676 protein-coding genes, 6 tRNA genes, 2 other RNA genes, 7 pseudogenes, 1 CRISPR repeat array, 5 riboswitches and 5 other annotated features (2 of these 702 cut by a window edge) are annotated in these 700,102 nt (G+C 36.8%); of the genes and pseudogenes, 577 read left to right on the top strand and 114 right to left on the bottom strand.

The genetic code is table 11. The features are described 5' to 3' along the window. The 26 genes from bgsA to IGL90_RS11315 all read left to right on the top strand — a co-directional run. Nucleotides 1-467, top strand: the 3' portion of a protein-coding gene (gene bgsA, locus IGL90_RS11440) for a cell wall glycolipid biosynthesis glucosyltransferase BgsA (protein ID WP_002359375.1). The gene continues 538 nt to the left of window position 1, outside the view; the window shows 467 of its 1,005 coding nt (coding positions 539-1,005); the start codon falls outside the window, past its left edge; its stop codon occupies nt 465-467. Nucleotides 468-513: 46 nt separating this feature from the next. Continuing rightward, complete coding sequence (bgsB, locus tag IGL90_RS11435; protein WP_010825503.1) at nt 514-1,737, top strand: cell wall glycolipid biosynthesis glucosyltransferase BgsB; 1,224 nt, start codon at nt 514-516, stop codon at nt 1,735-1,737. 72 nt (nt 1,738-1,809) lie between these two features. Further along, nucleotides 1,810-2,700, top strand: a complete 891-nt coding sequence (locus IGL90_RS11430) for an NAD(P)-dependent oxidoreductase (RefSeq protein WP_002356274.1) — start codon at nt 1,810-1,812, stop codon at nt 2,698-2,700. Between the two features lie 100 nt (nt 2,701-2,800). After that, the gene (locus IGL90_RS11425; RefSeq protein WP_002379802.1) at nt 2,801-3,031 is read left to right on the top strand and encodes a YkuJ family protein; all 231 of its coding nucleotides are present in this window, start codon (nt 2,801-2,803) and stop codon (nt 3,029-3,031) included. Nucleotides 3,032-3,420: 389 nt separating this feature from the next. After that, complete coding sequence (fabT, locus tag IGL90_RS11420; RefSeq protein ID WP_002362455.1) at nt 3,421-3,861, top strand: fatty acid biosynthesis transcriptional regulator FabT; 441 nt, start codon at nt 3,421-3,423, stop codon at nt 3,859-3,861. A 15-nt stretch (nt 3,862-3,876) separates the two neighbouring features. Beyond that, nucleotides 3,877-4,842: a beta-ketoacyl-ACP synthase III gene (locus tag IGL90_RS11415; protein ID WP_002359378.1), complete on the top strand. Its 966-nt coding sequence runs from the start codon at nt 3,877-3,879 to the stop codon at nt 4,840-4,842. Nucleotides 4,843-4,894: 52 nt separating this feature from the next. After that, entirely contained in the window at nt 4,895-5,122 is a 228-nt protein-coding gene (locus IGL90_RS11410) for an acyl carrier protein (protein WP_002356278.1), read from the top strand. Between the two features lie 136 nt (nt 5,123-5,258). Next, a complete protein-coding gene (fabK, locus tag IGL90_RS11405) occupies nt 5,259-6,215 on the top strand; it encodes an enoyl-[acyl-carrier-protein] reductase FabK (RefSeq protein WP_002356279.1) in 957 nt (318 codons plus the stop codon). Between the two features lie 32 nt (nt 6,216-6,247). Then, complete coding sequence (fabD, locus tag IGL90_RS11400; RefSeq protein ID WP_048737838.1) at nt 6,248-7,177, top strand: ACP S-malonyltransferase; 930 nt, start codon at nt 6,248-6,250, stop codon at nt 7,175-7,177. A gap of 3 nt (nt 7,178-7,180) precedes the next feature. Next, on the top strand, nt 7,181-7,918 hold the full coding sequence (fabG, locus tag IGL90_RS11395) for a 3-oxoacyl-[acyl-carrier-protein] reductase (protein ID WP_002356283.1): 738 nt from the start codon (nt 7,181-7,183) through the stop codon (nt 7,916-7,918). Nucleotides 7,919-7,936: 18 nt separating this feature from the next. Further along, nucleotides 7,937-9,172, top strand: coding sequence for a beta-ketoacyl-ACP synthase II (gene fabF / locus IGL90_RS11390; RefSeq protein WP_002382453.1), 1,236 nt, complete (start codon nt 7,937-7,939; stop codon nt 9,170-9,172). A 1-nt stretch (nt 9,173) separates the two neighbouring features. Continuing rightward, complete coding sequence (accB, locus tag IGL90_RS11385) at nt 9,174-9,662, top strand: acetyl-CoA carboxylase biotin carboxyl carrier protein (RefSeq protein WP_048737840.1); 489 nt, start codon at nt 9,174-9,176, stop codon at nt 9,660-9,662. Between the two features lie 3 nt (nt 9,663-9,665). Then, nucleotides 9,666-10,091, top strand: coding sequence for a 3-hydroxyacyl-ACP dehydratase FabZ (fabZ, locus tag IGL90_RS11380; RefSeq protein ID WP_002356286.1), 426 nt, complete (start codon nt 9,666-9,668; stop codon nt 10,089-10,091). A 7-nt stretch (nt 10,092-10,098) separates the two neighbouring features. Next, nucleotides 10,099-11,469, top strand: coding sequence for an acetyl-CoA carboxylase biotin carboxylase subunit (locus IGL90_RS11375; protein ID WP_002373903.1), 1,371 nt, complete (start codon nt 10,099-10,101; stop codon nt 11,467-11,469). Between the two features lie 94 nt (nt 11,470-11,563). Continuing rightward, nucleotides 11,564-12,430 carry an acetyl-CoA carboxylase, carboxyltransferase subunit beta gene (gene accD, locus IGL90_RS11370; RefSeq protein ID WP_002356293.1) on the top strand — a complete coding sequence of 289 codons (867 nt, stop codon included), beginning with the start codon at nt 11,564-11,566 and terminating at the stop codon, nt 12,428-12,430. Nucleotide 12,431: 1 nt separating this feature from the next. After that, on the top strand, nt 12,432-13,220 hold the full coding sequence (locus IGL90_RS11365) for an acetyl-CoA carboxylase carboxyl transferase subunit alpha (protein ID WP_002362363.1): 789 nt from the start codon (nt 12,432-12,434) through the stop codon (nt 13,218-13,220). A 221-nt stretch (nt 13,221-13,441) separates the two neighbouring features. Continuing rightward, complete coding sequence (locus IGL90_RS11360; RefSeq protein WP_002356296.1) at nt 13,442-13,969, top strand: YqeG family HAD IIIA-type phosphatase; 528 nt, start codon at nt 13,442-13,444, stop codon at nt 13,967-13,969. Continuing rightward, complete coding sequence (yqeH, locus tag IGL90_RS11355) at nt 13,966-15,075, top strand: ribosome biogenesis GTPase YqeH (RefSeq protein ID WP_002381381.1); 1,110 nt, start codon at nt 13,966-13,968, stop codon at nt 15,073-15,075. The genes IGL90_RS11360 and yqeH overlap by 4 nt, the downstream gene beginning before the upstream one ends. 23 nt (nt 15,076-15,098) lie before the next feature. Continuing rightward, on the top strand, nt 15,099-15,410 hold the full coding sequence (gene yhbY / locus IGL90_RS11350; RefSeq protein WP_002356298.1) for a ribosome assembly RNA-binding protein YhbY: 312 nt from the start codon (nt 15,099-15,101) through the stop codon (nt 15,408-15,410). Nucleotides 15,411-15,427: 17 nt separating this feature from the next. Next, nucleotides 15,428-16,087, top strand: coding sequence for a nicotinate-nucleotide adenylyltransferase (locus tag IGL90_RS11345; protein ID WP_002365150.1), 660 nt, complete (start codon nt 15,428-15,430; stop codon nt 16,085-16,087). Then, nucleotides 16,065-16,655, top strand: a complete 591-nt coding sequence (gene yqeK, locus IGL90_RS11340; protein WP_002379798.1) for a bis(5'-nucleosyl)-tetraphosphatase (symmetrical) YqeK — start codon at nt 16,065-16,067, stop codon at nt 16,653-16,655. The genes IGL90_RS11345 and yqeK overlap by 23 nt, the downstream gene beginning before the upstream one ends. Before the next feature lie 46 nt (nt 16,656-16,701). Then, a complete protein-coding gene (gene rsfS / locus IGL90_RS11335; protein WP_033072556.1) occupies nt 16,702-17,040 on the top strand; it encodes a ribosome silencing factor in 339 nt (112 codons plus the stop codon). A 1-nt stretch (nt 17,041) separates the two neighbouring features. After that, nucleotides 17,042-17,782, top strand: coding sequence for a class I SAM-dependent DNA methyltransferase (locus IGL90_RS11330; protein ID WP_002356302.1), 741 nt, complete (start codon nt 17,042-17,044; stop codon nt 17,780-17,782). A gap of 80 nt (nt 17,783-17,862) precedes the next feature. Continuing rightward, a complete protein-coding gene (locus IGL90_RS11325) occupies nt 17,863-19,050 on the top strand; it encodes a nucleotidyltransferase (RefSeq protein ID WP_016614948.1) in 1,188 nt (395 codons plus the stop codon). Nucleotides 19,051-19,136: 86 nt separating this feature from the next. Continuing rightward, the gene (locus tag IGL90_RS11320) at nt 19,137-19,856 is read left to right on the top strand and encodes a YebC/PmpR family DNA-binding transcriptional regulator (protein ID WP_002356305.1); all 720 of its coding nucleotides are present in this window, start codon (nt 19,137-19,139) and stop codon (nt 19,854-19,856) included. A gap of 234 nt (nt 19,857-20,090) precedes the next feature. Next, nucleotides 20,091-20,927 (top strand): DUF6287 domain-containing protein, encoded by an 837-nt coding sequence (locus IGL90_RS11315; RefSeq protein WP_048737843.1) that lies wholly within the window; start codon nt 20,091-20,093, stop codon nt 20,925-20,927. 278 nt (nt 20,928-21,205) lie between these two features. Here IGL90_RS11315 and IGL90_RS11310 read toward each other — a convergent pair whose 3' ends face one another. Together IGL90_RS11310 and IGL90_RS11305 are read right to left on the bottom strand one after the other, a co-directional pair. Then, nucleotides 21,206-22,150 carry an endo-beta-N-acetylglucosaminidase gene (locus IGL90_RS11310; RefSeq protein WP_002382461.1) on the bottom strand — a complete coding sequence of 315 codons (945 nt, stop codon included), beginning with the start codon at nt 22,148-22,150 and terminating at the stop codon, nt 21,206-21,208. A gap of 157 nt (nt 22,151-22,307) precedes the next feature. After that, nucleotides 22,308-22,889, bottom strand: coding sequence for a YdcF family protein (locus IGL90_RS11305; RefSeq protein WP_002359392.1), 582 nt, complete (start codon nt 22,887-22,889; stop codon nt 22,308-22,310). A gap of 121 nt (nt 22,890-23,010) precedes the next feature. Between IGL90_RS11305 and IGL90_RS11300 the strand changes: the two genes are divergently transcribed. The 6 genes from IGL90_RS11300 to rpmG (IGL90_RS11275) all read left to right on the top strand — a co-directional run bounded on the left by IGL90_RS11300 (nt 23,011) and on the right by rpmG (IGL90_RS11275) (nt 30,724). Next, nucleotides 23,011-23,874 (top strand): aminoglycoside 6-adenylyltransferase, encoded by an 864-nt coding sequence (locus IGL90_RS11300; RefSeq protein WP_048737845.1) that lies wholly within the window; start codon nt 23,011-23,013, stop codon nt 23,872-23,874. A gap of 146 nt (nt 23,875-24,020) precedes the next feature. Next, nucleotides 24,021-25,466 carry a L,D-transpeptidase family protein gene (locus tag IGL90_RS11295; protein WP_010820244.1) on the top strand — a complete coding sequence of 482 codons (1,446 nt, stop codon included), beginning with the start codon at nt 24,021-24,023 and terminating at the stop codon, nt 25,464-25,466. Between the two features lie 165 nt (nt 25,467-25,631). Continuing rightward, a complete protein-coding gene (locus IGL90_RS11290) occupies nt 25,632-25,811 on the top strand; it encodes a 2-hydroxymuconate tautomerase (RefSeq protein ID WP_002356318.1) in 180 nt (59 codons plus the stop codon). 396 nt (nt 25,812-26,207) lie between these two features. Further along, nucleotides 26,208-28,145 carry a threonine--tRNA ligase gene (thrS, locus tag IGL90_RS11285; protein WP_048738006.1) on the top strand — a complete coding sequence of 646 codons (1,938 nt, stop codon included), beginning with the start codon at nt 26,208-26,210 and terminating at the stop codon, nt 28,143-28,145. Between the two features lie 165 nt (nt 28,146-28,310). Then, on the top strand, nt 28,311-30,449 hold the full coding sequence (locus tag IGL90_RS11280) for a penicillin-binding transpeptidase domain-containing protein (protein WP_048737848.1): 2,139 nt from the start codon (nt 28,311-28,313) through the stop codon (nt 30,447-30,449). A 125-nt stretch (nt 30,450-30,574) separates the two neighbouring features. After that, nucleotides 30,575-30,724, top strand: a complete 150-nt coding sequence (rpmG, locus tag IGL90_RS11275) for a 50S ribosomal protein L33 (RefSeq protein WP_002356321.1) — start codon at nt 30,575-30,577, stop codon at nt 30,722-30,724. 102 nt (nt 30,725-30,826) lie between these two features. Here the strand turns inward: rpmG (IGL90_RS11275) and IGL90_RS11270 are convergent, their stop codons facing one another. The 5 genes from IGL90_RS11270 to IGL90_RS11250 form a co-directional block, all read right to left on the bottom strand. Then, on the bottom strand, nt 30,827-32,008 hold the full coding sequence (locus tag IGL90_RS11270) for a tyrosine-type recombinase/integrase (RefSeq protein WP_104859423.1): 1,182 nt from the start codon (nt 32,006-32,008) through the stop codon (nt 30,827-30,829). Between the two features lie 122 nt (nt 32,009-32,130). After that, complete coding sequence (locus tag IGL90_RS11265; protein WP_010708948.1) at nt 32,131-32,460, bottom strand: hypothetical protein; 330 nt, start codon at nt 32,458-32,460, stop codon at nt 32,131-32,133. A 12-nt stretch (nt 32,461-32,472) separates the two neighbouring features. Continuing rightward, complete coding sequence (locus IGL90_RS11260; protein WP_010708947.1) at nt 32,473-33,207, bottom strand: DUF4950 domain-containing protein; 735 nt, start codon at nt 33,205-33,207, stop codon at nt 32,473-32,475. 89 nt (nt 33,208-33,296) lie between these two features. Beyond that, nucleotides 33,297-33,716, bottom strand: coding sequence for an ImmA/IrrE family metallo-endopeptidase (locus IGL90_RS11255; RefSeq protein WP_370617577.1), 420 nt, complete (start codon nt 33,714-33,716; stop codon nt 33,297-33,299). A gap of 19 nt (nt 33,717-33,735) precedes the next feature. After that, nucleotides 33,736-34,083, bottom strand: a complete 348-nt coding sequence (locus tag IGL90_RS11250) for a helix-turn-helix domain-containing protein (RefSeq protein ID WP_002401993.1) — start codon at nt 34,081-34,083, stop codon at nt 33,736-33,738. Between the two features lie 244 nt (nt 34,084-34,327). Between IGL90_RS11250 and IGL90_RS11245 the strand changes: the two genes are divergently transcribed. The 51 genes and pseudogenes from IGL90_RS11245 (at nt 34,328) to IGL90_RS10995 (ending at nt 73,917) form a co-directional block, all read left to right on the top strand. Continuing rightward, nucleotides 34,328-34,522 carry a helix-turn-helix domain-containing protein gene (locus tag IGL90_RS11245; protein WP_010708946.1) on the top strand — a complete coding sequence of 65 codons (195 nt, stop codon included), beginning with the start codon at nt 34,328-34,330 and terminating at the stop codon, nt 34,520-34,522. Between the two features lie 14 nt (nt 34,523-34,536). Beyond that, a complete protein-coding gene (locus IGL90_RS11240) occupies nt 34,537-34,806 on the top strand; it encodes a hypothetical protein (RefSeq protein WP_002414623.1) in 270 nt (89 codons plus the stop codon). A 34-nt stretch (nt 34,807-34,840) separates the two neighbouring features. Beyond that, nucleotides 34,841-35,038 (top strand): hypothetical protein, encoded by a 198-nt coding sequence (locus IGL90_RS11235; RefSeq protein WP_010708945.1) that lies wholly within the window; start codon nt 34,841-34,843, stop codon nt 35,036-35,038. Nucleotides 35,039-35,451: 413 nt separating this feature from the next. After that, on the top strand, nt 35,452-36,162 hold the full coding sequence (locus tag IGL90_RS11230) for a Rha family transcriptional regulator (RefSeq protein ID WP_025188056.1): 711 nt from the start codon (nt 35,452-35,454) through the stop codon (nt 36,160-36,162). A 10-nt stretch (nt 36,163-36,172) separates the two neighbouring features. After that, on the top strand, nt 36,173-36,358 hold the full coding sequence (locus tag IGL90_RS11225) for a hypothetical protein (protein WP_002364665.1): 186 nt from the start codon (nt 36,173-36,175) through the stop codon (nt 36,356-36,358). Between the two features lie 11 nt (nt 36,359-36,369). Continuing rightward, entirely contained in the window at nt 36,370-36,543 is a 174-nt protein-coding gene (locus IGL90_RS11220) for a hypothetical protein (RefSeq protein ID WP_002395693.1), read from the top strand. A gap of 200 nt (nt 36,544-36,743) precedes the next feature. Then, nucleotides 36,744-37,487: an ERF family protein gene (locus tag IGL90_RS11215; protein WP_002401996.1), complete on the top strand. Its 744-nt coding sequence runs from the start codon at nt 36,744-36,746 to the stop codon at nt 37,485-37,487. Continuing rightward, nucleotides 37,487-38,425, top strand: coding sequence for a DUF1351 domain-containing protein (locus IGL90_RS11210; RefSeq protein WP_002401997.1), 939 nt, complete (start codon nt 37,487-37,489; stop codon nt 38,423-38,425). Before IGL90_RS11215 ends, IGL90_RS11210 begins: the two co-directional genes overlap by 1 nt. Beyond that, the gene (locus IGL90_RS11205) at nt 38,422-39,063 is read left to right on the top strand and encodes a putative HNHc nuclease (RefSeq protein ID WP_002401998.1); all 642 of its coding nucleotides are present in this window, start codon (nt 38,422-38,424) and stop codon (nt 39,061-39,063) included. Before IGL90_RS11210 ends, IGL90_RS11205 begins: the two co-directional genes overlap by 4 nt. 19 nt (nt 39,064-39,082) lie before the next feature. After that, nucleotides 39,083-39,937 (top strand): DNA replication protein, encoded by an 855-nt coding sequence (locus IGL90_RS11200; protein ID WP_430604674.1) that lies wholly within the window; start codon nt 39,083-39,085, stop codon nt 39,935-39,937. Continuing rightward, entirely contained in the window at nt 39,934-40,236 is a 303-nt protein-coding gene (locus IGL90_RS11195) for a hypothetical protein (RefSeq protein ID WP_002368214.1), read from the top strand. The genes IGL90_RS11200 and IGL90_RS11195 overlap by 4 nt, the downstream gene beginning before the upstream one ends. Beyond that, nucleotides 40,237-40,536 (top strand): annotated as a pseudogene (locus IGL90_RS11190) (MazG-like family protein). A 17-nt stretch (nt 40,537-40,553) separates the two neighbouring features. Then, a pseudogene (locus IGL90_RS11185) lies at nt 40,554-40,977 on the top strand (RusA family crossover junction endodeoxyribonuclease). Nucleotides 40,978-41,884: 907 nt separating this feature from the next. Next, nucleotides 41,885-42,301: an ArpU family phage packaging/lysis transcriptional regulator gene (locus tag IGL90_RS11180; protein ID WP_048737462.1), complete on the top strand. Its 417-nt coding sequence runs from the start codon at nt 41,885-41,887 to the stop codon at nt 42,299-42,301. Nucleotides 42,302-42,523: 222 nt separating this feature from the next. After that, nucleotides 42,524-42,596, top strand: a tRNA-Asn gene (locus IGL90_RS11175). A 198-nt stretch (nt 42,597-42,794) separates the two neighbouring features. Next, nucleotides 42,795-43,685 carry a ParA family protein gene (locus IGL90_RS11170; protein ID WP_048737460.1) on the top strand — a complete coding sequence of 297 codons (891 nt, stop codon included), beginning with the start codon at nt 42,795-42,797 and terminating at the stop codon, nt 43,683-43,685. A gap of 24 nt (nt 43,686-43,709) precedes the next feature. Then, complete coding sequence (locus IGL90_RS11165; RefSeq protein ID WP_152679632.1) at nt 43,710-44,090, top strand: hypothetical protein; 381 nt, start codon at nt 43,710-43,712, stop codon at nt 44,088-44,090. 4 nt (nt 44,091-44,094) lie between these two features. Further along, complete coding sequence (locus IGL90_RS11160; protein ID WP_048737456.1) at nt 44,095-44,811, top strand: hypothetical protein; 717 nt, start codon at nt 44,095-44,097, stop codon at nt 44,809-44,811. A 211-nt stretch (nt 44,812-45,022) separates the two neighbouring features. Further along, complete coding sequence (gene terS / locus IGL90_RS11155) at nt 45,023-45,787, top strand: phage terminase small subunit (RefSeq protein WP_048737454.1); 765 nt, start codon at nt 45,023-45,025, stop codon at nt 45,785-45,787. After that, nucleotides 45,759-47,048 (top strand): PBSX family phage terminase large subunit, encoded by a 1,290-nt coding sequence (locus IGL90_RS11150; protein WP_002393615.1) that lies wholly within the window; start codon nt 45,759-45,761, stop codon nt 47,046-47,048. The genes terS (IGL90_RS11155) and IGL90_RS11150 overlap by 29 nt, the downstream gene beginning before the upstream one ends. 11 nt (nt 47,049-47,059) lie before the next feature. Continuing rightward, on the top strand, nt 47,060-48,547 hold the full coding sequence (locus IGL90_RS11145; protein ID WP_048737452.1) for a phage portal protein: 1,488 nt from the start codon (nt 47,060-47,062) through the stop codon (nt 48,545-48,547). Then, complete coding sequence (locus IGL90_RS11140; protein ID WP_002393613.1) at nt 48,522-50,426, top strand: hypothetical protein; 1,905 nt, start codon at nt 48,522-48,524, stop codon at nt 50,424-50,426. The genes IGL90_RS11145 and IGL90_RS11140 overlap by 26 nt, the downstream gene beginning before the upstream one ends. Continuing rightward, nucleotides 50,427-50,657 (top strand): hypothetical protein, encoded by a 231-nt coding sequence (locus IGL90_RS11135; RefSeq protein ID WP_002380437.1) that lies wholly within the window; start codon nt 50,427-50,429, stop codon nt 50,655-50,657. Between the two features lie 56 nt (nt 50,658-50,713). Beyond that, nucleotides 50,714-51,034, top strand: a complete 321-nt coding sequence (locus IGL90_RS11130) for a hypothetical protein (RefSeq protein WP_002380436.1) — start codon at nt 50,714-50,716, stop codon at nt 51,032-51,034. A gap of 218 nt (nt 51,035-51,252) precedes the next feature. Then, nucleotides 51,253-51,876 (top strand): DUF4355 domain-containing protein, encoded by a 624-nt coding sequence (locus IGL90_RS11125; protein ID WP_010706493.1) that lies wholly within the window; start codon nt 51,253-51,255, stop codon nt 51,874-51,876. A 13-nt stretch (nt 51,877-51,889) separates the two neighbouring features. Continuing rightward, nucleotides 51,890-52,777 carry a DUF5309 domain-containing protein gene (locus IGL90_RS11120; RefSeq protein WP_002357030.1) on the top strand — a complete coding sequence of 296 codons (888 nt, stop codon included), beginning with the start codon at nt 51,890-51,892 and terminating at the stop codon, nt 52,775-52,777. Nucleotides 52,778-52,805: 28 nt separating this feature from the next. Continuing rightward, nucleotides 52,806-52,988, top strand: a complete 183-nt coding sequence (locus IGL90_RS11115; protein WP_002357032.1) for a hypothetical protein — start codon at nt 52,806-52,808, stop codon at nt 52,986-52,988. A 13-nt stretch (nt 52,989-53,001) separates the two neighbouring features. Beyond that, nucleotides 53,002-53,346: a hypothetical protein gene (locus tag IGL90_RS11110; RefSeq protein WP_002357033.1), complete on the top strand. Its 345-nt coding sequence runs from the start codon at nt 53,002-53,004 to the stop codon at nt 53,344-53,346. Beyond that, on the top strand, nt 53,343-53,711 hold the full coding sequence (locus IGL90_RS11105) for a hypothetical protein (protein ID WP_002357034.1): 369 nt from the start codon (nt 53,343-53,345) through the stop codon (nt 53,709-53,711). The genes IGL90_RS11110 and IGL90_RS11105 overlap by 4 nt, the downstream gene beginning before the upstream one ends. Next, on the top strand, nt 53,704-54,102 hold the full coding sequence (locus tag IGL90_RS11100) for an HK97 gp10 family phage protein (protein ID WP_002357036.1): 399 nt from the start codon (nt 53,704-53,706) through the stop codon (nt 54,100-54,102). Before IGL90_RS11105 ends, IGL90_RS11100 begins: the two co-directional genes overlap by 8 nt. Before the next feature lie 2 nt (nt 54,103-54,104). Further along, nucleotides 54,105-54,479 carry a phage tail terminator family protein gene (locus IGL90_RS11095; protein WP_002357037.1) on the top strand — a complete coding sequence of 125 codons (375 nt, stop codon included), beginning with the start codon at nt 54,105-54,107 and terminating at the stop codon, nt 54,477-54,479. Continuing rightward, the gene (locus IGL90_RS11090; RefSeq protein ID WP_048737447.1) at nt 54,480-55,328 is read left to right on the top strand and encodes a major tail protein; all 849 of its coding nucleotides are present in this window, start codon (nt 54,480-54,482) and stop codon (nt 55,326-55,328) included. A gap of 52 nt (nt 55,329-55,380) precedes the next feature. Then, complete coding sequence (gene gpG, locus IGL90_RS11085; RefSeq protein ID WP_002357039.1) at nt 55,381-55,731, top strand: phage tail assembly chaperone G; 351 nt, start codon at nt 55,381-55,383, stop codon at nt 55,729-55,731. A gap of 247 nt (nt 55,732-55,978) precedes the next feature. Further along, on the top strand, nt 55,979-58,876 hold the full coding sequence (locus tag IGL90_RS11080; RefSeq protein WP_430604673.1) for a tape measure protein: 2,898 nt from the start codon (nt 55,979-55,981) through the stop codon (nt 58,874-58,876). Further along, nucleotides 58,866-59,600: a tail protein gene (locus IGL90_RS11075; protein ID WP_002364482.1), complete on the top strand. Its 735-nt coding sequence runs from the start codon at nt 58,866-58,868 to the stop codon at nt 59,598-59,600. Before IGL90_RS11080 ends, IGL90_RS11075 begins: the two co-directional genes overlap by 11 nt. Further along, nucleotides 59,582-62,296, top strand: coding sequence for a phage tail spike protein (locus IGL90_RS11070; RefSeq protein ID WP_430604648.1), 2,715 nt, complete (start codon nt 59,582-59,584; stop codon nt 62,294-62,296). Before IGL90_RS11075 ends, IGL90_RS11070 begins: the two co-directional genes overlap by 19 nt. Before the next feature lie 15 nt (nt 62,297-62,311). Beyond that, nucleotides 62,312-63,214 carry a phage baseplate upper protein gene (locus IGL90_RS11065; RefSeq protein WP_075551640.1) on the top strand — a complete coding sequence of 301 codons (903 nt, stop codon included), beginning with the start codon at nt 62,312-62,314 and terminating at the stop codon, nt 63,212-63,214. Further along, a complete protein-coding gene (locus IGL90_RS11060; protein WP_075551639.1) occupies nt 63,214-63,528 on the top strand; it encodes a hypothetical protein in 315 nt (104 codons plus the stop codon). Before IGL90_RS11065 ends, IGL90_RS11060 begins: the two co-directional genes overlap by 1 nt. Beyond that, on the top strand, nt 63,521-63,838 hold the full coding sequence (locus IGL90_RS11055) for a hypothetical protein (protein ID WP_025193310.1): 318 nt from the start codon (nt 63,521-63,523) through the stop codon (nt 63,836-63,838). The genes IGL90_RS11060 and IGL90_RS11055 overlap by 8 nt, the downstream gene beginning before the upstream one ends. Further along, the gene (locus IGL90_RS11050) at nt 63,838-65,055 is read left to right on the top strand and encodes a glycerophosphodiester phosphodiesterase (RefSeq protein WP_002398465.1); all 1,218 of its coding nucleotides are present in this window, start codon (nt 63,838-63,840) and stop codon (nt 65,053-65,055) included. The genes IGL90_RS11055 and IGL90_RS11050 overlap by 1 nt, the downstream gene beginning before the upstream one ends. Before the next feature lie 29 nt (nt 65,056-65,084). Further along, nucleotides 65,085-65,480 (top strand): phage holin family protein, encoded by a 396-nt coding sequence (locus IGL90_RS11045; protein WP_010784910.1) that lies wholly within the window; start codon nt 65,085-65,087, stop codon nt 65,478-65,480. Next, a complete protein-coding gene (locus IGL90_RS11040; RefSeq protein WP_174114611.1) occupies nt 65,481-66,782 on the top strand; it encodes a LysM peptidoglycan-binding domain-containing protein in 1,302 nt (433 codons plus the stop codon). It begins immediately after the preceding gene. A 285-nt stretch (nt 66,783-67,067) separates the two neighbouring features. Continuing rightward, nucleotides 67,068-67,607: a hypothetical protein gene (locus IGL90_RS11035; RefSeq protein WP_010730083.1), complete on the top strand. Its 540-nt coding sequence runs from the start codon at nt 67,068-67,070 to the stop codon at nt 67,605-67,607. Then, a complete protein-coding gene (locus IGL90_RS11030) occupies nt 67,555-67,992 on the top strand; it encodes a hypothetical protein (RefSeq protein ID WP_010730082.1) in 438 nt (145 codons plus the stop codon). The genes IGL90_RS11035 and IGL90_RS11030 overlap by 53 nt, the downstream gene beginning before the upstream one ends. 2 nt (nt 67,993-67,994) lie before the next feature. After that, nucleotides 67,995-68,819 (top strand): hypothetical protein, encoded by an 825-nt coding sequence (locus IGL90_RS11025; RefSeq protein WP_010730081.1) that lies wholly within the window; start codon nt 67,995-67,997, stop codon nt 68,817-68,819. A 178-nt stretch (nt 68,820-68,997) separates the two neighbouring features. Further along, the gene (locus IGL90_RS11020) at nt 68,998-69,483 is read left to right on the top strand and encodes a hypothetical protein (RefSeq protein WP_010730080.1); all 486 of its coding nucleotides are present in this window, start codon (nt 68,998-69,000) and stop codon (nt 69,481-69,483) included. A 328-nt stretch (nt 69,484-69,811) separates the two neighbouring features. Next, nucleotides 69,812-69,901 (top strand) — tRNA-Ser (locus IGL90_RS11015). 89 nt (nt 69,902-69,990) lie between these two features. After that, nucleotides 69,991-70,242, top strand: coding sequence for a hypothetical protein (locus IGL90_RS11010; protein WP_002382470.1), 252 nt, complete (start codon nt 69,991-69,993; stop codon nt 70,240-70,242). Nucleotides 70,243-70,497: 255 nt separating this feature from the next. Continuing rightward, entirely contained in the window at nt 70,498-71,562 is a 1,065-nt protein-coding gene (locus IGL90_RS11005) for an FUSC family protein (protein ID WP_002387217.1), read from the top strand. Between the two features lie 719 nt (nt 71,563-72,281). After that, complete coding sequence (locus IGL90_RS11000; RefSeq protein ID WP_002362349.1) at nt 72,282-72,662, top strand: hypothetical protein; 381 nt, start codon at nt 72,282-72,284, stop codon at nt 72,660-72,662. 88 nt (nt 72,663-72,750) lie between these two features. Continuing rightward, a complete protein-coding gene (locus IGL90_RS10995; protein ID WP_002370554.1) occupies nt 72,751-73,917 on the top strand; it encodes a CHAP domain-containing protein in 1,167 nt (388 codons plus the stop codon). Between the two features lie 86 nt (nt 73,918-74,003). On the opposite strand, the gene IGL90_RS10990 is transcribed toward IGL90_RS10995, so the two are convergent. Both IGL90_RS10990 and IGL90_RS10985 read right to left on the bottom strand, forming a co-directional pair. Further along, nucleotides 74,004-75,575 carry a membrane protein gene (locus IGL90_RS10990; protein WP_048737852.1) on the bottom strand — a complete coding sequence of 524 codons (1,572 nt, stop codon included), beginning with the start codon at nt 75,573-75,575 and terminating at the stop codon, nt 74,004-74,006. A 90-nt stretch (nt 75,576-75,665) separates the two neighbouring features. Beyond that, nucleotides 75,666-76,241, bottom strand: coding sequence for a DUF805 domain-containing protein (locus tag IGL90_RS10985; RefSeq protein ID WP_002379789.1), 576 nt, complete (start codon nt 76,239-76,241; stop codon nt 75,666-75,668). A 165-nt stretch (nt 76,242-76,406) separates the two neighbouring features. Here IGL90_RS10985 and IGL90_RS10980 point away from each other — a divergent pair, with 165 nt between their 5' ends. From IGL90_RS10980 to IGL90_RS10945, 8 genes are all read left to right on the top strand, one after another. Next, a complete protein-coding gene (locus tag IGL90_RS10980; protein WP_002356329.1) occupies nt 76,407-77,177 on the top strand; it encodes an alpha/beta fold hydrolase in 771 nt (256 codons plus the stop codon). 87 nt (nt 77,178-77,264) lie between these two features. Further along, the gene (locus IGL90_RS10975) at nt 77,265-77,807 is read left to right on the top strand and encodes a 5-formyltetrahydrofolate cyclo-ligase (protein WP_002384041.1); all 543 of its coding nucleotides are present in this window, start codon (nt 77,265-77,267) and stop codon (nt 77,805-77,807) included. A gap of 10 nt (nt 77,808-77,817) precedes the next feature. Then, nucleotides 77,818-78,528 (top strand): rhomboid family intramembrane serine protease, encoded by a 711-nt coding sequence (locus IGL90_RS10970; RefSeq protein ID WP_002362481.1) that lies wholly within the window; start codon nt 77,818-77,820, stop codon nt 78,526-78,528. A 17-nt stretch (nt 78,529-78,545) separates the two neighbouring features. Beyond that, complete coding sequence (locus IGL90_RS10965) at nt 78,546-78,764, top strand: YqgQ family protein (RefSeq protein WP_002356332.1); 219 nt, start codon at nt 78,546-78,548, stop codon at nt 78,762-78,764. Next, complete coding sequence (locus IGL90_RS10960; protein ID WP_002356333.1) at nt 78,765-79,736, top strand: ROK family glucokinase; 972 nt, start codon at nt 78,765-78,767, stop codon at nt 79,734-79,736. It begins immediately after the preceding gene. 15 nt (nt 79,737-79,751) lie between these two features. Continuing rightward, nucleotides 79,752-80,150: a rhodanese-like domain-containing protein gene (locus tag IGL90_RS10955; RefSeq protein WP_002356334.1), complete on the top strand. Its 399-nt coding sequence runs from the start codon at nt 79,752-79,754 to the stop codon at nt 80,148-80,150. 121 nt (nt 80,151-80,271) lie between these two features. Then, nucleotides 80,272-80,622, top strand: coding sequence for a DUF488 domain-containing protein (locus IGL90_RS10950; RefSeq protein WP_002359411.1), 351 nt, complete (start codon nt 80,272-80,274; stop codon nt 80,620-80,622). Nucleotides 80,623-80,635: 13 nt separating this feature from the next. After that, nucleotides 80,636-82,474, top strand: coding sequence for an FAD/NAD(P)-binding protein (locus tag IGL90_RS10945; protein WP_048737855.1), 1,839 nt, complete (start codon nt 80,636-80,638; stop codon nt 82,472-82,474). Between the two features lie 162 nt (nt 82,475-82,636). Here IGL90_RS10945 and IGL90_RS10940 read toward each other — a convergent pair whose 3' ends face one another. Beyond that, nucleotides 82,637-82,804 carry a DUF3042 family protein gene (locus IGL90_RS10940; protein ID WP_002356337.1) on the bottom strand — a complete coding sequence of 56 codons (168 nt, stop codon included), beginning with the start codon at nt 82,802-82,804 and terminating at the stop codon, nt 82,637-82,639. 267 nt (nt 82,805-83,071) lie between these two features. On the opposite strand from IGL90_RS10940, the gene galE reads away from it, so the two are divergent. The 8 genes from galE to thiD all read left to right on the top strand — a co-directional run bounded on the left by galE (nt 83,072) and on the right by thiD (nt 90,588). After that, nucleotides 83,072-84,064, top strand: a complete 993-nt coding sequence (galE, locus tag IGL90_RS10935; RefSeq protein ID WP_010824854.1) for a UDP-glucose 4-epimerase GalE — start codon at nt 83,072-83,074, stop codon at nt 84,062-84,064. Further along, complete coding sequence (locus tag IGL90_RS10930) at nt 84,045-85,295, top strand: UDP-glucose--hexose-1-phosphate uridylyltransferase (RefSeq protein ID WP_025190761.1); 1,251 nt, start codon at nt 84,045-84,047, stop codon at nt 85,293-85,295. The genes galE and IGL90_RS10930 overlap by 20 nt, the downstream gene beginning before the upstream one ends. Before the next feature lie 71 nt (nt 85,296-85,366). After that, nucleotides 85,367-87,127 (top strand): DNA polymerase III subunit gamma/tau, encoded by a 1,761-nt coding sequence (dnaX, locus tag IGL90_RS10925; protein ID WP_002356340.1) that lies wholly within the window; start codon nt 85,367-85,369, stop codon nt 87,125-87,127. 20 nt (nt 87,128-87,147) lie between these two features. Further along, nucleotides 87,148-87,462 (top strand): YbaB/EbfC family nucleoid-associated protein, encoded by a 315-nt coding sequence (locus IGL90_RS10920; protein ID WP_002384048.1) that lies wholly within the window; start codon nt 87,148-87,150, stop codon nt 87,460-87,462. 147 nt (nt 87,463-87,609) lie between these two features. Further along, nucleotides 87,610-87,698, top strand: a riboswitch (TPP riboswitch). 140 nt (nt 87,699-87,838) lie between these two features. Beyond that, entirely contained in the window at nt 87,839-88,327 is a 489-nt protein-coding gene (gene thiW / locus IGL90_RS10915) for an energy coupling factor transporter S component ThiW (protein WP_002356342.1), read from the top strand. Continuing rightward, nucleotides 88,311-89,129 carry a hydroxyethylthiazole kinase gene (locus IGL90_RS10910; protein WP_002368793.1) on the top strand — a complete coding sequence of 273 codons (819 nt, stop codon included), beginning with the start codon at nt 88,311-88,313 and terminating at the stop codon, nt 89,127-89,129. The genes thiW and IGL90_RS10910 overlap by 17 nt, the downstream gene beginning before the upstream one ends. Next, nucleotides 89,126-89,761 carry a thiamine phosphate synthase gene (gene thiE / locus IGL90_RS10905; RefSeq protein ID WP_002387208.1) on the top strand — a complete coding sequence of 212 codons (636 nt, stop codon included), beginning with the start codon at nt 89,126-89,128 and terminating at the stop codon, nt 89,759-89,761. Before IGL90_RS10910 ends, thiE begins: the two co-directional genes overlap by 4 nt. Next, complete coding sequence (gene thiD / locus IGL90_RS10900; RefSeq protein WP_002362487.1) at nt 89,758-90,588, top strand: bifunctional hydroxymethylpyrimidine kinase/phosphomethylpyrimidine kinase; 831 nt, start codon at nt 89,758-89,760, stop codon at nt 90,586-90,588. Before thiE ends, thiD begins: the two co-directional genes overlap by 4 nt. A 92-nt stretch (nt 90,589-90,680) precedes the next feature. On the opposite strand, the gene IGL90_RS10895 is transcribed toward thiD, so the two are convergent. Further along, entirely contained in the window at nt 90,681-91,037 is a 357-nt protein-coding gene (locus IGL90_RS10895) for a winged helix-turn-helix transcriptional regulator (protein ID WP_002356348.1), read from the bottom strand. Between the two features lie 144 nt (nt 91,038-91,181). On the opposite strand from IGL90_RS10895, the gene IGL90_RS10890 reads away from it, so the two are divergent. Next, entirely contained in the window at nt 91,182-92,372 is a 1,191-nt protein-coding gene (locus tag IGL90_RS10890; protein ID WP_010706833.1) for an MFS transporter, read from the top strand. Between the two features lie 49 nt (nt 92,373-92,421). Here the strand turns inward: IGL90_RS10890 and IGL90_RS10885 are convergent, their stop codons facing one another. Both IGL90_RS10885 and IGL90_RS10880 read right to left on the bottom strand, forming a co-directional pair. Further along, the gene (locus tag IGL90_RS10885) at nt 92,422-93,783 is read right to left on the bottom strand and encodes an MFS transporter (protein ID WP_002362334.1); all 1,362 of its coding nucleotides are present in this window, start codon (nt 93,781-93,783) and stop codon (nt 92,422-92,424) included. 163 nt (nt 93,784-93,946) lie between these two features. Then, entirely contained in the window at nt 93,947-94,732 is a 786-nt protein-coding gene (locus tag IGL90_RS10880; protein WP_002362333.1) for a TraX family protein, read from the bottom strand. A 178-nt stretch (nt 94,733-94,910) separates the two neighbouring features. Next, nucleotides 94,911-95,001: riboswitch (TPP riboswitch) on the top strand. Between the two features lie 104 nt (nt 95,002-95,105). Between IGL90_RS10880 and IGL90_RS10875 the strand changes: the two genes are divergently transcribed. From IGL90_RS10875 to IGL90_RS10795, 17 genes are all read left to right on the top strand, one after another. Continuing rightward, nucleotides 95,106-95,669 carry an ECF transporter S component gene (locus IGL90_RS10875; RefSeq protein WP_002387204.1) on the top strand — a complete coding sequence of 188 codons (564 nt, stop codon included), beginning with the start codon at nt 95,106-95,108 and terminating at the stop codon, nt 95,667-95,669. Further along, nucleotides 95,666-97,024, top strand: a complete 1,359-nt coding sequence (locus tag IGL90_RS10870; RefSeq protein ID WP_010777897.1) for an ABC transporter ATP-binding protein — start codon at nt 95,666-95,668, stop codon at nt 97,022-97,024. The genes IGL90_RS10875 and IGL90_RS10870 overlap by 4 nt, the downstream gene beginning before the upstream one ends. Further along, entirely contained in the window at nt 97,015-97,668 is a 654-nt protein-coding gene (locus IGL90_RS10865; RefSeq protein ID WP_016626140.1) for a CbiQ family ECF transporter T component, read from the top strand. Before IGL90_RS10870 ends, IGL90_RS10865 begins: the two co-directional genes overlap by 10 nt. An 11-nt stretch (nt 97,669-97,679) precedes the next feature. After that, nucleotides 97,680-98,342 (top strand): thiaminase II, encoded by a 663-nt coding sequence (gene tenA / locus IGL90_RS10860; protein WP_048737859.1) that lies wholly within the window; start codon nt 97,680-97,682, stop codon nt 98,340-98,342. Nucleotides 98,343-98,517: 175 nt separating this feature from the next. Next, nucleotides 98,518-99,114, top strand: coding sequence for a recombination mediator RecR (gene recR, locus IGL90_RS10855; protein ID WP_002356363.1), 597 nt, complete (start codon nt 98,518-98,520; stop codon nt 99,112-99,114). Between the two features lie 208 nt (nt 99,115-99,322). Continuing rightward, nucleotides 99,323-99,961 (top strand): dTMP kinase, encoded by a 639-nt coding sequence (tmk, locus tag IGL90_RS10850; protein ID WP_002356366.1) that lies wholly within the window; start codon nt 99,323-99,325, stop codon nt 99,959-99,961. 19 nt (nt 99,962-99,980) lie between these two features. Further along, nucleotides 99,981-100,310, top strand: a complete 330-nt coding sequence (locus IGL90_RS10845) for a cyclic-di-AMP receptor (RefSeq protein WP_002356367.1) — start codon at nt 99,981-99,983, stop codon at nt 100,308-100,310. A 1-nt stretch (nt 100,311) separates the two neighbouring features. Beyond that, nucleotides 100,312-101,262: a DNA polymerase III subunit delta' gene (gene holB / locus IGL90_RS10840; protein ID WP_002384059.1), complete on the top strand. Its 951-nt coding sequence runs from the start codon at nt 100,312-100,314 to the stop codon at nt 101,260-101,262. A 116-nt stretch (nt 101,263-101,378) separates the two neighbouring features. After that, on the top strand, nt 101,379-102,218 hold the full coding sequence (locus IGL90_RS10835; RefSeq protein WP_002356371.1) for a PSP1 domain-containing protein: 840 nt from the start codon (nt 101,379-101,381) through the stop codon (nt 102,216-102,218). After that, nucleotides 102,211-102,558, top strand: coding sequence for a DNA replication initiation control protein YabA (locus IGL90_RS10830; protein ID WP_002356372.1), 348 nt, complete (start codon nt 102,211-102,213; stop codon nt 102,556-102,558). The genes IGL90_RS10835 and IGL90_RS10830 overlap by 8 nt, the downstream gene beginning before the upstream one ends. 111 nt (nt 102,559-102,669) lie before the next feature. Beyond that, nucleotides 102,670-103,542, top strand: a complete 873-nt coding sequence (rsmI, locus tag IGL90_RS10825) for a 16S rRNA (cytidine(1402)-2'-O)-methyltransferase (RefSeq protein ID WP_002359438.1) — start codon at nt 102,670-102,672, stop codon at nt 103,540-103,542. A 14-nt stretch (nt 103,543-103,556) separates the two neighbouring features. Continuing rightward, nucleotides 103,557-104,219, top strand: a complete 663-nt coding sequence (locus IGL90_RS10820; RefSeq protein ID WP_048737860.1) for an ABC transporter ATP-binding protein — start codon at nt 103,557-103,559, stop codon at nt 104,217-104,219. Beyond that, on the top strand, nt 104,203-104,961 hold the full coding sequence (locus IGL90_RS10815; protein WP_002356377.1) for an ABC transporter permease: 759 nt from the start codon (nt 104,203-104,205) through the stop codon (nt 104,959-104,961). Before IGL90_RS10820 ends, IGL90_RS10815 begins: the two co-directional genes overlap by 17 nt. A 216-nt stretch (nt 104,962-105,177) precedes the next feature. Next, complete coding sequence (locus IGL90_RS10810; RefSeq protein ID WP_010712771.1) at nt 105,178-105,453, top strand: TIGR04197 family type VII secretion effector; 276 nt, start codon at nt 105,178-105,180, stop codon at nt 105,451-105,453. A 2-nt stretch (nt 105,454-105,455) separates the two neighbouring features. Beyond that, nucleotides 105,456-105,818, top strand: coding sequence for a hypothetical protein (locus IGL90_RS10805; RefSeq protein ID WP_010712770.1), 363 nt, complete (start codon nt 105,456-105,458; stop codon nt 105,816-105,818). After that, a complete protein-coding gene (locus tag IGL90_RS10800) occupies nt 105,812-107,482 on the top strand; it encodes a DNA/RNA non-specific endonuclease (protein ID WP_048737863.1) in 1,671 nt (556 codons plus the stop codon). The genes IGL90_RS10805 and IGL90_RS10800 overlap by 7 nt, the downstream gene beginning before the upstream one ends. Nucleotides 107,483-107,498: 16 nt before the next feature. Further along, entirely contained in the window at nt 107,499-107,984 is a 486-nt protein-coding gene (locus tag IGL90_RS10795) for an immunity protein YezG family protein (protein WP_048737865.1), read from the top strand. A 161-nt stretch (nt 107,985-108,145) separates the two neighbouring features. On the opposite strand, the pseudogene IGL90_RS10790 reads toward IGL90_RS10795, so the two are convergent. Continuing rightward, nucleotides 108,146-108,742: pseudogene (locus IGL90_RS10790) on the bottom strand (IS30 family transposase); the annotation flags it as partial. A 140-nt stretch (nt 108,743-108,882) separates the two neighbouring features. On the opposite strand from IGL90_RS10790, the gene dinB reads away from it, so the two are divergent. Further along, nucleotides 108,883-109,998 carry a DNA polymerase IV gene (gene dinB / locus IGL90_RS10785; protein WP_289876407.1) on the top strand — a complete coding sequence of 372 codons (1,116 nt, stop codon included), beginning with the start codon at nt 108,883-108,885 and terminating at the stop codon, nt 109,996-109,998. 44 nt (nt 109,999-110,042) lie between these two features. Here the strand turns inward: dinB and nrdG are convergent, their stop codons facing one another. Both nrdG and nrdD read right to left on the bottom strand, forming a co-directional pair. Then, entirely contained in the window at nt 110,043-110,639 is a 597-nt protein-coding gene (gene nrdG, locus IGL90_RS10780; RefSeq protein ID WP_002356379.1) for an anaerobic ribonucleoside-triphosphate reductase activating protein, read from the bottom strand. A 32-nt stretch (nt 110,640-110,671) separates the two neighbouring features. Continuing rightward, nucleotides 110,672-112,855 (bottom strand): anaerobic ribonucleoside-triphosphate reductase, encoded by a 2,184-nt coding sequence (gene nrdD / locus IGL90_RS10775; RefSeq protein ID WP_002385686.1) that lies wholly within the window; start codon nt 112,853-112,855, stop codon nt 110,672-110,674. A 405-nt stretch (nt 112,856-113,260) separates the two neighbouring features. Here nrdD and IGL90_RS10770 point away from each other — a divergent pair, with 405 nt between their 5' ends. The 14 genes from IGL90_RS10770 (at nt 113,261) to IGL90_RS10705 (ending at nt 128,675) form a co-directional block, all read left to right on the top strand. Beyond that, nucleotides 113,261-114,028, top strand: a complete 768-nt coding sequence (locus IGL90_RS10770) for an ABC transporter ATP-binding protein (protein ID WP_002356382.1) — start codon at nt 113,261-113,263, stop codon at nt 114,026-114,028. After that, nucleotides 114,018-116,114, top strand: a complete 2,097-nt coding sequence (locus tag IGL90_RS10765; RefSeq protein WP_002384061.1) for an ABC transporter permease — start codon at nt 114,018-114,020, stop codon at nt 116,112-116,114. Before IGL90_RS10770 ends, IGL90_RS10765 begins: the two co-directional genes overlap by 11 nt. Nucleotides 116,115-116,317: 203 nt before the next feature. Continuing rightward, the gene (locus IGL90_RS10760) at nt 116,318-116,467 is read left to right on the top strand and encodes a teichoic acid D-Ala incorporation-associated protein DltX (protein WP_002356384.1); all 150 of its coding nucleotides are present in this window, start codon (nt 116,318-116,320) and stop codon (nt 116,465-116,467) included. Nucleotides 116,468-116,481: 14 nt separating this feature from the next. Further along, on the top strand, nt 116,482-118,002 hold the full coding sequence (dltA, locus tag IGL90_RS10755; protein WP_048737868.1) for a D-alanine--poly(phosphoribitol) ligase subunit DltA: 1,521 nt from the start codon (nt 116,482-116,484) through the stop codon (nt 118,000-118,002). Further along, nucleotides 117,999-119,204: a D-alanyl-lipoteichoic acid biosynthesis protein DltB gene (gene dltB / locus IGL90_RS10750; RefSeq protein WP_002382500.1), complete on the top strand. Its 1,206-nt coding sequence runs from the start codon at nt 117,999-118,001 to the stop codon at nt 119,202-119,204. The genes dltA and dltB overlap by 4 nt, the downstream gene beginning before the upstream one ends. 44 nt (nt 119,205-119,248) lie before the next feature. Continuing rightward, nucleotides 119,249-119,485 (top strand): D-alanine--poly(phosphoribitol) ligase subunit DltC, encoded by a 237-nt coding sequence (gene dltC / locus IGL90_RS10745; protein WP_002356389.1) that lies wholly within the window; start codon nt 119,249-119,251, stop codon nt 119,483-119,485. Continuing rightward, nucleotides 119,485-120,759, top strand: a complete 1,275-nt coding sequence (dltD, locus tag IGL90_RS10740) for a D-alanyl-lipoteichoic acid biosynthesis protein DltD (protein WP_002356390.1) — start codon at nt 119,485-119,487, stop codon at nt 120,757-120,759. The genes dltC and dltD overlap by 1 nt, the downstream gene beginning before the upstream one ends. Nucleotides 120,760-120,972: 213 nt before the next feature. Further along, nucleotides 120,973-122,055: a M42 family metallopeptidase gene (locus IGL90_RS10735; RefSeq protein WP_002367214.1), complete on the top strand. Its 1,083-nt coding sequence runs from the start codon at nt 120,973-120,975 to the stop codon at nt 122,053-122,055. A gap of 20 nt (nt 122,056-122,075) precedes the next feature. Further along, nucleotides 122,076-122,867 carry a DUF975 family protein gene (locus tag IGL90_RS10730; protein WP_002356392.1) on the top strand — a complete coding sequence of 264 codons (792 nt, stop codon included), beginning with the start codon at nt 122,076-122,078 and terminating at the stop codon, nt 122,865-122,867. 145 nt (nt 122,868-123,012) lie between these two features. Then, nucleotides 123,013-123,753 (top strand): MBL fold metallo-hydrolase, encoded by a 741-nt coding sequence (locus tag IGL90_RS10725; RefSeq protein WP_002356393.1) that lies wholly within the window; start codon nt 123,013-123,015, stop codon nt 123,751-123,753. Nucleotides 123,754-123,785: 32 nt separating this feature from the next. Next, complete coding sequence (locus IGL90_RS10720; protein WP_002388433.1) at nt 123,786-124,790, top strand: lipoate--protein ligase; 1,005 nt, start codon at nt 123,786-123,788, stop codon at nt 124,788-124,790. A gap of 612 nt (nt 124,791-125,402) precedes the next feature. Next, nucleotides 125,403-126,092, top strand: a complete 690-nt coding sequence (locus IGL90_RS10715; RefSeq protein ID WP_082153371.1) for an O-methyltransferase — start codon at nt 125,403-125,405, stop codon at nt 126,090-126,092. Nucleotides 126,093-126,332: 240 nt separating this feature from the next. Next, on the top strand, nt 126,333-126,896 hold the full coding sequence (gene ahpC / locus IGL90_RS10710) for an alkyl hydroperoxide reductase subunit C (RefSeq protein ID WP_002356396.1): 564 nt from the start codon (nt 126,333-126,335) through the stop codon (nt 126,894-126,896). A 96-nt stretch (nt 126,897-126,992) separates the two neighbouring features. Beyond that, nucleotides 126,993-128,675, top strand: coding sequence for an FAD-dependent oxidoreductase (locus IGL90_RS10705; protein ID WP_048737872.1), 1,683 nt, complete (start codon nt 126,993-126,995; stop codon nt 128,673-128,675). A 99-nt stretch (nt 128,676-128,774) separates the two neighbouring features. Here the strand turns inward: IGL90_RS10705 and IGL90_RS10700 are convergent, their stop codons facing one another. The 3 genes from IGL90_RS10700 to IGL90_RS10690 all read right to left on the bottom strand — a co-directional run bounded on the left by IGL90_RS10700 (nt 128,775) and on the right by IGL90_RS10690 (nt 130,808). After that, nucleotides 128,775-129,365: a hypothetical protein gene (locus IGL90_RS10700; protein ID WP_048738010.1), complete on the bottom strand. Its 591-nt coding sequence runs from the start codon at nt 129,363-129,365 to the stop codon at nt 128,775-128,777. Between the two features lie 120 nt (nt 129,366-129,485). After that, on the bottom strand, nt 129,486-130,019 hold the full coding sequence (locus IGL90_RS10695; RefSeq protein ID WP_010823130.1) for a 3'-5' exonuclease: 534 nt from the start codon (nt 130,017-130,019) through the stop codon (nt 129,486-129,488). 33 nt (nt 130,020-130,052) lie between these two features. After that, on the bottom strand, nt 130,053-130,808 hold the full coding sequence (locus tag IGL90_RS10690; protein ID WP_048737874.1) for an exodeoxyribonuclease III: 756 nt from the start codon (nt 130,806-130,808) through the stop codon (nt 130,053-130,055). A gap of 206 nt (nt 130,809-131,014) precedes the next feature. Here IGL90_RS10690 and IGL90_RS10685 point away from each other — a divergent pair, with 206 nt between their 5' ends. Then, nucleotides 131,015-131,929, top strand: coding sequence for a Gfo/Idh/MocA family protein (locus tag IGL90_RS10685; protein WP_002376508.1), 915 nt, complete (start codon nt 131,015-131,017; stop codon nt 131,927-131,929). 86 nt (nt 131,930-132,015) lie between these two features. After that, nucleotides 132,016-132,903, top strand: a complete 888-nt coding sequence (gene murB, locus IGL90_RS10680; protein WP_002387193.1) for a UDP-N-acetylmuramate dehydrogenase — start codon at nt 132,016-132,018, stop codon at nt 132,901-132,903. A gap of 73 nt (nt 132,904-132,976) precedes the next feature. Here murB and cbpA read toward each other — a convergent pair whose 3' ends face one another. Continuing rightward, nucleotides 132,977-133,615 carry a cyclic di-AMP binding protein CbpA gene (cbpA, locus tag IGL90_RS10675; protein WP_002365057.1) on the bottom strand — a complete coding sequence of 213 codons (639 nt, stop codon included), beginning with the start codon at nt 133,613-133,615 and terminating at the stop codon, nt 132,977-132,979. Nucleotides 133,616-133,900: 285 nt separating this feature from the next. Here cbpA and rpmG (IGL90_RS10670) point away from each other — a divergent pair, with 285 nt between their 5' ends. From rpmG (IGL90_RS10670) to IGL90_RS10655, 4 genes are all read left to right on the top strand, one after another. Beyond that, entirely contained in the window at nt 133,901-134,053 is a 153-nt protein-coding gene (rpmG, locus tag IGL90_RS10670) for a 50S ribosomal protein L33 (RefSeq protein WP_002356408.1), read from the top strand. Between the two features lie 20 nt (nt 134,054-134,073). Then, complete coding sequence (secE, locus tag IGL90_RS10665) at nt 134,074-134,244, top strand: preprotein translocase subunit SecE (RefSeq protein WP_002356409.1); 171 nt, start codon at nt 134,074-134,076, stop codon at nt 134,242-134,244. A 124-nt stretch (nt 134,245-134,368) separates the two neighbouring features. Next, the gene (gene nusG, locus IGL90_RS10660) at nt 134,369-134,914 is read left to right on the top strand and encodes a transcription termination/antitermination protein NusG (RefSeq protein ID WP_002384070.1); all 546 of its coding nucleotides are present in this window, start codon (nt 134,369-134,371) and stop codon (nt 134,912-134,914) included. A 110-nt stretch (nt 134,915-135,024) separates the two neighbouring features. Continuing rightward, complete coding sequence (locus tag IGL90_RS10655; RefSeq protein WP_048737876.1) at nt 135,025-135,912, top strand: alpha/beta hydrolase; 888 nt, start codon at nt 135,025-135,027, stop codon at nt 135,910-135,912. Between the two features lie 92 nt (nt 135,913-136,004). Here the strand turns inward: IGL90_RS10655 and IGL90_RS10650 are convergent, their stop codons facing one another. Continuing rightward, the gene (locus IGL90_RS10650) at nt 136,005-136,727 is read right to left on the bottom strand and encodes a MurR/RpiR family transcriptional regulator (protein ID WP_048737878.1); all 723 of its coding nucleotides are present in this window, start codon (nt 136,725-136,727) and stop codon (nt 136,005-136,007) included. Nucleotides 136,728-136,804: 77 nt separating this feature from the next. Here IGL90_RS10650 and IGL90_RS10645 point away from each other — a divergent pair, with 77 nt between their 5' ends. Genes IGL90_RS10645 through IGL90_RS10635 form a run of 3 tightly spaced genes read left to right on the top strand, consistent with a single transcriptional unit; the run spans nt 136,805 to nt 140,392 of the window. Continuing rightward, the gene (locus IGL90_RS10645) at nt 136,805-138,433 is read left to right on the top strand and encodes a peptide ABC transporter substrate-binding protein (RefSeq protein ID WP_048737879.1); all 1,629 of its coding nucleotides are present in this window, start codon (nt 136,805-136,807) and stop codon (nt 138,431-138,433) included. A 13-nt stretch (nt 138,434-138,446) separates the two neighbouring features. Beyond that, entirely contained in the window at nt 138,447-139,550 is a 1,104-nt protein-coding gene (locus IGL90_RS10640) for a M42 family metallopeptidase (RefSeq protein WP_002356417.1), read from the top strand. Beyond that, nucleotides 139,547-140,392, top strand: coding sequence for a M55 family metallopeptidase (locus IGL90_RS10635; protein WP_048737881.1), 846 nt, complete (start codon nt 139,547-139,549; stop codon nt 140,390-140,392). The genes IGL90_RS10640 and IGL90_RS10635 overlap by 4 nt, the downstream gene beginning before the upstream one ends. A gap of 64 nt (nt 140,393-140,456) precedes the next feature. Here IGL90_RS10635 and sdaAA read toward each other — a convergent pair whose 3' ends face one another. Beyond that, on the bottom strand, nt 140,457-141,329 hold the full coding sequence (gene sdaAA / locus IGL90_RS10630; RefSeq protein ID WP_002367199.1) for an L-serine ammonia-lyase, iron-sulfur-dependent, subunit alpha: 873 nt from the start codon (nt 141,327-141,329) through the stop codon (nt 140,457-140,459). A gap of 22 nt (nt 141,330-141,351) precedes the next feature. Then, nucleotides 141,352-142,020 (bottom strand): L-serine ammonia-lyase, iron-sulfur-dependent subunit beta, encoded by a 669-nt coding sequence (gene sdaAB / locus IGL90_RS10625; protein WP_048737883.1) that lies wholly within the window; start codon nt 142,018-142,020, stop codon nt 141,352-141,354. 375 nt (nt 142,021-142,395) lie between these two features. Between sdaAB and lsa(A) the strand changes: the two genes are divergently transcribed. The 5 genes from lsa(A) (at nt 142,396) to rplL (ending at nt 146,492) form a co-directional block, all read left to right on the top strand. Beyond that, nucleotides 142,396-143,892, top strand: a complete 1,497-nt coding sequence (gene lsa(A) / locus IGL90_RS10620) for an ABC-F type ribosomal protection protein Lsa(A) (protein WP_048737885.1) — start codon at nt 142,396-142,398, stop codon at nt 143,890-143,892. A 122-nt stretch (nt 143,893-144,014) separates the two neighbouring features. Further along, nucleotides 144,015-144,437, top strand: a complete 423-nt coding sequence (gene rplK / locus IGL90_RS10615; RefSeq protein ID WP_002356424.1) for a 50S ribosomal protein L11 — start codon at nt 144,015-144,017, stop codon at nt 144,435-144,437. 111 nt (nt 144,438-144,548) lie between these two features. Next, a complete protein-coding gene (gene rplA / locus IGL90_RS10610) occupies nt 144,549-145,238 on the top strand; it encodes a 50S ribosomal protein L1 (RefSeq protein ID WP_002356425.1) in 690 nt (229 codons plus the stop codon). Between the two features lie 62 nt (nt 145,239-145,300). Continuing rightward, nucleotides 145,301-145,430: a sequence feature (ribosomal protein L10 leader region), on the top strand. A 130-nt stretch (nt 145,431-145,560) separates the two neighbouring features. Next, nucleotides 145,561-146,061, top strand: a complete 501-nt coding sequence (gene rplJ / locus IGL90_RS10605; protein ID WP_002356426.1) for a 50S ribosomal protein L10 — start codon at nt 145,561-145,563, stop codon at nt 146,059-146,061. Nucleotides 146,062-146,123: 62 nt separating this feature from the next. Further along, nucleotides 146,124-146,492: a 50S ribosomal protein L7/L12 gene (gene rplL / locus IGL90_RS10600; RefSeq protein WP_002356427.1), complete on the top strand. Its 369-nt coding sequence runs from the start codon at nt 146,124-146,126 to the stop codon at nt 146,490-146,492. Nucleotides 146,493-146,614: 122 nt separating this feature from the next. On the opposite strand, the gene IGL90_RS10595 is transcribed toward rplL, so the two are convergent. Both IGL90_RS10595 and IGL90_RS10590 read right to left on the bottom strand, forming a co-directional pair. Further along, complete coding sequence (locus tag IGL90_RS10595) at nt 146,615-148,117, bottom strand: glucosyltransferase domain-containing protein (RefSeq protein ID WP_048737888.1); 1,503 nt, start codon at nt 148,115-148,117, stop codon at nt 146,615-146,617. A 194-nt stretch (nt 148,118-148,311) separates the two neighbouring features. Then, on the bottom strand, nt 148,312-149,142 hold the full coding sequence (locus tag IGL90_RS10590; protein ID WP_002356429.1) for an AraC family transcriptional regulator: 831 nt from the start codon (nt 149,140-149,142) through the stop codon (nt 148,312-148,314). Nucleotides 149,143-149,290: 148 nt separating this feature from the next. On the opposite strand from IGL90_RS10590, the gene IGL90_RS10585 reads away from it, so the two are divergent. The 3 genes from IGL90_RS10585 (at nt 149,291) to IGL90_RS10575 (ending at nt 154,274) form a co-directional block, all read left to right on the top strand. Beyond that, the gene (locus tag IGL90_RS10585; RefSeq protein WP_002359464.1) at nt 149,291-150,790 is read left to right on the top strand and encodes an amino acid permease; all 1,500 of its coding nucleotides are present in this window, start codon (nt 149,291-149,293) and stop codon (nt 150,788-150,790) included. Continuing rightward, nucleotides 150,723-153,845 (top strand): beta-galactosidase subunit alpha, encoded by a 3,123-nt coding sequence (gene ebgA, locus IGL90_RS10580; protein WP_161796748.1) that lies wholly within the window; start codon nt 150,723-150,725, stop codon nt 153,843-153,845. Before IGL90_RS10585 ends, ebgA begins: the two co-directional genes overlap by 68 nt. Nucleotides 153,846-154,025: 180 nt before the next feature. After that, nucleotides 154,026-154,274 (top strand): GlsB/YeaQ/YmgE family stress response membrane protein, encoded by a 249-nt coding sequence (locus IGL90_RS10575; protein ID WP_002356434.1) that lies wholly within the window; start codon nt 154,026-154,028, stop codon nt 154,272-154,274. A 71-nt stretch (nt 154,275-154,345) separates the two neighbouring features. Here the strand turns inward: IGL90_RS10575 and rlmD are convergent, their stop codons facing one another. Further along, complete coding sequence (gene rlmD, locus IGL90_RS10570; protein WP_016634575.1) at nt 154,346-155,716, bottom strand: 23S rRNA (uracil(1939)-C(5))-methyltransferase RlmD; 1,371 nt, start codon at nt 155,714-155,716, stop codon at nt 154,346-154,348. Nucleotides 155,717-155,847: 131 nt separating this feature from the next. Here rlmD and recX point away from each other — a divergent pair, with 131 nt between their 5' ends. The 4 genes from recX (at nt 155,848) to IGL90_RS10550 (ending at nt 159,750) form a co-directional block, all read left to right on the top strand. Next, nucleotides 155,848-156,648 carry a recombination regulator RecX gene (gene recX / locus IGL90_RS10565; RefSeq protein WP_002356439.1) on the top strand — a complete coding sequence of 267 codons (801 nt, stop codon included), beginning with the start codon at nt 155,848-155,850 and terminating at the stop codon, nt 156,646-156,648. Continuing rightward, the gene (mutY, locus tag IGL90_RS10560; protein WP_048737895.1) at nt 156,638-157,822 is read left to right on the top strand and encodes an A/G-specific adenine glycosylase; all 1,185 of its coding nucleotides are present in this window, start codon (nt 156,638-156,640) and stop codon (nt 157,820-157,822) included. Before recX ends, mutY begins: the two co-directional genes overlap by 11 nt. A gap of 180 nt (nt 157,823-158,002) precedes the next feature. Continuing rightward, nucleotides 158,003-159,127 (top strand): LCP family protein, encoded by a 1,125-nt coding sequence (locus tag IGL90_RS10555; RefSeq protein WP_048737897.1) that lies wholly within the window; start codon nt 158,003-158,005, stop codon nt 159,125-159,127. A gap of 137 nt (nt 159,128-159,264) precedes the next feature. Beyond that, entirely contained in the window at nt 159,265-159,750 is a 486-nt protein-coding gene (locus IGL90_RS10550; RefSeq protein ID WP_161796749.1) for a hypothetical protein, read from the top strand. A 44-nt stretch (nt 159,751-159,794) separates the two neighbouring features. Here the strand turns inward: IGL90_RS10550 and IGL90_RS10545 are convergent, their stop codons facing one another. The 4 genes from IGL90_RS10545 to IGL90_RS10530 form a co-directional block, all read right to left on the bottom strand. Next, nucleotides 159,795-160,319 carry a GNAT family N-acetyltransferase gene (locus tag IGL90_RS10545; RefSeq protein WP_010827689.1) on the bottom strand — a complete coding sequence of 175 codons (525 nt, stop codon included), beginning with the start codon at nt 160,317-160,319 and terminating at the stop codon, nt 159,795-159,797. Between the two features lie 16 nt (nt 160,320-160,335). Continuing rightward, the gene (locus IGL90_RS10540; protein ID WP_002384084.1) at nt 160,336-161,175 is read right to left on the bottom strand and encodes an NUDIX domain-containing protein; all 840 of its coding nucleotides are present in this window, start codon (nt 161,173-161,175) and stop codon (nt 160,336-160,338) included. A gap of 144 nt (nt 161,176-161,319) precedes the next feature. Beyond that, nucleotides 161,320-162,507, bottom strand: a complete 1,188-nt coding sequence (locus tag IGL90_RS10535; RefSeq protein WP_002356447.1) for a toxic anion resistance protein — start codon at nt 162,505-162,507, stop codon at nt 161,320-161,322. A gap of 19 nt (nt 162,508-162,526) precedes the next feature. Then, nucleotides 162,527-163,207: a 5-bromo-4-chloroindolyl phosphate hydrolysis family protein gene (locus IGL90_RS10530; RefSeq protein ID WP_002356448.1), complete on the bottom strand. Its 681-nt coding sequence runs from the start codon at nt 163,205-163,207 to the stop codon at nt 162,527-162,529. A 402-nt stretch (nt 163,208-163,609) separates the two neighbouring features. Between IGL90_RS10530 and IGL90_RS10525 the strand changes: the two genes are divergently transcribed. Genes IGL90_RS10525 through IGL90_RS10515 form a run of 3 tightly spaced genes read left to right on the top strand, consistent with a single transcriptional unit; the run spans nt 163,610 to nt 165,198 of the window. Continuing rightward, nucleotides 163,610-164,194, top strand: a complete 585-nt coding sequence (locus IGL90_RS10525; RefSeq protein ID WP_002356449.1) for an NUDIX hydrolase — start codon at nt 163,610-163,612, stop codon at nt 164,192-164,194. After that, nucleotides 164,191-164,487, top strand: coding sequence for a cell wall synthase accessory phosphoprotein MacP (gene macP, locus IGL90_RS10520; RefSeq protein WP_002356451.1), 297 nt, complete (start codon nt 164,191-164,193; stop codon nt 164,485-164,487). The genes IGL90_RS10525 and macP overlap by 4 nt, the downstream gene beginning before the upstream one ends. Before the next feature lie 15 nt (nt 164,488-164,502). Next, a complete protein-coding gene (locus IGL90_RS10515) occupies nt 164,503-165,198 on the top strand; it encodes a 5'-methylthioadenosine/adenosylhomocysteine nucleosidase (protein WP_002356454.1) in 696 nt (231 codons plus the stop codon). Nucleotides 165,199-165,264: 66 nt separating this feature from the next. On the opposite strand, the gene IGL90_RS10510 is transcribed toward IGL90_RS10515, so the two are convergent. Together IGL90_RS10510 and IGL90_RS10505 are read right to left on the bottom strand one after the other, a co-directional pair. Beyond that, the gene (locus IGL90_RS10510; RefSeq protein ID WP_002356455.1) at nt 165,265-165,531 is read right to left on the bottom strand and encodes a GIY-YIG nuclease family protein; all 267 of its coding nucleotides are present in this window, start codon (nt 165,529-165,531) and stop codon (nt 165,265-165,267) included. Continuing rightward, nucleotides 165,521-166,255: a tRNA1(Val) (adenine(37)-N6)-methyltransferase gene (locus IGL90_RS10505; RefSeq protein ID WP_010821789.1), complete on the bottom strand. Its 735-nt coding sequence runs from the start codon at nt 166,253-166,255 to the stop codon at nt 165,521-165,523. Before IGL90_RS10505 ends, IGL90_RS10510 begins: the two co-directional genes overlap by 11 nt. Nucleotides 166,256-166,443: 188 nt before the next feature. Here IGL90_RS10505 and IGL90_RS10500 point away from each other — a divergent pair, with 188 nt between their 5' ends. The 10 genes from IGL90_RS10500 (at nt 166,444) to elrE (ending at nt 181,155) form a co-directional block, all read left to right on the top strand. Then, nucleotides 166,444-167,070, top strand: coding sequence for a lysophospholipid acyltransferase family protein (locus IGL90_RS10500; RefSeq protein ID WP_002356461.1), 627 nt, complete (start codon nt 166,444-166,446; stop codon nt 167,068-167,070). Between the two features lie 183 nt (nt 167,071-167,253). Then, nucleotides 167,254-168,390, top strand: coding sequence for an exonuclease SbcCD subunit D (locus IGL90_RS10495; protein WP_048737900.1), 1,137 nt, complete (start codon nt 167,254-167,256; stop codon nt 168,388-168,390). Nucleotides 168,391-168,394: 4 nt separating this feature from the next. Beyond that, the gene (locus IGL90_RS10490; protein WP_048737902.1) at nt 168,395-171,532 is read left to right on the top strand and encodes an SbcC/MukB-like Walker B domain-containing protein; all 3,138 of its coding nucleotides are present in this window, start codon (nt 168,395-168,397) and stop codon (nt 171,530-171,532) included. 19 nt (nt 171,533-171,551) lie between these two features. Then, complete coding sequence (locus IGL90_RS10485; RefSeq protein ID WP_002356465.1) at nt 171,552-174,749, top strand: DEAD/DEAH box helicase; 3,198 nt, start codon at nt 171,552-171,554, stop codon at nt 174,747-174,749. A 67-nt stretch (nt 174,750-174,816) separates the two neighbouring features. After that, nucleotides 174,817-175,722: an Rgg family transcriptional regulator ElrR gene (gene elrR, locus IGL90_RS10480; RefSeq protein WP_048738012.1), complete on the top strand. Its 906-nt coding sequence runs from the start codon at nt 174,817-174,819 to the stop codon at nt 175,720-175,722. Between the two features lie 189 nt (nt 175,723-175,911). Continuing rightward, nucleotides 175,912-178,083 carry an enterococcal leucine-rich protein ElrA gene (gene elrA, locus IGL90_RS10475; protein ID WP_048737904.1) on the top strand — a complete coding sequence of 724 codons (2,172 nt, stop codon included), beginning with the start codon at nt 175,912-175,914 and terminating at the stop codon, nt 178,081-178,083. A 3-nt stretch (nt 178,084-178,086) separates the two neighbouring features. Next, nucleotides 178,087-178,455: an LPXTG anchor domain-containing protein ElrB gene (gene elrB, locus IGL90_RS10470; protein WP_048737906.1), complete on the top strand. Its 369-nt coding sequence runs from the start codon at nt 178,087-178,089 to the stop codon at nt 178,453-178,455. Between the two features lies 1 nt (nt 178,456). Next, nucleotides 178,457-179,239 carry a WxL domain-containing protein ElrC gene (elrC, locus tag IGL90_RS10465; RefSeq protein ID WP_002384097.1) on the top strand — a complete coding sequence of 261 codons (783 nt, stop codon included), beginning with the start codon at nt 178,457-178,459 and terminating at the stop codon, nt 179,237-179,239. Nucleotides 179,240-179,278: 39 nt separating this feature from the next. Next, the gene (gene elrD / locus IGL90_RS10460; protein WP_002362542.1) at nt 179,279-180,055 is read left to right on the top strand and encodes a WxL domain-containing protein ElrD; all 777 of its coding nucleotides are present in this window, start codon (nt 179,279-179,281) and stop codon (nt 180,053-180,055) included. Between the two features lie 74 nt (nt 180,056-180,129). Continuing rightward, entirely contained in the window at nt 180,130-181,155 is a 1,026-nt protein-coding gene (gene elrE / locus IGL90_RS10455; RefSeq protein ID WP_002376547.1) for a transmembrane protein ElrE, read from the top strand. A 36-nt stretch (nt 181,156-181,191) separates the two neighbouring features. On the opposite strand, the gene IGL90_RS10450 is transcribed toward elrE, so the two are convergent. Then, the gene (locus IGL90_RS10450; RefSeq protein ID WP_048737908.1) at nt 181,192-181,905 is read right to left on the bottom strand and encodes an HAD family hydrolase; all 714 of its coding nucleotides are present in this window, start codon (nt 181,903-181,905) and stop codon (nt 181,192-181,194) included. A 308-nt stretch (nt 181,906-182,213) separates the two neighbouring features. Here IGL90_RS10450 and IGL90_RS10445 point away from each other — a divergent pair, with 308 nt between their 5' ends. Next, complete coding sequence (locus IGL90_RS10445; RefSeq protein ID WP_048737910.1) at nt 182,214-183,929, top strand: ABC transporter ATP-binding protein; 1,716 nt, start codon at nt 182,214-182,216, stop codon at nt 183,927-183,929. A gap of 41 nt (nt 183,930-183,970) precedes the next feature. Here the strand turns inward: IGL90_RS10445 and trpS (IGL90_RS10440) are convergent, their stop codons facing one another. Continuing rightward, entirely contained in the window at nt 183,971-184,981 is a 1,011-nt protein-coding gene (trpS, locus tag IGL90_RS10440; RefSeq protein ID WP_002356476.1) for a tryptophan--tRNA ligase, read from the bottom strand. Between the two features lie 359 nt (nt 184,982-185,340). Here trpS (IGL90_RS10440) and spxA point away from each other — a divergent pair, with 359 nt between their 5' ends. The 4 genes from spxA to pepF all read left to right on the top strand — a co-directional run bounded on the left by spxA (nt 185,341) and on the right by pepF (nt 189,869). Then, the gene (gene spxA / locus IGL90_RS10435; protein ID WP_002356477.1) at nt 185,341-185,739 is read left to right on the top strand and encodes a transcriptional regulator SpxA; all 399 of its coding nucleotides are present in this window, start codon (nt 185,341-185,343) and stop codon (nt 185,737-185,739) included. 342 nt (nt 185,740-186,081) lie between these two features. Further along, on the top strand, nt 186,082-186,744 hold the full coding sequence (locus IGL90_RS10430; protein WP_048737912.1) for an adaptor protein MecA: 663 nt from the start codon (nt 186,082-186,084) through the stop codon (nt 186,742-186,744). Between the two features lie 87 nt (nt 186,745-186,831). Then, on the top strand, nt 186,832-188,010 hold the full coding sequence (locus tag IGL90_RS10425; RefSeq protein WP_048737914.1) for a competence protein CoiA: 1,179 nt from the start codon (nt 186,832-186,834) through the stop codon (nt 188,008-188,010). A gap of 47 nt (nt 188,011-188,057) precedes the next feature. Next, nucleotides 188,058-189,869: an oligoendopeptidase F gene (gene pepF, locus IGL90_RS10420; protein WP_048737916.1), complete on the top strand. Its 1,812-nt coding sequence runs from the start codon at nt 188,058-188,060 to the stop codon at nt 189,867-189,869. A 94-nt stretch (nt 189,870-189,963) separates the two neighbouring features. On the opposite strand, the gene IGL90_RS10415 is transcribed toward pepF, so the two are convergent. Both IGL90_RS10415 and IGL90_RS10410 read right to left on the bottom strand, forming a co-directional pair. After that, entirely contained in the window at nt 189,964-190,623 is a 660-nt protein-coding gene (locus IGL90_RS10415; protein WP_002356482.1) for a ClpXP adapter SpxH family protein, read from the bottom strand. Nucleotides 190,624-190,686: 63 nt separating this feature from the next. After that, nucleotides 190,687-191,265 (bottom strand): CYTH domain-containing protein, encoded by a 579-nt coding sequence (locus IGL90_RS10410; RefSeq protein WP_048737918.1) that lies wholly within the window; start codon nt 191,263-191,265, stop codon nt 190,687-190,689. Between the two features lie 196 nt (nt 191,266-191,461). Between IGL90_RS10410 and IGL90_RS10405 the strand changes: the two genes are divergently transcribed. From IGL90_RS10405 to mgtE, 4 genes are read left to right on the top strand one after another with little or no spacing between them, the layout of a single operon-like run. Beyond that, a complete protein-coding gene (locus IGL90_RS10405; protein ID WP_002356484.1) occupies nt 191,462-192,136 on the top strand; it encodes a GTP pyrophosphokinase in 675 nt (224 codons plus the stop codon). A 12-nt stretch (nt 192,137-192,148) separates the two neighbouring features. Further along, nucleotides 192,149-192,946 carry an NAD kinase gene (locus IGL90_RS10400; RefSeq protein ID WP_002356486.1) on the top strand — a complete coding sequence of 266 codons (798 nt, stop codon included), beginning with the start codon at nt 192,149-192,151 and terminating at the stop codon, nt 192,944-192,946. 7 nt (nt 192,947-192,953) lie between these two features. After that, the gene (locus tag IGL90_RS10395; RefSeq protein WP_002356487.1) at nt 192,954-193,847 is read left to right on the top strand and encodes an RluA family pseudouridine synthase; all 894 of its coding nucleotides are present in this window, start codon (nt 192,954-192,956) and stop codon (nt 193,845-193,847) included. A 30-nt stretch (nt 193,848-193,877) separates the two neighbouring features. Next, nucleotides 193,878-195,239 (top strand): magnesium transporter, encoded by a 1,362-nt coding sequence (gene mgtE, locus IGL90_RS10390; protein WP_002362548.1) that lies wholly within the window; start codon nt 193,878-193,880, stop codon nt 195,237-195,239. Between the two features lie 117 nt (nt 195,240-195,356). Here mgtE and cutC read toward each other — a convergent pair whose 3' ends face one another. Then, nucleotides 195,357-195,986 carry a copper homeostasis protein CutC gene (gene cutC, locus IGL90_RS10385; protein ID WP_002356490.1) on the bottom strand — a complete coding sequence of 210 codons (630 nt, stop codon included), beginning with the start codon at nt 195,984-195,986 and terminating at the stop codon, nt 195,357-195,359. Between the two features lie 129 nt (nt 195,987-196,115). On the opposite strand from cutC, the gene IGL90_RS10380 reads away from it, so the two are divergent. The 4 genes from IGL90_RS10380 (at nt 196,116) to recD2 (ending at nt 201,277) form a co-directional block, all read left to right on the top strand. Then, nucleotides 196,116-196,961 (top strand): methyltransferase domain-containing protein, encoded by an 846-nt coding sequence (locus IGL90_RS10380; RefSeq protein WP_002356491.1) that lies wholly within the window; start codon nt 196,116-196,118, stop codon nt 196,959-196,961. A gap of 312 nt (nt 196,962-197,273) precedes the next feature. After that, the gene (gene trmL / locus IGL90_RS10375) at nt 197,274-197,780 is read left to right on the top strand and encodes a tRNA (uridine(34)/cytosine(34)/5-carboxymethylaminomethyluridine(34)-2'-O)-methyltransferase TrmL (RefSeq protein WP_002356493.1); all 507 of its coding nucleotides are present in this window, start codon (nt 197,274-197,276) and stop codon (nt 197,778-197,780) included. A gap of 216 nt (nt 197,781-197,996) precedes the next feature. Beyond that, complete coding sequence (locus tag IGL90_RS10370) at nt 197,997-198,641, top strand: histidine phosphatase family protein (protein WP_002362550.1); 645 nt, start codon at nt 197,997-197,999, stop codon at nt 198,639-198,641. Between the two features lie 26 nt (nt 198,642-198,667). Then, on the top strand, nt 198,668-201,277 hold the full coding sequence (gene recD2 / locus IGL90_RS10365) for an SF1B family DNA helicase RecD2 (RefSeq protein ID WP_048737920.1): 2,610 nt from the start codon (nt 198,668-198,670) through the stop codon (nt 201,275-201,277). Between the two features lie 66 nt (nt 201,278-201,343). Here the strand turns inward: recD2 and IGL90_RS10360 are convergent, their stop codons facing one another. After that, nucleotides 201,344-202,303, bottom strand: a complete 960-nt coding sequence (locus IGL90_RS10360) for a diacylglycerol/lipid kinase family protein (RefSeq protein WP_002356498.1) — start codon at nt 202,301-202,303, stop codon at nt 201,344-201,346. A gap of 262 nt (nt 202,304-202,565) precedes the next feature. Between IGL90_RS10360 and IGL90_RS10355 the strand changes: the two genes are divergently transcribed. Continuing rightward, nucleotides 202,566-203,072: a QueT transporter family protein gene (locus tag IGL90_RS10355; protein WP_002356499.1), complete on the top strand. Its 507-nt coding sequence runs from the start codon at nt 202,566-202,568 to the stop codon at nt 203,070-203,072. A gap of 237 nt (nt 203,073-203,309) precedes the next feature. Beyond that, nucleotides 203,310-204,515 (top strand): aminoacyltransferase, encoded by a 1,206-nt coding sequence (locus tag IGL90_RS10350; RefSeq protein WP_002385715.1) that lies wholly within the window; start codon nt 203,310-203,312, stop codon nt 204,513-204,515. A gap of 55 nt (nt 204,516-204,570) precedes the next feature. Here IGL90_RS10350 and IGL90_RS10345 read toward each other — a convergent pair whose 3' ends face one another. The 4 genes from IGL90_RS10345 to IGL90_RS10330 are packed head-to-tail and all read right to left on the bottom strand — an operon-like array spanning nt 204,571 to nt 207,542. Beyond that, the gene (locus IGL90_RS10345) at nt 204,571-205,206 is read right to left on the bottom strand and encodes an ECF transporter S component (RefSeq protein ID WP_002356501.1); all 636 of its coding nucleotides are present in this window, start codon (nt 205,204-205,206) and stop codon (nt 204,571-204,573) included. A 3-nt stretch (nt 205,207-205,209) separates the two neighbouring features. Next, nucleotides 205,210-205,764: a phosphopantothenoylcysteine decarboxylase gene (coaC, locus tag IGL90_RS10340; RefSeq protein WP_002365039.1), complete on the bottom strand. Its 555-nt coding sequence runs from the start codon at nt 205,762-205,764 to the stop codon at nt 205,210-205,212. After that, a complete protein-coding gene (gene coaB, locus IGL90_RS10335) occupies nt 205,761-206,534 on the bottom strand; it encodes a phosphopantothenate--cysteine ligase (protein ID WP_002356505.1) in 774 nt (257 codons plus the stop codon). Before coaB ends, coaC begins: the two co-directional genes overlap by 4 nt. Nucleotides 206,535-206,549: 15 nt before the next feature. Next, complete coding sequence (locus IGL90_RS10330; RefSeq protein WP_002356506.1) at nt 206,550-207,542, bottom strand: YhdH/YhfP family quinone oxidoreductase; 993 nt, start codon at nt 207,540-207,542, stop codon at nt 206,550-206,552. Nucleotides 207,543-207,805: 263 nt separating this feature from the next. Between IGL90_RS10330 and IGL90_RS10325 the strand changes: the two genes are divergently transcribed. The 11 genes from IGL90_RS10325 to IGL90_RS10275 all read left to right on the top strand — a co-directional run bounded on the left by IGL90_RS10325 (nt 207,806) and on the right by IGL90_RS10275 (nt 218,630). After that, complete coding sequence (locus IGL90_RS10325; RefSeq protein ID WP_002356507.1) at nt 207,806-208,348, top strand: helix-turn-helix domain-containing protein; 543 nt, start codon at nt 207,806-207,808, stop codon at nt 208,346-208,348. Nucleotides 208,349-208,373: 25 nt separating this feature from the next. Next, nucleotides 208,374-209,459, top strand: a complete 1,086-nt coding sequence (locus IGL90_RS10320) for an ABC transporter ATP-binding protein (protein ID WP_002356508.1) — start codon at nt 208,374-208,376, stop codon at nt 209,457-209,459. A gap of 18 nt (nt 209,460-209,477) precedes the next feature. Then, complete coding sequence (locus IGL90_RS10315; protein WP_002356510.1) at nt 209,478-210,284, top strand: ABC transporter permease; 807 nt, start codon at nt 209,478-209,480, stop codon at nt 210,282-210,284. Beyond that, nucleotides 210,284-211,120 carry an ABC transporter permease gene (locus tag IGL90_RS10310; RefSeq protein WP_002356512.1) on the top strand — a complete coding sequence of 279 codons (837 nt, stop codon included), beginning with the start codon at nt 210,284-210,286 and terminating at the stop codon, nt 211,118-211,120. The genes IGL90_RS10315 and IGL90_RS10310 overlap by 1 nt, the downstream gene beginning before the upstream one ends. Next, nucleotides 211,117-212,190, top strand: a complete 1,074-nt coding sequence (locus IGL90_RS10305; protein ID WP_002376560.1) for an ABC transporter substrate-binding protein — start codon at nt 211,117-211,119, stop codon at nt 212,188-212,190. The genes IGL90_RS10310 and IGL90_RS10305 overlap by 4 nt, the downstream gene beginning before the upstream one ends. 149 nt (nt 212,191-212,339) lie before the next feature. Beyond that, on the top strand, nt 212,340-213,023 hold the full coding sequence (locus tag IGL90_RS10300; RefSeq protein ID WP_002362276.1) for a TVP38/TMEM64 family protein: 684 nt from the start codon (nt 212,340-212,342) through the stop codon (nt 213,021-213,023). Nucleotides 213,024-213,132: 109 nt separating this feature from the next. Continuing rightward, nucleotides 213,133-214,425 (top strand): GntP family permease, encoded by a 1,293-nt coding sequence (locus IGL90_RS10295; protein ID WP_048737922.1) that lies wholly within the window; start codon nt 213,133-213,135, stop codon nt 214,423-214,425. Between the two features lie 21 nt (nt 214,426-214,446). Next, nucleotides 214,447-215,595 (top strand): glycerate kinase, encoded by a 1,149-nt coding sequence (locus tag IGL90_RS10290; protein ID WP_002367172.1) that lies wholly within the window; start codon nt 214,447-214,449, stop codon nt 215,593-215,595. Between the two features lie 141 nt (nt 215,596-215,736). Next, nucleotides 215,737-216,750, top strand: coding sequence for a CdaR family transcriptional regulator (locus tag IGL90_RS10285; RefSeq protein WP_002379728.1), 1,014 nt, complete (start codon nt 215,737-215,739; stop codon nt 216,748-216,750). Nucleotides 216,751-216,872: 122 nt separating this feature from the next. Beyond that, the gene (locus IGL90_RS10280; protein ID WP_002362274.1) at nt 216,873-217,775 is read left to right on the top strand and encodes a diacylglycerol/lipid kinase family protein; all 903 of its coding nucleotides are present in this window, start codon (nt 216,873-216,875) and stop codon (nt 217,773-217,775) included. Between the two features lie 120 nt (nt 217,776-217,895). Then, complete coding sequence (locus IGL90_RS10275) at nt 217,896-218,630, top strand: YcjF family protein (RefSeq protein WP_002384134.1); 735 nt, start codon at nt 217,896-217,898, stop codon at nt 218,628-218,630. Between the two features lie 283 nt (nt 218,631-218,913). Here the strand turns inward: IGL90_RS10275 and IGL90_RS10270 are convergent, their stop codons facing one another. The 4 genes from IGL90_RS10270 to IGL90_RS10255 all read right to left on the bottom strand — a co-directional run bounded on the left by IGL90_RS10270 (nt 218,914) and on the right by IGL90_RS10255 (nt 224,599). Next, a complete protein-coding gene (locus tag IGL90_RS10270) occupies nt 218,914-220,623 on the bottom strand; it encodes an ABC transporter permease/substrate binding protein (protein WP_002356521.1) in 1,710 nt (569 codons plus the stop codon). Further along, nucleotides 220,616-221,806, bottom strand: a complete 1,191-nt coding sequence (locus tag IGL90_RS10265) for a quaternary amine ABC transporter ATP-binding protein (protein WP_002388977.1) — start codon at nt 221,804-221,806, stop codon at nt 220,616-220,618. The genes IGL90_RS10270 and IGL90_RS10265 overlap by 8 nt, the downstream gene beginning before the upstream one ends. Nucleotides 221,807-222,005: 199 nt before the next feature. Further along, the gene (locus IGL90_RS10260; RefSeq protein ID WP_002356525.1) at nt 222,006-222,638 is read right to left on the bottom strand and encodes a GntR family transcriptional regulator; all 633 of its coding nucleotides are present in this window, start codon (nt 222,636-222,638) and stop codon (nt 222,006-222,008) included. A 14-nt stretch (nt 222,639-222,652) separates the two neighbouring features. Further along, on the bottom strand, nt 222,653-224,599 hold the full coding sequence (locus IGL90_RS10255; RefSeq protein ID WP_002379727.1) for an ABC-F family ATP-binding cassette domain-containing protein: 1,947 nt from the start codon (nt 224,597-224,599) through the stop codon (nt 222,653-222,655). Nucleotides 224,600-224,812: 213 nt separating this feature from the next. Between IGL90_RS10255 and IGL90_RS10250 the strand changes: the two genes are divergently transcribed. Continuing rightward, nucleotides 224,813-225,463, top strand: coding sequence for a redox-sensing transcriptional repressor Rex (locus IGL90_RS10250; protein ID WP_002356528.1), 651 nt, complete (start codon nt 224,813-224,815; stop codon nt 225,461-225,463). A 42-nt stretch (nt 225,464-225,505) separates the two neighbouring features. On the opposite strand, the gene IGL90_RS10245 is transcribed toward IGL90_RS10250, so the two are convergent. After that, nucleotides 225,506-226,159 carry a CPBP family intramembrane glutamic endopeptidase gene (locus IGL90_RS10245; RefSeq protein ID WP_002362272.1) on the bottom strand — a complete coding sequence of 218 codons (654 nt, stop codon included), beginning with the start codon at nt 226,157-226,159 and terminating at the stop codon, nt 225,506-225,508. A gap of 18 nt (nt 226,160-226,177) precedes the next feature. Further along, complete coding sequence (locus IGL90_RS10240; RefSeq protein ID WP_002356530.1) at nt 226,178-226,354, bottom strand: hypothetical protein; 177 nt, start codon at nt 226,352-226,354, stop codon at nt 226,178-226,180. Nucleotides 226,355-226,586: 232 nt separating this feature from the next. Here IGL90_RS10240 and groES point away from each other — a divergent pair, with 232 nt between their 5' ends. The 28 genes from groES to IGL90_RS10100 all read left to right on the top strand — a co-directional run bounded on the left by groES (nt 226,587) and on the right by IGL90_RS10100 (nt 252,306). After that, complete coding sequence (groES, locus tag IGL90_RS10235) at nt 226,587-226,871, top strand: co-chaperone GroES (RefSeq protein WP_002356531.1); 285 nt, start codon at nt 226,587-226,589, stop codon at nt 226,869-226,871. A gap of 57 nt (nt 226,872-226,928) precedes the next feature. Beyond that, entirely contained in the window at nt 226,929-228,554 is a 1,626-nt protein-coding gene (gene groL / locus IGL90_RS10230; RefSeq protein ID WP_002362559.1) for a chaperonin GroEL, read from the top strand. 302 nt (nt 228,555-228,856) lie between these two features. Next, nucleotides 228,857-229,576: a response regulator transcription factor gene (locus IGL90_RS10225; protein WP_002356534.1), complete on the top strand. Its 720-nt coding sequence runs from the start codon at nt 228,857-228,859 to the stop codon at nt 229,574-229,576. A 23-nt stretch (nt 229,577-229,599) separates the two neighbouring features. Continuing rightward, on the top strand, nt 229,600-230,310 hold the full coding sequence (locus IGL90_RS10220; RefSeq protein WP_048737925.1) for a hypothetical protein: 711 nt from the start codon (nt 229,600-229,602) through the stop codon (nt 230,308-230,310). A 16-nt stretch (nt 230,311-230,326) separates the two neighbouring features. Further along, nucleotides 230,327-231,874 carry a glucosaminidase domain-containing protein gene (locus tag IGL90_RS10215; protein ID WP_048737927.1) on the top strand — a complete coding sequence of 516 codons (1,548 nt, stop codon included), beginning with the start codon at nt 230,327-230,329 and terminating at the stop codon, nt 231,872-231,874. 218 nt (nt 231,875-232,092) lie between these two features. Then, nucleotides 232,093-232,503, top strand: a complete 411-nt coding sequence (locus tag IGL90_RS10210; RefSeq protein WP_002356537.1) for a GtrA family protein — start codon at nt 232,093-232,095, stop codon at nt 232,501-232,503. Nucleotides 232,504-232,580: 77 nt separating this feature from the next. Next, on the top strand, nt 232,581-234,065 hold the full coding sequence (locus IGL90_RS10205) for a nicotinate phosphoribosyltransferase (RefSeq protein WP_048737929.1): 1,485 nt from the start codon (nt 232,581-232,583) through the stop codon (nt 234,063-234,065). 2 nt (nt 234,066-234,067) lie between these two features. Next, nucleotides 234,068-234,895 carry an ammonia-dependent NAD(+) synthetase gene (gene nadE, locus IGL90_RS10200; protein ID WP_002356540.1) on the top strand — a complete coding sequence of 276 codons (828 nt, stop codon included), beginning with the start codon at nt 234,068-234,070 and terminating at the stop codon, nt 234,893-234,895. A 168-nt stretch (nt 234,896-235,063) separates the two neighbouring features. Continuing rightward, a complete protein-coding gene (locus tag IGL90_RS10195) occupies nt 235,064-236,893 on the top strand; it encodes a heavy metal translocating P-type ATPase (protein ID WP_161796750.1) in 1,830 nt (609 codons plus the stop codon). 91 nt (nt 236,894-236,984) lie between these two features. Further along, nucleotides 236,985-237,269, top strand: a complete 285-nt coding sequence (locus IGL90_RS10190) for a (4Fe-4S)-binding protein (RefSeq protein WP_002356543.1) — start codon at nt 236,985-236,987, stop codon at nt 237,267-237,269. Beyond that, nucleotides 237,259-237,534 carry a GNAT family N-acetyltransferase gene (locus tag IGL90_RS10185; RefSeq protein WP_002356545.1) on the top strand — a complete coding sequence of 92 codons (276 nt, stop codon included), beginning with the start codon at nt 237,259-237,261 and terminating at the stop codon, nt 237,532-237,534. Before IGL90_RS10190 ends, IGL90_RS10185 begins: the two co-directional genes overlap by 11 nt. Nucleotides 237,535-237,701: 167 nt before the next feature. Next, the gene (gene secG, locus IGL90_RS10180) at nt 237,702-237,938 is read left to right on the top strand and encodes a preprotein translocase subunit SecG (protein WP_002356546.1); all 237 of its coding nucleotides are present in this window, start codon (nt 237,702-237,704) and stop codon (nt 237,936-237,938) included. 145 nt (nt 237,939-238,083) lie between these two features. Next, nucleotides 238,084-238,857: an alpha/beta hydrolase gene (locus IGL90_RS10175; RefSeq protein ID WP_002389815.1), complete on the top strand. Its 774-nt coding sequence runs from the start codon at nt 238,084-238,086 to the stop codon at nt 238,855-238,857. After that, nucleotides 238,857-241,226, top strand: a complete 2,370-nt coding sequence (rnr, locus tag IGL90_RS10170; RefSeq protein WP_002356549.1) for a ribonuclease R — start codon at nt 238,857-238,859, stop codon at nt 241,224-241,226. Before IGL90_RS10175 ends, rnr begins: the two co-directional genes overlap by 1 nt. A gap of 12 nt (nt 241,227-241,238) precedes the next feature. Continuing rightward, nucleotides 241,239-241,703: an SsrA-binding protein SmpB gene (smpB, locus tag IGL90_RS10165; protein ID WP_002356550.1), complete on the top strand. Its 465-nt coding sequence runs from the start codon at nt 241,239-241,241 to the stop codon at nt 241,701-241,703. A 302-nt stretch (nt 241,704-242,005) separates the two neighbouring features. Beyond that, nucleotides 242,006-242,725: a F0F1 ATP synthase subunit A gene (atpB, locus tag IGL90_RS10160; RefSeq protein WP_002356551.1), complete on the top strand. Its 720-nt coding sequence runs from the start codon at nt 242,006-242,008 to the stop codon at nt 242,723-242,725. A 48-nt stretch (nt 242,726-242,773) separates the two neighbouring features. Beyond that, entirely contained in the window at nt 242,774-242,995 is a 222-nt protein-coding gene (gene atpE, locus IGL90_RS10155) for an ATP synthase F0 subunit C (RefSeq protein WP_002356552.1), read from the top strand. Between the two features lie 137 nt (nt 242,996-243,132). Then, entirely contained in the window at nt 243,133-243,663 is a 531-nt protein-coding gene (gene atpF, locus IGL90_RS10150) for a F0F1 ATP synthase subunit B (protein WP_002365031.1), read from the top strand. Next, nucleotides 243,650-244,192, top strand: a complete 543-nt coding sequence (atpH, locus tag IGL90_RS10145) for an ATP synthase F1 subunit delta (protein WP_002356554.1) — start codon at nt 243,650-243,652, stop codon at nt 244,190-244,192. The genes atpF and atpH overlap by 14 nt, the downstream gene beginning before the upstream one ends. A gap of 28 nt (nt 244,193-244,220) precedes the next feature. Beyond that, nucleotides 244,221-245,777: a F0F1 ATP synthase subunit alpha gene (atpA, locus tag IGL90_RS10140; protein ID WP_002356555.1), complete on the top strand. Its 1,557-nt coding sequence runs from the start codon at nt 244,221-244,223 to the stop codon at nt 245,775-245,777. A gap of 15 nt (nt 245,778-245,792) precedes the next feature. Beyond that, nucleotides 245,793-246,701 carry a F0F1 ATP synthase subunit gamma gene (locus IGL90_RS10135; RefSeq protein ID WP_002359606.1) on the top strand — a complete coding sequence of 303 codons (909 nt, stop codon included), beginning with the start codon at nt 245,793-245,795 and terminating at the stop codon, nt 246,699-246,701. Between the two features lie 73 nt (nt 246,702-246,774). After that, nucleotides 246,775-248,181, top strand: a complete 1,407-nt coding sequence (atpD, locus tag IGL90_RS10130; protein WP_002356558.1) for a F0F1 ATP synthase subunit beta — start codon at nt 246,775-246,777, stop codon at nt 248,179-248,181. Between the two features lie 16 nt (nt 248,182-248,197). Next, nucleotides 248,198-248,617 (top strand): F0F1 ATP synthase subunit epsilon, encoded by a 420-nt coding sequence (locus IGL90_RS10125; RefSeq protein WP_002356559.1) that lies wholly within the window; start codon nt 248,198-248,200, stop codon nt 248,615-248,617. A gap of 188 nt (nt 248,618-248,805) precedes the next feature. Further along, nucleotides 248,806-249,042: a DUF1146 family protein gene (locus tag IGL90_RS10120; protein ID WP_002356560.1), complete on the top strand. Its 237-nt coding sequence runs from the start codon at nt 248,806-248,808 to the stop codon at nt 249,040-249,042. Between the two features lie 102 nt (nt 249,043-249,144). After that, a complete protein-coding gene (murA, locus tag IGL90_RS10115; protein WP_002356562.1) occupies nt 249,145-250,446 on the top strand; it encodes a UDP-N-acetylglucosamine 1-carboxyvinyltransferase in 1,302 nt (433 codons plus the stop codon). Between the two features lie 13 nt (nt 250,447-250,459). After that, complete coding sequence (locus IGL90_RS10110; protein ID WP_002356564.1) at nt 250,460-250,636, top strand: DNA-directed RNA polymerase subunit beta; 177 nt, start codon at nt 250,460-250,462, stop codon at nt 250,634-250,636. Between the two features lie 127 nt (nt 250,637-250,763). Then, nucleotides 250,764-251,132 (top strand): PTS glucitol/sorbitol transporter subunit IIA, encoded by a 369-nt coding sequence (locus IGL90_RS10105; RefSeq protein ID WP_002356567.1) that lies wholly within the window; start codon nt 250,764-250,766, stop codon nt 251,130-251,132. A 4-nt stretch (nt 251,133-251,136) separates the two neighbouring features. Continuing rightward, on the top strand, nt 251,137-252,306 hold the full coding sequence (locus tag IGL90_RS10100) for an AI-2E family transporter (protein WP_002381494.1): 1,170 nt from the start codon (nt 251,137-251,139) through the stop codon (nt 252,304-252,306). 61 nt (nt 252,307-252,367) lie between these two features. Here IGL90_RS10100 and IGL90_RS10095 read toward each other — a convergent pair whose 3' ends face one another. Continuing rightward, nucleotides 252,368-252,994 carry an FMN-dependent NADH-azoreductase gene (locus IGL90_RS10095; RefSeq protein ID WP_002356569.1) on the bottom strand — a complete coding sequence of 209 codons (627 nt, stop codon included), beginning with the start codon at nt 252,992-252,994 and terminating at the stop codon, nt 252,368-252,370. 300 nt (nt 252,995-253,294) lie between these two features. Here IGL90_RS10095 and licT point away from each other — a divergent pair, with 300 nt between their 5' ends. From licT to manA, 10 genes are all read left to right on the top strand, one after another. Next, nucleotides 253,295-254,137, top strand: coding sequence for a BglG family transcription antiterminator LicT (licT, locus tag IGL90_RS10090; RefSeq protein ID WP_002359608.1), 843 nt, complete (start codon nt 253,295-253,297; stop codon nt 254,135-254,137). 162 nt (nt 254,138-254,299) lie between these two features. Continuing rightward, complete coding sequence (locus tag IGL90_RS10085; RefSeq protein WP_048737933.1) at nt 254,300-256,180, top strand: beta-glucoside-specific PTS transporter subunit IIABC; 1,881 nt, start codon at nt 254,300-254,302, stop codon at nt 256,178-256,180. Between the two features lie 24 nt (nt 256,181-256,204). Continuing rightward, nucleotides 256,205-257,650 carry a glycoside hydrolase family 1 protein gene (locus tag IGL90_RS10080; protein WP_048737934.1) on the top strand — a complete coding sequence of 482 codons (1,446 nt, stop codon included), beginning with the start codon at nt 256,205-256,207 and terminating at the stop codon, nt 257,648-257,650. Between the two features lie 181 nt (nt 257,651-257,831). Next, nucleotides 257,832-258,401 carry a guanylate kinase gene (locus IGL90_RS10075; RefSeq protein WP_002387147.1) on the top strand — a complete coding sequence of 190 codons (570 nt, stop codon included), beginning with the start codon at nt 257,832-257,834 and terminating at the stop codon, nt 258,399-258,401. Between the two features lie 147 nt (nt 258,402-258,548). Next, nucleotides 258,549-259,226 (top strand): TetR/AcrR family transcriptional regulator, encoded by a 678-nt coding sequence (locus IGL90_RS10070; protein WP_002388377.1) that lies wholly within the window; start codon nt 258,549-258,551, stop codon nt 259,224-259,226. 20 nt (nt 259,227-259,246) lie between these two features. Next, entirely contained in the window at nt 259,247-260,974 is a 1,728-nt protein-coding gene (locus tag IGL90_RS10065; RefSeq protein ID WP_002374237.1) for an ABC transporter ATP-binding protein, read from the top strand. Then, complete coding sequence (locus IGL90_RS10060) at nt 260,971-262,839, top strand: ABC transporter ATP-binding protein (RefSeq protein WP_002359616.1); 1,869 nt, start codon at nt 260,971-260,973, stop codon at nt 262,837-262,839. Before IGL90_RS10065 ends, IGL90_RS10060 begins: the two co-directional genes overlap by 4 nt. 162 nt (nt 262,840-263,001) lie before the next feature. Next, nucleotides 263,002-263,871, top strand: a complete 870-nt coding sequence (locus tag IGL90_RS10055; RefSeq protein WP_002384155.1) for a VOC family protein — start codon at nt 263,002-263,004, stop codon at nt 263,869-263,871. Nucleotides 263,872-264,000: 129 nt separating this feature from the next. Further along, entirely contained in the window at nt 264,001-265,044 is a 1,044-nt protein-coding gene (locus tag IGL90_RS10050) for a serine hydrolase domain-containing protein (protein WP_002401887.1), read from the top strand. Nucleotides 265,045-265,085: 41 nt separating this feature from the next. Then, nucleotides 265,086-266,057 carry a mannose-6-phosphate isomerase, class I gene (gene manA, locus IGL90_RS10045; RefSeq protein ID WP_002356580.1) on the top strand — a complete coding sequence of 324 codons (972 nt, stop codon included), beginning with the start codon at nt 265,086-265,088 and terminating at the stop codon, nt 266,055-266,057. A gap of 55 nt (nt 266,058-266,112) precedes the next feature. Here the strand turns inward: manA and IGL90_RS10040 are convergent, their stop codons facing one another. The 5 genes from IGL90_RS10040 to IGL90_RS10020 all read right to left on the bottom strand — a co-directional run bounded on the left by IGL90_RS10040 (nt 266,113) and on the right by IGL90_RS10020 (nt 270,750). Further along, the gene (locus IGL90_RS10040) at nt 266,113-266,658 is read right to left on the bottom strand and encodes an ECF transporter S component (RefSeq protein ID WP_002359620.1); all 546 of its coding nucleotides are present in this window, start codon (nt 266,656-266,658) and stop codon (nt 266,113-266,115) included. A gap of 2 nt (nt 266,659-266,660) precedes the next feature. Next, complete coding sequence (locus tag IGL90_RS10035; RefSeq protein WP_002379714.1) at nt 266,661-267,635, bottom strand: nucleoside hydrolase; 975 nt, start codon at nt 267,633-267,635, stop codon at nt 266,661-266,663. Between the two features lie 77 nt (nt 267,636-267,712). After that, nucleotides 267,713-267,757, bottom strand: a riboswitch (PreQ1 riboswitch). A 114-nt stretch (nt 267,758-267,871) separates the two neighbouring features. Continuing rightward, nucleotides 267,872-268,564: a type 1 glutamine amidotransferase gene (locus IGL90_RS10030; RefSeq protein ID WP_002356583.1), complete on the bottom strand. Its 693-nt coding sequence runs from the start codon at nt 268,562-268,564 to the stop codon at nt 267,872-267,874. Continuing rightward, nucleotides 268,554-269,906, bottom strand: a complete 1,353-nt coding sequence (locus tag IGL90_RS10025) for a Mur ligase family protein (protein ID WP_002356584.1) — start codon at nt 269,904-269,906, stop codon at nt 268,554-268,556. Before IGL90_RS10025 ends, IGL90_RS10030 begins: the two co-directional genes overlap by 11 nt. 205 nt (nt 269,907-270,111) lie before the next feature. After that, nucleotides 270,112-270,750 carry a helix-turn-helix transcriptional regulator gene (locus IGL90_RS10020; RefSeq protein WP_002381503.1) on the bottom strand — a complete coding sequence of 213 codons (639 nt, stop codon included), beginning with the start codon at nt 270,748-270,750 and terminating at the stop codon, nt 270,112-270,114. Nucleotides 270,751-271,152: 402 nt separating this feature from the next. On the opposite strand from IGL90_RS10020, the gene ssnA reads away from it, so the two are divergent. The 23 genes from ssnA (at nt 271,153) to nifJ (IGL90_RS09905) (ending at nt 299,608) form a co-directional block, all read left to right on the top strand. Then, on the top strand, nt 271,153-272,487 hold the full coding sequence (ssnA, locus tag IGL90_RS10015; RefSeq protein ID WP_048737938.1) for a putative aminohydrolase SsnA: 1,335 nt from the start codon (nt 271,153-271,155) through the stop codon (nt 272,485-272,487). A gap of 30 nt (nt 272,488-272,517) precedes the next feature. Further along, nucleotides 272,518-275,523, top strand: a complete 3,006-nt coding sequence (gene ygfK, locus IGL90_RS10010) for a putative selenate reductase subunit YgfK (protein WP_048737940.1) — start codon at nt 272,518-272,520, stop codon at nt 275,521-275,523. 29 nt (nt 275,524-275,552) lie between these two features. After that, complete coding sequence (gene hydA / locus IGL90_RS10005) at nt 275,553-276,926, top strand: dihydropyrimidinase (RefSeq protein WP_002376596.1); 1,374 nt, start codon at nt 275,553-275,555, stop codon at nt 276,924-276,926. Nucleotides 276,927-276,949: 23 nt separating this feature from the next. Then, complete coding sequence (gene dpaL / locus IGL90_RS10000) at nt 276,950-278,143, top strand: diaminopropionate ammonia-lyase (protein WP_002356589.1); 1,194 nt, start codon at nt 276,950-276,952, stop codon at nt 278,141-278,143. Then, nucleotides 278,134-279,459 carry a YgeY family selenium metabolism-linked hydrolase gene (locus IGL90_RS09995; protein ID WP_002362247.1) on the top strand — a complete coding sequence of 442 codons (1,326 nt, stop codon included), beginning with the start codon at nt 278,134-278,136 and terminating at the stop codon, nt 279,457-279,459. The genes dpaL and IGL90_RS09995 overlap by 10 nt, the downstream gene beginning before the upstream one ends. 38 nt (nt 279,460-279,497) lie before the next feature. Beyond that, nucleotides 279,498-280,691 carry a knotted carbamoyltransferase YgeW gene (gene ygeW, locus IGL90_RS09990; protein WP_002359643.1) on the top strand — a complete coding sequence of 398 codons (1,194 nt, stop codon included), beginning with the start codon at nt 279,498-279,500 and terminating at the stop codon, nt 280,689-280,691. A 240-nt stretch (nt 280,692-280,931) separates the two neighbouring features. Continuing rightward, nucleotides 280,932-281,876 carry a carbamate kinase gene (arcC, locus tag IGL90_RS09985; protein ID WP_048737942.1) on the top strand — a complete coding sequence of 315 codons (945 nt, stop codon included), beginning with the start codon at nt 280,932-280,934 and terminating at the stop codon, nt 281,874-281,876. Nucleotides 281,877-281,890: 14 nt separating this feature from the next. Beyond that, nucleotides 281,891-282,271 (top strand): RidA family protein, encoded by a 381-nt coding sequence (locus IGL90_RS09980; protein WP_002362244.1) that lies wholly within the window; start codon nt 281,891-281,893, stop codon nt 282,269-282,271. 93 nt (nt 282,272-282,364) lie between these two features. After that, nucleotides 282,365-283,684 (top strand): nucleobase:cation symporter-2 family protein, encoded by a 1,320-nt coding sequence (locus IGL90_RS09975; RefSeq protein WP_010815215.1) that lies wholly within the window; start codon nt 282,365-282,367, stop codon nt 283,682-283,684. A 93-nt stretch (nt 283,685-283,777) separates the two neighbouring features. Continuing rightward, entirely contained in the window at nt 283,778-284,137 is a 360-nt protein-coding gene (locus tag IGL90_RS09970; protein ID WP_002356595.1) for a winged helix-turn-helix domain-containing protein, read from the top strand. Then, on the top strand, nt 284,134-285,141 hold the full coding sequence (locus IGL90_RS09965; protein WP_048737944.1) for an XdhC family protein: 1,008 nt from the start codon (nt 284,134-284,136) through the stop codon (nt 285,139-285,141). The genes IGL90_RS09970 and IGL90_RS09965 overlap by 4 nt, the downstream gene beginning before the upstream one ends. 120 nt (nt 285,142-285,261) lie before the next feature. After that, complete coding sequence (gene xdh, locus IGL90_RS09960) at nt 285,262-287,835, top strand: selenium-dependent xanthine dehydrogenase (protein WP_048737946.1); 2,574 nt, start codon at nt 285,262-285,264, stop codon at nt 287,833-287,835. Nucleotides 287,836-287,848: 13 nt separating this feature from the next. Then, nucleotides 287,849-288,430: a molybdenum cofactor cytidylyltransferase gene (mocA, locus tag IGL90_RS09955; RefSeq protein WP_002398006.1), complete on the top strand. Its 582-nt coding sequence runs from the start codon at nt 287,849-287,851 to the stop codon at nt 288,428-288,430. A gap of 13 nt (nt 288,431-288,443) precedes the next feature. Next, on the top strand, nt 288,444-289,592 hold the full coding sequence (sclA, locus tag IGL90_RS09950; RefSeq protein ID WP_002398007.1) for a selenocysteine lyase SclA: 1,149 nt from the start codon (nt 288,444-288,446) through the stop codon (nt 289,590-289,592). Between the two features lie 15 nt (nt 289,593-289,607). After that, a complete protein-coding gene (gene selD, locus IGL90_RS09945) occupies nt 289,608-290,630 on the top strand; it encodes a selenide, water dikinase SelD (RefSeq protein WP_002359657.1) in 1,023 nt (340 codons plus the stop codon). Between the two features lie 15 nt (nt 290,631-290,645). Further along, nucleotides 290,646-291,233, top strand: a complete 588-nt coding sequence (gene yedF / locus IGL90_RS09940; protein ID WP_002398008.1) for a sulfurtransferase-like selenium metabolism protein YedF — start codon at nt 290,646-290,648, stop codon at nt 291,231-291,233. Nucleotides 291,234-291,253: 20 nt separating this feature from the next. Further along, nucleotides 291,254-291,511 carry a DUF3343 domain-containing protein gene (locus IGL90_RS09935; RefSeq protein WP_002356603.1) on the top strand — a complete coding sequence of 86 codons (258 nt, stop codon included), beginning with the start codon at nt 291,254-291,256 and terminating at the stop codon, nt 291,509-291,511. Continuing rightward, on the top strand, nt 291,499-292,254 hold the full coding sequence (gene yqeC, locus IGL90_RS09930; protein ID WP_002359659.1) for a selenium cofactor biosynthesis protein YqeC: 756 nt from the start codon (nt 291,499-291,501) through the stop codon (nt 292,252-292,254). The genes IGL90_RS09935 and yqeC overlap by 13 nt, the downstream gene beginning before the upstream one ends. Beyond that, nucleotides 292,218-293,048, top strand: coding sequence for a selenium-dependent molybdenum cofactor biosynthesis protein YqeB (yqeB, locus tag IGL90_RS09925; protein WP_002356611.1), 831 nt, complete (start codon nt 292,218-292,220; stop codon nt 293,046-293,048). The genes yqeC and yqeB overlap by 37 nt, the downstream gene beginning before the upstream one ends. 235 nt (nt 293,049-293,283) lie before the next feature. Continuing rightward, nucleotides 293,284-293,748 carry a flavodoxin gene (locus tag IGL90_RS09920; RefSeq protein ID WP_002382673.1) on the top strand — a complete coding sequence of 155 codons (465 nt, stop codon included), beginning with the start codon at nt 293,284-293,286 and terminating at the stop codon, nt 293,746-293,748. Nucleotides 293,749-293,785: 37 nt separating this feature from the next. After that, entirely contained in the window at nt 293,786-294,643 is an 858-nt protein-coding gene (locus IGL90_RS09915) for a sulfide/dihydroorotate dehydrogenase-like FAD/NAD-binding protein (RefSeq protein ID WP_002370486.1), read from the top strand. Next, nucleotides 294,636-296,054, top strand: a complete 1,419-nt coding sequence (gene gltA / locus IGL90_RS09910; protein WP_002370484.1) for an NADPH-dependent glutamate synthase — start codon at nt 294,636-294,638, stop codon at nt 296,052-296,054. The genes IGL90_RS09915 and gltA overlap by 8 nt, the downstream gene beginning before the upstream one ends. 20 nt (nt 296,055-296,074) lie before the next feature. Then, nucleotides 296,075-299,608: a pyruvate:ferredoxin (flavodoxin) oxidoreductase gene (gene nifJ / locus IGL90_RS09905; RefSeq protein ID WP_048737948.1), complete on the top strand. Its 3,534-nt coding sequence runs from the start codon at nt 296,075-296,077 to the stop codon at nt 299,606-299,608. 36 nt (nt 299,609-299,644) lie between these two features. On the opposite strand, the gene IGL90_RS09900 is transcribed toward nifJ (IGL90_RS09905), so the two are convergent. Then, nucleotides 299,645-301,060: a Ktr system potassium uptake protein D gene (locus tag IGL90_RS09900; RefSeq protein ID WP_002385738.1), complete on the bottom strand. Its 1,416-nt coding sequence runs from the start codon at nt 301,058-301,060 to the stop codon at nt 299,645-299,647. 369 nt (nt 301,061-301,429) lie between these two features. Between IGL90_RS09900 and IGL90_RS09895 the strand changes: the two genes are divergently transcribed. The 8 genes from IGL90_RS09895 (at nt 301,430) to IGL90_RS09860 (ending at nt 309,188) form a co-directional block, all read left to right on the top strand. Further along, nucleotides 301,430-302,947 carry a flavocytochrome c gene (locus IGL90_RS09895; RefSeq protein WP_002356617.1) on the top strand — a complete coding sequence of 506 codons (1,518 nt, stop codon included), beginning with the start codon at nt 301,430-301,432 and terminating at the stop codon, nt 302,945-302,947. Nucleotides 302,948-303,173: 226 nt separating this feature from the next. Further along, nucleotides 303,174-303,758, top strand: a complete 585-nt coding sequence (locus IGL90_RS09890; RefSeq protein WP_002356618.1) for a thymidine kinase — start codon at nt 303,174-303,176, stop codon at nt 303,756-303,758. 11 nt (nt 303,759-303,769) lie between these two features. Then, nucleotides 303,770-304,843: a peptide chain release factor 1 gene (prfA, locus tag IGL90_RS09885; protein WP_002356619.1), complete on the top strand. Its 1,074-nt coding sequence runs from the start codon at nt 303,770-303,772 to the stop codon at nt 304,841-304,843. Beyond that, nucleotides 304,836-305,669: a peptide chain release factor N(5)-glutamine methyltransferase gene (prmC, locus tag IGL90_RS09880; protein WP_002379699.1), complete on the top strand. Its 834-nt coding sequence runs from the start codon at nt 304,836-304,838 to the stop codon at nt 305,667-305,669. The genes prfA and prmC overlap by 8 nt, the downstream gene beginning before the upstream one ends. 43 nt (nt 305,670-305,712) lie before the next feature. Beyond that, the gene (locus IGL90_RS09875) at nt 305,713-306,735 is read left to right on the top strand and encodes an L-threonylcarbamoyladenylate synthase (protein ID WP_002356622.1); all 1,023 of its coding nucleotides are present in this window, start codon (nt 305,713-305,715) and stop codon (nt 306,733-306,735) included. Nucleotides 306,736-306,810: 75 nt separating this feature from the next. Next, nucleotides 306,811-308,049, top strand: a complete 1,239-nt coding sequence (gene glyA, locus IGL90_RS09870) for a serine hydroxymethyltransferase (RefSeq protein WP_002356623.1) — start codon at nt 306,811-306,813, stop codon at nt 308,047-308,049. A gap of 131 nt (nt 308,050-308,180) precedes the next feature. Beyond that, on the top strand, nt 308,181-308,810 hold the full coding sequence (upp, locus tag IGL90_RS09865) for a uracil phosphoribosyltransferase (RefSeq protein WP_002356624.1): 630 nt from the start codon (nt 308,181-308,183) through the stop codon (nt 308,808-308,810). A 105-nt stretch (nt 308,811-308,915) separates the two neighbouring features. Next, entirely contained in the window at nt 308,916-309,188 is a 273-nt protein-coding gene (locus tag IGL90_RS09860) for a membrane protein (RefSeq protein ID WP_002362236.1), read from the top strand. A 73-nt stretch (nt 309,189-309,261) separates the two neighbouring features. On the opposite strand, the gene IGL90_RS09855 is transcribed toward IGL90_RS09860, so the two are convergent. Continuing rightward, entirely contained in the window at nt 309,262-309,498 is a 237-nt protein-coding gene (locus IGL90_RS09855) for a hypothetical protein (protein ID WP_002381528.1), read from the bottom strand. A gap of 158 nt (nt 309,499-309,656) precedes the next feature. Between IGL90_RS09855 and IGL90_RS09850 the strand changes: the two genes are divergently transcribed. After that, nucleotides 309,657-309,729, top strand: a tRNA-Thr gene (locus IGL90_RS09850). A gap of 49 nt (nt 309,730-309,778) precedes the next feature. On the opposite strand, the gene IGL90_RS09845 is transcribed toward IGL90_RS09850, so the two are convergent. Further along, a complete protein-coding gene (locus IGL90_RS09845; protein ID WP_002362235.1) occupies nt 309,779-310,105 on the bottom strand; it encodes an AzlD domain-containing protein in 327 nt (108 codons plus the stop codon). Further along, a complete protein-coding gene (locus tag IGL90_RS09840) occupies nt 310,092-310,799 on the bottom strand; it encodes an AzlC family ABC transporter permease (RefSeq protein ID WP_002356628.1) in 708 nt (235 codons plus the stop codon). Before IGL90_RS09840 ends, IGL90_RS09845 begins: the two co-directional genes overlap by 14 nt. A gap of 213 nt (nt 310,800-311,012) precedes the next feature. On the opposite strand from IGL90_RS09840, the gene IGL90_RS09835 reads away from it, so the two are divergent. From IGL90_RS09835 to IGL90_RS09760, 16 genes are all read left to right on the top strand, one after another. Further along, entirely contained in the window at nt 311,013-311,564 is a 552-nt protein-coding gene (locus tag IGL90_RS09835; protein ID WP_002362234.1) for a helix-turn-helix domain-containing protein, read from the top strand. Nucleotides 311,565-311,676: 112 nt separating this feature from the next. Continuing rightward, nucleotides 311,677-313,008, top strand: coding sequence for a hypothetical protein (locus tag IGL90_RS09830; protein WP_048737951.1), 1,332 nt, complete (start codon nt 311,677-311,679; stop codon nt 313,006-313,008). Between the two features lie 175 nt (nt 313,009-313,183). After that, nucleotides 313,184-317,707 carry a bacterial Ig-like domain-containing protein gene (locus tag IGL90_RS09825; protein WP_163404244.1) on the top strand — a complete coding sequence of 1,508 codons (4,524 nt, stop codon included), beginning with the start codon at nt 313,184-313,186 and terminating at the stop codon, nt 317,705-317,707. A 198-nt stretch (nt 317,708-317,905) separates the two neighbouring features. After that, complete coding sequence (locus IGL90_RS09820; protein WP_002379695.1) at nt 317,906-318,607, top strand: bacterial Ig-like domain-containing protein; 702 nt, start codon at nt 317,906-317,908, stop codon at nt 318,605-318,607. Next, complete coding sequence (locus tag IGL90_RS09815) at nt 318,608-320,044, top strand: helix-turn-helix domain-containing protein (RefSeq protein ID WP_002356635.1); 1,437 nt, start codon at nt 318,608-318,610, stop codon at nt 320,042-320,044. Between the two features lie 243 nt (nt 320,045-320,287). Further along, nucleotides 320,288-321,475: an FtsW/RodA/SpoVE family cell cycle protein gene (locus IGL90_RS09810; RefSeq protein ID WP_048737953.1), complete on the top strand. Its 1,188-nt coding sequence runs from the start codon at nt 320,288-320,290 to the stop codon at nt 321,473-321,475. 24 nt (nt 321,476-321,499) lie between these two features. Beyond that, entirely contained in the window at nt 321,500-321,859 is a 360-nt protein-coding gene (locus IGL90_RS09805; protein WP_002359675.1) for an arsenate reductase family protein, read from the top strand. Nucleotides 321,860-321,864: 5 nt separating this feature from the next. Beyond that, nucleotides 321,865-322,179: a glycine cleavage system protein H gene (locus tag IGL90_RS09800; protein ID WP_002413422.1), complete on the top strand. Its 315-nt coding sequence runs from the start codon at nt 321,865-321,867 to the stop codon at nt 322,177-322,179. Nucleotides 322,180-322,232: 53 nt separating this feature from the next. Then, nucleotides 322,233-322,480 (top strand) — a binding site (T-box leader). A 113-nt stretch (nt 322,481-322,593) separates the two neighbouring features. Beyond that, complete coding sequence (locus IGL90_RS09795) at nt 322,594-323,631, top strand: methionine ABC transporter ATP-binding protein (RefSeq protein WP_048737955.1); 1,038 nt, start codon at nt 322,594-322,596, stop codon at nt 323,629-323,631. Next, nucleotides 323,624-324,310: a methionine ABC transporter permease gene (locus tag IGL90_RS09790; RefSeq protein ID WP_002362617.1), complete on the top strand. Its 687-nt coding sequence runs from the start codon at nt 323,624-323,626 to the stop codon at nt 324,308-324,310. The genes IGL90_RS09795 and IGL90_RS09790 overlap by 8 nt, the downstream gene beginning before the upstream one ends. A gap of 14 nt (nt 324,311-324,324) precedes the next feature. Then, complete coding sequence (locus IGL90_RS09785) at nt 324,325-325,143, top strand: MetQ/NlpA family ABC transporter substrate-binding protein (RefSeq protein ID WP_002359679.1); 819 nt, start codon at nt 324,325-324,327, stop codon at nt 325,141-325,143. Nucleotides 325,144-325,490: 347 nt separating this feature from the next. Beyond that, nucleotides 325,491-326,306: an isoprenyl transferase gene (locus tag IGL90_RS09780; RefSeq protein ID WP_048737958.1), complete on the top strand. Its 816-nt coding sequence runs from the start codon at nt 325,491-325,493 to the stop codon at nt 326,304-326,306. Beyond that, nucleotides 326,303-327,103, top strand: a complete 801-nt coding sequence (locus tag IGL90_RS09775; protein ID WP_002380622.1) for a phosphatidate cytidylyltransferase — start codon at nt 326,303-326,305, stop codon at nt 327,101-327,103. Before IGL90_RS09780 ends, IGL90_RS09775 begins: the two co-directional genes overlap by 4 nt. A gap of 763 nt (nt 327,104-327,866) precedes the next feature. After that, the gene (locus tag IGL90_RS09770) at nt 327,867-328,517 is read left to right on the top strand and encodes a diphthine--ammonia ligase (RefSeq protein ID WP_048737961.1); all 651 of its coding nucleotides are present in this window, start codon (nt 327,867-327,869) and stop codon (nt 328,515-328,517) included. Between the two features lie 87 nt (nt 328,518-328,604). Next, nucleotides 328,605-328,832 carry a hypothetical protein gene (locus tag IGL90_RS09765; protein ID WP_048737963.1) on the top strand — a complete coding sequence of 76 codons (228 nt, stop codon included), beginning with the start codon at nt 328,605-328,607 and terminating at the stop codon, nt 328,830-328,832. A 147-nt stretch (nt 328,833-328,979) separates the two neighbouring features. Continuing rightward, nucleotides 328,980-329,711 carry an HAD family hydrolase gene (locus tag IGL90_RS09760; RefSeq protein ID WP_048737964.1) on the top strand — a complete coding sequence of 244 codons (732 nt, stop codon included), beginning with the start codon at nt 328,980-328,982 and terminating at the stop codon, nt 329,709-329,711. A gap of 23 nt (nt 329,712-329,734) precedes the next feature. Here the strand turns inward: IGL90_RS09760 and IGL90_RS09755 are convergent, their stop codons facing one another. The 5 genes from IGL90_RS09755 to IGL90_RS09735 all read right to left on the bottom strand — a co-directional run bounded on the left by IGL90_RS09755 (nt 329,735) and on the right by IGL90_RS09735 (nt 334,976). After that, complete coding sequence (locus IGL90_RS09755; RefSeq protein ID WP_048737965.1) at nt 329,735-330,847, bottom strand: SHOCT domain-containing protein; 1,113 nt, start codon at nt 330,845-330,847, stop codon at nt 329,735-329,737. A 101-nt stretch (nt 330,848-330,948) separates the two neighbouring features. Further along, nucleotides 330,949-331,500, bottom strand: coding sequence for a DUF5067 domain-containing protein (locus tag IGL90_RS09750; protein ID WP_010783600.1), 552 nt, complete (start codon nt 331,498-331,500; stop codon nt 330,949-330,951). 188 nt (nt 331,501-331,688) lie between these two features. Beyond that, nucleotides 331,689-332,498 carry a TPM domain-containing protein gene (locus tag IGL90_RS09745; RefSeq protein WP_010777848.1) on the bottom strand — a complete coding sequence of 270 codons (810 nt, stop codon included), beginning with the start codon at nt 332,496-332,498 and terminating at the stop codon, nt 331,689-331,691. After that, nucleotides 332,495-333,640 carry a hypothetical protein gene (locus tag IGL90_RS09740; RefSeq protein WP_002356655.1) on the bottom strand — a complete coding sequence of 382 codons (1,146 nt, stop codon included), beginning with the start codon at nt 333,638-333,640 and terminating at the stop codon, nt 332,495-332,497. The genes IGL90_RS09745 and IGL90_RS09740 overlap by 4 nt, the downstream gene beginning before the upstream one ends. A gap of 103 nt (nt 333,641-333,743) precedes the next feature. Next, a complete protein-coding gene (locus IGL90_RS09735) occupies nt 333,744-334,976 on the bottom strand; it encodes an SPFH domain-containing protein (protein WP_002356656.1) in 1,233 nt (410 codons plus the stop codon). 207 nt (nt 334,977-335,183) lie between these two features. On the opposite strand from IGL90_RS09735, the gene IGL90_RS09730 reads away from it, so the two are divergent. From IGL90_RS09730 to IGL90_RS09700, 7 genes are all read left to right on the top strand, one after another. Then, a complete protein-coding gene (locus IGL90_RS09730; protein WP_002356658.1) occupies nt 335,184-337,226 on the top strand; it encodes a penicillin-binding transpeptidase domain-containing protein in 2,043 nt (680 codons plus the stop codon). 115 nt (nt 337,227-337,341) lie between these two features. After that, entirely contained in the window at nt 337,342-338,061 is a 720-nt protein-coding gene (gene tsaB, locus IGL90_RS09725; protein ID WP_010717099.1) for a tRNA (adenosine(37)-N6)-threonylcarbamoyltransferase complex dimerization subunit type 1 TsaB, read from the top strand. Then, a complete protein-coding gene (gene rimI / locus IGL90_RS09720) occupies nt 338,033-338,587 on the top strand; it encodes a ribosomal protein S18-alanine N-acetyltransferase (protein ID WP_002387121.1) in 555 nt (184 codons plus the stop codon). The genes tsaB and rimI (IGL90_RS09720) overlap by 29 nt, the downstream gene beginning before the upstream one ends. 7 nt (nt 338,588-338,594) lie before the next feature. After that, on the top strand, nt 338,595-339,059 hold the full coding sequence (gene rimI / locus IGL90_RS09715; RefSeq protein WP_002356662.1) for a ribosomal protein S18-alanine N-acetyltransferase: 465 nt from the start codon (nt 338,595-338,597) through the stop codon (nt 339,057-339,059). Continuing rightward, the gene (gene tsaD, locus IGL90_RS09710) at nt 339,056-340,102 is read left to right on the top strand and encodes a tRNA (adenosine(37)-N6)-threonylcarbamoyltransferase complex transferase subunit TsaD (RefSeq protein ID WP_002398021.1); all 1,047 of its coding nucleotides are present in this window, start codon (nt 339,056-339,058) and stop codon (nt 340,100-340,102) included. Before rimI (IGL90_RS09715) ends, tsaD begins: the two co-directional genes overlap by 4 nt. A 42-nt stretch (nt 340,103-340,144) precedes the next feature. Then, nucleotides 340,145-340,348: a binding site (T-box leader), on the top strand. Between the two features lie 72 nt (nt 340,349-340,420). Further along, nucleotides 340,421-342,112 (top strand): arginine--tRNA ligase, encoded by a 1,692-nt coding sequence (argS, locus tag IGL90_RS09705; RefSeq protein WP_002367081.1) that lies wholly within the window; start codon nt 340,421-340,423, stop codon nt 342,110-342,112. Nucleotides 342,113-342,267: 155 nt separating this feature from the next. Then, nucleotides 342,268-342,768 (top strand): HD domain-containing protein, encoded by a 501-nt coding sequence (locus tag IGL90_RS09700; RefSeq protein ID WP_002356666.1) that lies wholly within the window; start codon nt 342,268-342,270, stop codon nt 342,766-342,768. Between the two features lie 81 nt (nt 342,769-342,849). Here IGL90_RS09700 and IGL90_RS09695 read toward each other — a convergent pair whose 3' ends face one another. Next, complete coding sequence (locus tag IGL90_RS09695) at nt 342,850-343,182, bottom strand: helix-turn-helix domain-containing protein (RefSeq protein WP_002368951.1); 333 nt, start codon at nt 343,180-343,182, stop codon at nt 342,850-342,852. Between the two features lie 93 nt (nt 343,183-343,275). Between IGL90_RS09695 and IGL90_RS09690 the strand changes: the two are divergent. The 19 genes and pseudogenes from IGL90_RS09690 (at nt 343,276) to holA (ending at nt 364,400) form a co-directional block, all read left to right on the top strand. Then, a pseudogene (locus IGL90_RS09690) lies at nt 343,276-343,600 on the top strand (hypothetical protein). Between the two features lie 64 nt (nt 343,601-343,664). Next, nucleotides 343,665-343,734, top strand: a riboswitch (Fluoride riboswitch). A gap of 76 nt (nt 343,735-343,810) precedes the next feature. Then, on the top strand, nt 343,811-345,076 hold the full coding sequence (locus tag IGL90_RS09685; protein WP_002368953.1) for a voltage-gated chloride channel family protein: 1,266 nt from the start codon (nt 343,811-343,813) through the stop codon (nt 345,074-345,076). 49 nt (nt 345,077-345,125) lie between these two features. After that, nucleotides 345,126-345,404, top strand: a complete 279-nt coding sequence (locus tag IGL90_RS09680; protein ID WP_002356679.1) for a UPF0223 family protein — start codon at nt 345,126-345,128, stop codon at nt 345,402-345,404. Then, a complete protein-coding gene (locus tag IGL90_RS09675) occupies nt 345,405-346,187 on the top strand; it encodes an inositol monophosphatase family protein (RefSeq protein WP_002368954.1) in 783 nt (260 codons plus the stop codon). It abuts the gene before it with no gap. Nucleotides 346,188-346,407: 220 nt separating this feature from the next. Next, nucleotides 346,408-348,243 carry a translational GTPase TypA gene (gene typA, locus IGL90_RS09670; RefSeq protein ID WP_002356682.1) on the top strand — a complete coding sequence of 612 codons (1,836 nt, stop codon included), beginning with the start codon at nt 346,408-346,410 and terminating at the stop codon, nt 348,241-348,243. Between the two features lie 316 nt (nt 348,244-348,559). Continuing rightward, a complete protein-coding gene (gene recQ, locus IGL90_RS09665; RefSeq protein ID WP_002384207.1) occupies nt 348,560-350,329 on the top strand; it encodes a DNA helicase RecQ in 1,770 nt (589 codons plus the stop codon). Between the two features lie 226 nt (nt 350,330-350,555). Continuing rightward, nucleotides 350,556-350,861 (top strand): YlaN family protein, encoded by a 306-nt coding sequence (locus IGL90_RS09660; RefSeq protein ID WP_002356684.1) that lies wholly within the window; start codon nt 350,556-350,558, stop codon nt 350,859-350,861. A 3-nt stretch (nt 350,862-350,864) separates the two neighbouring features. Next, nucleotides 350,865-352,073, top strand: a complete 1,209-nt coding sequence (locus IGL90_RS09655; RefSeq protein WP_002356686.1) for an FtsW/RodA/SpoVE family cell cycle protein — start codon at nt 350,865-350,867, stop codon at nt 352,071-352,073. Nucleotides 352,074-352,105: 32 nt separating this feature from the next. Beyond that, nucleotides 352,106-355,534 (top strand): pyruvate carboxylase, encoded by a 3,429-nt coding sequence (locus IGL90_RS09650; RefSeq protein ID WP_048737968.1) that lies wholly within the window; start codon nt 352,106-352,108, stop codon nt 355,532-355,534. Between the two features lie 16 nt (nt 355,535-355,550). Beyond that, nucleotides 355,551-356,675, top strand: coding sequence for a CAP-associated domain-containing protein (locus tag IGL90_RS09645; protein ID WP_002379682.1), 1,125 nt, complete (start codon nt 355,551-355,553; stop codon nt 356,673-356,675). Beyond that, a complete protein-coding gene (locus IGL90_RS09640; protein ID WP_002356689.1) occupies nt 356,672-357,106 on the top strand; it encodes a YlbF family regulator in 435 nt (144 codons plus the stop codon). Before IGL90_RS09645 ends, IGL90_RS09640 begins: the two co-directional genes overlap by 4 nt. Next, a complete protein-coding gene (locus IGL90_RS09635) occupies nt 357,096-357,446 on the top strand; it encodes a YlbG family protein (RefSeq protein ID WP_002359714.1) in 351 nt (116 codons plus the stop codon). The genes IGL90_RS09640 and IGL90_RS09635 overlap by 11 nt, the downstream gene beginning before the upstream one ends. Nucleotides 357,447-357,505: 59 nt before the next feature. Beyond that, on the top strand, nt 357,506-358,099 hold the full coding sequence (gene rsmD / locus IGL90_RS09630; protein ID WP_079995072.1) for a 16S rRNA (guanine(966)-N(2))-methyltransferase RsmD: 594 nt from the start codon (nt 357,506-357,508) through the stop codon (nt 358,097-358,099). A gap of 1 nt (nt 358,100) precedes the next feature. Continuing rightward, entirely contained in the window at nt 358,101-358,592 is a 492-nt protein-coding gene (gene coaD, locus IGL90_RS09625) for a pantetheine-phosphate adenylyltransferase (protein WP_002356693.1), read from the top strand. Beyond that, complete coding sequence (locus IGL90_RS09620; protein ID WP_002382735.1) at nt 358,579-359,649, top strand: SepM family pheromone-processing serine protease; 1,071 nt, start codon at nt 358,579-358,581, stop codon at nt 359,647-359,649. Before coaD ends, IGL90_RS09620 begins: the two co-directional genes overlap by 14 nt. Before the next feature lie 62 nt (nt 359,650-359,711). Further along, entirely contained in the window at nt 359,712-360,389 is a 678-nt protein-coding gene (locus IGL90_RS09615) for a helix-hairpin-helix domain-containing protein (RefSeq protein WP_033594480.1), read from the top strand. 122 nt (nt 360,390-360,511) lie between these two features. After that, nucleotides 360,512-361,015, top strand: coding sequence for a ComE operon protein 2 (locus IGL90_RS09610; protein WP_002356697.1), 504 nt, complete (start codon nt 360,512-360,514; stop codon nt 361,013-361,015). Nucleotides 361,016-361,049: 34 nt separating this feature from the next. Continuing rightward, on the top strand, nt 361,050-363,314 hold the full coding sequence (locus IGL90_RS09605) for a DNA internalization-related competence protein ComEC/Rec2 (RefSeq protein WP_161796751.1): 2,265 nt from the start codon (nt 361,050-361,052) through the stop codon (nt 363,312-363,314). Nucleotides 363,315-363,371: 57 nt separating this feature from the next. Next, complete coding sequence (gene holA, locus IGL90_RS09600) at nt 363,372-364,400, top strand: DNA polymerase III subunit delta (RefSeq protein WP_048737975.1); 1,029 nt, start codon at nt 363,372-363,374, stop codon at nt 364,398-364,400. A 51-nt stretch (nt 364,401-364,451) separates the two neighbouring features. Here the strand turns inward: holA and IGL90_RS09595 are convergent, their stop codons facing one another. After that, complete coding sequence (locus IGL90_RS09595) at nt 364,452-365,393, bottom strand: ketopantoate reductase family protein (protein ID WP_048737977.1); 942 nt, start codon at nt 365,391-365,393, stop codon at nt 364,452-364,454. 168 nt (nt 365,394-365,561) lie between these two features. Here IGL90_RS09595 and IGL90_RS09590 point away from each other — a divergent pair, with 168 nt between their 5' ends. After that, the gene (locus tag IGL90_RS09590) at nt 365,562-366,119 is read left to right on the top strand and encodes an acyl-CoA thioesterase (RefSeq protein ID WP_174078498.1); all 558 of its coding nucleotides are present in this window, start codon (nt 365,562-365,564) and stop codon (nt 366,117-366,119) included. An 86-nt stretch (nt 366,120-366,205) separates the two neighbouring features. Here IGL90_RS09590 and rpsT read toward each other — a convergent pair whose 3' ends face one another. Next, a complete protein-coding gene (gene rpsT / locus IGL90_RS09585) occupies nt 366,206-366,457 on the bottom strand; it encodes a 30S ribosomal protein S20 (protein WP_002356703.1) in 252 nt (83 codons plus the stop codon). A gap of 210 nt (nt 366,458-366,667) precedes the next feature. On the opposite strand from rpsT, the gene IGL90_RS09580 reads away from it, so the two are divergent. From IGL90_RS09580 to IGL90_RS09570, 3 genes are read left to right on the top strand one after another with little or no spacing between them, the layout of a single operon-like run. Continuing rightward, on the top strand, nt 366,668-367,702 hold the full coding sequence (locus IGL90_RS09580) for an inorganic phosphate transporter (protein WP_002356704.1): 1,035 nt from the start codon (nt 366,668-366,670) through the stop codon (nt 367,700-367,702). Nucleotides 367,703-367,714: 12 nt separating this feature from the next. Beyond that, nucleotides 367,715-368,338: a DUF47 domain-containing protein gene (locus tag IGL90_RS09575; protein WP_048737981.1), complete on the top strand. Its 624-nt coding sequence runs from the start codon at nt 367,715-367,717 to the stop codon at nt 368,336-368,338. An 18-nt stretch (nt 368,339-368,356) separates the two neighbouring features. Continuing rightward, entirely contained in the window at nt 368,357-369,142 is a 786-nt protein-coding gene (locus tag IGL90_RS09570; RefSeq protein WP_002356707.1) for a ChbG/HpnK family deacetylase, read from the top strand. A 38-nt stretch (nt 369,143-369,180) separates the two neighbouring features. Here the strand turns inward: IGL90_RS09570 and IGL90_RS09565 are convergent, their stop codons facing one another. Beyond that, nucleotides 369,181-370,011, bottom strand: coding sequence for an undecaprenyl-diphosphate phosphatase (locus tag IGL90_RS09565; protein ID WP_002356708.1), 831 nt, complete (start codon nt 370,009-370,011; stop codon nt 369,181-369,183). A gap of 115 nt (nt 370,012-370,126) precedes the next feature. Between IGL90_RS09565 and IGL90_RS09560 the strand changes: the two genes are divergently transcribed. From IGL90_RS09560 to IGL90_RS09540, 5 genes are all read left to right on the top strand, one after another. Further along, nucleotides 370,127-370,687 (top strand): PTS sugar transporter subunit IIA, encoded by a 561-nt coding sequence (locus tag IGL90_RS09560; protein WP_002380597.1) that lies wholly within the window; start codon nt 370,127-370,129, stop codon nt 370,685-370,687. A 150-nt stretch (nt 370,688-370,837) separates the two neighbouring features. Beyond that, a complete protein-coding gene (locus IGL90_RS09555; RefSeq protein ID WP_002380596.1) occupies nt 370,838-371,947 on the top strand; it encodes a DUF871 domain-containing protein in 1,110 nt (369 codons plus the stop codon). Next, the gene (murQ, locus tag IGL90_RS09550) at nt 371,922-372,812 is read left to right on the top strand and encodes an N-acetylmuramic acid 6-phosphate etherase (RefSeq protein WP_002362196.1); all 891 of its coding nucleotides are present in this window, start codon (nt 371,922-371,924) and stop codon (nt 372,810-372,812) included. Before IGL90_RS09555 ends, murQ begins: the two co-directional genes overlap by 26 nt. A gap of 22 nt (nt 372,813-372,834) precedes the next feature. Beyond that, on the top strand, nt 372,835-374,289 hold the full coding sequence (locus IGL90_RS09545; RefSeq protein ID WP_002356713.1) for a PTS transporter subunit EIIC: 1,455 nt from the start codon (nt 372,835-372,837) through the stop codon (nt 374,287-374,289). 87 nt (nt 374,290-374,376) lie between these two features. Next, on the top strand, nt 374,377-375,225 hold the full coding sequence (locus IGL90_RS09540) for a MurR/RpiR family transcriptional regulator (protein WP_002385762.1): 849 nt from the start codon (nt 374,377-374,379) through the stop codon (nt 375,223-375,225). Nucleotides 375,226-375,275: 50 nt separating this feature from the next. Here IGL90_RS09540 and IGL90_RS09535 read toward each other — a convergent pair whose 3' ends face one another. Both IGL90_RS09535 and IGL90_RS09530 read right to left on the bottom strand, forming a co-directional pair. Next, entirely contained in the window at nt 375,276-375,986 is a 711-nt protein-coding gene (locus IGL90_RS09535; protein WP_048737984.1) for a histidine phosphatase family protein, read from the bottom strand. A 40-nt stretch (nt 375,987-376,026) separates the two neighbouring features. Next, nucleotides 376,027-376,653, bottom strand: a complete 627-nt coding sequence (locus IGL90_RS09530; protein ID WP_002356716.1) for an MBL fold metallo-hydrolase — start codon at nt 376,651-376,653, stop codon at nt 376,027-376,029. Nucleotides 376,654-376,872: 219 nt separating this feature from the next. Between IGL90_RS09530 and guaD the strand changes: the two genes are divergently transcribed. The 12 genes from guaD to thrB all read left to right on the top strand — a co-directional run bounded on the left by guaD (nt 376,873) and on the right by thrB (nt 390,238). Next, entirely contained in the window at nt 376,873-378,258 is a 1,386-nt protein-coding gene (guaD, locus tag IGL90_RS09525) for a guanine deaminase (RefSeq protein WP_002376716.1), read from the top strand. A gap of 3 nt (nt 378,259-378,261) precedes the next feature. Further along, nucleotides 378,262-379,593: a nucleobase:cation symporter-2 family protein gene (locus IGL90_RS09520; RefSeq protein ID WP_002359736.1), complete on the top strand. Its 1,332-nt coding sequence runs from the start codon at nt 378,262-378,264 to the stop codon at nt 379,591-379,593. Nucleotides 379,594-379,734: 141 nt separating this feature from the next. Then, a complete protein-coding gene (gene guaC, locus IGL90_RS09515; protein ID WP_002362677.1) occupies nt 379,735-380,712 on the top strand; it encodes a GMP reductase in 978 nt (325 codons plus the stop codon). 161 nt (nt 380,713-380,873) lie between these two features. Further along, nucleotides 380,874-381,206 (top strand): PadR family transcriptional regulator, encoded by a 333-nt coding sequence (locus IGL90_RS09510; protein WP_002356722.1) that lies wholly within the window; start codon nt 380,874-380,876, stop codon nt 381,204-381,206. Further along, the gene (locus tag IGL90_RS09505; protein WP_002356724.1) at nt 381,203-382,231 is read left to right on the top strand and encodes a permease prefix domain 1-containing protein; all 1,029 of its coding nucleotides are present in this window, start codon (nt 381,203-381,205) and stop codon (nt 382,229-382,231) included. Before IGL90_RS09510 ends, IGL90_RS09505 begins: the two co-directional genes overlap by 4 nt. A gap of 134 nt (nt 382,232-382,365) precedes the next feature. Next, nucleotides 382,366-383,817 (top strand): PLP-dependent aminotransferase family protein, encoded by a 1,452-nt coding sequence (locus IGL90_RS09500; RefSeq protein ID WP_048737986.1) that lies wholly within the window; start codon nt 382,366-382,368, stop codon nt 383,815-383,817. Nucleotides 383,818-383,937: 120 nt separating this feature from the next. Beyond that, nucleotides 383,938-385,662, top strand: coding sequence for a phospho-sugar mutase (locus IGL90_RS09495; RefSeq protein ID WP_002356727.1), 1,725 nt, complete (start codon nt 383,938-383,940; stop codon nt 385,660-385,662). Nucleotides 385,663-385,768: 106 nt separating this feature from the next. Beyond that, complete coding sequence (gene proC, locus IGL90_RS09490; protein ID WP_048737988.1) at nt 385,769-386,551, top strand: pyrroline-5-carboxylate reductase; 783 nt, start codon at nt 385,769-385,771, stop codon at nt 386,549-386,551. A 116-nt stretch (nt 386,552-386,667) separates the two neighbouring features. Beyond that, the gene (locus IGL90_RS09485) at nt 386,668-386,976 is read left to right on the top strand and encodes an ArsR/SmtB family transcription factor (RefSeq protein ID WP_002356730.1); all 309 of its coding nucleotides are present in this window, start codon (nt 386,668-386,670) and stop codon (nt 386,974-386,976) included. Nucleotides 386,977-387,027: 51 nt separating this feature from the next. Then, the gene (locus IGL90_RS09480; protein ID WP_048737990.1) at nt 387,028-388,320 is read left to right on the top strand and encodes a homoserine dehydrogenase; all 1,293 of its coding nucleotides are present in this window, start codon (nt 387,028-387,030) and stop codon (nt 388,318-388,320) included. Between the two features lie 2 nt (nt 388,321-388,322). After that, nucleotides 388,323-389,378, top strand: a complete 1,056-nt coding sequence (thrC, locus tag IGL90_RS09475; protein WP_002356733.1) for a threonine synthase — start codon at nt 388,323-388,325, stop codon at nt 389,376-389,378. Next, nucleotides 389,375-390,238: a homoserine kinase gene (thrB, locus tag IGL90_RS09470; protein WP_002364438.1), complete on the top strand. Its 864-nt coding sequence runs from the start codon at nt 389,375-389,377 to the stop codon at nt 390,236-390,238. Before thrC ends, thrB begins: the two co-directional genes overlap by 4 nt. A gap of 41 nt (nt 390,239-390,279) precedes the next feature. Here the strand turns inward: thrB and IGL90_RS09465 are convergent, their stop codons facing one another. Continuing rightward, complete coding sequence (locus IGL90_RS09465) at nt 390,280-391,137, bottom strand: pyruvate, water dikinase regulatory protein (protein ID WP_002382760.1); 858 nt, start codon at nt 391,135-391,137, stop codon at nt 390,280-390,282. A gap of 98 nt (nt 391,138-391,235) precedes the next feature. Between IGL90_RS09465 and IGL90_RS09460 the strand changes: the two genes are divergently transcribed. The 12 genes from IGL90_RS09460 to IGL90_RS09405 all read left to right on the top strand — a co-directional run bounded on the left by IGL90_RS09460 (nt 391,236) and on the right by IGL90_RS09405 (nt 402,399). After that, entirely contained in the window at nt 391,236-391,676 is a 441-nt protein-coding gene (locus tag IGL90_RS09460; protein WP_002387080.1) for a Fur family transcriptional regulator, read from the top strand. Nucleotides 391,677-391,841: 165 nt separating this feature from the next. Beyond that, a complete protein-coding gene (gene rpsU / locus IGL90_RS09455) occupies nt 391,842-392,018 on the top strand; it encodes a 30S ribosomal protein S21 (RefSeq protein WP_002356740.1) in 177 nt (58 codons plus the stop codon). 25 nt (nt 392,019-392,043) lie between these two features. Next, nucleotides 392,044-392,493, top strand: a complete 450-nt coding sequence (locus IGL90_RS09450) for a GatB/YqeY domain-containing protein (RefSeq protein WP_002356741.1) — start codon at nt 392,044-392,046, stop codon at nt 392,491-392,493. A gap of 242 nt (nt 392,494-392,735) precedes the next feature. After that, on the top strand, nt 392,736-393,650 hold the full coding sequence (locus tag IGL90_RS09445) for a PhoH family protein (protein ID WP_369810298.1): 915 nt from the start codon (nt 392,736-392,738) through the stop codon (nt 393,648-393,650). A gap of 28 nt (nt 393,651-393,678) precedes the next feature. Continuing rightward, on the top strand, nt 393,679-395,877 hold the full coding sequence (locus IGL90_RS09440; protein ID WP_002356744.1) for an HD family phosphohydrolase: 2,199 nt from the start codon (nt 393,679-393,681) through the stop codon (nt 395,875-395,877). Further along, nucleotides 395,877-396,356, top strand: a complete 480-nt coding sequence (gene ybeY / locus IGL90_RS09435; RefSeq protein WP_002356745.1) for an rRNA maturation RNase YbeY — start codon at nt 395,877-395,879, stop codon at nt 396,354-396,356. The genes IGL90_RS09440 and ybeY overlap by 1 nt, the downstream gene beginning before the upstream one ends. Beyond that, nucleotides 396,340-396,741, top strand: coding sequence for a diacylglycerol kinase family protein (locus IGL90_RS09430; protein ID WP_002382764.1), 402 nt, complete (start codon nt 396,340-396,342; stop codon nt 396,739-396,741). The genes ybeY and IGL90_RS09430 overlap by 17 nt, the downstream gene beginning before the upstream one ends. Nucleotides 396,742-396,754: 13 nt before the next feature. After that, nucleotides 396,755-397,657, top strand: a complete 903-nt coding sequence (era, locus tag IGL90_RS09425; RefSeq protein ID WP_002389112.1) for a GTPase Era — start codon at nt 396,755-396,757, stop codon at nt 397,655-397,657. A gap of 82 nt (nt 397,658-397,739) precedes the next feature. Beyond that, entirely contained in the window at nt 397,740-398,534 is a 795-nt protein-coding gene (recO, locus tag IGL90_RS09420) for a DNA repair protein RecO (protein WP_002374343.1), read from the top strand. Nucleotides 398,535-399,173: 639 nt separating this feature from the next. Then, entirely contained in the window at nt 399,174-400,082 is a 909-nt protein-coding gene (gene glyQ / locus IGL90_RS09415) for a glycine--tRNA ligase subunit alpha (protein ID WP_033594489.1), read from the top strand. Nucleotide 400,083: 1 nt separating this feature from the next. Then, a complete protein-coding gene (gene glyS / locus IGL90_RS09410; RefSeq protein WP_048737992.1) occupies nt 400,084-402,168 on the top strand; it encodes a glycine--tRNA ligase subunit beta in 2,085 nt (694 codons plus the stop codon). A 39-nt stretch (nt 402,169-402,207) separates the two neighbouring features. Then, a complete protein-coding gene (locus IGL90_RS09405; protein WP_002384231.1) occupies nt 402,208-402,399 on the top strand; it encodes a DNA-directed RNA polymerase subunit alpha C-terminal domain-containing protein in 192 nt (63 codons plus the stop codon). Nucleotides 402,400-402,432: 33 nt separating this feature from the next. Here the strand turns inward: IGL90_RS09405 and yidC are convergent, their stop codons facing one another. Next, nucleotides 402,433-403,365, bottom strand: coding sequence for a membrane protein insertase YidC (gene yidC, locus IGL90_RS09400; protein ID WP_002384232.1), 933 nt, complete (start codon nt 403,363-403,365; stop codon nt 402,433-402,435). Between the two features lie 166 nt (nt 403,366-403,531). After that, nucleotides 403,532-403,807, bottom strand: coding sequence for an acylphosphatase (locus IGL90_RS09395; RefSeq protein WP_002356756.1), 276 nt, complete (start codon nt 403,805-403,807; stop codon nt 403,532-403,534). A 106-nt stretch (nt 403,808-403,913) separates the two neighbouring features. Between IGL90_RS09395 and IGL90_RS09390 the strand changes: the two genes are divergently transcribed. The 11 genes from IGL90_RS09390 (at nt 403,914) to sufB (ending at nt 414,187) form a co-directional block, all read left to right on the top strand. Next, the gene (locus tag IGL90_RS09390; RefSeq protein WP_002356757.1) at nt 403,914-404,690 is read left to right on the top strand and encodes a TrmH family RNA methyltransferase; all 777 of its coding nucleotides are present in this window, start codon (nt 403,914-403,916) and stop codon (nt 404,688-404,690) included. A gap of 19 nt (nt 404,691-404,709) precedes the next feature. Next, nucleotides 404,710-405,147, top strand: coding sequence for a GNAT family N-acetyltransferase (locus IGL90_RS09385; protein ID WP_002367049.1), 438 nt, complete (start codon nt 404,710-404,712; stop codon nt 405,145-405,147). Between the two features lie 183 nt (nt 405,148-405,330). After that, complete coding sequence (gene rpsB, locus IGL90_RS09380; RefSeq protein WP_002356759.1) at nt 405,331-406,116, top strand: 30S ribosomal protein S2; 786 nt, start codon at nt 405,331-405,333, stop codon at nt 406,114-406,116. A 105-nt stretch (nt 406,117-406,221) separates the two neighbouring features. Beyond that, nucleotides 406,222-407,103, top strand: coding sequence for a translation elongation factor Ts (gene tsf, locus IGL90_RS09375; RefSeq protein ID WP_002356760.1), 882 nt, complete (start codon nt 406,222-406,224; stop codon nt 407,101-407,103). A gap of 260 nt (nt 407,104-407,363) precedes the next feature. Further along, on the top strand, nt 407,364-408,086 hold the full coding sequence (pyrH, locus tag IGL90_RS09370) for a UMP kinase (RefSeq protein WP_002356761.1): 723 nt from the start codon (nt 407,364-407,366) through the stop codon (nt 408,084-408,086). Between the two features lie 3 nt (nt 408,087-408,089). Further along, complete coding sequence (gene frr, locus IGL90_RS09365) at nt 408,090-408,647, top strand: ribosome recycling factor (protein ID WP_002356762.1); 558 nt, start codon at nt 408,090-408,092, stop codon at nt 408,645-408,647. A gap of 369 nt (nt 408,648-409,016) precedes the next feature. After that, nucleotides 409,017-409,787: a Fe-S cluster assembly ATPase SufC gene (gene sufC / locus IGL90_RS09360; RefSeq protein ID WP_002356763.1), complete on the top strand. Its 771-nt coding sequence runs from the start codon at nt 409,017-409,019 to the stop codon at nt 409,785-409,787. A gap of 14 nt (nt 409,788-409,801) precedes the next feature. Beyond that, nucleotides 409,802-411,088 carry a Fe-S cluster assembly protein SufD gene (sufD, locus tag IGL90_RS09355; protein WP_002413696.1) on the top strand — a complete coding sequence of 429 codons (1,287 nt, stop codon included), beginning with the start codon at nt 409,802-409,804 and terminating at the stop codon, nt 411,086-411,088. Next, entirely contained in the window at nt 411,085-412,320 is a 1,236-nt protein-coding gene (locus tag IGL90_RS09350; protein WP_002364432.1) for a cysteine desulfurase, read from the top strand. The genes sufD and IGL90_RS09350 overlap by 4 nt, the downstream gene beginning before the upstream one ends. Further along, a complete protein-coding gene (gene sufU / locus IGL90_RS09345; RefSeq protein WP_002356768.1) occupies nt 412,307-412,774 on the top strand; it encodes a Fe-S cluster assembly sulfur transfer protein SufU in 468 nt (155 codons plus the stop codon). Before IGL90_RS09350 ends, sufU begins: the two co-directional genes overlap by 14 nt. 18 nt (nt 412,775-412,792) lie before the next feature. Beyond that, complete coding sequence (gene sufB / locus IGL90_RS09340) at nt 412,793-414,187, top strand: Fe-S cluster assembly protein SufB (RefSeq protein WP_002356769.1); 1,395 nt, start codon at nt 412,793-412,795, stop codon at nt 414,185-414,187. A 162-nt stretch (nt 414,188-414,349) separates the two neighbouring features. Here the strand turns inward: sufB and IGL90_RS09335 are convergent, their stop codons facing one another. Together IGL90_RS09335 and IGL90_RS09330 are read right to left on the bottom strand one after the other, a co-directional pair. Continuing rightward, nucleotides 414,350-414,952: a YczE/YyaS/YitT family protein gene (locus tag IGL90_RS09335; RefSeq protein WP_002384244.1), complete on the bottom strand. Its 603-nt coding sequence runs from the start codon at nt 414,950-414,952 to the stop codon at nt 414,350-414,352. Between the two features lie 84 nt (nt 414,953-415,036). Continuing rightward, nucleotides 415,037-415,816, bottom strand: a complete 780-nt coding sequence (locus tag IGL90_RS09330) for an SDR family oxidoreductase (RefSeq protein WP_048737995.1) — start codon at nt 415,814-415,816, stop codon at nt 415,037-415,039. 416 nt (nt 415,817-416,232) lie between these two features. On the opposite strand from IGL90_RS09330, the gene rseP reads away from it, so the two are divergent. The 9 genes from rseP to asnS all read left to right on the top strand — a co-directional run bounded on the left by rseP (nt 416,233) and on the right by asnS (nt 433,331). Continuing rightward, nucleotides 416,233-417,501 (top strand): RIP metalloprotease RseP, encoded by a 1,269-nt coding sequence (gene rseP / locus IGL90_RS09325; protein WP_002408800.1) that lies wholly within the window; start codon nt 416,233-416,235, stop codon nt 417,499-417,501. A gap of 71 nt (nt 417,502-417,572) precedes the next feature. Beyond that, complete coding sequence (locus tag IGL90_RS09320; RefSeq protein ID WP_002359769.1) at nt 417,573-419,291, top strand: proline--tRNA ligase; 1,719 nt, start codon at nt 417,573-417,575, stop codon at nt 419,289-419,291. A 250-nt stretch (nt 419,292-419,541) separates the two neighbouring features. Next, nucleotides 419,542-423,897 carry a PolC-type DNA polymerase III gene (locus IGL90_RS09315; protein ID WP_002381593.1) on the top strand — a complete coding sequence of 1,452 codons (4,356 nt, stop codon included), beginning with the start codon at nt 419,542-419,544 and terminating at the stop codon, nt 423,895-423,897. A 211-nt stretch (nt 423,898-424,108) separates the two neighbouring features. After that, on the top strand, nt 424,109-425,566 hold the full coding sequence (locus tag IGL90_RS09310; protein ID WP_002356790.1) for an amino acid permease: 1,458 nt from the start codon (nt 424,109-424,111) through the stop codon (nt 425,564-425,566). Nucleotides 425,567-425,783: 217 nt separating this feature from the next. After that, complete coding sequence (locus tag IGL90_RS09305) at nt 425,784-427,160, top strand: hypothetical protein (RefSeq protein ID WP_048737998.1); 1,377 nt, start codon at nt 425,784-425,786, stop codon at nt 427,158-427,160. Nucleotides 427,161-427,340: 180 nt separating this feature from the next. Beyond that, nucleotides 427,341-430,130, top strand: a complete 2,790-nt coding sequence (locus IGL90_RS09300) for an ATP-dependent DNA helicase DinG (protein ID WP_048738000.1) — start codon at nt 427,341-427,343, stop codon at nt 430,128-430,130. A gap of 75 nt (nt 430,131-430,205) precedes the next feature. Then, nucleotides 430,206-430,724, top strand: a complete 519-nt coding sequence (locus IGL90_RS09295; RefSeq protein ID WP_002382785.1) for a DUF5590 domain-containing protein — start codon at nt 430,206-430,208, stop codon at nt 430,722-430,724. A gap of 38 nt (nt 430,725-430,762) precedes the next feature. After that, entirely contained in the window at nt 430,763-431,962 is a 1,200-nt protein-coding gene (locus IGL90_RS09290) for a pyridoxal phosphate-dependent aminotransferase (RefSeq protein ID WP_002359774.1), read from the top strand. Between the two features lie 16 nt (nt 431,963-431,978). Continuing rightward, entirely contained in the window at nt 431,979-433,331 is a 1,353-nt protein-coding gene (asnS, locus tag IGL90_RS09285; protein WP_048738003.1) for an asparagine--tRNA ligase, read from the top strand. Between the two features lie 22 nt (nt 433,332-433,353). Here the strand turns inward: asnS and IGL90_RS09280 are convergent, their stop codons facing one another. Further along, nucleotides 433,354-434,337 (bottom strand): Gfo/Idh/MocA family protein, encoded by a 984-nt coding sequence (locus IGL90_RS09280; RefSeq protein WP_430604638.1) that lies wholly within the window; start codon nt 434,335-434,337, stop codon nt 433,354-433,356. A gap of 166 nt (nt 434,338-434,503) precedes the next feature. Here IGL90_RS09280 and IGL90_RS09275 point away from each other — a divergent pair, with 166 nt between their 5' ends. The 10 genes from IGL90_RS09275 to clpB all read left to right on the top strand — a co-directional run bounded on the left by IGL90_RS09275 (nt 434,504) and on the right by clpB (nt 445,231). Continuing rightward, the gene (locus IGL90_RS09275; protein WP_002382789.1) at nt 434,504-435,028 is read left to right on the top strand and encodes a hypothetical protein; all 525 of its coding nucleotides are present in this window, start codon (nt 434,504-434,506) and stop codon (nt 435,026-435,028) included. Between the two features lie 59 nt (nt 435,029-435,087). Then, on the top strand, nt 435,088-435,267 hold the full coding sequence (locus tag IGL90_RS09270) for a hypothetical protein (RefSeq protein ID WP_002384259.1): 180 nt from the start codon (nt 435,088-435,090) through the stop codon (nt 435,265-435,267). Between the two features lie 99 nt (nt 435,268-435,366). Further along, a complete protein-coding gene (locus IGL90_RS09265; RefSeq protein WP_002366997.1) occupies nt 435,367-436,008 on the top strand; it encodes a glycoside hydrolase family 73 protein in 642 nt (213 codons plus the stop codon). 19 nt (nt 436,009-436,027) lie between these two features. Next, nucleotides 436,028-436,714: a hydrolase gene (locus IGL90_RS09260; RefSeq protein WP_002356802.1), complete on the top strand. Its 687-nt coding sequence runs from the start codon at nt 436,028-436,030 to the stop codon at nt 436,712-436,714. A gap of 147 nt (nt 436,715-436,861) precedes the next feature. After that, a riboswitch (purine riboswitch) is annotated at nt 436,862-436,959 on the top strand. A gap of 154 nt (nt 436,960-437,113) precedes the next feature. Further along, nucleotides 437,114-437,695 carry a xanthine phosphoribosyltransferase gene (locus IGL90_RS09255; RefSeq protein ID WP_002356804.1) on the top strand — a complete coding sequence of 194 codons (582 nt, stop codon included), beginning with the start codon at nt 437,114-437,116 and terminating at the stop codon, nt 437,693-437,695. Nucleotides 437,696-437,697: 2 nt separating this feature from the next. Continuing rightward, entirely contained in the window at nt 437,698-439,017 is a 1,320-nt protein-coding gene (locus IGL90_RS09250) for a nucleobase:cation symporter-2 family protein (protein WP_002382793.1), read from the top strand. Nucleotides 439,018-439,344: 327 nt separating this feature from the next. Continuing rightward, complete coding sequence (gene purK / locus IGL90_RS09245; protein ID WP_002382795.1) at nt 439,345-440,460, top strand: 5-(carboxyamino)imidazole ribonucleotide synthase; 1,116 nt, start codon at nt 439,345-439,347, stop codon at nt 440,458-440,460. Nucleotides 440,461-440,502: 42 nt separating this feature from the next. Further along, on the top strand, nt 440,503-441,798 hold the full coding sequence (purB, locus tag IGL90_RS09240) for an adenylosuccinate lyase (protein WP_002356808.1): 1,296 nt from the start codon (nt 440,503-440,505) through the stop codon (nt 441,796-441,798). A gap of 183 nt (nt 441,799-441,981) precedes the next feature. Beyond that, nucleotides 441,982-442,353: a DoxX family protein gene (locus tag IGL90_RS09235; protein ID WP_002362881.1), complete on the top strand. Its 372-nt coding sequence runs from the start codon at nt 441,982-441,984 to the stop codon at nt 442,351-442,353. Between the two features lie 271 nt (nt 442,354-442,624). Continuing rightward, nucleotides 442,625-445,231 (top strand): ATP-dependent chaperone ClpB, encoded by a 2,607-nt coding sequence (gene clpB, locus IGL90_RS09230; protein WP_002362158.1) that lies wholly within the window; start codon nt 442,625-442,627, stop codon nt 445,229-445,231. A 34-nt stretch (nt 445,232-445,265) separates the two neighbouring features. On the opposite strand, the gene IGL90_RS09225 is transcribed toward clpB, so the two are convergent. Further along, nucleotides 445,266-445,745, bottom strand: coding sequence for a nucleoside 2-deoxyribosyltransferase (locus IGL90_RS09225; protein WP_002362157.1), 480 nt, complete (start codon nt 445,743-445,745; stop codon nt 445,266-445,268). 23 nt (nt 445,746-445,768) lie between these two features. Next, nucleotides 445,769-446,989: a GNAT family N-acetyltransferase gene (locus IGL90_RS09220; protein WP_002356813.1), complete on the bottom strand. Its 1,221-nt coding sequence runs from the start codon at nt 446,987-446,989 to the stop codon at nt 445,769-445,771. Nucleotides 446,990-447,235: 246 nt separating this feature from the next. On the opposite strand from IGL90_RS09220, the gene lepA reads away from it, so the two are divergent. The 22 genes from lepA (at nt 447,236) to IGL90_RS09110 (ending at nt 471,807) form a co-directional block, all read left to right on the top strand. Then, nucleotides 447,236-449,071 carry a translation elongation factor 4 gene (lepA, locus tag IGL90_RS09215; RefSeq protein WP_010709699.1) on the top strand — a complete coding sequence of 612 codons (1,836 nt, stop codon included), beginning with the start codon at nt 447,236-447,238 and terminating at the stop codon, nt 449,069-449,071. Nucleotides 449,072-449,319: 248 nt separating this feature from the next. Further along, nucleotides 449,320-449,859 carry a helix-turn-helix transcriptional regulator gene (locus IGL90_RS09210; RefSeq protein WP_010709698.1) on the top strand — a complete coding sequence of 180 codons (540 nt, stop codon included), beginning with the start codon at nt 449,320-449,322 and terminating at the stop codon, nt 449,857-449,859. 371 nt (nt 449,860-450,230) lie between these two features. Then, on the top strand, nt 450,231-451,010 hold the full coding sequence (locus IGL90_RS09205) for a hypothetical protein (protein WP_010709697.1): 780 nt from the start codon (nt 450,231-450,233) through the stop codon (nt 451,008-451,010). Between the two features lie 36 nt (nt 451,011-451,046). Continuing rightward, the gene (locus IGL90_RS09200) at nt 451,047-451,991 is read left to right on the top strand and encodes an LCP family protein (protein ID WP_048736983.1); all 945 of its coding nucleotides are present in this window, start codon (nt 451,047-451,049) and stop codon (nt 451,989-451,991) included. Between the two features lie 15 nt (nt 451,992-452,006). After that, nucleotides 452,007-452,786, top strand: coding sequence for a YveK family protein (locus IGL90_RS09195; protein WP_010709695.1), 780 nt, complete (start codon nt 452,007-452,009; stop codon nt 452,784-452,786). A gap of 11 nt (nt 452,787-452,797) precedes the next feature. After that, on the top strand, nt 452,798-453,490 hold the full coding sequence (locus IGL90_RS09190; RefSeq protein ID WP_010709694.1) for a CpsD/CapB family tyrosine-protein kinase: 693 nt from the start codon (nt 452,798-452,800) through the stop codon (nt 453,488-453,490). A gap of 19 nt (nt 453,491-453,509) precedes the next feature. Continuing rightward, nucleotides 453,510-454,271, top strand: a complete 762-nt coding sequence (locus IGL90_RS09185) for a tyrosine-protein phosphatase (protein ID WP_010709693.1) — start codon at nt 453,510-453,512, stop codon at nt 454,269-454,271. A 12-nt stretch (nt 454,272-454,283) separates the two neighbouring features. Further along, complete coding sequence (locus IGL90_RS09180) at nt 454,284-456,101, top strand: polysaccharide biosynthesis protein (RefSeq protein ID WP_010709692.1); 1,818 nt, start codon at nt 454,284-454,286, stop codon at nt 456,099-456,101. 10 nt (nt 456,102-456,111) lie between these two features. Beyond that, nucleotides 456,112-456,744 carry an acetyltransferase gene (locus tag IGL90_RS09175; RefSeq protein ID WP_010709691.1) on the top strand — a complete coding sequence of 211 codons (633 nt, stop codon included), beginning with the start codon at nt 456,112-456,114 and terminating at the stop codon, nt 456,742-456,744. Between the two features lies 1 nt (nt 456,745). Then, nucleotides 456,746-457,864 carry a DegT/DnrJ/EryC1/StrS family aminotransferase gene (locus tag IGL90_RS09170; RefSeq protein WP_010709690.1) on the top strand — a complete coding sequence of 373 codons (1,119 nt, stop codon included), beginning with the start codon at nt 456,746-456,748 and terminating at the stop codon, nt 457,862-457,864. Continuing rightward, nucleotides 457,857-458,474, top strand: a complete 618-nt coding sequence (locus IGL90_RS09165; RefSeq protein WP_010709689.1) for a sugar transferase — start codon at nt 457,857-457,859, stop codon at nt 458,472-458,474. The genes IGL90_RS09170 and IGL90_RS09165 overlap by 8 nt, the downstream gene beginning before the upstream one ends. A 7-nt stretch (nt 458,475-458,481) precedes the next feature. Further along, a complete protein-coding gene (locus IGL90_RS09160; RefSeq protein ID WP_010709688.1) occupies nt 458,482-459,696 on the top strand; it encodes a glycosyltransferase family 4 protein in 1,215 nt (404 codons plus the stop codon). 19 nt (nt 459,697-459,715) lie between these two features. Beyond that, nucleotides 459,716-460,738: a polysaccharide biosynthesis protein gene (locus tag IGL90_RS09155; RefSeq protein WP_010709687.1), complete on the top strand. Its 1,023-nt coding sequence runs from the start codon at nt 459,716-459,718 to the stop codon at nt 460,736-460,738. Then, nucleotides 460,735-461,844, top strand: coding sequence for a capsular polysaccharide biosynthesis protein CapF (locus IGL90_RS09150; RefSeq protein WP_010709686.1), 1,110 nt, complete (start codon nt 460,735-460,737; stop codon nt 461,842-461,844). Before IGL90_RS09155 ends, IGL90_RS09150 begins: the two co-directional genes overlap by 4 nt. A gap of 3 nt (nt 461,845-461,847) precedes the next feature. Next, nucleotides 461,848-462,972 carry a non-hydrolyzing UDP-N-acetylglucosamine 2-epimerase gene (gene wecB, locus IGL90_RS09145; protein ID WP_010709685.1) on the top strand — a complete coding sequence of 375 codons (1,125 nt, stop codon included), beginning with the start codon at nt 461,848-461,850 and terminating at the stop codon, nt 462,970-462,972. Continuing rightward, nucleotides 462,969-464,111: a glycosyltransferase gene (locus tag IGL90_RS09140; RefSeq protein ID WP_010709684.1), complete on the top strand. Its 1,143-nt coding sequence runs from the start codon at nt 462,969-462,971 to the stop codon at nt 464,109-464,111. The genes wecB and IGL90_RS09140 overlap by 4 nt, the downstream gene beginning before the upstream one ends. A 189-nt stretch (nt 464,112-464,300) precedes the next feature. After that, complete coding sequence (locus IGL90_RS09135) at nt 464,301-465,467, top strand: nucleotide sugar dehydrogenase (RefSeq protein ID WP_010709683.1); 1,167 nt, start codon at nt 464,301-464,303, stop codon at nt 465,465-465,467. A 3-nt stretch (nt 465,468-465,470) separates the two neighbouring features. Then, a complete protein-coding gene (locus IGL90_RS09130; RefSeq protein ID WP_010709682.1) occupies nt 465,471-466,883 on the top strand; it encodes an oligosaccharide flippase family protein in 1,413 nt (470 codons plus the stop codon). A 54-nt stretch (nt 466,884-466,937) separates the two neighbouring features. Further along, nucleotides 466,938-468,299 (top strand): O-antigen polymerase, encoded by a 1,362-nt coding sequence (locus IGL90_RS09125; RefSeq protein WP_010709681.1) that lies wholly within the window; start codon nt 466,938-466,940, stop codon nt 468,297-468,299. A gap of 110 nt (nt 468,300-468,409) precedes the next feature. After that, nucleotides 468,410-468,862: a hypothetical protein gene (locus tag IGL90_RS09120; RefSeq protein ID WP_010709680.1), complete on the top strand. Its 453-nt coding sequence runs from the start codon at nt 468,410-468,412 to the stop codon at nt 468,860-468,862. Between the two features lie 543 nt (nt 468,863-469,405). After that, nucleotides 469,406-470,737 carry an IS1182 family transposase gene (locus tag IGL90_RS09115; protein ID WP_010709679.1) on the top strand — a complete coding sequence of 444 codons (1,332 nt, stop codon included), beginning with the start codon at nt 469,406-469,408 and terminating at the stop codon, nt 470,735-470,737. A 236-nt stretch (nt 470,738-470,973) separates the two neighbouring features. After that, the gene (locus IGL90_RS09110; protein ID WP_002376929.1) at nt 470,974-471,807 is read left to right on the top strand and encodes a hypothetical protein; all 834 of its coding nucleotides are present in this window, start codon (nt 470,974-470,976) and stop codon (nt 471,805-471,807) included. 40 nt (nt 471,808-471,847) lie between these two features. Here IGL90_RS09110 and IGL90_RS09105 read toward each other — a convergent pair whose 3' ends face one another. Continuing rightward, the gene (locus tag IGL90_RS09105; protein WP_002356832.1) at nt 471,848-472,909 is read right to left on the bottom strand and encodes a LacI family DNA-binding transcriptional regulator; all 1,062 of its coding nucleotides are present in this window, start codon (nt 472,907-472,909) and stop codon (nt 471,848-471,850) included. A gap of 175 nt (nt 472,910-473,084) precedes the next feature. On the opposite strand from IGL90_RS09105, the gene IGL90_RS09100 reads away from it, so the two are divergent. From IGL90_RS09100 to trpS (IGL90_RS09055), 10 genes are all read left to right on the top strand, one after another. Continuing rightward, nucleotides 473,085-473,471 (top strand): hypothetical protein, encoded by a 387-nt coding sequence (locus IGL90_RS09100; protein ID WP_002356835.1) that lies wholly within the window; start codon nt 473,085-473,087, stop codon nt 473,469-473,471. Further along, nucleotides 473,452-475,251 (top strand): DUF2264 domain-containing protein, encoded by a 1,800-nt coding sequence (locus IGL90_RS09095; RefSeq protein WP_048737639.1) that lies wholly within the window; start codon nt 473,452-473,454, stop codon nt 475,249-475,251. Before IGL90_RS09100 ends, IGL90_RS09095 begins: the two co-directional genes overlap by 20 nt. A gap of 15 nt (nt 475,252-475,266) precedes the next feature. Next, nucleotides 475,267-476,409: a glycoside hydrolase family 88 protein gene (locus tag IGL90_RS09090; protein WP_048737641.1), complete on the top strand. Its 1,143-nt coding sequence runs from the start codon at nt 475,267-475,269 to the stop codon at nt 476,407-476,409. Between the two features lie 49 nt (nt 476,410-476,458). After that, nucleotides 476,459-477,736, top strand: a complete 1,278-nt coding sequence (locus IGL90_RS09085; RefSeq protein WP_430604637.1) for an ABC transporter substrate-binding protein — start codon at nt 476,459-476,461, stop codon at nt 477,734-477,736. Between the two features lie 150 nt (nt 477,737-477,886). Beyond that, nucleotides 477,887-478,789: a carbohydrate ABC transporter permease gene (locus IGL90_RS09080; RefSeq protein WP_002356840.1), complete on the top strand. Its 903-nt coding sequence runs from the start codon at nt 477,887-477,889 to the stop codon at nt 478,787-478,789. Then, complete coding sequence (locus tag IGL90_RS09075; protein ID WP_002383582.1) at nt 478,762-479,679, top strand: carbohydrate ABC transporter permease; 918 nt, start codon at nt 478,762-478,764, stop codon at nt 479,677-479,679. The genes IGL90_RS09080 and IGL90_RS09075 overlap by 28 nt, the downstream gene beginning before the upstream one ends. A gap of 12 nt (nt 479,680-479,691) precedes the next feature. Continuing rightward, the gene (locus IGL90_RS09070; protein WP_002389246.1) at nt 479,692-480,363 is read left to right on the top strand and encodes a hypothetical protein; all 672 of its coding nucleotides are present in this window, start codon (nt 479,692-479,694) and stop codon (nt 480,361-480,363) included. A 100-nt stretch (nt 480,364-480,463) separates the two neighbouring features. Further along, on the top strand, nt 480,464-481,432 hold the full coding sequence (locus tag IGL90_RS09065; RefSeq protein WP_048737643.1) for a hypothetical protein: 969 nt from the start codon (nt 480,464-480,466) through the stop codon (nt 481,430-481,432). A 10-nt stretch (nt 481,433-481,442) separates the two neighbouring features. After that, nucleotides 481,443-485,222 carry an Ig-like domain-containing protein gene (locus tag IGL90_RS09060; protein WP_048737645.1) on the top strand — a complete coding sequence of 1,260 codons (3,780 nt, stop codon included), beginning with the start codon at nt 481,443-481,445 and terminating at the stop codon, nt 485,220-485,222. Between the two features lie 161 nt (nt 485,223-485,383). Further along, nucleotides 485,384-486,388, top strand: a complete 1,005-nt coding sequence (gene trpS, locus IGL90_RS09055; protein WP_048737647.1) for a tryptophan--tRNA ligase — start codon at nt 485,384-485,386, stop codon at nt 486,386-486,388. Between the two features lie 53 nt (nt 486,389-486,441). On the opposite strand, the gene IGL90_RS09050 is transcribed toward trpS (IGL90_RS09055), so the two are convergent. Further along, nucleotides 486,442-488,220 carry an ABC transporter ATP-binding protein gene (locus tag IGL90_RS09050; RefSeq protein ID WP_002388273.1) on the bottom strand — a complete coding sequence of 593 codons (1,779 nt, stop codon included), beginning with the start codon at nt 488,218-488,220 and terminating at the stop codon, nt 486,442-486,444. A gap of 52 nt (nt 488,221-488,272) precedes the next feature. Then, nucleotides 488,273-490,000, bottom strand: coding sequence for an ABC transporter ATP-binding protein (locus IGL90_RS09045; RefSeq protein WP_002394689.1), 1,728 nt, complete (start codon nt 489,998-490,000; stop codon nt 488,273-488,275). A 66-nt stretch (nt 490,001-490,066) separates the two neighbouring features. On the opposite strand from IGL90_RS09045, the gene IGL90_RS09040 reads away from it, so the two are divergent. Continuing rightward, nucleotides 490,067-490,882: a MerR family transcriptional regulator gene (locus IGL90_RS09040; protein WP_048737649.1), complete on the top strand. Its 816-nt coding sequence runs from the start codon at nt 490,067-490,069 to the stop codon at nt 490,880-490,882. Between the two features lie 63 nt (nt 490,883-490,945). Here IGL90_RS09040 and IGL90_RS09035 read toward each other — a convergent pair whose 3' ends face one another. Continuing rightward, on the bottom strand, nt 490,946-491,104 hold the full coding sequence (locus IGL90_RS09035) for a hypothetical protein (RefSeq protein WP_002369010.1): 159 nt from the start codon (nt 491,102-491,104) through the stop codon (nt 490,946-490,948). 285 nt (nt 491,105-491,389) lie between these two features. On the opposite strand from IGL90_RS09035, the gene IGL90_RS09030 reads away from it, so the two are divergent. The 6 genes from IGL90_RS09030 to IGL90_RS09005 all read left to right on the top strand — a co-directional run bounded on the left by IGL90_RS09030 (nt 491,390) and on the right by IGL90_RS09005 (nt 498,654). After that, on the top strand, nt 491,390-492,346 hold the full coding sequence (locus tag IGL90_RS09030; protein ID WP_002356852.1) for an ABC transporter permease: 957 nt from the start codon (nt 491,390-491,392) through the stop codon (nt 492,344-492,346). An 11-nt stretch (nt 492,347-492,357) separates the two neighbouring features. Next, a complete protein-coding gene (locus IGL90_RS09025; protein ID WP_002359877.1) occupies nt 492,358-493,281 on the top strand; it encodes a carbohydrate ABC transporter permease in 924 nt (307 codons plus the stop codon). Nucleotides 493,282-493,304: 23 nt separating this feature from the next. Further along, the gene (locus IGL90_RS09020; protein WP_048737650.1) at nt 493,305-494,771 is read left to right on the top strand and encodes an ABC transporter substrate-binding protein; all 1,467 of its coding nucleotides are present in this window, start codon (nt 493,305-493,307) and stop codon (nt 494,769-494,771) included. 70 nt (nt 494,772-494,841) lie between these two features. Then, on the top strand, nt 494,842-495,477 hold the full coding sequence (locus tag IGL90_RS09015; protein ID WP_002362905.1) for a YesL family protein: 636 nt from the start codon (nt 494,842-494,844) through the stop codon (nt 495,475-495,477). Next, nucleotides 495,431-497,161, top strand: a complete 1,731-nt coding sequence (locus tag IGL90_RS09010; protein WP_029656915.1) for a sensor histidine kinase — start codon at nt 495,431-495,433, stop codon at nt 497,159-497,161. Before IGL90_RS09015 ends, IGL90_RS09010 begins: the two co-directional genes overlap by 47 nt. An 11-nt stretch (nt 497,162-497,172) precedes the next feature. After that, nucleotides 497,173-498,654, top strand: a complete 1,482-nt coding sequence (locus tag IGL90_RS09005) for a response regulator transcription factor (protein WP_002356858.1) — start codon at nt 497,173-497,175, stop codon at nt 498,652-498,654. Between the two features lie 40 nt (nt 498,655-498,694). On the opposite strand, the gene IGL90_RS09000 is transcribed toward IGL90_RS09005, so the two are convergent. Continuing rightward, nucleotides 498,695-500,836 (bottom strand): GH92 family glycosyl hydrolase, encoded by a 2,142-nt coding sequence (locus IGL90_RS09000; protein WP_002364393.1) that lies wholly within the window; start codon nt 500,834-500,836, stop codon nt 498,695-498,697. Between the two features lie 172 nt (nt 500,837-501,008). On the opposite strand from IGL90_RS09000, the gene IGL90_RS08995 reads away from it, so the two are divergent. After that, the gene (locus tag IGL90_RS08995) at nt 501,009-502,121 is read left to right on the top strand and encodes an FUSC family protein (RefSeq protein ID WP_010777821.1); all 1,113 of its coding nucleotides are present in this window, start codon (nt 501,009-501,011) and stop codon (nt 502,119-502,121) included. A gap of 43 nt (nt 502,122-502,164) precedes the next feature. Here the strand turns inward: IGL90_RS08995 and IGL90_RS08990 are convergent, their stop codons facing one another. Together IGL90_RS08990 and gloA2 are read right to left on the bottom strand one after the other, a co-directional pair. After that, on the bottom strand, nt 502,165-502,647 hold the full coding sequence (locus tag IGL90_RS08990; RefSeq protein ID WP_002356863.1) for an SRPBCC family protein: 483 nt from the start codon (nt 502,645-502,647) through the stop codon (nt 502,165-502,167). A 21-nt stretch (nt 502,648-502,668) separates the two neighbouring features. After that, entirely contained in the window at nt 502,669-503,049 is a 381-nt protein-coding gene (gene gloA2 / locus IGL90_RS08985) for an SMU1112c/YaeR family gloxylase I-like metalloprotein (protein ID WP_002356864.1), read from the bottom strand. A 210-nt stretch (nt 503,050-503,259) separates the two neighbouring features. Between gloA2 and treP the strand changes: the two genes are divergently transcribed. Next, nucleotides 503,260-504,726: a PTS system trehalose-specific EIIBC component gene (gene treP / locus IGL90_RS08980; protein WP_002388267.1), complete on the top strand. Its 1,467-nt coding sequence runs from the start codon at nt 503,260-503,262 to the stop codon at nt 504,724-504,726. 127 nt (nt 504,727-504,853) lie between these two features. Next, complete coding sequence (locus tag IGL90_RS08975) at nt 504,854-505,858, top strand: nucleoid-associated protein (protein ID WP_002356866.1); 1,005 nt, start codon at nt 504,854-504,856, stop codon at nt 505,856-505,858. A gap of 37 nt (nt 505,859-505,895) precedes the next feature. On the opposite strand, the gene IGL90_RS08970 is transcribed toward IGL90_RS08975, so the two are convergent. After that, complete coding sequence (locus IGL90_RS08970) at nt 505,896-506,249, bottom strand: YxeA family protein (protein WP_010777820.1); 354 nt, start codon at nt 506,247-506,249, stop codon at nt 505,896-505,898. A gap of 198 nt (nt 506,250-506,447) precedes the next feature. Between IGL90_RS08970 and IGL90_RS08965 the strand changes: the two genes are divergently transcribed. Both IGL90_RS08965 and IGL90_RS08960 read left to right on the top strand, forming a co-directional pair. After that, on the top strand, nt 506,448-507,152 hold the full coding sequence (locus IGL90_RS08965) for a zinc metallopeptidase (RefSeq protein ID WP_002384290.1): 705 nt from the start codon (nt 506,448-506,450) through the stop codon (nt 507,150-507,152). An 83-nt stretch (nt 507,153-507,235) separates the two neighbouring features. After that, nucleotides 507,236-507,574, top strand: a complete 339-nt coding sequence (locus IGL90_RS08960; RefSeq protein ID WP_002356871.1) for a hypothetical protein — start codon at nt 507,236-507,238, stop codon at nt 507,572-507,574. A gap of 26 nt (nt 507,575-507,600) precedes the next feature. Here IGL90_RS08960 and IGL90_RS08955 read toward each other — a convergent pair whose 3' ends face one another. Continuing rightward, nucleotides 507,601-508,446, bottom strand: coding sequence for a PhzF family phenazine biosynthesis protein (locus tag IGL90_RS08955; protein ID WP_048737653.1), 846 nt, complete (start codon nt 508,444-508,446; stop codon nt 507,601-507,603). 56 nt (nt 508,447-508,502) lie between these two features. Next, on the bottom strand, nt 508,503-509,354 hold the full coding sequence (locus tag IGL90_RS08950) for a PucR family transcriptional regulator (RefSeq protein WP_048737658.1): 852 nt from the start codon (nt 509,352-509,354) through the stop codon (nt 508,503-508,505). A gap of 77 nt (nt 509,355-509,431) precedes the next feature. On the opposite strand from IGL90_RS08950, the gene tadA reads away from it, so the two are divergent. Beyond that, nucleotides 509,432-509,953, top strand: a complete 522-nt coding sequence (tadA, locus tag IGL90_RS08945; protein ID WP_002362126.1) for a tRNA adenosine(34) deaminase TadA — start codon at nt 509,432-509,434, stop codon at nt 509,951-509,953. 39 nt (nt 509,954-509,992) lie between these two features. After that, nucleotides 509,993-510,079: signal recognition particle sRNA small type (gene ffs, locus IGL90_RS08940), an RNA gene on the top strand. 86 nt (nt 510,080-510,165) lie between these two features. Here ffs and IGL90_RS08935 read toward each other — a convergent pair. Beyond that, entirely contained in the window at nt 510,166-511,404 is a 1,239-nt protein-coding gene (locus IGL90_RS08935; RefSeq protein ID WP_002362125.1) for an aminopeptidase, read from the bottom strand. 250 nt (nt 511,405-511,654) lie between these two features. On the opposite strand from IGL90_RS08935, the gene IGL90_RS08930 reads away from it, so the two are divergent. Beyond that, nucleotides 511,655-512,227 carry a TetR/AcrR family transcriptional regulator gene (locus IGL90_RS08930; protein ID WP_002356883.1) on the top strand — a complete coding sequence of 191 codons (573 nt, stop codon included), beginning with the start codon at nt 511,655-511,657 and terminating at the stop codon, nt 512,225-512,227. 157 nt (nt 512,228-512,384) lie between these two features. Further along, a complete protein-coding gene (locus tag IGL90_RS08925; protein WP_010777817.1) occupies nt 512,385-512,858 on the top strand; it encodes a TspO/MBR family protein in 474 nt (157 codons plus the stop codon). Nucleotides 512,859-512,932: 74 nt separating this feature from the next. On the opposite strand, the gene IGL90_RS08920 is transcribed toward IGL90_RS08925, so the two are convergent. Continuing rightward, nucleotides 512,933-513,376, bottom strand: coding sequence for a flavodoxin (locus IGL90_RS08920; RefSeq protein ID WP_002356885.1), 444 nt, complete (start codon nt 513,374-513,376; stop codon nt 512,933-512,935). A 174-nt stretch (nt 513,377-513,550) separates the two neighbouring features. Between IGL90_RS08920 and map the strand changes: the two genes are divergently transcribed. The 12 genes from map to IGL90_RS08860 all read left to right on the top strand — a co-directional run bounded on the left by map (nt 513,551) and on the right by IGL90_RS08860 (nt 523,633). Continuing rightward, nucleotides 513,551-514,315 carry a type I methionyl aminopeptidase gene (map, locus tag IGL90_RS08915; RefSeq protein WP_002356886.1) on the top strand — a complete coding sequence of 255 codons (765 nt, stop codon included), beginning with the start codon at nt 513,551-513,553 and terminating at the stop codon, nt 514,313-514,315. 15 nt (nt 514,316-514,330) lie between these two features. Then, a complete protein-coding gene (locus IGL90_RS08910; protein ID WP_002384297.1) occupies nt 514,331-515,242 on the top strand; it encodes a YihY/virulence factor BrkB family protein in 912 nt (303 codons plus the stop codon). Nucleotides 515,243-515,348: 106 nt separating this feature from the next. Further along, entirely contained in the window at nt 515,349-516,485 is a 1,137-nt protein-coding gene (locus tag IGL90_RS08905; RefSeq protein ID WP_002366956.1) for an MraY family glycosyltransferase, read from the top strand. Nucleotides 516,486-516,606: 121 nt separating this feature from the next. Then, a complete protein-coding gene (locus tag IGL90_RS08900; protein WP_002419750.1) occupies nt 516,607-517,395 on the top strand; it encodes a glycosyltransferase family 2 protein in 789 nt (262 codons plus the stop codon). Beyond that, on the top strand, nt 517,395-518,222 hold the full coding sequence (locus IGL90_RS08895) for a glycosyltransferase (protein WP_002376950.1): 828 nt from the start codon (nt 517,395-517,397) through the stop codon (nt 518,220-518,222). The genes IGL90_RS08900 and IGL90_RS08895 overlap by 1 nt, the downstream gene beginning before the upstream one ends. Before the next feature lie 3 nt (nt 518,223-518,225). Further along, a complete protein-coding gene (locus IGL90_RS08890; protein WP_002384299.1) occupies nt 518,226-518,939 on the top strand; it encodes a glycosyltransferase family 2 protein in 714 nt (237 codons plus the stop codon). 121 nt (nt 518,940-519,060) lie between these two features. Continuing rightward, nucleotides 519,061-519,927 (top strand): glucose-1-phosphate thymidylyltransferase RfbA, encoded by an 867-nt coding sequence (rfbA, locus tag IGL90_RS08885; RefSeq protein ID WP_002364387.1) that lies wholly within the window; start codon nt 519,061-519,063, stop codon nt 519,925-519,927. 12 nt (nt 519,928-519,939) lie between these two features. Continuing rightward, the gene (gene rfbC / locus IGL90_RS08880) at nt 519,940-520,512 is read left to right on the top strand and encodes a dTDP-4-dehydrorhamnose 3,5-epimerase (RefSeq protein WP_002356893.1); all 573 of its coding nucleotides are present in this window, start codon (nt 519,940-519,942) and stop codon (nt 520,510-520,512) included. A gap of 24 nt (nt 520,513-520,536) precedes the next feature. Next, nucleotides 520,537-521,565: a dTDP-glucose 4,6-dehydratase gene (gene rfbB, locus IGL90_RS08875; protein WP_048737659.1), complete on the top strand. Its 1,029-nt coding sequence runs from the start codon at nt 520,537-520,539 to the stop codon at nt 521,563-521,565. Between the two features lie 91 nt (nt 521,566-521,656). Further along, nucleotides 521,657-522,499, top strand: coding sequence for a dTDP-4-dehydrorhamnose reductase (gene rfbD, locus IGL90_RS08870; protein ID WP_002356895.1), 843 nt, complete (start codon nt 521,657-521,659; stop codon nt 522,497-522,499). Between the two features lie 58 nt (nt 522,500-522,557). After that, nucleotides 522,558-523,283: a glycosyltransferase family 2 protein gene (locus IGL90_RS08865; protein ID WP_002366952.1), complete on the top strand. Its 726-nt coding sequence runs from the start codon at nt 522,558-522,560 to the stop codon at nt 523,281-523,283. Next, nucleotides 523,283-523,633, top strand: coding sequence for a DUF2304 domain-containing protein (locus IGL90_RS08860; RefSeq protein WP_010777816.1), 351 nt, complete (start codon nt 523,283-523,285; stop codon nt 523,631-523,633). Before IGL90_RS08865 ends, IGL90_RS08860 begins: the two co-directional genes overlap by 1 nt. A 73-nt stretch (nt 523,634-523,706) precedes the next feature. Here IGL90_RS08860 and IGL90_RS08855 read toward each other — a convergent pair whose 3' ends face one another. Next, nucleotides 523,707-524,048 (bottom strand): EamA family transporter, encoded by a 342-nt coding sequence (locus tag IGL90_RS08855; RefSeq protein ID WP_002356899.1) that lies wholly within the window; start codon nt 524,046-524,048, stop codon nt 523,707-523,709. A 246-nt stretch (nt 524,049-524,294) separates the two neighbouring features. Between IGL90_RS08855 and IGL90_RS08850 the strand changes: the two genes are divergently transcribed. The 23 genes from IGL90_RS08850 (at nt 524,295) to glnA (ending at nt 555,630) form a co-directional block, all read left to right on the top strand. Next, nucleotides 524,295-525,089, top strand: coding sequence for an ABC transporter permease (locus IGL90_RS08850; protein ID WP_002356900.1), 795 nt, complete (start codon nt 524,295-524,297; stop codon nt 525,087-525,089). 12 nt (nt 525,090-525,101) lie between these two features. After that, nucleotides 525,102-526,319: an ABC transporter ATP-binding protein gene (locus IGL90_RS08845; RefSeq protein WP_002356901.1), complete on the top strand. Its 1,218-nt coding sequence runs from the start codon at nt 525,102-525,104 to the stop codon at nt 526,317-526,319. Then, the gene (locus IGL90_RS08840; protein ID WP_048737661.1) at nt 526,309-529,452 is read left to right on the top strand and encodes a glycosyltransferase; all 3,144 of its coding nucleotides are present in this window, start codon (nt 526,309-526,311) and stop codon (nt 529,450-529,452) included. The genes IGL90_RS08845 and IGL90_RS08840 overlap by 11 nt, the downstream gene beginning before the upstream one ends. 11 nt (nt 529,453-529,463) lie before the next feature. Further along, complete coding sequence (locus IGL90_RS08835) at nt 529,464-531,605, top strand: glycosyltransferase family 2 protein (RefSeq protein ID WP_048737664.1); 2,142 nt, start codon at nt 529,464-529,466, stop codon at nt 531,603-531,605. Next, entirely contained in the window at nt 531,606-533,609 is a 2,004-nt protein-coding gene (locus IGL90_RS08830) for a DUF7657 domain-containing protein (protein ID WP_161796743.1), read from the top strand. A gap of 28 nt (nt 533,610-533,637) precedes the next feature. After that, nucleotides 533,638-534,939, top strand: coding sequence for an EpaQ family protein (locus tag IGL90_RS08825; protein WP_048737665.1), 1,302 nt, complete (start codon nt 533,638-533,640; stop codon nt 534,937-534,939). A 105-nt stretch (nt 534,940-535,044) separates the two neighbouring features. Further along, entirely contained in the window at nt 535,045-536,442 is a 1,398-nt protein-coding gene (locus IGL90_RS08820; RefSeq protein WP_002356909.1) for a sugar transferase, read from the top strand. Between the two features lie 134 nt (nt 536,443-536,576). Beyond that, nucleotides 536,577-537,335, top strand: coding sequence for a glycosyltransferase family 2 protein (locus IGL90_RS08815; protein WP_002356910.1), 759 nt, complete (start codon nt 536,577-536,579; stop codon nt 537,333-537,335). Nucleotides 537,336-537,350: 15 nt separating this feature from the next. Then, nucleotides 537,351-538,199 (top strand): LicD family protein, encoded by an 849-nt coding sequence (locus tag IGL90_RS08810; RefSeq protein WP_048737667.1) that lies wholly within the window; start codon nt 537,351-537,353, stop codon nt 538,197-538,199. A gap of 243 nt (nt 538,200-538,442) precedes the next feature. Continuing rightward, nucleotides 538,443-541,121, top strand: a complete 2,679-nt coding sequence (locus IGL90_RS08805) for a DUF5776 domain-containing protein (protein WP_430604634.1) — start codon at nt 538,443-538,445, stop codon at nt 541,119-541,121. Nucleotides 541,122-541,368: 247 nt separating this feature from the next. Continuing rightward, nucleotides 541,369-542,070 (top strand): IspD/TarI family cytidylyltransferase, encoded by a 702-nt coding sequence (locus tag IGL90_RS08800; protein ID WP_002388995.1) that lies wholly within the window; start codon nt 541,369-541,371, stop codon nt 542,068-542,070. Nucleotides 542,071-542,081: 11 nt separating this feature from the next. Continuing rightward, a complete protein-coding gene (locus IGL90_RS08795; protein WP_002384311.1) occupies nt 542,082-543,137 on the top strand; it encodes an NAD-dependent epimerase/dehydratase family protein in 1,056 nt (351 codons plus the stop codon). Nucleotide 543,138: 1 nt separating this feature from the next. Continuing rightward, a complete protein-coding gene (locus IGL90_RS08790; protein ID WP_002362101.1) occupies nt 543,139-544,107 on the top strand; it encodes a glycosyltransferase family 2 protein in 969 nt (322 codons plus the stop codon). Between the two features lie 33 nt (nt 544,108-544,140). After that, nucleotides 544,141-545,673, top strand: coding sequence for a lipopolysaccharide biosynthesis protein (locus tag IGL90_RS08785; RefSeq protein ID WP_002389220.1), 1,533 nt, complete (start codon nt 544,141-544,143; stop codon nt 545,671-545,673). After that, nucleotides 545,673-546,803, top strand: a complete 1,131-nt coding sequence (locus IGL90_RS08780; protein ID WP_002389251.1) for a glycosyltransferase — start codon at nt 545,673-545,675, stop codon at nt 546,801-546,803. Before IGL90_RS08785 ends, IGL90_RS08780 begins: the two co-directional genes overlap by 1 nt. Further along, nucleotides 546,803-548,227, top strand: a complete 1,425-nt coding sequence (locus IGL90_RS08775; RefSeq protein ID WP_010818927.1) for an O-antigen ligase family protein — start codon at nt 546,803-546,805, stop codon at nt 548,225-548,227. The genes IGL90_RS08780 and IGL90_RS08775 overlap by 1 nt, the downstream gene beginning before the upstream one ends. A gap of 321 nt (nt 548,228-548,548) precedes the next feature. After that, a complete protein-coding gene (locus IGL90_RS08770; RefSeq protein ID WP_082153324.1) occupies nt 548,549-549,508 on the top strand; it encodes a GDP-mannose 4,6-dehydratase in 960 nt (319 codons plus the stop codon). Nucleotides 549,509-549,639: 131 nt separating this feature from the next. Beyond that, on the top strand, nt 549,640-550,620 hold the full coding sequence (locus tag IGL90_RS08765; protein WP_430604633.1) for a glycosyltransferase family 2 protein: 981 nt from the start codon (nt 549,640-549,642) through the stop codon (nt 550,618-550,620). A 119-nt stretch (nt 550,621-550,739) separates the two neighbouring features. Continuing rightward, on the top strand, nt 550,740-551,486 hold the full coding sequence (locus tag IGL90_RS08760; protein ID WP_010777806.1) for a glycerophosphodiester phosphodiesterase: 747 nt from the start codon (nt 550,740-550,742) through the stop codon (nt 551,484-551,486). Continuing rightward, a complete protein-coding gene (gene miaA, locus IGL90_RS08755; protein WP_002384318.1) occupies nt 551,487-552,416 on the top strand; it encodes a tRNA (adenosine(37)-N6)-dimethylallyltransferase MiaA in 930 nt (309 codons plus the stop codon). A 3-nt stretch (nt 552,417-552,419) separates the two neighbouring features. Then, nucleotides 552,420-553,661 (top strand): GTPase HflX, encoded by a 1,242-nt coding sequence (hflX, locus tag IGL90_RS08750; RefSeq protein ID WP_002384319.1) that lies wholly within the window; start codon nt 552,420-552,422, stop codon nt 553,659-553,661. Nucleotides 553,662-553,863: 202 nt separating this feature from the next. After that, nucleotides 553,864-554,247 (top strand): MerR family transcriptional regulator, encoded by a 384-nt coding sequence (locus tag IGL90_RS08745; RefSeq protein WP_002388239.1) that lies wholly within the window; start codon nt 553,864-553,866, stop codon nt 554,245-554,247. Nucleotides 554,248-554,289: 42 nt separating this feature from the next. After that, nucleotides 554,290-555,630 carry a type I glutamate--ammonia ligase gene (gene glnA / locus IGL90_RS08740; protein ID WP_048737505.1) on the top strand — a complete coding sequence of 447 codons (1,341 nt, stop codon included), beginning with the start codon at nt 554,290-554,292 and terminating at the stop codon, nt 555,628-555,630. Between the two features lie 25 nt (nt 555,631-555,655). Here glnA and IGL90_RS08735 read toward each other — a convergent pair whose 3' ends face one another. After that, the gene (locus tag IGL90_RS08735) at nt 555,656-557,158 is read right to left on the bottom strand and encodes a DUF6056 family protein (RefSeq protein ID WP_048737507.1); all 1,503 of its coding nucleotides are present in this window, start codon (nt 557,156-557,158) and stop codon (nt 555,656-555,658) included. Between the two features lie 160 nt (nt 557,159-557,318). Here IGL90_RS08735 and nifJ (IGL90_RS08730) point away from each other — a divergent pair, with 160 nt between their 5' ends. The 11 genes from nifJ (IGL90_RS08730) (at nt 557,319) to IGL90_RS08680 (ending at nt 573,421) form a co-directional block, all read left to right on the top strand. Next, entirely contained in the window at nt 557,319-561,050 is a 3,732-nt protein-coding gene (nifJ, locus tag IGL90_RS08730) for a pyruvate:ferredoxin (flavodoxin) oxidoreductase (protein WP_048737510.1), read from the top strand. A gap of 196 nt (nt 561,051-561,246) precedes the next feature. Continuing rightward, on the top strand, nt 561,247-562,131 hold the full coding sequence (cdaA, locus tag IGL90_RS08725) for a diadenylate cyclase CdaA (RefSeq protein WP_002389035.1): 885 nt from the start codon (nt 561,247-561,249) through the stop codon (nt 562,129-562,131). After that, nucleotides 562,128-563,291, top strand: coding sequence for a CdaR family protein (locus tag IGL90_RS08720; RefSeq protein ID WP_002377002.1), 1,164 nt, complete (start codon nt 562,128-562,130; stop codon nt 563,289-563,291). Before cdaA ends, IGL90_RS08720 begins: the two co-directional genes overlap by 4 nt. Beyond that, a complete protein-coding gene (gene glmM / locus IGL90_RS08715) occupies nt 563,284-564,639 on the top strand; it encodes a phosphoglucosamine mutase (RefSeq protein WP_002356936.1) in 1,356 nt (451 codons plus the stop codon). Before IGL90_RS08720 ends, glmM begins: the two co-directional genes overlap by 8 nt. A gap of 229 nt (nt 564,640-564,868) precedes the next feature. Next, nucleotides 564,869-565,420, top strand: a complete 552-nt coding sequence (locus tag IGL90_RS08710; RefSeq protein WP_002356937.1) for an ECF-type riboflavin transporter substrate-binding protein — start codon at nt 564,869-564,871, stop codon at nt 565,418-565,420. A gap of 100 nt (nt 565,421-565,520) precedes the next feature. Further along, nucleotides 565,521-567,227 (top strand): ABC transporter ATP-binding protein, encoded by a 1,707-nt coding sequence (locus IGL90_RS08705; RefSeq protein WP_048737511.1) that lies wholly within the window; start codon nt 565,521-565,523, stop codon nt 567,225-567,227. Further along, complete coding sequence (locus IGL90_RS08700) at nt 567,224-568,057, top strand: energy-coupling factor transporter transmembrane component T family protein (protein ID WP_002359933.1); 834 nt, start codon at nt 567,224-567,226, stop codon at nt 568,055-568,057. Before IGL90_RS08705 ends, IGL90_RS08700 begins: the two co-directional genes overlap by 4 nt. A 442-nt stretch (nt 568,058-568,499) precedes the next feature. Continuing rightward, nucleotides 568,500-570,308, top strand: a complete 1,809-nt coding sequence (glmS, locus tag IGL90_RS08695) for a glutamine--fructose-6-phosphate transaminase (isomerizing) (RefSeq protein ID WP_033594288.1) — start codon at nt 568,500-568,502, stop codon at nt 570,306-570,308. A 395-nt stretch (nt 570,309-570,703) separates the two neighbouring features. Next, entirely contained in the window at nt 570,704-571,942 is a 1,239-nt protein-coding gene (locus tag IGL90_RS08690) for an aminoacyltransferase (RefSeq protein ID WP_002362084.1), read from the top strand. Between the two features lie 47 nt (nt 571,943-571,989). Beyond that, entirely contained in the window at nt 571,990-572,280 is a 291-nt protein-coding gene (locus IGL90_RS08685) for a hypothetical protein (protein WP_002359936.1), read from the top strand. A 175-nt stretch (nt 572,281-572,455) separates the two neighbouring features. Then, complete coding sequence (locus tag IGL90_RS08680) at nt 572,456-573,421, top strand: hypothetical protein (protein WP_010777803.1); 966 nt, start codon at nt 572,456-572,458, stop codon at nt 573,419-573,421. An 87-nt stretch (nt 573,422-573,508) separates the two neighbouring features. On the opposite strand, the gene IGL90_RS08675 is transcribed toward IGL90_RS08680, so the two are convergent. The 3 genes from IGL90_RS08675 to IGL90_RS08665 all read right to left on the bottom strand — a co-directional run bounded on the left by IGL90_RS08675 (nt 573,509) and on the right by IGL90_RS08665 (nt 575,622). Then, complete coding sequence (locus tag IGL90_RS08675) at nt 573,509-573,688, bottom strand: hypothetical protein (protein ID WP_002383739.1); 180 nt, start codon at nt 573,686-573,688, stop codon at nt 573,509-573,511. 213 nt (nt 573,689-573,901) lie between these two features. Continuing rightward, a complete protein-coding gene (locus IGL90_RS08670; protein ID WP_002385810.1) occupies nt 573,902-575,392 on the bottom strand; it encodes a glucosyltransferase domain-containing protein in 1,491 nt (496 codons plus the stop codon). 157 nt (nt 575,393-575,549) lie between these two features. Beyond that, nucleotides 575,550-575,622: transfer RNA gene (locus tag IGL90_RS08665), tRNA-Thr, on the bottom strand. Nucleotides 575,623-575,885: 263 nt separating this feature from the next. Then, nucleotides 575,886-576,131: a binding site (T-box leader), on the top strand. 462 nt (nt 576,132-576,593) lie between these two features. Next, nucleotides 576,594-576,844: a binding site (T-box leader), on the top strand. Between the two features lie 85 nt (nt 576,845-576,929). Here IGL90_RS08665 and IGL90_RS08660 point away from each other — a divergent pair. The 5 genes from IGL90_RS08660 to IGL90_RS08640 all read left to right on the top strand — a co-directional run bounded on the left by IGL90_RS08660 (nt 576,930) and on the right by IGL90_RS08640 (nt 582,668). Beyond that, nucleotides 576,930-578,000 (top strand): methionine ABC transporter ATP-binding protein, encoded by a 1,071-nt coding sequence (locus IGL90_RS08660; protein WP_010777802.1) that lies wholly within the window; start codon nt 576,930-576,932, stop codon nt 577,998-578,000. Between the two features lie 18 nt (nt 578,001-578,018). Next, nucleotides 578,019-578,699: a methionine ABC transporter permease gene (locus tag IGL90_RS08655; RefSeq protein WP_430604631.1), complete on the top strand. Its 681-nt coding sequence runs from the start codon at nt 578,019-578,021 to the stop codon at nt 578,697-578,699. Nucleotides 578,700-578,718: 19 nt separating this feature from the next. Further along, complete coding sequence (locus tag IGL90_RS08650; RefSeq protein WP_002366917.1) at nt 578,719-579,552, top strand: MetQ/NlpA family ABC transporter substrate-binding protein; 834 nt, start codon at nt 578,719-578,721, stop codon at nt 579,550-579,552. A 14-nt stretch (nt 579,553-579,566) separates the two neighbouring features. After that, nucleotides 579,567-580,760 (top strand): amidohydrolase, encoded by a 1,194-nt coding sequence (locus tag IGL90_RS08645; RefSeq protein ID WP_002364258.1) that lies wholly within the window; start codon nt 579,567-579,569, stop codon nt 580,758-580,760. 369 nt (nt 580,761-581,129) lie between these two features. Continuing rightward, a complete protein-coding gene (locus IGL90_RS08640; protein WP_002362078.1) occupies nt 581,130-582,668 on the top strand; it encodes an ABC-F family ATP-binding cassette domain-containing protein in 1,539 nt (512 codons plus the stop codon). A gap of 54 nt (nt 582,669-582,722) precedes the next feature. On the opposite strand, the gene IGL90_RS08635 is transcribed toward IGL90_RS08640, so the two are convergent. From IGL90_RS08635 to IGL90_RS08625, 3 genes are read right to left on the bottom strand one after another with little or no spacing between them, the layout of a single operon-like run. Further along, entirely contained in the window at nt 582,723-583,649 is a 927-nt protein-coding gene (locus IGL90_RS08635) for a metal ABC transporter substrate-binding protein (RefSeq protein WP_002356954.1), read from the bottom strand. Then, complete coding sequence (locus IGL90_RS08630) at nt 583,636-584,505, bottom strand: metal ABC transporter permease (protein ID WP_002369145.1); 870 nt, start codon at nt 584,503-584,505, stop codon at nt 583,636-583,638. Before IGL90_RS08630 ends, IGL90_RS08635 begins: the two co-directional genes overlap by 14 nt. After that, nucleotides 584,502-585,251: a metal ABC transporter ATP-binding protein gene (locus IGL90_RS08625; protein WP_048737516.1), complete on the bottom strand. Its 750-nt coding sequence runs from the start codon at nt 585,249-585,251 to the stop codon at nt 584,502-584,504. The genes IGL90_RS08630 and IGL90_RS08625 overlap by 4 nt, the downstream gene beginning before the upstream one ends. Before the next feature lie 212 nt (nt 585,252-585,463). On the opposite strand from IGL90_RS08625, the gene IGL90_RS08620 reads away from it, so the two are divergent. From IGL90_RS08620 to mnmA, 4 genes are all read left to right on the top strand, one after another. Further along, nucleotides 585,464-586,438 carry a ribose-phosphate diphosphokinase gene (locus tag IGL90_RS08620; RefSeq protein ID WP_002356957.1) on the top strand — a complete coding sequence of 325 codons (975 nt, stop codon included), beginning with the start codon at nt 585,464-585,466 and terminating at the stop codon, nt 586,436-586,438. Nucleotides 586,439-586,594: 156 nt separating this feature from the next. Next, nucleotides 586,595-587,740: a cysteine desulfurase family protein gene (locus IGL90_RS08615; RefSeq protein WP_002356958.1), complete on the top strand. Its 1,146-nt coding sequence runs from the start codon at nt 586,595-586,597 to the stop codon at nt 587,738-587,740. A 67-nt stretch (nt 587,741-587,807) separates the two neighbouring features. Then, a complete protein-coding gene (locus IGL90_RS08610; protein WP_002356959.1) occupies nt 587,808-588,152 on the top strand; it encodes a DUF1831 domain-containing protein in 345 nt (114 codons plus the stop codon). 225 nt (nt 588,153-588,377) lie between these two features. Then, nucleotides 588,378-589,502, top strand: coding sequence for a tRNA 2-thiouridine(34) synthase MnmA (gene mnmA, locus IGL90_RS08605; protein ID WP_002356960.1), 1,125 nt, complete (start codon nt 588,378-588,380; stop codon nt 589,500-589,502). A 179-nt stretch (nt 589,503-589,681) separates the two neighbouring features. Here mnmA and IGL90_RS08600 read toward each other — a convergent pair whose 3' ends face one another. Continuing rightward, entirely contained in the window at nt 589,682-590,920 is a 1,239-nt protein-coding gene (locus tag IGL90_RS08600) for a multidrug efflux MFS transporter (protein WP_002356962.1), read from the bottom strand. A 16-nt stretch (nt 590,921-590,936) separates the two neighbouring features. Beyond that, nucleotides 590,937-591,452 carry a YbhB/YbcL family Raf kinase inhibitor-like protein gene (locus IGL90_RS08595; protein WP_002356963.1) on the bottom strand — a complete coding sequence of 172 codons (516 nt, stop codon included), beginning with the start codon at nt 591,450-591,452 and terminating at the stop codon, nt 590,937-590,939. A gap of 132 nt (nt 591,453-591,584) precedes the next feature. On the opposite strand from IGL90_RS08595, the gene IGL90_RS08590 reads away from it, so the two are divergent. The 8 genes from IGL90_RS08590 (at nt 591,585) to cydC (ending at nt 602,636) form a co-directional block, all read left to right on the top strand. After that, entirely contained in the window at nt 591,585-592,154 is a 570-nt protein-coding gene (locus tag IGL90_RS08590; RefSeq protein ID WP_002356965.1) for a TetR/AcrR family transcriptional regulator, read from the top strand. A gap of 97 nt (nt 592,155-592,251) precedes the next feature. Then, nucleotides 592,252-592,617, top strand: a complete 366-nt coding sequence (locus tag IGL90_RS08585; RefSeq protein ID WP_002356966.1) for a DUF1033 family protein — start codon at nt 592,252-592,254, stop codon at nt 592,615-592,617. Nucleotides 592,618-592,747: 130 nt separating this feature from the next. Beyond that, entirely contained in the window at nt 592,748-594,829 is a 2,082-nt protein-coding gene (locus tag IGL90_RS08580) for a DNA topoisomerase III (RefSeq protein ID WP_048737518.1), read from the top strand. An 84-nt stretch (nt 594,830-594,913) separates the two neighbouring features. Further along, nucleotides 594,914-595,777 (top strand): AraC family transcriptional regulator, encoded by an 864-nt coding sequence (locus IGL90_RS08575; RefSeq protein ID WP_002356969.1) that lies wholly within the window; start codon nt 594,914-594,916, stop codon nt 595,775-595,777. 157 nt (nt 595,778-595,934) lie between these two features. Further along, nucleotides 595,935-596,234: a CRISPR direct-repeat array (repeat unit 36 nt; unit sequence GTTTTAGAGTCATGTTGTTTAGAATGGTACCAAAAC). Between the two features lie 472 nt (nt 596,235-596,706). Beyond that, a complete protein-coding gene (locus IGL90_RS08570; RefSeq protein ID WP_002356974.1) occupies nt 596,707-598,125 on the top strand; it encodes a cytochrome ubiquinol oxidase subunit I in 1,419 nt (472 codons plus the stop codon). Then, entirely contained in the window at nt 598,122-599,135 is a 1,014-nt protein-coding gene (cydB, locus tag IGL90_RS08565; protein ID WP_002356976.1) for a cytochrome d ubiquinol oxidase subunit II, read from the top strand. The genes IGL90_RS08570 and cydB overlap by 4 nt, the downstream gene beginning before the upstream one ends. A gap of 4 nt (nt 599,136-599,139) precedes the next feature. Beyond that, entirely contained in the window at nt 599,140-600,873 is a 1,734-nt protein-coding gene (cydD, locus tag IGL90_RS08560; RefSeq protein WP_048737520.1) for a thiol reductant ABC exporter subunit CydD, read from the top strand. Further along, on the top strand, nt 600,870-602,636 hold the full coding sequence (gene cydC / locus IGL90_RS08555; RefSeq protein ID WP_082153328.1) for a thiol reductant ABC exporter subunit CydC: 1,767 nt from the start codon (nt 600,870-600,872) through the stop codon (nt 602,634-602,636). Before cydD ends, cydC begins: the two co-directional genes overlap by 4 nt. Nucleotides 602,637-602,715: 79 nt before the next feature. On the opposite strand, the gene IGL90_RS08550 is transcribed toward cydC, so the two are convergent. Beyond that, a complete protein-coding gene (locus IGL90_RS08550; protein WP_002356979.1) occupies nt 602,716-603,696 on the bottom strand; it encodes a polyprenyl synthetase family protein in 981 nt (326 codons plus the stop codon). A 121-nt stretch (nt 603,697-603,817) separates the two neighbouring features. Here IGL90_RS08550 and IGL90_RS08545 point away from each other — a divergent pair, with 121 nt between their 5' ends. The 12 genes and pseudogenes from IGL90_RS08545 to comGD all read left to right on the top strand — a co-directional run. After that, complete coding sequence (locus IGL90_RS08545; protein WP_002360016.1) at nt 603,818-604,723, top strand: prenyltransferase; 906 nt, start codon at nt 603,818-603,820, stop codon at nt 604,721-604,723. A 28-nt stretch (nt 604,724-604,751) separates the two neighbouring features. After that, on the top strand, nt 604,752-605,963 hold the full coding sequence (locus tag IGL90_RS08540) for an NAD(P)/FAD-dependent oxidoreductase (RefSeq protein ID WP_002360017.1): 1,212 nt from the start codon (nt 604,752-604,754) through the stop codon (nt 605,961-605,963). A 313-nt stretch (nt 605,964-606,276) separates the two neighbouring features. Continuing rightward, nucleotides 606,277-608,700 carry a DNA translocase FtsK gene (locus tag IGL90_RS08535; RefSeq protein ID WP_002364367.1) on the top strand — a complete coding sequence of 808 codons (2,424 nt, stop codon included), beginning with the start codon at nt 606,277-606,279 and terminating at the stop codon, nt 608,698-608,700. A gap of 129 nt (nt 608,701-608,829) precedes the next feature. Then, nucleotides 608,830-609,531 (top strand): GntR family transcriptional regulator, encoded by a 702-nt coding sequence (locus IGL90_RS08530; RefSeq protein WP_002356983.1) that lies wholly within the window; start codon nt 608,830-608,832, stop codon nt 609,529-609,531. Nucleotides 609,532-609,648: 117 nt separating this feature from the next. Further along, nucleotides 609,649-610,398: an ABC transporter ATP-binding protein gene (locus IGL90_RS08525; protein ID WP_002381711.1), complete on the top strand. Its 750-nt coding sequence runs from the start codon at nt 609,649-609,651 to the stop codon at nt 610,396-610,398. Continuing rightward, complete coding sequence (locus IGL90_RS08520) at nt 610,388-612,217, top strand: ABC transporter permease (protein WP_002392355.1); 1,830 nt, start codon at nt 610,388-610,390, stop codon at nt 612,215-612,217. Before IGL90_RS08525 ends, IGL90_RS08520 begins: the two co-directional genes overlap by 11 nt. Nucleotides 612,218-612,342: 125 nt before the next feature. After that, the gene (gene rlmN / locus IGL90_RS08515; protein WP_002356987.1) at nt 612,343-613,416 is read left to right on the top strand and encodes a 23S rRNA (adenine(2503)-C(2))-methyltransferase RlmN; all 1,074 of its coding nucleotides are present in this window, start codon (nt 612,343-612,345) and stop codon (nt 613,414-613,416) included. 290 nt (nt 613,417-613,706) lie between these two features. Then, entirely contained in the window at nt 613,707-615,035 is a 1,329-nt protein-coding gene (locus IGL90_RS08510; protein WP_048737470.1) for an APC family permease, read from the top strand. A 241-nt stretch (nt 615,036-615,276) separates the two neighbouring features. Then, nucleotides 615,277-616,245: a competence type IV pilus ATPase ComGA gene (comGA, locus tag IGL90_RS08505; protein WP_048737469.1), complete on the top strand. Its 969-nt coding sequence runs from the start codon at nt 615,277-615,279 to the stop codon at nt 616,243-616,245. Continuing rightward, complete coding sequence (gene comGB, locus IGL90_RS08500; RefSeq protein ID WP_016626570.1) at nt 616,202-617,248, top strand: competence type IV pilus assembly protein ComGB; 1,047 nt, start codon at nt 616,202-616,204, stop codon at nt 617,246-617,248. The genes comGA and comGB overlap by 44 nt, the downstream gene beginning before the upstream one ends. Beyond that, nucleotides 617,248-617,523 (top strand): competence type IV pilus major pilin ComGC, encoded by a 276-nt coding sequence (comGC, locus tag IGL90_RS08495; RefSeq protein WP_002356991.1) that lies wholly within the window; start codon nt 617,248-617,250, stop codon nt 617,521-617,523. The genes comGB and comGC overlap by 1 nt, the downstream gene beginning before the upstream one ends. After that, nucleotides 617,520-617,954 (top strand): annotated as a pseudogene (comGD, locus tag IGL90_RS08490) (competence type IV pilus minor pilin ComGD); the annotation flags it as partial. The gene comGC and the pseudogene comGD, both read left to right, overlap by 4 nt. Before the next feature lie 36 nt (nt 617,955-617,990). Here the strand turns inward: comGD and IGL90_RS08485 are convergent. The 4 genes from IGL90_RS08485 to IGL90_RS08470 form a co-directional block, all read right to left on the bottom strand. Then, nucleotides 617,991-619,139, bottom strand: coding sequence for a tyrosine-type recombinase/integrase (locus IGL90_RS08485; protein WP_002387264.1), 1,149 nt, complete (start codon nt 619,137-619,139; stop codon nt 617,991-617,993). A gap of 105 nt (nt 619,140-619,244) precedes the next feature. Beyond that, on the bottom strand, nt 619,245-619,874 hold the full coding sequence (locus IGL90_RS08480; protein WP_002387265.1) for an SHOCT domain-containing protein: 630 nt from the start codon (nt 619,872-619,874) through the stop codon (nt 619,245-619,247). A 95-nt stretch (nt 619,875-619,969) separates the two neighbouring features. Next, on the bottom strand, nt 619,970-620,620 hold the full coding sequence (locus tag IGL90_RS08475) for an ImmA/IrrE family metallo-endopeptidase (protein ID WP_002387266.1): 651 nt from the start codon (nt 620,618-620,620) through the stop codon (nt 619,970-619,972). Between the two features lie 4 nt (nt 620,621-620,624). Then, nucleotides 620,625-620,966 carry a helix-turn-helix domain-containing protein gene (locus IGL90_RS08470; RefSeq protein ID WP_002387267.1) on the bottom strand — a complete coding sequence of 114 codons (342 nt, stop codon included), beginning with the start codon at nt 620,964-620,966 and terminating at the stop codon, nt 620,625-620,627. 295 nt (nt 620,967-621,261) lie between these two features. On the opposite strand from IGL90_RS08470, the gene IGL90_RS08465 reads away from it, so the two are divergent. From IGL90_RS08465 to IGL90_RS08455, 3 genes are read left to right on the top strand one after another with little or no spacing between them, the layout of a single operon-like run. Then, a complete protein-coding gene (locus IGL90_RS08465; protein WP_002383936.1) occupies nt 621,262-621,453 on the top strand; it encodes a hypothetical protein in 192 nt (63 codons plus the stop codon). 11 nt (nt 621,454-621,464) lie between these two features. Further along, a complete protein-coding gene (locus IGL90_RS08460; RefSeq protein ID WP_002403885.1) occupies nt 621,465-621,776 on the top strand; it encodes a hypothetical protein in 312 nt (103 codons plus the stop codon). A 22-nt stretch (nt 621,777-621,798) separates the two neighbouring features. Next, nucleotides 621,799-622,521 carry a Rha family transcriptional regulator gene (locus IGL90_RS08455; RefSeq protein ID WP_002387270.1) on the top strand — a complete coding sequence of 241 codons (723 nt, stop codon included), beginning with the start codon at nt 621,799-621,801 and terminating at the stop codon, nt 622,519-622,521. Nucleotides 622,522-622,546: 25 nt separating this feature from the next. On the opposite strand, the gene IGL90_RS08450 is transcribed toward IGL90_RS08455, so the two are convergent. After that, nucleotides 622,547-622,735, bottom strand: coding sequence for a YegP family protein (locus IGL90_RS08450; RefSeq protein ID WP_002357001.1), 189 nt, complete (start codon nt 622,733-622,735; stop codon nt 622,547-622,549). A gap of 54 nt (nt 622,736-622,789) precedes the next feature. Between IGL90_RS08450 and IGL90_RS08445 the strand changes: the two genes are divergently transcribed. From IGL90_RS08445 to IGL90_RS08195, 51 genes and pseudogenes are all read left to right on the top strand, one after another. After that, nucleotides 622,790-622,999 carry a hypothetical protein gene (locus tag IGL90_RS08445; protein WP_048737464.1) on the top strand — a complete coding sequence of 70 codons (210 nt, stop codon included), beginning with the start codon at nt 622,790-622,792 and terminating at the stop codon, nt 622,997-622,999. Between the two features lie 36 nt (nt 623,000-623,035). Then, on the top strand, nt 623,036-623,374 hold the full coding sequence (locus IGL90_RS08440; protein WP_002402484.1) for a hypothetical protein: 339 nt from the start codon (nt 623,036-623,038) through the stop codon (nt 623,372-623,374). Nucleotides 623,375-623,569: 195 nt separating this feature from the next. Further along, nucleotides 623,570-623,887 carry a hypothetical protein gene (locus IGL90_RS08435; RefSeq protein WP_002402485.1) on the top strand — a complete coding sequence of 106 codons (318 nt, stop codon included), beginning with the start codon at nt 623,570-623,572 and terminating at the stop codon, nt 623,885-623,887. Next, on the top strand, nt 623,880-624,614 hold the full coding sequence (locus tag IGL90_RS08430; protein ID WP_010707360.1) for an ERF family protein: 735 nt from the start codon (nt 623,880-623,882) through the stop codon (nt 624,612-624,614). Before IGL90_RS08435 ends, IGL90_RS08430 begins: the two co-directional genes overlap by 8 nt. A gap of 4 nt (nt 624,615-624,618) precedes the next feature. Continuing rightward, nucleotides 624,619-625,260: a putative HNHc nuclease gene (locus IGL90_RS08425; RefSeq protein ID WP_002402487.1), complete on the top strand. Its 642-nt coding sequence runs from the start codon at nt 624,619-624,621 to the stop codon at nt 625,258-625,260. Between the two features lie 4 nt (nt 625,261-625,264). Then, nucleotides 625,265-625,465 carry a hypothetical protein gene (locus IGL90_RS08420; protein WP_010715320.1) on the top strand — a complete coding sequence of 67 codons (201 nt, stop codon included), beginning with the start codon at nt 625,265-625,267 and terminating at the stop codon, nt 625,463-625,465. Beyond that, nucleotides 625,465-626,325: a helix-turn-helix domain-containing protein gene (locus IGL90_RS08415; protein WP_002402489.1), complete on the top strand. Its 861-nt coding sequence runs from the start codon at nt 625,465-625,467 to the stop codon at nt 626,323-626,325. The genes IGL90_RS08420 and IGL90_RS08415 overlap by 1 nt, the downstream gene beginning before the upstream one ends. Further along, on the top strand, nt 626,322-626,624 hold the full coding sequence (locus tag IGL90_RS08410; RefSeq protein ID WP_002368214.1) for a hypothetical protein: 303 nt from the start codon (nt 626,322-626,324) through the stop codon (nt 626,622-626,624). The genes IGL90_RS08415 and IGL90_RS08410 overlap by 4 nt, the downstream gene beginning before the upstream one ends. Next, a pseudogene (locus IGL90_RS08405) lies at nt 626,625-626,924 on the top strand (MazG-like family protein). Between the two features lie 17 nt (nt 626,925-626,941). Continuing rightward, nucleotides 626,942-627,365: pseudogene (locus tag IGL90_RS08400) on the top strand (RusA family crossover junction endodeoxyribonuclease). Nucleotides 627,366-628,272: 907 nt separating this feature from the next. Then, complete coding sequence (locus IGL90_RS08395) at nt 628,273-628,689, top strand: ArpU family phage packaging/lysis transcriptional regulator (RefSeq protein ID WP_048737462.1); 417 nt, start codon at nt 628,273-628,275, stop codon at nt 628,687-628,689. A 222-nt stretch (nt 628,690-628,911) separates the two neighbouring features. Beyond that, nucleotides 628,912-628,984: transfer RNA gene (locus IGL90_RS08390), tRNA-Asn, on the top strand. A gap of 198 nt (nt 628,985-629,182) precedes the next feature. Continuing rightward, nucleotides 629,183-630,073: a ParA family protein gene (locus IGL90_RS08385; RefSeq protein WP_048737460.1), complete on the top strand. Its 891-nt coding sequence runs from the start codon at nt 629,183-629,185 to the stop codon at nt 630,071-630,073. A 24-nt stretch (nt 630,074-630,097) separates the two neighbouring features. Then, entirely contained in the window at nt 630,098-630,478 is a 381-nt protein-coding gene (locus IGL90_RS08380; RefSeq protein WP_152679632.1) for a hypothetical protein, read from the top strand. A gap of 4 nt (nt 630,479-630,482) precedes the next feature. Then, nucleotides 630,483-631,199: a hypothetical protein gene (locus tag IGL90_RS08375; RefSeq protein WP_048737456.1), complete on the top strand. Its 717-nt coding sequence runs from the start codon at nt 630,483-630,485 to the stop codon at nt 631,197-631,199. A 211-nt stretch (nt 631,200-631,410) separates the two neighbouring features. Then, nucleotides 631,411-632,175 (top strand): phage terminase small subunit, encoded by a 765-nt coding sequence (gene terS, locus IGL90_RS08370; RefSeq protein WP_048737454.1) that lies wholly within the window; start codon nt 631,411-631,413, stop codon nt 632,173-632,175. Beyond that, nucleotides 632,147-633,436 carry a PBSX family phage terminase large subunit gene (locus IGL90_RS08365; protein ID WP_002393615.1) on the top strand — a complete coding sequence of 430 codons (1,290 nt, stop codon included), beginning with the start codon at nt 632,147-632,149 and terminating at the stop codon, nt 633,434-633,436. The genes terS (IGL90_RS08370) and IGL90_RS08365 overlap by 29 nt, the downstream gene beginning before the upstream one ends. 11 nt (nt 633,437-633,447) lie before the next feature. Continuing rightward, the gene (locus IGL90_RS08360) at nt 633,448-634,935 is read left to right on the top strand and encodes a phage portal protein (RefSeq protein WP_048737452.1); all 1,488 of its coding nucleotides are present in this window, start codon (nt 633,448-633,450) and stop codon (nt 634,933-634,935) included. After that, entirely contained in the window at nt 634,910-636,814 is a 1,905-nt protein-coding gene (locus IGL90_RS08355) for a hypothetical protein (RefSeq protein ID WP_002393613.1), read from the top strand. The genes IGL90_RS08360 and IGL90_RS08355 overlap by 26 nt, the downstream gene beginning before the upstream one ends. Next, entirely contained in the window at nt 636,815-637,045 is a 231-nt protein-coding gene (locus tag IGL90_RS08350; RefSeq protein ID WP_002380437.1) for a hypothetical protein, read from the top strand. Between the two features lie 56 nt (nt 637,046-637,101). Continuing rightward, the gene (locus IGL90_RS08345) at nt 637,102-637,422 is read left to right on the top strand and encodes a hypothetical protein (RefSeq protein WP_002380436.1); all 321 of its coding nucleotides are present in this window, start codon (nt 637,102-637,104) and stop codon (nt 637,420-637,422) included. 218 nt (nt 637,423-637,640) lie between these two features. Then, nucleotides 637,641-638,264 carry a DUF4355 domain-containing protein gene (locus tag IGL90_RS08340; RefSeq protein ID WP_010706493.1) on the top strand — a complete coding sequence of 208 codons (624 nt, stop codon included), beginning with the start codon at nt 637,641-637,643 and terminating at the stop codon, nt 638,262-638,264. 13 nt (nt 638,265-638,277) lie between these two features. After that, on the top strand, nt 638,278-639,165 hold the full coding sequence (locus IGL90_RS08335; RefSeq protein ID WP_002357030.1) for a DUF5309 domain-containing protein: 888 nt from the start codon (nt 638,278-638,280) through the stop codon (nt 639,163-639,165). 28 nt (nt 639,166-639,193) lie between these two features. Continuing rightward, nucleotides 639,194-639,376, top strand: a complete 183-nt coding sequence (locus IGL90_RS08330; protein WP_002357032.1) for a hypothetical protein — start codon at nt 639,194-639,196, stop codon at nt 639,374-639,376. 13 nt (nt 639,377-639,389) lie between these two features. Continuing rightward, entirely contained in the window at nt 639,390-639,734 is a 345-nt protein-coding gene (locus tag IGL90_RS08325; protein ID WP_002357033.1) for a hypothetical protein, read from the top strand. Then, on the top strand, nt 639,731-640,099 hold the full coding sequence (locus tag IGL90_RS08320; protein ID WP_002357034.1) for a hypothetical protein: 369 nt from the start codon (nt 639,731-639,733) through the stop codon (nt 640,097-640,099). The genes IGL90_RS08325 and IGL90_RS08320 overlap by 4 nt, the downstream gene beginning before the upstream one ends. After that, nucleotides 640,092-640,490: an HK97 gp10 family phage protein gene (locus tag IGL90_RS08315; RefSeq protein ID WP_002357036.1), complete on the top strand. Its 399-nt coding sequence runs from the start codon at nt 640,092-640,094 to the stop codon at nt 640,488-640,490. The genes IGL90_RS08320 and IGL90_RS08315 overlap by 8 nt, the downstream gene beginning before the upstream one ends. Nucleotides 640,491-640,492: 2 nt before the next feature. Further along, on the top strand, nt 640,493-640,867 hold the full coding sequence (locus IGL90_RS08310) for a phage tail terminator family protein (RefSeq protein ID WP_002357037.1): 375 nt from the start codon (nt 640,493-640,495) through the stop codon (nt 640,865-640,867). After that, complete coding sequence (locus IGL90_RS08305; RefSeq protein ID WP_048737447.1) at nt 640,868-641,716, top strand: major tail protein; 849 nt, start codon at nt 640,868-640,870, stop codon at nt 641,714-641,716. It abuts the gene before it with no gap. Between the two features lie 52 nt (nt 641,717-641,768). Beyond that, nucleotides 641,769-642,119, top strand: coding sequence for a phage tail assembly chaperone G (gene gpG, locus IGL90_RS08300; RefSeq protein ID WP_002357039.1), 351 nt, complete (start codon nt 641,769-641,771; stop codon nt 642,117-642,119). 247 nt (nt 642,120-642,366) lie between these two features. Further along, a complete protein-coding gene (locus tag IGL90_RS08295; RefSeq protein WP_048737474.1) occupies nt 642,367-645,264 on the top strand; it encodes a tape measure protein in 2,898 nt (965 codons plus the stop codon). Next, the gene (locus IGL90_RS08290) at nt 645,254-645,988 is read left to right on the top strand and encodes a tail protein (protein WP_002403868.1); all 735 of its coding nucleotides are present in this window, start codon (nt 645,254-645,256) and stop codon (nt 645,986-645,988) included. Before IGL90_RS08295 ends, IGL90_RS08290 begins: the two co-directional genes overlap by 11 nt. Then, nucleotides 645,970-648,777 carry a phage tail spike protein gene (locus IGL90_RS08285; RefSeq protein ID WP_048737442.1) on the top strand — a complete coding sequence of 936 codons (2,808 nt, stop codon included), beginning with the start codon at nt 645,970-645,972 and terminating at the stop codon, nt 648,775-648,777. Before IGL90_RS08290 ends, IGL90_RS08285 begins: the two co-directional genes overlap by 19 nt. 18 nt (nt 648,778-648,795) lie before the next feature. Continuing rightward, the gene (locus IGL90_RS08280) at nt 648,796-649,677 is read left to right on the top strand and encodes a phage baseplate upper protein (RefSeq protein ID WP_002387290.1); all 882 of its coding nucleotides are present in this window, start codon (nt 648,796-648,798) and stop codon (nt 649,675-649,677) included. Then, complete coding sequence (locus IGL90_RS08275) at nt 649,670-650,266, top strand: hypothetical protein (protein ID WP_002357045.1); 597 nt, start codon at nt 649,670-649,672, stop codon at nt 650,264-650,266. The genes IGL90_RS08280 and IGL90_RS08275 overlap by 8 nt, the downstream gene beginning before the upstream one ends. Next, nucleotides 650,263-650,550: a collagen-like protein gene (locus tag IGL90_RS08270; protein WP_002357046.1), complete on the top strand. Its 288-nt coding sequence runs from the start codon at nt 650,263-650,265 to the stop codon at nt 650,548-650,550. The genes IGL90_RS08275 and IGL90_RS08270 overlap by 4 nt, the downstream gene beginning before the upstream one ends. After that, a complete protein-coding gene (locus IGL90_RS08265; protein WP_048737440.1) occupies nt 650,550-651,041 on the top strand; it encodes a hypothetical protein in 492 nt (163 codons plus the stop codon). The genes IGL90_RS08270 and IGL90_RS08265 overlap by 1 nt, the downstream gene beginning before the upstream one ends. A 13-nt stretch (nt 651,042-651,054) precedes the next feature. Beyond that, nucleotides 651,055-651,375, top strand: coding sequence for a hypothetical protein (locus IGL90_RS08260; RefSeq protein ID WP_002389262.1), 321 nt, complete (start codon nt 651,055-651,057; stop codon nt 651,373-651,375). A gap of 1 nt (nt 651,376) precedes the next feature. Next, nucleotides 651,377-651,532, top strand: coding sequence for an XkdX family protein (locus IGL90_RS08255; protein WP_002364192.1), 156 nt, complete (start codon nt 651,377-651,379; stop codon nt 651,530-651,532). Between the two features lie 34 nt (nt 651,533-651,566). Then, nucleotides 651,567-651,788: a hypothetical protein gene (locus IGL90_RS08250; protein ID WP_002364191.1), complete on the top strand. Its 222-nt coding sequence runs from the start codon at nt 651,567-651,569 to the stop codon at nt 651,786-651,788. Beyond that, nucleotides 651,781-652,014 carry a phage holin gene (locus tag IGL90_RS08245; RefSeq protein WP_002384371.1) on the top strand — a complete coding sequence of 78 codons (234 nt, stop codon included), beginning with the start codon at nt 651,781-651,783 and terminating at the stop codon, nt 652,012-652,014. Before IGL90_RS08250 ends, IGL90_RS08245 begins: the two co-directional genes overlap by 8 nt. Further along, entirely contained in the window at nt 652,015-653,256 is a 1,242-nt protein-coding gene (locus tag IGL90_RS08240; RefSeq protein ID WP_002370962.1) for a LysM peptidoglycan-binding domain-containing protein, read from the top strand. Between the two features lie 836 nt (nt 653,257-654,092). Next, nucleotides 654,093-654,293 (top strand): cold-shock protein, encoded by a 201-nt coding sequence (locus IGL90_RS08235; protein WP_002357053.1) that lies wholly within the window; start codon nt 654,093-654,095, stop codon nt 654,291-654,293. Between the two features lie 71 nt (nt 654,294-654,364). Next, complete coding sequence (locus IGL90_RS08230; protein WP_002357054.1) at nt 654,365-654,616, top strand: hypothetical protein; 252 nt, start codon at nt 654,365-654,367, stop codon at nt 654,614-654,616. A gap of 635 nt (nt 654,617-655,251) precedes the next feature. Then, nucleotides 655,252-655,325, top strand: a tRNA-Ile gene (locus tag IGL90_RS08225). Nucleotides 655,326-655,354: 29 nt separating this feature from the next. Next, entirely contained in the window at nt 655,355-656,296 is a 942-nt protein-coding gene (gene hemH / locus IGL90_RS08220; RefSeq protein ID WP_002364185.1) for a ferrochelatase, read from the top strand. 725 nt (nt 656,297-657,021) lie between these two features. Then, nucleotides 657,022-657,423 (top strand): type II secretion system protein, encoded by a 402-nt coding sequence (locus IGL90_RS08215; protein WP_236545681.1) that lies wholly within the window; start codon nt 657,022-657,024, stop codon nt 657,421-657,423. Then, nucleotides 657,413-657,847, top strand: coding sequence for a competence type IV pilus minor pilin ComGF (gene comGF / locus IGL90_RS08210; RefSeq protein ID WP_002357060.1), 435 nt, complete (start codon nt 657,413-657,415; stop codon nt 657,845-657,847). Before IGL90_RS08215 ends, comGF begins: the two co-directional genes overlap by 11 nt. Next, nucleotides 657,847-658,200: a competence type IV pilus minor pilin ComGG gene (comGG, locus tag IGL90_RS08205; protein ID WP_002360027.1), complete on the top strand. Its 354-nt coding sequence runs from the start codon at nt 657,847-657,849 to the stop codon at nt 658,198-658,200. The genes comGF and comGG overlap by 1 nt, the downstream gene beginning before the upstream one ends. Before the next feature lie 128 nt (nt 658,201-658,328). After that, nucleotides 658,329-659,336 carry a class I SAM-dependent methyltransferase gene (locus tag IGL90_RS08200; RefSeq protein ID WP_002357063.1) on the top strand — a complete coding sequence of 336 codons (1,008 nt, stop codon included), beginning with the start codon at nt 658,329-658,331 and terminating at the stop codon, nt 659,334-659,336. 24 nt (nt 659,337-659,360) lie between these two features. Further along, nucleotides 659,361-660,548 (top strand): acetate/propionate family kinase, encoded by a 1,188-nt coding sequence (locus IGL90_RS08195; protein ID WP_002362052.1) that lies wholly within the window; start codon nt 659,361-659,363, stop codon nt 660,546-660,548. A gap of 104 nt (nt 660,549-660,652) precedes the next feature. Here the strand turns inward: IGL90_RS08195 and IGL90_RS08190 are convergent, their stop codons facing one another. The 4 genes from IGL90_RS08190 to IGL90_RS08175 form a co-directional block, all read right to left on the bottom strand. Beyond that, on the bottom strand, nt 660,653-661,126 hold the full coding sequence (locus IGL90_RS08190) for a universal stress protein (protein WP_002357065.1): 474 nt from the start codon (nt 661,124-661,126) through the stop codon (nt 660,653-660,655). 317 nt (nt 661,127-661,443) lie between these two features. Beyond that, a complete protein-coding gene (locus IGL90_RS08185) occupies nt 661,444-661,776 on the bottom strand; it encodes a hypothetical protein (protein WP_002357068.1) in 333 nt (110 codons plus the stop codon). Nucleotides 661,777-661,783: 7 nt separating this feature from the next. Next, nucleotides 661,784-661,977, bottom strand: a non-coding RNA gene (gene ssrS / locus IGL90_RS08180) — 6S RNA. A gap of 72 nt (nt 661,978-662,049) precedes the next feature. Next, complete coding sequence (locus IGL90_RS08175) at nt 662,050-663,327, bottom strand: replication-associated recombination protein A (RefSeq protein ID WP_002360030.1); 1,278 nt, start codon at nt 663,325-663,327, stop codon at nt 662,050-662,052. 128 nt (nt 663,328-663,455) lie between these two features. Here IGL90_RS08175 and IGL90_RS08170 point away from each other — a divergent pair, with 128 nt between their 5' ends. From IGL90_RS08170 to IGL90_RS08030, 29 genes are all read left to right on the top strand, one after another. Next, nucleotides 663,456-664,133: a DNA-3-methyladenine glycosylase gene (locus IGL90_RS08170; RefSeq protein ID WP_002364174.1), complete on the top strand. Its 678-nt coding sequence runs from the start codon at nt 663,456-663,458 to the stop codon at nt 664,131-664,133. Then, nucleotides 664,090-664,575, top strand: a complete 486-nt coding sequence (locus tag IGL90_RS08165) for a DUF3013 family protein (RefSeq protein ID WP_002388170.1) — start codon at nt 664,090-664,092, stop codon at nt 664,573-664,575. Before IGL90_RS08170 ends, IGL90_RS08165 begins: the two co-directional genes overlap by 44 nt. Nucleotides 664,576-664,590: 15 nt before the next feature. Then, entirely contained in the window at nt 664,591-665,538 is a 948-nt protein-coding gene (gene prmA / locus IGL90_RS08160) for a 50S ribosomal protein L11 methyltransferase (RefSeq protein ID WP_002357075.1), read from the top strand. Between the two features lies 1 nt (nt 665,539). Further along, nucleotides 665,540-666,292, top strand: a complete 753-nt coding sequence (locus IGL90_RS08155) for a 16S rRNA (uracil(1498)-N(3))-methyltransferase (protein WP_002370972.1) — start codon at nt 665,540-665,542, stop codon at nt 666,290-666,292. Between the two features lie 214 nt (nt 666,293-666,506). Then, nucleotides 666,507-668,720 carry a RelA/SpoT family protein gene (locus IGL90_RS08150; protein WP_002357079.1) on the top strand — a complete coding sequence of 738 codons (2,214 nt, stop codon included), beginning with the start codon at nt 666,507-666,509 and terminating at the stop codon, nt 668,718-668,720. 23 nt (nt 668,721-668,743) lie between these two features. Next, entirely contained in the window at nt 668,744-669,190 is a 447-nt protein-coding gene (dtd, locus tag IGL90_RS08145) for a D-aminoacyl-tRNA deacylase (protein ID WP_002357080.1), read from the top strand. 139 nt (nt 669,191-669,329) lie between these two features. Beyond that, nucleotides 669,330-669,551, top strand: coding sequence for a hypothetical protein (locus tag IGL90_RS08140; RefSeq protein WP_002383130.1), 222 nt, complete (start codon nt 669,330-669,332; stop codon nt 669,549-669,551). After that, nucleotides 669,548-670,849 carry a histidine--tRNA ligase gene (gene hisS, locus IGL90_RS08135; RefSeq protein ID WP_002366882.1) on the top strand — a complete coding sequence of 434 codons (1,302 nt, stop codon included), beginning with the start codon at nt 669,548-669,550 and terminating at the stop codon, nt 670,847-670,849. The genes IGL90_RS08140 and hisS overlap by 4 nt, the downstream gene beginning before the upstream one ends. A 17-nt stretch (nt 670,850-670,866) precedes the next feature. Further along, on the top strand, nt 670,867-672,636 hold the full coding sequence (gene aspS / locus IGL90_RS08130) for an aspartate--tRNA ligase (protein ID WP_048736778.1): 1,770 nt from the start codon (nt 670,867-670,869) through the stop codon (nt 672,634-672,636). 153 nt (nt 672,637-672,789) lie between these two features. After that, nucleotides 672,790-673,626 (top strand): bifunctional hydroxymethylpyrimidine kinase/phosphomethylpyrimidine kinase, encoded by an 837-nt coding sequence (locus tag IGL90_RS08125; protein WP_002385835.1) that lies wholly within the window; start codon nt 672,790-672,792, stop codon nt 673,624-673,626. Next, nucleotides 673,610-674,116, top strand: coding sequence for an ECF transporter S component (locus tag IGL90_RS08120; protein WP_002357086.1), 507 nt, complete (start codon nt 673,610-673,612; stop codon nt 674,114-674,116). Before IGL90_RS08125 ends, IGL90_RS08120 begins: the two co-directional genes overlap by 17 nt. Beyond that, the gene (locus IGL90_RS08115) at nt 674,113-674,682 is read left to right on the top strand and encodes a TIGR01440 family protein (protein ID WP_002365825.1); all 570 of its coding nucleotides are present in this window, start codon (nt 674,113-674,115) and stop codon (nt 674,680-674,682) included. The genes IGL90_RS08120 and IGL90_RS08115 overlap by 4 nt, the downstream gene beginning before the upstream one ends. A gap of 142 nt (nt 674,683-674,824) precedes the next feature. Then, the gene (locus IGL90_RS08110; RefSeq protein WP_002357090.1) at nt 674,825-675,703 is read left to right on the top strand and encodes a YitT family protein; all 879 of its coding nucleotides are present in this window, start codon (nt 674,825-674,827) and stop codon (nt 675,701-675,703) included. Nucleotides 675,704-676,123: 420 nt separating this feature from the next. Then, on the top strand, nt 676,124-677,161 hold the full coding sequence (locus IGL90_RS08105; RefSeq protein ID WP_002357092.1) for a sugar-binding transcriptional regulator: 1,038 nt from the start codon (nt 676,124-676,126) through the stop codon (nt 677,159-677,161). Nucleotides 677,162-677,200: 39 nt separating this feature from the next. Continuing rightward, nucleotides 677,201-678,202: a type I glyceraldehyde-3-phosphate dehydrogenase gene (gene gap, locus IGL90_RS08100; protein ID WP_002357093.1), complete on the top strand. Its 1,002-nt coding sequence runs from the start codon at nt 677,201-677,203 to the stop codon at nt 678,200-678,202. A gap of 126 nt (nt 678,203-678,328) precedes the next feature. Beyond that, nucleotides 678,329-679,522 carry a phosphoglycerate kinase gene (locus IGL90_RS08095; protein ID WP_002357094.1) on the top strand — a complete coding sequence of 398 codons (1,194 nt, stop codon included), beginning with the start codon at nt 678,329-678,331 and terminating at the stop codon, nt 679,520-679,522. Nucleotides 679,523-679,570: 48 nt separating this feature from the next. After that, nucleotides 679,571-680,326 carry a triose-phosphate isomerase gene (gene tpiA, locus IGL90_RS08090; protein WP_002357096.1) on the top strand — a complete coding sequence of 252 codons (756 nt, stop codon included), beginning with the start codon at nt 679,571-679,573 and terminating at the stop codon, nt 680,324-680,326. A gap of 131 nt (nt 680,327-680,457) precedes the next feature. After that, on the top strand, nt 680,458-681,756 hold the full coding sequence (eno, locus tag IGL90_RS08085; protein ID WP_002357098.1) for a phosphopyruvate hydratase: 1,299 nt from the start codon (nt 680,458-680,460) through the stop codon (nt 681,754-681,756). 353 nt (nt 681,757-682,109) lie between these two features. Beyond that, complete coding sequence (locus IGL90_RS08080) at nt 682,110-682,934, top strand: toll/interleukin-1 receptor domain-containing protein (protein ID WP_002360036.1); 825 nt, start codon at nt 682,110-682,112, stop codon at nt 682,932-682,934. 16 nt (nt 682,935-682,950) lie between these two features. Then, the gene (locus IGL90_RS08075) at nt 682,951-684,312 is read left to right on the top strand and encodes a deoxyguanosinetriphosphate triphosphohydrolase (RefSeq protein ID WP_002371997.1); all 1,362 of its coding nucleotides are present in this window, start codon (nt 682,951-682,953) and stop codon (nt 684,310-684,312) included. 211 nt (nt 684,313-684,523) lie between these two features. Continuing rightward, on the top strand, nt 684,524-684,739 hold the full coding sequence (locus IGL90_RS08070) for a hypothetical protein (RefSeq protein ID WP_002357102.1): 216 nt from the start codon (nt 684,524-684,526) through the stop codon (nt 684,737-684,739). A gap of 143 nt (nt 684,740-684,882) precedes the next feature. Further along, nucleotides 684,883-687,654: a sigma 54-interacting transcriptional regulator gene (locus IGL90_RS08065; protein WP_048736781.1), complete on the top strand. Its 2,772-nt coding sequence runs from the start codon at nt 684,883-684,885 to the stop codon at nt 687,652-687,654. A gap of 71 nt (nt 687,655-687,725) precedes the next feature. After that, nucleotides 687,726-688,145, top strand: coding sequence for a PTS sugar transporter subunit IIA (locus IGL90_RS08060; RefSeq protein ID WP_002389037.1), 420 nt, complete (start codon nt 687,726-687,728; stop codon nt 688,143-688,145). Between the two features lie 11 nt (nt 688,146-688,156). Then, nucleotides 688,157-688,627 carry a PTS sugar transporter subunit IIB gene (locus IGL90_RS08055; protein ID WP_048736784.1) on the top strand — a complete coding sequence of 157 codons (471 nt, stop codon included), beginning with the start codon at nt 688,157-688,159 and terminating at the stop codon, nt 688,625-688,627. Between the two features lie 15 nt (nt 688,628-688,642). Further along, the gene (locus tag IGL90_RS08050) at nt 688,643-689,434 is read left to right on the top strand and encodes a PTS mannose/fructose/sorbose/N-acetylgalactosamine transporter subunit IIC (RefSeq protein WP_002357107.1); all 792 of its coding nucleotides are present in this window, start codon (nt 688,643-688,645) and stop codon (nt 689,432-689,434) included. Then, on the top strand, nt 689,415-690,248 hold the full coding sequence (locus tag IGL90_RS08045; protein WP_002384383.1) for a PTS system mannose/fructose/sorbose family transporter subunit IID: 834 nt from the start codon (nt 689,415-689,417) through the stop codon (nt 690,246-690,248). Before IGL90_RS08050 ends, IGL90_RS08045 begins: the two co-directional genes overlap by 20 nt. 10 nt (nt 690,249-690,258) lie before the next feature. Further along, nucleotides 690,259-691,335: an SIS domain-containing protein gene (locus tag IGL90_RS08040; protein WP_048736788.1), complete on the top strand. Its 1,077-nt coding sequence runs from the start codon at nt 690,259-690,261 to the stop codon at nt 691,333-691,335. Next, on the top strand, nt 691,329-692,333 hold the full coding sequence (locus IGL90_RS08035; RefSeq protein ID WP_002357110.1) for an SIS domain-containing protein: 1,005 nt from the start codon (nt 691,329-691,331) through the stop codon (nt 692,331-692,333). The genes IGL90_RS08040 and IGL90_RS08035 overlap by 7 nt, the downstream gene beginning before the upstream one ends. A 73-nt stretch (nt 692,334-692,406) precedes the next feature. Next, the gene (locus IGL90_RS08030; RefSeq protein ID WP_002360043.1) at nt 692,407-692,757 is read left to right on the top strand and encodes a DUF2200 domain-containing protein; all 351 of its coding nucleotides are present in this window, start codon (nt 692,407-692,409) and stop codon (nt 692,755-692,757) included. Nucleotides 692,758-692,849: 92 nt separating this feature from the next. On the opposite strand, the gene IGL90_RS08025 is transcribed toward IGL90_RS08030, so the two are convergent. Next, nucleotides 692,850-693,209, bottom strand: coding sequence for an iron chaperone (locus tag IGL90_RS08025; RefSeq protein ID WP_002364154.1), 360 nt, complete (start codon nt 693,207-693,209; stop codon nt 692,850-692,852). Nucleotides 693,210-693,359: 150 nt separating this feature from the next. Next, the gene (locus IGL90_RS08020; RefSeq protein ID WP_002357118.1) at nt 693,360-693,509 is read right to left on the bottom strand and encodes a hypothetical protein; all 150 of its coding nucleotides are present in this window, start codon (nt 693,507-693,509) and stop codon (nt 693,360-693,362) included. Between the two features lie 208 nt (nt 693,510-693,717). Between IGL90_RS08020 and IGL90_RS08015 the strand changes: the two genes are divergently transcribed. Continuing rightward, nucleotides 693,718-695,553 carry an LTA synthase family protein gene (locus tag IGL90_RS08015; RefSeq protein ID WP_048737319.1) on the top strand — a complete coding sequence of 612 codons (1,836 nt, stop codon included), beginning with the start codon at nt 693,718-693,720 and terminating at the stop codon, nt 695,551-695,553. A 36-nt stretch (nt 695,554-695,589) separates the two neighbouring features. Here IGL90_RS08015 and IGL90_RS08010 read toward each other — a convergent pair whose 3' ends face one another. The 3 genes from IGL90_RS08010 to IGL90_RS08000 all read right to left on the bottom strand — a co-directional run bounded on the left by IGL90_RS08010 (nt 695,590) and on the right by IGL90_RS08000 (nt 698,013). Beyond that, nucleotides 695,590-696,771 (bottom strand): multidrug effflux MFS transporter, encoded by a 1,182-nt coding sequence (locus tag IGL90_RS08010; RefSeq protein ID WP_002362039.1) that lies wholly within the window; start codon nt 696,769-696,771, stop codon nt 695,590-695,592. 109 nt (nt 696,772-696,880) lie between these two features. Beyond that, the gene (locus tag IGL90_RS08005) at nt 696,881-697,276 is read right to left on the bottom strand and encodes a DUF3224 domain-containing protein (protein ID WP_002362038.1); all 396 of its coding nucleotides are present in this window, start codon (nt 697,274-697,276) and stop codon (nt 696,881-696,883) included. Nucleotides 697,277-697,347: 71 nt separating this feature from the next. Further along, the gene (locus tag IGL90_RS08000) at nt 697,348-698,013 is read right to left on the bottom strand and encodes a cyclic nucleotide-binding domain-containing protein (protein ID WP_048737317.1); all 666 of its coding nucleotides are present in this window, start codon (nt 698,011-698,013) and stop codon (nt 697,348-697,350) included. A gap of 88 nt (nt 698,014-698,101) precedes the next feature. On the opposite strand from IGL90_RS08000, the gene IGL90_RS07995 reads away from it, so the two are divergent. Together IGL90_RS07995 and IGL90_RS07990 are read left to right on the top strand one after the other, a co-directional pair. Beyond that, nucleotides 698,102-698,752: a YczE/YyaS/YitT family protein gene (locus tag IGL90_RS07995; protein WP_002364152.1), complete on the top strand. Its 651-nt coding sequence runs from the start codon at nt 698,102-698,104 to the stop codon at nt 698,750-698,752. Between the two features lie 317 nt (nt 698,753-699,069). Beyond that, nucleotides 699,070-700,102, top strand: partial view of a cation-translocating P-type ATPase gene (locus IGL90_RS07990; protein ID WP_002377094.1) — the 5' portion only. The gene runs 1,673 nt beyond the window's last position; the window shows 1,033 of its 2,706 coding nt (coding positions 1-1,033); its start codon is at nt 699,070-699,072; its stop codon lies beyond the right edge, outside the window.

Here is a 700,102-nt window from a genome sequence, read left to right as displayed (position 1 = left end):
TTATTGAAGTTGCGCGACAGTTACCAGAGTATCAATTTATTTGGTTTGGTGATACACCAATGTATTCTATCCCAAAAAATATCCGACAATTAGTTAAAGAAGATCATCCAGAAAATGTTATTTTCCCAGGTTATATTAAAGGAGATGTCATCGAAGGGGCTTATGCGGCAGCGAATCTCTTCTTTTTCCCTTCTCGTGAAGAAACGGAAGGAATTGTTGTTTTAGAAGCATTAGCTAGTCAGCAACAAGTTTTAGTGCGTGATATTCCAGTTTATCAAGGCTGGCTAGTAGCTAATGAAAATTGTTATATGGGTCATTCTATTGAAGAATTTAAAAAATATATTGAAGGCTTATTAGAAGGGAAAATACCTAGCACTAGAGAAGCAGGCTATCAAGTAGCAGAGCAAAGAAGTATCAAGCAAATTGGTTACGAGTTAAAAGAAGTCTACGAAACAGTCTTATCTTAACAAATATTGAAGGCAGTTATTGTTAGATGAAATGGAGGTAATGAGAGTGAAAATTGGTTTTTTTACTGATACGTATTTCCCGCAAGTGAGTGGGGTAGCGACTTCTATTAAGACCTTAAAAGATGAATTAGAAAAGCACGGCCATGAAGTGTATATTTTTACGACAACCGATCCTAACGCGACTGATTTTGAAGAAGATGTCATACGAATGCCTAGTGTGCCATTCGTGTCTTTTAAAGATCGCCGAGTAGTGGTTCGCGGTATGTGGTACGCCTATTTAATTGCCAAAGAATTGGAATTAGATTTAATTCATACACATACTGAATTTGGTGCGGGTATTTTAGGGAAAATGGTTGGGAAAAAAATGAAAATTCCTGTCATCCATACGTATCATACGATGTATGAAGATTACTTACATTATATTGCTAAAGGAAAAGTCGTCCGTCCATCACATGTTAAATTCTTTTCAAGAGTGTTTACAAATCATACGACAGGTGTTGTTTGTCCCAGTGAACGTGTAATTGAAAAATTACGGGATTATGGAGTAACCGCACCAATGAGAATTATTCCAACAGGGATCGAAATTGATAAGTTTTTACGTCCCGATATTACTGAGGAAATGATCGCTGGAATGCGTCAACAACTAGGTATTGAAGAGCAACAGATTATGTTGTTATCGTTAAGTCGAATTTCTTATGAAAAAAATATTCAAGCAATTATTCAAGGGTTACCACAAGTTATTGAAAAATTACCACAAACTCGTTTAGTAATAGTTGGAAATGGTCCCTATCTAGAGGATTTAAAAGAATTAGCAGAAGAACTAGAAGTCAGTGAATACGTTCAATTTACGGGTGAAGTGCCAAATGAAGAAGTCGCCATTTATTATAAAGCTGCTGACTATTTTGTCAGCGCCTCAACGTCGGAAACACAAGGCTTAACTTATACAGAAGCGATGGCTGCTGGCGTTCAATGTGTTGCAGAAGGGAACGCCTATTTAAATAATTTATTTGATCATGAAAGCTTAGGCAAAACTTTTAAGACAGACAGTGATTTTGCCCCAACATTGATTGACTATATACAAGCAAATATTAAAATAGACCAAACTATTTTAGATGAAAAATTATTTGAAATTTCTTCTACAAACTTTGGCAACAAAATGATTGAATTTTATCAAGACACATTGATTTACTTTGATCAACTTCAAATGGAAAAAGAAAATGCGGACTCAATAAAAAAAATTAAAGTAAAATTTACATCTTTAAGAAAATAAACTGCAAAACTTTCCTCCTTCGTTTATACTGAAGGAGGAAAGTTTTTTATTTTAAGAACGGAGGAAGCTACTATGTCTAAAATCGGCTTTATTGGAACGGGTGTCATGGGGAAATCAATTATTCGTAATATGATGAAAAACAATTTATCTGTCAATGTTTATAATCGAACAAAAAGTAAAACAGATGATTTAGTTGCTGAAGGAGCAGTTTGGTATGATACGCCAAAAGCAATTGCGGAAGCGAGTGATATCATTTTTACAATGGTTGGCTTTCCTTCAGATGTTGAAGGCGTGTATTTTAATGAAACAGGGATTTTTCAAGCAGATCTTACAGGTAAAATAGTAGTAGATTTAACCACAAGTACGCCAACCTTGGCTGAAAAGATTGCCAAAAAAGCAGCAGAAGTGGGTGCTCATGCGTTGGATGCGCCAGTTTCTGGTGGTGACTTAGGTGCTAAAAATGGTACTTTAACAATTATGGTTGGTGGCGATCAAGAAAGTTATGACACCGTCTTACCAATTTTCAAAACATTTGGTAAAACGTTTATGCTACACGGCTCAGCTGGAAAAGGGCAACACACTAAGATGGCGAATCAGTTAATGATTGCAGGCACAATGACCGGTTTGACTGAAATGCTCGTTTACGCAAATGCGACAGGATTAACTTTAGAAAAAGTTCTGGAAACAGTCGGTGGTGGTAGTGCTGCAAACTGGTCATTAAGTAATTATGGTCCGCGTATTTTAAAAGAAGATTATACGCCAGGCTTTTTTGTTAAACATTTTATCAAAGATTTAAAGATTGCGTTAGATGAAGCAAAAAAACTTGACCTTCCATTGCCAGCGACGCAAAAAGCGACAGAATTATATGAAAGCCTTGCAGATAAAGGGTTTGAAAATGATGGCACACAGGCCTTAATTAAGCTTTGGTGGACAGATGGCAAGCAACCAACGAATAAAAATTAAAGAACAACAAAAAAATCAAAAAAAATGACGAAAAATCATGCAAGTTAGGCAATGTTTTGTTACAATGGTACAGAACTAGTTTGCAAAAGGAGGCCCACTGATGAAACATTCACAACTTGTGGCGATTATTAAGAGACTGGAAGCAATGATCGAAGCAGCAGATAATGAAGTACAAGTACGCCGCTTTGAACGTGAAGGCGTAGAGAAATGTATTGTAAGTTTTGATAAATCAACAGAAACATTTGAATTAACAGAATCTGATACGCACCAAAGCTATCAATTCGATAACATCGATATTGTAGCAATGGAAATTTACGACTTAATTCAATAATTAATCGTCCTACATTTTAATAAGGGAGTGGAGTAGAAGCACCAAAGCTTCTGGTTCACTCTCTTCTCGTATTATCCAGTCAAGTTGTAGCAATAGCTTAGTGGGAATTTAAGAATTATATAACAAAAATCACTGGCACTTCTCAATCAGGGGAGTGCCAGTGATGCTTTTTAGTTGCACTTCTTTCCTTTTTCTGTGAAAATAGTTTGGGTATCAAAGTAATTGATCCTTTTTTTAAAAGCCTCGTCCCTTGAAAATGCGCCTTTTTTGAAATATTTGAAGAATATTTCATTAAAAATATAGAAAATTCTCTTGCATTCTTTGCTTATTTACGATATAGTTTGAACATCAAATGTTTTGATAATCAAAGTATATGGATGGTGCACAGAATGGAACCTAATTTAGAAACAGTCAACGATTACTTAGTCAGTGTCTTTAATGACATCTTAACGATTGAAGAATCTGAATTGAAAAAATCACAATTTAATGATTTATCCATTACGGAGATGCACACAATCGAAGCAATTGGTATGTACAAGAAAAAAACGTCTTCAGAAGTAGCCAAGGAACTTTCAATTACTGTCGGAACACTTACTGTAGCGATTAACAACTTAGTTAAAAAAGGCTATGTTGAACGTTTGCGTAGTGAAGATGATCGACGTGTAGTAAAGCTTGGCTTAACTAAAAAAGGAAAATTACTTTTTAGAGTCCATCAGCATTTTCATCGTGAAATGGTTAAAAACATTTTGAAAGGCATGGAGCAAGAAGAAGAACAAGCGCTGTTAAGAGCACTAAAAAATCTTCATGATTTCTTGCAAGAATACAAATAAAAAGTGAGGATCCCCATGAAGAATTATGCACGAATTAGTTGTACAAGCCGTTATGTTCCAGAGAATTGTGTCACGAATCACCAACTGAGTGAAATGATGGATACCTCTGATGAATGGATACATTCGCGAACAGGCATTAGTGAACGTCGCATCGTTACGCAAGAAAATACGTCTGATTTATGTCATCAGGTCGCAAAACAGTTATTGGAAAAATCTGGAAAGCAAGCAAGTGAGATTGACTTTATTTTAGTTGCAACAGTGACACCAGATTTCAATATGCCTTCTGTTGCTTGCCAAGTGCAAGGCGCAATTGGCGCCACTGAGGCCTTTGCTTTTGACATCAGTGCAGCGTGTTCTGGTTTTGTCTATGCCTTAAGCATGGCAGAAAAACTAGTCTTAAGTGGTCGTTATCAAACAGGTCTAGTAATTGGTGGCGAAACATTTTCCAAAATGTTGGATTGGACCGATCGCTCCACAGCGGTGCTTTTCGGTGATGGGGCTGCTGGCGTCTTGATTGAAGCGGCTGAGACACCGCATTTTCTAAATGAAAAATTACAAGCAGATGGACAACGGTGGGCGGCTTTAACGTCAGGCTACACGATCAACGAAAGTCCTTTTTATCAGGGGCATGAGCAGGCTAGTAAGACGCTACAGATGGAAGGACGTAGTATTTTTGATTTTGCGATTAAAGATGTTTCACAAAATATTTTATCACTCGTGACGGACGAAACCGTGGATTATCTTCTATTACATCAAGCAAATGTGCGCATTATCGATAAAATTGCACGTAAGACGAAGATTTCCCGCGAGAAGTTTTTAACGAATATGGATAAATATGGCAATACCTCAGCTGCTAGTATTCCTATTTTGTTGGATGAAGCAGTTGAAAATGGGACCTTAATTTTAGGTTCCCAACAACGCGTGGTGCTAACAGGATTTGGCGGCGGCTTAACATGGGGCTCACTGCTCCTAACGCTGTAAAAAACTGTTCACATATAAATGAAGAAAATGACTATTTTGGAGGAATATACACATGGTATTTGAAAAAATTCAAGCAATTATCGTAGAAGAATTAGGAAAAGATGCTGAAGAGGTACAATTAACTACAAACATTCAAGAAGAATTAGATGCGGATAGCTTAGATTTATTCCAAATCATTAACGAAATCGAAGATGAATTTGATGTGAAAATCGAAACAGAAGATGGCATCCAAACCGTTCAAGATTTAGTAACATATGTAGAAAAACAACAAGCAAACTAATACATGAAAATAGGGGGCTGGGACATTTAATTGCTAAATGATCCAGTCCCTAAAAAAACAAGTAAATAAGCCGGAAAAATCCTTTTTTACTTGAATGAAGTGTACTTATCTTAGAACTAAAGGACGTATAAAATCAATGAATCAACAGTTATGTGAGTTGCTTGGAATCAATTATCCCATTTTTCAAGGCGGTATGGCTTGGGTAGCCGATGCTTCATTAGCAAGTGCCGTGTCAAACGCTGGTGGATTAGGGATTATTGCTGGCGGCAATGCCCCAAAAGAAGTCGTAAAAAAAGAAATTAAAAAAGTTAAAGAATTAACGGAGCAACCCTTTGGTGTCAATATCATGTTACTTTCACCTTTTGCCGATGAAATTGTCGATTTGGTTTGTGAAGAACAGGTTCCTGTCGTAACGACAGGTGCAGGCAATCCAGCCAAATACATGGCTCGTTTTAAAGAACATAACATTAAAGTAATCCCAGTAGTTCCTTCAGTTGCTTTAGCAAAAAGAATGGAAAAAATTGGTGCCGATGCTGTCATTTTTGAAGGAATGGAAGCTGGTGGACATATTGGCAAGTTAACCACTATGAGTGGCTTACCGCAAATCGTTGACGCTGTGTCAATTCCTGTGATTGCAGCAGGTGGGATTGGTGATGGTCGTGGTATGGCTGCGGCCTTTATGTTAGGTGCTGAAGCAGTCCAGTTAGGCACACGTTTTTTAATTGCCAAAGAATGCAACGTTCATCCAGATTATAAACAGAAAGTTTTAAAGGCACGTGATTTAGATGCAGTAATTACCTGCCAACATTTTGGCCATCCAGTGCGTACTTTAAAAAATAAATTAACCGCTCAATATAATCAATTAGAAAAGCAAGAACTCCAAAAAGAAGTGCCTGATTTAGAAATGTTTGAAAAAATTGGTCAGGGCGCTTTGCGCAAAGCTGTCGTTGACGGGGATATGGATTACGGTTCCGTCATGGCGGGACAAATTGCCGGGTTAATAAAAAAAGAAGAAACAGCCCAAGAAATCATTGATTCACTCATGTCTGAATGCAAAGCGATTGTACATAAGATGAATCAGCGTTGGGGCTAAGTGAATAATTTTAACAAAAAATGAGGTGTCGTATGAAAACAGCGATTTTATTTAGTGGACAAGGAGCCCAGTATCAAGGGATGGGTGAAGAATTATATCACCAAGAAGCGATTGTTCGGGAAACTTTCGATGAAGCAAGTCATATCTTAGGTTATGAGATGGCAGAACTTTGTTTTACTGAAAATGAACGTTTAAATGAAACAGAATATACGCAACCTGCTATTTTAACAGTCAGTGTCGCATTTTACCGTCTTTTGCAACAAAAAGGACTAACGCCTGATGTCGTAGCGGGTTTAAGCTTAGGGGAATACAGTGCTTTGGTTGCCAGCGGGGCTTTGCGCTTTTCAGAAGCAGTGGCCTTGGTCCAAAAGCGCGGTCAGTACATGACAGAAGCAGCACCACAAGGAACTGGCAAAATGGTTGCTGTTATGAATGCTGAGCGTGAAGTAATTGAGAAAGCCTGCCAAGAAGCCAGTGCTTTCGGAATTGTGGCTCCAGCAAATTATAATACACCACAACAAATCGTGATTGGTGGTGAGGTTGCTGCTGTTGATCAAGCGATGACACTTCTCAAAGAAGCTGGTGTGAAACGAATGATTCCGTTAAATGTGAGTGGTCCTTTCCATACGGCGCTGTTACAACCAGCATCAAAAAAATTGGCTCAGGATTTAGCAAAATTGAACTTTCAAACGATGCAAATTCCTGTCATTAGTAATACGACTGCCGAAATTATGCCCCAAGAGGCAATTCAAGCGTTATTGGAAAAGCAAGTCATGTCTGCGGTACGTTTTGAAGACAGTATCGAAACGATGAAGGCTATGAACGTAGGAACGATGATTGAAGTTGGTCCAGGGAAAACATTAACTGGTTTTGTTAAAAAAATTGACAAAACAATTGAAATGCACCGTGTGGAAGATGTTGCAACATTAAAAGAAACGTTAACAGCACTTACTGGGAGGTAAAAAATGGAATTAACAGGGAAAAACGTATTTATTACTGGAAGCACTCGCGGGATTGGCAAAGCAGTTGCGTTGGCTTTTGCGAAAGAGGGCGCCAATATTGTTTTAAACGGTCGGAGTGAGATTACGCCAGAACAACGACAAGAAATTGAAGCCTTTGGGGTAAAATGTATTGGCCTTTCTGGAGATATTTCCGATTTTGATGCAGCAGGTGAGATGATTCAAGCAACTGTTGACCAATTAGGCTCGATTGATATTCTGGTGAATAACGCTGGGATTACGAATGATAAATTATTATTACGAATGACAAAAGAGGATTTTAATGCCTGTTTAGATATTAACTTGGTAGGAACTTTTAACATGACCCAACAAGCGGTTAAACGTATGATGAAACAACGAAGTGGTCGGATTATTAATATGGCTAGCGTTTCTGGTTTAATGGGAAATGTTGGTCAAGCAAACTACGCTGCGAGTAAAGCAGGTGTCGTTGGTTTTACTAAATCGGTGGCACGAGAAGTTGCGCCGCGCGGTATTACCTGCAATGCGATTGCACCAGGGTTTATCCAAACAGAAATGACGGATGTTTTATCGGAAAAAGTTAAAACACAAATGAATGCGCAAATTCCCTTACAAACGTTTGGGCAAGTCGAAGATGTCGCAGCTACAGCGATTTTCTTAGCTAAAAGTCCCTATATTACTGGGCAAGTAGTGAATGTTGATGGCGGCTTAGTCATGCACGGATAAACGAAAGGAGTCAAAAGGATGAATCGAGTAGTTATTACCGGTTACGGTGTCACCTCGCCGATTGGCAATGAACCTGAGACTTTTTTAGAAAGTTTGAAAACAGGGAAAAATGGTATCGGACCGATTAGTAAATTTGATGTTAGTGAAACAGGTGTCACCTTAGCAGCTGAAGTGAAAGACTTTCCAATGGAAAAATATTTTGTTAAAAAAGATGGCAAACGCATGGATAAGTTTTCGTTATTTGGCATTTATGCGGCCTTAGAAGCAATGGCTATGAGTGGCTTGGATACCAGTCAACTAGATGTGGATCGGTTTGGCGTCATGGTGGGTTCCGGGATTGGTGGTTTGGAAACAATTCAAAATCAAGTAATTCGGATGCACGACAAAGGACCTGAACGTGTGGCACCGTTATTTATTCCAATGGCGATTGGAAACATGGTGGCGGGAAATATTGCTTTACGTGTTGGTGCCAAAGGAATTTGTACGTCAACAGTGACGGCTTGTGCTAGTGCAACCCATTCAATTGGGGAAGCGTTCCGCAATATCAAACATGGCTACTCCGATGTCATTATTGCTGGTGGAGCAGAAGCGCCTATTACAGAAATCGGTATTTCAGGATTTGCTTCCTTGACCGCTTTAACAAAGGCGACTGATCCAGAAAAAGCCTCAATTCCCTTTGATAAAGAACGTAGTGGATTTGTGATGGGAGAAGGTGCGGGTGTCTTTATTTTAGAATCATTAGATCATGCTCTAGAACGAGGCGCAACTATTTTAGGTGAAGTGGTTGGCTATGGTGCTAATTGCGATGCCTATCATATGACATCACCAACACCAGATGGGAGCGGCGCAGCGAAAGCCATGGTACTAGCAATGGAAGAAGCGGGGATTTCTCCAGAAAAAATTGGCTATATTAACGCCCATGGAACAAGCACACAAGCCAATGACAGTGCAGAATCTAAAGCTATTGAATTGGCTTTAGGTAATGCCGCAAAAACGGCGTATGTAAGTAGTACGAAGAGTATGACGGGACATCTCTTAGGCGCCGCTGGTGGGATTGAAGGAATTGCTACCCTAAATGCTTTACAACATCAATTTATTCCGCCAACCATTAATGTGGAAAATCAAGATGAAGCAATTACGGTGAACGTTGTTTTAAACGAAAGCAAAGAGCATAAATTTGATTATGCTTTAAGTAACTCGCTAGGCTTTGGTGGCCACAATGCAGTTATTTGCTTAAAACGCTGGGAGGATTAACATGCAGTTAGAAGAAGTAAAAGCACTATTAACACAATTTGATCAATCAACTTTAACCGAATTCGATTTACGAGAAGGCTCGTTTGAATTATATATGAATAAAAATACAGTTTCTGGACGAAGTGCCGTAGAACCAGTGGCGCAACCACAAGAAACACCAGTAGCCGCTAGTGGTGTGTCAGTGCCTGTTGAAACAGTTTCTGTCGTTGAAGAAACGCCAACCAATACACCGACAGTCAATAAAAAGACAGAAGAAATTACGTCACCTATTGTAGGAATCGTTTATTTACAACCAGCACCAGATAAAGAGAACTTTGTCAAAGTAGGAGACACTGTTAAAACGGGTGACGTTGTGTGTATCGTTGAAGCGATGAAATTAATGAATGAAATTACGGCGACAGTTGACGGTGTGATTACCGAAGTGTTAGTCAACAATGAAGATGTGGTTGAATTTGGTCAGCCGCTATTCCGAGTTGCTAAAGGAGAATAAAACATGAAATTAACAATTACAGAAATTCAAGAAATTTTACCACATCGCTATCCCTTTTTATTATTAGATAGTGTTGAAGAAGTCATTCCCGGGGAACGCGTTGTAGCGAAAAAGAATGTAACGGTTAATGAGCAAGTTTTTCAAGGTCATTTTCCTGGGAATCCTGTTTTGCCAGGAGTTTTAATTATTGAATCGTTGGCTCAAGCAGGCGCCGTGGCATTACTTTCAATGCCTGAATTCAAAGGGAAAACGGCATACTTTGGTGGATTAGATAAAGCAAAATTTAGACAAAAGGTAACACCAGGCGACACATTAATTTTAGAGGTTGAACTTTTAAAAGTCCGTGCTTCTGCTGGAATGGGTAAAGGTGTGGCAAAAGTTAATGGAAAAAAAGTTGCCGAGGCTGAATTAACCTTTATGATTGGATAGGTGAAAAATGTTTTCGAAAGTATTAATCGCAAACCGCGGAGAAATCGCTGTTCGTATTATTCGTGCCTGTCGCGAATTAGGCGTTCAAACAGTTGCTGTTTACTCTGAAGCGGATCAAGAAGCGTTACACACACAGTTAGCAGATGAAGCTATTTGTATTGGACCGGCGAAAGCAACTGATTCTTATTTAAATGTTCAAGCTGTTTTAAGTGCAGCGATTGTTACCAATGCTGAAGCGATTCATCCAGGGTTTGGTTTCTTATCTGAAAATAGTCAATTTGCTTCAATGTGCGAAGAATGCAACATTACTTTTATCGGTCCTAAAGCAGAAACGATTGATGCAATGGGCAATAAAATAAACGCACGTCAACTGATGCAAAAAGCCAAGGTACCTGTTATTCCTGGGAGTGATGGCGTCATTGATTCTGTCGAAGAAGCGTTGACGATTGCTGAAAAAATTGGTTACCCAGTGATGTTAAAGGCAGCTGCTGGTGGTGGCGGAAAAGGAATCCGAAAAGTTCTTTCAAAAGAAGAGTTACCGAAACACTTTACTTCAGCGCAGCAAGAAGCCAAAGCCGCATTTGGTAATGATGATATGTATTTAGAAAAAATTATTTATCCAGCACGTCATATCGAAGTGCAAATTTTAGGTGATCAATATGGGCATGTGATTCACTTAGGAGAACGTGATTGCTCACTACAAAGAAATAATCAAAAAGTGTTAGAAGAATCACCATCGATTGCTATTTCTGAAGAAAAGCGTCAGATGTTAGGCGAAACGGCCGTTCGAGCGGCACAAGCTGTGCATTATGAAAATGCCGGAACCATTGAATTTTTGATGGATCCAGCTGGCGACTTTTATTTCATGGAAATGAATACCCGCATCCAAGTCGAACATCCAGTTACGGAAATGGTAACAGGGATTGATTTAGTCAAAGCACAATTAGAAATTGCTTCAGGTGAACCTTTAGGCTATACCCAAGAGGATGTTACCATGACTGGGCATGCGATTGAGTGCCGAATTAACGCTGAAAATCCTGCCTTTAATTTTGCTCCTTCACCAGGTAAAATTCAAAATCTCTTGTTGCCTAGTGGTGGAATGGGCTTGCGTGTAGACAGCGCTATGTATTCAGGGTATTCAATTCCGCCTTATTATGATTCAATGATTGCGAAAGTCATCGTACATGGTGAAAATCGTTTTGATGCCTTGATGAAAATGCAAAGGGCTTTAAATGAAATTGTAACAGAAGGTATTATTACGAATGCCGAATTCCAATTGGATTTAATTACACATGACAATGTTTTGACAGGTGACTATGACACAAGCTTTTTACAAGAAACATTTCTACCAAATTGGGAGCCAGAAAGCAATCATTAAAGAAAGAACGCCGCAAGAGCTCTCTTGCTTGGAAAGATCAGTGATCTTTTGAAAGGAGCTGAGCTCTTGCCGCTAAAATACGAGGAGTAAGCAAATGGCATTATTTAAAAAGAAAAATTACATTCGCATTAATCCAAATCGTGCTGATGCAAATGATGCATCAAAGAAGCCTTCTGTTCCAGATAATATGTGGGCAAAATGCCCTTCTTGTAAGCGAACACTGTATACAAAAGAAATGGGTGCAGAAAAAATCTGTCCGCATTGTGGCTATAGTTTTCGGATTGGTGCATGGGAACGATTAGCGATAACCGTTGATGAAAAAAGTTTCCACAATTGGGACAGTGAATTAGTGACAAAAGATCCACTAAATTTTCCTGGTTATCTTGAAAAAATTGAAAAAATGCAAGAAAAAACTGGACTAGATGAAGCTGTCTTAACGGGAGAAGCAACAATTGAAGGACAAGCTGTTGCAATTGGAATCATGGATGCTAATTTTATCATGGGCAGTATGGGAACGATTGTTGGTGAAAAAATCACACGCTTGTTTGAGCGGGCGACAGAAAAGCATTTACCAGTGGTGATTTTCACTGCATCTGGTGGTGCCCGTATGCAAGAAGGAATTTTTTCATTGATGCAAATGGCGAAAATTTCGGCCGCTTTGCAACGGCATAACAAAGCAGGCTTGCTGTATCTTACGGTATTGACTGATCCAACGACTGGCGGTGTTACCGCAAGTTTTGCGATGGATGGCGATATTATTTTGGCAGAGCCTCAGAGTTTAATCGGTTTTGCTGGCCGCCGTGTAATTGAACAAACGATTCGTCAAGAGTTGCCAGATGATTTTCAAAAGGCCGAGTTTCTTTTAGAACATGGTTTTGTAGATCAGATTGTGCCAAGAAATCTTTTGCGTCAACGATTGAGCGACTTGTTACGTTTACATTCTTTGGAAGGGTGGCGCTAACATGGAAAAGAAAACAGCCAATGATGTTGTTACCTTGGCAAGAGCCCAAGATCGTTTGACAACTTTAGAATATATAGAAGCAATTTTTGAGGACTTTTTAGAATTTCATGGGGATCGTTACTTTGCCGATGATTTAGCTGTAGTCGGTGGTGTTGCTACTTTGCAAGGGAAACCAGTTACAGTGGTAGGTATCCAAAAAGGCCGAAATCTACCAGAAAATATTGAACGTAATTTTGGTTCACCTAATCCTGAAGGGTATCGCAAAGCGTTACGTTTAATGAAACAAGCGGAAAAATTTAATCGCCCAGTCATTACCTTTGTGAACACTGCTGGTGCCTATTGTGGGATTGGTGCCGAAGAGCGGGGAGAAGGGGAAGCCATTGCGCAAAACCTGTTAGAGATGTCTGATTTGAAAGTGCCAATCATTTCAGTCATCATTGGTGAGGGTGGCAGTGGCGGTGCTTTAGCGTTAGCAGTCGCAGATGAAGTTTGGATGTTGGAACACACGATTTATGCGGTTCTTTCGCCAGAAGGTTTCGCCTCTATTTTGTGGAAAGATGGCAGTCGTGCGAAAGAAGCAGCAGAATTGATGAAAATCACAGCGACAGAGCTGAAGGAATTAGCTATTGTAGATAAAGTAATTCCGGAAGTTATGAACGGTCAGCCTCTGGAACAAGCAAAAATTAATCGCATGTTACAAAAAGCGTTCATTTCAAAATTAACTGAATTAGCTAAATTAGATACGGAAACATTACTAGAAAAAAGATACCAACGTTTTCGCAAATATTAGAAGTTACTACTCATCAACGAACTTTTCAGGGGTTGATGGGTGGCTTTTTTTATTTTTTCTTTTATTTTACTTGTTCTTTTACAAGGAACGACCGTCCTTTATAGAAATTTTCAGTAAAATGCAGTATAATACAATAGGTAGAGACTGAAGCATAATTGTTTAGTTATGTTTCAGTCTCTTAAAATCGAAGAAACTACATAGTGTCAGTGAGAGGAGTCACGATGTTTTCAAAATATAAACCGACATGGATGATTGATGCGATTTATAAAATTACCCCCGCACAATTAAAAAAACTAGGGATTAAGGCAGTACTAACTGACTTAGATAATACGTTAATTGCTTGGAATAATCCCGATGGAACAGAAGAATTAAAAACTTGGTTATTAGAAATGAAAAATGCAGGAATTACTGTCCTCGTTGTTTCAAACAACAAAGACAGCCGGATTAAACGCGTTGTTGAAAAGTTTGACTTAGATTATGTAGCACGTGCCTTGAAACCAACCGCACGTGGCTTCAAATTAGCAGAAAAAAAATTAGGCTTGAAGCCATCTGAAATGTTAATGGTCGGCGATCAGATTATGACAGATATTCGGGGAGCTAACGCAGCGGGTATACGCAATGTTTTAGTTCAACCGATTGTCGATACAGATGGCTGGAATACTAGAATCAATCGGTTCTTTGAACGGAAAATTATGAAATACTTATCAAAAAAACATCCAGAAATGACATGGAGAGGCGGATTAGAATGACAGAGGCAATTCATTGTATTGGCTGTGGTGCGATTATCCAAACGGAAAATCCTCATGAATTAGGCTATACACCAAAAACAGCTTTCGAAAAAGGAATGGAAACAGGGGAAGTTTATTGCCAACGTTGTTTTCGCTTAAGACATTATAATGACATTCAAGATGTCCAATTAACAGATGATGACTTTTTACGTTTATTGAATGGTTTAGGAACAGAAGATGCACTGATTGTGAACGTAGTGGATATTTTTGACTTTAATGGCTCTCTTATTCCAGGACTGCATCGTTTTATCGGAGATAATCCTGTGTTGTTAGTTGGCAATAAAGTGGATATTTTGCCTAAATCATTAAAAAAACCTAAAATGGTTCAATGGATGAGAGAACGGGCCCATGAAGCAGGATTACGCCCTGTTGATGTTTTACTAACAAGTGGCAAGAAACCACAAGAAATGCAAGAGTTATTAGATACGATCGAAAAATATCGTGAAGGCCGAGACGTTTATGTCGTAGGTGTGACCAATGTTGGAAAATCAACATTAATCAATCAAATCATTCAACAAACAGTGGGTGTTCAAGATGTGATTACGACATCACAATTTCCTGGAACAACGCTAGATAAAATTGAAATTCCATTAGACGATGGCCACTTCTTAATCGATACGCCCGGAATTATTCACCGTCATCAAATGGCACATTATCTAGGTAAAAAAGACTTGAAAATTATTGCACCGCAAAAAGAAATCAAACCGAAAGTTTACCAATTAAATGCTGAACAAACCTTGTTTTTAGGTGGCTTGGCTCGCTTTGATTATGTCCAAGGTGCTAAAAGTTCCTTCATTGCCTACGTTTCCAATGACTTAAATTTACACCGAACAAAAACAGCAACCGCCGATGCTTTTTATGAAAAACATGTTGGTGGCTTATTGCAGCCTCCACGTGCCGATGAAGTCGCTGAGTTTCCTGAATTAGTGCGCTTTGAATTTTCCGTGAAAGAAAAAACGGATATTGTGTTTGCTGGTCTAGGTTGGATTACTGTCACAGAACCTGGTGTAGTCGCTGGTTGGGCGCCTAAAGGTGTCGATGTTTTACGTAGAAAAGCATTAATTTAAATTTTAGAGAGAAGGCAAACAATTTGAAACTTAGAGGAAAACAAAAACGTTATTTACGTAGTCAGGCACACCATTTACAACCTATTTTTCAAGTAGGCAAAGGTGGTTTGAATGACGCAATGATTACACAAATTGATGAAGCGTTGGAAAAACGTGAATTGATTAAAATTACGTTATTACAAAATACAGATGAAGTAGCAGAAGAGGTTGCAGAAGAACTAACAGCAGCCATTCATTGCGATGTGGTACAAATTATTGGTCGCGTGTTGGTCTTATTCAAGCCATCAAGTAAAGAAAAATATCAAAAAATTTCAGCAGCAGTCAAAGAGATTTAATATTGGAGGGATGAACAATGGGAGAAAAAAGACAAGCGCGTCAAGGAGCGGACGTTCTCTTGCAAGAGGAACCGTTACGTTTTCAAACAAGAAAGCAAGTCGGCTTGTTAGGTGGTAATTTTAATCCCGTTCATTTAGCACATCTTGTCATGGCCGATCAAGTTCAAAATCAACTAGGTTTGGACAAAGTTTACTTAATGCCTACGTACTTACCACCACATGTAGACGAAAAGAAAACAATTAGCAGTGAACATCGGTTAGCGATGTTAGAACTAGCAGTGGCTGATAATCCCTGCTTAGATATTGAGCCAATTGAATTAATTCGCAAAGGCAAAAGTTACACGTATGATACAATGAAAGCTTTAAAAGAAGCCAATCCAGATACTGATTATTATTTTATAATTGGTGGAGATATGGTGGAATACTTGCCCAAATGGCATCGGATTGATGACTTACTCCATTTAGTTCAATTTGTCGGCATTCGGCGTCCTAATTATCCAACGGAATCTACCTATCCAATTATTTGGGTCGATGTTCCGCAGATGGCGATTAGTTCCACTTTGATTAGACAAAAAGTCAAAAGTGGTTGCTCAACACGCTATCTTCTTCCAGAGAATGTGATAAACTATATTCAAGAGAAGGGACTGTATCAAGATGAGCTGGATAACAAATTATGATGCTGCACAACGTGAATTATTAATGCAAAAAGTTCAAATGCAAATGAGTGAACGTCGCTTTCGCCATGTGTTAGGAGTCGAGGAAACAGCTGTGGCCTTGGCAGCGAAATATGGTGCCGATGAAGCGAAAGCCAGTATTGCTGCTTTGACGCATGATTACGCCAAAGAACGACCAAACGATGAATTCGAGTTGATTATTCGCCGAGATGGTTTTGATTTGACTTTATTAAACTATGGCAATGAAATTTGGCATGGCTTAGTTGGGGCGGATATTGTCCAACGGGAATTAGCCATTGATGACGAAGAAATCTTGCAGGCAATTCGTGTGCATACAACTGGGGCTGCTAAGATGAGCTTGCTAGATAAAATTATTTATGTCGCAGATTACATTGAACCAGGACGTGATTTTCCAGGTGTGAAAGAAGCCCGTGAAATTGCCCTTGTTGACTTAGATGCAGCGGTTGCTTATGAAACGAAACATACCTTGTTACATTTGATTGAACAAGAACATAAAATTTATCCAAAAACGTTAGAGACCTACAATCAATGGGTCGTTAATCAAAAATAAAAGAAGAAAGAATTACTAGGAGGGAACTATCATAGATAGCCAGAAAATTTTAGAAATTGCTGTCAAAGCAGCAGATTCAAAACGAGCAGAAGAAATTGTCGCATTAGACGTAAGAGAGATTTCATTATTAGCAGATTATTTTTTAATTTGCCAAGCCAATAGTGAACGTCAAATCAATGCGATTGTTGATGAAATTAACGAACAAGAAGCCAAAAATCAAGTAGAAGTCAAGCGTGTGGAAGGTAAAGAAGGCGGAAAATGGATTTTAATCGATTTAGGCGATGTTATTGTCCACGTATTCCAATCTTCAGAACGTGCCTTTTACAACTTAGAAAAATTATGGTCAGATGCCCCAATGGTTGATCTAAGCGCTTGGGTCGACTAAAATGGCCTATGAAACGTTTGCTTTCGTCTATGACGAAGTGATGGACGAAAGCCTATACCAAAAATGGTTGGATTTTTCCAATCGTCATCTCCCACAAGGAACCCAACAAATTCTTGAAATGGCTTGTGGTACAGGCGCTTTAGCAGTTGATTTCGCAAAAAGTGGTTACGATGTGACAGCCTTAGACTTATCAGAAGAAATGTTGATGATTGCTAGTGAACGGGCCTTTGAAGAAGAAGTGCCAGTTCAATTTGTTCAGGGAAATATGCTAGATTTATCTGAAGTGGGACAATACCAAGCCATCACTTGTTTTTCTGATTCACTGTGCTATATGGCTAATCGCCAAGAAGTACAACAAGTGTTCGATGAAGTTTATCAAGCGTTAGAAGAGGAAGGAACGTTCATTTTTGATGTTCATTCTACTTACAAAATTGATTCAGTTTTTCCAGAATATAGCTATCATTATCAAACAGAAGAATTTGCTTTTCTATGGGATAGTTACGCTGGTGAAAAAGAACACAGCATCGAACATTTCTTAACATTTTTTGTGAAAGAACAGGAAACAGATGAGCACTTTGTTCGGTATGATGAATTGCATCAAGAACGAACCTATTCGTTAGATAACTATTTACGAATGTTAGAAAGTGCTGGTTTCATGAACGTCAAAGTTTATGCAGACTTTACAGATGAAGCACCAACTGAAACAAGTGAACGCTGGTTCTTTGTTTGTCAAAGAGATTAATAAGATTTGGCTTATGAGCTTGGGACAGCGCTTAAAAACGTTTGTCTCTTTGCTGATAAGTCCATTTTTTTATAACGGAGGTGGCTAGAGTGAAAGCCTGTGGCATTATCGTGGAATATAATCCCTTTCATAATGGACATCGCTATCATGCCCAACAAGCTCGCCAACAAAGCGGAGCTGAAGTAGTAATTGCTATAATGAGTGGGAATTTTTTACAAAGAGGAGAACCAGCCTTACTAGATAAGTGGGCCAGAGCAGAAGAAGCTTTGCAAAATGGTGTGGATTTAGTCATTGAATTGCCGACAGCTTGGTCGGTACAGTCTGCGGATTACTTTGCCAAAGGCGGTATAAAGTTATTGCAGGCGTTGCAATGTGAGAGCTTATGTTTTGGAACAGATAGTACAAGTGCAATTGATTATGCGGCTTTCGGCCAGTTTGTCCAAGAAAATCAATCCTTAATTGATCAAACGTTCCACGCATTGACAGACAAACAATTGAGTTATCCACAAAAAATGACTGCTGTTTTTCGTCAAGTATATCCTGAAAGCAGGTTCGATTTTTCTTCGCCTAATCATATTTTGGGGATGAGTTATGCAAAGGAAAATGCCACGTATCCAACCCCGATGACGCTCTACCCAATTGCTAGAAAACAAGCGGGCTTTCATGATGCAACGATTTCTGGGAAAGTTGCTAGCGCCACGGCGATTAGGCAAAGTATTTTTCAACAAGAAATAACGCAAGTGCTGCCAACGGTTCCTTCTATAACCGCACAACATTTACAAACGCAGGCAATGATTTCATGGGAAAACTATTGGCCCTTCCTAAAGTATAAAATTGTTCAATCCTCGTTAGAAGAGTTACAAGCCATTTACCAAATGACGGAAGGACTTGAATATCGACTAAAAGATCAAATCCAAGCAGCAGGTTCTTTTCACGAATTAATGGAACGTATGAAAACGAAGCGTTATACTTGGACAAGATTGCAACGATTAGCAACCTATATATTGTTAAATATGACCAAAGAAGAAGTTGAAACTGTTTGGCAAGACAGCTATCTCCATGTGTTAGGATTTACGCCAAAGGGACAAGCTTATCTAAAAGAAACCAAAGCACAAATTCAATTGCCGGTAATTTCCAAGGTATCTAAAGAAAACCGCGCAATGCTTTCGTTAGATATTCGCGCCAATCAACTATATCAGATGGGAGATTCTTCTTTAAAAGAACAAAATTTTGGTCGGTTTCCCTTACGATTTTCGCCAGATACCTAAAAAATACTTAACAAAAATCAGTTTCCCCAGTATAATAAACAAGGGATAAGATACTAACAACAAATCAGAGAAAGCGAAGTGAGAATATGGGCCGTAAATGGGCAAATATTAAAGAGAAAAAAGCTGCCAAAGACGCAAACAATAGCCGTGTTTATGCAAAATTCGGGATTGAAATTTACGTAGCAGCGAAGTCAGGAGACCCTGATCCTCATGCAAACCAAAAATTACGGTTTGTAATCGAACGCGCCAAAACATACAATGTACCAAAACATATTATTGATCGCGCTATTGAAAAAGCAAAAGGTTCAGCAGATGAACAATATTCTGAATTACGCTATGAAGGATTTGGGCCAAATGGTTCAATGGTCATTGTTGATGCTTTAACAAACAACGTGAACCGAACAGCAGCAGATGTGCGGGCCGCATTTGGTAAAAACGGCGGAAACATGGGTGTCAGCGGTGCTGTTTCCTACATGTTTGATAATACAGGTATCATTGGCTTTGCTGGTGACGATGCGGATGAAATTTTAGAATACTTAATGGAAAAAGACATTGATGTTCGCGATGTTGTTGAAGAAGACGGTCAAATTATCGTTTACACAGAACCAGAAGATTTCCACCATGCACAAGAAGCGTTAAAAGAAAAAGGCATTGAAGAATTCACGGTTACTGAGTTAGAAATGGTTCCACAAAACGAAGTAACATTAGAAGGCGACGATTTAGCGAACTTTGAAAAAATGTTAGACGTTTTAGAAGATTTAGAAGATGTTCAAAAAGTTCATCATAATGTAGATTTACCTGAATAATCCATTTGTTCGTTTGTTTTAAGATTTAGAAAGTGAGCCATCGGTCATTTTGACTGATGGCTCACTTTTTTTCATATAATACATAGAAAAAAGAAAGTTGATTGATAGGTCCATGTGACACAAAGCATTCAATGACTGGTTCAACTTTTGTCTGTTCCATAAATATTTGTCTAAACAGTTGAATTAATAGTACAATAGTCTAGTAAGATAGATCATTGAACGGGGTGAATAGGCGTGAAAAAGGGAATGTTCGCGTTTTTTGTCGGGCTAGCGGTTTTATCATTAACTGCTTGTCGGGAACCAAAAGAAAAGAAAGTAACCGCTTCAACGGAGGCATCCTCTAAAGTTGAAGAGACGAATACGAATGAAAAAACCAGTGAAACAATTGATAAGACAAATGAACAAGCGAGCAGCAGTATCGAGTCTAACGAATCAGTGAAAAATGAAGAGCAGACAGCTGATGAAAACAATAGTCAGCTAACTGTAGCTGATTTAGATACTACAGCGATTAATGCTGGCGATTTTACTACTTTAGCTGGAACATGGAAAAATGGTAAAGGAGAGAGTTTGATCATTCATCCTGATGGTAGTACAAATACCGGAGGAATGATTACGAAGGATTTACCTACTGATGAGTCGCGACCAATTACAAGCTTAAGTATTAGGTGGGGGCCTACTGGTGCTGCGTTATTATTATATAAAATTGGTGTTGAAAATCCTAACGGCGACCAATCGGATAAGACGAAACCACGATTGTTAATTACTCAAGATAGTGGAAATTATCCTGCGGAAGAGTATTACTATCGTTCTTCTGAAGAGGAAAATCAAGACCAAAATGAAGAGGCAAAAATCATCGATACACAAGAAAAAGCAGAGACATATATTAGAAAGACATTGACTGATGCAGAAAATAATGATACGAACCTTGGATTTTTGGGTATGAATGGAAATGACTTCTTTTTTAGAGCCCAATCGAAACAGATGGTTGCAAATGGAGGGACAGGAACTGTCGGTTTTTACAGAGTATCACCACAAGGAGCAGTCAGAATAACGGATGCACGAGGCAACTAAAGATAGTCTCGTGGCAATCTATTTAATTCCTATAAAAGTAGCAAAATAAGAATGAAATGATCACAAAATCTTCACATTTAGTTTGTAAGATATAAGCATATCAACAAACAACCTTAACAACACAAAACACTTTTTCATTTTTAACTCCTTTCCCGTCCTTACCCAAAGGGCGGGTCTTTTTTTGTGTAAAACTATTCGCTCAAGATACCAAAAAGCCAGCTTGTAGTAAGCTGGCTTTTAACTCTTTACATGTTGGCGCTTGTAGACACGAGATAATATTAAGGTGTTGGAACAGTTGGTGAATAGTTCGTTTTTCGACCATAAAGTTCTTGTGTCGCCGCCGAGATATACGCAGATGAATCTTTTCCTGGGAGGTTATACATTAGATAAATACCATATTGCTCCGCTTTTGTACGTTTGGCATATTGCGCAGCTAGATTTTGATTGACACCAACTTCAACGGCAGAAGCACCTAAACGAGAAGCAGGCATACCTGCAATTTGTGGTGGATTCCAGGTACTATAATAAGGGTTCCAAGCATAATCAATTAAAGAACTCATTTGAGGATTAGCTGAAGAGTTCGCAGCCGCTGGTCCAATATTATAAAAAGTAATTAATTTATCATTACCTAAGCGATTTCTTAAGGCTTGAAGTAACCAAATGAACGAAGAATTATTTGGTTGAGGCGTCCCATTTTTTCCGTATTCAGCATACTCATCATCAAAATCAATACCATCTAAATGATACGTATTAACGACTTGTTCTAATTGAGCTGCAAAGGCATCCGCACTTTCGTAAGTTGGGAAGTTAGCAAAGCCAGCACCTTCATGGTTGCCTAAAATAGACAATAGGACTTTAGTGCCGCGTGCTTGAACTGGACGAATTTGTGTTTCAGCTTCGTTTAAAGTTTGTTGGACCCGTTCATTTAGATATAAGTAAGGTTTTTTATTGACCGTATCATAATTAATATTGGCTGCAAAAATAATCCCCATATCAAAAGCAGGTTGATTGGTTCCAGCTAAAGTATATTTTCCCACATTGTTAAAATCGTGGTTGTTTACTTCTACATACATGACTGTTTTAGGTGTAACAGTTGATGCTGCTTGTACTTCAAATGCAGGTAGTGCAAACAGTAACCCACCGACTAAAAGTATCAAACTTAAAAAAGTTGAAATAATCCCTGTTTTCTTGTTAAAAAAATGAGTGCTCAATTGATGCCCCATAACTTTCTCCTCCTATAAAATAAATATTTTTTGTAAGCGTTAACAAAGATATGTTATCATTTTTATAATTTAAACACAAGAAGAAGAGAACAAAAGTGAGCAAATCCACAGAATATAAAAGCGTCCTTCGCAAAATGGTCTTGCGAAGGACGCTCTTTTACCAATCAAAGAGTAAGGCATAGCCTAAAGAAAGCAGCTCTCGACCAAAATTTTTGATATCTTTTGGAAAAGAAGAAGCCGCAGTGATGCCTGAAACATTTGAGATGCCTGCTCGCTTGGCTAAAAGTTGCGAGCGGTACATGTGAAAGTCACTAGTAACAATCACTAGCCGTTTAAAAGAAAGGAGTTTTTGTGAATTGACAATATTTTCTTTGGTGCGTGTGGCACGATTTTCTAAGAGAATCTGTTTTTCTGGAACACCTTTATTTAGCAAGTATTGTTTCATAACCGCGGCTTCCGTAGCCGGCTCATCTGCTCCTTGCCCTCCGCTAACAATAACGGGTGTCTCGGGGTGTTGTTTAATATAGGGGATAGCCACATCTAACCGAGCTTGCAAAACACGGCTGGGCAGTGCGGTTTCTTTAGACGTCCCTAAAACACGGGCCCCTAAAATTAAAATAGCATCTGGTTTATCGGTGGGTTGCGTATTTTTGCCAGTAAAAATAAGTAGACCTAAAATCAAAAGAATACAAAAGCCAAAACTGACAATGGATAAACTTGTTATTTTTAACCAATGCATGAAACATCCCTCCTTGTAATGTTAGTGTATACGAAGTACCATAGAAAAAGCGATAGAAAACAAAAGACTTATAAAAAAATCTATGTTTTAATAGAAACTTTTGAAGAGAGGGAGCGAATGCATGCGTACAGAAGAAGAAATGTTTCAACTTATTATGGATGTAGCAAAACAAGAAGAACACATTCGAGCTGTGGGAATGGTGGGTTCTCGCACGAATGTGAAAGCGCCAAAAGATAGTTTTCAAGATTTCGACATTGTTTATATTGTAGAACCATGTGCTGAGTTTTTTGAAACAGCAACGTGGATAGCAAAATTTGGACAACCATTAATTATGCAACGTCCCAAGGAAATGACCTTATTTCCCACAGAACCGAAGACGCGGGAAACATTTTTAATGTTATTTGAAGATGGTCAACGTATCGATTTAACGTTGTGTCCTCTCGCAGAAAAAGACAATTGGCATGAAGGCGATTCTTTAGCAATTATCTTGTTAGACAAAGATGAAAATTTGCCACCTTTACCTGTAGCATCTGATAAAAATTATACAGTAACAGTTCCGAATCAGCAGCAGTTTAACGATTGTTGCAATGAATTTTGGTGGGTTAGTACGTATGTAGTTAAGGGGCTTTGTCGGAATGAACTATTTTACGCTGTCACACATCTCTATGAATATTGTCAGCAGGAACTGTTGCGCTTGCTTTCTTGGCAAGCGGCTTGGCAGGAACCGGAGCCAATTTCTATTGGGAAACAATTTAAGTATCTGAAAAATTATGTCACTCCTGACACGATGGATCAATTAGCATCATTGCTGGATTTTTCTAGTAAAGAAGCTTGTTGGAACAGCTTAATAAAGACACAAGCCTTTTTTGACGTCGTCGCTCAGGATTTTGCTAAAATGGCCCAGTTTACGTATCATTTACAAGAAGCAAAAAAAGTCACAGAGTATACAAATTCTTTAAGATTAAAGGATTTACAAGGAAAATAAGCTGAAAACAACGTAAAAATAGTGTATAATTGAAAAAATTAATCTGCGAGAGAAAGGGAACCTTTTTTGATTGTAGATCACCGCAGTTGTTTGTTGCCTAGTCTCTAAGAAATAAACCTAAAATTATTGATATAAAGGATGAACAAATGAAAAAAGAAGAAATGCAAATGCGTAATACACGTCGTCAAAAATCAGGAAAAAATAATAAAAAGAAAGTAATTATTACTTCTTTGGTTGGACTAGCTCTGGTTGCTGGGGGCAGCTATGTTTATTTTCAAAGTCACTTTTTACCAACCACAAAAGTAAATGGAGTTTCTGTAGGCTGGTTAAATGTAAATGCTGCAGAAGAAAAATTAGCGCAAGTTAATCAAACCGAAGAAGTTGTGGTTCAAACGGGGACAAAAGAAGAAAAAATTCAACTTCCTAAAAAATACCAATTGGATCAAAAATTTTTAAAAGACCATTTACACAGTAGCAAGGTGAAGCTACCGTTAAACGAGGCATTCAAAAAAGAACTAGAAGCCAAATTAGCAACTTTGAGTTTTCCAGAGGGGAAACCAAGCAAAAATGCGAGTATCCGTCGAGGCAATGGTACTTTTGAAATTGTTCCCGAAGAAAAAGGCACAGTAGTGGACACACAGCGCTTAAATCAGCAGATTATTGCGGATGTTGAAGCGGGAAAAGGCAACTATCAATACAATGCCAAAGATTTTTATAAAGCCCCTGAAATTACAAAAGAGGATCAAACGTTAAAGGCAACATTGACAACGCTCAATAACAAGTTAAATAAAACAATTACAGTTGATATTAATGGTGAAAAAGTAGCCTTTGATAAAACACAAATTCAAAACGTGCTGAATGATGATGGCACAATCAACAAAGAAAAACTAACTACTTGGGTGACACAATTAGAAACAACATATGGTTCTGCTAATCAACCAGTTTTATTTACAGATGTTCACGGTACGACACGTCGTTTTAAAAACAATGGAAGTTATGGCTGGTCGATTGATGGGGCCAAAACGCAAGAACTACTAGTAAACGCGCTGAATAGCCAAGAACAAATGAATGCAATCACTGCTCCGTTGGTTGGCGATACCAAAGAAAATAGTAAAATTGCCAATAATTACATTGAAATTGATTTAAAAGATCAAAAAATGTATTGTTTCATTGATGGCAAAAAAATAGTCACCACAGATGTCATTACTGGCAGATATAACAAAGGAACCGCAACAGTACCAGGATTCCATACAATTTTATATCGGACAACCGATGTGAATTTAGAAGGTCAAATGCTTGATGGTTCTCGATACAGTGTGCCAGTAAAATATTGGATGCCGTTATTAAGTCAAGGGGGCGTTGTCACACAAATCGGGATTCATGACTCCGACCATAAATTGGATAAGTATGGCGATAAAGAAGCCTTTAAAACCGATGCTGGTAGTAATGGCTGTATCAATACGCCAGGAACAGAAGTTTCAAAAATCTTTGATGTATCCTATGACGGAATGCCGGTAATTATTTACGGACATATCTATGATGATGCACCAGGTGAATTTGATAAACCTGTAGATTACGGCGAAGAAGTATAAAAAGAGATATTAGGCAAGACCGTACTTTGGTCCAGCTGTGTATCTGAAAAGTAAAAATTGGAGACGTCAACCGTAACGACTGACGTCTCCAATTTTTTATTGACAAGCGTCATAACCCGCTCTATGATACAAACAGAACAAGCAATTTAAATTGGGGGAACGAAGATGCCATTTGTACATGTAGAATTAATTGAAGGCCGAACAGAAGAACAGTTAACTAATATGGTCAAAGATATTACAGAAGCTGTGTCAAAAAACGCTGGTGCACCAAAAGAGAATATCCATGTGATTGTCAATGAATTGAAAAAAGACCGCTATGCACAAGGCGGCGAATGGAAAAAATAAGTTTTCAGAGAATTTCTGTTGAATCACTTGCTTTTTCTGAAAATAAGTGGTTAAATAAGTGCATAAATGATTGATGAGAAAGACAACTGAACTTGCCCGCGATCTATTAGAGAGGAAAATCTTGGCTGAAAATTTTCCAGATTGGCACAAGGGATGACCACTTTCGAAACCTTTGTTGAAACAAAGGCGGTCGCACCGTTAACACGCTAGAGGAACACAGATTATTTGTGTTCAAAATTAGGTGGAACCACGATATTTTCGTCCTAGTATTCGTTAGAATACTAGGACTTTTTGTTTTTTAACAAGGGGAACAGGTGGCTGTTTCGTTTCATTGTGAAAAACAGGAACACAATGAAACGCTTCAAATCAAAAAAATTAAAAGGAGAGAATTTTATTATGTCTATTCACATTACTTTTCCAGATGGCGCTGTTAAACCGTTTGATTCTGGGATTACAACATTTGATGTTGCTAAAAGTATTAGCAACAGTTTAGCCAAAAAAGCTTTAGCTGGTAAATTCAATGGTGTTTTAATCGATTTAGATCGTCCTATCGTAGAAGATGGTTCGCTTGAAATCGTGACACCTGATCATGAAGATGCTTTAGGAATTTTACGTCATTCATCAGCTCATTTAATGGCTAATGCCTTACGCCGTCTTTTCCCTAACATTAAATTTGGCGTAGGTCCTGCGATTGATTCTGGGTTCTATTATGATACAGATAATGGAGAATCCCCTGTGACAGCGGAAGATTTACCTGCAATTGAAGCCGAAATGATGAAAATTGTGAAGGAAAATAACCCAATCGTTCGTAAAGAAATCTCACGTGCAGAAGCGTTAGAATTATTTGCTGATGATCCTTACAAAGTTGAATTAATTACAGATTTACCAGAAGATGAAATCATCACTGTCTATGATCAAGGCGATTTTGTTGATTTATGTCGTGGTGTTCACGTCCCTTCAACAGGACGGATTCAAGTCTTTAAATTACTTTCAGTAGCTGGTGCTTATTGGCGCGGAAACTCTGACAATCATATGATGCAACGGATTTACGGCACTGCCTTTTTTGATAAAAAAGATTTAAAAGAATTTATCAAAATGCGCGAGGAAGCCAAAGAACGTGACCACCGTAAATTAGGAAAAGAATTAGATTTATTTATGGTTTCACAAGAAGTTGGTTCAGGGTTACCTTTCTGGTTACCAAAAGGCGCAACCATTCGTCGTACAATTGAACGTTATATTGTGGACAAAGAAATTAGCTTAGGTTACCAACATGTGTATACACCAATTATGGCAGATGTGGAATTATACAAAACATCTGGTCACTGGGATCATTACCATGAAGATATGTTCCCACCAATGGATATGGGCGATGGCGAAATGCTGGTATTACGTCCAATGAACTGTCCACACCATATGATGGTTTATAAAAATGACATTCATAGTTACCGCGAATTGCCAATTCGAATCGCTGAATTAGGGATGATGCACCGCTATGAAAAATCTGGCGCATTATCAGGGTTACAACGTGTTCGTGAAATGACTTTAAACGATGGCCATACTTTTGTTCGTCCTGACCAAATTAAAGACGAATTTAAACGTACTTTGGAGTTAATGGTGGCAGTCTATGCTGACTTTAACATTACGGATTATCGTTTCCGATTAAGCTATCGTGATCCAAATAATACAGACAAATATTTTGATGATGATGCGATGTGGGAAAAAGCGCAAGCGATGTTAAAAGCTGCCATGGATGAATTAGAATTAGATTACTTTGAAGCAGAAGGCGAAGCTGCCTTTTACGGTCCGAAGTTAGATGTTCAAGTAAAAACAGCTTTAGGAATGGAAGAAACATTATCAACCATCCAATTAGACTTCTTATTACCAGAACGTTTTGACTTAACTTATGTTGGCGAAGATGGTGAAAATACACATCGCCCAGTTGTTATCCACCGTGGTATTGTCTCAACAATGGAACGATTTGTGGCTTACTTAACAGAAGTTTACAAAGGCGCTTTCCCTACTTGGTTAGCACCAATTCAAGCAACTATTATCCCAGTTTCTGTAGAAGCGCATTCTGAGTATGCTTATGAAATCAAAGAACGTTTACAAGCACAAGGCTTACGTGTTGAAGTCGATGATCGTAACGAAAAAATGGGCTACAAAATTCGGGCCTCTCAAACCCAAAAAGTACCTTATCAATTAGTGGTCGGGGACAAAGAAATGGAAGATGCAACGGTGAACGTCCGTCGTTATGGAAGCAAAGAAACGTCTGTCGAAGATTTATCAATTTTCATTGACAGCATGGTTGCTGAAGTTCACAATTACAGCCGTTAAAAAAAGAGAAAAAGTCAAAAGGACTTCTGAATTCAGAAGTCCTTTTGACTTTTTTTTAACAAAAAAATAATTAAATATTTCCTTAGAGCTGGGAATAATCCTGATTTTTTGACTATTTTTTGTTACAATGAGAATGCGAAACTTTTTAGTGAAGGGACTAGAGGTATGAAGAAAAACTCATTTATAGATAAAATAAAAAAAACAGATGCCGCAGCAAAGAGTCAACGAGGTAGAAAGCCACATATTCCTTTTCGATTGAACTTATTATTTTTTGTGATATTCACTTTATTTGTTTCATTAATTGTCCGTTTAGGGTATTTACAGATTGTAGAAGGAGAAGAGTTTAACAAAAAAATCACTGCCAATTCTTCACTGCAAATCACGACACCATCCCCTCGAGGACAAATTTATGATTCACAAGGAAAAGCCTTGGTTTCTAACAAAGCCAATTTAGCAATCACTTACACACGAGGAAAAAATATTGAAGGAAAAGATATTTTACCGATTGCGAATAAAGTTAACGAACTTATTAACGTTCCAGTTGATCCAAACTTAACGGATCGTGACAAAAAAGATTATTGGTTAGCGAATCCTGAAAATTTAAAAGCAGCCCAAGCCCGTTTAACCGATCAAGATAAAGAAGATGAAAAAGGCAACAAAATTACGGACGAAGGCACATTGTATGCCAAAGCAGTTGAAAAAGTCACCCCTGAAGAAATTGCGTTTGATGACCGAACCTTACAAGCAGTGACGATTTTTAAACGAATGAATGCCGCGTCACAAATGAACACGGTCTTCATCAAGAATGAAGGGGTAACAGAAGGTGAAATTGCGACAATTGGTGAACACACAGCGGAAATATCAGGTGTTTCAACAGGGACTGATTGGACGCGTGATTATTCTCAAAGTGGTGCATTACGTAGCCTGTTGGGTACCGTTTCAACTGAAAAACAAGGATTGCCAGCCGAAGAAGTCGATGAATATTTGAAAAAAGGCTATGCACGAAATGACCGTGTTGGAACTAGCTATTTAGAAAAACAATATGAAGACGTTCTACAAGGTAAAAAAGCAAAATCAGAAGTCGTTTTAGACAATAACGGAAAGATTGTTTCACAAACCCCAATTTCCAAAGGGGAAAAAGGCTCCAACTTAAAATTAACGATTGATTCAAATTTCCAAAACAAAGTTGATGAAATTTTACAACGAAACTATTCACAAATAGTCAAAACCATTGGACCATACTCAGAAAATGCGTATGTCGTTGCTATGAACCCTCAAACAGGAGCTATTTTAGCGATGTCCGGAGTTAGTCATGATTTACAGACAGGAGAAGTCACACCTAATCCTTTAGGGCCTATTTTAAACTTTGAGGTACCTGGATCTGTTGTGAAAGCAGGTACTTTAACAGCTGGTTATGAGGCGAAAGTATTACAAGGAAATGATACTCTATTAGATGAACCAATTATTTTAGCTGGTACAAATCCAAAAGCTTCTTGGTGGAATAGTGGTGGTCGTAATGCACAAATGCAATTAACTGCTGAACAAGCATTAGAGTACTCTTCTAATGCCTACATGATGAAAGTTGTGTTTAAACTAATGGGTGTAAATTACTATCCTAATATGGTCTTCCCGTATGAAATTGGCGATGACAAAGTTTTCAAAGAGCTAAGAAACGCTTATGCTGAATATGGAATGGGGATTAAGACAGGCATCGATTTACCTGGTGAAAGTCCTGGATATGTAAATAAAGATTTCAAAGATCCTGCTGAAGCGCCTAAAGGCGGAAATCTATTAGATTTATCATTTGGACAATATGATAACTACACACCATTACAATTAGCACAGTACGTTTCCACTGTCGCAAATAATGGTATCCGCGTACAACCCCATGTGGTAGAAGGCATCTATGGCAATGATGAAAATGGAGCTTTAGGAAAAATTTTGAAAGAAATCGAACCAAAAGTTTTGAATAAGGTGAATATTTCTGAAGACCAGATAGGAATTCTTCAACAAGGTTTCTATAATGTGGTAAATGGAACTAGTCAATTGACTACGGCACCAGGTTTAAAATCAGACAAGTTTTCGATTGCTGCTAAAACAGGGACCGCCGAAACGCAAGCAAAGGATGCTAACGGAGTTGTTCACACGACGGTTAATAGTAACTTGGTGGCTTATGCGCCTTACGAAAACCCTGAAATTGCAATTAGCGTTGTTTTACCACACTTAAATGACGAAGAATCAAAACCAAACCAAACGATTGCCAAAGAAGTTTTAGAAGCGTATATGGAAATGTACAAAAAATAAAATTTGTAAAGTAGAACTACTTTACAAATTTGCCCAAAAGGGTAGTCAAATGACAAAAAAAATGGTATGATATTCAAGTCTAAGAAATCTCTTGGAAAGATCAATTATTAGTAGGAGGGGAAAACATGCGCGTAAACATCACTTTAGAGTGTACTTCTTGTAAAGAACGTAACTACTTAACAAATAAAAATAAACGTAACAATCCTGATCGTTTAGAAAAACAAAAATATTGCCCACGTGAAAGAAAAGTTACTTTACACCGTGAAACTAAATAATTTAGTTAGATAGAACCTAGAATCCTTATCCAACAAGGATTCTAGGCTATTTTTTTGTTGTTAGTAATTTACTGATTTAGTTATTGATGTAGTTTTGCTATTTTAAAAATTTACATAGCTACTGAAAGCATCTGTTGCTTCTTTAGTAACTTCATCAGAAACATGAGTGTAAGTATCCATAGTTATTTGTAAAGAAGAATGTCCTAAACGTTCTTGGATTATTTTAGACCTAACATTATCTGATTCGAATAATAATGTTGCGTGGGTATGCCGAAAACCATGACAACCAATAGAATGTAAGTTAGCTTTTTCTGCCAATCTTTTGGAACGTTGGTAAATGTCTTGACTTCGGAACATGGTACCATCAATTTTTGTGAAAATAAGTTGTGTTTTAAACCCACCTTTTTTCATTAAAGCCTCACACTGTCTAAGTTTCCATTTTTTTAAGATATAAGCAGTCTTGTTATCAAAAGAAATCTTACGAATAGAATTGGGAGTTTTAGGATCGTTTATAGTCAATCCATTTGTACTGATAGCAGTAGTTTTATTTATATTAACTACCTGCTTTTTAATATCAATATCATTCCAATTCAATGCTAAAGCTTCACCAACACGTATACCAGTAAAAGAAAGTAAGCGAAAAATAGCACAGTCTAAGTCAGCATAGTATTTTAGAACTAAACTTTCTTCTTTGGCTTGATTGGCAATGCTATCAGCTGTATTTAAGAAATGTTCCAGTTCGTCTTTTGTATAGAACTTTCTTTTTGTATTCTTTTCTACTTTCTTTAGCGAACTAGGCTTAGTTATTTTCTTAAATGGGTTTGAGTCTATTATTTCTAAACCAACAGCATAGTCACAAACACGAGAAGCGTAACTCAAAAGTACTTTTCCCATTTCATTCTTTTTATACCATTCATTAACAGATTTTTGCACGATCTTTACTGTTAAACGCTCAAGTCTCATTTTCCCGAATGTGGGTAAAATGTGTTTTTTCATACGTCGCTCAGTAGCTATGAATGTGGATTCCCTAACTGTTTTTTTGTATTCGTCCAACCACATATAATAAACTTCTTCAAAAGTGGTTAAACGAGTATGCTCGTTAGCTAGATTTCCATTATCAAAATCTAATTTTTTTTGATTAAGCTTGAGCTGTGCTTCTTTTTTTGTATTACAGTTTCTGATAGTGACATTAATTTGTTTACCAGTTAAATAATCTACGCCTAAATAGGCAGTTACTTTCCAGTATTTTTGTCCTTTTTTTGTGTATTGTTTAAAAGTTGCCATTTTTTATCCTTTCCACTTGGGCAAGCGAACAGAGGGAATGACAAATTTCTAGCACCTCCTTATTTGATTTTAAAGCCCCTATCGTGAATCGAACACGATAGAACTCGCCAGAGAAGGGTAATTTATTTTTTATCGAAAGTAATAATCCAAGACCCCATAAGGTTCTCAACTTTTTTTATTTCTGCAATAACTGTATCACCTGTTTTTACATTTGGATTTTCAGAAGAAATAAAATTTAAGTGTTCTCCAGTTTGAATCGTATATCCTAATGATCCATCAGGTACATATTTATCAACTGTGAATTGAACAGTTTTTCCTGTTAAATCCTCTCCCTTATTTAGCGCTGTTTCGGCTTCATTAGTTGTATAATCAGGCTTTACTTCTTTAGTTCCACAAGCAGCAAAAGTAACAATTAATAGCAACATTGAAATAAAATATTTAATCTTTTTCATAAAAAATCTCCTCTATTTAACTCGTAATGATTGTCCGGGCATATATCCACTGATACCTGGATTTAGTTCTTGTAATTTTTCAAGTGTTATTCCGTTTCTTTCAGCTACTTGACGGCCGCCTTCGCCATCTCTAACTTGGTCATAAACTTCCGTGACTGGCTCGGGAGATTGTTGACTAATTTCGGGAGTAGAAGGTTGTATAATATTTTCTGACTCTTGCACTTCCTGTTGGGCAGTATTTTGTTGACCTTGATTGTTTCTTTCTATTAATTGTTCCATCGTAATATTGCCAAGATAACTATAGACCTGTCCGCCAGCAGCCAAAGTACCATCTGCATTTTTCACTAATGTTCCTGGAGTGTTATTCAAAACATATGACATTGTTTGATTACCATTTGCATCAACAGAAAAATTTAAATTTTGGAGCGGAACATTTGATTGAGTAGTGCTAGAGAAAGTTCCGTCAGCATTTATAAAAAATAAATTATCACTTTGAGGGATACCCCAACCTCCGACAAAATCATTTAGGCTTGCTTGAACTGTTCGTTCTTCAATAGTGGATGAACCTACAACACTGGATGCTGTTGACGTAGAACTTTGACTTTTTTCTTTTGTGTCACTTGATGATTCTTTAACGCTTGATGAGATGTTTGTAGATGAACTATTAACATTTGTTTCTTTTTTTGTGTTATTCGAACAAGCAGATAGCAATAATAATGATAAACCTAGAAAAACAATTTTTTTCATTTTTAAAACCTTCCTCACTTCTGATATAATGTTTTTATGAGTAAATCTCGAAACGAGGTTTTGAGTCCGTGTTGTCGCACGGGCTTTTTTTATGCAAAGTTTATTCTTTGCAACTTATTAAACAGTAGAGTCTTTACCCAATCTTCGTAGCGCGCATCTATTTTGGCATCTTCTATAAATTTCATGTAGTTGATTCTTTCTGGAGCAATACCCGTACTGTTTAAATATTCATCTAATAATTTTTCTACCATAAAACAATCCGCTTCATATTCCATTTTAGAACGAAGAGCATATGCTGTTTTGTACAGGGGATAATTCTCTTGGTGCTCACAAGCATGACCGAGCTCGTGCAGTAAAGCTTTTTTTTGTTCAAATTCTGAAAGCTTTACATTTACCACTATTAAATTAAAGCGTGTCATGTAATAAGCATTATTTTCAATTTCATCGTAAATCACAGTAGTTCCTAAAATCTTGACTATTTCTTCAATCTGTTTATCCAAGCAACGCACCTTCTCAAAAATTCTTTTTTTATTCGTATTTACCTTCCAAATACGCCTCTGCTATTCTTTTTAAGACTTCTCTGTCATTATCAGTTACTTCTTTGCCGCCGTGACTCATAACAGAGTTTATTGCTTCTTCAATAGTCATTTCTCGTTGCTCTTTAGTTAAACCGCCATGTGGTAGATCAGTACGGCCTAATAGGTAATCCGTCGATACGTCAAAATAATCAGCTACTTTAGAAAGTGGCTCTGAGTTGGGTTTAGATTTACTCCATTTAGAAATCATTCCATTTGATAGATTTAGAACTCTTTCCAATTCCGCGATGCTCATTTTTCTTGCAGCAGCAAGCTTTTTAACACGTTCGTATGTGCTCATCAAAATACCTCCGAATTTTTTCTATTAAAGTTATTGACATTAGAAATAATTCTATGATATTATACACATGTACTCAGGAAGTACAAGAAACTCTCACATTTCTGGATGGTATAACATAGAATAAAAAGACTAAGGACAATATTGTTTTTAGATTATTTTCTATGCACTTATAATAGAATATTTTCTATTATAAGTCAATACCCCAGAAACAAAAAATATTATTCATTTCTAGGAGGTGTGAAAATTGCTTTATGAACGCATCAAATGTATTTCTGAAGAAAAAGCTTTATCTATCTACAAAATCGAACGTGATTTAGAGTTTTCTAATGGAACTATTTCTAAATGGAACAAGTCGATGCCATCTGCAAAAAATTTAAAAAAAGTTGCAGATTACTTAGGTGTTGGCATGGAAGAACTTTTAAAAACAAAAGGAGATTAGAAGGGGGTATAAAAATGGAAGTGATTTTAACTCCAGAAAATGAAGCTTCTCTAAGGGATTTTGTACATGGAATTATTGTTGATGAAATAGAAAAAGCACGAAGAGATACCTCAATTGATAAGCGAGTTTTAAATCAAACAGAGATTGCAAAATATTTCGATGTATCCACTACAACAATAAGGGAATGGGAGAAGCTAGGTCTTCCGCATGGATCAGTAAGTAAACAAGGGAAGTTCTACGACAAAGAAGAGTGTCGCAGATGGCTTCTATCACAAAAAAGATAAATCTTGGGCAAGCGAAATTTAGGAAGGAAATAATATGAATACGGATGAAAGAACAGTTATTGCATTGGAAAGCATTGCAAACAGCCTTAGTACTTTGGCAGAAGATACTAAGGCGAAAAATAGATATAAAGAATCTTTGTTTGTTCAAGCATTCATCTTTATTCTCGGTATAGCTGTTGGATGTATGTTAATCCAGCTAGGAACAGACTTGTGGAAATGGTTAATAGTTTAAAAAAGTTATCTGAATCGTTTCTAAAATAAGATGTTGTATTGAAAGAGATATACGCAAAAATAAATGACAAAAGTAGAGTATTGTTTGTTCTTTTCCAGTAACTTTTGTAAAGGTCAAGCCAGCTACTAGTTAATTGTATTTGATGATTTTTATTTTTTTCATTGTATGCAAAAATTTCAAAATACTTTCGTTCGTAATTGTTCTTGGCTTTATTAGTTAAATAAGAAATATACAGCTTACTTTTCTTTTGGATAACCCAAAATAAAAATAACGCTATCGACACCCAAAAAGAATATTTTTCTAAAAAGGGGATAGATTTTTCTACAACATTATACATTACCTCACCACCTTATCAGTTATTTCAGCAGAGCACTTGCTGATAAGAAAATTATACCAGAAAGGAAGTAAACCAAATGACAAATTTAGTAATAATGAAAGACCAACAAGCAGTAACAAGTAGTTTACAAGTTGCCGAAACATTTAATAAAAACCATCGTGATGTTTTAGCAGCAATTGATGATTTAAAAGAGGGGGTTGCGGAAAATTACGCAGACCTATTTTACGAAGATAACTATATTCATCCGCAAAACAAACAGTCTTATCGCCAAGTAATTATGAACCGTGACGGATTCACACTACTAGCAATGGGATTCACAGGTAAAAAAGCTTTGCAATTCAAACTGAAATATATTGAGGCTTTTAATCAAATGGAAAAAGAAATTCAACAGCCTAAACTTCCAACCTCTCAAAGAGAATTGGCGATGCTTGCTTTATCAGCAAATGAAGAAACAAATGAGCGTGTAGATGTAATTGAAAAAGAAGTAGCCGACTTAAAAGACAATCAAAAAATCGGTGCAGATGATTATGGCTACTTATCACGTCGAGTTCATCAACGAGTAGCAGAAGTTGCAAGAGGATTTGGGAAAATCACAAAGGAACAGCGTGGAAAGTTATACAAAGATATTAATTCAGGTATTAAGCAAATTACAGGCGTGGGTACCAGATCACAATTAAGAGAAAAACATTATCCAATGGTAATTGAATATATCAATGACTGGGAGCCGTCCACAGCCACAAAAACAGTTGTAAGACAAATGAGTTTAGACTTAAACGACATAGCGTAGGGAGAATATTATGGCTTATACAACTGAACAAGAAAGCTGGATACTCAACCAAATCAAAAAAGAGCGTAAACAGCTACAAGATGATAGAGCAGCGCTTAGACAATCAGAACAACTGACCGAAGGAAAAGCATATCAAATTGAAAAAGAACTTGAATTTTTAAGATACTTAGAGATTCAAAATAGAATGCATATTTAAGGAGAAATGAAATGAGAAAAATTTATAACTTAAGAAGAATTGCAGTGTTGCTAATCGTTTTCGGATTGGGGTTGATAGTAGGCGGAAATTTTAATCCGATTATCCAAAATATTTATATCGGCTTATTCATCATTTGGACACTGTTTTATGATCTGGCACTTGAAGATAGAGAGGTTAAGAAGTGACAAGAAAAGACAAATTAGAACAAACAAAAAAACTTGCTGATTTATGGTACAAGCAACAAAAAAATAAAATATACATTGCGCAACAAAAAGAGCGTAGAGGTGTCGCATGACGACAAAAAAGCGACTTAAGCCGGCAAGCAATAAGTCGCATACAAAAATTATACAAGAAAAATTATATCACAGAAATGAGGTCTTGTTAAATGGCTGAACAACTAAATGTTTATCAAAGATTAGCAGAAGTAAGAAAAAAAGTATCTTATTTAAAAAAAGAACAATCAGGAAGTCAATTTAATTATGTTGGGTCAAGTGATGTCCTAGGAGCTTTACATTCAAAAATTAATGAAATGGGATTGTTATTACAGCCAGCAATTACAGGCCATAAAGTTAAGGACCAGATAGAGATTATAAATCAATACAATAAGTACACGAAACAGACGGAACAGAAACAAAGAATAACATATTTTACTGAACTTGAGATGACTATGCGCTGGATTAATATTGATAATCCAGAAGATTTTTTGGAATCAAAGTGGTATGCACAAGGTGTTGATATTGCTGGTGAGAAGGGTGTAGGTAAAGCATTAACTTATGCAGAAAAATATTTTTTATTGAAATTTTTTAATATTGCAACAGATAAAGATGATCCTGATTCATTTCAAAAGAAGCTTGATGCTAAAGAACCAATAAATTTGGTTAATGGTAAACAAATATCAGAGATGAACGATTTAATAAGAAAAGTAGCGGAACTAAGCTCAAGCGATATGCAAGTTGTTAGAAATGGATTGTTGCAACATGTTGGTGCACAAACATTAGACAGTATGACAGATAAACAGTATCCAGAAGCAATGAGACAGTTAAATAAGTGGAAAAGTAACTATGAAATAGAGATCAATAAAAACAATACAAATGATCAAGTAAAAAATATTAACTGGGGGCAAAGGTAATGACAAATGAATTAACAACAAATGTGCAGTTTAAAGTAGATTTTAAAGCCAGTGAAATAACAATTCAGAACGAATCGCAACTAAAAGAAATGGTTGATAAAGCAGTAAATCATTACTCAAGTATGATTTTTACAGATGCGAATATTCCAGAAGCCAAGCAAGCAAAAGCGGATTTAAATAAAGTGGCGACACTTTTAGATAATGAGCGCAAAGCAATAAAAAACGAGTATAACAAACCCTTGAAATCGTTTGAAGACAAAATTAAAACTTATGTTGGACAAATTAAGTTAGTAAGTGATGGCATCAACGAAAGTATCCAATTATATGAAGAAACAGAACGTTCTAAGAGGCTTGAAAAAATCAAAGATACTATTAAAGAAATGTCAGAAAACTATAGCGTTGAGGTAGAAGAAGTAGGTATTAGAAATAACTGGTTAAATAAGAGTTCTTTTACTGCAAAAGGAGAAATAAATAAAAAAACTTTAGAAGAAATTGCTGCCGATATGACAATGATTTTTAAAGAAAAAGAGCGAGTTATAGGAGAAAAAGCGATTATAGAAAATTATGTAAAGGCATTAGGATTAGAGCCTTACTCGTGGTTAAGTCAAATTGATAACGGAAAAACAGCTGCAGAATTGATGATTGAGATTGATGCTGCACTAGCAAAGAAAAAAGCCGCTGAACAAAGGGCTATAGAACAACAGAAAGCACATGAAGAATATGAAGCAGCAATGCGAGAATTAAATGAAACAGTCGTAGAAGATAAAGTAATTGACAAAAATACAGGAGAAATAGTCAGTGAACTATCACCAAAAGCGGAAGTAAAAGATACAAATAAAAATACAGTAACATTACGACTTTCAGGTTCGCACAGTCAATTGACAGCACTTAATGAGTTTATAGTTGATAGTGGCATTATGGTGGAAGTGATTGAGTGATTGGAAAAATAATAAACCACATAGGAAATAAATTGGTCATCGAATTTGAGGATGAAATAAATTCAAATTTTCTCGAACTTCTGGCTAATAACGATGATAATTTAGCGAAAGTTGAATTCTTAGATAATCGACAGATGTCTCAAAAACAGAATGCACTTTCTCACGTTCTAATAGCCGATGTGGCACGTTGGAGCTATGACGAACCTAAATGGATTGAAAGTGTCTTGAAATACTACTACGAAGCTAAGAGTGGTGTTTATTTTGAACATAGTAGAGCTACCAAGAATGAAGCGACTGAGTGGATCGGTTTCTTAATTGAGTTCATTTTGAAAAACGATATACCACTTGAAAAAAGATACCAATACTTGCTTGAAAATAACAAATGGTTTTATTACTGCCTGAAATATCGTAAGTGCTGTATTTGTGGTAAACATGCTGATATTTGCCATATAGAAGTTGTTGGCATGGGGCGAAATCGCAAAAAAATTAATCATGAGACATTCACATTTTATGCTGGTTGCCGTCAGCACCATCAAGAGGAACACCAAGTAGGCACTAAGAACTTCTTGAATAAGTATCAAATTAAACCAGTCAAATTAAACATCGAAGAACGTAAAAAGTTAAACATAGGAGGATAGAACGGTGGCTGAAAGAAGAATGTTTGCAAAGACCATCATTGATAGCGATGCATTTTTAGACATGCCGCTGTCAACTCAATCTCTTTATTTTCATCTGTCAATGCGAGCGGATGATGATGGGTTTATTAATAATCCTAAGAAAATTCAACGAATGGTTGGATGTGGAGATGATGATTTAAAGCTATTAATGGCCAAAAGATTTATTTTAGTTTTTGATAGCGGAGTTATTGTTATCAAGCATTGGAAAATTCATAACTATATTCGAAATGATCGATACAAACCAACTCTATATCAAGAAGAAAAGGCTGAATTAGCTGAGAAAAATAGTAAGGCATATACCTTTAAAACCGAGGTTATAGAGAGTGAAAACCATCTTGGTATACCAGATGGCAACCGTATGGGATACCAAATGGATACACAGGTTAGGTTAGGTAAGGATAGGTTAGTTAAGGATAAAAAAAAGAATAGTGTTGAGCCAAGCTCAACTATGCCTGAATTATTCGAAAAAGTTTGGAAAACTTATCCAAAGAAAACCAACAAGAAAAAAGCTAGAGAACAATTTTTAAAGAAGTTCAAGACGGAAGAAGATTTAGAGTCGTTTAAAAAAGGATATAAAGACTATCTTGCGTATATTAAATTAAACGATTGGTACCATCCACAAGAATTGTTTCGTTGGATACGTGATGAACGTTTTAACGATGAATACGACTTGTCTGAAACGACAACGCAAGCAAGATATACGAATCCTCCAGTTAGACAAGAGCAATTACCAGATTGGGTAAATGAACCAAAACAAGAAGAGGAAAAACTATCACCAGAAAAGCAAGCTGAACTTGATAGGCAAATAAAAGAATTTTTGGAGGGCAAGTCATGATTGAAATGAGAGTACTTGATTATCGAATTACTAGTGATGATAAGCAAGTAATCGTAAATAAAGCGAGACGAAACGAACACGGAGAGTTAACCATTTTGACTGATAAAGACGGTACACAAAAAGAATCACTCGCTTTGATTGGTTATTATGGCAATTTAAGTAAGGCTCTCGTCGCAATAGAACGCGATTATGTGCTTTCTAGTGGTAAAACAATACAAACAGTCAAAGAATACAAAAAAGAGCTAGAATCGATTCACAGCAAGCTAAAACGTGAATTAGATTTCGGGGAGGAATTTTAGATGAATGAATTAGTTAAATTAGTGTAAGAATGGGCGGAAGAAAAGCGTTTAGATAAAGCGGAACCTGAAAAGCAAATGCTAAAAGTGATTGAGGAAGTCGGAGAAGTTGTCGCTGCATTGGCAAGAAACAACGAAAACGACCTAAGAGATGGCATTGGTGATGTGGTTGTGACGTTAATTATTCTCGCTATGCAAAATAACATGGATTTATACGAATGCGTAAATCAAGCATATAGCGAAATCAAAAATCGCCAAGGGAAGATGGTAAATGGAGCATTCGTCAAAGAAGCCGATTTGTAAGGTTTGAGGTGGAAGAGATGCGAATTATTCTACCAATTGAACCAAAACCGCAAAGTCGCCCGAGGTTTGCAAGACGTGGGAATTATGTCCAAACCTATGAAGATAGCGCTATGAGAGCCTATAAACAAAAGATAAAAGTGTATCTACGAAAGGAAAAACCAGAATTGATTGAAAAAGGGGATATTTTTGCGCATATTACGTTTTACATCGCTACTCCTAATCCCTATTAAGTTCTAAAAAAAACGCTTAGAAGTGGAATTAGAGCGGAAATATTGAGATAAGAAACCTGACTTGGATAATTATTTCAAAGCAGTCACTGATGCTGCTGAAGGTATTTTATATAAAAACGATGGTCAAATTGCTGTAATGGTTTGTCAAAAGTTGTACAGTATGCGACCACGAACAGAACTAGAAATTAAAAGTTTGGAGGAACAAGTGTAGTGGGTAAAACGGGTAAACAGATCAAAGAGAATTATTCGGTTAGAAAGCGAGTAAAGAAGATGCTTAAATTTAAAGAATTTAATATTCAATTATTCGACGTTCACATTTATATAAAAAAGCTAAGTAGTTTTAAAACCAATAAAAAATAGTATAAAAAAACTAACTAGTTTCCGCTAGCTAGTTATAGATACATTTTCATCTCAGATAGAGACAATTAATAATACATTACTATGAAATTTAAGGCAACAAAAAAAGCCAGCTGACCACTAGCTGACTTATGTGGTAGAAACAACTGTTTTCCGCCAGTTGTTCTTTAGGTGTGAGTTAGCACTTTCCCCAAATAAAGTGCTATTAAAAAGCCGATTAAAAATCGACAATAAATCTCTTGCAGAGACGTGTACTACTATTAACTGTTTACCAGAAGTTAATGTAGAAAAGGAGGAAATTTATTTCATAAATAAAATCCCCAAGAAAGTTAAAGTGATTATACCATTGAAAAATAGATTTGAAAATACCTTCTATGCCAAAAATATTTATTAGATGGAAAATATCAAATGAATAAAGATGATGTGAAAGATGACGAATGGAAGATTGTAAAATATTGTAGAATTATTATTGTTTTCTTTATAGTCAACCAATAATTTGTTGACTACAAACATGTATGAGTGATGAATATTTCGATAAATAAATAGCCAGTCGGTTTCCGCCGACTGGCTGAGAAGTGAATAGCTATTGGAATAGTATTCTTAGTATAATTTATATCATATAGAGTCGCTGATGAGCAAAGAATAAGCATTTCTTATATATGTTTGGATAAATAAAAAAAGCTACTTAGTTTCCGCTAAGCAACTCTTAAATGATGATATGTTTATTATAAATTATTATACCATAAAAGGAGCGATTTCACTTGATTCTATTGTTAAAAGAAGTAGATTTTCGACAAACAAAAGCGAATGCTAGAAATGTGTTGAAGAGTTTTAGACGTTTAGAGCGAATAGCTGGTCGCTCTTTGATAGATTTAAAATCACCAATTATTACAGAGATGCCTAAAAGCCAAAGCCACGGAAACAAAACAGAAGGTGCACTGGTACAATTAGCTGATGCAGAAGCAGAAAGAGATGCAATTTTATCTGCACTTATGGCTTTGAGTTTGACTAGTAGACAAATTCTGCAATACAGTTTTTGTGTGCAGGATCATTACTCTAATTACAAGATTGCTAGAGAAGTTGGATATTCTGAAAGAAGTATTCAACGTATGAAATCAGAAGCTTTAATTGAATTTGCTGAAGCTTATCGAAATGGAAAAATAATTGCCTATAAATAAAATTTTGGCGGTTTTTTGGCGGAAAGTTGGCGGTTTTTATACGAATTTGAGTGCTAATATAGTAATATCGAAAGTCAAAGAAATGGACACATTACACACTTTCTCGTTTAGTCACCGTTTACTTTGTCTTTCGATGGTCACTTGCAGACTTACGTTCTCAATAAAATGAAGTGAGGTGAATAACCTCCTCTTTTTTCTACAGGTTTGCAAGTGACACTTTAATGGAATATAGCTCAGTTGGTAGAGCATACGACTGTTAATCGTAAGGTCATGAGTTCGAGTCTCGTTATTCCAGTAAGTAGCATAGCTACTTAAATAAATAATCGTCAATAAGTCAAATGTAACTACCTTTACGATCAAACGACGGTTAAGATTTTCCCTCCTATCTTAGGCTGCACTTTCAGCGTGCAGTCTTTTTGGTTGTATAAATAATAATAGTTAAATTCATTGATTTTTGGTAATATTAAATTATAAATCTATTAGGAGGGGAAATATGGATTTGAATAGTAAGGGAAAAGTAGTGAGCTTTATAAATATGAAGGGTGGGGTAAGTAAGACAACCCTTTGTAAAGAACTAGGTTTGTTTTTACACAAACAAGGGGGTAAAAAAATACTTTTTGTTGATGTTGACCCACAAGCAAACCTTACTCAGTCACTTTTTGACATATATAAATTCACTCAAAAACAAGTGATATACAAAAGTACGGAAGATAAAAAAAAGTACAAAAAAACTATGGCTAGCATCGAAAATATGATTAATAGAAATGCATCCTCTGTACCAGTTTATAATGAAGTAGTGCAACACTTAAATGACAATGATGAAGGGCTAGCAATAATACCAGGAGAGTTAGGTATAGATTTTTCACTAAGAAATTTAAACAGTGCGACTTTAGAAAATAGTTTGCATACATTTATAAAGGAGAACAAGTTAAGGGAAAAGTTTGATTTTATATTTATTGATTGTCCTCCCACATACTCCTCTTATACGGTGTTGGCTTTAAAACCTTCAGATTATTATTTAATCCCAGTAAGGCCTGAGGCGTATTCCATTTTAGGCATAGATTTGTTACTTCAAGTAGTAGAATATATACAAAAAGAACACGATACTTTTTTTGAAAATAAGCCATTGGAAAAATTAGGAGTGGTTTTTACAAATATTGAGTCTAAGCCATCGGTAGGTGTAGAAAATTTAATACAAGAAATTAAGAGCAGTCAAATATTAAAAGAATGGGATATGCCATTATTTGACAACTATTTCCAAAAAAACACAGAGTTATATAAAAATATTGGTTATTGTATAGTGGATAGTAATAGTGAAATCTCAAAACGTAATCTATCTTTAATTGCTCAGGAATTTATAAAAAAAGTAACTGAAATTCAATAAAATTCGAAGGAGATATTTATGCTTATGGATAACGATTTATATTATTTGTCGACATTCGCTACTAAGTCAGAAACTAAATCGATTGATATAATGAGGATAAATTTGTATGGTTTGATATCGGCCGTTATTTTATCCAAAACTATATTTAAAAGAAATAGTGAAATTTCTGTATTTTTAGAATTAGTTAATATTACTGTGAAAGATTATGTAATGAAAAGTAGAACACTTCTTTTATCTAGAATTATTAGGGATATAGAGAAAATGGATGCAGATCAACTTAAAAAAATACAGAAGGAAACAGTAAATTATTTATTTTCAATCCAAGACATTCAAGAAGTGACATCTAAGAAAAATAAAAGAAATTCTATAGATGATGTTTTAGAAAAATTTGGTAGAGGTGAATAGAGGATTGAATATTCACAAAGAAGTTAGTAATTACTTAAAATTCATTGTAAAAAATTACGAGTATACTACACTTGCCAAGATAATAAAAAAAAATGATAATGATTTAAATAATATGTTTCCTGTTTTAGTTGAATTCATACAAGTTTTATGGGCTTTAGAACTCTATGAAGAACATGAAAATATTTCTTCAGAGGTAAAGAATTTTTTAACTAAAATTAGGATAGTTTATTTAAGGCTATTATATGTTTATCCGCTTAATGATGATTTTATCGTCGAGGCAATATTAAGGCAGATATCTGAAAATGTTTTAAAAACATTATTTTTAATAGAAACTCCTGGCAAAAATATTGAAGAAGTGACTAAAATGAGCTATAGAGCTCTTTGGGATACAAATTTAAAAAAATCTAATATGTATGTGAATTATAAGAAAGAATTAGATTATTTTAATAATTTATTCAAAATCGGTTCGGATATATTACATGCTAAATATGAAATAGATGGCGTAAAGCAATTGAGCGATAGATATGAAAATAATACTCCTTATGACTACCAAAAAATTCGTAAGTTAAATAAAAACTTGAAACATTTTTTATTTAATATTATAGAAGAAAGTTTTTTTATCAATGAAAGCGAAAATTTCACTATTAATCAAAAAAATAGGAAGAAGCAATGTCTGGCCAAAATATCTAAAAAAGACATAATGAAAAAAATATCAAAATGAATGCGAGAAAATAGTCGTTATTAAAGGTAGGGTACTCATTGAGGAAGCATTTTAACTATTGTAGTAGATAAAATGACAAGTAGAATATTCAATTCAAATAAGTAGAAGATTAGTATTGATTTTTACTTATTTGAGTCTCAATAAATTAAGAACAGAAATAAAAAAACAAAACTCAATTCAATAAGCATTGTGAGGTGGTGTGTCGTTTTAAATGGATAAAAAGGAACAAGCAAAGAAATATTATGAAGAAGGTTGGAAATACAAGGATATTTCCGAAAAGCTTTCTGTACCTCCCAACACATTGAAGTCATGGAGAAAACGTGATAAATGGGAAAGAGGGGGTGCAACCAAAGAGGTGCAACCTACAAATAGGGGTGCACCTAAAGGCAATCAAAATGCTATAGGTAATAAAGGAAATAAAAGAGCCTCGCCACCAAAAAGAAATAAGAATGCAGTAAAAACAGGTGAATATGAGATAATATTTGCTGACTTACTATCTGACGAAGAAAAGGACATCTATTCTAACATGAATGATGATCCTTTTTTTATTTTGAATGATGAGATTCGCTTATTAAAGGTACGGCAGTTTAGAATGATGAAACGTATCAAAGAAGCTGAAAAAGGACTAAATGATGAAGAAGTTGAACGGTTACAACAGCTAAGGAAAATTAAAACACCGATTGAAAAAGACGGTATAAAGCTAGAAATAAAACGTGAAGTTATGCAAGACGTTCAAGTAACTCGTAAAACATTTAGAAAGTTAGATGACATCTTAGCTATTGAAGATGCGTTGACTAGAATTAGCAATCAGTTAACAAAGGCTGTTAAGCAACAGAATGCCTTGCTAGCAAATGATGCCAAATTACAATTGTTGAAAGTTCAAACTGAAAAAGCTAAAGCTAGTTTAGGTGCTACAAGTGGAGACATGGATATGCCAGTTTTTATTGATGATATATCAGGTGATGGATATGAGTAAAAAACTATCTGAATTTCTTCCTAAAGCATTTCATACTACTTGGAAGGTAGCATTAAACTCAAATATATTACATGTTGTTGAAAAAGGTGGCCGTGGGTCAGGTAAATCATCTGGCATAGCGCACATAATCGTTCAATTGATTATGAGATATCCTGTAAATGCTGTGGCCATTAGATACGTTGATAATACGATTGAGCTATCTATTTTTGAACAGATTAAGTGGGCAATTGAAGAACAAGGTGTGTCTAAGTATTTTAAAGTAAATAAAAGTCCTATGAAAATCACCTATAAGCCTAGGGGGAATTATATTGTTTTTCGTGGCGCACAGAATCCAGAAAGAATTAAGTCATTAAAGGATTCAAGATTTCCATTTGCTATAGCTTGGATTGAGGAATTAGCCGAGTTTAAAACAGAAGATGATGTAAAAACCATAACTAACTCATTGCTACGTGGTGAATTAGCAGATGGTCTTTTTTATAAATTCTTTTATTCGTACAATCCTCCTAAGCGACGACAATCATGGGTTAATAAGAAATATGAATCTAGCTTTCAACCTGAGAATACTTTCGTTCATCATTCAACATATAAGGATAATCCATTCATAGCTCAAGCATTTATTGAAGAAGTTAATGCTACGAGGGCTAAGAATCCGAAACGTGCTGAGTGGGAGTATGACGGCAAAGCTATTGGTTCAGGAGTTGTTCCTTTTGATAATCTACGAGTAATAAAAGGATGTATTACTGATGAAATGGCTGCTAACTTTGACAATATCAGAAATGGTCTTGACTTTGGTTATGCTACTGATCCATTAGCATTTGTTAGATGGCATTATGACAAAAAGAAAAATGGCATCTATGCTATTGATGAAATTTATGGTGTGAAAATTAGTAATAGGGAATTTGCTAATAAAGCTAAGTCTAAAGGATATATATCAGATAGAATTGCAGCTGATTCAGCAGAGCCTAAATCAATAGCAGAGCTAAACAGTGAACATGGTATGCCACGAGTTTTCGGAGTAAAAAAAGGTCCTGATTCTGTTGAGTATGGCGAAGAATGGTTAGGCGATTTGGATTTTATTTGTATTGATCCATTAAGAACTCCTAACATTGCTAAAGAATTTGAGAATATTGATTATCAAACTGATAAAGACGGTAATCCTAAACCTAGGTTAGAAGATAAAGACAACCATACAATTGATGCGACAAGATATGCTTTCAGTGAAGATATGGATAAAAATAATGTGAGATTTATCCAATATTAGGAGGTGGGAAAATGTTTCAAAACAATTTAAGTTTGAAGCGGTATAAAAGAGTGCGAACAAAATATTCTACACAAATTAATGAAGAAGTTTTCGATCCTAATGATTTTATTACTGAAATGAAGCCATTTTTTGATGATAGAGAGCGTAAGTACAAAGCCTATACAAGCGAACAAAATGAGATCGATAGAAGACCTAAACCAAACACAGAGATTATAAAAGTGAATAATAAACTTCATGCTGGTTTATACAATACTATTGTCGACCAAGCAGCTGACCATTTCACAGGCATTCCAATTAAGTGGGATTATGATATTACCGAACAACGCAAATCTATATTGCAAAAAATGGGTTCAAAGGTAAAAGACTTGTTTTCAGGGAATGTCAGAAATGAGACAAAAACTCCTGAAGAATTCGACAAATTAGCAGAGTTAGTAAACGATATGCGGTTTGCCATGCTTGATTCTGATACAGCTCGGTTTCAAGGAGCTTGTGGTGTTGCTTTTCGTTTGTTAGAACCTGTTGAAACCGTGGAAGGTTGGCAATTATGGGCGAGCAATATCGAACCATGGAAAGCTGAAAAATACGAAAATGCAGATATCTTTATTCGTGAAAAATACGATACACATCAAAAAAAATTTTTCGAAGAAATGAAAGTCATTACTAAAAAAAGAATATGTATATATAGCAGATATGTTGAATCTAATTTAGTCAGTGCATCTGGAACATTTAAATTGATTGAGGAAGTAGAAAACCCGCTAGAAACGTTTTACTTATCAGAATTTAAAAATAACACGAATCGTTATTGCGATTTTGAAGTGGCGGAAGAACTTTCTGATGCATTTGATAGAAGCTTATCAGACCAACAAAACGAAGTTGAACAGTTTAAACTTGCTTATATGGCCATTAGTGGCTCACGATTAGATGAAAAAGAAGCACAAAGAATGATGGAACAATTAGGTATTATTAATTTGCCAGATCCACAAGCTAAGGTTGGGTATGTAACGAAAGACATTAATAAAGATTTCAACGAGTATCATCTTGATAAGCTGAAAAAGCTTTATTACACGGTAACTAAGTCAATCGATTTCAATGATGAAGTATTTAAGTCTAATAGCTCTGGCGAAGCTCGCAAATGGCAAATTATTACACTAGAAGCTAAAACAAATACTAAAGAACAGTATTTTAAAGAAGGATTGAAAGAAGCAGCTGAGACGATGTCTGCCTTTATTAAATTTAGGGATAAATTAGATGTTGATGTGTCAAAAATTGTATTCACATTCAGTCGTAGCTTGCCAACAGACATCGGTTATCTTGCTGATGCATTGCCTAAACTTTCACCATTTGTATCCAAACGAACAATTATTAATCAGATTCCATTTGTTAAAGACCCAGATTATGAAATGGACTTGATGAATTTAGAACAAGGTCAAGATTATCCTAGCGGTGAATATGATGAACTAGGTGGTGCAGGTAATGACGAAGAAGAAAACAACGGCTAGTGAACGTTATTGGGAAAAACGTCGTGAATTAGAAGATAAAGCACGTTTGAAACTGGAAAAGAAAACTCTTAATGAGCTAGAATCTGTTTTCGAACGTGCTTTAGTTAAAATTCAAAGACAGCTGTTGTCACAAGCAGATTTACACGATATCACTCAAAGTGAAATGCTAGAAGACTTTAGCAAACAAGATCAAGAGAAGTACCGCAAGTATATCGAAAAAAACTATGAAAAGTTGATGGAATCAGATGAAGCTTATAAACAATTCATTGATGAATATTTTCCATCCTTTGACTATGCGAAAGTTAATCGCTTGTTACAATTACGAGCAGACATTTTTTCTACCCTTGCAGGTGAAGCAATAACTAGTGATGTTAACGGTAAATTTAATAACGACTTAGAGAATATCACAAAACGAATCTACAATTCTAATTCTAATGCGTTGATACAATTATTAGGCGGTTCAGCACCTGGTTTAACTAAGAATGAACTAGAAAACATCATGAACTATCCGTGGAGCGGAAAAACATTTTCATCTCGTTTATGGGGCAATATATCAACCCTAGAGCAACGTTTGAGCAATTCCATTATTAATTCATTGGCAAGTGGTGAAGGAGTTGTGGAAGCTCTTAGAACGATGAAAAACGATGGTGTTATTAGCGGTATGTTTAAGTTGGAACAAGGAAAGTTTAATCGTTCGATTGAAAATCTTGTTAGAACGGAATATTCACATTTTGCGGTAGAAGGTGTAAGAAAATCGCTAAAGGATATAGGTGTTAAGCAAACACAAAGCTGGTCGGCAGAAGATGAGCGTGTTTGTTCTATTTGTGGTGGACGTCATGGAAAAGAGATTAAAGATGATTGGCATCCACCGTATCATGGACGTTGCCGTTGTACTGAAATACCAATTGTTCCTGAAATTAGCGATGACATAGATAAATTGTATGAAGAGATGTTTGGTGATTTATTGGATGAATTCGCAAGTAAGCAGTGGGGTATTAAATTAAATCATCCAAAAGTTAGTGCAACTAAACTCGATTTAAAATCCGTATTAGACAAAACAAACATGCAAGAAGCTTTAGGAAAAGAAAATTATTCTAATTTTTTAGATCATTTAGATGGGATAACTGACCAAAGGGTGCTAAACTTAATAAATGTGATAGGGCATAAGTTGGAGTTTAAAGACATCAAAGAAGTAAGAGCATTTGCACAAGGCAAATCAATTCAACTTAGTCAAAAATCATTTGATGGGGATAGGGGTGTTAATCCTTATCAAACAGTTTATCATGAGATAGGACATGCTTTGGATCATCTTGGGCTTGAAGTATTAACAGGAAAAAATACGATGCCGACAGGAAAACTGATAAAAAGAAAGCTAGGAAGACGAACCACTTTTATAGAAGTGCATATAACACACGCATCGTCACTTTCTGAGTATAACATTAAAGAAGCGCTAGAACGCGATTTTTGGAAATATGTAAACGGAGATTTGCCATCCTATAATGATTTAGGTAATAGACCTAGAAATGCGGATAAGAAAAAGGCTTATGATGACTTAAGGGCGGAAATTTATAAAAAAAATACAGAGAACTTACAAAAAACTAGAGAACGATTATCAAAAATAGTTAGGGAAAATCCTAACTCAGTATCCGCTATTTCAGATATGATTGAATCTATAGGTTCTTTAGGAGACTATCCGTTAGGTTTTGGTCACGGCAAGCGCTATTGGCAAACAACAGGTAGCACAGAAACGGAATTTTTTGCACATATGACAGAAGTAGTTGCTAACGATAAGTCAAGAGAATTAATGAAAGAGATTTTTCCGACAGCAGTAAGCCAATGGGAAAAATTAGTAGATGATATCTTAAAGGCGGTGAAATAAGTGTTTAGTTGCGAAGATGGCGCATGGTCTATTATTGATGATGCAGTTAAAAAGTATGAACAACATTTCCATGATGAGTTTCCAATATATGAATATATCGATGTAACAAAGAGTGATGACTTCGATTTTTCTATTCTAGGTGCAAAAAAATTAGCGAAATTCATTGATGAGCATATTAAAGAAAATAAATCGGTCCACGTCCCGTCAGATTACCATAGCAGACTTTACTAAGCACTTAAAGGATAACTTTGAGTGCTATTTTTATACCCTAAATTGGAGGTGAGATCATGAAAGGATTATTCGAAGCAGTATTAAATCTAGAAGTTACCAATGGTACAGAAAAAGCCTATAAAAAAGCTTTTGAACAAGAAAACGAACGATACTTAACCAAACACACTTTGAGAGATGGCAACGGTAATATCGTCAAAGATGAGCTTAAATCAGTTTGGGGTGGTAATTATTGTCACGTTGATATTTTGTATTCGTTACCAGGTAAAAAAAGTAAATTAACTATTTCGATTGTGTCTAGGACTCTGCAAAACGTAAAAGATGCTGTCACTGATTATCAAATGTTAGGTGCTGAACTGGTCCATAAGAATTGGAAGTGATTAGATGGATCCCTATGATTACTTAGATGCAGATTATGAAGAGCATTTACTAAGAGAAGAAAAGCAATTAAAGTCTGACGAAAGTTAGGCTTTTTATTTTGTCCGAAATGACGTTAAACTAGCGCAATGCTGGGCTTAATTGAATGGTGGGGCGCAATAAATAAATCTAAAGCAATGCGGGGCGATTAGTCGAATCGTGGGGCGAAAGGAGAAACAAAATGAAACCAAACCTATTACCAATGAATTTACAAATGTTTGCAGAAGAAGACGGTGGTACAAACTTCACTTTCGATGATTTTAAGGCATTTGTAGAATCAAATGAGGAAGCACAAAAATTTGTACAATCACAGTCACAATCAGCTGCAGATAAACAATTAGAAGCTTGGAAACAAAATAATCTTGAAAAAATCAAGGAAACAACAATCAAGGAGTATGAAGAATCTAAGAAAAATAAAACTCCTGAACAAATTAAATTAGAAGAATTACAGGCTGAATTTGAAGCTGAAAAGGCATTACGTGTGACTAGTGATAATAAGGCTTTTGTTGCAGAAAAAATTGCTGGCTTAGATTGGGACGGAGATTTGAAAGATTCTATTTCTCAATTTATGTTAAATAATCTTGTTAGTTCAGATACTGAATTTACTAAGAAGGCTGTAGAAGGCTTTACAGAGCTTTTAGAAGCAATAAATGATAAGCATGCAGAAGCTATTAAAAATGTAGAAATGACTAAAGCTTTTGGTAATAAATCGCAACAAACCAACATGGGAACTGGTAATCAAACAAAATCGTTTGAAAATCCAGAGGTAGCATTAGGACAAAAATTACAAGCTTTTATCGATTAGGAGGAAACTACAAATGAAAAAAAGTTCATTAAATAATCTTGAGTATTTAGATATTTCACAGGAAGTTAACGCATTACAAGTTCCAAACACACCATTTTTAAGCTATTTGTTAGGCGCAGGCAAAGTTGAAGCTGCCAAGTCAACTGAGATTAAATGGCGAGAATATGGCATGAATAATGATGATTCATCTGCTCAATTAGAAGGCGGAGAATACGCAGATGCGGAATCTGATCGTACATGGTTTAACAACTATACTGAAATTTTCAGAAAATCAACTTCTGTATCTGGCACATTAGATGCTATTAATGTAGATGGTGTAGGAAATGAATTGAATAGCCAAGTAGCTCTTCGTGCTACAGAAATGAAAATTGACTTAAATCGTAAATTGATTGTTGGTGTAAAGGCTGATGAATCTGGTTCTAAAGGTCGTCAGATGAACGGAATTTTAAATTTGATTAGCTCAACGAATAAAGTCGAAACAGCAGCTGCGGGGGCAGTAACAAGAAAAGATATTGATGCCTTATTTAAAACAATGTTCCAAAAAGGATACATGGGCGAAAAATTATGTTTAGTAGCACCTGATATGCAAGAATTAATGACTGATCAGTTGGATGAAAAATCAACAAAAATTGTGCAATTTGGCGATAAACTTACTTTTGGATTGCAACTTGGAAATATTGTCTCAAATTACGGCTCAGGAATTGCGTTAATTGAACCTAATTTACCTAATGGAACAATCGCAGCTATTGATACTAATTATGTAAAATTACGTCCACTACGTGAATGGCGTGCGGAAGAATTAGCAAAAACAACAGATTCAAGACGGATTGGATTAGTTGGTGAGTATTCAATTGAATACAAAGCTTCTAATTCTGGAGCAATCTTGAACTTGAAAGCCTAAAATATAATAACGAAGGAGAAAATTAAAAATGGCAACAGCAAAAAAAGAAGTAACCTATCGTGTGCTTGACAAGAAAAACTTTGTGGGCTTTATGCATCCTAAAACAAAAAAATTTATCACAGCAAACGAAAATAATGAATTTGTAGTTTCAGAAGATGACAAAGAAGCTATTGAGATATTAGAACGTGCTGCAGATACTTTTAAAGTTTAGGTAATGATGCTTTATGGTTGATGAAAAAAAAGAAGAAATCGTTGAGAAAATTCAATTGATGCTACCTAACGCTTCTGAAGATAGGATTTTGTCTGTTTTAAACCTTGTTATCTTTGAAATCAATTCTTACAATACTTGCAAAATTGATATTGCTTGGGACGAGTTTGAACAACTTATAATTGAGGTTATCTACAAAGCTTTAAAAAACGAAATAGATAAGTCTGTAGCTAGTGTAAAACGTGGTGATACATCAATTAGTTATGTAGTTGAATCAAAAGACATACAATCACTCATGAAGAACTATAGCAGTGCTATTAAACGTATTTTAGGCTGTGATAGCGGGGTGTTTTTCTATTGAATGAAGCAGAAATTTTAGCAGCTACTTATTTTGATACCTGTGTTATTGAGAGAATGAGCGATATTGAAAATACGGAAAGTGGGATTACTGAACAAGTTTATTTTCCAATTCATGTTGGCAAGTTACCCTGTGCTTTCTCTCAAGGAAGTATGGGGAACTTACCTGTAATAGAAAACAAAGAAGCGTTTAATATCTCTTATGAAGAACAAAAACTTTTTTTAGAACCTAATATAAAAGTTAAAAAAGGAGATAGAATAACTATTACTCAAGGTACAGGTCAAAAACATGTGTTATTTTCAAAAAAACCTTTTTATTATCCAAGCCATATAGAAGTAGTGCTATCAGGAAGTTCAATTGATGAGTAAAAGCGATCTTAGAATGAAATCAAATGCTGATAAAGTTATTGCAAATTTAAAGAAAATGACACCCATTGCTGAAAAAGAAGGTGCTGCAATGGTGAATGATTCGTTAGCTAAAATTTATCAGTTAATTGTACCTATGACACCAATTAAATCGGGTGATTTAAGACGAGGCTATCGAATCATTAAAGCTAGAAAGTTGTCTAGTGGTCGTATCGTGGGAGCATTGATTAATAATGAAAAATACTTTAGATATGTAAACGATGGCCACCGAACAAAAAATGGCGGATTTGTTAAAGGCAGATTTATGTTGCAAAAATCTAATAAATTAGCTAATGCAACATATATTCCGAAACGATTTAAACAAATGGCGATTATCATTGTTAAGAAAGGATAGATATGTACGATAAAATTTTAAAAATGCTTACTGACACAATAAAACAGTTCTCGAATGCGCCTATCTATCTTGATGATGTAATGCAATCGTCAGAACCGTTTTATTTTGTGTTAAGTCTTGAAGAGAGTCTGACTGATAATGTAGGTCAAAACGTTCAAAATAAAGCATACAATGTTGATATTGCACTGGTTGATAGTAAGAAAGATAAACAATTAGTAACAAGCCTAACAGAAAGCTGTGGGGCTTTTTTTAATGTGTTGAATTTGGACGGAAATGAATTGTTTCCAGAAGATTATCAAACGTTTAAAACAGACGGAATTCAACATATCAATTTTAATGTTGCGTTCCCACAATTAATTGAATGGAGTGAAAAATAGATGGCAAAAAAGAAAAATGTAAGTGTCATTTCTGTAGAGAAGCCAACGTGGTTCCCACTAACAGACGAAACGGGCGCTTTTCCAGTTTACGGAACGCCAATTACAATCGGTACTGCTGTCAGTATCAAACCAGATGTTACAACAGAAACAACGCCTGACTATGGCGATAGTGTAGTTCAAGATCAGTATGTTGCATTTGGTGGTGCAGAAGTTACTTTAGAAACAAACGGCTACCAAAATGAAGTTTTAGCTGAAATTACAGGGGGAAAAAAATTAAAGGGTGGCGTATTGCGGTCTGCGGATGATATTGCATCAGATGGAGCATTTGCTTACCGTCGCCGAAAATCGAACGGTAAATATCGCTATACGATTTTCTATAAAGGAAAATTTGCTTTAACATCTGATGAAACATCTACATTAGAAGGAAGTTCAGTATCTTATACTCATCCAGAATGGACGGGGTCTTTCGTTGATGTTCCAGGGTTGGGTTATATGTATTCCGTGGATGAAGACGATGAAGGTGTCGACTTAGAGATGATTAAAAACTGGTTTACTGAGGTAATGGATCCACGTAAAGAAAATACTACTGCTGTTACTGGTGTAACTTTAGACCAAACAGAGTTAAATTTAAAAGTTGGCCAAACAGCAACCTTAACACCGACAATTACACCAGATAACGCCTCAAATAAAAAATATCAGTTCTGTTCAGAAAGTGAGGCTATTGGAACTGTAACACCAATTCAAGGGAAGGTTACTGCTGTAGGAGAAGGGACAACGGAAATCGTAGTCACAACAGAAGATGGTAACTTTACCGCAAAATGTACATTAAATGTAACAACAGCAGATTAAAAATAACAGTTTAGGACGACCTTGTCGTCCTATTTTATATGGAGGAATTAAAATGGCAAGTAAATTTCAACAAAAAATTAAATTAATGATTAAAGATGGAAGCAAATATACTACAAAACAATTCACGTCGGCAGAATTTTTACCAGGTTCAGTCATGGATACAGGTACGGATTTACAAATCAGGTTAGAAGAAGCAACAAAAACAAATGATATGGAAGCAATTCGTCCTATTTTAAGAGAATGCTATGACTTTATTGCTGACGTTATTTTTGAAAAACAGTTTACTGGACAAGAATATATTGACGGTATGGATGCTCGTGAATTATTGAAAATTACAGCTCAATTGTTAGGTTCTGTTACTTCTGGTTATGATGCAATTTATTCTGAACAGAAAAAAAAGTAACGGAACTTTTATATCATCCTCATTTTAAGTACACGCCACAATATCGAGAAGCAGAACTAAAAAGTTCGCTTCTTGAGAATGGGTGGACTTTAAATGAGATCGAAAACACAGATTTAAACGAGCTTTTGAAAATTTATGCATTTAAAGATGCTGTAGACGAATTTGAAAATATCAAATATCTTGATGAAAATACTATGTTCTAAGAGGGAGGGGGTACTTTTTGAACAATGAAGACTTAGTCTTAAAAATGATACTGGATGAATCTGGCTTTTCACAAGGATTAAATTCAGCAGTAAAAAAGTTACAAGGCTTTGATGTTGAAGTTGATAGAACAGGACAAAAAGGCGGCCGATCTCTTGGGAGCATATGGACGTCTTTTGTTGGTAACTTTTTAGCTAGCGGAGCAACTAAAATTATCTCTAAAGGTATTGGATTGATTACCAGCAACATCGACGGGGCCATTAATCGTGTAGATACGTTAAATAACGCAAATCGTGTGTTTGAAAATATGGGCTTTTCAGCTGGTGAAACATCTAAAACAATGGATAGCTTAAAGAAAAGTATCCAAGGGCTGCCTACGCCGTTAGATAGCGCTATTAAAGGTGTTCAATTAATCGCTTCATCAACAAATGATTTAGGTAAATCAGAACAGATTTTCGCAGCTTTAAATAACGGTATCCTCGGCTTTGGTGGGTCTGCAGAGATGGTAGACAATGCTATTATCCAGCTGTCCCAATCGTTCTCAAATGGTAAAGTAGATGCGCAAACTTGGAACTCAATGATTAACAGTGGTTTGGGTCCAGCGTTGAATGCTTTAGCGAAACAAATGGGGTTAACTGCTGGTCAGATGAAAGAAGGTCTCTCTGATGGTTCAATTTCAGTTGAAGAATTCCAAGATTCTCTAATAAAATTGAATAAAGAGGGCGGTGGAGGCCTTAAATCATTAGAGCAGATCGCTAAAGATTCTACCGCGGGTATTAAAACTGGTTTAGCTAACATGAAAACTGCGATCGTTCGTGGCGTGGCCAATGTTGTTACTAAAATTGACGAAGGCTTAAAAAGTGCGGGCTTTGGAAGTATAAGCGAAATCATTGCTGATAAAGGCGCAAAGATGGAAGCGGCTTTATCTAAGTTTGCGGAGATGATTCCGCCAATGATAAAGACAGTTAAAACATTGTATGATACGTTAAAACCTTATGCACCGCTACTTGCGGGTTTAGCGGGTAGCATTGGTACGTTGATGCTTGTGAATAAAGTGAATGCAGCATTTAAAGCTTGGAGGGAAGGTACAGAAGCACTTTCGATAGCTCAAGCAATTTTAAATAAGACAATGCTATCAAATCCTTTTGTTGCAATCTTAACTGCTGTAGTAGGGTTAGTCACAGCGTTTATTTATCTTTGGAAAACCAATGAAGGTTTTAGAGATGCTGTTAAAAACATTTGGAAAAACATACAGGAGGTCATTTCAAGCGCTGCTGATGTAGTTGTAAAAGCTTGGGATTCGACAATGGAATTCTTCAGCAATATGTGGGATGGCACAAAAGAAGCTTTTTCAAATGCTGGTACATGGATGAAAGAAGCACCTGGAAATGCAGCCGACTGGGTTAAAAATAAATGGAATGGTACTAAAGAATTCTTTAGTGGACTTTGGGATTCAACAAAAGAAGGCTCAAAAAACACATGGGAAAATATCAAGCAGGGTGCTGCTGATAGTGCTAAAAGCGTTGGCGAAAGTTTTAAAAATGGCTTTGATAATGCGAAAGATTGGTTTAAGGGTATTGGAAAATCAATATCAGATGTTTTCACAACAGCATTTGATTTTGTTTGGAAATATATTGGTCCGTATGTAACAGGAATCAAAAATGCGTTTAAAATGGTTGTTAACGCTATGAAAGCGAACATTGAAAATGTCAAAATGATCGCTGAAAATGTCGTTACCATTCTAAAAAATGTTCTGTTAGCTCCAATACTTTTCATCACATCAATGATTACAGGTGGGTGGGAAGAAGCAAAAGAGAACATGATTGCCGTTTGGGATAATATTGCTGAAGCAGCTCAAACAATATGGTTTGGCATTAAAAATATCTTTTATAACACTGTCACAGCTATTTCCTATTCAGTCACTTCTATTTTTAATGGATTGATGTTGACAATTAAAAAGATTTGGATTGATGTGAAGTTATTTTTCACTTTACTCTGGATTGACATTAAATATGGAGCGATCAACGTTTGGATTGAAATTAAATATTCTATCATCGAAACGTGGATAAATATTAAATTTGAAGCAATTAGAATATGGGAAAGTTTGAAAACTTGGTTCTTCGAAACAGTAGAAAACATTAAAAATGGTGTGATCGATGGCTGGAACAACCTAAAACAAGGAACCATTGATACATTTAATGCAACTGTTCAATGGTCAAAAGATACATGGTCCAATTTCAAACAGTGGATTGTTGATACGGCGGTTGGAATAAAAGATGGTGTTGTTCAAACCTGGTATAGAATTAGAAATGGCACAATAGAAACCTTCAACAACATGGTACAAGGCGCTAAAAACGCATGGAATAATCTCACAAGAAGTGTCAGTGATACAGTGTCGAATGTAAAACAAACTTTTGAAGATTTAAAACATGTTGATTTATTTGAAATTGGTAAAAATATCATTCAAGGATTGATCAATGGTATCGGATCTATGATTAACGCAGTTGGGGAAAAAATTCAAGAAGTAGCTGGTAATATCAAAGAAAAAATCAAAGGAGCTTTAGATATTCATTCTCCTTCGCGCTGGATGCGAGATATGATTGGTAAAAATATCGTGTTGGGTGTTGTGGATGGCATTGACCAAGAAAAAGGAACTTTGGATAAATCGGTTAAAAAAATGACTGATTTGCCAACGGAATTACCGGATTTTTCTGTCACAGGTAGATATATTAGTCAACAGGAATCTCAAGCATCTAAATCGGATAAGAACAACAGCAATGCAACGACTACCTTTGGTGGTGATACCTTTAACATTAATTTACAAGCAATGGGTGAATTAGATGATAAGCAATTAATGAGCATGGCTCAAAAATTAGTTAAATACATTCAAGTCGTCAAAAATAGAGATAGCGATGCAGTAGGAGGTGCTTTTGGTGGAATTTAAAAGAGGTCAGTTTTTTCTTAATGGAAAACATAGCTCTGAATTCAATGTGTTTATGAGAGAAAGACCTGAACGACTTTCTGCTGGACGTGTAGTAGAGCTTAGGGAGCGAATGGGTAATGATTCAATAGCTGTTGATTTTGAGTATTATAAAAATGTAGAACGCACCATTACATGCTATGCGAAAGCAAGAAATTTACAAGAAGTATCTTTCTTAGAAGATGAAATCTCGTTTTGGCTCGATATGGGAAACTACTCAGACTTTATCGTCTATTTTGATGAACATTACATCTATCAAGCCATCGTAACAAGTCCACCAAAGTTTACAGGAACAAGAAAAACAGGGGTTTTAATTCCTTTTGAGTTTACTGTAAGTATCCGACCTTTCAAAAAAAATCGTATTGGCCAATATTGGACAAGTAATCCTAAACAATTAATAAACACAGAAAAATATCCTTCAGAACCTACTATTCAGATTTTGGGTTCTGGGGATATTTCTTTTTTCATCAATAATCAGGAATATGCATTAAAAGCTATAGATGGAGATATCATTATTGATTCAGAAAAACAAGAAGCTTATCGAAAATCAGGTGGAGCGTTTGAAATCTTGGATCATAAAACACTTTTCAAAGATTACCCAATTTTAAAAAGTGGAGAAAATAATTTTCGCTGGACTGGAAAAGTGACAGAGTTTAAAGTTCAGCCTAATTGGAGGCGAAAAGTTTGATTCCAGTTATTTTTAAACCTGGAGAAAAAGATTTTACAACAAACGGCTTAGGACGTCTTATTGATGCGACACGTTGCGAAATCACTGAAGAAGCAAACGGAAAATATGAACTAGAAATGGACTATCCAGCGATTAGCAGATTTAGTGATTATTTTGAAAATGGCTATCAGATTAAAGCAAAGCCGAATGACTTAGAAGAATACCACATTTTCGAGATCAAACAAACGTTTAAAGATACGTTTACTAATAGTATTGTCATTTATGCTCAATCTCGTACTTATAAACTAGGAAACAGACAAGTGAGGCTAGTAACAGTTGATAATCGTAATGGTGCAGAAGCTATGAGATTAATCGAACAGAACATGGACGAACCATGCGATATCAAACTTTATTCTGATATTAACACAGCTTCTAGTACGGTATTCGAAGCTAGAAACGTACTTAATTGTATTGCTGGTGAACAAGGTTCTTTGCTTCAATATTGGGGTGGAGAAATCAAACGAGAACCTTTTAAATTATCTTTGTTAAGACGTAGAGGACGAGATAACGTTGGCACTGTTCGTTATGGTAAAGATTTAAAAGGATTAACCATTAAATTTGATTGGCAATCAATTGTTACTAAAGTTTTACCATTTGCAGAGCTTCAAAGTGGTGCAGACGGAACTTCTCAACGGATTTATGGAGATGCGGTTAAGAGCGAATATATCAACAAATATCCAGATGTTTACGCTCAATACGTTCAGTTCACTGAAGATCAAGGAGTAAAAGATTTATCCAGCTTAAATAAAGCGGCAGGTAAATACTTCACTACATTATATCCAGGAAGTGATAAGCCTAAAGTTTCTATTGAACTAGAAATTGAGAAACTCACAGATTCAGAAGAAGCAAAAGAATTTGCTAAAATGAGAAACTATAATTTATTCGATACGTTCACTGTGTATCACAAGTTTTATGATATTGACATTCAAACGAAAGTTACAGGGATTGTCTATGATGCTTTAGCAGAAAAAACAATAAAGATTACTGCTGGAGATATCCAAGTTGCTTTTTATAAACAGCAAAGTCAAGATTTTCAAGAAGCAATTAAAACCTTAACTAAAAAAGACTACATGAGTAACTTTATTGATTACATTACCGATTTAATCAATGGCGTGAAAGGTGGTAGTATTCTTCAATATCCTAAAAATAGGCCACATACGCTTTATTTTATGGATACAGATTCCACAGATACCGCAAAGAATGTTATCGCTATTAATAACCAAGGTATCGGTTTTTCAACTACTGGATGGAAAGGCCCCTTTAGAAACGCTTGGACTATTGATGGTATTTTAAATGCCGACTTTATCAGAGCTGGTAAAATTAGATCTGATATTTTTGAGACATCATTCAATGCATATGGAGATATTTTGCGTTTAGTTAACGGCGCTCTGCAAGCTTGGAATGGGAAAACGAAAATAATGGAATTGACTAAGCAAGGATTAGAATTCTGGAATGGCAATAGCCACATTGGCTCAATAGGAACAAAAGGGAATCCTTTTCCAGACTTGAGAGATGTTAATGGAAATCTTGTAGTATCTGATGGCAATTCGTTACTACTGGTCGCAGATAACCCTCAGAAAATTATTGGATTATCTAATCAATCAGGAGCAGGTCATTTAATTACTGGTCTAACACAGTTCTTTGTTGGTAATAACTTTAACTTCTTTGGACCAAAAGGAAGCAAATCAACTATAACAGTTGATAGGTTGATTGTCGGAGGTAAAGAAGTAATACCTGGTGATGGATCAGGCGGCAATGATGGTGATGTACCACCAGAGCTAACAACCGAAAAAGAGAAAAATGCTTGGGCGGTTTGGCAGTTCTTAAAATCAAAAGGCTACAGCGAACAAGCGGCCGCTGGAATTTTAGGAAATATGGATCAAGAATCTGGAATTATGCCTGATATTGATGAAGGCGGTGGCGGCCCTGGTTACGGTCTAGTTCAATGGACATCGCCAATTGCTGGCGAAAGCGGCCGTGCTTATGTGCAACGTTTGCTAGGTCAAGCTGGAATCAGTGGAGACTATCGAAATATTACCACGCAGCTGAAATTATTAGATTGGCATATGCATAATGGTCAATATATTCCTTCCGCGGCTTATCCGTATTCGGTAGCACAATTTAAAGCATTAACAGATATCGGTACCGCTACGATGGCATTTGAAGCGAACTTTGAACGACCAGCTGTTACTCATCCTGAACGTATTCCATTAGCTCAATATTGGTACAACTTGCTGAAAGACTTGAAACCTAGTAAGCCAACTTGGATAAACCCTGTTCGCTCAACTTATACGATTACACAAGAATGGGACCAAATTGGCTGGGGAACGAACGTTATTCACGGCGGTATAGATATTGCTTCAGTGCCAGCAGGCACGAGCCCCCCTGTTTATGTGGCGCGTAGCGGTACAGTTGAAACCGTCACTTATGATGGAACTGGTGGAAACTATGTTGTTGTTAAACACGATGATGGTTATTGGACCTATTATGGTCATTTGGATTCAGTTGATTTAGTTGTTGGCGAAAAAGTGACTACTAATAGTCGTGTTGGGATAATGGGTTCCACTGGACTTGCTAAAGGTATTCATCTCCATTTTGAAGTATGGAAAGGCGCACAGTGGCAACGAATCAATCCGCGTGATGTTATTAATTTTTAGAAAGGGTGTGAATAAATGAGTAAATGGCAAGCGACACTAAGCACCACAGAACCATACAATTACATTGGTATACAAAATGTACGGCAAGGGAACCGAAATACCGAAGTTTTAGAAGCTATATTAGTTGAAAATGCTTTGCCACTTGATTTAACAGGTTGCGAAGTTTTTTTTGAATCAGTTATTGATAACAAATATCCGATTCAACGAGCAGCAAAAATTGTGAATGCCAAAAAAGGGATTATCCAGTATACCTTTGATGAATATTCTATGCAGTCATTGCACAGACAGGAAGCATATTTCAGTATTCATAAAGGCGACAATCTAATTGGCTCAACGCAGAACTTTTCTTACTTTGTCGTGAATGCTGTTTCAAAAACAGAAGGTGAAATGGGTTCGTATTGGCAATCAATAGAAGATTTGATAGCTGATATGACCGCTTTTATCAATGAAAATAAAGGCGATTTCACAGCATGGATGAACGCTAGAAAAGAAGAGTTTGAAAAATGGCGTAAAAATCAACAAGATACATTTGAAGCTTGGCGAAATGGCCAAGAATCAGATTACCTTTTGTGGTTTGAATCAATTAAGGACATTTTAAAAACTGTTGATCCAGGCGGCACAATGTTAGTAGAGTTAATCGATGCACGTGTGGATGTGCAAGGAGTACGCCACAATTCACTTACAGAGCGCTTGTTAGCTGATATGGACTATTTATATCAGAAACTAGAGAAACGCTTATTTACAAAAAAATACAGCGAGATAAGCACGCTTTATTTATTACAAGATGATAACTTTTCCGTTAATCATGAAATTCAAATTGTTGGAAATACTGAAAATCCTAAAAATGAAGGAGCGTTAATCATTGCGACAATTGATGATGCACAGCAAAACACATTTAAGATTGGAAGTGTTATTTAATGGTTGAAATTAAACGAATGATGGAAACTGCAGAAAGTGGTGTTCAATATCAATATTATCCACTGGCGCACGTCGATGGTGTTGTTGGATTAGATAAAGTGATTAAAGGACAAGGAAAAGTAAACTCTGTAAATGGCCGTGTTGGCGATGTGATTTTAACGCCTAGCGATTTAGGGTTGCCAAATGATCTCGTATTGATTTCATCAGAGGAGTATAAAAAAATAAAACAAATCATCGCTGATTATGAAGCTGGAAAACTAGGTGGTTCTGGTGTTGAGTTTGAGAAAGTAGAAGGAGATGAAGTTAATGGCTGAGTTATATGTTATTAAAAAGGATGGCGTGGCCATTGATGTACAAACAAGTACAAGTGGTGTAACTGGTTTGAATGAATTTGTAGATGAAAAAATAGGTAATGCAGGAGCTGGTACTGTCTCATCAGTAAATGGAAAAACAGGTGTTGTCGTGTTAAGTGCAACGGATGTTAAGGCCTTGCCTGATACAACGACTATTCCAACTATTCCAGGAATAGCTACCTCAACAAGTAACGGCTTGATGTCGAAAACAGATAAAGCAAAACTGGATGCATTACCGGTTTTTACATTTGAGAAAGTTGGTGAAGCGTAATGGCAGATATTTTTCAATTAATTGAAAATGATAAACCCGTTTACATGAAATCTCATGTAGATGGAATTGACGGTATCGAAGAAAAATTAGTAACAAAAGATTTCTATCAAAATGACACGAAGGCACAACGTCAAAAATGGGGTGAGGGTTTAAATTGGATTGCTCACAGAGGAAACAACACAGAATATCCAGAAAACTCAATTCCAGCATTTAAAACTGTTCGACGTCATTGGGGTATCGAAACTGATATTCAAGTGACTAGTGATGGTCAATGGGTAGTTATGCATGATGATACAGTTGATCGAACGACAAACGGAACTGGTAAAGTATCATCTATGACATTGGCACAATTTAGAAATTTAAGAATTGACACAGGAGAAAATTTATCTCGTTTATCAGATGAAGAAAAAACGCCACCTACGTTTGAAGAGTATTTAAAAATCTGTAAAGAATTAAATAAAGTACCAGTTATTGAAATCAAATCTGGAACCTATAGCAAAGCTAATTTTGATTTGTTAAAAGATACGTTGGATCTTTATGGATATGGCGAAGCAAATTGCGTTATTGGTTCATTTGATGCCAATATATTGAATACAATCAGAACCTATTATCCTAATATAGAGTTGCATTACTTTGTTGATGCTATTAACGAAAGTGTAATTACTCAGATCAAAAAACTAGGTGTTCCAGCGGCTGTTAGTTGCTCATATAGTAATTCTAGCTTGTCAACAGCAAATGTTAAAGCATTGCATATGGCTGGTTTTAAAGTTGGTACTTGGACAGTTCCAGAAAATAGTTTTGAAGGAATGAAAAAACTAGGTGTGGAATATATCACGACAAATTCACTTTCTGGAAACCAAAGATACGCAGTCTTAAGTTACCAAAATGGTTTTCAAAGTAATCAAGGGATTCCAAACGCAACATACGTTGAAGAACTAGTTGGTGGAGGAATCCACATCAATTTTAACGTTGAAAAAGGAACGAATAATCAAAATGATGTGATTGCTACGCTTCCAGAATGGGCGATTCCTATGAAAAGTCAATATAATCCATGTACTATTCGGGTTAGCGCAGCAAATGGAGATGTGAAAGTTGGTTCGTTTGATATTCGCGGTCGCATCGTGGCAACTGGTGCAACTGCTGGGACGCTAGCTGTTGGATTAAACTGGAAAGACAGAACGAGCTGGGCTGCTGGATCGGTTGTCTATTCAATTTAAGGGTTGAAATTAAAGAAAAGGTGGTACTTATGTACATGTTTGATTATTTTAGACATTTTTTAGAAACAGAAGATACAAAAATCTTATTTATATTAGCTTTAATCTGCGGAGCCATGGTTATTGATTTTTTTACAGGTACCTTTGCAGCTAAAGTCAATCCAGAAATAGAATTTAAATCAAAAATAGGGATTAATGGAATTTTAAGAAAATTGACGAGTATTTTTTTACTCGTCTTTTTCATTCCGTTATCTGTTATTGTACCAGGAGGTGCAGGCGTTGCGTTGTTATACACCCTATATATAGGCTATCTATTAATGGAAATAAAATCAGTATTGGAAAATTATCAAAAAATGGGTGGTAAAACAGACTTATTTCAACGATTCATCGATAGTTTTAAGACAGAAAATAAAAAAGGAGATGAATAAATGAAAAAGAAAATTTTAGTAGGAGCGTTAATCGCTCTATTTTTTATGCCTTTAAATGTGTTTGCTGCAAAAGGTGACCAAGGCGTTGACTGGGCTATTTATCAGGGGGAACAAGGCCGCTTTGGTTATGCACATGATAAATTCGCTATTGCCCAGATTGGTGGCTACAATACTAGCGGTATTTATGAACAATACACATACAAAACACAAGTAGCAAGTGCTATCGCTCAAGGCAAACGAGCACACACTTATATTTGGTATGACACATTCGGTAGCATGGACATTGCCAAAACAACAATGGATTATTTCTTGCCACGTATTCAAACGCCTAAAAATTCCATCGTTGCATTAGATTTTGAACATGGAGCGTTGGCTAGTGTTCCAGATGGATATGGAGGATATGTAAGTTCAGATGCCGAAAAAGCAGCAAATACAGAGACAATTTTGTACGGTATGCGCAGAATCAAACAGGCTGGCTATACTCCAATGTATTACAGCTATAAGCCATTTACACTAAATCATGTAAACTATCAACAAATCATCAAAGAGTTTCCTAACTCTTTATGGATTGCTGCGTATCCTATCGATGGTGTGTCACCATATCCATTGTATGCTTATTTCCCAAGCATGGATGGTATTGGCATTTGGCAATTCACATCCGCTTATATTGCAGGTGGTTTAGATGGTAACGTAGATTTAACAGGAATTACAGATAGTGGCTACACAGATACAGATAAGCCAGAAACGGACACGCCAGCAACAGATGCAGGGGAAGAAATCGAAAAAACACCCAATTCCGATGTTAAAGTTGGCGATACCGTCAAAGTGAAATTTAATGTAGATGCATGGGCAACTGGTGAAGCTATTCCGCAATGGGTAAAAGGAAACAGCTATAAAGTACAAGAAGTAACCGGAAGCAGAGTATTGCTAGAAGGCATCTTGTCATGGATTAGTAAAGGCGATATTGAATTATTACCAGATGCAACAGTTGTTCCTGATAAACAGCCAGAAGCAACACACGTAGTTCAACATGGCGAAACATTATCCAGCATTGCTTATCAATACGGAACAGATTATCAAACGTTGACGGCATTAAATGGATTGGCTAATCCAAATCTTATTTATCCTGGTCAAGTTTTGAAAGTCAACGGATCAGCAACAGGCAATGTTTATACAGTCAAATACGGTGATAATTTATCAAGTATTGCAGCTAAGCTTGGTACGACTTATCAAACATTAGCTGTATTAAATGGACTAGAAAATCCTAACTTGATTTATCCTGGCCAAAATTTGAATTTTTAAAATAGCCCCTCTTAAAGGAGGGGTGTACATATTTTAATTATTATATATACGGGAGGGTTATTATATACCAGTGAGAGGATATTTAATAATAAACTAATTCTATTTTACATGCGAAATTGCGAATTATAGTGGCTAATATTCTCCAAACTAATTATAGAGGTAAATTAACTTTACTTAAAATTATATTTTAAGTACGATTACACATCAATATATTTACAAATAAATCTTTTATTGGTAACATTAGTTGTGACATTAATCAATAGTACGTAAAAGAGGGAGAAGTATATGAAGTCTTTTGAATTAGCTGAACAAAAGCAGTTGCAAGTATTTAATTCAAAATTTTCTGCATATCTAAAAGTATTGAAAGATCATATTAAAAATACTGAAAAACATATCACTAATTATGAAATAAATTTATCTTATGTAAAAACAATCGAAGCTAGTTTAGAGAATGATAATTTTAATTGTGAACAATATTTTCAATTAAAGTCACTTTTAAAGGACTACACATTTACTAGATGTAAAAAAGAAGAGATAGATGCAATCATACGAATTTTTATTAGTAAATTGGACTTCGAAGAGTCTACTTTAAAAGAACGTGAGATTGAAAAAACATTAGATATAACTAACGATATTTATGCAGACTTATCTAAAAATTTGATTCGTTTAAGTAAAAATTTTAATAAACAGTGGGTTGATGTTAGTTTGCCTGAAATATCTAGGAACTATTGTTATAATATGTATAAAGAAAAGGATAAAAAGGAGAATATAGATGTTAAAAGAGATTATAAATATACGTCTTCTGCAAGTTTTAATAGACGATAAACAAGTTACAAATATGTCGGAAGAGGTTAGCTGCGGCATACTCGGAGAGTGTAACCTTAAGGATATAGTACAGTATACTAAACAAGAAAATCTCTTCTCTACGAATATTGAATTCTCCTTAAAAATTGTGGATGGCAAAATTGCACTTGATAATAACGGTAACGTTGATGATTCACATGTATTTGCTGTTTTTAATTGTGTATACAAAATTGATTTTATTTTTGAAAACTTTAAACAAGCGGATAAAAATTTAATTAGTAAAGAAATAGGAAAGTTTTCTGGACCATATATTAGAGAGTTAGTTACCAATATTTTTAGTAGAAGTAACTTTCCTGTACCACCATTACCTCTTAATATTTTTGACGATTTAGAGGTTGTGGAATAAAAATGAAACTAAAAGATATTAGGTTTGTAGATGTTCGTAAAAATGAATTTTTTAAAGATGTTCTCAAAAATTCTCATAATAAAAAAATGAAAAATATTTTAATGAGTAGAGATTCTGTTTTAATTGAAACTGTATTATCATTTTTCAAAAGAAATAAAAATAACTCAGAACCTATAAAAAATGAACTTCAAAGACTTGAAGATGAACTTGAATTGAGAAAAATTATTGATGGAGATGATTCAGAATCATACCGTAATATGCTTGATTTAAAACAAACTTTAAGTATTCTTTATCGATATAGCGATCAGGATTTTAAGGATTTTCGAAGTAACTTTGTAGAATATGTATGCTTTTTATATTTTGCAATTTCAACTCCGTTTGTTAAGAATAAATGTAATAAAAAAAGAAGATTTTTCCATGAGCCAAGGATTTTCTTTAAATCAAATAATGAGTTAGAAAATACTATTATCAAAACTAATGATATTGATAATGAAAATTTAATTGGTGGAGGAAATAACTTAGTAGATCTAGTTCATGTCAATAAAGAAAGTTCTATTGTAGATGTGTGCGAATGTAAAGCTGATTTAAATTATTTTTTACTTTATCTAAAACAATCACAATTAAATGATCACAATTGCATTAAAAGTTTAAAAAAATGGACCTATATGTGTTCTGTACAAAAATTTTTCAATGATAATGTAGAAGATTGTGAAAGTAATTTATATTTTTTTACTTTTGCTGATACAGTAAATAATGCAGAAAAAGTTAATGGGAATGCGACCATTATTACTTCGACGCGAATATGTAAAGCTTTTTGTAATTATTAATTTTTTTATGGTCTTAGGTGATAGATTGAAAATAAAGAAAGCATTCGTAACCGTTTATTCCATAGTAAAACACCTGCCTCTTTTTTATAAAAGATAGGTGTTTTTTGTTATGTTAATATTTTTTGTTGAAAAATAGAACAAACGTTCGTATAATGTTTCTGATAGGAGAGTGTATCAGATGGTGAGACGAACGAAAAAAGAGTTTAAACCTTACAACGATTATGTTGACCGTCCTTTTGAATTAAAGTGGCCAACGGCGTTTCCGTTGGGCGAATTGACTGAAGCAATAAAGAGTACTGATGAATATCATGCTCGCAATATTGATAGACTGCCGCAGCAATCACAGCGACAAATAGAATATTTTTTAGATCGCTCTATTAAGCAAAATAAAGTTTTAGAAATCCAATTGAATTCGTTAGATGAATATGACCGAGTGAAACCACATGTTTTTGGTGTATTTCGTGGAATGGCAGAATTCGATGTTGTGCTGATTGGTGAACAAGAAATCGATTTTTACGATATAAGACATATTCAGATTCATAATTTCACCAAGTGGAGTGAAGAGCACGTAACGGAAGAAAAACCCTTTGAGGAAGACCCAGAATACGATGAAGCAATCGATGAATTTGTGGACGAATATTTCGATGATGAATGGATAGAATAATTAGAAATGTAAAAGCTCTACTTCTCACTCACGGGAAGTAGGGCCTTTTTTGTTTATTCGGTATAATTTATATATCTATTCGCTTGCCTTTTTTAATTTTTTGATGTAGATTTTATCTTGTTGTTATAGTCTATTTTGCTAATTTGAATTAAAATGATATTACGCAAACCCTTGTGAGTTCTAGTCTGTCTAAATATGGTGTTGCATAAAAATTACACCGTGAAACTAAATAATTTAGTTAGATAGAGCCTAGAATCCTTGTTGTGTAAGGGTCTAGGCTTTTTATCTATTGATTCATTACATGTTCATTTGTAGATGGAATGTAGAGGGAGGATTACCCAAGTTTGGCTGAAGGGGACGGTCTCGAAAACCGTTAGGCGAGTAACATCGTGCAAGGGTTCGAATCCCTTATCCTCCGTACCGAGAAGCAGTTGAGTTATTAGTTGCAAATAAAACGACAGAGACGTACACTTAAAGTAGAAAAATACTTAAGAAGAGGTGTCTATTATGTCAAACTATGAAGAAAAAGAAGCGCAAGCATTAGCAAAAATTGCCGACGTTTTGAACAAATTGGATGCAAGTTTAGAAGAGTTGGGCTCGCTAGATGAGGATACAAAAAAACATAGTATGAAGAAATGGATTGTTGAAAAAAAAGCCATTCATGAGATTAAAAAAATTGCACACGAAGCTGGTAAGTATGACAAGTATGATGAAAAAGAATTAGAAAAAGAAATGGATCTGTTGGAAAAGTTTATGTAAAAAAGCGCTAGCTTTTGTTCAACAGTTATTTAATTTTGAGCCTAGAATTAATCGTTTTGATTTTTTCTAGGCTTATTTTTTATGAAGTAAGCAAATCGTATCGGGAAAGGTATTGGAATAAGAAATAAAGCATGTATTGATTCAGAAAAAAAGTTGTAGTAAAATGTTCGTCACAACTTCTTTTCTTATGATTTCATAGAAGGAAAAGTTGGAATAATGAATTGAGAAGAGTCGATTTTTAGGAGATGATTTTAGGTGACTTTTTATCAATTATTGCAGTTAGATCCATTTATTTTAAAACAAAAAATTCATCAAGCGGACACTAAAAAACAGCGGAGATATTTTTGGCGCGCCTTGTTAATAAGGGATATTTTATTAGTTTCGTTTGCGATTTTATGGGTGTCGACGATTACTTTTTTCTTTGGAAAAGCTGTAGCGCCTTTTTCAATTGTATTATTTTGTTTGCTGTTGAGTATCCGTTTCGTCTCATATGGCTACAGGGAAAAACAGGCCTTGCTTAGTTTAGGAATCGTGTTAACAATTCTAGGTGTTAGTCCACTAATTTCACTGATTTCTGTATCATTTTTACAATGGGGTCTTCATTTTATCTGCTTGCTGGCATTGTTTTTCTTAACTGGTAAAAACCCTAAAATGGGTAATCCGGGCTTGTATACGTTCTCCTACTTATATTTAGTTGGCACGGTTCACTATCAATCGTTTCAGCAATTAGAACAAACTTTCTTTGTATTAGTGTTTGCCTATTTACTTTTAGCTTTTGTTTATCATGTGAAACATAAAAAGTTGGATCAAGAGATTACTTTTATACAGATGGTTACAGAAAATGGTTTTTTTAATCAAAGAAATATTTGGTTTGGTTATTACGCTTTAGGCATTAGCTTATTACTTTTTATAGGAACGCACCTTCAGATTGACCGCTTTATGTGGGCAACATTTGCTAGTTCGTCATTATTTTCTGGGTATGAGACGTTTAAATTGTCTGAACGAGCAAAAGAACGAATAATAGGGGTCGTTATTGGTTCTCTAGTATCGGCTATCTTGTTATTTTATATACCAACGAACCTACTTGGTATTTTAGGAGGACTTTGTTTAGGCTTATGCACATCTTATAAAAGTAAAACGATTTTTAATTGTGTTGGTGCTATCATGGCAGCTTCTATGATATTTGGGCTAGAAACAAGTCTTTACTTAAGAATTTTGTTAAATATGTTAGGGCTAGCTTACGGTTTGCTTTATCATTTTGTCTTTGTAAAAACTATGTCCTATTGCAATCGCAAGGAGTGGCTGAAATTGTCTGAATAAAAGGAGCCTAACATTCTTTCTTGAAAGAATGTTAGGCTCCTTTTATTTTAAAATAGAACCATTGACTATATTTTTTGTAAATAAGAGTTTAAAAATGGCAGAAGCTGGTTACTAATTTGGCTACCAAATGGCTACACAGGATAGTATAGATAAGGATAGTATAGGTAAGGATAGTATAGGTAAGGATAAAGTAGGATATAAACAAATGAATTCAGTGAACACAAGTTACGTAGTAAAATTGTATTTTTGGAAGATAAGTAGAAGTAACTTCATATTGGGAATTTATTGGGAAATTTTAGTATAGTCAACATGATAAATTAGTAGTATGAAGAATCGCTAAAAATGAATTATCAATGCTATAGATGCTTGTTTATATAGCTAAGTTTTAAAAAATAGAATGTTCAATATCTTTAAATCAAGTTAAGTATATTTAAGTGGAAAAATAGAATCGCTTAAATCTAAGAAAAAAATAAGTTTTGTCATTATAGATCGCTTAAGGAGTGGTCTATTTTTGTATATAAAATAATCTAGGAGGTGGACAGTTATTGATAAAAGGGAAAAATAGGAGAGGTACAAACGAATAAGTTAGATTTTGAAAATGAATGTGATCAAAAATAAGAGTAGATGGATAAAAGGAATACATGGAGGATGAACATACTATTTCTATTATCTGTAAAAGTTCTACAAATAAAATATTAAGTGGTTAGAGGAGAGGTACAATGAAAGCTGGAATAAAAAAACATATTCGACAATTATTATGGGATTATCAACATATTGAAAAAAAATTACAAGAGTACGAGGATGTTATGTTAATGAATCGTAATCCTTTTTTAGAATACCCTGTAGAGCAACCAACTGAAAAAATAACTATCAGTCAAATTGCATTTCATAAATTATTTTTACAAACGGTAGAAGATATCTTAGCTGATTCTACAAGGGATGTACAGGATATCTTTTTAGTGAAATATAAAAATGGTTATCCATATAAAAAGAATGAATTTGTTGCTTGTGAGACGTTTTTGAGCGAGTCTACAATTGCTCGACGAGATACAGAATTTATCCATGAAATTGCTTATCGACTGGGTTGGTACGAAATTTGACAAAACGAAACAGGTCAATTCAACTATACTAGGTTTATGAACATATGTTCGCCGTGGACGCACGGAATAACTTATAGGAGGAACAACAATGGCAACAGGTTTAACAAAAAATCAAGCAAAAACATTTATGCAGAAGTATTTAGATACTAATTTGCCGTCTTATCCAGGTGTCTATTATGGAACTTATGGTGGTTCGCCATCATCACATTCAAATTGTACTCTATTTACTACATGGTTCTTAAAGAATTGTACTAATTTAACTTTGCCAACACAAAGCGGGAATGGTTATCAAACGGTAGATTTTGTGTTAAATGCAAATAAAGGAAAATTAGTAAAGAGTAACATTCCAAAGGCATTTTCTTTATTTTCAATAACACCATGGAATAACAATTACTATACACAAGGTGCTGGACATACTGGTATCGTTCTAGGTATTGATGGAAATACAGTAATTACAGGTGAAGCTAATTTTGGTTCGACATTTGGCGGATTAGATGGAGTATATCCTAACAATGGAACTGTAGTAACTACTCATCCATTGAGTACGTTTAACAGTTTAACGGGTGTTACTTTCATTGACTTAAGTCGCTATTATACTGGATGGAATCCAAATCAAAATACAAAACCAGAAGGAGAAGAAGAAATGGTAGAGATTAATAAAAGAGTTATGGTGAAAAAAGATGTAAAATATACTGTGGATACATTACCTTGGGGAAAGAAAGGTTACATTAAAATCAATGGCATTGATAGTTTTGCTGGAAGAGTTATTGATTTGACACAGCAAATGGGAAGTTACTTATATAGTCCTCAAACAAAAGGCTGGACAGACTTTAAAGGGTTTGAAGAAGTTGAGACTATCAATAAAACAATGGTTGTTAAAAGAGCTGGTTTCACTGTTGACCAATTCCCTTGGTTTAAAGGGGTGACAAGATTTGGTGTCAGTGCTGATTATATCAATAAAGAAGTAAAAGTGACTGGGAAAAAGGGTGCATATTATTACATGGATAATATTGGTTGGATCGACGAAAAAGCATTTTTAGATGATGCACAAGCGACTGATATTAAAATTGGGGATAAAGTTATGTTATTGGAGACTGCTAGTGCATATCAGACTGGGGAAACAATTCCAAGTAGTCTTAAAGGAAAATCATATACAGTGATGGAAATTAAAAATGTCACACAAAGCAAATCTAAAAAAGCATTTTTATTAAAAGAATTAATGTCTTGGGTACTAGAACAGGATGTTAAAAAGTAGTAAAAAAGAACCTAGTGATATGTTAGAAAAAATAGAGCGGTAAATCCGCTCTATTTTTTTCTATTTATATAATACATAGTGACTACTTATTCTAATTCACAGATGGTTTTTGCATTGATTTTCTCTCTCAACCCCAGCCAACCACTCGCTGATAACAAGTACCAAAACGGCATAAACTGGATTAGATAGCGAGAGCGGCCGCCTTCAAAGAGCAATAAATACAGAATAGCTCCAATGAAAGCTAATTTTAAAATCGCGTAGTTATTTTTTGAATCTTTTAGAGGGATACTGAACAATAGACCTAGTAATGTGAGTAAATAGAAAAAATGCATATAAATTCGTAGATAGTTACTTTTTTGATTTTGCGGATAATACAGTGACCGCAAGTGTTCTTGCCAACGATTTTTAGAAGGTGTTTCTGGGATTAAATCACCGCCATCCCAACCCCAGTCAAAATCACCATTGGCAGTATTATGACGATTTTTTTGAGCCAGAAAACGGAGATAACCGAAGAATCCTTTATTTTTTAAACGGTCTTGAATCATTTTTATGGTATAAGCTTTTTTGGCTTCTTGTGTAGGCAACTGATTTACTGCTTGTGTATCTGCATCATTGTAACCGCCAGTTCCCGTCAAACCCATCATTACAAAAAGTGTCCAAGGCTTGGCTTGTTCTTTATCGATTTCCGTAATCGTTTGTTTTTCCACAAAAAATTGAAAACTATAATATGCGCTGACGAAACCAGTCAGTAAAAAGAGGGCAACCACGGTTAATTTTACGATAGACTGTTTGTTCCGATTTACTAAAAGAAGTTGCAGCACTTTGATACAACTAAATGCAATAAAAAAGATAATAGACGAAGGTTTCATTAAAAAACACCAAGCTAAGCCAATTCCAATAAACAGTAATAAACAATATTTTACGAAGGGATGGGAAATTTGGTCAAAAAGGCTATATGCAAAAAAGACTAGGTTGATGAACAATAAGACGGCCGTATCTGTATAAGGCGTGAGTAACCATGGAGACAATCCGAAAGAAAGAAAAAATAAACTGTAAGCAACGAAGGCCGTTAATGGATTAAAGACACGTTTAGAGGCATGATAAAAGAGAAATAAACTGCTATTAATAAACAAGCAATTAACCACTTGCCAACTAAACCAAGTATTGCTCCAGCTCCCTGTTACATCAATGAAACGCAAAAATTTATTCAGGTAATACATCATGAAAAAGAAAAATTCGTTATTGGGGTTTAAAGAAAGTACGATTTTTGAATAATCCCTATTTTCAGTGGTAATACTATGAAAGTTGTCAAAAACATCCCAGCCAATCGGCACAGTAATCTGCGTCAGGAGTAAAAGTTGTAGTAAAAATAAACTGACCAAACTACCAATAATAACCACACGATCATGGGTTTTTATTAAGTGCCAGAGCGCTTGAATCTTAGTGTAAAGAAATTTTTTGTTTTTATAAATAATCAACAATAGAATAATTAATAGAGGAAGTAAAACAAGCAAGTGCTTAGGCTTTTCCCAAAGAATTTTTACCAGAGAATAGGGAGAGTTAATTGCGCCGTAAAAGACAAATAAAATAAAAAAAGTAAAAATATAATTTTCTAGATTCAGAATCCGTTTAAAAGTAGCCATATTTTCTCCTTCCATTTTTTTAGCTAGACTAGTTCTTATTTTATCATAAAGATTTTAAAATAAGAAAAAAGCCCTTCTTTTAAAAGAAAGGCTTAAAACTTTTCCTTACTTCACTTCTTTGTAACGGAAGAAGAAGCGTAAGACGCTATTTTGGCTAGTTGTTGTTAGTTTATCTGTCGGTAAGACTGTTAGTAAGAAGAAAAACAGACTAATCACAAGAGTGAAAAATAAGAAGACGGGACTGCCACCTGTTATCACAGTATCTGTTTGAACGTCATATTTAAAAGTTGACATAACAGAGAAAACTTGTGTATAGCTACAGGCAATAGAAAGTAGATATAAAACAAGCACGCCCCAACCTGTCATCCCAGCATCACGATAACGACGGACACACATTGCCCACGTTGGTAATAATAAAGCTAACCATAAAACAAGTGCAAAAAGCATCAACGGTAATAAGTTCCCAAAATCATAGGTTTCAAAATATTCAGCTGCTAAAATTGCTGACACAGCTTTGCCGACAATGGCAATATAAAAAATAAGTGCTAAAATGCTTAATACCAATGTCATCCACCAATAACCAGCACGTGTGGTCCGACCTTTAAAATCAACATATCCACGAAAATAATCTTTAAAAGCTTGTCCAAATGTTACTTTACCTTTTTCCTCAATTTTAACCATAAAAACACCCCTTTGTATTTAATAAAATGATTATAACGGAAAGTAATAAAATAGGAAAATGCGAATTCGCATATTTTGTGATTTTTTTGATAAATCATATAAAGAGCAGGTTTTATCAAAAAACGGTAAAATAAGAGAAGATATTTTATAATGGAGGAATCATGAATGAAAATCAGTATTAGACATCGCTACATAGCAAAAATTCCAGCATTAGAAGTGACAACAGAAGAGCAAAAAAACGAAGCATTACCTTTAATTGTTTACTATCATGGTTGGCAATCAGCTAAAGAATTATCTTTAACACAAGCAAGAAAATTAGCACACGAGGGGTTTCGGGTCATTTTACCAGATGCCATGAACCATGGAGAAAGAAAAACAGGACCTATTTCCACGATTCCTTCGATTACATTTTGGAGTAGCATTCAATATAATTTAATTGAATTTCCAGTAATTATCCATCATTTTCATAAATTAGGGTTGATTAAAGAAAATTGGATTGGCGTGGGTGGTGTATCCATGGGCGGTATTACTACCAGCGCTCTTATGACCCAACATCCTGAGATTCAAGCTGCTGCTTGCTTAATGGGAACACCCTATCCGGCGCGCTATATTCAGCGAGTGATTCAACGGGCGAAAGAATTTGCTATTTTTGTACCTAAAGACTTGCCACTGTTGCTAAGTTGGGTGCATCAATACGATTTATCACAAACGCCAGAAAGACTACAAGAACGACCGATGCTGTTTTGGCATGGAACGGAAGATGAAAAAATTCCCTATGAAGACATGGCTGATTTTGAACAATTAGTGTCTGGGAAAACGTATGCGAGAAATACGCAATTTATAACGGAAATCGGTGAGCGGCATTTAGTGAAAGGAGAAACAATGGATTTGGTTGTTGACTTTTTTAAAGAAGCGTCAAAAACGTTAGAAAAATAAAGGGATTTTTCAAAGAGAAAAGGGGAATCAGCTTGTTTTTTAAGAACACTTTCTATAAACTTAACAGAAAAGGGGTTGAAGGTGTACATGGAGAAAAACAAGTTGAGAAAAGTGGGCTTAACTGCCCTGGAATGGCTAAAACAACATCCAGAAATTAAACAACATAAAGAATCAAGTCTCTATGAACAGTTGTTTGCTAGTCAGCAATGGCAACAAGCACAAACGATCGGAATGATTCGGTCGTTACCGCTAGAATTATCAACACAGCCAATTTTCGAACGGGCCATGCAAGAGAGCAAGCAAGTGGCGGTGCCGCGAACATTTAAAGGAGGCAAAATGCACTTTTATCAAGTCTTTCCAGAGACGGTTTATGATACCAGTGCATTTGGCGTGGAAGAACCTCCGTTAACAGCGGCAGAAATAACAGCTACAGCGATTGATTTATTGATTGTGCCAGGGATTGTTTTCAATCGTGCTGGCTATCGAATAGGCTTCGGCGGTGGTTTTTATGATCGTTATTTGGAACATTTTTCGGGCCATTCATGTAGTTTAGTTTTTAGTGAACAACTCCATGAGCAATGGCAACCAGAAGCGTTTGATCAGCCAATCGAACAATTATTTATACAATAGGAGGAATGGAATGAATTATCAAACAGAAATGAAATTGAAACGGCTAAAAAATCAGCCGTTCATTACGTATGCCCTTTTAGGTATTTCAATCATTGTTTTCCTTGGATTGGAATTAACTGGAGGATCAGAAAATATTTTAAACTTAGTTAATTGGGGAGCAATGGTTCGTCCACTGGTAGCTCAAAATCATGAATACTGGCGGTTTATCACGCCAATGTTTCTTCACATTGGATTTATGCATATTATTTTGAATATGGTTACTCTTTATTATATCGGCGCACAGGTTGAGGCAATTTATGGGCATTGGCGCTATTTGGGAATTTATTTATTGAGTGGGATTGCTGGAAATATCGCCAGTTTTGCCTTTGGGACACCCAACAGTGTCTCAGCGGGTGCTAGTACAGCGCTTTTTGGTTTGTTCGGCGCATTTGTTATTTTAGGACGCCATTTTAGAGACAATCCAGCGATTATGTATATGGTGCAACGCTATTCAATGTTTATTGTGATTAATTTGTTATTTAACTTGTTTAGTAGCTCTGTAGATATGATGGGTCATGTTGGCGGTCTAATTGGTGGACTATTAGTCGCGACGGCTTTTGCTGTTCCAAATCGTGAAGAAGCATTTAATAAGCACGAGCGAATTATGGCCACGTTAATTTTTATTTTTCTTGTCGTAATTTGTCTGTTATTGGGTTTTAAAAAATACGGTTTACCTGTATAATAAGGAAGTGTTTTCGTATGGAAACGTTATATGATGTACAACAACTTTTTAAACAGTTTGGGATGTATATTTATGTCGGTGCACGGATTTATGATATTGAGTTAATGATGATTGAATTAAAAAAATTGTATGAAGGTCAATTGGTAGACCGAGATACGTATTTACAGGCCCGGCATATTTTGCAAAGAGAGCATCGAATAGAAGAATCTAGAGGGAAGCAGAAAGGAATCGACTAAATGGATAAGAAGATTATTGGGATTGATTTAGGTGGAACGACCATCAAATTTGCTATTTTAACAACCGATGGCGTTGTTCAACAAAAATGGAGTATTGAAACGAATATTTTAGAAGATGGCAAGCATATTGTGCCATCAATTATTGAAAGTATTCGTCACCGTATAGATCTTTATAATATGAAAAAAGAAGATTTTGTAGGAATTGGTATGGGAACACCAGGAAGTGTCGACATTGAAAAAGGAACTGTTGTAGGTGCCTATAATTTAAACTGGACGACTGTACAGCCTGTCAAAGAACAAATCGAATCTGCTTTAGGAATTCCGTTTGCCTTAGATAATGATGCCAATGTTGCCGCTTTAGGTGAGCGTTGGAAGGGCGCGGGGGAAAACAATCCCGACGTGATTTTTATTACTTTAGGAACAGGTGTCGGCGGAGGCATTGTTGCAGCGGGAGAATTGCTCCACGGTGTTGCTGGCTGTGCTGGTGAAGTTGGGCATGTGACGGTTGATCCTAACGGCTTTGACTGTACCTGTGGGAAACGTGGCTGTTTAGAAACTGTTTCTAGTGCCACTGGTGTCGTTCGTGTTGCACGTCATTTATCAGAAGAGTTTGCAGGTGACTCTGAACTGAAACAAGCGATTGATGATGGACAAGATGTTTCAAGTAAAGACGTTTTTGAATTTGCCGAAAAAGGCGATCATTTTGCTTTAATGGTTGTGGATCGTGTTTGCTTCTATTTAGGCTTAGCCACAGGAAACTTAGGCAACACGTTAAATCCAGATAGCGTGGTTATCGGTGGAGGTGTTTCTGCAGCAGGAGAATTTTTACGTAGTCGTGTCGAAAAATATTTCCAAGAATTTACCTTCCCGCAAGTTCGAAATAGTACAAAAATCAAATTAGCAGAGCTAGGTAATGAGGCCGGCGTGATTGGTGCCGCTTCACTAGCATTACAATTTTCAAAAGAGAAATAGAGAGGGCTTTTTAGAATGAGTATTTTATGGGTAATCAATGGCATTTTGCTAGTTATTGTACTAGCGATGGTATTCAATGAATTATATTTGAAAATTATGGTGAAACGTTCAGCAAAAATGCTGACGGAAGAAGAATTTAAAGAAACAATGCGTAAAGCACAAGTGATTGATGTTCGTGAGAAAGATACATTTGATGCTGGGCATATTTTAGGGGCGCGCAGCATGCCATACAGCATGTTAAAAACAACAATTGGTTCTCTTCGTAAGGATCAACCTGTTTATCTTTATGATCAGAAGAAAGCTTTAAGTATCCGAGCAGCTAATTTATTACGCAAAAATGGCTATACTGATATTTATATTTTAAAAGGCGGCTATGATGGCTGGACTGGGAAAGTGAAAAAGAGAAATAGTTAATAACAAAAAGAGTTGGTCTTCATTGAGACCAACTCTTTTTGTATAGGAAAGCTTAATAGAGATGTTGCTTTTTGTCAGTCCTCACTTTTTGAGCTACAATAAAGAGAAGAGGTGAAGGCAGATGATTCAAATCAAGCGAGCATATGAAGCACCGACAGAGCAAGATGGCTACCGTGTTTTAGTTGACCGTATTTGGCCACGAGGAAAATCCAAGGAATCTGAAAAGTTAGATGAATGGCTCAAAGAAGTGGCACCAAGTACAGAGCTACGGAAATGGTTTAATCATGAAGCAAATAAATATCCTGAGTTTAAACAAAAATACCAAGAAGAATTGAAACATGAGCCAACTGCCACAGCGTTTAAGCAGTTACAGACGATTGTAAAAAATCAGCCAGTAGTCACGCTGGTCTATGGGGCGAAAGATACAGTGCATAATCAAGCGGTTGTCTTAAAAGAATTATTAGAAAAATAGAGTAGGTGATTGGATGAAAATTGCAATTGTAGGTGCTGGACCCAGAGGCTTATCAGCTGCAGAACGAGTCATTGAATGGGCTCGTAAAACGGAAATAAATGTTCAGCTCACGTTGTTTGATCCATACGGTCCAGGTGGGAAAATTTGGCGAGCAGAGCAACCTAATTATTTATTAATGAACACCGTGATTAGTCAAGTCACTTTATTTACAGATGAATCTTTTAGTGGCGAAGGACCAATTGTCAAGGGTCCCACTCTCTATGAATGGACCCAAACAGAAGCTGCGCAGTACATTCAACAGCAACAACCCTATAATTATCTTGAGTTGTTGAAAGAATGTCATCGCCTTGGACCGAATGATCACTGCTCGAGGGCTTTTTATGGCATGTACCAAAAATGGTTTTATACGTATTTAGCCACGAGGTGTAACGAACAAACATCGCTGACGTTTTTTAAAGAGCCAGTAACTGCTGTGCGGGCAGGAGAGGATAACTATTATGTGTATACTCAATCCATTGAGTTTACGGCAGACAAAGTAATTTTAGCTTTGGGTCACCAAGAAAATGAATTAACGACTGTTGAACAAGAGCTTGCGGACTACGCCAAGGAGCATCGTTTGTTTTATTCTTCTCCTAAAAATGCGGCGGATGCTTTATTGGCACTTGCCAATATACCTGCAAAACAACCCGTTGTGTTAAAAGGCTTAGGTTTGGCATTTTTTGACTATTTATCTGCCTTGACGATTGGCCGCGGGGGTGTTTTTTCTCGTCAAAATGGCCGCTTACGTTATGAACCTTCTGGAAGAGAGCCCATTATTATTGCTGGTTCTGGTCGCGGTTTTCCTTCTCATCCTCGAGGGATTAATCAAAAAGGTTACGGGGAAACCTATCAGCCTGTTTTTTTAACCGAAACCTATTTAGCTGAATGTCGTAAAAAAGGACAGGTTACAGGTGCAGAGTTTTTTGGGCATTTAAAAAAAGAAGTGGAATATGTGTATTACACTTGCTTAATCGAAGAAAAATATCCGCATCTTTCTAAAGAGGCCTTTCAACAGCTGTTTATTCAAACCAAGGGAGCGCCGGAAAGCTTAGCCCACTTTGAAAAACAAGATTGGTTTGATTGGCAAGCGTTAGAACATCCTGAAACAAAGAAAACCACTCATGAAAGTTTTCGTTCGTTTTTACTAGAGTATTTAAAATGGGATATTCAAGAAGCAGAGAAAGGCAATCTTAGCGGTCCTTTGACCACTGCTTTAGACAGTTTAAAAGATTTAAGAGATCAGATTCGCTTTGTTTTGGATGAAGGGTTATTAACGAATGACGAGAGTCAAAAGTGGTTGTGGCATTGGTTTACCCCGTTGAATACCTTTTTGTCAGTGGGACCTTCTGTTGAAAGAACAGAAGAGCTACAGGCGTTAGTTGAACTGGGATTGGTCACGATTCTGGGGCCAGAAATGCGTGTCGAAATGAAAGCGGGTCAATTTATTACTTATGCTAATTTATTTCCGGAAAATCGGTATAATAGTCACTTTTTAATTGAAGCACGCATTCCCAAAGTTAATAATGAAAAAAGTTTGAATCCTTTAACGAGGCAGTTGTTAGCCGATAAGCTAGCTACGCTTCATCAACTGGCATTAGCTGATGGTCAAATAGTCAAAACAGGCGCACTCTTGATTGTGCCTGCCACGAATCAAGTCATCACAAAAGGTGGACAGGTGGCGACAGGCCTTTTTAGTTGTGGTATTCCAACAGAAGGTATTCATTGGTTAACAGCCGCTGCAGCTCGTCCTGGTGTGGATCCTTGGAATATGCGTGATATGGATCGGATTGCTGCCACTATTTTTAATAGTTAAGAAAAATAGTCAGCTCCTTTGGTAAAAAAGAAAGCATAACAAGTGGTCATCCATCGCTTTGATGGATGACCACTTGTTATGCTTAAGAGAATCAACAGAGCCAGAAGCGCTTCTGTTGATTTCTTGGCGTTAGATTTTTTATCTCAACGTCACAGCTATTTTTTAACGTGCAATACGTTTACGCATCGCTTTTTTACGGTTTTCTTCAATCATATCTTCTTTTTCTTCAATTGGATCAATGACTGTTTTTTTAATAGTTGTAGCCACACCGGCTAAAGCAGCAACTGTGATAGCAGTACCGACTAACATACCTGATACAAATTTTTTCATCGTTCATTCCTTCTTTCAAATTGTATTTGTTTCTATTATGACGGAAAAAAGTAAAAAAATCCAATAGTTACAATGATTTTTCATAAACTCTACGACTAATTTAGAGATTTGTTAAAATTTACCAAGTCTTTTCTGTATTTTTATAGGAAAAATGAATAAGGAGAAATGGCCAAATTAAATCCTGTTTACAAAATGAAATAATTCAGAAGTAAACCTTATTTAATGGTACAATAGAAAAAGAAATTAGAGAGAAAAAGGAGCGTATTTATGTCTATTTTAGTATTAGGTGGCGCAGGCTACATCGGCTCACATGCCGTCGATCAATTAATTTCAAAAGGCTATACCGTTGTGGTTGTTGATAATTTATTAACAGGGCATCGTTCAGCAGTTCATGAACAAGCGACTTTCTATGAAGGCGATATTCGTGATAAAGCTTTTTTACGTAGTGTCTTTGAAAAGGAATCAATTGAAGGGGTGTTGCACTTTGCGGCCAATTCTTTAGTAGGAGAATCCGTGGAGAAACCGTTAATGTATTTCAATAACAATGTTCACGGCACTCAAATTGCCTTGGAAGTCATGCAAGAATTCGGAGTGAAACATATTGTTTTTTCTTCCACAGCGGCCACTTATGGCGAACCAAAAGCAATGCCTATTACAGAAGAAACCCCAACGAATCCTAAAAACCCGTATGGGGAAAGTAAATTAATGATGGAAAAAATCATGAAATGGTGCGACAACGCTTATGGAATGAAATATGTTGCTTTGCGTTATTTTAATGTTGCGGGAGCAAAAAAAGATGCCTCAATTGGTGAGGATCACACGCCAGAAACGCATATTGTACCAATTATTTTACAAGTGGCATTAGGCCAACGAGCAGAGCTAAGCATTTTTGGGGATGATTATGATACACCAGATGGCACGTGCATTCGAGATTATGTTTATATTGAAGACTTGATTGCAGCACATATTTTGGCTTTAGAATACTTGAAAAATGGCGGCGAAAGTGACGTTTTTAACCTTGGTAGCAACAACGGCTATTCTGTTAAAGAAATGTTAGATGCTGCTCGCGAAGTGACAGGTCAAGAAATTCCTGCGACAATCGCGCCACGCCGAGCAGGGGATCCTAGTACGTTAATTGCTTCTAGTGAAAAAGCCAAACGAGTTTTAGGCTGGCAACCAGAAGTAACTGAGGTCAAGGACATTATCGCCACCGCTTGGCAATGGCACCAAGCTCATCCACATGGATATCAAGAAAAGTAATAGGAGGAATGAATCGATGACCACGAGTCAAATGATTGCCGATTTTACCACACTTGCTATTCAAGCAGGTGGTTGGATGGAATTGGATCGCTTATATCTTCAGAACCGTTTATTATCAATGATTGGTGAACAAGAATTAGGCGAAGTAGACATACGGCCTGTGGCAACACCCGCCGCTGATTTGGCGGAACAATTGTGTCAAATTGCGAGTGCCAACCAACTTGTAAAAACAGAGCAACAAAAAGAACAGTTCATGGTGCAATTGATGGATTTGTTAACACCGCCACCTTCTGTGGTTAATGCTTTTTTTGCACAACATTATGCCAAAGAGCCACAAGAGGCTACCGAGTATTTTTACCAACTTTGTCAAAAAAACGGTACGGTCATTGAACAGGAAAAACCTGTTGTTTTTTCAACAGTCTATGGTGATTTTTTAGCAAATAAGGTCCACAGTGAGGCGCCAAAAGCAACGCTCTCTGCACAAAGCTATCCCCGCTGTGAATGGTGCATGGCAACAGAAGGCTACCAGGGAAGTCAGCAATTTCCTGCGACTACGAACCATCGAGTGATTCGAATGAACTTAGATGGAGAAAGCTGGGGGTTTTCCTTTGTAAAACAGGCACAATATCAGCAACAAGGTGTGATTGCGTTTGAAAAACATCAGGCAGCGAAACGTTCAGTTAAGACTTTTCAGCAATTGTTGAAAATTGTTGAGGTCTTTCCTCATTATTTTGCTGGGATTGATGCTGACTTTGAACAAAATGAGCATGTCTATTATCAAACGGGTTTGCAACAATTTCCATTAGCCGAAGCGAGCATTTCAGAATATGTTGAGTTAGCTAACTATCCTTTAATCAACGCAGGAATGGTGAATTGGCCAGTTGCGACATTTCGCCTAGAGGGACCGAATGCGTCAGAAGTTGCCCAAGCCGCAAATGATATTTTTGAGCAATGGCAAATGCTAAAACTGCCAACGGATGAGATACAAATCGTTGCCCGACGAAAAGAACTTTTATATGTCATGGACTTAATTTTTAGTCGACCTCAAGCAAAGCCTTCGTTAACGTTAGCAGAAGTCCAAGGTTTAACGACTTGGAACAACCAGAAAACGCAGGCACTTGAAACTGTCGCTTCAGCGTATCAACAGCGATTAAAAGAAGCCAGTGCGTTTGCAGAAACAAGTGAAGGAAAAGCGGCTTTTTTAGCAATGGTTGCGCCAGTGACTCATTAAAAGAAAAAAGATGCCGAATGACTAAAAATCACGTATAATAGATAAGAATGAAAAATAAGGGAGGGTAAAAAATGGCTTATCAAGCACTTTATCGGGTCTGGCGTTCACAACGTTTCGATGACGTAGTAGGACAAAAAGCAATTACTCAGACACTGAAAAATGCGATAGTGCAAAAGAAAACATCTCATGCCTATTTATTTACTGGCCCTCGTGGTACAGGTAAAACCAGTGCCGCAAAAATTTTCGCTAAAGCGATTAACTGTAAACATAGTCAAGATGGTGAACCTTGTAATGTTTGTGAAACCTGTGTAGCCATTACGGAAGGTCGTTTAAATGATGTCATTGAAATTGATGCGGCGAGTAATAATGGCGTGGAAGAAATCCGTGATATTCGTGATAAAGCAAAGTATGCACCGACACAAGCCGAGTACAAAGTTTATATTATTGATGAAGTTCATATGCTATCAACAGGCGCGTTCAATGCACTTTTAAAAACCTTGGAAGAACCGCCACAAAATGTTATTTTTATCTTAGCAACGACTGAACCACACAAGATTCCGTTAACGATTATCTCACGGACGCAACGCTTTGATTTTAAGCGAATTAGTACGCAAGATATCGTCGATCATATGGCCCATATCATGCAGGAAATGGCTCTCGATTATGAGGAACAAGCCCTTTATGTGATTGGGCGTGCTGCGGAAGGTGGGATGCGAGATGCCTTGAGTATCTTGGATCAAACGATTTCCTTTAGTGATGAAAAAGTAACACTGGAAGATGCAATGCAAGTGACAGGCAGCCTAACCTATGAAATGATGGATCATTATATTCAGTGCTGTGTCGCCGGTGATGTTGAACGAGCATTAGAAGGCTTGGAAAGTATTTTAGGCGAAGGCAAAGAAGCGCGCCGTTTCTTAGAAGATTTGTTATTATATTGTCGAGATTTGCTGATGTATCAGCAAGCACCGAAGTTATTAGCAGAAAAAGCAGGAACTTTGACAGAAGCATTTAAGGAACTAGCTACACAAACGCCTGCTGAAAAAATCTACCAACTAATCCAAATTTTAAGTGACACACAAAATGAGATCCGCTTTACCAACAATGCGAATATCTATCTGGAAGTAGCCACTGTCAAATTAGCTAAAACGGTGCAACCCAATAAACACAACACGCCAGAAACAGCTAATCAAGATGGTAGTGCAGAGGGAAATCCAGAATTAGCAGATTTACAAAATCAAATCGGGCAACTGAAGAAAGAACTGGCTGAATTAAAGAAACACGGTGTAGCTGCTAAAGAAGCAGATGCGCCACGTCAACAAGCACGACCACAAGCGCCAAAAAGTTCGTTCCGTGTACCCACAGAACGGGTATATCAAGTCTTAAACGAAGCGACTAGAACACATTTAATGAATGTGAAAAATGTCTGGGAAGACTTACTGCAAACATTATCTGTGACTCAACGAGCGATGCTAAAGGCTAGTGAACCTGTCGCAGCGAGTCCTAAGGGCATCGTGGTGGCATTTGACTATGAGATTGTTTGTGCTCGTGCAACAGACGATGAAGAGATGCAGTTAGCTTTCAATAATAATTTAAGCCGTTTGATGGACTATACACCAGAGATGGTCTGCATTACTAGAGAAAGCTGGCCAAAACTAAGACAAAGTTTTATTAACCAAAATCAGGGCAGTTTGAATCATTCTGAACCTGAAAATGAAATGGCTCGTCTAGCGGACGAACCGCCTGTAACAAATGAACATTCACAAGAAAATCCAGTAGTAGATGAAGCAATCGCTATGTTTGGTGAAGAGCTTGTCGAAGTACTAGATGATTAATATGAAGGAGTCGAGGAATTATGATGCGAGGAATGGGCAACATGCAAGGCATGATGAAACAAGTACAAAAAATGCAAAAAGAAATGGCCAAAGCGCAAGAAGCACTAAATGAAAAAGAATTTATCGGTGAAGCCACCAATCAACTTGTGACAGCGACATTTACTGGTGATCGCACAATGAAAGATTTGATCATTAAAGAAGACGTGGTTGATCCTGAAGACGTTGATATGCTACAAGATTTAGTCATTATGGCTGTCAACGACGCGTTAGTAAAAATTGAAAAAGAAACCGAAGCAACTTTAGGCAAATACACCAAAGGAATGCCAGGATTCTAAAAAATAAGACAAACGAAAGTATGAAAAACGTCATGCCCAAAAAATCGAACTTTTTGGGCATGATGTTTTTTCTGTTTTTGTGGGAAAACTCTTTGGCAATTTTAGTAGTCGCTTCCAAAAAACTATGCTATACTAAAGCCAATTGAAGAGAAACATTTGGGGTGCTATTAGCTGAGATTATACCCATGGAACCTGAAACAGTTAGGACTGGCGCAGGGAAATGTCTTGAAATTTTGACCGATTATTGCACCCAACTACGTTTATTTGTGGTTGGGTTTTTCTGTCTTTTTCAGTCGCGCCTCCTTTTGCTTCTCGCAGAAAGGAGTTTTTTTACGTGGAAAAAAATCGAATCCACAGAGTTACGTTACTGGCTTTAATGATTGCGATGGACGTTGTATTATCGCCGTTAATGCGAATTGAGGGAATGGCCCCTATGTCCAGTGTCATGAACATTATTGCCGGAGTTTTATTAGGTCCTCTTTACGGAACGCTCATGGCACTTGTCTGCGGCTTAATCCGTATGACATTCTTAGGTATTCCGCCATTAGCGTTAACAGGTGCCGTTTTTGGCGCGTTTTTTGCTGGTTTATTTTATCAATGGGGACAAAAATTAGGCTGGTCGATGCTAGGGGAAATTTTTGGGACAGGCATCATTGGCTCGTTATTGTCCTATCCTGTAATGGTTTGGTTTACTGGCAGTAAGCAGAATTTTTATTGGTTCATTTATACACCACGATTTATTGGTGCCACACTGATTGGTTCAGTGATTGCTTGGCTTGTCTTAGTAAAACTGAAAGAAACTCGGGTATTTAAACAAACACAGGAATTATTTTTAGGAGGGTACTTTTATGAAAACAAGCGTTAAGTTTGAAACGATTTTTCCACTGACAACGGCACCATTAATTCAGTGCATTACGAATGAAATTACGTGTGAATCTATGGCGAATGCATTACTTTATATTGATGCTAAGCCCATTATGGCAGATGATCCACGGGAATTTCCGCAGTTGTTTCAGCAAACCAGTGCTTTGGTTTTGAATTTAGGCCATTTATCACAAGAACGAGAGCAAAGCTTGTTAGCAGCTAGTGATTATGCTCGGCAAGTGACTAAACCGACCGTAGTCGATTTAGTCGGTTATGGCGCCAGTGATATTCGGAGTGAAGTCGGGGAAAAGCTGGTGCACAATCAGCCAACCGTTGTGAAAGGGAATCTTTCAGAAATGCGGACTTTTTGCCAGTTGGTGAGTCATGGCCGAGGAGTGGATGGCAGCCCTTTGGATCAAAGTGAAGAAGCAATTGAGGAGCTGATTCAAGCTTTACGTCAACAAACACAAAAGTTTCCCCAGACGGTATTTTTAGCAACAGGGATTCAAGATGTTTTGGTTAGCCAAGAGCAAGTGATTGTCTTACAAAATGGCGTGCCTGAGTTGGATTGTTTCACTGGCACGGGCGATTTAGTCGGCGCATTAGTTGCCGCTTTATTAGGTGAAGGCAACGCGCCAATGACTGCGGCAGTAGCCGCAGTGAGCTATTTTAATCTTTGCGGAGAAAAAGCCAAGACTAAGAGCCAAGGGCTGGCCGATTTTCGCCAAAATACGTTAAATCAGTTATCTCTTTTAATGAAGGAGAAGGATTGGTTTGAGGCGGTGAAAGGACGAGTGCTATGAGAGAGCAATTGAAAGTTTATTTGGTGACAGGCCGGTATGATTTTAGTGATACTGAATTTTTAAAACGAATTGAAACTGCTTGTCGCAGTGGAGTGACATTGGTCCAACTGCGCGAAAAGGAAGTGTCAACACGGCGCTTTTACGAATTAGCAGTGAAAGTTAAAGTGGTAACAGATGCGTATCAGATTCCGTTGATTATTAATGATCGTGTCGATATTTGCTTGGCAGTGGATGCAGCAGGTGTGCATATAGGGGATGATGAATTACCGGTTGCTCTTGTGCGAAAACTGGTTGGGTCCACAAAAATCGTAGGTGTTTCAGCCAAAACGGTGGCACGAGGAGTTGAAGCGGAAAACGAGGGCGCCGATTATTTAGGCGTGGGCGCAATTTTCCCCACAACGACTAAGGACAGTCCGTTAACTTCTTTGCAGACACTTTCTGAAATTGCCGCAGCAGTCACGATTCCTGTTGTAGCGATTGGTGGAATCAAAGAAGAAAATATAGAACAACTTATGGGAACGGGAGTGGCTGGTGTTTCACTGGTCAGTGAAATTATGCTGGCTGAACAGATAACCGAGAAAGTTCAAGGGTTGATGCGTGTAACGGAGCGAATGTTGGAGGCGAGAAAATGACCGAATATAATTTGACCCCACAAGTAGTCACGATTGCTGGTTCTGATTCTGGTGGGGGAGCTGGCATGCAAGCAGATTTAAAAACATTTCAAGCACGGCAGGCATTTGGCTTAAATATTGTCATTGCATTGACGGCACAAAATACGTATGGCGTGCAAGATAGCTTACCGATTCCTAGTTCATTTATTGATGCACAATTCCAATCACTGGCGGCTGATTTTAAAATTGGGGCAGCGAAAACGGGGATGTTAGCAGATAGTGAGCGTGTCGAAGCTGTTGTTCGCAATTTGCAGAAAGTTGATTTTGGTCCGTTGATTGTCGATCCTGTAATGGTGGCTAAAGGTGGACATCATTTGTTAGAAGCCGAGGCAGTTCAAACGATTAAAGAGCAACTGTTGCCATTAGCAACGGTCGTGACACCTAATTTACCAGAAGCGGAAGTTTTACTAGAGACGACCATCAAGACAGAACAAGAAATGCAGACCGCAGCAAAAAAATTACAGCAATTGGGCACAAAAAATATTATTATGAAAGGCGGACATAGCACAAATCAACAAGCGGCTGATTATGTGTTAATGGAAGACGGTTCGAGCTTTTGGCTAAGTGCACCACGAATTGTAACGAAAAATACTCATGGAACAGGAGATACTTTTTCAGCGTGTATCGCAGCCGAATTAGCAAAAGGTACGCCGTTAGAAGCGGCGATTGTGATTGGCAAACAGTTTATACAAGGGGCCATTAGCCAAGCAATTTCTGTTGGACATGGTCACGGACCTACTAATCATTGGGCCCAATTAACGCAAGATATTCAAGTTATTAAAGCATAAGAAGAGCCTGGGGAAAAATCTAAAATGATTTTTCCCCAGGCTTTAAATAGCTTAAAGCTCCCTCTTAATATAGTTTATAAACGTTTTGTTCACTAATCTTCACATTTTAAATAAATTTCTTGGCCTTGTTCTTGCAAATGAGCCACGTGGGATTCTCCCCAATTACATAAGTTATCTAAGACAGCAGAGAGGCTTTGACCATAATCGCTTAAATAATATTCGACTTTTGGTGGAACTTGGTTGTAAACTTTCCGCTCGATAATGTTGTCTTCTTCGAGTTCCCGTAATTGTTGTGTCAGCATTTTTTGACTAATGCCAGTAATACCGCGTTTTAAATCGCTGGGGCGCATGGCGCCGTGCCGTAAATTACACAGAATAATTGGTTTCCATTTACCGCCAATAACATCCATCGTTGCTTCGACACCAATCGCATATGTACGAGTTTCCAAAAAACATTCCTCCTTAATAGGTTGATAATAACCAAAAGTTACTAAAAGGTACCTATGATACAAAAAAGTAGGTACTTATCAAAATTTCAATCTTAGTATATAGTAATTTTTGTTGAAATTCAAATGTTTTTTAGGAGGAAGAGAATGGAAAAGAAAATTTCACCAAATTTAACGCTCTTTGCATTAGCTATCAATGCTTTCGCAATCGGTTCAACAGAATTTATTAGTGTGGGTTTATTACCAATGATTGTTAAAAGTTTTCATATTAGTCTTTCCCAAGCAGGTTTGACTGTTTCTTTGTACGCTTTAGGTGTGACGATTGGGGCGCCGTTATTAACAATTTTGACAGGAAAATGGAATCGTCGCTCATTAATGCTGGGGATTATGCTTCTTTTCATTAGTGGGAATTTAATTGCTGCGTTTGCGCCAACGTTTATTATTTTATTGGTAGGGCGGATACTTTCTGCATTGGCGCATGGCATTTTCATGTCTGTTTCGACTGTCATCGCCGCAGATGTTGTGCCGCCATCACGTCGTGCCAGCGCCATTGCTATTATGTTTACGGGCTTAACGGTTGCAACAGTGACTGGCGTACCTTTAGGGACGTTTATTGGGCAACAAACAGCTTGGCATATGTCCTTTCTTTTTATAGCCAGTATTGGCTTGGTGGGACTGATTGCTAGTTATTTTTTAGTTCCCAAAAATTTACCGATACCAGGGAAGGTTGACATAAAAGGAATCACGCGGATTTTTACGAACAAACCCCTCGTTTTCTCTTTTCTAATTACTGCTTTTGGTTATGGTGGAACGTTTGCTGCATATACGTACTTGTCACCGTTATTGGAAAATTTAGGCTTTTCAGCCAACGCGGTAGTGATTATTTTAGTTGTTTATGGCGTAATGGTCGCAATTGGCAATACAGTAGGTGGTCACTGGGCAAATAAAAAACCTTTAGATTCGTTAGTAAAAATGTTTAGCTTATTAATTCTGTCCTTAGTCTTTTTATTCATTACTGTTTTAATGGATAACAGTCTTCTAGGCTTATTAGCAAGTTTGATGTTGGGCCTATTTGCCTTTATGAATGTACCTGGTTTACAACTATATGTTGTAGAATTAGCGGAAAAGTATGTTCCAGAAGATATCACTTTGGCCTCAGCTTTTAATATTGCAGCCTTTAATATTGGGATTACCGTCGGCTCAATGACAGGTGGGGTGGTCACAGATCATTTATCAGTAACATATACACCGATTTTTGGTGGTTTTATCGTGCTAATTGCTGTCTTGTTCGTACTTTATATTCGGAAGCAAGAAGAACAAAAAAACAACTATCTTTAGAAAACTAAAAAAAGCAGCTGGTCACTATGGAACTGACCAGCTGCTTTTTTTAAGCTTTTTTGCGGAAATAATTCCAGCAAGCAATTAAAACAATTACTAATAAGGTTAACAAGAAAATCAGAGAAATGAGGGAGCCCATCGTTGTCCCCTGAGCAAAATTATCTGCGTGGTCTTGAGCGATATTAATAATCGTCGCTACAATGGCCGTCGCAATAGCGCCAGAAAATTGTTGAAGTGTATTAAATAACGTATTGCCGTCGCCAAAATCTTTCTCCTCTAACAAGCTCATACCAGTCGTCATCATATTACTGTATGCAAAACCTAGACCAATCATATAGGTAACATGTCCAGCGACGAATCCTAATAAAACAGGCATCTCTAGTAAAATTGTTAAAGCTAGCCAACCGATTGTCGCCAAACTTAAGCCAAATAATATAGGTTTTTTAGCGCCGTATTGATCCAACACTCGTCCAGAAAGTGGTGCCAAAATGGCCCCAACTGTAGCACCTGGCAGCATGACTAGCCCAGCTACAAACGCATTTTTTCCAAGGACGATTTGAACAAAGTTTGGTAAGACAAAGGAAATACCTAACAATAAGAATTGACAAACTAAAAAGCCACATAAAAATAAAACGAAGGCGGGATTTTTTAAAATTGTCAAACGAACTAGTGGCTGTTCAGCCGTCGTTGCTCGTTTATAAAAAATAACAAAGCCAATAACGGCTGCCAGAAGTGAAAGCCAGCCAAACAATGTGCCAATTTTACTTAAAAACATCAACAAACCACTAAATAACAGGGCAATACCAATTAAACTAACCAAATCAAGAGTGGTGGTTTTTTTAACAGGTATTTCTGGAATAGCAGATAATCCCATAAACAAAGAAAGTAGTAAAACAGGAATTAAGAATAAAAAGATGGCGTGCCAAGACAGGGAAGATGTTAAGATTCCACCATACGTTGGACCAATGGCTGGAGCAATTGAAGTGGTCAATGTGCCTACCCCCATCATCGTTCCTCGTTTTTCCAGCGGGGTAAAGTTCAAAATAATATGAAACATCAGTGGCAAAGCAATCCCAGTGCTAGCCCCTTGGAAGAGTCGGCCTAATAACAAGATACTGAAAGATGGCGAATAGACATCAATCGCTAAACCAATCAAAAAGAAAAGATTCGCAACAATAAATAAGCGTCTTAACGAATAGGTTTTTAATAAATAATTGGATAAGGGCACCATGATAGAAATAACTAATAAATAAATCGTTGTCACCCACTGCACGGTACCGGTGGAAACACCAAATTCCTTTGTTAATGTCGGAAAGGTTACATTCATTGCTGTTTCAATTAATACGCCAGCAAAAGACATAATTCCTGTCGCTAAAACGGCAGGGAATAATCGTACGTTTTTTTGTTCCATTTAATCACCTCTATAGTTTTCATTTTTTCGTAAAAAAATAGAAGCAGTTTCTATAAGAATAGAAACCGCCTCTCTCTCGACACGCAACTTGCGTGTTATCTGTACGATTTGTTTACATGTTGCATTGTAAACAGTTTTTAGGCAATCGTCAAGCAGAAAATAATTAACGTTGCATGAAGAAACTAATAATTGCAAAAATAGCAATGTGAGCTGGATAGAAAATATAAAAGAAATTCCGCATGCCACGGCCTTTTTCACCATTATAAAGAACAATTGGAATCGCTGCTAAAATCATCATCCATTGGTGGTTCACCCCGAATAGTTCTTGGAAATTATAGCTGGCTGCTGAAATCAACGCAACAACGCCAATCGCTGAAATTTGTAACCATTTTTTGCCATGGAATAAATAAAAAGCCACGGCCAAGAGAACAAATAAAAACCCACCTTCTGTCATCATTAGTGATGGCACAATCAGATTGAAAAGTTGGAAACCAATTAAGATAGCAGGGTTGCTTAATATGTCTGGAGAACTAAAAACAACGAGAGGTAGAGCACTGATTAATAAAGGCACAATAAACCAAAGAAGCCCTTTACCAATTTGTTTTTGTTTAAAATAGTCCATAGACTGCATGTAGACCGTACCTAAAAATAACGTCCCAAAAATATTATTGATAATTAAGCCACCTGTTGAAAAATACGCATTTAAAATGCCGTTCAGAATCCCCATAATCCAGAAGCCTAACAATAACCGGAACATGTATTTTCGCCGATTGCTTGTGTGAATGAAGCCTTCAGAACTTTCAAATAAGAAAATAGGTGCAGCAATTCGTCCAATCCATCCGAACCAACCAGGCACGCCTAAAAAACTAAAAAATTGCAATAGATGGTCAAAGACCATTGAAATAACCCCAATGACTTTCAAATGAAAGCCAGTTAATGTTTTACCCATAGTATAAACGCCTCTCTTTCATAAAGAACAATATAACAAAGTCCAGAAAAACCAACCATTTATTTGCCTAACAGTTATCTTACAAAATTGTTTGATTTCTTCAGCTTTTGATGAAAGAAAAAAGTGCCAAGACTAGTTTTTATAATTATTCTATGCTATAGTAAAAGTACATTTTAATAAAAAACATTTGGGGTGCTGTTATGGCTGAGATGATACCCATTGAACCTGATGCAGTTAGTACTGTCGCAGGGAAATGCCGATTTACTTTGATTTTTCACGCACTCATTCTGTCCTAGGATGAGTGTGTTTTCTTTTATCAGGGTTTATTTAAGTCACTCCTTTTGCTTTTTGTTAAGAGAAAGGAGTTTTTTTATTGAAAAAATGGTCATTGCAACAAGTCGTCTTACTCGCTTTTTTAGCCTTTTTGTTTGGCGGTGTTTTTATGGGGGCAGGATTCCTCTATGCGTTATTGAATGCTGCGCTGTTACCATTAGGACTGAGTCCATTTGCCAATGAGCTTTTATTTGGAATGTGGACCATGGTGGCACCAATTGCAGCGATGCTGATTCCACGAGCGGGAAGTGCTGTTTTGGCGGAAGTTTTAGCCGCTTTGGCAGAAATGCTTTATGGTTCGTATTTCGGTCCTAGTGTATTAATTTCTGGTGTGATTCAAGGTCTAGGTAGTGAAAGTGGCTTTTTGGTGACACGCTACAAACGGTACGATACACTAACGTTATTTTATAGTGCGATTGGGACGACTATTTTTAGTTATGTGTATGAATACTTTAAGTTTGGTTATGGCAATTACGGACTGGGGATGAACATTGCTTTAATTAGCGTTCGGTTCGTTTCTATTTGTTTCTTTGGTATTTTCTTAACGAAAGTTATTTTACGAATGTATCAGTCTGCGCAAGGGTTAGCTGTGAAGGCAAAATGAATAGTATCCAATTAAAAGCTGTGTCCTTTTCACGAGAACAACCCTTGTTTGAAAAGACAAATTTAGCAATTCCTCAAGGAACGTTTTCCTTATTAATTGGCGATAGTGGTAGTGGAAAATCAACGCTCTTACGATTGATTGCCGGATTTGCTCCGCTTGATTACCAAGGAGAAATTTTGATTGAAGGAATGGAGCGCCGACAATTATCAACTCGTGAAAAGGCGCAAAAAATTGGCATGCTGTTTCAAAACCCCAGTCAACAATTTACAATGAAAACCTTGGAACGAGAACTGATTTTTGCTTTAGAAAATTTAGGAATCTCGCCTGAAGAAATGAACCGAAAAATCCAAACAGCGCTTCAACTTGTTCAGACTCAAACCTTATTCACACGAGAATTAGCGACGTTATCTGGTGGTGAAAAACAAAAAGCGGCGTTGACAGTTCTGCTAGCAATGAACCCAGATATTCTTTTATTAGATGAACCTTTTGCAAGCATTGATCCAACCTCTCGAAAACAATTTATTCAAATTTTAGCAAGACTCCATCAAGCAGGCAAAACGATTTTGGTGTGCGACCACGATTTCAACGATTACGCTGATGTTGTGGACCAAGTCGTCACGTTGAAAAATGGCCAGTTTGAAAAGCAACCGTTGACGTTTATCAAAACAAAACCGCAGACATTTCAGCTTACAACTTCTGTGGTAAAACAACCAATGCTCCAATTGAAAAATTTTCGTTTGTCTCAGGGAAAACGAGTGCTACTTGAAGAAAAAGAAGCGCTTTTTTTTAAAGGAATTACCACGTTGACGGGGCCAAATGGGGCGGGGAAATCCACCTTATTAAAAGCCATCGTTCAGAGACAAAAATATCAAGGAAAAATGTTCTTGGCGGGCCGCCGCTTGCGGGCTTCAAAAAAATTGTATCAACACATGACATTAGCGGTGCAACAAGCCAATCGTCAGTTTGTCACGTTGACTTTACGAGAAGAGCTTTTGTTTGGTCAGAACATGACAGCAGAAAAAAGAAGAAAACAAGAGGAAGCCTTAACTTTTTTAGGTTTAAAAGAAAAACTAGAGTACAGTGTTTTTCAACTAAGTGAAGGGCAAAAAAAGATGGTGCAATTAATTAGTTTGCTGAGCTTAGATTTGGACTGTTTACTTTTAGATGAACCTTTTGCTGGATTAGATGAGCGAGCATGCAATTATTTTGTTGAATGGATCAAAGAAAAAAGTGCGCAACAAGATTTTCTAATCGTCACGCATCGGCTAGAACCTCTCTCTGGCGTGAGCAATTACCGAATAGAATTGCTGCAGCAACAACTGATTATCTGGCAGGAGGGAACCACATGCAAATAAAGCAAACAAATGCAGCAATTTATGCTTCTTTGATTCTTATTTTGACCTTTGAATTATCTTTTTCTCAGTCAATTTTGGCAAATTTGGCGGTTTTTATGGGTTGTGTCATTTTTTTAATAGGCCAGCGAAAATCCCGCTTACTGCTTTGGTTATTTTTCTTGCCACTTTTACCAGCAATCGGGATGTTTTGGTCTATTTATTTGCATGGTACGAGTAGTCAACAAGCCTGGCTTTTGTTTAGTCGAACGTATGCCTTTGCCGGTTTAGGACTAGCTTTTGCTGTAGGCGTTGATTTTGAAGAATTATTGTTGTTATTGGAACAAAAGGGGCTAGCACCAAACTTTGTTTATGGAATTTTAGTGGTGGTTCACGCCTTACCGGAAGTGAAAAGAGAAATTAATGATTTAAAAGAAGCAAGCCTACTCCGTGGCAAAACGTTTCATTTTTGGTCGCCGATGCTTTATGTTAAAACACTGCTCGTTGCTGTTTCTTGGCGAGATAAATATACGGAAGCAATGTCTGCCCATGGCTATGAAGAAGGAGCCACCAGAAGTCGAAAAGAGCATTTTGTGTCAGCAAAAGTCAGTCTTGGGCTTGCTATTTTGATCATCATTTTTACAAATTTGTTTATTTTTCTAACGTAAAGGAGAAACCTATGACATTTACAGAACAAGCCAAAGATCAAGCGCAAGCTTCTTGGCAAGGAAGTTTTCAGCATCCTTTTATCACAGAGTTACATGAAGGAACCTTGAGTCCAATGATTTTTCGCTACTATTTAATTCAAGATCATTACTATTTAAAACACTTTAGTCAACTTTATCGCTTGATTGCGGCACAAACGCAACAACCTCGATTGAAAAAATTACTCTTAACAAATGCGGAAAATCTCGCGTTGGGCGAATTAGCTATTCGTGAAACTTTTTTTGAAGAACTAGCGATTACGGAAGAAGAAGTTGCAGCGACACCGATTGCACCAACCGCTTATCACTATGTTTCTCATATGTATCGCCAACTTATTGAAGGAACGCCTAAGACGGCCGCAGCAAGTATGTTGCCTTGTTCTTGGCTCTATCAAGAAATTGGTGCACAGTTAGTCAAACAACACTCACCAGAGCCACTGTACCAACGTTGGATTGAAACCTATGCTGGGGAGGAAGCGTACCAACACGTCCAAGAGGAACGCCAACTGTTAGACCAATTATATGAAGAAAGTTCACCACAAGAACAAGCAGCTATGATCACCGCTTTTGTTATCAGCAGTGAGATGGAATACGCTTTTTGGGAAATGGCCTATACACACGAAACCTGGATTGGTTAATACAAAAGCAAGTCGTTTAGTGCTCGTAACTAACGACTTGTTTTTGTATTAGAAAGCAGTAATTGTCAGTTGCTTTTTTGACAGGGCGTGATAAGATATTCAGTGACGCAAAATCTGTTATAACTCGTTTAGTAATAACAGAAACGCCTTGCTAAGAAAGGACTGTAGAAGCCTCATGAATTATCCAGAACCGATTGCAAAATTGATTGAAAGTTATATGAAATTACCAGGAATTGGTCAAAAAACAGCGACACGGCTTGCTTTTTATACAATTGATATGAAAGAAGAAGATGCTAATGCTTTTGCAAAAGCGCTAATTAGTGTCAAGAGAGATCTCCATTTCTGTAGTATTTGCGGAAATATTACTGAAGAAGATCCTTGTGAAATTTGCCAAGATAAAAATCGTGACCGTAGTATTATTTTAGTAGTGGAAGAACCAAAAGACGTTATGGCAATGGAAAAAATGCGTGAATATCAAGGCTTGTATCACGTACTCCACGGGGTTCTTTCACCGATGGAAGGAACAGGACCAGAAGATATTAATATTGCCTCTTTGATCAAACGATTGCACGATGATGAAGTGAAAGAGGTCATTATAGCAACCAACGCTACCACTGAAGGAGAAGCGACGGCGATGTATTTATCACGGCTCATTAAACCAGCTGGAATCACCGTTACTCGTTTGGCACACGGCTTGTCTGTCGGCAGCGATATTGAATATGCAGACGAAATAACCTTGCTAAAAGCAGTCGAAGGACGTCGAGAAATTTAAAAGAAACATCGTTGGAAAAAGAAGTTGAAATCGAAGTAGGTCGTTTCTGTGAGAAAATGTCGCAGTTCAAGCTTTCCCGTACTTCTTTTTCAGTTTCTTTTTTTCAGCGGATGCATCACTTTAAATAGGACATAAGGATTTCAATTAGACTGATAGAGCAAGATGAAGTATAATAGATACAAGTAAAAATTGATTGGAGTTTTCGCACGTGCAGGGTATTTTTATCACATTTGAAGGTCCAGATGGCGCTGGCAAAACCAGTGTTTTGAAGGAAGTTTCTGAAAGATTAGCTAAAGAGTCAAAACGAAAAATTGTCACTACAAGAGAACCAGGCGGCATACCGATTGCCGAAAAGATTCGAACAGTTATTTTAGATCCAAGAAATGACAGAATGGATGAGCGAACAGAAGCTTTACTTTACGCAGCTGCTCGTCGTCAACATTTAGTGGAAAAAATCTTGCCAGCTTTGGAAGCAGGTCATTTAGTCCTATGTGATCGTTTTGTTGACAGCTCATTAGCCTACCAAGGCGCTGGGCGTAGAATTGGGATTGCCCCCATTGCTTCAATTAATGCGTTTGCGACAGAAGGTGTCTCACCAGATTTTACAATTTATTTAGACGTTGACTCAGATACTGGCTTACGGCGGATTCAAGAAAATCGAACACAGCAAATTGATCGCTTAGATTCAGAAGGATTAGAATTTCATCAACGTGTTCGTCATGAATATTTGAAATTAGCAGAAGAAAATCCACAACGTATCAAAAAGATTGATGCACGGATGAGTTTAGAACTTGTCGTAGAAGCAACGTATCAGGCGATTATTGAACGTTATCCAGAAAACTTTTAATTATAGGAAGGTGTAGACCATGAAGATTATTTTAGCCATTGTACAAGACAAAGATAGTAACCGATTAGCCAACGAATTTATTGATGCCAATATTCGTGCTACAAAATTATCCTCAACAGGTGGATTCTTAAAAGCGGGAAACAGCACATTTATTATTGGGATTGATGATGAACGTGTCGACGAAACATTAGCTTTAATTAAAGAAACATGTCAATCAAGAAAACAATATGTTTCAACACCTGTGACTTTAGATATCACAATGGATGGCCAAATTCCTTATCCTGTGGAAGTTGAAGTAGGCGGCGCTACTTGCTTCGTCTTACCAGTTGAAGGATTCCATCAATATTAAGATGAATGAAGCACAACAGCTACAGCAAATGCAACCTTTGCTGTACAAGCAACTCCAAAAAAGTTTTGAGCATGGTCGTCTTGCCCATGCTTATCTTTTTGAAGGAGATACAGGAACTGGAAAACAAGAATTTGGCTTATGGATGGCGAAACATGTCTTTTGTACGAATTTAGTAAATCAACAGCCTTGTAACGAATGCCATAATTGTGTGCGGATTAATGAAAATGAACATCCAGATGTTTTAAGAATTGCGCCAGATGGGCAAACCATCAAAGTGAACCAAATCCGTGAATTAAAAGCGGAGTTTTCTAAAAGTGGGGTCGAGACTGCTAAAAAAGTTTTCTTAATTCAAGAAGCAGATAAAATGAGTACCGGCGCAGCCAATAGTCTCTTAAAATTTTTAGAAGAACCAGAAGGACAAATTTTAGCTATTTTAGAAACCACTTCGCTTTCTCGAATTTTACCAACGATTCAATCACGATGCCAAACCTTACATTTTCAACCATTAGTCAAAAAAACATTAATTGATCGCTTAATCAAACAGGGGATTGGTGAAAAGACTGCAACCCTTTTAGCTGAGCTGACAAATAGTTTTGAGAAAGCAGTTGAAATCTCTCAAGATGAATGGTTTAATGAAGCTAGGGAAATCATTTTGCAATGGTTTAATTATCTAAAAAGTAATGATTTACAGGCGTTTATCTACGTTCAGAAGAAAATGGTCAAAGTATTTAAGGAAAAAGAACAACAAGCGCTTAGCTTTGACTTGCTCATGGTTTATTACCGTCAATTATTGGAAGAAAGTGTTGCGACACAGCAAGCCAAAAAAGTAACGGAAGAGCAGGCGGAACGGTTGGCGCTAATTTTGAAAGCACGCCAAAAATGGACTGCCAATGTTAGTTGGCAAAATGTTTGTGAACAATTAGTTATCCAAATGATTCACCCTAAATCATAAAGGAAAAAAGTGCCAAGTGGCATTCAGTTTCATAATATAGTAGGAACTTAGTTGTTTCAGCAAGTTCCTTAACCGATTGAAGCGACGTTCACTTGAACTAGATTAGGAGGAATAAAATGGTAGAAGTAGTAGGAGTTCGCTTCCGTGAAGCCGGTCATATCTATTATTTTGCTCCTGGAAAATCTGAGTATATTTATAATGAGAAAGTACTCGTTGAATCTCAACAGTCAAAACAATTAGCTACTGTTGCTATTCCTAAAAAAACAGTCGATTCAGACGATTTACCAGAGGACCTAAAACCCATTTTAAATAAAGCAACAGCCAATGATTTAGAAAAAGAACAAAAAAATTTGGCTGATGCAGAAGCTGCCAAAAGCATTGCCAATGAAAAAATTCGAGCTCATGACTTAAAAATGAAATTAGTGCGAGTAGAATATACCTTCGATCGTAGCAAAATGATTTTTTACTTTACGGCAGATGGGCGAATTGATTTTCGTGAATTAGTCAAAGACTTAGCGGCTATTTTCCGGACGCGAATTGAGTTACGTCAAATTGGTGTCCGAGATGAAGCGAAAATATTAGGTGGCATTGGCCCTTGTGGCAGACAACTATGTTGCTCAACATTTCTAGGAGATTTTATGCCAGTTTCAATCAAAATGGCTAAAGATCAAGGGTTATCTTTAAATCCTGTCAAAATTTCGGGATTATGTGGCCGCTTAATGTGTTGTTTGAAATATGAAAACGACGAATATGAAGCCGCTAAAAAAGAATTACCAGATTATGGAAAAGAAGTAATAACACCAGATGGCAAAGGCAAAGTCGTCGGGTTGAATCTATTAAGTCGGATTGTCAAAGTTCGTCTGCATGGTCGTGAAATCGCAGCGGATTATGATTACGAAGAAATCAAAGAAGCTACTGCGAAAGTTGCTGCTGAAAAAGGTGATCAAAATGGATAAACGTTCGCTCTATGATGGATTAAATTCGTTGGAAACTGATTTAGACAGTTCCGTGACACAATTAAGAGAAATTAAAGCAGCACTCCATGAGTTGGTAGAAAAAAATACCACGTTGGAAATCGAAAACCAACGCTTACGGGAGCATCTCCAAGAACTGAATAAGTTAGCAGGAAATACAACTGAAACTGAAAAACAAGAGCTATCAAAATCACGTATGAATTTGGAAAAACTTTATGAAGAGGGCTTCCATGTCTGTAATATTTTATATGGTTCAAGACGTGAAAATGATGAAGAATGTGCCTTTTGTCTTGATGTTATTTATGGGGAACGTACGCGTTAAGTCTAGTGGACACTGCAAATAAAAAGGAAAGGTTTGGTTTGACAGTCAATCGATTGTCAAATCAAACCTTTATCTATTTATAGAACGAAAAAGGAAAATGAGGGATGCGCTATGCAAAAACAGAAAAGTTTTGATAAGCAAACAACAAAAGGAAAATTGTATCTTGTCCCAACACCGATCGGCAATTTAGAAGATATGAGTATTCGTTGTTTAAACATATTGAAAGAAGCAACGGTAATTGCTAGTGAGGACACAAGAAACACACAAAAATTGCTAAATCATTTTGAGATTACAACACCACAAATTAGTTTACACGAACATAATTACAAAGAGCGAATTCCTCAACTGATTACACGATTGCTGAATGGTGAAACGATTGCCCAAGTTAGCGATGCAGGTATGCCTTCAATTAGTGATCCTGGCCATGAATTGGTTACAGCATGTCTTGAAGAAGAACTGGCAGTGATTGCCTTGCCAGGACCTACGGCAGGAATGACCGCTTTGATTGCCTCGGGTCTTTTACCACAGCCATTTACGTTTTATGGTTTTTTACCAAGAAAGAAAAAAGAACAGAAAGACGTGTTATCAGCATTAAAAGAAGAGCGGCCGACACAGATTTTTTATGAGTCCCCCTATCGGATTGCTAAAACGGTCGCAACGTTTGCTGAAGTCTATGGTCAAGAACGTCCCGCTGTGATTTGTCGAGAATTAACGAAACTTCATGAAGAGTATTTGCGTGGTACCTTAGGAGAACTAACAGAATATTTAGCAGAAAATACGCTAAAAGGCGAGTGTTGTTTATTAGTTAGCGGATTTACTGGTGAGAAAGAGACAATAGCAGCAATGCCAGCTATTTCCCTCAAAGAACATGTACAAGTTTTAATGGAGGAAGAGGGACGGAGTTCAAAAGAGGCAATCAAAGAAGTGGCCAAATTGAGAAATGTAAAAAAACAAGAAGTATATAAAGAATATCATTCCATTTAAAAAAGGAGAGAAACATGAGTAATTTATTGCGAGCAGAAGGCGTGTCTTATCAAGTAAATGGTCGTAGCATTCTTTCTGATATTGATTTGTCATTTGAAACAGGCAGCAATACAACAATTGTTGGTCCTTCAGGTAGCGGGAAAAGTACATTTTTAAAAATTATATCTTCATTATTAAGTCCTACAGAAGGCGAAATTTTTTATCAAGAAGCGCCAATTACTACAATACCAATCGAAACATACCGCCAAAAGGTTTCTTATTGTTTTCAGCAGCCAACTTTATTTGGTGAAACCGTGTATGATAATTTATTATTTCCATTTACCGTCAGACAAGAAGCGTTTAATCAGGAAAAAGTCGTGGCATTGCTCCAACAAGTGAAATTGCCCGCTGCTTATCTTGAAAAGAAAATAGCCGAACTCTCTGGTGGTGAGCGACAACGGGTTGCTTTGCTACGAAACATTATTTTTGTACCAGATGTTTTATTATTAGACGAAGTTACAACGGGATTAGATGAAGAAAGCAAACAGATTGTCAATCAATTGTTAAACCAATTAAACAAAGAGCAAGGAGTCACGCTGGTTCGTGTCACGCATGATACCGAAGAAATTCAGCAAGCACAGCAAGTGATTCGTATTGTAGCAGGAAAGGTGGCGCCGACAGATGGATTTAGCAGTTAATAATTTATCCTTATTTTTTTCAGCCATGCTAGTGGTGGTCGCATTAATTATTAGTACTAAAGAAAAATTAGGTTTTACCAAAGATATTATTATTAGTGTGATTCGAGCAGTCATTCAATTAGTCGCAGTCGGCTATTTATTAAAATATGTTTTTCAAGTCAATAACCTGATTTTAACGCTCATCATGGTTTTGGTGATTGTTTCCAACGCAGCCTTTAATGCAAAAAAACGCAGCCAGCAATTACAAAAGGGCTTTTTGATTTCTTTCATTGCGATTGGTTGTAGTACAGGAATTACCATTGGTATTTTGATTTTTTCTGGTTCTATTAAATTTATTCCTTCTCAAATCATTCCTATCAGTGGGATGATTGCCAGCAATTCGATGGTGGCAATTGGTTTATGCTATCGCAATTTAGATACTCTTTTTCAAAACCAACGGCAAGCGGTAATGGAGAAACTAGCATTAGGTGCAACTATCAAACTCGCCTCTTTACCAATCATCCAACAAAGTGTGAAAACCGGGATGGCGCCGACGATTGATTCTGCCAAAACTGTCGGAATTGTTAGTTTGCCTGGGATGATGTCAGGCTTGATTTTTGCGGGCGTTGATCCGGTCCATGCGATAAAATATCAGATTATGGTGACTTTTATGTTGCTATCAGCAACAAGTATTGGTTCAGTGATTGCAACTTATCTTGCCTATAAAGGCTACTATAATCAACAAAAACAATTGGTCGTTTAATTAAAAAGCTGGAAATCTGTGTTTATAACTTCACGGATTTTCAGCTTTTTCTGGTTGAAATAAAGAAGTTTCAATCTCCAATTGTCAAATTAAGTGCAACACTTTATCGTAAAAAGGTCATAATTATTCTCTTTTTGTTTCTTTCATTACCAAAGTTTAGTAAAATGAAAGTAGCTTAAATTTCAAGTGAAATAAATTTAATAAAGGAGAACCATTATGAAAGGAAAGATTGTTTCAAGTACGAGTTCAGCCCAAAGTGCTGTCTCAAAGTTGACTGGTATCAACGAACATTTAGAAGCCCCAAAGGTGACCTTTTCAGGAAGTACAGTTTCAGGAATGACCAAAGGCAAACAAGTAAATGCTCAAGCTTTAACAAACTTAACAGATTTAGCCAATTGTGTCTGGAAACAAGCCGAGAAATTCCCCCAAATTGCTGAAAAAATTACTTATCGTGACCAACAATCTGCAAAGCAGTTTGGAGGTGACAAATAGATATGAGTGAAAAAGAGAGAAACGATGAACTCCACGCCACAATCACAAGAAAAATTGCCCAAGTGGAAGAACAGGAAGAGACGTTACGCCGTGAAGAACGTCAGCAAATGGAACAATTAGAGCGCACGGTTCAAGAATTAAAAAGAGAAGAAGCTAAGTACACGGATATTTTTCAACAACTACATTCATTAGGTGATGAAGACGCTCAGAAAATGAGCGATTTTTTGCAAGCGGTTACTCGTGATGTTAGAAATTCCTGTCAGAGTCAGCAACAGACACTTGTTCAACACTATCGCTCATTAAAACTGAAATTAGCTGATGACCGTGAAGCGTTGTTCAGAGAGCGAGGGCAAATGCCATGGTAAGATATGTTCGAGCAGATTCGCAAGCGCTGGTTTCAAGTATGAAAACCACAATTCAACAAGCACGGGAATTGACCATAAAGTTAAATCAAGGCAGTCAACATTTGGTTCAGTCAGTGGATGGCAAACAACTTTCAGGAGCTGCGTATACCGCTGGTAAAGGACTTTTTGAACAAGTCATTATTCCCACAATCAAACGAGCTGATCAAGCCATTCAATCGTTAGAACAGGATTTAGCAAGATATCGTCATGCTGAAATGGCGGTGGAACGCTGGTCGCTGATTGATTCAGAACTGCAACAAGAATTGATTCGTTCGCTACAACGTCAGCTTCGAACCATTGATTATCAAATTGACATGGCGAGACAATTGGAATCTTCTTTGATTGGCGAACTGGCGAAACCGCTTCTTTACGCCATTCATATGGACACACAACGTCTCCATAATGCCAAAGTTGCCTTACTGGACAAGTTGAGAGAAGCCGAACAAAAGCTAAATGGACTCAAACAATTTGACCATCAAACCGCTTTGCTTTTTGAAAATAGTTTACAACAATTGAAAATCGTGACACAATCCATTCAAATACTTAATGGTACCAAAGTGGATTCAGCCACAGGAAAGTATACATTACCAGTTGGTTTTGATCATTCTTGGTTTACTTCCGTGAAAAAACAAAGTGTCACTGATGAACAGAAACAAATTGCGTTAACCAAAGGTATGGTTGAGTTAAACTTGCCTGTAGAAGCCCAGAAATATTATCAAGAGATTATGCAGGAAGCGTTAAAAAACGTTCCTGTGAAGCAATGGGACAAAGCCATTCAAGAACTGAATCAGCTGTTATTGTTTGATGATAAAGGCAACATTTTACGAGTGATGCCGGTTAATTTTGGTGCAGGTAATGGCGTGATTATCCTGAAAAATGGCAAGAATGACAAGGAATTGACCGAGCAAGCCAACAAAGAACTAGACAAAAAACAATGGGAATCATTGAATGACTCATTGTTGCAACTGGCAACAGGCGTAGTGACAACTTTAACTGGCTTAGGGATTACTGGTTTGGACTTGGTAGGCACGTATTTCTCTGGCGGAACGCTGGCAGCTGTTGGTGTCAGCCAAGCAGGAATGGTGGCGGGTGCCACAACTATGGGCGCAGGAGCCATTACTGTCACAGACGCTATTCGGAAAATGGGTGTGGCGACTTCTTCGGTGAGCTATAGCTTTGCACGGAATTATGGACAGCAGCATAAAGATTTGAAACCGAATAATGAATACAAATCAGGGGAACATGATTATGGGTATAAGACAGATGAGTTGGGAAGGGTTTCAAATGCAGATGCTAACTTGAAACTCAAGACACATCAAGGTAGAAAACGACACAATCCGAATACACCAGATAAACAACCTGATGACCATGCGGGACATATTTTTGCAGATATGTTTGGCGGTTCTCCAGAATTAAACAATCTATTGTCGCAAGCTAAAAACGTAAATTTGAAAGAATATGGACGATTAGAACGAATCTGGAAGAAGGCGCTCCAGGAAGGAAAAGAAGTATTTGTAAAAGTGAAAATTAATTATGAAGGAAATTCTTTCAGACCATCAACATATAAAATTGATTACAAAATTGATGGTAATTGGACCAATGAAATTATAAAAAATACAAATTAATTTTAGGAGAATATATATGACTAAAATATTCGAAGATAAAATAACAGATTTACAAGTTGATATGGTTGATAGTGCCTTTCAGTACATTGAAGGAAGAGCTGATAAAATTTATTTATATGCTTCGATTGAAGAAGGAGTACTTTCTTTTAATGTATTTTATCAAATTAACAATAAAATTGTTTTTATGAGTAAAGTAAACGATGCTCTTGAAAACAATGAAAAAAAATATGATGTATCTGATGATGAACAATTAGCCACTTTAGATGCAGGATTAGAATGTTTGCAGAAGCTAGAAAGAGTATTTGAAAAATATGATAAACCTGTTCCTACCCAATTTAAGTTAGTATATGATATAAAAAGTGAACATTTAAAAATGGAATATAAATATGATTTACAGTATTCTAACACTGATGATCTTCATAGTTCAGATATTTTCATGGCTTGGTATGAGGAAGTAAAAAAAGAGGTAGAAAATCCACCATTGGAATTTGGATTTGAATAGAATTTCATTTTTTCTATTTCGATATTTAAAATATTTTTTTATTTAATCGAATAAAAAACTCTCTTTCAGTCAAACTAAAAGAGAGTTTTTTGATGTAAAATGATATTTTTTAGTACTTATTTCGTAGTTTTATAAAATGTTAAATTTTATTATTTTTAATCTAATGTAACGAAACAGGCTCTTCCTTTTGCACCAATAACTGTGTTGGCTTCCCAATGATCTAAGTTCTTTCTATTCTCAGCTTCAAGTGGATACTCATGTATTGTAGGAGTATCATTGAATTTTCCACGGCCTTCCTCTAATCGTTTGCTTCTAGTTTTTCCTTTTCGTCTAAGTTTTCTACGAATACCACGACTGTCTTTAGTGAATCCTTTATTAAACAAACCACGATAAATGGAATGGTAAATAGTATTGTAGCTAATCGTTGTATGTTTTTCCATTTTAATTCTATTCGCTATTTGTTCAGGAGACCATTGATCTTCTAGGAAAAGTTTACAAACCGTTTCTTTAAGCGGAGAAGTATCCAAGACACGTTTTCTACCACATTTTTGTTTGTTTTTTTGATAAGTTTTCTGCGCTAAAGAAGGAGAATACGGTTTTATTTTTGCGGAATGTCGTTTAATTTCCCTCGTAACTGTTGAGGGCGACCATTTGATTAACCGACCTATTTTTCTGAAAGAAAAACCAAAACTATGATATAAAAATATTATCTCTCGCTTTTGTGTAGTAAGATGTGTATATAAATTCCTAGATAAAATTCCCCCAAATGCTCGTGTTAGTCTACACCATTAGACAAGAATTTTATCTATGATTTTTGTGTTGCACTTAAATTGTAAATCTGTTATTTGAAAAAGAACGGACGTTCGTATATAATGGAGGGAGGAGGCGAATCAAAATGATGAGCGAATTACGTTTTCCCTTAAAAAAAGATACGTCGAGAAAAATTATACATATAGATATGGACGCGTTTTTTGCTTCAGTTGAAGAACGAGATCATCCAGAGCTAGTAGGACATCCGTTAGTTATTGCGCGCCATCCAAGTGATACTGGGGGCAAAGGAGTGGTGACCACAGCGAATTATATTGCTCGACAGTACGGTATTCACTCGGCTATGAGTGCTCAAAAGGCGTATGAACTATGTCCAAGTGCCATTTTTAAGCCAGGTAATTATCAGAAATATAGTGAAATTTCTCAAGAAATCCGTGAAATTTTTCGCCGCTATACAGATGTGATTGAACCGGTATCTATTGACGAAGCGTATTTAGATGTAACTGAAAATAAGGTCAACAGTAAGTCGGCTATTAAAATTGCGAAAATGATCCAATATGATATTTGGCATGAATTGCAGTTAACTTGCTCGGCAGGTGTTAGTTACAATAAGTTTTTAGCCAAGTTAGCATCAGATTTCCAGAAACCAAAGGGCCTGACGGTTGTCTTACCAGAAGAGGCCGAAGATTTTTTGAAAGCATTACCGATTGAAGATTTTCACGGAATCGGCAAAAAAACAGTGCCTAAAATGCATGAACTAGGGATTTTTACTGGAGCAGATTTATACAAGCAAGATGAGATGACGTTGATTCGGTTATTCGGTAAAATGGGTTATTCATTGTATCGTAAAGTCCGTGGTATCCATGATGCGCCAGTTCAAGTGACTAGAGATCGTAAGTCGGTAGGCAAGGAACATACTTACGGCACCCCTTTAACGACGGAAGAGCAGGTTACGGCTCAATTGAGACAATTAGCAGCAGGTGTTGAGCATGCATTGCAACGAGTGCAAAAACATGGCAAAACAGTAGTCCTGAAAGTTCGTTATACTGACTATACGACGATTACGAAACGTGTGACATTACCTGAATATATTTCTAAAAAAGAAGACCTTTTCTATCAAGCGAATTTAATTTGGGAAGATATTTTAGGTTTAGAACAAGGAATCCGTTTATTAGGCATTACTTTAACGAATTTAGATCCACTAGCGTATGAAAACATTGTTTTACCTTTATGGGAAAAAAGTTAGCCCTTTAGACACATCCTCAAGAGATGGCTAAAGGGCTAACTTTTTTAAATTGATTTTTTGATTTGTTCATAAGACGTTTCGGCGTCATGACATTTTTCCCAAATAACAGCTTTGCCAGCAGCAAGTGATTTGGGTACATCAATAATCCGTTGATTACTACTGCCACGAAATTGTAAATTTAAATTACGTTTTGCCAGTTCAAAGCGCCCATCAACTAAAATGTCAATTGAATGGAGTAGTTCAAGCTTATCAGGCGTTTCTAAAAGTAGTTCTTCAAAGGTATACCCAGACCAAGACCAGATATCTTTGGCTGAGCCAAATGTTTCCCGCACACGTTTGACTACACTAAGACAAACATCTGTATTCAGAAAAGGTTCACCACCCAAAAGAGTCAAACCTTGGACATAGTCATGGGACAAATCTTCAATAATTTGATTCATTAAAGATTCTGTAAACGGCGTACCGTAATTGAAATTTTGGACAGCTTTGTTAAAACAACCTTCACAAGCAAAGAGACAGCCACTCACATATAAACTATTGCGTACACCTTCGCCATCAACAAAGTTGAACGCTTTGTAATCGGCAATCTTTTTTTGGCTGTAGTCTTCGGTTTTCCATTCTTGTGGTTTCGGATTACGCATCAGCAAAACTTCTTTCTATAGAATAATCGAGTTTAATTTTTTAAATGTTTAACACGAGAGGAAATTTCTTTGTGACGACCATGTACCATTGGGCGAGCTTGCGGGTTACCTAAATAACCACAAGTCCGTTTAACGACATCACAAGTCTTAGGATCATGATTGCCACATTCTGGACATTCAAAGCCACGTTCAGTTGGATGGAAGTCCCCTTCAAAACCACAGGCATAACAATGATCAATTGGCGTATTGGTTCCTAAATAGCCAACTTTGTCATAAGCGTAATCCCAGACAGCTTCAAGTGCTTTGGGATTTTGCTGTAACATGGGGTATTCACAGTAGTGGATAAAACCACCAGAACAGTATTTTGGATAATCCTTTTCAAAATCAAGTTTTTCAAAAGGCGTTGGATTTTTGCGTACATCATAATGGAAACTATTTGTGTAATATTCTTTATCTGTAATATTTTCGACGATGCCAAATTTTTCAGTATCTAAACGGCAAAAACGGTCAGTCAAGCTTTCGCTCGGTGTAGAGTAGACACTAAAATGATAGCCGTATTCATTGCCCCAGTTGTCGGCATTTTTTTTCAGTTCTTTTAAAATATCCAGTGTAAAGTTTTTGGCCTCTTGATTGTCCTCCCAAGCACCGCCGTAAAAGGCAGAAGCCACTTCATACAAGCCAATATAGCCAAGTGAAACCGTGGCACGTTTGTTTTTAAACAGTTCATCTACGGCATCCTGTGTAGCTAAACGTTTTCCAAATGCACCATACATGTATAAAATCGGCGCATTCGCTGGTTTAGCTTCTTTAACACGTTCAACCCGATAAACCAAAGCATCTTTAACGATCGCCAAACGTTCATTTAAAATTTGCCAGAACTTTTCTTGGCTTCCTTGCGCTTCTAAAGCGATTCTTGGTAAGTTCAAGGTCACAACGCCTAAATTCATTCGGCCAACATTTACTTCTTCACCTTGTTCGTCTTTCCAGCCTTGTAAAAAGGAACGACAGCCCATTGGTACCTTAAAACTACCTGTTAGTTCAACGATTTTATCATAGTTTAAAACATCAGGATACATGCGTTTCGTTGCGCATTCCAGTGCCAGTTGTTTAATATCGTAGTTTGGATCAGTAGGTTGCGCATTGACGCCGCGCTTAATTGTGAAAATCAGTTTTGGGAAAATAGCTGTTCGTTTTTCAATCCCTAAACCATTAATTCGGATTTGTAAAATCGCCCGTTGAATTTCTCGCTCAAACCAGTTGGTACCTAAACCAAATCCCAGAGAAGTAAAAGGGGTTTGTCCATTGGAAGTAAATAAGGTATTAATTTCATACTCAAGACTTTGCATGGCATCAAAAATATCTTTTTTCGTTTTCTTCCGAGCGAATGCTTTTTGGCGTTCTTCTCCTTCAATCCATTCTTGCGCATCTGCTAAATGTTTTTCATAATTACGTTCCGCAAAAGGCGCTAATAATTCATCAATCCGATCGGCAGAGCAACCACCATATTGACTGGAAGCTACATTGGCAATAATTTGAGAAATTTGTGCAGTGGCCGTTTGAATTGATTTTGGTGATTCGACATCAGCGTTCCCAATTTTAAAGCCATTGTTTAGCATGCCTTTAAAATCAATTAAACAGCAGTTTGTCATGGGAGTATATGGATGATAATCTAAATCGTGGTAATGAATGTCGCCTTTTTGATGGGCATTAGCCACGTGTGAAGGCAACATCTTTAAACCAATTGATTTTCCAACAATCCCAGCGGTTAGATCACGTTGCGTATTAAAAACGTCACTGTCTTTGTTGGCATTTTCGTTCACGACAGTCTGATCTTTATTAATTAATTTGCCGATAGATACATTAATATCAGTCGCTTTACTACGCTCAAAATCACGTTGGGTTCTGTAATGAATGTATTCTTCGGCTAAGGCATATTCGTTGTTGGATAGCAGAGTATGTTCCACAATATTTTGAATTTCATAAATTTTTACGTTATTGGTAAAACGTTCGGCAATTTCTCGATTGACATCGGCAACAATCGATTGGACTTTTTGATGTGTCAAAGGAGTGACTTGGTCATGTATTTTTTGTTCAGCTTTGATCAAAGCATCGTATATTTTTTGATCATCGAAAGTCACTAAACGACCATCTCGTTTGACGACTTTAATTGTTGAGAGATTAACATCCTCGGCTTTTTCATCAGTAATCTTCATCATTTTATCCAGCTCCTTATATCTCGTTAGTAACTATCCTAATACAAAGGTCGGCTAAATTCAATCGATATATTGCGTATTTTTAGTAAAATATCACTAGACAAACACTATATATTGTGCTTGTGCTGTTTTGAAAAAATATGAAAACAAATGAAGAAAAGGATTGAGCAAATTTTTTTGCGTGAAAAAAATTCTTTGTCCAAATTAAAAAACAGCAAAGAGTTTTTTGCCAAATTGCTAAAAGCAACACTAAAAAATAACAATTATTAAATAATAATTGTTTGCGGATTTATTCACGAAATGCCAATTATTCTTTGACTACCGAACGATATTGTAAGATAAAACGATGTTCATTCAGATTTTTTCTTGGTAAAATAAGAGTAATAACAAAACGTTGGAGCGAGAAAAATGAAAAAAATTGTAGAAGTAAACCATGTCAGCAAGACATATGGTCGTTTAAATAATAAAACAGAAGTATTAGATAATATTTCGTTTACCGTTGATGAAGGCGAATTTGTGGGGATTATGGGTCCCAGCGGTGCTGGGAAATCGACACTGTTGAATGTCTTATCCTCGATTATTTTGCCAACCGCAGGAATCGTGCGCATCGCCGGACAAGATATTTTAAAAATGCGAGATAATCAATTAAGTGATTTTCGAAGAAACGAAATGGGGTTTATTTTTCAATCGTTTAACCTAATTGATACGTTAAATGTGAAGGACAATATTCTGTTGCCTTTAGCTGTAGAAAAAGTTTCATTAGAAGAAATGGATAAACGTTTGTTACATGTGACTTCGATTTTGGGGATTCAGGAGCTTTTATCTGCTTATCCACCAGAGATATCTGTGGGACAAAAACAAAGGGTAGCAGCTGCTCGTGCTTTGATTACGAACCCTAAAATTATTTTTGCAGATGAACCAACTGGCTCGCTGGATTCAAAATCAGCAACAGAATTGTTGAAATATTTAGCTGAAATTAATCTACATGATGATGCCACAATTTTGATGGTGACACATGACCCGTACACGGCCAGTTTTTGCAATCGCATCTTATTCATTAAAGACGGTGCGATTTTCTCAGAAGTTGTTCGTCAAGGATCACGTAAGGAATTTTTTAATCGTGTGATAGATATGCAAGCAACGATTGGTGGAGGCGGGCGCGCAAATGATTTTTAAACTATCATTAAAAAATTTAAAAGCTCATGTACCTAACTATCTGGTTTATTACATTAGTATGACTTTTGCAGCGGTCGTTTATTATTGTTTCCGTGCGATTGCTTACAACCAGCCTCTTGTCGCAGGTGCAGGCCGTGATATCGAAATTAAGCGATCTTTAGGACTCGGTAGTACCTTAGTCACGATTATTATTTTGGGCTTTATGTTGGCAGCAAATCGCTTTTTTATAGGCAAACGTAGCCAAGAAATTGGCTTGTATCGATTAATTGGCTTGAGAAAGAGCCAAGTTTCACTAATTTTTTTAGTGGAAAATTTAGTTTTAGGCTTTGTTTCACTAATTAATGGGATTATTTTAGGAGTGATTTTCACCAAGTTGTTTTCAATGATTTTAGCCAAAGTTATGTTTTTAGAAGTCCCCAGTTTCTTCTATATTTCTTGGCGTTCCGTTATTGAAACCGGTGTAGCTTTTGCATTTATGATTTTGATTGTCTGCTTAAGAAGTATTTGGATGATTTATCGTTATCCATTGTCGCAGCTTATGCACCAAGAAAAAATTGGTCAAATTAATTATAGTCGTTTAACGAAACGGCGGCAGTTTCTAGGTATTTTAGGACCTATTTGTTTACTGGCTGGTTATTTTATTGCGTTTGATTTTCGGAATTTAGCGACAGGTATTGTGTATAAACAATTAAATGATTCATTGGATATCTCGATTCCGATGATTATTACATTGACGCCTTTTATCATTTTGGGTCTATGTGTGGTGGGAACTTATTTATTTTTCCGTTATACCATGTATTTTATCATTCGCTTATTTAATCATAGAAAAAAATGGTATTACCAAGATTTACGCATGATTACTTTAGGCAATGCCAAACGCTACTTATTTAAAAGTAGCAAAACACTCACTGGTTTGACCTTATTAATTGCGACAGCCTTGAGTGGGATTGGCGTGATGGTTTTTGTGTATACGATTAGTATGCACACGGTCAACAGTGATGGCCCCGTGGACTTTTTAGTTTCACAGGAAAGCTATCCTAAATTGAAGAAAGTTCTTGATGAAGCGAAGGACACCAAAATAAAAAATGAAGTGACACTTTCTTATAAAATTACTGGAATTGAACGCAGTTTGCGAATTGGTCAAGCGCAAGAGGAACAAGAAACGATTGAAGCAGTTAATGTTTTATCTTTCTCCAACTACCGTAACTATCAAAAAATTAATCCTTATTTAAACGATTTACATTTAAAAAATGACCAAAGTGTTATCTATATGGATAGCTTTACCAATATTTTAAGTGGTATGTCTCGTTATGAATCGAAACTGCAATTTGTTGAAGGAGAGAAGGCACAACTGCAACAAGTGCTGCCTAACTATCTAGGCAATTTTTTATTGCAATATTCCTTACCAACGATTGTCGTTTCCGATGCCCTTTATCAGAAAGTGACAAAAAATTCCATTCAGTATCAGATTAACGCCGTAAATGTTGACACGAAAAGCCGTGAAAAACTTTATGAAGCCGTAAATAAACAGATTGCCACAGAATGGCAAGCGCCAATTTTGTATAAGTATGAAAAAAATAACCAGCAGTTGAGTGGTTTTGCCAAACAAATGCCTAACGAAGAGGTAAAGAATACGCAAGATGATGTCACAGAAACTTGGCGGCTAAATATGAATGATCGCTACGCCTCTTTACGCTATGAACGAAAAATTAACGGCTTGACTTTATATGTCTCCATGTTTGTGGCGATTTTAGCGTTGTTTATTACGGGCAGTATTTTGATGTTACGACAACTGTTTTCAGCTGTAAGTGAGCGTCAAGATTACGTGACTTTAAAACGGATGGGTGTTTCTAGTAAAGCGATAACTAAGCAAATTTATCGACAGAATAGTTTGATTTTCTTTCCGCCGATGGTCATTGGGATTTTGCATACTACCTTTGCCATTTATTTGCTAAGCCAATTTATTAAGAGTCCAGGATATTTGTTAGTATATCTTTCTTGTGGAATCTTAATAATTGTTTATCTAATTTTTTATATTTTAACGTCTGCCATTTATGCGCGGATGATTCGACACATCCATTTTTAAAAAACTGTAAAAGCCGTTGTGAAGCGGTTTTTACAGTTTCTTTATGCGAAAAAATTATGAGAGTTCCGTTTATGAAAATCATGAAAATTTAAGAAGTGACGAAATTGTTAGTTTTTTTATTAAATTGTAAGAAATTTCAATGGACTTTGCTGAAATATAGCATAAAATAATGGATAGCGATTAACCTTAGGAGGTGAATGATAATGAAAACAACTTTTCAGAAAATTCTCAATAACGAAAGTCTTAAATTCATCGGTAAAACGTTATTTTATTCTTTCATTGTCATTGCATTAATTTATCTTTATCATTACAAGAATATCAATGGAGGAACCTTCATTTATAACGAGTTTTAAGGAGGCGGCTATACATGGAAAAAGTAATTAATATGATTCAAACGATTGATGAATGGGCACGTAAAGAACCCCAACGTCCTGTTTATTTAACCGAAGAAAAAGTCTCTACGTATGGAGAGTTAAAAGAAAAGTCAGACAATCTAGCCGCTTATTTAGCTGAGCTGAAAACGGACAAGTCAGCGATTGTCGTATACGGAGAATTAGATTTTGAAATGATTGTGAGTTTTTTAGGCGCATCGAAAGCTGGTTTTAGCTATATCCCCATTGATGCACATACACCAAAAGAACGTATTGAACTAATTCTAAACGTAGCCAAACCAACCGCAGTGATTGCTGTGCATGAATGGCCTGAGTTAGCCACCGAAGTGCCAGTAATTACGGCGGAAGAATTAACAGAAATGATGATGCATGCACCTCGGCATGCGCCTGCGTTAATACCTGTCACAGGAGCAAGTAATTACTATATCATTTTCACTTCAGGGACAACTGGCGTACCAAAGGGTGTGCAAATCAGCCATGATAATTTAGTTAGCTTTACGAATTGGTTGTTGCAAGATTTTGGTTTAGAAGAAGGGGCCCGCTTTTTAGCACAGGCACCTTATTCGTTTGATTTATCAGTGATGTCTATTTATCCCGCATTGGCGTTAGGCGGCTCATTAACTCCGTTACCCAATGAAATCATTAACGATTTTAAACAATTATTTACGCGTTTGCCACAATTAACAATCGACGTCTGGGTTTCAACACCGTCCTTTATTGAATTGTGTCTAATGGAACCAAGCTTCGATGGTGAACATCTACCAGCACTGTGCACGTTTTTATTCTGTGGAGAAGAATTACCAAAACAAACGGCTGAGAAATTAGCCGCTCGTTTCCCAACTGCGCATATTTATAATACGTATGGGCCGACAGAAGCGACTGTAGCGATTAGTGCCATTGAAATCACTCAAGAAGTTTTAAAAAGTGTCCAACGTTTACCAATTGGGTATGTGAAAGAGGATACGCAAATTTATATTATGGAAGGCATGTCAAAATTACCTGCAGGTGAAATTGGTGAAATCGTCATTGCTGGACCAAGTGTTTCCAAAGGCTATCTAAATAATCCTGCGAAAACAGCTGAAGCTTTTTTCCAATTAGATGGCGTACCAGCTTATCGCACAGGCGATGCTGGAAAGTTAGTCGATAACCTATTGCAGTATGAGGGACGCTTAGATTTTCAAATTAAATTGCATGGCTACCGCATTGAGTTAGAAGAAGTAGATCATCACTTAACGAATGTTTCCTACGTGAAACAAGCAGTCGTTGTGCCGAAATATCAAGGAAATAAAGTCCAACAATTAATTGCCTATGTCGTTCCGAAAGCACATGAATTTTCAAGTGATTTTCAATTAACTAAGGCAATTAAACAAGAATTAGCCACGTTGACAATGGACTATATGATTCCGCAAAAATTTGTATATGTTGAACAATTACCTTTGACAAGTAATGGTAAAATTGATCGGAAAGGGTTGATGAATGAGGTGAATGCCACATGATGAATTTTCCTCATATGATTCCCTATAATGCGCCGTATTACTTTGTTCTGCTAATTGCGGCCTTGTTGCCGATGATTTTAACTTTAGCCATTAAAGGGACACGTTGGCCTTGGTACCAAACACTCGTGACACTGGTCTTTCTATATATCAGTTTTGGTGGCGAATTTTGGCAACAAGGAGTCGCTCTGATTGTATATGTTATTTATCAAACATTACTAACGTGGGGCTATGCGGCTTATCGAAAAAATAAAAATGCAGGTTGGGTCTTTTATCTGGCTGTCTTTTTAGCTATATTACCGCTTGTTTGGGTGAAAGTTTCTCCCTTCATGACAGGCAAAACAACCTTACTTGGCTTTTTAGGGATTTCTTATTTAACCTTTAAAGCGGTCCAAGTGGTCATGGATTTACGGGATGGCGTAATGAAAGAATATCATCCGTTTCGTTACATTCAGTTTCTCTTGTTTTTCCCGACTATTTCTTCAGGACCCATCGATCGTTATCGGCGCTTTGAAAAAGATTTGAAAAACCCGCCGAGTGCGGAGAAATATTTAGACTTTTTAGAAAAAGGAATTTTCTATTTATTTTTAGGATTTTTATATAAGTTTATTATCAGTCATTATCTTGGTGGTGTCTTTTTACCACATGTGGAAAAAATGGCCTTGGCACAAGGCGGTTTATCCTGGTGGACAGTTGGCTATATGTATAATTACAGTTTGTATCTATTCTTTGATTTCGCAGGCTATAGTTTACTGGCCGTTGGCACAAGTTATTTAATGGGCTATGATACACCAATGAACTTTAACAAACCGTTCCTAAGTTGGAATATTAAAGAATTCTGGAATCGTTGGCACATGACCTTATCTTTTTGGTTCCGTGATTACATTTACATGCGCTTAATGTTTTTCTTAATGAAAAAGAAAGTCTTTAAAAGTCGGATCGTGACTTCTAATATTGGTTACTTTGCGTTGTTCTTAATCATGGGCATTTGGCATGGATTAACGTGGTTCTACATCGCTTATGGGCTCTACCATGCAACACTAATTTGTGTGACAGATGCTTGGCTACGTTTTAAGAAAAAACATAAAGACAAGATACCATCAAACAAATTTACACATGCATTTGCAGTCTTTTTAACTTTCCAAGCGGTTTGTGTCAGCTTCCTGATTTTCTCAGGATTTTTAGACAAACTATGGTTTAAATAAATAAAAATAAAAATAAAAATAAAAATATAAAGGGGCAATTTATAATGAACATTCAAGAAACAGTATTAAACATTTTAGAAGATATTACAGGAACAGACGAAGTTGTGAACAATCAAGACATTCAATTATTTGAAGAAGGATTATTGGACTCTTTAGCGACGGTTCAATTATTAGTAGAAATTGAAGGACAATTAGGAATCCAAGTTCCTGTATCAGACTTTGACCGTGAAGTATGGGGAACACCAAAACAAATCATTCAACAAGTGGAAGCTTTACAATAATGTCTAGAAAAAAACGACTAATCAGAATCTTAGGTCCAGTGCTTTGTTCAGCGGTCTTGGTTGCAGTGTTCTTTTTTGCACCGTTCAGAATCAATTTAACTTCCGAAAAAACGTTGAAGGAAGCATCAACGTCAATGGCACCGAACGTTTTAAAAGGCAATGTGATTAAAAACAAAGCAGTGGCTTCTGGTAAATATGTTCCTTTTTTTGGCTCTTCTGAATTAAGTCGATTTAGTGCTTTCCACCCTAGTGTGCTCTCTGAAAAGTATCAACGGAACTACCGACCGTTTTTACTAGGAGAAGCGGGCACACAGTCATTAACCCAAGCGATGGTCATTCATTCGATGGGCGATGCGATTGCCAATAAGAAAGCGGTCTTTATTTTATCTCCGCAATGGTTTGTCAAAAAGGGTGTACCTAATGATAGTTTTGGTGCACACTATTCACAATTACAAACCTATCAATGGTTAGCTAATTTAACCGAATTAACCAGCGGTGACCAATATCTAGCACAACGTTTGACCAAATTTCCAGTTGTTCAAAAAGACAAAGTCTTAATGGAAACCTTGGCAAATCTGCAGGCAGGGCAACTTCCCCAACGCTCTCAACGAGATTATTTTATAATGAATCTCCGTTTCTTGAATCGTGAAGATGAATTGTTTAGCCAAATTGGCATGGTTAGCAGAGAACCAATTGTTGAAAAAGATATGAAACAATTACCTGCTACTTATAATTTTAATGAATTAGATCAGCTAGCTGGAAAAATTGCGGCAAAAGCCATTAATAATAATAAATTTGAAATTAGTAACGGTTTTTATCGCCAACGGATTAAACCAGTTTTACCGAAATTAGCTCATTCACAAAAGAAATGGGATTATCGTTTTTCTCCAGAATATGGTGATTTCCAAGCTGCGTTAGAACAGTTAGCAGAAAAAAATGTCGATGTTTTATTTGTGATCCCACCTGTTAACAAACGTTGGTCGGACTATACGGGCTTGTCACAAGATATGTTGCAACAAGTAGCACGCAAGCTGAAATATCAACTTCAAGAGCAAGGGTTTACTAACATTGCTGACTTCTCAACATGTAGTAATGAACGCTACTTTATGGCGGACACGATTCATTTAGGTTGGCGTGGTTGGCTCGCTGTTGATCGTCAAGTAGATGAATTTATGAAACAACCTGCGTCTAAAAAGTTAGCGTATCAAATTGATGATCGTTTTTATCAGACAGATTGGCAACAACAAAATCCATTGGTCTTACCTCAATTTTAAGAAGGCAAGATGGATCAAGTACCAATTATCTGAAGCGGACTAGAAACGCTTCGTAACAATGAAAATAGCCTGTACCTGCCGTTGAATAACGAGCGTGCAGGCTGTTTTTTCGTTTATTTTTAGTGGAGAACGTTGCTCAATTTATTTTTTTGTAAGTATTTTTTTAGTTCGTGTTATAATGGATAAAATTGGTTTTTGAGGGGAGTTATTTTTATGGATGCAAAAGAAGAAAAAATGTTAATTGATTTAACAAGTGCTAAAGGGATTGCTGGGAATGAAGACGAAGTACGTTCGTTATTTAAAAAGTATGCAGCACCGTATGCGGATAAATTTTTATATGATGGCCTTGGCAGTATTATTGCAAAAAATGTTGGTGATAAAGAAGGACCAAAAGTCTACATTTCTGGGCATATGGATGAAGTCGGTTTCATGGTTACCCAAATCACAGAAAAAGGCTTTTTAAAATTTCAAACCGTTGGCGGTTGGTGGGGGCAAGTGATGTTGGCCCAACAAGTTCAGATTAAAACCACGACTGGTAAGGTTTACCATGGTGTCATTGGGTCTAAACCACCACATGTGTTAACAGCGGAAGTTCGTAACAAACCCTATGAGATTGCAGATATGTTTATTGATATTGGTGCAAGTAGCGATCAACAAGTTGCAGAATGGGGGATTCATCCAGGAGATATGGTGACACCATATATTGACTATCGTCGCATGAATGATACAAAATTTTTATTGGCAAAAGCGTGGGATAACCGAATTGGTACGGCCGTTTCATTAAAAGTTTTAGAAAATTTAGCGACAGAAGGGCACCCCAATATTTTATTTGCAGGCAGTGATGTGCAAGAAGAAGTGGGGCTACGCGGTGCGCAAACAAGTACGCATCTTGTGAATCCAGACATAGCGTTTGCTTTAGACACAGGAACAGCTGGTGACACACCAGGAATGACACCTAAAGAAGCCGACTCTGTTTTAGGTGAAGGGCCACAAATTTTGATTTATGATGCATCAATGATTCCGCATAAAAAATTACGTGATTTTGTTATTCAAGTGGCGGAAGAAAATAACATTCCCTTCCAATATACAGTGATTACAGGGGGAGGTACGGATGCTGGCCGCATGCATTTAACGCGCAACGGGATTCCATCATTAGCCATCACGGTGCCTGTTAGATATCTGCATTCACATACCTCAGTTATTCATGAAGATGATTATTTCAACACAGTCAAATTAGTCACAGAAGTGGTGAAACGTCTAGATAAAGAAACAGTCGCTAAATTGACTAGTTATTAGTTTCAGAAAGGATGGAATGAATGAAAAGTTTAGTAACAAATTCGCAACATCGTGCCAATGCTCGCAGAGCTCTTGATGGGCAATGGGGGATCATGGCTTGGTTAACTTTCTTAGGAGTGGTTTTACAGAGCTTCTTAACATCGATTGTGCAAAATTTATTTTCTGGTGAAAATCAAGTTTTTCAAAGTAGTTTTGCCGCAGTATTACTGCAAATTTTTGTTTTATTCGCGTTAAGTTATGCGCTATATTACGCAGCCTTGAAGGTGTTGCGTGGTGAAAAGGTGCGGGTCAATATTTTAATGAGTGTTTTTCAAGGAAAATATTATGGTCCGCTATTTGTGGTCAACCTACTTCAAAAAGTACTTGAACGTGTAATTGGTTTGTTATTTTTGTTACCAATTTTATTTGGGGCAGGGACAACCTTGTATTTCAAATTGATGTTTAATACAGTTACACCAGAGGAAATCCAAGCCTTTTTCTTAAATGATTTTTCCTTTTTCCTAGCGTTTGGCGTCGCCTCTATCTTAATCTTTTTAATTGGTTTATTTGTGAGTGGCGTTTTTCAATTTGCTGTGTGGCTACGTTTTGATAATCCAGAACTGCCAATTATGATGGCATTGAAACAGGCGTTATATTTAATGAAAAATCGTTTTTGGCAATATTTATGTTTACAATTTTCTTTTATTGGTTGGTATATTGTGGGCTTTTTAGCTATTGGTATCGGTCTATTATGGGTGATTCCTTATAACTATGTAGCGTTAGCTAGTTTTTATCAAACTGCCTTAGAAGAAAAAGGTTTAGCCGAAGAATAAAAAAGAAGCTTGAATCCTTCGTTATCTCGACAAAGGGTTCAGGTTTTTTCTTTGGTCTTTTTGTGAAAATTTAAGCGTTTTAACCTCGTTTTTCCGTTATTTTATGGTAACATGGAAGTATCGTATTGAAGGAGGTTGTCCACACATGAAATTGACTGTCTTAGGCTGTTTAGGTGCTTATCCATACAAAGGAGAAGGAACGAGTTCCTATTTGTTAGAATCTGAAGGCTTTCATTTGCTTATTGATGCAGGCAGTACGACATTAGTGCGTTTAGAAAACTATCTAGATCCATTGAAATTAGATGCTGTCATTCTGTCGCATTACCATCATGACCATATCGCAGATTTAGGTGTTTTACAATATTATCGTCAGCTTTATCCAACGCTGGAACCGACGCCTATTTTGCCAATATATGGCCATACACAAGATCAAATGCATTTCAAAGAACTAACGCTTCCTAACGTTTCCGAAGGGAAAGAGTATTTTGAAGCAGAAGAGTTGGCAGTAGGACCATTTTTAATTACTTTCATGGAAACGATTCATCCTGTCACTTGTTACGCGATGCGGATTGTTGAAAAAGCGACTGGCAAAGTCTTTGTCTTTACAGGAGACTCTGGTTACTTAGCAAGTTTTGAAGACTTTGCAAAAGACGCCGATTTATTCTTAGCGGATACGTACTTATTTGAAGGTAATGAACGACATCATGCACATTTTACGTCAAGAGAAGCGGGTGAAATTGCCAAAGCAGCACAAGTCAAACAATTGATGTTGACCCATTTACCACAACATGGGTCATTGGAACAACTACGGGAAGAAGCGCAAAACTATGCTGGAACGGAAATTCCAGTGACATTAGCCCAACCAGATTTAACAGTTGAGATTTAAAAAAGTAACTATACCAAGGGAGAGAACCGATTGTGATTTTTGTACCGAATGAAAATAATGACCCACGAGTGAACTTAGCAATTGAAACATATTTGTTAACAGAAATGCCTTTAGATGAGCCCATTCTTTTATTTTACATTAACGAGCCGTCAATCATTATTGGCCGTAACCAAAATACAATTGAAGAAATTAACAAAGAATATGTAGATGAGCACGGCATTCATGTTGTTCGTCGCTTAAGTGGCGGCGGCGCCGTTTATCATGATCATGGTAATTTGAATTTTAGTTTTATTATGCCAGATGACGGCAACTCTTTCCGTGATTTCGCAAAAGTTACCCAACCAATTATCCAAGCATTGCACGACTTAGGCGTTGAAGGTGCCGAATTAAAAGGGCGCAATGACCTAGTGATTAATGATATGAAGTTTTCAGGAAATGCGATGTACGCTACCAACGGCCGCATGTTTGCGCATGGAACCTTAATGTTTGATAGTGATATTGATGAAGTTGTAAATACATTGAAAGTACGGAAAGATAAAATCGAATCTAAAGGTATCAAGTCTGTTCGTTCACGGGTAACAAACATTAAACCATTTTTATCTGAAGATAAACAAGATATGACAACGGAAGAATTCCGCCAAGAAATTCTTTTGAAAATTTTCGGCGTAGATTCGATCGACCAAGTTAAAACGTATGAATTAACTGATCAAGACTGGGCGGCTATTAACAAAATTTCAGAGCAATACTATCGCAATTGGGATTGGAATTATGGTAAATCACCTGCATTTAACTTAGAACGTCGCCATCGTTTTCCAATTGGTTCAATTGAAATGAAAATGAATGTGGCGGATGGTGCCATTCAAGAAATTAAAATCTTTGGGGACTTCTTTGGTCTTGGTGAAATTAAAGATGTTGAAGATATTTTAACCGGCGTGAAATATGATAAAGCTTCTTTAGAAGAAGCCATTGATCAAATTGACGTTAAAAAATACTTTGGCAATATCGAAAAAGAAGATTTGCTTGGGTTAATTTATTAAAAAAAAGACAGCCGTTTCAAACGGTTGTCTTTTTTCTAGCTAAAAATAATTTTTAGCTTTTAGAAAGGTAGTGCTATGTGCAAAATCGTCGAAACGATTTTTATCAGGGAACTATCAAATAGCTCGCCTGCATATGTACTTGAACCAAGTCAAGTCCGGGAATTTGGTTATGTGCTTCACTATAAATCACTATCTGTAAAGAGTATACAAGATTTCCTTTCTTTTGTGATATCAAATTTTTACAGACAAAGTAGTAAAATTTGACGTTTCTTATTTTGGCAAGGTTATAGGCTTGTTTTGGGGCTTGAAATAGCAAGAATTAATAGTGATTTAAGGGAAAATATTAACATATGTAGAAGTATTTTTATAAGAAATAACGAGAAAAAATCAATAAGTATGTTCTTGAGGGCTACTTTTTGACGTTTTCTAATTAAAACTTAATAAAAAATAGCAGAAACAAAGAAAAAATGTGCTTACAAGAAGTAATCCGCATTTAGCTAGGAAGTTAAGAATGTGCATGTTATTTTCAAACAAATAATAAGAATCCTATTTCAATCCTTTACAGAGGAACAAGGACTTCGTATAATAAAGGGACGAAAAGGAGCGAAAGTGATGAGAAACGAAATGATGCATCGACCAGTCGTTAAACCAGAATTGGTTGAGTATATGCGTACAAAACAAAAGAAACTTCCCGGAGAATTAGGTGCAGTGGAGGCGGAAGCCAATGAAGCAGGGGTGCCGATTATTCCGCACGAAACAGTAGTTTTTCTACAATTTTTGCTAGGACAACTAAAGCCCAAAAATATTTTAGAAATCGGGGCAGCAATTGGTTTTTCTTCAAGCTTGATGGCCCAATTTGTTGGTGAAGATGGTCACGTGACCACGATTGATCGTTTTGACGTAATGATAAAAAAAGCGAAGAAAACCTACCAACGCCTAGACTTAGAAGAAAAGGTCACTCTTTTAGAAGGACAAGCAGCTGAGATTCTACCAACGTTGGAAGGACCTTATGACTTTATTTTTATGGATAGTGCCAAATCAAAATACATTGAATTTTTACCTGAATGTTTACGGTTGCTACCAGTTGGCGGCGTTTTAATGGTGGATGATGTATTTCAAGCTGGGACAATTTTAGACCCTGCTGAGGAAGTACCGAAAAAAAATCGAGCGATTCATCGTAAATTAAACCAATTTTTAGATGTAGTCATGACGCACCCTGATTTAACTTCTACTTTAGTTCCTCTTGGTGATGGAGTTATTTTAATTACCAAAGAGAAAGAAACGATTATTTTAGATAGTTAAAGAATGTCTTCACAAAAAGAAAGCGAATCATTAAAAAGCAAGTTCTTTTAATGATTCGCTTTCTTTTTTATGTTATTTAAAAAGTTATCTCGCTATTTCTAATTGAGAATGATAATCATAAAATTCTCAATAGGACAGTATTATGTGTTAATAAAACCTCTTTTGTTTATAATTATTCTATTGACGGAATAATTATAAACTGTTATCCTTAAAGAGTAAAAAAACAGAGGAGGAACGACAATGAATTTAATTAATCAAAAACTTTTTGACTTTGAATGTGATGCCTATCACGATGGTGAATTTACACGAGTATCAACAGAAGATATTTTAGGAAAATGGAGTATTTTCTTCTTTTATCCAGCTGATTTTTCTTTCGTGTGTCCTACGGAATTAGGGGATATGCAAGAGCATTATGCGCATTTACAGGAATTAAATTGTGAGGTTTACTCTGTTTCAGAAGATAGTCATTATGTGCATAAAGCATGGGCTGACGCTACAGAAACGATTGGAAAAATTAAATATCCAATGTTAGCCGATCCCAACGGTCAACTTGCTCGTTTCTTTGGCGTTTTAGATGAAGCTTCTGGAATGGCTTACCGTGCTTCATTTATTGTGAGTCCAGAAGGTGAGATCAAATCTTATGAAATCAACGACATGGGTATTGGTCGTAATGCTGAAGAACTTGTTCGTAAATTAGAAGCTTCTCAATTTGTAGCAGAACATGGTGATAAAGTTTGTCCAGCCAATTGGCAACCAGGAGAAGAAACAATTGCGCCAAGCTTAGATTTAGTTGGTAAAATTTAAATTCACTTTGTAAATAGAGGTCAAAGAGTTGGATAAAACAGAGAAAATGTTTTGTTCAGCTCTTTTTCTGAAACACAGAAGAAAGAGGAGAAGCAAGTGACAGAAGAAATCTACGATTTGATTATTATTGGTGGCGGATCAGCTGCTTTATCTGCAGGTATCTATGCAGGTCGCGCAATGATGGATACCTTAATTATTGAAAAAGACAAAATTGGCGGACAAGTAACGACGACTTCTGAAATTGTGAACTATCCAGCGATTCGTCACACAACAGGTCCAGAACTAATGGAAGAAATGCGCATTCAAGCACAAGACTTCGGTGTAGCTTTTACAAAAGACGAGATTATTGATGTTGATTTTAGTCAAACGATAAAAACTGTTCAATCAGCGAGTCAAACCTATCAAGCATATGCAGTATTGATTGCGACAGGGGCCTCTGCTCGTAAAATTGGTTTCCCTGGTGAAAGTGAATTTACAGGACGCGGCGTGGCCTATTGTTCTACTTGTGATGGGGAGTTTTTCCAAGGCCTAGATATTTTTGTGATTGGTGGCGGTTATGCAGCAGCGGAAGAGGCCGTTTATTTGACACGTTACGGTAAATCAGTAACGATGATTATCCGAGAACCCGATTTTACATGTGCAAAATTAACTGCGGAGGCGGCTAAAAATCACCCGAAAATTAAGATTGTTTATAACACAGAAGTGAAAGAAATTACGGGAGATGATTTTGTCCGGAAAGCTGTGTTTGTCAATAACCAGACGGGAGAAGAAACGGTTTATGAAGCGCCAAAAGACAGTACATTTGGTCTGTTTGTTTTTGCTGGAAATAAACCAAGTACAGAAATTTTTGAAGGAAAAATTGCCTTAGACCGTGGGTATGTGCCAACAACTGAAAATATGGAAACCAATATTCCCGGAGTTTATGCAGCAGGAGATTTACGAATAAAAGAATTACGTCAAATTGTGACGGCGGTTGCAGACGGTGCAATTGCCGCCACTCATGCGCAACGTTACGTGACAGAACAAAAAACACAGGCGGGCCAACCGATTGTAACGAAGCGAATGACTGAACGATTAGCTAATCAATCTGCCCCTGAAACAAACAGTCAGCAACCAAAAGAAAAACAGCCAGCGAAAGTTACTGGTAAGCATCAGTGGTTCCCAGAAAGTATGCGCCAACAATTAAGCGGTATTTTCGCTAAACTAACCAAAAAAGTGACATTGCTTCAGTTTTTGGATGCAAGTGATGAAAAATCATTGGAACTTCAGTCATTCTTAACAGAATTTGCAAGTCTGGATCAGAAGATTACTTTAGAAACGATTTTGAAAGATACTGATCCAGCCAAAGAATTGCTGTATGGGATTGAAAAAATGCCTAGCGTTGTGCTCTTAGATGCGGCAGGAAACTATACAGGAATTAAATTTAGTGGTATTCCTAGTGGCCATGAAGTAAACTCGTTGGTTTTGGCGGTTTATAATGTCGGCAGCGAGGGGCAGCCGTTAGAAGCAAGTCTGCAAAAGAACATACTTGCATTGCCAAAAAGAAAAATAGAAATCTTTGTTTCACTAACATGTCATTTCTGTCCCGATGTCGTGGCGGCTTGCCAACATATTGCATCAATTAATCCTCATGTGGAAGCAGAAATGGTGGACATTAGTCTATTTCCAGAGTTGAAAAAAGAAAAGAAAATTATGAGCGTTCCAGCAATGCTGATTGATGGAGAACAAATGATTTTTGGTTCAAAAACAATGACCGAAATTATTGAAGCCTTGGCTTAAAAGAGGCGGAAAAAGTAATTAGCCTAAAGAACCTAAGTCATTCAAAAAAGTGAGAAATACGTCGAGATGACGTATTTCTCACTTTTTTCGCATAGTTAGTCAAGTATCTCTTTTGATTAGGCGATTGAGTTTCCTAAAAAGAATTAAAAAGACACAACAGCAAATGAACAATAGGCTTCCTGTTAGTGGTAAAAAGATACCTTGCATGTAGCTATCGATATGCATTAAACCAGGTACCTCGCTGAAAAAATCATGGATAAACTGTTGAATGGGCTTATTGGCTAGAAAAGCAGCTAAAGGCAAAATAAAAATCAAATAATAGATGGGTTGTAAGGCATAGCTAATTAAAATTTGTAATTTTGTCGTACCTAAAAGAGCTAAGATCAGTAAGTCGTTTTTTTGCTCTAAAAAAGTTAGGAAGAAAGCTCGGCAAATATAACTAATCAGGAAGAAAAAGAGGGTTCCAGCGCTGATTCCAGCCAAACCTCTGAAAATTTTCAATGGAGGAATCACTGCATAATTATCAAGAAGAATCATTTGTGAAAGCCATCGAGAAAACAACAAAGTCAATAATAGAGCAGAAAAAGTCAGAAAACTAATAATAAAGATAAGAATCAACGTACTAAATTGGTTTTTTGAGCGCCACGCATTTTTGAGAGAGTCTGTGAATAAGTAAAGAATCGAATACATCATCGCGTCCTTTCTGAAAAATTTTTGTTTTAGGGGAAAAGTTATGTAAAAGAAAAGACGTTATCTCCTGCCAACTAGCCACTGAAAGAGATAACGCCTTCGCTGGAAACAAGAACTGGATTATTTCACCAATACTAATTTTTTTAAAGGTTCAACCCCAAATCGTTGTTCTTGCTGTAAAAGAATTTCGGCACAAGCACGGCTATCTTCTAAAGCATCATGATGATTATTTAAAGTGATATTGAGGTTTTCACAAACGGTATTTAATTTATGATTAGGAAATTCAGGAAACAGTTTGCGACTCGTTTTGACTGTACATAAAGAAAGGTAATTAGGTTGTTCTAAGCCATAGTAATCTAAACAGCCAGCCAAAACACTACAATCAAAACTTGCATTGTGAGCGACCATTAACCGATTTGGTTGAAAACAATGCTGAATTTGTTGCCATACTTCAGGGAATTTGGGCGCATTGACAACATCTGATTCATGAATGCCGTGAATTTGCGTATTTCGCCAGAAAAAAGGTGTTTCTGGTTTGATTAACGTGTAAAATTCATCCACAATCCGACTATTTTCTACTTTAACAATTGCAATGGAACAGGCACTATGTTTATCATAACTAGCTGTTTCAAAGTCAAAAGCGTAAAAGTTCATTAAAAAAACTCCTTTCAACGCGTTGAGTAACACTTAAAAATCAAGTACAACTTCCACTGGACAATGATCACTACCAAGAATATCTGTATGGATTTTAGCACTGACTAAACGTTCATTCAAGGATTCTGACACAACGAAATAGTCAATCCGCCAACCTGCGTTATTTTTTCGTGCGTTAAAGCGATAACTCCACCATGAGTAGATGCCCTCAGCTTCTGGATAAAAATAACGGAATGTATCAGTGAAGCCACTGTCTAATAACTCAGTAAATTTTTGCCGTTCTTCAGGCGTGAATCCCGCATTTTTTTGATTGGTTTTCCAATTTTTTAAATCAATCTTTTGATGAGCTACGTTTAAATCACCGCAAAGAATTACGGGTTTTTCTTGATTTAATTCGTTTAAATAGGCACGAAAAGCATCTTCCCATGTCATTCGATAAGCTAAACGCTTTAGTTCAGCTTGTGAGTTTGGTGTGTAGCAAGTGACCGTGAAAAATTCTGGATATTCTAAAGTGATCACGCGGCCTTCTTGATCGTGAGCCTCGATACCTAAGCCATAGCGAACACTTAACGCTTCTTCTTTAGCGAAAATTGCTGTGCCAGAATAGCCTTTTTTTTCGGCATAATTCCAATACTGATGATAGCCAGGAAGTTCTAAATCAATTTGCCCAGCTTGTAATTTTGTTTCTTGTAAACAGAAAAAATCTGCATCTAATTCATTAAAAACATCCATAAAATTCTTTTTAACAACCGCTCGTAAGCCGTTGACATTCCAAGAAATACATTTCATTGTTGAAACTCCTTTCAAATAAGAAACGCTTTTGCTCGTTTCAGTGCAAACCAGAACCAAAGAAAAGGTCGCTTGGTGCTTTCTTCTATTCTAATACTTTTTAAAGAAGTTTTAAATACTTGAAAAGAAAAAGAGAAAATGACTGATTTTTGGAAAGAAGTAGTCTATGATAAAATAGTAAAAAGAGCAGAAATGAGGACAAATGAATGAAAATTGGAGTCATTGGTTTAGGAAACATTGCACAAAAAGCGTATTTGCCAACTTATAGTGAATGCCGCCACTTGGCAGAGTTTGTATTGGCAACTAGAAACCCAGAAACACGACAAGAAATCGCTGATCAGTATGGCTTTACAGAAACTGTTGGGACCATAGAAGAATTGATTGAAGCGAAGATTGATGCTTGTTTTGTCCATGTAGCCACAAAAGTGCATGGTGCAGTCGTTCGCCAATTATTGCAGGCTGGTATTCACGTCTTTGTGGACAAACCTTTAAGTGAAGAGCTTGCTGAAGTCAAAGAATTACAAGCATTAGCAGCAGCAAAAAATCTGCGCCTGATGGTTGGCTTCAATCGTCGTTTTGCCCCTTATACGGAAGTATTGAAAAATATTCCTGAAAAACAAACAATTTTTATTAAAAAGAACCGCATCAATACAACGAGAGAAACAAGTTTTATGATGTATGATTTATTTTTACATGTCGTTGATACCGCAGTTTATTTAGCGGAAGGACCGCTCCACGTGGTGCAGTCAAAATTAGTGGAAGAAAACGGTCATTTAAAACGAGCAATTTTACAATTAGAAACCGAACAGACAACGATTGTTTGTTCCATGGATTTACACTCTGGGGCCAATACAGAAACTTTTGAAGTCACCAGCCCCACAGGTACTTATCGCTTGGAAAATTTAACGCATTTGACCATCCAAACAGAAGAAGAATACCAAGTAAAAGAGATGGGAGATTGGACGCCAACATTGGAAAAAAGAGGTTTTTACCAAATGGTTACTGCTTTCATTCAGGCCATTCAAAAACCGCAAGAGCAAGAGTTAAAACAAGAAAAAGTCTATGAAAGTCATGCGTTATGTGAAGAAATGCTACGCCAACAACAACGGCATGTTCTTTAAAGAGGACTAGCAACTTTCTTTCTATCATGCTAGAATAAGACAGATATTTTGAAAAGAAAGGACTAACTTTCGTGAACACTAAAGCTATGTTAGAAACATTAAACGAAATTACTTTATTAGTAGATGAACCATTAAAAAACGTAACCTTTACCAAAACAGGCGGCCCAGCTGATGTGTTGGCCTTACCCAAAACAAAAAAAGAAGTCGAAGAGATTGTGGCGTATTGCCGAGAACAAGGACTTTCATGGTTAGTATTAGGCAATGCTAGCAACTTGATTGTTCGTGATGGAGGTATTCGCGATGTCGTGATTATGCTAACAGAAATGAAAGAAATCAAAGTAGCCGGTACTACCATGATTGTGGATGCTGGTGCCAAGCTGATTGATACAACCTACGAAGCCTTAGCAGCTGATTTAACTGGTTTTGAATTTGCTTGTGGTATTCCAGGAAGTGTCGGCGGTGCTGTTTATATGAATGCTGGAGCATATGGCGGGGAAATTAAAGATGTTTTCCAGTCTGCAGAAGTGCTGTTGGCAGATGGGACTATCCAAACAATGACGAAAGAAGACTTGAATTTCCGTTATCGTCATAGTGAAATTCAAGAATTACATTGTATTGTCTTGCAAGCAACGTTTGCTTTAGAAAAAGGAAACCATGCAGAAATTAAAGCCCAAATGGATGAATTAACGGAACTTCGTGAACTGAAGCAACCGCTAGAGTATCCCTCTTGTGGCAGTGTCTTTAAACGCCCTGTTGGTCATTTTACAGGGAAATTAATCCAAGATGCTGGCTTACAAGGCTTAAAATGGGGCGGTGCTCAAATTTCCGAAAAGCATGCGGGATTTATTGTTAACATCGATCATGCAACCGCAACAGATTATGTGGAATTAATTGCACATATCCAAGAAGTGATTAAAGAAAAATTTGATGTTGAATTACAAACGGAAGTTCGAATTATTGGTGAAGAAGTCTAAAAAATAAGCTAGGGAGGCAAGTCATTTTGACTTGCCTCCCTAGCTTTAAATCCTAAGATAAAGGTCGTAAATTTTACTCGTCTTCTAAATTTTCCAATTCTACAACTTTAAAGTTTTTCCGCTCTAAATGTTCTACAATGGCTGTACACGTTTCGGCAGTTGTGCCGGCTGGCAAAGTAATAAGTGTGCGACGAACAAATTCTTCACTATCAACATCCAATGTAATACAGCTGGCGATGCTGCTATATTTGGCAATGATTTTTGAAATGGCTGCTAAGTCGCCTTGTTGACCAACTGAAGCAATTGTTAAAACGTAGCTCCCTTGTTTTACATTCCAAGATTGCGCTAAAATATTTAATAAGGTGCTGTGTGTTAAAATGCCGTAAAAATAATTATTTTCATCTAAAACAGCAATGTAAGGTAGTTCTTTAATAGTAAAAAATACCTTGAAAAATGAAGTGTTGACATAAATAAATTTTGTGGCATTTTTTAACAAATAGGTAACAGGTAAACTCATATCACCACCGTTTGCTTTATGGCGGTAAATATGCATTTTATAGATATTTCCTCGGAAAATTTTTCCAGATTCGTCTAAAATTGGGACACAACGGTAACCTGAGTCTTCTAAAATAGAAAGAGCTTCTTCTAGAGTACAAGATTCATTGACGGTTGTTAAATTATCTTTTTTAATAACTACAGATTTTAATAACATAAACAGGCCTCCTAAGGGTTCATTTTTAATAAATTTATCATATCATAACTTAGCAGAAAACAATAGCTGAGACCTCAGAATAAAAGCAATTTTGTTAAAATAAATAGAAAATAAAGAAAAATCAGATATTTTATAAAAGAAATCAAGCACGTATTCGCGATAATGGTAAAAAATTACGTAAGAATCGGCACGGCGCTTCTTTAAAAAGTAAATTAAACTTTGACAACTTTTTCGAATAATGGTACTGTTAAGAAGTAAATTTGTGAATAGAGGAGGTCGAAGAACATGGCAACAAAGAAAGCAGCTCTTGCTTGTTCCGTTTGTGGCTCTCGCAACTATTCTAAATCCGTTAGTGAAGGTAAACGTGGCGAACGCTTAGAAATCAATAAATTCTGTAAATATTGTAATCAATACACGTTACATAAAGAAACGAAATAGATTTAGAGGAGGGTATCAACATGAAATTTTTCCGCAGCGTTGCTGATGAGATGAAGCAAGTAACTTGGCCAACAAAAAAACAATTGCGTAAAGATACATTAGTTGTAATTGAAACATCTATTTTATTTGCAGCATTGTTCTTTATCATGGATACTGTTATCCAAACGGCATTTGGCTGGATTTTAAAATAATTAATTCTAGTATTTCCCGACGAGGGGTGCTATAATAGTATTCGAGAAAAAGCTTCGGGAAACTGAGCTTTTTTTATTTGCTCGAAAAAAATAAACTAAAACATTTAAAGGAGCCGAATCAGTAATGGAAACTTTTGAAAGAAATTGGTACGTATTGCACACCTATTCAGGCTATGAAAATAAAGTAAAAGCAAACATTGAATCACGTGCACAAAGCATGGGAATGGGCGATTATATTTTTCGTGTCGTTGTACCAGAAGAAACAGAAAAAGAAGTCAAAAATGGTAAAGAAAAAGAAATCGTTCATAAAACTTTCCCTGGTTATGTGTTAGTGGAAATGATTATGACCGATGATTCTTGGTATATTGTTCGTAACACGCCAGGCGTAACTGGTTTTGTAGGCTCACATGGTGCTGGTAGTAAACCCGCTCCTTTATTACAAGAAGAAATTAACCACATTTTACGTTCAATTGGCATGAGCACCCGTCAATCAGACTTAGAAGTAGCGCTAGGCGATACAGTGAAAATTATCGAAGGTGCCTTTTCTGGTCTTGAAGGTGTTGTGACAGAAATCGATGAAGAAAAACAAAAATTAAAAGTAAACATCGATATGTTTGGTCGTGAAACAAGTACAGAATTAGACTTTGAACAAGTCGATAACATTGATTAATAAACAAGCTGACAAACTATTGTTCAGCTGATTGATACAGATTGTAGGGTCTGGAAAAGCAGTCAACTGACTTCTTTTCCAAGCCCTTTTTTAGTTCATCGCAGAAAGGAATGAAAAAAATGAAACATGCCCAAAAATATCGTTATTTTTCTTTGCTAATGGGTCTTGTTCTATTATTAAGTGCTTGCCAAATTGGAGCAAGCACGAAGAATGACAACCAAGCCGCCACAAAAGAAGCAACTGTTGAGTTAAACCGCACAACAACACCAACACTTTTTTTTCATGGTTACGCAGGAACTAAAAATTCGTTTGGCTCGTTACTGCATCGCTTGGAGAAACAAGGTGCCACAACTCAAGAATTAGTGCTACTCGTTAAACCTGATGGGACCGTGGTTAAAGAGCGAGGAGCTTTAAGTGGCAAAGCGACGAATCCCAGTGTTCAAGTTCTATTTGAAGATAATAAAAACAATGAATGGAATCAAACAGAATGGATAAAAAACACATTACTCTATTTACAAAAAAATTATCAAGTGAACAAAGCCAATATTGTCGGGCACTCTATGGGTGGTGTTAGTGGTTTACGTTATTTAGGAACCTATGGGCAAGACGCATCGTTACCTAAAATTGAAAAATTCGTCAGCATTGGGGCACCTTTCAATGATTTTATTGATACGAGTCAACAGCAAACCATCGAAACGGAACTAGAAAACGGCCCCACAGAAAAAAGTAGCCGGTATTTGGATTATCAAGAGATGATCAATGTTGTTCCAGAAAAACTGCCCATTTTATTAATTGGTGGTCAATTAAGTGCAACAGATTTAAGTGATGGAACGGTACCGTTATCTAGTGCCTTAGCAGTCAACGCCTTGCTAAGACAGCGAGGAACTCAAGTCACTAGCCAGATTATTAAAGGAGAAAATGCACAACATAGCCAATTACATGAAAATCCTGAAGTAGATCAATTGCTAATTGAATTTCTATGGCCGAGTAAAAAATAGCAAAAAGGCACATGTTCCATAAAAAATGGAACATGTGCCTTTTTCTATACTTGGGCTAGCGAAATAGCTTTTTTCAGCTATAATAAATAAAATTATTTATTTTTAGGAGATATTGGAATGTAATCCTCATGATTTAAATAAGCACAAATCAAGGCTTCAAAGGTGATTAATGTTTGGCTAAAAAACATTTGTGGCTGAGCGACACTTGTTGAAAACGGGCTGTAAGAGTCAGTTGAAAAAACGAGATCTGCCAGTCGACCAAGAGTTGAATTTTTGGCGCCAACAAAAGAAATGATAGGATGTTTTTTCTCTTTCGCAAGCAGAGCTGTTTCTTTTAGGTATTTTTCTTCACCAGAATGTGAAAGAATGATAAAAAGAAAATTCTGATTATTTTGACTATTTATCGAATGAGTATAGGCTGTTGTGATACTGGGGATGCCATGAAAATTGAAAACTTCACTAATGTAAGCCGCCAAATGTCGTGAAAAGTCATGACCTAAAATAACAAATAAATGACTCTTGTGTTTGGCAAGCAGTTGACAAAACTCGTTGGTTGTTTCAAATGAAGGCGCTGTTTCAAAAGGGATTGGCTGAGAAAAATGGGCTTCTTTTAATTTGTAAATAAGTTCATTATAACCTGATAAATTTAATTTTTTGGCTAAACGAATGATGGAACTAGGCGAAGAAAAGCAGTGTTTGGCAACTTCCCGAATACTCAAATCGGCCGCATTCGTACTTTGTTGATCCAAATAATACAAAATCTGACTTTCTGTTTTCGTTAAATGATACGTTTCTTTTAAGTAATCTAAGTTCATGAGCAAACCTCCTTTATCAGATTATAAATAATTTTGTGGGAAAAAGGTATCAAAAAATAAAAAAATGAGGTGTTTTTATGAAAAGGGCAACAAAGCAAAGGCTGTCTTTGACAGCAATCATGGTTTTACTTCTCTCGGGCTGTGGAAGTGTTGGGAAAGAAACCAAAAAGCAAGAACAACAGGTATTACGGGTCGGGATTGATTCGGAATTATCAACGGCAGACGTGTCGTTGGCAATGGATAATACAGCAGCAGATGTAATGAGCCAAGTAGGGGAGGGACTTTTCTCCTTTGACGAAAAAGGAGAAGCGAAACCAGCATTGGCAACTGAAAAAGTACAGCCCTCCAATGATGGTTTAAGCTATACTTTTACGATTCGAAAAGATGCAAAATGGAGTAACGGCGAGCCAATCACAGCCAATGATTTTGAATACTCTTGGAAGCGCACAGTGGACCCAAAAACAGCTTCCCCGCAAGCGTATTACTTTGAAGGGCTAAAAAATTATCGTGCTATTGTTGACGGTGGCAAATCTAAAGAAGAGTTAGGAGTAACAGCCATTGATGACCATACCTTGGAAGTAGAGCTAAGCTATCCTATGAGTTATTTTCAACAATTATTGGCGGTGCCAGCTTTTTATCCTTTAAATGAAGCATTTGTCGAAAAAACGGGCAAAAACTATGGTACATCAGCTGAGTCAACACTTTACAATGGCGCCTTCACATTAGAAGGTTGGGATGGCACGAATAATACTTGGTCCTATGTGAAGAATAAAAATTATTGGGATCAAGCGAATGTTTCGCTAGATAAGGTGGATGTCCAAGTCGTTAAAGAAGTCAATACTGGGAAAAATCTTTTCGAAGGGAAAGAATTAGATGTTGTAAAAATTTCTGGAGAAATTGTTGCACAAGAACAAGGCAATGCAGCTTTGAAAATTCGTGAAATTCCTGGAACGTATTATATCCAATTAAATACGCAAAAAGATCTTTTGGCAAATAAGAATGCACGTCGAGCGATAGCATTATCATTGAATTCTGAACGTTTAGCTAAAAATGTTTTAAATGATGGCTCAAAAAAAGCACTTGGCTTCGTGCCAACAGGTTTCACTAATCAAGAAACGCAAAAAGATTTTGCAGAGGAATTAGGAGATTTAAATCCTAGTGAACCAGAAAAAGCGAAAGAGTTATGGCAAACGGCTAAAAAAGAATTAGGAATTGAAAAAGCGGAGCTAACGATTTTAAGTTCGGATACAGAAAATGCTAAAAAAATCAGTGAGTATGTTCAAGGAGCTTTAGCAGATAATTTAGAAAATTTAACAGTCAATGTTTCGCCAGTTCCTTTTAATAATCGTTTAGAAAAAAGTCGCAGCGGAGATTTCGACATTGTGGTTGGTGGCTGGACGCCGGTATATGCTGATCCAATCGATTTTTTAAACTTATTGCAATCAAAAAATTCCAATAATTTTGGTAAATGGTCTAATAAGAACTTCGATCAGTTGCTTCAAGAAGCAAACGTAACTTATGCAAACAAATATGAAGAACGTTGGAAAACATTACAAAAAGTGGATCAATTGGTTGCGGAAGAAGCACCCCTAGTTCCTCTTTATCAATTAACAGAAGCACGCTTAGTGGCCGATTCTGTCCAAAATTTAGTCTATGGTCCATTAGGTTCAGGCTATTACAAATCAGTCTCTATCGGCGACAAGTAAAGGTTGGGAAAAAATGAAAAAAAGTCAAGCTGTTCAATTAATTCAGGAACTTTCAAATGCTAATGGTGTTTCAGGCTTTGAAACAGAAGTCGTTAGAATCCTTCAACACGCAACTGCGGATTTTACTATTCAACGGCTAGATGCCATTAAAAATTTATATCTTGAGAAGAAAAATAATCTAAGTGAAGGTCCAGTAGTGCTTTTTGATGCTCATAGTGACGAAGTGGGTTTTATGATTCAAGCAATTAAAGAAAACGGCTTGTTGCGTTTTCTTCCGTTAGGTGGTTGGGTCCCTAATACGATTTCTGCACAAAAAGTTCGGATTCGTAACCGGGAAGGTACCTATCTGCCAGGCGTAGTTACTAGTCGGCCCCCTCATTTTATGACACCAGAGGAACGTCAGCGACCGTTAACCATTGCTGATTTGACGATCGACATTGGGGCTACCTCAAAAGAAGAAGTAATTGAAACGTACAAAATCGATCTTGGTGCACCGGTCATTCCAGATGTGACGTGCTGTTACAACGAACAGACAGATCTTTTTTTAGGAAAAGCTTTTGATTGTCGCATTGGCTGTGCTTGCTTAGTGGATGTCATGGAGGAGTTGAAAGAAGAGACGCTTCCATTCAAGTTAGTTGCGACAGTAACTGCACAAGAAGAAGTTGGCGAAAGAGGAGCACTTATTGCCGCAAAGCAAGTCAATCCTGATTTAGCTATTGTTTTCGAAGGCTGCCCGGCTGATGATACGGCAGAAACGCCAGAGATGATTCAATCAGCAATGGGAAAAGGACCGATGTTACGTTATTTTGATGTTTCTATGATTACGAATCCGGAATTTCAAGAGTATGCACTAGAGATTGCTAAAATACACAAAATTCCTGTTCAAGTTTCTGTTCGAAGTGGTGGTGGAACCAATGGCATGGCGATTACACAAGTTCAAGGAGCCCCGACGATTGTTGTAGGAATTCCTGTCCGTTACGCTCACACACCCCATTGCTATGTAGATTTTCAAGATTACCAAGCGGCGAAAGAATTAGTCATTCAATTAATCAAAAATTTAGACGCCGACAAAATTCAAGCACTGGTTCAGCCATTGTCAAAGGAGTGGAACAAATGAAGATTTATGTGTCATGCGATATTGAAGGATTAGCAGGTATTGCGACATTTGATATGGAAAAAGAAGACACCGTTTTATTCCGAGAATTATATCACCAACATGTGGCTTGGTTGATTGAAGGGATTCAAAAGAGTGCTAAAAATGAACAAATTACAGAAATTACTATTGCCGATTCGCATAGCCGTGGATTGAATTTAGCTTATGCGCGCTTAGCAGAAATGGATGAACGAATTTCCTTAGTGAGCGGCTTTCCTCGCATGGATTATATGATGAGTGGCTTGGATAGTAGCTATGATGTAGTCTTTTTCTTAGGTTATCATGCCGGTATTGGTAAACAAAAAGGGAATATGGATCATGGGTATAGCGCTAGTGTTGCTTATGATTTAAAAATAAACGACTTAGCGATGAATGAAACGACAATTAATGCAGCTTACGCTAGCGAATTAGGTGTCCCTGTTGATTTAATTATCGGTGAATCAGGCTTAGAGGAACAACTTTTTCAAGAAAAAATGATGCCCGAAGTTCCCTTTGTTTCCACCAAAGAATCTCTGGGACGTTATGCAATCAAAAATAGACCCATGCAACAAGTTCGAGAAGCTATCGTAGCAACTACAAGTCAGGTGTTAACTTCCTTTGCGTTGTCTGAATTACCCAAATATACTTTGCGAACGCCAGCAACCGTAAAATTGCAATGTGTGACGACAGCACAAGCAGATCGTATTGAAATGTTACCAATGATTAAACGCATTGATGGTAGAACCGTTTCATTTGTGGGTGAAACGATGAAAGATGTCATGAATGGAATTGTCGCTGTGGTTGGTTTAGGCGGAACAAGTTATTAAAGAAGAAGCTTACGGAAAAAACGAATGGACGTTTTTTTCTGTAAGCTTCTTGCTATAGTTATTTCTATTTTTGTTTCTCTAGAATTTCTTTGCTTAAACGTTGTGCAGTTGGTGTCACCGCAAGACCGCCTTCAGCGGTTTCCTTGAAAATTTGTGGCATTTGGCGACCCACTTGGTACATAGCGTGTATGACTTCATCTGGTGGAATGACACTTCGAATCCCCGCTAAAGCCATGTCAGCTGAGATGAAGGCTTGAGAAGAACCTAATGCATTTCGCTTCACGCAAGGGACTTCAACAAGTCCCGCAACAGGATCACAAATGAGACCCATCATATTTTTTATCGTAATGGCTACAGCTTGCGCAGATTGATCAGGCGTACCGCCAGAAGCCGCAACTAAAGCGGCACTGGCCATTGCACTAGCAGAACCGACTTCAGCTTGACAACCACCTTCGGCACCACTGATTGAGGCATTGTTGGCAATCACTAAGCCAAAAGCCCCAGCTGTAAATAGAAAATCCAATTGTTGCTGATGCGTTAACTTTAAGCGATCAATAACTGCCAACAAGACGCCAGAAACTACTCCGGCACTGCCTGCGGTTGGTGTAGCACAAATCAAGCCCATTTTTGCATTAACTTCATTAACAGCAATCGCATTTCGCACGGCTTGTAAAATGGTCTCACCGCTTAAAAAATTGCCTGAATGTATGTAATCATTTAAGCGGGTTGCATCGCCACCAGTTAGCCCTGTTACTGAGGTAACACCAGCGATTCCTTCAGCGACAGATTGTTTCATAACGGCTAGATTTTTTTCCATTGTTTCAATAATTCGTTCACGAGAATACCCGCCATGAGCCATTTCTGTTGCAATCATTAATTCGCTCACAGAAGGGTACTCTTTCGCTTGAGCTACCAAATCTTCAATTGAATAAAACATCGTATTACTCCTTTACGTTCATTTAGTCAAAATAGTTGACGCTATATATATGAGGGATTTCAGTTAATTGCATGACAATGTCACCGACTTCGGCTTGATCAACTTCAATAATCATAATCGCTTTTTCCCCTTTAGATTCTCGGGTAACGGTCATTGTACTAATATTGATATCGCTAGCTGAAAGGATGTTGGTCACCTTAGCAATCATGCCAGGAACATCTTGATGGACAACGATAAATGTTGGCGTGCCCATACTTAAAGACAATTTGAAGCCATTTAATTCAGAAATTTGAATGTTTCCACCACCAATTGAAATTCCTGTCACAGATAGTTTTCGGTCGCCAGAAGAAACCACAATTTTAACGGAATTAGGGTGGTCTGCTTTTTCACTTTTAGGAATAAAACAAACTTCCATTCCTTGTTCATAAGCAATTTCCAAAGAATTGGCTAATTGCTCATCATCTGGTTCCATACCTAAAAGGCCGCCAACTAAGGCGATATCTGTTCCGTGACCACGATAAGTTTTGGCAAAAGACTCATATAAATAAATGTCAACGCTATCAGGTTGCTGTCCAAAAATACTCCGAACCACTTTTCCAATTCTTGCCGCTCCAGCTGTATGAGAACTGCTTGGACCAATCATAACAGGTCCGATAATATCAAAAACACTATTAAAGCGTAACTCTTCCATTTCAGCACCTTCTTCATTAGAATATGTTTTCATTGGAAGTCTAACACAAAAAATGGCGGGGAACTAGGCAATCGCTTGTGTTTTAGCGAATAATTTAAATTTTTATCAGAATGAAAGCAAGGGGCCTTCGTTGACAAATCAGTGAAGAGATGCTAAATTCTAGATAATAAAAGACGAAAAGAGGGATTCGTGCGTTGAAAATTTAAGTTAATTTTTTAGAGAAACTGTATAACTTTGCCTGAATATAGCGGGTGGAGTGTGCGGATTTTCGGAAATTAGCTTAAAGAATTCAGCCACGGGTCTTTTTGTATACCTTGGATTGATGCCGCTGATTTCCGTAAAGCTGCATCAATTTTGCTTTATGGAGGTATATTTATGTCGAAAATTGAACTAAAACAACTATCTTTTGCCTATGATAATCAAGAAGTATTGCTTTTTGATCAGGCAAATATCACGATGGATACCAATTGGAAATTAGGATTGATTGGCCGCAATGGCCGTGGGAAAACAACCTTATTAAGATTGTTACAAAAGCAGTTGGATTACCAAGGAGAGATTCTGCATCAAGTCGATTTCGTCTATTTTCCACAAACAGTTGCAGAAGAACAACAGCTCACTTATTATGTCTTACAAGAGGTGACTTCTTTTGAACAGTGGAAATTAGAACGAGAATTAACGCTTTTAAACGTTGATCCTGAAGTTTTATGGCGTCCCTTTTCTTCTTTATCAGGCGGCGAAAAGACGAAAGTTTTATTAGGTCTTCTTTTTATTGAAGAAAATGCCTTTCCTTTAATTGACGAGCCAACAAATCACTTAGATCTAGCTGGCAGACAACAAGTGGCTGAATATTTGAAGAAAAAGAAACACGGGTTTATTTTAGTCAGCCACGATCGGGCATTTGTTGATGAAGTGGTTGATCATATTTTGGCGATTGAAAAAAGTCAATTGACGCTGTATCAAGGGAATTTTTCTATTTATGAAGAGCAAAAAAAATTAAGAGATGCTTTTGAACTAGCAGAAAATGAAAAAATCAAAAAAGAAGTCAATCGCTTGAAAGAAACCGCTCGTAAAAAAGCGGAATGGTCGATGAACCGTGAAGGTGATAAGTACGGCAATGCTAAAGAAAAAGGAAGCGGGGCGATTTTTGATACAGGAGCCATTGGTGCCCGGGCAGCGCGCGTAATGAAGCGCTCGAAACACATTCAACAACGTGCCGAAACACAATTAGCAGAAAAAGAAAAACTATTAAAAGATCTTGAGTATATTGATCCTTTGTCAATGGATTATCAGCCAACGCATCACAAAACATTATTGACGGTGGAAGAGCTTCGTCTAGGCTACGAGAAAAATTGGCTATTTGCGCCAATTTCTTTTTCAATAAACGCGGGAGAAATTGTTGGAATAACAGGAAAAAATGGCTCAGGAAAATCGAGCTTGATTCAGTATTTGTTGGGGGATTTTTCTGGGGATTCAGAAGGCGAAGCCACTTTGGCTCACCAATTAACCATTTCTTATGTGCGCCAAGATTATGAAGACAATCAAGGAACTTTATCCGAATTTGCAGAGAAAAATCAGTTAGATTACACCCAATTTTTAAATAACTTACGAAAACTTGGGATGGAGCGCGCCGTTTTCACTAATCGAATTGAACAAATGAGTATGGGGCAACGGAAAAAAGTCGAAGTAGCCAAATCATTGTCTCAATCAGCTGAACTTTATATTTGGGATGAACCCCTTAATTACTTGGATGTGTTTAATCATCAACAATTAGAAACGCTAATCTTATCTGTGAAGCCTGCAATGCTAGTGATTGAGCATGATGCGCATTTCATGAAGAAAATAACGGATAAAAAAATTGCCTTGAAATCATAAAAACATCTTGAAAAAGTAAAGGGAATCCTGTATAGTAATAGGGTATGTTTTAAATGTACGTTGAGTGGGAGGGGAAATCTCAACCCCATTAACCACGCACGAGAACTTAAGGAGGTATTTTCGTGGCTAAAAAAGTAGAAAAAATCGTTAAATTACAAATTCCTGCGGGGAAAGCAACACCAGCTCCACCAGTAGGTCCAGCGTTAGGTCAAGCAGGTATCAACATCATGGGATTCACTAAAGAATTCAATGCTCGTACAGCTGACCAAGCAGGCTTGATTATTCCAGTAGTAATCTCTGTATATGAAGATCGTTCATTTACATTCATTACTAAAACACCACCTGCTGCAGTCTTATTGAAAAAAGCTGCAAAAATCGAAAAAGGTTCAGGTGAACCAAACAAAACTAAAGTTGCAACAGTTTCAAGCGATCAAGTGAAAGAAATCGCTGAACTTAAAATGGCAGACCTAAACGCCGCTGACGTTGAAGCAGCAATGCGCATGGTTGCAGGAACTGCACGAAGCATGGGTATCATCGTAGAATAATTTTTATTCCACACTTACTCAAAGAAGTAGCTTCTCAGTTCGTTTCATATTTAAAGATATGAAAGACGTGGGAGGTACAACCGTTATAACCACAATCAAGGAGGAAACAAAATGGCTAAAAAGAGCAAAAAAATGCAAGAAGCATTGAAAAAAGTTGATGCTACAAAAGCTTACTCAGTTGAAGAAGCAGTAGCTTTAGCAAAAGATACAAACATCGCGAAATTTGACGCAACAGTTGAAGTTGCTTACAAATTGAACGTTGACCCTAAAAAAGCAGACCAACAAATCCGTGGAGCAGTTGTGCTTCCAAACGGAACTGGTAAAACACAAACTGTTTTAGTATTCGCTAAAGGCGAAAAAGCTAAAGAAGCTGAAGCTGCTGGTGCAGATTTCGTAGGCGACGACGACATGGTTGCAAAAATCCAAGGTGGATGGTTCGACTTTGACGTAGTTGTTGCGACTCCTGACATGATGGCTACAGTTGGTAAATTAGGCCGTGTCTTAGGACCAAAAGGTTTAATGCCAAACCCTAAAACTGGTACTGTAACAATGGACGTTACAAAAGCTGTTGAAGAAGTTAAAGCTGGTAAAGTAACTTACCGCGTTGACAAAGCTGGTAACATCCACGTACCAATCGGTAAAGTTTCATTTGATAACGAAAAATTGGTTGAAAACTTCAACACAATTAACGACGTATTATTGAAAGCTAAACCATCAACTGCTAAAGGTCAATACATCAAAAACATTTCAGTAACAACAACATTTGGACCTGGAATCCACGTTGACCAAGCTTCTTTCTAATTTGAAAGAAAATAATTAAAAAATTCTTGACTCACTCACTTACCCTATGGTAAAGTGAGTGAGGTTAATAATTAACTGTACCGAAGACAGTAGGTGACGCAAGTCTTAATTTCCTACCGAGGACAATTGTTGAGTTATATACAATTCGGTCCCTCTATGTCTACGGTGGCATGGAGTTTTGTTGTTTTACACGACTTTTTGAAAAAAAGCCGATGTAAAACAATACTTGACGAACGAAGTGAGCGAAGTTTCATTTGATTCTTCTACTTTACATATCGTAAACCAAGTCCAACTCCACCATCAAAATCAGGAGGTGAAATAAATGAGTGAAGCAGCAATCGCTAAAAAAGAAACCCTAGTTCAAGCAGCCGCTGAGAAATTTGAATCAGCAGCATCAGTTGTAATCGTGGACTACCGTGGTTTAACAGTTGAAGAAGTCACTAACTTACGTAAACAATTACGTGATGCAGGCGTAGAAATGAAAGTCATCAAAAACTCAATCCTTTCTCGTGCAGCTAAAAAAGTTGGTTTAGACGGCTTAGACGAAGTCTTTACAGGCCCAACTGCTGTCGCATTCAGCAACGACGATGTAGTAGCACCAGCTAAAATCATCGACGAATTTGCTAAAGATGCAAAAGCATTAGAAATCAAAGGTGGCGTCATCGAAGGAAAAGTTTCTTCAGTGGAACAAATTACTGCCTTGGCAAAACTACCAAACCGCGAAGGTTTACTATCTATGCTATTATCTGTATTACAAGCGCCAGTCCGCAACGTGGCTTACGCTGTCAAAGCAGTGGCAGAGAAAAACGAAGAAGTTGCTTAATTGCAGTCTAATTCAAACAAATAAAAAACAAACAATTTTAATTTAAATGGAGGAAATTCAAAATGGCATTAAACATTGAAAACATCGTTGCTGAGTTAGAAACAGCAACTATCTTAGAACTAAGCGAATTAGTTAAAGCTATCGAAGAAAAATTTGACGTATCAGCAGCAGCTCCTGTAGCAGTAGCTGGACCAGCAGCAGGTGGAGCAGCAGAAGAACAAACTGAATTCACTGTTGAATTAACAGCAGCTGGCGATCAAAAAGTTAAAGTTATCAAAGCAGTTCGTGAAGCAACTGGCTTAGGCTTGAAAGAAGCTAAAGCTGTAGTTGATGGCGCTCCTGCACCAGTTAAAGAAGCTGTTTCTAAAGAAGAAGCAGAAGCTTTAAAAGCTGCTTTAGAAGAAGTTGGCGCTTCAGTAACAGTAAAATAATTCATTCAACTTTTGAATGTTCGAGAACCCTTGTGTGGCAAGGGTTCTTTTTTTATAGCAAACGGTAGTTGTCTTTTGCTAAAACAACTACCGTTAGTAAAATATCTATAAAATTTAATTGTCTACTTTGACAAATTAACAACAATACAATCATCTACCACTCGGATAGAATCTTTGCTAGGCCAGACATTCATTTCCGCTTGTAAAGCTTTGTGTTTTTCAAAATCTTCTGGTGTAGGATCATTAAAATTTAATCCAAATGTTTTCATATAGAGTAAAGTATTTAAACTAGTATGCACCGAGTTAGGCATGAATTCAAATAATGAGACACCGTTTGTTTCCCCTTTTATATTTGAAACATTCCGAGGAGAACGATTTCCATACATTAAAAGTTTATAGGATTCTGGATTCTCAATTTCCATTGAATAAATATTATTTGTAATCATTTCCGCAGTACGTAAATCTTCTTCCGCTGTTAGATACTCAGAATATTCTAGGTTGGTTGTTTCCCGAACTTGAATAAAAGTAAAGAGAATTACTATGCCAACTAATAAATGTTTAAGCACAAAGTTGTATCCCCAGTAAATCATAATAAAGATGAGTAATAACGCTAAAACAGCAGGGAAGTTAGGTACTTCACCTCTAATTGCTGGACGTTTTCCACCTAAAATTGTAAACATGAGTGGGGTGATTAGAATACCTAACAAGGTAATAAAGATGAAGAAAACATTTTTGCGTTTCAGATAGGACATATTAATTAATACAATGACCAGTAAAAGAATACATATCAAAAACAGCGGTGTAAAAAAAGTGTCTCCGACTGGAGGGAAGAATAGTTCTTTGGCGTAATCTTTAATATCGTTGATAGAATCTATCAAGGGGCGTTTACCCCAAAGAATCATATTATCTAGATAGGAGCTTTCAACGTTTAAAACTTTTTTTGCTAACACCGTCATTAGTTGAGATAGAACGAGAGATGAAATAGCTAGTAGAATAAAATGACCAATTTTGAAGGCATAGTCTTTAAAAGAAATTTTAAGGTCATTCAACTGAGCAAAATACAATGCCATTAAAATCTTGAATAAAATTAAGGTACACGCAAATACAAAGAATGATTGGTACATAGTAAGTGTAAATGTCAGCAACAAAAAGCCGAATAATTTAAAAATTTTATTGGGAATATGGTAAATAGCAATGAGAGAAAGTATAACCAAACAGATACCTAATGAAAATTCAAAATTTTGTAGGACGAAGTAAAATTGTTCGCTAAATAATTGACTGGTTGGAAAAATACTTGGGATAATATATAAATACTTTTTGTTATAAATCTGCTTAGTTGAAAGATCAACATAATAGCACAACAAGATAGTGGCAATAGCAAAGAAAATAATAGCTAACAAATTTAAAAAATAAACATTTACATAGTTGTATGTTAAAAGCTTTAAAGCTACTAATCCTGGTCTACCAATCGAAACCCAATGTTTTAAGTAGCCTCTGTAGTTAGTCATTAAGTGCATAGTATCAATAGCGTAAGTATTGTTAAATAGTTTAATACCATAAGTAGCAAAGACGATTAAAAAGCTGTAGATGGCTAAACCTTTGTTTTCTTTAATAAAATGTTTCATTTTTCTCTCCAATATTGTTTATTTGCTAAAACTTGTAAATTATTTATTGATTTTGATTAGTCTATATATCACACTCCCACCTATAATAAAACCCTAATTAATTATAAAATAGATAAATTATAAGAACTACCTAAATTTGAAAATTATTAAATAAATCGTTTTTTTCTTTAACTACAGATAAGCAACAATTTATTTTAAGTCAAAAACTGTTGACGATATTGTCGAGGTGTCATCTCTTTTTTCTGGAAGAAAAATTTTGAAAAATAAGAAGGTGAAGAAAAACCTGCTTCAAAACTGATTTCCGTGATGGTTAAGGAACTTTTTCTTAACAGAGAACAGGCTTTTTGCAATTTTAAGTTTTGTACATAAATACTAGGATTTGTTTGTTCATAACGCTGAAACAGCTTAAATAAATAGCTACGATCAATGTTATATTCAGAAGCTAATTGACTAATTGAAAGATTGTTTGAAAAATTTTCGTGAATAGCCATTTTAATTTGGTTAAATAATTGTTGGCTTTGGTTTTCGTGCTGTGTAACGGAATGATGCTCTAGATAATTCAACAATTGAAAGCTTTCACTTAAACTGCCAAAATGATTATGTTTCTTCGCTTCTTGGTAAATATTTTTAAATAAACTTTCTAATTTCTTATCAACAGTTCCTTTTAAAATACAATTTTCGGTAGTCAGGCCTATTTTTTCTAAATACTGAGACGAAAGATCTCCAACAAAACCGACCCAATGATAGGTCCAAGGATTTTGCCGATTAGGATAATAAATATTGCGACAATTGGCTGGAATCATAAACAAATCGCCAGCGGTAATGTGTTGTTTTTCCATAAAGGGTGTTGAAAAATAGCCTTCACCATCGCTACAATAATGCAAAACCCAATAATTAATGGGGGCAAACTCAGTTGGTTTTGTCGGACGGCATTTTTCATAGCCAGCTTCATAAAGATGAAATTCTTGGCTAATAGGTTGATCATTAATCAGGATGCTGACATTATTTGTAAAAACATTTTGCATGCTATCACCTCTTTATAAGAGTATGTAAAGGCTTTCTAAAAGTCAACATCTTTACAAGAAATAGGCAACATTTTTTATTTTCAAAAAACTGTAAGCGTTTTACAATGTGTGAGTACTAATTAATTTGATAAAGAGAGGATGTAGTAAAATGGCAACACATTCACGGGAACGATTAGGTTCTGTCGCATTGATGCTCATGACTTTTTCAGCGGTTTTTGCCTTTCCCAGCATTGTTAACAACAGTATTCAGATTGGCCTAGCAACTATTCCAGGCTATTTATTCGGCTCTATTTTTTACTTTTTACCATTTATTCTAATGATTGCAGAATTTGCTTCTGCTAATTCTGAAAATGAATCAGGTGTTCACAGTTGGTTGGAATCTGTGTTAGGACCTAAATGGGCATTTTTAGGTGCTTGGTCGTATTTCTTTGTCAACTTGTTTTTCTTCTGTTCATTACTACCGAATACATTGATTTATGGTTCATACGCTTTTTTAGGTCAAAACGTTTTTCAAGGAAACCATAGTACTAAAATAATTGCAGTGATTTCTATTCTGTTATTTTGGTTAATGACATGGGTTTGTATTAAAGGGGTTTCGTGGATTTCGAAAGTGACTAGCTTAGCGGGTGGTGCTCGTTTATTTATGGGCGTGGCTTTTGTGGTTTTAGCCTTTGTCGTCGTGTTTGGTTTTGGCAATGAACCAGCACAAGAGTTTACCACGACGTCAATTATGCCAACTTTTAATTGGACTTTTTTCATGACGATGGCGTGGATTTTACAAGCTGTTGGCGGTGGTGAAAGTATCGGCGTATACATTAAGGATGTTAAAGGCGGCAATAAAACGTTTGTCCGCACGATGATTGGTGCGACGATTGCGGTCGGCATCATGTATATTCTTGGTGCCGTTGCTGTAGGTTTGGTAGTGCCAACGGACGTCTTAAAAGGAAACTTTTCAAATGGTATTTTTGATATCTTTAAAATTTTAGGTACGTATTTCCATATTCCCGCAGCAATGATGGTGCGCTTAGTAGGAATTATCTTATTTGTCGGAAGTCTTGGTTCTTTGGCTCTGTGGACGGCAGCACCAGTTAAAGTATTTTTCTCAGAAATTCCTGATGGGGTCTTCGGTAAGTGGCTAGTGAAAACGAACGAAGAGGGAAATCCAACCAATGCTTTGTTAGTTCAAGGAATTATTGTGACGATTTTAGTTGCCATTCCAGCATTAGGAATTGGAAATATGGATAGCTTTTTAGAAACGTTAATTAATATGACAGCTTCTACGTCATTAGTGCCTGTCTTGTTCTTGTTAATCGCCTATATTGGGCTTCGTTGGAAAAAAGAAACAATGCCGAGAAGTTTCCGCTTTGGTAATCGAACCTTTGGCTTAATTGCGGGGATTTTCTTATTAGCCATTTTTATCTTTGTATTCTTTATGTCAACTGTGCCAGATCCAAAATTAATCATGGAAGAAATCAATGGCACGTTACCGAAAGGAACCGCTAGTCCACTGGGCATGTTGGCGTATAACATCATTGGGTTAATTGTCTTTATGGGCTTTGCTTGGATTTGTTGGAAACGATATGAAACAAAAGAAAAAAATGAAGTTGGTAAAGGAGAAATGGATTATGAAGACTTGGGAAAATTATAAAGTAGATAGTATTAATCGGTTGCCTGGACGAGCACACTTTTCGAGCTTTCCCTCGAAAGAAACAGCGTTACTAAATGAAAATAAATATACACAAGCATACAAAAATTTAAACGGACGCTGGCATTTTCTTTTTTTAGAAGCGCCAGAATACAGCCCAGAAAACTTTTTTGCGACGGACTTTGATACAAGCCAAATGGATCTAATCACTGTTCCTGGAAATTGGCAAGTCCAAGGATATGGCAAAATGCATTACTCTGATTTATGGTACAATTTTCCCATTAATCCGCCGTATGTACCAACGGAAAACCCAACAGGTATTTACAAACGGACATTTGCTATAGATGAAACATTTCACGATAAAAAAATCATTTTACGTTTTTGTGGCGTAGATTCAGCTTATCATGTTTGGGTGAACGGCCATGAAGTTGGCTACAGTAAAGGTGCACGAAATGAAGCAGAATTTGACATTACGCCTTACGCTAAAATTGGTGAAACAAATGATTTAACGGTGCGAGTCTATCAATGGTCAGATGGTACGTATTTAGAGGATCAAGATATGTGGTGGTTAAGTGGTATTTTTCGTGATGTTGAATTACTCGGTGTACCAGAAAATGGGCTGGAAGATTTCTTTATTATTTCCGATTTAGATGATTCGTATCAAAATGGCCACTTGGCAATTACGGGTAAATTTTGGCAAGACAAAGGACAACAAGTTCAATTGGAGTTGATGGATCAGCAGGGAAAAACGGTTCTTAAAGAGACTGTCGCAGGAAATCAAGGTACGGTTGAATTTTCAGCAAGTTTACCGTCTGTCACTGCTTGGTCAGCTGAAAAACCATACTTGTATCAACTATTTATCACTGTTTTTTCTGAAGGGGAAGTCGTCGAAGTTATTCCGCAAAAAGTTGGTTTCAGAAATATTCATGTATCTGGTGAGACTTTCTTAGTCAATGGTGTGGCCATTAAACTAAAAGGAATGAATCGTCATGATTATAATCCGAAAAATGGTCGAGTGGTTAGTCGTAAAGAAATTGAAAAAGATATTCGTTTAATGAAACAATTTAATATTAATGCCATTCGAACCAGCCATTATCCAGCATCTGCTTATTTCTATGATTTATGCGATGAATATGGAATGTATGTGATTGATGAAACTGATTTGGAATGTCACGGCTTTGAATTAACCGGAGAATATGATTGGATTAGCAACGATCCAGAATGGGAAACGGCTTATGTTTCTCGGATGGTACGGATGATTCAACGGGATAAAAACCATCCATCAATTCTCTTTTGGTCGTTAGGAAATGAATCTGCGTTTGGTCATAACTTTATTGAAATGGCCCGTATTGCCAAAGAAATGGATCCAACACGTTTAGTTCATTATGAAGGTGATTTTGAGGCAGAGGTCACGGATGTCTATTCTACAATGTATACGTGGTTGGAACACCCAACTAGAGAATTACTGATGAATACGATTATTGAAAATTCAAAAAAACCGCATATTTTATGTGAATATTGTCATGCGATGGGGAATGGCCCTGGGAATTTAAAAGAATACCAAGAGCTATTTTATGCTCATGATAAATTACAAGGTGGCTTTATTTGGGAATGGTTTGACCATGGCATTGAATCGGTAACAGATAACGGTGAAGTTTATTATCGTTATGGCGGCGATTTCGGCGATGATCCAAGTAACAAAGATTTTTGTATTGATGGGATGTTGATGCCTGACCGTACGCCATCTCCTAGCTTGTATGAATACAAAAAAGTCATTGAACCCATTACAACTAGCGCTATTGACGTTCTGTCAGGTGAATTCTCATTATTGAGTCGGTTTGACTTTGAAAACTTGGCTATCTTTAAGCTGGTTTATACAATTACTGAAGATCAAACAGTGATTCAATCAGGGACAGTAGCAGTGCCAGCAATTGCTGCTAGAGAAGAAGGAAGACTGCACTTACCTTATCATTTAGATTTTCCTAAAAAGGCAGGAGCCGCCTATTATTTAACTCTTTCATATCAATTGAAAGAAACGACCGCCTATGCATCTGCTGGTCATGAATTAGCTACCGCACAGTTTGAATTGCCAATTGCAACACCAGGGATTGAGATCACACCAGTTGGCTCGCTAATGGCAAAGGAAATTGGCCCTCATTTATACATTGAAGGACCAAACTTTTCAATTAATTTTGATAAAGTGAAGGGCGCCTTAACGAATGTGACACGAGATGGTAAAAAATTATTGCATAAAGGGCCGAAATTTACATTTTGGCGGGCACCGATCAGTAATGATATGGAAATTATTGATGAAATGAAGAAGAAATATTTCTTACATTTAGAGCATGAAATTGTCCGTTCTTTTGAGTGGAAAAAAGTTGATGATTTTATCCAAGTCATCGTAAAAACAATTAACGGAACGACTAACAGTGCTTGGCATTATCAATGTACCTATCAGTATTTAATTGCACCAAATGGCGAAATTTTCTTCGATTTAAAAGGTAGTCCTGCTGGTAAAATTGAAAATGCGCCAGATATGTTACCACGTTTGGGTGTGACTCTCCATTTAGACAAGTCTCTATCAGAAGTAAAATATTTCGGTAAAGGGCCGAGAGAAAACTATGTAGATTCACAAGAAGCTGGTTTACTTGGCGTTTATGATGCTACAGTGGCGGAAATGTTCACTAATTATGTTGTTCCACAAGCCAATGGTAACCACATGGCGACTAAATGGTCCGCATTCACGGATGATCGCGGCCAAGGGGTAGTAGCAACAGCGGCTGATTCATATAATTTTAGTGTTTCTTATTTTGAAGAACAAGCGCTAGATGCTGCTAAGCATACCAATGAATTACAAGAAAGTGAGTATGTTGTTTTAAATATCGATTACAAACAAAACGCCCTAGGTAGCTACTCTTGTGGCCAGTGGCAATTAGAAAAATACCGGACTACGTTTGAAGAATTCCAATTGGCATTCCGCTTAACACCTTTTAATAATAAAGAGATTCAAGCAGCGGATGTCGCACATGAACGAGTAAAACGACCAACAATTTCTTAAATAAAAGCTCAGAACAGTGCACTTCGGTCTCCTGTTCTGAGCTTTTTTAATGAAATTATCAGAAATTATTGCTTTTTTTTCATGGAAACAAGCAAACTATTTTGTTATCTAATAAAAGTAGTCCATAATAGTAACATAGCGAATTATTCGCTAGATAAAGCATTTAGGAGGAATTATTTTATGCATACTTTATGGGTTTTAATCGTTGGTGCTGTTATCGGTGCTATCGCTGGCGCACTTACAAGCAAAGGTCAATCAATGGGTTGGATTGCGAATATCGTTGCCGGTTTAGTTGGTTCATTTATCGGAGAAAAAATCTTAGGTAGCTGGGGTCCTCACGTAGCAGGTATGGCAATTGTGCCATCAATTATTGGGGCAGTAATTTTAGTTGCTGTGGTTTCATTCTTCTTCGGACGAAAAAATAGCTAATTAAGTAAATAATTGTTTAATTAGTTAAAGGCACCAAGTCTCACGAATTTCGTGAAACTTGGTGCCTTTTTTTATTTTCTCGTTAATTTTACGACAACTTCACAACGAGCGGTTTGTGGAAACATATCAACAGATTGTAAATAGTCTACTTGATATACTTTGGCTAATTGAACTAAATCACGTGCTAACGTGGATACATTACAAGAAATATACACCATTTTCTTAGGTGGTTGTTTCAAAAGGGCCGTTAATAATTTACGATCCAAACCAGTCCGTGGGGGATCAACTACAATGGCATCAGGTTTAAAGCCTTCTTTGAACCATTTAGGTAATAAGTCTTCAGCTGTTCCAACAGCATAATGTGTGTTCGTAACACCAAGTCGTTTTGCATTGAATCTAGCATCGTCAATTGCGGCGGGAATGGTATCCATACCACGAACTTGATGCGCTTGTTTCGCTAAACTTAAGCCAATGGTCCCGACGCCACAATAAGCATCAACAACAGTTTCGTTTGGTTGTAAATCTAAGGCCTTGATTCCTTCATTATATAAAACTTCCGTTTGTTCTGGATTCAATTGGAAAAATGCTCGCGGCGATAAATCAAAGACAACGTCGTTAATGTGTTCTTCAATGCTTTCTTTGCCCCATAAGTGAAGGGTATCATCACCCATTACTAGAGAGGTTTTTTTATTTTGGACATTTTGCATAATAGAAACAACTTCTGGTAATTGTTCATTAATTGCGCGAACCATTTTTTCTTTTTGTGGAAATTTCTGCGATTGTGTAATGAACACTACTTGGACTTCGCCAGTTTGGATGCCCACTCGAACCATTAATGTTCGAAAGATACCACTATTTTTACGTTCATCATAAATTGGTAATTGAAATTTATTCAATAAATCAACTAATGTATTCATCACCTTGGTTGTCGCAGGCTGTTGGACCAAACAGTTATCAATCGGTACTAATTGATGTGAATCAGCTTGATAGAGACCAGCTTCTACTTGGCCATCGATTTGGCGTAATTGGAATTGGGCTTTATTTCGATAATTCCAAGGATTCTCCATCCCAATTGTTTTTCGTAGTTCATAGTTTTGATAATTGGCTGGTTTAAATTTGTTAAGTGCCTGCTTTAATAAATCTTTTTTAAAGTCTAATTGTGCTTTGTAGGCTAAATGTTGTAGTTGGCAGCCGCCACATGTTTCATAGACAGGACAAGGAGGGACCACGCGATCTTTAGCAGCTTTTTTGACAGATTGAAGGGTTCCTTCAGCAAATTTTGGTGTAACATTTGTGATCGTGGCAGTCACTTCTTCTTTCGGTAGCGCCCCAGGAACGAAAATAATTAATTTTTTATAATAGCCGATACCTTCGCCATTAATTCCTAATCGTTTAATTTTTAAAGAAATTTGTTGGCCTTTTTTTACTAGTTGTTGGGTCATATTCTTTCATCCTTTAGTCATCTCACATTTTTCACTTCCTCCCATTTTAGCACATTTTTATTTATTTGGCTTCCAAGGATTCTATGGTATAGTAGAATATATGTTCTGATTTAGAGGGGCAGGAGAATAAGATGACAACAATCACACGAATTAGTAAAGATAAAGGTGAATTTTATCTACTTTGGCTATCTTCAGGCGAAAAACTGCGTGTCTCGGAAGATATTTTAGTACGGCAGCGTCTGCTAAAAGGCCAAGAGTTATCAGATACTTTAATAGAAGAAATAAAAAAAGCCAGTTCTTATGATGTCGGGTTACAAATGGCGATGAATTATTTAAGCTATCAATTACGTTCAAAGAAAGAGATTTTTACTTATTTAAAAGAGAAAGAAATTGTACCTGAAGATCGAGTAAAAATCGTTCAACGTTTAGAAGAGCTGCGGTTGTTGGATGATGCAATTTTTAGTGAAAGTTACGTACGGACAGCTATGCGAACCAGTGATAAAGGACCACGAAATGTGGCACAACAATTAAAGCAAAAAGGCATTAGTGAAGAAGATATTCAGCATGGCTTGACCTTTTATACGTTAGATGAACAGCTTAATGTTGCCACAGCAACTGCAGAAAAAGCCATGAAACGCTATCGAACTAAAAGTTTTAAAGATGCACTTCAGAAAACGCGTCTGCATCTGATGCAAAAGGGCTTTACAAATGAAATCATTGATCTAGCTTTGGAATCTTTAGCTTTTGAAAAGGACGAAGAACAAGAACAACAAGCGTTAAACAAGGAAGGCGAACGTTTATGGCGTGCTAATCAGCGATTTGATTTTTCTAAAAAAGTCCAAAAAGTCAAACAAAGCTTATTCCAAAAAGGGTTTGACTATGATTTGATTCAGCAATTTATTAGCGAAAAGGAAGTAGAACATGACGAATAAAGAGCCTTGGGAGGCGTGGAGTCCCGAAAAAGTTAGTTCATTCCAGGAAGATTTTTTAGCTTGGTATGAACGAGAAAAACGCAATTTACCTTGGCGAGCGAATACAGATGCATATCGTATTTGGATTTCTGAAATTATGCTACAACAAACTCGCGTAGATACAGTCATTGATTATTTTTATCGATTTATGGAATGGTTTCCGACGATTCAAGATTTAGCGGAAGCGCCAGATGATAAGTTGTTGAAAGCTTGGGAAGGGTTAGGTTACTATTCACGAGCGCGTAATTTAAAAGTGGCAGCGCAACAGATTGTTTCAGAATTTGGTGGGAAAATGCCTGACACAATCGAAGATATTCGGAGTTTAAAAGGAATCGGCCCCTATACAGCTGGTGCGATTGGCAGTATTGCCTTTAATCTCCCCGAACCAGCAATTGACGGTAACGTCATGCGGGTAGTGAGCCGTTTATTTGAAGTTGATGCAGATATTGCAAAAGCGAGTAGTCGTAAAGTATTTGAAGCGGCGATGCTTAAAATCATCGATCGTGAGCGTCCAGGGGATTTTAATCAAGCCTTAATGGATCTAGGATCAGCCGTCTGCACCCCAACTTCCCCTAAGTGTGAAAGCTGTCCGCTTCAGCAATATTGTGCGGCCTATCAGGCAGATAAAATGACCGCTTATCCAGTCAAATCAAAAAAAGTTAAGCCGAAAGATGTGTATTATGTCGGCACTATTATTGAAAATAAAAAGCAAGAATTTTTATTAGAACAACGCCCTGAAACCGGTTTGTTAGCCAATATGTGGCTGTTTCCGATTGAAGAAATTAGCAAAAAACAATTTCAACAATTGCAAAAAATGGCGCAACCAGTAGAAACGGAAAAACAATTAACTTTAGAGTTAGATCCTGTAACAGAGCCTTTGGTTGCTGAAGAACCTGTCAGCTTTTTTACGGACTATGAAACAGTTGTCTGGCAAAAACGTGCCTTAGGCGAAGTCGTTCATATTTTCAGTCATTTGAAATGGCATATCTTAGTCTTTTATGGCCGAAATACAGGCGAATTAGCCACACTAGAGTCGCAGCGATGGGTGGCAGCACAACAATTTTCGGACTATGTTTTTCCAAAACCACAGCAAAAAATGGTGGAATTGTTCAAAAAAGAACACAAAAATAAATAACAAAAAAGAGAGACTTTTAAACAAACAAGCCTCTCTTTTTTGTTTCCTCTAGGTTATACCCCTATATAAATTCTGCTATGTTTAGTTTTGAAGGGGACTGGTAAGATAGACTTGTCTCTTGTCTGCTTAGAGGAGTAGTAATGATGGTGGAGACTTTTCAAGAGAGAGGAAGTACAGCCAATGAGTAGGAAGCGAAAAATCAGCTTAATTAGTTTAGTCATCATTTTGTTTTTTGTCACAGTCGGCTCAGCATACTTTGCTGTAGCGGGTAGCTATTTAAAGAAAACAATTGATAAAGGCTATGTTCCCATAAAAAATGATTATAATGAAGCGCAAAATAAAGATAGTCAATCGTTTTTGATTATGGGGCTAGACAATACAATTGAACGGAAATTAGGCACAACTAGGACTGATGCTATGATGGTGATTACCGTGAATAACAAGACGAAGAAAATAACCTATTTAAGTTTGCCACGGGATAGTTTTGTGCAAATTGATGCGAAAAATTACCAAGGGATGCAGCGAATTGAAGCCGCCTATACCTACGATGGACCAACAGCTTCTGTTAACACAGTTGAGAAATTATTGAATATTCCAATCAATCATTACGTTGTGTTTAACTTTTTATCTTTTATTAAGTTAATTGATGCGGTTGGTGGCATAGATGTCAATGTCAAGCAGGCGTTTGATGGTGTCACCAAAGACGGGCCAGGATCCATTCATTTTGATGCAGGGAAACAGCATTTAGATGGTACGAAAGCTTTATCTTATGCCCGTGAAAGACATAGCGATAACGATATTATGCGTGGATTCCGACAACAAGAAATTATTCAAGCAGTTGAAGACAAGTTGAAATCTGGTCAATCAATCATGAAAATAATGGACATTATTGATTCGTTAAATGGAAACATTCAAACTGATGTGGATTCCAATGAATTGACTCATTTAGTCAAAGAAGGTTTGACTTGGACCAATTATGATAAACAACAGCTTTCTTTTGACTGGCGCACTTTTAGTAATGAAGGGCGCAGTATGGTTGAACTATATCCAGATAGTATTGAAAATGTCCGTCATCAATTACGTGTGTCTTTAAATTTAGAAAAGCCAGATGAACGAGATCAAGACGGCTATGTCTTCCATACGAACGGTGAATTTTTATATCAAAGTGATTATACCGTTCAAGATGAATCAGCTGAGGAAAACGAAATGACTTCCATCAACGGCAATACGTATATTGGTGTTCCTGGCAATACACAGACCGGCCCGTTGCCATCAGTTAAAACGGAAAATGGCTTTATAAAATAATTTATTTTCCAAGTGTAGAAAATCCGAACATAACAGATTAAATAATCCGCTTACTTATTATTCTTCTAAGGAAAAAACGAAGGATTTTAGCAAGGAAACAGCGTATCATTTGATATAAACCCAACATTCCCTTTATAATGAGAGTAACAAGCAAATTTTTGTTACTTAGAAGGGGAAGGGAGCAAGGAGTTATGTTTAGTTATACAGATACCATTTTGTCAATTATGCAAAGAATTGAAGTATACAACGAAATTTTCAAAGCCATCTCTAAAGAAGTTCAAGAATACGGTTGTAATCAGGCTGCACATCGGAGAGGCCGTGACACTTATATGTTTTGCCGAAATAATGTGAATCGTTTTTTTACAGAAGAAATGATGTTTCGTAAAAATTTAGAGCCGTATTATGATAAAGAAGCAACGAAAATCTTGCTAGAAGGATTAGATACGTATAAAGAAGGAGTATTTTTCTGGTTAGAGGCATTAAGTGAATCTTGCCAAGTGATAGATGAATTGAAATATCAATTAGGAATCCGCCAAAAAGAATCCTCTTATTTATTAATTAATCAAGCTTGTAAAGAAGCCTGTGAGGGCATTCAAAGCGCTCATAGTGTTCATAAGATGTAAAAAGTTAGGGATAGCTGTCAATCTGGCAGTTATCCCTAACTTTTTTATTTCAATATCATCTGATAAGCATAACGTTCGCCATCGTTAACATCTAAAATCACGTCACCTTGATAAACAAAGCCAGCTTTTTTAATCAGGTGCTGCATAGCGAGATTTTGTGGATGTGTATCAATTCGAATATCAGTAGCACCTTGCAAACGAGCGGCTGTAACCAGTGAGCGCAAAAGCACCAAGGCCAGTCCTTGACCTTGAAAGGAACTTTTTAGAGCAACACGATGAATTGCCGTATACGTAGCTTGAGAATGAGGTTGCCAAGAACCATTAAAAATCGCTTCATAAGCAGGATCAATCTCCGAACATAAAACACCAACGCCTGCCAAGGCATCCTCAACCATTAAAATATAGCAAGTTTGCTGGTCGATATCTTTTGCTAAAATTTCTTGATTCGGGCCATCGCCGTTTTGCCATTGGGGAATGCCACTTTTTTGTAAGGTGCGGCGTCCATCTTCAATGATAGCAAGGATGTCAGGCAAATCAGAAGGTTCTGCTTTTCTTAAGTAAACAGTCAAAAAATATTCCCTCCTCTTAGAACCCTGTCGTTGTTTTCAATTGGTAAATTTTTGAAGGGCGGCCAATGCCAACGGGACGTTCACCTAACTCTTCAAAATATTGTGTCATGGCTTTTTTAAAATTTGAATGGTCAATGCTGCGATAATCAACGCCGAGGAACTTCGCAAAAACTTTACGGGCTTCCGTAATGGTGAAATCTTTTCCTAAGACTTGAAGCACTTGCGGTTCATGTTCCATCTTATCAACAACACGATTAAACGCCTTAATTATAATTTCACTATGGTCGAAGGCTAATGTATCTTTACCAAGAGAGGCCGCTGTTTTCAAGTCTAAAGTAATTTCCACATCTTCATGAGATAACGTGATGTGTTGACCATGCCGTTCAAGATTGAACCAATGGACTTCTTTGGCATCGTCGCCAGCAATTAAAGGTTCTTCACCAATAAAGGCTAAATAGCTGACTGTCACGACCCAGCCACGAGGATCTCGATCTGGGCGACTAAAGCTGTGTAATTGTTCAATATTTTCTTGAGAAATCACCACACCAGTTTCCTCTTTTGTTTCTCTTAAAACACTATCTTCAGTAGATTCGTTACGATTAACAAAACCGCCAGGAAGCGCCCATGAGTTTCTAAAGGGGTGACCTTTACGTTGAATCAGTAAGACTTTTAATTGATCAGCTTCCTTGTTGTAACAAAGAAGAACCATATCAACGGTTAAAGAGGGTTTTTCATATTCAGGTAATTCTTGTTGATGATACCAAGTTAAAAACTCTGCTAAGCTAGCTTGGCGTTCATAATAATTTTTTTCTTCGGCTTTAGAAGCAAATTGTGGCACAATTGCTCCTCCTTTCAAAAAGAAACATGGTTTTCTTTTATTGTATCATTAAGTGGCTGAAATACAATATTCAAGCGTAAAAAGAAAAGCAAGCCTGGGACAAAAATCACTTTGGATTTTTGTCCCAAGCTTCTACTATAAGAAGTTTGTTCTAAACGTTGTTTATTGTGTTAATTCTAATAATTTATTTTTCAAATCTTCTTCCATATGGCCAAGTTCGATCTCGGCAGCTTGGCGTTTTTCTTTTCCTTCTTGTTGAATACGTAATGTTTCTTGGATAGTTTCAATTAAATCATTTTGTGTTTTTTGTAATGTTTCAATATCGACTAGGCCACGTTCGTTTTCTTTTGCTGTTTCAATTGCAGAAATTTTTAGCATTTCTGAATTTTTCTTCAGTAAGTCATTGGTGGTTTCAGAGACTTGACGTTGAGCAGTCACAGCATCTTTTTGACGGAGTAAGGTCAAGGCGATGACTACTTGGTTTTTCCATAACGGAATCGCTGTATTCACCGATGATTGAATTTTCTCAGCCAAAGCTTGGTTAGTATTTTGGATTAAACGAATTTGTGGGGCTTGTTGAATCGTAATTTGACGAGCCAAGCGTAAATCATGGGTTCTTTTTTCTAAACGGTCTAGGAATTGGTTATAATCATTAACAATTTGGACATCCATTTGATCTCCAGATTCTTCCGCTTTTTTCATGGCTTCAGGAATAATTTGCGTCCGTAGTTCTTCTGCTTTTAATTCCCCAGCGGCAATATAGATGTTTAAGGCATCAAAATAATCTTTATTTTTTTGATACAATTGATCTAACATGGCATTATCTTTTAAAAGACCATCTTTTTCATGGGTTAATTTGACAGCAATTTTGTCAATTTGCGCACCAATTTTTTGATATTTGGCGGTAATTTCGTAAACGGATTGTTTGACTTTACCTAACATTTTTTGAATAAAGTTGCCTTCGCCAGCACGTAATTCATTGGGATTGGCTTCATTTAAACGAAACATTAAATCGGTCAGTGAATCACCAACAGGACCAATGTCTTGTGCTTGAACGTGGTTTAACATCGCTTGCGAAAATTCGCCAAGTTTGATTTGGGCATTTGAACCATAGGTAATTACTGCTTGTGAATCTTGGACGTCAATTTTTGAAGCTAACTCTTTTGCTTGGGCTTGACGTTCTTGTGGTAATTTATCAATTAAACGAGGAGCTGCTTGCTGTTCTTTTAACTCAGATAGTTCATTTTGTTGCGTTGGTGTTAGTTCATCCATTGATGAAAATGGATTACTTAATAAATCGTCCAATGTATTGGTTACAGATGTTGTTTCTTTGGGTTGTTGCTCAGTCATTTTTTTTCCTCCCTAATGATTATTGCTGGTCTTCGTTTACTTGAGGTGATTCCTCAGTTGCAGCTTTTTGCGACAAGCTGCTTTTAGCGATCGACATTTCGACATCTAAATCGTCTAAGTCATCGGAAACGATTTCCTCATAATCATTTTTAACTAATTTTGACAATTGGTCAATGATTTGTGCGCTTTCTTCTAATTTTTCATACGTTTGTTTGTTTTTTACTTCATGTTGTTCGATTTCTAAATGTTTACTTGTTAAGTCAACGATATTTGGTAAATGTGTATAGAGAAAGTGATTGGCTAAGTGTAACTTTTTAGGTTCTTTCACTAACTCTTTAAACAGAGCTTTAGAAACCTTCGTTGTATCATTACGTAAGTCAATCGCCCGTAATTTAGTTGAACGATTCATGTTTTCTTGTAATTGTATGATTTGTTTTTTGGCTGTGCTCATTGTACTTCTGAAAAAATCAATTTCTTGTGGAGATAACCCCAACTCACGATAATGGGCTTCTTTATCTTTCGTTAAGTAAGGCATTTGATCGCTTTTGTCGGCGGCATTTTTCTTTTTTCGATAGAGAACGAATACTAAAAAGCCTACCAGAATCACAAAAGCGAAGAAGCCATATTCTCTAGCGACAGCAATGATTAAGGCTCCTAAAAGAATATAGCCAATCAGTAATTTTGTATTTAATTTGTTCATTTATATAGTTCCTCCTATCTATCTAATCCTCGAAAGAGTCAGCTCTCGTTACAATAGTTATTTTAGCATACTCTGTGAGAGAAAAGACATACAGCGGAAGATGTATTTTATGATTTAGTGAAATCCTAAGAAAAAAAGTATAAAACGCAAAAAAAGACCCGTCCTAATTGGGGGTAGGACGGGAAAGGAGTTAAAAATGAAAAAGTGTTTTGTTAGGGTTGTTTGTTGGTATGCTTAAATAATACAAGGAAGTTGTGAATTTTTTATGTCTATTTTTTTTCGAAAATGTAATTTTTTTCTAAAGCAATAAATTTTTTTCTTTGAAAAGGGTTTAACTAGAGAAGAAGGGGTGCGATTTTTATCATTTTAGGGTATGATAAACAAGAAAGGTTGGTGAAAGATATGTTAAATTATGAGGACTTCGAAGAAAAAACACTTCAACGTCGAGAAATTTTTAAAGGAAAGATTATTGATGTTTTTTTGGATGACGTGGCTTTACCGACAGGCGGCACAGCTAAACGCGAATTGGTTTTTCATTCAGGCGCAGTAGCTATGATTCCGTTAACCGCAGAAGGAAAAATCGTCTTAGTTAAACAATTTAGAAAACCCTTGGAACAAGTGATTTTAGAGATTCCGGCGGGAAAAATTGATCCTGGAGAAGAAAATCAACTGGAAACGACGGCTATGCGGGAATTAGAAGAAGAAACTGGGTATCGTGCAGGTCAGCTCACCTACATAAATTCAATGTATCTGTCACCAGGATTTGCTAATGAAAAATTGGCTCTCTATTTGGCAACGGATTTGCAGAAAGTCGAAAATCCACGTCCTCAAGATGAAGATGAAATCTTGGAACTTTACGAGCTAACAATAGCTGAAGCCAAAGCAGAAGTGGCAAAGGGCACGATTTGTGATGCCAAAACACTTTTTGCTATACAATACTGGGAATTGTATTTACTGCAGAGACAGTTTAAGGAGGACACGCAATGAGCAAAGGTCCGTTAGTCACTCGGACAGAGCTTCGCAAACGCAGAGAAGCAGAAGAAAAAGAAGCAGAACGTCGTCAGCAGGAAGAACAGAAGCTGGCGGAAAAAGCGTATAAGCGAAAAGAAAAAGAAATTTCGACGTTTTATCGTAAAGAAAAGAAAAAACAAAAACCAATCAACAAGTCACGAGTAGGAGAATACTCGAAGCGTCGAGAACGGAGTACTTGGTTAAACAAGGCAATTATTATTGTAGCGATTTTATTAGCCGTTGTGGCGTATATCGTTTTGAATTTATAGAAAAGAGGAATCACTATGAAAATTGGAATTATTGGAGCAATGGATCAAGAGGTCAAAATTCTAAAAGAAAAATTGACAGACACGATGTCATGGGAACGAGCAGGCGCTTTATTTGTTTCTGGTTCGTTAGGAAGACATGAGGTGATTGTGGTTCGTTCAGGAATTGGTAAAGTGGCCTCAGCTGTGACCACGACTTTATTGATTCATCAATATGGCGTAAATATGGTGATTAATACAGGTTCTGCTGGTGGTATCGGTGAAGGACTAAAAGTTGGCGATTTAGTCATTGCAGACAAATTAGCTTACTTTGATGTTGATGTCACTGGTTTTGGTTATGCCTATGGACAATTGCCTGGTGGTGTGCCTTTGTATTTTGAAACAAGTGAATACTTGCGGATGGAAATTGCGAAAGCCGCTGAAAAAACTGGTTTAGCTATTCGTAAAGGATTGATTGTTACTGGAGATACTTTTGTGGATAGTGCTGAGAAAATCGCCAAAATTAAGAAAGAGTTTCCTGAAGCCTTAGCTTGTGAAATGGAAGGCGCAGCAATTGGCCAAGCGGCTTCACAGTTCAATATTCCATTCTTAGTTGTACGGGCAATGAGTGATACAGCAGATGGCGAAGCAACTCAAAGCTTTGACGAATTCATCGATGAAGCTGGGAAAAAATCAGCCGAAATGGTTATTCATTTTGTCGAGAACTTAGTTTAAAAAGAGAAAGAAACAACCATCATTTCATCAATGAAATGATGGTTGTTTCTTTTTGCTTATTGTCATTTAATGAAAGGTTTTTAAATACTGTTCTTTTTGTTTACGCGTTAATTTTTTAAAGGCGGCTTCGGCTTTGGTGGCCGCGCTACGTGTTTCAAATTTCTCTGTATGAATCATTTTGACTGGGCGGCGTTTGGCTAACCGTGTATATTTTGCACCAGTTCCGCTATTATGTTCGGTTAATCGACGTTCTGGCTCAGTTGTATAGCCACCGTAAAAGGAACCATCTTGGCAAAGTAAAACATAAAAATAATGGGATTTCTTATTCTCCATACAGCATAGCCTTCATTTCTGCTTCGTATTCGTTCTTCTCATTGTATGTAAAAAGAGGTGGTAACACACGAAAACCGTCTTTTTTGCCTTGCTTAATGCCTTCAATTAGTAAAACATTGGCTTCTTTGCCTGGCTTCGGATAAACAAACCGAGCTTTTTTCGGCGCAATATTGGCGTTTTCCATGGCATGTAAAATATCAAGGAAACGATCAGGTCGATGAACCATTGCGAGGCGACCATTTGTTTTTAATAAATCCGCCGACACAGTGACCACTTCTTGAAGAGACGTGTGAATTTCATGACGGGCAATCGCTAAGTGCGGGTTTGGATTTTTTTGGCTAGTTGGTCGTTCTTTAAAGTATGGGGGATTACATAGTACTAAATCGACAGAATCTTTTTTGATGACCTCTGTCGCTTGTTTTAAATCACGTTCATACATCGTTACTTGTTTTTCCAATTTATTTAATAGAATACTTCGTTGACCCATATCCGCCAAACGAGGTTGTAATTCGATTTGGTCGATCATTGCAGCTGTTTTCCGACTAACGAAGAGGCCGACCGCGCCATTGCCAGCACATAAATCGACAATCTTGCCTTTTTTTGGTAGTTGCGGAAAATTAGCCAATAAGACTGCATCAATGGAAAAAGAAAAGACTTCTTTGCTTTGAATAATTTGAATATCATCCGCATATAATTGATCAATCCGTTCGCCGGATAATAACATAGATTAAGAACCTCCAACTTTTCATCTGATTGTTCATGTATTATACTACTTTTAAACCCGTATGACAAAATCTGTTCCCTAGATTAGTAGGGACATGTTATTTCTCTAATTGATAGACGTAAAAAAAGCTTGTCAAAAGGTAGAGCTTTCGGCATACTAGAAAGCGGAGAGAAGAAAGGAAGAAAATTATGTTTTTTACATTTATGCGTGGCGTGGTTCGCGTCATTTTATTTGTGATTAATGGAAATGCACATTATGAAAATAAAGAAAAATTACCAAAAGACCAAAACTATGTCTTAGTTGCGCCGCATCGAACATGGTGGGAACCGCTGTATTTAGCTGTTGCTGGCAGTCCTAAGAAGTTTAGCTTTATGGCAAAAAAAGAGTTGTTTAAAAATCCTGTTTTACGTTTCATTTTAAAACATGCGAATGCGTTTCCGGTGGATCGTGAGAAGCCCGGTCCCAGCGCGATTAAAACACCTGTCAAAATTTTAAAAAATTCTGATTTAAGTTTGATTATGTTCCCCAGTGGCACGCGTCATTCCTCAGAATTAAAAGGTGGGGTAGCCTTGATTGCTAAAATGGGGCGAGTACCTATCGTGCCATCTGTTTATCAAGGTCCGTTAACTTTAAAAGAGTTGTTTAAACGTAAAAAAGTAACGGTTCGTTTTGGGGAGCCAATCGATATTAGCGATATTAAAAAAATGGATAAAGACGGTTTAGCTGAAGTGGAACGTCGGATGCAAGAAGCATTTGATCAGTTAGATAAAGAAATTGATCCAACTTTTAAATATGAATCAACGGAGAAAGAATAAAACAAACCGCTACAGAATAGAAATGTTACTGGCAGGTAGTCTCGTCAAAAGATGATGCTCCCTGTCTTTTTTCTTGCGTTAAGAAAAAAGTTTGTTAAAAATCTAATTCTTCTGTCCGATTTTCTTAAAAAATACCAGAAATTTGTTATAATAATAAGAAGGACTTTTTTAGGCGGTGAAAAAATGAAATTTTTACATACAGCAGATTGGCATATTGGCAAAAAATTACATGGTTTTGATTTATTGGCAGAACAAAGGGAAGCCTTTGAACAAATCTTAGCAATTGCGAAAGAAGAGCAAGTGGATGCTGTTGTAATCGCTGGAGATTTGTATGATCGCTCTGTTCCAGCAGTTGAAGCAGTCGAGATTTTTAATGAAATGATGATTCAAATGAATCTCAAAGAGCATTTCCCCGTGTTAGCTATTTCGGGAAACCATGATAGCAGCACGCGTTTAGAAACAGGAGGCCCTTGGTTTAACCAAACGCAATTTCATTTGAATACGCGTTTAGAACAAGCCTTTCAACCAATTGAAATCGACAATACCCAATTTTATTTGTTGCCTTATTTTGAACCGATTGCGGCTCGCTTATATTTTGAAGATGAAACGATTCGAACGATTCAGGCGGCGATGGAAAAAGTTGTCGCGAAAATGCAGGAATCTTTTCTCCCCAACAAAAAACAAGTGTTAGTTAGTCATTTTTTTGTCGCTGGCAGTGAAAAAACTGATTCTGAAACAAAATTAACAGTGGGTGGTTTGGATGTTGTACCGACGGCTTTGTTAGATCCTTTTGATTACGTCGCGTTGGGCCACTTACATGGAAAAAATGCGTTGCAGGCACCTAATGCTCGATACAGTGGCTCGCCTGTAAAATTTTCTTTATCAGAAATGACACAAGAAAAGGGTGTATGGCTTGTTGAAACAGAAACTGAAGTTCATTTTCAATTCCGTGCTTTGAAACCATTGCGAGACATTCAACAATTGACGGGCTCGTTTCAGCAGTTAACGGATCCCGCTTTTTATCAAGAAGTGAATCGGGAAAATTATTTACATGTCCAATTAACCGACCGAGCGATCATTCCCAACATGATGAATCAATTGCGAAAAATTTACCCCAAAATTATTGGGCTGGAACGTTTGAATGGTCGAGAAACAAGCAGCGGAAATCAGAAAAAAGTGGTACAAATAGAACAACGCTCACCTGAAGAACATCTGCATGACTTCTTTAACGATGTGACAGGAGAGGCCTTGACAGAACAACAAGCACAATGGGTCCAAGAAGAACTGAGTACACTTAATCAATTAGAAAGAGGGAAGTAATAGGATGAAACCATTATCTTTAACATTGAAAAACTTCGGACCGTATATTAATGAAACCATTGATTTTACGAAGTTTGAAGATTCTTCACTTTTTCTAATTAGTGGAAAAACAGGGTCTGGGAAAACAACGATTTTTGATGGAATGAGCTATGCTTTGTTTGGTGAAAGTTCTGGGAAATTACGTTTAGGCAAAGAAATGCGTTCCACATTTGCTGACCCCTCAGAAGCCACTGAAGTTACTTTGCTTTTTAAACATAACGAGTATCTCTATGAACTGAACCGCCTTCCCGAACAAGAACTTTTTAAAAAACGTGGCACAGGAGTCCGTAAACAAAGTGCCAAAATTTCTTTAATTGTCAAAGATGCTCAAGGGAAAGAACTACGAGCCTATTCTAAAAGACGTGAAGTGGACGAACTCATTCAAGAATTATTGCATTTGAATGCCAATCAATTTGCTCAAATTGTATTGTTACCACAAGGAGAGTTTCGGACTTTTTTAATTGCTAAAAGTGATGAAAAAGAAAAGGTTTTGCGTAATTTATTCGGAACAGAATTGTATCAGTTGTTCAGCGAAAATTTAAAAGAACGCTTAAAAATTGCCAATCAAGAGATTCAAGAAACCCAGCAAAAAATTGAACTGAAAACAGAACAGTTGCATTGGTCAGAAGAACCTGAACCGACAATGACACTTTTTGAAAAACTTCAATTATTAGAAAGCCAACAACAAGAGGCTCAGCAACAACTATTAGTTGAAAGAGAACAAATTACAACCTTAAAACAAGCCAAACAAGCAAAAGAGCAAGTTCGTTATGCTATTGAAGAACGACAAAACTTGCAACAGCAAAAAGAAGAATTATTGGAAAAGAAAACAAAACAAGCTGAACAGGAAACCGTCATTGAGCGGTTAGAGGAACAGATTCAGCAATTAAAATGGAGCCAAAAACAGCAATCTTTAGCTGAAAAAGTCTTTGAAAAACGAAGTGAAAAACAACAAAAAGAGCAAGAAACAAAGTCCAAACAACAAGCTCTTATGGAAACGCAACAAGCATTGACAGATTGGCAAGCAATCATGAGTGAGTTGGAAGAACAACAACCATTGATTGCTGAAAAACAAGAACGTTTTCAAACGATTCAACGTCAATTACCACAATACCAAGAATATGAACAGTTAGCCCAACGACAAATAGCAGAACAAGCCAATTATCAAGCCATTCAAAAAGAGTATGAATCTTGCCAACAGGAAAAAACAACATTAGCGGATAAAGTGGCAACAGCCAAACAATTTATTGAACAAGAAGGAACACTTGAAAAAGCAAATTTTGAATGTTCTAGTGTAGCAGATCATTGGCAAAATTTTGTAGAACGTTGGCAAAAAAATCAAAAAGCTTGGCAAAAAATTAGTCAAAACCAAGGGGAATTGCACGAGTTGACACAACGGTTTGCTGTTGAACAGCAACAAAAAAGCGCCGAAGAAGCGAAGTTGCAGACAAAGAAAAGTCAATGGGCCTCTTTACAAATCCAACGATTAAGCTTGTTACTTGAAGAGGGGGAACCTTGCCCAGTTTGTGGCTCTTTAGAACATCCAAAGCAACAAACTCATCAAGAAGTTTCCTTAGAAGAGATTAATCAAGCGGAACGGGAATTAACGGAAGTTGAAAAAACGGTACAACGATTTACTGAAACGCTCTCTGCATTAGGGGCGGAAAAGCAACAGAAAGAAAGCCAATTACAAGAACAGGAAGCTGCGTATACTGAGGAACAAGAACAATTAGCAGCGCAGTTTGCTGACTTGCAGTTGCCGTTAACAGGACTAACTTTTTCACAAGTAACACCTGCAGAAATTGCGGAAGTTGAGTCGCAATTAGCTAAAGAAAAACAACAAATAGCACAAAAACTAACGGAAATTTCAGTCGAAAAGGACCATCTAGCGGAACTAGAAGAACAAGTAGCTGAAAATTCCCAACGCTTTGAAGTGCTCCGACAACAAGTAGAAACAATGCAACAAAGTCTGGAAAGAATCACTATCCAGCAGCAAATGATTGCTAGCCAATTATTGGATGCAACCGTCACATACGAAGAAATGACTAAACGACAAGCTTTGCTTCAAGAAGAACTCTCTGCATTTGAACGTCAAAAAGAAAACGTGACGACACAAGGAGAAACCTTGAAGAAAGAAGAAATGATCCTTGAAAGTACGTTGACTCATTTGGAGAAAGAACAACAAACACTTCAACAAACAGTCGCACAACTTGAGAGTCAGTTAAACGCAGTTTTAACGGAACAAGGAGTGACAGAGGACCAATTGACGGAGTGGTTGAAAGAGGTACCGACACTAGAAAGTCAGCAAGAACAAATTGCTTTATTTGAACAAGAGCAAACCCAACTGACTATCCAACTCGCTGAAATTGAGAAAAAATTATCTAGTGATACGTTCCCAGAATTATCTTTAATCACCACAGAAATTGAACAAATAACACAACAAATTGAAGAACAAGAAAAAAAATACTATCAACTGCATGAAAAAATGCTGAACAACCAACAGTTGGTTCAAGAAATTAATGCGCAAAGAACAACAATTGAAGACAAATTTGAGGAAGTTGCTGCACTACAACAGTTGGCAGATACGGTGAATGGCAATAATCCTAAAAAAATTAGTTTTGAACGGTATATGTTACAAACGTATTTAGAAAGAGTGCTGACAGTCGCTAATCAGCGTTTAGACCGCCTGACCAATAGTCGTTATCAATTTGAATTGAATCACGAAGCAGGCAGTTATCGGAATCAAACGGGGCTAGAAATCAATATTTATGATGACAATTCAGGGACGGTACGCAGCGCTCACACGTTATCAGGCGGGGAAAGTTTTATAGCAGCGTTAGCTTTGGCACTTTCTTTAGCAGAAGTGATTCAAGAACAAGCAGGCGGAGTCTTAATTGATGCGTTGTTTATTGATGAAGGCTTTGGTTCCTTAGATGAAGAAGCATTGGAAATGGCAATGGAGGCGTTAGAAACGATTGAAAATGAAGGCCGCATGATTGGGATTATTAGTCATATTGGCGAATTAAAAGCACGAATTCCACAACAATTACAAATAAAAAGCAATGGGAATGGTCAAAGTACCGTTCACTATCAGCTAGCTTAGTAGAAGAGGAGGTGAGTCGATGAAATGGAGTATTCCAGAGCGAATCGTTGAACAAGGACGCGAATATATGCAAGAAGGCCGGGTCTTATCTATCGTTCAAAATCCAGAAAAAAGGATCTGGTTGTCTGAGGTTTTAGGGGAAGAACTTTATCTTGTTGAATTGGATGGTACCGCCAAAGAACAAGATGTTTGTGAATGTCAATATTGGATGGAACATGGCTATTGCAAGCATACAGTGGCAGTTGAACTGGCACTGAAACAACGAGGCGTGTCAAGAATTATTCAAGCGAATCAAACAGTCAGTTTTGAGAAAACAAATCGATCAACAGCTGAAATGTTTACCAAAGGCTTTGCCAAATTAAGCAAAGCTTCTGCCGAAGTTCCCTTGCAGCCTTTACGTTTAGAATTTCATTTAGATGTGATCGAAACGAATAATTACTATCCAGAATTATCAACGATTGGTCTTTCTTTAAAAATTGGTTTAGAAGGCACCAAACCTAAAACATATATTGTGAAAAATATTGGTGATTTTTTACAAGCATATGAAAAAGAAATGACTTTTATGGTGAATAAACAACACCAATTTACTTTGCTACATGATTCTTTTTCAATGGAGATTCAAGAAATTTTAACAGAACTTGCGGCAATTTATCATACCAGCCAATTATTAGGTGCAAACGGTATTCAAGTTAAAGGGAAAATCGACAAACGTTATCTATTATTACCAATTGATCGCAGTCAATCGTTAGTTGAAAAAATGAATCGAACGGGTCAGTTTATATTGACCAATCAAACTCATAAGTATCGCTATCTAACGTTCAAAGAAACCAGTTTGCCACTTACGTTTACAGTGCAAAAAACCGAGGAACAAAGCTTCAAATTAACTATTCAGAATCCTATTACAACGTTTCTAGCCCACTATCACTGGGCGATTGCGGATCAAACGGTTTATTTACTAACAGAAGAGCAGGAAGCCATCTACACCACGTTACTTCAATTAATGAAACGCTTGGAAGAGCCGTCAATTATTTATGAAAAAGAAACAGTTTCTGATTTATTTAGTGAAGTGTTACCATTATTGGAAAAAATTGGTCGAGTGTCTGTTGAAGAATCAGTTGAAGAATTAGTCGTCCATCATCCTTTAAAAGCAGTCTTTATTTTTAAGAAAATTAAAGGTCGGATTAACGCTCGGATTGACTATCACTATGGAGAAGTCATTTTCTCGACAAACCCGAAATATGCTCAATTACCTGAAGTCAATCAAGAAATCGTTCGAGATAAAGCAAAAGAAACAGCAATTAAGCAACAATTTCAACAGTTTGCCTATCAGCAAACAACCACAGGCTTTGAAAAAGTCTTACCTGCTGGGGAGTCCTTGTATTATTTCTTTAAAGCCGAAGTACCAGCTTTCCGTCAATTAGGAGAAGTTCGGATGGGACGGAAATTACGGGAATTGTATTTAGATGCCCAGCATCATCAACCAACGATTGAAGTTGCGGAAGGGGATTCTTGGTTGGATATTCGGTTTGATGTCACTGGCATTGATGAAACCGAAATCGATGCAGTATTGACTAGTCTGCTACGTAATGATGCTTTTTATACGTTAAAAAGTGGTGAAATTCTTGCTTTTGACTCAGAGGAATTTTTCCATACAAGTGCAATTTTAACGAAGCTTCGAAAAAATATGCATCAAGAAGACAATGTCATTCATGTGCCCAAAAATCAAGGTCTCATGATCGAAAGTTTATTAGAAGACAACGAGCGGGCACATTTTTCAGATTCCTTTAAAAAAATGGTCACGGATTTAACGCATCCAGAAAACTTTGAAGCGCAAGTCCCCAAATCCTTACAAGCAACGTTACGCCATTACCAAGAAACAGGGTATAAATGGCTGAAAATGCTTAGCCATTATCAATTTGGCGGTATTTTAGCTGACGAAATGGGTTTAGGGAAGACACTGCAAACCATTACCTATTTACTTTCGGAAAAAGAAGAAGAGCGCTTGAAAGGGACAGCTTTGATTGTCGCTCCTGCAAGTTTAACCTATAACTGGTTAGCCGAAGTCAAACGTTTTGCGCCAACCTTAAATGTTCAAGTGGTTTCTGGCAACCGCCAAGAACGAGCAGCGCTTTTACAAAATAGCACCGAAGATATTCTGATTACTTCTTATGCAAGTATGCGACAAGATGTTCAGCTTTATCAGGAAATGCGTGTCGGCTATTTGATTTTAGATGAGGCCCAAATGGTTAAAAATAGTGGGACTAAAACGGCGCAAGCCTTAAAAAGTTTAAAAGTACCCCAACGTTTTGCATTAAGTGGCACACCAATTGAAAATAATTTAGATGAACTGTGGTCAATTTTCCAAATGATCTTACCGGGATTGTTCCCAGGCAAAAAAGCCTTTCGAGAAATTAAGCCGGAAGAAATTGCCAAAATGATTCAACCATTCATTTTACGACGAGATAAGAAAACGGTGCTCGCAGACTTACCAGAAAAAATTGAAAATAATATGTACAGTGTCTTAACAGAAGAACAAAAAACGGTTTATTTGGCCTATCTAAAACAAATGCAAGCAGATGTCAGTCAAATGGATCAGGCGACCTTCAAGAAAAATCGTATGAGTATTTTAGCAGGCTTGACCCGTTTACGACAAATCTGTTGCGATCCGCGTTTGTTTATTGAGGATTACACAGGAGGTTCTGGCAAAGTGGAACAAGTCAAAGACTTTTTAGTGGCTGCCAAAGAAAACAATCGTCGGGTTCTATTATTTTCTCAGTTCACAAGCATGCTTTCTATCTTAGAAAAAGAATTGAATGAATTAGGTTTAGAGACGTTCTATTTACGAGGAAGTACGAAGCCTCAAGATCGGTTAACGATGGCGAATGCCTTCAATGAAGGAGAAAAAGATGTCTTCTTAATTTCATTGAAAGCAGGGGGAACCGGACTAAACTTGACTGGTGCAGATACAGTTATTTTATACGATTTATGGTGGAATCCCGCAGTCGAAGAACAAGCGGCTGGTCGGGCGCACCGCATGGGACAAAAAAAGGTTGTTGAAGTGTGGCGGATGATTGCAGAAGGAACGGTTGAAGAAAAAATGAATTCCTTACAGCAAGAAAAACGCGAGCTGTTCCAAAAAGTGATTCAAGGAAATGAAGAGCAATTAGCGAAAATGACGGAAGAAGATATTCGCACAATTTTAAGCATTGGGGAATAGCCGTTCAACTTAGTTGCTATCTTATTTAAAGAGAAATGGAGTAATTCGTTTGAAACAAAAAGAATATATGGAATATCGGCCGCTAGGTGAAGAAATTGAACGGATTCGTAAAGGAAAAAATATTCCTCTGCGTGTCTTTGATGAAAATGGTGTTTCTAGTCGAAATTATCAACGCTTTGTCCAAGGAAATAGTGAATTGCGTATTTCGGATTTAGCCATTATTGTCGAAATCTTGTCTATTTCGCCGATGGAAATGACAGAAAAATTAACGCCAATGTCCAAAACAGTTTTAGCTAAGGAGCAGTTTAATCAAGCAATCTTTAGTAAAAATTTTCAAGAAAGTAGTCGAATCGTTGCAGATTATCGGGCGTATTATGATAAATCGTCTTTTGCTTTAGGAAAGCAAGAAGTAATGTATTCGATGTTGGCGTTGGAATATCTTTTTAATCCTCAAACGGTTGTGACAAAAGAGGAAATTATTGCATTAGAAAATCAGATTCTGGAACGATTAATTAATGCCGATGTGTATACTATTTTTAATTTGAAATTTTTAGCATTACAAAAAAACGTTGGCTTGCAGCCGTTTCCAACTTCGTTACTTTTTCGTGTACTACAATCTGTCAATGAGCGGGAAATTATTGATATTCGCTCACTAGAAATTATCGAGCAAGTAATTATTGATTTTTTATTTGCGGCGATTGTCAGCCAAAATGTTCCCCATATTCTTCATGTATTAAGCATGTTTAAAGAATATGAAGTGGGTGAAAATAACTGGCGAATGATCCTCTGGAAAAAAATAGCAGAAAAAATAGAAATGATTTTAACCAATGAAGAAATATTCGCAGATTGGGCAATCTTTAAAGAACAAATCCTTTTATCTATCACATTGTTTTTACCAAAAGCCAAACAAGAATTTTTTGCTGGGCAATTGGAAAAAATAGAGGATAGTTTAAAAGAAATAAAAGAAAATTAGGCATAATTGAGAATTTGTCATAATAAATTCTGGTTGTGTTTAGCGACAAAGAGCGCCAAATAGGGGTAGAAAACCCTATTTGGCGCTCTTTGTCTTGTCTATACAAATTAATTTGGACAGTTTGTCGTAATTGAACCCATTTTCAGTTGATATTCACTATAATTAAGAAAATATCAGGAGGTGAAGTTTATGAAAAAAATGTGCATCTCCGCAGTTAGTGCCTTACTTTTGGGTAATAGTTTGCTACTTCCTGTAACAACTTTCGCCGAAACGACCGAAACAATCGCATCCTCCAGTGAAGAAAATGTTTCATCTGTTTCAGAAGAAAAGATTCCAGAAACTTCATCGGCAGAAGAGCAAAATTCAGCAACCAGTTGTTCGGAGATTCCCCAATCAGAAGAGTTAACGACTGTTGAAACAAGTGAAGAGCCGCCAAATGAAGCACTAGCGATAACGGAAGCACAACTGATGATGCCCCAATTATACGCAGGTGCTGTCTTAGATAAAGCGACGCCTATCAGTACACTATTTCCTGATCCAGCCTTTGCGGAAAATATCAGAAAACAGTTAAGCAAATCTCGGACCTCTAATACTGTCACCCAAGCAGAATTGGATAAACTGAATAAAGTTATTTTAGAAAATGTCGTTGTTTCTAATGTGGAAGGAGTTCAATACCTAAGAAACTTAGAAGAATTATCTTTTCAAGATTCGCTCAATGTAACAGATTTGAGTCCTTTTGCTAAAGGTGAATTTAAGCTATTACGTTTTTTATATATGAGAAACAATAAAATAGCTGATCTTAGTCCGTTAGGTCAAGCAGGATTAATTAGTTTAGAAGGCTTGTATGTTGAGAACAATCAATTAACGACATTAAATGGACTTGAAGGAATGCCTGCTTTAAAAAATTTAAGTATCCAAAATACGACAGATCATCCGTCAAAAATCACGCCGAATAATCGAGTGACTTCCTTCGACCCGCTTCGTTCTCTTCGTAATTTAGAAACCATTTGGGCTGCCAATAATCAGATTGCTACTTTAGATGGGCTTACGGAAGCAAATAACCTACTCCGTCTTTATGTGGAAAATAATCAATTAAAAACAATTGCGCCCTTGGCGAATAAACCACGTCTAGAAGAGTTGAGTATTATGAATCAAACGATTACTAGTCTGGAAGCTTTAAGCACTGTTCCTAATCTGCGTGTACTGTATGCAAGAAACAATCAAATTTCTTCCTTGGCACCGTTAGAGAAAACACTCAATCTAACAGTTTTAGATGTGGGAGAAAATCAAATTTCAGATATCAGTCCGTTAAAAGGTTTAACGGCCATTACAGGGCTAGATGTATCTAATCAAATGATTATCTTATCTTCTGTCGATTATATTGCTGGGAAACCCCTGCAATTAAAAAATAAGGTGGTATCTCGTGATGGTCAACTATTTCCACCGCTGACGATTAGCCCTTATGGAAGTTACGATGCCACAAAAGGACTGTTTGAATGGAAGTTACCCAAAACTCATGAAGGCGTTTCTTATATCTGGGAATCAACAGATAAAGCATACTTAGGGAACTTTTCTGGAACAGTCGTCCAACCTGTCAAAGAAGTTTTCTTAAGTGAAACGAAACTATCTTGGTCAAAAGAGCGTATAGAAAAGTCGATGGAAAAAACAATCGATATTGATGACTTTCAAAAAACAGCCCTGCCTTTTTATTGGCAAGATGTCGATGCTGGGAATAGATTACAATTTATTGTCAAAAAAGAGGGCCAAGAAATCCAGAAATTAGCAGATGAAACAACCACTAATTCTAAAACATTTAAGGAAAAAGCCTTGTTATTACCAGAACTAACTTATGGAAAACAGCAGTTGGTCGTGGAAGTCTATGATAAAGGCTACAAGATTGATGAATTAGCGCTAACAGTCACTGTGGTTGGCTCTGTCAGGTTCAAAACGGTACCAACAGCGATTTCCTTTGGGAATGAGCTACAAATCGCTAGTAGTACGACCCAATATCCAATTGTTTCCATGGATCAACCATTAGTGATACGAGATACTCGTCAAACGGGGAATAATTGGTCGCTTGCACTAACCGTTACTTCTGATTTCAAATCTGAATCAGGTGCTACATTGCCAAATGTTTTAAAATTTAGAACCAACCATCGCTTACAGGACATTCCAGAAGGCCAATCGATTCTTGTTCACAACCAAGTCAATGGACACCAAGAAACAAATATTTCTGATCAATGGAAAGAAAATGACCAAGAGTTGTTATTATCTGTTCCTGGAGGGACGGCCAAAGCAGAAGAATACGAAGCAAAACTAACTTGGCACTTGATGGACGTACCTGATGGCAGTGCAAAATAGGGGGTGAGTCTTATCAAAAAAATAGTTAGCGGCGTATTGCTATTAGGATTGATTTCATCAGTTGATGTATTTGCTGAAACAAATGCCTATCCGACAAATGCAGAAGTTTCTTTTTATGGCGAGTATGAGCCACCAGCCAACAAAGAAAAACCAGATGGTAAGATACCACAGCGTTTCCCCAAGCAGTCGGAAGCAATACCAGCAGTGAGTGGAGAATCATTGAAGCATTCAACAAGTAAAACGGTTGATCAAAAAGGCTCAGGCTTCTTACCTCGAACTGGTACTAAACAGAAACAAATGTTTAATTATCTCGGAATAATAGTCATCTTTATGGCTAGTTTTATTTTAAAAAAAAGAAAGAAGGAACAATAAAATGAAAAAAATTATCTTATCAACAATCCCCGCTATCACTTTAGGCGTGGCTATTGCACCAGAAGTGAATGCAGAAGAAAAAAACTATGAATCAAATGCCATCGTAGAATTTACACCGGATGCCTCTATCAACAAACCTGTCGATCCAGTGAATCCAGATACCGAAAAACCTGTTGAACCCTTTGATCCAACGACACCAGACACAGGCAATAAGCCAAATGAAGGAACAACTGGTCCACTAAGTATCGATTATGCTTCTAGTCTAGACTTTGGCAAAAATAAAATTTCAAATAAAGATGAAAAATATTATGCAAATCCACAATACTTTTTCTTGGCAGACGGTTCTGGTCCTGATTTGACTAATCCTAAACCAAATTATGTACAAATTTCCGACAAACGCGGAACGAATGCCGGTTGGGCCTTAACAGTTAAACAAGAAACACAATTAACAGCGACAAAAGAAACATTAAATAAAGTTTTAGACGGTTCAGAAATTAAATTAAGTCAAAACAAAGCAGTGTCTAATTCCAAAGCAGTCACACCAACTGCGCATGAAGTAACTTTAGTAGCTGGCGATTCATCAAATGTGATGTCTGCCGCTGAAGGTCAAGGTTCTGGAACTTGGCTTAGTGCGTTCGGTGGGATTGAAAAAGTGGAAGTTGACGGTGAAAGCGTAGATAAAAATACAGCGATCACATTAACTGTACCAGGAGCAACACCAAAAGATGCTGTTCAATACAAAACTGTTTTAACATGGACAATCGCTGATTTACCAAGCGTATAATTATTGAAACTATAACAATAGAAGAGAAGGAGCACTAACATGAAAAAAATGACCATCGCAAGCAGCTTAATTTTAGCAACCATCGCGGTAGGCACACTACCAGTTCAAGCAGAGGAAGTGGCTAATCGCGACACAGATGCTATTGTAAAATTTAAAGCACCAGATGAAAAAGATCCTAACAGCAAAAATCCTGTAGTGGATCCAGAAGACAAAGACGGCAAAGATCCTGTGACACCTATCGACCCAGTAAATCCTGACAAACCAGTTGATGAAGGTTCTACAGGCCCCTTAACCTTGGACTATGCTTCAAGTTTAAACTTTGGTGAAAATATCATCAGCACAAAAGATGAAATCTATTTTGCATCAGCACAAGTTTTAAAAGATAAAAATAATGTTGAAAAAACGGGTCCATTATTTGCTCAAATTACAGATAATCGTGGAACTTTAGAAGGCTGGACTTTATCTGCAAAACAAAATTCTGCATTTACTTCTGCTACAAAAGGTCAGACACTTGAAGGAACTGAAATTGTCTTTCAAAATGCTTCAGCTGTGACAGCAGGACAAAGCGCTGCACCAACAAGTTTAGCGAGCGTAACTTTTGGTACAGTGGGTGAAAGTCATAACGTGATGGTAGCTGCAACAGATCAAGGTGCTGGGAAATGGTCATACTTATACGGCAATGCTAGTTCAATTGCTGAAGTTGACGGCCGTCAAGTAATGAAAGATGTTCAATTAAAAGTGCCAGGTAAATCAGTTAAATTAAATGATGCCTACAAAACAACAATTACTTGGACATTAGCTAATACGCCAGTATAAAAAGAACATTTTTGGAGAAAGGAAGAGGGGAACTCAGCCTTTCTCCTTTACATAGAAATGGAGTGTAGAGCGAAATGAAAAATAGATATTTTATTCTGATGATCCTAAGTTTTTATTTCTTTGCTTTTGGGATTGAAACCTCAGCAGCAGAATTACGATTTAGTGTTGAAACAGAAATTCCAGAAAACCAAATAGATAAAACAAAAACATATTTTGATTTAATGATGAAACCAGACCAAGAACAAATTTTGAAAGTTCGAGCGGCCAATAGTACAGATGAAAATTTAGTGATTGATGTTAGTGTGAAGTCGGCCACAACAAACAGCAACGGAGTGATTGAATATGGTGAGTCGTTGACAGCTTTAGATAAATCTGCACCAGCAGATTTATCAGAAATCATTCAACTGAAAGACGGCGGTGAGAGTGTTGAATTGCCTGCTAAAAGTGAAAAAGTAGTTGAATTGCGAGTGAAGATGCCTAAAGAAGAGTTTTCAGGGCAACTAGCGGGCGGGATCACGTTTAGTGAAAAAGTCGATGAAACGAAAGACAAGCAAAAAGAAAATACAAACGGCTTAGCAATTGAAAATCGCTATGCCTATACAGTAGCTGTTTTACTTCGAGAAAATGAAACAGTTGTGCAACCTGAATTGTCTTTAGAGAAAGTTGAACCGACGCAAAGAAATGCGCGCAGTGTTATTTCTGCAACACTGCTAAACCATGAAGCAGCCTATCTTCAATCAATGAAAGTAACGGCAAATGTTAAAAATAAGAAAACAAATAACGTTATTTTAGAGAAAGAACAAGAAGATATGCAAATGGCGCCCAATTCAATTTTTAATTTCCCTATTCCTTATGAAGAAAATGAAATGGAAGCTGGGACGTATGTATTGGCAATGACTGTGGAAGGCTCAGGAAAAAAATGGCAATTTACGAAAGAATTTACGATCTCAAAAGAGGAAGCAAAAACATTTAATGAGAAAGATGTAACCGTCAAAAAAACGGAATCTAAACTTATTTATCTCTTAATCGGTTTATTGATCCTTTTATTGATAATCTGCCTGTTCATCATTTTACGTCTGAAAAAACAAAAAAATAAATAAAAAAAGCCGTTCTTCAATTTGAAGAACGGCTTTTTTTTAAAGATTAAATAATTTCTCCACAGTCGGACAAAGTTCGGTGAAACAAGTGACTTCTGCAAGGTGTGATGCAGGTTGGCAACTTGGTAGTTCACGAGAGCGGTGGTTAAACCAAAGAGAATGCCAGCCACCATTACGTGCGCCTACAATATCATTGTCATAACTATCACCAACATATAAAGTATGTTCAGGTTCCATACAAAATTGATTACAGGCTAAATCAAAAATTTCCTTTTCAGGTTTTTGAAAACCCGTACTTTGAGAAATAATGATATTTTGGTTTGGAACCCATTTTTCAAGATTCAATTGTTTAACTTTTTTAAATTGATGGTCTGTTGGACCATTTGTAATAATCCCCATCGGAATTTCTTTCTCTTGTAAAGTATCAAGAAGCTTAGTAACTTCTGGATGCATCGTAATATTATCCAATTCTTCTTCATAAACTTGTTGGAAAATTTTTCCTTCTTCTTGTGAAATTCCTGGATAGTTTAGATCCTTTAATGTTTTATTCATCCGGAAAAACCGCATGAAATCTAGGGACCATTCATTGGCTAAAACTTTCGGAAACGTTTCATCGCTGTGGTGTCTAAAACGAAGATACAATTCATGCATATCCTCTGTCGCAACGTTTGGGAAAATTTTAGTCATCGCATTTCGAAAGGGTTGTTGCTGATCGTACAGCGTGTCATCAACATCAAAAACAATGGTTCTCATTTAACAAGTGCACCTCTTAACTTTTTTACAAAACTTTTCATATGTTATATTGTAGCCGATATTTTCACAAATAAATAGAGTATTTTTCACTGTATTTCAAGGTTTTGTACAGAAATCAAAGCCTTGCGGGAAAAGACAATTATAGTTATTTTTACCGAAAAAATGGAAACGATAAATGAAAAGTTTGTGAAAATGATTTTGAGTCAAAGTTACTTAAATAACACGTGTTCTGATAGAAGTTAGAATTTTGCAAGAGACAGTCTTTTTCCGTATAATGAATGAGAATGAAGGGGGAGAGTTAAGGAGTTATGTTAAAGCGTTTTTTTGGGTATTATCGGCCGTATCGTCGATTATTTATTTTGGATTTTGGGTGTGCCGTTTTTGCGGGGCTGTTAGAGTTGGCTTTTCCAGTAGCAGTCAACCAAGTAATTGATAAGATTATGCCAAAAGGAGATTTTCGCCTCATTGCATTAGCTAGTGCGGGCTTATTTGCATTTTATATAATCAATACGTTTTTACAATTTATTGTGGTTTATTTTGGTCATATGTTAGGCGTGAATATTGAAACAGATATGCGTGAAGAATTATATCAACATCTTCAAACACAACCGTTTGAGTATTATGATAATCAAAAAACAGGGAAATTAATGAGCCGTTTGACCACTGATCTTTTTGAAATTTCGGAAGTGGCGCATCATGGTCCAGAAGACGTCTTTATTACGATTATGACGTTAGCAGGTTCTTTTTTATTAATGTTAACCATTCACGTGAAATTAGCCATCGCTACGTTTATTTTATTGCCATTTATCACGATTGCGCTAGGCTATTTTAATAAAAAAATGACAAAAGCGAATACGGATATTTACGATAATTTAGGTGAATTTAATGCTGGGATTGAAGCGTCAGTAAGTGGGATACGTGTCACGCAATCTTTTGCAAATGAACCATTTGAACGAAAACAGTTTAATTATTTAAATCAAATGTATCGAAAATCGAAATTATATTTTTATAAGGTGATGGGTGTCAGTTCCGCCTATAATTACTTATTAATTCGTTTGATAAATTTATTTTCATTAATTTTTGGTGCGTATTATACAATTAAAGGAGAAATTACAGAAGGTCAGTTTGTAGGATTTATTTTATTAGCCAATATTTTTATTCGGCCGATTGAAAAAGTCAACAATATGATTGAAAGTTATCCCAAAGGATTTGCTGGTTTTAAACGTTTTACGGAAGAAATGGACAAACAACCGTCCATCAAAGATTTGCCAGGAGCTGTTGCTGTTTCGCATTTAGAAGGAACGATTGCCTATAAAGATGTTTCATTTGCTTATGAAGATGGCACAAAAGTTTTAGACCATATCAATTTAAAAATTCAACCTGGTGAAACCGTTGCTTTCGTTGGACAAAGTGGTTCAGGAAAAACGACCTTGTGCAATCTGTTGCCTCGTTTTTATGAAGTGAGTAGTGGTGAAATTACGATTGACGGTAGAAATATCCAGCAAATGACCTTGGCTTCATTACGTAAGCAAATTGGAATTGTTCAACAAGATATGTTTTTATTCCCTGGAACATTACGAGAAAATATTGCTTATGGGAATTTAAATGCTACAGAAATAGACATTCAACAAGCGGTGAAATTAGCACATTTAGAACATGTATTTCAGCTAATGCCAGATGGCTTGGACACAATTATTGGCGAACGTGGCGTGAAATTATCGGGCGGTCAAAAGCAGCGAGTGGCAATTGCGCGAATGTTCTTGAAGAACCCGCCGATTTTAATCCTAGATGAAGCGACTTCTGCATTAGATACAGAAACAGAGCAAGTGATTCAAGAGTCATTAAACTCGTTAGCTGATGGGCGAACAACATTAATTATTGCCCACAGACTGGCAACGATTAAACATGCTGATCGAATAATCGTAGTGAGTGACCAAGGAATTTTAGAAGATGGAACACATGAAACTTTGTACGCGCAAAGAGGCCACTATCGTCGGCTGTACGATGCTCAATTTAGAACATAAAAACCCGCGAATAAAACTTCGCGGGTTTTTATTATGTTTGGTTAGCGCCGAACTTTTCTTCCCAAACCAACAGCATTTTTCATTCGTTGAAGTGTTTTGTTGGCTACCAGGCGAGCGTTTTCTGCGCCCTCATCTAAAATCATATCTAATTCTTCTGAAGCTAGAAGCTCTTGGTAGCGCACTTGAATAGGTTCTAATAAGGCAACTACTGCTTCTGCTAAATCTGCTTTGAAGTCTCCATAGCCTTTGCCTTCGTATGCTTGAACAAGTTCCTCAACAGTTTGACCTGTCGCAGCAGAATAAATATTTAGTAAGTTAGTAATGCCAGGCTTTTCTTCTTTATTATATTCAATTACACCAGTTGAATCAGTTACGGCAGAGCGGATTTTTTTGCGAATCACTGCTGGCTCATCAAGCATTGAAATAAAGCCCTTCACATTTGTATCGGACTTACTCATCTTTTTCGTTGGTTCCTGTAAGCTCATAATTCGACTACCTTGCTCAGCGATTTTTACTTCAGGCATCGTTAAAATTTCTTGATTTTTTTGGGCGTAACGTTTGTTGAAGCGTTCCACAAAATCACGTGTTAATTCTAAATGTTGTTTTTGATCATCTCCAACTGGCACTAAGTCAGCGTTGTACAACACGATATCACCAACCATTAATGGAGGGTATGTTAAAAGACCAGCGCTTACGCCAGCACGACCATTTTTTTGCGATTTATCTTTAAATTGTGTCATTCGTTCTAACTCACCAATAGAAGTATTGCACTGAATGATCCAACCAGCTTCTGCATGGGCACTCACTTCAGACTGTATGAAAATTGTTGCTTTTTGTGGGTCTAAACCAACCGCTAGGTAAAGAGCTGCTAAGCTACGAATTTGCTGGCGTAGCTTTTGCGGTTCTTGGGGAACGGTAATGGCATGTTCATCCACAATACAAAAATAACAATTGTATTCATTTTGTAATTCGATAAATTGTTTCATCGCACCAATGTAATTTCCGATTGTCGGAGTACCACTGGGCTGAATACCAGAAAAAATTGTTTTCATTAAATAACCACCTGACTTTAGACTTAAGATAGTGAATAGTTCTATTATACATTTTATTAGAAAAAAATACATGGGAACTTCTTGAAAAATCACCAAGAGAAGTAAATTATAACAGCAACCATAAAAATAGAAAACTGTATTACTTTTTTACAGAATCATAACGAATATCCATAAAATTTCATAAAAATTAACCCTAATTTTACACGGATGTAATGAAGGGAAAATAAACAAAGTTAATAAAAAATGTTTAAAAACCCCTAGTATTTTTATTAGAAATTAGGTATACTGGTTTTAAATAGAGGAACAGTACAGTTCCCTGTTTCAGAAACGCGATGATTCGCGAAAAGGAGTGATGCACAATGTTGACACTTTATACTTCCCCAAGTTGCACGTCATGTCGTAAGGCTAGAGCCTGGTTGCAAGAGCACGAAATTCCTTTTAAAGAAAGAAATATTTTTTCTGAACCTTTAAATATTGAGGAATTAAAAGCAATTTTAATCATGACAGAAGATGGAACAGAAGAGATTATCTCTACTCGCTCTAAAGTTTTCCAAAAATTAAATATGGATTTGGACGAGCTTCCACTTCAAGATTTATTAGAGTTGGTTCAAGAAAACCCTGGATTGTTGCGTCGGCCAATTATGATTGATGAGAAAAGATTACAAGTCGGTTTTAACGAAGATGAAATTCGCCGATTCTTACCAAGAGATGTTCGACAACTGGAATTGCGCCAAGCACAATTAATGGCAGGTTTATAAAAAATATAAAATTTTGTTCTTTATTTGTTAATTGTAATAAAGAACGATTCATATGAATTTAGGGCCAGGGATTTTTATCTCTGGCTTTTTAATACATATTTAGAACTTGTATTCATTTGATTTGGCAGAACGTGGTCAAGGAAAAATAGTATCTTTTTTGGAGAGACTGCGTTAAGATGAAGAGGTAGAAGGAGCGAAAAACCAATCGTTAAAAAAGTTCAAAGTTTATAAAACGTTCGCTAGTTTTCGAGGATTTACAGACTTTCCACTTTACTTTTGTGTAGTTTTCGCTACAATGAACGTAAGAAGTTTCCTGATTGAAGCAAAGAGAGGTGTAGCGCTATGGAAATGGAACATATTAATGAAAATACGATTCGTGTGTTAATTGGCAACGAAGACCTGGCGGATAGAGGGATTACTTTTCTTGACTTACTAGGAAACCACAAAGATGTTGAAAATTTCTTTTATAGTATTTTAGAAGAAGTTGATGTCGAAGATGAATTCCAAGGTAGTGAAGCAGTCACTTTCCAAGTCTTGCCTAAAAATGATGGCTTAGAACTGTTTATTAGTAAAAATGTCGCTATGGACGACTTGTCTTCCTTAGAAGGTCTGAGCGAAGTCAATGCAGATGTTAGCGAATTAATTCGCAAACAAATTGAAGCAGACAAAGCAGCCGCCGATGAACTTGACGAGATGGAAGTCACAGATGAAACAAACAGAAATGTAATCTTTGAATTAGATAATTTTGAAGCGATGATCCAATTATCCAAAGAAGTCTTCATGCAATCTGTTTTGACTAACTTATACACGTACAACGATCGTTATTACTTACAAGTTTTGTTCTTAACCGATGAATTAGAAAAAACAAATGTTGACAATGAAATTGCACAGATTTTAGAATTTGCTCATAAAACAACTGTCACTCAGGATACTTTAGTCGAATATGGCACTTGTATTATGGAACGCAGTGCATTGGAATTAACACGTTATTACTTTAATGATTAAGCAAAAAAGCAAAAACTTTCGAGTTTTTGCTTTTTTTTGATGAAAATTAAGAAACTTTGCGTAGTTTATTTATGAGAGGTGAAAATCATGTTAACAGCTTTAACGGCAGACAACCAAGAATTATTTTCTTTAATCGATTGCTCGATTGATGAATTAACACAGATACGAAGCGAACAAGCTTTTGTGTGTCCAATGTGTCATCAATCGGTCATTTTGAAGGCAGGCCCCATTAAAATACCCCATTTTGCTCATCGTAAAAAGAATAGTTGTTGGTACGAAGCAGAAGCTGAAACAGAAGAACACCTCCGCTTGAAGCAGCTTTTTGCGGAAAAGTGTTTACGCGAAAAGCTGTCCTTTCAAGTTGAGGCATACTTACCCACCTTGAAGCAACGCCCAGATTTACTCATTGGGAAGATAGCCATTGAAATTCAATGTAGTCCATTGCCGATTAAACGTTTGGTGGAACGGACGGAGACTTATCAAGCTCATGGCTATCAAGTTGTTTGGATTTTAGGTGAACGATTAGTGCCTAAAGACAAGCTCACGCAATTAACGAAACAATTCCTTTACTTTTCGGAGTCCTTGGGATTTTATTTATGGACGGCCAATAAGAAGCAAGAACGAATAGAGTTACTTTGTCATATTGAAGAGAGTCAATGTCAACAATTTTATAGAAGAAAACAATCATGGGATTTTTACGAAAAAAAATTACTAGAAATCTTCCGACTACCGACCGCTAATTTAAATTTACTGCCAGATAGACGGCATACTGGTCAATTGATGCATGATTATTATCAAAAATTGACGCAACAACTTGGTTACAGAAATGCTCAGTTGCTTAGAACACAGAGCTTTTTATATACGAAAGGTTGTCACCTTCTCCAGTTACCTCCTTGGTTTTACTATCCTGGATTGAAGCTATTACCTTCTTCTGAAGAAGATATTCATTTAAAAATGCTTGTTTGGGAAGCACTAAAAACCAAAGAAGGGTGTTTAGTGACCAAACAGGAACTATGGCGTATCTTGGAAGCTATTTTTTTGGAAGAAGGGAACTTTGTTTGGCAGCCACTGCCGAATATTGGCTTAAAAAAGCTTTTTAAAATTGTGGGAAATAACTTACTGAGATGGTTACAAGAATGTTATGTGTTAATTAAAGTAAACAATAAGTACCTAATAACTAGTATTTTCCTAAGAGAAGATCCTGAAAAGCTCATTCATTGGCTAAAAAAAGTGAAAAAACAACATTTTTTTAGTCACACGTGTTAAATTATGATAGTATAATGAGTAAAACGTTTCTTAAAGGAGAGTAAACTATGAGCGAAATTAAACAATTACCAACACGTGATGAAGTTCCAACTCCATTGACTTGGGATTTAACCAAAATTTTTAAAGATGATGCTGCTTTTGATGTTGCGTATAATCAGTTGACAGAAGAGCTAAATCAAGCAGAATCATTTAAAGGTACCTTAGGGAATGGTGCAGAAGCTTTTCTAGCTGCGTTAGAATACGTTTTAGATGTCTATAGAAAAGTGGAAACATTATATGTCTATTCTCATTTAAAAAATGATCAAGACACTACAAATACAGCTTACCAAGCTTTATATGCCAGAGCTAGTTCTTTATATGCACAAGTTAGTGAAGCTGTTTCTTGGTTTGACCCAGAGGTTTTAACATTAAGTGATGAACAAATCTGGGGATATTTTGAAGAGCAGCCGAAATTAGCTGTTTATCGTCACTATATTCAAAATATTTTAGATGAACGTCCCCATGTTTTATCGATGGAACAAGAAGCTTTACTGGCGGGGGCTAGTGAAATTTTTGGTGCCTCAAGTAATACATTTTCAATTTTAAATAATGCAGACTTAGAATTTCCAACTGTGCAAAATGCTGAAGGCGAAACGATTCAACTTTCTCATGGCGTTTATGGTCAATTAATGGAAAGTGTCGATCCATCTGTTCGTGAAGCAGCATTTAAAGGGTTGTACAAAGTGTACAAACAATTTAGAAATACATTAGCCTCAACTTTAGGTGCACATGTTAAAACGCATAATTATAAAGCAAAAATTAGAAATTATGATTCTGCTCGGGCAGCCTCTTTAGCAAGTAATCATATCCCTGAAAGTGTTCACGAAACATTAGTAGCTATAGTAAATAAACATTTACCTTTGCTACATCGTTATGTAAAATTAAGAAAAAAATTATTAAACGTAGAAGAATTACACATGTACGACTTGTATGCGCCTTTGCTAGGTGAAGCACCAATTCGTTACAGCTATGAAGAAGCAAAAGAAAAAGCAATTGAGGCTTTAAAACCACTAGGTGAAGACTATTTATCTATTGTTAAAGAAGCTTTTTCAAGTCGTTGGATTGATGTGATTGAAAATCAAGGAAAACGAAGTGGCGCATATTCTTCAGGAGCTTATGACACAGCCCCATACATTTTAATGAATTGGCATGATAGTTTGGATCAACTATTTACATTAGTTCATGAGATGGGCCATAGTGTTCATAGTTACTATACAAGAAATAATCAGCCGTATGTTTATGGCGACTATTCAATTTTCTTAGCTGAGATTGCTTCAACCACAAATGAAAATATTTTAACAGAATATTTATTACAAACAGAAACAGATCCTAAAGTACGTGCGTATGTCTTAAATCACTATTTAGACGGCTTTAAGGGAACCATTTTCCGTCAAACGCAATTTGCGGAATTTGAACATTTTATTCACACGGAAGATGCTAAAGGCACGCCATTAACGAGTGAATATTTGAGTGAGTATTATGGCGAGCTCAATGCTAAATATTATGGACCAGAAGTAGTTAGAGACGAAGAAATCAGTTACGAATGGGCGAGAATTCCACATTTTTATTACAATTACTATGTTTATCAATATGCAACTGGCTTCTCAGCCGCTTCGGCATTGTCTAAACATATTTTAGCTGGAGAAGAAGGAGCTTTAGAGAAGTACCTTAACTACTTGAAAGCAGGAAGTAGTGACTTCCCAATTGAAGTGATGAAAAAAGCGGGCGTGGATATGACACAAGCCGCGTATATCGAAGATGCAATGAAAGTTTTTGAAGAACGTTTAACGGAATTAGAAGCTTTGGTTGAAAAATTATAGACAAAAAAAAAGTGGGCTATAAGTCGAAATGACTTATAGCCCACTTTTTAACTCTTAAGATAATCAGTTAACCGCTTTTCTCGCAGCATCTTTTTTATAATAAATGTAAATGTCCATTTGGAAAATGATAATTGGAGCGACGTTTAAATTCAAAGGTTGCGTCACCTTGGTCCAGCAACGGTTCGTTATGTGGATGGACACGACAAAGTTGTTTAATTTCATCCATGTTTTCAAAATTTTCGACTAAAATGCCGAAATCGTTCTCGCAAGTATAGTTGTAAACGACTGCGGTAGGATGTTGTTTAATCCCCATTTCTCGAGCAACTTTTTGGTCGGTTTGGAAAGATTCTTTGACAAAATCGGATTGTCGGTCTTTACGATACATATCAATATCCCCGCCGGCCGCTAGAAGTAGTTCTTCTGATAACTCAGGAGAGTAAGCTAGACCGTCTTCAGCTACTGCTTTTTGTAAGCCAATCAACAATTGTCGGCCTTTTTTTCGGCCTTGTAACTGTGCTGCTTTATAGTCAAGAGCGGCTGAGTATAAATCTTCAAAAATTCGATTCCGTCGTTTAATGTCATTAATCGGAATATGTTGACGACTCAAAAATTCATTGATCGTTTTCATGTTTAATAAAGGGATAAAGCGCAATTGTATTTTCTTCTTGTCGTTAACAGACAATTGTATAATTTCTTTTTCAATTTCTAAACAGACGCCGCCTAAAGGATTGACGAACAAATAAATTTCAACCATTCATACTTCCTCCAATGCCATGCTTTTTCAAATACAGGTGCCAGAACGTCAGTGCTTCGAATACTAAGGGGCAGTGGTCCGCATCATGCGTTGAATCTTGTTAGGTGCAAGCGTAATGGGAATGTTCAAATCAGCCATTAATGTTTGAAACGCTTGCTTGCCGCTTTCAGCTTCAGTAACTTCTAACTCTAATTCAAAATCGTGCTGTTGGTTATACCAACTTTCGTCTAACGCAAGTAGTCCTTGAGGAATTTGTTTTTCTGCACGTGCTGTTTTTAATGAACCAATTAAATGGATCGAGGCGATTTCAATACATAATTCTTGTAATTTCTTCGCCACAGCCCCCTCAGTAGGGAGGTGATTCCTTTTGATAAAGTGGTTCGCCGACTCAAGCGATAAAGGGTCATTGATTTCTAATAATCCTTCTGGCGCAGGAACTTTTAAGGTTAACTCACCACGATCTGCTAATACGCGAATTCTTAAGCCCATTCGTTGTGCTTTTAATTGAAAATCGTCCGTATCAAAATAATGATTTGTTTGCGTAAAAAAGTCCGTTTTTTGAATAGCAAAATGGTCGATTAATCGTTTGAAATCTTGCGGACTAACTAATGTTTTAAATTCAATTTCTAAGTGCTCACTCATGGGGTTCTCTCTCTTTCTTAAATCACTCCAATTTTCACATATTATATAGGTTTCCGTCAAGAAAAGTGGTCTTCTCTGTGAAAAATTTTTCTAATGAAAGGCGTTTGGAAATCAAATAGCGAATAACACCCTATTTTAGGGAGGACTGTGGTAAAATAATCAGTGAATGAAATTCAAGGAAATTGAGGGATCTACCATGGAACGAGAGTGGGAGCTGTTTTTAGCGCCATATGAACAGGCGGTCAGCGAATTAAAAGTAAAACTACGAGGTATTCGTAAACAATTTCGGGAGCAAGATAAACACATACCAATTGAATTCGTTACAGGACGTGTGAAACCAGTAGATAGTATTTTGACAAAGACGGCTATTCGGCATATTCCTTTAAATCGGATTGAAGAGGAAATGCAAGACATTGCTGGTTTGCGGATTATGTGCCAATTTGTGGAAGACATTTACCAGGTAGTCGCACTTTTAAGAAATCGTAAAGACTTAAAAATTGTGGAAGAACGGGACTACATTGAAAATAAAAAAGAAAGTGGCTATCGTTCGTACCATGTGGTAGTGGAATATCCTGTGCAATTAGTCACCGGGGAAAAGATTATTTTGGCCGAAATCCAAATTCGGACACTCTCCATGAATTTTTGGGCAACGATTGAACATTCTTTGAATTATAAATATCAAGGTGTCTTTCCTGAAGAAATGAAAGAACGCCTTCAGCGAGCGGCAGAGGCAGCCTATTTATTAGATGAAGAAATGTCATCTATTCGTGAAGAAATTCAAGAAGCACAACATTACTTCTCTCATGGCCGTGGATTGCTAGAAAACGAATACTATAAGCAAATTAAAAACGAAACACCAGAAAATCAGTAAAGGAGTCTGCTTATGAAAGTGGCGATTGTTCATAACTCGGAAGAAAAATCGAAACAAGTCACAAAACAACTGACAACACTATTAGAGCAAAACCAAATTCAAATAGACAATCGTCAACCTGAACTTGTGATTTCAGTCGGCGGAGATGGTACGCTTCTTTCCGCTTTTCATCGATTTAATCATCTGTTAAACGAAGTAAGTTTCTTAGGTGTACATACCGGACACTTGGGTTTCTATACAGATTGGCGTGATTATGAATTAAAAGAACTAGTTGAGAGTTTGTGTATTCATCGTGAAAAAAGTACGAGTTATCCATTATTAGATGTGCGGATTCGGTTTAGAGATGGGAAACCAGATAAACATTTTTTAGCATTAAATGAATCAACAATTAAACGAGGAAACCGGACGATGGTGGGCGATGTGTTTATTAAAGACGAACTGTTTGAACGATTTCGTGGTGATGGGTTGTCGATTTCGACCCCAACCGGCTCTACTGCGTATAATAAAAGTATTGGTGGAGCTGTTTTGCATCCTAGCATTAATGCGTTTCAGTTAACCGAAATCGCCTCCTTAAACAATCGTGTCTTTCGAACATTGGGGTCACCGATTGTAATCGCACATACGGAGTGGCTGGAGATTAAATTACAGGAAAGTGATGATTATTTTGTCACGGTGGACCAATTAGATATTTATCAAGAAAATATCGCTTCCGTCTGCTATCGAATTGCAGACGAACGGATTCATTTTGCCTCTTATCGGCACATGCATTTTTGGCATCGAGTGAAAGATGCCTTTATTGGTGAGGATTAATTAAACGATGGAATTTCAATGGACATACGACAAAGAAACAACACAACAAGTGAAATATTTTTTAAAGGAACAAGGCGTTTCAAAAGGGTTATTAGCTAAGGTGAAATTTCAGGGTGGTAAAATTCAAGTGAATGGGACCGTTCAAAATGCCATCTATCCTTTACAAACTGGCGATGTCGTTAAAATGACGATTCCAGATGAAGCGGAACATGAGACATTATTAACAGATGATGAACCGATTGAAATTGTGTTTGAAGATGATCATTTTTTAGTAGTTAATAAGCCTGCTGGCATTGCCTCGATACCTGCTCAGTATCATCCTTCAGGAACGATGGCGAATCGTGTTAAGGGCTATTACAAGCGTCAAAATTACGTGAATCAAGTTATTCATGTCGTGACTCGTTTAGATCGAGATACTTCTGGGCTGATGTTATTTGCGAAACACGGCTTTGCTCATGCTTTAATTGACCAAGAATTACGAGAAAAAAAAGTGACAAAAATTTATTATGCCCTTGTTGGTGGAGCGATTGAGCAGTTAAGCGAGCATCAATTGATTGAAAAGCCAATTGGGCGCGACTTGTCCTCTTTATTAAAACGCCAAGTTATCGAAACAGGTCAATTTGCTAGTACAGAATATTGGCTCGCAAAAAGAGGAGCCCAAGCAGCAGCTGTGCGCATTCAGCTCCATACAGGACGAACACATCAAATTCGGGTACATTTTGAAGCAATTGGCTGTTCATTGTTAGGGGATGAGATGTATCATGGAAAGATGGATCAAGGAATTGAGCGGCAAGCGTTGCATTGCATGGAACTAATTTTTACTCATCCTTTTACCAAAGAAACGGTTCATCTGATTTCCCCACTAGCGGAGGATATGAAAAGTGTAGATGATACGTTATAATAATAAAGAGGCAGGAGGGGAAAGTGTAAGATGAATGAAGGCCAAGAAATGGAAGAGCAATTTGCCCTTCTTTTAGAAACGCTAAAAAATCAACAAATGAACGAATTTCGTGAGCTATTTTTAGCGTTACACATTTATGAACAAGGACAATTTTACCAATCGTTAGATGAAAAAGACCGACAACATTTATACAATTACCTATCTCCGAAAGAACTAGCGGATATGTTTGATGTTATCGAAGAAGATAATGAGAATATGAAAGATTATTTAGCTGAAATGCGCCCAAGTTATGCAGCAGATATGTTAGCTGAGATGTATACCGATAATGCGGTGGATTTACTAAATATGTTAGATAAGAGTCAAAAGGCGAAATATCTTAGTTTGTTAAGTAGTGAAGAAGCAGGCGAAATTAAAGAGTTACTTCATTACGAAGATGAAACTGCTGGGGCGATTATGACCACCGAATTTGTTTCGATTGTGGCGAATCAAACAGTGCGTTCTGCGATGTACGTCTTAAAGAATCAAGCGGACATGGCGGAAACAATCTATTACGTTTACGTAGTCGACCAAGAAAATCATTTAGTCGGCGTTATTTCGTTGCGGGATTTAATTGTTAATGATGATGATACCTTGATTGCTGATATTTTGAATGAACGGGTTATTTCAGTTCATGTTGGCGATGACCAAGAAGATGTCGCGCAAACAATTCGTGACTATGACTTCTTAGCTGTGCCAGTTACAGATTATGATGATCATTTGTTGGGGATTGTAACAGTTGATGATATTATTGATGTTATCGATGATGAAGCCGCTAGCGACTACTCTGGTTTAGCCGGGGTCGACGTTGAAGAAGTTAGTGAGAACCCTTTAAAAGCCGCTTCTAAACGATTACCTTGGTTAATTACGCTATTGTTTTTAGGGATGTCTACGGCCTCGTTAATCAGTAATTATGAGTCGTTAGTTAGCGAAGCGAGTATTTTAGCCGTTTTTATTTCTTTAATTACCGGAACAGCCGGCAATGCCGGGACACAATCATTGGCGGTCGCGGTACGCCGTTTGGCTATGAAAGATGAAAAGGATAGTAATTTTGGTCGCTTAATCTTAAGTGAAGTACTCACGGGACTAGTGACGGGGGCTGTGACAGGTTTAACCATTATGATTGTGGTTGGCGTGTGGCAACATAATCTTCCGCTTGGATTTGTGATTGGGATGGCAATGCTCTGTGCAATTACTGTGGCGAATTTAGCAGGGAGTTTAATCCCAATGTTAATGGATAAATTAGGGTTTGATCCAGCAGTTGCCAGTGGCCCGTTTATTACTACCTTAAGTGATTTAACCAGTGTATTAATTTATTTCAATATTGCCAGCATGTTTATGCGTTATTTTGTTTAAAAAATTGCACTTATTTATCATGAGACTGAGGTAAAAGGATTCGTTGGTTTGCTTGAAATCAAAAAAGTGAGGTAGCCGTTAATACGACGGCTACCTCACTTTTTTAGATACAAGAAATTAAACAATTTTTGTGCCATGGACTTCTGTGACTTTTAAAGTGTCCATCACAGTTTGAACGTTTTCTGTGGAAATACCGCCACCTGGTAAAATAAGAATCCGTTGATCTGCGTAGACAATTAATTCTTTTAAATGATCAAAGTTGTCTTCGATAGGGGTACCAGCTGGCCCGCCATGAGTTAAAATACGCGTCACACCACGCTCAGCTAACCAGTCGATCGCCTTAAATTGATTTTCTTTCGACAAGGCATCAAAAGCCATATGGAAAGTGATTTGCAAGCCTTCAGCCGTTTCAATGAATAAGTCCAAAGCTTCTTCATCTAACCAACCGTCCTCAGTTAAACAGCCAATAACAATGCCGTCGGTTCCTAATTTCTTTGCTTCGATTAAATCGGTATGCATAATTTTTAATTCAATATCATTATAGACAAAATTGCCGCCACGAGGACGAATGATTGTCATCACTGGTACAGAATGTTCGCCAGCGTATGCTAAGACTTCTTCAATAACACCAGTACTTGGCGTCGTTCCACCCACGGCTAAGTTATCGCATAATTCGATGCGATTCGCACCTTTTTGAATGGCTTGGGGAATCTTAGTGAAATTTTCGGCACAGAATTCTTTAATCATTTCTTATCGCTCCTTGCTTTTTCTTCACAGGCATTGTACCATAATTCTGCTTACTACCATAGCCCTGAAAAAAAGAGTGCAACTTTTTATAAGAGAAAATGTTCATTTGATGAACGTAAGGAGTTTTAAATGTTAAAGAAAATTGAACGAGCACAACAATTATTAAAAAAAGAAGCAGCCGTTTTTCGCTGTCCAACTTGTCATGAACCAATGCATTTAGAAGGGGTTGGTCTGATTTGTCAACAGAGGCATCAATTTGATTTATCCAAGAAAGGCACGCTATACTTTCTAAATCATAGCGTTCAGACAGAATATAATAAAAAAATGTTTACTTCTCGAGGAAAAATGATTCAAAGTGGCATGTACGCGCCTGTTTTAAACAAAATTATGCACTATCTTCCTCAAAATAAAACAGTAGTCGATGTTGGTTGTGGTGAAGGGAGTTTTCTAGCTGAGTTAAGTCAAGCAGGCTTATCTGGACTGAAAATCGGGTTTGATTTATCAAAGGAAGGAATCTATTTAGCAAGTAATCAGCCAATTGATGCGTTTTGGTGTGTGGCGGATTTAACGAATTTGCCATTTGCGAATGAAGGGCTTGATACGATTTTGAATATTTTTTCTCCTTCACATTATCAAGAATTTCGGCGAGTACTAAAAGCTGACGGGACTGTGATTAAAATTATTCCTGAAGAGAATTACTTAAAGGAATTACGAGCGGCTTTTTATCCCAATGACGAAAAGAAACAAAGTTATTCCAATCAAAAAGTAGTCCAACGTTTTGCCGAGGAATTAGCTGTGGAAGTAGATGAACGAATAACTTATTGCTTTGACATTTCCGAGGAAAGACGGTTGGATTTATTAGAAATGTCGCCATTAGAGTGGCAAGTTTCTCAAGAAGTTAAAGCCGAGCTACAACAGCGACCATTGGAAAAAGTCACGATTGACGTCCGCTTGTTAGTAGGTCGTAAAAGATAGACTTTTTTGTGAAGAAAATCCTAAAAAAGTCTTGCAATAAAGTGACATTGGTGTTATATTACTTACAAGTTGTTTTTTCATTGGTTTTTATCAGGGTCCTGTTCTGATAAAAGTTAGTGAAGAGACCTTCACTAACGTAACGACTCGCCGTGCTAGACACCGAGACGGTACGTTTTTTTTATTGGTTAGAATAGCTGCCGCCTGACATCATCGCGTCATGCGGTTTTTTTTTGAAAATAAGTATTGTGGGCGCTATTTATTTTGAATTTATGCTAAAATGAACACGATTGATATTTGAGGAGCTGAAGATAGTTGACGAACCATATTGTTTTATTTGAACCACAAATTCCAGCAAATACTGGAAATATTGCACGGACATGTGCAGCGACGAATACACCGTTGCATTTAATTGAACCTTTAGGATTTTCAACAGATGATAAACACTTAAAACGTGCCGGATTAGATTATTGGAATGATGTAAATATTACGTATCATAAAGATTTGGCTGCCTTTTTAGCCCATGTGGCAGGAAAACACTTGCATTTAGTAACCAAATTTGCTCACCAAACATACAGCGAGGTCAATTATAATGATGGCGAGGACCATTATTTCCTTTTTGGAAAAGAAACAACGGGCTTACCAGAAACGTTTATGCGAGAAAACGAAGAAAAGTGTATCCGAATTCCTATGAATGATGAACATGTGCGCTCACTGAATCTTTCTAACACTGCCGCACTAATTGTTTATGAAGCCTTACGTCAGCAAAATTTTCCGAACTTAGAACTGACGCATCATTATGAAAATGATAAATTGGATTAAAAAAAGTTAAAACAGCAGCGCTTTTTTCAAAAATGTCAGAAGAAAGTGGTTTTATTTTTACTGTTGCCCAATTTCCAAGCCTAGAACAAAAAACAATTTAGATTTTTGTTCTAGGCTTATTTTGCTTGGATTACTAGAAACTTCCATGGATATTTTCGCAGGGAAGTGATAAACTAGAAAGACATATGAAGAGATAAAGAAGTTTGGAGAAGTTACATGAAATTATATTTTACACGACATGGAAAAACTGAATGGAATCAACAGAAACGATTTCAAGGAATGACAGGAGATTCGCCGTTATTACCAACTAGTTATGACGAAATTAAACAATTAGGCCAATATTTACAAGATATTCCGTTTGAAAAAATTTATTCTAGTCCGCTATTACGTGCCAAAAATACTGCGCGGGGAATTCAACAAGAATTGACTCATCCAGTTGAAATTGTTTATACAGATACCTTAAAAGAATTAGGTTTAGGTCGTCTAGAAGGACAATATATTGAAGAAATGCGTAATTTTTATGGAGAAGAATTAGATCATTTACGGCATCGTTTAGATTTGTATGATCCAACAATTTTTGATGGTGAACCAATCGAGCAAGCGATTCAACGGATTTCAGAAACAGTTGCTGAAGCGGCGAAACAGCACGAAGGTCCAGTTCTATTTGTCGGACACGGAGCAGCGCTGACGGCGGCAATCCAAGCGATGGCTGGTAAACCATTATCAGAATTACGGACAATGGGCGGGCTGTTAAACAATAGCCTCTCAATCCTTGAAACCAAAGAGGCATCAAGGAACATGCCGTACGACTTAACGTTATGGAATGATACGTCTTTTTTAGCTAAAGAAAAAGCACAATAAGCACACAACAGAAAGGAGGGCTTGTAGTGGTAACACTTTTTGGTGAGGACGAAGAAAAAGCCTTTATTGTTGGAACTGTACAAGCAATCTTTTTTGAAAATCCCAGTAATTTTTATAAAGTCGTTCTTGTAAATGTGACCGATACAAATACAGATTATTTAGAAAAAGAAATTGTAGTAACTGGTAGTTTTGGCCAAGTTCAAGAAGAGGAACCCTACCGTTTCTTTGGTCATTTTGTGGACCATCCTCGTTATGGCAGACAGTTTCAGGTGGATAGTTATCAGCAAGAAAGACCGACTTCGGCTAGTGGGGTGGTTAACTATTTATCAAGTGACAAATTTCCTGGCATTGGTAAACGAACTGCTGAAAAAATTGTTGAAGTATTAGGGGAAAGTGCGATTGACCGAATTATTGATGACCCGAGTGTTTTGGAAGAAGTTACTGTTTTAAATGAAAAAAAACGTCAAGTAATCGTCGAAACAATTCGCTTGAATCACGGGATGGAGCAAGTGATTGTGGGACTAAATCGATACGGCTTCGGTAGTCAGTTAGCTTTTTCAATTTATCAAACCTATCAAGAAGAAACCCTTTCTGTGATTCAAGAAAATCCTTATCAGTTAGTTGAAGATATTGAGGGAGTCGGATTTAAACGAGCGGACAATATTGCTGAACAAATCGGCATTCAGGCGGATTCTGCTGTTCGAATTCGAGCGGCGATTTTACATGAAGTGTTTGAACACTCCATTCGCTCAGGCAATACGTATGTTCAAGCAGATGTTTTATTAGAAGAAGCAATTCGGACCTTGGAAGCAAGTCGCCCAGTGGAAATCTCACCTGATCAAGTGGCCAATGAAATCATTACGTTAGTCGAACATGGAAAAATCCAACAAGAAGAGACTAAACTTTTTGAGAACAGTCTCTATTTTTCTGAATGGGGCATTGGTACTTCGATTCAGCGTTTACTTTCTCGTAAAAAAGAAATTCATTATGAGGAAGAAGAAGTCCAAAAAAATATCCGAATGATTGAGAAACGTTTAAATATTCAGTATGGCGACTCGCAACAAGCAGCGATTGAAGAAGCGATTAAATCGCCGTTATTTATTTTAACTGGAGGGCCCGGAACAGGGAAAACAACTGTTATTAATGGGATTGTCTCGTTGTTTGCGGAACTAAATGGTCTTTCATTAGATCTCAAAGACTATACGCAGGAGATGTTTCCAATCTTGCTAGCGGCGCCAACTGGGCGAGCAGCGAAACGTATGAACGAAACGACAGGTTTACCTGCAAGTACCATCCATCGTTTGTTAGGCTTGACAGGTCGTGAAAAAAATCCGAGTTTAACCGCCAAAGAATTAGAAGGTGGTTTGCTAATTGTAGATGAAATGTCAATGGTGGATACTTGGTTAGCCAATACGTTATTAAAAGCTATTCCGACAAACATGCAAGTGATTTTTGTTGGTGATAAGGATCAGCTACCGTCTGTCGGTCCAGGTCAAGTCTTACATGACTTATTGCAAATTAACGAAATTCCCAAATGTGAGCTAAACGAAATTTATCGTCAAGGAGACGGTTCAAGTATTATTCCTCTTGCCCATGAAATTAAAGAAGGAAAGTTGCCTGCTGATTTTCAAAAAAATCAAAAGGATCGCTCGTTCTTTGCAAGTGATATTGGTCATATTGAAGAATACATTCGACAAATCGTCACAAAGGCAAAAGCAAAAGGGTTTACGCCACAAGATATCCAAGTTTTAGCGCCAATGTATCGTGGCGCAGCTGGCATTGATGCCTTGAATAAGATGATGCAAGAAATCTTCAATCCAAATGAGGGGAAGAAAAAAGAAGTCAAATGGAATGACACCGTCTATCGGATCGGGGACAAAGTTTTGCAACTAGTCAATACGCCAGAATTAAATGTGTTCAATGGAGATATGGGAGAAATCGTCGGAATTACTTTAGCCAAAGACTCAGAGGACAAAGTGGACGAGTTGGTTTTACAGTTTGATAATAATGAAGTAACGTATAAAAGAAATGAATGGAATAAAATTACGCTATCGTATTGTTGTTCGATTCATAAAGCGCAAGGTAGTGAATTCCGCATGGTGTTACTGCCAATGGTTCATCAGTATAGCCGAATGCTGCAACGAAATTTGCTGTATACAGCAGTGACACGTAGTAAAGAATTATTAATTCTACTAGGTGAGGTTTCTGCTTTTGAAACATGTGTCAAAAACGAATCGGCTAGTCGCATGACGATGCTAAAAGAACGAATCGTGAACGCAGAACAAATGACCTTAACGACTAGAACTCAGTTAGAAGCCTATGAAGAAGGTTTAACGGCAGACCATCCATTTACTGAAAAGGAAACAAAAGCTGTCTCTTATGAAACTGAACAGCAATCAACGAAAGCCAATCAGATCAAAGAAACAGACGAGCAATTAGTTGACACAACGGTACAAGAAGTTTCACTATTTGCTGATGAAGGGGAAGAGTCAACCCCAGAAACAGCAAAGAAAGCGACAAAAGTTGTCGAAGAACCATTACCAAAAGAACCACGACTAACAGTCGAAATTATTCAAACAAATGCTGTTGATCCAATGATTGGAATGAAGGATACGACGCCTTATCAATTTATGTGAGAAAAGGAAAGAGTGCCATAAGTCGTTTTGACTTATGGCACTCTTTTTCAACCTTAAGGGACTCAGTTAAAACCAAAACAAACGTTTTTGTGTGGTATAAACCATATCAATACTTCGTTTGCCTAAAATCTCGCCATCTGCGTGAATGGTTTGTGGAATCGTCGAAACAATTCGAATTTTGCTTGATTGAAAATGATGAAAATGCTTAGATTTCCCTTGTTTTTGACGAAGCAATAGGAAAATAAGCCACAAAATTTTAAAAATATTGATTCGTTCCACGACAACTAAGTCCACGACTGCTTTGCGAGGATTGGCCGTCGGCATAATTGATACGCCCCCGCCAAAATAAGGATGATTTGTGACCGTACATAGGAAAGCACGATTAAATGTGTATTGTTTACCATTCATTTCAACTAAAATTGGAAAGCCTTTTTGTTTAAAAAAGACATGAATGATTGAAGAAATATAGGAAAGCGAGCCAAGCTTAAATTTATTTAAGGCTTTTTTTGATGACGATTCGTTGGTTTTTTCCACGATTGCCGCATCTAATCCTAAGCCAACATTATTGGTGGCTAAGCCGATTTCTTCTTGGTTGGCTTCTACATAATGAATCGTTTGAATTTCTTTTGGTCGTCTGGTGCGCAGGATTTGATGCAATGCTTTATCAATATTCCTTGATAATCCCACCCCTCGTGCAAAATCATTTCCAGAGCCGCATGGAATATAGCTTAAAGGAATAGCTGAATCATATGGAAGTAATGAATTAATGACATTATGTAGTGTGCCATCGCCGCCTAGCACGACTAGGATTGGAAAAGTTGAAACGTCTAAGTCTTCAGACCAAGGAAGTAAAGTTGTTTCTGCAAGTTCCTTCGTCAATTCTTTTTCATGTCCAGCGTAATCAGTGTAAAGAGCCGTATATTTAAGTTCTTGTTGCTTGAGTTGTTGAATCACTTTTCTAGCGACTTTTCGGCCATTGCCGCTACTTGCCTGCTCGTTGATAATAAGATAGTAGTGAATGTTCATTGAGCTCCTCCTTTGAATCGCTATTGTCCATTATACCAGAGGGAGGAACTTCTGCGAATAAAGATTGCTTAAAAAAGTAAAAAATGACTAGAAAAAGGCACGAAATAATGCATGAGAGGTGAAAACTGCAAATAAGTGCAAAGTAAAACAGGGCTTTCATTGACTATTTTGACGTTCCATATTAGAATGTGAACTGTTGCAATTGTAACCAAGGTTCATCAACCATCCCTTGTAAAAAAACTCGGAGAAAGAAGGAAAAAGTATGCAAAATTCGTTTCAAGCCAATCGAAAGCTAAGAACAGTCTTAGCCAATGGTATCATTATGGGCTTATATATTGTCCTCTCTTTATTGGTTCGGCCAGTTTCTTCTGGTATGATTCAATTTAGAATTTCAGAAAGTTTGAATCACCTAGTCGTTTTCAATCGCAAATTGATGTGGGGTGTTTTAGGCGGCGTTATCTTTTTTAACTTATTTTTTGGTTTCGGTGTAATGGATGCTCTGTTTGGTGGTGCGCAAACATTATTTGCGTTGAGCTTAACAGCTTTTTTACAAAAAAAGGTACCAAGTATTCCTGTTAGAATGTGTCTAAATAGTCTATTTTTCACTGTAAGTATGTTTTTTATTGCCTTTATGCTAGTACCAAGTGGCGGTCAAGCATTTTGGACAACTTATGGTTGGTTAGCATTAAGTGAAGCGATTATTATGACGATTTCAGCACCAATCATGTATTTTATCAACAAGTCATTAAAATTTGAAACACGTATTTAATTGAAAAGATGTGGATAGAAATGATTCATCCTTTGAATGGCAGTGAAGAAAAGTGTCGTTGCTATTAGTGAACTAAGTGATAGAATGAACTGTTTCTACCTCGTCTTTTTTACATAAAGAATAAGATCTACATTTTTTCTAAAAATTTTCATGTAAAACTTTACTAGTCTGTTGGAATACACTATGATAGTGTAAGATAAACGGACTATTGGAAAGTCACAGCAGAGGAGTTTGAACATGTACACATTTAAAATCGGTATTCCGGCAGAAGTACACGATACATTTGTTAAAAATCACCCATTATGTAATTTACTACAGTCATCTTCATGGGCAAAAGTCAAGGATAACTGGGGTTCTGAAATTGTTGGGGTTTATGAAAAGGATACATTAGTCGCATCAAGTTTAGTTTTAATCAAACCATTACCAGCCGGTTTTACGATGTTATATACACCAAGAGGTCCAGTAATGGACTATACAAATGAACGTTTGGTCAGCTACTTTATGGCTGAATTGAAAAAATTTGGCAAGAAAAAACGAGCTTTATTTATAAAAATGGATCCAGCGGTTCACTATCAAGATTTTCATTTGGGAGAAGAACATCAACCGCATGCTGAAGCGACAGCTATTATTGAGACCTTGAAAAAAGCAGGGGCCAAATATCAAGGACTGACAATGGATATGGGGGCCACCATCCAGCCCCGCTTCCAAGCGAATATTTATCGTGAAGATTTTAGTGAAGAACAATTGTCAAAAAGCACCAAGAAAATGATTAAAACAGCTGAAAAAAAAGGGGTCGTTGTGCAGCAAGGGCATGTTGACTTTGTTGATGAATTTGAAAAAGTCATTCAATCAACCATGGAACGCCAACATATTTCTTTACGGAATAGTGATTACTTTAAGAAGCTGTTGAACATTTACCCAGAAGACTCCTTTATTATGCTGGCGCAAGTCAATTTAAAGGAACGCTTAGATAGCACGCGACAACGCTATGACAAAAATCAAAAAGACTTGAGTAATTTGAAAGAAAATCAAGTGAAAAAGCGCCATAATTTAGAAGAATTAGATGCTTCCTTGACTCGGGAACTAAAAGAATTAGAAGAAAATATCGCAGAAGCTGGTGAAATCGTCACGGTTGCTGGCGCTTTGGCTGTGACATTTGGTCCAACAAGTGAAATCCTTTATGCTGGCTTAGATGATCGTTATAAACGCTACATGCCAACATATGTGACTTGGCGAGATGCCATTCAAGAATGTTTTAACCGTGGCTGCGAAAGCTGTAATATGGGCGGCTTAGAAGGTAGTTTAAATGATGGCTTAATTAAGTTTAAAGCGAACTTCAACCCAACGATTAATGAATTTATTGGGGAATTCGATTTACCGGTTAATAAATTATTATTTAAAGCCAGTGAATATGCCTATAAATTACGAAAACAAAAAAAATAAATAAAAAACACAGGGACTAAAAATCAAACTTGATTTTTAGTCCCTGTGTTTTTTTCTATAGTTTTTGCGTTGCATTCCGTTTCATTAAGCGAAGCAAAACGCTAGCAATTGCTGAAGCAGCTACACCAGCAACAAGAGCTTCTGGCACACCAGAACTGAAAATCGTCGCAATAATAGCTAGGTAAACAGCAGTTCCAGCTTTACCAATAATTTCAGCATAAGCTGAATTAAAAAGAAAATAAATCATGTTCATGACTAAAATGGTATTCGTTGCTGAGCCTAAAACACCAGCCACAAATAAGGAGACAGGTTGCGCTTTTTCCTTCGTTAATTTATTTAGCCATTTGTAAGCGAAATAAGGAACGACCCCAATTAAAATCCGCGGAATGAGCACAATTAAAAGTGCCTTCCAACTACCATGATCGGTACCGATCACAGGAATAAATGGAGAAAAAACAAACGACAAAGGTGTTGGTGCTGTCGTATTTTTAATTAAGCTAATGATCCCAAACGTGCCGCCCAACATACTACCGATTTTTGGCCCTAAAACAATGGAACCAATAATTACAGGAATATGCATCGTGGTCGAATTTAAAGGACCTAATGTGATAAATCCTAGCGGGGTTAAAGCCAGTAAAAGTAAGATAGCTAAGAACATTGCTGTTAACGTAAATTTTTTCGTGTTATTCATAAATTACTCCTTGTTATCAGATGCTAAAATTTTCATCACTGTTTGAAGGATATCTTCAACAGTGGCAAGTGCGCCACGACCATAATCGCCACAAGCTAATAGAGCTTCACGTGGGATTATTTCTTGATAGCCGACTTCTTTTAAAATGCCAATATTTCGTTGGACAATGGGGTTTTGGTACATATACGTATTCATCGCGGGCGCAATAATTTTGGGTGTTTCAGGATAAAGTGCCAAAGCAACTGTTGATAATAAGTCGTCGGCAATCCCATGGGCTAATTTCCCAATTGTATTGGCCGAAGCAGGTGCTACTAAAAATAAATCCGCTTTTTTAGCTAACTCAATGTGATTAATTTTACTGGGATCAATTTCCATCATGACATCCGTATGCACTGGATTCTTAGAAAGTGATTGTAAGGTCAGCGGAGTGATGAACGCTGTGCTGCTTTTAGTCATTAAAATTTCCACATTGTAGCCAAGCTTAGTTAGTTGACTTGTAATATCTGCTGCTTTATATGCAGAAATGCTGCCAGAGACGCCTAATAAAATAGTTTTCATTGTTGTTCTCTCCATTTCTTTTCAACATTTTTAACGATCATTGAACCAATCCCTTGTTTTGAACAAGCTTCTTGGACAATGCCCGTTTCGTTAATTAATAATCCTTCGTGTTCTGTTTCATGAACGTTCATCAAGTCATTGGCTAAGACAAAGTCACACCGATTTTTAATCAAAGCGGCTTGTGCAACCTGGACAAGTTCTTCTTGTGAAACGTCGACAAGTAATTTAAAGCCCACTAAAACAGTTTGGGGTTGTTTGTCACGAATCATTTGGATGACTTTAGGATTTTTCTTTAGAAAAATTAATAATCGGTCCGTATCAGATGAAATTTTTGTTGCTGTTTGAGGAATATCAGCAATCTGATTCAATGTGTTTTGAACGATAGTTACCAAGGCTTCTTTGGTCTTTGGCAATGTTTGTTCGCTTAATTGTTGAGCAAAAGAATCAATAAATTGTTCTTCCGTTTGCGCGGTTTCCGTCGTAAAATCACTGACTGCCATTGCGTGAACAATCGCATCAAATTGCTTTTCAGCAAAGAGTTGTTCTAACGTAGTAGCTAATTCAACCGTTGTTTCTATTTCTTTAATTGATAAGTCCAATTGTTGGGTTGGACGTAATGCATGTTTGGTTGTTACGTAGGTTACGGTGTGTCCAGCAGCTAAAAAACTTTCAGCAATTGCTTTTCCTAGTCCGCCAGAAGAATGATTGGTAATCGAACGAACATTATCAATCGGTTCTGACGTTCCACCAGCAGTAACTAAAACATCCATAATCAAAACGCCTCCTTAAGAAATTCGGACAATGGTCCGTCCAATATGTTGGCCTGCTTGTAATGCTTCAAAAACAGGGGGAAGTTCTTCTAAAGTAATCTCTTGATACACAGCTTTTTCAGTGATGTCTAAATCAGTGGCAAGACGTTGCCAAACTATTTTTCGTTTGTCCATACCAACATTAACCGAATCAATGCCCAATAAATGAACGCCCCGTAAAATAAAGGGTAAAACGGTTGTCTCTAATGTAATTCCAGCAGCGCGGCCACAAATGGCTGAACGGCCATCATAACGAAGTTGTGGTAAAACAGCAGAAGTAATTTCCCCACCAGTGGTATCAATTGCAAAAGCAAAACGCTGTTTCATTAATGCTTTAACAGGAGTTGCTAAGAAATCTTCTACTAATAAGCATTCACTAACACCTAACTCTTTTAAAAGCTCAAAAGAATCTGGCTTTCTAGTTAATGCAGTGATCGAAGTGTAGCCTAATTGATGCAACATCGCAATAGACAATGTCGCAACACCGCCTGTCGCACCAGTTACAATAATGGGGGCTTCTTTGTCGTCGCGTAAGCCATCGTCTTCTAAAGCTGTGACAGATAATCCGGCCGTAAAGCCAGCAGTTCCGAAAATCATTGCTTCTTTGAGACTCATTTTTTCAGGAAGTGGAACTACCCAATCGCCAGGAACACGCACATATTCAGAATAACCACCAGTATGACTAACCCCTAATTGATAGCCTGTTACGATCACTTTATCGCCTTCTTTGAAACGAGGATCTTCCGATGTGACAACAGTGCCACTGACATCAATTCCTGGAATCATTGGATAATTGCGAATCACACCGCCGTCTTTTTTTGAAGCTAAAGAGTCTTTAAAGTTAACTGAGGAGTAGGCTGCTTTGATTACTACAGTGCCTTCTGATAAATCGTCTAAAGTAATGGTTTCTAGTTGACCAATAACAGATGTATCTTGTTCTCTTAACGTAAATGCTTGAAATGAATTCATATAAAAACTCTCCTTCCAATTATGTAAAAAAGCAACTCGTCTTATTTTATCATATTCTGATTTTTTCGTATCATTTTTCTTCTTATAAACAGTAAGTTATACAGAAAAGAAAGATTGTGTGACAATTAGACTAGAAAAATAAAGAAAAATGGTTGAAATTTTTCAAAAAGTTCGTATACTAAAAAAGGTAAAACTAAACTGTAAGTTTAGTATTACAAAACTTTTGTTGAAAAGATTAGCTGAAAATAGAAACGAGGTGTGCCATGGAAATTGGTGAGAAGTTGAGAAATTTACGCATTCAGAAAAATTTAACACAAGAAGAATTAGGCGAAAGAACGGATTTATCCAAAGGCTATATTTCCCAATTGGAGCGGGATTTAAGCTCACCATCAATGGAAACATTTTTCTCAATTTTAGAAGTACTAGGCGTGACGCCAGAGCAGTTTTTTAGTCAGCAACCGCTTGAACAGAAAATTGTCTACAATGAAGAAGAAAGTACCCTCTATTATGATGAAGAACATGGCTATGAACTAAAATGGTTAATTCCAGCCTCAAATGAAAAAGAAATGGAACCTGTCATTATTACTTTTGATAAAAATGGCGAATACAAAACGTTTGAACCTTCTCTATCAGAAACATTTATTTATGTGATTGATGGCTCCATTCGTTTGACATTAGGGGAAGCCACGTATATTGCTAAAAAAGGTCAAACCATGTATTACCAAGCAACAGAACCTCACCAAATTAGCAACAATGGTCGAGGAAAAAGTCGTGCGTTAATTGTGGCGACAGAATCGTATTTATAAAGGACGAAATGGAGGAGTTTATCCAGTGAGAAACCATGTGATTTCATTTGAAAATGTTGTCAAACAATTTGACGATGAACCAGTATTAAAAAATGTCAGCTTTGAAATTGAAGAAGGAAAATTTTATACGTTATTAGGACCTTCAGGATGTGGCAAAACAACGATTTTGCGTATTATTGCGGGATTCAATGACGTGACTTCTGGCGATGTTTATTTTGATGGTAAAAGAATAAATGATGTACCTGCCAATAAACGCCAAGTCAATACCGTGTTTCAGGATTATGCTTTGTTTCCTCACATGAATGTTTTTGATAATGTTGCGTTTGGTTTAAAAATCAAAAAACTATCCAAAGCAGAAATTGAAAAAAAAGTGAAAGAGGCATTACGTTTGGTTCAATTACCCGGCTACGAAACACGTGAAATTAGTGAAATGTCTGGGGGCCAACGTCAGCGGGTCGCAATTGCACGAGCGATTGTCAATGAGCCAAAAGTATTGCTTTTAGATGAGCCGTTATCCGCTTTAGATTTGAAATTACGCACAGCGATGCAATATGAACTACGTGATTTACAACAACGTTTAGGAATTACTTTTATTTTTGTGACCCATGATCAAGAAGAAGCATTAGCGATGAGCGATGAAATTTTTGTCATGAATAAAGGTCATATCGTGCAAAGTGGCACACCAGTCGATATTTATGATGAACCGATTAATCACTTTGTTGCTGACTTTGTAGGGGAAAGTAATATTGTGGATGGCGTGATGCTGGAAGATAATTTAGTTTCATTTGTGGGCAAAAAGTTTGAATGTGTCGATGGTGGCATGCGGAAAAATGAACCTGTAGAAGTCGTTTTACGTCCAGAAGACTTAACGATTACCACGCTTGAAAAAGGCAAGCTAACCGTAACGGTGGATACACAGTTATTCCGCGGCGTTCATTATGAAATTATTTGTTTTGATGAACAAGGAAACGAATGGATGGTGCATTCCACTCGAAAAGCCAAAGAAGGCGCTCAAGTAGGGCTCTCTTTTGAGCCAGAAGATATTCACGTGATGCGCTTCAATGAATCAGAAGAAGACTTTGATGCCCGTTTAGAAAGTTACGACGAGTAAACGAAAGGGGAAAATAAAATGAAAACAATGCGTCGAATTTATTCGATTCCCTATGTAATGTGGTTACTTTTATTCGTCATTGCGCCAGTGCTAATGATTATTTATCAATCATTTTTCGATATGAATGGCCAGTTTACCTTGGCGAATTACCAAACGTATTTTACATCAGGAACGTATTTAAGTATGACCATTAATTCGGTTTGGTATGCTTTTCTGATTACCATTTTTACGTTATTGGTAAGTTATCCTACGGCTTATTTTTTGACAAAGCTCAAGCATAAACAGTTATGGTTAATGCTCGTTATTTTACCAACGTGGGTGAATTTATTATTAAAAGCTTATGCCTTTATTGGGATTTTCAGTATTCATGGGAGTATCAATCAGTTTATGAGTTTTATGGGTTTGGGTACGCACCAGATTCTGTTTACAGATTTCAGTTTTTTATTTGTCGCAACGTATATTGAAATTCCATTTATGATTATGCCGATTTTTAATGCCTTAGAAGAGATGAATCCTTCATTGATTAGTGCTAGTCGGGACTTAGGAGCTAGCAGTGCGGAAACATTCCGCCGTGTCATTTTTCCTCTCTCCCTAAACGGTGTGAAAAGTGGCGTTCAAGCTGTCTTTATTCCTTCGCTCTCGCTCTTTATGTTAACGCGTTTAATTGGCGGCAATCGGGTGATTACGTTGGGAACGGCGATTGAGGAACACTTCTTAGTAACGCAAAACTGGGGCATGGGTTCAACAATTGGTGTGATTTTAATTGTTGCCATGTTTATTGTGATGTTGCTGACGGGTGAGAAGAAGAAAGGGCGTGGCAAATAATGCAAAAGAAAAAGTTTAAATGGTCTTATGTGTATTTATTCGTTGTCTTTGCGCTACTGTACGCACCAATCTTTTATTTGATTTTTTATTCGTTTAACGACACGCAAACGATGAATCAGTTTACTGGTTTTACGTTAGATAATTATCGGAACGTTTTCGAAGACACACGCTTGTTAACCATTGTTCTGAATACGTTTTTGCTAGCTTTCTTATCGGCTTTAATAGCAACCATCATTGGAACATTTGGTGCGATGGGGATTTATTATACAAAACGTCGTAAAAACCGGAACACGTTGCTTAGCTTTAATAACATTTTACTCGTTTCACCAGATGTTATTATTGGAGCCAGTTTCTTAATTTTCTTCACGGCAGTAGGGTTTATCAGTTTAGGTTTTACAAGTGTATTATTGTCGCATATTGCCTTTAGTATTCCAATTGTTGTTTTAATGGTTTTACCAAAACTACAAGAGATGAACGATTCTATGGTAGATGCGGCACGGGATTTAGGGGCCAATAATGTTCAAGTGATTAAAAATATTATTTTGCCTTTTTTAGCGCCTGGAATTATTGCTGGCTACTTTATGGCCTTTACTTATTCGTTGGACGATTTTGCCGTAACATTCTTTGTGACAGGCAATGGTTTTTCAACATTATCTGTTGAAATTTATTCACGAGCACGTCAGGGAATTAGTTTAGAAATCAATGCCTTAAGTGCGTTAGTATTCCTATTCTCAATGATTCTAGTTGTCGGTTATTACTTTATCAGTAAAGACAATACGCCAAAACGTTTAAAGAAAATGCGTCGGGAACAAAGTGAGGTGGCCAAGTTAAAATGAAAAAATTACAGTCACTTTTTATTGGAATTATCGCTATTATTGTCATCTTGTTTTTTGGCGTGCGCCAATTGGAGAAAGCAAGTGGCATGGCAGGAGCAGATACCTTGACCATTTACAATTGGGGGGACTATATAGATCCGGCCTTGATTAAGAAATTTGAAAAAGAAACAGGCTATAAAGTCAATTACGAAACCTTTGATTCTAATGAAGCTATGTATACAAAAATTCAGCAAGGTGGCACAGCCTATGATATTGCCATTCCTTCTGAATATATGATTCAAAAAATGATGAAAGCGAAGATGCTTTTACCACTTGATCACAGCAAATTAAAAGGCTTAGAAAACATTGATGCACGCTTTTTAGATCAATCCTTTGATCCCAAAAATAAGTTTTCCGTTCCGTACTTCTGGGGCACGTTGGGGATTATTTATAATGATAAATTTATTGACGGCCGTCAGATCCAACATTGGGATGATTTATGGCGCCCGGAATTAAAAAATAATGTCATGCTGATTGATGGCGCTCGCGAAGTGTTAGGATTATCTTTGAACAGTTTAGGCTATTCGTTAAACAGTAAAAACGACCAACAATTACGTCAGGCTACCGATAAGTTAAACCGATTAACGAACAATGTCAAAGCAATTGTTGCCGATGAAATCAAAATGTACATGGCTAATGAAGAAAGTGCAGTTGCTGTAACTTTCTCTGGTGAAGCTGCTGAAATGCTAGAAAACAATGAACATCTACATTATGTGATTCCCAGTGAAGGCTCTAATCTCTGGTTTGATAACATTGTGATGCCTAAGACAGCCAAAAATAAAGAGGGTGCCTATGCATTTATGAACTTTATGTTACGACCAGAAAATGCGGCACAAAATGCAGAATATATTGGTTATTCCACACCAAATAAAGAAGCTAAAAAACTATTACCAAAAGAAGTTGCCGAAGATAAACAATTTTATCCAGATGATGAAACTATCAAACATTTAGAAGTTTACCAAGACTTAGGTCAAGAATACTTAGGAATTTATAACGATCTGTTCTTGGAGTTTAAGATGTATCGGAAATAAAAAAAGTATCTTCGTAACTTTCGAATCGCCCCTAAAAGTTAGATTTTTAGTCTAACTTTTAGGGGCGGCTTTTATTCATACAAGCTTCTAATTGAGGCACAAAGAATCCTGTGCTACACTTTGTATAAAGCATAAAAGGAGCAAAGAAAATGAAGAGGAAAACAATCCGAATACTACTAATCAGTAGCGGGCTTATTTTAATCCTGCTGGTAGGTTACCGTTTGTATCTAGAATATCAAACAGATATTCAATTATTTTTGAATCCTAAAGCCAGTAAGACACAATTATTAGAGCGAATTCGTTCACATGGTTTTTCAGCAGCGCTATTGTTGGTTTTTTTGACCGCGATCATGTGTGCAGTACCAGGGATTCCGACCTCAGTAATTGGTGTGATTGCAGGATTGAGTTTTGGTCCCTTCAGCGGCACACTCATTAACGTTTTAGGGAATAGTATGGGAAATTTGGTTGCAATCTTTTTGATGCATCATATAAAATTTTTAGATAAAAAAACGGAGACCAATCATTGGGTCCAGTCCATTCGACGGATGAAGCATCCAAAAATTGGGATTATGGTGGGCTACATGATTCCAATTATTCCTTCTTCTGTGATTAATTTTGCTGCAGATACTATGCAGTTGCCATTAAAAAATTTAATAGCCGCTATATTCATTGGTGTAATTCCTTCCTCAATACTTTACGCATGTGGAGGCGAAGCGCTATTTCATGGATATAATAAAACGGCAGTATTGTTAATTGTGAGTGTTCTTTTGTTCGTTGGATTGGTGGTCATTATTGAGAAAGATAGAAAAAGATTTCAAAAAACTGTTCTTTAAGAACGGTTTTTTTGTGCATTTGAACAATAAATCCTGTTAAATTTACAATTTTAAAAAGAAAGGACTTTGATAGAATGAAAGCGTAAACAATTTAAGGAGCTGATTTTGAATGCCAGATATTACAATATCTTGGGTTGCTGCAATTTTAGGATTAGTTGTAGCGATAGTATTAATTTTGAAAAAATTTAATCCTGTGTATTCCTTGTTTTTTGGTGCAATTGTTGGTTGTCTTATTGGAGGCGCTTCCCTGTCAGATACAGTCGCTGTTCTATTAAACGGAACACAAAGTATTATGGGAACCGCAATCCGTGTCTTAGCAGCCGGCATGTTGGCGGGTGTGATGATGGAATCTGGTGCGGCAGAATCAATTGCCAACGCCATTGTACAAAAGCTTGGCGAGAAAAAAGCTATTTTATCTTTGGCATTATCCACAATGGTAATTACAGCAGTGGGCGTATTCATTCCTGTTGCAGTGTTGATTGTTGCCCCGATTGCTCTATCTGTTGGGAAAAGTACGGGTATCAGTAAGTTATCATTATTGATTGCCTTATCAGGTGGCGGCAAAGCGGGCAATATTATTTCGCCTAATCCAAATACTATTGCAGCGGCGAATGGCTTTGATTTACCTCTAAGTGACGTTATGATTGCTGGCTTTATTCCAGCCGTATTTGGCTTAATTACAGCTGTTGTTCTTGCAAATATCATGAGAAACAAAGGATCAATGGTCAAAGAAACAGATCTTGTAGAGGAACAAACAAAAGAATTATTACCTTTGAAAAAGGCGTTGATCGCGCCAGTGTTAGCGATTGTCTTATTATTACTTAATCCGATTGGCGCCGTTTTAAATATTTCTTTCATCAAAAGTTTGAATATTGATGCTCTGTATATTTTGCCGTTCGCCTCAGTTGTTGGGACAATTGCGATTGGGCAAACAAAACAACTGGCCTTTTATGCATCTTCTGGCTTGAAGAGAGTAACCGATACCGTTTTAATTTTAATTGGTGCAGGTGCAATTGCTGGATTAATTTCTGTTTCTGATTTATCAACACAAATTGTCCACTTAATTTCTGTTATGGGAATTTCTGGAACCTTCTTGGCACCGATTTCTGGTATTTTAATGGGCTTAGCAGTTGGTTCAACATCCACAGCGGTTATTTTAGCGACAGGTTCTTTTGGACCAGCGATTTTAGATATGGCCACATCTTCACTTTCAGCAGCAGTCATGGTGCATACTGGTGCAACTGTGATTGATAGTGTTCCTCAAGGCAATTATTTCCATATTACGGCACAAAGTATGAATATGACGATTAAAGAAAGAATTCGAGTGATTCCTTATGAAATGTGTGTCGGTGGGGTAATGACGATTGTTGCAACCATTTTATATGGCTTTATTTTAAACTAGTTGGAAAGTAGGCGCGAAAAGATGACGAAAAAATTTGTTTTGGCTCCAGACTCATTTAAAGAAAGTATGAGTGCAAAAGAAGCCTGTCTGGCAATGGAAAAAGGGATTTTAGCTGTATTTAAAGATGCAGACATTCAACATGTCCCGATGGCAGACGGCGGGGAAGGAACGGTGGATTCCTTAGTGGATGCAACAGGAGGTACAAGAGTACCAGTGCGCGTGGCAGGACCGCTTCCTGATCAAATCGTTGAAACCTATTACGGCTTATTAGGTGACCAAGAAACGGTGGTCATTGAAATGGCGAAAGCCAACGGAATTGAATTGGTTAAAGCAGCAGAACGCAATCCCTTGATCACTTCTACTTATGGTACAGGAGAGATGATTCAACATGCGCTCAATCATGGGGCAAAAAAAATCATTATCGGCATTGGTGGTAGCGTGACAAATGATGGGGGTGCAGGTATGATTCAGGCACTTGGTGCGCGTTTGTTAGACAAGGAAGGGCAAGAATTGACACGTGGCGGTGGTGCATTAGATAAACTGGCGCAGATCGATTTAACACAGTTTGATCAACGCATTTTTGCTACCGAAGTTCTAGTAGCAAGTGATGTGAATAACCCACTAACAGGGCCAACAGGGGCGTCTCATGTCTTTGGTCCGCAAAAAGGTGCGACAGAAGAAATGGTGGCTCAATTAGATAAAAACTTAGCCCATTATGCAGCGATCATCAAAAAAGAGATCGGCATTGATGTTGAGATGATGCCAGGCGCAGGAGCTGCTGGTGGTTTGGGTGCAGGGTTACTAGCATTCACAAAAGCTCAGTTACGCCCAGGAATTGATATTGTCGTAGAAGTGAATCAATTAGAAGAAAAAATAAAAGCCGCTGATTATGTCTTTACTGGTGAAGGCGGTATGGATTTTCAAACAAAATTCGGCAAAGCCCCTTATGGCGTCTCGCGTTTGGCCAAGAAGTATCAAAAACCGGTTTTCGCTTGTGCTGGCTATATCGGCAAAGATGTGGATGTCCTCTATGAAGAAGGGATGACGGCTATTTTTGGAATTTTGGCCAAAGCCGAACCATTGGAAGCAGCATTGAAAAATGGACCAGTTAATTTAGAAAGAACCGTTGAAAATATTGCTCGTACATTACAGCTGGTGCCTTGTGACTAAGAACTAACCATGGTATCATCAGTAATGAAAGCTGAAATAAAAATGTTCAGTCGTTGATCTGAAGAATTAAGCGTTTGGGACATAAGTCATTGCGGCTTATGTCCCAAACGCTACTCGCTTTTTAGAAAGTTGGCGATAGCAATGTTAAAATTAGACAAAATCCAAGCAAATAAAATTGTTGAAAAGTTGATGGCAGATATTCCTTATAACATCAATATTATGGATGAACGAGGAAAAATTATTGCGAGTGGAGATTCTGCTCGAATTGGGGAGCGCCATCGTGGTGCAGAAAGAGCCATCAATGAACGAAAAAATATTGAAATTTATAAAGATACTTCTTTAGAGAAAAAAGGCACCAATGAACCGATTATTTTGAATAATCACATTTTAGGTGTCGTAGGCATTTCAGGAGAACCAGACGAGGTGCGCAAATTTACCAAGCTTGTGCGCTCGATTGTTCTTTTACTGACAGAAGAATTAAATACACAACAAGAACGCGAAAAAAAGAAGAAACAAAAAAATCAGTTTATCCAGCACTTAATGCATGTTGATTCTGCTTACTCAGAAGCCTTAAAACTTGAAGCGTTGGAACTATATAACCTTCAATTAGATGACCAGAATCATTGTGTACTGACCAAGGACAAGCGCTTATTATCCAGTTATTATCCTGGACATGAAATATTTGAATGGGAAAATTGTTATCTGGTGATTACTTCTGAACCACCTCAGATAACAAAGCCAGTAACAGAATACCTTGTGATAAGTTCGGAAAAAGCCACGATTCAACAAATGGTCCAAGAGGCACAAAACACGTATTTACTTCTATCGTTTCTCCAATTAGAAAAGGCTAAGTTTTACCAAGCAGAAGATTTTTTCATTCAAGGAATTTTTAATTTTCCTTTTCATATTGAATTGGATTTTTTTGAAACCATCCAGACGATTTATGATGAATACTATGAAACCGTTATTTTTTTCGCCAATCATAACTTAAACATCAATGAAACCTCACAAGTATTACATATCCATCGAAATACATTGAATTACCGTTTGAAACGAATTCATGAATTGACGGGGATGGATCCAAAAGTTTGGCAAGATTTTTGGAAATTGTTCTATTATTTTGCCTATTGCTTTAAAGAACGTTTTGAAAAGTAGTGAGGAGCAGGAATGCTTGTTTGTTAAGCAAGTGTCAGCATATTTTTCGCCAGAATCAAAAATATCTTTTATAATAATTGTAAGGAATCAAACGATTTAGATATCAATGAGGAGTGGTACCAGTGAAAAAAGCAGTTTTAATTGTTAACCCCAGTTCTGGTGGTGAAAAAGCCAAAGAATTTGAAACGTTAGCAGAAGAAAAATTAAAGCAGTTATTTGATGAAGTTGTAGTGAAACAAACAGAAAAAGGCGGCGATGCAGAACAATTTGCCCGTGAAGCTGCGGAAAGTCACTTCGACAGTGTTTTCGTAATGGGGGGAGATGGAACCGTTAATGAAGGAATTAGCGGGTTGGCAGAACAAGCTTACCGCCCAAAATTTGGCTTTTTTCCTTTAGGAACGGTGAACGATTTAGCGCGAGCCTTGAATTTACCGATGGACCCTGAAGAAGCGATTCAACAATTAGATTTAGAAAAAACCAGTGCTTTAGATGTGGGGAAAATCAATGACGACTACTTTATGAATGTCGTTGCAATTGGGACGATTCCAGAGTCAATTAACGACGTGGACGTTGAACAAAAAACGAAGTTAGGAAAACTCGCTTATTTTATTTCAGGTGCCAAACATTTAGCGAATGCTCAAACGTATCCTTTTCATTTAAGCTTGGATCAAAAAGAACAAACCATTGAAAGTAGTACCGTTTTAGTTGGCTTAACGAATTCAATCGGTGGGTTTGAAACATTATTACCAGAGGCCCAAGTGGATGATGGCAAACTTCATTTAGTTTATTTAAAAGATCAATCATTATGGGATGCAGTAAAAGCAGTCCCAGATTTGTTAAAAGGCGTCGACCAGTCCACTGATAATTTAGTTTACCTAACCTTTAAAGAAGGAACAATCTCCTTAGAAAACCAAGAAGAATTAACCACTAATGTGGATGGTGATGAAGGAGCTGCTTTGCCAATTACGCTGAAGATTTTGCCTAAACACTTGACGGTTTATTGCGGTGAAGAACAAACAAAATAGCTGATTTTTTTGAGAAAAGCTGGAACATTTCTATTTGTTTAAAAAACAGATAAGTTCTGGCTTTTCAAATCATCTAAAAGAGAATCAATCAGGGGCTATGCTATACTTTGTTTCTACATATTGATAGATAAAGGAGTTAATGAGATGAGAAGAAAAAAACATAAAAACAAAAAGAAACAAGAACTTTTTGAAGAGATTGAAAAACAAGAATTAGCAGAACAAGAAACTAAGCAATTGAATGAAGAAATCGAAGACCCAGAATTTCGTTCTTTTTTTCAAGATGTCTTGAAAAAATTTCCACAAAAAACGTCTACGGCTATAATGAATGCTTTCGCAACTTCTAAAGGTAAAGCAGAACAATTAGTGACGAACAGTCAAACACAACTCGACAAAGTATTTGATGAATTTTTGGCTGGTGTTTCACCTGACGTGAAAAAGAAAAGTCATCAAACGATTCATTTTGCTGCATTGTCAGCAGCAATTATTGGGTTTTCGCCAATTCCGTTTTCGGATGCTTTTTTACTGGTACCTGTTCAATTAACTATGATGTCACGGCTGCATAAAATTTTTGGTCAGTCTTGGTCTGAAAGCTTAGGGAAAAGCTTAACCAAAGAATTAGTAGTGGTTAGTTTAGGTAAGAGTGCAGTCGGGAATATTCTAAAAGTGATTCCTGTTGTCGGAACTGTGACTGGTGGCATGGTCAATGCTTCAGTTGCGGTAGCAATTACGGAAGCGCTTGGCTGGGTTACCGTCAAAATGTTAAACGATGGTGTTGATATCTTTGATGATGTGATGTCTTTCAAAGGACAATTTTCAACATTATTTAAAGCCATCCAAAATGCTAAAAAGAAATAATCACTGTATCGATTAACTAGGGTGAGACACATTTAAACTTTTTTAAGTAATTCGTAGCAAATTTCCAAGGTTTTCGTCACAAATTATTCACAGGTTCTCGTTAATATATAAGCATACCAACAAAACACCCAACATAAACACTTTTCATTTTTACTCCTCAAGTAAAAATAACTCCTTTCCACTCAGTCTACCCAACTGAGTGGTTTTTTTTGCGAAAAAAGAGGGCGTTGAACAATTTGTTCAACGCCCTCTTTTAATAGATGGGGAAGTCATTTGTTAAGAATTATTTTTTCCATTCTGCTACTTGGTCTTTATGTGAATCAACCCAATCACGTGCAGCTTCTTGTGGGTCTTTGCCTTCGTTAATTTCTAACATGACAGATTCCATATCCTTAGTGGTCCAATGGAAATTATCTAACACTTTGTAAGCTTCTGGTTGATCTTCTTTTAGGCCTTGGCGAGCCATTGTGTGAATCGCTTCTTCGCCGCCCATAGTGCCTTTTGGATCAGCTAAATATTTTAAATCATATTTTGCAAACATCCAGTGAGGAGACCAGCCAGTAATAACGATGTCTTCGTTGTTTTTAATTGCTTGTCCTAAGGCGACAGTCATGGCACCTGATGAAGAAGTTTCAACAGACCAATCTTTCAAATTAGGATAAGCTTCTTTAGTTTTCTCTGCTGCTGCAACAACACCAGCCCCAGGTTCAATTCCAGTAATCTTTTTCCCAGCTTGATCAGATAAATCTTCGATAGAATCAACATCCATATAAGAAGGGACAACAATTCCTAACTTCGCGCCTTTAAGGTTTTCACCAAGGTCGTCTAATTTATCTTTATATTGTTTATATTGCTCTGCGTGAGTTCCTGGCAGCCACGCACCAACCATGGCATCTGTTTCACCTTTAGCTACAGATTCCCACATGATTGCGTTATCTAAAGGGGTCGTTTTAACATCATACCCCATATCTTTTAAGACTTCGGCAACCACATGTGTGGAGGCTACTTCGGTATCCCATTCCACATAAGAAAGGGAAATTTGCTTATCATTTGTTGTTGTAAAAATTGAAGCACCAACTAAGCCAGCGACAATTACAACAACCGCTGCAATAATCCCGTATTTTTTCTTTTTAGAGGTGGCACCAGCTGCTTTAGGAGCTGCTTTTTTATTATTTAAATGTTGAGTAAAACGGTCAATGATAATCGCTAAAATAACTAAAGCCACACCATTTACGAAACCGTTCCCGACTTGTGCACGTTGTAAAGCGGAAAGGACGCCACGTCCTAATCCAGGCGCACCAATCATTGAAGCAATAACTACCATTGATAGGGCTAGCATGGTTGTTTGGTTAACACCAGCCATAATCGTGTTTTTGGCTAAAGGTAATTCTAATTTGAATAATTTTTGCCAGCCAGTACTACCGTAAGAATCAGCTGCTTCAACAAGTTCATTTGGCACTTGTCGAATTCCTAAGTTCGTAAAGCGTACGGTTGGTGGTAAAGCGAAGATAACAGAGGCGAAGACCCCAGGAACCATACCAATTCCGAAGAATGCAACGGCTGGAATCAAGTAAACGAAACCAGGCATTGTTTGCATGAAGTCCAAAATCGGTGTAATGATACTCTTGGCTTTTTCGCTTTTCGCCATTAAAATCCCTAGTGGCACACCAATGATAATGGAAATAACACTAGAAAGTAAAACTAACGTAACGGTACTCATTAAATCGTTCCATAAGTTTTGATTATAGATAAACATTAAGCCAATAAACGTGAATAAACTTAAGCCAATTTTTTTATTAGAAATAAAGAAAGCAGCAATCGTTAATAGCACGATCAGCACAAGTGGTGGTACGGCTGTTAGTAAGGCAGTAATGTTGTCCATTACACTTTGACCAATTGTTTGTAAAAAGCTGAATAATCCAGCAAATGTTGAAGTTAACCAATCAGTAAAACTTTCAACCCAAGACGCGACAGGTAATTGATACTTATTCATGTTCGTTCACCTCTGTTTCTGCAAGTGCTTCAAGTACGCTACCACGGATGACCACGCCTAATAGTTTGCCGTTATCAGTCACGGCAAGAGGCGTTTGTGCATCATAAATCAGTGGGAAAATATCATTCACTAACATATCTTTGTCGATTGTTTGAATTTCTGGATCCACACATTCTACAAGAGAAGTCCCATTTTTACGCGCTTCTAAAGCTTTTTCTGCGCGTACAACGCCTTTTAGTTGGCGTTTTTTATCCACGGCAAGTAACATACTCACTTCTTCTTGACGCATCCGTTTTAAAGCAACAGTTGGGCCATCAATTTCAATGTTAGTAGTTAAAGCAGGTACCATAATATTTTGGGCAGTTAAGACTTTTGAACGATCCACATCTTCCACGAAGGTTCGCACATATTCGTTGGCTGGGTTGGTTAAAATTTCTTCTCCAGTCCCAATTTGCATAATTTGACCATCTTTCATCAAAGCAATCCGGTCGCCGATTCGTAAAGCTTCATTCAAATCATGTGTGATAAAGATAATGGTTTTTTTGACATTTTCTTGTAAATCTAATAGTTCGTCTTGCATTTCACGACGAATTAACGGATCAAGAGCAGAGAACGCTTCGTCCATTAATAAAATTTCTGGATCGTTAGCCAAGGCACGAGCAAGGCCGACACGTTGTTGCATCCCACCAGATAATTGACTTGGTAATTGGTCTTTAAAAGCAATTAAGCTAGAATTTTCTAAGGCTTTTTCAGCTTTTGCTTGGCGTTCTTCTTTAGGAACACCACGAATTTCTAAACCATATTCCGTATTTTCTAAGATAGTTCGATGGGGGAAAAGACCAAAGTTTTGGAAAACCATGCTCATTTTATTTCGACGTACTTCACGTAATCCTTCTTTATCTAAAGAAGAAATATCTTGTCCATCAATATAAATATTTCCTGAAGTTGGTTCAATCAAACGATTTAATAAACGAATTAATGTTGATTTCCCACTTCCTGATAACCCCATAATAACGAAAATTTCGCCTTCTTCAACTTCGAAATTTACATCATAAACACCGACTGTAGCACCCGTTTTTTCTAAAATTTCTGTTTTGCTTTTGTTGGCACGAATCATTTCAAGTGCCGGTTTGGTTTTCTTACCAAAGATCTTGGTAAGGTGATTTACTTTTACTTTTGGCAAATCATTGTTCCTCCTCATTAAAAAAGTGACTACATCAGACTACTATAAAGTTGTCACTTTGTCAAATTAGATGAAAATCTTTCTGAAAATGAAGAAAAACAGTATTTTAACTAGGTTTTATAGTGGGTTTTTATGAAAAATAGAAATAATAAATAAAAAAAGTGACTATTTACCGCAAGATAAGTAGTCACTTTTTTGTTTAAGGATAAAAGAAATTTTGGACACGTTGTAAGGTTGATTCGTCATGTCCAACAAAATAAAGTGTGTCGTTCAACGAAATCTTTGCATATGGACCAGGTGAGACCAGAAGCTCTTCTTTGTGTTTGATGGCGATAATCGTTGCCGAAGTGTTTTGCCAAAAATTCATTTCGCTAATCGTCGCCTCAAGATAAGCAGCTTCTTCTGTTAAAACTAATGAATAGGGATTCATTGGATTGAAAGAATCAAAACGCTTTGTTTGTTCAACAAGAGTATCTAGAATGCTAGAAAAATGAGTAAGTTCTTCTTTTTGTTTCGCTACGCTATCTAGCAATTCTTCTTTAATTTCAGCAATCGTTTGAACGTCTTGATATTGTGTCACAAAGTCCTGCGCTTTTTCTTTTGATGCCACATAGAAGCCGCTGCCGTGTTTGGCTTTAACGATTTCTAAATCAACTAAAACGATAATGGCTTTGCGAGCTGTTTCTGGCGACACTTGGTATTGGTTAGCTAGGGTGGAACGGGCATGGATTTTATCTCCAACATGTAATTTGCCTTCTGCAATTTTTTCCGCAACATCAACGGCGATTTGTTGATATTTGGGCTTCGTTAAACTGATTTTTTTGGAAGCCATAGTGAATCCCTCCGTTAATTGTTATTTTCCATTTCTTCTAATTCTAAACTGAAATTTTCCCATTGCTCAAGTAGTTCATCTTGTTGCTGACGAACTTCATCTAATTGTTGGTTTAAAGCCAGCAATTCAACATGATTTTCTAGAATGTCTGGTTGACTCATTTGTGCTTCTAATTGTGCAATTGTCGTATCTAACTGAGCAAGATTTTCTTCGACTTGTGTTATTTTTCTTTGCAAAGTACGGAGTAATTTTTGTTGCTCCTTGTTTTGATAAAAGGTATTTTTGGCTGTAACTGGTTCGGGTTTTTTCGCCGCTTCTTCATTAGCTAAGAGGGCAGCGATTTCTTCTTCCTCTTGTTTCTTTTCTAAATAATAATCATAGTCGCCTAAATAAAGTTTGCTGCCTTTTTCAGAAAGCTCAACAACTTTTGTTGCAATTCGATTGATAAAGTAACGGTCATGGGAAACGAAGAGGATGGTTCCTTCATAATCAATCAGCGCATTTTCTAAAACTTCTTTATTATCGATATCCAAGTGATTGGTTGGCTCATCGAGAATCAAGAAATTGTCACGATCCATCGCTAGTTTTGCTAATGCCACACGGGCTTTTTCGCCACCGCTTAATAAAGGAATCGTTTTTTCAACATCGTCTCCACTGAAGAGAAAGCCGCCTAAAATACTTCGAATCTCTTTTTCAGGTGTGGTTGGGTGTTCATCCCATAATTCCGCTAAGACCGTTTTATTGCCATGTAAATTGGCTTGCTCTTGGTCATAGTAACCTACAGAAACATTGGTGCCAAAAGTTTTACTTCCTTTAATGAAAGGAATGCGGTCAATAATTGATTTCAAGAGAGTGGATTTACCAATTCCGTTCGGTCCGACTAAGGCAATGGCTTCTTTGCGACGAATATCCAAGTGAATAGGTTCGGATAAAATATGTTCTTGGTCGTAACCAATGGCGGCATCTTCGACTTGTAAAACAACATTTCCCGAGACTTTTTCACTATCGAAAAGAAAATGCGCCGATTTTTCATCTCCTTGAGGTCGGTCTAAACGGTCCATTTTTTCTAATACTTTTCGGCGACTTTGTGCACGTTTCGTTGTAGATGCACGAACCAGATTTTTGGCAACGAAATCTTCTAACTTATTGATTTCTTCTTGTTGCTTTTCATACGCTTTCCATTCACTGGCTAATTGTTCTGCTTTTAACTCTAAGTATTTGGAATAGTTTCCTTTGTAGTGAGTCATTTTTTTGCGACTCAGTTCATAAACTTCATTAACTACCTTATCTAAAAAATAACGATCGTGGGAAACAATTAATAGGGCGCCGGCATAACTTGGCAAATAAGATTCCAGCCAAGAAAGCGTCTCGATATCTAAGTGGTTTGTAGGCTCGTCCAGAATTAAAATGTCTGGTTTTTGTAAAAGCATTCTCGCTAATGCAAGCCGGGTTTTTTGACCACCAGATAAGGTTTGAATATCTTTCGTGTAAAAGGATTCATCAAAGCCAAAGCCGTGAAGGACTGAGCGAATTTCATTTTCATAGCCGTAGCCATTTTTTTCAGAAAACGTATGTTGCAATTGATCGTACTCTTTTAAAATTCCTTCATAAACGGAAGTGGTTGGCTCCATTTCACTAATTTTAGTTTCTAATTCTCGCATACGCTGTTCCATTTCTAGGATGTCAGCAAAGGCTTTTGTCATTTCTTCCCAAACGGTTTTATCTGATTCTAAGCCGGTATTTTGAGCTAAATAACCTAACGTAGCAGTTTTATTTTTGGCAATGGTTCCGCTATCGGGAGCATCAATGCCTGCAATGATTTTTAAAAAAGTCGATTTTCCAGCACCATTACGACCAACTAAGGCAATCCGACTTTTTGTTGCAATTTCTAAATGTATGTTTTCAAACAATGTTTCCGAGCCAAAATGCCGGGCAACTTGATTTGCTTGTAATAAAATCATCAGTAGTCCTCATTTCTAAATTCATTGCCCTTAGTGTAGCATAAAATCTGCTAAAATAGCACGTATCAAAAAATGCTTTGTGAAGGTTTATACCTTTTATCACAAACTTTTGAAGAAAAATGCTATTTTTGAGCCATAGAATTGCTTTTTATTGTGAAAAACTGCTATTATGTTAATGGATAAGATTTAAGTGAAAGTATTGGAGGTCCAATTGTGAAAGATCAAGTTATTCCAAAAGCAACGGCGCGACGCCTTCCTTTATATTATCGCTACTTAAGAATGTTACATGATACAGGAAAAAATAAAGTCTCATCAACTGAATTAAGTGAAGCGGTACAAGTAGACAGTGCGACTATTCGTCGTGACTTTTCATATTTTGGTGAATTAGGTAAACGTGGGTACGGCTATGATGTTGAAAACTTAATGAACTTTTTTGCAAAAACATTGAATGAAGATGAGTTAACCAATGTCGCATTAATCGGGGTTGGTAATTTAGGAAGTGCTTTATTAAAGTACAAATTCCATCAAAGCAACAGTATTCGTGTAAGTTGCGCATTTGATGTGAATGAAGATATTGTGGGACGCATTGTTGACGGTATTCCGGTTTATCCAATGGAAGATATGATGGAACAAATCCGTGTTCAACAAATCGAAGTAGCTATTTTAACTATTCCAGCTCGCAAAGCACAAGAAGTTGTAAACAAACTTGCCGAAGCAGGGGTTAAAGGAATTCTAAACTTTACGGCTGCGCGTTTAGTAGCGCCACCTGAAGTATTAATTCAAAATGTTGACTTAACCAACGAATTACAAACATTAATTTATTTCTTACATCATGACAACGAATTGATTGACGAAGAAGAATAAGCAAAAGAAAAGGGCCTAGTCGTTTAGACGAAGGCCCTTTTCTTATTGAATTGTACCATTATGCAAAAGTAGTTGAACAATAATCACAATCGTATTCATGCCGCAATGGGCAATAATTGAGGTCCAAATTTTTCCAGTTTGCTTGTACAAAAGAGCAAAGAAAAATCCCATAAAGAAATAAACAAAAAAGTGACCATCGGCATGTGCGAGTGAAAAAATCGCCGAACTAACAGTAGCCGCAATCCAGAAATTTGTAAAAGGCTGGATTAAATGGATAAATGCATAACGAAAGACGAATTCTTCCATAATCGGACCACCGATAGTAGTTGCCAAAATAAATAAAGGATTTGCCAAAATCACCGCTACAATAGCTTGTGTATTTTGAGAAGTAGCTTGTTCTCCTGTGATGGCTACTTCAATGGCAAAAGTAACCCCTTGAATCAGCATGGCAATGAAAATCCCACTAACACCTAGTAAAAAAATAAAAATAGGTGATTTCAAGGTTGCTGTTTCCTCTAAAGGAGAAGGTTCTGTTGTTTTTAAAAAGATGCCAATCATTACAAGGGCGCCAATAATGTAGAGAGCAGTTGTCACATTAATCGCTGCATTGGGGGAAATACCCGAAAAAAGTAACGGCCCGAAGAAAGCGATAATGTATGTGACTAAAATAAATAAACTTGATTTTCTTAAGGTCATGGTTAATCCTTTCTATAATTATTTTTTACGATTATTGCGATATCCTAATAAAAGAAAAACGAATAAGAAAAAGAAAAGAGATTCCCAAAGTGTCGAAACAATTCCTTCTGTGACACTGAAAACAAGATTTCCTAAATTCGCTATCACAAAATAAACGAAGGTTGCTATTAGTGCTGTAAGTAAACGTTGTTTCATTTTATTCGCCTCCAATCGTAGTCAATTTATTTTACCATGAATTAAAGGATTGGAAAAACATTCCATGAAAAAAGAATACGCAATAAAAAATGCGTATCTTATAATTGACAAGAAAAAGAGAGAAAAGACTTGCATTTTTAGAGTGAAATGAGTATTATAAATAGTGTGAGTTAGCACTCTTGTGTATCGAGTGCTAAAATAAGCGAAAACTTTTTATTTGGAGGGATTTATTGTGTTAAAACCATTAGGCGATCGCGTCGTAATTAGAGTCGCGAAAGAAGAAGAAAAAACTGTTGGAGGAATTGTTCTTGCATCCGTTGCAAAAGAAAAACCACAAACAGGTGAAGTTATCGCAGTAGGTGAAGGTCGTGTGCTTGAAAATGGCACAAAAGTTCCGATGGAAGTAAAAATTGGTGACACAGTAATGTTTGAAAAATATTCAGGAACAGAAGTGAAATACGAAGGCGTAGAATACTTAATTGTATCAGCCAAAGACATTATTGCCACTGTTGAATAATAAACAACTTTTACAGAATAATATAATAGAAGAAAAAAATTATGAGGTGAAGAAATCATGGCAAAAGAGATTAAATTTGCAGAAGATGCACGTGCAGCAATGCTACGCGGAGTAGATGTATTAGCAGATACAGTGAAAGTGACATTAGGCCCTAAAGGTCGTAACGTTGTTTTAGAAAAATCATTTGGTTCACCATTGATTACTAACGATGGAGTAACAATTGCTAAGGAAATTGAATTGGAAGATCATTTTGAAAACATGGGCGCAAAATTAGTTTCAGAAGTTGCTTCTAAAACGAATGATATTGCTGGTGACGGAACAACAACAGCGACTGTTTTGACACAAGCCATTGTTCGTGAAGGCTTAAAAAACGTAACTGCTGGAGCCAACCCATTAGGTATTCGTCGTGGGATTGAATTAGCAACAAAAACAGCAGTAGAAGAATTACACAATATTTCATCTGTAGTTGATTCAAAAGAAGCGATTGCACAAGTCGCTGCTGTTTCATCAGGTTCTGAAAAAGTCGGCCAATTAATTGCCGATGCAATGGAAAAAGTTGGTAACGACGGCGTAATTACCATTGAAGAATCAAAAGGGATTGAAACAGAATTAGATGTGGTTGAAGGAATGCAATTCGACCGCGGTTATTTATCTCAATACATGGTTACTGACAACGATAAAATGGAAGCTGTTTTAGAAAATCCATATATCTTAATTACCGACAAAAAAATCTCAAATATTCAAGATATCTTACCTTTATTAGAACAAATTCTACAACAAAGCCGTCCACTATTGATTATTGCGGATGATGTTGATGGGGAAGCTCTACCAACATTAGTATTGAACAAAATCCGTGGTACATTTAATGTTGTCGCAGTAAAAGCGCCAGGATTTGGTGACCGCCGCAAAGCGATGCTTGAAGATATTGCTATTTTAACAGGTGGTACAGTAATCACTGACGACTTAGGGTTAGAGTTAAAAGACACAACTATTGAAAACTTAGGAAATGCTAGCAAAGTAGTTGTCGACAAAGATAACACAACAATTGTCGAAGGTGCTGGTTCAAAAGAAGCCATTGATGCCCGCGTTCATTTAATTAAAAACCAAATCGGCGAAACAACGTCTGATTTTGATCGTGAAAAATTACAAGAACGTTTAGCTAAATTAGCTGGTGGGGTTGCTGTCGTTAAAGTCGGTGCTGCAACTGAAACAGAATTAAAAGAATTAAAATTACGAATTGAAGATGCATTAAACGCAACACGTGCCGCTGTAGAAGAAGGCATGGTTTCTGGTGGTGGTACCGCACTGGTCAATGTAATTGGTAAAGTCGCTGCGCTAGAAGCTGAAGGCGATGTGGCAACAGGGATCAAGATTGTCGTTCGTGCATTAGAAGAACCAATCCGTCAAATCGCTGAAAATGCTGGTTATGAAGGATCAGTGATTGTTGACAAACTAAAAAATGTTGACTTAGGTATCGGATTCAATGCAGCTAACGGTGAATGGGTAAACATGGTTGAAGCCGGTATTGTTGACCCAACAAAAGTAACTCGTTCTGCCTTACAAAATGCAGCTTCTGTGTCAGCTTTATTATTAACAACTGAAGCAGTTGTTGCAGACAAACCAGAACCAGCTGCACCAGCTCCTATGATGGATCCATCAATGGGCATGGGCGGTATGATGTAAAAATAAAAAAGTATTCTAAAAGCTTACGATTGAAAAATCGTAAGCTTTTTTTTACATAAAGAATAAATAATCTAAATAATATCTTTGCTTATGGTGTTTTCTCAAATATTTACTCAATTAACAAAAAAGATGATAATTTAAAGGCTTCGTTTTAGCTAGACAGCCTTGTTTTTATTCGATAAAATTTAGTAATAACAATCATTTTTTGAAAACTAGTAGTTGGTAATTTTTATTTATTAATAGAATATAAATAAAAATTATTATATTTTGAAGGGGAATATTAGGAAGATTGAGGTGGAAAAATGGAAAAATATACAATTGGTGTCGTTCCTTTGACAATTGAAACAAAAGAATACTGCCAAAATTGGTTTGTTAGTAATCAAGTAGAATGTCAGATCATCCAAGGAACAAATATACTTCTTCATTTGCACCATATTGATGGGTTAGTGATTGAAGTTACTGACCACCAGCAAGTAAATACTTGTTGTGAGTTATTAATGACGATTCGCAAGCAGTCAGATTTACCGATTTGGTTATTTTCTCGGACAGAAGTAATTAGTAAAGTCAATCGAATTATTTATTTACAATTAGGTGCAGATGGCGTTTTTGATCATTCTTATGATCGTCAAGAATGCATGTTAAGCATGAGTAATTTATTGCAACGTGTAAAAAGACGTTTTTATCCTAAATTAGCTATTGCAAACGAGGAACAAACAGTTACTAAGAATCTTTCTGAGAGATTGTATTTAATTGCGCCAAATTTGAGTGTTTGCTTGGGAAGTGGAGAAGAAATTCTTTTAACAAAATTGGAATTTTTCACAATAGAGTATTTATACAAACACGCAGGACAAACAATTACATATGAAGAACTCTACAAAAATGTCTGGAAAGATACTGCGAATGAACGAAAATATCGTGTCGCTAATGTGATTTTCCATTTGCGTAAAAAAATTGAACAAGATGTGAACAAACCACAATATATCAAAACAATTCGCTCAAAAGGCTATATGTTAACGGTGTAAAAGGTACGAAGGAGGAGAAACAGATGTGGCAATTTTTGACTAAAAACAATGAAGATGAGGAGTATGAGAAGATGCCGGATTTTGAAAATGAACAATCGATGAAAGCACAACCAACGGTAACAGAAGAAGCAATCTTTGATGACGAGGTTGTTTATGCAAAAGAGCAAGCCGCAAAAGTAAAACAGGTCCAGCAACAAGTGCCGACTGAACTGTCAGAAGAGTCATTTTCTTTTGTTGAAAAACTAGAAGAAGAAAATCAACTATATCAGCAATCCATAAAAAAACTAACGGAGCAATTATTAATGCAAACCAATGAAGTGGAAGCATTACAAAAACAACTAGTCGAAAAAGATGTTCAACTTAAAGATGTTAAAGAAACGTTAAGTGATAAAGAAGCAACTATCACTTCTTTACAGAAACAATTGTCTGAAGCAAAGATACAACAGAGACAGACTAGCGAAGAGAACTTAGACACAGCCGTTACGCTTTCTCAAAAAGAAATTGGTGAAGTCTTATTAGAAGCCAAACGTCAAGCAAAAGAAACAATTGCCCAAGCTAACCAACAAGTTGCAACAGTTCATGAAGAGATGGAACAACGTTTAGCAACTTTAACACGCATGAAGCAAGTGGCAAGAGAGTACCAAGCTTATTGTGAACAAATGCTGACCATCAAGAATGAATCAACAGGAATGTACCAACAGATAGAGCAATTATTAGCAGAAATAAAGAGGTAAATGAAGGAGAAATGCGATGAAAAAAAGAAAGGCAAGATATTTGAAGTTGGTATGTCTTGGAGTCTTAGGGGCTTATGCGGGCGCCAGTTACTACAATTCAGAACCATTAATCGCTCAAGAGGAGACCGAAACGAGTCACGAAAGCCGACAGCTAGTACTGGAAGAAAAAAGAGCGGACCAAGTCAATCAAGACCAAGGAACTCTTACTTCTTCAACGCTGAACGAAACAGTAATAAGTTCGTCTGAACAACAAGAAAGTTCAACACAAAATGACAGCAGTGACCATCAGGAAAATAATGTGGAACCTTCAGAATCTGAAAATAGTTTACCGCCACAAGAAAAGCCAATTGCTAGTACTAAACTAACCGAATCGTTACAAAATGAGCAACCAGTATCTGAAGAGCGTAAAGCGCTCACTGAAAAGCCGCCTCATAATCAGGAACCACAAAATTCTACATTAACTGAAAAGACCAAAGAGCCGTTGGTACATTCAGAGGTAGACAATAGTCAAGAAAAGGAAAAGCAAGCAGGAATTCAACAACAAGCCGAGGCAAATTTTGTTGTCCAAGAGAATGCTTCTACTTCTGAGTTTATTAGAAAAATCGGTGAAGAAGCACGAGTTATTGGTCAGCGACATGATCTATACGCTTCTGTCATGATAGCTCAAGCTATTTTAGAAAGTGGCTCGGGCAATAGTGCGTTAGCGGCGCCGCCAAATTATAATTTGTTTGGCATTAAAGGCGCTTATCAAGGTCAAAGTGTCAGCTTTTCCACACAAGAAGATGATGGTAAAGGGAAGATGACCACCATTCATGCCGATTTTCGTCAGTATCCTTCCTATAAAGAGTCATTAACAGACTATAGTAAATTAATCATCAATGGGCTGGCGGGGAATCCGACGTTTTATCACGGCGTTTTGAAAGCAAACACGACGAATTATCAGCAGGCAACAAAATTTTTAACAGGTCGTTATGCAACGGATACATATTACGATAAAAAATTAAATGCGTTGATTGAAACCTATCAATTAACTGAATACGATCAAGAAAAGAAGAAACCAGTAGTGACTAATTTAGCAGAAGAAAAGAAACCTTCGTTTGATAAGGAAGCAGTCAAGGCACAGCTAAAAAAAGAAGCAGTCGTCTATGAAGTAAGCAAAGGAGATTCTCTCGCCACCATTAGCCAGACGTTTGGTGTGTCAGCAACAGCCATTTTAAAACAAAATTCAAAGACTCAAGAAATGTTTTATATTGGCCAAAAGATTACGATTCCTCAGCAAACAGCGGCGACTTCTCTAGAACCGAAAGAACAAGCGTTACTTCAATCACTAATAATCAGTAAATCGGTGACTAATGCTTTGAAGACAGCAGAGCAATCAAATGGTAAAGCGAATGACTCAAAAACAGAGTCTACTGAGTATTATGAAGTAAAAAGAGGAGAGACACTCGCAAAAATTGCAAAAAAAACGGGCTATTCATTAACCGCGCTCAAGCAGGCAAATGACTTAACGTATTCTGTATTAACCGAAGGACAAACGATAGCACTTCCTAAGCTAAAGGACTAATGCTGATTTAACTTATCGGTCGATGGAGTCAATATATTATTAGAGTAAGAGTAGAGGGTAAGTTCATTCATGGATGAACTTACCCTCTACTCTTATTATGTTTTTCATAAATACTTAATAAATAGTAAAATTAGCAAGAGAATTGTGTCTTTATACAAAATAGATAGGTTTTCTTGCCGAAGTTTGATAAAATGATTAGTTGAAAGGATGCGTGAAAATTGAAAGAATTATTTCGTAAATACCGAGAAGTACTGGCTTATTTATTTTTTGGTGGTGCAACGACTGTCGTCAACTTAGTTGTATTTTTTGTTTGTCAAAATGTGTTAGGGCTGGATTACAAGATAAGTAACACAATTAGTTGGTTTTTATCTGTTCTATTTGCCTTTTTCACGAATAAATATTGGGTATTCGCAAGTAAGCATGAAAGCATAGCTGGTTTTTTTAAAGAAATGGGCTTATTTTATTGGTACCGAATTTTATCTTTTGTGGCTGATATGGGTTTAATGATTCTCCTAATTGATGGCATTCATTTTTCATCATTTTGGGCGAAAATGATTACACAAGTTGTAGTAGTGATTTTAAATTATTTCTTCAGTAAATTTTTCATTTTTAAAGAAAAAGAGGTCTAAGCAGATTTTAGGCTAAAAAAAATTTTTTTGTTATAATATAAACAAGTTTTTAATACAAAGAATAGAGGTAGAAAACGATGGACTATACATATGCAGATGATAGTTTGACATTGCATACAGATATGTATCAAATCAATATGATGCAAACATACTGGGAATTAGGGAGAGCAGATTTACATGCTGTTTTTGAATGTTACTTTAGAGAGATGCCCTTTAATCATGGCTACGCAATTTTTGCAGGTTTAGAACGTTTAGTCAATTATCTCGAAAATTTAACGTTTACAGAATCTGATATTGCATATCTCCGAGAAGTTGAAGAATATCCAGAAGATTTCTTGACGTATTTAGCAAATTTTGAATTTAAATGTACTGTACGCTCTGCTTTAGAAGGGGATTTGGTTTTTAATAACGAACCGTTAATTCAAATTGAAGGTCCTTTGGCACAATGTCAATTGGTAGAAACTGCCTTGCTAAATATGGTGAATTTCCAAACATTAATTGCGACAAAAGCGGCTCGAATTAAATCCGTGATAGGCGATGATCCTTTATTGGAATTTGGAACACGCCGGGCACAAGAATTAGATGCTGCCATTTGGGGCACAAGAGCCGCCTATATTGGTGGGGCGGACGCGACAAGTAATGTTCGTGCTGGTAAAATTTTTGGTATTCCGGTTAGTGGGACTCATGCCCATTCATTGGTTCAGTCGTATGGAAATGATTATGAAGCATTCATGGCGTATGCCAAAACACATCGGGATTGCGTTTTTCTTGTTGATACGTATGATACTTTGAAAGCGGGAGTGCCAAGCGCAATTCGAGTAGCTCGAGAAATGGGGGATAAAATTAATTTCCTAGGCGTGCGGATTGATAGTGGCGATATGGCTTATATTTCTAAACGAGTTCGTGAACAACTGGACGAAGCAGGCTTTACTGAAGCAAAAATTTATGCATCGAACGATTTAGATGAAAATACGATTTTGAATCTAAAAATGCAAAAATCAAAAATTGATGTATGGGGCGTGGGTACCAAGCTGATTACGGCCTATGATCAACCGGCTTTAGGAGCGGTGTTTAAATTAGTTTCAATTGAAGGTGAAGATGGTCAAATGAAAGATACCATTAAACTATCTAGCAATGCTGAAAAAGTGACAACACCAGGAAAAAAACAAGTTTGGCGTATTACACGTAAATCTGATAAAAAGTCAGAAGGGGACTATGTGACACTTTGGAACGAAGATCCTCGCCAAGAAGAAGAAATTTATATGTTCCATCCCGTTCATACCTTTATTAATAAGTATGTCCGTGATTTTGAAGCACGGCCAGTACTCCAAGATATTTTCGTTGAAGGAAAACGTGTGTACGAATTACCAACTTTAGATGAAATTAAACAATATGCAAAAGAAAATTTAGATTCACTTTGGGAAGAATACAAGCGGGACTTGAATCCGCAGAAATATCCAGTGGACCTTTCAACAGATTGTTGGAACCACAAAATGAATTTATTGGAAAAAGTGCGTAAAGACGTTAAACATTTAACGCAAACGGTGAATAAGGAGGCCTAGAAATGACAACACTTCAAGAAAAAATCATTCAAGAGTTAGGTGTTTTACCGACAATTGATCCAAAAGAAGAAGTTCGTAAAAGTATTGATTTTCTGAAAGCTTATTTAACTAAACATCCTTTTTTAAAAACCTTTGTCTTGGGAATTAGTGGCGGACAAGATTCAACATTAGCTGGTCGCTTAGCACAATTAGCGATGACTGAAATGCGCGAAGAAACAGGAGATATGTCGTATCAATTTATTGCGATTCGCCTTCCATACGGTGAGCAAGCAGATGAAGCTGATGCACAAGCCGCGCTAGCCTTTATCCAGCCAGATGTTTCTTTACGAGTGGATATTAAACCAGCAGTGGATGCAATGGTTGGTTCGCTAGAAAACGCTGGCGTTCAAATTAGCGATTTTAATAAAGGGAACATGAAAGCACGTCAACGTATGATTACACAATATGCAGTAGCTGGCGAAAATGCTGGCGCAGTAATTGGCACAGACCACGCAGCCGAAAATGTGACAGCTTTCTTCACCAAATATGGCGATGGCGGAGCGGATATTTTACCGTTATTTCGTTTAAATAAGCGCCAAGGAAAAGCTTTGCTGAAAGAACTTGGGGCACCAGAAGCCTTGTATTTAAAAATACCAACAGCTGATCTAGAAGATGACAAACCGTTAGTTGCAGATGAAGTTGCCTTAGGTGTCACGTATGATGCCATTGATGATTATTTGGAAGGCAAAAAAGTCTCGGAAACAGATCAACAAACAATTGAAAACTGGTATAAAAAAGGACAACACAAACGGCATTTACCCATTACAATTTTTGATGATTTTTGGAAATAAAAACACAGACCATCGGCGAATGAACGATGGTCTGTGTTTTTTTTACATAACTACTTTTCAGAAAGTAAACGTTGCTACAGCAACTATCCTATGATAATGAAAGTCGTTTTCATTTAGGCGTTTTCACTTTCTTTTTCAAAACAGAAAAGGTACGCTCAATAATGTAAAGTGAATGATGGGAGAGAAAAAGAGATGAAGCATGTAACAAAATTGGGGATTACAATTATAACAGGAGTTTTGGCATTATTATTTGAATTTATTTTACATCAGCCGAATTGGGCGTATGGTATTATTTTAATAACAGGTTCTGTAATGGCGTTAATGATGTTCTGGGAAATGATTCAAACCTTACGTGAAGGAAAATATGGTGTCGATATTTTAGCGATTACCGCTATCGTTGCAACCTTAGCTGTGGGAGAATACTGGGCCAGTTTGATGATTTTAATTATGTTGACTGGTGGTGATTCATTAGAAGACTATGCCGCTGGAAAAGCTAACCAAGAGCTGAAGTCATTATTGGATAACTCGCCACAAAAAGCTCATCGCTTGAATGGCGAAAATTTAGAAGATGTTTCTGTTGAGGAAATCAATGTTGGCGATGAATTAGTAGTAAAACCAGGGGAACTAGTTCCAGTTGATGGCTTGGTAAAAACCGGGACATCAACAGTCGATGAATCTTCATTAACAGGAGAATCAAAACCAATTGAAAAAAATCCTGGGGATGAATTAATGTCGGGTTCCGTGAATGGTGATGGCTCTTTGAAAATGGTTGCTGAAAAAACTGTAGCCGACAGTCAATATCAAACGATTGTGAACTTAGTGAAAGAATCTGCGGCGCGTCCAGCTCATTTTGTACGTTTAGCAGACCGCTATGCGGTACCTTTTACACTAATTGCCTACTTAATTGCAGGTGTTGCTTGGTTTGTTTCAAAAAGTCCGACACGTTTTGCGGAAGTCTTAGTGGTTGCTTCGCCGTGTCCTTTAATTCTATCTGCCCCAATTGCTTTAGTGGCAGGGATGGGTCGTTCAAGTCGTCATGGGGTCGTTATTAAATCGGGAACGATGGTCGAAAAATTAGCTTCTGCAAAAACGATTGCGTTTGATAAAACAGGCACGATTACGCAAGGACAACTTTCTGTTGATCAAGTCCAACCAATCAATGCTGAAATAACTGCTGCTGAATTAGTGGGATTGGCAGCAAGCGTGGAACAAGAATCAAGTCACATTTTAGCTAGATCAATTGTTGCTTATGCCAGAAAGCAAGATGTCCCATTAAAAAATATTACAGATCTAGCGGAAGTTTCTGGTGCTGGCGTGAAGGCATTTGTGGATGGTGCTGAGATACGGGTAGGTAAAAAGAATTTTGTGACACAAGAGTCTCAAACAACTGAAAAAATTGATAAAACGACTATTCATATTTCACGTAATGGCACATATTTAGGCCGAATTACTTTTACAGACACTGTACGCTCAGAAGCAAAAGAGACTATGGAAAAATTACACCAATTACATCTTCAACGAATTTTAATGCTGACGGGGGATCAAGAATCCGTCGCAGAAACGATTGCTGCAGAAGTAGGAATTACCGAAGTACATGGGGAATGTTTACCACAAGATAAATTAACTATTCTAAAAGAATTGCCTAAAGAAAATCATCCAGTCATCATGGTAGGAGATGGTGTAAATGATGCACCTTCGCTTGCTGCTGCAGACGTAGGTATTGCTATGGGCGCTCATGGAGCTACTGCGGCTAGTGAAACTGCTGATGTTGTTATTTTAAAAGATGACTTAAGTAAAGTCAGCCAAGCGGTCGAAATTGCCCAAGATACTATGAAAATTGCCAAACAATCTGTATTAATCGGAATTTTTATCTGCGTTTTACTAATGTTAATTGCTAGTACGGGGATCATTCCGGCGCTAATCGGGGCTATGCTACAAGAAGTCGTGGACACTGTGTCAATCTTATCTGCTTTGCGTGCTCGTCGAATTGGCAAGTAAGGTGGAACAATTAATTGCCTGAATGTCCAGCTTAGTGGTAAAATAAAGGTACGTTTTTAATATTAATAAGTTACAGGGGAGAGATTGTGCAATGAAAGGAAACCAAATAGATGGGCAACCAGTCACGGAAGAACAACTATTAAAAGAAGGTTACCGTAAATATACTGGGGAAGGAATTGATATCTTTTATAATAAAGATATTTGTGAACATATTGGTAATTGTGTTCGCGGAAATCCAGAAGTCTTTGAAGTTGGTCGGAAACCATGGATTATTCCAGATAACGGAAGTGTTGAAAATGACATGATTGTGGTAGATTCATGTCCAAGTGGTGCTCTAAAATATATTCGGAAAGCAGGGAACGAATATGCAAATTAAAGAAGAAAACAATCGTTTTGCTCTATATAACGATGAAAACCAAGAAATTGGTGAAATGACTTGGTCAGATGCTGGCGAAAGCATGATGATTATTGATCATACGTTTGTTGATCCAACTTATCGTGGACAAAAATTAGCTGAAAAACTTGTTTTAGCAGGTGTTGAAAAAGCGAGAAAAGAGCATAAAAAAATTATTCCGCTATGTCCATTTGCCAAAAAAGAATTTGATACTAAACCTGAATACGGAGACGTATTGAGAAAATAAAGAAGAAACTAGCAACAGCCGCAAGTAGGAATCTGATTCCTACTTGCGGCTGTTGCTATTAGAGACAAATAAGGAAAGACATTAAATTTCACTGGTGTTTACAGATAAAATATGCTACATTAAAGTAGATGAATTTCGCATATTTGTATAAAAAGGAGAATTAACGCATGTATAATCTAATCTTAACGTTGGTCATCATTTTATCTGTTTTAATCGTCATTACTGTTATGATGCAACCAAGCAAACAAAACAGTGCAGCAAGTGCCTTCACTGGCGGTGCAGATAAATTATTTGGGAAGCAAAAAGCGCGCGGTTTTGAAGCTGTTATGCAACGCTCAACAGCAGTTCTTGGCGCAATTTGGATGATTTTATTATTTGTTTTGGCGTTCTTATCTTCAAAATAAGTACGTAATCTTTTAAAATGACAAGTTTAGAACAGAGAGATGAGTGCGGACACTTATTTTTCTGTTCTTTTTCTTTCTGAAAAAGTCTTTGAAACTTATCATTTCGGAAGGTTTTCTTTTGAGAATATGATAGAATGAAGCTGAGGTGAGCGAAGTGGCAAAAAAAATCAATTTACCGAAGCCGTTATTTTCAGAAAAAGGAAAACGGGCGGTCCTTTTATTACACGCTTATTCTGGCAGCAGTAATGATGTACGGATGTTAAGCAGACGTTTAGAAAAAGAAAATTATACTGTCTATTCGCCTAATTTTTCAGGACATGGCACGCTAGTTCCTGAAGATATTTTAGATCAAACAACGGAACAATGGTGGCAAGATACACAAGAAGCAGTCGCTTTTTTGAGAGAAAGAGGTTACCAAGAAATTGCCATTTTTGGTTTATCAATGGGCGGGATTTTCAGTATGCATGCATTAACGGAACAATTAACAGGATTAATTGGTGGTGGATTTTTCTGTTCACCGATCTACCCTGTCGCAAATAAAGTCCCAGAAAATTTTGTATTATACGCAGAAAACGTGATGAAAATCGCAGAAGTTCCTGCAGAGGAACAACAAAGCCGGTTGCAATCGATTGAGCAACGAGTCAAACAACAATTAGGAGCGATTGAAACGATTGCTAGTCAGACGGCTGACAAACTAAACAAAATCCACGCACCTCTTTTCTTAGCGCAAGCTGGCAAAGATGAAATGATTGAGCCAATGGGCGTCTATCAAACGGCCCAAGCGCTAACACAAGCACGTGTGACCTTACAATGGTACCCAAACAGCGGACATGTCATTACGGTGAGTGGAGAACACAAACAATTAGAGCAAGATGTGGTGCAATTTTTAGCAACACTACCTTGGAATGAGGAGAAATAATGACAAAACAAACAATTAAAGAGCAAATTTTACATTTCATGGAAAGCCAAAAAAAGAAAAGCTTTTCAATGGAAGAAATTGCACAAGGCTTGAATTTAGAAAAAAGTTCAGATTTTAAAATTTTAGTGCAAACCATTGCACAAATGGAACGAGAAAAGTCAGTTAGTTTCAACAAAAAAGGCAAAGTCCTGTTACCAATGAAAGACTTATTAATAGAAGGAACGTTTCGTGCAAATGAACGAGGCTTTGGTTTCGTGACCATCGATCCTGAAGAACCAGATGTTTACATTCCTAAAGAGGCAACGAACTTTGCAATGGATGGGGACACGGTTTTAATCGACGTGATCCAACATGCGGATCCTTTTTCAGATCGCGGCGCAGAAGGTAAAGTCAAAGAAATTAAAGAGCGAGCAGTGAGCCAAGTTGTCGGAGAATTTGTGGCATATAGTGAAGAAGAAATGGCAGAAATGGGACTGTATGGCTACATGATTCCCAAAGATAAGAAATTGAATCAGTATACTGTATCAATTGCACCTGAAGGGATTAAGCCAGTAGATGGTAGTATTGTCATTGCTGAAATTACCTATTATCCAGATCAAGAATATCCGACAAGTATGGAAGGACTAGTCAAACAAGTGATTGGTCATAAAAATGATCCAGGAATGGATATTTTATCAATCGTGGTGGCTCATGGAATTCCCACAGCATTTCCTGATGAAGTTTTGGCTGAAGCGGACCAAGTACCAGAAACTATTGCAGAAAGCGATTTAGTCGGTCGTCGGGATTTACGTGATCAGTTGATTGTGACGATTGATGGAGAAGATGCGAAAGATTTAGATGATGCAGTAACGGTACAAAAGTTAGCAAATGGCAATTTCTTTTTAGGGGTGCATATTGCAGATGTTTCTTATTATGTAACTGAAGGAAGCCAATTGGATATGGAAGCGTATGAACGTGGCACAAGTGTCTATTTGACTGACCGAGTTGTGCCAATGATTCCGCAGCGATTATCAAATGGGATTTGTTCGCTAAACCCACATGTTCCACGTTTAACCATGAGTTGTGAGATGGAAATTACACCAGAAGGAGAAGTTATTTCGCATGAAATTTTCCAAAGTGTAATCCAAACAACGGAGCGAATGACCTATACAGCAGTCAATGAAATTTTAGAAGAGCAAAAACCTGAAACGTTAGAACGCTACAAAGAGCTAGTTCCCATGTTTAAAGAGATGGGCGAGCTGCACCATATATTAGAAGAGATGCGTATGCGCCGTGGTGCGATTTCTTTTGAAGATCGTGAAGCCAAAGTCCTAGTTGATGAAAATGGTCATCCCCAAGATATTCTTTTACGCACGCGTGGCGTGGGTGAACGATTAATTGAATCCTTTATGTTGGCAGCGAATGAAACTGTGGCACGTCATTATCATGACTTAAAACTGCCATTTATTTATCGGATTCATGAACAACCAAAAGAAGAAAAAATGCAACGTTTCTTTGATTTTGCTGCAGTACTTGGCATTCTTGTTAAAGGAACAAAAGAAAACATTTCACCGAAAGATTTACAAAAAGTTTTAGAGCAAGTTGAAAATAAGCCGGAAGAAGTGGTTATCAATACGATGTTGCTAAGAAGTATGCAACAAGCGAAATACTCAGAAGACAACTACGGACACTATGGGTTGGCTGCTGAATATTATACGCATTTTACTTCACCAATACGTCGTTATCCAGATTTAATTGTGCATCGTTTGATTCGCAGCTATAGCCAAGATCAATCTGAAAAAAATCAAGAAAAATGGAACGAAGCATTACCAGAAATTGCCAATCATAGTTCAAGTATGGAACGTCGCGCAGTTGATGCAGAGCGTGAAGTGGACGCCATGAAGAAAGCCGAATTTATGGTAGATAAAGTGGGAGAAACGTATGACGGGATCATCAGCTCTGTCACAAAATTTGGTATCTTTGTGGAACTGCCTAATACAATAGAAGGCTTAATTCACGTGAACAACTTAAAACAAGATTATTTCCACTTTATTGAAAATCATATGGCGTTAGTTGGTGAACGGACGGGAATGACTTTGAAAATTGGTCAGAAAGTTCAAATCCGTGTTGAAAAAGCTGATCCAGAAACAAGAGAAGTTGATTTTGAATTGATTTCAGCTGAGGAAGTCGCACCAGTCGAAGGACCAAAAGGACGTAAAAAAGGTAAAGCCAATTCTTCAACTCGTTCAAATAATCAACGAAGAAATAAAAAAGATGAATCATTTGATGGTAAGAAAAAGAAAAATAAGAAAAAAGGCAAAGGCAAAAAACAACCTTTTTATAAAGAAGCAATGAAACAAAAAAATAAAAAAGGGAAAAAGAAGAAGTAGAGGAGGTCGCTTATGCCAAAAGGGGAAGGAAAATTAATCGCACAAAACCGCAAAGCTAGACATGATTATTCAATTATCGATACGGTTGAAGCAGGTCTTGTTTTACAAGGAACAGAAATCAAATCTATTCGTAATGGTCGTATCAATTTAAAAGATGGTTTTGCACGAATTCGAAACGGAGAAGCCTTTTTGTATAATGTTCATATTAGTCCATATGAACAGGGCAATATTTTTAATCATGACCCATTACGTACCAGAAAATTATTATTACACAAAAAACAAATTAATAAGTTAATCGGCGAAACCAAAAATACAGGTATCACATTAGTACCTTTGAAGGTCTATATTAAAGACGGCTATGCCAAAGTTTTGATTGGTTTAGCTAAAGGGAAAAAGCAGTACGACAAGCGTGAAGACTTGAAACGTAAGGAAGTTGACCGACAAATCAGCCGAACATTAAAAAATAACCGACGTTAAAAATGTAAATTTATTCTTTTTCGCATATTTGCTTGCCTTTCTTCGGATTAGGTGTAAAATCTGGTAAGTGTTGAGTAAATGAATGTAAATGATTCATTTTTTAATCGCTTCGGAAAGCAGTACCACCCTGCATTAGATTGGTTTATGGAAAAGGTTTTCCAACCAATTTTCAACACATGAAATTTTAAAAGTAAACTATTTGTAAATTATCAACAAGTGGTGGTACGATAGCTTTGCCAGGGATTATCACTCAGGAGTAGGATGAAACTTCTGAAAGATTGTTGGAAAAGAGGTGAATTGATTTGGAAGAGAAGAAATTACTCTTCAATATCGGACCAATTTGGTTTGATGGAACCATTGTTTTGATGGTGCTGTTGACGTGTATCATTGTTTTCGCCTTTGTCTATGCTTGTACGAGAAATATGAAGCTACGACCTAAAGGCAAACAAACGGTCATCGAATGGTTAGTAGATTTTATTCGTGGAATCATTACAGACAATTTACCTCGTAAAGAAGTGAGCAATTTTCATTTAATGGCGTTTACCCTGTTCATGTTTGTGCTTGTTTCAAACATCTTGGGTCTCGTTACAAAAATCGTTGTGGGCGACGATCTCAGCGTTTGGAAAAGTCCAACCGCCGATCCAATCGTAACCTTAACGTTAGCGATGATGATGATTGTCTTAACACACTTCTTTGGTATGAAACGCTTTGGTTTTAAAGGCTATCTAGTTAATAGTTATTTAAGACCCGTTGGTTTCTTACTACCGGTAAAATTAATGGAAGAATTCACGAATCTATTAACATTAGGCTTGCGTTTGTACGGAAACATTTTTGCCGGCGAAGTTCTATTGGGCTTGATTGCTGGAACCGTAGCAAGCGTTGGATTATGGGTTATCCCACTAGCAATTCCGCTAGAAATGATTTGGGTAGCATTCTCAATCTTTATTGGATGTATCCAAGCGTTTATCTTTGTGACACTTTCAATGGTTTATATGTCACACAAAATTGAAACAGAAGAATAATCAAGAAATACGAAGGACAAAAATTATCTTTTAGGAGGATTTTACACAATGGAAGGATTAAATTTTATCGCAGCAGCAATTGCAATTTTCGGTTCAGCTATCGGAGCCGCTATCGGTAACGGACAAGTTATTTCAAAAACAATCGAGTCAATGACTCGTCAACCAGAAATGTCTGGTCAATTAAGAACAACAATGTTTATCGGGGTCGCTTTAATCGAAGCTGTGCCAATTTTAGGTGTCGTTGTTTCTTTATTACTTTTATTCAGATAAGCAATAAAATGGAGGCAGGACGCTGATTATTATCGGGACCGTCACTGCTTTCTTCTATCTTTAGCCTTTTCAATAGCTGGTGATAAAGCAGTTGAAGAAGCTAAATCGATTTTTGCAGGAAAGGAAGTTGAGACTTCATGCTACTTACTACATTGGTAGTCGGTGAAACGGCTCCTAGTACCACACTAGGCACGATGATTGTTGTCAGTGGTGCATTTTTAATCTTGATGCTCTTATTAAAGAAATATGCATGGGGAGCAATCGTAGATATTTTGACACAACGTGAAGAAAAAATTGCCAACGATTTAGACTCTGCAGAACAATCTCGCGTAGCAGCAGCGAAAATGGAAAAAGAACGTCAACAACAATTACTTTCTTCCAGATCAGAAGCAGCTGAAATTATTAAAAACGCGAAAGAAAGTGGAGAACAGACTCGCCAAAAAACATTAAAAGAAACAACTGCGGAAGTTACTCGCTTACGCGAAAAAGCTCGGACAGATATTTCTCAAGAACGTGAAGAAGCATTGTCTTCAGTAAAAAATGAAGTGGCAGATCTTTCTCTTCAAATTGCAGCCAAAATTTTAAATAAAGAATTAACACCAGATGCACATGAAGCATTGATTGATTCTTATATTGAAAGTTTAGGTAAAGCAAATGAAACTAGATAAATATACAGTTGGTAAACGCTACGGCAAGGCTTTGTTTGAGTTGGCAGTTGAAAAGAACCAAGCTGAAGCAATTTATCAAGAATTATTGACGCTTCGCGAAGTCTATCACCAAGTACCTGGTATCGGCGATATTTTAAGTGATGATCGCTTAGAACCTTATGAAAAAGACAGCATCATGGAAAAACTAGTAACAGGTTTTAGTGAAATGATGCAAAACTTTTTGCGAGTGGTTTACGAATATCGTCGCATGTACGATCTGCTCTTGATGATTGATGAATATGAACGACGTTATGATGAGCACCAAGGACTAATTTTGGGTTCAGTGACAACAGCCATTCCTTTATCAAAAGAACAACATCAAGCAATGGAAGAAAAAGCTGCCCAATTATTAGGGTATGAACAAGCGCATTTAGTCAATTTAATTGACCCGTCAATTGTCGGCGGAGTGGTTATTGAAGCAAACCATCAAGTAATCGATGGCAGCATCCGCAAACAATTAGAACATATGCAGCAGAAGTTATTAAAATAATCTTTAGGACTACAAAGAGGTGAATTGAATGGCTATCAAAGCAGAAGAAATCAGTGCCTTGATTAAAGAACAAATCGAAAACTATCAACAACAGCTTGCTGTTGAAGAAGTTGGAACAGTCACTTACGTCGGTGACGGAATTGCCCGCGCCCACGGTTTAGAAAATGCCATGAGTGGAGAACTTGTTGAGTTTTCAAACGGTTCATACGGAATGGCACAAAACTTAGAAACAAATGATGTAGGGATTATTATCCTTGGCGATTTTGAAACCATTCGTGAAGGAGATAAAGTACAACGCACAGGCAAAATCATGGAAGTACCCGTTGGGGAAGCTTTGATTGGCCGTGTTGTTAATCCATTAGGTCAACCATTAGATGGTTTAGGCGAAATTAAAACAGACAAAACACGTCCTGTGGAAGCAACAGCTCCAGGTGTTATGCAACGTCAATCTGTTGCTGAACCAATGCAAACTGGCTTAAAAGCCATTGATGCCCTAGTACCAATTGGTCGTGGACAACGGGAATTAGTTATTGGAGACCGTAAAACAGGGAAAACATCGATTGCAATTGATACAATTATTAACCAAAAAGGACAAGATGTAATTTGTATTTATGTAGCGATTGGTCAAAAAGAATCTACTGTTCGTAACCAAGTAGAAACACTTCGTAAATTTGGTGCCTTAGATTATACAATCGTTGTGACTGCAGGGGCTTCACAACCAGCACCATTACTTTACATTGCACCATATGCAGGAACTGCAATGGGTGAAGAATTCATGTATAACGGCAAACATGTCTTAATTATTTTTGATGACTTATCAAAACAAGCCGTGGCTTATCGTGAACTTTCTCTACTATTACGCCGTCCACCAGGTCGTGAAGCTTATCCAGGGGATGTCTTCTATTTACACTCACGTTTGTTAGAACGTGCAGCTAAATTAAGTGATGAATTAGGTGGCGGTTCAATGACAGCCTTACCATTCGTTGAAACACAAGCAGGCGATATTTCTGCTTATATTCCAACAAACGTTATTTCAATCACTGATGGACAAATTTTCTTAGAAAGCGACTTGTTCTATGCAGGCACTCGTCCAGCCGTTGATGCTGGGTTATCTGTTTCTCGGGTCGGAGGATCAGCGCAAATCAAAGCAATGAAAAAAGTTGCCGGAACGCTTCGTTTAGACTTAGCTAGTTACCGTGAGTTAGAAGCCTTTACACAATTTGGCTCTGATTTAGATGCGGCAACACAAGCTAAATTAAACCGTGGTCGTCGTACGGTAGAAATTTTAAAACAAAAACTACATGCGCCACTGCCTGTAGAAAAACAAGTCTTAATTTTATATGCGTTAACACACGGCTTTTTAGATAGCGTGAGCGTAGATAAAATTTTACACTTTGAACAAGATTTATTCGATTATTTTGATGGCAAACATGCAGACTTATTGGAAACTATTCGTACAACGAAAGACTTACCAGATACTGATGCATTAGATGCAGCGATTACAGAGTTTTCTGAAATGTTTGCAGCGGCAAACAACAGCGGAGATTCAGCCAAAGAAGCTTTAGAAAAAATCGATAACGCATAAGAGAGGTGAGCGACATTGGGTGCTTCATTAAACGAAATCAAACAACGCATTGCATCAACAAAAAAGACAAGCCAAATTACCAAAGCGATGCAAATGGTTTCTGCAGCCAAATTGACCAAGTCAGAAGGCGCCTCTAAAAGCTTTCAAGAATATTCTTCAAAAATTCGTAGTGTCGTTACGCATTTAGTAGCTGCTCAGTTAAGTGAATTACGTGAAACAGAACAATCTTCTCTTAGTGAAGGGAACTATCATGTGATGTTAGCACAACGACCTGTCAAAAAAACAGGCTATATCGTTATCACTTCTGACAAAGGGTTAGTTGGTGGCTACAATAGCTCAATCTTAAAACAAACCATGAGTATGATTCAAGAAGACCACGATTCTAATAAAGAATATGCCTTAATCGCCATTGGTGGTACAGGGGCGGATTTCTTTAAAGCACGCGGAATCGATGTTTCCTATGAGCTAAGAGGCTTAACGGATCAACCAACGTTTGAAGAAGTCCGTAAGATTGTGACAACGGCAACGACTATGTACCAAAACGAAGTGTTTGATGAATTGTATGTTTGTTATAATCACCACGTTAACTCACTAACGAGTCAGTTTCGTGTGGAAAAAATGTTGCCAATTACTGATTTAGATCCATCAGAGGCGACCTCTTACGAACAAGAATATCTTTTAGAGCCTTCACCTGAAGCAATCTTGGATCAATTATTACCACAATATGCAGAAAGCTTAATTTATGGGGCGATCATTGATGCGAAAACAGCAGAACATGCTGCTGGGATGACCGCCATGAAAACAGCCACTGACAATGCGCAAAATATTATTAGCGATTTAACAATTTCTTATAACCGTGCTCGTCAAGGGGCGATTACCCAAGAAATTACAGAAATTGTTGCTGGTGCAGCTGCACTAGAATAATCTAGTCTTACGTTTGAACGTTTATAAAAACGTTCAAAGCGTGTGACTTTATGAAGACTGGAGGAAAGAAATTATGAGTTCAGGAAAGATTGTTCAAGTAATCGGTCCCGTTGTTGACGTGGAATTTTCATTAGATCAATCCTTACCCGATATTAACAACGCTTTAGTCGTTTATAAAAATGGCGAAGCAAAACAAAAAGTAGTACTTGAAGTCGCTTTAGAACTAGGTGATGGAGTGATTCGTTCTATCGCCATGGAATCGACAGATGGTTTACAACGTGGAATGGAAGTTATCGATACAGGAAAATCAATTTCAGTTCCTGTTGGTAAAGATACATTGGGTCGTGTGTTTAACGTTTTAGGAGACACAATTGACTTAGAAGCGCCATTTCCTGCAGATGCTGAACGTAGTGGGATTCATAAAAAAGCGCCAGCATTTGATGAATTAAGTACCAGTAATGAAATTTTAGAAACAGGGATTAAAGTTATTGACTTATTAGCACCTTATCTAAAAGGTGGTAAAGTCGGACTTTTCGGTGGTGCCGGTGTTGGTAAAACCGTCTTAATTCAAGAATTAATTCATAATATTGCCCAAGAACATGGAGGGATTTCCGTCTTTACTGGTGTTGGTGAACGGACACGTGAAGGGAACGACCTGTACTATGAAATGAAAGATTCAGGCGTTATTGAAAAAACAGCCATGGTTTTTGGTCAAATGAACGAACCACCAGGTGCACGGATGCGTGTGGCCTTAACTGGGTTAACGATTGCTGAATATTTCCGTGATGTGGAAGGACAAGACGTGCTATTATTTATTGATAACATTTTCCGTTTCACCCAAGCCGGTTCAGAAGTTTCTGCCCTTTTAGGTCGGATGCCGTCAGCCGTTGGTTACCAACCAACCTTAGCGACTGAAATGGGACAATTACAAGAACGGATTACTTCAACGAAAAAAGGATCAATTACCTCTATTCAAGCAATCTATGTTCCAGCCGATGACTATACCGATCCAGCGCCAGCAACAGCGTTTGCCCATTTGGATGCAACAACTAACTTGGAACGTAAATTAACCGAACAAGGGATTTATCCAGCGGTAGATCCGTTAGCTTCATCTTCTAGTGCCTTGGCTCCTGAAATTGTTGGAGAAGAACACTACGAAGTGGCTACCGAAGTGCAACATATTTTACAACGTTACCGTGAATTACAAGATATCATCGCTATTTTAGGGATGGACGAATTATCAGATGACGAAAAAGTACTTGTTGGTCGCGCACGCCGTGTTCAATTCTTCTTATCTCAAAACTTTAACGTTGCTGAACAATTTACAGGTCAACCTGGTTCTTATGTACCAGTTGCGGAAACAGTTCGTGGCTTTAAAGAAATTCTTGAAGGTAAACATGACAATCTGCCAGAAGAAGCCTTCCGTAGTGTCGGTAAAATTGAAGATGCCATCGAAAAAGCGAAACAATTAAACTACTAGAAAGGCGGCAAACACAATGGATAGTCTTACTGTGAATGTAGTAACGCCTAATGGTCTAGTTTATGACCACCATGCAAAAATCGTTGTGGCGAAAACAACAGATGGTGAAATTGGTATTTTACCAAAACATGCGCCAATCATCGTTCCGCTAGCGATTGATGAAGTCCGCATCAAACGGACCGATTCAGATACACATGTTGACTGGGTAGCTGTAAATGGTGGTATCATGGAAGTCCGTGATAATGTCGTTTCTATTATTGCCGATAGTGCCGAACGTGAACGAGATATCGATGTACCTCGTGCTGAACGAGCAAAACAACGAGCAGAGCGTTTAATTGAAGAAGCCAAAGCAAAAGATGACCGCGATCAACTACGTCGTGCGACTGTTGCTTTGCATCGTGCAATCAACCGGATCAACGTATCGAAACATGGGTAAAAAAGGCTGAAGGATTCAGTCACTTTTGTAGAGTTTAAGGCGCTTGCTATTGAGTCAGTTGCCTTAAACTCTATTTCTTCGTATTTTTTAATAAATAGTGTCAAATTTTGGCATTTCAAGTGGATTAATTATCGGTTTTTATTATTTTGTGATAAAATGTTCCTACGTTAGAAAAAAGGAGGCTCCTTATGCAATACTATGGAGTAGATGCTATTGTTCGAATCGTTAGTCATCTTATGTTCATTTACATAAGTTTTTGGGCGTTGCAATCATTGCGTATTGAGCAATTTTTCAAAACCCAATTTACACCGCAAATTAGAATGCTGATGGTATTTTTCGCCATCGCTATCGGATACACAGTTAGCTCGTTTGCTTTAGAATTGATTGCGCTTTGTCGAAATCTTTTCATTGTGTATTTTCCTTAAAAATTGAAAAATAAAAAAAGGTACAATTTTTAGTTGAATAATGGTATAATAGTAAAGATTTTGAATAGGAATACCTATTCTCATTTTTTTGGGGGGAACAAAATGGAACAAATTATTGTTCATGGTGGTAATACAAAATTAGAAGGAACTGTAAAAATTGAAGGCGCCAAAAACGCTGTTTTACCAATTTTAGCAGCTACTCTTTTAGCTGAAGAAGGCGTTACTACTTTAAAAAATGTACCAATTTTATCTGATGTATTTACAATGAATCAAGTAATTAAGCATTTGAATGTAGCCATTGATTTTGATGAAGACGCGAATGAAGTAACAATAGACGCAACACAACCTTTAGGGATCGAAGCAAACTATGAGTACGTTAGTAAAATGCGTGCTTCTATCGTTGTAATGGGACCTTTATTGGCTCGTAATGGCCATGCCAAAGTGGCAATGCCAGGTGGCTGTGCCATTGGGAAACGACCAATTGATTTACACTTAAAAGGCTTCCAAGCATTAGGTGCAAAAATCATCCAAAAAAATGGTTATATTGAAGCAATTGCGGATGAACTAATCGGTAACACTATTTACTTAGACTTCCCAAGTGTCGGCGCTACGCAAAACATTATGATGGCTGCTGTTCGTGCGAAAGGAACAACCATCATTGAAAACGTTGCTCGTGAACCTGAAATCGTTGACTTAGCAAACATTTTAAACAAAATGGGTGCCAATGTTATCGGTGCTGGAACAGAAACGATGCGTATCGAAGGCGTCGATAAATTACATGCCGTAGAGCATTCAATCGTTCAAGATCGAATTGAAGCAGGTACGTTCATGGTAGCTGCAGCAATGACTGAGGGCAATGTTTTAATTGAAGAAGCAATTTCTGAACATAATCGTCCGCTAATTTCTAAATTAACTGAAATGGGTGCAATCATTGAAGAAGAAGAAAACGGCATCCGTGTAATTGGACCAAAACATCTAAAACCAACAGATGTTAAGACAATGCCGCATCCTGGTTTCCCAACAGACATGCAAGCGCAAATGACAGCGATCCAAATGTTTGCTGAAGGAACAAGCATCGTGACAGAAACAGTCTTTGAAAATCGTTACCAACACTTAGAGGAAATGCGTCGAATGAACGCTGACTTAAAAATTGACGGCAACATTGCCGTTATTAATGGTGGCAACGAGTTACAAGGAGCAGCAGTGGAAGCCACTGATTTACGGGCAGCTGCCGCATTGATTTTAGTAGGGTTACGTGCAAATGGCATTACACGTGTCTCTAATTTGAAATATTTAGATCGTGGCTATTATGAGTTCCATAAAAAACTTCAAAAATTAGGCGCGAACGTTGAACGTGTCAATGATGAAAAAATTGAAGAAAAACAAGCAACGACAGTAATCTAAAGGAGTCAAACGTATGAGTTCATTTCGTTATATTTTAGTAACATTATTGAAAATTCTAGTGGTCATTTCGTTAGTCATTATCTTATTTGTTGTGGGAACAATGATTGGTTATGGTTTGATTGGAAATGGGAATCCAATGGATGTCTTTGATGAAAAAATTTGGACTCATATTATGAACTTCTTTAAATAAAAACTTATTTTAAGGCGGTGAACAAAAGTCAATTGACGATTGTTCACCGCCTTTTCTTTTTCCTGAATATCTATTTTATTCTATGCTATAATAATAGAAGTAAGATAATGAAGGAGTGGGATGGAAGATGCAAGCAACCGTAACAGAAATAGGCAAACATGCAATCGATGATTCAGAAAAAATGATTATTCTTTTTGGAGAAACTGCTACCGATACCTTGAAGCAACATGCAGTTATTCAATCATTCCCAGAAAAAGACCAAGTTACCTTGGCAGAAGGAGATCATCTGAAAATTGGCGATACAAACTATACAATTACAAAAGTGGGTTCTTTTGCCAATAGTAACTTGCAAAGTATCGCTCACAGCACTTTAATCTTTGCTGATGCACCAACCGATGAGGATGATGTTATCCGAAATGGTGTTTATTTAACGCCCCATCAGTTACCAAAGATAACCATTGGAACAACAATTGATTATTTAGTAAATGGAGCGTGAATCAATGGATAAAAAACAAACGACTGATAAACGCCTGTCTTGGTTTTGGCGTTGGTTTTTAAATAATCAAGTAGTAACAGCCTTACTGATTGTCTTATTGGTGCTGTTAATTATTCTAACTTTTACGAAAGTTTCTTATTTATTTAAGCCCGTCTGGCAGTTTTTCGGCGTTGTCGGCTTACCAGTAATTATGGCGGGGATTTTATATTATTTATTAAATCCGATTGTCGATTATTTAGAGAAAAAACAAATCTCACGTGTCTGGAGTATTATCGGCCTATTTATTTTAATTGTGGCACTACTCATTTGGGGTGGTATTGTAATCGTTCCTAAAATTCGTGAGCAATCTGTCAGCTTTGTGAATCATTTTCCTCAATATATTGATACAATTGATCAAAAATCGCAGGAAATATTAAGTGATCCACTTTTCGCGCAATTTAGAGAACAACTTGAAGCGGCAGGCGATAAAGTTGTCAGCTCGTTAGGTACCATCATTAAAAACGTCTCAACGTTCACAGTACAAGGAATTGGTAATTTCTTTGGGGCGGTGGCTACGATCTTTGTCGCCATCATTACGATGCCCTTTATTCTATTTTATTTACTGAAAGATGGCAAAAACTTAGCGCCATATTTAATGAAGTTTTTACCAGTGAAGATGCGTAAACCAACCTTAAAAGTTCTTGCAGAAGTCAATGATCAAGTCTCTTCTTATATTAGAGGACAATTAACTGTCGCTTTCGCAGTGGCAATTATGTTTATGATTGGTTTTTCTGTCATTGGCTTAGATTATGCAGTCACTTTAGGTATTGCAGCAGGCTTTTTAAATTTAATCCCTTATTTAGGGTCATTTTTAGCCATGATTCCAGCAGTCTTTTTAGGAATTGTCAGTGGGCCAGCTTTGTTAATTAAAGTCTTGATTGTTTTTGCCATTGAGCAAACGGTCGAAGGTCGGTTTATTTCACCACTTGTCCTAGGCAGTCAGTTATCCATTCATCCAGTCACCATTTTGGTTGTTTTATTAACGTCTGGTAAACTATTTGGGATTGTCGGGGTGATTTTAGGAATTCCTGTTTATGCCGCAGCTAAGGTGATAATTACACACATTTTTGAGTGGTACCAAATTGTTTCCGGTTTGTATGATGAAGATAAGCCAGATCAACAAGAATCTACGTAACAAAAGAGACAAGCAGTGAACGAACTGCTTGTCTCTTTTTGATGTAAATCACTCGGAAAATTTAGAATGTTTTACCGTATTCAGTTGCTTTGGTCATGGCAGTATTTAAAAGTTCTTCCGCGCGATCAGGGAAATGATCGATTCCTTCGATGAATAATCCGTCAACTTGCTCAACACCAATAAAGTTTAGAATCGCTTTAATGTATTGAGAAGCAAAATCTTTTCCTTCGTAGAAGCCGCCATTTGATTGGATGTGTAAGGCTTTTTTACCACTTGTTAGAGGTTTTGGTCCTTCTGCAGTATATTGGAATGTTTTTCCAGCAACGTTGATTGTATCTACCCAAGCTTTTAAGCGTGTCGGTACGTTTAAGTTCCACATTGGATTAGCAATTACTACTTTGTCGGCAGATAAAAATTGATCAGTTAATTCATTAAAACGAGCCACTTTTTGTTGTTGGTTTTCGCTTAATGTTTCAAATGCTGCGCCAGCGCGAAGTGCACCCCAAGCAGATAATAATTCTTCATCGATTTCCGGCATGTTTGTTTCTGGTGCATAAACATCTAAAATTTCGATTTCGTCTGATGGATTTGTTTCACGGTATGAAGCTAAAAATGTTTCTAACGCACGAACTGAGCGTGATTCTTCTTTTGTTAATGGATGTGCTTTAACAACTAATAATTTTGACATTGTGTAATCTCCTTAAAATAAATAGTTTAAAAATTCAACATCTCTATTTTACTAATAAAAAGTAAGAGAAAGCAAGTCTTTTTTTTAGATTTAGTAAACTTTTTTTTAAAATGGATCAAAAGAGTAAAAAATAAATAAAAATATTTTTTGGAAAGGCTTGCATATTAAAAAAAAGCATGCTATTATTACTTTGTAAATAAGGATTGTTACTGCTTTGCAGGCAAAACCAGAGTCTTCCATTAACACAATCAGTGGAGGGATTCTGGGCTTTTTTTATAAAAAAGTGAGGTTGCATTCATCATGAGGATTGAAAAAGTTTTAAATAATAATGTCGTGCTTTCAAGAAATGAGCAAGGCGAAGAAATTGTTTATATGGGACGCGGCTTAGCCTTTCAAAAGAAGATTGGAGACACGATCAATCCAGATTATGTTGAAAAGGAATTCGTGTTAAAGGACTCCGCTATGGCAGGGCAATTCCAGCAGCTGTTTGAAGACGTCCCTACCAAAGAAGTAGAAGTCGTCAAACAAATCGTTGATTTAGCAGAAACAACGCTAGCGATTGAGCTTTCATCAAATATTTATTTAACTTTAACGGATCATATTCACTATGCGTTACTTCGAGCCAAAGAAGGAATTGATATTCCGAATCCTCTTGTATTCGAAACACGCAAATTTTATCCTAAAGAATTTGAAATCGCAAAGCAAGCATTAGCGATTATTGCTGAAAAGCTAGGAGTTCAATTTTCAGAAAATGAAGCGGGCTTCATTGCTTTTCATATTGTGAATGCTGAACAAGGAAATGGCAATATGGAAGTTACCATGGAAGCAACCAAGATGGTTCGTGATATTTTAACGATTATTAGTCGCTACTTTGGACAGGTGTTTGATGAAGATTCATTGAACTATCAACGAATTGTTACACATCTTCAATATTTTGCGCAACGTTATTTAAAACAAGAAGCGCATGATGAGGAGGACGAATTTCTTTTTGCATTGGTCCAAGGAAAGTATCCTAAGGCGTTTCAAGCGGTCCAACGTATTAATGAGTATTTATTAAAAAGCTATGATCGACCAATTGATCAAGCGGAAATGATTTATTTAACCATTCATATCCAAAGAGTGGTCAATGATAAAAAAGCATAACAACCAATAATCGCGGATTGTTACTGATAATGCAGGCAAAACCTAGATTGAAAAAACCGATAACGATTTTCGCAGACTGCGCAGCTGTGAAGAGAAGGATCTGGCTCTTTTTCAATGTAGGTTTTTTTGATATTAAAAATTAATGGAAATGAGGATCTAGAGATGAGTAAAAATCAAGAAATTGCAGCACGTGTGTTAAAAGCTGTTGGGGGCGAAGGCAACGTTAATAGTGTTGTTCACTGTGCTACACGCTTACGTTTTAAATTAAAAGATGAAAATAAAGCAGATACAGCTGCATTGAATGCTGACCCAGATGTTATTCAGGTAGTTCAAAGTGCAGGACAATATCAAGTGGTTATTGGCAGTCACGTTAGTGATGTGTATAAGGATTTGATGGCCAACAGTGGACTAGGTAATGATTCTGATAATAGAGAAAAAGAAAGTGGCGGAAATATCTTTAACCGTTTAATTGATATTATTTCTTCTATTTTTACACCGTTTTTAGGTGCAATGGCCGGCGCTGGGGTTCTAAAAGGCTTCTTAACATTGGCTGTAACTATGGGCTGGTTAGCTGACACTTCAGGCGTATATCTTGTTCTCTTTTCGATTGCAGATGGTTTATTTACTTTCTTACCAATTATGTTAGCGTTTACGGCTGCTAAAAAATTCAATACTAATCCCTTTTTAGCGGTTGCTTTGGCGATGGCCTTAGTTCATCCCAGCATTACTGCTTTAGCAGGCAAAACAATTAGCTTTGCTGGTCTTCCAGTGATTATTGGGCCAAGTGGCTATACTTCTTCGGTTTTACCAATTATTTTGGCTGTTTTTGCACAAAGTTATGTGGAACGTTTCTTCAAAAAAGTAATTCCGAGTTTTCTACAAATTATCTGCGTTCCGTTAGCTGTGTTCCTTATTATGGCACCTGTTACCTTCTTAGCTATTGGTCCTATTGGGACGGTCATCGGCGATTGGTTGGGACAAGGATACAACGCAATTTACGCTTTTAGTCCAATTATCGCAGGGTTATTAATGGGTTCGTTGTGGCAAGTCTTGGTAATGTTTGGTATGCATTGGGGCTTTGTACCAATTATGATGTTAAACTTAACACAAGGTGGCGATACGATGGTACCAATGTTATTACCAGCCGTTATTGCACAAGGCGGGGCTGCTTTAGCTGTCTTTTTCCTAACAAAAAATGTGAAACTAAAAGGTTTGGCTTTGTCTTCAAGCATTACAACTATTTTTGGAATTACTGAACCAACTGTATATGGCGTGACTTTACCATTGAAAAAACCATTTATTGCAGCTTGTATTGGTGGCGGTATCGGTGGTGCATTTGTGGCTATGAATCACGTGAAAAACTTTACGTTTGGCTTGGTTAGTATGTTGAGCTTACCTGGGTTTATTCCTGCAGAGACAAAAGATACTGCACCGATGATTACTGGTGCAATTGGTGCCGGAATTGCCTTTATCATTGCGTTTGTCTTAACGTTTGTCTTACGTTTTGAAGATCAACCTAATTCAGAAACAGTAACTGAAAAAACAGAAACTGATAAGATGGTGGCACCTGTAAAAACGAATCAAGAAGACAAAATTATTTTAGCAAGTCCACTTCAAGGTGAAATTTTACCGCTAGAAAAAGTACAAGACCCTGTTTTTGCGTCAGGTGCTTTAGGAAAAGGTGTTGCAATTGAGCCGACTGAAGGCAAACTGTATGCACCCGCAGATGGTGAAATCACCACATTATTTCCGACAGGACATGCTGTTGGCTTGACGACAACAGAGGGCGTTGAATTATTAATGCATATTGGCATGGATACGGTCGAATTAGATGGTAAAGGCTTTGAATTATCAGTGAAACAAGGTGATTCTGTTAAAAAAGGAGATTTGCTGGTTACTTTTGATATTGCTGCCATTAAAGAAGCTGGTTATCCAGTAGTTACACCGATTGTGGTAACGAATACGAATGATTATTTAGATGTTTTGGATATGAACCAAACAGACGTGTTACATGGTGAAGACTTTTTAGCCATTATTAAATAAAAGACAATTGGAGGAGGAACAAGTATGACAACAACGACAAAATTTCCAAAAGGATTTTTATGGGGCGGTGCGACCGCAGCCAATCAATTAGAAGGGGCTTACTTAGCCGATGGTAAAGGGTTATCTGTGGCAGATGCGATGCCGGGAGGAAAACAACGTTTCGCTATTTTAGGAGATGAAGCGTTTGATTGGACGATTGACGAAACGAAATATCGCTACCCTAATCATACAGGAATTGATCACTATGATCGCTTTAAAGAGGACATTGCGTTGTTTGCTAAAATGGGCTTCAAATGTTATCGCTTTTCAATTGCGTGGTCGCGTATTTTTCCAAAAGGAGATGAAACACAACCGAATGAAGCCGGCTTGAAATTTTATGATGCGGTTATCGATGAATGTTTAAGCTATAACATTGAACCAGTAATTACGATTTCTCATTATGAAATGCCACTGCATTTAGCGAAAGAATACGGCGGGTGGAAAAATCGTCAATTAGTTGACTTTTATGAACGTTTTGCGGAAACTGTTTTAACACGTTACCACCAAAAAGTTAACTATTGGATGACATTCAATGAAATTAATTCAGCTTTTCATTTCCCAGCACTTAGTCAAGGATTGGTAAAAAGCAATGGAGCCAATGATTATCAAAACATTTTCCAAGCATGGCATAATCAATTTGTTGCAAGTAGTAAAGCTGTAAAAATTGGCCATGAATTAAATCCAGAATTACAAATTGGATGTATGATTATTTATGCAACAACGTATGGCATTGATTCGAATCCAGTCAATCAAGTTGCTACAATGATTGAAAACCAAGAGTTTAATTATTATTGTACAGATGTTCAAGTTCGTGGTGAATATCCAGCATACGCAGAACGCATATATCAAAAATATGCTGTGAAAGACTTAGTCATTGAAGAAGGCGATTTAGAATTATTAAAAGAATACCCAGTGGATTACATTGGCTTTAGTTATTATATGTCGACTGCTGTCGATGTTACTGGTACTACCAACGATACAGCAGATGGGAATCTTTTAGGCGGCGTTAAAAATCCCTTCTTAGAAGCAAGTGAATGGGGTTGGCAAATTGATCCCGAAGGATTACGAATTGCCCTAAATGAATTATATAATCGTTATCAAAAACCTTTATTTATTGTGGAAAACGGCTTAGGTGCAATTGATAAAGTAGACGAAAATTTCTATGTGGCAGACGACTATCGGATTGATTATTTACGTCGTCATATTGAAGCAATGGCAGAAGCAGTTGCAGACGGCGTCGATTTAATGGGCTATACGCCGTGGGGCTGTATTGATTTAGTCAGTGCTTCCACAGGTGAAATGAGTAAACGGTATGGGTTTATTTACGTTGATTTAGACGATGAAGGAAATGGTACTAAAAACCGTTATGAAAAAAAATCGTTTAATTGGTACAAACAAGTTATTGAAACTAATGGACAAAACTTAGACTAGTTATTGTAATTAAACAAAACAAGATAAGCGTAGTAGGTTGTTGCTTCTGTTCCCGCCGTTTATTAATTTTTAAGCTTGGACCAAAAATCTAAAGTGATTTTTGGCCCAAGCTCTTTTTTGTCAATTTTTCAAAATAGTGCACAATACGTTATAATAGAAACAACTGAGAGGAGCGTTTCTAGTGATTAAGCAATTACAACATCCATTTTTTGTTATTATGGGTCCGAGTGGTTCTGGCAAGACCGCAATTACAAGTAAGGTTTTTCCGAAAAACTATAAAGTTATCTCGCATACTACGAGGAAAAAACGATTGGATGAAGTGGATGGTGTGGATTACTATTTTGAAACAAAAGCAAGTTTTCAAGCCTTGATTGAAACCAATCAGTTAGTGGAGTATGATTTTTACCATGGAAACTATTACGGTGTCGGTGTAGCTGCCATCGTTGAAACAACGAAAGAGCATCCAGCCTATAATGCGTTAACTTTTCCAGGCTTTCAAGCGGTCTTTGAGCGTTTCGGCGAGTCCGTCATTCCAGTTTTTTTTGACGTTTCAAAAGAAAATATTTATCAACGTTTAAAACAACGAGAATCTGATCCTAAAATTATTGAAGAACGTTTAAACCTTTATGATCAAGAAATTCTTATCAAAAACCAATTGGAACAATATCCTAATTATCAACGAATAGATGCCAATGGACCTATAAAAGAGGTCGCTGGCTTGTTACAAGAATGCATCAAACACTATTATTAATCAAGCAACTGGTGAGACAGAATCTAACATCAATTTTGTCTTGCTAGGTGCTTGATTTTTTTTGTAAAAAACTTGCATTCTGAATAGAGAGTGCTATAATGACATGGTGTCATATGACAATGTGTCATAAAAGGGAGGAACACAAATATGCCTACGAATACGTTTTTTCATTTGCCAGAAGAAAAGCAACAACGCTTATTAGATGCTGCGCAAATTGAATTTTCGCGCCATTCTTTACAAGAAGCGTCAATTGCAAATATTGTTAAATTAGCGGAAATTCCGCGCGGTAGCTTTTATCAATATTTTGAGAATAAAGAAGATTTGTATTTTTATTACTTTGCGACATTAAGAAAAAATAGTGAACGAGATTTAGAGAAACAAATTATTGCAGAAAATGGTGATTTAATCGAAGCCATGGATGTCTATTTCTCCAAAATGATTGTCGAAGTGCTAACTGGGGAGAATGCTTCTTTCTATCGGAATTTATTTGTCAACATGGACTATCGTGCTTCACGTCGGGTGACGGATAATTTAGCGACTGGGGAAGAGGAAAAAAATAGGAAACAGAACTGTCATAAGCATAGAGGAAGAAAAGGCCATGCTGCCTATGCAGAACATCTTTATCAAATAATCGATCGTTCGAAATTAACCATTGAAACGCCAAAAGAATTCACATGGTTTATGCAGACGGCGATGCATGCCGTTTTCTCAACAATTGTTGATGGGTATCGTCAACAAAGAGAAAATCCCGCCTATGATTCAACTGAAGCAGTCAAACAATTAAAAATGAAATTAAATTGGTTGAAAAATGGCGCTTATAAGTAGCAAAAAGGAGGAGAAGTTAGTTGATTAAACTAGTCAAACGGATGTCGTTATGGTCGGTCTTTGCAGCGGTTTTATTTATGATCGTGCAAATTATCGCAGATTTATATCTGCCCACATTAACATCTAATATCATTAATGACGGTGTCGCTAAAGGAGATATTAACTATATTTGGAGTACAGGAGTTGTCATGTTAGGCTTTTCTTTGATTAGCATTGTCGCTTCTATTGGAAATACTTTTTTTGCCACCAAAGAATCACAAAGTTTAGGTAAAAAATTACGGACTGATATTTATCGAAAAGTTGAAAATTTTTCTAATAATGAATTTGACAAATTTGGGACAGCTTCGCTAATTACACGAACAACCAATGATGTCAATCAGATTCAAATGGTTATGCAAATGTTTTTACGTTTAATGATTAACGCACCTTTAACGTTAATTGGTGCAAGTTTTATGGCGTATAACAAGGACCCACAATTAACGAAAATTTTTCTATATGTTTTACCAATTATGGCTGTTTTAGTGGGAGGTATCATGTTTTTAGCGGTTCCGTTATTTAAAAGCATGCAAAAGAAAACCGACCGTTTAAATTTAGTTTTTCGTGAAGGACTGACAGGAGTTCGTGTGATTCGGGCCTTTGGCAAAGCAAACTATGAAGAACAACGTTTTGATGAAGCCAATAAGGATTATACACAAACGGCGATTAAAGTGAATACGATTGTCGCTTTGATGATTCCTTTAATGACACTCATTATGAGTGGTACCAATATTGCAATCACTTGGTTTGGCGGTCATTATATTGCGGAAATGCAACTAGAAGTAGGGAACTTAATCGCCTTTATGACTTATGCCATGCAAATTCTGATGAGTTTCATGATGCTATCCATGATTTTTGTCATGGTACCGCGGGCGCAAGCTTCTGCTGATCGGATTAATGAGGTGCTAAATACTGATTCAGAAATCAAAGATGTACCCAATCCAGAACTACTCTCTCTAAAGGGCGACAAAGCAACATTGGCGTTTGAACATGTTAATTATCGTTACCAGCATGCTGAAAACTTAGCACTGGAAGATATAGATTTTTCAGCAAAATCTGGGGAGACGGTCGCAATTATTGGTGGGACAGGTTCTGGGAAAACAACGCTGGTTAATCTTTTACCACGTTTTTATGATGTTGAATCTGGCAAGATTTTACTAAATGGTAAAAACATTAAAGAAACGTCACAGCATAATTTACGAGAAATGATTGGCTTTGTACCGCAAAAGGCTGTTTTATTTACAGGAACGATTCGTGAAAATATGCAATACGGCGCCCCAAATGCGACCGATGAAGAAATTTGGCAAGCTTTAGAAATTGCGCAGGCGAAGGCGTTTGTTTCAGAATTGGCAGAAGGTTTGGATAGTCATGTCGAACAAGGCGGCGGTAATTTTTCTGGCGGACAACGCCAGCGGTTGGCTATTGCTCGTGCTTTAGTAAAACCAGCAGATGTCTATGTTTTTGATGATTCCTTTTCTGCATTGGACTTCAAAACAGATGCTAATTTAAGAAAAGCCTTAAAAGAGCAGATGACGGATGCAATTGTTGTTTTAGTGGCCCAACGTGTAAGTACGGTTATGGAAGCATCGACAATTTTAGTATTAGACGAAGGGAAATTAGTTGGTAAAGGAACGCATGAAGAGTTATTAGCGAATAACCAAACGTATCAAGAAATTGTACATTCTCAATTGAGAGAGGAGGACCTTGCATGAGTAGTCGACCAAAAGGCGGACCAATGGGCGGGGGACCAGGACGCAACATTGGCGCAAAAGGGCCAAAACCAAAAAATTTCTGGAAAACAGTGAAACGTTTATTTCGATACATGTCTAAACGAATGCTGTCAATTATTGCAGTCTTAGTATTAGCAATCGCAGCCGTCGTTTTCCAAATTCAAACACCAAAAGTATTAGGACAGGCAACAACTGAAATTTTTAAAGGCGTCATGAAAGGCGCTGCTGAAATGAAACAAGGCTTAAAAATAACATCTTTTCCAATTGATTTTGACAAAATCGGTCAAATTTTATTAATTGTTATTGCCATGTATCTTATTTCTGCTGTCTTTAATTTCTTGCAGCAAGTAATTATGACACGTGTTTCACAGCGAACAGTTTATGAATTACGTCAAGAATTAGAAGCGAAAATGAACAAAGTTCCAATTTCCTATTATGATACTCATAGTAATGGGGACATCATGTCGCGGGCAATTAACGACATGGATAATATTGCGAGTACTTTACAACAAAACTTAACCCAATTAATTACCAGTATCGTGACATTTGTGGGTGTACTTTGGATGATGCTGACCATTAGCTGGCAGTTAACACTAATTGCCTTAGCAACAGTGCCATTAAGTTTAATTGTTGTGATGGTTGTGGCGCCTCGCTCGCAAAAACATTTTGCGGCTCAACAAAAAAGCTTAGGATTATTGAATAACCAAGTCGAAGAAACCTACGGTGGTCACGTAGTAGTAAAAAGTTTCAACCACGAAGAAAGTGATCAAGAAGTATTTGAAAAAGAAAATGAAAAATTATACCATGCTGGTCGCAAAGCACAATTTATTTCAGCGATCATTATGCCTTTAATGAACTTTATCAAAAATCTAGGCTATGTGTTTGTTGCAGTCCTTGGTGGCGTAAAAGTAGCGAATGGTATGATGGATTTAGGGGATGTCCAAGCATTTCTTCAATATACCAATCAATTTTCACAACCGATTACTCAAATCGCTAATTTAATGAATACAATCCAAGCTACGGTGGCTTCGGCAGAACGTGTCTTTGAAGTATTAGATGAAGAAGAAATGGTGGATGAACCTTCTGGCATACCAGTGGAAACAGATAGTCCTTATCGTGTTTCTTTTGAACATGTTGCTTTTGGCTATTCACCAGAGAAATTATTAATGAAAGATTTCAATTTAAATGTTAAACCTGGGGAAATGGTCGCAATCGTGGGCCCAACAGGTGCTGGGAAAACAACCCTAATTAACTTATTGGAACGCTTCTATGATATTAGTAGCGGCAGCATCAAATATGATGGCGTAGATACGCGCGATTTATCTCGCGAAGAGTTGCGAGCACACTTTTCAATGGTTCTTCAAGATACTTGGTTGTTCACTGGAAGTATCTATGACAATATTCATTATGGTAATGAGCAAGCGAGCGAAGAAGAAGTGATCCGTGCGGCGAAAGCAGCCCATGTGGATGATTTTGTCAGAAAATTACCAGAAGGCTATCAAACGATTTTAAATGAAGAAGCCAGCAATATTTCTCAAGGTCAACGACAATTAATTACAATTGCTCGAGCATTCTTAGCAAATCCAGACGTTTTAATTTTGGATGAAGCCACCTCAAGTGTGGACACTCGAACAGAAATACTGATTCAAGCAGCAATGAATCGTTTATTGGAAAATCGGACCAGCTTTGTAGTTGCTCATCGCTTGTCGACTATCCGTGATGCTGATACGATTATCGTTATGGCAGAAGGTTCAATTGTGGAAACAGGAACCCACGATGAATTAATGGCAAAAAATGGTTTTTATGCTGATTTATATAACAGTCAGTTTTCAGAAGAAGTAGCCTAAAAGGCGAAGCAAAAAAATAGTAATTCATGATAAGGCTTCAGGAACCATAGTCGTAAAGACTGGTTCCTGAAGCCTTATTTTTTTGACAAAAAGTTAGCGAAATTGAAAAATTTCTATTTTCTTTTGAGAAAAACAGGATATTACTTGATGAAATAGCAAGAGATGTATAAAATGGGAGAGAAGAAAATGGAGGTAACAGAAAAAATGACTGAATTTCAATTAGAAAAAGCTGCGACATTAAAAACAATTGCCATTCGTGCGAAAAAAGTTGGCGAAATGGTCGACTTTTATAAAAAAGTAATGGGTTTTGTTTTAAAGTCAGAAGAAAATAACCTGTCTATCTGGGGTACACGTGAAGCAGGAACGCAATTATTAATTTTAGAAGAAACTAGAAAAGCCGAAGATTTTCATAATGAAGAAAAGCAAATGGCTTATTTTTCAATTAAAGTTCCTACGGAAAAAGAATTTTTACAAATTGCTCAACGAGTGCTTGAGCAAGACTACCCAATTGATGAAAGTTTCCAAATTGGCACACGACAAAGCATGTTCATTACTGATCTTGAAGGCAATCAATTTGAGATTTTTCACGATGAAGCAACAGCAAATTCGACTTCTGAAAAGCAACCAATTGTGCTTAAAGATCTTATCAGTGAGGACTTAGAGCCACATCAAGGGTTAGCCGCTGGGTCATATTTAGCGCATGTGCAATTAAAAACAAACAATCAAAAAGAAATAAAAGCATACTATGAGGAAGTTCTGGGTTTAAAACGCAATGAAAAAGATCAATTTGTTTTAGAAGATGGCAAAGCAACTATTGGATTCCAAAAACCTGAAACAAGTGAAGTGGATCAATTACCTGATCCACACTTAGGTTTAGATTTCTTTACCATTAAGCTCTCTGATCAAGACCATATTTTAGCAATGGAGCAACAATTAACGGCAAAAAATCAAGAGTTCTTTATTGACCAGAAAAAAGCGATTGTCACTGTGTTTGATCCAATTGGCTTGGAATGGTGGTTTGTCTTAAAATAAACGCTTAGACAGACAAAATAAGCTTGTTTTAGCAAGTCTGGAATAAAGTCTGAATAAAAGTTTAACGCTACTTTTGTTCGGAACTTATTCTAGACTTTTCCTTTAATATTAAAAATAGAAGGTGAAAAAATGTACGAAAAAACAAAGTGGAAAATTCAAAAAATGATGAAAAAAGGTGTTTTTTCGGGGGCTAGTTTTTGTTTCATTGAAGGTGAAAAAGAGGAGAGCAATTGTTGGGGACTCGCACAAGTAAAACCCACCAAAGAACAATTAACCTCGGCCATGCTGTTTGATGTGGCTTCTTTAACCAAAGTAGTCGGCACCACCACCGTTATTTTGCAATTAGTGGAAGAAGGAAAAATTATTCTAGACCAATCATTACAAACTTATTATCCCTCTTTTCAAGATTCTAATATTACAATTCGGCATTTGTTGACACATACGGCAGATTTACAAGGCTATATTCCTAATCGTGATCAGCTGAATGCCCAAGAATTAAAAGACGCCTACAATCATTCATTTCACGCAGGCAAAGCAATAGGTAAAAAAGTCGTCTATACAGATGCAGGGACTATTTTATTAGGCTTTATGTTAGAAGAAATGTTCCAACAATCAATGATAGAAATTTTATCTGAGCGAGTATTGCTTCCTTTAGGGATGAACGAAAGTACGTTTCTACCAAAGAATCCTTTAAACTGTGTGCCAACAGAATTACATGAACAAAGAGGGTTGATTCGAGGTACAACCCATGATCCTAAGGCATTTGTTTTACGGGAACATGCAGGGAATGCTGGCTTGTTTAGCAATGTCTATGATTTAACAAAATTTGTTCGAATGTATTTAAATCGAGGCAGTTATCACAATCACCAATTCTTGAAAAAAGAGACAATTGATTTGTTACTAGTTAACCAAGTGCCAGCTGCAGATAAACCACGTTCTCTAGGCTGGGATTTTAAATATGATGTAGCTACGCAACGGCCATTATTATTCCATACAGGCTATACAGGCACTTTTTTGCTAATTGATGTGCAACAACAATCAGCGTTTATCTTTTTATCTAATCGAGTCCATCCAGAGGACCACCGGAACACTTATATCGAAGAAAGAGATCAGTTGTTGGCAACCTATTTAAAAGAGAAATCATCAGTTTCAGATGAAATGACTAGTTTTTAGTGATATAATGAGAGCGAATTCAATTTGGGAGGTCACAGTCAATGCAAGAACCATTATTTTTACAACCTGTTTTTCAAGAAAAAATTTGGGGCGGCAATCGTCTACACACGCTATTTGGTTTCGATTTACCGAGCGATAAAATTGGTGAAGATTGGGCAATCAGTGCACATCCACATGGCGTTAGTACTGTTTTAAATGGCGAATTTAAAGGAAAAAAATTAGATGAATTGTGGGCAGACCATCAAGAGTTATTCGGCCATGCAGGTGGCGCTGTCTTTCCATTATTAACGAAAATTTTAGATGCTGAAGATGATTTATCCGTGCAAGTTCATCCCGATGATGCATATGGCCAAAAACATGAAGGCGAGCTAGGCAAAACTGAATGTTGGTACATTATTGATGCAGAACCTGGCGCTGAAATCATATATGGACATCACGCGAAAACAAAAGAAGAACTTGCAGAAATGATTGAAGAAGGTCGTTGGGACGATCTTTTAAGAAAAGTACCAGTGAAAAAAGGCGATTTTTATTATGTACCAAGCGGCACTATTCATGCCATCGGCTCGGGTATTTTAATTTTAGAAACGCAACAAAGCAGTGATACTACGTATCGGGTTTATGATTATGATCGAACAGATGATCAAGGAAAGACCCGGGAATTGCATATTCAACAATCCATTGATGTGACAACCGTTCCGGCAAAGGATCCTGACCTCTCTATTCAACAAGAAAATCAAGGACAATCAAGCATTGTTACTTATGTAAAAACAGATTTCTTTAATGTTTATGAGTGGCGTGTCAGTGGGATTCTAAAAGTTAAAAAACAAGCACCTTATACATTAGCAACAGTTATTGAAGGTGTGGGTCGATTGATTACAGAAGATGCTGCAAAAGCAGATGTGGCTACTTTTGATTTGAAAAAAGGCGATAGCTTTATCTTTCCAACAGATATTCCGAGCTGGCGTTTTGAAGGTGATCTAACGATTATAGCTTCAGAACCTGGCAGTCGCTAAAAAAATGAGGAGATCATCAACAGATGATTTCCTCATTTTTTGGCATTAAAACAGTTTATTTTGTTATAAAGGAACGTTTAGGTAAGGCAGCGATAACAGCTGTGACGATGATGACTGATAGCAGACGATCCCCGTAATCTGTTATCAATTGAACCAACAGGACGCTTGCTAACTGATTTAAGCCTAAACCATATAAAAATTGGACAATTATACTGGAGCCAGCAGAAGTAATTCCACCAAATAAACAAACAGTGATTAAGGAAGAAATCACTGTTCCTGGTATCGTTAACCACAACGTTTTAAATGGTAATTTGGTTACTTTTAACTGCTGATGAAGGAGCAAACCTGCTAAAATTCCTGTGCAGAGTTGGACAGGTGAATAATACAGAGAAAAGATATCCGTTGTCAATCCAGTTAGTAGACTTGTTAAAATACCTGTCAGTGCGCCAAAGAGTGGGCCTAATAACGCACCTGTAAAAATAGTTCCCGCACTATCAAGATAAATTGGTAAACGAAGGAGTAACGCAATGGTACTGCCAAGGTAATTTAAAGCAACACTAAAAGCGATAATTGTAATGATTCGTGGTGTTATTTTTTTCATGGTTATCCCATCCTTAAATTTTTGAAATCTCTTTCGATCTCATCTATTTGTACATTTAAAAGAATGGATAGAAACTTCACGAAAAACTGTTGACTATCAACCGTAGTCAAGACATGACAATTAGCTGGTTGCTGCTGGAAATGATATTGATCGATCATTGATTGCCCCATAGCAATGCCGTCAGGAACAATTTGTCCGTAACTGGAAAAGCCTTGGCAGAGCGTAGGATCAATAAAATAAGCAACCGCTAAGGGATCGTTGATAACACACCCTAAAATACGTTCATATTTCCAATGAAAATCAAAATAAAATTGAGTAATCTCAGCGAGGTAATTCCCCATTTTGGGGTTGAGTCGTTGACAATAATTGAGAATTGTTGGTGTAAAAACAATTTCTCGTGTGACATCTAAGCCGACCATCTCGATTTTTGCACCTAATTTCTCAAAAACCCAAGCTGCTGCATCAGGATCACACCAATAATTAAATTCTGCAACAGGAGAGCAATTGCCGTGGCTTTTAAAGGTACCACCCATTGAGACAAAACGTTGAAGATTTCGCCCCAGAAGAGGTTCTTTTTTTAAACCCAAAGCAATATTTGTTAAAGGACCAAGGGCAATGATTGAGCAATCGGTAGCTTGTTGAAAGGTTTGTGCTAAATAGTCAGCAGCGGAAAGCGCTTGTGCTTGGATTTTGCTAGTTCTGGGGAAATATGTTTCACCTAAACCATCCATGCCATGTGTATCTTGTGCACTAACAAATGGCCGTTTTAAAGGGCTAGCAGCCCCTTGGTAGACAGGAATATCTAAGCGATTAACTTTTTCCAAACATTTAAAAACATTTTCCACGCCAATCTCCACAGGGACATTTCCACAAACAACGGTAATCGCTTGGACATCTAGCTCTGGTGAAGCAAGTGCATACAAGAGAGCAAGCGTGTCATCAATTCCAGGATCACAATCAATAATTACTTTTTGCATTTTTTCCAATCCTCCTTTTTCATTAACTGCAAATGATAACTCTTGTTAAAAAAGCTATGACTTGAGTTAGTATTGAGAGATACTTAGTTTTTTATTCTGGGAAGTTTCCGAACCAGTCCGAGAAATTCTCGATTTTAAATGCACCTCTTTATCTTACTATATTTTGTAAAGATGTAAATAGTTGTCGGATAAATGAAAAAGAATCTAGCCCTATATGTAGGAACTAGATTCTTCTTTTATTTATAAAGCGTTTCAGGAATAGCGATCGGTTCACCATATTTTTTCTCTAAAGCGGTCCGAATTAACCGAATCCCTAGATTTTTGTTGCGTGCTAAGATTGGACCGTGGAAGTAGGAGCCAAACACATTTTTATAGACAACGCCTTCGCCATTATCTTGACCGTTATTGCCTTTGCCTTGTTTGACTGTTCCTAAAGGTCGTTCCCCTTCGCCTAAAAAAGTCATGCCGTTATGATTCTCAAAACCATAATACGTTTCATCAAATTCTTCATTATAAATTTCAATATCACCAATGAAACGATTGTTGTCTTGGCTCAAAGTGTAATGATCTAATGCACCGATTCCTTTAATTTTTTCGCCTTGTGCGCCGACATAGTAATGTCCTAGAAGTTGATAACCACCACAGATAGCTAACAAGACGCCGTCATTTTCAATATAAGAAGTCAAAGCTTCTTTTTTATTCTGAATGTCTTCTGAGATGATCAGTTGCTCGAAGTCTTGACCGCCACCAACAAAGACTAAATCATATTTTTCGGGATCAAACGGTTCGTAGATACTAATAATTTCTGATCGGAAGGTAACGCCCATTTTTTCGGTTAAATATTTAAGCATCAATAAATTTCCGTTATCTCCGTAAGTATTTAATAAGTTGCCATATAAATGACAAACGACTAATTCTTTAGACACCATTCATTCCCCCTTGAATATACCCTTGGGCTGTTAATGATTTTCTTAATTGCAAAACAGCAGTATAGGTTGCCAAAATATAGACATGATCTGTCGGCAACGTTTTAATTTCTGAAATTACTTGCTCTAAATCAGCAATTTCTAGTAATTTTTCTTCAGGAATACCCGCAACTTTTAAACGCAAGGCCATATCTTCATGGCGATCACCGCCAGCAATTACTTTTGGAATGTCCATATCAGCAAAGGCTTCATGATTACCATCCCAAATCCAACTGACATCAATTCCATCTGCATAATTAGCATTTAATAATGAAACCAGCGAGAAAGAGTAAGGGGCTAAGCCCATCATATCAATGACCTGATTTAAACCAACGGGATTTTTTACTAAAACTAACGTACATTCTTTATCGCCAACTTTAATGGTTTCTTGACGCCCAAAAACTTTTTCATCATAAGCTAAGCCTGCTCGGATTTTATCTGGTGCCACCTGATAATATTCTGCTACCGCTGTGGCCGCTAGCGCATTATAAACATTATACATCCCACCAACAGCAATGCCGTATTCTTCGCCATCAATCACAAAATCAGCAGATGTATTATCCATCCGGACCATTTCCGTTAACTGCACATCCAATTCAGGGCGTTTGAAGCCACAATTTGGGCAATAGTAATCACCTAAATTAGCATACGTAATCATTTTATAATGAAGAATATGATTACATTTTGGACATAAAACCCCATCTGTATTGTAATGAGCCAATTGCTCTTTCGGTGGTAAATGATTAAATCCATAGTATTTGCGAGGATTTACAGTTTCTTTTGAATTAAAAATTGGCGAATCACCATTGCATAAAATAGTTGCTTCAGGAGCAGCAGCGGCGCCTTCCATAATTAAGCGATACGTCGTATAAATTTCACCATAGCGATCCATTTGGTCGCGGAAAATATTCGTAAAAACAAATAATTTTGGTTGAATATATTTAGTGACACGGCTTAAACTTGCTTCATCAATTTCTAACACCGCAAATTTCTTTTGTCCTTTTTTCGCCTTGGCATTTAAAAAAGTAGAGACAATTCCTTGCTCCATGTTAGCACCAGTTGGATTTGTTAATACCTCATCAAATTCTTGGCGTAAAATGTTAACAGTTAAAGCAGTTGTCAATGTTTTGCCGTTCGTTCCAGTGACTACGACAATTTCATAGTCTTTTGCCAATGTATCTAAAATTTTAGGATCGATTTTTAGGGCTAATTTCCCTGGGTAGCTACTGCCGCCTTTAAAAAATGTTTGTAAAACCCATTGCGAAGTTTTTCCTGCAGCAATTGCTAAATGACTTCGAATCCCCATTTGTTGTCCCCCAATTTCTATATCTTTAATTTTTCGTTATTTTAAATTAAACTCAATCTATCATACCATAACTAAAATAAAAAATTAATTCCTTTTACTTTTTCTTACTATTATTTAAAAAGTCTTTTAGAAAAAGTAGAATAGTGAAGGAAAAAAGAGAATAGACGACTTGTCTTAACAACAAATCGTCCATCGATTTCCATTTTTATTTCGCATCAATATAACTGTATAGCGTATATTTAGAAATATTGAAGAAGTTAGAAACTTTGTCCCCAGATTTAGTGACTAAGAAGGCGCCTTTATTGTTTAAAAATTGAATACACTTGATTTTATCGTCCTTCGTCATTAATGGAACCGGCTTGCCAACTAATTTGACTGATTCATGAATTAAATCGTCTAACAACTCATTAACATCCTGAGGAATGTAATCAGGGTCTTTATCTTCTTCAGGTTCTGCAGTGGAAATCAAAGATTTTAAGTTTGACTCTGCAGCGATCAATGTAGTGATGTCGTAGTTAATAGCAAAAATACCATCGAGTTGACCATTCTCATCTTTAAAATACATTGTACTAGATTTTAAAATACGACCATCATGGGTACGGGTTAGATAGTTAATATGATCATTCAACTCACTGGGATCTTTTTTTAAGGCTTCTAAAACTACTTGAGAAGGTCCATCGCCCAGATGACGAGAAGAGACATGACCATTTTCGATGGAAACAATAGAATTGTTAATATTGTCTTCATTGATTTGGTGGATAACGACTTCGCAGTTTTCCCCAAATTGACCAGCTAAACCTTTAGCAATTTGTGTTAAAAAAGTAAGTTTTTCGTCGGATAACATAAATAAGCTCCTTTCTAATGTGCCTGGCACAAACAGTTTTTATAAGATTGTGTCAAATTTAACATAATATTTTTAAATGGAATAGGCAGGGCTAAATCCTTTAATGTCGCGTACTACCTGTTCTGAAAAATAATGATAGCATGATAAAAATAATAATACAAGATAACGGCTGTCAAAATTCTAAAAAATATTTTTTAGGTAGCATTGTTTTTTTTAAGGTAAGGTGATATACTTTAATCAAGTTAATGAGTTCGTTAGTAAAAAAATGCAAGCGCTTCAAATACTTTTCGTAGAAATATAGATTAGAAAAGATAGACAAGCTATATTCGTGAATGATTGAGCGATTGATTTGTAAGCGTTTGCTACATGTGGGGAATAGGTTGGAAAATAGGAGGAGAATACATGTTATTAATTGGAAATGGGCGTTTAATCACTCGGGATGCGCAGAATCATTTTTTTGAAAATGGGTGTGTGGCGATTGATGGTCAAGTTGTGAAACAAGTCGGAACGACAGAAGATTTAAAACAAGCTTATCCAGAAGCGACATTTATTGATGCTAAAGGTGGAGTGATTATGCCAGGCTTTATTAACATGCACAATCATATTTATAGTACCTTTGCACGTGGGTTAAGTTTAACGAATTATCATCCTAAAAATTTCATGGATATTTTGGTAGATCAATGGTGGCGAATTGATCGTGCCTTGACATTAGAAGACACTTATCAAAGTGGTAAGGTTGCTTATTTAGATAGTATTCGCAACGGTGTTACAACTGTCTTTGATCATCATGCTAGTTACGGAGAAATTACAGGGAGTTTAACCCAATTATCTAATGCAGCGGACGAGTTAGGGATTCGGACCTGCCTTTGTTATGAAGTTTCTGATCGCGATGGTGAGCAGAAAATGCGGGAAGCAGTTCAAGAAAATGCCGCCTTTATTAAAGCCAGTTCCTTAAGAAAGGATGATATGCAAAAAGCGATGATGGGTATGCATGCCGCCTTTACTTTATCAGATGCTTCTTTAGAATTATGTGCAGCCAATACGCCAGATGGGATTGGTTATCATATTCATATTGCAGAGGATTTAGCCGATGTTCATGATTCTTTGAAAAAATATGGGAAGCCGATTGTGAACCGATTATTTGATTTAGGAATTTTAGGAAAACAGACAATGGCAGGCCATTGCATCCATATTGGACCTCATGAGATGGAATTACTAAGAGATACAGACACAATGGTGGTCACGAATCCAGAGTCGAATATGGGGAATGCGGTCGGTTGCCCACCTGCGATGCGCATGTTTAATGAATATGGTATTTTGATGGGTCTTGGCACAGATGGTTATACGAATGATGTGACGGAATCTTATAAGGTGGGAAATGTTATCCACAAGCATCATTTAGCTGATCCAAATGCTGCTTGGGCAGAAATTCCCGCAATGCTATTTGATAATAATCCGCAAATGGCTAATCGCTATTTTAAAACAAAGCTAGGCGTTTTAGAACCTGATGCAGCAGCAGACGTCATTATTGTTGATTATCATGGCCCGACACCAATGACAAAAGAGAATTATAACATGCACATTTTATTCGGCATGAATGGTGGGATGGTCACTGACACGGTGATTAATGGAGAAATTCGGATGCGTAATCGTGAAGTTCAAGGAATTGATGAAGAGAAAGTTTGGCATGATGCGCAAACGCAAGCACAATCTTTCTGGAAACGAGTAAATCAATAGCTTTCATTATAAATAAAAGGAGTGACGTTAATGAGTGATATTATGCATCCCATCTCAATTGAGGCTTTATTAAATTGGATTTTTAGTGAGTATCAACAAGATGGCACAATTTTTGGCATTCGTAAATTTTATCATGCGGATCCTACAAAAACGATTTCCTTATTTGGAGAAAAAATGGAAACCCCTTGTGGTCCAGCAGCAGGTCCTCATACACAATTAGCACAAAATATTATTGCGGCCTATTTAACAGGTTCTCGTTTTTTTGAAGTTAAGACAGTCCAGATACTGGATGGAGAAGATTTACCGGTGAGTAAACCATGTATCGCAGCAGCGGATGAATGTTACAACGTTGAGTGGTCCACAGAATTGCGCGTTCCCCAAGCTTATGATGAATACGTCAAAGCATGGTTCGTTTTGAAGTTACTGAGTAAAGAGTTCGAGCTAGGTGACCCGAATGGTTTCATTTTTAACATGAGTGTTGGCTATGATTTGGCAGGGATTCAATCACCAAAAATTGATCGTTATATTAACGAAATGCAGAACGCAGAAGGAACGCCGATTTGGGCGGAATGCCAAGCAGCTGCCAAAAAATATCTATCTTATTTTAAAAAAGTAGATGACTTATATATTGAAGCAATTAGTCCTAAAGTCTGTCATTCTATTACGCTGTCGACTTTACACGGCTGTCCATCAGATGAAATTGAACGAATTGCGGCCTATTTATTAAGTGAAAAAGGGCTCCATTCCTTTATTAAATGTAATCCAACCATGTTAGGTTATGAATATGCGCGTCAAACGATGGATGAGCTAGGGTTTGATTATATGGTTTTTGACGATCACCATTTTAAAGAAGATTTACAATTTGAAGAAGCAGTACCGATGTTACAACGTCTGCAATTATTAGCTAATAGTAAAAATCTAAGCTTCGGAGTTAAAATTACGAACACTTTCCCAGTAACGATTGCAGCAAATGAATTACCTGGTGATGAAATGTACATGTCAGGACGTTCGCTATTTCCTCTTAGTATTTCATTGGCACAAAAATTATCAGAAGCATTTGATGGGAAACTACAAATTTCTTATTCTGGCGGTGCAGATATTTTCAATAGTAAAGAAATATTTGATGCTGGGATTTGGCCAATCACTATGGCAACGACTCTGTTGAAACCCGGTGGCTATCAACGAATGAATCAAGTTGCTAATGTATTGGGCGCAGCAGAATATCCTCAGATGGTTCATGTCAACTTGGATAAATTAGCCCAAGTTGTTGAGAAAGCTAAAACACAAGCGCGTTACCAAAAATCAATTAAATTACCAGAAAGTACCAAACTAAGAAAAACAGTTCCGTTAACAGATTGTTATATTGCTCCTTGTCGAAGTGACGGTGGTTGTCCAATCAATCAGGATATTCCTGCTTACCTTCGTTATGTAAGTGAAGGTAATTATTTAAAGGCCTTGCAAGTAATTGTCGATAAAAATCCATTGCCTTTTATTACTGGAACCATTTGTGCACATCCTTGTATGACTAAATGTACACGTCAATTTTATGAAGAATCTATTCATATTCGGGAAGTGAAGTTAGAAGCAGCTGAACATGCTTATGATGAATTATTGACGACACTAGAAAAGCCACAGCCAAAAGAAAATGCACCTAAAACAGCTGTTGTGGGTGGAGGCCCTGCAGGGATCTCTGCTGGGTATTTATTAGCACGTGAAGGCATGCCTGTTACTGTATTTGAAAAATCCGAGACAATTGGGGGTGTTTGTAGCCAGATTGTACCAGAATTTCGAATTTCTATGGAATCTGTTCAAAAAGACGTTCAGTTAGCGGAATTTATGGGAGCTGAATTCCGTACAGGACAAGAGGCGCCATCATTGGCAGAATTGAAAAACCAAGGCTATACGAATGTTATTTATGCCATTGGTGCATGGAAACATGGGGTCCTTCGTTTAGAATCTGGGCGAGCATTGAACTCGTTAGAATTTTTAAAAGCAAACCGAGAAAATCCAACGCTTAATCCTTACGGGGAACAGATTGTCGTCGTTGGTGGCGGAAATACAGCCATGGACTGTGCTCGTGCAGCCACAACATTGCCTGGTGTTAAAAAAGTCTCAGTGGTTTATCGTCGGAATAAACGCAATATGCCAGCAGATGAAGAAGAACTTTATTTAGCCTTAGAAGATGGTGTTGACTTTTTAGAATTACTTTCGCCAATTAAACATGAAAATCAACAATTAACTTGTGAAAAAATGGTCCTAGGTGAACGAGATGCTTCTGGACGCCGTCGTCCAGTTGGTACAGGAGAAATGATTGATATTTCTGCTGATACAGTGATTGCCGCTGTTGGTGAAAAAGTAGATACAGAGTTTTACCAATCATTAGGCATTCACACGGACAACTATGGGAAAGTCGTTTCAAATCAAGAAACATTGGAAACAAATATACCAGGTGTCTATGTCATTGGTGACGCTAATTTAGGACCAGCCACAATAGTTGAAGCAATCGCTGATGCAACAAAAGCGGCAAATAATATTTGTCTTGTCCACAATCATCACTATGAAAAAGATAATTTAAATAGTGATGTTGCATTTGTTAGAAACAAACGAGGTATTCTTGTAACAGACGAGATGTCTTGTAGTCAAGCTAGTCGTTGCTTAGAATGCTCCACAATTTGTGAATCTTGTATGGATGTCTGTCCAAACCGAGCAAATATTGTTGTGTATGTCGAAGGAAAACCACAAATTGTCCATGTTGATCGGATGTGTAACGAATGTGGTAACTGTGAAACATTTTGCCCTTATGCAAGTGCCCCTTACAAAGACAAATTTACCTTATTTAACAGTGAAGCTGATTTTTATGACAGTACTAATTCAGGTTTCTATGTTCAAAATCCTGTGGATAAAATTTGTTTACTGCGTCTATGGGGAACGGTGTCAACAATTCAATTAACGGATCAAGGATTAGATGTACCAGAAGATTTAATCGCATTAATGGTAACTATGATTGAAGAATATGCTTATTGTATGCAAGCATAAAAGGAAATTTACGACTGGGGGATAAATAAATGTCTATTCTGCTCAAAGGTGGAACCGTCGTATCTGCATATAATCGTCGTCAATTGGATATTCGAATTGACGGCGAGCAAATTGTAGAGATGGGGGCAAATTTACCAGTAGAAAATTCTCAGATTGAGGATGTTACGGGGTGTTATGTATTACCAGGCTTTATTGATGCGCACACGCATCTGGAATTAAATAATGGCAAAGGTTCGTTAAGTACGGCGGATAACTTTACTACTGGCAGCCAAGCGGCGGTGGCCAAAGGTACGACTACGGTTATTGATATGGCTACACCTAATAAAGGCGGCTCATTGAAAGACTGTTTAGCTACTTGGAATCAATTGGCTGAAGGCAAGAGTTCATGTGATTATACTTACCATATGTCCATGATTGAATGGAAACCAACGATAGCTGCTGAAATTCAGGAAATGATTGCTGCAGGTATTACTTCCTTCAAAATGTATATGGCTTATGATAATTTACGGACCACAGATGCGGAAATTTTTGAAGCGATGAAGGAAATAAAAAAAGTTAATGGAATGTTAGGCGTTCATTGTGAAAATGGTGATTTAGTAGATGAATTAATCCAATCATATGTTTCTCAAGGAAAGTTAGCCCCGCACTATCATCCGTTATCAAGACCGGCGGCTGTGGAAGCAGAAGCGGTAGCAAGATATTTGATGATAGCGGAAATGGCTGATTTGCCGGTTAATATTGTGCATTTAAGCACAAAACGATCGTTAGAAGCGGTGGAACGGGCTCGTCAAAGAGGACAATCAGTCTATGTAGAAACTTGCCCTCAATATCTTTTACTAGATGATCACTTGTATGATGCGCCTAATTTTGAAGCAGCAAAATATGTCTGCTCACCGCCACTACGCAAACGAGAGGATCAACAGGCTTTGTGGCAAGGAATTAAAGAGGGGGCAATCAATACAATATCGACAGATCACTGCAGTTTTAATTTTCACGGACAAAAAACAGTTGGCAAAGATGATTTTAGTAAAATTCCCAATGGGATGCCAGGTGTTGAAACGAGACCAGAATTAATTTACACGGAAGGTGTGGCGAAGGGCCGAATCACCTTGGAAAAAATGGTTGCTCTGCTTTCTGAAAATATTGCTAAACAATTCTCGATGTATCCACAAAAAGGTGTGGTGCAAGAAGGCAGTGATGCCGATTTAGTTGTTTGGGATCCTAGAACAACCGGCGTGATTGCTGCGAGAACGCAGTTACAAAATGTCGATTATACGCCGTATGAAGGATTTGAAACACAAGGACAGGCTCGAATGGTTTATTTAAGAGGTCAAAAAGTTGCTGAAGCTGGGCAAGTCATCTTGGCAAATCAAGGAAAATTTGTTTTTCGTAAAGCAACTTAAAAATAGAAGGAGGAGAAGTTTTTTTGGAAAAAATTAAATGGACAGCAAATGAAATGCCGAAGACGGAGGATAAGTACTTACCTCTGATGTCTAAAGAAAAAATTGAGAAAGCTTTGGCTTTTCACAAAAGTTTTCCACAGTATTCAGAAACACCATTAGCAGAATTGAATCATATGGCCGCGTATCTGGGGTTAAATGATTTCTTTGTTAAAGATGAATCTTATCGCTTTGGTTTAAATGCTTTTAAAGTCTTAGGTGGTTCGTTTGCCATGGCTAACTATATTGCCGAAAAATTAAAGAAAGATGTTTCGGAACTAACATATGATGAATTAACTTCTGATCAATTACGATCAGCTTTTGGACAAGCTACGTTTTTTACAGCAACTGATGGTAACCATGGACGAGGAGTCGCTTGGGCTGCGAATAAATTAGGCCAAAAATCAGTTGTACTCATGCCGAAGGGTTCAACACAGACGAGAAAAGAAAATATTGAAAAAGAAGGCGCAACCGTCACAATCGAAGAAGTTAATTACGATGAATGTGTACGAATGGCTAATAAAATGGCCGAAGAAACTGAAAACGGTGTCATGGTTCAAGACACCGCTTGGGACGGATATGAAAAAATTCCAACTTGGATTATGCAAGGATACGGAACGATGGCGTTAGAAGCCTCTCAACAATTAAGAAAATTTGGCTCTGAACGACCTAGTCATGTTTTTGTTCAAGCTGGTGTCGGCAGTTTAGCTGGTGCGGTGATTGGTTATTTTGCTAATGCTTTTCCAGAAAACCCACCGATTATGGTCGTAGTTGAGGCACAGGCGGCTGACTGTTTATATCAATCAGCAATTAAAAAAGACGGAGAAATTCGCTTTGTCGATGGTGATTTACAGACAATTATGGCTGGCCTAGCATGTGGAGAACCTAATACGATTTCTTTTGATATTCTAAAAAATCATACATCCTTCTTTGTTTCAGCACCAGATTGGGTTTCTGAAAAGGGAATGCGTATGTTGGGAGCGCCATTAAAAGGGGATCCGCAAGTTGTATCAGGCGAATCTGGGGCAGTAGCAATGGGCTTAGTAGCTACAGTGATGCAAGATCCCGACTATCAAGAATTACGTGAGGCATTGCAACTGGATGAGACGTCAAACGTTTTAATGTTTTCTACCGAAGGGGACACTGATCCAGACAATTATAAAAAAATTTTATGGAGGTAAAAGGAATGGATTTTAATGCAGTAAATGCAGCAGCAGAAGGTTACAGAGAAGATATGGTCAAATTTTTAAGAGACCTTGTCAAAATTCCAGGAGAAAGTGCAGAAGAAGGCAACAAAATTGCGCGAGCAAAAGCCGAAATGGAAAAATTAGGTTTCGATAAAATTGACATTGATCCTCAAGGGAATTTACTTGGTTATATGGGCTCTGGTGAAAAATTAATTGCTTTTGATGGGCACATGGATACTGTCGGAATTGGTGAAATGAGTAACTGGAAATTTGATCCTTACGATGGCTATGAAACAGAAACTGAGATCGGTGGTCGCGGTACGTCTGACCAAGAGGGCGGGATTGTTTCGGCTATTTATGGCGCTAAAATCATGAAAGATTTAGGTCTATTATCAGAAAAATACACTGCTTTGGTAACAGTTACTGTCCAAGAAGAAGACTGTGACGGTTTATGCTGGCAGTACATTATCAAAGAAGACGGTATCCGTCCAGAATTTGTTGTTTCAACAGAGCCAACAGATGGTGGGATTTATCGTGGTCAACGAGGCCGAATGGAAATTAAAGTTGATGTCAAAGGCGTTTCGTGTCATGGCTCAGCACCAGAACGTGGAGATAATGCCATTTACAAAATGGCGGATATCTTACAAGATGTTCGTGCCTTAAACAACAATGGAGATACAGAAAGCACAGCGATTCGTGGTTTAGTTCGTATGTTAGATCCTAAGTACAATCCAGAGTGGCAAGAAGCCCGTTTCTTAGGACGTGGTACGGTGACTGTATCGCAAATTTTCCATTCTTCACCAAGTCGGTGTGCTGTTGCGGATGGCTGTACCGTTTCACTAGACCGTCGAATGACTGCTGGAGAAACTTGGGAAAGTTGTTTGGAAGAAATTCGCAATTTACCAGCTGTTAAAAAATATGGAGATGATGTGACGGTTTCAATGTACAACTATGATCGTCCTTCTTATACTGATTTAACTTATGAAATTGAATGTTATTTCCCAACATGGGTAATTCCAGAAAATCATGATGTAACAAAAGCCTTGATGGAAACGCATAAAAATCTCTATGGAGAAACACGGAAAGGCTCTGTAGAAACAGTGGAAATGCGTGAAGAGCGCCCATTGTTAGATAAGTGGACCTTCTCAACAAATGGCGTTTCAATTATGGGACGTAATGGCATTCCTTGTATTGGTTTCGGGCCAGGGGCGGAAGCACAAGCACATGCACCAAATGAAAAAACTTGGAAAGATGATTTGGTTCGTTGTGCAGCCGTTTATGCGGCATTACCAACGGTCTATTGTGGTTAAGTAAAGGATTATTAGACAAGAAAAAAGGAGCAGATGGAATGGAAACGTTTAAAGAATATATTGAGAAATTAGATAAATTAGAATTTGAAAAAATGTACGAAAATGACTTTTTCCTAACTTGGGAAAAAACAAGAGATGAATTAGAAGCTGTTTTCACAGTTGCCGATACATTACGCTATTTAAGAGAAAATAATATTTCAACTAAAATCTTTGATAGTGGCTTGGGGATTTCTTTATTCCGCGACAACTCTACAAGAACACGTTTTAGTTTCGCTTCAGCGTGTAATCTTTTGGGCTTAGAAGTTCAAGATTTAGACGAAGGAAAAAGTCAAATTTCTCACGGAGAAACTGTTCGTGAGACAGCAAACATGATTTCTTTTATGGCTGATATCATTGGTATTCGTGATGACATGTACATTGGTAAAGGCAATGCTTACATGCACGAAGTATCAGAATCTGTCCAAGAAGGATATAAAGATGGGGTATTAGAACAGCGCCCAACGTTAGTGAATTTACAATGTGATATTGACCATCCGACGCAAGCAATGGCGGATGCGTTGCATTTAATTCATGAATTTGGTGGCATTGAAAACCTGAAAGGGAAAAAAGTTGCCATGACTTGGGCGTATTCACCATCTTATGGAAAACCATTATCTGTTCCTCAAGGAATTGTTGGTCTAATGACCCGTTTAGGAATGGATGTCGTCTTAGCACATCCAGAAGGTTATGAAATTATGCCAGAAGTAGAAGAAGTTGCGAAGAAAAATGCGGCAGAATTTGGTGGAAACTTTACTAAAACGAATAGTATGGCAGAAGCATTCAAAGATGCGGATGTTGTTTATCCGAAAAGCTGGGCACCTTTTGCGGCAATGGAAAAGCGAACTGAATTATATGGCAATGGTGACCAAGCAGGAATTGATCAATTAGAACAAGAATTACTTTCTCAAAATAAAAAGCACAAAGATTGGGAATGTACAGAAGAATTGATGAAAACAACAAAAGACGGCAAAGCTTTGTATATGCATTGTCTACCAGCTGATATTACTGGCGTTAGTTGTGAAGAAGGCGAAGTGGAAGCTTCTGTTTTCGATCGTTATCGGGTCGAACTTTACAAAGAAGCTAGCTACAAACCGTATGTTATTGCGGCTATGATTTTCTTAAGTAAAGTAAAAAATCCGCAAAAAACCTTAACAGACTTAGCGGATAAAGCGACACCAAGAGAAGTAAAATAATGAATTTGGCATGAAGACAGATGCTTTTTCTTTACACAATGAATCATTAGAAGTTGCCTCTTCAACATGAACAAATAAGACCTTCCCAAGTCTATTCATGAATGTGTGATTGTCTCGAGTCAAGAACGCTTAGTCATGTGCGTTGACTTCATGCAACGACAACAGACAGTTAATACGAAAACTCGTTGTGAAAAAGAAAAAGCATCGTCCTTTTTATAAAACAGAAAATGAGGTGAAGCAATGGGCAAACGCGTCGTAGTAGCTTTAGGTGGCAATGCTTTAGGAAATAATTTGACGGAGCAGATGACTGCCGTAAAACAGACTTCCAAGGCGATTGCAGATTTGATTGAAGCAGGATATGAAGTTATTTTATCTCATGGCAATGGTCCTCAAGTGGGGATGATTCAATTAGCTATGGAAGAATTTTCCTTTAATAATCCACAATATCCAGTTGTTCCGTTATCCATGTGCGTAGCCATGAGTCAAAGTTACATTGGCTATGATTTAGAGAATGCGCTACAAGAAGAGTTGCGTCAGCGAAATATAAGTAAAGCCGTCACCACCATAGTCACTCAAGTGGTCGTGGATGAAAATGATCCGGCGTTCAAAAAAACAACGAAACCAATTGGTCGCTTCATGACAAAAGAAGAAGCAGAACAATTAGTCAAAGAAAAAAATATACAAGTGATGGAAGATGCTGGCCGTGGTTATCGCCAAGTCGTCGCTTCTCCTAAACCCAAAAATATTGTCGAACTTCTCACGATTCAAACATTGGTTGATGCTGGCCAAACAGTCATTGCTGGCGGCGGTGGTGGCATCCCAGTCATTCAAGAAGGGAACCGACTAAAAGGTGTCAATGCAGTCATCGACAAAGATTTTTGTAGTGAACGACTGGCTGAACAAGTGGATGCTGATCTGCTCGTGATTTTAACAGCAGTTGAAAAAGTTTGTATTAATTTTGGTAAAGAAAATCAAGAAGCCTTAGGGAATGTTTCAACAGAAAAAATGAAACAATATGCGCAAGAAGGTCAGTTTGCTCCAGGTTCAATGTTACCAAAAGTTGAAGCAGCGATTAAGTTTGCTGAATCTAAGCTAGGTCGAAAAACATTGATTACGTTATTAGAAAAAGCCAAAGAAGGATTATCTGGAAAAACAGGGACTTTAATTGAAAATAAAGAATCATAGAATGGAGGAAAACGATGACAAACAAAATGATTAATTCTGCACAGGCACCAGCTGCTGTAGGACCTTATTCACATTCTGTCTTAGCGGGAAATACGTTGTACATTTCTGGACAACTAGGATTAGATCCGCAATCGGGCGAAATGAAGACTACAGTGGAAGAACAAGCAAAACAAGCTTTTATCAATTTAGGTTCGATTTTAAAAGAGGTCGAGATGACCTATGATAATGTTGTGAAAACAACGGTGTTTTTACAACATATGTCTGATTTTAGCAAAATTAACGAAATCTATGGGAATTACTTTTCAGAAGTTTTGCCTGCACGTTCTTGTGTAGAAGTAGCCAAGTTGCCAAAAGATGGGTTATTTGAAATTGAAGCAGTTGCTGTCAAAGGATAATTTTTAAGATGTTTCTGAGGGAAAAAGGATTGCATTCTTTACTGATTAAGGGGAACAATCCTTTTAGAATAAAAAGAAGAAGGAAACGATCCTATGAATGAAAAAAAAGAGCAAGCATTATTTGAATATGATGCGAAACTATCAATTTCTGAAGCAATTCCGATGGGATTGCAACACGTTGTCGCAGCAGTAGTAGGGATTGTCACACCGGGAATTATGATTGCCAAAGTTTGCCAATTAAGTCCTAGTGATACGACTATTTTGATTCAAACATCATTGATTTTTTCAGCAGTTGCAACGTTAATTCAACTTTTCCCTATTTTTGGAAAAGTGGGTTCACGGTTACCAGTTATGATGGGGGCAAGTTTTGCGTATGTACCGATTTTGATGGCCATCGGAGCTGATTTTGGGATTGCAGCAATTTTTGGTTCCCAATTAGTTGGCAGTATTCTTGTTATTATTGTTGGTTTGTTCATTAAAAAAATCCGTGTGTTGTTTCCGCCTTTAGTAACAGGAACGGTTATTTTAAGTATTGGGCTATCCCTGTTTCCAGTTGCGATTAAGTATATGGCAGGAGGAGCTGGTAGTGCTGATTTTGGTTCAGCCCGGAATTGGTTAGTTGCATTATTAACCTTTGCGATTGTCTTTTACTTCAATTATTTTGCAAAAGGATTTTTGAAGTTATCAGCAATTTTAAACGGAATGGTTATTGGTTATTTGATTTCTTTAGCTTTAGGGATGGTTAGTTTTGAGCCAGTTCAAAATGCTAAAATCGTTCAGCTAATTACCCCGTTTCATTTTGGACTGGATTTTCAACTGGTACCTATCTTTACGCTGGTGGTAATGTTTATTGTTGATGCTGTTCAAGCCATCGGTCAATTTACAGCAACAACGGTTGGGGCAATGGATCGGGATGCAACGGATGAAGAATTATCTGGCGGAATTATGGGGAGTGGTTTCACTAACTTTATTGGCAGTTTATTTGGATCAATCCCAGTGGCAACTTTTGGACAAAATGTTGGTCTGGTTACGGTAACAAAAGTGATTAATAAGTATGTTCTGGTTTTCGCTTCAGTTATATTATTAATTGCTGGTTTTGTTCCGAAAGTAGCTGCATTATTAACTACGATTCCTTACGCAGTAATTGGTGGCGCAACGATTTCAGTTTTTGCTTCTATTTCTATGACAGGTATTCGGATGATTGCTTCGCAGGAAATGACTCCTCGAAATACTGGGGTTGTCGGAACAGCTCTAGCATTTGGAATTGGTGTCACATTGTCTACTGGAAGCTTAGCTGGTTTTCCAACTTGGGTAACAACGATTTTCGGTAATTCGGAAGTTATCTTAACCACTTTGGTAGCAGTCCTTTTAAATGTCATTTTAAAACCAAAAAAGCGCGTAGCACTTGAGTGAAGATTGCTTTTTTTGATACGAAAGTGAGTAAGCTTTCGTATCCTTTTTCCCTTACGTTATCTATAAAAAAATGAACGAATAAAGGAGGAGAAGATGTTTACGTATTCCCTAAACTTAAAATTAAAAACAGATCGGAACTTTTTTGGTCCTGGCGTTGTCGAAGTTTTACAAAAAATTCAGCAAACTGGGTCACTAAACTTAGCGGCAAAAGAGATGAAAATGTCTTATAATAAGGCATGGCGGATTGTGCGGGTAGCTGAAGAAGAGCTATCTTTTCCATTAATTATCAAAAGTGTTGGTGGTTGTAATGGTGGCGGGTCAATTGTTACGGACCAAGGAAAAGAGTTGATTGATCAATATCTTTTATTTGAGAAAAAAGTGTATCAACAGGTAGAGGCATGCTTTGAAGAAATATTTAAAGAACAGGATGTAGTATCGGAGGAACTGAAATGAGAGAAGTATTTCAGCGTTTGAAACAGGCAATATTGGAAAAGCAAGACACGATGTTATTAACGATTGGTACAAGTTCAGGATCTACACCACGAAGTCAAGGGGCTAGAATGCTGGTTTCCGCCGAAGGTAGAATAGCCGGAACTGTTGGTGGTGGGGCGGTTGAATTTCAGGCTGAACAAGTGGCAAAAAAGCTACTTTTTGAGAAAGAAAATGCACAACGTCAATTTATTTTAGCCCCGAATAATATTGCTGATTTAGGCATGGTCTGTGGCGGGAATGTCACGATTTTTTTCCATTATCTTTCATGGGAAACGCCATTTTTAAAAGAGTTGTGTGAGTCCATAGAAACGCATTTTCAAAATAATCAACAAGGTTGGTTAATGACTGAACTAGATCAAAACAATTTAGGAAAAGTATCCTTTTATAGTGAAACAGGCGAATTGATTGGTTCCACTTCTTGGGAGGGGGAATTAAGTTTGCTACCTAAAGGTATCCATTGTGAGCAAAAAGAGGACATAATTTTTTTAACAGAAGCGATCCTCCAAGTAGGGAAAGTGTATATTTTTGGAAGTGGTCATGTCGCACGCGCATTGGTACCTATTTTAAACTATTTATCGTTTTATTGCGTTGTAGTGGACGATCGTCCAGAATTTTTGACGGCACAAGCTTTTCCACAAGCTAAGGAACTACGGGTGATTCCTTTAGAAAATTTAGCTGCGTTTATTGAAATAACGGCGGATGATTATGGTATAGTAATTACCAGAGGACACAATTTTGATTTCATCGTTGCCAAACAGTTATTGGAAACACCAGCCAAATATATTGGTGTGATGGGGAGCAAACACAAAATTGCTTCACAAGTTCGACGGTTAAAAGAGGTCGGTTATACAATGAATGAAATTGAAAGAATTTTCATGCCAATTGGCTTAGACATTGCAGCCGAAACACCAGAAGAGTTAGCGATTAGCATCGCGGGAGAATTAATTCAACAGCGCTATCAATAATGAGGACCTTTAAGTTAAATAAAAAAGTTTTTTTGCTAAAAAATAATTTTTAGAACGAAGATTTGTGGTATAATCTAGGTGATTGAACACTAAACTATATCAGAAATCGAGGTGCAAGAAATGTATTCAATTATTGTAAATGGTCAAAGTGAAACCTGTGAAACAAACAAAAAATTAATGGACTTTTTGCGGGAGGATCTGGGCCTAACTGGAACAAAAGATGGCTGTAACCAAGGCTCTTGCGGTGCATGTACGGTGTTAGTAAATGGAAAGGCTTCCAAAGCATGTTTGTTTACTCTAGAAAAATTAGCTGGTAAAGAAGTCATGACAATCGAAGGTTTAAGCCAACGGCAAAAAGATGTCTATGCCTATGCGTTCGCAAAAACGGGTGCAGTTCAGTGCGGGTATTGCATCCCTGGGATGGTTATTTCGGCACAAGGATTATTGAACAAGAAACCCGAACCCACAAAAGAAGACATTCAGAAAGCTATACGAGGAAACATTTGTCGTTGTACAGGATATGTGAAAATAATAGAAGCCATTCAGTTAGCTGCTAAAATGTTTTGTGAAGAAACGAGCATTCCGGAAGAACATTCAAATGGTAAATTAGGGGAAGACTTCCAACGGGTCGATGCAGTGGAGAAAACATTAGGAACAGGGATTTATGTAGATGACATTGACATAGAAGGAATGCTTCATGCATCTGCTTTGCGGAGTGCCTATCCTCGCGCAAAAGTTCTATCAATCGATAGTACCCAAGCATTGGCGCATCCTGACTGTGTGGCTGTGTTCACAGCTAAAGACGTTCCAGGAAATAATAAAATTGGTCATTTAGAATTTATTTCCGATTGGGATGTAATGATTCCAGAAGGAGAAATAACACGGTATGTTGGGGATGCAGTAGCACTCGTTGTTTCAAAAAGAAAAGAAACCTTACCAGAGATAAAAAATTTAGTGGAAGTTGATTACGAAGAAATGATACCGCTTACTTCTTGTGAAGCTGCTTTAGCAGAAGGTGCACCAGCTATTCATGAAAAGGGCAATATCTTGTCTCATGAACACTTGGTACGTGGCAACGCAGATGAAGTATTAGCAAATTCTGCGTTTGTAGTGACAGAACATTATTCCGTACCAATTAACGAACATGCCTTTATGGAACCCGAGTGTGCGATTGCACAGCCTGAAGGTGAGGGCATTTTACTCTTTAGTGCGGGTCAAAGTATCTATGATGAACAACGGGAAGTGGCTCGGATGTTAGGACTGGACAAGGAAAAAATTCATGTTCAATCAAAACTTGTTGGTGGCGGTTTTGGTGGAAAAGAAGACATGAGTGTTCAGCATCATGCATCCTTAGCCGCTTGGTTATTGAAGAAACCAGTAAAAGTACTGCTAAGCCGTGAAGAAAGTTTGATGGTTCATCCCAAACGCCATGGCATGGAAATGGACTTTACGACCGGCTGTGATGAAGAAGGCAATTTAACTGCAATGAAAGCAGTGATTTATGCGGATACTGGGGCCTATGCTTCTTTAGGAGGACCGGTATTGCAACGGGCTTGTACACATGCGGCAGGTCCCTACAAGTATCAAACGATTGATGTGGAAGGGTTTGCTGTATATACTAATAATCCGCCAGCAGGTGCATTTCGTGGATTTGGTGTTTGCCAAACGGCTTTTGCAATTGAAAGTAATTTAAACTTGTTAGCAGAAAAAGTCGGACTATCACCATGGGAAATACGCTTTAAAAATGCCGTCGCCCCAGGAGATACTTTACCGAATGGACAATTGGTCTCGAAAAATGCGGCGTTAAAAGAAGCCTTGTTAGCAGTTAAAGACGTCTATGAACAAGCGGAAGTTGCTGGAATTTCTAGTTTCTTTAAAAACAGTGGCGTGGGTGTGGGGCTACCTGATACAGGGCGTTGTATTATTTCTGTTGAAGAAGGAAAAATACATGTCCGCACAAGTGCTGCTTGTATCGGTCAAGGGATGGCAACCGTTACGACGCAAATTGCCTGTGAAACATTAAATTTACCACCAGAAATGATTGTTGCGGAAGCACCTGATACGAGAAGAACGCCGAATTCAGGAACAACAACGGCTTCGAGGCAGTCACTCTTCACAGGAGAAGCAACTAGAAGAGCGGCAATGCAATTACGGTATGAACTTGATATGGGACGTGCTTTAAGTGATTTGGAAGGCGAAGAATTTTATGGGGAATATTCAGCGAAAACGGATCCATTAATCAATGATAAAAAAAGTCCAGTTAGTCATGCTGGTTATGGTTATGCTGCTGAAGTAGCTATTCTAGATGACAAAGGAAAAGTAGCTAAATTTGTGGCTGCGTATGATATGGGGCAAGTGGTGAATCCACGAGCTGCTGAAGGTCAAATTGAAGGTGGGATTGCGATGGGCATGGGGTATGCTTTAACTGAAAAATTTGCCTTAGAAGAAGGCTATGTTAAAGCAAAATATGCAACGCTAGGATTAGTGAACGCCACTCAAGTACCACCAATTGAAACAATTTTGGTTCATGCTGACAATCTTCACGAAGGTTTAGCTTATGGAATTAAAGGCGTAGGTGAGTTAGCAACGATCCCTACCGCACCAGCTTTAGCAGGCGCATATTTTGCCTTGGATGGTCAGCTCCGACCAAGTCTGCCTTTAGAAAATACCCCTTATCAAAAGAAAAAAAGATAAAAGGAGACAACTCATGTCACTCGTTAGTGTCATTATTCTAGCATCGGGCAATTCACAACGGATGGGCCAAAATAAATTGTTCTTAAAATATCAAGGAAAAACATTTTTAGAGCACACGTTAACCTTAGTGAATCAATTAGACGTATTAGAACGGATTTTAGTTGTTTCGCCTGAGAATCAGCCAGCGTTTCCTTTACCTAAGAACATTCAGTTGATTCTCAATCATCAATGGCAAGAAGGGCAAAGTAGCAGTATTCGTTTAGGAACTGAACAAGCTCGGGGAGCTGGCTATTTATACTTACCTAGTGATCAACCATTGTTAACACCTAAAATGCTACAACCCGTGTTAGATAAATGTCAGAGAAATAAAATTATAGTGCCATTACAAAAAGATGGCTGTCCTAGTAGTCCAGTATTATTCGGTAATCAATTTCGACAAGAACTATTAACATTGACTGGTGAAAAAGGCGGACGCATGATTTATGAACGCTTTCCAGAAGCAGTTCAGATGTTGAAAATAGCGACTCCTGGCCGTTTAAAAGATATCGACACGCCAGAAGAGTACAGAAAATTAATTCAAGAAACCAATAGTTAGAGAGGAAAAACGTATGAAGGACTTGGTTTATTTAAATTATGCAGCGACTTCCTATAAAAAATTTCCAGCAACCATTGAGGCTTTGACTGCCTATTTAGCAGAAAATCAGTTCATGAATTACGGAAGAAATGCCCCTTTGCTTAGAGAGGGGCTTCCTCTTTTAGAGACACGTCAATTGTTAGCAGACTTTTTTCAGGCACCCAGTGCGGCTCAGATTACGTTTACGAATAACGCAACAACTTCCTTAAATCTTGCATTAGCGGGGATTTTACAACCTGGCGACCATGTAATTACGACTATGTTAGAACATCATGCAGTAGCCAGACCGCTTCACTTACTTGAGAAAGAACGAGGCATTTCAGTGACATATGTTGCTTGTCAAAAAACGGGTCTGTTAGATGTAGAAGATATTCAGCGAGCTTGGCGAACGAATACAAAAGCCTTGGTGATGACACACGCATCCAATGTCTTAGGCACCATTTTACCCATTGAAGAATGTTTTCAATGGGCTCAACAGAAAGGATTATTAACCGTTTTGGATGCGGCTCAAACGGCGGGCTTTCTACCAATAAAAATGACCCAGATGGCCATTGATGTGTTAGCCTTTACTGGACATAAAAGCTTATATGGATTAGTAGGTATTGGTGGGTTAGCTTTTAGTGAGCGAGGGGCTGAAGCGGTCAAACCACTGATGGCGGGCGGCACTGGTAGCCATTCTAATTCCTTTGATCAACCCTCTTTTTTACCAGATAAATTTGAAGCTGGTACGTTAAACAGTTTAGGTATTCTAAGCTTAAATAGTTCTATTAAAGAGTTGAATAAAATTGGTTTAGCAGCGATTCAAAAGCATGAACGAACCTTAATGCAGAATTTTTTAAATGGTTTATCAGGGTTACCTGTCACAATTTTAGGAACCAAGGACGTGGCACAAACTGTCCCTGTTGTTTCTATCACACTGTGGAATCAGGAAGAAACAATAGTGGCACAGCAACTAGCAGAACAATATGGCATTATGACGCGCGCAGGTTTGCATTGTGCACCATTAGCCCATCAAACAGCTGGGACTTTAGCAACTGGCACCTTACGTTTTAGCTTTGGTTGGCAGACAACGCCTGAAGAAATTACTTGGACAATTCACGCTTTACAAGAACTACTAATTTGAGAAGGAGCGGACAGCATGGATTTTTTATCACAATGTACATCAGGTGGCTGTGGGGCAAAAATTGAATCCCGTGTACTGAACCAATTGTTGCAACACTTACCCGAAACACCGGCAAATGAGCGGCTACTCGTCGGATTTGAACATGCCGACGACGCCGCTGTTTACCAAATAACGTCTGAAAAAGCTTTGATTTCAACGGTAGATTTTTTTTCACCAATGGTCAATGATCCGTTATCATTTGGAAAAATTGCGGTCGCTAATGCTTTAAGTGATGTCTATGCCATGGGCGGAACAGTCCTTTATGCGCTAAATCTTGTTTGTTTTCCACAAAAGATGTCAAAAGAATGGTTGGAACAAATGCTCTTGGGTGGCAGCTTAAAATTAAAGGAAGCGGGTGCTTTACTGGCGGGAGGCCATTCGATTTATGATCATGAACCCAAGTATGGTCTAGCGGTAACCGGAGAAGTTCATCCAGAAAATTTGTGGCATAATAATACGCCACAGGTGGGGGATGTCTTGATTTTAACTAAAGCATTAGGTGTAGGAATTATTCAAGCGGCTGTTCGGGGGCAATTGGCGAAGCAGACGGAACAAAAAATCGCACAAGATTCGATGGAACGTTTAAATAAATATGCCGCTGCGAATGCTCGATCCTACGCAGTACATGCTTGTACTGATGTGACTGGGTTTGGTCTATTAATTCATGCAAAAGAAATGGCTGATAATCAGGTAACATTACTGATTGATACAGAAGCATTACCAACCATTACAGGAGCGTTGGCCTACGCCGCAGAATGTTTAGTCACTGCAGCTGGGCAAAGAAACCGCCAAACAATCGGAACGACAATCGATTATTCAAAAATTTCTATGGAAATGCAAGAACTTTTGTTTGATCCACAAACTTCTGGCGGACTGTTAATTAGTGTCGCTGCTGACGAAGCGGCAGCCTGTTTAGCAGCTATTCAAAAAGAGGACCCTGTTGCCAAAATTATTGGCGAGGTTCTGCCAAAAGAACAACAAGCAGTAGTACTTTTATAGAGAGAAGGGCCAAATATGAAATTAGTAGATGCATTGGGGAAACCTTGCCCAATACCTGTGATTGAAACGAAAAAAGCTTTGGCGGAGTTAGGTTTAGCTGGAGGCACTATCGAGGTTTTAGTCGATAACGAAGTAGCTGTTGAAAATTTGAAAAAATTAGCTACTAAAAAACAGGCCACTTTGACTGCGAAGCAGATAGAAGCCACGGTTTTCTCTGTCAAAATTACGGTATCTGAAGAAGCGACTCAACAAACAAGTCAGTCAGCAACAGATTTAGTAATTACGATTGGCTCCGATCAATTAGGTACTGGAGACGAGCAGCTAGGACGACTATTAATGAAAAGTTATCTTCAATCATTATCAGAAGCAGAAACTGTTCCTACACAGCTATTATTCTTTAATCGAGGGGCGTTTTTAACGAATCAAGCAGCGAATACCTTAGCTGATTTGCAACAATTAGCGGAGAAGGGAACCACGATTCAAACGTGTGGGGCCTGTTTAGATTTTTATCATTTAACAGACACCTTAGCTATCGGCTCTATTACTAATATGTACGAAATTGTTGAAACAATGAATCAAGCGGCTAAAGTAATTACGCTTTAACAAAAAAAGAAGGTGAAAAGATGGAGTATTTGCTAACCTTTCCGAATACACATTATGCTGTTCTGGCAGAACAAGTACTGTTGGCAAGAAAGGTGGCTGTTCGCGTCTTTACTTTGCCACCATCATTGACGGATGGCTGTGGGATCGGTTTACTCATTAATGAAGCGGAAATAACTCACAGTGTATGTTTTTTAGAAGAAGCAAAAGTACGCGTAGCCTCTATTTTTTCTGTGAAAAATGACCTTGGGGAAAGGAGGTACCAACTGTGGAGTCCTTAAAAAAGTGTTTTGATTTACAAGGAAAGGAGATTGTGTCAATTGTTGGTAGTGGTGGGAAAACAAGCTTAATGTGGGCGCTAGCAAAAACATATCGAAAAGAAGCTGTTCTGGTTAGTACAACCACAAAAATTGGGTTTCCCCAACGTCAATTGTATGATTATTTTTATACAAACCATTTTGAAAAAATAACGCCGAATATCTGCGGAATCACTTTAGCAGGAACCGCTATCAACAACCAAACAAAACTAACGATGCCTGCAATGACCTCGTTTCAAACATTGTTTCAGCACTTCACGAAAGTTTTTTTAGAAGCGGATGGGTCCAAACAACGACCTTTGAAAGGCTGGTCCTCTTATGAACCCGTGATATTAAAAGAAACAACCACCACAATTGGTGTGCTTCCGATTTCTGTAATTGGTCAAAAGATAGATGAAACGACCATTCATCGGTTGCCGCTTTTTTTGGAATTAACCGATGCGCAACTACAAGAACCAATCACAGAAACATTGTTAGCTCAACTGATTGATCATCCAAAAGGATTGTTTAAAGAGAGCCAAGGCCAACGAATTTTATGTTTAAATCAAACCCATACGCGAAGAGAGTTCGTTCAAGCGATGAATGTCTGTCTTCAATTACCCAAAAGCTGTTTTGAAAAATTAGACAAGATTATTGCTTGCAATATGGAATTAGAGAAAGGACTTATTTTATGGGAGAAATCAGTCAAAACATCCAAGAAAAATTAGTGATTGTTCGCGGAGGGGGCGATCTAGCGACAGGTGTTATCCAAAAATTATGGCACGTTGGCTTTAAAATACTAGTATTAGAAACAGAATGTCCTCTGGCCATTCGGCGGACTGTTTCAGTTTGTGATGCTATTTTTCAGAAAGAACAAAGAGTGGAAGATTTGGTTGCTGTTCGAATTACTTCATTAAAGGATTGCGCGAAATGTTGGCAGCAAAATAAGCTGCCTGTTTTTGTCGATCAAACAGCAAGTGCTATTCAACAATTGAAACCACTGATTGTTATCGATGCGATTTTGGCTAAGAAAAATTTAGGTACGCATCGAGGAATGGCACCGATTACGATTGCTTTAGGACCAGGCTTTTCAGCACCGCAAGATGTCGATGTTGTGATTGAGACAATGCGTGGCCATAGGTTGGGACGTTTATACTTTGAAGGAACAGCTTTACCTAATACAGGTATTCCAGGTGAAATTGGCGGAAAAAGTGCGGAACGAGTTGTCCATGCCCCTGCTTCAGGACAAGTTACCCACCTTAAAAACATAGGGGATCTCGTGTTGAAAGGGGAAGCATTATTTTTAATCGATCAGGTTCCAGTTTATTCGCCTCTGACAGGGACTTTGAGAGGATTGATTTCAGAAAAGGTAACATGTTATCAAGGGTTGAAGTGTGCAGATGTAGATCCTCGACCAGTTGAGAAAGTCGATTGCTTGACGATCTCCGACAAAGCTCGTGCATTAGGGGGAGCGGTTTTAGAAGCAATTTTTATGATTGGAAGAAGGAAAAACGTTTTATAAAAAAGAACCTAAATAATATTTTTTTTACCTTAAAAATATTGTTAAAAAGGTTTGGAATGTGGTATAGTAAAGACGTAGTAAAAAATACTCTATCTCGAAAGGGGAAGAGTACATACTTAGTTAGATTAGTTTGTGAATAAAATCATTTGTAAAAGTTATTTTTTTAAGAATTAATGTAAGGGGTTACAATTGCATTTGAATGCATTGAAATATTTAGGAAAAAGAAAGGAAATGAATGAAGATGGCACTAGTAAAAATTGTTTATGCAAGTATGACTGGAAACACAGAAGAAATTTCCGAGATTTTGGAAGAACAGTTTCAAGAAGCTGGAGTTGAAGTAGAACGTGAAGAATGTTCAGAAGTTGATGTAGACTTCTTTGATGATGCAGATGCTTGTATTATCGCAACGTATACTTATGGTGATGGGGAACTGCCTTTTGAATTTGAAGATTTCTTTGATGAATTAACTGAGAAGGATTTAGCAGGTAAGCCATTTGGTGTTGTTGGCTCCGGTGATCGTGAATATGGTGAATTTTTCTGTAAATCAGCGCATGATTTTGTAGGAGCTTTTGAAAAAGCTGGTGCTAAAAAAGTAGCTGAAACAGTTGAAATTGAAAACAATGCAGAAGAAGAAGACATCGAAATGCTAAAAACATTTGTTAAAAGTGTCGCCACAACTTTATCTGATAGCGTTGCCTAAGGGTTTAAGAAAGTAGGAGTCAGAATGAAAAGGAACGATGAAGGTAGGTATTTCAATGTTTAATATTCTTCAATCGACTCAATTATCTAGTAATACATTTGATTTTTGGCTGGAAGCGCCAAGAATAGCGACACATGCCCAGGCTGGACAGTTTGTTATTTTAAGAATTGACGAAAAGGGAGAACGGATCCCCTTAACGATTGCGGAGACAAATCCACAAGCAGGCAGTATTCGAATTATTTTCCAAGTAATTGGTAAGACAACAGCTGCACTTTCCCAACTTAAAACTTCCGACTCTTTGTTAGATGTCACTGGACCTTTAGGTATGCCCACAGAAGTGAAGCAATATGGAACGGTGATGGTTGTCGGTGGCGGGGTTGGTATCGCGGCTATTTATCCAATTATCAAGGCTTTAAAAGAAGCAGGCAACCGAGTGATTACGATTTTGGGAGCACGAACAGCTGAGTTAGTTCTGTTACAAGAAGAATGCCGTCGTTATTCAGATGAGCTAATCATTACAACGGATGATGGTTCATTAGGTAAAAAGGGCTTAGTAACAGAAGCGATGGAAGAAGTTATTGCACGTGAATCTGTAGCGTGCAGTTGGGCGATTGGGCCCAGCATCATGATGAAATTTTGTACCTTGACAGCTGAAAAACATCAATTACCAATTTATGTTTCCTTGAATCCTATTATGATTGACGGAACAGGCATGTGTGGCGGTTGTCGGGTCACTGTTGATGGCACCATGAAATTTGCCTGTGTTGATGGACCTGAGTTTAAAGGCAATGAAGTAAATTGGGATGAATTCATTAATCGAATGAAGCAATATCAGGAAGAAGAAGCAGTTTGCTTTACAGATCGTTTGAAAGAGCAGGTGGAGAAAAATGGCTAGAAAAAGTCGTATAAAAACACCGATTGCGGAACAAGCACCTACTATCAGAAAGAATAATTTTGAAGAGGTTTGCTTAGGCTATACATTAGCAGAAGGGCAAGAAGAAGCGATTCGCTGTTTACAATGTAAAAATGCACCTTGTATTGCTAAATGCCCCGTGATGATTGATATTCCTGGATTTATTTTAGCTATTCGTGAAGGAAACATGGAACAAGCAGCCGATATTTTAAGTAAATATACGAATTTACCTGCTATTTGTGGACGCGTTTGTCCGCAAGAGAAACAATGTGAACAAGTTTGTAAATTAGGGAAAGCCAAAAACTTTGAACCAGTGGCAATTGGCAAATTAGAACGTTTAGTTGCCGATTGGGCATTAGAAAATCACATGTTTCCTAAAAAAACAGCGGAACCAACAAAAGGGAAAATCGCAGTGGTCGGTTCTGGTCCTTCTGGGTTAACAGTTGCGGGGGATTTGGCAAAGCTCGGCTACGAAGTAATTATTTTTGAAGCGCTTCATGAAGCTGGCGGCGTATTAACCTATGGCATACCTGAATTTCGATTACCGAAAAAAATTGTTAAACAAGAAATTGCGAGTATTGAAGCCTTAGGTGTAACAATAGAAACCAATGTGGTAGTAGGTAAAACGATTACGATGGAAGAAATAATGTCAGAGTTTGATGCCTGTTATCTATCGGTTGGTGCAGGGGCACCAAACTTTATGGGAATCCCAGGAACTAGTTTAAATGGGGTTTATTCTTCTAGTGAATTTTTAACACGAATCAATTTAATGCATAGCTATGAGTTTCCAGAATATGATACACCGATTAAACGTGCTAAAAATGTTGTTGTGATTGGCGGCGGGAATGTTGCAATGGATGCCGCTCGTTCAGCCAAACGATTAGGCGCTGAAAATGTGAACATTGTGTATCGTCGTTCGTTAGAAGAATTACCAGCAAGAATTGAAGAATACCACCATTCCCTTGAAGAAGGAATTAACTATTATTGGTTAACGAATCCAATTGCTTATTTAGATGACCAACAAGGAAATCTAGCCGGTGTTGAATGTATCAAAATGGTTTTAGGTGAACCAGATGTGTCTGGAAGACGACGGCCAGAACCGGTTCCAGACAGCACGTTTACCATTCCTGCTGATGCAGTAATCGAGGCAATTGGCCAAGGGGCAAATCGAGTCTTGTTATCAACATATCCAGAAATAGAACTAAACCAATGGGGTTACATTCAAGCTGATCCTAAAACAGGAGCAACCTCAATACCTGGCGTTTTTGCTGGGGGCGATATAGTCACAGGTGCTGCCACCGTTATTTTAGCGATGGGCGCTGGGAAAATCGCAGCTAATGCAATTGATCAGTATGTCAAAACACAAAAAACAACAGTCACAAGCAATGTTTAGGAAAGATAAAAGGTGAAAAAATGAAAAAAACAATGGATGGAAACACCGCAGCGGCTTATATTTCATATGCGTTTACAGAAGTTGCCGCTATTTATCCTATCACACCAAGTTCAACAATGGCTGAGTTGGTAGATGAATGGGCGGAAAGTGGTTTAAAAAATATTTATGGTCAAAAAGTTCAAGTTATTGAAATGCAATCAGAAGCTGGGGCAGCGGGAGTAGTTCATGGTTCGTTAAAAACAGGTGCGTTAACCACTACTTATACTGCTTCACAAGGTTTACTGTTGATGATTCCCAATATGTATAAAATCGCAGGAGAATTGCTGCCTTCTGTGTTCCACGTGGCGGCTCGGGCAGTAACGACAAGTGCGTTGAGTATTTTTGGTGACCATGGCGATGTGATGGCTACCCGCCAAACAGGTTTTTGTATGTTAGCAGAATCGAGTGTCCAAGAAGTAATGGATTTGTCGGCAGTTGCTCATTTAGCTAGCTTAGAAGGTAGTTTACCTTTTGTAAACTTTTTTGATGGTTTTAGAACGAGCCATGAACTACAAAAAATCGAAGTGATTGATTATGATGACCTGAAAGAAATGGTGAATCAGGAAGCTGTAACTCGTTTTAGAATAGGAGGCATGAATCCTAATCATCCCACTGTTTCAGGGACCGCTCAAAATCCTGACATTCATTTTCAACAAAGAGAAACAGTCAATAAAAATTACGAAGAAATGCCAAAAATTGTTCAAAAATACATGAAAAAAATTAACAATCTTCGTGGAACAACGTATGATTTAACCGATTATTACGGGGTTGAAGATGCAACAGAAGTCATTATTTCAATGGGGTCGGCTTCGCCAGTAATCAAACAAACAGTCGACTATCTCAATCAACAAGGACGCAAAGTTGGTTTTATCAATATTCATTTATATCGTCCATTTCCTACCGAAAACCTTCTTGAAAAATTACCAGCTACAGTAGAAAAGGTTGCGGTTTTAGATCGAACAAAAGAATCAGGAGCCGAAGGGGAACCGTTATTGCTAGATGTTCAAAGCGCTCTTTATCAACATGAAAATCGACCAATTGTGATTGGTGGACGTTATGGGTTAGGCTCTAAAGACGTAGCGCCTAATCAAATTAAAGCGGTCTATGATCATTTGTTATTGCCATTTAAAGAATTAAAACAACGTTTTACGGTAGGGATCGTTGATGATGTAACCTATCAATCATTGCCAGAAGAACCTACTTTAGATTTAACGCCAGATACTACCTTCCAAGCAAAATTTTGGGGCTTTGGTTCTGACGGAACTGTGGGAGCAAACAAGCAAGCGATTAAAATTATCGGAGATCATACCGACCTTTATGCACAAGCTTACTTTAGTTATGATTCTAAAAAATCAGGCGGTTTAACCGTTTCGCATCTGCGTTTTGGTAAAGAGCCAATTACTTCCACGTATTTAATTGAACAAGCAGATTTCATCGCTTGTCATAATGCTTCCTATTTGCATAAATACGACCTGTTAAAAGGCTTAAAAGATGGCGGAACGTTTTTACTGAATACTATTTGGGATCAAGAAAAGGTTCACCGTTTATTACCGGCTAAGTTAAAAAAATATATTGGGGAGCACCAAATCAAATTTTATATTATCAATGCGGTTGAGTTAGCTCGCAAAGTAGGCTTAGGCCGTCGGATCAATACAGTGATGTCTACTGCCTTTTTTGAAGTAACAGATATTTTAACGAAAGAGCAATATTTACCGTTACTTAAAGAAGAAGTGAAAAAGACTTATGGAAAAAAATCAATGGAAATTGTTGAAAAAAATTACCAAGCGATTGATGCTACCTTTGAATCGCTGCAAGAAATTGTAGTTCCAGAAGATTGGGCAACCATTGTTTTAGAGCCAGAAAATCAAGAGTCGGAAGCTCCAGCTTTTGTGACAAATATTTTAGAACCAATCAATCGTCAAGAAGGGGATCAGCTGACCGTTTCAGATTTGATTGAAAACGGAATGAAGGGCGGTGCCATTCCTATGGGCACTGCGGCTTATGAAAAACGTGGCATTGCGTTAGAAGTGCCTGAGTGGCAAATGGATAAGTGTACGATGTGTAATGAATGTGCCTTTGTTTGTCCACATGCGGCTATTCGACCGTTTTTAGCGGATGAAGAAGAACTGAAAGAAGCACCTGCAGGTTTTGCCATGCGCGAAATGCGTGGCACAGATGGGTTGATGTATCGTATCCAAGTTTCTTTAGAAGACTGTACAGGTTGTGGTCTTTGTGTTCAGGCATGTCCCGTGAAAGACAAGGCGATTTTAATGAAACCTTATGAAACTCAGAAAGAGCAAGCGATGAATTGGGCCTTTGCGATGACTCTTAAACAAAAAGCCAACCCAGTCAAAAAACTTTCTGTTAAAGGTTCCCAATTTAACCAGCCATTGATGGAATTTTCAGGTGCTTGTGAAGGCTGTGGCGAAACACCTTATATTAAGTTGTTGACGCAATTATTTGGTGATCGAATGATGATTGCTAACGCAACAGGCTGTTCATCAATTTGGGGTGGTTCGTCACCGGTGACGCCTTATACAACGAACGAATGTGGCCAAGGACCAGCTTGGAGTAATTCGCTGTTTGAAGATAATGCGGAATATGGTTATGGTATGTATATTGCCAATCGAACGAAACGTCAACATTTAGCTAGTCTGGTTGAAGAAAGTCTTGCTAAAAACGTCGGATCAGATTCACTTCAAGCCTTGTTAAATGATTGGTTGGAACACATGGCTGAAGGGGAAGGAACACAACAGCGAGCCACCAAACTAGCGGCAGCATTAAGTGAAGAAGCCGATGAAGATCCACTTTTAACAAAAATTTACGAACAAAAAGATTTACTAGTGAAAACGAGTCAATGGATTGTCGGCGGCGATGGTTGGGCCTATGATATCGGGTTTAGCGGCATTGATCATGTTCTTGCCAGTGGGGAAGATGTTAATATTTTTGTTATGGATAACGAAGTGTATGCCAATACAGGCGGACAAACATCTAAAGCTACACCAGCTTCAGCCATTGCCAAATTCTCAGCGGGTGGGAAACATACCTCTAAAAAAGATTTAGGGATGATGGCAATCACTTATGGGAATGTCTATGTTGCACAAGTGGCTTTAGGCGCAAACTCAATGCAAACGATTAAAGCAATTGACGAAGCGGAGCGGTACCCAGGCCCATCAATTATCATCGGTTATACCCCATGTATTAATCACGGGGTCAAAGGCGGAATGGTTCGGACGTTAGATCAAGCCAAAGAAGCCGTTGAATCTGGCTATTGGCCACTTTATCGCTATAATCCAGAGTTAGTTAAGAAAGGCAAAGATCCGATGGTCATTGACTACAAGAAAACAGATTTTGACAAAATGCGTGATTTCCTTGAAAAACAAACACGTTACTCTGCGTTGCATACAATTAAACAGAATCAAGAAGTAGTCGAACATTTACTTGATAAAACTAAAGAAGATGCAATTGAACGCTCTGAAAGTTATAACAAACTAGTCACACACATGAAAAAATAAAAAAACAAAGCCTCTTACTTGAGAGGCTTTGTTTTTTTATCCAATAATAATTTTTTCTGAAGGGTATTCGTAGCCTAAGTCACGTGTTTCTTTTGGTACAAAAATCATTAAGGTATAAAGCATACCAATACGTCCAATAAACATTAATAAGGCAATCATTAATTTACCTACTGTTGTTAAATCGTCTGTAATGCCCAAAGAAAGACCGGTTGTCCCAAAGGCAGAAGCGACTTCCACAATGATTGAAATCAAGGGCAGATTTTCAGTGGCTGACAAAAAGACGACAGCGAAAAAGCACATAATCAAAGATAACATGAAGACGACAATCGATTTTTTGACATCATCGTCATCTATTTTACGGCTAAAGACGCTAATATCATCTTCACTTTTTAAAAAGGCTAACAAATACAAGCCAATAATCGCAACAGTCGTTGTTCGAACACCACCACCAACAGAGCTAGGACTACAACCAATAAACATTAACACAGAGAAAATAATCAACGTTGTAATTTGGAAGTCCCCTAAATCATTAATTTGGAGGCCAGCGTTTCGTGTAGTCATCGAATAAAACATCGAACTTACCCAACGGCCACTTTCATTCATTGTCAAAAATAGGTGATCTTTTTCTAATAAGTAAATCAAAATAGTCCCACCAATAAACAGAACAATAAACGCTAGCAAAGCAATTTTACTAAACAATGAGAAGCGGAAAGGCAAGCCTCGTTTCTTCTTACGAAAGTTCTTTTTCTTAAAATGTAACCACTCATGAATTTCCAGTAAAACGGGAAATCCAATCCCGCCGATAAAAATCAAGAACATAATTGCCAGTAAAAAGAGATAATCATGAGCAAAAGGAATAATTGAATCACCTGAAATATCAAAGCCTGAATTAGTCACTGCAGAAATAGCTTGATAAAATCCATAAAATATCGCATCTCGCCAGTTCGTATAATAACCACTTATATAAAAATAAAGCGAAAAGAGCGAGCCGAAGATTACTTGGAACCAAATTAAAATCAAAAAAGTGGTGCGGATCAGTCGAACAATTCCGCTCAGTCGCGGCTGATTCATGTCAGTCATAATTAACTGACGTTGCTTTAATGTGATTCGCCGTTTTGATAAAATAAAAAAGACCGTTGAAATCATCATAATCCCTAAGCCACCAACTTGGAAAAGAACCTCCAATAAGACGATCCCACGATCATTAAAAACCGAATTAATATCGACTGTGGTGAGTCCAGTAACACTGACTGTACTGATTGCTAAGAAAAATAAATCAATAAAAGGAACATGCGAGTCAGGTTCTCTGAAAATAGGGAGGCAAAACAATAAATAAGAAATAACCGTCATTAATATGTAATAAGCGACGATGATTTGAATAGATGAAAAATTTTTGCGAATAAATCGATCGCTTTTTCGCTGTGCCAGCCACAGCAAACGTGTATGGTTCACTAGATAACCTCCCAATTCTAATTAAACTAAGTATACCAAAACTTTTCGCCTCAAACGAATAATTCTGCCAGAAAATCCTTGAAATGACAAATAAAAATAAGAAATTCGTTAGAAATAATTGGAAAACATCCACAAACAAGCGAGAACATGATATTTTATGAAAGAATAGAAAAATAGGTTGTTCCCCAAACAACTTATTAATAATTGGTCAGTTTGTCTAACGATACAACTTTAAAAAGTAGTGGTAGCTTTTTTATTTCGGTTGATATGTGAATGTGTTCACTTTATGTAACAAACTGTTATTTTTATTCAAATGAAAAATAAGAAATTGTGTTGGTAGAAATCAATAGTTTATAAGGTGGGAAAACAATGAAAAAAGTGTTAATGGGAGTTCTTTCCCTAGGGTTATTATTAGGTGCAGCAACAGGTTGTACAAGCGATCAAGAAAAAGCCGCTGGTAAAACAAAAGCGTCTTCTGAAAAAACAGAAGCAACATCTGGTGCCTCTGCTAATGGTTATACAGATCCAAGTGAACTAAAAGACAGTTATGATGTTGTTATTGTTGGTTCAGGTGGTGCGGGGATGACCGCTGCATTACAAGCCAAAGAAGCTGGCATGAATCCAGTTATTTTAGAAAAAATGCCTGTTGCAGGTGGGAATACAATTAAATCGTCTTCAGGAATGAATGCTTCACAAACAAAATTCCAAGAAAAAGAAGGCATTAAAGATAGCAACGATAAATTCTTTGAAGAAACACTAAAAGGCGGTAAAGGAACCAACGATCAAGAATTACTACGTTATTTTGTTGATCATTCAGCTGAAGCAATTGATTGGTTAGATACAAAAGGAATTACATTGAGCAATTTAACGATTACAGGTGGAATGAGCGAAAAACGCACACACCGACCTGCTGACGGATCAGCAATTGGGGGCTATCTAGTTGACGGTTTAGTACGTAACGTTCGCGAAGAAAAAATTCCATTGTTTGTTGATGCTGACGTCACAGACTTAGTTGAAGAAAACGGTCAAATCGATGGCGTAAAAGTGAAAATGAAAGATGATAAAGAAAAAACAGTTAAAGCAAAAGCAGTCGTTGTCACAACAGGTGGTTTCGGTGCCAACGAAAAATTAATTACACAATACAAACCAGAATTGAAAAACTATGTTACAACGAACCAAGAAGGCACAACAGGTGACGGTATCCAAATGATTCAAAAAGTTGGCGGTGCGTTAGTGGATATGAAAGAAATTCAAATTCACCCAACTGTTCAACAAAGCGATGCTTTCTTAATTGGTGAAGCAGTTCGTGGAGAAGGCGCAATCTTGGCTTCTCAAAAAGGAGAACGTTTTGTTAATGAGTTAGATACACGCGACAAAGTTTCTGCAGCAATCAATGCCTTACCAGAAAAATCAGCTTATTTAGTCTTTGACCAAGGCGTTCGCGACCGTGCAAAAGCCATTGATTTCTATGATCAAAAAGGTTTCGTGGAAAAAGGTGAAACGATTGAAGAATTAGCTGAAAAAATTGGCATGCCTGCCGATACATTGAAAGCAACGATTGATACTTGGAACCAAGATGTTAATGCCAAAGATGACAAACAATTTGGCCGGACAACTGGAATGGAAGCTGACTTAAGCACAGCCCCTTACTACGCAATTAAAATTGCACCAGGGATTCACCACACAATGGGTGGCGTGAAAATCAACACGAAAACAGAAGTTTTACGTGAAGATGGCACACCAATTAAAGGTCTATATGCTGCTGGTGAATTAACAGGTGGCTTACATGGTCAAAACCGTATCGGAGGCAATGCAATCGCCGATATTATCATTTATGGTCGTCAAGCAGGTACGCAATCAGCAGAATTTGCCTCTGCTCAAAAATAACTAGCATTAAAAAGTCTGAAATTGTAGTCAAATAACTACAATTTCGGGCTTTTTTATTGCATACTAGCAGGATCATTAGTTGGAGTATAAATAGCCCTACTAAAATGACTTTGGCGTAGATTCTGTTTTTTTCAGAAAAATGCACGACCATTTTAGCTAAAAATACTGCTTTTTTGCTGAAAATATAGTAAAATACGTAAGGAACTAACGGAAAGGTGTAGTGAACATGGCTCAATTATTTTTCAAGTATGGCGCAATGAACAGTGGTAAAACCATTGAAATCTTAAAAGTAGCACACAATTACGAAGAACAAGACAAACCAGTTGTTTTGATGACCAGTGGACTAGATACACGTGATGGTGTTGGGAAAGTATCCAGTCGCATCGGATTACGCAGAGATGCTATTCCAATTTTTGAAGAAACCAATGTCTTTGACTTGATTAATGATTTGTCTTACAAACCTTTTTGCGTATTAGTCGATGAATGTCAATTTTTAAACAAGCATCATGTCATTGAATTTGCACGAATTGTTGACGAATTAGATATTCCAGTAATGGCATTTGGGCTAAAGAATGATTTTAGAAATGAATTATTTGAAGGCTCAAAGTATTTACTTTTATATGCAGACAAATTAGAAGAATTAAAAACGATTTGCTGGTTCTGTCATAAAAAAGCAACTATGAACTTGCACTATATTGATGGCAAACCCGTTTATGAAGGGGATCAAGTCCAAATTGGTGGGAATGAAGCCTACTATCCTGTTTGTCGCAAACATTATTTTCATCCAAAAACAGTGAATGAAGAACAGTAAGGAGAGACACTATGTACGATCAATTACAATCTATTGAAGATCGCTATGAGGAATTGGGCGAATTATTAAGTGACCCAGCAGTCATTAGTGATACAAAACGTTTCATGGAATTATCGAAGGAAGAAGCTAATACACGTGAGACGGTTGAGGTTTATCGCCGATATAAACAAGTTGTTGAAGGGATTAGCGATGCCGAAGAACTTTTAAGTGAAAACTTAGATGCGGAAATGGCCGAAATGGCGAAAGAAGAACTTTCTGATTTGAAAAAAGAAAAAGAAGTGTTAGAAGACCGCATTAAAATTTTATTATTACCAAAAGATCCAAATGATGATAAAAACATCATCATGGAAATCCGTGGTGCAGCCGGTGGCGATGAAGCCGCACTTTTTGCTGGCGACTTATTTAATATGTACCAAAAATATGCAGAAGCACAAGGGTGGAAAGCGGAAGTTTTAGAAGCGAACGTCACTGGAATCGGTGGATATAAAGAAGTAATTATGATGATTTCAGGAGATAACGTCTTTTCAAAATTAAAATATGAAAGTGGCGCTCACCGCGTGCAACGAGTTCCTTCAACAGAATCACAAGGACGGATTCATACATCGACAGCAACCGTTGTAGTTATGCCGGAAGCGGAAGAAGTCGAAATCGAATTAGCTGATAAAGATATCCGTGTCGATATTTATCATGCAAGTGGCGCTGGTGGACAGCACGTCAATAAAACCGCTTCGGCTGTTCGATTAACCCATTTACCAACAGGAATCGTAGTCGCAATGCAAGATGAACGTTCACAGCTAAAAAACCGTGAAAAAGCAATGAAAGTTTTGCGTGCTCGTGTGTATGACCAAATTCAACAAGAAGCACAAAGTGAATATGATGCTAACCGTAAATCGGCGGTGGGGACCGGAGATCGTTCAGAACGAATCAGAACGTATAACTTCCCGCAAAATCGAGTAACGGATCATCGTATCGGTTTAACCATCCAAAAACTAGACCAGATTCTTGCTGGCAAATTAGATGAAATCATTGATGCATTAGTCTTATATGATCAAACATCGAAATTAGAAGAGATGCAAAATGGCTAAACGTTACTTTGAAGTCCTTAACTGGGCTTCTTCTTTTTTAGAGGCGCAAGGCAAAGAAGGCTACGCTATTCACTATGTTTTTTTAGAACGTAAAGGTTGGGATAAAACGCAGTGGCTCCTGCATATGCAAGAAGAAATGCCCCAAGAAGAAGAGGAACAATTAAAAACGGATTTAGCCCAATTATTGACAGATTACCCAGCACAATATTTACTAGGACAAGCTGAATTTTATGGACATTCCTTTATTGTTAATGAACATACTTTGATTCCTAGGCCAGAAACAGAAGAATTAGTCGAGCGTTGCTTAAAAGCCAATCCAGATACTCCTTTGACGGTCGTGGATGTCGGAACAGGGACAGGTGCCATTGCGGTTAGCTTGAAACTGGCACGGCCCAACTGGCGAGTTATTGCCATTGATCTTTCAGAGGAAGCGTTGACTGTCGCTAAACAAAACGCGCAAGCATTAGGTGCTGGCATCGAATTTTATCATGGGAATGGCTTACAGCCAGTTGCTTCTGAAAAAATTGATCTGCTTATTTCTAATCCGCCCTATATTAGTGAACAAGAATGGTATTTAATGGATGCAAGTGTCCGAACGTATGAACCTAAAACCGCTTTATTCGCTGAAAATAACGGTTTGGCTTTATACCAACAATTAATTCATGAAAGTCAAACGATGCTTAAAGCAGACGGTAAAATTTATTTTGAAATAGGGTTTCAACAAGGCGCGGCCCTCCAAGAATTATTGAGCGCCGCCTATCCACAAAAAACAATTAAAATTGAAAAAGATTTATCTGGCAACGATCGCCTCGCGATAGCCGAGTAACTAAGGTTCTTCGTCGCCACTTTTCTAGAAGGAGCGATTTGCAATGGAAACAAAAAAATTAACCAAACAAGAAATAGCCCAAGCAGCAGCAGCCATTCAAGCAGGCGAGCTAGTGGCTTTTCCAACAGAAACTGTTTATGGCTTAGGTGCCGATGCCTTAAATGAAGCGGCAGTAAAAAAAGTTTACCAAGTAAAAGGCCGCCCCAGTGATAATCCATTGATTGTTCATGTGAACAACGTTGAGATGGTCAAAAAATACGTGGCGACCTTACCAGAAGTCGCTACAAAATTGGTGTCTGCCTTTTGGCCGGGACCATTAACTTTAATTTTTAATGTGCCTAGCGATACATTTTCTAAAACAGTAACAGGTGGTTTAGAGACAGTCGCTTTTCGTATGCCAGATAACCAAGCGACCTTAGCTTTGATTGAACAAGCCAATGTTCCGTTGGTCGGACCAAGTGCGAACACTTCTGGCAAGCCTAGTCCAACATCTGCAGAGCATGTTTATCATGATTTGCAGGGGAAAATTGCTGCCATATTAGATGATGGCCCAACGCAGATTGGGGTGGAATCAACGGTCTTGGATTTAACGGCGGAAGATGGTGTGCCAGTTATTTTACGACCAGGAGCAATTACCAAAGAGCAGTTGGAAAGCATTATTCCCCAAGTGAAAATCGATACACATTTGATTAGTGAAACTGCAGCACCCAAAGCGCCAGGGATGAAATACAAACACTATTCTCCTGATGCGGAAGTTTGGATTATAAGCGGTCAAACAGCAGAATGGCAAGCGGCGATTCAGCAAGCAAAAGAACAACAGGAAAAAATCGGCTTATTTTTAAGTGATGAACAGGCAGCACAACTAGATACAGAAAATGCGTTTGTTTATTCTTATGGTGCAGAAACGGTTGAAAATGCCACAAAAGAACTATTTGCAGGGTTAAGAGCGTTAGATGAGCAAGGAGCTACCACGATTTTTGCGCAAGGATTTGCAGAAACTGGTTTAGGCACTGCTTACATGAATCGCTTGAAAAAATCAGCCAATCAAAAATTTTTTGAAAAATAAGAGGTATTTGTAACGAAGCTGACACAGAAGTATGATACAATCAGACAAAAGAAAACAAAATGGAGTGTTGTTTGAATGGATTACAAAACGTATGACCCAGATTTATGGAATGCAATTGCAAGAGAAGAAGAGCGCCAAGAAAATAACTTGGAACTAATCGCATCTGAGAATGTCGTGTCAAAAGCAGTTATGGCTGCCCAAGGAAGTATTTTAACGAATAAATACGCAGAAGGTTACCCTGGCAAACGGTACTATGGTGGTTGTGAATTTATCGATATCGTAGAAAATTTAGCTATCGATCGTGCCAAAGAATTATTTGGTGCAAAATTCGCGAATGTACAAGCCCATTCAGGTTCTCAAGCCAATACAGCGGCATACCTTTCATTGGTTGAACCAGGTGATACCATTTTGGGGATGGATTTATCAGCTGGTGGTCACTTAACACATGGTTCGCCCGTTAACTTTAGTGGAAAAACCTATAATTTTGTCAGTTATGGAGTGGATCCTTCAACAGAAGTAATCGATTACGATGTCGTGCGAATTTTAGCAAGAGAACATCGTCCAAAACTAATCGTTGCAGGCGCAAGTGCGTATTCACGAACGATTGACTTCAAACGTTTCCGTGAAATCGCTGATGAAGTAGATGCCAAGTTAATGGTTGATATGGCGCATATTGCAGGCTTGGTAGCTTCAGGGTTGCACCCAAATCCAGTTCCGTATGCTGATATCGTAACAAGTACGACCCATAAAACATTGCGTGGTCCTCGTGGCGGTTTAATTTTGACAAATAGCGAAGAATTGGCGAAAAAAGTAAATAGTAGTATTTTCCCAGGCATTCAAGGTGGCCCATTGGAACATGTGATTGCCGGAAAAGCCGCAGCTTTTAAAGAAGCATTGGATCCAAGTTTTGCTGAATATAGTCAGCAAGTGATTGCAAATGCGCAAGCGATGACGAAAGTTTTCAATCAAGCGCCAGAAGCTCGTTTAATTAGTGGGGCAACAGATAACCACTTATTACTGATTGAAGTGACAGGTTTTGGTTTAAATGGAAAAGAAGCAGAAGCTATTTTAGATAGTGTAAATATTACTGTCAATAAAAATTCAATTCCGTTTGAACAATTAAGTCCATTTAAAACAAGTGGTATCCGTATTGGAACGCCTGCAATTACTTCACGTGGTTTTAAAGAAGAAGATGCGGTAGAAGTTGCTAAATTAATCGTTCAAGTCTTAAAAGATCCAGAAAATACAGCAGTTCATGATGAAGTCAAAGCAGCTGTAGCAGCGCTAACTAAAAAATATCCATTATATAACTAACATCAGGGATAGCTGAAGCGCGATTCTCTGTACAAATAAGAGTCGGAGCTTAGGATTTAAGGAATTCAACTTGTGTCCTAGGCTCTTTTGTTTTACAATAAGAAAGAATAAAATAATGAAGGAGAATAGATATGGGAAAATTTCAAGTAATTGATCATCCGCTAATTCAACACAAACTAACAATGATTCGCGAAAAGAACTGTGGGACAAAGGTTTTCCGCGAAGTTGTCAACGAAATTGCTATGTTAATGGCTTATGAAGTATCACGGGATATGCCTTTAGAGGATGTTGTCATCGAAACACCGATGGGTAAATCAACACAAAAAACACTTTCAGGGAAAAAAGTAGCAATCATTCCTATTTTACGTGCCGGCATTGGCATGGTTGATGGGATTTTAGAATTAATTCCAGCAGCGAAAGTTGGACACGTTGGACTTTATCGTGATGAAGAAACATTGCAACCACATGAATACTTCGTGAAATTACCTGAAGACATTGCAAGTCGTCAATTATTTGTTGTTGACCCAATGCTAGCAACAGGTGGTTCCGCAATTATGGCCATCGATTCATTAAAAGAACGTGGTGCTAGCAACATTAAATTTGTATGTCTAGTGGCCGTTCCAGAAGGTGTGAAAGCTTTACAAGAAGCGCACCCAGATGTAGATATTTATACAGCAGCTTTAGATGAGCGCTTAAACGAAGACGGCTATATCGTTCCTGGTTTAGGGGATGCTGGTGACCGTTTATTCGGAACAAAATAATAACAAAAAACCGTTAGGTAACCGATTATGGTTACTAACGGTTTTCTTTTGCTTAAAGAACTTTTCTAGGTGTATAATAAAAAATAAAAAAACAAAGGAGGAGCTATGAAAAAGAATAAAAAAGCCTTACACGCTATCGCTGTGATTGCTAGTGTGATGTCAGTTTTGATGTATGTTTCGTATATTCCGCAAATTTATGGAAATTTACATGGGGAAAAAGGCAATCCGACGCAACCATTAGTGGCAATGATTAATTGTATTTTTTGGACGATTCATGGGTTATATGGAGACGATGGAGAAACACGAGATAAGTCCATTATTTTTGCTAATGTGCCCGGAATTATTTTTGGTTTTTTTGCGTTTATTACAGCATTATAGTTTCCGACGAATTGGAAAGTATTCCAATTCTGTACATAAAAAAGAGCGGGGGAAATTTCCCACGCTTGAAGAATTAAATCTTTTTCAATTGTTTGTAATTAATAACAATCACACCATTGCTGTGCACCATTAAGTGATTGTTTTTTTGCGTTTCGTCAATTTCGACGACAGCGGCATTTTTTAATTGTTTCGTAACAACGCCTGTTTGTGGCTGTCCGTGAACAAGAAAAGTAACATGGGTGTCAACGGCGAAATCCTTACCAGCATCCGATGGAACAACAGGAGTAACCATACCATTAAAATTTGACATACAAAAAACCATCCTTTCTTGATATCTCTATTATACCACATTTTCAGAAAAAAGTTTGTAAAGTCGCTATTTGGCTTATTTTAAAGAGATTTTGCATAAATAAATAACAAACAGACTTTACAAATAAAGTAGAAAGTCCTATAATAGATTTGTTTCAGGCCAGCTTAGCTCAGTTGGTAGAGCAACGCACTCGTAACGCGTAGGTCACAGGTTCGATCCCTGCAGCTGGCATCTAAAAAAACAGACAGGCACTACCATCTGGTAGTGCCTGTCTGTTTTTTTAGATAAAATTTTGGATTAGTGCAAATGAAGCAATGCCTACCAGTACAATAAGCAATAAGTTTTTAGTAAGTATTGCGGCTAAAATGGTAGGAAATGAAGCGAATAAATAAGGAAGATTGAGGCTTGGTAAATGCCCAATTCTTTGTTCAAATAAGCTACTAAACCATAAGGCGGACATAATCACAATTGGAACAAAACTTAGATATTCTAATAATTTCTGTGGCAGACTGATTTTTTTTAAAAGTAAAAATGGCAGTATTCTTGAAAGCCAGGTTGCAACGGTACAGCCTAAAATTGTTAAAAAGAGATACTCAGAAGAAGGCATGTTTTATCATCACTCCTATTCCACACCCGATTAACGTGACAACTAAGACAATTAAATTACTGGGAATAAAAATTAGACCAATAGACATCAAACCAAAAGTAATCAGGACCATGATGAGTTGTAAAGCGATTTTCATGGAACGATCACTAATTATCTGCAGATAGAGTAAACCAATGAACATAGCCACGACCGCAAACTCAAGACCTAATGCTTGAGGGTTTGCAATAAAGCGCCCTAGATAGGCACCGATGATCGTCGAAAAAACCCAAGTCGCATAGGAAATCAAATTGGCAGCATTAAACCACTCAAAACTTAAACGTCCTTTGGTGTGGTTTAATTTATTCATTCCTAGTGCAAAACTTTCATCCGTCAGTAAGGTTCCCAACCAGAGATTTTTACCGAGAGATTCGGCTTTAAAGTAAGGCGCAATGGTCATTCCCATAAGAATCATACGCGCATTTACTAAGAAAGTCGCTAACACAATAGATAAGATAGGGCTGCCGCCAGTCAACATACTAACTGTTACAAACTGAGCAGATCCTGCAAAAATAAAAAACGACATCGCACTAACAATAAGAGGGGAAAAACCTGCTGCTTGTCCTACGATACCAAAAGCAATGCCAATACCAATATAGCCAAAAACCGTTGGCAAGGCTTCACGAATGCCAGTGCGTGCATCTAATTGGTGGTTCATTCTCTTTTTTTCCTTCTTTCTGTATAAAATTTAAACACGTGTGTATGAAAATCTAGACCTTCGATAATGAGACACAACGAGCGAATGAGCGTTTTCATTATTAACCACTCCTTTTGAACAACTAAGATATATATTGTATAATACAATAAAGAATACTTTTGTTCAATATATTAAACTTTTGGATGATAAAAAGAAACAGAAGGAGCAACTATTTTGGAGATTAATACAATTATTGGCAATAATTTAAAAAAAATTAGACAAGAAAAAAAACTTACGTTAGATGAACTAGCTGGGATAACCGGAGTGAGTAAAGGGATGCTTTCGCAGATTGAAAAAGGAACCACCAATCCTACCATAAATACAATTTGGAAAATAAGTAATGGACTCAATGTTCCATATACGTATTTATTAGAAGATGACTATGTTAAAGAAAATCCCGTGGTTAAAAAAACTGAGACGGTAACACAACATTCTGAAGATCACTCCTATCGAGTCTTTAATTACTACTCGGACAACCAGGAAAGAAACTTTGAACTCTTTCAGTTTGAATTAGATCCAGGGAAAAAGTATCAAGCTGTTGGGCATTCAAAACGTTCGACAGAATATGTCATGGTTATTCAAGGAGCATTAGCTCTTGAAGTGGGCGGTCAGAGATACCTTCTTCCAAAAGACGCCGCTATGTATTTTGATGCTAATCAAGTACACACGTATATAAATGACGGAACAGAGAAAGTCCAAGCAGTCGTCATTAACTATTATACGTAACAGTGGAAAATAAACATTAGAAAATTGCTGCATCTGTTATTTTATGGACAAAAAAAGTAAACAATGCTACCCTAAAAATAATAGAAAATGAAAGATAAAAGAAGAGGTCAAAATGAATAAAAAAATTGAAAGTCTTGGTAATACAGCATTAAGTTTACTAAGTAATACGATTATTGTTGTGCCTTATTTACTTTACATTCAATTGAGTGATGGACACAACCTTCTAACAATTTTACCATTTGTCTTATTTTATACATTGCGTATGACAGGCATTTTTCTGGTTCGAGGAATTAATTTGTCTTTAACTAGTCTAGGTCTACTAAAGATTTCTCTATTGTTAGGCTTGGCAGGCTCCTTAATTGGGATTGCCGGCGCTTATTCTTTCCCGCTTTATAGTATTTCAGGAATGTTGTTAGGACTTAGTGGAGCGTTGTTGCCACCAAGTAATCAATCAATTCGCTTTTTCTTAAAAGAAGAAGGTCAAAAAATCAGTCATAGCAATCTTTTAACGACAGTCTTATTGACCGCTGTTTTATTTGGCGCTTTATTTTTTAAAGCGACTGAGATTGGACTGGCGTTATTGGTGTACGCGCTCTATTTTCTGGTTGCTTTAGTAGCAATCAAGAGCTATCCTGTTTCATTAAACGAGCTAGAAGAAGAATCAGCAGAAGTTTCACGAAAAGAATTAATTCTGTTTGTTATCTTTTTTGTGTTATTACTTTTATTAAGAAGTGGTCGCTTATTAACGAATGCGGTGGAATTTGATTATGCGATTGTTGGCGCCTGCTGTTTCTTTGTGGTGGCTGTCCTTTTCGTTAGTCATTATGGCAAACGCGGTGCGTATAAAGTATCATTAGAAATGAATCTTGCGACCTTGATTAACGGGATTGTGGGGAACTATTTATTTTTATTTGGTTCCATTTATGTTGCAGGGGTTTACGGCAGAGCTCATATGGGCATCTATCTCTATTTACCTTATGTTTTAGGGATGATTTTTGCAATGATTGCAGCTAGTAAAACGAAACAATGGTCAAACAACATACCAATGATTGGTCTGGCGGGAAGTTTGGAAATATTACTTCTTACTTCGTGGACTATTTTAGGCCTGTTTCTCTTGAGTTTTTTCAAAAGCACATTGAATAGCTTTTTAGCTAGGCGATATTATCAAGAGACAGATTTGCCAAAAGATAGCCGCATCCTTATCAAATACACAACACAAACAAAAGGGAGTTTATTCCATCAATTTATTTTGATGGCGCTTATGTTAGTCACTGTAGTAGGCAAAGGTGGCACGACACAATTTTTATTAGAATTGACTGGCGGCAAAGGCATTTCAATGCAAACAAGTCAATTTTTAACTTTCATTAAAAATAGTAACTCGCTCTTAGTGTTATTGTTTATTGCAGTTTATTTCGTGGTCGTTTTTCGTCAAAAGAAACGATAATTTACAAATATTAATAAAAAAATACTTGGAAAAACAGTGATTGTGGCTGATTTTCCAAGTATTTTTTTATGAAAAGATGTTTTTTTTTTTCGAAGATTCAAAAAAAATTAATCAATTGTTTCATTTTTAACAAGCTATTATTAGGTTATATGAATTTTATTGAAAGGGGATTAGTATGAAGAAAAAAACTTTTTCTTTTGTGATGTTGAGTATACTTCTCGCACAAAATTTCGGGTTTGCCGTAAATGCCTATGCTGTAACAACGACAGAAGCACAAACAGAGACCACTGATACAGCAAAAAAAGAGGCAGAGTTATCGAACTCAACACCATCTTTACCTTTAGCAACAACGACTACTTCAGAAATGAATCAACCAACTGCAACAACTGAATCGCAAACCACAGAGGCGAGCACAACAGCTTCCAGTGATGCTGCTACACCATCTGAACAACAAACAACGGAGGACAAGGACACCTCACTTAATGAAAAAGCCCTGCCAGATGTTCAAGCGCCAATTACAGATGAACTACTTGACAGTATGAGTCTTGCGCCGATTGGTGGAACAGAATACAGCCAAACAGAGGTTCACCGCGAATTAAATACAACACCGGTAACCGCTACGTTCCAATTTGCTGTTGGAAACACAGGTTATGCACCTGGATCAGTTTATACAGTTCAATTACCAGAACATTTAGGTTATTCAACTGTCAGCGGAGAAGTGACAGGCATTGGCGCAACTTGGGCAGTCGATGCGGCGACCAAAACATTAAGTATTACGTTTAATCAACGAGTTTCAGATACTTCCTTTAAAGTAGAACTAAAAAGTTATCTAACAACAGAGGCGGAACCATTAATCAAAATTGAAACTCCAGGAAAAAATAAAAAAACCTACTCGTTTGATTTATATGAACAAGTGGAACCAATTCAATATAACGAACGAACCAGAACGACGGGGTTAGATGGCGAAATTTTTTATAATTTAGACCGGACGTTAACTGGCAATCAAACATTAGAATTATTAACAACAGAGACGCCAGGCGCTGTCTTTGGAAAACAAGATAACTTGGAACCTCAAGTTTTCAGTTACGATGTCGACATTAATGGTCAAATTTTACCAGAAACGCAAACCTTGTTAACACCTGGCAAAGATTATACATTAAGCGATAATTCACTCGGGCGGATTGCTGTAACTGTTCCAAACATGAATCAACAAAAAGCCTATTCCTTATCGATTAATCGGACAATTTATTTAGAGAGTGCTTCGGACTATAACTACTTATATTCGCAGCAGTATCCAACAACAAAAATTGGGTCAATTTCTTTGAAAAGTACGACAGGAACTAAACAAACAACCGATTTTACTGCTAAGACGAGTCAAACAAGTAAAGTAATTGCTGATCGTGAAATGCGTAGTATGTCCTATATCAGTTTTCAAAGCAAAGGGAAATATTATGTAACAATTTATGGCACGTTAACAGAAACAAAAGTGGGTCAACAAATCGTATTAGAGAGTACAAACGGTCAAGAAATTAAGAATCCTAAATTTACGGCGTATGGTCCTTTATATGAAAATGTAAAATTGGAAGACTATTTTGATATTAAAACTGAAGGTGGCAAGCTTATCTTAACGGCCACAAAAGATAGCTATTTAAGAATAAATATTTCTGATTTAACAATGGATTTTGACAAGAAAGATATTAATCTATCATTAAGTACACCTGTAATTGGTCCCAATAAAGCCATTCAGTTACTATCTGATCAATACGTGGAGCCAATCGCTATGTTAAATCCTACGAATGCGGAAGCGACATGGGGAAATTATGATCGAAACGGTGCTTATATGAGTGATACCGAAATTGCTGTAGCAGGTAGTAAGGCCAACCCCATTGAAAATTTAGAGATTAAAATAAAACATCCGCAATATCTATCTGTTAGAGCCACAAAAGATATTTATTTTTCATATTATGTTTTAGGGAAAGATTATACAGTCACACCAACCTCAGATGGTTCGATCATTAAGTTCACTACGCCAATTACAAATGAGATTGAAATTCCAATTGGCTTTAATTACGTGCCAGATAGTTTACCAAAAGATAAAAGTATTCCTTTTGATAAAATTCCTGTGACAATGAGTGCTGATGGCATTTCCCCTATCGAAACAGAAGTAAATACCAATCGACACATTGGTTCAGAACGAACACTTCAAAGTAGTAAAAATCAATTCCTTGTCAATGCACGAAATGATTCTTTTGACTCACTAAGCGTCCGTACAAAAATTCCAGCTGGCGCCGATGTTCTTTTTGACATTTATGATGTTTCAAACGATCAGGTAGATTCAATTTATCCACAATACTGGGACCGCGGTCAATACTTTGATAAACCAATGACGCCAAACAGCCCTGGATATCCAACGATTACTTTTGACGAAAATACCAATAGTTACACGTTTGATTTTGGAAAAACCAACAAACGTTACATTATTGAGTATAAAAACGCCAATGGCTGGATCGACGTGCCAACTCTTTCTATAACAGGGACAGCGAAAGAACCACAATCGAATAATAATGAAGGGTCTGCTTCGGTTTCTGTTCAAAATGAAGCGTTAGACATTTTGAGTGCAACACAAGCGGCGAATCCAACATTAAAAAATGTAACAAAAACAACAGTAACAACAAAAAATATTGATAATAAAACACATCGTGTGAAAAATCCAACGATTGAATTAACACCAAAAGGCACAACCAATGCTCAAATTGATTTGAATTCTATTACCGTGAAAGGCGTGCCAGAAGATGCTTATTCATTAGAGAAGACTACAAACGGTGCGAAAGTCATTTTTAAAGACTATACATTGACAGAAAACATTACGATTGAATACAATACTGTCTCTGCAAACGCTGGCCAAATCTATACAGAAACAACAATCGACTCTGAAACATTGGACCAGATGTCTGCTAACAAGAAAAAAGTCACCACTGCACCAATCACATTGAAATTCTCAGAAGGCGATGCGGAAGGTATTGTTTATTTAGCAACTGCCACATTCTATACGCATAACATAGAGGATGAAAACCAAGCAATTGCGAAGGTTTCTTTTGAACTAATTGATAATGTCACGCATACAGCAACCGAATTTACAACAGATGAAAAAGGTCAATACTTCTTTGATGCCATCATGACAGGTGATTATACTTTGCGAGTAACGAATGTACCGCAGGAATATTCCGTGGATGAAGAGTATTTGACAGGAAAAGCCATTAAGCTGGTCAAAGGAGACAACCAACTAAAAATTCCATTAACGAAAACAATTGATCACAGTCGTTTACAAGTCAAAGATTCAACGATTTATGTGGGTGATTCATGGAAACCAGAAGAGAACTTTGTTTCAGCGACAGATAAAACAGGTCAAGACGTTCCCTTCGAAAAAATCACTGTTTCAGGTCAAGTTGATAACACCAAAGCAGGCGTTTATCCAATCGTATACAGTTACGAAGGTAAAGAAGAAACAGCTAATGTGACCGTCAAAGCCGACCAGTCTAAGTTAGAGGTAAAAGATTCAACGATTTATGTCGGCGATAAATGGAAACCTGAAGATAATTTCGTTTCAGCAACAGATAAAACAGGTCAAGATGTCCCGTTTGAAAAAATTGACGTTCAGGGAACAGTGAATGTTGATAAAATAGGCGATTATGAAATTGTCTATAAAAATGGCAAAAAAGAAGCGAAAGCAATCGTTCATGTCCGTGATGACAGTCAGTTAGAGGTTAAAGATACAACAATTTATGTGGGTGATAAATGGGAAGCAGAAGATAACTTCGTTTCCGCGACAGACAAAACAGGTCAAGACGTTCCTTTTGAAAAAATTGATGTTCAGGGAACAGTGAATGTTGATAAAATAGGCGATTATGAAATTGTCTATAAAAATGGCACAAAAGAAGCGAAAGCAATCGTTCATGTCCGTGATGATAGTCGTTTACAAGTCAAGGATACAACGATTTATGTGGGAGATTCATGGGAAGCAGAAGAGAACTTTGTTTCAGCGACAGATAAAACAGGCCAAGATGTCCCATTCGAAAAAATCACTGTTTCAGGTCAAGTTGATAACACCAAAGCAGGCGTTTATCAAATCGTTTACAGTTACGAAGGTAAAGAAGAAACAGCCCATGTGGCCGTCAAACCCGACCAATCTAAGTTAGAGGTTAAAGATACAACGATTTATGTTGGTGATTCGTGGAAACCAGAAGATAATTTCGTTTCAGCGACAGATCGTGATGGTCATGCTATATCCTTTGATAAGGTTCAAGTAAAAGGGGAAGTTGATACAAAGAAAACAGGAGAGTACCAGATTTCCTATACCACTGAGCCAGTTAATGAAACCAAACCAGCTGTGCAGTCACGACTTTTCTCAATGTTTTCAAACGAAACACCTCGTCAATTAACGACAGTAGCAACTGTTCATGTGATTGATCGTAATCCTACACCGCTACCAGATAAAAATGAGAACAACCAGACTAGTTCTTCAACGAATCAAACCACGATAAAAAGTAGTCAGTATGTCACACACATTGTGAAACCTGACAAGCAAGGACGTTATCCCAAAACGGGAGAACAAACTAATGGTCTATATCGTGTGCTAGGACTTGTTGTATTACTTATTGTGATTATTAGTGGTATAGTCATCAAGAAGAAACGAAAATAATTAAATGAGCGTGGGGCAAAAGTTTAAAGTAACTTTTGTTCCACGCTTAAAAGATGAATAAGTGCATGAATGAGGGTAGCTGTTTCCTTGGAAAATAGGAAGTTTTACAAGTGACTTTTATTTTAAGAACACCTATTAGCAGGTTTTTCTGTTAAGATAGTTATTTTTATGAAATAGTTTGGAGGAATAATAAACGAGATGAACCAGCGAACTATTTATTATGGTAGTATCGGCACAGCCTTATTTCTTTCTTCAGGAATGTTGATTGCTTCAGTGAATAGCTATGCAAACGAAGCGACAACACCAGGCAAATACACCGTGACTTATGAAGTGGATGGCAAAATTGAAACAGCAACCATTACGGTCAAAGAAAATCAAACGGAACTTAAATTAAAAGACACGTTTTTAGGAGTTAATCAAGCATGGTCACCATTAGACAATGTCGTTTTTCTAAAAGATAAAGAGGGTCGCCCTTTAAATTTAGAAAATGTAATTATAGAAAATAATGTAAATACTCAAAAAGTAGGCCTTTATTTTGTAACCTTCCGTTACGAGTCATACCTTTCTATTGCGAAGGTGTATGTCAACCCTACTAATTTTGCTGCAGAGGGGAATATGCTTGCAGAGCTTCCTTATAGTCAAGCAATGATTGGCCCAGAAAGATCAATTATTGCCTCGAGACAGGACAAGGAGCAACAAACAAAACAGGAGAAAAAGAAAAATAAAATTGAACAGGAACGAGTAAATAAAAAGGTGCTGTTAAATGATGAGTTGTTGAAAAAAATAGATACGATAGCCCCAGTGGAAATTACTGGAGGAGCGGCAAGTGGGTCCTCTCAATTTGGCACCACTTTAAGCTTCCTGTCAGGCTCACTTTTGTATGGAACAAGGAGAGTTTAAATGGAATTCTTGTTATTAGATGATCGAGAAAATTTAAAATTAGCGATTATTAGAAAGTTAGAGCAACAATATTCATTTTCTGAACGAAAAGATCGTTTATGTAAGCAATTAGCTATTTCTCCTTATTTGCTAGAACGGAACATAACAGAAATCAATGCAGATTTGCAACGCTTTGGTCTGATTAATGAGATGGAAATCAGTGAAAAAAATAATGAAATTTTGTTATCTCAAAGCCTTCGTATTTCTTCAAGTATTATTGAAGAATATTATTTAAAAGACTCGTTAGAATTTAATCTATTAAAAACGATTTTCTTTCATCAGTTTACCTCAATCAAAAAATACGGTGAAAAGCACGGGATGAGTCGAACGGTTGTATACAAAATTGTTGACCATATCCGGAAAGAATTAGGTCAATACGGTATTAAGTTATCCAAAAATTTACAACTTAGCGGCAATGAAATGGCGATTAGACAATATTTTACTATGCTTTATTACCGAATTTACAAAGATTCTGAAGAATTATATAATCAAACAGATCTTCGCGCAGTTAACCAATTATTGGCTCAATTGAAAGGCTCTTATGAAAATATCACTAATTTTCATTTATTTAAACATTATGTATTGGTGGCGTTAGAACGAACGCAAAGAAAAGCTAATTATTTTTTATCCCAAGAAGAAAATCCATTCGCTTTTGATGAAGAAAGTTCGATTTATCAAGAAATTCAAAGTTGGATCAACGAAGTGATGAAGGCGACTCATGCAGAGAAAAACGCAGAAATTCAAGGAATTATCGGCAATTTATCGGTCTATCAAAGTGAACTTATTTCGGAACATTTGCTGAGTTCTCACAATGAGGCAATTACGGCTACGAAAACATTATTCTTTTCTTATATGCCGTTTACAATTTCGGACGAAGAATTTTATCAAGAAATTGTTCCGATTATTTATCAACATCGTTTTATTACGCCGTTCATCGATATCACCTTACGAATTATGGATTTAGAATTTTTTCAGGAACGCTACCCAATTGTTTTTAATAGCTGTCGTCAGTTTTTATTTGCGTTGGATTGCTCGGCGTTTGAGTTTAGTAAGCTTTCTTTATTTTTTGATTTGCTATTAGTGTTATCCCGTCTTTATGACCAAAGGAATGAAAAAAGCACGATCAATCTTTATGTGAATTTTACGCAAGGAGAAAAATATACTCAGTTTATCAAAGAACAAATCAAAATATTCGAATCTTTCAGCATTCACTTTCATTCAGCGATTCGACCAGATACTGATTTAGTAGTTTCGGATTATTTACCAAAAACGTTATTTTCAGTAAAATGTTTAATTTGGTTAGCGCCCCCGCGAGCCAGTGACTGGCAAAATTTTGGCAACGAAATTGTCCGAATTAATAAAGAGCTACAACAAACGAAACAAAGAAAAAGCGAATAAAAACAGTCGCAACGTGTTTTAGTTGCGACTGTTTTTTGTTACTGAATGTTTATAGTAAACTTTCTCATTATCACTGATGTAAAAAATTTTAAATAAAAGCCAAATAGGATTGAAGAAAAAGAAAAAATTGCTAGTGAAGGACCAATTCTCTAAAGTTTTTCTCAAATATAGTAGAATTCCTTTCTTTTCTTCTGTGAGAAAGATATAATAAAAAACGTATGAACAAAGGAAAAGGGATGACGAATGAATAGAAAAGAGAAAACAAATTTAGATAGTCGAATTGATTACGGCGTGATATTACCAGTTTTTCTTTTATCACTAATTGGTATGCTATCGCTTTACGTAGCGCTTTACAATGATCCAAGCAAACCTAAAATTGGAAGCTTGTTAATGAAACAAGGACTGTGGTATTTAGTCGGAGGATTAAGTATTGTCATTATTATGCATTTTAGCTCAAAATTACTCTGGCGGTTAACGCCCGTTTTTTATACACTTGGATTAGTATTAATGGGATTACTACTGAAATTCTATGACCCCGTGCTAGCAGAGCAAACAGGTTCTAAAAACTGGATTCGCTTTGGTGGCACCACATTCCAACCATCGGAATTGATGAAGATTGCGTTTATTTTGATGTTGGCCTATATAGTGACCATGCATAATGTCAAATATGTGGACCGAACACTCAAAAGCGACTTTTGGCTAATTGCTAAAATGCTATTAGTGGCGATTCCGGTAATTGTTTTAGTACTTTTACAAAAAGACTTCGGGACGATGTTAGTTTTCTTAGCCATTTTTGGGGGAGTTTTCTTAATGTCTGGCATTACTTGGAAAATTATTGTGCCAGTTTTTATTTTAGCTGCTCTAGTCGGAGCTGGAACTATTTACTTGATTACAACAGAAACAGGTAGAGATTTATTGTCTAAGTTAGGGGTCGAAGCCTATAAATTTGATCGGATTGATTTATGGCTAAATCCTTTCCATACAGATCCAGATCGCTCATTCCAACCAGCGCTAGCATTAACAGCAATTGGTTCTGGGGGCCTTTTCGGAAAAGGCTTTAACGTGAGTGATGTGTATGTCCCTGTTCGTGAGTCAGATATGATTTTTACAGTTGTTGGTGAAAACTTTGGCTTTATTGGTGGCTGTTTCATTATTTTGTTGTATTTTATTTTAATCTACCGCATGATTCGCGTTTGTTTTGATACAAATAATGAATTCTATGCCTACATTGCCACAGGAATTATCATGATGATTTTGTTCCATGTTTTTGAAAACATTGGAGCGAATATTGGTTTACTACCATTAACTGGGATTCCATTACCGTTTATTAGTCAAGGTGGTTCTTCCATTTTAGGTAACATGATTGGGGTGGGCTTAATTATGTCCATGCGTTACCAACAAGAAACGGTTCGTACCAGAAGTGGTCGTTAAAGAAAGAAGAAAGAAGGGGTAGAAATGTACACACTTTATGAATATCCTAAATGCTCAACTTGTAAAAAAGCGAAAGCGTGGTTAGACCAACAAGGCGTTAAATACCAAGCAATTGATATTAAAGCAACACCGCCTAGTAGTGAACAATTAGCAAAATGGATGAAAGAGACCGGCTTGCCTGTTCGTCGTTTTTTTAACACAAGTGGGGTTTTATATAGAGAACAAGGCTTAAAAGATCTTGTTGACAGTTTTTCTATTGAAGAAGCAAGTCAGCGTTTAGCTGCGGATGGCATGTTGATTAAGCGTCCAATTCTCTTAAAAGACAATACATTTCTAACGAATGGTTTTAAAGAAGCAGATTACGAAGGAGTGCTTGGAAAATGAGTGAAATGAAACAAATCGATCAATTATGGATCGTACCAACAGAAGCAGGTTATAAAATTGGTTTAACCGCCGAAGCCCAAGAGGATTTAGGAAAGATTACTTTTGCAACGTTTCCAAAAGTCGGACAAACATTAGCTAAAGGTGATTCTTTAATTGAATTAGAAGCAGAAAAAGCAGTCAGTGAATTCAGTAGTCCATTATCTGGTAAGGTAGTCGCGATTAATGAAGCGGCTGATCAAGAGCCAAGTGCGTTAGATGAAGAAAATGCCTGGATTGCTGTTTTAGCAGATGTTGAACCAACAGAATTTGAAAATCTTTAGTCTTACGTTGACAAGGCCAATGTTTATTGCTATAATTTTCTCAATCTAATCAAAAGAAAGCTTTGAAAAGAAGAGTACATGTTAAGGACGTTTGAAGAGAGCCCTGTTTGCTGAGAATGGGTAACAGATTTAAGATGGAAGATGGTCTTTGAGCAGAGTAAGTGAGCGAAGCAGTGAACTTACTACGGGGCGCCCGTTACAGCCAACGGTATGCGAAGAATCAAGTACCGTATGAGGTTATTATTGAGAAATAATAGCGAATTAAGGTGGTATCACGAAATGACAAACTTTCGTCCTTTTTGCTGTAATAGCAAAAGGATGGAAGTTTTTTTGTTTTTATTAAGCAAATTCGTTTCATAAAAAGTGCTAAACCTTCAAAATAAGAAAGTAGAACAGAAAGAAGAGGAGAACAAAATGGCATTAATTGAATTACGTCATGTAAAAAAAGAGTTTTCCGGTAAAGCGGGTAAAGTCACGGCTTTAAAAGATATTGATTTAACGGTTGAATTTGGTGATATTTATGGCATTATTGGCTATTCGGGTGCAGGAAAAAGTACGTTGGTTCGCTTATTGAATGGACTTGAAACACCTACAGAAGGTGAAGTAGAAATTCAAGGACAAGATATTGCATTGTTGCCAAATAAAGAACTACGAAACTTCCGTAAAAAAATTGGGATGATCTTTCAACATTTTAATTTATTATGGTCACGGACGGTCCTAGAAAATATCATGCTCCCATTGGAAATTGCTGGCGTTCCAAAACAAAATCGGAAAAGCCGCGCAGAAGAGTTAATCAAGTTGGTTGGTTTAGAAGGACGGGAAACCGCCTACCCAAGTCAACTCTCTGGTGGGCAAAAGCAACGAGTGGGGATTGCCCGTGCCTTAGCTAACAATCCTGACATTTTGCTTTGTGATGAAGCAACGAGTGCTTTGGATCCGCAGACAACTGATGAGGTGCTAGAATTACTACTAAAAATCAACCAAGAATTAAATTTAACGGTTGTATTAATTACCCATGAAATGCACGTGATTCGTAAAATTTGTAATCGCGTAGCCGTGATGGAATATGGTGAAATTGTTGAAGAAGGTAAAGTAATCGATATTTTCAAAAAGCCTCAAACAGAAATTGCGAAACGCTTTATCCAACAAGAAGCGGATAAAAACATTGAAGAAACGGAACTGGTTGTTGAAGAAATGTTGGAACAATATCCGAATGGAAAAATTGTTCGCCTACTTTTCCACGGCGAACAAGCGAAATTGCCAATTATCTCGCATATTGTCCGAGAATATCAAGTAGAAGTCAGTATTATTCAAGGGAACATTCAGCAAACAAAGCAGGGTGCAGTGGGTTCTCTTTATATTCAATTATTAGGCGAAGAGCAAAATATTCTAGCAGCCATTGAAGGATTACGTAAACTTCGTGTAGAAACAGAGGTGATTGGAAATGAATAATCGTGGCTTAGCAAGTTTCTTTGATTTTTCGCAAATTGATATAAGTAAACTACAAGAAAAAACGATTGAAACACTTTATATGACAGGGATTTCAATCATAGTGGTCGCCATTTTAGGGCTGATTTTAGGACTACTACTTTTTGAAACGTCAGGCAGAAAAGGGATTTTGAGCCGATTACTGTATTGGCTAGTGGCCATTTTTGTAAATATTTTCCGTTCGATTCCGTTTATTATCTTAATCGTTCTGTTAATTCCTTTTACAAAAATTATTTTAGGAAGTATGTCTGGTGTCAAAGGCTCCTTACCAGCATTGATTATTTCCGCAGCACCTTTTTATGCTCGCATGGTCGAAATTGCTTTTCGTGAAGTCGATAAAGGCGTGATTGAAGCAGCCAAAGCAATGGGGGCCAATCGTTTCCAAATAATTTGGAAAGTTCTATTACCAGAAAGTCTGCCAGCGCTTGTTTCTGGCTTAACCGTTACAACCATTTCCTTAGTGGGATATACTGCAATGGCAGCTGCTATTGGAGCGGGCGGTTTAGGAAGTTTGGCGTATCAAGATGGCTTCCAACGTGGTCAAAATACAGTTACCTTAGTAGCAACGATTTGTATCTTAATTATTGTCTTTGCGATTCAATGGATTGGGGATACAGTCGCTAAAAAAATAGATAAACGATAAATGGAGGGAATAAGATGAAAAAACGTACATTATGGTCAGTAATTACTGTAGCAGTAGCTGTCTTAGTTTTAGGGGCTTGCGGCAATAAAAAGAGTGATGACTCGGTCTTGAAAGTTGGAGCTTCACCAGTTCCACATGCAGAGATTTTAGAACATGTAAAACCTTTATTAGAAAAAGAAGGCGTAAAATTAGAAGTGACGACTTATACAGATTACGTGCTACCTAACAAGGCGTTGGAAAGTGGCGATATCGATGCCAACTATTTCCAACATGTGCCGTTCTTTAATGAAGCGGTTAAAGAAAATGATTATGACTTTGTGAATGCAGGTGCGATTCATTTAGAACCAGTTGGGCTTTACTCGAAAAAATACAAATCGTTACAAGAAATTCCTGATGGTTCAACGATTTACGTTAGCTCTTCCGTTTCAGATTGGCCACGCGTATTAACTATCTTAGAAGATGCTGGTTTAATCACGCTGAAAGAAGGGGTAGACCGGACAACTGCTACTTTCGATGATATTGATAAAAATACTAAAAAGTTGAAATTCAATCATGAAAGTGATCCAGCAATCATGACCACTCTTTATGACAATGAAGAAGGGGCTGCGGTTTTAATTAACTCAAACTTTGCCGTGGATCAAGGATTAAATCCGAAAAAAGATGCGATTGCCTTAGAAAAAGAAAGTTCACCTTATGCTAATATTATTGCGGTTCGTAAAGAAGACGAAAACAATGAAAATGTAAAAAAATTAGTCAAAGTGTTACGTAGCAAAGAAGTTCAAGATTGGATTACAAAAAAATGGAACGGTGCCATTGTTCCAGTCAATGAATAAAAAGAAAATGACAATAGAATAAAAACTTGAGGTCGGGACAGGCGTGTTAAGCTTCAAGAAATAAGAAGAAAGTTCTGAAAGATGCTTTTTGTCTCTCAAGGACGTTCAGCTTATTTCCGAAGAAGCTGCTCCTGTCCCGTTGTTTATTTAAAATTTTAGAGCTAGGCAGATACATCATGTTGATTTACTTGCCAAGTCTAAGTTTTTTTCTTTTAAAAAAGGATTATAAATGATAAAGTTACAAGGAATTTCTTAATTATCAGGAAAATTCAGGGACTATGCATAGGCATTTGCATTAGTTATTGTTATAATAATTAAGATAGATTTTTTGGAATGGAGGGAAAAAGATGTTACGTTTTTTTCCGCAAAAAAATAAATATGTAGAAGAAGCAAGCCAGTACGTTTTTGATAAAGAAGGCCAAATTCCGCAGCACATTGCCATTATTATGGACGGAAATGGCCGGTGGGCACAGAATCGAAGACTGCCGAGAATTGCTGGACATAAAGAAGGCATGGATACGGTCAAAAAAATAACGAAGCATGCTAGTCATTTAGGCGTTAAAGTTTTAACACTTTATGCATTTTCAACGGAAAATTGGAAGAGACCAACAGATGAAGTCAATTTCTTAATGCAATTGCCTGTTGATTTTTTTGATACATTCGTGCCTGAATTAATTAAGGAAAATGTTAAAGTCAATGTAATGGGCTACCAAGAGTTTCTACCAAGCCATACGCAAGATGCTGTTAAGCGCGCCATTGAGCAAACCAAGGACAATACGGGCATGGTTTTGAACTTTGCTTTGAATTATGGGGCGCGTGCGGAGCTACTAACTGCCATGAAACAGATTGCTGCAGAGGTTTCAGAAAAAGCATATACGGCAGATGAGATTACAGAAGAAACGATCGCAGATCACTTAATGACTGGCTTTTTACCCACGGAACTTCGTGATCCAGAATTGTTGATTCGAACAAGTGGGGAAGAGAGAATTAGTAATTTCTTGCTATGGCAAATTGCTTATAGCGAGTTGTTTTTTACAAAAGCATTATGGCCTGATTTTTCAGGAGACACTTTAGAAACCGCGATTGCTTCTTTCCAAAATCGTAATCGTCGTTTTGGTGGTCTAAAAGAAACTACAGAAACAGAAGGGAGCGATCCGCAGTGAGACAACGTGTCATCACAGCTATCGTCGCATTAATCATCTTTATTCCAATTATCTGGTATGGTGGTTTTGCAATTGAGATTGCCGCTGTTGCTTTGGCAGTAGTCGGCGTGTACGAGTTATTCCGTATGAAAGGATTAACGTTATTAAGTTTTGAAGGTGTTTTATCAGCATTAGGGGCCGTTTTTTTAGTTATCCCGACAATTAAATGGTTAAACTTTTTGCCGGAAATGCAAACAAATTTCATTTTATTTTATGTCACTGTAATGTTGTTGTTAGGTGCTTCGGTAATTTCTAAAAATACATATACGATTGAAGAAGCTGGCTTTCCAGTTATTGTCAGTTTATATGTAGGGATGGGGTTCCAGAACTTTATTAGTGCCCGTTCCGCAGGTTTTGAAGTCTTGTTATTTGCTTTATTCATTGTCTGGGCAACGGATATTGGTGCATATCTATTTGGACGCCGATTTGGTCGTCATAAATTGATGCCCGATGTTTCACCCAACAAGACAATAGAAGGTGCACTTGGTGGTATTTTATCAGCCGTCGTTGTAGCAGCGTTGTTTTTAGTTTTCACAGCTAATAAAGGGCTATTTCCTTATCCGATGCCGGTGATGCTCATATTGACGGTTCTATTTTCTATAGTAGGGCAATTCGGTGATTTGGTTGAATCTTCTATCAAACGTCATTATGGCGTGAAAGACTCTGGTAACATCTTGCCAGGACATGGTGGTATTTTAGATCGTTTTGATAGTTTATTATTTGTTTTCCCAATTATGCACTTATGTGGATTATTTTAAATTGATTAACAAAATTTAAAAAAGTATCGTCAAATAAGCAAAAATCCAGAAGAGTCTCTCTTCTGGATTTTTGCTGTTTATTGAGATAATGCGTGAAACACTGACAGGGTATGTTTGAGATAAGTTTAATTTTAAACATTCGGTGGTTTTACTCTTTAATTGACAATAGCCTTCTCTTTAAAGAGAAGGCTATCTAACGAATCAATATTATTATTTTAAAGTTGGATCAGACTATTTCTAGTATTCAAGTATTTTTCATTTAAGCGATGTATTCCCTACCTCTAATACATCCTTGTATCTCTCTAGACACGCCAGTTTTGAATAAAATCATCAAAACAATTGAATGGTTCGTTTAAAAATATTTTTCGTGTTCTAAATATTATAACATAAAACTCGTCAACTGACCACTAGCTGACGAGTTCATAATTTTTCCAGATAAATAGACAGCCGTTTTCCGCCGACTGTCTAAGATTAAGATAGATTTGTAAAGAAGTGAATAAATGCTTCCTACTATCTCTTTATAACATGAGGAAAAGAAAACTGCAAAAGATAGCTGTGTTTTTTGAAAAAAAGATCAGCTGGTTTCCGCCAGCTGATCATCCGTTGAAAAGAGATATAAAGAAGTGAATAAAGCTTGCTTTACCTCTATTTTATACCATGTTTTGATTTAAATAACTATTCAGTATTAGTTATACTTAAATAATAAATATGTATACGGATGTATTGTTTTGAGGTATAGTCATAGAGAAAAGAGGGAACGTTTATGAAAAAATTTTGTTTAAGTTATAGCTCTGGTAAAGATTGTTTATTGGCGATGGATCGATTGGTACAAGCAGGAAATCAGCCAGTTGCGTTAGTGACAACATTAAGTGATGAAATTAATCGTTCTTGGTTTCACGGGATACCAATCTCCGTCTTAGAAGCAGCAGCCGAAGCGTTAGATTTACCACTTGTTATATCACATAACAATGAAACAAATTACACAGAAAAAGTGGTTGAGGCACTGCAGGAAACTAAAAAATTGGGTGCAGAAACGGTTTGTTTTGGTGATATAGATATTGAAAAAAATGGTGCTTGGGATCGCCAAGTTGCATTAAGTGCTGGGCTAGAGCCACAATTACCTCTTTGGCAGGAAAATCGCGAAGCACTTGTCAAAGAATTCTTGGCAAAAGGGTACACAGCAATTATCAAAACGGTCAGCAAAGAGGCAGGTATTCCAATAAAATTTTTAGGAGAACCGTTAGATGAAACATTTATCACGTACCTTAAAGAGCATCAATTAGATATTTGCGGAGAAAACGGGGAGTACCATACGTTGGTAATTGACGGCCCGCTATTTAAAAAGAGGCTCCATTATTATACTTCAGGAATTTATGAAAGTCCTTATGCTTATTCCTTGATTATTGATGCTTAAATGAAAGTAAAAGGACACAAGCTGCCACTTTTTCTAGGGATATGCTATAATTGACTTAAGAAAAGTAGAGAAAGTGAGTGGTTAATTATGGAAGAAACTGTCTTTTTTAATTTAGGAAATGCCCTTGCTTCAAAAAGAGATCAAAAAGAATTAATTAAAGAAGCCCAAATTGCGAAAGATACTCGAAAGATTCCAGGAAAACTGATTATCGTTGAAGATGAAGAAAATGGTACCCATATTTTATTTGAATTAGCTGATCAAACAGAACCATCTGTTGAAACAAAAGAATTCAAAGTGAAAAAAGTGATTGATTAATAAAAAAGCAACGAATTTTTCTAAATTCGTTGCTTTTTTATATTTTTTTACACAAATGATACAAAAAGAATATCAAAATCAAATAAATGATTAGTATACTTGAAGAAACAAATAGGAAGCAAAGCAAACGTTTTGAGGTGTTCTTTCATGGAAAATCGAGGAATTTTATTTGATAAAGATGGTACGTGTATTCGTTTTGATACTCTTTGGCAAGCAGGTTTGAAAGCTTGTTTTGAAACACTAAGTATGTTAGCCCCTCATCATTCAGCAGAAATAAAAAAGATATTAGCTATTCAGGAGCAACGTTTTTTGCAAAAACATTTACTTGATGAAGTCCTTTATCAGGAACTGTATCAGGAATTGGCGCAATTTGAGGAATTAGTCGAACAGGGAATCAGCAGTCGATGGCTAGAGCAATTTTTTTATGATTATTTACGAAAAAATCTGAAAAAGATTGAACCAATTGGTGATTTAAAACAGTTATTTCTTGAGCTGAAACGGAAGAACTATAAAATTGGATTAGCAACTTCAGATACTTTGCCAGCGACTATGTTGATTATGGAATATCTTGGTTTAACAGAAATGTTTGATTTTATTGCGACAGGAGATCGTTACTTACCGAAACCAGATGCGGACATGCTCCAAGCCTTTTGTCAGTCATGTCAATTGAAGGCGACAGAAGTAATTATGGTAGGTGATTCGCTCGTGGATGTTTTCATGGGAACTTGTCATGGTAAAGCAGGAATTGGTGTTTTAACCGGCAACTGCCAGTCAACTGATTTTGAAAAGTTTGAAGTAGCTTATTTTCGTGATATCCATGAAATACCTTATCAAGAATTATGGGGAAATACCAAGAAGAAAAAAATCCTGAAAAGATGACGAGTCTTTTCAGGATTTTTTTATTAATCTAATTGAAGCAATTGCCGTTTCTTTTGTTGAAATTCTTCTTCTGTTAGAACTCCTTCATCAACTAACATTTTTAAATTTCTTAACTCAGCCATTACGTCTTCAATAGTGCTAGATGAGTTTTTTTGTGAATCAGATAGTTTTGGTTCAATCGGTTGGTTTTTATCACTCTTTATAGGAGTTGGTATTTCTTTTTCTTTTATTCGACGAACAATAGTGTCTAATGATGAAAGGGCTCGTTCAGCGTTGAAACGGGCTCTATCGATCGCTAATTGACGATCAAATTCAGTGGTTTGCTCACTAAGTGTCTTTAAAAAGGAAATAGTGATGGTTGGGCGTTGCAAATCATCTAGATTAATCAAAATATAGACACTACTGACGCGATCATAAGGTACGTTTTCTTCGGTGAAATGGGTATTTTTTTTCTCTAAAATTTTGTAATCAGCGATAATGCTTACTGGCAAAATTTTTGATGAACCAACCAGTCGAAAATTTTTTTCAGGTTCATCGAATTCAATCGAGCCAGCAATAGTTGTTGTAGGATTGAATAGCCGGTTGTCTTCTTGGACATTTCTTAAATCCGTCAATGTCCAAGTTTGGGTATATCCTTGTCCCTGGACACCGAGTTGACCTGCACATTTCTTACAGATTTGGTAATTATCTGAAGTTAAATATTTTCCTTTATTATCCTGACAAAGAGCACATAGATTTCCATAAACTTCAGCATTTTTTTCATTTGCTTTTGCGATTTCAGACTGCTTGTTTATTAACTCTTGCATTTGTTGTAAATCAGCTAAACTTTTTTTATCAACGGACCAAGTGGATACTTTAAGTTTTTTTAAACAGCTTTTTCCTACGCGATAAAAATCACTCGTAAAGTACTTGCCAGTTTCCTCTTCGCAAAGATAACATAAATTTCCCTTTGCTTGCATTGCTTGATCCTTTTTTATAATTTCTTCTTGACGTTTTATAATACTTTCCATTGTTCGATCTTTAATTTCTTTTGGTTTTAACTCTAAATGTTCTGCACAATGTTTACAGATACCGTGATTATCAAAGGTGATGATTTTACCAGGATTTAGATCACACAGTTCGCACATACTTTTCATGGGATGACTCCTTTTTGTTAAGATAAATTAATTTTACCATTCAACTCTATGAAGAACAAACCAAAAAAGCAAGTAGAACTAAGTGCCTACTTGCTTACAGACTATTTAATTGTAATTTCTTCAACAGCGATAGGATCTCCCATGCTGAACATACTGTCTCTGAAAGTAAAAGTTACAGGTTTTGTTTCATCAGCAAATTCATAAGGGTATGCTGCTTGGACAGTTGCGCCAGGATTAACTTTTTTATTTAACATGTCAATTCTATCTTTAATCGGAGAATCATTAACAATTCCATAAGTTAAATCTTCTGTTGTATCGCCGGTATTTTGTGATACGCTAACAAAACTAGAGTATAACATTTGTACATCTTGTGCTTCCTTAGTGTTATTAGTCAAATCAAATAGTACATAAAAGATTGGTTTACCATCGAAACTTGTACCTTTTTGGAATTCGGTGATTTTTAATACACCATCAGGAACAGTCAATGTTCGATCTTTATAAGTCCCTTTATCTTCTTTAGCTTTTGTTTCAGTTGTTGCGGTAGCAGTACTTGAGGTTTTTTTAGTTTTATTAGTGTTGTTTGTTCCAGAACCACATGCACCTAAAATCAGAGTACTAATTAAAACTAATCCTAACATAGAAAATTTTTTCATTTTCACTTTCCCTCCCATAGTTTAGTTAATGATTTGTAGCGCTTACTAAATAGTTGAAAACAATCCCCAATTAAATAACTTTGGACTACAAATCACTTAGTTTAAATGAAAATAAGTATACCGCCATGTGTAAAAATAACACATCACAGTATACTTATTTTATCAAATAATTAAAAAAGATAAAAAATCTAAAAACTTCGACCGCCGCCACCGAATGTGCCGCCGCCAGTTGAGTGGGTGGTGCTGCCACCACCGCCCATTCCGCCACTGCCGCCATTGTTTTTAGGAATACGACGCGTAGTGATGAAAGAGTTGGTTAACTGATCTGTGCGGGAGGTTAAGTTTAAAGTTGTTTTTTCCCTAAAGGGATATTGATAACTTGAAAATTTTAATTGATATTTAGAAATATTAATGCCTAAGAAGACCAAACTGAGTATCAGCGCAGCAGCAAAAGCAATTACCATTTCCAGCGGGGTAATGACTTTATAACGAGTGATTTTACCTGTTTCGCTGTCCACACGATAGTGACCCCCAGGAACCCCTTTATCAACAAATGCTTGAGTTTCCTGAACAAAGGTTTGAGCAGCCGCGAAATAATTTCCTTGACTCATCCCATCCATTACTTTATCTAAGGTATCATCAATTCGTGCATCCGTCATATAATCAATCATGTTTCCAGAAGTAGAGATGTAGACTTTCCGTAAGTCCATATCAATGAGAAAAAGAATCGCATTTTGATCCTTGCCAACTTTATTTAAAAGATAATGATCTGCATATTCTTGTTCATCGCCATAGGTATTATTATTTGTGGTCACAATAAAGACAGAGGCTTTTGTTTTTTCTTCTAAAGGTTGTATCTCTTGTTTTAGTTGGTTGATTTGATCAGGTGTCAGTAATTGTGCGTCATCATCAATTGAATTTTCAGCCGCCGAAACGGGTAGGGCAAGGCCAAAGGTAAGAAGTATTAGGAAAAAAATAGGTAAAAGTCGTTTTTTCATAGGAAATAACCTCCTAATAAAAAGAGTGCTAAGAGTCCAGCGAAAATGCCTAACGTTGCTAGTCCTAAACGGGTGTAACTAATTGGAAGCACACCGCTTACTTTACCTGTTTGTCCATTCATGGCATAATAATAAACTTTTTTTGATTGTTCCTGACTGCGATAGGTGACTAACCAAATTGGCAAAAGCATATAGTGATTATTTTCTTGGTTTAGAGAAATATCCGTGCGAACATTTGTCAACGTAGTATAACCAGAAGCAGAGTCCCGTAACAATGATTCCGAATAATCTTGTAATTCTTGTTGGACGTGTTTTTTGATTGCTTCATATTCAATATCGCGTTTTTCTGCTTGAAAACCTGCTAGGTATTGGCTTTTGAAAGGCACCGCTTGATCAATTAAAAATGGTTGAACGCCTTCCACCATTTTTTGTTGGACGTTTTTTGATAAGGCATTTTTAACTAATTCTTTAAATGATAATTTTCCTGAACGTCCCACATTGAAACGTTTTGTTTCGGTGTATTCAATATCACCTACGCGCCAAATGCGAATACTTGTGCCAGTAGCTTGCAGTTGTCCATCGACTTCTGCATCAACGACCCAATAGGGGAAGTAAACCCCAGTTAATTTATCGATTTGATTTTTGCTGAAAAAATCTCGGGGAATGAACCATTTTTTCTTGGTCCAAGCGAGAAATTTTTCAATCGCTTCGTCTTTTTCAATTGTAAAGGGTAAGACGTTTTCTGGTAAAAATTCGCCACTTAATCGACCAGCCAAGACAACTGGATTATGGCAATAATAACAGTATGTGGCTGCTGTTGTTGCATCGGTGACAATTTGAGCGCCACAGCTTGGACAATTAAAAATTTCCATTGTGCCTGCATCTGCAGCTGCTTCATTCTCAGTGGTCTCTGTTTGTTGCGTAGCGGAGGATTCTTCTTCCGCCGTGAAAGTCAAATTTTCCTCGGCAGTCGTTGTTGAGGGATTCTCTAAATGCGCCTCATGTTGCTGTTGCTCATAACGAGTCACTTCTTCTTCCGTGTAAATATTTAAACAATATTCACAATGAAATTTTTGATCTTTGGGATTAAATAAGAGCGGGCCGCCACAGTTGGGGCATTTATGGGTAAATGTTGTTTCCATTGCAACCGTCCTTTCTAATAGAGTGAGTAAATAACAGGAATCTGATTCAAAGAAAAAGGGTAGACTTGTGCCTGACCCTTTTCTTTAATTGTTCACTACTTGCTTATAAAGGAACCCCTTGGAATGGTTTACCACAATGTGGACAGAACTTAGGAATACCATTACTTAAGTCAACAATTTCGCTACATTCACTACATTTCATTTCTAATTTTGGTTTCTCGTTTGTTGGTTTTGGTGTACCACAGTTTGAACAAAACTTCCCAGTGTTTTCAGTCCCACATTGTGGGCAAGTCCAAGTGTCTGTAGCCCCTTGTGCGTTTTGCTGGTTTTGTTTTTCTTGCATTTGTTGTTGGTTTGTTTGAGACGCTTGCGCAAAGTAGTTGCCATTCGCATTCATGCCCATACCAACGCCCATAAAGCCGCTCATAGCGCCACCTTCATTTTTACCAGCAGCCTCCATACCACGAGCCAAGGAACCTTGAACATAGCCTTCGCGAACACCTGGATCGCTGAGCATAGCACCTTCATTTCGCATGTTGATTAATTTTGTTGAATCATCTGTATAAGAAATGCTCGCAACTGCTACAGAAACAATTTCCATGCCGCGATTGGTGCGCCAATCCTCATCAAGCGCAGTTTGCATATATTTGCTTAATTCAACACTTTTTGAGGGAACATAAGAAATACGTTGCCCATCAGCAGACATTTGATTGATTGCTGCTTGCAATGCTGTAATGAACTCTGCCAAATATTGTTCATTAATATCATTAATATCTACTTGCGTTTGGTTTTTAGGAATCGCATTAGTATAAAATAGCAAAGGATCTGTAATTTTAATTGAGTAATTTCCGTGTGCACGTAAGAAAAGTTCGGCATTATAAAAATTATCAAAATAGTTTAATGGCGCAGGTGTTCCAAATTTAATGCCTTTAATTTCTTGCAAGTTAATATAAAAAACTTGTTGTTTTTGTGGAGTTACGCCACCAAATTTGAAACGACTGAAGGTCTCTGCAATCGCATCTTTTAAAGAACCGTTAAACATTGAAGGCGCAGAATCATTTTTGACTGTATAATAGCCTTCTTCAGCAGTATAATCGATGATTTTGCCACCATCGACAAGAAGCATCATCATGTTGGGATAGACATGTACAACAGAACCATCTGTTAAAACATCGTCCGTTCCTTTACGATTAGAACCACGTTTATCATCTTTACGTACAAAAACACCTTTTGTCATGACGGTTGTGTCCCCCATATTATCAGGTTCAATAACCTCTAGCCATTGATCGGCCAAGCCACCGCCAACTGAACTTGTTGCTGCTTTAATAAGTCCCATGTTCATTCCTCCTAATAAAAAACTAATTGTTAAAGCTAGTATACCACACAATGAATGCAGAGAAATCCAACGAAAGCCTGATGAAATGGAAAAAATTGATCAAACTTTATTAAGAAATTAAAAAAAGTATAGGTGAAACACAAGCATTTTAAAAAAAGTTACGTATAATAGAAGAAAAGACATATTATATAGTTAGGGGATTATTGAATGGAACGAAGCAATCGTAATAAAAAATCTTCAAAAAAACCACTTATTCTTGGTGTTTCTGCCTTGGTTCTAATCGCTGCTGCCGGTGGCGGGTATTATGCTTATAGTCAATGGCAAGCCAAACAAGAATTAGCCGAAGCGAAGAAAACAGCTACTACATTTTTAAACGTATTGTCAAAACAGGAATTTGATAAGTTACCGTCCGTTGTTCAAGAAGCTAGCTTAAAGAAAAATGGCTATGATACTAAATCTGTTGTTGAAAAATACCAAGCAATTTATTCAGGGATTCAAGCAGAAGGAGTCAAAGCTAGTGATGTCCAAGTCAAAAAGGCGAAAGACAATCAATACACATTTACCTATAAATTATCGATGAGCACGCCTTTAGGCGAAATGAAAGATTTGTCTTATCAATCAAGTATCGCCAAAAAAGGCGATACCTACCAAATCGCTTGGAAGCCGTCTTTAATTTTTCCAGATATGTCAGGAAATGATAAAATTTCGATTCAAGTAGATAATGCCAAACGTGGAGAAATTGTCGATCGTAATGGTAGTGGGCTAGCAATTAACAAAGTGTTTGACGAAGTGGGCGTAGTGCCTGGCAAACTCGGTTCTGGCGCAGAAAAAACAGCCAATATCAAAGCTTTTAGTGATAAGTTCGGCGTTTCTGTTGATGAAATCAATCAAAAGTTAAGCCAAGGGTGGGTCCAAGCAGACTCCTTTGTACCAATCACGGTCGCTTCTGAACCAGTGACAGAATTACCAACAGGGGCTGCGACAAAAGATACAGAGTCACGTTATTATCCGCTGGGGGAAGCAGCTGCGCAATTAATCGGGTATACGGGTACCATTACTGCAGAAGATATTGAAAAAAATCCAGAGTTAAGTAGTACGGGCGTAATTGGTAAAACTGGCTTAGAACGAGCGTTTGATAAAGAATTAAGAGGGCAAGATGGTGGCTCACTAGTTATTTTAGATGACAAAGAGAATGTCAAAAAAGCTTTACAAACCAAAGAGAAAAAAGATGGTCAAACGATTAAATTAACGATTGACAGCGGGGTACAACAACAAGCTTTTGCTATATTTGACAAACGTCCTGGTAGTGCGGTCATTACCGATCCTCAAAAAGGCGATTTATTAGCAACGGTTAGTTCACCTTCGTATGATCCTAATAAAATGGCCAATGGCATTTCTCAAAAAGAATATGATGCTTACAATAACAACAAAGATTTACCATTCACAGCACGTTTTGCGACAGGCTATGCACCAGGCTCTACCTTTAAAACAATTACCGGTGCCATTGGTTTAGATGCAGGGACATTGAAGCCAGATGAAGAGCTAGAAATTAATGGTTTGAAATGGCAAAAAGATAAATCTTGGGGCGGCTATTTTGCGACACGTGTAAAAGAAGCAAGTCCAGTCAATCTGCGTACCGCTTTAGTTAATTCAGATAATATTTATTTTGCCCAACAAACATTACGGATGGGAGAAGACAAATTTAGAGCGGGTCTTAATAAATTCATTTTCGGTGAGGAACTAGATTTACCAATTGCCATGACGCCTGCTCAAATTTCAAATGAAGATAAATTTAATTCTGAAATTCTTTTAGCAGATACGGGCTACGGTCAAGGCCAATTGTTAATTTCACCAATCCAGCAAGCTACCATGTATAGTGTTTTCCAAAATAATGGAACATTAGTCTATCCAAAATTAGTTTTAGACAAAGAAACGAAGAAAAAAGACAATGTAATCAGCGCCAACGCAGCGAATACAATTGCCACAGATCTTTTAGGTAGTGTGGAAGATCCTTCAGGTTATGTTTATAATATGTACAATCCGAACTTCTCATTGGCTGCTAAAACAGGAACAGCTGAAATAAAAGATAAACAAGATACAGATGGCAAAGAAAACAGTTTCCTTCTAACGTTAGATCGTAGTAACAATAAATTCTTAACAATGATTATGGTTGAAAATTCAGGAGAAAATGGTTCTGCAACAGATATCAGTAAACCATTAATTGATTACTTAGAAGCAACCATTAAATAAAAAGAGAAAATGAACGAAACGAGGTTTCTTTAAAAAGAAACCTCGTTTTCCCTTTTTAGAAAAAGGAAAGTGTGCTACAATGAAGCGACTAAATTGTAGAAGGAAAGGGATTCGTGTGCGAATTTTAGCAATAGATACATCTAACCAAACATTGAGTATTGCTGTGTGTGAAAATCAAAAAATTCTGGGAAGTTATACAGCAACGGTTAAAAGAAATCATAGCTTAACATTAATGCCGGCAATTGACTATTTGATGAGCCAATTGAACTTGGCGCCAACGGCAATTGATCGTTTTGTCGTAGCAGAAGGTCCTGGATCATACACTGGCTTACGTTTAGGCGTGACGACTGCCAAAACATTGGCCTATACTTTAAAGAAAGAGCTAGTAGGCATTTCCAGTCTACAAACGTTAGCTGCCAATTGTGTTGGACAAACCGGTTTAATTGTACCTCTTTTTGATGCGCGTCGTAAAAACGTCTATGCTGGTGCTTATCGGTTTGTCGATGGCGTGTGGCAAAATGAGTTACCGGACCAACATATTTCCCTGCGGGAGTTATTAGAACAACTAAAAAATGAACCAAATCTTTTTTTTGTTGGTGAAGATGTTGAAAAATTCACTGAAGAAATAACTCAAATCATTCCTCATGGGGAAATTTGTGATGTCCCGCAATGGCAAATTCCTAATGCCGCAGTTTTGGCTGCGTTAGGTAGTGTGGCTGAACCTGTTGAAAATGTTCATGGGTTCTTACCTGCGTATTTGAAAAAAGTAGAAGCGGAAGAAAATTGGTTGAAGACACACACGCCTAATGGAGAAAGCTATGTGGAAAAACTTTAATTTTGTGACAAAATACTTTACAAAAAGACGGCAACGGTATATAACTAAAACCATTGCAATGAACCAGCAAGAATTTCAATTGCGTGAAATCACCTACCAAGATATTAAGGATTTACTAGCAATTGAACGTGAAGTTTATGCTGGGGAACTTCCTTGGACGATGTCTGCTTTCATGGCAGAACTTGGCTCAAAAGCGCCGCATCTCTATTTGTTAGCGGCAATTAACGGGAAAACAGTTGGCTTTATTGGCTGTCGGATTCAAGGAACGGATGCACACATTACGAATGTCGCTGTCCATACAGCATACCAAGGCTTAGGTTTAGGTCGTTCTTTAATAGAAGAAACGCGAATTTTTGCCAAGAAAAATCGTTGTGAAACCTTATCGCTAGAAGTACGAATGAGTAATGTTAAAGCCCAACGTTTGTATCGAAAAATTGGCTTTGTCTCACAAACGGTGAAAAAAGGCTATTATGACGAAAATAATGAAGACGCACTAGAAATGATAATTGATTTAAAAGAAGAGTGAAGAAAAAATGTTAGTAACAAAAAAAGAAATATCTGTAGCAAATATTGGTGAAGAATTATGGCGTTTTAGTAATTCTTCTTATACAACTGGCTCCCCTTGGACAGAAACACAATTCGCGGAAGATTTTGCTCAGGAAAATAGCGAATATCTTTTTTTAGTTGAAAATGGCCAGTGGTTAGGCTATATTGCCTATCATTTTATTTTAGATGAAGCAGAAATTAGTCACGTTGTTGTGAATGGTCAGAAACAACACCAAGGAATTGGTTGTCAATTAATGAAAGCTTTTAAAGAATATGTTAAAAGTCGTAACATTACACAAATTTTCTTAGAGGTCAGAGAATCGAATACATTAGCTCAAAAACTTTATGAGAAAACAGGTTTTCGGAAAGTAGCTGTTCGAAAAAATTATTATAAAGAACCTCAAGAAAATGCCTTTGTAATGTGTGCGAAATTAAGGAAGGAAGCCCAATGACAATTTTTACAAAAGAACGTAAATTATTATTAGCTGTGGAAAGTAGCTGTGATGAAACAAGTGTGGCTGTCATTGAAGATGGCGACAAAATTCTTTCCAATATCGTAGCTTCGCAAATTAAGAGCCATCAACGTTTTGGCGGAGTCGTTCCGGAAGTTGCGAGTCGTCATCATGTTGAACAAGTGACGATCTGTATTGAAGAAGCATTAACAGAAGCAAAAGTCACACCAGAAGAGCTTAGTGGCGTTGCTGTGACCTATGGGCCTGGGTTAGTCGGTGCTTTATTAATAGGACTTTCTGCAGCAAAAGCATTTGCTTGGGCGCACCAATTACCACTTATTCCAGTCAATCATATGGCTGGACACATTTATGCTGCCCGTTTTGTGGCACCGCTCGAATTTCCATTGATGGCCTTACTCGTTAGTGGAGGACATACGGAATTGGTCTACATGAAAGAAGATGGCTCTTTCGAAATTGTTGGTGAAACACGCGATGATGCAGCTGGTGAAGCGTATGATAAAGTCGGACGTGTGTTAGGGTTGCCTTATCCTAGTGGCAAAGAGATTGATGTTTTGGCCCATGAAGGCACAGATACCTACCAATTTCCACGGGCGATGCTAAAAGAGGATAACTATGACTTTAGCTTTAGTGGTTTGAAAAGTGCGTTTATTAACACGGTTCATAATGCAGAGCAACGTGGTGAAGTACTGTCTACAAAGGATTTAGCCGCAAGTTTTCAGGCGAGTGTGGTAGAAGTATTAGTGACTAAAACCATTCGTGCTTGTCAAGAATATCCTGTTAAGCAATTGCTAATCGCTGGGGGCGTTGCTGCGAATCAGGGATTACGAGAAGCAATGAGACATGCAATCAGTGAACAATTACCAGAAGTGACATTACTTATTCCGCCATTAAAACTTTGTGGGGATAACGCGGCGATGATTGGCGCTGCCGCCTTTATCGAAGCTGAAAAGAATCATTTTGCTTCGTATAACTTAAATGCAGAACCTGGCGTTAGTTTTATGACAATTAGTGAAGAAGGCTAGCCAGCTAGACAAAAATTTGCTATAATGAAGCCAGTTTAACAATGACATTCGATGATAAAGAGAGTACTTATTTCAACGTCAGCTTAGCGATCTTGGGAAGGTGGGAGCCAAGAGTGATCGGAATGAGGAAGCGCACTTTTAGAATTCTGCTGAAAGCAGACGGCAATCACCGTTATCGATGAAGCAGGTCTATCCAAGTAGTATAGACAATTAGAGTGGTACCGCGGGTAAATTCTCGTCTCTGACAAAACAAATCATTTTGTTTTGTCAGAGACGTTTTTGTTTTTTTATACTTACAAATTAATCAGGAGGGTTCTTATGAACAACAAAGAAATCGTAGCAAAAGCGTTACATGATGTTTTAAATGAAGAATTAACGATGGATCAAATCGAACAATTATTGGAAAATCCTAAATCTGTTGATCATGGAGATGTTGCTTTTCCAGCCTTTTCATTAGCTAAGATTTATCGTAAAGCACCACAACAAATTGCAGCAGAATTAGCAGAAAAAATTGATGGCACAAATTTTGAAAAAATTGAAGTGGTGGGACCTTATTTAAACTTCTTCATGAATAAAGAAGCAGTCAGTCAAGCTGTCATTGGCGCAGTAGTCAAAGAAAAAAACAACTACGGAAACAGTACCTTTGGTAATAATGGCAATGTTCCTATTGATATGTCTTCACCAAACATTGCTAAACCAATTTCTATGGGGCACTTACGTTCTACGGTAATCGGGAATTCAATTGCCTTTATTTTAGAAAAAATTGGGTATCAGCCAATTCGGATTAACCACTTAGGTGACTGGGGTACACAGTTTGGTAAGTTAATTGTAGCTTATAAAAAATGGGGTTCTGAAGAAGCAGTTCGTCAACAACCAATTAATGAATTATTGCGCTTATATGTGCAATTTCATGAAGAAGCAGAAGAAAAACCAGAATTAGAAGACGAAGCACGTGCCTGGTTTAAAAAATTAGAAGAAGGAGACCAAGAAGCTAATGAATTATGGAAATGGTTCCGTAGCGAGTCTCTAAAAGAATTTGATAAAATCTATTCCATGTTAGAAGTTGAATTTGATTCTTATAATGGCGAAGCCTTTTATAATGATAAAATGGATGAAATTGTTACTTTATTAGAAGAAAAACATTTATTAACAGAAAATCAAGGTGCAGAAATTGTTGATTTGACAGAATATAATTTAAATCCAGCACTTATTCGTAAATCAGATGGTGCGACGTTATATATCACACGGGATTTAGCTGCTGCGCTTTACCGTAAACGGACGTATGATTTTGCCAAATCACTTTATGTAGTCGGTAACGAACAAAGCAATCACTTCAAACAACTAAAAGCAGTCTTGAAAGAACTAGGGTTTGACTGGTCAGATGATATGGAACACATTCCGTTTGGTTTAATTACTCAAGGCGGTAAAAAATTATCCACACGTAAAGGGAAAATCGTTTTATTAGAAGAAGTATTGAATGAAGCCGTTACTTTAGCAGGAAATCAAATTAACGAGAAAAATCCAGACTTAGCAAATCGTGAAGAAGTGGCGAAACAAGTAGGTGTAGGTGCAGTTATTTTCCATGACCTTAAAAATGATCGTCTAAATAATTTCGATTTTGTATTAGATGAAGTTGTTCGTTTTGAAGGCGAAACTGGGCCATATGTTCAATATACACATGCTCGTGCGATGAGTATTTTACGTAAAGCAAACTTTACACCAGACGCTACACAACGTTATGCACTAAATGACAAGGATAGCTGGGAAGTCGTGAAGTTGTTACAAAAATTCCCTGAAACTGTGATGCAAGCTGCTGAAAAATATGAACCATCTGTTATTGCGAAACATAGCATTCATTTAGCACAAGCGTTCAATAAATATTATGCCCATGTTCGGATTTTGGATGAAGATGCTCAAAAAGAGGCACGCTTAGCGTTAGTTTATGCAGTAGCTACTGTTCTAAAAGAAGATTTACGTTTACTAGGGTTACATGCACCAGAAGAAATGTAGAAGTTTTTGTGAAAATTTTACTGCGCTGAACGCTAAACTTATTAAGCAAATATTAAAGTTAAGTTACAGATTGAGAAATTCATAGTAATTAAATAGCTGGGGTGCTATACTCGAGTCAAGTTATAAAAGGATTAGAAAAGGTGGCACCCAATTATATGACAGAAAAATGGCGTGAAGACGAAGAATATCTTTCTTATGTAGAAGATTTATTAGCAACCGAAGAAGTCCAAAAATTAGCAGAATACACACAACATATGCATTCAACTCGTTTAGAACATTCAATTAGTGTTTCCTATCATAGCTATAAATTAGCAAAGCGTTGGAACGGCAATGCTCGTGCAACAGCTCGTGCTGGTTTATTACATGATTTGTTTTACTATGATTGGCGCACAACAAAGTTTGACGAAGGCTCTCATGCCTATGTTCATCCACGAATTGCAGCCAAAAATGCTGAAAAAATTACAGAGTTGTCTGATTTAGAACGAGACATTATTATTAAACATATGTGGGGCGCAACTATTGCACCACCAAAATACAAAGAAAGTTACATTGTAACCTTTGTTGACAAATATTGTGCTGTGAAAGAAGCGGCGTTGCCGATGACGACAGCCATGAAAACCAAATGGCGTCAGTATTTTGGCCAACAGTCAATCTAATAAAAAGCTTATCCGTAAGGATAAGCTTTTTTTGTTTGACGTTGACTAAAAAGTCTAGCATTCATCTATTTAAAATAAATATTAAAAGTAATTTTGTTCTGTTAATTTCTTTTGAGCATATCGATAGACTGCTTCTTGATTTTCAGTTGTTAACTGTTTGTATATGTTCATAATATTGGTTGGGACAACAAATGGCGTTTCTTCCGTTTCAGGAATACCTAAGATTTCAAGAGGTGATACATCTAAAATTTTAGATAAGGCGACAATTTTATCCCTCCCCATATTTTCAATCATTCCAGTTTCCCATTTCCTGACGGTACTTTTTCCAACACCAACAAAATTTCCAACTTGTTCTAATGTAAGATTTTTCTCCATCCGTTTTTGCTTCAAAAAATTTTCTTTCAAAAAAACCACCTCCGTAAAAACATTCTAGCACAAAAAGTGTCGCAAAAGAAACATGTTTTACTCTATACATAGAGTGATAAATAACTATTGAATCGGCATATATTGACGGTTTTTTCACAAAATGATATACTTCCAGTGTCTAATAAGACACTAAAAAGGGGTGAAAAGGGGGAGTAAAATGGAATCAAATTTAATTCATTCAAAATTGAAATTAAAAGGGAAAAATGTTGAATGGTTAGCAAGTGAAATGACCGCTGCAGGTCAACCAATCTCAGCTTCAACAATTTATAAGAAATTAAAAGGAGAGGTTGTATTTAAAGCTTCAGATATTAAATTGATTTCTAAGTTGTTAGATTTGGAAAGCGAAGAAATCATGGTTATTTTTTTTAATGAGCTAGTGTCTAAAAAGACACGTAAAGGTTGTTAAAGGTAATGAGTTATTCTTCTATTGCACTTTCCAGAGTTGCGTGGTATTATTTTTAATAGTTTAATAGCAACATGGTGATGGTGTTCACCACGAACTATTTATTGGACGAATAAATTAATGACGCCTACCAAACGGGAGAAGTGTACCCTTTGGTAGGCTTTTTCTGTACGCTAGGATTGGCGATAAGAAAATTGTAAAGGAGCATGTAAAGTGAAAAAAGAAACAAAGCAACTACTATCAATCAGCGGTTATATGGCAAAATGGTTGCTCATTACCGCAATTATTGGTTTATTTATGGGGGCGTTATCCGCCTTTTTCTTAAAGAGTCTTACCTATGTAACAGATGTTCGTTTAGCAAATCCTTGGTTACTCTTTATCCTCCCCATTAGCGGTGTCGTTTTTACGTATTTCTATACGCGTTTTGGGAAAAATGCTAGCCGAGGAAATAACTTAGTGATTGAACAAGGCAATGGCGGGGAAGAAGATATTCCCTTACGCTTAATTCCTTTAACATTGTTTGGCACGATTACTACGCACTTATTTGGTGGTTCTGTTGGTCGTGAAGGGACGGCGGTGCAAATGGGGGGCGCAATCGCAAATGCTGTAGGAAAAGTCTTTAAACTGTCCGCTTTGGAACGACAAGTAATTATTATTAGCGGAATTAGTGCAGGTTTTAGTTCTGTTTTTGGCACACCATTAGCGGGAACGGTTTTCGGATTAGAAGTTTTGGCGATTGGAAAAGTTCGTGCAGAGGCACTTTTCCCAAGTTTTTTTGCAGGCTTATTTGCTAATTTTGTGACTGAAAGTTTTGGTGTAACACATACGCATTATCCGATGGGCAAAATTCCGACTTGGTCGGTTGATCTATTCGTAAAATTATTTTTGGCATCGATTTGTTTTGGCTTGGCAGGTTGGGTTTTTAGTCGTTCCATTGTCTTTTTAAAAAAGGCCTACGCAAATTGGTTTGCTAATGTCTACCTTCGTGCGTTTCTTGGCGCTGCCATTGTCGTTCTGTTTGTGCTCGTCTTAAACAACCAACGTTATTTAGGCTTGAGTTTACCTTTACTAGAAGATGCTTTTGCAGGCAATGCGCAGCCTTTTGATTTTGTTGGGAAATTATTCTTTACGGTGTTATCCTTGGGTGCCGGATTCCAAGGAGGAGAAGTGACGCCATTGTTTGAAATTGGGGCTACGTTAGGGAGTTCTTTGGCCCCTTTGTTACATCTGTCAATTCCTTTTTTAGCAGGTTTAGGATTTATTGGTGTTTTTTCTGGCGCCACGAATACGCCGATTGCTTGTTTCATTATGGGCATTGAACTATTTGGTAGTGAAGCGGCAGTCTATTTTTTCATGGTCTGCTTAATCAGTTTTATGTGTTCAGGAAATAGCGGTATTTATGCTTCGCAACAAAGTTTGTATCGCAAAGGAACAGCAGAATATCCTCTCTTTAATGCATTAAAAAATCGACGTAAATAAGATGTTTTTTTATGAAAATATGCTAAACTAGAGAAGATGAGGTGAAGACATGAAAGACTATCAATATCCATTAGATTTAGATTGGACGACAGAGGAAATGGTGATTGTCACTAATATGTGGACAGCAGTTGAGCAAGCCAACGAAACAGGCTTGCCTGTTGACAAATTTTTAACAACTTATCAACAATTTAAAACGGTCGTTAAAAGTATCGGCGAAGAAAAACGCTTAGGTCGTGAATTTGAAAATGCTTCAGGATATTCGTTATATCGTACGCTTCAACAAGCTAAAAAACAGGGAAGCGGTAAATTAAAGCTGGGGGATGATTAGATGACTGAAACGCAAAAATTTGTTCAAACAATTCAAAGTTGGCTTTTTGAAGCAGCCGATGTGATTCGAATGAACTTGGAATCAGAGTTAACCGTTCAACAGAAAAATGGCCGCACCGATTTAGTGACAAATATGGATGAACAAACCCAAGAATTTTTAATGAATAAAATTCAAACAAATTTTCCCGAAGATCAAATTTTAGGGGAAGAAAAAGGCTACAATACTTTAAAAAGTTTTGCTGGTCGCGTGTGGATCATCGATCCGATTGATGGCACAATGAATTTCGTGATGGAAAGAGAAAATTTTTGTATTATGTTAGCTGTTTATGAAGACGGCATTGGTAAATTAGGTTTTATCTATGATGTGATGCGAGAAGAACTTTATTGGGGCGGCAAAGGGCTTGGCGTTTATCGGAATAATCAATTATTAAAAGCGCCTACTATGAAAGCCTTGGCAGATGGATTATGGGGCATGAATGCTTACATGCATGGAAAAAATATTCATTACGCAACGGAAATCGGACAAGCAAGTATGGGCGTGCGTATTAGCGGTTGTGCAGGTTTGGAAATTATTGCTATGTTAAAAGGCAACCATCATGGCTATTTATCTAATCTAAGTCCTTGGGATTATGCAGCAGGCTTAGTACTTTTGGAAGAATTTGGGTTTAAATACTCTGGTATTACAGGAAAACCATTAACTTTTGCGGGTCGTGAATACTTTATTGCAGCAACTCCTGAAACCTATGATGAAGTATTTACCCGATATTTAAATGAATCGGAATAATCAAAGAAGAGCGTTGCTGAAAGGTAAGGCTCTTCCTCTTTTAAAAGAGAAAAATTTGTAAAAAAATGTCCTTGTTTTCAGAAAAAGCCGAATAATTTCTAAAACTTTCATTATTTTTGCAGGCGAAAGCCTTTTTTTAATGAAAAAAGTTTGCTATAATAAGCAGTCGGCTTTTATGGACTTAAGTAACATAAGCGTATATAGATAAGGAGCAATTAAATTGAAATACAGAGATGATATTCGTAACGTGGCAATTATCGCCCACGTTGACCATGGTAAAACAACCTTAGTAGATGAACTTTTAAAACAATCTGACACTTTAGATGGACACACACAATTACAAGAACGTGCAATGGATTCCAATGCACTTGAAAGTGAACGTGGAATTACTATCTTAGCAAAAAATACAGCCGTAGATTATAACGGTACACGTATCAACATTCTAGATACACCAGGACACGCGGACTTCGGTGGTGAAGTAGAACGTATCATGAAAATGGTAGACGGTGTTGTTTTAGTTGTCGATGCGTATGAAGGAACAATGCCTCAAACACGTTTCGTATTGAAAAAAGCATTAGAACAAAAAGTAACACCAATCGTGGTTGTTAATAAAATTGACAAACCTTCTGCTCGTCCTGAACACGTAGTAGATGAAGTTTTAGAGTTATTCATCGAATTAGGCGCAGACGACGATCAATTAGATTTCCCAGTTGTTTATGCTTCTGCTTTAAACGGAACTTCAAGTGAATCAGATGATCCAGCAGATCAAGAGCCAACAATGGCCCCAATTTTTGATAAAATTATTGAACATGTGCCAGCCCCAGTTGACAATTCAGACGAACCACTTCAATTCCAAGTCTCATTACTAGACTACAACGATTACGTTGGACGTATTGGGATTGGCCGTGTGTTCCGTGGCACAATGAAAGTCGGCGACCAAGTTGCGTTGATGAAATTAGATGGCAGCGTGAAAAATTTCCGTGTAACGAAAATTTTAGGTTTCTTTGGCTTACAACGTGTGGAAATTGATGAAGCAAAAGCGGGCGATTTAATTGCCGTTTCCGGAATGGAAGACATTTTCGTTGGGGAAACAGTTGTAGATGTTCACAATCAAGAAGCATTACCAATTCTACACATTGATGAGCCAACCTTACAAATGACTTTCTTAGTTAACAATTCTCCATTTGCGGGACGTGAAGGAAAATACATTACCGCTCGTAAAATCGAAGAACGTTTAATGGCTGAGTTACAAACAGACGTATCTTTACGTGTTGATCCAATTGGCCCAGATTCTTGGACTGTATCAGGCCGTGGCGAATTGCATTTATCAATTTTAATTGAAAACATGCGTCGTGAAGGCTATGAATTACAAGTTTCTCGTCCAGAAGTTATTGAGCGTGAAATTGACGGGGTTAAATGTGAACCATTTGAACGTGTTCAAATTGACACACCTGAAGAATACATGGGTAGCGTGATTGAATCACTAAGTTTACGTAAAGGCGAAATGCAAGATATGATTAATGCCGGTAACGGACAAATGCGTTTAATCTTCTTAGCACCAGCTCGTGGCTTAATTGGTTATTCAACAGAATTCTTATCAATGACTCGTGGGTATGGTATTATGAACCACACCTTCGATCAATACTTACCAATGATTCAAGGAACGATTGGCGGCCGTCATCAAGGTGCGCTAGTTTCAATCGATACTGGTAAAGCAACGACTTACTCAATCATGAGTATTGAAGAACGTGGTACAGTTTTCGTTGAACCAACGACAGAAGTTTACGAAGGAATGATTGTTGGGGAAAACAACCGCGACAATGATTTAACTGTGAACATCACAAAAGCTAAACAAATGACTAACGTTCGTTCGGCAACGAAAGACCAAACATCAGTCATTAAAAAACCGAAAAAATTAACGTTAGAAGAATCATTAGAATTCTTGAATGAAGATGAATACTGTGAAGTAACACCAGAAAGCATCCGTTTAAGAAAACAAATTCTTAACAAAAACGAACGCGAAAAAGCAAGCAAGAAAAAGAAAAAAGCTGAATAATTTTTCGACAAATAAACATTTAAACCAACTATGCTCGTTTTACTACGAAAATAGTTGGTTTTTTTGATGGCAAAAACGGATTAATGCGTATTTTAAGATAAGGTTATTTTTTATGTGTGGATAACTACTCGTTATCCACAACAAGCAAATGCCGCTATTTTTGAAAGCTTTTGATAGCAAGCTTTCACAATTTTTCATTCTTTTTGATGTTTCACGTTAACTGGTGTTTCACGATTGTGTCTTGTTTTAACACACCTTGTTCCTGTTAGATTAGCGTGTTAAAATGACTTGTAGAACAAAGATTGGAGCGCAATAAATGAGTGCATTACAAGAATTATTAAAAGATACATTTGGCTATGATGATTTTCGGCCAGGACAAGAAACGATTATTCGTCATGTATTGCGACAAGAAAATGTCTTAGGCATTATGCCAACAGGTGGAGGCAAATCGATTTGTTATCAGTTGCCAGCCTTACTTCTGGATAATTTAACATTGGTGATTTCACCATTAATTTCTTTAATGAAAGATCAAGTAGATGCCCTGAATTTAATGGGGATTCCAGCTACATATATCAATAGTACCATTTCCTATCAAGAAATGAATCATCGTATTCAATTAGCGGTTAACAAAGAAGTCAAGCTATTGTATGTTGCGCCAGAGCGATTAGAATCTTATGATTTTCAACAGATGCTGACACATGTACCGATTGATTTATTGGCAGTAGATGAGGCACACTGTATTTCACAATGGGGGCATGATTTTCGTCCAAGCTATTTGCGTTTAGCAGAGATTATAGATCAATTTCAACAGCAACCAACTGTGATTGCACTAACAGCAACAGCAACGCCACAAGTAGCGGAGGATATTGTCAAGCAATTAAGAATTCCATCAGAAAATGAAATCAAAACAGGATTCGCTCGAGAAAATTTATCTTTTCAAGTCGTGAAAGATCAAAATAGAGACGTTTTTCTTTTGGAATATTTAAAGATGAATACTGGACAATCAGGTATTATTTATGCAAGCACGCGGAAGGAAGTTGAACGAATTTATCATTTATTAGAAAGTAAAAAAATTGCAGCTGGGATGTATCATGGGGGCATGAGTGAACAGTTACGTAGTGAAAATCAAGAAGCATTCTTGTATGATCAAGTGCAAGTGATGGTAGCAACAAATGCCTTTGGTATGGGGATTAATAAGAGCAATGTTCGTTTTGTCATTCACGCACAAGTACCAGGGAATATTGAATCTTATTACCAAGAAGCCGGCCGAGCTGGTCGTGACGGTCTGCCTAGTGATGCTGTGTTAATGTTTGCTCCACAAGACTTGCAAATTCAACAATACTTTATTGAACAATCTGAAATGACCATTGATTATAAGCAGAAAGAGTACTTGAAATTACGGGAAATGTCACAATATGCGAATGCACAAATGTGTTTACAAAAATATATTTTACGCTATTTTGGTGAAGAAGGGACGGACTGCGGTCGCTGCTCGAATTGTCTGGATAATCGAGAATTAGTCGATATTACGGTCGATGCCCAAAAAGTCTTGTCTTGTGTAAAACGTATGGGAGAACGTTTCGGTAAGGGCTTAGTTGGTAAAGTCTTGACTGGCTCAAACGATCAAAAAATTGATCAATGGCATTTTGATCGTTTGCCAACATACGGACTAATGAAAGGCCGCACCCAAAAAGAAGTCACACAGCTGATTGATTATTTGACAGCAGAACGTTATTTAATTCCTTCTGATGGGCAATTTCCGTTGTTATCAGTCTCGACAGAAGGTGTTCAGGTGCTTTTAGGGGAACGGAAAGTCTTCCGAAAAGAAGACCAAAAAGTACGAAAAGTAGCAGTGGATGATGCCTTGTTTGAACGATTACGCGAATTACGTATGGACATGGCTCAAGAGGCAGGCGTGCCGCCATATGTAGTCTTTTCCGATAGTACACTTAAAGAAATGTGTGAAAAATTACCGCAAACAACGATTCAATTATTGCAAATAAAAGGGGTCGGCCAAAATAAATTAGATAAATATGGCACCGCCTTTTTAGAAGTAATTAAAGAATATCAAGAGACAAAAAAATGATATAGTTTGTTATTTTATTTAAAATTAAAAGCAGAAAATAAGAAAAAAGTCTTTTAATGTATTTGTTGTTGTATTGATAAAATAAGCTTGTTATATAAAGAGATTTCTTACTTAATATATCGCTTGGTTTTAGAAAATTTCTTAAAGGAAATTTTCTGAAATCATCATGTATCTAACTGAGAATTATGTTATAATTATTTAATTAAGATAGGGAGGTTCTGTACAAATGGACGAAGGAATTTCAAAGAAATTTGCCATTCAATTATTAGAAGACGATGCAGAACGCATTAAAATGCTTATTCGTAATCAAAAAAACAGTTTGTGCATTTCTCAATGTAAAGCATTTGAAGAAGTGGTGGATACACAAATGTATGGTTTTTCAAGACAAGTGACCTATGCGACCCGTTTGGGGATTTTAACTAATGATGAAGGACATCGCTTACTAAGTGATTTAGAACGCGAATTGAATCAATTATATACAGATGTTTATGAAGAAACACAAGAAAAAAACGAGATTGGCAAGGAGGGTTAAGCTTTGCCAAACAAAGTAAAGAAACGGCATTTGCTAGACTATAGTATTTTTATTCCATATTTAATTTTAAGTATCGTGGGATTGATTATGGTATATAGTTCCACATCCGCATTACAAGTAATGAAAGGTTTTTCACCTACCTCATTCGTTATTAACCAGGTTGCCTTTTGGGTAGTAGGGTTAGTTGCAATGTTTTTTATTTATAAGATGAAAACATCCGTTTTCCAGAATCGAAGTTTTATCATGTTTGCCATTGCAGTAATTACGGTTATGGTTTTAGCCGTTCGGATTCCTGGTATCGGGAAAGAAATTAACGGCGCACGTGGTTGGATTGAGATTGGTGGATTTTCGATGCAACCAGCTGAGTATTTAAAAATTATGGTTGTCTGGTATCTGTCTTATATCTTAGCACGGCGACAAAAGACAATTAATGGAGGCATGGATCAATTTAAACAAGCTGCCGGGCGCCCGTTGATGCTCGTTTTTGTATTAATTGCTCTAGTTGCAATCCAGCCTGACTTCGGGAATGCGGCCATTCTAACATTAATTACCATCGTGATGGTTTTAGCAAGTGGGATTAATTATATGTATACCTACTTGGTCGGTGGCTTGGGCATTTTAGGTAGTATCACGGCTATTCAGTTATTAATTATGTCTAAAGGAAAAATTTTCCCAGCGCGTTATCAATATATTTATAATCGTTTTGCTGTTTTTAAAAATCCATTTTTAGATGAACGGAACTTAGGCCATCAGTTAGCTAATTCTTATTATGCAATCAGTAATGGCGGCTGGTTTGGCAAAGGTCTAGGGAATAGTGTTCAGAAAAAAGGCTTTTTACCAGAAGCACATACGGACTTTATCTTTGCGATTACTTTAGAAGAGTTAGGCATTATCGGCGGTCTAGCGATTTTAGGATTGTTGATGTTTATGATTGCGCGAATTATTTTAGTCGGTGTACGCTCGAAGAAACCTTTTAATTCACTAATGTGTATTGGAATTGGTACAATGTTATTAATTCAAGTCTTTATTAATGTTGGTGGGATTACTGGGATTATTCCATTAACAGGAATTACTTTCCCGTTCTTGAGTCAAGGTGGGAATAGTTTGCTGATTATTTCGATTGCTGTGGCCTTTGTCCTGAATATCAGTGCAGATGAAACACGTCAGAAATTAGAAAATGAGTACTATTTATCTTTAGAACAGAACCAATAAATTTGAAGGAAATTGATGGTAGGAGTGACGTTATGAAAAAGGTATTAGTTGCCAATCGTGGCGAAATTGCGATTCGAATTTTTAGAGCTTGTACAGAATTAGATATCCAGACAGTAGCGATTTATGCTGCAGAAGATGAGTATTCTGTTCATCGTTTCAAAGCAGATGAAGCGTATTTAGTTGGTAAAGGGAAAAAACCAATTGAAGCCTATTTAGACATTGAAAATATTATCCAAATTGCCAAAAAATCGGGAGCAGATGCCATTCATCCTGGTTATGGCTTTTTATCTGAGAACTTACGCTTCGCCGAACGTTGTGAAGAAGAAGGAATCATTTTTGTCGGACCTAAAACACATCATTTAGATATTTTTGGCGATAAAATTAAAGCGAAAGAAGCAGCTGTAGCTGCGGGGATTGCTTCGATTCCAGGCTCAGACGGGCCAGTAGCAACGGTGGAAGAGGTCGTAGCTTTTGGTGAAACGCATGGCTTTCCTATCATGATTAAAGCTGCTTTAGGTGGCGGCGGTCGCGGGATGCGCGTTGCCCACGATGCCAAAGAAGCACGAGAAGGTTACGAAAGAGCAAAAAGTGAAGCGAAAGCAGCCTTTGGTTCTGACGAGGTTTATGTTGAAAAGTATATTTCTAATCCTAAACATATCGAAGTACAAATTTTAGGCGATCATCATGGGAACGTCTTGCATTTATTTGAACGTGATTGTTCCGTTCAACGACGCCACCAAAAAGTGGTAGAAGTCGCACCATGTGTATCAATGAATGAAGAACAACGAGCAGCCATTTGTTCGGCTGCTGTGCAGTTAATGGCGCATGTCGGCTACGTGAATGCGGGAACGGTTGAGTTTTTAGTAGAAGGGGATCAGTTTTATTTTATTGAAGTGAATCCTCGTGTTCAGGTAGAACATACTATCACAGAAATGATTACAGATATTGATATTGTGATCTCTCAATTACAAATTGCGCAAGGGCTTGATTTGCATAAAGATATGCATTTGCCAAAACAAAACGAATTGACATTAGAAGGCGCGGCTATTCAATGTCGGATTACGACTGAAGATCCCCTGAACCAGTTTATGCCAGACACAGGGAAAATCGATACGTATCGTTCACCAGGTGGTTTTGGTGTGCGTTTAGATGTAGGAAATGCTTATTCTGGCTACGCTGTGACGCCTTACTTTGATTCTTTATTGGTTAAAGTCTGTACGCATGGTTTCTCTTTTGAACAGGCAATCAGTAAAATGCAACGCTGCTTAAAAGAATTTCGGATTCGTGGCGTGAAAACAAATATTCCGTTTTTACAAAATGTTGTGAGCTATCCAGCGTTTCAATCTGGCGAAGCCAAAACAACCTTTATTGATAATACACCTGAATTATTTGAATTTCCTCGTATGCGCGATCGTGGCAATAAAACGATGAAATACATTGGAGAAGTAACGGTCAATGGGTTCCCTGGCATTGAACGAACGGAGAAAAAATATTTTGAAGCCCCGCGCGTGCCGACAGATATTGAAGTTCCAGAAAAAGTGATCACAGCTAAAAATATTCTAGACGCTCAAGGAGCAACCGCCGTCATCGATTGGGTTAAGAATCAAGAAAGTGTGTTAATGACAGATACCACGTTCCGTGATGCGCACCAAAGTTTATTAGCTACTCGTGTGAGAACACAAGATTTTAAAGCAATTGCTGGTCTAACTGATGCAGCCCTGCCTGAGCTGTTTTCTAGTGAAATGTGGGGTGGCGCTACGTTCGATGTTGCCTATCGCTTCTTAACCGAAGACCCATGGCAACGTTTAAGAAAAATTCGTCAGTTGATGCCAAATACACTTTTACAAATGCTGTTCAGAGGATCTAATGCGGTAGGCTATCAAAATTACCCTGATAATGTTATTGAAGAATTTATTAAAGAATCCGCTCGCCAAGGAGTCGATGTTTTTCGAATCTTTGATAGCTTAAACTGGATTCCTCAAATGGAAAAAAGTATTCAAGTCGTTCGAGATACCGGAAAAATTGCGGAAGCAGCAATTTGTTATACTGGGGACATCAATGATCCAGCCCGAGCAAAATATAATGTTCAATATTACCTTGATATGGCTAAAGAATTGGAAAATTTAGGTGCACAAATCATTGCGATTAAAGATATGGCTGGCTTATTGAAACCACAAGCTGCTTATCGTTTAATTAGTGAATTAAAGGCAGCCACGGATTTACCAATTCATCTCCACACCCACGATACTAGTGGCAATGGGATCATCACTTATTCAGCAGCTACTAAAGCGGGCGTTGATATTGTTGACGTCGCAATGAGTGCGATGAGTGGCGCAACTAGCCAGCCAAGTATGAACAGTCTATATTATGCTTTAGTCAATGGTGAACGGACGCCAACTATTAACATTGATAATGCACAGAAAATTAATCATTATTGGGAAGATGTGCGCATGTATTATCAACCATTTGAAAATGGGTTAAATGCCCCGCAAACAGAAGTCTATATGCATGAAATGCCTGGTGGGCAATACTCTAATCTACAGCAGCAAGCAAAAGCGGTAGGCTTAGGGCACCGTTGGGATGAAATCAAAAAAATGTATCACACAGTGAATTTGATGTTTGGTGATATTGTAAAAGTGACGCCATCTTCAAAAGTCGTGGGAGACATGGCACTCTTCATGGTTCAAAATCATCTGACAGAACAAGATGTTTATGCGCGTGGTGAAGAACTAAGTTTTCCTGAATCCGTTGTGACTTTTTTCCAAGGTGATTTAGGTCAACCAGTTGGTGGGTTCCCAAAAGAGCTGCAACGAATTATTCTAAAAGGTCGACCAGCCTTCACAGAGCGGCCAGGTGACTTAGCAGCACCTGTTGATTTTGCAAAAGTACAAGAAGAATTAGCCGAAAAAATTGGCTATCAACCTAAATTGGAAGAAGTTTTAAGTTATTTAATGTATCCACAAGTATTTTTAGAGTATCGACAAAAATACGAAACTTTTGGAGATATAACCTTATTAGATACGCCAACATTCTTTAATGGTATTCGTCAAGGAGAGACATTGGAAGTTCAAATTGAACGAGGAAAAACGTTAATTATTCGTTTAGATGAAATTGGCGAACCTGATATTGACGGAAACCGTGTCTTGTTCTTCAATTTGAATGGGCAACGTCGTGAGGTTTTAGTTAAAGATGCCTCCATTAAGTCTGCTGTTCAAGTAAAACAAAAGGCGGAACCAACTAATAAAGAACAAATCGGCGCAACGATGTCTGGTTCTGTTCTACAAGTATTGGTCAAACGTGGCGATAAAGTAGAAAAAGGTCAGCCGTTGCTGATTACAGAAGCCATGAAAATGGAAACGACTATCGAAGCACGTTTTGCGGGCACGGTAGATCACATTTATGTTGAAGAAGGCGAAGCAATCAGCTCAGGTGATTTGTTATTAGAAGTAAAAGAAAAATAAGATGAGAGGGGAAAAAATGAAGCGATTTTGGGCCTTTACTGCTGTTTTTTTAACAGTTCTACTCATCGGATATTTAGAGCCAGTTTTTTTCCCTGCTGAAAAACCAACCGAAACAGCTCAAAGTGGGCGCTTATCCAGCGCTCACACCGCTGTTCCTCATGAAGAATTGCCAGCTTCTGGCTACGCAGCATACATAGGGAAAGATGTGGAAACCTTTATCCGCCAGTTTGGCAATCCTAAAGAAAAAATTAAAACAGGTCGTACGTATGAATTATGGACGTTCGGTTTGACGATGAATGATTACTTAGAAGTCAACGTTCGAGAAAATAAAGTCATCGCAATTAAGGCCTTTAACAATGACAAAATGATAGAACCGTTTAAGATAGATATGAAGCTTGCTGACTTGTCTGATTTAATGACGATTTATTCGAATTTTGCATTTAATTTTCATCATGAAGCTTACGATGTCGAGCTGATGGAAGAAGATATGAACTATCGACCACTGGTTGCTTTTGATAATGGCAGTTTTGCAGTGTTATTTTTTAATCAGCGGACAGGCGGTTTAATGGCAGTTAATTATGTCAATAAAGAAACGTTGCTCACGGAAATGCCGTATCAATTAAATGAAGGTTCTCCTTTGCCAGTTGATATAACGCAGTCAATGACCTTCGATCCTGTTCAAAGTAACCAAGCGATTTATGTCATGAATCTGGTTAAACAGCAAGAAAATCAAGCTGCTTTTTCAGTCTCTACACAAAGTCAAAAAGATGCCCAAACATTGTATCAAACGATGGCTAACCATACACCAACAATTTTGTCGGCAAATCGACAAGCAGAATTGTTACAAACGAGAGAGGAACATACAGCCATTCATCCCTTTCATTTGACTAAGGACGAATTTTCTTTATTAGTTAAAACGAGCAAACTTTCGTTGAGAGAACCAGCAGGTATTTTCCAAGAACCTGTTTATGATAGTACCTTTACTATTTTGTCATGGTTTTCGGACCCGCAATATGATAGCTATTTTGCTGAGTCAGAAACGACAGAATTGGGCGTTGCCTTTTCCAATGAAGGTGTGTTAGTCTTATTAGAGAAACGACCAGAAAATAGGCAAATCACGGAGAGTAGTGAAAAGTTATGATTGTGACAGAACATTTATTTGCAATTGAAGATCAAACAGAATGCTTAATTTCAGCACTTTTAGAAAGTGATGCTGTTCAAAACTATAAAGAAACAAAAAAAGCTATGTATGCTTCGGCGGAAGTTGCTCAGTTACAAAAAGCATTTTTAGAAGCTAAGTCAGCCTTTGAACGAGTAGAAGCTTATGGAATTCATGCACCCGATTTTCGGGAGAAACAACGAGCCCTACGTAAAGCGAAGCGGGCGCTTGATTTAAATGAAATCGTTGCAAATTATCGTTTTGCTGAGACAAACGTTCAAACGTTGCTAGATACAATTGGTTTAAAGATTGCGCAACTAATTTCTGAAGATATTAAAGTAGATGCTGGAAATCCTTTCTTTGAACGAGGAAAGAAACATTCAGGTTGTGGAGGAAGCTGCCATGCAAGCTAAAGAAGAAAAAGAATTTACGCTTCAAGAGCGTCGTTGCCTAATTGTTTGGGTATACACATTAAAACCGTTAAAACAGTTACGCCGATATGGACTGATTCACTATGTTTCACGAAAAATGAAATATGTGGTGATTTACATGAATGAAGAAAATATTGAAAGTAACATGGAAAAAATTAATCAGTTACATTTTGTTCGTAGTGTCGATAAATCGTATCGACCAGATGTCGAAATGAATTTTGCTGAAAAAATTGGTACCAAAGCGGCTTATCAAGAACAAGAAGACGATGGCTATGTAGTAGAGGAATTATCTACAGAGATTCGCTTAGCAGAGAATGTCTAATGCAAAAGAGTGAGAAATGTTATGAGAAATTTCAAACATTTTTCACTCTTTTTGTTATAATGAATTATAAAAGAATGATTGATAAAGGAGTCGAAACAATGCGTGTTATTTCTGGAGAATATGGTGGCCGGCGCTTGAAAGCGTTAGATGGCGACAATACTAGGCCCACAACAGATAAAGTAAAAGAATCTATTTTTAATATGATTGGTCCATATTTCGATGGTGGAATGGCGCTGGATTTATATTCAGGAAGTGGCGGGTTAGCGATTGAAGCCGTTTCTCGTGGAATGGACAAAAGTATTTGTATTGAAAAGAATTTTGCTGCACTAAAAGTAATTAAAGAAAATATTGCGATTACAAAAGAACCAGAAAAATTTGAAGTTAGAAAAATGGATGCTAATCGTGCCTTAGAACAGTTTTATGAAGAGAAGCTACAATTTGATTTGGTCTTATTGGATCCGCCCTATGCCAAACAAGAAATTGTTTCACAATTAGAAAAGATGTTAGAACGGCAGTTATTAACAAACGAAGCCGTTATCGTTTGTGAAACAGATAAAACTGTCAAATTACCGGAAACGATTGGTACACTAGAAAAAATAAGAGAAACCGTTTACGGAATCACTCAAGTAACGATTTATCGTCAGGAGGCGTAAGATGCGTAAAATTGCTCTATTTCCCGGAAGTTTTGATCCGATGACAAATGGTCATTTAAATTTGATTGAACGCAGTGCGAAGTTATTTGACGAAGTCATCATTGGCGTTTTTATAAATACAAGTAAGCAAACATTATTTACGCCAGAAGAGAAAAAATATTTAATTGAAGAAGCAACTAAAGAAATGCCAAATGTGCGTGTTATCATGCAAGAAACCCAGTTAACTGTGGAAAGTGCAAAATCATTAGGGGCTAATTTTTTGATTCGTGGCATTAGAAACGTCAAAGACTACGAGTACGAGAAAGACATTGCTAAAATGAATCAACATCTGGCGCCAGAAATTGAAACGGTTTTTCTATTAGCAGAAGAACCATATGCACATGTAAGTTCCAGTTTACTAAAAGAAGTTTTACGTTTTGGGGGCGATGTGTCTGACTATCTTCCTCCCAATATTTATCATGCGTTAAAACAAAAGAAGAATGACTGGAGCTAAAATAATGAATAAAAAAACAGAAAAATTTTCGTTTAAATCACTCATTCCAATGGTATTGGCATTGCTGCTAATTGGTTTGTTTATCGTCCCAATTCCTTATTATATTGAAGGACCAGGAACGACAGAAAATTTAAAAGAGTTTGTAACTGTTGATGGAAAAAAAGATACGCAGTCAGGTGCTTTTTATTTAACAACGGTGGGCATTCGTTCGGCCACTATTTTTTCTGCCATAAAAGCAAACTTTTCGGATTTTCAAGAAGTCATGTCAAAAAAAGAATTAATGGGAGATAGTAGTAATAGCGAATATAATCGAATTCAACAATACTATATGGATTCCTCAAAAAACGCCGCAATTGAGCAAGCCTTAAAATTAGCGAAGGTTCCATATGAGATGAAATTTAAAGGCGTCTATGTGTTAGCGATGGAAGACAACTCAAGTTTTAAAGGAAAAATTGAAGTTGGCGATACCGTGACAGGCGTGGATGGCAAATCTTTTAAAAGCAGTGAAGAATTAATGAATTACATTAAAGCACAAAAAGTGAATCAAAAAGTCACTGTTCAATTTATTCAAGATGGCAAAGCAAAAGAAGCGACCGGCAAATTAATTGAATTGCCAACAGATAAAAAAGCGGGGATTGGTATTGGTTTGACCGATCATACAGAAATTGATTCTTCTATCCCAGTATCTATTGAAGCGGGTGATATTGGTGGGCCATCGGCTGGGTTAATGTTTACTTTGCAGACCTATGAACAATTAAGTCATAAAGATTTACGTAAAGGTCATGAAATTGCTGGAACAGGTACGATGAACAGTCAAGGAATCGTTGGTAGAATCGGTGGTATTGACAAAAAAGTTGTAACAGCCAGTGAGAACGGTGCAGAAATTTTCTTTGCACCCGATGATGAAATAACTTCAGAAATGAAAAAAGTTGAGCCGAAAATCAAATCGAATTATCAAGAAGCACAAGAAGCTGCGAAAAAAATTGGGACAAAAATGAAAATTGTCCCAGTAAAAACGGTTCAAGATGCCTTGAACTATCTAGAAAAATTAAAATAAAAGTACGCCTGGGCCAAAAATTACTAGTGATTTTTGGTCCAGGCGCATTTTTTTGTTAAAAAATGCGTAATTATATTTTGAAGGGAGGACAAACGATGGATTGGTTGAAACAGTTACCCAAAAAGTGGCTATTGCTAGGTAGTGGTGCGTCTATAGTTATTTTGATAACTCTATTAGTGGGAATTTATTTGATGGTTAATAAGGAGCCACAAGTAGACACCACAATGTGGGAGGAGACAAGTTTGACCACTACGGCAGAGGTCGCCACAGATGCTACAAAAGAAAGGGCAGAAACAATGATCTATGTTGATATTAAAGGCGCAGTGAAAGTACCAGGAATCTATCAACTAAAAACTCAGCAGCGGATTTGGGATGCTTTAGCTTTAGCTGGAGGCGTGAGCGAGGAAGCTGATACTGCCCAGGTCAATTACGCGCAAAAAGTAAAAGATCAAATGATTATTTACGTGCCCAAAAAAGGAGAAGCAATGGCACAGTCATTAGAAACGCTGCAGGAATCAGCACCTGCTCAGCAAAATCAGGAGGAAAAAATCAACCTTAATACGGCAACAGAAGCAGAGCTACAAACGATTTCAGGAATCGGTGCGAAAAAAGCACAAGAGATTATTCGCTTTCGTGACGAACAAGGACCGTTTAAAACCGTCGAGGAACTGAAAAATGTTCCAGGTATTGGAGAGAAAACAGTAGAACGTTTAAAAGACATGTTGACAGTGACTGGCTAACTTTTAACAGAAAATTCCTGAGAATTCTTGACTATGGGATGCGGATAACATACTATTTGTAATAAGATTAAATGATTTGGCAAATCGAACACAGGAGTCATTAAAAATAAAGGAGGTTTATTATGGAACGAATTCCATGGGACCAATATTTTATGGGACAAAGCGTCTTATTATCATTAAGAAGTACTTGCACACGGTTAACTGTCGGAGCAACCATTGTTCGCGACAAACGAATTATTGCAGGAGGTTACAATGGTTCAGTCAGTGGCGGAACGCATTGTATTGATGAAGGATGCTATGTTGTTGATAATCATTGCGTTCGGACAATCCACGCAGAAATGAATGCAATTTTACAATGTGCGAAGTTTGGCGTCCCTACAGAAGGGGCAGAAATTTATGTGACACATTTCCCTTGCCTGCAATGTACAAAGATGATTTTACAAGCAGGGATTAAAAAGATTTATTATTTAAAGGATTACCGTAATGATGCGTACGCCCTAAATTTAATTGAACAAGTAGGAGCCACGGTTGAAAAAGTGACTTTAGTACCAAAATATTTTGCCGAATTACAATGGGGAGAAGAATTTGCCACACTTGAGGACAATCCTTCCTCAGCTGAGGAATAATTGGTTCTTCGTAGCTCTACTGACTAGTTGTGGGCTGTGGTGTTTTTTCGCACCTAGTCTATTAGGAGCTCTTCTTTTTTCTATCACTGTTATCCGTATTGTCTGTACAAAAAGTTTTCCTGTTATATTGGGAGGCTTTTTGTGCAGTTTTTTAATAGTAGGGGGCATATTGATTTTCCAGTGGTTAAAGCCAGTCTCTTTGTTGCCTAAAGAAGTCCGCTTGTCAGGACAGCTAACGATATTACCAGATGAAATACAAGTAGATGGTGATCAAGTAAAATTTTCTGCCAATTGGATCGTAAAAGGCAAAAGGCAGAAAGTGATGGCATTTTATCAATTAAAAAGTGTGAAAGAAAAACAGCAATGGCAACAACTAACCACAACCATTCAGGCAACCGCTGTAGGTATTTTAGACTCGCCCCAAGGTCAAACCAACAAAAATGGCTTCAATTATCAACTATTTTTAAAGAATCAAGGAATCGAAGCTATTTTATTCATTGAGGAGATAGGACAACCGCGTTCCTTTTTTTCTTGGCGGTTTAAAGAAATCATTAGCGGCTGGCGGAAGTGGGCGATGGTACATATTCAGAAAAATTTTGCTGAGACTAGTGCAATGTATATGAATGCGTTGCTCTTAGGTTTTCGTAATGAAGAATTTGCTGAAATAAGCGATAAATTTTCAGCATTAGGCATTTTGCATCTTTTTAGTTTGTCAGGGATGCATGTTTCTTTTTTCCTTCGTTTATTTCGCTTGCTGATGCTAAGAATCGCTCGCCAAACGCAAGAAAGTTATTTTTTGTGGCAATGCGGTTTTTCTCTGATATATGCTGGTTTAACAGGATTCTCAGTTAGTGTCATGCGGGCGCTTTTACAAACAAACCTCAATACGTTCAATCGACGGTTTAATTGGCAGGTTCCGGCCCTCGATTGTTGGAGTTTAACTCTCTTAGTGCACTTGATTGTTCAGCCAACCCTCTTTTTTTCAGTCGGCGGTCAATTTAGTTACTTACTTTCTTTTGTTCTGCTGTTTTTAGAGCAAACATTGGTTGGTTATTCTTCGCCTTTCATTAAAAATTGTTTAGGCTCTTTCCTATTGGCTGTGGCTTCCTTACCTATTTTAGTCCAATCATTTTATGAATGGCCCTTGTTAGGAAGTTTCTTAACATTTCTCTTGTTACCAATTTTTGAACGGTTCTTGTTACCGCTTTTGACGTTGAGCTTTTTTCTAGTGATTATTATGCCAGCACGTTATTTAGCAGCCTTGCTCGAACCACTATTTTTAACAATGAATGGCTTATTTGAGTGGGTGCTAGTTCACTTAAATCCGAAGCTGACCATCGGCTATTTAAATGCTTGGATACAAATTAGTTTGTTATTACTAATCGGATTTTCAATGATTTATTTAGCAGACAAGTCTAAAAAAATTTTTTTCTCAATCGGACTACTAATTGTTTTGATAAATAGTAAATACCTTTCGCCAATTGGCATTGTTGCAATGATCGATGTAGGCCAAGGGGATAGTTTGTTTATCCAAGCGCCTTTTCACAGAAAAAATACATTGATCGATACAGGTGGTCGGTTGTCTTTTGACAAAGAAGCTTGGCGGCAACGGAAAAATAGTCGATCAGGAGCGGAATATTCAGTGATTCCTTTTCTCAAAAGTCAAGGGGTCAAACGTTTAGATGAAGTGATCATCACACACGCACATGAAGACCATTTTGGCGATTTATTAGCCATTGCGCAGAAGGTTCCAATTTCTGTTCTTTATTTTCCTAAAGGAGCAGCTGAAGCCAATTTTTCGTTTCGCCAAGTCTTGAAACAACTCCAAAAAAGCGGGACAGACTGTCGGCCAATTTTAGCGCCCAAGCGAATTAATGGGCCCGTTTCTTTTCAAATTTTATCACCAAATAAGAGCAGTATTGGGGGCAATAATGACTCGATAGTGTTTTCCACACAATTAGGCGGACGGCATTTTTTATTTACTGGTGACTTGGAAGCCGAAGGAGAAGAACAAGTGTTGGCTCGCTATCCCCAGTTGAAAATCGACATCTTGAAAGTCGGTCATCATGGTAGTAAAACGTCGTCTACTAAAAGATTTATCAAACAGCTTAATCCGCGAGAAGCATTGATTTCAGCTGGACTGAATAATCGTTTTAAACATCCTCATCAGGAGACATTAGTGACGCTGGAAGAGCAAAAAATAAATTATTATCGGACTGATCTTCAAGGAATGATTTATTATCAATGGTTACCCTGGAAAGGGCTTTCTAAAGCCAAATTTGTTAAAGAACAAGACTAGTATTTCCAGAAGTAACATGATAGGATAAACAAGAGAAACGAGAAAAGGAGCGAGCCAATGGAGTTACAAAAAGCTTTGAAAGAAGTGCGAGAGCAAAAAATCGCTCCAGTGTATTTATTAATAGGAACAGAACTTTATTTAACTGAATTATTTAAAACAACATTGATGAAAGAATTGTTGACGGAAGAGGATGATCAATTTAACTTTTTCTCATTTGATATGGAGGAAACACCTTTAAGTGCAGCGATTGCTGAAGCGGAAACGATTCCGTTTTTTGGTGATTATCGCCTTGTCTTTGTGGAAAATCCTTACTTTTTAACTGCCGAAAGAAAAACAAACGGTGTGGAACATGATGTCAATCTTTTATTGAATTATTTGGAAAGTCCATCACCAACAACTGTTCTTGTTTTTATGGCCTCTTATGAAAAATTAGATGAACGCAAAAAAATTACCAAAGCATTGAAAAAAAATGCCACAGTAGTTGACGTCAATCCAATGGATGAAAAGGCTATTCGTCAGTACATTTCTCAAACGATTGAGAGTGAAGGGTACACTATTCGCTCCGATGCTTTTGATTTATTACTTCAATTGACAGACTTGAACTTATCAAAAATTATGGGAGAATTACAGAAGCTGTATTTATATGCCCTTGAAACGAAGATAATTACACGAGGTGCGGTTCAAGAATTAGTCCCTAAGTCTTTGGAACATAATGTTTTTGACTTAACCAACGAAGTACTTTCTGGAAACAGTGAAAAAGCTGTTCAATTGTATGAAGATTTACTTTTACAAGGAGAAGAAACCATTAAGTTAAATGCAATCTTATTGAATCAGATTCGCCTTTTTCTACAAACAAAAATTTTGGCTAAGATGGGCTATCAACAAGCGAATATCGCTGATACATTAAAGGTTCATCCTTATCGAGTCAAGTTAGCGTTACAACAAGTCCGACGATTTGAATTGTCTCGATTAGAAAGACTTTATGATGAATTAGTTGAAAATGATTATCGCATGAAAACGGGCCAAATGGATAAAGAATTACTATTCCAATTATTTATTTTAAAATTGACTGCGCAAGCAAAATAAGAAAGTGCCAGAGACAATCGTCATTCAACGATTGTCTCTGGCACTTTCTTATTATTTAGCTCCTAATAGTTCTTCTTTTCCGTGAACAAGCTGTGTCAACATGGCACAGAAAGGTGTTGCTACGTTGTATTTTTGTCCTTTGCGCCAAACAGCACCATTAATGTAATCAATTTCTGTGAGACGATGATTTTTAATTAAATCTTGATACATAGACGGATAGTGCAAGCCAATACCGTTTGGATCATAAGTTTGAGCAATATGTGTATAGACTTCTGCTTGATCTAAATGAATGGCTTCTTTTTCTGCGACTGCTGCAAATTCACTGATTAATGTTTTAACAAGGGATTCACTAACAGGTAGTGCACCAAATTCGGCAATATTACAATCAAGGATTGTACACAAACCATTTAGCGTACCATTGACACAGGCTTTCCGCCAAATAGAGTAGCGAACATTGCTACTATAGCTTGGATTTAAACCAGCTTTTTGGAAGACATCAACGACTTCTAAAGCAAATTTTTTACCAGAAGGATCAATATTTTCTAATTCAATTTCGCCATCACCTAAAAGTTTAACACGTCCCGGTCCTTCTAAACCAGCTGTCCACATGGTAATGCCAACCAAGATGTTTTCTTTTGGCACATATTTTTCTAGTACATCTTCATGACCTAAGCCATTTAATAAACATAGTACATACGTTTTTTCAGTAATCATTGGTTGAATCGCTTTAAACATTGCATCTAATTGTTGTGCTTTGGTTAAAGCAATAATTAAATCAACTTGTTCATTTTGATAGTCAATTTCTTCTGGTGAGAAGATTGGTAGTTTTGCGACAACTTCTTCTCCATTAAAATCAGCGATTAAACCATTTTTACGAATGGCTTCAATGTGCGCGGGCCATTGATCGATTAAAGTTACATCATTTCCGCCTTGATGCAACATAATTCCTAAACGGCTGCCCATAGCGCCGACACCAGCAATTGCAATTTTCATGTGTATCCATCTCCTTAAAAGTTCTTTAACCGTTATTATTATACAGCAACTTTCCTAAAAATGAATAAATGGGACTTGCAAATTTGTTATTTTTTAAATGTTTCCTAAAAAGTAAGGATTGCATCAAATGGTAAAGTAAGCTAAAGTAAAGCGTGGAAAAGTTTATAAATGAAAGTAGAGGAATCGTTAATGACGAAAGAAAAATTTTGTCGAGAATCACGAGTGATTCAAACACATCGTGTATTTCCCTTTGATTTAAATCCCTTTGGTGCACTATTTGGTGGGAAATTAATGTCTTTAATTGATGACGCCGCATCCATTTCCGTTTCACGACATTGTCGGAGAGGGGCAGTTACAGCATCTTTAGATAACTTGAATTTTTTAAAACCTTTAAAAGAAAATCACTCAGTGTGTGTTGAAACGTTTGTTTCTGGCGTGCATCATAAATCGATGGAAGTATTTGTTAAAGTTGTAGGAGAAGATTTAACAACTGGAGAGCGTTATTTAGCGGCGACTTGTTTTACAACTTTTGTAGCCATTCCGTCTCATATGAATCCTGAAAGTGACTTCCAATTAGCGACAGTCGTCCCAGAAACTGCAGAAGAAAAGTTGATTTGTTCCAATTATGAAACGAGACGACAACAACGTTTAGCTTTGCGAGAAGAGACTAAATTATTTAGTCAACATCTCACAACGGATTTACCGTGGATTGATTCACCTTTATAAAAAAATGTCCGAGTCTTTGTGAAAACAGACTTGGACATTTTTTGATGAAAAAAGAAGCTAACATGAATGCTAACTTCTATCTCACATTATTTAGCTAATTTGCTTAAACGAATTTTATCGCGGTTAGCTTTGTTTTTATGGATTAAACCTTTAGTTGCAGCCATATCAACAGCTTTAACAGCTTCGTTGTATAAAGCATCGACGTTATCAGCTCCAGCAGCTACAGCTTCTTCAAATTTCTTGATTGCTGTACGCATTGCGTTTGTTTGAGATGAATTTTTCGCATTCGCGTTAGCACTTGTACGTACGCGTTTGATTGCAGATTCGATATTTGGCATTTGTTTCACCTCCGATGATTTAGGTTTTACACTGGTCAGCCAATGTAATTCAACAGTAATCATTATACCTAATCCATTGTTCCATTGCAATAAAAGACGACAAGTTTTTTTCCTTAACAGACAATTTCAAGAAAAAAATAAGAAAATTTGCCAGAGCCTTAAGAAAAAAGCATACATTTTTTTTAAAACATGCTATGATAAAATAGATAAATGAAAAATGGTGGTGTCTTTGTGAGTATTGCATTATTGGTAACGATTACTTTGGTAATGGGTGTAATTTTTGTTAACGGTTGGACGGATGCGCCGAACGCAATTGCAACCGCTGTCTCGACTCGGGTGTTAAAACCGAATGTCGCAATTTGGATGGCTGTTGTGATGAACTTTTTAGGTGCATTAGTCATGACCTTTTTTAATGCCCAAGTAGCTGAAACGATTAGTAACATTGTTAGTTTTGACGCAAATGGAAACGCTTCACAGGTGGCTTTGGCTGCTTCGCTTTTTTCGATTGTGGTTTGGGCAGTTGCTGCGTGGTATTTTGGTATTCCCACAAGTGAAAGCCATGCGTTAATTGCCGGCTTGACTGGTTCGGCAATGGCATTAGGTGGTTTGGGTGCAGTCAATGGCTCGGAATGGATTAAAGTGCTTGTTGGTCTAGTTGTTTCTACCGTTATGGGCTTTGGCGGCGGTTATTTGATTGCCAAACTTGTTGTGAAAGCTTTCTCGGCTGTGCCTAGAAGAAAAGCCAACAAATTTTTTACAGTTGGACAAGCCTTTGGTGCAGGAGCTAATGCTTTTTTACATGGTGCGCAAGATGGGCAAAAATTTATGGGCGTGTTCATGTTAGTGCTTTTTTATAATAATTTAGTCGAAAAAACAGGTGGCGGTTTTGTGATTCCGTTATGGGTTATGGTTCTGTGTTCCATTACAATGGGCATTGGAACTTCTGTGGGCGGCATGAGAATCATTAAATCAGTCGGGATGGATATGGTAAAACTTGAACGCTATCAAGGCTTCACTGCAGATTTAAGCACGGCTATTTGTTTATTTTTAGCATCGGCTTTTGGGATTCCAGTTTCAACTACTCATACAAAAACAACAGCGATTATGGGAGTAGGTGCTTCTAAGCGAATCTCAAGTGTTGACTGGCGTATCGTGAAAGAAATGCTGATAGCATGGATTTTAACTTTCCCAGGATGTGGGCTGATCGCTTATGTGATGTCAAAATTATTTATTGCAATTTTTTAAGGAGAGAAAAACATGGCACGTAAAAAACAATTTGATTATTTTGGAGAATTAAATCAGTTAGCAACAAATGCTTATGAAGCGGCAAAGGCTTTGCAAGAAATTGTAGACAATTATTCATTAGAAAACTTAGTAAAAAAATCAGAAGCGATTCATCAATTGGAAAAAGAGAATGATGAAATTGTTCGCAAAATTTTAAATGAACTCTATATTTCCTTTATTACGCCGATTGATCGAGAAGATATTGTCGATATTACGGATCACTTAGATAACATTATCGATAGCATTAATAGTTTGTCTTATTTACTTGATCATTTAGTTGTCGAAGAAATGATTGCGCCCGCGCTAGAATTAACTGCTTATATTGTTAAAGCGACAGAAGGCGTTAAATCAGCAACGAAGGAATTTGCAAAATTTAAGAATTCCAAAACGTTAGTTTCATTGATTGATGAAGTGAATACGATTGAATCTCAAGGCGATAAATTATACAGTAGCGCCATGAAAGATTTGATGACTAACGAAAAAGATTTATTGAAAGTTATCAAGTGGAAAGATGTTTATGATCAGCTTGAGCGCACGATTAATGATTGTGAATCAGCTGTTAATATTATTGTCGGAATTGTCATCAAAAATACGTAAAGAAAAGAGGGGGAGCTGTTGGTTAAAGTAATTGTTGATGCTGATGATTTTGGGATGTCAGAAGCGATTAATCATGGCATTATCAAAAGTTATGTCGATGGTTTAACAACGTCGACACTTTTGATGCCCAATTTACCAACAGCAGAACACGCCGTTGCGTTAGCAAAAAATTATCCAGGCTTATTTGTAGGTCAGCATACGAATTTTTTATTAGGGAAACCTTGTGCGGACCCATGTATGATTCCTTCACTGGTAGATGAACAAGGCAATTTTCATCGCTCTTCTTATTATCGTCAACAAAAGCAAGTAACCTTCGTATATGAAGAAGTACGACTTGAAACGATTGCGCAATTGACGCGCTTTAAGGAACTAACTGGACATTATCCTGAACATTTTGATTGCCATTCGATTGGTGATGAAGTGGTTGATCAAGTATTTTTAGAATTAGCAGAAGAGTACGGACTTCATACAACCCTGAAATATAGTGGGGAAAAAGAATATCCACCGCAACAAGGTTATTTCCAGGTGACACATTTGTTAGAGTCTGGGGCGCTATCTTATATTCACGAAGGCGTATCAGTGGAGAATTTTTTAGAAGATGACTTTGGTTTATTACGGATGCCGGAATCGGCAATTGCTGAGATGCATTTTGATGTTGGGTATTTGGATCAATTTGTGTTAGATAATTCTTCATATACCACTTTACGCTGCAAAGAATTAGCAACGATTTGTGATCCTCGTGTTCGTCAGTGGTTTGAAGAACAGGGGATTGAGCGAATAACGTTTGGCGATTTAAAAAAATAAAACCGTTGCTTTCAACAGTGAAAGCAACGGTTTTATTTTTATGAGAATAACCAATAGCCAATTAAAATCGCACCTAAAATTACACGATACCAACCGAAAACTGTAAAATCGTTTTTCTTCAAGTAATTCAATAAGAATTTAATCGCAATGATGGAAACAACGAAGGCAACAATAGAGCCAGTTAATAAAATAATGATTTCTTCTGACCCAAACGTATTTCCTTTGGCCAAGAATTTAAAGATTTTTAAAAAACTTGCTCCAAACATTACTGGAATTCCTAAGAAAAATGAAAACTCTGTTGCAACAAAACGTGAGGCCCCAATTAAGATTGCCCCTAAAATGGTCGCTCCTGAACGTGAAGTTCCTGGAATTAATGCCAGTACTTGGAAAGCACCAACGATTAAAGCGGCTTTATAAGTGAAGTCTTTTAGATTAGTACACTTCGGTGCAACATTTTTATTTCGTTTTTCAATGATAATAAAAGCAATCCCATAAACAATTAACATAATCGATACTGTTAAAAAGTTATAAAAATGTGCATCTAAATAATCATCAAATTTTAGACCAATAACTGCCGCTGGTAAACAAGCGACTAAGACTTTAGACCAAAGAATCCAAGTATCTTTTTTCTCTTCGCCATTTTTCTTTGGTGAGAAAGGATTCAATTTGTGGAAGTATAAAATAACAACCGCCATAATCGCTCCCAATTGGATAACGACGTTGAACATTTCCATAAAATCTTTACTTAGATCGAGTTTAATAAACTCATCCACTAAAATTAAATGTCCGGTACTACTAATTGGAAGCCACTCGGTAATTCCTTCGATAATACCAAGAATAATTGCTTTCCATAGGTTAGCAAAAAGCATGTCACCATTCCTTTCTGAAATAAATGCAAAATACATCAAGTATAAGTATACCCGCTGACAAAGTAAATGCCAATGCAAATTCTTATTTTAAAATAAATTTTAGAATTATACAAAGGTGCCACTTGTAATTCATGAAACTTTTTTCTATACTAGTGATACTTTAAAAAATGGGGGAAGAGAAATGTTTGGATTTTTGAAGAAAAAGAATGAAGTTGTCGAAAATAATACAATGTATGCCGTTGCCAATGGAACCGTTATCCCAATTAGTGAAGTGAATGATCCTGTTTTTTCACAAAAAATGATGGGAGATGGCTATGCAGTAGTTCCAGAAAATGGTGAAATTTATGCACCTATTGAAGGAGAAGTTTTAAGCGTTTTCCAAACAAAACATGCCATTGGTTTAAAAATGACAAACGGTCTTGAAATTTTATTACACATGGGTATCGATACGGTAGAGTTAAACGGGGCACCGTTCACTATTAAAGTGAAAGAAGGCGACCAAGTGACTGCAGATACGGTGGTCGCAATTGCTGATTTAGAAGCAATTAAAGCAGCTGGTAAAGGAACTGAAATGGTTGTTATTATTACCAACATGGATAAAGTAGCACAATTTTCGTTAGAGAAAACTGGCGTGGTTACAGCTGGTACACCAGTTGGCTCTGCCACAGCCAATTAATGCATTAGACAGATATTTCTATAAAGGAATATCTGTTTTTTTTGAACATGAATAAAATTTTATTTTGGAATTAAAAAATATTTAGAAAAATAGTTGAAATTTTATTTCAAACAAGTTATAATGAAAGCGTATTAGAGAGGAGCTAAAAAGATGTATGGTATTTCAGTTTTTCTTGGTGAAGAGATTACAAACGATACAATTATTTATATCAAAAAGATGAAAGCGCTTGGATTTGATGGTATTTTCACTTCTTTACACATTCCAGAAGATGATACTTCCCTTTACCGCCAACGCTTGACTGATTTAGGGGCAATTGCTAAGGCAGAAAAAATGAAAATTATGGTAGATATTTCAGGTGAAGCGTTAAAAAGAGCGGGTTTTTCTTTCGATGAATTAGAGCCTTTAATCGAATTGGGCGTAACTGGTCTTCGGATGGACTACGGCATTACGATAGAACAAATGGCTCATGCTTCACATAAGATTGATATAGGATTGAATGCTAGTACCATTACACTGGAAGAAGTGGCTGAGTTAAAGGCTCACCAAGCGGACTTTTCTCGCTTAGAAGCTTGGCATAATTATTATCCAAGACCTGAAACAGGTATTGGAACAACATTTTTTAATGAAAAGAACCGCTGGCTTAAAGAATTAGGCTTACAAGTTTTTACTTTTGTGCCAGGAGATGGGCAAACAAGAGGCCCAATTTTTGCTGGTTTACCAACATTAGAAAAACATCGGGGGCAAAATCCTTTCGCCGCTGCCGTTGGTTTGATGGCTGATCCTTATGTCGATGCTGTTTATATTGGTGATCCTACAATTAGTGAGCGAACCATGGCTCAATTTGGTTATTATCACCAAACCAATCAATTTCTGTTAGAAGTAGCACCTAGCAAGAGCCGCTATTTGAAGCGAATACTTGGGAGTCATACCAATCGTTTAGATGCTGCAAGAGATGTTTTGCGAAGTGAATTATCAAGAACGAGTGAAATGTTCAGAAAAGATGAAATTGCAACGATTGAGTCAGAGCAGACTGAAGCCCGTCCAGTGGGAACCGTAACGATTGATAATGAAAAATATGGTCGCTATATGGGAGAAATTCAAGTCACACTTGTGGACTTGCCGAAAGATGAAAAAGTCAATACGATTACACGAATTATTGAAAAAGATCAAACGATATTGCCGTTAATCAAGGCAGGCAATCAATTTACGCTAGTCACGGAAGGAACGATAGAAAATGAATTTAGAAAACTTAACAACTGAACGTAGAAATGAAAATACAATGGGCTTAGATGAGATGAGTGTCAAAGAAGCGTTACAAAAAATGAATCAAGAAGACCAAAAAGTTGCAATGGCAGTGGGTCAAGAATTAGCAGCCATTGAACCAGTGGTAGAAGCCATCATCAAAAGCTTCAATCAAGGCGGCCGCTTGATCTACATGGGCGCTGGTACGAGTGGTCGGTTAGGTGTCTTAGATGCAGCCGAATGCGTACCAACTTTTGGCGTCGAGCCAGAGATGGTTCAAGGCCTCATCGCTGGTGGTCAAAAAGCAATGACTGTCGCAGTAGAAGGTGCTGAAGATTCAAAAGAACTAGGTCGTCAAGATTTAGTTGATCTAAAATTATCAGCAAATGACATTGTTGTTGGGATTGCAGCCAGTGGTCGGACGCCTTATGTAATTGGCGGTTTAGAATATGCTACAACGGTGGGAGCAGCTACCGCAACTGTGGCATGTAATAAAGATGCCGAAATTAGTAAGTATGCACAAATGCCGATTGAAGTAGATGCAGGACCTGAATTTTTAACAGGTTCGACTCGCTTGAAATCTGGGACAGCTCAAAAATTAATTTTAAATATGTTATCAACTATTTCCATGATTGGTATTGGGAAAGTCTACAATAACTTAATGGTTGATGTAAAACCAACCAATGAAAAATTAGTGGAGCGTTCCAAACGGATTATTATGGAAGCAACGGGTTGTAGTTATGAAGTTGCCGAACTAAAATTTGTAGAAGCAGAAGAAAATGTGAAATTAGCAATTGTAATGATTTTAACTGATAGTACTAAAGAAGAAGCAACACAAAAATTAATTGACGGGAATCAATTTATCAAGAATACATTAAATTAAGGAATTAGGAGGGTGTTTTAACATGGCAGAAGAAAGAATTAAACGCATTGCTGATGGGATTTATAAAGAAGTTGGTGGTCAAGAAAACGTGGACAAAGTCATTCATTGTATGACTCGTGTTCGTATGGATATCCGCGATTATGACAAAGTGGATATTGAAGGATTGAAAAAAATTGATGGCGTTATGGGCGTCGTAGAAGATGATACGTTGCAAGTAGTTGTTGGTCCAGGGACTGTTAACAAGGTTGCACAAGAAATGGTAGATCAAGCAGGTGTCAAATTGGGAGAACCATTTAATCATGACACCGCAACTGATGCTTCAGCAGGCAAATCTGGAAAAGATTTAGTAGAAGAAAAAGCCGCTCAAATGAAAGCACAACAAAAAGCGAAACAAAATAACACTTCACCATTTAAAAAAGTGTTAAAAGCCATTTCTAGTATCTTTGTTCCGATGATTCCTGCCTTTGTTGGGGCTGGTATTATTGGCGGGATTGCAGCTGTTATGTCTAACTTAGTTGTTGCTGGTGATATTTCAGCTTCATGGCAACAATATATTGATGTCTTAAATATCATTAAAAATGGGATTTTTGCTTATTTAGCTCTTTACACTGGGATTAACAGTGCCAGCGTTTTTGGTGCAACGCCAGCGTTGGGTGGTGTTATTGGGGCAGTCACAATGTTGACAGGAATGAATCCAGATGCTCCAATCAGTAATATTTTCACTGGGGGAACATTATCTGCAGGACAAGGCGGAATTATCGGTGTTATTTTTGCCGTATGGTTATTATCATTGTTAGAAAAACAATTGCATAAAATTGTCCCAGAATCAATTGATATTATCGTAACGCCAACCATTTCACTTTTAGTGATTGGCTTAGCAACTATTTTCTTAATCATGCCTGTAGCCGGAGCTATTTCTAATGGCTTAGTTGGTATTATCAATGTTGTCTTAGAAAAAGGTGGCATGGTTGCTGGCTTTACTCTTGGTTTAACCTTCTTGCCAATGGTAATGTTTGGTTTACATCAAATTTTGACGCCAATCCACATTGAAATGATTAATCAAACAGGGATGACTTTGTTATTACCAATCCTGGCCATGGCTGGTGCGGGACAAGTCGGTGCAGCTTTAGCATTATGGATTCGTTGTAAATCAGATAAAAAATTAGTTGAAATGATTAAAGGTGCCTTGCCAGTTGGGATTTTAGGTATTGGTGAACCATTAATCTACGGAGTTACTTTACCATTAGGACGTCCATTCATTACTGCTTGTATCGGCGGTGGTATTGGTGGTGCGGTGATTGGGGCCTTCGGTAATGTTGGTGCGATTGCTATTGGACCAAGTGGGGTGGCTTTAATTCCATTAATTGCCAACAACCAATGGCTTGCTTATGTATTAGGTTTATTGGCTGCTTACGCAGGTGGTTTTGTAGCAACGTTATTCTTTGGGATTCCTAAAGATATGCAAACAACTAAATAATAAATAGAAAAAAGGAGAACTTGGCTTCTCCCTTTTTCTTTGTTAAAATTTAATTGCGTAGGAAATGGTGTATCAGGAGGGGTGTTTATGCAACAAAATATTGTCTTATCTATCCAAGATCGTCTACAACAATTACCAAAATCAGAACGAAAAATCGCAGAATATATTTTAAAAAATACAGAAACAGTTATTTCAATGAATGCGCAAGAGCTAGCGAAACAAGCAGGATCAAGTCCAGCGGCAATTATTCGCTTTTGTCATTCTATGGATGTGAATGGCTTCACAGAGTTGAAACTTTTATTATCTGCAAATCTTGGCCAAATGAAGCAGCAAATGTATACTGAAGTTACTAAAGGGGAATCAACAGCTGACATTAAACAAAAGTTACAGGCGCGCTTTGTTCATGTGGTTGAGCGAAGCGGTCAGACATTAGAGGATGTCGCAGTGAATGAAGCCGTTGATTTGTTGGAAAAAACAGAAGTAATTTTTGTCTATGGGTTGGGCGCCTCTTCGTTGGTTGCTCAAGATATTTATCAAAAGTTTACGCGATTAGGCCGAACGGTATTTACAACATTGGATCATCATTTATTTGCTTCTATGTTAGGCTCAACAGAAAAGCCTAGTGTTTTTATTGTTATTTCTAATTCTGGAACGAATAAAGAAGCAAGTACTTTAGCTGATTTAGCGAAGCAGCAAGGGATTCCTATTGTTAGTATCACACAAGATGAAAAATCAGTGATTGGTGAAAAAAGTGATATCGTCCTTCAAACCTCTAGTGGGGAAGACGTGCCATTGAGAAGTGCGGCTACTGTTTCCTTGGTGGCACAATTGTATGTAGTCGATGTTTTATTTTTTGCTTATGCAGCAAAAAACTATAAGGAAACCTTAGAAAAAATTCAAATCTCAAGAAAAAATGTAGAACGTTTAAAAGAATAAACAAAAAGAGAAGGTTATCTGTCATTTTGACAGATAACCTTCTCTTTTTTTTACAATAAACGGCGCTTTTCAGCGATCTTTTTTCCCTTTTCAATATAAGAAATATCATTAATTCCTTGAATGGTAAATGTTCCTTTTTCGTAAGTTAAGGTCGTCACGCTACCATTCTCCAGTGCCATCTGCATAGGCAAACTTGCATCAATTAAGGAAAGTAAAAAGGAAATTGTTAGTCCATGGGAAACCACCATGACTTTGCCGCCACCATTTTTTTCTCGATGATGAGCGATATCTTCGAAACCAGACCAAACACGATCACGAATAACTTCATAAGGCTCCGCCCAGTCAGCCGTATCGGCTTCAATAATAGCATTTGCTAGCTCACGATAGGTAATCTTCGTGGTCATCATGTCCTCATAACTTTTAAAAGCTAAAATGCGTGGCACCACACCCCAAAGTTCACCATCATAGCCACCATCTAAAGAACCAAAACACCACTCACGAATCCGTTTATCGGTTAGGTAAGGAATCTTTTGGTGGTTTTGATGTTCTTGTAAAATAATCTGAGCGGTTTGCATGGCACGACCACTATCACTACTATAAGCTTCCCTAAAGTCTATGTCTCTAAGACCTAAGCCTAAATGATAAATGCCTTCTTCTCCTTGTTTGGTTAAGGGGGTATCTGACCAGCCTTGGGTTCGGCCAATCGTATTAAACATCGTTTTTCCGTGACGAATAATATAAAGTGTCGTTGCTTCAGTCATTGCTACTCCTCCTAAGTTTCTTTAAATAGTGAATAAATCTCTAATTAAAAAATGGGTTTGTGGCTTTTTCATGTTGAATGGTTGTGGCATCACCATGGCCTGGATAAACAGGAAATTCTTCTGGTAAAGTGAATAGATAGGTCGTAATGCTGTGTAATAATTGTTGCATATCACCAGTGTGTAAATCGGTACGACCAATACTACCTTTAAACAATGCATCCCCAACAACAACAAAATCATCAAAGACAAAGCTGACGCTACCAATTGAATGACCAGGTGTTGGGACTACGGAAAATTTCATGCCGCCAATTTCATAATCGGTTAGTTTAAATTCATGTTCGGCGGGTTGAACAATAATATTTGCTATATCATCATGTCTGCCTAATCCTGAAAGATTCAAAATAGGATTGGAAAGCCACGCTTGTTCTAATGGACTAACATAAACAGGGATTTGATAATGATGGCGCAATTCTTCTACCGCACCAATATGATCATAGTGAGTATGTGTTAATAAAATAGCGGCTGGTTTCTTCCCTAAACGGGTAATTTCTTGAATTAGTTTTGCTCCTTCTGCACCTGGATCAATAATTAATAATGCTTCTTCATTATAAACAAGATAACAGTTTTCTTGAATAACACCTGTTCTAATTTGTTCGATCTGTATCATCTCAGGACCTCCTAAAGTTCTAACGATTCTCTTCAAGTATACCGAAGAATTTTAAGAATAGAAAGTTTTCTTGTTTATCCAAAGAAAAAATAAATCATTCTTAGAATGTTCGGTTTTTGCTTGTTTTAACACGTATTTTTTTAAAAAAAATCACATTTTTATAGTTATTAAGCGAAAGTTTATGTATAATCTTCATGTGATAGTAAGGAGGAGTATTAAATGTTTCATTTTGTAATAAAAGGAACAGGTTTTTCTAGTAAAAATTTGCAAGAGATTAAAGTTTATGAAGAGACACTTTTTTGTATAGATGAGGCCGGAGTAATTCAGGAAATAATTGAACCAGATGCTGAAGCGTATGAAACTGTGCTAGCAGAACAAAAAGAGGCACAACGTTTTCAAGAATTGCCCCAAGATTCTTATCTTTTACCCGGCTTTGTTGATTTACATGTCCATGCACCTCAGTGGGCACAATCTGGGACCGCCTTGGATATTCCATTGTATGAATGGCTGAATACGTACACGTTTCCTTTGGAGTCCAAATTTGCAGATTTAACATTTGCCCAACAAGTCTATGATGAACTGGTAACCCAATTGTTAGCTAATGGGACAACAACAGCCCTTTATTTTGCAACCATTCATTATGAAGCTAGCCGTCGTTTGGCAGAAATTTGTGCGGAAAAAGGGCAGCGTGGCTTAATTGGTAAAGTTGTAATGGATGATCTTAATGAGAATCCTGAATACTATCGTGATCAAACAACGCAACAAGCATTAGAAGAAACGGAACGGTTTATTCAAGAAATTCAAACATTAGCGCAGCAAACAAAACAAGGCGTATATCCCGTTGTAACTCCGCGTTTCATTCCTAGTTGTACAGAGGAAGCACTTAAAGGATTAGGAGAATTAGCAGCGAAATATCAAGTCCATGTTCAAAGTCATTGTAGTGAGAGTGATTGGGAACATCAATTTGTTCAAGAACGTTTTGGAAAAAATGATGCCCAAGCATTGAATGATTTTGGTTTATTAACAGAAAAAGCAGTGATGGCACATGCAGGCTTTTTAGAAGAAGCAGATATGAATTTATTCCATGAAACAGGGACGGCTGTGGCGCACTGCCCAATATCTAATGCTTATTTTGGCAATGCAGTAACACCGATTGCAAAATTAGTACATCAACATCAAGTAGAAGTTGGTTTAGGTAGTGATCTTTCAGGTGGTTTTTCACCAAGTCTTTTTGACAATTTAAAGCAAGCAGTTATTTCTTCTAGAATGTTAGAAGATGGCGTGGATGCTACAAAAAAACCAGAAGTACGAGGTGTTAAAACAGCACGGATTACAGTAAATGAAGCGTTTTATTTAGCTACTGCTGGTGGTGGTCAAGCGCTAAGTTTGCCAATTGGAAAATTAGAAAAAGGGTATGCTTGGGATGTTCAAATTATTAATACAAGCTTGTCACAAGCACGAATCCCTAAAAATCCAGGGGAATCATTGCTTGATATTTTCCAAAAAATCTTATATTTAGCACGACCAGAAAATATTCGAGAAGTCTGGGTACAAGGTGAAAAAGTACATGATAAAAATTTAATGTCAGCAACTAAAGGAGTATAAAAAATGAGTGAAAAGAAACAAAATAATCTTCATTTAACAGTGGGGCCAGAAGATTCAGTATCTTTTGGGCAGGCCACTATGTTAGGGATTCAGCATGTCTTAGCAATGGACGTGTACGTCGTACCTGTGATCATTGCTTCAATTATTGGGATTAGCACAGCACAAACGTCTTCTTTAATCCAAGCAACATTCATAGCAGCAGGACTTGCCACGATTATTCAATCTCATTTTTGTATGAGATTACCAGTTGCGCAAGGCCCTTCATTTATTCCAATCGGGGCAATTGCAGGAATTTATTTTGCCAACAACCAACAAGGAAATGGCTGGGGCGCAGTTTTAGGTGCTAGTTTAGTGGGGGCAATTGTTGTTATTATATTAGGATTTACTGGTATTTTTAATCGTTTAATCACTAAATTTGTTCCACCAATTGTGGGAGGAACAATTATTTTTGTGGTGGGGCTTTCGTTAATGCCAGTCGCTTTATCGGATAATATTTACCACGCAAAAGGGGAATTAGGACAAAATATTTTATTAGCATTTATAGCAGCGGGGACGTTGATTTTCTTTGCGCTCTTAGGTTCTGCTTTGAAAAAAGGGCGGATTTTCCGCGTTTCTTCTGTTATTTTGGCATTATTATTTGGGAGCATCGCGGCACAATTATTAGGGGTACTTGATTTATCAGCCGTTAGTGAAGCGGCTTGGTTTAGTTTGCCTCAGTTACCATTAGTTAACTTTTCTTTCCAATTTGATTGGTCAGCCATTGCCACGATGTTAGTTATTTATCTGGTTTTAATGGCGGAAACAACAGGCACTTGGTTTGCTGTGAGTCATGTTGTCGCTGAACCTTTGACCGAAGAAAAAATTAATCGCGGCGTAATTGGTGAAGGCTTAGGTTGCTTAGTTTCTTCATTCATTGGCGGCACGCCAGTAACTAGTTACTCTACAAATGCTGGGATTATTTCAATCACTGGAGTTGCTAGTCGCAAGGTTTTTGTGGCTGCAGGTGCGTGGTTTGTCTTATTTGGCTTATCTGGAAAACTTTCCACCTTGATTTCGGCCATTCCGGCACCAGTTATCGGCGGTGTTTTTGTGGTTGTTTGTGGCATCATTTCTGTAAGTGGAATGAAAGTCATGAGTGATGTAACAATTCATGAAAAAGAGATGTATGTAATTGCCGTTCCGATTATTATGACGTTAGCGTTGACATTGTTACCAAAAGAGTTTTTGGAAACTCTACCACAATTTTTACAATATTTATTTAGTTCACCCGTGGCAACTGCCTCAATTGTTGCTATTTTATTGCAGGCCATTTTACCAAACGTTCAAGAAGGGTAAAAAGATTAATTTTCGTTAAAACGCCTTTGACAAGTGGCGGTAAATAGTGTAAATTAACAATGGTGTTTGTAAACACGAACGTTAAATGACCGAATGTTCGGTTTTTACGTTATTTTTGTAAATAACTAGGAGGCAGTAAGTATGAAAGTTTTTGATTATGAAGATGTCCAATTAATTCCCAATAAATGTATCGTGAATAGTCGTTCTGAATGTGATACTACAGTAACTTTAGGAAAACATTCGTTTAAAATGCCTGTCGTTCCAGCGAACATGCAAACAATTATTGATGAAACGATTGCGGAAACCCTTGCTGAAAATGGTTATTTTTATATCATGCATCGATTTGATGAAGAGGCGCGAGTGCCGTTTATTAAAAAAATGCAACAAAAGGGCTTAATCACGTCAATTAGTGTGGGTGTGAAAGAAGGGGAATACGCTTTTGTTGAAACGTTAGCCCGAGAAGGTTTAGTTCCTGACTACGTGACAATTGATATCGCCCATGGTCATTCAAATGCGGTGATTAATATGATTCAACACTTGAAAAAATTTTTACCAGAAACGTTCGTTATTGCGGGCAATGTTGGAACGCCAGAAGCCGTTCGCGAATTAGAAAACGCTGGAGCCGATGCCACCAAAGTGGGGATTGGACCAGGAAAAGTATGTATTACTAAAATTAAGACTGGCTTTGGGACAGGCGGCTGGCAGTTAGCGGCTTTACGTTGGTGTGCCAAAGCTGCTCGGAAACCAATTATTGCAGATGGTGGGATTCGGACCCATGGAGACATTGCAAAATCTGTGCGTTTTGGGGCAACTATGGTCATGATTGGTTCACTATTTGCTGGACATGAAGAATCACCAGGTGAAACAAAAGTGGAAGATGGTGTTGTTTACAAAGAATACTTTGGTAGCGCCTCTGAATTCCAAAAAGGCGAAAAGAAAAACGTTGAAGGCAAAAAAATCTGGTTACGCCATAAAGGGAAGTTGGCAGATACTTTAGTCGAAATGCAACAAGATTTACAATCTTCCATTTCATACGCGGGAGGTCGTGATTTAGAAGCGATTCGTAAAGTTGATTATGTGATTGTAAAAAATTCTATTTTTAATGGTGATACCATTTAACATTCAACTATAGACTGAAAAGAAGACAGCACGTAGTGCAGAAATTAAAATGATTTCTGCATTACGTGCTTTTTTTACTTTACCTATCGTAGTAATCGTGTTAAGATAATTACAACGACAGACGTAGTACGATAGTTGAAGTACTTGAGGGAGGAATTTATGTGATTGGTAGTGATGCAATTCGAGGATACAACGATACCTTTATTCTCTCAATCTTACAATCCGGCGCTTCATATGGTTATGCGATTTCTAAACGCATTCGTGAAATTTCTAAAGAACAATATTCGATTAAAGAAACGACACTTTATTCTGCTTTTACACGTTTAGAGAAAAATGGCTACATTGAATCATTTCCAGGAGAAGTAACGCATGGCAAAAAGCGGACCTATTATCAAATAACCCATGCAGGAGAGCGTTATTTAGAGGAAAAGTTACTAGAATGGGAAGTAACAAAAGACGTCGTCGAAGCATTTGTAAAGGAGATGGGAAAATGAAAATTATAGAAGAATTTATTGATAGCTTATTTTCAGGCGTTGTTGAAACATCTGAAACAAAACAATTAAAGGCGGACTTATTAGCAAATGCTGAGGATCGTTATGAAGATTTGCTCAGCCAAGGAAAATCGGAAAATGAAGCAATTGGTACAATTATTTCTGAATTTGGTACTATTGATGAATTAATGGAAGAATTGAATTTAGAAAATAAACAAGTGGATGAAACAAACGATTCAATGAACGGTTTGCCAGAAATTTCAGTGGAGGAAGGACTTGACTATTTAGCTGTCCAACGTAAAGGTGCTATTCAAATTGGTCTTGGTGTTGTTGCAATCATGGTGGGTGTTGGCTTGCTGGTTGGTATGCGTGGTGTTCTTTCTAACGGTCTTGGTTTAGTTTGTCTTTTCATAGGTGTGGCAATCGGCGTTCCATTATTTATTGTTGCTGGTAATCGGTTTGTTGCAATGGACAAACAGCTGGGGCAACGATTGATTCCGATTAAGTTAAAAAAAGAAGTTGCACAAAGAGAACAAAGTTTTCAACGATCATTTATTTTTTGTATGGCAGCGGGCGTCGTTTTTTGTATTTTGGGTTTAATCCCAGTTGTTGTCTTTAGTAGTGGCCTTCATCTGATGATGCGCCGTTCCATGCATCAAATGATGGGCGGACAATATTATAATGGAACGATGGGGATTAGTTGGCTCTTCTTTTTAGTATCGGTTGGCGTCTTCTTGTTTATATTTGGTGGAGTAATTAAAGGAAGTTTTAATAAATTGTTGAATGAAACTTATTTTTATTCAGAACATGTTGGTCATCCTGATTTTGCCCCTCAACAAACAAAAACAGAGGAAGGACCTGTGGGAAATCCTGTCGGTGCAATTATTGCATCCGTTTATTGGCCCTTAGTTGTTGCACTCTATCTATTTATTAGTTTTGTTTTAGGGGATTGGCGGTTTAGTTGGTTAATCTTTATGTTCGCAGGAATCTTTTATAACACCATCCAAGCATTTTTACACAAACATTGAGACAAACCTGTTAATAGTAAAACAGAAAAGTGGGACATTCGTCAAAACGGCTGTCTCACTTTTCTTGTATTTTCGATTGACAAAAGCATTAAACTGGATTACTTTTAACTCATCCAATTGTTGAGGTGATGGCTATGTGGCAACTTAAAAAAGAACAAAATGTTCCCATTTATCGCAGTATTATGGAAATGATTGTTCAAAAGATTCAAACAGGCGAATTATTACCAGGTGAAAAAATCCCTTCGGAACGTAAACTGGCAGAGTACTTGTCTGTCAATCGTTCAACCGTTGTTCATGCATTAGACGAACTGGTGGACTTAGGCTGGATTGTGCGAAAAAGAGGGAGTGGAACGATTGTCAACGAAGGAAAATGGGGGGTAATGATGACGCCACGAACGGATTGGCATCGTTATTTAGAACAAAATGTGTTCAAACAAGTTCATCCCTTGGTGGCAGAGATTGAGTTACGAGCTAAACAAAATTTGCCGACTGACTTAGATATGTATACAGGCGAGTTGCCGTTAGACTTAATTCCCAGTTTCGATTTTCCAGCATTAAATTGGAAACAATTTTTAAAAGAGGAAGCACAAGATGAATTAGGTTATTTGCCGTTAAGAAAAGAAATCCAAGCCATTACAGCAACGGAATATCAGCTTCATTTACCAAGTGAAAGTTTATTGCTTACTTCAGGTGCGCAACAAGCACTTTTTTTAGTTTTGCAAGTTTTATTGAGACAAGGAGATAGTGTTGCTGTAGAAGATCCATCTTTCTTCTATGCCTTACCAATTTTCCAAGCTGCTGGTGTGCGCTTATTTGGTGTGCCCATGACAGATGAAGGGATTGATCTTGAAGCGCTAGAACAAACAATCCGACAACATCGCATCAAAATGGTTATGGTTAATCCTTCCTTTCAAAATCCGACTGGGACAGTGATGCCTTTAAGAAAAAGAGAACAGCTCGTGAAAGTCTGTCAAACGTATCAAGTTCCTATTTTAGAAGATGATGTTTTTGGGCAGCTAAGTTTTATCCCGAAAACAGAAATTCCTCCTTTAAAAAAATTAGATCCAGATAATGTCTTGTATATCGGTTCGTTGTCAAAAATTTTAGGTTCGACCACGAAAATTGGTTGGTTAAGTGCGCCCGCCTCTGTGACGAAACAAATTGCAGAAGCCAGAAAAATGATGGATGTTTCGTTGAGTATTTTTCCGCAGATGCTCGCTAAAATGGCGATTGAAGATCCTTCTTTTTCTGAAAAAATTACGTTATTAAATAAACAAGTGGAACAACGAGCAACAGCTGTATATCAAGTATTTAAATCGTTGCCAGAATGGGAAGTTTCGCCAGTAAAAGGCGGCTTTTATTTATGGGCACATTGGCGTCAAGGGGCACTTAAGCCAGAAGAGTGGCAGGTGTTTTTACGAGAAGGTGTTTTGGTAGCACCAAGTGTCGCTTTTAGTGAAAAACGTGGAAGTATTCGTTTGAACTGTTCCCGAATTTCACCAGAAGAAATGCCTCTTTTTTGTGAGCGAATGGTACGGATTACACGACAGCTTTCTGAAAATAGACAAACAAAAATAGAACAGTAAGTAAGATTTTTCTTATAAAAATCATTTGCTGAGAGAAAACGCTATAACTTCCCTTTTCTAAACGAATATCCAATGCTATACTTAAAAAGTAAAAACAAAAAAACAAATGAGGTGTTTTCCATGTCTTGGGAACAAGTTTACCAACAATGGTTAAATGAAGAAAATATTCCAGAAAATTTAAAAAATGAATTAAAGGACTTAAATACAGACCCTGAAAAATGTGAAGATGCATTTTACGCACCATTAGAATTTGGGACTGCCGGGATGCGCGGGATTTTAGGCGCCGGTATTAATCGAATGAATATCTTTACGGTTCGTCAAGCGACAGAAGGGCTTGCACGTTTTATGGATACGCAAGATCCTGAAACGAAACGTCGCGGTGTAGCCATTGCCTATGATTCACGTCATATGTCTCCAGAATTTGCAATGGAAGCAGCTAAAACGTTAGCTAAACATGATATTCCTTCTTTTGTGTTTGAAAGCTTACGACCAACACCAGAATTATCTTTTGCGGTCCGCTACTTTAAAGCTTTTGCGGGAATCATGATTACGGCTTCTCACAATCCAGCTGCCTATAATGGCTACAAAGTCTATGGTGAAGACGGTGGTCAAATGCCGCCAGCTGATGCAGATGCATTAACTAAATATGTTCGTAGTATCGAAAATCCTTTGAAAATTGATGTCTTATCAGATGAAGAAGTTGCCCACAGTGGTTTAATTAACATTGTTGGTGAAGAAGTCGATAACGCGTATTTGAAAGAAATTAAAACAGTTACGATTAATCAAGAATTAATTAACGAAATGGGTAAAGAATTAAAATTAGTTTACACTCCCTTGCATGGAACTGGGAAAATGTTAGGAGAAAAGGCATTAAAACAAGCCGGCTTTGAAAAATTTGTTTTAGTACCTGAGCAAGCTGTTGCTGATCCTGACTTTACTACAGTTAAGTCACCAAACCCTGAAGAACATTCAGCTTTCGAATACGCGATTCGTTTAGGGGAAAAAGAAGGCGCTGATTTATTGATTGCAACAGATCCAGATGCTGATCGTTTAGGTGCCGCTGTGCGGATGCCAAACGGAGACTACCAAGTATTAACAGGAAATCAATTAGGTTCAATTATGATTCATTATATTTTAGAAGCCCATCAACAAGCAGGCACGTTACCTCAAAATGCTGCGGTTCTAAAATCAATCGTTTCTAGTGAACTTGCTACAGCGATTGCTGAGAAATATAATACGAAGATGTTTAATGTTTTAACAGGTTTCAAATTTATTGCTGAAAAAATTCAACAATACGAAGAAGACCACAGTCAAACGTTTATGTTTGGTTTTGAAGAAAGTTATGGTTACTTAGTGAAACCTTTTGTTCGTGATAAAGATGCAATTCAAGCGTTAGTTTTATTAGCAGAAGTAGCGGCTTTCTATAAAAAACAAGGAAAAACATTATACGATGGCTTACAAGATATCTTTGAAGAATTTGGTTACTTTGAAGAAAAAACTATTTCCGTAACAATGAGCGGAATTGAAGGCAGCGGTAAAATCAAAGCTTTAATGGCAAAATGTCGTGAACAAGCGCCAACTGAGTTTGCCGGGATTCAAGTTGCTCAAACGGAAGATTTTAAAGAATTAACACGCACTTTTGCAGATGGTCAAACAGAACAATTACAAACGCCTCCTTCTGATGTGTTGAAATATCATTTAGAAGATGGCAGTTGGATTGCTATCCGACCATCAGGAACAGAACCAAAAATTAAATTCTATCTAGCAACAAAAGCAACAAGTAGTTCAGAAGCTTCTGAAAAAATTGCTGCGTTTGAAGCAGTCGTTAATGAATTAACAAAATAAAATAAACGAAACAAGCTGTACGGAAAAAAGTACGACTGTTAGTGTTTGTGTCAAAAGCTAATTGACTTTTGACACAAACACTTTATTTAACTAAGGAGGGAATGCTATGAAAATTGGCTTTATCGGTGCTGGCAGTATGGGCGGTGCCATGATTAAAGGGTTACTGAAAGCTGAGGCAGTCAAGAAGGAACATTTATATGTGAAAGGCGGATCAAGTGGAACCGCAGAAGCACTTCAAAAAGAGTGGGGCTTTCAACTTGTCACAGATTATGCACTTTTCCAAGAATGTAAGGTTATTTTTATCGCGACAGGAGCAAAGGTCGTGTTACCTGTTCTTCAGGAATTAGCCCCTCATTTTTCCAACGAAAGTCTATTGATTTCTGTTGCAACAGGTCATACCATACAAGAAGCACAAATGGCTCTTGGCAATAAAGAAGCCAAAGTTGTTCATGCCATTCCTAATACACCAGTTAGCGTGAATCAAGGCGTGATTGGCGTAGCCTTGGCACCAATAATTGAAGGCCAAACGAAGGACCTGGCAATGGAACTTCTTGCTACTTTAGGGTTAGTCAAAGAAATTCGTGAAGCGCAACTGGAAACTTTTGGTACTGTGGCTGGTTGCAGTCCAGCTTTTGTTGATATCTTTATGGAAGCATTGGGAGATGCAGCAGTCTTAGAAGGGTTACCAAGAGACTTATCTTATGAAATTGTCGCTCAAATGATAAAAGGAACGGCGACCTTAGCCTTAGACACGAAAAAACACCCAGGAGCATTGAAAGATGAAGTGACTTCTCCAGGAGGAAGTACGATTCGCGGTGTCGTAGCTCTAGAAAAAAATGGCTTCCGTTATGCCGTGATGGATGCAGTTCAGCAAGCCAACCACGAATAGATGAAGAAAGTTGGAAAATCGACAAGTTTGTCATTTTTCCAACTTTCTTTGTGCCATATTTTTCGTAGGAAAGAACAATCGCAGTTCTTATTTTAAAAAACTCTGTGTTATAATGAGTGCAAAGTGAGGCGACTATAATGAAACAAATGGAAGAAATCAAACAAGTAAGTCAATTATATAAAGTATTAAGTGATCCAACACGTTTAAGAATTTTGCTACTTTTAAAAGAAGGCGAGCATAACGTAACGGCGATTAGTGAACAATTGGGAATGGAACAGTCCGCCGTTTCTCATCAACTAAAATTATTAAGAGATAGCCGGGTTGTCAAGGCACGTCGCGAAGGAAAAACGATTTTTTATACATTGGATGATCATCATGTAATAGATATTTTAAATCAGACCTTTGAGCATATTGAACATCGATAAAAAGTAGGAAAAAATAGCGTAACTAGAATAGCGCTGTTGATGGAGGTAAAAATGAAGGATACCTTAAAGATCGGGTTACTAGGATTAGGGACTGTAGGCACTGGCGTTTTAACTCTCTTGAAAGAACATCAAGAGAAAATTTCACAAGTGACAGGAATGAATGTAGTCATTGAAAAAGCATTTGTCCGAAATCTTGAAACGAAACAAGCGCAAGCGGAAGAATACGGTCTTTCTTTAACAACTTCAATTGATGATATTTTAGAAGATAAAGAGATTCAAATCGTTGTGGAATTAATGGGAACCATTGAACCAGCCAAAACCTATATCATGAAAGCTTTAGAAAAGGGCAAACATATTGTGACTGCCAATAAAGATTTACTGGCGCAACATGGGAGTGAATTAGTAGCGTTAGCCCAAAAACATCATTGTGATTTATATTACGAAGCAAGTGTTGCTGGCGGGATTCCTATTTTAAGAACAATTGCTAATAGCTTAGCGGCAGACAATATTCAACAAGTTTTAGGAATTGTGAACGGTACGACGAATTATATGCTTACGCAAATGGTTTCTGCTGATAAAAGTTATGAAGAAGCTTTAGCAGAAGCGCAAGCGTTGGGATTTGCTGAAGCGGATCCGACAAATGATGTCGATGGAATCGATGCAGCCTATAAAATGGTTATTTTAAGTCAATTTGCTTTTGGGATGAATGTTTCATTACCACAAGTTGATATTCGTGGAATTCGCGGATTGTCTTTAGATGATGTCGCCATGGCTAAACAACTGGGGTATGAAATCAAATTGATTGGCTCTGCTGAACAAAATGAGAATAGTATCTCGGTGGAAGTGGCGCCTATGCTAGTCAATCAAAAGCACCCTATTGCATCTGTTCGGAATGAGTACAATGCAGTATTTATTAAAAGTGCAGGCGTGGGGGAATCAATGTATTACGGTCCAGGAGCTGGCGCTAAACCGACAGCAACCAGTGTGGTCAGTGATTTAATTACGATTGCTAAAAACATTCGCTTGGCAACGACTGGCCATATGTTCAATTCGTATCAACATAAAACCCAATTGACGAGTTCCGAAAATGTATTTGGACAGTACTATTTTTCGTTAGATGTTCCAGATACACCAGGACAATTTTCGCAGTTGACGCAATTAATGACTAAAGCAGAAGTCAGCTTTGATCAATTAGTTCAACAGAAATCAGATGGACAGCGAGCAAGAATTGTTGCCATTACACACCAGATATCAAAAGCACAAATGCAACAAGTTGTGACAGCTATTCAAAATACGGAAGCCTTTCAGTTATTGAATGTAATGAAGGTTATAGGAGATGAGTAAACATGTATGAAGGTTTGTTAAAACAGTATCAAGCGTATTTGCCCGTAACAGAAAAAACACCAATGATTTCTTTAGCCGAAGGAAATACGCCACTGATTCCTTTACCTAATTTATCCAAAGAATTAGGTATTCAATTATATGGAAAATACGAAGGCTTAAATCCCACTGGCTCATTCAAAGATCGCGGGATGGTGATGGCTGTAGCAAAAGCGGTAGAAGAAGGTGCCAAAGCGATTGTTTGTGCTTCTACAGGAAATACTAGTGCCGCAGCTGCTGCGTATGCCACAAGAGCAGGCATTAAAGCGTATGTAGTGATTCCAGAAGGAAAAATCGCACTGGGAAAATTGGCGCAAGCTATTATGTATGGGGCGGACATTATTTCGATTCCAGGTAACTTTGATGAAGCATTAAAAGCGGTGCGAGAGATTGCGAAAACTGAGGCAGTTGCGCTAGTTAATTCAGTGAATCCTTATCGCTTAGAAGGGCAAAAGACAGCAGCTTTTGAAGTTTGTGAACAATTAGGTCAAGCGCCCGATGTCTTAGCGATTCCAGTTGGAAATGCCGGCAATATTTCCGCTTACTGGAAAGGTTTTAAAGAATGGCATGAAAAACAAGGAACAACTTTACCAAGAATGCATGGTTTTGAAGCAGAAGGTGCCGCAGCGATCGTGAAAGGCCAAGTGATTGAGCAACCTGAAACCGTGGCAACAGCGATCCGGATTGGAAATCCTGCTAGTTGGCAATTAGCAGAACAGGCACGGGATGAATCCGGTGGTTTCATTGATGCCGTGACAGATCAAGAAATTTTAACGGCTTACCGAAAAATTGCTGCTCAAGATGGGGTTTTCATTGAACCTGGTTCGGCTGCTTCATTAGCTGGAGTTATTCAACATGTTAAAAGCGGTAAAATCAAAGCAGGTGAAACCGTCGTGGCAGTCTTTACTGGTAACGGATTGAAAGATCCTGATACAGCAATGGAGACAGAAGTAGCTATTTCAAAAATGAGTGACGTGGAAGAAATGCGTCTGCACTTACGAAAAGGAGTCGCAACACTATGAAAATAAGAGTACCTGCCACTAGTGCCAACTTAGGACCTGGCTTTGATTCATGTGGCATTGCATTATCCGCTTATTTAACAATCAACGTTTTAGGTGAAAGTGAATTTTGGGAAATTCAACATACTTTGGGAGAAGAGATTCCTACTAATGAAGAGAATTTATTAATTCAAACGGCATTGAAAATTGCACCAGAATTAACACCAAAAGTTATTCGGATGGTTTCTGACATTCCCCTTGCAAGAGGACTAGGCAGTAGCTCAAGTGTGATTGTAGCAGGCATTGAATTAGCTAACCGACTAGCACATTTAAATTTGTCCCCTAAAGAAAAAGTTCGTTTGGCCACAGAGATGGAAGGACATCCGGATAATGTTGCCCCTGCTATTTTAGGAGATTTCGTGGTGGCTAGCCATGTAGAAAACCAAGTCTACCATGTCAAACATCATTTTCCAATGTGTGATGTCATTGCATTTATTCCAGAGGAACCGTTATTTACCGAAAAAAGTCGCGCTGTTTTGCCCGAAAAATTGACTTATAAAGAAGCAGTCGCGGCCAGCTCAATTGCCAATGTTATGATTGCCGCAATTTTAAACGGGGATTTACCTTTAGCAGGCAAAATGATGGAACAAGATAAATGGCATGAAACGTATCGTCGTTCATTGGTTCCTCACTTAAAAGAAATTCGTCGTTTAACTCAGCAAAGAGGTGCTTATGGCTCTTTCTTAAGCGGTGCTGGTCCAACTGTGCTAATCTTGTCGCCAGAAGAACGAACCAACGAAATTGTTCAAAGTTTGGAAAAATTATCTACCAAAGCGAGCATCCAAATTTTCAATATTGATCAAGAAGGCGTTCAAGTCTTTTAAAAAAACGAGAAAAAATCACTAGTGATTTTTTCTCGTTTTTTTTAATCCTCGGATGTTTCCGTGGAATAATAGCTATGATCTTCTAAGTTCAAAGCATTAAGAATCATTGAGGCAGTTTCTTCAATTGAAAGAGAAGCGACATCAATAACGATACAACCTAATTTTTGATAAAGATCATTTGCAAAAGCCAGTTCTCGCCGAATTTTTTCAATATCTGAATAAGAAGTATTTTCAGGTAATCCATATGCGCGCATTCGTTCTTTACGAATCCCGTTTAAAACATTGGGATCATTGGTTAAGCCAACAATTTTTTTAGGGTCCATTTCGAATAATTGTTTCGGTAAATGTGCTTCAGGAATTAGTGGCAAATTAGCAACTTTTAAGTTCTTGTTGGCTAAAAAGAGACTTAGCGGTGTTTTAGAAGTTCGGGAAACGCCAAGAAGTAACACATCCGCTTCTAAAAAGCCTCGTGGGTCCTTGCCATCGTCATATTTGACAGCAAATTCCATTGCTTCAATTCGTTTAAAATAGTTTTCATTCAGATGATGTAAGGCACCTGGTTCCCGCATGGGTGCGACACCTGTTAATCGTTCGATTTCCGCAACTGGTGGTGTCAAAATGTCAAAATGGAACAATTGATGCTCATTGAAAAATTGATTAGCAATCGCCACGAGATGATCATTAATAATAGTATGCAGTACCATGGCTTCTGCTTTTTTGGCATCTTCTAACGCTTGCACCAGTTTATCTTCGTCTTTAACGAATGTTCGTCTAATCAAAGTAAAATCAACAGTGGGGTACTGGGCCATTGAAGCAGCCGCCAATTTTGAAGCGGTCTCGCCAGCAGAATCTGAGATGACAAAAATCGTCACACATTTTTTTTCTTCAGAAATAGTCATAGAGGGTAAGTCCTTTCTTGCATTTTTAATAATTTTATTATACCATAAGTCCAGAATCTATTTCGTAATGATTCTGATTTAGGTTGGTGAGGGAGGAAATGGCGATGGCACCAGTAAAAACCAATATTGAACAAGCCTTAGAAACCATGAAAGCCAGTGGATTAAAATATACTAAAAAACGAGAATTACTGATGAGCTATTTGATTAAGCGAAATCGGTATGTTTCTGCACGTGAAGTGTATGAATTTATGAATGAAACCTTTAAAGGAGTCAGTTATGATACGGTTTATCGTAACTTGCATGACTTTGAGCGCTTAGAATTGCTGGAAAAAACAGAATTAAATGGCGAGCAAAAGTTTCGCTTCCGTTGTTGCCAAGAGGTGGAACATCATCATCACTTTATTTGTACGGTTTGTGGCAAAACGGAAGAAATTCACATGTGTCCGATGAATTTTTTTGAAGAACAGTTAAAAGGTTGTTCAATTGAAGGACATCGCTTTGAAATACTTGGTCGTTGTGCCGATTGTTGCGAAAAATAGCGAATAAGACGAAAAATCAAACAAAAATTTCGTATTTTATCAGTAGAGTGGTTGACGGTTATTTATGCTTTAGCTATAATATAACAAGGACAGTATTTTAATTTGTGGGTTTTTCCCACAAATAAGAAAAACGGTTACTTTTTAAGCTCGGAGGGAGGGAATAACATGTCAAAAACAGTCGTTCGTAAAAACGAATCTCTTGATGATGCTCTTCGTCGCTTCAAACGTTCCGTTTCAAAAGCGGGTACTTTACAAGAATCACGTAAACGTGAATTCTACGAAAAACCAAGTGTAAAGCGTAAGAAAAAATCTGAAGCAGCTAGAAAACGTAAAAAATTCTAGTTTTGAATGAATTGGAGTTGGTGGTATGTCATTGCTAACCACATTGAATGACGACATTAAAACAGCGATGAAAGCTAAAGACAAAGAAACTTTAGCCGTACTTCGTATGTTAAAGACTGCCATTCAAAATGATCAGATTAAAGCGGGCCGTGAATTGAACGGAGAAGAAGAACTCACTGTATTGTCTCGTGAGATGAAACAGAGAAAAGATTCTTTATCAGAGTTTGAAAAGGCGGGACGCGACGATCTTGTTGAAAAAGTAAAAGTTGAAATAGCAATTGTTGAAAAATATATGCCTCAACAACTAACGGAGGAAGAAATTCGTCAACTAGTTCAAGAGGTAATGACGCAAACTGGCGCCACTTCACCAAAAGATTTTGGTAAAGTGATGGGCGCTATGATGCCGAAAGTCAAAGGCAAAGCCGATGGCAACCAAGTTAACGCAATTGTGAAAGAATTATTACAAGAAAACTAAGAGCGTTATCGAAACTAGGACAGGATACTGTCCTAGTTTTTTTATACAAAGAGAAAACCGGTAGCTTTTTACGGTTTTCTCTTTTTTGACTTTCAAAGTCAAATCAGGTACGACTTCTTTTTAAACAGATAAGAATGTGGTATCATTGTAAAGGACTATATAATAAAGGAGATGGACGTTTTTTGACAGATAATCAGTCAAAATCTTTGGAATTAATACTTACTGATTCTGATGATGCACACATGCTTTTAGGAACACATGATAAACATATCAAATTTTTAGAAGAGAATACCCACGTAACGATTAATAGTCGTGGCGAAGTTATTCAGTTAATTGGCGAATCATCAGAGGTAGAGTTAGTCGCTTCCGTGTTAAGAGCGCTACAAACATTAATTCAACGAGGCATCAAAGTGCATACGCCAGATGTCGTTTCTGCTTTAAAAATGGCCAAAGCTGGAAATTTAGAGGCGTTTATTGCCATGTATGAAGAAGAAATTATGAAGGACCATCATGGTCGGGCCATCCGAATTAAGAATGTTGGTCAAAAAAAATATATCGATGCAGTTAAAACTCATGACGTCATTTTCGGGGTGGGACCTGCGGGGACAGGGAAAACCTTTTTAGCCGTGGTGATGGCAGTAGCAGCTTTAAAAAAAGGTGAAGTACAAAAAATTATTTTAACTCGTCCAGCAGTGGAAGCTGGCGAAAGCTTGGGCTTTTTACCAGGTGACTTAAAAGAAAAAGTCGATCCTTATTTACGTCCAGTTTACGATGCCTTGTATCAAATTTTTGGTATGGATCATACAAATCGTTTAATGGAACGCGGCGTTATTGAAATAGCCCCGCTTGCTTATATGCGTGGTCGTACATTGGATGATGCTTTTGTCATTTTAGATGAAGCACAAAATACCACGGTTGCCCAAATGAAAATGTTTTTAACTCGTTTAGGGTTTAGTTCAAAAATGATTGTTAATGGAGATACTAGTCAGATTGACTTGCCACGTGGTGTAACAAGTGGTTTAGTTAACGCCGAGCGTACGTTAAAAGACATTGAAAAAATTGCCTTTGTAAATTTTGAAGCCAGTGACGTTGTGCGTCATCCGGTTGTAGCGCAAATTATTCAAGCCTATGAAAAAGAACAACAAAAGCATTCCTAAGCAGTTAGGGAAGGAGTGAAAGTACCTTTTGAAAAAAGTACTTACAAAGTTAGGGGATCGTTTAGGTAAAGCCTATTTACCTATTTTATTAGCCGTTTTTTCTCTTCTTTTATTTATGATTATGTTTGGCAGTGTCCATCAGAAAAGAGTAGAAATTAAAGAAGGTCAACTGGCCGAGAAAACTATTCGTGCAAATAAAAATATCGAGAATACCTACGAAACAGAACAAAGAAAAAAATTGGCAGCAGAAGCTGTCACACCCGAATATATTTATCAAGAAGATACGGCATCTGTCCAACATAATCGTATTGATAAATTATTTAAATTGATTGATTCTGCGAATGAAAAAGTAGACAAAGAGTACAGCAATAAGCAAGCAAAGGCCAAAAAGGAAGAAACGATTCCTGCGCCGACCGTGGAAGAACGAGTAGCTAGCTTAAAGTCATTGTTTGAATCTTTACCGCAAGATGAAGTTACGTTTTATCAAAGTTTTCCTAATGTTTTTTATCAAACAATCTTTACATTAACCTCTGAGCAATTAGATAAGGTTCGTTCAGAAAGTTTGATGTTGGTGGATGATGCGATGCAAAATCACGTTCGAGAATCTGATTTGGATAAAATTCGCCAAGAAGCTAACGGTAAAATTCAATACTTAGACATTACGAGTACCATGCAACAAGTCATTCGTTACATTGTTAACCAAGGGATTGTGGTAAACGATATTGCCAATGAAAAACGAACAGAAGAGCTACGCCAAAAAGCGATGAATGCTGTTCAACCCGCAATGATTTATCAAGGCGAAATTATTGTTCGTGAAGGTACTCAAATTGATGCAAAAGCGGTCGAAAAACTTGAGTTACTAGGAATGACTAGTCAAAATACGTCTATTTTTCCGATGGTGGCATTAGCACTAGCTATTTTACTTCAAGTTGAAGTGTTGATTTTCTTTACAAAACAAGTGACTGAGCCTTCGCGACAACGCTCGTTTATTATCTTTTACACGGGTGCTATGCTAATCAGTGTTATTTTAATGAAATTCTTCCAGATTTTCCAAACAGAGCAGTTGATGTATATTCCCTTGTTCTATCCAGCAGCCTTTGCACCGCTAATTCTAAATCATTTTGTGAATCGTCGTTCAGGGATAATCGCTGCCATTTTCCAAGTCGTTTTTGCGTTATTTATCTTTTATAATTCTATTGGCACAAACTCGTTGACGGTTATTCTGATTATGTACTTATTCTCAGGATTTCTAGCAACAGTTGTTAAACGAAAACGGATGAGTGAGCAAGTTTTCCCAGCTTTAATGTGGGTAGTGGTCTTTCCTGTTTTCATGGCGGTTGTCTTAATGATTTATCAAGGGATGAGTTTAACAGATGGTAAAACGTGGACAGCTTTAATTTGTGCAAGTGCAGGAACGGTACTTTCATTTTTAGCAACAATGGGCTTGCATCCATATATCGAATTATTAGTGACCGATGATAGTATGATTGTCTTGAATGAATTAAGTAATCCGAACCATCCGTTGTTAAAACAACTGTTAGAAGAAGCGCCAGGTACCTATCATCATAGCATGATGGTGGCTAGTTTGAGCGCTAACGCTGTTGCTGAGATTGGCGGGCGGTCGCTATTAACACGAGTTGCTTGTTATTACCATGACATTGGCAAAATTAAACACGCCAATTTCTTTGTGGAAAACTTACCTGCTGGTGCAGAAAATCCACATAACTTTTTATTACCAGAAGATAGTAAACAAATTATTTTTGGCCACGTAATTGATGGCGCCAAAATTTTAGAAGAGTACAATATGCCGCAAATGGTGATTGACATTTGTCGTCAACATCATGGCACAACATTGATGAAATTTTTCTATGTGAAAGCAAAAGAACGCAATCCTGAAATTAAAGAATCAGACTTCCGTTATCCTGGGCCACGTCCACAAACACGAGAAGCAGGGATTGTGAGTATTGCTGATACTTGTGAGGCTGCTGTGCGGGCGATGGATCATCCCACCAACGAAAAAATTCAAGCCTTTGTGCATAATGTGATTCAAGATAGAATTTCAGATGGCCAATTAGATGAATGTGGGTTAACGATGAAAGAGATTCGCATCATTGAAAAATCATTAATTAATGGATTATGCAGTACCTTCCATTCACGGATTAAGTATCCAAAAATGAAAGCTGAAGCAGAAGAAATGAAAGATGAACAAGAAAAGAGAGATGACTAATGGATATTACTTTCATTGATGAAACCGAGAAAGTACCAACAGAAGAAATCAAAGAAATCGAAAACTTGCTGCAATTTGCAGCGGGTTTTCTAGAAATTGCCGAAGATACGGAGATGTCGGTGACTTTTACAGATAACGCAGGTATCCAAGTGATTAATCGTGACTATCGGGGCAAAGATATGCCTACAGATGTCATCAGTTTTGCTTTAGAGGATGAAGGGGAAGACGAATTGCCAATTATTTTTGATGATGAAGAGTTGGCAGAGCTACCACGTAATCTAGGTGATTTAATTATTTCAACAGAGCGAGCAGCAGAACAAGCAGTTGAATATGGGCACACATTGGAGCGAGAAATGGGCTTTTTGGCAGTACATGGCTTTTTACATTTGAATGGGTACGATCATATGGAACCTGAAGATGAAAAAGAAATGTTTGGTTTACAGAAAGAGATTTTAGATGCGTATGGCCTTAAAAGATGAGCAAACAGGAAAAAATAAACATTTTATTAATTCATTAGAATTTGCTTGGCAAGGAATCAAAACAGTTTTTCGAGAAGAACGTAATATGCGCAAACATGTGGCGTTTGGTGTCACCGCCATTGTGTTTGGTTTCTTGTTTTCCTTAACACTTGCTGAATGGCTGTGGTTGTTATTGGCCGTTTTTCTCGTCTGGTTGGCAGAAATTATCAACACAATTTTTGAAAATGTCGTAGATATGTTTACGGATTTTCACTTTCATCCAATCGGAAAAAAGGTTAAAGACATGGCCGCAGGAGCTGTTTTATTAACAGCCGGTTTCGCAGTGCTAGTAGGACTAATTCTATTTGTACCAAAAATTTTACAAATCATTCAAATGTGGAAATAAGAGGAGAAATACAATGACAACTGAACATAAATCTGGTTTCGTAGCCATTGTCGGCAGACCAAATGTTGGAAAATCAACATTGTTAAATCGAATTGTCGGCCAAAAAATTGCAATTATGAGTGACAAAGCACAAACAACTCGTAATAAGATTCAAGGAATTTATACAATTCCTGAAGCACAAATTGTTTTTATCGATACTCCAGGGATTCACAAACCTAAACACCGCTTAGGCGATTTCATGGTGGAAAGTGCCTACAATGCGATGCGTGAAGTAGATGCTACTTTATTTATGGTAAGTGCTGATCAAAAACGCGGGAAAGGTGACGGCTTTATTATTGAACGATTGAAAAATAATAATAGTCCAGTCTACTTGATTATTAATAAAATTGACAAAGTCCATCCAGATGATTTATTGAGTATTATTGAAGACTATTCGAAACAAATGGACTTTAAAGAAATTATTCCCATTTCTGCCACGGAAGGAAATAATTTTGAGCATTTAATGGATGTTCTCGTTGAGCAAATGCCAGAAGGACCACAATATTTCCCTGATGACCAAATTACGGATCATCCAGAATATTTTATCGTTTCCGAATTAATTCGTGAAAAGGTGTTACTTTTAACAAGAGATGAGATTCCTCATTCTGTCGCTGTCGTTGTGGACTCAATGAAACGGGATGAAAACGATAAAGTCCATGTCCAAGCAACCATTATTGTGGAACGGGACAGTCAAAAAGGTATTATTATTGGCAAAGGCGGAAAAATGCTGAAACAAATTGGTACCAAGGCGCGTCAAGATATTGAATATTTATTAGATGACAAAGTGTATTTGGAGCTGTGGGTAAAAGTCCAAAAAGACTGGCGTGACAAAAAAATCTATTTACAAGATTTTGGTTATCGCAAAGAAGAATATTAAGAAAGTAGTGTTTGGGAAGTGAGTGTATAAACGAACTTTCCAAACACTACACTAATTTACATAAGAAATGGAAGTGAATTGAATGGCATTAGGGGAGACCAAAGGCATTATTTTATTTACGAAGGATTTTAAAGAGAAGGATAAACTCGTCAAAATTTTTACAGAATCCTATGGAAAATTGATGTTTTTTGTGAAAGGCGCGCATCGAAAAAATAATCCTCTTTTGCCAGCGATTCTGCCATTTACAGAAGCCGTCTACATCGGAAATTTTAGAGAAGAAGGCTTATCTTTTCTCAATAGCAGCAAAGAAGTTCAACCTTTTCGAAACATTCAACAAGACATATTTATTAACGCATACGGAACATATATTTTAAACTTAGTCGATGCAGCAATTGAAGATCAGCACTATGACCCAAATTTATTTCAATTTACCCACATGGCATTATCCGCTTTAAATGAGCAAAAAGATCCGGAAATCATTACAAATATTTTTGAAATTCAATTGTTAGAACGGTTTGGTGTACGACCAGAATGGCATCATTGTGTGGCTTGTGGCGAAACACAAGGGAAATTTGACTACTCTTCAAAGTATAGCGGTGTGCTTTGTGAAAAACATTGGCATTTAGATGAACAGCGCTACCATGCAGATCCTAGAGCGATTCATTTTATTCGCTTATTTTCGCAAGTCTCCTATGAAAAAGTCCAAAACATTCAAGTAAAAGAAGAAACTAAGAAAAGTATTCGAGAAACGATTGATATGTTATACGATGAATATGTCGGGTTGCACTTAAAAAGCAAAAAATTTATTGATCAAATGAAAACGTGGGAAAATACGTTAAAAATTCCACCACGAAAGAAGGAAGAAAAAGAAACATAAACAAGCAGACGTTTTTCTAAAAAAATTTGACAACTTCCCTCAGACACCGTATTATGATAGAGAAGTTAAATACGTACGAAGAAAAAGAGAAGTAAAAAGAACCCTCTGTTAAGCGAATCTGGGAGAGTGGGAGCCAGAAACACGGAACTTTTGAAAGGCACTTTGGAGTACGACAAACGAAGCTGCCGATGAACACATCGGAAGTAGGGTGGAACCGCGATAATTATTCGTCCCTATGTCTATTAATAGGCATGGGGACTTTTTGCTGTGAATCACTACGATTGGCGCAAATGCGACAGAGTAGATGATGAACAGTACAAGGTGACCAAAGGGAACGTTGTCTCCTCTATGTTAAAACAAACTGCTTAGCCAAAAACATGGAGTAGATGTGGAACAGCACAAGGTGACCAAAGGGAACGTTGTAACCGAATAAAAAAAGCAAACAGTTAACACCAAAAGAAAAAATAGTAACGTTTATTCAAAAAAGCTCAATTGGCGCAAAGGCGACAGAGTAGATGATGAACAGCATAAAAATTATCCCATTCTACAAAATTGTTTCTCTGTAGCCCTTTTTAAATTTACATTCCCGAAGCAAAGCCAATCCCTATGTCTATAAAAAATATTCCAAGGAGGAAAACAATGAAAAACAAGTTAACCGTACAAGAAATGATTTTAACCTTGCAAAAATTTTGGTCATCTAATGGCTGTATGTTAATGCAAGCCTATGATACAGAAAAGGGAGCCGGTACTATGAGTCCTTACACGTTTTTACGTGCCATTGGACCTGAACCATGGAATGCTGCCTACGTAGAACCTTCTCGTCGTCCAGCTGATGGACGCTATGGTGAAAATCCAAACCGTCTATACCAACATCATCAATTCCAAGTTGTAATGAAGCCTTCTCCTGAAAATATCCAAGAACTTTATCTAGAAAGTTTGAAATTATTAGGAATTGATCCATTAGAACATGACATTCGTTTTGTAGAAGATAACTGGGAAAATCCTTCAATGGGCTGTGCTGGTTTAGGTTGGGAAGTTTGGTTAGATGGCATGGAAATTACCCAATTTACGTATTTCCAACAAGTTGGCGGCTTACAATGTCATCCTGTCACTTCTGAAATTACTTACGGGTTAGAACGCTTGGCATCATATATCCAAGAAGTCGAAAGTGTCTATGATTTAGAATGGACACAAGGCGTTAAATATGGTGAAATTTTTGTCCAACCTGAATATGAACATTCAAAATATTCCTTTGAAATTAGTAACCAAGAAATGCTTTTAGAAAACTTTGACAAATTTGAAAAAGAAGCTAAACGCTGTATTGAAGAAAGCTTAGTTCACCCAGCCTATGATTATATTTTAAAATGTAGCCATACATTCAATTTATTAGATGCTCGCGGCGCTGTCTCTGTAACGGAACGTGCAGGATATTTAGCCCGCATTCGGAATATGGCTCGTTCCGTAGCGAAAATTTTTGTGGCTGAACGTGAAAAATTAGGGTTCCCATTATTAAATAAAGATCAAAGTATATCCAAGGAGGCAGAATAACATGGCAAAAGATTTATTATTAGAAATTGGCTTAGAAGAAATGCCCGCACATGTTGTCACACCAAGCCGTATCCAACTTGAAGAAAAAGTAATCAAATTTTTAGATGAACATCATTTAGACTATGAAACAGTGCAATCCTTTGCCACACCTCGTCGTTTAGCCGTGAAAGTAACTGCGATTCCTGAAAAACAAGCGGATGTTGAAGAAGAAGTAAAAGGTCCAGCGAAAAAAATTGCTTTAGATGCTGAAGGAAATTGGTCAAAAGCTGCACAAGGTTTTGTACGCGGCCAAGGAGTTACAACTGAGGACATTGTTTTCAAAGAATTAAATGGTGTCGAATATGTCTATGTGACGAAGTTTACCAAAGGCCAAAGTGCCAAAGAGGTATTAACAAAATTAAATGACGTGATTACAAGTCTAACTTTCCCGGTAACAATGCACTGGGCAAACTATGATTTCGAATATATTCGTCCAATTCATTGGATTGTGGCACTACTTGATGATGAAGTAATTCCTTTCAAAGTGTTAGACGTGACGACAGGGCAAACTTCTCGTGGCCACCGTTTCTTGGGAGACGATGTGACGTTCCAACATGCTAATGAATATGAAGCAAAATTAAAAGAACAATTTGTAGTGGTTCAACCGAATGAACGGAAACAAATGATTGTTGATCAAGCGAACGCACTCGCTGCAGAAAAAAATTGGCAGTTAGCTTTAGATGAAGAGTTATTGGAAGAAGTTACGAATTTAGTGGAATATCCAACTGCATTTGTAGGCAGTTTTGATGAAAAATATTTATCTGTTCCAGATGAAGTATTAGTGACTTCTATGAAAGAACACCAACGTTACTTTGAAGTTCGTAACGATCAAGGCTTATTAATGCCGCATTTTATCGCTGTTCGCAATGGGGATAATGTTCACCTTGAAAACGTGATTAAAGGAAATGAAAAAGTGTTAATTGCTCGTTTAGAAGATGCAGAATTCTTTTACAATGAAGATAAAAAATTAACGATTGAAGCATGTGTTGAAAAACTAAAAAATGTGACTTTCCATGAAAAGATTGGTTCAATTTATGAAAAAATGCAACGGGTTGCTTTAATTGCACAAATCATTGGTCGAAAAGTTGGCTTATCTGAGGAGGAATTGGAAGATTTAAAACGTGCCTCTGAAATTTATAAATTTGACTTAGTAACAAATATGGTTGGTGAATTCCCAGAATTACAAGGAATTATGGGAGAAAAATATGCCTTATTACAAGGCGAAAAACCAGCCGTAGCAACGGCGATTCGAGAACATTATTTACCAACTTCTAGTGAAGGTGATTTGCCAGAAACAGCAATCGGGGCTGTTTTGGCCTTAGCCGATAAGCTTGACAGCGTCTTTTCATTCTTCTCAGTTGGTATGATTCCAACAGGTTCTAACGATCCTTATGCACTTCGTCGTCAAACCTATGGCGTTATCCGAATTATTGAAGATAAAGGCTGGACCTTCCCATTAGTTCAATTACAAACAGAAGTTGATGAAGCAGTGAATCAAGATGTTGAGAAATATGGCGTTTTACTAAACGAAGGACAAGCAGAAGTCGTTGAATTTGTGAAAGCTCGCTTACGTCAATTATTAATGACGAAAAATGTTCGCCATGACATTATCGATGCAGTGGTGTCTGCTGAGCAAGCCGATTTATCGAAATTATTTGCTTCAGCGAATATTTTAAAAAGCCGTTTTGAAGATCAAGATTTTAAACCATCCATGGAAGCCTTAACGCGTGTTATTAATTTAGCGAAAAAAGGTCAAGAACTTTTAGGTGATACTGAAGAAGGGATTGATCCAAGTCTGTTTGAAAATAAGGCAGAAAAAGAACTGTATCAAGCAGTTAACGATTTATCTGAAGCATTTGCGACACGCACGATTGCAGAAAACTATGAAGCACTAGTAAATCTACGTCCGTTAATTGATGCGTACTTCAATGAAACGATGGTTATGGTTGAGGATGAAAAAGTCAAACAAAACCGATTAAAACAATTAATGCAAATTGCTAAAATGGCGTTATCAATTGCTAGCTTAGATTTATTAATTGTAAAATAAAAAGCGCTGCTTTTCGACCGCTATGGAGGAACCGACAGCATGCTAGAAACAACATTTGAACAAATTTTAACACAATTATCAAAGCCAGCTGTTCGTGCGCTAACGAATGAAAAAATCGACAGTGTGGATGAACTCTATGCACGAGGCCGAAAAGCGTTACTTTCGTTGCATGGCTTTGGTCCAAAGTCTATTCGAACTATTGAAGAGATAACTGGGAAAGAATTGAAGTAAAAAAAGGATCGCCGTTTAGAGGCGATCCTTTTTTTATTTACGTTTTTGTTTTCCAGCATTGCGACCTTTATTGCCGTTTGCTTTTGGTTGGTTCGTTTTTTGCGTTGCTTTGTTTGTTTCTTTTGGTGTCACATCCTTAATAGGAGTAACCACTTGTTTTGGTGGGTTATTTTTCAATTCTTCTTGTACTTGTTTTTTAATTCTTGGACGTAAGAGGATATTTGTGATGGCAGATTGAATACATGTGAAAATACCACCAACTACCCAGTAAAGTGCTACGCCTGCAGGTGAGCTAAAGGACATGAAAACAATCATTAATGGTGAAACAATCAGCATTGATTTCATTGTTTTCTTTTGTTCTTCAGGAATACCAATCATTGAAATATAACCTTGAGCTAAATAGGCTAAACCAGCTAATGCCACTAAAATCATATTTGGTTGCCCTAAATTCATTCCTAAGAAGCTTGCCGTGGCAATACCTTTTGTATAACGAGCAGCAAAGAACAGAGAAGAGAAAATAGGCATTTGAATTAATAAAGGCAAACAACCAATTCCGCCAACCATACTCACATTGTTTTCTTTATAAATCTTTTGTAGTTCTGCTTGTGCGGCCATTTGTTCTTCACGCGTACTTGCTTGTTTCATTTTTGCTTGTGCAACATCCACTTGGGGTTTGATTGCTTGCATTTTTTCCGTTTGGATAAAGCTTTTTTTCGATTGATGTAAGCCTAACGGTAAAATAATGATCCGTACAATAATGGTGATAAAAATAATCGCCCAACCATAGTTCCAATTAAAGTTATCGACAAGATAAGTAATTGCATTACTCATCGGTAAAACAAGGAAGTTATAGACAAAACCTTCACCAGTTGGTTGTCCATCTGCTCCTGTTTTCACACAGCCTGATAAAAACATTACTAAAAATAGTAAGCCAGAGCCGTAAAGCCATCGGTTTAATTTACGCATGTAATTCGGTCCTTTTCTAAAAAATTTTTACATGGTTAACTATACTTGAAACAGCGCTCTTTTTCAATCAAAATCGAAAAGAAGCTCTTACAAAAATCAATAAAAAGCAGGAACTACTTGCTGTTCAAGGCTTCTTCCCAAAGAAATCAATCGTTAGAAAGTAAGTTTATTGAATCACTTTAAATTGTTCCGTTTCTTCTAACAAAGGGTCTTCTTGAATATCAACATACGTTACACGTCCCGCCGGACTGGGGGAATCTTTGATTTTTTTGATAAATGTTTCCATTATGTCTTCAGGTGCAATTGCTGTAATTGAAACGGACCCGTCGTCTTCGTTCTTCACCGAACCAGTGACACCTAATTGATCTGCCACCATTTTTGTCATGTAGCGGAAGCCAACACCTTGGACACGTCCTTGTACATTCATTCTTAGTTTTTCCATGAGAGACACTTCCTTTGCTTTTTTCTTTATGATAGCGATTTTTCTTGGTTCTAGCAAGTATCCAAGCAAGCTAGAAGCATGCTATAATACAAAGGCGAGGTGACTTATGAAAGAAATTACATCAACGAAAAATAACCAATTAAAAGAATGGAAAAAATTACACAAAAAGAAGTACCGAGAAGAACTGAACCAATATATAATAGAAGGATTTCATTTAGTTGAAGAAGCTGTGAAGGCCAATGCCGATGTCCAGTGGATTTTGTTTAACCAAAGAGGTCAACAAGAATGGGGAACTTGGTTAGCTGAACAAGAAACAGAAAAATTAATTTTTGTAAGTGATGAGGTTTTAAATAGTTTGTCGGAGCTGCCAACTTCACAAGGAATTTTGGCAATTGTCACCTTGGAAACGCAACAAGAGCAGTCGCTTTCTTTTAAAGGTGGTTGGTTACTTTTAGATAATATCCAAGACCCTGGCAATGTTGGTACGATGATTCGCACAGCTGATGCAGCAGGTTTAGCAGGCGTGATTTTAGGTAAAGGCACAGCAGATATTTACAATACAAAAGTGTTGCGCTCAATGCAGGGAAGTCACTATCATTTACCAGTTCTCCAACGAGAGTTGACTGAAGTGGTTCAGGCATTCAAGAAGCAAGGACTACCAGTTTTCGGTACAGAATTAAATGAAGCTGCGATTGCTTATTATGAACAAGAGGCAGTGGAAAATTATGCGTTGATTTTAGGCAATGAAGGTAGTGGAGTTTCGCCAGAATTGTTAGCAGAAACCACGAAAAATCTTTATATTCCAATGAAAGGTCAAGCAGAATCATTGAATGTCGCTATCGCAGCAGGCGTGTTAATGTTTTATTTTGAAAATAATCAATAACAGAAACGAGTGTCAAAAAATGCTGACTATCAAAAAGACAACCCAGTTAACAGAAAAAGAATTAGAAACCATTATGGCTATTTGGCTGCAAACGAATCTAGAAGCTCATCCATTTGTCGCACCAACTTATTGGCAAGAAAATAAGGCATTTGTCCGCGCTGCGTTGCCAAAAGCAACACTGATCTTAGCGGAAGAAGAGGGTCAGATAATTGGGTTTTTAGGCTTAATGGATAACTATATCGCAGGAATTTTTATAAAAAAAGCGTTTCAAGGGAAGGGCATCGGTCAGAAATTACTGCAAGTAGCAAAAGAAGAACAGGACCTCTTATCTTTGGCTGTTTACAGGAAAAATCAAGCAGCTTATGCCTTTTATCAAAAACAAGGCTTTGTCCAACAAAAGCGAACCATCGATGAAACGGGAAACGAAGAATGTCATCTTGTTTGGCAAGCGCAGTAGGAGCGACATTTCTAGTTTTAAGGCTTGCTATTTTTCTGAAAATATCTTATACTGTTAAAGGTGTGATTTTCACACACGAAATCCACATTCTTTTCCATCTGCGAAGTGGTGCTACTACGGTAGTTCTTCAAGGAGTTGACGAAAAGAAGAGGAAAATAAAAACCAAACTGGAGGAAACACAACATGGCAGTAATTTCTATGAAACAATTACTAGAAGCCGGCGTACACTTTGGTCACCAAACTCGTCGCTGGAACCCAAAAATGAAGAAATATATCTTCACAGAAAGAAACGGTATCTACATCATTGACTTACAAAAAACAGTGAAATTAGTAGATGCAGCTTACGATTACATGAAAAACGTTGCAGAAGAAGGCGGCGTTGCTTTATTCGTAGGAACTAAAAAACAAGCACAAGAAGCAATCAAAGATGAAGCAATCCGCGCTGGTCAATACTATGTAAACCATCGTTGGTTAGGTGGTACGTTAACTAACTGGGATACAATCCAAAAACGTATTGCTCGCTTGAAAAAAATCAATGCAATGGAAGAAGACGGCACTTTCGAAGTTTTACCTAAGAAAGAAGTTGCTGGCTTAAACAAAGAACGTGAACGTTTAGAAAAATTCTTAGGTGGTATCGCTGATATGCCAAGAATTCCAGATGTAATGTACATCGTTGACCCACGTAAAGAACGCATTGCTGTTCAAGAAGCACACAAATTAAACATTCCAATCGTTGCAATGGTTGATACAAACTGTGATCCTGATGAGATCGATGTTGTAATCCCTTCAAATGATGATGCAATCCGCGCCGTGAAATTAATCACTGCTAAAATGGCTGATGCTTTCATCGAAGGTAACCAAGGGGAAGACCAAGCAACTGAAGAGTTATTCGTTGAAGAAACACCAGAAGCAACTTCAATCGAAGAAATCGTTGATGTTGTTGAAGGAAACAACGAATCAGCTGAATAATAATGATTACGGAGCTGTCTCAAAGGCTAGGCGACAAAAAGCCTGATTCTCCTTTGAGATAGCTTTTTTAAAAAGAATTGATAATATCCGAGGAGGACACAAATAATGGCAGACGTTACAGCTAAAATGGTAAAAGAATTACGCGATATGACTGGCGTTGGAATGATGGACGCTAAAAAAGCATTAGTAAAAGTAGAAGGCGACATGGAAAAAGCCGTAGACTTTTTACGTGAAAATGGTATGGCTAAAGCAGCGAAGAAAAATGACCGCATTGCGGCTGAAGGTTTAGCAAACGTAGCAACTGTAGGTAACGTTGCAGCAATCGTTGAAGTAAACTCAGAAACTGACTTCGTTTCTAAAAACGAAATGTTCCAAGATTTAGTTAAAGATATTGCGACTAAAGTTGCTGAAAACAAACCAGCTACGATGGAAGAAGCAATGGCTATTAAAACTGAAAAAGGCACAATCGAATCTGATTTAATCGAAGCAACAACTGTTATCGGTGAAAAAATCAGCTTCCGTCGTTTTGAAGTTGTCGAAAAAGCTGACAATGCTGCATTTGGCGCTTACTTACACATGGGTGGCCGTATTGCTGTATTAACAGTTATCGATGGCACAACTGACGAAGAAGTAGCGAAAGATGTTGCTATGCACATCGCGGCAATCAACCCTCGCTATGTCAACGAATCTCAAATTCCTCAAGAAGAATTAGAACACGAAAAAGCTGTGTTAACTGAACAAGCATTAAACGAAGGGAAACCAGCAAATATCGTTGAAAAAATGGTTGTTGGTCGTCTACAAAAATTCAAAGCAGAAATCGCTTTGGTTGACCAACCATTTGTTAAAGATCCAGATATGACTGTCGAAAAATTTGTTGCTTCTAAAGGCGGCGAAGTGAAATCATTCGTACGTTTTGAAGTTGGCGAAGGTATCGAAAAACGTGAAGATAACTTTGCGGATGAAGTAATGAGCCAAATGAAAAACTAAGAGCATCAAACGCTCGGTTGAAAAGCCGTGAATCATAAGTATCTAAACAGACAGCGATCCCCAAAGGAAGCTGCATAAATTGATTACTGCTTGATTCAAGGCAGTCTTTCAGCCATTTGGGAACGCATAACTTTGATATGCGCTCCCTTTTTTTAGGCAAAACCAGTGGATCGCACTGCTTGGTCTAAAAAATCATTTTGGTGAAAAGTCATCTAAATGAGGAATTGAATGATTTTTAGAGAATCTTGGAGGGAATTATGATGGTTAAACCTAAGTATCAACGTGTCGTATTAAAGTTAAGTGGAGAAGCGCTAGCCGGAGAAGACGGTTTTGGCATTAAACCACCAGTCATTAAAGAAATCGTCCAAGAAATTAAAGAGGTCCATGAATTAGGTATCGAAATGGCCATCGTGGTTGGCGGCGGAAACATCTGGCGTGGACAAATTGGTGCTCAAATGGGCATGGAACGTGCACAAGCTGATTATATGGGCATGTTAGCTACTGTGATGAATGCCTTAGCATTGCAAGATACATTAGAAAATCTTGGTGTGCCTACACGTGTTCAAACATCAATTGAAATGCGTCAAATTGCAGAACCATACATTCGTCGTCGTGCAGAACGTCATTTAGAAAAAGGCCGCGTTGTTATTTTTGCCGGAGGAACAGGAAATCCTTACTTCTCGACAGATACAACGGCTGCGTTACGAGCTGCAGAAGTAGATGCGGACGTCATCTTAATGGCGAAGAACAATGTTGATGGTGTTTATTCTGCGGATCCACGTGTGGATGAAACAGCGACAAAATTTGAAGAACTAACACATTTAGATGTTATTTCTAAAGGGCTGCAAGTAATGGATTCAACAGCAAGCTCATTAAGTATGGATAACGATATTCCTTTAGTTGTCTTTAACCTAAATGAAGCAGGAAATATCCGTCGTGCCATCCTTGGTGAAAATATCGGAACAACTGTAAGGGGGAAATAAAGAATGTCTAAAGAAGTTTTAGCAACAGCCAAAGAAAAAATGACAAAAGCGGAAGAAAGCTTACGCCGTGAATTAGGTCAAATTCGTGCTGGTCGTGCGAACGCAAGTCTATTAGACCGTATTCAAGTAGAATATTATGGTGCACCAACACCAGTTAACCAATTAGCAAGTATCAATATCCCAGAAGCACGTGTATTAATGATTACACCGTTTGACAAAAATTCTATCGCTGACATTGAAAAAGCTATTCAAATGAGTGATATCGGCATTAGCCCAACCAATGATGGAAATGTCATCCGTTTAGTGATTCCACAATTAACGGAAGAACGTCGGAAAGAATTAGCCAAAGACGTGAAAAAAGAAGCGGAGAACTCAAAAGTTGCTGTCCGTAACGTTCGTCGTGATGCAATGGATGAGTTGAAAAAAGCTCAAAAAAATGGCGACATCACTGAAGATGAATTACGTTCATTTGAAAAAGATGTTCAAAAATTAACAGATGATAGCATCAAAAATATCGATGCGATTACTGCTGAAAAAGAACAAGAACTTTTAGAAGTATAAAACCAATCACTAATAAAAATTATTGAATCCAGAGAAGCAAATGCTCTGGATTTTTTTGTATAGATGATGAAGGCGTATCTCAACGCTCTCTTTGCGAAAGTCATTCTAAAGTAATTATTTAAGAAAACGCTTTCTTTAATAAATTTTTTTATTCTACCAGAATTTTTTTCTTTGTGTAGGGAGGATCACTTAAAAATATAGAGAAACTTTGAAATATCAGCCTTTTAAAATTTTCCTTCACAAATTGAATCCTAAAATTTGATGATAAGAGTTGTTATTTTTAGCAATTGTAATTTGCGATTCATTCTCAATTAGGCTAAAATGAGTGAGAACGGAAAAACGATTAAAACAAGTTGGAGGGAATTGTACATGTCTGTGTTAGAAATCAAAAATTTACACGTATCAATTGAAGATAAAAAGATTCTAAAAGGGGTCGATTTAACAATTAATACTGGAGAAATCCATGCAATTATGGGACCTAATGGGACTGGTAAATCTACTTTATCAGCAGCAATTATGGGAAATCCTAACTATGAAGTCACAGAAGGAGAAATTCTATTTGACGGCGTCAACGTTTTAGATTTAGAAGTAGACGAACGCGCTCGCCTAGGCTTATTCTTAGCAATGCAATACCCAAGTGAAATTCCAGGGATTACCAATGCTGAATTCATGCGTGCAGCAATCAATGCAAAACGTGACGAAGACAACAAAATGTCAGTCATGCAGTTCTTAAAAAAATTAGATAGCAAAATGGAATTATTAAATATGCCTGAAGAAATGGCTGAGCGTTACTTAAACGAAGGGTTTTCTGGCGGCGAGAAAAAACGAAATGAAATTTTACAATTATTGATGTTAGAGCCAACGTTTGCCATTTTAGATGAAATTGATTCAGGCTTAGATATCGATGCGTTAAAAGTAGTTTCTAAAGGGGTTAATGAAATGCGCGGCGAGAACTTTGGTGCGTTAATTATTACCCATTATCAACGCTTATTGAACTATATCACGCCAGATGTTGTTCATATCATGATGGAAGGCCGCGTTGTGAAAACCGGTGGGGCTGACTTGGCAAAACGTTTAGAAACAGAAGGCTATGCTGGTATCAGCCAAGAATTAGGTATTGATTACAAAGAAGAAGCGTAAGGAGGACAAGATAAATGAAAAAAGTAAATCTAATGGATTATCTTGACGAAGTCACCGCTTTTTCACTAGAACATGAAGAACCAGCTTGGATGACTGAATTGCGAACAACGGCTTTAAAAAACGCTGACGAAAGTGAGTTACCACATATTGATCGTGTGAAATTTCATCGTTGGCCTTTATTAAATGTTCACATGGAAAGTTATGTGCCTTCTGAAGGAAATGTCGCAAGTTTTGATCAAATGAAAGACAATCCTTTAATTGTTCAACAAGGATCTTTTCATGCTTTTGAGCAATTGCCAGCCTCATTAGCGGAACAAGGGGTAATTTTTACAGACATTTTTACTGCTTTACAAGAGCATCCAGAATTAGTTAAAGAATACTATATGACTAAAGCCGTATTACCAGAAGAAGATAAGCTGACAGCAGCTCATGCAGCTTTCATGAATAGTGGCGTTTTCTTATACGTTCCTAAAAACGTAGTGATTGAAGAGCCCATTGAATCTTTGTTTATTCAGGATTCAGATAGCAACCAACCTTTCTTTAAACATGTTTTAATCGTTGCAGATAATCATAGTGAATTCAGTTATTTAGAACGTTTTCAATCAACCGGTCATCATGCAGAGAAAGCTTCGGGAAATATTATTGTGGAAGTGATTGCGAAAGATGGCGCAAAAGTTAAATACTCAGCTGTAGATCAATTAGGGCAAACTGTAACGACTTATATGAATCGTCGTGGCTATATTATGCGGGATGCCTCTGTTGATTGGGCTCTAGGCGTCATGAATGATGGCGATGTTGTGGCTGATTTTGATTCTGATTTAGTTGGCGAAGGCGCTCATTCAGAAGTTAAAGTTGTTGCAATTAGTGCAGGTAAACAAACACAAGGCATCGACACACGAGTGACAAACAAAGCGCCACATTCGATTGGTCATATTTTACAACATGGAGTCATTCGTGAACGTGGTACTTTAACGTTTAATGGAATTGGCCACATTTTAAAAGGAGCAAAAGGAGCCGACGCACAGCAAGAAAGTCGTGTTTTAATGCTGTCTGATAAAGCTCGTGGTGATGCCAATCCAATTCTTTTAATTGATGAAAATGAAGTGACTGCCGGACACGCAGCCAGCGTTGGTCGAGTAGATCCAGAAGAAATGTATTATTTAATGAGCCGCGGCTTGCGTAAAGAAGAAGCGGAACGTTTGGTGATTCGTGGCTTCCTAGGTTCTGTCATTACAGCAATTCCAGTTAAAGAAGTACAAAATGAATTTGTAGAAGTAATTGAAGGGAAGTTAAACGCATGATGGATGCAGCAACCATTCGTCAATCGTTTCCTATTTTATTTCAAGAAGTTAATGATGAACCGCTAGTTTATTTAGACAATGCTGCAACAACCCAAAAACCAACGGCAGTGTTAGATATTTTACGACATTATTATGAAACCGATAATGCCAATGTTCATCGTGGGGTGCACACGTTAGCCGAACGAGCAACGAAGGACTATGAAGCCTCCCGCGAAAAGGTTCGCCAATTTATCCATGCCAAAGAAACAGCGGAAGTTTTATTTACACGAGGAACAACAACCAGTTTGAATTGGATTGCCAAAAGTTATGGTGACTTGGCAGTTACAGCCGGGGATGAAATCGTCATATCTTACATGGAACATCATTCAAACATTATTCCCTGGCAACAATTAGCCCAACGTACAGGAGCCATTTTGAAGTATATAGACGTCACTGAAGACGGCTTTTTAGACATGGCAAGTGCACGTCAACAAATTACAGAAAAAACGAAAATTGTTTCGATTGCTCATGTTTCAAATGTGTTAGGGGTCATTAATCCAATCGAAGAATTAACACAATTAGCTCATCAAAATGGCGCTGTGATGGTGGTAGACGGCGCGCAAGCAGTTCCTCATATGCCTGTGGACGTTCAAGCCATCGATGCTGATTTTTATGCATTTAGTGGTCACAAAATGTGTGGACCAACTGGAATTGGTGTCCTTTATGGCAAACGTCATTTATTGGAACAAATGGAACCTGTGGAATTTGGTGGCGAAATGATTGACTTTGTTCATCTTCAAGAAAGTACTTGGAAAGAGCTTCCATGGAAATTTGAAGCTGGCACACCTAATATTGCTGGGGCAATTGCCTTAGGTGCCGCCATTGATTATTTAACAGAAATTGGTTTGGAGGCCATTCATCAACATGAAGCAGCCCTTGTTCACTATGTTTTGCCGAAGTTGCAAGCTATCGAGGGCTTGACGATTTATGGTCCACAGAATCCAAAAGACCACACAGGTGTGCTTGCTTTTAATATTGACGGTTTACATCCACATGATGTGGCTACGGCGTTAGATATGGAAGGGGTCGCTGTCAGAGCGGGTCACCATTGCGCGCAACCGCTATTAAACTATTTGAGCGTGCCAGCAACCGCACGGGCAAGTTTTTATTTATACAATACCAAAGAAGACGCAGATCGCTTAGTTGAAGCGATTAAAGCGACAAAGGAGTTTTTCCAGCATGGCACTTTCTAAATTAGATAACTTATATCGCCAAGTCATTTTGGACCATTCTAGCCACCCACATCACCACGGAACGCTAGATGCGTCTAGCCAAACAATTGAACTGAATAATCCTACTTGTGGAGATGTGATTGAACTGGATGTGGCCATTGAAGACGGTGTGATTAAAGATATCGCCTTTCAAGGAAGTGGCTGTTCTATCAGTACAGCAAGTGCTAGTATGATGACTGATGCGGTCTTAGGAAAAACAATCGCCGAAGCAACGGCCTTAGCAGAGGATTTCTCTCAACTTGTTCAAGGAAATGAAGTGGCCGAAGATGAAAAATTAGGCGATGCAGCAATGTTAAGCGGCGTAGCTAAATTTCCAGCTCGGATCAAATGTGCAACCCTGGCTTGGAAAGCCTTAGAGCAGGCTGTTGCTAATAACGGCCAAGGCGAAGCTGGTCATTTACATTGTGAAAAATAAAGAAAGGGTGACGACGAATTGAGTACAGTACCTGAATTAGAAGAATATAAATTTGGCTTTCACGACGATGTGGAACCAGTCTTTAGTACCGGAGACGGCCTAACCGAAGACGTCGTTCGCGAAATTTCTCGCGTGAAAGGCGAACCAGAATGGATGCTTGACTTCCGTTTAAAATCGTTAGAACAATTCAATAAAATGCCCATGCAAGAATGGGGTCCAGACCTGTCAGATATTGACTTTAGTAAAATTAAATATTACCAAAAACCGAGTGACAAACCCGCACGCGATTGGGATGATGTACCTGATAAAATCAAAGAAACCTTTGAAAAAATTGGGATTCCCGAAGCTGAGCGTGCTTATCTAGCTGGGGCTTCTGCTCAATATGAATCAGAAGTTGTTTATCATAACATGAAAGAAGAATTTGAAAAATTAGGCATCATTTTTACAGATACTGACTCTGCTTTAAAAGAATATCCTGACTTATTCAAAGAGTATTTTTCAAAACTTGTACCACCAACAGATAATAAACTGGCCGCTTTAAACTCAGCTGTTTGGTCAGGTGGAACCTTTATTTATGTACCAAAAGGCGTTCGAGTTGATGTACCACTACAAACATATTTCCGAATCAACGCTGAAAATACCGGCCAATTTGAACGGACTTTGATTATTGTCGATGAAGGGGCCAGCGTTCACTATGTTGAAGGATGTACGGCACCCACGTATTCAAGTAACAGCTTGCATGCGGCCATCGTAGAAATTTTCACTAGAAAAGATGCCTATTGTCGTTATACCACTATTCAAAACTGGTCAGATAACGTCTACAACCTAGTAACCAAACGTGCTAAAGCTTACGAAGGTGCCACTGTCGAATGGATTGATGGGAACCTAGGAGCTAAAACAACCATGAAATACCCAAGCGTTTACTTAGATGGCAAAGGTGCCCGTGGCACGATGTTATCGATTGCCTTTGCTGGCGCTAACCAAATCCAAGATACTGGGGCCAAAATGATTCACAATGCGCCGAATACCTCTAGCTCAATTGTTTCAAAATCAATTGCTAAAGACGGCGGCGAAGTTAACTACCGTGGCCAAGTTACTTTTGGCAAAGACAGCGCAGGATCGATTTCCCACATCGAATGCGATACGATTATCATGGACGAAAAATCAAAATCAGATACGATTCCGTTTAACGAAATCCATAACAGCCAAGTCTCCTTAGAACACGAAGCCAAAGTTTCAAAAATTTCTGAAGAACAATTATATTATCTAATGAGTCGCGGCTTATCTGAAGCCGAAGCGACAGAAATGATTGTTATGGGCTTTGTTGAACCATTTACGAAAGAATTACCGATGGAATATGCGGTTGAGTTGAATCGGTTGATTAGTTATGAGATGGAAGGGTCTGTCGGCTAGTTTTTCACTCTACCAACAAATAATCAACTAAAACAACAACGGAAAGCCAAACAAGAAACACACTAATCATGCTTCTTCAAAGAAAGTACAAATAAAAAAGCGATGACTCGAGAAGAAAATCTCTATGGAGCCATCGCTTTTTCTTATATTTTAGTTAAAAAATTATTTTACTAAAGGTTGAAGTAACTTGTTCCAGAAACTAATGAGTGGGCCAGCACCAAATGCACAAATAATTGTACCAATCCCAATTGGACCACCAGCAATAAAGCCGATTAATAGGACCAACAAATCTTGTGCTTTTCGAACAGAAGCGTAAGGTTTGTTGATTTGTTGACAGATGGTTGGCGCAATCGCATCATAAGGGGATTCGCCTTGATCTGTAGCCATGTATAAGGCGCAGCCAAATGTAAAAATCAGGACTCCGAAGAATAAAGAAAGTAGTTTGCCAATTGTTGAGCCTCCTAAACTATTGGCGTAAGGTTGAAGCCAAGTAGAAATCTGTTGAATCAAAATTCCTACTAAAAGCATATTTAAAATAGTTCCTAGACCAATGGCTTTTTTGTTTTTTAAATAGACATAGAATAGAATAAACGCATTGACAATAATTTGAAAAATGCCTAATTGCATACCAAACATCGAAGAAAGTCCGATATTCATAGCAGTGAAAGGATCAACTCCTAAACCTGCCACTCTTAAAGTGGATGCGCCAATCCCGATAATAACTAAACCAATTAAAATTAAAAGAACATTTTTGACTAGTTTCATGGTAAGCCTCCTGAATAGATTTTGTGTGTGATAGTACAAAGTCTGCAACAAAAATTCATAGAGAATTTTGTTGCAGACTACTTTTTAACCAGCTCCGTGTTGGAACGAAGGATATAGAGACATCCCGCCATCTACAAAGAGTGTTGTTCCGGTTACGTATGAGGATTCATCAGAAGCTAACCAAGCGGCCGCAGCAGCTACTTGATTTGGTTTACCAATAATGCCCATAGGAACCATGCTCGTTGTTTGTTTTAACTGTTCGGGATCGGAAAATTTTTCAGCATTAATAGGTGTGTTAATCGCTCCAGGCGCAATACAGTTGGCACGAATACCATATTCCGCATATTCCAAAGCGATTGTTTTCGTGAACATTTCGGTTGCGCCTTTACTTGCCGCATAGTGGGCGAACGTTGGCCAAGGAATTCTTTGGTGTACGGAGGACATATTAATGATTGACCCTTTGATTTTTTGATCTCTAAATATTCGGAGTGCCTCTCTAGAACCCAAAAAGACACCGTTTAAATTGACATCAATGACACGTTGCCATTCTTTTAATGGCATATCAATTGTCGGAAAAGAAGCCTCCACACCGGCGTTATTTACCCAAATGTCAACATGACTAAACTCTTTTAAAGCGGTTTCAGCTAACTCTTTAATATCTTCTTCATTAGAGACATCAGCCTTCACGAATTTTACGCGGTCTGCGTGCTTGGCTTGGACATCTTCAAATTCTTTAGGCAGCTCACCGACATAGTCAGCAACAACATTCATGCCCTCTAAGATATAACGCAGAGTAATAAATAATCCTAAGCCCGTAGCTGCACCAGTGACAACGGCCACTTTACCATGTAATTCTCCATACATTGATTCATTCCCCCTAAAATTACTATTAATACTTTCATGGTAGCACATGTCAATCAGCGTGTTGATAAAATACGACAAACTGTCGGAAAAGTTTATGGTCTAAAGTTAGCTACTATTGTTGAAGGTCTTTAAAAAAAATACTGGTCGTAGTAATCAATTCCTCTCATTTATACAGTTTTCTAAAAAAACACAAAATATCCAGACGAACTGGTCAAGTCCAATGGTTATTTATGAGTGAATATGCTAAAATAAAACTTGTCTTACATAAGGAAAGATTTGTTCACTAACAGTGGCGACTGTTCTCAGTAAACAGTTGCGCTGGTTTATCGGGAAGGGAACAGAGCAAGTTTTACGAGACTTTCCCATGTAATAATAAAAAGCACTGAACGTCAGTGAATGAAGGAAGAAGGACATCTATGAAAACAATTATCACATTCATTATTGTCTTCGGTATTCTTGTCCTCGTACATGAATTTGGCCACTTTTATTTTGCAAAACGAGCGGGTATTTTAGTTCGTGAGTTTGCAATCGGAATGGGACCAAAGATTTTTGCGCATCGTGGAAAAGATGGCACCACTTATACGATTCGCTTATTGCCGATTGGTGGCTATGTGCGAATGGCTGGGATGGGCGAAGACATGACAGAAATCACACCAGGTATGCCTCTATCTGTTGAGTTAAATGCCGTGGGTAATGTGGTTAAAATTAATACAAGTAAAAAAGTACAATTACCTCATAGTATTCCGATGGAAGTCGTTGATTTTGATCTTGAAAAAGAATTATTCATCAAGGGCTATGTAAATGGAAACGAGGAAGAAGAAACCGTTTATAAAGTTGACCATGATGCAACGATTATTGAAAGTGATGGAACCGAGGTGCGGATTGCGCCACTTGACGTTCAATTTCAATCAGCTAAATTATCGCAACGCATTTTAACGAACTTTGCGGGACCCATGAATAACTTTATCTTAGGGTTTATTCTGTTTACGTTAGCGGTCTTTCTACAAGGGGGCGTCACTGATTTAAACACGAACCAAATTGGACAAGTGATTCCTAATGGCCCAGCGGCAGAAGCTGGGTTGAAAGAAAATGATAAAGTCTTATCGATTAATAATCAAAAAATCAAAAAATACGAAGATTTTACAACCATTGTGCAGAAGAACCCCGAAAAGCCGTTAACGTTCATAGTTGAGCGTAACGGCAAAGAAGAGCAACTAACAGTGACACCAGAAAAACAAAAAGTGGAAAAACAAACGATTGGTAAAGTCGGCGTTTATCCTTATATGAAAACCGATTTACCGTCAAAATTGATGGGCGGTATTCAGGATACTTTAAATAGTACGACACAGATTTTTAAAGCACTGGGCTCACTATTCACAGGCTTTAGTTTAAACAAACTAGGTGGGCCAGTCATGATGTTTAAGTTATCGGAAGAAGCATCCAATGCTGGAGTAAGTACAGTTGTATTCTTAATGGCCATGTTGTCAATGAACTTAGGGATTATTAATTTGTTGCCAATCCCAGCTTTAGATGGCGGGAAAATTGTCTTAAACATTATTGAAGGTGTACGTGGAAAACCAATTAGTCCTGAAAAAGAAGGCATCATTACGTTAATTGGCTTTGGGTTTGTCATGGTGTTAATGGTGTTAGTTACTTGGAACGATATTCAACGCTTTTTCTTTTAAGGAGAAAGTTTAAGTAAAAAAGTGTGTAAAGAAATCAAAAATAGTTGATTTTAAAATAGAGGAGAGTTTTAATGAAACAGTCAAAAATGTTAATTCCAACGTTAAGAGAAGTACCAAATGATGCAGAAGTCTTAAGTCATCAAATTCTGTTGCGCGCAGGCTATATTCGTCAAGTCGCTGCAGGGATCTATTCTTATTTACCTTTAGCCAATCGTGTTTTAGAAAAATTAAAAACGATTATGCGAGAAGAATTTGAGAAAATTGATGCAGTTGAAATGTTAATGCCTGCGTTATTACCAGCAGAACTTTGGAAAGAATCAGGCCGTTATGAAACTTATGGACCTAACTTGTATCGCTTAAAAGATCGCAATGACCGTGACTATATCTTAGGCCCAACGCATGAAGAAACCTTCACAGAATTAATTCGTGATGAAATCAATTCTTACAAACGATTACCTTTGAATTTATACCAAATTCAAACAAAATATCGTGATGAAAAACGCCCACGTTCTGGCTTATTAAGAGGCCGTGAATTTATCATGAAAGATGGCTATTCTTTCCATGCCGATGAAGCTAGTTTAGATCAATCATACCGTGATTACGAAAAAGCTTACTCACGCATTTTTGAACGCTGTGGACTAGAATTCCGTGCCATTATTGGGGACGGTGGTGCCATGGGTGGTAAAGATTCTAAAGAATTTATGGCGATTTCTGAAATTGGGGAAGATACTATTTGTTATTCAACAGAAAGTGATTATGCTGCCAATTTAGAAATGGCAACAAGTCTTTATACGCCGAAAAAATCACATGAAACACAATTAGATTTAGAAAAAATTGCAACACCAGAAGTGGGTACAATTGCCGAAGTGGCAAACTTCTTTGAAGTTGAGCCACAACGAATTATTAAATCAGTACTATTTATTGCCGATGAAGAGCCAGTAATGGTCTTGGTTCGTGGCGATCATGATGTCAATGACGTCAAATTGAAAAACTTCTTAGGCGCTGATTTCTTAGATGAAGCAACAGAAGAAGATGCTCGCCGTGTCTTAGGAGCGGGCTTTGGTTCAATTGGTCCAGTCAATGTTTCCGAAGATGTTAAAATTTATGCAGATTTAGCTGTTCAAGATTTAGCCAACGCCATTGTTGGGGCTAACGAAGATGGCTATCATTTGACAAATGTAAATCCAGATCGTGACTTCCAACCAATTAGTTACGAAGATTTACGCTTTGTTCAAGAAGGCGATCCTTCTCCTGATGGCAATGGTGTCTTAGCCTTTACTAAAGGAATCGAAATTGGTCATATCTTTAAATTAGGAACGCGTTACAGTGATGCTATGGGCGCAACAGTTTTAGATGAAAACGGTCGTGAAAAATCAGTGATCATGGGTTGCTATGGCATCGGCGTTAGTCGTTTACTTTCAGCAATCGTTGAACAAAATGCAGACGAGCGCGGTATTAATTGGCCAACAGGAATTGCGCCATTTGATTTACACGTGGTCCAAATGAATGTGAAAGATGAGTATCAAACAAAACTATCACAAGAAGTTGAAGCAATGATGACCGAAGCGGGCTACGAAGTATTAGTTGATGACCGCAACGAGCGTGCAGGCGTAAAATTTGCTGATGCTGATTTAATTGGTTGTCCAATCCGTATCACAGTCGGGAAAAAAGCAGTCGATGGTGTGGTAGAAGTCAAAATCAAACGTACTGGTGAAATGTTGGAAGTACGCAAAGAAGAATTAGAAAGTACACTTTCTATTTTGATGAACACAACATCAGAAGTGGAATAATAATGAAAAGGGCGGACAGAATGATTAGGATAAACTGTTTCCGCCACTTATCAGCGTTTAAGCTTGAAGCAAAAATCTAAAGTGATTTTTGCTTCAAGCTCTTCTTAGCTCTTTTTAGAAAAGAAACAAGATTGTTTTTTTACAAAAAACGAGTATACTTAATAGAGAAGCGAATGCAGAGAAACCGAAAAAAGGCACTTGACAGATTTGTCTGAGGGCCTTTTTTCAATGATAGAAGGAGGTTCATTTTGTGACAGAAAAAGCACGCGATTTATTTGATAAACTGATGACGCAAATTCAGTTAGATGACACAGCGAAAGAACATCCCTTAATTCAAAATGGCCGGATTGACAAGGTCATTGTTCACCAACAAAGTCGCTTATGGGAATTTCATTTAAGTTTTGATGAATTGATGCCAGTGATGCTATATCAAACATTTATGCAACAATTGGAACTAGCTTTTCAACAAATTGCGCAGGTTTCCGTTCAAATAACCACAAATCAGACAACATTTACAGAGGAACAATTAACGGATTATTGGCAGTTGGCCTTGTTAAATAGTCAATGCAATACGCCGTTAGTTCAGAAAGTCTTAAAAACACAGACACCACAATTTGAAGATCGGAAAATTATCTTACCTGTTGACAATGAAGCAGTTATTCCTTATTTGAAGCAACAATATTTACCAATTATTGAGGAACTTTATTTCTCTTACGGGTTTCCTAAATTTCATATTGAACCAAAAATGGATCAACAGCAAGCTGCAGAAGTGCTGAAAAAGTTTGAAGAGCAAAAATTAGAACAAGCCGCAGCCTTTCAACAACAAGCTGCTGAATCGCTTGTTAAACATGAACAAATGAAAAAAGAAAAACAACAACAAGCGCCTGCTTTTGATGGTCCAATTCGTTTAGGTCGGAATATTCCCAATGATGAACCCATTATGCCAATGGGAAATATACTGGAAGAAGAACGCCGGATAACGATTGAAGGCTTTATTTTTGATAAAGAAGTGCGTGAATTGCGTTCTAAACGAAAAATTTTAATTTTGAAAATTACTGATTATACTTCCTCTTTCGTGGTGAAGAAATTTTCGAATGGGGAAAAAGATGAACAAGTTTTTGATGCGATTCAACCGCAAAGTTGGATTCGTGTTCGTGGTAGTGTACAAGAAGATACCTTCATGCGTGATTTAGTCATGAATGCTCAAGATTTGATGGAAGTCGCCCATGCGCCAAGAAAAGACTACGCGCCAGAAGGTGAAAAACGTGTAGAATTACACATGCATAGTAACATGAGTACAATGGATGCGACCAATAAAGTCGGTGACTTAGTGGCGCAAGCGGGGAAATGGGGGCACAAGGCCATCGCAATTACGGATCATGGCGGCGCCCAAGCGTTTCCTGATGCCCATGCTGCAGGTAAAAAAGCAGGCGTTAAAATTTTATACGGCGTGGAAGCCAATATTGTTGATGATGGTGTACCTATTGCTTACAACGAAGAACATATTGAATTAACAGATGCTACCTATGTGGTCTTTGACGTGGAAACAACGGGGCTTTCCGCTGTTTATGATACAATTATTGAATTGGCCGCTGTCAAAATGCACAAAGGAAATGTCATTGAGACATTTGAGCAATTTATTGATCCTGGCCATCCATTATCTCAAACAACGATCAATTTAACTGGGATTACAGATGAAATGGTGCGCGGTTCAAAATCCGAAGAAGAAGTTTTACGCATGTTTAAAGAGTTTTCAGAAGGAACTATTTTAGTGGCCCACAACGCTTCTTTTGATATGGGGTTCTTAAACACAAGTTATGGCAAACATGGAATACCTGAAGCGGCTAATCCCGTCATCGATACATTAGAATTATCCAGATTCTTGTATCCACATTTCAAAAGCCATCGTCTAAATACCTTATCGAAAAAATTTGGCGTCAACTTAGAACAACATCACCGCGCCATCTATGACTCGGAATCAACAGGTCATTTGTGCTGGATTTTCTTAAAAGAAGCGAAAGAGAATCATGATATGCATTTCCATGATGATTTGAATCGTCATATTGGCGAAGGAGATTCATACAAACGAGCTCGACCTTTCCATGCAACGATTTTAGCAACAACTCAAGCAGGATTAAAAAATCTTTTTAAATTGATTTCGATGTCCAATGTAGATTATTTTTTCCGAGTACCACGGATTCCTCGTTCGCAATTATCGAAGTTAAGAGAAGGGCTTTTAATCGGTTCCGCATGTTCAAACGGCGAAATTTTTGAAGCAATGATGCAAAAAGGTGTCGAAGAAGCAAAAAATCGTGCCAAATTCTACGATTATATTGAAGTTATGCCCAAACCAGTTTACGCGCCATTAATTGAACAAGAATTGGTGAAAAATGAAGCAGATTTGGAAGAAATTATTAGTAATCTAGTGAAAATCGGTGACGAACTTGGCAAGCTGGTTGTCGCCACTGGAAATGTTCATTATTTAAATGAAGAAGATGCCATCTATCGGAAAATTTTAGTCGGGTCTATGGGTGGCGCTAATCCGTTAAATCGCCATAGTTTACCAAAGGTTCATTTCCGAACCACCGATGAAATGTTAACGGAATTTCAATTTTTAGGACAAGACGTCGCTAAGCGAATTGTAGTAGAAAATCCCAACAAAGTCGCTGATTTATGTGAAGAAGTTATTCCAGTAAAAGACGATTTGTATACGCCGAAAATTCCTGGGTCTGAACAAGAAATCACTGATTTAAGCTACAATCGTGCGCGCGAATTGTATGGCGATCCTTTACCAGAAATTGTCGAAAAACGGTTAGAAAAGGAACTGAATTCGATTAACGGGAATGGTTTCTCGGTCATTTATTTAATTTCTCAAAAACTGGTGCATAAAAGTAATGAAGACGGCTATTTAGTCGGTTCACGGGGCTCTGTCGGTTCGAGTTTTGTTGCGACAATGACAGGGATTACTGAAGTAAATCCTTTAGCGCCACATTATTATTGTCCTGAGTGTCAATATTCTGAGTTCTATGAAGATGGTTCCTATGGTTCAGGGTTTGATATGCCTGAAAAAGCCTGTCCAAAATGTGGTGCTCGATTGTTTAAAGATGGTCACGACATTCCTTTTGAAACGTTCTTAGGGTTCCATGGCGACAAAGTTCCCGATATCGATTTGAACTTTTCTGGCGATTATCAAGCCGAAGCCCATAACTACACGAAAGTTCTTTTTGGTGAAGAATATGTCTACCGGGCAGGAACCATTGGTACAGTAGCCGACAAAACAGCGTATGGCTTTGTTAAAGGATATGAAAGAGATCATAATTTACATTTGCGCGGCGCTGAAATTGATCGCTTAGCTAAAGGTTCAACAGGGGTTAAACGGACGACTGGGCAGCATCCCGGCGGTATTATTGTAATTCCTGATTACATGGATGTTTATGACTTTACGCCAATCCAATACCCTGCTGATGATCAAGAGGCAGAATGGAAAACGACGCACTTTGATTTCCATTCCATTCACGATAATATTTTAAAACTTGATATTCTAGGACATGATGATCCGACCGTGATTCGGATGTTACAAGATTTATCTGGGATTGAGCCAAAAACAATCCCAACAGACGATCCAGAAGTGATGCGTATTTTTGAAGGACCTGATGTTCTAGGTGTGGATGCAGAGCAAATTTATTCTAAAACAGGAACTTTAGGAATTCCTGAATTTGGGACACGTTTCGTTCGAGGTATGTTAGAACAGACCCATCCATCAACTTTTGCAGAATTACTTCAAATTTCTGGACTGTCTCACGGAACTGATGTGTGGCTAGGGAATGCAGAAGAATTGATTCGTCGTGGCGAAGCCAATCTTGCTGAAGTAATTGGTTGTCGGGATGATATCATGGTATATTTAATTCATGCTGGTTTGGACAGTGGGATGGCCTTTAAGATTATGGAAACGGTACGTAAAGGACAATGGAATAAGATTCCTGATGAACTACGGGATACGTATTTAAATGCGATGAAGGAAAACAACGTCCCTGACTGGTATATTGATTCTTGTTCTAAAATTAAATATATGTTCCCGAAAGCCCATGCGGCAGCATACGTATTAATGGCATTGCGGGTCGCTTACTTTAAAGTTTATTTCCCAATCTTATATTACTGTGCATTTTTCTCCGTTCGGGCGGATGACTTTGACTTAGTGGCAATGTCACAAGGGAAAGAAGCTGTGAAAGCACGAATGAAAGAAATTACGGACAAAGGGATGGACGCCTCCACTAAAGAGAAAAACTTATTAACGGTTTTAGAATTATGTAATGAAATGTTGGAACGAGGCTATAAATTTGGCATGATTGATTTGTACAAATCAGATGCTGAAAATTTTGTGATTGAAGGGGATACCTTGATTGCACCTTTCCGAGCAGTGCCAAGTTTAGGCCTCAACGTAGCGAAAGCCATTGTTGCTGCGCGAGAAGAGCAACCGTTCTTATCGAAAGAAGATTTGGCAACACGAGGCAAAGTTTCTAAAACGTTAATTGAATACATGAATGAAAATGGTGTCTTAAAAGACTTGCCAGATGAAAACCAATTATCATTATTTGATATGTTATAAAAGAAAAATCTCTTAGAAAAAGGCTGGTGAAGCAACTTATTCACCGGCCTTTTTTAGTCATCAAATAAATTAGAAAATCATTGCTAGAAGCGTTTTAATTACTTATTAAAAAGCCATCTTTATTTAATTATGTTGAGCTTGTGCATAAAAAGTAAAATGCTTATGATAAATGAAGAGCTTTATTTTTTTTAATAAGAAAGGAATTGGTTATATGGACAAAAAGCAATTACGATGGTTCACCGTCGGGTTAATTGCCTTTAACATGGTCTGGGGTCTTGGAAATGTTGTGAATAATTATGCACAACAAGGGATTTCAGTGGTCACTTCATGGCTTTTGATTTTAGTTTTATATTTTATTCCCTATGCGTTAATCGTAGGACAGTTAGGTTCAACATTTAAAGACAGTAATGGTGGGGTTAGTTCGTGGGTGCAAAATACCAGTACTAAACGTCTAGCCTATTATGCAGCATGGACTTATTGGGTAGTGCACATTCCTTACTTGGCACAAAAACCACAAGCAATTTTAATTGCCTTAGGTTGGGCAGTTCAAGGGAATGGAAACTTAGTCAATACGATGCCAATCGTAACGGTATCATTTATTTCATTAATAATTTTCTTGGTTTTCTTGTTATTATCAACAAAAGGGTTAACCACCTTAAAAGTTATTGGTGGTTTAGCTGGAACCGCCATGTTTGTGATGTCTATTTTATTCATTTTATTAGCGGTAGGCGCACCATTTATTAATTCAACGGTTGAATTTGCGACGCCAAACATGTCACAAGTCAGTACTTACATTCCTAAATTTGACTTTAGTTATTTTACAACCGTATCAATGTTAGTTTTTGCGGTAGGTGGCGCTGAAAAAATTTCTCCTTACGTAAATGCAACTAAAAATCCAGCCAAAGAGTTCCCTAAAGGAATGATTTTCCTAGCGGCAATGGTTGGTTTATCGGCTGTTTTAGGTTCATTTGCAATGGGAATGTTATTCTCAAGTGACAATATTCCTAAAGATTTAATGGCAAATGGTGCCTATAGTGCCTTCCAAAAATTAGGCGCATATTATGGTGTCGGTAATCTCTTAATGATTGTTTATGCTTTGACGAATACAGTGGGTCAAGTGGCTGCGTTAGCCTTTTCAATTGATGCTCCACTGAAAATTCTTTTAGCTGAAGCAGATCCAGAATTTGTTCCAAGTTGGTTACGTAAACGTACGAAAAAAGGTACGTTAATTAATGGTTACCTATTAACAGGTATTTTAGTAAGTATTATTATCGCTTTACCGATGTTTGGGTTGAAGGACATGAACGAAGTGGTTAAATGGCTAACTAACTTAAATTCTGTAGTTATGCCAATGCGTTACTTGTGGGTCTTCTTTGCCTATATGCTTCTAAACAAAGCATACAAACAATTTAATTCAGAATATAAATTTGTTAAAAATCCTAAAATTGGTTTTGTGTTTGGTCTTTGGTGTTTCCTATTTACAGCCTTTGCTTGTATCCTAGGAATGGTGCCTAAATTTGAGTATGCCTCAGACCCTCAAGGCTGGTTGTTCCAATTAGCTTCTAACATTGTGACACCAATCGTCTTAATTCTATTAGGAATGATTTTACCAGCAATTGCACGTCGCGAGAAAAAAGACACGATTTTGCCAATTGATTCAGCAGAATAATTGGTTACATGTTTCAAGGATAAAATAGTCAGTTTAAGTATTTTGCGTGAGATAAATGGTCAATAGGACTGTTTGTCTCACGTTTTTTTCTGTCGATTTTTCTCTAAAATTTCTATTGTCTCTTAAAAATATGAGAAAATCAGAAGAATTTCTCCTGTATACTAAAGGTATCTATCATTAAAAATGGTTATTAACGGAGAATAAGGAAGTGAACCTCATGACTAAAACACTTGAAACACAACCAGAAGAGAAAACGGTCTTTCTTTGTAAAGAAACGAATCCAGATTTTTTAGGACGAGAAATTTATGCGGATAATGTTGAAACACCGTATAATTTTTACTTAATTCGCAAGCTTTATTTAGCGAAAGAGTACCAAAATTTAGCAGAAGGGGAACAATTTTTTGAGGCTTTATGTGAAAGTTGGGATGAATCAGAACAGTTTGAAGAGTTAATTGTTAAAAAGATTCATGTCTATGTTGAAACGGAGTTAATGTACTACACTGTTTATTTTGGAAGCTTTGAGCCGACCACTCGTGACTTACGATTCGCACTGAAACAATGGATGTATGAAATACCGACAACTAAAAATAAAAAAACAGTCCGTATGAATGAAACCAATGTGCAAGTAGTGCCGCAAGAAAATCAATTAACGGAATTAGCTGGTGAAATTGCTGTCTTACGTGAAATGTTGACACTTTTAAAAGAAAATTTAGCCTCCTTAAATGAAGCCGTTAATCAAACGAGAAATCCCGTCATTTCTAGACAAATAAAAACGATCCATTTGAAAAGAGCTTCTCCTGTGATAGCCGCAGAACAGGCATCGCTGAAAGTATCAGAGGATACTAATCTGGAACAACCAGACGTCAATCTATCGCCTGATAATCTGGAAAATCAAGAAGGTGAAACAACTGTAGCAACAAGTGAAGCAGTGCTTCCCGTTAACAAACTAGTACTTGAAGAACCAGCGAAAGAACCAGTGTTATCTGAACCAGCGCCAATTAAAGAAGCACAGCCAGAAAAAAAACAAGAAAACCAGCAGAGTACCGCGGCAAAACCTTTATTTACTTTTCCACAAGAAACAGAAAAAAGCTCGCTAAATTCAGTAAATAAGTCTGCCGAAAAAGAAGAGGAGCAGAAGCCAGAAAAAGAAGCTGTCTCTATGGAAAGTGAGAAAGAAAATTCATCAAGTCGGACAATTCCTGCAGACTTTCAACGACAATTGGACGAATTAGAAGAGGAAATTTATCGTCGCTTTATGAGTCGCCAGTTAGAGGATACTGATGGAAATCAAGCAGTACCGAAAATAACGATTGAAAAAAGACAGTTAGAAGCACAAATGTTTGAAGCAAAAGCATTCTCACAATCATTTAAACAAGTTCAAAAGAAAAAGGCAGGAGACGTGCGAATTTGCAATCAGTTAAGTTGTATGAAACTAGAAAAAGGATTAGATAAATTTTTAGACGAAGTTACAGAATATGTTGAAAAGCGGACACTATTTAATAAAAAGGTTCGTTGTCCGCTCCCAGTAATCAGAGAATTGGAAGGCTATGGGCAATTAAACCAGTATATGCAGAAAATCCTTGACTGTTATTAATCGTTTATTTAGGAGAAGGTAAGACAAAACCGTTCAATTTATCAGCTTTTAAGCCTGAAACAAAAATCACTTTGGATTTTTGTTTCAGGCTCTTTCTTATTATTTCTGGAAAAGATTTCAAGAGAATTTTTGAAATACTAGTGAAAATCCTATAAATTGTAGTATAATTTTCAAAGATGAATGAAAGGCGTGAAGTCATTGAAAGACAAACAAGTGTATGCAGTAGTTGACCTTGAAACGACTGGAACAGATCCTACAAGTGATCGGATCATTCAGTTTGGATGCGTTCTCGTTCAAGATGGAAAGATTATTGCGAACTTTGCGACAGATGTGAATCCCAATCAAGTAGTACCAAAACAAATTCAAAGTTTAACGGGGATTAGTAATACGCAAGTTCAAAAAGCGCCTTATTTTGAAGATGTAGCATATACAATTTATCATTATCTGGAAGATACTATTTTTGTGGCGCATAACGTCCACTTTGATTATAATTTTTTAGCTCGTGAACTGGTACGGTGTGGCACGCCGCCACTTACCATTCCAGCCATTGATACAGTGGAATTGGCACAGATTTTTTTACCGACAGAAAAAAGTTTCCGTTTAAGTGATTTGTCGGAAAGCTTAGGTTTGTCTCATGAGAATCCCCATCAAGCAGATAGTGATGCGCAGGTTACAGCCGAACTTTTGTTATTAATTCAAGAAAAAATGAAATCTTTACCATTAGTCACTATGGAAAAAATTGCGGAATTAAGTCAACAGACAGCGCGGGAAACCAGTGCTTTTATTCAACAAACGTATGAACAAATGAAAAAACAAGTCACACCATTAAATCCAGCTTATCAAGTGGTCAGTGGCATTGCTTTACGCAAAAAAGAAGTTCCTCTTTTTGAAGAAACGTTCTATCAGACTAGTACGTATCCCAAAACTAAAAAAGCCAAAGAAAAACTGTTTGGCGAACGTTTCGCTTATCGTGCGGAACAGAGTCGGATGATGAATTTAGTCTATGATCATTTTACAGAAGGAACGACAAAAGATTTATTTATTGAAGCGGCGACTGGAACGGGAAAAACATTAGGCTATCTGTTGCCGATGAGCTATTTAGCAACGCCAGAAAAACCAGTCATCATTTCAACAGTTTCGATTGTTTTACAAAATCAATTAGTGGAAAAAGATTTACCATTAGCCAATCAAATCTGCCAAGGGAAATTACGAGGCATTGTTATTAAAAGCCATCGACACTATCTTGATTTACAACGCTTTAAGGCAACGTTGAATCAGCCAACTCCGCAAAAACAATACGCTCTTTATCAAATGGGCGTTCTCGTCTGGTTGCTAGAAACAGAAACGGGCGATTTAGATGAACTACAATTGACGAATTTAAATCATTTATTCTGGAAAGAAGTTACACATCGCGGATTGGATTTTCTTTCAAAAAAAGATGAACTTTATGAAGTTGACTTTTTAAGACATCTGTATAAAAAAGTCGCTCAAAGTAACGTGTTGATTGTTAATCATGCATTTTTGGCGCAAGAGTCGCTAAGAAAACAACCGTTATTACCTGAAAGTCCGTGGCTAATTATTGATGAAGCACATCATTTACCAGACATCGCTAGTCGGATGGCGAGCGAACGAGTGAACAGCGTGATACTAAAAAAACAAGTCACGCATTTTATTGAAAAAGAACAACTTTTTGTTGCTTTACAGCAAATTTTTCAACAGTTTTCTGAAGAGCAGCGGCTTGTAAAAATTTATCAGCAAGGTTTACTGGATTTTGTGGATGAATGGCAAGATTTTCTTTTTGAACTGCATCGTTTATTTAGTAAAACGCAGAAGCGAATAGACCATCAGGAGTTGCTTTTAACCAAAGAACGTATTGATTATTTATCTGCTGCGGGAGAAAAACATAGTCAAACGCTCCAGCTTTTACTGCAGGAGCTGTTGACTATTCAAAGTAAGTTACAGCAAACAATTATGAGTCAGTTGGAAACCTTTAGTTTGGCTGATCGCATCGTTTTTGTTCGCTTGTTTCAATTTTTTGATGAAATTGAACGTATTCATCACTGTTTTACCATTTATCTTGATGATTGGCGTCCACGTTGGGTAAAAGAATATTTACCACAAAATGAAGACCATGGCTTGATTGAAATTCATGACTTAGAAGCTAGTTTGCTTCCTGAAACAAAGTGGTATCCGCGGTATGAACGAATTATTTATACAAGCGGCACATTGAAGTTTGGCAACAATAAAAAGTATTTACCGCAACGGTTAGGTTTAACAGAGGTGACGTTCAAAACCCTGCCAACGCCATATAACTATGCAGAAAATGCGCGAGTCTATGTACCGGAAGAAGCAGTAGCCATTCAAAATGCCTCTTCCTATGAAATGGGTCAATACATTTCAGATACCATTGAAAAATTGATGGCGCAAGAGGAACGTTCGATGTTGGTTCTTTTTACTTCGCATGAATTATTGTCCACCGTGTATCATCAAGTCCAGCCGAGATTATTGGAAAAAGGACAAGAGGTCCTCGCCCAAGGGATTAGCGGCAGTCGTGAAAAAATTCTTAAACGGTTCTCTAATGGAAAACCAAATGTCTTGCTAGGAGCCGATAGCTTTTGGGAAGGTGTGGACTTACCAGGAACAGCTTTACAGTTATTGATAGTCACGCGTTTACCTTTTGAAAACCCGAAACGACCACTTGTGCAAGCAAAATATGCGTATTTAGAAGCAGAAGGGATACAACCATTTGCTCAAGAAGCGGTACCGAAAGCAGCCTTACGTTTGCGACAAGCACTGGGCCGTTTAATCCGTTCTGAAGAAGACAGAGGGGCATTGCTGATTCTGGATCGTCGTTTAGTCACTGCAAAATATGGCAAACGATTAATCAAAGCGTTTCCTAAGGGACTCTCAGTAAAAGAAGCGCCCATGCCTGAAATTTTAGAAGAATTAAAGGAATTTTTAAACAAATAATCGATTATTTTTAGGTCATATTTGTGAAAGGCCGCTATTTTTCTGCTATAATAAGACCCAGTAAGTTTAGAGAGGATGGAAGGATTTTTGGAGGAATTAGAAGAAAAGAAAGAGAAGAAACGGATTACTGTCCTTTTAACCCTATTGGCAATCCTTTTAGCAATTCTTGTAACAATAATTATCTTTTTTGTACGAACCAATCAACCAATGGCTCAAGCCAAAAAAGAAGCAACCGCAATTGCCAAAACTTCTGCTAATTTAGAAACAGTTGATAAATTTTACTGGTTTACACGCAAAAATACGTATTTTACTTTAACCGGCAAAAATGATAAAGGCACAGAGATTGTCGTGATTGTCCCTAAATCGGGAGAAAAAGTCACGGTCTTAAATCAAAAAGATGGTCAAACTGAACAACAAATAACAGACATTGTTGCTAAAGCCCATCCCGATGAATCGGTGATGAAAGCTACGTTAGGGCTTTATGATAAGCGCCCTGCATGGGAAGTGGTCACCGAAAATGATCAAGGAGTACTAACATATTATCTTATGAGCTTTGATAAAGGCGAAGAGATCAACGTTGTCAAAGATATTTAATTTAGATAGGTTTTGATGAAAGTGGGAGTGAAAGGTGTATGAACGTATCAAATCGAGCACAGCAATTGACTCCTTCTGTTACATTAGCAGCTGCCGCCAAGGCGAAAGCATTAAAAGCAAAAGGTGTAGATGTTTTAAGCTTAACGGTTGGGGAACCAGATTTTGTAACCCCGAAAAATATTCAAAAAGCAGCAATTGCTTCAATTGAGGATGGAAGAGCAAGTTATTACACACCTTCTGGCGGCATTCCTGAATTAAAGCAAGCAATTGTCTCTTATGTGGAACGAGAATATCAACTTCGTTATCAACCCAAGCAAGTTATTGTGACAGATGGTGCCAAATATGCGCTGTATCTATTATTTCAAGCCATTTTGAACGTTGGGGACGAAGTGATTATCCCTGTCCCTTATTGGGTAAGTTATGGTGAACAAGTCAAATTAGCAGAAGGCAAGCCAGTATTTGTATCAAGCACGCAAGAGCAATCATTTAAAGTGTCAGTCGCACAATTAGAAGCTGTACGAACGGACAAAACAAAAGCAATCATTTTAAATTCACCATCTAACCCAACTGGTGTTATTTATACGGAAGAAGAATTACGCCAAATTGGTGAATGGGCAGTTGCTCATAATATCCTCATTATTGCAGATGATATTTATGGTCGTTTGGTGTACAATGGACATCGGTTCACACCAATTGCAACCATCTCAGAAGCAATTCGTCAACAGACAATCATTATTAATGGTGTTTCCAAAACATATGCAATGACAGGCTGGCGCATTGGTTTTGCAGTCGGTGATGAAAAAATTATTCAAGCAATGACACAACTCGCTTCACAATCCACCAGTAATCCAGTCGCAGTTAGCCAATATGCGGCAATTGAGGCTTTAACAGGTGAACAGTCGACAGTTGAAGACATGCGTCAGGCCTTTGAAAAACGCCTGAATCATATCTATCCAAAAGTAGCAGCTTTGCCAGGTGTTTCGCTAATAAAACCTGAAGGCGCCTTTTATCTATTCCCGAATGTCAAAAAAACGTTAGAAATTTGTGGGTATGATAACGTGACTAACTGGGTGGAAGATTTATTACAAGAAGCGCATGTTGCTCTGGTAACGGGAGAGGGCTTTGGTGCACCAGAACATGTGCGGATGAGCTATGCGACAGATTTAATGACGTTAGAAAAAGCGATTGAGCGAATGAATGACTTTATAGAAAAGAAACGAATTCAGCACAACGCCTAAAAGAATAAACTAAGAAATGAACGGAGAGACAAACGTGGAACAAATTCAAATTATTGATTCAAGCAAACATGTTGGAGAAACAGTAAAAATTGGCGCTTGGATTGCTAACAAACGCTCAAGCGGGAAAATTGCCTTTTTACAATTACGTGACGGGACAGCCTTTTTCCAAGGTGTCGTGTTCAAACCAAACTTCATTGAAGCCTTTGGTGAAGAAGCTGGTACAGAAAAATTCCAAGAAATTAAACATTTATCACAAGAAACAGCAGTCATGGTTACTGGTGTTATCAAAGAAGATAGCCGTTCTAAATTCGGCTATGAAATGGATATCACTGATTTAGAAGTCGTTGGCGCTTCAGAAGATTACCCAATTACGCCGAAAGAACACGGCACAGATTTCTTAATGGATCATCGTCATTTATGGTTACGTTCAAGCAAACAACATGCGATCATGTTAGTTCGTAACGAAATTATTCGTGCTACTTACGAGTTCTTTAACGAACAAGGATTCATTAAAATTGATAGCCCAATTTTAACAGGCTCAGCACCAGAAGGCACAACAGAATTATTTGAAACAGATTACTTCGGACAACCAGCATTCTTATCACAAACAGGTCAATTATATGCAGAAGCTGGTGCGATGGCATTTGGAAAAGTCTTTACTTTTGGACCAACTTTCCGTGCGGAAAAATCCAAAACTCGTCGTCACTTAACGGAATTCTGGATGATTGAACCAGAAATGGCATACACAACTCATGAAGAATCACTAGATATTCAAGAAGCCTACGTAAAACATTTAATTAAATCGGTATTGAAAAATCAACAATATCCATTGGATGTTTTAGAACGTGATACAGCGTTACTGGAAAAATATGTTTCGGAGCCATTCAAACGTATTACTTACGATGATGCGATTGAGTTATTACAAAAAGAAGAAGCAAACAATGATTATGATCACATTGAATGGGGCGAAGACTTTGGTAGCCCACATGAAACCTTTATTTCAAATTACTATGGCGTTCCAACATTCATTTTAAATTATCCAAAAGCAATTAAAGCCTTCTATATGAAACCACATCCAACACGTGAAGATGTTGTAATTTGTGCCGATTTAATTGCACCAGAAGGTTATGGTGAAATTATCGGTGGTTCAGAGCGTGCAACTGATTATGATTATTTGAAAGAAAAAGTAGCTGAGTTTGGCTTATCAGAAGAAGAGTACAGCTGGTATTTAGATTTACGTAAATACGGTTCTGTGCCACATTCTGGCTTCGGATTAGGTTTAGAACGTGCTGTTACGTTCATTACTGGTAATGAACACATTCGTGAAGCGATTCCGTTCCCACGTATGTTAAACCGTATTTATCCATAGAGAACAAATAAAAAAGAGAACTTCAGCAAAAGCCGAAGTTCTTTTTTTTATTCTGCCATAATTTTTGCATCTGGTCCAAAATATCAATGACTTCTGTCGTGAAAAATAAGGAGCGGTTGGGTTGTGTACCTTTGATTGCTTCAACCATATTGTAGATTTCATAATTCATGGCTTCAGCTGAGTACCCAGAAACGATGGTCTCAACCGTACCGTCATTGTAGTGAACAATCGCTTCATCTGCACGTGGATAATCTGTAATGGTAATATAGGCATCTTCAAAAGCAACAATTCCTTGCTTTGGCATTTTTGCTTGGAATGTTAATGAAATAGTAGCCAACTCATTTTCTTTATTCCGAAGCAATGTCACCGATTGTTCATCAACGCCAGTAGAGAAAGGAACCATGCTAGAAGCTAAAACGTCTGGCTGTGAGCTGAGAAACCAACGAGCAAACGAAACCGCATAAGTACCAATATCTAACAATGCGCCGCCTGCTAAGTCAGGATTAAAAAAGCGATTTTTAGGATCGGGTTCTTTGTAACTTCCAAATGGTGCTTGAATCATTTTTAACTGACCAAATTTGCCAGCATCCATCAAGCGACGTAATTCGTCGTATAGTGGCATGTTAAAAATAGTCATGGCTTCTGCTAAAATAAGGTCATTTTTTTCTGCAACTGCCAAGGCTTGTTTTAATTCTGCCGCGTTCATCGTAATAGCTTTTTCACACAACACATGTTTTCCGGCCTGGAGCGCTTTTAAAATGTGTTCAGCATGTTGTTTATTTGGCACTGCTATATAGACAACATCGATTGTTTCATCTGCTAGCAATTCTTCATAAGAACCATAGGCTTTAGGGATTGAATAATCAGCGGCAAATTGTTCTGCTTTAGACAATGTCCGTGAAGCAACAGCTGCAAGTTGGCTAGTTTCTTGTTTAAACGTTGAAGCAAATTCGTGGGCAATCCCACCTAATCCTACGATGCCCCATTGATATAATTTTTTTGTCAAAAGAAGTCCTCCTAATCTATGCAATTTCTTCAAATCTTCTTCATTATTTATTATACTGTAAACAAGAGAAATTAGAAAACAAGGACAATTTTGTAAATATGATAAAATCCAGAGATAAAAAGATGCTTTTTTTAGAGAATTTCAGTAAAATAGAAAATGGAGGCGAATGATTATGCATCAAGTTTATGTAGATATTATTGTTGACGCAATTATTGAACAGTACCAAACAGAAGAAAATTTTTACTCCGCTTATCAAATTCAAGCAGCCGATTGGCAAGCTTGGAAAGAAGGCCAATTTGGTTTGGACAATGAAGTCATGCAAAAAATTAAGAATTTGTTTACGGATTATGAGTGGATGCTGACTCAAAAAATACTCCGCCAAACCATCTTATTTCCGGAAAAACGTAACCTAGCTGTTTCGGAATATAAACGGTTAAAAACAACAATTGCCAAAAAATGGCTACAATCTGATTTGGGCGTTGTAGAATTGATTCCTAACAATAAACAGGAACAAGAAATTGCTGCTGGTTATATTGATTTGAAAGTGACGCTGGCCTATGGCGAATGGGGTTTTGATGACATTATTACATTCCGGTTACCAGCTACGATTCAACGACAATTGGAAGGTTCAAAAGTTGAATTATTAGATTGGGTCAATGAAAATCTGATGGATACTTACGTAGGTGAATAACGAATAGGAAGGATGGTCTTTTGAAATACACAATTGCTGGGATTTTATCTGTGATTATTATGTTTGGTGCGGTAATTTTTGTCTTTTTTGGCAAAAAGCCAGTTGAAGAATCTGTTCACACATCAACTGAAACAACAGTGAAATCATCCACTAAAATTTCTGAAAGTAGTACAGTTTCTTCAACTGCTACCACTGAATCAAGTACTGAAATCACGAGCGTAAGCAGTGATGAAAGTTGATAATTTTCTGTGAAAATGATACAATTATTCGGTTATAGTAACAAATGAAATCAATCACGAAAGTGAAAGATAGTGAAACATTTTATCGGAAAATAAAAGATGAAGTGGGGAATTAATGAAGTGAGCAACTATCAGAAAAAAAGAAAAAAGCAGCTGAATTTGCCAAAGTTATTCTTAGGCGTAGTTGTCGTCGGTTTGGCCTTTGTCTTTTCGTTATCTGTCCTTTCTGATTCAGATAAGGGACAAAGCGAGTCAGTCAATCGCCAAAATGAAAACATCTCAAAAGAAGAATTTGTTGCTGAAATCACACCGTATGCACGTGAATTACAAGAATCTTACGGGGTATTACCAAGTATTATTATGGGGCAAGCAGTTTTAGAATCAAATTTTGGACAAAGTCAATTAGCATCGAAATATAACAATCTTTTTGGGATTAAAGCATATGGCAATCAACCAAAAGTCAATTTAGAAACAAAAGAGTATGTCAATGAGGTCTGGATTACGATTCAGGGTGATTTTCGAGTTTATGACAATTGGGAAGAATCCATGCGAGATCATACCAAGTTATTTGTTGATGGGGTCGATTGGGATCCAAATTTATATGAAAAAGTCTTGTTAGCCAAAAATTATAAAGAGGCTGCACAAGCGCTTCAAGATGCTGGATACGCAACGGATCCTACATACGCTGATAAGATCATTCATGTAATTGAAGAATACAATTTAAATAAATACGACCGTTAAGCATGGAGGAACGATGACAATGAGCGAAAAGTGGATTCCAGAAATTATGACGCCGCTGAAACAAGATATTGTAAAAATGCCAGAGATTATTCGGCAAGCCAGTGGCATTAAAATTTTTGGCCGTAAAATAAAATCAATTATTTTTACGACAGATATTGCGATTATCCGCAATACGGATGCACAGGCAGTGATTGCTGTATATCCTTTTACACCGCATCCAGCGATTACAAAAGGCATTATTGAAGCAGCGGATATTCCTGTCTTTTCAGGAGTCGGCGGCGGTTTAACACAAGGCATGCGTTCTGCTTATATGAGTTTATTTGCAGAAGCACAAGGCTCAATGGGTGTCGTTTTGAATGGTCCTACACCAATTGAAACAATTAAAATGGTGGATGAAGCAATCGATATTCCTATTATCAGCACAGTAACTTCTATTCATACGCCAATTGATGAAAAACTTGCGGCTGGCGTGGATATGATTAATATCAGTGCAGGAAAAGACACTGCAGCCACCGTACGCTATTTCCGTGGCAAGTATCCAGAATTACCAATTATTGCAACAGGAGGACCAACTGAATCGAGTATCCATGAAACCATTATCGCCGGAGCGAATGCTATTACATATACGCCCCCTAGTAACGGTGAATTATTCAGCAAAAAAATGAAAAAATATCGTGAACAAGAAAAAGCAACCGATGAAGAATAAAAAAACGCTTTGGCAGTCTATCCTGCCAAAGTGTTTTTGGCTATTTAATGTTCGCTTTTACGGAACAATGGAAGAATGAACCAATTATTTGAAAATTCTAATGAAAAAAAGTTGTTAAACCATTGAAAGTTAGAGATTTTTGTACTATCCTAGAGAAACATAGAAGCTTGTATAAGGTCAAAATACGGTTGACCGTCTCTACCCAGCACCGTAAATGCTGGTCTATAAGTGAAGAAGAGCGGATAGCCCTTTTTTGCTTTGGCAAAATGGGCTTTTTTCTTTTGTTAGAACACGAATATAAATAGCACTTTGTTTTATTTCGTTCGTTTTTAACGAACCGTCCTTTCCTCAGGATGAGAACAAAGCATCTATCGAAAAATAAGTAAAGGAGTTCATATTGTGAAGGAATTAGTCGAACGTATTAAAAATGATGGCCGTGTATTAGGTGAAGGTGTTTTAAAAGTAGATAGTTTTATTACGCACCAAGTGGATCCAGAATTAATGGAGGCTATGGGTAATCGTTTTGCTGAGGTTTTCGCAGAAGCAGGCATTACCAAAGTAATTACAATTGAAGCATCAGGAATCGCTCCTGCCTTATACGCAGCGCAAAAATTAGGCGTGCCAATGATCTTCGCTCGTAAGGCAAAAAGTTTAACCATGGATGAAGAGCTTTTAACGGCTTCAGTTTATTCATTTACAAAACAAGTGACAAGTCAAATTTCCATTTCAAGAAAATTTTTATCTGATGCTGATAAAGTGTTGATTATTGATGACTTTTTAGCTAACGGACAAGCTGCCAAAGGGTTGGTAGAATTATGCCAACAGGCTGGTGCAAAGGTTGAAGGAATTGGTATCGTAATTGAAAAATCATTCCAAGATGGTCGTCAGTTATTAGAAGACATGGGCTTAAATGTAGTCTCTTTAGCACGTATTGCTTCATTAAGTGAAGGAACGGTGACGTTTTTAGAGGAGGATGCATAATCTTGGAAACAAAACAATTGAATACACCACAACAGACGGAAACACCAAATGGGAAAGCCGCCGTTTTAGGATTGCAACATTTATTAGCGATGTATGCTGGAGCAGTTGCCGTACCTTTATTAATCGGAACCGGCTTGAATTTTGATTCGCAACAAATGACGTATTTGATTTCAATCGATATTTTTATGTGCGGCGTTGCGACACTTTTACAATTAACGGTGAATAAGTTTTTTGGGATTGGCTTGCCAGTCGTTTTAGGTTGTGCCATTCAAGCAGTTGCGCCTTTAATCATGATTGGTACGAACAAAGGGGTTGGTGCAATTTACGGTTCAATTATTGCTTCGGGCATTTTTGTCGTTCTTATTGCAGGATTTTTCTCAAAAATTAAACGTCTATTTCCGCCTTTAGTCACCGGCACAGTCATTACAGTTATTGGTTTGACCTTAATTCCTGTTGCTGTTGAAAAAATGGGTGGCGGCTTAGCAACGGACAAAAGTTTTGGTGATCCTAAAAACTTGCTACTCGCATTTGTAACAATTGCCTTAATCATTGTTGTGCAAGTTTGGGGACGTGGCTTTATCAAGTCAATTGCCGTGTTAATCGGCCTAGTCGGCGGCACAATTTTAGCTGCGTTTCTGGGATTAGTGGATTTGTCTCCTGTTGGTCAAGCTACGTGGTTTCATTTTCCACAGCCATTTTATTTTGGCAAACCAACGTTTGATCTTTCTTCTATTGTGTTGATGATTATTATTTCAATTGTTAGTATGGTTGAATCAACAGGTGTTTATTTTGCCTTAGGAGATATTACAGGGAAGAAAATTGGCGAAGATGATTTACGTCGTGGGTATCATGCAGAAGGTTTAGCCGTCATTTTAGGGGGGATTTTTAATACGTTTCCTTATACAGGTTTCTCTCAAAATGTCGGGTTAGTTCAATTATCTGGGATCAAAACACGTCGACCAATTTATTTTTCTGCTTTTTTCTTAATTATTTTAGGCTTATTACCAAAAATTGGTGCGATGGCCCAAATTATCCCAGAGCCAGTTTTAGGCGGCGGAATGCTGGTTATGTTTGGAATGGTGGCTGTCCAAGGAATGCGTATGTTGTCAAAAGTTGACTACTCAAATGACAAAAATTTATTAATTATTGCCATCTCAATTGGCTTTGGTTTAGGCTTTAATATTATGCCGACGCTCTTTAATAAAGTACCAGAAACTGTTAGCATGTTTACTGGTAATGGAATTGTCATGAGCAGCATTACCGCAATTATTTTAAATCTTTTATTCAATGGTTTAAAAGAAACCTCAGAAAGTAACGAATAGTTTCAAAAAAGTATGATAGATAAGGTCAGGTGGCTTTTCTTTCATACTTTTTTGACCTCATCATCGTTTAGAAAAATTTAATGTTTTCATCAATCTGAAGAGAAAAAGAGAAAAAAGCTTGGTTACAAAGAGACGAGTAGTAAGTTACCGCTGTTTTATCCTAAAGTATGTTAATAAATTCTGATGAGAAAACCTAAGGGAAACACTGCTGGCACTTGAAGTTGAGCCTTTTTCCTTGTATCATGTAAAAAGAGCACTCTTAAAGGCTAGACTGCGACGAGAAACCGCAGAAGGATTTTAAGGATAAAACTGTGATGGAAAGTTGTGATGAACTTGGATAAACCACTATTACCTGGTCAAGTGATTGGTATCATTGGTGGCGGACATTTAGCAAAAATGATGGCCCTTAGTGCAAGAGAAATGGGGTTTCGAGTGGGTGTGCTAGATCCACAAATTGATTGTCCTGCTGCACAAGTTGCCGATTGGCAATTATTAGGAGCATATAATGATCCTGAAGCGTTAGAGAAATTGGCAAAACGTGCCCAAGTGATTACGTATGAATTTGAACATGCAGATGTTGATGCGTTAACAGCGATTCAACATTTAGCGAATATACCACAAGGAACAGACATTTTAGCGATTACGCAAGATCGCTTAATGGAAAAAAGTTTCTTGGAAGATAATAATATTGTGATTGCACCTTATGCAACGATTGTTAGTCCGACTGATATTCAAGAAGCAATTGATGGCATTGGTTATCCGTGTATCTTGAAGAATACGCGAGGGGAAGGTCGTTATGTACTACATAGTACTTCAGACTTAGCGCCATCCATGAATCTTCTGAGAGAAGGAACCTGTGTCTTGGAAGCTTGGATTCCTTACGAAAAAGAATTATCTGTTCTGATTTCTGGTAATGGTCGTGGCGAATTTGCGACATTTCCAGTTGTGGAAACAATTAAAAAAGAGCGTAAGCTACATGAAACGATTGCGCCAGCCCGAATTGATGACGAAGTCAGTGGCGAGTTGCAACGAATTGCTAAGGTGATTGCTAAAGCAGTTGGTTTAGTCGGCACCCTTTCAATTGAAATGTTTTATACAGAAACAGGCGGGATTTATGTAAATAAAATTTTACCTCGTCCAGAAGATGCTGGGAATTTTTCAATAGATGCTTGTTCTTTTAGCCAATATGATACGCATATTCGTGGTTTATGTAATTGGCCAATGCCAACGATTCAACTGTTGTCAGAAGCGGTTACGGTCAATGTGCTTGGGAATGAAGCCTATGAAACGATGGACATTATTAATGAACATCCAGATTGGCATTTCCACTATTATGGCCATAGTGAAGCAAAAGCGCAACGAGCGATGGGGCATATTACTATATTAACCAAAGAAATCGATGAAACACTGGAAGAAATTAAAGAAACAAAGATTTGGTCGTAATTATTTTTCAAAAATTGAGGAGTAAAGAGGGGATAAGGTACAATGATTGATCGTTATACAAGACCCGAAATGGGCGCAATTTGGACAGATGAGAACCGCTACAAGGCATGGCTAGAAGTTGAAATTTTGGCGGATGAAGCTTGGGCAGAACTTGGCGAGATTCCTAAAGAAGATGTACAAAAAATCCGAGAAAATGCATCATTTGATGTTGCACGTATTTTAGAAATTGAAGCAGAAACACGTCATGATGTTGTCGCTTTTACTCGTGCCGTTTCAGAAACGCTTGGTGAAGAGCGAAAATGGGTACACTATGGGTTAACCAGCACAGATGTTGTGGATACTGCCTATGGTTATCTATTGAAACAGGCGAATGATATTTTACGGAAAGATTTACAAACATTTACGGAGATTGTCGGAGCCAAAGCCAAAGAGTATAAACATACGGTCATGATGGGAAGAACGCATGGCGTTCATGCAGAACCGACTACATTTGGTTTGAAATTAGCGTTGTGGTATTCTGAAATGAAACGCAACATTGAACGTTTTGAACATGCAGCCAAAGGTGTCGAAGCGGGTAAAATCAGTGGAGCCGTAGGTACCTTTGCCAATATTTCACCATTTGTTGAAGAATATGTTTGCGAACATTTGGGGATCCGTGCTCAAGAGATTTCGACACAAGTTTTACCACGTGATTTACATGCAGAATATGTTTCTGCCATGGCATTAATTGCGACAAGTATTGAAAAATTTGCAACAGAAATTCGTGGTCTACAAAAATCAGAAACACGTGAAGTAGAAGAATTTTTTGCAAAAGGACAAAAAGGATCTTCGGCAATGCCGCATAAACGGAATCCAATTGGTTCTGAAAATATGACTGGTTTGGCACGTGTGATTCGTGGTCATGTCATTACTGCCTTTGAAAATGTGAGTTTATGGCATGAACGAGATATTTCTCACTCGTCTGCTGAACGGATTATTATTCCCGATACGACGATTTTACTAAATTACATGTTGAATCGTTTTGGTAATATTGTCAAAAACTTAACGGTCTTCCCAGAAAATATGAAACGTAACATGGATGCGACCTATGGTCTAATTTACAGCCAACGTGTCTTGTTAAAATTGATTGATCATGGCATGACACGTGAAGAAGCGTATGATCTGGTCCAACCAAAAACAGCTTACGCATGGGATCATCAAACGGCGTTCCGTCCGTTGCTAGATGCGGATGAAAAAATTACTTCTGTCTTATCAAAAGAAGAGCTAGATGATGCCTTTGATTACCATTATCATTTAAAAAATGTTGACACGATTTTTGAACGTGTTGGTTTAGGATAACAAGAAAGCGAGAAGAAGGATGATTCTTCTCGCTTTTCTCTTATAATGTTATAAACTGAAGGATTAAAAAACAAACGTATTGTTAAATACGTTTGTTTTTTTCTATACTTTTTTCGATTTATCCTTTATAATGTAACTTAAATAGTTACATTAACTATTTAATGCAAACAAAGGAGGAGAAGTATGGATAAACAACAGCGAGGCATTCAAGTGATTAGAATTTGGCTAGGGGTGACGATGCTAATTCATGGAGTGATGAAAGTAACGTCATTGGAAGATACTTTAGCGTTTTTTGGTAGTATTGGTTTGCCAAGTCTTTTTGTTTATGGTGTAGCAGCAATTGAATTAATTGGTGGATTATTTATGATTATTGGCTTTTTAATTCCTTTGGTATCAGTAGGATTCATAGCAGTTTTAGTCGGAGCTATTTTTTCTTTTGGTTTGGCAAGTGGTTTTAGTGGTTATGAGTACGAATTATTTTTAGCGATAACCAGTTTGGCTATTTTGGTTAGCTATGCCGATAAAAAGTATCTTACGTTAAAACTTTATTTTTAATAAATCAAAGCAATAAAGAGTTGGTCAAACTAGTTGTGATTGCGAAAAAAGCCCTAAAACAGTGATATTTAGTTGTTTTAGGTTTTTTTTATCAAAAAAGGTCAAAAAAGGTCAATTTATTTATTGACCTTTACTGACCAATGAGGTATAATAAATTTATAAGGTTTACGAATACCTTAACTTTTGAAGAAATCCATCAAAAGTCGGATAATAATAATTGTAAAGAATGTTAAAATAAAAAAGACAAAATAATAAACGGGAGGGATCGTTTATGAATATTGAAAAAATGACAACCACGCTTCAAGAGGCGATTGCTGAAGCTCAAAAAGTTGCGGTGACACGGCAACATCAAGAAATTGATATCGCACATTTATGGAAAATTTTTCTTCAACCAAACCATTTTGGACGTAATTTTTACACAGATGCTGGTTTAGATGTTGACGCATTTGAACGAGAAGTAGATAACGCGTTAGATGAATATCCAAGTGTGGCGGGCGGTAATGTGCAATATGGTCAAAATTTAAGTCAAAATTTGTTCCATTTATTGCAAGAAGCTGATTCACTTCGAGAAGAATTCCAAGATGAATTTTTATCAACCGAAATTGTACTTTTAGCTTTAATGAAATTGAAAAATTATCGTTTAACAAAATATTTAATGCAACAAGGCATTACGGAAAAAGAGTTAAGAAAAAATATTGAAGAGATGAGAGGAGGAGATCGTGTGACTTCTCAAAACCAGGAAGAACAATATAAAGCACTAGAAAAATACGGTGTTGACTTAGTACAACAAGTAAAAGCAGGAAAACAAGATCCAATCATTGGTCGTGACGAAGAAATTCGTGACGTTATTCGGATTTTATCAAGAAAAACTAAAAATAATCCAGTCTTAATTGGTGAACCAGGTGTTGGTAAAACAGCGATTGTTGAAGGATTAGCACAACGAATCGTTCGTAAAGATGTTCCCGAAAACTTAAAAGATAAAACCATTTTTTCTTTAGATATGGGTGCCTTAATTGCGGGAGCAAAATTCCGTGGCGAATTTGAAGAACGGTTAAAAGCTGTTTTAAAAGAAGTGAAAAAAAGTGATGGCAAAATCATTTTATTCATTGATGAAATTCATAATATCGTCGGAGCTGGTAAAACTGAAGGCAGTATGGACGCTGGGAATTTATTAAAACCGATGCTAGCACGTGGTGAATTGCATTTAATCGGTGCCACAACGCTTGATGAATATCGCCAATATATGGAAAAAGATAAAGCCTTAGAACGTCGTTTCCAAAAAGTATTAGTCAAAGAACCAACAGTAGAAGATACAATTTCTATTTTGCGTGGCTTAAAAGAACGATTTGAAATTCACCACGGCGTGAATATTCATGACAATGCTTTAGTTGCTGCCGCTACTTTATCCGATCGCTATATTACTGATCGTTTCTTACCAGATAAAGCGATTGACTTAGTCGATGAAGCAAGCGCAACGATTCGAGTGGAAATGAATTCGATGCCAACAGAGCTCGATCAAGTAACACGTCGGTTAATGCAACTAGAAATTGAAGAAGCGGCCTTGAAAAAAGAATCAGATGATGCAAGTAAAAAACGGTTAGCCAACTTGCAAGAAGAATTAGCAGATTTGCGTGAAGAAGCCAACTCAATGAAAATGCAATGGGAAACGGAAAAAGAAGAAGTTAATGCGGTTTCCAACAAACGTGCAGAGATTGATAAAGCAAAACACGAATTAGAAGATGCTGAAAATAATTATGATTTAGAACGAGCTGCTGTTTTGCGTCATGGAACAATTCCGCAATTAGAACATGAATTGAAAGAATTGGAAGAAAAGAACGCTAAAGATAACGTCAAAATGGTACAAGAATCGGTTACTGAAAACGAAATTGCGCAAGTGGTCGGTCGTTTAACTGGCATTCCTGTGACAAAATTAGTTGAAGGCGAACGAGAAAAATTAATGAAACTGAATGAAACATTACACAAACGTGTGATTGGTCAAGATGAAGCCGTCGATGCTGTTAGTGATGCGGTAATTCGTTCAAGAGCAGGCTTACAAGATCCAAATCGCCCACTTGGTTCGTTCCTTTTCCTAGGACCAACTGGTGTTGGTAAAACAGAACTTGCTAAAGCTTTAGCTGAAGATTTGTTTGATTCTGAAGATCATATGGTACGGATTGACATGAGTGAATACATGGAAAAACATGCCGTGTCTCGTTTGGTTGGTGCCCCTCCAGGCTATATTGGTTATGAAGAAGGTGGCCAGTTAACAGAAGCTGTTCGTCGAAACCCTTATACAATTGTCTTATTAGACGAAATTGAAAAAGCGCACCCAGATGTCTTTAATATCTTATTACAAGTTTTAGATGATGGTCGTTTGACAGATTCTAAAGGTCGGGTCGTTGATTTTAAAAATACAGTTTTAATTATGACAAGTAACATCGGCTCTCAGCTTTTATTGGAAGGTGTGACACCTGAAGGAACAATTCCAGAAGAAGTTGAAAATCAAGTCATGAATATTCTAAAAGGACACTTTAAACCAGAGTTCTTAAACAGAATTGATGATACTATTTTATTTACACCATTGAGCTTGGATAATGTGAAAGGAATCATTGGTAAAATGACCGCACAACTTGCTCATCGTTTAGAGCAACAAGAAATTGTGTTGGAAATCACTGATGAAGCTAAAACATGGATTGCTGAAAATGGGTATGAGCCAGCTTATGGAGCTCGTCCGTTAAAACGTTTCATTACTCGTGAAGTCGAAACACCATTAGCAAAAGAAATTGTTTCTGGTCGAGTAATGCCAAAAACAAAAGTCACGATTAGTCTATTAGACAATCAATTAGTTTTTGAAAATGAACCAATAGAAGAAGTATAAAAAAAGAACGAGCGAATTCGCTCGTTCTTTTTTATTATGACAATCGTTGCTTAATTTCTTCCAACAAATCCTCTTCTGAAGAAACAACCCGACCATTCAATTTAATCAAACCAACTGTATAAAGGTTTAAATAATGGAATTGATTTTCAGCGACTTCGTTCAAAGCATCAAGCTTTTGGTGATTATCAGCACCTTGTTGGCGGCTGTCTGTGTAAAGGGCAACCACCGGGATTCCTTTGGCATAAGCAACACCAATTTCGGAAGCTACGCCCGCATCAATGGTTGGACCGTCTAATAAAGCAACCAATAAATCGCTAGCAAGGACATTTTCTGTATCTGCTAAGGCAATCATTTTGCTATCGGCATAAGCAGATTTGTCGTTAATCGCCGCATTTTCTTGTGGTAAATAAAGATCGATTGTTTTATCCAATTGTCGAATTTGTTCGACTAAATAGGCATTATAACGTAAGTCAGCTTGCGAAAATAAAGGTCCTGCAAAATAAATTTTTGTCATTTGTCTGTCTCCAATCCAAGGTTTTAGAAATAATCACTGAAATAAGCTTCTTGGTCAGGAAAAATCCGTTCCAAAGAATTTAAAGTTTCTTTATCTGTATCAATGCGCTCAATTCGATGTAAGTACGAAGGGCGTCGGTAATTCATGACTAAACAAGTTAGTGTTTGAATATCTAAGTGAACGGCGGTGCCTAGAGGTTCATCCGTAATGGTCACTTGATCATTTTCATCCCAAATTAAGCCAAAAATACCATTATTCCACTCAGCAACAGGATCTTTAACGACAAAATGGAAGGGCTTAGCTGTACTTTCAAAAGGAAAGTTTTCTAAAAAGGCTTTGACATCAACAATTCGCGCCATATAATAGGGTTCAATGCTTTCTTTAATTTGGCTGTCTTCTAAAAGAAAGGCTAATGGTTCGTTTTTATAGATATCGCCCTTGACCCAATAAACCATCGAAAAATGCGCAGTAATAAAATTCCACAAGCCATTTCGGGCTTCTTGGTTCAAGTAAAACATTTCCTTAATATGAAATACCTCATCGGCCACCCAATAGAAAAGTACTCCTAAAGGTTCTTGATTGGCACCATAATAGACAGCAGCAGTCCGTTCTTCCTCGTTTTCGAAACGCCAATATTCTTCCCAGTTAAAGGCACTACGAATGAGCGCACCGTGATTTTGACGAGCAAATCGCGCATAGACATCAAAGACATCTGGGTGATCGACAGCTAACCGTTCAATCATTCCTGGAACGGGAACGGTTTTTGGTAATTGCGTATCCCGAATTTTAAAAGATAACTTGTCGGACATAATTTCCCAACCTTTACGTCGGTAATAAGGAATGTTGTAAGGGAAAAGATAAGAAATCCACTGTTTATCTTGGCGCATTTCTTCTAATGCCGTTTGAATCAAGTCTTTCATTAAACCGTGGTTGGCATATTCAGGATAGGTACCGACACCAGTAACGCCGCCCATTTTATACAAAGCACCATGGATATTGACTTCGCATGGATAGATAGCAATTTGTGAAATTAATTGATTTTCGTGAAACCAGCCAAATACTTTTGAAAGTTCTAAAATCGGTTGTTTTGATTTGATAAATGCGCGTTTGTTTTCAAAACCACTTTCTTCAATATCTGCTTCAGTTACTTGAAAAACATAGGAAAGAAGTTCATTAAATTGATCAATGTGTTCTTCCTCAACAGGCTTTAAGGTCAGTTGCTTTCGAAATTCTTGTTCATCCATTTTTCCATCTCCAATAAATTTACTGTTTTTAGTATACCAAATTTTTCGAAACTCTGTTAGCCTTTCGAAACCAAAAGAATAAAAGGGAAGTGCTTTAAATCTTCTTCAAAAATTGGTATAATGAAAAGTGCTGATTATCCTAGACCTTTAAACATGATAATTTGATAAAAAAGGCAACTAAAATATAACAATTGATTGATGAAGCTAGCAGGAAGCTAGCTTTTCTTAAAAGAAATGAGGCAAAAAATGAACAATAAAGAAATGAAAGCAAGACAAGAGAAAATTCGTAATTTCTCGATCATTGCCCACATTGACCATGGGAAGTCAACTTTAGCCGACCGGATTTTGGAAAAAACAAATACAGTTAGCAGTCGAGAAATGCAAGATCAATTACTTGATTCAATGGATTTAGAGAGAGAACGCGGCATTACCATCAAATTAAACGCAATTGAATTAAACTATACAGCCAAAGATGGTGAAACCTATACTTTCCATTTGATTGACACACCAGGGCACGTCGATTTCACCTACGAAGTTTCTCGTAGCTTGGCAGCTTGTGAAGGGGCTGTTCTAGTTGTTGATGCGGCGCAAGGAATTGAAGCGCAAACGCTAGCAAATGTCTATTTGGCATTGGATAATGACTTAGAAATTTTACCTGTTATTAATAAAATTGATTTACCCGCCGCTGATCCAGAGCGTGTTCGGACAGAGATTGAAGACGTAATTGGAATTGATGCATCGGAAGCTGTTTTAGCAAGTGCAAAAGCAGGGATTGGGATTGAAGATATTTTAGAACAAGTGGTGGAGTATGTACCAGCTCCATCAGGCGATATTGAGGCTCCTTTAAAGGCTTTGATTTTTGACTCTATTTACGATAGTTATCGGGGGGTCGTTTTAAACATCCGTGTAATTGACGGTGTCGTTCGTCCTGGGGATAAAATCCAAATGATGAGTAACGGTAAAACGTTTGATGTAACAGAAGTCGGCGTTTTTTCACCGAAACCAATCGCTCGTGATTATTTAATGGTTGGTGATGTGGGCTATATCACCGCTAGCATTAAAACGGTTCAAGATACACGGGTCGGGGATACAGTGACTTTGGCCGACAATCCAGCAGCAGAAGCACTACCAGGCTATCGCAAAATGAATCCAATGGTTTATTGTGGCTTATATCCAATTGATACGTCGCGCTACAATGATTTACGGGAAGCATTAGAAAAATTACAATTAAATGATGCGGCGTTACAATTTGAACCGGAAACATCGCAAGCTTTAGGGTTTGGTTTCCGTTGTGGTTTCTTAGGTTTGCTGCACATGGATGTTGTTCAGGAACGTTTGGAACGAGAATTTAATTTAGAGTTAATTACAACAGCACCGTCCGTAATCTATCACGTTAATAAAACTGACGGAACAACCGTTGTTGTTGACAACCCAGCTGAATTTCCAGAACCAGTAACGATTGAATCTGTGGAAGAACCTTATGTTAAAGCGCAAATCATGGTGCCAAACGATTATGTAGGAGCAGTAATGGAATTATCACAACGTAAACGTGGCGAATTCATTACAATGGATTACTTAGACGATTATCGTGTAAACGTAGTTTATGAAATTCCGTTATCTGAAATCGTGTTTGACTTTTTCGATAAATTGAAATCAAGTACAAAAGGCTATGCATCCTTAGATTACGAAATGGCTGGCTATCGTACCAGCCGCCTAGTGAAAATGGATATTCTATTAAATGCTGAAAAAGTGGATGCTTTAAGCTTTATTGTTCACCGAGATTTCGCATTTGAGCGTGGTAAAGCGATTGTTGAGAAACTGAAAAAACTAATTCCACGTCAACAGTTTGAAGTCCCAGTTCAAGCGGCGATAGGTCAAAAAATTGTGGCGCGTTCAGATATTAAAGCCTTACGCAAAAACGTACTGGCTAAATGCTATGGTGGCGATGTTTCTCGTAAACGTAAATTGTTAGAGAAACAAAAAGAAGGGAAGAAACGGATGAAACAAATTGGATCCGTGGAAGTTCCTCAAGAAGCCTTTATGGCGGTTCTGAAAATGGATGAGCAAGATAACGAGAAATAGCTTGTTATCAATATGAAAGCCTATTAAATAAGGGTTTTCGAGTTGCTGGAAAAGCGTGATTTTGCTGTTTAAAGAAATTTAAACTGTCATATTACTGTCACAGCTATAAAAAAATTAACAAAAATGGAATATTTTCTTGAAGATTTTTTTCTATCAGTGTAGGATAAAAGCATCTCATTAAGGAGGTGCTTTTTATTTTTGAAAATAATAGTGGGAATATCCTAAAATCTTTAAGGAAAGAACAAAAATTGACTCAAAAGAAGCTATCTGAGTTAACAGGGATTTCTCAAAGTGCTTTAGTCAAGTATGAGAATGGTACAAGAGGTATTTCAAAAAATGTAGATATTGCGCTAAGCAAGGCTCTGAATGTAGATTCATTGCTTAAAAATGAAGTAGAGAATTTGAGTTATATGATTAACCGAATAATAGAGTATAGGGATCTAAATAATTTATCTAATAAAAATTTAGCAAATAAAATCGGAATTAGTGAAGCTTTACTAAGTTATATTTTAAATGGAAGGAGAAAACTTTCAAAAGAGATTCAAAGAAAAATTGCATTATTTTTGTTAAATGATGGAAATGAAAGTTTGATAGATACTAAGTTAGGTGGTGCTTCTTTAAATTTTCCGAGTATTGATAAAAATTTGATGGGGAACAGAATAAAAACTATTCGAAAAAATAGAGGAGAGAGTTTAGAAAAATTTGGTCAAAACTTCACTTGTCCAGCTAGAAAAAATGTGATTAATAGATGGGAAAATGGTGTAAATATTCCTGATGTAGAAAGATGAAACAAATAGCAGTATACATGTTTTGACATCATTTTTTCTACGCTCCTTTAAAACGTTTTCATACATTAAGTATAAAAGAAAAAACTGTAGACGTCATCCCCTTTTTGGGGACTTTGTCTACAGTCTGAGAATTTACATAGTTAAAATCTGTAAAGTGTTATTTTTTTATTGTTCGTTTTAATCTTACCATAAACTTCTTTAATGAAAAAAAAGTTTATGGTAAGATTACATAGAACCCTTTTAATGATTATATTTAAGAAAATTCTTTATTTAATTTGTTGATTCATTTATACTTGAGATGGATGATTTTTATGTTATGAAAAAGCACTTATTTTTTTACTCATGTATAATAAATGATTAGGAGTGAATATATGGAGAAGCCGATTGTTAAAATATTCGCTGTTACTGCGGTAGGATTAGGCGCGGCGGTGATTTGTGGATTTGGCTATTACATAAATAACCAAAAACAGCATGAACAACGCATTGCATATGCTGAATCTGCCATCCTCGATCAAAAAGATACCTTAGCTTCTTTATCACAAGAAGCAGACAATTTATATAGCACAAAAGAGAAAGTTTTTCTGAAACCAGAAGCAACAAAGGACGAGACCTCTAGACTCTCCAGCAGATTATCTTCCGTCAAGTTGTCAGCAGACGACCACGGCATCGACCAATCAGAACTTCCACAAGAAGTTGCTGCTATCCAAACCACAAAAGAAACTGTATCGAACCAATTAAAAGATGCAGAAGCAAAACTAAACGTACAAGAATCTGTGAATCAACTTTTTACTGAAAAAATCTCTAATTGGCAACAAGCTGAAGATGATGTAATTATTAGAGAAAATATAACGGAAAAGGATATTGCCAACATACGTGATAACTTGAACTTTTTCAAAGAAAACGCTTGGAAAACATCGATGATCCAGTATTTAGGATTTGCTGACGCACAAGTCGCACAGGTCAATGAATTAAATCAAGCATTTGATACTTTATTAAAAGACGGTCAAGTAACTGCTGAGGCTACTTATGATCAATATTTGACAGCGCTTAATCAAATCGAACAAGTCCAAAACGAAAAAATAAAAGAAAAATACACAGCGATGGCAGAAACAGTCGCTCAACAAATGGGCTACGGTACGGTGAGTTATTGATGAACAAGTACAAGAGTTTCGTTAACGGAGGGGAAAATGGCAAAGCAAACAAGAAAATCAAGAGGGAAAAAAATATTTTTGATTATTTTAGGAATCGTTGTTGTACTGGTTTTAGCAGTTGTTGGGGTGGGAACTAAACTGTATCTAGATCTCTCCCATTCAATCAAGGAAACCTATCAAACAGTGGAAAGAGCAGAGGGTCCTAGAACAACACCAGTTGATTTAGCAAAGCAAGAATCTTTTTCGGTTTTATTGATGGGGATAGATACAGGAGATTTAGGACGTGTAGACCAAGGCCGTTCTGACACGATGATGGTTGCTACAGTAAGTCCAGAAGATAAACAAACAACCATCGTCAGCATTCCTCGAGATACCTATGTCGAGATTGTTGGACATAATACAACAGATAAAATCAACCATGCCTATGCATTCGGCGGAGCAGCCATGGCGATGGATACTGTTCAAAATTACTTAGATATTCCAATCGATCATTATGTATCCATCAACATGAAGGGTTTAAAAGAATTGGTTGATGCTGTGGGCGGTATCGAAGTCAACAATGACATCACTTTTTCACAAGACGGTTATGATTTCACCATCGGAAAAACCACATTAGATGGCGATCAAGCATTAGCATATTCCCGGATGCGTTATGAAGATCCAAATGGGGACTATGGAAGGCAAGAACGTCAACGGAAAATCGTTGAAGGAATAGCGAGAAAAGTCTTGAGTCTAAATGGTATCAGCAACAACCAATCCGTCTTAAATGCTTTAGAAACAAATATGAGAACTGATATGAGTTTTACTGATATGCGAAAAATCGCTTTCGATTACCGCGATGCATTTGGCACGATCAAACAAGATCAAATGCAGGGAGAAGGATTTATGCAAGACGGCATCTCCTATCAAAGAGTAAGTGATCAAGAGCTTGAACGTGTACAAAAAGAATTGAAAGACCAATTAAATCTAGAGACTAAATAGGAAAGTGGAGAAAAAATGGAAGAGACAATCAGCTTAAAAGAAATTTTTGAAACATTGCGTAAACATTTGGTAACCATCCTTATTTCAATGTTTGCCGGTTTAGCAATCGCAGGAGTTACAACATTCTTTATCTTAACACCTAAATACAGTTCACAAGCACAGCTGATCGTGACCTTGCCGCAGTCAGATACGACCAATGCAAATGATGTCAATATGAACTTGCAAATGATCAATACGTATAAAGATATGATCGTCAGCGACTTGGTTTTAAATGAAGTCAAAGACCGATTGGAAACGGAAGACAACGTGAAAATGACGGCTGGAGAAATAAAAGAATCTATTTCAGTTAATCAGTCTCAAAATTCACAGATGTTCTCGATCCAGGCAACAGATACGAATGCAGTAACGGCACAAAAAGTCGCCAATATGACAGCACAAGTCTTTCAAGAAAATGCTAAAGATGTGATGAATGTTGATAAGATCTCAATTATTTCAGCAGCTGTTGCGAATACGACACCTGTTTCTCCAAATAACAAATTGAACTTAGTCATTGGTTTGATATTAGGTTTAATGGTCGGTATCGGGATTGCGTTCTTGATGGAATTGCTTGACCGAACAGTGAAGGATAAAAAATTCGTAACTGAAACATTAGGCTTCCAGGTTTTAGGAACAGTTCCTGAAATGTCAGCGAAAGAATTAAATGCTGGTATTCGCAAAAAAGGACCCGCTCCTGTACATCCTGGAACAGTAAATGAAAAAAACGGCCCTTCACGCAGAAACCGCTCAAGAGTCTAGGAGGAAGAAAAATGGCACACAAACAAAAAACACCACAAACACAAGCAGTCAGCTTGATTACATTGACAAACCCTTCTTCACCGGTAGCTGAACAATACCGCATAATCCGAACGAATATCCAATTTGCTTCACCAGGTGGTCAGCAAATCAAAACGATCGTTGTTACTTCTTCTGGACCAGGAGAAGGAAAATCAACAACTGCAGCGAATATGGCTGTTGTATTTGCAAAATCTGGCCAACGCGTTTTATTAGTAGATGCCGATTTGCGGAAACCAGTTTTATATAAAACGTTTAAATTGACCAATATCAGCGGGTTAAGCACGATCCTCAGCACGGCAGGGAATATTGCAGATGAAGTACAGAAAACACCAATTGAGAATCTGTCTGTTTTGCCTAGTGGTCCTAAACCACCAAACCCATCAGAATTGCTGAATTCCCCAAGAATGGATCAGCTTTTAGCAGAAGCAAAAGATCTTTATGATGTCATTATTTTTGACATGCCGCCAGTCGTTGCAGTCACAGATGCCCAAATCATGTCTTCAAAAACAGACGGTACGTTATTAGTTGTACGCGAAAACACGTCACGCAAAGAGTCATTGACAAAAGCAAAAGAACTGTTAGACATGGCTCAAGCAAAAGTCCTCGGCGTTGTGTATAACGGAGCAGAACACAGCAAAGATGCAGTCTATTATTACGGAGATTAACTTATAGGAGACGAGAGAAATGATTGATTTACATTGTCATATTTTACCAGGGATCGATGACGGTGCAGAAACACTAGAAGCAAGTATTGCCATGGCGGAAAAAGCAATTAGCCAGGGCATCACACATATTCTGTGTACGCCCCATCACAACAATGGAAAGTATCGAAATGAAAAGTCGGAAGTGATTTCTCTGGTCTCTTTTGTGCAATCTGAATTTGACAAACGACAGTTGCCAATAACGTTATTGGAAGGACAAGAAATAAGAATCACCGGTGATTTGATTGAAGACATCCGTCGAGATGAAATCTTATTTACAGACCTAGATGATACCTATTTATTGATTGAATTTCCGACACTGGAAGTGCCGTTATATGCAGAACGGCTTTTTTTTGAATTGCTGCAAATGGGAAAGAGACCCGTCATTGTTCATCCAGAACGCAATGCACACTTCAGAAAAAATCCCAATCATTTAGTGCCCTTCCTCGATATGGGATGCCTTGCTCAATTGACTGCACCCAGTTACATGGGTGTGTTTGGTAAAGATATCCAAAAAACAGCCAAAACAATGGTCAAACATAATCTGGTCCAAATGACTGCGTCAGATGCCCATGGTATATCTAAACGAACCTTTTATCTCAAAGAATGCTATGAGCAGATAGCCAAGGATTTTGGACAGGAAAAAGTAGCGCAGATGAAACAAGTAGCAAAGGATTTAATCAATGGAGATGAGGTTGTTTATCCAGAATATACAGAAGTGAAGAAGAAGTTTGGGTTATTTTAGGGGGAATATAGGGTGTTTGTATTAACAAGGAGAAGAAAGATCATTACCTTGATTTTAGTGGATAGTTTATTATTGATTGCCGCCAATATAGAAGCTGTAGAGTTCATGAAACCATTTGTCGGTATACCAAGAAATCTTGTTTTTGTTTCAGCAGGTTTATCTGTGGGTTTCTACTTGTTTTATGGCAGTTTATTCAAAGTATTTACTAGGATTAACCGCTATACAAATTTAAGAGAGATGATTGTGATTTTCGGCTCGCTAACCGCAAGTGCAGGTTCAAGTATTATTGTTTTATCTTTTTTCAATGAACGTTATAGTCTACGCTTAGTGACATTCATTTATCTTCTCTCATTATTGTTGATCATAGGCAGTCGTTTGGTCTGGCGGATTTATGTCGAAAGAAAAAACAGAAGCTATTCATCCGTTGAATCAGCTAAAAATACAATCATTGTTGGTGCTGGTGAAGGCGGCCGTATTTTATATAACAGTTTTATAGGGTCTAAAACTGCTCAAAGTATTCGTGTAGTGGGGTTTGTCGATGATGATCCTAACAAACAAAATATCTATCTTTCAGGTAAAAAAGTATTAGGGATGCTAAAAGATTTGCCTGAATTAATTCAAAAATATGATGTCGAAATGGTCACTATCGCTATTCCTTCCTTATCACGAGAAAAATTACGTGAACTATTTGAATTAGTTGAATCTTCTCATGTCAAAGTCAGCACGATGCCTTCCATGGAAGAACTTGCTTCGGGAAAAACTAGCGTGTCTAAGTTGAAAAAAATCGATGTAGTCGATTTGTTAGGAAGAGACGAAGTAGAACTGGATATTGAATCGATCCAAGACCAAATCACAGAAAAAGTGATTCTTGTCACAGGTGCGGGCGGTTCGATTGGTTCAGAAATCTGTCGCCAAATCATTCAATTTTGTCCTGCGAAGTTATTGTTGCTAGGTCATGGAGAAAATTCGATTTATCTCATTGATCGTGAATTGCGTATAAATGATAAAAAGAAACGTACAGAAATTGTACCGATTATTGCGGATATCCAAGATCGAAAGAAAATCCATGAGATCATGGCGCAGCATCAGCCAGATATCGTCTATCATGCAGCAGCTCACAAGCATGTTCCATTGATGGAATGCAATCCAAAAGAAGCAGTCAAAAACAATATTTTTGGAACAAAAAATGTGGCAGAAGCAGCGAAAGTAGCCAAGGTCAAGAATTTCGTCATGGTATCGACAGATAAAGCTAACAACCCGCCAAATGTCATGGGTTCAACCAAACGAATCGCTGAAATGATCGTGACAGGATTGAATGAAGAAGGATGCACGAAGTTTTCAGCAGTGCGTTTCGGGAATGTACTGGGTTCTCGAGGCAGTGTGATCCCAGTCTTTCGTGAACAAATTGCAAAAGGCGGACCAGTGACGATCACTGATTTCCGCATGAGCCGCTATTTCATGACGATTCCTGAAGCAAGCCGATTAGTGATTCAATCAGGAGCGTTAGCAAAAGGTGGCGAAATCTTTGTTTTAGATATGAGTGAACCAGTGAAAATCGTTGATCTGGCAAAAAATATGATTCGTTTGAGCGGCTATAGTGAAGATGAAATCGAAATTGTTGAAACAGGGATTCGCCCAGGTGAAAAATTATATGAAGAATTGTTATTGGATAAAGAAAGAAATGATGAAGTAGTTTACGAAAAAATCTTTGTCGGGAACATCAAAGGGTATTCGATGAAGACCGTAATGGAATTTGTTGATAGCTTGCCGCAAGATGACAAGCAGTTAGCCAAAGATATTGTCGCTTTTGCGAATGCTTCGAATAAGTAGGGGGAGTTACGTGAAAACAATTATTGTAGGCGCAGGTGGATTTGGTAAAGAGATTGCTTTTTTACTGCAAAGTTTCCCTGAATATGAACTGATTGGTTTCGTTGATGATGAATCAAACATACACGGTGATAAAGTAGTAGGCAAACCTGTTTTAGGAAATATAAAATCTCTAATGAATATAGACAAGAAAACTGCTGTCTTTATGGGGATTGCTTCTCCCCGTATAAAAGAGAAAATATATCAAACGTTAAAAGGAAACACTAATTTGATTTTCCCAAATTTGATTGCGTCTAGTGCATTAATAGGAATAAATATCCATTTAGGTATTGGGAATATCTTGATGCCGTATACGTCTTATACAGCCGATATTGTTCTAGGAAATTTTAATATGATCAATATCAGTTCTACTATTGGTCATGATGCAAAAATAGGTGATTATAATTCTATTTTTCCTAGTGTAAACCTTTCCGGGAAAGTTACTTTAGGCGATAAAAATCAAATAGGTGTCGGAACTAAAATTATACAAAATATAGCTATTGGTAATGGAAATATTATAGGTGCAGGAAGTGTAGTGATTAGAGATATCGAAAATCATACTAAAAATGTTGGTGTACCAGCTAGAATCATAGAAAGATGGGATTAAATTGGATAAAAAAAGAATATTATTAGCTTCTCCTCATATGAGTGAAGAAGGTTATGAACAAGCGTATGTAAAAGAAGCGTTTGATACAAATTGGGTGGCTCCTTTAGGCATGAATGTCAATGGTTTTGAAGAGGAATTAGCAGAATATGTTGGAACTGGACATGCTGCGGCACTTTCTTCAGGTACTGCCGCTATACATTTAGCATTAAAAGCAGCAGGGGTCGGTAAAGATGATATAGTGATTTGCCAATCCCTAACTTTCTCTGCCACAGTGAATCCAGTTATTTATCAGAATGCTGTACCAGTATTCGTAGATAGTGATTATGAGACTTGGAATATGAGTCCAAGTCATTTAAGAGAGGCTTTAGAAAAATATCCTCAGGCAAAAGCTGTTTTAGTGGTGCATTTGTATGGTTTATCAGCTAATTTAGATGAAATAACGCAAATATGTGATGAGTATGGTGTGACCTTGATAGAAGATGCTGCCGAATCTTTAGGGACTACGTATAAAGGAAAATTTACTGGTACATTTGGTGAATATGGAATCTTTTCTTTTAATGGAAACAAAATAATCACTACATCAGGTGGAGGAATGTTAGTTTCTGAAAGCAAAGAGAAGATAGATAAAGTAAAATTTTGGGCTACTCAATCCCGTGAGAATGCACGTCACTATCAGCATAATGAGATTGGTTACAATTATCGTATGAGCAATATCGTTGCTGGTATTGGTCGTGGACAACTCAAAGTTTTGAAAGATAGAATTGAAAAGAAACGCTATATTTACGATTTTTATAAAAAAGAACTATCAAATCTGTCAAATATCCAATTTATGCCAGAAAATAGTTGGAATGAGCCTAATTATTGGTTGAGTGTAATAACAGTTAATGGGCTTGATTCTACTTTCCTTATTGATGAATTGGACAAAGACAATATAGAGGCGCGTCCAGTATGGAAACCAATGCATCTGCAGCCTGTTTTCAAACAATATGATTATATTGGTGATAATGTTGCAGAGACTTTATTTGAATCAGGTGTTTGTTTGCCTTCAGACACAAAAATGTCAGATGAAGATTTAAATCGCGTAGTAACTACCATTAAAAGAGTGATCAATCATGCGTAAAAAAACGTTTTATCAACTTATTGGAAAAAGAGCACTAGATATTTTATTATCAGGAATTGCTCTTATCATTTTATCTCCGATTATTTTGATTGTCGCAATATTAGTAAAAACTAAGCTTGGTTCTCCTGTTATTTTTAAACAAGAGCGTCCAGGTAAAAATGAAAAAATTTTTTCTATGTATAAATTTCGAACAATGGCTGATGAAAGAGATCAGAACGGAAATTATTTACCAGATGATGTTCGCTTAACAAAGTTCGGTAAAATGCTTAGAGCAACCAGTTTAGATGAACTACCTGAACTATGGAATATTTTAAAAGGGGATATGTCGATCGTTGGGCCTCGTCCATTATTAGTGGAATATCTGCCTCTCTATAATGAAAAACAGAAGAAAAGACACAACGTGAGACCTGGTTTAACTGGATTAGCCCAAGTTAACGGAAGAAATGCAATTAGTTGGGAAGAAAAATTTGATTTGGATCTCCAGTATGTGAAGAAAATCAGCTTTTTTGGTGATATAGCGATTATAGTTAAAACTTGCGCAAAAGTAATTATGAAAGAGAATATCGATGCAATCACCAACAGTACACCAGAAAAATTTAAAGGGAGTTAAATGCATTATGTCATTGAACGTTCTATTTCTTACTCTTTTAGATTTCGAAATTTTGGAGGAAAGTAATATTTATACTGATTTGCTCTCTGAATTTGTAAAAAACAAACACAATGTTTCAATCATATCTCCAGTTGAAAGAAAAAAAAATACAAAAACTCATTTAATCGAAATCAATGATAAATGTAAAATTTTAAAATTAAAAATAGGAAATATCCAAAAAACTAATTTGTTAGAAAAAGGTATTTCTACAATACAGATAGAACAACAATTTATAAACGGAATCAAGCATTATTTTTCAGATATAAAGTTTGATTTAGTGGTTTACTCTACCCCTCCGGTGACTTTTGCTAAAGTGGTTGATTTTATAAAGAAAAGAGACAACTGCAAAAGCTATCTTTTGTTGAAAGATATATTTCCACAAAATGCAGTTGATCTGGGCAAAATCTCGAAAAAAAGTTTGATTTATAAATATTTTAGAAAAAAGGAAGTTTCGTTATACGAAGTATCTGACTATATAGGAACAATGTCAGAAAAAAATTCTCAATATATACTCCACCATAATGAATTTGATAGAAGAAAAATTGTGGAAATAAATCCTAATTCTATTAGAATCAAAAACGATAAGGTAGACTGTCAACTCCTCAAAAAGGAAATAGGCAGTGAATATGGTATTCCAGAAGATAAAGTGGTAATGCTGTATGGCGGCAATTTAGGAAAGCCCCAAGGAGTTGATTTTCTTTTAGAAATAATAAAAAGTCTAGAAGAAAGAAAAGATTTTTTCTTATTAATAGTTGGTTCTGGAACAGAATATGAGCGAATAAAAAAATATTTAAGTTCTAATGATATAAAAAATACATTATTAATTAATGGATTACCTAAAAATGAGTATAAAAAAGTGGAATCTATTGCAGATATAGGTTTAGTATTTTTAGACAAAAGATTCACTATCCCAAATATTCCTTCTAGAATACTAGGATATATGGAGTCAAGAAAACCTATTTTAGCAGCGGTAGACAGATCTACAGATTTGAAAGAAATGATAGTGGAGGGGCAGTTTGGATATTGTTCAGAACACGGAGATTTAAGAAAATTTGTAGGTAATATGGAAAAACTGAAAGATAAGAATACCAGAAATATCTTAGGGGAAAATGCATTTATTTATTTGAAAAATAATTTTGATGTAGAAAAAAGCTATACTACAATCATGAAGCATTTTAAATGATAAAAAGGGAGAACAAAGCATGTTCAAAGATAAAATATTATTAATCACTGGCGGAACTGGCTCTTTTGGTAACGCAGTAATGAAACGATTTTTAGATTCTGATATTAAAGAAATCCGCATTTTTTCACGGGATGAGAAAAAACAAGACGACATGCGGAAAAAATACAATAACGATAAATTGAAATTTTACATTGGTGATGTTCGTGATATTAATAGCGTGAAAAATGCGATGTATGGGGTTGATTATGTGTTTCATGCTGCTGCACTTAAACAAGTACCTTCTTGTGAATTTTTCCCTATGGAGGCTGTAAAAACAAATATTGTAGGAACCGACAACGTGCTGACAGCTGCCATCGAAATGGATATTCAAAAAGTGATTTGCTTATCAACAGATAAAGCAGCTTATCCTATCAATGCAATGGGGATTTCTAAAGCGATGATGGAAAAAGTGTTTGTTGCAAAAGCAAAAACTGTTTCGGAAGAACGCACGACGATATGCGGGACTCGTTACGGAAATGTAATGGCTTCTCGCGGATCAGTCATCCCGCTTTTTATTGACCAAATCAAAGCGAATAAACCTTTAACTGTGACAGATCCTGAGATGACACGTTTCTTGATGAGTTTAGAAGAAGCTGTAGAATTAGTTGTTTTTGCCTTTAAGAATGCAAAAGCCGGAGATATCATGGTACAAAAATCACCTGCTTCGACAGTTGGGGATTTAGCCCAAGCAGTGAAAGAACTATTTCAGGCAGAAAATGAAATTCATGTAATTGGGACACGTCATGGAGAAAAGCAGTATGAAACGTTATTAACGAAAGAAGAATATTTAGTAGCCCAAGATATGGGTGACTTTTATCGCGTTCCGGCAGACACACGTGATCTTAATTATGATAAATATTTTGTGGAAGGCAGTAAGGAATTAACACAAGAAGGAGAATACAATTCAGACAATACGCAACGCTTATCTATTGAGCAAATCAAGGAAAGACTTCTTGAATTAGATTACGTTAAAAAAGAATTGAAAGAGTGGCAAAACAAATGAATATCTTAGTGACTGGAGCAAACGGCTTTGTTGGGAAAAATCTGATTGCTGAATTAAAAAATGAAGGCTACACAGATATTTTCAGTTTTGACATAGATACACCAAAGGATTTATTAGATGAATATTGCAAAAAAGCAGATTTTGTTTTTCATTTAGCTGGTGTCAATCGACCAAAAAATGAGGTAGAATTTATGGAGGGGAATTTTGGTTTCACTTCAGAATTGCTTTCAAAATTAAAAGAGCATCAAAATACTTGTCCTGTGATGATTTCTTCTTCTATCCAAGCAGCACTCGAAAATTCCTATGGAAAAAGTAAAAAAGCTGGTGAAGAACTCTTGAAATCCTATCAAGAGGAAACCGGAGCACCTGTTTATATTTATCGTTTTGCAAATTTATACGGAAAATGGTCACGACCAAATTACAATACGGTAGTAGCAACATTCTGTTATAAAATCGCAAGAAATGAAGAAGTCACAGTCAATGATCCAAATGCGGCCGTTGAACTTTGTTATATCGATGATGTAGTAAAAGAATTACTTCATTGTCTGAATGGTAAACCTTATATGGAAAATGGCTATTGTGCAGTTCGAGAAACAGATGAAGTGACGATTGGTGAGCTAAAAGAACTGATTACTTCATTTAAAAACAGCCGAACAGATTTGAGTGTGCCAAACCTTGCCAGAAGAGTAGAAAAAAATCTGTACAGCACATATTTGAGTTTTCTGCCAGAAGATGATTTTTCTTATTTTCTAAAAATGAATATAGATAATCGTGGATCGTTTACTGAATTTTTACGAACAAAAGATCGCGGACAAGTATCCATCAATATCTCAAAACCAGGAATCACCAAAGGAAATCACTGGCATAACACAAAAAACGAGAAATTTTTAGTTGTAAGCGGGCAAGGTGTTATCCGTTTTAGAAAAATCGATTCAAGTGAAGTAATTGAGTATTTTGTTTCTGGAGAAAAGTTGGAAGTAGTAGATATTCCAGTGGGATATACGCACAATATTGAAAATCTAGGAACAACAGACATGGTAACTGTGATGTGGGTCAATGAGCCATTTGATCCAGAACATCCAGATACTTATTATGTGGAGGTTTAATCAATGAAAAATTTAAAAGTGATGACAGTGGTAGGCACGCGCCCAGAAATCATTCGTTTATCTGCTGTAATCAATCGTTTAGAAAGTTCAGAAGCTATTGACCATGTATTGGTACATACGGGACAAAACTATGACTATGAGCTAAATGAAGTGTTTTTTGAAGATTTCAAGTTGAAGAAACCAGACTATTTTTTAAATGCAGCAACAGGTACAGCAATCGAGACCGTTGGGAATATCTTAATCAAGATTGATCCTATCTTGGAAGAAGTAAAGCCAGATGTCTTTTTAGTATTAGGTGATACCAATAGTTGTTTATGTGCGATTGCAGCAAAACGTCGTCATATCCCTATTTTTCACATGGAAGCCGGTAACCGTTGTTTTGATCAGCGTGTCCCAGAAGAAACGAATCGTAAAATCGTCGACCACACAGCTGATATCAATTTGACATACAGCGACATTGCACGAGAATATCTTTTGCGCGAAGGATTACCTGCAGATCGTGTCATCAAAACAGGCAGCCCAATGTTTGAAGTATTGAATTCAAGAAAAGAAGACATCCAACAGTCAGATATCCTTGAACGATTAGAGTTAAAAGAAGGGCATTATTTTGTGGTCTCCGCACATCGTGAAGAAAATATCAGTTCAGAAAGCAATTTCTCAAATCTAGTAGATAGTTTAAATGCAATTGCTGAAACCTATCAACTACCAATTATCGTGAGTACGCATCCGCGTACGATGAAAATGATCGAATCAAAAGGAATCAAGTTCCACGAGTTGATCCAAACGATGAAACCTATGGGATTTAATGATTACAATAAACTGCAGATCCATGCAAAAGCGGTACTAAGTGATAGCGGGACAATCAGTGAAGAATCCTCTATCTTGAATTTCAAGGCACTAAATATCAGACAAGCGCATGAACGTCCAGAAGCAATGGAAGAAGCCAGTGTGATGATGGTTGGACTAGAAAAAGAGCGGATAATGCAAGGACTAGAAGTATTGGGAACACAAGAAAAAGATACTTTGCGCCATGTGGCAGACTACTCTATGCCAAATGTTTCGGAAAAAGTTTTGCGCATTATCCTATCTTATACCGACTATGTGAATCGGGTGGTGTGGGGTGAGTGAAGAAAAAAATATTAATAGTTGCTGAAGGATATTTTCCTGCACAAAAATATGGTGGGCCACCGGTCAGTATACTAAACTTTTGTGAGCTATTAAAAGATAAATATACTTTCCATATTGTTACGCGTGATCATGACCTTAATGAAAATGAACGGTTGCAGGGCATTAATGAGGGATGGAATATAAGGCCAGAAGCGAAAGTTCTCTATGTAAATAGAGAAAAAAGTTTTTCTAAACTTATGGGTAGTGTAATCAAGGAAATAAAACCTGATTTAATATATATAAATAGTTTTTTTGATTATAAATTAATAGGCTCAGTTTTTTATACCAACTTTACTATACCGTTACTAATTGCGCCTAGGGGACAGTTGCTAGACGGAGCTAGAAGTAATAAAAGTATGAAAAAAAATGTTTATATAAATGTTTTTAAATTAGGAAATATATTCCATAAAAATATTTATTTTCAATCGACAAGCAATGAAGAGGATAACGTTTTAAAAAATCTGTTTCCATCAAACGATACAATATTATTTACCAATATCCCTAGTCCAAGCAAAGTGAATAACAAGAAGAATAAACACGAAAAAAAATTAAATTTGGTCTTTTTATCTCGAATCGTTCCCAAAAAAAATTTAGATTATGCAATTGAAATTTTAAATACACTTGAAGAAAATGTATATTTGGATATTTTTGGTCCTATAGAAGATAAAAATTATTGGGAGATTTGTCAAAAAAAAATAGCAGCTTTGCCTGCTAATATAGAGGTTAATTATAAAGGAAATATAAGTCATGAGGATGTTGATGGAGTATTTAGGAAGTATGATGCTTTCTTATTTCCTACTAAAAGTGAAAATTACGGACACGTTATTTCGGAGTCTTTGTCAAATGGATGCCCAGTTATTCTTAGTGATAAAACCCCGTGGAATGATATAGAAGATGGTCAAGAAGGCTACATTTGTTCTTTGGAAAATATTGAAGGATTTAGAAAAGCAATCAAAGCCTTATATAATATGTCTAATGAAGAATATCAAGTAATGCAAAATAACATCAAAGCGTTTATGAAATCCAGAATTGATTTCTCAATTTTAAGAGATGATATTTCTTTGAAACTCGAAAAGATAATGAATAACGGCAAGAAGTAATTTTATACGTCTGTAGATATAGCTAAAAAATTGATAAGTAAAAAACAGCTGTGATATGTGTTTATCTAATCTATTATTTGTTTGAAAGCAGTATGCAAAGCATCGTCAATATTTCAAGTTTCTTTTTTTGTTTATAGTATGTACTGGACAAGTGAATAATAAATAACGTTATGGAGAGTATACTTAATTATGAATATTTCAGTATTCGGCCTCGGCTACGTCGGTTTAGCGAACGCTTTGCTGCTTAGCCAGCATGAAAATGTTAAAGCATATGATATTGTCGAAGAAAAAATCGATATGCTACAAAATAAGAAGTCACCTCTAGAAGATAAAGAAATCCATGAATTTCTTGAACGAGATGATTTGAATGTAGCATTCACTAAAGATTTTGAAGAGGCAGTTTTATTTGGAGATTACTTGATTGTCGCGACACCAACGGATTACGATGAAAAGAAAAATTACTTTAATACTGCTACAGTTGAAGATGTTATTGAAAAAGCATTAGCTATTCGTCCTGATGCGACATTCATTATAAAATCTACTGTACCAGTGGGGTATACGGCAGACGTAAAAGAAAAATTTAAAACAGAAAATATCATTTTCTCTCCAGAATTTCTGCGTGAAGGAAGAGCTCTATATGATAATCTCCATCCTTCTAGAATCGTAGTAGGGGAATGTTCTGATCGCGGACAAGAAATTGCGGATATGTTTAAGCGAAATGCCTTAGATCAAGAGGTATCAGTTTTATTGACTCATGCTACTGAAGCAGAAGCAATCAAATTGTTTTCAAATACCTATCTTGCGTTACGTGTGGCCTACTTCAATGAGTTGGATACTTACGCTGAATCTCGAGGTTTAAATACAAAACAAATTATTGAAGGAGTAGGTTTAGATCCACGAATTGGTTCGCATTATAATAATCCTTCTTTTGGTTACGGGGGATATTGTTTACCTAAAGACACGAAGCAGCTAAGAGCCAATTATGAGGAAGTTCCAAGCAACATCATAGGCGCTATTGTGGAAGCAAATACAACAAGAAAAGATTTCATTGCAGAACAAATTTTAGCTAAAAAGCCGGAAACAGTCGGTATTTATCGTTTAACAATGAAAGCAAATTCTGATAACTTTCGATATTCCTCTATTCAAGGGATCATGAAAAGAATCAAGGCAAAAGGGATTGAAGTGGTGGTTTATGAGCCAACACTGGATGCCGAAGAGTTCTTTCATTCACGAGTAATCAAAGATTTTGAAGAATTCAAAAAAATGGCAGATGTGATTGTTTCGAACCGTATGGAAAGTCATCTGGCTGATGTTCAAGAAAAAGTTTATACGAGAGATATTTTTAGACGGGATTAAAATATGAAAAATATAGCAAAAAATTTTTTTTACCAGAGTTTATTCCAAGTCGCTAAAATAATTATTCCTATCATTACAATACCAATAGTATCAAATGCTCTTGGACCAGCAGGGCTGGGAATTTATAATTACACGTTTTCGATTGCTCAGTATTTTGTTTTGGTCGCTGGCTTGGGTGTGACAATATACGGAAATAGGGAAATAGCTCTAGCTTATAATAGAAATAAACAGGAGCTGTCAAAAGTATTTTGGGAGATTTTTGTTTTTAAAGCCCTCATTACAATCGGTGTTATCGTGGTATATTTCATTGTGGCTTTATTTCTAGACAATAGGATATATTTATTTATCCAATCTTTAACAATATTAACAGTATTTTTTGATGTTTCATGGTTTTTTATGGGGATCGAAGATTTTAAAAAGGTAAGTATGTCAAGTTTGTTTGTCCAATTAATTACTTTCGTTTTGATCATTTTGTTTATTAAAAATGAAGGGGACACAATCAAATATACAATGATACAAGCGACAGGCATCCTTCTTTCCCAAGTAGGGGTGTGGCTGTTTATCCCTAAATATATTCATTTTACAAAGATACACATAAAAAATAGCTTGAATCATTTGAAAGGTTCGTTTGAATATTTTATTCCTCAAATCGCAATCATGCTGTATACTAATTTAAACAAAACACTCTTAGGATTTACTTTGGGAAGTGTGGCTGTGGGTTATTTTATTAATTCACTGCAGTTAAATACAGTATTTATTACCGTCATCACAACCTTAGATTTAGTTCTTTTGCCACACATGACAGGAATTTTTGCTAAACGGAATACTGATAAGATTGTAAGAACGATGGAGAAAACAATTCATTTGCAGTTGTTCTTTTCTATTCCTATTATGTTTGGTATGCTGACTATTTATGACAAACTCGTACCTTGGTTTTTTGGAGAAAAGTTTCTGTATATAAATAATGTTATTCCTTTTTTTACAATACTTATAGTAATTATCCCATTAGGTATTTCTATATCTAGGCAATATTTGATGCCGATTGGACAAATAAAAGAATATAATAAATCAGTGATGATTGGTGCAGGTATTAATATTGTATTTAATCTGATTTTGCTGCCAACTATTGGGTTTTTCGGTGTAGTATTTTCAAATATTTTAGCCGAATGTTTTGTTACTTTTGTAAGAACAAAATCTTTCTTAGAGAGTACAGATTTTAAATTTGAATATCATAAAATTGGAATCTTTTTACTAGGAGGAATGTTGATGTGTACAGTCACACGTTATTTAACAAGTAATTTATCAAGTAGTATTTTTACTAATATTATACAGTTTGCTATTGCATTGCCTATCTATTTAACAATTACTACTCTATTTAAGGTAAATCCATTACTTGATTTATTAAATAAAAAATAGTTTTTACAAGTATGTTTATAAATTAGAACTTTGTTAAGGAGGTTATTATATTTTATGCTATTTTTTATAACAGTTTTACTGTTGTTAATATTAATGATTCCGTTAGTAAAATGGACAAAAGCAGGTAAAGATTTATTTAATCCAGTAACGATTTCATTTTTTTTTCTAATTATCACGTCTGTGCCTTATCTGTTTTCTATTGCAAATGATGTCTACATCATCCAACCACAAGTATTACGAGAAATTGGCATAGAAAATATTCCTAAAGAAATAATATATTTTGTCGTAATTTTATTGATAGGTGCGTTTTCTTTATATTTTGGTATGAAAGTACCTATGATTAAAAAATTTTCAAACTTACCTGGCCTTCCTAAATCAGAAAACAGAAAAAGATATATTGTGGGAACTTTGCTGTCTTTTTTTGTTGGTATGTTAGGCTATCTAATTTTTTTGAGAGGCGTAGGCGGATTTAGTGTTTTAACATCAAACCTTAATATTAGAACTCAAATGACAGCTGGCAATGGATATCTTTTGTCGCTGACAACAACTTCATTAACGATTTCTGTTGTTTGTTATATATATACGTTCAAATATAAGAAATCATTTATTAAATATTTCTTTTTATTGTTATTAATTTTATTTGTAGCTTTTCTCTTAACATCTTTAGGAGGAAGAAAACAAACGCTTCAATTAGTTACGTTTAGTTTGATCTCTTGGCATTATGGAGTTAAAAGGGTAAAAAAAATACCTAAAAAGATATGGCTGTTAGTTCCTCTTTTAGTAATTTATATTGTTGGAATACCTATTTTAAGAAGTCCTGATGGAATAGAAACACTTCTAAATAATCCTAAATATTTAGCGAGCGAAGTGAAGGATAACATTGGAAAATCTACAAAAGAGATAAGTTACATTGACACCTACTTGTTTATAACTAATCATTTTGATGTTAGTAACATATGGCTAGGCAGCAGTTTTAAAGATTTGTTATCTGCTCCCATCCCTAGTTCTATTATGCCCGAGAAGCCGCCTGTAGATGAAGGGGTCTATATAAGGACACTTGCAGAAGGGAATAGGAATATCAAACCATCAATGCCATTTAAAGAATTGTTTCCATCATCGTGGCCTCCAGAAACAATTGGTACTATGTACATGAACTTTTGGATTCCAGGTGTAATAATAGGGATGTTTCTTTTAGGGAAAATATATAAACTTGCTTATCTCTATATGAAAAAATGCGATTTTAACGCACATTCGGTAATGATTTATTGTTATATTTTATTAAATTTTCATTTAAGTAATTTAAGGATAACTCAAACTATTACGAGTATCCTTGTTATCTCAGCTTTCTTTTTTATGATTTTAGGATTTAGTATAAAAAAGAACGAAAAAGAAAAGAGGTATATAGTCAATATATAAATTAAACCCTTATGGCTAGTTAATTTTAAAATCAAAAGGGCAGATTATACTTATAGTGCAAAGGTTGATAAAAACCTCTGCACTATATTTTTTAGTTTGAGGAGAGATGTATGAAAGTCTTTAAGTGGTTCGTAGAAACAATCGTATACAAAGAGGATACTTCGTTAGAAATGTTTGGTTTTGAAGTAGAAACATTGAATGATTCGAAACAAACAGTATTTGAAATTGTAAAGTATCGAACAAACGAGTTGTTAAAACAAAAAGGACAAAAAGCGAAGCGAACAACGATTTGTTGGATAGAGCTAAAAAGTGTTCAACATATGAGTAAATATCAGCGATTTGTTCGATTATACGAAACTAAAAGACCTCGTAAAGCAATTATGAATATCTTGAAAATTCCTTTTTGGAAACTACGACAATTCGAGGAATATTATAACGAAAATACGAAGCCATTGACGAAAAAAGGATATTTAGAATTAAAAACTTTTTTGAGTGATGAAGAAATTCGTAGACACCATAAAATACCTGAATGTGAGTTTCAGCAGTTTTTAAAAGGAATGTAAAAAAAATAATCTTGTGTACTATATAACTGGATATAATAGGCGCATTTCATGCGTACAGGGTTGAGCAATACTACTGATTTCAATAACCAAACTTTTAGGTAGTATACCCTTTATCAAAGCTCATAACCCACTTGCGATGGCGGGATAACCAAGCTGTTTACAAGATGCAGTGTAACCGTGGGGGTAAGAGGCGGGCTGATAATTGTTTATTTATAAAGAAATGTAGATTATTTGCATGATGGTTCTGTAATAATGGTTCGATTCCATTAAATGTAGTTGGCTATTATGTGTTTGAGATTTAGTCTTTTGGCTATCTACAACCCATTTAATCCTTTCTTATGATTTTGCATGGAAAAGTAAAACTTTTTTTGCTCTTAAACTTTTAAGCTGAAAGGAAGAATTTTTGAACACATGATAGTAAAAAAAATGTCTATAATTAATAGACAGCCAGACTGTAGACAAAGTCCCCAAAAAGGGGATGACGTCTACAGTTTTTTCTTTTATACTTAATGTATGAAAACGTTTTAAAGGAGCGTGGAAAAAATGATGTCAAAACATCCAATGAATGGAAGAGATCAATACATGATGATTTCCTTGGAAGATCTTGTGCCAAAAGATCACTTGATTCGAAAAGTAGATAAAGCAATCGATTTTACCTTCATTTATCCAATTGTTGAATCAACTTATTCGACCTTAGGTCGACCAAGTATTGATCCTGTGGTTTTAGTAAAAATCGTCTTCATTCAATATCTCTTTGGTATCCGTTCCATGCGTCAAACGATAAAAGAAATAGACACTAATGTCGCTTATCGTTGGTTTTTAGGCTACGATTTCAATGAAACCATTCCGCATTTCTCTACCTTTGGAAAAAACTATGTTCGCCGCTTTCGAGATACCACACTCTTTGAAGATATCTTTGCCTACATACTGGAACAAGCTGTCAAGGCTCGGATGATTACGGAAGATGTTCTCTATATGGATTCTACTCATATCAAAGCCAATGCAAATAAGCATCATTTTACTAGAGAAATGACGCATATTGAAGCAAAAGCCTATCAATCAGAATTAGAGAAAGAAATTAACGAGGAACGCATCAAGGCAGGAAAGCGACCTTTTATTTTCCCAACAGAAAGTGAGATGAAAGAACGAAAAGTAAGTAAAGTAGACCCGGAGAGTGGATATTATGTAAAAGGAGAACGAGAAAAACAATTTGCTTATTCTGCTCATACTGGTTGTGATGAACACGGATTCATTTTAGACGTCATTGTGACGCCTGGTAACCGTCATGATAGTCAAATTGCTCCTGATTTAGTTGCCTCTATCTGTACTAAATTTCCAGCGATACATGCTGTGGCTGCTGATGCTGGGTATAAAACTGCCACTTTTATAGAATTTCTCCGACGGAGAAATCTTCATCCTGTTCTTCCATATACACGACCTAGAGGTGATCGAACGTTACTAGCCAAAAATCAATTTGTCTATGACGAATACTACGATTGTTACCTGTGCCCTGAAAATCAACCCTTACGTTTTTCTACACTTACTCGAGAGGGATACCGTGAATATAAGTCAAAATCTTACATTTGTCAGAATTGTCCGCAATTGAAACAGTGCACAAGAAGTCAAAATCATCAAAAAGTAGTGACTCGTCATATCTGGCAAGCTGGGGTAGAGAATGCAGAACATCTTCGTCATACTTCCTTCAATCGAGAAACATACCGCAAACGTAAAGAAACCATTGAAAGAGTATTTGCTGATGCAAAAGAGAAGCACGGGATGCGCTGGACAAAATACCGAACTTTGGAAAAAGTCGCAGTGCATACGAGAATAATTTTTGCTGTAATGAATTTAAAGAAATTAGCCCTGTGGGGCTAGAAAAAGGCGAATGCCTTTATTTTTTTACTTTGATTTTGATACTAAGTTAAAAAAATACGCTCAACACTCTATTTTCTGAATGTTGAACGTATTTGTCTACAGTCTGAGACTTTTAAGAAAAGCCTTTTTATTTTTTTGATCTAAATATTTATTCTTTAATCAACTATTATTTTAGTAAAAAATAGATTAATTTACTAAAATAATATATAATAAAGGTAAAATTAGGAGGGAAGCATATGACGTGTATTTCATTATCGATTTTAAATCAAGAACAAGAAGTTAGAAAAGCTAAGATAGATGATTCAGATTCTTTGAAAGAGTTAACTATTACAGGAAAAGATTTTGTTTGTTTAGCTGCTCGGGATTGTCAATTACAAGACGGCGATGTGATTCAAGTTTGTTTAGATACGCCCAATACTTATTTAATGGTGAAGTTAGATGCTACGCTTGATAGCAGTTTGATTTATGTTCCAGAACAAAAATGGACGTTTCCAATCATAAAAAATGAAAACGCTATCGAAGCGCGAGCAGCGTATCGTTTTGAAACCAAGAAACCTTATATAAGTGTGCGTATTGCCACTAAAGAAGAAATTAAGAGTTATCGTAATTGGGCGTTAAATCCGCATGATTTACAACATTTTACTGGTGCGTATCCTCATGCATCTGCCAACGTGGAAACGCGAAATGATGCTACTTTTTTTGCTTGTAATGCGATTGACGGTACCTTCGCTAATCTTTATCATGGGCCGTATCCTTATCAATCATGGGGGATTAATCAGCAATTAGATGCCGCATTAAAAATTGAATTTGGGCGTGAAGTCTTGTTGGATAAAGTGATCTTAACATTACGAGCGGACTTTCCTCATGATAATTATTGGCAACAAGTGACTTTAAAATTTTCCGACGGTACACATGAAGTTTTTAAAACTGTTAAGACTGAGCAACGCCAGAGCTTTACCTTTGCGAAACGGGCAGTGGAGTGGGTGATACTAACAGAGTTAATTCAAGCAGATGAACCATCACCATTTCCAGCATTAACACAAATTGAATTATTTGGTCAAAACAAATAAAAAATAAGGACGGTTCCTTTATAGGAGCGGTCCTTATTTTTTATTTCTGGCGTGGGCTAGTTGTCGATTGGCGGACAACCAATTCTGTGTTTAACAGGACTCTACGAGGAATGCTAGGCATTTGAATTCGTTTGTGCAATAAATTAATGCCTGTCTCGCCCATTTCTTCAGTAAAGGCATGGACAGAGGATAGCGGCGGTGAGACATATTGAGAAATAGAGATATCATTGATCCCCATGACACTAATTTCTTCAGGAACCTTTATACCGTGTGCGGCTAACGTATGTATCACACCGATTGCAAAGGCGTCATTATAAGCAAGAATCGCAGTAGGTAAATCATTTCCCCATTTCTCTAACGCTTCTTCTGTCAATTGTTCCCCTGTTTTGACATCCAACATGCCATTTTCTTTTAAGATAAAATAATCTTCGTTAAACAAGTGATAATGCTGCATAATGTCAAGATAAGCATTGGTTGTCGGTGTTTTATAGCGACGGAAACCATACATATTTTCGCTTTCTTCGGCACCAATAAAGGCAATTTTTTCGTGGCCCAATTCCAAAAGATGGGTTAAGGCAATCTCGGTTGCTTGATAAAAATCAGTATTTACAGAATCAAATTCTTCCAATGGGAAATTACTGCCAATTACACAAAGATTGGGATGCAGTTGCTGCAACTCTTGTAACGTCTTTTGAGTGAATTTGCCAATTGCCAAAATGCCATCAATCCCTTGAAGGTTATGTTGTTCCAATTGAGAAACTTTTAGAATATTGTAACCTAACTCTTCGGCCCGTTTTTCAGCGCCTAAACGAATCGACATATAGTAAATATCCGTTAGTTCTTCGTCATCTGAACGCCACTGAACGACGGCAATCGAAGGCTCTTGCGGAGCTGTTTGTACGGAAAGGTTAGGTGTCAGTTGCTCCTGCTGTTTGTTTTTATTTTTAGTTTTATATTTCGTATAATTCAGGGTTTCTGCTGCTTCAAAAATTTTTCGCTTGGTTTCCTCTGTAACGGATAAGTTTGGATCATAGTTCAGAACTCGCGATACAGTTGAAATTGAAACATTCGCGACTTTTGCGATATCTGTGATAGTTGCCATTCTAAATGCCTCCTTCTCAAGTACTATTATAGCATATAGTATATTTCTTTTTAGTAAAAAAAAGCAAGAAAAAGCTTTTTTTACTTTTTTTTAGCAAAAACTATTGATTTTTTGACTAAAAAAATATACTATAAAGTCAAAGAAAGCGCTTTAATTCGATGGAGAAGGTGGTTTAGTGAAAAGATTTTCACTTTTTTTACTAATTTTACTTGCTTTAACAGGTTGTAAATCCGGTGAAAAAGAATTTGATGAAGAATCTCTTCAAAATCTAAAGGAAACGGCACAGTCTTATTCAGAAACAGAATTACAAAATGGTGACGTTCGTTTAAATGAATATATTTCTTTGAAAGGGGAGATTGTTGAGAGCGACAGTCGTTCCAGTTTAATAAAAAAAGGTGATCGTTTTATTTTGAAAAGTGGTTCTAGTAAATATCAAGTTTTTAATGAGCAAAAGAAAAAATTGAAGATTGGTGACGAAGTGACAGTTTACGGAGAATATTACGGCTTTTTGAAAGGGACATTAATTGAAAGTGAGGAGAATCATGATTCAGCCACGAATTAGACAGAATCCTTTTGAAACATACGAAGAAGTTGCAGAAGGATTTGAAGATTTATTAGCGCCACTGGAATTGTTTTTTGATCGAGAATATCAAGGTCATCTGGATTTAGGGACACACGGGACAGTTTATTCTAAAGGAACACGTGACGCGGAGGCATTTTTACGACCATTATGGGGACTAGGTCCTTATGTAACGCAAAATGAAAGTGAGTATTTGAATGACTTTCTAACGGGAATTATCGAAGGAACCAATCCTGAGAGTTCATCTTATTGGGGAAAAACAAAAGATTATGATCAATTGATTGTTGAGATGGGAGCATTAAGTACATTTCTTTTGTTAAACAAAGAAAAAACGTGGGACCAATTAACAAAAGAACAGCAAAACAATTTACACAGTTGGCTGATACAAGCCAATGAAAACATTATTCCGCCAAATAATTGGCATTTCTTTAGAGTGTTGCTGAATTTAGCGATGAAACATTGTGAAATGCCGTATTCAAAAGAACAGATCGCTGTTGATTTGGCTGTTATTGATCGTTTTTATGTCGGTAATGGTTGGTATTATGACGGAGTCGAGACACAAATTGATTATTATGTTTCTTTCGCTATTCATTATTATAGTTTATTGTATTGTCGTTTTGCCCCGGAAGATACCGCAAGAGTGGCTATTATGAAGGAACGAGCAACTTTGTTCGCGCAAGAGTTTAAATATTGGTTTACTCAGCCAGGAGAAGCGATTCCCTTCGGACGTAGCTTAACGTATCGTTTTGCTCAAGTGTCATTTTTTAGTGCCTTAGTTTTTGCAGATGTTGAAGCATTGCCGTGGGGTGAGATCAAAGGTCTAATCAGCCGACATCTTCATCAATGGATGAACAAAGATATTTTTACAACAGATGGATTATTGTCGGTAGGTTATGATTATCAAAATATGGTCTTTGCCGAAGGCTATAATGGTCCTGGTTCACCTTATTGGGCCTTTAAAACATTCATTTTGTTAGCGGTACCAAAAGATCATCCTTATTGGCAAGCAGAAACACAGCCTATTAGTTTTCCAGAAAAACACTTACCTTCACCAGAAAGTCGGAACTATTATCAAGTAAATGATGCAGGAACACATGGTTTAATGTTTCCAGCGGGACAATTTATTAATTATCAAGCTCATGCGCATGATAAATATAGTAAATTTGTTTATTCTTCCCATTTTGGTTTCAGTACTATAAAGAGTGATTATTGGTATTACGAAGGTGCTTATGATAGTTGCTTGGCTTTAGCTGAAGACGACCATTATTTCCGCACGAAAGGATTAGATGATCAGTACGAAATTCTTGATGATCGTATCATTCATCAATGGCATCCTTGGTCCGATGTAGCAATCAAAACGACAATTGTACCATTAGAAGGCCAACATTTACGGATCCACGAAATTGAGACACAACGTGCATTAGTGGCTTATGAAGGTGGCTTCTCAATCCCGCTCTTCGATGAAAAGGTCACTTGTGTTTCTGATCAAATGGCTGAGGTAAAAAATGCAAAAGGTGTGTCAAAAGTAGAAAATATCAACGGCTTTTCTGAAGCTGCGATTATTCGAACAGAACCGAATACAAATTTACTTTATCCGTTAACGGAGTTGCCATATTTGAAAGCAAACTTGTCGAAAGGGAAACATCTTTTAATTTCATTGGTGACAGGCGTACTACCGAATGAACAAATTGAGCCAGTTAAAGTTAGGTTAAAAGAAAATCAGCTTTTAGTTGAAGAAAAAGTTGTAATTTTGGGGAATTAGGGGGAGAAATACACAATGACAGAAAATGGACAGATTGAGTGGTTGCCGAAGCAAATCAGTTTTGCTTTAAACAAAGTTCGAGGAAATTTAGAGACATTTAAAGAATTAGTTCCACCCGCGGCAAGTTTAAATCAAATTTATTATCCTGAAGAAAATATTGACTGGACGGCCAGCTTTTGGCCAGGAATGTTATTTTTAGCAAAGGAATTAACAAATTCAACAGAGTTCGATGAGGTGATTGCCACACAGATAGCTTCTTTTCAACATCGCTTAGATGAACAAATTGAGCTGGAAACACATGATATAGGCTTTTTGTATATTTTAACAGCCATTGCCGATTATCAGGTCAATGGTCATGAGGCCTCAAAAGAAATGGCCTTGCAAGCTGCGGACTTATTAATGAAACGTTATTCACCAAAAGCCAAGATTATTCAAGCTTGGGGGAATTTAGACGATCCAGAGCAACGAGGTAGAATGATTATTGATTGTTTAATGAACTTACCATTATTATACTTTGCAGCAAAAATGACTGGCAAGCAAGAGTATTATGAAGCTGCCTACAATCATGCGAAACAAACACAAAAATATATTGTGCGAGAAAATCACACTACGTTCCATACGTATTATTTTGATACGGAAACAGGCGAAGCTTTATACGGTAAGACGCAACAAGGATATTCAGACGATTCTTGTTGGGCTCGCGGCCAAGCCTGGGGAATTTACGGCTTTACGTTAAGTTATTTATATACAGGAGATAGTAGTTTTCTGGAAACAGCAAAAAATGTTGCTGATTACTTTATTCAAGAATTACCAGAGGACAAAATCTGTTACTGGGATTTAATTTTCAATGAAGGGAGTGAAGAAGAACGTGATAGCTCATCTGCTGCAATTGCCGCATGTGGCTTACTAGAATTATCTCGTCAGCTTCCATTAAATGATGAAAAACATGGCTATTATGAAAAGGTTGCGCTAGAACTATTACAAGCATTAGCGGAAAAGTATACAACGGTTTTACAACCAGAGTCGAACGGCCTATTGCTTCATGGTGTCTATGATAAAAAAACAAATACAGGAGTCGATGAATGCATGATTTGGGGCGACTACTTTTATTTGGAAGCGTTAACTCGTTTAGCGAAAAGCTGGTATTCTTTTTGGTAATTCATGGAGGAAAACTCCTAAAAAATAATAAATAGCGGAGGTAGTACAAATGAAATTTTGGAAAAAAGGCTTAACAGCGGTAGCGTTGTTAGCAGTGGCGGCAGTAACTTTAACAGCATGTGGTGGTTCAAGTGAAAAGAAAGCAACTGAAAAGAGTGAAGATGGCAAAACAAAATTAACAGTAACTACTTGGAATTATGACACGACCCCAGAATTTGAGAAATTATTCAGAGCTTTTGAAGCGGAAAATCCTGATATCACTATTGAACCGGTGGACATTGCTTCAGATGATTATGACACAAAAGTAACAACGATGCTTTCATCAGGAGATACGACGGATATTTTAACCATGAAAAACTTACTTTCATATTCTAATTACGCGCTACGCAATCAATTGGTGGATTTAACCGATCACGTTAAAGATTTAGATATCGAACCTGCCAAAGCAAGTTACGAGATGTATGAAATCGATGGTAAAACCTATGCTCAGCCTTACCGTACAGATTTCTGGGTATTGTATTACAATAAAAAAATGTTTGATGAAGCCGGAATTGCCTATCCCGATAACTTAACTTGGGATGAATATGAAGCGTTAGCGAAAAAATTATCTAAACCAGAAGAACAAGTATATGGTGCCTATCAACATACTTGGCGCTCAACCGTTCAAGCGATTGCTGCTGCTCAAAACAATGCCAATTTGATTGAACTAAAATACAATTATATGGAAACTTATTATGATCGCGCATTGAGAATGCAAAAAGATCAATCACAAATGGATTTTGGAACAGCAAAATCAACAAAAGTAACGTATCAATCACAATTTGAAAATTCAAAAGCGGCGATGATGTACATGGGTAGCTGGTACATGGGGACTTTATTAACCAACATTGATGATGGCAAAACAAATGTCGAATGGGGGATTGCCGAAATACCACAACAAGAAAAAGGCAAAGCAACTACCTTTGGCTCACCGACAAGTTTTGCAATTAATAAAAACAGTAAAAAACAAAAAGCTGCTCAAAAATTCTTAGACTTTGCTTCAGGTAAAGAAGGTGCAAAACTTTTAGCAGAAGTAGGGGTGGTTCCTTCTTATAAAACAGATGAAATTGATAAAATCTACTTTGCAAGAAAAGGAATGCCTTCAGACGAAGTCTCACAAAAAGCCTTTAACCCAGATACAATTAATTTAGAATTCCCATCTGATAAAAACGGTGCCGCAATTGATAAAGTATTACAAGAAGAACATGATTTAATTATGGTCGGCGACGAAAAACCAAAAGATGGTATTGCTAACATGGAAAAACGTGTCAAAGCAGAGATAGACTAATTATTATTTTCTGCAAAAACACAAAAGATTGATGAAAAAAATAAGCTGAAATGAGTAACCTACAATGAATTTCAGCTTATTTTTTTAAATAAAGAATGTAGCTTGAGTTTGGAAGGAGGGCCTGTTAAGTTCACTTAACAGAATACAATTATGGAAATTACTTCAAAAACAAAAACAGCAAATAAATTGAGACGAAAAAATACGTGGACTGCGTTATCTTTTATCGCACCAAACTTTATTGGCTTTTTCCTCTTCACTTTAATCCCGGTTATCTGTTCACTGATTTTAGCTTTTATGAGTTGGGATTCTTTTTCAACCCCTGAATTTGTCGGAATGAAAAATTTCACCAAAATGATTCATGATGATACGTTTTGGATTTCGTTAAAACAAACGTTTATCTATACGATTGGTGTTGTTCCGTTAACATTGATTTGCTCATTAGGACTAGCGATTTTGTTGAATCGTAAAATTAGAGGGATGAAATTTTTTAGAACGGCTTTTTTCTTTCCTTATGTAACGTCATTAGTTGCGATTGCGGTCGTTTGGAATATGCTATTTCATCCAACAATGGGACCAATTAATCAATTTTTGAAATTATTTATTGAAAATCCTCCTGGCTGGACATCTAGTTCTACTTGGGCTTTACCAGCAATTATCATCGTTAGTGTGTGGCGCTTTATGGGGTATTATATGATTTTGTATTTAGCTGGTTTACAAAGTGTGCCAAGAGAATTATATGAAGCAGCGTCAATGGATGGGGCGGGTAAATGGAATCAATTTTTAAATGTTACCTTACCTTCACTACGACCAACGACCTTTTTCGTGACTATCATGCTTGTAATTAACTGTTTCAAAGTGTTTGACTTAGTTCAAGTTATGACTGGTGGTGGACCAGGACGTGCAACGAATGTGTTAGTTTACGAAATTTACAATGAAGCCTTTGTCAAATTTAATTTTGGTTATGCATCAGCCATTGCGATGGTCTTATTCATCATCGTTCTAGCGATTACTGTGGCTCAATTTAAATGGAATCAACATCAAGAGAAAGTTTAGGAGGAGAAAAGATGGAAGCAACTTTTTCAAAAAAAGAAAATACTCGAAAAGCAAAAACGAAAAAAGCAGAAAAAGTCACACCTGGTGGGATCCTTGTAATCATTCTCTTAACTTTACTTGCGTTAATTACTTTGGTGCCTTTCATTTGGATGGTTTCAGCATCATTTAAAACAAACAATGAAGTTTTCACCATTCCAATTCAATGGATTCCTAAAAGTTGGCATCCAGAAAATTATTCCGTTATTTGGGAACGCATTCCATTGTTAACTTTCTTTAAAAATACGTTATTTTTAAGTATTGTGATTACGATTATTCAACTATTTACTTCAAGCTTTGCAGCATATGGCTTTTCAAAAATGAATTTTAGAGGAAGAGATACACTTTTTATTACGTACATCGCAACAATTGCTATTCCTTGGCAATCGTATATGATTCCACAATTTATTATGATGCGTCAATTAGGTTTGACTGATACATTATGGTCACTTGTTTTATTACAAGCATTTAATGCATTTGGGGTCTTTTTACTGAAACAATATTACAGCAGTATTCCAGATTCACTATGTGAAAGCGCGCGGATTGATGGGTTAAGTGAGTGGGGAATTTATTGGAAAATTATTTTACCATTAACCAAACCAGCTTTAGCCAGTCTCACGATTATTACTTTTGTGAATACATGGAATGACTATATGGGACCTTTCATTTATTTATCTTCTACTGAGAATAAAACGATTCAATTAGGTTTGAAAATGTTCGTCGGTTTATTTGATGCTGAATATGCCTTAATCATGGCCGCATCAGTGGTTTCTATTTTACCAGTAGGGATTGTCTTTTTAGCAATGCAAAAATACTTTGTTGAAGGTATTGCTACATCTGGAATGAAGAATTAGGAGGAAGTTTGAATGTTTACTAAGCAAACCTTTGATAATAATATCTATATGAAAATTTTTCGCTGGCTTTACATTTTATTTATCGGTAATCTAGGGCTTCTCTTAGTGAACATTCCTTTTTTCATAGCGGTGATTAGCTTAGACATTGATCCACGAAACCTCCCACTTTTTGTAGTAACGTTGCTGCCGATGGGGGCAGGGATGATTGCACTTTTAGGTTTAATCGATACTTTTAAAGAAGAAAAGGAGCTGGATCCATTTAAAACTTTTTTTCAAAAGTTTCGTCAGTTTGGGTTAAGAGGCTTTCTTATCAGCTTGCTAGGCTTAGGAAGTAGCATCATCAGTGTGACAGATATATTCTTTTTTGCCAAAACAACGATTGGTAAATGGTTTATTCCATTGATGGTCCTTCTGCTAATTTTTGGGTTAGCTATTATGCTGAATGCTTGGTATTTTCAAGTACGAAACCCGCAAGCTTCTTTTAAAGATGTGTTTCGGATTTCTGTTTACTATGGGCTGCGGAAATGGTATGTCAGCTGTCTAAATGTTTTTTTACTATTCTCAATGTTTGCAATGATGTTTTTGAAGCCACAGTTTGGGTTTGTTGTAACCCCTGTCCTGTTCCTAGGGATTATTTATTTAAATACTGGGAAATTGCATGAAAAGCAAAAAAAGAATAAATAATTTTTACATAATAAGTAATCTCGATTTTCAGGAAAATGAATGAAGGTGGGGTTGCTTATTTTGTTCTTGCCTTGTTTATTAAAGTGGAGGGAGCGAACGAATGAAGAAAAAAATAATTATTTTAAGTAGCTTTTTGATAGGTGCTATTTTTGTGCTCGTTATTTTTACTACCAGTCAGCAAAGTATGATTAATAACGAAGCAATCCAAGTCGAAGAATTAATTGTTTATGGCGATAAAAATATGAATCGTGTAGCGAAGCAATTCTCTGATCAGAATAATTTAACTTCGTTTGGGAAAAATTTCTGGCGCAAAACGTATAACGGAAAATCACCCACTCAGGAACTACTGAAGGTTGCAACGGAGGATTTAGTACAACATAAAATGATTAAACAGCTGGCAACGGAGTTAGAAATAGCCTACTCACAAACATTTGGGCAAGAAAAAAAAGAATGGCAAGACCAAAAGAGCAGTTTAACGCTCTGGCAATTTTTAGATGCAAAAGATCAACAATTACAGGACCAAATAAAAGAGAAATTAATGGAGAAAGAAAAGCCAACGCAAAAAGAATTGCGGCAGGCCTTTGAGCAATTGGAGGATAAATATAAAAAGACCGATTACTTTGTTGAAGCAATTGAAATTCCAACTTTTTCAGGTAAGCAAGCAGAATTAGAAAAAATAGCCGAAGCAATCTCTCCGAATCTATCTTATGAGGAGACGTTATTGGAGTGGCAAAATAAATTACCTAATCTTGTTATTGAATCGTATCAATTGAAGAGTGCAGAAATCCAAAAAGAGGATATTTATTCGTTGTCTGTTGGGGAGATTCTTAGTGAAAAAGCTGTTGGTACCGTGGTGAAAGGATACCACGAAAACCAATACTTTTATATTTTTAATAAGGAAGGAGGGCAACTTTTACAGTTTGAAGAAGCACCACAATTTGGCAAAAATGCCTATATCAACACATGCTACAAAGAGAAATTAGCTACGTATCAACAAGCAACCAAAGTAGACTTGTTGGAGAAAGACAGAGAAAAGTTTTTTCAAAATTATCAAAATAAAAACAGTTAAGGAGCAGAAAATGAGAAAAAAAGCGTATTTTAAAAGTGTAACCATTTTCCTTTCTATTTTGTTTGTTTTTTCCCAGCTTCAATTATTTAGTCTTCCTGCTTATGGGGAAACAGTGAGTGATCAACCGTTACTTTTTCGTTCAGTAGGTGTCGCTCAAAATGGGACGACCTACTATGTGGATGGGGAAGGAGGAAATAATGCCAACGATGGGCAGTCTCCAGCCAGTGCTTGGCGTGATTTTGAAAAAGTGAATCAGACGGAGTTTCAGCCAGGCGACCATCTTTTGCTGAATGCGCAAAGTACCTGGAATAACCAATTGTTGCATCCAAAAGGGAATGGAACAGCGGCACGAAAGATTGTCATTGATTTTTATGATACGAATGACAAAGGAGAAACCATTTTTGAAACAACACGGCGTCCGATTATTAACGGTGGTGGCACCTACAGCACAGGGACTTTCAAACGTGCAATCTCAGGGGCCGTGCAGTTAGTGAACCAAGAATATTGGGATATTTCAAACTTAGAAGTGACAAATACACCAGAGCTAGATAATCTCGAAGGCTATAAGAAACCAGGAGATGCTCAAAGAGCGGGGATATTAGTCCTAGGATATGAACAAAATCGAACGTTCAATAGTGTCACGATAAGGAATAACTATGTTCATGATGTTCAAACAGAATATTATTTGAATCTAAGTGGGAATACTACAACCAAACGATTAAAAGCTGTAGGTGGAATTATTGTTTTAGGAAGTTGGTTTGATGAGAATGGCAATGTAGTAACGGCAGCCAATGATCATCGAACAACGACTGGATTTAATGATATTTTGATTGAAAATAATGTGATTCAACGAGTGGGACTTGAAGGAATTCGAACAAAAGCTGATTCAGATACCTCAAGAGGCAACACTTTCTACAAAACGTTTTCTAATATTACGATTCGTAATAACTATTTAGAAGATATTGCTGGCGACGGAATTGTTTTGTCAGAAGCCAAAAGTGGCGGTGTCGTCGAAGGAAATGTTGCTGTCCGAATGTGCAATGCCGATTATGGTACACAAAATTACGCGGGCGTTTGGGCAATGTCTGTAGATGACGGACTGTTCCAATATAACGAAGTATACGGAATCAAATATGGATTTAACGATGCCGAAGCTTATGATGTGGACATGCAGTCAAACAATGTTATTTATCAATATAACTATTCACATCATAATACTGGCGGCTTTTTATTGCTTATGTCTGATCAAAAAAATTCGGTTATTCGTTACAATATCTCAGCTAATGACGGCGGTGGTAACCGAGGAACAGGTAAAGACAATCCAGGAGGAGCTGGTGGCTACAATTATAAAGAACAAAGTATTTTTCATTATTGGGTAAAAAATGATGGAGCGGCAATGCCAACTATCCACAATAATACGATTTATGTTGGCGACGGCATTTCAACATCATTATTTGGTGAAGGAAATAGTTCTGACAACAGTGGTACAGTAGCCAATTTTTACAATAATATTTTATACAAAGAAGGTACCGGACAATTAAAATTCTTATCTAATTATCCAACAAATGGGACACAACCAATTGAACGTAAAATGGTCGATAATCCAGAAAAATATTTCAAAAATAATGTTATTTGGCCAAAAGAAATTGCTACAGAAAAAAGTGGTGCAACTGTTGAAAAATTAGTATCAAGTGGAAACATTTTTGAAAAACCACAATTAGAAATCACAGATAACCCTGAAAAAGTGAAAGAGTTGGCAGAGCAAGAATTTACGACATTGAAACCAACAAAAGATAATGTGGTTGAATTTACTTCTAAAGAACGCTTACGTCAGCGAGCACAAATGTTCCAGTTAAAAGAAACCTCTCCAGCGATTGGTAAAGGCTTGTCGGAAGTGAACAGTGCGGCCGAAGACTTCTTTGGAAATAGCTTGAAAAATAAAGTTTTAGATATTGGTGCGCAACAAGCATCCACAATTGAAAAAAGTATTCGTTATCAAAATCAAGTGTTAGAAATTAGTTCGGCAACAGGTGTGTATCCTAATTTGCCAGAGCAAGTTGAATTAACGTACGAAGAAGTCGTTAATGAAGAAGTGGTTGCGACAGGCAAAAAAGAATTTAAGTTACAATGGGAAGCAATCCCTCAAGAAAAAATTAATACAGCAGGCACAGTTGAAGTTGCAGCAACAGTTATCGGCTTACCGATAGATGCTGTCAAAGTAACAGCCAAGGTTTCTTTTGAGGGTGAACTTGGTGAAGGAAAAGACACCGTTAAACTAAAAACAGCTCAAACTGCCTATGTTCAAAAGAGTGATGGTAACCGAGCATACTCTGCTATAGCAGGCGGTACCGCTGCCATTAGTTCAGGAGACGCCTATAAATATCCTTATGGAGTAAACTATACGGGCAATTACGCATTAAAATTAAAAAATGCTAGTTCTGCGGGGTATAATCGCCGGATTTACGTTGAAATTGATACACAAGAATTGAAGAACTATCAATCACTAAAAAGTGCCAATTTAGAACTAAATGTGATGCGTTATGATGCGTGGAATGGTGCTGGAAATACAAATGATGAACGTTTGAAAAATACGCAGTTCCAAGTAGATGTTTATGGAACAGATACTAATTGGATGAGTAACACCATTACTTGGAACAATGGTCCAAATAATTTAAATGTACCAAATGAAGAATTTATTGCTCGACAATCTTTTACAAATAGTTCAATTATGAATAATCAAAATACAATCTCTATTGATATTAGTAACTATCTACGAAAGCTAATTCAAAGTGGTGAGAAAATTCCAGCCAAGTTAAGTTTCTTATTAGCGATTACAGACAGTCGTTTGCCTGGTTATGATTCTGATAATGCTGGGTTTGATGCTTTTTCAAAAGAAGGCGCACAAAAGGCCTATCAAGACTTTTTAACAGGCAAATTGACCTTGCCAACTGGTCAACAGCTAACAGAGGATAGTTTAGCTCCTAAAATTGTTTTATCGAATGTTTTCGAAGTCAAACATGAGTCGATTGAGGTCACGACAGAAGCGGGTCAAGCCCCTAAACTACCAGAAAAAACAACTATTTTTTATTCGGATGGTTCACAACGAGAAGTGACTGTCAATTGGTCAGAAGTTCCAGCATCTTCTTATCAAAAAGAAGGAACATTCACTGTTGTAGGACGAGCAGCAGGTGTCTCAATGCCAATTATTGCCAATGTAAAAGTCACCGCTAAACATATTGTTGGATTCAAGGAATTGCCTACGCTGGATCGACTAACAGGCACCTCGCGAGGCGAACTGAATTTGCCAACTGAAGTAATTGCAAAATTAGATGATGGTAGCGAAACGAAATTGAAGGTTATTTCTTGGGATGACGATGTTAGTAATTATTCGCCAAGTAGCCCGCCAGGTACTTACCAGTTCCCTGCTGCAGTAGAAGAAAAAATAGGAATTGCGAATCCTGATGAACGAAAAATCTTCCAAGTCGTGCAAACTCATGCGATTCCTGAAAGAATTCAATTTGCTACAGAAACAGCTACTATAAAATCAGGCGAAAATTATCAAATTCAATCTAAAGTGATTGGTCAAGCGCCGCACACAGAAACGGATGCTTGGAGCTCACAAGTAACGTATGAGTTGGTTACACCAGATGCTGGCAATACAGTAAGTGTAGATGAAAACGGTCTGATTAGGACAGAAGCAACGACTGCTGCAGGAAATTATCAAATCAAAGTAACAAGCAAAGTTTTGCCGGTAGTGACTGCACAATTTTCAATTAAAGTCACAAAATAAACGAACTGTTTGAAGAGACTGGAACAAGAATTGCTGTACCTTGCAATCTTTCTAGTCTCTTCGATTATCTAGAATCAATAAATATTCTATTGCCTACTATTCATTCTTTTTAAAACAAGGTAAAATAATAAATGAAAGTAAACGATAAAGGTGTGTAGACAATGAATACTATCTTAACAGGTGATCGTCCAACTGGTAAATTGCACCTAGGACATTACGTAGGTTCCTTAAAAAAACGAGTAGAAATGCAAGCAGACCCTACAAATCAATTATTTGTCATGATTGCAGATTTACAAGCATTGACAGATAATGCAAAAAATCCCGAAAAAGTTTCAGCCAATGTTTTAGAAGTTGCTTTGGACTATTTAGCAGTTGGTTTAGACCCTACGAAAACAACAATTTTTATCCAATCGCAAATTCCACAGTTAGCTGAATTAACAATGTACTATCTAAATTTAGTGACCACGTCACGTGTTCGTCGGAATCCAACGGTCAAAGCAGAAATTGAGCAAAAAAAATTTGGGGAAGGTGTTCCGACAGGATTCTTTATTTATCCCGTTTCACAAGCTGCTGATATTACTGCCTTTCAAGCGAACTTAGTCCCAGTTGGGGAAGACCAAAAACCAATGTTGGAACAAGCGCAAGAAATTGTGCATAGTTTTAATCAGACGTACGGTGAAGTTTTAGTTAGACCGGAAGCTGTGTTACCACCAAAAGGCATGGGACGCTTGCCAGGAATTGATGGCAACGGAAAAATGAGTAAGTCGTTAGGCAATGGTATTTATCTTTCAGATCCAGCTGAAGTGGTACAGAAAAAAGTAATGAGTATGTATACCGATCCAAAGCATATTCGTATAGAGGACCCAGGACAAGTTGAAGGAAATATGGTCTTTACTTACTTGGATGTCTTTGGGAAAGAGAAAGAATATATTGAAGAATTAAAAGAGCACTATCGCCATGGTGGTTTAGGAGATGTGAAAATTAAACGTTACTTAATTGATGTCCTAGAAGAAGAACTCGCACCGATTCGTCGACGTCGTGAAGAGCTGGCTAAAAATCCAGAAGCGATTATGGAAATGTTGCATAAAGGAAGTCTTGCTGCTGAAAAAGTGGCAGCACAAACCTTAACAGAAGTCAAAAAAGCAATGGGAATTCAATATTTCTAAGCAATAAAAGAACTGGAACGAGTCAAAAGAAGAATGACTTGTTCCAGTTCTTTTTAAGTGGTTTGAAATTGACTATTATATAAGCTGGCGTAAAGAGTCGGAGCTTGTAATAGTTCCTGATGCGTTCCTTTTTCAATAATATCGCCATTTTTCATCACTAAAATTAAATCAGCATTTTCAATTGTGGATAATCGATGAGCGATAACGAAGCTTGTTCGATTTTCTGTGACAGTTTCCATCGCTTTTTGAATATGGGCTTCTGTTCGTGTGTCCACACTCGAAGTTGCTTCATCGAGAATAACAACGGGCGGATTTGCTAAAATGATTCGGGCGATGGTTAATAACTGTTGTTGCCCTTGTGATAATGCACCATTTTCGCTAGAAATAATTGTATCATATCCTTGAGGAAGGGTCCGAATAAAATGATCACATTGAGCAATTTTAGCTGCTTCAATTATTTCTTCACGAGAAGCATCTTTTTTTCCATAGGCAATATTATCTGCTACGGTTCCTTCAAATAGCCAAGTGTTTTGTAAAACCATGCCAAATAAATTTCTTAGATTTTGTCGAGAAAGTTTCGTAATATCAATCCCATCAAAAGTAATGGCACCTTGATTTATTTCATAGAAACGCATTAATAAGTTGACTAATGTTGTTTTACCAGCGCCGGTGGGTCCTACAATGGCCACTGTTTTTTTCGGTTGAACAGAAAAATCAACATTCTTCATTAAAATTTTTTCTGGTGTGTAGCCAAATTGAACATTTTTAAATTCAATGGCTCCTTTAGGAGAAGAAATAGTTTCTAAATGAGTTGCTTCTGGCTGTTCATCAGCTTCATCTAAGATAACAAAAATCCGATCAATGGAAGCCATCGCTGCTTGAATTGAGTTAATGACATAAGAAGCGGTAGAAATCGGCTCAGAAATTTGGTTGATATATTGCAAATACGCTTGCAAGAAACCAATCGTAATACCACCAGATAAAACGAGCATTGCGCCTAAGATAGCACTAATAATAAAAGCCAACTGATTAATAAAACGAATAGCTGGATAAATCGCAAAATTTAGAAACTGTGCTTTTTTAAAGGCACGATAATGTTGTTGATTAACAGCAGCAATTGTTTTTTCAGCATTTTGCTGTTGATTAAAGGTTTTTGTGACCAAATTTCCTGCTAAATATTCTTCCATCTTATTATTTAATTGACCTAATTCAGCTTGACTTTGATCAGCAAACACCTTGTTTTTATTCGCAATTTTTGTCGTCATGAAAGTACTGCCGCCAATTAGGAGCAACACTAAAATGGTTAATTTTGCATCAATATAGAACAACATGATTCCTGCAAAAAGGATAGTCACGACGGAAGTGAAAAATTGGTTGATGCCTGTTAAAAGAACTTGTGACAACTGGTTTAAGCCAGTTGTTGAACGACTGATGATATCGCCCACTTGGTGATTGTCAAAGAAGGCCATTGGTAAAGTTTTAAACTTTTTTGTCACTTCTTTTCTAATTCTTAAAGTAACCCGTTCGCTTAAAGAAGCCATTGCTCGTTCCTGAATAAAAGAAGTGATACTACTAATGATTGAAAAGAGAATTAAAAGTAAGACGGGACCTAAGAGCGCTTCTTCAACTAAAGGAAGTGTCATACCTTTGAGCCCGACACGCTTGATCGCTTCTAAGAGGTTATCAATCCCGATTGCCATAATATAGGTCATGGCAACAATTAATAAGTTTCCAATTAAACTGCAGATCATTAGACCATAAAAGATTGGATGCTCAGGTTTAATCATTTTCCAGAAACGTTTAAAGCTTTGAAGATTCATTGTTTTTTTCATTGTATGGCTTGAAAAGAAAACTTTCTTTCAAGCAGTCACATCCTTTCTTTAATTACTTGGGTAAGATACCTTGCGATTTAGCAAAGTCTTGGTAATAGCTATTAGTGGTAAGTAAATCAGCGTGGGTGCCTTGACCAACAATCCTTCCTTCATCTAGGACGATAATATTGTCAGCGTTCATGATTGTACTTAACCGTTGAGCAACAATGAGTAAAGTTTTGTCCGACATTTGTGCATGTAAAGCGGCACGTAGAGCGGCGTCAGTTTTGTAATCTAATGCGGAAAAGCTGTCATCGAAAATATAAACGTCTGCCGGTTTGATTAAGGCTCGTGCAATACACATTCTTTGTTTTTGACCACCAGAATAGTTGGACCCGCCTTGTGCTACGAAACTTTCAATCCCTTGTGGTAAGGAATCGATAAATTCAGAAGATTGTGAAATTTCTAGTGCCGTTCTTATTTCTTCTGTAGTTGCTTCGGCATTTCCCATTAATAAGTTTGATAAGATTGTCCCACTGAAAAGAAAGGCTTTTTGTGGCACATAACTGATGACTTGGCGAATCGTTTGCTGAGATAATGAGCGGATATCTGTGCCAGAATAGCTAATCGTGCCGGCTGTGACCTCATTTATTCGTAAAAGTAACTTAACTAAAGTACTTTTACCAGCGCCAGTTGCACCAACAATCGCCGTTGTTTTTCCTTTAGGAATAACAAAACTAACATTTTCTAAAACAGGATCAGCTGTTTCTGTGTATTGAAACGTGACGTGATCGAAGCAAATCAAGGCTTTCTCAGGATGATAAGCAATGGTTGCTTCAGTGTGAGGATCGCTAATTTCAATTTCTTCTGACAAAACTTCTTGCAAGCGATTCAAGGAAGCAACGGACCGTGGAATGACAACTAATACCATAGCCGCGATCATTAAGTAGGCCAAAGTTAGAAGCGTATATTCAATCACAGCTGTAACGGTGCCAATTTGTAGGGTGCCTACTGCAACTAAATTACCGCCAAACCACAAAATAGAGGCGTACACAACGCCCATTAATAAAAAGGCAACGGGAGTAATCCAAGCAAAGATTTGATTCACTTTACTCATGCGTTCAGCATAATTTTTAAATGTTTGATTGGTTCGCTGCTCTTCAAAGTCTTGATTATTGAACGCACGAATCATATTAATTCCAGTAAAGAACTCTCGTAAAGTCGTAGTAATTCGATCCATTTTTGGTTGAATTTTTAAAGATAAAGGGGTACCTTTTTTCATTAAAAAATAAACAACCACTAAGTAAAATACGATGGAAGCCAATGTTACCCAAGCGAGTGAAACTGAATAAGAAAATGTCATCACTAAGGCAAATAAACTAATAATAGGCGCTGGAAAGATTAATTGGCAAAACAGCACAATCATTGTTTGAACATTATCTACATCGTTGGTCATTCTAGTTAGCAAAGAATTTGAACCAAACTTATCAACATTTTTCATCGAGAATTGTTGAAATTTTTTAAAGAACAATCCTCTAACTTGAAAACCAAATTTAGCAGCTACTAAAGCAGACAAATAGCTAGAAATAATTGCGGCAATTGTTCCAATGAATGCCACAAGAAACATTTGTATGCCAATCGTTTTAATTACTTGTTGGTCACCGCTAACGATGCCCACATCAATCAACTTGCCAACTAATTTAGGGACGCCAAGGGTTCCTGCGATTTGCAAACAGATGGTTAAAGTTGTCGCAAGAACAATCCATTTATTTTCTTTAATAAACTCTTTCATTAATTTCATGAAATTTCCTCCTTAAACAATACCGTTTTAGCTGTTACAAAGAGTCATTGTACACGTTCAAGTAACTTGAATGTCAACAGTAGAAATGCTAAACTTTTTGATGGAGGGAACAGTATGGAAAAAAATTACACAATAAAAGATGTTTCTGAGTTGTTAAATATCCCTAAGTCCACGATTCGTTATTGGGACGAGCAAGGGTTGATTAGTACAACACGCAATGAAGAAAACGGATATCGAACCTTTGATTTAGAAGATTTGTTCAAAATATATGATATTGATTTTTATCGAAAAATGGGGATTCCTATCAAAGATATGTTGAATTTATATAAAAAGAAACCTACCGATCTCTATGCCACCATGGAAGCAACAGAAGAACAACTGGGGCAAGAAATAAAAAGGCTTCAACATAAATACAAAGAAATCAAGAAAAGAAAATTACATTTACATGCGTTAATTGATTTAGAAACATTGGTTTTTTCAGATGAACCAATTCCTTTTGATAAAATTGTTGTTGTTGATATTGAGGATCCAGAAGAGATGAAAGTTTACATGGAACACATTTCAACTTTAGGTATTTACGGGGATTTAAGTGAATCCAATGAACTGACGTATGGGATTTGTTTGGCAAATCATGTGAATAAAAAAAGTTTAGATAAAGTGATTTGGCTCAAAGAATCAAGTAGCCAATACAAAGGCTTTATTTTAAAAGTCAATACACAAGATACCCGTTTGAATAATATCGAAGAAGTAAAAAAGCGTTTAGCAAAACAAGGATTTGAAACAGGCATCGTTGTCGGGGAACATATCTTGACACAACTAGAAGAGGAAAATCAATATATTGAATATTATTATGGTTGGATTGAAATTTTAGGGGAAAAGTGAAGTAATTGAAACAAAGAAGGAACTAGCAATAGCAAATGTAGCTAAGCTAGTTCCTTTTTTTATTTATAACAAGAAATCCAACATATTGTGTGTGCATAAAGGCAAATAGAAAAATAGTAGTGAAATAGCTAGTAATAATAAAGAACCAGCTTGCATTAAAACTGCAAAAAAATAAACTACAATTAAACGAATTGCTCTAGTGTTTTTACGGATAAAATTCAAAAATAGTCCTCCTCAAAAATAATTAGATAATATCCTTTGTGAAAATAACAAGTTCTCAGCTTTTATACAACAAATACACACTAGCAAAACCGCTTTATGAGTGAGATTTATCCAATTATTTTTTAAGTTCTTAAATAGTTGTTAAAAAAATATCAGATAAACGTTTTCACAAAGAACAGTCAATTCGGTAAATTTTTACCTTAAAATGATACAAAATCTATAATTTGTTTCTCAAATCCTATAATTTGTTCCTTAAAAAGATATTATGAAAACGCTATTATATTTATGAAAGGAGCGAAACGAATGAAGAAGAAAAACGGGTTTTTTCAAAATGTATGGCGTTATAAGGCCTTAATCCTTATGGCGTTACCAGGATTTATCTGGTTTATATTTTTCTTCTATATACCAGTCTTAGCCAATGTGGTCGCATTTAAAGATTTTCATATTTCACCAGATGGTTTCTTAGCTAGTCTAAGAGAAAGTCCTTGGGTTGGTTTTGAAAATTTTAAATTTTTATTTGCGTCAAAAGATGCTTGGTTAATTACTAGAAACACCATTTTGTACAATGTCGTCTTTTTAGCCTTTAACTTATTCTTCGCGATTGCTTTTGCTATTATTATGAGTGAATTAAGAAATCGTCGCTTGGTTAAAGTTTATCACACGATGTCATTGCTACCATATTTCTTATCTTGGATGGTTATTAACTATTTTGTTTATGCCTTTTTAAGTCCAGATAAAGGGATTTTGAATCAATGGATTACTGGTAATGGCGGCACAATGATTAACTGGTATGCAGATCCACGTTGGTGGCCAGTAATTTTTGTCTTCCTAAATGTTTGGAAGAGTCTAGGCTACAACAGTATTATCTACTATGCTTCTGTGATGGGGATTGATCCGACATACTATGAAGCAGCGATGGTGGATGGTGCCAACAAATGGCAACAAATAAAAAATGTTACGATTCCACAAATTTTACCAATGATGTCTGTTTTATTAATTTTAAACATCGGCGGTATCTTCAGAGCAGACTTTGGTTTGTTCTACATCGTACCAAGAAACTCAGGTGCGCTTTACAACGTGACAAGTGTGTTAGATACCTATATTTACAATGGCTTAACGGCTACTGGTGATGTAGGCATGACGGCAGCTGCAGCGTTATATCAATCTGTCGTTGGGGCATGTTTGTTATTAATTGCGAATTTAGTTGTTCGTCGAATTGAACCAGATTCAGCACTATTTTAGGAGGAAGGATTATGAAAAAGAAAAAAGTCACTAGCGTTAACGTTCGATCCTTCAACCCGACAGCGAATTTGATTTTCAATATTGTCATTGCTATTTTTGCTATTTCCTGTGTGGTTCCGTTTTTCTTTGTTATTATGATTTCATTGACAAGTGAAGGATCATTAGCAGCAAACGGCTACCGGTTTTGGCCAAAAGAATTTTCATTGGAGGCCTATCGTTACATTTTCCAAGGGGCAATGAGTCAACGCATTATTCATGCCTTAGGGGTAACGGTCTTCATTACGGTGACAGGGACGATTGTCAATGCAACAATGACGTCATTATATGCCTATGTCATTTCTCGTTCCAACTTTCCATTTAAAAAATTCTTTACATTGTTTGCGTTAATTACAATGTTATTTTCACCAGGGATGGTTGCGAACTATTTAGTAATGACAAACTTATTGCAATTGAAAGATACAATTTGGGCGTTAATTTTGCCTTTAGCTTTAGGACCATTTAATATTTTAGTGATGCGAACGTTTTTCAAGAAAACCGTGCCTGACAGTATTATTGAATCAGCACGTATTGATGGCGCAAGTGAAATGCGCATTTTTGTCAGCATTGTGTTACCACTAGCCGTTCCAGGGATTGCCACAATTAGTTTGTTTGCGGCTTTGGGTTATTGGAACGATTGGTTCAATGCGTTACTTTACATTCAAAAAGATACCTTGGTGCCATTACAGTATTTATTGATGAAAATTCAAAACAACTTAGAGTTCTTATCAAGAAGTACGGATATGGGTGCAGCAGCACAAGAAGGGTTAGGCGTTCTACCAAGTGAATCGGCTCGAATGGCGATTGTTGTCTTATCTACGTTACCAATTGCGTTAACTTACCCATTTTTCCAAAAATATTTCGTGGGTGGTTTAACAATCGGCGGCGTGAAAGAATAAAATTGTACAGGAGGAAATAAGGAATGAAAAAATGGCAAAAAGGATTAGCCGTAGCTAGCGCAGCAGCTTTAGCTGTAGGACTAAGCGCGTGCGGTAAATCTTCAAAAGATGCAGCGTCAAAAGGTGATGATAGTACACCAACGTTATTAATGTATCGTGTTGGGGACAAACCAGATAATTATGACCAATTAATCGATAATGCGAATAAAATTATCGAGAAAAAAATTGGGGCAAAATTAAAAATGGAATTTGTTGGTTGGGGCGATTGGGACCAAAAAATGTCAACAATTGTTGCTTCTGGTGAAAGCTATGATATTTCATTAGCACAAAATTATGCAACGAATGCACAAAAAGGCGCCTATGCTGATTTAACTGATTTAGCACCTAAATATGCAAAAGAAGCCTATGATCAATTGCCAGATAACTATATTAAAGGAAATACAATCAATGGAAAACTGTATGCGTTCCCAATTTTAGGTAACTCTTACGGTCAACAAGTTTTAACTTTTAATAAAGAATATGTCGATAAATACAATTTAGATATTAGTAAAGTTGATGGTAGTTATGAAAGTGCAACCGAAGTTCTAAAAGAATTCCATAAAAAAGAACCAAATATTGCTGCTTTTGCTATCGGCCAAACATTCTTTGCAACAGGTAATTATGACTTCCCTATTGGTAACCAATATCCATTTGCAGTGAAAACAACTGATACTGGATCACCAAAAATTATTAACCAATATGCCGACAAAGACATGATTAATAACTTAAAAGTCTTACATCAATGGTATAAAGATGGCTTGATTCCAACAGATGCTGCTACAAGTACAACACCATATGACTTAAATACCAATACTTGGTTTATGCGTCAAGAAACACAAGGACCTATGGATTATGGTGATACAATCTTAACACAAGCTGCTGGCAAACCACTTGTTTCTCGTCCACTAACAGAACCATTAAAAACAACATCACAAGCGCAAATGGCTAACTATGTTGTTGCAAACACGTCTAAAAACAAAGAAAAAGCTGTTGAATTGTTAGGTTTATTAAACAGCAATCCAGAATTGTTAAACGGACTTGTTTATGGTGAAGAAGGCAAACAATATGAAAAAGTTGGCGATGATCGTGTGAAATTATTGAAAGATTACACACCAACAACTCACTTGAGTGCTTGGAACACAGGAAATAACTTAATCATTTGGCCAGAAGAATCTGTCACTGAAGACATGGTTAAAGAACGTGATAAGAGCATCGAAGAAGCAAAAGATTCACCAATTCTTGGTTTTACTTTTGTAAATGATAAAGTGAAAACTGAAATCACTAACGTTGCTACAGTTATGAACCGCTACGCAGCAAGCTTAAATACAGGAACTGTTGATCCAGAAGAAACACTTCCAAAATTAATGGATGACCTAAAAACAGCTGGCTGGGATAAAGTTCAAAAAGAAATGCAAACACAATTAGACGAATATATCCAATCTCAAAAATAATCACAGGAGGCTGAGGCATTAGCTGAGCGCTTTTGGCTCAGCCTTTTACATAATAGAAAGGAAGAGGAAGATGGAAAGTACAGGGATTCAGCGGTTGTTTTACCTTTCCTGGACAGTAATCAAACTAAATTTACTGTTTGTTTTATTTAGTTTAGCTGGAGGGATTATTTTTGGTGTTGGTCCAGCACTCCAAATGATGACTGATTTCATTTTGGAAGAGGGCATGAATTATCAAGCAATCACCGTTAAACGAGCATTTGAATCATGGAAAGCACATTTTAAAAGAAGTAACTGTTATTTTTTACTTTTTCTCTTCACTTTAGGATTTGTTTTTTATAATATTTATTTAGCCGTTCAATTTACCGGAATAATGTGGTTAATTATTACATTTATTTTATTTTTTGTTTCCCTAATACTCGTTATTTTTTACATTTATATGCTACTATATGAAGGAAGCTATTTTATCTCAACTATTGATTTAATGAAGCTTTCATTTATCAGTATCTTTTTAAACCTCGGTGTATTTTTTAAAGTCTTATTCGGTGTAATTAGTATCGTTGCTTTAACTTGGAAAATGAAAGGACTGCTACTATTTGCTTCGTTTGCCTTAATTATGATGTGGTGTGCCTATGTCACGCGTAAAAATCGCCAGTTTATTGATGGAAAGTTGGAACAAAATGAAGCGAATCTTCAAAAAACTGTTTAAAAAAAAATATTTATTAAATCGATTAGTACAAAAATACAGTCTACTGTTAACAAGTATTATTTTGTTAACGGTGGCTGCTTTGTGCGTTTATGTTACTTATACAATTAACTTATCAATTGATTCACAAAAAAATAACGCCGTTTCCCAAATTGACAGCTATGTAACGAATAAAAATAATGCGGCGACAAATATGATTAATGAATTAGCTGGCTCTGCAAGTAAAATTGAAAACATGCGAAAATATATGGAACTTTCTCCTCCTGAGTATTTTGACTATACTTACAGCCAATGGTCGGAAGATCGGGTCAGTACCCACTTTGGAAATAATTTAAGTACATTATTTAGCACCTTTCCTGACTTAGAAGAAGTGATTATTCGCTTAGATGAATTTGATCAGGTTTTGTTCGCCAATCGCACAGCTACAAATGGGAAAAAAATGGATATGTCATCAATTAAAAAACATGGCTTTCAACTAATGCGAATTATCTCCGATCCTTATACAGGACAACCGCTGGGAGAGTTGTACACTGTGTTTTCAAGTCAAGAGTTGCTAGGCAACCAAGCAGACTTATTGAAAAAATCAGGTATTAATGCGTTTATCTATGATAGTGCTGGGAATCAAATTTTTTCTGAAAAAGCGCAATTTACCAAAGAAGAAGAGCGGCAACTAGATAAAAGAATGCACACCGATAGTGACATTCAACAGGTTTTTCATAATCGCTACGATATTACGGAAATAGAAAGCAGTGGCCGGAGTACCATTCTCTTATTAACAAGCCGCCGAGTCTTATTTCAACAATTGTTTATGAATTATGCGGCCATTTTAGGGATTGGGTTACTTTTGATTGTTATTTTATTAGTGGGCTTAAACCGCCTGTTTAAACGCTATTCTCAACAAGTCCAATTAATTTTAGAAGCGACACGAGCCATTGGCGATGGCAATTTAAAAGAACGAATTGACACGAATCAAGTTCAGGAAGAATTGAATGATATTGCTTCTGCGATTAATTTTATGGTAGACAGTTTAGATCAATACATTCACGATATTTATACTTTAGAAATTAAGCAACGCGATGCCCACATGAGAGCATTACAGTCGCAAATTAATCCTCATTTTCTTTATAATACGTTGGAATATATTCGCATGTATGCCTTGAGTCGGCAACAAGAAGAACTAGCTGATGTTGTCTATGCTTTTTCAACGTTACTTAGGAATAATATTAACCAAGAAAAAACCACGACCTTGGCAGAGGAAATCTCATTTTGCGAAAAATATGTGTATTTGTATCAAATGCGTTATCCCGATCAATTTGCCTATAAGTTCGAAATAGAAGAAACAATTGCTGATGTTGAAATTCCTAAGTTCATCATTCAGCCGCTTGTCGAAAATTATTTTGTGCATGGTATTGACTATCAACGACAAGACAATGCTATTAAGGTCCACGCCTACCGAGAAAGCGAAAAAATTATTGTGGCTGTTGTGGATAATGGAAAAGGAATTACCGCCAATCGGTTAGAGGAAATTCGCGCACGTTTAAATCAAACAGAAATAGACACGGAACAATCCATTGGATTAAGAAATGTTCATGAACGTTTACAACGCTTTTTTGGGGAGAGTTATGGTTTAACCATTGAAGGGAAAGAAGGAGAAGGGACGACAATTCGTCTTTCGTTTGTAGCATAAGGGGTGAAAAGATGTATCGAGTGATGTTTGTTGATGATGAATATATGATTTTAGAAGGCTTAAAATGGATTATTCCTTGGCAAGAGTTAGGCTTTGAAATTGTTAAAACAGCGCGTAGTGCGCAAGAAGCATTGGCTTTTTTAGAAACAGAATCCATTGATGTTTTATTAACAGATATTACGATGCCGGAAATGAGTGGGATCGAATTAATTGAGCAAGCAAAGAAAAAAGGACATCAATTTATTAGTTTAATTTTATCAGGTTATCAAGAGTTTGATTACGTCAAAAAAGGCATGGCTTTGCAGGTCCAAGATTATCTTTTGAAACCAGTCAATAAACAAGAACTATTAGCCAATATCCAGAGAATTAAAACAGAATTGGACCAACAAAAAAAATCCCATGCCCGCGTGCGTCTATATCTAGAAAATGGCTTGATGCGTTGGCTTAATGATGAAATCAGCGAAGGGGAATACGAAGAGTTAATGCAGCAATTTACGACTATAAAACCAGGTGATTTTACCGTTTTATTGGTTGAAGCTGAGATGCCATTTTTAGAAACAATCAAGGAACTATTTATGAAAAAAGGCCAACTGTTATTCATTGAAAGTTGGATGAGTACGTACCACCAATTGTTACTTATCTATAAAGGGGCCAGACAAGAAGCGTTCTTATTTATTCGTGAAATTGAAGCGATTCTAGCTGGTCAAGGTCAGATTTTTGTAGGGGAATCTGTCAATGAATGGGAAACGGTTTATGAAAGTTATGAGAAAGTAAAACAGTTGCAAGCAATTGAAACGTTCTATCAAGAATTTCTGCCAAATAATCAAAAAGAACAAATGAATCGTTCGGCAGAAGATTTTACTTTTCTAGCGTTTAACCAAGCCTTGATGATTGGGGATATGCAGACCATTCAACGGGAATTAGATGCCATTTTCAATCAGTTAAGTCAACAACACGCTACACCAGAATATGTACGCTATGTAGTCTTTTTACTTTTTTCAGATATTTCCCGTCAGTATCCAACTGTGTTAGAAGAAAACTATGAAAAAATCGTGGAAGAAATTCGAGCCAGCAACAATCTTAATACACTGTATGCGTTAATGCAGCAAGTCTTGGCAGAAGTGAAAAATAAACCTAAAATAAAAAAATATTCAGAAAGTGTTAGCCAAGCTGTAGAAAGAATTGAACAAGGCTATTTAGAAGAATTAAACTTAAAAACGGTGGCGGATGAGCTTCATTTGAACCCTAGTTATTTAGGCCAAATTTTCAAAAAAGAAACCAAGCGGAGTTTTTCTCAATATTTGAATCAAGTGCGTACCAAGCATGCCCAAAAATTATTATTGTACACGGATGATACAATCAACGAAATTTCAGAAAAAGTAGGATTTAACAATACCAACTATTTTTCAAAAATGTTTAAAAAATTAAATGGAATTACGCCAAAAGAATTTCGAGAGCAATACCAATCAAATTACGCAGGTGTCGAAGAATAAAAAGAAAGATGTTCAATTTTTATGAACATCTTTCTTTTTATTATTTTTCCGTACTTAATGAAAACGGTCGTTCTGCTGTGGTTTGTGGATTCGGGACGATCCCTAATTGATAATCTAAAGTCCCGCCGTTTAATAGTTCTTGATGAGTAAAGTAAGGCGCAGTATGTTTTTCTTGGTTTAACTGAATTTCATGAATAAATTGTTGTTGGACTTTGTTTGGTGATGTCTGAATGGTTAATTGTTTACCATTTGACAGTTTTACTTCCGCCGTCTGGACTAAAGGCATCCCGATTACATATTCACCAGCTCCTGGTGTGACGGGATAAAAGCCTAAGCTATTAAAAATATACCAAGCAGACATGCTGCCATTGTCTTCATCACCTGGATAACCAGTTGGTGAAGCATCAAATGTTTGCATTAGTTGTTTTAAAAGTGGTTGAGCCATCTCTGGTTTGCCGATGTAGCTGAATAGAAACGGATAATGGAAACTTGGTTGATTTGAGATGGCTAATTGACCAAAATCAATTGCCGCCATTTCACTCATTTCATGAATTTCAAAACCATAGCCTTCAACGTTAAAGTTAGGCGCTTGATTGCATAGCTGAATTAATTTTTTTTCGAAAGCTAACTCGCTACCATATAGCTTAATCAAACCTGCAAAATCTTGATAAACCGCAAAACTTGATTGCCAAGCACTTCCTTCGGCGTAATCTTTGCCCCAACGAATATCTAAAAAGTCAGGACGGAAATTGCCTTCAGTATCCTTGGCTTGCATAAAGCCAGTTTCAGGATTAAAAAGTTGTTGATAATTCAAGGCTTGTTGACGATAAAACGTTGCGGTCTCTGAATCATTCAGTGTTTTTGCAACTTGTGAAATGCAGAAATCGCTGTACGCATAATCTAAGGTATGATTTACAGATTCATGATAGGTTGAAGGAACATAGCCATATTTTAGATAATCCAGAGTTCCTTGACGTCCATAATTTTCTCGTTCGCTTTGTTGTGTAGCGCCTTTTTTCATCGCTTCTAGGAACTGAGGCATCAAGTCAGGACGAATCTTTTTCACGGCGGCATCAGCAATGACAGCGTCAATCAAGGTGCCGGGCATTAAACCACGCTCATCTGGAGATAACCATTTTGGCAAGAAACCTGTTTCGTTGTAACTATTTAAAAAGCCTTCTAGCATCTCTTCGTATTTTTCTTGAGCAATTAGTGAGAACAATGGGTAGACCGTTTTATAAGTATCCCAAAAGCCATTATTGGTATATAGTACACCAGGACGAACCGTTTGCGAGAACGTATCATAATGAATCGGCTGCTGATTTTCGTCCAATTCATAAAAGGTTTGCGGAAATAGGAATGTTCGATACAGTGTATGATAAAACGTTTTAGTATGTTCAGGGTTTTCATGCGTTACTTTAAGGCGATCGAAATAATTATGCCAATCTGCGATTCCTTGTTGCAGCATCTCAGTAGAACGCAAAGAGATTTCTCGCGCTAAATTTAACTGCGCTTGTTTTTCAGAAATAAATGAACTACTAAAATGAACAACTTGTTGAGCAATATTTCCAAAAGAAAGAAGGATTTTGCCATCTTCACCTGAAGAAGGGGCAAACCATTTGGTTAAAGGCTGTTCAAAATGAAGCACAAAATAAAAACTAAAATCTGGATCTTCACAACCAGAATAGTTGATGACTTTTACAGCCACTTGATGGTCATCTAATTGTTTTACTTGATAACGTCCAGGCAGAGTTAGTAGTAAGTGATTATCTTTTTGTTGATAATCAATGGTTAAGATACCCCCATACATGCTTGGGATTAATTGAGAAGTTATTTGATAGCGTAATTGAGTTAAGTTAATTTCAACAGGAGAAAAAAGGCTTTCTTCTGGACGATAAGAACTTTGGGCATGGAATAAAGAAAGTTCCGACAATGAACCACTGACAGGGGTCATTAATAAATGACTAAAATCACCCATCCAAGGACTTGGTTGATGCGTTACTCGATAGCCTTGAAATGTTCGATCTTCTGGATGAAACCACCAGCTGCCTTTTTGGTCAGTTGTTTGCGGGGCGTAAAAGTTCATCCCAAATGGCACGCCAGTATAGGGTAGACAATTTCCGTTTGAAAAACTATGTTGGTTGGCAGTTCCGTGTCGCGTATCAATCGCTTGAATATTCATGAAAGTAGCTCCTTTGTTTTAAATGATATATCATATAGGCTGATTATAGCACAAAAAACAAGAAATGAAAGCGTATTTATTTGCTTTTTTATTTATTTTTAACGAATTGGTATATTCAATTTGAGGAGGGAATTGACAAGCATGTTACAATGGATAAGGAATCGATATTGGAGTGATTGTTATTTATTTTTTTAGTACAAAAAGTCAGCAATTTTTTGCGTATGTTTGGGCCATTTTCCCAGTCATCGCCTTTTTTTTGGTTAGTTTTTATACATTGGATTTTTTATTTTCCCCAAGCTATTTAATTATGGTGCCTGTATTTACTATTATGTTTAAAATTAACTATAAAAAAGATTATTCGTTTGTAGCGCTGCTCAAAATGAGTATCAGGCAATTTGTGATCAGTTTTTTAGCATTTATAGCTAGTAGTTCCTTTAGCTGGTCTATTATTTTAAATAGTAGTGTGACATTTTTAATTGTTTATTTATTTTATTCATCTGCGACACCGATGCGGTATCATAGTTATTTGATGATGTTTACGTTTTGTCAGTTAATCCAGGTTAAAGGAAATACATTTTTGATGCAATCTCAAGTTGTGGCCTTTTTAATCGGTCTTTTTTTATTGGCTTTAACACTAAACGCTTGGTGGCAAACAGGATTAAGTCAGCTAACCAGCTTAAAGAGTAGAGGCCATGTTCGCTTTTTTAAAAGCATTCAATTAAATATGAAGCAACAAAAATTGGCGGTTATTAATTTCTGGCACGACTTACAACAGACTTTTTTTGGGATCACAAGTTTCAAACAATTTTTAGAAAGTCCTGACGAAAAGGTGCAACGATTTCGTTTAGCTATTCGTATGAGTTTCACCATTACGCTGAGTTTTATTTTAATGTGGAGTGTAGGAGGCATTAAAATAATTTGGATTCCGATGAATGTTTTTCTACTCTTGCATCCAGTGAAGGCAGAAATGAACACGCGTATTAAGACACGTTTTTGGGGGACTCTTTTAGGATGTTTCCTCAGTCTGTTTGTTGTCAATTGGCTTCAATTGCCATTGACACACCTCGTTGTTTCTAGTTTGATTGGCATTTTTGTTTATGCCCTAAAACCAGGAACCGTGTTACAAGTGACAATGGCAACGATTTTTGGGTTATGTTTGGCAACAATTAGTTTACGAGGGATGTACGCCGCAGAGTTGCGGGTCTCTTTTGTATTATTGGCAATTTTTGTTGTTTGCTTAATTGATTTAGGTTTATTTGTTTATCAGCGTATCTTGCGTTTTTAAAAAGTGTGGCACAGAGGGTTATTTACCCGTTGTGCCACACTTTTTAATTTTCTAAATTCGTTAATTTTTCTAAGTAATGATTTTCTATTTGCGGAAAATCTATTTTTTCTGGTGCTGCATCAGGAGTTTCAACTACTTGCTTCAAGCGGTTGAGAACAATTGACCAACCAGCGATATCTTTATGGCGAGGTGTTGTAAAATTTTCTGGGAGAGATTCTGAAAAGACTAACAGGGTCTGATGAGGCGCTTGTTCTTTTAAGTCAAAATAGATGATACCAGTATCCCAAGTCACGCCCAGATATTTTTCCTCTGCATAGTCAGTGAAAGGCATTGTTTCTTCAAAATCGGGCAGAATAAACCGCCAAAACCCGTTAACACCTAATTCACCAATTTCTAATTCTGGAAACCATTGTTTTAGCTTGTCTGTCTCAGTCAGGTAGCGCCAAATCGTTTGAGGGCTGGCTGAAATTGCCCGTTCTGTACCAAAATAAATCGTCTGGTTTTCTAAGCGAAAGGTATCTTTCATTTTGTTTCTCTCCTTTATTTATTATTCATGAAGTTCTAAAGGTAGTCCATCTGGATCAAAAAAGAAGGTCATTTTTTCACCCGTAAAATCATCTACTCGTAGCGGTTCTGTTTCAATTCCTTGCTCATTTAAAAAAGCAATCACTTCTTCAATATGTTCAACTTTAAAAGCTAAATGACGTAATCCTAAAGCTTCAGGATAAGAGGGGCGAGCGGGAAATTGATCAGAAATGAAAATTTCCAATTCTTGGCTGCCTAATTTTAAATCTAATTTAATATCGTTTTTTTCGGGACGATGATTTTCGCGAAGAACTTCAAAGCCCAACTTTTCGACATAAAAATTTTTAGTTGCTTGATAATTTGAGGCATTGATTGCCACGTGATGAATTTCTTTAAAAAACATTTTTTATACTCCTTTTCGTTTTTTCCCTCTGTAGTATAGCAATAAAGAAGCAGCTAAAAAAGCGTTCTGTTTGACTCTTTAAGAAAAGACAAGGGATTTGTAAAAAATAAAATTATTTTTTTGAAAGAAAGCGCTTGCCAAAAAAAGAATAATCAAGTATGATGTATATACAACTTAATTGTATATACAAGTTTGAGAGGAGAATGTAAAATGGGTAAGTTTCAAAGCGATGCACAGCAGTTGTTGAAAGCAGTAGGAGGCAAAGAAAATATTTCAGCTGTTTCTCATTGTGCAACTCGAATGCGTTTTGTATTAAAAGATCCAAAAAAAGCGGATGTACCTGTGATTGAAGATATTCCTTCTGTAAAAGGAACCTTTACAAATGCTGGACAGTTTCAAGTAATTATTGGGAATGAAGTCCCACAATTTTATAATGATTTTTCTGCAATTTCCGGTTTAGAAGGGGTTTCAAAAGAAGAAGGGAAAGCAGCTGCCAAAAGTAATTTGAGTCCTGTTCAACGAGTTGTTTCTGTTTTAGCTGAGATTTTTACACCATTAATTCCTGCACTTGTTATCGGGGGATTGATTTTAGGGTTCCGCAATATTTTGGAAGGGGTTCCATTTGGCTTTCTTGATGGTCAAACAATCGTGGAAGTTTCTCAATTTTGGAATGGAGTCAATTCATTCTTATGGTTAATTGGCGAAGCAATTTTCCACTTCTTGCCAGTTGGGATTACGTGGAGTATTACGAAGAAAATGGGAACCACACAAATTTTGGGGATTGTCCTAGGGATTACATTAGTCTCACCACAACTTCTGAATGCTTATTCAGTTGCGACGACTAAAGCAGCAGAAATTCCTTTCTGGGATTTTGGGTTTGCTCAAGTTAACATGATTGGTTATCAAGCGCAAGTTATCCCAGCTATGTTAGCCGGCTTCTTGCTTGCCTATCTTGAAATTTTCTTTAGAAAAGTGATTCCTCAAGCAATTTCAATGATTTTTGTCCCATTGTTTGCTTTAGTACCGACAGTATTGGCTGCACATGTCATTTTAGGACCAATCGGTTGGACGATTGGTAGTTGGGTTTCTGATATTGTGAATGCAGGATTAACGTCAACATTTAATTGGTTATTTGGCGCCGTCTTTGGCTTTATGTACGCACCATTAGTTATCACTGGGTTGCATCATATGAGTAATGCGATTGATTTACAGTTGATTGCTGACTTTCAGTCAACCAACTTATGGCCAATGATTGCTTTATCAAATATTGCACAAGGTTCAGCAGTTTTAGCGGTTATCTTTATGCATCGTGGAAACAAAAAAGAAGAACAAGTTTCGATTCCAGCAATGATTTCTTGTTACCTAGGTGTGACTGAACCAGCGATGTTTGGGATCAACTTAAAATATGTTTATCCATTTGTTGCGGGCATGATTGGTTCAGCAATGGCAGGAATGTTTGCCACTTTAATGGGCGTTCGTGCGACAAGTATCGGCGTCGGTGGCTTGCCAGGAATTTTATCTATTGTGCCACAATATTACTTGCCGTTTTTAGTCGCAATGGTGATTGCGATTATCGTACCAATGGGCTTAACTTATATTTTCAGAAAGAAAGGCATCTTTAATAAAGTCGATCCAGTTGATGAAGCAACAGGGATGTTATACAGCGAAGAAGGGTAATCGCTTTTTGAAGTTAAGAAGAATTCGTAGACATTTGTCTACGAATTCTTCTTCTTTTTATAGAAACTATTGGCTTTTTTCTCTCTTTCAGTTAGACTAAAAAGGTTGAGAAAAGGAGAGCGTAAAAATGGATATTTATTTAAAAAAAGCAATTTTACACATTATTGATCGAGAAACTGGGACGCCGGTTTTCTCTGAAAAGGAACTAGATTTAACCACTGAGTATATTCGAACGTATTTAACTGCAAAAATTTCAAAACTTTCGACTGCACAAACAAAGACTGGAACATTGGCGGAAAATAGTTCCTTTGTTGACACGTTACGTGGGATTCCTAGTGATTTTGTGAAGAAAAGCCAAGAAGTTACCCAACATTGGTATGATGTTTATTCAGGAAGCGAAGATGCGCCTAGTGCTGATATTTTGTTCATTTTATATGAATTAGATACGGTGTTACATGTCGCAATGATTAAATTAAACTATAAAGAAAGTTACACGCATTACGTCGACTATGAAGAAGAATCCGTTTATAACAAACTGATTATCAATCGAGCAATTTTGTCTTCAAAATCACAAAAACCAGATGAAGGAATTACAGTTGACTTAGATACATTAGCGTTTGAATTACTAGAGAAAAGATATGAATTTTCAGGAGAAAAAATCTGGTATTTCTCTGAAAAAGTGATTGAGACGCAAGCGGCACCTTCCATGGAAGAAAATATCAAAGAAATTAAAAAGGCAGTCAAACGCATTGGAAAGAAATTTAACGAAGATGAGTTTGAACTAATGGCTTCTGTAAAAGAAGCGGTATATGATAGCATTGAGGAAACGGGAACGATTGACAATGAGCAGATTGCTGAGCAAGTATTTAAAGAAAATGTATCAGCTAAATTAGCTTACCAAGAAGAAGTGAATGAGTCGAAGTTTGTCGATAAAACACCGCCAGTCAGAGAATCTCGCGAAATTTCTGAAAAGAAATTTGGCAAACAAAAGTTAAAAATGGATAACGGTATTGAATTAATTGTTCCGTTAGATGTTTACCGCAATGGCGATTTAATTGAATTTGTTAATAATCCAGATGGTACAGTGTCCATCATGCTAAAAAATATCGAAAAAATTAGTAATCAATTATAAAGAAAAAACCGTTGGTCGCTTGCCAACGGTTTTTTCTTTATTTTAATTTTTCTAAAGCTTTTTCAGGGACTTCTTTTTCTGTCACTTCATTCCAGCTGATCACGCCTTTACGGGGATTAACTTTCAATTTTAGATAGGCTTTCATACGCAAAGGTTGATCACGGGATTCGTTTAATTCCACGGTTTTTTCTTCACCGTTTTTATTAAACGCAGGTTGTTGATAGTAATAAATGGTCATTGCTTCACCAGAATTTGTTTTTTCATCTTTCTTTTCACCAGATGTTGTGATTTGTGTATAATAGGTTTCTCCACCGTAATAATAATTATAAACGCCCCAGCTACCGCCTGCTAAAATGACTATGGGAATTAATATTTTTAGTAATGTTTTCATTTTCCTCACCTCAAGGAATAGTATGCCTTTTTTTTAGGAAATTTGCCATATTTTTTTCCGTTAATTGAGTGACAATTTTGTTAGTTTCGGCACTTTCTTGAAAAATTCATCATTTTTTTAAACAAAAGACAACGTTTGTCGCTCCCTTTTTTTCACTATCATGCTACAATAAAGAAAAAAAGATGGAGGTAGAGGACAATGATGCCCTTTTATTTTGGAATCGATCCAACCTATATATTGGTAATTATCGGAATTGCGATTTCTGGTGCGGCCTCCGCATATGTTAACAGTACCTTTCGTAAATATGATCAAGTACGAAGCAGTAAACATGTTACAGGCACGCAGGCAGCACAATATATTTTACAAAAAGAACAAATTAATGATGTTGGAGTTCAGCAAATTGCTGGTGATTTAACTGACAATTATAATTCTGGAAACAAAATGTTGAGCTTATCCGAAGCCACTGCTCAATCGACATCGGTCGCGGCTATTGGCGTGGCGGCTCATGAATGCGGACATGCGGTACAAGATCATACGAACTATGTGCCTTTACGTCTTCGTGCAGCTATTGTTCCAGTTGCCAACATCGGTTCAACCATCTCCTTTCCACTAATTTTGATTGGTGTTTTATTTAGTTGGAATCAAACATTAATCAACATTGGAATTTTGGCTTTTTCATTAGCCTTGATTTTTCAATTGGTGACTTTACCGGTGGAGTTTAATGCGTCTAGACGTGCATTAAGTATTCTTTCTGAAGGTGGGTTATTAACAGAAGAAGAAGTCCCAATGGCCAGAAAAGTTCTTTTTGCAGCTGCACTTACCTACGTAGCAGCTGCGCTTTCGACCTTTTTACAACTTTTACGTTTGGTTATTTTATTTGGTGGCAACAACCGCCGAGACTAAGTGCCAGCAAAGGTCTTTCTATTACGCATAAAAGTAATAATATGTTATGATTAAAATAGAAAATAACAGAGGAGCTGAAGGAAATGAAAGCATCAACAAAAATTGGTATCGGTTTAAGCATTGCTGCAGTTGCAAGTGTCTCTGTTGCAGTCATCGCTTCTGAAAAAATTATTAAGAAGGTATCTCATGTTTCCAATCGTTATAAAGTTAAAAAGTTTGTAGACGATAAATTTGATGGAAACCAAAAATTATTATCGATTGTCGATGATTTATCCGATGATGAATTAGATTCTGTTTTAAATGTTGTGGATCGTGTGAAAGATGGCGGTTCAAAATTAGCTGAATATGGCGAAAAAGTTAAAGACAATACAGATTCTTTAAAAGAACGCTTTTTCACATTTATTGAAGATGCAATGAAGTAAAAAAGATGGCCTAGGCCATCTTTTTTTTATAAAAATAATTCTTTTGTTTCAACATAATAGCCTCTGCCACCAACTAGAACTTGATCAATTGTCTTTTGGGATGTAGTGTTCAAACGCACTAAGACTTCTGAAGGAGCGTTTAAGGTATAACCTTGGGCAAAGGTGTAATTGGTTTTTTGTAAAATTTGGTGATGGTACAGATAACAAGCTAACGCACCATTTGATGTACCAGTAGCGGCTTCTTCATCGATGTCATAAAGGGGTGCAAAATTCCTACAAATGATATTTTCTTCAGACAAAGCAAAAAGATGCATCCCGATAACTCCATACTTTTGACTAAGTAACTTAATTTTTTCAAAGTTTGGTTGTAAATCCTGTAATAATTGCGCATTTTTAATGGGAACCAAAATATCTTTTAGACCCGTTGACACAATCTGGATAGGAAAAGCAGTTGCCACTGCGTTTAAATCAAAGCAGCCGCTCAATTCTTCTAAAGTGAGCGTATCATAAAAAGTTGGGACAGTTTGTTCCATAAATAGTTGTTCACCGTTCGCCGTGATTGCGAGCAAACCGCTGTTCGTTTCGATTGTATATGCTGTTTGCAATAATTTATTTAAGTGCTTCATGATGGTGAAAGCGCCAATTGTCGCGTGGCCACATAAGTCGACTTCTTCTTTTGGTGTAAAATATTCAAGGCGGAAATCAGCAACCTTTGAGTCTGAAATAAAAGCAGTTTCTGCAAATCCTAGTTCTTTGGCGATGGCCATTTTTTGGGTTCTCGTTAAGGGCTGTGTCATAAAAACAACGCCTGCTTTGTTGCCACCTTCGTGGTTTTTACTAAATGCACTAGCGACATATGCGGTAATTTTCATTGGAACGCCTACTTTCTAATTGGGAATAAAAAACATACGAGTAAAAAATGGACGTACTACTTTCTTAATAACAAATAACAAAAGATTAAATCATCCATTTTTTTTAAAGATAAGCCAGTTTGTTCAAAAAACTTTTCCAACCGATAGTGTAACGTATTTCGATGCATAAATAAATCTTTTGCAGTGGAGCTGATATTGCCTTGATTTTTCCACAAAGCGCTGATGATTGGCTGAATATCGGTGTCTTTATTTAATAAACGACGATAATACTCAACAAGTACATTTTGGCTCATGGCTTCCTTGGTAAAATAGTGGAGGGCGACATCGGTTAAACTAAAAACAGTCGTCCGACTAGAGGAATTAAGTTCTTCTGAAAAAATACGTTGTTCTTCATGGAAACAACGCCGGAGAATGTCTTCAGAGGAATAAAAATTGCCAACAAATACAGCACTAGTGCAATCAAAGTCTGTATCTAATGTTAAAAAAATCCCTTGAATTTCTTCTTGTTGAAAGGTATTTTTTGACTGTTCTTCAACTAAAATATACATATTATTACTTGGACTGAAACAATCAACTGTATCTGGAAACATCTTTGTTAAATTAAATTGCCATTCAGCTTGTAATTCTTTTGTGACATTCGTTTGAATTTGCAACATACGAAAGGTCCCTTCGGCAGGTAATTTTGCCTGTTGAAATAAGTAACTGAACCAAGGATGGTTACCAGTAATGGTTGGGTTTTCAGAAATCGGGAAAAGCGCTTCCAACAAACGCTGTTCTTTAATACTTAAGAAAGCTTTATTCACAATGAAAAATTGGTCGTCAACAGGAATTGAATAGGTGGCTTCGGAACCAATTGTTTTTGATAAATAGCCTTTGGGATAAAGCTGAGATAAATTTTCAATAATCATAGACACACCTCACTGATTTATTGTACCATGAAGCAAGACAGAAGTTTAGTGGGAAAAAGCCGAAAGGTGGAAATTAATTGGGAAAAAAAGAAACAACGTTAACACAAGAAGAAAAAGAATTTTTTATGCGAGAAGCCATTGCAGAAGCGAAAAAAGCAGAAGGTTTGGCTGAGGTGCCTATTGGAGCTGTAATTGTTCGGCAAGGGGAAATTATTGGCCGCGGGCATAATCTGAGAGAAGCACGGCAAGAAGCAACGGCGCATGCAGAAATGTATGCAATCCAAGAAGCGTGTCGCGGGATAGAAAATTGGCGTCTAGAAGAAACCCAATTATTTGTAACTTTAGAACCTTGTCCAATGTGTAGTGGGGCGATGCTTTTAGCACGAATTCCAGAAGTTTATTATGGCGCAACTGATCCTAAAGCAGGCACTGCTGGGACTTTGATGAATTTATTAGAAGATGAACGCTTCAATCATGTGGCCTATGTCGAAGCAGGCGTTTTAGAAGAAGAGTGTCGCTTATTGTTAGTTCAGTTCTTTAAAAAGTTACGGGCAAAGAAAAAAGAAGAGAAACTTTTAAAAAATCAAAAGAAAGACTAGTCAAAAGAATAAAAATACGTTATACTAGGTTTTGCCGAAAGGCTAGGACAATGGCGGGCTAGTGAATTGTGTCAGATCCGGAAGGAAGCAGCACTAAGCAAGTGCCGCCATGTGTCTGATTGAATAAGGAACGTATCAAGGCTGAGAAGCCTTTTTTTATTTGAAATAAAAAGAAGCAAGCCGTTATTTTTACGGCTTGCTTCTTTTTAAATTTATGCCCAATCGCCATTTCTAAAAACTGGAACAATCGTCCCGTCTTCCTTAATGCCGTCAATATTCATTTTGTCAGATCCTACCATAAAGTCCACATGTGTTTGGCTACGATTTAAACCAGCTTCAGCTAATTCTTCTTCGCTCATCTCCGTGCCGCCTTGTAAGTTGAAGGCATAGGCCGAACCAAAGGCTAAATGATTAGAGGCGTTTTCATCGAACAATGTATTATAAAAAATCAAACCGGATTGTGAAATTGGTGAAGGGTCTGGTACTAAAGCAACTTCTCCTAAGTGTTTGGCACCTTCATCAATAGCTAAGAGATTTTTCAATGCTTCTTCGCCTTGTTCAGCTGAGAAGTCAACAACTTTTCCATCTTTAAATGTAAATTTCATTCCCGAAATGATTGTGCCAGCATAACTTAGTGGTTTTGTACTAGAAACATAACCATCAACGCGGCGACTATCTGGGGCGGTGAAAACTTCTTCTGTTGGCATATTAGCCATGAATTCTTCCCCACGAGCGTTATAACTACCAGCGCCTTCCCATAAATGGTTTTTAGGCAAACCAATCGTTAAATCTGTTCCAGGAGCTGTGTAGTGTAAAGCAGTAAATTGTTGTTCGTTTAATTCAGCCGCTTTTTCTTGTAATTTTTTATCATGGATATCCCAAGCAATGACTGGGTTTTCTTCATAAATTCGTGTTGTTTTGAAAATTTCATTCCAAAGTGCATCAACTTGTTCTTCACTTGTTGCTAATTCTGGAAAGACTTTAGCTGCCCAGCCTTCACTAGCAGCAGCTACAACAGTCCAACTTACTTTGTTGGCTTGCGTTGCTTTTCGTAGGTTGACCAATGCTTTCCCATTAGCCGCTTGGAAAGCTGCTACACGTTGTGCATCCACGCCAGCTAATGCATCAGGATTAGAAGAAACCACGCTAATTCGGCTTGCGCCTTTGGCAATCCAATCATCGGTTTGATCAATTTTATATTGAGGAACATTTTCAATACGATCAGTTGCAGCATGAGCTAAAAATTCACGTTGAATGGTTTCGTCGCTCCATTGAACAATTACTTCGGCCGCGCCTAAGCGATAAGCTTCTTCCGTAATTAAGCGGGCAAGGGGCGCTTGATCGACACTGATTTGTAAAACAACCGTATGATTGTCCTGAACATTGACACCCGTTTCAGCAATTAAACGTGCATATTTCTTTAGATTTTCATTAAAATTCTCTAAGGTCATTCGTGATTCCTCCTTCAATTTGATGGGTAATGACTGCTCATATCATAACACGGAAGAGCGGGGAACTCAACGAAATAAAGCCTTTATCAACTGTTATTTTAAGTTGGGGTAAAAGTTGTCGTGCTCCCGCTCAGTGAACTTTTGTACAAAGAGTTGTTCTAATTTTGCATAATAGAAAAATCGTGTTACAATAACCATAAGCATTTATTTGGAAGCGTTGTATATGAATGAATAAAGGGGATAGGGAATTATGGCAAGAAAAAAAACCATTACGAAAGAGCAGATTTTAACAGCTGCCTATGAAGTAGTCGCCACTGAAGGATTTTCGAAGTTCACTGCACGTAATATTGCTAATAAAATGAAATGTTCCACCCAACCGATTTATTTGGAATTTAAAAACATGGATGATTTACGCGATGCTTTATTCCAAAAAATTCATAAATACTTAGCGAAAGAAGTCTTTCCAGTAAAACATACCGGAAATACAATTGTTGATTTGGCTTTAAACTATATTCATTTTGCGACAAGTGAAAGTAAGTTATACCGTGCGCTTTATTTAGAAGAATATGGTGGCGGCAAAAAAATGCAAGAATTCTCTTATCACTATTTTACTGAAGCGGTAAAAGCTGATCCTGAGTATGCTAATTTAAACGATGTTCAAATTGACTCTTTACACATGGGAACATGGGTGGTCGCTACTGGTGTGGCTGCATTGATGACTTCTGGAATTATCCATCCTTCAGAAGAACAAATCATTCATTTAATGAAAGATAGTATTGAAGCAATTCTTGAACGAGATGAACCAATTGATATTGACCTATAAAAATTAAAAAAAGTGTAACCTCATGCTGATAACTTCTGTGAGGTTACAGCAAAAGACTGTTTCTTAAAAGAACGGTCTTTTTTTGTTAAGTGTATTAATGGTAGATTATTCGCAACCATGCTACAGTAAAGAAGAGAAATAGAAAGGGGCAAAAAACATGAACCGAGTGAAAGATAAGCGTTTATGGATAAGTATTGTAGGAATTACCGGACTAGGGCTCTTGTCGGGCTTATTTTCAGTAAATGCGAGAGAATATTATCAAGCGTTGAGATTACCAAGTTTTGCTCCGCCAGGCTGGTTATTTGGACCAGTGTGGTTGGTGTTGTATATTTTTATGGGCATTACTTTTTATTTCATCTTAGTTCATCCAAATAAACAACAGAAAAAACGGATGATTATGCTATTTATTTTACAATTTATTGCAAACTTTTTCTGGACATTTTTCTTTTTTTCTTTACAAAATAATTTATTATCTGTGATTGATATCTCATTGTTATGGCTATTATTAATAGTTCAACAGTGGGACTACTTGCGTTATAAATTAATAACGCGTGGCTGGTTGATGATTCCTTATATTCTTTGGGTTACTTTTGCGGCTGCTTTAAATTACAGTATTTTATTTTTAAATTAGGAATATCAAAACACCAGAGAAAAATGGGAACTAGCCATTTTTCTCTGGTGTTTATTTTATTTATTTCAACGTAGTTATTCTGCGGCAGTTGCTAATTTTTTCGCAAATTCTTCTAAACGTTGGATGTCGTCTTCTTCAGCGGCTAGATCAACTTTAACGCTGTCGGCGCCTTTTTTTGCCCCAATTTGAGTAAAGACTGCTTCGAAGTCGTCCACCGATTTACAAAAATCATCATAAAACGTGTCTCCTGAACCACAAACGCCGAAGATTTTTCCTGATAAATCAATTTCTTGTAAGTCTTCATAAAAGTCGACAATTTCATCAGGTAAATCGCCATCGCCATACGTATATGTAGCTACTACACAGATATCGGCCTCTTCAAAATCAGCGGCATCGACTTGCGTACACTCATCAATTTCGACCTCTAATTCTAAATCTTCAAATGCTTCTGCAACAATGTCGGCAATTTCTTCTGTATTCCCAGTCATGCTTGCATACACAATTTTAGCTAACGTCATAAACTTTCTTCCCCCTCATACAATTCTGTCACTTATTATAGCAGATGCGCATTTCTTATAAAAGACTAGCGAGTGCTTTTATTAAGGGACTTTTTGAAAATTGGTGTTTGAACAATCTTTTTTGCAAAAAATGTGATAAAATAATTTGAATGAAACAAGTTTAGGAGAGATAGTATGATTACATTAAAATCACCACGAGAAATTGAAATGATGGATGAATCAGGGGAATTATTAGCGGATGTTCACCGTCATTTACGGACGTTTATTAAACCTGGCATTACAAGCTGGGATATTGAAGTATTTGTGAGAGACTTTATTGAAAGTCATGGTGGCGTGGCGGCTCAAATTGGCTATGAAGGCTACAAATATGCTACTTGTTGTAGTATCAACGACGAAATCTGCCACGGATTTCCTCGTAAAAAAGTATTAAAAGATGGCGACCTGATCAAAGTAGATATGTGTGTCGACTTAAAGGGCGCAATCTCTGATTCATGCTGGTCTTATGTCGTGGGTGAATCAACACCTGAAATTGATCGCTTGATGGAAGTAACCAAAAAAGCGCTATATCTTGGGATTGAACAAGCACAAGTAGGAAATAGAATTGGCGACATTGGTCATGCAATTCAAACGTATGTAGAAGGGGAAGGCTACGGGGTTGTTCGCGACTTTGTAGGTCATGGCATTGGCCCAACTATTCATGAAAGTCCAATGATTCCTCACTATGGTGAAGCAGGTAAAGGACTACGTTTAAAAGAGGGAATGGTTATTACCATTGAGCCAATGGTTAACACAGGAACTTGGCGCATGAAAATGGACCCAAATGGTTGGACTGCTTATACTGAAGATGGCGGTCTAAGCTGTCAATATGAACATTCATTAGCGATTACGAAAGAAGGTCCAAGAATCTTAACGTCACAAGGCGAAGAATTGACTTATTAATAAGGAGAGTGTGTGATGAAGTTTCTCGACAACATCAAAAAGAATCAATCTTTGATGCGTTTTATTGAGACAACGCAAAGTCACATGGTCACAGCCGAAATAGGCAACAGCTCAGTGGTTGTTGCCTATTATTTATTACTCTCGCTGTTTCCATTACTGATTGCGGTAGGTAATGTCTTACCTTATTTAAGAATCGACCCTAATTCTGTGTTGCCTTATATTGCAGAGGCGATTCCGAAAGATGTTTATAAGAACTTAGAACCAGCGATTCGTTCACTACTGACTCAACGTTCAGGCGGGTTGCTTTCTGTTTCCGCTTTAGCAGCATTTTGGAGTGCCAGTCAAAGTATTAATGCACTACAAAACGCGATGAATAAAGCTTTTGGTGTCGAACAAAGGAAAAATTTTATTCTCGTAAGAGTGGTCTCATTTTTAGTTATTTTGTTATTTATGGTAGCGATTGTTGGTGTAGTAGTAATTTTAGGTCTGGGTCAGTACATTATTGAATTACTGCAACCAATTTTCCATTACTCAACGTCTGTGATCGATACTTTCCAAGCGTTAAAATGGCCGTTAACGACCGTTGTTTTATTAGTGATTATGTGTTTGATTTATGCGGTCGTTCCTAATCGGAAATTATCGTTACGTTCTATTTTGCCAGGGGCTATTTTTTCGACAGTCGGTTGGATGCTATTATCACAAATTTTTGGTTTGTACGTAAAATATTTTAGTTCTAGAATCGCAAGTTATCAAATCATCGGGAGTTTTATCATCTTGATGTTATGGCTGAATTTTGCTGCCACGATTATTATTTTAGGAGCAATTGTCAACGCTGTCGTCGATGAATACTTATCTGGAGATAAAGAAAAGAAACAACCAAGTTTTGAACAACGCTTGTTTAGATGGTTTAAAAAGAAAAATAAATAGATTTCTTTAAAAAAGTCTAAACCGTTGCCAGAACACATGTTTCAGCTTGTAAATGCTTCAGTTTACGGTATAATATACCCTGAACGAGAAGAAAGTGGGTTCGACTATGTCACTATTTATTTATGAAGTTTTAATACGTTTATTTATGACATTTATCTTATCTTTGCTATTAACACCACTTGTTAAGCTTCTAGCGTTTCGGATTGGCGCCTACGATGCACCAGGAGAGCGACGAATCAATACCAAAAATATGCCTACAGCAGGAGGACTTGCAATCTACATTGCTTTTGCTAGTTCATGTTTATTGATTTTTCGTTCGATTATCCCACAAGATTATATTTGGCCGATTATTTTGGCTGGTGGAATGGTTGTTTTGACAGGCCTCATTGATGATATTAAAGAGATTACTCCAATGAAAAAAACAATCGGTATTTTGTTAGCAGCATTAGTTATTTATTTTGTTGCTGGAATTCGGATAGATTTTGTGACGTTGCCAGTCGTTGGAATGATTGATTTGCGCTGGTTTAGTTTACCACTAACTTTATTGTGGATTTTAGCGATTACAAATGCAGTAAATTTAATTGATGGTTTGGATGGTTTAGCATCAGGCGTATCCATTATTGGATTAACCACGATTGGTATTACAGGGTATTTTTTCCTACATGCTAAAACGGTCTATATTCCAATTGTTATTTTTATTTTAGTTGCGAGCATTGCGGGATTTTTCCCATACAATTTTTATCCAGCTAAAATATTTCTAGGAGATACTGGGGCGTTATTCCTCGGGTTTATGATTGCGGTAATGTCGTTACAGGGCTTAAAAAATGCCACGTTTATTACGGTAATTACGCCAATGGTGATTTTAGGTGTGCCAATTACGGATACGGTTTATGCAATTATTCGACGGCTATTGAACAAGAAGCCCATTTCCTCAGCAGATAAAATGCATTTGCATCACCGCTTGTTATCTTTAGGTTTTACCCATAAAGGGGCGGTCATGACTATTTATGCGTTAGCGTTAGTTTTTTCCTTTGTTTCTTTATTGTTCAGCTATTCAAGTACAGTAGCATCAATTTTATTAATTGTCTTTTGTTTAATTGGCTTAGAATTATTTATTGAATTAATCGGTCTAGTTGGCGAAGGGCATCAACCGTTGATGTATTTGTTACGGATTTTAGGGAATCGTGAATATCGTCAGGAGCAAATGAAAAAGCGACTTGGCAAGCATTCTAAGAGAAAGTAAAGAAATCTTTAGGTTGCTTTGCGAGAGCGTGAACCTATGATATAATTCCATTAAACTTAAAAAAGTATATGTGTGAAACATATGCTTTTTTTTTAAGACGATGTTTCAGTAGTAAGGAGAAATGAGCATGCAAGAAATGGTAACAATCTCGATTGTCACTTATAATAGTCGTTACATTTTTAATGTATTAGACCAATTAAAAGCCGAACTAGGTACTAATAGTATCTATGATATTCATATCTATGACAATCATTCTGAAACAGCGTATCTTGAAAAATTAACAACATATGAACCATTTATTACTATCCATCGCGCTGAAGAAAATCAAGGGTTTGGTCATGGTCATAATCAAGTGTTATTCAATGCTTCGACAAAGTATGCAATTATTTTTAATCCCGATGTTTTGGTTACTAAAGACGTGCTTGATCGTCTATTAGACCGTATCAAAATAGATAAGAACATTGCAGTCGTTAGCCCTAAAGTGCTAAATGAAGATGGCACGACGCAATATTTAGTTCGTCAAAAATTAGATGTTTTCGATTATATGTTACGTTTTATTCCCTTTCAATTTGTAAAGAAAATTTTTGATAAACGTTTGAGTATTTATGAATGTCGCGATTTGTCGGATACAGAAACAACGGATATTAAAATGGGCTCAGGCTGTTTTATGTTGATTGATCGTGAAAAATTCGTTGAAATTGGTGGGTTCGATGAACGTTTCTTCATGTACTTTGAAGACAACGATTTATGTTTACGCTTTGGCAAAGCAGGCTATCGGATTCTCTATACGCCTTTTGAAACGGTTGTTCACATGTATGAAAAGGGCGCCCATAAAAGTCGAAAATTGTTTAAAATCTTTATGCAATCAATGGGGAAATTTTTTAACAAATGGGGCTGGAGGTTCTTTTAATGAGTCAAAGATTAGCGGTAGTCATCGTCTTATATCAAATGAAAATGGCTGATACGCCGAATTATTTGTTATTAAAAGAAGTGGTAAATCATCCCGAATTGCACTTATTTATTTATGACAACAGCCCACTTCCTCAAGAAGATGCATTATTTTTACAACAAAATGTTACTTATCGACATAATCCTGATAATCCAGGCCTAGCGACCGCTTATAATGAAGCGATTGCTTTTAGTCAAACGAATCAATGTGAATTATTGTTGCTCCTTGATCAAGACACAGAAGTACCAGCTTCTTATTTTGATACGTTGATCATCATGCCGTTAGATCCGACTGTGGCAGTCTATGTTCCAATTGTAGAAGCAAATGGACAACAAATTTCGCCAGTATATAGTGATCAATATGTTGGACTTAAAGGAGCAAAGCCAACAGCAGGGATAGCCAACCAACCGTTGATGGCTATCAATTCTGGTACAGTCATTACGGCAGAAACACTGCGCTGGTTGGAAGGATTTTCGGAAGAATTTCCTTTGGACTATTTAGATCATTGGTTCTTTTATCAATTGAATCAAGCCAATAAAAAGATTGAAGTCTTACCAATCCACCTAAAACAAGAATTGTCTGTTTTAGATTATCGTACAATGAGTCCTCAACGTTATCGCTCTATTATTGAAGCAGAAACGTTATTTTATCGTCGATATGATCAAGAAAAGTTTTCCCATCATCGACGCCATTTATTTTTACGCAGTAGTAAGCAATTTTTAACTGTCAAAAATCGCCAAATTTGGCGGCAAACATTGGCAGAATTTCTCAAGTTAATGAAAGGATAATCTATGATCTCAGTTTGTATTGCGACATATAATGGAGAAAAATATCTCGCGGAACAATTAGATAGTATTCTTTTACAAGTCAGTGAAGAAGATGAACTAATTATTTCAGATGATGGTTCTACTGATCATACGTTGGAAATTTTGAGAACGTATGCAGCGAATTATCCCCAAATTCAATTGTTACAAGGTCCAGGGCAAGGAGTGATTGCTAATTTTGCATTTGCGCTTACGCATACGAAAGGCGAAGTAATATTTTTAGCAGATCAAGATGATGTTTGGTTGCCAAATAAAGTAACGACGGTGACAGAATATTTTGAAGCGCACCCTGACATTCAAGTGGTTATTAGTGACTTGAAAATTGTTGATGCGGATTTACAAGTTACCAATCCCTCTTATTTTAAGTTCCGAAAAGTCAAACCAGGGTTTTGGCGAAATGCGATAAAAAGTGGCTATATTGGGGCAGGTATGGCCTTTCGTCAAGAGATGAAAAATGTCATTTTACCCATTCCGCCAGAAGTTCCTATGCATGATATGTGGATTGGCTTATTAGCTGCACGGAAGAAGCAAACGGGTCTCATTAAAGAACCATTAGTGCTTTACCGAAGACATGGAGCGAATGTCAGCCCTATTATTACCAAAACAAGTTTCCAACAAAAATTAAATTGGCGTGTGAATTTATTAAAAGCTTTACATCAGCGTTTAAAGGAACAACGCTAAACTTTTACAGATTTGTAAAATTTACGTAAAAAACATGACAAACCCTATGCTTAATGCGATAATAGGGAAGGATATTTGGTTTTATAGAAACTAAAAATAGAAGTATTTAAGGAGATTGTTCATGAAAGGAATTATTTTAGCAGGCGGAAGCGGGACACGCTTATATCCGTTAACAAAAGCAACATCAAAACAATTAATGCCAATTTACGACAAACCAATGATTTATTACCCAATGTCAACGTTAATGTTGGCGGGAATTAATGAAATTTTGATTATCTCTACACCAGAAGATACACCACGTTTTGAAAGCTTATTCGGCGATGGCCATGATTTAGGCATTCATATCGAATACGCGGTACAAGAAAGCCCAGATGGTTTGGCGCAAGCATTTATTATTGGTGAAGAATTTATTGGTGATGACAGTGTCTGCTTAGTTTTAGGGGACAATATTTATTATGGTGGCGGCTTATCAAAAATGTTGCAACGAGCGGCTTCTAAAGAGTCAGGGGCAACAGTCTTTGGTTACCATGTAAATGATCCAGAGCGTTTCGGCGTGGTAGAATTTGATGAAGAGATGCGGGCGCTTTCTATTGAAGAAAAACCAGCACAACCGAAGTCAAATTACGCAGTGACAGGTTTGTATTTTTACGACAATGAAGTGGTTGAAATTGCAAAAGGGATCAAACCGTCAGAACGTGGGGAATTAGAAATAACAGACGTTAATAAAGTCTACCTTGAAAAAAATAAACTTTCTGTTGAGGTAATGGGCCGTGGCTTTGCTTGGTTAGATACAGGCACACACGAATCCTTATTAGAAGCGTCAACATTTATTGAAACAATTGAAAAACGTCAAAATTTAAAAGTCGCTTGTTTGGAAGAAATTGCTTATCGAATGGGCTATATTACAAAAGAACAATTGGTAGAATTGGCACAACCATTGAAGAAAAATGGCTACGGCCAATACTTGCTACGTTTAGCAGCAGAATAGGAGCGAAGAAACGTGAAAGTTATTGATACAAAATTACAAGATGTCAAAATTATCGAAATGGATGTTTTCGGTGATCATCGTGGCTTTTTTACAGAAAGTTATTCCAAAGCTAAATTTGCAGAACATGGATTAGACTTTGATTTTGTCCAAGATAATCATTCATTATCAACAGAAGCAGGTGTCTTGCGTGGATTGCATTTTCAAAAAGGCGAAGCTGCGCAAACAAAACTAATTCGCGTTGTAACAGGTGCGGTATTAGATGTGATTGTTGATATTCGTAAAGGGAGTCCAACCTATGGCCAATGGGAAGGCTACATTTTATCAGAACATAATCACCGTCAGCTTTTAGTACCAAAAGGTTTTGCTCATGGTTTTGTCACTTTGACACCGAACGTGAACTTTATGTACAAATGTGACAATTACTACAATGCGGCAGCAGACGGCGGTATTGCTTTTAACGATCCAGCGTTAGCTATTGATTGGCCAATTGCGCCAGAAAAAGCGATTACGTCAGAAAAGGATCAAAAACATCCAACCTTAAAAGAATTTGAAGCGGAAAATCCGTTTATCTATGGCGAAATTTAAGAAAAAAGTAGGAGAGTTTCAATTATGAAAAAAATCATCGTAACAGGTGGAGCTGGTTTTATCGGCTCAAATTTTGTTCATTATGTTGTAAAGAATCATCCAGAAGTTCATGTAACTGTATTAGATAAATTAACGTATGCAGGAAATGAAAAAAATCTTGAAAGTCTACCAAGTGATCGCGTGGAATTAGTCGTAGGAGATATCGCTGATGCTGAATTAGTTAATCGTTTAGTCGCTGAAACAGATGCGGTCGTTCACTATGCTGCTGAATCGCATAACGACAACTCATTAAACGACCCATTCCCATTTGTACAAACCAATCTGATTGGGACGTACACATTGATCGAAGCTTGCCGTAAAAACAATGTTCGTTACCACCATGTATCGACTGATGAAGTTTATGGCGATTTACCTTTAAGAGAAGATTTACCAGGACATGGAGAAGGCGAAGGGGAAAAATTCACTGCCGAAACGCCTTACAATCCTTCAAGTCCTTATTCTTCAACAAAAGCAGGATCTGACTTGTTAGTCAAAGCGTGGGTTCGTTCTTTCAACTTACAAGCAACAATTTCAAATTGTTCAAATAACTATGGGCCATATCAACATATTGAAAAATTTATTCCTCGTCAAATTACCAATGTCTTAAGTGGCATTACACCAAAACTTTATGGTGCTGGTAAAAATGTTCGTGACTGGATTCATACAAACGACCATTCTTCGGCTGTTTGGGCAATTTTAACAAAAGGGCAAATTGGCGAAACATACTTAATCGGAGCCGATGGTGAAGAAGACAATAAAACAGTGATGGAATTAATTTTAGAATTAATGGGACAACCTGTTGATGCCTATGAGCATGTCAACGATCGTGCAGGACATGACTTACGTTATGCGATTGACTCAACCAGATTACGCGAAGAATTAGGTTGGGAACCAGAATTCACGAATTTCCGTGAAGGCTTGGCAGAAACAATCAAGTGGTATACAGAAAATGAAGACTGGTGGCGTGCAGATAAAGAAGCTGTTGAAGCAAAATATGCACAAAATGGTCAGTAATTTTTCTGACATGTGAGATAACAGTCGAAAGGCGATGGCAAAGTACAAAAGCTACTTTGCCCTGCCTTTTTTTCAAGAAGGAGCGAAAAAAATGATTTTAATTACTGGTGGAAATGGCCAATTGGGCACAGAATTACGTCACCTATTAGATGAACAAGGAATTGAGTATGTTTCAACGGATTCCACAGAATTAGATATTACTGATGCGGATAGTACGTTGGCAAAAGTGAAAGAAATTCAACCAAGCGTCATTTATCATTGTGCTGCTTATACAGCTGTTGATAAAGCAGAAGACGAAGGCAAGGAATTAGATGAAAAAGTGAATGTAGATGGCACACGTCATGTTGCAGAAGCTGCTAAAGCAGTGGGGGCGACACTTGTTTATGTAAGTACAGATTATATTTTTGATGGAACTAAAAAAGAAGGCGTCTATGCGATTGATGATCAACCGAATCCTTTAAATGAGTATGGTCGGACGAAGTTATTAGGTGAACAAGCGGTACAAGAAATCCTGGACGACTATTATATTATTCGAACATCATGGGTATTTGGCCAATACGGTCATAACTTTGTCTTTACCATGCAAAAATTAGCGGAAACAAGAGACCAACTAACGGTAGTGGACGATCAGTTTGGCCGCCCAACTTGGACAAGAACGTTAGCCGAATTTATGGCATTTGTTATTGCAGAAAAAGCGCCATTTGGTGTTTATCATTTGTCTAATGAAAACAGCTGTAGCTGGTATCAGTTTGCTAAAGAAATTTTAAAAGATACTGAAGTGGAAGTACTGCCAGTGGATTCAACTCAATTTCCACAAAAGGCGCAAAGACCACAATATTCTGTCATGGATTTAAGTAAAACAGAAGCGTTAGGCTTTAAAATTCCTACTTGGCAAGAAGCCTTAGCACAAATGTTAGAAAATGTTCAACAATAAATTGTTTTGTGTAAGTGAGGGGTTTTGTTAGAGAAAAAGTGGAAAGGTGTTTCTCTTTATGAAGGTACTTTTAATCATTCCTGCTTACAATGAGGAAGAAAACATTTTGCGGACGATTGCTTCCATTGAAACATTTAAACAGGAAGTTACGCATTTTCAACATGAATTGGATTATGTGGTAATTAATGATGGCTCGACAGATGGAACCAAACAAATTTTAGAAGCCAACCAAATTAATGCCATTCATTTAGTGTTGAATTTAGGTATTGGCGGGGCGGTACAGACCGGCTATAAATATGCCTTAGAAAATGAGTATGATGTTGCGGTTCAGTTTGATGGTGATGGTCAACATGATATCAATAGTTTACCTATTCTACTGGAACCATTAGCAGAGGGTAAATGTGATTTTTCGATTGGCTCTCGTTTCATTCCTGGAAACGAAGCGGCTTTTCAAAGTACGAAAATGCGCCGTTTTGGTATTCGTTTGTTATCATTTTGTATTCGAATGGCTTCTGGTAAAACAATTTATGATGTGACTTCTGGTTATCGAGCAGGAAATCGGAAAGTGATTGCTTTTTTTGCAAAGCGTTATCCGACAAATTATCCTGAGCCAGAATCGATTGTTCACTTAATTAAAAAACGTTTTGTGATTGTTGAAAGACCTGTCAATATGATGGAACGGCTTGGTGGTGTTTCTTCGATTCGTGCATTGGCTTCTGTGAAGTATATGCTGGAAGTCGGCTCAGCAATTCTGATTGCTGCCTTTATGAAGGAGGGAGATTAATGCTACCAACCGTGTTATGGTTAGCTTTATTTTTATTTGCAATTGGCTTTTTCTTATACATTATTCGAGGGATTAATAAAAATATTTTTCTCCTAAAAAATGCTTTGATTTGGTTATTAATCTCAATTGTCTTAATTATTTTTGCTATTTTCCCGCATGTGGCAGAATGGTTAGCAATGGCCTTTGGGTTTGAAACAACATCAAACTTCTTATTATCAGTTGCGGTGATTGTCCTGTTAATCATGGAAATTAAAAATTCTGTGTTGATTTCAAAACACGAAAATCGCATTAAAACATTATTGCAAGAATTATCTATCATGAAATCTGAAGAAAATAAAAAAGATCGCTAATGTGTAGTGACCCTTAAAAGTTGGACCTGAAAGTCTAATTTTTAAGGGTCAGCTCAATGAATAGCGATCTTTTTTATTTAAGATTCATAATCACAATGCCGACAATAATAACCACAGCACCAATAAGGGCATTCGTTGTAATTGTCTCTTTTAGAATAAGATTTGAAGCAATTAAAATAGCGATGTTTGTACAGGCAACGCCTAAAGGAACAATGTAAGAAACATCGGAACGACTAATAATTAACATCCATAAAATAAAACTAATTAAATAACAAAATAAACCTAATAAAGATATAAGTGAGATATTCATTGAAAAGATTGTTTGTTGGAGTTGGATGTTCAAACTGCTAGAACCTAGTTTAAATAAGACCAGACCAGCAGAAGACAGAAATACGTAAATAATAAAAAGAACCATAATTTCCCTTCTCTCAAAAATAGTTTCCGTGCAAAAAATGCAAGACCTCCATTATTGTAGCATAATCTCCTAAAAATTGGACAAGATTTTTTAATATAGCGAAATCAGTTAAATTTTTCTTTATAAAAAGGGGTCTACTATTGAAAAGCTAGGCGTTTATCGATAAAATAGAAATGTTGTTTAAAATGGCATTTTTGTATTCAAAAATTTTAGATAAAAATAGTTTATTACGGAAGGAATAAGTATATGTTTAAAGAAACATTTTCAATTTTCAAGAATATTTTTCAGAACAAAAAATTGTTATTACAATTTTCATTTAATGATTTTAAGGCCAAGTATGCTGGTTCAGCACTAGGAATTGTCTGGGCGTTTTTAACGCCATTAGTAACTGTTTTGACGTATTGGTTTGTCTTTTCTGTAGGCCTTCGTTCTAGAGCTGGCGACAATATGCCGTTCATTGTCTATTTAGTAACAGGGATGGTACCTTGGTTCTTCTTTTCAGATTCGTTATTATCAGCCACGAATGTGTTTCGTGAATATAGTTATTTAGTTAAAAAAGTCGTGTTTAATGTACAAATTTTACCAACGTCTAAAATTTTATCGAACTTGTACACCCACTTGTTTTTCATTCTAATTGGTTTTGTAATTACTACAGCTAACGGTTATTACCCAAGTCTGTACAGTTTGCAATTAATTTACTACTTAGCTTGTTTATTAGTCTTTTTAACAGCAATTACGTGGATTACTGCTTCAACACAACCATTTTTACCTGATATTATGCAATTTATCAATATCATTATGCAAACAGTTATGTGGACATTACCAATTTTATGGCAACCAACTGGAATGATTGCGACAATCTTAAAAATCAATCCATTATATTATATTGTTCAAGGATACCGCGAATCTTATTTAGGCGGTGCATGGTTCTGGGAACATTGGCAATATAGCTTATATTTCTGGGGAGTTACTATTGTTTTACTATTAATTGGCTCAACCGTGTTTAGACGCTTAAAACCACATTTTTCAGATGTACTATAAGGAGAGAACGACATGTCAGAATATGCAATCGATATCCAACATATTACCAAAACATACAACATGTATAAAAAGCCGTCCGATCGGTTTAAAGAAGCGCTTAGTCCAACCAAAAAATCTTACCACGATTTGTTTTATGCGTTAGACGATGTCACGATGCAAATTAAAAAAGGCGAGATGATTGGCTTTGTCGGCGAAAATGGCTCTGGGAAATCAACCATGTTAAAAATTATTACAGGAGTATTAACGCCAACCTCCGGGTCTATGGTGATTAATGGGAAAATTTCAGCGTTGCTTGAATTAGGTTCAGGTTTTAACCCTGAATATTCAGGATATGAAAATATTTTCTTAAATGGAATGGTCTTGGGTTTTTCCCGAGAAGAGATGGAAGAGCGTGTCCAAGATGTCATTGATTTTGCTGACATCGGTGATCATTTGTATCAACCAGTTAAGACATACTCTAGTGGTATGTTTGTCCGCTTGGCTTTTGCGGTAGCCATTAACGTGGATCCCGATATTTTAATTGTCGATGAAGCGTTGGCTGTCGGGGATTTAGAGTTTCAATTAAAATGTATGGAAAAATTTACGGAAATTAAAAATTCTGGTAAAACAATTTTATTTGTTTCTCACGATGTAAACTCCATCCGTCGTTTTTGTGACAGAACTTTTTGGTTGCAACACGGGAAAGTCGTTGAATATGGAGATACGATGGACGTGACGACCAACTACGAAAACTTTTTGAAAAAGAAATCAATTAAAACGGTTGACCGCGAAGCAACCATGAAAGATGAAACCCCAACACCAGATATTATTGAAGTGGATCATGCGGAACTTTTAAACGCGGATTATGAACCATTAGAAATGGTAACGCAAGATGAAAAAGTGATTGTAAAAATTGAATATACTGTCAAAAATGACCAAATTAAGAAGCCTGTTTGTGGGGTCGCTATTCGAACAGTGGACAACCATTATGTCTGTGGCTTAAATACGTTATTAGATGGCGTGCAAATTCCTTGGAAAAAAGGACGGAATGTTTTTTATTTAGAATATGAAAAAATGTCATTATTAACAGGTGAATATTATTTTGATATTGCTTTCTTTGAGGAACATGCAACAGTCCCATTAGTCTACAAAACAAAATACGTGACGATGTTTATTACCGGTCGTTATGCCGGAGAAGGAATTGTCATCTTAGATCATAAATGGAAGGATACGACAAAAGATGAAGTATGATTTTGAAATGGAAACAGACGAGAGTACCAGTGTTGGGAAAATCGTAGCACAAATCAAAGAAAATAGTGATGTCTTGGAATTTGGTCCAGGTAATGGGCGAATGACTAGCTATTTGATGGAAGAAAAAAAGTGCCAGGTCTCAATTGTTGAATTAGACAAAGAACTTTATGATCATGTCAGTCAATTTTCAACAGATGCCTTTTATGGCAATATTGATGAAAATGATTGGGTCGAATACTTTGCTGGTAAGACGTTTGATTATATCGTTTTTGCGGATGTGTTGGAACATTTAATGAATCCTCAAAGCGCCTTAGCAAAAGTTAAACCATTTTTAAAACCAGGCGGTCAAATTTTAATCACGTTCCCTAATTTGGCGCATAATTCGGTCTTAATTGATTTATTTAATAATCGTTTAACGTGGAATGAAACTGGGCTGTTGGATGCTACGCATAAATCATTCTATTTACAAGAAGGATTTGAAAAAGTTTTTGCAGAAGTTGGTTTATACATTGCCAAAGAAGATTTTACATTTAATCAAGTTGGCTACAACGAAATTCCTACGACATATGAAGCGTTACCTGTAGAAGTGCAAGCAGCTTTTAAAGCGCGTCCCTTTGGTGAAGTGTATCAGTACTTTTTTGCCTTGACTGCTGAACCGGTAGAACAGCCAGAGCGAGTGACACCAGTAAATTCATACAATGAAAAAAACGTTCATATTTTAATTAATTGCGGCGAAGAAAAAGAGACTGAGTTGGATCAACCGGTTGATTTACAAAAACCTGAAACAAAACAGTTCCAACTGAAGATACCAGAAGACGTCCAACTGATAAAATTATTCCCAAGTTTAACGGGGGCAATTGTCAAATTATCCATGACGATAGACGGGGAGACAGTCCCGGTCGCAGCCACGAATGCTTTTCTGGTACAAGAGAATGTCTATTATTTCTTAGATACGCAAGTCCCTGTAATCGAAGTAACCGATGCACAAATGGCAGGCAAAGACCTGACAGTAGCCATTGATTATTTCTTTGAAGGCAACTATTCAGAACGTGAAAATACCTTTATTCATGCACTGTTAGATGAAAGAAATCAATTTTTAGAAGAAATGAATAAACAGACGGAGACTGCCCCTATGCCTACTGGAAAATATAAACGAATCACGTTAACTAAATTTGATAAAATGATTAATTTAACCATCGACGATATTGCTCGCGATGTAGAAAATAACGTTTCTGTTATCAGAGGGTGGGCGTATGACAAACAAACAAATTATCCGCTAAGATTCAGCATTGCAGAAGCTAGTGAATCAGTCACTTATACGGTGGAAACAGAATATCGTCGGGATGTTATTGATATGTTTGAATTAGAAGGCGATCAAGATTATGGTTTTGTCATTACGATTAAAGACCCAGAAGATTTACCAGCCTACACGCTAAACATTGACACCAAATCAGGCCAGAAGGTTCAATACGTGGTGGAGCGTCCAAACATGGTTCAACCGGGCACGAAATTTGATCGAGCATGGCGTTCGATTCAGACACGTGGTTTGATGGGCTCAGTGAAGTGGTACTTTAAACGACAAGAAAAAGCAGAAGCCCCTGTTGACGTGGAAGCAGTTTTAGCGGAAATTAAAACGTTCCAATTTCAGCCTAAAATTTCTGTCGCTGTGCCTGTTTATAATGTCGAAGAAAAATGGCTTGCAGCATGTGTCTCTTCTTTACAAAATCAGTACTATGAAAATTGGGAGTTATGTTTAGCAGATGATGCATCGCCAAGCGAACATATTAAGCCCATGCTAGAAAAATATAAAGAACTAGATCAACGAATCAAAGTTATTTATCGCGAAGAAAACGGACATATTTCAGAAGCAACTAACTCAGCTTTGTCGATTGCTACTGGCGATTTTGTTGGTTTCATGGATAACGATGATGAATTAGCGCCACAAGCATTATATGAAGTGGTCAAAGCTTTAAATACAGACCCAACGATTGATTTTCTTTATACTGATGAAGATAAAATTACAGAAAATGGTCGTCGCTTCAACGCGTTTTACAAATCAGACTGGAATCCAGAACTGATTTTAAACCATAATTACATTACACACTTTGTTGTTGTGAAACGTGATTTATTAGAAAAAGTAGGCGGATTGAATTCAGCATATAACGGCGCTCAAGACTATGATTTCGTATTGCGAGCAACGGAACAAGCAACGAAAATCAAGCATATTCCTGGTATGATGTATCATTGGCGTGCCATTGAATCATCGACTGCTCTAAACCCTGAAAGCAAAGGTTACGCCTATGTAGCTGGTCAAAAAGCGGTCCAAGCGGCAACGGAACGCCGTGGCTTAAAAGCACAAGTAGAGATTGCCGAATTTTATGGTTCCTATAAAATTAACTATCTTTATGATCATGTGCCGATGGTATCATTGATTATTACGAATGATACAGAGAATATGAGTAGTTACTTACGTCAATTATTAGAAAAAACTGCCTATACAAATTATGAAATTCTATTGCCTGCACGCTTCGAGAATCAAATAAATATCCAAAATGACCGTCTTCGTTATGTTTCAACAGAAACTCGTCATGGCATGATTCAAGCTGCTAAGGGAGAATATGTGGCTTTATTAAATGCTGGATTGGTACCAACGAAAAATGATTGGTTAAAAGAGTTAATGAACATTGGTCAACAAGAGACCTCTGGTTTAGTGACTGGCCGCGTAGTTGACGCACGCTATCGCGTGGAAACAGTGGGAGTATCAGTTGATACAGACAAAGGTCGATTACTTTATCCTGAAAAAGGCACCCCTGGTAAAAGCTTAGGTTACTATTACAGAATTGCTTTACCAAGAAATATTCAAGCAGCAACTGAAGACTGCTTACTATTCAACAAACAACTTTACCTAAATTTAGAAGGAATTAACGAAAGCTTAGGAAAAGAATGGATGGGTGTCGATTTATCGTTACAATTTGCTAGCGCTGGTAAACGAAATGTATATGTGTCCTATGCAATTTTGAAAGCAGACGAAAAAATGCAAAACCATGATAAAAAAGGATCTTATAAAGAACTTGCGGAAAAATGGACCGCGGAAGCTTTAGTTGATCCCTATCGAAATCCGAAACATCTATAAGGAGAATGCACATGAATGAAGACATTAAGGTGATCTTTGATAGTATCTATCGCGACAAAACAACAAATAATTTAACCATTACAGGTTGGGCGTTGGATACAATCACTAAAGAAAGCCCAACTTTCACAATTAATAATGAAAACCAAGTGTCCGCTTATAACATTCAGCGCGTTTTACGTGAAGATGTTAATCAAATTTATCAAACAGATCCTGCGATTGAAGCTGGCTTTGTTGTTACACTTGAAGGAATTAAACAAAAAAAAGTACTCCCTTTTCATTTTCAATCATCAGCACATGTTGTAACGGTGGATTTTCCCTTGAATAAAAAATATCCAGTGATTCCAGGGACAGAAGATAAAGTGACTCGTCTCTGGATAAAAGCCAAAAAAGGATTTAAGTATATGGCTAAAAATGGTATTTCTCATACCATTCAACGAGCGAAAATTGAGAAACTAAGAAATCAAGCTTCGTATCCTAACTGGTTAGCTAGAAATGAAGTACTAGACATAGAAGCGATGACGCAAGAAATCGCAACATTTCATTATCAACCTAAAATTTCCATTGCGATGCCAGTGTATAATGTTGAAGAAAAATGGCTTCGGTTGTGCATTGATTCTATTTTGAATCAAGTCTATACTAATTGGGAATTATGTATGGCCGATGACGCCTCAACAGATCCTAATGTCAAAAAGATTTTAACAGAGTACCAACAATTGGATGAGCGAATTCGGGTCGTCTTTCGTGAACAAAATGGTCATATTTCAGAAGCAACCAACTCTGCTTTAACGATTGCTACCGGAGAATTTGTCGCCTTACTAGACAACGATGATGAATTAGCAATCAATGCTTTTTATGAAGTGGTTAAAGTGCTGAATGAAAACCCAGAACTAGACTTAATTTATAGTGATGAAGATAAGATTGATATGGATGGAAATCGTTCTGATCCAGCCTTTAAACCAGATTGGTCACCTGATTTACTTTTAGGAACCAATTACATTTCGCATTTAGGCGTGTATCGTCGGAGTATTCTAGAAGAAATTGGTGGCTTTCGAAAAGGTTACGAAGGTTCTCAAGACTACGATTTAGTTTTAAGATTTACTGAAAAAACGACAAAAGAACGCATCAAACATATTCCAAAAGTTCTTTACTATTGGCGGATGCTGCCAACCTCAACAGCAGTGGATCAGGGCTCAAAAGGTTATGCTTTTGAAGCGGGGCTAAGAGCCGTGCAAGATGCGCTCGTTCGTCGAGGAATTAATGGTCATGCAACGCATGGGGCGGCGAATGGCTTATACGATGTTTATTATGACATTGAATCTGAAAAGTTAGTCTCAATTATTATTCCAACTAAAAATGGCTATAAAGACGTACAACGTTGTGTTTCATCGATTATTGAAAAAACAACTTACCAAAATTACGAGATTATTATGGCTGATAATGGAAGTACAGATCCAAAAATGCACGAATTGTATGCAGAATTTGAACAACAATTACCTGGCCGCTTTTTCGTTGAATCAATCGATATTCCATTCAATTTCTCAACTATTAACAATCGTGCAGCGAAAAAAGCGCACGGAGAGTATTTATTATTTTTAAATAATGATACCGAAGTGATTACAGAGAATTGGTTAACTTTGATGGTTTCATTTGCTCAGCAAGAACGGATTGGCTGTGTAGGTGCGAAATTATTGTATCCAAATAATACGGTCCAACACGCAGGCGTTATTTTAGGATTAGGTGGTGTTGCTGGACATGGTCATTATGGTTATCCCCATGGTGACTTAGGCTATTTTGGTCGGTTAGCTATTAATGTTAATTATTCAGCAGTAACTGCCGCATGCTTACTTATGAAAAAAGCAGATTTTGATGCAGTTGGTGGTTTTGAAGAAGCGTTTACTGTAGCTTTCAATGATGTTGATTTATGCCTGAAAGTCCAAGCTTTAGGACGTGACAATGTCTGGCTTCATGAAGCAGAGCTTTATCATTTTGAATCTCAAACTCGTGGATATGATGATAAAGGCAAAAAGAAAAAACGTTTTGAACAAGAAAAAGTGATGATGGAAGAAAAATGGGGACCTTTAATTGAAAATGATCCATTTTATAATCCTAATCTGACAAGGGATATTCCCAACTTTTCATTACGAATTGACTAGATGCAATTGCGGATGACGAAATGGAGCGAAAAGATGGAACAACAACTAACTACAAGAAAAGAAAAACAACCATTACGCAACCAAGCTGAGCAGAGCGCTCGCTTGGTTGATCATTTGTTACGCTGGCGCTATCTGCTAGCGGCAGTCATTTTTATTTTACTGGTCGCCTTTAAAGTCCATGGTAGTTCATTAAACATGTGGGATGCGTATGTTTCTGAATATGCAGATGGTCAAAAAAGTTCATTAATTGCTGGTGAACCAAGAGGTGTTCGCTCGGATGAATGGCTCGTTCAAACCCCATTTAGTCTCTCACAAACACAAACAGGTTTGAAAACACATAATGATGTGATTACGTTAAATGGTCAAGACATGGTGGTAGGCTATAATTCACCAGCGTGGAATTTGGCCACGTTAGCGAAACCTTTTACGTGGGGCTATGTACTATTAGGCAAAGAGTATGGCTTATCATGGTATTGGAATCTTAAATTAATTGGCTTAATTTTATTTTCTTTTGAAATTGGCTTGATCGTCACACGGCGGAATAAATATTTAGCTTTGTTAGCAAGTGTTTGGATTCCGTTTTCTTCGGCCCTTCAATGGTGGTTTGTCTCGCCAGTTGGAGATTTAGTATTTTTTGGCTTAGGTTTTTTAGTGGGAATTTATAATTATTTCTATTATCATAGTAGTGTTCGACGTCGTGTCATTTGTGCGATAACGGCTGTTATTATGGCTTCAGGATTTGTTTTAGTTATTTATCCTGCGTTACAAGTACCACTTGGTTATTTGATTTTATTATTTTTAATTTTATTCTTTTTAGAATTTCGTGAAAAAATTAAGTTGGATAAGTGGGATGGGGTCCTGATAGGTGGGGCACTCTTGATGACGGCGATTATTGTTGGCGGATCGCTATATGGCTCATTGGATTCCTTAAAAGCAGTAATGGATACCGCTTATCCAGGAAAACGGGTAAGTTTAGGTGGCGATATGCCTAAACGCGATATTTTGTTATTTTTAACAAATTGGAAAATGCCGTTTCAAGATGTTCCATATTCAAATAATTCGGAAATCAGTAGTTTTTATCAATTATTTTTTGTTATTTTGCCGCTCTCACCATTTATTTTTTATAAAAAAATCAAAGAAAACATTTACGGTTTTGTCTTATTCGTGTATTGTTTATTTAACTTAGTTTGGATGAGCGTTCAATTTCCAACAATTTTTGCTAAGTTGACATTGTGGTCTTATGTGCCAGAACAACGGGCGATGTTATCCTTTGGGTTTGCCGCTGTGTTGTTAAGTTTATGGTTCATCGATTATTTATGGAATCGCCAAGCAAAAATTCCAATGATGGCCTGGTTAGGGGCGCTAGGATTAAATGTTGTTCTGTATTTCTTTGTTTTATATACGGGCAATTTACGGTTATACGTTACACGAATGGACATCATTGGTGTCTTAGTTGTCGCTACCGTTTTAATTGTTGCTTTATTTAAACGTTGGCGCACGTTATTTGTCCTTGTCTTATTAGGAATCATTATGGTTTCTGGTGCCTTTGTTAATCCAATTTCTCGAGGCGTTTCTGCTGTCTATGGTAAAAAATTAGCGGTAGAAGTGGAAGAAATTAACAAAAAAGACCCCAACCAATTGTGGGTGGGCGAACGCTTGATGTATGGCTATTTGCCAATGTTAGGTGTGCATACATTTAACGGTGTTGCTTTTACACCTGACTTAGAGGCTTGGAAACCATTAGATCCAAAAGGAAAAGACACATTTATTTATAATCGCTATGCGCACATCAATGTTGAAGTAGGAAATCAGACCCCTGTTTTAGAGTTGATGCAAAAAGATGCGATTATTGCTCGTTTATCTCCAGAAAAATTAAAAGAATATGGGATTAAATATGCGGTCGTTTATAAACCATTAGAACCGTTAGACACACCAACGATTCATTTTGAAAAATTATATGGACCTGATCAGAACGGGGCATATATTTATCGAATAAACGACTAGTGATTCATTCATGGAATGAGGTTTGAATATGGGAAAAGTATTGAATAGAATCGGTCGACTTATTTTATTAGTAACAATGATCGGCTCGTATACGATGTGGGTCGTAGGAATTGATGCGCCAGTCACAAAATATATGTATGCCAATAGTTCAATTTTATTATTAATAGCAGTAATACTTGTACTGCTATTAAATTGTACGAAATTAAAATTTATTGACTGGCTGACCGTAGCGTTGGCGCTAGCCACCTGGCTCTTGTTTCACTTTACGGAATCAATCCGTCATAGCACAATGCAAACAGATACAATGATTCCTTTAATTATTTTGTTGGTCCTTTGTTTTAAAGTTTGTGTCTTTGACCGTATGGATCAAACGCTTTTATTAATTGTCTCTTTAGTTGCTTTGAGCGCGACTTTGTATCGGATGTCCGTGGAGTTGCCACAGTTGATTCCAGCAGACGAAATTTTTAAAGAATCAAATAAACTGGAAAGTATTTGGATTAATACCAATACGATTGGTGCAACGTTGATGTTTTCAACAATGATGGCCAGCAGTTTGATCAAAGCATATAGAAATAAGGTTTTTAACCTGCTGCTTTTACCTGTATACATTGGTGGTGTTTTAGGTACATGGGTCAGTCAATCCAAAACCTCTTTTGCCATTTTAGTTGGTTTTATTCTGGTGGATAATCTTTTACCAAAACGTTTCTTGCAACGTTCGAAAGTTTGGCTATTTGGTTTTGTCGGAGTAGCTGCATTGGGACCATTGTTATTTTACTTATGTGCGGAATCGGATACTGTGGATTTATTTACAGGAAGAGAACGAATTTGGCATGAGTTTTTTGCTAAATGGTTATCTGATCCTCAACATATTAAAGTCGGTATGGAGCCTTTTGTGGCCTCATGGAAACCGCTGGGGACACATAATGCTTTTCTATTTACGTTAAGTAATTTTGGTGTCATTGGCTATCTGATTTTATTTGGTTTTTTAGTCAGTATGATTTTATTGATTGGTTTCCGCAAAAAAACATTGGATCGTTTGCAAGTTAGTTTACTTTTAGGCTTCCTTTTAATCTGGATTCATTCATTTATGGAAGATATTTTATTAGCGCCTCATTGGATGCCGATTGTTTATAGTTTCCTTGGGCTAGCCTTCTACTTCCGGCCAGAGAAAAAACGAGGAAGACATGAAAGACCAACGACATCTAAAAGAAGAAAACGAGTGAAACAAACAAGTCCTGTTAGCAATGAAGAGCGCCCGATAGCACCTGTTGACGAAGAGGGCTGGGACCAACCTGAAGAATTAAGTCGTGTCCAAAGACATCGCAGATAATTTTCATCCTATAGAACTTTCTTGTCCGCTGACATTATGGTAATATAGGGGTTGCATGTTATTACAAATAATGTAATTACTGGAAGTGAAGAGAGGAAGTTTTTAATGACATCAAAAAGTGAATGGAGTAATGCAAGACGAATTGTAATTATTTTAGCAGACGTTTTGCTCTATAATTTATCAATCATCTTAGGGTTTATGGTGAAATTTGGCCGAGAAATTCCTTCATTTAACTTTGTGGCTTATGAAAAATCTGCAATTTACATTTCAATCTTTTTTATCTTTTTGAATTTGTTGTTAGGTGCGTATATTTTTTATAATCGCAAAATTAGTGACATTATTTTTGTCACGGTGATTGGTCAAATTTTAATGACTTTAACGATTATGATTGTGACATTTGCCGGACGTTGGTTTACGTTCCCGCGTTCTGTTTTAGGATATTCCTTTATAATCGGAATTATTGTTCTAAGTCTTTGGCGAATTCTTGTTTATTATCTTTACTTAAAGGTCAGCAATGAGCGAAAAGTTGTTTTACTAGGTAAAGAAAATCAAGTTATGCGGTCAATTCAAAACTTTATGTCTGATAAAAATAACAAGCATAAAGTAACGAGCGTTGTTGTCAGCAATTACTATGAAAACTTAAAAAAAATTATCGATGAAATCGATATTGTTTATATTTCAAGTAATGTTGATGAGAACGAAAAAGTAAAATTGTATCAATTAATTGTCAAACACAAGAAAAAAATCTTTTTAGATACAAGTTTTGAAAATCTAATTATGTTAAAACCAAACATGATGAACTTTGAAGATGAAAGTATTATCGAAGTCTCAAATTTTGAAATTCAACCAGAAGAGAATTTTATTAAACGTTTATTCGATATTTTAGTCTCTGTTTGCCTATTTGTGATTACCTCACCCTTAATGCTTATTGCAGCGATTTTAGTCAAAGCAACCTCACCGGGACCAGTGATTTACAAACAAACTCGGATTACATTAGATCAACGTGAGTTCTCGATTTTAAAATTTAGAACGATGTCGGCAACAGCGGAAGCAAAATCAGGTCCAGTCTTATCTACAAGTAACGACAGTCGCGTCACTACAGTTGGTAAATACTTGCGCGCTTTACGTATTGATGAGTTGCCACAACTAATCAATGTTATTCGCGGGGATATGTCCATTGTCGGACCACGTCCTGAACGACCATTCTTTGTTGATCAATTTAATCAGGAAAACCCGAATTACTATTTACGTCACAATGTACGTGCGGGGATTACTGGCTATGCCCAAGTTTATGGGAAGTATGCTTCTGACTACAATAGTAAATTGAACTTTGATTTACTGTACATCAAGAATTATTCATTACTGTTGGATATGAAAATTCTGCTTCAAACCATCAAAATTCTCTTTGATAAAGTATCATCAAGAGGATTGGATGAGTCTGAAGAACGTGAAGAATTGACGATGGATTATTGTAAAGAGAATGCTATTAGAATTTACCGTTAAAAGTTTGAGACATAAGTTATTTAAGCTTATGTCTCAAACTTTTTTTGGAAATAAGGAACGTTGAAATAATAAAAGAGCTATGCGATAATATAAATTGTTACATTCTTACATAAAATGCAACGAGGAGTGAACAAATGGAAACAGCACTTGTTTCAATTATTATGCCCATGTACAATGCAGGCAAATTTTTATCAAAATCTATTGAAAGCGTTCTGGAACAAACTTACCAGAATTGGGAATTATTACTCATTGATGATGGAAGTAAAGATGATTCTATTGATATTGCACTTGCCTTTATGGAAAAAGATTCAAGAATCTTTTTACTGAAAAATGAACAGAACATGGGCATTGCAAAGACCAGAAATAAAGGAATTGAAGCTTCAAAGGGACAATATATTGCCTTTTTAGATAGTGATGATTTATGGCTTCCTAATAAATTAGAAGTTCAAATCAAGTGGATGGAAGAAAAAAAACTTTTATTTACATGTAGTTCTTATTTTGTATGTAATGAAAATGGCAACATTACGCATGAGCGTAATTTTAGTGAGGGACCACAAACCTATCAAGATCTTTTAAAAACAAATACTATCGGCTGCTTAACAGTCGTAGTCGAATCTAATCTGCTTAAACGCCATTTAATGCCGGATTTAAAACATGAAGACTATGCTACTTGGTTAAACATTTTGAAAGAAATAAATACGGTCTATTTTATTAACGAAAAATTAGCCATTTATCGTAAGCTAACCACCTCTACATCTTCTAACAAATGGAATACAATCAGTTGGGTTTGGAAAATTTTGCGTCAAAATGAACAGTTTTCAGTTATTAAAAGTTCATTTTACTTAATGCGTTTTTTATTCTATACAACATTTAAATATGCAAAGAATGAATAGGGAGGAAAAGGAAAAGTGGAACAAACAACACAGACGCAATTAGTAGAAATTCAACAAGTCGTTTTACGCATGTCAAAATATTTTGTGGCTTTTTGTGAAGAACATAATCTAACCTGTTATTTTTGTGGAGGCGGTTGTATTGGAGCAATCCGCAGTCAAGGTTTTATTCCATGGGATGATGACTTAGATTTCTTTATGCCAAGACCAGATTATGAAAAATTAAAAGTGCTTTGGCCTAAATATGCGGATACAGAACGTTATCCATTGTTAGTTGCTTCAAAAACTTATAATGATCATAATTCATTTATGACAATTAGGGATGCACAGACAACGTTTATTAAAACCTATCAAGATGGATTAGCGATTCCTCATGGTATTCCTATCGATATTTTTCCTTTAGATGGTGCGCCAAAAGGAAATTTTCAAAGGAAGAAACAAAAAATTTGGGCATTAATTTATGCTTTATTCTGTTCACAAGTGGTACCAGAAAAACATGGTGGCATTTTAGCAACGGGGAGTCGGGTATTATTGAATATCTTTCCATCGAAAAAGGTTCGCTATCATATTTGGCGCTTTGCTGAAAAAAGAATGACTAAGTATTCCTTCGGCTCCACTCCTTATGTCACAGAATTATGTGTCGGACCACGTTACATGGGTAATATTTATCATTTGGAAGATTTTAAATCTGCTATTTTTGTTCCGTTTGAAGATACAAAAATGCCAATACCAGTGGGCTACAAGCGCTACTTAACAGAGGTTTTTGGGGATTATATGCAATTGCCACCAGAGGAAGATCGCCAACCCCATCATGAAGCGCTAATTGTTGATATTAAAAAATCGTACACAGAATATCTTAAAAAATAAATAAAAGATGAAAACAATCGATTAAAGATCTGTTTTCATCTTTTTACCATTTAAAAGTAAAAAATTGATATAGGAATGTTAAAAAAGCGTAATTGAATTTGAAATAAAGGTATGAGATAATAATTGGTGTTAGTTTTAAAATGTGAAAACAATTAGTTGAAGGTTATAGGATGCACATTTTTCAAGGGCGAATGGCAAGTGTTTAAGAAATATACATATTATTAAATATATAAGGAGAGTTTCATGAAAAAAATCATTTCAGGTATGTTAATTTGTACCGTATTATTAAATAGTTTTAGTGTGATTGCATCAGGAAAAGAGCTTGTAAAAACAGAAACAACGGGGGAGACTGGCTTGGTCACTCAAGCTACGTCAGAAACAACGACTAATTCAACGGAGGATACATCTTCTGTTACAGAAGAAAATACCTCTGAAAGAGATAGTTCTACTTCAAGCACAAAAGAAGAGTCTTTTGATTCTTCAACAAATAGTACAACGGAAGAACATTCTTCTGTTTCAGAAACAAACACAACAGATAGTAAAACAGAAGCATCACAAAGCTCTGAAGTAGAAAAAAAGACCATTGACCAAGATGAAGCGGATTATCAAGAAGCAGCACGTGAAGGAACGAACCATAAAAAAGGAACATATGCTATGAAAAACGGCATTTCTTCTAGGGTAGCGCGAGCAACAGTTGCGAACGTCTATGCGAATGATCCTAATTTGCCTGGCAAGAATTTTATTGACGTTTCTAGTTGGAATGGAGACATTTCAGTAGCTGAATATCAAAAAATTAAAAGCTATGGTGTAACAGGTGTCTCGGTTAAATTGACAGAAGGAACTTGGTATGTTAATCCATATGCTGCGGGCCAAATTAGAAATGCCAAAGCTGCGGGCTTAAAAGTTTCAGCATATCACTATAGTATGTATGTCTCTGCTGCGACAGCACAAGATGAAGCAAGATATTTTGCTCAGGCGGCGGCTAACTCTGGCTTAGATAAAAATACCATAATGTTTAATGATGCGGAAGATCCAACGCTTACAAACAATGGGCGAAATGCCCATGCTAATTCTGTTGCGTTTAACCAGCAATTAAAGGCACTAGGGTATAAAAATGATGCGTTGTATGTTGGCAAATGGTGGTTAACAAATGGCTATATCGACACCTCCGCCTTCGGAAGAGACAGAGTATGGGTAGCGCAATATCCATATACTCCAGATAGTTCCATGCAGTGGAATAATGACCATGGTGCTTGGCAATGGTCTTCGCAAATGTATTTCCCTGGTTTAGCTAATTATGAAGGGCGTCCATTTGATATTTCCATGACCTATAGTAATTTTTTAAATATGGGTAATAGTAGTGGGCCTGACTTAAGTAAGTATTACACAACTAATCCAGGTCGAGTAGTAGTAATGAAAGATGAAACATTTTATAACAATGCCGACTTTACAAGCAAAGGTGCCGCAGTGAAAAAGAATACACTAGTAGAAGTACAAGGAATTGAATATTCATCAACTGGGTACCCTCGGTTAGTGACACCTCAAGGATATTTGACAGCAAGAAAAGATATCGTTTTAGCAGCAATCAGTAATATTGATAAGTATTACACAGCTAATCCAGGTCGAGTAGTGGTAATGAAAGATGAAACATTTTATAACAACGCCGATTTTACAAGCAAAGGTGCCGCAGTGAAAAAGAATACACTAGTAGAAGTGCAAGGGATTGAATATTCATCAACTGGGTACCCTCGTTTGGTAACACCTCAAGGATATTTGACAGCGAGAAAAGATATCGTTTTAGCGGCAATCAGTAATATTGATAAGTATTACACAGCTAATCCAGGTCGAATAGTAGTAATGAAAGATGAAACATTTTATAACAACGCCGACTTTACAAGCAAAGGTGCCGCAGTGAAAAAGAATACACTAGTAGAAGTGCAAGGAATTGAATATTCATCAACTGGGTACCCTCGGTTAGTGACACCTCAAGGATATTTGACAGCAAGAAAAGATATCGTTTTAGCAGCAATCAGTAATATTGATAAGTATTACACAGTTAATCCAGGTCGAGTAGTAGTAATGAAAGATGAAACATTTTATAACAACGCCGACTTTACAAGCAAAGGTGCCGCAGTGAAAAAGAATACACTAGTAGAAGTGCAAGGAATTGAATATTCATCAACTGGGTACCCTCGGTTAGTGACACCTCAAGGATATTTGACAGCAAGAAAAGATATCGTTTTAGCAGCAATCAGTAATATTGATAAGTATTACACAGTTAATCCAGGTCGAGTAGTAGTAATGAAAGATGAAACATTTTATAACAACGCCGACTTTACAAGCAAAGGTGCCGCAGTGAAAAAGAATACACTAGTAGAAGTGCAAGGAATTGAATATTCATCAACTGGGTACCCTCGGTTAGTGACACCTCAAGGATATTTGACAGCAAGAAAAGATATCGTTTTAGCAGCAATCAGTAATATTGATAAGTATTACACAGTTAATCCAGGTCGAGTAGTAGTAATGAAAGATGAAACATTTTATAACAACGCCGACTTTACAAGCAAAGGTGCCGCAGTGAAAAAGAATACACTAGTAGAAGTGCAAGGAATTGAATATTCATCTAATGGATATCCCCGCTTGGTAACAAGAAAGGGATATTTAACGGCAAGAAAAGATATCGTTTCAGCAGCAATCAGTAATATTGACAACTACTATACAGAAAATCCAGTAAAAATTGTGATGCTTGTCAATGATCGTTATTATACTGATTTAGAATTTAAAACACCTGGATCTCCAGTAAAAAAAGGAACTACTATTAGAGTGCAAGGAATTGAATATAGTAAAAATGGTTATCCAAGATTAAAAACACCACAAGGGTATATCACTTCAAATAAACGTTATGTACAAAAAGTGAATTAGTTAAGTAATTTAAAAAGGACACTCTAACGATTTAGTTAGGTGTCCTTTATTTAATAAATATTATTTTTGAAAAGGACAATATTTACAGTTCGATTAAGGTCTACGATAAATTATTGAAACTTACTGTTAGTTATGAGAAAATGTAAAAGATTGAATGCAGTTTTGGCTGTATTGATGAATATATAAGTTAAACAAAATTGAAAATAAAACTAGTTATTGACTAGTTAGGGAAAGGATTTTGTATCAAATGATTACAGCTTTAATTATTGCCGGTGGGGTCGGTAAACGAATGGGGCAGGAGATTCCTAAACAATTTATTATGGTAGAGGAAAAACCGATAATTATCTACACATTGGAATCTTTTCAAAAGCATCCACTCATTGATCGAATCTTAGTTGTGTGTAAAAAAGGTTGGGAACAAACACTAGATGCCTATGCAAAAGAGTACCATATTGACAAATTACAATGGATTATCCCAGGGGGAAATTCTGGTCAAGAATCAATTAACAATGGGGTTAATTTCTTAAAAGAACATTCAAGCCCAGAAGATACTATTGTTATCCATGACGGGATTCGTCCATTAGTTGATGAATTAGTTTTATCTGATGTAATTGTTAAGTGTCAAGAATACGGTAATGCAGTGACTTCGTTGCCATATAATGAACAAATTTTTGTAAAAGAAACCGAGGAAACAACTCGACAATATATTAATCGTGAAACATTACGTCGCGTGTCAACACCACAAGCCTATAAATTTGAAAAATTAACTTGGGCTTACGAAAAAGCATTCCGTGAGAATATTGGTATTTCTGAATCGTCATATACAAATACTATGATGGTGGATTTAGGCGAAACATTGTATTTTGCTGCGGGTTCGGATAAAAATATTAAATTGACTACATCGGATGACTTAGAACTATTTAAAGCTTATTTAAAGATGAAGGATTAGGAGATATAGGCATGGAGTTAATAGATAATCCAATTTATCAATCTGAATTGAAAAAAGTGATGAATCACGCAGTTAATCTGGTTAATTTAGATAAAAAATCAATTTTGATGATTGGTGCTTCTGGAATGATAGGATCTTTTTTGATAGACACGTTGATGGCTGCAAATGAACAATTAGGTATACAAATCAAGATATATGCAATGGGAAGGAACCGTTTGAAACTTGAAAAGCGGTTTGAAAAGTATCTTCAGTTAGACACTTTTGAAATTGTTGAAGGTGATGTCACGAATTCTATACCAAAAGAGGTTCAAGCTGATTATTTGATACATGGTGCGAGCAATACGCACCCCAGAGCTTATGTAACCGATCCAATTGGTACAATTATGACTAATCTTGTTGGTACAGAGCAAGTATTGAAGCATGCTGTAGCAACCCGTCCTGTTAGAGTGTTATTCTTATCAACGGTAGAAATTTATGGGGAAAATCGTGGTGATGTAGAAAAGTTCACAGAGGATTACTGTGGATATATCGATTGCAACACTTTGAGAGCAGGTTATCCTGAAGGGAAAAGAGTTAGTGAGTCATTATGTCAAGCTTATATTGAAAAATATGATCTTGATATTGTGATTCCAAGACTTTGCCGTACATTTGGCCCCACGATGCTTTTATCTGATACGAAAGCCTCTTCACAATTTATTTTGAATGCTGTTGAACAAAAAGATATTATTTTAAAAAGTGAAGGAAATCAGTATTTTTCATATATCTATGTGGGGGATGCTGTTTCTGCTATTCTTCATTTGTTACTCGAAGGTAAAAAGGGAGAGGCATACAACGTTTCTTCAGAAAATTTTGATTTGCGATTAAAAGAACTAGCGCAACAATTAGCTGAAATCAGTGATAAAAAAGTGATTTTTGATTTGCCAGATGGCATAGAACAAAAAGGTTTTTCAACAGCTAGTACAGCAATACTTGACAATAAGAAAATCAAAGAAAATGGGTGGTACCCAATATTTGAATTAAGAGAGTCTTTGAAAAATACAGTAGAATTAGTTAAAGGTGAGAAGTAAAATGTGTGAGATTAGTATTATTGTTCCCGTTTATAAAGTAGAACCATATTTAAGAAAATGTGTGGATTCAATCTTAGCACAAACATTTACTAATTTTGAAGTTATATTGGTCGATGATGGTTCTCCTGACAATAGTGGTAAAATATGTGATGAATACGCAATAAAAGATAGTCGTGTTCGTGTTATTCACAAAGAAAATGGTGGCTTAAGTAGCGCTAGAAATGCTGGAATTGATATTGCCCAAGGAAAATATTTGGGGTTTGTTGACAGTGATGATTATATTGCTGAAGATATGTATGAGGTGTTATATGAGAATTTGAAATTTTATGATGCCGATATTAGTTCTGTGGAAATAATTCCTTTTCGTGATGATAAGTATGAGAATACTAGCAAAGAAAAAAAAGAAATTCTATTAAATAAAAAAGAAGCGATAAAGTCGGTTTTAGAAGGAACAGATTTTTATGCATATGCTTGGAATAAACTTTATCGTAAAGAACTTTTTTATAACAACCGATATTTAGAGGGTGAAACTTTTGAAGATGCCTATATAATTATAGATATATTACTTGAAACTGATAAAATCATTGTATCAAATGAAGAAAAATACTTTTATTTACAAAGAAATGATAGTATAATGGGCCAAAAATTTTCTAAGAAAACTTTGGATGTCATAAAGGCTTGGCAGTATAATCAGAAAAAAATATTGAATCATTTTCCTGATTTAAAAGATTCGTATAATCGTAGATTATGTTGGGCGTATTTTTATGTTTTAGATAAGCTAATTTTATCAAGTAACTATAAGCAAATTCCCGAGACAAAAGAAATTATTGAATTTTTAAAAAAAAATAGAAATTTTATATTATCTTATAAAGGATTCACTAAATCAAGAAAAATTGCAATTGTTGCTTTAAGTTTTGGAAGTGTATGGTATAAAAAACTGGTAGAGTATCGATTGAAAAAACTTGATTAGTTGAGTTTGTAAAAATTAAAGCGGAGGGGTTATATGAAACAATCACGTCTTTACTATTCAATAATGAACTCATCTATTTCTACTTTAGTATTTTTTCTAAAATTAATTATGCAATTTGTGGTACGGACATTCTTTATAAGATATTTAGGGGTAACTTATTTAGGACTGAATGGTCTTTTTACGAATGTACTTAGCATTTTATCTTTAGCTGAACTTGGAATAGGTACCTCTATTGTATATTCTATGTATAAGCCTATAGCAGTAGGTGATAAAGAAGAGATAAATATGTTAATGGATTTATATAAGAAAGCTTATCACTTTATAGGGGTTGGAGTTGCGGTTATAGGAGTCAGCATTATCCCGCTTTTCCCTTATATTTCTGGTGACTATTCAATTAGTAATCAATTTATTTTGTATTATTTATTGTACTTATCAAATTCTGTTTTAAGTTATTTTTTTACGTATAAGCGATCACTGTTGATAGCACATCAACGAACGTATATTGTAAATTTGAATGACTTTGTTTTTTTACTGTTAAGTAATGTTTTTCAAATATATTTACTTATACATTATAAAAGTTTTTCACTATATCTAATTGTCCAACTAGTTTTTACACTATTGGGAAATGTAAGTATTTCTTTAAAAGTAGATAAAGATTACAATGAATTGAAAAGATACTCAAAAAAACAACTATCTAAAGAAAAAATGAATAGTATTAAAAAAAATGTAATTGGAAATATGAGTTCTAAAATTGGCGGAGTTATTGTTATGGGAACTGACAGTATCCTAATTTCTAGTTTTGTTGGTCTATCAGCAGTCGGTTTTTACTCGAACTATACAATGATAGTTAATAATGTACAAAACCTATGTAAACAAGTAACTAACTCAATAACTGCTAGTATCGGTAATTATATTGTTAGCGCAAGCACAAAAGATGCATTGGATTTGTTTAAAAAACACTTATTTGTAAATTATTCAATGTTATATTTTTCTACTTTAATTCTTGCTTCAGTGCTTAATCCATTTATAATTTGGTGGATTGGTGATAAATATGTTTTGCCTTCTTTTACAGTTTTTTTAATTATTATTAATTTAGTGGTTCAAATGTTTAGAAATACAAGCTTTGTCTTTATAGATTCATATGGTCTATATTGGATTCAAAGATGGAAATCTATTATTGAAGCCACAATTAATTTGACTTTCTCATTGATCTTATTAATATTTTTTAATATGGGTATAAACGGTGTGCTTTTAGGTACATTAATATCTTCACTAGGCTATGTGTTATGGGTAGAAGTATTTTACATTTTTAAGTATGGGCTTAAGGTAAGTATGTCTGTATATATAAAGTTATTTTCAAAATATTGCTTTTTGTTAGGTCTAGCAACTCTAATCACTGTTTACACACAATCTTTAATTGATTATAGTGGTTTAGTTAGTATAATATACAAAGCAATTATATCAATTTTTATTGGTGGAGTTCTGTATTTAGTTTTTTACTCACGCTCAAGTGAGTTTAAATATCTACTGAATATTGCAAAAAAAGTCTTAGGGAGGAAATCTTGATGAATATCTGCATAGTCAGTCCTTCTCTTGGTTATGGTGGATCTAATATCATTGCTGCAACACTTGGGAAAGAACTGAACAAGAATCACAATCTAGTATATTATTCATACAAGTATACAGACAATTATTCTAATCTTCCTGAAGAAAAAATATATTTTTTTAAAGGAAGACATAGCAAATTGTTAGATAAGTTAAAAAAAGGTACAGAGTATATCTTTAGTGGAGGAAAGTTTACGCCATATAAATACTATAAAGGAGAAATAAAACAGCTTTCCGAATTAATAGAAACATTTAATATAGATTGTATTATTCTAAATTCTTTTACTGCGGTATCTATTTTTGCAATTCCTTTGAAAAAAAAATATCCCAAAGTTAAACAAATAGCATGGATGCATGAATCTGCAGAACAGACTTTTGGCTCCTTGGTTAAAAACTATTTAAAGTCATATGAAGAATCTTTAGCAAGTGTTGATAGAATAGTTTGTTTAACACAAACAGATTTAAAAGCCTACAGTAAATTCAATCATAATTCAGTAATAATTCATAATCCTGTTACTTTTAATACTAGTGTGAAGTCTAAATTAACGGAAAGAGTAATTTCTTTTACTTCTAGATTAGATGTGGAAATTAAAGGGCTTGACTATCTTATTGAAGTAGCAAAAACTATACCTAGTACTTGGAAAATACGAGTGGCGGCAAATGGTAGTAAGAATCAAGTAAAAAAATTCTTAAGTCTTATAAAAGAAAATGGCGTAGAAAATGTAATTGAATATGTTGGAGCTTTGAATGGGGAGGCATTAATAGATCATTATGTTAATAGTTCAATTTTTATATCTACTTCAAGAATTGAATCATTTCAGCTTGTCTTAATCGAAGCAATGGAGTGCGGGTTACCAGTAATAAGTTTTAAACATAGTGGAGCTAAAGAAATTTTAGATAATGGTAGATATGGTGTTTTAATTGAAAACTACAAAATTAATAAAATGTCTAGTGAAATAAATAAACTATGTAATAGTTATGAAGAGCGTTTAAAATGGCAGAATATCTCTTTAAAAAGAGTTAACGATTTTAATATGGACGAAATAAAAGTACATTGGATACAACTTTTAGACAATTTAGGAGTGAAATAATGGATAATTTAAAAAAATTTTTTTATTTGGAAAAATCATATTTACTTATTTTGATTTTTTCATTGATTATTAGATCTATGAATATATACAGCTTGTTGCCATCAACATTAGACAGCATCCTGTTTTCCTTTTTAGCTTTTTTAGGTTTTTTTGTAGTTCTTTATGAATTATATAATTTTTTAATAGAAAAAAATAAAGATTGGACTGATTGGTTAATTTTGATATTTTTGCTTGCGTTCCTGATATCTATAATATTAAATAGGAACTACGGAATGAGTAGTAATTTAAAATTGCTAGTATGGAATAGTATTTATGTGATTGGAATATACCAATTTGTCAAAAGACAAAAGAATAGTTTTCTAATAATAGATTATATAAATTATATTGTCATGGTAGGGATGTTTCTATTATCAATTATATCTCTAGTTATGTATCTTTTTCAATACAGTTACGTTTATGTCTATGGACCAGGACCTAGAGACCACATAAGAATAGGTTTTCTAGAATCTAGATTATTTGGAGTTTTTGGAGATCCTAATTATGGTGCAACTACTGCTTTAGTTACTATTATATTATGTTTATATTATTTGTTTAAGTATTTAAATACAAAAAAAATATTTATCAAAATTTTTTTAGTAGTCAATATTGTAGTCCAATTCTTTACTTTGTTATTAACAGGATCGAGAAGCGCTTTACTTTTAAGCTATTTAGCAGTAGGGTTTCTTGCTTTTTCAATAATTTTTTACAAACAAGGGGTTAAAAAGACACCTGTATTAAAAAAAATTTTATATTCTTGTATGTTTACTTTATTAGTCTTGTTCGGTTATTTAATAGTTCAGAATGGAACAAAAGATGTGTTAGTTACTGTACCTAATAAAATTTACTCAGCAGTGTATAAAAAAGAAGAGGTCAACGGAGAAATTACGGGAAAGAGAAAAGAACCTATAAGTTTAGATCGTAAAGATGTTGTGGATAATTCGGATATATCAAACATGCGTTTCTCTATTTGGAAAAGTTCGGTTGAAATATTCAAAACTTCTCCTATCTATGGAACTTCTCCAAGAAATCTATTATCGTATGCTCATGATAAATTGCCAAATACTTTTATTTCCCAAAAGTCAATAGTAGTGCATAATACTTTTTTGAATATCTTAACAAGCGTTGGTCTACTTGGGTTTATTCCTTTTATGATATTTTTGATATTTAATGGGATAAAAATTATATTTTGTTATTACTTTTATCAAAGGGAGTTAAATTTACAATTTTTAACTTTACTTACTATTCAAATCATTTTAGTTTTTTCAGGTCTGTTTAATAATGAAATTATTTTAGTAAATACAGTAGGCTCTTTCTTGTTTTGGAGTTATTTAGGTGCATTAAATGGATATCTAAAGGAAATTTCAATAAAAAGAAGTCAAAAATAAATTTGCTAAAAGTTGTACAATAATGTGTGTTATGTTTAGATTTTAAATATACAATCTATATTAATTCTTATACTTATAGTAAACTTATACTGCTAAATAGAGTTAAAAAGGGTAAGTGGTATAAAAATCTTTAATGTATCCGTTCATTATGAAAGCAGATCAAGTAGAGTTCCAATATAAAGTTTTTAAACAAATAATATGAAAAAATACATGACTTGTGTGGGAACTTTTATTTGAATAAGTGCAATAGTTTAGATGATTTATATACCTAAATATTTAAACGCTCAATTTACGTTTTAACATATAATGAATTTAATTGGAGTGGGAAACTTGAGGAACTTTTTAATCACAGGCGGTGCCGGCTTTATCGGTTCGACCTTAGCAAATTATTATAGTAAAGACAATCAAGTTGTGGTCATTGATGATTTATCAATGGGCCAAACTGAAAATTTAAACACATCTGAAAATATCACGTTCATTGAAGGTAGCGTGATTGATCAACAATTAATGGAAAAAGTACTACAAGAGTATCAGTTCGATTACATTTTTCACTTAGCAGCGATTGCTAGTGTAGCAGATTCAGTAGCACGTCCAGTGGAAACACACCAAGTGAATTTTGAGAGTGTGTTACAATTACTGGAATTAATTCGGAAATACCAGAAAGATTTAAAACGTTTGGTGTTTGCTTCTTCTGCAGCGGTTTATGGGGATGAGCCAACTTTACCAAAACAGGAAGAATCAGTAATTCGTCCATTAACGCCTTATGCGGTGGATAAATTTGCTTCTGAAAAATATGTGTTAAACTATTGTCATTTATATGATGTTCCAACAAGCGCTGTTCGCTTCTTTAACGTTTATGGGCCAAACCAAAATCCTAATTCGCCTTATTCTGGCGTTATTTCGATTGTGATGGACTCTTACAAACGCTTATTAGCCAATCAAGAAGTGACATTCAATATCTTTGGCGATGGAAAACAATCCCGTGATTTTGTCTTTGTTGAGGACGTGGTTCAAGCGTTGAATCTTGTCGCTCATTCTGACCAATCACTTGGGGAAGTGTATAATGTTGGAACAGGGAAAGCAACCGATTTAAATGAGTTAATTTCTTCTTTAAATGATATTATGAAAGTCACTTTGCCAGTTGAATATAAAGAAGCGCGAGCTGGGGACATTAAAGATTCCTTAGCGGATATATCTAAATTACGTGCCATTGGTTATGAACCGAAATATAGTATTCAGTCCGGTTTGGATAAATATGTTAATTATGAATTAAAAGAATAAATAAAACTTCTTGAGAGCTGATAGTTCTCAAGAAGTTTTCAAGTAATTTGTACGAAGTAGTCATAGATAAAAAAAGTTTAATATGGTATGCTAAATTTGTATGCAAGTATTAAATTTGGGGGATTTAACCTGTGAAAAAGAAAATTTTAATTTCAATACCCGCGTATAATGAAGCAAATAATATACGTCCTCTATATAAAAAATTAAATGAAACTTTAGAAAAAAAAAGAAACGAAGTTGATTTTGAAATATTATTTATTAATGATGGAAGCAAAGATAACACTGTGAGTGAAGTTTTATCATTAATTGAACAAACGGACAATGTTTCTTTAATTGATTTGTCCAGGAATTATGGAAAAGAGATAGCAATGAGTGCGGGCTTTGATTATTCTACACATGATGCTGTTATCACAATGGATGCTGATTTACAACATCCACCAGCTACAATTATTGATATGATTGATCTTTGGCAGCAAGGCTATGAAGATGTCTATGCTAAAAGAAATCAACGCAAAGGGGAGTCATGGTTCAAAAAAACATCCTCTAAATGGTTTTATAAAGTATTAGGAAAACTAGCCAATACGCCTGTTTTACCAGATGCAGGAGACTACCGGTTACTTGATCGTAAGGTAGTAGAGGCGCTGAAGCAAATGAGAGAATCTCAACGTTATACGAAGGGGTTATATAATTGGGTAGGCTTCAAAAAGGTTGCGATTGAATTTGATGCGGATGAGAGACTACATGGTGAAACAAAATGGAGTTTTGGCGCATTATTGAAATTGGCAATTGAAGGAATTACTTCTTATACAACGGCTCCTTTAAAGATTTCAATGTATTTTGGCTTTTTAGTTTCTTTTGTTGCGTTTATTTACATGATATATGTATTAATTAAAACATTGATATTTGGTACGGATACTTCAGGCTTCCCTTCATTAATGATTATGATATTATTTTTAGGTGGCTGCCAATTGATTTCTGTAGGGATTTTAGGGGAGTATGTTGGCCGTGTATTTTTAGAGACTAAGAAACGTCCCTTGTATTTTGTAGAAAATATATACAGTTTGCCAAAGAAAAATGAGACTAAAGAATCAGAGTTAAAAGAGATTGATTAATGAATATATTCATTTTACTTATAAAAAACGAGGTAGTAGTCGAATGACTGTATCTCGTTTTTCCTATATTTGAACCCACCTCACTCCAATGGTACAATAAACAAGATTGGAGTGAGAGCATGACAGATATTATTGCACATCGAGGAAGTAAAGGCACCCATCCTGAAAATACGTGTATTGCTTTCAGAGAGGCTGTTCGTGTTGGTGCTGAAGGAATTGAATTAGATGTTCATCTTTCTAAAGATGGTTATTTAATCGTTATGCACGATGAAACGGTGGATCGTACGACAGATGGTCATGGTGAAATCCAACAGTTAACATTAAACGAATTAAAACAACTAGATGCTGGAAGCTGGTTTCAGAAAAATCCTTCTGTTCAATGTGTTCCAACATTGGAAGATGTTTTAAATTGTCTTGAAGAAGAACAATTCAATGGTTTTTTGAATATTGAACTTAAAACGGATATTATCCATTATGAAGGAATTGAGAAAAAAGTCGTCCAACAAATGAAGCAAAAAAACTGGCCGTTTCGTTATTTATATTCCAGTTTTTATTTTCCAAGTTTAGTTAAATTAAAAAAAGCTGATCCTAAGACAGAAATTGCCTTTATTTATGAATCTGCAGAGGATTTAAGTCAAGCGGGACCGGCATTCGCGCTTGTCGATAGTTTACATCCAAAAATGTCTTGGGTGTTGGCTCATGAAAAAGAACTTATCACAATTGGCAAACCGCTGCGGCCGTGGACTGTTAATCGGATGGAAGAAATGGAAAATTGTTTTCAGCTAAAATTGGCGGGTGTTCATACGGATTTTCCTGAAGAAGCAAAATTTGCTCGTCAAAATTGGCAAGAAGAAGGAGAAACATAATTGGAGAAAGTATTAGTTATTGTAGGACCCACTGCGGTGGGGAAAACAGCATTAAGTATTGCTTTAGCAAAAAAATTTAATGGTGAAATTATTAGCGGTGACTCCATGCAAGTTTATCGCTCGTTAGACATTGGCACCGCTAAAGTCACAGAAACAGAAAAAGAAGGAATTCCTCACTATTTAATTGATTGCCGTGAAGTCAGCGAAACATATTCTGCCGCTGATTTTCAGAAAGAGGGTCGTCAAAAAATCAAAGAAATTACTGAAAAAGGGAAACTACCAATTATCGTTGGAGGAACAGGTTTGTATATTCAATCACTCCTTTATGATTTTCAACTAGGAAGTCGTGAGATAGATGACTCGCCTGAAATTAGAGAAACGTACAATTTATTTGCGGAAGAAAAAGGGAATCAAGCCTTATGGCAGTTATTACAACAAAAGGATCCTCTAGCGGCTAACAGCATTCATTTTAATAATCGTAAAAAAGTGATTCGTGCGTTAGAGGTCTTTGACAAAACCGGTTATAGTATTTTGACCCCAAAGGAAAAACCAGCTCGTCTCTATGATTATTATTTGTTAGGTTTGGAAACAGATCGCGCTTTATTATATGAACGTATTAATCAGCGGGTGGATCAAATGATGACAGAAGGGCTGTTGGAAGAAGCAAAACAGATGTTTCAGCAACCACATGCACAAGCAGCTCAAGGTATTGGCTATAAAGAATTTTTCCCGTATTTTTCCGGTGAACAATCATTAGAGATGGCGGTTGAAACAGTCAAACAGCAATCGCGGCGATATGCCAAACGTCAATTGACTTGGTTTAGAAATCGAATGGCTGCGCATTGGTGGGATTTGGTTCAGCAGCCAACAGATTTGCCCAAGTTGGAAAATGAAGTAGCGGAATGGCTACAACAGAAGGAGAGTGAGTAGGCGATGACCACTCATGAAAAAGTGATTCTAGTAGGAGTTGAGACGGAAAAAAATTATCAGACATTTTCTGCATCAATGGAAGAACTGGCGAATTTAACGGAAACCGCTAATGGAGAAGTGGTGTTTGTTTTAACGCAAAAACGACCACAAGTTGATCGACAAACCGTAATCGGTAAGGGGAAATTGGAAGAATTAATTCAATTAATAGATGCCTATGAAGCGGATCTTGTGATTTTTAATCATGAGCTCACACCGCGCCAAAATCAACTGTTATCTGAAGCGTTAGCTGTGCGAGTAATTGATCGTGTACAATTAATTTTGGATATCTTTGCTTTGCGTGCGCGCTCCAAAGAAGGAAAGTTACAAGTTGAATTAGCACAATTGGATTATTTATTGCCTCGCTTGGCTGGGCAAGGAAAACAGTTGTCACGACTTGGAGGAGGTATTGGGACACGCGGGCCTGGTGAAACGAAATTAGAGTCGGACCGCCGCCACATTCGGAATAAAATCTTAGGCATCCGTCGTGAGTTAAAAGAAGTCACTGCTCATCGTGAACGAAGCCGCCAGAAAAGACAAAATTCAGAACTATTTCAAATTGGCTTGATTGGTTATACCAATGCTGGCAAATCAACTATTCTCAACATGTTGACAACAGCAGGAACTTATTCAGAGGATCAATTGTTTGCAACGTTAGATCCTTTAACTAAAAAATGGCAATTGCCTCAAGGCATGGAAGTTACGCTGACCGATACGGTCGGCTTCATTCAAGATTTACCAACACAACTGATTGAAGCCTTTCAGTCGACATTGGAAGAAAGTCGGACGATGGATTTACTGCTCCATGTGGTGGATGCAAGTGCGCCAGATCGTTTACAACATGAACGCACAGTTCAAACATTGATTAAAGAATTAGCATTGGAAAATATTCCATGCTTGACGGTTTATAATAAAAGAGATCAAGTGGACAGCAAAGAATTTGTCCCAACCTTATTTCCCAATGTATTGATCTCAACTAAAATTTCTGAAGATAAAGAACGACTGGTTCAAGCTATCCGTGCCCAAATGATGGAATTACTCGAGCCTTATCAATTAGAAATTAGCCCAACTGACGGACAAATATTAAGTGAACTTCGCCGGATGACACTAATGATTTCAGAAGAATATGCTGAAAATGAAAATCGGTATATCGTGAAAGGCTTTGCGAAAAAAGAGTCTAAATGGTTGGCTGAATCCGAAAAAGAATAAAAAATGGTAAGTTGATTAGAAATGATTTGTAAAAACAAATCATTTCTATTTTTTTGGTTAGCAGGAGAAAATCAGCCATGAAAAGATGGAAAAGTCCATATTTATCAGGTTTTTTGTTTTATGTTAGAAAATCTAACATAAGTTCTTGACAATTTGTCATTCTATTGTTATTCTAAGAAATAACTAAGAGAGGAGGATGGAGATGAGAGAAAAAGAGTTACGCCGTTCCATGTCAGTTTTTCCAATTGGTACAGTTATGAAACTAACGGATTTGACCGCTCGACAAATTCGCTACTATGAAGAACAGGGATTGATTCATCCAGAACGTAGTGAGGGCAACCGACGCATGTATTCTTTAAATGATATTGATGTTTTGTTAGAAATTAAAGATTATTTATCTGATGGATTGAACATGGCAGGGATTAAGCGTGTGTATGAAATGAAATTAGAGGAACAAAAAAACACCGCCGAGGCAACTCGTCCGTTAACCGATGCAGATGTTCGTCAGATTTTATACGACGAAATCCTTTCGCAAGGAGGACTTACTCAGCAAAATCCGTTCCAATCGAATGTACCAAGGCTTTAACGTTTCAGCAGCCAATAAAAATGAAGGATGGGGATCAGACCGATGACAAGAAAAGCCAAAACGGCAGAAGAGATTAAACATATTGCAGAAGAAGAAAACGTACGTTTTTTACGACTAATGTTTACCGACATTATGGGAACAATTAAAAATGTTGAAGTTCCTGTGAGTCAGCTAGATAAAGTATTAGATAATAAAATGATGTTTGATGGGTCATCCATCGAAGGATTCGTTCGTATCGAAGAAAGTGACATGTATTTATACCCTGATCTATCTACATGGATGATTTTTCCGTGGGAAAGCGACCATGGAAAAGTTGCGCGCTTAATTTGTGATATTTACAATCCTGATGGTACCCCTTTTGCCGGAGATCCCCGCGGTAATTTAAAACGCGCCTTAGCAGATATGAAAGAATTAGGCTTTACTTCTTTTAACTTAGGACCAGAACCAGAATTTTTCCTATTTAAATTAGATGAGAATGGTGAAATTACCACTGACTTGAATGATAAAGGTGGCTATTTTGATTTTGCGCCAACCGATTTAGGTGAAAATTGTCGCCGTGATATTGTTTTAGAGTTAGAAAGTTTAGGCTTTGAAGTGGAAGCTTCGCATCATGAAGTAGCACCTGGTCAACATGAAATTGACTTTAAATATGCTGATGTAGTTGATGCTTGTGACAATATTCAAACGTTCAAATTAGTTGTGAAAACTATTGCGCGCAAACATGGCTTGCACGCAACATTTATGCCAAAACCTTTGTTTGGAATTAATGGTTCTGGTATGCACTGCAATATGTCATTATTTAATGAAGAAGGTAATGTTTTTTATGACGAGTCAGGAGAGATGGGCTTAAGTCAAACTGCGTATCATTTCTTAGGTGGTTTATTAAAACATGCCCGTGCCTATACTGCGGTATGTAACCCAACAGTGAACTCTTATAAACGCTTGGTACCAGGTTATGAAGCACCTGTTTATGTAGCTTGGAGCGGCAGAAATCGTTCACCACTCATTCGAGTTCCTGAATCTCGTGGTTTATCGACTCGTTTAGAGTTACGTTCTGTCGATCCTTCAGCGAATCCGTATTTAACAATGGCAGTCTTATTACAAGCAGGTTTGGATGGTATCCGTAATGAACTTACGCCACCGCCAGCGGTTGATCGTAACATTTATGTGATGAATGAGGAAGAACGTCAACATGCACAAATTGAAGATTTGCCATCAACCTTACACAATGCCATCAAAGAATTACGTAAAGATCAAGTAATGATTGATGCATTAGGTCGTCATATTTTTGCCAATTTTGTAGAAGCGAAACGAATGGAATGGGCAGCCTTCCGTCAAACCGTTTCTGAATGGGAAAGAGAACAATATTTGGAGTTGTTCTAAAAAAAGAGCCCTAGGGCTCTTTTTTTTATTTTGTTTCCATCGGTACGAATGTAATCGTTATGTCTTGTGGAATGTTATAAAATGTTTTGTAACGGCGCATCCAATTTTCTGCGGTTGTTCCTTTCTCCCAAAAGTATTCTCCATTTGGTAATAAAGGTAATTTTACGGAAGTTTCTTTATTAGCGATTGCCTCATCTATAATTTCTTTTCTTTGTTGTTCTACTCTGTAGGTGTATGCAAACATCAAAGTATAAAAGGTTAGTAAGACAAGAATTCCTTGTTTAAGAATTTTCGTTATAAACAGTATTTCATGGTTGTTTTCTTCTTCACTTTGTAAATTAAAATAATAAGCGATAAATTGCAGAATAAGTATAATCCAAAAAACATACGTAATATAAAATGACCGGGGACCGATGGGCTCAGCAATGAAAAGAGGCCCAGCTGTACATACGATAGATAAGAACAAGAAAAGTAGTTTTGCTTTTAAATTACCTTTAAATTGAATGAGTATAAATATAAATATTGAAAGGTAGTATAGTAAAGCTAATAGTGCAGTGAAATCTTGACTGCGATTATAGGATATTGTGAAATAAGGATAAATAAAGACAGAGAAAACCGTATAAGTACTTATAAAAAATAGAGCTCCTTTATTTATCAGCTGCGTTGCCTTTGATTGTAAAATATCTTTATCTTGTTTTTTAGAGATTAATAAAGTTAACGTTGCTATACAAAGATTAATGAAACGATTTTGATGAAAAATATTTTCTGCCATCGGTCCTATTGTTTTATAGTAAAAATATGAAAGCGATAAATTAATTTTTTTATAGCCATCAGTATTATTGGCAGCATTTAAGTAAGCTGGATTAATTAGCATAATAATCAAACTAAGGAAACTTGTAACTAGAAAAGCAAGTAAGAACGAATCAATCATCTTTCTGGTTTTCCAAGAATAAATACATAAAGCAATTGCAAGGAATGTGATATAAACGCTGATGTTTTCAGAAAAAAATTGAGTCCCTAAACTTAAAACAATACCTGTTAGAACAGGGTGTTTTAAATTAGCTGTTTCATTAGTAAATAAGTAATTCACTATTATGAAAAAAACCACTAAACTAATGACAGGAGGAACGAAGTTCACAAAAGCTGCCGGCCATCCATAAGTTTGTTGAAAAAGTTTTGTGGGAATTAATATAAGCAGAGCTAGGCTAAAAATCAAAAGAAATTTTTTATTTGTAGTTGTTTTTCTATCTAAACTTAGGTTAGTGAATTTTGTTAGTACTGTAAGTAATAATAGAATCGTGCCGCTCATAAACAAGCTTTTAATTAAAACGCTACGAGTAATAATTAAAGCGAAGATATTTCCAAAGTAGCGTCCATTGTATCCTTGAAAGCCGTTTTTTAATAAATCAAGCCCTTCTTGACTTCCCCACATCCATTCATCGTGAGCGTAAGGGATAAAATAAAAAATGATGGTTAGTAGTAAAAAAGCAAGGATAATAAATTTATTTTTTTGAAGAGTTTTCAACATATTCTCCCTTTCTGTAGATCGTTATTTTCAGTTGTTATTATAAACTAATTATATATAAAAACATAGAGATAATTTGTAACTGGAAAAGGAAACTCTAAAGAATGTTTGTGAAAAATGTTTCAAATGTTTGGTTTTTACGCTATAATAAACAAGAATATGCGTGCAACTATTCTATTTTTTAGATATAAAGGATGAGAAAAACATGCGGAAAATGAAAACAATGGATGGAAATGCTGCAGCAGCTTATATTTCCTACGCCTTTACAGAATTAGCAGCCATTTATCCAATAACACCAAGTTCAACAATGGCTGAGCTTGTTGATCAGTGGTCGGCCGAAGGTAAGAAAAATATCTTTGGTCAACCTGTGAAAGTAGTCGAAATGCAATCGGAAGCTGGTGCTGCCGGCGTGGTCCATGGCTCTTTAAAAACAGGCGCGCTTACCACGACCTATACGGCTTCACAAGGGTTACTTTTAATGATTCCTAATATGTACAAAATAGCTGGAGAACTATTACCATCTGTTTTTCATGTGGCGAGCCGAGCTTTAACAACGAATGCTTTAAATATTTTTGGTGATCAAGGAGACGTAATGGCCGCACGCCAAACAGGCTTTGCTATGTTGTCAGAAAGCAGTGTGCAAGAAGTGATGGATTTGGCACCAGTGGCTCACTTAGCTTCGATTGAAGCGAGTGTTCCATTTATGAACTTTTTTGATGGCTTTAGAACAAGTCATGAAATTCAAAAAGTGGCAGTTCTTGACTATGAAGAATTAGCACCCTTAGTAAACCAAGAGAAATTAGCCGAATTTCGTCGTCGGAGCATGAACCCGAATCACCCTTCCGTTAGTGGAATGAACCAAAATCCAGATATTCACTTTCAACAACGAGAAACAATAAATCCTTATTATGAAAAATTACCTGGTATTGTTCAAAAATATATGACAGAAATTAACCGGTTACGGGGAACCAATTATGATTTAGTGACGTATTATGGCGCAGAAGATGCAGAAGAAGTGATTGTCACAATGGGTTCAGTTGCACAAACAATTGAACAGACTGTTGATTATTTACAAGAACAAGGAAGAAAAGTTGGCTTTCTTAATGTCCATCTTTATCGACCATTTCCAGTTGAAACATTTCTTGAAAAAATACCACAATCAGTTAAAGCAATTGCTGTCTTGGATCGGACGAAAGAGCCCGGTGCTGGTGGCGAACCGTTATTATTGGATGTCCAAAGTGCGATGTATGAAGCGGACATTCGCCCAACAATTATTGGTGGGCGCTATGGTTTAGGTTCTAAAGATGTACTGCCAAATCAAATTGTTGCGGTTTTTGATGAATTAATGAAAGAACGTTCTGCCATGAAGAAGCGTTTTACAATTGGGATTGATGATGATTTAACTTATACTTCATTAGAAGTTGGCAAACCACTTGATTTGACGAATCCGAAAACCTATCAAGCTAAATTTTGGGGCTTTGGTTCTGATGGGACAGTAGGGGCGAACAAGTCAGCAATTAAGATTATCGGTGATCATACAGACAAGTATGCACAAGGATTTTTCTATTATGATTCAAAAAAATCAGGCGGGTTGACCGTTTCTCATTTACGTTTTGGCGAGACGCCTATTCGTTCAACGTACCTCATTGAACATTCTGATTTTGTGGCTTGTCATACAGCCGCTTATTTGCATACCTATGATTTAGTAAAAGGGTTAAAAAAGGGCGGTACTTTCCTCTTAAATACCATTTGGAATGATGAACAACTAGCACGATTTTTACCCAATCAATTAAAACGGTATCTAGCTGAAAATGAGATTCAGTTTTATACAATCAATGCAGTGAAATTAGCTAGTGAAGTCGGACTAGGCGGGCGAATTAATACCGCGATGGAAACAGCTTTCTTCAAATTAGCGCAAATTATGCCTTTTGAGCAAGTGTTGCCAATTTTAAAAGACGAAGCACTGAAAAGTTATGGTCATAAGTCTATGAAAGTTGTCGAAAAAAATATTCAAGCAATCGATAAGACCGTTGAATTGTTGCATCAGGTAACTGTTCCAGCAGAGTGGAGAACGCTTGAAGTTCAACCGCGAAAACGTTCAGAAAATGTTAGTGATTTTGTTCATGAAATTGTTGAACCGATTAATCGTCAAGAAGGGAATGCGTTATCTGTTGCGACACTAGCGAAAAATGGGATGACAGATGGGCGAATGCCTTTGGGAACTGCGGCAGTTGAAAAACGTGGAGTTGCATTAGAAGTACCTGAATGGATTAGCGATCGGTGTACCATGTGTAATGAATGCGCCTTTGTATGCCCCCATGCGGCGATACGACCATTCTTAGCCGATGAAGAAGAAATGACTGAAGCGCCAGAAGGATTCATTGTACGTGATCTACGTGGTGCCGACGGCTTGAAATATCGTATCCAAGTCTCAGTCAAAGATTGTACTGGCTGTGGACTTTGTGTTGAAGCCTGTCCAGCTAAAGGCAAAGCTTTAGTAATGAAACCTTATGAAGAAGAAAAAGAGCAGGCTATGAACTGGGCGTTTGCTATGACATTACGTCAAAAGGAAAACCCAGCAAAACCGAATACTGTTTTAGGTTCACAATTTAATAAACCTTTATTAGAGTTTTCTGGTGCTTGTTCTGGTTGCGGCGAAACGCCTTATGTTAAATTATTGACGCAAATGTTTGGTGACCGAATGCTGATTGCTAATGCAACAGGATGCTCATCGATTTGGGGTGCTGCAGCGGGTGTGACACCATACACTACGAATGAACAAGGACAAGGTCCAGCTTGGTCAAATTCTCTTTTAGAGGATAATGCCGAGTTTGGTTATGGCATGTTGTTAGCAACGCAAGCGCGTCGCGAACGTTTAGCTAGTAAAATGGCCAAAGCTTTTTCTGTAGCCAGTGATTCTTTACGTTTATTGATGGAAGATTGGATAGCACATCTGTCCGAAAGTGAAGGTACGCAACAACGTGCAGCTAAATTACGTGCAGCTTTGCTTGAAGAAAAAACAAATCAACCTTTATTGGAAGCAATTTATGACGATCAAGATCTTTTTGTCAAACCAAGTCAGTGGATGATTGGTGGGGACGGCTGGGCTTACGATATTGGTTACGGCGGTATTGACCACGTGTTAGCTAGTGGCGCGGATGTAAATATGTTAGTTCTAGATAATGAAGTCTATTCCAATACAGGTGGCCAAACTTCCAAAGCAACTCCTGCATCAGCGATTGCGAAATTTGCTGCCAGTGGGAAATATGCTTCTAAAAAAGATTTAGGGATGATGGCAATGACTTATGAAAATGTCTATGTCGCTCAAATTGCCTCAGGTGCAAACCAAATGCAGACGATTAAAGCTTTTGAAGAAGCAGAAAAATTCCCTGGACCATCGATTATTATTGCTTATACACCATGTATTACACATGGTTTAGCAGGTGGGATGAGTCAAACGTTGAAAGAAGCGAAAGATGCAGTTCATTCAGGTTACTGGTCTTTATATCGCTATAATCCATTATTGCGAGAAAAGGGCAAAGAACCAATGACATTGGATTTCAAAAAACCAGATTTTTCATTAATGAAAGAGTTTATGCGCCAACAAGTTCGCTTTGCATCCTTAGAATCTAGTCAACCAGATACAGCGGAATTGTTATTTAATAAAACAATTAATGATGCTAAGAGACGGTTCTATAATTATGCTCGTTTAGCTGGTCAAGAAGAAAAAATTCGAGCAAAACTTGAAAAACAAAGTGAACCAGAAATAACTGCGCCAGAGAACGAGAAGCCACGAGTGAAAAAGGAACGCGTAGTTGATCCGGAAGCGGAAGCAAGAAGGGCTGCCCGCCGCGCAGAACGAGCAGCCAAGAGAAAACAACGTGAGCAAGATTAAATAGAAATCAAAAAAACGTGTCTGAGCTTTTTGCTTGGACACGTTTTTTAGTTAGAAATGCGATTTTTTGATGAAAAATTTCAAGTTATTTGAAAAAGTTCCTAAATTTTTTTGATGTTTCCGCTTGCGTTCTGTGATGAAAGAAAATAATGTGGTATACTTGTTAGGAAATCTTGAGAGAGAAGTGAGGGGTATGATGTCGTTTCAATTGAATCAATTATTAGATTTGAATTATTGGCAGCAAGTCATCTCAACGGATTTCTTATCTAAGGATTTTGTTATCAATATCATAGATATCCTAGTCGTATGGTACCTCGTTTACAAATTAATCATGCTTGTTCGTGGAACGAAAGCAGTCCAACTATTAAAAGGTGTCGCTGTTTTTATCATTATCCGCATTCTAAGTGAGATAATTGGTCTACATACATTATCTTGGTTAATGAATCAAGTCATCATGTATGGTGTAATCGCCGCGGTTGTTATTTTTCAACCAGAAGTGCGAAGAGGGCTGGAACATCTAGGGAGAAGTTCGTTTTTCCGCCCGAATAAAGGTGCGCAACAAGAAGATGAGCGTATTATTCAGGCCTTTGACAAAGCCATTCAGTACATGTCAAAACGGAAAATTGGTGCTTTGATAACCATTGAACGCAATACTGGTTTAGATGAATACATTGAGACAGGTATTGATTTGGATGCCGATATTACTGGTGAATTACTGATTAATATTTTCATTCCAAATACACCACTACATGATGGTGCAGTGATTATCAAAAATGAAAAAATTGCTGTTGCTAGTGCGTATTTACCGCTATCAGAAAGCAATTTAATTCCAAAAGAATTTGGAACGCGCCATAGAGCCGCAGTCGGTATCAGTGAAGTCAGTGACGCCATTACGATTGTTGTTTCTGAAGAAACTGGTGACGTTAGTTTGACGTTGAACAACGAATTAATTCCTGGCCTAACGCAAGAAGAGTATTTAACAATTTTGCGTAAGGAGTTAATTTCGGAATCATCGGAAGATAAAAAAAGTGCTTTACAGCATTTTATCGATGATGTAACAAAGGGGGTTAAACGCAAATGAGAAAAGCCTCCCAAAAAAGCTGGTTTAATGGTTTGCTTTCATTGCTGTTTGCATTGTTGTTATTTTTTAATGCCAATGCAACAGGCAATAATCCCTCCAATTCAGGTTCAAGCCAAACGTATAGTGAAACACTGAATAATATTCCTGTCCAAGTCCAATACGATAAAGACAAATATTATGTCTCTGGATTTGAAGAGAGTGTAAATGTTCATTTACGTAGTGCGAACCGCATTCAATTAAACATGGAATCAAATGCTGACACACGAAATTTCCAAGTGGTCGCAGACTTAACCAAATTGCCATTAGGGACTTCGGAAGTGCCTTTGACAGTGCGGGGACTAAGTTCAGCTGTTACAGCTGAAATTGAACCGAAAACAGTGACTGTAACGATTGAAAAGAGAGTAACAAAAAAATTCGATGTAGAAGCACAACTTTCTGATAACATTGAAAAAGAAGGTTATAAAGTAAAAAATATTTCTGTAGATCCAAAAACTGTAGAAGTAACAACTGGAGAAGAAACAGCAAAAGCAATTGACAAAGTGATTGCGCCAGTCTCAAGTGCCAAACAAACAATTGATACGATTAAACAAACGGTAAATGTCCAAGCGCTAGATGCCAAAGGTCAAGTCCTAAGTATCGAAAATCCAGCACCACAAGTCAAAGTAACAGTAGGCTTAACTGCGCCAACAAAAGATGTACCACTGAATGTTAGTATGACAGGTACGCCACCAGCTGGGATCGCTCATTACAATTATAGTTTATCAACGTACCAAGTTAGGGTCAGTGGTCCGCAATCAATTTTAGATACGCTAGAATCAATTGAGGTACCGGTAGACATTTCTGATATTCGCAAAGAAACAAAACAATCAGTGACTATTCCCGTTGATGGAGAATACGTAGTTACACCAGATGAGGTTGACGTTTCTTTGAGCCCCGTGTACAATCAACAACAGTCATCAAATACAAATGAAACTTCAGGGGAACCTGCAAGTTCAACAACGGTTGGCTCAGGTAGCCAAGCAGTACAACCAAGTACATCCAGTCAAGTAGAATCAAATACTTCTGAAACAACAAGTGAGGGATCAACAGTAGAAAGTACAACTGCTGGTTCAACTGAAAATACAGAGAATCAAGTGACTAAGGAGAATCAAAATGGGTAAATATTTTGGAACAGATGGTGTAAGAGGAATTGCAAATAAGGAGTTAACACCTGAATTAGCTTTTAAATTAGGGCGTTACGGTGGTTATGTGTTGAGTCAACATGAAGATAGTTCAAGAAAACCTCGTGTTCTCGTGGGCCGCGATACACGTATTTCAGGTGAGATGTTGGAACAAGCATTGATTGCTGGGTTATTATCAGTCGGGATTGAAGTTTTCCAATTAGGGGTGATTTCAACACCTGGTGTAGCATATCTAACTCGTTTACAAAAAGCATCCGCTGGCGTAATGATTTCAGCTTCACATAATCCTGCGGAAGACAATGGGATTAAGTTTTTTGGGGCAGATGGCTTCAAATTAGTAGACGATCAAGAAGCAGAAATTGAAGCATTGTTAGATGCAGAAGAAGACACCTTACCAAGACCTTCTGCAGAAGGCTTAGGCTCATTAGATGAATTTCCAGAAGGCTTACTAAAATATTCGCAATTTTTAGTTCAAAGTATTCCTGGCGATTTAGCAGATATGACTGTTTGTTTAGATGCGGCCAACGGAGCAACTGCAACAGCAGTCAATCGTGTCTTCGCGGATTTAGAGACAGATTTCTATACAATGGGAACAAGTCCTAATGGATTGAATATCAATGATGGTGTGGGTTCCACTCATCCTGAAGCTTTGGCAGAAATGGTTGTTGAAAAAGGCGCAGATGCTGGTTTGGCTTTCGATGGCGACGGTGATAGAATTATTGCAGTCGATGAATTAGGACGAATTATCGATGGTGATAAAATCATGTATATTTGTGCCAAATATTTAGCTGAGAAAAAACGTTTGAAAAAAGATACAATCGTTACAACAGTGATGAGTAATCTAGGTTTCCATAAAGCTGTAGAAGAAATTGGCTTAAAAGATGTGGTAACGCAAGTGGGTGATCGCTATGTTGTAGAAGAAATGCGTAAAAATGATTACAATTTTGGTGGCGAACAATCTGGTCACATGATCTTTTTAGATTACAACACAACAGGTGATGGCATGCTTTCAGGGATTCAATTGTTGAATGTTATGAAGCAAACGGGCAAAAAATTATCTGAATTAGCGGATGAAGTGACGATTTATCCACAAAAATTAGTCAATATTCGTGTCACAGATAAAAATGGTGCAATGGAAGTTCCGGCAATCAAAGCAGTTGTCGAACAAGCAGAAGCAGAAATGAATGGCGAAGGTCGTATTTTAGTACGTCCTTCTGGAACAGAACCATTGTTACGTGTGATGGCCGAAGCGCCAACACAAGAAAAAGTTGATTATTACGTTGATAAAATTGCCGAAGTAGTACGTGCAGAAATCGGCGTTGAATAAGAACCAATTAGAAACCAGACACTTAATGCTAGCTTGCGTTAAGTGTCTGGTTTCTTTGTTGGAAATCAAAAAAAGAAAATAGCTAATAAGCTCCGTCTATCATTGACATAGAGCGGTTAAAAGGGTACTATTTTAGAAGTAAGATGCACCGTGTATCTTCTTTTTTTATTTGATAAAATCAAGAAGGGAGCGGCTGTAAATCAATGGAGTTATAGAATGGAGGAGCGAAATGAAAGAAAAAATGTCTGTCAAGACAATTGTAGCAATTGGAATTGGCTCTGCAGTTTTTGTTATTTTAGGTCGATTCGTTGTAATTCCAACTGGGATTCCTAATACGAACTTAGAAACGTCGTATCCATTTCTTGCTTTAATGTCAGTTGTTTTTGGACCAGTAGCTGGAGGGCTAATTGGTTTGATTGGTCACACATTAAAAGATTTTACCACGTATGGTAGCGCTTGGTGGAGCTGGATTATTTGTTCAGGAATTATTGGTATTATTTTTGGCTTCGCTGGTCGTAAAATGGATCTTCAACATGGTGAATTTACAACAAATGACATGGTGCGTTTCAATATTTTCCAAGCCTTTGGCAATATCGTCGTTTGGGGCTTAATCGCGCCTAGTTTGGATATTTTGATTTATAGTGAACCCGCAAGTAAAGTATTTACACAAGGCGTATTCGCGACTGTTTCAAATATTGTCGCTGTGGGGATTATTGGAACATTGTTGATGAAAGCTTATGCATCAACAAGAACAAAGAAAGGCAGTTTATCAAAAGATTAAGAAACTGTCGAAATAATTTAAATGGTTAAGGGTCTGCCCTAGTAATTACTTTGCTAATGCTCAGACCCTTTCTTTTATGGAGAAACTGAGGTGAGGCCGAATGAAAAAACCAATCATTACTTTTAATAATTTTTCCTTTCAATATCATAGCCAATCTGAACCAACATTAAAGGGGATTCAATTAACAATCTATGAAGGAGAAAAGGTTTTAATCGTTGGGCCTAGTGGTAGTGGTAAATCAACATTGGCGCAATGTATCAACGGGTTAATTCCCAATATTTATGAAGGTGAGATTCAAGGAACAGCTACGGTTGCTGGTAAAAATATCCAAGAAACAAGTCTATTTGATTTGTCTTTTGATGTAGGAACTGTTTTACAAGATACCGATGGGCAGTTTATCGGTTTAACGGTTGCTGAGGATATTGCTTTTGCTTTAGAAAACGATGCAGTTGAACAAGCAGAAATGAAAAAAGCGGTTCAGAAATGGTCCGAGATTGTTGAGCTGAATCAGTTATTGCAACACCGTCCACAAGATTTGTCAGGTGGTCAAAAACAACGTGTATCTATGGCGGGCGTTCTAATTAACCAATCAAAAATTTTACTTTTCGATGAACCTTTGGCTAATCTTGACCCACGAGCGGGACAAGAAACAATGACTTTGATTGACACCATTCAACAAGAAACAAAAGCGACTGTTTTAATAATAGAACATCGCTTAGAGGACGTTCTTTGCGAATCAGTTGATCGAATTATTGTCATGAATGAGGGCACAATTATTTCTGATACAACGCCAGATGAATTGTTACGTCAAGATACGTTGACCCAACAAGGGATTCGTGAACCTTTGTACGTTACAGCCATGAAATATGCTGGGATTGATTTAACACAAGTTAGTCATTTAGACAAATTAGCCGAAGTATCAGGCGAAACGGTTTTTCCTAAAATGACACAGTGGTCTGTCCAGCCTAGTTCAGTTAGTGCAGTCAAAGGAGCTGAACTATTACGTTTGGAACAAGTGTCCTATCAATATGATCGTCACGGTGAAAAAGTGTTAGATGACTTCTCAGTAACTATTCATCATGGAGAAATGATCAGCATTGTAGGAAAAAATGGTGCCGGGAAGTCTACACTTTCTAAAATAATTTGCGGGTTCATCACGCCTCAATCGGGCAAGATTTTATGGGAAGGACAGGATTTTTCCAATTATTCAATCAAAGAACGTGCAGATAAAATTGGTTATGTGATGCAAAATCCCAATCAAATGATTTCTAAAAAAATGATTTTTGAAGAAGTAGCTTTAGGATTAGTTTTACGAGATGTGCCACAAGCAGAAATTGAGGAACGTGTGACGAATATTTTACATATTTGTGGGCTGTATCCCTTCCGGAACTGGCCGATTTCTGCGTTGAGTTTTGGGCAGAAAAAACGGGTAACTATTGCATCAATCTTAGTTTTAGAACCTGAATTATTAATTTTAGATGAACCAACAGCTGGACAAGATTTTAAACATTATACAGAAATGATGACATTTTTAGAAGAATTGAACCGCTTAGGTGTGACTATTTTAATGATCACTCACGATATGCACTTAATGTTGGAATATACAACACGTGCGTTAGTAGTTTGTGATGGACGTTTACTAGCAGATGCGACTCCAGTTGCTGTTTTAACAGATGAAAAATTAATTCAAGCAGCTTCTTTAAAAGAAACAAGCTTGTTTACCTTTGCTAAAGCGTTAGGCTTGGAAAATCCCTTGCTATTTACGGAAAAATTTGTTGCTTACGATCGTGAGGTGCGTTTTGGATGAGTGAACGACAAATGTTAGGCTATCATCCTGATTCAACCTGGATTCATCGCTTAAACGGCACAAGCAAATTAGTCTTTTTAATCGTTGTCTCTGTGGCTTGTATGACCACGTATGATACTCGTTATCTGTTAGGAATGTCTGTGGTTTCGCTTGTTTTGTTAAAATTATCAAATATTAAATGGCATCAAATATCTTTTGTTATTAAATTTATTGCTATTTTTTCTTTGTTAAATATCTTAACGGTTTACCTTTTTGCACCTGAATATGGGGTTGATTTATATCAATCACGTACCGTGATTTGGGAAGGAATCGGACGGTTTACTTTGACACAAGAAGAATTATTTTATGAATTTAATTTAGTTTTAAAATATTTCTGTACGATTCCGTTGGCATTAATCTTTTTATTAACAACAAATCCTAGTGAATTTGCCTCCAGCTTGAATCGAATTGGTGTGAGTTATCGGATTAGTTATGCAGTAGCGCTGGCTATTCGTTATATTCCCGATATCCAAGAAGATTTTTTTAATATTTCTTTAGCACAACAAGCGCGAGGCTATGAGATGTCTAAAAAGGGACGGTTAGGCCAACGAATCAAAGGCGTAGCACAAATCGTTTTACCCTTAATCCTATCTAGTTTAGATCGAATTGAAACTGTGAGTACCGCTATGGAATTAAGGCGTTTTGGTCAAAAGAAAAATCGAACGTGGTATGCGCAACAACCTTTTCATCTGCGTGATTTTTCGGTAATGTTACTTGCCTTATGCTTATTAGGAATCAGTTTCTGGTTGTTCCATGTGAATGGTGGCCGGTTTTATAATCCATTCCAATAAATAACAAATTGATAAGGTTCTATAAATAGAACGGATATTTTTTTATTATTAAGAATCTAGTACTTTCTCTTACTATGAGTGTACTAGATTCTTTTTTTGCAACTTTAAAGAACTAGACCAATTTTCGGTTTTTAGATTTTTGTTGACAAGTACCTACTTTTAATTGTATGATTGTTTATGTTTCTACGGAATATATTTACAAAGGAGGTATATAGACCAATATCGGATAGCGCCAGACCTGAACGTTCAGGTGACGAGGAGAGAGCTTATCGAAGATTCGGCGGGTGGCTCTAGGGACTGCACTCTACAGATAACAAAGAAAAACTAATTGTGAAGTTAGAACAAAGCGGTTATCACGCAGGTAGAAACATATAATGGGATTTGCTAGTTAAACAGGACCTAGTAAATACAGAATTTCAATTGGAAAGTAGGAATTAGCATTATGTGTGGAATTGTCGGAATGATTGGAAAAGAAAATGTCACGGAAAGTTTGATTCAAGGATTAACAAAATTGGAATATAGAGGTTATGATTCTGCTGGGATTTGTGTGAATGATCAAAGCCAACAGCCCCATGTAGTTAAGGCAGTTGGGGGCATTGCCGATTTAGCAGCAAAATTAACGCCAGAAATCGATGGAACAGTTGGTATTGGTCATACTCGTTGGGCCACTCATGGCGAACCAACTGTCGCCAATGCACATCCCCATGTTTCAAGCGATCAACGCTTTGCATTAGTGCATAATGGTGTCATTGAAAACTTTGAAGAATTAAAAGAACAATTTTTAAGTGGTGCTCACTTAATTGGTGATACAGATACTGAAATCGTCGTTCAATTAATTGCTCATTTTGCTGAAAATGGTTTTTCAACAAAAGATGCTTTTAAAGCGGCTTTAGCCGAAATTAAAGGTTCATACGCTTTTGCATTAATGGATAAAATGGACCCCAATACTATCTACGTAGCGAAAAATAAAAGCCCGTTACTTATCGGTCTAGGTGAAGGCTTTAATGTTATTTGTAGTGACGCGATGGCGATGATTAAAGAAACCAATCAATTTGTTGAGATTGTTGATGGTGAAATTGTAACTGTTACAGCGGACAAAGTAGTAATCGAAACGCCAGAAGGACAAGTAATCAACCGAGAACCTTTTGAAGCGCAATTAGATTTAAATGACATTGAAAAAGGAACATATCCGTTTTATATGCTCAAAGAAATTGATGAACAACCTGCAGTGATGCGTAAAATTGTTCAAGCGTATACTCAAGGTGAAAAAGTGACTTTAGATGAGGCGTTACTTGAAAAAATTAATCAATGTGACCGAATTTACATTATTGCTTGTGGGACAAGTTATAATGCAGGTTGGGTCGGAAAATCTTTAATTGAAACGATTGCCAGTATTCCTGTGGAAGTTCATTTATCAAGCGAATTTGGCTACAACATGCCTATTTTATCTGAAAAACCGTTCTTCATTTTCTTAAGTCAAAGTGGTGAAACGGCAGATAGTCGCCAAGTACTGGTACAGGTTAATGAATTAGGGCATCCATCACTTACATTAACAAATGTTGCTGGCTCAACATTATCACGTGAAGCGGACGATACCTTGTTATTACACGCAGGACCAGAAATTGCTGTCGCTTCCACCAAAGCTTATACTGCTCAAATCGCTATCTTAGCTATTTTAGCAAAAGCAATTGGCGAAGAACGCCAAACATTAGCAGCCGTCTCATTTGATGTGGCTCACGAATTGAGCGTGGTAGCAGCTGTCATGGAAACCTTGATTGATGAAAAACAACAAATGAAAGCCTTGGTGGAAGATTATCTGACGTATACTCGAAATGCCTTCTATATCGGGCGAGGAGTCGACTATTATGTGTCGATGGAAGCGGCCTTGAAGTTGAAAGAAATTTCCTACATTCAAGCAGAAGGCTTTGCGGCAGGTGAATTGAAGCATGGAACGATTGCCTTAATTGAAGAAGGAACACCTGTGATTGGGATTGTGACAGATGCCAAAGTCGCAGCCCATACAAGAGGCAATTTAAAGGAAGTCGAAAGTCGTGGAGCAAGAAATATTGTGATTGCTTTGGAATCCTTGGCAAAACCACAGGACCAACTGATTATTCCAGATGTTCATCCGTTACTTTCTGCCTTAGTTAGCATTGTTCCAGGTCAATTATTAGCGTACTATGCAACCTTACAAAGAGGCTACGATGTTGATAAACCAAGGAACTTAGCCAAAAGTGTAACTGTTGAGTAAATCAAGAACCTGAGAGAAAGATGTTCAACGGGTTTTCATAAGTTTTAATATCTGAGGTCGGGACAGAAGCGTTTAACTCCGAGAAACGCGTAGTGTTGCTTCTGTTCCCGCCGTTTATAAGTTTTTGAGCGTGGAGCAAAAATCCAAAGTGATTTTTGTACCACGCTCAGATATTTTTTATAAAAGAAAGATATTCAGTAAAAAATGAAAGATTCCAAAGAAATTCTTTTTTTCCGTTGAAAACTGTTTGCATTTTAGCAAAATTAGATATAATTAATAAGAACCGAAAAATAAGAATTAGCCAGTGAGGTAACTTTGTTTGAAAGAAAGCAAAAAGTAGGTTAAGCTGAAAAGTGCTAATTTATTTAACAAAAAAAGATTGTGAGTTGTTTGATATGGATCAGTTTAGTACATTAACTGAACAAGAATTTACTACCTTTGCAATGACACATCCTGCAGGTAATTTTTTAGAAACACCCGAAATGAAACATTTATTGGAACGACGTGGCTGGCATTGTGAATACGTTGGCGTCAAACGAGAAGGCCAACTAATTGCTGCGTGTATCCTAAGCAAGAAAAAAGTCAAAATTGGTTATGCTTTCGACATTGACGGCGGGATTTTGATGGATTATACAGATAAAAAATGTGTAGAAGCCTTTTTCACAGGCTTAAAAAAATATGTGAAAAAAAATGATGGCCTTTATTTAACCTTTACTCCAAATAAACAAATTTGTTTACGTGATTTTAATGGCGGTGAAGTTGAAAAGGTCAATCAAGAAACATTTGACTATTTCACATCAATTGGTTTTGAACACCAAGGATTTGATGTGCACAATTTTGATGGCGCGCCACGTTGGCTGTTTGTCAAAGATATGGCTGGATTAACAGAAGAAGAGCTTTGGAAATCTTATGGAAAAGATGCTAAATATGATATCAAGAAAACATGGGAATACGGAGTAACAACCCGAGAACTTCGTTACGAAGAGCTACCTCTCTTTAAGAAATTAACGGAAGAAACAAGTGCACGGCGTAATTTTGAAGATAAGGATTTAGCTTATTACCAAGCTGTTTATGAAGAGTTTGGCGAACGAGCGAAATTTATGGTGGCGGAACTAAACTTTGCTACTTATTTAGAAAATCTTCATGAGAAATTACGCAAATTACAAGAGACGCTCAACGAAGTCAATGAAGCGTTAATTGCTAATCCTAAAAGCCGTAAAAAAAATAACCAGAAACGTGAATTTGAAGATGAAGTTCGTACCGTGCGCAAACGGATTGACGAGGCTAAAGAAATGAAAACATCAGATGAACCTGAAATTTTAGCAGGCGCCTTATTCATTGTTCATCCACAAGAAGTGGTTTACTTGTTTAGTGGTACGTATGAAAAATATAAACAATACTATGCACCGTATTTAATTCAACATAAAATGTTAACTTACACAGTAGAAAATAACATTCCCAAATATAATTTTTATGGCGTTGACGGTGTCTTTGATGGAAGTGATGGGGTTCTTAAATTCAAACAATCCTTTGGCGGTCATGTCGAAGAATTAATGGGCAATTTCCAATGGAAAGCCAAACCGATGAAATATGCCTTATATCACGCATTAAAAACAATTAAAGAAAAAGTCTAAAATTAAAACCTAATCCTTAAAAAGGAATGGCAAAGTGAGGCGTTTAAATGGAAAATCAAGTCGAGGTTATGACGTATGCACAGTTAAAAGAAATTATGCAGGCGTTAGAAGCAAACGAAGCGATTACAGAAGATACAAAGGTCTTTATTGATACAGGCTGGGATAGCGTGCAAGAAGTAGCCCCAGATGCGGTCAGTATTGAAAAAGTTGCTAAATTTACAGTAGCAGATGTTTTAACAAACGAAAGTTTTGCTGGGTATAGTTTAGAAGAAAAGGCGGAGAAGATGAACGCTGAGGGCGACCTAGAAACGGCAATTATTATTCGTAATCTTTACTAAAAAAGTCCGTTTGAATAGTTAAAATCGAGGTCGGGACAGAACCGTTTAGCTCCTAGCAACGCGTAGTGTTGGTTCTGTTCCCACCGGTTATCAGGTTTTGAGCCTGGAGCAAAAATCCAAAGTGATTTTTGTCCCAGGCTCATCTGCTTTAAATAAGAAATAAAGGAGGTTAGATATGAGTACCATTCATGAATTTCCAAAAAACTATGAACGTTTTATTGCACAAGGAGAAGAAGCACTTGTAGAACATAATCAGATCGCCGCTTTAGAAAATTTTCAACAAGCCTATCAGCTACAACAAACGCCGCCAGTAAACCAAAAAATTGTCCAATTATTGTTGGAAATGGGTGAAGCTGACGAAGCACTAGCATTGGCAGAAGCGTTCCAAGAGACTTATTTTGAGAACCTTGAAACAGCGGCAATTTATATGCAAATTTATAGTCAAAGTCGTCGCTTTATTGAAGGGTATATTTTATTGAAGCAATTACTTCAAACTAAAAAAATAACGCTAGCACAACAAAAAACGTTAGAACAGCAATTAATGCAAGTGGAAGAGGCGTATCAACAATTAGAAACGCAGCAAATTCAAGCAATTAAAAGGAACTTGTTAGTAAGCGATCAATTGCCCGTTTATCAACAATTAGCGAACATTAAAACCAGTTTATATTTGCCTAAACCAGTATTTGTGGAAGTCGCAAAAGATTTAGTTATGAACCAAGCACTTAGTTATTTTGCTCGGGAATGGTTTATTGAAGAATTAGCACTGTTGAAATTTTCAGAACCACTGACTTTTCTTTGGTATAACAATCAGCCTCAGACAGTCTTACTAGAAGGAAAAACTGGACCGTTAAATACGCCGATCTATTCCGAAATTTGTACTGAACTTAGGAATCGTTTAGAAAATGATGATCCAATTATGCTGCAGCATTTGGAAGAAGAAATTCGGTTGCATCTTGCCTATTTGTATCCATTAGCAGAGACGGTTATTTCAGATCCAACTATCTGGGTCTTGGGTTATTTGGCAACCTACTATCCTAAATATATTGAAAAAGAATTGACTGAAGCAAAAGGTTATCAAATCGATGCTGTTCAAAATGTTCAACAGGCGATACGAACGGCTTTTACACAAATAATGCTTTAAAAAATGGCACGTCCTAAAAACGAGGACGTGCCATTTTTTCGGTTTCAGAAATTTGCTGAATCTGCTCTAATTGCTTTTCTTGACTGATTATTGCGGATAATAGAAAAAAGCAAGACAGAAATAAGTAAAAAGAATTCCTTGAATCAAGCAAATCACAACGAACAATGGCGTTGCTCCTGGAAAAGAATCAGAAATCCGTGTAATTAAAAATTCAACTAACCATAAAATCATTGAAAATAAAAATAATTTTTTCTGACGAGTTCTCATAGTCCGCAACAACCTTTCTGGTGATTTTCACTTCTCTATCATAACATAGAAAACGAGCTGTTTTTTCTCAAAAATTTTGTTACTTCATAAGAAAAATGGGAAATAAACAAGTTTCAGGAAGTAATAAATGTACCCGAAAAGAATACTTAATCCATCTTAATCAAACCATACAGTCACGTTTATTGCAAAAGAAGTGTTTTTGGATGGAACAAATTATTTCATAAACACAAATATTTCTTTGTTGTTTGTATAAATGTCATAAAAGTGATTACTTACTACTTTTTGATTTTTAGACATATCCGTATCGGTCAGTGGTGCCATCTCTACTCCTAAATTCGATGAAGTATTGAACCAAACGTAATTAGGGAAATATAGACCGTCATTTGGTGGCACAATTTTTGAAAGAATTGGGTAGTTTCGACTTGTATTAGCATAAACAGTTGAATTTTTGAAAAACGTATTTAAATAAACTTTTTTTCGTTCGTTTGTTACAACATTTTTTAAATCATCTGTTAAAACAGCTGCTTGGCGATTGAATGCTTCTTTTTGATAGTTTAATGTGGAAGAATACACCAAAACAAACGATAAAATATAATAAGATAACAAGCTGGCCACAAGTAACGAAGTTAGATAAATTGCTTTCACTTGTCGATTGTTAAATAAACTTAACATGCTGATTGTAACGAAAACAGCAAATCCATAAATATAGCGAGGCGCATCACCTGCGATATTTCTTGAATAGACAATAAAAATACCAAAACTTAAGAGAGAAGCAAGTCCTAAATACAAGATACAATAAAGGAAACTTAAGCCCAAGTTGATTTTGCTATTTGATAGATGACTAATAAAAAATAAAACAAGCAGTAGGAGCAGTAATAAAAGCCATAAACGATTACTTTGGTTCAATAGCTCTGAAAAATAATGGTAACTATTTTGATAAGCCACACTGGGAATATCGTGCAAACTTGGTAAGGCCTGACTGCCCCCAATGTTGTTTGTTGCGGAAGGTACAAATTTTAACTCGATAAGGTAGCTGACTATAGAAAGTAGATAAGCGATAGCAGCAAGTGCGACTTTTTTACAAAGAGCAATGAAATTTTCTCCAGCAAGTAACTGCTTGAAAGTAAGGAATAAGACGATAACTATATAAATTCCTGACGAGGCTTGGTAAGTATTAAACATAACAAACAGTGAAAAAACAGAAACCAAGAAAAACGTAAAAGAATTACGCTGCCACCAATAAAAAGGAAGAAACGAACAAAAAATACTCAATGCCATATAGGGACTATCAAACCTGAAACTAAGACATTGAAGGAACCAAGGATTGAGGCCAATTAAAGTAGCTACTAAAGAGGAACCCCAGCTAATTTTTTGGTCATTGATGATATAAATAGCCAGTATGCTTGTGAGAGATAAGATAAGACCTGTTAGAATCGGTGTGGTCAAGCCCAGATCTGTCAAATGACGACTTCCTTGAACAAACCATGAGAGAAATTCACTGCCCCAACGTGCGTAAGTCGTACCAAAATCTGTCATTCCAGCGACTTGGCGAGCATTATCATCTAAGTAAGGGAAATTGATAATGCCGATGGATAAAACTGCCACTTGATAAATTAAAATGATCAATAGAAGATAGGCTTTATTTTCAATACACCAATTCTTTAAATCAAATTTTTTTGATTCTGTAGGTAATTGTTTCATCATTGTACTCCACTCCAATAATTATTTAACAATTAAAATATACCATAACGAGTGGAATGAAGAAATTGCTTTTGTTATTTTCTCATCTTGACAGAACACTAAGGGTAGGCAAAACAAAAAAATCCCAACTCTTTATTAAAGAGTTGGGATTTTACCAAAAAGCCACCTGCCGGGCTTGAACCGGCGACCCCCACCTTACCATGGTGGTGCTCTACCAACTGAGCTAAGGCGGCACTTTCAAAGGCTAAACTAACTCGAGGATTGCAACGAAGTGAAACCCATAGAGTTCATTTTCAAAGGCTACACTGCGACGAGTAATCGTCAAAGTTCCTTTTGAAAAATCGTACAAATCTCGTGCACAAGAAATAGAATAACGTATAGACGAAAGTTTGTCAATTGCTCTTTCGTAAAAAAAGAAAAATGATTTTTTTCTAAGAAAAACTGTTGACAATCTCTTTTTTCTCTAGTAAAGTGTAAATCAACATCACAGATAACTATTCATTCGTTGAAGAGAAGAGTAAATTTTGATGACCTTCAAAAGAGAGTCCTGATTGGTGAAAAGGGACAAGGTTCAGAAAAGTTGAAGATGGCCTCTGAGAATAAATTGCTGATAAGTAAGCAATTTCGGCTAAGCACCCGTTACCATGTGCACCAAGTTAATAAAGACTTGGATAAGAGATGAGATATAAAGAATCAGTTATATTTCGAAAAAAGGTGGTACCGCGAATCATTCGCCCTTTACTAGCAAAACGCTAGTGAAGGGCTTTTTGCTGTGAATCACTACGACTGGCGCGAAGCGACAGAGTAGATGATGAACAGTACAAGGTGACCGAAGGGCAAGTTGTGTCATTTGCACGAAAGTGTTCCTACGATTCTCGCCAAAGCTGCGATTCTCGTCACAGTTAAATCCTGTTGAGCACTACGACTGGCGCGAAGCGACAGAGTAGATGCTGTCTGCGATTACTCGACGCAGTATGGCCATTGTAAGTGATGAACAGTACAAGATGACCGAAGGGCAGGTTGTATCATTTGCACGAAAGTGTTCCTACGATTCTCGCCGTAGTCAAATCCTGTTGAGCACTACGACTGATGCAAAGAGAGAGAGCAGCTGTTATCTGCGATTACTCGATGCTCGAAGGGAACATTAACTCTAGTCTGTTTAATTTTGAAAACAGATGAAAATCAGTTTAGAATGAATAGAAATAAAAAAGCAGTGATATAGTAAGTACAAGACTTGATTTGTTTAACAGAGAGCCTAGGTAGCTGAGAATAGGTGACAAAGACGTTTTGGAAAATGGCTATTGAGCAAGCGCTCCGAGTGTTAAACACAAGGCGGCGACGGGTGCTCCCGTTATCGAGCTAGGGTATCGAACATATTGTTCCGTACTTGAAAAGGGAATTTGTGTGAGCAAATTCTGAACATGAGGTGGTAACACGCAAAAAAGCGTCCTCAACGATACAACTCGAGTTGTGTCGTTGAGGATGCTTTTTTCTTTTTTATGAAAAAATGCAGGTTGGTAAGAATGAAGGGGGATAAAGAATGATTGAACTAAAAAATATCAGTGTGACATTTCAACAAAAAAAACAAGAAATTCAGGCTGTCCAAGATGTTTCTTTGACAATTGATAAAGGGGATATCTACGGAATTGTTGGTTATTCCGGTGCTGGAAAAAGTACGCTAGTACGGGTAATTAATTTATTGCAACGACCAACAGCGGGCACCGTTATTATTAACAAAGAAAATATTTTAACTTTTTCTAAAAAGGAATTACGACAACAACGAAAAAAGATTGGAATGATTTTTCAACATTTTAATTTGATGAAAGAGCGGACCATATTTAGTAATATCGATTTTTCATTAAAATATTCTGGGCTAAGTAAAACTGAGCGGCGTCAAAAAATCAGCCATTTATTAGAGCTAGTTGGACTAAGTGAAAAACGGGACGCTTACCCCAGTCAACTATCAGGAGGGCAAAAACAGCGGGTTGCGATTGCCCGCGCTTTAGCAAATGATCCTGAAATTTTACTTTGTGATGAAGCGACGAGTGCGTTAGATCCAAAAACAACGGGACAGATTTTAGCCTTGTTAAAAAAGTTAAATCAAGAACTGAATTTGACGATTGTCTTAATCACCCATGAAATGCAAGTGGTTAAAGAAATTTGTAATAAAGTCGCGGTGATGGAAAATGGCTGCGTTGTCGAATCAAACGATATTGTTTCGATTTTTAGTCAACCCCAACAACCTTTAACCAAAGATTTTATTCGGACAGCAACTCATATTGACCAAGCATTAACAACAATTCTTGAACATCCTAAATTAGCTGATTTAGATAAAAATCAAGAATTAATTGAATTTTCTTATGTGGGAGATCAAACGAACGAGCCATTAATTGCACAATTGTATAGCCAATATCAGGTGTATACGAATATCCTTTATGGCAATGTCGAAATTGTTCAAAACGTTCCTATTGGCCATTTAATTGTGGTGCTTTCTGGTGATGAGGCCCAGCGTCAACAAGCCCTTACTTATTTAGCGAAACAAGGCGTGCGAACCAATGTTTTGAAAACCTATCAGCAAACGAAGCAAAAGCAGAACTTACAGGTGATTTAAAAAAGGAGTGAACTGAGAATGTATCAATTATTTGAGAAATATTTTCCGAATGTTGTCCAATTAAAACAAGAGTTTCTTCAAAGTACATGGGAAACAGTATACATGGGTTTTTGGACAGCCTTGATTGCTGGTGTGTTAGGAGTCTTGTTGGGTGTCGTGCTTGTCAGTACTGGCCCCAGTGGTGTTTTGAAAAATCCACCCCTGTATAGTGTCTTAGAAAAAATTATTAATGTTTGTCGTTCTATTCCTTTCATTATTATGCTTGCACTGATTCAACCGTTAACACGAATTTTGGCAGGAACAACAATTGGTACAACCGCAGCGTTAGTCCCATTAGTTATTGGCGTAATCCCGTTCTTCGCGCGCCAAATTGAAAATGCGTTATTAGAAGTGGATCCTGGCGTTATTGAAGCGGCAGAAGCCATGGGGACGAGTCCCTTAGGGATTATTTTTCGGGTTTATCTAATTGAAGGGTTACCAAGTATTATTCGTGTTTCAGCGGTGACAATTATTAATTTGATTGGATTAACAGCCATGGCAGGAGCGATTGGAGCCGGTGGTCTGGGCAACTTAGCGATTACTCGAGGATACAATCGGTTTCAAACCGATGTGACATTTATGGCCACGTTAATTATTTTAATTATGGTATTTATCAGTCAAGCCATTAGTAATCAATTAATCAAAAAAACATCACATTAGAAAAAAGGAGAAATGACAAATGAAAAAATTTAGTAAATTAATTGGACTTATTGGGGTATTAGCTTTTACGATTGCAGGTTGTGCATCGGGGTCTGCGAAGGATACTAAGACAGAAACCGTTAAACTAGGGGTTGTAGGAACAAAAAATGATGAATGGGAATCGGTCAAAGACCGTTTGAAAAAGAAAAATATTGATCTACAATTGGTAGAATTTACAGACTATACGCAACCCAATGCAGCATTAGCAGAAAAAGAAATTGATTTAAATGCCTTTCAGCATCAAATCTTTTTAGACAATTACAATAAAGAGCATGGAACGAAATTAGTATCAATTGGCAATACAGTCAATGCACCATTGGGAATTTACGCTAATAAATTGAAAGATATCACGAAAATTAAAGACGGCGGAGAAATTGCTATTCCTAATGACCCAACGAATGGTGGGCGGGCGTTAATTTTATTACAAACTGCAGGACTGATAAAAGTAGATCCTGCGAAACAGCAACTACCGACTGTCAGTGATATTACTGAAAATAAACGCCAATTGAAAATAACTGAATTAGATGCTACGCAAACAGCGCGTGCTTTACAAGATGTCGATGCTTCAGTGATTAATAGCGGCATGGCTGTCGATGCTGGGTATACACCAGATAAAGATGCTATTTTCTTAGAACCTGTAAACGAAAAAGCGAAACCTTATGTGAACATTGTCGTGGCTCGAGAAGAAGATCAAGAGAATAAACTTTATCAAAAAGTTGTAGAAGAATATCAACAAGAAGAAACGAAAAAGGTCATTGCAGAAACATCAAAAGGCGCCAATGTTCCAGCCTGGGAAACATTTGGTAAAAAATAAAGGAGGCATTTATAATGAGTACAACAACGATTCAAACAATCCAAGAAGCTATTGCTACAGAAAAGGAATGGATAATCCATTTAAGACGTCATTTTCATCAATATCCTGAAGCAAGTTTAAAAGAATATGAAACGATTAAGCGAATTAAAGAAGAACTACTAGCCTTAGCTATTCCTTTTGTAGAAGTAGGGGAAACGGGTGTTTTAGCAACCATTGAAGGAGGTCTTGGCGCTGGCAAAACGATTTTGTTACGTGCAGATATTGATGCGTTGGAATTGCCAGATGCAACAGGCGCTGCCTATGCTTCTAAAAATCCAGGACTCAATCATGCTTGTGGACACGATGGTCATGCTGCAGCATTGCTAGGTGCAGCTAAAGTGCTCAAAAAACATCAGGATACCTTTTCAGGAACGGTTAAACTGGCCTTCCAGCCAGCTGAAGAAATTGGTGCAGGCGCTCGACAATTTGTGGAAGGAAATTATTTAGAAGCAATCGACCAAGTGTTTGGGATTCATTTAGATTCCAGTGTGCCAGTCGGAAAATTAGTTGCTACCAAAGGCGCCACCAACGCCTCTTGTGATATTTTTAAAATTGAAGTCAGTGGTCAAAGTAGTCACGTCGCCCAACCACAGAATGGCCGGGATGCTGTTTTAGCAGCGGCCAGTATCGTTGTGGAATTACAAAAAATTGTAGCGCGCGAGATTGATCCTTTAGATTCTGTCGTAGTAGGAATTGGCGTTTTACAAGCAGGAACACGCTATAATATTGTAGCAAACCAGGCAACCATTGAAGGTACTGTTCGAACATTTAGTCAGGAAACGCGCCAATTTGTTTTACAACGAGTCGAAGAAATTGCCCATGAAATTGCCCAGTCTCATCGCACAGAAATTGCTGATTTTTCTGTTTATGCGGCAGCGAATCCATTAATTAATGAAGAACAAGCAACCAACCGTGCACAGCAGGTAGCCAGTGAAATTGTTGGTTTTGAAAATGTTGTGACCGATCATCCTAAAAGTTTAGGGGCGGATGATTTTGCTGATTACTTAGCGGTAATTCCTGGTATCTATGGACGGGTCGGTTCACGAAACCCTGAAAATCCTGCTACTCATTTTGGACACCATCATGAACAATTTGATATTGATGAACGTGCCTTACTTTTAGCAGCAGAGTACCACGTACGCTATGCATTAAATTATTTATCAGAATAACAGGGATAGGGAGCCGACAAAATGATTGTTTGTGGGCTCCTTTCGTTATAAACCAACGTGGCTTGCTTTCTTGTCATTCTATGGTAGAATACAAGCATAAGAAAGGTGATTCACATGTTTTTTGTTTTAACTGATAAATTAACAAGAAAAGTAGCTCCCGATAGTTTAAGAACAGATGAAGCACTGTTGTGGAGCCGAGCAATTAATTTCTTCATCGCTTGATAGGACATTTTTTGACTAGAAAAGCTAGTCTTATTTGAGTGTACGTACAAGCGGTTGTCGGGATTTCTGTCAGGATGGACGACGTGCAGACGTGGTTCTTTTTTTGTTGTCCCAAAATAATCAGTTAACAAGAAAGAAGTGACGAAAATGAGTATTTTAACTATTGAACATTTAACGCATCGGTTTGGCGAAAAGGTCTTGTATGAAGAGGCTTCATTGCAAGTGAATAAAGGGGATCATTTAGGCTTAACTGGCCAAAATGGGGTCGGCAAATCCACCTTAATTAAAATTTTAACGGGGGAAGTATTGCCAGACGAAGGAACGATTCAGTGGCAAAAAAATTGCAAGATTGGGTACTTGGATCAGCATGTTTCTGTAGAACAATCACTAACGATGGTTGATTTTTTGAAACAAGCCTTTCAAGAACTTTTTGATAAAGAAGCGAAACTGACAAAACTTTATGAAGAATACAGTCAAACGGCTTCGGAAAAACTTTTAGAACAAGCAGGCAAATTACAAACAGATTTAGATGAAAGTAATTTTTACCAAATCGACACGATTATTCAGGATTTAGCCAATGGGTTAGGACTACAAGCAATTGGTTTGGATAAAAAGTTAGGGGAGCTAAGCGGTGGTCAACGTTCAAAAGTGATTTTAGCAAAATTATTGTTAGAGGCCCCTGATGTGTTACTTTTAGATGAACCCACCAACTATTTAGATGATACACATATTCAATGGCTTGTTCGCTATCTGAATAATTTTGAAGGAAGCTTTCTATTAGTCTCCCATGATTATCAATTTTTAAATGAAGTGACGAATTGCATCGCAGACATTGAGTTTGGCAAATTAACCAAATATACTGGAAATGTAGAAAAATCTTTTGCACAAAAAGAGCAGAATAAACAAACCTATTTGAAACAGTATCAGGCCCAACAAGAAAAAATTGAAAAAATGGAAGCCTATATTCGTAAATACAAAGCTGGAAATCGAGCAACGATGGCTAAAAGTCGACAAAAACAATTGGACCGGTTGGAACGATTGACTCCGCCAGGTTCCTTGACTAAGCCAGCGATTGAATTTCCTTACCAAGGGTTAGTTGCAACGCAAGCACTAACGACCCAGAAGTTAGTTGTCGGCTATCGGGAACCTTTGTTAGAACCGTTAGATTTAATGGTTCATGTCGGTGAAAAAGTCGCATTGAAAGGCTTTAATGGGATTGGCAAATCAACATTAATTAAAACGTTGACGAAAGTGATTCCTTCATTAGATGGAGAATTTCATTATCCGCTGAATACAAAAATTGCTTATTTTACCCAAGACTTGGCGTGGCCTAATGAGCAGTTAACGCCGCTAGACTATTTATCAGATCGTTTTCCAGATACAACGATTAAAGAGCGAAGAAGTCATTTGGCTAGGGCAGGTTTACCAGATAAGTTAGCAATGCAGTCGCTAGCCCTGTTAAGTGGTGGTGAGCAAACAAAAGTAAAACTAGCGGAACTAATGATGCAAACTAGTAATTTGTTATTTTTAGATGAGCCAACCAATCATATTGATGAAGCGGCCAAAAAAAGTTTACAAGAAGCAATTCACGTTTACCCAGGAACGGTTTTTCTGGTTTCCCATGAAGCAGATTTTTATGAGGAAATTGTGGATCGAGTAATTGATATTGAGGAATTAGTTAAATAAAGAAGAAAGAACCAAGTTGAGGGGGAGTCAACTTGGTTCTTTCTTCTTTATTATTTATTTACTCATTAAGCCATCATGGATTTTTGTTAAATTCCAGTTCATCATGCTGTAGTACGTATCGCCTTCTGTTCCTTCTTTGGCTAGAGAGTCTGTGAAAAGTGTATCGTAAATTGGTCGTTTCACTTCTTTTGAGACCCGTTCCATACTACGTTTATCAACACTGGTTTCAACAAATAACACAGGTGCTTTTGATTTCTTAATGGTATCAATAATCGTGGTCATTTGTTCAGGTGTTCCTTGACTTTCTGTGTTAATTTCCCAAATATAAGCGGCATTTAAATCATAAGCTTTGGAGAAATATTTAAAGGCACCTTCACTTGTAACTAATAATTTTTTATCATCAGGAATATCAGCAAATTTAGCTTTGGCTTCCTCATGTAGTTTGCTAAGTTTTTCGGTATAATTTTTCGCGTTTTCTGTATAGAAATCTTTATTTTTTGGATCTTTTTCTACTAACACGTCACGAATGTTTTCTACATATTTAATGCCATTTTCAATGTCTAACCAAGCATGCGGATCTTCTGTTTGTTCTTGACCTGCACTTGTTAAATATTGTGGCGTAACATTTTTGCTTGTAGAAAAGTAATCTTTATTCTCAACTTTTTTGGCCGTTTTCATTAATTTGTTAAACCAGCCATTTCCGCCTGTTTCTAAGTTCAAGCCGTTAAAGAATAAAATGTCCGCTTCAGAAGCTTTCGCAATGTCTTCTGGTAACGGTTCATATTCGTGAGGGTCTGTCCCAATTGGCACAATACTATGCAGCTCAATTTTGTCTTGCCCAACATTTTTCACTAAATCAGATAGGATCGAGTTCGTTGTCACAATTGCTAATTTTTCTTTCTTTTCAGCGGCTTGATTCCCGCAAGCAGCTAACGTTAACCCTGCTAAAAGTGTTAAAAAAAATAAACTAAATTTTTTCATTCGTTGATTCCTCCATTTCTTTCTCACGGTTTACAAATACTAGGCCTTTCTTTGGTGAGAAAAAGAAAGCCAATAAAAAGAATAAGGCGGCGGTTAAAACAATCGTCGCACCAGAAGCTAAGTTATAAGAATAACTGAAGAATAGGCCAATCACTGAACTTAAAATCCCAAAAGTAGAGGCTAAGCCAATCATTGTCGGTAAGTGATTTGTTAATAGATAAGCTGTTGCCGCTGGTGTAATCAGCATGGCAATGACTAAAATAGTTCCGACGGTTTGCAAAGAAGAAACAGCGACTAGTGTTAGTAAAAACATCAATGCATAGTGGAAAAATTGAATATTTAAACCATAGGCCTGAGCCATTGTGGGATCAAAAGAAGTGAGTTGCAACTCTTTATAAAACAATGCCACAAAAATCAAAACAATCACGCCGACGACACAAGTAATTAAAATATCGGTATCTGCGACCGCTAATACATTTCCAAACAGAATATGATATAAATCGGTGGAACTTTTTGCAAAAGAGATAAAAATAATCCCTAAAGCAAAAAAAGAACTAAAGACAACACCAATGGCAGTATCATTTTTTAGTGGACTTTTTTGGGTAATAAAGCCGATCGATAATGCAGCTAGTAAGCCAAAAATAGAAGCGCCAAAAATATAATTGAAACCAAACATATAAGAAACAGCGACTCCTGGTAAAACGGCATGGGAAATCGCATCACCCATCAAAGACATCCCACGTAAAATAATGAATGAACCAATTACCCCTGAAATGAGTCCGACAATTACAGACGTCAAAAGGGCATTTTGTAAAAATTGATAACGGAATAAACCATCAATAAATGCAGCAATCATTTTGCAACCCCCTGTATTAATAAATCACCTAACAAATCACCGTATGCTTCTTGGAGCGTTTCTGCAGTAAATGTTTGTTCAACAGGACCCGCAGCAATTAGCCGGTTTTTCAAAACGATTAATTCATCAAAATAGTGGGACACTTTGTGCAAATCATGGTGAACAATGATAATCATTTTACCTTGATTTTTTAATGATTTGAGAATATCCATAATCACTTTTTCACTAGACATATCAATGCCGACGAAAGGTTCATCTAAAAAAATCACCTCAGCACCTTGGGCCAAAACACGGGCGATAAACACACGTTGTAATTGGCCACCAGAAAGTTCGCCAATCTGGCGTTGCGCATAGTCTTCTAATTGCACCATTTTTAATGCAGCCATGGCTGCTTGCTTTTGTTTCTTTCCTGGGCGTTTTAATAGTCCCAAGTTTGGATAGGTTCCTAGCAAGACCGTTTCAAAAACGCTAATTGGGAAACTAAGATCCAAGGCGCTACGTTGTTCTACATAGGCAATGGTTGTTTTTTGTTGGTCAATCGCTTGATTATTTAACAAAACATCACGTTCCTTTGTTTTAATCAAGCCTAATAACCCTTTAATAAATGTTGACTTTCCAGCACCATTTGGTCCGATAATTCCAGTAATTTTACCGGAGGGAATAGTAACGTGGATATTATTTAAAGCGGTCCGTCCTTGATATTGAACGGTTAACGCTTGAACAGCTAAGTTAAAGCTTTTTCTCATGAAATTCCTCCTTTTTAGGTTTGCCTTAAAATCAGTATAAGGGATAGTTTAAGAAAATGCAAATAATTTTTAGGCGCGCCTAAATACAAGCGCTTTTTTCACAAAGAAAACCGTTTCTTTCAATAAATTAAGGAGGATCCCATGATTTTTATGACAAAAAATGGTAGAATATGAATGAAAACGACTATTATTTTATATTGACGGAGGATATCATGACCGAAAACTATCAAGATGACACCTTACGCATCTTCAGTTTAAATGCAAATCGACCACTTGCTGAAAAAATCGCAGCATCAGTAGGAACAGAATTAGGAAAAAGCACCGTGCGCCAATTTAGTGATGGCGAAATTCAAATTAATATTGAAGAAAGTATTCGTGGCGATCATGTCTACATCATCCAAGCAACGAATGCCCCTGTAAATGATCATTTGATGGAATTGCTTATTTTAATTGATGCATTAAAACGTGCTAGCGCAAAAACAATTAATGTTATTTTGCCTTACTATGGTTATGCTCGCCAAGACCGCACAGCGAAACCAAGAGAGCCCATTACTGCGAAATTAGTTGCTAATATGTTAGTAGAGGCAGGCGCAACACGTTTGTTAACATTAGACTTGCATACTGTTCAAGTCCAAGGATTTTTTGATATCCCAGTAGATAATTTATTTACAATGCCTTTGTTCGCTCATTATTATCGTCAACAAGCATTAGTAGGGGAAGAAATTGTGATTGTTTCGCCTAAAAACAGTGGCGTTCAACGCGCACGTAGTTTATCGGAGTACTTAGATGCGACCTTAGCAATTGTAGACCATGAAGAGATTGATGGGGTGCGCCAAGAAGGTTACGTTATTGGGAATGTCGCTGGGAAAAAATGTATTCTTGTTGATGACATTTTGAATACTGGTCAAACGTTAGCCACAGCGGCGGAAGTTTTAATGAAAAATGGTGCGCAAGAAGTGTATGCTTGCGCCTCGCATGGTTTGTTATCAGAAGGCGCAAAAGCAACCTTAGAAAATGCGCCAATTAAGGAAATTAGTATTACTGACTCTGTTTATACGACAACAGACCGCCAACCAGCAACCTTGAATATTATTTCTTGCGCTGAGTTAATGGGGGAAGCGTTACTTCGTATTCATGAAAATAAACCAATGAGTCCATTATTCCGTTTAGAACCAAAAGGAGAATAAGTGATTCCTTAAACTAGAAATAGGTCTAACAACTTTAATAGTGTTGGGCCTATTTTTCTTATCTCTTTTATAAATAGAAGAGAAAGTATTCTGATTTTGTGTTTTAAGCTTTTTATGCTAGAATAACGCCAGAACATAAGGAAAGGGACGAGTCATTTGGAACCCATTTATTTAGATCATGCGGCAACAACACCGCTTCATCCAACGGTCATTCAAGCGATGACTGAAAATATGCAAACGACTTTTGGCAATCCATCAAGTATTCATCAGTTTGGACGAAAGGCACACGGTCTTCTGGAAGAAGTGCGTCAAACGATTGCCGAGAGCTTACAAGCCAAACCCCACGAAATTATTTTTAATAGTGGTGGCACAGAAGGGGATAACACAGCCATCTTGGCAGTTGCTTTTTCTCGTCAAAAGGAAGGAAAACATATTATTACTACGGCAATTGAACATCCCGCTGTGTTACGAACGATGGAATACTTAGAAACGTTAGGCTTTGAAGTGACTTACTTGCCTGTGAATGAAAATGGTCAGATTTCAATGGATCAATTCAAAAAGTCTTTACGCGAAGAAACGATCTTGGTTTCAATGATGTATGGCAATAATGAAATTGGAAATCGATTACCGATTGCTGAAGTTGGTGCAATTCTTAAAAATCATTCGGCGATTTTTCATACAGATGCCGTCCAAGCTTATGGAAGTGAAGTCATTTTACCTCATGAATTAGGGATCGACTTATTAAGTATTTCCGCTCATAAAATCAATGGTCCAAAAGGCGTAGGTTTTTTATTTAAAAGCGATGCAATCCAATTACCACCTCTTTTACATGGTGGGGAACAAGAAGAAAAACGACGTGCGGGCACGGAAAACTTAGCTGGAATTATTGGCATGGGTACTGCCGTTTCATTACTAACTTCTGCAGAAAAGCAAGCAAGAAAAACAGCCTATCAAAGTTTTCAAACGATTATTTTAAAAGCGTTAGAAGAAGCCAATATTGATTTTTCAATTAATGGTGAACCAACGAATCGTTTAGCGCATGTCTTAAATCTTCATTTAAAAGGAGTTCCCAGTGATTTGCTCTTAATGCATTTGGACTTAAGAGGTATTGCGATTTCAACAGGATCGGCTTGTACAGCGGGAACTGTGGATCCTTCGCACGTGTTGACAGCGATGTATGGAGAAAATTCCTCAGCTATTAAAGAATCAATCCGGATTAGTTTTGGCTACGGGAACACACCAGAAGAAATTGCGACTTTTTCTGAAGTACTAGTTGCAGTGATTCAACAATTGAAAAAATAATCTGATTGCGGCAGCTACAGGTTTTCGCTATAATGAAGATAACAATGAAAATAATGAGGTGGAACCCATGGCATTTACAACAACGGCTGCTGTTGAAGGCTCAACAGTTTTTTACAAAGTACATCCTAGTGCAAAACGCTATACATTAAAAGATAACGGCTTTACTGAAACAAAATCAGGGAACTTTCAATTGATTCGTTCCTTAGATCCAACGCCTCAGAGAAATGAAGGCTTCAAATTGAAAATTACGATCACTGCTGATCTAAAAGAGTTGAAAATGTCCATTACAACGGCAAATGGTTTAAAACCAATGAATATTTTCAAGAATGAACAACATGAAATGAGTAAAGAAAAATACTTTTTCTTAATGGATGGCTTAATTAGCCGTGGTGTATTAGAGAAAGTAGAATAATTTAGAGAAACCTGAAGAAACAAGTGAAAGTAGCTTGTTCCTTCAGGTTTTCTGTTTATTTGAAAGCAACAGCTTGTTGGCTGTGTCTTTGTTCCAAGTATTTTCTCATTATACGCCCGGCTTGCTTTACTTATTTCAAAAAAATAGTATAATGAAAAGCACTGAAAAGTTACGACCTTCAAATCGTGGATGATTTCAGAATCTAATTGAAATGATGGTGATAAAATGGCAGATAACAGCAAAACGCGTGTCGTGGTAGGCATGAGTGGCGGTGTCGATTCATCTGTCACAGCGTTGCTTTTAAAAGAGCAAGGCTATGATGTAATTGGGATCTTTATGAAAAATTGGGACGATACAGACGAAAATGGTGTCTGTACCGCAACTGAGGATTATAAAGATGTCGCAAAAGTAGCGGATCAAATTGGGATTCCGTATTATTCGGTCAATTTTGAAAAAGAATATTGGGACCGTGTGTTTGAATATTTTTTAGCAGAATATCGGTTAGGACGGACACCAAATCCAGATGTCATGTGTAATAAAGAAATTAAATTTAAAGCATTCCTAGATTATGCTATGCAACTAGGCGCTGACTATGTTGCAACTGGCCACTATGCGCAAGTAGAAACGGATGAAAATGGCGTAGTGCATATGTTACGTGGAATTGATAATAATAAAGACCAAACCTATTTTTTAAGCCAATTATCACAAGCCCAATTGGCAAAAACAATGTTTCCATTGGGTGGCATGGAAAAATCAGAAGTTCGTGCAATTGCTGACCGTGCTGGATTAGCCACAGCCAAGAAAAAAGACTCAACGGGCGTTTGTTTTATTGGTGAAAAGAATTTCAAAGAATTTTTGAGTAATTATTTACCAGCTAAAAAAGGCAACATGGTGACAGAAGATGGCGAAATCAAAGGACAACATGATGGTCTGATGTATTATACTATCGGTCAACGCCAAGGCTTAGGAATTGGTGGCGGCGGTAAAACACAAGAACCATGGTTTGTGATTGGGAAAGATTTAACTACCAATACATTATATGTGGGACAAGGATTTCACCATGAAAAACTATATGCAACACATTTAGAAGCTAGTGAGGTTCATTTTACTGTTGATACGCCAATGCCAAAAGAGTTTGACTGTACGGCTAAATTCCGTTATCGTCAAGCAGATATTCCAGTGCATGTTTCCTTATCTGAAGATGGCACAAAAGCAACCGTTACGTTTAAGGAACCAGCGCGTGCAGTCACTCCAGGTCAAGCTGTTGTTTTTTATGATGGGATGGAATGCTTAGGGGGCGGCTTAATTGATCGCGCCTACCAAGATGAAAAAGAACTACAATACGTCTAAAAAGTTTCACGAGTTGTGAAACAAAAAGCGTATAGTTAACCAAATGAAAAGCGGATATGCTGGTCGTAAAACCAGTAAATATCCGCTTTTCTTTTTTGTTTTATATGCCTATTTTTTTTAAAATAAGAAAAAGAGAAAAATTAAAAATTCAAATTGTGGATAACTTTTCTGTGTATAACTTAGTCATCATTTTTCTCTTTTTTTAATTCGGCGGTGCTTCGACGAACCCATAGAAGGTTAATGAGAACCAGACAAGAAGTGGAAATAAAGACTCCACGATAACCGAAAGCGGCAGATACGCTTGAACCAATCATAGGACCAATCACATTTCCTGTCGCTTGGAAAGATTGATTGTAACTGAAAATACGACCTGCAGCGTCACTTGGGGAATAACGAGTGATCAACGTTTGAACAGCTGGTAGTAAACAGGCATCGGAAATCCCAACTAAGAAACGAAGCATGGCAAGCTGCCAGACATTTTGAACAAAGGCCATTGGTAGGTAAACGAAAATGGCTAAAATTAAGCCAATTGTCAAGATGCGTTCACTGCCAATACGATCGCCTAACCGGCCGAAACGAGGGGCGGCTATTAACGTTGCAATCCCTGGAATAGAAGCAATGACTCCGCTAATTAAGGTGACATTTCCGTGACCACCCAACAATTGTTGAATATATAAACTGATGATGGGACTAATTGAATTATTGGAAGCTTGAATGATTAATGTCGTAATAAACATTCCAAGAATCACGTGGGGATGTTCTAGTTTTTTTAAAATTTGTTTCCCAGATGCGGCTTGATTTTTTTCAATTGGCACAAACTCTTCATGGACAAAGACGAGACTCAAAACAAAAACGAGTAATAAAATCGTACCAGTAATGAAAAAGGTTGGCCGATAACCGAAAATAGACGCAGTGACACCGCCCAAAAGAGGACCAAGCAACGTGCCGGTAACAGAACCAGTTGCTAAAGTACCAAGCACTTGACCGCTTTTTTCCTTAGGTGTGCCTGTAGCAACTAACGCAGTCGCATTACTGATATAACCAGAAAAAACACCTTGTAACAAGCGTAAGCCAATCAATTGATAAACACTTGTGACTGCGCCCATTAAACTAATGACGATAGCCATCCCTAATGAAGCGCGTAATAACATTAACTTGCGTCCTTTTCGGTCGGCTAAACGGCCCCACCAAGGTGAAACAATGGTTGTGACTAAAAAAGTGGAAGAGAACGTGATTCCGCTCCAAAAATTCAATTGTTGGTGGGTAAAAGTACCTAATGTGTTGATATAAAGAGGCATAAATGGCATCACTAAGCTAAAGCCAATACCAGCCATAAATGTGCCAAACCATAAAACGAGCAGATTTTTTTCCCAAGGTTGTCTTGGACGGAAAATTTTACTTTTAATTAATTCATACATTCTATTTCCTCACTTTCTAGTAAAGAAATTCAAATTTGGCTTTGGCGAGTAGTTGATCATTCAATGCTTGATGCAATTCATTCGCAAAAAAGCCTTCTTTTAAATTTAGTGGATTTTTTGTAGCGTACACATATAACGTATAGGTGTGCACACCAGAGCGAGGGCTTAACCCCAGATAACGTTCGGTTAACTCAGGTAACGTTTCAGTGGCAAGCGCAGGAATCATCTGTTTCCCCAAAGGAGAAGCAAGACTATTTTTTCCTTGAATGGTAGGCTTGAGTGCTGTTCGACTAAAGTCTTCAGGAATCTCATTGGTTACAGGAACATTGGCAGCTAACCAATGAATAAAAGGGAAACCGATTAGAGGAATCGTGTCATAATCAATTAATTCCCAGGATAAATAACGGGCTTCTTTAGGAATGGCCGCTAAAGAAATAGGAAAAGATAAAATAGGACGTTCGTGTAATAAAAATTCTGCACTGGTTCGTTTGCCATAACGATCGGCCAAATGAGAACGGTTGGTAATATGCATGCCAAACAGCCTTCTTTCAAAAATGATGTTTACAAATTATTATTATAAACTATAATTTATAGTTTAAAAAGAGTCAATAGATATGATAAACTAATAATTGTCCAAAATTTAAGAATTGGAGGCGTCAGAAAGATGGCAAAAAAACGGAATTTAACGAAAGCCAAAATCCTTGAAAGTGCCCGCAATCTAGCGGAAGAATTGGGCGTTCAACAATTAACCTTTCAAAATTTAGCCGTTGATTTAGGCATCAAGTATCCTTCACTCTATAATCACTTTAAAAATATTGCTGAAGTAAAAAATGCTCTAGTGGACTTGTTAATTCAAGAATTAAATGATGCATTGCGAAGAGCCTTAGTGGGTAAGAGTGGCGCAGAAGCAATTCGGATATATGCTGAAACGTACCAACAATTTGCTTTTGAAAATTCTGCAGTCTATGAATTACTTATCAGTGTGCCGAAAACGCAAAACCAACAATTAATTGAAGGCATCCATGAAACCAATCAAATTATCTTACAACTTTTAGCTTTTTATCCATTTAATAATGAAGAACGACTGCATAAAAGTCGAGAATTACGTAGCTTAATCCATGGTTATATTACCTTACGTTTTTTAGGTTATTTTCAACGCGAAGAAGCCACGCCGGAAGAAAGTTATCGTCGCATGATTGAAGATTTTATTGCTTCTTTAGAAGTGGCAGGATAAAATAAATTTCAAAAATTTCTCAGTCCGAAACCAAATCCTTGCAACTTTTTCAGAAAGTGACTATGATACCTACAGTAGCAAAAAAAGGAGCGGTTCAATGTATCAAGTAATTACAATGTATGGCGACAATGAACCTTGGTGGTTTTTTGATGATTGGCAAGAGGACATTGTTCAAGAAAAAACCTTCGATAACTTGACCGATGCAGAGACATATTATGTGGAAGTTTGGCAAAAACTTTCTCAGAATTATACATACGTCAACACAAAGCCTAACTATTTAACGGCTTTCTGGAATGATGGGGAAGAACGCTGGTGTGAAGAATGCGATGAAGATTTACAACAATACTTCGGTTTAGCATTACTAGAAAATCATCATGCGGTTACTTTTGAAAATAAAGCTGAGTTTACCACAATATCCAATCATTTTGGCAAAACAAAATTCTGCAAACGGAAAGTTATTTGAAACGCATGAGTTTAAAGAAAAACCTCAGGGAATTTTCTTTAAACTCTTTTTCTATTCTCGGAATTTAGAGAAAATCGAACCAATATTTGGTATAATACGAAAAGATAGCACTCAAAAAGGAGCGAAACTAGTGGTTGCAAAACAATTAATTATTGCTGAAAAACCTAGCGTAGCAAAAGATTTAAGCCGCGTTTTAGGAGCAAATCAAAAAAATAAGAATTATTATGAAGGACCCAACGTGATTGTCACCTGGGCTTTAGGCCATCTCTTAGGACTAAAAATGCCAGAAGATTTAAACAAAGAATGGCAAACGTGGCAAATGGAAACTTTACCGATGATTCCTAAGAATTTAGGGATTAAACCGTTACCGAAAACGGGACATCAATTAAAAGCGATTAAACAATTAGCCAATCGTAAAGATGTTTCTGAAGCCGTGATTGCCACTGATGCTGGTCGTGAAGGTGAATTAGTGGCCCGCTGGATTTTAGAATATGTCCGTTTTAACAAACCAGTCAAACGCTTATGGATTTCATCTCAAACAGACAAAGCCATTAAAGACGGGTTTAAGAAAATTCGCCCAGCGAAAGACTACGATAATTTGTATTACTCTGCCTTGGCGCGCGCAAAAGCTGACTGGTTAGTGGGGCTAAACGTCACACGGGCCTTGACAGTGAAATATCAAGATAACTTATCCGCAGGTCGTGTTCAAACACCAACTTTAGCAATGGTGCGCCAACAAGAAAAAACGATTGAACAATTTAAGCCTCAAACTTATTTTACTATCTCGTTAACTGTTGAATCAGAAAAAGCAAAGATGACCCAAAAAAATCCATACGCTTTAAAAGAACGGCAGGAAGCAGAACAATTAGTCAAAGAACTCTCAAAACAAAAGGGCTTAGTTACCGATATTCAAGAAAAAGTTAAAACAGAAAATGCGCCGTTACCATATGATTTAACCGAAATCCAGCGTGAAGCCAACCAGCGATTCCAATTTTCTGCAAAGAAAACGTTGTCTCTTGTACAAAGTTTATACGAAACCCATAAAATTGTTTCCTATCCTCGAACTGACAGCAAATATCTAACAACGGATATGAAAGGAACGATGAAAGAACGACTTCAAGCCATTGCTGATTTTTCAACAGAAGTGAAAGGCTACCTTAAAAATGGGGCCGTTGTTAAACAACAAAAAGTTTTCCAAAATGCAAAAGTCACAGATCACCATGGGTTGATTCCAACTGAACAACGTCCTCGTTATGAAAAGCTAAGTAATGATGAACAAAAAATCTATCAAATGATTGTTCAACGATTCTTAGGTTTGTTTGCTGAGCCAAATCAAACCAAACAAACAAAAGTTACAGTCGCTTTTGGAAAAGAAACATTTGTCTTTCATCAAAATAAAGTAGTTGTTGCTGGCTGGAAAACAACAGCCGAACAGCCGCTGTCCATTGTCCAATGGCAAAAAGGCATGACCGTTGCGCCAAACTTTACCATTAACAAAGAATTAACGTCGCCGCCAAAACCATTAACCGAAGGAACGTTGTTAGGAAAAATGGAGAAACACAGTTTAGGCACACCGGCAACGCGAGCTGAAATCATTGAAAAACTGATTAAATCAGAATTGATGGAACGAACCAATAGCGGTTTAAGTGTCTCTGCCAAAGGAAAGCAACTATTAGACTTGGTGAATCCATCACTTGTGACACCTGAACTAACGGAAAAATGGGAAAAGTCGCTCGAAGCAATCGCTTCGGGTCAACAAAAGAGTCAACTTTTCTTAAAGGATATTGAAGAGGATACGAAAAAATTAGTCCGTGAAATTAAACAAAGCGAGAAAAAATATCAAGATTTTTCCATTACGCAAAAAAAATGTCCAGATTGTGGCTCAAACTTACGGGAAAAAAATACGAAAGATGGGAAGATTTACGTTTGTACAAACCAAGAATGTTCTTATCGTCGGCGAAAAGATCCTAAAGTATCCAATCACCGTTGCCCACAATGCCATAAAAAAATGGTCATCATAGAAGGAAAAAATGGTCGTTCTTTCAAATGTAAATTCTGTTCGATTACTGAAAAAATTCCCGATAAAAAAGAACGAAAACAAAAAATGACTAAACATGAAGAACGTCGTTTGATGAAAAAATATTCACAACCAGACGAACCAGAAGAAAGTGCTTTAGCGCAGGCCTTAAAAGCCGCTATGAATCAAGAGTAGCGACTTGACGAATGTTGGCTCTAAATAATCAAGTCATCCTTGTTGGTCTTTAGTAAACTTTCAAATAGAAAGAGAGGGACACGGATGCTCGCAAATTTAAATCAAGCAATGGATTATATTGAAGAACATTTAACGGAAGAAGTATCCTTCGATGAATTGGCGAAAAAGACAGGGATTTCTGTTTACCATTTTAAACGAACTTTTTCGTTTATTACGGGGATGAGTCTGGCTGAGTATATTAAAAAGAGACGTTTGGCGGAAGCAAATTTAGCATTACTTGCTGGTGAAAAAGTGACAGATGTAGCTTTTAAATATGGTTATCAAAGTATTGAAGGATTCTCAAGAGCTTTTCGCGATTGGTCAGGACAAGCCCCTTCTGAAGTAATGAAAACACAAATCCAAAAAACGTTTCCTAAATTCTCTTTCTATATTGATATTAAAGGAGGACAATCAATGGATGTTAAATTGATTGAAAAACCAGCGTTTCAAATAGTCGGAGTTAGTCAGAAGGTTCCCTTGCAGTATCAAGGGGAAAATCAAGCAATCATGGAATTAGCACAGCGCATTACACCACAACAACGAGCGGAAATGCATACATTTGATGACATATATCCTTATCAAGTAGTAAATGCTTCTTTTGACTTTCAAGAGGGACGAACAACAGAAGGTGGAGAAATGACACACATGATTGGCTTTGCCACTTCGCAAGAAAATACCTATGAAGATTTGGAGCAACTAAGCGTACCTGCTCATACATGGGCGGTTTTTCCAAATGAAGGTCCTTTCCCACAAACTTTACAAGAAACCTGGGCAAGGATATTCTCTGAATGGTTGCCTTCATCTGGTTACCAAGTCGTTGCAGCACCAGAAATTTCGTTTACGCAATATCAAGGACCAGCAGAAGCTAAGTATAGTGAAATCTGGCTCGCTGTTACAGCTACTAAATAAAGAAAACCCACCATTGAAAAATGGTGGGTTTTTCCGCCAAGAAGGAGAAAGTTTGGTATAATAAACGTGAAGAAAAAAATCAGACCTTCTAAACTGAAATCTAGCTATGGATAAGTGATGCGAATACGGAATCATGGAGAAAAAATAATTCTCCGAGGTTTTAGAGTCATGTTGTTTAGAATGGTACCAAAACCAATTTAAATTAGCGTATATGATGATTAGCGTTTTAGAGTCATGTTGTTTAGAATGGTACCAAAACGCTAATTTAAAGGCAAAGGCAAGAATAGAAGTTTTAGAGTCATGTTGTTTAGAATGGTACCAAAACTGGTGAAGATGTTGATTCTGGATTATCAAAGTTTTAGAGTCATGTTGTTTAGAATGGTACCAAAACTGGGTTGACTAAAGAGCCGTCAAAAGTTTTGTTTTAGAGTCATGTTGTTTAGAATGGTACCAAAACTCAAGAAATTGCATTAAGTTCAAAAAATTTGTTTTAGAGCCATGTTGTTAAAAAACAAACTATCACCACAAGCAATCCGTAATTTTCATCACAAGATTAGAATTTTTATCATCAAAGACGAGCTGCTTCGATTTTCGAAAACTAATCAAGTGATAAGTCAAAATGTTGATAGATTGAGATTAGTTCTTCCTTTTTTTAGGAAGGGCTTTTTTTATTGATAGAAGAAAGGGAAGAAATCTTGGGAGCACCTAAAAAAATTGTGAGAAATGCTTCTGTATTGTTTGGTTTCTGCCTCAGAAAGTTGTATACTTAGATTGGAATTATTCTATATTACATGCATTTTCACACTTTTTGGAAAAGTTCACTTGAATTTTCTTTTAGTTTCGTAGATAAAAGGAGTCATCGCTAATGGAAATGAACAATTCAGGTAAGCTTGTTTCTTTGTGTGGAGGCAAATCAGGGAGGAAATAATATGTTTGATATTGTAACATTGGCGAGAATCCAATTTGCGATGACAACAGTTTTCCACTTTTTCTTCGTACCGTTTTCAATAGGATTAGCACTTGTTGTAGCAATTATGGAAACAATGTACGTTGTGAAAAAAGAGGAACGTTATCGTAAAATGGCCAAGTTTTGGGGAAATATATTCCTATTAAGCTTCGCTGTTGGGGTTGTAACCGGGATTATTCAAGAATTTCAGTTTGGGATGAACTGGTCTGATTATTCTCGATTCGTCGGAGATATTTTTGGGGCACCGTTGGCGGTAGAAGCGCTCTTAGCTTTCTTCTTAGAGTCAACATTCTTAGGTTTATGGATCTTTACTTGGGATAAAATGAATCCGAAAGTTCACGTAACCTTTATCTGGTTAGTCGTATTCGGTTCAATGATGTCTGCTTTCTGGATTTTAGTTGCCAATAGTTTTATGCAACATCCAGTAGGTTATGTCATCAATAATGGCCGTGCTGAAATGGTGGACTTTGTAGCTGTCATCAGCAATCCAAAAGTTTGGTATGAATTTTCACACGTTATCATGGGCGCCTTTACATTGGGCGGCATGGCAGTAGCTGGTATGGCTGCTTTCCAATTGTTGAAAAAACGGGATATTTCATTCCACAAAGCATCTATGCGCATTGGCTTATGGGTTACTTTGTTCGGTTCAATCGGCGTTTTATTAGCTGGCGACTTGCAAATGAAAGCTCTAATTGAAGGACAACCAATGAAATTTGCGGCGATGGAGGGGGCCTATGAAGACTCTGATGATCCTGCTGCTTGGACATTGATTGCTTGGGCAGATGAACGAGAACATAAACAAGTTTTTGGTATCGATATTCCGTATATGCTAAGTATTTTATCGTATAATAAATTATCAGGTTCGGTTGATGGGATGGATACAGTCAACAAGCGCTTGGTAGAAAAATATGGGGATGATAAAAATTATTATCCACCAGTTAACACTTTATTCTGGAGCTTCCGTATCATGGCTGGTTTTGGTGCCTTAATGTTATTGGTTGCTGCCTTAGGACTATTCTTTACAAGGAAGAAAAAACCATCGCTGTACGAGAAGAAATGGATGCTGTGGATTGTTGCTTTATGTACGTTCGCACCATTCCTTGCCAATACAACAGGTTGGTTAGTCACTGAATTAGGTCGTTATCCGTGGACTGTCTATGGATTATTTACGATTGAACAAAGTGTTTCGCCAAATGTATCGGTTGCTTCATTAATTACGTCAAATGTCATTTATTTCTTATTATTTGCTGGTTTAGGTAGTGTCATGGTTTACTTGGTTATTTTAGAATTACGTAAAGGACCAGACTATGAAGCGAAAAAATTAGCGAAAGAAAATGAACCAGCGTTGGATCCATTTGATAAGGGGGTATTTGGCGAATGAGTACACTACAATTATTATGGTTTGTCCTTATCGGCGTCTTGTTCTCAGGTTTCTTCTTCTTAGAAGGATTTGACTTTGGTGTTGGAATGGCCGTTCAAACGTTGGCACACAATGACGACGAAAAAGATCAAGTCGTTGCAACAATTGGACCTGTTTGGGACGGAAACGAAGTTTGGCTATTAACAGCGGGCGGCGCAATGTTTGCCTCTTTCCCATATTGGTATGCTTCATTATTTAGTGGCTACTATTTAATTCTATTTACGATTTTATTTGGCTTAATTATTCGCGGAGTTTCCTTTGAATTCCGCCATAACATGCCGGAAGGTAAACGTCGTCGGATGTGGAACTGGACACTATCAATTGGTAGTTTCCTTGTACCGTTCTTCTTTGGTATTTTGTTTATCAGCTTAGTCCAAGGGATGCCTTTAGATGCAAACGGCAATATGCATGCGCAATTTACGGATTATTTTAATCTGTTTTCAATTGTTGGTGGAGTAGCCTTAACATTACTTTGCTACTTACACGGCATGAACTATATTGCTTTAAAAACAGAAGGCCCAATTCGCGAACGTGCTCGAAATTATGCAGAAATCTTATACGGCGTTTTATATGTCGGTTTAGTTGTTTTTGCAGTGTTGATGTACTTCAAAACGGACTTTTATGAAAAGAACTTTGCGGTCACTTTAATTTTAACGTTAGCAATTGTGGTCTTAACGGTCATTGCCAATGTTGGGGTGTTTAAACGCAAAGAGATGTTAGCTTTTCTAGCGAGTGGTTTAACATTAGTTGTACTAGTTGCTCTCTTGTTCAGTGGCTTGTTCCCACGTGTTATGATTGGTAGTGAAGGTTTTGATTTGTTGATTAAAGATGCAACAAGCACACCATATACACTAAAAATTATGACGTGGATTTCTTTAAGCATTTTACCATTCGTGTTAGCTTATACTGCTTGGTCCTATTATATTTTCAGAAAACGTATTTCACAGACAGCCGTACCAGAGGGGTATTAAATCTATGATTGATAAAGACATCTTACAGATGCCTAAAATCAAAAAAATTCTTGTCTTGCTTGCAGGTTTTTCTTTCCTGCAAGCAGTCTTTATAATTGGGCAAGCTTTTTTTCTTTCAAAAGCCATTGTCGGCCTTTGGAGTGGCGGGCATCTTAACCAACAACTACAGAGTATTTTACTCTTTTTTATTTTTTATCTTGGTCGACATGTTATTACGTATTTTCGTGAGAGAATGCTCGATACATTTAGTTATGAACGCTCGAAAGAATTACGCGAACAATTATTAACCCAAATTTTCCGTTTGGGGCCAAATGTTGTTCAAAAAAATGGAACTGGAAATATGGTTACCATGGCTTTAGAAGGCATCAGTCAAACCGAAAATTATTTACAATTGATTTTGACAAAAATGATGAATATGATGATTATTCCTTGGATTATTTTGGCCTTTGTTTTTACACAAGATATTCGTTCAGGCGTAACATTGCTGATTGTTTTTCCGATTATTATTATTTTTATGATTGTGTTAGGTTATGCAGCACAAAGTAAAGCGGACAAGCAATATGCGGCGTTTCAAATGCTTTCCAATCATTTTATTGATTCCTTGCGAGGAATTGACACGCTGAAACTGTTTGGGTTGAGTAAAAAATATGCTGGAAGTATTTACCATACAAGTGAACGATTCAGAAAAGCGACCATGAGTACATTGAAAATTGCTATTTTATCAACCTTTGCGTTAGACTTTTTTACGACATTATCGGTAGCTGTTGTGGCAGTTTTCCTTGGATTAAGTTTATTAAACGGCACGATTTTATTATTTCCTGCCTTGGTTACTTTAATTTTAGCACCTGAGTTCTTTTTACCGATTCGTGATTTTTCAAGTGATTATCACGCAACCTTAGATGGAAAAAACTCTTTTCAAGCGATCCAAGCGGTATTAGCATTGCCAGAAGCAGAACAGACCGATGTGCTCACGTTAGATGATTGGCATCAAGAAAGTCAGTTGTCAGTCACAGCGTTAAATTTTTCCTATGAAGATGCAACGCAAGAAGCGATTCAATCGTTGCAATTCTCTGTTGATGGTCGCAAAAAGATTGGAATTATCGGGGCGAGTGGTTCTGGTAAGTCAACGTTAATTAATTTATTAAGCGGCTTTTTATTACCAACAGAAGAAACGAGTCAATTGGCGATAAATGGCCAAACGATTCCACATTTTTTACAAAAAGACTGGCAAAAACAAATCCTTTATATTCCGCAAGCACCATATATTTTTCAAGATACTTTGGCAAACAATATTCGCTTTTATACACCTGAAGCAACAGATGAGGCGATTCAGCAAGCGATTCAGTTAGTTGGCTTAGACGAGCTGGTTAAAGACCTTCCCGAAGGAATTCATACCTTGATTGGGGAAAGTGGTCGAATGTTAAGTGGGGGACAAGCGCAACGAGTAGCGTTGGCCCGCGCCTTTGTCGATCAAAAACGCCACGTCTTGCTGTTTGATGAGCCGACAGCGCATTTGGATATTGAAACAGAAGTTGAAATGAAAGAGCGCATGTTGCCATTAATGAACAATCATCTTGTCTTTTTTGCGACACATCGTCTGCATTGGATGGAAGAAATGGATTACATTTTAGTGATGGAAAAAGGTCAATTAGTGGAACAAGGAACGCTAGCAGAGTTGATTGAAAAAGATGGCTACTATGTTCAATTAATGAAGCAAATGAGGGGAGGACGCCAATGATGGAAAAACAGCCGACAACGAAAGACGTTTGGAAAAACGATCAATGGGTTCGTCCTTTCTTAAAACGCTATAAAAAAACCTTGTATTTTGCCTTACTTTTAGGCTTCTTGACGTTCTTTAGCGCAGGGGCATTAATGTTTACGTCTGGTTACTTAATCAGTCGTGCGGCTTCCTTACCAGAGAATATTTTATTAATTTATATTCCCATTGTTTTAACAAGAGCATTCGGGATTGGCCGTCCTGTTTTTCGTTATGTGGAGCGTCTAACGAGTCATAACTGGGTGTTAAAAATGACCTCTGATCTGCGCTTGAAACTTTATAATGTACTAGAAAAAGATGCGATTTTCTTTAAGACAAAATATCGCACTGGGGATATCTTAGGTTTGCTTTCGGAGGATATTAATCATATCCAAAACTTGTATTTACGAACGATTTTCCCAACCGTTATTGCTTGGATTTTGTATATCTTTTTAGTGATTGCATTAGGTTTCTTTTCTTGGTGGTTTGCTTTATGCATGTTACTGATGTTAGGAGTGGTTGTTTTTCTATTACCACTTGTTTCAGTTCTAGTGAATGGTGCGCGTCAAGAAAAACATAAATATGCCAAAAATGAGTTATATCAAACACTAACCGACAATATTCTAGGTGTGTCTGATTGGGTATTTAGTCAACGTGGCTCTGAATTCGTTGCTCGTTATGAAACAGATGAAGCAAACGTTCGTGCATTAGATGAAAAAATGAAGCAATTTAACCGTGGCCGAGACTTTGTTTTACAACTTCTGTTTGGCGTGATTGCGATTGCTGTCTTAGCTTGGACTAGTGTGCGGTTTCCAGGTAATCATGGGGGCGCAGCCAATTGGATTGGTGCCTTTGTTTTAACCGTTTTTCCGTTAATTGATGCCTTTGCTCCGCTACCTGCTGCAGCACAGGAAACAACGATTTATAAGGATTCCATTCGTCGTTTTAATGAGCTTCCTGAAGGGGAAGATGACTCAACAGAAGCGCCTGTTCAGCCAAATGGCACCAGTTTATCGATAGAACATTTGTCTTTTGCATATGAAAATCAAGCGAAAAAGGTATTAAATGACTTATCGTTAACAATTCCTGAAAAACAAAAATTAGCGATTTTAGGGCGCAGTGGTTCCGGAAAGAGTACGTTGGCTTCGCTCATTCGTGGTGATTTACGGCCTACTTCGGGAGAAATCCTTTTAGGAAATATCCCAACTGAGGCATTTGGTGAGACGATGACTGAATATATTGGGGTTATGCACCAAGCACCGTACCTATTTCGAACAACCATTTTAAATAATATTCGGATTGGTAGAGAAGAAGCAAGCGAAGCAGAAATTTGGGCGGTTTTAGAAAAAGTTGGCTTAAAAGAAATGGTTACCCAATTACCAGAAGGTTTACAAACAATGGTGGATGAAGCAGGTTTGCGTTTTTCTGGTGGCGAACGACATCGCTTGGCGCTAGCGCGGATTCTTTTGCAAGATACACCGATTGTGTTATTAGACGAACCAACTACTGGTTTAGATCCAATTACAGAACAGCAATTGCTGGAAACTTTTTTTGAGGCATTAAAAGATAAAACCGTCATCTGGATTACCCACCATTTGCAAGGTGTAACTTTGATGGATCAAGTGATCTTTATTGAAGATGGCCAATTAGAGATGAGTGGTACGCCAGAGGAATTACTTGCAACCAATGCGCATTATCAGAAACTTTACCGAATTGATCGTGGCATTAGTTCTTTCGAGGAATAAAAAAACGACTGGTTGTTGATTAAAGCAAACAATCAGTCGTTTTTCTATTTCAATTAATGGCAATTCTTCTATAAAACGTTTAAAATGAACGATGTAATAAGAGCTCAGTTAAGGAAAGTAAGGTTTCTTTTGCTGTGCCATCAGGCAATTGTTGAATATCAGTGATTGCTTTGTTGGTTACTTTTTTAGCAAAAGCTTGTGCTTCTGTAACGCCATGATAGTCATTGACTAGCGCCGCAACTTCAGCTGCCTCTTCTAAGGTAATGGCACGTCCTTTATCCAAATAAGGGCTGAATACGTCAGGTGCTGCTTGATAAGCGAAGAGAAGAGGTAACGTATAAACACCTTGTGACAAGTCTTCTAAAGCGGGCTTTTTCAAGGTTTCCGTGTCGGCAGTATAATCTAAAATATCGTCATAGACTTGAAAAGCAATGCCAATATGACGGCCAATTCGTTTAGCTAAACGTTGGACTTCTTTTGAACTATGACCGAAATAGGCCCCTTCAAGACAGCTTAGTGAAAAAAGTTCGGCTGTTTTGCCGTTGACACTTCTTAAATAAGCAGGAATCGACATGCGGCGGTCAAATCGATGACTCATTTGATCGAGTTCACCAAGTAATAACCGTTTCATTCCTTGTGCATTGATTTTCATAAATTCAGAGCCATTCATGGCATCTGCAATCAAAGTAAAGAATTCAGTGAATAGTAAATCACCTGTGTAAACAGCAACGTCTTTACCATATTGTGATTGAATAGTCACAGCGCCTCGGCGCAATGGAGAATCGTCAATAATGTCATCGTGAATCAACGTAGCCATATGTAGGATTTCCAAAGATGCAGCTATTTTTAATAGTTGTTGTTTCTCTTGTTTTTCTTCATCACCCAGTTGAGTAAAAAGAAAGAAAAAAGCGGGGCGTAATAATTTGCCGCCAGAACGAGCCAAAGTTACTAAGGCTTCTTCAATGTCTTCGTTGCGTGTATGCAACGTTTGTTCAATTAATTCACATGTTTCCGTTAAAGAACGTTCAACGTCAGGAAACGACTTCCAAAATGTGTTCATAAATATACTACGATCCTTTCAGTGGTTCAATACTATTTGATTGTATACGAATTGGCGACAGAAATACAGTAATTAAGTTTTAAAAGTAACAAAGTTTGTAAAAAAGTAGCGGAGGGATAGTTTGAATCGAGAAATATTTTTTGAATTAGTAGAATTAAAAGCAAAAACAGCGAGTGTTTTGCCATTTTTGTTAGGAATTTGTTTTAGTTGGTACCAATATGGGCGGCTTCATGTTGGTTATGTTTTAATTTTTTTCATTGCGATGTTTATTTTTAATATGGCGGTCGATATTTTAGATAATTATAATGATTACCATCATGCCACAGAAGTTCATGATTATAAGGAAAAAACGAATATTATCGGTCGAGAAAATTTATCTTTGCCATTAATACGCAAAATGATTTTTTGGATGATTCTCGTTTCTGCTTTAATGGGGATTGGGTTGTCATTTATTGTCGGCTGGCCGTTATTAATTATGGGTCTTTATTGTTACTTAATTGGTATTTTTTATTCATCAGGACCGAAACCTTTGTCCAGTCTACCATTAGGGGAAGTTTTCTCAGGATTTACAATGGGGTTCATGATTACCCTTATTTGTGTCTACATTAATACGTTTGAAGTTTTCAATTGGTCAGCAGCTAATTTATGGGGGATTTTCTTAGTCGCTTTACCTAATACTTGTTACATTGCTAACTTAATGTTAGCAAATAATATCTGTGACTTAGAGGAAGATGAAAATAACAAGAGATATACATTAGTTCATTACCTTGGCAAAGCAAGTTCTTTGAAATTATTCGTCGGATTAAATACAATAGCAATGTTAGCCATTTTGTTAGCTGTCGGTTTAGGATTAACCCCGCCAACAATGTTACTCATGCTTTTAACTTTACCTTTTGTACGGAAACAAACCCAAGCCTTACTGAAGGAACAAGTGAAGAGTAAAACATTTGTTTGTGCTGTGAAGATCTTAGCTGTGGGAGCAACTGCACAAGTGCTATTTTTTGCCATAGGTTTGTGGTGGCTGTAAATTTTTTATAGAGTGGAAGGGAATCAAAATGAATAAGAAACATGTTGTTATTTTAGGTGCTGGTTATGCAGGCCTAAAAACATTACGCGAATTACAAAAAGGCGCCAAAGACGTCGAAATTACTTTAGTGGATCGTAACAACTATCACTACGAAGCAACGGATTTGCATGAAGTTGCTGCTGGAACACAACCAGCTGAAAAAATCACATACAATATTATGGATGTTGTCGATGAAAAAATGACCACCTTTATCCAAGGAACAGTTAAAACAATTGATGCTGCAACACAAACAGTTGCTTTAGAAGATGGCCAAACAATCAATTATGATTACTTAGTTGTTTCTCTTGGGTTTGAATCAGAATCATTTGGTATCCCTGGTGTGCAAGAACATGCTCTACAAATGGTAGATGTGAAAACGGCTTTAAACGTGTATGAACATATCCAAGAACAAATGCGTCAATACAAAGCAACTCAAAACGAAGAATTCTTAAAAATTGTTGTCTGCGGAGCAGGCTTTACAGGGATTGAATTATTAGGTTCTCTTGTTGAAAACAAACCAAAATTTGCTGAAATCGCAGGTGTCTCAGCAGATCAAATCCAAATTTATTGTGTCGAAGCAGTTACTCGCCTATTGCCGATGTTTAACGAAAAACTTGCGAACTATGGTGTGCAATTATTAAAAGATTCAGCTATTCATTTATTATTAGGTAAACCGATTAAAGAAATCAAACCAGGCGCAGTTGTTTATCAAGATAACGAAGCAGGCGACTTGGCAGAACTTTCTGCTAAAACAATTATTTGGACAACGGGTGTTAGTGGAAGCCACGTTGTAGGCGATTCTGGATTTGAAGCTCGTCGTGGTCGTGTCATGGTTCAACCAGATTTAACAGATGCGAACCATAGCAACGTCTATATTATTGGTGACTGCTCAGCAGTTATGGATACAGAAACTAATCGACCTTACCCAACGACAGCACAAATCGCCTTGAAAATGGGGGCGCATGCTGCTAAAAATATTCAAGCACAATTGAAAGGGGAAGCAACTAAACCTTTCAGCTTTAAATCACAAGGTTCTGTTTGTTCTGTCGGAAATACACGTGCTTTAGGAATTGTTGGTAAAACAGACATTAAAGGATACCCAGCTTCATTCATGAAAAAAATTATTATGAACAAAGCGCTCTTTGAAACAGGTGGTACCAAAGAAATGATGGCTAAAGGTCGTTTCGACTTATACCATTAAGAATCAGCAAAATAAGAAATAATGAGGTCGGGACAGAACCGTTTAGCTCCGAGAAATAAGAAGAAATTTCCGAAAATTGCTCTTTGATTTTTGGAGAATTTCGGCTTATTTCCGAAGGAGTTGGTTCTGTTCCCGCCGTTTATCAGTTTTTGAGCGTGGAGCAAAAATCCAAAGTGATTTTTGTCCCACGCTCATTTTTCTTAAATGAAAGTTTTTAAAAAATTTCCATGATTTTTCAAGTAAAATGAGGTGGGCACTTTTGTTCGATTCCATTTTTATGTATAATGAGAAGTGATGGAAAGAGGGAAGTTAAATGGCACAAAAAAGAGCAACAAATAAGAAAAAAAGTACGACAAAGAAAAAGACCAAAAAACAACAGCAACAACAAGAACGTTTAAATTATATGTTTCTTGGCCTGATTTTTATTTTATTCGGTGTCTTTGGACTCTTTCGCTTAGGGTTTTTAGGCACGTTATTAGCGAATTGTTTACGCTTAGTTGTAGGTAATACCTTTCCATTTGCAGCGATTTTACTAATCCTGTATGGCTTATTAGTCATGATTTATGGGAAAGATTTTCCGTTAAAAAGAGGGCGCCCTATTTTTGGGGCTGTTCTGATTTATATTAGTGTTTTGTTATTTTTCCATGCCTTTATGTTTCGAAATGTTAGTGGCAGTCAACCAGATATTTTAGGTAACACTTGGGAATTTTTGCAAAGCGATCTAAAAGCTAACCAAGTGACGCAAAACGTAGGGGGCGGTATGATTGGCGCACTGCTTTATCAAGGAACGTACTTTTTGGTGGCACAATTTGGTAGCTATTTAATTGCCACCTTGCTACTGTTAGCGGGTATTTTCTTGATGAGTATGTGGGATTTTCAGCAAATTGTTGATCATTTCCAAAGTATTCAAGATCGCCTAAGTCATGTTTCGGCAAAATCACAGGCGCGACAAGAAGAAAAAGAGGCGAAGCGAGCAGCGAAGAAAGAAGCCAAAGCTGCAGAACGCCAAGCAAAAATTGAAGCCGCTGCCCAACAAAAATTACAAGAGCGGGAACGCATGGAACAAGCGGCAGCCGAGCGCTTAACAAAAACACCTGTTGAAACCCACCAACCAATGGTGGAAGAACCGGCCGCACCAACGCCTGTTCAAATTGATTCGTTTCAACAGCAAAATCAGGCGATGCCTGTACCACCAATTGCAGCAACAAAACCGCAACGAGAGCAGGAAGAAGAGGCGGCAGATGAAGCTGGTGTTCTCGAATTTGAAATTTCTGAAGAAGCGGAAGATCGTGATTATCAACTACCACCAACTGATTTGTTAGATACAATTCAAGCAACGGATCAAAGTGGTGAATATGAAAAAATCGAAAAAAATATTGGCGTCTTAGAACAAACCTTCAAGAGTTTTGGTGTTGATGCTAAAGTAGTCAAAGCTAGTTTAGGACCATCTGTCACAAAATTTGAAGTTCAACCCGCTGTTGGGGTAAAAGTTAGCAAAATTGTTAACTTGACGGATGACATTGCTTTAGCGCTTGCGGCCAAAGACGTTCGTATGGAGGCTCCGATTCCTGGGAAATCACTAATCGGGATTGAAGTTCCTAATAGTGCAATTAGTACAGTATCCTTTAGAGATATTGTTGAGGCACAACCAAGTCATCCAGATAAACTATTAGAAGTACCTTTAGGTCGAGATATTTCAGGGATGGTTCAAACTGCAGATCTATCAAAAATGCCGCATTTATTAATTGCGGGATCGACAGGGAGTGGGAAATCGGTTGCTATCAATGGCATCATCACAGGTATTTTGATGCAAGCGAAACCTCATGAAGTAAAATTAATGATGATTGACCCGAAAATGGTAGAATTGAATGTGTATAACGGGATTCCTCATTTATTAACGCCAGTGGTTACTAATCCGAGAAAAGCAGCACAAGCCCTGCAAAAAGTAGTTCAAGAAATGGAATTTCGTTATGAAAAATTTGCAGCAACAGGCGTCCGAAATATCACTGGTTACAATCAACTAATTCAACAGAAAAATGCGGAAGATGGCGAAAATCGTCCAATTCTACCATTTATTGTTGTCATTGTTGATGAGTTAGCTGATTTAATGATGGTGGCAAGTAACGAAGTAGAAGATGCGATTATCCGTTTAGCCCAAATGGCACGGGCAGCAGGTATTCATATGATTTTAGCGACACAACGGCCAAGTGTGGATGTCATTACAGGAATCATCAAAGCAAATGTCCCTTCTCGAATGGCTTTTGCGGTCTCAAGTGGGACAGACTCGCGTACCATTATTGATACCAACGGGGCGGAGAAACTATTAGGTCGAGGCGATATGCTCTTCTTACCAATGGGAGAAAATAAACCAATTCGTATCCAAGGGGCCTTTATCTCTGATCAAGAAGTCGAACGAGTGGTTGCGTTTGTAACGGATCAACAAGAAGCTGAATATCAAGAAAGCATGATGCCAACAGATGAACCGACCACTTCAGGCGGTGGCGAAGCTCCTCAAGATGAGTTGTTTGAAGAAGCGAAAAACTTGGTGGTTGAAATGCAAACAGCTAGTATTTCATTGCTACAAAGACGTTTTAGAATTGGCTATAATCGTGCGGCTCGCTTAGTAGATGAATTGGAAGCACACGGAGTTATTGGACCATCAGAAGGTAGCAAACCAAGAAAAGTCTTTCTACAAGCGGAATCAGAAGAGGCAGCAACCGAGACGCCAGAACAATAAACAAAAGAACAAAAATAGATAAATTTATCTATTTTTGTTCTTTTTTTATAATTTCAGCAAAGCATCATGTTATAATCATCATTTTCTGGTAAAATAGAAAAGAATAGTGCGGTTGGGAGGGAGCGTATCATGAGAAGAAAGAGCGTGCTTTATTTAGAAGTAGCAGATCAGATTAAAGAAGATATTTTGAGTGGCAAGTATCCAGTAGGAACGTTTTTACCAACAGAAACAGAATTGGAAGAGATGTTTAACGTTAGTAAAATTACGATTCGGCGGGCAATCGAAATGTTAGCAACAGAAGAATTTGTTGAGAAAAAAAGTGGCCGGGGCACAACTGTGTTAAGCAATCGTCCCTATAATAAACTATCAAAAGCAGGGACATTCACTGAATTTTTGAATGAATCAGGTCAGAAAGTAACTAAAAAAGTTTTACAAGTTGAAAACTTGACGTTGTCAAAAGAGATGCCGGCTTATCAATTTTTAGGAGAAGAAGTGGTTCACCTTTCACGGTTATATTTAATCGATGAACAACCCTATATTTATTTTAATTACTATTTGCCAGCTGCCATGAAAGACGTATCATTGACTGAATACAAAGAAGAATCCTTGTATCGTTTGATGGATCGACATGCCATTGAAATTTATAAATTTGAAGACCGTTTTGAAGTTGCAACTTTGACAGAAGCAGAGCAAAAGATGTTGCAAACAACTGAAACAACGGGCTTAAAAAGAATTCGGCGTTCGTTAAGCCCAACAGGTCGTTGCGTAGAATATTCAGAAGCTATTTATAATACGAAGATTCATCCTTATGTGATTGAATATGAAGCATAACTTTTAAAAGAATAACAGTGCACTTACAGTAATGTAAGTTCATTGTTATTCTTTTCTATTGTCGTTTTTTTTCGTTTTCGATACACTAAATGAGTGAGAAGAATAGGAGTGGAAAATATGTTAGAAGTACAAAATTTGAAAAAAGTTTACGGAAACGAAATTAAATATGAAGCTTTAAAAGGGATTAATTTAACTGTCCAAGATGGTGAATTTATTGGTATTATGGGACCTTCTGGAAGTGGGAAAAGTACACTTTTAAATTTATTGGCAACAATCGATAGTCCAACAGACGGTGAAATACTTTTAAATGGAAAAAATCCAAACAATTTGAATCAAGAACAAATTGCTAAATTCCGTCGTACAGAATTAGGATTTGTTTTTCAAAGCTTTAATTTAATGCCAACATTAACTGTTGAAGAAAATATTATTTTGCCATTGACGCTTGATGGAGAAAAAGTCTCTGTAATGAAACGACAATTAGCAGAATTAAGTGAGCGTTTAGGTATCAATCATCTGTTGAAAAAACGAATTGCAGAAATTTCTGGTGGACAAGCACAACGGGTCGCCGTTGCTCGGGCAATGATTCATCATCCACAATTATTATTGGCTGATGAACCAACAGGAAACTTAGATACGAAATCATCTAAGGATGTGATGGGCTTGTTACAACAATTAAACGAAGAAGAAGCGGCGACTATTTTAATGGTAACCCATGATCCGCTAGCCGCAAGTTATTGCAAGCGCATCGTCTTTATTAAAGATGGTGAATTAATTGATGAAATTGTCCAAAATGGCAATCAAAAAGAGTTCTACGATTTAATCATGGTGAAACTGGCTGAGATTGAAGGTGTCGATAATGAATTTTAATCAGTTTGTTATAAGAAATACGATTCGAAATAAGCATTTATACTTGGCTTATTTCCTAAGTACAATGTTTTCTGTGATGATCTTTTTTACGTTCACTGGTTTTGTCTTTCACCCAGCCTTAGCTAATGGTTTAAATCCTAAAGCACAAATGGGAATGACGGCTGCGGCAATTATAATCTATGGTTTCTCTTTCTTATTCGTTTTATACTCGATGGATGTCTTTATCCAATCTCGGAAAAAAGAGTTTGGAACCTTGATGATTCAAGGGATGAGTCCAAAACAGTTAAAGAAAATGATTTTTATTGAAAACTTAGTGATTGGTTTCTTTGCTACAATTTTTGGTAGCATTTTAGGTGTTGGATTTTCACAATTTATTTTATGGATTAGCAATTTATTGATGCATCTAGGTTTAGGTTTTTATTTGCCAGTGATGCCGTTTATCATTACTGTCATTTCATTTGCGGTCTTGTTCTTAGTAATTTCTTTCTTTATTCAATTCCGCTTGCCAAAAGCGACACTTCAAGAGCTATTAAAAGCAGGAGAAATGGGTAAAGGTGAAATCAAAAGCTCTAAAGTTAAATCTTTCTTAGCCGTGTTGCTTTTAGTTGTCGGTTACGGAATTGCTTTAGTTGCTAAGGGACAGTTAGTTTTAATGGTGATGTTCCCAGTAATTTTCTTAGTTATTTTAGGGACAAAATTCTTATTTGACCAATTGAGTGTTTCTGTCATTGAACGTTTAAAACGGAAACCAAAAATCTTTTGGAAAAAAACCAATATGGTCGTTTTATCAGATTTAGCATTCCGCATGAAAGATAATGCACGTTCGTTCTTCTTGGTTTCGGTGATATCAACGGTTGCTTTTGCTGCCATTGGAACGTTATACGGCGTGAATGAGATGATTTTTAAAGGAATAAGTTCTGTACCGTACGAACTGACATTGTCTGATTCGACCAACCCAGAAAATCAAGAAATGAAACAATTTGCGACAAAAACATTCCAAGAAAAAAATATTCAGTTTGATCAGATTGATTACACAATGTACAAAACAAGTGCCGGTATCCAATTAATCAAAACATCTGAATATAATAAACTCGCAAAATTTATAGATGAACCAACTTTAACAGGTGAGAAAGTAGTTAATTTATCACAAAAAGATGCTCCTTCTGCTGCATCAGTAGATGTCAAATCTGTTCAATTGGCAAATGATCAAGTTTTAAACATTGATAAAACAGAAGAAACCAATGTATTACCGACTTTTGGCGGTGTGGTTGTTATCCCAGATAGTACCTCAACAGATGGAATCAAAGAGGAAACAGAAACAATTTGGCAACCAAAAGAAGGCACAGATAAAGAAACCTTAATTGATGCTGAAAATATTATTGGTGAAAAATACCCAATGTTACTAGGAACCGCGGCTACAGTTGCAGGCATTACGCAATTTTATACGCCAGTTCTTTTTGTCGGACTATTTATCGGTATCGTGTTCTTTGTTTCGGCGGGTAGTTTCTTATACTTCCGTTTATATAGTGATATGAATACGGACGTTGAAAAATTCAAGATGATTTACAAACTTGGCTTGACGAAAAGAGAATTGAAGAAAATGATTTACCAACAAGTAGGTATTTTATTCTTTACACCGATTGTTGTTTCATTTATTCATGGAGCTGTTGCTTTGAAAGCAATGTATGCCGTGTTAGATCAGCCAATGCAATTAGCTGGCTGGCAAGTTTTAGGCGTTTTCTTATTGATTCAGGTCGTTTACTATTTAATTGCCAGAACGTTCTACTTCAAAAAAGTTTATCACTTAGTGAAAGATTAATTATAAAAAATCGTTAAGTATGCACGCTTAACGATTTTTTTTTGAGGCTCTTCGTGATATTGCATTCAAAGTGAGAATACGTTATAGTTATGAAGCGAATGTAATAGCAGAAATGAGGAAAAGAAATGCAGAAAGAATCCATTTATGGACTGACGAGAGAACAGCTTGTGGACTGGTTTTTAGCCCATGGCGAGAAGAAATTTCGCGCAACACAAGTGTGGGAATGGTTGTATACAAAACGTGTTGCTTCATTTAGTGAAATGTCGAACATTTCTAAATCGTTGATGACTTTATTAGAAGAAAATTTTTCATTAAATCCATTAAAACAAGTCATTGTGCAAGAAGCGCAAGATGGTACCGTGAAATATTTATTTGAATTACCAGATAAAAATATGATTGAAACAGTCTTGATGCGTCAAGAATATGGATTATCTGTTTGTGTGACCACTCAAGTTGGCTGCAATATTGGGTGTACATTTTGTGCTAGTGGGCTATTAAAAAAACAAAGAGATTTAACTGCTGGCGAGATTGTTGCCCAAATTATGTGGGTGCAACATTATTTCGATGAACGTGGGTTGGATGAACGTGTTAGCCATGTCGTTGTGATGGGAATTGGTGAACCATTTGATAATTATGCCAATGTCATGAACTTTTTACGAACGATTAATGATGATAAAGGCTTGGCTATTGGTGCCCGCCATATTACAGTTTCAACAAGTGGTTTAGTGCCAAAAATTCGTGAATTTGCAGACAGTGGACTACAAGTAAACTTAGCAATCTCATTACATGCTCCTAACAACGAAGTTCGTACATCAATTATGCGGATTAATCGTAGTTTTCCAATTGAAAAATTAATGGCAGCAATTGATGAATACATTGAAAAAACCAATCGACGTGTTACATTTGAATATATTATGTTGAGTCAAGTGAACGACCGACCAGAACATGCTCAACAATTAGCAGATTTACTACGGAATAAGAAAAAACTTTCTTATGTTAATCTGATTCCGTATAACCCAGTGAGTGAACACGATCAATATAGCCGAAGCTCTAAAGAAGCGGTTTTAAAATTTTATGATGTACTCAAAAAGAATGGCATCAATTGTGTTATTCGTAAAGAACACGGAACAGATATTGATGCGGCTTGCGGACAATTACGCAGTAAACAAATGAAAAAAGAAAAAGTCAAAAACCAATAACGTAGTTAAAATCGGATCAGAAAGGTTTCTTTTTGATTCGATTTTTCGTTTATTTAATAAAAAATCGTCGGTTTTTCAATTCTTGTTTATAAACAAAAGATGAATGCTCTAAAACTTTTATGACAAATTTTCTTTTTGTGGTTTTCAAACTTGAAATTCTAAAAGAAATAGCTATACTGAAAAGAGATCGTTACAGAATTTTTCATGAAAACAGCTATTATTTTCGTTATCTTTTCAAAAAAGTGGAAATTTTGTTACGCTTGTTTAGTTTAAATGAAATGAGGGAGTCTATGGAGAAAAAGCAATTAAAAAGAGAGATAACAACGTTTGGTGCGTTATCCACGGTAATGGGTACGGTGATTGGCGCTGGTGTTTTCTTTAAAGCTGCGAGTGTCGTTGGACACGCACAGTCAGCTAGTTTAGCTATTTTTGCTTGGGTGTTAGGTGGTGCCTTAACCATTTGTGCAGGATTAACCAGCGCCGAACTTGCTACAGCAATCCCTGAAACAGGTGGCGCAGTGAAGTATATTGAATATACATATGGTAAATTAGCTGGTTTTCTTTTAGGGTGGGCACAAAGTATCATTTATTATCCTGCCAACATTTCGGCGTTATCCATTATTTTTAGTACACAACTAATCAATTTGTTTCATTTATCGGCAAATTTATTGATTCCAATTGCCATTCTTGCGGGAACCAGTATCACGATAATTAATTTATTAGGAACAAAAATTGCTTCTTTGGTCCAATCAACGACATTGGTAGTAAAACTGATTCCAATTGCCTTGATTTCTTTAGTAGGATTATTTACTCCAGGACAGGTAGCTGTTTCACTTTTTCCTGTTGAAACAACAGCGAATACTGGCTTTTTAGTTGCTTTTAGTGGCGCCTTAGTCGCCACCATGTTTGCTTATGATGGCTGGCTAGGTGTGGGTAACGTGGCTGGTGAAATGAAGCGACCAGAAAGAGACTTGCCTAAAGCCATTATTTTTGGTTTGTTATTGATTACTTTAATTTATGCTTTAATTAATTTTGTATTTCTAAAAACATTACCAATTGAGCAAATCGCTGGGAATTTGAATGCAGCTTCGGATGCTTCTGTGGCTATTTTTGGACCAATTGGCGGCAAAATCGTAACTATTGGGATTTTAATCTCTGTATATGGTGCGTTAAACGGCTACACAATGACAGGGATTCGGATTCCTTATGCCTTAGCCTTAGATAATCTGATGCCTTTTAGTCGTCAGTTTCAAAAGTTGTCTAAACGTTTTGTTGTTCCTTACGTTGCTGGAATTTTTCAGTTAGCCGTGGCCATTATTATGATGTTTTTCGGGACCTTCGATTTATTGACGGATATGTTAGTTTTTGTTATGTGGCTGTTTAATCTATTAATTTTCTTAGCCGTTTTTATTTTAAGAAAACGAGAACCTGAATTAAAACGACCGTATAAAGTTCCTGGCTATCCAATTATTCCAATTATCGCAAGTCTAGGTGGTATCTTCATCTTGGTTACAACAAGTATTACACAGCCTATTCTTGCATTGATTGGTATAGGGATTACGCTTCTAGGAATTCCAATTTATTTAGTTAATAAACAAAAAATGAAGCCAAAAACGTAAACGATCCAATCGGATTATCATAGTTTTTCTCAAAAATTTTGTGATTCAGAGAAATTTTTGAAAACTAAACGCAAGATTTTTTTAGTATAATACTAAGTGTCTAGGAGTTCCACTATTTTGGGGAAGATAGATGGACAGCGCAAACTTCAAAAAAAGAACCTTCATCTTATTGGTGAAGGTTCTTTTTTTTTGCTGAAATCATAAAATAAATGCGTAGTTTATTAGTGAGAGGAGGAAATGAATGACTAAAAATGTAAAAAAATTAGCCCATCAATTAATTGAATGGGGCGTCCTTCATGGGGCGCAAGACGTTTATTTTTTACCCAATGATACCGAAATAGCTATCTCTTTTCGGACAGGGATGCAACGGACACCTTACACACAAGTTTCCGCAGAAATAGGCGAAAAGTTAATTTTCCACTTTAAATTTATAGGCGGCATGGATGTCGGGGAAAGACGAAAAGCACAATTAGGTGCGACAACTTATCTAATTGGCGAGACGAAGCAACGCTTGCGTTTATCATCTGTGGGAGATTTTCAGAATCGAGAGAGCTTGGTAATTCGTTTTTTGCACCGATTTGGTGAACAAGCTGAACATTTTTTCTTTCCCCACCAGCTAAATGAAATTGAAGCATCTTGTCAGAAACGAGGACTTTATTTATTCAGTGGGCCAGTTGGTTCCGGGAAAACAACAACCATGTATCGTGTGGCTAAACAAAGAAGTGGCGAACAACAAGTGATAGCAATTGAGGATCCTGTTGAAATTGAGGAAAAGCAGTTTTTACAGTTGCAAACAAATGAAAAAATTCAGTTAACTTATGAAGCCCTAATCAAAGTTTGCTTGCGCCATCATCCTGATATTTTGATTATTGGTGAAATTCGTGATGGCGAGACGGCTCAAGCAGTTATTCGAGCCGCCTTAACGGGTCATACTATTTTTGCGACAATTCACGCCCGTAACTTATTGGGGGTGCAACGGCGTTTGATAGAATTAGGTGGCCCAGAGCATGAATTGGCCGAATGCTTGCAAGGTATCATTTATCAACAGATTTTGACAACCACGATTAATAAGGAACAAGTAGCAGGAATTCTTTATGATTATTTCTTCTTTAAGGAAGCCGTTATAAAGAGTAGTTGGCAAAAGAATCTAAGAAAGGCGTGGGCGTATGGGTTTATTACAGAAAAAACGTATTTTCAAGCCATCGAATAAATTAACGAAAAAACAACAGCAGCTTTTTCTGAAACTATTAGCGGATTTACTTGCAAATGGTTTTAATATACAAGAAAGTTTTTCCTTCATGAAAAAATCAAACGCCTTACCTCAGCACAGTATAACTTTTTTAGTTGAAGGCTTTTCCTCAGGCGTTGCCTTACAAGCTTTAGTCGAAGAATTAGGATTTTCAACAATGGTCTCGGCACAATTGTCGTTTGCTACTGCACACGGGGATTTGGTAGGGACACTACAAGCGATTTCCGAACATTTTTTTCAAACGGAAAAATATCGGCAACAGTTCTATAAAATAATTAGTTATCCGCTGCTCCTGATTGTTTTTTTGATTCTCGTCATTGTTGGTATTCGGCAATTTTTATTGCCCCAATTAATGGAAAATGATGCCAATAGTTATTCTAAAAATATTGGGATTCTTCTGATTGTTTACAGTCCATACATTCTGGTTACCTTAGTTTTTGTCCTCTCATTTAGTTTCTTCATTTTAAACCGTTATTTGAAGCATCAGTCTGCTATTCAGCGGGCCTTCGTATATCTGAAACTACCAATTATCCGTGGCCTCTATCGGGAATACGTCAGTGCTTTTTTTGCACTAGAATGGGGGAAGTTGCTTGCACAAGGATTAGAAATGAAAGAGGTCATCGATTTGATGCGCCATACAACCAATTACCCCTTAATGAAAGAATTAGCTGGAGCAATTAGTGAAGGACTGCTAGTTGGTGAAACCTTACATAGACAATTAGCTGCTTATCCTTTTTTTACGAAAGCATTGGGTTTAATGATTCAACAAGGGGAAGTAAAAGGAAAATTAGGCAAGGAGTTGATGGTTTATAGTAATGTCTGTTTCCAAGGTTTTTTCAAAAAAATTGAACGAGTCATTACCCTTGTTCAACCATTTATTTTTATCATAATTGCTTGTTTAATTATCGGTGTCTATGGGGCAATGTTGCTGCCTATTTATGGCAATATGGAAGGAGTTTTATAATGAAAAAGAAACAAAAATACGCAGGGTTTACATTATTAGAAATGTTGATTGTCTTATTGATTATTTCCGTATTGATTTTACTTTTTGTCCCTAACTTAGCGAAACATAAAGAAACAGTTGACAAAAAAGGCAATGAAGCAATCGTAAAAATTGTAGAATCACAAATCGAGCTATACACACTAGAAAAAAATAAGACGCCTTCCTTAAATGAATTAGTCAACGAAGGCTACATTACTAAAGAGCAGTTAGATAAATATACAGCAGAAAAGCAATGAACAAGTCAGCAGGATTCACATTAATGGAAACACTTGCTAGTTTAACGATTGTTTGCTTTATGACTATGCTCCCAACAATCGCTATTCACCGCTGGCAAGAAACATTAAAAATTGAACAGTTTCTTGCTACGGTAGAAAAACAACTTCGTTTTGCGCAACAGCAAGCAATTGTTTTAGAGGAAACACAAGAAGTTTGGTTTTTTGAAGAACAACAAAGCTTTTCATTTCCTGATAAATTGAACCAATCAGCTCAAAGGACTTCGCTAGCTGTACCTGAAAAAATGACAGTGAGTGGCCCAAGCAAACTCAGTTTTCTTCATTCGTCAGGGAACAATGGCCGTTTAGTGAAATATATTTTTACTTGGACTGAAAAGAAACAGCAACTTATTTTACAATTTCAGATGGGGAGTGGTAAAGCGCTTATATATCAATGGTTTTTAATGTTTTTACCACAGGTTTACCACAAATCACAAGTTCTCAATAAGTTTATCCATCATATCAGCTGTTTCTTTTTCTTCTTCTTTTAGCACATCGCTATAAACATCCAAAGTTATATTAATATTCTTGTGTCCTAACCGAGTTGAAACGTACTTAATGTTTGCTCCTGCTTCAATTAAAAACGTTGCATGGGTATGTCTTAGGCCGTGTACGGTTATGTTTTGAACTTCTGCTTTTTCACATAACAGGCGAAACATATACGTAATTCTTGATTGTTTGATAGGTAAATTTCGAGAACTTAAAATAAAATAGTCCTTATCGCTTAAAATTATCCCTTCTCTGAAAAGCCGTTCTTTCTCATGATTTTTGTATTTTTTTATTAAAGTGAGTAACGAGTTGTCAAAATAAACTTTACGTATGCTGGTTTTTGTTTTAGGTTTATTTTCACCGTAATCACCACGTGTAGAATTGATATCGAAATATTTTTCGGTTAAATCAATATCACTCCAACGCAGCCCCATCAGTTCGCCTTTCCTCATTCCAGATTTTAGCAGAGTTAAAAATATAACTTGCGTTTGAATATCTTCGTTTTCTAAAACCGCCACAAATCGCTGTAATTCCTTTTTAGAGAACGAACGAACATTATTACTTAAATCAAATTTAAAGCCTGTTAGCGTGTTGCTAGGGATGATTTGATTGTGTACCGCAGCGTTAATCATCCTCATTACAATTTTATGCCACGTTTGAATAGTTGATTCTGTATATTTGTTTTCTTGTCTTAATTTGTCAATAAATTCTCGTTTATAAGTAATCTTATTTAAAGAAGATAGCTTTTGATTTCCAATCAATGGTGATATGTGAAATTTAACAGCGGATTCAATGTTTTGTTTTGTTGAAACACTCCAATTGTCTTGGGCGTAAGGTATCCAGACTTTGATCCATTCATCTATGGTGAGTTGTTTATTTTCGACGAAGGAAGTATTTTGTGTTTCTAAATCATATTGGATTTTTAGCAATGCTTTATTCGCCGCTCTTTCACTTTCAAATCCACGTTTGCTAGCTTCTTTTCGGTGTTTTAGAGAGTTGTAATAAGGATAGCGATATCCCCAAAAAGTTCCTTTTTTATTTGAGTAAGAAAAAACATATTTGTATTTTTTGGACCAATTTAGTTTCGCCATATTTTCACGTCCTTTTCTTTGTGGTAAAATAGGCGTAACAAAATAAGCCTATTTTGGTTCTATTTTTAACGCACTAACTTCTTAGCCGGAGAGGGTGCGTTATTTTTATTGTAACAATTCACGTTTTTTTATTTCAAATTCTTGTTTTGTAATAATGCCATCATCTAACAAGGCTTTAAATTTTCTTATCTCGTCTGCAGAAGATAATACAGTGTTATCTTTATTACTTGAATTAGTTTTTAGTATTTGGTCCAGTTTTGCAATTAATTCGTTGTATTTATCCATTAAACCTTTACCAATCATAGAATCAGTTTTTGTTTCAGTTGTGATTAACATATATTTTACTGTCTGATTATTAGGAAGATGTAACATAACTCCTAATTGCTTAATGGAAGTAAATTCTTTTCCACCTGTTCCAGCACCAACTAAAGCCCCAACAGGACCAGCTAAAACGCCACCAACAACTGCACGAGTTATTCCGTGATGTTTTTTTATATTGCCACCAACAAAAATATCTGTGTAACTAATCAAATCATCATAGTTGATAACTTGTTGTTTTCTTGATTCAGAAATACTTTTTGGGATAAATATTTTCTTGTCTGAATCATTAAAATAAATACCGCCTATTACAATATCATGATTATTTTTAAAATATTCTTTTATTTGCTTTTCTTCTGCTTTCTTTACCTTTTTTTCTTCTTTATTTCCAAATAAAAACATACTATATTCCTCCATTTTTGTTGTTAGTTTTATCAACAAACTTCAAGATAAGTTTTAAGTCTGTGTCCTTACACGAGATTTTTTACGCAAAAATAATTCTTTGTAGTTCATCAGCACAAGCACATTTTTATATAACTGATTAATTTTGTTGAATTATAGTTATATCTATATTGATTAATAGCTGATCTTGCTAAGCATGGATTTAATAAGAATATTTTTGTTAAAAAATCATATAACCTTACGTGTAGTGCTGCAGCACTCATTTCAAATTCTTCGCAAATTTGACGGAAAGACATTTGCTTTTTTAAACATTCTTTCAATGCTTCATTGTTTATTAAAGCAAGGGATGCAAATATATTAGCTCTTATTTCTTTTGGTTCATCTTCGCTAGTGTATCCTTTTCCAGTAATTAAATCTGAAAAACTTTGAGACTTGCATTCCTTATTCATATCAAAAAAATAATGTGCAGATTCATGAAGTATTGAGAAATTTTGCCTTCCTTTAACCATTGTTGGATTATAGGAAATTCCGCATTTATCGTGAAATTTTATTATGTTTCCTGAAAATATTTTTCTTGAAACATCACCGAAACTATAGGGAATTATGTCAACATTTTCTACGTCAATCATATAATCTTTGTAGTGTTTCCATCTTAACTCTTTTAGTTCAATTCCATAGTAATTAGCAACTTTTTCAATAATAATATATGTCTGGTCATGATATTCAAAATAAGTATCGTAGTCTAAATACATAGGGGTCATCCAATCATTTATTTTTAAGTCTTGATTTCATGAATTCTAAGTACTCTTTTAATTCTTCTCTGAGCTGATCTTTTTCGGATTCGGTTAAATCTTCTGTATTTACACGGAAGAAAGTTGTAATTTCATCTTCTTCTAAGTTATTAGAATTTGGATTATCAGTTCGTCCAAGTAAATAATCTACAGATATATTGAAGTAGTCAGCAACTTTTTTTAATTTATCAGAACCAGGAGTATTCTTACGCCATCTATTAATTACCCCGTTTCCAAATCCCAATGTTTCTTCTAATTGTCTTATTGACATTTTCTTTTCGCTAGCAAGTAATTTTATTTTTTCGTATAAATCCACTTATATCAACCTTTCTAGAAATACAAAGAAAATATGTATACAAAAAATCTACAAAATGGTTGACAATGTAGAAAAAATGTATATAATAATTCTTGTAAGTTAATTGGATAGAAAAAAAGCAAACTAAAAACATACCTTACAGCATTAAGTTTGGCGACCGAGTGCATAATAAAGGTTTTGTTATAGGCTTATTTAACTATGTTCTGATTGTAGAATATTTGTATACATAAGTCAATAGTTTTATAAATTCTATCTAATTAATTTACAAAAAATACTAAAGAAAGGAGAAACTAATATGCCAGACACAACAGCGGGCAGAGCGAAAATTCGTGAGTACTTTGATGATAAGAAAATATCATTAACATCTGTAGCCACGTATTTCAATATTCATAAGCAAGATCTAAACGACTATCTTTCTGGTAAAAATCAAAGTAAAAAGGCTCACGAAACACTAACGGCTATTATTGAATACTACAAAATTAGATAGGAGTGTTTAGAATGGAAAATTTTCTAGATACATCTTCAAAAAACTTTCTATACAACATTATTGAAAAAATCCTGAGAAAAATGTTTGAGCAAGTCATAAATGAAGCTAGTCAAGGATTAAATGAACGTGCTGAGTATTTAGACATCAAACAATTATCGTCTATGTATTCAATGTCTGTTCCTGAAGTTGAACAAAATTTTGTAAAAGACAAACGTATGCAAATGATCGAAAAAAGAAAGCCTGGTACTAGCAAGGGAAAAAGATACTGGCCTGCTAAAGAAGCTATAAAAATTTGTAATGACATCATGAATCATTGGGATTAAAGGAAAGGACGATACAGAAACAATGGACAACTTAGTAATTATGAAAAACCAACAAGCAGTAACAACTAGTTTGCAAGTCGCAGAAACGTTTAATAAAAATCATCGTGATGTTTTAGCAGCGATTGATGATTTAAAAGAGGGGGTTGCGGAAAATTACGCAGGGCTATTTTACGAAGATAGCTATATTCATCCACAAAACAAACAAAAATATAGACAAATCATTATGAACCGTGACGGATTCACGCTACTAGCAATGGGATTCACTGGTCAAAAAGCTCTTAAGTTTAAACTGAAATACATTGAAGCTTTTAACCAAATGGAGGAACTGCTTAAAACTCAATCAAACTTACCGATTAATAACACAGAATTGTTATTAGAAGCTGCGTTAAAACATGAACGTGGATTGACTCTTGTAAATCAACGTTTAGATAAGCTAGAAACAGAAACTACAATTAATAGAAGCCAACAACGAAAGATACAAGGGCTAGTTTCATCAACTGTTATCAAAGTATTAGGTGGCAAAAAAACATTGGCTTATCAGGATTCAAGTATTAAGCAATCAGCCTTTAGTAATTGTTATAAACAATTGAAAGCATTATTCGATGTAGCATCTTATGTAGACATTCCAAAAGTTCGATATGAAGAGGCTGTAGCTCTAATTCCTAGATGGAAGCCTAACTTAGAATTACAAGCAAGAATTGATATGGCTAATGATAATGGAGATATGTTTAAAGAAATAGGATAGTAATGATAAAAGGATAAGCCTTAACTTATCCCCAGTTAAAAGTAGTGTCAACAATAATAGCTTTTTGATCCATATCACTTTTGATGGATTCAATAATTTCTAAAACAGAAGATTTATAGTAATAAGTCTTGCTTGATGCGATTACTTCATTTTCTTCGGTTTTAATTACAAAATAGTATTTTTTATTAGAAGCTTTCTTTATTACAAAAAACATTTTGACACCCCGCTTTCAACTGAATTATATCAAAAAAATTATAGGAGGGTAAATATGAAAGCAATACGTGAAGCACGATTGATAGGCGCATTATTATTGATGATTGCGCTAGGTGTGTTATTGAAAAGCCACTTTTCAGTTCCAGTGTTGGCAACAATAAGTGTACCTCTTTTTATCCGTTGGTTTTTCAACTGGGATGAAGCGGAGTATCAGCATTTTCAAAAAAGACAAAATAAAAAGTCCCAATCGTCTGCCAACGATTAGGACACATACAAAATGAACTAAGGAGAGTATATCAAAATGAACGATAAAATTCAAAAATTAATTAAAAAACTAGCAAAAGAATGCCAGAAAGAAGATGTAGGTTTATCTTTGGCAGCTATCGATTTAAAAGGAGAGATGGCAATATCTCAAGTTGGAAAAGGCACGATAGTAGCCATTGCTGCACATAGCCAATATACACTAACAAAAGAAAAACTGGAACAATCAGATTGTGATTGTCCAAAACATCGTTTATTAAAGGAGATGTACGGTATTGCAACAGAAACTACGACTAAAAATACACATACTTTTGTCACAGATAATCCAAACGATTTGATGGATATATTATCGAAGGTTTTTCGAGGTGAGTTGAAATGACTAGAAAAGAAAAGTTAAACCAAGCAAAAAGATTAGCTGATTTATGGTACAAGCAACAAAAAAGTCAATTATACATTGCGCAACAAAAAGAGCGCAGGGGGATTGCATGATGAAAAAAGCGACTACGCCGCCAAGCAAATAGTCGCATACAAAATTATACTAGAAAAATTGTAACACAGAAAAGAGGTTTTGTGAATGAATCGTAGAGAAGCAAATACACTAGATAGATATTTAACAGAGCCGACTGAAAAACTATATAAGGAAACCTATGAAGATGATCCAGTGGACACTACTGATTGTTTTGGGAATGAAATTGCTGATGAAGACGGTGTGTTTGAGCTAACTTTTGCAATGAAATGTCTTTATACAGGACAACCAGTACTCACTTGTAAAAAAATTGCTACACAAGATACAATCGTTGATTTGATAGAAGAATTAGGCGAAGAAAACGTGTATTTAATTGAATATGTGAGTTCAGGAAAAAGATATAAGGAGGGCTTATTGAATGGCTGAAGCAACCAAAACAGATTTTTCTGAGTTGAATGTTTATCAAAAATTAGCGTATGTGAGACAAAAAGCACCATATATTCAAAAAAGTAAACGTGGCCAGCAATACAGCTATGTGGGGTCAAGCGATGTACTATCCGCATTAAATACAGTCATAAATCAAGTTGGATTAATTTTGAAGCCAGAAATTGTTGCTCATCAAGTTCGGGAATCACAAGATGAGGTATGGAAAGCGGATAAAGTAAAGAAAGAGCCTGTAGCCAAAAAACGTACAACGTATTTTACAGAGCTAGAGTTAATGATGACATGGATTAATATTCATAATCCTTCTGAGATTGTTGTTTGTTCATGGTATAGCCAAGGAGTAGATATTGAAGGAGAAAAGGGTGTAGGAAAAGCACTAACGTATGCGGAAAAATATTTTTTATTGAAATTTTTTAATATCGCAACAGATGATGATGATCCTGATAAATACCAAAAAGAACAGCTGAAAAATACTGCAATTACTGAACGGCAAATTGATATGTTGAACGCATCAATTAGTAGAGTAGCCGAGCTGGCAGGGCAAGAATTTGAAGCTGTGAAATCGTTAGCTATAAATGATTCTGATTTGAATCCTAAAAAAGCATTTGAAGAATATAGTGCTTATGATTATGGTGTTATTTCTAAATTGCTTGCGAAGTGGATAAATTTTTATGAATCTAGGCAGAAGGTTCAAGAAGATAAGAAGTGATTGAATGATTGGAAAAATCATAAAACACAAAGGAAATAAATTGGCGATTGAGTTTGAGGATGAGATCAACTCGAATTTCCTCAAACTCCTAGCTAACAACGATGACAATTTAGTAAAAGTTGAACTATTAGATAATCGACAAATGTCTCAAAAACAGAATGCACTTTCTCACGTTTTAATAGCTGATATAGCTCGTTGGAGTTATGACGAACCCAAATGGATAGAGGAAGTTCTAAAGTATTATTACGAAGCTAAAAACGGTGTGTATTTTGAACACAGTAAGGCTACACGACATGAGGCAACAGAATGGATTAGTTTTTTAATCGAATTTATTTTGAAAAACGATGTACCACTAGAAAAGAGATACCAATACTTGCTAGAAAATAACAAATGGTTTTATTACTGCCTAAAATATCGTAAGTGTTGTATTTGTGGAAAACATGCCGATGTTTGTCATATCGAGGTAGTCGGTATGGGGCGAAATCGTCAAAAGATTAATCACGAAACATTTACTTTTTACGCTGGTTGCCGTCAACATCATCAAGAAGAACATCAGATAGGAACTAAGAACTTTTTAAACAAATATCAAATTAAACCAGTAAAACTAAACGTTGAAGAACGTAAGAAGTTGAACATTGGAGGTTAACAGTTTGGTAAAGGAATTACTTGTAGAATACAGGCAATTAACATCGAGTCAAAAACTATTTTTTGAACTATTAGCATTTGTCTATATCGGTTCAAGAAATGGTAAAGGAATAGCTATTGAAACACAAACAATAAAAAAAGTCGTTAACGGAGAAATTAAGCATAAATATGTTTATACGGTCGTTGTTGATGAGGAGGATAACTAGTGAATGAACATAGAGGATATTACGCCATTATCCCAGCGATTGTTCGCTATGATAACCACTTAAATGGGAATGCAAAATTATTGTATGGAGAGCTAACGGCATTAGCAAATGAAAAAGGCTATTGTTGGGCAACGAATCAATATTTTGCAAATCTGTATAACGTTAGCAAGCGAACAATTATTTCATGGCTGAAACAGTTAGAAGAAAGAAACTATATAAAAATACAAATTTTTTATAAGCCAAACAGCAAAATGGTAGATCGAAGACATATCTATATCTTACCGTATCCAACTGATACAGAATTTTACACCCCTAGTGAAGAAAATTTCATCACCTATGGAAAAAATCATCAGGAGGGGAATGAAGAAAATTTCACTACCCCTAGTGAAGAAAACTTCACAGAGAATAATACATTAAATAATAATACAAAGAATAATACAAAGAATATATATAGTGTTGAACAAAGTTCAACCATGTCTGAATTATTTGAAAAAGTTTGGAAAACATATCCGAAGAAAACCAATAAGAAAAAAGCCAAAGAGCAATTCTTAAAGAAAATTAAGTCAGATGAAGACTTCGAACGGTTTAAAACAGGATACAAAGCTTATCTTAAGTATATCAAATTAAACGACTGGTATCATCCACAAGAATTGTTCCGCTGGATACGTGATGAACGTTTTAACGATGAATACGACTTGTCTGAAACGACAACGCAAGCAAGATATACGAATCCTCCAGTTAGACAAGAGCAATTACCAGATTGGGTAAATGAACCAAAACAAGAAGAGGAAAAACTATCACCAGAAAAGCAAGCTGAACTTGATAGGCAAATAAAAGAATTTTTGGAGGGCAAGTCATGATTGAAATGAGAGTACTTGATTATCGAATTACTAGTGATGATAAGCAAGTAATCGTAAATAAAGCGAGACGAAACGAACACGGAGAGTTAACCATTTTGACTGATAAAGACGGTACACAAAAAGAATCACTCGCTTTGATTGGTTATTATGGCAATTTAAGTAAGGCTCTCGTCGCAATAGAACGCGATTATGTGCTTTCTAGTGGTAAAACAATACAAACAGTCAAAGAATACAAAAAAGAGCTAGAATCGATTCACAGCAAGCTAAAACGTGAATTAGATTTCGGGGAGGAATTTTAGATGAATGAATTAGTTAAATTAGTGTAAGAATGGGCGGAAGAAAAGCGTTTAGATAAAGCGGAACCTGAAAAGCAAATGCTAAAAGTGATTGAGGAAGTCGGAGAAGTTGTCGCTGCATTGGCAAGAAACAACGAAAACGACCTAAGAGATGGCATTGGTGATGTGGTTGTGACGTTAATTATTCTCGCTATGCAAAATAACATGGATTTATACGAATGCGTAAATCAAGCATATAGCGAAATCAAAAATCGCCAAGGGAAGATGGTAAATGGAGCATTCGTCAAAGAAGCCGATTTGTAAGGTTTGAGGTGGAAGAGATGCGAATTATTCTACCAATTGAACCAAAACCGCAAAGTCGCCCGAGGTTTGCAAGACGTGGGAATTATGTCCAAACCTATGAAGATAGCGCTATGAGAGCCTATAAACAAAAGATAAAAGTGTATCTACGAAAGGAAAAACCAGAATTGATTGAAAAAGGGGATATTTTTGCGCATATTACGTTTTACATCGCTACTCCTAATCCCTATTAAGTTCTAAAAAAAACGCTTAGAAGTGGAATTAGAGCGGAAATATTGAGATAAGAAACCTGACTTGGATAATTATTTCAAAGCAGTCACTGATGCTGCTGAAGGTATTTTATATAAAAACGATGGTCAAATTGCTGTAATGGTTTGTCAAAAGTTGTACAGTATGCGACCACGAACAGAACTAGAAATTAAAAGTTTGGAGGAACAAGTGTAGTGGGTAAAACGGGTAAACAGATCAAAGAGAATTATTCGGTTAGAAAGCGAGTAAAGAAGATGCTTAAATTTAAAGAATTTAATATTCAATTATTCGACGTTCACATTTATATAAAAAAGCTAAGTAGTTTTAAAACCAATAAAAAATAGTATAAAAAAACTAACTAGTTTCCGCTAGCTAGTTATAGATACATTTTCATCTCAGATAGAGACAATTAATAATACATTACTATGAAATTTAAGGCAACAAAAAAAGCCAGCTGACCACTAGCTGACTTATGTGGTAGAAACAACTGTTTTCCGCCAGTTGTTCTTTAGGTGTGAGTTAGCACTTTCCCCAAATAAAGTGCTATTAAAAAGCCGATTAAAAATCGACAATAAATCTCTTGCAGAGACGTGTACTACTATTAACTGTTTACCAGAAGTTAATGTAGAAAAGGAGGAAATTTATTTCATAAATAAAATCCCCAAGAAAGTTAAAGTGATTATACCATTGAAAAATAGATTTGAAAATACCTTCTATGCCAAAAATATTTATTAGATGGAAAATATCAAATGAATAAAGATGATGTGAAAGATGACGAATGGAAGATTGTAAAATATTGTAGAATTATTATTGTTTTCTTTATAGTCAACCAATAATTTGTTGACTACAAACATGTATGAGTGATGAATATTTCGATAAATAAATAGCCAGTCGGTTTCCGCCGACTGGCTGAGAAGTGAATAGCTATTGGAATAGTATTCTTAGTATAATTTATATCATATAGAGTCGCTGATGAGCAAAGAATAAGCATTTCTTATATATGTTTGGATAAATAAAAAAAGCTACTTAGTTTCCGCTAAGCAACTCTTAAATGATGATATGTTTATTATAAATTATTATACCATAAAAGGAGCGATTTCACTTGATTCTATTGTTAAAAGAAGTAGATTTTCGACAAACAAAAGCGAATGCTAGAAATGTGTTGAAGAGTTTTAGACGTTTAGAGCGAATAGCTGGTCGCTCTTTGATAGATTTAAAATCACCAATTATTACAGAGATGCCTAAAAGCCAAAGCCACGGAAACAAAACAGAAGGTGCACTGGTACAATTAGCTGATGCAGAAGCAGAAAGAGATGCAATTTTATCTGCACTTATGGCTTTGAGTTTGACTAGTAGACAAATTCTGCAATACAGTTTTTGTGTGCAGGATCATTACTCTAATTACAAGATTGCTAGAGAAGTTGGATATTCTGAAAGAAGTATTCAACGTATGAAATCAGAAGCTTTAATTGAATTTGCTGAAGCTTATCGAAATGGAAAAATAATTGCCTATAAATAAAATTTTGGCGGTTTTTTGGCGGAAAGTTGGCGGTTTTTATACGAATTTGAGTGCTAATATAGTAATATCGAAAGTCAAAGAAATGGACACATTACACACTTTCTCGTTTAGTCACCGTTTACTTTGTCTTTCGATGGTCACTTGCAGACTTACGTTCTCAATAAAATGAAGTGAGGTGAATAACCTCCTCTTTTTTCTACAGGTTTGCAAGTGACACTTTAATGGAATATAGCTCAGTTGGTAGAGCATACGACTGTTAATCGTAAGGTCATGAGTTCGAGTCTCGTTATTCCAGTAAGTAGCATAGCTACTTAAATAAATAATCGTCAATAAGTCAAATGTAACTACCTTTACGATCAAACGACGGTTAAGATTTTCCCTCCTATCTTAGGCTGCACTTTCAGCGTGCAGTCTTTTTGGTTGTATAAATAATAATAGTTAAATTCATTGATTTTTGGTAATATTAAATTATAAATCTATTAGGAGGGGAAATATGGATTTGAATAGTAAGGGAAAAGTAGTGAGCTTTATAAATATGAAGGGTGGGGTAAGTAAGACAACCCTTTGTAAAGAACTAGGTTTGTTTTTACACAAACAAGGGGGTAAAAAAATACTTTTTGTTGATGTTGACCCACAAGCAAACCTTACTCAGTCACTTTTTGACATATATAAATTCACTCAAAAACAAGTGATATACAAAAGTACGGAAGATAAAAAAAAGTACAAAAAAACTATGGCTAGCATCGAAAATATGATTAATAGAAATGCATCCTCTGTACCAGTTTATAATGAAGTAGTGCAACACTTAAATGACAATGATGAAGGGCTAGCAATAATACCAGGAGAGTTAGGTATAGATTTTTCACTAAGAAATTTAAACAGTGCGACTTTAGAAAATAGTTTGCATACATTTATAAAGGAGAACAAGTTAAGGGAAAAGTTTGATTTTATATTTATTGATTGTCCTCCCACATACTCCTCTTATACGGTGTTGGCTTTAAAACCTTCAGATTATTATTTAATCCCAGTAAGGCCTGAGGCGTATTCCATTTTAGGCATAGATTTGTTACTTCAAGTAGTAGAATATATACAAAAAGAACACGATACTTTTTTTGAAAATAAGCCATTGGAAAAATTAGGAGTGGTTTTTACAAATATTGAGTCTAAGCCATCGGTAGGTGTAGAAAATTTAATACAAGAAATTAAGAGCAGTCAAATATTAAAAGAATGGGATATGCCATTATTTGACAACTATTTCCAAAAAAACACAGAGTTATATAAAAATATTGGTTATTGTATAGTGGATAGTAATAGTGAAATCTCAAAACGTAATCTATCTTTAATTGCTCAGGAATTTATAAAAAAAGTAACTGAAATTCAATAAAATTCGAAGGAGATATTTATGCTTATGGATAACGATTTATATTATTTGTCGACATTCGCTACTAAGTCAGAAACTAAATCGATTGATATAATGAGGATAAATTTGTATGGTTTGATATCGGCCGTTATTTTATCCAAAACTATATTTAAAAGAAATAGTGAAATTTCTGTATTTTTAGAATTAGTTAATATTACTGTGAAAGATTATGTAATGAAAAGTAGAACACTTCTTTTATCTAGAATTATTAGGGATATAGAGAAAATGGATGCAGATCAACTTAAAAAAATACAGAAGGAAACAGTAAATTATTTATTTTCAATCCAAGACATTCAAGAAGTGACATCTAAGAAAAATAAAAGAAATTCTATAGATGATGTTTTAGAAAAATTTGGTAGAGGTGAATAGAGGATTGAATATTCACAAAGAAGTTAGTAATTACTTAAAATTCATTGTAAAAAATTACGAGTATACTACACTTGCCAAGATAATAAAAAAAAATGATAATGATTTAAATAATATGTTTCCTGTTTTAGTTGAATTCATACAAGTTTTATGGGCTTTAGAACTCTATGAAGAACATGAAAATATTTCTTCAGAGGTAAAGAATTTTTTAACTAAAATTAGGATAGTTTATTTAAGGCTATTATATGTTTATCCGCTTAATGATGATTTTATCGTCGAGGCAATATTAAGGCAGATATCTGAAAATGTTTTAAAAACATTATTTTTAATAGAAACTCCTGGCAAAAATATTGAAGAAGTGACTAAAATGAGCTATAGAGCTCTTTGGGATACAAATTTAAAAAAATCTAATATGTATGTGAATTATAAGAAAGAATTAGATTATTTTAATAATTTATTCAAAATCGGTTCGGATATATTACATGCTAAATATGAAATAGATGGCGTAAAGCAATTGAGCGATAGATATGAAAATAATACTCCTTATGACTACCAAAAAATTCGTAAGTTAAATAAAAACTTGAAACATTTTTTATTTAATATTATAGAAGAAAGTTTTTTTATCAATGAAAGCGAAAATTTCACTATTAATCAAAAAAATAGGAAGAAGCAATGTCTGGCCAAAATATCTAAAAAAGACATAATGAAAAAAATATCAAAATGAATGCGAGAAAATAGTCGTTATTAAAGGTAGGGTACTCATTGAGGAAGCATTTTAACTATTGTAGTAGATAAAATGACAAGTAGAATATTCAATTCAAATAAGTAGAAGATTAGTATTGATTTTTACTTATTTGAGTCTCAATAAATTAAGAACAGAAATAAAAAAACAAAACTCAATTCAATAAGCATTGTGAGGTGGTGTGTCGTTTTAAATGGATAAAAAGGAACAAGCAAAGAAATATTATGAAGAAGGTTGGAAATACAAGGATATTTCCGAAAAGCTTTCTGTACCTCCCAACACATTGAAGTCATGGAGAAAACGTGATAAATGGGAAAGAGGGGGTGCAACCAAAGAGGTGCAACCTACAAATAGGGGTGCACCTAAAGGCAATCAAAATGCTATAGGTAATAAAGGAAATAAAAGAGCCTCGCCACCAAAAAGAAATAAGAATGCAGTAAAAACAGGTGAATATGAGATAATATTTGCTGACTTACTATCTGACGAAGAAAAGGACATCTATTCTAACATGAATGATGATCCTTTTTTTATTTTGAATGATGAGATTCGCTTATTAAAGGTACGGCAGTTTAGAATGATGAAACGTATCAAAGAAGCTGAAAAAGGACTAAATGATGAAGAAGTTGAACGGTTACAACAGCTAAGGAAAATTAAAACACCGATTGAAAAAGACGGTATAAAGCTAGAAATAAAACGTGAAGTTATGCAAGACGTTCAAGTAACTCGTAAAACATTTAGAAAGTTAGATGACATCTTAGCTATTGAAGATGCGTTGACTAGAATTAGCAATCAGTTAACAAAGGCTGTTAAGCAACAGAATGCCTTGCTAGCAAATGATGCCAAATTACAATTGTTGAAAGTTCAAACTGAAAAAGCTAAAGCTAGTTTAGGTGCTACAAGTGGAGACATGGATATGCCAGTTTTTATTGATGATATATCAGGTGATGGATATGAGTAAAAAACTATCTGAATTTCTTCCTAAAGCATTTCATACTACTTGGAAGGTAGCATTAAACTCAAATATATTACATGTTGTTGAAAAAGGTGGCCGTGGGTCAGGTAAATCATCTGGCATAGCGCACATAATCGTTCAATTGATTATGAGATATCCTGTAAATGCTGTGGCCATTAGATACGTTGATAATACGATTGAGCTATCTATTTTTGAACAGATTAAGTGGGCAATTGAAGAACAAGGTGTGTCTAAGTATTTTAAAGTAAATAAAAGTCCTATGAAAATCACCTATAAGCCTAGGGGGAATTATATTGTTTTTCGTGGCGCACAGAATCCAGAAAGAATTAAGTCATTAAAGGATTCAAGATTTCCATTTGCTATAGCTTGGATTGAGGAATTAGCCGAGTTTAAAACAGAAGATGATGTAAAAACCATAACTAACTCATTGCTACGTGGTGAATTAGCAGATGGTCTTTTTTATAAATTCTTTTATTCGTACAATCCTCCTAAGCGACGACAATCATGGGTTAATAAGAAATATGAATCTAGCTTTCAACCTGAGAATACTTTCGTTCATCATTCAACATATAAGGATAATCCATTCATAGCTCAAGCATTTATTGAAGAAGTTAATGCTACGAGGGCTAAGAATCCGAAACGTGCTGAGTGGGAGTATGACGGCAAAGCTATTGGTTCAGGAGTTGTTCCTTTTGATAATCTACGAGTAATAAAAGGATGTATTACTGATGAAATGGCTGCTAACTTTGACAATATCAGAAATGGTCTTGACTTTGGTTATGCTACTGATCCATTAGCATTTGTTAGATGGCATTATGACAAAAAGAAAAATGGCATCTATGCTATTGATGAAATTTATGGTGTGAAAATTAGTAATAGGGAATTTGCTAATAAAGCTAAGTCTAAAGGATATATATCAGATAGAATTGCAGCTGATTCAGCAGAGCCTAAATCAATAGCAGAGCTAAACAGTGAACATGGTATGCCACGAGTTTTCGGAGTAAAAAAAGGTCCTGATTCTGTTGAGTATGGCGAAGAATGGTTAGGCGATTTGGATTTTATTTGTATTGATCCATTAAGAACTCCTAACATTGCTAAAGAATTTGAGAATATTGATTATCAAACTGATAAAGACGGTAATCCTAAACCTAGGTTAGAAGATAAAGACAACCATACAATTGATGCGACAAGATATGCTTTCAGTGAAGATATGGATAAAAATAATGTGAGATTTATCCAATATTAGGAGGTGGGAAAATGTTTCAAAACAATTTAAGTTTGAAGCGGTATAAAAGAGTGCGAACAAAATATTCTACACAAATTAATGAAGAAGTTTTCGATCCTAATGATTTTATTACTGAAATGAAGCCATTTTTTGATGATAGAGAGCGTAAGTACAAAGCCTATACAAGCGAACAAAATGAGATCGATAGAAGACCTAAACCAAACACAGAGATTATAAAAGTGAATAATAAACTTCATGCTGGTTTATACAATACTATTGTCGACCAAGCAGCTGACCATTTCACAGGCATTCCAATTAAGTGGGATTATGATATTACCGAACAACGCAAATCTATATTGCAAAAAATGGGTTCAAAGGTAAAAGACTTGTTTTCAGGGAATGTCAGAAATGAGACAAAAACTCCTGAAGAATTCGACAAATTAGCAGAGTTAGTAAACGATATGCGGTTTGCCATGCTTGATTCTGATACAGCTCGGTTTCAAGGAGCTTGTGGTGTTGCTTTTCGTTTGTTAGAACCTGTTGAAACCGTGGAAGGTTGGCAATTATGGGCGAGCAATATCGAACCATGGAAAGCTGAAAAATACGAAAATGCAGATATCTTTATTCGTGAAAAATACGATACACATCAAAAAAAATTTTTCGAAGAAATGAAAGTCATTACTAAAAAAAGAATATGTATATATAGCAGATATGTTGAATCTAATTTAGTCAGTGCATCTGGAACATTTAAATTGATTGAGGAAGTAGAAAACCCGCTAGAAACGTTTTACTTATCAGAATTTAAAAATAACACGAATCGTTATTGCGATTTTGAAGTGGCGGAAGAACTTTCTGATGCATTTGATAGAAGCTTATCAGACCAACAAAACGAAGTTGAACAGTTTAAACTTGCTTATATGGCCATTAGTGGCTCACGATTAGATGAAAAAGAAGCACAAAGAATGATGGAACAATTAGGTATTATTAATTTGCCAGATCCACAAGCTAAGGTTGGGTATGTAACGAAAGACATTAATAAAGATTTCAACGAGTATCATCTTGATAAGCTGAAAAAGCTTTATTACACGGTAACTAAGTCAATCGATTTCAATGATGAAGTATTTAAGTCTAATAGCTCTGGCGAAGCTCGCAAATGGCAAATTATTACACTAGAAGCTAAAACAAATACTAAAGAACAGTATTTTAAAGAAGGATTGAAAGAAGCAGCTGAGACGATGTCTGCCTTTATTAAATTTAGGGATAAATTAGATGTTGATGTGTCAAAAATTGTATTCACATTCAGTCGTAGCTTGCCAACAGACATCGGTTATCTTGCTGATGCATTGCCTAAACTTTCACCATTTGTATCCAAACGAACAATTATTAATCAGATTCCATTTGTTAAAGACCCAGATTATGAAATGGACTTGATGAATTTAGAACAAGGTCAAGATTATCCTAGCGGTGAATATGATGAACTAGGTGGTGCAGGTAATGACGAAGAAGAAAACAACGGCTAGTGAACGTTATTGGGAAAAACGTCGTGAATTAGAAGATAAAGCACGTTTGAAACTGGAAAAGAAAACTCTTAATGAGCTAGAATCTGTTTTCGAACGTGCTTTAGTTAAAATTCAAAGACAGCTGTTGTCACAAGCAGATTTACACGATATCACTCAAAGTGAAATGCTAGAAGACTTTAGCAAACAAGATCAAGAGAAGTACCGCAAGTATATCGAAAAAAACTATGAAAAGTTGATGGAATCAGATGAAGCTTATAAACAATTCATTGATGAATATTTTCCATCCTTTGACTATGCGAAAGTTAATCGCTTGTTACAATTACGAGCAGACATTTTTTCTACCCTTGCAGGTGAAGCAATAACTAGTGATGTTAACGGTAAATTTAATAACGACTTAGAGAATATCACAAAACGAATCTACAATTCTAATTCTAATGCGTTGATACAATTATTAGGCGGTTCAGCACCTGGTTTAACTAAGAATGAACTAGAAAACATCATGAACTATCCGTGGAGCGGAAAAACATTTTCATCTCGTTTATGGGGCAATATATCAACCCTAGAGCAACGTTTGAGCAATTCCATTATTAATTCATTGGCAAGTGGTGAAGGAGTTGTGGAAGCTCTTAGAACGATGAAAAACGATGGTGTTATTAGCGGTATGTTTAAGTTGGAACAAGGAAAGTTTAATCGTTCGATTGAAAATCTTGTTAGAACGGAATATTCACATTTTGCGGTAGAAGGTGTAAGAAAATCGCTAAAGGATATAGGTGTTAAGCAAACACAAAGCTGGTCGGCAGAAGATGAGCGTGTTTGTTCTATTTGTGGTGGACGTCATGGAAAAGAGATTAAAGATGATTGGCATCCACCGTATCATGGACGTTGCCGTTGTACTGAAATACCAATTGTTCCTGAAATTAGCGATGACATAGATAAATTGTATGAAGAGATGTTTGGTGATTTATTGGATGAATTCGCAAGTAAGCAGTGGGGTATTAAATTAAATCATCCAAAAGTTAGTGCAACTAAACTCGATTTAAAATCCGTATTAGACAAAACAAACATGCAAGAAGCTTTAGGAAAAGAAAATTATTCTAATTTTTTAGATCATTTAGATGGGATAACTGACCAAAGGGTGCTAAACTTAATAAATGTGATAGGGCATAAGTTGGAGTTTAAAGACATCAAAGAAGTAAGAGCATTTGCACAAGGCAAATCAATTCAACTTAGTCAAAAATCATTTGATGGGGATAGGGGTGTTAATCCTTATCAAACAGTTTATCATGAGATAGGACATGCTTTGGATCATCTTGGGCTTGAAGTATTAACAGGAAAAAATACGATGCCGACAGGAAAACTGATAAAAAGAAAGCTAGGAAGACGAACCACTTTTATAGAAGTGCATATAACACACGCATCGTCACTTTCTGAGTATAACATTAAAGAAGCGCTAGAACGCGATTTTTGGAAATATGTAAACGGAGATTTGCCATCCTATAATGATTTAGGTAATAGACCTAGAAATGCGGATAAGAAAAAGGCTTATGATGACTTAAGGGCGGAAATTTATAAAAAAAATACAGAGAACTTACAAAAAACTAGAGAACGATTATCAAAAATAGTTAGGGAAAATCCTAACTCAGTATCCGCTATTTCAGATATGATTGAATCTATAGGTTCTTTAGGAGACTATCCGTTAGGTTTTGGTCACGGCAAGCGCTATTGGCAAACAACAGGTAGCACAGAAACGGAATTTTTTGCACATATGACAGAAGTAGTTGCTAACGATAAGTCAAGAGAATTAATGAAAGAGATTTTTCCGACAGCAGTAAGCCAATGGGAAAAATTAGTAGATGATATCTTAAAGGCGGTGAAATAAGTGTTTAGTTGCGAAGATGGCGCATGGTCTATTATTGATGATGCAGTTAAAAAGTATGAACAACATTTCCATGATGAGTTTCCAATATATGAATATATCGATGTAACAAAGAGTGATGACTTCGATTTTTCTATTCTAGGTGCAAAAAAATTAGCGAAATTCATTGATGAGCATATTAAAGAAAATAAATCGGTCCACGTCCCGTCAGATTACCATAGCAGACTTTACTAAGCACTTAAAGGATAACTTTGAGTGCTATTTTTATACCCTAAATTGGAGGTGAGATCATGAAAGGATTATTCGAAGCAGTATTAAATCTAGAAGTTACCAATGGTACAGAAAAAGCCTATAAAAAAGCTTTTGAACAAGAAAACGAACGATACTTAACCAAACACACTTTGAGAGATGGCAACGGTAATATCGTCAAAGATGAGCTTAAATCAGTTTGGGGTGGTAATTATTGTCACGTTGATATTTTGTATTCGTTACCAGGTAAAAAAAGTAAATTAACTATTTCGATTGTGTCTAGGACTCTGCAAAACGTAAAAGATGCTGTCACTGATTATCAAATGTTAGGTGCTGAACTGGTCCATAAGAATTGGAAGTGATTAGATGGATCCCTATGATTACTTAGATGCAGATTATGAAGAGCATTTACTAAGAGAAGAAAAGCAATTAAAGTCTGACGAAAGTTAGGCTTTTTATTTTGTCCGAAATGACGTTAAACTAGCGCAATGCTGGGCTTAATTGAATGGTGGGGCGCAATAAATAAATCTAAAGCAATGCGGGGCGATTAGTCGAATCGTGGGGCGAAAGGAGAAACAAAATGAAACCAAACCTATTACCAATGAATTTACAAATGTTTGCAGAAGAAGACGGTGGTACAAACTTCACTTTCGATGATTTTAAGGCATTTGTAGAATCAAATGAGGAAGCACAAAAATTTGTACAATCACAGTCACAATCAGCTGCAGATAAACAATTAGAAGCTTGGAAACAAAATAATCTTGAAAAAATCAAGGAAACAACAATCAAGGAGTATGAAGAATCTAAGAAAAATAAAACTCCTGAACAAATTAAATTAGAAGAATTACAGGCTGAATTTGAAGCTGAAAAGGCATTACGTGTGACTAGTGATAATAAGGCTTTTGTTGCAGAAAAAATTGCTGGCTTAGATTGGGACGGAGATTTGAAAGATTCTATTTCTCAATTTATGTTAAATAATCTTGTTAGTTCAGATACTGAATTTACTAAGAAGGCTGTAGAAGGCTTTACAGAGCTTTTAGAAGCAATAAATGATAAGCATGCAGAAGCTATTAAAAATGTAGAAATGACTAAAGCTTTTGGTAATAAATCGCAACAAACCAACATGGGAACTGGTAATCAAACAAAATCGTTTGAAAATCCAGAGGTAGCATTAGGACAAAAATTACAAGCTTTTATCGATTAGGAGGAAACTACAAATGAAAAAAAGTTCATTAAATAATCTTGAGTATTTAGATATTTCACAGGAAGTTAACGCATTACAAGTTCCAAACACACCATTTTTAAGCTATTTGTTAGGCGCAGGCAAAGTTGAAGCTGCCAAGTCAACTGAGATTAAATGGCGAGAATATGGCATGAATAATGATGATTCATCTGCTCAATTAGAAGGCGGAGAATACGCAGATGCGGAATCTGATCGTACATGGTTTAACAACTATACTGAAATTTTCAGAAAATCAACTTCTGTATCTGGCACATTAGATGCTATTAATGTAGATGGTGTAGGAAATGAATTGAATAGCCAAGTAGCTCTTCGTGCTACAGAAATGAAAATTGACTTAAATCGTAAATTGATTGTTGGTGTAAAGGCTGATGAATCTGGTTCTAAAGGTCGTCAGATGAACGGAATTTTAAATTTGATTAGCTCAACGAATAAAGTCGAAACAGCAGCTGCGGGGGCAGTAACAAGAAAAGATATTGATGCCTTATTTAAAACAATGTTCCAAAAAGGATACATGGGCGAAAAATTATGTTTAGTAGCACCTGATATGCAAGAATTAATGACTGATCAGTTGGATGAAAAATCAACAAAAATTGTGCAATTTGGCGATAAACTTACTTTTGGATTGCAACTTGGAAATATTGTCTCAAATTACGGCTCAGGAATTGCGTTAATTGAACCTAATTTACCTAATGGAACAATCGCAGCTATTGATACTAATTATGTAAAATTACGTCCACTACGTGAATGGCGTGCGGAAGAATTAGCAAAAACAACAGATTCAAGACGGATTGGATTAGTTGGTGAGTATTCAATTGAATACAAAGCTTCTAATTCTGGAGCAATCTTGAACTTGAAAGCCTAAAATATAATAACGAAGGAGAAAATTAAAAATGGCAACAGCAAAAAAAGAAGTAACCTATCGTGTGCTTGACAAGAAAAACTTTGTGGGCTTTATGCATCCTAAAACAAAAAAATTTATCACAGCAAACGAAAATAATGAATTTGTAGTTTCAGAAGATGACAAAGAAGCTATTGAGATATTAGAACGTGCTGCAGATACTTTTAAAGTTTAGGTAATGATGCTTTATGGTTGATGAAAAAAAAGAAGAAATCGTTGAGAAAATTCAATTGATGCTACCTAACGCTTCTGAAGATAGGATTTTGTCTGTTTTAAACCTTGTTATCTTTGAAATCAATTCTTACAATACTTGCAAAATTGATATTGCTTGGGACGAGTTTGAACAACTTATAATTGAGGTTATCTACAAAGCTTTAAAAAACGAAATAGATAAGTCTGTAGCTAGTGTAAAACGTGGTGATACATCAATTAGTTATGTAGTTGAATCAAAAGACATACAATCACTCATGAAGAACTATAGCAGTGCTATTAAACGTATTTTAGGCTGTGATAGCGGGGTGTTTTTCTATTGAATGAAGCAGAAATTTTAGCAGCTACTTATTTTGATACCTGTGTTATTGAGAGAATGAGCGATATTGAAAATACGGAAAGTGGGATTACTGAACAAGTTTATTTTCCAATTCATGTTGGCAAGTTACCCTGTGCTTTCTCTCAAGGAAGTATGGGGAACTTACCTGTAATAGAAAACAAAGAAGCGTTTAATATCTCTTATGAAGAACAAAAACTTTTTTTAGAACCTAATATAAAAGTTAAAAAAGGAGATAGAATAACTATTACTCAAGGTACAGGTCAAAAACATGTGTTATTTTCAAAAAAACCTTTTTATTATCCAAGCCATATAGAAGTAGTGCTATCAGGAAGTTCAATTGATGAGTAAAAGCGATCTTAGAATGAAATCAAATGCTGATAAAGTTATTGCAAATTTAAAGAAAATGACACCCATTGCTGAAAAAGAAGGTGCTGCAATGGTGAATGATTCGTTAGCTAAAATTTATCAGTTAATTGTACCTATGACACCAATTAAATCGGGTGATTTAAGACGAGGCTATCGAATCATTAAAGCTAGAAAGTTGTCTAGTGGTCGTATCGTGGGAGCATTGATTAATAATGAAAAATACTTTAGATATGTAAACGATGGCCACCGAACAAAAAATGGCGGATTTGTTAAAGGCAGATTTATGTTGCAAAAATCTAATAAATTAGCTAATGCAACATATATTCCGAAACGATTTAAACAAATGGCGATTATCATTGTTAAGAAAGGATAGATATGTACGATAAAATTTTAAAAATGCTTACTGACACAATAAAACAGTTCTCGAATGCGCCTATCTATCTTGATGATGTAATGCAATCGTCAGAACCGTTTTATTTTGTGTTAAGTCTTGAAGAGAGTCTGACTGATAATGTAGGTCAAAACGTTCAAAATAAAGCATACAATGTTGATATTGCACTGGTTGATAGTAAGAAAGATAAACAATTAGTAACAAGCCTAACAGAAAGCTGTGGGGCTTTTTTTAATGTGTTGAATTTGGACGGAAATGAATTGTTTCCAGAAGATTATCAAACGTTTAAAACAGACGGAATTCAACATATCAATTTTAATGTTGCGTTCCCACAATTAATTGAATGGAGTGAAAAATAGATGGCAAAAAAGAAAAATGTAAGTGTCATTTCTGTAGAGAAGCCAACGTGGTTCCCACTAACAGACGAAACGGGCGCTTTTCCAGTTTACGGAACGCCAATTACAATCGGTACTGCTGTCAGTATCAAACCAGATGTTACAACAGAAACAACGCCTGACTATGGCGATAGTGTAGTTCAAGATCAGTATGTTGCATTTGGTGGTGCAGAAGTTACTTTAGAAACAAACGGCTACCAAAATGAAGTTTTAGCTGAAATTACAGGGGGAAAAAAATTAAAGGGTGGCGTATTGCGGTCTGCGGATGATATTGCATCAGATGGAGCATTTGCTTACCGTCGCCGAAAATCGAACGGTAAATATCGCTATACGATTTTCTATAAAGGAAAATTTGCTTTAACATCTGATGAAACATCTACATTAGAAGGAAGTTCAGTATCTTATACTCATCCAGAATGGACGGGGTCTTTCGTTGATGTTCCAGGGTTGGGTTATATGTATTCCGTGGATGAAGACGATGAAGGTGTCGACTTAGAGATGATTAAAAACTGGTTTACTGAGGTAATGGATCCACGTAAAGAAAATACTACTGCTGTTACTGGTGTAACTTTAGACCAAACAGAGTTAAATTTAAAAGTTGGCCAAACAGCAACCTTAACACCGACAATTACACCAGATAACGCCTCAAATAAAAAATATCAGTTCTGTTCAGAAAGTGAGGCTATTGGAACTGTAACACCAATTCAAGGGAAGGTTACTGCTGTAGGAGAAGGGACAACGGAAATCGTAGTCACAACAGAAGATGGTAACTTTACCGCAAAATGTACATTAAATGTAACAACAGCAGATTAAAAATAACAGTTTAGGACGACCTTGTCGTCCTATTTTATATGGAGGAATTAAAATGGCAAGTAAATTTCAACAAAAAATTAAATTAATGATTAAAGATGGAAGCAAATATACTACAAAACAATTCACGTCGGCAGAATTTTTACCAGGTTCAGTCATGGATACAGGTACGGATTTACAAATCAGGTTAGAAGAAGCAACAAAAACAAATGATATGGAAGCAATTCGTCCTATTTTAAGAGAATGCTATGACTTTATTGCTGACGTTATTTTTGAAAAACAGTTTACTGGACAAGAATATATTGACGGTATGGATGCTCGTGAATTATTGAAAATTACAGCTCAATTGTTAGGTTCTGTTACTTCTGGTTATGATGCAATTTATTCTGAACAGAAAAAAAAGTAACGGAACTTTTATATCATCCTCATTTTAAGTACACGCCACAATATCGAGAAGCAGAACTAAAAAGTTCGCTTCTTGAGAATGGGTGGACTTTAAATGAGATCGAAAACACAGATTTAAACGAGCTTTTGAAAATTTATGCATTTAAAGATGCTGTAGACGAATTTGAAAATATCAAATATCTTGATGAAAATACTATGTTCTAAGAGGGAGGGGGTACTTTTTGAACAATGAAGACTTAGTCTTAAAAATGATACTGGATGAATCTGGCTTTTCACAAGGATTAAATTCAGCAGTAAAAAAGTTACAAGGCTTTGATGTTGAAGTTGATAGAACAGGACAAAAAGGCGGCCGATCTCTTGGGAGCATATGGACGTCTTTTGTTGGTAACTTTTTAGCTAGCGGAGCAACTAAAATTATCTCTAAAGGTATTGGATTGATTACCAGCAACATCGACGGGGCCATTAATCGTGTAGATACGTTAAATAACGCAAATCGTGTGTTTGAAAATATGGGCTTTTCAGCTGGTGAAACATCTAAAACAATGGATAGCTTAAAGAAAAGTATCCAAGGGCTGCCTACGCCGTTAGATAGCGCTATTAAAGGTGTTCAATTAATCGCTTCATCAACAAATGATTTAGGTAAATCAGAACAGATTTTCGCAGCTTTAAATAACGGTATCCTCGGTTTTGGTGGTTCTGCTGAAATGGTAGAAAATGCTATTATCCAGCTGTCCCAATCGTTCTCAAATGGTAAAGTAGATGCTGAAACTTGGAATTCAATGATTAATAGTGGTTTAGGACCAGCATTAAACGCTTTAGCAAAACAGATGGGATTAACAGCTGGACAGATGAAAGCAGGGCTTTCTGATGGCTCAATTTCAGTTGAAGAATTTCAAGATGCTTTAATCAAATTAAATAAAGAAGGCGGTGGCGGTCTTAAATCATTAGAACAGATTGCTAAAGATTCTACCGCTGGTATTAAAACAGGTTTAGCTAACATGAAGACTGCAATCGTTCGTGGTGTGGCTAACGTTGTAACTAAAATTGACGAAGGCTTAAAAAGTGCAGGTTTTGGAAGTATTAGTGAAATCATTGCTGACAAAGGGGCAAAAATGGAAGCAGCTTTATCTAAATTTGCCGAGATGATTCCGCCAATGATTAAAACAGCCAAAACATTGTATGATACGTTAAAACCTTATGCTCCATTGCTTGCAGGTTTAGCTGGCAGTATTGGAACGTTGATGCTTGCTAAAAAAGTAAGTGCAGCATTCACGGCTTGGCAAAAAGCAACAGAAGGATTATCAATTGCGCAAGCGATACTTAATTCAACTATGTTGGCGAATCCATTTGTCGCTATTTTAGCTGCAGTTGTAGGTTTAGTTACAGGATTTATTTATCTTTGGAAGACTAACGAAGGGTTTAGGGATGCTGTTAAAAATATTTGGAAAAATATACAAGAATTTATTTCTAGTGCTGCAGAAACAGTTGTGAAAGCTTGGGATTCCACAATGAAATTTTTCAGTAACATGTGGGATGGCACAAAAGAGGCTTTTTCGAATGCTGGCACATGGATGAAAGAAGTACCTGGAAATGCAGCCGACTGGGTTAAAAATAAGTGGAACGGTACCAAGGAATTTTTCAGTGGACTTTGGAATTCAACAAAAGAAGGCTCAAAAAATACATGGGAAAATATTAAACAAAGTGCTGCTGACAGTGCTAAAAGTGTTGGAGAAAGTTTTAAAAATGGCTTTGATAATGTGAAAGATTGGTTTAAGGGTGTTGGAAAATCAATATCAGATGTTTTCACAACAGCATTTGATTTTGTCTGGAAATATATTGGTCCATATGTAACAGGAATCAAAAATGCGTTTAAAATGGTTGTTAACGCTATGAAAGCGAACATTGAAAATATCAAAATAATCGCTGAAAATGTCGTCACCATTCTAAAAAATGTTCTATTAGCTCCAATTCTTTTCATTACATCAATGATCACAGGTGGATGGGAAGAGGCAAAAGAAAACATGATTGCCGTTTGGGATAATATTGCTGAAGCTGCTCAGACTATTTGGTTCGGGATTAAAAATATCTTTTATAACACTGTTACAGCTATTTCCTATTCAGTCACTTCTATTTTTAATGGATTGATGTTGACAATTAAAAAGATTTGGATTGATGTGAAGTTATTTTTCACCTTACTCTGGATTGACATTAAATATGGAGCGATCAACGTTTGGATTGAAATTAAATATTCTATCATCGAAACGTGGATAAATATTAAATTTGAAGCAATTAGAATATGGGAAAGTTTGAAAACTTGGTTCTTTGAAACAGTAGAAAACATTAAAAATGGTGTAATTGATGGTTGGAATAACTTAAAACAAGGCACAGTTGATACATTTAACGCAACTGTTCAATGGTCAAAAGATACCTGGAATAATTTTAAACAGTGGATTGTTGATCTTGTGACAGGTATAAAAGACGGCATCATTAACGGTTGGGAAAACTTAAAACAGGGAACAATTAATATTTTCAACAATTTGGTACAAGGTGCTAAAAATGCGTGGAATAATCTTAAAAGAAGCGTTAGTGATACAGTTGAAAATGTGAAGCAAACCTTTAATGATATGCGCCATATCGATTTATTTGAAATTGGTAAAAATATTATCCAAGGATTAGTTAACGGTATTGGTTCAATGATTGGTGCTGTGAATAAAAAAATTAAAGAAGTTGCTGGTAATATTAAAGAAGAAATCAAAGGTGCTTTAGGCATTCATTCACCTTCAAGATGGATGCGGGATATGATTGGTAAAAATATTGTATTAGGTGTTGTAGCTGGTATTGACCAAGAAAAAGGAACGCTTGACAAATCAGTGAAAAAAATGACCGATTTACCAACAGAGTTACCAAATTTTTCTACTACTGGCAGATATATCAACCAACAAGGAGCTCAAACAGAAAGCTTAGCTAAAAATAAAGGTAATGCTACGACTAATATTGGCGGTGATACTTTCAATATCAATATACAAGCTATGGGAAAATTAAATGAAAAACAATTAATGGATATGGCTAAAGACCTCGTTAAGTATATTCAAATTGTTAAAAATAGAGATAGTGATGCAACGGGGGGTGCTTTTGGTGGAATTTAAAAGAGGACAGTTTTTTCTTAATGGAAAACATAGTTCTGAATTCAATGTATTTATGAGAGAAAGACCTGAACGACTTTCTGCAGGACGTGTGGTAGAGCTTAGGGAGCGAATGGGTAATGATTCAATAGCCGTTGATTTTGCATATTATAAAAATGTAGAACGTACCATTACATGCTATGCGAAAGCAAATACTTTACAAGAAGTTTCTTTTTTAGAAGATGAAATTTCCTTTTGGCTCGATATGGGAAACTATTCTGATTTTATTGTCTATTTTGATGAGCATTATATTTATCAGGCGATTGTAACGAGTCCACCAAAATTTACAGGAACAAGAAAAAGCGGGTTTTTAATTCCTTTTGAATTTACTGTAAGTATCCGACCTTTTAAGAAAAATCGTATTGGCCAATATTGGATAAGTAATCCTAATCAGTTAATCAATACAGAAAAATATCCTTCAGAACCCATTATTCAGATTTTGGGGTCTGGGGATATTTCTTTTTTTATCAATAATCAATCATATTCATTAAAAGCAATTAACGGTGACATCATTATAGATTCAGAAAAACAAGAAGCTTATAGAAAATCAGGCGGAGCATTTGAAATCTTGGATCATAAAACACTTTTTAAAGATTATCCGATTTTAAAATGTGGAGAGAATAATTTTCGCTGGACTGGTAAAGTAACAGAGTTTAAGGTTCAGCCGAATTGGAGGCGAAAGGTTTGATTCCAGTTATTTTTAAACCTGGAGAAAAAGATTTTTCAACAAATGGATTAGGACGTCTTGTTGATGCGACACGTTGCGAAATCACTGAAGAAGCAAACGGAAAATATGAACTAGAAATGGACTATCCAGCGATTAGCAGATTTAGTGATTATTTCGAAAATGGCTATCAAATTAAAGCAAAGCCAAATGACTTAGAAGAATACCACATTTTTGAGATCAAACAAACGTTTAAAGATACTTTTACTAATAGCATTGTTATTTATGCCCAATCTCGTACTTATAAGCTAGGAAACAGACAAGTGAGGCTAGTAACAGTTGATAATCGTAATGGTGCAGAAGCAATGAAATTAATCGAACAGAACATGGACGAACCTTGTGATATCAAACTATATTCTGATATAAATACAGCTTCTAGCACTACATTTGAAGCTAGAAATGTATTGAATTGTATTGCAGGGGAACAAGGTTCTCTACTTCAATACTGGGGCGGAGAAATAAAACGAGAGCCTTTTAAATTATCTTTGCTAAGGCGTAGAGGACGAGATAACGTTGGAACTGTTCGTTATGGTAAAGATTTAAAAGGATTAACCATTAAATTTGATTGGCAATCAATTGTTACTAAAGTTTTGCCATTTGCAGAGCTTCAAAGTGGAGCAGACGGAACTTCTCAACGGATTTATGGAAATGCAGTTAAAAGCGAATATATCAGTAAGTATCCTGATGTTTACGCTCAATACATTCAGTTTACTGAAGATCAAGGAGTAAAAGATATAGCTAGCTTAAATAAAGTGGCAAGTAAATACTTCACTACATTATATCCAGGAAGTGATAAGCCTAAAGTTTCTATTGAATTAGAAATTGAGAAACTTACAGATTCAGAAGAAGCAAAAGAATTTGCTAAGATGCGTAACTATAATTTATTCGATACATTCACTGTATACCACAAGCTTTATGATATTGACATTCAAACGAAAGTTACAGGAATTGTCTATGATGCTTTAGCAGAAAAAACAATAAAAATCACTGCGGGAGATATCCAAGTTGCTTTTTATAAACAGCAAAGCCAAGACTTTCAAGAAGCTATAAAAACATTGACAAAAAAAGAGTATATGAGTGATTTTGTAGATTATATTACTAATTTGATTAACGGTGTTGAAGGTGGAAGTATACTTCAATATCCTAAAAATCGACCTAATACCCATTATTACTTAGATACGGAATCCACGGATACTGCAAAAGATGTGATTGCAATTAATAACAAAGGAATTGGATTCTCAAGAACTGGTTGGAAAGGTCCATTTAAAAATGCGTGGGGAATTAATGGAGTATTGAATGCGGACTTTATAGGAGCTGGCAAAATAAAATCTAATATTTTTGAAACATCATTTAATAGCTGTGGAGATATTTTACGTATGGTAAACGGTACTTTACAAGCTTGGAATAATAAGAAAAAAATCATGGAATTAACTAAAAAAGGGATGGAGTTTTGGAATGGTAATAGTCACGTTGGCACGATGGGAACAAGGGGAAATCCTTTTCCAGGGTTAGTAGATAAAAATGGAAATCCTGTAGTTTCTGATGGGAATTCATTACTATTAGTCGCAGATAATCCCCAAAAAATTATTGGTTTGTCTAACCAATCAGGCACAGGACATTTAATTACTGGTCCTACACAGTTTTTTGTTGGAAATAATTTTAACTTTTTTGGTCCAAATGGAAGTAAAGCAATTCTGACAGTTGATCGATTGATTGTGGGCGGCAAAGAAGTTATACCTGGTCAAAATGGTGGTGGCGGTTCTGGAGCTGGAACAGGTGGTTATCCATCAGAAGTTACAAGCGATGCAGATAAATTTGCTTGGGACTTATGGAGTTACCTATTAGCTAACGGATACAGCAAAGCAGCTGCTGCAGGTATCCTTGGAAATGTACAAGGAGAAGTTGGTCCAAGTATGAACCCAGATACCGAACAAATAGGCGGTCCAGCTTACGGATGGGTTCAATGGGACGGTTCAGCATATCCATTGGTAGGCGCACCAACTTGGAATGGCCGAGAATATGTACAACGCTTAATCGCAGCTGCAGGTATCAAACAAGACTATAGGACGTCATTAGCCCAAGCTCAATTAATTAATTGGTGTATGTTCAATGGGCAATGGTTAGGACAAGTAAGTCCATTAACAGTTGATGAATTTAAAGTTGTCAGCTCGCCTAAAACAGCTGCTTATGCGTTTGAATTAAACTTTGAACGTCCAGCTGCAGCACATCCAGAAAGACAAACCTATGCACAAGTATGGTATGACAAATTCAAAGATTTGAAAGCTTCTACTGCAACAGGAAAAGCTGGCATAGAACATTTGGAGACCTTAATGGGCAAATGGCTTGGTAATGGGCAATGTTATGCCGTTCCAGCCGAATATTCTGGTTTTATGGGCGGCTGTGGTTTAGGTGCAGGAACAATTTATGGCTTTTCACATGTAATTGGTGATACATCATCTGCTGCAGATATTGGTGAAGCATATGGTTGGAATGCGGTAGGTTGGCGAGTAATCCAAAATCCAACGTATCAAGATTTAGTGGTAGGAGCAATCGTCAATATTAGACGAGGTGGCCAATGGGGAACAGGTTGGACAGTAGACCCAACATATGGTCACACGGGCGTGATTTACGGCTTAAATAACGGACGTATCCAAACCATAGAACAGAACGCCGAGCAAGGGCAAATTGTCGCAAAATATGACCGATTATATTTTGCTAATTCTATTCAATCGATTGTTATTCCACCAAAATAACGAAAGGAGGATTTTTCAATGGTTAAATGGCAAGCAACGCTAAGTACAACTGAACCTTACAATTACATTGGGATTCAGAATGTACGACAAGGAAATCGAAACACAGAAGTCTTAGAAGCCATACTAGTTGAAAATGCTTTGCCACTTGATTTAACAGGTTGCGAAGTTTTTTTTGAATCGGTTATTGATAATAAATATCCGATTCAACGTTCAGCAAAAATTGTGAATGCCAAAAAAGGGATTATTCAGTATACCTTTGATGAATATTCTATGCAGTCGTTACACAGACAAGAAGCATATTTCAGTATTCATAAAGGTGATAACCTGATTGGTGCAACGCAAAACTTTTCTTACTTTGTAGTGAATGCTGCTTCGAAAACAGAAGGTGAAATGGGTTCTTATTGGCAGTCCATTGAAGATTTAATCGCGGACATGAACGCTTTTATCAACGAAAATAAGGGTGATTTTACTGATTGGATGAATGCTAGAAAAGAAGAGTTCGAAGCGTGGCGAGATGCGCAAAAAACAGATTTCACTTCATGGTTCGAATCAATCAAAGATATTTTAAAAACGATTGATCCTGGCGGTACGATGTTAGCCGAGCTAATGGATGCACGTGTAGACATTCAAGGAGTGCGCCATAATTCAATTTCTGAACGTTTATTGGCAGATATGGAATATTTGTATCAGAAATTAGAGAAACGCTTATATACGTTAGAATATGGCGAAATAAGTGACTTGATTATTTTACAAGATGATGCTTTTTCACTGAATCATGAAACAGAAATTGTTGGAACAGTTGATTATCCTGCGATCGATGGGGCATTGGTTATCGCAACAGTTGATGATACAAAACAGAACGCTTATGTGTTTGAAAAAGTGGGTGAAATAAGTGGTTAAAGCAAAACGAATGATGGAAACCGATGAAAATGGCGTGGAACGTCAGTTTTATCCTATTACACATGCATCCGCTGTTCGAGGATTAGAAAAAATTATTGCGGGTCAATCAAAAGTATTATCTGTTAATGGATATACTGGGGCAGTAATTATCACTAAAGCAGATCTAGGCTTAGAAAATGCACTGACAGAACTTCCTTATGCGACAGAAGAAACAGACGGTATTATCACTGCTGAAATGTTTCAACGGTTGTCAAATGGCGAGGGAGGCGTGTACATTCTTCCAATCGCTACCGCAGATGAACTGGGCGGAATAAAGGTTGGCCAACTGTTAGAAATTACAGAAGACGGAACGTTGTCTGCGGTAAAGCAAACAGATCAAAATTTCACCACTGAACTAAAATCGAAACTGGAAGAGTTGAAAGGTTATACTGCTGGAGCGAATATTTCTATTTCAGAAGATGGTGTTATTTCAGCAACTGGTGGTGGCGATGGCGGCGGAGTGAATCAACAATATGTTGACCAAAAAGTTCAAGAAGCCATTGACAGAATACCTGATATTACGTTTGAGAGAGTAGGGGAAGTTGAATGACAGATATTGTTAAAGTAAAACAAGGAGGAACACAGGTATTTCCTCAAACACATTGGAATGCTGTGGAAGGGAAACCAGAAGTATTGAAAGGTGAAAAGGGAGACCCAGGTCCACAAGGTCCAAAAGGAGATAAAGGAGACGTTGGTCCGCAAGGTCCAGCAGGGCAAAATGCAACAACGACAGACGTTGCAACCTCAATAAAAAATGGCTTGATGTCTAAAGAAGATAAAACAAAGCTAGATGGATTGCCAGCAATTACGTTTGAAAAGGTAGGGGAAGTGTAATGACAACAGATATTGTTCAATTAAAAGAAAAAGGAAAAACAGTCTATCTTAAAACACATACTGCCGCAATTGATGGGCTTGAATCTTATATAAAAAAAATAGATGCGGACAAAGCATATCAAAAAATTACCAAAAAAGAACCGTTGTGGACAGGTGCATGGTATGGCGGAGCTGCAGGAAATGGGCAAGTACCTTCTAAGTCTCTTTCACAGTGTGAGAATGGTTGGATTTTACAATGGCAAGAATATACCAAAGAAGGAGCTTTGAACGGTGCGTGTTATCACTTTTTCTTAGTGCCTAAACAGCATGCGCAGAATCCAGGTTCTGGGGGAGTTATTTTCCTTTTACATGGATACTATACTAATTTAGTACGGAAATATTTATATATTAAGGATACTAAAATTACTGGAAACGACTTAAATGCCTCTTCTAGTGATACGGCTGGTTCAGGCAGTAAAATGTTTGCGTTAAGTGCGATTTATGAATACTAGGAGGAAAGAGAACATGAAAATTTGGATTGATGATATTCAAGGTTATTTAGACGGATATTCCACAATGGAACAACCGAATAAAATTGAACTTGAAGTAGAAAAAGAGCCAACAGATTTTTTTAATTATCGCTGGGACGGAACAAGCTTAATATACGATCCTGATAATGTGCCAGAACCAGAGCCAACGCCACCTACGGAATTGGAACTTTTACAAAAGCAAAATGCGGAATTAATGAAGCAAGTTTCTCAGCAGAATCAAGTTATTCAACAAACACAAAGAATGACTGGCGAATTGATGAAACAAGTCGCTGAACTTACGAAAGGAGCGGAATAAGATGAAAACGAATGCTTTTCCAGGTTTCGATAATATTAAACAGTTGTATGATTGGAATTGTTATACAAAACAAGATTTAGTAGATTACGTGAATATGAATTGCTTAACAAAAGAAGAATATACAAAAATTTGTGGAGAACCGTTTAGCGAAAGCTAAGCGGTTTTTCTTGTAAGTAGAAAGTAGGTGCAGGATGAACTTAACAGTAGAACAATGGTTAGCAGTGATTACATTCTTAGGGGGAATTATTTTCGCATTAATGAAATTTTATCATGTCTTTTCTCAATTAGAAGATAGCATGAAAGAACTAAAGGAAGCTGTTGAACGTTTAAATAACCATGAAATACGCATTAGCCGATTGGAAGAGCAAAATAAAACCCTCTTTAGAGGGATTGGAGGAAATAAAAATGATTAATTGGAAATCAAGAATAAAGAACAAACAATTTTGGCTTTCGATTATTCCAGCAGTTCTATTATTAATTCAAGTAGTAGCAGTTCCTTTTGGATATAAATTTCAAATTGAAATGATTAATAAGCAACTGTTAGATGTTGTTAATGCATTATTTGTTGTGCTAACTATTCTAGGTATTGTGACAGATCCCACAACACCTGGATTATCAGATAGGAAAGGAGATAAATAAATGAAAAAGAAACTATTGGCAACGTTACTGGTAGTCTTATTTTTTGTATCACCAATTAGCACATTTGCTGCAAAAGGAGACCAAGGCGTTGATTTGTCTATTTGGAATGGGTATCAAGCAACATTTGGTTATGCACATGATAAATTCTCAATTTCACAAATTGGTGGGCAAAACAACTATGGGATTTATGATCAAGTTACTTATTCTAGTCAAGTAGCTAGTACGATTGCTCAAGGTAAACGAGCGCATACGTATGTATGGTGGCAAAACGTCCTTACCTACGAAAATGCAAAGCAAGTATTAGATTACTTTTTACCTAAAGTTCAAACACCAAAGGGATCAATTGTCGCCTTAGATGCGGAAGACGGCGTTCAATCGACGGATGTAACGCTATGGGCGTTAGACTATATCAAAGAGGCTGGATATACACCGATGCTTTACGGATACAAAGGGTATCTTACTTCATCTTATGATTTATCACGAATTGCAAAGAAGTATCAATTATGGATGGCAGAATATCCAGATTATGAAGTGACACCTTATCCAAATTACAATTATTTTCCTTCATTTGAAAATATCGGTATTTTTCAGTTCACGTCAACCTACGTTGCAGGAGGGCTAGATGGTAACGTTGATTTAACAGGTATTACTGATAATGGTTATACAAAGAATAACCAACCAGCAACAAACACACCAGCTATTGAGGAAGGTAAAGAAGTAGAAAATACGCCAAGTTCCGATGTTAAAGTGGGCGACACTGTTAAAGTGAAATTTAGTGTTGATGCTTGGGCAACTGGCGAAGCTATTCCGCAATGGGTAAAAGGAAACAGCTATAAAGTACAAGAAGTAACTGAGAGCAGAGTATTGCTTGAAGGTATCTTGTCATGGATCAGCAAAGGCAATATTGAATTATTGCCAGATGCGGCAACTGTTCCTGATAAACAACCAGAAGCGACTCATGTGGTACAATACGGCGAAACATTATCAAGCATTGCTTATCAATACGGAACAAACTATCAAAGATTGGCTGCATTAAATGGATTGACAAATCCAAATCTTATTTACCCTGGCCAAATTTTGAAAGTAAATGGATCAGTAGTAAGCAACATTTACACAGTTCAATACGGTGATAATTTATCAAGTATTGCAGCTAAGCTTGGTACGACTTATCAAACCTTAGCTGCATTAAACGGATTAGCAAATCCTAACTTGATTTATTCTGGTCAAACATTGAGCTATTGATTTTTTGCAAAATCGGTTGAAATTTAGAGGTACCTCATTTACAATAGAGTTACCTTTTCATATTATGACTCTTTTCGATTTAGAAAAGAGGTGCTCCTATCTTATGCCAAGTCCTTAGGTAGGAGCATTTTAATTTTACTCATACGTAGCTTAGTTTAAAGCTATTGTATTACATAAGAAAACACCTACCACAGATGCACGTACTTCCCCAAGCAGTTGTCTGTGCGGTAGGTGTTTTTTTAGATTTTACTTGTTAATCATAACCGATTTTCTTTTTTTATAATAAGGTTAAGCTTGAATTTATGAAAAGGATAATGTGTACGGAATTTATCCTAATAAAAAATAGAATTAGCCTATTTCTAAGCTACTATTACTTGAGAACAGTTTCCTTTTAAATAAGTGGAAAATTGTAGTACAGCTACTTTAGCGATATTCCTTAATATCCCAGTTCTAATTTAAAGCCAAACACAATTTTGTTAATAAGTTGTGAATAATTTTATTGGTTGAATTAACAAAACTAATTTGCTAGAATAATAAAGCAATTACTTGTAGTAAAAGACTACAGGCCCCTTGTATCATAATTGTGCAAGTGGGTTTTTGTATCGTATATTTATATTTCATGTCTAGAGTAGATGGATTATAACCTTTTTATAGTATTGGTCCATCATGTTTTAATACACTCATTTGCTTTATAGGAAATAGTATGGTATTATAAATAAGTAATCAATTTTGACATGTAACGAGAGCGCTATACATAAGACTATAATTCTCCTTTTGCTTATCAAACATTTTTTGCAACAAATCGCATACAGGGTATGCACAAGGAGGAAACATATATGAACAACGGTACAGTAAAGTGGTTTAACTCAGACAAAGGTTTTGGATTTATTACAGGTGAAGATGGCAATGACGTATTTGCTCATTTTTCAGCAATTCAAGCGGATGGTTTTAAGTCATTAGAAGAAGGACAAGCAGTAACTTTTGATATTGAAGAAGGACAGCGCGGTATGCAAGCTGTTAATATTTTTAAAGCATAATAAAGGTTTTGGTAAAACGTTCCAATTTAATTGGAACGTTTTTTTTATAAGATTAAATTAATAGGCTCTGAATGTTGAAAGCGAAAGGAGATCATCATATGGGATTTGGAAAATGGAAAGAAATTATACCATCAGATAAAAGTAAACAGTTTGAAGAAGGACAGAAAGTATCATTTATTTACAGAAAAGAAATTAGAAGTGGTATAATAGCTGTTTTATTAATTAATTCAGCAGTAATTAATATTATAGACAGTTCTAAGCCAAAAAACAAAAAAGAAAAAACAGTAATTAGTTATGAGAAACTATTATCGATGTATCAATAAAAAGACCCTAGTTTAGATTAGGGTCTTTGTGTTAAACTTAAGACAAGGATTTATGGCATACTCTTTTTTCTAAACATATTCTTTACTTGTTAAAGGATCTGTTATTTTTATTTAAAAATTGTTAGCTAGTTAGAGCAAATGGTTCGTAATCATTCGGTTGATTGTTCGAATTTATCATAGTAGTTAAAACGAAATTATCTTGTGTATATAGAAAACACCTACTGAAGACGCACAATACTTCCCCAAGTTGTGTATGTTTAGTAGGTGTTTATTTATAATTGTATATTTGAATTATAAATAAAATACAATTGTTTTGTAAAATGAAAACTTGAAATTTAAAAAAGAAAGCGGTAAAATATCTTTACCAAACAATTTTATTTTTTCATTTTATTACTACCTCTTGTCGCCTTACCCCAATGAGGCGGCTTTTTTTTACATAAAAATATTGAACTCAAAAAATAGATATTGTAAAATATCTATACATATTTAAACTCTTATTTTTTCACGCAGACCGCCTTTTCTCAATAAGGTGGTCGTTTTTTTGTTGAAAATTGAAAATCAGTAAAGTAAAATTGTTATATATTAAGCTATAACTAGTAAGAACTATTTTATCCCCAATAAGCTAGTTATTACTTGGACCATTAGCTCAGCTGGTTAGAGCAAACGGCTCATGACTATTCGGTCGATGGTTCGAATTCATCATGGTCGATAATAGAATTAGACAGGTAGTGAATTATTTTGAAAAGAACAGGAATTCTCTTAGTGAATTTAGGAACACCAAAAGATTCTTCCAAGACGGAAGTAAGGAAGTATTTAAAAACTTTTTTATCAGATAGAAGAGTAATAAAAATACATCCTATAATTTGGAAACCGATTTTGAACGGTATTATCTTGAATATACGTCCAAAAAAATCAGCAAAACTCTATCAAAAAATTTGTACTGAAAATGGATTTCCTCTTTTGGAATATACTGAGAAACAAATGGAAAATTTGAAAAATATATGTCCAGAAGTGGAAGTTACAATCGGAATGTCATATAGTGAACCGAGTATAGAAACTGCTCTAGATACATTATTATCAAAAGAGATTGAAGAACTCAATGTCATACCAATGTATCCGCAATACTCTGGGACAACGGTAGGATCGGTGTTTGATTCCGTTATGAATTATTTTATAAAAAGTGATAGGATAGTGGATATTAAATTTATTCGATCATTTTACAATAATCCACAGTATATAGATTACTTTTCAAAAAAAATAAATGAAGCTTTGAATGAAAGTCCAATAGATGCTATCGTTTTTTCATACCACGGAATTCCTATGTCTTATGTAAAAGATGGGGATAACTACCCGAAGGAATGTACTAAAACAACAAAATTAATAATGGATAAATTAGGAGATATTCGTTATTATCAAACCTATCAATCGAAATTTGGGCCATCTGAATGGTTAAAACCAGCAACTGATGATACCTTGAAAAAATTACCATCAAAAGGTATTAAAAATATATTAATTGTTGCACCAGGTTTTGTTGTAGACTGTCTAGAAACAATAGAAGAATTGGAACACGAAAACAGAAACTATTTTTTAGAAAATGGCGGGGAAGTCTACAAATATGTTCATCCATTTAATGGAGATATTGAATTTGCAAAATTAGTAAAGGACATTATTTCTTTGTAGTAATTTGTTTTAGTTTTTTATTTTAGTTTGAATTTGTTAAACAATTTATTCAGGGTTTGCACGAATATATTTACTGGTATAGCATATAGTAGAATTAAGCAAAAATTAAACGGCTTATCTCCAGTTCAGTTTAGGAAATAAGCCGCTTAAAAAAGCTTGATTTTTTTGCACTGCAGTTCGAGTCCTGTATGGTCCATAAAAATACGTTGTATGAAAAGTCAATTCTTTTTAGATATTTTTGACTTCCCAATTTGATATACTGCGGAAAGTATCTGAGAATTTATTTAACACATTTTTTATTTACTAAAGAAAGTAAAGATCAGAGCTGTGCAAATAGAAATGATTAAAAACATCCCAATATCATCATCTAATGTTTCAAAAACTTCAACAGGTTTCATAAAATGTTTAATTATTTTTTTCATTGTATTCACCTCAAAAAGAGAATAGAATGAAATATTCTACTTATCCATTGATATATCTAACGATTGACTTACAAAATTGAAATAAAAGTCTAAAAGTCAGTTGGTGTGATTATTATTATAATACAAAAAAGACCTCCATTCTTTTAAGAATAAGGTCTTTTTTTTCGTAGTCGCCTTCTAGGCAAACTAATTCAGTTAGCCGTATTCTAAACTCAATAAAATGTCAAATACTCATAGGTGTATTTTTACCACAAAATTTACCACAGATTTGCGGTATTATTTACATATCTTAGATTATTAAAAATGACAAAACAGCTATTTAATGCGTATTGTATGATTTTTTTGTTCCTTAAATTGTTATGGAATTTCAGATGGGGAGTGGCAAATATACGAAGAAAATTAACTATTTATAGCGGTTTTATTTTATTAGAGAGTCTCGTTAGTTTTAGTATTGTATGTGTGATAGCAGGGATATTCTCCCTGACTATTACACAATTAATTCAGCAAAATTATCAACGGGAGCAAGAATTAACGCGCACTCGTCTAGGATACGAAGCAATTTTATTTTTAGAGCAGACGGGTGATTTACGTTTCAAAGAGCGGATATATCAAGGAGAAACTTACCGATTTTCTTTGATGGAGAACAAGGGAAGAAGGATACTAAAAGTCACAGATTCAAGAGGAGCGATTTTGATTGGTCAATAAAAAATATGCGGGTTTTACGATGTTAGAGTGTTTAGTGGCACTAGTCGTTTTAAGTTGTATGTGTCAATTGTTTCAGTTGATGATTCAACAAAGTTTTATCGGAAATCAATATTTGAAAAACAATGATTCGAAATCCTGGCATATTTTTTTAATTCAATTAGAAAAAGAATGTCAAAAGCTCGTTTTCCAAACAGGCTCTGCTCAAGAGATTTCTTTCCTCGACTCAGAAACAAACAAGACTATTTCAATTCAAATCAAAGAAGATAAAATTATTAAGCGAGTCAATGGTAAAGGCTATCAACCGCTGTTAATTGGTATCAAAAATGGACAGTTTAAAAATGAAGGACAATCGTTTACTTTGGAAGTTACTTTTACTTCTGGAAAAACATTTGATAGTTTTTTTCCGATAAAGGGAGAATTTTAATGAGGCAAAAATATTCAGGAAACTTATTGTTCACGGCCATGGCCTTTGTTTATTTGATGAGTTTTCTCGCCCTTCAGTTACTAGAAGAACGTCAGTTAACACAAAAATTTACGCAAGCTACCCAGGAATACTATGCAGGGAAAAGTATCCTTCATTTATTTCTTGCAGATGTTAAACAAAATAGACGAAAGTTAAAAACAGAAGAAAGGCTCGTATACGCGCAAGTGACCCTCGATTATACATACAAAAATGAACAATTAAGAATAACTGTTTTATTAAACAAATCTGGTCGAAAATACCAATATCAAGAGAGAGTTTCTCATCAAAAAAAAGCGGAAACAATACTGGAATAGCGTTGTTTTTCTACAAATTATTAGATTTTAGAAGAAAGACAGTAAAGGCATTGATTATTCTTTCTTTTTTCGTTAAAATAAAACAGGTATGGAAGTTGTTACATTTTGAATAGAATAGAGGTGCTAATTTGTTCCCAGAAAAAATTGAAGAGGCTTTCGAGCCAATGGAACAAGCAATCCAGTTATTGCAACAGTCATTGGATACTTCTTTTTTAGATGCGTATATTGAAAATGGTGAAAATATTTTAGATGATTTTCAAGTACGAGTACTTGACGGAGTACCTAATCCAGAGACAGTGAAACAATTAGAAACGCTGTATCATACGATTAAAAAAATTGATTTAGCTCCTGAAGATGTGCGACGCTTGTCCCAATTACTTTTGTTAAAAGGAACGAGAAAAGAGCAGCTTCAAGCAAATCATCAATTGACGCCAGACGGTATTGGCTTTTTGTTTGTTTATTTAGTAGAACAATTAACAAATAAATCAGAGCCATTAAAAATTTTAGATCCTGCTTCAGGAATGGGAAATTTACTGTTAACGGTTCTGCTGAACCTTGAAACAGCTGGTTACAAAGTTTCTGGTTATGGTGTGGATATCGATGAAACACTTTTGGCAGTATCTTCTGTGAACAATGCTTGGTCACAAGCCAATATTCAGTTGTTCCATCAAGACGGATTGCAAGATTTGTTATTGGATCCAGTTGATTTAGCATTAAGTGACTTGCCGATTGGCTATTATCCAAATGATGAGCGAGCGAAGGGATTTGCTGCTGCTGCTGAGGAAGGCCATAGTTATGCGCATCATTTATTAATGGAACAAGCCATGAAATACGTGAAGCCAGCAGGGTTTGGCTTATTCTTAATCCCGACCAATATTTTAGAGACTGAGCAAAGTGAATTCTTTAAAAATTGGTTGACAAAAAACGTCTATTTACAAGGAATGATACAGTTACCTGATGAATTGTTTAAGTCAGAACAATCACGTAAAAGTATCTTGCTTGTTCAAAACAAGGGTGCAGATGCTGAGCAAGTGAAGGAAGTTTTGTTAGCAAAACTTGCCTCTTTGAAAGATATCAATAAAGTAACGGAGTTCTTTAAACAATTTGAAGCTTGGAAAGCTTCAAATTTAAAATAAAATAGTAACGAAGAGGAGAAAATTATGTCTAAAACAATTGCAATTAATGCAGGTAGTTCAAGTTTAAAATGGCAATTATACCAAATGCCAAATGAAGAAGTGATCGCTAAAGGAATCGTTGAACGTATTGGCTTAAAAGATTCTATCTTCACAATTAAATATGGTGAAGGACAAAAATATGAAGTAATTGTTGATATTGATAACCATGAAGTGGCAGTAAAAATGTTACTAGACCAATTAATCGACTTAAACATTTTAGGCTCTTATGATGAAATTACTGGTGTTGGTCACCGTGTAGTTGCTGGTGGAGAAGAATTTAAAGATTCTGTTGTTATTACAGACGAAGTATTAGAAAAAATTGAAGCTTTATCTGAATTAGCACCTTTACACAACCCAGCGAATGCAATGGGAATTAAAGCATTTAAACATATCTTACCAGAAATCATTAGCGTGGCAGTCTTTGATACGTCGTTCCACACAACAATGCCAGAACACAACTATTTATATAGTGTACCGCGTGAATACTATGAAAAATTTGCTGCACGTAAATATGGGGCACATGGAACAAGTCATCGTTATGTCTCTCAACGTGCTGCAGAAATGTTAGGTCGTCCAATTGAAGACTTAAAAATTATCACTTGTCACTTAGGAAATGGTGCTTCAATCACTGCAGTTGATGGTGGAAAATCAGTCGATACATCAATGGGCTTCACTCCTCTTGCTGGCGTTACAATGGGGACTCGTTCAGGGGATGTTGATGCGTCACTATTGCCTTATTTAATGACAAAACTTGGCTTGACTGATGTACAAGACATGGTTGATATTTTAAACAAAAAATCTGGTTTATTAGGTTTAACAAATGGTTTATCAAGCGACATGCGCGATATTCAATCAAACTTAGATAAACCTGAAGTTCAAACAGCATACAACATTTTTATCGATCGTATTCGTAAATACATTGGTAGCTATGTCACTGTTATGAATGGCGTTGATGCGATTGTCTTTACTGCTGGAATCGGTGAAAATGCAGTTGGCGTTCGTAAAGATATTATTGATGGCATGACTTGGTTTGGTTGTGAAATCGATAATGACAAAAATAATGTACACGGTGAAGAAGCAGTTATCTCAACTGATGATTCAAAAATCAAGCTTCTATTAGTACCAACTGATGAAGAGTTAATGATTGCCCGTGACGTAGAACGTCTAAAATAATTAAACGAACACACCTTGTGAGACACTCTCACAAGGTGTGCTTAATAGGTAAATAAGAAAAAACTGAGCCAACTATCAAAAGTGATAGTTGGCTCAGTTTCTTTTTATTTTTCTTCATTTTTTGGTAATTTGTTGTCTAAATCCGTCCGTACAACGAGAACATCGCAACTAGCGTTACGGATAACTGATTCAGAGACAGAGCCAATAAATAAACGCTCAACGGCATTTAATCCAGTTGCTCCTAACATAATTAAATCAATGTTGTATTCTTTTGGTAATTCTTTGGCAATAATGTTCTTAGGAGAACCATAGGCTAGAACGCTAGAGACTTTTGTTTGTCCCATATCCACCGCTTGTTGTTGGTAGGTGTCTAAGGTTTCTTTTGCCATTGACATTGCTTCTTCTGCTAGCGCACCATCAAAAGAGGACACTGATTGGAAAGAGCGCGTATCAACAACATGTGCTAATAGTAATTCAGCATCGTTTCGTTTAGCGACGTTGACCGCTTTTTTAAAGGCTAAGTCTGCTTCGTCAGAACCATCGATTGCTATCATAATTTTTTGATATTGTTGTAACATAATAACCGCTCCTTTCAGCGTAAAAAAAATCATTAATTGTTTCTATAATAATTGTAAAACAAACAAAGAAAAAAAGAAACTGAAACCGCTTCTTTTTTTTCTGAATATTGGCATTTTTTTTGTAAAAAAAGAACCTGGGACAAAAATCACTTTGGATTTTTGTCCCAGGCTTAAAAATTGATAAACGGCGGAAACAGAAGCAACTCCTTCGGAAATAAGCCGAAATTCTCCAAAAATTAAAGAACAATTTTCGGAAATTCCTTCTTATTTCTCGGAGTTAAACACTTCTGTCCCGACCTCTTTAAATTCATCGTCTTTTATGACATTTTTTTTGCAAAAGTTAAACTAAACAACGTTGAAAGTAATAAAACAAAAAAGATAAAACCAATTGACAATAACGGGCGATTAAAAATAGCCGCTAGAACACCTAGAATGGCGATAATCAAGTAATAACGCCCAAAACGTTCGATAAACTGTTGACTTTCTGTTGCAGTTTCTTTTTTTAAGAGTGGTAAAAAAGCTGCACTTTTCTTCATCAAATAATAACTGGCTACGCCTGTGACAACGGCGAGTAATAGTACGAGTATACGAATCATCTTGTCCTCCAAAAAAAAACAACTTGCCAGAGCAAATTGTTTAGAAATCTTCATAAAAATGGTAAAATCCGTCGATGCCGGTAATCGTCCTAGAGTATTGAACCCGCAAGATAAGCAGGTGGGTTCCTCGATCGCAGTATTGAACTACCAAAAGAAAAGGCATGTTACCAACTTTGATACAAGCAGGATCCCTAGATATCAATAAAAATGTTCGGTCAACACAGTGAAAGGACAACGCGTACATCACAGATTTACCATCTTTATAATAGCATACTCTCTCAAAATCGGCAACGAGATTGTTTCTTTTTTTGAAAGCGTATTATTTTGTTATTTTTTCTGTTTCCATTCTTGGATACGCTTGAGTTGCTGATGTAAGGCTTGTTCATATTTACCAATATCAATCGGTTCGTAATAACGTGCCTCTTTTAATTTGTCAGGTAAGTATTGCTGATTGACCCAACCGTTTTCAAAATTATGTGGGTATTGATAACCAATGCCACGGTTTAATTCTTTGGCTCCAGCATAGTGGGCATCACGTAAATGATCAGGAACATCTCCCACAGAGCCTTGTCGAATATCTGCCAAAGCAGCATCAATCGCTGTGACTGCAGAATTTGATTTTGGCGATAAACATAAATCAATGACGACACTAGCTAGAGGAATCCTAGCTTCTGGAAACCCTAGCTTTTCGGCGGCTTGAACAGCGGTGACCGTCCGAGCGGCGGCCGCAGGATTCCCAAGACCGATATCCTCGTAAGCAATGACCATTAAACGACGACAAATAATCGGTAAATCACCTGCTTCAACTAAGCGACCCAAATAATGAAGTGCAGCATCTACATCGCTTCCTCGAATCGACTTTTGGAAAGCGGAAATCACGTCATAATGGGCATCGCCATCTTTATCATGCGTTAAGGCTTTTCGTTGCACGCACTCTTCAATAATCGGTAAGGTGATCTTAATTTCGCCTTGTTCATTTTTGGGTGTTGATTTAACAGCTAATTCTAGTCCATTTAGCGCACTACGTAAGTCACCGTTCGTTGCGCGTGTCAAATGTTGTAATGCTTTTTCTTCTAAGTGGACAGGATAATCGCCTAAGCCACGTGTGCTATCGGTTAAGGCTTCTTGAATCGCTTGCTGAATGTCTGTTTCCGTTAAGGGCTTTACTTCAAAGATTTGCGTACGACTACGAATCGCAGGATTAATTGTGATATATGGATTTTCGGTAGTGGCTCCAATCATAATAATTCGTCCGTTTTCTAAATGAGGGAGCAAAAAATCTTGTTTTGTTTTATCTAATCGGTGAATTTCATCAAGCAGTAAAATCACTGTGCCACTCATTTTGGCTTCTTCAGCAACGATTTGTAAATCTTTTTTGGTGTCTGTGGCCGCGTTCAACATGCGAAAGGCATAATTTGTTGAACCAGCGATTGCGCTGGCAATACTGGTTTTTCCAGTGCCAGGCGGCCCATAAAGAATCATCGATGAAAGCATTTTGGCTTCGACCATCCGACGAATAATTTTACCAGGGCCGACTAAATGTTGTTGACCAACTACTTCGTCTAAGTGACGAGGTCGCATTCGATAGGCTAAAGGTTGTTGCATAAAAGGACCTCCTTTTTCATAATCATCTTATTATAACATAAAGAACGTACATTCGCTTTTTGGTGGTTTTTTGGGTTTTAGATGGATATAGCGGAAGGTTTCGTGTATGATAGGGAGTGGTGAAAGAAATGAAAGAAACGATAAATATCTTTAACACAAAAACAACTGAAGAAGTGGCACAATACTTGTTAGGGATGTATTTAGAGCACGAAACAGCAACAGGCGTTTTAGGTGGGTACATTGTGGATGCAGAAGCTTATTTAGGTCCTGATGATGAGGCGGCCCATAGCTTTGGCTTGAGAAAAACGCCACGCTTACAAGCCATGTATGACAAACCAGGTACGATTTATTTATATACTATGCACACGCATTTAATTTTAAATATGGTGACACAAGAACAAGGCAAACCACAAGGGGTGATGATCCGCGCGATTGAACCTGTTGAAGGTGTCGACAAAATGATTGAAAATCGCCAAGGACGTCAAGGCGTGGAATTGACCAATGGACCAGGTAAATTAGTTGCAGCCTTAGGAATTGATAAGCAATTATATGGGCAGTCGATTTTTTCTAGTTCGTTACGGCTCGTGCCAGAAAAACGAAAATTTCCGAAAAAAATTGAGGCACTACCACGAATTGGGATTCCCAATAAAGGTCGTTGGACAGAGTTGCCTTTAAGATACGTCGTGGCTGGCAATCCATATATTTCTAAACAAAAAAGAACAGCAGTAGACCAAATAGATTTTGGCTGGAAGGATGAAGAAAATGAAAAAAGCAACAATGCTCACATACTTAGAGGAACAACTTGAAAAACACTTAGGAGATTACGAAGTAGGCCTTGATTGGGATCGTAAAAACCATACCATCGAAGTCATTGTTCGTTTATATGCAGAAAACAATGAGCAAGTGGCGATTGATGATGTTGATGGTACGCTTTCAGAAGAAGAATTCATTGAATTTGAAGATGGTTTGTTATTTTACAATCCGCAAAAGTCTGTCGTTGATGACGAAGAGTATTTAGTCACAATTCCTTATGAAGGAAAAAAAGGGCTACGCAAAGCAGTTTTAGACGGATTCATTCACTATTTAAAAGTGGTTTTAGATGAAGGGCAAAGTGATTTGTTAGACTTTTTATCAGATGAAACAGCGGAAGTTTTTGAATTGCATTGGGAGCCAGCAGATTTTGAAGCGATGATTAAAAAAGTGGCAGAAACAGAAAAAGAACAATGGATTGCGTATCCAAGTTATTAATTTAGAGGTGAGAACATGAAGTGGACAGAAGTAAAAGTAGAAACGGCTAGCGAAGCAGTTGAAGCAATTTCAAACATTATGATGGAAGCTGGCGCAAGTGGCGTGGCCATTGAAGATGCGTTGGACATTGAAAATTTTGAAAGTGATCTGTATGGGGAAATTTTAGATAAAGAGCAATTCACCCACATTAAAGAAGGAGCGATTGTGATGGCTTATTTTCCTGAAACAACCTTCTTACCAGAAATTTTACCATTTATGAAAGAAAATATTTTACGCTTGCCTGAGTACGGCTTATCCATTGGTAAAAACGAAATGACAATTAGTGAAGTAGCAGAAAGCGACTGGGCAACTGCTTGGAAAAAATATTATCATCCTGTCCGTGTCACACGATTCTTAACGATTGTGCCAAGTTGGGAAGCCTATCACGCACAAGATGAAGCAGAAAAAATTATCACATTGGATCCGGGCATGGCTTTCGGTACAGGCACGCATCCAACGACTCGTTTAACCTTGCAAGCTTTAGAAACTGTTTTACGTGGTGGCGAAACAGTTCTAGATGTAGGAACGGGTTCTGGTGTTTTGAGTATTGCAAGTCGCTATTTAGGGGCTAAAGACGTCTACGCATATGATTTAGATGAAGTAGCAGTTGCAGCGGCAAAAGAAAATATGGATTTAAATCCCATTGCGGCCGATGTTCATGTGTCAGCCAATGATTTACTAAAAGGGATTGACCATTCTGCTGATGTAATCGTCGCAAATATTTTGGCAGATATTATTGTGTTAATGATTGAAGATGCTTGGCGTTTGCTAAAACAAGACGGTACCTTCATTATTTCTGGAATTATTGAAGATAAAAAAGCAATGGTTTTAGAAGCACTAACGAAAGTCGGTTTTGTGGTGGACCAACTCTTTAATCAAGGCGATTGGTATGCGATTATCTTGAAGAAACCAGAGGAAGAGTAAAATGCAACGGTATTTCATGAAAGAAGATTATCAAGAAAAAGATTTGTATAAAGTCGCAGATGAAAACTATCATCATATTGTGCGAGTTATGCGAATGACGCCGAATGATCGTTGTTATTTAGTATTTCAAAATAAAACTGCCATTTTAGCTGAGATTGTGGAAATTGATTCAACATCTGTTTACTTTAAAGAAATTAGTAAAGAAGAAATGGACAAAGAATTGCCAATTGAAGTGACGATTGCGTGTGGGTTACCAAAAGGGGACAAGTTAGAATGGATTGTTCAAAAAGGCACGGAGCTAGGTGGCAATCAGTTTATCGGCTTTCCTGCGAAAACTTCCGTTGTCAAATGGGACCACAAAAAAAGAGCAGCCAAAGAAAAAAGATTACAAAAAATTGCCACAGAAGCGGCGGAGCAATCGCATCGACAGCAGACACCAAGTGTTTCTTTGGTGGAAAAAACACAAGAAATCATTGCGCAATTTGACTCATATGACACAGTCTTGGTTGCGTATGAAGAATCAGCAAAACAAGGAGAAAAAAGTCAATTAGCACAAGTATTATCCACTTGCCAGCCAGGCGCACGTTTGTGTGTGCTCTTTGGACCTGAAGGTGGCTTTGCACCGCAAGAAATTGAACAATTTCTGCAGGCTGGGGCGAAACTTTGCGGGTTGGGTCCGAGAATTTTACGAGCAGAAACAGCACCGTTGTATCTTTTAAGTGTGGTTAGCTACCAAATGGAACTTTTAAATTAAACGAAAGCCCGCCTGTAAAATTCTTGTAGGCATTCTCTTTAAATAAACAGAGAGTAAAAAAGCGACAGTGATTGAAATTTAAGGGAAATTTAGTATAATAGAGTTGTTGAAAGTGCTACTGTTTCAAGTGGTACTTTTCTTTTTTATTAAAATAGATAAAACGTGAACGAAGTGTTCTTTATCCAAAGGTCACCTTCATAGAGGAGTGAATACCATGCCAAAAGAAGAAATACTGACAGGCCCAGCGGTCATCAAAATTGTAAGTACCTATATGGGACCAGAACATGTTGAGTTGGTTCAAAAAGCATTAACTTATGCTGAAAAAGCACACGAAGGTCAAGTCCGACAATCAGGTGAACCTTACATCATCCATCCGATTCAAGTGGCAGGCATTCTGGCTGAATTACATATGGATCCCCATACTGTAGCAACAGGATTTTTACATGATGTTGTCGAAGATACGGACGTAACACTGGACGATTTAAAAGAAGAATTTGGCGAAGACATCGCAATGTTAGTCGATGGCGTGACGAAACTAGGAAAAATTAAATATAAATCTCATGAAGAACAATTAGCTGAAAATCATCGGAAAATGTTATTGGCAATGGCGCAAGATTTACGGGTCATTATGGTGAAACTAGCCGATCGTTTGCACAATATGCGCACATTAAAACATTTACGTGAAGATAAGCAACGACGGATTGCACAAGAAACTTTAGAAATTTATGCGCCTTTAGCACATCGCTTAGGGATTAGTCGAATTAAATGGGAATTAGAAGATACTGCCTTACGTTATATTAACCCCAACCAATACTATCGAATTGTTAATTTGATGCAAAGCAAACGCGATGAACGTGAAGCTTATGTGGCAGAAGCAGTCGAAGATATTCGTTTAGCTACGGAAGATTTAGAAATTTACGCAGAAATATATGGTCGACCAAAACATATTTATTCAATCTATCGTAAAATGAAGGACCAAAAGAAACAGTTTAATGAAATCTATGACTTATTAGCCATTCGTGTTATTGTCGATTCCATTAAAGATTGCTATGCCGTGTTAGGGGCGATTCATACACGTTGGACACCAATGCCAGGTCGCTTTAAAGATTATATTGCTATGCCAAAAGCGAATATGTATCAATCTATCCATACGACAGTTATTGGACCAAAAGGGAATCCAGTAGAGGTCCAAATTCGGACCCATGAGATGCACCAAATCGCCGAATTTGGGGTGGCGGCTCACTGGGCCTATAAAGAAGGCAAAGCGGAAAAAATTGAAACAGATGAACTGACGAAGCAAGTCGATTGGTTCCATGAAATTATTGAATTACAAGATGAAAGCTATGATGCTTCTGAATTTATGCAAGGTGTGAAAGAAGACATTTTTAGCGACAAAGTCTATGTCTTTACGCCAAGTGGAGATGTAACCGAACTGCCAAAAGGCTCCGGACCACTAGATTTTGCTTACAGTATCCATACTGAAATTGGGAATAAAACAACCGGTGCGAAGGTCAACGGCAAAATGGTACAGTTAGACTATGTCCTAAAAAATGGGGATATTATTGAAGTCCTAACATCACCGAATTCTTTCGGACCTAGTCGCGACTGGCTGAAAATGGTTAAAACAAGTAAAGCCAAAAATAAAATCAAACGTTTCTTTAAAGAACAAGACCGTGAAGATAACATTATTAAAGGGCATGATGCTGTCATTAAATACATGACAGAAATCGGCTTTACACCGAAAGAATTTTTAACGAAGAATAAAATGGCGGAAGTGTTAGATAAATTTAAATTTCAAACGGAAGATGATTTATTTGCGGCAGTAGGTTATGGCGAAGTAAGTGCGCAAGTAGTGTGCAATCGTTTAACAGAAAAAGAACGCCGCGAACAAGAGTTGGAACGCCAACGTCAAGAAGCAGAAGAGTTGTTAAATCAGCCAGCTAAAAAAGAATCAGAAAAAATGAAAGTTCGTCATGAAGGCGGCATCGTGATTCAAGGGGTGGACAACCTATTGATTCGTTTAAGCCGCTGTTGTAATCCAGTGCCTGGTGATGAAATCGTTGGTTACATTACCAAAGGACGTGGCGTTTCAATTCATCGTGCGGACTGTCCTAACGTACAACATCAAGAAGAACTAGCACAACGTCTAATTGAAGTTGAGTGGGAAGATACCGAGCACAGTCGCAAAGAATACGCTGCCGATTTGGAGATTTACGGCTATGATCGTAGTGGCTTACTGAGTGATGTTTTACAAGTCATTAGTTCGATGACAAAAAATTTAGTCGGCGTTGAAGCTCGTCCATCCAAAGATAAGATGGCCCAGATTCATGTTACTGTGAAAATTCAAAACCTTTCTCATTTAAAAACCATCGTTGACAAAATTAAAAGTGTACCAGATGTTTATAGTGTTCGTCGAACCAATGGGTAAGTGTTAAAAGTGAGGCAAAAAAGATGAAAGTAGTTATTCAAAGAGTCAGTCAAGCACAAGTTGCGATAGAAGAGCAGATAGTGGGACAAATCAAACAAGGCTTCATGGTGCTGGTGGGGATTCATCAAGAAGACACGCCAGAAGATGTGGCTTATGTTGTTGGCAAAATCAGTAAATTGCGTGTTTTTGAAGATGACGAAGGAAAAATGAATCGCAGTATTCAAGAGATTGAAGGATCAATTTTGAGTATCTCTCAATTTACCCTCTATGCAAAAACTAAAAAAGGCAATCGTCCCAGTTTTATTGAAGCGGCTCGTCCAGATGTGGCGATTCCTTTGTATGAATTATTTAATCAACAATTAGAAGCAGAAGGAATAGCGGTAGCCACAGGAGAATTTGGCGCGGATATGCAAGTGTCGTTGACCAATGATGGTCCAGTGACCATTGTGATTGATACACGAGAAAAATAATTGATTTTCCTGTCGGAACCCCTTGACTTTCTAAGAGAACTTTAGTAGTTTATAGATAATATTAAAAATCTACGAAGGAACGAGTAAGTTTCATCTGTCTGCGAAGAGAGAGTTGCCGTGGCTGAGAGCAACTTCAACAGTGAAAGTGAAAGACATTCTGGAGATGGACGGAAGAAAAGCCGTCCCGTTACGAGCGTTAATCGTTGAGGAAAGAGTAAAATCTTTCAAAACTAGGTGGTACCGTGTAAAAGAGACTTTTACGCCCTTGTATGTTCAACATACAAGGGCTTTTTTCATTTTTAGAAAAAAGAAAATGGCGCACACATTTTTGTGGAATGATAGAAGGAGAGAAAGACAATGAGTTATCAAAAACCAAAAGGAACAAACGATATTTTGCCAGGAACTTCTGAAAAATGGCAATTTGTGGAAGAAACAGCTCGTTTGATTTTTAAAGATTATCAATACCAAGAAATCAGAACCCCGATTTTTGAACATTATGAAGTAATATCTCGCAGTGTTGGCGATACCACAGATATTGTTTCAAAAGAAATGTATGATTTTTATGATAAAGGAGACCGTCACGTGACGCTACGTCCTGAGGGGACAGCGCCAATTGTTCGGGCCTTCGTTGAAAATAAATTATATGGTCCGGAATATACGAAACCATATAAAACCTATTACATGGGGCCGATGTTCCGCTATGAACGCCCACAAGCTGGTCGTTTGCGTCAATTCCATCAAATTGGTGTGGAAGCATTTGGTAGTGAAAACCCAGCATTGGATGTTGAAATCATGGCTATGGCTTTGGACTTCTTCAAACAATTAGGCATCCAACAAATCAAATTAGTTATTAATTCCTTGGGGGATAAAGAAACACGTGCTACGTACCGTCAAGCATTAATCGATTATTTAGAGCCCCATATGGCAGAATTAAGCGAGGATTCACAACGTCGCTTACACGAAAACCCATTGCGGGTGTTAGACAGCAAAGATAAAAAAGACAAGGTGATTGTCGCAGAAGCGCCCTCCATTTTGGATTATTTAAATGAACCATCTAAAGCACATTTTGAAGCAGTAACTGATATGTTAGATTTACTAGAAATTCCTTATGAAATTGATAGTAATATGGTTCGTGGCCTGGATTATTATACACACACAATTTTTGAAATTATGAGTGAAGCGCCTAAAATGGGTGCGCAATCAACTATTTGTGCAGGAGGCCGATACAATGGTTTAGTTGAAGAATTAGGCGGCCCAGACACACCAGGTTTTGGTTTTGGTATGGGCATTGAGCGAGTGTTGTTAACAATGGAAGCTGAAGAAGTTGTGATTCCAGCGTTATCTGAATTAGACGCATATGTGGTTGGGATTGGTTCAGACACCAACGTCGCAGCTTTGCAACTTGTTCAAAGCATTCGTAACTTTGGTTTCTCAGCTGATCGTGATTACATGAATCGCAAACCAAAAGCGCAATTTAAAACGGCCGATAAATTACAAGCAAAATTAGTTTTAACAATCGGTGAAAATGAATTGAATGAAGGCATTGTCAACGTAAAATCAATGGCAACACGCGAAGAAAAAGCCTTCCCGTTAAGTGCTATTCATGATTCATTTGATGAAGTGTATGACGAAATGATGACAAAAATGATTGAAGAATAAAAAGGAGAGATTGAGAAATGGAAAAACGCACAACCTATTGCGGCAATGTATCTGCCGAATTTATTGAAAAAGAAGTTGTATTAAAAGGATGGGTTCAAAAACGTCGTGACTTAGGAGGCGTTATCTTTATTGATTTACGTGACCGTGAAGGAATCGTCCAAGTGGTCTTTAACCCAGAAAAGTCAAAAGAAGCATGGGAAATTGCTGATAAATGTCGTAGTGAATACGTCATCGAAGTTAAAGGTCAAGTCGTTTATCGTGATAAAGAAGCGATTAATCCCAAAATGAAAACTGGCGAGTTTGAAGTGATGGCGACTGACATTACGATTTTAAATACTGCGAAAACAACGCCATTTACCATTGAAGATGACAATAACGTTAATGACGAATTGCGCATGAAATATCGTTATTTAGATTTACGTCGTCCATCAATGACAAACAACATTAAATTACGTCACCAAGTAACGAAAACAATCCGTCACTATTTAGATAATCATGACTTTTTAGACATTGAAACTCCTTATTTAGGCAAATCAACACCAGAAGGCGCTCGCGATTATTTGGTTCCTTCTCGTGTCCATGCCGGTCATTTTTATGCTTTACCACAATCACCACAACTCTTTAAACAATTATTAATGGGGGCAGGCTTCGATCGCTATTACCAAATCGTTCGTTGTTTCCGTGATGAAGATTTACGAGGCGACCGTCAGCCAGAATTTACACAAATCGATATTGAAACGACCTTTTTAACACCAGAAGAAATTCAAACATATACAGAAAATATGTTGGCTGAAGTGATGAAAGAGACAAAAGGAATTGAGATTTCTGTTCCGTTTCCACGAATGAGCTATGACGAAGCGATGGCACGCTATGGTAGCGATAAACCCGACACTCGTTTTGCTATGGAATTAATTGATGTTGCAGAGGTAGTGAAAGACGTAGACTTCAAAGTTTTCCAAGCAGCGTTGGAAAATGGCGGACATGTGAAGGCTTTGAATGCAAAAGGCGCCGCAGATAAGTATTCTCGTAAAGATATGGATAACTTAGGTAAGTATGTGAGTCAATTTGGTGCAAAAGGCTTAGCTTGGTTAAAAGTTGAAGAAGATGGCTTAAAAGGACCAATTGCTAAATTCTTAACAGAAGTTAGTGATGAATTAATTGCTGCTACCAATGCAGAAGTCGGTGATATTTTAATGTTTGGTGCCGATAAACCTGAAATCGTAGCCGCTGCTTTAGGTGCGGTACGTACACGTTTAGGTAAAGAATTAGGTTTAATTGATGAATCGAAATTCAATTTCTTATGGATTGTGGATTGGCCGTTGTTTGAATATGATGAAGAAGCTGGCCGCTATGTTTCTGCTCATCATCCATTTACACAACCAAAAGCAGAGGATGTGGCCCGCTTAGCAACAGACCCAGCCTCTGTGTATGCGGAAGCTTACGATGTTGTCTTAAACGGCTACGAATTAGGTGGCGGCTCATTACGGATCCATACACGAGAATTACAAGAAAAAATGTTTGAAACGTTAGGTTTTACAAAAGAAGAAGCACAAGACCAATTTGGTTTCTTGCTAGACGCATTAGATTACGGCTTCCCGCCACATGGAGGGATTGCTTTAGGGCTAGACCGCTTAGCAATGCTATTGGCTGGGGAAGAAAATATTCGTGAAGTGATTGCCTTCCCTAAAAACGGGAAAGCAATTGACCCAATGAACAACGCACCAAGTTTAGTTTCTCCATTACAATTGTTTGAATTAAACATTGATGTAACAGCCATTGACGAATAAGTGTTAAATCCAAAGAAAGAGTGACTTCATTGACGGATGAGGTCACTCTTTCTTTGGGAAGGAAAAAGATAACGAAAGACTTAAAAAGTGGCTGAGCTAAAAATCTGCCAATTGGCTGTTTTTTCTTTTTAGAAAACTTTGTATGATAACTGAGTGTATAAAGGAGCGAAACAAATGACAAAAATAATTTTAACAATTGGCGGTTCCGATCCTTTTTCAGGTGGCGGGATTCAAACAGATTTAAAAACGTTTGAAAATCATCAAGTCTTTGGCTTATCAACTTTAACTTGCCTTGCTACAGCCCCCAAGAATCATTTTCAGATTCATGACCTTGAGACTTCTTTGGTGAAAGAGCAACTCGCTTCCATACCTGCCGGGAGTTTAGACGGCATCAAGATTGGCTTGATTCACAGTGAAGAAAGTATGCTACAAATTGCAACCTTTTTGAAAAAGCACGCAGGTCTGCCGGTGGTGTTGGATCCTGTCTTGGCTTTTAAAGAAACGACTTCAGTTTATGAAAAAAGATACATGCAGTTATTGATTGAAAAACTTTTTCCATTCGCAACGATTATAACGCCTAATTTAAAAGAAGCAGAATTACTCATTGGCAGAAAATTAACAACCGTCGAAGAAGTCCAACAAGCGGCGGAAGAGTTAAACTCTTTAGGAGCGGCAACGGTGGTGATTAAAGGTGGTAATCGTTGGCTTGGCCAAGAAGCACGTGACTTTTTTTATGATGGACAACAACATATTCAATTGGTCAAAGAAAAAGTAATGGCCCACACCATTGATGGCGCTGGTTGTTCCTTTGCTTCTGCAATTGGTGCGAATTTAGTTAAAGGATATCCGTTAATTGAAGCAGTTGATTTAGCAAAAACATACGTTCATGAAGCCATTGTTTCTGGGGTCCAGCTAAATGCAGCTTTTGGAAGTGTGTGGCATGAAGGATTACTAGCAGGAGGTGTGGCGGATAATGACAAGAAAAATTAGTCTATATGCAGTAATTACCGCTTTAACAGTGGCTGTGTCAATGGTCTTTATTATCCCCGTCCCAGCAACAAATGGCTTTGTTACATTGGCGGATGCAGGGATTTACATTGCTAGTTTACTTTTTGGTCCGATTGGTGGCTTGACAGTCGGAGCTTTAAGCGGTGGTTTAATTGATTTATTGTCAGGCTATCCACAATGGTTCGTTTTTTCGTTATTGATTCATGGCGGACAAGGTTGGTTAGCAGGGCACTTCTTTAATAAAAATAAAAAGATGCAAACGCTAGGATTACTTTTAGCCAGTCTCCTCATGATTAGCGGGTATGCTTTAGCGACTAGCTGGCTTTACGGCGTGGGTGCGGGGATTGCCTCATTACCAGGGAATATCATTCAATCCTTATTTGGGGTGATTGTAGCATTGCCTCTTAGTCAAACATTAAAACGTGTGTTACCAAAAAATGGTCGTTTAGAAGAAAGAAGGATGAACAAATGACTATCGATGAAAAAATGTTAAAAGAACAGTTAGTGACAATTACAGAAGAAGTCATTACAGCAGGAAATTTACAAAAAGGGGACCTATTTGTTTTAGGTTGTACCACCAGCGAGGTAGTAGGTGGCGTCATTGGTAAAAATTCCAGTGCCGAAGTAGGACAATGGATTGTCTCAACCTTAATTGAACAATTAGATAAAAAAGGCATCTCTTTGGCTGTCCAAGGATGCGAACATATTAATCGTGCTTTAGCGATGGAACGTCGTGTGGCTGAAGAAAAAGGCTTTGAAATTGTCTCGGTAGTACCACAATTACATGCTGGCGGTTCTTGTTCAGTGGCTGCCTTTGAAAAATTTGATGAACCTGTGGAAGTGGAGCATATTGTTGCTCAAGCAGGGATTGACATTGGCGATACATCTATCGGTATGCATGTAAAACATGTGCAAGTTCCTCTTCGCTTGAGCATTCGAACGTTAGGTGCGGCTCATGTTACAGCATTATATTCTCGTCCTAAATATATTGGTGGACCAAGAGCCCATTATGAAACAACCCAAGAACGAAATCGTTAAGATTTCGTTCTTTTTTCATTTCTATAAACATTTGATGAATCTTCCGTAATTATTATAGGAATCTCTTTTTTTCTCTCGGTAAACCACGTATAATATGAAAAGAAATGTAATTTATTGAAAACCTGAAACGAGGCTATTATTTATGAAAAAAATTTATGACGGACTGCCAGTTCATGACTATACAACAAAATTTTCTGTGTCGATTGTCTATGCTATTCTTGCATCAATTGCCATGAACTTTTTCTATCAACCAGGAAATATTTATTCCAGTGGCTTAACAGGCTTGGCACAAATTTTAACAACCCTCTCAACAAAAATTGTGGGTTTTAATGTGCCTGTCTCCATTACATTGTATCTGTTAAATGTGCCGTTATTCTTTATTGCGTGGAAAAAAATAGGTAAGAAGTTTACAATTTTTACTTTCATTACAGTGACTTTAACTTCATTATTTATGCATATTGTTCCGCAAACGGTGATGACCCAAGATCCAATTATCTGTGCTATTTTTGGTGGGGCGATTTCTGGATCAGGAATTGGTTTTGTCTTAAAAAACGGGGTTTCTTCTGGGGGATTAGATATTCTAAGCATTACCATTCGGAAAAAAACGGGGCGTTCTGTTGGCTCGATTTCAATTTATTTTAACGCACTAATTGTCTTCGTTGCAGGTTATTTATTTGGCTGGCAGTACATGTTCTACAGTGCGTTATCAATTTTTGTAAGTGGGAAGGTCACAGATGCTGTTTATACTAAGCAAAAGAAAATGCAAGTTATGATTGTCACCAAGAACCCAGATCGAGTCGTGGATGAGATTCAAAAGAAAATGCGCCGCGGTATTACAATTATTCATGAAGCGGAAGGGGCATATCGCCACGACCGCCAAACTGTTTTGCTAACTATTGTGACACGCTTTGAGTTGCCAAGTTTAGAAGCAGCCATGAAAGAAAGCGATCCGAATGCCTTTGTCAGCATCTCAGATAATGTCAAAATTTTAGGACGTTTTTACGAAGAAGATTACAAATAAAAGGATATGAAGCAACGAGAGAATGGCTGTGTCTATTCTTTCGTTGCTTTTTTTGAAAAATAAGTAAAAAAATGCTTTGTGTGAGGACCTGAAATTCCCATTTAAACAAGAAGTTAATTGAAAGACGTTCGTGATTTCCTTTGCTTTTGGTTTAATTAAATCTAATTATTCGGAAATAAGTCGCTATTGTTTCTCGCAAACGAATGCTTTGTTTGGATTTGAAAGAAAACGATGAAAAAAGAATCATTTTTATTGAAAAGACCCAAAAAAACTGGTACACTAAGTGTGTAATTGATAAGTACTTTTAATACTGTTATGAATAAATAGTAGGAAAAACGAACATCAATTCTATTTTTTTAAAGTTCATAGGTCGTTTTCAGTCTTACTTGGACATATTTCGACCCACAAAAGGAGCGCATCATGTTAAAAGAATTTAAAATGATTGAAGCAGTTGCTCCAGATATGCTCGATGTATTACAAGAAAGATTCCAAATTCTTCGCAATATTTATTGGATGCAACCTATTGGACGTAGAAGTTTATCAGAAACGATGGGAATTACAGAGCGAGTCTTGCGTACAGAAACAGATGTTTTAAAGCAACTCAACCTGATTGAACCTTCAAAAAGCGGGATGACATTAACAGAACGCGGTTTGGAAGTCTACCAAGGCTTAGAATTAGTCATGAATCAATTGCTTGGTATGCACCAAATCGAAAAAGAAATGACACAGTACTTTGGCATTCAACGTTGTATCGTTGTTGCAGGAGATAGTGATATCCAAAAGAAAGTTCTTTCGGACTTTGGAGATGTCTTAACCAATACGCTGAATTTACTCTTACCAAATGGTGAGAATACAATTGCGGTTATGGGTGGGACAACAATGGCCATGGTGGCCGAAAATATGGGATCACTAGAAACTGAAAAACGTCATAATTTGTTTGTTCCAGCCAGAGGAGGGATTGGTGAAGCAGTTTCTGTCCAAGCCAATTCAATTAGTGCTGTAATGGCCAACAAAACGGGTGGTAACTACCGGGCGTTATATGTCCCAGAACAATTGAGTCGTGAAACGTATAATAGTTTATTACAAGAACCCTCGATTCAAGAAGTTCTTACGTTAATTAGTCATGCCAACTGTGTGGTGCACAGTATTGGTCGAGCGTTGCACATGGCGGCACGCCGAAAAATGTCTGACGACGAAATGGTTATGCTCAAACAAAAAAATGCCGTGGCAGAATCGTTTGGTTATTTCTTTGATGAAGAAGGAAAAGTGGTCTATAAAATTCCACGAATTGGCCTTCAATTAAAAAACTTACAAGAAATTCCCTATGTCGTCGCAATTGCGGGCGGCAAAACGAAAGCCAAAGCCATTCGCGCATATATGAAAAATGCACCAAAACAAACGTGGCTCATCACAGATGAAGCTGCCGCAAACGAGATTTTAAAAGGGGTAACCCTTTAAAATAAAAAATTTTTGATTTTCATAAGGAGGAAATCTTTAATGACAGTTAAAGTAGGTATTAATGGATTTGGACGTATCGGACGCTTAGCTTTCCGTCGTATCCAAGATGTAGAAGGAATCGAAGTAGTTGCAATCAACGACTTAACAGATGCTAAAATGTTAGCACACTTGTTAAAATATGACACAACTCAAGGCCGTTTCAACGGTACAGTTGAAGTTCACGAAGGTTCATTCAACGTTAACGGCAAAGAAATCAAAGTTTTAGCTAACCGTAACCCTGAAGAATTACCATGGGGCGAATTAGGCGTAGACATCGTTTTAGAATGTACTGGTTTCTTTACTTCTAAAGAAGCTGCTGAAAAACATTTAACTGCTGGTGCAAAACGTGTAGTTATTTCAGCTCCTGGTGGTAACGATGTACCAACAATCGTTTACAACACAAACCATGAAACATTAACTGGAGAAGAAACTGTAATTTCAGGCGCTTCTTGTACTACAAACTGCTTAGCTCCAATGGCTAAAGCTTTACATGACAACTTTGGTGTTGTTGAAGGTTTAATGACAACTATCCACGCTTACACAGGTGACCAAATGACATTAGACGGACCACATCCTAAAGGCGACTTCCGTCGTGCGCGCGCTGCTGCTGCAAACATCGTACCTAACTCAACTGGTGCTGCTAAAGCAATCGGCTTAGTAATCCCAGAATTGAACGGTAAATTAGATGGCGCTGCTCAACGTGTTCCTGTAGCAACTGGTTCATTAACTGAATTAGTTACTGTATTAGACAAAGAAGTTACTGTTGATGAAGTAAATGCAGTAATGGAAAAAGCTGCTAACGAATCTTATGGTTATAACACAGACGAAATCGTTTCTTCTGATATCGTAGGTATGACTTACGGTTCATTATTCGATGCAACTCAAACAAAAGTGATGACAGTTGGCGACAAACAATTAGTTAAAACTGTTGCTTGGTATGACAACGAAATGTCATACACTGCTCAATTAGTTCGTACTTTAGAATACTTCGCTAACTTATAAGATTCATTCTTATCATTAGTGAAATTTGAACAATTGTGAAATAATAAGCGGGGAAGCAACGCGCTTCTCCGCTTTCTTTTTTTAAAAAAGAAAAATCCTAAAATTGACAATACAGGAGGTCTACTCATGGCTAAAAAGACAATTAAAGATGTAGATTTAAAAGACAAAAAAGTCCTTGTCCGTGTTGACTTTAACGTTCCGTTAAAAGATGGCGTGATCACAAACGATAATCGTATCGTAGCGGCTTTACCAACAATCAAATACGTGATTGAAAATGGCGGAAAAGCAATTCTTTTCTCTCATTTAGGTCGTGTAAAAACAGAAGAAGACAAAGCTGGCAAATCATTAAAACCAGTGGCTGAACGTTTAAGCGAATTACTAGGTCAACCAGTTACTTTTGTTCCAGAAACACGTGGTAAAGAATTAGAAGACGCTGTTAACAATATGAAAGATGGCGACGTTTTAGTATTTGAAAACACTCGTTTTGAAGATGTTGACGGCAAAAAAGAAAGCGGCAATGACGCTGAATTGGGTAAATACTGGGCTTCTTTAGGCGATGTATTTGTCAATGATGCTTTTGGTACTGCACACCGTGCACATGCCTCAAACGTTGGAATTGCTTCAACTGGTATCCCAACAGTTGCTGGTTTCTTAATGGAAAAAGAAATTAAATTCATCGGCGAAGCTGTTGAAAATCCAAAACGTCCATTCGTAGCAATCTTGGGTGGCGCAAAAGTTTCTGACAAAATCGCTGTCATTGAAAACCTAATTGAAAAAGCCGATAAAATTTTAATCGGTGGCGGTATGGCTTACACATTCATGAAAGCACAAGGCTATAGTGTTGGTTTATCTTTACTTGAAGAAGATAAAGTGGACTTAGCGAAAAGCTTAATGGAAAAAGCTGGCGACAAATTAGTTTTACCGGTTGATACAGTTGTCTCTAAAGAGTTCAGCAATGACGCTCCTTTCCACACGGTTCCTTCAACTGAAATCCCAGATGATGAAGAAGGCTTGGATATTGGTGAAAAAACAATTGAATTATTCGCTAACGAATTACAAGGTGCGAAAACAGTTGTTTGGAATGGACCAATGGGCGTATTTGAAATGAGTAACTTTGCCAAAGGAACAATTGGTGTTTGTGAAGCGATTGCTAATTTAGAAGACGCAACAACAATCATCGGTGGCGGGGACTCTGCTGCTGCAGCAATTCAATTAGGCTACGAAAACAAATTCTCTCACATCTCAACAGGTGGCGGAGCAAGTTTAGAATTATTAGAAGGCAAAACTTTACCAGGTTTAGCTTCTATTAACGATAAATAATCAGTTTAAAAGACAATATTTTTAAAAAAAGAAAAGGATGTGCTTTTCATGCGCAAACCAATTATCGCTGGTAACTGGAAAATGAACAAAACTTTAAGCGAAGCACAAAGCTTTGCAGAAGCAGTAAAAAATGCTGTTCCATCAAACGACGTTGTTGACGCTGTGATTGGATCTCCAGCATTATTCTTAGCTCCTTTAGCTTGGAACCTAAAAGATTCTGAAGTGAAATTAGCTGCACAAAACTGCTACTGGGAAAACGCTGGTGCCTTCACTGGTGAAAACTCACCAGCTGCAATTGCAGATTTAGGTGTAGACTATGTGATTATCGGACACTCTGAACGTCGCGAATATTTCCACGAAACAGATGAAGATATCAATAAAAAAGCCAAAGCAATCTTTGCAAATGGTATGACACCAATCTTCTGTTGTGGTGAAACTTTAGAAACGTATGAAGCTGGTAAAACAGCGGAATGGATCGAAGGTCAAATCACTAAAGGCTTAGTTGGTTTATCAAACGAACAAGTTGCTTCAATGGTTATCGCTTACGAACCAATCTGGGCAATCGGAACTGGTAAATCTGCAGATGCTAATATTGCAGATGAAATCTGTGGTGTTGTTCGTTCAACAGTTGAAAAATTATACGGCAAAGAAGTTTCTGAAGCTGTTCGTATTCAATACGGTGGTTCTGTTAAACCAGAAAACATCGCTGAATATATGGCAAAAGAAAACGTTGACGGTGCTTTAGTCGGCGGCGCAAGCTTAGAAGCAGACTCATTCCTAGCTTTATTAGATGCTGTAAAATAAGAAATCACTAACGGTAACGTTTTCTCAATGACTTTTGCAAAAAAATGTTTGCATAGTTTGCGAGAATTAACTACAATCATACATGAGGGAATCCCCTTAGTATAAATACAAACTCAAAGGAGAGACAAAACATGTCAATTATTACTGATATTTACGCACGCGAAGTCTTAGACTCACGCGGTAACCCAACAATCGAAGTAGAAGTTTACACTGAAAGCGGAGCTTTCGGCCGTGGAATGGTTCCTTCAGGAGCTTCAACTGGTGAATACGAAGCAGTTGAATTACGTGATGGCGACAAAGCTCGTTACTTAGGTAAAGGTGTTACTAAAGCTGTAGATAACGTAAACAACATCATTGCTGAAGCAATCATCGGTTACGATGTACGCGATCAAATGGCTATCGATAAAGCAATGATCGATTTAGATGGAACTCCTAACAAAGGTAAATTAGGTGCTAACGCTATTCTTGGTGTGTCTATCGCCGTAGCTCGTGCTGCTGCTGATTACCTAGAAGTGCCTTTATATCACTACTTAGGCGGATTCAATACAAAAGTATTACCAACTCCAATGATGAACATTATCAACGGTGGATCACATGCTGACAACAGTATTGACTTCCAAGAATTCATGATCATGCCTGTAGGTGCGCCTACATTCAAAGAAGCTTTACGTATGGGTGCAGAAGTATTCCACGCATTAGCTTCAATCTTAAAAGGTCGCGGCTTAGCTACTTCAGTAGGTGACGAAGGTGGTTTCGCTCCTAACTTAGGTTCAAACGAAGAAGGTTTTGAAGTAATCATCGAAGCTATCGAAAAAGCTGGCTATGTTCCTGGTAAAGACGTTGTTCTTGCTATGGATGCTGCTTCTTCAGAATTCTACGACAAAGAAAAAGGCGTTTACGTTTTAGCTGACTCAGGCGAAGGCGAAAAAACAACTGAAGAAATGATCGCGTTCTACGAAGAATTAGTTTCTAAATACCCAATCATTTCAATCGAAGACGGCTTAGACGAAAACGACTGGGACGGATTCAAAAAATTAACTGAAGTATTAGGCGACAAAGTTCAATTAGTTGGTGACGATTTATTCGTAACAAACACAACTAAATTAGCTGAAGGTATCGAAAAAGGTATCGCTAACTCAATCCTAATCAAAGTTAACCAAATCGGTACTTTAACTGAAACATTTGAAGCAATCGAAATGGCTAAAGAAGCTGGCTACACTGCAGTTGTATCTCACCGTTCTGGTGAAACAGAAGATTCAACAATCTCTGATATCGCTGTTGCAACAAACGCTGGCCAAATCAAAACTGGTTCATTAAGCCGTACTGACCGTATTGCTAAATACAACCAATTATTACGTATTGAAGATCAATTAGGCGATGTAGCTGAATACAAAGGCTTAAAATCTTTCTACAACTTAAAAAACAAATAATTCATTTAATGAATAACGCTTAAAGGGACAATTGGTTAATGAACCAATTCTCCTTATACTCGGACGTAAAAACACGCCTTTCTGCAAAGAAAGGCGTGTTTTTTTATATTTATAAAAATATTGAAAAAAATAGATTAGAAATAACTTCAACCGTACATCGCTCTATAATCACTTGTTTAAAAATAACAAAACATTAACAAAACAACATTATATAAAAATTTAATAAAACAAAATAATTGTTATTTTATAATTTTAGTATTGACTGGTTTCAGATAACGCTGTACGCTTAAAGAAATAGTATAGAATTTCACAAAAAAATGAAAACACAAATTTAACTTGGAGGATGTTGAGTAGTGAGCAACGGGAAAAAGATTTTTATTAGTCATAGTTCAAAGGATCAAGAATATGTGGATGCGTTTATCCAATTGTTGAAAAAGTTTGGGTTTCGAACACAGGATATTTTTTATAGTTCCACTATTGAAACGGGTGTACAACCAGGAGAATTAATTTTTGACACGATTAAAAGGGAGCTAACCAATCAACCTGTCATGCTGTATTTTTTATCTGACCATTATTATCAGAGTATTCCATGTTTAAACGAAATGGGTGCTTCTTGGATGCTATCAGATAAACACTATCCAATTGCGTTAAATAATTTTTCTATGAAAGATATGAAAGGTGTTATTAGCAGCGAGCGTTTGGCGATTGCGTTTAATGACAAGACAAGTACTAATGAAATAAACTGCTTATTAAAAAAGTTATCTCATGACACAGATGTACAAGCTGAACCAGATTTTGAACTAAACGTTGAGAAAAATATTCAGCCATTCCAAAATAAACTGACACAACTAATTCGGCAAGCAAGTTATTTAAAACCTGATGAAAAGGGATATTTTGAAACGACTCTTAGCACTCATCGTCCTGTGTATGGCACAGCAAAAGGGGTGTATGACTGTTTTAAATTACCTAGCTTAATTGAGCCTAAAAGTTTAGGTTTAGACACGCTATCAGAGGATGAAAGCCATTGGCTATTCTTTTTTCTTACGTGGGGAACTTTTCAAGAAGGCGAAAAAGTGCGGTTTAAATTGAAAAAGGATAAGGCGTATAACAATCGGGAATTCAGTGATATTGGTAAATGTAAAAATATTTACGTCTCTTATTTAGAGAAGGTAGAGTAATTGGAGGAGGTAATAAATGAAAATGAATTGGCGTCAGTTGGTTGGTACATATCGTATTTCTGATAATGGTAAACAATATCAAAATGACTGGTTAAATAAGCAAGTTGATTTAGCCACAGAACTTCGTAAATCTTTTGATAGTGACTATCGTAGAGTAATTAAAAGTGATGCATTTAGACGTTTACAAGACAAAACACAAGTTTTTCCTTTAGAACGTAATGATTTTGTAAGAACGCGTTTAACGCATAGCTTAGAAGTGGCAATGCATAGCAGGGATATACTTAGATTAGTTATTTCACAGTTGAACGAACGAAACATTGAGGTTATGGAATTATCAGAATGCTATCGGTTGTTAGAAACAGCTGCATTAATCCATGATATTGGCAATCCCCCTTTTGGACATTTTGGGGAAGAAGCCATTCGTATTTGGTTTGAAAAAAATGGTCCTTTGTATGCTTGTTGGTCTGATTTTTCGGAGCAACAACAAAATGATTTTCTTAACTTTGAAGGCAACGCTCAAACCATCCGACTTTTAACAAAACTGCATCATGATAATGGGACTTCTAAAGCAGGAATGAAACTAACAGCCACGACATTAGATACAGTTATCAAATATACGGCATCTTCAGATCAATTAAATAAGCAACAGCTTTTGTCTAAAAAAGTTGGCTATTTTTACTCGGAAAAACAAGTGTTTAACGCCATTAAATTTGCGACAGGAACACAAAATAAGCGACACCCATTAGTCTTTTTGTTAGAAGCTTCAGATGATATCGCCTATACTTTTTCAGATATCGAAGATGCCTATAATTATGGTTTATACAGCTATCAAGATTTAAAGCAGTTTGTTGATGGGCAAACAGGAACAAAAAAATTTTTAATGTTAGAAAAAGATAAAACAGAAGAAGCTACCTTACAAGAATTTTTGAGAAAGACACAAAGAGCTGTTTGTCAAAGCGTAGCGAAAAATTTTGCTAATCATTATGACTTAATTATGAGAGGTATCTATCATAATGAAATTATCATTGAAGATTGTGATGAAGTGAAATGCTTTCAGGCATTAAAAAACTTTTCTAGAGCCTATGTTTTTCAAACAAAAACAATTTTGGATCAAGAGGTATTGGGCTTCAATATCATCAATCGTTTACTAGATGAATTTGTTCCAGTCGTACTAAAATACGAAAAAGTTTCCATGAATAAGTATGAGGAGCGAATCTTTAATAATATTTCGGAAAGCGCGAAAGCGTTGTATAGAAGAGAAGCAAAGAACGCTACAGAAGCAGAAAAAGACTATTATCGTTTGAAAATGGCGGTGGACTTTGTATGTAATATGACGGATGGATATGCCAAAAAAGTTTATGATACATTATTCACTTAAAATTTGAGAAAAAGCTTCTCAGCGGTTGCCGCCGCTGAAGAAAACTAGTTCATTGCACAGGCTGATCGTTTCAGTAAAAATTTTAAAGATGCTAGTAATTTCACTGAAAATCGGGTACACTAAAATTAGCTAGTGTAACTAGCAAAAAAGGCAACTGGAATAGATAGGTTGTGCTGTCTATGAAGGGCTTTGTTTGTCAGGTGGTGCTGACATGCAAAGTGCCTTTTTTCTTTTTCTCAACATTTTAAGGACAAAAAACGATTGCAACATGTCACAATCGCTAACCTCGGAGAAAAAGGAATTTTTCTCCAATGGCCATTTCGATAACCTGTTGTGTGTTTCGAAACATTCAGAACGGTGGTGCGTTCTTTCAGTGCCTAATTATCCAATTCGTTTCTTGTTCCTCTATTTACAGTATACTGAATGAAAGCCTATTCTGCAATGATAGAATCAGGTTCCTGTGATTAAATAACATAAAAAATGGGCTCCTTATATAAAGAAAAATAACAAAAGAAATTTTGAATATTGACGTTTTTTTTAGGTACGTTATGATAAATGAGAGGTGATTTTATGTTAAAAATGCAAATTGTTGATTATTTACGCAATCAAACAGCTTTTTTTGAACCATCTTTAGTCAGTGAAATTTTCACAGCAAGCAATATTGCAACGACATTTTCTATCAAACGAAATACAGCTAGTCACTATTTAAATCAGTTAAACGAAGAAGGAATTCTAGTTAAGATCAATACACGACCAGTTTACTTTTTTCATAAAGAAGCGTTTCAGCAACAAAACTATCTTTTAAAAAGAACTGTTTATCAAAGTTTCCAAGAAATGATCGATGAACAGCCTGTTTTTGATCGCAAAAGTGATTTTTTTCAGTCGGTCATTGGTTATCGCGGTAGTTTAGCCCAGACCATCGAACAATTAAAAATGGCAGCGCTTTATCCTGGCGGTGGATTGCCTGTCTTAATTACAGGTGAAAGTGGTACGGGTAAAAGTTTTTTAGCATCCTTATATTATCAGTTTTGTCTTTCAAAAGAACTACTTGACGATTCAGCACCTTTTGTAACAGTTAATTGTGCGCAATATGCCAACAATCCAGAGCTTTTAACTAGTCAATTATTTGGGCATCTTAAAGGCGCTTTTACGGGAGCAGATTCCGATAAAATTGGGGCCTTTCAAAGTGCAGAAGGGGGCGTTTTATTTTTAGATGAAGTTCATCGTTTGAGTCCTGAAGGGCAGGAAAAATTGTTTACATTTTTAGATCAGGGCATTATTTATCGAATGGGTGAAACCAATCGGCCCATTCCTGTTACGTGTCGGTTGTGCTTTGCCACAACTGAAGAAATTTCTAGCACCTTTTTAACGACATTTTTAAGACGAATTCCTATTCAAATTAAAATCCCAAGTCTTGCTGAACGCACTCAAGCGGAAAGAAAACAATTAATTATGCGAGCATTTTATGAGGAACAGCAAGCTATTCAAAAAGCAGTTACTATCACGCCACAAGTTATCCAACTTTTAGAAAACCACCATTATGTAGGCAATGTAGGTGAATTAAGAAATAATATAAAAATTATTACTGCACGCAGCTTTGCCGCCAATCTTGATAAACGTGTTATTCCAATCACTTTACACGATCTACCGAAAGAATTTCTGGATCAATCAATCAAACTAGCTCCTGATGAAAATGAATTGCCTATTCGTTTAGATGAGCAAACAAATCTGGTTAGTTTGTTAGAGGAAACAGAGCTTGCGCAAAGAAGAATTATCCAGAGTTATGAACGAATCCTTCGTCTTTATGTCTCTCACCATCATCATCTTTCCACTGCTAATAACGACATCTCGAAAGAAATTGAACGCTTATTCGATGATTTATTATTTGAAAAGAAGCGAGAGAAAAATCACGAAATGCTATTGTTTATTACGCAAAATATCCGTCAATTATTGGAAACGATTGAATCGTCTTATCAAATTCGGTTTAATGGCAGTTTAGTCTATGCATTAAGCACCTATCTGTTTCAACGAAGATGTATTGATTGGTTTCCAGAAAAAGAACCTACAACAGTCATTGACGAACTTTTAACAGAAGTTCAAACCAAATTAGCAACTAGTTATGGCTACGCTGAACAACTGTTAACTTTAGTGAAACGTTCATTAGATATTGAGCTATCCCAGATGGATCGAATTATTGTCACCATTTATCTTCACTCTTCGGGTTCAGTAAAGGAAAGTCACTATCCGAAAGCGGTGATTGTTGCCCACGGATATGCCACAGCAAGTAGTATTGCGAATGTTGCAAATCGGCTGTTAAATGTGCCAATTTTTCAATCGTTTGACATGCCGTTAGATGTTACTCCCAAAAAAATTTCCGAACACTTAATTCACTATATGGAACGTCAAGAAACGAGGAATGGTTTAGTAATTCTTTTTGATATGGGTTCATTGAAAGAAATTTATCAGTATTTTCCGGCAGAAGAAGAAGGTCCTTTTTTATTAATGAATAATGTGACAACAAGCTTGGCTCTATCTATAGGAGAAGCCATTAAAGACGAAGTTTCTTTTGAAGAATTGCCCCAAAAAGCGTTAAAGGTTCATCCAAATGAATGGGAAATCATATTACCTGAAAATAAAACGGAACGTGTCATTTTAACAACGTGTAGTACCGGAATTGGCACAGCCGTTAAAATTAGAGATTTACTTGAAAAAAGTTTACCTGCGGAAGCACAATTAAAGATTATTCCTTGTGAATATAATCAATTACGTAATGCAGAGTCGATCAAAGAAAGTTTTCCAGAATATGAGATTGTCGGCATCATCGGTACAAACAACCCGTCTTCAAATGACCTCCCGTACATCTCTTTAGAAGAGTTGATTGCAGGAAAAGGAATTACGACCCTTTTAGAATGGACAAAGAGAGAATTAACTAAAGATATGCTGTCCTATGTAAATCATGAGTTGATTCGTAACTTTTCATTAGATCGGGTCATTCAATCAGTGACGATTTTAGATACAGAAAAAATTATTCGACAAGTAGAAGTCTTTTTAATTCAATTAGAAGAGCGGTGGCAACAAACGATTCAAAATGATCGTAAATTGGCGGTATATGTCCATGTCAGTTGTTTAATTGAACGATTGATCCGGAATGAACCTATTGAAAATTATAATGGCGCCGAACAATTAAAGCAGTGTCAAAGAACGGTCTTGCAAGAGTTAAAAGAGGCGTTTAGTGTCATTGAAAAAGTTTATAGTGTCAATATACCTGAATCGGAGCTTTTTTATGTCTATGATGTGTTGTTTGGAAAAACGGAGTTTAACAACGCAGAAAGCGATTTTTAAAATAAAAAGGAGGGAGTGCCACTTTTTTGGCACTCTTTTTGCTATATAAAGAAGTAAGTGAGGTGAAGAAAATGGAACGTAAAATTATTCTGGCAACACATGGTAATTTCGCTGCAGGGATTCAGACATCATTAGCTTTAATTTGTGGTGAAACAAAGAATGTGGAATGTCTTTGCGCTTATATGGAACAACCTTATGATTTAGCCAAGACGGTCAAAGACATTTTAAAGAACAATCAACAAAATGAATTAATTGTGATTACGGACCTATTTGGCGGAAGCGTGAATAACGAATTTTTTAATTATGTGGGGAAACAAGCAATGCATTTAATTTCAGGATTAAATTTAGCAACGTTAATTGAAATATATACCCAAATAAATACTGTTGATTCATTAGTTGATTTAGTAAAACGTGCCGTTGAAAACGGACAAGAAAGTCTTTGTTATTGTAATGAGTTATCTAGTAAAGAAATTTTAGAAGAAGAATTTTAGGAGGAAATGAAATGATTAAATTGTTAAGAGTCGATCATCGCTTGTTACATGGTCAAGTGGCTTTTTCATGGACCCAAGGCTTAGGCGCCGATTGTATTTTAATCGCAAATGATGACGTACCTAAAAATGATATTCGAAAAACAACCATTAAGCTAGCTAAACCAGCAGGAGTAAAACTGGTCATTAAAACGATTGAAGATGCGATTGCCGCACTAAAAAGTGGTGTTACAGAAAAATACAAACTTTTTATTGTAATTGAGAGTGTGGAGGATGCTTATCGATTGGCTACTGCTTGTCCAGAAATAAAAGAAATTAACTTAGGAGGGATGAAAGTAAGGGAAAATACTCGAAACATTTCTAAAGCAATTAATATCACACCGGATGAAGAAAAAATGGTTAAAGAATTGGTCGCAAATGGTTGTGAAGTTGAAATTCGACAAGTCCCAAATGACAAAAAAGTAGCAGCATTAAATGTCTTGTAGAAAGGAGAAATACAAATGATAGGACAAGCGATTCTTTTAGGTTGCATCGCTTTTATTGCGCAGTCGGAATATGCTTTAGGTACCTCGTTGCTTTCAAGACCAATTGTAACCGGTTTATTTGTCGGAATTGTATTAGGTGATGTCAAAACGGGCGTAATCATGGGCGCAACCTTAGAGTTAGCTTTCATCGGTTCTTTTTCAGTGGGCGCCTCAATCCCACCTGATGTAGTGACTGGTGGGATTCTTGGTACAGCGTTTGCTATTACTGCTGGCGCAGGAACAGAAACAGCCTTAGTTTTAGGCTTGCCAATCGCAACGTTAACGTTGATTCTTAAAAATATTTATTTGGGTTTGCTCATCCCAATCATGAGTCAAAAAGCTGATCAGTATGCTGAAGAAGGAGCATATAAAGGGGTGGAGCGCATGCATTTACTTGCAGGCTTTGGCTTATCGTTCATGCTAGCGCTCATTGTAACTATTTCATTTGCCGTGGGCAGCAACACCATTAAAGGCTTACTTGATCTGATCCCTGAATTTATTCAACATGGGTTGTCTGTTGCAACGGGGATTATTCCAGCGCTAGGATTTGCGATGCTTGCACGCTTACTGATTAACAAACAAGTGGCGCCATATTTCTTTTTAGGCTTTGTCTTAATGGCTTACTTTAAGTTACCTGTAACAGGAGTAGCAATTTTGGGTGCCATTACAGCGGTAATTGTTGTGAATATCATGAATTATGCCAAAGGAAAGAATGAAACAATACAAACAACGAGTGGGGAGGTAATTGATGATGACGAAGACTTCTAAAACTAAGACAGAAAACTTAATTACAAAAAAAGAACTTAATCAAGTCTTTTGGCGTTCATTTCAAATGGAATTTTCATGGAATTATGAACGTCAGATGAATATGGCTTATGTCTATGCCATGATCCCTATTTTAAAGAAATTATATCCTCAAAAAGAAGAGATGGCGGCAGCTTTAAAACGGCATCTTGCTTTCTTTAATACTACGCCGCATATCGTGACGTTTATTTTAGGAATTAATGCTGCAATGGAAGAAGAAAATGTTCTGGACGAAAATTTTGAAGTTGGAACAATCGATAGTATTAAAACCTCGTTAATGGGACCTTTAGCTGGTTTAGGTGATTCCTTTTTCTGGGGAACCTTACGCTTGATTGCAACAGGTGTTGGAACTTCGTTAGCTTTACAAGGGAATGTGTTAGGGCCAATTCTATTTTTACTCATTTTTAACGTCCCCCATGTGATTGTTCGTTATTTACTGAATCGTTGGGGCTATAAATTAGGAACTGGTTTTCTCAAAAAGATTCAAGCAAATGGCATGATGGAAAGTCTCACATTAGGCGCTTCAATAATTGGCTTGATGGTGGTAGGTGCTATGACCGCCTCCATGATTGATTTAACTATCCCGATTACAATCAGCGGAAGTGGCAAAAATGCAGTCACAGTTCAAAGTATCTTTGACGATATCATGCCTAAATTATTACCGCTTGCATCTTTTGGTTTTGTTTTTTATTTATTGAAAAAAGAAGTAAAACCTTTAGCGATTTTAGGTGGCATGGCAATTGTCGGAATTCTTGGCTCATTAATTGGTCTATTTTAGGAGGCAAAATATGAAAACGATGCTGGATTATATAAATGAGGAGCAAGCAGCCCTAACTCAGATTCTTAACCAATTTCAATTAACTGATACAGACGTTTCAAAGGTCACGCACTGTCTAGTTTTAGCAACTGGCTCGTCACATAACGCTTGTCAGGCGGCTAAAGTTTACCTTGAAGAAGTGGCGCCTATTTATGTGGAAATCCAAGAGCCGTTCAATTTTGTTCATTATGGCAAAGTGGATGATCGGTTTGATCTGGTCGTAGCGGTTTCGCAAAGTGGTAAAAGTGCTTCGACAATTGATGCCATTGCAAAAATTAAAAACCAAACGTCTGTAAAAACAATGGCCTTGACAAGTGATGTCACCAGCCCGATTACGGAGGTTGTGGATGAAGTCCTGGATTTAAAAATGGGGCTTGAAACAGTTGGTTTTGTTACAAAAGGCTATACGGCAACACTTTTAAATTTATTTCTATTTGGTTTGAAACTGGGCTATCAAAAGCATCAATTAACAAAAGTAGAGGTTGGAGAAGAATTAGCAAAACTTGCCAAAGCAATTCAGGAAATCGATTCGGTGATTTATAAAACCGAACAATTTTGGCAAAAAACGAAAAAAGAATTAATAGAGGGGACACGATTTATCGCAATTGGTTATGGGCCCAATATTGGTACGGCAAAAGAGTTTGAGACGAAGTTTACAGAAACAGTTCGCTTACCTTCCCAAGGATTTGAAGTCGAAGCCTATATGCATGGGCCTTATCTTGAAGCGGATACTACACATCTTTTGTTTTTTATTGAAAATCAAAGTCCTATTCAAGCACGTAGCCAAGCCTTGAAAAACTATCTAGCCAATTATGTTGGTCAATGTTACACAATTACAACGCGTTCAACGAGAGCATCAAATACGTTAGAGTTAGCAAGTGATGTCGAAGAAAAAATTAGTCCTTTATTATTAGTTATTCCATTTCAATATTTGGCGTATCAAGTAGCTACAAGTAAAGGAATTGATTTATCTCAACGGATTTTTGATGATTTTGATTGTGTCCTAAAAAGTAAAATAGCAAAGAAAGAGGGAAATCAGCCATGTTAAAATTTAATGAAGAACAACAAATCAAAGACATACGAGGTGCCTTAGCCTTGCGTTCAGATGTTGAAAAAGTTGTTGATCAAGTTTGGACGAAAGGATTTGATGCGGTTTATTATTTAGGAATCGGCGGTACTTATGCTTCAGCCATGCAAGCAGTTACTTATGCGAATGGAAAAAGTAATTTACCAATCTATGTTCAACATGCTGCTGAGTATTACACAACAGGCAATAAACGTTTAACAGAAAAATCATTCGTCATCTTGTCTTCCGTTACTGGGACAACACAAGAAGTGGTGCAAGCCGTTCAAGAAATCAAAAAGGTCGGCGCAACGTTATTTGGTTTTATCGATGCAAAAGACAGTCTTTTAGCAGATTTATGTGATTATGTGGTGACTTATCCAGCTCCAGGAACTGAGCAAATCAAGTTCTTTATGGTAGCTGATCGTTTAATGCAAAAAAACAACGAATTTACAGATTACGAAAATTATTACCAAGAATTGGAAGAATATTTGCCTACAGGTTTAGCTGAAGCCGAAAAAAGTGCCGATGCGTTTGGCTTAGCTTTTGCGGAAAAACATCGTCATGATAGCATTCACTATTTTATTGGCGCAGGGAACCAATGGGGAGCGGTCTATTCTTATGCAATGTGCTATTGGGAAGAGCAAAGTTGGCTTCGCTCAAAATCAATTCATGCAGCAGAGTTCTTACATGGAACGCTAGAAATTGTAGATGAAACTACGCCAGTAACGTTGTTTATTGGAGAAGACGAGCAGCGACCGTTGGCAGAACGAGTAGCAAAATTATTGCCGAAAATCTGTGCCAATTATACAATTATTGATTCGAAAGCGTATGAACTTCCAGGAATTAGTGAAAAATATCGTGGCCGAGTTATTTCATTTCTCCTAATGCATGCGGTAACGCAACGCATTGATGCGCATGTAGAAAAATTGAATTGTCACCCATTAGAGATTCGTCGTTATTATCGTCAATTTGATTACTAAGACAAAATAGCCTCTTTTTCCAGCAAGCCTGTGGTAGACTGAAGAGAGAATACTTCAGAAAGTAGGAAAACCAATGACAAAACCGAAAATCTATACAATGACCTTTGCCAGTGTTTACCCGCTATACATCCAAAAAGCAGAACGTAAAAATCGAACGCAAGCGGAGGTTGACGAAATTATTTACTGGTTAACTGGTTATGATGAAAAAGGCTTGCAACAACAATTGGCTCAAAAAGTAACGATGGAAACATTTTTTGAAGAAGCACCCAATTTCAATGAAAACGCCCAATTGATCAAAGGCGTAATTTGTGGCTATCGCGTGGAAGAAATTGAAGATCCTTTAATGCAAAAAATCCGTTACCTAGATAAGTTAATCGACGAGTTGGCCAAGGGAAAAGCGATGGAAAAAATTTTAAGAACATGAAGAGGTCGGGACAGAAGTGTTTAACTCCGAGAAATAAGAAGGAGTTGCTTCTGTTCCCGCCGTTTATTAGTTTTTGAGCGTGGGACAAAAATTCAAAGTGATTTTTGTCCCACGCTCTTCATGTTTTCTTGTACACGGAATTTAACTATTTCCTGTATTAATGAAAGAGGTAACTCTTGCGTGTAGGGAAATTGAATGGCACCTTTCGAGGTTTTAAAAGGGCGTAATTCTTTGCTGAAACGTTGGATGGCTGATGGCGTAGGATAGAAACCTAAATGTTGCTTGGCCGCCGCAAAATGCACTAAATTGCCATTTAAGTAAAAGGTCGGCATTCCATAAGCGATTTTTTCAGTAGTCTCCTGAGGAACAACCGCTAAAATTGCTTGGTAGATTTCTGTTAACTGTGTTTGATGTTGGGGTTGCTGGCGAATATAGTTTGCAATGATGGTCATCTAAAAACACCTCCGTTTGTTTCAGTATACTATGTAAAAAATAAAAGGCGAAGAGGATACAAAAAAACCGTCTAGTATTTTTTCTTTACTAAACGGCTTTTAGCTTAAATAACTACCTAAAGGGTCTTGCATGGAAATGTTTGTCACTCCTTAGTTTAATTGTTTTAAGTGTGCAATTGCTTCTTCAATTGTGTGACCAGTTGCTGTTTTACTTTCATTTTTTGCATCAAAAACAATGAAAATATTTTTGTCTGTGTCTAATTGAATACGGTATTGAATGTTTTTTACTTTGTAAGTCATAGTTATTCTCCTTTCATAAAGTACTCTAAAAAGGCGACGATAACTGATAACGAAATTCCATTGTTACTATACCACTGGAAAATTATTTTTGCAACAAATAACATTTTTTCTTTACCATTCCTTAGACTTCTTTGCTAGCTACTTCTTTACATTCTTTTTCAAGAAGCATAAAATAAATACATTACTAGTTTTTGAATAGGAGATCGATGTGAAAAAGAGAGTTGAGAAATTTAGACGATGGCCCTACCGCTACCTTTTGTATGGAATCGGGTTCATCTTATTAATTATTTTTAGTAATTTATATTTGCAATGGTGTCAGAATAACTTGTCTGTTGATTTAGCCTTCAAGTTTGCTTTTTCGTGGCATACGGAAAAGTTTTTCTTAGGTTGTTTTGTGCTAAGCGTTTTTTTACTTTTTTTATGTAGTTTGGCAGGTTCATTAGGAGTTGGCTCTCTTTTATATAGTGTCATAATAGGTGTTTTAGGATTTGCGGACTATCAAAAGATGTTTTATCGTGTCGAACCTATTTACCCAGACGACTTAAAAATGATCACAGAAGTTAGTTTATTAAAAGAAATGGTTGGTTTATGGCCGTTTATTTTTGTGGTAGCGTTAGGTTGTGTAGCACTTTTTTTCTTAGGAAAAGCCTTTTATAAAAGTTTCTTTTTATCGAAGAAAAAACAAACTATTCGTGTGTTAAGTCTTGTTCTTTCGATTGGTCTATTTTCATATATTGGTGATTTTAACAATCCGCAAAATTTGTTACGTAAAGCCTATAATAAAACCGCGTTATGGATTCCTTACAGCCAAAAAATGAATTACTACAATACAGGATTTATTGGTGGTTTTCTATATAATTTAAAAGTAGAGGCTATGGACCAACCAAAGGGTTATTCAAAAGAAGCTATTTCAGAAATTACTCAGAAATATCAAAAGTTGGCCGAGGCAAAAACAGTGCCGAGCAATGAGCAACCAAATATTGTGTTTGTCATGAGTGAAAGTTTTTCAAATCCAGATCATCTGAAAGGTTTGTCCATTATTGGCAATCCTTTAGCTGATTATCAGCAAATCGCTGATAAAACTTACAGTGGCCAGATGCTTTCACAAAACTACGGGGGCGGAACTGCGAATATTGAATTTGAAGCCTTAACAAGTTTTTCGATGGAATTAATGAATGCCCAAATGACTACACCTTATACAATGATGATTCCTAAGATGACGGAATTGCCTTCCATTGTTTCATTACTTAAGGAACAAAAGTACCAAACAACGGCTATTCATCCGTACAATACATCTATGTATAAACGAAAAGGTGTGTATAAAATTTTAGGTTTTGATCAATTTATCAATGAAAAAACAATGAACTATACGGATAAACTAGAAAATAATCCTTACATTTCAGATCAAGCAGCGTATCAGGAAGTGACGACACTGCTTAAAGAAAAAGAGCAACCGCAATTCATTCATTTAGTTACTATGCAAACACATATGCCCTATGAAAATAAATACACAACGTCCAATTATTTTTCTCAAGGAAACGGCAATCAAGTCGCGCTCAATAATTACTTGCAAGATATTGCCTACAGTAGCGAAGCTTTGAAAAATTTCCTACAAGAAATCGAAAAAATGCCCAAACGCACATTAGTCGTTTTTTGGGGAGATCACTTACCAAGTATTTATGATGAAAACATTCAAGCGTTGAATGAAGGGGCAGCCCTTCACCAGACAGAATTTCTAATGTATGATACGGCGAACCAGTTAACAGAAAAAAATCAGCATCAAGCAATCATTAGTCCATTTTATTTTGCTCCCTCACTTTTCCAACAAAGTGGCTTACCGCAATCGGGATTTTACGCTATGCTAAATGAGGTACAAGAACAATTGCCTGCTTTTGAAAAGGGGAATTACTATCTCGGTGGGGAATGGAAAAAAACAGTAGAAATGAATAAAAAGCAAGAACAACTATATGAGGAATACCGACTGATTCAATATGACATTGTTTCAGGGAAGCAATATAGTTTAGAAAATCAATTTTTTAGCTAAAAAAAACACACGAAATATTCGTGTGTTTTTTGATTTTTATTTTAAAGTTTTACGATAAACAATGACATAATAGCTGAAAGCTAACAGGCAGGCAAAACTTAAAAAGTAAAGCGGTAAGACCCAAATGGTGCCATTGTGAAAGTAACTAATCAAATAGGTAAAGAAACTAACAAACAAGTAATAGACAAAACTAAAAATCCCACTGGCAGTACCAATTACAGATTCATAGCCTTTTAAGGCCATACTTAAGGCATTGGGCAAAGTAATATTAATCCCTAAGAAAAAGAGAAAAATAAACAAAATAAGACCAATGATTGATTCAAATTGTGTCATTATTAATAAACAGCAAGCCGCAAAGATACTTAGCAGCAAACCAGCAAAGGCAATTTTTTCCGCTGACCAATATCCTAGCAACCAATTGATAAGAACCGCAGCAAGAATACTAGACACAGCTAAAACTAAACCAAGAAAGCCATATTGGACACTGCTAAAGCCAAAGTGATTGATGAAAATAAACGGAGCTTCTGCATAGTAGCTAAACAATAAACCATTAATGCCCCCAATCAATAAGCCGTAGCACCAAACTTTCGAGTCGAAGGAAAGGCGTTTCGCCACGGACCAAAAAGGCGCTTTCGTTAAGGTATTTCCTAAGTGAAAGGTTTCTGGTAAACGATAAAAACTATAGAAAAGTAATAGAACAGCCATGACAATTAAGGTGCTAAAGACATGCTGATAGCCAAAATAGGTTTGAACAAGTCCGCCGACTAAGGGTCCGATGGCAGGAGATAGCGATAGGGCAGCGCTTGTTTGAGCAAAAATTTTCCCTCTTTGAAGATCGTTAAAGCTTTCCCGCATCATTGATTGGGTAATGACAGAACCAACGCTTGCACCAAATGCTTGAATTAAACGGAAGAATAACAGCCAAGGAAATGTCGGACTCAAAAAAAGGCCAATATTTCCAATTAAATAGCATAAAATTCCTAATAACATAGCTGGGCGACGTCCAATCGTATCGGATAGAATTCCCCAGAATAAAACGCCAACGGCAAAGGCAACAAAATAAATACTCATGGTTAATTGTGCCACGCTATCGTGAATGTTAAAAGCAGAACTAAGCGCTGGCAAAATAGGTGTGAAAATCGACTCGCTGATTTGTGGAAATCCCACAAGCAAAATAATAATTAGTAATGATGGGACGGTGTTTCGGGTGTTTTTCATGATTTTTCTCCTTAAAAGTTTAATCTAATCAAAAACACCCATTGTCTTTTACAACCGCCAAATTTAAAATAAGTAAAATAATGTCACCAACTTTCCTTAAAATTTTTTATTATACAAAGTCTAAATGAAGAAGCGCTTCTTCTTGACTAAATTCATAAGTGTAGCGACCAGATAAACCGGCAAGCTCACCTGATGCTTGAAATAGTTCACCAGGACAGTCTAAAAGACCTTGTGTAAACGTCCCTTTTTCGCAAGCAGTAAAGGTGCCTTTTTTTCCTAAATAAGTTCCTTCGAAATGTAGGAAACCGACCACTTGAGCCACAGCTTCAAGCCCATCAGCCATTGAAGAGCCTTGATAAGTCATTAAGTATTCCACAGAAGCTGTCCCAGATAAGGCGCCTGACAATTGATAAGTAGCGCTCGCTTGATTCACTGGGAAATTTTCATTAAGATTGTCAATCGGTTGTTCTTGCCAACTAGATACAGTAAATGATGCTTGCTCCATTGCTGTCCCTTCTTTCTTATTAATAAGAATAGGGTAGCTGGAAGCGCACTATTTGTCAACAATCCACCACTTTAACTCTTCTTTTTTTGTACAAAAGAATGTAACGCTAAGCGGTTGATGTGATAAGCAGTTCCTTGTTTTTGAATAAAGCCGCGCTCTCGAAATTGTTTGAAAGTATAAATAAGATGGCGATAACTAACCCCTAAGTATTCGGCAATCTCAGTATGTTTTTCTTTATAAACATCTTCGTGATTAGCGGCAACCAATAGCAATTCCGCTAACCGATAACTTAGTTCATAGGTCTGATTCGTTGTAAAGTGGTCCACTCGTTGGAGCATTTTTTTCCCTAGATAATGGCTGAGTTGCTGCATAAAAAGTACCTTGTTTTTTAAAACAGTTTCTGCATAAGCTAAAGGAATAGCCAAACAACAGGTTTCACCTAAGGCGATAACGTCCTTGGTTATCGTTTCCGCTTGAACTAATGTTAAATCGCCAATTAAATCACCTGTCGTTAAAAACTGAACAATGGATTGGCGGCCATTGCGTTCTGTTTTTAAAATTTTCGCTTTTCCTTTGATTAAATAAAAAAGATAATTTAATGGCTCTGCTTGGTGATGAATGAATTCTTGATTTTCAAAATCGATAATAAAACTGTGTTTTAAATCAATTTCATTAAAAAAAGGCGTATTTTTAGCTAATTCTTGTTTCGGTGATTGTTGGTAGGCTGTTTTAAGCATTTTTTCTCCTTATAATAGGAGATATCTCCTATTTGTTTCTTCTATTGTAGCACATAATAGACGTATCAAGAGTAGAGGAGTTTTTATAATGTGGAAGAAAAAAATTGTGCTATCGTTTCTTTTTTATTTAATTAGTGCATTGGGCATCAGTTTGACAATTCAAGCAGGCATTGGAGTTAGTAGTTTTAATGCATTTAATGTGACCTTTGCAACACTTACTCATTTAAAAGTCGGAACTGTTACCACAGCTATCAATTTAGCTTTTTTAGGCACGTGTTGGTTGTTAGATCAGCAGCGTAAAATTCAGGACTATTTGATTATTTTGGTGGCGTTAATTGGCTTTGGTTTTGTCATTAATTTTTTCTTATATCAATTATTTGGTTCGCTTGTTTTTCAAAATTATTTGGTTAAAATTGTTCTATTTATTTTAGGGACAATCATAGCAGGAATCGGGACAGGACAGGTAGTTGCGCTAGGTGTTTTGCAATTTCCTATTGAAAAATTTTGTACACTTATTTCTGAAAGAACGCGCTATAGTTTTCAGTTTTATCGTTATTTAGTTGATATTTTTTGTGTCAGTTTGGCACTAGGATTGTCCATTAGTTATCATTTGCCGATTTTTGTTCGTGAAGGAACCGTGATTAGTCTTTTCTTACTTTCTTGGGTTATTAGTTGGTCGAGAAAGCGGGGACAACAGCGTATTTTACGAATACAAATCAAGAAACTGGAATCCGAATGAAAGGATTTCAGTTTTTTTCAAATGAGCAGAACTTTTATTTGAAAAAAAGAGTGGAAAACGGTATACTAATTAAGTAATTATTCATAACATTGGTTCTCCAATCAATGTTAAATAGTTTTTTCATGAGGGAGTAACTGACAGTATTTATGCTGTGACAACATCACCAACTCCGAAAGCAATTTCTGGTGTTGTCTTAAACGGTGAGACTTATGTATGTTCGACGAAGTAGCATACACAAGTCTATTTTTTTTCATTTATTTTTGATGAAATGTAAAATAGTACTTGAAGGATGCTGCAAAAAATAGAGGAGGAAGAACATGTCAGAAGAAAAGAAAACACAATTGTCTGAAGCGTTTTACGCACAAGACGACACAGTTGTTTTGGAGAAAATGAACACAACAACTGATGGATTAAGTGCACAGGAGGCTCAAAAGCGTTTAGAAACGTACGGGGAAAATGTGCTAGATGAAGGGAAGAAAAAATCACTTGCCGTGAAATTCTTTGAGCAATTCAAAGATTTTATGATTATTGTTTTATTAGCGGCAGCGGTCATTTCAGCCGTCTTTTCCCATGATGTGGTAGACTCGATTATCATCTTAGTGGTTGTTATCTTGAACGCCATCTTTGGGGTCATTCAAGAAGCCAAAGCGGAACAAGCCATTGAAGCATTAAAAGAAATGTCTTCACCAAATGCGAATGTTCGCCGTGATGGACATGTCATTACTGTTAAAAGTGATGAATTAGTACCAGGCGACATTGTTTTATTAGAAGCAGGTGATGTCGTTCCAGCTGATTTACGTTTATTGGAAGCGAATAGCTTAAAAATTGAAGAAGCAGCGTTAACCGGTGAATCTGTTCCAGTTGAAAAAGAAGTAACCATCTTAGAGGGAACCGATATTGGTATCGGTGACCGAATCAATATGGCTTATTCCAATAGTAATGTGACGTATGGACGTGGTCTTGGCGTTGTGGTTGGCACAGGAATGAATACAGAAGTCGGTAAAATTGCTGGCATGCTAGCAAGCGAACAAGAAACGGAAACGCCTTTAAAACAAAACTTAAACCAATTGGGTAAAATGTTAACAATTGCCATTTTAGTCATTGCAGCGGTGATGTTTGTGGTAGGAATGATGAATGGTCGTTCATGGATTGACATGTTATTAACGTCAATTTCGTTAGCTGTAGCGGCAATTCCAGAAGGATTACCAGCGATTGTCACAATTATTTTGGCTTTAGGGACTCAAAAAATGGCCAAGAAAAATGCGATTGTCCGTAAGTTACCAGCCGTTGAAACATTAGGAAGTACAGATATTATCTGTTCAGATAAAACAGGTACGTTAACCTTAAATC

It is taken from the genome of Enterococcus sp. DIV1307a (assembly GCF_050537425.1).
GTDB lineage: Bacteria > Bacillota > Bacilli > Lactobacillales > Enterococcaceae > Enterococcus > Enterococcus faecalis.
The sequence above is the reverse complement of the archived record's forward strand: the minus strand, read 5'-3'. Positions and strand labels throughout refer to the sequence as shown.

What these genes read in the sequence shown, in the direction of transcription:
- IGL90_RS10920 (WP_002384048.1), top strand. Translation starts at nt 87,148, where the DNA reads ATGATGCGAGGAATGGGCAACATGCAAGGCATGATGAAACAAGTACAA.
- IGL90_RS11210 (WP_002401997.1), top strand. Translation starts at nt 37,487, where the DNA reads ATGACAAATGAATTAACAACAAATGTGCAGTTTAAAGTAGATTTTAAA.
- IGL90_RS10510 (WP_002356455.1), bottom strand. Translation starts at nt 165,531, where the DNA reads ATGGAGAATAAGAAATCCCATTATTTTTATGTTTTACTTTGCCAAGAT.
- IGL90_RS10885 (WP_002362334.1), bottom strand. Translation starts at nt 93,783, where the DNA reads ATGGAACAAAAAAACGTACGATTATTCCCTGCCGTTTTAGCGACAGGA.
- IGL90_RS09015 (WP_002362905.1), top strand. Translation starts at nt 494,842, where the DNA reads ATGGAAAGTACAGGGATTCAGCGGTTGTTTTACCTTTCCTGGACAGTA.
- IGL90_RS08465 (WP_002383936.1), top strand. Translation starts at nt 621,262, where the DNA reads ATGCCAGACACAACAGCGGGCAGAGCGAAAATTCGTGAGTACTTTGAT.
- proC (WP_048737988.1), top strand. Translation starts at nt 385,769, where the DNA reads ATGAAAATTGGCTTTATCGGTGCTGGCAGTATGGGCGGTGCCATGATT.
- IGL90_RS08785 (WP_002389220.1), top strand. Translation starts at nt 544,141, where the DNA reads ATGAAACAATCACGTCTTTACTATTCAATAATGAACTCATCTATTTCT.
- IGL90_RS08165 (WP_002388170.1), top strand. Translation starts at nt 664,090, where the DNA reads ATGAAAAAAGCAACAATGCTCACATACTTAGAGGAACAACTTGAAAAA.
- IGL90_RS10980 (WP_002356329.1), top strand. Translation starts at nt 76,407, where the DNA reads ATGAAAATCAGTATTAGACATCGCTACATAGCAAAAATTCCAGCATTA.
- dltB (WP_002382500.1), top strand. Translation starts at nt 117,999, where the DNA reads ATGATGAATTTTCCTCATATGATTCCCTATAATGCGCCGTATTACTTT.
- rimI (WP_002387121.1), top strand. Translation starts at nt 338,033, where the DNA reads ATGGAGAAAGCTATGTGGAAAAACTTTAATTTTGTGACAAAATACTTT.
- IGL90_RS10535 (WP_002356447.1), bottom strand. Translation starts at nt 162,507, where the DNA reads ATGACTGAGCAACAACCCAAAGAAACAACATCTGTAACCAATACATTG.
- IGL90_RS10105 (WP_002356567.1), top strand. Translation starts at nt 250,764, where the DNA reads ATGCAAGCAACCGTAACAGAAATAGGCAAACATGCAATCGATGATTCA.
- holB (WP_002384059.1), top strand. Translation starts at nt 100,312, where the DNA reads ATGAATGAAGCACAACAGCTACAGCAAATGCAACCTTTGCTGTACAAG.
- IGL90_RS09595 (WP_048737977.1), bottom strand. Translation starts at nt 365,393, where the DNA reads ATGAAAATTGCAATTGCTGGTGTCGGCGCTATGGGCAGCCGTTTAGGA.
- rsmI (WP_002359438.1), top strand. Translation starts at nt 102,670, where the DNA reads ATGCAAAAACAGAAAAGTTTTGATAAGCAAACAACAAAAGGAAAATTG.
- IGL90_RS09200 (WP_048736983.1), top strand. Translation starts at nt 451,047, where the DNA reads ATGGCAAAGCAAACAAGAAAATCAAGAGGGAAAAAAATATTTTTGATT.
- IGL90_RS08025 (WP_002364154.1), bottom strand. Translation starts at nt 693,209, where the DNA reads ATGACCATCATTGCAAACTATATTCGCCAGCAACCCCAACATCAAACA.
- IGL90_RS10370 (WP_002362550.1), top strand. Translation starts at nt 197,997, where the DNA reads ATGAAATTATATTTTACACGACATGGAAAAACTGAATGGAATCAACAG.
- IGL90_RS10515 (WP_002356454.1), top strand. Translation starts at nt 164,503, where the DNA reads ATGAAAATTGGAATTATTGGAGCAATGGATCAAGAGGTCAAAATTCTA.
- IGL90_RS08065 (WP_048736781.1), top strand. Translation starts at nt 684,883, where the DNA reads ATGTTAAAAATGCAAATTGTTGATTATTTACGCAATCAAACAGCTTTT.
- IGL90_RS08700 (WP_002359933.1), top strand. Translation starts at nt 567,224, where the DNA reads ATGAGTGAACGACAAATGTTAGGCTATCATCCTGATTCAACCTGGATT.
- IGL90_RS08650 (WP_002366917.1), top strand. Translation starts at nt 578,719, where the DNA reads ATGAAAAAATTTAGTAAATTAATTGGACTTATTGGGGTATTAGCTTTT.
- atpD (WP_002356558.1), top strand. Translation starts at nt 246,775, where the DNA reads ATGAGTTCAGGAAAGATTGTTCAAGTAATCGGTCCCGTTGTTGACGTG.
- IGL90_RS10795 (WP_048737865.1), top strand. Translation starts at nt 107,499, where the DNA reads ATGACTAAAATATTCGAAGATAAAATAACAGATTTACAAGTTGATATG.
- glyS (WP_048737992.1), top strand. Translation starts at nt 400,084, where the DNA reads ATGGCAAAAGATTTATTATTAGAAATTGGCTTAGAAGAAATGCCCGCA.
- IGL90_RS10120 (WP_002356560.1), top strand. Translation starts at nt 248,806, where the DNA reads ATGCAATACTATGGAGTAGATGCTATTGTTCGAATCGTTAGTCATCTT.
- IGL90_RS10490 (WP_048737902.1), top strand. Translation starts at nt 168,395, where the DNA reads ATGAAACCATTATCTTTAACATTGAAAAACTTCGGACCGTATATTAAT.
- IGL90_RS09895 (WP_002356617.1), top strand. Translation starts at nt 301,430, where the DNA reads ATGAAAAAAGTGTTAATGGGAGTTCTTTCCCTAGGGTTATTATTAGGT.
- IGL90_RS08110 (WP_002357090.1), top strand. Translation starts at nt 674,825, where the DNA reads ATGAAAAAAATTTATGACGGACTGCCAGTTCATGACTATACAACAAAA.
- IGL90_RS09500 (WP_048737986.1), top strand. Translation starts at nt 382,366, where the DNA reads ATGTGGCAACTTAAAAAAGAACAAAATGTTCCCATTTATCGCAGTATT.
- prfA (WP_002356619.1), top strand. Translation starts at nt 303,770, where the DNA reads ATGTACGATCAATTACAATCTATTGAAGATCGCTATGAGGAATTGGGC.
- IGL90_RS08485 (WP_002387264.1), bottom strand. Translation starts at nt 619,139, where the DNA reads ATGGCGAAACTAAATTGGTCCAAAAAATACAAATATGTTTTTTCTTAC.
- IGL90_RS10070 (WP_002388377.1), top strand. Translation starts at nt 258,549, where the DNA reads ATGCCTACGAATACGTTTTTTCATTTGCCAGAAGAAAAGCAACAACGC.
- IGL90_RS11425 (WP_002379802.1), top strand. Translation starts at nt 2,801, where the DNA reads ATGAAACATTCACAACTTGTGGCGATTATTAAGAGACTGGAAGCAATG.
- IGL90_RS09270 (WP_002384259.1), top strand. Translation starts at nt 435,088, where the DNA reads ATGTTTGGTGCGGTAATTTTTGTCTTTTTTGGCAAAAAGCCAGTTGAA.
- IGL90_RS11030 (WP_010730082.1), top strand. Translation starts at nt 67,555, where the DNA reads ATGTTAAAAGAGATTATAAATATACGTCTTCTGCAAGTTTTAATAGAC.
- rsmD (WP_079995072.1), top strand. Translation starts at nt 357,506, where the DNA reads ATGAATTATAAAAGAATGATTGATAAAGGAGTCGAAACAATGCGTGTT.
- IGL90_RS09860 (WP_002362236.1), top strand. Translation starts at nt 308,916, where the DNA reads ATGAAAAAGAATAAAAAAGCCTTACACGCTATCGCTGTGATTGCTAGT.
- atpA (WP_002356555.1), top strand. Translation starts at nt 244,221, where the DNA reads ATGGCTATCAAAGCAGAAGAAATCAGTGCCTTGATTAAAGAACAAATC.
- IGL90_RS08185 (WP_002357068.1), bottom strand. Translation starts at nt 661,776, where the DNA reads ATGAAGATTTCTAAACAATTTGCTCTGGCAAGTTGTTTTTTTTTGGAG.
- yedF (WP_002398008.1), top strand. Translation starts at nt 290,646, where the DNA reads ATGAAATTAGTAGATGCATTGGGGAAACCTTGCCCAATACCTGTGATT.
- IGL90_RS09590 (WP_174078498.1), top strand. Translation starts at nt 365,562, where the DNA reads ATGAAAGTAGAGGAATCGTTAATGACGAAAGAAAAATTTTGTCGAGAA.
- IGL90_RS10025 (WP_002356584.1), bottom strand. Translation starts at nt 269,906, where the DNA reads ATGGGGATTCGAAGTCATTTAGCAATTGCTGCAGGAAAAACTTCGCAA.
- IGL90_RS09530 (WP_002356716.1), bottom strand. Translation starts at nt 376,653, where the DNA reads ATGATACAGATCGAACAAATTAGAACAGGTGTTATTCAAGAAAACTGT.
- IGL90_RS10315 (WP_002356510.1), top strand. Translation starts at nt 209,478, where the DNA reads ATGAAAACAATGCGTCGAATTTATTCGATTCCCTATGTAATGTGGTTA.
- IGL90_RS08170 (WP_002364174.1), top strand. Translation starts at nt 663,456, where the DNA reads ATGAAAGAAACGATAAATATCTTTAACACAAAAACAACTGAAGAAGTG.
- mocA (WP_002398006.1), top strand. Translation starts at nt 287,849, where the DNA reads ATGTCACTCGTTAGTGTCATTATTCTAGCATCGGGCAATTCACAACGG.
- cbpA (WP_002365057.1), bottom strand. Translation starts at nt 133,615, where the DNA reads ATGTTATTAAAATCTGTAGTTATTAAAAAAGATAATTTAACAACCGTC.
- accD (WP_002356293.1), top strand. Translation starts at nt 11,564, where the DNA reads ATGGCATTATTTAAAAAGAAAAATTACATTCGCATTAATCCAAATCGT.
- IGL90_RS11065 (WP_075551640.1), top strand. Translation starts at nt 62,312, where the DNA reads ATGAGTAAATGGCAAGCGACACTAAGCACCACAGAACCATACAATTAC.
- trpS (WP_048737647.1), top strand. Translation starts at nt 485,384, where the DNA reads ATGAATACTATCTTAACAGGTGATCGTCCAACTGGTAAATTGCACCTA.
- IGL90_RS11035 (WP_010730083.1), top strand. Translation starts at nt 67,068, where the DNA reads ATGAAGTCTTTTGAATTAGCTGAACAAAAGCAGTTGCAAGTATTTAAT.
- IGL90_RS11300 (WP_048737845.1), top strand. Translation starts at nt 23,011, where the DNA reads ATGCGTACAGAAGAAGAAATGTTTCAACTTATTATGGATGTAGCAAAA.
- IGL90_RS10945 (WP_048737855.1), top strand. Translation starts at nt 80,636, where the DNA reads ATGAAAATTGCAATTGTAGGTGCTGGACCCAGAGGCTTATCAGCTGCA.
- IGL90_RS11345 (WP_002365150.1), top strand. Translation starts at nt 15,428, where the DNA reads ATGGGAGAAAAAAGACAAGCGCGTCAAGGAGCGGACGTTCTCTTGCAA.
- xdh (WP_048737946.1), top strand. Translation starts at nt 285,262, where the DNA reads ATGTATTCAATTATTGTAAATGGTCAAAGTGAAACCTGTGAAACAAAC.
- IGL90_RS09385 (WP_002367049.1), top strand. Translation starts at nt 404,710, where the DNA reads ATGCTGACTATCAAAAAGACAACCCAGTTAACAGAAAAAGAATTAGAA.
- IGL90_RS10270 (WP_002356521.1), bottom strand. Translation starts at nt 220,623, where the DNA reads ATGAATAAGTATCAATTACCTGTCGCGTCTTGGGTTGAAAGTTTTACT.
- IGL90_RS08990 (WP_002356863.1), bottom strand. Translation starts at nt 502,647, where the DNA reads ATGAAAGATACCTTTCGCTTAGAAAACCAGACGATTTATTTTGGTACA.
- IGL90_RS10505 (WP_010821789.1), bottom strand. Translation starts at nt 166,255, where the DNA reads ATGTTATTATCCGGCGAACGGATTGATCAATTATATGCGGATGATATT.
- IGL90_RS09395 (WP_002356756.1), bottom strand. Translation starts at nt 403,807, where the DNA reads ATGGAAAAACTAAGAATGAATGTACAAGGACGTGTCCAAGGTGTTGGC.
- ybeY (WP_002356745.1), top strand. Translation starts at nt 395,877, where the DNA reads ATGGATATTACTTTCATTGATGAAACCGAGAAAGTACCAACAGAAGAA.
- IGL90_RS08355 (WP_002393613.1), top strand. Translation starts at nt 634,910, where the DNA reads ATGACGAAGAAGAAAACAACGGCTAGTGAACGTTATTGGGAAAAACGT.
- IGL90_RS10635 (WP_048737881.1), top strand. Translation starts at nt 139,547, where the DNA reads ATGAAGATTTATGTGTCATGCGATATTGAAGGATTAGCAGGTATTGCG.
- IGL90_RS09135 (WP_010709683.1), top strand. Translation starts at nt 464,301, where the DNA reads ATGAATATTTCAGTATTCGGCCTCGGCTACGTCGGTTTAGCGAACGCT.
- IGL90_RS10360 (WP_002356498.1), bottom strand. Translation starts at nt 202,303, where the DNA reads ATGAACATTCACTACTATCTTATTATCAACGAGCAGGCAAGTAGCGGC.
- rplL (WP_002356427.1), top strand. Translation starts at nt 146,124, where the DNA reads ATGGCATTAAACATTGAAAACATCGTTGCTGAGTTAGAAACAGCAACT.
- dtd (WP_002357080.1), top strand. Translation starts at nt 668,744, where the DNA reads ATGAAAGTAGTTATTCAAAGAGTCAGTCAAGCACAAGTTGCGATAGAA.
- IGL90_RS08105 (WP_002357092.1), top strand. Translation starts at nt 676,124, where the DNA reads ATGTTAAAAGAATTTAAAATGATTGAAGCAGTTGCTCCAGATATGCTC.
- comGG (WP_002360027.1), top strand. Translation starts at nt 657,847, where the DNA reads ATGAGGCAAAAATATTCAGGAAACTTATTGTTCACGGCCATGGCCTTT.
- IGL90_RS09405 (WP_002384231.1), top strand. Translation starts at nt 402,208, where the DNA reads ATGCTAGAAACAACATTTGAACAAATTTTAACACAATTATCAAAGCCA.
- IGL90_RS09005 (WP_002356858.1), top strand. Translation starts at nt 497,173, where the DNA reads ATGTATCGAGTGATGTTTGTTGATGATGAATATATGATTTTAGAAGGC.
- frr (WP_002356762.1), top strand. Translation starts at nt 408,090, where the DNA reads ATGTCTAAAGAAGTTTTAGCAACAGCCAAAGAAAAAATGACAAAAGCG.
- IGL90_RS10450 (WP_048737908.1), bottom strand. Translation starts at nt 181,905, where the DNA reads ATGAGAACCATTGTTTTTGATGTTGATGACACGCTGTACGATCAGCAA.
- IGL90_RS08055 (WP_048736784.1), top strand. Translation starts at nt 688,157, where the DNA reads ATGATTAAATTGTTAAGAGTCGATCATCGCTTGTTACATGGTCAAGTG.
- IGL90_RS08030 (WP_002360043.1), top strand. Translation starts at nt 692,407, where the DNA reads ATGACAAAACCGAAAATCTATACAATGACCTTTGCCAGTGTTTACCCG.
- selD (WP_002359657.1), top strand. Translation starts at nt 289,608, where the DNA reads ATGGATTTTTTATCACAATGTACATCAGGTGGCTGTGGGGCAAAAATT.
- rpmG (WP_002356408.1), top strand. Translation starts at nt 133,901, where the DNA reads ATGGCAACAAAGAAAGCAGCTCTTGCTTGTTCCGTTTGTGGCTCTCGC.
- IGL90_RS08950 (WP_048737658.1), bottom strand. Translation starts at nt 509,354, where the DNA reads ATGATTATTGAAAATTTATCTCAGCTTTATCCCAAAGGCTATTTATCA.
- recO (WP_002374343.1), top strand. Translation starts at nt 397,740, where the DNA reads ATGGCATTAGGGGAGACCAAAGGCATTATTTTATTTACGAAGGATTTT.
- rimI (WP_002356662.1), top strand. Translation starts at nt 338,595, where the DNA reads ATGTTAGTAACAAAAAAAGAAATATCTGTAGCAAATATTGGTGAAGAA.
- IGL90_RS08310 (WP_002357037.1), top strand. Translation starts at nt 640,493, where the DNA reads ATGTACGATAAAATTTTAAAAATGCTTACTGACACAATAAAACAGTTC.
- atpF (WP_002365031.1), top strand. Translation starts at nt 243,133, where the DNA reads ATGCTACTTACTACATTGGTAGTCGGTGAAACGGCTCCTAGTACCACA.
- atpH (WP_002356554.1), top strand. Translation starts at nt 243,650, where the DNA reads ATGAAACTAGATAAATATACAGTTGGTAAACGCTACGGCAAGGCTTTG.
- IGL90_RS11260 (WP_010708947.1), bottom strand. Translation starts at nt 33,207, where the DNA reads ATGAAAAAAATTGTTTTTCTAGGTTTATCATTATTATTGCTATCTGCT.
- IGL90_RS09580 (WP_002356704.1), top strand. Translation starts at nt 366,668, where the DNA reads ATGAAAAATGGTGGTGTCTTTGTGAGTATTGCATTATTGGTAACGATT.
- IGL90_RS09995 (WP_002362247.1), top strand. Translation starts at nt 278,134, where the DNA reads ATGGAGGTAAAAGGAATGGATTTTAATGCAGTAAATGCAGCAGCAGAA.
- aspS (WP_048736778.1), top strand. Translation starts at nt 670,867, where the DNA reads ATGGAAAAACGCACAACCTATTGCGGCAATGTATCTGCCGAATTTATT.
- IGL90_RS11320 (WP_002356305.1), top strand. Translation starts at nt 19,137, where the DNA reads ATGGGCCGTAAATGGGCAAATATTAAAGAGAAAAAAGCTGCCAAAGAC.
- IGL90_RS10865 (WP_016626140.1), top strand. Translation starts at nt 97,015, where the DNA reads ATGCAAATAAAGCAAACAAATGCAGCAATTTATGCTTCTTTGATTCTT.
- IGL90_RS10715 (WP_082153371.1), top strand. Translation starts at nt 125,403, where the DNA reads ATGAGAAACGAAATGATGCATCGACCAGTCGTTAAACCAGAATTGGTT.
- IGL90_RS10080 (WP_048737934.1), top strand. Translation starts at nt 256,205, where the DNA reads ATGACAACAACGACAAAATTTCCAAAAGGATTTTTATGGGGCGGTGCG.
- IGL90_RS11060 (WP_075551639.1), top strand. Translation starts at nt 63,214, where the DNA reads ATGGTTGAAATTAAACGAATGATGGAAACTGCAGAAAGTGGTGTTCAA.
- sufU (WP_002356768.1), top strand. Translation starts at nt 412,307, where the DNA reads ATGGCACTTTCTAAATTAGATAACTTATATCGCCAAGTCATTTTGGAC.
- IGL90_RS09220 (WP_002356813.1), bottom strand. Translation starts at nt 446,989, where the DNA reads ATGGATGAACAAGAATTTCGAAAGCAACTGACCTTAAAGCCTGTTGAG.
- IGL90_RS09320 (WP_002359769.1), top strand. Translation starts at nt 417,573, where the DNA reads ATGAAACAGTCAAAAATGTTAATTCCAACGTTAAGAGAAGTACCAAAT.
- IGL90_RS10700 (WP_048738010.1), bottom strand. Translation starts at nt 129,365, where the DNA reads ATGTATTCGATTCTTTACTTATTCACAGACTCTCTCAAAAATGCGTGG.
- IGL90_RS08445 (WP_048737464.1), top strand. Translation starts at nt 622,790, where the DNA reads ATGAAAGCAATACGTGAAGCACGATTGATAGGCGCATTATTATTGATG.
- IGL90_RS10040 (WP_002359620.1), bottom strand. Translation starts at nt 266,658, where the DNA reads ATGAAAAAAATAACACCACGAATCATTACAATTATCGCTTTTAGTGTT.
- IGL90_RS11235 (WP_010708945.1), top strand. Translation starts at nt 34,841, where the DNA reads ATGAATACGGATGAAAGAACAGTTATTGCATTGGAAAGCATTGCAAAC.
- IGL90_RS08840 (WP_048737661.1), top strand. Translation starts at nt 526,309, where the DNA reads ATGAAGTATGATTTTGAAATGGAAACAGACGAGAGTACCAGTGTTGGG.
- IGL90_RS09130 (WP_010709682.1), top strand. Translation starts at nt 465,471, where the DNA reads ATGAAAAATATAGCAAAAAATTTTTTTTACCAGAGTTTATTCCAAGTC.
- IGL90_RS08325 (WP_002357033.1), top strand. Translation starts at nt 639,390, where the DNA reads ATGGTTGATGAAAAAAAAGAAGAAATCGTTGAGAAAATTCAATTGATG.
- IGL90_RS10100 (WP_002381494.1), top strand. Translation starts at nt 251,137, where the DNA reads ATGGATAAAAAACAAACGACTGATAAACGCCTGTCTTGGTTTTGGCGT.
- IGL90_RS09845 (WP_002362235.1), bottom strand. Translation starts at nt 310,105, where the DNA reads ATGCCTTCTTCTGAGTATCTCTTTTTAACAATTTTAGGCTGTACCGTT.
- map (WP_002356886.1), top strand. Translation starts at nt 513,551, where the DNA reads ATGATTACATTAAAATCACCACGAGAAATTGAAATGATGGATGAATCA.
- IGL90_RS10445 (WP_048737910.1), top strand. Translation starts at nt 182,214, where the DNA reads ATGTTAAAGCGTTTTTTTGGGTATTATCGGCCGTATCGTCGATTATTT.
- IGL90_RS08920 (WP_002356885.1), bottom strand. Translation starts at nt 513,376, where the DNA reads ATGACGTTAGCTAAAATTGTGTATGCAAGCATGACTGGGAATACAGAA.
- IGL90_RS09190 (WP_010709694.1), top strand. Translation starts at nt 452,798, where the DNA reads ATGGCACACAAACAAAAAACACCACAAACACAAGCAGTCAGCTTGATT.
- IGL90_RS10730 (WP_002356392.1), top strand. Translation starts at nt 122,076, where the DNA reads ATGAAAAGTTTAGTAACAAATTCGCAACATCGTGCCAATGCTCGCAGA.
- IGL90_RS10185 (WP_002356545.1), top strand. Translation starts at nt 237,259, where the DNA reads ATGCAAATTAAAGAAGAAAACAATCGTTTTGCTCTATATAACGATGAA.
- coaB (WP_002356505.1), bottom strand. Translation starts at nt 206,534, where the DNA reads ATGGATGTTTTAGTTACTGCTGGTGGAACGTCAGAACCGATTGATAAT.
- IGL90_RS10345 (WP_002356501.1), bottom strand. Translation starts at nt 205,206, where the DNA reads ATGAATAACACGAAAAAATTTACGTTAACAGCAATGTTCTTAGCTATC.
- IGL90_RS10910 (WP_002368793.1), top strand. Translation starts at nt 88,311, where the DNA reads ATGAAAACAAGCGTTAAGTTTGAAACGATTTTTCCACTGACAACGGCA.
- IGL90_RS08475 (WP_002387266.1), bottom strand. Translation starts at nt 620,620, where the DNA reads ATGACCCCTATGTATTTAGACTACGATACTTATTTTGAATATCATGAC.
- IGL90_RS10590 (WP_002356429.1), bottom strand. Translation starts at nt 149,142, where the DNA reads ATGCAAAATGTTTTTACAAATAATGTCAGCATCCTGATTAATGATCAA.
- rpsT (WP_002356703.1), bottom strand. Translation starts at nt 366,457, where the DNA reads ATGCCAAATATCGAATCTGCAATCAAACGCGTACGTACAAGTGCTAAC.
- IGL90_RS08570 (WP_002356974.1), top strand. Translation starts at nt 596,707, where the DNA reads ATGTTTGATATTGTAACATTGGCGAGAATCCAATTTGCGATGACAACA.
- IGL90_RS10655 (WP_048737876.1), top strand. Translation starts at nt 135,025, where the DNA reads ATGAAAAAAATGAAACATGCCCAAAAATATCGTTATTTTTCTTTGCTA.
- mnmA (WP_002356960.1), top strand. Translation starts at nt 588,378, where the DNA reads ATGGCAGATAACAGCAAAACGCGTGTCGTGGTAGGCATGAGTGGCGGT.
- IGL90_RS08675 (WP_002383739.1), bottom strand. Translation starts at nt 573,688, where the DNA reads ATGAGAACTCGTCAGAAAAAATTATTTTTATTTTCAATGATTTTATGG.
- IGL90_RS09300 (WP_048738000.1), top strand. Translation starts at nt 427,341, where the DNA reads ATGAAAGGCGTGAAGTCATTGAAAGACAAACAAGTGTATGCAGTAGTT.
- lepA (WP_010709699.1), top strand. Translation starts at nt 447,236, where the DNA reads ATGAACAATAAAGAAATGAAAGCAAGACAAGAGAAAATTCGTAATTTC.
- IGL90_RS10585 (WP_002359464.1), top strand. Translation starts at nt 149,291, where the DNA reads ATGGCAACACATTCACGGGAACGATTAGGTTCTGTCGCATTGATGCTC.
- IGL90_RS08230 (WP_002357054.1), top strand. Translation starts at nt 654,365, where the DNA reads ATGTTGAAAGCGAAAGGAGATCATCATATGGGATTTGGAAAATGGAAA.
- IGL90_RS09970 (WP_002356595.1), top strand. Translation starts at nt 283,778, where the DNA reads ATGTTTACGTATTCCCTAAACTTAAAATTAAAAACAGATCGGAACTTT.
- IGL90_RS08625 (WP_048737516.1), bottom strand. Translation starts at nt 585,251, where the DNA reads ATGAGAAAAAGCTTTAACTTAGCTGTTCAAGCGTTAACCGTTCAATAT.
- IGL90_RS08155 (WP_002370972.1), top strand. Translation starts at nt 665,540, where the DNA reads ATGCAACGGTATTTCATGAAAGAAGATTATCAAGAAAAAGATTTGTAT.
- IGL90_RS08800 (WP_002388995.1), top strand. Translation starts at nt 541,369, where the DNA reads ATGATTACAGCTTTAATTATTGCCGGTGGGGTCGGTAAACGAATGGGG.
- IGL90_RS09730 (WP_002356658.1), top strand. Translation starts at nt 335,184, where the DNA reads ATGGAACGAAGCAATCGTAATAAAAAATCTTCAAAAAAACCACTTATT.
- IGL90_RS10930 (WP_025190761.1), top strand. Translation starts at nt 84,045, where the DNA reads ATGGATATCAAGAAAAGTAATAGGAGGAATGAATCGATGACCACGAGT.
- IGL90_RS09680 (WP_002356679.1), top strand. Translation starts at nt 345,126, where the DNA reads ATGAAAGACTATCAATATCCATTAGATTTAGATTGGACGACAGAGGAA.
- IGL90_RS09770 (WP_048737961.1), top strand. Translation starts at nt 327,867, where the DNA reads ATGAAAAAATTTTGTTTAAGTTATAGCTCTGGTAAAGATTGTTTATTG.
- IGL90_RS10890 (WP_010706833.1), top strand. Translation starts at nt 91,182, where the DNA reads ATGGAAAAGAAAATTTCACCAAATTTAACGCTCTTTGCATTAGCTATC.
- IGL90_RS09155 (WP_010709687.1), top strand. Translation starts at nt 459,716, where the DNA reads ATGTTCAAAGATAAAATATTATTAATCACTGGCGGAACTGGCTCTTTT.
- clpB (WP_002362158.1), top strand. Translation starts at nt 442,625, where the DNA reads ATGAATATTGAAAAAATGACAACCACGCTTCAAGAGGCGATTGCTGAA.
- IGL90_RS08045 (WP_002384383.1), top strand. Translation starts at nt 689,415, where the DNA reads ATGATGACGAAGACTTCTAAAACTAAGACAGAAAACTTAATTACAAAA.
- IGL90_RS10550 (WP_161796749.1), top strand. Translation starts at nt 159,265, where the DNA reads ATGAGAGTAACAAGCAAATTTTTGTTACTTAGAAGGGGAAGGGAGCAA.
- terS (WP_048737454.1), top strand. Translation starts at nt 45,023, where the DNA reads ATGGATAAAAAGGAACAAGCAAAGAAATATTATGAAGAAGGTTGGAAA.
- IGL90_RS08035 (WP_002357110.1), top strand. Translation starts at nt 691,329, where the DNA reads ATGTTAAAATTTAATGAAGAACAACAAATCAAAGACATACGAGGTGCC.
- IGL90_RS10415 (WP_002356482.1), bottom strand. Translation starts at nt 190,623, where the DNA reads ATGGTTGAAATTTATTTGTTCGTCAATCCTTTAGGCGGCGTCTGTTTA.
- IGL90_RS10955 (WP_002356334.1), top strand. Translation starts at nt 79,752, where the DNA reads ATGAGTATTTTATGGGTAATCAATGGCATTTTGCTAGTTATTGTACTA.
- galE (WP_010824854.1), top strand. Translation starts at nt 83,072, where the DNA reads ATGTCTATTTTAGTATTAGGTGGCGCAGGCTACATCGGCTCACATGCC.
- glmS (WP_033594288.1), top strand. Translation starts at nt 568,500, where the DNA reads ATGTGTGGAATTGTCGGAATGATTGGAAAAGAAAATGTCACGGAAAGT.
- IGL90_RS09120 (WP_010709680.1), top strand. Translation starts at nt 468,410, where the DNA reads ATGAAAGTCTTTAAGTGGTTCGTAGAAACAATCGTATACAAAGAGGAT.
- IGL90_RS08000 (WP_048737317.1), bottom strand. Translation starts at nt 698,013, where the DNA reads ATGCTTAAAACAGCCTACCAACAATCACCGAAACAAGAATTAGCTAAA.
- IGL90_RS08805 (WP_430604634.1), top strand. Translation starts at nt 538,443, where the DNA reads ATGAAAAAAATCATTTCAGGTATGTTAATTTGTACCGTATTATTAAAT.
- IGL90_RS10060 (WP_002359616.1), top strand. Translation starts at nt 260,971, where the DNA reads ATGAGTAGTCGACCAAAAGGCGGACCAATGGGCGGGGGACCAGGACGC.
- IGL90_RS09450 (WP_002356741.1), top strand. Translation starts at nt 392,044, where the DNA reads ATGTCATTGCTAACCACATTGAATGACGACATTAAAACAGCGATGAAA.
- dinB (WP_289876407.1), top strand. Translation starts at nt 108,883, where the DNA reads ATGAGCGAATTACGTTTTCCCTTAAAAAAAGATACGTCGAGAAAAATT.
- fabF (WP_002382453.1), top strand. Translation starts at nt 7,937, where the DNA reads ATGAATCGAGTAGTTATTACCGGTTACGGTGTCACCTCGCCGATTGGC.
- IGL90_RS11415 (WP_002359378.1), top strand. Translation starts at nt 3,877, where the DNA reads ATGAAGAATTATGCACGAATTAGTTGTACAAGCCGTTATGTTCCAGAG.
- IGL90_RS11095 (WP_002357037.1), top strand. Translation starts at nt 54,105, where the DNA reads ATGTACGATAAAATTTTAAAAATGCTTACTGACACAATAAAACAGTTC.
- IGL90_RS10430 (WP_048737912.1), top strand. Translation starts at nt 186,082, where the DNA reads ATGGAAATGGAACATATTAATGAAAATACGATTCGTGTGTTAATTGGC.
- upp (WP_002356624.1), top strand. Translation starts at nt 308,181, where the DNA reads ATGGGAAAATTTCAAGTAATTGATCATCCGCTAATTCAACACAAACTA.
- IGL90_RS09430 (WP_002382764.1), top strand. Translation starts at nt 396,340, where the DNA reads ATGGCCTTAAAAGATGAGCAAACAGGAAAAAATAAACATTTTATTAAT.
- gpG (WP_002357039.1), top strand. Translation starts at nt 55,381, where the DNA reads ATGGCAAGTAAATTTCAACAAAAAATTAAATTAATGATTAAAGATGGA.
- IGL90_RS11055 (WP_025193310.1), top strand. Translation starts at nt 63,521, where the DNA reads ATGGCTGAGTTATATGTTATTAAAAAGGATGGCGTGGCCATTGATGTA.
- IGL90_RS08745 (WP_002388239.1), top strand. Translation starts at nt 553,864, where the DNA reads ATGAGAGAAAAAGAGTTACGCCGTTCCATGTCAGTTTTTCCAATTGGT.
- IGL90_RS07995 (WP_002364152.1), top strand. Translation starts at nt 698,102, where the DNA reads ATGTGGAAGAAAAAAATTGTGCTATCGTTTCTTTTTTATTTAATTAGT.
- IGL90_RS08550 (WP_002356979.1), bottom strand. Translation starts at nt 603,696, where the DNA reads ATGAACACATTTTGGAAGTCGTTTCCTGACGTTGAACGTTCTTTAACG.
- IGL90_RS08710 (WP_002356937.1), top strand. Translation starts at nt 564,869, where the DNA reads ATGAAAGAAAAAATGTCTGTCAAGACAATTGTAGCAATTGGAATTGGC.
- IGL90_RS08245 (WP_002384371.1), top strand. Translation starts at nt 651,781, where the DNA reads ATGATTAATTGGAAATCAAGAATAAAGAACAAACAATTTTGGCTTTCG.
- argS (WP_002367081.1), top strand. Translation starts at nt 340,421, where the DNA reads ATGAACAACAAAGAAATCGTAGCAAAAGCGTTACATGATGTTTTAAAT.
- IGL90_RS09815 (WP_002356635.1), top strand. Translation starts at nt 318,608, where the DNA reads ATGGAATTCTTGTTATTAGATGATCGAGAAAATTTAAAATTAGCGATT.
- guaD (WP_002376716.1), top strand. Translation starts at nt 376,873, where the DNA reads ATGTTTCATTTTGTAATAAAAGGAACAGGTTTTTCTAGTAAAAATTTG.
- IGL90_RS08150 (WP_002357079.1), top strand. Translation starts at nt 666,507, where the DNA reads ATGCCAAAAGAAGAAATACTGACAGGCCCAGCGGTCATCAAAATTGTA.
- IGL90_RS09025 (WP_002359877.1), top strand. Translation starts at nt 492,358, where the DNA reads ATGAAAAAGAAAAAAGTCACTAGCGTTAACGTTCGATCCTTCAACCCG.
- IGL90_RS10525 (WP_002356449.1), top strand. Translation starts at nt 163,610, where the DNA reads ATGTTAAATTATGAGGACTTCGAAGAAAAAACACTTCAACGTCGAGAA.
- IGL90_RS10805 (WP_010712770.1), top strand. Translation starts at nt 105,456, where the DNA reads ATGAGTGAAAAAGAGAGAAACGATGAACTCCACGCCACAATCACAAGA.
- macP (WP_002356451.1), top strand. Translation starts at nt 164,191, where the DNA reads ATGAGCAAAGGTCCGTTAGTCACTCGGACAGAGCTTCGCAAACGCAGA.
- IGL90_RS10295 (WP_048737922.1), top strand. Translation starts at nt 213,133, where the DNA reads ATGCCAGATATTACAATATCTTGGGTTGCTGCAATTTTAGGATTAGTT.
- glyA (WP_002356623.1), top strand. Translation starts at nt 306,811, where the DNA reads ATGGATTACAAAACGTATGACCCAGATTTATGGAATGCAATTGCAAGA.
- IGL90_RS08305 (WP_048737447.1), top strand. Translation starts at nt 640,868, where the DNA reads ATGGCAAAAAAGAAAAATGTAAGTGTCATTTCTGTAGAGAAGCCAACG.
- elrE (WP_002376547.1), top strand. Translation starts at nt 180,130, where the DNA reads ATGAAAAATAGATATTTTATTCTGATGATCCTAAGTTTTTATTTCTTT.
- IGL90_RS11305 (WP_002359392.1), bottom strand. Translation starts at nt 22,889, where the DNA reads ATGCATTGGTTAAAAATAACAAGTTTATCCATTGTCAGTTTTGGCTTT.
- IGL90_RS10095 (WP_002356569.1), bottom strand. Translation starts at nt 252,994, where the DNA reads ATGTCAAAATTATTAGTTGTTAAAGCACATCCATTAACAAAAGAAGAA.
- IGL90_RS10290 (WP_002367172.1), top strand. Translation starts at nt 214,447, where the DNA reads ATGACGAAAAAATTTGTTTTGGCTCCAGACTCATTTAAAGAAAGTATG.
- fabZ (WP_002356286.1), top strand. Translation starts at nt 9,666, where the DNA reads ATGAAATTAACAATTACAGAAATTCAAGAAATTTTACCACATCGCTAT.
- IGL90_RS09520 (WP_002359736.1), top strand. Translation starts at nt 378,262, where the DNA reads ATGAGTGAAAAGAAACAAAATAATCTTCATTTAACAGTGGGGCCAGAA.
- IGL90_RS08195 (WP_002362052.1), top strand. Translation starts at nt 659,361, where the DNA reads ATGTCTAAAACAATTGCAATTAATGCAGGTAGTTCAAGTTTAAAATGG.
- nusG (WP_002384070.1), top strand. Translation starts at nt 134,369, where the DNA reads ATGGAAACTTTTGAAAGAAATTGGTACGTATTGCACACCTATTCAGGC.
- IGL90_RS09495 (WP_002356727.1), top strand. Translation starts at nt 383,938, where the DNA reads ATGTCTTGGGAACAAGTTTACCAACAATGGTTAAATGAAGAAAATATT.
- IGL90_RS08850 (WP_002356900.1), top strand. Translation starts at nt 524,295, where the DNA reads ATGTTTAAAGAAACATTTTCAATTTTCAAGAATATTTTTCAGAACAAA.
- wecB (WP_010709685.1), top strand. Translation starts at nt 461,848, where the DNA reads ATGAAAAATTTAAAAGTGATGACAGTGGTAGGCACGCGCCCAGAAATC.
- IGL90_RS10765 (WP_002384061.1), top strand. Translation starts at nt 114,018, where the DNA reads ATGATTTTTAAACTATCATTAAAAAATTTAAAAGCTCATGTACCTAAC.
- IGL90_RS09575 (WP_048737981.1), top strand. Translation starts at nt 367,715, where the DNA reads ATGGCACGTAAAAAACAATTTGATTATTTTGGAGAATTAAATCAGTTA.
- fabG (WP_002356283.1), top strand. Translation starts at nt 7,181, where the DNA reads ATGGAATTAACAGGGAAAAACGTATTTATTACTGGAAGCACTCGCGGG.
- IGL90_RS09785 (WP_002359679.1), top strand. Translation starts at nt 324,325, where the DNA reads ATGAAAAAACGTACATTATGGTCAGTAATTACTGTAGCAGTAGCTGTC.
- IGL90_RS08690 (WP_002362084.1), top strand. Translation starts at nt 570,704, where the DNA reads ATGGATCAGTTTAGTACATTAACTGAACAAGAATTTACTACCTTTGCA.
- ssnA (WP_048737938.1), top strand. Translation starts at nt 271,153, where the DNA reads ATGTTATTAATTGGAAATGGGCGTTTAATCACTCGGGATGCGCAGAAT.
- IGL90_RS11280 (WP_048737848.1), top strand. Translation starts at nt 28,311, where the DNA reads ATGAAGAAAAACTCATTTATAGATAAAATAAAAAAAACAGATGCCGCA.
- IGL90_RS11365 (WP_002362363.1), top strand. Translation starts at nt 12,432, where the DNA reads ATGGAAAAGAAAACAGCCAATGATGTTGTTACCTTGGCAAGAGCCCAA.
- IGL90_RS10310 (WP_002356512.1), top strand. Translation starts at nt 210,284, where the DNA reads ATGCAAAAGAAAAAGTTTAAATGGTCTTATGTGTATTTATTCGTTGTC.
- IGL90_RS09225 (WP_002362157.1), bottom strand. Translation starts at nt 445,745, where the DNA reads ATGACAAAAATTTATTTTGCAGGACCTTTATTTTCGCAAGCTGACTTA.
- IGL90_RS11110 (WP_002357033.1), top strand. Translation starts at nt 53,002, where the DNA reads ATGGTTGATGAAAAAAAAGAAGAAATCGTTGAGAAAATTCAATTGATG.
- IGL90_RS08595 (WP_002356963.1), bottom strand. Translation starts at nt 591,452, where the DNA reads ATGCATATTACCAACCGTTCTCATTTGGCCGATCGTTATGGCAAACGA.
- IGL90_RS09260 (WP_002356802.1), top strand. Translation starts at nt 436,028, where the DNA reads ATGAGCGAAAAGTGGATTCCAGAAATTATGACGCCGCTGAAACAAGAT.
- IGL90_RS08265 (WP_048737440.1), top strand. Translation starts at nt 650,550, where the DNA reads ATGACAACAGATATTGTTCAATTAAAAGAAAAAGGAAAAACAGTCTAT.
- IGL90_RS09735 (WP_002356656.1), bottom strand. Translation starts at nt 334,976, where the DNA reads ATGGGACTTATTAAAGCAGCAACAAGTTCAGTTGGCGGTGGCTTGGCC.
- IGL90_RS09855 (WP_002381528.1), bottom strand. Translation starts at nt 309,498, where the DNA reads ATGTCAAATTTTAATGGTATGGTTACTCCTGTTGTTCCATCGGATGCT.
- IGL90_RS08120 (WP_002357086.1), top strand. Translation starts at nt 673,610, where the DNA reads ATGACAAGAAAAATTAGTCTATATGCAGTAATTACCGCTTTAACAGTG.
- IGL90_RS09000 (WP_002364393.1), bottom strand. Translation starts at nt 500,836, where the DNA reads ATGAATATTCAAGCGATTGATACGCGACACGGAACTGCCAACCAACAT.
- IGL90_RS08975 (WP_002356866.1), top strand. Translation starts at nt 504,854, where the DNA reads ATGGATATTTATTTAAAAAAAGCAATTTTACACATTATTGATCGAGAA.
- IGL90_RS09640 (WP_002356689.1), top strand. Translation starts at nt 356,672, where the DNA reads ATGATTGTGACAGAACATTTATTTGCAATTGAAGATCAAACAGAATGC.
- IGL90_RS08630 (WP_002369145.1), bottom strand. Translation starts at nt 584,505, where the DNA reads ATGATTGCTGCATTTATTGATGGTTTATTCCGTTATCAATTTTTACAA.
- IGL90_RS08585 (WP_002356966.1), top strand. Translation starts at nt 592,252, where the DNA reads ATGTATCAAGTAATTACAATGTATGGCGACAATGAACCTTGGTGGTTT.
- IGL90_RS10995 (WP_002370554.1), top strand. Translation starts at nt 72,751, where the DNA reads ATGGCAACAGGTTTAACAAAAAATCAAGCAAAAACATTTATGCAGAAG.
- IGL90_RS08240 (WP_002370962.1), top strand. Translation starts at nt 652,015, where the DNA reads ATGAAAAAGAAACTATTGGCAACGTTACTGGTAGTCTTATTTTTTGTA.
- elrC (WP_002384097.1), top strand. Translation starts at nt 178,457, where the DNA reads ATGAAAAAAATTATCTTATCAACAATCCCCGCTATCACTTTAGGCGTG.
- IGL90_RS08070 (WP_002357102.1), top strand. Translation starts at nt 684,524, where the DNA reads ATGCAAAGTGCCTTTTTTCTTTTTCTCAACATTTTAAGGACAAAAAAC.
- IGL90_RS10020 (WP_002381503.1), bottom strand. Translation starts at nt 270,750, where the DNA reads ATGTTATCCGACGAAAAACTTACTTTTTTAACACAAATTGCTAAAGGT.
- IGL90_RS09045 (WP_002394689.1), bottom strand. Translation starts at nt 490,000, where the DNA reads ATGAAATTAATGAAAGAGTTTATTAAAGAAAATAAATGGATTGTTCTT.
- IGL90_RS10725 (WP_002356393.1), top strand. Translation starts at nt 123,013, where the DNA reads ATGAAATTGACTGTCTTAGGCTGTTTAGGTGCTTATCCATACAAAGGA.
- IGL90_RS08250 (WP_002364191.1), top strand. Translation starts at nt 651,567, where the DNA reads ATGAACTTAACAGTAGAACAATGGTTAGCAGTGATTACATTCTTAGGG.
- IGL90_RS10085 (WP_048737933.1), top strand. Translation starts at nt 254,300, where the DNA reads ATGAGTAAAAATCAAGAAATTGCAGCACGTGTGTTAAAAGCTGTTGGG.
- IGL90_RS08345 (WP_002380436.1), top strand. Translation starts at nt 637,102, where the DNA reads ATGAAAGGATTATTCGAAGCAGTATTAAATCTAGAAGTTACCAATGGT.
- IGL90_RS10190 (WP_002356543.1), top strand. Translation starts at nt 236,985, where the DNA reads ATGAAAGGAAACCAAATAGATGGGCAACCAGTCACGGAAGAACAACTA.
- IGL90_RS08660 (WP_010777802.1), top strand. Translation starts at nt 576,930, where the DNA reads ATGATTGAACTAAAAAATATCAGTGTGACATTTCAACAAAAAAAACAA.
- holA (WP_048737975.1), top strand. Translation starts at nt 363,372, where the DNA reads ATGGAGTTACAAAAAGCTTTGAAAGAAGTGCGAGAGCAAAAAATCGCT.
- recQ (WP_002384207.1), top strand. Translation starts at nt 348,560, where the DNA reads ATGAGTGCATTACAAGAATTATTAAAAGATACATTTGGCTATGATGAT.
- IGL90_RS08340 (WP_010706493.1), top strand. Translation starts at nt 637,641, where the DNA reads ATGAAACCAAACCTATTACCAATGAATTTACAAATGTTTGCAGAAGAA.
- IGL90_RS09565 (WP_002356708.1), bottom strand. Translation starts at nt 370,011, where the DNA reads ATGCTTTTTGCTAACCTATGGAAAGCAATTATTCTTGGTATTATCGAA.
- IGL90_RS08600 (WP_002356962.1), bottom strand. Translation starts at nt 590,920, where the DNA reads ATGTATGAATTAATTAAAAGTAAAATTTTCCGTCCAAGACAACCTTGG.
- IGL90_RS09295 (WP_002382785.1), top strand. Translation starts at nt 430,206, where the DNA reads ATGGAAGGATTTTTGGAGGAATTAGAAGAAAAGAAAGAGAAGAAACGG.
- IGL90_RS09090 (WP_048737641.1), top strand. Translation starts at nt 475,267, where the DNA reads ATGACAGAAAATGGACAGATTGAGTGGTTGCCGAAGCAAATCAGTTTT.
- IGL90_RS08410 (WP_002368214.1), top strand. Translation starts at nt 626,322, where the DNA reads ATGATTGAAATGAGAGTACTTGATTATCGAATTACTAGTGATGATAAG.
- IGL90_RS11250 (WP_002401993.1), bottom strand. Translation starts at nt 34,083, where the DNA reads ATGAGCACATACGAACGTGTTAAAAAGCTTGCTGCTGCAAGAAAAATG.
- IGL90_RS10050 (WP_002401887.1), top strand. Translation starts at nt 264,001, where the DNA reads ATGTACGAAAAAACAAAGTGGAAAATTCAAAAAATGATGAAAAAAGGT.
- IGL90_RS09675 (WP_002368954.1), top strand. Translation starts at nt 345,405, where the DNA reads ATGACTGAAACGCAAAAATTTGTTCAAACAATTCAAAGTTGGCTTTTT.
- IGL90_RS09650 (WP_048737968.1), top strand. Translation starts at nt 352,106, where the DNA reads ATGAAAAAGGTATTAGTTGCCAATCGTGGCGAAATTGCGATTCGAATT.
- yqeK (WP_002379798.1), top strand. Translation starts at nt 16,065, where the DNA reads ATGAGCTGGATAACAAATTATGATGCTGCACAACGTGAATTATTAATG.
- IGL90_RS11290 (WP_002356318.1), top strand. Translation starts at nt 25,632, where the DNA reads ATGCCATTTGTACATGTAGAATTAATTGAAGGCCGAACAGAAGAACAG.
- IGL90_RS08775 (WP_010818927.1), top strand. Translation starts at nt 546,803, where the DNA reads ATGGATAATTTAAAAAAATTTTTTTATTTGGAAAAATCATATTTACTT.
- IGL90_RS09875 (WP_002356622.1), top strand. Translation starts at nt 305,713, where the DNA reads ATGGAAACAAAAAAATTAACCAAACAAGAAATAGCCCAAGCAGCAGCA.
- IGL90_RS11165 (WP_152679632.1), top strand. Translation starts at nt 43,710, where the DNA reads ATGGATAACGATTTATATTATTTGTCGACATTCGCTACTAAGTCAGAA.
- IGL90_RS09445 (WP_369810298.1), top strand. Translation starts at nt 392,736, where the DNA reads ATGCTTTTAGGAACACATGATAAACATATCAAATTTTTAGAAGAGAAT.
- nrdG (WP_002356379.1), bottom strand. Translation starts at nt 110,639, where the DNA reads ATGCGTAATCCGAAACCACAAGAATGGAAAACCGAAGACTACAGCCAA.
- glnA (WP_048737505.1), top strand. Translation starts at nt 554,290, where the DNA reads ATGACAAGAAAAGCCAAAACGGCAGAAGAGATTAAACATATTGCAGAA.
- IGL90_RS08095 (WP_002357094.1), top strand. Translation starts at nt 678,329, where the DNA reads ATGGCTAAAAAGACAATTAAAGATGTAGATTTAAAAGACAAAAAAGTC.
- IGL90_RS09805 (WP_002359675.1), top strand. Translation starts at nt 321,500, where the DNA reads ATGTACACACTTTATGAATATCCTAAATGCTCAACTTGTAAAAAAGCG.
- IGL90_RS08450 (WP_002357001.1), bottom strand. Translation starts at nt 622,735, where the DNA reads ATGTTTTTTGTAATAAAGAAAGCTTCTAATAAAAAATACTATTTTGTA.
- IGL90_RS11170 (WP_048737460.1), top strand. Translation starts at nt 42,795, where the DNA reads ATGGATTTGAATAGTAAGGGAAAAGTAGTGAGCTTTATAAATATGAAG.
- IGL90_RS11220 (WP_002395693.1), top strand. Translation starts at nt 36,370, where the DNA reads ATGAGAAAAATTTATAACTTAAGAAGAATTGCAGTGTTGCTAATCGTT.
- IGL90_RS08365 (WP_002393615.1), top strand. Translation starts at nt 632,147, where the DNA reads ATGATATATCAGGTGATGGATATGAGTAAAAAACTATCTGAATTTCTT.
- tpiA (WP_002357096.1), top strand. Translation starts at nt 679,571, where the DNA reads ATGCGCAAACCAATTATCGCTGGTAACTGGAAAATGAACAAAACTTTA.
- IGL90_RS10690 (WP_048737874.1), bottom strand. Translation starts at nt 130,808, where the DNA reads ATGAAATGTATTTCTTGGAATGTCAACGGCTTACGAGCGGTTGTTAAA.
- IGL90_RS09330 (WP_048737995.1), bottom strand. Translation starts at nt 415,816, where the DNA reads ATGTATGGAGAATTACATGGTAAAGTGGCCGTTGTCACTGGTGCAGCT.
- IGL90_RS08530 (WP_002356983.1), top strand. Translation starts at nt 608,830, where the DNA reads ATGAGAAGAAAGAGCGTGCTTTATTTAGAAGTAGCAGATCAGATTAAA.
- gap (WP_002357093.1), top strand. Translation starts at nt 677,201, where the DNA reads ATGACAGTTAAAGTAGGTATTAATGGATTTGGACGTATCGGACGCTTA.
- IGL90_RS08735 (WP_048737507.1), bottom strand. Translation starts at nt 557,158, where the DNA reads ATGTTGAAAACTCTTCAAAAAAATAAATTTATTATCCTTGCTTTTTTA.
- purB (WP_002356808.1), top strand. Translation starts at nt 440,503, where the DNA reads ATGATTGATCGTTATACAAGACCCGAAATGGGCGCAATTTGGACAGAT.
- IGL90_RS09095 (WP_048737639.1), top strand. Translation starts at nt 473,452, where the DNA reads ATGATTCAGCCACGAATTAGACAGAATCCTTTTGAAACATACGAAGAA.
- comGC (WP_002356991.1), top strand. Translation starts at nt 617,248, where the DNA reads ATGAAAAAGAAACAAAAATACGCAGGGTTTACATTATTAGAAATGTTG.
- cutC (WP_002356490.1), bottom strand. Translation starts at nt 195,986, where the DNA reads ATGATTAAAGAATTCTGTGCCGAAAATTTCACTAAGATTCCCCAAGCC.
- sdaAB (WP_048737883.1), bottom strand. Translation starts at nt 142,020, where the DNA reads ATGGAAGAGTTACGCTTTAATAGTGTTTTTGATATTATCGGACCTGTT.
- IGL90_RS08455 (WP_002387270.1), top strand. Translation starts at nt 621,799, where the DNA reads ATGGACAACTTAGTAATTATGAAAAACCAACAAGCAGTAACAACTAGT.
- IGL90_RS10055 (WP_002384155.1), top strand. Translation starts at nt 263,002, where the DNA reads ATGTATAAAATGGGAGAGAAGAAAATGGAGGTAACAGAAAAAATGACT.
- IGL90_RS10285 (WP_002379728.1), top strand. Translation starts at nt 215,737, where the DNA reads ATGTTAAAATTAGACAAAATCCAAGCAAATAAAATTGTTGAAAAGTTG.
- IGL90_RS09535 (WP_048737984.1), bottom strand. Translation starts at nt 375,986, where the DNA reads ATGACTGAAGCAACGACACTTTATATTATTCGTCACGGAAAAACGATG.
- ygeW (WP_002359643.1), top strand. Translation starts at nt 279,498, where the DNA reads ATGGAAACGTTTAAAGAATATATTGAGAAATTAGATAAATTAGAATTT.
- IGL90_RS08900 (WP_002419750.1), top strand. Translation starts at nt 516,607, where the DNA reads ATGAGCATGCAAGAAATGGTAACAATCTCGATTGTCACTTATAATAGT.
- IGL90_RS08380 (WP_152679632.1), top strand. Translation starts at nt 630,098, where the DNA reads ATGGATAACGATTTATATTATTTGTCGACATTCGCTACTAAGTCAGAA.
- IGL90_RS11020 (WP_010730080.1), top strand. Translation starts at nt 68,998, where the DNA reads ATGGTGAGACGAACGAAAAAAGAGTTTAAACCTTACAACGATTATGTT.
- IGL90_RS11240 (WP_002414623.1), top strand. Translation starts at nt 34,537, where the DNA reads ATGGAAGTGATTTTAACTCCAGAAAATGAAGCTTCTCTAAGGGATTTT.
- dltC (WP_002356389.1), top strand. Translation starts at nt 119,249, where the DNA reads ATGAACATTCAAGAAACAGTATTAAACATTTTAGAAGATATTACAGGA.
- comGB (WP_016626570.1), top strand. Translation starts at nt 616,202, where the DNA reads ATGGGTTTATTACAGAAAAAACGTATTTTCAAGCCATCGAATAAATTA.
- IGL90_RS11330 (WP_002356302.1), top strand. Translation starts at nt 17,042, where the DNA reads ATGGCCTATGAAACGTTTGCTTTCGTCTATGACGAAGTGATGGACGAA.
- IGL90_RS09555 (WP_002380596.1), top strand. Translation starts at nt 370,838, where the DNA reads ATGTATGGTATTTCAGTTTTTCTTGGTGAAGAGATTACAAACGATACA.
- IGL90_RS10650 (WP_048737878.1), bottom strand. Translation starts at nt 136,727, where the DNA reads ATGAACTTAGATTACTTAAAAGAAACGTATCATTTAACGAAAACAGAA.
- IGL90_RS09115 (WP_010709679.1), top strand. Translation starts at nt 469,406, where the DNA reads ATGATGTCAAAACATCCAATGAATGGAAGAGATCAATACATGATGATT.
- IGL90_RS09075 (WP_002383582.1), top strand. Translation starts at nt 478,762, where the DNA reads ATGGAATCAACATCAAGAGAAAGTTTAGGAGGAGAAAAGATGGAAGCA.
- IGL90_RS11130 (WP_002380436.1), top strand. Translation starts at nt 50,714, where the DNA reads ATGAAAGGATTATTCGAAGCAGTATTAAATCTAGAAGTTACCAATGGT.
- yidC (WP_002384232.1), bottom strand. Translation starts at nt 403,365, where the DNA reads ATGCGTAAATTAAACCGATGGCTTTACGGCTCTGGCTTACTATTTTTA.
- IGL90_RS11045 (WP_010784910.1), top strand. Translation starts at nt 65,085, where the DNA reads ATGTACATGTTTGATTATTTTAGACATTTTTTAGAAACAGAAGATACA.
- IGL90_RS08040 (WP_048736788.1), top strand. Translation starts at nt 690,259, where the DNA reads ATGAAAACGATGCTGGATTATATAAATGAGGAGCAAGCAGCCCTAACT.
- IGL90_RS11195 (WP_002368214.1), top strand. Translation starts at nt 39,934, where the DNA reads ATGATTGAAATGAGAGTACTTGATTATCGAATTACTAGTGATGATAAG.
- IGL90_RS08780 (WP_002389251.1), top strand. Translation starts at nt 545,673, where the DNA reads ATGAATATCTGCATAGTCAGTCCTTCTCTTGGTTATGGTGGATCTAAT.
- rnr (WP_002356549.1), top strand. Translation starts at nt 238,857, where the DNA reads ATGACAAAACAAACAATTAAAGAGCAAATTTTACATTTCATGGAAAGC.
- era (WP_002389112.1), top strand. Translation starts at nt 396,755, where the DNA reads ATGACAACTGAACATAAATCTGGTTTCGTAGCCATTGTCGGCAGACCA.
- IGL90_RS08905 (WP_002366956.1), top strand. Translation starts at nt 515,349, where the DNA reads ATGTCACTATTTATTTATGAAGTTTTAATACGTTTATTTATGACATTT.
- IGL90_RS10030 (WP_002356583.1), bottom strand. Translation starts at nt 268,564, where the DNA reads ATGGTGTCTAAAGAATTAGTCGTTTGTCATTTATATGGCAACTTATTA.
- IGL90_RS09635 (WP_002359714.1), top strand. Translation starts at nt 357,096, where the DNA reads ATGCAAGCTAAAGAAGAAAAAGAATTTACGCTTCAAGAGCGTCGTTGC.
- IGL90_RS08825 (WP_048737665.1), top strand. Translation starts at nt 533,638, where the DNA reads ATGGGAAAAGTATTGAATAGAATCGGTCGACTTATTTTATTAGTAACA.
- IGL90_RS10645 (WP_048737879.1), top strand. Translation starts at nt 136,805, where the DNA reads ATGAAAAGGGCAACAAAGCAAAGGCTGTCTTTGACAGCAATCATGGTT.
- IGL90_RS11270 (WP_104859423.1), bottom strand. Translation starts at nt 32,008, where the DNA reads ATGGCAACTTTTAAACAATACACAAAAAAAGGACAAAAATACTGGAAA.
- IGL90_RS08235 (WP_002357053.1), top strand. Translation starts at nt 654,093, where the DNA reads ATGAACAACGGTACAGTAAAGTGGTTTAACTCAGACAAAGGTTTTGGA.
- IGL90_RS09390 (WP_002356757.1), top strand. Translation starts at nt 403,914, where the DNA reads ATGAAAGAAATTACATCAACGAAAAATAACCAATTAAAAGAATGGAAA.
- hydA (WP_002376596.1), top strand. Translation starts at nt 275,553, where the DNA reads ATGTCTATTCTGCTCAAAGGTGGAACCGTCGTATCTGCATATAATCGT.
- IGL90_RS09265 (WP_002366997.1), top strand. Translation starts at nt 435,367, where the DNA reads ATGAAGTGGGGAATTAATGAAGTGAGCAACTATCAGAAAAAAAGAAAA.
- IGL90_RS11265 (WP_010708948.1), bottom strand. Translation starts at nt 32,460, where the DNA reads ATGAAAAAGATTAAATATTTTATTTCAATGTTGCTATTAATTGTTACT.
- prmC (WP_002379699.1), top strand. Translation starts at nt 304,836, where the DNA reads ATGGCTAAACGTTACTTTGAAGTCCTTAACTGGGCTTCTTCTTTTTTA.
- IGL90_RS11295 (WP_010820244.1), top strand. Translation starts at nt 24,021, where the DNA reads ATGAAAAAAGAAGAAATGCAAATGCGTAATACACGTCGTCAAAAATCA.
- IGL90_RS11125 (WP_010706493.1), top strand. Translation starts at nt 51,253, where the DNA reads ATGAAACCAAACCTATTACCAATGAATTTACAAATGTTTGCAGAAGAA.
- eno (WP_002357098.1), top strand. Translation starts at nt 680,458, where the DNA reads ATGTCAATTATTACTGATATTTACGCACGCGAAGTCTTAGACTCACGC.
- IGL90_RS09645 (WP_002379682.1), top strand. Translation starts at nt 355,551, where the DNA reads ATGAAGCGATTTTGGGCCTTTACTGCTGTTTTTTTAACAGTTCTACTC.
- IGL90_RS08510 (WP_048737470.1), top strand. Translation starts at nt 613,707, where the DNA reads ATGGAGAAAAAGCAATTAAAAAGAGAGATAACAACGTTTGGTGCGTTA.
- hflX (WP_002384319.1), top strand. Translation starts at nt 552,420, where the DNA reads ATGACCACTCATGAAAAAGTGATTCTAGTAGGAGTTGAGACGGAAAAA.
- IGL90_RS08295 (WP_048737474.1), top strand. Translation starts at nt 642,367, where the DNA reads ATGATACTGGATGAATCTGGCTTTTCACAAGGATTAAATTCAGCAGTA.
- IGL90_RS10400 (WP_002356486.1), top strand. Translation starts at nt 192,149, where the DNA reads ATGAAAGTGGCGATTGTTCATAACTCGGAAGAAAAATCGAAACAAGTC.
- IGL90_RS08815 (WP_002356910.1), top strand. Translation starts at nt 536,577, where the DNA reads ATGGAAACAGCACTTGTTTCAATTATTATGCCCATGTACAATGCAGGC.
- IGL90_RS11225 (WP_002364665.1), top strand. Translation starts at nt 36,173, where the DNA reads ATGGCTTATACAACTGAACAAGAAAGCTGGATACTCAACCAAATCAAA.
- IGL90_RS11115 (WP_002357032.1), top strand. Translation starts at nt 52,806, where the DNA reads ATGGCAACAGCAAAAAAAGAAGTAACCTATCGTGTGCTTGACAAGAAA.
- IGL90_RS08865 (WP_002366952.1), top strand. Translation starts at nt 522,558, where the DNA reads ATGAAGGTACTTTTAATCATTCCTGCTTACAATGAGGAAGAAAACATT.
- IGL90_RS09335 (WP_002384244.1), bottom strand. Translation starts at nt 414,952, where the DNA reads ATGAAACTAGTCAAAAATGTTCTTTTAATTTTAATTGGTTTAGTTATT.
- IGL90_RS08830 (WP_161796743.1), top strand. Translation starts at nt 531,606, where the DNA reads ATGCAATTGCGGATGACGAAATGGAGCGAAAAGATGGAACAACAACTA.
- IGL90_RS08460 (WP_002403885.1), top strand. Translation starts at nt 621,465, where the DNA reads ATGGAAAATTTTCTAGATACATCTTCAAAAAACTTTCTATACAACATT.
- IGL90_RS10355 (WP_002356499.1), top strand. Translation starts at nt 202,566, where the DNA reads ATGCAAAATTCGTTTCAAGCCAATCGAAAGCTAAGAACAGTCTTAGCC.
- IGL90_RS09620 (WP_002382735.1), top strand. Translation starts at nt 358,579, where the DNA reads ATGACTGGAGCTAAAATAATGAATAAAAAAACAGAAAAATTTTCGTTT.
- IGL90_RS08385 (WP_048737460.1), top strand. Translation starts at nt 629,183, where the DNA reads ATGGATTTGAATAGTAAGGGAAAAGTAGTGAGCTTTATAAATATGAAG.
- IGL90_RS08525 (WP_002381711.1), top strand. Translation starts at nt 609,649, where the DNA reads ATGTTAGAAGTACAAAATTTGAAAAAAGTTTACGGAAACGAAATTAAA.
- thrS (WP_048738006.1), top strand. Translation starts at nt 26,208, where the DNA reads ATGTCTATTCACATTACTTTTCCAGATGGCGCTGTTAAACCGTTTGAT.
- IGL90_RS10425 (WP_048737914.1), top strand. Translation starts at nt 186,832, where the DNA reads ATGTTAACAGCTTTAACGGCAGACAACCAAGAATTATTTTCTTTAATC.
- licT (WP_002359608.1), top strand. Translation starts at nt 253,295, where the DNA reads ATGAGGATTGAAAAAGTTTTAAATAATAATGTCGTGCTTTCAAGAAAT.
- IGL90_RS08330 (WP_002357032.1), top strand. Translation starts at nt 639,194, where the DNA reads ATGGCAACAGCAAAAAAAGAAGTAACCTATCGTGTGCTTGACAAGAAA.
- ahpC (WP_002356396.1), top strand. Translation starts at nt 126,333, where the DNA reads ATGAATTTAATTAATCAAAAACTTTTTGACTTTGAATGTGATGCCTAT.
- IGL90_RS09790 (WP_002362617.1), top strand. Translation starts at nt 323,624, where the DNA reads ATGAATAATCGTGGCTTAGCAAGTTTCTTTGATTTTTCGCAAATTGAT.
- thrB (WP_002364438.1), top strand. Translation starts at nt 389,375, where the DNA reads ATGAAAATAAGAGTACCTGCCACTAGTGCCAACTTAGGACCTGGCTTT.
- recR (WP_002356363.1), top strand. Translation starts at nt 98,518, where the DNA reads ATGAATTATCCAGAACCGATTGCAAAATTGATTGAAAGTTATATGAAA.
- IGL90_RS08790 (WP_002362101.1), top strand. Translation starts at nt 543,139, where the DNA reads ATGTGTGAGATTAGTATTATTGTTCCCGTTTATAAAGTAGAACCATAT.
- IGL90_RS08215 (WP_236545681.1), top strand. Translation starts at nt 657,022, where the DNA reads ATGACAAAACAGCTATTTAATGCGTATTGTATGATTTTTTTGTTCCTT.
- rpsU (WP_002356740.1), top strand. Translation starts at nt 391,842, where the DNA reads ATGTCAAAAACAGTCGTTCGTAAAAACGAATCTCTTGATGATGCTCTT.
- IGL90_RS10225 (WP_002356534.1), top strand. Translation starts at nt 228,857, where the DNA reads ATGGAAAAATATACAATTGGTGTCGTTCCTTTGACAATTGAAACAAAA.
- IGL90_RS08820 (WP_002356909.1), top strand. Translation starts at nt 535,045, where the DNA reads ATGACATCAAAAAGTGAATGGAGTAATGCAAGACGAATTGTAATTATT.
- dltD (WP_002356390.1), top strand. Translation starts at nt 119,485, where the DNA reads ATGTCTAGAAAAAAACGACTAATCAGAATCTTAGGTCCAGTGCTTTGT.
- IGL90_RS09060 (WP_048737645.1), top strand. Translation starts at nt 481,443, where the DNA reads ATGAGAAAAAAAGCGTATTTTAAAAGTGTAACCATTTTCCTTTCTATT.
- IGL90_RS11080 (WP_430604673.1), top strand. Translation starts at nt 55,979, where the DNA reads ATGATACTGGATGAATCTGGCTTTTCACAAGGATTAAATTCAGCAGTA.
- IGL90_RS10975 (WP_002384041.1), top strand. Translation starts at nt 77,265, where the DNA reads ATGGAGAAAAACAAGTTGAGAAAAGTGGGCTTAACTGCCCTGGAATGG.
- IGL90_RS10245 (WP_002362272.1), bottom strand. Translation starts at nt 226,159, where the DNA reads ATGACCTTAAGAAAATCAAGTTTATTTATTTTAGTCACATACATTATC.
- IGL90_RS10800 (WP_048737863.1), top strand. Translation starts at nt 105,812, where the DNA reads ATGGTAAGATATGTTCGAGCAGATTCGCAAGCGCTGGTTTCAAGTATG.
- thiW (WP_002356342.1), top strand. Translation starts at nt 87,839, where the DNA reads ATGATTGCGATGGACGTTGTATTATCGCCGTTAATGCGAATTGAGGGA.
- IGL90_RS09460 (WP_002387080.1), top strand. Translation starts at nt 391,236, where the DNA reads ATGGCGATGGCACCAGTAAAAACCAATATTGAACAAGCCTTAGAAACC.
- secE (WP_002356409.1), top strand. Translation starts at nt 134,074, where the DNA reads ATGAAATTTTTCCGCAGCGTTGCTGATGAGATGAAGCAAGTAACTTGG.
- IGL90_RS10410 (WP_048737918.1), bottom strand. Translation starts at nt 191,265, where the DNA reads ATGAGTGAGCACTTAGAAATTGAATTTAAAACATTAGTTAGTCCGCAA.
- IGL90_RS11000 (WP_002362349.1), top strand. Translation starts at nt 72,282, where the DNA reads ATGAAAGCTGGAATAAAAAAACATATTCGACAATTATTATGGGATTAT.
- IGL90_RS10330 (WP_002356506.1), bottom strand. Translation starts at nt 207,542, where the DNA reads ATGAATTCATTTCAAGCATTTACGTTAAGAGAACAAGATACATCTGTT.
- IGL90_RS08270 (WP_002357046.1), top strand. Translation starts at nt 650,263, where the DNA reads ATGACAGATATTGTTAAAGTAAAACAAGGAGGAACACAGGTATTTCCT.
- dnaX (WP_002356340.1), top strand. Translation starts at nt 85,367, where the DNA reads ATGGCTTATCAAGCACTTTATCGGGTCTGGCGTTCACAACGTTTCGAT.
- mgtE (WP_002362548.1), top strand. Translation starts at nt 193,878, where the DNA reads ATGAATGAAGGCCAAGAAATGGAAGAGCAATTTGCCCTTCTTTTAGAA.
- atpE (WP_002356552.1), top strand. Translation starts at nt 242,774, where the DNA reads ATGGAAGGATTAAATTTTATCGCAGCAGCAATTGCAATTTTCGGTTCA.
- IGL90_RS10770 (WP_002356382.1), top strand. Translation starts at nt 113,261, where the DNA reads ATGAAAAAAATTGTAGAAGTAAACCATGTCAGCAAGACATATGGTCGT.
- nrdD (WP_002385686.1), bottom strand. Translation starts at nt 112,855, where the DNA reads ATGATGAAGATTACTGATGAAAAAGCCGAGGATGTTAATCTCTCAACA.
- glmM (WP_002356936.1), top strand. Translation starts at nt 563,284, where the DNA reads ATGGGTAAATATTTTGGAACAGATGGTGTAAGAGGAATTGCAAATAAG.
- IGL90_RS10810 (WP_010712771.1), top strand. Translation starts at nt 105,178, where the DNA reads ATGAAAGGAAAGATTGTTTCAAGTACGAGTTCAGCCCAAAGTGCTGTC.
- IGL90_RS08260 (WP_002389262.1), top strand. Translation starts at nt 651,055, where the DNA reads ATGAAAATTTGGATTGATGATATTCAAGGTTATTTAGACGGATATTCC.
- IGL90_RS11360 (WP_002356296.1), top strand. Translation starts at nt 13,442, where the DNA reads ATGTTTTCAAAATATAAACCGACATGGATGATTGATGCGATTTATAAA.
- IGL90_RS10555 (WP_048737897.1), top strand. Translation starts at nt 158,003, where the DNA reads ATGAGTAGGAAGCGAAAAATCAGCTTAATTAGTTTAGTCATCATTTTG.
- murQ (WP_002362196.1), top strand. Translation starts at nt 371,922, where the DNA reads ATGAATTTAGAAAACTTAACAACTGAACGTAGAAATGAAAATACAATG.
- IGL90_RS09150 (WP_010709686.1), top strand. Translation starts at nt 460,735, where the DNA reads ATGAATATCTTAGTGACTGGAGCAAACGGCTTTGTTGGGAAAAATCTG.
- IGL90_RS08670 (WP_002385810.1), bottom strand. Translation starts at nt 575,392, where the DNA reads ATGATGAAACAATTACCTACAGAATCAAAAAAATTTGATTTAAAGAAT.
- yqeB (WP_002356611.1), top strand. Translation starts at nt 292,218, where the DNA reads ATGGGAGAAATCAGTCAAAACATCCAAGAAAAATTAGTGATTGTTCGC.
- sdaAA (WP_002367199.1), bottom strand. Translation starts at nt 141,329, where the DNA reads ATGTTTTATTCAATTGAAGATTTGGTAGCTCAAGCGAAAGAGTACCCT.
- rplJ (WP_002356426.1), top strand. Translation starts at nt 145,561, where the DNA reads ATGAGTGAAGCAGCAATCGCTAAAAAAGAAACCCTAGTTCAAGCAGCC.
- IGL90_RS10970 (WP_002362481.1), top strand. Translation starts at nt 77,818, where the DNA reads ATGAATTATCAAACAGAAATGAAATTGAAACGGCTAAAAAATCAGCCG.
- fabK (WP_002356279.1), top strand. Translation starts at nt 5,259, where the DNA reads ATGAATCAACAGTTATGTGAGTTGCTTGGAATCAATTATCCCATTTTT.
- IGL90_RS10500 (WP_002356461.1), top strand. Translation starts at nt 166,444, where the DNA reads ATGTTTTTTACATTTATGCGTGGCGTGGTTCGCGTCATTTTATTTGTG.
- coaC (WP_002365039.1), bottom strand. Translation starts at nt 205,764, where the DNA reads ATGAAAACTATTTTATTAGGCGTCTCTGGCAGCATTTCTGCATATAAA.
- IGL90_RS10685 (WP_002376508.1), top strand. Translation starts at nt 131,015, where the DNA reads ATGAAAATTGGAGTCATTGGTTTAGGAAACATTGCACAAAAAGCGTAT.
- IGL90_RS10735 (WP_002367214.1), top strand. Translation starts at nt 120,973, where the DNA reads ATGGATGCAAAAGAAGAAAAAATGTTAATTGATTTAACAAGTGCTAAA.
- IGL90_RS09825 (WP_163404244.1), top strand. Translation starts at nt 313,184, where the DNA reads ATGAAGAAAAAAACTTTTTCTTTTGTGATGTTGAGTATACTTCTCGCA.
- smpB (WP_002356550.1), top strand. Translation starts at nt 241,239, where the DNA reads ATGCCAAAAGGGGAAGGAAAATTAATCGCACAAAACCGCAAAGCTAGA.
- IGL90_RS08970 (WP_010777820.1), bottom strand. Translation starts at nt 506,249, where the DNA reads ATGAAAACATTACTAAAAATATTAATTCCCATAGTCATTTTAGCAGGC.
- IGL90_RS10205 (WP_048737929.1), top strand. Translation starts at nt 232,581, where the DNA reads ATGGACTATACATATGCAGATGATAGTTTGACATTGCATACAGATATG.
- IGL90_RS11100 (WP_002357036.1), top strand. Translation starts at nt 53,704, where the DNA reads ATGAGTAAAAGCGATCTTAGAATGAAATCAAATGCTGATAAAGTTATT.
- IGL90_RS09765 (WP_048737963.1), top strand. Translation starts at nt 328,605, where the DNA reads ATGGAAGAAACTGTCTTTTTTAATTTAGGAAATGCCCTTGCTTCAAAA.
- IGL90_RS08845 (WP_002356901.1), top strand. Translation starts at nt 525,102, where the DNA reads ATGTCAGAATATGCAATCGATATCCAACATATTACCAAAACATACAAC.
- rfbD (WP_002356895.1), top strand. Translation starts at nt 521,657, where the DNA reads ATGATTTTAATTACTGGTGGAAATGGCCAATTGGGCACAGAATTACGT.
- IGL90_RS08635 (WP_002356954.1), bottom strand. Translation starts at nt 583,649, where the DNA reads ATGAAAAAATTTAGTTTATTTTTTTTAACACTTTTAGCAGGGTTAACG.
- IGL90_RS10940 (WP_002356337.1), bottom strand. Translation starts at nt 82,804, where the DNA reads ATGAAAAAATTTGTATCAGGTATGTTAGTCGGTACTGCTATCACAGTT.
- IGL90_RS08575 (WP_002356969.1), top strand. Translation starts at nt 594,914, where the DNA reads ATGCTCGCAAATTTAAATCAAGCAATGGATTATATTGAAGAACATTTA.
- IGL90_RS09235 (WP_002362881.1), top strand. Translation starts at nt 441,982, where the DNA reads ATGGATAAACAACAGCGAGGCATTCAAGTGATTAGAATTTGGCTAGGG.
- IGL90_RS08925 (WP_010777817.1), top strand. Translation starts at nt 512,385, where the DNA reads ATGAACCGAGTGAAAGATAAGCGTTTATGGATAAGTATTGTAGGAATT.
- IGL90_RS10990 (WP_048737852.1), bottom strand. Translation starts at nt 75,575, where the DNA reads ATGGAAGGAGAAAATATGGCTACTTTTAAACGGATTCTGAATCTAGAA.
- IGL90_RS08115 (WP_002365825.1), top strand. Translation starts at nt 674,113, where the DNA reads ATGACTATCGATGAAAAAATGTTAAAAGAACAGTTAGTGACAATTACA.
- thrC (WP_002356733.1), top strand. Translation starts at nt 388,323, where the DNA reads ATGTATGAAGGTTTGTTAAAACAGTATCAAGCGTATTTGCCCGTAACA.
- IGL90_RS09740 (WP_002356655.1), bottom strand. Translation starts at nt 333,640, where the DNA reads ATGGAAACAACATTTACCCATAAATGCCCCAACTGTGGCGGCCCGCTC.
- prmA (WP_002357075.1), top strand. Translation starts at nt 664,591, where the DNA reads ATGAAGTGGACAGAAGTAAAAGTAGAAACGGCTAGCGAAGCAGTTGAA.
- IGL90_RS10695 (WP_010823130.1), bottom strand. Translation starts at nt 130,019, where the DNA reads ATGAACTTTTACGCTTTTGACTTTGAAACAGCTAGTTATGATAAACAT.
- IGL90_RS11050 (WP_002398465.1), top strand. Translation starts at nt 63,838, where the DNA reads ATGGCAGATATTTTTCAATTAATTGAAAATGATAAACCCGTTTACATG.
- tsaD (WP_002398021.1), top strand. Translation starts at nt 339,056, where the DNA reads ATGACAATTTTTACAAAAGAACGTAAATTATTATTAGCTGTGGAAAGT.
- tsf (WP_002356760.1), top strand. Translation starts at nt 406,222, where the DNA reads ATGGCAGACGTTACAGCTAAAATGGTAAAAGAATTACGCGATATGACT.
- elrR (WP_048738012.1), top strand. Translation starts at nt 174,817, where the DNA reads ATGGAATATCGGCCGCTAGGTGAAGAAATTGAACGGATTCGTAAAGGA.
- IGL90_RS09700 (WP_002356666.1), top strand. Translation starts at nt 342,268, where the DNA reads ATGACAGAAAAATGGCGTGAAGACGAAGAATATCTTTCTTATGTAGAA.
- rfbA (WP_002364387.1), top strand. Translation starts at nt 519,061, where the DNA reads ATGAAAGGAATTATTTTAGCAGGCGGAAGCGGGACACGCTTATATCCG.
- IGL90_RS08425 (WP_002402487.1), top strand. Translation starts at nt 624,619, where the DNA reads ATGATTGGAAAAATCATAAAACACAAAGGAAATAAATTGGCGATTGAG.
- IGL90_RS09105 (WP_002356832.1), bottom strand. Translation starts at nt 472,909, where the DNA reads ATGGCAACTATCACAGATATCGCAAAAGTCGCGAATGTTTCAATTTCA.
- manA (WP_002356580.1), top strand. Translation starts at nt 265,086, where the DNA reads ATGCAAGAACCATTATTTTTACAACCTGTTTTTCAAGAAAAAATTTGG.
- IGL90_RS09920 (WP_002382673.1), top strand. Translation starts at nt 293,284, where the DNA reads ATGAAGATGGCACTAGTAAAAATTGTTTATGCAAGTATGACTGGAAAC.
- IGL90_RS10575 (WP_002356434.1), top strand. Translation starts at nt 154,026, where the DNA reads ATGCATACTTTATGGGTTTTAATCGTTGGTGCTGTTATCGGTGCTATC.
- IGL90_RS08255 (WP_002364192.1), top strand. Translation starts at nt 651,377, where the DNA reads ATGAAAACGAATGCTTTTCCAGGTTTCGATAATATTAAACAGTTGTAT.
- IGL90_RS10125 (WP_002356559.1), top strand. Translation starts at nt 248,198, where the DNA reads ATGGATAGTCTTACTGTGAATGTAGTAACGCCTAATGGTCTAGTTTAT.
- sclA (WP_002398007.1), top strand. Translation starts at nt 288,444, where the DNA reads ATGAAGGACTTGGTTTATTTAAATTATGCAGCGACTTCCTATAAAAAA.
- IGL90_RS10595 (WP_048737888.1), bottom strand. Translation starts at nt 148,117, where the DNA reads ATGAAACATTTTATTAAAGAAAACAAAGGTTTAGCCATCTACAGCTTT.
- IGL90_RS10485 (WP_002356465.1), top strand. Translation starts at nt 171,552, where the DNA reads ATGAAATGGAGTATTCCAGAGCGAATCGTTGAACAAGGACGCGAATAT.
- IGL90_RS08335 (WP_002357030.1), top strand. Translation starts at nt 638,278, where the DNA reads ATGAAAAAAAGTTCATTAAATAATCTTGAGTATTTAGATATTTCACAG.
- IGL90_RS11200 (WP_430604674.1), top strand. Translation starts at nt 39,083, where the DNA reads ATGTTTGCAAAGACCATCATTGATAGCGATGCATTTTTAGACATGCCG.
- rlmD (WP_016634575.1), bottom strand. Translation starts at nt 155,716, where the DNA reads ATGACCCAACAACTAGTAAAAAAAGGCCAACAAATTTCTTTAAAAATT.
- murA (WP_002356562.1), top strand. Translation starts at nt 249,145, where the DNA reads ATGGAACAAATTATTGTTCATGGTGGTAATACAAAATTAGAAGGAACT.
- IGL90_RS11140 (WP_002393613.1), top strand. Translation starts at nt 48,522, where the DNA reads ATGACGAAGAAGAAAACAACGGCTAGTGAACGTTATTGGGAAAAACGT.
- IGL90_RS08620 (WP_002356957.1), top strand. Translation starts at nt 585,464, where the DNA reads ATGACCGAAAACTATCAAGATGACACCTTACGCATCTTCAGTTTAAAT.
- IGL90_RS09205 (WP_010709697.1), top strand. Translation starts at nt 450,231, where the DNA reads ATGGAGAAGCCGATTGTTAAAATATTCGCTGTTACTGCGGTAGGATTA.
- IGL90_RS09965 (WP_048737944.1), top strand. Translation starts at nt 284,134, where the DNA reads ATGAGAGAAGTATTTCAGCGTTTGAAACAGGCAATATTGGAAAAGCAA.
- IGL90_RS10035 (WP_002379714.1), bottom strand. Translation starts at nt 267,635, where the DNA reads ATGCAAAAAGTAATTATTGATTGTGATCCTGGAATTGATGACACGCTT.
- IGL90_RS09610 (WP_002356697.1), top strand. Translation starts at nt 360,512, where the DNA reads ATGGAACGAATTCCATGGGACCAATATTTTATGGGACAAAGCGTCTTA.
- IGL90_RS10325 (WP_002356507.1), top strand. Translation starts at nt 207,806, where the DNA reads ATGGAAATTGGTGAGAAGTTGAGAAATTTACGCATTCAGAAAAATTTA.
- IGL90_RS11375 (WP_002373903.1), top strand. Translation starts at nt 10,099, where the DNA reads ATGTTTTCGAAAGTATTAATCGCAAACCGCGGAGAAATCGCTGTTCGT.
- IGL90_RS09750 (WP_010783600.1), bottom strand. Translation starts at nt 331,500, where the DNA reads ATGAAAAAATTTTCTATGTTAGGATTAGTTTTAATTAGTACTCTGATT.
- rlmN (WP_002356987.1), top strand. Translation starts at nt 612,343, where the DNA reads ATGCAGAAAGAATCCATTTATGGACTGACGAGAGAACAGCTTGTGGAC.
- IGL90_RS09975 (WP_010815215.1), top strand. Translation starts at nt 282,365, where the DNA reads ATGAATGAAAAAAAAGAGCAAGCATTATTTGAATATGATGCGAAACTA.
- sufC (WP_002356763.1), top strand. Translation starts at nt 409,017, where the DNA reads ATGTCTGTGTTAGAAATCAAAAATTTACACGTATCAATTGAAGATAAA.
- IGL90_RS08020 (WP_002357118.1), bottom strand. Translation starts at nt 693,509, where the DNA reads ATGACTTACAAAGTAAAAAACATTCAATACCGTATTCAATTAGACACA.
- IGL90_RS09065 (WP_048737643.1), top strand. Translation starts at nt 480,464, where the DNA reads ATGAAGAAAAAAATAATTATTTTAAGTAGCTTTTTGATAGGTGCTATT.
- cydB (WP_002356976.1), top strand. Translation starts at nt 598,122, where the DNA reads ATGAGTACACTACAATTATTATGGTTTGTCCTTATCGGCGTCTTGTTC.
- IGL90_RS09480 (WP_048737990.1), top strand. Translation starts at nt 387,028, where the DNA reads ATGAAGGATACCTTAAAGATCGGGTTACTAGGATTAGGGACTGTAGGC.
- purK (WP_002382795.1), top strand. Translation starts at nt 439,345, where the DNA reads ATGAACTTGGATAAACCACTATTACCTGGTCAAGTGATTGGTATCATT.
- IGL90_RS08440 (WP_002402484.1), top strand. Translation starts at nt 623,036, where the DNA reads ATGAACGATAAAATTCAAAAATTAATTAAAAAACTAGCAAAAGAATGC.
- IGL90_RS09070 (WP_002389246.1), top strand. Translation starts at nt 479,692, where the DNA reads ATGTTTACTAAGCAAACCTTTGATAATAATATCTATATGAAAATTTTT.
- IGL90_RS08910 (WP_002384297.1), top strand. Translation starts at nt 514,331, where the DNA reads ATGAAGTTTCTCGACAACATCAAAAAGAATCAATCTTTGATGCGTTTT.
- IGL90_RS10835 (WP_002356371.1), top strand. Translation starts at nt 101,379, where the DNA reads ATGGTAGAAGTAGTAGGAGTTCGCTTCCGTGAAGCCGGTCATATCTAT.
- IGL90_RS09030 (WP_002356852.1), top strand. Translation starts at nt 491,390, where the DNA reads ATGAAAGGAGCGAAACGAATGAAGAAGAAAAACGGGTTTTTTCAAAAT.
- IGL90_RS10255 (WP_002379727.1), bottom strand. Translation starts at nt 224,599, where the DNA reads ATGATTTTATTACAAGCAAATCAAGTTGCCCGGCATTTTGGCTCGGAA.
- gloA2 (WP_002356864.1), bottom strand. Translation starts at nt 503,049, where the DNA reads ATGTTTTTTAAAGAAATTCATCACGTGGCAATCAATGCCTCAAATTAT.
- IGL90_RS10220 (WP_048737925.1), top strand. Translation starts at nt 229,600, where the DNA reads ATGTGGCAATTTTTGACTAAAAACAATGAAGATGAGGAGTATGAGAAG.
- mutY (WP_048737895.1), top strand. Translation starts at nt 156,638, where the DNA reads ATGACGAATAAAGAGCCTTGGGAGGCGTGGAGTCCCGAAAAAGTTAGT.
- IGL90_RS09350 (WP_002364432.1), top strand. Translation starts at nt 411,085, where the DNA reads ATGATGGATGCAGCAACCATTCGTCAATCGTTTCCTATTTTATTTCAA.
- gltA (WP_002370484.1), top strand. Translation starts at nt 294,636, where the DNA reads ATGGCTAGAAAAAGTCGTATAAAAACACCGATTGCGGAACAAGCACCT.
- IGL90_RS08895 (WP_002376950.1), top strand. Translation starts at nt 517,395, where the DNA reads ATGAGTCAAAGATTAGCGGTAGTCATCGTCTTATATCAAATGAAAATG.
- IGL90_RS10960 (WP_002356333.1), top strand. Translation starts at nt 78,765, where the DNA reads ATGGATAAGAAGATTATTGGGATTGATTTAGGTGGAACGACCATCAAA.
- IGL90_RS09020 (WP_048737650.1), top strand. Translation starts at nt 493,305, where the DNA reads ATGAAAAAATGGCAAAAAGGATTAGCCGTAGCTAGCGCAGCAGCTTTA.
- recX (WP_002356439.1), top strand. Translation starts at nt 155,848, where the DNA reads ATGACAACAATCACACGAATTAGTAAAGATAAAGGTGAATTTTATCTA.
- rpsB (WP_002356759.1), top strand. Translation starts at nt 405,331, where the DNA reads ATGGCAGTAATTTCTATGAAACAATTACTAGAAGCCGGCGTACACTTT.
- IGL90_RS09545 (WP_002356713.1), top strand. Translation starts at nt 372,835, where the DNA reads ATGGCAGAAGAAAGAATTAAACGCATTGCTGATGGGATTTATAAAGAA.
- gpG (WP_002357039.1), top strand. Translation starts at nt 641,769, where the DNA reads ATGGCAAGTAAATTTCAACAAAAAATTAAATTAATGATTAAAGATGGA.
- trpS (WP_002356476.1), bottom strand. Translation starts at nt 184,981, where the DNA reads ATGAAAACAATTTTTTCTGGTATTCAGCCCAGTGGTACTCCGACAATC.
- IGL90_RS09890 (WP_002356618.1), top strand. Translation starts at nt 303,174, where the DNA reads ATGGCTCAATTATTTTTCAAGTATGGCGCAATGAACAGTGGTAAAACC.
- IGL90_RS08280 (WP_002387290.1), top strand. Translation starts at nt 648,796, where the DNA reads ATGGTTAAATGGCAAGCAACGCTAAGTACAACTGAACCTTACAATTAC.
- IGL90_RS11430 (WP_002356274.1), top strand. Translation starts at nt 1,810, where the DNA reads ATGTCTAAAATCGGCTTTATTGGAACGGGTGTCATGGGGAAATCAATT.
- arcC (WP_048737942.1), top strand. Translation starts at nt 280,932, where the DNA reads ATGGGCAAACGCGTCGTAGTAGCTTTAGGTGGCAATGCTTTAGGAAAT.
- IGL90_RS10820 (WP_048737860.1), top strand. Translation starts at nt 103,557, where the DNA reads ATGAGTAATTTATTGCGAGCAGAAGGCGTGTCTTATCAAGTAAATGGT.
- IGL90_RS08610 (WP_002356959.1), top strand. Translation starts at nt 587,808, where the DNA reads ATGGCATTTACAACAACGGCTGCTGTTGAAGGCTCAACAGTTTTTTAC.
- IGL90_RS08965 (WP_002384290.1), top strand. Translation starts at nt 506,448, where the DNA reads ATGATGCCCTTTTATTTTGGAATCGATCCAACCTATATATTGGTAATT.
- ebgA (WP_161796748.1), top strand. Translation starts at nt 150,723, where the DNA reads ATGAAACAAAAGAAAAAAATGAAGTTGGTAAAGGAGAAATGGATTATG.
- IGL90_RS09110 (WP_002376929.1), top strand. Translation starts at nt 470,974, where the DNA reads ATGACGTGTATTTCATTATCGATTTTAAATCAAGAACAAGAAGTTAGA.
- IGL90_RS10965 (WP_002356332.1), top strand. Translation starts at nt 78,546, where the DNA reads ATGGAAACGTTATATGATGTACAACAACTTTTTAAACAGTTTGGGATG.
- IGL90_RS09915 (WP_002370486.1), top strand. Translation starts at nt 293,786, where the DNA reads ATGAAGGTAGGTATTTCAATGTTTAATATTCTTCAATCGACTCAATTA.
- IGL90_RS08835 (WP_048737664.1), top strand. Translation starts at nt 529,464, where the DNA reads ATGAATGAAGACATTAAGGTGATCTTTGATAGTATCTATCGCGACAAA.
- IGL90_RS09820 (WP_002379695.1), top strand. Translation starts at nt 317,906, where the DNA reads ATGAACCAGCGAACTATTTATTATGGTAGTATCGGCACAGCCTTATTT.
- IGL90_RS09615 (WP_033594480.1), top strand. Translation starts at nt 359,712, where the DNA reads ATGCGTAATTATATTTTGAAGGGAGGACAAACGATGGATTGGTTGAAA.
- yqeH (WP_002381381.1), top strand. Translation starts at nt 13,966, where the DNA reads ATGACAGAGGCAATTCATTGTATTGGCTGTGGTGCGATTATCCAAACG.
- IGL90_RS08590 (WP_002356965.1), top strand. Translation starts at nt 591,585, where the DNA reads ATGGCAAAAAAACGGAATTTAACGAAAGCCAAAATCCTTGAAAGTGCC.
- IGL90_RS10530 (WP_002356448.1), bottom strand. Translation starts at nt 163,207, where the DNA reads ATGAACAAATTAAATACAAAATTACTGATTGGCTATATTCTTTTAGGA.
- elrD (WP_002362542.1), top strand. Translation starts at nt 179,279, where the DNA reads ATGAAAAAAATGACCATCGCAAGCAGCTTAATTTTAGCAACCATCGCG.
- fabD (WP_048737838.1), top strand. Translation starts at nt 6,248, where the DNA reads ATGAAAACAGCGATTTTATTTAGTGGACAAGGAGCCCAGTATCAAGGG.
- IGL90_RS11410 (WP_002356278.1), top strand. Translation starts at nt 4,895, where the DNA reads ATGGTATTTGAAAAAATTCAAGCAATTATCGTAGAAGAATTAGGAAAA.
- IGL90_RS10110 (WP_002356564.1), top strand. Translation starts at nt 250,460, where the DNA reads ATGAGTTCATTTCGTTATATTTTAGTAACATTATTGAAAATTCTAGTG.
- IGL90_RS11120 (WP_002357030.1), top strand. Translation starts at nt 51,890, where the DNA reads ATGAAAAAAAGTTCATTAAATAATCTTGAGTATTTAGATATTTCACAG.
- glyQ (WP_033594489.1), top strand. Translation starts at nt 399,174, where the DNA reads ATGAAAAACAAGTTAACCGTACAAGAAATGATTTTAACCTTGCAAAAA.
- IGL90_RS08860 (WP_010777816.1), top strand. Translation starts at nt 523,283, where the DNA reads ATGCTACCAACCGTGTTATGGTTAGCTTTATTTTTATTTGCAATTGGC.
- rseP (WP_002408800.1), top strand. Translation starts at nt 416,233, where the DNA reads ATGAAAACAATTATCACATTCATTATTGTCTTCGGTATTCTTGTCCTC.
- IGL90_RS10305 (WP_002376560.1), top strand. Translation starts at nt 211,117, where the DNA reads ATGAAAAAATTACAGTCACTTTTTATTGGAATTATCGCTATTATTGTC.
- IGL90_RS08005 (WP_002362038.1), bottom strand. Translation starts at nt 697,276, where the DNA reads ATGGAGCAAGCATCATTTACTGTATCTAGTTGGCAAGAACAACCGATT.
- IGL90_RS10215 (WP_048737927.1), top strand. Translation starts at nt 230,327, where the DNA reads ATGAAAAAAAGAAAGGCAAGATATTTGAAGTTGGTATGTCTTGGAGTC.
- IGL90_RS10845 (WP_002356367.1), top strand. Translation starts at nt 99,981, where the DNA reads ATGAAGATTATTTTAGCCATTGTACAAGACAAAGATAGTAACCGATTA.
- thiE (WP_002387208.1), top strand. Translation starts at nt 89,126, where the DNA reads ATGAGAGAGCAATTGAAAGTTTATTTGGTGACAGGCCGGTATGATTTT.
- IGL90_RS08645 (WP_002364258.1), top strand. Translation starts at nt 579,567, where the DNA reads ATGAGTACAACAACGATTCAAACAATCCAAGAAGCTATTGCTACAGAA.
- IGL90_RS08720 (WP_002377002.1), top strand. Translation starts at nt 562,128, where the DNA reads ATGAGAAAAGCCTCCCAAAAAAGCTGGTTTAATGGTTTGCTTTCATTG.
- IGL90_RS08175 (WP_002360030.1), bottom strand. Translation starts at nt 663,327, where the DNA reads ATGCAACAACCTTTAGCCTATCGAATGCGACCTCGTCACTTAGACGAA.
- IGL90_RS10880 (WP_002362333.1), bottom strand. Translation starts at nt 94,732, where the DNA reads ATGGGTAAAACATTAACTGGCTTTCATTTGAAAGTCATTGGGGTTATT.
- IGL90_RS11230 (WP_025188056.1), top strand. Translation starts at nt 35,452, where the DNA reads ATGACAAATTTAGTAATAATGAAAGACCAACAAGCAGTAACAAGTAGT.
- IGL90_RS11040 (WP_174114611.1), top strand. Translation starts at nt 65,481, where the DNA reads ATGAAAAAGAAAATTTTAGTAGGAGCGTTAATCGCTCTATTTTTTATG.
- IGL90_RS11010 (WP_002382470.1), top strand. Translation starts at nt 69,991, where the DNA reads ATGTCAAACTATGAAGAAAAAGAAGCGCAAGCATTAGCAAAAATTGCC.
- IGL90_RS10380 (WP_002356491.1), top strand. Translation starts at nt 196,116, where the DNA reads ATGTTAAAGAAAATTGAACGAGCACAACAATTATTAAAAAAAGAAGCA.
- tenA (WP_048737859.1), top strand. Translation starts at nt 97,680, where the DNA reads ATGACATTTACAGAACAAGCCAAAGATCAAGCGCAAGCTTCTTGGCAA.
- IGL90_RS08680 (WP_010777803.1), top strand. Translation starts at nt 572,456, where the DNA reads ATGAGTACCATTCATGAATTTCCAAAAAACTATGAACGTTTTATTGCA.
- IGL90_RS09800 (WP_002413422.1), top strand. Translation starts at nt 321,865, where the DNA reads ATGAAACAAATCGATCAATTATGGATCGTACCAACAGAAGCAGGTTAT.
- accB (WP_048737840.1), top strand. Translation starts at nt 9,174, where the DNA reads ATGCAGTTAGAAGAAGTAAAAGCACTATTAACACAATTTGATCAATCA.
- IGL90_RS08795 (WP_002384311.1), top strand. Translation starts at nt 542,082, where the DNA reads ATGGAGTTAATAGATAATCCAATTTATCAATCTGAATTGAAAAAAGTG.
- IGL90_RS10240 (WP_002356530.1), bottom strand. Translation starts at nt 226,354, where the DNA reads ATGAAACAACGTTTACTTACAGCACTAATAGCAACCTTCGTTTATTTT.
- IGL90_RS10495 (WP_048737900.1), top strand. Translation starts at nt 167,254, where the DNA reads ATGAAATTTTTACATACAGCAGATTGGCATATTGGCAAAAAATTACAT.
- IGL90_RS08430 (WP_010707360.1), top strand. Translation starts at nt 623,880, where the DNA reads ATGGCTGAAGCAACCAAAACAGATTTTTCTGAGTTGAATGTTTATCAA.
- IGL90_RS08760 (WP_010777806.1), top strand. Translation starts at nt 550,740, where the DNA reads ATGACAGATATTATTGCACATCGAGGAAGTAAAGGCACCCATCCTGAA.
- IGL90_RS08360 (WP_048737452.1), top strand. Translation starts at nt 633,448, where the DNA reads ATGTTTCAAAACAATTTAAGTTTGAAGCGGTATAAAAGAGTGCGAACA.
- IGL90_RS09160 (WP_010709688.1), top strand. Translation starts at nt 458,482, where the DNA reads ATGTCATTGAACGTTCTATTTCTTACTCTTTTAGATTTCGAAATTTTG.
- IGL90_RS09290 (WP_002359774.1), top strand. Translation starts at nt 430,763, where the DNA reads ATGAACGTATCAAATCGAGCACAGCAATTGACTCCTTCTGTTACATTA.
- IGL90_RS10300 (WP_002362276.1), top strand. Translation starts at nt 212,340, where the DNA reads ATGAAGAGGAAAACAATCCGAATACTACTAATCAGTAGCGGGCTTATT.
- IGL90_RS09125 (WP_010709681.1), top strand. Translation starts at nt 466,938, where the DNA reads ATGCTATTTTTTATAACAGTTTTACTGTTGTTAATATTAATGATTCCG.
- dltA (WP_048737868.1), top strand. Translation starts at nt 116,482, where the DNA reads ATGGAAAAAGTAATTAATATGATTCAAACGATTGATGAATGGGCACGT.
- IGL90_RS11215 (WP_002401996.1), top strand. Translation starts at nt 36,744, where the DNA reads ATGGCTGAACAACTAAATGTTTATCAAAGATTAGCAGAAGTAAGAAAA.
- IGL90_RS08190 (WP_002357065.1), bottom strand. Translation starts at nt 661,126, where the DNA reads ATGTTACAACAATATCAAAAAATTATGATAGCAATCGATGGTTCTGAC.
- IGL90_RS11150 (WP_002393615.1), top strand. Translation starts at nt 45,759, where the DNA reads ATGATATATCAGGTGATGGATATGAGTAAAAAACTATCTGAATTTCTT.
- IGL90_RS11025 (WP_010730081.1), top strand. Translation starts at nt 67,995, where the DNA reads ATGAAACTAAAAGATATTAGGTTTGTAGATGTTCGTAAAAATGAATTT.
- IGL90_RS08480 (WP_002387265.1), bottom strand. Translation starts at nt 619,874, where the DNA reads ATGGAGGAATATAGTATGTTTTTATTTGGAAATAAAGAAGAAAAAAAG.
- IGL90_RS10760 (WP_002356384.1), top strand. Translation starts at nt 116,318, where the DNA reads ATGAAAACAACTTTTCAGAAAATTCTCAATAACGAAAGTCTTAAATTC.
- IGL90_RS09780 (WP_048737958.1), top strand. Translation starts at nt 325,491, where the DNA reads ATGTTACGTTTTTTTCCGCAAAAAAATAAATATGTAGAAGAAGCAAGC.
- spxA (WP_002356477.1), top strand. Translation starts at nt 185,341, where the DNA reads ATGTTGACACTTTATACTTCCCCAAGTTGCACGTCATGTCGTAAGGCT.
- IGL90_RS08435 (WP_002402485.1), top strand. Translation starts at nt 623,570, where the DNA reads ATGAATCGTAGAGAAGCAAATACACTAGATAGATATTTAACAGAGCCG.
- cdaA (WP_002389035.1), top strand. Translation starts at nt 561,247, where the DNA reads ATGTCGTTTCAATTGAATCAATTATTAGATTTGAATTATTGGCAGCAA.
- IGL90_RS10640 (WP_002356417.1), top strand. Translation starts at nt 138,447, where the DNA reads ATGAAAAAAAGTCAAGCTGTTCAATTAATTCAGGAACTTTCAAATGCT.
- IGL90_RS08930 (WP_002356883.1), top strand. Translation starts at nt 511,655, where the DNA reads ATGGCAAGAAAAAAAACCATTACGAAAGAGCAGATTTTAACAGCTGCC.
- fabT (WP_002362455.1), top strand. Translation starts at nt 3,421, where the DNA reads ATGGAACCTAATTTAGAAACAGTCAACGATTACTTAGTCAGTGTCTTT.
- IGL90_RS09165 (WP_010709689.1), top strand. Translation starts at nt 457,857, where the DNA reads ATGCGTAAAAAAACGTTTTATCAACTTATTGGAAAAAGAGCACTAGAT.
- IGL90_RS08955 (WP_048737653.1), bottom strand. Translation starts at nt 508,446, where the DNA reads ATGAAAATTACCGCATATGTCGCTAGTGCATTTAGTAAAAACCACGAA.
- IGL90_RS08075 (WP_002371997.1), top strand. Translation starts at nt 682,951, where the DNA reads ATGAAAATGAATTGGCGTCAGTTGGTTGGTACATATCGTATTTCTGAT.
- nifJ (WP_048737948.1), top strand. Translation starts at nt 296,075, where the DNA reads ATGAAAAAAACAATGGATGGAAACACCGCAGCGGCTTATATTTCATAT.
- IGL90_RS09810 (WP_048737953.1), top strand. Translation starts at nt 320,288, where the DNA reads ATGAATAGAAAAGAGAAAACAAATTTAGATAGTCGAATTGATTACGGC.
- IGL90_RS08540 (WP_002360017.1), top strand. Translation starts at nt 604,752, where the DNA reads ATGAATAAGAAACATGTTGTTATTTTAGGTGCTGGTTATGCAGGCCTA.
- IGL90_RS10260 (WP_002356525.1), bottom strand. Translation starts at nt 222,638, where the DNA reads ATGGCTTCCAAAAAAATCAGTTTAACGAAGCCCAAATATCAACAAATC.
- IGL90_RS10985 (WP_002379789.1), bottom strand. Translation starts at nt 76,241, where the DNA reads ATGGTTAAAATTGAGGAAAAAGGTAAAGTAACATTTGGACAAGCTTTT.
- IGL90_RS11145 (WP_048737452.1), top strand. Translation starts at nt 47,060, where the DNA reads ATGTTTCAAAACAATTTAAGTTTGAAGCGGTATAAAAGAGTGCGAACA.
- IGL90_RS09080 (WP_002356840.1), top strand. Translation starts at nt 477,887, where the DNA reads ATGGAAATTACTTCAAAAACAAAAACAGCAAATAAATTGAGACGAAAA.
- IGL90_RS08050 (WP_002357107.1), top strand. Translation starts at nt 688,643, where the DNA reads ATGATAGGACAAGCGATTCTTTTAGGTTGCATCGCTTTTATTGCGCAG.
- elrA (WP_048737904.1), top strand. Translation starts at nt 175,912, where the DNA reads ATGAAAAAAATGTGCATCTCCGCAGTTAGTGCCTTACTTTTGGGTAAT.
- guaC (WP_002362677.1), top strand. Translation starts at nt 379,735, where the DNA reads ATGAAAGTTTTTGATTATGAAGATGTCCAATTAATTCCCAATAAATGT.
- IGL90_RS08535 (WP_002364367.1), top strand. Translation starts at nt 606,277, where the DNA reads ATGGCACAAAAAAGAGCAACAAATAAGAAAAAAAGTACGACAAAGAAA.
- IGL90_RS09660 (WP_002356684.1), top strand. Translation starts at nt 350,556, where the DNA reads ATGGACGAAGGAATTTCAAAGAAATTTGCCATTCAATTATTAGAAGAC.
- IGL90_RS08890 (WP_002384299.1), top strand. Translation starts at nt 518,226, where the DNA reads ATGATCTCAGTTTGTATTGCGACATATAATGGAGAAAAATATCTCGCG.
- groL (WP_002362559.1), top strand. Translation starts at nt 226,929, where the DNA reads ATGGCAAAAGAGATTAAATTTGCAGAAGATGCACGTGCAGCAATGCTA.
- IGL90_RS09310 (WP_002356790.1), top strand. Translation starts at nt 424,109, where the DNA reads ATGGACAAAAAGCAATTACGATGGTTCACCGTCGGGTTAATTGCCTTT.
- terS (WP_048737454.1), top strand. Translation starts at nt 631,411, where the DNA reads ATGGATAAAAAGGAACAAGCAAAGAAATATTATGAAGAAGGTTGGAAA.
- IGL90_RS09840 (WP_002356628.1), bottom strand. Translation starts at nt 310,799, where the DNA reads ATGAACCACCAATTAGATGCACGCACTGGCATTCGTGAAGCCTTGCCA.
- murB (WP_002387193.1), top strand. Translation starts at nt 132,016, where the DNA reads ATGTTAGAAACATTAAACGAAATTACTTTATTAGTAGATGAACCATTA.
- IGL90_RS09795 (WP_048737955.1), top strand. Translation starts at nt 322,594, where the DNA reads ATGGCATTAATTGAATTACGTCATGTAAAAAAAGAGTTTTCCGGTAAA.
- sufD (WP_002413696.1), top strand. Translation starts at nt 409,802, where the DNA reads ATGAAAAAAGTAAATCTAATGGATTATCTTGACGAAGTCACCGCTTTT.
- IGL90_RS08315 (WP_002357036.1), top strand. Translation starts at nt 640,092, where the DNA reads ATGAGTAAAAGCGATCTTAGAATGAAATCAAATGCTGATAAAGTTATT.
- IGL90_RS09050 (WP_002388273.1), bottom strand. Translation starts at nt 488,220, where the DNA reads ATGAAAAAAACAATGAATCTTCAAAGCTTTAAACGTTTCTGGAAAATG.
- IGL90_RS09305 (WP_048737998.1), top strand. Translation starts at nt 425,784, where the DNA reads ATGACTAAAACACTTGAAACACAACCAGAAGAGAAAACGGTCTTTCTT.
- pyrH (WP_002356761.1), top strand. Translation starts at nt 407,364, where the DNA reads ATGGTTAAACCTAAGTATCAACGTGTCGTATTAAAGTTAAGTGGAGAA.
- thiD (WP_002362487.1), top strand. Translation starts at nt 89,758, where the DNA reads ATGACCGAATATAATTTGACCCCACAAGTAGTCACGATTGCTGGTTCT.
- IGL90_RS09980 (WP_002362244.1), top strand. Translation starts at nt 281,891, where the DNA reads ATGACAAACAAAATGATTAATTCTGCACAGGCACCAGCTGCTGTAGGA.
- IGL90_RS08010 (WP_002362039.1), bottom strand. Translation starts at nt 696,771, where the DNA reads ATGAAAAACACCCGAAACACCGTCCCATCATTACTAATTATTATTTTG.
- IGL90_RS11310 (WP_002382461.1), bottom strand. Translation starts at nt 22,150, where the DNA reads ATGGGGCATCAATTGAGCACTCATTTTTTTAACAAGAAAACAGGGATT.
- nadE (WP_002356540.1), top strand. Translation starts at nt 234,068, where the DNA reads ATGACAACACTTCAAGAAAAAATCATTCAAGAGTTAGGTGTTTTACCG.
- pepF (WP_048737916.1), top strand. Translation starts at nt 188,058, where the DNA reads ATGAGCGAAATTAAACAATTACCAACACGTGATGAAGTTCCAACTCCA.
- IGL90_RS09755 (WP_048737965.1), bottom strand. Translation starts at nt 330,847, where the DNA reads ATGAAAAGTATGTGCGAACTGTGTGATCTAAATCCTGGTAAAATCATC.
- IGL90_RS10405 (WP_002356484.1), top strand. Translation starts at nt 191,462, where the DNA reads ATGGAACGAGAGTGGGAGCTGTTTTTAGCGCCATATGAACAGGCGGTC.
- IGL90_RS10350 (WP_002385715.1), top strand. Translation starts at nt 203,310, where the DNA reads ATGTACACATTTAAAATCGGTATTCCGGCAGAAGTACACGATACATTT.
- IGL90_RS08060 (WP_002389037.1), top strand. Translation starts at nt 687,726, where the DNA reads ATGGAACGTAAAATTATTCTGGCAACACATGGTAATTTCGCTGCAGGG.
- coaD (WP_002356693.1), top strand. Translation starts at nt 358,101, where the DNA reads ATGCGTAAAATTGCTCTATTTCCCGGAAGTTTTGATCCGATGACAAAT.
- IGL90_RS09085 (WP_430604637.1), top strand. Translation starts at nt 476,459, where the DNA reads ATGAAATTTTGGAAAAAAGGCTTAACAGCGGTAGCGTTGTTAGCAGTG.
- treP (WP_002388267.1), top strand. Translation starts at nt 503,260, where the DNA reads ATGGGTAAGTTTCAAAGCGATGCACAGCAGTTGTTGAAAGCAGTAGGA.
- IGL90_RS09935 (WP_002356603.1), top strand. Translation starts at nt 291,254, where the DNA reads ATGGAGTATTTGCTAACCTTTCCGAATACACATTATGCTGTTCTGGCA.
- IGL90_RS08520 (WP_002392355.1), top strand. Translation starts at nt 610,388, where the DNA reads ATGAATTTTAATCAGTTTGTTATAAGAAATACGATTCGAAATAAGCAT.
- IGL90_RS09465 (WP_002382760.1), bottom strand. Translation starts at nt 391,137, where the DNA reads ATGACTATTTCTGAAGAAAAAAAATGTGTGACGATTTTTGTCATCTCA.
- IGL90_RS08705 (WP_048737511.1), top strand. Translation starts at nt 565,521, where the DNA reads ATGAAAAAACCAATCATTACTTTTAATAATTTTTCCTTTCAATATCAT.
- IGL90_RS09540 (WP_002385762.1), top strand. Translation starts at nt 374,377, where the DNA reads ATGCAACAAAATATTGTCTTATCTATCCAAGATCGTCTACAACAATTA.
- IGL90_RS09505 (WP_002356724.1), top strand. Translation starts at nt 381,203, where the DNA reads ATGAAAATTATAGAAGAATTTATTGATAGCTTATTTTCAGGCGTTGTT.
- rpmG (WP_002356321.1), top strand. Translation starts at nt 30,575, where the DNA reads ATGCGCGTAAACATCACTTTAGAGTGTACTTCTTGTAAAGAACGTAAC.
- IGL90_RS10815 (WP_002356377.1), top strand. Translation starts at nt 104,203, where the DNA reads ATGGATTTAGCAGTTAATAATTTATCCTTATTTTTTTCAGCCATGCTA.
- IGL90_RS10830 (WP_002356372.1), top strand. Translation starts at nt 102,211, where the DNA reads ATGGATAAACGTTCGCTCTATGATGGATTAAATTCGTTGGAAACTGAT.
- secG (WP_002356546.1), top strand. Translation starts at nt 237,702, where the DNA reads ATGTATAATCTAATCTTAACGTTGGTCATCATTTTATCTGTTTTAATC.
- asnS (WP_048738003.1), top strand. Translation starts at nt 431,979, where the DNA reads ATGAACGGAGAGACAAACGTGGAACAAATTCAAATTATTGATTCAAGC.
- IGL90_RS11090 (WP_048737447.1), top strand. Translation starts at nt 54,480, where the DNA reads ATGGCAAAAAAGAAAAATGTAAGTGTCATTTCTGTAGAGAAGCCAACG.
- IGL90_RS09275 (WP_002382789.1), top strand. Translation starts at nt 434,504, where the DNA reads ATGATTATGCATCAAGTTTATGTAGATATTATTGTTGACGCAATTATT.
- IGL90_RS09010 (WP_029656915.1), top strand. Translation starts at nt 495,431, where the DNA reads ATGGAAAGTTGGAACAAAATGAAGCGAATCTTCAAAAAACTGTTTAAA.
- IGL90_RS10950 (WP_002359411.1), top strand. Translation starts at nt 80,272, where the DNA reads ATGATTCAAATCAAGCGAGCATATGAAGCACCGACAGAGCAAGATGGC.
- rfbB (WP_048737659.1), top strand. Translation starts at nt 520,537, where the DNA reads ATGAAAAAAATCATCGTAACAGGTGGAGCTGGTTTTATCGGCTCAAAT.
- ygfK (WP_048737940.1), top strand. Translation starts at nt 272,518, where the DNA reads ATGAGTGATATTATGCATCCCATCTCAATTGAGGCTTTATTAAATTGG.
- hisS (WP_002366882.1), top strand. Translation starts at nt 669,548, where the DNA reads ATGAGTTATCAAAAACCAAAAGGAACAAACGATATTTTGCCAGGAACT.
- IGL90_RS08855 (WP_002356899.1), bottom strand. Translation starts at nt 524,048, where the DNA reads ATGGTTCTTTTTATTATTTACGTATTTCTGTCTTCTGCTGGTCTGGTC.
- IGL90_RS08655 (WP_430604631.1), top strand. Translation starts at nt 578,019, where the DNA reads ATGTATCAATTATTTGAGAAATATTTTCCGAATGTTGTCCAATTAAAA.
- IGL90_RS09830 (WP_048737951.1), top strand. Translation starts at nt 311,677, where the DNA reads ATGAATAAAAAAATTGAAAGTCTTGGTAATACAGCATTAAGTTTACTA.
- IGL90_RS09760 (WP_048737964.1), top strand. Translation starts at nt 328,980, where the DNA reads ATGGAAAATCGAGGAATTTTATTTGATAAAGATGGTACGTGTATTCGT.
- IGL90_RS08935 (WP_002362125.1), bottom strand. Translation starts at nt 511,404, where the DNA reads ATGACCTTAGAGAATTTTAATGAAAATCTAAAGAAATATGCACGTTTA.
- IGL90_RS09195 (WP_010709695.1), top strand. Translation starts at nt 452,007, where the DNA reads ATGGAAGAGACAATCAGCTTAAAAGAAATTTTTGAAACATTGCGTAAA.
- cydD (WP_048737520.1), top strand. Translation starts at nt 599,140, where the DNA reads ATGATTGATAAAGACATCTTACAGATGCCTAAAATCAAAAAAATTCTT.
- IGL90_RS08960 (WP_002356871.1), top strand. Translation starts at nt 507,236, where the DNA reads ATGAAAGCATCAACAAAAATTGGTATCGGTTTAAGCATTGCTGCAGTT.
- IGL90_RS09185 (WP_010709693.1), top strand. Translation starts at nt 453,510, where the DNA reads ATGATTGATTTACATTGTCATATTTTACCAGGGATCGATGACGGTGCA.
- cydC (WP_082153328.1), top strand. Translation starts at nt 600,870, where the DNA reads ATGATGGAAAAACAGCCGACAACGAAAGACGTTTGGAAAAACGATCAA.
- comGA (WP_048737469.1), top strand. Translation starts at nt 615,277, where the DNA reads ATGACTAAAAATGTAAAAAAATTAGCCCATCAATTAATTGAATGGGGC.
- rplA (WP_002356425.1), top strand. Translation starts at nt 144,549, where the DNA reads ATGGCTAAAAAGAGCAAAAAAATGCAAGAAGCATTGAAAAAAGTTGAT.
- IGL90_RS08685 (WP_002359936.1), top strand. Translation starts at nt 571,990, where the DNA reads ATGGAAAATCAAGTCGAGGTTATGACGTATGCACAGTTAAAAGAAATT.
- IGL90_RS10870 (WP_010777897.1), top strand. Translation starts at nt 95,666, where the DNA reads ATGAATAGTATCCAATTAAAAGCTGTGTCCTTTTCACGAGAACAACCC.
- IGL90_RS08640 (WP_002362078.1), top strand. Translation starts at nt 581,130, where the DNA reads ATGAGTATTTTAACTATTGAACATTTAACGCATCGGTTTGGCGAAAAG.
- IGL90_RS09745 (WP_010777848.1), bottom strand. Translation starts at nt 332,498, where the DNA reads ATGAAAAAACGACTTTTACCTATTTTTTTCCTAATACTTCTTACCTTT.
- IGL90_RS10395 (WP_002356487.1), top strand. Translation starts at nt 192,954, where the DNA reads ATGGAATTTCAATGGACATACGACAAAGAAACAACACAACAAGTGAAA.